This window comes from Desulfitobacterium elongatum (assembly GCF_055378975.1).
Genome location: NZ_AP038772.1, coordinates 3,459,486 through 4,382,231 on the forward strand (window position 1 = coordinate 3,459,486; position 922,746 = coordinate 4,382,231).

Sequence of the window (922,746 nt, forward strand, 5' to 3'; positions counted from 1 at the left end):
GGCTTTGCACGTAGACTATACTAAACTAAAAGATGGCATCACTGAAGCACTGGATAAGGTGACCGAAGAAAAGATAGTCCTCTTTTTCGGTTCTATGTGCCATCCTGAGCTTAGCGAATTCACGGAAAAATTTCATGTTATCAGGCAACAACCTAGGAATTGTATTGAATTGGTTTTAGGTCAGGAAAGACAGAAGGAGTTAGAGGCATCCGCTAGGGTTTTTTATCTTACTTCAGGCTGGTTGCGGAATTGGCAAAATATATTCAGGCTTGGACAGGGCTGGGACGAAATAGACGCCAGACAGAATTTTGGTTTCTATGATAAGATTTTGCTTTTAGACACTGGTGTTTCGGAGTTCAATGATGAGGATATCCTGGAGTTTTATGAATACACACAGGTGCCAATCGAAATTGAGAGCGTCGAACTAGTCGTTTTTAAGAAGCACGTGCTTGAAACTTTAAAGGAAGCATTAGCCCAAAAGCCTCCCCTTACATCGGTTTAATTAAGTAAATACTCGAAAAACATTTAAGGAGTGAATTTACATGATTCTAACTGAAGAAATTAAAGAAGTTATATCAAAGGTTCCGTTTATTCCCATTACTACTGTTTCCACTAATGGAGACCCGCACATGATCGTAGTGGGAAAGGTAGCAGAAGTCAGAGATGGGGACATCCTGGGGTTTGGTATTTATAAAATGGAAGTTACCCAACAGAACATCATGGATAACGGAAAGATGCAGGTTGTAATAGCGACAATGGAAGGTGGACCCAAAGGCTTCAGACTTGAGGGCCAAGCCTGTATAGAAGAGAAACTGGTATTGTTTAAAGCAGATAAAGTACAAAAGATGCTCTAGAAACTTCTAAATGCACAATAATCTTCCTCATAAAGGGGAGGATTATTGTTTTTTTACTTTGTAGTAAAGCCGAGTTTTTTTTGATACACTCTCTTTATATAAACGTTTATGGGGGGAAAAGGTATGAAACGGTGCCTCATCTGTCTACAGGAATTGGACCTGTTTCAGGGACTAGAACGAGTTCAGTTCACTAACTTGTGTCAATGTACAAATAGAAAGAGGCTGTACAAGGGACACTATCTTTTCCATCAAGGAGATATAACAGGCACTATATACCTAATAAAATCAGGCAAACTGAAACTTGTTCAAAATGCCGAAGATGGACATCAAACAATTCTGGACATCTGCGGCCCCGGTGAAGTACTTGGTGAATTGTCTTTATATCAGGAACAAAAAGAACATTCAAGTGCCATAGCCATGGAAGAAGCATGCATCTGCTGTTTCAGCAAAATACAATTTGAGTCGTTAATTAAGCAAGATCCCTCTTTTGCCTTGAGAATTATTAGCTACTTAGGGCAAAAGCGTTACGAGAATATCTTAAATTCTGAAAAGGAAACCAGAGGAACGGTTAAAGAGAAATTATTAAGCCTTTTTTATCATCTTGCCAAACAATATGGGCAAAAATCGTCAACCTCGACGATTATCGATCTGAAAATTACCCAGCAAGAATTAGCCGATATGATTGGTTCTTCACGGGTAATGGTCATTCAGGCACTTAATGAGTTGAAAGCAGCCAATATAATCGATCGGGAAAAAAGATATTATGTCTTGAAAAATGACCCTTGCATCAGTGCTCATACGTTTAATTAAATGCACTAAGAATACTTTAAATATAAACTTTCTGCATAAAGTGGTGGCGAAAATAAACTTCAGTTTCGTAACGCCCTCGTCAGCAGTACTTTTACTGATATGCTTTATTACTGTCAAAAATATCACATTTAACATCTACTCTCAGTCCATCGCCTCTGAACCGTGCTCAATGCACATATTTGTGCACGCCCAAACGAGGAAAGTCTTGAATAGCCTATAAAACGGATCGTATGTAACGATCGGTTTTATTTTTTCTAATGGTTTCGAGCTATTATATCTCGTCTCTTATTACCACATAATCCCACATGACCTTGCCAAACAAAACAAGAAGCCAGCATTTCAGATCCTTCTGTCACGAATCAATGATTCATTAGCAGCAGGATCTAATGTTGGCTTTTTCATGCATCGACGTCATGGAATGCACTCCCGACATGGGAGTCATAGATGTCATGGACTGCATAGCATATCCCTTCGTTGCCATCTTTTACCTCTTATCAAATAATATATTAGGTATATTACCCACAGTATATTATTTGGGACAATCAACAATTGTTACCATAATAATAGTCTCTAAACAATTTCGCTTGCACCTTCTCTGATGATAGTGTATCTCCTGCCCGCGTTATGTGCACTTCGCCCGGGTCTAAACCCATAGCTATAGTCTGAAAACTGCTTCTGTAATATCTGTGTTAACACTTAGGATATTACCTGAAGTACGACTCGGTCAACCCCCGTCGATATTTCCTGTTTAATTGTAAGCCAAAAATTACTTCTTAATAGTTTCAAAATCAAAATGAAATGAATACTATAAACGAAAGCATCATGTAAAGCGGAGCAAAGGACTGGATGATAATAATCCAACCAAGAATGACCGGGAAGACCCAAAGACCATAACAATGCTGGTTTGACGGCTTAGATTTACTTTCCGGAGTGTAAATAAATAAATCTAAGGATATTGAGATATTTAAAGAAAGATTATGAAAGGAGGAGAGTCATAAAATGCAGATACCAAACAAATATTTTCGTACGAGCATGGTTTACATGATGACCAATATGCCAGTAATAAATGAAATCGTTGCTTTCTGCCGTGACATTAATGGACTACTCACCTTTATGGGTTCCTACCCAACAGGTGGCAGTGGTACTGGTGCAAGGGAAGTTTCAGCTGCAACAACAAACGATGGAACCGATCCTCTTGCGTCAAAAGGCGCAATATCTTTGTCCCGTGACGGCCGCTTCCTGTTTGCGGTTAATGCGGGCAGCAATAGTATCAGTAGTTTCATCATAACTGACGGCGGGGAACTCGTTCTAGCGGATGTTAAGCCATCAGGAGGCGCTCAACCCAATGGCCTGGATGTGTTCGGTGATCTTCTCTATGTTTCCAATGTAGGCAATGTCGCCAATAATTTTGCATCCAATATCAATGGTCTTCGCATACATACTGATGGACGTCTTACTCATATTGCGGGATCCGCTCATTCCCTAAGTACTTTCAATGCTCAACCGGCAGGATTAGCATTTACGCCTGATGGCAGTAAAATCGTTGTATCTGAGTATACTACTAACCGTCTCAGTGTGTTCAAAGTCAATAGAAATGGTACTCTTACGGGACCAGTAATCAACGATTCTTACGGTATGGGGCCGTTCGGCTCTTATTTCCTATCCTCAGGAATCCTTTTAGTTACGGAAGAGGGTTCCAATGCGCTGTCATCATATTCAGTTAGCAACAATGGAATCCTTAATGTTATCAGTGGCTCTGTACCAACCGGCCAAAAGGCCACTTGCTGGGTTATTACCACGAAAAATGAACGTTTTGCTTATGCCACCAATACCTTAAGTGGTACAATATCCACCTACCGTATTGATAATAGAGGGGTGTTGACGGTAATTGGGAATACTACCAGTACACCGGCAGGTGCAGCCACTGGCCTACCAATAGATGTTGGTGTTAGTAAAGATGGATGCAATTTTTACACCCTTAACGGAAATCAGGGCACAATCTCAGTATTTCATATCAAAAATGATGGTAGTCTTGTCAGATTGCAAGTTGCTGCATCGGCTGACTTCCCATATCTCGGATCGCAAGGTTTAGTTGCTCTCTGATTATTATAATGGTCTAAGAAAACTCGACAAGATTTTTTGAAAAGATAATGAGCCTGATATAATAAAATCACTACGTGCACTAGTTTCCAGTCGGATACCAAGGCCTTTATAGCCTCCACGTGATATCCCTTCAATTCTTGTACAATTACCATTTTACGCATTGGTGAACCCCTCCGTATTATGGCGTTACGTACGCCTTGCTAAACGTCCATTTACCTGCTACCATAGCTCTTTCCACACTAGGAAGCTCTCCGTGATTATGGCGAACTAATATTAGGTCTGCTTCCTTGTCTTCTTCTAATGATCCAATCCGGTATGCTATGCCAACCGCTATGGCAGGGTTGAGCGAGGCGTAAGAAGTCGCTTTATGAAGACTCATACCCTCAAGAGTAAATACGGATGCTAAAAGTGCAAAACAATAGTAATCTGAACAAATAATATTCGCTAGTCCGTTCATTATGGCATATCGTGCCGAGAGATTGTCAGAATGTGATTTATTTCGCAAGAGGTTTGACGTACCAACAACTGAAAACATATTATTATCGATTGAATACCTTGCTGCGTTTTCATTAAGGGGAAATTCACTAATAGTCGATCCTTTAAGGCGAAAAGTATCCACCCTTTTTAGGACTGTCATCGTCATGGCTAGCAAATGGAATATTATGCTTTGCCACAATCTCCATTAGCTTTTCGCTCACCTCATTATCAACGCCCTTGGGCATTTCCCATTGTACTTGAGTATAGTTTTCTAGTTCTTCGTCAGTAAAGGTGCTGTTTTTCTCAACGTAATTCTTGTATTCAAAATAGGATACAAACCTTGAATACCGAGGCGAGTGATCCATAACAGAAAAAAGGTGAACGGTGTCAATTAACTATTTAAAATTAAGAAGGGGCCGTACGCAACTTGGGATCTTTAAACTATTTCCTCCACCCTCAACCGCTCTTCAATTAAAAACAAAATGCGCTGGTGTGAGAATTTCTATCTTCTCAACCAACGCATTAAATTATTGTTCATCGAATTCTTCGAGCAGGGAATCCCTGCTGTTTATCGTCTCTAAGATTTCATCAAACCTTTGTTTCGCTTTTCACCCAAACTTCTTACTGTGGCAATAGGTGAGGCATTGATATAAACTCTGCTTTTTCCCATGCTCTACACCGTGATGACAGTTTTCCGTTACACGACGTTTAAAATAGTGATTGCCTAAATTTCCACATATACCCTCTCGGATAAGGCGAAATGTTCCCATGAACGTACCCGGAAAACATTGCGCCCGTTTCTAATACAATTCCGGAAATTCTCAAACCCTAAAACCCGCATGAATAGTGGATTCTTAATCTGTGAGTGTTTTCAAACTTATTACGGTCTCAACGTGCCTTGAGGATACAAAAAAGATGCCGTTTGACTCTAGTATCCCCCTGGCGGCGGGGTATCTTTCAGAAATCACAGCCTGTTGCAGGCTTTTTTGCAGGATTAAGAACCGTATTTTGCTTTACAACCTTAGTAATTGTAAGCAATAAAACCTTCAAAAGAGTGTTGACCTCTTGAAGGCTTTATTCGATACAATTTCATACCAACAATTTATTGCATAAAATCGGCGGCTATAAACGGAACACCAGACTCTAATAGTCTCTCTCCTCAAGAAATTTTATATCATTTTTTCTTAACAATCTTCCTATCTCATATATAGCGCCTAATTCAAAATTCTTGACCTCTTGAATAACTTGGTTACTGTCTACATCCCGATAATACATTCCATCAAACTTAATCTTTTCATATAGCGAGGCTAAATCAACCATCTCTGTTGGATGGATTATACCTTCTCTTTTTATAATACCACTCAAAATTGAATGATTTCCATTATGGACAATGGTAACCCCGATGGGCAAGAATAACTTTGACATGTGATTCAATTTTTGAAATTCAAATTGGTTTCCACAATCAGTACCTATTCCTGTAATAGTAGTTTCGAATCTGCTCATATTCCAAGCAACAGGAATGACCAGGTTATCTTTCAGACTTATTGATATTTTTTCATTGTTTTCGATAGTATCACAATCACTAATATAATTTTTATTTTTTATATAATGACACAAATCATAAAACAAAACATCTACATGGTCGACTTCTTGACCAGTAAATAATTGCATTAAAAGCCTCTGTAGAACCGAAGAACCTATTGCATTAATATATCTATAAATTGGATGCAAAAAATCGCCGGACATTTTTGTTTTATCAATAATGTTTTGAGCAATAGCAATGATACTCTGCAAATGTCTTTTCATATCTTCATTTTTTTTATTTATAAAAAACATTGCCCTTATCTCCTTGCGGTGTATGCACTAATAATCATTGGTTACTTTTACCGATATTTCTGTGCCAAATATGTTGATGTAGTCTATAAGCCTGTTTTGAATCTTTGCAAAGGGCTTTTAAGACCATATTCGACACTCGAGAGTGCTTTTTCAAAAAGCTAATTAGTCGGTCTTTTTTTATGAATCTCCAATCCTCTTTTAATTGAGACGCTAAGGTATCAATTTGCTCTATGCTATATTGACCGTTTATTTTAGGATTAACGTATCCAGTTACAACATATTCCTCGTTGTTATAACTGAAGGTAAATTCCGGATCTCCATAAATACTTGGTTCAACTGACTCCAACTTATATTTACAGCATACTTCTTTGAAATGAAGAAAAGTCTTGTATTTTTCATCATTTCGACGGTAATAAGCGACATCTGCCTTTATAAACGGGGCTCCTATAACATTTGCATATAACGATCGGTGATTTCCGTCACGTCCTACCTTGTACACATCTTCATCGCTAAAATATATGAGAGCGACAGGATCATATAAATTTTCATACCAAGCATAAAGCTGTCCAAGGGCATCGTCTCTTATATGCTCTATTGCTGTAGCCATCCTATATACATTTAATTCTGATTCATATCTTCCGGTCGCATTATCGTAAAATGAAGCACATACATTAGCCCTGGAAATACCTATAATTTTTTTTGTTTCTACCAATACTTTATTTTTGTCGTTCTCCGATATGTGCTCATAATACTCGTAATACTCAAAGAAATCTTTTGGATTATTGGCCTTGAGATATGCTATATGTTCTGCCGATACTCCTTTTTGTACTAATGCTCGTTCTAAATCAACATTATATACTATATCGTTTGCCTCCATATAATCCATAATTTATTCCCCTTATAAAGATCAGGCATTAGATTACAGTTGATTGAGTAACTGTTGCCCGTCAAACATCTCTAATGAAGCATCGAGTCAGTTTTGTGTTTTATTTACCTATAAATATGAGATAATGCTCTCCGATGCAGAACCGGCCTGGGCAATTTTAATATATTTCAAGTAATCGACGGCTTGTTTCAAAAATGCACTTAGATACTTCGTTTCCCTTTAGCACACTTAACTCATTAAGACAGTACGTCAAACTTCGCTTTAGTTGCTCAACCGTTTTAATATCAGAGATGAACGGAGCATCAGATTCTAATAATAATCGTTCGACAGGAATTCTCTGTATTATCGACTGCCCGTTTCGAGAATTAAACATATACTCATTTACCGAGAAAAAGCAGCCAAGGTCTATAGCTCTATCCAGCTGTTTTAATGTCCCAGAATACCAATGCAGGATACATTTATTATGTTTTGTGCAATCATATTTTTCTAAAATATCCAGCACATCTTTATCGGATCGAACAGAATGTATTGATATAATCTTCATTGGTGATCTTTGACACCACTCGATAATTTGTGAGAATACACCTATCTGGCGTTCCTTGGAATGATAGAACTGCTTGTTGAAATCCAAACCAATCTCGCCAACGAATTTTGTTGTGTGTATATATTTTTCAATGAGAGCAAGTTCTTGGAATCTATTGAAAACAAGTTGCGGATGTAAACCCAAGGCAACTTGAACATTAGAAAAATTCCCAAGCCTTTTCTGTTCAGTCTCAAATGCCTTTGGCGTTGTTGTCATCGCCAATAGATTTATTTTCTCTTCCAGAGCCGCTTTGCTGAATTCATGCATGGATTGCATCAAATCTACATGGCAGTGCATATCATAAACATCCATAACCGGTCACCACACCATATCTCCTTTATACGCTTTCTTGTGTCTGCCTCTCACTTTCGGAATTTGTTATTATGAAATTATCAACTTCCAATAGCCCTCTCCAATATACTTCCGATAACTCTTGCAGATAAGCGCTATCGCCAGGAAGGGGACCGCTCTTGTGTATCAGAATTTTTGCCAGCTGCGGTTGCTCCTTAATTTTTTTAATTGCAATTTGAAAAGAGCGAAGTTGTACTCCTTTTCCTTTTGCATGATTGACAATTATTTCTGAAACACGGTCTATTAGATAAGGAGTACAGTCCTTTTCTTCTCTGAAAGCCTTATTCATAGCTGCCCTGCGGATTATGCAAGGTACACAATACCCGCAATGTTGAGGAGCAGAACCACTCCAACGAGCTTTATGAGGAGAAGAACAGGAAATTGAATCTTGTATCACTTGCAGTAGAAATTCCTTGTTCAAACACTCGTCAGCCATTTCACCTTTTGTTTTGTTCCAGTATGGATTCCGAACGGATAATTCAATTCCTAATCCATTTAACGCCCGATTCCACGACTCCAAGTAGAAGGGATGTGTCGTTCGTGTACTGTGGGAACCAATACGCAATTCATCCAACGGAACATTCAATGCTATCAAGCCGTTTTCAGGAACTTCCAGGGTCATCACCCCTTTCATCCCACTCATGGCAAAGATACCAAACGCTATGAATAGAAAAGAACGGCTTCTTGTTGAGTTTTCTATGCCCCCACCAGGGATTATGTTTTTATCAAAAACCATCCATAAATCGAGATATAGCGGATAGATATCAGGATATTTTTCGCGAAAACAACTCAACAGCTTGCTTTGGGCGTTTTTTGTATATCCATCTCCAGCATGGCTTATAAGGGCTATTTTATTATGGTTTTCGAGGTGATTAATTGTACTGATTAAGCTATCCATTCCACCAGAGAAAAGAGTAACCGCATCAAAATTCGGCGGCTTTGCATCATCTTTGGGTTTCTCTGAAAACTCTTTATCTCTTTTTTTGAACGATATTATCCAACGATCTCCCGTTAGGAAATTTAGCATCCTTGTAAACAATTCTCCAAGAGGCACCCACTTTTCAAGGTGAAAAACGGGTATTTCAATGGCAATTTCTCTTGTCCAACTATCTTGGGAGTGGAGGCTTCGAGAAATTCGAGTATCGGCAAGATAGATCATACCTGCGAGGCTGAGAATATCAATGCCCTCTTCGGTTGGATATAAACCATTCTCTTTAAGTTTTTCCAGAGCATGACCTATACCAAACCGAAGAGAATTATCATTACCCTTGAAAGGTATGATAACCTCTATGTAATCTTCTTTTTTCGTAGACACAACTTCTTTGCAATCATAATCGCCGACAAGAAGGTATTTATTCATACGCTATTCCTCCAGTTCTGATAAAATATCATAAGCTGTTCGATAGATGGAATCCACTATAGCTTTTGTTTGCGATGTATCTATAGATCGAATGTCTATTTTAAGCTTGGAGACAGCATCCGAAACCGCCCCCTTTATGTAGTCTTTGAGTTGCCCCTGAATGCTTTCTACTTGAGCGACATCTTTGGGCAAGGCAAATAGTTTATTTCCGATGTCATTTACAAGCCTTCCCTCAATAACATTAGCCATATAAATCTCAGCAAAAGCGAGAAACTCAGGAGGGGTAAGGGATTCAATCGGCTTGTTCTCCCAGTCAGGCAATGTAGAAAGTGCTTCAATATAAGAGTTTCTGGCAATTCCTTCATCAGTACTCCCTCCGTCGGGACAAACAAAATCCATAATACGGAGTAAAACATCAGATGCACTTTTCCCAATAATATCCCCAAGTTTATAATCTCGGCTTGTATCAGCTACACCACGACTCGCAAAACTGCTAAACACAGAAAGAAGGCGGGTTGTGCTGTTTCGTGCCGAACCCAACCGGGTAGTCGCGTTTTGCGAACCTCCTAATGAATGCCGGACGTAATTAGACGCTGCCCGATGTAATTTTTCGCTCCCGCTACCACCACTATTTACATATCGCGTAAAGTTACTACGAGGCGCTGAAAAGCGTTTGGGGTCCGCTGGTTGAGGTTGTTCCGGTTGGGGTTGCGCTGGCTGAGGTTGTTCTGGCTTTTGATCGCCATCATTATCACCCAGCCAGGAAGGTACTAACGGCGTATTGCCGTTTTGTCCCCGATTACTTGTTGATGTTCCCATTTCCAGCACCTCACTTCCGCGTATTTTTCAAAGCTGTCTTTACAATGATGCCGCCTTCTTTAGATAGGCTTTCGTAATACTTACTCAAACTTGATTTAGATTTTTCCGAAGTTAAGCATTTATCCCATCCAGTACAAATCCAAGCCCCAACTCTCTTGCAATCAAAAGTCTCAATCAAGCCAATCAGCGACGGCTCTAATTCGGCATGATGGGAAACAAGTGCTTTGATCCCTTCAATTCCATTAGGCTTATTAGCAATGTCGCCATTCCTGAAAATCTTTGAGGATAGAACCTCGAAGACTTTCTTAGCGTCTGAAGGAGACAACGCCTTAATCTCATCATTTGCGCTGGCTATATTCATTTCGCCGCCCATAAGCTTACTAATGAGGTTCCGAAGCTGTTCAGATTTAACTTGTGCAAAGAAAAAGTCTTCTTTTTCTTTGCTGGCAAAAAAGTATGGACGCAAGTCAATTTCGCCCAAGTAGGGTTCACTGGATGCCCATGCGGTAAAATCGGCATTACTTTCCCATGCGACTAAGTCTTTGTCTTTTTCAGGCTTTGATATTAAAGTCGGTGTTTTTGTTTTTTCTTGTTTCGTTTTTTCCGCATCCTCATCCGCTGTCTCAGACTCCTTTGAAAGCTGCTGCTTTTGAATTTCAAAGGTATGAAGCAAAGAACACTTTCCATTGTCATCTGTTAAGGTTGCTATTTTCTTATATTCGTCTACGTAGAAATATTCCGCGAGCATCATTTTTGCCAGGATAGGTATCTGTATGGAATCTCCAAAACCCCTGGCTCCGGCAATTTTATCTCTCAGCAACAGCATATTGATAAAACGTTTGATTTTTCGCGGATTACCTTGGGTGTTCTTCGCTAATATATCAGCTATCTGGTTCGATACGGTTATCTCATTTAATACAGATGTATATTGATCTCCGAGAGCTTCCTTGAGCTGTTCAATTGTGAAGCCTAAATTCTCCCACGGCTTTTTCATTTTATCAATCGCGACCGTCAAGAGCTTATCAAACTGAGCGCTATCCTCATTTAATCGTGATCCTATCAGAAGTAGAGTTATATACATTCCGGACTCAATTTCACCCAATGCGGGAATTCTAAACGGCACTTGAATCAATTTTTCTAAGTAACGCTTTGAGTATTCAAACCCCGTCCGGATGTCGCCCTCATCGGGCAAATCAGGGAAGTGATTTCGAACTGCGTATTCTATCATTGCTTCGTCTGCGGCTATTACGAAAGCCGTAGACTTAGAGAACATAAATAGGCGAACAGCCTCCAATGTTTCGATTGTGACCTTGGGCAGACATCTGTCCAAATCATCTATGAGCACCACAAGTTTTTTAATCTTCGATTCTTTTAACAGATCTTCAAAAGAAGTTTGGAATTCGGAGAATTCCTTTGCCAGAGAATTGTCTTCAAACACTTTGGCGTCCGTGAGATATTCGCCCACGCTCTCAATAGCGGTCGTTACTTTTTCTTTATCGGTTACTGAACCTTTTAGATTCTCCATCAAACTGCTTAGTAACCCAATGGGAGGAATACCAGTAGCGGCAGAAAAAGCTACACCACCTGCGGCTTTTGCCACACTAAGCCAATTGATGTTCTTCCAGAGCTTTTTCAATATATCCTTTGCCTTTTCAGTGGGTTTTCGCTTTTCTGTTAATTCGGAAACAATCGCGCTCATCAAAGCTATCTTAGCATCTTCGAAACCTTGATGTTTCCAACCGTTGAAGCGAATGCACTCGATACCATCTTTTTGCTTTGAAAGCTCATCCTCGACCATTGCCAAGATGCTCGATTTTCCGGCACCCCAATCCCCATGAACCCCAATAGAAATAGGGCGGTCGTCACACTCTATAATAAGTTCAGCAACCGTCTTGGCGATGGCACGATTGTTTAGCATATCAATTTTTGTTTCATTATCTGATAGAATCATACCGATACCCCCCAAAACCCCTTAGCACTTAATGCCCGGAAAACGCTGCTTGAATCGCCGCTTTGCCTTAGCATATATCTTTGTCAATCCTTCAATATCCTCTCTACTTTCCATTAATACTATATCTACACATTCATCCGGTGTAAAAAGATGTAACGGCACACTCAAGCGGTTCATCCGGTCAAGCATTGCTGTTTTAAGTTCATCATCAGTTAAACTGAGTTCTTTCTGACAATGTATAACAGCGCTTGTGATGCCAGGCGCCATTGTAACTGTAGAATCTTTGTAAGGGAAAAAATGCTTAGCAAGAATATCCAGATACTGAGGATCGTAGTTGTTACCAAGGCCGCTCAAATCATAAAACACCACTTCTGATAACATGCCTAGCGCATCTTTTATCTTCTTTTCTTCTATCAGATAATTATGCATATGATGTCGGCAGTTTCTGTATAATCCAAAGTTACCGGATGCAAAGTGTTCCATGCTACGCCTATTTAGATAACCCCATATTTTATCTCGGTATGGCATATAGGGCGGTTCATGTATTATTTTATTAAGCGACCAAATATCCAGGTCTTCAAGAGAATGCCGGTGTATATATGGCACATAACCTTCTTCAGTAAGTGCTTGCTTTCCCAGTTCAGTTAATTGATAGGTTCTCTTGGCAAAACGAGAGTTAAGCTCTTCATGAGATACCGCTTCCATCAAACGCTGTACCAACTCGTCTTTTTTGCCGCTCACTTTAAGCCCGTGTTTTTTCAATTCCTCCTTGAGGACTGTTGCGGTTTCTTTTTCAATGGCACTCTGCATGTTTCCGACTTGCAGAAATCCTCGTTCAAGCAGGGAACGAAGACATTTGTCAACATCCCTCACACCATATCTGTACCACCAAAAGCCTTGAAAAGAATTACCTTCCGTATAGTACGAACCAGCATAATCAAGAACCAGCACCTCATGAGGATATAACCCGTGCTTGCTTGCAATGGCGTCTTTGATCCTTTTCTCAGCTGGAATAACTTCCTCTGCTGTAGATGGTATTATTTCTGAAGTCACCTTTATGAATGACGATATATTGGATTTAGTTTGTTTTGATGTTCCAACCACCATGCTATTCTGTGAATGTGACTTTTCACTATTGGCTGGTTTCGGTTTCCTTCTGAAAAGATCGAAGAATGACACGGTATACCCCCTCTCTGATTTTAATCAATGCAAAAGACCGCCTGCAAGTCTTTTCAGGCGGCATTTATTTCAATTCATCACGAAGCTGATTGATAAGCAATTTTTCTCGTTCTTCGAGGAATACGTCAAAGTTGGCGAAAGAGAGATCTACTTCAGGCACAAAGTGCTTTTTCTTGTAATCGGCAAGCTCGCCTGCTGGCACCACTTCTTTCAACCACTTTTCGAAGTCCATAGCCTTCTTTTCAATGTTGGGTATACCCTCTAACAGCTGGAGATTACCGATATAATTGTAGTTCGCCATGAAGTCATCGATTTTATTTTCGGGCACACCTTTTGCTTTCAGCTTTTTAGCGGTAAACTCGCTCTTGGGGAACATATGGTCAACATCGAAGTGATGCCGTAAATCCGCCCAAGGATATAAAATTGAGAGGATAACAAGCGTGTCGCCCTGTCCATATTTCGAATACATTAAGTTGTTTATATCATCATCGGTAAACTGCAAGGCGCGATGAGTACCTTTGAAGTGCGCGAATATCTGATCGGTAGGAAATCCGTTAACGCCATGTTTCTGTATGATTTCTCTTACAGGTTTCAGCACACCATCCGGCATAAAGCTAAATACTCGCTTCAGCAAAGATGATACGAACCAAAGCTTGATTTTACGCCTGTCTTCCACCCTCGATGTAGAGACTTCAAAGTTGTTTGGCAGTCCGATAGTTTTCAGGTAATAAGCAATGGGAATAATCAGGTTGTTTGAGGTGATGTTTTCTCTGCTAAATCCAAAGCTACTGATAAGTCTCAGTGCGTCACGGATTGCTTTCGTAATGTTTTCCCATTGACTTTCGATTTTCAGCATGTTAGTACGGCTGAAGTTATCAACCTTAAAGGATATATCCTGCAAGTCGCAAAGCACCAAACATGCTTTGAGAACAATATCTTTTCCAATATTAAATCCTCTGCCTATGTCATTAATCTCATCGACAAAGTCGATGATCACCTCTCGGGCATCTCTATTTTTCCATTGTGCTGTTGCCACAGACAGAAGTAGGTCGGCATAGCTCAGTGTTGTTCCGCCACTGTTCACGCGGATGAATATATTAAGCACTTTGTCAAGCTCCGTGCTTTGCTCCAGATAGTAACTGATGATGCCGTTCACATGGACTACAGTATGTAGTTTTGAAAGCGCTCTATTGGCGAATTTAGCTTTTTCCTTATCAGGATTCGAAGATAGTCCAGCTTCAATCATGTAATTCATTACTTCATGAAGCTCTTTTAAGTCCAGTATTTTCCCGACAAGAAACCAATGATGATTTTCGTCATTCTCTTTGGCTTCTGCGTCTGTCAAGAATTCAAACCCATATTCGAGAGTATCGTCCTCCGGCTTTGACAGCAGATTTAGATAGAGCTTCTTTTTCGGATAGGCTTGTGGGTTATCCCAACGCTTATATGACAGTTTTGATGCATATGTGCCTTTAAGCGCTATGTATAGGGAGGTTAATCTTTGCTGACCATCTAATACCGCCATTACGTCGTCGCTGCCGCTTACGTTTGCTTTCGGGTTATGACGATTGTCTTTCTGATGGTAATCACGTAAGAATTCGTAAAACTGAAACTCTGACACTTTCTCTTTTGGAATTTTCCAAAACAAAAAAGCATTGATGGGATAATCCCGCATCAGGCTGTCGAACAGCATCTTGATTTGCTCTTGGTCCCACACGAATTCTCTTTGAATAGACGGCAGGAGATATTTCTTTGCGTGAATATCAGTAATTACGTCATTTATTGTCAGCGGTGTTTGAAACGACATATCTTAAGTCCTCCAAAAATTATGTATTAAAGAAATTGTGCAAATAATCAACCACACGCTGTTCCAACTGTTCTGCCGTATATTGGCAAGGTTGTAAGCGTTCAGCCCATCTACGGCCGGGATGCAAGCAATCCCATGGTGATTTTTGCTGATTGTATCTTCCGCTGCCGGGATCATGATTCCCAAATCCGTCAAGCACCCGGTTCCATACGGGCTGAAATCTCTCAATAAGCAATGATTCGGTTAGCGGTATCCAAATATCATCCACAACGAGAAAACGGCAGAAGAAGTGGTTTGTGTCCAAATTACCAGCAGCAGATATAGAATCCCCATGCTCTGCGAGCCTTTTTTGAAGGGCTTGTCCATGGTCTACATCCAATCCCAATCCGCCTTTACGAGCACCAGCTGGCACTGCCTTGCCAACATAAATCGGGCATCGGAATTGATTATCCCGATTCACAGCCGCAAGTTCTCTGTAAGCAGAAAAAGGGCCAGTATAGTACAAAGCATATACACCCGCACCTATAAAAGGTTCGGGTGGTATGGGATGGACGTTTGTTGCGAGTAATGCTTCGGCTGCGCTTTGGCCGAGCTGCTTCTTGTCGAGTGGGTTAAACGGCTTTATAACCGGAATATCGTTGTTTTTCATATTCATTCAACCTTTCAAGTTGGTGGAAAACAGAGTTGCCAATAATATTGGCTAACTGTACGGGTACTGCGTTTCCGATCTGACGCATGCTTTCTGTCCACGATCCGTGGAAGATATAATCATCAGGAAACGTCTGCAGCCTTGCGCTTTCCCTAACTGTATAATATCTGAGCGAACCATCATCCAGCACAACCATGTTCTCGCCTCCCGGAACGCCGTGTGCCCCAGCCTTCAAGGTTTTTGAGGGTTCGTCCATGACGCTTCCGGAGTGTCCCGGATATGGTTTGGCGCCAGCTCTGAATTCATGGTTTTTGAATCTGCTACATTCTTGATTAAGGCGCGGATCGGGTAACCCGTCGAAAGCGTCACGTATAGTTCTCCATCGTATGGATATATCTTCACAATCTGTGGCTTTGAGAATACGCAGACGCTCTTTTTCGGATATTGTCGGACGTTTTGCTTTCGCTATTTTGTGTTCTTCCCAATATTCGCCGCTTATCCATTTTGAATAGCGCAAAGCGTCCTGAGAATGTGTTGGGTTAGGGAATGACCAGTTGGCATTCAGGTCGTTCCTGAAGCCAACTATAATTACACGGTGTCTCGCCTGTGGGATGCCATAGTCAGCTGCGTTAACCAGACGGAAGACTACGTTATAGGAAAGTCCGTGATCTCCAACCGATGTATGGTATTCCTCTAAAGTTTTCAGATGATCAAGCCAGGTCATTCCTTCTTTTATTGTCACTTCAGGATGCGACAATTGTAGCAGGATATAATTAAAGTATGTACTGAAAGATTTTCTCAGTAATCCCTTCACGTTTTCGAAGATAAACGCTTGAGGCCGCAGTTCACGAACAGCCCGTACAGCTTCTGGGAACATATCCCTTTTGTCATTATACGCCTGATGTTTGCCACCTAAAGAAAATGGCTGGCAAGGAGGCCCGCCGGCCACTAATTTGATGTTGCTACCAAAATCATCATAGTGAACCAATCTCACATCGGTTTGAATGACATTCCAATGTTGAATAAGAGGGTTGCCCCTCTGAATGTTGGCCTTTATATTGTAGCATGAGTCCTTATCCCATTCTAGCAACGCCCGATGGTCGAATCCCGATTGCTGTAAACCTAACGCAAGACCGCCAGTCCCACTGAACAATTCGATTGATCTGTACAATGTGAACACCTTCACTTTCTGATTGTCTATATAATCAATCCTAGTCTTCTTCCATTTCCATGATATCTGAAATATCACATTTTAGGGCGGTGCAAATCTTTACAAGCACCTCAGTTGTGACGTTTTCATTTTTCCCTAACTTAGCCATAGAAGCAGGGCTGATACCGGATAACTCCCGCAGATCCTTCTTCTTCATATTCCTATCAATAAGGAGCTTCCACAGCTTCTTGTAGCTTAATGCCATTCTTTCCACCCCATAGATTTCGTTTATAAAATAATAGCATAATATGGGGTTGTTTTCAATCAAAAAATTCGCGAACATGAATTAAAAGTACGCGAAACCTACCCGCTACAATACCACTGCCAACACTAAAACCCTCAGCAGTACTGAGGATTTTAGTCTTAACAGATACTATTTTCAGGCAGGAACAGCTTTTCAACTGCCCCTGCCTCGTTTTAATCAAAGTATGAAACCCGCTGGTTCATCACGATTCCGGATTTGAATTGGATCTCTATCAGTTCGTCCTTGACGGCCTTGATGTTCTGCAGGAGCCTCCTGACCAGGTCGTTGTCAAATTCTCTGACCTCGCAGGTGGTTTTCTTCAGGCAGGCGTCCATAGCGTCGAGCCTCTGCTGAAAATTTGCCGCCATTTTCTGTTCCCTCACCAGTTCCAGTTTTTTCTGCTTTAGATCGTTGATCTGCTCCGCTATCCTATGGTACTGCTCGTCAAAATCTTCCTTAATAGAGCCTTGCTTTGCGTTTTCCTCAATCAAGGCCAGCATATCACCCTGCAGCTTTTCGATCTGCCCGTCATATTCGGTGGTCACGTTTTTAGTGGAGTAACTGCCGATGACTCGGATTACATTCTCACGGAAGGCTCCGACAAACTCGCCGCGGTTTTCTACGACGCTGTTTATGGCGGCCATTATCGCTTCATGCAGGATATCCTCTTTGAACGTGGGGGAGTGCTTGCAGTTCTTGGTTCCGTTCTTCAGACGGTTCTCACACCGCCACACCGCGCTTTTCTGGCCGTATTTAGACCATACCTGCCTGCGGTATGGCTGACCGCATTCTTTGCATACCATGATGTCGGTTAAGGCGAATTTGGAGCTATACTTGCTTTTTTCCTTCTCTTGCTTTGCCCTTCGGGCTGCCGCTGTCTTACTAAGGCTTGCGCGTCTTGCTTTTTCCTCCTGCACCTGGTAATAAAGCTCCTTGGGGATAATGGCTTCATGATCATCCTCTATGTAATACTGGGGGACGATGCCTTTGTTCTTCACCCGCTTTTTAGTGAGAAAATCAATGGTATAGGTTTTCTGCTGGAGGACATCGCCCATATATTTTTCGTTGCTCAACATCTTGTCGATGACTCCGGGGCACCACTTGGTCAGACCTGTGACGGTGGTGATCCCTTCCGTCTCCAATATCTTGGTAATCTGTATGATACTGCTCCCTTCAAGGTAAAGGCGGAAAATCCGTCTGACCAGCTCCGCTTCCTCCGGTACAATGACCAGCTCGCCGTTTTTATCCTTGGTGTAGCCTAAAAACTTATTGTGGTTGACCGAGACGATGCCGTTCTCAAACCGTCTGACCAAGCCCCACCGGGTGTTCTCACTTAAGTTCCGGCTTTCCTCCTGCGCCTGGCTGCTCAGGATGGTGATTAATAGCTCGCCGGTTCCCTCCAGCGTATTCACGCCCTCTTTCTCGAAGAAAACGGCGATGTTCTTTTCCTTGAGCTTGCGGATATTCTGCAGGCTGTCCACCGTGTTTCTTGCGAAACGGCTGACCGATTTGGTGATGACCATGTCGATTTTCCCAGCCATGCAGTCCTCGATCATGGCGTTGAAGTCGTCACGCTTTTTGGTGTTTGTAGCGCTCTTCCCGTCATCGGCGTAAATTCCGGCAAGCTTCCAGTTGGGATTACTCTTTATTTTTTCAGTATAGTAGGATACCTGGGCTTCATAGCTAGTTTCCTGCTGCTCCAGCGTGGTGCTGACGCGGCAGTATGCCGCCACCCGCAGGGCTTTAAACTGAGGCTTTATACTCCTGTCATACTCCGGCTTGGAGGGTATAAGGGATATGCTTTTCTTTTTGGCTGTCGCTGTCTGCATCATGGTTTCTCCTTCCTTGGTTTAGTATCCGGCTTCTATGGTTAATCCGTTTATAAATTCAAACACCAGCCGATGGTCAGCGGATACCGTGATTTGCTTTATCACTGTCAGAAACAGTTCCTCATCAAATTTCGTTAGAAGCTGTCTGTCTGAAAACGCCTGCTTCATCTTTTCGGTGTTATATTCAGCGTCATCGATTTTTGCCGTTTTATAAAAGGCTTGTGCCCGCTTAAAAATAAGAGCCGGAAGTTCATTGGACGAATACTGCCCTTCTGCTTCCAGCTCCTTAATGCGCTGATCCAATCTATTAAATTCGGGGTTATTGGAAATTGGCTCTTTCTTTGGTTTCCGGTCGATAATTTGTATCCGTGCCAGAATCCTATTAATTGCCTCGATGAAGGCTTTTTCAAGCTGTTCATCCGTGAGGAAACCGCACCGGCAACAAACTCGGTTCTTGTAAATGTACTTCTTGCATTTCCAGAAAGACTTCTCCGATAATTTGCCGCAGTGCTCAATGTATTTGCGGTAAACCTCTCCGCATTCTCCGCACCGGAGCTTTCCAGTGAATGGATACTGGCGATTTGCACTGTTTGGCTGGATGCTTCGCCCCAGCTGATCACATCGTTCCTTACGGCGTTTCTGCACCTGCTCGAACATCTCTGCGTAAATCATCTGCGGGTAGAATTCATCCCCAAGGTATTTGACATTCTCCAATATCTTGCCGATGGAGCCGTGGTTCCAGGAAGCTTTGTTGTTGGCGTTCGAAAAGCCCATTTCGGTCAGCTGTTTTGCAAGAGCAGAGGTGGAAGTACCAGACAGATAGTCTGCAAATATCTTTTTTACAACAGCCGCCTTTGGTTCATCCAGCTGTATTTTACCGTCCACCAGCTTATACCCGATGGGCATGTGCCTTTGCATCATCCTCAATCACCTCCTTCCTGCGGGGTTCGGACAGCTCCAGTCTGTTGATGAGCCGGAAGGTGATTTGTCTGTTTTTCTGTACGATGACCTTTTCTATCGCCTGTAAAAATAAATCCCCACGGTATTTTTCTATAACGTGAGGATTATTTCTGATCAACTCCAGCAGCTGCTCTGTTCCGGTAATCTCTATGTCGAAGCCGTTATTGTCCAGAAGCTGGCTCCTTTTCTTTTTCATAGCGGCAAGCTCTATAGTCAGAGCATTTTGCCGCTCAATAAATACTGCAGGGTCGATATACCCTTTTGATACCAATCTGCTGAGTATATGGCCCTGCTCTGTGAGTTCCATGATTCTATTGCTGCATTCCCCGATTTCCTGCTCCTGCTGTTCGTCCATCCGGAGCTTTTTAAGCGTATCCAGCAGGGGAGTGAGAATTTCGGCATAATTGCTTGCAAGCTTGTTCCACATCACGGTAAACGCCCATTGGATGTCATCCTCCCGGATTGCCTTTTGGCTGCATTTGGTGTTGTCCAAAATGTGCTGACGACAGCACCATTGGGTTTTCTCATAGGGCTTGCCGATGTAGATTTTTTGCCTCCGGAACATACCGCCGCATTCGCCGCAGAGAATTTTACTGCTGAAGGCATACCGGCTTTGGTATTTGCTCGTATCGTCCACCCCCATCTGCTTTCTGCGGTACTCAAAGATTTCCCTGACCGCCTGCGCCTGCTTATGTGAGATAATAGGTTCATGGTTGTCCTCTACCAGGTACTGAGGAAGCTGGCCCTTGTTTCTCTGTCGCTTAAAGGGCAGTACCTCTGTGGTCATGGTTTTCTGATGAAGCAGATTTCCGGTGTAAATGGGATTTAACAATATCTCCTTTATCACACCGTCGTTCCATTTTTCAGCTGAGCGTATGGTGTAGATCCCTTCCTCCGATAAATCCTTGGCGATTGCATAAGTACCCTTGCCGTTTAAGTATTCTCGGAAAATACGTCGGACTACCACAGCTTCTCCCTCTTGAATGATCAGCTCGCCGCTTTCATCCTTGGTATAGCCGTATGCGGGAGTACCAAGGATGAAGGTACCGTCCTGAAAGCGTTTTATCACCGCCCATTTGCTGTTGGTGGAGATGCTTTCGGATTCGCCCTGTGCCAAGGAGCTTAAAATGGTCAGCATCAGCTCGCTCTTCTCCGACAGGCTGTCGATATGCTCCTTTTCAAAATAGACGGCGACACCAAGCCCCTTCAAGCGGCGGATTGCCTCGATGCTGTCTACTGTGTTTCGGGCGAAGCGGGTCAAGGATTTTGTGATGATCATATCAATTTTGCCGTCCTCGCAGTCCTTCAGCATCCGTAAAAAGTCATCTCTTTTTTGAAGTTTTGTCCCGCTTCTTGCTTCATCAGCGTAGATTCCGGCGAACTGCCAGTCCTCTTGATTTTCAATCAAGGCGGTATAATACTCAAGCTGTACGGTGAAGGAATTCTGTTGCTCACTGGAGTCGGTGCTTACCCGGCAATAGGCGCAAACCCGCTTTTTCGGCTGTAATTGCCGGACGACCTGCTGCTTGACAGGATCAATTTTTGTTATCTTTTTTGCCATGGCTTTCTCTCCTTTCTCTCGTTTTTGACTCCTATCAGCAACACACAATACCACACAAGCTTTGAGATATCCAGGTGTTTTTACGCATATACCTCGGAAAGCTCCGGCGTGAAAGTCTGACGGTTCAATTCATCAATTTTTTTGTACTCAGCAAGGGAGATAAGGCCGTTACGGAGCATGATATCCAGCAGTTTTACCGCCACCTTGTATTTCACTTCATTTGCCGCCTGATTCTTTGACATATCTCTCAACCTCCGTTTACCGCACAGAAAGGGAAGGGCTTTGATAATCCACCTGGATTCGACCCTCCAGCGGTGAATAGAGCTCAATGCCCAGCTGATCCAGTCCCCGCAGAAACTCCAGCAATTCGGCTGTATCCCGCCCCAGACGGTCAAGCTTCTTTACCAGCAATACATCCATTCTGCCATCACCGGCAGCATTCATGACCTCCGCAAGACCGGCACGGTCAAAATCCAGCCCGCTTCCTATATCCTCTGATTCGCCGACAACAACAAATCCCATCTGTTCTGAGTAATCCATAAGCTCCTTTTTCTGGTCTTTCAGGACGCCGTGGGTATCCTCCGGCGCGTCGATCCGGCAATAAATCCATGCTCGCTTCTGGCTTCCATGGCTTAAAAATTCAAGAGCCTCATCAACGCTCACAATCGGAATACTGACAGGCTCCTTTTCACCCAGCTGCATGAGTACCAGCTCTTTCGTAATCTCCTGCAGAAGCCTCTGGTCCGGACAGCAGTTGATAAATTCGCCGAAGGTGTCCAGAACCAGCCTATCCAGCGTATCCGTTAAAACCATCTTGTCCACATGCTCTTTTTTCAGCATGATAAAGCTTGTAATGCCGGACGGGGATTTCTCAAAATAGAATTCCTGACACTCTCCGTCAAGCCCGTATACGTATCCGATAATTAGCTCCTTCTTTAGCAATTCAGCCATTACTTCCTTTTTCATATCGTTTTCCTCCCTGATATTTTGAATTTAATCTCAGAAGGATACGGCAGGACGTTAAAAAAACAGCCCTGCCGCATAGTTTCTGAGATCAAAAATGATCTGCTTGTTCTTCATTACAAATTGCCGCTTCTATTCGACACTACTTCCCGAAGCGAAAAAGCCTTACAGCTCTAAGGGCGGCAGCATAAACGGTTTGCCGGTTGAGCAAACGCCATAGGTTTCTCACCTCTCCCAGGATCTCTGGAAGCCGCCCCCATTGCTTGAGTCTGTGGCTGGACGGAAGTAGCATTATCACTGTCCATTTCATTGCGAAACAGTCCACCACGGACTGTTTTATGACCAGGCGTTCCCGCTCGTCACCTTCGATGCCATCGGTTCGACGGATGAAATTCATCCGCAGGCAGTCTTGGCGCGCCCGTCAACGTCGCTGCCGCTTTTCACACGGCTGGACAGCTCATGTATTTATGCTGCCGGATATGATATTCTCAAAGAGCAACAAGGGAATAAAAAAATCCCCTCACTTCTTTAGGGAAAAAAGTGAGGGGTTGCACGGAAAAACTTTTTACTTTTCCATCATTTTTTTTAATTTCTTAAGTATCTTGGTCTTGCGGTCGTGTATTGTCATCGATGGAATACCGGTTTCCTTCGACATCTGACGCTCGCTTTTACCCTGAAGATAAAGCTCTGCAATGACCATTTTTTCAGACTCATCTAGCATTTTGATGCATTGGCGCAGTTTTACGATCAACATCTCGGTTATGATCCTCTCCTCCATAGAATCCGTTGCGGCAAAGATTATGTATTCTACAGAGATGCCTTTCTCATTGCAGCCTTCAAGCGAGATATTGTTTTCCTCCGCAAGCTTGTCCAGGTACTTTTCCCTATCCCGACTTTGGTAATAGGCTTTATAGACCTCTTTAGTCACTGGGATGCGCTTGCCCCTAACGAGCAAGCAATAATTTTCAACATGGTTATCCATATAGCTTGTCCTCCATTTCGTGAATTTGAAAATCCGGAAATGAAGAACAAGCGGAGGAGATCGGCAGCAAGCTGCTGTTTTGTTATTGCATAAAATAAAAGCCACTGGTTTTGCTCCTTTCTGGGGAGCCAAACGAGCAGCTTCTTCGGAATGCAGAACCGGCCGGGCCTGACGCATAGCAATAGTGCTACTCGTCAGGCTCGGCCGGCACCTTTATAATCACTCCGCATTAAGGGGAGGATAGCGTCAAGCGCTGGAATCGAATATAGATGTATTATTTATTCGGTTGTATAGCCTGTACTATTTCATGGAATCAGAGGTCTGTTTACTTCCATAAACCTCGTTATTGTCCAGCATAATCGAAACCTGTGATTTACACAGGTGGCATTTTAAGCTGAGTACATCGCTTTCGGCCTTACTCGTTTCAGCCACCAGAGCCAAGGCCTCAGCATTTCCACTGTAATCAGCAATTCGGCGTCCGCAATTCGGACATTTGAGCTTTATCTTTTTCACCATCTCGTACCCTCCTGCATTATTTTCTCTATCAATACAAATGCCTGCTCTTAAAAAAGGGCAGGCATTCGCAAAGATCGGCAGCCAGGCTGTCATAGCGCGGCAAACGCTTTAGACCCTCGGCTTTGCGTCCCTGCCTTTAGACAGGTTTGCCCTTAACTTTATTTATATTTAGCTGTCAGAGTAATTAAAGCCGTCATGCGCTTTGCAGACGGTAATTTTCCGGCAATCCGCTGGGTTCAATCACTTTACACAGAGAAATAACTCTTGACACTATGTGCAACATGAATTATTATAAATATGCAGGTTATCTGCATATTTGAATTATATGCAATTTACTTTCACTTGTCAATATACAATATGAAACTTACCTGCTTATTATAGGAGGGCGGTCTACATGAAATTCGGAGAAAAAATAAAAAATGCCCGCGTCGCAAAAGACATGACGCAGGCGGAACTGGCGCAGGCGGTGGGAGTATCTCTCCGTACAATGGTCAGCTATGAAAACGGAGATTGCTATCCTAAGAAACGCGAGGTATACGGTAAGCTGGCTGCAGCTTTAGGTGTTGAGGTGAATTATCTTCTGACCGAGAACGAGGAGTTTATAAATGCTGCCGGTGAAAAATACGGCTACCGTGGAAAGAAGTATGCTCAACAGCTTGTCACAGAAGTTAGCGGACTGTTTGCCGGCGGCGATATGGACGACGAGGATCTGGACGCCGTTATGAGAGCAATCACTGACTCTTATTGGATAGCCAAGGAGAAAAACAAGAAATATACACCAAAGAGGTACCGTAAAGCCGACAAGGTGTAGTCCGTTATTTGGGACTGCTGCTGTGATAGAATTAGCATGGGGGTGAATTCATTGAACAAGGGGCACATTTATGAATCAGCTGAAAAATATGTCAGACGTTTCGGAACGCGCGATCCTTTTGCCATAGCAGACGGGCTGGGCATCGAGGTTCTGTTACGCAATGACTTCACCAAGCTGAAAGGGCTTTACCGCGTGATTCAGCGCAACCGCTTCATCTTTTTGAATGATAATCTGCCGAAGCAAGTACAGACCTTGGTTTGCGCCCATGAACTCGGACATGACGCACATCATCGGGATCTTGCCGATGATAGTCCGTTCCGTGAATATGTTCTTTATTCCATGAATACGCGCCCGGAGTATGAGGCCAATTTGTTTGCGGCTTCACTGCTTCTCCCAGATGACGAGGTTCATGAGTATGCCCGTGAAGGCTATGACGTTGTCCAGATCGCAGCCATGATGAACACGGATATTAACCTCATGCTGATAAAGATGGGAGATATGAACTCCAGAGGCTATTCTTTCAATACAGCTTATACCCCACGGTCAGATTTCTTAGGCCGATAACCGCCTTTCTGAGGAGGAATACAGACATGGCTGATACTAAAGTCTATGTGCCTGTCGTGGCCGCCTTTGACAAGGACGGTTTATTATTGCCGCTCGAACTGACCTGGAAGGACGGCTGCACATATATCATTGAAAGGATTCTTAACGTCCGGCCAGCGGCGGCAATGAAAGCCAGAGGACAAGGCGACCAGTATACAATCAGCGTCAATGGACAACAAAGCTTTCTGTTTTTTGAGAGAAACGCCTCGATTACCGGAAACAATATCGGACGCTGGTTAGTTGAACGGCGATAAAGATAATATTTACGAAAGCCCTTCTTACACTATGCGAGAGGGGCTTTTATTTGAACGGTATTGTTATGTGCTTTCATTCGGATATCTCAACGATAGTATATCTGAACGCACGTGCATTTAGATTTATTCATTTAATGAAATAATAGTTTTTTGCGTATATTTCCCCTTATTTTGGCTTAAAGTACTAGCAACATCTTAGCCTATAAGGGGATGGATTCTATTGTCTAACGCGCGTGATCAACTTACTTTAGACGGTCTGGACTGTGCTAGCTGTGCCATCAAAATAGAAGATAGCATTAAAAGCATTACAGGAGTACGCGAAGCATCCCTAAACTTCGTGACCAAAACTCTCAAAATTGAAGCCGCGGATTCAGACCAGTTAGATCATGTTTTAACCGAAGCCCAAAAAGTGATTCGAAAACTTGAACCCAAAGTCATCATTAAAAACAAGGAAATCGAAAAATCCACCCAAACCTTGATTTTGGTTGGGCTAACCTGCGCTAACTGTGTCTCCAAAATAGAAAAGGAAGTTAAAAACATTGCGGGAGTCAAAAATTCAATACTGGATTTTGCTACTCAACGACTTACGATCGAAGCAGATAAACATGAACTCAACCGAATAACCGTCGAAGCAGCCCAAGTGGTTCAACGGATTGAGCCCGGGGTAAGAATTAAAGAGAGTCAAGACGCTGTAAAAGTCTCAAGTTTCAAAAATAAAGAGGATGAAGAGAAATCTGATAAACGAAATGAGTTAATCCGGCTTACTCTCGGTGCTGTAATTTTTGCCATTGGTTTAATCTTCCGGTTCACATACTGGGTGGAATTCGCTCTTTATTTTATAAGCTATTTACTGGTCGGATCTGAGGTCTTAACGAATGCTATCCGCAACATTCGTCGAGGTCAAGTTTTTGATGAAAACTTCTTGATGAGTATAGCCACAGTTGGGGCCTTTGCCATCGGTGAATTCCCAGAAGGTGTAGCAGTGATGCTCTTTTATCAGGTTGGAGAATACTTTCAAGATTTAGCTGTAAACCGTTCAAGAAAATCGATCACTGCCCTCATGGATATTCGACCAGATTATGCCAACCTCAAGGTCAATGAGGAAATTACGAAAGTTTCACCAGAGCAAGTCACTAAGGGACAGACCATCATCGTCAAACCCGGTGAACGTGTTCCCTTGGACGGTAAAGTGATTGATGGAATGTCTATGGTCGATACCTCCGCACTTACCGGGGAATCCGTTCCCCGGGAGATTGAGCCCGGTATGGATGTATTAAGCGGCTTCATCAATAAAAACGGATTATTAACAATCGAGGTAACCAAAGAATTTGCAGAATCAACTGTCGCAAAAATCCTGGATTTGGTCGAAAACGCCAGTAGCCGTAAAGCCCCAACGGAAAACTTTATTACCAAATTTGCTCGGTATTATACTCCGGTTGTCGTTATCATCGCTTTACTTATAGCAATTATTCCTCCCCTCGTCTTCCCGGGTGCGACTTTTTACCAATGGCTCTACCGGGCCTTAGTATTTCTGGTTATCTCTTGCCCATGTGCTTTAGTTATTTCGATTCCTTTAGGTTTCTTTGGTGGGATAGGCGGATCATCCAAACAAGGAGTCTTGGTTAAAGGAAGTAATTATCTAGAAGCCCTCAAAAACGCAGAAATTGTAGTTTTTGATAAGACAGGGACTTTAACTAAAGGAGTCTTCAAAGTCACTCAAATAAAACCATCCCAAGATTTCACTGAAGAAAAGCTCTTAGAATTAGCGGTCAAAGCTGAGATTTATTCAAATCATCCGATAGCTGAGTCAATTTTAAAAGCCTATAGTAAACCGGTAAATAAAGAAGACGTACAAAGCTATAACGAAATACCCGGTCATGGTCTAAAAATTCAGAGTAAAGGTGAAGAAATACTTGCTGGCAATGCTAAGTTAATGATCAAGGAGAATATCCCCTATGATGATCCGATCAACGTGCCAGGTACTATCGTCCATGTAGCAACAAACAAGAACTATGCCGGTTATCTAGTAATCTCAGATGAGATTAAAGAGGATTCCCCTACCGCGATCCGATCTCTTAAAGAACTCGGGATTAAAAAAACGGTTATGCTCACTGGCGATGCCCGTTCAGTAGCAGAAAATGTTGGTCAAGAGCTTAATCTTGATGAAGTTCATGCAGAGCTACTTCCTGATCAAAAGATAGAGCGGGTGGAAAGCCTAGAAAAACAAAAATCTCCTCAGGGAAAACTCGTATTTGTAGGGGATGGAGTAAATGATGCACCTGTTCTGGCCCGGGCTGATGTAGGTATTGCGATGGGTGGATTAGGATCTGATGCAGCCATCGAAGCGGCTGATGTGGTAATTATGACCGACGAACCTTCCAAAATAGCTACAGCCGTAAGAATTTCCAGAAAGACCTATAGGATTGTTTGGCAAAATATTATTTTTGCCTTTGGTGTTAAAGTTGTCGTCTTAATTTTAGGAGCGGGTGGACTTGCCACAATGTGGGAGGCCGTTTTCGCCGATGTAGGGGTCTCTCTAATCGCGGTCTTAAATGCCATGCGAGTGATGAAATAGACACTGCTTCTGCTCTACTGCTAATCCCATCAGGGTTGAAAATAGTTGACTACAAACAAACGTTAAGCCAGTCTAAGATTTAAATTGGGATAAACCTTGTATTTTTGTCATCTTTAAATGTCTTTTCGTGAATTAACCGATTTAGCAAATAAGACAAAATAGGCAAGGAATATAGAGCCTGATACGACGAAAATATCTGCCGTATTGAAAATTGGATAGTTAACCAAAGTAAAATCCAAAAAGTCAACTACATAATTTAGTCGCACCCTGTCAGTAAGGTTCCCCAAAGCCCCGGATATAAAAAGGGTGAGGGATATAAGCAATAGATGGTTTTGTGTTTTATAATTCTTAATTAAGTAAACTACTAGAGCTATAGTAACAATAGACGTAATTATGATGAGGAATGCTTGCTTACCTTGTAAAATACTAAATGCCGCTCCAGTATTTTGCCCATAGGTTAAGTGAAATACATTCTTAACGATTGGCAATGTACCTACGGGTTTGAGAAAAGTTTGTGCCAAGTACTTGAACACCTGGTCTACAGTTACTAGCACAGCTATAATAATAAAATAATTCATTTCATACCTCCGATACTACTTGGATAATCGATATCACAAAGGCATAAACCACGAGTCCCAGTAAGGTATTCGTGGTTCATATTTTTATACGTTAACTGAAATAACCGATGCAATGGACCGATCCACAGCAACTTGTGTATATCCAACTTGAAAAACGTACGATAGGAATTTTTGAATGTCCCGGTAGAATTCCCATCGACATATGTCAAAGGAATTATTCTTTTTACAAGATCTTTGCAGTTATCATGATAAAAACTGAATTTTTAAGTCAGATCAATAACTTGGCCGGATAAGAATCGAATGGACCAGAACAATAGCAGCAGGAACAAGGCTACAAACACCGGGAGTAGTCCCATTATCGCTCGCTTTTTACTAGGAGCCCGATGTAACAAGATCGATGTTCCAAGTACCAAGCTCCAGATGAAGCCAATTCCTAGAAGGATAGCTGAGGCCGGCACAACGATATTAAAGAATTCCAGAGAATCGTCTCCCATAGTAATAATAGCCGTGGCCCATTCCATAGGTAGAAAACTATAACCAATAGTAGTGACGACTTCTCTCCAAGAGATACGTGCCAACGCTGAAACCAAATAACTCAAACCGGCATAAACTACCGCCGATAAACCCATAAACAAAGCAAGTGTCAGGAGAAACGGGTTCTGTGGCCATACAATTCCTTGCATTGTCACTGCCATATACATTCCTAACAACGCGGAGATATAAACCGCTTCTCCGAGATCCGGAGCGTAGGGTTTAAAGAGTTCGGCACCGGGAAAACGCAGACCAACCCGCATCCCGCTCCGTTCCTTAGGGCAGTTCTTTACGCAGTTCCAGCACTGGAGACAATGCTGGCTAGATTCTAAACGGTTTGGCGCTAAGAAGACAGGGCATCTCTCTGCGCGTACCACTGGCGCAAGTGGAATTTCCACCCTACCAGTGGCCGCTACTTCTTGGCTCACATCGCTTGATACAGTCAGCGCCCTTCCTTGTAAACAAGTTCGTTCAACGCAAGTCTCACAAGCGGGTTTACGAGGGCGAACACCGAGAACACTTAAACGCGCAATACGAGCCAACCATCCTCCAATCGGACAAACGTATCTGCACCATGTACCCTTCCGGAAAAAGAGACCGATGATCAAAGCGGCAAATACGATTCCCAAGAAGAGATAGGCACCGTAGCGAGCTTCACTCTGAAAATCAAAAACACGTACAAGGATCGTAATCAAAACAAAGGTGCTTGGCAATATCCAGCCCGCCCGCAAATACGGAGTACTGGATGAAGGCCGCCCCCTGAGCCACTCGCCTATTTTACTAGCTCCTTCAGTGAGCAGACGGAGCGGACAAAGGTTGCCACACCAGAAGCGCCCAAGAATAACGGCTGAAATCGAGATTAGAGGTAACCAAATTACCCATACTAAGAAGATAAACAGGTTGTTTTCTGCCTTAGCTCTGAACCACCCCCACTGAAGGTCCCCCTGTCCGGAAAAAGGTCCTACCGGTATCTTCCATAGTGCGATTATGAGCAGCGCTACAAAAATAAATGTTAAAAGGAGCATTGGCAGCTTAGGTATCCACCGGCTGCGTAAGAGGCGGTATACCGGGTGATTGTAATCAGCGCCGATTGCCCGGAAAGGGTGGCCGTATTCCGTGCTGGTCTCTTGTTGCCCTGATGCCCGAAAAAGATACAGGGCAGTAATTAAGTACCCCAGGTAAACAAAGACTTGTAAGAGAGTAGGATTGGAACTGTACCCTAGAACTCCGCTAAGAAGCGCCCCAATAGGTGATGATTCACTTACAATTCGACTGGTATCCCAAGCAGAAATTGTGCCGGGCAACCATCCTGCAGCCTGTAAGTCTGCCGTTGCCTTGCCCAGTATTCCGGACCCAAATGCAATCAGCAAATAGGCTGTCCAAGTAAAGAATTTATGGAGATTCACTCTTAAAAGGCCCCGGAAAAGCAGCGCAGCTAAAAGCAAGGCCATCAAGATCCCCAAAGCCGCGCCTGTAATGACTTGGGCCAACGGTGTTGTGTCAGCCGTTGAGACTAAGAACAAAACCGTTTCAATGCCCTCCCGTAATACGGAAAGAAAAGCCAATATGCCAAGACTCCATGACTGTCCGCTCGAAAGTGCGCTTCCAGCCTTTTCACGCAGTTGATGCTGTAAATCTTTGGCCTGTTCCCCCATCCAAAACACCATGTAAGTTAATAAGGCTACCGCCAGTAAGCCAGATATGCCTTCCACCGAAGTTCCGAAAGTTTTATACGCCTCCCCGAAAATCTGGGCGACTGCCACACTGACTAAGACGGCAACTATTGCGCCACCATAAACCATACTTGCTCCATACTTAGGTCGCGTCTTGTTTACCAATGAGATCAAAATGCCAATAATTAGGACGGCCTCAACTGCTTCGCGCAGTGTCAAGACTAACGCTGTAATCACCACTATTCTCCTCTCTTACTTTGATATTGATAATCATTATCATCATTCTACAATAAAAATACTTCCGTTGCCATCGATTGTCAAGGAAGGATTTATTTTTTTGTCTTGAATTAGCTAGCTACCCCATAACACACACAAAAAAGTAGGACAGGCACCCACATTGTAAGCTGCCGGTCCTACTTCAGGCTCATTTTATTACCAGCCCATGTTACTAGACCAGTTACCGGACATCCGGTTCCCACCCCAGCTATTTCCATTATATCCACTGTTGTTGACACTTCCAGATTTTTGTACATTTTGGCGTTGTTGCATGGCGTTTTGCCATTGTTGCTGCATTGCCGCTTGATTCTGTGGATTCACTCCATATTGCTGCATCATTTGTTGATCCCACTGGATACAGTTGTTGACCATTTGGTTATAAAGAGCGTTTTGGTTTGGAGCAGGGGTTTGGGGAACGGGTTGCTGACTAGCGGGTTGTTGAGGTAGCGGCTGTTGGGGAGCGGGTTGACTTGGTGCTGGTTGCTGAGGAGCAGTTTGTTGTGTACTGCTCTGCGGCGTTTGATTTTGGTTGCCGCTATTTTGGGCCGCGTTTGTGTCAGCAGCCGTTGCAACTGGTGTACTGACTGTCGATGCAGAAGTGGCAGTTGCAGTAGTGTTCGTACTGGTGGTAGCTCCCGTATTAGATCCGGTATTCATGTTCATGACCATCGGATTAGGGTCATTTGTGACCCAGTTAGCGATTTTTTGCTGATAGTCCGTGGAAGTGGCAGCACTGACAACCCCCACTGCCCCGACCACTAAACCAAGTGATAAGGCACTTACCAAGAGCGTGTTTTTAATGTTTTTCAATGTAAAATCATCCTTCCCTTTTTAAACCTGTGATTACGACAATGTTTTAGATCAGTACCATCGCTTAACTTGCAAGCTTGTGTTAACCACTCTCTTCTTTCTTTTGACCACCCCCCGTTTTCATCCAGTTATTCGTTAAGGGTGAATCTTTTTTGAGGGGTAGGTGATATTTTTTTACATTTCCGGCTTTACAAGCATACCGTTATTAAAATGATTCATGGCACCAACAAAATCAACGACCGCCAAGATTTCAATCATCTGTTGTTCCGTAAATCCTGCATCGCGAAGTTGTTTAGCATACATGCTGATGCAAAAGGCACAGTTATTAAGTGTTGAAACCGTAAAAGCAATGGCTAACTTTGTTCTCAAATCCAGAACATCGGAGCCCATCACAGCTTCCATCTTACTCAAAACAAGCTTCAGGTACTTAGGATGGTGAGCCATTGCTCGATATGGTGCAGGTATTTCACCAAACTTTTCCCTCAACTGGCGGAAAATTTCCTGAACTTCCGGGTTAACATTTTCTTCCGATAACAATTCTACATTTGGCATTTAAATATTCCCTCCTTAACCTATTTGAATTAAAATCATCTAAGCCTATGAAGCGTATTTTAACCTGAAATAATCACAAGAAGATTACGGGTTTTTAACAATTTTGTTAAATAGTAAAAAACAATCCCCCTGTGCTTAACCTTTAATTAATAAAAACGGCTATCCATTATCGGACAGCCGCCCTATTTGAATAAAATATAGTTACCGTAGCAATTCTTTCTTACGCTTTTGATATTCTTCCAAATCAATCTCACCACGGGCATAACGTTCATGTAAAATATCCAAGGCCTCATCTTGTCCGATGAACCTACGCATAGGAATCCGAGAACCTATCCGCCGAAATAAATATACCAAAAATCCAATTAATGCTATCCAAAAAAGCAATTGGATTCCCATCCCAAGTATCCCCATCCCCCAAAATCCGCTGCCAAAGAATGGGCCACAGCCCCAACCGCCAAACATAAATCACTCCTCCTTTCCGTGAACTTTCCATTAATAAAGCAATACTAAAGCAAACGGGAGATATCGACATACTGCACAAGAGTTTAGAGGACCGGTGTTAAAGGGATTACGATGAAAACAAGACTCCATTTTAGGGAGTCTTATTGAGGCAAGTAAGTTTTACCAGCACCCCCAGCCGGACTGCCACATGTTCCCACCGTTCCAGCGGTTATTTCCCGGATAGTTAAACCAATCGTAATCCCGCCAATAATTGGGGTTCGTCGGTCCATACCAGTATCCATAAACAGGGGCATAAGAAGGACCTTGCTGCCCAGGTTGCTGTGTATTCGGCCCAGGCTGTTGTGTATTCGGCACAGGTTGATTTGGATCTGCTTGTTGTGTCGTCCAGTATATTTGCGGAGAGACTGGCGATGCCAAGACTTTGGCGGTAGGTACCCCTACGGTAAGTAAAGCAACAACTCCCAGAAGTACTAGGACTATTTTGGATAACTTCACTCTGTTCCCTCCTTTCAACATTATTAAGCAAAGAATAAACTTGTCATTTTACGCCCACGTCACAGATTCTTAACATTTTTGTTAAAGTAGGCTGCAGGGCCGTACGTCTGGGAGAAATCCTACTTTAAGTTGATAATTGCTGGTTATTGACTAGCCCCAATGACCATGATTTGAGTTCACTAGCTAGAATTTCCTCTATCTCGTCATCAACATCCATGAGCATGGTTAACAATTTTACTCGATTCTTGTTCTCTTTCCCTAACGTCATAATGATTCTTTCTCTTTCCACACGTAAAATCTCTAACCTGTTCATAGTAGATCCCTCCTTGACTGTAACGAATGTTTGATTCATCCTTTTATTTTGTTGTAACTGGTCGCAAAGATAGCGTGTGCGGCAAAATCGACCCACACCATGATTATCACATAATGGACATTGCTTCATGAGAATCGTACCTCTTTATCGAATCTTTTGTGAGGCTTCTTTTCCAGCGGTTAAAAATCTTCTGTCAAGTTGCTTAAGCCCGCTCAAAAAAGAATGGGCATAAGAATAGTAAAATCCTTTGCTCAACGCGACCGAACGAACTTTTCCATCCTCACGTTTACGAAATAGGACCATTCCACCTGCACACATTTTTACAACCTCCTATTATCAGAAAATTAAAACCAAAGCGTCTGAATCTGAGACCAACAGTTATTCCTGACTCATTAAATAGATTCTGTTCACTAAGCCATTCGTTTAAGTTTGATTATTTTTGGGGGGTATGCCACCTTGCTCAAGCTCAAGCTTTTTTTCTTCCGTAAGGAAATAGTTTTTAAAATTACTTTGTCGTCCAATAGCGTCGTGTCCCTGCGCGGCAGCGGCACACACACCAGCGATTGATTTAAATCCATCAGCATCTTAATTGCTTCATTGACCTCTTGCCCATTATCCGTTATTGTTTGCGCATAGCGCTGGGCTGCCAAAACTGTAACTTGATGGATTGCCGAGCGTACAGCCGTCAGTTGCAGTAGAATCTCTTTAAAGGGTCGTTCTTCCTCAATCATTCTTTCTACTGCAGCAAAGTGCCCGCGTATGATCTTTACCCGGTTTAGAATTTGTTTTTGGTCTGTTGATTTAACTTTTTCCATAGGCTCTATCCTCCCATCTTATAATTAAAAACTCAAGGTACTGTTCAAAACCTACACCGCGATCGGCGGTTGAGTTATGCCTTATGCTTATACTATTTGCTATTTTAAAGAAAGAGTTTCACGGCAAAGTTACAGGTTTTTAAATTATTTGTTATAAATCTCTTAGTTTAAAGTTATTGTGATCATTCTAATCATTAATAGAAACCTGCGTAGCTTCTGTACTTGCTGCTCTTTTTGCTTATGTAACACAAAAGAAACAATAATGTGACAATGTTGTAACATTCTATACCTATAATGGGTATCGAATGTTTTTTTCTACCCTTCAAATATGCTTCAGTGTTACGAATGACTATTAAGCGGAGTGATTAAGGTGCAGGAACAGGTTTTGAGAGATACCTTAATATCAGCCAAGAGCGGGGATGCTCTCGCACGAGAGGAACTTATAAAATCTCATAAAATATTTATAATTAGGGTAAGCTCCAAGGTCTGCAACCGCTATTTAACCTGGAATAACGATGATGAGCTAAGTATTGCCCTTATAGCCTTTAATGAAGCGATCGACAACTTCGACCTGCATGGAGGAGCTTCTTTTTACAGTTTTGTTCAAATGGTGATCCGAAGAAGATTAGTGGATTACTTCCGCAAAGAAGGCAAACATCAGCATCTTGCCCTCTCGCCCATGAATCCCGAGGATGAAGAATTGAGTCGCTATGATATGAATATCTCCCAAGAGCAATATCAAGAGGAACAAAATAATACTCAATTTGCTGAAGTTATCGAGAATTATGTCCGGGTTCTCAGTGAATATGGGGTAAACTTAGATGACTTGGTTAAGGTTTCTCCCAAGCATCGGGACAGTAAACAAACTCTCATTCGTGTGTCTCTGACTCTGGTTCACTACCCTCACTTACTGTCCCATCTAAAAAAACAAAAGCTCCTCCCGATTAAGGAGCTTGAACTCTTGACAGGGATCAAACGCAAGGTCTTAGAAAAGGGAAGAAAATATATCATCGCTCTCGTTTTAATCCTTTCGGAACCTGAATTTTATGCCCTCAAAACCTTCTTACAAATCAGTTCAGAACTTACGGAATAAGGTGGTCGCGAGATGAAAAAGAGTCAAGGAATCGTTATGAGGACATCCAAAAAAACGACGGTTATCTTAACGGAAAAAGGAGACTTTCTGGAAGTTCCTACACCCAAAGCTCTCCCGAAGGTAGGGGATACGATTCAAGTCGATCTCAAACCTAAACAAACCCCGCTTCACTATCGATCTTGGTCCAAGTACACTGCATCAGCAGCCGCCTTGTTGCTTGTCATCAGTCTCACGGCGTTCTATGTTTTTGCCCTTCCCAACATGGCCGTCGCATCGGTTGCACTTGATATGGATCAAAGTAATGTGGATAAGAGCATAGAACTTCTTGTGAATAAAGACGGAAAAGTCATCGAAGTACGCGATATGAACGGTAGGACTTACACGCTTGATAAACGAACTCTCACAGGTCAAGATGCTTACCAAGCTATCGATCTCATCATTGAAAGTGCTGCAAAAGAGGGCAACTTAAAGGAATCTGACAACCTTGTTTTCGCTCGAATTATTCCATTGTCTAAATGGATGGATAGTAATCTCGATCGCGAAACCTTAAAGAATTCGATCCAAAATGAAATGTCGCGACTCAATCTCCACGGGAACTTGGTTGTTGGGGAATCTGACGAAAAAGTTCGTCAAGAAGCCCTCAATCATGGTATGTCTGTGAATAACCATTTGATTTATGAGCGTTGCCAAGAAAAAGGTATTGATCTTCCTCCTGAAGCGATCCAGGGCGGTAACCTTCAAAAAGCGCTCTCTAATGCCCAAACCAATGTAATGAGTCTTTTTCCAGAAGAGAGTATTGAAATCAAGTCACCTCAAAAACCGGGAGGAAATGAAACCCATGATCAAGAACACTCCGAACCTTGGAAGCCGGATTCGAATTCACCTGAGGAGAATCATATAAATCCATCGATGATGGGGCCAAGCAAACAAAACACTTCACCCATGAATGTGAACGGACAATCGAGTAATACAAACAATTCAGTAAATCCTCCCTCCATGAACATGAACGCACCCCCATCCATGCCTGAAAATCCCTCTCAACAAGAGAACCCAATGACTAATTCGCATTCTACAGACGATAACCAAAGCAGAGACTGGAATTCCGAGACAGGACATGATCGTGAGTATCAATCTTCCAAGCCTATGAACTCCTGGCAAGATTCTCCCTCCACTCAGGAATCGAATCAGGGCAGCTATCGTTCCTGGTAAACACGTAAAGGAGAAGGCGAGCATCATCTCGACCTTCTCCTTTACTTTGAATTAGCTATTTCCACCTAAACCAGCTATTCCGCTAACGGTAAATAGACGCTAAACATTGCCCCCTTTCCTAATTCACTTTCTGCTACAACCTTCCCATGATGCATTTCAATTATCTTCTTCACAATCGAAAGTCCTAAGCCGGTCCCGGTTCCTCGCCTAGATCTGGACTTGTCGACTTTGTAAAATCTTTCCCAGATATTTTCGAGCTCTTCGTGAGGGATCCCCGGACCCGAGTCCTTTACCGCGATGAAGGCCCAGTCTTTTTCTAGACCAAGTTGAATTCTCACCTTCCCGCCGGATTCAGAGTGCTTTATCGCATTATCCACTAAATTCGTAAGAACTTGTTTCAGTCGATCACTATTGCCCCAAATCGTAACCTGTTGCTCCGGTATAATAACCTCTAATTGAATCTCTCTCGATTCAGCCAATTGCTTTAATCGCTCGATTGAAATCTGAACGAGCTTATTCAAAACAACATAATCCATCTCATCAAAGGTTTCGACAGCTTCTAATCCTTTGAGATCGAGCAAATCATCAACGAGGCGTCTAAGCCTTTCCGTTTCATCGATGATCAGTTTTAAGTAGTGCTGCTCTTGTTCTTTAGACTTCACTAATCCGTCTAAAACTGCCTCTGAAAACCCTTGGATCACGGTTAATGGAGTACGCAATTCATGAGAAACATCCGATAGGAGTTCCTGACGCAAGCGATCATAACGCTCAATCTCTTCAATTTTTTCCTTAAGTTCGGCGGACATGACGTTAAAGGAATGTGCTAGACGTCCGACCTCATCTTCCGAGGTGACTTCAATTTGTCGGCCAAAATCCCCTTCCGCGATATGTTTCGCTGTATCCTCCATTTTAATGAGAGGCCGAATGAGCTTTCTGGAAATGAACATACTGAGTATGGTTGCTAATATAATTCCAATCAGTGCTCCAATGAATGCAATCCATAATAAGCTTTGAACATGTTGCCTAATCGATGATAACGGGCTACTGATAATTACTGTTCCTATAACTTGGTTTTGGCCTTTTAATGGAACGCCAACGAGAAAGGTTTCATCCGTTACTCCCGGAAGCTTTCCGGAGTAAACCACATTATTTCCGCTTAGGATTTTTCCTTTAAAAGCTGGCTCCAGAAGAATCCGTTTTAGGGGTACGCTTATTGGCTGACCCAATAACTGCCCTCCGTCAAGATTCACTATGGCGATATCCGCATTTAAGAATTTTCCAAGAATCTGAAACCTTTCATTGATAAGCGTACTCTCATCCGCTTTATAAGTATTGTATATTGTAACAACTTCTTCAGCCTCATAGATATAAAACTTGGCCTGCTGATTATAAATTAAGGTCCTAATCTGTTGAGCTTGAATTAGAATTGAAAATAAAAAGACACCCAAAACTAAACCAACAATCGTCAGCCAAAGTTTAAGGATAAGGCTTTTTTTTAATGACCATTGAATTCGAATCTGTACCCCACTCCTCTAACGGTTTGAATAAAATCACTGAAACCCACTTGACTTTCAAATTTCGAGCGTAAACGGTTGATATGTGTATCGACTGTCCTCGAATCTCCGCAATAGTCGTACTCCCAGACCGTGTTAAGTAACTGGTCCCGGGTAAATATCCGATTTGGATTCTTGGCTAAAACTAAGAGTAAATCAAACTCTTTCGTTGTCAGTTTCGCCTCTGTTCCCTCCACGATCACCTCGCGGGTGATCTGATTGATCGTAAAACCAGGGTATGTAATAAGATGTTCTTTCGTCTGTTCTCCTTCTAGTCTTCGTAGAACTGCTTTTACTCGTGCACTGAGTTCCCTTGGACTGAACGGTTTTACTACATAGTCATCGGCTCCTAAATCAAACCCGAGTACCCGATCATTTTCTTCTCCTTTAGCAGTTAACATGATAATTGGAATTTGAGTCTCTTTCCTCAAGATTTTGCATACGGTCCACCCATCTAAACCCGGCATCATCAAATCTAAGATAACAAGGTCGAATGCGCCATTGCGAACCTTCTCTAAAGCACGATTTCCATTTTCAGACTCTTCAATTTCATAACCCTCGGCTTCAAGGTATAGGCGAACAATCTCTCGTATCCGTTCATCATCATCTGCCACCAAAATTCTCATATCCAACCACTTCCTCCTCAGAAAAATAATCGAGTGTTAACTAAATATTGGGTTCAAACCTCTTCAATCTTCTGCTTCAAGTTGCAACGTCACGTGGTTAATTACGAAACGTTCCTGAAGGTTAATGCATTAAAAAAGCGGCTTTAGGCACAGTATTTATCATCAAATCCGAGATTATACCATTTAACTAGCTTCTACCAACACCAATCATCGTTTCTGTCATTCTCACATTGATCCTTAGGGAGAGTATACCAATCAAATTGAGGATTGTAATTCGGTTTCATTGGACTATACCACATCCCCCCTCCCCCAGCTCCATTTTCCACATTGGAGGATGGTTGAGAATTATTTTTAGTGACGGGTTCACTGGGCTGGGCAGCGGGTAGACTTTGAGTCCAAACCGAGGGGCGTAGCATCGCTATGGCCTTAGGGATGAACATCCCACTCAAAAAGGCCATGACTACGACTAAGATGACAATGATTTTACTTTTCATCCGGCTCCCCTCCGACTAACCCAGTTCTCTTTTCCTATACATTTTCCCATAACTCTCTTTACTGCTCCATCTGGGAAAATCGTGAATAGTTGTACTCCCCTTTCTCCATCTGTCCACTCATGGTAGCACTCTGAGCAGTAATATCGATCACGCCCAATCTTTCCGATTTGACGCCCCTTGCATAACACACAACTTCTCATAAAACTTCGACCCCTCGTCTATTGGACATTACTTATGCCATCTTATCAAAAACATATTTCCCTCTCTTTGTATAGTCCCTCTAATGGAATATGTTAATTATAGGTTTTTTTTATTACAATAATCTAACATGAATTTAACAAATTTGTTAAAAACCCCGTACCACTCAATCGTGATACGGGGTGACTATTTTAGAGTTATTGATACTCATTCGTCGATATGCTCTAGCCCCTGGCGGTAAAGCTCTTGCACGTGATTATCCTGGAGGGAATAATACACCATTTTCCCATCCCGCCGGTATTTCACAAGATTACTATTACGAAGAACTCTCAGTTGATGAGAGGTAGCAGACTGACTTAAGTCTAGAAGCTCAGCCAAATCACAAACACAGAATTCCGACTTAGCGAGTGCATCCATTATTCGTATACGTGTAGGATCTCCAAGCGTCTTAAATAAATCGGCAAGTTCAGTTGCTCGATCTAGACTTAAGATTTGATCAGAATACGTGCGAACCACATCCGGATGAACGCAGACAATATCACAGATTAGGTTTTCACTATCATTATTATGCTTATTAGACATCATCGTAAGATTCACCTCATAATGCTAATACCTGCTGATTAGTAATATAACAGTAAATCTCTATTCTTACAAGCGGATTACAGGCCAAGAAAAAAATCCGGCACAAACATTGCCTAAAATAAGTTTTTAACGTGCTGTTAATTCTTTCATCTGAGTGTTAGTATGAGCTTCTCCCTTTTCCGGGTTAGAATAGCGCCTTACGCGTGTTGCGTTTAATATAGCGAGCAAGGCTACCCCAACATCTGCAAAGACAGCTTCCCACATATTGGCTACACCAAACATCCCTAACACGATGAATCCAAGTTTAATTACTAATGCAAAACCGATATTCTGCCAAATAATTTTCTTCGTGAAACGGGCAATATCGATTGCACTAACCAGTTTACTCGGTTGATCTTCCATGAGAACAACGTCTGCTGCTTCAATCGCCGCATCTGATCCTAAGCCTCCCATAGCGACTCCAATATCGGCTCGGGTTAATACCGGTGCATCGTTAATTCCATCTCCAACAAAGACAACCTTACCTTTTCCATTTTCTTTCTGCAAATATTTTTCAAGCCAAGTGACCTTCTCTTCCGGAAGTAAATCGGCATGATACTCTTTAATTCCTAACTGCTCAGATACAGCCTTCGCAACGGTACTATGGTCACCTGTCAGCATCACTGTGGTAATTCCTGCTTGATTTAAGTTGGCAACTGCTTCTTTGGCTCCCTCTTTTGCCCGATCCGAAATAAGAAGATTACCTATATATTTGCCATCGACCGCGATATAAACTTGAGTACCCACTTCATTTATTTTCAATTCCGGAACCAAAATTGAATTCTGGAGCAAAAGGTCTTTCTTCCCTGCGAAAACTGCTTTTCCATTTAATACGGCACGAATTCCTTTTCCACTGATTTCTTCATAACTTGCGATAGAAGCCGTGTCAATCTCTTTACCCCATCGATCCCGAATCGATTTTGCAATGGGATGACTGGAGTGGGCTTCAACGGTGGCAGCTATTTCGAGAAGTTGCTCTTCTGTGTATTCATTCATCGCTTCAATCTTATTGACTTCAAACACCCCTTGAGTGAGTGTACCTGTCTTATCAAATATCACAGTACGAACATCAGTTAAAGCTTCTAAATAATTAGCTCCCTTCACTAAAATCCCGTGACGCGATGCGCCACCGATTCCCCCAAAATAACCGAGAGGTACAGATATCACCAGTGCACAAGGACAAGAGATAACCAGGATCGTCATGGCACGATAGAGCCACTCCCTAAAATCGCCTCCCATAAAGAACGGCGGAATCAGTGCAATCCCTAAAGCAACAACAACAATGGCCGGCGTGTAGTACCGAGCAAACGTCGTAATGAACTTCTCCGTCTTTGCCTTACGTGTACTAGCGTTCTCCACAAGGTCAAGGATTTTCTGAACCGAGGAGTCTGCAAACTCCTTGGTGACTCTAACCGTAAGAACACCCGAAGTGTTGATCATACCCGCGAGAACTGTATCTCCAACTTCGACTTTTCGAGGTACGGATTCACCCGTTAAAGCCGAAGTATCTACGAATGAGGTTCCATGAACAATTTCGCCATCCAACGGAACCTTTTCTCCAGGTCGAATTAAAATCTGTTGCCCGATATGAACCTCTTCAGGGTCAACTTTTTTTACATCTAATTGATTCACTAGGTTAGCGTAGTCTGGACGAATATTCAGCACCGCTTGAATCGAACGGCGTGAACGATTCACGGCACGATCTTCGAAATACTCTCCTACGGAATAGAAGAGCATGACACCTACAGCTTCAGGAAGCTCGTGAATGGCAATGGCTCCAATCGTAGCTAGGGCCATTAAGAAGTTTTCATCGAAAATTGATCCACGAATAATGTTTCGGAATGCTTTCTCTAAAACTTCACGTCCGACCAATAAATAGGCCGCTAAATATACAAGATACTCAAGAATTTCGAACGAAGTATTGTGCCATTTTGATCCGAATATCAATCCTATAGCAAAGAGAATACCTGCAATCAAAATTGTTGTTAATTTTTGACGCGTTTCTTTTGCTTCCTTTTCTTCGTTCTCAACAGGACTCTTCGATTTACTTCTTTCAATCGGAACGAGTTTAACCCCTGGCTCAATCCTCTCCATGATCTCTTGCGCCTGACTCATCATCGAAGGAGGCAAGTAAACGGTTTTCGTCGCATAGTTAATCGCTGTTTCTCCGATTCCTTCCGTAGCACTGAGCGCCCGCTCCATTTTCGCAGAGCAGTTCGCGCAAAACTCCCCTTCAATACGGTATTGAAGTTTGTCTGAGGAACTAGCAGACTTTTTCTCATTCGCTTCGACAAGTTTAACTCCCGGTTCGATTTTCTCAATGATAGTTTGGGCCTGGTTAACCATTGAAGGAGGTAAGAAAACCGTTTTCATCGCATAATTGATGCTCGTCTCCCCAATTCCTTCGGTTGAACTCAATGCTCTTTCCATCTTTGCCGAACAATTCGCACAGAATTCGCCTTCGATTCTGAATTTCACACGTTCCTCAGATCGATTAAAATTTTTATCTACCATTTCTTTCCCTCCAAACATCTTTTGTATTTCTCTTATCTATTGCGGCCTCAATTCGATATATGAATATCTGTTCATATGTAGTATATCAAAAGAATTCAGTTTCTACAAGATTGTTTTTAGTATCACTCGCAACTTATCCTGTAAATTTATCACCGTCTATCAATCAGTAGTTTAACCAATCATTCGCTAATGCTTCACTTAAATTTGCTGACATATCTACTTTTTATAGCCTATTCTCTTTGTTTTTTCTTCCTTCAAACCCCTCAGAAACCCTCCTCATGAATAAACCTTGTCTCCTTGTCTCCTTGGCTAATGCTTCCGTGTTGTTACGGCACGAGGACATTAACCTTTGCAGATAAAACTGCCTGACATACAAAAACGGCTCTAATGAGCCGTTTTTTCTAACGAGATATATATTCTTTACCAGCAACCACCGTAATAACCACCAGCATTTGCTCCCCAGCCTCCGTAGTAGCCCGGTCCATATCCTAAACCTGGGCCATAACCTTGAGCAGGCGCTGCAGAACCAAACTTCTGGGCATATTGTTGCCTATACTGTTCTGAGAGGTCTATGTTAGCCTTAGTTGAATCCGCTTGAGCCTTAGTAATTTCTCCAGCCTCAGCGTATTTATCAACGATCTGTTTCTGCAACTCTACAATCTGCTTGTTCAAAGCATCAATTTCTGTTTTCTGCTGATCTGTTACTGCAGCATATGTAGGAACTGCAACCATAGCTAGGATAAAGACAGACGCAAGAATTAGAATGAATTTTTTCCTTTTCATAAGAAGTGCCCCCTTTATATTTGTTAGCTATAGTTTACATGAAGAATTTTACAGATTGGTGACGGGATTTTAACATTTTTGTAACATTGAGAGCACCGATAATAGCACTTTTAATATGGCACTCATTCAGCCAGCGGTAGGTAAACCGTAAAAATTGACCCCAAACCCAATCGGCTGTCCGCCGAAACCTTCCCGCCATGCTTCTCCACAATCTGCTTGACAACAGATACTATAAAACCGTCTGCCTCCAAATAGAGCCTCACAATTTCCCGAATTCGTTCGTTATCATCCGCGATCAACACGTTATTCCGCATATGAGTTCCCTCACTCGTCCAGGTCTGGTTAAAAACAACTCCGCTCAGATTAATCGTGCCAGTAAGTTCCAGACCCACTGTTCCCGTCGCTCATACCATTTGCAGGATACCAACTATAGGACGGGCGAAAGTCTGGACCCATCTGTCTGCACCAATAACCCGGACCGCTCGGGTTCCCTGGGGTAGCCGTACCCGGTGTTGGTGTTACCACTTTGGGAGAAACCGACTGAATAGAGGCAGGCTGATTAATTGAAGCAGGAGGAGCAGTTGAAGAAACATCTGGCTAAACTGGAGTGATTGACTGAGACGGAGTAGATGGAGAAACTGAAGCAGGTGAAGTCAAGGCGGGTTCAGAACCAGGAGAGTTTGATGGTGCTGGTGTCGAAGATACGAGAGCAGCCGGGGATTTTTTCGATGTCAAAGCCTGATCCTGTGCTGTGTTGGCTGGCCAAGATTGTTCCCATGGGGCCGGTGCGGCAATAGCCCTTACAATGGAAATACCAACAACCGCAAATACGGCAAGGCCGCAGATAACAAGCACATTTTTTAGTTTTCTCACAAATTCTCAACTCCTAGACTAAAATGCAATTATTCTTGACTGTTTTCTAACACCTATTATACCCCTAAGCTAAAGTTGTGGCTGCATGAGGATTCTAAACATTTTTGTTACATAAGAAAATCAGACAATACTGGTGAGACATGCAAGCTAGTTATTTCAGAAAAAAGACAAAGGTGATTTTTTCAGTAAACACCTTTGTCAATTCTTTTCTTTATCGACAAGTTACTTTTCTTTTGTATTACTACAAATAACTTTACTCTTGCTGAATACCACAATTGGAGCAAAACTTTGCTCCGATCGGTACAGCGCTTTGACACTTGACACAGCGCCTTTCCCTTTCCCTTCCCATTGCCGTTCCACACTGGATACAGAAAAGCGCTTCGGGCTTGCCCGGACTACCACAGTTCGGGCAATATTCGGCTAATGTATTATAACCTTCTTCACCAACGTTCAAGCTTTCATTAGAATAGTGGTTGTACCGATCCTCTCTTTCATGGTGTGAGTCGTGATGACCACCGTGATGTCCACCCTGATGGCGGAAAAGTCCCTCCAACAAATGATCAAAGCCCAATTTAATTCCTCCCTCAATAAATTTCTCGCTAATTCTTGCATTTTTTGACTTTCGCCTTACAAATTTCATCTCATATATTATGGTTATCCACTGTGTCCAAAAGTACATATGAGTTGCCTAAAAATGAAGACATGTCACCGTGAAAATACCCCCCTTCCCTAGTAAAGGTTGCTGACCGCTCCTTGTTTGGTCGCCTTTGAGCCGTTTACTTAGCTGAACTTCCACTCAAAACATTGATTATTTTTTTCTCACTAACATTGCCCGTTTGAGGTGCCAAATAGGTTCTGATCCTGGTTGCATTGAGGATAGCCAGTAAAGCCACACCTACATCGGCAAAAACTGCCTCCCACATATTTGCCACGCCGAAGGCTCCCAGGATGATAAACCCAAGCTTAATTACCATAGCAAGAACGACGCACCATGATATGTTGGCCAATTTGCACATCTTCCGGATCGACCTTGACCACATCTAACTGGTTAATCAGGTTCGCATAATCCGGCCTGATATCCATTAAATCTTGTATGGAACGACGGGAACGGTCAACGGCCCGCGCCTGAATATATTCACCGACAGAATAAAACAACATAACGCCAACGGCTTCGGATAACTGGTGAATCGCAATAGCGCCAATGGTTGCTAAAGCCATCAGGAAATTTTCATCAAACACCGAACCTCTGAGAATATTTCTAAAAGCCGTGCTCAGCACTTCATAACCGACCAACACATAAGCCGACAGGTAAACAACGTACTCGATCGGTTCTAATGAGGTGCCATGCCACTTAGAACCGAAAAGCAAGCCAATAGCCAAAAGGATGGCGGCAATGATAATGCCCGTTAGCTTTCCGCCAAGCAGAGACTTCTCAGGTTGCTGGTTGCTGCTCTTGTCTCTTTGGTTTTCCACGGCTACCAGTTTTGAAGAGATCGGCGAGATGATTGGCTTGAGCAGAAGTTATAATCTGATTGACGTAAGTGCTGATTAGATCAGAGTGAACACATTGCACTTCGCAAACTGGGTTTTGCTCTATGTCCTTAGGATTTTCTAGTTTCATAAGTTCCACCTCAATTTTATATATGAATATTTGTTCATATGTTAGTATATCAAATAAGATTATTCTTGACAACATTTTTCCCTTCTCCAAGCTTGAACTTTTTTCTCCATCCAAGATACGAAAAACCGTATAATAATGTCGATTCAAACTGACACTATATCTATGCATAAATGGCAAATCTTCTAAAGAAAAAACTAACAGCAAATAAAAGCCCCCCGGCGCAGAAACACAAGCACGTTTGTGCCGCACCGGTGGGGCTAAATGGAGGTTAAATGAACGGAAATTGGTTATCAATTATTCCTGCCTTAATAACGTTAGGAACCGCTATCCTAACTAAACGGATCATCCCTTCTCTTTCATTTGGGCTCATAGCCGGAGGAATCCTGGTTACGGGCAACCTATTTTCAGGTATATTCAAAACATCCGACTACATCATAGAAGCATTTTCAAGCCCTGAAAACGCATACATCATCTTGTTTCTCTTTTTATTAGGTGCACTTACTGAAATCTTTAAAGTTGCAGGCGGGATTAAAGGTTTTTCTTCTCTGGCAAGTCGTTGGGTGAAAAATGAGAGAGGTGCCCTCCTCTCCGTCTGGGCTGTTACCCCTGTTACTTTTTTGGACTGTTGTTTCCACGTCATCGCGACGGGAACCGTTTCCAATCCCCTCATTGAAAAAGTCAATGGCTCCAAAGAAAAGCTAGCTTTAGTGATTAACGTGACCTCATCTCAACTCATTGTTTTAATCCCAGTAGCTACCACCTACGTCGGTTATATTCTTGGAGTCATTGCATCCGGTATGAAAAAAGCCGGAATGCCCGGCTCAGCCTACACGCTGTATCTTAAAAGTATTCCCTATAACTTTTTTTCCATAGGTATGATTATCATCAGTTTCCTAATAATCTTCCTTGGTCTTGGATTCGGTCGCTGGCGTTTCAGCAGTGGTGGGAAATTGTCAGGCGGAGTTCATAATAGTCATGAAGCGCACGAAGAGTCAGAATTTGAGCAGAAGTTTCCCCCGCGAGCAAGCAATCTCTTCATCCCTTTAGTCCTTTTAATCAGCCTGATTGTTTTTCTTTTTTGGTACACCGGACAAGGCAAAGGAAGAAGCTTCCTCGAAGCGCTTATAAACGCCCAGTTTGAAAAGTCTATTTTTATCGCGACTTTTGTAACGCTAATTTTAACAACTCTTTTGTATGTTCTGCAGAAAGTCCCGCTATCTCAGATTGAGAGTTTCTTTTTAGCCGGAGGAACGGAACTTCTCCCTCCCATCGTCATTCTCATCCTAAGCTGGTCTTTATCCAGTGCTACTCAAGATTTAGGATTTATAGAGTTTATCTCCCGTACCGTAGGAGCGACAGTCCCGAAACTCTTCATCCCGGCGATTGTATTTCTTATTGGAGCCTTTACTTCCTACTTTATCGGATCGTCTTGGGCCACATGGGCTTTAATCATGCCGCTGGGCCTTCAACTGGCTTTTAGCTCCGGAGTGAATATTCCCCTCATTGTAGGTGCAGTGTTGGCTGGAGGCTCAGTGGGAGACACCGTCTCCCCTCTTGGCGAGACACCTATTTTAACAGCCTCTGTCACAGAAGTAAGCATTATCGATCACGTTCAGACCACTTTACCTTATGCTTTAGTGGTAATCGGACTTTCGACTATACTTTTTATAGTTACTCAAGCTTTGTTAGGATAATATAGCCAAAGTATGGATAACTCACGGTAACAAGGAATTGTTACCTATCAATGTGGATGGGGATGGTCTTCAATGGCGTGGTGCCCACAACATTATCGACACACCAACTAAACAAATAGCAGTCCCTATCCAATCGTATGTATCAGGTACTTTCTTATCAATTCCCCAGCCCCATAAGACTGCAAGAAAAACGAAAACTCCTCCATAGGCTGCATAAACTCTGCCAAAGTTCGGGAATTTCTGCAAGGTGGGTATGACGCCGTAAAGAATGAGGATTAGTCCTCCTAGAATCCCATACCAAAATGGCTTTGCTTCCCTCAGCCAAAGCCAGACTAAGTAACCTCCCCCTATTTCGGCTAAACCAGCGAGAATAAATAGTATAATTGCGTTAAACACGAATTAACCCTCCTTAGTAATTGACTCTAAAAGGCGTTTTATGTTACCGATGCAACAAGAACCCTCTGGGTTATTTACCTCACAGCCACAACGACCTGCCTTTGTATGTACGATTATCTCCTCTAAGGCAGTAGTTCTGCCCGTTTCCTCAAATTCTTGTATCACTCTTTTCTTAGTCCATCCGAAACAGTAACAAACTGGGCAGTCTTCGTCATCACTTTTTGTGTATACTTCAACTTTCATGTCTTTCGTTTCAAATACATCCTGTTTTTCGCTGAAAATAAACAACGGAACATGCTCTGTTGGTACACATTTTGTAAGAAACTGAAGGTTCTAGTTGGCTAATGCATTTGGCACTAACAGGCTTTTTAAAGTAATTATCTTCATCGGTCTGCCCTTATCGCCGCACTCCGGGCAACTATACCCAAAGTCAAATTTTATTGGTTCAATTTGAATAGCACAACAGTCCTCCATTTTTTCTCACCATCTTCCCAAATAATTGTATTTATTATATCACATCTCCTTTTTGTTCTCACTTATGAAAAACCATGAAGGGAATAATCTTGACATGCTGTAAAGCCTGTATAGAAAGCGGTTATAATGACATGCCTCTGGAAAGCCGTATTTATACATCAAATCATCTCGTGCCTCGCAAAATCCTGCGTGGTCATAACATACTCCTGTTTTACATATATAAAATTCACTGGTGTGTATATGATATTGTTCATGTTCTTTTTCTGGCGTTATATATTCTTAGAGTGATAGGTTCGCCTTCTCAGTTCATCATGGACCCTTCCATAGTCCATTGATAGGGCTGACCTTCCCCTTGGCGGGGAAGGTCATTTTTTAACCAATTAGCTGGAATTAGGTTGCGCTAAATAGGGGTTGCTGAACAACCTCATAAATTTTAATTCATCACAGGTATAGACAGTTTAAGTAAATCCTGCATCCTTCTTAAAAAGAAAACGTAAAAAGGGTAAAAAAGAACTCTGAGCCGATGCTCCAAGTTCATGACAATGAATTGCAGCATAATCACACTCTCAACCGTCTCTTTCAAACGTGCCATAATTCGGCCTAGACCGTATCTTCGCTTACCTACTCCAAATCCACCTTCGACAGCGTTGCGTTCACTCATGTCTTGGATTTCAAGTCGTTCTGTTTTCTTTGTTTCATCGACTTTTCGCCGTCCCAAAGCTGGACCACTCAGGCGAATGCCCTTCTTCTTGCAGAATGCTCGGTTGTCGCGATTCCGGTAGATTTGATCCGCTAAAATGGCTTCTGGATAATAGCCAAAGCGTTTCTTGTAATCTTCAACCGCTTGCTCCAAGTTAACACTTTCATTGAAGGGGTCCCAACTGAGTTCATCCACATACATATAGCCGTCAACCATACTGATTGCTACTTTGGCACCAAATTCCGTAGATGCCTTGGCTTTACCCCTTACGATCGGACGAATATGGGATTGGCTGATGCTCACGATCCGATCATCTATTTGATGACTCTTCAAGGTGTACATGGTGCGCTGTTGTTGGTAAAGGGTGCGAATTGTTTCTAGGTTTTTGCATTGACGTCGACTTAAGTGACCATGCCCTTCTAGGCTGAGTAGAGAGTCAATCGTTTTCAGGTTTCTTCCCACATATCCGAGCTGTTTGCCGATGGCCTTGCGAATGGTCTTCGTTTGAGGTTTACGCTGTTTTGCAACCGTGAGGTATTGTTTACGAGCCTTTTTACGGTAAGTGCGTGGTTTTTTCTTGAGTCCTAGATTTACATGGTGCAGAGCATCGATGATCGCTTCCGTCTTTTCTCTAGCTTCATTTAACAAAGAGAGATCCGTTGGATAACGAACATCGGCCGGAGCGCACGTCGCATCCAGAAGCAGTTTTCCTTTACGTGTTGGCTGGGTGGTTTGAGTCATGTCTTCTGGAGTGCCACCTGAAACAGGGGGTTCTCCAGGATCTTGAGGTTCTTTGGACTTCTTGTTTTCTTTTTCTACTTCAGCTTCAAACGGCTGTTTCTCCTGCTGGCAGATCATCTCATTAATTTCCATCATGGTCTCTTTGTCTAATCGTTTGCGAAAATGAACCATCAGCGATGGGTCAAAGGGAGCTTTATCATCCTGATAACGTTCTAAGCCAATGAAGAACTGCAAATAAGGGTTTTCCATGATTTGCTCAACCGTTTCTCGATCAGAATACCCACATTTTTCTTTGATGAGAAGAGCGCCCAACGCCATCCGAAGGGGTTTGGCTTCGGTCCCTGTGCTAGATGGGAAAAGCTCAGCATAGTCCTTTTCGATTTCCTCCCAAGGAATAAGCTTGGATAACTTAACCCACCGATTTTCGGGATTAAGCTTTCCTTCAAATGGCAAAACAAAGTCTTCTATTTTTAATTGATTACTCGGTTGGCGGTACATGGTCATCCCCCTAAGTGCAAGGTTTTTAATCTGTTTTTCAATATTTCCTTGCATAAGGATTCGACATAAAGACCCTGAAACCCTTGTTATTTCGTGATTTTTGGCCTATTCAGCAAGCCCTAAATAATACAGATTGCTGCTCTTGCCGCCGTTCTCGCGCCACCTTTGCTCCTTACGCAGACGGCCACTTTTTTCAAGGTCAGCTATGGCGCGTTTCACGGTGCTTCGGGACAGCTTCAGTTCCTTGGCGATGGTACCAATCGCCGGGTAGCATTTGCCTTCCTTATCTGCGCGGTCATGCAAGTACATAAATACAGCCCTCGCGCGATGCGGAAGCTCCGAGGAATAAAGAGAAGAAAAGTAACCCACAGCTTCACCTCCTATTCAATCCGAACAGGTGCTTTTGTCCTGGTCGGCGCTTCCGGCTCCTGATTCGGCGTATGGAGTAATCCTCTTGATGCGGAAGCTTCAGCTTCCTCCGGCACATCCACACAGGCAGAGTGACGGCGGATGATTTCTTCCTCCACTCTGCGCCTGTCGGCATACTCCACTTCTCTGGCTGATTGTTCGGCAATCTCATAAGGCTTCCCGAAGGTAATGCCCCATTCCGTGAATAGCTTCAGCCGGGTGCGCATCGGGTATTCTCCGGTCTTGGTAACGATAAAATGGCCCTTTGGCATGGACTTTAACTCGTCGGGAGTCATCAATGGCCGCTCGATCATCTGCAGACTCTGCGACGGGTCGTTTTTACCCCGGCTGATCGAACCGCTCATGACGGTCTTGCTGCCCATGGCTTTTGACAAAATCTGTGCCGATTCACTGTTGGGAGCAAAACCGCCGAACACAGTATCCTGACAGTTGTCTATAATGATGGCCGAACCCTCTCGGCCATAGTTTTTCTCCAGCTGTGCAAAGCTCTGTATGATGGCAACGATAGACACGCGTCGGGAGCGGGAAGCGGAAAACATCATCTCTGCCGACTCAATTTTAGGGATGGTACCGATCTCGTCGAGGAACATCATTACACGATTGGGGAGCTTGCCGCCATGCTCGTCGGCCACCGACAGGATCTCGCGATAGAGCTGCTGTACGATCAGGCTGATGATGAAATACTTTGTGTTATCTTCTTCCGGCATCACCAGGAAGATTGCGCTTTTTTGGGTGCAGAACCTTTCCGCATCGATTGCCGTGTCAAAGCATAGAATTTGCTCCAGCTCGGAATCCAGAAAAGCGTTCAATCTGGATAGGGCAGTTGAGAGGACACTCTGCATGGCCTGCTCCGCCGAATTGAGTGCCGCCCCGGCGAACCACTTGGTCTTGTGCTCATCCGGCAGATGAGCAAGAAGCAGCTGAAACAAAGTCCTACCCTTGACGCCGCTGGGCGCCAGCAGATCCTGTATGAGCTTGAATACCGACACGATGTGCCTCTGCCTCGGCTCACAGTATTCCGCAATAAGCAGAATCACGGAAGTCAGCAGCCCTTCCGCCGCGTCATAGAAGAAGGCGTTTTGTCCAGCCATCGCTGTATCGAAGCCACCGGAGGAGATGATGGTCTTGGCGGTGATCTTGGCATATTTCTCCGCTCTGGCTTTAAACGCAAGGTTCTGAGGATTATTAAGATATGCGTCCATATACCGGTTGACCAGATGGAGCAGATTGTTTCCGTCCGAGCGGGTGGGGTTTCTCAGGTCAATGACAGCAACATCGTATCCATATTTTTCTTTTGCAATCCCGGCATAATTGCGGTAGAGATCGCCCTTGGTGTCGGTGGTCACAAAACTCATTCCGCAAGCGCAGGCATATTCCAGATTAGGATAAAGAAAGTTAGCGGTCTTGCCGACGCCTGCCGCGCCGATCATCAGACAATGGATATCGTCATCGTCTACCATCGCATATCCGTGCTGAGCGGTATCGTCAAACAGCGACGCTTTCCTCCAGCCGACTATCAGTCCCTGCGCTTTCGGAAGGCTTTCGCCCTTTCGCCACTTCTCCGGCTCGTAGGGAACCTCGGTATATGTCTTTTTTATCTCCCGTTTTGTTGCCCAGCGAGCTGTACCGTGCTGACCGTCGCCGACTGTTTTGGACTTGATGCCGTTTAAAGTGTAGTAATGCGCTATGAGAGATAACAAACCGATAACGCCAAACATGGTCAGGCCGGCAGCAGTTAAGATTATGATTTGGGATGTCTTCAATTCGATCCCTCCTTTACATGGTCATAGAAAAATTTACTGCTTGCTCCTGCACCGGAAGCATCGACGGCAGCTCCTGCTCAACAAACATCATGATTTTGACGCAGTCCAGCGCAAGGCGTTGATAGGAGGTCAGGAGCTTATTCATATCCTCCAGTGTGCGGATACCCGATGCCTGAAGCTGACGGCTGATATCCGAAACATCCTGGCGCAGCTGTTCAGCTTTGGTACGCAGCCAGCCCCTATCCTCATGGGGACGGTAGCTGTCCTGCAGCTTTTGAATAAGCTGCTCTATTGTCACAGGCTGTTCTATCTGGCGGAGCTGCCTTTGCATGGCAGCAAGCGAGCCAGCCGCCATGCACTGCAGGCATTCACGAACAGCTTCCGTATTCAGTGCTGCTGTTTTGCCGGAGGCAAGAAGCGGCTCTACCACCTCGGCGCACTCCACGAGGAAGGCGTCAATATCTTTATGTGTTGCAAGGGCTTTGCACAAATCGTGCAGCTCACCAACAACCTTCGGCAGAAGCTCCAGCTTCGGATGTTCCCGCGCCGGGATGGGACTGACGCCGTTTCTGGCTTTAAGATCCTCATTCCAGTCCTTGTACTGCGGCTGCATTACGGAAAAATCCGCATAGCACTTTCCCGACAGGATATCCTTCAGGCGACCGACAGCTTCAATGCCTGCCTCGTCATGATCCAAGCACAGCACGATGCTTTTCAGATGAGGATTCAGCTCCAGCTGACGAAGCAAGGCGTGTTCCGATACTCCGTCCAATGTGACATAGCTGTGCCGTTTCCATCCATCCTGATGCAGTGTGGTGAAGGACAGCATATCCACCGGCGCCTCGAACACATAAAGAGTGTCGCTCTCTCCAATCCAGTGAAAGCTGTATTTCGGATCGCTGCCCTCCGCGTTTCCTTTGTAGGGTTCGCCCTGGGTGTATGTTCCGCGCTTATGAGCATGGCGGGGGACACCTTTTTCATCCAGCCCAACAAATACCGCATTGTGATATTCCTTGTCTTCGTATATCAGCTTTTCATGAGCGAAGTGAGACAGCACCTCACGGTCTATGAACCTTTGCTTTATCAGATATGCGAATACCCGGCGCATGTCAGGATTAGCCTCCGGAAGAGCGAACTCCTTGCGTGGAGCAGGGGCACTCTTGACCGTCTGATTCCACTCCACGCCGGAGTCCTCTCCGAGCAGATAGCTCACAGCTTCAGGAAAGCTCATGTCATAAAACTGCTGAACAAAATCAATAGCGTGACCGCCTTCCTTCCGGCTGTGGCGAAACCACTGATTGCCGCGCACAGTAACGCTGTCATGACGCTTCCAGCGCCACTCTCGGCCTGAGCGCACAAGCTGCTCTCCTTGACGATGAAGGAAATCAACCAGGTCGACAGAGTTTGCCTGCCGCTTTTGCTCGTCTGTAAAATGAATATATGCCATACCATAGAACCTCCTTAGTCAGTGTTTACGCTTACCGCACCGGCGAAAAAAAGCCACCCGCCGATGAGCGGATGGTTTGAGAGACGCCGTATTGAGTTTGCTGGGAAGCGGTTCTTTTTTCTGTTGATATTTTGGTTGAGGCTTTTGCATGGAAACCCTCCCTTTGCATTAATAGGTTGTATGCCTGAGCTCATGATCGTCCGGAGCATGACCTTGGGCAATTTTCTTTTCGCGTATCTTACGTCGGAGCTTGCTGTCTGTCTGCATGCCTGGAGCGCCGGAAAGCCTTTTCTGCTCGTCCCGAAAAATCCGGCTCAATTGGTGCAGGAGCCTTGTAACTGCAAGAGTCAGAAAGGGTTTGCTTAAAAAGTTCATATGGTCGAGGAAATACCGCGCATAGACATTACCCTGTTCAGCAGACAAGGTGAACCAGCGCACTGCGGCTTCCCGGTCACGGGGGACTTCTTCTCCAATAAGAAACAGCTTGCCGAGAGCATATTGCGCATATTGATTGCCTTGCTCAGCAGATGCAGTCAGCCATTCGACAGCTGTTTTCACATCCTTTTGAATACCCTCTCCTATCAGATAGAGCTTACCGAGCTGATACTGAGCGAATGAATTGTTCTGCTCTGCTGCTTTCGTGAACAGCTCTACCGCTTTCACCGAATCCTTCTCCACATGACTTCCGTCACGGTAGAGCTTGCCCAAGGTATACTGTGCCATGCTGTTACCGCTATCCGAAGCCTTAGTCAGCCACAGGACAGCCTCCTCCGAATTTTTGTGACCACTGTCCGAATCGAGGTAAATCTTACCCAGCATGTACTGTGCATGGACGTTACCGAGCCGGGCAGCCTTTTCAAAATATCCGATGGCCGCTTCCACATCCTTTTCTGTTCCGGTTCCGGTGTAGATCATCTGCCCGAGGCGGTATTGGAGCTTATCGTCATGGCTTTTTTCTTCCAGTCGCTTAAAGCCGTAAAAGGCTTCTTCAAAATTCAGCTCCGCTTCTTCGGCACCCTTCTCCGTACCGATACCGTCCCGATACATCTTCGCCAGCTCGTAACAGGCATACGGAACACGCTTTGCTGCAGATTTACTGTAGAGCCGGAATGCCATTTCGTAGTCCTGCTCTACGCCCTGCCCCCGGTAGTACAAACCGGCAAGAGAATATTGGGCATACTTGTAATTTCGTGAAGCCGCCATTTCAAACCATCCGGCCGCTTCCTCATAGACCTGATCTGTGCCAAGCCCCGCCGCATGCATTTTACCGATGCGGTATTCCACATACTGGCTTTTCTTGTTTGCCTCAATGTCCATGAATGCGGTGAAGGCTTTATCGTACCAAGTAAATGCGATATCTGCGTCCATACTGACGCCAAGCCCGTCAGCGTACATCCTGCCGAGGTCATGCATGGCGAGAGCGTTGCCGCATTCGGCTTCCTCCAAAAACAAACGGAGGGCCTGCTCAAAGTCAGGCTCCATTTCATCGCTGCCGTAAAGGAAGGCACGAGCCCTCCAGTAGCGATCACTCCATTCGATATGCGGATTGATGTTATCAGCCTCATCGTTATCCGGCGCTTCATCCATGACCGGCAGATATTCATCCTCCAACAACAGGGGTTCGTATTCTACTACTTCTTGTAAATCCTCTGCTAACTCATCGCCCTCGAAGGTGAAATGATGACCGCCGATATTCACGGTTTCCGCGATCACCATATTTCTAATGTGCTTAAACTCTTTTTGCTGAGAGAGAGGAAGGGGATCAGGGAGCTTATCCTTATATGTGCGCAGCACTTCGTTGCGAAGCTCCTGCCATTTTGCATAGGCTTCCGCTACCCGCACATCCTTCGCCAGTTCATCCACAATCTGATCCACGACTGCTTTCAAGGGCGACTTGAGATAGCCGTATTGCTTTTTCCCGGATGTGTGCCTAAGACGCTCTGCCAGATGCGAGAGCAAAGACTCAATGGTTTCGTTATCACACATGCCGCCGCTCATTCTGCCAATGATTTCTTTCAGGGCTTCACGGCTCTGTTCGGCAAGCGTATTTCTCTGTGCGGTCTGCTCGGAATATATCTGAATGAGATCCTGCTGAAAGATTTCCTTTGCCAGACTACTCCGCATCTTTTCTAAGGCTGGCTTGGTGACATACCCCTCACGTGGATTCACCGAGTAAACCAGCATATGATAAGGTAGGCATAACCGCGCCATACTGGATTTCACCAGCGGTTTCGGTCATGCCCCCTCCCGAACCGGACGGACACTTTTCAGCGTATCCGGCTCTCCGTTCAACTATAGCATTAGAGTATTCTGGCCTGTACCTTTTTGAAGCAGTCCGCGCAGAGCGCCAGTGATTTTCTGCTTTTTTCCATCATCAGTTTTTCAGAGGGTATAGATTCGGATAAATCTTTCAGCCGCTTTACATGGTGCATTATCAGATGTTCTGACTTTTCACCACACAACTCGCAGGTTTTGCTTTTAAGCCGCCCCGCGAGGCTATTCGGCTTATCGTACTTTTTGTACTGCGGCAGAATATCCACATAGGCAAGCATATCGTCCTTTTTCCTTGCAAAACCATCATGATACAGTTCGCACCGTTTTTCCCCGTCTTTGGATTGGTAGTCAACACAGAAGGTACCATCTTTGATGTAAGCTTTTTTGATTTTATTGACGGTGGTACGATACTTATTGGCAAAGGTCTTGAACATACTGCTTTTCATAATGTTGTAGAATTTGTCCAATGTGCTCACGTTCTGCGCCATTCTGTAAAAGTTGTAAATCCCTCTGATTTCTGAATTGAATTTGCTGATGATTTCAATGTCTGGTCTGCTTGTCAGGTTCCCTCGATGTAACGTCCTCCACCGTTCCTTACCGTTTTCATCCTTTAGAATTCTGAACGCTCTGTACTCCAACAGCTTATCGAACCATTTTTCATGGGGCATGCTGAGCTTGACTCTGCCATACCAGAGCCGTTGGAGCTGTCCGTTTGCCGTCCGGGTGAAGCTCATATCCCTGAGTACGGAAATATCGTACCCTAAGTATCTTATTTCCTCGGCGGAATGTGTAATCTTGGTCTTTTCCTCCGATAGGGTTAGCTTCAGGCTGTCCTGTAAGAACAGTTTAATATCTGCCCTTACCTTTTCCGCGTCCTCCTTTGAACCGATAATGCCGACGACAAAATCATCCGCGTAACGGTTATATTGAAGCCGCTTATAGGCATCGTCTTTCACCGGATACAACGGGGTCTGAAGTTTTTGGAGCTGGACAGAGCGCAGTTGCTTTGCAAGAGCCTTTCGTTCTTCGACTGGGAGCGTGTCTTTCAGGCGGCGGTACTTTTTCCGCAGACGCTCATGTGTTCCATTTATGCGTGAATATTCCTTTGTTTCGCGACGGTCTTTGCCGCCAACGTTAAACTTCACCTTATATTGCTCCATAAAGTTGTCCAATTCTGAAAGGTAGATGTTTGCCAGAATCGGACTCATTCCGGAGCCTTGCGGTGTGCCGGAATAGGTTGTGTGATATACCCATTGCTCCATATATCCGGCTTTGAGGAATTTCCACATCAGGCTGATAAAGTATTCGTCGTGAATACGCCGCCTGAGTAGTTCGATTAACACATGATGGTCGAAGCAGTCAAAGCACGCCTTGATGTCGCCCTCAATCATCCATTTTACCCCTGTAAAGGTGTTCTGGATTTCCGATAGCGCTGTGTGGCAACTGCGTTTTGGCCTGAATCCATGAGAGTGCTTGGAGAATCCCGGCTCATAGATTGCTTCCAGAATCATTCGGATGATTTCCTGCACCAGCTTGTCGTCCGTTGACGGAATTCCAAGGGGACGCTTCTTTGTGCTGTTTTTCTTTGCGATATACTCACGCCGGGCAGGATTCGGTTTGTAGCTGTGGTCTTTGAGCGAAGCGATGATTCGGTTTATGCGCGCTTCGTCCATTCCATCAAGAGTCATTCCATCTGCTCCGGGCGTCATACTTCCCTGTGATTTTGCGATGTTTTGGTAGGCAAGCAGATAGAAGTCGGGATTATACAGGTTTCGGTATAACCTTTTGTACCTGTAATCCCTGTCACAGGCTTTTTCTTCTAAGCTTTTCAATATCCATACGGGATTTCTCATAGTGCCTCACGCACCTTTCCTATAGAAATATTGAAGTTGAACTGTCCCCCTTCGCCATGTGAACGGCGCTACCGTCGCAGACTACTATGGGGACTGTGTTACCATAGCGAATATTCAGAACCGCTTTTCTCATAGCATTCATAGCCGCTTGCACGGCGTTTCGCCTTAGGCAATCTCCGGTTAGAACTGTTAAAACATAAGCGTATTGAGTTGTCGGATGCGACTTTCGTCATTTTCCGCTTTCCTGCGGCTGGTCTGCCATAAATATCCCGCAGATATACCACATGCCACGCATACCTGCTATGGTACCGACGAGTTTAGCTTCCATACGTCGGGGGTCACCCTGTGCCCAACCTCTGACTATCGTTCAGGCAATTCAGCTTTCATCCTTGTACTCAATTTTTCATCCCTTTGCGCCAGCATCCGTGAAGCTCGAATGCCCCGCATACTCCAACATGCTACACTCCCCATCCGGTTTCCCTTTTGGATAAGTCGGGGGATGACAGGTTGCGGATTGAACCGCTTGATATTTTTCCTGCTGCTTGCTCAAGGCAGATTTCTAACAGTCCCGCGTAACGCAACTGACCTACGTTACTTCCGGACGCACACAGTGAGGATGATGCCCTTCGTTATGAAATGCTGCATACCAGCGCAGGTTTTCCGGAGCGATCTTCATCTGCTCGGCAAAGATATTCCGCTGTTTGCGGATGAGTGCCATCCACGCAGCAGCATTGTCATATCCCAATCGGGCGGCGTCCTCCCGCCGCAGAGAAATGATGGGCGTCCACACATTACCTGTGTGTTCCCCGACTTCCTCCATCACCTTTGACAACATCAACGGCGTTTCCTCATCAGAGAACAGCCCGTGGGTTCCCAGCTTTTCAGCGCGTGGACGGGTAGCGATGTAATTGGCATAGACTTGGCTGTATGACAGCTGATCCATGTTCTGATCCAGCGCGGCACTGATGAATTCCGAAGCGTTTTTGACGGTGGACTGTTTGATATAGTCCTCGTACTCAAACAGATCCGCCGCATCCGGAAACTGAGCGAGGATGTCTGAGATGAGCATCTCCTGTTTCTGCGTGGCGGGATTGTCACGGGAGGCGGGAGAGATTTTCTCCACGCCATCCCGCGTCGCCACATACTCCACGAGATTCTCCAGATGCACCGCTGAGTTTTTTAAATACCGACATTTGAAAACAATCCTCGGCATGACTATTCACCCTTTTGGAATTTAGTTACATCCTCGAAGGTCACAGAGCCGATGGATTTCTTAACATCGGCAACGCACTTTCCGCGCAATCGGTGCAGTGTGTTTTCATCCACCTCCGCAGTGGACGCCAGGATGTTCATCATCATGGACATCTCCACAGCCAGCTTGAAGATAAGACGCGCCATGCGGTTTTCCAAGGTGTTGACAATACCGGACATTGCCGATGTGATAGCAGTCGGTAAAAACATTACGCCCTTCTCAGCTGCAATGTACCCGCTATAAAACCGGACAGCCTTTTCAATGAATTCGCTCCTGCTTTTGCAGTTATCCATTTCTAAGAGTGCATCCATACATTCAATCGTGCTGGGGTAAAGCCAGAGCGGGATGCGGTCTTTGGTTTCTTCAGTCATAGTGAGTCCTCCTTGTCTGAAATTCTCCGGAACCACCTGTCGGGTGTACCCCGGAAAAGCCTTTATTTACTTTGCTTACATCAATTTTTAAGAAGATTCCGACCACCTGAAAGGTGACCAAACCTCTTTTCAGGTGTACCTACCCGAACCTCTCCGACCCGCGTTGCGGGGCGGTGTCAGGTGGCAGGAGGTCGCAAAGCGACCACCTGCCTTTAACCTGCATGGTTTTCGACCCCATGGTTCACCCCTCAAATTGGTGGTTATTAGGCATACTACCGAGATTGTTTCCGTCTTTCCTCGAATTCATTTACATAGCCTCAACATGGGGTATTATCCTGCACACAGGTGTTACGATGCCACCCCTGCCGTCAAAACGCGACACAGGGGCACACAGGCGGTAACATCCCGTTTGCAGGTTGTTATTCATCGCTGTCTGCAACTGTACTACTATGTCCTGCAGGAGCTGCCGGGCGTGTGCTGCGTTTAGGGGCGTCCATCACGCTATTATCCCGACCTTCGATGTACTCCCGGACAGGAGCGGGAACGTGCTTCTCATACAGTGTTTGCAGCAATGTATCCAGTTCAGCCTGCAGTTCTGTTTCGTCCTTCATGTACTGGTGTATGGCACGAAGCTTTTCAGCTTCAAAGCTGATCTGTACAGTAGCTTCTTTCATGCAGCTTTACTCCTTTCATTTGCTAAAATCTAATGAAAATATAACGGAAGCATCCTCCACCTGTTCCTGGGTAAAGGTTTCCGTCTTTTGAAATCGATCACTGTACTGCCGGATTTTATCCTCAGTCAGCGACACAAAATCCCCATCATCATTGCTGCCAACCACAAAAAATGTACCGGCAATGATGTCGTTTCCAAGAGAACGGTTGCCAGGAAGCCCGATCAGCTTTCCCTCTTCATTGCAAACCAGAACAACATAATCATCCAGATATACCGTTTCAATATATCCTCCAACCGCCTTCTGCAATCCTTCCAAAGTGTTTTCAACTTCAGCAGGATAGGGTTCCTTCATCGGTTCCACCATTATCACTTTGATCGTTTTCTCCATGTTCGCCTCCTACATACTCTTGTCATATCTTGGGTTTCCTCCGGCTCTTCTGGCTGCTCCTGCTGCACAGGCTGTTGTTTGTGGAAAAGTGAGCCATGTTGGTGTATTTTCCACTCCTCCGTTAAAGGAAGACAGGAAAGTGAGCCAACATGGTTACAATTCCTCCAACGCATGGATCAGACTGCCGGGCAGATCGGACAGCTGAACATCAGTGTCCGTTTCCCCCGGCAGTCTGAGTTGAAGCTGCGGCGCAGCATTTCTTAGTTCGTCCCTGATTGCTTGCCGTACAATCCGCTCCAGAATTTCCGACTGATGTGCCGTCAGAATGCTGTTGACCACATATTCAGTGCGCTGTCTGCTGGCCTGCCGTGCAAACAGTGCCTCTGCCTCCCGGTGCCTTGGGTTGTCCATATCGAAGGATAAATAATATCTTTTTCGCTCGGACATAGGCTCACCCCATCAGGAGCTTGTAGCCGTCCGCGTTGGCGAACCGGTTCAGCACCGCCACCGTATTCAGGCTGTTTTCATGCAGCCTGGGTTCCAGCAGCTCAGCGCCGCCGCCCGCAAACACTGTGGGGAGCCGCATATCCAATCCGCGTTCACGGAGCGCATTGAACAGCTCCTTGCAATAGGCGGTCACGGTCTGCTCTACAACAGCCCCAATTAACTTGCTGTCGGTATGCTGGATCTCCCCGCGTATAGCATCCGTGATGAGCCCATCTGACAGGAGAATGTCACTGCGCTGGAGCGTATCCTGAATCCGGCTGTATAGGGTAATGGTACCCATGCGGAGACTGGCACAACTTGATCTGTCAAGCCGGAAATCATGAAGCGTAAGAATATCCACCGTATAACCGCCGATGTCCACCAGCGTTATGCTTCGGTAATCCTTAAGCTGCGGATAATACCTGCACAGCGCCGCATGTCCCTGTGCGAACACCTTGCATTCCGCAATTCGGCAGCGGTAGAATGTCCCATCGAACCGGAATGATATGTTGTCACGCAGAAAATATCGCCTGAAGGCTTCCTTCTGTGTGCCGTAGCTGTCGATGGGCAGCCCTACGCCAAGGGCGATTTCAGCATTGGTTGTCCCTGCCTTTTTCATAGCGTCCGCAATTGCCGGGAGTGTCAAAATAAATGTATCCGGCTCCCTGGTCTTGTCCTGCTGAAAACGCAGACGACGCTCACCGACGGCGTAATACTTGCCCTCGAAAAAGAGCTGCATCTCCGGCACAATAAATTCTTTGTCACTTGCGGCATACCCGGAGGCATAAAGCATTCCATCCGAGGATTTGGTGTTGTAGTTTCCGTTGTCCACACCAAGCTTTATCATAATCAGCACCTCTTCTTTCTGCGGTTTACATGCTCATGGTCATGCCCTGGGCTTCTTCCTCGACAGGGGCTTCAGCTTCTGACTGAGCCTCCGGAGAGGGAAGTACTTCTGCCGCAGCCTGTTCCCGCTGTCGGCGGGAGGTACGTGGCTGGCGCTCTCTCGGAGAAGGATTCGATTGGGTTTCCGCTGTCTGTTCCTGAGTCGTTTCCGGCTCCAAACGACTTTCCACATACTCGCGGACATTGGCAGGAACCAGACGCTCATAGGTCTTGTTGAGGTAATCCTTCAGTTCCTGCTCTACGGTCTGATCCTTTTTCTCCATGAAAAAACGGAGGGCGTCCAGCCTCTCCGAAGGGAAGAGGATCTTTAATTCGGTTGTTCTCATAGTATGATTTCCTCCTTTATAAATTCATCTGCATTGCAGGCGGTTCGGGTTCCGGTATCTCGTTTTTGTCGAGATTCGGACAATAATCCAGATAGAAAACCATGTCGAAGCCGTCCTCCATCGGCTCAAGCTCCGCCAGCTCCGGCCTTGCTTCAAGAATTTCTTCGAGCACGGAGCCGACGCCGTTATTTTGCGAAACGGGAACATGATATCGCTCCAATATCTCGTCAAAGTAAATTGACCATGTTCCGTTGGAGGTGTTTTGCGTACTCTCACGGATTATTTGGTCAGCCAGTTGGTTCAGTCGCACGTTTACAAATTCACGCGCTCCCGGCATAAAGCTGGAGTACCGGGCGTAATTGTATCCCTCCGATTCGATCAGGATGCCGTCAGATGATTCCTCACCCAGCACTAGCAGACAGTGGAATACCCCGTTTTCATCCCGGTGCATGAGATCTGTATTCTCGGCAATAAAGGGCATATCCCGGAGTGGAGCGGATTTGAAATACTTGTATTCGGCTTCCGGAAGCTCGACGATTTTTTCGATTACACAGTCCCATACGGGATAATCGTCAGCCTTCCTTGCAAAGATTGCCTGCAGATTAAGCATGATTTTCACTCTCCTATACTGTAGTTGATGTAAGGAATTTTGAGCCACGCAGACCACGAACGGTCAGCGAGATTTGTTTTGACGACACCATATTTTGTGCCCATGGCTTCGATAACCTTGCCGTTTCCGACATATATTCCGATATGTCCAGACTTCCAAACAGCAAGACCTGGGACGTCAGGCATGGTATCCATGGAGCCTGAAACCGCTGCGCTTTTATACATACTGTCCGCGCTGATATCCGGCATGCCGTTGGTATCGTACTCGATTTCCATGGTGTTTGGATCAAGCCAGCCGTAGCCTTTGATCAGGCCAACGCAGTCCGTCGTCCTGCCTCCGAGCCAGTTGTCGCGGATGAAGCTTTCGTAATTACCCACGCCGTCAGGGTACTGCCCCAGCTTGGAGCTGAACAGAGTTTCTGTGAGGACATCGCCGTATGTACCCCACACATAGCCCCATCCAGAGTTAAAGGCTTGCTCGGCATAGGTGACCAAATCCAGATTGTTCTTCGTCGCCGGAACTGTGAACGAGGAGATATCCAGTAGGGCACTTCCTGTACCGCCGCGTTCAATCTCTCCGGTGAACGTGCCCGCGCCGCCGAACGCCATTCGCTCATAGATTTTCTGAGCGTTGGTTTTGACCTCGCTGTTAACCGTTTCACCTGACAGGGACAGCTTTTCATATGCGGCGTTCAGGCCGACCGGCACTGCAGCGTCGTCCTCATAGGCTACGAAGCAATCGACAAAGGCGCGGGCTTCAGATGCGGACAAAGACAGATTTTCAGTACCGAAATACAGAGAATAAAAAATGGATTTGATACGGATGTTGTCCAAGGCGCCATCTTCCATCTGGGCTTCAGCCTCGGATATTGCTTCATCCAGAACACCTAAACATTCGCTCATATTGCTGATGTGCGACGCATATTCGGCGGGCATGGCAGCAGGGATTCTGCCTCCGTTGAAGGACAGATCTATGGCGGCTTTGTTGTGGTCAGAGCCTGCCAAGAGGATGCTGGAGATCATCACAACGATCAGGATGATGGGCGTCAATATAGAGGCGACCACCACTCCTACCGCTTTCCACGTCCGTTTGTCGGTGGCGAGAGCGACGGCGGCCTTGACCGCAAGAGTAATTGCTGCGGGAGCTGCCAAGGTACATCACCACCATTTCAGGTCGAACAGCGTGCCCTGATCCGGTTCCCGTTCCTGCTGCTCTCTCGCCAGACGGATGGATTTCTCCACGGCCTGCTCCAAAAATTCGGTGTCAAAGCCTGCCGATTGGTAGCCCTCTAGTATGGTGTTTAGGTAATAATCTGAGGGCGATCCGAAGGGATGTCCGTCATTCATGATGTAGACCATGGCGGGAACAGTCTTGCCTCTCAGTTCCACTTCAAGAATCTCCTTACGGTAGAAAGACGGAAATCCCTCATAGCGGTCGAGCGACTGCAGGTCACGTTCCTTCAGCTTCCACAGAAGAACAGGAACGCTGGAGCCCTTAAGAGGCTCCACGGTTGCGACGGAGCTTTTCCGTCCGCCCCGGAACAGCAGCTCATAATCCTTGATCTCGCTGGCGCCGACTACCTTTGCGGTCGGGCAGCGTAATGCCATCTGCGGCAGATTGAGGTTGCTGCCGTAGGCGATGTAAAGGGTTTCGGATTTCATTTTTCTTCATTCCTCCTTGCTATATTGACATGGAAAGGCCGGGGCTTTCGTACATCACCCCGGCCTGTTCCTGTTCGTTTTCAGTTGTCTGCTCCTGCGGTAACGCCCTTTCTTGTGCCGCCTCAGCCAGCTCCTTTTCTTTTTTCTGCCTTAACCGTTCCTTTTGCTGAAGGGCCTGCGCCGGGTCCTTCCAGGCAATACAGCCGTCTAGATGCTCCAGCAGATGAAGCCGTGCTGTTTTGAATTCGTCCCCGATAAGCCCCAGCCGCAGAAGCCAAGTTCGGAAAGTATATTTCTCGTTGGTGCTTCGGGTTTTCTGGCGGCTGGCGCACCGCTGGTTGAGAGCCTGCGCGGAGATGGCTAAGCACAACTGGATGTATGCCTTGATCTTGCCTGCGTGAGTGGTGGAATTAAAGAGCCGGAACTCGATAGTACCCTTCTGGAACACACTGTGCAGGTTCAGGCAGTGGTACCGGCTGTTGTGGTAATGCTCGCGGTGACCGTCACCTCCGTTGTACCAGATACGGCTGACCTCGTTCAGGTTTTTCGGCTTTTTACGGTTGATTTCATCAAGAAAGCTCTGCTCCACCTTCTTGCAATATTGCCGCTCCCTTGCCACCTCCACCTGCATGGCCTTGTAGATCAGATCCTCCTTAGAGGCCATGATGTTGGTGATATTTCGCAGGGTGTTGGCGTTGTGCGGCGAGGCATCCAGGTGGATGTGGATGCCACAGGACTTGTTTGCAATCATTCCAGCCTGCCGAAGCTTGCGAACAATCCCCTGTATGGTTTCGATGTCCTCATAGCGGCAGATGGGACTGACCAGCTCCACGCTGTAGGTGTTATCTGCCGATACAATCTGACGTCCTTCTTTCTTTTCTGTTTTTATGCTGCCGTCGCTCATGACCTTCCAACGGCGGCTCTGGCTGTCCAGCACGGAATATTCACCGTAATATCCTCCGTCAAAATTGGCAGGCCGTCCGAAGTATTCCGACAGCACCTGTGCGGCACGCTGACGGGATAGTCCTGTCATTTCAATCTCAATGCCGAAGCGCTGCTCCTTTATGTCCATGTCATATCACCGCCTCCCACTATCGGCCACCTGCCTTTCCGAAGAGCTTTGCCTTGTGTTCCGGAGCCTGAACCATGAGATTGTATCGTTCGTTTCCGCATTTATACAGACAAACGCCACGCTGGGGATAGCGGATTAGGTTGTATTCCGATTCCTCCAGCTGGAGGGTGTCCATATAGAACCGCTTGTCGATATTGCCTGCGTTGAACAGAAAAGCGTGGGCCGGTATAGAAAACAGCGGCTTGGTATACTCCCGTATACCATCGATATTGAAATCCTCAAGGTTCTGACTGGAGAGGATAACCGCCGAATCCTTTTTGCGGACACGCTTCATGAAGTTCCTGACGTACTCCACGGCAGTCAGATTGGAAAGGAACAGATAAAACTCATCGATGCTGGCGGCAGTATTGCCTGTGGTGAGAAGTTCATTGCTCATGTAGGACAGTACGTTGAACAGCAGGGCGTTTCTCAGGTTTTTACTAGCCTGCAGAAGCCCCTTGACGCCAAAAGTTACGAACTCGCTGCTTATGATGTTGGTGTGTCCGTTAAAGAATTTAGACTCCGCGCCCTTACACAGGGAGTGGAGTCCGAGGCATATTTCCCGCAGGGTTTCTGCTGTATATAGCTGGCGTTTTTCCACGTCGAATTCCTTATATTCAGTTTCAATCAACTCGTACAGGTCGGACAGTATGGGATAATCCGCAGGCTTTAATCGATCAAAATTGCTGTGATCGGTGATACACCATTTGTTGTATAGCTTGCTCAGCATGATCTCGATGGTGTCGATCTGGCGGTCATCGAAATCCTTGTAGGCTCGGAAAAAGTCCTTAAGAAAGCTGATATGCTGACTGAGCTTGCTGGTCTGCCGGAACGCCTGGGGTGCTTCGGTGTCCTTCGGATCACCAATTTCATCCCAGGTCTTTGGTTCCAGAACATTGATGATGTACTCTCCGGTCATCAGGTCGACGAAGCAGCCACCGAGGTTGTTGGTGAGATCCTCAAACTCCATCTCAGGGTCGAGGCAGATGATCTTCATGCCGGATTCCCTGAGATTGCAGAGAATGAGCTTTAACAGATAGCTCTTGCCCTGTCCGGAGTTGCCAAGGATGAGGATGTTGGCGTTGGTCTTATCGTCAGCGCGCTGGTTGAAATCCACGAGGATATTGCTTCCGAATTTATCCCTGCCAAGATAGAAGCCGTTTGGATCTGTCTTGCCGCTGTAATTGAAGGGATAGAGATTGGCGACCGAGCTTGCGGGCAGCACCCGTTCAAACTGATCGCCGAACACATTCCAGCCGGAGGGTATGACCGACAGAAATCCCTGCTGCTGACGGAGCAGTAATCTGTCCACGTTTAGCTTGCTTCGTACCAGTTCTGTCAGTACCTCGGTCTGCAGGAGCTTGAGCTGATCGGGATCATGTGCAGACAATTCAATGTAAACAGCCGCATGAAGCAGAGGCTCCTTGCTCCGGTGCATCTGAGTTATAATGGTTGCCACATCCTGCAGATTGCTTTCCGCCGTTACCGTCTGCTGCAGGTCCTGGGTGCCGCTTCGCTGCATCCTGTTCTTGTTGGCGGCGTTTGAGATGATTTTTCGTTCCTCGACAGGACTTACATGCCGGGTATAGATGTGCAGTGTCACTCCGTCCTTCTCCCCAAGATGCCGCAGGATTGCCTGTTCATCTGTGGCGGTTGGGTACTCGCGCAGCGCCCATACAGAGCGGTAGGTATTACCGCAGATAAAGTGGTCGGTGTTGAATTTGATAATACCGGGTGCGATCATGTCGAGGAATTCCTGAACACGGACATCCTCTTCCTGCGCCTCTTTCACCTTGCTTTGATGTGCCAAAGGGTTCACTTCCTTTTCTGATATAAGATAAACACAGTACGTCCGGTTTAGAATTTTACTCATTCAGAATAGACCAACGCTCTCCGTCGAAGTCCTCGAACCTTTCGGTAGTGACGTTCTGCTCAAAATAGATTGCCAGCATGCTTTTTATGTCCTCGCGCTCAGCTCGCTTGGCAGAGAAGCCCTGCTCCCGTAATGTTTTTTCAATTCGGTTCAGATAAGGGCGCACCTCTTTCTTCTTTTCGCCCTTTAACCGGATAACCACGAGAAATTCTCTGGCAGTTGCCATCTGTACCTGTATCCGGTCAAGGTGGCTTAAGTCATGCTCCAGAAGCGTTCGGACGGCAGGATTGCTTTCCTGTTCCATGCGTCTTTTCAGGAACTGCTTGTTGTCCTCGAAGTTTTCACGGCTGTTCAAACACAGAAATTCTAACTCCGCCATTCCTTTAAGGACGGTCATCAACGCATAAATCCGTGCGGACACACTTTCCTCAGACAGGACGGAGATATTGGTAGGCTTGATGATGAAATACACCAATTCATCGCCCCTGTAGGTCAGAAGGCTGTATTCAGTTATTTCTTTTGTATTGATGAGCTGACGGGTATATTGCTTTTGCCTTACCGTCTTTTTTTCTTTTCTGTTCATTGCCTTCCGTACCCCCATTCATAGGTCTGCTGTTTCGTTATAAAGAAAGCGCAGGCATATTTTATAAAGTCAAGAATGCTGGTATCGTCAAACCGGATGGTAAGGAAAGCATATAGAGCCGTGATGACAATGGGCGGCAGGAGCTTCAGCTGCGCAAGCCCAAACACAGAAAGCAAAAGGCCAACGCCGATTACGCCGATATCCCTGAGCTGCCACAGCCACAGCACCGCCTTGGATTTCAGGTTGTCGGGATAGATGTACATTCGGATTCCCCTATTCTTCATAAAATTTTTGCAAAAAATATGCAATTCCCCTGAGCACATGCTCCACACAGGGAATCGCTACGCTGTTGCCGAGAGTTTTGTATCTTGCGCGCTGTCCGAGGCTCCGGGGATGTCCGTCCAGTAGTCGGGAAAGCCCTGAAGCCTTTCACATTCAAGTATGCAGGGATGAAACCTTGTCGGACGCCTGCCAGCGGGAATCCGCAGATTCCGTCAAACAGGCTTCCGAGGGACAGCGATACGATCATAGCTGCAGCTTCATGTCAGGGGAAGGCTTTTCTTCCGGCATTATTTCTCTTTCTATAGCATCGTATGGCATTTGCTTCATGTGACATCCTCCTTGTATCTGTTCTGTTGACAGGCTTCTGACAGGGATGCCAATCCGTTCTGCCTCAGTGATTTCACAGCTCATGCCGTGGCTGATACGCGAACCGCAGATCCTTAGCTCATCACAGGAGGCCATTACCCGCAGCCCAATCCGGATGCCGATTTCTCTCTGGGTCGGTATGTTGTCATCCAATATTTGTGGGTATAACAGGTGGACGGCGACAGGAGCATAGCCCTGATTAGCAGCATAGAGACAGGCGGCTCTGGCAAATCGGACATTGCTTTCTATGTCCCCCGCAAAAGGGGAACAGATATATACCAGCTTCATTTCGCACCCACCGCCTTTACTACGGTTCTTGTCATGTTTACGGCTGTCTGTGCCGTATAGGCTGCGCTCATGAGGTTGGTCTTGGTGCTGGTGTCTAATCCGAAGGCTCCCGCGATGCGGGGAATCTCTCCGGCCGACAGCATCAGCCCAAGCCCTAGCAGGGCATGATCCCTAACCACCATGAGTCCTGCAATGAGGATGGTGGACTGCAGAAAAGCGGTCAGACACAGGCCGACAATCTGCTTGCACCAGCTGACAAAACCATCAAGATAGCCGCGCGGGACAGAAAACATGTACAGTGAACCCACGGCAATCTGGATGAGCAAGATTCCGCCTCTTTTCAGGTTGGCGAAAAACACCTTGATTACCGCATATCCCATGAGGATAAGGACAAAAAGAATCATAATCGGGCTGGTGATGGCTCCGAAGCCGAAAACATTAGTACTGCCTGCGTTTTCAAGGCTGCCGGCTGCACTCAGCTCGGTTATGATGCTGGAAGCAACTGTACCGATATCGGTGTCAAAGCCGGTGATTCCTGCAGTCAGGCTGCTTTGCAGGGAGATGGATAATTTATATAGCTCCACCGGCACGACTGAGAACAGGCTGACAGCCATAAATCCCTTGATGGCGTTCATGGCTGCATCCTTGATGCTGCCCCGGCCGGATTGGTACTCGATGCCGCATTCAAAGGCCGATACTACCAGCCCTGTGACGTAAAGCGCCCAAGCTAGATAAACAAAAAATAGGATAATGGACTTAACCCAGCTCATCTCGAACAGGTCGGCTCCCATGCTGCCCATCTCGGCAAAGAAGTTGCCGAGGAAGCCGATAGTCTGTCCGTAGAACCACTCGATAATCTGCCCCAGCACGGTTTCGGCGACGAAATCCCATATAAACATGGGCGGTCACCTCCTTTCGGATAAAAAAATAAGGAGCCTGTCATTTCACAAGCTCCCGGAAACTTTTTTGTTTACATGCCTTGCATTGTCAGACCGCTTTCGCTCTGCCCCGACTGTTCCATTTCCTGCGTAGATTCCCGGAATACGTTAAAGTAATCGTTAAGAGCTCCGGAGATTTGATCGTAGTCCGCTTTTGTCGGCTTGTAGACATACCACTCGATTTTGTCCCCGTACTTCCATATATACGGGGCGATGCCATCCCTGAAGTTTGGGTTGCTGACCATTTTCTTGCCGATCAGGTCGGACAATCGCAGTGCGAGCGCGTCCACCGGACCGTCGTCACGGTTTATAATAGTGGCTTTGATTGCCTCGTAATGATCTGCCCTACCCAGAGTAACGAATTCAACTCTTACACGAAGGTTGTCAGTAAGCTTGCCGAAGTAAGCTCTACCGACAAACCTTTTATAAGTGATATTCGCGTCATTTCCAAACAGCCTGCGCAGCTCCTGTTCAAAGTAATTCATTTTTCACCTCCCTATCGTTAGTTGGTTACTTGAAAGGCTTTTTTTACTGTAGTAAAATTATTTTGTATTGTCGGACAAAATATTTTTGAAAAATTGTCATTGACTTCTACACTAGTGAGACTAATTAATATGTTTGGAGGAAATTTGAATGAGTAAAAAGCTAAATTCTGTAGCTGCTTATGATAAAAAAGACGAAATCTCAAATGTCCCAAACCCTCTTTCTGCCATACAAAATCCAGGAGATAAATTGTCTGCACGCGTTACAGACACTTATAGAAAAGTGCTTAAAGTAGAAACTAACAATGGTGAGTCTAAGTACAGTGCAACACAATATCCTAATGGAACTATCGTTGAAACGAAAACAACAAAAAAACATAGCATAATCGAAAAAAACAACATGAATTGAGAACGCCCTATGCCACAGTTTGAATTCCTCTACCAGAGAAAATCTAACTAATTCAAAATTAAGCCATTACATCCAAACTTGATGCAACGGCTCTTTGTTTTTTACATTCCAAGTATTTGCCAGATGTATAGCGGTGCGGTCAGGGTGAACACAAGGCAAGCGAACAGGATCGCAGGCGCAGCCCACTCAAACTGTCCGTGCTTGCGATAATCAAAGTAGGCCGTACCCAATTTTGCGAAAAAAAACACAGCAAGAATTAAGTCAATAGCAGGGAACACCACCTTGTTAACCACAGTCTTGATTTGACTAGAGGCGTCGTTCCAGGTGCTTTCAATTGCTCCGGCCACGTCGCCTGTAGGCGGTGCAGCGTAAGCAGTCGTACAGAACGCTAAACCCAGCAACAAGACCACGAGGAGAACAGGCAGGATTCTTTTTAGTTTCATGAGGATAACCACCTTTTTATTTGATTTTTTTGCATGCAAAAAGACCGCAAAGCGACTATTTGCCCTGCGGTCCTGTTACTTTTTCTGTTGTTAAGGCTTTACCGGAGCGATGTGCCAGTCATCCCAAAGGCTTCCCCTAATAGTCACCGAATCTGTGAGGTTCATGGAAAGCATACCATCCGGCGTCCAGCAATCGATGAGCCAGGTGTATGGCATGTAGCTTCCGTCAGGAAACCATATAGGTGTAAAGTGTGTCCGACGCTTATATGTCGAGTATTTGTTGGATGCAAACTCAAATTTTGAGCTGTAACCAGATTGTGTGCGTTCAAGCAGCCGCCAGTAGGTTTCATATCGGAATTCGGGAAAATAGGTTACAGCTGTTTGCGCATCGGTTACTGCAGAAGACTGGTTGGTGCTGACATTTGCGGTTACGGTCTGATTGATTCCGTACCCGCTTTTCATGTACTTGCCGTATGCAGTCGGTGCTTTTGCATCCGGAACCACACTCATGGCAGCTGAAAGGCTGGCGGAATATGAAAGCCAGTCAAACTCCCACCATCCGTGATCGCACCAATAACCATCCTCATCTGTTCCGTGCCATATCCAATAGGCATGCCACCACGGACGCCATACACCCCAAGACGCCGAGGTTTTTTGCGCTTTGTTGGGTGCAGCGGCTACGGAATAGGCATCGTTCCGGTCATCAGCCACTGGATTTGGAGGATTGTTTCCGGAGAGATCCACAATACTTGCTGTAATAGTACTTTGGCTTGCCGAACCTCCGCCTGACACCGACACATGAATTGTCATAGTCTGCGGAGTTGCCGGAGTCTTCCAACGAACCCACGCTAGCTGACTGTCGCCCTCCGGATAATACACATTGCTAACTGTATAGGTTTGACCGCCAATTGTGAACCTCACTGTAACTGGATGATCCGGATCTGCCTGTCCTCCCCGAACAGTCACCGATGTGATAACCTCGGTATTAACCCTGTACTCATAATCGCCTGATGTAACCTCCTGAGGCTCCGGCTCCGCTTCATTGAAGCGTACAATGCCAAGTCCGAGGGATGAGATAATATCCGCATTAGATGCAGTTATGTTCGTAGAGCTATCCCATGCCGGGTAGCCGAGATCAGGTGTTTCCAGGAACATCGCTAACGGCAGGTTCTTATGGCAAAGCGCAGCCATCTTGCTCCTCAGGCCGCCGTTCAGTTGACGGTCAAAAAGCGCTGCTTCGGTAGCTGTCATAGCGTACTTGATTCCGCCAAAGGATATATATGCAATGGGTTCAAGGAGCAGACGATATTGACCGTTTGTCAGAACATTAAAATCCATTCTAATAATGTTTGCGATGCTTCGTATGACCTGCTCGTCTGTAAAATAACTTTTGATTGCTTCAATATTAGCGTTGCCGCCTGATGTGCCTATGATTTTTGGTAGAGGTTGCGATGGATTAATATAACCGTATGCATTCGTGTCCGGTGAAAGAGCAAGTCCTCCGGTATATGAGATTTTACATACCTTTTTAAAGTTTACAGAAATCATGGGATGTTTGTTTGTAAGGTCAATAGACGTAGTCACAACCGCATGGTCGCTCGCCCGAATGACTGTCACTCTCACGCCTTCATCACCGGGATTCCAGTAATCCGTGCTTGTACCGTCGCCTATTCCTCCGCCACCGTTATCTATGTTGCCTTCTCCCTCGGCACGGGCTGTAACAGGCGGAAGCAAAGAAAGCATAAGCACAAGCAAAAGGAAAATGCTGAGTGTCCGTTTCATGAAAACCTCCTTACTATGCAAAGAACACAGCATCTCTGCTGTGTTCTTTGCCCCTGCTTATTAAATTGCTCAGTCCATATTCCCGATCTTGTTTCCGTTTTCGTACATATCTCCGGCAGTTGTTCCCGAACCTCCACCACCGTTATCATCAATCCATCCGAAGCCGGGAACATAGATTTTACCGTCTCTCTTATCTCCAGATTTCGGCGTTGAAGACGATGTACTGCTCTCCGGCTTTTTTGCATCGTTAACTTTTTCTCCGTTCGGAGTTTTGGTCGGATCGGTCAATACATCCTGTGGCGGTTGTGAGGGCTTGGTAATCTCTGCCTGTATGCTCTGCTTCGTACCCGTGGAATCTACGGTATCTGTGGATTGAGCGGAAGCCGCTGTCGGGTCGATGGGCGCGACGGTTACCTCCGGAGCTCTGCTTGGCTCCGCAGACGGGATGATTGGGGTGACTACGTTCGATACCGTGGAAGATGGCTGAACCGTTACGGCTTTGGGCACCTCCGTTTTAAACTGCAAGGAAATCGCTATAACAAGGACGATGCACACCACGCCGAGTCCGGCAACGGTGATTCGCTTTTTTGCTTTGTCTGTCAGTTTCATTTCTAGGATACCTCCTTCGTATAAAAGGTTGATATGTCTTTTCAATGACACACCATACTACATAAGATTTCAAAAGTCTATTGCCAATCAGAAAACGTTAAAATATCGGCATATATTTGGCCTGCACCCTGAGATTGATCACCATGGGCGGTAGGGTTTTTCCGCCAAAAGATACCGGAACCTCCAGCCTTATGACCGCATCGGCCAGCAGGCCTCTGGAACTATCGGGACTCACTGGAGCAAGGGGCATATTGTCAAGGTCAACAGAAAGACCGTATAGTCTAAATTCTATGTCGTCTCCAGCATATTTCACGTGATAGCCGTTTTCTTTTCGCAGTCCCAGCAGCTGGTCCAGCCTGCTGTACATTTCGCCGTAATCCAGGCTTTCCTCAAAGTCGGAAGCGCTGGGCTGATAAGCTCCGCCGTAGCCTTCCCGCATCCCGTGATAAACATTATCGTAATTATCGTTAATCGTCGAGATAACTGCAGACTGTACAGCATCCCGGACACCCTGGGCTACAATCATCAGCCGCATGGTTTCGGAAATTCCGCAGAAAACAATCACGAGCGCAAGGGTAACGGCTACAACAAGCGGAAAGGACGTACCCCTTTTGCTTCTAAGCATATCACAAAATCTGCCAAATTTCATTTCCAATACACCTCGCTCTTGCCGCTGGCCTGCGCCTTCAGGGTAACAGGAAAGCCCCCGAAGCCGCCGAATATGCCGATGTCGGTCTGAACAGTTGCAGTTACAGTGAATTCCTCATTGAGCTGGAACTTTCCGGTCTTTGACCAAGAGATATTCGGGGCAAGTCCTGTCTTTTCGGTGAGAACCTGCGCCCGCAGGGCAGTTTCGCTGCCGACGCGCCCGGCAATCTCCGCCTCTCGGCAGAGTTCAGAAGCATAGGTATCCAGCTTGTTTTTTGTTACGAACACCGGAAGTACGCTCACTGCCAAGGCGATGACCAGCATCACGCAAAGCACCAGCACCGCTACGTCGATGTACCCCTCCCCGCGTTTGCTTCTTAGCAGATTCAGCACATCCGCACCCCCTGTTCAGGTGAGAGATAGGCTTCGTCCTGCTCGTAGTACTGTTCGGCGTCCCGTTTATCGGCAATCGACCACAGTGCATGTGTTATGTCCTCATCATGCACCATTTCAGAGCCGTTTTCCTCAATCCACTTATCCCGTACCACCTCCAGCGGATTCCTGAAGCGAAGCAGGTATTCCAGGTAATCCATACTGTAACCGCCATCCTTCAGTTCGCTGTACACCAGTCTAGTGGCGGCGATTTCCTCCGCCTTTTCAATAAGCTCAAGCGGCTCCAGCTTTATCCACTCCCGCATAAAGGAAATATAATTTGCCTCAAGCTTTTCCGAAAGCTCCGCTTTAACATCCATAAATTCCATATCGCACCTCCTTCTAAAACATCCCGCCAAGGGAGCTTAAAATCTCCATGACGATGATGACAAGATAGGTCAAGAGAAAGCACATTAGCATGATAAACGAGAACACCCTGATTTTTGGCGGGATCTTCTGCGCCTGGCTCTTGAGCCTTTGAAGCTCCAACGCCTTGAAGTCATGAGCCAGCATCTGAAAATATACGGCGCTGTCGTCGCCTCTCAGGACGCCGATAAGTCCTCTGACCACGTCGGAGAGCATGGGAGAATTGAGCCTTGCTTCAAACCGGGTCAGCGCCGCCTCGTAGGAAGACGAGCGCATATCTGCGGTCAGAACATCCAACTCACGGGCAAAGGCGGGACCGACATTCTTCTTGTAGTTCTCCATCATTGCCAGCACGTCACGGCTGGCCTTCAGGGTCTGCTCAATGGTGGAAACAAACCTCGGAAGCTCTCCCTCGATCTGCTCCCTCTTTTCCTTGAGCTGCTCGTCAGCCTTCCGAATCTCCTTAAAATACGTTAGAACAGCTAGAATGATCAGCACCGGCGAGAGCAAAGGAAGAAGAAACAAACAGGGAATCACACCCATCAGTATGGCTCCGGCTTTTGTAATAGCATAAGCCGAATAAACCTCCGGCGTCATGCTGATGCCAGCCGCCTTCAGTATGTTTGCCATCCGGCTGTGCTTGTACTCATCCATTCCGATATGCTTTGAGAGCTTGACTGCTCCTGCCATGAGCCAGGCTTCCATGCTCTTGACGGCTTTTTTGTTCTTCCTTCCCGCATTCAGCATGGCCTTGGCAGTATTCATTGTCGGCAGTTTCAGGATGCCTGCCAGTATGAAATACAGTCCTGCGGCAAGGAGAATTCCGGTAAAAAACAGTTGTATCATTCTCTATCACCTCCTGTATTCGATGGGCTTGGTCAGTCTGATGACAAAGGCCGTAGAGATAAATATCGCCGCAGCGCATACCGCGAGGATGATTTGCCCAACCGCCGTATGCATCAGGGTATGATACCAATCCTTGTTGAGAAAATACATGACCGGCACATTGCCTGCCACCAGCAGGGCCATGATGATGAATTCCTTGCGGGGTTCAAACACCAGGTATTCCAGCTCAGCGTTTACAATACGCATGTCTGAGAGCTTGCTGACAATCGGAGTCAGCGTGGTCTTAAGGCTGCGGTCATGCTGGCAGGCGGCAATAGCGTCGCACCATTCATGGAACACCTCATTGTCTATTTTGGGCTTCATGCTGTGAAGAGCTTTGTCCAGATCGGGATCAATGAGCTTCACCTGTGTCAGAAACCCGGTGAATACACTCCGCACAGGAGGGTTAAGATACTGGACGCTTTCCTCCACCGCCGTCAGGATATCCTCGCTTCTCAGATAAGCCGTAGTGATGATGGACAGAGCCGTTTCAAGCTCTGCAGCAATGTTCTTTTTGTAATGCGCGGCTGTCAGCCGGATGTACCAAAAGGGAATAAACATCATGCCGACCGCCGTAACAGGCACCAGAAACATGTTGCCTATCAGGACAGCAAGGCTGGCGCCTGCTGCAAAAAACGCCAGCGACGCAGCGCAGATCATGGAAAAGCGTGAGCTTCGTCCGGTAATGGCGAGAATCTCCTGCACCTCAGTAATCTCCCGGCGGAGGAAGGATTGCTTTTTACGCCGGGCAGCTTCGTTGATCTCAGCCTTGATGCTTTTGTTTTTACGGGTAAGAAAGCCGAACAGCCCATCGGTGAATTCCAGCGGGGAGAGTCCGAGTAAAAGAAAAGCACCGGTGATAAAACCGGCACAGGCTATTAAAAGGATTGTCATCATCAGGAAGCACCTCCCGCCGCGAGGATTTGTTTCAGGGTATCCTGGGGCATCCCGTTTTCCAGAAAACGCTTCTGCAGGCTTGGTGAGATTCCCTGTACTGGGCTGTGGCAGCCATTGATGATGAATTTTCCGTCCTCTATGCGGTTTTCGGTAATCTGGAATTGGAATAGGCTGCGGAAGCTTCGTGTTCCGTCCGGCAGGATCTCGCACTCCATGATCTCCATCAGCCTCCGCTGTTTGTTCTCGAGCTGCTTTGAGAACACCACGATGGGGAATGCCTCTGTTACCAGATCCATGAGGGTGTTGTCTGCCATGTCATATTTCCTTCTGCACAGAGTGACCATACGCCGCCATGTGGCCTCACAGCTGTTGGAGTGGATAGTGGTCAGCACCGTGTGGCCTGTTCTGGCTGACTCCTGGGCAGCATAGGCTTCCGGTCCGCGCATCTCACCTACACAGATAATCTCAGGATTAAAGCGCAGAGCCATATCCAGCAGGATGTCCTGATCGATGTTCTGCTTCTCGTTTTCACTCATGCGGGTCAGGGTATGAATGACACTGTTACACACCCTTCCGTCCTTCTGACGCACTAACGCCAACTCACGGGAACCATTTTCAATAGTGAATATTCTCTTATTATCTGGTATGGTTGTCAGAAGCCATCCCGCCAGTGTGGTCTTGCCGGAGCTGGTGGCGCCAGCCACACACACGGATATGCCGTATCTGAGGCACTCCGCCAGAAAGTCCAGCATCGATCCTGTAGCGGTACCGCCTCGGATGAAGTCCTCTTTTTTCATGGATTGGGGGTTAACGATACGGATTGAAGCGGATACCCCCACATCCTCGTCTACCAGCGGAGTTTTCAGCACCGCAATACGGATATTTTTGGAAAGATGCCCAAGGATGGCGGGGCTGGCATTGTCCAGCACCATGCCGGACACATGGAGCATACGGCGCACCACATTGATGGCATGCTCAGGGCTGTCAAAGTGCTCGTCCAGCTTTTTTGTGATACCGCTGCTGTACTGCACCTCAATATCGTTCCAGGCATTGACGTCAATTTCCTCAATCCCAGCGCCGAAGATATATTTTGTCAGGAATGAAAACTCCGCCATCTCGGTGTACAGAGCATCCACCAGCTGCTCCTGTGACATGCCGCTAACTGCGATTCGGTAATCCTGAACATACTTCGTAATATACCGTTTAATCTGGGCTTTGACTTCCTCCGTTCCTCCATCGGTAATCAGCGCAGCATATTTGCTGGAGATGTACTCCTGCACCTCATGGAGTACTGTTCCGAATTCCCTGTCCGCCCCATTGGATGAAAAAAACAGGCCTTGATTGCCCGTCATGGTGATAGTCTGCGGTTTTTCTCCCGCGAGCGGCAGGATATTTTCAACCTGGTTATGGTTCTTTGTGCTCATACGCCGAACACCTCCTTTGCGAGTCTGGCGATTTCCTTACGAAAGCTCCTGCTGTCTTTGAGCATCAGGTCTCCCAGCAGGTTCCCCGAAAGAGCCAAATTCTCCAACTCGTCCGAATGGGGAAACTTGAAAGCAACGCTGCCCAATACCTGCTCGATATGCTCTCCGGCCTGATTGGATTTGATGTTGGAAGCCGCCTTATACTGCTTGTCGGCATCCCATTTCTGATCCTTCAGGAGAGGCAACTGGCTTGACAGGTAGCTGATGGATTTCAGGTCATAGTTTACCAGCCGAATTACAGAATCAGCCTCCAGCAGCGAAACCGCCGACAGGATATCGTGAGCAATGGCGCTGCCGCAGTCAATGATAATGTACGGGGCGACGTCCCGCAGATGATCGATCAGCTCGGCCGCCAGCTCCTGGGAGTACGGCGGATAGGTAAACACATTCTCACCCTTGAGCATTCCGATAATGGTCAGGTAGTCCAGCTTCTTGTGGGTGACGCAGTTCTGCTTGATGAGCAGATCCGTCACATGGGTAGCGGCAAGAATGCTGCCGAGGGAACGCTCACACTCCAGATCACTTGTCGTACAGATGCATGGCAGCATAGGCGCGGTCATGTCGCACAGCAGCAAGACCACGTTCTTTTTCTGATCTGCCAGATATTTAGCAAGGCGCACGCTCACAGTAGTCTTGCCGCTGCCGGCGCTGCCCCATACCGCCAGCACCTGCACATCCTGCTCCAGTTCCTCCTGTATGGCTTCGGGCTCTTTTCTTGTAAAAAGGCTTCGTTTCATGAAGTTCAGCATCTTACTCACCTCCGGCCTTCTGTACAGGGCTTTCGGGCTTAGCCGGAGCAGCCGATGCTTCCGGAACAGACGGCTGCCCTGCCTGTCCGGAGCTTTGCTCCGCAGGCTTCGGGTACAGGGCTTTAATCACCTTATCCTGCAGCTCAGTAAATTTTGCGGCGCTCTCCTTGGAACCTCTGTACACGAGAGAAAGATGGAGCTTGCCGTCTGCTTCCAGCTCCGCAAGGATTTTTGCCTGCTCCGGTGAAACCAGCAGGGTGACGGTGGCGGGAAGCTGCTTTTCGTCCTCCTTCTTGCTCTGCTCGCCTGTATCAGTATCGTAGCCCGTGCTGGAGGTCACACCGATAATCTCCACATACGTCAGCTCCGGTGGGATCACTGTTAAGCCCTGCTTTTTGTAGTCGGGCGCGATTACTGATACAATGTCGCCGGAGATCAGCTTGCCGGACAAGCCCCCGGCAAAGTTTTTAATGCTGACGGAAATGGCCTGCTTGTCACCGCTAAGGTTATACAGGTAGGCATTCTCCGACGCAGGCGTATCCGACAGCTTGGCTGTTAGGATATAGTCACCGGGCACCAGATCCGCCGAAGCGTATTTTCCGAGGACGCTGTCCTGCTGCTTTATCACATCCTTCGGCAGGTTGTAGCCGCCTACCTCCACAGTCTGAATCATATCCTTGCTGATTGCGTCACCGGCTTTAATGTTCTTCACTACCCGGACGACAGCCGTTTTCTGAGACAAGCTCTGATTGAACAGAGGCGTCAGCGCAAAACAGATAAGTAAAGAAAGCACGATGCAGATTACTCCCAGCACCGTGCGGTTTTTTAGAAAGCTCATTGGGTGTTCCTCCTTAAATTAAAAAGTAGGCTGCCAAGCAGCCGAGAGAAAGAAAAGGTGCGAGAGGATATGACTTTTGAGCAGTCCTCCCGCACAGCTTTTGAATTATGGTATTGCCTGCATGGAATACCAGCAAGGCTGTTAAGCTTATGACCGCGGCAGCCATGCTTTTGCTGAAGTCCAGCACCAGCCCCGCAGACGCCATGAGCTTGATATCTCCGCCGCCCATACCGCCGAAAAGTAATGCGGCTATAAGAAAGAGTGCGGCAGCAAAAATTCCGGCCAGCTTCACCGGTTCAAAGGTGAGCAGTCCAATCATGGCTATCCCAAGGCAGACGCTGTCGGGTATGATCCGTTTTCGTATGTCTAAGATCGAAGCGGCCAGCAACAAGGCAGCAAAAAAGCCGCCCTGCACAAGCGGAGCCATTTGAGCCAGAGCGTCCAGTTTAGCCCCCATAGTTGAACATATCCTGGATGCGCTGTTTAAGCGTCGGCAGAACAGTTTCACCGAACAGGGCATAGAGGCCGCCGAGGACAAGGGCACCGATTACAACAGCCATCAGGATTTTAATGGCGGTATCCACGAAGCCTTCTCCGCGCTGGGAGCTGATCAAGGTCTGAACCGCAATAGCTTTTTCCGTGATCTTATCGTTTACCTTATTAACAAGTTTTTTCATAGTGATTTACCTCCAAATTCATATTTTTATTGATTAATTTCAATTTACATACCGCCCATGTTTAAGGAGCCGCTTTGCTCCGACACTTCTTCCAAAGCGGGCGGTTCTGCTGCCGTACTTTGCTCAAGGGGTTTTTGTTTCTCCGGTTTATCTTCCCGCCTTCTTTGCTGCTTATAGGTAAAGGCGGGCGGAATGCCTTCTAAGTCTTTGCACCGCTTGACCTTATATCTTTCCGTGTCACTCTTGTAAAGGTAATACCAGTCCTCGTCAAAGCTGTACACTCCCGCCATACCTGTAGCCATTCCGTCCCTGTAAATAAGCTGATACTTAAAAAGAGGGTTAGGATCACACACAACTCTGATCAGATCCAATTCCAGTGCGACTTCCTTCGTTTTTACCACCTCCGTCTGGGCAGAGAAAAACACCGGTGGTTTAGGCCGGTGCTAAACTGCGGATTAAAAAACAGCCTTTCGGCTGCGGCTAGCGGGGTTACATATTCATCTCCGGTCCCTGGTACAGCTCCTGCTCCTGCGGCTGAAAGGATACCTCCTTAAATCCGAAGCGGTCTACATAGTGAAAGGTGCTGCCGGAAGCATCATATAACTCGATAACATCCGACATAGAGAGGCTGTGCCCCTCATAGTCCGGCGGGTGTTCTAGGTTGAATTTGGCATACAGCGCCTCTAGATCGTTGGTTTCCGCCTCGCCGTCATAGACCGGCTTGTAATTATCCAGATCAGGCTCACCGAAATGCTCCAGCAGCTCGTCATACCCAATGAATTTCATCATGACGTCCACCTCGGGCTTGAGCTGCCACACACGGCACTTCTTCAGCAGCTGTGCGTTTCCTTCCGAATCGAGCTTTCCCTCAGCCAGCCGTTCATAGGTACCTTTTCTCCACTCTAGCTCCAGTCCATTTTTCTCTGTGAGAAAGGACTGAAGTTCCTCATTTTGAAACAGCGGGTCGACGACGGCTTTGCCCTTTTCGATGTAGCCTGCTGTGTTGCCGTAGTAAAGGATGCGATTGTTTTTAATCTGAATTCCATTCATCGTGCTTCCTCCTTTCCCTGCAGGACTGCCGTGTTACTGAAAATAGAAGTTGACGGAATAGGTGATATTGCTCTTGTTGTACATACAGTCATGATTGGTGTAGTAGTAGAATTCCAGCTGACTGTAGATACCAGGCGACAAATTGCGGCTGAAAGTGATGCCGTTGGTGGTTGTGCCGTAGTCCAGCTGATCCCATTGTCCGGTCAGCACATTATAGCCGCGGACACGACCGTAGTCGTTGCCGCTATGCCCAGAAACAGGAGGCACTGTAAAGGTGTAGTTGGTGATGGTCGCTCCTGCGATGCCCTGTTCCAGAATGACTGATTCCGGTCCGGTCAGCGTCATACCGCCGCCTTTATTCGGGTCTGCGATGAAAAAAACAATAGCCGCCCAAGGTGATTCGGCTCCGGTAGAGTCAACCGCTTTTACGCGAACCACATTCTTCCCCAGAGGGTAAGCTGTGCTGGTCTGCGCCGGCCGTCCTTCCCAAACATAGGTGATTGCGTCTCCATCCGGATCGGTGCTGGAGGCTGTAATGGTAATTGCTACGCCCGGCGCCACGCTGTTGCCGTCAGGGGTACGGGTGATCACTGGCGTTGTGGGAGCCGAGTTATTCACAGTGAAGGTGATATCCGTCCAGTCGGAATACATTCCCCATGCGTCCTTTGCCCTGACCTTTACGGTATGAGTGCCGACAGGATAATAGCTGTCAGCAGTTCTGCCGAAATATTCAAGGGTTACGGCATCTCCGTCCGGATCGCTGGCATAGGCCGAAAGATTAACTAACAGCTTGCCGTTTTGCGCTGTTCTTGTAACCGTCGCGCTTCCGGTGGGTTTGTTCGGTGCGGTGTTGGTGATGGTGATGCTCTGCGAATAGGTAAAGGTTCTGCCTTCGCTGTCTGTCGTGCTTGCGGTCAGGGTATAGCCGCCAGGCACATTTATGGCAATGGTGCCTCCGCTGTTTGATAGGGTACCGGTATAGGAGGCCGGACTTCCATCCTTAGTCAGCGACCATGTGAGGCTTCTGCCCTCCAGTCCGGATACGGCCGGCAGGGTCACATTGATATTGCCGCCGATATGAACCGAGGACGGGACAGTGAACGGGAAGCTTGGTATCGGCTTAACCGTCGCGGTATTGGAAGCAAAGGTGAATTTTCTGCCGTTAATATCTGTCGCTTCCGCAATCAGCTTTACAGAGACTGTTCTGTCCGTGCTGATTGCCAAGGAGCCGCCGCCTGTACCGACAGAGCCGACGGCATATTGACTATAGGGCCTAGCTTGACCGCCATCCACAGAAAGGAGCCAGTCAATGTTCGTACCGTCAAGCTCTGTACCGGATGCGGTAACGTCAATGGAGTCGCCGCTGTAACTGAGTGCTGTGAGTCCTATGGACATCTGCGGGATGGGATAGACCGTGAAACTTCCGCTTCTGATGAAGGTTCGGCCGGCCGGGTCCGTCATGGTCAGGGTCAGCTTATATTGCCCCTTTGCCTGGAAAGTCAGGCTGCCGTCTGATTTGGTCAGGGAACCTGACGCATAAGCAGAATAAGGCTCATCGCCTCCGTCATCCTTGATGACAGTCCAGTCTGCGGCGAGATTATCCAGATCCGTACCGCTGACACTGACCGTTCCGGCTTCACCGGAATACCAGACCGGCGGCATGCTGAGAGAAACCGACGGAACCGGATAGACCGTAGTGGAAGCGCTGTAGGAAAACACCCTGCCCAGCGCATCCGTCATGGAGGCAGTCAAGGTATATGTTCCGACTTCTTTAAATTGTATTTTCCCGCCATAGGCGTTCAATGTTCCGTCCAAAGTATCGGAAATTTTCGCAGGTACTCCGTCTTTTGTGAGCGTCCATTCAACCGGCAGTACATTGTTGTTGCCGCGAGTCCTTAAATCAATGATGCAATCGGTATGTGTGGCTTCCGGAAGCTCGAAGGAAATGTCCAGCACCGGCAGGACTTCGATTTTCCCTCCGTTCTCGAACAGAAATACCCGCCCTGTTTCGTCGGTGATTCTTGCAATCAGCTCGTAGGTTCCGGCATGCTTAAAGCGTATGGAGCCGCCGGTGTTATCCAGTGAGCCGTCAACGTATGTGGCCCAATCCTGGAACCCGAAGCCGTTTTCCAACAGCCACTCCACATTGAGTCCATCCAGTTCCTTGGTTTTTGGAATCACATTGACGATGGTGCCGGTATGGGCAGTTTCCGGCAGTACATAGGAGATACTGGGAACCGGATACACCTTAACCGGGGCTGTGTAGCTGTAGCTTCTGCCTACGGGATCGGTGAAGGCAGCTTTCAAAACATACTCGCCCTTATCTTTAAAGCGGATGAAGCCGCCGTCATTGGTCAGCTCTCCCTGAACCTCATCGGCAAGGGCAGCTGCTTCTCCGTTCTTTGTCAGTGACCACTGTATTGCTGCGTCGCTGAGGTTTTCTAAACGAGTTTCCACATGGACCATTTCATCAGTGTGGGTGATTTCTGGTGCATAAAAGCCGATAGAGCCTACAGGGTAGACGGTGATGGTCTTGGAGGCTTCAAAGATTCTGCCGGTTTCATCGGTGAGTGTTCCGGTGAGCATATATACGCCTTTATCCTTGAATCGGATTTTCCCGCCGTCATTTGTCAGCGTGCCTTCCAGCTCACTGCCAAGCGCCGCTGCTTCACCGTTCTTGATCAGTCTCCAGCCGACATTCATACCGTCCGCCTCTGTCAGGGTTGTTGCTACCTCCAGAGTCGTATCGGTATGGGACGCAGCAGGAAGTGAAAAAGCGATTTCCGCCGCCGGATAGACCTTGGAGCTTTCACTGTGAGTGAATATGCGCCCGGTATCATCGGTAATGGACGCTGTCAGTGTATATTGACCCTTATTCCTGAACACGAAGGTGCCGCCTTCTTTCCCGAGCTTTCCATCCAGAATGTCAGCAGGCTGGACGGTTTCTCCGTCTTTCGCTGCAGTCCACACGATATCGTGCCCGTAGAGCTTTTCCAACGGGAATGTAAGCGTGATGGATTTGTCCGTATGGGTGGTTTCCGACAGGTCAAAGCTCAGATCAATAACCGGATATACCGTGATCTGCTTGGACAGCACGGTTTCTTTCCCTCTGGTGTTTTTCGCTGTCGCAGTCAGTGTGTACTGTCCTTCCTCCTTGAATTGAACGGTACCTCCCTCCAACCCGAGAGTGCCGCTGACGGCAGTTTCTAATTCCACAGGCTGCTGCGAACCGTCCACAGCGGTTTTGGTCAGCGTCCAGGTGTAGCTTTTCATATACTTCCAGACCGGCATCACCTTAATTTCGCTGTCTGTGTGAGCGGTTTCGGGAAGCTCAAACTGTACCTCTGCAGGCGGATAATATGAGCTGCCTCCAGAGCCGCTGCCCGGATTGCCCGACGTAGGCGTAGGGGAAGGTTTATTCTCATCTGGATTTGCCGGGGTGGGTGTCAGCTGCTCTGTGGTTCCGGGAATCGGACTCGGCGTCGTTGTGCTAGGAATCTGTGACGGTGCGGAAGGTGTTGGTTCAGTCGGTTTCGATGTTGCCGGATCAGTCATATCATCTGCGTCGCCCTTGGTCACTGGATCGTTGGGATGAATTTTATTATCATCCGTATCTCCAATGATTCCGTCCTCGCGGCCGATGATGACATACCCTTTGTCATCATCCTTAATGTCCGACTGGTCATCATAACCGCTGTGTCCCTGAGTATTTTTCGCTTCCTCATCCTGTCCCTTTGCTCTCACCAGCATCTTGATGATTTCTGCGCGGGTGATGGGATCATCGGGATGAAAGCCGTCGGGATAATCGGCGGGGTCAATAATTCCAGCGTCGATCAGTGCCTCAATGTACTTCTCCGACCAGTGACCGTTGATGTCGGGGAAGCTGGGCGGGTATTTTTCAGCGTTTGATGTATCAAGCGAAAGATCCCGCGCCAGTATCGCGGCGTACTCTCCGCGTGTAATGATATCGCCCTGCCCTACAAAGCTCTCCGGATGCAGGCGGTATACCGTATAGATTCCGCCGCATATGAGAAGGAGCAGAGCAAGGACAATGATGACGATACGCTTTCCTTTCTGTTTCATAGGTTTTCAGTCCTTTCTTTAAATTTGAAAATGAAAAAACCGGAATCATCAACCTGACTCCGGCTCTTAGCTCCATATTGGTTTCATAGTTTCATCTCCATGCCTCCCTGATCCTGCTGCTCTTTGAAGAAGGCTTCCAAGACTTCTTGCGACGGATGAATGAGCTTACCGTCAATCATTTCAAACACGCAAAAGTCATCCCTGTCGCAAATCATCACTCGGTGCTGGTAATCCTTCTGCATCTCGATGTAGTCCTGCACCTCCTTAGTGCTACACAGCCATACGCCGGAGGTGTATCGCCCGTCCGGCAGAAAGCAATAGCCGCTGTATTGCGGCTCATGGCTTTTCAGATCCAACGCATCAGTCGGCCGGATCTGCGAGAGCTGGAGCCGGGCATGGTCAGACAGAATCTCCGGCTTTGCAATGCCAAGCACATCGCTTCTGTTCCATCGAACCTGCTCTCCGTTTGAAAGTGAAACTGTAAAGACGGACCGTCCGATGGGATTGGGATTGCTTCCATTTCCACCGGTGCAATAGTATAGTTGGTGATTTACGTTTCGTAGATCTCCCGGCAAGGAGGAAGGCCGTAGAATAACAACTTTGCCGCTGATGGGCATGTCATATCCGGTTTGCAGGCAGTCCTCTTGTGTGAATAACTCTTTCTCAGTCAAGGCGAATCGGCCCCTTTCTTTTTTCAATCATGTCCATCAGCTTTGCGGCAATGGAGATCAATGTTTCCTCCGGCATATCGCGGATAGCGGCACGCACGAATGCTTCCACAGCCTCCGGCGACTGATCGCCGATCTCAATAAGATCAACCTTTTTTGCCGTGATGACGCCCTTCTGGATTCCGAGGCGCACAATATCTCCATGCTCCATTTCAGCGGCAGTACGAAGTGCCTTCGGAATCAATACACGCCCTTTGTCATCTACGATTTTATATATGGGCTTTGCTATCATACGAAGTATCCCTCCTTTCTCATAACGTCACGAACGGTGCTGGGGTCTATGCCGAGATCCTCGAAGAGCCGACACAGCTCGTCTGGCAGACGATCAAGGATATCCGACGCAGCGATGACAATGGCACCCTCGGCACAAATGACATCCAAGTCGCTGTCTAATGGGATGTCCGCAGACTCCAGCAGTTCGTGGGGTATATGCAGTTCGTCCTCCGGGAGTTCATAATCCGGAGAAAATTTCTCATCATCCTTCTGCAATTCAAAGAGAGGGACGGCAATCGCCACTCCCTCAGATGTGATAAGAACCATAGGGCAGTGCTCGTTTACTTCATCCTGTACGATCACGGTGAAGCAGATCTCATCCCCAGGCTTCAGTCCGGCATTGCCTACGGCTTCTGCAGAAAGGACAATCTGGCCGCTTTTGTCTACCTCGGACTTCATTTTAATGATTTTCATTAGGGTGTTCCTCCTTAAAATTAACCCCTATGATGGGGTTATAATTGTGGGTCAAGTAACAGTTCGGAGTCGAAGAGATTCATCTGGGACGGCATGTCCTGTAACCTTTCACTGGTATCGTAGTTAGAAATCAGGACTTCAGCATATTCGCAGCCGTTATCATAGCGCTGGGCAAGGTTATTGATGCGGCTGACTGCCTCAATATTAAAGTCCTTGTACAGCTCTCGGATGAATTCGCAGTCGTTATAGCTGACGAGCCATTTGCCCTGGCAAGATGCTAGGGTATCCCGCAGGCGGTAGTGATCCTCTTTTTTGAACACAACCTCGTAGTGTCCCTCCGTCTGATAATATGGCGGGTCGCAATAGATAAAGGCATTTTCACGGTCATACTGCTTAATCAGAGCTTCAAAGTCCTTGTTCTCAATGACCGTATCCTTAAGCCTCCGGCTGCCCTGCCAGAGTAGATGAAAGGTTTTCCGGATATCAAAGGGCTGGCATCCGTAGCTGGTGCATCCGCTTCCGTAGCTTAGACGGATGAGACGATAGAAGGCAGCAGCGCGTTTCACGTCATTCATCTGTGCGTTTTCTAGAAGGATCGGCTTGATTTCCTCATACTGCGGTTCACTCAGAAATCTCTGTGCGATATCCAATTCCTCCCGCAGATACTCGTTTGTGAATTCCTCCTTCTCCAAATATTTTTTCAGGACATTGAATTCGTCGCGTCCGTTCAACGGAAAGAAGTTCAGCTCCTTGAGAAGAGCAAAGGGTCGGTCGCGGACACAGCGGAACAGATTTGCCAGATCTGAATTGAAATCGTTGTAGACCTCCATAGCGGCATCCGGAGGCCGTCCGAACAGCACCCAGCCTCCACCGCCGAAGACCTCAATGTACCGTCCGAATTCCTTCGGCATACGCCGATAGATCATATCCCGCAGAGCCTTTTTGCCGCCCACCCAACTGATGATGCTGTTCAATCCCTCACCTCCCTTTGCTTCGGCGGCTGAGCTTATCGACGTCGGTCCTCATGCAGGAGCCGTCAGGACTCCAGCAGATAAAGCCGACGCCGGGATAAGGACAGCCGACGCAGCGGGCGGTATCTTCAGGCAGAGGCAGGGAATGCTTTGCAGGAGGAGCGTTTTCTACGGCTCCTGTTTTTTCTTCTGGTGTTACATCATGCTTCATGGTTCAGCTCCTTTCTTTAGAAAAACAAAAAAGGCGCTGCCTTTTTTGTAAGACAACGCCTTCTTGTTCTTTTATTTAGTTGCATGAATCACAGCAATCTGCTGCAATAAAAAAAGCGCCACTTCAGCTTCATAAGAAACCAAAGAGCGCTATTTGTCCGTTCACATTTTCATTCATCCCATCACGAGGCCTCCGTAGCCTAGGTCAGGCGAGTCGCTCTTCATCTCCTGTTCAAGCTTCAAGGAATAGTTTTTGTGATTCCAGAAGCTGACGTAGATTTCACCGTCCGGCGTTTTGATGGACCGCTGTTCCAAGCCTTCACCGTAGCCATCACTATTCTGACCAGTCACAAAATTAAGAAGCTCAGCGGTTTCCTCTCCTGAGAGGGACTCATTCAGCCCGACGGTTATGACTCCCCACAGTTCACCGTCGACAATTTCCACTGACGGGTACAGGCTATACACCTTTTTATTAAGAGTTTCATCGTGGATGTATTCGGCAAGGCCACGGTCGTTTTCAAAGAAACGGTTCTCCTTCGTAATGGCGGCGAGGATAGCATCCTCATATGCCACAGCCTCTGCTGGAGTGATTTCCATCGGATTGTCATCCAGTCCATACTCGCCTTGGGGGTAGGTGATAATCTTCAGTGGGAAAAAGATACGCATTGTTTCGTTTGCCATTTTGTTTTCCTCCATTCTTTTTGTGCTGCATCGGGCAAATAAAAATGAGGCTATGCTTCTCATAAAAAAGAAAGACATAGCCTCGTATGCTTTAGCCTGACGGCAGCATTATTAAATTGTTATGGGATTATAATAAAAACAAAGCCATCAAGATTTCATCCCGGTGACTTTGAATTTTTTTACAAATATTATATAGTCTGTCAAAATGGATTCAGAGTAAAATGATAATAATTTAACTCTTAAAAAAATTTTAATTCTACTTTAAGTTCAACATTACTCAAGTTTTATTCGTCACTAAAATACGCAAAATAATTTACAGGATAGAATTTTATAAATCGTTTCTAGAGAAATTCATAAATCATGGGCATAAGCGTAACAATTTAGGGTCTTCGGGTTTCCATCATCTCAAAGTACTCTCTTCCTATGTCAAGAACCTGCCAATTGTGGTTGCATAATAAACAAGAGTTTAGGAAGGTAGAGCATTGTTTCGCTATTATAACTATAAATAGGTATTGTGAAAGAAATTTTTAATTTAACCAGCATTTCCAGAGCCATCTTTGACACTCATAACATTTTCATACGGATCCTAGAGATACTGCCTTTAGACTTACCATTTTAATCTTGCCAAAATCCCAAAAAAAAGAGGGCCAAGCCTTTTGCGACTTGCCCCTTAAGTTGAATTGGCCGGTTCAATTGGATTCTATCGTGGAAAACTCACGGTCGATGGAAATACTGAAAGATAGGAAAAACGGCAATCCGCTGGCTGGTGGATAGTGGCTAGTGACTGGTGGCCTAATCTACGAAATACGCTGGCTGAAAATAGACATTTTTAATCTTATTCTGTTCTAATACCTTGTACAATTTATTTGATATGATTAATCTTTTAAATTTGGGAGGTGCTCCAATTTTTTGTATAGCAAATATCAAGTTCAGTCCAAGTGTTTCGATTAAAGTTCAACGTTGTTTGACATCTAAACTCTTCATAAAGACCACACACAGGACAAAAACCTTTCTTGCTTACTATAGAAGGTTCTACGATATCTCCAATCCCTTCACGAAGGATTAAATGATAAGATCCCTCGATAATCTGTTTTTCTTTACCAATCTGATAAATAGGTTCATATTCTACTCCTGTAATATTCTCCTGATCAAATAATTGCTTTTATTTTTTCTGATACTATTGTCTCTATATCTCCTTGGTAGGTAGACATAATATCAAATTTCCGGATCTTTTTGTAATCAACATAAAGCAGGTGCTGGTCAATGTTTGGTATTTTTTCCCACATATATAACATTTACGACTTATTATCTCTGAGGTTTTAGAATCATTTGCATCATCATCAGTCCAAAGCCAAAGTATTTCAGCCTTATCCTTTTCACTCTTTGTGAAAGTATATACTCTTCTAAAAATATAATGCTGAATATCGTTTTCCTTTATAAATTCCTCAAAACTAACATACTCTTTCGACTTAGTATAAAAGCTAAATACTACTAATTTACCATATTCTTTGTCTCGGGACTCATAAGCGAAAAATTGTGACCAATCATTAAGCATATCCTTATAGTCTTGTGGAATATTTACCCATACCTTCTCTTTCATTTTTCGTTACCTCTGACCATTTGTAAACTTTATTGCCTCTACTAAGGGATCAATCATAAACTTAAATTCTTCTCTACTATTATAAAAGTCTGTTAAACCTTGTTCAATTCTTTCCGGACCAAATAGATCTTGAATCATCTTACCAGTATACCCCCTTTTAGGCGCTAGCCATCCATTCTCGAATTGGTACAATGCAGAATGGATCGTTCTATGCAATTGCGGATCAACTTTAATAAGCTGTTGAGCAGCGGCACCACCCAATGCTTTAAGATATGGATGGTGACGATGTGGTTAAGGAGGTTTGGGAGCGTTACCGCCACCGCCGCCGCCACCGCCTACATCAACTGTCGTAGCATCTCCAACTGTAGGAGTAGAATCATCAGGTGTATAATTTGGATCCCAATCATCGGCACTCGTAAGGGATGCATTTACCAATATACCACCTATTGCTCCAACAACAACGCCCACTACCGCCCCTACAATACCAGGTAGGATCAATATAGTTAACTGGGTCTCCACTACAATAAGCATATCTATTAAGAGTCTGCGGGTTACTACGCTCCCCCATTACACTATCCTTCGTCAGAAACCTACCGATTCCTGCTGCGTAATAACGGGCATTTAGATAATACAGACCGCTTTCCTGATCATACCGATAACCGGCTTATAAATAGGCATTGTTGAAGGAATCGGTACTCAAGTTGACAGCATTCCCAGATCGTTCTTTGACACTAATAATACTCCCATACGAATCATACACATACTGCCTGAACACCGCACCGGTGGAATCCGTCACCGCCACAACGTTCCCTTGGTCGTTGTAGTACAAAAAATGAGAGCCAAGCCCGATGTGGACTTGACCCTTTTCCGGTAGCGTGTACTACAGATTTTTACTTTTACCCATGCTTAATCTACCCAGTTGGTCAATTAATTCCTCAAATTTGAGACCTAAATCATTTGGTTCGTCATTTGATTTTAATCCTATTCTCACGAACTCATCATTTACGGCATCGCGTAATTCATTACCCAATTCTTCGTCCAAGTCTATAATTTCTTCTGTTTCCACAACCCATAGAAGGTCGGGTCTATTAAAATTAAGGCTTTGGCTCAATAACTTTAGCATTTTCTCATTAAGGTTTATCATTTTTACCACCTTAACCCGTTTGAATTCCTTGCCCAAGTAGTTATTAATTTACCAGCAGCGTTCAGGACAACAGTAGCATCTTGTCCAACATATTTCATTCTTTCTCCAGATTGTTGTATCACCTTTAGCGGGCTATTGACTGCATCTAGGATTGCCCTTGGTGCAACACCTCTTCCACTATCTCTTCCCATAGCCTGTTGTAACCCGTGTTTAGTATACCCGGTGATTTTAGACACAGCTTTTTGTGCTACGCTCTTTGCTGCTTCCCCAGCTTTTCCAAGCTCAGGACCAACTTCATACATTATATCAGACCCAGCTTCCGCAAGTTCTTGAGCCCCAATCTCAAGTGGAGCAGGGTCTCCCAATTCTGCAGCAGCAGGAACCCCAAACACCATGTTGATTATGCTAGATACAGCTTTAGCAATAGCACTAAACCAACTCGTTCCACCTGGGTCAGTCGATTAACGGGGTCACCGCCACAATAAGCGTACCTGTTTAGTGTTTGAGTATCACCAGGATGCCCTAACACACTATCTTTCGTCAAAAACTGCCAATTCCTTCCGCATAGTACCTTGCGTTTAGGAAATACAACCCACTCTCCGCATCATACCGGTAACCTCGATACGTGTAAGCATTATTAAACCCTGAGTCGTTGGCTACACAAGGAAATCCCCCAATCGTAGTCTATTATCCTCGATCGGGGGATTTCTTTCAATATCGGCTATTCGTGGTTCAGTCCAGCAAATTTTACTTTTAATCTTCTCGTTTCTTTACGGTTACAAAAATATTCTTATTTGCGAAATGAACTAGAAATTTAGAACCAGAAGCAAAAATGATTTCGTGAGATAAAGTTTCTTCGTCCACATCCATAAACTCGTCATAACCAAAGTCATCAAATCCTCTTTGATTATTGTTAAAACCTTTCTTTTTAGCGTAATCAACGGAAATCTTGCTAACCTTTTTATAAGTTATTGTCCACATTCTATCCAGGTCGGTAAGGATAATTGAAACCGTAATTAGCTTTGCCCTTCCTAATTCTTTCTGCTCAATAATTATATCCTTTAGTTTAGAGTCATGTAATGGACTCAGCTTAAAGAAATTAAAAGCCTTTTTTGAAAACCTACATTCTAATGACTGAAACTTCAGAGTGTAAGCCTCATCATTAAGTTTCCACTGATGCCTTGCTTTCATTTTTTCATCAAAATTTGTGGAATTTATCCTATTCCATAGGTCTTCCGTAAAGTACTCCATAGCACAACCCCCATTTATACAAGAAATTATAAGACGAAAATAATTAATAAAATTTAGATTCCTATAGGTATTCTTATAGGTATTCTTATAGGTATTCTTATAGGCATTGGTATCTCTGGTGATACTGGCATCGGATTCGAAAAAAAGAAAGGCATTTGGCTTCCGTCAAACGGAACAGGATTAGCTTTTTTTATATTCCCATTCCAATCCCAACCAGTGGAACCCTTTAAATTTTCTAGTACTTTCTTTGGCGGCTGACCTGGGCTGTTACTCTTTTTGTCATGCACAGATCCATTTTCATTTTGTGCCCACTGCTTTCCTCCCGGCCCATAAACGTGCATATGTCTCTGGGTCTTCGTTTGGGTTTTAGGTTCGTCTTCTCGAGCCTCCCAACCCTTTCCGAGGTCCACTGTTTGTGAATAGATAATGTCAGTATTATCAATTAGGTCAGTAGAAACCGAGTAAGAATTGCCCCCAACTAACCAGTCTATAGCATCAGAAATAACGCCCCCAAGCCAACTAAAGAAACTATTTCCGGAAGGGTCAACATGATTGATTGGGTCTCCTCCGCAATAAGCATATCTGTTCAAAGTCTTAGGATCGGTAGGACTCCCTGTAACACTATCCTTCGTCAAGAACCTGCCAATTCCTGCTGCATAGTACCGTGCATTAAGGTAATACAATCCGCTTTCCTGATCATATCGGTAACCTGCATACAGATAAGCATTATTGAAGGAATCGGTACTCAGGTTAACTGCTTTTCCACTACCATCTTTAACACTAATAATATTGCCATACGGATCATAAACATACTGCCTGTAGACATTGCCACTTCCGTCTGTTACAGCAACAACATCTCCATGGGCATTATAATGATAATAATACCAGGTGTTGCTCGTTCCGCCAACAACATAGTTTAGGCTTACGGCCTGGAGTTGACCGTTAGGTGAGCGAAGATAAAGGGCATGAATCACATTAGAAGCATCACCGGTTTGACTTTCGTACCATAACTGACCTTGGAAATAGTGATAAGTTGTCGTCTTGCCCCCAACAGTTTTGGTCAACCGATTACCGGCACTATCGTAAGTGTAGGTGGCGATGACATTGCCACTGCCGTCTTTCACGGTTGTTAAACGGTTAGCGGAATCATAAACATACTGGTAGCTTACTCCGTTTATCACTGCACTGGTCAGATTGCCATTTGCATCGTAAGCAAACCCAGAATTCGTAATCCGGTTATCGGCATCGTAAGCAAAGGTCTGATGGTTCGGGGTAGACGTGCCATTCGCCACATCCATGGTAAGCAGGTTGCCCGCTGGATCATAGGAGTAGTTAAACGTTCCAGAGTACGTTCCATCGGTAATGGATGCCTGGGTCAAACGGTTAAGCATCTCCGTACCACTGTTATAAGTGTAAGTGGCTGAGTAGTTGTTTCCTCCCGGGTCGGTACCGGTCACGGAAGTTAGCCTACTATCCTTGCCGTCATTACCAGTATAGAAATATTGACTCGACCATTTCACATTACCATTATTGTCTGTTATCTGTGTTCCGGTTATCCGACTAGCATCATCATACGTGAAATTATCCTGGGTATTATTGGGGTTAACCCTGGAGACAAGATTGTTACTCTCATCGTAATTAAACGTCACTTGCTGTTGATAAGACGTACCGGGGTTGATCATCACTGAATTTACGGCTCCGTTTTTGGCATAACTAAAGTTATAGGTGATAGGGTTATTAGTTCCGTACGTCAAATTAAAGCCCATTAGTTGGTTTAACTTAGAGTACATTGTAGCCCCGCTTGGAGCAGTCGGTGCACCTACAGTTGTTACATTATGCCCACCTGAATCCTTTTCTACATAGCTGATCATATTCCCTAAGGCGTCATAGCCATAGGAGTTGCTAGGACCGTTGGCAGTGGAAGAGCTAGTGAGGTGTCCTTCCAAATCATACCCCATGTTATACGCGGGTCCACCGGAGAGGGAAATCTGATTTGAATTTCCATAATTGTCGTAACCAACACTGACATTACTCCCGTTAGGATTGGTTTTCTGAGTTAGTTTTCCATCCGGGTCGTAATTGTAAGTGGTGGTGTTATTATTGGCATCCGTTTCTGTTTTCAGGTTGTTTTCCCGGTCATAGGTGAAGGCTTCGCTATCATAATTCGTGCTGCCTGAAGCTAAAGAAGCATTTAGAACATTACCGTTCGCATCCAGATTATACGTTGTTATATTACCCGCATTGTCTTTTACCGTACTCAGGCGGTTTTGCCCGTCATAGGAGTAATACGTATTCGAACCACCGGGTGTTGTTACTTGGGTCGGCTGGCCATAAGAGTTATTCTGATAACTGCTTTGATCGTTAATGCTTATTGTATTGCCAAGTTGGTCGGTTATGCTTGTAACATAATTATTAGATGAATCATAAGCAGAAGTCGTGGCAAGCTTACCAGGCGTTAACCGAACATTGTCAAAAAAGGCGGTGCCTTGAGCATTGGCTATCTCTAACCGGACCTTAATTGTGGCACTCGTTGCGGGCGGGGTAAAGGGCATAACGTATTTGGTCCAGCCCGAAGTTTGGGTAACCAGAGGAATAGCATAGTCATTTACAGGTTTTCCAGATGCATCGTAGAAATAAATGTGCATCCTGGCTCCACCGCCACCAGAGCCGGCTACAATATTAGCTGTCCTCATGTAACCCAGCAGGGTGTAATATTGTCCTGGGTTAACAGGTAAGACCGTTTGGGATTCAAAATAAGATGAACCGATTGAGGGGAGATTGACTTGGGCATCGTAGCTACCCGAATAAGCATTTGAACCGTCATTAAGAGGTTTAGAATAGGCATCTGAAGTGCTCCATTGCAAGGGTTGCTGCTGTTCAAAAGAGGAGTTCTCCAGCATGTTATAGCCCCTAGCCAATGGGCTCTTTTCGAACATGATATTGTCAAAATAGCCATCATAGGAGCCGTAAGTTATGGCCATAACCTTGGCATAAGAGGCTCCGCCGCTTGGAGGCTGAATGGTATCGACAAAACGTTGCCAGTTGGGATTGACATCTTGGAAAAGAACCACAGTACTCCCGACTGGGTTATAGCTTGCATCGTACCAATAAACATTCAAACAGGCACCCGTATGGGGTGGAGTTGGGGTGACGTTATTGTTTTTAACGGCCTTCATATAACCGCTAATTGTGAAATCTTCAGTGGTCAACCCTGATAGGTCGATATAATTATTTGTCCACTGATAAGCGTAGGTATTGCTTCCGGGGTTAATGTGCAGAACATGGCTATTCCCACTACTGTCCGCAAACGGGGCATCGGCTGTACTTGTGACGCTGGAATAATCAACTTGGTTAGAGGCACCGCTGGGGGTATAGGCAGACCAGTTTACCGGTTGATTCCCGCTTAATTGTTCAAAACTCCCGTTTAAAACCCGATTGTCTGCTACACCCAGCAAATTGGATTCGGCGGTGACGTTTCCTTGATTATAACTATAAGCCTTCGTGTTAAGAGTCTGGTCAGTAGAGCTATCCTCGTTAAGGTTTACCGGGTCCCAGATGTGCTGAACCTTACTACCATCCGCTTCTGTTAAGGTTTGCAAACGGTTATAGTAATAGTTCATGCTGGTTGAATTGCTAGAAGGATCCGTGGCCTTGATCATATTGCCAAGAGCATCGTATTGATACGAATAGCTTTTTCCGGACTTCGCATTGACTTGATTAGGTGTTGTTAGGCTCAGTAAACGGTCATAGGCATTCCAACTCATATCCGTTTCTGATACGGGATTCCCATCCCGTGGATCTCTAATGATAGCAACCGGGGTTCCATAATTGTCATTTTTATACTCGGTTACTTCACCGTTAGGAGCCGTAACCCATACCGCTTCGTACCCACCATCATTTCCATAACGGAAATCCGTGTGCCCTTCGAACGCACTAGCGCCTGAACCTTGCTCTAACTGAACTCCGTCAAAGTAAGCATCCCCGCCAAAATGCGTGGAGTCATGTTGAACTTCCAAATAGACAACCAAATAATAGGTGTTAGAACCCGTCGTAACAGTTACAGTGTTAGGGGTCCAACCTGTAGTCCCGGTAATTCCTGAAGCCTTGCTGTCTTTCCAAATATATAGATCATTGCCAGTTAAGTCGAGTTGGTCGGTATTGAGAAATGCTTCAGCATAACTCGTATTCGTTGTACCGCCTAAGTTACTAGTACTGATCTGGGAAGAGAGCGTATAGGTTTGGTTGGGGCTGACCGGGATTTTTTGCGTAGCATAAAGATAACTCGTTCCAGTGGCTCCGGATGCGCTGTGAATATCTAAGCCAAACCGGCCATATTTTGAAATGTTATTTTGTTTAATACTGCCTGTATCCCCTGAAATTGTTTGGGACCAGTTGTCCGGCACTGAAGCATTTGTGCTGGTGCTGGCTTCCATACTGGGATTAGACAGCATATTGACAGGGCCAACACTTATTACCCGGTTACTACTATCATAGTTAATGATTTGTTTTGTGCCATTTTTATCGGTTAGAGAAGTGACATATCCATTATTCCAAGTGTAGTTGACGGTTGCGTCAGAATAAGTCACGCCCGTTAAGAACCCATTGCTGTAACTATAGGATGCTTTAACCTTCCCGCTTTCAACCGAAGTCGTGATCTGACTCACCGTGCCATCCGCATTCCGTGAGAGCGTAGCAGTACGTCCAGAGGGATCCTTGATGGTAATGTTGCTTGAACTCCAGGTAATATTGGTTAAATTGTCTTTTCCGTCGCTTAATTGAGTAAGCTGACCGCTGCTATTAAAAGTCAATGTAGGAAGTTGGGATTGATAAGTCCCTGTTTCCTGATTGGCCTCCTGAACATGGTAAACAGTTGTACCGCCACTGGTATCCTTATAAAGTTGCAATGGATAATTATCCGGCGCTGAATAGGTAACCCCGTCGCTTTTAAGCATGAAGGGGCGTTCCGTTTGGGCAGAATCTAGAAACACGACGCCCCAACTATTAAATATGAGTTGCATATCCAAGTTAGAAAACCATTTATAGCCAAAGATGCTATTCATGCCGCTGGCAGGTGTTGGAACGCGGCTGTTATACGTCCGGGTTACATTAATCGGAACTCCACGTCCGGGTAAAGAGAAATCTGCGACCGAAGAGATCAGATTGCCGTTATCTGTGTTGACTGAACCCACCGGGGTATTGGCATAGCTCCAGTAAGGGTTTACGCCAATCTCGTCCGTGCTATAGGTAATGGAGAGCATCGGAGTATAGGAGGTAGATCCTTCACTGCTATAGTAAAAAAACAGAGGATTATTTTCATTATCGTGTTGAACCATAAATCCATAATTCGGGATTTGCGAGCTATTATCAAACCACCCTTTTACGATGGACCAGACATTGAAATTAACCCAGCCAGTATAGCTTCCTGCAACATTTGCAATACTTGCCTCGGTATCCTGATAACTGGTGTCCACAGTCGGTTGGTTGCTCCATGTCACTGTTTTTGACCAAGGCGACGTTATCCTGCGGGCATCCAATTGCTCGGATGTTGCACTGGTCGTTGTGTATTTGTACAGGGAGAGCAGAGCATCCGTTATTATAGCCCCAGTTGGAATAGAAGAAGGAATGGGAAATTGTAGTAAAGTTCGCCCAGCCCCTTGATTCGTTCCATCATAGCCGGTCGTTAAGTAATTGTTACTATAATAAGAGGTATTGGGAGCATAAGAGGCGATATAAGTATCTATTCCACCGCTGCTGCTCGTTTGCGTATAAGTATTGCTTGTCGTTACAGTGGGGTCGATGGTGACTGGCCATGCCCGGGAGGAATCACTGAGCCATTTTAAATCCGCAGTAACAAAAATCGCATACACATTCAGATTTTGAGTTGGGCCTAAGGTCATGTTGACATCCTGGCTTACTTGATGATTATTATCAATCATATAAGGTTTGGGAATGACAAACTTTATTTCGCCCGTTTTGGCATCTTGTAAAGCGATGCTGCCATCATTTTGAGCAACAGGTGTTAGCCCTTTAGTACTCAATTCGAACTGAAAGGAGTTGGGAGCACTGATGTTTTTTAAAATAATATTTTCCTTCAGCCCATCGGAGAACGTTTGGTACTGAAGGTCGGTACTGCCGAGGATTTCGGGATAAGTTACAGAATAGGTATCTTTTATAGCAGTCACTTTGTTCGCGTTATCTAAACTCCAAGAAACCCCATGATTTTGGTCCAATTTTAACAGGGTTATAAATTTGGAAGCTGAGTTATTGGCAAAATGAGTTTGAAAAGAATTGGCTTCGTTCTGAAAATTAAATCCTGGTTCATTGGATGAAACCAGCTTATTTGAAATGTCTTGCCACTTTCCCTGAGCGTCTTTGTAATGCTGTGAATCAATGGTTGCTTCAGCAGTAATACTGCCGTCGGAATTTCGATAATACTTGGTGTGCTGGTCCCGTTTCTCAACCATTTCGGCAAGATGTGTTACATTTTTCGTACGGCGGGCCACCGAGCCATTAGAGTTGGGATTTTGTCCTAAAGAAGTTGAGGCTAAAGAAGCTTGAGGTACAACGGCTACAAACATGATGCAAAACACAAGAAGAAGCGATAGCCATTTGGAACGTCTCAACATGTAGATAAATCCTCCTTAAATTTTGAAGTTTTTATTATAAAGTTCTTAAACATTATACGTTTCATCTGAATACAAATCCTTTTTATGTAAATATGTAAGTTATTCCTGTATCCTCAAGAAAATCCCAATAATTCTACTGGGGCCTTTTAGGATTTGGATTTGGGCATAAGAATAAGCGCACCTGATAAACGGGTGCGCCAAAGTTACCAATTACTTTCCTATTCAGATAATATTTTATTCGAAAATCTAATCGTTCCAACGATATACCAGTTAAATTCTGCGTAGATTCCTGCCATCTCATAATCCGGCTGAGTGGTAATAAAGTTGGTGAAGTAATTAACCTGGGCTTAATAACTTGATAACTGTTCTAATTGGACGGTCGAGACTAGGCAATACGCTGCCATTCTCTTTTTCTGTGGCTTTATTTTCTCGGCGAGGCATGTCCGATTACCCTTGTAAAACTAAAAATCGCTATAATCTTCGTATGGTACGTCTATTATTGCTGTTCGCTTTAATAGTTTATAGCTTCTACAAATGAGTTGATATAGATAATAAAACGAAGTCCTCTTTATTATTTAATTGAAATGTCTCTAGCTTTCTTTTTTCTTCTTTAGGGATTTCCATCTGATCCTCATCACTAAATCCAAAATACTGTAAATGTATTACTAGCCCTTTCATCTTCAAAAATACTGAATGTCATCTATAAAAAGTTCCAAAAATAGGGGTCAAAAAATGCGTTTTTTGACCCCTATTTTTGCCTGTTTTTCGCTCCCAAAACGCTATATATGGTGTCCACACCGTCTTATTTGCCCTTCCGACCACTATACGTCATCATTATTATACTCTCAACGTGTTGTGTCCACGGGAACATATCCACAGGCTGTACCTGGGCCACCTGATATCCCCCGCCTTGTAGAATCCCTAGATCCCGTGCCAAGGTTCCAGGGTCACAGGAAACGTAAATAATCTGATTCGGTTCTAATTCGATTAATCGCTCTAGTACACTACGCTGGGCCCCTGCACGGGGCGGGTCGAGTACTACGATGTCTGGACGCTCTGTAATCTGATATAAAGTATCCTCCACTTTCCCTGCGATAAATTCTACATTATCAACCTGATTAAGCTTCGCATTTCCCCAAGCATCTTCTACTGCATAGGGGTTTTCTTCGATTCCCCAGACCTTTTTGGCGTTGGCTGCTAACGCTAAAGTAATGGTTCCGATTCCTGAATATAGATCCCAAACAATTTTTTCTTCCGAAAACTTTGCCCATTGAAGTACCGTGTTATATAGTTTACGGGTCTGGATAGGATTGACCTGTAGGAATGCCAAGGGGGAGATCTTAAACTCAAAACCTAAAATTTCCTCCGTAAAATCTCCTTCACCGCAGAGTAGTTCAGGCTTCCCTTGAGCGTTAATCCCCCATAGCGAGTGAATTATAAAATCCTCCCTAAGTGTCGTCATATCTCGCACTGAATCCAGAATCAGCATACCTTCCCCACGTGAATTTTCACGAAAAGTAATCGTTTTGAGGTCTGTGTTTGAAGTTTTACTATGGAGATCCTCTACTTCTCGGATCCATCGATTCATTTGCTTACTCATCAGTAGGCAATCTGAGAACTGGACGGTTGAATTGCTTTTTTCCTGATAATAGCCAAGAATATTCTGCTCTCCAATGTGCATTCTTGCCTTATTGCGGTAACGCCAAGGTTCATCCATACCTATCGTCGGATGAACCTTTACATTTTCTATGGGAACTTTACCAATCCTTGAAAGGGCATCTTCAACCCAACGTTTCTTCCATTCCAGTGTCTTCGTATACTCTAGATGCTGCAATTGGCAGCCTCCACAGATATTAAACACTGTACAAGGTGGCATAACCCGATCTTCAGACTCTTTAAGGATAGATAACAACTTTCCTCTTTGCCAATTCTTCTTCTGTTCAACAATTTGAACCTGTCCTATCTCACTGGGCAATAGACCTTGAACAAACGTTGCTTTTCCTTCATGATATCCAACACCCGATCCATCTGAGGAAAGGCGCAGACATTCGATACTAATAATGCTATTTGCACCTTTTGACTTATCAACTTCACGCTTTGCGTTCACGAGTCTTATTCCTCCCCTTCGAATTCCACTTCATTGTAACGAAGGATGTAGTAAAGAGCCCTCTTCGCTATTCGTCGGTAATTACTTTGTTCCACTAAGGCCGTAATACTTCATTCCATCTCGCCAATTCTAACCGATCTACGCTAACATCCTTAATGACAGGATTTCCAAACTTGGTCAATTCTTCTCTCGTGTCTTTTGCCATGTTTAGAACATCCTTATTTTTTGTTGTTGATGTTCCTCTGATGTTCTCACACAAAGCTGCATCATTAACAATGATAACGATCTCTTTGCCCTTATATTTTTCTAATTCCTTTAAGAGGGTTATCAATGCAACTTGGCTAACAATTCCTGGTTTCCGGTATTCCATCATGACAGATTCTTTGCTTAGGAGCTCTTGATCCTCATAGATACTATATCGAACTTCTATATCCTCGCCCTCATATTGGGATGAAATCCCTACCAAATAAGCTTTTATCATTCGAATACCTCCACGATTTACGTATTTTCCATTACTATAAATTGTAGTGATGAATGGTACCTATTTTATTTCTTTTACCCTGCCAACGATCCCACTCTCTAGCATAACCTTTATCCCATGAGGATGCTCTGTTGAATTCGTAAGAATCCTCTTAACTACACCTTCTGTGAGCTTACCACTACGTTGATCTTGCTTTTGTACGATCATTACAGTAGCTCCGATTTGGATACTGCTTCTCTTAGTTGCGTCCATAGTTCTATCCTATTCCTTTCCCATGAAGTAGCTATAAGCCCCCCATTCGGATTCCATTTCATTGTAAACGATGGATTCGGTCATGTCCAACAACAGCTCCCAAAATAGCGAGCCCCTATGCTATAATCAATAAGGGTGATAATAATGCAAATATTAAAAAATGATTGGCATGATTTGCTAAATGATGAATTTAAGCAAAACTACTACTTAAAACTTAGAGAATCTTTGATTAGTGAATACAAAACAAAAACAATCTATCCTACTAAATATGACATTTTTAACGCCTTGCATTATACTCCCTACAAGGATGTTAAAGTGGTTATCTTAGGTCAAGACCCCTATCATGGTCCTAACCAAGCCCATGGTTTAAGTTTTTCAGTAAAACCAGGTGTACAGGCTCCCCCTTCACTAATGAATATCTTCAAGGAACTGAATAGTGATTTGGGTTGTTATGTCCCTAATAATGGTTACTTAAAAAAATGGGCCGATCAAGGGGTTCTGCTTCTTAACACTTCCTTAACCGTTCGTTCAGGTCAAGCTGACTCTCACAAAAACCTCGGCTGGGAATACTTTACCAATAAAGTTATCGCTTTATTAAATCAAAGAGAAGACCCTATCGTGTTTATACTTTGGGGAAAAAATGCGCATGGTAAACTGAATATAATAACAAATCCCAAACACTGTATAATAAAATCCGTTCACCCAAGTCCCCTTTCTGCCCATAGAGGATTCTTTGGGAGCAGACCCTTTTCTAAAACGAATCAATTTCTTCTCACAATAGATAAGAAACCCATCGACTGGCAGATCGAAAATATAAGATAAAAATACGTTCTTTAAAGGGGCACCCGCTTATCCCAAGCCGGTGCCCCTTTTTCAATTGAACGATCTAGTCTATACTTTTTTCTTTTTGGATTTACTTTCTGCTTCCTTAATATTTTCAGCGACTCTGAATCTGACAATCTCGCTTATAAGTTCATAAGGCATCGGCTTTTCAAAGGGGAATTGCACTGCTCCTTTTGAACTTTTGTACTCGGATAACTTATGCTGGAAGACCTCAATTCCGCTGGCGCCAGGATAAAATCCAATATGCTTTGTATGCGCTGCAAAATGCACCAGATTTCCATGCAGCGCGAACGTTGGCATTTGCCAGCTGATCTTTTCCTCTGCATCTGGCGCTGATTCTCTTATTACTTTCCTTAGTGATTGAAGTTTTTCCTGAACTTCAGGAGAAAACAGCAAAATATATTCATCCACTGTTTTAAAGACGTTTTTATTTTCTTCCATGATGAGATCTCCTTTCAAATCCGCAGGATATAAACGACTCACTTCGCAAAAATTCGCTTTTGTCTTACACCTAGATTGTTGATTACTAGTCAAAGGCAAATCCCAAATACCCTTGTTCTGCAGGTGTTTTCTCCAGATTCATTTCTTTTTGCGATCTGTACATGCCAAACGCGCGGATCTCACCACCTAAAGCTACACCAAGGTATGCTGGTGTCCGGATAAGATACTCCTTGGCTGGCAGGCATTGAGCAATTTGTCTAACCCCCTGAGTGATAAATTCCTCGGGGAGCAAAATTTCCTTAATCAAAAGCTTATCGGGGTTGATTCTTTCGATCGCTGCACAACCTTGAATTCCTTGAACATCGATAGCATAAATATCTGCTCCGGATAATTGCGACAGCTTCTTCTGGTAGGCAATCTCTTCCTCTGCGTAGGCGATGTATAGCCTTCCTTCGAGCTGCTTATTCCGCCTACGGTTATATTCTTCAGATGTGATAGGGGTAGATTTCGTGGGTGGCATGGGCGGCATGATGTAATGGCTTGAGTTAACACTATCTAAACTTTCTATCCTATCATGGGTAAGTATCGCCTCGCGGATATAAAATCCCTCACGATAGCCTTGTCTACGATAGAAGTCAAAAAGCTGTTTTTCGGCTGGGACAAGAATGGAGAATTCTTTATGGTTTGCTGCTAATAATTCATTGCAAGAATTCATCAATTGCGTGGCGAGACCTCTGTTTTGGTACTCGGGGTGTGTCGCTATAGCATAGAGCATCACAGTATCAAAGCTTCGATTATTCGTCTCCACCATTTTGACAGGTATCATAGTAAGCATGGCTGCAATTTCACCCTCTTCAAGCAGCAAGAGTGTCGCATCCTCTTTATACCTATTGGCATAGTAAAAGTCTATAAAACTATCCTCGTCTCCAAAGCATCGTTTCCATATCTCTTTTTGACGAACAATCTCGTTTTTTTGGGCTAATCTGACTTCGCTCATCTTACGTTGTACCCCCATTCCCTAATACCAAAAATCCAGCCCAGCCCTTTACACAGTAAAATACTTAGCCTGATATTTCTCCTCCATTTTGTCTGGATGGTAGGATAACTTGGCCTTCCTCAACCCTTCAAAGCCCATGTCCTCCTCGCGGTTAACATACGTAAGTTGAGGGTAATTATCCTTGATTAAGGCCGCAAATTCACGATTGATCATCTGATAGGCACCCTGTATCTCCCCAAAGGCCTTTTCGATATGTATGACAAAGGTGTCTGAATTGAGTCTCTCACCCATTGTATAAGCTATAACACTACCTTCTAAACGGATGAGTCCCCCCAACAGACCAAGCTCTTTGAAATGATCAAAGCATAGGCTAACAGCACAGTATTCTGAGGCAAGATGTTCATCATCCTTGCAGCCGTTAATCTTACACCATTTTCGATTCATCTCCCAGCACTCGGCTATATTCTCTGGTGATATCTGCTCAAAGCTCCAGTTATTATTATTTGCCTTAAAACGGTTGATGTGATTACGTTTGGCTTGAAGCTTTCGGCCCGCCAGAGTGACGAGTTTGTCCAGTAGATAAACATAATCGAACCCATCGCGAATTTCTTGATACTCAAAGTGCTCAGGAAACACAGTATTGAGCACTTCCATGTTCTCAGGGGATACTCCAGATAACTGAAATTCGTGTTGACAATCCTCGGCATCTTGTATCATGGCGTCGATAACTGGTTTAAGATCCCCCTGACCTGCAGGGAAAAAATAATAGGGGAGATCATTGTTGATCTTTCCTTTGACGACAAGGTAATCATTAACCTGTGCCACGCGATAGTTATAGGCTTGTGACCAGGCAAATATATTGGTAAAGTTCTGATGGCAGCCACCAAAATCAGCAGCAGCAAGGAGTGGTTCCATCCACATTTTGTCGTTTAGTTCTACGCTTTTAAAGTTAATCATTTTATATTTTCCCTCGCGTTCATCATTTCGGCAAATTCTTCATTTCTATCTTTAACCTTTTCAGTACTAAGAATTATCGTTGGATCCACAATGCTACGGCCATGAGAATATTCCAAGTTCCATGCGCTAGAATCGAAGGCCATAGGCTAGAAGTCTTTTGATATAACCAGGTTAGTGCGACTCCGCCGATAAAAAGCGGAATAAATCTTACGATATCAAAATGCAAAATTGCAAACAGACCCGCTGTAAAAAGAATCCCCTTTCCTCGTCCATAAACCATCCTAAACGGCGGATAAAAAATCCCTCTGAAAATAACTTCTTCTTTTACAGGAGCTAATATTCCACCAAGGATGAGGAGTAAAAAAAACTGCCAGTTATATTCTGCTCCCATGACGACCAGTGTAAAACTTTGTGGAGCAGGTGTACCCAGCCAATGGGCTAAAAAGTTTCCAAGCAAGCCAACAGCTACAAAGAGCATTATCCCCATTACAACTCCGAGAATGACATAACGTCCCCGTGGTTTTACAAAACCCAGCTCACTTAAAGGCCGTCGGATAATTCTAAAAAAGCCTATAATGACTACCAGGTAAAGAATAACTTCACCTAGCCCTACAGCAAGAAATCGGAAAAAGCCCTGAAATTGTTCCAAATCTTGAGGAGTACTTAGCCACCCTAACGAAAATTCGATAAGATAAATTAATAGCAGAAGAAAAAGCCCCTGCCATACGTTCCAAACCGGTCGACGCGGAGGAATCCTATTTTGGCCTTCGGCTTTTTTATCATCTCTTAAAAGATGTTCTCTATCTGTCTCCTTCATACTTCGCTTCCTTCACATAACTCAACTTACATTTACCTCTAATTTTATACGAAAGATGCAAGACTTGTCCACAAGGGAAAAGGAGGCGATGGAAGCTGGGGGTGCATTAATCACAAAAGAGACATCCTAAAAGTTCTTTACTCTTAGGAAGCCCCTCTTAAAACACTCTATTCTCTCGAATACTATAGTTTTTTGATAGCCGCAATAATTGATTCTGCAAATTCCTTGGTTCCAGCTTGTCCACCGAGGTCCTTCGTCAACAAGTTCTGATCAGCCAAGACCTGATTGACTGCTTGCTGTATCTTGGAAGCTTCCTCAACAAATCCAAGATACTTAAGCATTTCAACTCCTGAAAGAATCATAGCGAGCGGATTCGCTTCATTCTTCCCTGCAATCAGTGGTGCACTCCCATGAACCGCTTCAAATACTGCTCCGTCCTCCCCGATATTGGCTCCGGGGGCAACTCCTAAACCACCCACAAGCCCCGCGCACAAATCGGATACAATATCTCCGTACAGATTAGGGAGAACTAGTACATCGAAGTTCTCAGGAGCTTGAACTAAATTCATACAGAGCGCATCAACAATTCGGTCTTCACACTCAATCTCCGGATAATCCTTAGCCACATGCCGGACACTTTCTAAGAAAAGCCCGTCACTCAGCTTCATGATATTCGCCTTATGCACGATAGTAACTTTCTTTCTCCCTTGGCTTTTCGCTAACTCGAAGGCATAGCGACCAATCCGTTCTGAGGCCACACGAGTAATAATCTTAATGCTCTCTGCGGCATCTCGCCCTACCCAGTGCTCCACTCCTGAATAGATATCTTCCGTATTTTCCCGGACAATAACCAAATCTACCCCTTCATAGCGGGAGAAAACATTCTCCAGATTCCGGATAGGCCGGACATTAGCATATAATCCTAAGGTCTGACGCAGCGCGACATTGACACTTCTGAATCCCTTGCCAACAGGGGTGGTGATGGGCCCCTTCAGGGCAACTTTATTGCGTTTAACAATCTCTATCACATGATCTGGAAGCGGAGAGCCATACTTTTCGATACAGGCCTCTCCGGCTTCGACAACTTCCCATTCAAGAGGAACTCCAGTTGAATCAATGACTTTTTGCGCCGCTGAACTAACTTCCGGTCCGATTCCATCTCCTGGTATGAGTGTAACAGTTACTTTAGCCATGAATGTTCCCCTTCCTTAGGCTTTAGAGCGAGCTTCATCTCGAAGCATTTCTTCGTAGATATACATAAGTTCCTTATCAAAAAGGGAACGTTTCATATCAACAGCAAAGGACCGAACTCTCTTCAAAAGTTCCTCTGCTTCTTCGTTAGAAATCTCTTTCCCATACTCCTTTAGGAATTTTGCTTTAATTGATGCGGTCCCGGAGTGTTTACCAATCACAATCTGGCGTTCAGAACCTACATCCTCCGGCTTAAAGACCTCATAAGTCAGTGGATTCTTCAACATTCCGTCTGCATGGATTCCAGATTCATGAGCAAACATATTGCTTCCGACGATGGCCTTCCAAGCGGGAACATTCCGTCCTGAGGCTCTAGCTACGAATTCTGAAACTTCAACAAACCTCTCTGTAGCAAAGTTAAGATCAGTATCTAAGAGGTGCTTAAGAGCCATGACAACTTCTTCAAGCGCTGCATTGCCTGCCCGTTCACCCAAGCCATTGACGGTTACTCCGACATGGGTGGCACCCGCTTTTACGCCCGCTAAGGCATTGGCTGTCGCCATACCGAAGTCATTGTGTGTATGCATTTCTACGTCGATTCCTATATTCTCCACTAGCTTGGCAATTCGATCGTAGGTTGTAAACGGGTCAAGAATTCCAACCGTGTCACAATAGCGAATACGGTCAGCGCCCGCATTTTTGGCCTGAAGTGCAAATTCAATGAGAAAATCCATATCTGAACGAGATGCATCCTCTGCATTCACAGAAATATACACGCCGTTTTTCTTTGCAAATTCTGTGGCCTTAACCATCCGCTCAATTACTTCTTCCCGAGTCGTCATTAATTTATGCTCTATATGAATATCTGAAGTTGAGATGGATATAGCTACTGCGTCACAACCACAAGCTAAGGACGTCTCGATGTCCGCGATGACCGCGCGGTTCCAGCCCATGATACTCGCTTTCAAACCCATTTTTACTATATCGCGAATCGCCCGCTGTTCATCTCCACCCATGACAGGGATTCCCGCTTCAATCTGATGTACACCTAGATCATCGAGCAAACGAGCGATCATTAGCTTCTCCTGATTTGAGAACACCACACCCGCGGTCTGTTCTCCATCCCTTAATGTCGTGTCTACGATTGTTAGATGTTTTTTCACCACGATCACTCAGCTCCTTTGATTATTTGAGAATTTTTCTACATAACGATATACTATCACAATCTTACTTTTGTTTGAACTATTCTATCATACAAATACTGTATACATCGAAGAAGAACGCGTCAAGACCGTTCGCTACACTACAAATGAAAAACAAGCTTCCTTTTCTAGATGCTGGTATCGAAAAGGAAGCTTGCTAAAGATTAGAGCTTAGAAAGTTGCTCTTTCAGTAGAGTGTTTACAACCCCTGGATTCGCTTGGCCTTTTGTCGCCTTCATAAGCTGACCGACGAGGAATCCGATAGCCCGTTCTTTTCCAGCCTTATAGTCTTCGACAGACTGAGGATTTGCTGCAAGCACTTCATCCACAAGCTTAAGCAATGCACCCTCATCGCTAATTTGGGCCAGACCCTTTTCCTTAACAATCTTAGCGGGGTCTTTCCCCGATTCGAACATCTCTTCGAGGATATTCTTGCCAATCTTTCCACTGATCGTTCCCTTATCGATGAGTTCAAGAAGTTCAGCAAGCTGTGCTGGAGCAACTGGTGAATCCTCCACTTTAACTTGCTTAGCATTGATAAGGCGTGTGAAATCCCCCATGACCCAATTCGCTAAGGTCTTTACATCGGAAAAGCACTTGAGTGCTGCATCGAAGAAATCGGACATTTCCTTCGAGGATGTAATTACTTCCGCATCATAGGCCGTTAAGCCAAGGGATTTTAGTCGTTCACGGCGTGCTGCAGGCAATTCTGGAAGGGTCTCACGAATTCTCTCAACCCATTCCCGCTCAATGACCAAAGGAACCAAATCCGGCTCTGGGAAATAGCGATAATCATGAGCTTCTTCTTTTGAACGAAGAGACAGGGTAATCCCTTTACCTTCATCCCACGTCCGAGTTTCCTGGATCACGGCCTCTCCCTCATCGAGGAGTTGGGCTTGCCGCTCGATTTCATACTCCATGCACCGGCGAACGGAACTGAAAGAATTGAGATTCTTCGTCTCGGTTCGTGTGCCAAATTCCTCTTGCCCTTTCGGCCGCAAGGAGAGATTCACATCGAATCGAACGGAACCTTGCTCCATCCGACAATCCGAGACTTCGGTGTACTGAATGACACTCACGAGTTCTTCGAGAAAAGCTAGAGTCTCAGGAATAGAGCGCATATCAGGTTCAGAAACAATTTCTAGTAGAGGAACTCCGGTCCGATTATAGTCTACAAAGGATTGGTGTGAGGTGGAGATGGTCTCCCCACTATGCACGAGTTTTCCCGCATCATCTTCCATGTGGGCACGAGTGATTCCGATGCGTTTCTTTTCTCCCTCAGCCTCGATTTCGAGCCAGCCCTGCTTACAAATGGGGAGATCATACTGGGAGGTCTGATAGTTCTTCGGTGCATCCGGATAAAAATAGTTTTTCCGATCGAACTTTGAGAAATCCGCGATTTCACAATTCAGAGCAAGTCCTGCCTTAATCGCTAGGTTAACCACTTCACGATTGAGTACGGGCAAGACGCCTGGAAGTCCCAGACAGACGGGACAAACATGTGTATTTTGCTCGCCACCAAATTCCGTCGAGCACCCACAAAAGATTTTTGTCCGAGTGGCTAGCTCAACATGCACTTCGACTCCACACACCATTTCATAACGATCCAATGCACTCATTACCGTGCCCCCCCTTTCAGCAGACTTGGTTTCACGGTATGGAACGTGGTATTCTGCTCAAACGTATAGGCGACTCGATAGAGCGTCCCCTCATCGAAGGGTTTGCCCATGAGCTGTAGTCCTACTGGTAAGCCATCTACAAAGCCCGCTGGAATCGATAAGGCTGGAATTCCAGCAAGGTTAATTGGAACGGTACAAACATCGGATAAGTACATGGTTAAAGGGTCTCCGGATTTTTCCCCTAAACGAAAGGCGGGAGTCGGTGCCGTAGGTGAGAGAAGCACATCAAACTTCTCAAAAGCCCGGTCAAAATCCTGCTTAATCAAGGTCCTAACCTTCTGAGCCTTCACATAATAAGCATCATAATATCCTGCGCTTAAAGCATAGGTCCCAAGCATGATACGCCGCTTGACCTCTGAACCAAACCCCTCTGCTCGAGTTTTACTGAACAAACCTAAGACATCCTCGACTCCTTCGGCCCGATGTCCATACCTTACCCCATCATAACGAGCCAGATTCGAACTTGCTTCAGCCGGGGCAATCAGATAGTACGCAGGCATGGCGTATTCAGTATTCGGCAAGGAGCACTCCTCGACGATAGCTCCAAGACTCTCTAACGTACGAATTCCTTCCCGAATCACCTTTTCTACATTCGGGTCCATCCCCTGCCCGAAATATTCTTTAGGCACGCCAATCCGCAAGCCTTGGATATCATTGACAAGGAACTTCGTATAATCAGGCTTATGATAAGGGACTGATGTAGAATCCTTTGAGTCATGCCCTGCTATCGCATTCAGTACAAGTGCATTATCCTGAACTGTTTTCGTAATCGGCCCAATCTGATCTAGAGATGAAGCATAGGCGATAAGCCCATAGCGAGAAACCACTCCATAGGTCGGTTTTAATCCGACAACTCCGCAAAAAGCAGCAGGCTGACGGATCGATCCACCGGTATCTGATCCCAATGTATAAACAGCTTGATCCGCTGCAACTGAGGCCACTGAACCACCAGAGGAGCCCCCAGGGACCCGTTCTAAATCCCAAGGATTATGAGTCGGGAAGAAACGAGAGTTTTCTGTGGAAGATCCCATAGCGAACTCATCCATATTGAGCTTACCCAAAAGTATCGCTCCTGCATCGTGAAGCCGCTCAGTCACGGTAGCATTATAGGGAGGTATAAAATTCTCGAGGATTTTGGAAGAACAGGTTGTCCGAATTCCTTCCGTGCAAAGATTGTCCTTTAAGGCCATCGGAATTCCTTCCAAAGCCCCTAGCTCTTCGCCTCGAGCAAGCTTGTCATCGACTTTCTTGGCTTGGGACAAAGCTACTTCCTCAGTAACACTTACAAACGCTTTTATATCCGAATCCACGGCTTGGATTCGTGTTAAGAACGCCTGGGTCAGCTCTGTTGCGCTAATCTCTTTATTTACTAAGAGCGCATGCAGCTCTCCAGCCGTTCGGGCAGTCATCTCCATGCTGTTTTTTCTCCTTTCATTCCTAAATAATCCTTGGCACCTTAAAGAAACCATCCTCCGCTTCCGGAGCATTCGCTAGGACCTTGTCTCTGTCGAGAGAAGGTCTTATTTCATCTTCACGCAAGACATTTTGTAAGGGAACGGCATGTGCAGTAGGAACGATATCTTCGGTATTAATACCTTCAAGCATCGCTGCATATTCAAGGATTGAATTTAACTGTTCTGTATTCGTTGCGATTTCCTCATCAGCAAGTTCCAGGCGAGCGAGTTTGGCGACATGTTCGACTTGCTCTCGTGAAATTTTCACCAATATCACCATCCTTAGCAAAAAATAATAGTTATACTATAACAGATGAAAACCCTCGGAGCAATTACTACTTACTCCTTGCCACTTATCTCCACTTAAAAGCATCAGTCTTAGTGGCGGTTATTCATCGGACAAAAGTTCGGCAAACTCAGCTTCAGTTAATACTGGTACCCCAAGCTCTTTGGCTTTTGTTAGCTTCGAACCCGCCTTTTCTCCAGCGACGACAAAGGCGGTTTTTTTGCTGACACTGCTTGCTGCTTTTCCCCCATGCTCCTCGATTAGATTCTCAACATATTGACGATCCCATCGTTCCAGGGTTCCCGTCACTACAATACTTTTCCCCGCGAAAATTTGCGAGCGTAAGGAGGTCTGAGCGTTCATATCCACTCCAGCCTGCCGTAATTTCCTTAAAAAGTCTCGGGTACTTTCCTGGCTGAAAAACTGAACGATACTCTGCGCCATGGCGGGTCCAATGTCTGAAATTCCCTGCAACTCTTCAAGCTGAGACTGCTCTAAATTGTCCATTGTACCAAATCTCTGTGCAAGAATCTTGCCCGCTTTCTCCCCGACGTGCCGAATTCCCAACCCAAAAATTAAAGAGGCCAGCCCCCGCTTTTTACTTTCCTCGATCGCCTTCAGTAAATTCTCGGCGGACTTCTTCCCCATCCGCTCTAATTGAAGGAGCGCCTCATACTGTAACGAATATAAATCTGCTGCATCACGAATCAAGCCTACCTCAAGAAGCTGTTGAATCACGGCTGGTCCGAGACCATCAATATTCATCGCATCTCGAGAAACAAAATGGATGATGGCCTCCCTTTGCTGCGCAGGACAGGAGATACTTGTACAACGATGGGCTGCCTCTCCCTCCTCACGACTCACAGGGCTTTGACATTCCGGACAGAAGGCCGGCATCTCAAAAATCCGTTCATCCCCTGTTCGCCTCTCTGGCAAGGACTTGACGACTTCCGGAATGACATCCCCTGCCTTTTGGATGAGAACATGATCCCCGATTCGAATATCCTTATCCCGAATATTATCCGAGTTATGTAACGTTGCACGACTCACCGTCGACCCTGCAACAAATACGGGCTTCAAGTCTGCCGTCGGAGTCAGCACTCCGGTTCTCCCGACCCGTATAACAATATCTTCTACTATGGTTTCCACCTGTTCCGCAGGAAACTTATAAGCAATTGCCCAGCGAGGACTCTTTGCTGTAAAGCCAAGTTCCCGCTGTTGAGCAATATCATTGACCTTAATCACCAGTCCATCGATGTCATACGGAAAGCTATGCCGTTTTTCTGCCATTTCCGTGCAATAGGCGATGACCTCTTCGATCTGTGAAAATACTTTATACTCAGGATTTACCGAAAACCCTTGCCCCTTGAGATAATCGAGTACCCTCGTTTGTGAGGACAGATCCACCCCTTCAGGGGTTAGCACCTGATACGCAAAATATCCTAATCGACGCTGAGCCGTAACTCGGGAATCGAGTTGCCGCAAAGATCCCGCCGCTGCATTGCGTGGATTTGCAAACATGGGCTGCCCGCTTTCTTCTCTATCTTGGTTCAAACGCAGAAAAGACTCCTTCGGCATATATCCTTCGCCGCGAACATCAAGTCGAGAAACCTCTTGGCGAACCCGTAAGGGAATCGAAGAAATTGTTTTAACATTGGCCGTAATTTCCTCTCCTACTTCCCCATCTCCACGGGTTGCGCCACGGACGAGCATTCCATCTTCATAGGTTAATGCCACGGTCAACCCATCAATTTTAAGCTCCACCACATACTCTACCTGAGTCACGGTCGAACGGACCCTACGATCAAATTCTGTTAAGTCCCCAGCATTGAACGCATTATCCAAGCTCAAAAGAGCCTCGGCATGCCGTACTTTCGGAAACTCCTTAGCGATATAGCCACCGACCCGCTGAGAAGGAGAATCTGGAGTGAGCCACTCCGGATGTTCTTTTTCGAGTCGAATTAATTCCTGCAAAAGGGCATCATATTCTGCATCGGTCAAGGTCGGTTGGTCTAAGCCGTAATATTGGTAGTTTGCTTCCTCTATTTGACGTTTTAATTCTTCTAGGCGCTTGGATTCTTCAGACATGAAATCACTTCCCCCTTATAAAGCAATTAAAACATTAGCGCTGTGGGTTATTACCCTCACAGCGCTAACCTTACTATTCTAACCCATATAGTAAACTCAATACAGGTGGGGTTTTACGCCACCCCAACTGAATTCATCGGAGAAAGTATTTTGATAACGGTGGAACCACTTGTTTTTTCCTCGATAATACTCCAGGTAAAAAGACGCTTCCATTCTCTAACGGCTTATTAAAGGCCTTGGCGATCTCTTCTGACTTATTTCCTGCGACGAATAGCTCTGTGTTCTCTTCGAGAAGATCCGTTAGCATAAGCAAGAGATAGCTCATCCCTCGCTCGCTTCGGATGGCTTCAAGTCTTTGTGTTAATTCGACACGTATTCTCTCAAGTCCTTCTAATCCCATGACACTGAATTGGCCAATTCCTACTTTAATATCACCCACTGTGAATTCTTTAAGGTCTTCCTCAATCAGCTCATCGACCTTACGACCTTCCAGGTTGGAAGCGGCCTTAAACATTCGAATCCCAAATTCCTTAGCATTGACATCGGCAATTTCTGCGAGATAAGCGGCAATTTCTTTATCGGTCTCTGTACACGTCGGAGATTTAAAAATAACCGTATCCGATAAAATAGCACCAAGCATGATTCCAGCTATTTCTTGATCCGGGATGATTCCAAAATCACGATAACATTTGGCAACAATCGTACAGGTTGACCCAACTGGTTCATTACGGAAAAGAATCGGTTCCCCCGTTTGAATCCCACCCACTCGGTGATGATCAATAACTTCTAATACTTGGGCTTGATCTGCTCCATTCACGGCTTGTCCAAATTCGTTATGGTCAACGAGAATGACTTTTTTACGACTTAAGCTTAATAAGTGATAACGGCTGATGAGTCCGGACACCTTTCCCTGATCATCCAGCACAGGATAGTTACGGAAACGTGTCTCTAACATCTTCTGTCTCACTTCAGAAATGAGATCATCTTCATAGAAAGAAATGACGCCTTCCGTTTTCATGACACTTTGAACCGGCGCACTCATCGGTAAAAGGCGTGCTGCAGTAAAGGTATCACAAGGTACGGATACTACTACAGTATTCTTAGCACGAGCGAGGGCCTCTAATTCAGGAGATAGAGTCGCTCCACCCGTAAGGATTAAAGCGGAAACTCCTAGGCGAAGAGCACTTTCTTGAGCGGTAATACGGTCCCCTATCAAAACGATATTTCCATATTCAACATAGGTCTCAAGGGTCTCATGCCGCATCGCACCGACATAAACATTCCCCTTCAGTTCCTCCTCTTCACTTCCCACAAGCAGCTTTCCATTTAACGTCTGCACAACGTTCTCTACAGGAACATGAAGGGACCCGAAGTCAAGATCTGCCATACTTTCAATGTAGGAAGCGGACAGATCCCCTACGGTGATCATGCCAATCATCCGCTCCGCACGATCTACTACGGGTAGGGTTTTCTGGTTGTTTTCTTTCATCGTCTTCCAGGCTTCTTGAAGCGAGGTTTTCGGTTTAACTGTGGGAACAGGCCCATTAAGCATATCTTTCACTCTGAGATGTAGATCTTCAAGGAATTCAGGAGCTTCAACTCCAAAAGCATTCAGCACAAACTCTGTCTCACGATTGACTTTTCCTGCTCGACAGGCAATCACATTTTTCATACCCAAGCGTTGCTTCAATCGAGCAAACGAAATCGCTGCACAGATCGAGTCAGTATCTGGGTTTTTGTGTCCAACAACATAAATCTTTTCTGCCACTCTTAAACTGTCCTTTCTAATATAAGGGTAAGTATGCTTTCTTTAGATTTTTGTGAGTTTAGCATATTCCGCAATGAGCTTTTTTATCTGTCCTTCAAAGACCACAGAAATCTCAGCCTGATTTCCTTCTCCTTTGACAGAAACAATCAGTCCTTTGCCGAACTTGGCATGCTCTACCTTTTCCCCGACATGATACTCAGTCCCTGTAGATTCCTTCAGGGGATTACCTACATTTTTTGAGTCCCAGGTACCCCAGGTTGAGCGTCCTCCAGAAACCCTAACTTCCCCGCTTCCCGACTGGGGGCGTGATTTTTGCCGACTTGGCGGTGGATCGATTGGATCACGATCCTGAAGCAAATGCTGGGGAATTTCTTCAAAAAACTCTGAAGGGCGGTTATATTGTGTCCTTCCATAGAGCATACGTTGACCCGCATAGGTCAAATACAGCTTTTCCCGTGCACGAGTAATTGCGACATAACAAAGACGACGCTCTTCTGCGAGGAGGGTAGGATCAATCATCGAACGGCTACTTGGAAAAATCCCTTCTTCCATCCCTCCGAGGAAGACGACAGGGAATTCAAGCCCCTTAGCACTATGAATCGTCATCATGACAGCAGCCTCTTCTCCTTGATCCAAGGAGTCAATCTGCGCCACCAAGGAGACCTGCTCGAGGAAACCTGCAAGGCCAGGAACGACAGTTTCCTCCCCCTCGGGTCCTTCCTCCGGAGCATTGGCTTGGTCTTCTGCTTTGGCATCATACTCAGCCGTGACAGAGAGGAACTCGCGAACGTTTTCTGCCCGTGCCTCTGCCTCTGGAGTTTTCTCCGCGATAAGGATATCCCAGTATCCAGTTTTCTTAAGAATCTCTTCAACGAGCTTGGTCACGGAGCTCTCTTCATGGGCTAATCCCTTAAGCTCTTGCATAAGTTGGGCAAAAGCAAATAAGGGTTTCTTCGCCCGAGTGGTTAAGTCGGGTATATAGTCTGCTTCCATAATGGCATCAAGAACAGGCATTCCTTGTTCATCCGCATAATCAAGGATCTTTTCCAGTGTACTGTCTCCTAGGCCCCTTTTCGGGACATTAAGGATTCGGGAGAAACTCACCTGGTCTGAAGGGTTATGAAGAACGCGCAGATAGGCGATAATGTCCTTGATTTCCATTCGCTCATAGAACTTAAGCCCGGAGAACACACGGTAGGGAATTCCTTCCTTCATAAACCGTTCTTCAATCACCCGAGACTGGGCATTCGTTCGATAGAGAATCGCGAAGTCATTAAAGCGGCGTCCTTCCACACTACGGAGCCTTTGAATTCGTTCGGCGACATAGCGTGCCTCATCATGCTCATTGTCCGCAACATAGTAAATGAGTGGATTCCCTTCCTGGTTCTCTGTCCAGAGAGATTTCTCTTTTCGTTCTGTATTATTCTGGACGACGGAATTAGCCGCCTCCAGAATGCGCTGAGTTGAGCGGTAATTCTGCTCAAGCTTCAAGACCACAGCTTCAGGATAATCTCGTTCAAAATCCAGGATGTTTTGAACGTCTGCTCCCCGAAACATATAAATCGACTGGTCATCGTCTCCTACGACACAGAGATTCCGATATCTCTTCGCTAAGAGATTAACTAAAGCATACTGTGCATGGTTTGTATCTTGATACTCATCCACGAGGATGTAGCGAAACTTTTCTTGGTAATGAGCCAGAACCTCTGGGTTCTCCCGGAAGAGCCGAACCGTAAGCATGATGATATCATCAAAATCCAAGGCGTTGTTGGCTTTGAGCTTTTTCTGGTAAAGTGTGTACACCTTCTCTACCTTTTTCTCAAAGTAATCCGTGGCTCGTTGTGAGAATTCCTCTGGGCTTAGAAGCTTATTTTTCGCATCACTAATCGCCCCACCAATCGCTCTCGGAGGAAATTTCTTATCATCGAGATCCAATTCTTTCATACACGATTTGATGACGGCTTGTTGATCCCCGCTATCATATATGACGAAACTCCGGTTATACCCCGGTAGATGCTCGATTTCACTCCTTAAAATCCGGACACAGGCCGAGTGAAACGTAGCGACCCAAAGTCCCCTACCTTCACTTCCGACCAAAGCCGCAACCCGCTCCCGCATTTCCTGAGCGGCTTTATTAGTAAAGGTAATCGCTAGGATATTCCAAGGCTCAATTCCTTGAGCGACTAAATGGGCAATTCTATAAGTTAATACCCGTGTTTTCCCTGAACCAGCACCCGCTAAAATCAATAACGGGCCGTCCCGGTGCTCTACAGCCTGACGCTGGACCGGGTTTAGATCCTCTAATCGATACATTTCCCACTCCACCTCACTTTTCAACACTATATTATAGCATATTGAAATAAGCTAACGTTAGATTTTTTGAAAAAGCGTTCTTTACTTTGATCTTACTTTAAAAATCAAAAAGTGTATGGAAATGAGAACAGGACAATTTTGTATATCCATATATTGTTATATGACTCCAATATTCTCCATCAGTCCGCGTACTATCCAGCAACAAATAATTCATGACGCACAACATCAGGTACTGGAACGTTAGAAAAGATAAAATTTTCGATTCCAAATTTATAAGTAGGAGGGTCCAAGTAATGGCAACAAAAAATAGTATGACCCCATCAGGGGGTATTTTCCAATCTCATCAAGGTGTTCCACATGGGTTTGGAAATCCTGATGGAAGATCCCAGCTAGGCAGTTTAATAGGGTTGGGACCAACACAATATATGGGACGGGAACGTCTTGAGCAGTTCGGAGCAGATATTATGCTTCATGTACCTGGCGCACGAACACCGGTACGCCAAGAAACAAGACCGTTAACGGAGTTTTTAAGTGAAATAGGGTTTCGTAGGGCGGCACAGAGACCAGTGGGAACACCGCCTTTGCAACCTTTTATCCCAGGGAGAACACAATTGCCACAACCTCCTCAAGCAGCGCAACCACCCCATCAGCCTATGCATCCGCAATGATCGTTTAAATTCAAAGAGCACCCTCGGTTTTAGGATAAGAAAACACACGAGTATTCCCATACGAATTCTCGTGTGTTTTCTAGCTTAATATATGGGTATGCGGAGTATGGCATACTCCTTGATTTTCGTTTTCATGTTCGCTTGCTGAAAGGATAAGGATAGGTATTTTTACCATTTATTAACAAAACGAATGACAGCTAATCCATCACTATTTTTAATCTAATTTTTTTTGCATGTAAAGATAGCGTAAATATTTGTATTAAACCTATAAAGATGATATAAAAAAACGTTTAAATTAAGCAAAACTTGAGAAAATATCAATGTGCGTTAGAGCCAAAGCGAAAATCGAATTTCACTCTGCTTTTTCAAATATTATACCCCTTTTTTGACCTTATATAAGAATCGACGAATTACCATTTACCGAGTAAAATTCGTTTCATTCTTCCTACTTACAAATCGGATGTGAAAGGATAAAGAAATGGAAAAGGCATTAAATTTATGCAAAGAACGACCATTAACCATAGCTGGTATGCTTGTAACTATCGGGGTTGTTTATGGTGATATTGGGACATCCCCCTTATATGTTATGAAGGCATTAGTTGAAGGGAACGGGGGATTAGAATCAATTTCCAAAGAATTTATATACGGCTCCCTTTCCCTTATCTTCTGGACTCTTACATTACTAACCACGATTAAGTACGTCCTGATTGCACTTAAGGCAGATAATCATGGGGAAGGTGGCATCCTCGCACTGTATTCATTGATTCGAAAGAGGGGTGCCTGGCTGGTTTATCCTGCTATGATTGGGGGAGCAACACTTTTAGCGGACGGCATTTTAACTCCAGCAGTTACCGTCACTACTGCTGTGGAAGGATTAAAAGGGATTCCAGCCTATGTGAATAGCTTTGGATCGAGCCAATCCACTGTTATTTTAATTACAATCTTTATTCTCTGTTTTCTGTTCCTGATCCAACGAACGGGGACTGAGATCATTGGCCGATTATTTGGACCCGTCATGTTTTTATGGTTTGTCATGTTAGGGGTCCTCGGTGTCGTCCATGTTTTTGGAAACCTCGATATATTAAAATCATTATCTCCACACTATGGAATCAAACTGTTATTTAGTGAACAAAATAAGGCCGGTTTTGCAATCTTGGGTAGTGTATTTTTAGCTACTACCGGGGCAGAAGCATTGTATTCGGATTTAGGACATGTAGGACGAAAAAATATCTACGGTACCTGGCCTTTTGTAAAAATCTGCTTACTGCTCAACTATTTCGGCCAAGGGGCTTGGCTATTGCAGGTCAAAGAAACTCATGCGCTACAAAATATGATTAGTTTTAATCCATTTTTTGAACTGATGCCTAATAATTTTCGTATCTTTGGTGTTGTTTTTGCGACCTTAGCAGCAATAATTGCATCTCAAGCCTTGATTACGGGGTCCTTTACACTTGTTTCAGAAGCCATTAAATTAAATCTATTGCCGAGGTTAAAAATCTATTATCCGGCTCTGTCAAAAGGTCAGATGTACATTCCCTCGGTCAATATCCTCTTAATGTTTTCTTGTATCGGAGTGGTCCTATTCTTTCGAACCTCTGCGCACATGGAATCGGCATATGGGTTAGCGATTACCATTACGATGCTGATGACGACAATCTTGTTGTTCAAATACCTTGTTATGCGAAAGGTTTCAAGGGTACTCTCACTTATCATGGTTATTAGTTTCGGAACCTTGGAAACTGCTTTCTTCATCGCGAGTGCTTCGAAATTTTTCCACGGTGGATTTGTCACTGTGATTATTGCTTCTTTCATTTTGATCCATATGATTTTATGGTTCAAAGCGAGTATTCTTGAACAAGCCGTAACAAAAGAGGTTACACTTGAAGATCATATTTTTAGGCTTGGAAAGCTTAGAAAAGATGAACACTTTCCCCTCTATGCTACGAATTTAGTGTATCTAACCAGCAAATCAAAACCAGGACAAGTCAATGAAGAGATTATGTATTCAATTTTAGATAAGCGACCTAAAAAGGCTGAGGTTTATTGGTTTATCAATGTCCAGGTAACCGATGAACCAAGGACAATGGAATATACAGTAGAGAATTTTGGAACGGATTATGTTTTTAAAATTCAATTGCGCTTAGGATTTAGGGTCGAACAAAAAGTAAGCACGTATTTAAGACAAATTGTAACCGATCTTATGGAGTCACACGAAATAAAAGAACAATACCAATTGTATTCAACAAATGATGTCAATCGTAACATTGGGGATTTCTGTTTCGTTTTAGTCCGTGAAGAGTTGCCTCATGATACCGACCTTCCTTTATTCAAACGATTAATCATGCTATTTAGGCTCCATCTAAAGAAAATTACAGTTTCTCCTGTGAGATGGTTTGGACTCGAACACACTGATGTTAAAATTGAACACGTTCCATTACGTTTAGGAACCACTAGACAAATCAGACTTAAGAGAGAAACCATATAAGAACAAAATTCAATTCTAGAACCCTTCCCTTGATTGAGACAAAGAAGGTTCAAGATGCTCAAACGAATGTTCAGCGTAGAAAGGCCAATACACCATAATGGGTTAGCGGACCCCTTACGGTGTATTGGCCTGTGAATTGATGTGTGAATTGCTAGTATGCATCTCGGATGTGAACCCTTAGGTCTTAGGACTAAGGGTCCTATTTGATTTTAAAATGGTTTACTTATCGCTGCATTCAGATCTCTCAATAACTTGTCTACATTGATTCCGCGAGCTTGAGCAGCCTGCTCAAGATTTTTGTAATTCGAAACACCTCAGCCAAAACAACTAATCCCGTATGCTTGGAATACCTTTGCGGTCTCGGGAAATTTGTGAACTATGACACGAATTCTCATATCTCCGTTGATGAGCATAGGGACACCTCTCTTCTTTTTGTTGCAAGTATCTTTAAAAGCACCTGTTCGATTTCTTTATAATTTATGGTTTCTTTAATGCTTTTGTTAACCTATCCTAACGCAGTTACAATTTTTTCAAAGGTTGGAAATAGCGAAATCTCTTAACCTTTATTTTGTGTTGATTCATCAAAGAGATATTTCTTCATTAAAATTCCTGCAAGAAATCCACCAAAACCCGAATTAAGGCCAATCACATAATTCCCCAAGGGACTTTGTATTAGATGATAATTTTTTGCAAGAACTCCGAAAATCGTAAAAACAAAGGCTTTTGCGACCATACCTACAATGAAGCCCTTAACGGGAAGATAATCAGTTCCGATAATCTTAGTAAGTTGATACAGCATAAATATTGCTAATCCACCTACTGAAGGAAGGGCGTATAGGCCTAATATCCAACTTCCTTCAGGAATAAACATCATGCTGCATGCCTCGCCATTAGTAACTGTTATCCACCCTAAATGTTTAAAGAAGAGAGATATAATTTCAAGAGGAATTACTATAATTATCCCTATCAATATCGCTTCTAGAGATTTATCATGCTTCAAAGTTCTTCCTCCTTAGTACGGCTTTATAATTGCTTGGGCATTGTTTCATTCCTTGAGGGTAGAGCATTAATTATATTCTTTGACTAATTGCCAGATCTTATCAATGGTTTAAATTACCATATAATCCATATTAGTCTATTGTAGCCCCCTCCCAATGATCCTCATAATTGACAATTAAGGAAATGATGGGAGTATCGCAAACTACTTTTAAGTAGTTTGCGATACTCCTTTTTTACAGCCTCTTCTTAGTGGATTTGTGACATTGACTCTCGTAGTGTCTGAACTGATTTTTGGAACAATTCATCTTCTATTGCATCCATCCTTAACTCCAAACGACGGACAACTCCATTTCTTCCGAGAATACTCGGCACACTCAATGCAACACCCAAATCATGATACTGATCCTCGATCAAGCTCGATACCGTTAGAACCTTCTGCTCATCACGCAGAATCGCTTGCATAATCTGAGCGCAACTTAATCCGATACCGTAATAGGTCGCTCCCTTGCGGCTAATAATCTCATAGGCGGCTCGTCGCACATCGGTTGTCACTTGCTCTCTCCAGTCCTTTTCAAAGACTCCCGGGAAATTCTCACGATAAGAGTCAAGCGAACTTCCAGCGATACTTGCTGAGCTAAAAAGTAGGACTTCGGAGTCTCCATGTTCACCGACGACATAAGCATGGATATTGCTCGCATTAATCCCACAGCGCTGACTTAATGAATACCTAAATCTCGCTGTATCAAGGACAGTCCCTGAGCCAATGATATGCTCAGGAGGTAAATTCGTAACCTTCCGGGCAAATGCTGTGAGCACATCAACGGGGTTACTCACAACAATCAAAATAGCATTCTTTTCATATTTAACGATTTCTTCGAGAATAGATTGCATGATCTTAGCATTCTTTTGTACGAGGTCTAGGCGCGTTTCCCCGGGCTTCTGATTTGCTCCAGCTGTGATCACTATGATCTCAGCGCCTTCGCACTCCTCAAACCCTCCAGCACGGATTTCGACTGGCCGAATAAACGGAAGTCCATGACTTAAATCCATGGCTTCCCCTTGTGCTTTTTCCCGATCGATATCAATAAGAACCAGCTCATTACACAAGCCACGAATTAAGGTCGCATAAGCGATGCTCGCTCCCACAAAACCGCTACCAATAATAACTACTTTACTTGAATGAATACTCAAAGCGAATCCCTCCTTGAGAACTAGGTTTCCAAGGAGAGCGCTAAATTATCAGCATTTCGACTAATATTAAAATTGGCAAGGAATAGTAACTATTCCTTGCCATCTATATGAATTAAGGAGGTCTAATTTAAGGAGTAAAAATTGAATTATTTGGCTACTTTAGTTCTTTCTAAATCTGCAAAGAGAACATCAGCGAAAGTTCCGATTGTATTCCCCTCAGATTTATTAAGACCGTTATAAGTCTTGTCACCTATGAATTTATCAGAATAGTATCTTGCATAGGCCACGTCAGCAGCGATAGGCGCCTTGTTGTCTTTGATCGTAGAATTTTTGATGGTAACTTCGTTTTTAGAAACGAGTACTGCACCTGTTTTCTGTGGAGACTCACCATCAAAGATATAAACTCCACCGCCAGCAATCGTAGCCTCATTTCCAGTAATCGTACTACCTTCGATGAGCAAATTGCTAGGGCCTCTCATAGCGATTGCACCACCGGAACCTGTCGCGATGTTAGCCTTGTTGCCTTTTAAAGTACTCTTGTAGACATTAATGTCTCCATCATATCCCATGAGCGCCGCTCCTGCCCCATTGGCAATACTATTTCCAGTAAAGGTGGAATTTTTAACATTTAATACTGCTCTACCTACTTCTGGTTTCAGCCCTTCTGAATTAACGTAAACCGCAGCGCCACCATTGAAGGCAAGTTTTTCAGATTTTGCAGTACCATTGTTAATTGCACTGTCTTCAAGATTTAATGTAGCAGCACCTGCAACAAAGACGGAGCCACCGATTTTAGCAGTATACGCTGCCCCATCAATTGTAGCATTTTTAAGAGTAGCCACTATGGCGTCATTGTTTCCATATTCCTCTAGTTTACCAGCAAACATGAAGGTCGGGTAACCCTCGCCTTTAATTGTTTTTCCATTACCGTCGATTGTTACATTATCTGTTACAATGACAGTCGAACCTGTAACAACGTCAGCTTTGTCACTACCATCAGCATTTTTAGGGTTTGTCTTTTCACCGCCAGCGGTTAAATCGCTCATCAACTTAATCGTATCGCCTTTAACAGCAGATCCATCAACATAGACAAATTTTCCTGTTTTTGTATCAGGATTAACAATGTAAGCGTTATAGCCAAGAGCTTTTTTCAGCTCATCATAGGATTTGACTTCAATGATACCATTGACTGCTTTTGGTTTTTCAATAGCTTTGGCTGCAGTCTTAAAGTATTCATCAGCTGGATTTCTGGCTAGATCAACTTTTAATAAAGGGCTACTCTCTCCAGCAGATTGCTTAACAGCATCAGCAACAGCATACTTGATTGCTTGACTCGTCAGTGTTGCTCCTGTAATAACATCGATATCCAAGGATTGTTTCTCTACAATTTTAGAAGGAATTTCTTTGATAGCAGGATCACTAATACCGGCTGTTTCCTTGTGTTCTTTAACTGTTACAGAATCAATCTTTTTGTCACTAAAAACAACCTCAACCTTTACAGGACCATTCTTACCATTTGCGGCAGCGGTATAGGAACCCGCTTTAAAAGTAAGATCAGGACCCGCCTCTTTAGTTGTACTCGCATCTTTAGAACTACTGCACGCGGTGAGCAATAACATGGTAATAGGTAACACTACCATGATTCGCTTCATCTTTTTCATTGCTATAAGTCCTCCCCTTTAATGTTAGTCATTGCCTCAGCAGTCATTTCTGACGAGGCGATACTTTGTTATGTGAATAACTTATCATTAAAGGAGAGGATTTCATATTCTGACTTTTGTCCCAACAATAGGTACATATGTCCCTATTCCAAGGTTTTTTTCCTAATCCAATAGCTGGCTGCCTCTGTTCTATTTGTTACATGTAATTTCTTAAAAATGTTACTAATATAGTTTCTAACGGTCTTGTCTGAAATATCAAGGGCTTCTGCAATCTCTTTATTAGCCTTCCCTTGGCTTACCATTTGTAATATGCAGGTTTCTCTTGAACTTAATTTATTATTGGCCTCTTGTTTATCATTGTGAACGATAATATTATTAAAAACTCCATCGGTAACAGATGGATCTAATACGGAATCTCCTTTATAGACCTTAAGTATACTTTCAATCAATTCTTCACTTTTAATGTTTTTTAATAGATAGCCATCGGCTCCAGCTCTAATGGTTTCCATCACTAAATGTTCCTGCGAATAGGCCGTTAAAATTACGACTTTGACATGGGGAAACTGGCTTTTGATTCTAATACATCCGTTAACCCCATCTCCATCAGGAAGCCTAAAGTCCAGTAAAATCACATATGGGTTAGTCTTAGCAATCATAGACATGGTTTCCTTGAGGCTTTCTGCCTCTCCACATACCTCTATACGATCACTTAACCTTAAGATTAATTTCAACCCATCTCTGACGATATTGTGATCATCGACTAGCAATACCTTAATCTTTTCCTGCATAATCTACTTCCTCCCATGGGATCTTAAGCTCAATCCGTGTACCTTTCTTTACTTTCTCGATATGAAATGATCCTCCAACCCGCTCCGTTCTTTCTTTCATAGAACTGATTCCAAACTGTTTCCGAGGATTCAGATTACCACTAGAAATTCCTACACCATTATCTATTACCCTAATATATAGGAAATCGAATCTACCTTCTAAGAAAACACTGGCGTATTCAGCCTTTGAATGTTTGATGACGTTACAGATCGCTTCCTGGATAATATAATAGATTTGAGTCGATTTTCCCGGTGATAGATGTCCCATATTTAAGGGAGACATTTCACACTTAAAACATATATTTATACTTTGACTTTCATTATACTTTTGCACCAATTGCTGAAGACTATCTGTTAAATCCTCTAATTCAATTCTTTCTAAGGCTGTTGAGGATAAGAATTCCCGTGTCTTATTGATGGTATTACTTAAATCACTTTTCACTTCTTCAAAAATATCTCTTGTCTTATCTCCATCCTTGTTCATCGATAAATACTCAACTTTTAATCCGGCTGCATACAATCCTTGAATAATACTATCATGAATTTCTAGTCCCAGTTTTCTTCTCTCTTCTGAGGCTATTCTATGCTTTTCCAACCGTCTTATCTTTTCTTCTTGTTCCCAGCTAAAGGTATCAATGACCTGAATCAAGAGGAAATTTATCACTAAACCAACAATTGCCTTAATAAATAATGGTGAGAAACTAAAGTATTGCCTGAAAAGATCTCTATTGATTATATTAGCAGGAAAAAAATAAGCTTCTTGGACAAGTAGTCCTTCCAGCAAACCATAGATTAAAAATGTCCATGCTAAGCTTTTATATCTTCTCGATATTTCAATGGATCTGGTTCTCTCTATCAACCTAGCATTTAAGTATAGGGCTAAACCTGATATTAGAGCACTTGACAATCCTAATATATAACGCATGGTTACAATGTTATATTTGGTATTTAGAAGATGAAAATCCGATCCAAAGTTAACCATGAGTACTATAAAACCTGCCAGGTACAACAAGAATAATAGGAAGGGGATTCTAAGGAATGCTGTCTTATACTTACGCCCTAAAGGTAATAAATCTACTCCAAAGACCATTAAGAAGACAAAGGAAATAGCCTTTAAAATCATATTGATATTATAAATGGGAACCTGTAAATCTGGATAAAGATCTACAACCATGATCATTGTGATCCATTCTGTAAGACCGTGGATAATTCCAAAACACCCTAAATACTTCAGGGATTTTACTATAGATAAGTTAATTACTTTTATGTCCTTTTGCTGAATTGAAAAAATCCCCATATTGATCATTGCAAAACCGTACACCAGATATAACAAGAAGTATTCTCTAATCATAGGTCAAGTCGCCTCCTAACCGTGGATTTTCAACATTATTTAAAGCACTTAAGCTGGTACTACAATAGTCCCTAAATAATAGTACCACAGCTTACAACCGTCCGTCATGCGCTCACCACTTTAAGAGGGAGACATAGGGCCACCTATACTGTTGTCGACCTGTTTGATTCATTGAAAGGTTACGCAAAATAATAAGGGTATCCCGCTAGGTAATTCAAAATTACCTTACTGGGATACCCTCTAGTTTATTGCTTATATTAAAGATTATTTAACTGGAATAGAAACTTCTACTTTGTTTGCGAAAGCTTTTTTCAATGCACCGATGTAATCACCATGCGCGTCTTTAAGGCTGATGGATGCTCCGGATGTTACATCAGTAAGAACTTTCTTTTCTGCGTCAGTAAGTTTAGCTAATTTCTCTTTATCTTTCGGATCTGCCATTTTGTCAGTTAATGGTTTTCCATTTAAGTCAGAAGTATTTTTAGCAAACCATTGCTCGATTTCAGCTACTGTTTTTCCTTTAAAGAATTTTTGGTAATTGCCGAACTGAACAGACCAATTCATACCATAGGCTTTATCACCGCGTTCACGCTTTGTTTGCCAAGCACTAACTTCTTTTGCAGCAGCTTCGGGCGTACTTGCAGCAGCTTTCAGGTATGCAGGTTGACCAGGCCAACCGGAGAACATGGGGACACCTGGATGATCCGCATCGTTCGGAGATAAGACTTCCAATGCATCAAACTGCACATCAATAATTTTTCCATCTTGATCGAAGAGTGCATTAGCCGTTGCGGTGGAAACACTGTAGATTTGGCCACCGTCTTTATCTTTTCCAGGTCCAACGCGGAATACTGAGGTTTCGCCCATTCCCTTAAATACTTTTACCTCTGTAGCTTTAGCTGGCGCAGTAGTAGCGGCTGCTGGAGCACTTTGATTGCTAGAGCATCCTCCTAGAACTAGTAATGCAGTCCCCAAGGCAATAGCAACAGTAATCGATTTGATTTTAAACATAGTATAGCCCTCCTTGTTCAAATAAGTTTAGTGCATACTTGAATAGAATAGAATACATGCTTGTAAAAACAAATACATTCTTGACCCTTGTTCTCCTCCCTTCGTTTTTGGGATTCAATTAATATGTAACTAAATACTATGAGAGAACTAAATGTGAAAAATTTGGCGAAATAAAGTGAATTTTGTACTTGTGTAAACAAGCATTATCCCTATCTGAGATTACCAGAATCTTCATCCTTTTGTCAAGGCATAATTTCAAAACACTAATTTTGAGATAATAGAAAAGGTACCCCCAAGTGTAGTAAACATTACCCTGGGGAGTACCTTCGAATTCCATCTTAAAGTTAACTATTACTTAATAGTAACTTCTTTTTTGGTTTTATAAGCCTCTTTAAGTGCTCCTACGAAATCACCATGACTATCATTAAGACTGATGGAAGCACCAGAAGTTACATCAACAAGCGCTTTCTTTTCAGCGTCAGTAAGCTTGTTATACTTTTCGATATCTTTTGGATCGGTAGCCTTATCCGTTAATGGCTTGCCATTGACATCAGAAACGTTCTTAGCATACCATTGTTCAATTTCAGCTACAGTTTTGCCTGTAAAGAATTTTTGGTAATGAGCAGCTTGCACTGACCAATTCATTCCATAAGCTGCGTCACCGCGTTCAAGCTTTGTCTGCCAACCAGCAACTTCTTTCGCTACGGTTTCATCGGTAACTGTTGTTCCGTTTGGCCAACCTGAGAATACAGGCGCACCTGCTTTACTGGTAGGAGTCGTTTGACCAACTTCTAAAATATCAAAATAAACATCAATAATCTTTCCGTCTTTATCAAAGAGCGCACTTGAAGTTACATAGCTAAAATTATATGATTTTGCGTTTGTTGTTTTGTCCACTTTTACGCGGAATACTGGGGTTTGCCCTACTCCCCGGAATATTTTCATCTCTGTAGCTTTAGCTGGTGCTGTTGTAGCGGCTGCCGGTGCACTCTGTGTACTTGCGCAACCTCCTAAAACTAACAATGCTGTCCCCAAAGCAATAGCTGTAGTAATCGATTTAATTTTAAACATAAATAGCCCTCCTTGCGAAAATTCTCTTTAGTACTTACTAGTGTTTACCGTGGTACAGACAAGAAATAAATTTTGCTAGGATTGATCCCCCCTTCATTTTCTGGGTGGTAACCAATTTATGTAGATGATAAGGGTACCCAAACTAAAGTGAAGAAGTTATCAAGCAAACATAGATTGTACTAATAATCTTAATCAATTCCTCAATAAAATAAGATATCTTGTTACTAAATGGACTTATTTCTGTACAAAATTTAGTTGCATTGACAAGTTTATCTCCTCCCTGACTTTATCAGATATTCCTTCCCCTTGTCAAGACACAATTTGACAAGATAAATCAGAAAATAACTAATATACTCCACATATACTCCTCAAATGGCCATAAAATACAAAAAAAGACTGAGCTTCTCTAGAACCAATAGCCTTTTTCAACCATCAAAGCCAAATAGGTCAACAGAATAAAGCTCGCAACTGCAATCCCATCACTCTTAGTTAGTTTGAAGCGATACCCATATAAATCCTCCGGATTGACCTGTTCAACAAAACTTTCTATCTTGTCTAATTTCTCGAAGGAATTCACAATCAAAGAGACTATAATTTGCGATATACCTTTGATATTGATTTTAAACTTCCTGCGAGCTCCCCCCATAGCTGAACGCATACTTTCGCCTAAACTCTTCTTAACCTCGGATCCAGTCTCCTTAAGCTCTATAACAATGCACATGACCACTTTTAAGTAGTCCGTAACTGGAACGCCAACAAACTTCAATGGGGTAAAGAGTTTATCCAGCATCCCAATCACGGTTTTCATGGGAGTTGTATGAAAATATAAGATGCTAACATACCAGATGATAAACAATCTAAACAGTCTTAGAAAGATTTCATACGGTCCTTGATGATAAGCGAATATATCGTTGTTAGAAACAGAGTAGAAGAGGGCATTCATAAGTAGTCCAAAAAAGTATGGGATCATTACAATAATACAATAGGAAGTACCACTGATTAATAAGGTCCGCGGCTTGATTCTTGAAACTACGGTCACAAACAATAAGTATGCGAATACGACACCCAAGCTCATCTGCTTTTGAAGCAAAAATGGCAGGCAAGCAAGCGCCGTGGCCAGAATAAACTTAATAAGCCCATCCATGTCCGCGAACTTCAATCCTTTTGGGGCCTCATTTTCCATCGCTGAAAACCCCTTTTTTCCTGACTTCATTGATTGCTAGTTCACCTATGCTTCCTGTAATTAAGCCCGTAACGACGGAAGAAATTAAAAGAATTGGAAGGTAAAACATAACGACAACTTGTCCTAAGATTATCGATGCCACCACAATTTGTGCCGTACTATGGACAATGGCTCCGCCGATACTTATCCCTTTGATGCTAAAGAACCTTGAACACTTTTTGTAAAGCAACCACATGACAAGGGCACTAAAGATACCTCCACTTAAACTAAAGGCCAGCATCATAACACCCCTCGTCAGTACCGCTACCACAAAACAGCGGACAATCACGACAAAGAGAACATCTTTAAATCCGAGAAAAGCGATTGCAATCATCGTAATGATATTTCCCAGCCCCAACTTAATACCCGGTACAGGGATTGGGATAGGAATAAATGATTCTAGAAATGAAATCAGAATCGCATTGGTGACTAAAATTATGATTACTGCGTATTTTTTATTATTATTCATCAATGATTACCTTCTTAGCTTTTATGAATCTACGCATTGCTTTCATCTTGGTAACCCTACCCGTTTTCATCACAAGGAGTACTATTCGACATACTGATATTCATGACTTGCATCTTGAAAGGTAAAACTTCCTTTCAAGCCTTCTGTCACATAAATCTTTTTATCCGTCGTAATGAAAACAGCCTCAATTCCGCCATACTGCCGGATAAGCTCCTTACCTTTCTCCAGCCCTAAAATAAAGACCGCTGTATCAATAGCATCTGCGTCCAAGGAAGAATCCGTGACCAAGGTTACGCTCATCAGATCCGATCGGGCTGGATATCCTGTGTGAGGGTCAATGATGTGATGATAGCGTTGGCCATCTGCTTCAAAGTATCGTTGGTCATCCCCTGCAGTTACGACTGCTTTACCTGTAACTGTAACAGTACCCACAATCTCTCCACCCTCAATTCCTGAGGGCCTAGGATTACGGATACCCACCCTCCATGGGCTCCCATCAGGCTTATTGCCTAAAGTTACGACATTTCCACCGAGATTAATAAAAGCCGACTGGATACCGTTCTTTTTGTAAATATCCCTAGCAACATCACCGGCATATCCTTTAGCAATGCCCCCAAGATCAACCATTTGCCCCGCCTTTTTCAAACCGGCGGATTTTTCATCGAGGTATAGGTCTTTATAATTCACGAGAGTGAGTAATTTCTTCAATTCTTCTTTCGCTGGGATATGCTCTTGATCCGTTCCAATCCCCCAGCTTTTGACGACTGGACCTATAGTGACATCAAAGGCGCCCTTGCTTAGCTCAGATATTTCCTGAGCTTTTTTTATTATCTTCACAGTCTCGGGATCCAATTCAACGTTCTTTTTTCCTGCATTTTCGTTTAGCTTATAGATATCCCCTTCTGGTGCATTAAACGTTAATAGTGCTTCCAGATCAGCCATCTTTTTATTCGTCTCATCAATTACAGCTTGTCCATTTTTGCCATAAACCTTTTGAGAAATGACCGTCCCCATGGCAAACGCGTCCGCTTCAGCTACCTCATCTTTGTTCTGGTTTGGATTATTTGAGTTACAAGCAGTTAATAATCCTGCTGTCATAATGACAAGTAACAATGAAGCTAGCCTTTTTCTGCTTTTTTTCAAGATCAACAACAATTTCAATCCCTTCTGAACTTGTTAAATATTGAACTTTGTATCCTCCCATGTTTTACATGGCTGTTTTATTTAGGCCCTAGGCTTTTTACCTCTAAAAATAATAACATACAATGTTGGAGATTAAAATAGCCTCGATTGTGTCCCCATCCTTTCCTTTTAAAAAAGGACCTTTGTGAAAGTGCGCAAATTGCCTTACACAAAGATCCTTTTTTTATAAAAATACCAGATTATTTTTTCCGCGAAAGTAACTCCTGCGAAATATCGCTTAAGTTTACTCCTCGCTCTTCCAGCATGACTAGCAGATGGTAAAAAAGATCAGAGACTTCATAGCGGATTTCATCTGCAGAGGAATTCTTCGCAGCAATAATTGTTTCGGCGCTTTCCTCTCCTACCTTTTTAAGAATCTTATCAATTCCCTTTTCAAAAAGATAGGTCGTGTAGGCCCCTTCTGGGCGTTCGAGATTACGAGAGTGGATGACCTCTGCGAGGAGTTCCAGGGTCCGTCCCAAGGGGAGCTTAGGCCTTTCATTAGGTTCTCCAAGGGCTACGAACTCTTTTCCCTTCGGCGCATAGTGAAAGCAGGAGAAATAATTTTCATGACATGCGACACCTGTTTGCTTCACTGTCAGTAAAATAGCATCTTGGTCACAGTCAAAACGGAGATCTACAACTTCCTGGATATTCCCTGAGGTTTCTCCTTTAAGCCAAAGGGATTGTCGACTCCGACTATAATACCAGGCTCTCTTTTCCTCCAACGTGAGGCGAAGGGCTTCTTCATTCATATAGGCAAGCATCACGACTTCCCGAGTCTCTTCATCTTGGACGATGGCGGGAACCAGGCCGTCCGTATTCCACCGGATTCCCTCCGGGATGATATTATTAGATTGCCGTTCAATCTGATTTTCTGTGTTCACTGGGCCATCCTCCTCTAAGCACATTCTTTGACGAGATGTGGAGCGAAATCAAAGCTCTCCTCAACTCTCTTTATAGATTATTTTCTGATAGGAATCCTACGCTCCTCAAGATAACGCTTGGCTTCGGCAATGCTATACTCACGATAATGAAAAATCGAAGCCGCTAATACAGCATCCGCTTCCCCGGTTGTTAGTCCCTCTGCCAGATGCTCTAAATTCCCAACCCCACCACTTGCTATCACTGGGAGTGAGACCGCCCGACTAACAGCACGCGTTAGTTCGAGATCATATCCATTTTTCGTTCCATCTCGATCCATGGAGGTGAGCAATATTTCTCCTGCCCCTAACCTTTCTACTTCCTCGGCCCACTCTAGGACATCTTTTCCCGTTGGCGTTCGTCCTCCATGGATATAGACCTCCCAGGCACCCGAGCTGGTTTGGCGCGCATCAATAGCCACTACAATGCATTGACTTCCAAAGGCATGGGCTCCTTCTTTGATAAGCGTTGGGGTCTGAACAGCTGACGTATTCAAGGAAACTTTATCCGCTCCGGCACGCAGCATTCGACGGATATCTTCAATCGTTCGTAGTCCTCCACCTATCGTGAATGGGATAAACACTTGTTCTGCTGTCCTCCGTACGACCTCGATCATGGTCTCTCGGCCTTCTGCTGATGCGGATATGTCTAAGAAGACAAGTTCGTCTGCTCCCTCTTGGTCATAGAGTGCAGCCAGTTCCACAGGGTCTCCTGCATCACGCAAATTAACAAAATTAGTGCCCTTTACGACTCGTCCCTCATGCACATCGAGACAAGGAATAATCCGCTTAGCTAACATAATACGTCCCCCTTGTCGCTATCAGAAAGGGGACCTTTATTAGGATTGAATTTATCGGTTTCAGCCGATGAATTCACGACATTGAGAGCTTCCGATAAGGTAAACGCGCCAGAGTAAAGCGCTTTTCCGATAATAACGCCTTCGATAGTTACCCCTTGATTGACTTCGTTCTGAAGTTGGATTAAATCCTTAAGTTTCGAAACTCCACCGGAGGCAACGACCTGCAGGCCACTTGACCGCGCCAGCTCAACAGTACTCTGAATATTAGGCCCTTGCAGCATCCCATCTCTCGAAATATCAGTAAAGACAAGATGCTTTACTCCGACTGCTTTCATCTTTAATGCTAAATCAAGAGCACGAAGTTCTGTAGCTTCTGCCCAACCCTGTACTGCAACCCTTCCATCCTTGGCATCAATCCCAACAACAATTGCTTCCGAATAGCGTGCTGCTGCCTGTTGCACCAGCTCCGGATTTCGAACAGCAACTGTACCTAGGATGACCCTCTCTACGCCTAGATTAAGAAGTTCCTCAATTCGTTCGAGAGTGCGAATTCCTCCCCCGACCTGTACTCTAAGCTGGGAGGACTTAACAAGTTCACGAATGACCGAATCATTAACGGGTTTCCCCGCAAAAGCGCCATCTAAATCAACGACATGTAAGAAAGTGGCCCCTTGTTCCTTGAAGCTTAGTGCTACTTCTACAGGATTTTCTGCATAAATCGTTACGTCCTCCATCCTACCCTGAAGAAGGCGAACCGCTTTTCCATCCTTCAAATCAATCGCTGGAAATACCCGCATTTTCGTTCACCCACCTTCCGAAGTTCTCAAGTAGTTTAAGTCCCCAAGGACTCGATTTTTCTGGATGAAACTGTGCTCCCCAGATATTCTCTCGCCCTACTAAAGCAGGAAAACGCACCCCATAATCACTCATTCCGACAAGGATTTCCTCATCTTCAGTCAAAGCATAGTAGGAGTGAACAAAATAAAAATATGCCTCCTCCGGTATCCCTTCTAAGAGAAAGCAGGGTTTTGCCTGAGTGAGAGTATTCCACCCCATATGAGGAACTTTTCGTCCCACAGGAAACTTTATGACTCGGCCGGGTAATAACCCTAATCCTTTATGCTCTCCATGTTCTTCTCCGACTTCGAAAAGCACTTGCATCCCGAGACATATCCCTAAGAAAGGACGTCCAGATTCAGCATAGTGGAGTAACGGCTGAATCCACCCTTTCTCCTCCAAGGCGATCATAGCATCGGCAAACGCCCCCACTCCAGGAAGAATGATTCCTTTAACCTCATCTAGTTCCTTGGGATTCTCCAGGATACGAGCAGAATATCCCAACTTCTGGAGGGCTTTTTCCACACTCCGCAAATTCCCACGGCCATAGTCTATGATTCCGATCATGGAAAAGTCCCTCCTCTAAAGTACCCCTTTGGTGGACAATATCCCAGTGAAACGAGGATTTTGCCGTACTGCAAGCCCTAATGCTCTACCGAAACCCTTGAATACCGCTTCAAGAATATGATGACGATTCTTTCCTGAGATGAGACGAATATGAAGGGTAATCCCTGCCTGAACGGAAACTGCTCGGAAAAATTCTTCCGCCATTTCAACCGGGAAATCTCCCACCGTCCCCTCCGGACAATTTACATCCCAAACAAGATAGGGGCGATTTGATAGATCCAAGGCTACCTGGACTAAGGCTTCATCCATCGGCAAAAGAGTATCCCCTACGCGTTCAATTCCGCGCCGATCCCCTAAAGCCTCACGCAGCACTTGACCAAGAACTATTCCACAATCCTCAATCGTATGATGAGTATCCACCTTCAAATCACCCTGGGCCTCTACCTCTATATCCATATAAGCAAACCGCGCCATTGCTTCAAGCATATGGTCGAAAAAGCCAATGCCCGTGTTAACCTGAGCCTCACCAGCGCCATCTAAATTAACCTTCATATGTATATTGGTTTCTTTCGTTTTACGGTCTATTAAAGCTTCTCTCATTTTCTCAACCCTCATTTTCATAAAAACATATCTCAAGTTTACCAGTGAAAACAGACTTTCAAAGACCCTACAAAGTAGCTTTTCGCGCAGAAGTGAACGACTTCTAGCGGAGGGGCGTTAAATCGAACGAGGCTTTCGAGTGGATAGCGGCGCCACTGGTTCACATGCAGAAAGCACGAGGGTTTGGCAGAGCTCCCTCGAAAGCAAGTGAGATAGCCCCGAAGCTAATGAGTGAACGCTGCGCGAAAAGCTACTGACCCCAGTCTTTATCCTAGTGTTGAGACATAACGTCTATGCTAATATCTCTCGAAGAACTCTTACTAACCTCTCATTTTCTACAGGCAACCCCGCACTCAAACGAAGCGCCTTCCCCATCACCTGGAGATTCCCCATATTCCTGATCAGGAACCCTTGGTTCATTAACTCTTGATACACAAGCTCGGGATTCTCTGGTTGGAAGAGGATAAAATTCGAACGCGTCGGAAAAACCCGAACTCCAGGTAAAGTCTTCAAGCTCTCATAAATTTTTTGCGTTTCCTCGACTATAATTCGTATCTGCTCGTTAAACTCTTCCAAGTAGTCTAAGGCAATGACTCCCGCCTGCTGCGTTAGTGCATTTACATTAAAAGGCTGGCGTGCGCGATTCAGCAGTTCGATTGTTGTCGGTTGACCGAGTAAGTAGCCAAGCCTTAGGGCAGCCATGGCAAAGGCTTTGGAAAAGGTTCGCATGACAATAAGGTTAGGATAGTTTCGAATTTGATCAATGACGGTTTCTCCTGAGAATTCCGCATACGCTTCATCGACAATGACGATTTTTCCAGACTCTTCGACGATTCGCAGAAGGTCTTCCCTAGGATAAAGCGATCCCGTCGGATTGTTCGGATTACAGAGAATAATGATATGAACTTCGGAACGTGCCGCAGCTTCTAATATCCCTTCGACGTCCAAGCGAACCTCAAGGCCTTCCGCAAGTAGTGGCACCTCAATAACGCTGGTACCAGTAACTTTAGCTGCAGCCCAATACATACTGAAGGTTGGAGGGTGAACCACAACTGCCTTGTTCTCGCCCCCAAACGTCGTCATAACGAGTTGAATCAATTCATCTGATCCATTACCTGCTAAGATTCCTCCTGCAGAAATTCCTGTATAGTGTGAGAGCGCTTTCTTTAGCTCTAACGCTTCCCCATCGGGATAGCGGTTCAGCTCGAACTTCGCTTCGAATAGTTTTTCCTTCATCCCGCTTGGCCAAGGAAGAGGATTTTCATTCGCATCCAACCTTATGCAGTTCGGGACTGGCTTGCTTTCATACGCTTTCAGGGTACGAATCTGAGGTCGAATAAGATCTTCTGGTGTTATTCTTTTTTCTACCATAATTTCCGTGCCTCCACTGCCCGAGCATGAGCCTCTAACCCTTCTCTTCGAGCTAGATGAGTTATCTGACGACCATCCCGTTTGAGTGCTTCTTCCGAATAACTAATCACACTAATCTTCTTCATAAACGTATCTACATTAAGAGGAGAATAAAAGCGTGCGGTTCCACCCGTCGGTAACACGTGATTCGGGCCAGCAAAATAATCACCCACAGGTTCTGGAGAAAACCGCCCTAAGAAGACCGCCCCAGCGTTTCTTATACGCCCTAACCAGTTATAAGGCTCCTTTACTACGAGTTCGAAGTGTTCCGGCGCAATCTTGTTTACAAGCGCTATACCTTCCTCAAGGTCTTTCACCCAGATGGCGGCCCCATAGGTTTCCCAAGATGCCCGAGCGATCTCTTGGCGAGGAAGCTCTGCAAGTTGTCGTTCCACTTCAGCTACCGTCAGTTCTAAGAGAATCCGGTCAGGAGAAAGAAGAATCGCCGAGGCTAAACGATCATGTTCTGCCTGTGATAGAAGATCTGCCGCCAGCTCTTCCGGTTTTCCTGCTTCATCCGCAAGAATTAGAATTTCGCTGGGACCTGCTAACATATCGATATCCACCGTACCAAACACTTGCTTTTTTGCCAAGGTTACGTAGATATTTCCAGGTCCCGTAATCTTAGTGACGGGCGAAATCTCATCTGTGCCAAAAGCGAGTGCAGCTATCGCTTGTGCGCCACCCACCTTATATACTTCTGTGACTCCTGCCTCCGCTGCGGCTACGAGAACCTCAGGTAATAAGGTCCCATCTGCTCGAGGCGGGCTCACCATCACAATCTCTTCTACGCCCGCAACTACCGCAGGCAGTGCATTCATGAGTACGGAGGAAGGATACGCAGCGGTTCCTCCAGGGACATAAATCCCTACCCGCCTCAGGGGAAGCAAAAGCTGCCCTAACACACTTCCATCTTCCTTCGGGTCAAGCCAAGAGGTTCTCTTTTGCTTCAAGTGAAAGTCGAGGATATTCTCCTTCGCTTGGCGAAGGGCCGTGAGGAACTCTTCATCCACTATAGTGTACGCCTCAGCAAATTCCGCTTCTTTGACCCGAAGCCCAGCCTTACGCAAATTCACACGATCGAACGTCTCGGTAAATTCATAAAGCGCTGAGTCTCCGTCTCTTTTTACTTTATTTAATATCTCGGCAACCTTTTGCTCGAGCAAAGAATCGTCCCCATAGGATTTCCGAGTGAGTGTCGTTAAGTCCAACTCCTCAAGCGTCTTAATTTCCATACCGATCCTCCATTCCCACATCTCACATTTAATTCCATCAGGTTTGAATTATCTTCGCGCTACTGATCTACCGCAACACCTAGTTATCCCTTTTTGTGTATTACTTCATTTCAGACGATCTTGCGAAGCTTCTCTGTCAGTTCTGCGATCCGTTCATGCTTCATCCGAAAAGCGACTCGGTTCGCGATGAGCCGAGTGGTCGCCTCCAGAATTGGGGCAACTTCCACGAGACGGTTCTGCCTTAGCGTAGTACCCGTCGAAACAATATCCACAATCAACTCCGCAAGTCCTACCCGAGGAGCAAGTTCAATATTCCCATGGAGCTTAATCGGAACCACTTGCATCCCTTGCTGACGGAAAAATTCCTGAGCCACCCGGGGAAACTTCGTTGCTACCCGCTGGTGGTTTAAGCTACTTAAATCAAACTGGCCATCGGGTAAACGAGATGGGACTTTCTCTTCTGGCATAGCGACTACAAAGCGACAGAATCCAAACTTTAGATCGAGTAATTCAACGACATCCTTGTTCTCTTCTAAGAGCGTATCTTTACCGACAAACCCCAAATCTGCTGCGCCATATTCGACGAACGTCGGAATATCCGTGGGCCGACAAATAATTATCTGGGCTTGTGACCCTTCTAAAGGAAAAACCAATCGACGAGATTCTTCACTTACATCCCTACATTCGATGCCAACCTGGCTAAGTGCTTCTAAAGAATCCGTTAATAACTTGCCTTTAGGAAGGGCGATGGTTAAGAAATTCCGTGACATCCTCCCCAACTCCTTCATTCTCATCTTTTATCACTTTACCTTATTAAAGTATTAGAGTAGTTTAGGGCTATTATAACAATCCTAGTATCCCCTGGCAACACTTTTTCATATCTTCAGGGGAATATTTATCCGAGAAAGAAAAGTATTAAGAAAACTCCCCCGAAAAATCGAAGGAGTTTCTACCTGATGCTATTCTCTACAAGCTGCAAATTGACCTTATTGAGCACAAATGATGCTTTGAATTCCTTTTCGAAGAGCCAAATCCTCCGCCTCTTCTTGGGTTAGGAAGTCTAAGCACATTTCGACCTGTATCCCCGTTTGGCGAAGTTTACGAGTTTGATCAATCACTTTAGACGTATCATTCCCGTAGACCAAAGCCTCTGCACCTTGGACCTTATGAATCGGCAATCGCCTTACCAGCGCCCCGAGATTAATCGCAAACCCCGTGGCAGGTAATGGATAACCAAACTCTTCATATAAGGAATCATAACGGCCCCCTTCTACGATGGGGAAACCTACTCCTGGAACATATCCTTCAAAAACTGCTCCAGTATAGTAACTAAAACCACGCAAGATACCCAAATCGAGGGAGACATAGTCCTGAACCCCAAAGTCCTTTAGGTATTGGTAGACCCTTCTTAGTGCTTCAACAGCGGAGAGAATTGACGGTTGAGCACTCCACTCAAGTACCTGATCGAGCATCTCTTCCTTGCCATGAAGGTGAGGAAGTTGAAGTAAAATTTCTCGCACTCTGGAAGTCAATTGGCTTTCTTCCACAAGCCTTTCAATCCCAACAAAATCTTTATGAGCGAGTGCATCTTGATACTTCATCTTAACCTCGAGGGGAATCCCCAGTTCATCCATAATTCCTGTAAAAATCCCCATGTGTCCCAAATTGATCTGAAAATCCTTCACTTCCATGTGGCGAAGGGCTTCAACTGCTAAGGCTACGACCTCAGCATCTGCCACAGGAGATTCAGACCCAATCAGTTCCACCCCAGCTTGGCGAAACTCTTGTGTAGGCGACTTAGAATAACGAAAGACATCTGCGGCGTAACACAGCCGTAAGGGAAGTTCCTCCCCGCGCATCCGAGTACTTACCATCCGTGCGATTGGAGTCGTAAGTTCTGGCCTAAGAACAAGCACATGCCCTTGCCGATCAAAAAACTTGAAGAAGGAATCTGCTTCTCCCTCAACCGGTTGAATACATGCACCGTACTCCAAAGTAGGAGTAACTGCCTTTTGATAAGACCAGGAATTAAATAATTTAAGGACCTCAGCTTCGGCATGGTCCTGCAAAGCGATTTCATCGGGTAGGATATCATGCATCCCATCAGGAATCCGTAACCCTAACGACGTTCGAAGCATATTAATCCTCTCCCTTTTCTTTTTTAGCTAATCGTCTAAGTACTAATTGATACCCATCCGCCCCAAAGTACAAACACCGCTTAACTCGGCTTATTGTGGCAGTACTGGCTCCCGTTGACTGAGCAATCGTTGTGTAGGTTACATTCTTCTCCAAAAGTTTGGCCACTTCCAAACGCTGAGCTAACGCTTTGATCTCAGCAATTGTTGCTATATCCTGAAATAAGCGATAACATTCTTCTTTGCTTTTTAATAATAAAATCGCCTCAAAAAGTGCATCAGTCAAAGGATCACGTAAACGCTGATCGATGCCCGCATAATCTTCTCCCTCATGATCTTTCATTTTATATCAACTCCTTACACTTCTATACTTTAATTTATTAAAGTATTAGGTCATTGTCAATATTCACCCCAAAATTCTTATAAATTCTTCCAAGAAGTGCTTTTGAAAAACCTCTTGCCAAAAATCATTTAACTGTGCTAGAATAGTTACTAGTCAATATTCTTTTTTCAAAGAACATTGACACTGAATAAACACTCTTATCCAGAGTAGGTGGAGGGACTGGCCCGATGAAACCCGGCAACCGGCATTAACATGCACGGTGCTAAATCCTGCAGGAAATACTGGGAGATGAGAGGAAAACCGACGATATAACTCCGCGGATTTTCCTCGTGGAGTTTTTTGTTATGTTGAGGAGGAAAAGCATTGATTAGAATTGAGCACTTGACGAAAAAATACACCTCCCATCAGGGAAGCGTCATAGCGCTAGAGGATATATCACTCGACATCCCTAGAGGAGCAATCTATGGGATCATTGGCTTGAGCGGAGCCGGAAAAAGTACCCTTGTCCGTTGCATCAATCGTTTGGAGGAACCCACAAGCGGTAAGATTATTATCGATGATCAAGACCTAACAAAAATGTCAGCTCGAGAGCTACGGCAAGCTCGTCAAAAAATCGGAATGATTTTTCAGCATTTTCATCTCCTTCAATCTCGTACCGTAGCTGAAAACATCGCCTTCCCCTTAGAGATTGCAGGCTTTAAGAAAACAGAGATTGAGAAACGAGTAAAGGAACTTCTCCCTCTGGTTGGATTGATTGATAAAGCAGATGCCTATCCTTCCCAACTCAGCGGAGGACAAAAGCAAAGGGTTGGAATTGCTCGCGCTCTGGCGACAAATCCTAAAGTGCTGCTTTGTGACGAAGCTACCTCTGCACTCGACCCGCAAACGACGTTATCGATCCTCAACTTATTACGAGATATCAATCAGCAATTCGGACTGACCATCATCATGATTACACATGAGATGAAGGTTGTTAAAGAGATTTGCAGTGATGTAGCGGTTATCGACTCCTCTAAGATTGTCGAACATGGTCCGGTTGAATCTGTATTTATTCAACCACAGTCTAGCATCGCCAAAGAATTCATCTCCACTGTTTTCCCTAATGAGCTTCCCGCGGATTTGCTCCGCGAACTAGCCGCTCATCCTGACTCCCAGATTGTTCGTATTCAATTCCTCGGATCACGTGCTTCTGATCCAATCATTGCGGATCTCATGAAAGAATGTGACGTTCGCGCAAATATCCTTTACGGAAGTATCGACCACCTGCGTTCCACACTCTTTGGAACTTTGACCTTAGAGCTCCAAGGTAACCCCGAACAGTTGATCTTAGCTCATAGATATCTTGACAAACGAGGCTTGAAGGTAGAGGTGATTCAAAATGCAATTTGAATTTTCCATGCTAACTAATCCCCAGTATTGGGATACCATAACTCAGCTCTTAACTCCAGCAATAGGTCAAACTCTCTACATGGTTTTCGTCTCAACTCTCTTGGCCTATATCATCGGTGTCCCCCTCGGTGTGATTCTCGTCATCTCCTCGCCAGGGCATATCCTTCCGAATCCTTGGGTTGAGAGAACATTAGGCACCGTAATCAATATCTTCCGTTCGGCTCCGTTTATCATTTTGCTGGTCGCTTTGATTCCTCTTACTCGGGCAATAGTCGGTACCTCTATCGGTACGACAGCAGCAATCGTCCCACTCGTCATCTCCTCTGCTCCGTTTGTCGCTCGAATGGTAGAGAGTTCACTTAAGGAAGTTCCTTACGGAGTCATCGAGGCTGCTTTATCCATGGGCTCATCCCCTTGGCAGATTATCAGTAAAGTTCTCCTTCCCGAAGCAAAGGCCCCCCTCATTTTAGGCTTTGCAATTACCACGATTAGTGTTATCGGCTACACAGCCATGGCTGGAGCTGTCGGAGGTGGTGGACTCGGTGATGTCGCGATTCAATACGGTTACAACCGCTTCCGCACCGACATCATGGTGATTACGGTCATCATTCTCATCTTGATTGTTCAAGGAATTCAGTCCTTAGGAACCTTACTCGCTCAGAAAATATCCCATCATTAAGCTTGTTACAAGCCAATTTCTTCAATCTCTATCACAAAACACCCGGGAATGGTGGAGAGGGTGCGAGGAAGCGCTTGAGCATATATAAAGAGTTAAAGCCTTAAGTTCATGGCTCAAAAAAATTATTGAGGAGGAAAAATTATGATTCGTTCAAAACGTCGTATCTCTACCCTTGTTATTGGATCTTTAGTTGCATTATCCTTGCTTGTTACTGGTTGCGGAAGTTCTAATCAAAACAGCGGAACAGCTACAAAAACAGGAGATGCCAACAAACCTGTGACAATCAAAGTTGGGGCAACCCCAGTTCCCCATGCAGAAATTCTTGAGCATATCAAACCTGAACTAGCAAAACAAGGGATCAACTTAGAAATTGTTAAGTTCACTGACTACGCTCTCCCTAACCCTGCTGTCGATTCCGGTGAGATCGACGCGAACTACTTCCAACATACACCTTACCTCGAGACCTTCACCAAAGATCGTGGCTTGAAACTCTCTGTCATTGGTACCGTTCATATCGAGCCTATGGGTCTCTACTCTAAAAAGGTCACCAAAGCTGATGAGTTCAAAAGTGGCGACACGATCGCAATCCCGAACGATCCTTCGAACGGTGGACGTGCCTTGGCCGTTCTAGAAAAAGCTGGACTGATCAAGCTCAAAGCCGGAGTTGGAGTAAAAGCAACGGTTCTAGATATTGCTGAAAACCCGAAAAACCTGAAAATCACCGCAATCGAAGCAGCACAACTTCCCCGAGTTCTGACCGACCCTAAAGTTACTGGTGCTGTAATCAACACCAACTACGCCTTAGAAGGCGGATTGAACCCTACGAAAGATGCTCTCTACCTTGAAGATAAAAACTCTCCTTATGCTAACATCGTCGTTGCCAAAGAAAGCCGTAAGGATGATCCTAACCTTCAAAAATTAGTAAAAGCTCTCAACACTCCAGAAGTGAAGAAATTCATTGAAGATACCTACAAAGGTGCAGTTGTTCCTGCCTTCTAAGAAACTCAGGCAAGTACTTCAACAGTAATAACAAAGAGACCGTTCCTTCACGCCTTGTTAGCGTGTGGAACGGTCTTTTGCTTTCATGAGAAAGCATCCTACTCCTTTGAGTTCCTTGTTTTTCCAGTAGTAATCTTGGATAGAAAGAGGTTGTCCTCATACACTATGAAATAATGCTGGCTAAAACACGAAGAAGGAGAACCTTACATGAATTCCTTCGATAAAAAGATTCAAACACGGCTTCGTATGCATCCAGAAATGTTACGGAATCTATTGGCAAGTCCTAATCAGGAGGCCATTGAAACCTTAACTCGATATCAGATCTTTGAATCCAGGAATACTTATCTCGGGCAACTTCTCCTGTCCCTTCTTCCCCAATGGGAATACATAGCATGCGAAGGGGATGAGGATTTAGTCAAAGTTATACGTATCTTAGAAAACAAACGAATCAGTCCCATTGACCAAGAGGCCGAATTTTTGCGCGCCAATCTATTACGCATTCGAATCCTGGCAGAAACTCCTGGGGTTTTCCCCTTTTCTCCCTTCTACATTCAAGAAAACCTAACTCGGTTCTTAGACACCTCAGAACTTATTGCAGATCTGCCTCAATGTGAAGTCGTCTCCTTTAGTGAGGAGGAACTTTCTCCCTTAGGAAATGAACTTTCTCAATATCATATAAGTCCTTTAAGTCGTCGCTATGTTCAGAATTTATTTCATCCTGAGCGTCAAGAAGCGATTCTCTCTGTCTTGGCTCACATCGCTAAAAACTATCCCATGCTTGGCACCTGCCGCCAGGCTTATGCTTTGATGCTTTCTTTGGATGACCTTAATCTTTGGAGTATGCATCCCTTCTGTGTCAGACTGGTCGCGAACAGATTTTGGGATTATCGGGTCAAGGAGATTCTATAAATAAATGAAATCTCGAATACCGAAAGAGTATTCGAGATTTCATTAACATTCTCATTTTAGGTAAAGGTACCGCTCCATACTTGGCAGATAAGGAGACCACTCAGAGTCGGGGTGGTCTTCTTTGGCATGCTTAAACTGCCAAAGCTCGGCTTCCAGAGCATCCCCATAGTGAACAAGTAAGGCCTCCATCATTTTGGGACGTTTAGGAGATTGCCATTCGTAGCGTCCATGATGGCTTGCTATGATATGTAAAAGCTTTGTCCGCATTTCCACTGGAAATCCTAGAATCATGTCCATTTCTCGGCTTAGAAGCTGAATCCCCATGACGATATGACCGAGTAACCGTCCATCTGTCGTGAAGTCAATCCCTTTCGTATATTCATATTCACTGATCTTGCCCAAGTCATGAAATAGGGCTCCAGTGACTGCTAAATCACGATTGACTTCAGGATAATTTGCACAAAGGCTCGAAACGATTTCAGCGACCTTTACACTATGCTCCCACAGCCCTCTCAGATATGCTTGGTGAATTTTTCGCGCCGCAGGAGCGCGGCGATAGGCCTCCCCAAGTGGAGAATGAACAAACACTTGGTTTGAGAGCAAATTTAAAAAAGGCTCCTTAACACTTTGAGTCAACTCAGCTAGACGCTTTTCAAGAATCTCTGATGAATCCGGCGAGGCGGGCAACAGAAGGGAAAGATCGACTTCATGCTCAGGAATGGGAATCATGGAATCGATTGCTAATTCTAGAATTCCTCTGAATTCATTTACTTGGCCGTTCATTTTAAAAACATCGAATTCCTTTAACCATTGTACCTTCTGCGAGTCGACTTCCCATAACTTCCCGCCCATACTTCCTGAAACATCCTGACACGTGAGTATCACATACGTTCCTGGTTTATTCTTAAAGGAAGCTTCTCGCCATTCTGTGACTAAGTATATTCCTTCAAAACGCTCATTGGCTTGACAATCTTTCAGCATCCCCATACTTTTCTCTCCTTCACAATAACCTGATAAAAGTATAGCATAGAGAAACGACATCGTTTTGAAAACTTTCCGCGAAACAAGGGGACAGGTACATCGTTTCTCCCCCATTCTTAGTGTGAAACAACGTACCTGTCCCCTCGTGTCATGTCCCCTTGTTTCAAGTCTCATACCGCGCTAAAGCTTCCTGAATTCGCGTTAAGATTTCCTCGCGTAATTCCTGAGGCTCAAGAACTTCCGCAGCTGAGCCAAAGCCAAGGATCCAGGCGATAAACTCATTTTTGCCAATGATACGATCTTCAAAAAGTACCGACCCATTTTCTTCTTCTGTTATCCGAGCTTCTCGATGTGCGATATCTTTTTTCAACTTAGAAATCGTTTGAGATCGATTAGAAAATCGGACTTTTACCTCGAAAGGCTCACCATATTCCATTCCCCAGCGGGGAGCAAACCACGTCTTTAAACTAAACCCTTCAGGATCGTTAAACTTCTGCTTAAGCTTTTCAACGTGTTGAATCTTGTTGAGATGAAAAATCTTAATCTTATCTTCCTGCTGGGCAACAAGATACCAGCAACGTAGCCGTGAATAATACGTAAGACCCAGCGGATTGAGAAGGATCTCCTTCTCCTTTCCCTTATAAAGAATAGTGATCCTTCTTTCTTGAAGAACTGCACTTTCAATCAAGGAAAATAGTTCGGGATCGATTGGACGGAGAGGTGCCATATTTCCTTTGATATACCGGAAAGTGCTTTCCTTATCCAATGGAAAATTCGCTAAGATTTTCTCATGGAGAAGCTCTTTTTCCGGAGAATCCTTAAGAAGACTCAAGGCGCCAAGTATCGCCAAGCCTTCTTCGATATCCAAGTGAATCAAAGGGGTCGCCCCTTCACGCTCGAGCAAAAACCATCTCACATGAGGCTTTACCAGTAGCGTATCAAAGTCTCCGGCGGCTTCCCCGATAAATTCATCCTGGTCCGTATAGATAGGCAACTGAATCTCTGATGAATTAAGTAAGGCTTTTAGGTCTTGTTGCATGATTCCCAAAGGAAGGCTACAGGCGTCAGCAAGCTCACTAACTGTGATTCCTTTTTGGGCATGGACGAGTAACAAAGCCATGATCTTCTCTAAACGCTCTACAGATATCATACTGACTCACCTCGCCTCTGGTAAAGCTTCTCCATGCCTTCCCATTCAGCCTGAACGAGTCCTCGTAATTCTTCCGGATACAAGACCTCTGCACCGGGTCCAAAGCCCCGCAGCCAAACTGCAAGCTCTTGTAAGCCCTCTACCTCATCAAAAAGGAGGATACTTTCCCCCTCTTCCGTAAAGGAACAAGTCTCTCGAAACTTTAACTCTTCTCTTACCCTCTGCAGGGTCGAATGATAATCATGAAAGCGAATTTTAACAGGTACTCTTGTCCCGCTATGATACATACCCCAGGAGTACTTGAAGTATTCCTTAAGATTAAAACCTTCAAATCCGGTAAAATGTTCTTTTTCCAAATCCACGTGCAGAATGTTATCTACTGCAAACGTTCGAAGCTCTCCCTTGAAGTCCGCAACAAGGTACCATTTATCCAAAACCCAATAATACACGATCCCAAGCGGTTTAAGTCGGTACTCCTTGGCAAGAGAATTCTCTTTTCTGTAGAGGATGGTGAGGACGATCTTCTCCTGTGCTGCTTCTTCTAGCGCATTACAATACTGAGTTCTACGAAAATCATGTGAGGGAGTTCTTCCATGGACATAAATCGTTTCTCGACGTTCCTCGAGTGGGAGCTTAAGTTTCAGCTTAGCTTCAAGGGCTGGCATCAGATCTGGTAAAGGATTTAACGCTTTGGCAAGTTTCAAAGCTTCATAGAAGACCCTACTCTCATGCTCACTTAGCTCAAGCGGAGGCAGAATCTGCACAGGATTCAGGGCATACGCATTCCCTTCCCGTGTGATCAACCCCTTGGCCTGTAACTCCTTTACCGCCCGTTCGACGCTCTTTTCACCAATTTCCTCTTCACTCTCTCGGTTTAAGCCTCGTGCCAACTCGGCAACTGTGAGTCTCCGCCTCACCCGATAGAGGAGCTGTAGAAGTTCTACTTGTCTCAAGGTAGAATTCTTGAGGATCGTCTGCCCGAACCACCCGGTTCGAACCAGATAATACTGATTCCGTTCATTCTGAACAAAACAATAATCCTTCTCCATCAGTTCTTCGAGATCCCGTTGAAGGGTTAACTCACTGGCATGGAGAAGGTGGGCCAAACTTTTTTTATCATGCTGCCAAGGTTCTTTTGCAAGAACCTTGATCAACTCGGCTTGTCGCTGTATTTTCGTCAAAGGGTACCCTCCTTAATCCAAATCATCAAGTGGCCGCCCTTTGGTCTCCTCACCGAGCACGAGTACATTGATTACAACTAAAATCAGCACCCCAGTAAACATTAGGAAGACCGATTGCGTCGGCATTTGAGCACCAATCATTCTCCCGACCACGATTGGGGCTAGGATTCCTCCAATTCGCCCAAATCCTGCAGCCCATCCAGCGCCTGTCGCCCTTGCTCGAGTCGGATAGAGTTCTGGGGTATAAGTATAAAGAATTCCCCAAGCTCCTAAGTTAAAAAAGGACATGAGCGAACCTAACGTCAGGATCATCGTAGCACTCGAACCTTGTCCAAAGAAGTAGGCACTGATTGCTGTTCCAAGAACATAAAACGCCAACGTCTTCTTTCGTCCGATTCGGTCCACAAAATAGGCCGCACTAAAGTAACCCGGAATCTGTGCGAGAGTCATGACAATGACATAGCCAAAGCTTTTCGTGAGAGAAAATCCTTTCAAGGCTAAAATGGAAGGAAGCCATGTAAAGATTCCATAATAGGAAAAGACAATCCCAAACCAGAGTAACCAGAGAAATACGGTTCTACGTAAAAAGAGTCGGGAAAATAATTCTCCAACGCTGACCCGGTTTACGGATTTTCTCTCTCGTACCGCTTCCTTCTCATCAGGTACCTTTGGTATATCTGCTATATCTCCAGAGAAATTACGCGGATCACTCTCTCCGGCAACTCTCCGGTAGATCGCTTCTGCCTCCTGAATTCTTCCTTTCTCCTCAAGATAGCGAGGAGATTCCGGGATACTCTTCCACAGATAAAAGACATATAAGGCCGGTATCGCCCCAATAAAAAAGGCAAAATGCCATCCAAAGCGAGGAATAATCAAATAGGAAATGATGGCCGCAAGTAACCATCCTAAGGCCCAAAAGCTTTCTAAGAGGACAAGGAATTTTCCACGATGCTGCGCTGGGGTAAACTCACTCACTAGAGTCACTGCTACAGGTAACTGACCCCCAAGCCCGAAGCCAACCAGAAAACGGAAAAAGAGGAGGGAAGTATAACTCCAGGAGATCCCACACAAACCAGTCGCCAAAGAATATATCACTAGAGTTGATGCGAATACCTTTTTTCGCCCAATGACGTCAGCAACTGTCCCAGAGAGAATCGCCCCGAGTGCCATTCCCACAAGGCCGATACTCCCGATGTTCCCGACTTGCTCCGGGGTCAGTCCCCAGGTCTTCATCAGGACAGGAAGGACGAAGGAAATGATTCCCGTATCCATCGAGTCAAACATCCATCCTAACCCCGCAGAAAAAAGCAAAATATAATGGAACCGGCTAACGGGCAGATTCTCAATACGTTTAGATACACTCATTTTCAATATCCCCCTAAAACTGAATATCCCAAAACTATTCCTATTATTTTAGCAAATAATGTTAAAAAAATAAAGAAGCTTGGTGTACAGCGTTGTACACAAGCTCCTAAACAGGGTTTTTCGATGAATCGCTTAATCTAAAACCTGTAAGCTCATCTTATAGTCATAAATAATCTCCATATATTGCTCAGGTGATCCACCTTCGGTCAGAATTTTGTGTGAACGCTTCAAAAGGTTTTGGTGGATCCCTTCTCGACGAGCCAGAAAACCCAATAGGCGTTTAACACCTGGATCGGCAGTTTGTGACATCTGTTTTTCAAAAAGCACGCGCGACCTTATCTCTAGAGCAATATCTGCTTTTAACATAGTAGCGGGATCCATATTCTGATTGACATAGTCTATATTCCAAGGTAGCCCGTCGGAACTAACATAAGAAATAGCTTCTCCACTTAGTTTACCTATTACCGTTGCCAGAGTTTCCAAATGGGCTAATTCCTCCGCAGCGATCAACCCCAGAAGTTCTCTAAGAACGCGATTGCTCATATTCGACTGATGATTTAAGTACTGAAGCACCTGTGTTAACTCTCCATCTTTTCCACCATAATGCTCCAATAGTAGCTTTGCTAAATTCGGATCTGAACGTTCGACATGTATCGGATAAAAGAACCGCTTACGGTAATTATACACACCCATCCCTCCTCTTGCACATTCCTGCCATCAGTATATGATGCAAGGACAGGCTAAGGTCACAATGGGAAAAGTTAAATCACTCAATTGACGTTTACTGCTACCGGCGAATTAGATTCTAAAGTCCTTTTATCCCGATGTCCTTCCGATAATGGGCATTGGAAAAACGAATTTTATCAACGAGAGCATACCCTGCTGAGCGAGCCTCTTTCAAATTCTTTCCGGTAGCGGTCACACCAAGTACCCGTCCACCCGAACTCAAAAGTTCTCCTTGCTCTGAAGCCGAGGTCCCTGCATGAAAAATTACTTCTCCATCGCCGAGTTGGGCCGGTAAGGTGATAGGGATTCCTTTCGAATACGTCGCTGGATATCCGGGTGCCGCCATCACGATACAGATTGCCGCCTCTTCCTTCCACTTAAGATCGAGCTTCGATAAATTGCCCTCAGTACAAGCCCATAACACTTTAAAAAGATCCGAATCGAGTCGGGTAAGAATGACTTGAGTCTCTGGATCTCCAAATCGAACGTTAAACTCCAAGATTTTTGGGCCCACTTGAGTCAGCATGATGCCAGCAAAAAGCACCCCTTGAAAAGGAATCCCCTTTTCTTTCATGACTCGCAGCGTCGGCTGAATAACTTCTCTAAGAACCTTTTTTTCAAGTTCATCATTCCAAAAGGGAGGAGGACTATAGGTTCCCATTCCACCGGTATTAAGGCCCTCATCTCCATCGAGAGCTCGTTTATGATCCTGTACAGGTACGAGCGAAAGTGCGGTCTCCCCGTCAGATAAACACAGAAGGCTGACCTCCTGTCCTTCGAGATACTCTTCGACAAGTAATACCTTCCCTGAATCCCCAAAAGCCCCGTCCATAAGCTCGTCAACTGCTGTCAGTGCAGTCTCTAACTCCATAGCGACGATGACACCTTTTCCAGCCGCTAGCCCATCCGCCTTCAAGACACAAGGTGCTCCGATGTGCCGAACGTACTCTTTTGCCTTTTGCACATCCGTAAAAACCTGACTTTTAGCCGTAGGGACTAAAGCTTCTTCCATAATCTCTTTGGCAAAGGCTTTACTTCCCTCTAGACGAGCTGCGGCCTGACTTGGGCCAAAAACCCGCAGCCCTTCCTTTTTGAATGCATCGACAATTCCTATTGTCAAAGGAGCCTCGGGCCCAACAACGGTCAAATCAATGCTTTCACTCTGAGCAAATCGAAGAAGGGCTGGAATATCCATCGCGGAAATCGGAACATTCCAGCCGATTGTGCCTGCATTTCCTGGTGCGACAAATAGCCTTTCAACCTCGGTACTTTGTGCTAATTTCCAGGCCAGGGCATGTTCCCGACCACCATTCCCAATGACCAAAACCCTTTTACCCATTGGACACCTTCTTTTTTTGTTAATGCTTAAAATGACGACGATGTGTGAATAACATAATGAGATTCAACCGATTCGCCGCATCAATCACTTCTTGGTCTTTCACTGAACCACCAGGCTGTACCACAGCCCGAATACCCGCTTTTGCTGCTTCTTCCAAGGAGTCAGGGAAGGGGAAGAAGGCGTCAGAAGCGAGGTAGGCCCCGTTAGCTTCTTTCCCTGCTTGTTCCAAGGCAATTTTAACAGAGCCCACTCGATTCATCTGGCCAGCTCCGACTCCGAGGGTTTGTTCGTTTTTACTGAGAACAATCGCATTTGATTTGACATGCTTCACGACTCGCCAAGCAAAATCGAGTTCCCGAAGATCGTCCATCGATGGTTTCCTCTCTGTGACGACCACCCACTCTGCAGGGGGCACTGTTCCGTCATCCTCGTCCTGGACCAAAAATCCCCCTTGTATGGAACGAATCTTCCATTGCGGGGCATCATTTTTAATCCCTCGGGCCACAACGACTAAGCGTAGATTTATCTTTTCCTTCAAGATTTCCCGTGCCTCTGGACTAAATTCTGGAGCCACGATGACCTCATAGAAATGAGCGCGTAGCTCCCGTGCACATTCTCCATCAACGACTCGGTTAAACGCTAGAATTCCGCCGAAGGCTGATACCGGATCGGCAGCAAGGGCCCGTGTATAGGCCTCAAGTGGAGTTTTTCCGAGTGCCGTACCACAAGGATTGGTATGTTTAATAATCGCACAGGAACATTCACTGAAATCTCGAACGATAGCCCAAGCCGCATCCATGTCAACCCAATTATTATAGGAGAGTTCTTTTCCTTGAATTTGATGTCCTTCAGCAAGTGTCCCTGAAGCAAAAGCTCCTCGATAAAAAGCTGCTTTCTGCTGTGGATTCTCCCCATAGCGCAGATTCTGTGCCTTCTGAGCTGAAATCCGCAAGGTGGCTGGAAGACGCACTTCAGTATTCGAAGCATTTTCTCCATCCAATTCTTGCTCGAGATAATTGGCAATATATTGGTCATACTCTGCAGTATGTGCAAAGGCTTCGGCAGCTAAACGTTTACGTACTCCAAAGGGTACCTCCCCCTTCTCACGAAGAATCTCAAGAACTTCTCCGTACCGCTTCGGATTAACTACGATCGTCACTCGCTCCTGGTTCTTCGCTGCTGCACGAACCATAGTCGGACCACCAATATCGATATTTTCGATGGCATCTTCGAATCGAACTCCCGACTTGGAGATCGTTTCTTTGAAGGGATAGAGGTTAACCACGACGAGGTCAATAATCCCAATTCCATTCGCTTCAAGCTGTTGGAGATGATCCTCTGTCTCTCTAGCGAGAATTCCAGCATGGATCATCGGGTGGAGAGTTTTTACCCTCCCGTCCAAAATCTCTGGAAAACCCGTAATCTCAGTTACGTAGCGAACAGGAATGTCAGCCTCCATGATGGTTTTATAGGTCCCACCTGTTGAAATCAGTTCATAGCCCATATCGACAAGTCCACTTGCTAATTCAATGATTCCGCACTTATCTGAAACACTGAGTACTGCCCTTCGTTTCATCCAAAAACCCCCTTACCCTTTACTCAACCACTATTTATCCTATCACTCATCGCTACGATGAAAGTATCCAGTGACAAAACCCTCCAGTAGAAGGTTTTGCTGAAGCACGTTTTTTACTGGATATTATTAACTATACTTTAATTAGAATTTAAACTCCACCTGAATGGAGTTTCCAATATCATACCAAAGTCTTTGCTTCTACTCTAAAACCTTGACGATACGCCCTATCCGCTTTACTTTACCACTTGCTATAAGACGAACAGTTAATGGATAAAGACGATGTTCTACTTCGAGGATTCTGTCTGCTAAGGTTTCCTCAGTATCTTCAGGCAAGACGGGGACAGCCTCCTGCATAATAATTGGCCCACTATCTAATCCTTCATCGACGAAGTGCACTGTGCAACCTGTCAACTTAACTCCATAATCTACTGCTTGTCTCTGGGCATGTAAACCTGCAAAAGCAGGAAGAAGAGAGGGATGGATATTGATCACGGGAATATTGAGTTCATGGAGAAACTCTTTACTAAGAACTCGCATAAACCCTGCCAAAACGAGAAGCTCAACTCTTTTTTCTTGAAGCCAAGAAAGTAGAGCCTGCTCCTGTTCTACACGGGAGGAATAACGTTCAAGAGGAAAGGCTTGATTGGGGATCTCAGCATTTTTCGCACGCTGTAAGGCATAAGCCTGTTCATGATCTGAGCCAACCGCTACGATCTCACCGAGTATATCTCCTTGCTTCCAAGTATCAATAAGCGCTTGAAGATTACTTCCTCGGCCTGAAGCAAGTACCCCAATCCTCATCACTCGTAATGCACTCCTTCCCCTGGAGTGACCTCACCGATAATAAAGCTCTCTTCTCCGACTGCTCGGAGTTGATCTCGAAGACTGTCTACATCTTGAGGGTGCACAATGATTACAAAACCAATTCCCATATTAAACGTACGGTACATTTCAGACTCTTCGATTTCCCCCAAACGCTGCAAGAGGGTAAAAATGGCTGGGACCTCCCAGGCTTGTCTATTTATCTTAACACCCAAATTTTCAGGGAAGATACGGGGGATATTTTCAGTTAACCCTCCACCCGTGATATGGGCCATGCCTAAAATCTTGCGACTCGAAAGAAGAGGAAGGATCGTTTTGACGTAAATCCGTGTCGGACGTATAAGGGCTTCTCCCAAGGATTCCTTAAGCTCAGGAAAAACATGTTCCCAACTATAGTTGGCAAATACCTTGCGAACAAGAGAATAACCATTGCTGTGAAAGCCGGAGGAGGGAAGGCCGATCAAGATATCGCCTTCTTGAATTCCCGAGCCATCGATGATATCAGGACGGTTCACAGCACCCACTGCGAAACCCGCGATATCATACTCTCCCTCAGAATAAAAGCCAGGCATTTCTGCAGTTTCTCCGCCTATCAAGGCACACCCTGCTAATTCGCATCCTTGAGCCACTCCCCCCACGATGTCAGCCACCCGCTGGGGTTCAAGCTTTCCGACGGCTAAATAATCGAGAAAATACAAGGGCTCAGCGCCCTGAACCAGAATATCATTGACACACATCGCAACGGCATCCTGCCCAATGGTATCATGACGGTTCATCTGAAAGGCGAGTTTTAACTTGGTCCCAACACCATCAGTCCCTGAAACCAATACGGGCTCAGGAAATTTCTTAAGATCCAGGGCAAAAAGTCCACCGAAGCCACCCAATCCCCCTAAAACTTCAGGACGAGAAGTACGCTTCACCGCGGGCTTCATGAGTTCTACCGCTTGAGTCCCCGCATCTATGTCCACTCCCGCCTCACGATAAGAATATCCCATCTCATGTCCACCTTTCTATCCTTAACACTTCCATTTTTCCAGTTCAAGCTTATCTTTTGTTCCCGTAGAGATTCCAACGGGGTAATCCCCATTGAAGCAGGCTAGACAAACTGAACGATCCTCTAAAGCCCTAGAGACTCCAGCCTCAGATAGATAGTGGAGAGAATCCGCTCCGACAAACTCTCGGATCCCTTCTACATCAAGCTGTGTGGCAATAAGTTTTTCTCGTTCAGCAGTATCAATTCCGTAATAGCAAGGATAAAGTACCGGTGGGGAAGAAATGAGGAGGTGGACTTCCTTCGCCCCAGCCTTACGAACCATATCGACGAGGCGCGAGCTGGTTGTTCCTCGTACAATCGAGTCGTCTATCATAATCACTCGCTTGCCTCGAAGAACTTGAGCATTGGCGTTGAGTTTTAAACGAACAGCAACTTCCCGCATCTCTTGGGAGGGTTGGATAAAGGTTCTCCCCACATAGCGATTTTTAAGCAAACCTTGCGCAAAGGGTATTCCGGAAGCCTCAGAGTATCCGAGTGCAGCGGTCATTCCAGAGTCCGGTACAGGAATGACGATATCTGCTTCTACAGGATATTCTCGCGCTAGCTCGATTCCCATTCTGCGCCGACTTTCAGTCACATTGAGCTCATCAATCGTACTATCCGGGCGTGCAAAATATATATATTCGAATGCACAACCCGCACTTTTCTGTGCGGGCAACCCTTGTCTTGCATGCAATCCTTCTTCATCAATCGTAATAATCTCACCAGGCAGAACATCCCTCACAAATTCGGCCCCGATTGTATCCAGAGCACAGCTTTCCGAAGCTAGACAATAATGACCCTCAACCTGCCCGATACAGAGTGGGCGAACTCCGTACGGATCTCTAACACCAATGAGTTTTTTTTCTGCCAGAATCACTAGAGCATAAGCACCCCGAAGATCGAGCATGGTTTTAACGATTGCATCTTCCAAGCTTGCTCGACAATACCGGGCAATCAAATTGATGATTACCTCAGTATCGATTGTGGTCTGGAAGACGGCGCCATCTTTTCCCATTTCCTCGCGTAATTCAGCAGTATTTGTCAAATTCCCATTGTGGGCTAAGGCCATCATTCCCTTTTGGTAGTATACAACAAGGGGTTGAGCATTGGTGAGAAGGCTTGAGCCCGTCGTAGAATAACGAACATGCCCAATCGCCATTTTTCCTTGAAGCTCCTCCAACGTCCGAGCGGAAAACACTTCAGATACAAGCCCCATTCCTTTATGAAGCTTAATATTTCGGCCGTCAGAAACTGCTATTCCTGCGCTTTCTTGCCCCCGATGTTGCAAGGCATAGAGACCATAATAGGTTTGTCGAGCGACCTCCTGCTCAGGCGCATAAATTCCAAAAACTCCACATTCCTCTTTTGGTTTATCATCCCAGGGTTCCCTCAACATGAAGCCCCCTCCCAATTTTCCACTAAAAGTTTCTACTAAGCGTTTTATGACCAAATTCAGCCAACTCACTTGGTTTGCACTCTTCCTTTAATCACGTGCTAGAACGTCCTTTACCCGACGATAGACTTCGATGTACGCTTCCTCAACCTTTCCGAGATCGCGACGGAAGCGATCCTTATCCAGCTTCTCGCGTGTTTCCTTATCCCAGAAGCGGCAGGTGTCAGGAGAAATCTCATCTCCAAGGAATACTCGGCCATCAGCCTTCCCGAATTCAAGTTTAAAATCAACGAGTAAGATTCCAGCTTTGTCCAAGATTTTTTGTAGCTCTACATTGACCTTGAGTCCGAGCTCTTGTATTTCTTTTAAGTCGTCAAGTTCTGCCCATCCCATCGCCTGAGCATGGGATTCATTGACGAAGGGGTCACCAAGGGCATCGTCTTTATAGTAAAGTTCAACAACGGGTCGAGATAATTCCAGTCCCTCATCACAACCGAGACGCTTCGCAAGACTGCCAGCAGCAACGTTACGAACGACAACTTCGAGAGGAATCATTTCTAACTTTCGCACCAACATTTCCCGATCGTTAAGCAATTCGACGAAATGAGTGGGGATTCCAGCCGTCTCTAAATCTTGAAAGAAAAGAGCAGAAAGTCGATTATTTATGATTCCCTTATCTTCGATTTGCCCCTTTTTTTCTCCGTTAAAAGCCGTAGCGTCATCTTTGTACTGGACGAGGTAAACTCCTTCTTGGTCTGTGATGAAAACTCGTTTAGCTTTTCCCTCATATAACATTTCTAGCTTTTCCATTAATATTTCTCCTCTCGAATTTGAATTTTTGGTTTAGCTTTTATACGTTGTCTCCAGGATTTTGCTTTACACCGTTCGCTCGGTAAGCTGCGCGGACCAATCTAACGCTCAAGCACTTCGCTGCGACGGGTTTCCGGCTAAATCGTCTCCTGACTCATAGCCGGTTGGAAACGTCCATGTTTCCAACCCGTCTCCGCTGCATACTTTTCGCGAAGATTGGTTAGCCACTCGCTTAGAAGGCGCTCCCTCTTGTAATGCAAAATCCTTGGGTAGTCTTAAAAGTAGTTTTAGATTAAACCGACTCGCCTAAAGATTGTATCAACGTGTTTTGTATGGTAGCTGTAATCGAATAATCCAGTGATTTCCTCTTCATTGAGATGTTCTCTTATCTCTTGATCTTTAAGAACCAACGACTGAAACTCTTCTTTGGTTTCCCAGGCTTGCATAGCGTTGCGCTGTACCCAAGCATAGGCGGTTTCTCGGCTTATTCCTTTTCCGACTAGGGTGAGCATGACGCGCTGGGAGAAGATCAATCCGACTACTTTCCCGATGTTATCCAGCATGTGTTCAGGGTAAACCCGAAGTCCCTCAATGAGTTGAATCATCTTCTGAAGCATATAATCAAGGGCGATTGTACTGTCTGGAAGAATCACCCGTTCTGCTGAGGAATGTGAGATATCCCGTTCATGCCAAAGTGCTACATTCTCTAAAGCGGTCTGAGCATTTCCACGGATAACTCTTGCGAGACCAGATATCCGTTCTCCAGTGATCGGATTTTTTTTATGGGGCATCGCTGAAGAACCTTTCTGACCTTTGGCAAATGGCTCCTCAACTTCGTGTACATCAGTTCGTTGGAGATTACGAAGCTCTGTTGCCATTTTATCGAGTGTGCTTGCAACCCCAGCTAGGGTCGTAATATAAAAGGCATGCCGATCTCGTTGGAGGACTTGAGTTGAGATAGGGGCGGGTTTCAGTTTTAGGGACTCACAAACCCATTCTTCTACTTCGGGCTCCACATTAGCAAACGTTCCCACTGCTCCGGAGATTTTTCCAACTCGAATCTCTTCTCGTGCATATTGCACACGCGCAATCTGGCGTTTTATTTCCTCATACCATAAGGCAAATTTTAGTCCCATAGTTATCGGCTCAGCATGTATGCCATGGGTCCGTCCCATCATCAGGGTATCTTTATGCTCGAGGGCACGTTTCTTGAGAGCCCCTTCTAATCTTTCTAGTTTATTAAGCAGGATATCGGAAGCCTCGACCATTTGCAGAGATAACGCCGTATCAAGAACATCCGACGAAGTGAGTCCTAGATGAATATACTTTGCCTCTTCCCCTACATTCTCGGCAACATTGGTGGTAAAGGCTAACACGTCATGATGAGTAATTTCTTCGATTTCCTTAACTCTTTGCCATGAGAAGGTCGCTTTCTCACGGATCACCTTCACTGCTTCCTCTGGAATTTTCCCTAACTTAGCCCAGCCTTCACATGCTGCAACTTCTATCTTTAACCAAAGTTCAAGCCGGTGTTCATCTGTCCATATTCGTCCCATTTCCGGCAGGGTGTATCGTTCAATCATTCCTTATCTCCTTTACACGTTTTCAATTTATCCATCGACTATGCACATGGCATCCAAAGATCCTACTCTTGGAGTTTAGCTTGTATCGCTTGATCTTTTTCTTCAACACCTCGGGCCATCTTCAAACGGTAATTTTTCAAGGCTTCTTTTAGATGTTCATCTGAATTTGCTAGCATTTGCACAGCTAAGAGTCCTGCATTTTTCCCGGCGTTAATTCCGACGGTAGCTACCGGAATACCGGGTGGCATTTGAACGATAGCGTAGAGAGCATCCACGCCTTCTAAGGCTCCACTTCTAACAGGTATTCCGATGACTGGAAGCGTTGTTGAACCAGCAATTACTCCGGGTAAATGAGCAGCCATCCCGGCCGCTGCGACGATGATACGACCTCCCTGCTGTTCAAAGTCCTTCACCCACTTCAGGGTGCGTTCTAAAGTTCGGTGTGCTGAGGATACCTTCACTTCGAAAGGGACTCCGAATTCTTTCAGAACTTTAATCGCATCCTCCATGACATTAAAATCAGAATCGCTTCCCATGACTAATCCAACCCAATTCATTCTTTTTCCTCCTATGCTTGTCCTAATACCAAATTAACCCAATACACTAAATAGTATGCAAATAGTAAAGCCCAGACAGGTAGATTTCCTCTTCAAAAAAATGAGTGAGAGAAACCTACCCGCCTGGGCTTTTATCCCTTCGGTGTAATCCGACTGCAAAGCTAAGGCTAACTCCTAAAGAATTCTCCTTATTGCACCCTCCGGATCTGTGCCGCTCGGACAAAATTTGCCCTAGGCACACTTTCGCTCATAGTCAGGCCATTTACGGCAGCCCGGTAGAAACTTGCAGACCATATCTCCGCGATTATATGAACGCAATATGAAGTTGTTCGATAAGACTTTATAGGATCATTGTAGCTTATTTCTATTCCCGAGGTCAATACAAATTCGAACATTTCATAAAACCTTATAGAAATTGTTCGCATTTAATAAAAGGAACTTATTTCAGGTGGAGTTACAAATCCGTTTTTTTACCTTCTGAAATAATCTACACCACCCTGGAAGATGGGTTGGTATTTATTACCCGGGATATTACTGGCCACACCGTCACCTGTTCTTTCAGAATGACCCATCTTACCGAGGACCCGGCCATCTGGGCTTGTAATTCCTTCGATTGCTTCATAAGACCCATTAGGTGTATAAATAACATCATTACTGGGCTTACCACTAAGGTCTACATATTGGGTAGCCACTTGCCCATTGGCAATTAGCTTCTGGACCACTTTTTGATTCGCAACAAATCGCCCTTCTCCGTGTGAGACGGCAATAGAGTGAATCTCACCGAGTTCCACTCCGCTAAACCAAGGGGATAAGGTGGAAACTACTTTGGTTTGGACCATGGTGGAAACATGACGACCGATTTTATTATACGTAAGGGTCGGAGAATCTTCTCCCAAGTCAACAATTTCCCCATACGGAACCAGTCCAAGTTTAATTAACGCCTGGAATCCGTTGCAGATTCCTAGCATTAAGCCGTCTCTTTGATTGAGGAGTTTCATAACCGCCTCTTTAATCCAAGGATTCCTAAACATTGTCGCGATAAACTTACCTGAACCGTCTGGTTCATCCCCAGCACTAAAACCACCTGGCAACATGACAATTTGAGCACTCTCAATCTTCTTAACCAGCTCATGGATGGATTGCTCCACATCGGACGCCGAAAGGTTTCTAATCACTAAGGTTTCAACCTGACCCCCAGCTTTTTCAAACGCCCTTGCTGAATCATACTCGCAGTTCGTTCCCGGAAAAACAGGGATAAGGATTCTCGGCTTTGCTACTTTCGCGGACGGCCTTTTCTCGTTGCGCAATCCATAAGAAATCGTTTGTGGTTCGACATCCTTCTCCGTTTTGGTCGGGAAGATTCGTTCCAGGGGCTTTTCCCACGCTTCAAACGCGGCATCGACCTGAATATCCACTCCGCCCAGCGTGATTACTGGGTTTTGCTGGGTGACGCCGAGCAATTGATAACCTGTCTCGCCAAATACATCCTTCAGGTTAACATTATCAGCGATTTCCAATACGATCGAACCGTAGTCTGCTGTAAACAAGCCTTCAACCATAACCTGACCGTTAAAGGTCATCCCGATCCGATTACCGAAAGACATCTTACTCAGAGTTGCAGCAAGCCCACCCATCCTCACGGTGTGAGATGCGAGAACATACCCAGAACGGATAAGCTCATTAATTTTGGCATAGTTTCGAATTAGATGCTCAAAATCAGGAACCTCATCTTCATCCCGAGCTGCCGAAACCAAGACCACTTGGCTACCCGCTTTTTTAAATTCCTGAGAGATAACGTTCTCCGTCTCCATGACATTGACTGCAAAGGCAACTAGAGTCGGGGGTACATGCAGATCCATGAAAGTTCCGGACATACTATCTTTCCCACCGATCGCTGGGATCTCGAGTTTCCTCTGGGCATAAAAAGCTCCCAGTAAAGCACTGAACGGCTTTCCCCATTTTTCAGGATCCTTGCCTAGCTTTTCAAAGTACTCTTGCAAAGTAAGCCGTACCTTGCGATAATCTCCCCCGAGTGCGACAATCTTGGTCACCGCCTCGACGACCGCATAGAGTGCCCCATGGAAAGGACTCCATTTGGATAATTGCGGATTATAGCCATAGGACATAACTGTAGCTGTATGAGTTTCTCCAGACTGAACCGGTAATTTAGCGACCATTCCTTCCGCTGGAGTCGCTTGGTATTTGCCCCCAAAAGGCATCAGGACCGTATTCGATCCGATTGTACTATCGAACCTTTCAACCAAACCTTTTTGGCTACAGACGTTTAAATCCTGCAAATTAGTCAGCCAAGCCTCAGTTAAAGCATTACCCTTATTTTCTACAGCTAATTTTTGCTCGAGAGTTTCTGGAAGTTTTCTAAAGTAGTTACGACTTACATCCGATGGATTGACCTTAACCTTCGCTTTTTGTTTAACTCCGTTGGTATTTAAAAATTCCCGACTCACATCGACAATCTTATGTCCACGCCAAAGCATACTTAGTCTCGGATTGTCACTAACCTTGGCGACCAGGGTAGCTTCTAGATTTTCTTCTTGAGCATACCGAACAAACGCCTCAAGATCTTCAGCCGAAATCACAACCGCCATGCGCTCCTGGGATTCGGAAATCGCTAATTCTGTGCCATCGAGGCCATCGTATTTTTTCGGAACTGCATCAAGATTGATCTCCAAGCCCTCAGTTAATTCCCCGATGGCTACGGAAACACCCCCCGCCCCAAAGTCGTTACATCTCTTAATCATCGTACTGACCTTAGCATTACGGAATAACCTCTGGATTTTCCGTTCCGTTGGGGGATTCCCTTTCTGTACTTCTGCACCGCAACTTGCAAGGGATTCAGCGGTATGTTCCTTCGAAGAGCCCGTAGCGCCGCCGCACCCATCCCGGCCTGTTCTCCCGCCGACCAGCACGATAACATCACCAGGTTCAGGCGTTTTGCGGATCACGTTTTCGCGAGGTGCAGCTGCAATAACAGCCCCGATCTCCATGCGTTTAGCCAGAAAACCTTCGTCATACACTTCGCTCACTTGCCCAGTCGCTATGCCAATTTGATTTCCATAGGAACTGTAACCGGCAGCCGCACCTGTGGTAATCTTTCGTTGCGGTAATTTTCCAGGTAGAGTATCTTCAACTTTTGCTCTCGGATCCCCGCTCCCCGTCACACGCATAGCCTGGTAGACATATGTCCGACCCGACAAAGGGTCCCGGATCGCCCCTCCCAGACACGTTGCTGCCCCACCGAAGGGTTCAATTTCGGTTGGATGGTTATGGGTCTCATTCTTAAACATCACTAGCCACTCTTCATTCCGACCATCGATATCTACATCGACAACTATACTGCAGGCATTGATCTCCTCCGACTCATCGAGATCCCTTAAGAGGCCTTTTTTCTTCAATTCCTTCATCCCGATAATGGCGAGATCCATCAAACATACATCTCTACTCTGAACCTTATCGCCATAGACAAAGTCCCGGGATGCCAGGTATTCGCTATAGGCTTCGTTAAGTGGACGGGAATAATCCCCTTCCTCGATCGAAATCTCCTCAAGCTGCGTAAAGAACGTAGTATGACGGCAGTGATCCGACCAGTACGTGTCAATGACCCGAATCTCAGTGATTGTCGGGTTTCTTTTCTCCATATCCTGGAAATAGCTCTGGCAAAAAGCTAAATCTTCAAAACTCATCGCCAGACCTGCGCCCTGATAAAATACTTCTAGTTCGATATTCGACTTATCGATAAAGCCTTCTAATATTTCCACATCCGCTGGAATCACCGGTTCATACTCTAGACTTTCCGGTTTTTGTAACAAGGCTTCACGTGATTCGACTGGGTTGATGCAGTAATTCTTGATTTGATCGAAATCGTCCTCTGTGATTTGACCGCTCAGAACGATCACTTTAGCCGAAGCAATAGTGGGCCTCTCCTTCTGTGTCAGGATCTGAACACATTGAGCTGCTGAATCTGCTCGTTGGTCATACTGGCCAGGTAAGTATTCCATGGCAAAAACTCGGTCTTGAGGAGAAATCTCAATGTGTTCGTCGTATACCCAATCCAGAGGAGGCTCTGCAAATATGATGTTACGAGACTGAACATATTCCTCAGTAGTAATCCCCGAGATATCATAACGGTTGATAATTCTTAAGCTCTCCAGCCCTTTGACGCCGAGATTTTCCTTTAAATCATTGAATAATCCCTGAGCTTCAATATTAAAGCCCAGCTTTTTTTCCACATAAATTCGTTTAACATCTTGAGCTTCCATGTTCTCCTCCATTTATGCCAAAATAAACTCTCATTCTCGCTGAGTTCGACCACTAATTTGGTTAAACCCTTTATATAGGTTTCCCCAATAGAATCACGGAATAAAACAGAAAGACCCAGATGGGCAGATTTCACTTGTCAAAATAAAGTGAGGAAACCTGCCCGCCTGGGTTTTTATCCCTTCGGTGTAATCCGGCAGCAAAGCTAAGGTCAACTCCTCAGGAATTTTCCCTCATTCCTCCACAACGGATCTGTGCCGCTCGGACAAGACATTGCCCTAGGCACACTTTCGCTCATAGTCAGGCCATTTACGGTAGCCTGGTAGAAACTTGCAGACCCTATCTCCGCTATTATATGAACGCTATATGAAGTTTTACAGTAGAGCTTCTGGCATCATTGTAGCTTATCCTCATTCGTCGGGTCAATATATTTTCGAACATTTTATAAAATTTTATTTTGATTGTTCGTTAAGAAAAAAATGAGAGACCTATGAAGGTCCCCCTGCTTTAACCCTTAGCGGACTATCTAAAGGGTTGCAATGACGGTATGGGTACGTCCGCTAATAACTGAAACATTGTTACTGCCATGATTTGTAACGTAGATCCTGTTCGTTTTCGAATCAATTTTGAGTTCTTCCGGAGACACACCTACCAAAATAGTTGCAAGGACAACATGGGTAAGTCCATCAATAACTGAGACATTGTTACTTCCCTGGTTTGTAACGTAAATCCTGTTCGTTACAGGATTTACACCGACAGCTTTTGGACGAGTTCCTACTGTAACCGAGGTTATGAGTGCATTAGTCTTTCTCTCAATAACGGAGACATTATTGCTACTAGAGTTTGCAACGTAAATTCGGTCAGTAGAAACGGTATCCATCTGTTCGCTGGCTTCCATACCAGGGGGAATAATCTCCACTGGCACCACGTGATACGAAACCGTCATATTCCCAACATCATTTTTTCCCCAAGCTAATACCTCTACCTCATCAGAGCTTGTGATGAAGCGGAACTCAAGGGCGTCAAACTGGGCGTAATGGTGAGTATCCACTACCCCACCAGGTGCCAAAGTGATTGAATCCAAGACATACTCTATCTTTGCAGTTCCTTTTAAATAGAACCCCCTTATTTGAACGACAGCATTCATAAGGTCCTTATTTCTGAGTCTTACCGTGAGCCTTGAACTGGGTCTTATACCAGAGACAGGATTATTTTCGATCAAGCCCGTTGTTAATACAGCCATTGCTCCGCCTCATTTCCGGATTAATTCAACCACTTGGGAAAAAGCCGTTTCGCTCTCTCTTGAACGATGATAGAACATTCTTCATTAGGATATCGGCTCATATTTCTACCATGCCAGCGATAAGCCAATAGAAATTCCCCTAAGAATCCACACTTATAAAGGCGAAGAAAGCGCAGCCACAAATCATAATCGTGGGCTTGAGGCAAACTTTCGTCGAAATACCCTACTTCCTTTAGAGCAGAACGCCTCATCATCACGGAGGACCCATTAATAAAACAACCCTCCATGAGATGTGTCACCATTTCCTGTTTGTTGGGATAATAAGCTGAGTTCACATCGTATTGTTTGACCCCATTAGCATCAATAACTACAAAACTCGTATAGCTAAAACCCAAGCTTGAATCACTTTCCATCAGTTTCACCTGTTTGGCCACTTTCCCGTCTAAAAATACATCATCCGCACTTAGCCAACAAACGTACTCACCCGTTGCCTGAGATAACCCGAGATTTAAGGCGCTCGGAGTTCCTCCATTTTCTTTATAGATATATTTAATGTTTGAAAGATAAGGTTTTAGTAATTCAGCTGTTCCATCCTTGGATCCATCATCAATGACAAGCACCTCAAGATTTTCATAGTTCTGATGAATTGCACTCTCCACCGCCGAGCGTATATATCGAGCGTGATTGTAAGTGGGAATGACAATACTAACTTTAGGTGCTAGCATTATCGTCCCTCCCCGTAAATCTTTCTCATCCACTCTACCGTAATGGGTAATCCTTCTTCTAGCAACACCTTAGGATTATGCTCAAGATCAAGTGTCGCTTTGTGAATATCCGGTCGTTTGCTAACCGTGTTGTGCTTATCTTCGGGAAGATAATTAACTAATTTTGGATCACCCTTCGTATATTTCAGCACTAAATCACTTAAATCCTTGACACTACGATATTCTGTGCCGCCAATGTTATAAACCTCACCCGGTTTAAAATGATCAGCAACATTCGCTATAGTCGGGATTAAATCATCGACGTACATAAAGACGCGATGATAACCTTCAAATACATCATAAGGAATACCCTTTAAGGCTCGATAAACAAAGAGACATACCACACTCCGATAAGGATGATAATATTCCCCCGGACCGTAGGCATTGAACAAACGCAGTCTCACGATTGGAGATTGATATTTCTTCTCAAAATTGATAATTTGTACTTCATTTGCCCACTTCGTTAGGGCATAATCATTATGCTGAATGATGGTCTTTTGTAAAGGGAGGTCTTCTGTCAGAAGGGGCTCAGTCGCTTCACCGTATATTTCAGAGGAGCTTGTAAAAATCAAATTGAAGCCTTTCTTTAATTGCCACTCTAAAATATTGCGCGTCCCAATCACATTGGTCTCCCAGAGCGTGTCATAGTAATGTTCTCCGTTGATGCGTCCAAATTCAGCTGCTAAATGATAGACATAATCATAATCCTGCTCAAATACACGTTCCAACTGTCGATACTTAGAAATATCTGCGCGGATATACGTTTCTTCTGCATGGTGTTGCAAATCAACTTCCCAAACCTCATGTCCCCGTTTTTTCAGTACTTCTACTAACCGCGAACCCAACGTTCCTTTACTTCCCGTCACTAATATTTTTGCCATCTCAATTGCTCCTTTTCCCACTATTGACTTGGATTTAAGGCCTTTCCCCGCTCCAAAACGACCCAATCCTGCTTTTCCTCCTCACGAACCTTCTCATCCTTGGGGGTAAAGCCAGCTTCACTCAACTCATCTGCTGTAAATAAGGGATCTTCCACCCAAACCGTCTTTCCAGTCGCTTCTAATGCTCTAACTAAATCGACCCCTCGACTATGCTTAAGATCCTTAACTCCCGTTTTATAGCTCACACCTTTGACTAGGACCTTCTGATCGCTGCCTACCTGATGCATGATTTGGTCTCGATATTCCCAATCCGCCTGTTCCGCTCCCTCAAGTAAAGCTGAGTGACAAACCGTTCGCAGGAATCTCATATCCTTAGGCAAACACTCCCCACCAATACCCCAGTCGGTACTTAGTAGCTCAACGTTATTCTTACTATTGACAGCCTCCCTTAGCTCGTCATAATTCAGGCCCTGATCCACACAATAGCGGTAAATTTCCTGAGCGAAGGCCACATCCACATAACGCTTAACATTCTCTACCACCTTAGATAACTCAGCCACCCGAACATCCGTTACTTCCACAAGCCGGGGAACCAAGGGCGCATAGAACTGACGTCCCTTTTCTAGACAAGCGCGTGTAAAGGCTCCCATCACCCTTGGCGTATCACAGACGGTCTTATCCACACCAAACATTACCCGATGTGGTACATGGATTAAGAAAATATCCGTTCCTAATTTAAATCCTTTACTCTCCAGAAACTCTCTTATACGTCCCATCGTTTCTGGTGGTAATGTCGATTCGATGGAAATCAAAGATCCTGGACAGATGATCATTTTCTCTAAGGCTGCAAATAAGTTTTGTCCTTGATCCCCAGTCGAAGGAGCCATCAACCAAACATCGATTCCAGTTAGAACCCGATAATCTGAAGTCACCCGATAACCCTGACTTCGTAATTCGTTGACTCGACTCTCATTCACATCCACGCCGATAACCGCTTTGGGGAATTTCAGGTTAAGAAAAGTGAACAGATTAAAACCGATATTGCCCAAACCTACGACACAAATTTTCATTTTCTGATTCATCCTTCCGTAAGTCATCACTATATGCTATGGAAGTCTCCACACTGTTGACACTCCTTCACTTTTCTTTTTGCCACCTTGTCGCCCCCTGTCACATACACTGAAAGAAAACCACCTTTGGTTGGCCCTGAAACACGTTTATTACCTAATAGGGGCTATCGGTTCACCTTTCAAGGAGGATTAAGATATGAAAATTGTTATTCCCGTACTCAGTCTAGAAACAGGGGGAACACGCTTTATCTATCAGTTAGCGAATGAGATGGTGAATAAGGGACACCACGTGGAGATCGTAATCCCTGAATATGCTGCAGTAGCTTGGCCCCTACAGACCCAAATCACTCGAGTTAAAGGACTCACTTCGGATACAATACCACCCGGAGATTTTATCCTTCCAAATTTCTGGCCCACTGTTTTTCCCGCTTGGGAATCAAAAAAAGGCCGAGTCGTTCGACTTAGCCTTGGTTATGAACCGTTATGGGTAAAAGAAGCCGAAGAAGCACGGGCTTCTTACTTGATAGATGCCCCGATTATTACCATATCAGAATGGCATCATCAAATCCTCTTACAAGAGACCGGTCGCGACAGTACGGTGATACCTGGAGGAGTTGATCCCTCAGTATTTCATCCCTTCCCCAAAAAATCCCTAGCGACCAGACGCCCAATGATTTCCTATATCCTGCGCTCGAAAGAACACGGCTATACGTGGAAGGGCAGTGAGGACTTTTGGGAGGCCTGTCGGCGTTTAGCCCTGCAGGTTCCTAACTTTGACATTCAAGTCGTCGCTCCAGAGGGAGCAACCTACCAAGCTCCTCTTCCTTATCGTATTGTAACCGCCCATTCGGACACCGAGATGGCTCTTTTCTATGCCCAGTCTGATATTTTTGTATCGACTTCCTACTTTGAAGCATTTTCTATGCCACCTTTAGAAGCTATGGCCTGTGGTACAGCAGTCGTAACTACAGATAATGGTGGCAACCGTGATTACGCAAAAAACGGGGAGAACTGTTTACTCGTTCCCCCCAGCGATATCCAACAACTCACTCAATCACTCGCTCATCTCTTAACTCAGGAACAAGAACGAAATCGTCTTGCACAAGCCGGCTTACAGTGCGCCCAAACCTGGACTTGGCGACACTCAGCTGATAAATTAGAAGCCTTGCTTTTACAGTTATCCCGCGCCTAGACTTATTGACTGCAATCCTTCCAAGCTAATAGAGCATCTATAGGCTCAGCGTCTTTACCGTAAACCTCCAAGAAGGCTAAATTCTTTTGATCATGAAACCTGCTAAAAATTAATATATTATAACCCAGCTTGAGGAAATCCTCGACTTCCCAGCCTGAGCGATGCCTCTGAAAGCTTTCTCCCCCTAAACCGTAATGATCAAATTCTTTCTGTTGAAAGAAACCCCTTGGGGTAAAAAGGATTACTTTTTTGGAGGCAATCTTTTCTGCCTGGCGCAAGACCTCAAAACCAACCTCTTTTTCCAAATGCTCAATGACATCGATCAATGTCACACTATCTAAGGACTTCTGAAGGAATATCTCACTCAGGCGCTCTGCTGATACATTGAGTAGAATAAACGGTTCCCCATACTTAGCTTTCTCTAAGTATGGTCGATGTGCATCCACTCCAATCTTTATAGGGCAGCAAAATTCTCTGAGGGTGGTGCCTACACCGCAACCTACATCTAGGACGGTATGCGAATCCATGAGGAGCTCATTAATCGTGGTGAGGAAATCCTTATGGTGAACAACTTCAACTGTCACAGGCTGAACATCCTTCCCAATCGTAGTATATTTGCTAAATTCAGAGAGTATTTAAACTCTATCCATAAAATGCATTCTCCTCTATATTATTCAAAGTCTCTGCTGATGTACCAGCTAGCACAGCAAACTCCATGAACGCATAATCTGTAGTACGCAAAGGAAAAGGGAGGACCAATAATGAAGATTGTGTTTCCTGTTCTTAGCTTAGAAATGGGTGGTGGGGCTCGTTTCATGTATCATCTGGCGAATGCCTTAGCCGATAAGGGACATGATGTGGAGATCGTCATGCCCGAAAAAGGGCTCCAAGTCTGGCCCTTGCGTACCAAGCTAAGACGTGTTCCCGAATTAACCCCTTCCTCCATCCCTTCAGCCGATTTTATACTCCCTAATTTCTATACTACCGTTAGTCCTGCCTGGGAATCCCAAAAAGGACGGGTCGTACGCCTCAGTCTTGGTTATGAACCGCTCTGGGTCCCCGATTCGGAAACCGCCAAGCAAAGTTACCTGATCGGCGCTCCGATCCTCTCTATCTCTCAATGGCACCGCCAACTCCTACTCCAAGAGACAGGCCTAGAAAGCACTGTCATCTCCAGTGGAGTCGATCATTTAACTTTCCATCCACATCCTAAACGTTCTGGCCAAACAGGCCGCAAGAATATCTTTTACATCATGCGCGACCCCGCTTCTGGTTATACCTGGAAGGGAGGAGCTGACTTTTTAAAGGCGTTAACCCGTTTAAAGGAGCAGGTTGATTTTGAACTCACCGTTACAATGCCAGAAAACGCAAATTTTATAAGCCCTGTTCCATGTCGGATGATCACTACGGCCACGGATCGAGAGCTAGCCCTGCTCTATGCTGAAGCAGACCTCTTTGTCTATACCTCTTACTTTGAAGCGTTCGGCTTACCTCCCCTTGAAGCGATGGCTAGCGGTACTGCCGTCGTGACTACAGATTGTGGTGGCAATCGTGATTACGCAAGGAACGGCGAAAACTGTCTGGTTGTTCCGCCAAGCGACCTCAATCAACTAAGCCAAGCGATCTATCAGCTCTTGACAAAGGATACTGAGCGTCAGCGTATTGCCACCGCAGGTCATCTTTTTGCACAAGCTTGGACCTGGCAACGCACTGCCGACCAAGTCGAAGCCTTTTTGCTGAGCCTATAGGATTATACCTAAAGAAACCTTGGCGAAGCTGAATGTCAGTAGACACTAATACTATCGAAAAAATGTATACTTTCAAGTGATGCGAAAGAGCAGTAAAAACTTACTCATATAAGTAAGGCTTTACTGCTCAAACCTTATATCTTGACGTTGCCTTCTAAAGTAATAGGGTCAAGTGTCATTCTAGAGGCCTCTACCCAGTAAGACCTTCACGACTTTCCGACTTACATTTTGCACCCTATATTCTGCTGGGGGCTCCCAGTCTGAGCCCTGACTTAACACGATTTTCACGGCCCGCCAGATATCTTCCGGTTCACAACCCGAGATGAGGTTACTCCCTGCTTCCAATGTCTCAGGTCGCTCAGTCACATCCCTCAACGTCACATTCGGTATATGATAAAGGCAGCACTCTTCCTGAACCGTTCCACTGTCACTCAGTACACAGTAAGCATTTTGCTCAAGAGATACAAAATCAAACAGACCTAACGGTACCACGACTCGAATCCCCTTCCCATCAAATGTCATACTTCTCCTATCCAATTGAGACCGAGTGCGAGGATGCAGGCTGCAAATGAGAGGCATTTCATAGTTTACAGTTAGGCCCTGTAGAGCGCTTATGAATTTGTCCAGACGTACCTCGTCGTCAACATTTTCGGCCCGATGCAAGGTTACAAGAAAATATCCTTTGCTGGTCACTCCCAAGTTCTTTAGAGCTTTGCTTTGTTCAATCCTGCCTGCATAATAGCTGAGAACCTCCCCAATCGGATTGCCTGTCACATAGATTCGTTCTCCCTTGAATCCTTCACTAAGCAAATTCGCTCGGCTTCGTTCCGTATAAGGCAGCAAAATATCGCTGCAATGATCGACAATGCGGCGGTTGATCTCCTCCGGTACTCGATCATCATAACAACGATTACCCGCCTCCATATGGTAGACTGGAATCCGTAACCGCTTAGCAACCATCGCCGACAAGGCGCTGTTGGTATCCCCCAAAATAAGCAGGCGATCCGGCTTTTCCTTGAGCATCACCTGTTCACACCCACGGAGTATCTCCCCGATCTGACCCATTAAGGTAGGAGATCGACAGTCTAGCAAATAATCTGGCAACCGCAACTTGAGTTCAGTAAAAAATATATCATTTAATGTCTGGTCATAATTCTGCCCTGTATGCACAAGGATATGATCACACAACTCATCTAAAAGAGGTATTATTCGGCTTAAACGAATTATCTCCGGACGTGTACCTATTATGGTCATAATTTTCATCGCAGGATTTCCCTTCTCGTTTTAACTACCCGATAAAGAATTTACTCTTCCCGCCAAGACAATTGAGCCTTACGTTTTCTACAAATCGTTAAACCAGGGGAAAGCGGAATTGTCATCATTTCATACGATTCTGTCACCTTTGATAACTCTTCAACTGCTAGATAGGCGGTCCCACACCATTCTGGTTGTATCATTTGTTCATTTCCAGGATGGGTATCATGAAATAAAATGAGACCATGGGGAGCTACAAATGGAAAAAACTCCTTGAAATCATGCAAAACTGCCTCCTTGGAATGATCCGCATCGATGAATAACATGTTAATTTGCATTGGGTGGAGCTCTAATTCCTTAGCAAACTCATGCGTTGTACCGTTAAAAAAACGAGTATTCTGCGATTGTTGCATATAATTACCAGCCTCAGCGCTGATATCCACTCCAACCAATTGTTCAGCATAGGGAACTATTCGATTGAAAAGCGCACAACGATATAATCCGAGTTCAAGATAAACCTTCGGCCGGATAAGGCTAGCAAGGTTAACTATAAATTCTTCATGCCAGTCTAATCTCATATTACTCAACCCTTTCCTCTACACATTTACTAATTTTGATTGGTTTCTTGCGTTTCTGCCTTTCCTAATCTCAATACACCCTCCAGATACTTCTTGTTGTACAAGACCTGGGTATTTTCTGGACGATACTTTCTAGCAAGCTCATTATGCTCATAGGCCAATTCATGTTTACCTAAACGATCATAGCAAACACATAACTGTAAATGTGGCAACCACGTCCAACAAGCTTCAATCATAGGGCCCCAGTTGTCAATGGGCTTTTCCAATTGAGTCGCCAGTTTGTACCAGAAAGACGCCTTCTCATATTGCTTATCACTGAGAAAATAAAAACCTAAGCGACAGCAGAACTCAGCCCTTGGTGTCGCATATTTAAAGGATTTCAAGATATATTCCAGTTCTTTATCCTTCTCGCCTAACTTCTGAAAACATTCTGCAAGCTTTCCACAGGCGGAAATGTTATCTTCAACCCAACCCTGTCCTGACTTTAAAAACTCTTGATATACCTCAATCGCTCTTTTATGGAGCTTATGATCAAAAAGTTCATTAGCATAATAGAATAAATCTCTCGGAGAAAATGATTCCCCTCTCGCCTTACGTTTCTCATATATTTTCAGGTTGCGATCAGAATCATCACTTGCTGTAGCTTTGTGCGTCACACAAATATCTGAGTTTAAAACAGTTCCATGCACCTCTAGATACTCATGCACCGCACCGATCCAACGGAAGTTCTTACTCCTTTTGACCAAACGGTTTCTTCTTAAACTAAAAGTAGCGGCACCCGACTGGTCAAACGCTAATAGGTAAGGCATATTGACAACGTCTATTGAAGGATCTAGATTTTCTTTTAGTTTTAGAAACATGTCTTTATCAGTTTCTGATAATACATCATCTGCATCCAGCCAAAGAATATATTCTTTGGTAGCATTACTAAATGCAAAGTTTCGAGCAACTGCAAAATCCTCAATCCAAGTAAAATCCAAGATTTTGTCAGTATATTTTTTTACAATCTCTTTCGTACAGTCTGTGGAACCAGTATCAATAATTACAATCTCATCTGGAATCCCTTTCACTGAGTCTAGACACCGAGCAATGGTATCCTCCTCATTGCGTACAATTATACACAAACTGATAGTAATGGACTTATCGGCCATCTTTCCTAACACCTCATACTTTTAATTTTTGATACTCTATGGTATTCGACACTCTGGAACGTTGAAGCTTGTCCAACTCTAGATAGCCAGAAAAGGAGCGTTTTCTCATAGACCCCAGCTTTCTGAAGCCGAAATTGATCATTCATTTACACAGATGAACGTCCAAAATATATTATATCTACAAAAAAAGTCCCTCGGCGATGGCGATACCAAGGGACTCTTGCAAATTTTTTATTTTTTAAATAAATTACATTAGCTTATACAACAAATTAATCTAATTTATTAATAGTTAATTGTGCACCAACTTCAGGCGTAGTAGTTAGTGTAAACGGAGTAGCGGAGTCGTTCCTAAGCGTAATGTCATCACCTGCTGCAAGTGTTAAAATCGCCTGACCGGTTACTTGACCAGCAGTGACCAACGCCGTAATTGGTGTGGAAGCATCAACTACGGTATTCACCGCAATAGCTATTTCCGAACCAACACCTGCAGTAATGCTTACACTATAGTCAATCTGATAGTTACCGGCAAGTGTAACGGTTACCGGGGCGGTACCAGCAGTGTGGGTTTCGTTTACAAGCGGACCATTACTGCTAAATATCACATCTGCTCCGCCAGCAACAACTTGAGCCACTGCGTCAAGTGTATAAACATAGCCGAAGGCAGCCAAACCTGCTCCTGTGGCTCCTGTGGCTCCTGTGGCTCCTGTGGCTCCAGTCGCACCTGTCGCTCCATCGGCTCCTGTGGCTCCAGTCGCTCCTGTTGCTCCTGCTACTCCTGTAGCTCCGGTCGCTCCTGTTGCTCCATCGGCTCCTGTGGCTCCAGTCGCTCCTGTTGCTCCATCGGCTCCTGTGGCTCCAGTCGCTCCTGTCGCTCCTGCTACTCCTGTAGCTCCGGTCGCTCCTGTTGCTCCATCGGCTCCTGTGGCTCCAGTCGCTCCTGTTGCTCCATCGGCTCCTGTGGCTCCCGTCGCTCCTGTCGCTCCTGCTACTCCTGTAGCTCCGGTCGCTCCTGTTGCTCCATCGGCTCCTGTGGCTCCAGTCGCTCCTGTTGCTCCATCGGCTCCTGTGGCTCCAGTCGCTCCTGTTGCTCCATCGGCTCCTGTGGCTCCAGTCGCACCTGTTGCTCCTGCTACTCCTGTAGCTCCGGTCGCTCCTGTTGCTCCATCGGCTCCTGTGGCTCCCGTCGCACCTGTTGCTCCTGCTACTCCTGTAGCTCCAGTCGCTCCTGTCGCTCCTGCTACTCCTGTAGCTCCGGTCGCTCCGGTTGCTCCATCGGCTCCTGTGGCTCCAGTCGCACCTGTTGCTCCTGCTACCCCTGTGGCTCCCGTCGCTCCTGTTGCTCCATCGGCTCCTGTGGCTCCCGTCGCTCCTGTTGCTCCTGTCGCTCCAACAGCTCCTGTGGCTCCAGTCGCTCCAACAGCTCCTGTGGCTCCAGTCGCTCCTGTTGCTCCTGTTGCTCCTGCTACTCCTGTAGCTCCGGTCGCTCCGGTTGCTCCATCGGCTCCTGTAGCTCCGGTCGCTCCGGTTGCTCCATCGGCTCCTGTAGCTCCGGTCGCTCCGGTCGCTCCATCTGCTCCTGTCGCCCCAGTTGCTCCTGTTGCTCCATCGGCTCCTGTAGCTCCCGTCGCCCCTGTTATTCCTTCAGGACCGATTGGGTCGAGTTCTGCTGGCAGCACACGATGCGCCGCGACCAAATTCCCCTCAGCATCTTTTCCCCACGCTGAGATCTCTACAGCATCTGAGCTAGTAATGAACTGAAACTCGAAGGCATCAAAATCTGCAAAATAGTTTTTTGTTGCTACTTCTCCAGGGGCTATGCCTAATAACTCCACGACATACGGAGTCTTGGTAACTCCAGTTAAATAAAACCCCATTATTTGCACGGTAGCAGGAACTGTGTCGTCATTTGTAATTCTCACTGTAAGCAATGAAGTGGGTCTTACGCCGGCAACCGGCGTATTTTCTATCAATCCAGTCGTTAATTCAGACATTAGTTCATCTCCTTTAATTTGTTAAATTTTTCTTAAAACAGGTTAAGCTCTTGCGCTACTAATCTTTGGGCTGTAGTAAGATTCCCTGCAGGATCTTTAGCCCAAGCAGAGACGTTAACCGCCTCTGAACTCACAGTAAATTGAAACTCATAGGCCTCAAATTCATTGAAATAGCTTCTCTGGGCCACGTTTCCTGCAGCAAGACTGAATAGCTCTTGCACATACATTACTTTCGTAGTTCCACTCTGGAAGAATCCTTCAATTTGTACCGTTACGCTTACAGTATCATTGTTTGAGATCAATACGGAAAGCGTAGAACTCGGTCTAACTCCTGAAACAGCTGTGTTATCAATCAAACCCGTCGTCAAAAAGGCCATATCACACCTCCTATTGCTCAGATGTTATACTATCCCACCTGTCCATAATGTGTTACATTTTTGCTTATTAAAATGAAGGCATAGCTCTATTGCTCATCCTCCCAAATTATGGGTTTGTATATTATATTGTTCATGTCTACATTTGTTACAAAACTCAACTTTGCATCATAAAAATCTGCTCTAACCTAGATAGTGACTGAGTTAGGAGAAAATGTAGCTTTTTTTAATTTCGTCCACACCATTTCCATTCTTTGTCAATATGCTGATACTGTAATGAGATTACTCTCGCTATCCCATTAGTCAAAATATAGAAGGGAGAAAAGGAAATGGCTTTATTAAACTACAACAGAAGCCTCTTAACCAATCTAGCAGATTCCACAAATGTTGCACTCACAGGCGCAGACACGTTAATTTTGCAATTTGGTCTGTTTGTACCACAAGCAACAAACTTCGTAGAATTGCAAACAACCATTGGTTGGCAAGTTGTAAACACTGTTTTAAGTCTCCAACCGACTATTCAGCTTACCATTAGACAAGATGACGGCATAGTCGCATCTGCCAACCAAGAGTCCGTTCCAGATGGTGAAGACGAAGATCTCGAAATGGTAACTACGTTCCAAGCCGTCCTAACCAACGTACCTGTTGGTCACCACGTCTATCAATTATTTGCCCGTAACATTCAGCCGGGTCAGGGCGATATTTTCATCAACGGTCCAGCCAATATCTCTGGTAAAGTCATCGGTTAAAAAGTGAGCAAGGGACACTACGGTGTCCCTTATATCTATCTTTCGCTTCGCATTTCTGGCTTAATCTTAAATATTTACATAGAAAAGTAAGGGTTAAATCTTAAAATCACCCTTACTTTTTCGCATCTTTAAATAGGATTATTCAAAGCACCCCACTCTCTACCTTCATTCCTTATAATCTTACCGATTCTGGAAAAGAACAAATTCTTGTTATACTCCCATTCGGAGGGACCTTCCCCTTCGTAGTAACCTTCTGCCCTGGGATGGTACAAATGGACTGCTACGGAAGAAGTCTGACTATAACTGCACCCATTTTTCAATAATCGATCGATTATATCCCGATCATCATAAGCAATCCCCACAAAATCTTCATCATAGCCTCCAATGTCGAAGAACTGACTACGATGAACTGCCATTAAGAAGGGCATTTTCGTATACAAAGGACTGCATTGGTTATACACATCAAGCCGAACTGAACCGTTATGAGTAGCAATATGCTTAAGGAATGCCCCGTCACGATCATCTTTGCCGATCGGTATAGCAAGCCATTTCGGATTGTCTAGGATGGGTTTTGTGAGGCTTTCTATCGTATTATTAATATGAAACATCTCGGCACAACACAATACAAGGATATCCCCCGTGGATTGCTTTGCCGCAATATTAATCGCAAAGCCAGGTACTCGCCAAACCGTTCCACCGTTCAGATTTCTGTGTCCGGTAAAAATATATTTCAAATTGAGTTTTTCCTTAAATTCCTTACAGATCGCTTCAGTTTCATCGTGTACCCCATCATTAACGACGATCGTCTCAAAATCAAAGGGTATATCCTGAAGAGCTAATGAATAGAGCCCCCACCTCAACAAGTGCGTTCGCTTAAAGGTTGGAATAATGATGGATACCTTTGGCTGTTTGATTTCATGTTGGGGTTTAGATTGATCCCTTTTGATTTCCTGGAACACTTGGGTTAGGAGGATATGCCACTTTTTCATAGCATTTTCATCCTTGGGGATCACTTCAAAATCGTAGTCAGAATAGACCAAGGCGGTTTCCGCCGAAAAGGTCACCCGTTTATTAGCGCTCTTTAGATTTCCCTCCTGCAACTCGCTCTTCCTACCTTTTGACCTCAGATCATCCTGTAATAAAGCTATCGTATATCGAGATTCGTCAACGGTATTAATAAAACTCGCGTTTTGCAGGATTACTTCAACATCTGGATACTGCTCTTGGATCATCTTTCGAGCATTCCTCGCAAAATCTCCCTGGGTGCCGACAACCTGCAAATCGATACCTACAGCTGCTGGAAGCTCCTTAACCAAATCCTTCCACAAGGAAATGTCTCCCATATGCCCCGAAACGAGGTTATTGCAAATAGCAACTTTGATGATTTGCTGGGGTGCTTCTGGATTGGTATTTTTACTATCCAATTCTCCCCACTGAAAGTGATAAGCCAGGCTGTCAAACGCCGTTTGATGTTTAATCCCCGCATCCTTAAGCTTCATCGTCAAAACCGTATCCCCCGATATACATGCTTCTCCCTGCTGAGCAATTACCGGATGATAGATATTGCTGCCTACGATAACCTGTCCTTCAGGATAACCACCTACACGTTCAAAATGTTCCTTGCGAATTAATAGGGGCATAAATAATCCACCGTCAAGCAGCTTAGATTCTGTCAAATCTCGAGCATACTTTTGAAAGGCCACCTCTTGATAGGATGAAACATCTCGACCAAAGTCCTTTTCCACTCCGTATTGACCACTACGCAATTTTCCAGACTCCACTAAACGCGAGGTGACACAGTTTTCACCGTTATAAGCCCGCCATAGATTTTCTAGCCAGCTCGGCGTAAACGCCATATCTGAATTGATGAAAACAATAAAGTCGCCTTGAGCCTTACTCGCTGCAAAATTGTACGCGCGGTACACCTTATTCACATACCATTCAGCTTGCTGCTGAGGTGTATTTTCAAACACATAATGAGGGATATAGTTATCCCGTAAATAACTCAGCACAGCGTCATTGGCATCATTGGCGACAAAGAAGAACTCCTTATCCGTCATATCGGTATACTTAAAGACTTGTTCATACACGAACTTCAGCCATTCCACACTTTTATACACGAGACAAGCGATCGAAAACTTCGGCTTGAAGACTTCTTCGCGATACTGCTCCACGTAGGCTAAGGACTCGCTAAAAGGTAGTGGTTCTGGCTCCTCATCATCCACCCAGAGCCCCTCGGGGAAGAAATCCTGAGGAACTTTGGCTAACACAAGCTTTTCCTCACTAATTAGACGATCGAGCATATCATAACCACGTTGGCCATGCGACTTATAGATTAAATATTTATAAGCCAAGCGTTGCTTTGAAGAGAAACCATAGTGCAGTACCTGAACATCATGAGCCCACATCGAGCTGCGAATCGTTGAAGGAAATAGGGGTTGATGAAGTCCAGGTTTTGTATCATGGAAACACATCCCGGGAACCACACGCCAAAGGCGGCAGAACCACCCCGAATCATACAAGCTGTCCAGCCGCTGCCAGGAATGACTGCGCCAGAGATTAATCTCATGCATATTCACAGCATCGAACTGCTTTTCATCACATTCTTTACATAGCGCCTGAAGCTTCACCTTAGCATTGGCGGTAAGAACTTCATCCGCATCCAGCCATAGAATGAAATCCGACTTCAGCTTTAAGGCCTCTTGCAGCAAGAGTTGCTTATGACTTCGCTCGTTCACGAAATCATTTTTAATACCCCGAAGAACATAGGGGGTGTGTTTCAAGAGATATTCATAACTGCCATCCGTACTTCCATCATCATAGACGATCAAAGCGTCTACAAGCGGTTTGACATAGTGGACGAACCGCTCCAAATTCACTTTGCGCAGTTCATTAAATACCTGACAGATACAGACTATCTTATAGTGCTTCATCGTAGTAATTCCCCTGCCTCCTTAACCTCTTGACCCAGCATCAGTTGCTGTTTCCTGAGCAAAGCTTCTGTTTCTTCGGGGTTCATGAGGAAATCTCCAGAGCTATATTCATTGGAGAGCACCTTGAGGTTTGGCTCTGCGCTAAAAAGTTCAGGAAGCATGGGCTTTATCGCATAATAATCTCCCCGATCAATCGTACGCCAAGCCTCTTCTTCAGAAACCAAAATCTCATGCACCTTTTCTCCTGGTCGAATACCCGTATACTCTAAAGCAATCTTTCGAGCTCCAATCAAGACCTTCGCAACATCCTCGATACGAGCCGAGGGGATCTTGGGGATAAATATTTCACCCGGGTTAGCCCCTTGCAAGACAGCAAAAATGGTATCCACAGCACTTTCCAGGGGTAATAAGAACCGTGTCATTTCCTTGGTCGTAATCGTTACCGGACCTCCATGCTTAATCTGCTCATGGAATAAGGGGATCACAGAACCCCTCGAAGCAAGTACATTGCCATATCGCACACAAACGAAGCGTGTCTTGGGAATCATGACATTCGCAGCAATAAAGATCCGCTCTTGCATGGCCTTAGAAATTCCCATAGCATTCACGGGTTTGCACGCTTTATCCGTGGAAACCCCCACGACGGTATCCACATGAAGATTGTTTTCGCTAATCGCTCGCACTATATTTTCGGCACCCGTAATATTTGTCTGTACCGCCTCAAAGGGAAAATACTCACAAGACGGCACCTGCTTCAGCGCAGCCGCATTGATCACGATATCGGCATCCTTTAAAACTGAGCATACGGAAGGATAATTGCGGACATCCCCAATTCGAAATTCGATGAGCCGAGCAAAATTATCATAGATGACTTCATCGGTGACATTCCTTTTATGCTGGTATTCGACCCGCATAGCATGCTGCTTAGCCTCATCACGTGAAAAAATAATAATCTTTTTCGGAGCGCCCAGTTCCTTTTCCAAAAGCCGCCGGGTTAAGACCTTCCCCAGGGAGCCTGTGCCTCCGGTAATCACGATCACTTTATCATCAAAAAGCTTCATCGTACATCTCCCTTAGTTAAACAGTAATCAGTTTGATAGGGCCCGCGCACATAGTCTTCATACATTCTGCCTACCAATTCCGGCCAGGTTGGTGGATTATAACCTGTTTGAGAACGGAAGTGAGAGGAATCTAACGATCGGTTAATTTGAAGGCTCTCCTCTGGCTCGATCGATATCGTTTTGCCATACTGAATCGCTATGAGCTTAAGCAACTCGTATTTTGAGATCGGAGGAGAGGATATATGATAAAGCCCCGTTAATTCAGGATTCGGTATCACATCATCAGCAATAATCCGCGCGAGTTCAACCGTTGGCAAGCCCGAATAGATTGCCTTTGTATAGCCAGAGACCTTCCCGCTCTGGCTTAAAAACCATTCGACTAAGCCATATCTCCCTTTCAATTCATGTCCAATGATGGATGTGCGCAGCGTAAGACAATGCGGGTAGAGCACTTCACCCAGGTATTTCGTTCTTCCGTAGAAATCGGTGGCATTCGCAATATCGCTTTCTGTATAGCTCCCTTTTTGACCATCAAAGACACAATCCGTACTAAAATGAATCATTCGTGCCCCGATAGTACCACAAAGCCTAGCAAGTCGATGCGGGAAAAGTGCATTGACGCTTATCGTCAGGAGGGGATCGTGTGCAGTGGGTGCTTGCTTAATCACTCCAATGCAATTCACCACACTATCTGGCTTAAGGTCAGCAAAAACCTGAACAAGCCGATCAAAATCATGGATCTCGACATTGCTAACGACCTGCTTCAATTGCACTGGAGTCAACCAGCTCGATAATTCTTTTGTAGAACGAGCCGTAACAAAGACCTCGAGGCTTGGCTTCTCTGCGAGAATGCGAAACAGGGTATGCCCTAACATCCCTGAACCGCCTAATATCAGAACCTTTTGCATACCCTTATCCTTCAACTTTTCATCCCCTTTTCTCAGGTAATTCTCTTTTCCTCTGTTGTTTTGACGTCTCTATTTTGTATTACATTTTTTTACTTTTACTGAACTTATAACTGAACTTTTTACTGTAACTCTTTATTCTATTTATCCATTTTATCCATTTCTATTTTTCTATTTCACTCATTTTCCAGTCTTATTAGCTCCTCTTCTTCAAGGAAACTTTAAGGCTTCGAACTCTTCCTTAGCCTTCTCAAGGTCAGACATTGTCCCAATATCAAACCAAAGATCCTGACTTTCATAACTTACGACCTGAGCCCCTTCCTGGAGAAGCCGCCGTACAAGATCTGGCATATCAAACTTTTCATTTTCCGGAATGAAGGAGAGGACGCGCTTGTTCATCACATAAATCCCCATACTCGCCCAATAATTCTGGGTTGGCTTTTCCGAATAAGCCGTCACCTGACCCTCCTTCACCTCAAGGACGCCGAACGAGGATTGGGTTTTCTTCATCTGCACGGCCACCGTCATGTCAGCCTTCATCGCGAGATGGTGTTCATACAAAGCTCGAAAATCTAAGGTTGTGAGCTCATCCCCATTCACGACTAAGAAATCGTCCTGCAAATCCGTTACCTTTCTCAAGGGACCCGCTGTCCCAAGGGGTTCGGTTTCTTCAGAATAACGAATGGTCATTCCAAAGTCACCGCCATCTCGGAAGTACGTTCTTAGGAGATCCGCAAGGTAACCCAAACACATGATAATTTCATCTGCCCCTGTACGTTTGAGTTGATGCACAAGGATAGCAGCGATGGGTTTATCCCCAATGGGAAAAAGGGGCTTGGGTAGAATTCGGGTATAGGGATCAAGCCGTGACCCCCTACCGCCTGCCAAAATAATTGTTTGCATCGCATTCCCCTTCTTCATATTTTTTCCATCATTTTCTTCATATTTTCAGATTTAATATTTCATAGTTGTTGCTTTAAATTTGATATTTTCCTATCTGGAAACGATCAAGGTGAGCGGCAATCCAGGTTAACGTCTTTTTGATTCCCTCTTCCAAGGAGACCTGAGGTTCCCAGCCCAACACGTCCTTGGCTAAACGATTATCTGCCAATAGACGATTGACTTCGCTTTTGCTCGGACGAACCCTCGTCTGATCGATCACAAGTTTTGCTGAACTCTGGGTTGTCTTGATAATCACATCGGCCAATTCACCTATGGAGATTTCCCGCCCTGAACCCACGTTAATCACCTTGCCAATCGCTTCCTGCTTACTTGCCGCCGCGATAAATCCTTCCACTGTATCCGTTACAAAAGTAAAGTCACGTAAGGCTTCCGTATTACCAAGACGTATTTCTTCACAAGCGAGAGCCTGTGTAATAAGGGTTGGAATAATAGCCCGAGCAGACTGTCTTGGCCCATAACAATTAAAGGGTCTAATCGTTACCACCGGTAGATTATATGAAGCATAGAAGCTTTCAGCTAACTTATCTGCCCCAATTTTACTTGCTGAATACGGTGACTGACCCTGTAGGGGATGCGTCTCATCAATAGGAACATAGCGTGCTGAACCGTAGACCTCACTGGTGGAAGTGCTGACGATCCGATTCACTTCATGATCACGACCTGAATTAAGAATATTAAAGGTTCCAAGGATATTTGTTTCGACCACTTCGCGTGGATTTTTATAGGAATAAGGGATTCCTACCAAAGCACCAAGATGGAAAACAGTATCACAGCCCTTAACCGATCGATCAATCACGTCCGCATCACGTAAGTCTCCCGCGATGATCTCTATCTGTTCGAGAACCACAGGGTTAAGATCTTCTAAATTCCCACGACCATCCCTGGAATTATAACGGATAAATACACGCACTTTGGCTCCTGCTTTCACCAAGGCCTCTGTTAAGTGACTCCCGATAAAGCCCCCCGCACCTGTGACTAAAACCTGCTTTTGTTCCCACATCACGCTTCCACATTCTCCCTTCTTTCATATCCCTATATCCTATGTCAATTCTTGTTTATCTGACACCTCTTGCTCCATTGAAGCATAATGTAGCATAGCCTAACACGATTTACCTCTAACAACTAAAGGAACCTCACTTCACAGGGAGTATCAAGCTCTACTAAAAGTAAGGTTCCTTTATCCAAGAATTCAAGCCCAGGGTATAAGCTACTACTTCATACTTTCCAAGAGCTTTAAATATCTTGGAGCAAGCTGTTTCCACTCAAAGGTCAAAGCCCTTTCCCGGGCCCTGTCTGAAAATAACCTTAAAAGAGAAGGATTATCGAGAGCAGTCGTTAAAGCCTCGGATAACTTATCGATATTACCCGCTTCGAAGGTTAGAGCATATTCAGTAGGAGCTAATTCTGCTAATCCTCCTGCTCTTGAAGCGATTAAGGGGGTCCCGAGCATCATTCCCTCTAAGGCCACTAAGCCAAAGGCTTCACGTCGACTCGGTACAACGAGGGCCGTTGCTTGCGCCATCCGTTGTCTTACCTCTAAGCTCGGTCTCCAGCCGTGAAACTGAATGCAAGCTCCCCCTTTCATCGACTGAACGAGTCGCTTCAAGTATCTTTCATAGGACTCCGGACCCTTACCGACAACATCTAAGTGAATCTGTCGCCCGCTTTGAGATACTCTATCAATGGCCCTAATCAAATCCTCCAACCCTTTATAGTCCATGAGTCTACCAACATAAAGAAACCCGTTGTTGCTCCCTGCTTGCCAATGTTCCAAGGGTAAGGAAATGCCTAGCGGTATTTTTTCCGCCTTGGCAAGGTATTGAGGGAAGTGCGCCTCAAGATAGCTTTCTTCACTCTGACTTATTAAGTGAAGGCGTTGAGAACGCCCTAATAGTTCTTCTTGAAGTTTAAACCGCTCTTGTAGCCCTGACAGCTTCCGATCCTCTAACTCCTCACGTAAAAATGAATACACGGAATAAAGAATCGGGATTCTTTCATCGGCCAGAGTATAGGCTAAGGGAGCAAAGTTGATGGCTTGAATATGAATGACATCCCACTCCTGCCATAGTTCAGGAAATTTGTGACGTAAAGTGTCTACCCAGATCATCTCTAGATGACCAAAATAATAGAGGTTTCGTGGTAATCCTAGGACTTTGATCTGTTGTCCTCGCTCTAACCAGCCGGGTTTAGCCCAATCACTGCGTGGTACGACAACCGTTTGTTGTACACCCAATCGATCTAGCAGGTACACGATACCTGTAGCCGCCGTTCCAGCACCCCCAAAGCATTCCTCTTCAAATTCATTGGTCAAGGATAAGATCTTCAGAAGAATCACCCCTAGTTCCCAATCGCATTATTATAATTTTAAAGGTGAGCTATCTTCTATCCTATTCACATGCCATAAAAGATGTTAGAATGCTCAATTTCCAACAAAAGAAATGCACTCGCAAACTTGGAATAGCATATAATACCGAAACCCGAAAGCGGTGAAGTTTATGAATGTAGTAATCTATCCTCCTACCTTTGATTGGAATTGGATGAAACAAAGACCCCAACATTTAATGGAGCAATTTTCACTTCATGGGTTTGAGGTTTTTTACTGCAATAAAACTCAATCAACCACTGAATTATCTACGGCTCTTAATTCAAATTTGACCATTATCCATAATCAAAACTACCTTATAAAAAAAATAATACCCCGCTTAAAAAGTCAGGGTAAGAAAATTATACTTTGGGTCTCCTGGCCAAAACTCCAATCGTTTTTAGATGAGTACTGGCCTGATTTTATTATATATGATTATTTGGATGATTTTTCCATATGGAAACAGTACCACAAACCCATGGTGAGTAAATCTAATATCGTCATTACCACCTCGAAGCTATTACAGGCACAAATGGAAGGTGAGTTTCCCGAAAAGCCTAGCTTTTTAATCCCTAATGGATGTCACATAGACCATTTTAATGCTCATGCCAAAAACGAGCTGCCTGAGGAATTCCGACAGCTCGCTGGACCTATCATAACGTATTCTGGTGCATGGGCCAGGTGGATCGACCAAGAATTAGTTAATAAAATTGCACTAACCTTTGAAGATGCACTCGTTGCAATTATAGGGAAAGAGTTCGGTACATCCGTCAACAGAAACATCCCAAATCTAAAATATCTCGGGTATAAGCCCTATCATGAGCTGCCTAATTATCTTCAACACAGTACGGTGTGTATCATCCCCTTTTTACTGGGACAGCTTACTCTTGCAACGAATCCCATTAAAATGTATGAGTATCTCGCTTCCGGAAAGCCTGTAGTTTCTACAGATATTCCAGAGGCACGGCACATCCCGTCTGTTCATATCGGCGTTGACCATGAGTCCTTCCTGGAAAAAATCCGTTTAATTCTCGATCAAAAAATAATATTCAATGAAAATGAAGTCTATCATTGGTTAGCCTCACACACCTGGGAAAAGAGATTTGAAGACATATCAATGATACTTTCCGCATATTGGATCACCGAATAAGACAACTCTATCTCTCCCTGTTCGTTTAGCCTCATATAGAGCCTCATCAGCTTTTTCCACTAACTGCTCGATATCGTTTACTGAATCTGGATAGATAGCTACTCCAATAGAAACAGTAATGTGGATTATTTGATCATCGAGCAAACGAAACTTATGATACCGAACAGCCTTCCGGATTCTCTCAGCTACTTCTAGGATCTTGTCTCTTGCACAATCTGTCATGAGAACTGAGAACTCTTCTCCACCATTACGATAGACGAAATCCGTATCACTACTCCTACTCAATAAGATTTTAGCTAGATCCTCAAGTACTTTATCTCCATTTCGGTGACCGTAAGTATCATTTACCTTTTTGAAAAAGTCAACGTCTATAAACAACATTGTAATAAGACTTTCTGCCGTCAAACTTGCGATAATTTTATTTAACTGTTTATCAAACTGTCTAACATTATGAAGCCCCGTCAGATAGTCTCTTACAGACTCAAGTTTATATTTTCTGTAGGTATATTTGGATAAATCGATATACCGGATGTAATAATACACAAGAATCGAAACGATTATTAGACTAAATAAATACGAAAATACGGTCTTCAGCATTAATGTTTGGTCACTAATTACTATAGAAAACGTGATTGCGGGAATCACTAGGATGCATAAAGTCATATAAGTCCATTTTTTTACCCTAGTAATATGTAAAGTGCTTATGAATCCACATACCATTCCGATAATAAATGCAGTTATTGCTCCTGTCATAGATGAGAATGATATACCTGCATAAAACAAGCGGAAAATCCCGATGATGAGTGACGTAATAATCGAAGGTAGAAAGCCACAGTAAATTGCAGATAGAATAACCGCAATGTTTCTAAAATCAAGGATGACACCCGGCATGATTTGAACACTATTAATCATGAGCAGTATTCCCAAAATTCCAGCCATGGTACTAAAGAAGATCTTTAATTTCCAAGATGCTAAAGGGTTCACGTCATGTTCAATAAGCAACTGGTTGCCTATACTTATCACTGCAATAACAATCGCAGTATTAAGAAATAAGTCGTTTAGCATAGTTCCAACTCCTATTAATAGATAAGCATATCTTTCGACAGGAATTGCAAAATACCTCTAAAAAAGCCCTCATTTCACGTCCTCTACAACCTCCTCCAACCCTTCTTCCAGTAGGGATGGATTCTCTAGATATTTCAGGACCAGTTTGAAAGAATTGGAAAAGTATAATCCGTCACAAATACGCTCGTCCAAGACGTAACCAATCTCGCAGCACTTTTTGACAACCACTGCATCTCCTTCAACTACCGGCATTTTCTTGACCTTACCGAGCGCAACGAAAACACCTGTGGTTCCAAAATCATAGAGGTGGTGGTAAATAAAATCGAGCTTGATCGACTTAAGATACGTAAAGAACAGCGACGTGTGAAACGGGCTAGCTTCGACGATAGCACTTGGCAGTATATTATGTCTATCCATACCTTTCAAGGCCCCGACAAGGAGCTTCACAAGTCCGTTAGGCAGTGACATGATTTTATCTGCAATTTTATCGACTTCGTTAGTAGCACCTGTTAGAATACTTTCACCAATAATCCGATTAACGATGTCAATTACTTCAAATAGGGTCTCGCGACCCGTAAAGGCAAATTTGACGGTCGTCTCCTCACCATCGTCGCGGAGTGATCGCTTAACGGCCATGGAGATATAGATTCCGTTCCTCGCATATAGACGGTTATTCATAACGAAGCGGTTAAGGCGTGGCCTTTGGGCGAGGATTCTTACATACACTGCGATGAACAGGTGCATGTAATTGAGTTCGAGGCCCTGGGCCTGCTTTTCTTTGATATAGGCGTCTAAAGTATCTGTAACAATCATCTGTTTGCTGAAAATCTGCGCATCACTACGCCTGGTCATGATATAGGGGATTATCTTCACAAATGGGCTTAGAGATTTCAGTCGTCTCCCGTCACTTCTACTCATTGTAATCCCCCTCAACTCACTCTAAATTCCCCTTAATTCCGTATTTCTAATTCCATATTGAATAAGCTTAATCCTCTACTTTGGGTAACATAATTATCAATATTTATTCGCGAGCACAGACATTATCCCTTCAAAGGGATATCTAATTCCTCCACCAAAGCAGCTCAATCGAACCTGTGATTTCGTCATCCTCATCGACAAGATTATCATTTTACAGATAATTAAACAAAGGATAATCCCTGCTAATCGTCTCCAATTCCGAATCAATACATTATAAATACAAATACGTCAAAAGCATTGAGATTTTCAGATTACCCTCGTGTTGGTATAGTATAAAAGTTGCTCATAGTAAAAAGACGGTTATGAAATCACAAAAAAAGACTGTGAGATCATAACCACCTAATTTAAAATCTTTACTATTAGAAGAATTAAACACCTCTTATTGTAAGCATCTTCCGTCTACTCCCATTCAATCGTGCCAGGGGGTTTCGAGGTGATATCATAGACGACACGGTTGACACCCTGCACTTCATTGACAATTCGGGTCGAAATCTTCTCCATTAAATCATAAGGCAGTCTAGCCCAGTCGGCTGTCATCGCATCTTCACTGGTCACTGCACGGACTACGATTGGGTAGGCATAGGTTCGTCCATCTCCCATGACTCCAACGCTCTTAATCGAAGGAAGTACAGCAAAGGATTGCCAGATTTCGCGATATAGGCCAGCTTTGCGAACTTCATCGATAATGATTGCATCAGCCTCACGAAGAATATCAAGCTTTTCTACCGTTATCTCACCAAGAATTCTAATCGCCAGTCCTGGTCCAGGGAAAGGCTGCCGCCAGACGATTTCTTCAGGTATTCCTAGTTCTGAGCCGACTTCACGTACTTCATCCTTAAAGAGCATGTTCAGAGGTTCAATAAGCTTAAACTTCATATCTTCCGGTAAGCCGCCCACATTATGATGGCTCTTAATCGTCTCAGCGGTTTCCGTTCCACTTTCCACGATATCCGGGTATAGCGTCCCTTGAACCAAGAAGTCTACTTCTCCCAATTTACGAGCTTCATCTTCAAAGAGACGGATGAATTCATTTCCAATCCCGATACGCTTTGTCTCTGGGTCAGAAACTCCACCGATCTTCGCCATAAAGCGCTCGCGCGCATCGACAAAGACGAGGTTCAAATGGAATTCCTCTGTAAAGATCTTTTTTACTTGCTCAGCTTCATTTTTACGCATGAAGCCATGATCGACAAAGACACAGGTGAGCTGATCTCCGATAGCCCTATGGACAAGCACAGCAGCCACGGAAGAGTCTACCCCGCCGCTTAATGCACACAATACACGCCGATCACCGACTTTTTCTCGGATTTCTTTTATTTGGCCTTCAATAAAGGATTCCATGGTCCAATCGCCAAGACAACCGCAGATGTCAAATAAGAAATGTTCGAGCATAGTCTGACCGTCAGGAGTATGCTTGACCTCGGGGTGAAATTGAACTCCGTAAAAATGACGCTTCTCATTCATCATAGCTGCAACCGGAGTATGATCTGTATGTGCAGCAATACTGAAGCCTTCGGGAAGTTTCGTCACAGAATCCCCATGACTCATCCAGCATTGGCGTTCTCCACCCAAGCCCTTCCAAAGGCCACTTGCTTGATCGACTTGAAGCATTGCCTTTCCGTACTCACGAACCTCAGGATGCTCTACCTGTCCCCCAAGTTGTAGGGTCATGAGTTGCATACCATAGCAAATTCCGAAAATAGGAATCCCTAAGTCGTAAATTGCCGGATCCACTTTTGGCGCACCCTCTTGATTAACACTGGCCGGTCCCCCTGAGAAAATAATCCCTTGCGGTTTACGGGCTTTAATCTCCTCAACTGGAGTCTTATATGAGATCATTTCAGAATAGACATGTGCTTCCCGTACTCTGCGGGCAATAAGCTGGTTATACTGCCCTCCGAAATCCAGAACCAAAACGAGATCTTGAGCCATTTTTTCAACCACCATTCATTTTAAGTATTGTTGGTACTTATCGGGACTTAGCGCCACTTATCTTCGACTTCAGAAGCTGGAGACATAGTGGCGCTTAGTCATCGGTAAACGTTTAAGAGCTTGGCCATCGGCCGAAGCTCTATTTTGACATACTCTCTCATATCGTGTATTAACTTCCGTTAATGAGAAAAATCATAGGCCTCTGGCTTAAGCACTCCAACATAAGGTAGGTTGCGATATTCTTCATTAAAATCAAGACCATACCCGACAACAAACTCATCCGGAATCGTAAACCCATTATAGTTGGGTGTGACCTCTACTTTTCTTCGCTCCGGTTTATCTAGCAAAGTCACGACCTTAACACTGAGAGGATTCCTTGCTGATAAATTTTCAATAAGATATTTTAACGTCAAACCTGTGTCGACAATATCTTCAACAATGAGAATATGTACATCCTCGACACTTCTCTCTAAGTCCTTCATGATTCTCACGACACCAGAAGAGTGAGTCGAAGCTCCATAACTTGAAACAGCCATAAAATCATAATTTAAAGGAATCTTAATCTCTCGGATCAGATCCGACATAAAGGGAACAGCCCCTTTAAGAATTCCTAAAATCAACAATTTTTTTCCACTATAATCATGGGTAATTTCCTCACCCAATTCAGCAACACGCTTTTGAATCTCATCTCGACTCAATAAGATTTTGCTAATATATTCTTCCACCTCAAGCCACCTCCATGAATACAAAAACTCATTGTAGAATTATAGCAGACGAATTTCTAAGAGTCAAACAAAACTCGAACGTTCCTTGGATTTCCGAGGAGAAAAGTACGGAGTCAGTAAATACCCACTTAGGACAATTCAAAACAAGTAAAAAGACTTGCCTAAGAATTCTCTGCTTAGGCAAGTCTCATTAAGTTTGAGCTATAGATTCGGAGCACTGATATTCATCTTTCTCCCGTAATCCTCGAAGTCCATCGTTATCGACATCATCTGATTATTCGCCTTGCTCTTGGCCTCAATGATTACCCTGTGAATCATCTGATCCTTTTTTCCTATAGATATAATGTAGGAAAAGTCAGTCCAACCTTCCTCCATAATTTGGTTTTGTACACTAGGTTTGAATTCAATGACCCAAGTCTTCTGGTTATTGAGCTTTTCTTGTCCTCGAAGCTTCACCTCCCCAAACTCTTTGAACTGGAGCGATGACCTAGGGTTGAGCTCCGCCAGAAAGACTTCTTGGGTTGCCGGGACACTTGGATAACGAACCCAACGCTTTGTAAAGGGATCTTGCATATAAAAACCTTCACCAGCGAGGATCATTTCGATTTCAGTGCCCACCAGCTTCCCTGAGATTCGAGTGTTTCCACCGTCCTTTTCTCCTAAAATCTGAGTGAGTACGCGATCCTTTCCTTCGACCCATTGATGCTGGGTCATACTGTAGCGAAAAGAGGTCGCTTGATTCAGTTTTTCTAGGCCGTGTGTCAGTAACTCTGTGGGGTCGGGTTTCCATAACAGGCGTCCCACGATTCCCCCAATTAACACGGTACCGATTAGGATGAGTAATAACCAGCCTCTTTTCTTCATTTTCTGGCCTCCCTGGCGGAGTTCTTATCACACTTTATGTATTTTCAGGTTGCCCTATTCCTATGAAAAATTAGTAATTCGAGGAAAGTAGAGGGGAATAAAAAAAGGCCTCCGCGTCCGGAGATCCTTTACGCAATGCCCCATATTAGCCTTGTTCTTGTCTATATGGGACAAGATTTTTTAAAAAGTTCCCTCCTTCCATATGGCGGAGGGACAAAAGAGACTTTACTACATGAAAAAAACGAAAAATGCCTTACGACATCTATGTAATATTATGTCATATATCGACTTATCGGACAACCATTTATTAGGATAATCCCGTTGGTAATTTTTATGAAAGGTTTCTAAGCAAAAAGATACCCCCACTTATCAAAGTGAGGGATTGCATATCTGATATTCAATGTGTAATTTTTGCAAGATGGGGGAGCCAGCCGCGATGAATCATGAGCTGCAACAAGCGATAGTTCCAGTCTAAGCCTGCATCTAGATACTTACGGAACATTCCCTCTACTTCTAGCTGGTAAGACTCCTGGAGAGCAGCAAGAAGACTCAATTGTGCTGCCCTTGCCATAATTGCAATATTAGCAGAAATCTCGTAGTCAGTTAAACGAGCATCATTAGGAATGTCTAAATCCTTGTGCAGTTTGTGTTCACAATAGTGAAAATGTGGTGTTTGAGCTCCACTTTTCTCCAGAAGTGCTTCACAATCGTTTATTGTTGGTATAACTAAATTATCAATGCCATCTTTAATGAGATCTTTAAGTTCAGGGTCTTGAGCATGATTATACAGGACCTCAAGAACAGATTGATTATGTCGCCCTGAAGCAATTTTACCGTATAGGTTACTGGCTTCCAAATAGCTAACAGGTTCCTTATCTATAATCGCCTGAATTGATGTACGTGTCGTTGCTTCCACTTTATCCATAATTGTCATATAAGTCCCTCCGTAATTAATATATTATTAATATATTTACATAATATTAATGTGCGAAAAGATATTTAATATACTTTTACCCCCTGAACTGAACTGCATCCAAAATGATTTTAACTTATAAAAAAAACTCAACATCATTCCAGCAAATCAGGAAATACTGTTAGGGTAATAAGTTAATTATTTAAGGAGATGTTCTTTTTGAGCAAGAATGAAGGATAAAGCAAGAAGAATTAACGTATATTCCGAACTATCTTTGTTAACCTTAAAACAAATACAGACTAATACATCTTAGGAGGTCTCCAATGAAACTTGATCTTCCCTATTTTTTTTACACTTTAAGTTTTGCATTGGGAACATTATTTTTGACTCTAGCTTTCATTCCCAAACAAGAAATTAAGAAATTGTTTTGGTTTGGAATTTTATGGGGATCAGGTTTAGATTTTTTAGTTGAGAATATCTTCCATCTTGTTCATTTAACTAAGTATCAGTACATGGAACCCTTCAACATCGGTGTTCTCCCTCTATGGACGATTTTAGCTTGGGCACCGGCAATAATGTTATTTATTTACTTTTTACCCCAGAGAATAGAAAGATATATTTATTGGATTTATGTGATAATGTGGAGTACATTTATCTCTTTTGTTGCGGTAATCTTAAGACAACTTGATATTTTGGTATTTATAAATGGCGGACCATGGATTTGGTTTATAAGTAGCTTTGTCTTCTTATATCTTATGACCAAGCATTATCGATTTCTGGAAGCAAAAAGAGCTGACCCGTCTTTATCCTAATTTAATTTATTCATAAAACAGCCCCACCGCAAGTAAAATAACCCAAAATGTTAGATTATTTCAGTTCAATTTTGGGCTTCAGTCCTAATCATATAAGACTAACGACATATACCATCATCTTCTTTAATCTATTAAACTAAAGAAAAAATTGGAAGGGAAGAAGATGAGGTAATGGATATTAAAGTAAATAGATCAGGTACACTTCAAACAGCGCAACTAATGTCTGAAAAAGAATATCCTTTGGTTATTAGTGAATGCGTAACAAGAAAAATGACACCCGAAGATTGGGAGAAATATGGACCATTAAAGCCGAGGACAAGTAACCAAATGCAAAAATCAAAAAAAATCTAGGGCATCTCATCCAACATCCGGCCATTCAGCATGCGGCCGGATGTTTTATAATTGCAGTTATGAAAAGTGCTCTATATGCACACCACAAAAACAATGAAAAAAGAGGCTTCTCATAAGTTCAGTAAACTCATGAAAAACCTCTGAAAAAATTATCTCAACGTGGTCAAAATGTGGTCAATGCGTTTGCTCGGAGTCTGCTCACCTTGATGTTCAAGGAGTTCAGGCTCTTTCTTACATCATGCCGCCCATTCCGCCCATGCCACCCATACCAGCCATAGCGGCAGCGCCGTTATCCTTAGAAGGAAGGTCGGAAACGAGGCACTCTGTGGTAAGAAGCATAGCTGCGATGGAAGCAGCGTTTTGTAATGCAGAGCGTGTAACTTTAGCTGGGTCAACAATACCTGCAGCAATCATATCTTCATACTGCTCAGTTACTGCATTGAAGCCCACGCCGCGTCCTGCATTGCGAACTTTTTCTACCACGACTGAACCTTCGAATCCAGCGTTGTTAGCGATCTGACGGAGAGGCTCTTCTAAGGAACGGCGAATAATCGCTACCCCAGTCTTCTCATCTCCGGTCAAGTTAAGTCCGTTAAGCGCTTCTACAGCATCAATCAAAGTCGTACCGCCACCTGCGACGATTCCTTCCTCGACAGCTGCACGAGTAGCTGCTAGAGCATCTTCAATGCGGAGTTTTTTCTCCTTCATTTCGGTTTCAGTTGCTGCACCTACTTGGATTACAGCGACCCCACCAGCGAGCTTAGCAAGACGCTCTTGAAGCTTCTCGCGGTCAAAATCCGAAGTGGTTTCTTCGATTTGACGTTTGATCGCTTCCACGCGATTTTGGATTTCTTCGGTTTGTCCAGAACCTTCAACGATCGTAGTTTCCTCTTTGGAAACGCGAACTTGACGAGCGCGACCCAGCATCTCAATCGTTGTATTCTCAAGCTTCAAGCCGAGATCTTCAGTGATTACTGTACCACCCGTAAGCGTAGCAATATCTTCAAGCATTGCTTTACGACGATCACCAAAGCCAGGAGCTTTTACGCCCACAGCAGTAAAGGTTCCACGAAGTTTGTTTACTACCAAAGTAGCCATAGCTTCGCCTTCGATGTCTTCAGCAATAATCAGGAGTTGGCGACCCGATTGAACAACTTTCTCGAGAACGGGGAGAATGTCAGCAATTGCGCCGATCTTTCTATCCGTAATTAAGATATAGGGATCGTTAAGTACAGCTTCCATTTTTTCTGTATCTGTAATCATATAAGCAGAGATATAACCACGATCGAACTGCATTCCTTCAACGACTTGAAGCTCTGTGGTCATCCCTTTAGCTTCCTCAACGGTGATAACTCCATCTTTACCGACTTTTTCCATCGCATCAGAAATCAGTGCACCGATGTTAGCATCTCCAGCTGAAATGGATGCAACTTGGGTGATTGCTTCTTTGCTTTCGATCGGCTTAGCATTTGTTTTGATATCACTAACGATAGCTCCGACTGCTAGCTCGATACCGCGTTTGATACCCATCGGGTTTGCACCTGCAGCGACATTTTTCAAGCCTTCACGAATAATAGCTTGCGCAAGAACAGTTGCAGTCGTTGTGCCATCACCTGCGACATCATTTGTTTTTGTAGCAACTTCTTTAACAAGCTGTGCACCCATGTTTTCGAAAGCATCTTCGAGTTCAATTTCACGAGCAATGGTTACACCATCATTGGTAATAAGGGGTGAACCAAATTTCTTGTCCAGTACAACATTACGACCTTTCGGTCCGAGAGTTACGCGAACAGCTTCAGCTAATGCATTAACACCACGTTCTAATGCGTGGCGAGCTTCTTCATTGAATACGATTTGTTTTGCCACCTTTAAGTTCCTCCTTTAAAATCACGTTCAAAAATCTAATTAACCAACGACGGCCAAAATGTCACTTTCCTTGAGGATTAAGTATTCTTGACCATCATACTTTACTTCAGTGCCAGCATATTTGGAATAAATCACTCGGTCACCGACTTTAACGTCAAGGGCAACTCGCTCGCCTTTTTCCACTTTTCCAGGACCCACAGCCACAATTTCGCCTTCTTGAGGCTTTTCCTTAGCGGTATCTGGCATAATGATTCCGCTCTTTGTTTTTTCTTCCAACGGGAGCGCCTTGATGACTACCCGATCAGCAAGAGGTTTGATGTTCATTGTAGAAAGTCCCTCCTTAAGAATCTAATCTTAATTTTTATTGTTAGCACTCATTCCTATTGAGTGCTAACATCTACTATAATAATATGCAAGGTCGGTGGGGAAATCAAATCCTGCCAAGAGCAGTGACGGGTTGTTTTAGCATAATATTAATTGATTATCTACCATTTTCTCCTTATTGCTGCGTCACTCTAAAATTGACAGAACTTCAAAACCCTGACTTGCAGTTTCTAAGGCTTATATTGACCATCTTGATTTCCATTTATTCATATCCTGGAAAAATAATTTCCTTTTTTCTCCTTTTAACTTAACCTTTCTTGGCCGACCTCATAGTGGTGGTTTGCAACACGGTGTTGGCATCTTTTAGCAGGACAATCAAAACAAGAGAGAACAGCTTCCCGTTCTCTCAGTTTCCACTTAGTTTTTCATGACGCTTTCGGATATCCTCAATCGATGATCCTAACACTGCCTGAACGCGAGAATTTTCTAAGTTTAACAAATAAATTTTAGTCTTACCGATTTTCAAACTGGGGTCAGGATATTCCTGCTCAAGTATTATCTTTTCCCTTAAGGCATAACGAATCCATTCTTTGACTTGGGAAGTTGTCTTACTTAACTGTTCTGATAAAGCCGTCCGTGCTTTAGTGGAAGCGATATAAGCCATAGACAGTTGTAGGTGAGCTAAAATTTGAATTCCCTGTTCAATATCCTTTTCAGGCGCGTATTCATAGGGCATCTCTTGGGTAAGAAACTCTCCGAAAAAATCACCTGTAGCGCAAAAGGGCTGTAATATATGATGCACACTTCCGTCGACCCCAATAACCTTCACTTCTTTTCCCCAGGCTCGTATCTTACGGATGAGTGGAAGGAAATCTCCGTCCCCAGTGAGTAGTAACATCATATCAAAGGTTTGGGATCGTGTAATTAGAATCTCTTGGGCCTCAAGGACGATTTCAACATCTGCTGCGTTGCGGCGCAAGCCTGTACTTGAAAAATTATTTTTGCCATAGACATGCCGAGTATATACATGGGTTTTTTCGAAGGAAGTTTGAGACCGCCAAAATTCTTCCCGATCAAAATTCGCGTAGAGATAGATAGCTAGTAACATGTGCTCGTTTTGATTAGCATAAAGCTGTAAGGACTGCATGAGTTTCTCAGGAGACAACTCGTACCCCTGTTCCAAGAGTCCCGTCCAAATGTTTTCATAGTCTACAAAGGCAATAACCTTCAAAACAAAATCACCCCGTTTCCGGTTCTCTACTATAGTGTACGTAGGAACCGGACAGGGGTGACAAGCATTTACTGATTATTTGAAGTAGCGCATTCACTCGCTTCTCCCTTTAAGATCTGTATTCCATGAGGCAAGGCGGATGATATGGCCGCCCAACACTCCTTCACCGCCTTGGGTGAACCAGGCATGTTAATAATTAACGTTCGCTTGCGTAAGGCTGCCACAGCGCGGCTGAGCATAGCTTTCGGAGTGACCTTTAAACTCTCGTAGCGCATTACTTCAGCTATTCCAGGAACCATGCGGTCCGCTATAATGATTGTCGCCTCAGGGGTGACATCACGAAGGGAAAATCCGGTTCCACCCGTCGTCAGAATAAGATCAAGCCCATCTTCATCGACCCATTCTATCATTTGCCGAGCTAAGAGCTCCTGGTCATCTGGTAGTATCGTATAACGGACAACCTCACCGTCTATTTCTTTAACGAGTTCCTTCAAGGTCGGACCTGAAAGATCTTCTCTCTCTCCTTTAGATCCTTTATCACTTGCGGTAATCACACCCACTCGCAGCATTATTCCACCACCTCGATAGAATCTCCCACACTTACCGCTCCACCTTCAAGCACACGGATGAAGATTCCTTCCTTTGGCATTACACAGTCTCCTGCTTGATAATAGATAGCACAGCGAGTGTGACATTCCTTTCCGATCTGCGTAACTTCCCCAAGTCCCGTCTCGCCAATTCTAAGCTTTGTGCCGATAGGTAAGCTAACAAGGTCAATACCTTCCGTGGTTAGGTTTTCTGCAAAGTCACCTGGAACTACATCCAGCCCCTTATCCTGCATTTTTTTGATACTCTCCATAGCTAGTAAACTGACTTGACGATGCCAATCTCCGCCATGAGCATCCCCTTCGATCCCAAAGTTGACCTTAAGAGTTCCTTCTCCTACGTTCTTCTTACGCATTCCTTTTTTTTCACTCGTGCATACTGCAATAATTTTAGCCATTTTTATTATCCCCCTAAATTTTATTATTTTATTTTATGGGTCTAAATTTCTTCTCGAATGAAATGACCACTCTTGCCGCCTGTTTTTTCCATGAGTCGAATGTCTCCGATGACCATTGTTTTATCGATGGCTTTACACATATCGTATATCGTTAAAGCTGCTACACTGACCGCGGTAAGAGCTTCCATCTCTACTCCAGTTTTCCCCGTAACTTTAACAATTCCCTCGATCTCAATCGTACCTGGTGGAAGAATTTCAAAATTCAATTTTGCGCCTGTGATGGCGAGAGGATGACACATAGGAATCAGATTTGAGGTTTGTTTTGCCGCCATAATTCCAGCAACTTGAGCAACGGCGAGAACATCTCCCTTTGCAATCTGCCCCTGCCGAATTCTCTCCAAGGTTTCTGGTTGCATCTCTACTTTTCCCCGCGCTGTTGCTACCCTCATACTCTCCGTTTTCTCAGTAACATCGACCATGCGGGCGCGTCCTTCTTCGTCAAAGTGTGTTAAATCCATAAATTATCCTCCTATCTGTGACATCATCCGCTGACCTTGCCATGCTTCCTCATTCATATGATGCTCTGCAGGCTTATGCCAAACGGCTTCAGCAAACAGTTCTGCTATCTCCTCATCGGTTTTTTCTCCTCTTAAGGCTTGACAAAGATCAACTTCTTTGGCGCTATGCAAGCAAGGTCTTAGTTTTCCATCTGCAGTTAAGCGTACCCGATTACAGGTATCGCAGAAATGCCGACTTAAAGCACTTATAAATCCTATGCTTCCTTGGAATCCCTCCGAGGTAATATACTCAGCCGGTCCGCCACCCTTGATATCTCTTTTGGGTTTCATTCCTTCGAGTCCGAGAATATCTTTCATTTCCGCTATGGGCACGAAATCATTTCGGTGTTCTGAGCTAATTCCAATGGGCATGAGCTCGATAAAGCGAACGTGCAGGGGATAATTTCGAGCGAGCTCCATAAATTGGGGGAGTTCATCTCGGTTGAAATCACGAACCACGACAACGTTTAGCTTAACCGGGTGCAGACCGGCCTCCAAGGATTGGTAAACGCCTTGAATAACTTTTTGTACATCCCCACCTCGAGTGATCTCTCGGAATCGCTCAGGATTTAAAGTATCTAGGCTTATGTTAATTCGATTTACTCCTGCAGCCTTTAAATCAAAGGCCATCTCAGGAAGCAGGATACCATTCGTGGTTAACATGAGGTCTTCGACACCTGGAATTCTAGAAGCCTCTCCTAAAAAGTCTACGATTCCCTTTCGGGCAAGAGGCTCTCCACCAGTAATTCTAAAACGTTTAAAGCCTAGTGAGGTCGTTATTCGAATTAAACGTAATATTTCCTCATAGGACAGAATCGACTCATGCGGTAGCCAATTTACCCCTGTCTCTGGCATACAATACTTACAACGTAGGTTACACCGGTCTGTTATGGAAATCCTAAGGTACTCGATCCGGCGTTTAAACTGATCTTGCATAGGGATCCCCCCACTTTAAATCATTTCAGTTAAAATAAAACACTCCACGGTCTGTAAAAACCGTGGAGCATACTCACACACTTACAGACTCCTTTCCAATAGGGAGGCACAACCGTTTCCAGTAATACCCGAGTGTTTTTACACTTGTCTCGCTCACCGTAGCATACGCTTTAGGTTAGCCAGTTTCGGAGCACGTTTATTAAATTAGGACTTTAATCCATCTTTAATACTATGATACTACGTTTCTGCTCTTGTGAAAAGAGTTTTATAGAGACAAAATATCTTTTTTTCTTAAAAAATCTGACTTCAATGAACATTCATATAAAATTCACTTTAAACTTTTGATAGCTCATGCTATCATTAAAGAAAAACTCGGAGGAACTTGAGAAGATGACTGAAGAAGCAGAATTATTTCCCGTTATAAAAGCGCAAGGAAATACCACCGAGTTTTCTGTTGAATACGTCGTGGAAGAATCTCCTCTCACCCTATTTTTCAATGATGAGGAGATCGGCACCATCCTTTGTTCTCCCTCTCAGCTTGAAGAGCTTGCTCTTGGTTTCTTATACATGGAAGGCTTCATCCGTTCCTATCAGGATGTTCTCTCTCTTCGTTATGATTCCTCACTTCAGTCCATATGGGTTTATAGCTCTTCCCCTTTAGGCTCTCCTAATTTAATGAATAAGCGCCTTTTCTCTGCTTGCTGTGGCAAAAGTCGCAGTTCATTTACTTTTAGCAATGACACTGATCTCACTAAAATCCAAACCTCAAATACTGTAATCTCCCTTCAGGAAGTTTACAATTATGCTGAATATCTCCAGAACCACCTCCCCCTCTTTAAATCAACAGGTGGGATTCATAGTGGAGGTATCGCTTTCCAAGAAAAAGTTCTCTTTACGAGTTATGATATAGGTCGCCATAACGTCTTTGATAAGTTATCGGGAAGTGCCTTAAAGTCCGGTTTCGATTTACGTGACCATGTCCTCTTTTTTAGTGGGAGAGTTTCCTCTGAAATCCTCCTCAAAGTATCCAAGATGAATATTCCGATTCTCATTGCCCGATCAGCACCCACTGACATGGCCCTCAAGCTTGCCCGTAGACTATGTATTACTGTCATCGGATTTGCCCGCGGGGACCATCTCAATGTCTACACCTGTCCCGAACGAATTAACCTTCCTAAGGTTGAAGTTCCAACCATTCTTGGGGAGTATTAATATTACTGAAGCTTCGTCTAATGTGTGAGAACCCCTGAAGCTCTTCCTCTCTGATATAACGCACGGTACATTCCTGAAAGATTTCTGTAAGCTTGAGGCGCTTGGCCTCGAGCCTTTTTTGTAATATAGACAAACAATTTTTATGATAAAACGCGTGAAGGGGGTGCAGTCCCCCATCGACCTCGGGAACGATAACTGATTCTTTCCCAGTTAATCCTGCTAGAAAGCGAATGACCTCTGGATCTAAGAAGGGCATGTCACAAGCCACAAAGAACGAATAATCATACTGTGCCTCTCTCAGACAGGCATGAAGTCCCCCTAAAGGACCCTGATCAACAAAAATATCTTGAACCGTCTTAACCCCATATCGACTATACAATTCTGGATTATTCGTGCTAATGATTATCTCCGAGAAAATCGGGCGTAAAACCTGTAAACTCCTTTCGATCAAAGGCTGTCCCTGCCACTCCAAAAAGGCTTTATTCGTTCCCATACGAGAACTTTTTCCTCCGGCTAAAACAATTCCAGTCATCGGCAAAATCTTATTTTCGTGTGTGCTATGCATTATTATGTCTTCCTGCCTCCCATACTCCTGATCTTTTATTTAATCTTTATCGTTTTTAAAAATATCATGCGTAAAGTTTATTCGCCACGCCGCACTGCCTGTCATTAATTATAGATTATCGAATTCGCAAATTCATTACACGTTATGATTTCTACGAGGATAAAGTATTTCCTCCCACAAAAGTTTTAAACCTTTTAACACATTTTATAAGCATCTGCTCTATGAAGGGTCTAGCAGTGGAAATAAGTTTAAGGAAACAACACTCCTTAAGCCATACATTTCCAAAAAAAGCATTAAAAAACCTAAAGGGTATCCCCGAAAGACTTTCCTTCAGGGATACCCTCATTGACTTTAAGCTAAGCGTTCTACCCGCACACCGCAGACCTTATACTCGTAGGTCTTAGTTACCTTATCATATGCACCATTCGTTAATACATTGGTGGGCGACTCCTTGTAGTGAAGGGTCATGAAGAGCATTCCCGGGGGAACACGATCGGTTACCCGCACCTTTGTCTCTAGTTCACCCCGACGGGAGGCCACTTTGATCTTCTTCCCGTCTAACACTCCCAATCGTTCCGCGTCCTTCGGATTCAACTCCGCATATTCCTCCGGTGAGTACTCTTCGAGTGAATCTGAGAAACGAGTCGAGATGTTATAGTGAGAAAGTTTGCGTCCTGTGCTGAGTAAGAAAGGATATTCTTCGTCAGGGAGTTCATCGGGCAATTGGTAATCGATGGGCATGAATAGCCCTTTACCTCGGGAGAACTTCCCTTCATGTAAGAACTTCGTTCCAGGATGCTCTGCATGAGGCACCGGCCACTGCAACCCTTTTTTTCCCAGACGCTGGTAGGAAATTCCCGTGAACTGTGGGGTGAGCGCAGCAATCTCTTCCATGACTTCTGCTGGTGACTCATAGAGAAAAGGATACCCCATACGTGTGGCAATCTGGCAAATAATCTCCCAATCTGTCTTGGCATCTCCAATGGGCTTAATCGCCTGATTTACTCTCTGAACCCGACGTTCAGTATTCGTGAAGGTACCATCCTTCTCCGCGAAGCTTGCTCCGGGTAAGATGACATCTGCGAGTTCAGCCGTTTCGGACATAAAGATATTCTGGACCACCAAGAAATCCAAAGCATTTAAGCCCTTGCGAACATGGTTCGCATCAGCATCTGTAAGCACAGGATCTTCTCCCATGATATACATCGCCCGTAATTCTTTTCCAACCGCTGCATCAAACATATCCGGAATCATAAAGCCTGGTTTAGGATTGAGTGGGATGCCCCAAGCTTCTTCAAATTTGGCACGAACCGTTGGACTTGAGACACTTTGATATCCTGTGTAAACATTAGGTAGTGCCCCCATATCGCAGGCCCCTTGAACATTATTCTGACCCCGTAAAGGATTCACACCGGAGCTTTCCTTACCGATATTCCCGGTGAGCATAGCTAAGTTAGCGAGTGACATGACATTATCTGTCCCGCAGGTATGCTCCGTAATCCCTAAGGTGTAAAAAATCTGAGCACGTTCTGCACTCGCATACAAGCGAGCGGCTTCCACCATCTGCTCGATGGGGACTCCAGTGATCTTACTCACCACTTCCGGTGGGAACTTCTTTAAGTTTTCCTTTAATTGTTCAAAGCCTTCGGTCCGTTCCTCAAGGAAAGTACGGTCCTCCCAACCCTTTTCCAGGATAATATTCATAATCCCATTAATCAGGGCTATATCTGTACCTGGCTGGAGTCTCATCCAGATGTGGGCATCCTCCGCGAGTTCGATTCGACGAGGATCTACGACGATGAGCTTAGCGCCTCGGGCGAGGGCTTGTTTCATTTTTGTCCCAATAATCGGGTGGGCTTCTGTAGTATTCGAACCAATAACAAACATGACTTGAGCATTAGGAATTTCATTGATGGAATTCGTCATCGCTCCTGAACCAAATGAGGTGGCCAGACCGGCCACAGTGGGAGCGTGTCAGGTCCTGGCGCAGTGATCGACATTATTGGTGCCGATCACCGCGCGCATGAACTTTTGCATCAGATAATTCTCTTCATTGGTACAACGAGCCGAGCTTAGAGCACCGATGGAATCCCCTCCATACTGTGCTTTAATCTCTCCGAACCTCAAAGCAATTAAATCGAGAGCCTCCTTCCAGCTTGCAGGAACAAACTCTCCATCCTTCTTAATCAGTGGAGTCGTCAGTCGGTTTGGATTATGAATCATATCCATTCCAAAGCGACCCTTCACACAGAGCGCCTTCCCGTTAACAGGAGCCCCTGGATTTGAGGTCACCCCAATGACTTTTCCGTTCTTGACATTGAGATCAAAGTTGCAGCCTGTTCCGCAGAAGGGACAGGTCGTTTGGACTTTCTCCACTTCCCAAGGACGTCCTTTGCCAATCATCTGCTTTTCCATCAAAGCTCCGACTGGGCATACCGACACACACGATCCACAGAAGACACACTCAGATTCGCTATAAGGAACTCCAAAAGCGGGCCCAACTTGAGAATCAAAACCGCGTTTAAAGAAATCAAGAACACTTCGTCCCTGAATCTCCTCACAAGCTCTCACGCATTTGCCACATAGAACACATTTATTCGGGTCTCTGAGAATAAATGGATTACTCTCATCGAGAGGAAGCTCTCGTTTTATACCTTTGTACTTTTCTCCAGATACTCCATATTCATAGGCATACTGGGCAAGCGAACAATCTCCCATCTTCTGACAGGTCATACAGTCCAGTGGATGATTCGCTACCAAAAGCTCAAGAATGGTTTTCCGCGCATTACGCACTTTGCCCGTCTGCGTTTGGACGACCATTCCCTGCGTCACCTGGGTCACGCAGGAAGGTGGAAGGTTGCGCATACCTTCAATCTCGACGACACAGAGTCGACAGGCCCCAGCATTAGTTAGTTCCGGATCCTGACATAAGGTTGGAACCGGAATGTCGTGCATCCGGCAAGCTTCCAGAACGGTGCTTCCTTTTGGCACACTAACCCCTTTTCCGTCAATTGTAAGATTCAGCCACTCCACTACGTTCACTCCTCTCTCTATGCTCGGATAACAGCACCAAATTTACATACTTCCATACAGGTTCCACAGCGAATACACGCTTCTTCATCAATCACATACGGGGTGTTCTTATCACCAGTGATACACTTCACCGGACAATTCTTCGAACATAATCCGCACTTCTTACAAAGCTCTGCGTCAATTCGATACGTTAAGAGCTCAGAACATACCCCAGCCTTACATCTCTTATCTCGGATATGCGCCTCAAACTCTTCCCGGAAATACTTAAGGGTTGCCAGTACTGGATTTGGAGCATTCTGCCCCAATCCACATAAAGAGGTCTCTTTAATTGTATCCGCTAAAGTCTCAAGCTTTTCTATGTCCTCTAATTGACCCTCTCCTCGAGTGATTCGGTCAAGTATCTCCCACATCCGTTTGTTCCCCTCACGGCAGGGGGTACATTTCCCACAGGATTCGCTTTGAGAAAAATTAAGGAAGAAGCGAGCAATATCTACCATACACGTGGTCTCATCCATGACCACTAAACCCCCTGAACCGACCATTGCACCAGCTCGAGTCAGAGTATCAAAGTCCACGGGTAGATCAAGCATTTCCTCAGGCAAACATGCACCCGAGGGGCCTCCTATCTGAACCGACTTAAACTTCTTCCCGCCTTGAATTCCGCCACCAATATCAAAAATGATGTCTCGAAGCGTCATCCCCATCGGTACTTCCACTAGTCCGGTATTATTTACTTTTCCGGTTAAAGCGAAAATCTTTGTCCCTTTGCTTTTTTCCGTACCATTCTGTGCGTAGCAATCTGCACCCATCCTCAAGATATGAGGAATGTTGGACCAAGTCTCGACGTTATTATTATTGGTCGGTTTCCCCCACAATCCGCTCTGAGCAGGGAATGGTGGACGCACCCTAGGCATACCACGCTTCCCCTCAATCGAGGCTATGAGAGCTGTCTCTTCGCCGCAGACAAACGCTCCCGCCCCTGCCCGGATCTTCAAATGGAAATTGAAGCCCGAATTCATAATGTTATCTCCGAGAAATCCTGCCTCTTCAGCTTGGCGAATTGCGATTTCTAAATGTTTGATGGCCAAAGGATACTCCGCACGACAGTACACATATCCCTCATCTGCTCCAATCGCATACGCTCCAATGAGCATTCCTTCGATGACAGAATGTGGGTCTCCCTCGAGAACACCACGATCCATAAAGGCACCAGGATCCCCTTCATCTGCGTTACAGATAATATACTTTTTATCAGAGGGAGTCGCTTTACAGAAGCTCCATTTAAGGCCCGTCGGGAACCCCGCTCCGCCTCGTCCACGAAGTCCTGAACTCTTCACTTCCTCGATGACTTCTTCTGGAGTCAATTCCAGGGCACGCTTTAATCCTTGGTACCCTTCGTTTGCCACATAATCTTCGATTCGAGTCGGATCAATGAAACCACAATTCTTAAGGACAATTCGATTTTGCTTTGCAAAAAAGTTTGTATCGGCAAACGTGGTCGCTGGTTGTCCTGTCAGAGGATCTACATAAAGGAGCCGTTCGACACGCTCTCCCTTACCAAACTCTCTCTCCACGATTTCCTGGACATCTTCTGGCTTCACCCATCTATAGAGTGTCTTTTCCGGTTCAATGATTAACGTAGGTCCTTGCTCACAGAAACCATGACACCCCGTAGGGACCGTCATTACCACATCATTAAGGCCTTGTCTCTCAATCTCCTTATTCAGTAAATCGAGGATTTGATTTGCTCCTGAGGAAGCACACCCTGTCCCTGCGCAGACTAAGACCTGCTTTTTTGATTCATTCTTCATCCCTAAACCCCCTACTCATACTTCGCCAGGATCCCTGGGACTTGGTCTGCGTTCAGTCGTCCATGTACTTCCCCATTGATGGACATCACAGGAGCCAAACCGCAGGCTCCGATGCAATTCACGATTTCCAAGGTGTAACGGCCGTCTTCGGAGGTCTCTCCATCCTTAATTTTTAATTGCGCTTCAATAGTATCCAGGACCTTTGCTCCACCCCGGACATGACAGGCTGTGCCAAGACAAACACTAACGACATTGCGTCCCATCGGCATAAGTCTAAACTGGGCATAGAACGTGACCACTCCATAGACCTTTGCCGAAGGAATCCGCAAAGCCTTACTCACATGTTTTATGACATGTTCAGGTAGATACCCATAAATCTCTTGAGCCCCTTGTAGAACTGGAATAAGCGCCCCTTGCTCATTTTTATACTGAGCGATAATTTGATCAAGCTTCTCCTCTTTGGGGTCAACGAGTTCCCTACACCCCTCACCCAAATCCTTTTCCTCCCTTATAGTTTGATTTTTCTAACTATTTTTGCTAAACCTGTCCAACCTATAACTATTCAAAACACTTAAAATTTAGATCTATCCCTGTTGAAAGCGTGTTATTCCCTTTTCTGTGATCAGCATATCCACCTTTTTATCAAAAGCCTCTACCGGAATCCTTTCGACAATTTGGCAGCTAAAGGCTAGTGCGATTTTTGGAGTGGAATCCTTTAATCGCTCGAAAAAACGATCATAGTAACCTCCCCCATATCCTAAGCGATTCCCTTGCTTATCAAAGGCTGCACCCGGGACAAAAATACAATCCACGTCTAAGGGATTAACCTGCACCAGGCTTTCTTTCTTCGGTTCTCTTATTCCCCAAGTCCCTGGTTCAATATCCATTTTCATATCTCGAATTAAGGCTGGAATAAGTATCCCCTTCGGAGCACATCGAGGTAAAACTAATCTTTTTCCCAGTTCAAGTACGTGTTGTGCCAAGCCAGTTGTCTCCACTTCATCACGAAAGTTCAGGAAGAGCATGACCGTTTGAGCCTCTTGAAATTCTTTGATGTGAGAAACGATAGTCTGAATCTCCTGGCTTCGGATTGCACGCTGTTCCTCTGATAGAGCTGCCCGAAGAGTCAATACCTCCTCGCGAAGAGATCGCTTCTCGACAGACATATCCTCGCCTCCTTAACCTGACTCCACATCAATGTTACGAACGTTCCATTATTTCTGTGATTTAGAAAATTCAGTCATATAAATTAAAAATTCGGCAGCACTTAAAGATTTCCTTCTAAAGTGGAAACAAACTCAAAATTTTCTTACTATAATTTTCCTAAGAAGAGCGGAACTAAAATTGGGACAAGGGTTGTTAATGATAATCCACTAATAAATGCAATGATTCCAATTCCTTTAGGCCCTACTGCTACCATAATTGGAAGGGTTGAATCCATGGTGGTCGCTCCACCAGGAGCAACTAAAGCCAAAGCCCCAACTCTCTTTGCCAAAAAAGGAGCAATTAAGATAGAAAGAACCTCTCTAAATACATTACTCAAAAACGCTATGGTTCCTAAAGAGACTGAATGCATATCAGAAATAAGAACACTTGATAAGCTATACCACCCAAAGCCAGCCCCCACTGCCCCACCTTCGCGGGGGGACCACCCGAAAAATACGCCGACAAGCATTGCCGCGAGAACACTTCCCAGAGCTACCCCAATAGGAGCTAAAAACACCTGCCAGCCCATCTTAAACATATGTTTCCATACGTCACGATTTAATCCTAGATCAATCCCTACCATCGCTAGTGTAAAATCGAGGGCACTATCTGTAAGGGTCGGCAAGTATTCTATCCCCTCTTTTGGAAATAGAGTAATCCCTATAAAGGTTCCCACCGCAAAAGCCCCTATAATGATCGCTGTCATCCGATATGGATGGGCATTATTTTGATCATTTTCATGAGTGTCAATCTCGAAGGAATCTTGATTTTGAGGCAAAAGAGGGGTTTTTACAAGAAGTTTTTCCAATAAAATGACTGTACCTATACTCCCCAAAATAGCGAAGATCGCAAAACCTAAAGCTTGTAAGCCATATGCTCCTAATTGGGAAAGTGTATCTCTATCTACTCCAATTCGTAAACCCATCGTCAATAAGAGGAACATTACCCCTAGCATCATTCCACGTCCAGCTTGATTAAGGACGCTCTTCGGTAAAAGCTTCCACCATCCCACAGCAACTCCAGCAAGTAAGCAAGTAAATAAAATCAACATCTTTTGTTCCCTCATTCTTAATTGGTATTAATTACGCTTTTAATAAATAAAGTCATATAACATGTTGCAATTTGAATCCAAGCTTCATTTTATCCTTAAATATGTACAAAAGAAAAGCTAAAATCTGCGAGTGCTAGTTATCCCCAAGGAAATCTCTTTTATTTTAGGCTTTCTCATAACTTATCCACATTATCCACAGCACCTGTGGGTAACTTTATCCTATTTATCCTCAAAACGTCCAAAAGGAGAAATCCGCTTATACCAGTTACTCACAGACTTATCCACATTATCCACAGTTTAAGAATATCCACAGAACATATAATCCCCCCTGCCATGATTCGCGAAAAACTGTCAAAAATAGAGAATTCAAGTTAGCTTTCTCTCTATTTTTATTTAAAAGCTTTTCATTGCATGCTAGAATAATAGTGAAGCTTGTCATTTTTTCTAACAATGTTAGGTAAAATGGCCTTTAACTGGAGGTAGTATTATGGCAAATTATAACTTAGATGATGAAACTTGGGAAATGTTGTTTTCATTAGGAACAATTCAAGAATATAGAGCTGGAGAAATTATCTATTTTCAGGAGGAACCGAATACTGGGTTAATCTGCTTAAAAAAAGGAAAGTTAAAGAATTGCATCTTCATGCTAGATGGAACGGAGAAGCAATTAAATATTCTTAAAGCACCAAGTATCACTGCAGAAACGTCTGTAGTTGACGATGGGGCGAGCATATGTAGTGCCGTAGCTGTTACCGATGTCACGGTTTCTATCATTTCACAAGACAAAGCGCGTGAAGTATTATTTTCTAATCCACCCTTAATGGATTTAATTCTGCATATTATGGCAAAGAAAATGAGAAGTGCTTTGATGCAATTAGAGGGGGTAGTGACAACCATACCCCAGCGTTTGGCACGGATGCTTCTGGCTGTGGAAGGGTATGGTGTCTATACCCACCAAGAACACAGTGATCGACTTATTATTACTCATGATGAAATGGCTCGCTTTCTAGGGACGACCCGACCAAAAGTCACCGAATTCTTAAGTGAATTTGCCAAAATGGGACTTATTGTTAGAGGCCGTGGGTATCTTACAATTATCGATAAAAAAGGACTTGAGGAAATTCGAGAACATGGGATGAGGGTTCGCAGTTAAATCAAATGGTTTACAACAAATTTAAGGCGGTACTTATGTACCGCCCTCTTTAGGTTCAACTGCAACGCTTCTCAGGTCGTTGGTTTAGCTAGATATTGAATTTTTCTTTCGGGATGATAATAGGGTGAGCACTATGCCTATGAGGCTGAGCAAGGCCGCAATTAGAAAGGCCCAAGTGTATGCACCGTTATTTAGATCTCTAGCTATTGCAGCCATGCGTGGGCCAAGAAGGCCCCCAATGCCATAAGCAAAATACATAAACCCATAATTCTCACTAAGATATTTCATCCCAAATGTATCTGCTGTTAATGGAGCCATCAAAGCTGCAAATCCTCCGTAACATAAGCCTATTGCTACTATCATGGTCACAAACAAATAGAATTGGCTAACAAGGGCCAAAATTACCATGGAGAAGGCTACAATGGCGAAAAGAATGCCTATCGTAGCATACCGTCCAATTCGATCAGATAACCATCCCCAGAATAATCTACCGCTCGTATTTGCTATAGCTATCAATCCCACCACAATGGCTGCTGTACTCGCTGATACCTTCAAGTTTTCCTGAACGATAGGGGATGCATGTCCCATAATCATCAATCCAGAGGTTGATCCAATCGCAAATATCCCGGCAATAACATAATACTTAGGGCTCTTAAGCATTTCTTTCCATGTCTTATCTTCAGCTTGGCTAGTTAATGGGATTGTATCTATAGTATCTTTTTCTTTTCTAGTGTTATGCTGGGGGAAATCCGTTATTAACCTTGAAAGAAAACAGATAACGATTAGAAAAATGATACCCAATACTTTATAGGCAGTCAAGACTCCGTATTTCTCTGTGATACGAACTGCTGTAGGTGCCCAAATGATGGCTCCAGATCCATAACTTGCAGCTAATAAGCCCGCAGCCAACCCCCGGCTTTCAGGGAAGATCTTAACGCAGTGAGCAGTAATCGTCGGATACAAGATCCCGATACCTAAACCCGTTCCAATCCCACCTGTCAAATAAAGCTGACCCAAGGTCTGAACATAGCCTGAACCAATGACACTTAAACCAAAGATTAAACCGCCAATCAAAATAACTTGACGGGTCTTAATATAGTCAAGCAGTTTTCCTACAAGTCCTGGTACAAGAGCCGTAGCCATGATGTTGAATGTGAAGGTAAGTGAAACATCGGCAGTTGACCAACCAAATTTTTTAATTAAAGGGATCTGAAATACACTCCAGGCATACCCGAATCCCGTGCAGGCACAAATTAGCATACCTACGATTAGGAAGGATTTTCTTTTATCACTCAATGTTATTCCACCTTAGTCTAACAATTAAGAGTCCCTCATCACTGAGGGACTCTTAATTTTACTTTTATTAAAGGATAATAATCTTCGGAGCAGTTTTATGGATTTTCTGTGCTCCTTTTTCAGTCACGTAGTAATTATCATTGATATAAACCGTTTGTACATCATCAATGAAATATGGATGGAGGGAAATGTTCATTCCTGCTCTGACTTCCATGGTTTCTTCCCCAAATTCGTGTTTTGCCATGAAAGCAGGGCGTTCGATCAGATCATAGCCCTGGGAGTGCCCATACAGCCGCCCTTCCTGGCAATAGCCTTTTTCTGCTACGAATTTATTGTATTTGGCGACGACTTCTTTTGCCGGTCTGCCGGGTGTTAACATATCTGCAGTCAATTGCTGAGCTTCAACTGCTACATCCCAAGCATCCTGGAGTTCTTTGAAAGGTTCGCCAAAGCTAAAGTTTCTGGCTGATTCACAATAGTATCCACCAGGACCAGACACTTCAATCAACAATTGACCGTAGTCCCCTTCTTTAACTCTCCTGTTAGCGTATTGGAAGGTGGACATACCGCAGGCTTTCCGTGGTTCCGCTGTGCCCATGAAGAGTAGGTGTTCTTCACTTCCCAGATTCATTAAGAGCTGCATGACTTCTGCTCTGATCTGGTATTCATACATTCCAGGTTTGATAATAGCTGGTAATGCTGCCCATACTGCATCATGAACTCGGGCTGTTGCACGGACACATTCCATTTCCTCGTCGCTTTTCAAGGCCTTAATCATGTCAAATTCATCAGTGATGTCCACAAATTCTACCTGAGGAAATGCTGCCAGGACTTTTTCCATCAGGCCTGCATTAATCGAGGCTTTACCAATCCATCCTACTCTCTTAGGATTTCTCTTGCGGAGATAGTCAATAACCAATCCAGCTTCTGAATCAGCAGTATAGTTTAAGGTAGGGCAGAAGGGTGCATAAAGTACCTCTTTGACTCCTCTTAAAGCCCATTGAGGGATTCTTGAACCCGTGGTTCTGACCAGGGTCATTTCATCATCTTGCGGGAAAAGCACTGTCATATGCAAATTATATTCAGCAGGTACGTCTGTAAACCAACGAACGTATCCTCCTAAGTGCATATTATTACCTTGGGTAAAGGCACAATCCAGGTCATGTTTTTTGAGTAAATCCTTGGTTGCATCCCATCTCCTTGTTAGTTCTCTATCAGAAATGGGTCTTCTGATTCTTTCTGCTACACTCATTGTGTTCACTCCTTTCTTATCTCTTAAGTGCGGAATATGGTTAATGGTGTTTTGTGCATTTTCTGTGGACCGTCGGCTTTGAGAAGATAGCTGTCAGCACAATACACGGTTCTTTCTGCAGATACTAAGTTGGTATTAACTGCCATACACATTTCATTGGCCAGCTTCATGGTTTCACCCGGTTGAATGCTTGGTCTTTCTATATAATCATAGCCTTGGCCATATGCAAACAAACCTTTTTCCTGAACATAGCCTTTGTTTGCCAGATATTCATTGTACTGTGCGAAGACAATTTGTGGATCCATGCCAACCTGAAGCATTCCTGCCAATTTGTCTTGGGCAGCAATGGCTTCTTCCCAGCTCTTTTTCAAAGAGTCAGAAGGTTCACAGCCAATGGAGAACATTCTTCCTACTGTGGTGAACATTCCGCCTGGTCCGCTGCATTCTAGTCTGACATATAGTTCATCACCCAACTGGAGTTCTCTGTTTTGGAAGAAGCTGGGCATCAGATCGAATTTTTCACCTCTAGGTGCACTTCCCATGATGACTACCATTTCTTCTCCACCAAGATCAGTTACCAGTTGCATGATTTTTGATCTGATTTCATATTCACGCACACCGGGTTGAGCGATGGCAGGAATATAACCCATAACCTTGTCTTGGACGGATGCAGACTTCTCCAGGACTTTGATTTCATCTTCGCTTTTAATAGCACGAATTTCATCAAACAGGGAAGATGCATCCACGAACTCTACTTCTGGAAGATTCTTTTTGATGTAATCGAAGTAATTCCACATCATAATTTCCATACCGGCGATGCCGATTTTCTTGGCATTGCTTTCCTTGGCCCATTTGACAAACATTTTGCCTTCCCAATCCCAAGTAAAATTGAATACTGAGAAGTAGGGAGCCGCAGCCCAAGGTTTTCCGGTTCTTAACAAATGAGAAGGTGGATAGAGGTCAAGCGGAGGTCCGCTACAGGCGATATATCCAATCTCACCTTCAAGTGGTATGAACGATGATTGGGGATATTGATTTTCTGCGGTTGTGTCGGTAAGCCAACGGTTACAACCACCCATATATTGAGTAATATTCTGTGCTAAGATGGCATCAATGTTTTCTCGTTTCATAGCGATTTTCAGTTCACGCGAGCGTCTTTCCAATTCTTTGGTTGGAATTGGTGATTTCAATCTTTCATGAAATACTTCGGTCATAGCTCTTCCTCCTTCTTTCTTGGGCTTTAGTATTTTGTAATGACTATTACCTAACTTGCAAAACGTATTTTTCTTCTTGACGGAACGTCGAGTACGTTTGCTATAATCTAATTATAGGCAAATTACAACGATCGTTATGTTCCAAAAGATACAATAAGCCTGAAAATTTAAACGAAGGTTAAGGTTCTTGTAAAACCTTAACCTTCTTATTTTGTTCTACATAACTTTAGATTAAAATTTAAAGACAGAACTCTTTGCAACCAGTTCATTAGATAAATCGTTAATCGATTTAACCAAATCCGCTAATTGTTCAACCATTGCAGTTTGTTCTTCTGATGTAGCCGTTACTTCCTCAACCGAAGCGGAGACCTCTTCACTCGAAGCCGATATATTTTGCATATAAGCAATGACATCATCTTTACTTCGGTTCATATTATCCAAAGCACTGGCAATAGAGAGAATCTTATCGGAAATCTCCTTAATTCCACTAAAAATTCCCTCAAAAGCCGATTGCGTTTCGGTGACATACTTCATTTGCTCATTTGAAATCGATTGAATTGCTTTCACGGAAGTCGCATTTTCAATCGTCCCGTTCTGAACTTCTTGAATGATCGAATCAATCATTTTAACCGAATCCGTGGATTGTTCAGCAAGCTTGCGAATTTCCTCCGCTACAACGGCAAATCCTCGTCCTGCATCCCCTGCACGGGCGGCCTCAATGGATGCGTTGAGGGCTAGTAAGTTCGTTTGCTCAGCTATCCCACTGATAACTCTCGTAATATCTCCAATCTTGCTTGAACTTTTTTCAAGTTCCTTTGTTACCGCAGAAATCTTCTCGACTTCCTGTCCATTCTGTTCCGTAATTGCTAAGAGCTTTGCCACAACGACCTTATCTCGATTCACAATCTCGTTAATTTCACCCGAATTTTGTTTCATGAGCTCGGACTGCTCATTAATTTGCTCGATTTTGTCACCTAGATCAGAAATCTTCATGGAAGCAGATTCTGTCCCTGATGCTTGAGATTCAATCGCCTTGGCAATTTGTTGAGTGGTAATGGATGTTTGTTCAACGGAGACGGCTGTCGTTCTTGCCGTTTCATCTAAATTATTAGTGTAGGTATTTATGTGTGAAATCGCTTCATTCATGTTAACCAGTAGATATCTTACTTTATCTACCATTTCATTAAAGCTTGTCGAAAGAGTCCCGAACTCATCCTTCGATGAAATGTTCATCTTTATACTAAAGTTTCCTTCAGCGACTTGTCCCATCGATTGACTGATCGCTTCTATGGGTTTTGTAAAGCTTCTGGAGATACCTATTCCAAGAAGAATAGCAACCATTATAACAAGGATGAGGATAATCAGGATGTTCATCATCATACCATGGATAGGGGTATTAATATCTGCTTTACTGACTGTAACGACTAACAACCAATTCGTACCGGGGATAATAGAATAACTCATAGTATGAGCTTCTCCATTATCATTATATTGAAGTTCTTTTACATTTAATTGGGTCGGTTTTTCACCTTTATCAACGATAGCTTGAACTTCAGAAATAGGAACTTTCTTATTAATGAGTTCTTTATCAGGATGGGCTAATATTTTCCCAGTATCATCCAGGAGGTAAGCATAACCCGCTTGCCCAGGTTTAACAGTCGCCAAAGCTTCGCTGAAGAAATTTGCTGTAACAACATTGCATAAAACTCCGATAGCTTTGCCCGAATCGTCTTTAATTGGATATACAAGGTTAACTACATTTTGTTGTGCACCATTCTTGGACTGTATGACTTGGCTAATAGCAGGTTGTCCTTGCAAAGCGAGTTTAATAAATTCTCTTGTTGAAATATCTATCCCAACATCACCGGGGTTGCTACCCGCAGCAACTACTCCTTTGCTGTTAGTGATATGTAAATCTAGATGATTTGTCATTCCTTTAAAAGAGTTTGTCAAGAAAGTATTGACCTCATTCAAAGCCTCTTGATTATTCGGGTCTTCGAGGAATCTAACAAAAGCATGATTCTGTGCTAGATTACTGGTAATTACTTGTTCTTCTTTGATTAAATTTTCGATATCTCTTCCTGCCAGTAAAGCATTTGTATTCAACTCCTTATTGCTTTGAGCAGTCAATACTTTAGAAGACGAGACATACACTGATACACCCGTAATTATAAGCGCTACGGTAACGAGAACTGAAATGAATAATGGTAGTTTACGTTTGATTAACATCGAAACTCTCCTTTTGTACTAATTATGAAACTCTACTCGTTCAATAAAGCAGGTTTAATCGTACCCTTATTTCACCCGTATTCAGAATAACAATATAATTTTCGGAATAAAGGTATCTTTTCTATAGTAAATACTCCTAAAAAGATACTGACCTGCCTAAAAAGACAAGTCAGTAATAAGAATACCGCTACTTATATATTTGTTTTCCTAATCATCCAAGCATTTAGTCTGCATTTACAAGATTTGAATCGACCTTGGTCATTAAGATCGCGATACAACCAACCACTGCAGGAATGATGAACGTTAGGAAAACGATATTCACAGGAATTTTTGCACTTAGCAGCACTCCTACAACCGTAGGCGCAACGGCGCTTCCTAAACGGGAAACTGCTGAACCCCATCCCATGGCTGTTCCACGGAAAGCGATAGGATAAAAGTCCGGAGCGGCTGCTAAAGTCATACTTTGAATCAGGGTTACTGCACACCCGGCAAAGAATAGCACGGCATAAAATAGTCCCATATTCAGTTTAAAGCTTAGAAGACTGATGGTAACAGCAGACAGTAAATAAAGAAACGGCATAACCTTCTTGTAGCCGTATTTATCTCCAAGCCAACCTACAACAGGAGTAGTAAGAACTCCGCCCGCCAAGAATACCGCTAAGAAAACAACGCTTGATTTCAAAGGATATCCCAACATGGTCATCAACTTGGGAAGCCATACGGATATTCCAAAGAAGAGATACAAATTACAGAAAAAGGTAATCCAAACGAAAATTGTATTTTTAGCATATCCAGCTTTAAATAAACTTGCGATAGAGGCCTTTTGATTATTGGTAACGCTTAATTCGTAGACATCTTCATCTGATTGAACAAATTCAGGATTTGCTTTGCCTAATATCCCTTTGATGGTTTTATTTGCCCCTCTGGGAACATAAAATTTCATTGATTCAGGAACATGTTTTACAACAAAGGCAACAACAACTAAGGCGATCATAGTAAACACGAACAAAGATCTCCATCCCATGGGCTCCAAAAATGCTACACCTGCAAGTGCTGATAGTAACTGACCGAGGGGGATTCCAATCATTACCAAAGTAAGCATCAAGGTTCGATTGGCTCTAGGAGTGTACTCAGATAAGAGACTGATAACAACCGGTGTAATGGCACCCATTCCCAACCCGGCTATGAAACGAACGACTGTAAAAACGGCATAACTGTCGATGAGGGCAACTACGCCATTAAATACAGAATAAATAAATATCCCTATAATAATTACTTTTTTCCGACCGATGATATCGGACAGCATTCCAAATAGTAAAGCACCACACATCATACCGTACATTCCTGCACTGGCTAAAAGACCTGTTTGGGTTGGATTGATGTTCAAGTCTTTCATAATACTAGGAAGCGCTACCCCATAAATCCCCATATCATAGCCATCAAATATTAAAGCAAGTAGTAGCAACACGAATACACCTATGAAAAAACCATTTAATTTTGCTTCATCAATGACTTTACTAACATTGATTCTACTCACTAATTCTTCCTCCATTCTTTTTCTAAATAAATTTATTAATGATGGATAATTTCTCGATCATAATTAGCTTCAATGGCACGAATCAAAAGTGCGATGGTTTCAACCATAGGGGTAGGAACGCCAAGTTTCTTCCCTTCATTAACAATCGCTTCGTTGATGCAACCGATCTCGGTTTTCTTCTTCTTTAAAACATCAAAGACCATGGATGGCACATGTCCGGGTACTGCATAAGTGACGTTCATTACGTGTTTCAGAGCTTCTTCTCTGCTGATGCTCATCCCTTTGGCACGAGCTACATCGGATACTTCATAGACCACCTGTTTGCCTATCTCATAGGATTCAGGTGTATTGATCATCAGATCTGTTACATTGACTTTCAGAATAGCGCAGAGGGTATTTTCGCAGGCATTGACCATGAGCTTACGCCAAATACGCTCGTTTACATCAGATGCAATATCTGCATTTAAGTTTGCTTGATTCATCAAGTCGACTAATGTCTCCAGTTTCGGAGTAACAACTCCATTTAAAGGCCACATAGAAGTCCCCACTTTGCTTAAGGTTGTCATTTCTATATGTCCAGGGGCTTTGACATCGCTGGTTAAGGTACTCAGGCCATAGACGATCTGGTCTTCAGGAACATATTCCTTAATAATTTCTACGTTGCCAATCCCATTCTGCAGAGTCACAACCATAGTATTTTTTGTGATGCAACTCATCAGGGCATCCTGGATGGCTTTTCGGGTTCCGGTATATTTGACATAGACGATGGCTACGTCAGATTCACCGATTTCTGCTGGATCGCTGGTTGCCCGAGCTTCGACAGCTTTTCTCTTATCGCCTTGGGTCATTATGAGACCGTTTTTATTAACCGCTTCCACATAGGCTTTGTTGGTACTGTAAAGAACTACTTCATCCACTACACTAGCCAATGATCCACCAAAGAGGCTTCCCATGGCTCCGGCGCCAATAATTGCTACTTTCAAACTTCCCACCTCACTAAAATTATAAGTAATAACTTTGCTCAGAACACTTCCGCTATATCATCCATCTCCTTTATTATAATTTTTGACCTTATTTAAATTCTCACACAAGTCAATAAAAATAGATGTAGTCTGCGCAACATTTTAATCATAAATTTTTTTTAAATTTTTCAAAAGGAATAATGTTAAATAAAACCGAGGCTACGCCTCGGTCCTTATTTGTCTCGAATTACCCGAAACTTTCAATTTTTGATCAATGAAAAAACTGCATAAAATGCAGTTTTATTAATTGATAACTCTAGATCATATAAATTAATCAACTAGTTTTAAGTTCTCATGTTTCATATTATTCTTTTCATTGGTATAGAGACATTTCAACAATCCCATTTGATTTTTTATTGTAATATTTCGATATTGCTTATCGATAAGTCCTTGTTTTTTTAATGCATTAAGAGTTTTTGTTACGGTTACCCTGCAAACCCCTACTAAACCAGCCAGCTCCTGATCAGAAAAACTAACCGATAATTTAAGGCCATCTGCTGTTGATGTTCCAAAGTCTGCTGCAAGTTTTAAAAGTATGTGGATAATTCTTTGCTCTGCTTCCAAGAAAGACATATCTTGGATTTGAAAAGAGAGCATGCGTATTTTTCTTGTTAAGGACTGCAATAATGCTAAATATAAATCCTTATCCAATTGACTTAGCTTAACTAATTCCTCTTGTGTTAAAGCAATGATCTCTGAATTAATCATTGCGCAAGCACAACATGGTCTAGGAAGTTGATCGATTGCAGTAGTCTCTCCAAAAAAACCACCTTGTTCATGAATGGAGAGAATTTTTTCAGTTCCGTCTTCTTGAAGTATAAATACCTTCACACGGCCTGCTTTTACATAGTAAAAAGTATCACCGGAGTCATCTTGCATATAAATTGTTTCAGATGATCTATAGGATTTCACTTTGCCAATGTTATGAAGTTTAAATATACTTTCAAACTTTTCTTGACTTCCTTTAATCCAAGGGGAATTACCGTTGTAGTCATCAAACATTTGGTAACCTCCTTTACTATGCATGCTACTTCTTTGTGTTAATTACATTATGTCATCCAGTTAAAACTATGCTGCACTCCATTGTCAAAACCGTTTTATTCGCCCAAGGGTGTCCTCCATCATTAGGATTGACGCGAGACCCTGAGTCGGCTTTTTCAATGGGTCGCGGAGATGAGGCTCAATTAATACAGAATTTACTGTATTATATTTATTTTAACTGAATCTCTGTAAGAAACTATGTCTTATTTAGTACATAGTCTCATGTATTTATTAAAACTCAAATCTTATTCACTGTTTTCCAGAAACAAGAGTCGTAAATAATAATGCTTAATGTCGGGATCAAACCCACTTAATTCCGCTTAATCTAAAAGAAAAGAGACGTATCAAAGCTACAGTTTTACAATGTCCCCAGAACTAATCAACTTCTAATTAAAAATATTTAATGAAATTATTTCACCTCTACAATAACACACCCCAAAAAGAATGGATGTCCCGTTTGAGACATCCATTCTTTTTGGGGAATTTTCTTATGCACTACAGCACTTTCAGTCCCTTTATCTCTCTCCAAGCTTCACTTCTAGACAAGATTCAACCCTGGTATAGCATTCAAATCCCAAGGAGCAAAATCTTCCGCCAAATAGCGATAGTAACCCGCTGTAGCTATCATGGCTCCATTATCGGTACAAAGAATCGGAGGCGGATAGTTGAAACGTATTCCTCGATGGCTAGTTTCTCGTGTTAAGCGTTCTCTTAATAAGGTGTTCGCTGCAACCCCACCAGCAAGAACGAGTGTCTTCGCTTTCGTCTTTTCCAGGGCTAAGAGTGCTTTTCGAACAAGCACATCGACAACAGCCTCCTGAAAGGATGCTGCCAAATCAGGAGTGCTTAAGCTCTCTCCCTTCATTCGCGCTGAATTCAACGTATTCAGAACTGCTGACTTCATCCCACTGAAGCTAAAATCCAAGCTTCCAGGTTCAAGCATGGCTCTGGGGAATTCAAAAGCATGCGGATTTCCTTCTAAGGCCACTCTCTGAATTTGTGGACCCCCGGGATACCCTAAGCCCAAAGTCCTAGCAACCTTATCCAGAGCTTCACCCGCTGCATCATCTCGAGTCTGCCCCAGTACCTTATACTGTCCATGTCCTTCGAAATAGACCAGATGAGAATGTCCCCCAGAGACTAGCAAGGCGAGAAGTGGAAACTCTAAATCAGGTGTATGTAGAAAATTGGCATAGATATGCCCCTCTAGGTGATTCACTCCGATCAAGGGAATCCCAGCCGCATAAGCCATTGCTTTAGCCCCTGCTACCCCAACCAAAAGAGATCCCACTAAACCTGGTCCATAGGTCACGGCAATCCCAGAGAGTTCAGAAAAACCTATACCTGCTTCCTTTAGAGCCTGCTCCACCACGCTCCGTAAGTGAAGAATATGTTCACGCGAGGCAATTTCTGGGACGACGCCTCCGTACTTTTGATGTGTCTTGATTTGCGAAGATATGACATGGCTAAGAAGCTCACGGCCGTTTCGAAGTACGGCTGCCGAGGTTTCATCACAGCTTGTCTCAATTCCTAATAGGGTAACATCTAAATTTGCCACTGTTCAACCTCCCTTTGGGCAATATTGATTCTCTTCAAGGTCTAACCACATAATCAGGGCGTCTTCCCGATTATCAGAATAGTAACCCTTGCGTACACCCGCTGTTACGAAACCTAATCGTCCGTAAAGCCTCTGAGCAGGCATATTTGAGGCCCTTACTTCGAGAGTCATACGTTCCATGCCTTCCTTTGCCATCGTCTGGATAACCGATCGCATGAGAACTTCTCCCCTACGCTTACCCCGATAGGCTGGAGCGATCGCCACATTTGTGATATGCCCTTCTTCTAAGATGAACCACAATCCCATATAGCCTATAATCTCTTCATCAAGTTCGAGACAGAAATAGCGTGCATATTCATTATCCTTAAGCTCACTTATAAAGGCATGGGGAGACCAAGGGGAAGAGAAGGAAGCGTGCTCAATCTCTATAATCCTTTCCAGGTCACACTCTTGCATGGGGCGAACTCTCATCTCTCCCTCTTCGCCTCCTCTTTTTTAGCCCAATTCACTTCTGCTTCAGAAGCTCGGATATAGTAGGGCTCGACGAGGCCACCTTGTTGAGTTTTCTGCCATTCCCACCATACACTTTGAGCAGTATAGGCACCCCTTGGGAGCGCCAAATAGTCTGGGAGAAGAACCGCCTTCTCTCCTAAATGGTCTCTAATCATATCTGCATAGCGAGGGACTGCATCCCCAACAAATAAGACTGGTTGTTTAAGTCCCGCCAATTCATTGAGCCATCGTACAGGTTCACCAGCGAAGGGTTCCTTAACCCGAAGCGGCTTTTGTTCGGTTTCAGACCAACGGTACTGGGCTGTATACCATTCATTTTTCCGCGCATCGAGTATCGGAACAATCTCTGCAGAACGCCCATATCCTGCCCAAGCCAAGGCATCAAGAGAGAGTACCCCAATCAGTGGCAGCTCCAAAACCTGTGCCATTCCCTGAGCAGTGGCGATTCCAATTCGAATCCCAGTAAAGGAACCCGGGCCGCGAACGACTCCAATGAAATCTAAGTCCTTCAGTTTCCAAGCTGCTGCAACTAATACTTGGTCAAGCATTGGGATAATTCTCTCCGAATGCGTCTTTGTCGTATGTAAAAAGCCCTCAGCTACAAGGTTTCCGTCTTCAGCCAAGGCCAAGGCCGTTACTTTCGTTGTCGTATCAATCGTGAGATATTTCATATATTCCTCCTAGGAAGCTCCAGAACCGGCTAAGCATCAATTATAGACCTAATCGACTAAATACTCCTAAAGCCTTGAAGCGTTCCTCCCAAGCCTTAGAAGACGACTGAAAGGTGAGATTTCTTGGTTCCTCACCGCTGCCTTCAAGCCAGACTTCCAAACGGTCCTCTGGCAAATAGTCACGAGCAATCTCAGGCCACTCAATCAAGCAGATGCTATCTTCTTGAAAGGCATCTTCTACCCCGATCACTTCGACTTCTTCTGGATGTTTTAAACGATACAAATCCATGTGAATTAAGCGAATTGGAACACCCTGCGCAAATCCGGAATACTCTTGCATGAAGGTAAAGGTCGGGCTAGTCATCGGTTCCTCAATCCCTAAAGCTTCACCGATTCCTTTCGCTAAGACGGTCTTTCCCGCTCCCAAATCACCGATTAGGCAAATGATATCTCCACCCTTGAGAATCCTCCCAAGTTGCTTCCCTAAGTTTAACGTATCTACTGGACTTAAACTTTGAACCTGTTGGCTCATCGTCTCGAAATCCCCCTTGTACACCTATTGTTCACGAAGGCTGATTCACGCTTTATCTTTATTCTAACCCTATCATCACAGGAATAAAAGAACAGGGGGAGTTATCCGTATATTTCCGTTATGCTTTTTCCCCCGTTTGGTCCTTAATAATCTTTCCGCTAATGATTACGGTTTCTGGGCGAGCCTGCAAGGTAAAAGGATGCTCACTCCAGATTACGATATCTGCATCTTTCCCAACTTCCAGAGATCCTAGCCGCTGAGCTACTCCCAGTATTTCAGCCGGATTGATTGTGATGGCCTTTAGGGCTTCCTCTTCATCCATACCCGCCTTCATCGCCAAGGCAGCACAGAGAGGTAATTGCTCGATAGGAGTCACAGAATGATCCGTAATAATCGCAACTTTTACTCCTGCTCGGGCCAAAATTCCCGGGGTCTCAAACGATTTATCCTTCAATTCAACCTTCGCGCGATTCACTAAGCATGGTCCAACGACGGCTGGATAACCGTATTCCGCTAATTCTTCGGCAATCTTATGTCCTTCAGTACAATGCTCGATTACGAGATCCACCTTAAACTCTTGTGCAATCCGAATCGCCGTCATAATATCATCAGCACGGTGAGCATGTGCACGGAGGGGGATTTCTCGTTTAATAACACGAAGCAAGTTTTCCATTCCAAGATCCCGCTCAGGCATTTTCTCAGGATCTTCAATCCCCTGATCGAGCTTCTCTAGATACGTCTGAGCATCGACAAGCGTTTGACGCAAAAGAGAGGCTGTCGCCATACGAGTCATGGGCATCTTCTTTTGTTCTCCGTACACCGCTTTAGGATTTTCTCCAAAAGCGACCTTCAACCCTGCTGGTTCGCGAACGATCATTTTATCTACGATTTTGCCCGCCGTCTTTAGAACCACTCCTGTCCCACCGATTACATTCCCGCTTCCGGGTGTGGAAAAAACTGCGGTGACTCCCCCAAGACGTGCATCCCGAAAGCCCTCATCTTCCGGATTGATTCCATCAAGCGCACGAAGCTCTGGGGTCAAGGGATCTGTCATCTCATTAAGGTCATCGCCCTCGGATTGATAGATTTCTTCTCCAATCCCGACATGACAATGTGCATCGATAAATCCCGGCAGGACCCACTTTCCTTCCGCTTCGATGATCTGAGCATCGGCTGGAGCCTCAAGACTCTCTCCTAGTGCCTTAATCTTAGTTCCTTCAATTAAAATGCTTCCCATAAATTCTTGGCCTTTCATGGTCTTAATTCGACCATTATGAATAAAAAGGCTTGTATTTGCGTTCATGTTTGTCCTCCAGTTTAATCCTAATTTTATATAGAAACCTGAGCATTCACAGGGATGTCCTTCATTGATAGACTGACTCGCTCCCGAGCCGAGTCAATTCCAAGGACCCGAACCTTCACGATATCACCGACTGAAAGGACTTCAATCGGGTGCTTAATAAACTTGTCACTTACTTGCGAGATATGAACTAATCCATCATGTTTCACTCCGATGTCAATGAAGGCGCCAAAATCGACGATGTTTCTCACCGTTCCTTCGAGAATCATCCCTTCCTTCAGATCTTCAAGGTGAGTTACATCCTGACGCAATTTAGGCCGTGGCAAATCTTCACGTGGGTCCCGTCCTGGGCGTTGTAGTGCGGAGAGTATATCCTTAACCGTCGGAATTCCTGCTTCAAATTCCTGGGCTAATTCTTCGGGACTCATTACTGCTAGAGCCAAGCGCACATCCGTGGACCGATCTCGTAAATCGTTTAGCGCGAAACCTGCCTTACGCAAAATATTCTCTGCCAATTCATATGACTCTGGGTGAACCGGCGTATTCTCCAAAGGATTCGCACCCTCTGGAATCCGAATAAAGCCTGCGCATTGAATATAGGTCTGTTCACCTAGCCTGGGAACTTTCTTGAGTTGAGCCCGCTTCTGGAACTTTCCATGCTCTTCTCGGTAAGCGACAATATTCTTCGCAATGGTTGGCTTGAGCCCTGCGACATACTGAAGAAGTGAAGGAGAGGCTGTATTCAAATCCACTCCTACTGCATTCACTGCCGACTCAACCACTCCTTGTAAGGACCCTTCAAGCCGCTTGGGTTGGACATCATGTTGGTATTGTCCGACTCCTACTGCTTTTGGTTCAATCTTTACAAGCTCGGCGAGTGGATCTTGTAGTCTACGAGCGATTGAAACTGCACTCCGTAAAGATAAATCAAACTCTGGGAATTCTTCTCCAGCGAGTTTCGAAGCGGAATATACAGACGCTCCTGCTTCACTGACGATGACATACTCAGAAGCTAAGCCACTCTCTCGAATGAGCTCCGCTGTAACTTCCTCAGTTTCGCGGGATGCTGTACCATTCCCAATCGCAATCACATCGACCTGATATTTATCAATCTCTTCCCGAAGGATCCTTTTAGCCTCTTCTCGCTTATTCTGAGGAGGATGAGGATAAATAACACCAACGTGGTGAAGCTTTCCTGTATCATCCACGACTGCGAATTTGCACCCGGTCCGGAAACCTGGATCGAGTCCTAGTACGACTTTTCCCCGTACAGGTGGTTGAAGGAGAAGTTGCCGTAAATTAGCAGCGAAAACCTTAATTGCTTGTTCCTCTGCTTTTTCCATGAGTTCAGCTCGAACTTCACGTTCAATGGAGGGAGCAATTAAGCGTTTATAGGAGTCTTCTGCTGCGTTGGCTACGAGTGCAGAGGAGGGTCCTTGCTTTACAAACACTTGGTTAATCAAGGCGAGGACTTGCTCTGGTGGTACTTCAACCTTCACTGTCAGAAACTCCTCTTTTTCTCCTCGATTCAGAGCAAGAATTCGGTGCGGGGGAATTCTTCTTACGGGCTCCCGATAGTCATAATACATCTCATAAGGAGAACGTTCCTCCGCTTTCTTTCCTGCAGTAACTAGGTCGGCCAGTCGAAACGTTGCTTCCCGAATCCGTTTGCGCATCGTGGCATTATCAGAGATCATCTCCGCTATAATATCCGACGCTCCACTCAAGGCCTCTTCACTGTTTTCTACCCCAAGTTCTGGGTTAATATACTTTTTAGCCTCTTCTACGGGTTGACCCTTGGGATATTGTTCCATAATCCATAGTGCCAGTGGTTCTAGGCCCTTTTCTTTGGCCACAGTAGCCCGTGTCCGACGTTTCTGCTTATATGGACGGTAGAGATCTTCCACTTCTTGAAGAATCTTTGCCTTTTGGATTTGATTCGCAAGTTCTTCCGTTAATTTTCCTTGCTCATCAATCAGTCGAAGGACTTCCCCTTTACGTTGCTCTAAATTCCGTAAATACTCTAAACGCTCGACGATGCTACGTAGAGCATTTTCATCGAGTTCCCCAGTAGCCTCTTTACGATATCGAGCTATAAAAGGAATTGTATTCCCTGCATCGAGAAGTTGAATCGCTTCTTTTACTTGATTCGGACGTAAGCCGATTTCTTGTGCAATCTGTTGAGTAAATTCCAAAGGTTAATACCTCCTATGTAGGAAACTAACAAGTTCTCAATTTTTTATTATAACATCCTTTTCCTAAAAAGCTAAAGAAAGAAAATAGAGCAGGCCACTTTAAGCCTGCTCATCGACTACTCGGTTCTACTCATTAACTCTTCTTTTTCTACACGTTTAAGCTTATAGAGGTGCATCGAGGTGATAAGAAGCAATCCCCAAAGGACAAAGACATACCCTTTCTGTCCCCCGATATCATACCCAATTGCTCCAATCGTCGGTCCTAGCATTTGACCTAGAATATTGCTTGTCTGGGAAAAGCTCATGTACTGTGCGACTTCTCCTTCTTGGGCAAGTGAAGCGATATAGGGAGTATACACCGCCGCCATTAGCATCTCTGCTAGGGTCATTAACCCTAATAAAAGATAGTAGCGGATAGCTCCACCTGGGAAGAGCAGTAAGCCCCAAGCCAAGGCAGACAAAGCAATTGCTATTCGGAGAAGTTTGAAGAACGAGAAGTCCTGCGTACGATTTGTGATAAAAACCTGTCCGACGACCACTCCTGCAGTGTTGATGAGAAGGAGGTAAGATAACGTCCTTCCTTTATCCTGAAAGGCGTCATTCACGACTACTGTAAAGGATGAAAAGAGTTGGAGCTGAACCATCAAAAAAAACACACCAGTAGTCACGGCCCATAGAAGTTGTCGATCTCTCTTCAACAATTTAAAAGCCCTCAGTGGATTTTTCATTTGGTTTGTCAAAATTTCATGCTTTTTTAAAGTCCTTCCCGTCTCACGCATAAGAAGCACCGTAAAACCCGTGAGCAGATACGCGACTATCGTACCGAGAATTGCTAACTCACGATGCGTAAAAAAGAGTAAACTGCCGACAAGAGGGCCAAGCGCAAAGCCCAAGTTTGCCATCATCCTGAGGATAGCAAAAGCTTCACGGTGACGATCCCGAGGGATGACTTCAGTGACCATCGCCATGGCTGCAGGACGATAAAAGTTGGAAAGGATTAGAAATAAGACATATCCCGCATACACCCATATAAAATTCGAATTCAACATTAGAGTAAGCACTAAGCCTGAGCCTACGAGAGAAAAAAGCATAATAGGCTTTCGACCGTAATAATCAGCCAATACCCCTCCCCAGGAGGTGCTAAACAGTTGAAAAAATTGAGGGAGTGCTGTCATGAGAGTAACCACCCAAGTCGGGAAGCCGCCTTCTTGCTTAAGGTATATCAACATGAAGGGGATAAACATAGAGCGACCAAATCCCGTAAGAAAATCCCCGAAAACCCTTAGCCAAAAGTCCATAGGAAACCGCATTTTGTTTTGCCTCACTTTAACATCTGATGATTAGAACAAAAACTATAATTTCGGCAACCTAGGAAGCTTTTCCTCCCACTGAATAACATTTTTCACTGACTACTGCTTCTTCCTCATTAGCAGAGTTTATCTTAACTGAAGATTTTACTTGGCAATAATTTCAACCCGCTGTTCGAGTAAAACCCTTTGTGCCACCTCTAACACATCGGATAACACTGCTCCACCCGTCGCTAAACCACCCGCACCAGGTCCCTTCCAGAACAAATTTCCGACCAGATGTGTTCTTAAGGATAATCCATTATCCACACCAGAAACTTGACTTAAGACATCATTTACGGGGAGCCACTCCAAACCAACCTTGGCCTTTATCCGTTCAAGTCCCACGAAATCTAAAGCTTCAGGATAGAGCAAAGAAGCCTTAGCCACTAATTTGGGGACACACCCTATTTTCTTTTGTTCCTCGATTTCTTCAGCGCTCACATCCTGAATTCCTGTGATATCAACGTCTTCAACCCGGATATTTATGTCAAAACATTCACGGCAAAGAATGACGAGTTTACAGGCAGCATCAAGTCCACTGACATCCATCGTCGGATCACTCTCAGCATAACCCGCTCTTTGTGCATCCAACAGTGCCTCTTCATATCCTTTTCCGGATTCAGCCATTTGCGTAAGGATAAAATTCGTAGTTCCATTTAAAATCCCACGTAGTTCTTCGACTCGATCCCCCAAAAGCCCATGCTGAATCGTTCTGAGGATCGGAATACCACCGAGTACACTTCCCTCGTAAAGCAACCGGACACCCTTCTTATAGGCAATTTCCTGTAATTCAACACCGTGAATTGCCAGCAAAAGTTTGTTTGCAGTAACTACATGCTTACCATTCAGAAGAGCCTGCTTGACATAGGAATACGTGGGGTGCTCATTTCCCATAACTTCAACGATTACGTTAATGTCCGGGTCCTGAAGGATATCTCCAGAATTCTTTGTTAAGGTAATGCCTTCGATTTCCCGTTCTTTAGTTAAATCGCGGACCAAAGCTTTCGTGATCTGGAGATTTCTCCCTAGATCCAGAACAATTTTATCTGAATGAGACAGTATCCCTTTCACCAGCCCTTGACCCACTGTTCCAAAGCCTAATAGTCCGATACGCACCGATTTTTCTTGCATAAACTCTTCCTCCCCCATCCATCTATCCGTCAAACAAGGTGACGATTCTATCCCATGTGTTGATTCGGAAGAATAAGAAAAGCCCTTCCATTCCAAGGAAGAGCTCTAACGTCATATGATCGTTCACTCATCTTCCAGGAATAATCCTGCAGGAATTAGCACCTCTGCCAAATAGGCCGGTTGCTGGGTTTCATCGGGCCAGTCCCTCCACCACTCTGGATGAGAAATATTCAATTTCTAAAACTATTATATGACAGGGGACAAATTAATGTCAATAGTTGTAGGTAAGGTTGTCGCTGCAGTGATTGGCAATAAAACCTCAGCCCTAACCCCACCTGACGATACGTTCGTTAAGGTAATCCTTCCTCGGTGCTGTTGAAGAATCCGATGAACTATGGAAAGACCTAACCCCGTTCCTTTTTCCTTTGTTGTATAAAAGGGATTGAACATATTGGCTATCACCTCGGCAGAAATTCCTGGACCTTGATCTGTAATGGCAAAGCCCACCCCTTCTTCGTTCCGTATCCCCTCGATGATAATTCTACCTCTCGGATTTTCGCTCTCCTTCTGGGCCTCTAAAGCGTTTATCAGTAGATTGAGTATCACTTGTTTCATCTGATCCCTATCCACCTCGACTGTAATTCCCACGACATCAGTAATTCTCAGTTCAAGAACCAGCCCTGCCTCTTCAATCAAAGGCTTCACGGTATCTGAACCCTCTTGTAGTAGTTCACTCAGACGAACAACTTGCCAGTTAGGTTCTTTCGGACGTGCAAAGCTCAAGAACTCCGTCAGCAATCGATTCAGTCTGTTTGTTTCTTCTTGCAAGACACGGCAATATTCAGAAACCGCTTGATCCCCAGACTTTTCCCTAGCAAGGAGTTGGATAGTCACCCGAATGATTCCCAAAGGGTTTCTGATTTCATGGGCTAAGCCCGCACTCAGCTGGCCTAGGGCTGTTAATCGTTCACTACGGCGAATCTCCGCCTCGAGACGCTGGCGTTCTTGGGCTTCTACTTCTAACTTCCTAACTAAGTCTTCCTTTACATCGAGCGCTTTCTTCAGATTCTGAGTTGCCTTCCTCTCTTGATCCACCAGAAAGCCTGTAAACCATCCAAAACCATTAATAAGAAGGATCTCTACCCACTGGGTATATTTCGCTTCTGTACTCATGGACATTTGATAGTCTGCCATAAACGGGAGAAACAAAACAGTGATAATTAATCCACTTCCGATTCCGCCAAAAGGTCCGAAGCGTATGGCAGCATAAATAACCGGAATATAGTAGCCAAACTGGAGAAGTAAATGGTAATCGACTGAATAGTGATAACTCGTATAGTGAATCCCTGTTAGCACAGAAATAAGCCCACTAATAATAAGTAAATCAAGGATAGTTCTTAACGGAAGCTTTCGTAACCCAAGATTCTTCGGCACGATCAATCCCTCCTGCTTTTTTGCCGGTCAATTCCGTGCTTCTCCAATCGGTAGAGAAAAGCATGCCGAGATAAGCCAAGGAGTTGTGCCGCATGCGTTTGATTCCCTTCCGCACGCTCTAAAGCTTGCTCCAGAAGAGATTTTTCCAATTCCTCTAGAGATATTCCTTCGGAAGGTAAGTTCAGCGGTTGATTTGCCCCTCCACGCTTCTCTTGCCTTAGCAAATCAGGTACCCACTCTACTCCAATCTCTTGATCTGGGCAAATAATAACCATTCGCTCCACAATATTTTGAAGTTCACGGACATTCCCGGGCCATTCGTAGCAAATAAACCTCTCTATGACCTCATCGCTAAATTTTTTCAGCGTCCCTGTGGGACTTAACTTCTGAAGAAAATGCTGAACTAAAAGCGGAATATCTTCTATCCTTTCCCTTAAAGGAGGAAGGTTAATTGGGAATACGCTCAGACGATAGTATAAATCTTCGCGGAAGCGCCCCTCCTTAGTTTCTGTCAAAAGATCTTTATTCGTTGCCGCGATAATTCGAACATCCACCTTAAGTGTCTTTACTCCGCCAACCCTTTCAAACGTACGTTCTTGGAGTACTCTTAACATCTTGGCCTGCACCCCAGGAGAGAGCTCACCGATTTCATCTAGGAAGAGCGTGCCACCATCAGCTAACTCAAAACGCCCTGCTTTACGGGCATGTGCTCCTGTAAAAGCTCCTTTCTCATGTCCAAACAGTTCGCTCTCCATAAGTGACTCAGGAAGGGCGGCACAATTCACCCGGATTAAGGGGCCTTCCCGGCGAGTGCTAGATGAATATATAGCATGTGCGACGAGTTCTTTGCCCGTACCCGACTCCCCTTGGAGAAGGACAGTCGCCGAGGTCGGAGCAACTCTTTCCACCAAGTTTAACACGGATTTCATGGGAGCACTGCGCCCTACCATTTGCTCCCATCCATGTTGCTCAGTGACTTCCTGCTTCAGATAGTTCACTTGTTGTCGCAGTGTCCTCAGTTCAAAGGCCTTGTCGACTGCCATAAGCAGTTCATCGATATCAAAAGGCTTCATGATATAGTCATAAGCTCCAAGTTTCATAGCCTCAACAGCCGTGGCCGTACTTCCATGGGCGGTCATCATAATAACCTGTAGCTCTGGAACTATGGTTTTGACTTCTCTTAAAACTTCAATTCCATCCATCTTCGGCATTTTTAAATCGAGCAAAATCAAATCAGGACGATCTTCTTGGATAGAATTAAGTGCCTCCTGCCCATTTTCAGCAGTTATTACCTCATAACCTACTTCCGAAAGCGCCTTGTCCAAGGCCCATCTCATATTCGCTTCATCATCAGCTATAAGAATTCTCTTCATATATCTCCACGTACCTTTCATATCAAGTGATTCTTAGCTTCAGATGGAGTTTGCCTAAGAGGAATACTTACTCCATCTGAAGCTAAGAATCACTTATCCAGGATTTAGCGCCACTTATCTCCCTCTTAAGAAGCGGGAGTCTTAGTGGCGATTAGTCATCGGACAAATGTACGAAATGAGGCAAGATTGTAGGTTTTCCTACAGTTATTCTTACATAAGAACCTGCAACCTACACTTAATAACTCTATAATCCTGTTAAATTCACAGCAAATCTCTGAATAAGTCAATAATATCCTTTTGGTATGTTTCTTGCAATTAAATATAGTGTCAATTCGCCGTCAATTTCTAGTAGGGTAAACTTGGAAGGGAAGTGTCAGTATGAAAGATAGTGAGACAAAAAAAGAAAGGTTTACTCCAAAACTGATGAGTAAAACCTTTCTTTATCTTATAGCTGGCACGGTGACTATTGGGCTAATAATCATCACTTATCTGTTATTAAATTAAAGGCTTTGGTTTAAGCTACCACTCCGAAAACCTTCTAGATCAAGCGTAACGTAAGTGAATCCAAGCTCTTTGAGCTTCCCTACAAGGGCCTCAGAATCGGCTTCTATGAGCTTAGAAAAATCTGCTTTGGGAACTTCCAAACGTGCTATGTCCTGATGATGTCTAACTCTCAAATTTCTGAACCCTAGCTCATTTAAGTATGTCTCTGCCTTTTCGACACGCTGTAGTTTTTCGATTGTTATTTCCTCGCCATAAGGGAAACGTGAGGAGAGGCAGGGACTTGAGGGTTTGTCCCATGTTGAGAGCCCCATTTCCTTTGAAAGCAGACGAATTTCATCTTTACTTAAGCCCGCTTCCTGTAACGGACTTCGGACACCCAATGCTCTAGCAGCCTGCATTCCCGGTCGATAATCTTTTAAATCATCCGCATTACTTCCATCGACTACCCATTGAATCTCCTTTTCTCGAGCGATACTTAGAAGCTTTGAAAACAATTCGTTTTTGCAATGAAAACAGCGATTTTTGGGATTAGAAACAAACTCCGCCTTCGCTAATTCCTCAGTCTTTATGACTTGATGTTTAGCCCCGATGACCTTAACCTGATTCATAGCGGTAGTGTAGTCTGATGTAGGCATAGTTTCAGATGAGCCAATAATAGCGAGGCATCTTTCACCTAAGACTTCATGTGCAACCTTTAAAAGAAAGGTGCTGTCAACTCCGCCAGAAAAAGCTACGATGACCGATTCCATTTCACGTATGATTTGTTTTAAATGATTCAGTTTAGATTCCATACTTAACCCCTCCGAATGTATCGAAATGTCCTCCGACTATTCCAATCTTAATACTTGGATTATAGATTATTTACTGAATCCTTTCAAGGCATCTGCACTTGTGGATCTTCTGTAATTGTATATGATTATCTGATCTCTATAAACCACAACTTGGAAATTAATCCTCCTATATAATCCTATCAAGAAAAACAAAGATATTCAATTATATTTATCTCAAACAACCGTATATGCCCGATTATATCTGTTGCAAATACTTACTCATTAGATTATCATATACGATAAGATTTTGATATCTGGTTGATTCCAACAATTAAATATCTGACAACTCTTATCAAGAGTGGCGGAGGGACTGGCCCGATGAAGCCCGGCAACCTGCATTATGCGAGGTGCTAATTCCAGAGAACCTTGTTCGAAGATAAGAGGACGTGAAGTAAAACCACGACCTCTTTTTGAGGTCGTTTTCATTTTCTTGGGAAGTTTCACTAAGGTTAAATTAATCAGAAGCGAGTTTTTCCTCGCATTTCTCAACACGAAAAAATATTGAACTGAATATCTGCTCTTATCCAGAGTGGCGGAGGGACTGGCCCGATGATGCTCGGCAACCAGCGATTAAAGCATGGTGCTAATTCCTGTAGGATGACAATCCTAACAGATGAGAGAAAACAAACCTCTTTTCTGTCTGAAGAGAGGTTTGTTTTTATATCTTCAAGCTTATCAAGGAGGAAATAGAATTGAACATTTTAACTGAACTTGCACAAATCGGAAATCGTATAGACCCCAAGGGGGCGATCAGCTTTCCAATCTACAATTCATCAACCTTTGCTCATCCAGGTTTAGGTGAAAGTACTGGGTTTGACTATTCCCGTACCGCCAACCCAACACGTCAAGTGCTTGAAGATGCCATTGCTCGCTTAGAAGAAGGAACAAAAGGTTATGCTTTTTCCTCGGGCATGGGAGCCATAACCACCATTCTAAGCTTATTTTCCCAAGGGGATCATCTCATCGTCACAGAGGATCTTTATGGCGGAACCTATCGCATCCTGAACGAAGTATTCAACCGCTTCGGACTACAGGTGAGCTTTGTCGATACCAGCAACCTTGAAGAGATTGAAAGGCAAATTCTCCCGAACACAAAAGCCATTTTTTCTGAAACTCCGACGAACCCCTTAATGAAGATTGCAGATCTTTATGGAATTGCTTCCCTGGCCCATTCACACGGACTCTTGAATATTGTGGACAACACGTTTCTTACCCCGTTTTTTCAAAAACCACTTAACTTAGGCGCAGATATTGTAATCCACAGTGGCACGAAGTATTTGGGAGGACATAATGACATCATTGCTGGCCTTGTGGTCGTAAAAGGCGAGGAATTAACCACACGCTTTGCGAGATTGCAAAATTCTCTAGGAGCTATACTGGGTCCCCAAGATTCTTGGTTAATGATCAGAGGCCTAAAAACTTTAGCACTGCGCATGAAGGCTCAAGAGGAAAACGCCAAGCAAATTGCCCAATGGTTAGTTAATCATCCCTCTGTAACAGACGTATACTACCCCGGTCTCGAGACCCACCCTGGATACTGTACTCAGTTGGCGCAAGCCTCCGGGTTTGGCGCCATGCTTTCTTTTCGAGTGACAGATGCCACCTTAATTCCGCAGGTTCTGAAATCCCTCCAGATTATTTCCTATGCCGAAAGTCTTGGCGGTGTTGAATCCTTAATCACTTACCCGTCCACCCAAACTCATGCAGATATTCCACAGGAAGTCCGCGAGCGACTTGGGGTGGATGACCGCCTCCTGCGCTTATCGGTTGGAATTGAGGGGGTTGAAGATTTAATTATCGACTTAGAGCAATCTTTAAAACGAGAGAATTATAATGAAACAACAAGGTTTTAATACCCGATTATTACACGATGCGGCAGACCGTGATCCCTTCATAGGTGCTGTAAGTACCCCCATCTATCAAGTGATCCATGATTTTGAAGCTTTATTGTAATCGATAAAATCAATGGACAGCCAGAATCCGGCTGTCCTTACTACTTGTGAGGTAAACTTTAGTTTGCCTATTAAGTTATAAGATTTATTTCAAATACTCGGGAAGTTCGTTCATAATATTCGTGGGTTTATTTTCGTAAAGGATAGCTTTGGTAACAATATAGTCGGCAACCTTTTCTAGTCGTATGGAATGCTTAATCTGATCTAAGGCCCCAGGTATCCCCTCAATACTCTTGCGGCGTGTTTCATAATCAGCAGTGAGTCCCATGAAAGAACCCTGTTGTTTGGAGATGGCTTCTTTAATGTCTTCTTCGGTGACTTCGGGTGAAATCTTTTCGGCGATGGCATTGAGAAGCAGGTTCTTTTTAACCGTTGTTTCAGCCTGGGGGCGGACTTCTTTTCTGAGATCGTCCATTGTGCGGCCAGAAGATTTCATGTAGTTTTCCATGACTTGCGGTCCCATCTGCATGCGGATCTGATTAATCTCGATCATGATCTGCTGCTCTATGATCTCTTCTTGAAGGGTAAAGGGATTTGCTTCTAGGAGTTGTTTCATCACGGCTTCTTTTTTGTGGATATGCGTTTTTTCTTGGGCCATCGCCTTGAAAGAGCTACGAATCTCTTCTGTTAGCGCTTCGATGGAATTAAAGGGGAGCTTTTCGAGCAGTTTTGCGTCATCGTTTTCAGCACCATGCTGCTTGCGCAGGCCGGCCAACTGCTGTGCCATGTCGTCTTCAGTGACAATAACCGGTGTATAAGTGGCCTCCAACCCTTCAAACTGTTTCAGCTCGAATTCGGGTTCAAGGCCAACACGGACTTCGACGATGCAGGGCTGCCCCAGTGCCATAGTCTTTGGCATGACCTTTGGGAACGTGATGGGATGAAGCCCCAATTCCTTAATTGCGCTCATATAATAGGAAGGCATAAGACTTTCTAACGCCTTGCCTGCTATTTTCTCCAGCTCAGGATATTGTCCCAACCGCACCTCGTTACTCAGGAACGCGGGCGCTGATTTTTTATCTTTTGCCGCCGTGGCTTTATGGTACTCTTCCATTAATGCTTTTTCAAAGGTCTTTGCATCGATGTTGATCTCAAAGATCGCCTCGTCTTTGCTGGCTTTGAGCAGTGTGGCAGACATAGTTCTCCTCCTTGTTTCTTAGTATCCCTGAAATATGGGATATACCATAGGGCTAACCCAAATGCAGTCTTCAGGCTTTACATGAATTATATAATAGATATAAGGGGAAAAAAACCTTTATTACTATTTGTACTGGAGCGAATCGTAAAACTTACTTTATTATTAGATTTTTTATTGCTTGGCTTTATCTATATAAGTGGGATGTAAACACTTGCCGGGCATCATGGCTAATAAATCCTGTCGGGCAAATATGGCAGCAAGCCTTGCAGCGGTTGCAGCTATCAGTTTGGCTACCTTCAACCAGTCCGACCCGAAGGTTTTTCCCTTTACCCAAAAACACCAACTGGTTCTTGCCAATTTTCCTGCATATTCTAACGCAAAGCCCGCACAGAATACACCCCACATTGATTTCCTTTTGAGAACCCGAATTATTGCTTTCCTCTGATTGACTAATCAATGAAAACAATAATTCTCCAGCTTCTTGCTTTAAAAAAGGTCCTCTTTTCAGTAAAAGCTGAGCTGCCCGAGCCTGCAACTTTGATATACGCGTACTCCTGGTCCGGATCCGTAATCCTTCTTCAGCTAGCATCAGACAAGCATGTTGCACCTTCCAGGCATCGCCCTCGTGTACTTCCAATATACAAAGACCGCAGCTCCCATAAGATTCCAGTCTTAAGTTATAACACATAGAAGGCAAAATTATGTTTCTTTCTTTTAAAGCATGTAGCAAGGGGATATTACGTCGCACATGCACATTTTGCTCATCTACGACTATTTCTACGAATTCTTCCACATGAATTCCTCCGAAGTGATCTTTATGCAATCAAAGGGGCAGGTCTCATAGCATGCCCAGCACTTGGTGCAGAGCTGTCGATCTACTACATACCGTTCCTGGCCCGATCTTATTTTTACTGCACCGCTGGGGCAAACCAGATAACAAGCCTTGCAATCTCTACAAGAGGTTAAATTAATCTCAAAATCGATAAGGGGTTTGCAATGAACTGCCGGGCAACAACCCCTTAGATGCGCCTGGTATTCAATATAAAAGTCCTTTAAGGTAGTCAAAACTGGATTAACAGCTGTCTGGCCCAGACCGCACAAAGCTGAGTCCGCTATAGCTCTGCTAAGCTCCTCGATCTCTTCTAAAATTCCCTCCTGAGCCTTGCCGATACATAGCTCCATCAGAAGAGACTCCAGCTCTGGTAATCCATCCCGACAGAATACACACTTTCCACAGGATTCATGAGCCATAAAATGTATCATATGCCGAGCCATGTCGACCATGCAGCTATTAGTCCCCAGGGCCACTAAGCCCCCCGAGCCCATGATTGCACCAGTAGCAGCCACGCTTTCGTAATCAAGACTAAAATCACTATAAGGGACAATCCCTCCAGAGGGACCGCCAATATGTAAAGCTTTGACCGATTGCTTTGAAGCGCCTCCGATTTCTTCCACAAGAACATGGGTATTCATGCCTAGTGGTACCTCAATGAACCCCATGCGTTCGACAGCACCAGCCAGGCAAAAGATTTTGGTACCCGGACTTTTCGAGGTGCCCAACTCCCGGAAGGCATCAACACCGTTTAGCACAATCCAGGGAATATTCGCCAAGGTCTCGACATTATTGATAAGGGTGGGATGGTTTTTTAGGCCTTGGACAGCTGGATAAGGGGGGCGACGCCTTGGCTCTCCTCGCTTGTTCTCCATTACTTGCAGCATAGCTATTTCTTCACCACAAACGAAGGCACCGGCGCTTTCCACAACACCAATTTCCAGGCTAAAGCTCGAGCCCATGATATTTCTACCCAACAATCCTACTTTGCGGGCACTGGAAATAGCATTGCGTAAAGTCTGAACGGCCAGTGGATATTCATGGCGTACGAAGATATAACCTTGGGAGGCTCCTATGGCATAGGCAGCAATAATCAAACCCTCCAACACACTATGGGGATCGCTTTCCAGCAATGCCCGGTCCATATAAGCGCCCGGATCACCCTCATCAGCATTTGCCACCACAATGCGCATGGGGTCAGGACTACGGGATGTGATATTCCATTTTTCACCTGTAGAAAAACCGGCCCCGCCTCGACCACGAAGTCCTGATGCCTCAACCATATCAATTATGCTGCTCGGCTTGAGTTTGAAAAGGGCCCTTTCCAGCGCGTGATAACCGCCCATAGCTGCATACTCAGTTATATTTTGCGGATCTATCAGACCACAGCGGCCACTAATACGACGTACCTGAGGATAAAAAAATTCTTTAAAACTGGAATTCACTAACTTGATTAACTCGAGATCATGAATGCCGTGCAAAACTCCGATTTGACGTTCTTGAGCTATTGCCCAAAGGTGGTGCGCCGGGGGAGGGTTTCCCTGTGCTGTTGTGATGATACTCCACACTGATTGTCTATCCACTCGTCCATAAAAGTGATGCCTGCCCTCAGGAGTTCTAATATCTACCAGGGGTTCAGCATAACAGGCACCCAGACAACCCACACTTACAACACGAGCCTTATTTTCCCAATCCCGCCCAACCAGAGTTTGGGTGATAGACTGCGCCCCCGCAACGCGGCCGCAGGTAGCCATACCAATGCTGATTCTTGATATCTTCGGGAATAGAGACAGTCGTCCTTCCTCTGTCAGACTATGCAAGGGAATTCGGACATCGAAATCTATTGGTTTAAAAGGATTCTCAAACGGTTTCTTTTTTTCTTTGATTTCTTCCAGAACTGATGCAGCTACCTGGTACTTCCGACGGGCGGGGACATGAAATTGGCTCATAACTTTTTCCTCAAATCATCAAGCAACAATGGCACCTGGTAAGACTTTATTCTGTTCTTAATTTCCTCGTCCTGGATAATTACCGGCGCCTGACTGCATGCTCCTACACAATAGACCTGTTCTAAAGTGACAAGGCCGTCCGGTGAAGTGTCGCTGCCATCTAAATTTAGCACTTCGACAAAACGGTTATTGATGAGGGACGCCCCTCGGGCATAGCAAGCAGTTCCATAACAGATACGAATCCGATGTTTACCAGCTGGTCTGGTGCGGTAGGAGTCAAAAAAACTCACCAGACCATGAATCTGAGATTCTGGAATTCCGGTGCGTTCTGCCAGCTCAAGCAATAAATCTCTAGGGATAAAACCATTCTCTGCCTGTATCTTATTTAAGATATTAACAACCTGTCTTTCATTCGCGGGCAGCTGATCCCACAGTTGATCTATATATTCGGACATTTGTCCCCCCCCCCTCATCGAAGGCGAAAGCGCAACTATTATTTACGCCCCCCCTCATAAAGAGGGGGGGTATAATGAATATACCGCGTATTAGGGTAAAAAACTTCTGGTTTAATAAATTTGATTAGGGAACAAACAGCACTTTTCTTGGGTCGGTCATCTTTTTTGCCAGTTCTTCTACTGGTCCAAATTCAATAACGGATGCCTGGCAATGGTGTACGCAACTTGGTTTTTTACCAGAAGCTACTCTATCACCGCACAAATCACAAAGTTGCGTAGGGATGGGAACATAGGTTAATTCCCATTTGTCTTCAGTATCCTTTAGTTTAAAAGGGCCATTTTTAGCTAATTTAATGCCAAATTTGCCTTTAGGAAGATTTAACTCTTTTTTGCAGGCGACTTCACAGCTATGACAACCCGTGCAATATTCATAGTCAATTAATAAACCATTACGTGACATATTTCTTTACCTCCTTTTTTTACGCTTTGTAAATCTTACAAATAGTGTTCTTTATCGGAGCACCATATCCGGTGGGGCCAGTTGTACATTGGGTTGTAAGGTTGTTGATGTTGGATTCGAATGCACCATAGAGGGTAGGTTCTGCTGCTTCTCTTTCCGGGAACCACCAGCCATGTTCACCATGAATAACTCTGGGGTCCCAACCCGGATCAAGTACAGCTACCTGTTTGCATTTCCCGCCGTTATTTTCAATCCATACCCAGTCTCCCTCTTTAATGCCATATTTTGCAGCAGTATCGGGGTGCATGGTTACTCTGGGATCCGGATGGAATTCCCGCATGGTTGCACTCTGACGATGTTCGGAATGGAAGAATTCCCACGACCGTGATCCAGCAGTTAGAACTAACGGATATTCCTTCATCATTTGTGGAGTAGAAACCGGACTGTAAACCGGTTCCATATGGTATGGAAGCGGATCTAGGCCCCATTCAACAAAGATATCCTGGTAAAGATTAACCAATCCGGTATCAGTGTTAAATCCAGGCTCTCCGTCAGGGCGGAGTATCCCTTTTTCATATTTTTTATAATTAACTTCCGGCCAAATAACAACTTTTTCTTCCAATTCTTTGAAGGTAACACCGGCTGGTCTTAAGGCCCAGTCAATCATATCTTCAACTGTATCCCATGGGAACGCTTCTGGATTTAGGCGTTTGCCGAGATCTAAAACGATCTCTTCATCGGTCTTACAGTCTTCATATTGAGTAACCTTGGAAATTGATCTTAACGGTGTCCACCAGTTTCTTAAGCTGTCACGCTCTACGCTCATTGCAGCTGGCAGAACCAGGTCAGCAAAGGCTACCGCAGAAGGAGTTAAAACAGGATCAACACATACAACAAAGGGCACTTTCTTCATGGCTTTGAAGACACGGTGTGATTCTGCTGAGGTGTTTACAAAGGTGTTGGTAGATTCCATCCAGTACATCTTAACAGGATACGGCTTGCCAGTTTCAATCGCCTCTAAGACCGAGTCGCCACGGGACGTTACAGCCAGTCCAAATTTAAGTAATGGATATTCAGCAACACCAATGCGCTTCGCCCGCATTTCTTCTGACAATTCTGCAAGGCCCCAGTCAGACGCTACGTGAGCAAGACGGTCTACACCGAATGCCGACCGAATAATATGGTTTCCGCCCGAAACATCGAGATTGCCGGTAATAGCTACTAGGGCGCAAATGGAGTTAGCAACCGAAACGCCTGCTCTCTGAGTATCTATTGCCAACCCCCATTGAATCGATGCTGGTTTAGCTTTAGCAAACAGCCGTGCTGCCCCCGCTATTTTTTCCGCGGGAACCCAGCTGATTTCTTCTGCTTTGTCCAGGGGATATTGTTTAACCCGTTCAGCTAGTTCCTCAAATCCATAAGTCCATTTTTCAACAAATTCTTTATCATAGAGTTCTTCTTCGATAATAACATTGAGCATAGCCAGACCAACGGCAGCATCAGTACCAGGGCGCAACTGCAGCCAATAATCAGCTCTGGAAGCAAACCATGTCAGGTAGGGGTCTACCACGATGATTTTTGTCCCCATCTTCATCATGTCAACAATCCAGTGGCCCAGGAATCCGTCACCATTACTGATAATCGGGTTATTACCCCAGATTATTACAACTTCCGGGAGTTTCCATTCGGGATTAGCATAACGGCGTTCGTCCATCTGAGACGCATCAATAATAAAGAAATCCCCAATCATGGTTCCCATAGCAGCGGCACGGGGCAGGTAGCAGGAGTCACCAGCCAGAAATCCCATGGAAAAGTTAGGGCTTTTAAAAGCGGAATAAGTCAATTTCGGTACGATTGACCAAGTATTACGTCCGGTTCCTATGGCAGTTACGATAGACTCAGGTCCATAATCCCTCCAAATGTCACGAACTTTTTCTTCGATAATATCATAGGCTTTATCCCAGGTAATCCGCTCCCATTTGTTCTCTCCGCGTTCACCAATCCGCTTCATTGGCCATTTAACACGTTTGGGATCGTTGACCAGTTCCGGCATGCTCAAACACCGCATGCACAGTCTGCCAAAATTATATTGGCTTTCTGGGTCTCCTTCTACCTTAACGAGTTCATTTCCTTTGGTGTAATAAAGGACTGCGCAGCCATCATGACAACCCGGAGCTGTCCAGGCACATGTACGGGTTACTGTCAGATCGCCTTCCTGCCACTGTACTTTTTTACTATCACTACCCATGAGTGCATATACCCCCTTATAATTTTTTAACACTTATTACTAAACTAATAACCAAAATCCATAACTTTATCGCAACTATATACGATTGGATAATGCAGCAATAACCTAAACCAGGGTCTCATGCGCATATTAGGCTGAGGATCTCCTTTATCAATGAAATCGGCTATTCTTACTTATTATTTTTAGGAACGTCTGCTTTGCATCTGCGGCACTTTTCAAGGGTCGGTGGATTAAACATCCCACATGAAGGGCACTTTACATTTTTGGTCGCATAGTCACTTAGACTGTAATTCACAAATTTGTTTGTAGTGTCTTTTTCCGATTTGAAACCGTCGTCCTTGCTCATAACCGCTCTACCTCCTTATAGCTTTAATCTTCAACACAAAAAGCAAAAACCGAAAACCCCAACCCATCGCTATTTCGGTCAGATAATGAACCAATAGCCTTAAGATGGGCTCATGCGCACATTTCCCTGGTTGTCATTCCCCCCTTCACATGTCATTTCGTTGGTTTGATGTTCAAAATAAGTTAATTGCAATAAGCACGCCAATAATCGTTTCCCTAACAAATAAAATTTTCAAGGCTATTCTAAGCTATTTCTAGGTAGGTAATGAATTGGACTGAAATTGACCCGGTAGGTATATTTTGTTTTTTTAGGAATATCTCGGGAATTCCCTGGGAATTTATACAATTATTTTCATTCGTATTTTCCAGTGTTAATATCGTACTGATCTAGCATTACCTATAGAAAGAACTGGCCTCTTTTATTAAGACCAGTTCTTTCAAAAAACTACTTGTTCTCGGTTTTTTCTTTTTCGGCTGATTCTTTTGGTATTTCCGTCCCACATTTTCTGCACTTCGGTAATGTGGACGGATTAAACATACCACATTTAGAACACTTAACATTTTTAGCTACGCCTGATGGTCTAAAACACATAATACTTACCTCCTGATTATTTGGTTTTTTTGTCTGCACGAATAACTAAATTCATGCTACTATTTGATAATTGCAAAACATATACCAGGAAGTAATAATTAAGTAAAAACATTAAAAAGCCCGGATGTTTCGGGCTTTTTAGTGTTTTATATATTCGTTGTGTCGGAAGACGTTGCTTGGTGAGTGCCAAAAAGAAACTTTATTGGTAATCTCCTGATCTTCTTTCAACTCTTCTTAATCAAACTACTTCTAGTATAATTCTCCTATTTCACCAATAGAGAATTCGGATATTAATCAATTTATCCTAGTAAAAAATATCATATTCCTTTAATTTTCTATATATCGTCGACTTGCTTATACCTAGCATACAAGCAGCGAGAATTACATTTCCTTTCGCTGTTTTAAGGGCTTTTGTTATAGCACTTTTTTCGATGTCAGTTAAAGATTGAATTTTGTCCATTTCTTCGATGTATTCATTGTTAACTGCTTCAACTGATGTTTGAAAATTATCCATAGAAATAAACTTTTCCGGGAGGTCGTGAACATAAATTATTTCCTCAGAATTAATTACCGCATGAACTATGGTATTTTCCATTTCCCTTACATTTCCAGGCCAAGCGTAAGTGTTAATTATATCTAATACACTCGGACTGATCTTTGGAATCTTTTTGCCCATTTTCCTAGAATATTTCTTTATAAAATAGTTAGCCAATAGTTCTTTATCTCTATTTCTATCACGTAGTGGAGGGATGGCAATCGTTAAAACAGATAGACGATAATACAAGTCTTCTCGGAAACGCTTTTCCTTAACCATACTACTAAGATTCTGATTAGTGGCGGCAATAACCTTGAAATCTACTTTTTTTGAACGCCGTGCTCCAATGCGCATCACTTGCTTGTCTTCTAAAACCCTAAGAAGAACTGCCTGAAGCTCAAAGGGCATGTCACCAATTTCATCCAGAAATAATGTGCCACCTTCCGCCAGTTCTATCTTACCCGGCCTTCCGCTGCGATCCGCGCCTGTGAAACTTCCACCCTCATATCCGAACAATTCACTTTCAATGAGTTCTCTGGGTAATGCTGCACAATTTACTGCTATAAATGGTCCATCGGAGCAATACTCATTATGAATAGACTGAGCAAAAAGTTCCTTGCCTGTCCCACTTTCACCATTTAAAAGAATATTTTCCGAAGCTTTTGAATAATACTGGCCTTTTTTTATAGCCTTTTTAATGGCATCACTTTCACCAATAATATTTTCAAAAGTAAATCGAGCCACTGCCCCGGCGCGGTTGGCAGTCATCGCATTTATCTTGCCTACCGAATTAATTCTCAGCAGCGCCCCGTCAAACTCCTGTGTATTGTCGTCCATAACCGATTGAACATTTATTAGATAGTTCTTATCAATTTGATCAATGTGTATTGTTTCCTCAATGTTACCCGACTCGCCTTTTGCTGCCATTGCCATAAGCATAGAGTCTCTTTCCAGAAAATTTTGAATATTACTATGACAGACTTCGTCTTCTGACAGTCTAAATATTTTTCTACCTTCTTCATTGCTATAAACAATTGTGCCATTCTGATCGATAGTAATGATACCTTCATCAATTAAAGTCAATGTAGCTTCCAGGGTCTTATTAGCCACCTTTAGACTTGCAAAGCTCTTTTGCAATCTAAGCTGCGATTCCACAGCCGTACTGATTGCTGTAATAAGAGCAAGCGTATTCGCACAATATTTCTGATAGAGTTCCTTCCATGGTTCATTGTCCAATACCTGGGCTAAAACAATGGTTGCAATAACGTCTCCATTCTCATCGTTTATACAAGCCGCTGAGGCTACGATGTTTTCCAAGCCTATGCAGAAGTTCTCAACACCAAATAATGTAAACGGACGCTTATAATATAAGCTCATTGAATGGGCTGTTGTGCCAATGAGTGACTCGTCCCATATCATTCCAATTAAAGAAGCGTCAACCGGCAGGGTTAACACTTCGCCTTCGTGTAATAAAAATATGCCTCTATTATCAGCTAGATATAGCCCGTAGGAATTAGAGATAGCCAGGTTCTTGAAAGTATTTATTAATGGTGTGGTGATTTTTATCAAAGTACGATTCTCATCCTGTACATTTACAAAAGTTTCTTTTTTTAAACTACGGCCCAGTAAGGATTGATAAGGATCAGCACCCATTTTGCGGCTCCTAATCCAAGAAGCAGCAATCTCCGGATCCATATAGGGACATTCACGCGGATCATAGTTTTTATCAACTAGGAACTTCTTCTTACATTCCACTATCCCTTCCCAGCGTTCCCGATCCATAATGCGGTAATTCTCAATGGAAAATAGACCATTGTTTAGTACTAAGCTTTGCGGGTCCGTTTTCTTTGTACCCACTCGAATCCTCCTTTACCACACCATTATAATTTTGGCCATATCTCCTATTTTCTTTATTATGCTTGAATCCCAGATCATACCAATACATCTATTATATAGGAAAAGCAATCAATAAAAAACCTTTTTTCACAATATTCGAAAGGAATCAGTCCTTTAAGTAATAATAATAATTTTAACTATCAATGAAATACGCATCGCGGGTTGATACTTAATGATTAACCAAAATAAGGCACGCCAGTCTTTGCTCGCGTGCCTTTAGTTATAATCAATCTTACTTCTATTTATGACCCGGACTATAGTTTTTCATAACATCAGTCCACTTCGCTTGATCCTCTAAGCCCAATCGCCAAATAGCGACCCAATCTATGCACTAATTTGAATTACGTTAGCCCAATCCGGCGCAGTCCCGTCTCCCGACAAAACGACAATGACTTTCATTCCGCGTGGCGGACGTTCAGGCCATGATGTATGTCCGTCAGTAATAACAATTCCAAATTGAGGCAAAGGCTTTAATCTTGCTGCGGCTTCTAAACCAACCCCCATGTCTGTTCCCCCACCACCAGTAAGTTGGATTTGTTCCGGGCGAAACACCTGACGGCAGAATTGAACGGTCTGATCCACAGCTAAAACCCGGATCCCTTCCTTTTGTCCCAAAGACTTAAGTATTCCGGATATTTCGGCAAGGGCCTGAGAAAGCATTTTCTCTGATATACTGGCACTGGTGTCCGCCACAACGGCCACTGAAGGTACAGGACACCGCATGGACGGAAAAATAACATCTCCCTTTCCAACCTGTCCCTGGCGACGCGAGGGACGACGGTAGGTATAATCCGTTGCCCCAGTTGTATCAGCAGCAGCATATCGGATAGCTGCAGCAAGCTGTTTGCGCCAGTCCACTTTCGGATGAAGCTTTTCTTCTGCCCATCGAGCCAAATGACCAGGAACACGGCCTTGACCTCTGGCCTGTTCTCTTATTTGATTGGCAACCTCCCGGCGGATTAACTCCCCTTCCGTTTGACTGAGACCGGATGAAGACCCTTTCTTTGGTGGTGCATCCTCCCAGGGCGCCTTTTGACCGGTTGCACAAGAGCCGCATCGGCCAGAACCAGGCTGTGAAGGCTCGACTTCATCCTGCTTTTGATTAGCAGAACCCTTTTGCTCTTTATCTTTTTCCTCAAGTGAATCAGGATCGTTGCTTTCTCCTTCTTGGGGGTTGGAAGAGTTTTTCTGATCAGTGGCTTGTGGTGTCTTGTCCGTTTCCTTATCTGCTGGTGAATCAGACGGTGTATTATTCCGAGTTTGACCGTCCGAAGACTTCTGTTCCTGGCTCTCCAGGGCAACATAGTATTCCTCTGCCAAGAGGTTTTCCGGTTGTCCGATCGCTTCAGGAGTTATCGGTTCAATCGGAAATTTAACCCCTTCACGGATAAGGTCATCATTAATTTCCGCGTCGGCAGCAATATTGCTAAAGCGAGGATTAAAGTCCTTCATTCTTTCAGCGTGATTGCGAAGAAGATGACAAATTTCATTATAAAGAACCACTGCGATAGCTTCCACTGACCACTTAGCTAAAACGGTTGGATCGTAGTAGAGTCTCCAATACATATCGACCGCCATCGTTCCCATACCAGGCTTTGGCACTGGTTGGAGAGCCCATGCAGCAGAAGCCAAGTAAGGACGTTCTTTCGCTAGGCGTAGACGGGCTGCCTGTAGCTCTTGCGGGAGAGTCACGCCATTAACACCTCCAAGCATTTTAATGCTTCAATGGTTTCGATGATTCCGGACGTTTCACCCGCTGGAAAGGTATCGGTTAAAAAAATATCTTTATCCACCCTAATCTTTTTTGTTTCTTCTGTCTGCTTTTTTATGGGTTCTGGAAGCTTCGAAAACTCCATATTGCCTACAGAAAAAGGAAAGTGGGTAGGAAAAAAATAAGTGTACCGGTAATTACGATAGCGCGGCAGAAAGACTGTATAACGACAAATATGCGCTAAAATGACCAGCTTCAAATTGTAAAGCTGGTCATTTTTAATATTATTCGTCAATATCAGATAGAACACATAATGCTCCATCAGCTTTGTCAGTATATTCCTGAGCCCCACGTATTGCGATTTCTCTCACAGCGCCCATATGTGAAGCGCCTGGTACTCTGAAGAATCTTTTATCAAGCTTTTCTATTGGAACTTCAACAGGCTTTTCCAGTTGAGGGACCCATTCATATGGTACTCTGTAGGCTCTGTAAATCATGTTAAGATTGAAGCTTTCAGAGCCTTTATAAGGATTGATATACTCCCACACGATTTCGTAATAGGGTGTAACTTCAAAAACACGTCCATCTGATCCTTCTGTTATCAATGTATTTCCATTTGGAAGTCTTTGAGCGCTACTCACAAATGGGCTGTAGAAACGAGATGAGTCTACAGGGAACACGAAACCGGCTTCGTTTGGAGTATACTGCCACACTATTTCCAATGTAATCGGATCTATCTCAAGTACTCTTGAGTAATCTCTTCTGGCATTTTGTCTTCCTGTTGGGGAATTTGGATTTGGAAGGCCATAACCTGCCCATCCGCCATTGTCAAATATTAATATGTTTCCTTCACCTGGCAGTCCTTTTGGAATAAGATGCACGTGGTGCTGACCTATAATCCATCCGAGCTTTTTAAGCTCTTCGCTAGTATCGAAGTTCGGTCCTAATTTCCAAACGATTTTACCCGTTTTCTTGTCTATAATAGCCATAATATTGGCTTCTCTGGCATCCCATATGATGTTGTCAGGGTGGAAGCGTTCATCGCCAGAGTCATACCATTTATTTTGTCCAAGTGTAGACATTGAATTGATATGAAGCCAATCACCCATTCCGCCGCCAGCGGGTCTCATGTTTGGATCGCGGTATAGTATGTTTTTCGCTGCTTCATCAAAACCAAGCTCGGTGAAATGCTCGTTGGCATTCCATTCCCAGACTATTTTCCCATCCCAGGTTACTTCGATTATTTTATCATCTAAAAGAAGCTTTTCTGAGATTTTTTTATTTATAACATTTGCATGGCAGAGGATCAAAGTGTTTCCCTTGTCTACCAAAGGATCCTGACCTGGTACGTAGTATCCTACCGGATTTCCTTCTCTCTGGAAATCGTGGTGCTGTCTTGCCATCCACTGAGGAGTTTCGCCTTGATCCTCAATATATTCCAATTGATTAAACTTCCATACTATATTTCCGTCCCAGTCAACCTGAATAAGGTCAAGCATATCCTGCATTCCATACTTACTATTTCTTTCGCCGGTGCTGCCGATTACATGGCCACCTGGCAAAATCTTGTTTGGAAAACCTCTTAAGCCTTTCCAATGCTGAACCTCTTTTCCACTCATATCTATAAGAACTGCTCCTACGCCTTCTATCGGAAAAATCGTGTAACCGCTCCAGGCTTTTTCAGGATTATATATTGTGACTCCTGTCGGATAAATTGTGGAATAGCCCATCTCTTTACGTACCTCCAGCTATTGTATTTTTTACATTAAATTATTTCAAGGCTTTTTCATAATAGGAATTGTCTGCCCATTTTGTTGTATCAAAGGAATTAGTTATTAATTTTTCATCAAGCAGGAACTTCTGTGCTTCTTCAAGTTTTTTGATTGACTCCTGAGTGATTCCTACTGTGAATAGGTCAAAATTTGGAGCTTCCTTACCATATTGAGCTTTTACAGATTCCAGATCCAATCCGGATTTTTTCAAAACATTATAGCTGTCTTCAGGATTATTCTTAAAATAGTCTTTTGCTCTGAGCAGTGCTTTATTTATAGCCACAGGCACTTCTGGATTAGCCTTTACGTAACTGTCCACTCCTACAAAAACCATTTGTGCGGTAATTTCCGGATAGTTTCTTGTTGTATCGATTGCTTTTGCCACCTTTTTGGTTGTTGTCAGCAATAATGAACCTTGCTCTGTCTGAACCAGAGCGTCTATATTTCCGCTAATCAGCGCTGATTCAGCATCTGTAGTAACATTAATCAATTCCACATCTTTATTTGAAAGTCCATTTTTAGCCAAAATTTCAATTAAGTTTTTGTGCATGTAGGTTCCTTTTGTAAATCCGATCTTCTTGCCCTTCAAGTCTTTAACAGAAGTAATCGTTGAATCATTTTTAACTAGGATCTGAGAATAAAATTTGTTTTCTGTTATTCCAAGTAAATCTATGGCTATCCCTTTGGATTTTAAAACTATACCAGGGAAATCTGCATAGATGGCAACGTCAATTTTGCTTCCTGCCAGAGCTTCATTAACTGCAGGACCTGCCGCTGCAAAAGGAGTATATTCAACTTTATAGCCGACTTTATTTAACTCTTCATCAAAAAATTTTTTTTCCTGTGCCAGGCCAGCCAGACCGCCCATGAAATTTGCAGCCCCTGGATATCCGAGCTTAACAACCTTTGTTTCTGCGGAAGTAGCTGGTGATGTCGTTGCCGGGCTGCTCTTGCTGCATCCTAGAACTGAAAGAGCGACTATTCCTAATAATACTAGTCCTAAAACCCTTTTTTTCATAAAAAACCCTCCATTAAATCATATATTCTGGTATCATATCAACCTCTTTAAAGAAATGTTTGAATATCTTTTTCTTGATACGAGCAAATTCCAGTGTGGATCTGTCTCTTGGTCTAGACATTTCAACAGGTACAATATCTGCAATTCTGCCTGGTCTTGAGGACATTACTACCACTCTGTCTGCAAGATATATAGCCTCATCAATATCGTGTGTCACCAGTATCATGGTCGTTTTTTCTTTTTCCCATATTCTCAGAACTTCCTGCTGCATTTGGATTCTTGTTAAAGCGTCCAGTGCCCCGAACGGTTCATCAAGCAAAAGTATTTTAGGGCTGTTAACCAATCCTCTTGCAATTGCCGCACGCTGAGACATGCCTCCAGATAGCTGGTGTGGATAGGCCTCCTTGAAATCTTTCAATTGTACCAATTCTAGGTGTTCCAGAGTTACCCTGTCTCTTTCTTCTTTAGACAACTTGCTTAAACCTAAAGCTACGTTATCTTTTATTGTCAGCCATGGGAACAATCTGTGCTCCTGAAATACCATTCCTCTATCAATATCAGGTTCTTTTATTATTTTGTCATCAAGTTTTACATAGCCTGTATCGCTTTGTAGAAGACCTGCTATTATTTTCAGCAAAGTACTTTTGCCGCATCCGCTGTGACCTACTATAGAAATAAATTCGCCCTGCCTGATTTCCAAATTGATGTCGTTTAATATATTTACTTTCTCTTTGTTCACAATAAAAGATTTATTTAAATCTTTTATAACAAAATTACTTGTACTCACTGACTTTTCCTCCTTTCCTTATCTTTTCTGATCCCAGGGCGTTATTAGTTTGGAAACTCTTACTAATATCTGATCCATTAAAATGCCTATTATTGCAATGACCAGCATGCCAACGATGACTACTTCAGGCTGCATCAAGCTTCTTGCATCGTTAATTCTGTACCCCACACCTGAACTTGCCGCGATCAGTTCTGCCGCAACAACGATCATCCAGGAAAATCCCAAGGCCAGTTTAAGTCCGACAAAGATTGAAGGTATTGCTGATGGAAAATATACTTTTCTGAACATATCCCATTTGCTTAGCTTTAGCATTCTGCCAACTTCGATATATCCTTGTGGAATCTGTTTTATGCCGTTTATGGTGTTAACCAGTACCGGGAAAAAAGCACCTATTACTATGATGATAACTTTTGATTCTTCACCTATGCCGAACCACAATATGATCAGCGGGATCCAGGCCATCATCGGTATTTGCCGTATTCCACTGAACGTCAGAGAGAAAAAGTTGCTTACTGATTTTGAAATTCCCATCGCGACTCCAAGAATTACTCCCAGTACAGAGGCTATTGCAAAACCTTTCAATACTCTGATTAAGCTTTTTGTGACATCGTCAACCAGCTGCCCGGATTGCACTTGTTCTACCAGTGATTTCCCTACTGTGTTAATTGAAGGCAATATTGCCGATGGAAACATTTGATTCTTAGTAACATACCACCATGCTAACAATATAATTAGCGGCAAACTTATGTAATTTATCATAGTACATATTTGCCTTAGCACTTCGTTGTTTCTTCTATCTGTCTTTTTTCTATCCGTCTGCAGAGTTACTAAATTATTCAAATTTATTTCCTCCAGCTTCTATATCTTAGTATTCCTACTTGTATTATCGTTTTTATGATTATAACTATTCCTATATGTATTGTCAACCATTTTTTATCAATGACTCAATTCCATTCGCTACAAAGTTTTGGGGTATTTATTGTGCTATAGACTGTCAAACCTCAGGCAATCTCAAAGTATACTTTACTAGAAAAGAAGAAGCACCCAATGATGCAAAATTAAATCGTCATCAGGGTGCTTCTTCCTTTTTTACATTAAGTTCCTATTTCACCATCTATAACTCCATCTATCGTTACAATAATTTGATTAGGTATGCAAACGATAGTTTTGTACGAGTTCTCTATCCTCCTGTGTCTGAGCAAATGGCATTTGGACAAATCTTCCTGTTCATTTCAAGCAATCTTACTCTTCCGTTTTTCACCTCAATATAATTTTCGCCACTCATATTGCATTAGTTTTTAAATAATACTTTCTCCGAATCATCCTACTCATATGAAACGTAGCGCATCCTGTAAATCCAATTTAATCGTACGCCATGCCGGGTAAATCATAGCTGCTAACCCCACCACAAGAGAGCCTAGGATTAGAGCTGTCCCTAATCCAAGATGCGGAGCGAACGGTATCGAATTTTGCACTAAAAGTGGCCCCAAGAGGAGTGGAACAAATATCCCTACACCATACCCAAGGATACTTCCGCCGGTACTGACAATGAATGCTTCTCGACTAAGAAGAGATAAGATGTGTTTTTGCCGAAAGCCTATCGCCCTAAGTACACCGAGTTCTCGAGCACGATCATTGACATTCCCCGCCAGGGTAACGATGATGACTAAGGCCCCAATTAAACCCATAGCCAAGGAAATAGACCAGGAAAAGCTTGAAAATCTTTCCACGCTTTCTTTAGAACCTTGGACAAGTTGAGTGACTTCGGTGACATTGGCTTCCGGTAGAACTGGGGTCAATTGAGAAACGGTTTTTCCTGAATCCGAAGAATTAATTTCTATCAGGGACCACTCTGTGTTTATTCCAGTAAGCGCTCGAGCAGTCTTTATAGTCGTAAAGACTCCGTTATCCTCTGATCCCCCGGTTTCCACCATGACTCCTACGACTTGATATTTGTCCAGACCGAAATCCATTTTATCCCCGCGCTGGAGACCTGACTTTGAAGCTAACTGAGAACCAATTACGACTTGATTATCCTTAGGAATTTCCCCGTCAATCTTCCACCACGGTTTAATTCTAAGCTCTTGATTGAAATCAAGTCCAATAATCATATAACGTTTCGAAGAAACGTCTATGGAACCGATGACCTTAGGAGCGACTGTAACGGTTGATCCCAAAGTTTTCGAAACGGTATCAAGCACATTGGAATTCAGTTTCTTAACCTCATAATCAACCCCCGAGACGGAGAGACCGCCGTAACTTAAATTTAAATGCTCCGATTGGGGACTGATGACTACATTTGCTCCATACTGACTTAATTTGTTCTGTAGTTCATCTTTCATTCCTAAAGCGAGAACATTTAATGCGGTAATCGTACTGACAACCAAGAAGAACGTTAAGAGAAGAAATACCGTTTTACCCGTTCTTCGACGTAAGTTTTGAAGTGCAATATGCGTAAGAGTCATAACTACCTCCAAATTAGAAGTAACGTAGGGCTTCCACTGGATCTAATTTCGTTGCTGACCAGGCGGGGTAAATACTAGCGAGAAGACTCACAACCAATGCCGCACCTACAGAATAAAGTGCCAACATAGGTTGCCAAGGTACTTGAACTGTCATCTGTGCGATGAGAGGACCAAACTTCATGGCTAACCCCATCCCAAGTCCGAATCCAATCAGTCCTCCAATCAGGCTGACAAAGCTAACCTCGAGGAAGAGCATTTGAATAATGTGTTGTTTTCTAAAACCAATCGCCCGTAACACTCCGATGTCACGGGTTCGTTCTTTAACAGAAGAAATCATCGACATGGCGACCACAAACCCGCTCGTTATGAGTAAGATGACCGAAATAACGATGGCAAATAGGCTAAATCGCTGAACCGTATCATCCCTGGACTGTAGAGTCGCTTGCAAGGCCGTCACTTTGACGTCCGGTAGTTTCTCTCTTAGTTGACGCGTTACCTCTTCGATAGGACAGGTATAACAAAAGGCGGCCGCTTCAATCAAACTAATCGCCGTGGGCTTATTCTCAACCTTTTGTAAGGTAGTTAAGTCCATAAAGATCGCTTGGTCATTTTCAATCGAGCCTGTCGGTTGAATGATCCCACGGACTTGAAAGTCCTGCCCTTTGATTTGAACGTGTTGCTGAGGGCTTAAATTTAAGACTCGTGCCACATCACTTCCTAACAAAATCTCATTGGCTGCTGGCATCTGCCCTTTTTCTAAACCGTTAATTTTCCACCATTTTTTAAGTCGAAGCTCTTGGGTGAAATCTACTCCGACAAGCAGTGCCCTTTTTCCCTGAATGTCTGCATCCGCCAATAACTTCGGGGATATTGTGGCAAGGGTTTCTTTATTCTGTATAGTTTTCATCTGAGGAATCATTGCCATATCAAGTTCCTTACCCTGACTCGTCCCTACTGTTACTCCTCCAAACGATAACGTCTCTCCGGTTTCCGGTAAAAGGAGGATATTGGATCCGAATTGGTCTAGCTTATCTGCAACATCCTTTTCCATGGACTTTGTCGTAGTATAGAGAAAAACGCTTGTAGCAACTCCAATCATGATACTTAAGATTAAGAGGAGCGAGCGAGTCTTCCGTCTTCTAACATTTTCATACGAAATGTGCGATAACCTCATGATGCACCACCGACGATGAGCTCTGGTTTCGTATCAATTATACCGTCTCGAATATAAACCGAGCGGGATACATAGGCCAGGTTCTCCAAATTGTGAGTAACCATGATAATTGTTTGTCCATCCCTGTTCAAGGCTTGGAAAAGTTCAAGGATTTCCTTCGCTGTATTCGAATCAAGACTTCCGGTAGGTTCATCAGCAAAAAGAATCGCGGGTTCATTAACAATCGCCCGAGCGATAGCTACCCTGTTTTGTTCTCCACCCGAGAGTTGATTAGGTAAGCGCATTGACTTTTTGCCAAGTCCTACTTTTTCAAGCACGTTTTGAGCCATTTCTTTCTGCTCTTTTTCAGAATACTTGGTTATGGCTAGTGGTAACATGACATTTTCCAAGGCCGTTAAATAGGGTATTAACTGATATTGCTGAAATACGAAGCCGACATATTCATGACGAAAATCAGCTCGACGTTCATCATCCAATCCATAAATCGATATATCATCAATAAGAACTTCGCCCTCAGTTGGCGGGTTTAAAGCTCCGATGACACTGAGTAAAGTGCTTTTTCCGGAACCTGAAGGACCAAGCAATGCTAGGAACTGCCCTTCGGAAACTTCCAAATTAATATTTCTCAAGGCGTTGACTGCCCCTTCTCCCCCCTGATACGTTTTCGAGACGTTAACCACCTTAATAAGACTCATCATTTTCCTCCTATAGTAAAGGTTGAAGTTGAGAAACTAATTTGCCTTAGTCATATCATTCGCAGTCGAGGTATCATAATCTCTTGGTTTCCAATTCTTTAACTCTGCTTCCTCGATAAAGATTTTATCAGAAGACTTGTCTACTGTATAGCCGAGCTCATGAGGAGGATACTTCGGACATCCACCACTCAAACCGGTAAGATCCGCCAATGCCCAACGAGTATTGCAGACATCACAAACGAGGATATCCCCTTCAATGTGGAATTTACGTGAATAACAGGGTTCGCAAAAACTCACCGCGACTGTAACTCGTCCCGCGGGTGTCAAATAGGCCATTATAGGTAGTCCCTTTTGCCCGTTTCCAATATTCAGATTCGGGTCATACATAGCATAAAGAATGGAGTTTTTCTTTAAATCTTCTAGGGACAGGCTAACTCGACCCTTCTCTATATTCGGATTAACCTCTGTCATTTCAATTTTTTTGTTCTCATAGTTCATGCTTTTCCCTATAGAATACTTATCGTCAAAACCTGGAATTGCCTCCCTAGTGGAAAGTACGATGCCTGCAATCCCGAGGACAAGTATTCCTATGAACACACTTAAGACAATCTTTTTGCGTTTCTGACGCTTGATATACCCCGCCTCAATCCGAGCTTTTTTCTCGTCGAGCTTTGCCATGACTTCACCCCCAAAAGCTAGTATAGTGGTGCGACTTGTTTGAGTATGTCGAGACTGTTACCTCCTCCGATAGCAACCCACATTACACGCTTCCCACTTTGCCAGTAATAGTGGTCTTGCCCCATTCCGGTAACAAATTTATAGTCCTTGCCATCAAGCTTGACTGTTTTATAGTCTTTAAAAGCGGAAGTCTTAGGCATTTTCTCATCCATTGCCCGGTACATCTGAGTGGCATCCTGTTCATTCTTACCTTCAGAGTACCAGAGAGTCATTTGGGAATTGCCATTTCCTTGATAGCTCACCACAAATGCAGCTGCAAGAGTAATATCGAGACCATGTAAATGGCTTACAGAGGAAATCGCTTCTTGTCCCCCAATAGCTTCTGTTCGGGTCATCCCCGCAAGTTTTTTAGGAAAGAGCTTCTCATCAATCGATACGGTTTGACTGGTTGAAGGGGTTGCTGATTGCTGCTCTTTCACGGAGGCTTTAGGAGGCATCCCTGATGAGCGATCTCCCTTTAAAGCAGCTGACATAGTATAAGCGGCCATTCCTACACTTAAGAGAACAGCAGCAATGAGTATTAGACGTAACAACTTTCGTTCCATTCGCATCCTCCTCTTAGGACTTGACCTGAAGGGATTTTTTAAGGATTTCGAGTTCTTCACCCAGTTTTTTCTGTCGGGTTCCTAGCCGCCAGATGTACCCGAAAATAAGAATCCAAATGAAGGAGTAGGCTACAAAAAGAAAGAATAAACGATCCATCATCTCACCTCATTGTTTCTTTAAGAGCAGTAATCTCTGCTCTCAGCGTTTCTATTTTTGAACTTTTAAGCATAAGCAGCAGATAGAGTAGTGTGAATGCTAAAAGACTCACATAAAAGGCTACCTTCATATCTGGAGCTAGCGCTAAACCACTTCCCGAGATGATAGCTCCGGGATGCATCGTTCTCCACCAACGAATGGAGAAAAATACGATGGGAACATCCATAAAAGCCAGAATCCCAAAAACAGCGGCATAACGAGAACGTTTATCGTCCTCACTCAGGGATGAGCGAATTTTAATATAGGCAATATACAAGAACCACATAATTAAAGTCGTTGTTAGGCGAGGATCCCAAGTCCACCAGGTTTGCCAAATGGGTTTGGCCCATATTGGTCCCGTAAAGAGAACAATCGCAGTAAAAATCACTCCAATTTCTGCGGAGGAATACGCGTAAATATCCCATTTCTTTTCCCGGGTTTTGAGATAAAGAATGCTCGACAAAAAAACAACGAAGAAAGCAAGCATGCCTAACCATGCGGAGGCTACATGAAAATAGAAAATACGTTGAATGTCTCCCATTGTCTTTTCCGTGGGGGCGTACACTAAAGCAAGGTATAAAGCCAAAAATAGTGTCATAAAGGTTACCCAGGCTAATATCTTCTCTCCATAATGATTCATCACTTGTTTCATTCGTTCACACCTCCAGTAGGTGGTCAAATAATAGTGCAGGCAATACAGTAAAGATTACGGCGTAGGTGCCCAGCAGTTTCAGGAAAATCCCAATGTTTGTGGGTACTAATTCAAAAGCCCCCCTGGTCACGAGTGTCGAACTGAGCAATACCGGCATAATCATGGGTAACATCAGTAAGGGAAGTAACATTTCACTGACCCGAGTTCCTGCCGCCAACGCGGAAAGAAAAGTCCCTACGGCCATAAAGCAGTAAGTTCCCAAGGCCAGAACCACGACGAGTAGCCATAAATGTGGTGGAACTGGGTAGTTAAGCATGATGAAAAATAAAGGGACTATAACAATCTCAACTACGACCATCAGTAAGAGATTCATAATCAATTTGGCAAAATAGATTGTGCTTCGGCTCGCTGGTGTTTGCATGAGACCATAGATGCAATCATTTTGTAATTCTACCGCAAACGAGCGGTTTAAGGCTAATATTCCAGCAAACGTCAATGTGACCCAGATTATCCCAGGCAAGACCTTACCTGTTTCCGCTCGATCCAGATCAAGGGCGAAGCCAAAGGCCGCAACAACTAACAAGGAGAAAACTAACATTGAACTTAAAACCTCTTTAGTTCGGAGTTCTCCTTTTAGTTCTTTCCAAAGAAGAGTCTTTAAGTGTACGAATTTCATGCTACTCCTCCCACATGTTCCAAGTAGGTCTTACGGAAATCTACCCGATTAACCTCTCTGGAATTGCAGTGGTAGACAATCTTACCACCGACAAGGATTAGACTCTGATTGCTTTGTTCCAGGCCTTGATCAAAATCATGTGTGATTAAAAAAACCGTTTGTTTATTCTGCGATAATTGAGTCAATACGTTATTAAGAATTTGCTTAGCCCTTTCATCTAGTCCAGTATAAGGTTCGTCGAGCAGAAGAATGGAAGGATTATGAATAAGCGAGCGCGCAATACTTAAACGTTGTTGCATACCGCGTGAAAAAGTACTTACGAGATCATTTGCAACATTCGTCAAGCCCACTCTCTCAAGTAAATCACTTGCTCGTGCCTTAGGGTAAGGTACTTGATACATCCTTCCATAGAATTCAAGGTTTTCCTGTGAAGTAAGATTATTGTATAGAAAGGAGTTATGGGAAATAACTCCGATTTTCGATCGTAAATTTTCGGCGTGTTCTTGCGCATCTTGGCCATCTATCCATAACTTACCTCCTGAGGGTTTACTGAGGAGTGCTAGAATTTTTAAGGTGGTACTTTTCCCTGCCCCATTTGGACCAAAACACGTAACAAACTCTCCATCGTGAATTTCTAAATCAATCCCTTTTAAGATTTCCTTTGTACCAATCTTTTGGGTCAGCCCCTCTGCTAAAATCATCTTTTCACCTCCATCAAGATGGCGCTTAGCCATCGGTCAAATCTTTAAGCCTTATTTTAACTTGTAAAAGCAATTCCTTTTTCTGTCTACGCAAATCCTGATACTTTTCCTCAGAAATTTTTCCTGACGCGAATTCTGAATCCAGTGAATGTATTTCTAAGAGCAACGTATCATTCAAACGTTTGAGTTTCAGAAATGTTTCTTCTTCATCAACTGCTTCCGTCTCTGCGCTGTCCAACGACTGAATACTTACTGTCTTTTTTTCTTGAAGCGTATTTCTACGTATTCTACCTATGAGGACAATACAGGCAATTCCCAAACCAAGCATGATAAAGAGGTAAACAGCCCACAGATGAGGGTTTGTATAGACAAGAGGTTCTGAGTTAAAAAGAGCAATATGAGACTGAGGATGTCCAGGTACAGCATAGCCAGATGCTATGCGATTAGCCGTAGAGGCAGTGTCTGCTCCCTGATTAATCGTATACGTCAAAGATTGGCCTTGAGTAAGATTCTGTACGGAGTACTCTTGATATACTGTGCCTTTGATTTCAATGGTTTCACCCGGCTGTAATTTATCGGACGAGATTGTAAGAGACTGTGGCGAGACAATAAGTAAGCTCGATGTAGTATAAACGACCTTCTTCGTAAGAGTCACCGGTAGGTTCTCCGCTGGTATTGTATAAGACATAACGAGGGTAGTACTCCCTGGAGCGAGGGGTTTATAAACAAGGACTCCGTCTTTTACAATACGATATTCCTCATCCGCTAAGGCATCTATAGCTAAGTCTGTAAATCCCTGAGGCAGAGAGAAAAGCCAGCCTTTCTTACTCGTATCTGAGGCATCTGAAGTTGTGCCAATATAGGGTTGATTGCTTGAATTTGTTAGGCTTAGAATTTCTCGAATGCCGACACCCTTCTCAAGTGATTGCTGTACATAATGATCTTGTGAAATACTTATTGGTTCAGTACTAGCAGGCTGTGCTTGCACTTTTAGGTTAGGCATCAAAATAAACATAACGAATAGGGTCAGAAGAAAAAAGGACTTTCTCATGGTGTCCGCCCTTTCACTATTAATTCTGGCGTTCTCCGCATTCGTGACAGAACTCCTGATCCGCTTTAAGTAGTGGTGTACCACAGCGAAAGCAGGTAGACGAAGGGATAGGTTGCTCATTCTTATTCATGGCTTGCAATTCACGTTCGATTTCAGCTTCAATATCTTGACGATTATATTTTGAGAGAGTTAAGTCTTCTTTGGCGAGAACATTTGCTTCCTCTGCCTTAAAAACATCGACAGCAATTTGAGCATAATTGTTTTTCAACGCTTGATAATCTTCTGTTGAAAGCTTGTTCATGTGATAATCAAATTCAATCTCACCTAACGTACCTAGAATCAAATCCTTTTGATTAATAGATTCTGGAGACTGCTCTCCGCCAAGAGCTATTATAGACTGGGGTCTTCGAATGAAGGGAAAAGCAATGAGTAGAATCGTTAACAGCATAAGAAGGGTACTAAAGAGGATATTCAAATTCTTTTCCTCCTCTCTATATATATTTCTTAATTTCTTGATCAAGCTTCTCTTCAAACTCTGGGTCGATAGGCTGGGTATCCTCGTGCTGCTCCACTTCCTGATTTGGGATAACCCATTTTTCTAAGCCCAAGTAAACAAGCGCTCCACCACCAACGATGAGGACAAAGGGGGCCAACCAGACCGTCCAGTTGAACCCTTTCTTCGGAGGTGCGGCCAGAACTTTATCCCCATAGACCTGAGCGAGATAGGTATAAGTTTGTTCCTTGTTCATTCCATCTTGAAACATTTTCTCACGAATTACATTCCTTAATTGCTCAGCTGCCGCGTTTTCACAGGAAGGAAGCGTCATCATACAACCATCGAGCACACAGACTATTCCTTCCTCGACATCAATAGGGATCTCTTTAGTTTGCTCTTCTTCAGCCTTGACCGATAAAGGAGAAAACACACCCAACGCGACAAGTACAAAGGTCAGCGTAGAAATTCTAAAAAAGGACTTTTTCACGAAGCCTGTCCCCCTTCCCCTAAGATGCGAGGTGAAGGATGAGAAGCATTACTTAAGTACTTTGACCCTGCTTGACTCCCACGGCCAGGCCAAAGTGCAAAAATTGCACCAAGAACAAGAATATACCCCCCAATCCACAGCCAAGCCGTCAAAGGATTTACGAAAAATTTAAACGTTGTCGTCCCATCTTTTTCCCAGGTCGAAAGAATAACATACAAGTCTTCCTTAAGCGTGGAACGAAGTCCAACTTCAGTTGATGGCTGTTCTGAGGTTGCATAGAATACCTTCTGAGGTTCAATTCTACCAAGGAACTTACCACTTTTTTTATCTGAAACTAAAAGGTTGGCATACACGATATCTTTAGTGCCATTTTGTCTCTCATCTAACCCCTGGTAAGATAATCGGTAATTCCCAATCTCCACACTTTCGCCGATTCTTACTGCTTTGGTGAGATTAAGAGCTGCACTGTTAGAGCCAATAATGCCGATCAGCATAATAACGAGACCGAGATGAATGATATATCCTCCGTGGCGACGACGATTGCGAAACAGTAAGCGGATAAACGCTAAAGGGTACGATTCTTTGGTGAGACGATGACGCACTTTTGTACCACGGATAAATTCAAGAAGAATAGTAGATGCGGTAAAAAACGCGATGGCGTATCCGAGCATAGGGTATATATCTCGTTCACCGTTAGTAAATAAGATGACAACGACGAGTAGTGCTCCCAAAGCAGGCCAAAGGAAGTTATCGATTAAGTTTCGCCAAGCGGCTTTACGCCAGGCGATAAGCGGGCAAATACCCATCAGGAGGAATAGGGCAATCCCTAAAGGTGCAACCACTGAGTTAAAGAAGGGAATGCCTACCGAAACTTTGACCCCTCTAACTGCTTCGGAAACCAAAGGAAATATCGTTCCAAAAAACACGGCGAAAGCAATTCCGACAAGGACTAAGTTGTTAATTAAAAAGCTACTTTCTTTCGAAAGAAAGGACTCAAAGGTGTGATCCTGTGTAAGCAAATCCTGACGGTAAATGATAAGGGCGAATGCTAAGAATAACATGAGCAGTGTAAAGACAAGGAAATATCGCCCTAAGGGACCACTGCCAAAAGCATGTACAGAGGTTAGCACTCCACTACGCACGAGGAAGGTTCCGAATAGGGTTAAGACATAGGTGATACTTATAAGAGATACATTCCAGACCTTGAGCATATTCTTCCGTTCCTGAATCATAACTGAGTGTAAAAAAGCAGAGCCAGTGAGCCAAGGTATAAAGGATGCATTCTCGACGGGATCCCATCCCCAGTACCCTCCCCAACCCAGTTCCATATAGGCCCATTGTGCTCCCCATAAATTCCCGAGTGTTAAGAAGAGCCATGCGACAATCGTCCAACGTCGAGTGACGCGAATCCACTGATCATCTGCATTACGAGTAATCAGGGCAGCCATAGCATACGCAAAGGGTATTGCAAAGCCGACATAGCCAAGATAGGTAGTTACAGGGTGAAAAACCATGCCAGGATTCTGCAACATCGGATTCATTCCTGCACCATCTGCCAGCGATGCCCCTGGTCGCCAACCCGCAACCCTTTCAAAAGGGTTTACCAAAAAAGCCAAAACGAAAAGGAAAAAGGCAGAATTTAAAAGTAGAAGACTACTGGCGTAGGGAGTTAGGTTTATCGTCTTTTTTGAATAAGAGACAACGACGGTATACCAGGACAAAAGCAACAGCCAGAGTTGTAATGAACCCGCATTTCCAGCCCATAAAGCAGCAAATCGATAAAATGTGGGAAGGTCATTGCTTGTATAATCATACACGTACTTAATCGTGTACTCACCCGTCATCAAGAAAAATACCATAATCCCCGTTCCAACCGTACTCAGCAGAGCCACGGAGAGTGAAGCATTCTTTGCACTGGTTAGTAATATTTGATTCTGTCTACGAACTGCTATGATGAAGGCGATGATACCATATAAGCTTACACCCAAAGCAAGAATCAGTGAGAAATAGCCAACTTCGGCCATTGCAGAATCCCTCCTTGAATAATAGGTCTAGGATTTAAGTCCAAGCGAGCGTAAGAATTTGGAGATTCTTCCTTCGTCCTCTGTCGAGCCTCCTTCTTCGTACTTGGAAGGGCACTTGAGATTAAGACTATCCGCTTTAAAAGTGCCGTCAGTTTGAAATTTTCCCTCAACAACAGCCCCTGTGGCATCTTGGAAGTTATCAGGTTTCACATCATTGAATATCACCGTCAATTTTTGTTCCGGATTATTATCATCATAGATTTGAAACTTAAGTTCTATTGGCGTCTTTTTCGTATCATATATCGCTTTTTCAACATCAATCTTGCCTTCAATTCGGTAAGTTTTTGCTGCATCAAGGTTTCCCTGCAAGGCCTCTCCCACTCTCATGTAATACGCAGTACTGACGGTGGACAAACTTGAGAAAATTAAGTAGGCAATAGCAGCAACAATAATAAGCATTCCGACGACGATTTTCAGGTTCTTTTTCTTCTTAAGTTCCATGGCTATCCCCTTTGCCTATCAATGTCGATCCTGCAGGTCTTCAAGGAGCTGCTTGTAGGTATCTTCACTAATTTTTCCATCTAAGAGCATCTGGCGGATTTTTCTTTTCTCAGCGTTTAGCTTGTCGTTAGCCTCTAGAATCTTCTTTGCCTTAGTCGATTTAGAAGAAGTGTTGTGCTGGGACTTACTTTGATGTTGGGGTTTTTTTAAAGCATAAATAACTAGAAAGCCAATCACTGCAATGGCTAGAATCGCAGGGATTAAAACCTCTGGTTTGGTTAACCAGCTTTCTCCCCCACCGGTGGAAGAATTAGATGTATTATCACCGACCTGTGGCTTATCAAAAGTAGGTTTATTATCAGACTTCACATAGCTTATATTAATATTCAGTGGAGTTTCCGGGGTTTGATCTTTGAAAGTAAAAAGGTAATTCGTAAGTCCCTCTTGATCACGGCTAACATTTGAAGTTGCTGGATTTGTAACAAAATTAGTGGCTGTCTTCGGAGCAGTTACTGAAAGATTAAGTACGTCTATTTTGGAGGTTGGAAGGAACTTATAATCAAAACTTTTATTCGGAGCCACCGCTTTATTGTCATAATAGAATTCAAGAAAGACAGGATATTTTTGGTTAGGAGCTATGTCCTTGGTTATTTTCCAAGTTAACTGAACCTTATTATCTCCGAGATCTTTGGCAGTGTAGGGTTGGCAATCATGTCCGCCTTGGGCGTTAATCTCACAGGCCATGCCGATATCTGCGTCCTTCGGGATGATAAAGGAAATTGGAGTATCCTTTTTGATGGTTTGTGTTCCTGCGTTCATAAATTCACCCTGATAAACAACCAAAGTCTGGGGATTATCATATTCCGGTCTTACGGAGACATCAAAGGTCAAGGCCTTAAGGTTGTTTGTTTCAGCCAAAGATACACTCGGCATAATAATGAGTAAAAACAATGAAAAGACCAAAGTATAAAGGGGCAAATTTTTGCGTATTAACAAATAAATCACCTCTATAATATTATTTTTAATTGTGAATTATTTCACAGAAGGGATTAGGCTGCTACTCCTTTCTGCAGTTATTTTTTTCGAAAATATTTGCTGCTATTTTAATTTCTTTAAAGCGATTAACTCTTCAAGTTGCTTCATTTTTACAGGATCGACTTGCTTGATCTTTTCAACGAAGTGCGCAATAGCCGGCTCAGAAAAATCATCTAGTAAACCGTCGACCACCTCTCCAACCGCGTTATTTAGGAAGTTTCCTTTATCAGACGCTGCCTCATAAGTATAAGCATTACCGTCCTTAAAGGTTTTTAGAATACCCTTCTTGGCAAGTCGACTCATCGTTGTCATCACCGTCGTATACGCGATGGCTTTGTCATCACCCGAATTTAACGCCTCGTGAACATCTCTTACGTATACTTTACCCATGGACCAGACGACTTCCATAATTTCACTTTCTAAGGGGCCTAAAATCTTCTCTAATCCATGTTTCCCTGTCTTAAATTCAAATCCCGAATCCTTCAACCCTCTCACCTCGACTTCAAAATTATATTGATATCATTCTAAATTTATGGTATATAGCGCTTTTTATTGATTCAGTACTACCACAGATAATACTACAATAGATAGTAGTTAAACTAACCAAATTATAACATTTCAATATTCACCTTGCAATAATTTGAACAAGATAACTTTTGATGAATAATCGCGTAAGTTGTTGAACTATCAGATTATAAAGCTAGCACAAAAAACTGCACCTCCAAATTGTTAGTTGAGTGTCTAACAATTGGAGGTGCAGTTCAAATGAGTATGTTGTTTTTTCTTTATAACCATTTGTCGGCTATAAATTCTTAAACTGGAAAATTGATATGACAACCGAAGTTTATCATCAGTTTACTATATGTAAAGTAGATAATGAGTCCCATTACAGAAGCGTATCCTGCTAAAATCATTTTATCTTTACGCCCAAGGGCAGGCTCTGGCATCCACTCTTGATTGAGACAACGTTCGACTCTAGCGTCAAGAACGGTTGTAATCCCAACGGCATATTCAGGCAAATACGTTTCTGCTTGAATAACCTTCAAAAGTGCTGAGGCTAAGGACCAAGAGCAATCCGTTAATCTCGTTGCATATTCATCCGCTCTTAATTCCATCGTTAGAAGAAAGTAGTTTATCAGATTTGCAATGGGATTGAATCTAAACACTGAAGAAAATAAGAATTTTATTGAGCACAATTTCAATGGGTCTCTCTGCTGACAATGACATATTTCATGGTGTAATACAGCTACCAACTCGTCTTCATCTAATATTTCAACGAGTGATGTCGATACAACGATTTTCGGACTTATTAATCCATAAGTAAATGCTAGAGTTTTTGTCGACTCCACGCATAGTACTCTTTTCTTCGTTCCTGTCCGATGAATCGCTGTCTTGAGCTTGTCGGGTTTTTCACCTAGGAAGGTCAAGGTAACCAAATACTTGTTAAGGGCAACTTTCTGTTTAATAGCAGTGTAAATGATATATCCTAGGAAATTGACGAGAAAGGCCAACCCCAATATACCAATCCACAAATAAAATTTGGGAACAGCTAGCATGCGCGAACAACTATGCAGGAATTTAATAAAAGGTGCAAGGGTAAAAAATGAAGTCACTAAACCCAAAATAAGTAGAGAGCCAACTCCTAATAAGCCTAGCAACAAAAAAGTCCTGCCATTAGCACGGGCTATATCGTTCACACTACTCCCTCCGTCCCCTTTTGCTTGGACATGTCCTTAGACTAAGAAGCAAGTCGCGAATTTCATGACCTGCTTCTTCATCTTAAACAAATCGTAGTGATTCTACGAATTAGGTTGGTTAAGTCGTATTCAATTAAACCCTAGGGCGCCAAGCATTTAGTACAGATTGATCGACCTCGAGGTTATCTCCATTTTGAGTATAATTCAGGATTTCGGGCGGGTAATCTTGGCAACCTCCACTAAGCCCTTTGAAGGTATTTAAATCCCAAGTTGTTCCGCAGACGTTACATACGATTTGATTTCCCTTTATATGAAAGGTTTCTCCATTACACGGTTCGCAAATGCTTACCGCAACAACAACCTTCCCATTCGGCCTGACGATGGCAGTAAGAGGTACACGTTTTCCGTTCTCTTTATACTCTGTCCAAGTAAACTTCTTATCCTTTAGGTCGGTAAGTGTCGCCACCGTAACCTTCCCATTCTCAACTTTAGGGAGCGGAATTTTAACCTGTTGAAGCTTCTCGGTAGCACTATAATTAGCCGCCTGGCCAACCGCTGCAGTCGCTTTTGAATCAACATTCGATTTTTGACTGTCCATGAATTTGACTCCTACCAGAAGGGCAACGCCCAATACGATAACTGCCCCAATGATAGGTGCTTTACTTTTTTTCTTTGGTTGTTTAAACTTTTCCCTTTTGTTATTCTCCTTCTTGCCCACAGAAAAAACCTCCATTATGAAATATTTATTAAGGAACGTATCATCAGAAATAGAACATGCAAAAATAATGCCAAAAATTAACAGATGAAAAACTGCTTAATATCACAACAAAATGGGTGAGTTTAATTATTACATTGTCCCAAAAAGTACACATTAGTGTGGGATATCCCGCAATGTGTACCAGCAAAGGTATCTTTGCTCTTCTATATTCTTAACTATACCCAAAAAGAGAAACGGTAGCAATAGGGACTACCGTTTCTTAAAAAACATTATTTTCCAACTACATACGCATGGCCATCGGGAGCATGAATAGATAAATATTGATAGCCCCTAATATCAGAGCTAAGACAGCAAATGGAACTAAACTTGCCACGGTCTTACCTTCAGCCTCAAAGTTGCTTTTCGAGATTTTGTAGGCTGCAAAAATTGAACCAAAGGTGCCGATAGCAATGAGAACATACTGTAATATTTGGATAGTAGAGTTACTCACAAGTGCTGCTGAGGCTCCATGTCCCATTTCAGACCCAAATAAAGCAACAAAGGTATAAATAACCGATTTGCCTTCAGCCAAGATATGGAACAGGTTATGAGCAATGTGTCCAGCCAAATCCAAAGGAATCAAAGCGTACCCAAACCGTGCGAAGTTTTCAATGGTACTTCTCTTGTTCGCTAGTTTAGAACCATAACTACTTGCAAACAAAGCGAGAACGGGCAAAGCCATCGCAATAAGGAACGTGATGGTAAAGGTTACGAAGTAATTTGTCGTTCCTACAAAGTTCTCTAGTTTTCCAAGAATCTCCTGCCAAACTTCTAGCATGGTAATGTTCTGCACAAAAACGATTCCCATGATTACAATTGCAAGGAAGGATTCCTCAAATTTAGGCTTTTTAATAAACCACAAGCCTTTCGAGGGGACACGAGTACTTAATTGTATCGAATCATTTGGACAGGTCTTAATACATTTCGCACACAAGTTACAACGCGCCATGCTATCCATGGTACGAGGGAATTCAAACATAGGACAACCTGCTACTTCTCCATTCCCCTTATAGCAAGACTGGGTAGTGCATTTCGCACATTTCTCTGGGGTCGCGTGAAGCTCAAGCGATCCAGAACGTGCGTAGTTTCCAGAAAGTCCTCCTAAGAAGCAGACATAGCGGCACCAAGTACGACGCTCAAAGAAGGCCCCACTTGCAATTACTCCAGTAGTCATGATTAGGAGCAATACGCCTGAACCTCTGGGATTTTCGACAACACCAAGGGTATGATCTGACCAAGTTATTAAGATAAAGAAGATATCAATAATCCAAATCCCATATTTTTTTAAGAATTTAGGTACAGGTCGATTATTACCGACGAATTTCTGTACCCAGTCATTGACCGTTGCAAAAGGACATATCGCGCACCAGAAACGTCCTAGTAGTAAGAAAATAATGGGGATAAGGGGCCACCAGAGTACCCAGGTTCCCGCGGTACCAAAGTTATCATGTGCAGAGCTTGGGCCAGCAATTAATTCAAAAACGATTAACGCAAACACCGCTAGGACGGGAATTTGAATGATTCCTGGAAACCAGCGACTCTTGAGAACGGCTCGTATCACTTTATTGTTGAGTAAATTCTTCTTCTGGGGCTCAGGAGCATTTTGATTGATCGGCTCCATTTTTTTTGCTACTGACATATCTTTATCACTTCCTTCATTCTATAGTTGCGGCAAAACTTTTTTCGAGGACTTTAATACACCCGCAATAATAATGATCAGAGCATTAATTGCAAGGAACCCTCCGACAATTATCCAATTGACTTCTTCTGAGGATTCACTACTTTCACCGTGACCCATTCCCTCCATTTCTGGGTCCATACCAGCCGTTTCTTCATGTTCACCACTTTCTTTCATACCCTCCATATTAGGGTCCATGCCTGGCATAGCTTCATGCTCAGACGTCGCACTAGAGTTAGATGCCTCGGGCTGTAAACTCTTCGATTGGCTATCTTGAGCCTTCTTTTCAACGGGCGCAGTTTGCGTCGCAGTACTACCACCCATATTCATTCCGCCCATGCTTCCGCCCTTTTCATCAGCTAAACTCACACTAGTAAAACTGAATAATAGGCTTACACTCATCAGAGAAATGACAATTCCTTTTTTTAATGTATTTGTGTTGTGCATTTATTCTTTCTGCCTCCTTGTGATTAGGTTCGCGAGTATGATTATGCAATATGTGTGCCAACCAAGTCCAAGCGTACAACGAACGACATTCCAGCATTCTGGATTAAAAATTCTCTATTGTATTTGAGTTATTTCAAACAATGGATGTACGATTTGCTGCACAAGCTTCTTCCCAAATAAAAAGGACTCAGCTATTGCTAAGCCCCTCCTAGTCATTTAGTGATCCTTCATTTGTGGATCATTCTTCATTTCCGGATTATTTTTCATTTGTTGATCCATCGATTGTTTTTCGTTAGGTTTTGAAGAGCTACATCCTATTAACGATATTAGTAAGATGCTTGATAAAATTATAGCAAGTACTTTCTTCAAGTTTGGACAACTCCTTTTTAATAGTTTATTTCTAAATCATGATTTACAAGCATCTTCTTAAGCATCGTTCTTTACAAAGCTTCTTGTAAATATGTCTCGAGTAGTCTTCACATTGCAATATCTGTGCCAAGTCAGTGGATCTGATAATTTTGCGGAATAACTGCAATCATATTTTAAATTATCACATTATCTGAGTTATTTCGCACAGAATATGTTCCATTTGCTACACTAACATTTAATTCCCAAAATACTAAAGGACTCAGCCATTGCCGAGCCCCGTGAAAGACAAAAAGTATTGTCATATATTACTGAACTAAAGCCTTCATCAAACTCTCCTCGAGTGTTTTCACAGTCATTGCTCCTTCATGATGAGCACGGATGATTCCGTTTTTATCTATGAAGAAACTTGCGGGTATCCCGTAGACTCCATAGCGATCCGTCACTGAATTTGTGCTATTTTCATCGAGTAAAACGGGAAAGGTTGCTTTATTCTGTTTTAAGATTTCTCGAACATCTGTCATCTTATCTGAATAAGTAATATTTATAGTCAAAACAGCTATACGCTCTTTATTTTTTTCATAAAACTTCTGAATTTCTGGCATCTCCTCTTTACACGCAGGACACCAACTCGTCCAGAAATTAATATATACCGGTTTACCTCGATAATCACTCAGGTTTACCGTCTTCCCCTCCAAGGTTTTCAGCGTAAAGTCTGGAGCAGTATTTCCGATTTCATATCCTACATTAGTCGCTGTTACAGGTGTCGACTCTGAAGTAGTACTTTGCTTCATACCGAATGTCGTCAAGAGGACAATCGCAATAACTCCTACAATTGCCACCAATCTTAATTTCATGTTCACGCCTCCATCAAAATAGGTTAAACTTGTAACAGTGCTAGCAGATTCTACTCTCCTCTGATTATAGAGAAGAATCGCCCCTGGGAAAAGACCTATTCAAGATAACTTGGAGGTTTATTAATGCAAGATAGTATTTCGTTGACTGCAGCTTTGATAGGAGGTATTCTCTCCTTCCTCTCCCCGTGCGTCCTCCCGATTTTTCCAGTCTACTTATCTTACCTAATAGCAGATACAGAAACGAGGAATAAAAATATAATACTTACCCGAGCTTTTGGTTTTATCCTAGGTTTTTCACTTGTTTTCATTGCCCTAGGTGCCTCTGCCAGTTTGATTGGTAAATTTTTAAATATAAATAAGGTGTTCCTCCGTGAATTAAGTGGTGTGGTTATGATTTTCTTTGGTCTCCACATGCTTGGATTATTTAGATTGAATTGGCTTTATCGCGAGAAGCGAATTTCATTTAATCCCAAAGAAAATACAGCCTCGTTTGGCCGTTCCGTTATCTTAGGGTTAATATTTGCAGCTGGGTGGACCCCCTGCATTGGGCCCGTTTTAGCAAGCATTTTAGTCTATGCCGGAAGCACAGAGACCCTCACTCAGGGGATGAGCCTGTTAACACTTTATTCTCTCGGACTGGCTATCCCATTCTTAGTCTTCGCTTTATTCGCAGAGAAATTCGGTTCAAAATTAAAAACGCTCAATCGATATCTTCCCTACCTTACAAAGGCAAGCGGAGTTATGATGATTGTTCTTGGCTATTTGTTTTTTTATAATAAGCTGGCCTTGATTAATTCGTTTTTAAATCGATAACACTTTCGTATAATTACAAGTTCTACTTTTTATTAACTAAATATTTAACAGCACTCACATTCTTTTGCAATTTTCATTAGTATTTTATAATCCTCACCAAATTTGCAAATACCATTGCAGTGTTCCTTTAAATCAGAGAACAGCATATATCTTAGCTTTATACAAGCAAGATTTTTGAAGGAAGGTCTTTTAAGTTGGGCAATAATTTCTTTTTCTCTAGAATCAGGTGCTACCAAGAAAAAGTTATATTCCTTTTCTCCTAGAGAGGAGGCCAAATCGACTAAGCGTAAGATTCCAGAATAAATTGAGGTGCTTTTCTCGATTTCTAAAGCGCATTCAATCTTTGCATTATCTCGGCTAACCCAGATTACGTCAATAAGTGATACTGTTTTTGCTACTTCTATAGGCAAATCCATCGAAGGAAGATTAGGAATTGTAAGGTACTCTAGACTCTTTCCGTCAAAACATTTAGTACGGTCATTATTAGCAACAAAAACATCATAACCTAATTCGCGACCCATTTCTGTAAGTAGAAGTTGCATGCGAAGATGTTCATTTTCCTCACTTATTTCGCCTTGAACCTCTTGATGGCGTTTCCGTAAAGCCTTTTGTAATTTTTCCTTATCAAATTTCAATGCCGTTTCCCAATTTTCGTCGAGAACAATCTTGCCCATTCCAACATCAAATAGCATTCCCGAAAAGGCCCCTAAATCTTTAGATAAAGTTGATTGTAGTTTCTGGTTAGCTTCAAGGATAGTCTCTCGCATCTCTAAGTAATCAGACCAAGAGCCTAACTTCTTCTTCTCAGAAAATACGGCATTAAAACCTTGGACCATCGCCGTGTTAAAGGGCGGTATGAGTGTCGGATGAAGAAAGTAAAGAATGTTAGCAACAGCTGGACCAAGCCCTTTGATCTTGTATCCATCGAGTTTAATAATTTCCTTTACTATTCTATCCGCACTCGTTGCCGACAGACAAGACTCTAAAAACTGGGCAAAAAGCTGCTTGTTTGTCTCATTCTCATAAATATCAGGAATCCGGAGTTTGGGCTTCCAATAAAATGGATGTGCAGCACCGACAAAGACCTGCTTCTGCTCAGTGATGCAGTTTAATACAAATTCTAGGGGGGAGCCCTTAAAGTCGTTACCAAAGGATGAGCCCTTAATGGATGATATGATATTGATAACTCCTCTACGAATGGATCGGAAAGCCTTCATCCTAGATTCATTATCAATAAACCAAGTATTATAAACCGATTCGGAATCCTTCCGATACAGCTGAGCTAATTCCTCTAAATTCACAGATTTCATTAAATCTCCCCCAGTACTTTTCCCTAAATTCTTATCAACAAATTATACTACACCATCATGACATAATTTGTCGAAACAACTCAAGTAAAGAGTTCAAACAGGGAATTCAATAATTTAGGCAGAGAAACTGTTCACTAGTGATCATGCCCTGTTACTACACTATGGTCAAATAAGTTGGGCTGGGCAACTAGGAAATACCCTGCCAGGATAATTAAGGCGACTCCAAGAATTGGACGCAAACGTTGCGACAAAGCATTTACTCTAAACAATTTTCGGACCGCGGGTAGGAAGGCCAAAGCTAATAATAAACTATGGCCTAATCCAAATGCGCCTAAGGCCAAAGCAGAAAATGCAATTTTACCGCTCGCCATAGCCGCTCCACTCACCATTAGTATAACCGGCGTAGTACAAGGCGAGGGGGCTAACGCAAAGAAACTTCCCAGTATCCAAGGACTAAGACCCTCATGGCTATATATATTTTGAAATGATAATCTCTTATTTGTTACATAGAATCCTGAAATGTTAATTGGAAATTTGATCCCCAGTAAAATTGCTCCAGCAATAAGATATAAGACACCTAAAAAAATGGTCCAGAACAAACCAGGGAATCTAAATAGTGTGCCCACAACTGCCGCAAGAGCGCCCAGCAACATAAGAGTTAGCGTAAACCCAACTATAAATTGGACTGATCTGCCATAGCCTGTTTGACGTGTCCCTCCAAGGACTAGCGGAATCATTGCCCCCATGCATGGATTGAACGAAAGAATAATCCCTGCAGTAAACATGGATATCATGACCCACCATGAACCATTCTGCAAACTCAAATGCAGAGAGTGAACTAAAGGATCCATTGTCAACCACCCCTTCTTGACCTTACTAAGGCATATCTATGTCCTAAGTGGGGTGTAAAAGAACTAAGAGAGACGAGAAATGTATGGAGAACAATATTTGAAAACAAATTAAATAATAGTAACCAAATACAAATTATGGGTTTCATTTGAATGTAGCAATTATGGTATACTGATAGAATCTGGCTCTTTTCATAGCCCATTGAATTAGGAGGATATTAACGATGCAACATAAATTTTCTAGAACGGAAATTCTTATAGGTAAAACAGCCTTGGAAAAGCTCAGCGAAAGTACCGTCATTATTTTCGGAATCGGTGGAGTTGGGTCATATACTGCCGAAGCACTTGCGCGTGCTGGAGTCGGTCATTTAATATTAGTCGACTATGATGAGATCTGCCTGACTAATATTAACCGTCAGCTCCATGCCCTCTATTCGACAATTGGACAAGCTAAAGTGGAGGTCATGAGAAAGCGAATCTTAGATATTAATCCCAAAGCGAACGTCGAAGCGGTAAAAGAATTCTTCTCAGCAGAGAATGCCGAGAGTTTCCTTGGCCAGAATCCTGATTATGTCGTTGACGCAATCGATACCGTTTCCGGCAAAGTGTGCTTAGCCAAAGAATGTTTGGGGCGTGGAATTCCGCTCATCTCAAGCATGGGTGCTGGCAATCGTCTTTCCGCAGAGAACTACAGAATCACAGATATCTCTAAGACGAGCGGAGATCCTCTTGCCAAAGCTGTGCGCAAATTGCTACGTAAAGAAGGAATTACAAAAGGTATAAAGGTCGTTTATTCTCCTGATCTTCCGCTTACCCCGTTACCAACTGAAGCCGATTGCCGTAATAACTGCATCTGCCCAGGTGGAGATGCACATTGTGCGCTTAAACGGCAAATACCTGGCAGTATTTCTTTTGTACCTCCGGTTGTCGGACTTCTTATGGCAGGGCAAGTTGTAAATGATTTAATTGCTAACTGTGAACGAAATGCTTAAGCTTCTATAAGCTGTATTTGAATCATGAATATTTAATAATCAAAGAGGACCTAAGGCCGCTTATAAGGCTTGGGTCCTCTCATTTTGTCCATACGTATGATCTCTACATGAATAACTTATGAATTTCTTATGAAATTAAGGTACATTCTAGTAATATCTCTTTTAAACTTATACATCCTCAACTAGAATGAACTATATAGCCATGTAACTTAAGCTGAGAGGAGAACACTCCGATGCGAATTTTATTGGTCGATGACGAAAAGAATATTAGCAATGTTTTAAAGGCTTATCTTCAACAAGAAGGTTTTCATGTTACGACCGCAATCAATGGGCTTGTAGCCTTAGCCTTGTTCAAAGAAAATCCCTATGATTTAGTGTTACTTGATCTCATGTTACCCGGCCTTTCAGGAGAAGAAATCTGCCAGGAGATTCGAAAAATCTCTGCAACCCCTATCATCATGCTAACCGCAAAAGTCGAAGAGGAGGATCGAATCCAAGGCTTAACTTTAGGAGCAGATGATTATATTAGTAAACCATTTAGCCCTCGGGAAGTCGTTGCAAGAGTAAAAGCTGTTTTACGTCGTACTACTGCCGAGACCTCCCTCCTAGCCGATGTTATTACCTATGATAACGGCCTTACCATTGATAACTCTCACCACGAAATCCGTTTAGGTGAAGAAGTCATTTCACTAACTCCCACAGAGTTTAAAATCCTTGGTGCTATTGCAAAATATCCAGGACGAGTTTACTCCAGAAGCCAACTCGTCGAAATTGTTCAAGGACATGATTTTGGTGGAGATGAACGCGTCATTGATGCCCATATTAAGAAACTCAGACAAAAGATTGAGAAAGTGCCTAGTGATCCGAAAATAGTTTTAACGGTTTATGGCGTTGGTTATAAATTTAATCCGAATCTGGAGGAGTAAGATGCGCCGAAGACTTTTCCTCTCGTCCCTAGTCATTATTCTTATAACACTACTACTCAGCATGCTCTCAGTAAACTTAGTCTTCCAACGGCAGTTCAGCGACTACGTAACACACACAACAGAGGCTGCGATTGATCAATTACCCGACCGTCTGAGTAGTAGTTACCTCAGTAATGACTGTTGGGATCCTCAGGCACTCAATAATATCGCTCATACTCTTCCTCTGGGCACAGAAATAGTGCTCAAAGAACCCTCTGGAAAAACCATTCTTACCCTTGTAAACCCAATGGAATCCATGATGCATAACGGCTCTGGGATGGGGATGGGGATGGATTACTCCGTTCAAGAATGGAAGACGAAGACTCTCAACGTTATTGGCCCTCAGGGTATTTTGGCGATTGCAGTTGTCCATTATCCTGCAAGTGCTCGTATTTTAAATCCTTCAGATGCGTCCTTCGTATCTGCCATTTATCGTTCCTTACTTCTTGCCGGAAGCCTAGCTCTTATTATTGGTATTTTGTTAAGTTATTGGACAAGTCGCCGTTTAGTTTCTCCTTTACAACGCTTAACCAAGGCAGTTCATCGAGTGGGTGAGGGGCATCTTGATGAGCAGGTTCCCATATCAACAAAAGATGAAGTGGGGCAGCTTGCAACAGCTTTCAATGATATGGCTGATAATCTTAAAAAACAGGAATACCTCCGCAAACAATTCACAGCAGATATTGCTCACGAATTACGCACCCCGTTAACTTCCATCAGAAGTTATATCGAAGCCTTCCAGGATGGAGTACTTCCAGCGGACGCCGAAAATCTTACAATCATCAATGAAGAAATCGAACGTTTGGTTGCCTTGTCGAGTGATCTCAAAGATCTCAACGTCGCAGAAATTGGAGCCTTAAAACCCAACTTTGCACAGATTAATGTCGAAGAGCTTTTGGATAAAGTTATCTATAAGCTCTATCCTCTGATCCAGGAAAGAGAAATTAATCTGGAATGGGAAAAACCAAAGCAGTCTATAGTAATCCAAGGAGATGAGCACCTTTTGACGCGGCTCTTCTACAATGTCCTTCACAACGCCTATAAATATACCCAAAGCAAGGGGCAAATTAGTATCCGAATTGAGAATAATACTCTTGACGTCCGTGTTCGAGTTCGCGACTCGGGAATGGGAATTCCGGAAGAAGACCTCCCCTTTATTTTTGAGCGTTTTTACCGCGCAGACAAATCCCGTGCTCGTCAAACGGGTGGAACGGGAATCGGTTTAGCCTTAGTTCAGCAGATTACACAGCTTCATAAAGGAACAATTGAGGTAGAAAGTAACGTAGGTCAAGGAAGCGAGTTTACGGTGATTCTTCCCAAGAAAATCGATGGATTGGTCTAAGTCCCCGTCAAGTGAGCACTAATCAAACGATTCTGTTCAACTCAAAACGGGCCACGTCACGCTGTGACGGCTCCTATAAAATCACTTATGAACAATAGCTATTTGAGGTAACCTTTCAAAATAGTCTGTTTACACTCAATCATAAACAGGGTAAACTAGCGTAAACGAATCTTTGAAAAGGAGATGATAGAATGAAATGCCCTTTATGCAATGTTGACCTCACAATGTCTGAGCGACAAGGTATTGAAATCGATTACTGTCCAACGTGTCGAGGAGTTTGGCTTGATCGTGGAGAGCTTGACAAAATTATCGAGAGAAGTAACTCTTCACAATACAACAAGTACTCGGATAGCCCATCTCCTAACTACCATGGACATCAGTACGGGAAAGAGCATGATAGTCAAAATTCCCACGGATACGACCATTATAAAAAGAAAAGGCACAAATCCTTTCTCGAAGAGTTATTCGATTAATTGAATCGTTAAAAGGAGCTGTCTCGAAATAAAATGGAACCTATAGAATGGACTACAAAAGAAGTCTATTGCTATAGGTTCCATTTTTGTATAATTTAGTGTAATTACTTGAGGAGCGAGATGGAGCAAAAAACATGTGCTTAATTAAATCCATGAACGAACTTTTGGTCATGACAACTGTTACAGTTCATTCCTTTTCTTAGATAGCTATTGTGCCTGTTTCTAACGTAATTAGTCTTTAAGTCAGAATCTAAGTTGTGACAACTGATACATTTATTAGCGTCAAATTTTGCAGTATAATTCTCATAATTATTTGGAGCATTTTTGTCCTTGATCGTACTAATCATATGCCCCACCCCAACTGTCTTATCTTTTACTACACCTTGGCTATGACAGTCTACACAATTCAACTTACCATGTTCAAGGTTTGCAAAGGACGGAGCAAATTTAGGGGCATCATGACAATTAAGGCAAAATTCATTACTACTTGTTGCTTTAACTGCCTTAGTTCCGCCTGCCATAAAAACCATTCCCATTATGAAGGCAAATAGGAGGAGCCATAAGCCTTTGTTCTTTAGCAAATTCATATTTACTTTATTTTTTAGAAATTTCATCCTTACTCACCTGCTTTTAGTGGAATTCTAAAGGTGTGAGTAGTGATATCATTTGGCACTCCACTCTTAGCGCGTTTTGGCATGTATTTCTCGATTTCAAACTTATCTGCAGGAGGAATATTTTTGAAGTCCTCAAAATGGCAGCTTGCACACAAGTTTCTAATCTCTGCGTTTGTTTTCGTCACTCTAAGATTTGGACTTTCCTTTGAATGTGAGTCATGACAAGTTTGACAACTTAAAAGACCGGATTTATAGTGCTCACTTTGAACGTAATCGTTATATTGTTGATGGTGCGCTTTAGAATCGCCGTCTTCATAGAAATTCTTTTCGCCTGCTACAAATTTTGGCGCAATTGGCTTAAAGAAATCGTTCAAAGTATTTCCAGGTAAAAATCCGTAGGCATCTTCTCGTGTTTTTATCTTTGCATTCTCCCCACGGTTATGACATTGTGCGCAAACTTCCGTTTGACGAGCGATTGGTAATTTCGCTGGATTCACGATATCTTCAACTTTCTCGCTCTTTGCATGTTTTTCGCCCGGTCCATGGCAAGCTTCACAGCTTACACCCAGTTCTTTATATTGCCGAGTTTTGGAATCATATCCTGTGGAATGGCAGCTTATACACGCATCTTTATAGTCGATTTTATTCCAATCGTCTGGGTGATACGCTTGCCAAGATTGGCTTCCAACAATCCACTCGTAGGGAAGGATTCTCAATGCTTCTCCATCTTGTACGACATAGCGTTGTTTATTTTTGCTTCCAATGGTTAGAACAAAATCATCCTTTGTATATTTCTCCTTTACCGTTGGAACATCTAGTGGATTGTTTACTTTTGTAAAGTCTCCAATAACGATACTAGTATCTTTCTTTGGATCTTGAAGCATTTTTCCATGTAATGATTCAGACCAATTCGCATATTCACCACCATGGCAATCTCCGCAAACACCTGAACCTACATATCCAACTTCAGGGGAATACTCTGTTTTCAAAGGAACAATACTGTTTGTTTTTGCCTCCTTTAAAGTTGCCAGTGTATTCCCTGTGTTTAAAGTAGCCAGTGTTTTCTCTGAGGATGCACAGCCTGATGAAATAGCGATGATGAGGGCAAGTAGTGTGAACAAGCCCAATAAGGAAAACTTTCTCATTTAAATGTCCTCCCTTCATTAAGTAATTAATTCGCGAATCCTCATTTATTATCGCTTTATAGTGAGCTTCAAGGTAAGTGACAAATGTCCCAATAGAGAAAAAAGATTCACATATTTTTCACAAATAAAAACAAGACATCATCTTCGATGTCTTGCACCATTCTCTATAGTCTTATGGTTCAATTCTTAATAATTATTCCTTTCTTAACGGCATAGACAGCAGCCTGGGTACGATGTGAAAAGTTCAGCTTTGCAAGGATTTTACTGACATAATTACGGACTGTTTTTTCGCTTATAGATAACGTAAGGGCTATTTCTTTGTTGGTATGGCCTTTAGCGATTTCCCGAAGCACCTCAATCTCCCGCTCACTCAGCTGTTCATCTTGAATTATTTCTTTAGAAAGTCGCTTAACTACCTCATCCTTCAAAACTGAATCAATTAATGAGTATCCAGCATGTACTTTCTCGATGGCATCGATAAGAAAGGAACTTCCAGCTTGCTTAAGAATAAATCCCTTAGCACCGGCTAAGATTGATGCTGTAGCTGCGTCCTCATCTGCATAGGAGGTTAACATCAAAACCTTAATTGTTGGAAAATCTTTGAGAACCTCACGGCAAGCCTCAATTCCATTCATATCCGGAAGACGAATATCCATAATAATTACATCCGGAGGTTCTTTATTGACGAGTTGGAAACATTGTAAAGCATCTTTGGCCTCTCCAACGATCTGATAATTCGAGCGACTTTTCAAAATCGTAGTGAGCCCTAAACGGACAACTTCATGATCATCAACAATCAACACTTTAATCGCCATGAATTACCCCTCCCTTCTGTGAGTTTGCTAAACTTAAACGAAAGATATTCCCCAATTCCTTTTTGTTATCCCACGACCACACCGCTCTAAGATTTCTCGCACGTGCGGTAATGCTTCGAAGACCTAGTCCAGAACCTTGGTAGGAAAGAATGCTTTCCGTATCGATGGGCAGGCTATTATCTTCAATGCAGAGAACAAGCCTCGTCTCTTCTTCTAAACAATACACCTTAATTTCCGTTGCATTGGAGTGTTTGACAATATTAGCGAGCACTTCTTGGGTGATACAAAGAATATGATATCTATAATCCTGACTGAGCCACTCTAAGCGAGCTAGTGATGAACTATCAGTCGATAAAGTTAACCCTGTTCTCGCCTGCGAAAAGAGCTCCACCCTAGAAGCAACGAGCTCAGGAAAAGGCTTTGAAACTAATACTGGAGTTCTTAAACTGGTAATAAAAAGACGAAGCTCTTGGATCGAATCATTTAAGTAGGTGAGAGCGTAATTGATTTGTTGTTTTGGGGCTTCATCATGAATATTTGTGTAACTATTTTCTAAGAGGAGCGTGATTCCATAGAGTGTTTGAATTGTTCCATCATGAAGGTCGCCGCTAATCCTCTCCCTTTCCTGCATCAGAGTATTTTCTTTCTCAGCTTGAGCTAAACGCATCGAATACTCCAAATTAAATAAACGAAGGGACTGAATCGTAAAATAAGAAATCCCTGTCGCGATAATCGCACGATAGATTGGGACAGGAATTCCCGTCGTCTTTTCGATAAAAGAATGGGTAAGATATTTTGATATATAAAAGTCTGGTTCTCGGACAATCAACCCAGCAAAGACTGCATACAATGCAAAGGTTATAGATACTCCAATTAAGTACTTTCGCAACTCCTTATATTCAGGTTCCTGAAGATTACGAGCTTGAAGTAAAAAAGAGTAGGCTGCAAGTAAGGCGCTCGGAAAACAAATAAAATATCGATTTAAAACATTAATAAGAGAAAACACGTTTTGAATTTCATTGTTGCGGGTAACAAAAAATAATCCTAAAAACCAAGACATAGCAATAAGGGGATGAAGGAATCGAATCACATGCCTCTTCTCAGAATACGATTTAAATACGCGAGTTGAGAAGATCATTAAGAAAATAAACGAAATCATTGTTAGAATTACTTCAATAGCCCTTAATTCATCTCTGAATGCTAAAGACTCTAAGCTATAAAGAATTACGGAAAACATATGTGTCCACTCTGCTAGCGCATGTGTAATACCAAATAAGCCCAACCACTGCAAATGCTTCGCTAGCTTAAATGCACTGAATTGCTTGCATTGTACGGAAACACTTATCCCCATAGTAAAGAAAACGAGTCCATACGCAAAGTAAATAAATACTTTTTGGATCTCCCCGGTGAGCACTTCCAGGTGAAACACCACTTTCATGTGATTATTTTAGCAAAATATATCATTTAAATTCATAATGTACAAGATAAAAAATTCACATCATCTAAAAGGAGCCCCGTCACATTTAGTGTGAAAGGGCTCCTTCTAATACGAGTAGCGTTAATACTATTTCTGGTTCATATTAATGTTGGTTTGCCTCTACTTTACATAACTCCATTACATCTTCATACCAGGCATCGTTTGACCCGGATTCGAGATAAATAGATGTGGATCAAGCATCCCAAAGATCATAGCAACATGTGCTACGACGAGAAAAATACCCACAAAGGTGGCATGGAGTGCCAACTCTTGCTCTAATGTCCGATTTTCACCTAATACCCCAAGCTCGAGTAAGGCAATCCCACCTAAGGGGATAATTCCAAGCAGATAAAAACCGACTGCAACAACGTCCGCGAACCCTCTCCATTCTCCCCCCGTTGTTATAGGAATAACAGCTGTGGTAAAGAGGTATAAGAAGATACCCAGAAAATAGATCCCAGCGAAAATACCAGTAACCTTATTGATTATTCGAGCAGTTCCTTTGAAATTCCGAGTGAATAAAATAATGAGTTCAGTAATGGCCAAAGTTTCTGCACAGATTACCGGAACCGCCATAAAAATCAGCAGATTCCATGGTTGATTAGAAGCTAATAGCTCCATGTAGTGAGTCATAGCACCCATTAATAATACCTCCAATCAAATTCATAAAAATGATTTGCAAATAGTGCAATGCAAAATACATGCCATTCGTTACTTAATATAATTTTACCTTATTTTAGGCTTCTTTACAGATGTACTCTATTATAAAGCATAAAAGTGTAGGATTTGGCACATCTCTGTGTTGGATATCCTACATAAAAGGACGACATATACTTCTGCGTCTTAGAGTTTATATTCATCAAATATTTATCACTATTTCATTGCTTATTAATATTTATCTGTTAAACCTAATAGTATACAATGATTGTGAAAGTGGATAAGCAGTTGTCAGAATTTTTTAGGCAGTATGGGTTTGTCCTTTTTATGGCGGCTTGTGTTTTCACCTACCTATTTCTATTCCGCAGGAATGCAGCCCAAGGAGCAACCCCTCAAAAAAAGAATGTAGATATTGACCCTGACGATTATTTCTGCTGAACCATTTTATGTGGCCAAAATTCAAGGTGGTCTATAGCAAGTTTTATTTTTGCTACAGTCCACCTTTATGTTTTTCAAAACCTACAAATATTAGCTAGCTAGTCTTAAAAATACGCGACTTTCTGAAAACAAGTCCGTAATGATATATTTCCACCTCAACTTGTTTCTCCAGCATAAAGTTTTGACTTGTTGCCCAGTTCACAATTTGCTCTGGTCTTGGTCGAATATCAATAGAAGGTCCTCTTGGGGTTGTCTCATCATAATTCCAGTGAATTACATACAGATAGCCGTTCTTTCTCAATACCCTATGTGTCTCGCAAAGTAGCTTTGTTGGTTGTTCACAGTGCAAGAGGTTAAACAAAAATATACTATGTGCGGTTTCGTTGTCAAACCCATATCCGTCGGAAAATATGTCCCTTTTCCTAATCTCGATATTATCTCGACCAACCCTTTTGACCTTTTCATTACATAAATTAACCATATCTTGGTCAATGTCTATTCCGATGACCTTGCCTTTAATATAGTCAGCCGTGGGGAGTAAAAACGTCCCATATCCACATCCAACATCAATAAGTAAATCACAGTTCTTTTCTACTCCGAGGTTTAACAATACATTTTCGGGATCAAAGAATGTATCCCACATCTCTTCGTTTGGCATTCCAGACTCTCTGAATCTCACTACATTCACCTCACTTAACAGATAAGATAACAGCAAGCTGCTCTATTGTAGTTCCCAGATATATCTGCTAAACAATTAACTTAACAAAAAAGCAAGTACATTCATTGAATATCGCTTGCTTTTTTGTTTTCTACAATCCTATATGCATTTGCGACTCGGGTAAGAACGCCTACTATTGTGTTTAAAACGAGAGTCTCTAACTAGATTCAAGGCATTATGCCTTTTCAATCCCTACAACTTCATATCCTGCCTCATCTACCGCAGATTTAATATCTTCATCATTCACATCATTGTCTGCATCTAAAATAGCATATTTTGCTTCTAAATTTACCTCTACTTGGGTTACTCCATTAAGTTCACCTAAAGCCTCCTTAACATGCCTAGCGCAATTCCCACAGCTCATTCCTTCAATTTGTACTTTTTTTTTCATTTGGTTCTGCTCCCTTCAAAATATAATTTTTTATATAATCTGCTTTAATCCGTTGGCTAATCGCCAGGATCTTAGTTAGAGCTTAAGCTCCAACTAAAGGAAGTTTCCTTTTTGCAGATTGTTTTAACCTTCTTAAGCCGACTATCTTATAGGCCTAAATTGTTTCAAGCGCAAAGCATTCAACAAGACAGATACAGAGCTAAAACTCATAGCGGCTGCTGCGATGATTGGACTTAATAATGGTCCGTCAAAGATGTACAGGATCCCCATAGCAACGGGTATTCCTAATGTGTTGTACCCAAAAGCCCAGAATAGATTTTGCTTGATATTTCTTATGGTATTTTTACTTAACTGTATTGCAGTCGGAACATCCATTAAGTCACTTCTCATAAGAACTATATCTGCGGATTCCATCGCAACGTCTGTCCCAGAACCTATAGCAATTCCAATGTCAGCTTGTGCTAAAGCTGGTGCATCATTGATACCATCACCAACCATGGCGACCTTTTTCCCTTCAGCTTGCAGCTTTTTAACTTCATTTGCTTTATCCTGCGGCAAAACTTCAGAGAGGATTCTATCGATTCCTACTTGTTTCGCTATAGCCTCAGCCGTTCTCCTATTATCACCCGTAATCATGGCTACTTCGATACCCATTTCATGTAGCTTTTCTATCGCTTTTTTACTATTTTCTTTCACAGTGTCTGCAACTGCAATGATTCCAGCCATCTTGTTATCAATGGCAATATACATTGGAGTCTTACCTTCCCCCGCTAACTTATCGGAAGTTCCTTCTAAATCTTCTAAGGATATCTTACTTTCAACCATTAGTTTTCTATTTCCAAGTAAAAGATGCTTGCCCTCTATTTTCACTTCAATTCCATGACCTGGAATAGCTTTAAATGACTCAAGCGTCTTAAACTCCAATCCTTTTTCTTCTGCACCTTTTACAATAGCCTCACCCAGTGGATGCTCCGATCCTTTTTCGGCGGATGCAGCTAATTGTAATAAATCACTTTGTTCAATCCCTGTTATAACAATAACATCCGTTACCACGGGTTTACCTTCTGTAATAGTACCTGTTTTATCGAATACGATGGTTCTAACCTTATGTGTTGCTTCTAAGGCAACCCCGCTTTTTATTAGAACGCCATATTCAGCACCCTTACCAGTTCCAACCATAATCGCTGTTGGAGTTGCAAGACCCAAAGCACAAGGGCAGGCAATAACGAGCACTGAAATAAATATCGTCAATGCAAATACGGTTGACTGTCCACCGACGAAATACCAAGCTAAGGCTGAAATGATGGCAATTCCAATAACCACTGGTACAAAGTAACCTGAAATAACATCGGCGAGCTTTGCAATCGGAGCCTTTGATCCTTGTGCATCTTCAACGAGTTTGATGATTTGGGCAAGTGTCGTATCCTTCCCTACTCGAGTCGCTTTATATTTAATCGTTCCGTTTTTATTGATACTTGCTCCAATGATTTTGTCCCCTGCATTCTTCTCTACGGGTATACTTTCACCGGTTAGCATAGATTCGTCGACAGAAGTAGTTCCCTCTACAACTTCACCGTCTACAGGCATCTTTTCACCAGGCTTAACGACAATAATGTCTCCCACTTCTACTTCTTCAATGCTAATTTCTACTTCTTTGCCATCTCTAATAATGATAGCTGTCTTAGGTGCAAGCCCCATAAGTTTCTTGATAGCCTCTGAAGTTTTACCCTTTGTAACGGCTTCCAGATATTTACCCAGTGTAATCAAAGTAATAATTACACCGGCTGCTTCAAAATACAACTCATTGGCATACTCTGAATTTCCGCCGTAAATCTGCACTATAGCATAGATTCCATACAGGAATGCAGCCGAAGTACCCATGGCTATTAGGGAATCCATATTAGGACTTCTTCTGAATAATGCCTTGAAACCTACTGTAAAAAATCTATTTCCTGCTAGGATTACGGGTATAGTCAACAATAATTGAACGATTGCAAAGGTTAGAGGATTCATCATGGGATCTATTAGCTCAGGAAGTTTCAAGCCGATAGTTTCACCAAACATGTGCCCCATGGCCATATAAAGGAGTGGCACTGTAAAAATCGCAGATAGAATAAACTTTTTCCATAGAAGTTTCATTTCTGCATCTTTTCGTTCTCTATCCATATCGACTTCAGTATCTTCTTCTATTGCTTTATAGCCAGCTTTTTCTACTGCCTTCTTAATATCTGATACTTTAACTTTAGAAGATTCAAAGCTAACACTTAACTTTTCTGTTGCGAAATTAACATTTGCTTCAGTAACACCGTCAAGTTTTTCAGTAACCTTTTCGACTGTTTTCGCACACGCTGCACAGGTCATCCCTTCGATTCTCATTGTTTTACTGACAACATCAGAAAGGGCCTTATAACCTGCCCTTTCAACAGCTGCCTGAATGTCTCCTACAGAAACCTTAGCCTCGTCAAAGTTAATGTTTAGCTTTTCAGTAGCAAAGTTAACACTGGATTCTGTTACACCTTCGAGCTTTTTTGTGACCCTTTCTACGGTCTTGGCACAAGCAGCACAAGTCATTCCTTCTATTTTAAGTGATTTAGTTGCCATATTAATTCCTCCTAGTTTAAAAGACGCTTTTAGTATTACCAACTAAAGCTAAACCTCAGTTTATTTTTTTAGACGAAAAATTGTTTTAAGGACTTCATCAATCACCTTGTTATCTCCATGACTTAGACGTTCTTTTACGCAAACTTTAAAGTGTTTTTCTAGCAATAGCTTAGAGGCTCCATCCAAAGCCGATTGCACAGAGGCTATTTGATTAAGTACATCATCACAATACACGTGCTGTTCAATCATTCCTTTGATACCCCGTATCTGCCCTTCGATGCGATTCAAACGGGTAACAAGCTCATTAATTGTCTTCTCTTCGTGGCAGACTGTTCTTGCCCTACTGATTTGACTTTCACAGGGAAGACTGTTATGCTTTGTCACTTCATCCAAGACTATCAGCTCCCTATATCTATTGTAAGGATATAGGATAGGGGGCTACCCTATTTTTATACTATGATTGTATTATAGAGTTGCGATTTTCGCATGAATTAATTGTGAATTTCTCATGAATTACTTCATGTAAATAAACGATAGAAAAAAAGACCTTCGGCCGGAAGGTCTACTGAAAGTCTATTTATGAGTTTAATCCGAGAAAATCTTCTACTTGGATAAGAAAACGTACTGGGAAGAAGGATACTTATTAGAGCTTAGATAGCGCCTGGAGAAAATCTTCAATGATATCTTCAGCGTCTTCAAGACCCACGCTTATCCGAATGAGATCCTCATAAACCCCCATCTTCTCTCGTTCTTCCATTGTATTAGCAACATAGATTGTTGAGGCAGGATGAACCACTAACGTCCGAGCATCTCCAATGTTCGATGCGTTTAAAGCATATTGTAGATTATTGATGACGTGAAAGGCGTTTTCCTTTGAACCCACGCGTATGGTCAGGAGCCCTCCAAATTTGCCGGAGAATTGCTCTTGGGCTATGTTGTGATACGGGTTATCCTTAAGCCCAGGGTAGTTTACGAAACTCACCTTTGGAGAATCTTTCAAGGCTTGTGCCAAAGCTAAGGCATTGTCACAGATGCGATCCATTCGGATTCCCAAGGTCTCTAACCCTAAGCTGGTGAGATAGACATTTAAAGGTGCACTACAGGTTCCAAAATCCTTAAATGTTGTCTGACGTAGTTTAGCCAGATAGGTAAATTGGCCAAACTTTTTATACGGTTTAAATCCGGGGAACTTCTCGACATCCCAATTTGAGCGTCCATTAGAAATAATAATCCCACCAATGGAGTTACTACTTCCGTTAATGTACTTGGAAGTAGAATGAATCACGATATCTGCACCTAGTTCGAGTGGACGGATTAAATAAGGCGTCGTACATGTATTATCAACAATCAGAATGATTCCCTTAGAATGTGCTAATTCTGCAAGCCGTCTGATATCTGGGACATCAAGTTTAGGGTTACCTAAGGTTTCGACAAAGATTAATCGCGTTCTATCCGTAATCCCTGCTTCAAAGGCCTCAACTGTACTTTCCTCGAGGAAGGAAGCCAGAATGCCCAGTGGCTTAAAGTTCTCAAACAAAGTATACGTTCCGCCAAAAATCCCACTGCCGGCCAGAATTTCATCCCCACTTTGTAAGCAGGTCAGTACAGCCATGCTTATAGCCGCCATACCGGAAGTGCAGGAAACGGCCCCGGCACCTTTTTCTAAGAAGGCCATCCGGCGTTCAAAGCTTTCAATCGTAGGGTTGTTCAGTCGGGTATAGAGAAAACCCGGTTCATGACCCATGAAGATCTTTTCTAACTCTTCAGCTGTATCATGGGCAAAGGCCGTGGATTGATAAATGGGGATCGTCGTTGCTCCCGATTTCTGATCACCCTTGAAATTCCCATGGAGTAAGGAGGTGTTGAATTTCATTACAGCTCCTCACCCTTTTCTACATAAACAGTGTAAGTCTCATCCTCATTGTTCACGACTTGAAGGATTTTATGATTTTCTTCCTTCAAACTCCGGGGCACATTCTGGATGGGTTCTCCTGAATTCATTTTGATCTCTAAGACTTCACCCGGTTCAAGCTCTTCCATGGCGACTTTAACCTTAACAAACGTGATTGGGCAGACGACTTCCGTGATGTCGATAAAATCATTGGCTTTTATGCTCATTTTATGGCCTCCTGAAGATCCTTCTCTAATTTTTCCCAACCGACCCGATCCAAAGTTTTGCCAAACCGCTCTCCCGGTTTTGCGTACGTACTAAAGAATTCAAGGGTCCGGTCGGCAACGCTGAAGAGAGTCTCTTCATTATAAATCATCGGAAATACCGATTTTCCAGTTGCGATTTGGTTACCAAAGAGTCCACCAAAATAGACGTTATAGCCATTTTTCCCTGTCCAAGCTTCGGTAGGACAGGATTTCACACATTTTCCGCAAAAGTTACAGAGGTCTTGCTCTAACGTAACTGTCTGTTCGTCGCGACTGACTTGGATAGCTTTCTTCGGACAAACTGCTGCACAAAGTCCGCAAAATGTACAGGAAGCCGCTTGCCATTCTGGCTGAATTCCACCTTTGATCCCTAGGTCATTCTCCTCAGCTTTCAGGCAGTTGTTGCTGCATCCGACTACACCGAACTTAAATTTATGCGGAAGCTCTCGACCTGCATATCGCTGATCTAATTTTTCCGCGAGTTCGGACGTCTCAATCAAACCATTCGGACAGATGCTCGAACCTTGACATGCCGTAATCGTACGTACACGCGGACCGCAGACACCCACTTGAAGTCCCACCGTTGCCATTTCACGTTTAACTTCTTCGATGTCCTCAAGCTTAATAAAAGGAATCTCTATTCCTTGTCGGGAGGTTAAATGAACATAACCTTGCCCATATTTTTCAGCAATTTCATAAACCTTTTTAAGATGATCCGCCGAGACTTGTCCTCCTACAATCTTTAAACGCATGGAAAACTGGTCTTTTTGGACTTGTCTCATGAGACCGCCAGACTTCAAGGCTTTATAATCAACTTTTGCCATACTCTTTTTCTCCCCTTAACATCATTAGATAAGTTGCAGCACTTCTTCGTTCACTTTCCCCTCATTAATCTTAAAGCTTTTAATCACAGGCTTCTCTTTGTCCTGAAGTGATAAAATAAGATAACTTGCTTCAGGATCGAAGGCTAAACGAATGTCCTCCTGCGAGGGCCTCGAGGGTGTACTGGGATGGCTATGAAAGTTTCCAAGTAGCACCCAACCCTTGCTTCGGATATCCTTAATTGCTGCGAACTGCTCTTGGGGATCCATGGAGAAGTGTTCCGGGCTTTGGTCCACATTCCTAAGGAAATAGACGTTTTCGACGGTCTTTACTTCACCCTCGATCCTGCCTGCAAGTAAACCGCAAGCCTCATTCGGTAGCTTCTCCTGGGCATAGGAAAGGATTTTAGCATAATCTTGTTGCTTTAGAAGAATCGTCATGGTTTTCCACCTCTAGGCTTTAAAATCACATTGTACTTGTTCATAATCAATGAGCTCTGTAATCGTAGGATGTTCGCCACAGACTTCACATTTTGGATTATTAGAGAGTTTAATCTTCCTAAATTCCATGGTTAACGCATCATAGGTGAGTAGATGTCCTGTGAGCAGTTCCCCGATGCCGAGAATATACTTAATTGCTTCTGTCGCTTGGATTGTGCCGATTATTCCTCCCATGACGCCAAGCACTCCGGCCTGTTTACAGGTCGGAACCGCATCTGGTGGTGGTGGATTATGGAAAATACAACGATAGCAAGGACCTTGCCCAGGCACATAAGTCATAGTCTGACCTTGGAATCGAATGATGCCTGCGTGAGAAAAGGGTTTGTTTGATAATACGCAAGCATCATTGATTAAAAACTTGGCTGGAAAATTGTCAGTACCATCAATAATGAAGTCATAATCCTGATCCTTAATGATATCCTGGATGTTTTGAGAGCTCACCCATTCCCGATAGGTTATTACATTAACGTCAGGATTCATCAGGTTGATAGTTTCTTGACCGGAAAGAACCTTCTGTTTCCCGACATCCTGCGTGAAATGTATAATTTGGCGTTGGAGATTAGACAATTCGACGACATCATAATCGACAAGTCCAATTGTTCCGACGCCTGCAGCCGCTAAAAACATAGCCGCTGGAGCGCCCAGTCCACCTGTACCAATAATCAGAACCTTACTGTTTAATAATTTCTTTTGCCCTTTTACCCCGACTTCTTTTAAGATAATGTGTCGCGAATAACGGTCAAGTTGTTCATCAGTAAAAGCCACTCTTTATCCTCTCTTTTCCTTCTGAAATTTTTAGAACTTGATGCTTAGAAGCTTCCGCCTCCCATGAAGTAGAGGAATTCAATCGTATCCTGGTCTTTTACTTTGACCTCATTGAACCGTCCTTGATCAACGAGCTCCTCATTAACCTGTACTGTAACATATTCTGGCATTTGGACCTTTTGAAGTACGAGGAGTTCTTTGATTGTTACTTCTTTCTCTAAATTGACCTCTTTACCATTAACTTTAATAACCATGTGTTTTTCATCCTTTCGCTTATGCTAATCTTCCAGCGTTACCCTTCAATGTGTATACGATTACTAGGTTTTATGGGTAAAGAAAAACCCCTTCTGCTTTCCGTACAAAAGAGGTCTCACTAAAAAGCACCTCTCTTATCTGTCAGAAAAAAATTTCTGTGGAATTGGCACCGTACAAACCGTCGGTTGCCGCAGTTTCAAAGGGCCAATCCCTCCACTGCTCAGGATAAGAGAAAACTAAGTATTCAAATCGATTTAATACGATATTAACTTGTAGATGAATAAATGTCAATACTTACATTTGGAGATTTTCTTCCCGTATTGCCGTTAATCACACTAATTATTCTTTCGAGATATTCTCATTTTTTACAAGTTCACGATGATTATGCCCCGTTTGCTTTTCTTTATTTCCTTTCATCATCATAGGTATCATAAACATCATCATTATGGGACATATAAATGGGACTATGGATATCAGGATATTCCTTGTATTTGGAGATACATTACTACTGATAAATGGTAGAAAAAAAAGAATTAAAAGTGGTGCACCACAACATAATATCATCAGCAACATATGGGACATATGCCCCTTATGCTTCATCTTTTGTTTACCATCATTCTCGTTTTCTTGTTTATTATCACAGCAATTCATCTTTTCACTCCTCACATTAAATAAACGTGCTCTTTTTTATACCCCAGTGTAATATCATAAGTTTTCCTCGCTTATTATTTCTTGACCTCTTTCGGAATGATGACCAACGATGGACCCGTAATTGTAGGCGAAGGCAGGCCGTTCAACTGCCCGAGTACCGCTCTCGGGCTTTTCATTAGTTCACTGAGATCTCCATACTGAAGCGCTTTCACAGGGCAAGCTTTAACACAGGCTGGTTTTTCCCCTTGATCCTGAAGGGTGTAACAAAATTGGCACTTGCAAACTGTTCCCGATTCTTCACCGAATTGGGGTGCATGGTAAGGACAAGCATATAGACAGTATTTACACCCGACACAACGGTTTTTGTCATGAATAACGATCCCATCTTTTTCCCGCTTCTCATAAGCCTTTACTGGACAAACTTGCACACAGGCTGGATCTTCACAATGATTACAGCTCACGGACAAATTATCTTTCTTACCGATAACAAGTTTGCGCCATTGAACCCCTTTCTCCCATTGATAAAGCTTCTTACACGCTTGTACGCAGGCCCCACATAAAATGCATTTCTCTTCATCATACATAAAGCCCAGTTGTTTCTTCCCACCTAAAGCGGATTCATTTGACGAAGCCGGACTGGCCTGGGCAACTTTCCCTGGAACAATTCCCAACGTAAGTGCACCTCCCATAAACAAGCCGGCTTTTATGGCATTCCTTCGGGTTAATCGGATCTGTTTCACCCTTGCCATCAAACAAACAACTCCTTTGCGCTACAATAACGCCTCTTTGACAATGGATAGGTTTTTGCGATAGTCCTTTTTTTCTTTATCAACTTAACATTCAAGCTTTACATGGACTACTTAACTTCTTTTTCTGGAATTTTGCTTCCATACCCTGGATTCTTTGTATCTTGGGGACCATGTTGATTTCCTCCTCCACAGCACCCACCCGCTCCTCGGTGGTGCATGAACAGCATCACACCTATAAACACGATTATTCCCCAATTTTGATAAAGAAAATCCCACATAGTTTATCACCCCTTATGTGTTCTACTCTACTTCTTCGTTGCTGAACCAGAGACGTTCTTACTGCATAGTAGACCCAGACATCATCTTCCGAAGGACTGAGTTTAGAATTCGACACCTCCTGAATATCCTTCCGTCTCTTTCAATATTTAAAGTATAAGATAAAGATACGATTATCTCATGAATGAATTATGAATTTCTTACGAATAATGGAAAATTGAACTTTCAGTATGCTGCATATAGGTTTTATGGTTGCTTTAGCCTTGGAATAAAGCGTCCTGTTTTATTGGCATATCCTATATATTCTTCACCAAATATTTTGGCGGACTCGTTTTCTTCAAACTTTGCTAATCTAATATACATTATTACTAAGATTGGAAACATGATCAACGTTAACAACGTAGGCCATTGTAATAAGAAACCAAACATGATAATAATAAAGGCTACATATTGAGGATGGCGAATCCACGCATACGGACCTGTTTTTGCTACAACTCCTTCGCGTTGTGCCCTATATAAAAACACCCATGTTACAGCCAGGAAAAACAGGCCACCGCTTATTAGCCAAGTACTTGCAATATGAATAGGATTAGTGTGTGGATCCCCACTTAAACCAAATAAATCAAACCAAATGTGACCTGAATTGTGGGAAAACAGGTTTAATTGAGGGAACTTTTTACTTAACCATCCAGAAAGTAAATACATTGTAAGCGGGAAGCCGTACATTTCTGTAAATAAAGCTACGATGAAGGCTGAGAAAGTTCCGAAAGCACGCCAATCTCTCACATTTTTTGGCCTGACAAAGCTAAAAGCAAAGATGATGAAGATTAAAGAATTTACTAAGACAATATTCCAATAACCATACTCAAACATTCTTATTCCCTTCCTGCGCTTCCAATTCTCCAACCGGATTGGCTTTGAGGACTATAGATAAATAACTGAATAAAAAAACAAGTAGCACCGATATGAACAGTATCATAATATCTCCGCTTCTCCTCTCTACCTAATTATTTCTAATTTTGTTATTTTAAGCTTAGCAAAGTTATATGTGCATCTTATGAAAACCTTATGAATTTCTTGCGAATGAGGATAACATTGCCCTTTAATTTCGTACAAAAAAAGAAAAAGCCCGCCTGAATTTCTTTACAGAAATCAGTGAGCTTTATGCTTTATAGTGGCAGGATAGAAATAGTATACAGATCAAATCGTTCATTTAGGGAACTTATCCCTGTAATTGCTGCTTTGGATCATGTTGAACCCTTAAGACCGCCATAAATCCAAGACTGATAATAATCATCCCTACGCTGGTCCATTGACCGGAGGTCCAATTCAACCAATAATGCGGTCCATCTCCACGGAGAAACTCTAGAGCGAATCTACCGATAGAATAAAGAATGATGTAGGCTAAGAAAATGAACCCTTGCGACCATTTACGCCAACGAGAAAGCATAAGAATTATGACAAAAACGATAAAATCCCATTGTCCCTCCCAAACTTCTGCCGGCCAAAGCGGCTGGCTTCCATAAGCTGCATAGGCTGGAGTCCCTTCAGGATAAACAATCCCAAAATTTGACCCTGTAGGAGTTCCGTAAGCATCTCCATTGAGAAAGCAGGCAATCCGCCCGATGGCTTGACCTAAGATTAGCCCTGGTGCAGCAATATCAGCCAGGCGCCAAAAGTTAATATGCTTAACCTTCGTGTAAATCAGACCGGCAAGAAATGCTCCAACGAGCGACCCTTGAATCGCAAGTCCGCCGTGCCAAATCATCGGGATCTCCGATAAATTTTGGGAATAATAATCCCATTCATAGAAAAACACCTGCCAGAACCGTGCACCAATAATCGCTCCAATGATTCCGTAGATGGGAACATCCAATAGATATTCTCTGTATTCCTTATCTGAAGTAAGAATATAAGCTACTGCTAAGCCTAAAAGTATAGCTATCGCTACAATAGTCCCATAGGACCGAAGTGAAAAATTACCAATGGTAAATAATATCGGCGCCATGATAAACCTCCCCTATTTTAGAACTTCCATGTAAAATTTCGTGTCGGTGTATTGTAAACATTATTGACACTCAATGTCAATGTACTTCCTGCGATGGCTTTAGTAAGCTCAGGACTTTCTATACTAAGTTCTGCCGAAAGGTGGTGTCCAGAACCATTTCTCTTCAAAACCTTAACTTGAATAGGAATTTCTTTGTTGTCTAGCAAAACCTTGATATTACTCTCAAATTGAAAATTTTCTACGTTGACAGCATGATTACTCAGATCGATAGAAAACAATTGCTGTGCAGACGTACTTTCTTGCTTCAGCCATTTTACGCTGACTTGTAGTCCCTCCTGGTCATCAATGATGGTTTCGGTACTTTCTTTAGTCAAGTTTTCATTCGTACTCGAAGATGCCTTATTTTCCACATTTGACTTTGATTGTTTTGCTGCATCTAAACCCCAATAGACACCACCCACAAAGAGAAGTACCAATACTCCTATTACTACTTTTGCTTTCAAAATCTTGCCTCCCTAAAACATTATGATTACACTATATAACATTCATTTAAACAAACTATGAATTTGATGTGAATATCTCGTGAATTCAAATTACATTCCTAAGGGGAGATTCGGCATAAATCGTCCCAGAAAACCTGTCAACTCGGTTAATTGATTCGTATAAATGATATATGCCATATAGAGCATAAGGGCACCTGCTAGACGTTCAGCGATCACTTGTTTACCACGATAGCGTTTAAGAACGTTAATCACTTGATTAAAAGGACATCCCCGCTAAGAAATAAGGAATAGAAAGCCCAAGTGAGAAGAAAAGCATCACAAGCATGCCACTTCCTGAGTCTTGTGTCGCACCAGCGAGAGCCAGAATAGAAAATAGGGTCGGAGCAATACAGTGAGAACAAGCAACTGAGAACAACAATCCTACCAAGAAGGAAGACCATGCACTCCGTGTAGCTTTTTCTCTAAGCTTTCCAAAGAATCGAGGTTCCCATTGAAGTTTATTAAGAAAAGGGAGTTGAAAAAAGCCAAGCATCTTAAGCGCAAGAAGTAAGATGACTGTGCCCCCTAAGACGTTTAGAAATCCTTGCCATCGACTGAGCAAGGAACCAAATTTTCCTGCTACAGCACCGGCTGCGATAAACACTAAGGAGAATCCAGTAACGAATGCCAACGTATTTTTCATTACTCTACGGCGTAAGGTAGCATCTAACGTAGCTTTCTTTAGACCCGACACAGTCGATCCGGTGATTAAAGAAAAATAAACCCCCAACATCGGTATGATACAAGGAGAAAGAAAAGACAAAATTCCTGCGGCAAAAGCAATAATGAATACAGTAATACTCAAATACATCCCTCCAAAAAGGAGCCTATGCTAACAGGCTCCTTATGGTTCTGCCATAATATACTTTAAAATCTTAAAATTCTGATCTTCAACACGTTTTATTGTTAGCCCAGCGTTGCTGATATTCTCTAGTGTTCTCCGATTAATATGTGGGCCAATCATTCGAACAGTTAAAGGATCTAAAAGATCCATAAGTTTTCCCAATAAGGGGTTATCGCTTCTGACATGTTCAAGGAGTAAAATTTTTCCTTCCGGTTTACAAACTCGCTTAACCTCTTCTAAACCTTTGATTGGATCCGGTACAGAACAGAAAACACAGGTGGCGATAACGGTATCAAAGCTATCATCAGGAAATTGAAGATTTTGTACATCCATTTCCAGTAAGGATACTGTGATTCGTATCTTTTGGGCTTTCTCTCTTGCTTTCTCAAGCATACCGGGACTTAGATCGATTCCCGTAATCTCACAATCGGGTGAGTAAAACTCTAGATTTTTCCCAGTTCCTACTCCAACCTCTAGAACTTTACCGTTTGCTTGACTGAGTATCTTTTTTCTAATATCGGATTTGATCATCCGATCCATGATATCGTAGAATTTCGATGTGCGATTATATCGTTGACGTGTTAACAAAGTCTCTTTATCCATAGTATCCATCCTTAAGCTCTTTCCCGAAAAAATCCATCTTTATCTAGTGTTACATTTTTACATCCATGCCATCCATTCATGCCATCACCGCTTAAATGAATAAGATTACTCTACTTCCTTGTTTAATTGAGTCTTTAATCGAGAGAGTTCATCCTCGATCTCGGAATTTGATTGGTCCTTTTTAAGTTCAGCAAGCTGATCTTCGAGCGAATTCCCGGTACTAACTAGGATATGCGATGCTTTAGCCTCGGCCTCGATCCGTTCGACACGTTCCTCCATTCGATCAATGTTCGCCATCGGATCATGTGTAGCCAGTCCAGATACTACTTCGTTCGCTTTTTTCATCGTTTCCGCCCGTCGCTGACGCATCACGAGATTATTGCGTTCATGTTTGGCTTTCTCCAATTTTTCGGTTAAGATACGCAAATTCTCTTGGAGTTCTTCAACCGCTTTAGTTTGATCCACGAGTTGCGTCTCGAAATCAACCAAACTAACCTCTGCTTGTTTCTTTAGCGTCAGCGCTGTCCGCGCCAACTCATCTTTCCCTTTTTGAACGGCTAACGTTGCCTGCCCAGTCCGCTCTGTGATTTCCTTGCGCAGATTAGTAATACGCTCTTCCAATTGGATTTTATCCGCAACGGCCCGATTTACTTGAATCTGGAAGTTGCGAACTTCCTCCGTTGCCTGCTCGACGTATAAATTTAACATCTTTTCCGGATCTTCCGATTTGTTCACTAAGTCAGTAATATTTGCTTCTAAGAGATCTTTAATTCGAGTGAATAATCCCATATTTCCCAGTCTCCTTTCATACAATAACTACCCCATGTATTCCCTAAATGCCTATAGTTAATCTATGTTTCTATTGTAGCAATAGATTTTGACTAAGCTATGAATTCAATATGAATAACTCATGAACTAATGTTGGACATTTATTTGAATGCAATAAGAAAAGAAGGCCTTTAGCCTTCTTTAAGAATTGCTTTTTACCTTTTGATTGGTTTATAATTATAGCACTCTTCTTGCACCAAGATAATGTGCATTCCAGTAACTCTCTGACAAGCTATGAATGGCCACTCCATCACTGGCTGCCCCAATCGTGCGATTGCCTCCAATATAGATCCTCACATCAGATGCACCCGCTTTATACGTACTGAAGAACACTAGGTCTCCTGGTTTCAGTTGATCCCTGCTTACTGGAGTGCCGGTTTTGTACATATCAAAGGAGGTGCGGGGCAAAGAAACTCCTGAAGCTTTGAATACATATCCAACAAACCCCGAGCAATCAAATCCTTTCGGTGTTGTCCCTCCCCATTGATAACGGACTCCTATTAAACTGTTAGCCCGGTTAAGTAGGAGGTCTATTTCTCCTGCTCCTCTGGAGACCGCCTGAGAAGAGCTCTTCTTAGCAGCTTGTGTTGGCGGCGGAGTTTGAGTTGGTGTTGGCTTATTAGGTGTAGATGGCACCGTTGTTTTCGTAGTTACATTCGTTTCATCATCCGAGGACTGAGAGTTTGCAGACTTTTGAGAAGTAGGTTGAGGCTCAGATGAGTTAGATTGCTGAAGTGATTGCTTTTCCAAAAAAACTTCTTTCTTTAGAGAATCATTCTTCAAAGGAATACCAGTGGTTATTCCCTTGAAATTTTCCTGCATGATTTGAGGATACACATTGTCCTTATAAAGAGCAGGAATTATTGACGTTGCAGAAGAAGGAATTGAATTGTTCCACGCTTGTGCTGGGATAGCATTTAATAAGCTGGAAGCCAACATAACACCAGAAACAGCTACCATACTGAACCATTTTTTTCGGAACGAGATATTCAATCTATTTCCACCTTTCTTGCTTACGAGGTTAGTTGACGGATTCGGGCAAAGGTGCATGCCCTACGCGGAATTTCGCGATTCACCCCATGAGACATTTCCCCCGTTCTAAGGCTTTGTGCCTCAGATTCAGCTTGTCCTAATTGTTTTTAGCTTGAAACTCTATTTAAGAACGATCAACTTTTTACCAATCCCCACGAAGTTCTCTCTGGCACGCTTCGAATTCCTTAAACTCAATCTCCCCTTGGGCATAGCGTTCTCTAAGAATATCCAGAGCATCCCTTGTAGGAATACGAATCGTTGCAGGCTGTCTAGGATTGCTAAACCAATAGAACATTAGTGGGATTAGTAGAATCCAAAAAAACATCATATTGCTTCCTCCTTTCCATAAGACAAATCCTAAAATGTCTTTGTGATATAATTTTTAACGCATCACGCCGAAAAAGATATCCGTTGAACAATTTGGAAGAACTCTTGGTAAATTTCTTGTTTTTTTTGCTCAGAAAGTTTCACCTTTGTCATTTCCTTCAATACTTTTTGTAACATAGTTTGATTTTCTAACTCTTTTCGAACAACCAGAGGGACTCTACCTACCATCTCATATAAAACATTTTCATCGCGTTTAAATAAATCTGCAAGATTCTGAATCATCTCATCCGTCGGTAAACGAGTCCCTCGCTTAACTTGTGATAAAAACATAGCGTTAACACCCACTCTAGCTGCTAATTGGGCCATCGATAAACCCCTTTTAGCACGTAGCTTCGCAACAAGATCCCCAATGTCGTGATCTTTCGAAACCGTTCCTACACCCTCAATAAATATCATTTTTATTTGCCTCCTAGTTTTCTACTTTAGCCTTTGTATTTCATGACCTCAGATGATCATAATTTTTTATTGATAACAGTTTTCATTTATATTTTAAACTATACCTGTGAATTTGTTATGAACATTTCTTTAAGTATTTTAAAAGCTTGTCTTCCATGCTTTGAGTATACGCGAGAGATATGATTATCCCATGATGGGTTATGAATTTGTCGTGAAAATATAATAATATAAAGGCACTCGTTTAAGTGCCTTCTTTGAATGCCTATATATGACAAGGCCAACTCCGGACTGACGATGAGACCCGTGAACGGGTATAGAATTCCTGCCGCAAGAGGGATCCCCGTAATATTATAGATAAAAGCCCATACGAGATTTTGCTTGATCTTACGCATCTTAGCCCGTCCAATCTCAACCGCCCCAACGACATCACGAATGTCTGATGATCAGAATAATATCACCGGTCTCTTTGGCAACGTCTGTTCCTGAGCCAATCGCAATCCCCACATCCGCTATCGCTAAAGCTGGAGCATCATTAATACCGTCTCCAACCATAGCCACTTTTAGCCCTTTATCTTGAAGCTTTTTCACTTCTTCTGCCTTATCCTGAAGTAATACCTCCGCAAGCACCGTTTTAATTCCTACCTGACGGGCAATGGCATCCGTAGTTCTCCGATTGTCCCCCGTAATCATGGCTACCTCGATACCCATTTTTTGCAGGCGTGCTATGGCAAAGTTAACGTTTTCTTTTAAAGTATCTTTAACATCGCGGTTTTGCCTTCTTCTTCGAGGGTTTCCATTCTAGAAATCAGTTCATCGATGTTAATGTTTCTTTGCTTCATCAAACGGCGATTCCCTAACAGGATTTCTTGCCCCCCATAGTTGGCCTGTACCCCGTGTCCAGGTATTGCTTCGAATTTTTCAACTTCATTGAGAGAGCCTTGTCACATTTGGTGAAAAAGGCTCCCTTTTAATATTTGTAACTCTTGGGCAGAGGTTATTTAACCAAATCCTCTTTGAGACGGCGATATTCTTCTGTATCAATCTCACCCCGAGCATATCGCTCTCTGAGAATATCCAGCGCATCATTTCGGCCATATGCAGAATAAGAATGTCCTCTATCCCGTCTAAAGAGCGAAACTCCAAACCAGATAAGTAGACCCCAGAAAAGAATTTGAACTGCCATCATAACTAAACCCATCCACCAGTATCCACCATTCCCCCAAGCGCCATTAGACCAAGGCCCATAGCCCCACATCATCATAAATAAAACCTCCTTCGTAATATCAACCGAAATCTATTATTTAACTTTCAGCCTCCATTTAACAATTTCATTATAACTCGTAACTGTGAAAACCAATTGAAAAAGTTATAACTATTATCTGAATATATGGATAATAATACAAAACAAAAACGGTTTGTTAGCTACTAAACGGTGATCAGTTAGTTTTACAAACTATTTTGTATAAATTTCCCAAATATAAAGAATCAAAGTTTATAGCTGATTCCGTTTGGAGTCTTTCCAACCTTAACTGTTTTTATCACCTTATCCTGTGAAGTATCGATTACACTAACGGAATCCTCGTACATATTCGTTATATAGACTATTTTATCATCAGGACTAACGACGACTCCATGGGCTCCTTTTCCAGTTTGGATTGTAGACGTTACTTTCTGGTTACTTACATCAACTTTACTCACTGTATTCGATGGTTTTTGTTCTGTCCCTTGATTCGCGACATACACATATTGTCCATTTCCTTGAACGTAAAGTTGTGCTGGTCCTTCGCCGACAGGTACTTTAACCACTTTGCCTGTCGACAAATCAATTATCGATAGACTATTTTCAGCATTCGGCGTAGCGAATAGAGTTTTTCCATCCGGTGATATTCCTGTGGTTACAGGCGTACTTCCTACCTTAATCTTTTGTGACTCTTTCATATTAACTAAGTCCAAAACGCTAACCGTATCTTCCCCCATATTCGCTACATAAGCGAATTTGCTGTCTGCAGAAATCCTAAAACCATGAGGCATTTTACCCGTAGCTATCGTTGTTTTCACCTCAAATGTCTTCATATCAATAACGGTTACGTTATTATCTTCATTATTACTCACTAGAGCATATTGCTTATCCTTAGAAAAGACGATATGGGCCGGATGATTTCCCACTTGAACCTGCTTTATCAACTTGTCATTGGTCGTATCATAAAATAAGGCTGAACCTTTCATTTCCATTGATGCACCATGCTGCATCTTTGGAACCAAAGTTGCCCCCACCATACTTCCATCTGGGGAGACTTGGATATTATGGACAATCCCGTTAATGGAGATTGTATTAACGACTGTATTCGTTGAAGCATCAATCTTCGTAATGCTTCCACCTTCGTTCGCTGTATAATAGAAAGCCTGCGTTTTTGTTTGAACTGTTTGCTGCGGTGTTTTACTTGGAGTGGGCTGAGTTTGAGGTGGATTACACCCCGTCGTACTTAACACTAAGCTGAAAATTAAAATAAAACGAGCCAAAATCCCTTTCATAAAAACCCTCCTTTTCAAGCTAATATCTCCAGAAAAAAATGGGTTATTCATGCCCTTCTGATAAAGGAAACTTACTTCAGGTGGAGTTTTGACTCCATCTGAAGTCTAGTTGACTCATCCAGGACTTAGCGCCACTTATCTCATCCTCACCGCTAAAGATATTTGTCTAGTTTGCGGTTCGGCGAAAGCATCCACTGGATACTTTCGTGCTTTAGAAGCGGGAGTCTTAGTGGCGGTTAGTCATGAATAAAAGTGAAAAGGAGCTGTCTTTTCATGAATGTCATTTGACATCATTTTAAGACAGCTCCTTCAAACGTTTTAGCTTAATGGTTATGCTTTTTTACTTGAAGAATTTCTTTCGCAAGCATACAATTACCTCCGACATTAATATTGATATTCATTCTCGTTTCAATAAAGTATAATTATTTCTTATAAATTTGCTATGAATAAATTATGAATATTTTATGAACACGTTTATACATTAGGTCTACTGTTTTTTGGTAGAATCTAAAATTTATTCATAAAAAATTCATAAGTTTTTCATGAGTAATCCACAAACATTATGTATCTTAGCTTTATAGTGACAACTTATTAAACAGAAAGGAGATGTCACATGAAAAAAATAATTTACACAGCTATCCTTGGCGCTTTTCTTATGCTTGTTCCAGCCCAAACAGTACAGGCTGCTTTGGGAGATACCTTGTTAAAAGTAGGGGCAACCGGTTCAGATGTCGTTCAACTGCAAACAGAACTCAACTATTTAGGTTATAATGTCGGCAACGTCGATGGAATCTTTGGAGCAAATACTCAAGCTGCAGTAAAATCTTTTCAATCTGCCCAATCCTTGAATGTGGACGGAATAGTCGGCCCAATTTCGGGTAACAGACTTGACTCTCTTTATGCTGCGAAAGTCGGTCAAAAGAGTACTACCCGTCAAGAGAAAGCAAATGCTATTATCACAACCGCTAAAAAGTATATTGGTGTTCCATACTTATGGGGTGGAACATCGCCTAAGACGGGTTTTGACTGTTCAGGTTATGTGCAATATGTCTTTGCCCAAAACGGGATTTCGTTACCTAGGGTTTCCCGTGATCAGTACAAAATTGGAACTTCCGTGGACTTTAATAACCTCCAGCCGGGAGACTTAGTCTTCTTTTCCATTGCAGGAGACGGGATTGTCGACCATGATGGCATCTATATAGGAAATGGCCAGTTCATCAACTCCTCCAGTTCCAAAGGTGTTGCTATTTATAATCTTGGTCCCTATTGGAAATCAGTTTATCTTGGCGCTAAACGAGTATTCTAATCCTCTTCGGGCTCTTCCATAAACATGGAGAAATGACTAAAGGCTCAGACCCTTAATAATTGGTCTGAGCCTTTCTCATAATTGGTTTTCATTAGGCAGTAACATGAACCTGATCGAAAATCAATAGTACAAACACAGATAATCCTGAATTCCATAAACTAATCAGAGATTTATGAAAGGATGGTACCTATGAATACTCATCAAATGCATCCTGTTAGTATCATAAAAACTGTTCAAGATTGTGAAGTAATGTGTGAACACATGATTACCCATCTTCTCATTCATTTCCAAGATCTTCATTTAAGACTTGGGTAATTACAACTACTACGAGATTGCGCAGATGTCTGTACACTAACAGCTAAATACCTTGCCCGCCATAGCGCTTTCAGCAAACTACTAGCAAGCCTTTGCGCAAGTATTTGTGAAGCATGTGGAAATGAATGTGCAAAATTTCCCGATCAGGAATCTCAAAAATGTGCACAAATTTGTTTACACTGTGCTAGGGAATGTCGAACGTTTGCAATGTAATAAGTGTCAAAAGCCAGGAGAGCAACCCTCTCCTGGCCGTTTTCTTGGATTTTCACCGTTATTTATTAGCAGATAGCAGGAATTTTCAAAGGCTTATTGAATAATTATATCAGAACAATTTAATATCTAGGGAACAGGTGCTTGCGATTATTTTAGTCGCCGCTTAATAGGGAAGCCGGTGAAAAACCGGCGCGGTCCCGCCACTGTAAAGGGGAGTTACCTTAAAAATGTCACTGGGGTATACCTGGGAAGACTTAAGGCAACGAAGAACCTAAGCCAGGAGACCTGCCTGTTCTGAACACCATTGATCTGCGAGTGATAGGGAGGTGGAAAAAATTACAGAAATAGCAACACTCTCACTGATGCTTACTTCATATGCATTAGGGTTGGTTCATGGATTGGACTCTGACCATGTTATCGATGTTACGGACTTTGTAAGCCAAGATCCAAGACCATCACAGGCTGTTCTATTCGGGAGCAAGTTCGGTTTCGGACATACTTTTACTGTTCTGGTAGCCGGATTATTGACGTTTACTCTTAAAACGGCCCTTCCTGAGCATTTTGAGCAGGCCTTTACCCTCTTCTCCGGGATTTTACTCATGTTATTAGGCATCTGGGGTATTCACCGTCGGATTATCCGGCCTATACGTCAAAGGCATCAGCACATTTCTGTGCCCGAAATGACTAGACTAGACAAGCGAGTATTTCGCTGGGGTCCACTCTTTACAGGCTTTATGACCGGGTTAGTGGGTACCGCTGGTGTTATGCTGTTTGGCCCGGTAGCTGCTGCACCCAATATCTATTCAGTAGGCATGTTTATTTCAATCTACGGTTTTGGTGTAATTTCTAGTATGAGTTTTTATGCATTGATTGCCGGGAAGTGTTTCAGCAGTTTATTTAACCGCCCCCGGGGCGAGAAACTCGTCAAGCTAGTCTCCTTTGTTCCCTCTTTTCTGAGCATTGGTCTAGGAACGATTTGGGTGGTACGCTTTGTAGAAGGAGTACTAACTGTCAAGAAATTGATGCATGGGTAGATTGTAAACAACCAGCGTTAAACTGCGAAATGGTACTTAGTGCACTCTGCTCTGGAATCAAAAATGAATAACCTAAAACAAGGAGTGTTGCCCATCGGCTATACTCCTTGTTTTCTTTCTCCCTCTTTGAACATCAATCTTTAAGCGATATTTACCGACCTCCCATGTTCAAGTCTGACCCGGCGCTGAGCCAGTTCTCCAACCTCATTGTCATGGGTAACCATGACAATAGTGTGCCCCTCACGATGGAGTTCCCTAAAAATCTCAATCACTAATTTTTCATTATCCTCATCCAAATTTCCTGTCGGTTCATCCGCTAGAATGAGTGCTGGGTAATTGATTAAGGCCCGGGCAATGCAAACCCGTTGTTGTTCACCACCGGATAATTGACTCGGTAAATGCAGGGCACGATGCCCTAATCCTACCCTTTCAAGAGCAGCCAGGGCCTCTTTTTCATCAGGAAGGCTGTGATAATATTGGGCTACCATGACATTCTCTAACGCACTTAAATGTGGAATCAAGTGGAACTGTTGAAAGACGAGTCCAATTTTATCGCGGCGGATCTCTGTTAATTCTTTATTCGAACGATGCGTAACATCCACCCCGTCAATCAAGACTTTGCCCCCTGTAGGCTTATCCATACACCCAATGATGTTTAGCAATGTACTTTTTCCTGATCCGGAAGGACCCATGATAGAAACCCATTCCCCAGGAGCTACATCCAGACTAAAATCTTTTAATGCATAAACATTGCCATAGGCTTTTGATACATCCTTCATTTCTAGGATATTCATAACCCTTCCCCCTTCTATTCACCCTTTAACACCAACGCGGGGTCAATATTTGCTGCTGCCCGGACGGGCAAGAGAACTGCAGCCCAAGCTACAAGAACCGCTAAAATAATCACAACAATTGTCACAAGAGGACGCAGCGTTATATAGGATTTAAATACACTAAGACCAATGATTTGAGCTATGCCCCAGCCCACAACTGAGCCTAACACTCCCCCCAGTATTCCTAACAGAGCACCTTCTCCCAGAAATTCACCGGCAATAGTCCGATTAGGAGCACCTAAGGCCTTACGTAGCCCAATTTCCTTCCTCCGTTCTACGACCATGGCCATCATAGTACTTGAGACACACAGCAAAGTAGAGGCCAGAATTACAAGCACGACCAGATAGACTAATGACCGAATCTTTTCGAGAATTACCCCTTCGGAACGGGCAACCTGTTGAATAGGATTCGCCTTAATGCCCGGTTCAACCTGATTGATCCGGCTAGCCAGAGCATTTAACTCATCGGAGTTGCCCATGAGGCTTAAATAGACTGTGTGGATCTGTCTCTTTTGAGCAAAAAGCTGTTGGGCAGTACTGAGTTCCACGAAGATTTGATAATCCTCTGTACTCCCGGTTGACACAGTACCGGTTACAACAAACTTACCTACACTGCCGGTTTCTTCAGCATTGATATCCAGTTTTTGACCCACTTTTACTCTTAGTTTTTCCGCAAGGGCAGTACCTACCAAAATCTGGTCCGGCTCATTGGGCCATGTGCCCTCAACACGCCAATAAGGGCTTACCTTTTGGATATCCTCAAAGTTTACCCCTACCGCTACAAATTTTTGCTTCTTTGCTGTGGCTAATCCATACAGATATGGAGCATACCCAATTCGCTTTTCCTGCGGAATTTCTTGTAAAATACGTGCAACGGCATCCTGATCTAGAGTTGTACCTTCTTTTCCTAGAGAAGGTACAACAACCAAATTGGCCCCGTAACTGCGCAACTCTTTGCTCATCTTGAGTGAAATATCATAATAGACGTTTAAGAGCCCTGAAATTACCCCTGTTCCCAAAATTAGAGCCAAAAGGGCAATAGCGACCCTGGACTTACGATTTTTCAAAGCGGCGACGACCATCCTTAAGTACATTGCCCGCTTGCTCATTTTCATGCCCTCCTTATCTGCCGTGTAAAACTTCAGCCGGACGTAGGTTTGTAAGCATTTTAATGGCGGATACGCTGCCCATGAGAGCCACTCCAACTGAAATCATCAGAACGATAGGCAGAACCATCAACTTAACCGTCAAGACTGAACCGAATACCGCTTGCCCAATAATTTGAGCAAAGCCCAAACCCAGTAAATAACCTAACAAACCACCCATGACCGCACTAATCAACGTTTCACTCACAAAAAGCAGGATAACCTGCCAGTTCTCTGCGCCTAAAGCTTTGAGCAAGCCGATTTCCTTACTCCGCTCAAGTACTTTGGTCGTCATCAGGCTGGAAATTCCCAAAGCAGCACTGATTAAAGCTGCTACGGTTAAAAGCATCATGAGAAGTTGAATCTTGCTTAAGATAAGCCCTTCAGAATCTGCAACTTGTCTAATGGCTTTAGCTTTTACACCGGGTAGGATTTCTTCTATTTGATAAGTAATTGCACTCACATACGCTGTGCAATACCAACGTTCATATTCTTCAGCGGTTAAAGATTTAGGGTCCTTCTCCGCTTTCTGAGCCAGTTCATTTTCTGGTGTCGTTAGTGCGCTAACCTCTACTTTGCCCACTTTCCCCTGTAACCCTTGGAACTTTTGCAGTGTACTCAGAGGGATAAATATCTTTCCGTCATCACCACTACCGCTGTCGAATATCCCCTTAATTCTAAACACTTCTTCCTGGGGACCTCCCGGAGTGTCTACCTGGAGTTGGATGTCATCTCCTGTTTTGAGCCCAAGTTCTTGAGCGAGTTGAACTCCTATCATCGCTTCATTGGATGAACTGTCATTAACCCATTCTCCATTGAGCTTCCACCAGGATTTAAGGTTTAACGTGCCTGTAGTCACTTTTTCCCCGGCTGGGGTAGTAATCTCTTTATTAAACCAAGTACCAATCAGTGGCGCTTTTTTACCGTTTACCAGACCACTCTCTTCTAAGTAGGGAGCAAACGCTAATATATTGTTAGCCCAAAAAATTGTTTTAAGTTTACTCAAACTCTCTTCTTCAATATAAGAAAGCTCTTGCAAGGGGTTAAATTCCACCCCACCAACATTTAAGGGGATGGTGTCCACCCTAGGTTCCACAATTATATTGGCCCCATAGGCTTTAAGCTCCCGGTTTACCTTATCTCCGATATCTAAAGAAATATTGAGCATGGAACTAGCCAAAGAAGCGCCAAAAGCAATGGTTACCACAGCCAATAATTTTCCTTTTAGGCCCTTGGAGAATGATTTTTTCAGCATCCGCCAGAACATCTATACCCCTCCTATTCCGCAAAGACTTTCTCTTTTTGATCTAAGTCAGCTGTTTTAATTATTATGTTGCCATTTTCAACTTTGCTGGCAAAAGGAATAGGATTACACCCACCTGGGAAACCGATGGTAATTTTGTTAATTACCACATCACAATTTAAACAAATGACTTGATCCCCCCGTTGATAATATCCGACCTGACCGCATATCTCGCAGGCATCTAAACCTATGCCAAATATACCGTTTCCTTTATCAATTGCAATAAAACGCATAGTAACATTGTTTTTGGTGAGATAGCTAAAACGATGCATCTTGCCATCCGTGACCTGATTAACCGGAATAGAGATTATCCCATTACTGGCTTGCACAGGAACGGCCGGCGAGATTTTAATTGCCTTATTCGACTTTACATATCCCACGCCTAACAACGCCCCTGTAACGAGAATTAGACATCCACTTACTGCCAACCAGCGGATATAACTTCGATAAGCGGCCATAGTCTTGCGCTTAAGCGCAGGATTCGGAAACTCGCCCAGCTCCGGTGCCTTAGTCCGTATTCGAGAAAGAAAAATTTGTAGAGCCACAACCAACACTAAGGAGTAAAAAAAGAGCGGGTAATAGACGTTAATTACCGGAGCGACTATAGATACTAAGAAGGGGGTTATGGGCAGGTACCCTAAAGCCATACCTAACTGCAATAAAGTAATCAGATGCCGCGACAAAATAATTACTAGCACTAAAACAGCAATGACTAATACTGACTTATTCTTCATCTTTCGAGTTGATTTCAAATACGTCCAGCCAAATACTGCCGCTAGCAGTGTCCCGCTCAATGCTCCGATTACTTTAAGAATCAAATCCGTACTTATAAGGCTACGAGCTTGAATGAAAATTTTGTTAGGAAAATTCACAAGCTCAATGGCATTTACTGTAATCAGTAAAACAGTGGTTAAAAAGATGAGTGGCCCAACGATTTTCTGAATGGGAACCTTTATTTGGCTTAAATAACCCACGATTGCTAAGGTAATCACCGAGAGCACTGTTCCAGTCAGCCAGATGAACTCAAACAGTTCACGGTTTCCCCAAAAACCAACTCCATAGAGCAAAACAACCGATAGCCCCAAGGCAACAACCGTTCCAGCCGAAATCCAGCTTGTTTTGTTAGTAAGGTTTAGTTTAGTTAAATAAAGTGACAGAATGACGAGCAGTAAAACTCCTTCAAAACTGCTTTTTAACGTATAATCTAAAATTGAAAGCATTTTCTCCACCTCCCTCGATAATTGACCTATGTACGGTGTAGAGTATATTTGAGATATTTCAAGAGAAGGAGCCCGGTCAAATCTGACCGAGCAGTAACTTTACCATTTTCTCGGAACAAAGGAGAAGTCCCAATTTAACTCGATCGGTTTGGCCCAGAATTTGCCGGGTACACCAGTTTCTTTATCGGTATGAATCAGAAAATCTTGTTTCTCTGGGGATTCAATGAGGTATTTCAGAGAATAATTACCAGCCCCAGGCATTTTAATATTTGCTCCATAGTGGCTTCCATCCCCAGCGTTCATGGGCATAAAACTACCGGACAGCACCTTGCCTGTATCCTTATTCGTCATTTCATATTTTACGGTTAAATAGGGAACAAACTCACCAACTCCAAAACCTAAAGGATTATTTTCATTCGCACTGATATCCGCTTCCAAGTGAATATCTGATTCGGTTGGTTTAAGACCAGCCTTTTGAACAGGCTCCATTTCTACAGGCTGTAAGTACAGCGCAGCGATTGTCATTACCTCAGCTTCTTGTTCGTCCCCGATAGGATATTCGCGGAAAGTAGCATCCCCAGCTTTTCCATTATCAGCCCTTTGCTTACTCTCCTCACTTTGGGCCGCATTCTTACCCGCTGACTTGTCAGCGGTTTGGGTGGTTCCACACCCTGTTAAAGCTAATGTTCCGATAAGTAAACCTGCTAACAATGTAAACAGTCTGGTTTTTTTCATTTTTTTCTCCCCTAACTTATTCAATAATCATTTTCATTTATTTTATAAAAGGGTCTTATCTTCTTTCTCCTGATATTGAAAACCATTATCATCCTTCAGCAAAAAAAATAGTTTTTTTGCCGAGGTTTTGTATATATAACTTCCTAGAAATGCTCTCCCTTAGGCACCTCCGTTAACTGTTTCTGCTTTTTCTTAGTCTGATAGGTAAAACCGGATATTGCCAACACCATGAGGAGTATTTGTGGGCTCAAACTTTCCCATGTAGGGAAAATCCCCAGCCAAGCGATTGTAGGTACATTGGCCTCAGTTGAATTAATTAAACCTGCTGCCTGCAATTCCACTACCCCTTGCCCAGCGAAGACAAAGGCTAAATAATAGAGTAAAATACTTGTTCCTAGGAAGAAGGGTTTCATAGGGAGTTTTATACTACCATAGCGGATAATCATAAAGATGAATATCAGGGCTACAAATCCTGTTAATAAACCTGCAATGACCATCGTTAAGTTACTAGCACCACTAAGCATGGCTTGATAGAACAGAACCGTCTCAGCACCTTCCCTATATACCGCAAGAAAGACTGCAAACCAGAGAGCGAACGTGCTCCCATTGTTCAGTGAACCCTGAACTTTTCCGTCGATATAGGTCTGCCACCGTTTGGCTTCAGACTTGCTAATCAGCCAGTAACTAACAGAAAACAACACCATTACTGAGATCAGCATAGTAGCACCCTCTAAAACCTCCCGGCTTGCGCCACTAGCATTGAGTACTCCTTGTAAAACCCAGGCCGTCAGCAAACTTGCCAGAATGGCCACAAAAGTACTTTGATAAATTACTTTTATTTTCGACCGGTATCCCGTTTTCACTAAATAGGCAATTATTGCACCAACGACGAGTATTGCCTCAAATCCTTCTCGCACAATAATCAAGAAAGAAGAAAGGAATACTCCAAAACTCGAATTATTCCCGTCTAAAGTTTTAGCATCTAGACGTAACCCAGAGACTAATTTCTCTACAGATTGTTTAATTTCCGCAGGAGGTTTACCTTGACTCATATCTTTTTTCAGTTGGCGAAAAGCGCCTTCTATTTCGACATTTCGTTTAGCAGAAATATTCAAACGTACCGCCTTTTCCATCTGCCCGCCCTCGTATGGTTCAAAATAAGCCTCATCTACTAATTTCCTAGCTTCTTCAACCTCACCTTTCTGATAAACACCCTGAGCCTGTAGCAAATAATCCTCAATCTCTGTAACTACCTGTCCAAAAGATTGGCCTGCTAAGGCCACTGGAGCCAATGCTAATATAAGTACCAAGGTCGTAATCCAAATAATAAAAATATGTCTTGATCTACTAATTATACTCACACCCCTTTGGTTTTGTGGGACTCATCAATAATTATTATCACTCCTTTTTAACATTTTGTCTCAGACGCGCTCTCTCTCTGACCAAGTATATGATAACGATTCTCAATTGTCAATGCATATATTAAATTGATATTTCAAAATTATCAAGCCGAGGCATTGCCTCGGCTCGCTTTCTCCCGTGCTTCAATGATTGCGCCAATGATTCCAATATAACATTCAACGGGATAAAAAATCAAAAGTGTTTAAGTATGGATATTGTACCCACAGTTATACTTTAAATTGTTCAACCTTTCCTTGAAGCTCTTGAAGAATTGAAACGAAATCTTGCATTTGCGCAGAAATCATTGTAACTGATGCGGCTTGTTCTTGACTTCCCGCTTTAATATGTTCTGTTGAAAGATTTACATTACGGCTTGCCGAAGAAATCTCATTAATTGACTTTGTAATGACTTGAGCCTCCGCTGACATCTGTTGAATTGCAAGATTAACTTTCTCAACTGTTGTAACCGCTTGGTCGGAAGCACTTAATATCTTCTCGAATCCAACTCCAGATATCCTGACGCTTTCCATCCCTTGTTCCACGACTTGGGTAGTCACTTCCATCGCTTCCACAACATTCTGCATACCGTGACGTATTGATGATCCGATCTCGGCTATTTCCTTTGCAGACTGAGCCGACTGCTCCGCTAACTTTCTAACCTCTTCAGCTACAACGGCAAACCCCTGCCCATGGCTTCCTGCTCGTGCAGCCTCTATCGCAGCATTGAGCGCAAGAAGATTAGTTTGTGCCGCTAAACCCGTAATTATCTCTACAATATTTTCTATTTGTTCGGATTCCCCAACGAGATGATGAACTTTATCAGCCATCAGATGCTCTTGAGAAACGATATTCTTCATTTGCCCAATTGCTTTTTGAATTGCAATATGTCCGTTTGTCGCCTGTTCTTTGTTCTGATGAACAGCCTGTAAGGTTACCTCCTCCATCTTTTCGATGTTTGTCATTCCTTCGGCTGTCCGATGAATAGCTTGAACGACTTCCTCAATATTTTCCTGTTTCACCGGGAAACTGGAGATTCTATACTTTTATTTCCCAGTAGATGGCGACATATAATCACTTTGATGGAACTTATGGATTTATGGTGAATTCAAGTATCCTTTTATTTACACACCGTTCGATTTTTGCCGAATTCCTTTGCAAGCAGCAGTGCAGAATCTGATTTCTCGATCACCTCCTGTATAGATTGTCCATCTTCAGGATAACTTGCTACTCCTACGGAAATTGTTATTGATGAATATGGATCATCGTTCAATAGTTTTACTTGAGTGCGTATTTTTTCAGCAATTCGTTGAGCATCTTCTTTATTACAATCCTTTAGTAATACCACAATTTCCTCTCCGCCATATCTGTACGCTCTATCTCCCGATCGTACAATTGATTTAACGAGCTCACTCACTTTTCGTAGAACATTATCGCCTGTTTTATGTCCATATTGATTATTAAAGACTCGAAAATTATCGATGTCGATAAAGAGGATAGAGTAGATTGGTACATCTACTCTATCCAATTCTAAATCAAAAGCCCTCCGATTTAATAAGCCAGTCAAACTATCGGTAAAAAGCTTCGATTTCAGACTTTCATTGTGAATCCTGAGTTGTGCGTATCTATTTAAGTACCAGTTTGAGAGTAAGAAATTTAGTATTCCGAAACCGAGACCCAATATGATACAGTGGATCAATATACTATTAAACAATGGCATGGAAATCGAATGGAACAACCAAGCATATAGAACCCCGATGCTTACCATTCCAAAGAATAACCCCAATCTGGCCATATCTATCTCCCCTTTGATCTCCATTTATTACAATTTCATTATACCTTGTATCTATGAATACCTTTAGAATAAGTTATGATTACTATGTGAATATATGGACTAATTAAAATAAGTTTAGAATTTATAGAGCTTATTTTGTTTGGATGCACTCTCTTCGGAACTAAGTATATGATAACAATTCTCAGTTGTACTTTCATCAAATTGATTTTCAAAAAATCAGCAGACCGAGGCATTGCCTCGGTCCGCTTTCTAAACACTTCTACCCATTATATCACTCAGCGAAGACCACGGAGTTAGCTAATTAAATGAGCTCCCAATTATGCTCGTTTGGTACTCATTTTTTGACCTCAGCTGGTACAACGATAGGTGCCAATACACTATCCTTTAACAGCTCCACACATTGCCCCATATAGACTCCAACTTTCTCAGACGGGTCTTGGGTTGGAATTCCAAGAGCTCGGGCAACAAGTTCCGTTAAATCCATTTGCTTTACTTGAGTTCCCATCGTATGACAGGTTGCATTGAACTGAGACCCACATCCTGCACAGTTCGTTACTAAATAATCTGCCCCTGTCGTAACGGCCTCCTGAACCCGAAGAACCCCGCTATGGGCAACACTCGGTAAGGAATCGAAAGCAGACACCAGACCACAGCATAACCCTTGTTCCTTGATATGCTCCATTTCTCGAAGTTCAATTCCTGGAATGGCTCGAATGACACTCCGGGGTTCATCATAATGCCCAAACCAACGCCCGACGTGGCATGAATCGTGATACGTAATCGAGTTCTGAAGAGGTTCGATGAACTTCAATTTTCCTTCCGCAATAAGCTCACTGAGGTAAACAACAATGTGCTTAAATCGAATATTACATTCGATCCCCATCTCAAGAGCCATCTGGGGGTAGTTCTCATTAAATGTTGCATAGCAACCTGGGCAAGAAAAGACAATAGTATCAATACCTGCTTCATTAAACATTTCAAGATTACGCTTAACGAGTGCTTGGAAATCTTCTTTATATCCGCCAAGGGATAGGTAAAGCCCGCAACATCTTTCCCGCTCTCCAAAATGCACAAACGGAATATCAAGATGGTTAAGAATACGAGTCGCATTCTGAGCCATATTATCCATAATCGTTCCTGCCCAGCAACCGGACCAATACGCAACTTTGCCATGAGTAAGGGTGGGAACATCCAGCCACTTCAACCGCTCCTCAGCTGGAACTCCCCAGAAATTCCCGGTGTTCAGTACGTTATTTCTTATAATCTCCAATCCCGTATTATGAAGCCTATTCTTGTTAAAGACATAACGCAAAGACATCCAGTGGTGAGCATTGTGAGCTCGAATCTGACAAACGGTATCACACTTTTTACACGTTGTGCACGGATAGAGCGCCCGACCCACTTCATCATCCATGGGAATTTTGCCTTTAATATACTGATTTAGGATAAAGTACTTTCCACGTGGTGAATTACTTTCCCATGGTACGGCATCAAATACAGTACAGACATTACGACAGTATCCGCACATTGCACATGAAAACGTATCATCGGTTAGATGCTCATCTAACGGTGAATCAAAGTCATCGGATTGCCATTTACTTAAGAGCCGACCGGCTAGACCAATCAAGCCACTCCCTGCATTCGCTACTTTCATCGCTGCGGATAGCATTCTTGTAGGAGATTGTTTATCCATGGTAGGTGGGATAATTTTACCTGGGTTCATTATGCCGTCTGGATCTACGAACTGCTTGAAGTTCCAAATATCTCTCAATCGTTCTTCCCCATAATAAGCTTTTGCCCGGTCTGTAAAATACATTCCCACCGTAAAGACCTTTCCGCCAAGTTTCTCACCCGAATCGATAACGTCCAAAGCACACGCATAAGCCATAGGGAATCCGAGCTTTCGCTCATCGGCCAACATAAAGCCAAGAATTGAGATCTTATCATGACCTACCATTGTACCCTCAAGAGCAAATTCTCCCTTAAACTTCTTTTCAACCTCTCCAACAAATCGATCGACCTCTTTGATCGGGATAATAACTTCACTTGCAACGAGAGTCGGTCCAAGCTTCTTAAACCGCATAGGATAAAACTTATCATCCCATTCTTCAACGGCTAACTTCTCCCGCATTAGCTTTCCACCATGAACAGTAGTGAGACTACGAATCTGGTTTTCCACCGCCGAGCGCCGAGGTTTGGGGAAGACCATAGTCACCAAGTATTCATCCTCTGGTAATACATAATGTTCTAGAGCCTTTTGCTTTAGAGCTGTAAATGCAGGAGTGGCCAAGCTAACATTCCAGACAGGTATATTCCCATCAGATAAGTCATTCAGGAAAGTCGAAGCACTCTTCAAATTAGGAAATGACGCAAGGACTACACTCTCTTCATCTTTTTCCCTAACCTTAACTGTAACTTTTACAATCATTCCAGTGATTCCGCAGAGGCTATACACTTGATAGAGATCTGTTCCCAAATAGCACTTCAACTGGCCATCTGGCATAATCATACTGACGGATTGAATATTCTCAAGACAATTTCCAAATTCATAACTTCCATACCCACTCCCACCTTGAGCTACCCAACCCGCAACAGTCGAACTATTCGAACTTGAAGGATAGGCGCGCAAGGTCATCCCCCGTTCACACAACTTGCTCTCCAGATTGTTCCATATAACTCCCGGTTCAACTGTGGCCGTCATATCCTCTCTATTGATATCGAGTATTTTATTCATACGGACAAAATCGACGACGATGCCACCCTTTGCGGGGACACTTCCTCCAAATCCAGCACTTCCTGCTCCACGAGGTACCAGCGGAATTTTTTCTAACCGAGCTAATTTTGCTAAGGCCGTAACTTCCTCTACTGACGTAGGCTGTACCACTCCATCCGGGACACAACCTATTAAAGATCTGATTTGTTCAGGCATGATCCCCATATCATGAGAATACACAATTCTTTCTACTTTGTTAAAGCGGACTCGATCTCCGAAGATTTCTGAAATTTTCCCCATTTGTTGAGTTGTTAAATTATTTTTCATTTTCATTTCTCCCATCTTAAAGATCTAACATTCAATCATACCTAGGATTCATATTTGTGATTACTTTCACCCAGATTCTTCCTATTCTGTTCATTTTAATTTTACAAATACTAAACATTGGTTTAAAAATATAAACCCAAGTCCTTTCCACCTCCTTTTAGTCTAGGTTCATAATATATAAACTTATATTTAATACTAATCTTCGATAACCTATCCCTTTTTTCCTGCTGCTATTTTCTTTATAGTGAAATTTTTCTTAAATAAATATATAAATAATGGGCTACTTACTTTACTAAGTAACCCTACCTAAGTTATTTTTACTTACTAACTGAGCAAAGACCTATTTCGCTTAAAAAACTGAATATAATTTAAAATAAACTTAAGATCTCCCGCATCCAGATCTCGAACTGCTCTTAGAACGGACTGAACTCTAGGATCCCCTAAAAGGGTTAAGACTTCTGAATTCAGAGAGGATACAAGATTTTCTACGTCCTCTTGTTCTAATAAGAAATAACAAACCGATACCCCAAGCGCCTTAGCTACTCCTTCTAAAGTCTCGAGAGAAGGCTCTGCTTGGTCGTTTTCGATTTGGCTTATCATTCCTGGGCTCACTCCTGCCCGATCAGCTAAGGACACTCCGGTCAGACCTTGTTTTTCTCTTTCCCGTCGAACGCGCTCTCCTACCGACAGACTATCCGCTGATTTTTCCAGGAAATAACGTACCGTTACACTCAAAGCATCTGCGATATTGTCGAGTGTTTCCAAATCCGGTTCCTTCGTTCCTTCTTCGTAGGATATGAGCAGTTCTTCGGAAACACCCGAAAGTTCACTCAGTTCTTCAATACTTAGACTTCGACCACGGCGAATGAATTTAATTTTCTCTCCATAGACCTTTTCGGTACCTGTCGACAAGAGATAGGTTGGAGATATATTTAAGACATCAGATAGTTTTTTAACCATGGAAACGGAAGGTTTTTTTACATCTCGCTCAACAGCACTCAGAAATGAACTGGAAACGCTTAGCTGCCCAGAGAGTTCTTGTAGGGTTAATCCCCTCTGCTTGCGAAAGTCTCGGATTGTTGCACCTAAACCCATATTCTCACCCACTTTGTAAACTCATTAAACTTGTAAACAATATAGCATGTTTAGACATTCCGGGCTAGTCCATAGTCATTAACAAACCAATCTGACCATGCCCATCCCGCCCTTTTACTCTCCATCTCTTACAGTTCCATCATACCTCGTAACTGTGAATACCTAAAGAAAAGGTCATGATTATTATGTGAATGTATGGACAACAAGCAAAATTGTTAAAAATTCATATAACTTTCGCAATTTTATATTATAATCTTAGTAGCATTTGAATTAGCAAAGGGTGATTTCGATGCAATTTACTCTTATTAAGAAATTCATTTTCCTAAGTTTACTAGCTTTTATCATCACAGGCTCAGTCATTGTTTTTACAGTTTCAAATCACTTACAAAAGGACAAATTAGTGGAACTTGAAGAAATAGCTTTAATAACCTTGGATACTCTCCTAAAGCCTAAACTTACCCCTAACGATTTTTTGACACCCCCACTGATGGAAAGTAAAGTGCCTTTTTTAAACGAATCTTTAAATGATATCATGAGATCAACCGATATATTTGGAATACGGATTTGGAACACAGATAGTAAGGTTATTTTTTCAAATAATATCTCCGGTCACTATGAAGCAGATTACGAGTTCAATCAAGCACTAAAAGGGAATACTCAAGCAAAGATTATTACTTTAGATAAGAACCTCCATACCGGGGTATTTAACAATGAGGTCATTCAGATTTTCGCACCTTTCATTCTAGATAACCAAATCGTTGGGGTGTATGAAGTCTTAACTCCATATAAAGAGATTAAAGAACATATTAGTGCCTTAAATAGGACGATAATTGCAATTACCTTTTTCGGACTCTTGATTCTATATTTGTTCTTAATGAAGGTGATTTATAATACTTCACACACTTTAGTCTCGCAAAATGAATCGTTAGCGAAGCAAAAGGATGATCTTCAGCAAGCCTATACCCAATTGGATTCCTCCTATAAAAATACGGTTATGGCACTTTCAAATGCCGTCGATGCACGGGATAAATATACATCCGGTCATTCCCAAAGAGTTGCAAAGATTTCCCTCAAGATTGGGCAGATGGTTGGACTTAATGAGGAGCGAATTAAACTTCTTGAATCGGCTGCCCTTTTTCATGATATCGGAAAAATTGGTGTCCCTGATGAAATTTTACATAAGCCAGATAAACTAACCGATTCTGAGTTTGAAATGATAAAGCTCCATCCTTCCATCGGATTCACAATACTAAAGGATATAGGATTTCTGGAAGATGCCCTACCCATTATCCTCCATCATCATGAAAAGTATAATGGGCATGGATATCCAACTGGGCTTGAAAAGGATCAAATACCGCTTGAGTCCCGTATCATCGCTATAGCAGATACTTATGATGCTATGACTTCTGACCGTCCTTATCGCAAGGGGCTTAAACACGATGATGCCATTCTGGAAATAAAAAGATCAGTTGGAACGCAATTCGATGGAAAAATAGTCGATGTTTTTTTGCGCATTGATTTCTCGGGAATATAGTAGTCTTTTGTTCCAAAGTAGAACAAATGAACAGAGTCCTTTGGAAAACCCAAAGGACTCTGTTCATTATCATTTTTCGCTTTCTTTATCGAAATATCCTCATTTCACAGAAGTTGAACCCATCATGCCTGATACGAAACCCATTCCTCCTTGGTTTCCAATTTCACTTCCATGAAATTGGCTCATCATTTGGTTCATTCCCTCTACATTCTGACCACTCATCATCTGGTTCATTCCTTCGAGATTTTGTCCCTGCATCATCTGACCCATCTCACTACCATTTTGCTCCATAAACTGGTTCATTTTATTTAAGGCTTCTTCTCCGAGGAGTGCTTTTACCTCAGGGTTAGAATTCATCGCTTCCTGCATTTTAGCGATGTCCCCGGTTTGCATTGCTTCCTGCATCACGTCCGAATTGTGAAGGTCTTGCATGACGCTAGAGTTCATAATTCCCTGATGTTGACCAGGAGCAAAGGTTTGGCTCATATTCGATTGCATCTGGTTGATGAGACTTTGATATCCTTCATCCGAGGTTTTTGCTAATACCGGAATCGCCACAAGTCCAGTTACGAGCAATGCACTTCCCAGTATCACTGTTACTTTTTTGCTAAAAAACGTTTTCATGTAATATTCCTCCCAATTCATTCCATTAGAATTCAAAAGCTCGCTTTCCATGCTTTGAGTATACGTTAGTGATGTGATTATCCAATGAATGAGTTATGAATTTGCCATGAAGTTTCTGTCCTTTTGACCATTCTTGTGCATAAAAAAAGGACAATATTCAAATTGCCCCTGTCAAAACTTATACAGATTTTTTATTCAGCGAAAAGAGGAGTGGATAGATATCTCTCACTAGTATCGGGTAGAATAATAACAATCTTCTTGCCTGTATTTTCAGGGCGTTTAGCAATCTCTCTTGCTGCCCATACTGCTGCACCCGAAGAGATGCCAACCAGCAGGCCCTCCAAATTTGCAAGGGCCCTCCCAGTTGAAAAGGCATCTTCATTTTCGACTGTAATAATCTCATCATAAATCTTCGTATTCAATGTTTCAGGTACAAACCCGGCACCTAGGCCCTGAATCTTATGCGTCCCAGAGATACCCTTGGATAGTACGGGGGAACCCGCGGGTTCAACTGCAATCACTTTTATATCGGGATTTTGCGCCTTCAAATATTCACCGGCACCGCTGATGGTTCCGCCTGTACCTATTCCCGAAACGAAAATATCTACTTTTCCATCGGTGTCCTCCCATATTTCTGGGCCGGTAGTTTTTCTGTGTACTGTCGGATTTGCTGGATTTACAAACTGACCGGGAATAAATGAGTTCGGGATTTCTTCTGCGAGTTCTTGAGCCTTGGCGATCGCGCCTTTCATTCCTTTTGCACCTTCAGTGAGGATAAGCTCCGCGCCATAAGCTTTCAGCAAATTTCTGCGCTCAACGCTCATGGTTTCGGGCATGGTTAGTATGATTCGGTATCCTCTGGCGGCAGCTACAGAAGCAAGACCGATACCTGTGTTGCCGCTAGTGGGCTCGATAATTACAGAACCTTCCTTCAGTAGCCCCTTTGATTCCGCATCATCTACCATTGCTTTGGCAATTCTGTCTTTCACGCTGCCAGCTGGATTGAAATATTCCAGCTTGGCGATAATTTCTGCTTTCAGGTCATTTTGCTTTTCATAGTTACTCAGTTCAAGCAAAGGGGTCTTTCCGATTAGATCCGTGATGGTCTTAAATATTCTGGGCATAGATATTCGCTCCTTTTTTGTTAAATTTCCTTCCATTTGACCACTTTTTTCTTCAGCAGATCAATCAACCGGTTGAGCGCGGTGACGACAATACCAATGACAATGATACCGGTCAATACCTTAGTGTAATCGCTATAGGCGGAGTACTTCTGGACAAAGAAGCCCAGTCCCGATGTGGCGCCGATCATTTCTGCTGCGGTCAGGGTCATAAAGGAAATGGATACCGAAACCGATAGCCCGTTCATAATACTCGGCAACGTGTACGGGAATATGACCTTGAAGAGCATGGTTGAGGTGGTGACATTCATTGAGCGTGCAGAGTCGATGATGACTTTATCGATTGAGCTGACGCTGTTAATCATGTTCATGAAGGTCGGCCAGAATATGCCGCAGAAGATAACAAAGACCGAAGCGCTCGAGAAGGTGGGCATGAGCGCGATGACATAGGGTGTATAGACGACAGCCGGAATGGGACTTAGGACCTTTGCAATCGGGAAGATCGCGTCACGCAGCACAGGAATCCAACCGACGATCAACCCCAGCGAAATGCCGAGAACCAGCGCAAGGGCAAAGCCAATACCGAGCAGGGTAAGCGATGCGATGATGCCGCGCACTATGAGCGGGCCCTGAGAGATAAAGACATAAAAGACGTTTTCGGGGGAGGGGAAAAGCACTTCATTGGCAATATTGGTTTTCGTGGCAAGAACTTCCCAGATCAGAAAGAAGCCAAACAGAATTGTCGAAATGTTTTTCCCAGTGCGGTAAAATTCATTACGTGCGAGATAGATGATATAGCACAGCTCGATGACGAAGACAACGACTGCAAAAATGACTGGGCTGTCGGTTTTGCGGGCACTGTGAGTCAGCATGCAAATGATTAGCAGGGCAAAGAGCAGATTGGGCAGTGAAAAGAACTTTTTCACAGTACAACCTCCTCATTACCTATTTTATCCTGAATGTTGCTGTAGAACATTGAAACGAGCTGGTTGCGAAACGCGCGATAATCACTACTGTGATACAACTCGTCACGGTTACGCGGACGGGGAAAATTCACCCTAAAGTCTGCCCCAACTTTTTTCGGATTCATAAAGATGATTCGGTCGGCCAGTAAAATGGCCTCATCAATATCATGAGTGACGAATGCAACTGTCTTTTTTTTCTCATCCGAACCCCATAAATCGAGCAGCAGATCCTGTAACAAGACGCGGTTTTTCGGGTCGATCGCACCGAATGGTTCGTCCATGAGCAGAATTTCTGGATTGACAGCGAGTGCGCGCGCGATAGCAACGCGCTGTTTCATGCCGCCCGAAAGCTCGTTGGGATATTTATTTTCAAATCCTTCCAGCCCTACCTTGCGCAGATAACTGATAGCAATTTCAGTTTTTTCATTCTTACTGGCCTTTTTATCAATTTGCGTAATCCCGAATACGATATTGTCGTTTGCCGTCAACCATGGGAACAGCGAGTAATGCTGGAAAACCACAGCGCGGGTATGACCTGGACCGGTTACCTTTTCATCGTCTATATAGACGCCGCCCGCTACTGGGGGATCGCTTAGGCCTCCCAGAGCACTGAGCAGTGTTGACTTTCCGCATCCGCTCGGCCCAACGATACAGACAAATTCGCCTTCTTCAATATTGAAATTAATGTTGTCCAAAGCAAGAAAGGTCTTGCTGCCCTGTCGATATTCAAGGTTGAGGTCTCGTATTTCTATTTTACTCATAGTGTTTCACCTTCTTAAAAACCAGCTGACACCCTAACAGTGCCAGCTGGATCAGTATTATAAGTTGTTCTTTTCGTAATCAGCCCAGAGCTTCTTATAAATGGGGTCATTCGGCTCGCGGGCTAGGATTGCCGTAAGGGCATCCTTATACAACGAAGTGTCAATATGATCCTCAATCTTGACGTTCGAGTTGATATATTTATACTCCTTAAGGAGGTCGTAGAACTTAACAACGCCGTTCTTGTTCGGGTCAACGGTGAAGTTTGCATTAGTGACATAGGCTACCTGGTAAACGTAATCTTTCGACTGTCCAGAGTAGTCCGTCAGAATTTTAACCGTCTCATCTTGATTTTCCTTATAGAACTTATAGGCCCGGATATTTGCGGTTAGAACCTTAACAAAGGAGTCTCTCTTGGCATTTAATGCAGAGGTTGATACCGTCTGGCGGCAGCATACATAGTTTGGCTCAACATCACCAATATCGTAGACATTGGCAAGACCGCGCCCCTCATAGCTTCCTTGAAGGTCAACGATCACATATCCTACATCAACGGTGCCTTTGGCAATGGCTTCGATGATTGCAGGATAGGAAGTGAACTCGACAAGTTCAATATCCTTATCGACATCGACGCCCGCGGCTTTGATATGCGGTCTGTTGAGAATTTCACCTGTACTCGTACGCACGGTGCCGATTTTCTTCCCCTTGAGATTTGTGAGGTCTTTATAAAGCTCGACATTTTCCTTTTTTGCAACAAGCGCCTCACCCTCGGACGCGGTACCTCCGTATATGGTGAACTTGGAACCATTTGCAATGGATGTCAGGTATGGAGTAATCGCAAAGGCCGACTGATCAACCTTGCCAAGCTCCATTGCGCTGATGATGTCGCCGGGCGTTTGTAGGTTTACCAGTTTGACATCAACACCCTCTTCCTTATAGTAGCCGAGTTTATCGGCGATAATTGTGAGCGCTGCACGAGGAGAGCCCGGGGACATAGCAATTTTTACCGATTTATCAACGGAAGATGGTTTTGTACTGTCTGACGCTACGCCGCTTTGCGAGGACTGGCTATTGGGGGCGCTTGAGCCGGCGGAAGTATTCGAGCTGCATCCTGCAGCGGAAAGCACCAACATAGATGCGAGAAACAGAAAAATCGCAGATTTGGTAAGTTTCTTCATATGTATGCACCTCATTAATATTAAGTTATTTGGTTAACGCCCGAACGGCCGTTGAGTAGTACGCTCTTCAATCTTTTTTCTGGTTAACAAACAGTATGAAAATTCGCACTATGCTTTTTCAATTTGGCATAATAATGCTTTTAATACAGGAAAACCTGAAATCGGATCGCGATTATATAAATCAGTTAGGATATTGGCATTGGCTTTTCGCCATGCTTCTACTTGGATAGGACCTCCCCCGCCCACATTGACCTCAACCCCTCCTTGGGGGATATCATTGGTTATGAAGGCATAAAAATCCACTGCGCCACGCTCTGTACGAATGACGACCTTATCTCCATTTTCAATCCCTCTGATTGATGCATCTTCAGGATTAATAATGACATGGGGTTTTTCTTGAATTTTTAACAAGCCTGGAATATTCAAATGTTGAGAACGAAAGGTGGATTGAATTCTTGCACCAGTATTTAAGGTCAATGGATATTTACGATATAGTTCTGGATTCCCAAGCTTTCCTTCAATTGGCTCTACATATACGGGTAAGCTATCGTAGCCATGTTTGGCCAGTAAACTCGAATTGATTTCCAGCTTACCAGACAGAGTATTAAACCCCGCTTGACCGTCAGGTCGCAATAGTCCCTTGGTATATTTTCGATACTGTCTTTCGGGCCTGGGAATAGCGATTCCATCTTCCGCTTCTTGTAATTTCTGCAGTAACTCTGGATTTTTTGCGAAAGCCCGATTTAATAGTTCCTCTTCATTTTGTGGAAAGAGGTGTCCATAACCCAGTCGTTGTGCAAGAGCAGCAAGTATAGACAGATCACTCCGTGCCTCACCCACTGGTTTAATCACAGGTCTTCTCAAACGCAGATACCCTGGATAACGCTGATACGATGTATTTTCAAAATAGGTCGTCGCCGGCAACACAACATCAGCAAACTGAGCATCGCGAGTCATAAATCGATCCATAACCAACAGGAAATCTAAGTTCTCAAAGGTTTCTTCCCAAATACTCGGTTGAGGGTAAGAAGTAATAACGGATGATCCGCTAATAATAAGCCCTTTAACTGGATAAGGGATTCCTTCAAGTACAGCTCTGGGTAATTCTAAGAATTGAGCACTCTCAGTGAGTTCATAAAAGAGAGGATACTCCTTAGCCCCGATAGGAGAGACTCCTTCTGGTTTATTAAACTGTAAGGGTTCATTCGGTAGGTCGGATACAGGATTTATGAGTAACCCGCCAGGGACATCGAGATTTCCAGTGATCGCCAAAAGAATATACACGGCCCGAATCGACTGGACGCCTGCATTCGAGTATTCTAATCCGGTATACGTCCTTAAGGTTGTTTGTTTCGTATTCGCGATTTCTCGAGCCAAATGGAGTATGTCTTCAGACGGAATACCCGTGATTTCTTCCACCTTATCGGGTGAAAACTCCTTTACATATTCTTTGAATTCTGCAAATCCTAATGTCCACTGCTCCACAAATTCTTTGTCATACAATTCTTCCTCGATAATCACATGAAGCAGGGCCAAAGCCAATGCACCATCAGTCCCTGAACGAATGGCTAGCCATTGATCGGCTCGTTTAGCAATGTCACTGCACATGTGGTCAATGGCTATAATTCGCGTTCCTTTTTGTTTGGCTTTAAGTATCCGTTCAAACAAAAATGGAGGTGAATCGGTAGCAGGGTTTGCTCCCCATACAATGATAAGCTTACTGTTTTCGATATCGGGATCAAGTAAGTTCCCAGGGAGTCCAAAGGTTACACGAGGAGCCAGCACTCCGTATGAGGTAAAGCACAAAGAGCTTACACTCCCTACATTCGGAGATCCGAAAGGCCAGAGGAATTTGGAGGTCATCGTGTCCCCGCCTCCAGTAAATTCGGCAAAAGAAAGCTCAAATGTCCCTCTCCCACTATGACTCGCTACCGCTTGCGGCCCATATCTTTGCTTGATTGTGTTAAGATTTTCTGCCACATAATCCAAGGCTTCTTCCCAGGTCGCTTCCCTAAATTCACCACTCCCTCTTTTCCCTGTCCGTATTAACGGCTTTTTGAGACGATCCGGAGAACAAACGACTTCTGGTGCATGCTTCCCTCTTACACATAACGAGCTAAAGGGGGCTCCCTTTATAGGGAAAATTTCTACTAACTCGCCTTCATCAAGTCCCACCTCAACGGCACACCCACCTGGGCAGACTCCGCAGATTGCCTTTTGCTTTACTTTTGCACTCATCTAATCCCTCCTATCGCTTCATTCCACTTCATAAAATATAAAGTCACTCAATTCTACTGCTCAATTCAAATGCAAGATATCCAATACTTATGACCTCGAAAAAGATAGGGATGATTTCTGCCTCTAGGCCAACACAGCTAATTAAACAGTTCTGGCTTATAAGGATATTGTCCATATTTTCTTACTGCCGCTGAGAGGGCATGCACATTTTGCGGCGGCGTTTTAATCGGTAATTCACACCCCATTGCTAATATATATCCCTTGGGAGAATCGTACCCTTTTCTAAGGCACTCTTTGACATTTTGTTCGACAGTTTCCGGTGTGCCTAGATACATCGTCTCAGCTGGCCTGATATTCCCTGAGATCCCTATTTTATGGCCGACTTCTTGCTTCACATAGTCAAGATCCAAGGAGTTATCCAAACTGAGCATTCCTGCGCCAGTATCCGCCATGTAGTGAATGATTTTCTTCGTTTTACCGCAGATATGAAGGACGGGAGGATTCGTCACTTTCTTAATTTCAGTAATTAAATCCTTTAAATGAGGAAAGGAGAATTCCTTAAATAACTGATGACTCATTAGACTTCCAGAAGATACGGGATCAACAATTCCTATCCCAACACCCAACTTGGCAACTTCTTTAACATAGGGAATCGTGCTCTTGACGCAAAAGTCCAACAATTCATGGACAAACTCGGGATTGCTGTATAAGTCTTTCATGAGGTTTTCAGCACCCCGAAGACTATAGGCCATTGACATCGGGCCACCAAGATTCGTGGCTACTGGAGCCTCCGCTCCGACTTTATCGACCAGTATTTCTAGCGCTTCCAGAAAAATGGGTAAGCGACCCTTCTTGTGAGGATCAGGGATCTCCAAGTTTTTAAGGTCTGAGATTTCTTTGATTGCAAACTCTTTAACAAATGCAGTGCTGTAATCAGGAAATTCCATCTTGCTTCCCACGGCCTCTGCAACGACGGAATGCCCGCCACCCGCGCCAACACTATCCAATTTATAGGTTTTATAGGCGGCAATTTGGGCCTCTACCATCTTAGCAGCCGAACTATGGTATTCAGATACTTTAATACCAATAACCCTGCTAGCATGATCCCCCATGGAAGCATTAAACGGTATTCTATCATACGGTTTTCCCTGCAAAAAAGCGTTCATTCTTTCCTTCGGGGTCATGGAATCCGGAATTAGGTCTGTATACATTGCGAATCTCCTTCCTAAATACACCTTTTTCCTACTAGTGACTTTCTAGCTAACTAAGCTTTTAGCGAGTTGTACCGCTTCAGCAGCGTTTGTTGTATAGCCATCTGCCCCAATCTTCTCAGCAAAGCCCTGAGAAATCGGTCCGCCTCCTACAATAACTTTAAATTGATCCCGGATATTTTCTTGTTTTAATAAATCGACAACCGCTCCCATACCATCCATTGTCGTTGTCATTAGAGTTGAAAGTGCGATAATTTCAGCCTTCACTTCTTTGGCTTTATCCACAAAATTTCTTGGAGTAATATCCCTTCCTAGATCAATAACTTCAAACCCTGCCGCTTCAAGCATAATTCTCACTAGATTCTTGCCAATATCATGGGTATCCCCTTCAATGACCCCAATCACGACCTTGTGCCTTCCCCCAGCATCCTGTCTTGTTTTGATATGGGGTTTTAGTACCGTAAGTCCTGAGTACATTGCGTCAGAGCACATAAGGAGTTCTGGGACAAAATATTCTTCTTCCTCAAAGAGCTTTCCAGCTCTATCCATGCCGTCTGTCAGTCCCTTGACGACCGCTTCATACGCATCGATCTTTTCCTCCACTACTTGTTGGCTCAGAGAAACCGCCTCTTTTTCATTCATATCCACTACAGCTTCAGATAACTTTTGAAATAGCTCTACCCCTTTTTCAGCCATTGATTACTACCTCCCTTTATTAATAAAGGCTGTATCTAAATCGGCTTAGAAGGTCGATTTAAGATACAGCCTCTAGTTCACTAGTCAGCCAACGATTTAACTCATACTTCCTAAAAGCTTAAACACTCAACAAAAACTCGATCAAAATCCGGATAATTCGCAAGTTCTATAACTTCTATGCCCTTGACCATTTGCTCCATCGTTTTTTTATACGATTGATTGAGTAGAAATGTTTTGCCTCCAGTTTTCGAAGTATTTCCAACGAATTTTACTTTTCCTGCGAATTCCTTCGGCAAAAGTCCGATGTTGATTAAACTATCCTCACTCAAATGATAGCCAAACGATCCAGCGATTAGGACCTCATTCACTTCGGCAGCCTTCACTTCTTGACACCTAAGCAAAAACTCGATACCTGCTCTTACCGCACCTTTGGCCAGTTGAACTTGACGGATATCTTTCTGAGATAGATCTACATCTTCCGCCACTTTGAAGTTTGTTTTACCCTCTTTTTTGAAGACTCTTTCCTGCAATTCAAGCGGGATGCCTTTTTCTTCTGTAATCCCTAATTTTCCGTTTTTGTTTACCAATCCATGAACCACAAGTTCGCCGACTATATCTAAAAGTCCACTCCCACAGATCCCTACGGCTTCAGAGTCCTCAATGGTCTTAAGACGAATTTCTCCACTTTCTTCAATCTCGTACCTTTCAATGGCACCCTTTCCAGCTCTCATTCCATGGGAAATATTCATCCCTTCAAATGCAGGCCCCGCAGCGGTAGACGTAGCGAAAAGTTTACCCTCAGAACCAATGACCATTTCTCCATTTGTCCCAATATCCACGAAAAGTACTATTCCTCTCCGCTGATATAATTGTGAAGCTAATACTCCAGAAGTAATATCCGCTCCCACATAAGCGGATATGATGGGTGGAAAATAGATGAGACCAATGGATGCAATGTCCAAACCATGATCTAGCGCTTTAAAGTATTCACCTCCATAAATCTCTGGAGTATAGGGAGCTTTCCCTAAGGAGTAAGGATTTACTCCTGCTGCTAAATGAAGCATACATGTATTCCCGCTGAATACAGCCTCATAAATTTGGTCTTTACTTACCTCGTAAGCCTTGCATAACTCAGTGATCATCCTATTGATTTCTACTATAATCGCCCTATACATAATTTGCAGTTTATTCTCTTCAGAAGCAAACTTGATCCTTGACAATACATCTTGGGCATAGACTGCCTGTGGATTGAGGGCCGATATAGACCCTACCTCTTCTCCGTTAAAACTATTGATGAGCGAGACAACTAATGTAGTCGTTCCGATATCTACAACAATTCCATAGCTACTTGCTTCCGTGTTCCCTTCTTCATTGCTGAGTCGTTCCTTTCCAGCAAATACTTCGGTAATATTCAGCTCAGGAATATACTTTTTCCATATATAACTGTCTATATCGACTTCAAAGCCGATTCCTTCTTCCAAGATTTTAAGCGTACTATTATCCTGACCATGACTAAGCTCAACCGTAATGTCCCCTCTTACTTCAGTTGCGCAAGATAATACATAACCTTGAAAAATTTCTTCTTTACTAAGACGATGATTCCCCTTCTGCACGACATTTCTCCGGAATTTATCTTCAATCTTTACTTTACATTTGCCACAGATAAGTGCTGCATCACAAGGGGATTCTATTTGTATTCCAGCTAATCGTGCTGCTTCTAGAATTGTCGTCCCCTCGTTGACTTGTACGAAATTATTTTCAGGCAAGAATTTAACGGTTACCATAATCAATGCTCCTTAACAATATGGGTCATAGCAGAAATGTTGTTCAAAGGTGTAGAAGTACTCAGCCCACAGGCAGGAGCAATAACATTAATTCCATCTCGAATCAGTCTTTCCGTTTGGTATTCCACTTTTTCGGGTGTCCCAAACTCCAGAAGATACGTGCTAAGGTTCCCCATGGTAATCAGCTCTGGATACTGCTGCTTTAATAATTTGAGATTCACTAGCGCATCAGTGCTGATGGCGTCTGACTTAATTCGGGGTATCCATTCATTTACCCTATTCAAATTTCCACAGATATGTAAAATTACAGGTGTTTTCATATCATGTATGGCATCAATGAGTTGATTAAGGTATCTTACAGCATACTCCTCAAACATCTTGGGTCCTAGAATTTCACCCGTTGCAGTGGGATCTGCGATAGAAATTACCGTGGCTCCATTATCAATCATAAGTTTGGCATATTCAGTCAGAAAGCGGGTGACATATTCTATAACTTTGTGAGAATTACTTTGGTCTTTTCTCAATTCCTTCAAGAATTCCATCGGATCAACTAGAGAAGCCGCAGTACTGATCGGCCCTGTTAGATTGCCAATCACTGGAATGTCAGGGTATTTTTTCGACAAGACAAATCCGGCTTGTAATATCGTATCAACCCTCCCTGTTTTAACTAGTTTTTTAATATCTTGAAATTCAACTTGAGAAACGGAGGCGAAAAGTTCTTTTTCAATTTTTGGTTCACATGAGTATGAACCAAAATTGATTTCACTCCCCAGCACCTCGGCTTCAACTGTCATACAAAAAGGAATGCCAAAGTTTTCAAATCCCGTATTCTCCGCGACATCATATGAGAGTTTAGACATTAAGTCATAATCACTGTGCGCCTCGGGGAGAGTATGCCCTGTCTTGTTCATTACGTCGACTATTGCTGCATTCATCATCCCTCCTGGGCAAATCACGGGTGCTCTATCCACCTTTTCTTTGTTCAATACGCGTAGTAGTCTTTCTTTGGGACTTATTGAACTCACAAAATTACCCCTTTCCTCTGCTTCGATGCTTTGGGCTATCCTAAAAGAAAGAGACTAAGTCTACAACCTACAGAAAGGTTATTAACTTAGTCTCCAGTTCACTGGTCGACTATAATGTAAACTATAAATTTTCAATGTGCTGCGAGCGTCCCACCCCTTGAACGATCTAATTCCCTCCAATTAGTGCTTTTTGATTAAAAAAAGACTGAGTTTACTACCTATGAAGGTCATAAAACTCAGTCTCCAGTTCACTGGTCAACTATAAAATCCCCCTCTATGCCGTCACTAAACTTGATTGTCTAGTGATCCTATTGACGATCGATGTTAATCCAAGTCCTCTAGAGAAATACACCTCTTTATTACACTTTTTAGCGACTTCCTTAGCATCCCACATGCTAGCATGTGAACACGCACTCTGAACAATGATTACAAAATCAACATCTCTGATTAATGACTCCAAGTTTCTTTTATTATTCTTCTTGGGTATACCATCATGAAAATGAATCTCGACCTGGCCAACTCTTTTAAAAATTTTGCCATAGGTATCTTGGTTATGCCCACCTACGATAGCAACCCTCATTTCAAGTCATCTCCTTCATACCAGCGTCAACTAAGGTTATTTCAGGCGAATTTTCTCGTTTTTATCGATCTGGATGACCCGTCCGTCCTGAATTATCAAAGTAACCGATCCATGTTTCACCGTCTTGATAATTGTCAACAATTCCTCTAACCAGGAAGGCAAAGGCAGCTCTTTGATACGCTACACCTCCAGTCCAAATCCATCACATTGATTATGATATTTTTCCAATTGTTTTAGTAGGTTTTAGGAGTAAAATTTTTTTTGATTTAAATGTATTGATGACTTAAGCTTCTTCCTTACACGCCAAATCTGTCCAAGCTTAATTCCTAGTATTCCTATAGATTTTAACTGTATCAATTGAAGTTATATTATTATATAACTGATGCTTTGTCAATAGAATTCTTTCTTTAAACTCCCCCTTATTGAATTGAATTGCCTTTAATCTCTTTCCATTCTTAAACTTCTAATCTATTTTTTCTAATAGAATTATTTATGATACAATTCATTATGAAACTATGGGTGAAGGTGGTATCATCATGGAGACGTTAAAGGCAATTGAGCTAAGAAGAAGTATTCGAAGCTATCTGCGAAAAACTGTAGAAGATGATAAAATTGGACAACTTCTTGCCGCAGGAAATAATGCGCCAAAAGCAGGATATTTTCATATTTCGGTCATTGAAAATACAGATGTACTAAATGAAATAAATGATCGGGCATTATTTTCTTATAAGAACTCAGGCGACAAACTTTTGATGGGTCGTGCTGCCGTCGAAGGTTACCAACCGTTGTATGGTGCTCCAGTGTTATTTCTCTTTTCTGCTCCTATGGCCAATCCCTACAATGCAGCAAACACTTCATGCGCTGCGGCTAATATTACAATTGCTGCAACTGCACTTGGGCTTGGCTCATGTTATATACTTTCTCCATTACTTGGAATTAAGGGTAATACTGAACTCATCAAAAAAATAGGCATACCTTTTGGATATTCCCCTGTCTGTGGTGTTGTCGTAGGCTATTCCTCAGGTGATACATTATCTACATCCAACTCGATTGTTGATAATATAAATTTTTGCAAATAGAAAAGGAGCTCCTTCGTGTATAATAGACATAATTAGAATCTCACCATTTATGGACGACACCACTAATTTACATAAGAATTAGGGAGATATATATGAGAGATGAACTATTCGAATCTTTTCCTTTTGGAATAATCCGGATAAACAAAAACGAACAAATTGAACGAATTAATGATTTTGCCAAACAATTGATTCATACTCTCGATTCTGAATCGCTCGAAATGCTTCTAACACTAAAACCAGAGAATGACATAACAACATGGTCTGTGGCGAATCATCAAATCGTATTAAATGTAGAGATTTTCGAGGTGCATGGGGATTCTAACCGCCTACTCCTCATCGGTCTGGAACCAAATTTTTCATCCAATCTTCCTTCCCAGCTTGAAAGAAATATCGAAGATTTGACAACAGACCCTCAGGATATTGTTTCCCGAATCGTTAATATGGTCAGTGAAGTGACGACCTTTGAACATTTTGACCTTCTTCGGGTGGAACCTCATCTCCGCAAATACAGCTATGCCTATACTATCGGCGTAGGCATAGAAGGAGCATTAAATGCTCCGTACTCTACTATCAAAAAATCAGGATTAGGCTGGGTTGTAGAAACAGAAGCACCTCAACTGGCTCAATTGCTTAGTCCCAAGGACTTTTCTTTTATCGAGGACCCGTTGCTTTATCAGACCGGATTTCGTTCCGCTCTTAGGGTCCCTATCCTTTTTGATCATGGAGTTGTCGGAGCAATATTACTTGCAAGCACTCGACCCTTTCAATTCGAAATCGAAGATGCATTTTTAATTAACCAACTCTCTAAGCTTTTTAGTCAAGCCTTCTTTCATTCAGGAATTGCGCAAGAACGCAACTACCAAGCAATGGCCACAGCGGCCTATCTTCAAAGCGTAGCCGCTAACCTTGGAGAAGAGCATATTCTTGATTTCCTAACAGATTATTGTGCCCAATTGCGACTCACCTCCCAACTTGAACAGGTGAGCCTCTATATGCTGGATAAGCAACTTGAAAAGCGTCAATGCCTCGTCAAAGTAGGAGAAGATCTTCCCTTAGATAAAGACTGGACCTCTATCGAGGCCGGTATAGCTGAAGTGATTCGTTCGAAAAGTATTGTATTCTACAATTTAGCTGATCCTCTTAATCAAAACATTGATTCTTTGCTTGGAAAAGGTTTTACCTCTGTCCTTTACGCCCCAATCGAACACGAGGAGCAACCCGTTGCAGTGCTCGTTGCCGCTGCAATGGATGAGAAGGCCTTATCCCCTCTCATCGCCGGCATATTTAAAGCCGCGTCTGAACAACTAAGCCCTATGATTTCGCGACTCATCCCTCGATGCCCTAATGCCATCTCTAAACCTCTATCCCCAAAACGAACCGTTCCGACAGGTTTTACGCGTATTATCGGCAGCTCGGAAGTGATTCGAGATGCCATTCAAAAAGCCGCGCGAGCTGCTCAATACGATTTCCCCATTCTAGTTACAGGGGAAACCGGAACCGGAAAAGAGTTATTTGCTAAAGCCATTCATCAGTCGAGCCAAGCTGCTCAGGGGCCCTTCATCGTAGTAAACTCCGCAGCGATACCTACTAATCTATTAGAATCTGAACTCTTTGGATATCAAGAGGGTGCCTTCACCGGAGGTTTAAAGGGTGGGAAGCGCGGAAAAATCCTCTTGGCTGATGGTGGAACATTATTCCTAGATGAAATTGGGGAGCTTTCCCCTGAGCTTCAAGCTAAACTCTTACGAGTAATCCAGGAACAAGAAGTAGAGCCCTTAGGGGCTACAAAGCCGATTCCAGTTCATGTACGCATCATCTCGGCAACTCACAGAAATCTCAATCAGATGGTTGAGCAGGGGGAATTCCGAGAGGATTTGCTTTATCGGCTAAATTCAATTGAAATTAAAATCCCTCCCTTACGTGAGCGAGGAAGCGATATTGCAGAACTTGCTGAATATATGCTTGAGTTTCTTACTCAATCTCATGGAACAGCACCAAAAACTCTTTCAACGAGTGCCAAGGATATTCTTTTGAAGTACTCGTGGCCAGGAAATATCCGGCAGCTTCAGAACATCATAAATAGACTTTATGTATTTGTTGAAACCCCAATCATACAGTCTAAGGATCTTCCTCCTGATCTTAGAGACTCAGAAACGAGCAAAAGTAAAACAGAGAAGGAAGAGATCGAAAGCTTACTCTCAGAATTCGAAGGAAATAAAACAGCGCTCGCGCATTATCTTGGGATCACACGAACGGGTCTATGGAAAAAGCTCAAACGTTTGGGCTTACAGTGAACACTTTACAGTAAGCAAATAGAAGGAGTCGCTAATCCCACTTTGGCGATCCCTTCTATTTGTTTATCTAGCCCGTTTTCCTTTATATTCAAAATCAAGCGATTTAGTGTTTCTTTATAGATTCCTGTGCGACTTTTATCAGTCCCTGAAATAGCCTCTGACTATGCTTTTCTTTATCCATTGCCTCGGGATGCCACTGTACACCGAGGCAAAACTTCGCTCCAAGCTTTTCAATCCCTTCGATGATTCCATCTGGCGCGACTGCATTAACTATAAACCCTTCAGGAAGCACTGAAACGGCTTGATGATGGAAACTATTTACTCCTATCGTTTTTTCTTCAATGAGCATCGCCAGGTTAGATTCAGTCAAATGAACTTCATGCCAAGCATATTCACGAGGAGCTCTCTGTTTATGTTCAATAGATTCAGGACGCTCTGAAGTAAGATCCTGATAAATCTTACCTCCTGCTGCAATGGCCAAAACCTGAATTCCTCTACATATTCCTAAAACAGGGAGGTCTTCTTTCATTGCCATTTGAGCTAAGAGAATTTCGCTCCAGTCTCGTTCAGGTAGGCAATCCCCGATTCCCCGTTTAGGGAGCTCTCCCAGTATCATAGGAGAAAAATCTCCACCGCCCGTTAATATCAAAGCATCCACTAAAGCTAACATTTCCTCTGCTTCTTCTAAAGTCGTGATTGTTGGTAACAAAATGGGTTGCCCATTGGCCTTTTTTACACTTTCCACATAAAGTGTCCGAGGAAAGGTTTTCAACTCTTCTGAACAATGAGCGACCGTTATTCCTATCACTGGCTTACGATTCATCGTGAATAATCACCTCACAAATTCCCTAATCTACTTCCCCTCGAAATTGGAAGGATTCTTCCCCTATCAAACTACTATATTTATATGCCTTCCCTCTTAAGAAAACACTTCGCTTCAGAGTTTCTTCAAAAAATCGCAAAATAAAAACAGCGCCGGCTCTTCATCCCCGCAACGCTGTCCGCTGACCCTTGTAATCTAAATATCAGTTAATCCTAGACTAATTTCAATCGCCTGATCAACCCTTAACATAACCTCTTCATCTAGGACGGCTACTTTTTCCTTTAAACGGCTCTTATCTATCGTCCGAATCTGCTCGGTCAAAATAACAGAGTCCCGCTCTAGACCACTCCGTTTTGCCCGTACCTCCACGTGCGTAGGTAGCTTAGCCTTCGCAATCTGAGAGGTTATCGCAGCTATAATAGTCGTCGGGCTAAACTGATTACCGATATCGTTTTGAATCACCAAAACGGGACGCGTCCCGCCTTGCTCGGAGCCGACGACGGGGTTAAGTTCAGCATAATAAATTTCCCCGCGTTTTATGATCATCTCTGACACTCCACATTAGCTTCATCATAAACCAGTGGAACCTCATCTTCGGTGGAGAATAATTCCTTAGCAATGGCTAGATTGAGTTGAGCCATTTCCTGATAACCCCGACGCATTTGCTCGCGGATTCCTCGTTTCCGGCGTTCATGAAGCACACTATTAATAGCTTCACGAATAAATTCGCTGCGATTTCTATTCTCTACCGTTACTACATCATCCACTTCCGCAAGCAAACTTTCCGGCAAACTAATCATTATCCGCTTACTTTCTGCCACTTCAGCACCCCCAAGTCTTTTAGCCACAGCTATACTTCATTATAGACAGTAACCTTAAAAAGTGTCAATAAAGTTAAAGGTATAGACGAGCCAAAAAGCCTTAAAATACGCTTATAAAGGACATGTAAATTTTGGTATTTAGATTATCTATAAAACCTACTTAACTCATTTTCGATTACAGATATTATGTGAGTATAGATACGATGATATACTTAGAACCTGTTTAAACTTCAACTTTTTCGTCAAAAAGTATATCGGGTCAATACACTTACTCGCTTAGCGCCCCGCAAGAATTCTCTCGACAACGGTCTGATGCGCCATCTCTTCTAACTGATCATCGAGCAGAGAAAGAGGCTCCGAAATACCTCGCCTCGCTAAAGCCAATTCTAATAGCAAATCCGCAAAGTGGGGATTCTTAGGGAGTAAAGGTCCATGAAGGTAGGTCCCGAATACATTCTTATAACGAACCCCTTCTCCCCCGTCTTCTCCATTATTTCCATTTCCATGTAGCACTTTTCCAAGTGGTTGAAGTCCAGAACCCAAAAAGGTCTTTCCCGAATGATTTTCAAATCCGACCAGCGTCGAAAGCGTACTTAAAGGAAATTGTCTTCCTGAACAATCCACCACGACATTTCCAATGAGACGTTTGGGGCCAGCAATCGTCCAGAGATCAAGAATCCCCAGTCCAGGAATGCGTGTTCCGTCAGTGGTCTGATAATACTGTCCCAAGAGTTGATATCCCCCACAAATAGTCAATACCACAAGCCCATCTTCTATCGCGGCTCTCAACTCCTGTTCTCGTTTCATCAAGTCTTCAACAAGAATACTTTGTTCTCGATCAGACCCTCCACCAATGAACAATATGTCAAGTGTTTGGAAATCTAAGGGCTCACCCAAGGAAACCTTCTGGACCTCGCTCTCAATCCCCCGCCACTGGGAACGTACGGATAAGGCCATGATGTTTCCACGATCCCCATAGAGATCTAATAAATCAGGGTAGAGATGACAGATTCTAATTTTCAATTCATTCCCTCCCCCTTTTGTGATTGGCTAGAGTCTGGCATAGTCGCGTTTTTTATTCGCTTCTGCTCGAGGATCTCGCGCAGCGGAAAAAGCAAGGTGTACGTGGGCAAGATGAATACTGCTTCTCTACCCTCGCGGTTATCCTGAACCTTCTCAAGGGCACTCTCTAAATCATGCTCAATCTGCAATGTATCGACCGGTACACCCGCATATTTTAGACGAACTGCCATATCCTCCGCACGTAGCCCAGTACAGATAATTCTTTGAATTCGCTGAGCTTCCTGTCCAAGAAGCTCAAAATCCACATCCCATAACCAAGAAATATCTCTTCCATCAGCTGCGAGATCATTGATGCCAATAAGAATACGAACCGGTCGCTCTTTGAGTGTAAAAATCGTTTGGATCACTTGATTAAATCCTGTTGGATTCTTAACCAAGGTTAAGGTTACATTTCCCTGAGCTAAAGGAAATTGCTCCATCCGCCCTGCTTGTGGAACAAACTCTCTTAAGCCCCGCTCAATATCGCGGTCTTTAATACCTAAACGCTTTGCTGCTGCTATAGCCGCTAAGGCATTATACAAGTTATAGTACCCTTGTAAGCCCATCGTGAAGGAAGTCACTCCTACTTTGAATCTTAAGCCGGCTTCCTCTGTGCATACGTCTTGCGCAAGAACCGGTGGCTCCGGACGCTTGTACCCACACTCATGACAAGAATAGATTCCTAGCTGCCCATAATGATAGAGGGAATACTCCAGAAGTCCCCCACAGGAAGGACAAAAACGAGCTTCACGTGTCTCCGAGCTTTCGCTCTTACTTTCGGGAGTCCTCTCCACCCCATAATAAAGAGTATGTATTCTTCCACTTCCAAATTGAGCCACAAGAGGATCATCAGCATTAAGGATAAGGTCAGTATGAGAGGGTATAGAATCTCTTACCAGTTTTACGGTTGTATCAAGTTCTCCATAGCGGTCGAGCTGATCCCTGAAAAAATTAGTAATGATTGCTACCTGAGGAGTCGCTTGCTGACAAAATTTCGGAACGGTTGCCTCATCCACTTCAAGTAAAGCAAGCTTTACTTTTGTTTGCCCACCCCAACGTGTGTTTTCTAAAAGGGCTCCAGTAATCCCGGTCACTAAGTTCGCACCCGCTTGGTTAAAGGCAAAGACCTTTCCAGCGGCCCTTAAAACATTGGCAAGTAGATTGGCCGTCGTGGTCTTTCCATTGGTCCCGGTCACCATGATCATCCCATCCGTATACTCTGCACTCAACTTTCGGATTAAATCTGGATCAAAGCGCAAGGCCACTTTTCCGGGAAGGGTTGTCCCCTTTTTGCCCGCAAACTTTAATATTGCACTGATTCCTTTGCCCGCCCAGAGAGCAAGCCAAAATCGCCACGTTCGTTTCACGCTGTGTATCTCCTTTTCTCCCAATGCACCAATTTTAGCACTCTTCAGGGAGTTATATCAAGAATTACGAGTACGTGGGTCAAGAAATAGTATAAATAAAGTAACTAATGATACGATGAGAAGGAGCTATCGCAAAATAAGTCTTCTTTAGTCAAAGCACGAAAAATATAGGGAACGACCCCTGTGCCATTCCAAAAGGAGATTTACATCCCTTTCGAAACGACACGGGGCCATTCCCTACTATTACCTTTATATAGAAAACAACTTTAAACCAGCCTCACTTAGCTGCCATATGAACTTGCGCCTTCAGGTACGCTTGATTGACACACGTCAGGGGTTCTTCCCCATTTAATACCGCTATAATATTGCGAGCAGCAATTTCAGCCATGGCATTCCGTGTTTCTACCGTTGCATTTCCCAAGTGCGGAGTGAGAATAACTTGATCAAGCTTTTCCAACCCGACAGTAACTTGAGGTTCATTCTCATACACATCAAGCGCTGCCCCTGCAATTTTCTTCTGCTCCAAGGCCTCAAGTAAAGCCTTCTCATCTACCAAAGGTCCACGAGCTGCATTGATCAGATAAGCGGTGCGCTTCATCATGTCAAATTCCTTTGCTCCAATCATATGATGGGTAGCTGGACTATAACTTAAATTCAAGCTCAAAAAATCTGCATTCTGTAGAACCTCTTCAAAAGAGCGATACATTACCCCCAGCTCTTTTTCCTTTTCTGCAGAAAGACGTGTCCGGCTTGAGTAGATAACCTTCATATCGAAGGCTTTAGCGCGACGAGTGACAGCCTGACCAATATTCCCCATCCCTATGACGCCAAGTGTCTTGCCTGTAACATCAACCCCTAGATGATAGAGCGGAGCCCATCCTTTGAAGTGTCCGGCACGAGTTTCCTTGTCACCTTCCACAATTCGCCGAGCTATCGCAAGCATCAAGCCAATCGTCAAGTCAGCCGTTGCTGCCGTTGAAACATCCGGAGTATTTGTTACAGGAATCCCTCTCAATCCCGCAGTTTCGATATCAATATTATTAAATCCTGCGCCATAGTTTGCAATGACTCGCAGATTAGGATTTGATGTAATGATTTCAGCGTCGATTGAATCGGATAGTAAGCAAAGAAGAGCATCGATACCCTTAACCCCATCGAGAATTTCCTCTTTACTTAGGAGCCTAAGCTCATCATGCATCGATACTTCGAATTCTTGAGAAAGAATATTATAAGCTACCTTAGGAATTTTTCCTGAGATAAAAACTTTCTTTAGATCGTTTTTGTGTTTCATTATTTGAAACCACCTTTCACCATGTAGAACATGTTCCTCTGCTATTAAACTATCACGGAACCTTAATGGGTTCAATAGATAGGAAAAAAGCTTATATCTTAAAAATTTCGCTAAACTTGGAAAGGTTCTAAAGAAAAAATAATTTCAGACTTCTTAGGATATATTGACTGTAAAAAATAAAAAAGTCTGATTTTTACAGACTGTTAAAAGGTTTTAAATCCATTAAGACTTCGATTAACTAGCGCATCCAAGAATGGGCCCAATATGAAACTCAAGAAAATGCGAAATCCTTCTGCTAAAACGAGCGCTACCCCTAAACGTATAAGAAAGCGTCCAGCCTTCGAGGAGGATCGCTTGATAATACCATCAAAGTCTAGCATTCCAGCAGCAATCCAGCCTAGTGAAAGGCATATTAGAAAATAGCCATAACTCAGTACTATCGTTAAATCTAACATAACCTGCCCCCCTCTGCACAGTGTATGTATCGCTAAGGGGTTTTAGACTAACAGGGGTCGCTGGACAGGTCCATGAAATCATCCTATAATTAGTTAAAATTTTATGTTTTCGGAGGGCTATTCGATGCTTTATTCCTTCAAAGGTAAGATACCTAATCTCGGTAAAAATGTGTTTATTGCTGAGGGCGCCCAAATTATTGGAGACGTACATATCTCAGAAGAAGGTAGTGTCTGGTATAATTCAGTCATCCGCGGTGACTTAGCCTCCATCACGATTGGAAAACGATCCAATATTCAAGATATGACCGTAATTCATGTAAACCATGGTCAACCCGTCGTCATCGAGGATGAGGTTTCTATCGGTCATTCCGTCATTTTGCATGGGTGTACAATCAAAAAGGGATCTCTGATTGGGATGGGAGCCATCATTCTGAACGGAGCCGTTATCGGGGAAGAATCACTCGTTGCCGCAGGCTCTCTTATTACGGAAAATAAAACCTTTCCACCACGTGTGCTCCTCATGGGCTCTCCCGCTAAAGTGGTTCGAGAACTTACCGAAAAGGAAATTCTTTCTCTTTACTCTACGGCAAATCGGTATGTAGAAAAAGCCTATGAGCACAGAGAAAACACTCCCATCCCGCTTCCCATCCCTTAAGGGAAAGTAGTTAATACATGAAACTAGGGCTACCTTAGTCATTCTAAGGTAGCCCTTCACATAAATCAATATAAAGGACACTCTTCAGGTAGAGTTTTAATACCATCTGAAGCTTAATCAGGCAACTTAGCTAAAGCTTCATTATCGCTAATTACAACTAAAACATCTTTGCTCTCCAACTTTGCATCTGCGCCCGGAGCAATATCGATCGTATTTCCATGTTTAATAGCCATCACGTTAATACCATAACGCGCTCTAAGATCCAATTCACCCAAGGATTTTCCCACAAATTTATTCGGAGTCATAATCTCCACGATGTGGTAATCAGGTGATAATTCAATAAAATCCATTACATTTGTTGTAACGAGGCTATGAGCAACGCGAAATCCCATATCTTTTTCTGGATAGATGATTTTATCTGCTCCGACCTTTTCAAGAACTTTCCCGTGGAGGGAGTCCACTGCTTTTGCTACAACACGCTGTATCCCCATTTCTTTAAGCATTAACGTAATAAGGATACTCGACTGAATATTATCCCCGATAGCAACCACTGCTACATCAAAATTTCGTATTCCTAAGGCTTTTAGATTTTCTTCTACTCTTGCGTCAGCTTGTACAGCATGGGTCACATCGTTCATGAGGGCTTGAACAGGGCCTTCATTTGAATCTATAGCCAATACATCGTGTCCTAAATGACTTAAAGTCTGAGCTACACTTGTCCCAAAGCGTCCTAAACCAATTACGACAAACTGCTTATGCATTTTCAAATCCTCCCACTATCCAATCATAATCTTCTCTTCAGGATATTTAATATGTTCATGTTGAGTCGTATTTCGTTTTTGGGAGAGTGCGAAGATAAGCGTCAAGGGTCCTACTCGCCCGGTGAACATGGTAAACGTGATTGCAAGTTTTCCTATATCCGTTAAACCCGGAGTGATACCCATCGTCAAACCAACTGTAGCAAAAGCTGAGGTCGCTTCGAAAAGGAGTGCTAAGAAATCAGCATTTTCCGTTAGGGTGAGCAATGCGGTTACGGTTAAAACTAGAAGTGTGGCAGAAAAGATTACCGCTACTGCTTTCTGAATCGTATCGTTAGGAATCGTCCGTTCGCGATATCTAACATGATCTTCTCCTCTAAAAAGACTCAAGGCATAAAGCCACACTGAAGCAAACGAGGTCGTCTTGATTCCCCCTCCAGTAGAACCAGGGGAAGCACCGATAAACATTAATATTATCATCAAAAGAAGCGTCGTGCTCCGCAAATCCCCGATATTTAGTGTATTATACCCTGCTGTACGAGGAGTGACAGACTGGAAAAGCGCCCCTAAAACTTTCCCCATGGGATCTAAGGGAGCTAACGTCTTAGGATTAGTAAACTCAATGGCAAAAATTGAGGCTGCTCCAAAGAGAATTAGACTCAAAGTTACTGAAATGACTATTTTTGAATGAAGCATAAGTTTCTTCCCGCGATGAGAATATAAATCGGATAATACAGTGAACCCCAATCCCCCTAAAATAATAAGCAGCATCACGGTGAGATTAACCACGGGATCACTCACATAACGAGTTATGCTTGAAAAATTCCCAAATAAGTCAAAGCCCGCATTATTAAAGGCTGAAATCGAATGAAAAATCCCATAGTACAAAGCTTTTTGCCAGCTCATATCAAACGACCAGCGAATAGCAAGAATCAAGGCACCTGTCGCTTCGATTCCAAAAGTCACCATAATTACGTATTTCGCGAGCCGGACAACCCCTTGGATAGACACCTGGTTCAAGGCTTCCTGGAGAAGCAGGCGTTCCTTGAGTGTCACTTTCCTCCCTAGTAGGATAGCAAAAAGAGTGGCGAAGGTCATAAAGCCTAAGCCCCCAATCTGAATCAGAGAAAGAATGACAATCTGCCCGAACAAAGTAAACGTTGTCCCCGTGTCCACTACGACGAGTCCGGTCACGCAGACCGCTGAAGTCGCAGTAAATAACGCATTAAGAAACCTTAAGCCCTGAGCATCCACAGTTGCTATGGGAAGGGTAAGGAGGAAAGCGCCTAATAATATCACTGCCGCGAATCCTAAAACTAGGATTCGCGCAGGGGTAAACAAGTTAAAATTCTCGCTGCTCAAGTTCTTTATTCCTTCTAGACGACTGACGAGTTTGTTATTTTCCACGATGTGTGAACCCCACTGTTCAAAGGCCTGTGTGGCCGCTTAATCATCCGCTTTACTAAATTACAATACCTGTTCTCTATTTAATATATACCCGTGGAACTCTCTTCGAAATTCCGCACACGACTTCATAATTAATAGTCCCTAACCAACTTGCCATCTCTGTCGCATCAATTCGTTCATACCCATCCGTCCCAAGAAGAGTCACCACATCTCCAACTTCAATGCCAGGAATTCGCGTCACATCGAGCATCGTCTGATCCATACATACACGTCCAATCATAGTCACACGCTTTCCTTTTACCAAGGCTTCTCCTTGGTTTGAAAGGGAGCGACGTAGGCCGTCGGCATAACCCACCGGAATCGTGGCTACTCGAGTGGGATAAGCCGCTCTAAAGGTCCTCCCATAGCTTACTGTTTCTCCTTCTGAAATCATCTTAATATGGGTCACCCGAGCTTTCCACGAAAGCACAGGTTCAATCCCCATATCCTTGCCCACATGCTTTGAAGGAGGCAATCCATACAGGATAATTCCAGGACGAACCAGCTCAAAATGAGCCTCCGGTAATTGCAGAATGGCAGCACTATTGGCAGCATGGCGAATCGGTATATTGATCCCCTGAGCTTTGAGTTTCCCAACGATCTCTTCAAACTTTTTCAGTTGTTCTTTTGCAAAGGTAAGATCGGAATGATCTGAAGTAGCAAAATGAGTATAAATTCCTTCGATATATAAATAAGGCAACTGTGCACAGGTTAATATCTGTTCGAATTCATCCTCTCTAAACCCGATTCGTCCCATCCCCGTATCCACTTTAAGATGAATCTTAGCTGTCTTCCCTTGATGTTCTCCCTCTTTAGATAAGGCCACAGCATGATCTAGTTGATAGACTCCACACGTAATATCTTCTTTCACGAGGGTTGAAGCATCTTCAATCGGCAGTGTACCAATGAGCATAACCGATGCGCTTGGAAAAGCCTTCCTGATCTCTAAGGCCTCATCCAATACTGCGACACCAAAGCGCCGAGCTCCCAAATCGTAGAGTGCTCGGACGATTTCTAAAGCTCCATGCCCATAAGCATCCGCCTTAACAATCGGCATAATCTCACTTTGTGTATATGTCTTTATCCGGTCATAATTCCTTTTAAGAGCCTGTAAATCTATTTCTGCCCATACCGGCCGTCTATTCGCCATAGTGCCCTCCTTATCGATTAATTTCCAAAGCTCTTCGTGCTTTGGGCAAGTAATCTGCTACTTCAGATGCTGTAAAGCCTGAACATCCAAATTCCTTGGCCAGTTCGTCGGCTGCTTTCCCATGTAAGTACACTCCGAGACAGGCTGCTGAACCCGGATCAACTCCTTGGGCCAACCAGGCTAAGATACTCCCAGTGAGAACGTCGCCTGTCCCCCCAGTCCCTAAACCCGGATTCCCAGTAGGATTGAGGAAGGCCCGCCCATCTGGCGTAGCAATTACGGTAATCGCTCCCTTAAGTACGATAATAGCTCCCCATTCCACAGCTTTTGTAACCGCCAACTCGAGTCGATTTTCCTGTACTTCTTCCGTCGAACAGCTACATAGCCGTGCCATCTCTCCAGGATGGGGAGTTAGGATTAATGCTCCTCTACCCTGCCGCCATCCCAGTAACCCCGGTTCGCTTGCTAAGATGTTCAGTGCATCGGCATCTAATACAACGGGAAGAGGGAGATTCCGTAGGACCTCTTCAATTACTAGAAGCAACTCAGGGTTTTGCCCTAACCCTGGTCCCATAGCAAGAGCTTGAGCCTTTTCCGCCCGCTCAAAGATGACTGGCCAAGCCTTCCCATCCAGGCACTCCTCCCCCTCCGCAGACCATACTGTCGCTTCAGTTAAGGCAAGATCGAGCCCTTCAGAAAGTCCTTTTGGAGTAATCATCTGGAGCAAACCAATCCCCGAACGGAGGGCTGCTTTACCTGCCAAAATGGCCGCTCCAGTCATCCCCTTCGAACCTGCAACTAAAACTCCTCGCCCATGCGTTCCCTTATGCCCCTGGAAACTTCGCGCCGGAAGAATCCCTCGAAGAACTTCATCCGTTAGAACGAAGTTCGCAAGCTCCTCATGAACTAAAAATCGCTCGGGAATAGAAATAGGATCAACAGTCACTCGACCTGAGAACTCCGGTCCTCTCCCCAGGAAGTGCCCAAGCTTTGGAAGTCCAAAGGTGACGGTTGACTGTGCGCAGACTGCAATCGAATAGACTTTCCCAGTATCTGCTTCTACCCCACTCGGAATATCTACAGAAACAACCGTGGCCTGTGCTCGATTGATTTCTTCCACATACTCCTCGACCAGACTAGGTAAGGCTCCGCGAAAACCGGTACCATAGATTGCATCGATGATCACTTCAGCCCGTGAAAGAGAAAGTCGTGCTAGCCGCCGCTGCTTTTCTCCCTCGATTGTAAACAATTTCCCACCGGTATTCTGATAGAGTCGATAGTTTAGAGCGGCATCTCCCTTGAACTCTTCCACTTTAGCAAAGGCGAAGACCGTTACATCCACTCCCAAAATCTCAAGATGACGAGCTACCGCTAACCCATCTCCTCCATTGTTTCCTTTTCCTACAAAAACAGTAACCTTACGTCCTGTCAATTCGGCATTTCGGACCGTTAAAATCTGACGAACCTCCTGTACGACAGCAAGTGCCGCATTCTCCATCAATAGCAGGCTTGGAATGCCGAATTCCCGGATGGCTCGTTCTTCTATCTCACGCATTTGCTTCGCGTTAACCACCCGCACCTTGCCCCACCCCTTTTATTCGTGTAATAAGAAAACTTACCTCGTACTCATCGTACTAAGAGAGAATTGCCATTCCTACTGCGTACTCTCTTTCGTGAGACAGACTGAGTCGAACTTGAGTACCGCCTCTCGCTATGACGTAAACTTGAGCCTTTTCAGAAAGGTATACGATAGGTTCCCCTGTCTCTTCACTGAGAATCTCAATGTCATGCCATGATAACCCACTCAGTCCCGTTCCTAGAGCTTTCAGCACTGCTTCTTTTCCAGCAAAGCGAGCTGCCCAGCTTGCTATGCTCTTTTGTTCTAAGCCCTTAATTTCACGGCTTGTAAAAAGACGCTCCCTGATCTTAGGTGTGCGCTCACAAGCCTTACTAAACCGTCCTATTTCGATTATATCGATTCCCGGAATCATCGCCTGGAGGACCTCCACATCATAGACTAATCTCAGTATACTCAGAAGAACCTTTAAAGAAGACTAATTAAGACCTGATAAAGTAACTCTTTGCGAAGAAGTGAACGGATGTGCGAGAAGCTACTTACCCGAGTGCTTAGAGGATTTCCTGCTCATCTTCCATCATTGTGAGTGGCAAATGCATCGTCACCGTCGTCCCTACACCGAGCTCGCTTTGAATCCTTAGTCCATATTCCTCTCCATAAAGGCCAATCAACCGTTCATGAACATTCGCCATTCCAACGCCATTACCTGACCCGACCCCAGGCTTCAAAACATCTTGAAGTCGCTCAGTCGGTATTCCTACCCCATCATCGTGGACATAGATATAAAGTTCCTTCTCCCTATGTTCGACCTTGATAGATACAATCCCATTCCCAAGTTTCGCTGTAATCCCATGCTTCACAGCATTTTCAACAAGGGGTTGGATACTTAAACGCGGAATCACAGCATTGAGAAGATTCTCTGGAATTTCTCCCTTAACTTGAAGTTTTCGTCCAAAGCGTGCTTTCTCAAGAATCAAATAAGTATTTACAAATTTCATTTCTTCACTAATGCAAATAAGTGTTCCTTTTGACTTAAGGGCCTTACGGAAGAATTCCGCTAGATGGATGAGCAAACGTCTCGATCGATTGGGATTCGTTCGGCTCGTCGCAATGATCGTATTTAAAACATTAAAGAAGAAATGAGGATTAATCTGTGCTTGAAGTGCATCTAGCTGTGCTTCGGCAGCAAGCTTTGCTTGATGATCCAGCTCTGCGAGCTCGATTTGAATCCCCAGCAGCTGCGCCATTCCGATTGCTAAACGAATAAGATCCGGAGAAATCTGACCATCTTTTGTTTCATAGAGCTTCATTGTCCCAACCACTTTTCCCTGACAGAGCAAAGGCACGATAACCGCTGCCGCGAGCGGGCAATCGCAAACACCCTGGCGCGGACAATTTAGTTCTTTTTGCGTGCGAACAATCTTATAAGTGCCTGTACGGATCACTTCACGTGTGGCTTGGGTCAGAATTCGATCTCCCGGGTGATGCTGATCACATCCAACCCCGAGATAGGCGAGTTGCTTCTCACAATCTGTTATCGAGACAGCAGCGACCTGTGCAATCTCTTGGATAATCTGCGCAATAGATTCTGCATTCTGCTCATTAAGCCCACGCCGTAGATAGGGAAGAGTTTCGTTAGCGATTTTGAAACTAAGTTCTGCGTTACGCTCAGAAGACTGACGAACTGCCTGTTGGCGCTGTGCATTTAATTGATAAAGCAGGAATAACGTATTCCCAATCAAAAAGGGAATGAGCAGGGTCAATTGGCTAGTAACCATAGTAAGCACTAATTCAGTTCCTAGAATCACTAAGAAACGCCAGATCATAGTTAATCCCTCATATCGCATAAATTTATCAACAGGCTAAGTGTTATCCCCTTTTATTCGACAGAGAGTTATCCCCTTCCTGTATTCTAGTGAAGGATTTCTACGAGTTTTTCTTTCCCCTGGTCAGTGCCGACAACGAGAAGGATATCTCCTTCCATTAATACAAATCCTGCACCCGGCGAGAAATGTTCGCTCCCACTCCGAATCACTGCGACAACCGTCAGCCCCGTTTGCTCTCTAATTCTTAAGTCACTTAAAGTCTTACCCAAAGCTGATGAGCTTTGTCCTACTTCAATTTCCCCGACGTCCATCCAGCGGGATGCCAGCCGATCCGTATAGGTCACGATTTTCGTAAGGTGGGCATCGATCTGAAGATCGATTTCTCGTCTTTTATCCATCAACTGCTTCATATCATCGAGGTAAACCTGGATTTCTGCTTTTTGGTCAAAGCCGCGCATGAATTTTTCGGCTTGGCTTTTGGAGATTACAGTAATCCCTATCCCTTGACTTACCATGACGACTCCCCCATTCTGGAGGATTGCGATAGAACGTCTAATCGTCTCAGGAGAAACATTATAACGTCCCGCTAGGGTTGAGCGCCCGTGAATTTTATCTCCTTCCCGATATTCTCCCAGCACAATTGAATGAGCAATATCTAGAGCAATTTCTTGATAACGTGCCTGTTCCATTATATCCACTCCTCGCCAGCATTCTCTATAATATTTCCAACTTTTGGCTCAAAAATCCCATTGACTACTGGCAACTCTCATGATACTATTAAGTTGCTAGTTATTCAAGTTAATAAAGGCTGAATTTCCTAAAGGAAAACGGGGGAACCATTTCTGGGGTGAATCGCTAACCAGCGTAGAGCATGTTTCAGCTCGAATCCGTCAGCTAACCTCGTAAGCATTGAAACACATCAGAAGCACTAGAGTAATCATCGCTAATGCTAGGCTTCTGTGTTATTCATGCATTTCTATAGGGAACCGATTTCGGTTCTCTTTTTATTTCAGCACTGTAGAGGAGGTATATTCATGGCCATTGTGTTTTCATCCCCTGACCCAAAACATTCCTCTCTCGCGCGGGCTTTCGAACTTAAACAGAAGGTGCTACCCTATCTTAAATGCAAAGCGCGTATTCCAACCGGAAGAACGACTACTGAGGAATCTCAAAGGAACCGTGAATTTATTTTAACTCAACTCGATGCGACCCCCGAAAATTGGCTGGATTGGCGTTGGCAGATGAAACATCGCATCAAGGATGCTGGAACATTGAAAACCTTACTTTCGTTAAGTCCTCAGCAAGTAGATGAAATACATGCCATAGGCAAAGTCTATCGTTGGGCTGTTTCCCCTTATTATCTTAGTCTTATCGATAAAGATGATCCCCAAGATCCCATACGCCTTCAAAGTCTACCTTCTATCTTAGAGCTCAAAGATTTCTCAGGGGAAGAAGACCCGATGGGAGAAGCCTTTACTTCACCCTCTCCATGCATTACTCGTCGTTACCCTGATCGATTGATAATAAACGTAACAAACCTCTGTGCTATGTACTGTCGGCATTGTCAACGTCGTAGAAACATCGGTGAGATCGATGTCCACGAGACCCGTTCTCGCTTGCAGTCCGCTTTAGACTATATACGTAGCAACCCTGAGATACGTGATGTCCTCATCACGGGGGGAGATGCTCTTCTTTTAAGTGACCAAACCCTTGATTGGCTCCTCAAGGAGCTTCATCAGATTCCACATGTCGAGATTAAACGGATCGGGACCAGGGTCCCTGTCACACTCCCCATGCGAATAACCGGTGAGCTTTGTAGCATCCTAGAAAAATACCCACCCATCTATATCAACACCCAGTTTAACCATCCCAAAGAAGTAACTGAAGAGGCGAAGCAAGCTGCCGATAAGTTGGTTAAAGCTGGCGTAATTCTCGGTAATCAGGCAGTTCTCCTTAAAGGAATTAACAACAAACCCGAGATTATGAAAAGCTTAAATCAAGAATTACTTAAAATTCGAGTTCGTCCCTATTATATTTTTCACGCCAAGAATGTCAAAGGTACAAGCCATTTTATACCCAAAATCCAAGATGGTCTAGAGATAATGGAGAAACTTCGAGGATATACTTCAGGTTTAGCCATCCCTACCTACATTATCAACGCACCGGGAGGGGGAGGAAAAACCCCAATCCTTCCCCAATATCTCGTTTCTCTAAATGAAAACGAGGCCATTCTGCGAACGTGGGAAGGAAAAATCGTCCACTATCCAAATCACTGAGTTAAGGAGGGGACCGCATGATGAAGCAGTCCGATCAAAAAAATAACATATATGAATATATTCTTCAGACTCATCAAAACAACTTAAAGCGGTATCTCGATTTAGCTCCCAGCCTCAGTCCAAAGGACCTGGGACCTCAAAAAAAGCATCCTAATCTTAGCCCAATATGCGACACGAGATTAAGCTCGATGCGTCCGAACAAAGCGAACTAAATTATGGTATCTCCTCCTTCTTTACTATAGCGGCAAACGTTACATTAGTCCTCTTGGATTCCTGTATCGGTATGTCGTTTTCTTTTTTCCCTGCCAACTACCCCTTCGCTCAAGCTCTCTGTCAATCGCGTTAAGTACTTCCCATTTCTTCAGACTCCACAATGGAGCTATTAGGTCTTTCCTTGGAGCATCCCCTGTTAAGCGGTGAATAATCATTTGGGGTGGTAAGATCTCCAGGATATCGGAAATGAGTGTAACATATTCTTCTTGTGAGAGTAATGGAAAAGGTTCGCGTTCATATATTTTTGCCAGAGGGGTTCCTCTCAACACATGCAGTAAGTGAAGCTTCAAGCCTTGTAAGGGTAACTCTGCGACAGCTTGAGCGGAAACCTTCATATCTTCAAGGGTCTCCCCTGGTAACCCAAAGATCATATGGGCGCAGACGCGAATCTTTCTCTGCTGTAACTTCTCTAAACCCTGTAGGAATTCCGAATACGCATGTCCACGTCCTACCCATTCCATAGTCCGATCGTGGATACTTTGTAAGCCTAATTCAACCCATAAATACGTCCTTTGGTTCAATTCTTCGAGATAGTCGAGCACTTCTTCGGGGAGGCAATCCGGTCGGGTTGCAATCGATATCCCGACAACCCCTTCTTCTTGAAGTGCTTGTTCGTAAACCTCTCGCAAGCGTTCTATGGGAGCATAGGTATTTGTATACGCTTGAAAATAAGCTAAATACTTAGCATTAGGCCATTTACGACTCATGACTTCCTTGACTTCTACGAACTGTTCATGAATCGATTTCTCAACTTGTCCCGCGAAATCTCCAGAACCTCGTGCGCTGCAATAGACACATCCGCCCCAGCCTAAGGCACCATCACGGTTGGGGCACGTAAACCCTGCATCGAGTGAAACCTTAAACACCTTTTCCCCAAAGACCTCACGTAAATGTTGATTTAATGTATAATAACGTTTCTCCCCATTTTGCCAGAGGAAGTTCCGCATTTCCTTCATATATTTTACTCACCTTACTTCTTATCCACCTTGTTATAACACCGCCTTAAGAATAACAGAAGTCAAGAAGATATTCAAAAAAAGATGCCCCTTTTGCCCTATTATAGGCATTAGGAGCATCTTTACATGTCGTTTCTGCTGATTACTCTTGGTAAAGCTCGAGTTTTTCCTCGGAAGGACCTCTGAAGAAGAAATTGTATCTCCCCTCTCCCATAGATCTTGGTTCTTCATTTATTAGCACTACATTATGACCTTTTAGCCATTCTACTGCCTTGAAAATGTCCTGAACTCGAAAAGCAATATGATTAACTACCCCATCGCTAAATTGTTTCCCATCATTAACTTCCACAAGTTCAATAACAGTCTCTCCTAACTTGAGAAAAACAAGTTCCACCTCACCCGGCTTGACTCGCTTGATGAATTCGAATCCAAGGACTTCCGTATAGAATGTGATTGCTTTTTCCATTTCAATCGTCTTAATTCCAATATGCTCTAAACCCATGAATAATGCATTTTCACTCATTTAAAATTCCCTCCGTTCTCCAAGTGACCCTTGGTACTCTCTCCCACATCATATCATGTGCCTCAATGAAGAAGAAGTGCTGGATCACCCCTCTTTTTTTCTTTATCTTTTAATAAACAGGAAGGAAATTTTCAATGGATGGAGAATAAAATTCTAAGTAACATACGATTCTATTAAAGGCCATGGAGGTCTTACCGTATTGACGGTGTCTCCATGACCTTTTTGATTTGAAAGGGAGGTTTTTAGAAATGTGTGAAGCAAATGCTTATTTAAAAACTGGTGAAGAAGAGGAAGTTCTCTTTATGGAATCTGTGGATATTATAGAGCCCTATGAAGAAGGGCTAAAGCTTGTTGATATCTTCGGAAAGCAAAAATTCATTCGGGCAATAATCAAAGACATGACTTTATTAAATCACCGAATTAATCTGGAGCAACTCCCTGAGTAAAGAGCCTTCCCGAGGAGTCTTTAATTGATAGAAAGGTAGAGTGTGCAATGAAGATCGAATTTCAATCCATTGGTACAATTCATACTCCCTATTTACCTTCTCTTCCGATTCCTACTCAGCCCATCAAAGATGCTCAAGGAGAATTTTGGATTACGCTCCAGCCTGAATTCATCGACGGCCTCGAAAAACTCCTCACGTACCGCTACATTACGGTCCTTTACTACATGGATCAGGCAAAATCGGAGGTTCAACTGAAAGTCCGTCCCTCCTGGGCTCCCGAAATCGAAGTTGGGGTTTTCGCTAGTCGTTCTCCCCATCGTCCGAATCCTCTTGGGTTTAGTATTGTCGAGCTTAAAGGAATAGAAGGAAATGAAATTCTCATCTCTGGGATTGATGTCTATAATGGGACTCCGCTCTTAGATATCAAACCCTATATTAACGTTTTGGATGTTAAGCCTGATGCAAACGATGGTTGGTATGACAGTCTTCCTGATAAAGATCACACTATTGCCCATCTCTTAGATCTTTCACATGAACACAGCTCTAACTCCGATCATGATCATGGGCATGCTAATAACACTTCTCATGAACATACCGCTGGGCATTCACATGGGCACTCCCACCTTCATGGACATACTCCTATGCATGATCATACGCATGACCACTTACTTCCTTCTAAAATTTCAATCCGTAGGACCGTAATGAAGGGTAAATCTATTTCGAAGAAACTCTTATGAGTGACTAATAAGAACCTTGAACGCGTAGCTTCTTGCAACGATTGTCGTAAAGACAATCGCACTTATTTGGCAGGGTTTCGTCCTTAGGTGAAAACAAGGCTATCCCAGATTCAAACTGAAACTGAGATAGCCTTGTTTTATGAATTTTAGCCTTTAGCTAATCGCCACTTCTTCCAACGAGGCAAGAATATCCGATCTACTCCCCAGAAATAAGCTGCTGCGCCAGCCCACAGGAGTACGCCTTCCCAGAAGATCATGACAGGATTTGCACTAAGGGTTCCTGCCAACATATAACTCATATTCATGAGGATCGCAGCGAGCAAAGCAATCGTCGTTAAAAATCCTAATATGAGCCCCAAACCGACAAGGAGTTCCCCCCAAGCCACAACATATCCAAAAACTGTGGCATTAGGCAAGGCTACATTCTGAATAAAAGTCGCATACCACCCTGCCACATCTGGATGTTGACCTCCGGTTTTTGCTAAGGCACCCTTTAAAAACCCTGTAACAGCAGTTCCCGCATTCGGGCCGACCCAGGCAGCGGAACTTGCTCCAAAAACTTTATCAATACCATGACTAAACCATTCCCATCCGACATAGACACGAAGGACTGTCCAAATTACCTGCATGAGCCTAGATTCACGCCAAGCCATTACTATCCCTCCCAAAGGCTGAGAGAAACATAATTCTGTAAGATTATATCCTCATCAGCAAAATCAATTTTTAGTGTTAATGCAGCGGTTTCGACGGTTGAGGACTTGTTTGAGGTTGTTTTGGCGGTTGTGGCTGAGCATACTGTGGGTTATTTCGTGTATGATCATTATAACCTGGAGATACTTCACCCTTCCCGTCAGGCCCACGATCTTTTCCATACTTTGCCGGTCCACCATATTTCTCATTTGGATTTTCTTCATATTGAATTCCATTCCCTTGATTCCATGGGCCCCGAGCGTCCCCCGCACCTGTCGAAAGGTTCATGTACTTCTTCGAGAATTCGGAATCACGGAAGTCCTTATTCACGCCAGTCCCTTCCAAGGTACTAATAGCTTGCATGAAGGAGAAATTATGAGACTCTTCTCGGCTAAGTAGGAAGCGAACCATGTCTTTGACGCCAGCATCATCAGTTTGTTGAAGTAGCCGTTCATAAATTAATTTCGCTCTTAGCTCGGCAGTGGAATTTGAAGATAGGTCAGCATAGATATCTCCAGTGGATTCAATATAGGCACCTGTCCAAGGTATTCCCATCGAGTTTGTTAAGAGTGGCCCCCCAGATAAAAGTGCCATATGTATTGCAGGAAAATCCTTTTGGACCTTGTCCGTAGGACCAAGAAGCATTGCAATCGATTCCCCTACCATCTCCAAGTGACTCATTTCTTCAGCCGCAATATCTTGAAGCAAATCTCTGATTTTAGGATCATTACAGCCCAAACTTTGGGACATGTATTGCATCGCAGCTTTAAGTTCCCCATGGGGTCCCCCAAATTGTTCTAATAAAAGATTCGCAAACCTCGGGTCGGGTCGATCGACATGAACTGTATATTCCATATCTTTGATGTGTTTAAACAAGAGCTTAACCTCCTTTACAAGATAAAGTAAACAAAATTATTATCCTCTAAAGGAAGAAAACTATACACCTAATCAACTTAAATAAAACGCAACCCAACGAGGCAAGCTAGGTTATATTTAAATAATGATTAGCATTATGAAGGATTTACATTGTTTGAAACCAAGTTAATTTGGATCTAAGCAGATTTTCCCTTTTCATACCCGTTTGTCTGAGGTAAAATATACGGAAGGTCTAAGCACTTAAAGGGGAGTGAATCATTTGGCGAGCATTGCACTTGTCGTATTTATCCTAACCTATGCTCTTATCATGTCTGAGAAGGTTCATCGTGCCATTGCAGCCTTGTTGGGCGGGATGATCTTAATCCTTATAGGCGTTCTTTCCCAGGAAGTGGCCATCGAACATATTGATTGGAATACACTCGGCCTATTGATCGGAATGATGATTATCGTAGGAATTACTCGGAAGACGGGTGTTTTCCAGTACTTAGCGGTAAAAGCAGTTCAGATTTCGAAAGGTGAACCAATCCGGATATTAATTTCTTTAGCTACGATTACAGCACTTCTTTCGGCCTTCCTTGACAATGTCACCACGGTTTTACTTATTGTTCCCATTACCTTCACTATCGCAGGAGCTATGGGACTCAACCCAATCCCCTTCCTCATGAGTCAGATTTTAGCGAGCAATATTGGCGGAACAGCCACATTAATCGGGGATCCACCCAACATCATGATTGGAAGTCAAACTCATCTTGGATTTATGGACTTTTTAGTCAACCTAACTCCTGTGATTATTGTCATACATATCGTCACTATGCTAATTTTCTATTTTCTCTATCGCAATAAACTAAAAGTGAGTGACGAGGTGAAACAAAAAGTTACGCAAGTTAACCCTCTTGAAGAGATCAAAGATTATGCGCTCTTAAGAAAGAGTCTTTTAGTTCTTGGTTTGACAATCCTTGGATTCATACTTCATCAGATGTTGCATTTAGAGTCCGCCACGATTGCCCTGTCTGGCGCAGCTCTTTTGATGCTCATTTCAAAGGAGGAACCAGAAGATATATTCCTATCAATTGAATGGCCCTCACTCTTCTTTTTTGCAGGGCTATTCATCGTCGTCGGTGGTTTAGTTGAGACCGGGTTAATTAACCGACTTGCTCAATGGGCACTCAATGTAACTGCCGGGAACTTCAAACTCACGGGAATGCTCATTCTATGGCTCTCAGCCATTGCCTCCGCCTTTGTCGATAATATTCCCTTTGTCGCTACGATGATTCCGTTAATTCATCAAATGGGAACCCTTGGCGGAATGACCCCAGAAGCCCTCGAACCGCTTTGGTGGGCCTTATCACTTGGAGCCTGCCTTGGTGGAAACGGAACGATTATTGGAGCTTCAGCCAATGTCATTGTGGCAGGTTTAGCAGAGAAGAATGGCTATAAAATGACCTTCGCCGGTTTTATGAAACTAGCCTTTCCACTAATGCTCGTGTCTATTGTTATTTCTACGGGTTATCTTCTTTTGTTTTACTTCTAGAATAAGGATTACGTTCGTCTAGGTTTTAAACCAAAAAATCGTATAACTTGAGCGACATCGACATTTTATGGTATAATGAAAGTGCCTTTAATAATTGAAAACGTGTTCTTGTGTTGGGGTAAACTTCGCGAAAGCGAAGGACGCTAAAGCTATGGGTCTACGGCTGCATGAATAACTAACATCAGCTAGGATCGCCAAGCTACAAGTCTTTGAACTTCTCAGGGGAGAGCAGTTCCTTATTGGACTGCTCTCTTTCTATTTTTGTTTTTTAAGAATTAGTCTGATTGAAAGGAGGATAAACTTAGCTTAAAGAGCTGCAGCAACACAATTCCTGTTAAAATAATATAATCGTAAAATGGAGGTTTCTTATGACGCTCATACTAACCTGTGTAATTTTCCTAGTCGCCTATACTTTTATTGTCTTCGAGAAGATTCCTCGTGCCGTTGCAGCGGCCTCTGGTGCAGCACTCCTCGTCCTGTTTGGAGTTTTATCACAAGAAACTGCGATTCATCATATTGATTGGAATACACTGGGTCTCCTCATAGGGATGATGATTATTGTCGATATCACCCGACGCTCTGGTGTCTTTGGTTTTCTGGCTATCTGGGTTGCTAAAAAGGTGGGAGGAAATCCCACCAAACTTTTGCTAGCGCTTTCCTTACTCACTGCTATATTATCTGCTTTTCTCGACAATGTAACCACGGTTCTTCTGATTGTCCCTGTCGCTATTGCCATTGCTGATACCTTGAAAATTAATCCAACTCCCTTTCTGCTCACTCAGATTCTAGCCAGTAATATTGGTGGAACAGCTACCCTCATTGGGGATCCCCCTAATATTATGATTTCCGGACCTGCTGGACTTTCCTTTGGCGACTTTATCCTAAACTTAGCTCCTCCAGTAATTATTATTCTCGCCGTTACACTCCTTGGCTTCTACTTTGTCTATCGCCGCGAATTAACTACGGATCAAGAGTCAATTGAACAGTTGATGAAACAAAATGAATTAGACTATATCAAGGATTGGGCTTTACTGAAGAAGTCTCTTCTCGTTCTTGGATTGACTATCCTTGGTTTTATTCTCCATTCTGTTCTCCACGTTGAGAGTGCAACGATTGCTCTGACAGGCGCGATGCTCTTGATGATCCTCAGTCACGAAGAGCCTGAAGAGGTATTTTTAGCGATCGAATGGCCTACAATCTTCTTCTTTGCCGGATTATTTATCTTGGTCGGAGGACTTGTTGAAGTGGGAGTTCTTGACCGAGTTGCCAATTGGAGCATAGGCTTAACCGGTGGCGATCCCTTCCTGATGGCCATACTCATCCTCTGGATTTCCGCAATCTTCTCTGCCTTTGTGGATAACATTCCCTTTGTGGCAACCATGATTCCACTTATTCAAAAACTAGGGACCCTCGGTGATTTCGGCCCTGAGGAAATAAAGCCCTTGTGGTGGGCTTTGGCCCTTGGTGCTTGCCTCGGTGGAAACGGTTCCTTAGTCGGTGCCTCAGCCAATGTTATTGTCGCAGGAATTGCTGAGAAGAATGGCTTACCTATTACCTATAAGCAGTTCTTAAAAATAGGTTTTCCCTTTATGATTGTCTCGGTAATCATTGCAACTGGATACATTCTTCTGAGGTACTATTAAGCTGTTCCGCCGTTTTCGCCACTTCTAATTGCACTAGCCGTTTGTTCCTTAGATGCGCTCACTAATATTTTGTTAATCTATTTTGCAAGTCAATTCTTGAGTTTTTTCAAGAAATATGTTAGCCTATCAATAAGGCTTTCGAAGAGCAAAGGCGCTCTTTAGAGATTTCTGATCAAGGGAATCCTATTGAGGGCCTTTTTCTGTTTTTTGTTAACAGAAATTAGGGAGGAAAATGAGATGGATATCTTTGGACTGAACGTTTTTAATGACGCGGCAATGAGAGAACGACTACCCAAATACACGTATAAAGCATTACGAAAAACGATTGACGAAGGACTGCCTCTTAAACCAGAGATTGCTGAGGTCGTCGCTAATGCAATGAAAGACTGGGCCATTGAAAAAGGGGCCACGCACTACACCCACTGGTTCCAACCTATGACAGGTTTCACAGCGGAAAAACATGACTCCTTCATTTCCCCAACTGACGATGGACGCGTCATCATGGAGTTCTCCGGCAAAGAGCTCATCAAAGGGGAGCCCGATGCCTCCTCCTTCCCGAATGGGGGAATACGTTCAACCTTCGAAGCTCGAGGTTATACAGCTTGGGATTGTACTTCACCTGCCTTTCTGCGTGAAGATGCAGGAAAGGTCATCCTCTGTATTCCTACCGCCTTCTGTTCCTATACAGGCGAAGCTCTCGATAAAAAGACCCCGCTTCTTCGTTCCATGGAAGCACTTTCTAAACAAGCCCTACGTATCGTCCGCTTATTCGGAAATACCTCCAGTACTCGAGTCACCGCTACCGTAGGGGCTGAGCAAGAGTACTTTCTATTGGATAAAAAATATTATCAAAAGCGCCTGGATCTCATGCTGACTGGCCGCACTCTCTTTGGAGTCCTCCCCCCTAAAGGACAAGAAATGGAAGATCATTATTTTGGCAGTTTCAATGAGCGTGTATCTGCATTTATGCAAGAACTTAATATTGAGTTATGGAAACTAGGTGTTTCCGCCAAGACTCAACACAAAGAAGTTGCTCCTGGTCAATACGAAATCGCCCCTATCTTTGCAACCACAAATATTGCGACAGATCACAATCAACTTATCATGGACAGCTTGCACAAAGTGGCCGATCGTCATGGTATGGCTTGTCTTCTACATGAGAAACCCTTTGCTGGAGTTAATGGCTCGGGTAAACACAATAACTGGTCCTTAAGCACAAACGAAGGGGTCAATCTCTTAGAGCCAGGAAAAACACCGCACGAGAATGCTCAATTTCTTACCTTCTTGTCTGCTGTTATTAAAGCAGTGGACGAATATGCCGAGCTTCTCAGAGCCTCAGCTGCTAATGTAGGAAATGATCACCGTCTCGGAGCTAACGAAGCTCCTCCAGCTATTATCTCAATTTTCCTTGGCGAACAACTTTCCGATATCATTGAGCAATTAAAAAATGGTGGACCGAAGATTTCTAAGCAAGGGGGTAGTTTGACCGTCGGAGTGAGTACTCTGCCCTCCTTACCCAAAGATTCGACAGACCGCAACCGTACTTCTCCCTTTGCCTTTACTGGAAACAAGTTCGAATTCCGCATGGTCCCCTCTTCCCTCTCTATCGCAGGGCCAAATGTGGTGATTAATACAATTGTCGCAGAGATTTTATCTCAGATAGCCGATCGCCTCGAAAAGGCAGAGGACTTTCATCACGAACTTCGCTCTATTCTTAAAGAAATCGCCTTGAAGAACTCTCGGGTTATTTTCGATGGCAATGGTTATTCTGAAGAGTGGGTTAAGGAAGCCGAAGTGCGCGGATTACCTCATATGCATTCGACTGTCGAAGCCATTTCCGCATTAATTAGCGACAAATCCATTCAAGTCTTTGAAAAGCATGGGGTTTTCAGTGCGACAGAACTTCATTCCCGGTATGAGATTTACTTGGAACAGTATTCCAAGAGTATTAATATCGAAGCTCAAACCATGATTGATATAGCGAAGAGGCAAATTTTTCCTGCAGTGATGCGCTATGCTACTGAGCTTGCCCAATCGGTTAACTCGATTCGTTCTGCCTACGCTGAGGCTGATGTAACGACCCAAACCACTTTGCTACAGGAGATTTCTTCCCTTCTCAAAGAATTTAACGAAAAGATTAATACACTCCAAGACGTCACAGCGAAAGCTAGAGACCTCCACGGAGATGCTAATCGTCAAGGGATATATTGTCGCGATTTCGTCTTCACTGCCATGAACGAGTTACGGGGTGTCGCGGATAAGTTAGAAGTACTGGTAGATTATGAACTTTGGCCACTTCCTTCTTATACCCAAATGCTCTTTATGCTGTAGAATTCTAAAAATAATTTGTGATAGAACGTGTTCCCCTAAGCTAGCGAAATTTCGCTAGCTTTTTTTACATACGACTCAGCTTTATTGAATGGGTCTTCCATGGTAATATTAAATGGACTGTATATATTGTTTTTTTCGACTATTTATACAAGGATTAGAAAGGGTGAAAGGCATTGGAAGTCCTCGAGTTTGTTGTCCGTATCGAATTCGCCGATCGACCAGGGTTAGGCTATGATATTTTTCAGCGTTTCGAGGCCAATCATATCGATAAAGTCGGTATGGAAGTCGCTCCTGAGCTGGGGATGATGATTAAATTCCGGTGTTCTAACAAGCAAGAAGTCGAAATCCTTATAAAAGACCTTATGAACGTTGATGGAGTTATTTCTGTGGAACTTCGTGACCATATGCCCTATGAAGAGCGGGAACAGGAGCTTCAAACGATCTTAAACTCAGTGAGTGAAGGAATTGTTGCCATCAATAAAGAACACAAAATTACGCATATTAACGAAGTTGCTGCCCTTATTTTTCATACCACACGAGAAGAAGCCCTTGGACTCGATGCTGAGATCTTATTTGGGGCGAATCCACCGATTCTCGAGACACTAGAATCCGGGATATCTTATAGTCTAAAAGAACGTAAAATTCGTCGAAACAACACATCGATTCACATCCTAACGAGTGGTGTCCCCATTCTTAATGATAAAGGCCATATTATGGGCGGAGTCATGACCATCAAGGACTTCCGTCAGGTCGAAGAAATCCTTTCAAAGGTCGACCTAAAATCCCAAACCGTAAACTTTAATCGGATCGTTTACCAGAGCAACCGCATGAAACAACTTGTTGAGACCGCAAAAATGGTGGCTAAGGGAAGCTCTACGATTCTTCTCCGTGGAGAGAGTGGTACAGGGAAGGAAATGTTCGCAAAGGCAATTCATGCGGAAAGTCCCCGTTCTCACTCCTCCTTTATACCGATCAACTGCGCCGCACTACCCGATACCTTGCTTGAGAGTGAACTGTTTGGCTATGAGGAAGGAACTTTTACTGGAGCGACCAAGGGAGGTAAGAAAGGTCTCTTCGAGCAGGCTAGTGGAGGCACCCTCTTTCTCGATGAGATCGGCGAAATCTCTCCACACGTACAGGTTCGACTTCTCAGAGTCTTACAAGAAGGAAGTATTCGGCGAGTCGGCGGGGCAAAAGAAATTCCGGTTGATGTACGGATTATTGCTGCAACCCACCGTAATTTAGAGGAAATGATTGGGAAGGGACAGTTCAGGGAAGATCTCTATTATCGTCTAAACGTGATTCCCTTGAAGATTCCTTCGCTTCGCGAGAGGCCTGAGGACATCCCCCTCATCGCTCAATCGTTGATTCGTAAAATATCGAGTAAACTTGGCAAATCTGAAATCCACCTTACGAAAGAAAGCCTGGAGTTACTTGTTTCCCAGCCATGGCCTGGCAATGTTCGTCAATTAGAAAACACTCTTGAGAGAATCATTAATATTATCCACACTGCTGAAATCAGGCCCGATAATTTCGCCGATTGGACGGATTTAACCCCCAAAAAGCCCCCTGTGAACCAAGAGATGGATTCTACATTAATTAAAATTCCCGTGTATGACAATTGGCCAACTCTAAAAGAGATCGTAGCTGAAGTTGAACATCAAGTTTTACTAAAAGTGTTAGAAAAACATCATTCCTCACGCAAAGCGGGAAAAGTACTGGGGGTTTCTAATACTACCATTCTTAACAAAATGAAAACTTACGGAATAGGTGAGTAAATCTTTCTCCTAAGTCATATCCTTAGAAAAGTGACAAGTCTTCTTATCAATTGATAAAAATACTTGTCACTTTTTCTTATCATTCTATCTATTTCTCCAACTTACCAATAAGGGAATGCTTACTTTTTGACTTTGGCATAAAACTTGCAATATTTTGAAAGAGGTATTCATCACTACATTTTTTACTTGAAAGGGGATGTCTTATGAGCACACAGGAACACAATATGCAGAGGGGCCTTAAGAATCGGCATATCCAAATGATTGCCCTCGGTGGAGCAATTGGCACAGGTCTGTTCTACGGTTCTGCAGAAACAATCAGGTTAGCCGGTCCCGCGATCACACTATCCTATTTAATCGGTGGTTTAGTTATCTTCTTTATTATGAGGATGCTCGGAGAGATGTCCGTCGATGAACCTGTCTCAGGTTCCTTTAGCCACTATGCTTATAAGTATTGGGGAGAGTTTCCTGGTTTCCTCTCCGGATGGAATTATTGGTTCAATTATATCGTCGTAAGTATGGCCGAGTTAACGGCCGTGGGCATCTATATCAATTATTGGTTCCCAGATATTCCACACTGGGCCTCAGCATTAGTCTTCCTCGTGATTATTACACTCGCTAATCTCGTCAACGTAAAAATGTATGGTGAATTCGAATTCTGGTTTGCTATTATCAAAGTGGTTGCAATCCTCGGGATGATTATTTTTGGTTTATTCCTTATTTTCTCCGGAATTAATGGACAAGCCACTGGCTTCAGCAATCTTTGGGCTCATGGCGGATTTATGCCCAATGGACTCGGAGGATTAGTACTGTCCTTAGTGGTGGTCATGTTTAGTTTCGGTGGAATTGAGCTCATCGGAATCACAGCAGGAGAAGCAGATAATCCGAAGAAAACCATTCCAAAAGCAATCAACCAAGTCATGTGGCGAATCCTCATTTTCTATGTAGGTGCTCTTTCTGTCATGATGATCATTTACCCATGGAACCAAGTCGGTGTAGATGGAAGCCCCTTTGTTCAGATCTTTTCTAAAATGGGTATTCCTGCCGCTGCAACCCTTCTTAATGTCGTCGTTCTGACCGCCGCCCTTTCCGTATATAACAGTGGCATCTATAGCAATGGTCGTATGCTTTATAGCCTAGCAAAACAGGGTAATGCACCCAAACTCTTTGGGAAACTGAACAAAAACGGAATCCCTGTCGCTGGAGTCTTAGCCTCCTCTGCTCTCACCTTAGTTGCAGTCATCCTCAATTACCTGATTCCTGGAAAGGTCTTTATGTATCTGATCTCGGTTGCAATCATTGCCGGGATCATCAACTGGACCATGATTATTATTACAAACCTCAAATTCCGTAAAGCTAAAGCAGCTCAAGGAGAACTTGATAAGATTGAGTTTAAAACTCCACTGCACCCTTATACTAACTATATCTGTTTTGCATTCCTTCTCATGATTGTGGTTCTTATGACCACTATGGAAAGCATGAAAATGGCTGTATATGTACTCCCCGTCTGGTTACTCATTCTTTGGATTGGATTCAAGGCTAAGAAATCTGCTCGTTAAATCATATATATATAGAACGAGAAGCGTCCTGAAGGGGCGCTTCTCGTTTACTGAGATTTATTCAATAGATACTTTACTGGAGTGAAACAAGGATGACAACACCGAGAGGACAATACTATTGATAAGAATTCTTCTCACAATCAAGCAAACTTGTCAACTTTTCTTATCACTTAACGTATCGAGCCTCAAGTAGTGCATCTTTTCGGCACCTTCAAACGTTGGCACAGAAATTGCAGTTCACGTAATACAGATTCACAACATCATCTAGGCATTTAAAGGAGGATAAACACTTATGGTTAGAAAAGCAGAACCCTTCCGCATTAAAATGGTAGAACCGCTCCGCATGATTTCTCGCGAAGAGCGTATCGAAAGATTAAAGGAAGCAGGTTACAACCCATTCCTTATCAAAGCAGAGGATGTCTATATCGACCTTCTTACAGACTCCGGTACTGGTGCAATGAGTGACCAGCAGTGGTCAGCTCTCATGCTCGGAGACGAAGCCTATGCAGGAAGTAAGTCCTTTTACAAAGTGAAGGATGCCGTTAAAGATATCTTCAACTATAACTATGTCATTCCCACTCACCAAGGACGTGGAGCAGAGCAAGTCCTCTTCCCCCATCTTATGGGACACAAAGGTCAATATGTCTTAGGTAACATGCACTTTGATACCACCATGGCTCATATCGAGTTGAATGGCATGATTCCTGTAAACCTCGTCATCGAGGATGCCTTTGATACCCAAAAAGAGCATCCCTTTAAAGGGAACTTTGATCTCGTTAAGTTAGAAAACTTCATCGTAGAAAAAGGTGTCGAAAATATTGCCTTCATCATCGTCACCGTCACCTGTAACTCTGCAGGCGGTCAACCTGTCTCCATGGAAAACGTCCGTGGTGTCAAGAAGATTGCCGACAAGTACGGCATCAAGATTAACATGGACTCTGCTCGTTATGCAGAGAATGCTTATTTCATTAAAAAGCGTGAAGCTGGCTACGCTGATAAGAGCATCAAAGACATCATTCGTGAAATGTACTCCATGGCTGACTTCCTTACCATGAGTGCCAAGAAGGATGCCATCGTAAACATGGGTGGAATGATTGCGATTAAAGATGACGAAGAGCTTTATCAAGCCGCTTCAACGAGCTGTGTGCCTATGGAAGGATTTGTTACCTACGGCGGCCTTTCAGGTCGTGATATGGAAGCGCTCGCGGTCGGCCTTCATGAAGGATTAGACGTTGATTATCTTGAGAGCCGCATCGGACAAGTTGAATACCTCGGCGAAGAACTCCGTAAGCGTGGTATCCCTATCCAATGGCCTGTCGGAGGACATGCTGTATTCGTCGATGCCGGTAAATTCCTACCTCACATTCCAGCAGATCAGTTCCCTGCTCAAGCACTCTGTAACGAAATGTATATCGAAGCGGGTGTTCGCCCAGTCGAAGTAGGCTCCTTGCTTCTCGGCCGCGATCCGCTCACGGGTGAACAGAAAAAGGCCGATGTCGATTTCATGCGCCTTACAATCCCCCGCCGCGTCTATACGGATCGCCACATGGATGTCGTCGTGGATGCTCTCGCAAATATCTGGGAGCGCCGTGATCAAGTAAAAGGCTTAGAATTCACCTATGAGCCTAAAGTTCTCCGTCATTTCCTTTGCCGTCTAAAACCTATCGAAGGCTAGACTGTTAACGTAGTTTATTCTGCACTCTCAACTGAGTTAAATTCAACACGTTTATTAAGGGCACGGTGATTCACATCACTGTGCCCAGCTTCTGTGCCAACTGGCGTAAACAAAAGGAGGAGTTAACCATGGCCGAGAGAGGTACCTGGGGTCTCAAAAAGGGATTAGCCGAAATGCTTAAGGGCGGAGTCATTATGGATGTAACGACTCCCGAGCAAGCAAAAATCGCGGAAGAAGCAGGCGCCTGTGCCGTCATGGCCCTCGAGCGTGTCCCTTCAGATATCCGTGCAGCTGGTGGGGTAGCCCGTATGGCTGATCCCACGATTATACAACGGATTATGGATGTCGTAACGATTCCTGTTATGGCAAAAGCTCGGATAGGACACTTTGTAGAAGCTCAGATTCTTGAAGCGCTAGGTGCAGATTATATCGATGAGAGTGAAGTTTTAACCCCTGCTGATGATGAGTTCCATATTAATAAACATGAATTCACCGTGCCGTTCGTTTGCGGCGCCAAAAATCTAGGGGAAGCGCTCCGACGCATTGGGGAAGGAGCTGCTATGATTCGTACTAAAGGGGAACCTGGTACAGGGAATGTCGTAGAGGCGGTTCGACATATGCGTATGGTGATGAGCGAAATTCGTCGTCTGCAGAATCTACCGAAAGAAGAGTTAATGACCGTAGCCAAAAACCTGGCTGCACCCTATGATCTTGTCGTCCAGGTCGCCGAACTGGGACGTTTGCCTGTCGTTAACTTTGCGGCCGGTGGATTGGCAACTCCAGCCGACGCTGCCCTCATGATGCAACTCGGTTGTGATGGAGTCTTTGTTGGTTCTGGAATATTCAAATCCAAGGATCCAATGGCCCGTGCAAAGGCAATCGTTACTGCCACCACCCACTTCAAGGATAAGGATATTCTCGCGCAAGTATCAAAAGATCTCGGGGAAGCCATGCCTGGTCTTGAAATTTCAACATTGTCCAAAAATGAGAGGATGTCTGAGCGCGGTTGGTGATATAATAAAAGAGCTATAGAGCAAAATGTATAAATATGAATAAGAAACTCTCAGAGAAGAGTTTCTGCAGGAGGTTCGCTATGACAATTAAAGTTTTACACACCGATAAAGCACCAGCGGCCATTGGCCCTTACTCACAAGGTATGCACGCTGGGAATTTGGTCTTTACTTCCGGTCAATTACCCCTTAACCCAGAGACCGGAGAATTGGAAGCTGATATTCGAAAAGCAACTCAGCAGTCCCTTGAGAATATTCGAAACATCTTAGAAAGCGCTGGGACTTCGATGGACAGGATTGTTAAGGTCGTTATTTTCCTCAGAGATATGAATGACTTTGCAGCAATGAATGAAGCTTATGGCGCCTATTTCCCTACGAATCCACCAGCACGCTCAGCAGTACAAGTTGCCCGCCTCCCTAAAGATGCAATCATTGAGATTGAAGCCATTGCTTTAGCTTAAGTGAATTAATAACCATAACTATTCTCACCCCGACGCTTATCTGTCGGGGTTTTTCTTTGGAACATACCGCTCATCAGCTAGCACTTTATGATGGAGCACTCAAGACTGAATTCGATGTGGAAGAAGGAAGCGAACATTTAGCTAATTTCCTCTTCTCTTGTCAAGCAGAAATGAAAATGGCACTCCAGGCCATGGGAAAAACGACAGTCACCGATTTAGGTAGAGATGACCTGGTCTGCCTAAACTCTGAGCTCGCTCGGAATCTACAGATAGGTTATGTTGGAGAACCCTCCGCTACGAATTGGGGAACGGCTCCTCTGGCGGCAAGATAATCATAGGGAACAACCCCCGTTCGTTCCGAAGGAGGAAGAATCCTTCCTTTTCGGATTACACAGGGGTTGTTCCCTACCTTTATCTAGATTAACTTTATGATGAAGACACCTAAGAGGCTGAGTGCGACTCAATTCAAATTCTGTCAGGCATCGGTTTCTAGGCATATAAAAAAAGGAGGGTAACCCCTCCTTTAAAGTACTCTTATCTAATTATTCTCTTATTCGTTCGTCGTTGCTGCCTCTTTAACGAGAACTTGTCCTTCATACGTGGCTAGAACTTCGCTTTCCTTATCTTCTGTAGCTACAGTTAGAACTTCCAAAGTATAGTTATAGGTGCCAACCTTATTAAAGGTTGTCTTGAATTTGCTAGCTCCGCTGATGAAGGGGAAACCTCCCTGTGGGCCATAGAGAGCACTATTATTCTCATCCAAAGCTAAATCCTTATAGGTTCCGTCGTTCTCAAGGTACTGGATCGCAATATCATTTTTTTCCCCATCTGTTAAGATCAGCTTAACAAGGACTTTAGTATTTGCTGCATCCGGAGTAACTACAAAACTATTGGGTGCAGTTGTTACATCGTACTCTGCAGTCTCTCCAACCGTTAACTCGCTAGCAAGTCCTGAAGCGATCGCTGGAGCCGCAAGGAGTTTACTATCTCCCGTCAATTGAGTATTTTGAACTGTAAATTTACGTCCATCTTGGTACTCGATCGTGATAACTGCTTTGCTCGGGACATCCTCAACGGTTCCATTGAAGTCACCGTAAGTCCAATAGCCATCAGCTTCAAAAGGTCCATCGATGTTAAAGGGTGTAGAAAGTTGCTTGCCCGTTAATTCAAAGAGCTTAGCGTTTTCCTTACGAGTCGCCGTATTCGTAGCCAATAAAGTGTCGACTTCTTTATCATCCGTTTTATACAAGCTCACTTCAATGCTTTCCAAATCAGCGGGATCCTTATCTTGTAAAGCGAACCCTACATTATATCCGTTGACACCGGATACTTGCATAACTCCAAAATCTTGGGGTTTCACATGGTTTAAAGCTTCCTTGTTTAAGTCACCTGTATTTCCTGTCACGTTTGTATTTTCAACCTGGTATACACTTCCATCTAGGAAAGTAACCGTAATTACAGCCTTCGTCGGAACGTCAAGGATCGTACCGTTATATTGTCCATACGTCCAGTAACCATCCACAGTAAAGTTTCCATCAATATTAAACGGTGTGGAAAGTTGTGTTGCTGTAGGGTAGGAATTAAAGAGTTTATTAAGACTTACATTTTTAGCGAGAACTGACTCGCCTTTATAAAGGGTCACTTCTACTTTGTCTAAGTCTCTAGCTGTCTTCCCACCAACCAGTTCAAACCCGACACTATAACCGTTTACTCCAGAAAACTGCATAACACCGAAGTCTTGAGGACGAACATGATTATAGGTCAAAGCCTTATCTGTTACGACAGTAGAACCACCTAAAGCGACAATATTGTTACCCTTCAACTTCGGAAGCAAATAATTCTCTACTTCCTTACTGAGCTCATTATCTGCCAAAACGATAGGAGAATTGGTTTGGGCAGCAAGAGAAGAAACGACTAATGCATCCACGAGGTGCTCATCTTGACCATTAGCGACAAAGACCTTATCATATTGTAATTCAGGGAACTTCTTTAACACTTCTAGATTTGTCGCAAAACGATCTTGTCCGAAGATTCGATTCTTGCTTTCGCCATCTTTGCCAGGAAGTTTGTCATAGATTGCCTCACTAATGAGGGCTTCTCCACCTAAGACATAGGTTTCTTTCACTTGGCCTTCAATGCTCGCAAGGTAGTCTGCTTCAACCTTAGGAAGTCCATCTTGATCTGCCAACAGAATCGGCATATTCTTTGCAGCGGCAATTGAAGCTACAGAAAGTGCATCTGCATAGGTGTAAGCAGTTGTGACCATAATACCGTTTACATCTTTTAGTTGCTCAGCGATCTTCTTCGCAGTCTCAAAACGATCCTGTCCTCCTAATTCACCCTTAACCGTAATATTCAACTCATTATCTTCAAAGGCTTTGATCAACGCGTCTTTCTTAATCACGCCACTTACAGTATAGACCTCTTCGACTCCGAGAGTTTTAAGAGCTTCTACAGTAGCATTGGGAATCGTATTCCCTTCAGTTAAAAGAATAGGTGCATCAATTGACTTTGCAAAGGGTGCCGCGGTCAATGCATCAACCAGGTTTTCATCCATCCCAGGCGCTAAGATAGCGACCTTCGAAGTCTCCCAACCTTGCATTGCTACATTAGCTGCTGTCTCATAACGAGTTGCTCCATAAAGACGCTCAACAGAACTCTTTGTTTCACCTGCTGTAGTGCCAGTGGTATTAGCGAATACTGCTGCCGGGAATGCTGTTCCTAGAATCATGGTTGCAACGATAGTGCCAGATAAAACACGAGCTCTCGACTTTTTCATTAATGATTTTTCCCCCAATAATAAAATAATTTAATCCGCAACGACGAAACAAGTTACTTCGGCTCCTTATGTAACTCAATCTGATATACTTGCCGTTTTCGTTACTTCAATATGATGATACAGCATCGAGTATATGAATTCATTAGGTTCTTGATGGTAATTACTCATTCACTATGATTACTAATGATTCATTCCTAAAATATTTAAGCAGATTATACTATTATTAGGAACATTTTCCATGATGCTGAATAATCTGCAGTAGAATGACTCCCATTCTAAATAGCGGGAGGGAAAATAATGCCTCTTTTTTCGCAACCTTTACAAAACATTCAACCTATACAAAACATGCAACCAATACGCACTCCTAAACCTGTCCCCCAACCTCTTCAAAGGAAGCTTCCGACTGCTTCACCTGCCCCTTCTATGGATCCTAGTTCTCACTCACTCTCTTCAGGGCAGTCCACACATCTTCCTAATCCAATCCCCTTGTTTCCACAAAAAAGCATAACTCCAGATTCTCAGAACACTCCAAACTCAAATTTCGACTTTGGAGCAGCTTTTCAAGAACAAGGGTTGAATCTTCTAAGGACTCTGGGCCCTTCAGTATTTCGGGAATTCGGCCCACCTCTCGCGCGTCGAATAGGTCCTCCAATTGCGCAACGTATAGGCCCTCCTCTTGTTCGGAACGTTGGCCTTCCGCTCGCAAAAAAAGTAGGCATCCCTCTAGCCAAAAGAGTTTGCCTACCTTTAATAAAAAAATTAGGTGGATTAGTCTTAACCCGAATCGGGTTCTAAGCTTTCTTCCAAAGCATTGTGGCTCCAATGATGATGAAAACGAGGGGCCACATCTTACTTAAGGCAAACCACACCGGGAACCATTGATTGAGCAGAAAAAGTATCCCTAGAAGGATGAGAATGACTCCAGCGGTTTTGTTTCGATGGGTATACCTCTTTTCAAACCCACGCTGTGCATTCATACCGAAGTGCTCTGCATCCATACCGAAACCCTTTGCGGTCTCTTGTACGTTCTGAACCACCTCATTCACAATATCTTGTACATTGTCCCCTTGACCACCATACGCGGGGCGCTCCCCCTTGTCTCGTGGGATAATCAAGAGGGCAGCGATATAAGCCAGGAATCCCACGCCTCCCATAAACATGGTAAAGATTGCGATTAACCGAACAAGTGTTACATCGACATCAAAGTACTCGGCGAGTCCTCCGCATACTCCTCCGACCATCTTCTCCCGTGTCGAACGATACAAACGGTCTGCCATTGTATTTACCTCCTGTCATTCATGCTATAAAGTCAAATCAACTTCTAGGTATACCATTTTACTTTTTATCATTTACTCTTTCAACTATACATACGAATAAGCCTCTTTAAATGTTTCAAAAAAATATGTCGCAAACTTTGTATTGATTGTGAACTATATAAAAGAGTAAGCCTCTGAAATTCTCAGCAATTTCAGAGGCTTATACCTATTTTATAACCTGTTCCCCAAGATAGGTCTTATGAATCTCAGCATTGGACAAGAGTTCTTGGCCCGTTCCTATCAGAGTAATTCATCATCGTATTCAACTTTTGTCCTTTTTATTAGGCCAATCTCTTAATTTTGTCTTTAGAACATAACTATCTATTAGGTGTATTTCAAGGAGGGAATTCTATGAAAAAGGAAAACCTATTTTGGGGAATTGTCCTGGTAGGATTAGGTATTCTTCTCTTGAGTTATAACCTGTTTGGATTCCGAATTAATAGTATCCCCTCACTTTGGCCCTTGCTCATCATCCTCATGGGTGCCTACTTTGAATGGGGTTACTTTAGGCAAAAAAAGAACCCCGGGTTGCTCGTTCCCGGGGGGATTTTCCTGGTCACTGGATTAGTCTTCGGTTTTGAGACACTGACCTATTGGAATTATGCAGAATACACCTGGCCGTTATATCTCTTAGCTGTGTCCTTCGGTCTTTTCCAACTCTACCTTTCTTCCAACCGTCCACGTCCTCTTCTTATTCCTATCCTTCTTCTCTGTTGTGTAACTCTATTGGCTTACCTTACTATGATTTACGGCGCCTTATCTACAATCGTAAACTTCGGGTTGATCATCCCCATATTTCTTATTCTTATTGGACTTGTCATTATGCTCCGTAAGTAACTGTACATGATTTTGCTACAAAAAATGGCCAATCAAGACATTGAATCTTAATTGACCAAATTATAGCAGCGCCTTGCCCCGTTGAAAAGTATAGTTCTGGCTACTTTGTATATAGCTTATAAAGGACTTGCGTACCGCTATTTTCTTCTCCCTCAGAGGCTAATTGCTCATAAAGAGACTTCGCGAGTTCCAACCCGGGAGTCATCAAGCCCATTTCCTTAGCTGACTCTAAAGCAATGGTCATATCCTTAATAAAATGCTTAACATAAAATCCTGGCTCGAAATTTCCTGCGATCATCCGTGGACCAAGGTTGCTTAAAGACCAACTTCCAGCCGCACCTCCGGCGATACTGTCTAAGACTCTGCTCGGATCAAGTCCTGCCTTCTTAGCGTATGCAATCGCTTCACATACTCCAATCATCCCAGAAGCAATCGTAATCTGGTTAGACATCTTAGTGTACTGTCCGGCGCCTGCAGGCCCTTGTAGAATAATATTGGTCCCCATCGCTTCAAAGATAGGTTTAACTTCATCAAAGACGTGCGACTCGCCTCCGACCATGATAACAAGTTTCCCATCCCTTGCCCCGATATCTCCTCCTGAAACAGGAGCATCCAAAGTTTCTATCCCCTTTGCTTTACCTGCTTCAGCTATTTTTTTGGCCAAAAGCGGGCTTGAAGTGGTCATATCAATCAGGATACTCCCTGCTTTGGCATTAGGGATGAGACCCGCTTCACTTAAGTAAACCTCCTCAACATCTTTAGGATAGCCGACGATCGAAATCACGATATCACATTTTGATGCAAGTTCAGAAACTGTATCAGCCCAGCCTGCACCAAGGTTAAGGAGTTCCTCTGCACTAGCTTTCGTTCGGTTATAAACCGTCAAGGAATAGCCTGCTTTCATAAGGTTTTTAACCATACTTCTTCCCATAACTCCTGTGCCAACAAAACCAATCTGAAGGTTTTCTTTATTCATCGACATATTAATCTCTCCTTTTTTTCACTTATCTTTATTCGATGGCCAACCGCCACAGGTCGTGACCTTCTTCATCTTTCTCTTTTCTCTAAAGAGGGTAACCGAAGTATAGAGTCGATCTTCTTCTGTTTGAAAGATGTTCCATTTTAAGCAGAGTTTTCTCTTGTAAGACCTCATCTTCATTATGACAGGGGTCATACCCACCACCGTTTAGTCCGATCAACCCTTTTCCTGAGGTCAAAGAGATAAGTTCTATAGGATAAGATAAGGCCGTTGCCACCGGAACCTTACCCGTTAAAAGCACACGATCTCCAGATTGCTCTGGCTCGTTCATACTCCCATTCATTCTCGAACGAGACCGGATTGGAAAAGAATTTGTTCAGTTAAGGTCGTCTTTCCTGCATCTACGTGTGCGACAATTCCAATATTTCGAAGATCCTTCATGGTTTCCTCTGTTCATATACGGTAGAATTTTCTAATACTATTATAGCAGGTTGCCCTTCTGGAAGTAAAACCAGGTTATTCCACTAACGAATAGACTTTACCCTCTTCATTATCATAGTAAGCTCCCCCTTTTCCTCATAAAAGCATAACTAGATTAGAAAGAGGTACCTTGATTCTAATCACTCGATAACAAAAGCCAACTCGTTTATCAAAAATAGTGATAGCTCCAGTACTTGGAGCTATCACTATCCAATTTTTAGTTCTTACCCCTTCCCACCTCTGAACTCGGGTAGAGGCATTCCAAGAATTCTAAGATAGTGATAGGCCTCTCTCAAGACATGATCACCAAGTAAAGGTGAAATAACAGATTTCAACCGACACGCAAGAATCAGGTCGGTTCCTGTAGCCTTAAAATTTTTAAGTTCTTCTGTAGCTCTGATACTTTCATTTGTAATTTGTTTGAGGCTCAGCCTAGGTTGTGTTCCGTCTTTGAATTGCTTTTCAAGCTTTTTAAACTTCTTGGCTTCCATATCAGCCTTTTCAATCAGATTTTCTTCCGTAGGGTCAAGCATCTGCCGAATAACCTCGGCATGTTCTTTCATGATATGGTTCCAAAACATTTCCATCTCAACCATATGAAACGTAGGGTCAATAATTTGGTAATGCTGAAGTCGTTGAATGTGTTTCATATACATTTTAGTTTCTTCCATCTGGTGTTTAAATATTGTCGGATAGTTGTGTGTGTATAAGCAGCATCTTTGAACTACTTCATCATAAATCCGTTCCGTAAATACATATAAGGAGTACGCACATGCCAAAGCCTTTTCATGAAGTGCACATACACTTTCCTCAATACCGGGTTCACACGGGACCATAGTGACCCCCATCCCCATGAAGGGCTGCAGGTTCATCTCTTCTACAGTTAACGGGGTAGCAATAGCTATTCCACTCAGTTCCTGGACTTTCTGCTCTGCCATCAAGGTCTTATCAGTGAACAACTCCCCTGATTGCAAAACGTCTCTACTTACCAATCCATTCGCCAAGCAAATTGTTTCATGTAAAATTTCTTCAAACTGACATTTGAAGGCGTCCGCTTCCTGGATACAAGTGACATCTTTACACTCGAACCCGTCCTCAATGAAGATTGCATGCTCTTTCATAATCCTTGCCCAAAAGAGATGGAGTTCTAAAGATTCCCTAATAAAATCACCGGTCATTGGCATGGTACTCATCATTGCAACTCCTTTCAAACATGCCCCATACGCGCAGCTTCCTTTTCACAGCATATTCAGCTCGCTTTAATCCGGTCATCGAACATTTCTTCCCCTTTCTTCCAAATTAGTTATTTTAATCAATAATTCAAAGATAAATAAAACCTGTTCTATATTTCCACAAAACAGAAGACAGTCAAGTGCTCTACCTAGAACACCTAACTGTCTTTTAGACCATTGCGAGAAGCTACATGACCCTATTGAATGGTTCGCCTTAAAGTACGTTAACGATTTGCCCCTAGGGCTTTAACAATTGCATAGGCCGCTTCAGCTCGGGTAACCGTATGAGTGGGTTCGAACTTCGTCCCATCAATTTTCATTACCCCGAGTCCCTTCGCTAGAGCGACATAGCCAAGACTTCCACTACTAAACGATGAGGAATCCTCATAAGGCGCTTGGAAGAGGCCCTCCATCTGTGCAATCTTTTCTAGCTGTAGCATCCGAATGATAAGCTTCGTTTGGAGCTCACGGTTAATCGCTTCGTTTGCACCTAATTCCTCTTTCAACCATCCCTGCTCCTTAGCTTGCTTCAGAACCTCGTCATCCTTCATGGGCTGATTCATCCAAACTCCATTTTTGACCATCAACATACCTCTTAACATGGCCACAACCGTAATATTTTCCTCGGGTTTAAATTGATCCCCGTATTCCCCAAAGACTCCTGCCTGACCGAGGAGGCTGATTTCCTTCTCGGCGAAATTCCCGGAGATATCCTTAAAGGTATAGGGTCTTGGGAGTTCAGAAAGGGGACTCCCCTGCCAGTCTAGAAATTGTCCTGTTTTAGCGTCTATTCGATTCGAAACGGTTAATGAATTTTCAATCTTTGGTTGATAGACTAAACGAATTTCCCCTGGCTGACCATTTTTATAGAGTTGAACATATTTAAGTGTAAGAGGTCTCGCGGCAAGGAAGGTATCATGAGCCTGATTCTGACCCATCGCTTCGGAAACAGCTGGGAAATCAAGCGTCCACCAGTTCATATTGAACCCAATCACTTTTTTCGTGACCGTATTCACAGTGACTGATACACCGTTTCCTGGGAAGGTCACCCCATTGACGATCCGTTGATATTGAAACTCTTGCCTCACTTGATCTTCTGGATAATTATGACCCATTTCCAAGGTGTCTAAAAGCTTCACTTCTTGGAGTCGTCCCGGTTGAATCTTCTTCAAAAATTCCTCGGCTAACCCTTTTGCCGAGGTGCGATCAATCGTTTGCGGTTTTTCAGCTCCCTGATAAGGAGAATCCGTATTAAATCCGAGGACCTCCCCTGTCACTGCATCGACCCGCCCATAAATATAGTGATACCCCTCTTTACTTGCTTGATCACTATTCCAATCGAAACTCCAAACTCGGTTTTGATTGAAGCCACCCTCTGCTCCTAAGTTTGCATTACGAAGCGTGAGTCCTTCAGGGATTTCTACCCATTTCTTAATGGCCTCTATGGCTTGATCTTGGGTGATGAGCTGTGCACTTTTCTCGATTTCCTTCTGCTCCTCTGGAGTTAGGAGTTGTGCAGCAGCACCTTTACTCGCCGCACCACCGTACCCACCTACAGCATCCGCCATTTCTTCGCTGGATAGCCACTCTCCTGAATTTAACCTTAACGGTTCGCCCGTTTTGGCGTCAATGATTCCGTTAAAGGAGCTATTACTTAGCTGGTAGATCAGCTGGACCTTCCCTTTTGAGGAGGATGTAGATAATGGCCGAATAATGGGGGAAACAAAATACTGAAGCTCAAGGAGCTTATTACTTTCAAACGCCTCCCGAGCTTTCACTTCCCCAATTACACCTTGTGTGGATGGAAAGCTTTCTTTACTCCAATTTAAGGTATAGCCCGAGATTGTTCCGTCATTGCCATTAACCTGTACTGTCACCCCGTTACTCGGAAAAGAAACTCCATCGACGACCCGCTTCCACTGCACCGAGTAAGTCACGGGTCCATAATCAGTGATGGGAATAACGCGAGTATTCTCAGGAACAATTTCTAATTGATTGATCCGATCACTTAGGATTTTATTGACGAGCTTCTCTGCGATCTCCTTGGCTTGATTATAGGAATAGTTCGAAACATAAAGCCCAGAGCCACTTTTTACTGGTTTCCAGGAGCTGACATTGATGATTTCTCCATTGCTTACATCGACTTGAGCCATGAAGTTCCCACCCGTTTCTCCAGGCGCACGCCAATTCAAGGACCAGGTCTGTCTCGTATTATAACTGTTATATCCTGAAGTGAATTCTGTAAATTCTCCCGGGACCTCGAAGTTCTGCTTAACGATCGTGATTGCTTTTTCCAGACTAATCTCGATTTTCACCGGCTGACTCGTATTAACTGCTTGAGATACTTCTCCTGATATCCCATAATTTGGACTAACGGCTTTTTGTTCCATGGCCATACTAGAGGCAGGAAAAGCCGTCTGGGCCAGAAGAATAAATGCAATCGGAAGTGCTAACTGACGAACCTTTTTTCTCATTCGTTTCCCATTCCCTTCTTTCAGGTATTCTATTATTCCTTCTTCCTTATTAGACGCATATTTTCCTTCATTCATGACGAAGGAATTGTTTAATATAATTTATAGAATTTATAATTTTATATACTTTTCTAAACATTCCTAATAATCGGAAGGATTTTTCACCCTCTATCTCGAAGTAATATGTAAAATTCATGAGCTGGAGTGTGGAGCAAATGAAACGTAGTGTTTGGGTCTTCTCGGTACTTCTAGCCTCCCTTTTCCTTCTAGGGTATGGGGTTCCTGGGTTAACACACTTCTACCCCACTGGCGCAGTACTTGCCTCATCACAAGGCGAGCCACTTAATCCATCCGACCGTAAGGAAATAGAGTCCCTAGCTTTAGAGTTTACGAACCATTATTATACCTATAACCAAGAGAATTATTTAGAAGAAGGCAAAAAGATGCTTCCCCTTCTCACCCAGAAGTACCAAGCAACCTATGAAGGTATTCTTGAGAAGGGCTACATTGCTGCAAAGGCAGTCCAAGCTGAATCTTCAGTTGTGAGTACTCAAATTCTAGCTGTAGAAAAGACCTCACCGAACTTAGGTTTTATCTACCTGCAATTCAAGGCTAATGTTTCTAATAACGGTATAGAGACATTAAATCGGTATAGCACAACACTGAGCTTAGAAAAAGAAGATGGGAAATGGCGAATCAACGGAATTCTATCGGAGCAACCGGTTGAATTCTTAAACATTCGGAATCTCCTTTAACTTAAACCCTCTCCCTTAAGTGAGACCTCCAATTCTTACTTGATATAGGGAAAGAACTAAATAAAAAAGATGTCTTGCTATTACTATAGTCATGACATCTTTTTCGTTTCTATTGGAATTAGTGTTGAAGGACAAACTCAGCAGCGATAAACTGATCCTTCGTGTTAGCGCTCGGGGCAACTTCTATAGAAATATAGTCAAGCTGATGTTTCTCAGATAGCGGAACTTGCAGAGTGAAATTTCCATTTTTATCGACTGTCACATTCGTAGCCATGATATTTCCGGACTTCGTTGCGATATAATACCCTGCCGCTTTGGGTCGTGCCCAGAAATACAAGTTATCTGAAGGAGGACCTCCGTAGGAATGAGTCTGCATCAGTTCTTCCTTTGTTAAAGGCTGGGGAAGTGCTTCCCAGAGTGCATAGATTCCCGTCAAGGTATACCCTGGCAACACTTTGCCTGCTAGGGTTATTTTTGTTCCTGGAGAAGCCGTTTTAGGAACAGGCTGCATCTCGATATAATGATTCGTAAATTCTTGCGCCATTGCAACCCCGTATTTCCCTACTGAAATCGCTACTCCGACTCCGGTATGATGCGGTTCTAAGATGTTTTTGCGATGTCCATCCTCAGGAGGTTGTTCGTTCACCATGGACGCCTGATGCTCTGCAACGACTTTGGAAAGTTCTTCCTTTGAAATCCCCTTAAACCCATCATTGAGCCAAAGTGTGACGCTCTGGTTCTCTTGCACTGCATCCAAGCCTCCGCCCAACGTATAGCGACGTTGAGGCTTTACCCCCTCCATGGTCCAATGACTGATATACCCATAATCAGCCTCTTCCTGGACATGCATTCGGGCAGCATCAGCCGCTGTCTGATCCCAGACAACCGAATTAAGGCCATTTTTCTGGCGATCTTGGTTGATCAGCTCAACGACCTCTTTTTCTACTTCCCTGATTTCCTCAGCGGTCACTTTCTTGCTCGGTATGAGGGATAAGGAACGGGTAACCAGTTGCTTCTTCTGCTGCTCGAATTCCTGTGTAACCTGCTGTGTTATCCGCTCTGGTAATTGTTGAAACGGAGCACAACCCGTCATCAGTAGAACTAGACTTGAAATACTAAAGATAATAATTTTATGCTTCACTATGATCCTCCCCAGTGTTTTCTCTCAAGCTTGAGGTATCAATGGGATCTGCAAGCAACCAAGGCAAGTGAGTTTATAGCACGAACAAAATCACCAATTTCATAGATGTGTACATTAGTAACAGATATTATATGTAATGTGCTAATTTTCATGTCCTAAAATCAGCTCTGCGAAAAGTAATCGCGTCCCGTTCTGTCATTGGATCAAGCCCATTTGTCGCTTCATCCAGGATAAGAATTGGGGCGTTTAGGTGAGGAGCACTTTACGCTTACGATAATATAATATACCATTGTTGGAACCTAAGGAGACTAAATATTTAATTTTCTTTTAATATTGCATCTGTAGCAATAACTTCGATCATTTTAAACACTCCAAAGTTCTTAAAAGTTGCTTGGAGAATCGAAAGGGGAAATTATAATGAAAATCGACATCTATAATCACTTCTTGCCTAAAAAATATTTCGACAGGATGGTTGAATTAGTCCCTAAACATGGTATGGTCAAACGAGTAAGTGAAATACCTTGCATGGTTGACCTTGATCTTCATTTCCGCCACATGGACCTGTTTGGTGACGATTATAGGCAAGTATTAACCATAGCCGCACCACCAATAGAATTTTTTGGCGCAAATGCTAATGATATGGCGAGACTAGGTAACGATTGTATGGCGGACTTAATAGCAAAATATCCGGATCGATTCCCTGGATTTATCGCTGGAGTAGCAATGAACGATCCCGAAGGATGCGTCGTAGAGGCGAAACGAGCTATAAATGACCTAGGTGCGGTGGGTATTCAGATTTACACTAATGTTCTTGGTAAACCACTAGATGCACCCGAATTCGCGCCGATATTTGATCTCATGGCGGAACTTGACCTGCCCATTTTTCTTCACCCGGCCCGTACGGCTAGTTTCTCAGATTATCAGAGCGAAACCAAAAGTAAATATGAAATCTGGTGGACCTTTGGCTGGCCGTATGAGACAAGCGCGGCTTGTGCTCGGTTAGTATTCTCGGGGCTTTTCGACAAGCACCCTAATATTAAAATTGTTACTCACCATCTTGGGGGAATGATCCCATACTTTGCGGGTAGAGTCGGTCCCGGCTGGGATCAACTAGGTGCTAGGACTTCTGATGAAGATTTAACGCTAGTACTCAAAAGGCTAAAGAAGCGACCATTAGACTATTTCCATATGTTTTACGGTGATACCGCACTCAGTGGGGCAAAAGGTGCCACAGAATGTGGTTTGGATTTCTTCGGTGTAGATAAGGTAGTGTTCGCCTCTGACGCTCCTTTTGATCCTGAGAAGGGAACAGCCTTTATTCGCTGGACTATCGAAGTTATCGACAGCTTAAACATTTCCGCAGCTGACCGTTATGCTATTTACGAAGGAAATGCTCGTAAGCTACTAAAGCTTAAAGTGTAAACTTTGCATTGAACATTCCCCCACCTACGCCTGACAGCTAAGAGGAGGGGGATTCTAAACCTTCATTATGAACCGCCCTTAAGCCGGAACCTCCAGGTCTTACGTTCTCTCCAGTTCATGCTTCCATTCAACCCCGATATAGCTCTATTATCGTCTGACGTGATGGGTCTGGGGAACAAAGCACATACAGAATGATTGTTTTGGGCTTTCGTTAAAAGGTGCACACCCCTTAGTAAAAATGCACACCTTTGTTTTAAGGTTTGCATCTTTTAACGAAGGGGTGCAAAAAACGCAAAAGGTAAAAAGAAACGAAGAAATCCAGACCGCCCAAAAACGATCTGGAAAATAATTTCAGTGGTCGACCTTACCAATATTCAATCGAACCAGTTAAGCAAGACATTACCCTAAGCGGGAGGGACGCCAAGATAGGGGTTGTTTAGAGTAGCGTACGTTTTCGTGTCAAATAGCGACAGGTATCCCTTGGTTTCTGGGCTATAATAACCGCCATCAGTATACACATCTTTGATCCCCTGTTCAGAAAGAGTCGGGAGGGCCCTTTTAAGTAACTCGATATCACTCGTCGTATTGGGGGTAATGTCATAATGAGTTACGATTTGAACTGGATTTTCATCGGAGCAGGTTTCGGATAGATTTAAGGCATAGCCCACATGCTTCTTACCGTTTTTATTTCAGTAAGTCGCATCGGAATCATAAGCGGATTGAAGAGATTTGGATGAAATCTCCTGAGCTCCTTTGGCAATCCAACGGTTCTCTTCTTCACTGTAGGTCGCTTGCTCTTTTAGAAAACGCTCTAAGCGTTGGATTTCAGTTGTGGCTTTTAGATCAAGGTGTTCTTCAATCTGTTGGAGGACTTCAGAACATTTTGCCCCGTTATACTCCAATGACAATGGGCGTCCTAACTTTCCCGTCAATATTTTCATGGGGTTAGAAACCATTCCTCATGCGTTTTTAGCACTCATTCTTATGAATTTAGATAGACTCTTCAAGTGAAATTCTTATATAGCTCGTGAATCCTATATTGTTTCACGCAAAGAGAACACTAATTGTTTTTTGCGTTAATAAAACTGTAAGCCTTTACCACCAAATCTGCCCGAGAGTAAGCATTCAACTTGGTATACATATTGTCCAAGTGTCTTTTCACGGTATTCACAGACACCAACAAGGTATCCCCAATCTCCTTATTGTGCATGCCTTGAGCCAAAAGTCTCAGTACATCAATCTCTCGCTTGGTCAAAATCCCTTCCATAACCGAAAAATCCGGGACAACAGCTTTTCTATTTAAAAAGGCCACGATATTGTTTGACCCTGGAATACGGCAAACACGAGCCCTAATACTATGACTTTCATCACAATTCAATGATTCTGATATTTTGATGCTGTTTTTCATCATCTTTTCCAACATGACTACCTGCTTATCTGGACCAAAGGCACTTAAAGAAAGTACCTGGGCTGAAGGGTTGGAATATTGAATATTTCCTTGTTTATCAGCGAGGACCACAGCTTGTGATGACATATTTAGGGCCTGACAAAAGTGTTCATTCTGCTTAGCCACGTTAGCAAAACACATCGAATTAGCTGTAGAAATCTCAAGAAATCTTTTTAAAATCCCAACGATCTGTAATTCCTGTTCAGCAAAATGCTTGAGAGAAAATGAACGCGCAAAATTTGTGCTAATTCCCTGTATGTTTGGGCATCACGCTTGGAGAATTGGGCGATACTCGCGCATGTCTTTTCAAGATTACGATAAACGATGGCAGCACGTCCATCCTCCATCGCCAAGCCGAATTGAGCATCCGGCCAAACATAACGAGCACCGAATTTCTCCAGCTCTAAATCTTTGTACACTGGCCCTAGATGGATAATACCATGGAATTGTGAAGCAATATTGTGTTTGAACCCAGGTAGAGTTACTTCTTCTGAAACAACTCCACCTCCTGCTTTGGACAGTCTTTCCAGCACTAACACTTTCATGCCTGCTTTTTGCAGGTAGCCGGCAGCTGTAAGTCCGTTGTGCCCACCTCCGACAATAATTACATCGTATTCTGCACTCACTAGATATTCCCTCCTTTAATTGCTTGACCCCTTAGGTCACTTTAATTTTACCAATCCAAAAGATCTTTAACAATAAATCCTGCATTCCCACTAAAATTATAACAAGGAGCTTTAAAAGCCAATAAATCAACGTTTGTAGAGCATTACCAAGCGCAGTGTATCCTTCTTACGGTTATGCTTTACGGAAGTTATGAGAAAAGTAATCGCTTTCTCTCCCCTCCCAAAGTCTGCTATAAATCCCTTTCTGTGTGAGAAGCGTCTCATGCCGACCACGTTCAACAACTCTCCCTTGGTCAAGGACAAGGATTTCATCCATATCCTTAACAGCCTCTAGATGATGTGAAATCACCAAGGTTGTTCGCTCTTGCATGAGGGAATCAATTTCTTCGAGAACGTCCCGTTCTGTTACTGGATCAAGCCCATTTATCGCTTCATCCAGGATAAGAATTGGGGCGTTTTTTAATAATACCCGGGCAATTGCCAGGCGTTGCTGCTGCCCTCCCGAAAATTTCATCCCTTCCTCGCCAATCAAGCTATCGTAGCCTTGGGGAAGAGAGAGGATAAAGTCATGGATTTTTGCCCGCCGGGTGGCCTCAAATAATTCTTCATCTGTTGCTTCGGGTTTAGCCAGAAGAAGATTCTCTTTCACAGTTGCATGAAAAAGATGGGTTCGTTGGGTAACTACCCCTATCTGGGCGCGAACAACCTCTGGGTCGAAGGTTTTTAAGTTAGAGCCCCCCAGTCGTATTTCTCCTGAATCATAATCCCAAAAGCGGAGCAGTAAATTCACAAGACTGCTTTTACCCGCACCACTCGCGCCAACGATAGCAATCTTCTTTCGATATGGAATATTCAAGGATACATCCTTTAAAGCCCACGCCTCTTCTTGATTATATCTAAAGCTAACTCCTCTGAACTCGATTCCCCCTTCTTCAAGGAGCGGTACTTCGTTGATTTCCCTATTCTTTGAGATTCCCAAATCAGCTCCATACTCTTTCTTCTTCCACTGATCCACATTTCCCTGCTTCAAGACGCCAAGGCGTTTACCTGAAGCCTGATTTTCCTCCAGATGCTGCAGACTCGCGGGTAAGGGCGCTACCGCTTCAAAGCTACTCAATACCCCTAAGGCGAGCATCCCTAAGTACAAGCCGCCCAGTTGCCCCTTCTCCACGAGGACAATCCCTAGGACAAGAACGGTCCACATCCCTAGATTCATTGTGACTCCCATCAGCTCATTAGAGATGCCAGACGCTTTCGCTAATTTTCTATCGGCTTGGTTCAGTTCTTTCTGCGCGCCCTGGACTTTTTGAAGAATTATCTCACTTTGTCCGAATATTAAGATCTCGGGCATCCCCTGAAGCAAATCGAGTATGATGATGTGCAACCTTGCCTTTGCCTTAATCCGTTGACTTCCTGCACCTCGACTCAAGGCTCTGATAAAGAATGGGATGAATACCCCCGCTGCTAGGAAAAAGCCCGCTAGGAGAAAAGAGAACCTTTGATCAAATCCAGCAAGAAATCCTCCATAGCCGACGAGGACCAAGATGGCAACCAGCGGAGGCGCAAGTACTCTGAGAAAAAGATTTTGCTGCACCTCGACATCCCCAACTATCCGGCTTAATAAATCTCCGCTCCGGAAATCAATAAGTTTAGCTGGTGCAAGGGGTTCGATTCGTTGATAGACTAATACTCTCAATCGGCTAAGCACTCGGAACGTCAGATCATGCGAAATCAGTCGTTCCAAATACCGAAAAACAGCACGTGTTATCCCAAAAAAGCGAACTCCAACGATGGTAACCATTAAATCAAGGATAGGAGGATGAAGTGCTGCACGGGCAAGCAAATAGGAGGAGGTTGCCATCAGCCCGATATGACTAGCTATCGTCAGGGTACTTAAAAGCAAGGCAAGCAATATTCTGGGCCAAAAGGGAAGAATCTCTCGAATAATCCATCTTAGATCTTTCATCTTGATTCCCCCCGAAATTCCCTAGCCAAACGGGAGTATAGTCCCTGTGCTTCCATCAATTCATGATGTGATCCCTGCTCTAAAATTTCCCCTTGATCGATGACTACGATACGATCCGCTTGGAGTACCGTATTCATCCTATGAGTTGTGAATATTACCGTCCGTCCCTTGCATAGTTCCTCCAAAGCAGAAAGCATCTCCCGCTCACTTTCTGAATCCAAGCCGCTTGTCACTTCATCCAATAGAAGGAGCTCTGACTCCTTAAGAAATGCTCTTGCGATAGCAATACGTTGAGCTTGTCCTCCACTTAAACGAGCTCCCTCTTCCCCAATCAAGGTGTCATACCCCTGCGGTAGTTGGAGAATAAATTCATGGGCTAAGGCCTTCTTGGCAGCCTCCACCACCTCTTCCATCGAAGCGCTCGTTCGCCCAAAAAGGAGATTGTCAAGAATTGGCCCTGCGAAGAGGTAAGGTTTTTGCGGGATATAGGAGATTTTTTCACGCCATAAATCCATTGGAAAGTGATTCAGCGAGCACCCCTTGACTCTCACCTCTCCACTTGTCGGCTCGACAAAGCGAAGTAAAATCTGGAGAATAGAGCTTTTCCCTGCTCCACTCGGCCCAACGAGCGCAATCCGTTCACCTGAACGCACTTCAAAACAAATATCCTTTAACACCGTCTCTCCATCCCGATCGTAACGAAGATGGACATGGTCAAAAACTAATAGAGCATCCGAAATATCTGGTCGATTTGTATCTTCTCTAACGTCTGTATCTTCTCTACCATCTCTAACGTCTGTATTCTCTGTAGCTTCTCGATTACGCGATTCCATACTTTTCCCCTGAATACGGCCGTTAACGCACTCTTCTTCTTTAACGTACTCTTTTTCTGTAAAGCAAGTAAATTCTCGTTCTAACTCGAGAACTCCGAAAATCCGTTGGGCTGCATTCTCTCCGGAGAGCCTCGCATGAAATTGTGAACCTAAGGTCCGCAAGGGGAGATAAAACTCTGGTGCCAAGATCAGGAGAAAAAGGGCTTCGGAATACGTAATTGTGCCATTAATCAACCGCAAACCCAGTGCCACTGCAATTAATGCAGTGCTTATCATCGCCATAAATTCCAAGACAAACGCTGAGAGAAAGGCAATTTTCAAAACGCCAAGAGTTACTTTACGAAAGGATTCGCTAACCCGACTGATGACCTTAGCTTGATCCTTACTTCGCCCAAACACTTTAAGAGTCGTTAAGCCTTGGAGCATATCAAGAAAATGTGCACTCATCCGGCTTAAACTCTGCCATTGTTCCAAGGACTTTTTCTCGGCGAGTTTTCCGATGAGAATCATAAAAAACGGGATGAGCGGCCCTGTGATGAGCAGAAGGATTCCTGACTTTACATCCTGGGGAAAAACAAATCCTAAAATGATTAGAGGAATAAAGACGGCTAAAACGAGTTGAGGAATATATCTGGAGAAATACTCGTCCAGCGCCTCGATTCCATCGACCGCTGTATTCATGAGTTCCCCCGCCCGCTCTCCACGGGTATAGATAGGACCAAGCTCTAAAAGTCGATTTAGAAAGCGTACTCTAAGGCTTTCTTTGACACGAATCGCTGCCTCACGAGCACTCATCTCACTGAAGAATTGCAGTGCCGAGCGGGCCCCGATCATTCCAAGAATGCCTATGAGTGAAGTCCTAACTTGAGCCAAAGTGGCTCCTTGTAGAAAAACCTGAGCGATAACCTGAGAAACTAACCAGGCTTGAGCCACTGCTAAAAAAGCAATACCTATCCCCAAGGCGACCGTTCCCAAAAGATAACCTGATACTCTTTTTCCTTCCCGCATAAGTCGCTTATCGATCATAATTTAAAAGGGGGCAAGACATCTCTTGCCCCATCCCCCTGTTATTAATAGTGAAGGTCCTTTTGAGTTACACGTTTTCGAAATACCCAGTACGTCCACCCTTGATAAGCGAGGACTATCGGTACCATCGTTAGGGCGATAATCGTCATGATTTTTAAGGTATAGGGACTTGAGGATGCATTATAGATGGTCAAACTCCACTCTGGGTTCAGACTCGACACCATTACATGAGGGAAAAGCCCCCAGAAGATTGAAACCGTCATCAAGAGAATCGTCAAGCTACTGGCTATAAATGCTCGCCCACCCTTTCCCTTGGGAATGAAGAGAAGAGTCGAAAGCAAGGCTAGGGCTGATAGTAGCAAGGTTATTCCAGCCCCTGTGCTTGCAAAAAGGTCAGTCTGTACATAGGTCATTCCTGCCAGGATTAGGACAACTAGAATAGTAAGGAAACCCACTCTTTGTGCTACACGCCGTGCACGCTGAGCCAATTCTCCTTCAGTTTTTAAGGTGAGATAAAGTGCCCCATGGAGGGTGAAAAGGAGTAACGTCGTCACACCACCTAAGATCGCATAGGGAGATAGGAGATCAAAGAAACTCCCGACAAATTGCATCTTAGAATCAATGGGCACTCCACGTAAGAGATTCATTACGGCGACTCCCCATAATAAGGCAGAAAGAGTACTACCTAGGAAAATCATCCGATCCCAAAGAGCGCGCCAGCGAGGACTTCGATCACTGCTTCGAAACTCAAACGCTACACCACGAATAATCAAGGCAACAAGAATGAGGAATAGGGCAAGATAAAACCCACTAAAAAGGGTTGCGTACCAATGGGGGAACGCCGCGAACATGGCTCCTCCGGCGGTAATAAGCCACACTTCATTGCCATCCCACACTGGACCTATGGTATTGATCATCATTCGACGCTCGGTATCATTTTTCCCTAGGAAGGGAAGCAGAATTCCCACCCCATAATCAAATCCTTCGAAGAAGAAAAATCCAGCGAAAAGCACAGTAATCAGGATAAACCAAAGAATATTTAAGTCCATAAGGATGCCCCCTTCGCCACATCTTCAGTTGGCTCCGAGTGGTCTGAGTCAACGGGTCCTCGTCTGATAAATTTAATGAGAAGATAGATTTCAGCGACCGCTAAAACCCCATAGATCAGGGTAAATCCAATGAGAGTCGTTAAGATATAACCTGCCGAAACTGTGGTTGAGATTCCCTCCGCCGTCTTTTGCACGCCATACACAATCCAAGGTTGTCGCCCTGTTTCTGCCATAAACCATCCTGTCGTGTTTGCGATATAAGGGAGTGGAATCATCCAGATAAGAGCTTTTAAAAACCAAGGATTCTTCTCCAGACGTTTTGTCCTATAAAGGTAGACTGCTAACAACACCATCAGTACTAACAAAGTACCTACTCCCACCATGATACGAAACGCCCAAAAGAGTGGGGTTACGGGTGGAACATAGTTTCCAGGCCCATGTATTTTCTCGGCTTCAGCTTGCAGTTCTTTGATTCCTTTGACTTCACCAGTAAAGCTACTATAGGACATAAAGCTCAGCATATAAGGTATCTTTATCTCAAAGATATTTTCCTGATTCTTTTCGTCAGCTAAAGCCACTAAATTTAGCCCAGCTGGATTTTCCGTTTCCCAATGGGCCTCCGTAGCAGCCATTTTCATAGGCTGAGCTTCAACCAGATGCATTCCTTGTAAGTGTCCGATGCCAGTCACACCGAAAACACTAATAACCCCAAAAATCACAGCAATTTTAAATGAGCGCTGAAAAACTTCCACGAAATTCTCCTTCAAGAGATGGTAGGCACTAATCCCCATCACAAAAAATGCAGCCGTAGTGAATCCGCTCAGGATAGTATGAGGGAATTGGTATAGGATATGAGGATTTGTGACTAAGGCCAGAAAATCGGTCATTTCAGCCCGGCCATTACGTAGGATATAGCCTATCGGTTCTTGCATGAAAGAATTCGCAATTAAGATCCATAAAGCCGATAAACTACTGGCTATCGCTACAAGCCAAATACTGAGGAGATGGACTTTTTTTGAGAGTTTTTCCCACCCAAAAACCCATACCCCCAAAAAGGTCGATTCCAGGAAGAAAGCAAGTAAGGCTTCTACCGCAAGCGGTGCCCCAAAGATATCCCCGACAAAGCGCGAATACTCGGACCAATTCATTCCGAATTGAAATTCCTGCACAAGTCCAGTAGCGACTCCCATTGCGAAGTTGATCAAGAAGAGTTTGCCCCAGAACTTAGTCATCTTCTTGTAGGTTTCATCCCCTGTCTTCACATACCAAGTTTCCATAAGGGCGACCAACACTGACAACCCTAGAGTGAGCGGCACAAACAAAAAGTGGTAGGACGTTGTCACCGCGAACTGTAACCTGGATAAGATAAGTTCACTCAACTTTTATTCCTCCATTCCTTCATAATACTACTTAGACGTCTTACTATTTTGTATTCATTATAAAATATATTGTGTCTGCCGTCTATACTTTTCCTACAAACATCTAGAAGAATATAAAAATTAATGGAATGCTCCTTTATATTCATCAAAAAGAAAGTATAAATCAAGTCTCGTCTGTGGTATAAAATAACTAGGACAGAGCTATATAAATGAATATGTAAGCATCGTAATGGATGTATGCATCATTGAGGTGAATAGTATTGAAGCGCAAAGAATTCTTTGATAAAGTTTATCAGATTGTCATGGATATTCCTCTAGGGAAAGTTGCCACCTATGGAATGATTGCTCTTTTATCTGGACAGCCTCAACGTTCAAGAATGGTCGGGCAAGCCCTGCATCATGCCCCTGATTCTACCAATATTCCTTGCCATCGTGTGGTGAACTGCCAAGGTCGTTTAACTCCCGGTTGGGCAGAACAAAAGCAACTTCTATTAAACGAAGGCATCACCCTGAAGGACAATGGGTGTGTCGATTTAAAAAAGTTCCTTTGGAAATCATTTTAATCATTGTAACGCGGAACCTGTCCCCCGGTTCCGAAAAGTATAAAAGCTAGACTGTGTCTAGCTTTTTCTTTCATCTCTCCATATTTTTATTGCCTTTCGTGCTCCAGAAATAGTTACAGGTAGCTCTTTAAAATTGAACCCATCCTTTTCTTTCAAGATCTCAAGTAAATGTCCAATGCGTGGAAGTCGAAGATTCACCCTTCGTAGCGCCTTTTTCTCCGAGAATACCTCTTGAGGAGTTCCTTCTAGAACGATACAGCCCTCATCCATGACAAATACCTGATCACAGTAGAGTGGAACGATGTCGATATCGTGGGTGGAGATAATGACAGATAGCCCAAGTTCTTTCTGAGTTTCCTTTAATAGTTTCATTATTTCACATATACCTTTTGGATCCAGACCTGCTGTGGGCTCATCGAGTACCAGCACCTCTGGTTCCATAACCAGTACTCCAGCAATCGCCACCCGTTTCTTCTGACCAAAACTGAGGCAGTGTGTGGGTTTATTCTTAAGATGAGAAATCCCTGTTCGCTCCATAGCAACATCGACTCTTCTTCGCACTTCGTCTTCAGGCAGCTTCATATTAACGGCACCAAACGAAACATCTTGGTATACGCTAGCAGAAAAAAGCTGGTTATCGGGATCTTGAAAGACAACACCGACGGACTGACGCAGTCTGATAAGTCCCCTCCTCGAATAGTCCACGGGCTTGCCCTCAAAGAAGACCTGCCCTAAGGAAGGTTTTAATATGCCATTTAAGTGATGGAATAAAGTCGATTTACCAGCTCCATTCCCTCCAAGTATTGCTGTTACTTGACCTCTCTTGATTTCCATATCTAAACCCTTCAGTGCATGAGTCCCATCAGGGTATGTATAATGAAGGTCCTGTAACTTTAATATGTTCTGAGTCATTAGGCAACCTCCTGTGTACTATTTCAAGGACAAGGCAACGAATACTAAAATCGTATTGACTACAAGGGCTACGATATATATCTTTCGACTTTTCTCAAAAGGTTCCTCGAACACATTAATGTCTCCATCATATCCTCGCGCCTCTAAGGAAGTAAATAGATCGTTAGAACGCTTATAGGCGCGAATAAACAGTGTAGCGACAAGAGCTCCCAGAGAACGATATCCTGTAGACAGGTTTCTGTACCCTAGCCTTGAGTTTTGAGCTGTCAACATTATATCTGCAGTCTCCAATAGTGTAAAGATAAACCGATATACTAACCCCATCATCTCAACAATAAGCTTTGGTACCCTTAGCCTTCGAAGTACTGCCAATAAATCGACCATGGGGGTGCTTAACGATAGAAAGTACAGGCATGAAACCGAACCTAATACCCGAAAAAAAAGTCTTCCGGCTTCGTACATCCCCACTTTAGAGACACCGATCCAGAACCCCGCTATAGGCAGGGAAAATAAAAATCCCTGGGGATTACTTGAAACGTTAATGGCGATAGTAAGGACTCCAATCACTAAAAAAGCCATCGGAACAAGCATCAATTTAATAAAAAGTGAAAGGGGTGTGCCTCCACTTTGAATGGTTATCCATCCCATAATAAAAAGCACAGCGAGGGAAATAACCAAAGTATCTACCCATAGACACACTCCCAGTGTAATTAGAGCAAATACAAACTTCTGCAGAGGATCTATAGTTTTAAGCTGTGAAGCATAAGCATACGTGTCAATGTTAATCATTTATTATCTCCGTCTTTGCCCCTTTTGCGTCCCCTAAGATACCCCAGTCCATATCCAATGACTCCAGCACCAATAGCCGCTTGAAGTGCAAAGCCCAAGCTCTCTATCTCGCTACTCGCCGGTTTAAATAGGGGAGTAAACCAGGGCTTATATCCAGCTTGCATCTCTGTTATTGCTTCTTCTGCAGCACCATCAGCACCACCGAACTTTGCATCCTTGGCAAAAATCAATGGGGCAACAGTGATGACTACAACCAGTAATATCAATAAGACGTTAATATTAAGACGACTCATTTTCGGTTTTTTAATGACAACATGATCCTCCATTACTTACGCCTCCTTGGATAATATCTTGAGGTCTTTTAACTCATCTTTGCCATAAGCTGAAAGAGCATTAAAGATAACTACGGTTAGAATGCCCTCACAAATTGCTAAGGGTATTTGTGTTACTGCGAATATCCCGAGAAACTTTACTAGGGACACAGCAACCCCACCTACTTCTGCTGGAAAAGCGAGGGCTAGCTGCACCGAAGTGGTTACATAGGTTGCTAGGTCACCCACAGTTGCAGCAAGAAAAACAGCAAGCCAAAGAGGTCCCTTAGCCTTCTTTACTACCTTATAAATACAGTAGGATACAAAGGGGCCAACGATAGCCATCGAAAAAGTGTTAGCGCCCAGTGTTGTCAATCCTCCATGTGCCAAAAGTATCGCCTGGAACAAAAGTACGATTAATCCCATCACCGACATCGCTGTAGGGCCAAAGAGAATCGCTCCAAAGCCCACACCCGTTGGGTGAGAACTGCTTCCGGTTACCGAGGGAAGCTTTAAAGCGGAAAGGACAAAGGCAAAGGCCCCAGCCATGGCAAGTAATATTTTGAGCCGAGGATGTTCATTGACAGTCTTTTTAATAGAGAAAACTCCCATAACAATAAAAGGAATACAGAGGGCCCCCCAGGCGATTGCCCAGCCCGGCTGTAGGAAACCTTCCATAATGTGCATCGCTGAAGCCTTACTGGGTATAAAAAACATCATAAGCGTTAGTCCGATGAACAGTTGTATTCGCTTTGACATGACATTTCACTCCTTTCACGTTTATTATCCCTTCGCTCTATGGTCTTTCATAGGACTAAGAGCTAAAATCCCATTGATTAAGGCCTGCATGCTTGGGATATCCTTAATGGCTACTCGAATGAATTCACCTTCAAGTCCTTGGAAACTTCCGCAATCCCTAACTAAGATTCCTTGTTTTCCTAGTTCTTTTACGATGTTCTTGGATTGACCTTTTAAGATCTTTATGAGTGCGAAGTTCACTGAGCTAGGAAGCAACAAGAAATGTGTTAACTTGGCCTGATCAAAGGAGTTAAAAAAATAGTCCTTACTCTCTCTAAGAAGTCTACGTACCCGATCGGGATACTCCTGATCTTCAAGCGCTACAATTCCGGCCTCTTCAGCAAGAATATTCACAGCCCAGGGATCACGATGTTCTTTCACCTGATTAAGAATCTTCGGTGTAGCGAAAACTGCCCCTAACCGCAGCCCTGGTAAGGCGTAAAATTTGGTCATCGAATATAAGACAATTAAGTTTGGATAATCTCTTAAGTATTCTCTTCCTGACCATCGATGTTCTTCTTCCAAAAAGTCAACAAAGGACTCATCTAAAATGACCCAAGTCCCCATTTCCTTTGCCAGAGAAAGTATACGTTCAAATTGGCATCTTTCTAGAGAACTCCCTGTGGGATTATGAGGAGAATTCAGGAAAAAGAGATCACTTTCGCGAAACTTTTCTTTCCAAAAGAGTACGTTCTTTTCATTTTGGATTGTGCTCACAGCTTCTTTAGAATCTGCTCCCGCTTCTAACTCATACTCTAACTTGAAAGATGGGTTATTCCATCCTTCCACCCCTAGCGGTAATGTCGTGATTCCCGCCCCGCAGGCCCGTGCTGCTCGTTCGTATTCACTAAAACTCGGAACGGGAATAAGTACCTTTTTCGGTCGAAGTGCCTGCAGAATCGAAAAAAGAAGCTCACCTGCCCCATTCCCTAAGAGTATCCAATCCTCCGACACATCGAAATTCTGCGCTAACCCCTTTCTTAAGCGCCGATATTCAGGATCAGGGTAGTGAACAATTTTCGGCATGGCACTAGTCATCGCTTTCCAGACTCCCTTAGGTGGCCCGAAGGGATTAATGTTCGCAGATAAATCAATAAATGAATTCTTTCCGTATCTCTCCATCGCCTCTAACAGATTTCCACCGTGCATGTTCTATCCCTCCTCGAATCCCTCCGCCGTAGGTCTCTATCCATTCCACTGCTTCTGCCCGAAAACGAACACGGGCTTCCGCTTGAATATTTCTTCGTAAAGTCTGGGGAAGATCAAAGGGAAAAACACCAGCCAGTAGGGTTCCACTATGTGCTGTGATTACCCCAAGTCCCCCCATGTGATGCACCCAGGAAAGGAAATCCTTGAATTCCGGCTTTGGATTTATCTCCTGATTACACCGTGCACTCACTGTGCTAGCACGTGCGATTTTCTCTAGATCCCCCGTCAACATACCCTCATAGAAGAGTGAAAGGGCAGCTCGAATTTCCAATTCATTTTTCCGATAGTGAGCCGAAAGTCCCTGCTGAGCATTAAAGGATTGAGTGTCTAGGCTTCCTCCCCAATCCATCATGAGAAGATGTGCTGGAATAACCGTCCCAAGAGACTTAACATAAGCACCATCACGGTGAGCAAATTCTGTGATCCCTTCAAACATAACTGGGTCTGTAGGCTCAACTTCTAGCACCAATTTGGCTAGCATCTCTGCGTCCCAAGGAATTTGGAGTGAATACCCTACAGCCACCATAGCTGCTATCATATCCGCAGTCGAACTTGCCATCCCTTTGCCTGTGGGAAGTTCAGAACTTAAATCGATCTGGCCCCTTAAGGGTGGCAAACTATTCTTCTTAGCGAACTTATCTATCGCTAGGCGAGTTTTTTCTTTTCCCTTAGGTATTCTCCACTTCCAACCCCTAAATTCCGTGGCATGAACTTTCTCACTAGTAATCCCATCTATTAGTTGTATTACTGCCCTTGCTTCGACAAACCGGTTCACTGGACAACCTACTAAAAAGGGTATTCCGTTTTTTGCTCCTTGAACCCATTCTCCACAGGTCCCCGGACATCTTGCCCAACCGGTTAGTCCCTTCATTAATACTCAATCCCCCTGCGGCTCCGTATTCCTACTTCAAACGGATGTTTTTCTGGATTTAACTCCCACCATTCTTCCACTAAGGGAAGGATTTCTCGCGGCATATCTCGTCCTGTTAAAATCCAGTTCAAGTCTTTGTGACTTGAACGTATTAACTCACGTAAAGTATCTATTCCTAAAAACCCCCGATTCATAGCGTGACTGACTTCATCTAATATAATGAGTCCTAAACGAGGATCCTGAATTTTCGACTTAAGAAACTCAACCCCTTGCTCTACGAGCGGAACAGCGATTCCTGGATCTCGATTTTGACGGAAGCACTCCCCACAGCCACTACAATGCTTTAGTCCAGTACGAATCATGCCTGACCAGCGGCACCCTACTCCAAACTGTATTAAAGGAATGCCCAAGCGTTGAAGGCCATAGAGTTCACCCATGTAAGTACTCCCTTTAAGGAACTGCACGATTAAGACTTCAATTCCCTGAGAATACGCTAAACAGGCTTCACCAAGTGCCGAAGTGGTTTTTCCTTTTCCCTTTCCAGTAAAGACTCGAACCATATTTATGCTCCTCGCCGAATCTGCTCGGCCCACCGTTCTAAAAGCTCCGGATGACCCGCGAAGTTCAGATGAAGATAAGAAGCGACAATCTGATCTTTTGCATACCCATCCATCCGCATAGAACATTCCCCTTTAAACAACTCAAAAGCAGGTGAATCCCCAGTTGTCTCCACAGCTTGAAAACGAACTCGGGAATAATGGAATTCATGCCCATGGACTGTACTCCCCGCCAAGCCGAGGAAGGTGTCTCGTTGGAAAATCCCCTTCCGATAGCCCATTCCCTGAAGTCGTCTTGTCATCTCGGCCTCTACAGGGATAAGACCAGCCATTGGATAAGTCCTTCCTTCAAAATCGGTAATCGTATTCCCAAGATACATATACCCCCCACATTCTGCATAAATCGATTTTCCGGAGTTTGAAAAGGCCCGTAAGGATTCTAAAAAAGAAAGATTTTGGCTTAGCCGTTCCAAGTGTAACTCGGGAAAACCTCCTCCGATATAAACTGCATCAAGTCCTTCAGGCAAGCTGGAATCCTGCAATGGACTAAAGGGAATAATCGAAAAGCCCATTCTTTCAGCTTGATCCAAGGCATCCTGATAATAGAATGAAAATCCTTCGTCCCAAGCCACACCCAGGCGTAATTTGGGCTCCTTGCTTAAAGTAGCGGCTTTCTGCTCCACCCCTGGCATTCTATGATTTTCCTCTTTACTTTCCCGATCTCCGATTTTTTTAATTTTTTCTGAACTTACATCTTTGCTTATGTCATTACTTACGTTTTTACTTACGTCTTTACCTATCTCTTCATTTACCTCTTTCCTCACACTAGCTATCTCTGTAACTTCTTCATGATCAGCTGAGCTTAGCATTATTTCTTGGATTTTCTCAAGATCAATATAGCTGAAAATTACTCGATTTAATTCATCCCAGAAGTCCTCCCTGAACGATTTTTCTTGTGAAGGAACAAGTCCCAGATGACGTTCAGGTAATCGGATGGCTTCTTCCTTCGGCAAAGCGCCAAGAATCGGCACCTCGATCTCTGCTAAGGCCTCCCGCAGTAAAACTTCTTGAGCGGAGGATTTTACCCTATTAAGAATAACTCCCGCTACCTTTAAGTCCTGATCAAACGTACAGAAACCATGAACTAAAGCTGCGACGCTCCGCGACATGTTCGCTGCATCCACGACCAAAATAACCGGAGCCTGAAGAAGTTTTGCAATATCGGCACTACTTCCAAATCCCCGTGTACCAGACATCCCATCGAAAAGCCCCATGACACCCTCAATCACTGCCCATCGCCCTTCGGAACTTTTCTCAAATACAGGGAGTAGCTGTTCACCTAACATCCATCGATCTAGATTCCGTGAGGGTCGCCCTGTAGCTAAGGCATGATAACTCGGATCGATATAGTCGGGGCCGACTTTATAGGCTTGAATGGGTAGGCCTTTTCGAGTCAAGGCTGCCATAATTCCAGTGGCTAAGGTGGTTTTACCTACTCCGCTATGGGTTCCGGCTAGGAGGATTCGAGGAGTCTGTAGGGTCATTTTGGTCACCTCTTTATAATGTCTTTCTGGTCTAGCCTAAGAATGGATCTTTCTGATCAAGTCTTATTAACAAGATATCTCCAGGATTTTGCTTTCCACCGGTCACTCTGCAAGCTGCGCGGACCAATCTAACGCTCAAGTACTTCGCTGCGTCGGGTTCACCTTCAGCCGTTAAGCTATCTCTTGAGCGTGCGGCTTCGGGCGAAACCCTCAACCGGAGGCTTTCGTGGCTAAATCGGCTCCCGAAAGCACTGCTTTCGCACTTGTTGCCTCGTAGCCGGTTGGAAACGTCCTTGTTTCCAACCCGTCTCCGCTGCGTACTTTTCGCGAAGATTGGAAGCCGTTCGCTTAAAAGACGTTTCCTTGTGTAAAGCAAAATCCTTAGGTATCTTTTCTAGTAGCCCTTTTAGATTTGTATTATGGACACAGCTCCGAGGGCTAGGACGAATGACAGCCAGGTTGCTGTTCTCACTAAGCTCTGACAGCTTTGAATATCCTTCCAACCGAGTTCATGGAGAGGATCTCCCATCTCGGCGCGGTGATGTACTTTTCCATGGTAGATATTCCTTCCACCGAGTTGAATCTCAAGAAGTCCGGCAACGACGCTTTCAGGGTTTCCGCCATTCGGGCTAGGATGGGATTTGGCATCCCTTCTCCAGATGCTTGTTGCGTAACGAACAGGCATTTTATACAGCCAACCCGTGAAAAGGAGAATTCCTACAGAGAGCCTAGCTGGAATATAATTAGCCCAATCGTCCGTCCGTGCGGCGAACCAGCCAAAATTTTCATACCGCTCATTCCTATATCCAATCATCGAATCAAGAGTACTTACCGCCTTGAAGGCCATGGCTAGGGGTGCTCCTCCGATAGCCATATAAAACATAGGGGAAAGGATTCCGTCTACGAAATTCTCCGCTAGAGTTTCGACTGTTCCACGGGCAATCTCACCTTCAGACAAAGCAGCGGTATCTCGGCTCACAAACCACCCTAGCCTTTTTCTAGCCTCTTCAATGTTTCCCTCTCGAAGCGGGCTAAGCACCTGACTTCCTGCCTCCAAAAGGGATTTTCCTGCTAGTGTGGAGGCTAAAAGGATCGACTCAACAACAACCCCGAGAATAGGAGATATCTCCTTGGCCGCCCCGACAATCAGGGCAGTCACAACGAAGCTTCCCACGACCAAGAAAAGTGTCAGGATGGCTCCCTTCAGGCGACGGTGCCACTGTCTTCCCTGATTAAGCTTCTTTTCTAGCCAAGCTATAATTTTCCCCATGAAAATCACAGGATGGGGCCACCCCGGTGGATCCCCAATAACCTGATCTAAAAGAAACCCTGCTACAAATGCTGATGGTCCTAGCATGAACATATTCGTTATCACCCTCTATGCAGGCCCATGATGGAACGAATCTGTTCCATATCGACGCTTTTCCTCACCCAATCGGCGAGTTCATTGAAGGATTGCTCTCGAATTGCAGCCTGAGATAGAGAATTCTCAACCGCTCGTCTTCCCCCTCGTCTTTCCCAAAGCCATTCCAGTAGAGCTGTTCTTAAGGGGTCATTATCAAAGATTCCATGAATATAAGTACCGAAAGCACTACCTGAGAGTAACCCATCCCCATAAGCTTGCCCCTGCGCCTCAATTTCAAAGAGAGGTGTTCCATCAACAACGGAGCGTCCCATATGAATTTCATAACCCGTGATTTCTGTATTTTTACAACGGCTGAAAAAAAGTTCTTTAGATAAAACCTTGCCATGGCTTTGCACCGTATGTTTATCCAGTTCAAATTCTGTATCCATTGGGAGGATTCCTAACCCAGCGATTACTTCAAGGTCAGACTCCGTGCGGAGGGGATCTCGAACCTCACGTCCTAACATCTGATAACCACCACAAATTCCAATAATGGATACTGAATCCTTCCACAAGCTTTGAATTCGTTCGGCAAGACCACTTTCCCACAGAAAGCGAAGGTCAGCAAGGGTGTTTTTGCTTCCAGGTAAAATGACACAATCCGGTTGACCTAATTCTGAGGCTTCTTTAACATAACGTAGACCTACATCCAACTCATCCTCTAATGGATCAAAGTCGGTAAAGTTTGACAAGTAAGGCAAACGGATAACAACGATATCCAATTTCTCTTCTGGCTTGAGCTTCTGTGCCTGTAGCGTATCGTCTCTTCTCTCTTCTAAAGCTACCGAATCTTCTTCAGGAATTTTGAATTGATCATAAAAGGGCACGACACCGACCACAGGGATTCCTGTCTTCTCTTCCAGAAAATCAAGGGCGGGTTGCAAAAGCTTAATATCCCCACGGAATTTATTCAGTATGATACCTCGCACGATTTCACGCTCTTCAGGCTCGAGCAATTCGAGAGTTCCGACCACGGAAGCTAGGGCTCCACCTCGGTCAATATCCGCAACTAATAGAACTGGTGCTTTAGCTTCCAGGGCAACGCGCATATTAACAATATCGTTTTTCTTCAGATTCACCTCTGCTGGGCTCCCTGCCCCTTCAATCACGATAATCTCGTTTTCATCCAAGAGTTCGTGAAGAGCCTTTTCAACAATCGGCCAGGTCGTCCTCTGATACTCCCCATGATACTTTAAAGCAGATAACGTCCCCTGGGCCTTCCCAAGAACAATCACTTGTGACCCAGTATGGCCGGTTGGTTTAAGCAGTACAGGATTCATTCGAACATCCGGCTCAATCCCCGCCGCCTGAGCTTGAACCACCTGCGCTCTCCCCATTTCTCCGCCATCTCGAGTAATAAAGGAGTTCAAAGCCATATTCTGAGCCTTAAAAGGAGCAACTTGATAGCCTTCTTGATAAAAGATTCGGCAAAAAGCTGCTGCTAACACGCTCTTTCCCACATTCGACGAGGTCCCTTGAATCATGAGTCGAGCAGCAGGGCAATCGGCCCCACTCTTCTCTTTCTCGCTCAATGCTTTCACCTCCGTATTTCCTTACTACACTATATCTACTATCTAGAGACCATTAGTGCGTAGGTCTAAAGCTCCCTCTTAACTGCCAAATAAATCAGCGCATTAACCGTCGTCGCAGCCAGCGGGCTTCCCCCACGATTCCCCAAAATGGTTATGGAAGGAATCTCTTGATGCTCTTCCCAAAGTAAATCCTTTGATTCTTTCGCACCTACAAAACCAACAGGTATTCCAACGATAAGAGCCGGTCGGGTCTCGGGATTCTTGGCTAATTCTAAAACTTCAATTAATGCCGTCGGCGCGTTCCCTATTGCGACGATGGCTCCTTTGAGCCGCTCTTTGTTTAACCTTAAAGCCGTCATCGTCCGGGTAATTCCCCATTCAGCAGCCTTTTCAGGGATACGTGGATCTCCTAAAAAACACTCCGCGGTTCCTCCGAGTTCTGCCAATTGCTTTTTTGCAATCCCAGCGCGAGCCATCTCTACATCTGTAATGACAGATGCGCCTTGCTTTAAGGCCTTAAGGCCAGCCTCGATGGCCTGAGGATGAATCCGTATAAACGGTTCGAGATTGACATCTCCACTGGTATGAATACAACGCTCGACAATCTTAAGTTCCTGATCCTTCCACGACATTTTCAAGTGCTCATGGATAATCCGCATGCTTTCTCGCTCAATCTGAACCGGATCGGTAATGAATCCGTTCATACACCCAAAGCCTCCTTAATTCTCACGCTTGCCAAGTTAGCAATGGTGTCATCTGCCCCTAATTCCTTCGTGAATTGAATCTCCACATCGGGGTATTTCTCTTGAACCTCTCGTATCTCTTCATAAATATCGACAGTTACATGCATTCCTCGAAATAAGAACAGTGGCATGATAACAATTTTTTTTGCCCCCTGAGAAATCTTCTGCATGACTCCCTCGGGTAAACTTGGTGCCTGATGGGCCATAAATACGGGAGTTACTTCCCTGCCCAGAAACTGACTTACTTTATGTGCGACCTCGATAAGCCCCTGATTGGCTTCACTTCGACGGCTACCATGCCCTAGAAGAATTATCTCTGTACTCAAGAACTTTCTTCCACCTTTCTGATGAAATCTTGCATACTTACATTCGTTTTTGTGACCCCTTCCACACCCCATTCCGAAGTTCCGCCGGACTTATGTGGATTCGCTAGAGCAGTGGGTTCAAGGAATGCTGGAGTTGCTAAATCCCCTGGCCGCTCAAGGATGATTACAGGAATATTCAAATTGAGACACGCCTGTACCTTCTCTTCGCTACCTCCGATTGATCCGCTTTCTTTCGTAACCACGACATCAATCTTTAACTGCTCCCAAAGCGCTTCATTGAATTCCCGAGTAAAGGGCCCTTGCATAGCAATAATTTGATAGGGTTTCAGTCCCACCTGTTCGCACTGACTTAAGACCTGAGCTGTAGGTAGAACCCGAACAAAAACTTCAAGATTTTTAAATTCAGGAACGCTCATCCAACTCGTCAGATTTCTACTCCCCGTACTTAAAAATATCCTTTGACCGAGCTGACTGGCTAAGTTCGCCGCGGCGTCTATATCTCGGACAAAATGGATGAGCGGATGATCGGGATATTCCCCCTGGGCTCTCTCCCAACGAAAATAGGGAATGTTGCATTCACTCGAGACCTTTTGTGCTAACGAGCGAATATTTTGAGCATAAGGATGCGTGGCATCAATTAGTGCCTGGGTCTCATGCTCCTTTAACGTTGCTCTGAACTCAGCCTCATCAAGTGCTCCTGATCGGGTTTTAAGTCCTTGTCCTTCAGCTATTTCTGCACCATATTCGGTTAACGTCGAGACGAGAACTTCATGACCCTGCTTTTGAAACTCATATGCGAGCCTTCTTCCATCCTCCGTCCCGGCCAAAACCATGAGGTTCATAGTACATAGCCCCTCGGGGTAACCATATACGGACCAACCACCCGGGTATGAGAATTTCCAATAATGACTGTGGTCAACATATCAATCGGAGACTGGGTAAATTCTTCGAGATTTGTGATGACCACTTGAGACTCCCCACGTAAAGCTTCTCTTACAATTCCTACTGGGGTTTCTGGCGCACGATACTCAAGAAGCACTTTTCGAACCCATTCAATCTGATCCTGACGCCCTTTACTTTTTGGGTTATAGATAGCAAGAACGAAATCTCCTTCTGCCGCGAGTCTTACTCTTTTCTGGATGACTTCCCAAGGAGTGAGAAGGTCACTGAGGCTAATCACCGCGAAATCATGCATAAGTGGTGCCCCAAGCATCGAAGCAGCGGCATTCGCGGCACTAACACCTGGAATAATCTCCAAAGGGATATCGAGGCAATTCGCTTCCTCCATGCACTCAATTAAAACCCCAGCCATACCGTAGACTCCCGCATCCCCACTACTCACCAAAGCGACCCGGCGCCCATCCTGAGCCAGTTCAACGACTTCTCGACACCGATCAAGCTCTTGCCTCATTCCCGTCGAAACCACTTGCTTTTCCGTAAGCCAAGGCCGAATCAAATCAATATAGGTCTTATATCCTGCAACCACATCGACTTCATTCCAAATCGTCTTAGCGCGAGTCGTCATATGCTCTGAATCACCCGGTCCGATCCCTACGACATAGATTTTTCCTGACTGATCGCCACCGTGACTCCGTTCAATTTCTGCTTCGGAAGTACCAATTCTCCCTGCTTCGTTCCCAGTAGACTCGTTGCCTCGCATACTCCATCCACTCCAATCTTCTCTCTTACATACCCTGAACAGGAAAGCACTCTATCCTCGTTAACCGCTTGAACTTTCTCCGCCGAGAAGGTTTGAAAGGGCACCCCGAGAACTTGAGCCGCCTCCTGGATCCCTACTTCTTTTGCTTTGAGGTCAATACTATAAATTCCTTGGACACTTTCCCTAGATATCCCGATCTGATTCAGACCTACCTGAATGGCCTCCAAGATCTGTTCCGTAGAGGCTCCTCTTCGGCAACCCACTCCGATACTGAAAACCCTTGGAATCATCTGAAGGGGGGTCTCATCAAAACGCTCAAAGCAATTCTCATCCGCAAAATCGCGAGTTCTACTCACCTTTTGAACACTAATCCATAAGTGAGCTTTTCCCTTATCTGATTCATCTAAAAAACGATAGTGGGAATCCTGTCGTAGCGGATGGTGTTCAGGTAGTTCATAATCTGACCATACATTAAGATATCCCTTATCCAATAAAAAGCGGTTAACCTTACGAAGCTTTGCCACCGGTTCAACTGCCCATCCGAACTGCCGAGCATACTCATCCGGCGCCGTAAGCCCACGAACATCCGTCGCTGTGGTTAGGACGGGTTGAGCTCCAATTCGATTAGCAACCTTCCTAGCCCAAGCATTCGCTCCTCCCAAATGTCCTGATAGAAGAGGAATCACAAATTCTCCCTTTTCATCGAGGACAAGTATGGCCGGATCTCGATCCTTACTCTGAAGAAGCGGGGCAATATGCCGGACTACAATTCCTGTGGCCATGATAAACATTAGAACAGCGCATTCCTTCCAAAGTTCAGGCACCACTTCCTTGAGTTCACGAAAGAAGTGGAGAGAAAGTCCTGATTCATTATGCTCATGCGCTAACTCTCTTGAGGAATCACCTTGACAATTCCTATGTACCCATAGTTCTGGAAGGTCTCCTTCAGGCCACTCAACTATGATTCTCTGCGCGGTTCTCAGCCCCTGATCGGTTAAGACCAAGACTGCAGCTTTCATGCGTCTTGACCTTGTCTGTATTCATGGGTAAATTTCGGATCATATAGCTTTGAACGGGTCCCTGGATTTTCTCTAAGGAAATCTCCCACGAGGATTTGGGCATGCTTCCTGATCCCAGCCCGTTTCACTAACTCTTCAATCGTTTCTAACGTCCCATAAAGGATTTGCTCATCAGGCCAACTTGCTCGGTAAACGACGGCCACTGGTGTATCTGAAGAATACCCCTGACACAGCGTTGCAACAACTTCCCCAATCTCTTGAACACTCAAGAAAATGGCCATACTCGCTTGATGCTGAGCTAAAAGCGCTAGATTCTCCTTTTCCGGCACGGGTGTACGACCTGCCAAACGGGTCAGAATTAAAGTTTGACTCACATCTGGTAGAGTGAATTCTTTTTTTAGAGCAGCCGCGGCTGCAAAAACGGAGCTTACACCCGGAATGACTGAATAACTGATTCCCTGCTCATCGAGAAGTTGCATCTGTTCTTGGATGGCTCCATAGACACTCGGATCTCCAGTATGAAGGCGCACCACTTTTTCCTGCTGTTTAACACCCTCAACCATTATCTCTAACGTTTCCTCCAAGGTAAGTCCTGCACTGTCAAACAATGCAATCCCTGCTCGACAATGTGTAAGAATTTCCGGGTTGACTAAGGACCCCGCATATATGACTCGATCAGCTTCCTCAAGAGCTTTTTTCCCCTTCAGGGTGATTAGATCCGGATCACCCGGCCCCGCTCCCACGAAGAGAACTTGACCATGGTCATTTACTACATTTATTTCCAAGTCATTTCACTCCAATCTATATATGAAGGCTCTGGATACTAGAAAGAATACCGAAGGATTTTGTTTTACTAGAGTATAGCGGCTTCTAAGCGAGCAGGTAATCAAACTTCGCGAAAAGTACGCAGCGGAGACGGGTTGGAAACACGGACGTTTCCAACCGGCTATGAGGCAACAAGTGCGAAAGCAGTGCTTTCGGGAGCCGATTTAGCCACGAAAGCCTCCGGTTGAGGGTTTCGCCCGAAGCCGCACGCTCAAGAGATAGCTTAACGGCTGAAGGTGAACCCGTCGGAGTGAAGAACTTAAGCGATTAGTTTGATCCGCGCAGCTTACAGAGTGTACGGTGTAAAGCAAAATCCTGGAGATATCCCAAATAATTCTAGTTTCTTATTTAGATCTACTTCTGCTTCAAAAGAACTATGCTTAAGTAATCGACCTTTTCCAACTCTTCCTGAGCGTCCAACACCCGAATATTCTCTCCAGCCTGACCCACACGTGTTGCTAAAACTGCTTGTGCACCTGTCGTCTGGATACGCTTCAATACTTCCGGAAGATTTCGAGATACTTTCATAAGGACGAGATTGGGGTATTTCTCATACTCCTCTAACCCTTCGATTCCCGGTAGGATGACCAAGGGTTCATCCCCTGTCGCCAACGGCCAATTGACACGTGCTGCCGCTGCTGCCATAGCTGTGATTCCCGGAATCGTCTCAATCTGCTCAGGAGATAAAACATGTTCAAGGATAGTAAGAAGATAGCTGTACGTACTATATAAGGATGGATCTCCTAAGGTGAGAAATGCAACTGAATTACCCTTTTGCATCTCATCCTGTATTTTATCTGCTGCACTCTGCCAGGCAGCACGGAGAATGCTCTCGTCTGAAGTCATCGGCATTTCCATTTCCATAATCCTGACCCCACTTGGACAATGGGTCTTTGCTATCTCCCAGGCGATACTTTCACGCTCCATTTTAGATTTAGGTATAGCGATGACCTCGATTTCTTGGAGAACTTCGACCGCTCTCAAGGTGATAAGCTTTGGATCCCCCGGTCCCACTCCGACTCCGTAGAATTTAGCTGCACTTACTTTTTGCTCTTCCCTATTATCAGAGTTCAATGATTTACCTCCTTCTTATAACCCCTTCTGTGCTGACAAGATAAAGACTGGATTAAGTGCCTGGGCCAGATGAAAATCTTTGATTCCTTTCCAACGCACCGCTTGTATAGAAATTACATCAATTTCCTGATAATCAAGTGTTCTTAATGCCTCTATGCCTTTGGCTACGGTCTCCAAGGTAACTGCAGTGATGACCACTCGTCCCCCAGGTAGTAGAGGCGCTTGCCTCAGAATCTCCTCGACTTGACCATGACTTCCCCCAATGAGACAAACATCCATAGGAGGGATACCCGATAAGGCTTCGGGGGCAGTTCCACGAATTAGTCGAAGATTAGACACTTGAAATTTTTCCTGATTCTTAAGTATAAGTTCTTGAGCCTCAGGATCCTCTTCAACCGCGAACACACATCCTCGCTGAGCTAACAGTGCTGCTTCAATACTAAGGCTCCCCGTTCCTGCTCCGACATCAAGAACCCGATCCTTCCCTGAGATCTTAGCCTTTGAAAGAACTTGAACTCGAATTTCACTTTTCGTCATGGGGACTTTTCCCCTGATAAATTCTTCATCCGAGATACCAAAGCCACTTTGAAGCTGGACCTCTTGTCGAGTCCTTCCATACTGGGAGTTTTCCGGATAGATTATCATCACAGCGTTGGGATAATTTGTTACTGAGTCGATCAGTTCATTAGTATCCGTATCGACCCATTCTTCATCTGGATAGCTTAAAGAGTTCCCGATGGAAATCTGAGGATTGAAACCATAAGATTTATAATATGCAGCAATTCTTTGAGGAGTATTATCCCCACCTGTAAGAATTCCTAAAGGTTTACATACATTAAGGGGCAAACTTTCAATACTCCGACCATGGACACTCATGAGCTCTGCCTCTTGCCAAGGGACTCCTGCCCGAGCGAAAGCAAATTGTAAGGAACTAATTCCAGGAAAAACTTTGATTATCTCTTCAGGAAATTTCTTTCGGATCAAGGGAAGTAAACTATAGAACCCCGGATCCCCCGAAACGAGGACTCCGACTTGTTTTTTCAGATTCAACGCCTGCTGAATGGTTTGAATCGCCAACTGTAAATCCCGATCGACCCGAAATCGTTCTCCCGAGAACGTCGGAAATAGTTCAAGGGCACGAGCTCCACCCAGCAAAACATTACATTGAGCTACCTCTTCTTCGATTGCGGAAGGCAGCCATTCTGAGTTCCCAGGACCAATCCCCAAAATTTGTATCATCTTATTCACCTACCTTCTCTGACCTAGACGACGTCATAGCTGACATTCCCCAGAATATACTTTAAAGAACTATTTTGGATTAAGATGGAAGATAAAAAAAGAGCCTGAGCGGCTCTTTTATGTCTTTATTCGGATATTCCGAAAAAACACATCACACCTATCGCTCGTAGGTTAAGTGAATAATCAAGGCAGGTCTCCTGGCTTCCAATCATCATTCCTCTCCCCTTCCCGGTTTTATCCAGTGGGTTACTGAAAGGAACTCTTGGTTCACAGTGGCGGGACCGCACCGGATTTTCACCGGCTTCCCTTTTCATCCTCAAACGAGGAACCTTGAACATCTTCTATTCAGCTTTCAAGTTGGCAACTCTCTGTGGAATTTAGTTCAGAAATCCGACTTTGCTTCTGAGGTAAGCATATACTTTATCTTAAGTATTTATTCTCTAATTTTCTAGAAAATCCTTCTCAAGGTTAATTTTAAATTGTGGAAATCTTTTAAACCTTCTGGCCAATCCCAAAACTCTTTAATGGTTCTCTCAGCTTGTTCATCCCATGCGACCATCTCACCATTAAGCAGAGTAAACACCGTCCCAATTTGTATTTGCCCGTGTACATGATCCATGGCTCTCAAGCTGGCGCGATGGGCCAATTCAAAAAGCAAAGCTTCCCATCCCTCCGCTAATAATTCCTTTGCCGCACCTTCCGTTGTCGGAAGCTCGGCAAGCTCTTTTAACCTCTCAACGGATACTCCAGCTAAAGCAGCATGGGCCAGAAGAATTTCCATTCGAGCATCGGCCACATGAGTATGAGTATGGAATATTCCACCAGCAACCTTAATCAACTTCCCAATATGACCAAACAATATAACTTTCTCTATCTTACGAAAGGCTGCTTCTTCTAATAAAAAGCCCACAAAATTGCTCATCTGAACAATTGCTTCGGCAGGGACTAGCAATTTCTCTGTCGCAGCCCTAAATCCATAGTGTCCCGGGGTTAATATGATCGCTCGATGACCATAAGCAACTGCTTGATCAAGTTCTGGCAATATCGAGGTCTTGAAGGCCTCTTCGGACATAGGGCGGACGATTCCTGTGGTTCCTAAAATAGAGATCCCTCCGACGATTCCTAAGCGAGGGTTGAGTGTCTTCTGAGCAATTTCTTCTCCTCTCGGAACTTCAATTACAACCTCGACCGCTTCCTTCGAAAAAACCTCCCGAACTGCGTCCCGAATCATCTGACGCGGAACAGGATTGATTGCACTTTCTCCAACCGGAACCTGAAGTCCCTTCTTGGTTACAACCCCAACCCCCTGTCCACCACGGATAACGACATTTCCACAATTCGATAACACTTTGACAGACGCCTGAATCTCTAAACCATGCGTGATATCCGGATCATCTCCAGCATCTTTAATAATTCCAACGCGTGAAACATCCCCATCTATCTTCTCACAACTTTTTATTATGAGAGTAAGCCGTTGTCCACCTGGCAGAGGAATATCTACTTCGGAGCCCTGCCAATTATCTTTAATCAGGAGACATGCTGCCTTAGCTGCACCTGCTGCGCAACTTCCTGTCGTGAACCCTGACTTCCAAGAATGCCGGTCTTTTCGCGATTCCCCCATGTCGTCTACCATCCTCTAATCTGTATTTCTCAATCTCTAGTTTGCTCAAGATATTTCGGCAAGAATCCACAATACCCTTCTTAGTGATAATTTTTACCCTTCAAGGGAGAACAATGGAAAGAGAACACTTAATTTACCATGTCGGATCCATTCCACTCATTCTATACGTGGCAAGCGAAACGTCCCCCTGGCTTTAGGTCTTTTTGATAAACTCCACTTTGCACTTTGGGCAAGTGATACGTATTTTCCCTTTACCTTTTGGAACGCGTACCGTTTGTTTGCAATGAGGACATTTGAAGTAGCCGTGGATTTTCCTGTCCTTTATCCGATGAATTTTGCGGTTAAACCAGTTCTGAATCGGATACCACCAAACTAAAAACTTGCGGTTTTCTTCTTGGCGCTTTGCCATATTGCGAGAAAAGATTCTAAAGTAACACAACACGAGCGGAGCTATAGCGACAATTTGAAGAAACTGAATTCTTGAGAGTTGCGCTATGAGAGATAACGGTAAATAGGCTATGAGCAACGTAATCGATAATTGGTCTATACCATATCTACCTGCCATAAGTTTTCTAAGCCAATTCATTTGAACCACCTTCTCACTTTTTTTCTCTTTTCTCGAACCAATTGTTCAAAATACTTATAAGGAAGTCAGCAATGGGAGATTTCTCGGATCAAAAAATCACAGAGGTTCTTCGTAGAGTTAGGCTTTGCTAATCTCTTGATACTCATCTGGATATTTTGTTGCCGCTGAGGATCTTCCAGTAGAAGATGCAAGGCTTCATCAATCGAGAAGGTCCTTGTAGCGAAGAGAGCAGCGCCATTATTCAATAAAAACTCTACATTACGATCCTCCACGCCAGGCAGTTGGTCAATCATAATCATGGGTAACCCTTTGGCAAGAGTTTCAGAGGTCGTAATCCCGCCCGGCTTCGATAGAATACAGTCTGAAGCGTCCATCAAAATATCTACATTATCCACGTAGCCAAGTACAATCATTTTCTTCTGGGTATCGCTTCCTTGCAACTTTTTATATAAGCTTTTATTATTTCCACACACGACAATCATCTGCAAATCTAAATCGCTTTGGTCGATATCTTCAATATATTTTTCGATATTTCCAAAGCCCATGCCACCGCCCATGATTAAGACATTCTTTTTGCTCGCATCGATTTCGAGTAAGGCACAGGCTTCCTCTTTACTCCTTTTATCCGAAAACTTTTCCGCAATAGGGATACCGAAGGGCAATACACGCTCCTGTTGAATGTTTCGTTTCTTGAGTTGATAACCTAACAACTCACTGCCGACAACGATATATTCAAAATTTTCCACATCTTCCCAATAGGTCTGAACCGTAAAGTCTGTGATGATTCCGATAGCAATCGCGCTAACTTTTCCATTCCCCTTCAAAACATCGACGACTTGTGCCGCATAGACCTGCGTGCAGATGATCATATCAGGATTATATTCCGTTATAAACTTATTCAGCCTTGACGCTAGCATTTGATTAGTGAGATGACTTATAGAATATTCCGAGGTCACATCACGTTTTTCATTGAGGTCATAAATATCTGAGGCAAGGTCCTTCACCAAGGTTAGTGACTTCATGGAAAGATTGAATCCCTTAGAGATAAACTCCTTGAGTTTGGGTTGAATATATTCATAAATATCCAATATGACATTCTCAACCTGTTGTTCTGTCAAATAGCTTGAGATCGCTTGAGCGACAGAATTATGTCCGTTGCCCAGCGGTGTCGTAATAATAATCGCTTTCATGACACTCCCCCGTAGCCTAAAGGCTGCCCCTAGACAGCGGCAGCCTTCGAATTTTAGTGAGCAAGAATCCCTTTGAATTCTTCTCCTGTAATCGTTTCTCTTTCAATCAAATAACGTGCCAGCTCATGCAGGATTTCGATATTATCTTTCAGAATACTAATGGCCTTTTCATGGGCATTCTTAATAATAGAAAGAACTTCATCATCAATTTTCGCCGCTGTTTCAGAGGAACAGGACAGGGAGGTGTCTCCACCGAGGTAGGGATTGTTCACAGTCTCCAAGGCCATCATGTCAAAGTTTTTGCTCATACCAAGTCGAGTTACCATGGCTCGCGCAATCTTGGTAGCCTGCTCGATGTCATTGGATGCGCCCGAGGTAAAGGTACCGAAAATGAGTTCCTCGGCAGCACGACCTCCCGTAAACGTGGCAATCTTGTTGAAGGCCTCTTCCTTACTCATTAGCACATGCTCACCCTCCTCCACCTGCATGGTGTAGCCAAGTGCACCAGAGGTTCTTGGAATGATTGTAATCTTATGCACAGGCGCAGAATCAGTCTGCTTCGCTGCAACCAAGGCATGCCCGATTTCGTGATAGGCAATGATCTCTTTTTCCTTGGGTGAAATCACCGCTCCCTTACGCTGGTAACCTGCAATAACGACTTCAACAGATTCTTCTAAGTCACTCTGATTCACACGCTTTCTACCATATCTTACTGCGCGGAGTGCCCCCTCATTAATAATATTTGCCAATTCCGCACCCGAAGCACCGGAGGTTGCTCGTGCAATAGCATTAAAATCAATATTGACTTCCATCTTGACCTTCTTAGCGTGAACCTTTAAAATGGCTTCACGACCAGCGAGGTCAGGTAACTCAACAGGAATTCGGCGGTCAAACCTACCCGGACGAAGCAGGGCTTTATCCAAGGATTCAGGACGGTTGGTCGCAGCGAGAATAACGACGCCTTTTTTTCCATCAAAACCATCCATTTCGGTTAGCAACTGGTTGAGGGTCTGTTCACGTTCATCGTTACCACCCATACCACCGCCACCACGTTTTTTACCGATGGTGTCAATCTCATCGATGAATACAATACAAGGTGCTTTTTCATTGGCTTGTTTAAACAAGTCCCGCACCTTTGCAGCACCCATTCCCACAAACATCTGTACAAATTCAGAGCCCGAAATGGAGAAGAAGGGAACCTTCGCTTCTCCTGCTACGGCTCTTGCCAGTAACGTTTTTCCTGTTCCTGGAGGGCCTACAAGCAGAGCCCCCTTGGGCAGACTTGCCCCAATCTCCGAATATCTGCTTGGCTCATGTAGAAAGTCAACAATCTCAGTGAGTGCCTCTTTCGCCTCATCCTGCCCAGCGACATCGGCAAAGGTCTTACCCGTCTGTGCCTGAACATAGATTTTGGCATTGCTTTTACCGAAAGTCATGGCGTTCATGCCGCCACCCATCCGTTTCTGCATCTGCCTCGAAAGTAGTTGCCCGACTCCGATAAAGAAAATCAAGGGAAGAACCCAGGTCAATAGAAAATTAATCAAAGGGGAATTCTCTCTTGGAATGACCTTAGAATATTTATTGACACCTGCGCTTTGAAGACGGTTGATTAAATCCGGATCTTCCATAGCTCCCGTAACGTATACACTTTCCTTACCTGCTTCATCTTTGGTCGTAAAACCAATCTGATTCTCTTGGATCTCCACCTCAGCGACTGAGCCATTTTTGAGTTGCGTCAAAAAGGTCCCGTAATCAACCTGTGTGACTTTTTCCTTAAGAAGGCTTGGAAAAACCAAGGCATTAAGCAAGGTCATGATGAGTATCGCTATCAAAGAATAATAAATCAAAGGCTTCTGTGGCCTTTTTTGTTCGTCCATTTAAATTTCACTCCGTTATCTTATCTGATTTAAATTCGCTCATTTCTCGAATAAAAGAACTCACGATCTCCATACTCGTGATAAAATTTCTGAACTCGTCCTCGCCCTTACTTTCCAAAAAAGCACCATATTTTTTCTCTAGGGCATCTTCTATCTTCTTAATCGTCTCCGCACCAAATTCGGTAATCGCCAGTTTAACGTACCGTTCGTCTTCAGGGGTCCGGATGCGTTTTATAAAACCTGCTACCTCTAGTTTTTTGCACATCGAAGAAGCATTCCCACTAGAAAGACCCACAATCCCTCCCAAACTTCCAACCGTTTGGGAGCATTCCTTCTTAATTTCTACTAAAATTCGGGTCTGCATTAATGTTAAACCGTGCTCCTCAACGATGGGTCGAAATGCATTGGCCATGCCTTCTGTTATCGTTCTTAGAAAGTCCCAGATTTCATTTTCGCATACCATGCTTTTCATTTTCAGCCTCCACTTTATATACAGGATAGCGTCTTTACACTATATATAGTATAGAGTATACTTTTTTTAGTCAATAGTTAAGGATGGGTTACGGGTGTTAAGATATGAAAAAATTACTTAGGCTCCTTTTTAGCAGGGTCTTTATCGTAGGACCACCTATCCTTCTCCAAGCCTTTGCCTTGGTTATGGTCATTTGGAGATTTAGTAACTACTTTGTTTATTTTTATGCGATCTGCACCTTGCTTAGTGTAGTAGCACTGCTAAGGATATTAAGTGGCAAAACCAACCCCGCGTATAAAATCGCCTGGATTGTTCCCATCTTGCTTTTCCCCATCTTTGGAGGGCTTTTCTATCTCCTATTTGGTGGTAACAGATTAAGCAAGCGAATGAAAAGAAAAATGCATGCGATTCAAGAGAAAATGATCGAGCTACTTGGGCAAAATGAAGGGGTTGTACAGGAAATTGAAGAACTGGACCGAAGTGCGGCCAATCTCTCACGCTATATTAAAAATTACTCCTTCTGTCCCGTCTACCAAAATACTGCTACGGAGTTCCTAACACCGGGCGAGCGAATGTTTGAGCGTCTCCTTGAAGAGCTAAAAAAGGCAGAGAAATTTATCTTTCTGGAATATTTTATTATTGATAAGGGAGTCATGTGGGATTCTATACTGGAGATCCTCGTCGAAAAGGTCAAGCAGGGTGTGGATGTTCGAGTGATTTATGATGATGTGGGATGCCTTCTCACACTGCCCTATGGCTATGATAAACAACTTGAAAAAACGGGAATTAAATGTTGTGTATTCAATCCCCTTATCCCTCTTCTTACGATTCGTATGAACAACCGCGACCACCGTAAGATTGCGATCATTGATGGCAAAACTGCCTTCACAGGTGGAATCAATCTCGCCGATGAGTATATTAACGCTTATGAAAGGCTAGGGCACTGGAAAGACTCAACGATCATCCTTCAGGGGGAAGCCGTTTGGAGCTTCACTGTGATGTTTCTGTCCCTGTGGAATTACCAGAGGAAAATCGATGATAACTACGAGCAATTTAGACTTCCTAATGTGCAGGCGGAAGCTTTCCCTTCTGAGGGTTATGTTCAGCCCTTTGGCGATAGTCCTTTGGATGAAGAATCAATAGGAGAAACCATCTATCTGAACCTCATCGGCAAAGCGGAGCGATATATTTATATAACTACACCTTATCTTATTCTTGACAATGAGATGATTACTGCGCTTTGCTCCGCCGCAAAGCGTAGTGTTGATGTCCGAATCGTGACTCCGCATCTGGGGGACAGATGGTTCGTCCACTCCGTGACTCGTTCAAATTATAATGTCCTTGTGGAAAGTGGCGTGAAAATCTATGAATACACTCCCGGCTTCATCCACTCAAAAACTTTTGTAGTGGATGATGAACGGGCAGTTGTCGGAACAATAAATATGGATTATCGAAGTCTGTACCTGCATTTCGAGTGTGGGGTCTGGCTTTACCGGACTCATAGTGTACCTGAGGTGAGAGAAGATTTTCTCTCGACCTTGGAACAATGCCAAGCTGTTACCGTGGAGGATTGTAGGGCTGTTAAATGGTACAAACGCTTGGGGCGTTCTATTCTACGTGTTTTTGCACCAATGATGTAATAAAAAAGATACCCGTTTGCAGTTATTAACTACAAGCGGGTATTTTAAAAGCCACAAGAAGTACGTATTTATTCACTATTGAAAATTGATGTGCACAATGATGAGAATTGCCAAGAGAATGGTCATGAAGATATGATTAAAATAGACAGATTTTAGTTCTCGAATATTTCCCGCTATTATGTTGTTATCCAGACCTGATGTAATTACCAAGCCTATCGGCACTGAAGCTAGTATGCCAGTGATTATATAATTAGCAGATATTTCATTAGCAGGCCAAAAGGACAGGGAAAGGAAATATAAACTGTGATAAACAATCAGAACAAATATCACCCAGCCAAAAGAGGTATGAAGAAATCCAAATACTTTTTGTCCTTTCTTACGCAATAACGGATCTTCCACCAGTTCATTGAATACGACTCTTATCACAGACAAGATGAGTAAAGCTGCTATAAAGAAGCAGGCTAGTCCTCCTGCTTGTCTAACAAAGTTTCTCGTAACAGCCGTTGCGACGAGGAACACTACCGATAATACAAAGGCAAACACTATCTTCTGATATGTTTTTTTAAAGCAGCGTGAAAATGATATCACCCGATCACCTCTTAATCGAATATTGGGATTTAACCGATTGCTATGGGTACCGCGCTAGCGTAGAAGAAATACCGGCCTATGATTTCTCCGACAAAGATGATAATGAAGGTCGAGTAAATAACAGTGAGCGGCAGTGTTACAGATTGCTTCTTACTGCATTTGTATAAAAAAGCTACTGTTATCAAACCACCTACTAACATAAGAAGTCCATGAAAAATAAGAGGGGAACTGTATGTATTTCCACCTGCGTTATTAGCAACAAAGAAAAGTTGGATGATTACTACGGCTAATGCGAAAAGGGAAACCTTCCATAACAGCTTTACCACATCTTGATTGATGTTTGTACCTTTAGCTGCAAAACCTACAAAAGTAACATTAGCAAACAAGCCGAGTATTATAGTCGTTGCAAAGAAACCAATGTAAGTACTACCATTGGTCCAAGCCGGAATAGGCGTAGAATGGTAAATACTTGCCATACTGAACACTGCTAATAGACCCAAAATAGTGGTAATCCAACCTAGGATGTTTCCGGTGTTAGCTTTACGATAATTCACATAAGCCGCAATCCAAAGGAATAAAAACAACCCACTAAAGACAATTTCTCGGCTTAACCATGAGGTGCCAAGATTAGCTATCGAACCAAAGGCCATCATAGGAGAGCCAAGATGGAACAGTGAGATTAGTAAAGCAACACACATAATAGGTCCTACCATTAATATGGCCGGTCGTGTAAGCTGTGAAGCAATAGCTTGATTTAATATTCCAGCTATAAGTATTCGTAAGGTAACGGCTACTAACCAAATCCCTACTGCTAATTGTGTTAAGATGGTAAAAATGATTAATGCCCATTCTCCATCAAGCATTCCATATCCTCCCTAATTTCCTGTGATTATTAATGGATAAGAGACCTCTTCTTTTGCGTAGTTTATCATAAATTTATTATTTTTCCATAGTAAAGTTATTAACATAATATTAAAGTTAGATTATTTTATCAGTCCCATAATTTTTGATTGAAATATGTTCATAGGTTAGAGATGAAAAAGATCCTGCTTTCTAGCAATGATAGAGAAAGCAGGATTTATCATAGTCTAAGGAGGACAAAATTAAACGTCAATTTTTAGGTTAATCCCACACTCGTGGCTATCATAGCGGCATAGAAGATATATCTTCCTATCAACTGACCGCAAACCAAGGCTGCACCAGCTACGTAAATAATACCTGATACAGATTTATCCCCTTTTATTCCAGCTTTCTGGATCGTTGGCCATATAAGGAGTCCAGCTCCACCTAGAATAAGTAGCCACTTTAACCCGATGACAGTACTCATTCTACTTAGTATTTCAGAGCTGGCCTGGGCCGCCATCCCATTCAGACTCAAACCAATAGCATAAGGCATAGCTACAGATGCTTGAAGGATTACAGCAGCCAAAATAATAAACCCAAAAATTCTTTTATCATCATTCTGCAGTTCCTTGAGACTGATAGCTAAGAAGATCAAGGCTCCTACGGCTATTGTGGTAGCATAAAAATCCACGAAAGTGTTCATCCCATGCCAGACGGGAACCGAGGTCATGGTATAGAGTTTTCCCATGGAGAAGACTGTGATGATTCCTACCACGCTTCCCGCCCATCTTAAAATAGTGTTAAGACTCAAATTATCCTGCTTATAGTATTGGGCTAGAGCATGCAATACGGCAATTCCCATGAAAACTCCAGCAAACAATACTTCTCTGCTTAACCAAGAGCTTCCAAAATTCGCAAGAGAATTCAAGGCAGATAGGGGCTGTCCTAGATGCGCTAAAGAAGCAACAACACCAATGACACTTAAGACAGCTGACGCTATCGCCGCCCTACTAAATTGCTTGTCTTTGTAGAGCTGCTTTCCAAGGGTGATGAACAGCATAACCCCAATGGCAGTCTGCATGCAAAATGAAAATATCAATAAAGCAGTTTCGCCCATGATTAAACCTCCTTGTACCGAAAATCTTTTTGAAGAGCCACAGGTTTGGCTTTGATAGCTAATGTAGGGTTGGTAACTGAGGATTTGGGGAGTATCGGAAGATCACGGGTAATGTCGTTACCGTGTTTAGCTTTTAATTCATCGATATCGCCCCATTCTAGAGCGCGCATGGGACAGGCCTCAACGCAAACAGGGTTTCCCCCTTTATCTCGCAAATCCTTACACCCATCACATTTTCTTACTTTACCCAATTCTATAATGAATTGAGGAACACCATAGGGGCAAGCCCATGTGCAATAACGACAGCCTATACACTTGGTTAAATCAGGTTGAACTGTGCCATCAACCTCATCGACATGCATCGCCCCTGTAGGACATCCTTCCACACATTTAGGGTGTTCACAATGATTACAGCTGCTGGAATAGTGGTACACACCTGGTGTAGGATATACACCGGTTTCATATGTTCTTGCTTGTCTAAATATAGTCCCTACTTTCAAATCGTTTTTGTCTTTACAAGCAATCTGACAAGTACGGCAACCTATACATGAAGTCATATCAAAATAAAATCCTTTACGTCCCACTTTTGCTCACTCTCCTCTCTACTAAACAATTCTTTGCGGTTTTTTAACATCTGGGGTTAATGGTGCATCAGAGTATTTTTCAATCTTAACTACGCAGCTATTCCAGCCTGAAACCCCCTGACCCGACGTTAACGGGCCATTAAGAATGTTATCAGCGCCACCCGTATCAATACCTTTCTTTTCATCCATATCTACCCATGAGCCGTGAGGTAATCCGACGACACCCGGCATAAAACGTTCGGTTACTAGTGCTGTACGCAAAGTCTTACCATGCTGACTTGTTAATAAGACGGTATTGCCATCTTTAATGCCTAATTCTGTAGCATCTTTTACACTAATGAACACAGGATTTGGCCAGGTTTCTCTAAGCCACTGAACATTATCAAAAACAGAATGAGAACGACGCAAATAATGTGGGTTGATCACTTGATATGGGTAGTCGCCCTTTACCTTCCCTTTCCACTCTTTAAAGGTCTCTTCATAGCCTTCCACGGACGGAATATAGGTAGGGATTGCTTTGATCTTGCTATAACCCATATTATTTATTGTGTTTGCTAGTACTTGAGAATATATCTCCATCTTGCCACTGGCAGAGTTTTTTTGTGGTTTCGCTACAGGGTCATCTCTAAAAGCTTTGAATGCAATAAAGCCGTAATTATCGCCGACTTTTCTTTCAATTTGGTAGATACCTTTTTCCTTAAATTCTTTCAAACCAATACGACCTTGTTGAGGTTTACCCTTGACCTTCCACTCGGCAATATCTGCTTCGGTAATCGTAACCAAAGGTTCTTTTGTGACCCCATCTTCGTTAGTTGTTGTCGCACCCGCGATTTGATTGAAAAATTGTTGTTTATAGTCTATAGGAAATGCCTTTGTTGGATCTACACCAAGACGTTTTGCCAATTCCACAGCAATCCATTGGTCATCATGACATTCATACATAGGCTCCGTAATTTGAGAAGCCATAATTAAAATTTCCCGATTGCCCGTTAGGAGCCCTCCAAGTTTTTCCCACTCAGTGGTCACTGGAAGCACAAAGTCAGCATATTTGGAGTTAGTAGTCAAAAATTGAGAATGACTAACTACTAAATCGACCTTACGGTGAGCTTCGATTCCTTTGGTCATACCCGCCCTAGTCTGCAGTTTTCCACTTAACTCGTGATAAATCATGCGAATATCAATATTTCTCATTTCGCCTTTTAGGTATTTTTGTTGACCGGTGTAATTGTATTTACCATCCACTATGGCTTTCCACATTTCTGTATCATTAAAGCTATCATCGACCGGATTTTTCACCGCGGGTAAACCATTAGAACCCGGTGCCACCAACATTGCTCCACCATTACTTGCTCGGGTATGGCAACTAAGCCCACACATATGACCAGATTTCCCCATATGGCCAGTCATTGCTCCGATAGTCATAAATAATTGTGGCAAATTATCTGTATTATGCGTTCTAGCGGATGACCAGCTCATTAAAATAGCGACTTTCTTATTCTTATTCATCGCTCTTGCTAGATAACGGATACGATTCGGCTCAACACCGCAAACTTCAGATGCCCATTCAGCGGTTTTGGGAATACCATCATAAGTTCCCAAAACATAGTCTTTGAAATTATCTTTGGGATCACTTCCTTCTGGCATAGTGTCCGCGTCGAAGCCAATCGTATTCTTCTTTAGAAACTCCCAGTCAATCAAAGGATTAGTAATTGGATGATCTTCCTTCAATAAAGTATGAGCAACTCCTAGAAGAAGAGCTGTATCTGTAACAGGACGACAAGGAATCCATTCTGCCTCCAATAATGCGTAAGTATCGTTAAAATAAGGATCGACAGCAATGAATTCTGCACCTGCTTTCTTCACCTGCTTAAAATTATACGCAGGATTCCCTGCCGAACTCCAAGCCGGGTTCATCCCGAACATAATGACTGTATCGCAGTTGCGCATATCCAATCTATCATTGATACCAGAGTTAGGCTCTGGACTATATCCAATTACATCTGGAGTATAGGTCCAATTCCCGCGTGACGTTGTGCCCCAATGGGAAACACTTCCACCATATAATGATAAGACCTTAGAAACGTTGGCGGGATCAGCAAATAATGCCCGATTCCCATGTTCGGCTTTGATTCGTTTGATTTCACTACTAATGGCATCTAACGCCTCATCCCAAGAAATTCTTACCCATTCATCTTTTCCACGAAGCTCTTTCTTCCCGCCACCCGGCTCCCAGTTTTTTCTTCTCATAGGGTACTTCAAACGGTCAGCTCCAAAAACCTGTTGGCGCTGAGAACGTCCACGGATACAAGCCCTTTGTTGTGGATAATCAGGACTATCCGGGTGGGTATCATCAGTTTTCTGACGAACAACAACACCGTCTACTACTAAAGCCTTGTTGAGGCAGCGTCCACCACAGTTATGCCAACAAGCCGCAGTAACCCAGGTTCCTTCCGGATTAGCCACTTTACCGGCGTTCGCTGTCGTTAATGTGTTCCCACACCCCACTAATGATAAACTTGCCGCAGCAGCTGTGCTTGCTTTAATAAATTTTCTTCGGCTAAGGTTCAAATCATTAAATTTGTCAATGAATTTGGCCATACAGTCATTACCTCCTTAAAAGATGTAGGATAAAGATTCTAGAAGTATAAGGATTCACATTCACATAATAGGACCTGCGTTCCCTCCCTTTCGACAATATGTCGTCTCTAAAAATATAAATCCCTTTATTGTGTAGTTTAGCACAAAGATATTAATGACTCCTAACGAGATATTAACAAAATATTAATATTTTGTTATTTTTACTTTCTCGGGGTTTCCCAATGAGTACTTTCAAGAGTTAGAAATAGAAAGAGCCCTACTTTCTAGAAATATCCTAGAAAGCAGGGTTAATGATGAAGGAGGAGAATTTAGAGCAAGACAATAAGTTCATCGAGAGCGGCGGCATCTATTTTCAAGACCTGCTCCGTTAATGCTGCCATCTGCGGATAAAGATAATGCGTTTTTGAGGCTTGAATCTGTTCAGCAAAGTCACCGATCCAAACCAGCAAGTGTTCCTCTAAGAAAGCCTTGTGATCGGACAATACTCTCTTCACTTCTTCGGTATCCCCTTCCTCGAAGAGTTCTTGCGCCATCTTTGCCAGATGTGCCATGAAGTCCAACTCCAAAGCAATATGGTCATCTGCCTCATGCGGATAATTCGCTGGGAGGAATTGATATTCCAGATAAGCGCGCCGCACCCTTAAGGTGCTTTCCTGGAAGATCGCCCTCTCCTCATTTAAATAGACAGATTCCCAAGGGGGAGCGGGCAACTTATTCGGACCTAGCATTAAATAAGTGTATTCACTTTTTAACTTATCGATCCTACCTTCGGCTTCAGTGGAAATACCTTGCTTCAATTCCGACAATACAGCCAAATAATCGTCAAACTTAACTTCATCCTCATCCACTAATAATTTCAAGGCTTCTTGTGTATGTTCACTTACAGCAATTTCAATTAATTCAAAGCTCGGTTCATGCCCAAAAATATGCTGTAATAATTCATAGAGGTAATGACGATTGGCGAGGAATATGGCAATACCATCGTTTTGTGTAGTCATCTAATGAACCACCTTTACACTATAATGAAAAAACAAGCTGTAATTAGTTTAACCCGACCTGGGTAACAATCATGATTGCATAAAAGAGATAGCGTCCAACACACTGACCTATGAAAATAAGCGCCGCGGCACCTAATACCCCTGCGACTCTCTTTTCATCCTCCTTGGTCGGAAAAAGCAGTAAGCCTGCACCTGTAAGGATAAATGCCCATTTCACAATCAGGGCCAAACCCATACTGCTAAGAATGGAAAGACTACGTTGAGCCGCCAAGCTATTACTCGCTCCCATATCGATATAATAAGGTATCATAGCAGCTACTTGCACCACAACAGCTATAGCAACACCAATAGCAACAATCTTTCGAATTTGTGAGGATTCCTTCTTGTTTAAGGCGAGAAAGAGCACTGCTCCCATAGAAATGGCGGCAGCATAAAACTCTACAAAGATTGCGCTACTCTGCCAGGCAGGAACGCTAGCAGAATTATAGATGGCTGCCATAGCATACACGTTTACCAAACCGATAACCGCGGCGATAGGAATCAAAGCATTTATAGCGCCTTTTGCCGTAGGTTTTATTAAAATCAACAAAGCTGCGACAACAGTTACCCCGACAAAAGCTCCAGTAAACCAGATTTCACGACTAAGCCAAGAGCTGCCAAATCTCAAGAGAGCATTGGCTGCATGTAGCGGTTGCCCCAAGTGCACAAGGGATGAGACGAGTCCGACAATCGCCAAGCCCGCAGCGGTGATAACCGCGGATTTAAAAACACTATCTTTACTCTTAAGGTTGCCTATTGCAGCAAATACCATAATCCCAATGGCCGCCTGCACACAGACAGAAAATAGTGTTAAAGCCATAAATTCCATTGATCACACCCCCAATTCTTTAAACTTGGGATCCAGGGAGCACGCTTTAGGGTTGACCAATAAGGAGGGTTTAGTGAGATTGGCAGGCGGTAAAACAGGTATTTGATTTATTAGCCCAGGCCCATATTCGGCTTTCAACTTATCCAAATCCCCAAATTTTATGCAACGCATGACGCAGGCATCGACGCAGACAGGGTTCTCCCCTGCTTCGCGCAAGCTCTTGCAGGAATCACATTTGCCAACCTTGCCCAGTGCCTTTATATATTGGGGAGCATTATAGGGGCAGTTCCAGACGCAGTACTGACAACCAATGCACAAATTGACGTTATGCTGGACAGTGCCATCCTCAGCAATATGCATGGCTCCCGTAGGACAGCCTTTTACACATTTAGGCTCTTCACAATGATTGCATGTACCCGAATAATTAAATCCTTGGGGATTAGGATATACACCTGTTTGAAAGGTCTTAACCTTACGGAAAATAGCCCCTACGCCCAAACGATTCCTATCCTTGCAGGCTACCTGGCAGGCCCGGCAACCGATACACATATTTGAATCAAAATAAAACCCTAATCTTGACATTCCTATTCACTCCCCTTCCTAACCCAAATTCAGGATTCGCTGAGGTTTCTGGACGTCGGGAATAAGCGGCCTACCATCATATTTTTTAAAGTTACAATTATAATTATTGTACCCAGTAACGCCCATACCACTGCTGGCTGGACCGCAAAGAACATTATCAGCTCCACCGCGGTCGATACCTGTTGTCTCATCTAAATCAATCCACGAACCATGAGGAACTGCAACACAACCCGGCATCAATCCTTCGCTGAGGCTGGCGGCGCGTAATATTTTCCCATAAGCGTTCCAAATAAGAACGGTATCCCCATCTTTAATTCCCTTCTCAGCAGCATCAGATGCATTAAGGAAGACTGGATTCGGCCAGGTTTCTCTAAGCCAAGGAAGATTATCTAAAGTGGTATGCGAACGACGCAGATAATGGGGATTGTAAACCAGGTAGGGATACTCTCCCTTAACTTTGTTTTTCCAATCGCTAAACGTCGATTCATAACCTTCAACTGGCACAGTGTAATTAGGATAAGGCTTAAAGTCAGCAGGACCGTATCCAAAGGCATTAAGTGTATCAGCCTTCCAATCATTATAGATTTCTAATTTGCCGCTAGCCGAAGGGAGTGGATTTTTCTCTGGGTCTTTAACAAAATTTTGATAACCAATAAAGGTATATTGATCTCCTTCAGAACGTTTAATCTGATAAACGCCCCTGCCAAGGAACTCCTTCAAGGCAATTCTGCCTTGCTGCGGCGTACCTTTAACACCCCATTCGCTAATATCCCCAGATGTAATGGTTACCAACTTTTCAAAGGTTTTTGCATCATCAGCGATAACCTTGCAACCTGCTATCTGGTTAAAGAACTGCTGCTTTTCATCAAAGGGGAATATTTCATTGGTGTTAAGGCCCAAACGCTTGGCCAGCTCAATCGCAATCCATTGGTCTGTCTTGGACTCATAAAGTGGCTCGGTAACCTGCGAATAAACAATCAGCATCTCCTTGTTGCCGGTCATAAAACCTCCGATATTCTCCCATTGGGTGGTCACCGGAAGAACGATATCGGAATACAAGGCTTCCGTTTTTAAAAACTGGGCATGAGTCACAACAAAATCAACCTTGCGATGCGCCTCAATGCCTTTTAGCAAATTCGGGCTGGCCTGCAGGCGAGCAGCGCTTTCGTGATAAATAAGTCGAGTATCAATCGTCTGAATATCCTTAGGTAGAAAGAGATTCCCATAAAAATTACCCGTAGAATTAAATTTCCCTTCAAGAATTGATGTCCACATGTTCGGACCATTGACACAATCCGTAATTGGATTTGCTATAGCTGGAAGGCCGTTACTGCCTGGAGTGACTAAAGCGGGACCACCATTAGCAGCATTTGCATGGTAAGTAGATCCTGTAGCATGACCTGACTTACCCATATGTCCGCCCATTGCACCCACAGTCATGAAAAGTTGGGGGAAATTCTCAGCGTTCTTATTTCTTGCAGCAGCATAGCTGTGTAAAATAGATACCTTATTATTCTTACGCATTTCTCGAGCATACCAAAGAATATCTTCTACCGGAGTGCCACAGATCTCCATAGCCCATTCAGGCGTTTTTGGCTGCCCGTCATATTTACCGAGAACATAATCCTTGAAATTCTCATTAAGCTTTGCTCCTTTAGGCATATGTTCGGCGTCAAAGCCCACAGTACAGCGATTAAGAAAATCCCAGTCGATAATCGGATTTTTTATGGAATCGTCCTCAACGATCATCGTATGAGCGACGCCAAGGAGAAAAGCTGTATCTGTGCCGGGTCGAACTCGTATCCATTTCGCTTCATAAACCGCTGCACTAGCATTATAAGAGGGACCGACAAAGACAAATTTGCTCCCGGCCGCCTTTGCTTGCCAGAAATGCCAAGAGGGACTGCCTCCAGATGCCCAGGCGGGATTGCAACCGTATAGAACAATCGTATCCGAATTCTTAAGGTCGAAGCGGTCATTGGCATTACCTAAATCTTGAGTGGGTAGACCAAGTTTTTTTGTATCTAGGCAATACGTTCCAAAAGATGTAGTATCCGAGATACTAATATATCCACCATATTTAGCCAAAACCTTGAGTGCCCCATCCCCTCCTCTACATAAGACAGAGCGTGGACCATAGGTTCCATAGATCCTCTTGAGTTCTGCAGCAACATAATCAAGTGCCTCGTCCCAAGAAATGCGCACCCATTCGTCCTTGCCACGTAAGGATTTATCTCCTCCGCCAGGCTCCCAGTGTTTACGCTTCATCGGGTATTTGAGGCGGTCAGCACCAAAGCATTGCTGCTGCTGGGCACGCCCACGAACGCAAGCACGCTGCTGTGGATATGCCGGACTATCGGGATGGGTATCATCCGTTTTTTGCCTTACGACTACGCCTCCCTTTACTAATGCTTTATTGACACAACGGCCACCGCAGTTATGCCAACAGGCAGCCGTTATCCATTTCCCTTCTCCGTTAACAGCTGCTGTGTCATAATCCGCCCCCGCCATAGTTAGCACATTTCCACAACCCACGAGAGATAAACTAGCTGCCGCTGCCGAGCTAGCCATTATAAAACTTCTTCGACTGAGGTTTATATTATTAATCGTTTTTATGAAATTAGTCATATGGATTAATTAACCTCCTTCATCTTTCTAGAAGCAAAAAGATTCACATGCAATGACTCTTCTTTCCCTCCTTTTCCAAAAGATTAAAATTTTTTCAATCCTTGTGTAGTTTATCACAAAGATATTAATACTTTATAACGAGTTATTAACAAAATATTATTATTCTATTAATATCATACCTTAACATGGGTGCCCCTCACTCAATATATTATGCCGGTGTATTATCCCCGGGAAATTTGTCGATTTGAAGCCTTACAAAATACTAAAGAATATGATAAACTTTTTTCAGAATTCAATATGAACGCTCTTGCTTATGAAAATAAGTACAAGTGCAAGAAGGTGTTGTGTTATGAAAGGCTCAGGAGAAGAAATAAAAATCACCGACAATTTAACCTTTCGTTTTATGCTAGCGACTGCTATGGTGATAATCACGGTAATGGGTATTAAGTATTTCTGGGATTTTAATGAAGAGAAGAAACAAGCAGTACAGGCGATGATAGAGAAGGCCCAGATAATCACTGAACAACAGAAAGCCTTATGGGAATTCATGGCGATTAACCAACATAAGATTAATTATAGTTTCGATGGACAATTAGAGTATAAGTTTTTAAGTTGTTCTACTGTGGCCATGGGTGTTGGAGCAATGCTAGCTACCCAGACCGAATACACGATAAAACCAACTAAGATTGATTATAGGAATATCCTAAACGCTCCCGATGATTTTGAAAAAGGAGGTATTACTCTATTTAACGAAAACCCCTCCACGACGGAATATTGGTCTGTTGATAAGGTGAATGGAGTTCAAGTTTTCCGCTATATGACCCCTTTAAAGATTGATAAAAATTGCCTGGACTGTCACGGCCAACCAAAAGGAGAAATTGATATCTCAGGATTTGCCAAAGAGGGTATGAAAATCGGAGATTTTGCTGGAGCACTTTCTTTGACAATGCCCATGGATATCTATTTTAACAATATTAGGGACAATCAATTAAGCAATGGATTTTTTTCTATTATCCTCATTTTAGTTTGTGTCATTTGTATTTATTTCTTAGTGACGAGTATGGTGACCAGTTCTCTTAAAGGACTGGAACACGCTGTAGCTCAGGTTGGCGCAGGTAAATGGAATGTGAACCTAAGTCATTTGAAGGCCAAGGGTGAAGTAAAGAGACTAACCAAGCATTTTCAGAATATGACAGAGCAGTTGAAGGATTTATATAGTAATCTAGAATCAAAGGTTGAACAAAGAACCAACGAGCTGGAAAAAGCTAACTTGATTTTGCAAAGCCACCAACAAGAGTTAGAGCAAATGAATCATAGATTGAAAGAAGCCAATATTTATAAATCTGAATTTCTCGCTGTTATGAGCCATGAGTTGAGAACACCACTTACATCAATTATTGCCTTTACCGAGTTTATGCTAATCGATATTCCCCAGGATGATAAAGAACAACAGCATAATCTGAAAGAAGTACTACTGAACAGCCAGATCTTATTAAGGCTCATCAATAACATCTTGGACTTGGCCAAAATCGAAGCAGGGAAAGACCGGCTTACCTTAGATGTAGTGGACATGAACGACATTGTGGCTTCAGTTGAGAGCGTCATTGCACCTTTGGCCAGAAACAAAGGTTTAGCATTCCAGGTCCAGGTCACTCCTGAGGTTCCATTAACCAAGGCCGATCCAGAGAAGATACGGAGAGTCGTTGAGAACTTGGCCGGAAATGCAGTGAAGTTCACCGAAAAAGGGGGAAAAGTTGAGATTCTCGTTCAATTTGATGCTAGGGCAAAGGAAATAATAATTTTAGTAAACGATAATGGAATAGGGATTAAAGAGGAATACCAGAAATATATTTTCGAGAAATTTACTCAAGCCGATAGTTCTTCTTCGCGAAAATATGGAGGAACAGGGCTAGGGCTATCCTTAGCCAAAGAGTTAGTAGAGCTTCATAAAGGGTGGATCAGAGTAGAAAGTAGAAGTGGTGGAGGAAGCACCTTTATAGTAGGTCTTCCTGTCCTAGATATAGAATAATGAGAAAAGAGGGTGAAATATGAAAGAACGTTTAAAAGTGATGTTGGTTGATGATGAAGTAAGTATACGTAAAATAGTAGAACTTCTTGTTCAAAAAGAGGGATATGACTTTTGTTATGCTCCAGATGGCGAAAAGGCTTTACAGATGTTTTGTCCTGAAAATCCAGACCTAATCATTCTCGATGTCATGCTTCCAGAAATAGACGGATTTGAAGTTTGCCGAAGAATTCGGCAAACAAGTAATGTTCCCATTATTTTACTCTCGGCTAAAGGTGATATTGTCGATAAGAGTGTAGGCTTTAATATGGGCGCAGATGATTATATAACTAAGCCATTCAGTCCCGTAGAGGTGGCTTTACGGATGAAGGCAATATTTCGTAGAGCTGATCTAAAGAAAGAAGCAGAAATTTCTCCTGAGAATAAAGATCGCATCGTGGTTAAGGAATTAGAAATTAACAATAAAAGCTTTGAAGTCTATGTCCGAGGACAAAAGGTAGATTTGACCTCAAAAGAATTCGAACTTCTATCCTTTATGGCAAACCATCCAGGACAGGTGTTTACGAGAAAGCAACTTTTCGATAATCTGTGGGGAGAAAAGTATTTAGGAGATTCGGGAACCATTACTGTTTTTATAAGAAAAGTCCGAGAAAAGATTGAGTTAGACCCAGCCCATCCTGAGTATGTACTTACCGTATGGGGCGTAGGCTACAAATTTTGCTGCTAGGAAAAGACCCGTTTGCATCATAAACTGCAAACGGGTCTTTCCTTTGAGCCTAGCTTAAATAGGGCATTAACCATCTTACTTATTTCACCGAGCTTCTCAAGCTCAAACGCTGCGTAGACTTCTTCCTGACATACTCGGTTAATTCCGTCGTCATCTCATAATAGTTAAACGGAGTAATAAGATAGATTCCATTGAACCGTTTCATTGCCTGATCGAGGAGTTTCTTGCTCATGGCAATCCCTTCAATCCTAGCTTCCTCCCCTTTGAGCCCATGCATACGTCTCAAGGCTTCGTTAGAGAGGCTTATCCCTGGAACTTCATTATGAAGAAACTCTGCATTGCGTTGACTGGTCAGTGGCATGACCCCTATGAATATTGGGATAGGAATATACTTTGTTCCCTCATGGATTTGTTCAAGAATTTCTTCATCATAGATTGGCTGAGTCATGACGAAGTCTGCTCCCGCCTCAACTTTGCGTTCAAGGCGCTTAATGGCAGCATCAAAATTTCGTACATAGGGATTAAAGGCCGTACCCACTGTAAAATTCGCTTTGTTGTCAAGCGGCTGACCCGAAAAAGAGATTCCTTCATTTAATTGTTTGGTCATCCGGATGAGATCAAAAGAGCTCACGTCAAAAACTGAACTGGCACCCGGTAAATCACCAAATCGAGAAGGATCACCGGTGATGACGAGAATCTGATCAATCCCCAAGGCGTGAAGTCCCATAAGGTGAGATTGTTGACCAATCAGATTACGGTCACGGCACGCCACATGAAGGAGCGGCTCAATACCGTAGCGTTCTTTCATCAGTGCTCCCAAGGCCATATTGCTCATCCGGACGTTCGCAAGAGAATTGTCTGCCAAAGTAACTGCTGCTGCACCTGCTTGATAAAGAGCCTGACATCCGCGAAAGAAATCTTCCGTTTCCAAGTCTTTTGGGGGATCGAGCTCTACGATCACTGTAGGCCCTTCCCTGCCTTGATCGAGGATTGTCTTTTCAGGAGAAACCCCTCTTTCGATTGGGTTTGCCCTACAAGCAAATGCCTGCATTGTCTTTTGATTTTGCCTCTTACTCTGCCCTTGCCCGCCTTGATCCGGATTTCTTCCTTTGGATGTTTCTTGGCTTGATTCGATTGGGTTCACCCGCGGTACCGGAGAAAGCGCTTTCCAAGCGTCTGTTATGGCCCGAATATGCTCGGGTGTAGTTCCACAACATCCCCCAATAATTCGAACTCCCTGCTCCCGTATGCGGAGTGCATATTCGGCAAAGTATTCTGGAGAAGACTTATAGGAAAGCTTCCCATCTAGAAGTCCTAACCTTCCAGCATTCGGGAAGATCGAAATTATAGCATTTTCCGGAGTAAAACTTTGCTCCAGTGTCCTTAGCATCTCGGCAGGACCTAAACGACAATTTAAGCCAATGACATCGGCCCCTACCTTATGCAGCAACTTAAAAGCCTCACTTACTGAATAGCCGTCCCGAGTTCTTCCTACCTGCAATGTAGCAAGTTGAGCAAAAACTGGTTGTCGGGTTAAATTTCGGACAATTTGCAAGGCAAAAAGAAGTTCCTCCAAGTCTTGAAAGGTTTCAAGGATAACCCCATCGACCTTCCCCTCAAGCAAGGCAATTGTTTGCTCTTCATATTGACTCTGGTAAAGAGCAAGTCGTTCCGTCCGGATCCTCCCGGCAACAATCGAGCCAATGCTACCTAAGACATACGCCTTATTCCCTGCAGCCTCTCGGCTTATTTCCACCCCCGCCCGGATGATTTCCCCCACTTTATCTTCAAAGCCATATCGTTTCAAGGCTTCCCGATTAACCCCTAAGGTATTGGTCTCTATCAAACGAGCTCCGGCTTGAATGTACGCCTCATGAACCGAACGAATCAGTCCTGGATTTGTTAAATTTAATTCTTCATAGCAAGTTCCCACTGGAACCCCTAACTGGTAGAGAAGCGTCGCCATGGCTCCGTCAGCTACGATTAAGTTTTCTTGTAGAAAACGTCTAAATTCTTCTTCTCGTGTCATGATCTCACCCTCTAAAATTAGGAAAGATGTATTCTCGTAACACTACATCTTTCCCTTACTTTGTTCCATAATACTACCTTGTCAATACGCTACATGTTCATATGAATGTCGTCTTGATGAATATCTAGTTCCTTTAGATTACACTAAAATAGCGTGCCTCCGGATGAGCAAATACAAGTGCCGTCACAGACGCCTCCGGATCCATCATATATCCTTCAGTGAGTTCAATTCCGATCTCTTCCGGATGAATAAGTCTGAAGATTTTCTTTTGATCTTCGATATTGGGGCAGGCTGGGTAACCTAACGAAAAACGCATTCCCTGGTATCGAGCAGCCAAGCGTTCCTTCATCCTCATATCTAAAGAGTCTGGGATTCCCCAGGCATCCCGCATCAGGTGATGAAGTCTTTCAGCGAATCCCTCAGCACTCTCTAAGGCTAAAGCTTGGAGGACATAAGATCTCAGATAATCTCCCTTCTCCTTAAGCTCAGCTGCCTTCTCTCTAACTCCTAGTCCTGCCGTCACTGCGAACACTCCTATATAATCCATCTCTCCACTCTCTACTGGACGTAGAAAGTCGCTGAGACATAGATAAGGTTCTTTAACTTGTCGTGGAAAGCTAAATCTCTCGATAACTGTCAAGGATTCCTTGGGATCATAAACTAATACATCATCGCCCTCAGCCTGTGCAGGGAAAAACTGATAGATCCCCTGAGGCTTAATCCAGCCCTTTCCCTTGGCTTCCTCTAGGGTTTGCTCCACAATCCGATAGACTTCTAGTGCTTGATTATCTCCCTCTTTCAAGCGCTCTTCCACATTTCCCTTTAGACCTAAGTGCTTGCCTAAGAGTAATTTAAGGTTAAGATAGGGCTGAATATAGCTTAACGGGTAATTCTTGAAGACATGACGCTCACAATTAGGTGGAATCATCGGTGTATAGTTCCATTGATTTCTACTCTTCATTTCTCATACCTTCTTACCCAAATGCCGATTTACCAATTCTAGTCCATGCATTGCATCTCTAGCATAGAGCACTAGACCTTCATATTCAGGAGCAATCCTATTTTCGGTAAAACGAGCGGATAAGGCGGCGCCTCCTACAAGAAGGGGGATGTGTATCCCCGCCGTACGGAGATCCTGTGCTGTCACAGCCATTTGCTGGGCAGATTTCACTAATAGACCCGATAGACCGATTGCATCCGGCTTTTCCCTCTTACAAGCCTCGATGATTTGTTCAGGAGAAACTTTAATTCCCAAGTTAATAATCTCATATCCGTTATTGGAGAGAATAATTTCAAGTAGATTTTTCCCGATATCATGGACATCCCCTTTAACGGTAGCCAACAGGATCTTCCCCTTCAATGCTCCCTCGTTCTTTCCAAGATGAGGTTCTAAATAGTCTACTGCAGCTCTCATGACTTCGGCACTCTGCAAGACTTCTGCAACGATAAGCTGATTTCCGTTAAAAAGCTTTCCGACCTCATCCATTCCGGCCATTAAAGGCCCATTTATGAGCTCAAGTGCAGAATATAGTTTAAGTCCTTCTTCTAAATCAGAGATTAAGCCGTCCTTCGACCCTTCGACGATATATTGAGCTAAACGTTCTTCTACAGATAGAATCTTACCCGGATCCTTAGACGTCACACTATTTTTATTCCGATAGAACTCAGCAAAACGTGCAACACTTTCATCATTCGTATTAAATAAAAGTTCTTCGGAAAGTTGTCGTTCGGTTTCAGGGATGGACGCATACCGCTGAAGCTTCTCCGCATTCACGAGGGCATAATCCAAGCCTGCCTTTGTCGCATGATACAAAAAGACGGCATTCAAGACTTCCCTCCCGGCTGCTGGTAAGCCAAAGGAAACATTGCTAACTCCTAGAATAGTTTTGCACTCAGGGAACTCCTGCTTAATGAGCCGAATTCCTTCAATCGTCTCTTTAGCCGAACCCAGGTAGGTTTCGTCTCCTGTCGCAACAGGGAAGGTAAGTGTGTCAAAAATGATATCTTGTGTTGAGGCACCATATTCGGTCATCAATCCATAAACCCTTTTGGCAATCTCTAGCTTTCTTTCTCGGGTTAGGGCCATCCCTTTTTCATCAATCGTCCCGACAACGATAGCAGCCCCGTATCTTTTCAGAAGAGGAATAACTTCCTCGAATCGCGTTAACCCATCCTCCAGGTTAATGGAGTTAATCAGCGTTTTTCCTTGTGAGAATTTAAGTCCTAGTTCCATGACCTTCGGGTCTGTTGAGTCAATCATGAGAGGAGCCTTAACCTTTTTTACAACATAGGGTAAAAACTCGCACATATCTGTGTATTCGTCTCGATCCGGGTTCGCCAAACAAACATCGATGACTTGGGCTCCTTTCTTGGCTTGTGCTCGAGCAATCTCAGAAGCTTCATCATAGCGACCTTCCGCAATCAGATCTCGAAACTTCTTCGAACCAATGACGTTTGTCCGTTCACCCACGATAAGCGGACGATTCTCCTCTTCGACATAGACGGGTTCAAGCCCAGATACAGCACTCACCGTCCGCTGTGAAAGTGGACGAGGAGCATAATCCTTAAGCACCGCAGCCATGGCCCGGACATGTTCGGGGGTCGTTCCACAGCAACCTCCAGCCACATTGAGCCAGCCGCGCTCCGCGAAGCCAGCCATTTTCCGAGCAAGCCCTTCCGGTTCTTCATGATAATGCCCATCTTCATCCGGCAACCCGGCGTTAGGATAGCAGCTTACCCCACAGCTTGCTAATTGAGAAAGCGAACGGATGTGGTCACGCATAAATTCTGCTCCAGTTGCGCAATTAAGACCCACAGTAATCGGATCCAGATGTTCAATAGAAATATAGAAGGCTTCAATATTTTGTCCTGCAAGAGTCGTCCCCATAGGTTCGATCGTTCCCGAAATCATAATCGGAATTTTATGACCCAAGTCAGAAAAAGCCTTTTGAATTCCAACTCCGGCCGCTTTTACATTAAGTGTATCCTGGGCCGTCTCGACAATGAGGACATCCACTCCACCCTCAATCAAGGCTTTCGCCTGACGGCAATAGGCCTCACTTAAACCATCAAACGTTACTCCAGCGGTCAAGGATAGGCTCTTCGTCGTTGGACCCATAGAACCAGCGACAAAGCGTGGCTTTTCCGACGTCGAATAGGAATCAGCTACTTCTCTAGCTAGTTTTGCAGCAACTCGATTAAGTTCACTATCTTTTTCTTCCAAGGCATAATCCGCGAGAACCACGGTCGTTGCCCCGAACGTATTTGTCTCGATAATATCCGCGCCCGCTTCGAGGTACTCTTCATGGATTGAGCGGATGAGCTCAGGGCGGTTAAGATTCAAGATTTCATTACAGCCTTCGTATTCATCTCCCCCGAAATCCTTCGCGGTTAGGTTCGCTCTCTGAAGCATGGTTCCCATCGCTCCATCGAGAATGAGTATTCTCTTTTCTAGTTCCTTTTCAAATAAAGATTTCATCTCATTCTTCCTCTCCATATACAAACTTGCAAAGTGCAGCTAAGCACTGTAGATAATATGTAGAATTGCAAAAGCCTCTTCCACAACAGAAGAGGCTCACAAAATCGTTTGTAATCCTCTTATCTGCCAGAAGTAACCTTCTGCAGGAATTAGCACCATACTTAAATTCTCTCAATTTAAAAGAATTTATGCTGGTTGCCGGGTTTCATCGGGCCAGTCCCTCCACCACTCCGGATAAGAGTTTTATTGAGTTAGTATCTCGAATAAAAAGTTAAACTCATAATAACAGTTCCAAAACAGTCTGTCAATAGTACAATTCTGTACTATATCACTTCTCCGACTGGGCACACCCTCCTGCTCCTTGATTCCACTCAGAGTTATCACAAGGAAATCCAGTGTTCCCAATGTGACATTCCCGAATCGGTGAAAAATCAACTATGAAATCAAAGGGGATAAGTTGCTTACCTTGTAAACTTGATACAACGACATAAAAAGAGACCGACATGGTCTCCCTTCTAATTTCCCTTTAAAATTGCACACTTACCTTTGTCCCTTTCGGGCTTGAACGAATATCAAGGGTTGCTTTATGCCTTGCAGCAATACTATAACAAATGGCCAGGCCCAAACCCGTCCCATTATCCTTTGTTGTAAAAAACGGAGTTCCAATTTTCTCTCTAATCTCACTAGGGATACCACACCCTTGGTCTTCGACCATCAGAACAACTCTTCCATGCTTTAAATAGGTAGAAATCGTAAGGACTCCATCGGCCGACATGGCTTCTAAGCCATTACGAGTAAGATTCAAAATAAGCTGGCGAAGTTCTTTCTCATCTACGTAAGAATCCGGGATATTTCCTAGCCTGATATTTACACGTTTATCTTCCATATTTGCGTGTGCATAAATGAGTGGGTAAAGAACATTGATAATCGTGTTAATATTAACTACCTTGAAATCTACGATGCGATCTCGGCTAAGTGACAAGAATTCAGAAATGATTTGATTCGCCCGATCCAGCTCCTCTATCATGAGTTGGAAGGTTTCTCTATACATAAAATTCTCCGCTTTGGCTGAAAAAACCTGCAGATACCCTCGAACTGTCGTCATAGGGTTTCGTATCTCATGTCCTATTCCCGCTGCCATTTCGCCAATTAAATTAAGCCTTTCGAGTCGTGCCATCTCCCGCTCTATATGTTTCTTCTCAGTTATATCTTGGACGACCATGAGAAAACAGGTCTGTGTTTCTATTTGAACCGCTTCTGCAGAAAGAAGTCCAATCCTCTCTTTTCCAGATTTTGTGGTCATTCTTATATCCCAATTAAGAACTACGCCATTTTCTCTCAAGCACTTTTGAATCTTTTCTTGATCCGCTTCGTCTATTAAAGATGTAAAATCTAATAATCGCGTATCTAAAATTTCACTTCGTTCATACCCTAAGGTCTCTGTGAAGGCGTCATTAACATCAAGAACAAGCATCTCTTCCAGTGATAAGATCAACATAAGAGTAGGGCTCGCCTTAAATGCTTTGACAAATAGCTCCTCAGACGATTGACGAGCGTACTCCGATTTTTTACGTTCTAGAGCACTAAAAATGACTTCCCCGACCACTTTCAGAAGTCGCAGATCCTCCTCAGAAAAGCTTTTGTTAAGCCTGCGATTAGAAACTCCAATAAAACCAACGATTTGATCTGACTGGGTGATGGGTATATTAATGAGCATCTGAGCGTCCAGATGCTTAAATACTTTCTTCATCTCATGGGCTTCAGCGGGTTGTAGTTTATCGACCTCTTCAGAATAGAAACTACCTTTTTCACTTAATTTGCTATACCACCTAGGCAAGGCCTCGACACTTAGTTCCAAGCCTGGAAAGGGTTCAACCCCCGGCGGATTCCACTCCACAACTTTCTTGTACTTTGTCCCCCCTTGATAGAACTGGTTAATAAAAATTCGATCAATTCCTAAGAATTGACCAATAACCTCGATAGCTTGCGTGATTTCGTGGTCGATCTTATCCACGGCAAGATTAATAAATCGTGTCGATATCATGGTGACTAGTCTCTCGAATTCAATACGGCGACTCAGATTCTGTTCCGCTAACTTTCGTCCACTAATATCTTGGATTTGGGCAATCTGGTAAAGTGGATTCCCTGATTTATCGCGGACTACTGAGATGCTAGCCAATCCCCATTTGATTTCACCTGATTTATGTATATATCGTTTTTCGACATGAAAACTTGAAATTTCACCTAAAATAAGTCTATTTAGATCTTCTATGCCGACGGACAGATCTTCAGGATAGGTAATATCTTTAAAACCCATTGTAAGAAACTCATGAGGTTCATAGCCATAAAACTCACAGAAATACTGGTTCACCTTAAGATAACGGCCTTCCTTAGTCAATAAGGCCATTCCAATCGCTGCGTAATCAAAAACATTTTTATAATCTTCCGGTAACTCCATGTGCATTTAATGGTTTTCCCCCTCTCTCTAGAGCAAGTATAAATCATAAACACTATAAATTTCTTCATCATCTAATTAATAAAATACATCATCTTCCAAAATTCTGCACTATTTTCTTTTCAATTTATAACTTGATTAATGTGTAATTTCTTTCTTATTACAAGACAGACATAATCCTCAAGAATTATAGTGAAAAAGATGAAAACTACTTATCTAAGTAAAGATAAGTGTTGTTTTCATCTTTTCTCATTTCTCTATGTTGAGCTTGAAACATTTTAGTTCGTGAATCTTTCATCATTAAAAACTGGTGTAATGGGGTTTAAGCTTCCAGCTTTCAGCGCTTATTTTACAATGGTTTGTCAGCTTGCCGATTTCTGATATCTCTATCTCGACTTTATCATCGACGTTTAACGATGAACCATAACCTCCGGGTGTACCCGTTAAAATAACATCTCCAGGCAATAACGTCGTGACGTGAGAAATGAAGCTCACAAGGTATTCGATCCCAAAGATCAAATCAGCAGTATTTCCCTTTTGTTTTTGCGATCCATTTAAATAGGAAGTAATCGTCAAATTATGAGCGTCAATTCCTCTGGCTATCCAAGGACCTAAGGGGAGAAATGTATCGAAGGACTTCGAGCGACCCCATAGTACGTCTGCTTTCTGCAAGTCCTTAGCCGTTATATCATTAGCAATCGTATATCCCCAGATGTATTGATGTACGTCATCTTCAGACACAAGATGTGCCTTTTTCCCTATGACAATGGCTAACTCAGCTTCAAAGGCCAAATCCTTTATCATGGGCCATTTAATAATACTGTCCTCCGGATTTGTTATGCTTGTCGAAGGTTTAATGAATAGAAGAGGCTCCACAGGCCATTTAGCTCCGGGCTCAAGAATTGTGTCTTTATAATTAAGACCAACACAGACTGCTTTCGTGGGGGTACATGGGGCTAATAGCTTCACTGAGGAAAGGTCATACTCGATTCCTGATTCTTTAAAATCCGGAAACTCTTCACCGATCAGTTCTGCCACCCTTTCCCCTTTAATTAATCCATAACAAATTTTGTTTCCATTATTAAAACGAACGTATCGTTTCATTGAACTACCCCCTTAAACAAGGAGTAGATGTCACTAGGGGACGCCCCGAGAGACACCTACTCCCAGACAAAATGATAAGCATGTTTAATTACAGCTTTGTCTCAATAGATTCAACCTTTAACTTCTTCATATATTTTTTTAGTTGGGTCAACCATAAGCCACAGCAATGCACCAAGAACAGATACACCGGAGGCAATTAGAAACGGTGTTGCCCAATTACCCGTAGTTTGGACTATATAACCGAAAGCTAACGGAGAAACAAAGCCGCCCAGGTTTCCAAAGGTATTCATGAGTCCGGAGACAGTACCAGCATGAGGACCCGCAATGTCTAATGCAGAAGCCCAATATACCCCAATTCCAAACTCGGAAGAAGCTAAGGCTAAGGATAAAAGGATAACAGACAGTACATTATTCTCAACAAGTGCTCCAGGAACCATAAAGAAAGCGAGGGTAATGGAACCCACTAAGGGGATAATCCGACGCGCCCATTTACTTCCGTTCGTTTTCTTCACGAGTTTATCGGAGAGTATTCCACCGAGAGTATTCGCAATTGCTCCCGCAATAAATGGAAGGGCTGCGAACAATCCCATTTTTAGCAAGGGGAAGTCACGTGCGTCTTTAAGATAGGTAGGGAACCAGTTGAAGTAGATATAAGTAACATAAATGAAGGCCATATAACTTAAGCACAATGCCCAGATACTTGGACTCGTTAGGATTTTGGCCCAAGGGGTAGGAGGTGTAACAATCGACTCTTTTTTACCATTCAAGATGTAATCGATCTCTGCTTTATTGGCAAACGGATGATCTTCTGGTCGATCACGATAAATAATCCACCAACCGATAGCCCAAACAATACCTAAAGCACCACAGACGATAAAGGCCATACGCCAACCGCCCCAACCGATGATCATCGCTACAAGAGGTGGCGTAAATGCTGAACCGATACGGGTAGCACTTTGCAGAAGACCTTGCGATAATCCACGTTCTTCAGGACGTAACCATCTGGAAAGAGCGGATTGAGCTACAGGAAAAGCACCAGCTTCTCCGACACCAAAGCCAAAACGAATGAGCAAGAAAGAGGTATAGCCTCTACCTAAGGTCGTTAAGGCTGTCCACACAGACCACCAGGTAACAAAGATCGGTAAAATGAACCGAGCTCCGAAACGATCACCGAACCATCCACCCGGCATTTGGAATATTGCATAACTCAACGTGAAGGCAGCAAAGATCGCGCCCATCTGAATTTTGTCTAATCCGTATTCTGCAGAAATATAAGGAGCGGCAACAGAGATATTGACACGATCCATAAACGTAATGAAATACATGAGCATAGCCATGCCCAAAATCAAGTAACGCACATTGGTCCGTTTCATATGTAAACCTCCACCCTTTTATTAAGACTTACTTCGCTAGAAATAATCTACCCCAACCCTTAACGATGCTAGGATCAATCCCTACCATTTTTAATGTTTTCCATACTGTTACGGCCGTACTATCATAAACAGTGATTCCATAATCTTTCTCAAGTTGTTCGATTTGCCAGGTCGATCTTAAGTTGGTGCAGATGATACTGATTCCGTCTGCAGGGTCTACACTAACTTCTTTACACATTTGATCAATTTGCTCTGGGGTTACTAGGCTAAAGGAGCGATTGACCGTTTGATTTAAGCCACGGGAATTGATGACTTTGTAGCCACACTTTTCTTCGTATTGCTTAATAATAAGTTCATCGATGGTCGGGATATAAGGAGTAACCGTATGGAGGGTCTTAACATGGTTTTCCTCGAAAGCATCCAACATTGCTAGCATGGAGGTTGTAGCCGGGATACCCGTTGCTTCCGTGATTCTATCACAGACCATTCTGTCGAATTCGAAGCCCGTCCAACCACCTGAGGTACCATTCCAAGCGATTGCATCAACATCTGCATGCGCAAGGTATTCTGCAGCTCGAAGAAAGGGGTCGAGATCAAACTGAGATAAGGCATCCTTTTCCAGGGAGATTTTTGTTACCTCAAGACGAGAATAGTGCATTGTAACTTGTTCCTCTAAGCCTGAAACCATTCTTGAACAAATCGGCTCTAGGGCAGTGTTCGATGAGGGTGTTAGCATTCCAATCTTCTTCTGTTCTGTTGGATCAAACATAGTTTTTTTCATGACTAAATTCCTCCATTCTTGATTTGAGTAAAGATTGAGACTGAGATTTGGATTCGTGTAGATTGTCGACATTATACACACTATTCATATTCGCCATAATCTTTAAGATTCCTCTATTAAAATTAAGGTTTTTAGAATTTTTATTTTTTTCTACAAAATCCCTCGTCAATACTCGTGACTAACCCCTTCCAACTACCCTCTCATCACAGGAGGTAGTCGTGGAATAATTCTCTTAGATCATAATGCACAAAAAAATATAGGAAACGACACCTAGTCGTTCCCTACGATTACCTTTCAAAATTACAATTTTAAACAGTCCTGTCTTTACTTTTTGGATCTCTTAAGAAAGCTCCCTTTACCAAGGCTCCCTATGAATTTTCCTTGTTGAACGATGCGCTCTCCACGTAACAAAACGGTGTCTACTTTCCCCTGCAGCTTCATCAGCTCATAAGGAGTATAATCTGATTTTTGATATTGGTTCTCCGCTGAGATGACTTGCTCTGCTTCTGGATCGAAAAGAACTAGATCGGCATCACTTCCTGGAGCTATGGTCCCCTTCTGCGGATAGAGTCCAAAGATCTTCGCGGGATTCGTAGAGACTACCTCCACAAACCGTGATAAATCTATTCCTCTTTCCATCCCATGGTGGTAGATTAAACTAAAACGATGCTCAATTCCCGGTGCCCCGTTCGGTATTTTCCTGAAATCCTCTTTTCCTAGTTGTTTATGTGTCGAATAAGCGAATCCATTATGGTCAGAGGAGATAATATCAACTGCACCGTTCAATACCCCGTTCCACAAGCCTTCGAAATTCTCTGGACTTCGAAGTGGGGGAGATAGGACAAACTTAGCACTTTCATGACCTTCTAATTCATATTTAGCTTCAGCCAGAAGCAAATAGTGGGGACAACTTTCACCGTAGACACGAACTCCCCTAGCTTTTGCTTTTTGGACAAGTTCCAGGCCTTTTGCCGTACTGATATGGGCAATCAAGGTAGGGCAACCCGTGAGTTCAGCTAGGGTAATTGCTCTGTTAATTGCCTCGACTTCTGTGAGCTCTGGGCGACTTTTGGCATGATAAGCCGGAGAGATATTTCCCTGAGAAACGTTCTGTTGCTGCAAGGATGCGATAATTTCTTTATTCTCAGCGTGAATAGCTGCGGTGCATCCTAGCTTTTTAAACTCACTCATAAAGCGGAAGAGGTCTTTATCTGCCATCGCAATGTCGTTAGCCATAAAAAGTTTGAACGAAGTGATTCCCTGCTCAACAAGAAGCTTCAGCTCTTCGAAGGACTTGTCATTGGGTTGAGTGATAATGAGATGAAATCCATAATCGGTGGCTGATTGCTTGGCTTTCTCAGACCAATTATTTGCCGTCTCCTCAAGAGAGAGGCCGTTTTCTTGGATCACATAATCGAGTATCGTGGTGGTTCCTCCGACCGCCGCAGCAATAGAGTCAGTGTCATAACCAGCTGAGATACTTCCATCGCTACAAGTGACATCCATGTGGATGTGAGCATCAATACCACCGGGGAAGATATATTTTCCGGTGGCATCGATGGTCTCATCGGTTTGTACCTCTAAATCTTTACCAATGGCAGCAATTTTTCCACCTTGAATAAGAATGTCCCCATGATGTTGATCAGATGCCGTAACGATGTAGCCATTTTTTATCAACACGCTTTTCAAGATTTCCCCACCCCTGTATAAGACTATTAGACTTCTTTGGAAGTCTTCTTTATTTGATTCAAGGCTGCCTGATACTGTTGTGAATAATACTTCCAGTCATTTTCAATGTGTTTACGAATTACACTCTCTACAACGTGAGCATCTTTGCTCTTAAAAGCCTTTACGATTTCCTTGTGCTCATCGAGATAATCCCTTGGTCGAGAATACACTTGTAGTTCGGTATTCCTTGCCAAGATGCTTAGAGATCGAATCTTATCAACGATATCACTCAGTCGCCGATTACCACTGATGCGGACGATTTGATCATGGAACGTCGTATTTAACTCTACAACTCGCTCTGAGTCCTTTTGATCATAGGCCACTTCAGCTTCGTTCACAAGTTGCTCTAATTCCGAAATTTCTTCGTCTGTAATCCTCAATGCAGCTAAAAAGCCCGCATACGGTTCAGAAGCAATCCGACATTGATAAATCTCTTCAATATCTTCGACCTCCATAGGATTTACTACTGTTCCATTATCCATGTTAATGACTAGGCCATCTTGCTCTAGCATGCGTAGTGCTTCTCGAATCGGGCTACGACTCACTCTTAATTCTTGGGCTAATTTAAGTTCAAGTAAGCGTTCACCGGGTCGAAATTTACCGGTCAAAATTGATTCTCTTAGAATCTGGTAAACTTGTAAATGGAAGGGCATATTCTTTATTACGCTAGCCAAAAATATCACCTCTTGTCGACAATATATTTATTATAACCAATGATTCGACGCTTTAGGATGTAAGTCCTTTAAAAGGAAATGCCAGAGAATCTAAACAGTTCATTGTCGACAGTCCACTTCATAGTGAATATTATTCGCTAAACTTTCTTTGAATCCTGCTGTAAAATTTACTTTTTTTAAGATTGATTACTACACCTAAGACGAGTTAGCTTACTCAATAACAGCTAGCCACTGGATAAAAAGAGAGCTACTTTACACCCCATTTTTGGTCAGGGGTAAAAGTAGCTCTTCCATTTTATCTGTCAACTAGGCTATAAAAGAAAATTCCTTCAGTTATATTTGTACTCGTCGCCCATATCTACCCCTTCTCATAGGCAGTCTGCAGCTTTTCAAAATAATCTTGAAGTGGGAAGGACAGACTCTTTATCCCTAAGTCTTCAGTGGTAATGTCCGCGAATAAAAGGGTTTTTCCCTGTTTAGAGACTTTAGACATCGTCACATTTGCATCAATCCCAGGATAAAGGTAATTTTTCTCAACAATAAATCTAGCTTGGACTTCAGGAGAGGTTAGAAAATTAGCATACCGGACTGCCAATTCCTTGTTTTTCGCTTTTTTAGGGATTACCACATACATCGTCTGTCCAGGTAGGCCTGGAGCAATGACTTTCATTTTTATATTAGAATTTAACGACCCTTCCGCTTTTGATTCCAAGAACATATCGCTCCATACCGGCCCCATATCAAATTCTCCACGGTTTAAACTATTTAGCGTATCATTATCTCCAAGAGTAGAGGTTACTGGTAGGGCTTTCAATTCCTTCATTATTTGAGGCCATTTATCTACTAACTTTGGGTCATAAGGACCTTCTGTCAACTGTATATAATCCTCACTTTTCCAATACGTATAGGCTGTCACGAAAGCTGCCCCGCTCGTACTTGAAACTCCACTATATCCAAATCTTCTCGGGTGCGCTTGAATCCACTTGTCCAATTGGTCAAATGTATATGGAATATTCTTCACCTGCTCTGAATTATAAGCGAGTACTAATTGATTGTGATACATCGGGATAACATAATCATTTACATCTACGCCAAGACTATTTACACTGTCTGCAGAGATAACATACTTTTTGTTATCACTTATAGGTACATATTTCTCCAGAAGACCTTGTTTCATCAAATCTTCCATAATACTTTGATTAACGACTGCCATATCGATGTCCCAGTGTTTTTGCTTTGCATCTTTTTGAACTTTTAACTTATTAAAGATTTCTCTTGACCCAAGATCGCCTGATCCTGTTCCTATAACGTTGATGCTTAAATCCGAATATTTTTGACTAAATTCTTTACCAACAGCTTCTTGAAGTTCTACCATGTTGATATCCCCAGCTGTAGCAACATTTAATGTTACATCTTCTAAACTTTCAGGGCTTCCAGAGCTTAAGGCTGTTTGTATTCCACAGGTTGATAAGAAAAAAGCGGATATAATAGTAACGGAAACAATTAACTTTAACCGCTTTTGCATATTGATTCTTCCTTTCAGTATGAGTAGTCTCTTATCCAAGAAGCAAAGCGGTAAATATCCCTATCCCAGCCCCGATCGCAATATCGGAGGGATAATGCATGCCCAAATATACCCTTGAAAAAGCAACGATCACCGCTAAAGTATAAAAGATAAGGACAATGGAAGGGATCGCTGTAGAGAAAACAGTGGCCATACAGAATACTGCAGTGGAATGTCCTGAAGGAAAAGAAGCATCTTTGAGAAGCTTTGTACCGGTTGATACCCCGTCTAAAGTTTGGTAAGGGCGTCGACGCCGAACAAACCTTTTTATTAGATTCACGATTAGATGACTAAAAATTAGACTTGTGGCCAAATGCACCCCCATCTGATGCCAGAATGAAGTTTTATTGATTAGTAAAATAAGCGAGAACAAAACACTTGAGGTTACTCCACCTATATGAGTAATTTTAGGCATAATCCAATCATAAAAAGATGACCGAAACGCTTGGTTGATCCAATAAAATGTGAAGATGTCTCCACCGCGTATTCTCTCTGCGACCCTATACATTGCGTGCCTCCTTCCTGATATCTTCTATTCTAATTAGCTTTTGTAAAATTCTCTTCGAACATATGTTAAATATTTTAAAAAACTTGTTAAGTTACAGTAATTTTTTTCTTCTCTGAATACAAGTTACACAAATAAGTATTTTTAACATAAATCTTACGTATTTCGCCTTTTGACTTAATAAATTTATGTTAAAGTACTAATAACGCCATTCTTCCTCCTACTTTTTTATATAGATGAGGACAATTTTGTCCTCGCCATCAAACCCGCCTGTAAATAAGGCGGTTTTCTTTTTTCAGCCAATAAACCGGCCCTGTGGGCCGGTTTATTGCTTAAAGCGTTATTTAACTTGCGAACCCAAGTTTTAAACCTTGGGGGAAATACTCCAAGGCTTCCTCCCATATTAATGGCGATCGAAAGGCAACGACCAAAAGCTTGCTAGTAAGATAGCTGTTATTATCTTTCTTTCGACTGAGAAAAATCCCCCCACGTTGTTCTATAAAAACCCGAGCAGCTGCCACATCCCATTCATGAACATTCGAGGAGATGAACAAATCATATTCTCCATTGGCAACCTTACATAATTCAAGGGATGCACAACCCATATATCTGTGCGCCTGCACCTTAGATAGCATCCCTAAAACATCCATTCCAACACCTGTAAATTCTCTCATCGTTCTTAAACTCATAGCGACTATTGCTTTGCTCAAGCTCTCGTGACCTACTGACTGGATATCTAAACCTGATTCATTGCTTGAAGCACCTTCCTCATGTCTCCCGCTATACATGACATCTTTGGCCACGTCATAGACTAAGCCAAAAACTGGACTCTGATTCTTATATAAAGCGAGCGAAATTGCATAATCCTTACCCAAACGATAATAATTGATGGTACCATCAATGGGATCAATGATCCAAGTGTAAGCTTCCCTATTGCAGTTTATGGTATCTATTCCTAATTCTGTATGTTCTACCCCGCCATAACCTACTCCATAATAGACTCCCGTCGAATGACTTTCTTCGGCTAAAATTCCATGTGACGGGTATCTTTCAAGAATTTCCTTAACCAGAAATTTTTCGATCAAAACATCCTGTTCTGTGACCAAGTCCATCTGGGAAGTTTTTTCTCTTACTTGGATCACAGACTGACTCCGTGCCTGTTTCAATTCGTGGCCTGCAGATTTTACTAAAGTATACGCGAGATCGTACATTCCTCTTTCTTCATGATTCATTATCACATAACCCTTCTATATATAAAGCAGCCCTAGAGCACATAGACCGGCCAACTGTTCTCACGATAAAATCTCAAGAAGTTATTAAACTTCCTAACCTCAGCTCGAGTAATATAAAACGTCAGCGGGGTTTGGAAGAATCGTTTGTTAATACCTATTACTGCCTCAGCTAGAATTTCCCTATCTTCTCCAGAGAGCTCTTCCTCAAGATAGAGTAGTGAAATATGTCCATTAAAACCGCGTTTTCTGTCAACCCCCAGTTCTGTTACTACCTTATCACTATATATGGAATCCCTTAATGATTGCAGACGCTGATAATCCCCATCTGTGACAGGAGATACCATGGCAGCTACAACCCCTTGGGGAAAAATAGAAAGGCCCTTTATCTCAAATTTCAAAGGCCCTAAACGAGCGATTTTATCGAATACTTCATGTAGAGCCAGAAAAAATTCCTCATCGCGAGTATTCTTTAGCCGTGTTTCATAAATATCATCAGATATCAACCGAGCTATCGTCATATGGAATGCCGAAGCAGGCGCGGGAACGAATTGAGGAAGACTCACCTCGTTTAATAAAGTTTCTCGCGCATCATTAATTATTCTATAACAACTGACGTTTTCTTGATCATCTAAAAAAGTTGTGGTAATAAGAGTATAGCCTTCATACTTAATAGGTTCCCATTCCCCCACGTTGTTCTTTTTAAACTTTCCCAGAGTCTTTACTTGATTGGTAATTTCCCTGATTGTTTTCTCGCTTAGTAGGTATTCAACTTGTTTGACATAATCTAAATAACTTGCTTCCATAACGATACTCCTATCATGATCTATACTTTTATAGCTGTATTTTGGTTAATTTCTATTCTTTTTTCTTATGAGTAACTTCTGAATGCATTCTACTTCTAGTTCCCTGCATCCTAATTCGACCGGAATTTCTCCATAAAACCCGTGGAAATCAGAACCACCGGTTATTACGAGGTTGTATTTTTGTGCATATTTCAAGGACATTCTTATATCTTCTTTACTATGACTCGGGTGAAATACTTCAATCCCTTCAAGTCCTAACTCAACCCATTCATCAATCGCGTCATAATTGTTCAGTTGGCCGGGATGAGCAAGCACAGCTATACCCCCTGCTTCTCTTACGACTCGAATCGCTGCCCTAGCATCAATATATTCTAGGGGAATATGAGCGAGCCCTTGGGGTTCATTACCGCTACCTCTTCGAAAAAGCTCCTTGTAGAGATCACAGTAAATGCTCTCACAATAGCCGTTGTCCAATAAAGCATGCATGATGTGTTGTTTATAAACACCATTTCCCCCTTCTGCATACTTCTGAACCTCTTCCCAAGTTATCTCATATCCGGCGGCAAATAACCTTAAAACCATTTCACGGGATGCCTGGTTTCTGCTTTCCGTCAAGGATGCACAGAGATAATCCAAAGCGGGATGCTCTGGCTCAATGTACAGACCTAGAATATGTGCTCTTTTATTTCTCTTATAGTCATAAGCTGATATCTCGATCCCTGGTATAATCCCTACACCTGATTTATTTCCGTAATCAATCGCTTCTCTTAAACCTTTAGTCGTATCATGATCTGTGATGGCAAGGCAGGTAACTCCCTTTTCTTTTGCTGATTTTATAACTTCCTCAGCAGTTAGTGAATTATCTGATATCTTGGTGTGTACATGTAAATCGATTATCTTAGCCACCCTCAATCTCAAAACATAGTCCCTACAGCTCAAATTTCATTAAAAGAGCTTTGTCTATTCAACCAACATTCTCAACTCTTTCGGAATTCAATACTGAGAAATCCGATTGATAGACGACCTTTCCACTCACTAAGGTTTTCCGTACGACGGGATAATCCTCATGTTGTTCAACGATGATTAAGTCAGCATATTTCCCAGCTTCTATAGTTCCTACTTCCTTATCAATTCCCAAAGCCTTAGCTGGATTTAGAGTTACCATGTTGACCGCTTCAGTAAGTTTTACGCCTTCCTTAGTTAAACTAAATAGAGCCGGAAGCATTGCGCTCGGCAGGTAATCAGAGCAGATGATATCAGCAGCCTGATGTTTTATGGCATCGATTGCCCTCATATTATTGCTATGAGACTTCCCGCGAACAACATTGGGAGCCCCCACGCAAACATGAAACCCTTTGAATCTAGCGTAAATGGCTGTCTCCAAATTGATTGGGAATTCACTTACAACACCTTCACATTCAAAGAGTGTTTCGATTTTCTCTTTAGTGTCATCATCATGAGATGCTAATCCAATCCCTTTTGATTTTGCAAGCTTGGCCAAACTAACCAGCTTTGGCCAATCGATCTTGGTTTGATAATCTTTATTATTGTCCAGAAAGGTATCAATTTCTTCCGCTTTTCTTCCATACGATTGGATCGTAAAATTCTTAAGCGCTTCAGCATCCTTAAACTGCCCCTGTCCCGGAGTGTGGTCCATATAAGACATAAAATCGATTCTTTGCTCCCGAATCAAAGTCTCCAAGGTACTCATTCCTTCACGGTAAACAATCTCATATCTAAGGTGAATCTTATGATTTATTCTTGATCGTGTTCTTTTCAATCTGCTAATAGTATCTATTATCCCCAATACCATGTCAGTTTTCCGAACTCCCCAATCATCGCTCAAAGAAAGGGAATGGTACATGGTCGTGATGCCACTTCCGGGAAGCTTCTTATCAAGCTCTTGGAAGGCCATTGAGGTAGGGAATAAGCTATTGGGTCTGGGTTGGATTTCTTTCTCGATCGCATCGCTGTGCATATCAATCATCCCTGGCATGACATATGCTCCTTTAGCGTCAATCATGGAATTGTCTGGATGAAAGTCTATTTTGGGAAAACTCCCCTCGATGACCTCTGAAATTTTATTCCCCTCAATAAGAATATAGCCTTTGACCACTCTTTCCGGCAAAACAACATTTGCATTATAAATACAAATCTTTTTTGTTTTCATTTCTCTGCTCCTTTATAGTAAAAGATTTTAAAATGCCTAGTTTTTATTGAATAGAGTATCTATGATTATCCTTTGACCTGGAGCCTCTGTTTCATGTTCGTGGAAACGGCTTCTAATACAATCGCAATAGCTAGAATAAGATAGGTGATTAACCCCACTTCCCGAAGATCAAAATAATGGCCACTTGCCATAAACAACTCAAACCCAATTCCACCTGCTCCGGCTGCGGCCCCAATGGCGACTGCGACTCCGAAATTAATTTCAAACCTTAGGAAGGTCCAGGATAACAGATAGGTTAAAGAAGATGGAATAACTGCCTGAAAAACAATTTGCCACCAATTAGCGCCACTCGCCTTTAAAGCTTCAATAACACCTCTGTCTATTTCTTCAAAAGACTCGGAATATGCTTTAATTAAGTAACCAAAAGAGTGAAAACTCATCCCAATTACCGCTGCGACACTACCAAGCCCTGCTGCCACAGCAAAAATAAGAACCCATAAAACAGTTGGAACCGCGCGGACGTAGGCAACAAGCCCTCTGATGCATTTAGAAATCAGATGAGAAGACAGATTTTCTGCAGCGAGTAGCCCTATAAACAACGCAAGAATTGCTCCAATCAGTGTTGTTAAGAAGGATAGCCCCAAGGTTACAGCAACCTGAAACAGCGCTTCTCCCAAAGTAAAGTGATTAAACTGGGGTTCGAAAAACATGACTTTGAAGTTCATCAAGGTTTCAATTGTACTTTGGAAAATATTTATATCTTTATAGTCGAAGACAAAAAAGGCATGGATTGTCAACAAGGTTAAGCCGAGCAGCGTCATTTGGATCGCAAAAGAAGACTTATTAAAGGGTTTACTCTGGCTTAGAAGCTCACGACGCTTTAACCCTTCAATGCTTTTATGGGGCAAACCAGTAATTGATTCTTCCACTTGGATCATAAGACCACCTTTCTAATGTAATTCGAGAGATATTCGATGAATAAAACCGTAATGACGATCACGATCACAACCAGACTTGCTGCATGGTAATTCAAGCTCTTATAATACAACTCAAAGGAGAACCCGATTCCTGTACCTGTTAGAATTCCAATCAAGGTAGCGTGACGGATATTAGTCTCAATATTATACAATAGCCAACTGATGATCTGAGGCATGCTGGCAGGAAGAACTGCTTGAAAAACAATATGGAAATAATCAGCACCAGTAGCTTTCAAGGCTTCAACTGAAGAACTGCCTACTTCATCAATCGTTTCCATAAAGGCTCGTGTCAGAAATCCGAGAGAAATAAAAAACAGGGCAAAATATCCTGTAAGTGAACTCTGCCCGAAAGCTATAACCAAAACCATACCCCAAGAAACGACAGGAATGTTACGAAAGATAGACGCTATTGCTCTACTCATCATACTCAGAAAATTATTTATCCTCGTTGTACTGGAGCCCAGCAAGGCCATCACAATAGCGAACACTGCTGCGACCATTGTTGAAGCAATCGACATGAGAACCGTTTCCTGCAATTTAGCTAAAATTTCAGGGAGCTTCATCATCGCTTTGGCATCAGGGTAAAAATTAGAACTCCCCCATGCAACAGCCTTACCTATACTCGTAAAGCCCTTAACAACATCATACTCAGTAATAATGATAGATACTAAGCTTAGTAAAAGTAATAGAATGAAAAAAATCAGGCTATCCTTTCTTCTTTTCTCAAAAATCTTAACCTGCATTTCTTCCACCCAGATCAATCATCAGATCTTTAGATTCTGAACCATAGATTTCCTGAATCTTCTCAGGATTCAAATGTCCAGGTGATCCGTCGAAAACAACCTTTCCCTGATTGATCCCGATAATTCTATCTGAATACTGGAGTGCTACATTGACTTGATGCAAATTAACGATCACTGTGATTCCCATCTCCGCACAAATATTTCTCAGGTGGTCCATAATCACCTTAGAAGCATTCGGGTCTAAAGATGCAATGGGTTCATCGCATAGAATCATCTTAGGATTTTGAACTAAAGCTCTGGCAATGCCGACTCGCTGTTTTTGACCCCCACTTAATTGATCACATCGTTTGTACACCTGATCACTTAGACCCAATATCTCTAACATCCTCAAAGCCTGGCTTTGCTCCTCTTTACTGTACTTGCCGAAGATACCCGCAAGCGTCGACTTATAACCCAGTCTACCATGCAGGACATTTTCGACCACGGTCAATCGATCGACCAAGTTATAATGCTGAAAAATCATGCCAATTCTTGCTCTAAGCCTTCTCAAATCTTTTTTGGTAGCCTTTATGGTATTAACACCATCAAAGAAGATCTCACCCTGAGTGGGCTCTATCATTCTGTTAATGCAACGGAGAAGAGTGGACTTACCCGCCCCAGAAGGTCCGATAATGGATACGAACTCCCCTTCGTCAACTGAGAAACTGACTTCTCTTAATGCGGGTACCTGACCGTTATAGTCCTTCGAGACGTTTTTTAATTCTAATAACGCCATTATTTAACTCCCTTACCCCAAAATTAGCGAGGGCGTCGCCAATACCTAGCCCAAATTTCAATTGAATGAATTGGGTTTATGACTAACGCCCTCTACTCTTATCCCCAATCCTGATAAGGACTGTAGCTTTAAAACTCAACCTGAAGTAAGTTTCCTCTATACTAACTCAATCGCTTATTTTGATAGCTCTCGGATTGGATTGAACCATGCATCATCTACTTTAAGAAAGCGCTCTGGAGCTTTGAACATTCCTTTGTCTTTGGAATCTTTAGGTATAAAAATCTTGGGGTTCTTAGCAACTTCTTCAGAGGTGAATGCTTGTATAATGGCATCTCTACTTTTTTCGCTCAGTACGTCAGAGTTCATAATAAAAGGAGCATTTAAAACAGGGGTTACTGAGATAACCACGAATTCTGCACCTGGAAGCTTATTAAAAGGTTCGGCAGCATCCTTTCTAATTTTGTAGACCGCACCTGGAGTATTCGCTTTTCCTTCAGCAAGTTCTACATAGTTTGCTAAGTTGACATCGCTGAAAGCAGCCACATCGACCTTATCTGTCAATAGATTCACTGCCGACCCTTGGTGGGACCCTCCATATTGCACTTGACTGAAGAATTTTCCCCTACCCCCTTCTAGTAAATCCTCCTGCTTCAGGTTCTTCCATTGATCCTTTTTAGAGAAGTAGGATACAAGTCCTGATGAGGGCACTTTGAAACCTGAAGTAGAGCTAGTAGAAACGAAGGAGAATTTTTTTCCTGCTATGTTATCTAAAGAATAAGCACTACCCGATTTGTACTGATCCTCATTCCCTTTTTTGACATTTAACCAGCTATGATAAACTGCATCCTGTAAGGTCCCTGATGCGCCACTGTTAACGAATAAGGGAAGAACGTTCTTGTTTTTATTATGTGCTTCAATATATCCTTGGGCTCCTGGGAAAGCGAGATGAGCATTGCCGTTAGCGATTGATTCAATTGCTATCGTATAATCCGTTGTTAATTGGTGCTCAACCTTTTTACCTGTTGCCTGTTCAATTATTTTGCCAATTTCATCTCGAGCCACTTTCATATCTTCTCCTGATTCATTAGGATACCAAACGAACTTGATGGTATCCCCTTCTTTGTCTCCACTAGCTACTGCAGAACAACCTGTAGCAAGGGATACAATTAAAAGCATGACGAGTACAAACAAGGAAACCTTCTTCATCTTAAAATTTCTCCTCTCAGTTAATTAGAATGCTTAACTTTATAGTTTCATTGAACCCTTGGTATAACGGAAACTTAAGATACCTTCCTTTATCCTGGGAGCAATGTGGTTATTTCATATAGATCATACAACATAAGGATTATCTATATATTAAACGTCTGTAAGCTTAGACTAAAGAATGCTAAAGAATAACTTAACATAGGACATCAAGCGTGAACTAATCTGCCCTCTCTCATGATATACTCCCGGGTACAAAGGTTTTCCATAAACTCGATATCATGAAAAATACCCAGCATCGTCGTTCCTTCTTGGATTAATTGTTCGATTAGTTCTCTTACTCTTAGCTTAGAGGAATAATCTAAACTCGCAGTCGGCTCATCAAGTAGTAGCAATCGAGGATGCTTAACCATCGCCCGAGCAATATTCAGGCGTAGTTTTTCCCCTCCTGAAAATGTCGCCGGATAGCTGTCCCATAATTCTTTATCAAGTTCAAAATGATCAAGCATTTTTTCTGCTTCCCATTCAGCATAATCCTGCTCATTTCCCATCTCGATGACTGCCTGTATGACGAGTTCGCGTACAGTTGTCCTAGGCATGACATTCAAGAATTGTGATACATAGCCAATCTCGTGCTTTCTCAGATCAATGATTTGTCTTTCCGAAGCCTCTGTTAAGTTGATTGGTCCAAACTTTTTAGAGTTATACCAGATATCTCCTTTTTGAGGCACATAAGTTCGATAGATGCATTTAAAGACAGTTGATTTTCCACTCCCGCTTTTCCCAGTTATCCCGACAAATTCCCCTTTTTTTAAGACAATCGTAATATCGTCGAGTGCTTCAATCTGTTTATCTAGATCATGTAGCGTAAAGGATTTCGATAAGTGCTCGATCGTTAATATCTCTTCCATTTATTCACCTGCTTTATAATACTTGGCTAGGAATTCATCTATTGGCAGCGAAAAATCATCGACTCGCTCTTTAATTAGATCGTAAGACCAATCCCACCATCGGATCTCTTCGAGCTTATGAACGACATCATCAGGAAACCTTGTCTTGATTGGCAGCGCTGGTACTCCAACCACAATGGAGTAAGGATCAACATCCCGGGTGACAATCGCTCCACTGCCAACAATCGCACCGTTACCAATTGTCACTCCAGGCATGATGATTGCCCCATGCCCTATCCACGTGTCATGACCGATATAAACTTTTTGCTCCGCTCTCCAGCTAAAAAACTCTTCATCATCTTTCGTGTCAAATCCATACATTCTTTTGCGGTAAGTAAAGTGGTGCAGCGTCGGCCTTGACATGGGATGGTCTGTAGGACCGATCCTTACCATAGGAGCAATATTCGAGAACTTACCTATCAAGGCATTCTGAACAAAACAAAACTGACCGGTATAAGAAAAATCACCTAACTTAACATTTTCATAGTAATTATGGATTCCTACCTCTGTATACTCGCCGAATTCAACGTGAAGCAATTGACAGTTCTCATGAATCAATGGTTCTTTTCCAAGTAGTTTAGTCAATCGTTCATCCCACCTTCTGCATTAATACTTTTAATTAGGCTTTTGGATTAATTTCCCTCTGATGAATTCCAATGTGATAACCGGAAATCCAGAATCGATGGTTTCGATATTCAGTAAGTCTGCTTCCTGGATTGATGCAATCAATTTATTCATTTCGACTAGGTCAAGTTTAAAGTCCTCATGAGGTTTTTAAAGCAGCGAATGAACCAACTCTTGTGTATAAGCATGCTGTGGATCTTCCAGGATCTGATCAGTCAACCCATGCTCCACGATTCTGCCATCCAGCATAACTATCGTTCGATCGGCCAGCATTCTAATCACTCCCAAGTCATGGGAAACAACGATCATGCTGACATTCAATTCTCTTTGTATTTTTTTGATCAAGTCTAATACGTTGGCTTGAACCGATAAATCCAACCCTGTGGTCACTTCATCGAGGAGGAGGAGCGGAGGATTGTTGGATAAGGCTTTGGCAATCTGAACCCTCTGTTGCATCCCCCCCGAGAAGTTTTTTGGCGCTTCTTTCATCCGATAAACCGGAATATTAACCTGTTCGAGGAGTTCCGTCCCTCTTGCTTCCATCTGTCCAACATGTCGATTGCCCGCGGCAATGAGTTTCTCAGCAATATTTCCAACGGAGGAAAAATTCATCTTTAAGCCCATTATCGGATTTTGATAAACTTTTCCCATCATATGATTTCTGATGTACCGTTTTTGCTGAGATGATTCTTCGAACAAATTCTTTTCCCCCTGTTTATAGGAACGGATATATACCTCTCCCCGGGTTACCTCCTGATCGAAATACAGGCATTGCATCAAGGTAGATTTTCCACTCCCGCTTTCTCCGACGACACCCAAAATCTCTCCTTCATAGACATCAAAGCTGACATCTTGGCAGGCATATACCGTTCCACAAACAAAACAATAATTTCTGATTATGCTCTTTCCGTCTATACAATTGCAATGAAGACATCCATCTCCATACTGCTTGGTTAAGTTCTTCACAGTTAAGACAGGCTGTTCAAAATTGACCATTTTCTATACCTCAATCATATCGATTTTTGATTCATTCTCTGTAGACAATAGCACGTATCATTACACTGGTAATTTGTTTTCCCAGATACATCGTCTAGTATTTCATCCAGGTATACTCCTGTTGCACCACACAATCTGCATGACTTACCCTGAAAATTCTCTGCCTCGAAAGGATAATCCTCAAAGGCTAGCGAGACAACTCGTGTATAAGGAGGAACGGCATATACTTTCTTTTCACGACCTGCCCCGAACAGAGTCAGAGCATGGGAAAAGGAGAGTTTAGAATTGTCAAATCTCGGGATGGGACTGGGTGCCATGACATAACGATCATGAACCATGACAGGATGATCAGCAGCGGTTGCCATACTCCCGTAATTCATAATTTGCTCAAATAGAACTAACCAGGCGCCACTGTATTCTTGCTCTGAGTGTAGCTTCTTCGTTTCGTATTCACTGGGCTCGTAATATCTCAAGGGTTCCGGCAAAGGGACCTGAAGAACTAGAATCTGATCTTCTTGGAGTGCAACTTCAGGAATTCTATGTCTCGATTGGATAATTGTTGCTTCAACCGTCTCATGAGTAACTTCTATACCCGTTGTTTTCGTAATGAGCTTTTTAATATTGACCGCATTCACGGACTCATCTGATCCTTGGTCGATAACTTTTAGGACATCCTCCTTACCCACTAAGGAGAGTGTAAGTTGTAATCCCCCAGTTCCCCATCCTCTAGCGATCGGCATTTCTCTAGAAGCAAAGGACACCTGGTAACCAGGTATAGCTATTGCTTTTAATGTAGCTCTTCTAATCTCACGCTTAGATCCTTCATCAAAAAATGCAAAATTATAGTCTATTTTCATCAATTCACTCCTCACTGGCTTCCCGATTATTCTACTTGACACCCTTTTTTAGACTTACGAACACAATCCAATTCAGACTGGAACGTCACATAGTGCGGTAATTTTAAGTGCGAAATGAATCCTGTGGATTCGACGGAGTCAATATGCAAAAGGACAAATTCCTCATCGTGGCTTGGATACTCTGAATGACCAACCTCTAGACAACGGTCCAGGATACTCATGGCAATAGCTTTGGTTTCATTTTGTCCATAACACATTCCATAACCAATGCCAAATTCAATCTCTTTGCCTCCATCTTGAGTTTGAGCATCAGAGGGGAATAAGGTTTCAACCTCAGTAACCTTTATCTCACCAATATAATAAGAATCCTCATCTTCATTCGTTTCATTAAAAGGATTATCCACATAGATAGGGAGACTCCCTATTCGTAATTCTCCGACTGTTGGGTGTATCGCTCCATAACTCCGCTGAACAGCATACCCTAATGAAGTAACCGCTCCCGTCTGACCCCTCGTTAAGATTTGTAACCTTGCACTTCGGTTAGTTGGAAACTGTATACTCTCTTTTGTCACATCGTATGGTTCACTATCATCATCTTCATAGAATGAGATCAGACCTTCGGCACGCAAGTAATCAAGGACTTTGGGCAAATTAGCCAAGTCAGTACTTTCAGGGTTCAGTTCACTTTCCTGGTTAAACTCCTGCAACCACTTAAGAGCCTCTTCATCCGTTTCGTCATTTAAATCAAAATCAATTAATCGATGTCGATAATCATAGTTAGCCCCTAATATTTGACCACCAGGAATGTCTTTAAAGCTAGCGGAGATTCTTCGTTCTACCCGCATATCAACCGATTCGACTGTCCTCGTATAATGCTTACGCGGGATAGTCGAACGATAAGCTCTCATTAAGAATACCGCTTCCTCAGGACTGCCTTCAGCCTGTTTAATCGTAAGTGCAGCAAGGTTCTCATTATAAAGACTGCCCTCTGACATAACCTGATCGATTAGACAACGCATACCAGCTTCTATCTTATGGCAATCCAGTACTTCTCCCTTTTTTAAACGCTCATAAGTTAATCGTTTTATCGACTCTTCTATAGCAGCCGTACCGCCTTTTACTGCAACATATCCCATCTACATAATCTCCTGTTTCATTATTCGTGTTGTTCTCGGAAGGCACATCAGATTGCCCTCTGAATCGATAAAGATAAAATCAACCCCCAAGGGATATTCGAAGTTCTTTTCAGTCCTTAGTTTTTCCCAGTTAAACGCTGTTTTTACTTTGATATAGTTTTCCTTCTCAATCCCTGGGCCCGTCAAAATCATATCCTTCTCGTTATTAAGAGAGTCCACTTCAATAATAATTGTGGCTGATTTATGAGGATCCACCAGATTCCCTGGATAGGCTGCTCTTAATGCCTTCTCAACATCTTCTGCATTTGCATCCTTTAAAATAAAAACAAAATCAGCCCTTTCGGTTTCTGTCGCTTTAGCATAGGTCAAGCTCATAAATTGAGTAACCTCAGCTTCACTTTTAGAGATAACTTTAAACGTTACTTCCGTATCAAGCAGCATCAAAGCTAATACAACTGTTGGATTTAGGCATCCAATCTCCACATCAACCTTATCTGCCTGATCTTTGATATTGCAGATTAGTCCTGGCCTAGAAATCGCATTCACCGTCTTTCTGTACGCTGCTTGGATATTATGAACTAAATCTAAACTCATCCTATTTACCCCTTTGCTTTATACATCATCATAGTGAACTTACTTAAACATCCATCGTCTCGAAATTCACTTTTGTCTTGAGAATTTTATTACTCAAAGCTTCCTCATTCTGTTGAATTTCGTACTCCTCATGCAATAATGTCTTTTTCCATTTTTTTGTCTCCTGAAGGTCCGCATTATAGGCCGCATCAATAACTGCCAGATTGTAAGCAAGCTCAGGTTCATGTCCCTTTACCATCCCAATTCCCAAGTGCCCATTGATCATTACTTTACATTCTGTGATAAAGACTTCCCCCAGATAGAACAGTTGCCGTTTAGCTGTTTCCCTTACTTTGACCATAACTAAACCATTATTAGGCTCTTCGATGCTCTTAACCGAATATTTCATGAGTATTTCTTGTCCTAATTTTTCTGCTAGTCCTTGAGGACTTTTAAGTAATATCTCAGTTCTTTGTTTTCTTTTCATCATTGACCTTCCTTTGCGTCAAGTTCCCTACAGAATTATCTTAACTTGTTGCCAAGTCAGCCGATGTAAAAACTCAGTTAAGATTGTGTAAAAAAAAGAGGCTACGGTTCACCGTAGCTCCACTTGTAATACTCAAAAATTAATTTCCTAAGATAGAATATAGGATGAAAAACAATCACTTCGATAGAAAATCTTTGTATATTCTAGAACTCTTCCACTTTTTTCATCCATACAACCTGATTCCAATACAAGAAGAGGTGTTAATTGCGTACACTCCAGCAACTTTCTTTGATTCTTCGTTGGAAAGGTAATGCTTAAGCAGCTGGGCTTGGAGCCAAATTCTGTATAACCTTTACTGTGGTAATAGCTGAACATGGAAGTAATATCTCTACCCACGATATCGATGTCATGAAACACGGATTGGGCAACATAGGAGATATGAAGTGCAATCGGTTGACGATCAATAAACCTTAACCTTCCAACTTTAAATATACGATCACCATCTCTAGTTTCCAAAAAGTTATATATTTTATCATTAAATTGAATTTCCTTGCAAAAAACATTCGTCGACTGAAAGTCATAACCTTTTTCGGTCATTTTTTGACTAAAGCTCACATCTCCTGATAGGACAAGCTCAATTTGCTTGCACCTGTCTCTTACATAGCTTCCTTTTCCTTGTAGCTTGTAGATGTAACCCAGTTCTTCAAGCCTCTCATAAGCTTTCCTTGCAGTAATCCTTGGCACATTGTATTGATCTGCAATGTCGTTTTCAGAGGGGAGTTTGTCGTGGGCGCTATACTTCCCAGAAGCAATCTGAGCCTTTAACTTGTCCACTATCTCTAATTCATTTGACACTACTATCTTCATTTTCCAAGACTCCCGATAGTACCTCTAATTCGTCATCAATATCCACTAATTCAGCTAACCATTTGGCTCGATTTTCTGTATCTATAGTTAATTGACTCATAACTCTTTCTCTATATGATTTCAACTTGTTAATTCGGCTCATTTATTTAACCTCCAATGTAAGTAACATATAACTATAGCTAATTTTCAGAGTAATTCAGCAGTCCGGGCTGCGAGTTCACTCCGTTCCCCTTTAACTAACCATACTTGGCCATAAAAAGACTGTCCTTTGAGTCGAGAGGCGACATAAGCCAACCCGTTGCTTTCTTTATCCAAATATGGATGATCGATTTGGTCAGGGTCGCCGCACAAAACAATTTTAGTACCCTCTCCGGCACGTGTGATAATTGTTTTAATTTCATGAGCATTAAGATTCTGAGCCTCATCGATAATAATAAACTGATTGGCAATACTCCGTCCTCGAATATAGGTAAGAACTTCAATCTCAAGCTGCCTTTTCTTTTTAAGCATATCAACTGCACTATCTACTAAATACTCACTGTCTTTATCCCGCAGCTTGTCCATTTTGGGTCGTAATAAAAACTCAAGATTATCATAAATAGGCTGCATATAAGGCCGCACTTTATCTTCTTTCTCTCCAGGAAGATAGCCTATGTCTTTACCCAAAGGAATTACAGGACGGGCGCAAAGAATTCGCGTATAAAGTTCTTGGTGGATTGTTTGTTCCAGGGCACTAGCCAAAGCAATCAAGGTTTTACCTGTTCCTGCTGGCCCCATTAAATTGACTAATTTTATCTCTGGATTGCTGAGTATCCCCAACGCCCATGTCTGCTCAATGTTTTTAGGTACAATACCCCAATAGTTTTTATTGTAACTATGCAGATTCATTACTTTTGTTCCGTCTACAGAGGAAATAAGCGGAATTTCACTTTGATCGCTCAAAAGTCCTTTGACACAGCTATTCGGTAATACAGGCTCTTTTAAATTGATCTGACCTTTCTGGTAAAGTACGTCCACTTCAACATCTTTCAGTTCCATCAAAATAACTTCATCCATTGAAGAAACAAGGCTAACCTTATCGTTATAATAGTCCTGAGTCGTTACGGACAATGCGTCGGCTTTTACTCGCATTGCAATATCTTTCGTAACTAGAATAACTGGACGCTCATCTTCACGTGCCAAATTAAGCGTAACAGCCAAAATACGATTATCAGCTAACGAGATGTCTGAAAACAACGGTAGTGCGTCTCCTGAACAATGATTGAGCTCTATCCTAAGGATCCCCTCATTAGGGAGGCACACCCCATGAGATAGTTGACCACTTTCTCTAAGTTGATCCAAAAAACGTATCGCCTGACGTGCTAATCGGCCGACATTATCGAGAAATCTCTTTTTGTTTTCTAGTTCTTCTAATACAGCATAAGGGATTACAACCTCATTATCCTCAAAACGAAAAATAGCTTTTGGGTCATGGAGCAAGACACTCGTATCAAGCACAAAAACCTTCTTCAAATTTTACCCCCCATATCATTAATTTGAATTGTAGAATCTCCTTAATCGTAGTTATTTAGCTTTGTTCTCCAGAAAATTGCTCCACCTTTTCACTTTCCTTTTCCTCCTAAGGTTTACGTTTGGGTTCTCTTTCTTAATGGACTTAAGTCGACATCACTTTGATAATCTGTTCGCCACACTTGATGCCATATAGGATTCCGGTTTGATCTGACAAAGAAAGCCACATGACTTAACCCATCCGCTAATTTCGTCAACAAATTGGGACGTCGGGCCATTATATCCAGCATCAACATGAATAGCTATATCGCAAAGAATACCATCCTTAGCAAACCTATTTTGTAATTTCTTAGCGTACTCCAAGCTAAGGTTCGTTTCAAACAAAACTTTTTGCTTCGTGTTTGTAATTTTTTTAACCTTTTTAATCTCTGAAAAGAAAATTCCCCCTCGTCCAACATTATTTACAATTTTATGAACACCAATAGTTACAGGAACCTTGGTATAGGAAAAATTCTGGCTATCTGTCCCGACTGCAAGTTCATATCTAACATTGTCACCCTGTGATGTATAAGCTCTAATTAGCCTGTACATTTCCTCAAAAGAAACTTCTCCGTAAGTGATGCTATACATTTATATATTCCCCTCTCTCTGACTTTTTCGGGTCATTTCAGAGATTAATGGTATCTATTAAATACGAAAAGCGAGCCCTAATAATCTTAGGAAACTCGCTTTTGTGTTTTGTTCAGTAACAAGATTCTACCCCTTCTTAGAGAGTCATTTGGGTTAGAAGCATTTTGAGCATGCTCTATAGCACAAAGTTTTGTACACTCGGAAACAGAAGATCCCCAAATAGCTTTTACTATTTGCTCTTCCTTTTCTGTCATAAATACCCTCCCTTTCAAACTCTAAACTACTTACTTGCCTTCATATTTTGACAAATCATCTCTCTCTAGGAATATTACAATACCATTGTTAAATCCTCATTACGTTTTCGTAAACTGAATTTTAATTTCTCAAATAAAAAGAGAGCTACTCCCCCCTATGGTTTCGGGGTTCAAGTAGCTCTCTTGTACTTATCTGTCAAACTTCCTATTAATTAAGATCCGACCGTTTTCCAGTTACTACGTAGACCACTTCTTCAGCGATATTTGTACAATAATCCCCCATACGCTCGAGGAATCGTCCTACGAAAATCAGATGAGTCGCCTGATTAATAGTTCTAGGATCTTCCATCATGAAAATGAGCAATTCGCGGAAGACCTGATTATACAGGTGATCCACATCATCATCCATCTTCGCCATTACTCGAGCAGCTTCTACATCCTCAGACTTACTCGCTTCAATACCTTTTATCACCATTGCACGTACTATTTCAGCCATCCTTGGGAGATCGACCAAAGGCTTAAGTAGCCCTTCATCTCCAGTGCGAATGGTTTGTTTAGCGATATCGACTGCTAAATCCCCTATACGTTCAAGATTGATAGAGATTTTGAAGGCTGCAACAATTTTGCGTAAATCCTTTGCAAAGGGCTGTTGGGTAGCGATTAAAAGCATGCAACTCTCTTCAAGCTCTGACTGAAGCTCATTGATGTGTAAATCCCCTGTAATAACCTGATTGGCTAGCTCCAAGTCTTGCTTGGATAATGAGACTATCGCATCGTCAATACGAGAATTGACCAAATTACCTAAATGCAATACTTTTTCATTCAATTCTTCTAAAGATTTGTCAAATAAGTGCCGCGTAGTCACTGAAATGCCCCCTTTTATTAACCGAAGCGCCCTGAAATGTAATCCTCTGTCCGCTGATCTGCTGGTCGAGTAAACAACACCCCGGTCTCATCCGCTTCAACCAATTCCCCACTCAGGAAAAAGGCGGTCTGATCAGAAACCCTTGAAGCCTGATGCATATTATGCGTTACGATAACGATTGTATACTTGTCCTTAAGTTCAGTAATCAATTCCTCAATCTTCATCGTCGAAATAGGGTCAAGCGCAGATGTCGGTTCGTCCATGAGAAGCACTTCAGGTTCGACCGCCAAAAGTCGGGCGATACAAAGACGTTGTTGTTGACCACCGGACAGACCCAGGGCACTCTTATGCAACCGATCCTTGACCTCATCCCACAAAACAGCACCGCGCAAACTCGCTTCGGCGATCTCGTCCAGCTTAGATTTCTTCGTTTCTCCATGAATTCTCGGACCGTAGACAACATTTTCATAGACTGATTTTGGAAAAGGATTAGGACGTTGGAATACCATCCCAACGCGTTTCCTTAGCAGAACAACATCGCTTTCTGGCGCATAAATATCTTCGCCGTCGATTTTAATCTTACCTAAGATTTTAACATTCGGCAATAGATCATGCATTCGATTCAAACTTCTTAGATAAGTAGATTTCCCACAGCCTGATGGGCCGATTAATGCAGTTACACTTTTTTCAGGCATTTTAAGGTTTATATTCTTTAAGGCCTGACTTTCGCCGTAGAACAGGTCTAAGTTTTCCACAACGATCTTATCCCTCATGGCTAATCTCCTTTATTAGTTTTTACCTATAAGCCTTTTTTGCAGCCAGCGACTTGGCAAAGCAAGTAACAAGTTAAAGATAAGCACCATTATAATTAACAAGGCTGCAGTACCATCAGCGATGGCATCCGCATTCGTACCGGGCAAGGGATTTGACTTTACTGCAAAGAGATGCACCGCTAAAGTCTCTCCGGCTGCCATTGGATCGGTATCAAAAAGATATCGTGATACATTCATTCCAGCTGTATAGATCAGAATCGCCGTCTCACCCAGTGCACGCCCAGCGACAAGGGTAATCCCTGTAATAAGTCCTGGCAGAGCAGTAGGGAGAACCACTTTGCGTAAAGTTTGCCACATTGTTGCCCCAAGTGCAAGACTAGCCTCTCGATAACTGGAGGAAACGGCAGTTAAAGATTCCTCTGTGGTTCGAACAAGTATCGGAAGATTAAGCAAGGCTAAAGTAGCTGCTCCTCCTAGGATTGTAAACCCTAGTCCAAGCATATTTACAAAGATAATCATTCCGAAGAGACCAAAGACAATCGAGGGGACAGAAGCCAAACACTCCACACTTAATCGAATTAAATCCGTAAATTTATTTTTCGGTGCATATTCCGCAAGGTAAATCCCCGCTCCTAATCCAATCGGTAAGGAGATGAGTAAGGATAAGAAGAGAATATAAAATGAGTTAAAAAGTTGGGCTCCTACTCCATCCGATCCAGTTAAAAATTCTAGATTCAGATAAGGTAGCCCTCGTCCGAGAATATAGACTAAAAACCAAATAAGCACCGCGATAATCGCCAAGGCCGACAGCCAGAGTACCCCCGTAGCCAAGCGATCCATACGTTTTGCACTCACTGAGCAGCCCCCCTTCTCGCAACTCTACGAACTAAAATGATAAGTACAAGAGAGATCACAAGTAGAATAAGGGACATCATAAACAATGCGTTATTCCAGGTGGAACCAAATGGTGTATTTCCCATTTCCATAACGATGTTACTTGTGAGAGTGGACGTAGGACTGACCAAGGAATCTGGGAAGCGAGGGGAATTACCGATGACCATTTGGACGGCCATAGTCTCCCCAATTGCACGAGCCATAGCCAAAATCATGGCCGTAAGGATTCCCGGTCCAGCGGCTGGAATAAGGACTCGCCGTATTGTCTGCCACCGTGTAGCGCCTAAGGCTAGTGAAGCTTCTTCATAGGTATCCGGCAAGGCTCTTAAAGTATCTTCCGTAATACTGATGATAGTCGGCAAAATCATAATGGATAGGACAACGCCGCTCGCTAAAAGTCCGAACCCTGTAGTGGAACCTGTCGCCTTACGAATCATATCCACGATGACAGTTATTCCTACATAACCGTATACAACAGAGGGAATTCCAGCAAATAACTCAGTGGCCGGGCGCATAATACTGCGAATCCCGGGTGGTGCGATTTTGGCAAGAAAAATGGCTCCCGCTAATCCCAAAGGACCCCCAATAAGAATCGCAATCAAAGTCGTAGCTATAGACCCAGTAATAAAGGTCAACGCCCCGAACTTCCCAGTATCAGGACTCCACTGTGTGCTGGTAAAGAATTCTACGAAGCTTGCTTCATGGAAGGTCGCTAAACCCTGATTCCCTACGAACCATAAAATAGATACGATGACCACGGAAACAAGTACAGCGCTTGCGACAAAAAGATACCGCATGAGTCGATCATTAAAGTGAACCAGAGAGCTCTTGCGAGGCAATAACCCCACCTCCATTGGATTTCAAAGCATACCATCCTCGGACATGCAGTGTTTACTCTACTTTAACTTATTACTGTTAAATTACCATTAAACAAATGTTAAGGTTATGTAAAGAAAATCAGTAGGAACAAATAAAATTAAAAAGACTAAGGGGGTAAAGGATCAAATCCTTTACCCCCTTAGTCTTACCAAGAATTATTTTTTCATTTTGCTTACAGGCAAGAATCCAGCTTTTTCCACATTATTGTTTTGGAAATCAGCACTCATAATATAGTCGAGGAACAATTTAACCGTACCAGTAGGCTCACCTTTGGTGAACATATGCTCGTAAGCATAGATTGGATATTGACCATTGATTACTGCGTCAGCACTGTAGGCAACTCCATTTAGCTTCAGAGCTTTAACGGTATCTTTCAGATAAGCGGCATCAATGTAACCAATGGATCCTGGAGTTTGAGCAACACCTGTGAGAAGGTTACCTGTGGAATCTTGAGCGGTTGCTGCATCCGTGAAGTCAGCTCCGTCCATTACGGTCTTGCTAATGGTTGCACGTGAACCGGAAGATTTCGCACGACCGATGATAGCAATCTTTTGATCTTTACCACCAACATCTTTCCAGTTTGTGATTTTGCCGGTGAAGATATCTTTCATTTGAGCTTTGGTCAAGGAATCTACCGTTACGTCTTTGTTTACTATGATTAAGAAAGGAGCTACAGCAACTTGATGGTCAACTAAACCTTTATCTTTTAACTCATCAGTCACCTCAACGTCTGAGTTTCCAATATCGACCGCACCAGTCGCAGCATTGTTAAGGCCTGTGAAGGATCCACCCCCACTAATATTGACCTGAACTCCGGTGTTTTTCTTCATGAATTCATCGGCAGCGGCTTTAACGAGCGGTTGAAGAGCAGTTGATCCAGCTGCAGTAATTGTTTTCTTGTCGATTGTGGTGGCAGCTGGGGCTTTAGCACTATCAGTTGTTTTTGGGGCCGCGCCCTGTGCACAACCTGTGAGTGCGAGTAAGGCGACAAGAGCTGTACTAATGAGCGTAATCTTAGACTTGGTTTTAAACATATTAATTTTTCCTCCTTAAATTAAGACCATTTTAGTTCCTTACTTTTCGGGAAGGTGTTGAATTTCTTCAACAGTTTGCATTATATACAACCTTTGTAAAACTACAATGAATCCATCGTAAAGGATTTGTTAATTTTTCATTTGACTTGATGCAAAGCGATAACCAATCCCTCGTACTGACTCAATGATTGGGCCTAACGTTTTAAGTTTACTTCTCAAGTTGCTAATATGCACATCTACTGTTCGCGTATCGCCGCTCGCATGGTACCCCCACACCTTTTGTAAGAGATACTCTCGGCTAAACACTTGATTCGGGCGTGTTAGGAAAATGTGAAGGAGATCAAATTCCTTTCCAGTAAGGGATACGTTCTCCCCAGCAAGTGTCGCTAGATAATTTTCAGGCCAAATCTCCAGTTCACCCCAAACAATTGAAACCGGTTTAGGAGGAGCAGCGTTGCGTTTTTCTTCCCGGAATCGGGCTTTTACCCGTGCTACGAGTTCTCGAGTACTAAAAGGCTTCGTAACATAGTCATCCGCACCCAGTTCCAATCCGATTACTTTATCAGCAACCTCATCTCGCGCACTTAACATTATTATTGGTAAACTTGCAGTCTCTTTATTCGCTCGAATCGCTTTACATACCTCATAACCGTCAAGTTCGGGCAGCATGACATCAAGGAGAATCAAATCCGGCATTTCCGAGCTAACCATCTCTAACCCACTTTTACCATCTCCTGCAATTTTCACCGTATATCCTTCACGTTCCAAATTGAAGGTAACGAGCTCTTGAATGAGAAGATCATCTTCAACAAGCAATATCTTTGACATAGATCATCCACCTGACCTTCCAGTGAAATCTACTCCTTTATGGTTTAAGCACTTTAATCATAACGAATGCTTGTTAATGTATGATGAAGATTACGTTAAGTTAATGTAAAAAAGCGATTTAATAAGCCCCGAAAATTAATCTGTACTTTACAAGACTTTAGCTTAGCTTAACGCATTCCTAATCTTGGGTTGACCTTCTTGCTCTAAAATTTTCTATAAAGATATGTAGAAAAAAGAGGTGTTGTCATGAATCAGATTGCAGCTTCATCGATTGTTCGTTTGACAAAATTACTTCTCGTCCCTATGTCTCCTCTACAGTATTTCTTAGATACACCGGGTGCAACCCACGTTCACTGTCTAGACCAAGCCTTTAAAGTGCTAGAGCAAGATGGAAAAGAAGATGTACGCACGTTTTTCCAGCCTTATCATTCTTGGATTCGCAAGGGACTTTTCTGGGCTGATCGGGGTTGGAAAAATGTTTATCACTTTTATGCAAACCCTGATAAACCGGATACACTCTCATGGCCTGGAGCTTCTGCCGAAGCTCAATATTACTATAATCAAGCCATAAACAACTTCTCTCAAGATGTTTTAAAGGGAATGTTTTATTTAGGTGCAGCGCTCCATATCATTCAAGACATGTGTGTACCCCATCATTCCAAAGGAATTATCTTTGATGGACATCAAGAATTCGAAAAATGGGCAGGAGCTCATTGGCAAGAATTTGCAATTGAAAACAATGGACTCTATCTTGACTATACTCATCCAAGTCAATGGATTGACCACAACGCTCAGGCTTCCGCTTCTCTTTACCCGAAGGTATCTACTCACGCACGAAGTAACGAAATTATGTATGCAGAAGCGGCTAAAGTGCTCATCCCACTTACCATTCAAAGTACAGCAGGATTTCTCAATTTTGTACGTAATGAGTTGGCAGGGGTAACCTTAAGACTTAAGTAGACGTTCTCCCACTGTCCTCAGTTTTAGTTAGAAGGGATTCATACATATGATTAGAACCTCATCTTATCAAAACGAAAAACTCGGCCAGCTTCTCCAGAGCGGATATTCCCTTTGGATTTTGTATTTAGATATTGTTAAATTCCATGAAGTGGAATTCCGTCAAGGTTATCAAATCTGTAATCAAATTTTAAAGGAAATCGAAGATGAAATTAGGAAAACCCTTCTAAGACATTCTCCCCTCTTTCATGCAAACCTCTTTGAACATCAAGGAGGGGACGACTTTATTATTTATCTTGCCCCTGGGGGAAATACCCCTTGGGATATTACAGAAGTCACAAACGTATTCGTCACACCCCTAGAACTTCAGATTAATCGAAGAATCCAGGGATTTGTAAATGAAACGATTAGGTTTCGCTCAGGACTCGTGCAATGTAAGCCTCAACCTGGTCGTAGTGTTGATTATCTGCTCTATGGTGCATTAAAAGAGGCCTTCCTTCTTAACAAGTCAGAACCCGATCCTTTGTATTTTGCCAGACGGGAAGAAGTGAATCGAATTCTCGAAGAGCCTGAACACTATGTTCGTTCCGCATTTCAGCCGATCCTTGATGTTACAAGCGGGGAGTTTTTCGGATTTGAAGCCTTGGCACGACTAGATCCACCCACTTCTTTTCCAAATATCGCAGAACTTTTCCCCTTTTCCGAAAAAATCGGGAAACTTTATCCCGTTGAAACTATTTGTCGACGTAGTGCAATTTCTCTCTCATCTAAAGTTCTCCAGTCTAAGGAGTTTCTCTTTCTCAATGTCGATCCTCAAGTTCTGACTGATCCGGAGTTTTCCTCAGGGCAAACTCGGAAACTCCTTGCTGCCCAAGGCTTAACCCCATCTGATGTTGTCTTAGAGTTAACGGAACGTAGTGCAATTCAAAATTTCAAGACCTTTCGCGAGGCCTTAGAGCACTACCGAAAACAAGGATATCTTATCGCCTTAGATGATGTTGGAGCAGGATATTCTTCGCTTCAGTCGATTGCTGAGTTGCACCCTGATTTCTTGAAAATTGATCGCTCACTCATTCAGGATATCCATATTAATCCTACAAAATGGGCACTCTTAGAAACCTTTGTGACTTTCTCCCGCCGGATTGGATGTCGTATCCTTGCGGAAGGAGTGGAGACCGAAGAGGAGATGCAGACCGTAGTCCAACTTGGGGTTGATTATGTACAAGGGTACTTTATTTCTAAACCCTCTTTTGAGCGTCCTGATTTACATGACGGTATCTCTAAACTTGTAAAATCACGACGGAGAATTAAGTTTGATTCGGAAAATACCGTTCTCCCCTTGCTGGAAGCCTTGCCACTTTTTAACCCCAAAACTACCATTGGAGTCGTGGAAACTTATTTTAGAGAGCATCCCAACATCTGGCTTGTAGGAGTCACCTATCATGAAAGACTCCTGGGGGTAATCCAAAGGGATAAGTTCTACTCCTCTTTAGCCACACGCTATGGAGTGAGTCTCTATACAGAACGCCCTGTTACCTGGCTTATGGATAAAAATCCTCTTCTCATTGAGGAGACCACCCCTATCGAAGTAGCCTCTAGTTTGGCGATGGCACGCACAGATGGACAACTTTATGATGGAATCGTCGTTATCCGGCAGCAAAAACCCGTTGGGGTAGTCCGCGTCGCTTCATTAATCAAAGCAATGTCGGAAACCCAGATTCAAATCGCCCGAGGAGCTAGTCCATTAACAGGTTTGCCAGGAAATAATGCTATTGAACAAGAAATCAAACGGCGTTTAAATAGTGGAAATTCCTTCGGCATTATTTACGCAGACCTCAATCAGTTTAAATTGTTTAATGATGCCTATGGATTTCAGCATGGGGACTTAATCATTAAACTTCTGGGAGAAATTCTCCTTCAGGAATCTTTGAATGCTGACGACCAAGCCTTCGTAGGGCATGTAGGCGGAGATGATTTTATTATCATCCTTGATGAGAGCACTGTTAAATCCTTAGGGGAAAATCTTCTTTCCAGCTTCCAAGAACGAATAGCAACTTTACACGGTGCTGAGGACCTAAGCCTATCTCTAGCAGGGATAGTCATTTATTCAAATACCTCATGGACTTCAAGTACAATTTCTGAGCGAGTGGCAGGTCTCAAAAGAGAAGCAAAATTACCAAAGCGTAACTTCTTTCTTTTTAAAGACTAACTAGCTCATTCTTATATATCTTACAAAACGTTTACAAAGTGATAACCTGCGCTTTACCTCGTATAAGTATAATTATCCATGTCAACCAAATTCTTGCCAAATGAATTGGCAATTTTTGAACGTGGAGGGACTATTTTCATGCTAAGATTTCGAAACTGGAAAACCGCCTACAAAATTATCTTTCTCGTTCTCCTCATGGTCATATTCATGTTTACTCTCAGTTATATTGGATACTTCTACTATGACAAAGCCCGCGTGGCGATGAACGGAATTTATAATAATTCGACCCTCTCTCTTAAACTCATCAGTGATGCCAATGATAAGACCAAAGCCTCTGAAGCCTTACTCCTTCAAGCACTGCTTGCCCCTGTCGAAGCAAATAAGCAGCAACAACTTTTCACAGAGGCCAACGTACTTTCCTCCTTAGGTGAAGAGGCCTTAGAAAATTACACGGCTCTTGCAAATGAACCCTATGAAAATCAGAGGTTGATGAGAATAAAAGAGATTCTGAATCAACTTAAAACAGAACGTCAGAAGACTCTTTCTTTACTAGAGAACGGGGATAAGCTTACAGCCTATCGCTATTATATAGATCAAACAGGAGCCAATTTAGCAGAACTCAATACCTTATATGTAGAATTATCCGATTTCAACATTCAAGAAGCCGAGTCCACACTCGCTCGTGATAACCTAAACTTTAAAAGAGCAGAACGAATTTTGTTTACTCTTCCCATCCTTTTTGGACTCCTTGCTATCGCTGTGGGCGCCTGGGTTTCAAGACTCATTTCAAGACCTCTGCAGATCATGCTTAAAGCCGTGGATCAGCTTAGAGAAGGAAATTTAGATATCCAACCTCTCAGAATAAAATCTCAAGATGAGGTCGGAAAACTTGCACTTGGAATCAATGAAATGTTCGTGAGTTTGCGTCAACTTGTCCACGAGGTCGTCTTATCTTCAAATGAAGTAACCGAATCAGCCGATCGACTTCGCTCGACAATGAACCAAAGTATCCATGCGTCTGAACAAATATCCACCGCAATGGGAGAAGTCGCGATTGGGACGGAAAGACAGTCCGTCGCTCTAAACGATGCCTCAACTGCTATTGAAAATATCTCCTTAGCGGTTGACGATATTGCAAAGCACAGTATTATTGTCACTCATCGAGTCACACAAACAGAAGAGACCGCTCACCAGGGGCAACAGACCCTCTCCGAGGCCATTGTTCAAATGACTGAAATCGGTCAAGGAACGGAAAAAGTCCATGAGGCAATCTCCAAGCTTTCTTTTAGTTCAAGTCGAATCTCTGATATCACCCAAGTCATCTCCACGATTGCTGGACAAACGAACTTACTCGCTCTCAATGCTGCTATTGAAGCAGCCCGAGCAGGCGAACAGGGGCGTGGCTTTTCGGTCGTCGCAGATGAAGTTAGAAAGCTTGCCGAACAATCGGAAGGTGCAACCCGGGAAATTGTTGCTCTCATTCAAGAAAATCAGACAAACCTTGAAAATGCGATTCTAGCCATGGATAAAGAATCAACTCTCGTCCAGAGTGGAATCGAAGTTGTGAACCTTGCTGGAAGTGGCTTTGTACAAATCATGGCTCATATACGTGAAATTGTAACTGAAATTCAGACTATCTCAAATTCTATTCATGATATCGCAGGTCTAAGCCAAAACCTCGTATCGAATGTTCAAGATACGGATCTTATCGGGAAACAAACAGTCGCACAAGCCCAGACTGTTTCCGCGACCCTCGAAGATCAAAATTTCATTCAAGAGCAGGTCAATGACGCAAGCCAAAGACTTGCACAGCTTGCTCAAACACTCCAAAATGAAATCAGCCGATTCAAGCTGTGATCCTTCTTTTTGCTACCAGCTCAACTTCCTCCATAGCACTATAAAAGGCTAGGTTCAACTACAGAATCCTGTAGCATACCTGGCCTTCTTCGTCTTTAATGAGTGTGAATCCAAGGCATTATACGTCTATGAGGAATGATACGATGTGAGTGATTCTACTGACAAAAAATATTTTTGCTAGCAATACTAGTCCACATTGTATATAGTATGCATAGAAGAAAAAAAAGCCGAGCGAATATTTTTTTCGTTTTAAGGGAAAGTAACCTCTAGACTATATATTATTATAAAGAAGAGGGCTTCATTCTAAGCAACACGGAGGAAATTAGATGGAAGTTAAGCCACTTAAAAAACTAAAGCTCTATGGGTTTAACAACCTTACCAAAACCCTGAGCTTCAATATGTATGATATTTGCTATGCAAAGACACCCGAGCATCGAGATGCCTATATCCAGTATGTCGATGAGGAATATAATGCTGAGAGGCTTACTGGAATCGTTACCGAGGTGGCTCGAATCATTGGAGCTAATATCCTTAATATCGCTAAACAGGATTACGACCCGCAAGGGGCCAGCGTCACGATGTTAATCGCAGAAGAACACGTTGAACCCGGGGGACACCCAGATAATGACCCTTATAGCCCACTCGTTACCGATGGTGAAGACGCTCTTCCTGAAGCCGTAGTTGCCCATCTGGATAAGAGTCATATCACCGTTCATACCTATCCAGAAAGCCATCCTCACGGCGGGATAAGTACCTTTCGTGCGGATATTGATGTCTCAACCTGTGGTCAAATTTCTCCGCTCAAGGCACTCAACTATCTCTTGTCAAGCTTTCAGGCGGATATCGTCATTGCAGATTATCGCGTTCGGGGCTTCACACGGGATATAGACGGCAAAAAAATCTTCATCGACCATAAAATTAATTCCATTCAAAACTATGTGGATCGGAAATTCCGAGATCTCTATCAAATGATTGACGTTACCGTCTATCAGGAAAATATCTTCCATACGAAAATGATTCTGAAGGATTTTGATTTGGATAATTATCTCTTCGGCACTGCCAAAAAAGAGCTTTCAGTGAACGACAAAAGGAAGATAAAGCAGCGCCTAAAAAAAGAGATGGCAGAGATTTTCTACGGGAAAAATATGCCGAAGATCTAGTTTCCTCATTTTAGCCAAGCCAAAGAGGAATACCCTGTTTCCCTTCAATCTGGGAATGGGTATTCCTCTTTTTAATAGTCGTTTTAGCTTATTTAGTACATTACCAAAGCGCTGGCCGAACGCTGTAAGTCGACTTTTCCGGCAGCCATCGAAATATCCATTTCGATCGTCGTTTTAGCACTATTATAATTCGGGCTGACCCACTCCTTATCACTTAAAAATAAGCCATCTCCCGTAAAATTCGTATCGCTAGCTATCCCGCTTAAGTGAATCTTCAGCCCAACACTTTCCGGAACGACTAAAGTAATCTTTGAGGCCCCTGTGCTGAGGTCTGCTTTCGTATGAACACCCGTATCTCCAAATCTCACCTCGACATCGCTTGCGCCCGTGCTCATATCAAGTGTTTTCACGCGCAGTTGACTAAAATCCAGAGTTCCATTCACTGCACCAGCATTTACATCTACATTGTATTCCACCTGATCTGAAAGCTTGAGATCTAATCGACTACTCCCTGAACTCGGTTTCTTTTCTGAATTAAATCTTATTCGAGTGTTATCTCCATTCCGAACCTGTGAGAACTCAGGTGCACCGTAATTGAAGCGATTGTTCCATTGATACGTTCCAGTGAGCAACGAGGTTTGACCTGCCTCCGCTTTCACTCCATTCACGTTCACCTGGGCTCCACCCAAGTTCAGATCAAGATTGGACGTTTTTACCCCATTTTCAAGGGGAGCAGCTAGCTCCATCACGGTGCCAACACCCTCTTGCAGAGGAAGCCTTTGGAAGTTACTGCCGTAATTGGGTACACCTTGAACAAAAGAATACCCAACGAGAGCGAGAAGGAACACGACAAGAACTGCACTGAAAGGAACCCGTCTATTGAAAAAGAGGGCAACCCCCGCAACAATCAATATTAAAGGCCAAAGATTAACTACATTCATCCAGAAACCCCAGGGTAAAAATCCATAGATATTCAGGAAAAATACGATACCCAGCATGATCAAGAAAAGCCCACGAAAGACTGAATCCACAACTTGACGCATCTTAGTTCCTCCTCCATATTATTCCCACTCCTACAAGGATGAGAATCAGCGGCCACATTCTTCCCCAATCAAAGAAATACGGAAACCACTGTTCCATAAGAAAAAGCAAACCAAAAACAATTAAACCAATTCCAACGTACCGCTTTCTCCGCTCAGGATTCACTGCCTTTAGATCTTGGGCAAAACTTTGAGCCGAATTCCGAATATCTTGTGCACTTTCCTTCATCTCTTCCGCCACATTTCCCGAGTTACGATAAGGAACTCCGACCTGATAAGCTGGATTCTTTGGGATGATGACCCAAGCGATGATATAGATGGGTAAACCAATTCCGCCAAGGAAAAGAGAAATCAATGCTAAAAGTCGAATTAAGGTCGCATCGATATCAAAGTACTCTGCAAGTCCTCCACAAACTCCTCCAAGCTTCTTATCAATCCCCGAACGATATAACCTATCTGTCATTTTTTGTCCCTCCAGAAATAGTGTGTTTTTGTTTTTACACTCTTAATACGACTGAGGAGAGAGAGAAGTTTCACTCTATAAAAAATTTATTCGGACAAATCCTCAAGTACTTTATGAATAATCCCCTATCCAATACTTTAAGCCCCTTGCACTAAACCACTAGAATGCGTGAGAGGTTTGAAAAAGGTTATCCCAAGTTTTTGACGAATGACTCTGGTAGAATAAAACCAGAACAAGTACTATGCAATATAACGAGCTAGGAAAAAGGAGGCAACCCTTCACATGCGCTTTCTTCATACCTCAGACTGGCATTTAGGACGAATTTTTCATGGAGTCCACTTAACGAATGACCAGGCCCATCTACTCAACCAATTTCTTGAATGCGTTCAAGATATTCGACCCGATGCGATTGTCCTTGCTGGAGATGTCTATGATCGAGCCGTTCCCCCGACAGAAGCCATTGAACTTCTAGATGATACCCTCTCTCAGATTATCCTCGATTATCATGTGCCGATTATACTCATCGCGGGCAATCACGATAGTCCAGAACGGCTGGGCTTTGGCAACAAGCTATTATCCCGTCAAGGACTTCATGTCGCCGGAACCCTCAGTGGAGTACCTCAGCCGATTATCTTAGAGGATGAACATGGACCTGTTTACTTTCTGCCCTTTACATATGCAGAACCCGCCCTCGTCCGGGAACGATTAAATGAGCCTGAGGCTTCTGATCATGAGCAAGCCTTAGAATCCATGATTCGACAAGCACTTCGCCAAGTTCCTGAGAACTCGCGTAAGGTGGCCATTGCCCATGCCTTTATCGCAGGGGGATTAACCACGGATTCTGAAAGACCACTTTCCATCGGTGGAAGCGGGATGGTCAGTGCAAAGGTCTTTGAACCTTTTCATTATACAGCTCTTGGTCACTTGCATAATTCCCAAAAAGCAGGCGCAGAACATATCCGCTACCCAGGCTCTCTGATGAAATATTCCTTTGCTGAGGCCAACCAAACCAAAGGAATCAACCTCGTCGAAATCACTTCCCAAGGAGAAGCACGTATCGAGTCCCTTGCCCTCTCCCCGAAGCGCGATGTGCGAATCCTGGAAGGCTACTTTCAGGAAATCCTCAAGAACGCTACTTTGCTTGGAAACCCCGAGGATTACCTGCAGATTGTTCTGAAGGACACAGATCCCATCCTCGATGCCATGGGACAACTCCGCTCCGTCTTTCCGAATGTCCTGGCTATTGATCGACCCCATCTTTCCACTGCTTCAGTCTTAAGCGGACCAACAGCCGACCACCGTAAACTTTCCGAAAAGCAACTCTTCGCCTCGTTCTTCGAGCAGATGACAGGACAAGCCCTTACCGAAGAACAAGATGTTGAATTCTCGGGGATACTTGAAGAAGTCTTCCGAGATATTCGGGAGGTGACCGTATGAGACCGCTTCGTCTGACTTTGTCCGCTTTCGGACCTTACGCAGAGAATCAAATTCTAGACTTTACAGAACTCGGAGAACGCTCCTTTTTCCTCATCCATGGTCCTACTGGAGCAGGTAAGACTTCCATCCTCGATGGTATCTGCTTTGCTTTATACGGGGACGCTAGTGGGACAACACGGAATAGCAAATCGATGCGCAGTGATTATGCCGATTTAAGCCTTCCTACTGTCGTCGAGTTCGAATTCAGCATTGGAAACTCAGAGTATAGCGTGAAACGCTGGCCAGAACAAGAACGCCCTCGTAAAAGAGGAACCGGAACAACTATCGAGCCCTCCAATGCCGAACTTTTTTCGCTTACCCCAGGGAGTGAGCCAGAACTGCTCTCCACCGGTTGGAGTGAAGTAACAAAGAAAGTCGAGACTCTCCTTGGCTTTAAAAGTGAACAATTCCGACAGGTCGTCCTCCTTCCCCAAGGGGATTTTCGAAAGCTTCTAACCGCCACTTCGAGTGAACGTCAGGAAATTATGCAAACTCTCTTTAAGACTGATATGTATCGAATTATTGAAGAAAAGCTAAAATCAAAAGCTCAGGAACTAAAAAAACAATATGATTCCTTTGCCCATGAACGTTCCATCCTCCTTCAAGAAGCAGCGGTTACTTCTCTATCCGAGCTAGAAGTAAGAATCACGGAGCGTGAAGCCCAAACTCTTGAACTCAATACCCGAGTTGAAGAACTCAATACCAAGCTAAAAAATGCTCAAGATACCCTCACCCGAGGGCAACAGACTGTAGAGCAATTCAAGGAGAACGATGAGGCCCACAAAAAGCTTGATGAGCTTCTCGTGAAAACGTCTGTCGTCGAGCAGTTTCGCAAAGACCTAGAAAAGGCGCTCGCTGCCTCCGTTTTAGTAGAAACCGAACAAACCCACCTTCGACTTCAGATTGATGTTCAAGACTACGAAAAGGGCGAGCAACAACATACACAAGCGTTAGAACTCGCTCAGAAGCGCTTAGATGCTGCCCTTCAAGTGCTTCATGAGCAGGAAGCCAAAGATGCAGAAAGAGAAGCCTCTGCGACCAAGGTTCATCATCTTCAGCAATTAACCGACTCTGTACAAGCCCTTACTACGGCAACTGTTGCTGCTAATGAAGCACAGCATGCTCTTCAACAAGCCCAAACCCATAAAACCAATACCAAAGCACAACTAGACCAAGTGCAATTCTTATCCCAAGATAAAAACATAGAATACCAAGCACTGACGCTCCTTGCCGCCGAAGCCGGACAACGCCGCCTACTCTATGAGAATATGAAGCAAGCCAACAGCAAACGTAAATCCCTAGAAGAGTTTAAAAAGAAATTAGCGGAGGCCGAGCGGCATGCCCATGTCGCTGAGCGCGAACTTGGGGAAGTCAACCAAAAGTTTACTTTGCACAAAGAAAGTCTTGCCGCCCTTCAAGAAGCTTGGGTAGATGGCCAAGCTGGACTCATGGCCGCAAGCTTAACTTCAAGCAATCCTTGCCCTGTCTGCGGCTCGATTCACCATCCTCAGCCTGCACTGCTGTCCGAAAAGACGCCCGCTGAGCAGGAAATAAAACAAAAGCAACAGGAGCTCGAGAAGATTGAAACTTCGATGGGAAAGGCCCGTGAATATTGGAATTCCCAGAGCAATGAAAGAGATCGTCTAGCTCAGAACGTACAATTCTTAATCGAGGAGCTTGGAGATTATGCTACGACTGATCTCTTAACCTTGGAAAAGAAATTATCCGAGACTCAAGCCACCTATCAAGAAGCCTTACAAGCTGAGACACGGAGTAAGAGCCTAAGCCTCCAACTTGAAGGGTATAACTCTGAGCTCCTCCGTCTTCAAACTGAACTCCAAAAGGCTGAGGAAGATTGGCTCAAAGCAAACGACGCCTATAACAAAGCCATCGGAATCGCGGAGGATCGGAAGACTCAGGTTCCCGCTGAGCTAAGAGAGCCTTCAGCACTAGAAAAGGCTCTTCAAGTAGCCCTTGCCCTGCAACTTCGTTTGAAAAAGGAGTTTGAGTCAGCGCAACACTACTATCAAAAATCGACAGAAGAACTTATGAAGGCACAGTCTGAATTAACGAACCTTCAGAAAAACCTAACTCTTACCCGCGATCGCTTATCGAGCGCGCAAGAAGAGTTTGCGAATCGCCTTCAAGAAGCTGGTTTCTATTCTGTAGAAGAGTATGCCAAGGCAAAATGGACTACAACTCGAATCAAGGAGGTCCAGGAACGGGTTAAGAACTTTGATCTGAGTCTAAGTGCTACGACAGAACGTGCAGAACGGGCAAAAGAAAAGATCAAAGACCTGACCTTACCAGAACTTTCTATTCTCCAACATGTGGCAAATACAACGAAAACCGAATATGACCAGGCTCTTCGAGAACAAGCTACCTTAACCCATCGCTTAGAGTGTGAAAAGCATTGGTTGAGTCGACTTTCCGAACTCCATCAGCAAATGGACAAGCTCTCATCTCGCTATGCAATCACTGGCAGGTTATCTGAAGTCGCAAACGGAGCGAATGATTACCGGTTAACCTTCCAGCGCTTTGTCCTTGGGGCTCTCTTGGATGATGTCGCACTTGCTGCCAACGAACGCCTCAAGACCATGAGCCGTGGACGCTATTACTTACAGCGTACGATGGACCGGGCACGCAAGAACATGGCCGGCGGGCTTGATTTAGAAGTTTTTGATAACTACACAGGCTACGCACGAGGCGTCGGCACCCTCTCGGGTGGGGAAACCTTTCTCGCCTCCCTTTCCCTCGCCTTAGGCTTAGTCGATGTGGTTCAATCGTACGCGGGAGGAATCCATCTCGACACCCTCTTTGTCGACGAGGGCTTCGGAACACTTGATCAGGAAACTCTTGACTTCGCAATAAAAGCTCTCATTGACCTCCAACAAGGTGGTCGCCTCGTAGGAATTATCTCGCATGTTCCAGAACTTAAAGAGCGAATCGATGCCCGTCTCGAAGTCACCCTAACTTCCAAAGGGAGTGTCGCCTCCTTTAAAGTAGGGTAATCTACTTTAACAAATCATTCCGAAAAAGTTTGCTCGATGTAAAAAGGGCGCCAAGGTTTAATAATACCTTAGCGCCCTTTTTACATCGTTAGAATTTGAAGACTACTTAAGATTTTCTCCGATTCGTTTACCCATCTCGACGCATTGGCCTAGACTTTCTTCATCAGGTGTCCACAGTAAACGGATACCGTCATCCATGATTTCGAACCCACCTTTTTGAAGTTCTTCGGTCAGAAGCTTCAGAACCTCACCACTCCAGCCATAACTTCCGAAAGCTACGGCCTTTTTATTCTTGAACTTCATCCCCTTCATCTCTTCCAGGATCCCTGCAATCGATGAAAGGTAACCATTGTTGACGGTAGGAGAACCCACGAGAACTGCTTTCGAACGAAAAACTTCAGCGATGATATCGGTCTTATCTGAACGTGCTGAGTTGAAGAGCTTAACCGTCAATTCTGGATTGGACATCCGAAGTCCAGCTGCGATGGACTCGGCCATCTTTCGGGTAGCATTCCACATCGTATCGTAGATGATCGTCACTTGATTTTCCTGATAATTTTTTGTCCATTCTAGGTATTGAGTGACGATTTGTAGAGGGTCGTCCCGCCAAATGACTCCATGACTTGGGCAGATCATCGAGATGGGCAAGCCCATTTTTACGATTTCATTGATCTTTCCCTCAACGAGCTTACTGAACGGGGCTAGAATATTGCCATAATATTTTAAGGCTTCGTAATAGAGCTCTTCCTTATTAACTAAGTCATTATACATATGTTCAGATGCATAGTGCTGACCAAATCCATCATTACTAAAGAGAATATTGTCCCCGGTCAAGTATGAAAACATCGTATCAGGCCAATGAAGCATCCGAGCTTCGATAAAGATGATCTCTCTGCTGCCCAAATTTAATCGATCTCCGGTCTTGACCTCAACGAAATTCCAGTTCTTATGATAGCTTCCTTGAATGATCTTTTTCCCGTTAGCAGTACAATAAATCGGAGTGTTCGGGATTTCTTCCATCAGATAGGGGAGCGCCCCGCTATGATCAACTTCCGAATGGTTCATGATGATATAATCGATCTCATTGAGGTCGATCTCTTGTTTCAGCTTTGCGACAAACTCACGACCAAACGGTTGCCATACTGTATCGATCAACACGGTTTTCTCATCTCGAACCAAATAGGAATTATAAGAAGATCCCCGATGGGTAGAGTATTCCTCGCCGTGAAATTTACGAAGCTCCCAATCAATTTTCCCTACATAGGTAATACTTTCAGTAATTTTAAAGGCCATTTCAAAATTCCCCCTTCGTATATTTCTAATTATTATTACTTTAATTCATCTCGTTCTCTTATGCAAGTACACTTTGGAGATGATTATCTTACAAACAAAACCATCTCCACTCATTTAAGTTTCCCAGCTAAAAAGGTTTAAAATTTAATGGTTAACCCTCACTAGGCCCCCTTTTTTTTAAAGCCATCTCACCTAGTTTTACACCTAAACTCTCCGCTACAACCTCACACTTTGCCCGAAGCAGAAAGTAAGTGTTCTCTCTTACTTCGTACGCAGATTCTAAGGATTCATAATTAGCTTGACCTTTACTTATTACAAGGTCAGCTTCATCGAGAGCTGTACAGAACTCCGCAGAACAAGTTTTTAGGACCGTCCCAAGATATCCACTTCCATTAGACATCACTGTAGCCACATCTTTCATCCCTACGTATTCCGCGTCTTCCCAGGTTGCATCGTTAAGAATGGGGCTCCCTTTGACTACATAAGTGACCTTGACTCCTGAAGCCTTAAATTGCTCAGCAAGAAGTTTGTCAAAGGCGATTTCTCCGCTGTTATCACCAAGAATCATAACCTCGCGGGCCCCTTTTAACTTTTCCTTAAAAAAAGAGTAGTCATCGTGAGCAAATTTCCTCCCCAGTGCCTCCTCGATACTCGCCTCAACATCGAAGTCCTTAAATATCCCCAAATCGATAATATTTCCTGCCACAGAGACTTGTAAGGCTGTGTAAAGTGGATCTGAACTTTGCATTACTCGCTCTCTCAACTGGGGAAGAAGTTTTATGGCCAATTCGTTGGACTCTCTTTTCGCCTTTACGAAAGGATCATTCGTTCCCAAGAGTTCATTAACCTTCCAAAGAATTAACGTTGAGTTTTCTGCTGGGGTTCCCTGCGGATCAAGCTCCGGAATGAGCGGTAAAATCTTATGTAAGATTTGCATCGCCTTATCCTCTGAAACCTCTGTTTGTCCTAAAGTATTTCTTGCTTGCTTTAAATAACACGGAATGCAATCCAATACGACGTTCACCACTGTGCCCCCTTTATGTGATATACCAGCAATTTCGCATACTAATACTTCTCTATTATAGCTCGTTTTGCAGTTTATCTCCACAATGACTCCGCCTCTGAATCAAGCGTTCCGAATCTCTTCTAAAACTAAAAATCACCCGTAAGATTCCTGCTTCTTAGGCGGGAGTCTTACGGGTGATGTATAGTAACTTAGGGTTTCACATATTCATGACTGACCAATAGATTTGCAATGACATCTGTGGGCACGACAAACTCGACGACCCCCATGTAGCCTGGAGCTACTTCATATTTATCAAATGAAATGACGAGTTTGTTTTCTGTATTGAGATAGAAGGTCTGATTCTTAGCAATCTGATTAAATCCTTCGAAAGGAAGGTTCATGTTTGTACCCGATACCCAGTAGACCTTGTTGGCATCCGCTTGCATCTGTTCCCTCATCTGAACCTTAATATTTTCGCTGATAACATTGATATATTCTTCATCCTTAAAGAGACTGGGTAGCGTGATTAGAACTTGATCCTTTTTATCAATAGTATCATATTTAAATGTGGTCGAGGAAGAACCTACAGTATTAACCACATAGCGTCCTATGGCTAAAATTCTATCATTGTCTGTCTTAACGACATAGCCGCTATTAACTCCTAAATGTCCCCCCCCTTGTTCCTTCAGGTCCTCCATATCTACCATAAATTCCTCATAAAGTTTCTTGTTTTCATCTAGGTATTTTATATTCAAAGTCTCTTCTAACGTCTTATTTTCTAAACCTTCTATCACAGGTACCTCGATATTCGCTCGATATGTCCCCTCATCTACTTGGTAGTCTCGGAAGTTCAGGACGTGCACTAAGTCCTTGATAACGGGAACGCCTGATAACATGCTGGCCATAGCAGGGCTAATATTGATACCCCCGACGAATATGATTACGACAGCTGCCACTCCAGCGACCCATCGCACCTTCTTCGACCTATTCTTATTCTTCGCCTCTTTAATTGTTTTCCTAACAACAGAATCCAATTCATTAGGGATCGGGATATTATTATAATCTTCCTTTAACGTTTCCAATTGTTTATTGTTCATGTTAAACCTCCTTGATTTCCTCTTCCATCTGAAGACGTAGCTTCCTCAATGTGGAATATAGTCGGGACTTCGTGGTATTTACATTTTCATTTAGGATATCTGCCACGTCTTCAATCTTCAGATCCTCATAATATCTGAGAACAATTCGACTGCGATCATCAGGTGGTAGCTGATCCAAAGCTTTTGCTAAATCCAGATCAGAATAGTTAAAACTCGCGGTCCCAGATTCGTAACGACTGAGCGTTTCTTCATCTATGATATCTAAACGTTTTTGCTTTCTCAAAGCATCTAATGACGTATTGACCACAATCCTATAAACCCAGGTTTTAATAGACTGCGATTTTTCCAGCGAGTCCACAGAGGAAATTGCCTTGACGATGGATTCTTGGACAATATCCAAAGCATCTTCCGGATTCTTGACATAACTATAGGCCAGCCTGTATAAAGGCTGCTGATTGGCCAGAAGGTAACCCTCGACTTCTTTTCTTAATTTCTTTCTTTCAAACATACCTGACTCCTTTGAAGTGCACTTCATTTTTTGATACGTATCATAAGTCTTATACTATATAGACGAATCATTTCGTAGAAAAGTTTTAGATAGAATAAAAAAACCGATCCTTCCTGGAAATCAGAGAAGTGATCGGCATTCCTAGGTATGAGGACTATGCCCTCACCCTCGAGTTTTCCCTCTTCATTACGGGTCAGCGAAGAAAACAATTCCCATCGTGAAAATAAAGACAAAAAACAGAACTTGAAGACTCACTAATATTTTAGCCGTTTTAGTGATAGGAGCCATGTCTCCCATTCCAGCTGTAGCAAAGGTCGTGATACTAAAATAGATAAAGGTGACGATTTCATTTAGGGGATTTCCATCAATATCGCCAGTAAAACTCTTTGGATTCATACGATAAACCCAATTGTAGACTGCGGCGTAATAGAGAATCAGGGTCCCAATAGCGCTCGAAACGGGTAGAAATGCATTCAAAGGATGTCCATTCGATGCGATAAGGACGTTATAGACATAAAAAGAAATCCCTGCCGTAGCTATACAAGAGTAGACAATGCTACCAATCATACCCTGTATAGATTTTTCTTTTTCTCCACACACGGCTCCATCTCTAGACATAAGAGTAAAGATAAAGTAAGCTCCCGTTCCTACAAGCGCTGGGGAAAGTAACCACACATTTGAAGCCGCAACTGCCTTACCATTTACTTGGGGATCAGGCGCCTTCGCTGGGACTGTCGCAGTCCGCTTATTACCGAGAAAATTTGGATTCGTGTAATTCGAGGGATAAGAGCCTGGGTAAGGAGAATAACCCCCTGCGGATCCGTACACTCAAAATCCCTCCTTTCTGAACGCTCTAGCTATTCCCATTATATTCCATATAAATAATAATGTTCTCTCTTCTCTTCTTGCACTATTCGAAAGATTACCCTACAAAGTGGAGCAAAGATCTCCTGGAGAGTTTTTTCATAATATTTCCACTTAATAAGAATAGGCTATCTTAGTGCGGGTCCCCAGATAGCCTATAATATTCGAGTGTTAATCGCAGGTCGAAGAGTTACTTAGCCATAACACCTTGCACAGATGCTTTACTCTCTGAATCAGCTTCATTAGATTCGATTCCTATGCTAGAATAGCGTCGAACCCGTGTCGCGTTAAGAATTGCCAAGAGTGCTACTCCCACATCTGAGAAGACAGCCTCCCACATGGTAGCCATCCCGAACATCCCAAGAATGATAAAAATAAGTTTGATTACTAAGGCAAAACCGATATTTTGCCAGATGATCTTTTTAGTGAAACCCGCAATATCGAGGGCATTGATGAGCTTAGAGGGCTGATCATCCATCAGAACGACATCTGCTGCCTCAATTGCTGCATCTGAACCCAGTCCACCCATGGCAATCCCAATATCGGCGCGGGTCAATACGGGGGCATCATTGATTCCATCACCAACAAAGACGACCTTTTCTGCAGCTACACTTCTTTCAGTAAGCAACTTCTCCAGTTTTTTCACTTTATCTTCAGGCAATAGATCTGCGTAAACTTCCTGAACTCCGAGTTCTCGCCCGACACGCTGAGCCACTGCTGCTTGATCTCCAGTTAACATTACTGTCTTAATTCCTGCGGCTTTAAGTCGTTGAACTGTTTCGCGTGCTCCAAGTCGTGGACGGTCTGCAATCAATAAACATCCTGCATAGTTTTGATTCACTGCCATATAGACTAGGGTACCCAGCAGTTCCTGTTCCTCAGCCTGGATTCCCTGCTCCTCAAGAAAAGCTAATTTCCCGATCAGAACCACTTGTCCGTCAATCTTAACCCGAATCCCTTTTCCGCTGACTTCTTCATACTCACTCGCTCGTAAGGTATCAATTTCTTTACCATACTTTTCACGGATAGATTTCCCAATGGGATGGCTCGAATGAACTTCTGCAATGGCGGCCATTTCAATGAGCTCCTGCTCTGTGAAGCCCTTCTCAGCATGTATCTGAATAACTTCAAAAACGCCTTCAGTCAAAGTTCCCGTTTTATCGAAAACAACCGTCTTAACTTGAGTTAACGCTTCTAGGAAGTTTGAGCCCTTAACTAAAATCCCCTGCCGAGACGCGCCTCCAATCCCACCAAAATAGCCTAAAGGAATTGAGATGACCAAGGCACACGGACACGATATAACAAGGATTGTCAAAGCGCGGTAAATCCAACTGCTAAAGTCCCCTCCCGCAAAAAGTGGAGGAAGAAAAGCGATTCCTAACGCCACAATGACCACTACTGGAGTATAATAGCGAGCAAAAGTAGTAATAAACTTCTCCGTTTTCGCCTTTCGAGTACTTGCATTCTCGACGAGATCAAGAATTTTCTGTATCGAAGACTCCGCATATTCCCGGATCACTCGGACAGTCAACACTCCCGAGGTATTAATCATTCCTGCTAGTACAGTATCTCCTCGATCTGCTTTCCGAGGCACGGACTCTCCTGTTAGTGCGGAAGTATCCAGATAAGAGCTTCCATTGACAACTTCACCATCCAATGGGACCCTCTCCCCAGGGCGGACAACGATTTGCTGACCGACTTCAACCTCTTCTGGATCGATTTTTATGACATTAAGCTGCTGGATTAAATTAGCATAATCCGGTCGAATATTGAGAAGCGCTTGAATGGAATGCCGTGAGCGATCAACTGCACGATCTTGGATATACTCTCCGACTGAATAGAAAAGCATAACCCCTACAGCTTCCGGTAATTCATGTATTGCAATCGCACCTATCGTTGCTAAGGCCATTAGGAAGTTTTCATCGAAAACAGCGCCACGTAGAATATTTTTAAAGGCCTTTTCTAGAACTTCGTATCCAACGAGCAGATAAGCCCCCATGTAGACGAGGTACTCTAAAGCTTCGAAAGAGGTGCCGTGCCAACGTGGGCCCCAAATCAACCCAACGACCAAAAGAATTCCCGCGAGGAGAATGCTGAATAATTGTTTGCGGAATTCTCCCTCTTCATTCCCTTCCGAGGGAATTTCTGCTTGATCTTTTCTTTTTTGTATAGCTACGAGCTTTACTCCCGGTTCAATCTTCTCCATAATAGTTTGGGCTTGTAGCATTTTATCAGGTGGTAAATATACCGTTTTAGCGACATAGTTAATGGACGTCTCCCCAATCCCCTCTGTCGCACCTAGCGCCCTTTCCATTTTCGCACAACAGTTCGCACAGAATTCCCCTTCGATTCGGTATTTTACGCGCTCATTATTTTTTTTATTATCAGATAGAGAATCCGTTTGTCCGTGAGCCTTTGATTGATCGGATGGATCACCAAACTGTACCCTCATTTTTCTCCTCCTAGTTCCCTTCTACTATACTTTATCTGAATCTATCCTAGAGATTAGCTCCACTTTACTCACTCTTGGGCAATCACTCTGAAATATGTTCAAGTCCTTGACTATAGAGACCTAACACATGATCATCATCCAGGGAATAATAAACCAGTTTTCCGTCCCTTCGATACTTTACAAGGTTACTACCCCTTAAGACTCGTAATTGATGAGAGGTCGCAGATTGACTTAAACCTAGAAGTTCTGCTAAATCACAGACACAGAATTCGCTTTTTGCCAAAGCACTCATAATCCGTATCCGAGTCGGGTCACCTAAAGTCTTAAATAAGCTAGCCAAGTCATTGGCCTGTAAGAGTTCGATTATTTCACTCTGAAATCGGGAAATCAATTCGGGGTGGGTACATTCCACTTCACAAACAGGGCTGTCTACGCCTTTGGCTTCCTCCTGATCCGCAGAAGTTATCATCAATGTCCTTCACCTCATTACATCATATGAATATATGTTCATATGTAGTATACCAAATTAAATTAACTTTGCCTAGACAAAAATGCCCGACTTTTTCTTGAATATCGGAATTCCAATCATCGGTCACCGTCCAATCGCATGCATCCCGCTCCGTGGAATAACTTTTGTTTCAACTTAACCTATTAACCTATAAAAAAAGTCTGCCCTCGGACCTGAAGGTCCGAGGGCAGATTGACTTTTAATCCCTAGGTTTTAGAATTTGAACCGGGGTGTTGCTCTCAAAGTTTCTAAGTTCAGATACAGTGACAAAGCGATACCCTTGCTGCTTTAATTGGTCAATAATGCTTGATAAAGCTTTAATGGTTTGTTCTCGTTTTTCTCCTCCATCATGAAGCAGGATAATCGCCCCTGGAAAGCTGCTTTTCATTACATTTCTTACGATTCGTGTTGGTCCAGGATTTCGCCAGTCGTTACTATCAATACTCCACAAGGTTAAAATGTAGCCTTTATCTTTGACCCCTTCGACAAGTGATTTCGAAATGATTCCACCTGGCGGACGATAGAAGTTTGTATGCTGCTGTATAATTTGATAGATGACCTCATCTGTGCGATCAAGTTCTCGTATAAATTGGCTGGTCGTGTAACTATGAGAGTAGCCATGATTACCGATCTCATGCCCTTCCACGCTAATTCGCTTGAGCAAATCAGGGTTTTTCTTAGCATTCTCACCTAATACAAAAAAGGTTGCTTTAACATTCTTCTCTTTAAGGACATCAAGAATAAATCCTGTATAGAGAGGATCTGGACCATCATCAAAGGTCAGAGCCACTACTTTTTCTTGAGTATGAACCATATAGTACGTTCCCGCTTGCTTAACCAATGATGGGAGTGTCAAGTTTCTACTTTGATAGTACGTACCAAAAGCCACCAAAAGCAGAATAACTAAACTAAATAGAATTCCCCTTCTTGAAAAGGTTATGATACGCAAAAATCTCCCCCCTTAACCCATATTAAAACTATATGCTTCCTCACCTGTTCTATCACTCCGGTAACTCTGGAAAATCGCAAGTTTAAAGTAGGAGTTTTGTCATACAGAGTCGAAGAAGTTATAATAATGAGGTAAAGCTGAAGGTTAATAGGCAATTTGTCCGTTCGACAGCAAAAACTTCAATCCTTTAAAGGAGTTAAGATATGAATCATCTTATTGTCATTGCTCTAGGCGGTGCCTTGGGAGCTCTTTCTCGTTACGAATTAGGCCTCTGGATCTCAGCCCGATGGAATCCAAGCTTTCCACTTCCCACCTTTATTATCAATGTGAGTGGAGCCTTCTTACTTGGGTTTATCAATATCCTTTCTATAGACAAAATGCCGATAAGCCCCCTATGGCGTTTGGGGATTGGGGTCGGCTTCTTAGGTGCCTTCACAACCTTTTCCACCTTTGGTTTTGAGGTTTTTACTCTAATAGAAAAGGGTAGTTACACAACAGCAGTATCGTATACCCTCTTCAGTATTTTCGTCGGCTTTTTAGGGGTTGCCTTAGGTGTCACTCTCGCCCGATTATTGTAGAAAAACCTATATGCCAAAATAACGAGAAACCACTTAACCCCTAAAGGTGAAGTGGCTTCTTGTTATTTTAGCGTTTCTTTGTTTCATTCACTGACGTGGGGCCCAAAGCATAATCGATACACCCACCAAGCATATTACAGCACCGATCCAATCATAGGAATCCGGTATTTTCTTATCAACACCCCAGCCCCATAGTACCGCTAGGATAATGAAAACTCCTCCGTATGCCGCATAAATTCTCCCAAAGCTCGGAAATTTTTGCAACGTCGGAATGATTCCATAAAGAACCAGGATCAATGCGCCTATTATTCCGTACCAGAAGGGGCGTGCTTCCCTTAGCCAAAGCCATACCAAATAACCTCCGCCAATTTCTGCTATGCCCGCAAGTAAAAATAAAAGAATCGCGTTAAGCATCGGGTCGATTAGCCTTCCCGAATACGTTCCAATGAATTTTATCCTGTAAAAGCTCGTCCTCCGTGTGTGCCGGACGAGACTCAGCTGGATATCCAAGGGATACTATCGTTGCAACCTTAAGATTTTCAGGGATCTCTAGAACTTCTCTTACGTATTGTTCTGCTGTGATTCCATCTTTATTCATTCGCTCTCGAATCTGAATCCAGCAGGATCCAAGCCCAAGAGATTGCGCTGTGAGCTGAAGAATAATTGTAGCGATAGAGGTGTCCTCTACCCAGACATCACTCTTTTGCGGATCAGCTAGGACGACGATTCCTAAAGCCGCACCCTTTAACGCCTGAGCTCCGGGCTTCGCTTCAGACAGCTTTCCCAGTACTTTTTTGTCATCCACGATAATAAATTCCCAGGCCCTGCTATTCCGAGAAGTGGGTGATAACAATCCGGCACAGATTAACTGTTCCACTTTTTCACACTCAATCGGGGCGTCCGTATATTTTCGTATGCTCCGACGCTTAAGTAACATATCCTTCATGACTAGACCAACCTCCGTAGCTAAATTTCAATCACTATAGAGCACATTATAGCATAAGACACCCTTCGAATCATGAAGCCCGACTTGTATCCTTTGTTGCACTTTGACAAACTTCACCCGAATTAGGGCTCTTATCTTATGCTTGATTGCTCATCAGATGGAGCATCTTCAGACCCATCTCTAATTCAAGACGGTTCTTATTATCCTCCAAGTCCAACTGAGCGACTTCTTTAATCCGCTCTAAGCGGTATAACATCGTCTTGTAATGAATGAATAATTCCTTAGCAGACTTACTTGCATTCCCATTACATTCGAGGAACACTTGCAAGGTATTTAACAGATCAGCTTCGTTTTCTTGGTCGTACCTCAGTATTTTGAGCAAAGGCTTGGGTACAAATTCCTCAAGTGAATTCCTCTCAGCGAATTTACATAGAATACGAAAAACTCCCAGCTCAGAGAATGCGACGACTGAACACTCACTATGGAGCATTCCCCCATACGTTAAGGCATCTTGTGCTTCTTTATAGCTCCGGGGTATTTCTTCCACGCCATTAGCTACATCACCAATTCCCACTTGAACTGAAAGTTTTTTCATCCGTTTCTTAATCTGTTCCTGAACTTCCCGACCTACGCTTTTAATCTTTTGTAATAGATTTTCTTCTTTCTCCTTCATAGGCCATAGAGCAACAATGGTATCAACCTTATTGCCAATGATAAAATCGTTAGTATAGTTCTTTATAGCACTCGAAACCATCAAAGTGATTTCCGACTTCACGCCTTGGAGGGCCATCTTGTTCTGAGAACGATTTTCTACTAAATATGAATCTAAATTTTGAATATTAAAAACAACAACCCGATAGGGGCGATTGAGATCCCATTCCATTAAATTGATCCGTTCTAAGGCATTAGCTGAGTTCAACTCACCTGACAAAACATGTTCTATGAGATCATTTTTGAACTTCTGCTCCACTTCTCTCACCGCAAACCGCTTAACCATATCCAAGGTGACGACAGTAGCAGCGTGTTCCAAACTGATAAGATCGATCTCTTGCAACGGCTTATTTAATTCAGCAACAGTTAAAAACGCTTTAACCTGACTAAAAGCTTGAATCTTTACTACAACGAGTGGGACCATGTCTTCCTCAAGAGCGGGGAAACACACCTTCTGTCGATAGTAGGAAAACTTCTCATTTAAGGTTTCTCGTAGCTCAAGTTCTTGATGAGCTTCAAATCTCTCAATTCGAGGATCGGTAGTTTTGATACACTTAAAACTTCTGTCGTACACAGCCACTGGATTTCCCACTAACTCCTCTAAAGTCAGAAGAATGGCATCTAAACCTTCACATTGCAAGGCTAAGGTCGTAAAGCGCTCTTGTACATCTTTATAATACTTTAATTTAACCACTTGCGAATTAAACAGTTGCTCCATGACAGGATACATAATGTCTACAAACCGAACATTCCCATCCAGCTCGATAATCGGCAACCCAAACTCATTGGCCGCATCAATAATATCTTGGGGAATATCTTGCACAAAGCGTCGAATCTTAATGGCAAGTGCACTAACCTCTTTTTCGGCTAACCTTTGAATGAATTCTCGATAATTCATTCCTTCTCCAGGGCCAGAATATAAGCTGGTTAAGAGAAGCTCTCCTCCTGATAGCCAATTAACGATATCTGGAGCTTCGATGATGGTAACCCCTTTGACGACATTATCAAGATTCTGGTGTCCTGCAACCACTTGAGACGTTTTCAAGGGACCGATTCGCAATAAACTTTTTATCGTAATCTCCAATGTTACCACCTCAAAACATATTTTCGACTATTAAGTCATCTGGGGCTACCCTTCCAATAAGAGGGCCACTCTGGAGTAGAGTCAAAAAGTATTACTGTAAATACTATAGCATACCTTTAAACCTAGTGTTCATGGGATCTCTAACTTTTACGCTAATATGAAAGAGAGCCTCTCGTATTAGCGAAGGCTCTTCTTTCTTATTTTATCTTGATTTATTATAGCTCTACATCTCTATGACAATCCTTTGAATAGATGTAGGTAAAGTTCGTTCTTCCTACACCATAAGCTGCCTGCGCAACATAGGGACCGAACCACATAAAATCATCCTTCTTGATCATCGACCAGTTGTCATCTAATAGATAACATCCTTCACCTTCCAAAATGTAGGCACCATGCTCCTGTACATGAGTCTCAACAAAGGGATGACAGCCACCGGGTGCAAAAGATAGGATATGCATATTCATGTCGAAATTAATATCAACCGGAAGCAAATCTTTTACAAATACATTTTCCATATCATCATAGTTTCTATATTCAATTTCATTTACATTTCCGTAATAGATATAGGGCTGCATTCCTTCACAAGGGATATAAACCTGCTTGTACAAAAGAATCTGCATTGGCTTATCTGAGGTATTCTTGAATTCCAGACCTACACCCGCTGGCGCATAAATATACGCACCATCAATCGCCTTATATTCCTTACCAGCTACAGTATATGTCCCTTCCCCTTCTATACAGTAGATAAAGGATTCAATATTTGACTGGTTTCCAAACACCTTTGTTGTTCCACCATTCTTTTCAGCTGTAATTACATACTGTACAAAACTTGCACCCATCTTCGGAGAGGCCACAATACTTATTCTGCATCCTTCAATACCAGGAACTACATTATTGACCAGCCCGGTGGGAGGTATCACTGCATATTTTCCATGTTTTATTACTGCTCTTGTTGATAATATGTCTTTTGGATAACCCATTAAGATCAAACCCCTTTTCATTGAATTGATTTTTAGTGTTTGTTATATAAGATAACTGCAACGTACTCTAAGTCACAGTCTCCAATATTTTCTATGGAGTGCCAATCCCCATCTCTGCATTCTGTCATATCGCCAGGATTCAGAATTTGCTCATTTCCATTGTCATTGACAAGGGCCTTTCCCTTTAAGATGTAATAGGTTTCAAAATCACCGACATGCTGATGTTTTCCGATAGAACCTCCAACAGGAATAATGCTTATGCCAAAGAGTCTTCCTGTTCCGTAGTTATCCTCATTTTCCAGGATATTTATGATCCTCACCGTATCTCTTCCGCCCTTTAGGTTCGGACTATATTCAAGCCTTAATTCTTCTGCCCTTTTTATCATTGAAATTGTCCTCCATTTCAGCATTATCCTTCAAAAAACTGTCGCTTGGTGACTAGATCTCAACGACGCACATAACCTCAACCGCTGCACCACCGGGAAGTTGGTTGGTACCAAGGGCCATTCGGGTATGCTTTCCTCTTTCGCCAAAGCAATCTAAGAGTAGACCTGATGCACCATTCATAACTAACGGCTGTTGTATAAAACTATCTTTACTTCGAACATAGCCTATGACTTGAACAAATTGCTTGATTCGTTGTAGATCTCCCAGAAATTCTTTTAAAGCTGCCAAACAATTGGTCATCGCTATACGAGCAGCCTCTTGACCCTGTTCCAACGTAAAATCCTCACCGAGCTTTCCTAGGTAAACGTACTTTCCTTCAAGTTTAGGGGTATGCCCAGATACATAAAGGAGATTTCCAGTTTGTACAACTCGAGTATAAAAGCCGTCCGGCTCTGAGGGTGCAGGTAGTCCTAAATTAAACTTCTCTTTTAGGATTTCTTCGGGTTTCATTAAGCAACCTCCTCTTTACTCTCGAGTACAAATATACCACGGTTTCTATAACTTATACCCTAACTGCTAAATCCAAAATGGTATGATACAAGACATTTACGCCGTCTGCACAGTCTTCAGGACTGCTCCATTCCGCAGGATTATGACTGATTCCGTCCTTTGAGCGAATGAAAATCATCCCAATCGGACAGACATTAATCATTTGCATTGCATCATGGCCAGCGCCGCTTGGAAGCGTGAAGGGCTTAAGGCCTACTTGATTACAAGCCTTCTGGGCTGCCTGTTGAAATTCTTCCGAACAAGGTGCAGGTGGAATGCGCTGCAAAATTTCAGCTTGAAGCTTCACACCTCTCTCAAGACAAATTCTCTCGAACTCCTTGAATATTTGGGTCTCGACTCCGTCGCTCACTTCTTGAGAGATATCCCGAAGATCTAAAGTGAATTCCACAGACCCCGGTATAATATTGATGCCACCGGGTAAAACCTTCAACTTTCCTACTGTAGCGACCGTCGTCCCTGTCTTTTTAGCCTCTCGTTCTATCACTTGAACCATTTCAGCCACGGCCACCAACGCATCGTGTCGCAGGTTCATTGGCGTCGCCCCTGCGTGCCCTGCTTCTCCTATGAGAGTACACTTTAACCAAAGTTCATTCACGATCCCGCTCACGATTCCAACGGATAGGTCGTTACACTCCAAGACCTTGCCTTGTTCGATATGAAGTTCGATAAAGGCCTTTAGTGATTCTTTAGAACGAGTAGCTTCACCGATCTTCTCAGGATCTAACCCCTGTGCTTTCATCGCCTCTGCAACTGTAATCCCATCTTTATCCTTCATTTCAAGATCTTTAGCGCTGAGATCCCCGATAACTCCACGACTTCCGAACATACTAAAGCTAAAGCGTGAGCCCTCTTCGTCATTAAAAGCATAGACTTCGATTGGATGTTCGGTCTCGATACCTTGCTCTGCTAGTGTCTGAATTACCTCGATTCCTCCGATAATACCTAGGCCACCATCGAAGATTCCACCATCACACACTGAATCGATATGGGAACCTGTAAGGATGGCTGGCGCTAAAGGATTACGACCCTCTCTACGACCAATCAGATTTCCCACCGCATCTTCTCTGACACTTAATCCTGCTTCTTTCATATAGGTTGAAACTAATTCTTTGGCTAATCTATCTTCTCTGGTAAATGCATGACGGGTAATTCCACCTGACTCACGTTTACCGATCATTCCTAATTCCTGTAAACGCTTAAATAACCGTTCTTTATTGATCACTTTTATCACTCCTATTATGAATGTCGAGTAGGTTACTGCCCTTACTACGCTAATAGCGTTGATTCTTTATTCTATTTTTAAATATTTTCAGATTTTTGTCTTTGGCAACTTTGGATAATAATTTTCCTATATTTCTATCCACTTTCTATAAAAACCTCTCTCCAACATGTATTCTCCATATAATGTACCGCCAGTAAGACGTAATATTCTTTCACTGCATGATGTAGGTAGATAATCATTGCCTACTGTATTTATCTTTCTTGACTAAACTCTTATTTCGAAGCCCTATCGGAATTTCCACTCTACAAAATGGCTAAAATAGTGACACAATCAAAGGTATTATTCCTGTTTGTGACCCATAGAGAGAAAACGAGTGGGTACCATAAAGGCTTGAAATTAAGGCTTTCGTCTTAATAGGATAAAAGCTAGGCTCGTTAATTATCAAAGAATGATAATGATAAATAGGAATGTTCAGTATATTCTTAATGTACAGCCTAAATTGTTGGGACTTTATCGAGGAGGTGATCACTCAGTTAGCATATGTTATCGACTACCAACGAATGGATTAGAGAATACTGAGTCGTCGCTTGACCAATATCCCACAAGCTAGGTGCGAAAGTTCAATATCTTTACATGACAAGTTTAGTAGTAAAGGGAGGGCATAAATGTGTTTAATCTAGTCATCAAAAATGGTAGGGTTGTGACAACAGACAGGGTTTTTGAGGCAAGCATATGTGTAAACGATGGAAAAATCGCAGCACTTGTTGAAGCTGGAACTCCAGTCGAAGCAGAAAAGGTTATCGATGCCAAAGGGAATTATGTATTTCCAGGAGCCATTGATACCCATGCACACTTAAATGACCCAGGTTATTTGTGGCGTGAAGACTACTCTCACGGCACAGCAGCTGCTGGAGTAGGTGGCTGCACAACAGTCATCGATATGCCTATGCAAAATGAACCCGCTTTGACAGATGCTAAAATCTTAGATAAGAAGTTAGAAGCAGTTTCTCCCAATGCCTATGTTGACTATTGTTTCTGGGGCGGTCTCGTAGACTACAATTTGGATAAATTAAAGGAACTCGATGAAAAAGGCTGTGTTTCTTTTAAATCGTTCATCGGACCGGTTTCTCCTGATTATGTCTCCTTAAGCATCGGGCAAGCAAAAGAAGCCATGGAAATTTTGAAAGAATTTGATGCGAGAGCAGGTTTCCATTGCGAAGATTATTCCATTATTAAATGGGAAGAAGCAAGAGCGAAAAGAAAAGATAAGAACGATTGGCAGGATTTCTTAGATTCAAGACCCGTCATAGCAGAACTCATTGCTACTCAAAATATTATCGATGTAGCAAAGGAAGTCGGCGCAAAAGTTCACATCTGTCATGTAAGCCATCCGCGAGTTGCCCAAATTATCCGTGAGGCACAATTAGACGGTGTCGATGTCACAGCAGAAACCTGCGGCCACTACCTCACCTTTACCGATCAAGATGTTATCAAAAACGGAAGTCTCTTCAAATGCGCACCGCCCTTAAGAGATGCTGCAGCAGTCGAAGGAATGTGGGAATATGTCAATAACGGAACACTGTCTTCCATTGCCTCTGACCATTCTCCTTGCGAACTGAGTGAAAAGAGCGAAGAAAAGCATGGAGTATTTGGAGCCTGGGGTGGAATTAGCGGAATCCAAAACGTCATGCAGGTCGTATACAGCGAAGGGATCGCCAAGAGAGGATATTGTCCTACCTTACTAGCACGTAGCTTAAGCGAAGGCCCAGCTAAAGCCTTTGGAATCTACGGCAAGAAGGGTGCTATTGAAGTTGGATTCGATGCAGACCTTGTCATCCTCGATCCAGAAAAAGAATGGGAAATCACACCAGAGTCCTTATACTATACCAATCAAATTTCAGCCTTTGTCGGCTTAAAAGGTACAGGTCTTCCTGTATGCACCTTAGTAAGAGGTCAAGTCGTAGCTCAAGATGGACAATTAGTGGGTCAAAAAGGCTTTGGCGAATACGTTAAAAAATCCAAATAACGGTTTGCCCTGTCGTTCAGCTGAGACAATGATGCTAAGAGATAAGGGGGAAAACACATGAGCTCGCGTTATGATTTAATCATTCGAAACGGAATTCTTGTTACTCCAGAGGGTGTCAAAAAAGCAGATGTTGCTGTTCGCGATGAAAAAATTGTGGAAATAGCAGAAGAAATATCCACCGATGCAAAAGAAACAATTGACGCTGCCGGAAAATATGTATTTCCCGGCACAACAGATGGGCATGTACATTTTAATGATCCAGGAAGAACAGAGTGGGAGACAATCACCACTGGAAGTAGTGCACTGGCAGCAGGCGGCGGCGTTGCATTCTTTGATATGCCTCTTAATTGCAGCCCCTGTACACTTGATGCTGTAAACTTTAATAACAAGCTTGCTGTAGCACAAAAGGACTCATTAGTTGATTATGGATTCTGGGGCGGGCTTACATCCACAAATTTAGATAAGCTTGAAGAGCTTGCAGAATGCGGAGTCATCGGCTTTAAAGCCTTCTCATGCGGTAGCGGTATTGATGAATTTGAAAGAATGGACGATTATACTGCTTTGATGGGCATGCAAAAACTAGCAAAGCTTGGCTTACCGCTGATGGTGCATTGTGAGAATGCAGAAATCACAAAAGATCTGACCGCGCTTGCCCTATCCAATAACAAAACTACCGTTCGAGATTATTTTGCAGCACGTCCTCCAATCACCGAAATAGAAAATGTCTCACGCATGATTATGTTCGCTGAGGAGACAGGCTGTAAATTAATCATCGCTCATATCAGCACAGCAAAAGCAGTCGAGCTTGTTACACAAGCAAGAAGCAGAGGCGTTGACGTCAGCTGTGAAACCATTGGGCATTATCTGATTCTTACGGATGACGACGTAGAACGGATGGGAACAGTGGCAAAATGCTCGCCCCCCATACGCAACTCTGAAAACCAACTGAAGATGTGGGGAAAATTGTTTAATGGTGAGATTGCTTTTATTTCCTCCGACCACTCCCCCTGTGACCCTAAGCTCAAAGACGGAGAATTTTTAAGGGTCTGGGGTGGAATCTCAGCTTGCCAAACAACGCTTACAGGTCTGCTTACTCATGCTTACCATGATAGAAAGCTTCCACTTGATTCTATCGCGAAATTGACTTCCCAAAATGTTAACGAGATATTTAAGATTCAAGGGAAGGGCAAAATTGCGGTTGGCTATGATGGAGACTTTGCACTGGTAGACCTGGATAAGGAATTCACTTTACAGGCGGAAGACCTTTTCTATAAACACAAAGTAAGCCCTTATGTAGGTGATCGCTTCCGTGGGACAGTGACACAAACTATTCTCAGAGGAACAACCATTTTTAAAGACGGAAAGATTGTATCGAAACCTATTGGCAAACATCTAAGACCTAATTTATAATCCAATGCATTATCAGAAATAAGGCAAACAATGAAAAAAGGAGTTGGGTGTACAATGTCTACAATTTCAGAAACAACAGAGACGCTGATCCCACATGCAGCAGGTGTAGATGAATCACTATATCCGAAAACTGAAGCAGGTAGGACGGTAAGTCCGATACCCTATATGTTTATGTGGATTGGTGACGGCGTTAATTTAGGCAATATGACCCTTGGAGCGAGTTTGGTTGTAGCGGGAATCGCAACGCTAAACATCTTTCAGACGTTTATCGCAGCTATCATAGCAATTGGTATCATTTCAGCAGTTTTTGCTTTAAATGACAGGCTCGGATACAGAACGGGTATACCCTATGTTGTTCAGCTCAGAATGTCCTTCGGGGTGAAAGGCTCCATCATCTCATCACTTTTGCGCGGTATCCCCGCCATCGTCTGGTACGGTTTTCAAAGCTGGATTGGCGGTACTGCCTTAAATGAAATTGTAAAGATTTTTACGGGTGGCGCCTTTGATAATGTTGTCATCTGCTTTGTACTCCTCCAGCTCGTGCAAATTGGGCTTTCGCTATACGGCTTCCATGCCATTAAATGGGTGGAATCACTAGTTTCTACTGTTATTATGCTTGCACTTGTCTATGTATTTTACCTTCTCTTAGCCGACCATAGCGCAGTGATAGCCCAAAAATGGGTTCATACAACAGGCTCATGGGGCTTACCGTTCTTCGCGCTCATCATGGTGTTTATGGGTAATTATGCCGGTATCTTTTTAAGCGCGGCAGACTATTCAAGAGAGTTAAAATCTGGTATTAGCGACGCAAAACGTGGGCTTCTGTACTTCTTGCCTATCGTCGTAGCGTACGGCTTCGTAATCGCAATCGGGGCAATGCTTGCTACAGTAACTGGTATCTCTAATCCTGTGAAGGCATTTGCCATCGTGGTCAACAACCCCTATATCACAGTTTTTGTATCTGCCTTTATTGTGATGGGTGCAATCGCAGTAAACATGGTGGCCAATATTATTCCACCAACCTACGTTATTACCTTGATCACAAAGCTAAAATACAAAGTTGCAGTTACCATAACGGGCTTGCTCGGATTATGCTCCTTCCCTTGGGTGCTTGTACAGGATTCCTCGTCTAAAGGTCTGGGGATGTTCATTCTAATCTACTCCGCATTTTTAGGACCGATTGTGGCTATTCTATTAGTCGAATATTATATCTTAAGAAAACAAAAAGTAAATGTTGCGGATTTGTATAAGGAAGATGGCCCCTTTGCCGGCTATAATCCAGCTGCAATAGTCGCGATGCTTATCGGCGCCGCTGCAGCCTTTATGAAAGTGGAGCTAGCATGGATTATCGGAGTTGTCGTGGCAGGTATCGCCTATTATCTTCTAACGAAATATGCCTTTAAAGATTCAAAATTCAAAAAGGGTACGATATTTGAAAAGTAATTGCCAACCGGTTGATATCAAAAATCTCTATAAGTTAAAATTGATAAAAACCTGCTTTCAGCCATCGAGGCTGAAAGCAGGTTTTTTCGTTTGATGCTCATTCAATGATATATAACAGTTGAACGTTAATCTTTGACCATTGAAGGCGTTTTTCTAACAATTGAAGATGATTTCTTTGACTAAAAGGCTGTAATTAGAGATAATAGTATCACATTATGAAACGTCGTTTCATAATGTGATACTATTCAGTTACTCTACCTGAAATTTAGGCTGTGTAGGTATCAGAATATCTAAACTACGAAACCCTGTTTCAACATGTGAGATAAAGAAGGAGGATATCGCTATGGCTCTTTGGGGAATAGAAAAACAAGAAATCTCGACGCAATTGCCACTTGATTTAAACAAGGCTCAAATGACAGGGGCACAATTTATCGCTGCCTTTCTAGAGAAAAAGGGAGTTCGACAAATCTATGGAATTCCTGGTGCTGCAATTCTTCCCTTTTATGATGCAGTTCTAGAACTGGACTTTTCATCGTTTAATGTCCGACATGAGCAAACCGCTATCTTCATGGCTGATGGATATTCAAGAGCAACTGGGCTCGTAGGAGTCTGCGCTGCTACGTCTGGGCCAGGAGCGACCAATTTCCTTACAGGGTTATATAGTGCCTACAGTGATTCAGTCCCACTTCTTGCTTTGACCGGCCAGGTTCCTACTGCGCTCTTGGGAACAGATGCTTTTCAAGAAGCTCCAATGATAGAAATGGCTCGCCCTGTCACGAAAGCAGCCTACCTAGTCCTACAGGTAGAGGATCTTCCCCGAATTATGACAGAAGCCTGGAACTTAGCGACGACTGGGAGAAAAGGGCCGATCCTCCTTGACCTACCTATCGACGTTCAAAAGGGAACCCTCACAGTCGATTGGAATGAGATTGAAAGCTCACAAGAAACTTTCCAAAATGAGTCTTTGAGTAACCCTTCTCTGAAGGAAATTCCAACGGAAAGATTTCATACTGTATTCTCTATGCTCCAGGAAGCAAAGACTCCTACCCTACTCGTCGGTGGAGGAGTGGTCCAGGGAAATGCGACAAAGGAGCTCCGTGAATTAGCAGAATTACTGCAGATCCCCGTAGTCTCCTCCTTAATGGGTAAAGACGCTTTTCCCAATGATCATCCCCTTTATGCAGGATTGATGGGGACTATGTGCCAAACCCCGCTGGGTAACAAAACGATCCTCGAATCCGATCTTATTGTAAATCTTGGTGGACGTTTCGATGGCCGCGGGACTGGGGATGCCAAGTTGTTCAAGGAGGGACGTAAAGTCATCCATGTAAATCTTGATGAGCGAGAGCTTTCTCGTCATATACCTACCGAGCTTACGCTTGCAGCTGATATTAAAGATTTTTTGCAGGGACTCCTTACTCTCCTTCAAGCCTCAAGCTACTTTCCAGATACACAAGCACAGAACCGGATCTCAGCCCTCCAAGATGAGCGCACCCGCCTTGCCCGTCAAACTGTGTTTAATACCTTTCCACTCAAACCTCAGCAAGCTATCGCCGAGGTTCGTGGAGGCTTACAACGAGATGCTATCGTCACACTTGATTGTGGTATTAGTCAGATTTGGACGACTCAACTTTATGACGCCTATGTTCCGCGGTCTTTCCTAATCACAGGTCGTGCTGGAACGATGGGTTGGGGACTTGGTGCAGCATTAGGTGCACAGCTCGCCTATCCTGAACGTCAAGTCGTTAACCTCTTAGGGGATGCGAGTCTGGGCATGTCTCTCCAGGAACTCGCCACTGCAGCAAAGCACAATATCCCCGTCGTTGTTGTCGTACTGAACAACTCCTTATTCGGTCTCATCCGCCAGCAACAAAATCTTTTATACAACCGTCGCTGGATATCCACAGAGCTGGAATACGAAAACCGAATCCAAGGGCATTCGAGAGGACTTGATTTTGTCGCGACAGCACGGGGTATGGGAGTCGAGGCAGAGTTAGTTGAAAAACCCGGGGAAATCAAAGATGCCTTATCTCGTGCCTTTAGCGAAAGACGCCCCTATTTAATTGAAGTTCTCGTTGACCCTGCAGCCCAATGTTCTGTTTCCATCGACGGGACCTTGAGCGGTGTCCTTGAACTTAAATAAGTAGCGATTGATATTAATGGCCTCTAAGAAAAAAAGTACGACATCCATAATAGAATCTACTATAAAATAAAAAAACAATTTGGAGGAATACACTATGTTTGTTAAGCGTGAGCAACTTGTTGCGAATTTATCCTTTCTATTCCTGGAAAAACCCTTTATGGAACGATTTGCTGCGGTGAAAGAAGCCGGACTTAAGCGCGTAGAATTTATGTTCCCCTATGATTATGACCTCGACGAACTTGAGGCTCAGCTTAAGGCTCACAACTTAGAACTCGTACTCTTCAATTTACCGGCTGGAGATTGGGAAAGCGGTGAACGTGGGATCGCCTTAGACCCCGACCGTCAAGACGAATTTCGCGCAGGAGTCGCCAAAGCAATCGTTGCCGCACGAAAACTCAATGTGAAACAAGTCAATTGCCTCGTAGGTAAAGTCCTGCCTAAGACGACGCAGGAAGATCAATGGTGCACTTTAGTAAGTAATATCCGTTATGCTGCTGAGCAATTTCAGCCTGAAGGAATTCGACTTCTTGTTGAGCCACTTAACCACTTTGATGCTCCAGGGTTCTTCCTCAACACAACACAGGATGTTCTCAAGCTTATCTCCGAAATCAATCACGAAAATATCTTCCTGCAATTCGATGTCTATCATGCAGCCCGTGAAAGCGAAGACATCCTTAAGGTTCTTCATGAGTCTTTGCCTCAGATTGGGCATATTCAAATCGCTGATAATCCAGGTAGGCATCAACCCGGAACAGGAGAAATCGATTATGCAACCTTCTTCACCGCATTAGAAAAGGTGGGATACTCCCAAGCCATTGCCATGGAATATGTACCCACCCCCAATACCCTCACTTCACTTGAATGGATTAAGGATTTCGAATAGGAAATAGCAGAACAAGTGAATGGCAATGCCTCTTAACTTAGACGAAATGGAGCGATATTCATGAGTAAAATTGGATTTATCGGACTTGGCATTATGGGAAAACCCATGAGTAAAAATCTATTAAAAGCAGGATATGAACTTGTTGTATTTAATCGAAGCCAAGAAGCAGTAAAGGAATTAGTAAGCGAAGGAGCAGAAGCAGCTTCCTCCCCTAAAGAGGTCGCTGAACGTTGTTCTCTCATTATTACAATGCTTCCGAATTCTCCCCAAGTTCGGGAAGTGGTGTTAGGGCCAAACGGTGTGATTGAAGGAGTCAGACCCGGAACCATGGTTATCGACATGAGCTCGATCGCCCCAGGTGTAAGCCGTGAAATCTCGATGAATCTCTCGGAGAAAAACGTTCGCTTTATGGATTCCCCGGTGAGCGGAGGAGAACCCAAGGCTATAGATGGTACTCTATCCATCATGGTCGGCGGGAGCGCCACAGATTTTGAAGAGTTTTATCCCGTTCTCAAGGCAATGAGCTCCTCAGCGATTCTCTGCGGAGATGTCGGAGCAGGTAACGTCACAAAATTAGCAAATCAAATCATAGTAGCCATAAATATAGCTGCAGTATCCGAGGCTTTAGTCCTAGCCACAAAAGCGGGTGCAAACCCTGAAACAGTCTATAAAGCAATCCGCGGAGGACTCGCCGGAAGTACCGTGCTTGATGCCAAAGCTCCCCTCATGTTCGAACGTCGATTTGATCCCGGCTTCCGTATTAATCTTCATATCAAAGATCTTAACAATGTTCTGGAGACCGGACATGACATGGGAGCCCCTCTCCCGCTTACTGCATCCGTGATGGAAATGATGCAGACCTTAAAGATCTACGACTTGGACCAAGCAGATCACAGTGCACTTGTCCAATATTATGAAAAGCTCGCGAATATCGAGGTCAGGAAATAAATAGATAGACAATATCAAATCACCTTAGTTTATAACGAATTTTTCTAAAAAAGTGCCGTATTCTTAGGATAGTTCTTACGAGAAATGGTCGCATTAAAAACACTCCTTTTAGGTAACTTTCTTATACTAATAGAGTTACCTAAATTGGAGTGTTTTATTTGGTCTATAACCTATTAAACTTAACAAAAAAGTGGTTCCTGCAACAATTTCCTTTTATTAATTCTATTTCGCCATTTTTTCCTAGTTCCCTTCATCCTTCTTACATGTTAAAACAGGATTATTCGCATAATAAGTGAAGTGGAGTTCTTCAAAAGTTATCTATGAAGGAAATTTCGGAGGAGGTTAGACTATGAAGAAATCCGGTGAAATCCAAAAACGGCCCGAAGGTCCAGATAGTGCTAAGTACGAATCTCGCAGTGTAAGCTTTAAACAGGAACAAAAAAAGAAAAAAGATCCCTCAACTTTGGAACAGTCATAATCTAAATTCAAAGGGGCGGTTGCAAAATTCTACATTTGCAACCGCCCCTTCCTATTTCTCATAGGATCCTATCACTTTCGGCTTACCCATCAGTTAGCCGTTCCTCTCTTTTCGGAACGTTCCAATATCTTCATAAAAACCGTGAAGATAAGCGTAGAAATCCCCAGGGCCATCCAGCCTGTATCGATACTCACATAATTTAATACTTTCCCCATCCCTAAGGGGCCTAACGTGAAACCTAATCCTGAGAGCATAGGGATAATCGCACTCATTCTCCCACGATGAGAGGCAGGGGTGTGATCAGCAATGAAAGGAGTCACACTGATGGCTAAAATGATTTCACCCAAAGTAAATACAAAGGCCCAAACGAAGAGAAAGAATAAAGAATTCAACACCCCAAGCATTCCGAAACCAACCGCATACAGTATCCCTCCGATAACGGCACGACGTAAGTGCGTAAGCTTCTCCGAGAGTTTTGTGACGATCGGCGTAAAAATCATAACGATTAATCCATTAAATCCAGCGACAAACCCAAAGTACTGAGCTCCATTCGCAGGAAACTTCTCCATCGTTTGCATGGGAAGCATAAAAGACCATTGTGAGTAGGTAAAATTATACCCAAACATAATGATAGCAAAGCAAATGAGAATCGGTCGTTTCATCAATACCTGGAAAATCGAACCTTTCTCTCGCCGCTCTAAACGACGCTCCTCATCCTGGATTTCTTCATGGGTTGTATGAATGGTCTCTTTAATGAAAAAAAGGATAAGAAGTAAGGCTAAAAATGCGGTCAAAGCATCTCCGATAAACACCCACGATAGATGATGCTGATAAAGCAATCCTCCCATGACAGGACCCACCGCAAAGCCGATATTCCAACCCAAATAGGAAAGTGCATAAGCGCCACTTCGATTTGCTGGAGTTGTTAAATCCGCAATCAACGAGTCATGAGCCGGCCCAGCAGTCGTCATTGCAGCTCCTGCTAAGATGACAACATAAACTAAGTCCATGGATGGTTGCATGCATCCCGCTATGAGATAGAGCACAATCGCTAGTCCATCAAAAAAGAGAATGACCTTTTTCCGTCCAAAGCTATCAGCTAGTTTTCCCCCTATTAAGGATGCTGGCAGATTGATAATCCCAGCAAGACTAAGATATAAGCCTGCCATCTCTTTAGATAACCCTATACTTTGAGTTAATATTATCGTCATCAGGGGCATGACGAAAGCGCCGATTGCGTTTATAATTCTTGCTATGAAAATCACATAAATTTCCCTAGGCATTCCCCGATAGGGGTTTAGTAAATTTCTAAATAACAACATGATGTATTCACTCACTCCTTCAATAAATAAAGCCACGGATCCCCTCATCCTGAGAGTCTGTTCCGTGGCTCGTAGAAAATAAAAAAGTCACGGGCACAGCCCGCAACCCCATTTTCCATTCTGAATTAATACATCATGGTTAATTGGGTCTACACAGGCCGTGAGAGATAATAGATTTTACATAATTAACAGTGATTACAATCATGGTACGGCCTCCTTTTCAAAGTTTATTTGGATTTTCCACCTTCTATTTTCATCAAAAGCACTTCCAAGATGTATTCAGTATACATTCGTGTTTAGATATCTGTCAATACTTTCCTCAAATTCTGTTGATTTCCTTCTCTATTCCCATGGACTGTGGAAAACCCTTTATATCACCCGAAACTTTTGTTAGGTTAAGTCCTTCAGAGCATTGAGCTTGTTAATAACAATTCTCTTATTTCCAACAAGCTCGATGAATCCTTCCTCCTGCAAACTCGAAAGCTTTCTACTCATGGTCTCCCGTGTTATACCGATGAAGTTGGCCATCTCTTCTCGGGTTAGGGCCATATCCAAAATGACCTTGCCCTCTTTCTTAGTCCCGAAACTCTCAGACAAACTGATTAAAAGTCCAGCAATCCTTGCCTCAACATCCTTCGTACTTAGAGTCTGTACCAAGTTCTCAAGATTAAGCAGGCGGTCATGAACGCTTTCCAGGATTCGAAGGCAAATTTCTGGACTTTCCTTGAGAATCTTATCAAAGTCATCTTTCGCTAAGGTACAGACATTAACGTCTTCCAGAGCTTCTGCATTATACTGGAAAGCGCTCTTTTTTAATAAGCTAAGATCACCGATAAAGTCACCCTCTGTAAGGATATAAAGGATTTGTTCCTTACCCTCCCGGGTATGCTTGAAGGTCTTTATTTTTCCTTGATTAATGATGTAGAACTTATCTGATAGGTCTCCCTCGAAGAAAATAACCTGACCCTTTTTATACTTCCTGCGTGTTATCAAATTCGTAATCATCGCGAGTTGTTCATCAGCGAGCGTTGAAAAGATGGGTACTTTTGAAGCGCAGAATTGTCCTGTACAAGAATTGCATCCACAACTGTGGCAAGTAGTCGTTGAATTCATGGGTAAAGCTCCTCATCATTTTTTTCGAGTCAAGGCTCAGTGAAAAAGAAATGGGCACACCGTAACAAAAAGTTTCGGTATGCCCTGAACATTTTCCTGCTTTGTCCATGACTAACCGCCACTAAAACTCCCGCTTCTTTAGAAGAAGAAAGTGGCGATAAGCCCTGGATAAGTCAACTAAACTTCAGATGGTGTTAGAACCCCACCTGAAGTAAGTTTCCTTTATTGTAGCCCTAACCCTTTCCGTTTGGAAATAATGTGTGCTTCAATGTTATTTGCTACTTCCACCGGGTCATCTCCAAGGGCAATCTTGCCACCCGTCAGCCCTTCGACATCTTCCGTCAAAAGTTTTACCAACTGCGGTCCACCCGTTACAAAGGGAGTAGGGGAAAGATGCGTGTAAGCACCATAAGCAACAGCAAACACGCCGTCGATAGTAGCCTTTTGCTCCATCCACTCAGGGGCGGTGACTGCAATAGGCAGTTGTGGGATATCTACATCGAGATGATCCGCTAGTGCCGTAACGAGCATAGAAATCCGCCCGGTATCCGTGCAGGTTCCGAAGCTCAGTACGGGTGGAATCTTTAAGGCAGTGCAAATCTCTTTAAGCCCCGCTCCCGCCATATTCACCGCATCCATATTACAAAGCCCTGCGACCTCTAAGGCATGATTTCCACAGCCTCCCGCTACGACGAGAATATCCTTTTTGATAAGCTCCTTCGTGAGGTTAACCGTGTTCCAGTCTTGAGGGCCATTCCTTAAGGTTGAGCAGTTCGCTAGGGCGACTACCCCTTTAATCTTCCCAGCAGCGATCACTTCGACAAGTGGATCGAGTTTGTTACCGAGAGCTCCTAAGACAGCCTCAGTAGAAAAGCCTGCTATGGCCTTCGTCGTTTTCTGGGGGACCTTTGGTGTGACTTTCCCTTTACGCTTCTTAAAGTTCTCTATTCCCAAATCGATCAGCGCTTCAACCATTTTATCGACTTCGGAGGGGTTATACGGAATCTTGTGCTGTAAGCCTGGGATATCAATGATTGTACTGATGGCGACAAGGGTTGCCTGATATTTCTCAGCATACATATCGATAGCTGGTGGAGAGCAATTTTCTTCCATAGCTAAGACATCCACCGTACCTGTGGCAAGTAACGGTTCGATGGTCATCCAATTCCCCATCAGGCCTACAAATACATCATCCATTTCAAAACGCTGTAGAAGCTCTTGTCCGGTCTCAATTGACCCAATGACGCGCAGGCCTTTCGCCCCGGCTGCTTTTGCCTTTTGTTGAACGTCGGCAGCTTTAGCTCTTTCGATCATTGCTGCTCCTGCCCAAGGTTGGTGACCGTTAAAAACAATATTCACGTATTCCGGATCCATGATTCCTAAATCGACATTCACTTCATGAGGCTGCGGGGTACCAAAAAGAATATCTTGAACCATCTCAAGACCAATCTGTGAGTTGTAAATAGTCGCTAGTCCTAACCGTAGTGCTTTCAGCGTGAGGGAGGCGTAGTTACCATCGACGTTTGTAAGACAGCTTGCAACACAGTTTTGTTCTTCATGAACCGTTCCTGCAGGATAGATATTGAGATCTCTCCAGACCTGCTTGCGCTTTTTAGGAGCAAAGACTTCTACCATCAGATTCGGCTCTTCAACTCCGATTTGTTGCTGATGCTCTAGAAGATCAGCCAGTTGGATCGCCATTTGATTCATATCTTGACTCGTATTGATTCCGAGTTTCTCACACATCCACTTAAGTTTAATCTGATCTTTAATTTTAAAAGGAGTTTTCCCTTCTCCAGTCGCTTTGAGCGTACGGTATGCTTCATAAGCATGATGACTATATGTACCAGCTCCCATGATGTTTTGAAGGAGTAATTTTCTCATAGCCATCGCATCGGGGCCGATACCGCAAACGCCTCTGTCTTGCTCTCCTTTTTCATTAATTCGACAGGGACCTTGCGAGCATTGCTGACAGCTTAAGCCCTGAAGACAGAATTTACACCGAATCTTTTCTTGAGCAGCATAGCGGTCAAATACGTTGGACATTCCATCTTCCCGAATTCGGACAAGCATCTCTTCGACTGAATCATGATAACTTACTCGCCCTTCAGTCTTTTCGAGAATCGTTTCACTCATTTGCCTTCACTCCTTCATCAATTCAAGAAACTTTATCTGAAGTATTCACTTCAACCATTCAACGAAAAGTTTGCACCATTGCTCGATTAAATATGTACTTTTCCATCAACAAATAATTCTTTGGGAAATTTCATCTTTACTTCAATTCGCCAAGTCTCAAAAGCCCCATATAAAAAGACCGGCTATTCACCGGCCCTAAGCGAAAACCCATAACACTATGCCTACCAACGGCGGCGGCGACGGAACCATGGACTAATAATTATAATCGGAAAACCCCACCAGCGACGCCATGGCCCCCGATGTCTCCATCTCCAACGGTTCATACCAAGCTCACTCCTTTTTAAGCTTTATAATTAATGTTTATTCTTTCTACATTACCATAATATGGTTAATATAATTTGTCTTGTGCTTACCCTGCAAGTACTCTTTAATCGTTCCTTAACTTTTCAATCATTATATTAACTTTAAGAGGGAAGAACTCCGTGTAAAGATGTGCAGAGTTTTCACGAAGAATAATGTATACTTATTCACTTGACAGTTCAGAAAATCAAGGTCTATGGTATTATGTACATTACACTGGGAACGTGTATCAAGTATAGAGCAGAAAAATACCGAGGAGTGTGGTTTAGGATGGTTACTGTTTCCGTCGCCTTCTATATGTTAATGATGTTATTCATTGGTTATTATTCCTACAAGCGAACCTCGAATCTATCCGACTATATGATTGGAGGTCGAACCCTTGGCCCCGCAGTCACAGCTCTAAGCGCAGGCGCCTCCGACATGAGCGGTTGGCTTATGATGGGACTTCCTGGAGCCATGTTTACTCAAGGGTTAAGTGCTGGATGGATTATTGCTGGACTTACTCTAGGCGCTTATGCAAACTGGCTCTATGTGGCACCTCGCCTACGCTCCTATACCTTCATTGCTAATGATTCCATTACGATTCCTTCGTTCCTCGGTCATCGGTTTCACGATAAGTCCAATATCCTCCGGTTAGTTTCCGCTCTTGTCATTATTATTTTCTTTACATTTTATGTCTCCTCCGGTTTGGTATCTGGAGCAGTCCTCTTTAATACAACGTTCGGGATGGAATACCATACAGGCCTTTGGTTAATTCTTACTGTAATTGTTACCTATACTCTATTCGGAGGATTCTTAGCAGTAAGCCTTACGGACTTCGTCCAAGGACTCATTATGGTTCTTGCACTTATCCTAGTACCGATCGTTACGATTATGAACAGCGGTGGATTAGGGGCTTCTTTCAGCCATATTCAATCCATTAATCCTGCGCTCTTAGATGTTTTTAAAGGCACTAGTTTTATTGGTATGATTTCTCTTTTCGCCTGGGGATTAGGGTACTTTGGTCAACCTCATATCATAGTACGTTTTATGGCGATATCCTCAGTCGAGGAGATCAAAAAGTCACGTAAAATAGGAATGAGCTGGATGGTTTTCTCAGAAGTTGGTGCTATGTTTACCGGCCTCATTGGGATTGCTTATTTCTCTACCCACGGGCTTAGTCTACCCAACCCTGAAACTGTGTTTATCGAACTAGGAAAAATTCTATTCCATCCGATCATCACTGGATTCCTCATCTCGGCGATTCTCGCTGCAATCATGAGCACCATTTCCTCCCAGCTTCTCGTAACCTCAAGCTCCTTAACCGAGGACTTATACCGAATTCTCCTTCGTCGCTCGGCTTCAGATAAAGAACTCGTTTTTATCAGTCGACTCTGCGTGCTTCTCGTAGCACTCGCCGCTACCTACCTGGCTTGGAGTCAGAATGATACCATTCTAAATCTCGTAGGATATGCCTGGGCTGGATTTGGTTCTTCCTTTGGACCCGTTATCCTTTTAAGCTTGTATTGGAAGCGAATGACGAAATGGGGAGCTCTTGCTGGGATGATCGCAGGAGCGGGTACCGTTATCCTTTGGACTCAATTCCCCGCTCTGAAATCCATCTATGAGATGATTCCTGGCTTTACCATGGGTCTTCTAGCCATTGTTGTTGTTAGCCTTATGACAGCTGTACCTTCTCAAGCGATTCAAGCTGAGTTCGATAAGTCTGAAGCGGAGACGAAATCAAACTAGAATTTCATGTAGCTCCTCAGCATAGGCGCTTTGGGGCGAGTAGCTTTTCATAATTACTCTATATAAAATCAGGAGGCATCCTTATCATAGGGATGCCTCCTTTTGTTCTCAGCAACTTTATTTAGTTTACATCATATCAAACTTCCCCAATAATATCCCGAGCAATGACTATCCCACAAGCTTCGGCTTGAGCTAGACCGCGAGTTACCCCTGCTCCATCTCCACCTGCGTAGAGTCCTTCAATCTCCGTTTCGAAATTATTTTTGAGTTTTGGACGTGAAGAATAGAATTTTGCTTCCACACCATAGAGCAACGTATGCTCCGAAGCAATACCCGGGGTAACCTTATCCAGAGCTTCCATCATTTCAATGATGCTCTTCATGGTAGAGTAAGGAAGAACCAGCCCTAAGTTACCAGGAACCGCTTCTTTTAAGGTCGGTTCAACAAAGCTTTCACTGACGCGCTTTTCCGTGGAACGGCGACCCTTCAGAATATCCCCGAACGTTTGAACCAAGACACTCCCATTCGATAAGTCGTTCGCAAGTCGGGAAATCGCTTTCGCATATTCTGTTGGTTTATTGAACGGATAAGAGAAGTTATGAGAAACCAGCAAAGCAAAGTTGGTATTGTTACTTCCCAAGTTCTTATCATTATAAGCATGACCATTAGCGAGCATTACTCCGGTATGATTCTCAATGACGACATGCCCAGAAGGATTACTGCAGAAGCTTCTTACAGTCGTTCCGACAGAGGTCCGAAAGAGGAATTTACCTTCATATAAATTCTCATTAATATCTTCCATAATCGTATCGAGTGTCTCCACACGAACTCCTACATCAACCTGGTTACTTGTCATTTCGAGCTTATATTTCTTTAGGACATCGCGGAACCATTCTGAACCATCCCGACCAGGAACTACGACAACCTTGGGCGCGTAATACTCCTGATCCTTACTGGTCCGAATCCCACTAACTCGAAGTTTTCCTTCCTCTTCATTGGCTATGATATCTGCGACTTCTGATTCGTAAACCATATCTACTTTATCCTTAAGAAACTCAAAGATGTCCTTGAGGATTTCAAGATTTTGCTCCGTCCCGAGATGGCGAACCTGAGCTCTAAGCAGCTTCAGACCTGCACCTAGGCCTCTTTTTTCAATATCCTTTACTGCGGGAGTATTCGGATTAGTTAAAACCGGGGTTGCTCCATGCCTTAAGTTAATATCGTCAACATACTTGATCAGATTCAAGACTTCAGAAGGTGGCAGATATTCTGTCATCCATCCCCCAAACTCTGTTGTAATATTAAACTTTCCATCTGAATACGCTCCGGCACCACCAAAACCATTAGTGATGGAACAGGCGGGATTACAACTTGCAAACTCTCTTTGCTTATTCGGAGGGGGGCATTTGGAAAGCGTCTTTTTGAGAATAGGACAACTTCGTTTATAAATGTCACGCCCTTTATCGATCAAAAGAACCGATAATTGAGGCGCTTTTGACACTAATTCATAACAGGTATAAATACCAGCCGGCCCTGCACCGACCACTATAACATCATATTTTTTCAAGGTTTCAACCTCCTTCTAAAAAACCACACCACAAACGACTAAACTATACCCTAAGTTCGAGATTATTTCAATAGCATTTCCGAACATTCTCTAAAAAAATACCTTTTTCGTTTGGATTATGCCTCTTTATCCCGTGTTCAAAGGCATTCGACAATGCTAAGAACAAAATACCTTATTTTAGAATATGCGTTTCCATTGATAAAGAACGTATATTCGCATATAATATAAAATAATACGAACACAAGAGAACTTCACCCATGCTATTTCTAAATCAATCTTCCATGGCGGTGATTAAGTTGGGGGCACGCACTATATTCCATATCGATGTAAATTCCGCTTACCTCTCCTGGGAAGCCGTCCACCGTCTACAGCACGGAGATTCCTTGGACCTAAGAACGATTCCTTCCGTGGTGGGGGGAGACCCCTTAACCCGACATGGTATCGTCCTCGCTAAGTCTATTCCAGCTAAGAAGTACAATATTCAAACAGGCGAAACTTTGTTCTCTGCAACCTCAAAATGTCCTAACCTAGTCATTGCCAAGCCAAATTATCTTCTGTTTCGCCAATGTAGCCAAGCATTAGGAGCTATCTTAAAAGAGTATTCCCCCTTAATTCAGCAGTTCTCCGTCGATGAATACTTCCTGGACTTTACCTCTATGGACCAGCTCTTTGGAGATCCCTTAGAAACTGCTTATAAGATTAAGAACCGAATTAGAGGCGAGCTTGGCTTCACTGTAAATATCGGGATTTCGTCAAATAAGCTTCTCGCCAAAATGGCTTCTGAACTCGAAAAACCCGATAAGGTCCACACCCTATTTCCCGAGGAGATTCCCACGAAAATGTGGCCTTTACCTATCGAAGAACTCTTTATGGTGGGAAGGGCAACCTCTCGAAAACTCCTGTCCCGAAATATTAAAACGATTGGCGAACTGGCTCAAACAGATCCTAAACTTTTAAGGATGAGCCTAAAAAGCCACGGTAGTCTCATCTGGAACTACGCCCACGGAATCGAACATTCTCCCGTCAAACCGGGTGGAAGTATTCAAGTTAAAGGCATGGGAAACTCTACAACCTTGCCCTTCGATGTTGAAGATCGCAAAGAGGCTCAACTCGTCCTGCTCTCTCTCATCGAAACCGTAGCCACCCGCTTAAGACAGGGGCAATATTCTGCCCAACTTGTAGCGATTTCCTTTCGGACAAATGAGTTTCTCTCCTACTCCCATCAGCGAAAAATTTCCCACGCTACCGACTGTACGAATGAAATCTGGGAAGTCGCTTGTCAACTCTTTGACGAATTATGGAGAGGTCAACCTCTAAGGCACATCGGAGCTCGCGTTTCAGAGTTTTGCCAAAATGACTTCGTTCAGCTTTCCCTATTTGAAAAAGATTATGAGAAAGAACGAAAAGTGGATCGGGCAGTTGATACGATCCGGGAACGATTTGGCTCAAGCGCCATCATACGCTCTTCCTATCTCCAGTCCGGATTGAAATCTATGACAGGGGGAGTCGTCGCGGAAGAGGAATATCCTATGATGACGAGTTTGCTTTAAGAATTCACTTTTAGACGAATATAGCCAATAGCTTAAAGGGGGGAATGTTCAAAGTGAAGATTATTATGCAACCCATTGAGATGGTCGCTCGTTTTAGCGAAGGCGGAATTCCTCGGCCGGTTAAATATAAAGCGACCTTTGAAGGCGTTCCCGTTATCATTACCATTGACAAGATTCTCTTAAAAACCGAGGAAAAGCTCGCTGGGAATCGTATGATCATTTTCCGCTGCCAGAGCATCATCAACGGACTTCTTAAAGTCTTCGAGTTAAAATATGAGTTAAATACGTGCAAATGGTTTTTATTTAAAATTTAATTTCCTCTAAACCCTTTCGATACACTCAATAAGCTCTTTTGCCACATATTCCGCATCATCGACGGACAGCTTCGAATAAAGCGGCAATGTAATCTCATTGGCATACTGAGCATGCGCATTGGGATAATCTTCGAGTCTATAACCAAGGTTCCTATACAGCGTAAACATGGGTAGTGGCTTGAAATGCACATTCGTGGCGATCTCTTTTTCGCCCATCCTTTGTATTACACGGTTCCTTCGTTCTTCAGTAAAGCCCTTCAGTCTTAATGTATATAAATGATAGTTTGTTTCTATTTCATCATCTTTTTCAAAAGGAAGTATCGCCCATTCTTTCGTACCAAGAATGGTACTGTACACCTCATGGAGTTCCGCTCTTTTTCTTAACATCTCGTCATACCGTCGAAGTTGAACACGTCCGATTGCTGCCATAATATCGGTCATATTACATTTGAAACCATCGGTTAAGATATCATATTCCCAAGCTCCCGCTTGCATTTTTGAAAAGGCATCCTTAGTTTGGCCTTGTAAGGAAGTATATTTAAATTCCTTATATAAGTCTTCCTTGCCATGAAAACGATTGTCGTTATAAGTTATTGCTCCTCCTTCTGCCGTCGTCAGATTCTTTATGGCATGAAAAGAGAAGACATGAAAATCCATCTGTCCTCCAACCTTCTGCCCCTTATACGTCGCTCCAAAAGAGTGTGCGGAATCAGAAATCAGGGTAATATCTTCACGATCTTTTGCCTTTAGGACTTTCCTTATAGCATCATAATCAACAGGCACTCCCGCTATGTCAACTGACATAATCGCTTTCGTTTTCGGAGTAATTGCTTCATAAATTTTTTGCTCATCAATTAAAAAACTATCTTTTTTAACATCCACGAACGTTGGTCTTATTCCGCGATGAACAATTACATTTGAGGTTGAGGCATAGGTGTAAGGCGTCGTTATGACTTCATCACCTTCACCAATACCCAAGACCTTTAAAATGAGTTCCATACCTGCCGTTGCACTATTTAAAGCAACGGCATGCTGAGTGTCACTGTAATCTGCTAACTCTTGCTCAAATCGGGCAGTAGTAGGCCCTGATGTAATCCATCCAGACCTCAGAACTTCTGAAACGGCAGCAATCTCTTCCTCAGTAATATCAGGTGGTGAAAAGGGTATTTTCTTAATCATCATCAAGCTCCTCCCATTTTAAAAAAATCAGCAACCAGATGCTTTTTTACAGTGACGGTTAGCTAAGGTAAAATGACTTAATCGTTTCACATATATACTCGACTTCATATGTCCTCATTTCAGGATAGATTGGAAGCGCAATGATCTCACTTGCTACCCTTTCAGCAATCGGGAAGTCCCCTTTTTTATATCCTAAATCCTCAAAACACGCCTGTACATGAAGCGGACGAGGATAATAAATACTATATCCTATTTCGTTCTTAGCTAAATACGCTGCTAGTTCATCCCTATTCTCAACCAATAGGTTAAACACATAGTAGACTGACTTCTGCTCTCCTCTAACTTTAGGAAACCTTATATTTTTACAGTCACTTAAGCTTTCCATATACTGCTTGGCAATCTTTTCTCTCTTACTTATTGCATCATCAATATACTTCAATTTGACTAATAATACCGCCGCCTGGAGGGTATCCAAACGCGAATTATACCCGACATTATCATAAAAGTATTTCTTTGAAGCACCATGTACCCTATACTGTTTCGCTTTTTGAGCAAGTTCTTCGTTATTCGTAATTATCATTCCCCCATCACCATAACCCCCGAGAGTTTTGGTCGGGAAAAACGAAAATACTCCAAAGTCACCGATCGTTCCTGAATGTTTATATTGGCTTCCCTTACCCTTCCATCTCATACCAAAGGCTTCAGCCGCGTCTTCTAACACCCTGAGTTGATGCTCAGCTGCAATATCCATGATTCTATCCATATCTGCCATCTGATTGAACAAGTGTATAGGAAGGATTCCGATTGTATTTTTGTTTATCTTTTCCTCGATCTTATTCACATCAATAGCGAAGGTCTCTTCATCAATATCCACGAAAACAGGACGTCCTTTATGCTTTGTGATACACGAGGCTGAGGCCAGAAACGTAAATGGGGAAGTTATAACCTCTTTTCCGTCCTTAAACCCGAGAATATCTGCCGCTATGGTCAGTGCATCCGTTCCAGATGCTACTCCAACTGCATATTTCGCCTGGCAATACTCTTTGATTTCGTTCTCAAGTTGAGCGACTTGTTCACCAAGGATAAAATTCCCCTTTTCGAGAACGGACTGAATCGCACGATTGAATTCATCCTTTTTCTCAAGGTACTCTCTTTGTGACTCATAAAAATTGACTCTCATAATCATCCAACCTTCTTTCTCATTAATTTTCTTTTGCGATTAAGACTTTAACACCCAACTGTTGGATTTTCTCAATTTCTTCATCTGGTGCTTCCCAATCTGTAATGAGAACATCCAAATCTTCCAAATCAATCGTTTTTGAAAAAAATTCTGTCCCTACCTTATCAAAGTTCGCAAGGCATATTGTTTGACGCGAAACTTCCGCTACCGTTCTTTGGAAAATAGCACCTTCCGGGGTTGAACTACTCAGTCCATGTTTCGCAGAAATTCCTCCCCCCGTCAAAAAAGCCGTATCTATCCTTAACGTTCTTATAAATTCAGTCGCTAAAGCATCCACGATCCCTTCCTCACTTTTAACTTTTCCACAGACGATATACGTTTCAATGTTACTGTGATCTTTAAGTTTCTCCGCAATGATAAGTGAATTTGTAATTACTGTATAGTTCCGATCGACAGGAAGATATTTCAGCAAGATATAATGGATGCTAGCCCCACCTAAAAATAACGTGTCACCCTGCTCGATGTATGATACGGCTAGCTTAGCCACAGCATTTTGATGCTCTGTTCCCTCACTATATCTGATTCGGTCATCCATCGGAAATCGTCTAACCTTTGATAAAGGCACAGCTCCTCCATGCGTTCTTTTTAGAAGACCGTTTTCCTCCATGGTTGTCAGGTCCCTACGAATGGTATCTATGGAAACCTGAAATTCTTCCGCAAGTTCCTTGGCAAATACCCTTCCCGTGGATCTTACCTTGAAAAGGATACGCTCATGACGTTCCTCAGCAAACATACACTATACTCCTCGTATAATAATATTTGTTCCTAGCTCCTCGAGTCCTTTAGATTGGAACGGGGAGCTTTTAAATTGAACCCGTTTCAACTGGAAATTTCCTTAAGCAATAAGGTGCGCGCAGTATAACGCATACCCCATGCAGTCGTCGAAGGTGTGTGGGGCGTGCCGTTGTGGGAAAGCTCTTTTAACACTACCCCAAATTGCTTTTCCACATTAAGGCACACACGCATGCCTTACTTTAAGATTCTTAATCTCAGAAAAGTATTTAATTTTGCTGGCTTTACAGGCACAATGAAACCGTAAGGTTACATTCTGGGAAGGTATTTTACTCCTTGAGGCTTGACCTCTTGAAAAGTCTGACCCCCAGCCCACATCTTGAGCTTTTAACGCGAAGGTTGCGCAACTTGATGGTCCTCCTTTCGATAGTAGCAGGTCGTCTGGATCAAAGGTTCCTACAAGAAAGTGCTGATTCGGCGAGGTTGTTGAACGGTTGTGGTGCCTGGTGCCCAGCAGTAATTTTTACATACTTCCACTAGAAAGGGAGGTGATTTCTATGAGTTTATTTGTTGGCATTGATGTCAGTTCTAAAGATTTTAAAGTAAAAGTGATGAATGATCGGGGCGATGAAGTTTCCAAGCGTTTTCATGCTTCTAATGATCGTTTAGGTGTCGAATCTCTGGCTTCATACTTAGTTAATGCTTGTAAGACTAATTCCGAAGATCGCCTTGTTATTGGTATGGAGGCTACTTCTGTCTACAGCTGGCATATCCAGATGTTTTTGGCCGAAGAACCAAGCATCGCTCCCTTTAACCCACAAATCTATTCTTTTAATCCTAAAATCGTGAGCAAGTTTAAAGAATCCTATTTGGATTTGCCTAAGAACGATTGGGTTGATGCTTGGATTATTGCAGATCGTTTAAGATTTGGACGTCTTCCGGAGAATTGCCAAGTTGATTTTCGTTTCTTACCCCTTCAGAGATTAACCCGCTTTCGCTGTCACTTAGTAGAAACTATTACCCGGGAGAAAAATTACTTCTTAACGAACTTGTTTTTAAAATTTAGTACTTTAGCTCAAGGCGAGGTCTTTAGCAACACTTTTGGGGCTACTTCTGAATCCCTTATTCTTGAATTTTTCTCTCCTGAGGAAATTGCGGCTCGACCGCTTGATGAATTAATTGAGTTCCTCGTGGACAAAGGGAAAAGCAAGTTTAAGGATCCAGAAGGGACTGCTACTGCACTTAAGGAAGCAGCACGCAAAGCACATCGTCTTCGGGGTAATTTACTTCAACCCCTAAATCTGATTCTAGCGACAAGCTTCGAAACCATTAGAACGTTACAACTCCAACTCAAGAAAATTGATAAGGCAATTGAAGCTGAGCTTGAACATTTTCCTAACACCCTCACTTCTATTCCAGGTGTTGGTCCAGTCTTTACTGCTGGTATTATTGCTGAAATTGCTGATATTCGGCGCTTCCCTAATGAAGCTGCTTTAGCTAAATATGCAGGTCTAACTTGGAAAACTCATCAATCGGGTGATTTTACAGCCGATGACACCCCTTTAAGCAACTCTGGTAACCGCTACCTCCGGTCTTATTTTGTCCAAGCAGCTAATATGGTTCGGTTGAACGAGCCAGAGTACAAAGCTTTCTACTCTCGTAAATTCAATGAAAGTAAAACCCATCATCATCGCCGTGCTTTAGTGCTCACTGCACGTAAACTCGTACGTATGGTTGATGCTCTGCTACGCACTAACCAAATCTACCAGCCGAAAGGTAATTGGGGGTGAGAGCGATTCAATAGTCCAAAAGTCTAAATCCCATTTTTGTAACTTGTTTCCATATCGCTTTGGAAATGGGTAGATTTTTTATTGCCTTTTTTAGGACAACTGGCTACTAGAAAAGTTTGACCATATATTTTATGGTCTTGACATATTACCGAAGGACTTTTTTGTTATCTATCTGTAGAATATCACTTTTATGCAGTTTTGCAAAGCATTATCTGCATTTTTTTGCCGTTTATTGCTGTTTTAGAACTGGCAATTGGAAGATTGCAATAAGTAAGATATAAATAGTATTCGCCGTCCATTCATTTGATATCTGCCGACTAAAATTTGAGATTACCCAAATTAGCAAATAACCGAAAGGGAACCGTTAACTTACGACAAGTTAGCGGTTCCCCTTTTTGCGCTTACATCACTAGCTCAGATTCCTGACCTCCCTTATTTTTCAGTTGCAAACGTATCGAATAATCAAAAATCGTAGGATAAATTGCCCTTAGCAATTCAGGCGGACAATCTACTTCTAAAGCCCATTTTTGAAGCTTTTGCAAAATTTCCGTTTCCCTTTTCCCGTCCCGAATATGATCCACCTTCTTATAACTTCCTATCTCCCTAGCCGTATGCATTCGTTCCGCTAAGAGGTGTACAATGTCTTGATCGATATGATCGATTCGTTCCCTGAGTTGTTCAAGACCCCTCTCCTCCTTAGGACAGACGAAATTCCGCTTAACACTCTTCGCTACCGTCTGAAGTTCTGAAGCCAGCTGCGCGAATTGCTCCGGTGTGAGAGATTGCGCTCCATCACTTTGTGCTTCGGCTGGGTTGGGATGCATCTCAATAAGAAGTCCATCCGCTCCTCCAGCAATAGCTGCCTTTGCTAGCGAAGGGATTAGGTCGGCTCTTCCAGCTGCGTGACTGGGATCTACAATCACCGGGAGATGGGAAAGTTCCTTCGCCAAGCTAACTGCACTTAAGTCCAAAGTATTTCGAGTGCTAGGTTCAAAGGTTCGGATTCCTCGTTCACAAAGGATGACCTCTGAATTCCCTCCGGCCAAGATATACTCTGCCGCAAGCAACCATTCTTCGATGGTTGCCGAGAGTCCTCTCTTTAAAATGACTGGTTTTCTAATTTCTCCTAACACTTTGAGAAGATGGAAATTCTGCATGTTCCTTGAGCCGATTTGAAGGATATCTACCTTATCTATAAGCACTTCTAATCCATGCTCATCCATGACCTCTGTGACACAGAGCAACCCGTATTCCGCTGCAGCCTCTACCAGATACTCAACACCCTCTTCTCCAAGTCCCTGAAAACTATAGGGTGAAGTGCGCGGTTTATATACCCCGCCTCTTAGAACTCTTCCTCCGGCTGCTTTAACAGCCTTCGCAGCTGCTCGCATCTGTTCCCTCGACTCCACCGCACAAGGACCACCCATTAAAATAACATCTCTACCTCCGACCGTGGTGTCCTGTACCTTAATTTCACTTCGTTCACCCTTTAATCCAACCAATGGTAAATTCATAACAAAATCCCCCTTATATAACATAATAGTCCACGGCTGTCCCTTCTCTGGGACGAAAGCCGTGGACTTCCGCGTTACCACCCAATTTGGCCGATTGGCCCTCCTCATTTAAAGTACAGGATTACGCCCTTTTCCTCATCGAGTTGGAACGAGATAAAAAATAAAAACTTCTCGCCCCTGCAGGGACGAGAAGTCAATCTCGCGTTACCACCCAACTTAGCCAATAAAGGCTCTCTCGAAAAGGTACAGGACAATCCGATACCTCCTTCTTTTTAACGGTGAAGAACCGTCCAAGCCTACTTAGGAACCTGTTCAGCCGGCAGCTCAGGAGGGAACTTCAACTATTTACACTATAGAAGAGCTTTCAGTCGGCGGCTCTTCCTCCCTGGGAAAGTGACCATAGCTTACTTTTCTCCGTCATCGCTTTTATAGGAAATGATGAATTTAAACTATTATATCCTATTTCCAAAGGATTTGCAACTGTCTTAGGACAGAATTTTCAGTGACTGTTATATTTATAGAGGGATAATTCCTGTAACCACAGCTGCAAATGTCAGGAGTGAAAGAAGGTGGAAGTCTTGGGTTGATTCCTCTATTCGCTTCAAGGTAATACAATTATTTTTTCATCCTTTAAAAATTGTACAATTTGCTTAACAACTTCGCCCGCTTCACCCTCCAGAAGTTCACCACTTTTCTTTTTGGATATTCCACCTGACATAAGCTGGCGCATCCTCTCAGCTGGCGATAGATTGCTATCCGGTGCAAAGGTTTTCTTGGGGCGAGGCCGTGGTGGCGTATAGCCGTGGAATTGGGTAAGGGATCCTTTGACCCCAAGTTGTTCCCGCCGTAAGCCTAGATCACTTGCTTGCCTAACCTCAATTTCCTGACGCATAGCGGCGATAACGTCGGGCAACGATGCATAACGTGGGGAATTAATCCCCTCCGTCACCCCGATAACCGCCGGTAATGTGCTTTCAATGACCTCACGATCCCCTCGCTCAAGCTTTCGGTGGAGGGTCATTCCCTGGTTTGCAACCCTCTCCAAGCGGGTGACTCCGGAAACAAACGGCAATCCTAATATTTCCGCCAAGGTCGCGGCTACTTGTCCATGCCCTCCGTCGAGTGTTTGACTGCCGGTGAGTATAAGATCATATTCCATTTTTTTAAGGGCCTGGGCTAAGGTATTCGCCGTTGCAAAGGAGTCCCCTCCGTCAAAGGCTTGATCCTTGAGCAAAACAGCGTGGTCAGCGCCCATGGCCAAGCAGGATCGCAGCGTTTCCTCCGCTTGAGACAGCCCCAAAGTGAGGACAGTTACTTCTCCTCCCCTTTGTTCCTTAAGCTGTACCGCTGCCTCCATAGCACAGAGGTCATCCGGGTTAGCCATATAAACTAAGCCATCCTCGATAATGTTCTTCCCGTCCTGTTCGATATCTATGGGTACCTTGGTATCAGGAACCTGTTTGATACAAACGATGATCTTCATGACGACCTCCTATACAAATCGAAAGCTCACACCATATCCGCCTCTGGGGTAGTTCCAATCGACTGCTCCCTGATCGCAAACCACACGGCAGCTGCCACACTCCAAACATCCCTCATAAGCAAACAAAAGTTGTCCATCATCTGTCTTGGAATAGCATCCAGCCGGACAAACATAGGTGCAGGCCTGATGCGGACAGTTGGCACAACGATTCTTATCGACTTTTATATGCTCCTCAGGGCTAACACGATACCGTATTAAATTAAGCTTATCTTCAATAACTACCATATCATCGCCCTCCCTGCTTCTTTAACATCTTTGAACACTTCCCGCCAGGAAACTTGGCCCTGAAATATTTCCCGGAATTGGGGCATTATTTTTTGATGAGAGCGACCATCAACGGTAAATAATTTCTCCGCCAATTGACAAATTAAATCGGGGTAAGTCGTATGCAAACGCGGATTTTCGATAAAAGACAGAGCATGCTTATATTTTCGTAAGTCCTTGAGCACAAAACTTTCTTCAAGGATCTGCTGGTAGTGTTGCATACTTCCTGAGCTAAAGTCTCCCTTGCCCTTTGCTGCCACAACCGTTTGTGCAGCGGCGATACCCGAAGCAATGGCGAAGTTAACCCCTTCAAGGTATAAACCGTTCGCCAGAACAAAGCCTGCCGCATCTCCGGCAATCAGCATCCCTCCGGTATACAATCGCGGCATCATTTCAAGTCCGCCCTCAGGAATCATATGGGCTGAATACTCTTTAACCACCCCATCTTTCAGCAATCCTTGCACAGAGGGATGCCTTTTAAATTGTTCCAAAGCTTCATAAATAGGGACTCTTTGAGCATGCATGGTCGGGAACTGGGCGACTACACCCACGGATAGACTCTCCTTATTGGTATAGATAAACCCGCCGCCTTGCATACCCCCGAGCAGTCCGCCTAAAAATTCGTTGGAAACCCCTTCAGTATCTGAAAGATTAAACCGGCTTTCAATCGTTGCTTTAGGCAACTGAATAACTTCTTTAACCCCGACCGTCACGTGATTCGGTAAAAAGTTTTTACGTAGCTTTGCCTTTTGAGCCAGAAGAGAATTCACACCGTCAGCCGCAATCACGACGTCAGCCCATACCTCTCCTTGATTACGACGGGTTCGAACTCCAGCTACTCTCCCATCGACCCACAATAAATCATCAACTACCGTTTCTGTCACGAGCAGCGCTCCGGCTTCAACAGCTTTTTTAGCATACCAACGGTCGAAACGGGAGCGGTTCACGGAAAATCCATTATATGGAGCTTCTCCAAATTTAGTCGTTTTAAAGTCGAAAGAAAATGAAGACTCCGCTGAGAGCATCGTAATCACTTTGCTTGTAATACAGCGTTCGACTGGTGCCTCCTCCCAATAATTTGGGACAAGATCATTGAGAACACGCCCGAACAAAGCACCGCCAAACATGTTTTTCTCCCCTGGATACTTGCCGCGTTCCAGAAGTAGAACTTCTAACCCTGACTTCGCAAGCACCATTGCAGCGGTAGCCCCCGCTGGTCCAGCGCCTACAACAATAACGTCAAATTTTTGTTTCACGGCTTGATCCCTCCCGTCCCTGCTGCCTGTTCTCCTGTTCCCTGCAGTTGCTCAATTAAGCACGGTAAAATCTGCTGTAGGTCACCCACAACACCCATATCTGCCATCTTGAAAATCGGTGCCGTTCGATCTTGGTTAATGGCAATAATCAGCTTTGATTCTTTTATACCATTAAGGTGAGCAGAAGCCCCAGAAATCCCAGAGGCAATGTAGCAGCGAGGTGAGACCGTTCGTCCGGTTTGCCCCACCATGCGTTCCCGTGAAGTCCACCCTGCATCCATAGCTGCCCTCGAACCTCCGACAGAACCGCCGATCACTTGAGCGAGTTTCTCGATGAGTTTCCATTGTTGCGAAGACCCTACCCCTCGGCCCCCAGAAACGATGATTTCGGCCTCTGTCAAATCAACACTGCTCGGATCAGCCTTGATAAATCCAACCACTTTTGTCCTTATACTCTGAGGATCAATATTCGGTTGGACCTCTACGATTTCCGCGCTGAGTGATTCTTTGGGCTTGTCTACGCCAATCACTCCCGGCCGGATTGTTGCTACACAGTACTTGCTCAAGCTGCTCACGGTACAATACACTTTTCCAGTATAGGCGGGCCTTATCCCTTCAATTGCTCCCTTATCATTCATTTTTAACATCACACAACCTGCTAGCAAGCCTGCCTTAATACGGGCTGCTAAGCAGGGCGCTAAGTCTTTTCCGTAAGGAGTCTCTCCAGTCATGATAACCAAGGGTTCGTGACTTTTGATGAGCTCCGTCAAGACAGCGGCATAACCATCTGTGCTGTATTGCTCCAGATTAGGATGCTCTGCTACGTAGACTCGATCTGCTCCATATTGTCCTAATATAGATGCCATATTCTGTACATTATACCCTAATAAGACGATACATAACTTTACTGCTGCTTTATCGGCCAGCTTTCGCCCTTCACGGAGCATTTCCAAGGTGATTTCTTGCAGTTCGCCGCCCCGGTGTTCGGCAACAATCCAAATTTCCTTTTCAGCCATGACATTTCCCTCTCCATTCTGCGGTCAGTCAACGATACGTAGTTTTAATATTGCTGTTAATACGGGAGAACGAAGAACGATTTCTCCGTTCTCCCGTAATTAAACCGTTAGATGGATCGGCCAACAAAGTAACCATCGTGGATTGCGCGATCCACGGTCCGCGGAGCAACACAATCACCCACCCGATAAAGTTCTTTCACTTTATTTTTGAGAGCAAGATAAAGATCATCAATCGCCTCAGCCCCTGTAATCAGAATGACTGAATCCACCGCTTCGATTGTCGTTACTTCCTGAGAGAAAAAGTGGAGTACATCGACGGCATTTTCTTTAATCCCAATTAAGGTACTAGATGGAGTAACCTTTACTCCCTTGCTCGCTACCCGTTGTTGTACGGCCATCATGGTTAGAGAATCCATTACCATTCCCAAGAAGAGTTTGTCTGTAATAATTTCGATGTGTTTTCCTTGATCTGCTAACCATTCCGCAATTCCTGATGCTTTAACATGTCCTTCCGTATCTAAAATCACGATGTTCTGCCCCAATTCAGCATTGCCCAGAAGGACATCCTCGACCGTATAGACATTTTTCAGATTACTACCGGGGATTCCAAGGGGATTCAAACCATTTGCACCCGTCCGTAATGCTTTAGAACCTGTTGCGACCACGACTGCATCTGGGTCCTCGGCCTCGATCAACTCAACTGTGACTTCTTTATTGAAGATAATCTCGACTCCTAATCTCTTTAACTCATCTTGAGGCCAACGAATCACGCTCTCCATTTCATCACGTCCTGGCAATCGAGAAGCCAAATTGATTTGCCCGCCCAGCTTATCACTCTTTTCGTAAAGAATAACCTTATGTCCACGTAAAGCACTGAGTCGCGCTGCTTCCATGCCAGCACGCCCGCCGCCAATTACGATGACCTTTTTCTTTTGCGCTGCAGGATCTAACGTCCCTGCGCCGAGTTCCTTTTCCCTGCCGACTTCCGGGTTTTGCGTACAACCTGCGGATACACCAACTAACACATTGCCAAAACAATCCTGACAGCAGCCGACGCATTGGCGAATTTCATCTAATCGCCCTTCTCGTGCTTTGTTTCCGATTTCAGGATCAGCAATATGGGCTCGCGTCATGCCCACCATATCGGCCTGACCGTCGGCTAAAATTTTTTCAGCATGCAAGGGATCTGTAATCCGGCCAACACAGAAGACCGGAATATTATCCACTGCTTCCTTGATCGCCGAGGCCGCATATACACCATAACCCTGGGGCATATACATGGGAGGAACAACCACCCCGGTTGCAGTTGAGACGTTGCCCAAGCTGATGCTCAGATAATCAATTTTACCGGTTGCCGCAAGTCTCCGGGCAATTTCAACCGAATCATCCAAAGTGAGCCCGCCCGGAGTTAACTCATCCCCGCAAAGGCGTATGCCCAAAGCCATATCTGAACCGATCCCGTCACGAATGCGCTCAACAACCTCAAGTAAAAAGCGCATGCGATTCTCCAAGGAACCCCCATATTCATCTGTACGCTGATTGCTAAAAGGGGATAAGAATTGCTGCGGTAAATAGCCGTGACTGGCATGAATTTCAACGCCATCAAACCCACCCGCCTTCGAATTTTCGGCAGAGATCCCATAATATTCAACCATTTCTTTAATGTCATCGATTTCCATAACCTTGGGGATTTCAGCAAAAAGAGCACTTGGCACAGCCGATGGAGCCCAAGCTGGTAATTTACTCTGTTTGCCGGAATTATTAAGGCCCGAGTGAAAAAGTTGGTTAAATACTTTAGCTCCATGCTTATGAATCATATCGGTTGCTAATTTAAAGCCCGGAATTGCCCCTTCATCATAAGCAATCGAAGTGTTCATCAGTTCATAGGCTGAGGTCGGATGAACAGCCGTTTGACCAAAGATAATGAGACCAATGCCGCCTTTCGCCCGTTCTGCTTGGTAATAAGCATAACGTTCCCCATAAAAGCTGGGTTTGCCCCATGTAGAATTGGCTTCGCCCATCAATGTTGCGTGAGAAGTGGACATGAGGCGATTACGGACTGTTACAGGACCAATCTTTAAAGGAGTAAATAAATATTGAAACTCACTAGCCATTTAAATTCCCTCCAAGCGTTTAATCCTAGTTGGCTTATTCACATTGGATCTAATTTTTTCTACAATAGTCGTCCGATCCTGTGACCGTCAAAAATGGCAGCATCCGCTTTGCGGGGAGACAAGCAATCTCCGATCCGATAAAATTCTGGAACGCCTTCTTTCATTGAAGTATAAAGGTCATCCTTAGGCAGAGCTCCCGTGATTAATACGACAGTTTCTACATCCTCAATCTTCTCTTCCTGGAAAGAAAGAAGATCTAGGGTCATAACAGTTTTTCCGGATATCTCTTTAACGAACGTAAGAGGACGAATGTCAACGCCATTTTCTTTAAGTCTGGGCATGATCCCCGTTAACGTGGACGCATCAATTCCCATACCGACGTATAATCCTCGTGTAAGGAGATGAACTTCCTTTCCTTGTGAAGCTAAGATTTCAGCCAGCCCCGCGGCTTTAACATGAACTTCTTCATCCAAGATCACGACTTTATTTCCGGCAATAACCTTACCACCTAAAATATCTTCGGCTGTCACCACATTTTCTTGATTCCAACCTGGAACTTCAAAGCCGGTAAAACCGTTTAAACCATTGCGCAGTGGTGTTGAACCTGTTGCCAGAATCACCGCATCAGGTTTTTCCTTTTCAATAATTGTCGTTGTCACTTCTGTACTTAAAATTACTTTTACGCCGTACTTCTGAAGTTGATTTTTGCGCCAGCGCACAAGGCCGTCCATTTCATCACGACCGGGAAGCTTGTAGGCAAGGTTTATTTGCCCCCCTAATTCATTCTCTTTCTCATACAAGACAACTTCATGCCCCCGGGCTGCAGCAACCCAAGCCGCCTCCATGCCACCTGGTCCTCCACCAACGATGAGTACTTTCTTTTTAACTTCAGCAGGCTGAAGCGTTCCGTTCCCCCATTCTTTTTCTTTTCCTACAGCGGGATTTTGTGTGCAACCTAAAGAACCTCCGGCAAACCCTACCCCGACACAGATTTGACAGCAGCCTACACAATTCCGGATTTCATCCAGCCTTCCCTCTTTTGCTTTGTTCGGCAAATCTGGATCTGCGATACTCGCCCGGGTCATAGCTACCATGTCAGACTGCCCGTCAGCCAAAATTCGCTCAGCTTCCAAGGGATCTACATTTCGGCCCACTGTAAAGACCGGGATTTTGTCCACCGCTTCTTTAATATTAGCGGCCAGAGGTGCAATGAATCCGTGCGCCATATACATAGGGGGTACGACAAAATGCATCGAGAGCAAAGTAGCGGCACTCACGTTCAGAAAGTCAATCAAGCCGGTTGCTTCGAGACGCTGAGCAACTTCAGCCATATCCTCAGAAGTTAATCCACCCGGTAAGAGTTCATCACCCGGGATGCGTACTCCCAAGGCCATATCATTCCCAATCTCTTCACGAACCCGCTCGAGGACTTCGACTAAGAGGCGCAAGCGATTTTCCAGAGAACCTCCATACTGATCAGTCCGTTTGTTCGTAATGGGAGAAAGGAACTGTTGGAGGAGGTAACCATGCGTCGAGTGAATTTCAATCCCATCAAATCCACCCGCTTTGGAGTTCCTTGCTGATCGTGCATAGTGGTCCTTAAGTTCCTCTATATCTGCCTTTTCCATGGGTTTGGGTACTTCTCTGCCTAACAGTCCTGGACCGGGAATATTGGAGGGTGCCCACACTGGTAAGTGGCTCGCACTCCCTGAGTTATTTGCCCCGGAGTGGAAAAGCTGAATAAATACTTTCGCTCCTTGCTCATGAATCATATCTGTTGCCAACTTGAATCCTGGAATAGCCCCCTCATCATAGGCGATTGCCGTATTTAAAAGTTCGTAGGATGTTGTAGGATGGACGGCGGTTTGACCGAAGGTTATTAACCCGAATCCGCCTTTCGCCCTTTCCGCTAAATATCGTGCGTACCTTTCTCCATAGAATCCGGGTTTACCCCAAACAGGATTGGGATCGGCCAGCTGATTCGCGTGAGCTGTCGTCATGATACGGTTACGCACGGTTACCGGTCCAATTTTTAGCGGAGTAAACAAAAACTGAAATTGATCTGACATGTTTAACCCTACCTCCCTATGAGCAAATTAGTTAGGATATCACTACCCTCTTGTTATTATGCTAATATTTTGTACGAGATTTCACTATCCTCTATATAGACTAAATTGACCATAGAAAAGAGACCATCTTTGCAAATGGTCTCTTAGTCGCTTCCGACTAGTCTGATAATTGAAGAGCAGATACTTAATCCTTTTGGATTGTTACATTCCCTCTACGAGCTTCTTTTAAGACATTAATTGCTTGGATGCGATTTTGTACATGCAGTTTTCGGACTGAATTGTGCACATGATTTTTTACCGTATTTTCGGCTATATACAGTTCTTGACCCACCTGAGCATAGGTGAACCCTTTACTGATGAGTTCTAACACTTCCTCTTCCCGTTTAGAAAGACTATTCAATGGACCTTCCATCTCTGAAGTTTTTCCTCTAACTTCATTAACAAAACCCCTGAGTATTTTTGAAGCTAGTGAAGGAGAAACCCTTAATTCCCCTCTCATTAAGGCTCTAATCGCCTCGGTAAATTCGACAGAACTCATATTTTTTAACAAGTAACCTGCAGCACCGGATTTTAGTGCTTCGAATAAGGAAGCGTCTGTATCCACAACAGTCAACATAGCAACAATACTTTCCGGTAGATATTCTTTGATCAGAGTTACTGCTGTTATCCCATCACATACAGGCATTTGGATATCCATTAAAATGAGATCTGGTCTTAAGCCTAGAGTTTTCTCCACTCCCTCCTGTCCATTAGAAGCCTCCCCCACAACCTCGATATCCTCTGCTCGAGATAAAATGTCTCGAATTCCTTCCCTTACCAACCTGTGATCATCCACTAATAATACTCGAATCATCCTGACACCTTCTCTCCATTTTGTGGGATTTTCTCCCACCAAGGTACCTGAATCGTTACAACTGTCCCGTGGTCTGGGACACTCTCAATAAAAAATGTCCCCCCGACCGACTGAATTCTCTCCTCCATAATACGTAGTCCATAGCGTCGCATAGAACCACTTTTCAACCCTGCAAGATCAAATCCCTGCCCATTATCAGCGATGGTGATTCGAAGAAATCGTTTTCCCCAGGAACCAAACTCTATCTTCACCTCACTGGCATTCGCGTGTTTGCTAACATTCGTTAACGCCTCCTGAATAATTCGCATTAATTGGGTCTCTATATTAGGAGCAAATCGGAATAATCCAAGATTGGACGAAATCAACTGAACTTTAATATGATGCTGCAAACTAAATTCAGAAATATTTTCCTTCAAAGCAACTCTGAAATCGCCTACAGGTTCTATCGTTCCTTTTAAAGAAAAGATTACCTGTCTAACCTCCTGATAAGTTGTATCTGCCAGACTGGTTAGCTGACCTAGTTTATCTACAACCTCACTCTGTTCTCCCTCCTTTAGTAAATAGGAGATATCTTTAATATTACTTTGTAGTCGAGCTACAGTCTGAGCTAAACCATCATGAATCTCATCAGCTAGCCAGTGCCGTTCTCGAAGCGCGGCCTGATTTTCGATCTGTTGCCATAGTGCTTCATTTTCTACCGACACTGCAACCTGATTAGCTAAGATTGAGAGCATCTGAACCTCTCCATAGGAAAAAGAGCGGTTCAGTCGGTTTGCTGCACACAAAACCCCGGTCACTTTCCCTCGCACCTGAACTGGAACCCCTAAAAATCCCTTGACCTGTATATCTAAATCAGCAAAAACAGTAGAGAAGTTCCGTGCCGCTTCACCCGGCTCCTTTACCCCAATGGGCTGACCTTTTTCAATCAACTCATTCAGTGGACCTTCTTCCAGACGAATAATGCGTGATTTGAGTTTACTCCCTTTATCATTACCGCTCAAAGTTTTCCAATACCAATACTTTTCCTTCGGCTCCATGAGTAATAGCCCTACGAGATCTACATGCATTACATGCCGAATTTGGTCGACAACCGACTGCAGCCGCTGGTTAAAATCCGCCACGGACGAAAGTTCCAATCCTAATTGTAATAGCGCTTCCGAACGCTGTTGAGCGCTCTTGATCTGTTTCAATTTTCGGGCTAATTTCTTCGTTAGCCCTTTTTCCGTCCTTAAGTTTCTGATAATAATTGCAGCTTCATGATCTCCTCTTTCCCCTTTGAATGAAGAAACTGTTATCGCCACTGGAACTAAACTTCCATCTTTCTTGGACAGTCGGGTTTCGAGATAGGGCAGAGATCCCCCTTTTCTGATTGTATTGAGTACCAAACATTGGCCGGAACATGCCCCATTTCCAATTCGCTTATCACAACCTGTAACGGAACAAAAGTTATGTCCAATTAATTCCTCAAGTAGGAATCCTGACATATTCAATAATGAAGGATTAACTGCCAAGATCCTTTTATCCTCACTCACGAGAAGGATACCATCAAAACTCGTTTGAAATAGAGCTTGCAGTCGTTGCTGTTTTCCTCGCCTCATTTTATTGATTATAATTATCAAGATAACGATAGCTAAACTCATAACAATTAAAAGAAGAGTCTTCGCTCCCCAATAATTCATAGCAATCTCTCCAAAATATTCGTTCATCATTTCACTTATAATTATACTCTATATTTTCCTTCTGACGAAAGAGTAGAATATATAAGGATTGAATATTTTGCCGGTTATATTTTCATCATATGCCACCCAAAAATAGCATCCACAGCAAACAACCATTTTTTTGTGCACATAAGATTGTTGGACTATATTTTCGTTTGTAAAAGAAATCTATGATCAGTCGAGGCTTCTTTGCATGAAGAGAGGCCGTGTAGAAAACAAAGCGTCTACACGGCCTCTTTTTATACATTTGTTGCTATATATTTAAGTCCCCATTAAACTATGCGCCATTTCCACCACTTCCACCTAGCCGAGCAAATCCATTGAAATCCAAGGTAGCCCCCGTTACTCTGCTTGCACCATGGGGTCTTATAATCGAATCAAACCGACTTAGAAACCTAGAGAACCTTCCCCTTGATTTCTTGAAAGCAAAAAGGGAATTAAGCCCAAGTACATGGGTTAATTCCCTCTTCTCGTTTGAACTATCAATATCTTTCTTAAATCACTCGGTTTATGAACTAATTCATGGTGTTCTTAGATTGCCCGAAGCGTTGCTTAAGATAACCTATAACTCCCGGTGCAATGGATATCCCGATGATCGCGAAAATAACTATTGTGAAATTATCCCGAACAATAGGCAGATTACCAAAAAAGTATCCCCCGAAAAGAACAATGCTTACCCAAAGAAAGGCTCCGGCGAGATTAAATAGCAGAAAACGCCAGTAGGCCATCACCCCAACTCCTGCTACGAAAGGAGCAAACGTTCGAATGATTGGGATGAATCGCGCCATAATAATTGTCTTTCCCCCATGCCTCTCATAGAAGTGTTGGGTTCGTTCAAGATTCTCCCGATTCAGGAAACGCATTTCTTTCGAAAAAACTTTAGGCCCAAAAAAGTGACCAATCTGATAATTCACAGTATCCCCCAAAATCGCAGCAACGAAAAGTAAGACAAACAACGTCTTTAGGTCTAAGGCACCACTCGCTGCGAAAGTTCCTGCTACGAAGATTAAGGAATCTCCCGGAAGGAACGGAGTAACAACAAGACCCGTCTCTGCGAATATAATCAGAAAAAGAATGAGATAGGTCCACGTGCCGTAAGCTTGAATTACAACACCTAGCTTCTCATCGAGATGAAGAAATATATCAATCACTGTTTGAATGAGTTCCATTGCACACCCTCCGACTTTGACTTGTTTTCAAAACTACTTCTCTAATAGTACTTCATTCGACAGAATTTTGCTATTCCCTTTCTCTTCTAATTCCCTTTATGACTGAAGAATAACAATGAGTTCCCCAAATTCTTCTTAGTGCACCCTTTAGAGAGAAAGTACGGAGGGGTCATTAGTTTTACAACTTTTTTGTTAGTGTAAATCCCGAATATGAATATTAATGCAAAATTAACAAATTCTTCATTGTACTTTAACATTACTATGGTAAAGTACAAATAACGACATTCTTCTCCTACCTTTATATAGACGAGGGTTTAGCTCTCGCCTCAATGAACCGTCTATTAGACGGTTTTTTCTTTATAAGAGACCTAATCTAAGTCCCATTCGCAAGTAGAAGCCACCTACTATCATTAAAAAAAGCATTCCCATAATACAATAATCCCTTACCGCTAAATGTAGTTCTCGTATATTCGTCATTGTGCGGGCATATCCGTAGCCACGATTCAGCATGCCTTTTGCTAAATCCTCAGCAATCAAGATGGAGTTCACAAATAAGGGGACCATAATGGGGATATAAGCTTTGATACGTCCTAGGCTTCCTTTATCATTGATTTTTGCTCCACGAGCTCTTTGAGCCTCGAGAATGAGTGATCTCTTTTTATCCAGAGTAGGGATAAAACGCAGGGCAGTCGTTATCATAAACGATATTTCCGAAGGAACTCTAAACTGATTCAAAAATAGCATAAAATCATCCATGGGAGTGGTTAAGGTTAACACCGAAGAAGCTAGAACCATAACCAGGAGTCGACAGATAAAATTGACCCCAGTCAACATTCCTCCTACAGATAGCGCCAAACGTCCGTCAGGTAAAGCAGAGAAAAGTACAATCTGGCACATCTCACTATGAAATCGTTCAGGTGGGTACGTAAAACCAGAGATCAAAAAAAGAAATAGACAAATCGAAACTAAAGGCCGGATAAGCTTCAAAACTTTCTTATAGGGTATATTACTCTGAACTGTTATTAGGACGATACCCAGCATGAGCAACACATTGTAGAGTGGATCCTCGAACAAGAAACTCCAGACGATGACGGTCAAAAGACCAAGTACTTTGGTACGGACATCTAGGCGATGAAGTAGAGATTCTCCCGGCAAATAGTCTACAAACATAGCGCCCGATCCCCCTCCTCAATGACTCTAACCAGTGACCCTCTGAATTCCTCAGCCGAAGTCGGTCTCAGACCTAAATCCGTTATCCTCTGACTCAGTGCACAGATTTGTGGCGGAAGAATTGCCGCCTGCCTTAGTATTTCAGAATTACCTAGAACCTCCCAGGTAGTGGCATCTCTTAATACATGACCCTTTTGTAACACGATGACCCGTTCCGTATATTCGGCAACGATGTCCATATCATGAGAGATCATAAGAATCGTTGTTCCCGTTCTATGGAGTTGTTGAAGCAACTCCATAATCTTTTGAACGCCCATCCAATCAAGGCCTGTCGTGGGTTCATCAATCACGAGAATCTTAGGAGTAAGTGCTAGAACAGAAGCAACCGCAATCAACTGACGTTCTCCCTTACCAAGTGTATAAGGATGAACCTCCCGAAATTTTTCTAGACCGGTTAACTCTAAGGCCTGAGTGATTCGATCCTTGATCTCCCTCGAATGAAAACCCGCATTTTTCAAACCAAACTCCAACTCTTTCTCAACTGAAACGGAAAAGATTTGGTGATCCGGGTTTTGAAACACATAGCCCACCGTTTGGGCAAGATGTGCAGTGTCATACTCCTTCGTGTTCATCCCCTTAATGATAACTTCTCCCTGTGTCGGCATGAGCAGCCCATTCAAATGTTTGGCTAAAGTGGTCTTCCCCGCTCCATTGGAACCGACCAGTGCGACGAATTCACCTTTTTGAATAACAAGATCAATCCCTTGTATCGCTATTTGTCCGGATTCATACTGGTGGACAAGTTGATTAACCTGAATGAACGGTGAACTCTGTGCTTGCTTTTCCACAGTCTTTTCTTGATCGTCTTCCCTTATCTCGATAGGCTTGGCCAATGGGTCCATTACGTTCCGCAACTTTTGTTTACTTGTTAAACTGCGAATCAGGGACTCAGCACTCGCAACGTCTAAAGGGATATCTTCAAATTCAATCCAGCCCCTTTGATAAAACTCCCAACCTAAAAGGCTTACCGGCAAGGGCTTTATCCCGAATTCCTGCAAAAAAGGAATATTGCGAAAAAGCTTTTCAGGAGCCCCTTGCCAAGCAATCTCCCCGTGATCAAGTACAACAAGTTCATCTGCTCTTTGAAGGATCTCTTCACTCGAATGTTCAATCACGAGAAGAGTCCGATCTTCTTCCCGACAGAGATCATCTAAGGCCCGATAGATTTCTACTCGCCCCTCAGGATCGAGTTCAGAGGTTGGCTCATCCAGAACCATAATTTCGGGCTCCATGGCTAGTACTCCAGCAATCACTAGCCTTTGTTTTTCTCCACCTGATAACTCAGCCGTGGAGCGCCCGTTATGTTCTCTCAATTGAACACTTTCTAGCGCTCGTTCAACTCTTCTATGAACCTCTTCAATCGGTACACCGAAATTTCGGGGTCCAAAAGCTACATCTTCTGCTACTGTTCTCCCAACAATCTGGCTTTCTGCTTCCTGAAGGACAAGTCCTACCTGCTTAGCCAATTCCTGCACTCGATACTTACTTGTCTCTTTACCAGCAACGATGACCTCTCCGATTAAATTCCCTTGCATAAGCTGTGGAATCAGTCCATTTAAACATAAACTTAACGTTGTTTTTCCTGCTCCTGTGCGACCCATTAAAACGACGAATTTCCCCTTCTCCACCGTTAAGTTGACCTGTTTCAAACTCTCAACCTCAGCGTGAGGATAGCGGTAAGAAACATTCTTTAATTCAACGACCTGCTCCACAGTTACACCCCTCTAAATCAATCGACTTCCCTTGAGAGCTTTATACGCTAACGCTGATACCACAATGTTGATGACTGAACCCACCAATAAGAAGGGCATTAACCCTAAAACGGCTCCCATACCACCCATAGGAAAAACCATAAACGCACCCGCCACGCCATTTAAGAGGGACGTCACGATCACCGCAGCAATTAAACCCATTTTCTTATTGACGAAGCGATAAATCAAGGCAAAGACAGCCATTTCTACAGCGATCACTAAATGCATAGGAATTCCAAGTGGGAAACCCACGACCGCTGAAGAAAGTAAATGACCGAGAGCAATGACTACGGCTCCTTCAAGTCCTCCAAAGGCTAATGCACTGAAAAAGCCCGGTGCAGAATCCAAGCCCACTGTCCCAACTGGACTCGGGATTTTAATCAAGGCACCCACTGCACTCAATGCAATAAAAACGGCCATGATTGCAATCCGTCTTATATTCAGGGCCGAGTTCTTGATGGTTTCTTCCTTTGAATTTGAACGGTTAATCATTATAAATTCCCCCTTAATTTTATTACTTCATCCTACTTGTACCCTTTAATTTTGAACCTTAAATAATCCCACCGAGCCTCCCAACCTTACAGATCGGAATCGTTCCAAAGTCGCCAAGTTGAATATTCTCAGGTGCCGTAAAAATAACACACGTTGATGGTCCTGCCGATTTTTCTAGATTAAGTTCGCATTTCGGTTCTCTCATAAATTCAACACCTACTATCGAAGCAATCGCATTGACTTCACCACGTATTCCTTGAGATCCCACTGGGATAATGTCATGAACCGCACGGTATCCTAGTAATTTTACAAGATGATCACCTTGGACAATTTCCGGATCATCTGGACTAAGGATCTCCGGCCCCACCTTAGGATGGCCCATACAAAAAATACCATCTCCAGGTTTAGATTGTCCGATTCTAAGCTTCGCTTTTTCACAAACCCCTACTACAGTAATCCCTAAGCCTGTTTGCTCTGTGAGCATATTCTTTTCTGTACTAATAGCCATAGGCATCGAAGCCAGATCCATAACCTTTAGCTCCTCTCTCACCCCCTTAAGTATTTCTTCACCTGCAGGCTTAGGCTCATTAGAAATCGCAATCGTGATCATCTGTGGAATCGCCCCAATGGAGAGTACTTCCAGCAAAGCGACTCGTGCAGTAAACCTCCCTGTTATGCTCCAAGGCACTTTGACTACATCGCGCTCCTTCATACCGATGGCACCACAAGAATCGCATGCTGCCACAAGGTATTGTGCCTCATTTAAGGAAACCACCTCAACATCTCGCCCATGATATCCCATTTCCCCCCTCCTTTCTTGCAAAAATAAAAAGTTCATAGTCATCTCGCTTCCTCCTCTCGGATAAAGCAAAAAGACCATGAACTTTACCATACTTCATGTGCTTCTAGATTATAGGCAGGTCTCCTGACTTAGAGTCATTGTCTCTTACATACCTTCCCAGTTACCCAGTGGCATCTCTGCATGAGACTCCTCTTTACAGTGGCGGGTCCGTCTGGGATTCACACCCAGTTCCCTATTCTCCCTCGCGTGAAGGGCACCTATAATCCATTTAATTGTTGAAATATTCTAATCCCATTCTAGACCAGATCAGATTAATGTCAAGCTTTTTTTGTATCTGTACGAAAATCGAGCGTCGCAAAACTACTTTTCAAAGAGTTGGTTATGTACATCATTTAATGAAACCTATTGAAATAAATATAAAAAGTAACAATATCCAGAAATAATTATTAAAAACATAACCATAATAGGAATAGTTCTTTTGACCAAGTCTAAAAATGATGTGTTGAAATGCACAGTTACTATTGCTAAACAAATATGAGTTGGAGAAATTTGCATCGCCATATATGTTAAACACATTAGCAATATCATTAGTGCTAAACCTCCATAAGGTATAGCTGCAAATGCTAAAGGCATGCTTATTGCTATAATTGCTTGTGAACCTGCAATCATAGTTCCAACTATGAAAATAAGGGAAAATATAACAACCGTTGGAACGGGCAACCCTCCAAATGCTTGTGGTAATTTATTTATTACACCTGTGTATGTTAAAACATCCTTAAACATCATAATAATCACAGTACTAATTAATAACTTGGATTCAAATGCGCTAATAAACATAGGCGCTACTTCCTTAAAAGAAAATTTATTGATTATGAAGCTCATTATAATGACTGGAATGACGCCTATGTAAACTTGGCATTTGAAAAAAAGTATAATTACGATTGTTAATGCAATTGTCCATAAACTACGTATCAAATTTTTAGCATCTTCCTTTTTGTCAATTGAATCTGGCAATCCCGTTTCTTTTGGTATCTTTCTCACATAGAACAAATATCCTAATAAGAATAAGATTAAAACCATTGGTAGCATACCCACTACAAAAGCAGTCATGTCAACACCTGATAATTGCAAAGCTAAAATAATCGATGAATAGGTAGGCAGAAAAGCTTCTGATATATGCCTGAAATAGCTAGTAATAAATGTTTTATCTTCCTGACTAATAAAATCTCCACCTGCATTATCCACAATTGGAGCTGCTATGATAATAGAACCTACTGATGGTAATAGCCCGATAATAAAAGGTGCAAGCATTGCATTAACTCTTCGACTATTAAACATTCCACTCAATGACTTTTCTGCTAGAAATAAATGATCCCTCTTTTCAAGCATTCTCTGCAAAAAAGTAATGGAATAGAACGATAAAACCAAAGAGATTGTTACTTGACTAATGCTCGAAAGACCCATTATTTTCAAAGTTTGTATAATACCCACATTAAAAAATATACTTATTCCTATGATACCAACTAAAATTGAAATATATAGTGGCTTTTTAAATTTCATTGCCACAATAATCATAATAAATACCAATAAAATTTTTATTAAATCCATAGGTACTTCTCCTCGTCAAAATACAGTTTATTGTTCTAAAGATTATTTAGTCACACAATTTTCCTGACCCATACCTAACCACTAATCTCAAACAATAATCTCACGGATTTCAGGTCCGTGAGATTATAAGCGAACACTTAATCTAGTTTAGCTAAACAGTTCAACGCTCTTTTTAGCTAATCGCATCCCAAATATTCTTGCCCTTTCTTTCTGGTCTTCATCACCCTCTTGAATGCACACAGGACCATAGTGAATAAAAGGCTGACCCTCAGCAGCACCAGACGAATAGATTAACATCCCTTTTACCAACAACTCTGCAATCAATCCTAGCTCTGTTACTTCTGCTCCACCACCTATATAATCGGCTGTAGCAAAAACGGCCCCCAGTTTTCCACCAAACTTGATTGTTCTAGATGTATCCAACCATTGTTTTATTTGCCATGAAAAGGTACCAGCAATAGTCGGGGAGCCAAAGATAATCGTTTTAGCCTCCATTATGAATTCATTATCCACGTCCTCGATCGACATACATTTCACTTCCACATTTTCAATGCTATTAGCACCCACCGCAATAAGTTCTGCTACTTTTTTGGTATTTCCAGTCTTGCTGTAATAAACGATAGCGATTTTCATAAAATCCCACTCCTTCAATCCATGATTTTAAACACTATTTCTAAGTATAGAGAAGACAGGTTGTTATACAAGAAACACACTTGAACGCCATCAAGCTTTGATATTGCCTACACCACTGCCTGCCGAAGGAAATTTATTAAGGCGTAAAGTGACTGCCAACAGGTATGTAGTTAATAATGGCAACCTTTTTGCTTTTAGTTGTATGATATCTAACATCTTACAAGTATAATATTGTTTTTTCGGTTTATTATCAATAAGGAACTTTCGACAAATTCTGTAATCATTTGTTGTTACCGCAGCGATCCAGCACCTGAATACCCGTCGCAACAAAGGTCTTATCGTTTGTACACATGGAGCAGTATCGAGTGTAAGTAGAGAAGGTAACCTTATGATAACGACTTAATGGAATCATTTTATAGGACGATAAAAAGAGAGCTTATTCAGATGCAAATTTCGAAACACCTGAACAAGCTCAACAAGAAATCTTTAAATATATTGAATTATATTACAACACAAGGAAAATGCATTCCTCATAGAATTGCTTAACTTTGTGTCCAGTTTTTTCAGTCTTGTACACAATCCACTTTAACAGATTTGTTTATATACATTTGCCTTTTACTTTCAATCATTCTCAAGTAAGCTTGAAGACACACTTCCTCATTTCTTTGTTTTAAACCCGTTAGTATTTGACCGTGTTCATCCGACTCTTCATTTATCAAATCTAAACTTTCCACTGAATCTTTAACGACAGCATTAAAGTGCGGGAATAAAATACTTGAAAGTGCTTCAAATAGCTCCTCAAATATTTTATTCTGTGACATTATAAAAATCTTATTGTGAAATTGGTAATCTTCTTTATAATATTCATCAAAATTATGATCATCTTGAGCATTACGCATTTTTCTATATATAACTTCAAGTTCACGTATACTCTCATCACTGGCTCTATCGATACTAAGCTTTATGGCTTCGGTCTCTAATGCTCGTCTTAATTCCAGAATTTCTATTTGGTATTCTGGTTTTACAATTAAAGGGACAAGTTCGTTCATGTATACACTGGGTGAAAACTCTTTAACAAAAGTACCTTCACCTACCCTGGCCTCGAGTAATCCCAGAGTCACTAGTTTTTGTATAGCGACTCTTATAGACATCCTACTAACGCCAAATAACGTGACTAATTGATTTTCGGATGGAATTTGCTCGTTTACTTTCCATGTATCGTTAAGAATACGCTCCTTTAGCTGGGTATAAACTTGATCAGATATACTCTCTTTAATTATCTTCTTAATTACACTCATTTCAATTAAATTCCTCTTTTTTAGATTGTTAGTTGTCATACAGATATATTTTACACTCTTTATTTTTAATTACCAAGATATTTTAAATAATATTTTAATAATTAGTTGTACTAAGATTAAATGGTGTTTACACAATATTACTCCCCATAAAACCATTGATATTGTAAGTCAGGTTGTGGTATGGCTAATCTCCTCGTTCCAAAAGCCATTTGCTCTAGAGGTTCGTGGTTTAATCCGAATATGTCGGTTGTTGCGCTTTAGGACATTGTAAACACCACAATCACTAATCTGGACTCCATATTAAGTTAATATATTGACAAAAAAACAACAAAAGAAATGCCATGCAATAAAGCTTGAATAGGCATTTCATACACAGGGGGTGTTTTTTTGCATTTATCTTATTTTATAAAAGGCATATTGAATTTTCATTGACGCCTGACTGGTATAATTATTTTAACCGGTTCCTTGCAGCAAAGACGAAAGTTGCGTTCTCAAGCGGGATACACCATGCCGCATTCATAGACTGTGACCTATAATATCTAAAAGAATATAAAAATCAGCCTTAATACTGTCCTTGCCACTGAAAATTATTCCAGTAAAGTTAGGCTGGTGAGAGTAATAAGTTTCAGTGGTTGCTTAGACTCCTCCTAAGTTTGTTTTACAGCTTGTGAAGAGTTAGTGGTTGCCTCAGCCCGAGCAATAGTACCCAATTCAGGTAGGAAGTGGGTCATTACTCCTAATAATAAAAACGATAAACTACTTAGCCCGAACAAGATGCTGAAGTTTGAGCCAGCCAACGGTGTGATGATAAAAGCTGGGATAATGAATGCTCCAGAAAGTTGAAGAGTAGCGATCATTCCACCAGCCGTCCCGGCATAGGCGGGGCCAATCTCAGGAAGCAGCATTGGAAAGGCCAACAGTAAAGGTGCACTGATTCCCATTAAGATCCCAAGACTGAATAATGTTACCCACATGATCACCCCAGAAGGTACAATCCAAGCAGCATACATAGTAATTGCTCCAAAAATACATACAGGGGCCAAAAAAGGTTTAATTTTACCGACACGGTCGGACATAGCGGGTCCAACGACGTTACCAAGCATTGTTCCAATTGTCACAATTGAAGCTAATAATCCCGCTTTGACTGGGTCTACCCCACGTACAGTGTTTAAAGCGTTGGGTAGGAATCCACTAAAGGCCATATACGAGCCTGTGAAAAACATCATTCCTAAGCCGACTAACCAAACGCTTTTACTCTTGGCAACGACGCCTAAATACTTACTTACAGGCATAACCGGCAGCTCAGGTGCCCCTTCGGGCTTAACCTTAATAAGGACCATCCAGGCAATCCATACCGCGAGCTGAATATTCCTGCAGTGACAAAGGCGCTTTTAGTGGATGGAAATATCGAAGATGTTGCTAAAGCCACTGATATACCAGTGGCAGCCGAAGAAAAGTAGATTCCCATGGCGGTTCCCATCTTCTCCATAGGGAACCACGCTCCAAGTAACTTGGATGCATTAGCATTAAGTAAGCATGGACTGAGTCCAGTTAAGAACATCATAATAAACAGTGTTGTGAAGTTGGTGGCGGTATAACGGAAATACACTCCGACTACAGAAAAAGCAAAAGCTACTGTGACAACTCGTTTCACGCCGAACCGATCTGCCAGTGAACCTGCCACAAGACTAAGGAATACTGCGGGCAACGTGGGAGCAGACATAATCAAAGAAAACTGTGAAGATGACAAATGTAAAGCAGGGATAATCTTAAAAGCCAGAGCTGCAACTTGGAATTGTGCAAGGCATCCGATGAATGTAGTAAACCACATTGCCATCAGAATCACCCAACGATAAGGCTCTGCTTTTGGCGTAATATTCATGAGTTATTGTCACCTCTTTAAAAGTATTTTACCCATGACTTCAAGGTACTTTTGTAAAAAATACCACCATAAATTCGTCAAATATGCTCTTGTTGGACCACTGATCGAATGGCTTCTACGATGGAAGTGTTGAAGATCTGGTCCGGAGTTAACACAATACTATACTATTCGTTCTTATCTTCTCAATTTTAATGAAATCGCATTGGTTGGACATTTAGTTAAACATAATCCGCATCCATAGCAATGTTCCTGATAATATTTAACAGTGTCCATCTGTATTTGAGCTCCAAAATGGCATCTTTCAACGCACTTGCCGCAGTTTATACACTTTTCTTTATCAACTTCGACGATGTAATCAGAATGTGAAATAATATCTGGACGTTTATACATTTTCATTATTTGCAGATGGCCGCAACAACAATCACAGCAACTACACACAGCGAATACGTGTTGTTCAGGGTTATAAAGGGTTAAATGAACAAGTCCACATTCATTTGCGATCTTAAGTATTTCAATCGCTTCATCTAATTCTATGCGTTTTGCCCCTCCATCGCTAACAGCTTTATCCGCATAATCATTTATCACCAAACATACTTCAACTGGATTATCACATCTTTTATATTTCGTTCTGTGAAAACAGTTTTGTAAAGCAAAAGACCTTGCACTTCGTATAATTTCGATTGCTTGGCTAGTTGGAAGTACCCACTCTAAACAATCTAATGATTCATGGATTGGAATGACCTTTGAAGCAACCTTGCCTTGTGACATCAATGAATCAATTATTTGTAATTTATTTTCTAAATACTCATCTCTACCATCAAAATCCATAATTAGCCCAACCTTTTAACTACATTAGTCTGAACTTTTTTAACAGATCAAAACTGTTGCGACTATACATAATCCTCTTTACCCCTGATTTGGGGCTTTATCCTTAGCTTACTCTACACATCGTGATTCAAGGGCTGAAGCTCCGATTGTGCAGAGCTCTAGCACTTCATAGAATTTCCACATTTCTTCATATTTTAATACCATAACATTAGCTTGGCTGTGGAAAAGTATACACTCTCGAACAGCCAAGCACTTGATTTTTATTTAATGGTGACTTTATCAGGGCTCTTAAATACTTCTTCAGTAAATTCATTGCCTATGCCAGGACGCTCAGAGGGCGAAATATATCCATCGACTGGCTGATTGTTGTATAGGGTGATGTTGTGATTAAAATTTAATCTGTGGCAAACATGATGCTCATGAATGACAAAATTGGGGATAACCGCTTCAAGATGTACCGCTACATCGGTTGAAAGCGGACTAGCGCAGACATGTGCCTGAACACTAACGTCATAAGTATGAGCCATGTCGCATATCTTTTTAGCTTCCGTTAGGCCACCGCAATTGCCGATATCCGGCTGAATCACCTGAATTGAGAGATTCTCAAAATAGGGGGCATACTGCCATCTGGAGTATATCCTTTCGCCCGAGGCAATCGGGATATTTACCTTGTCATGGATGTATTTTGTCAACTTGGGAGTAGGTGTGTTGGGCTCCTCAAAATAGAAAATGTTGTATTTCTCAACAGCCTGACCCAGCTGAACTGCAGAAAGAGCATCAGGATACGAGTGATTTTCCATAATAATGTCTACATTTGGCCCAACGGCTTCGCGGACCGCCGAAACTCTCTCCTCAATCAGCTCAACATAATGAGGTTTCAACAATCGTGTTTGTTGTTCAGGCCCAAGCGGTGTGCCGTCTCTGTCGGTGTTGAAGAAATCAACCTTTATGGCATCGTACCCTTCGGCTACTGCTTTCCTAGCTGCTGCTGCATAATCCTCGGTGCGATAAAGCATTTCATTAATATCCTTATTTTCTTCCCACCCTGCCTGTAGCTGGCTTGCATAAGCGCGGAGCTTATCTCTCTTCTTACCGCCCAAGAGTTTATAGAGAGGAGCATTGAAGAATTTCCCTTTAATATCCCATAAGGCAATGTCTAGGGCACTTATGCCAGCGAATATTACCGGACCGCCATTTTGTCCCCAAAACGTATTCTTGTAGAGTTTTTCCCATATAACTTCGTTGTCGAGGGGGTCCATACCAATTATCAGGGTGGCTAAATCCTTTATCATTCCAAAAGCGGCAGAGGAACCGATTCCGTAACTTAATGCAGCCTCACCATCTCCATAGATTCCCTCATCGGTATAAATACGACAAACGATTGGGCGCCACATTGGGCTCACAGTTTTAATTTGAACTACATCTACGCTTGTTATTTTCATATACCCCACTCCTTCCACCATTTAGTACCAATGACTTCAGCTTGGCTGTGGAAAAGTATACACTCTCCAACAGCCTAGCACTTGATTCTCTATTTCACTGTAAATTTATCAGGGCTCTTAAATACTTCTTCAGTAAATTCATTACCTATGCCAGGGCGCTCAGAGGGCGAAATATATCCATCGACTGGCTGATTGTTGTACAGGGTGATGTTGTGATTAAAATTTAATCTGTGGCAAACATGATGCTCATGAATGACAAAATTGGGGATAACCGCTTCAAGATGTACCGCTACATCGGTTGAAAGCGGACTAGCGCAGACATGTGCCTGGACACTAACATCATAAGTATGGGCCATATCACATATCTTTTTAGCTTCAGTTAGGCCACCGCAATTGCCGATATCCGGCTGAATCACCTGAATTGACAGATTCTCAAAATAGGGGGCATACTGCCATCTGGAGTATATCCTTTCGCCCGAGGCAATCGGGATGTTAACCTTGTCATGGATGTATTTTGTCAATTTGGGAGTAGGTGTGTTGGGCTCCTCAAAATAGAAAATGTTGTATTTCTCAACAGCCTGACCCAGCTGAACTGCAGAAAGAGCATCAGGAAGCGAGTGATTTTCCATAATAATGTCTACATTTGGCCCAACGGCTTCGCGGACTGCCGAAACTCTCTCCTCAATCACCTGAACATAATGAGGTTTCAACAATCGTGTTTGTTGTTCAGGCCCAAGCGGTGTGCCGTCTCTGTCTGTGTTAAAGAAATCAATCTTTATTGCATCATACCCTTCGGCTACTGCCTTCTTAGATGCTGCTGCATAATCCTCGGTGCGGTAAATCATTTCGAAAGAATCCTTGTTTTCTGGCCATCCCCCTAGCTGTAACTGGCTTGCATAAGCGCGGAGCTTATCTCTCTTCTTACCGCCCAAGAGTTTATAGAGAGGAGCATTGAAGAATTTCCCTTTAATATCCCATAAGGCAATGTCTAGGGCACTTATGCCAGCGAATATTACCGGACCCCCGTTTTGTCCCCAGAACGTATTCTTGTAGAGTTTTTCCCATATGACTTCGTTGTCGAGCGGATCCATACCGATTATCAGGGTGGCTAAATCCTTTATCATTCCAAAAGCGGCAGGAGCAGCGATTCCGTAGCTTAATGCGGCCTCGCCATCTCCATAGATTCCCTCATCGGTATAAATACGACAAACGATTGGGCGCCACATTGGGCTCACAGTTTTAATTTGAACTACATCTACGCTTGTTATTTTCATATACTCCACTCCTTCTTTTGTTTTTATATCTAGTAAAATAGCGGGAAGAAACATTTGAACTCGATCAAACGTTGATCTTACCTGCATCGCCATCCACTGAAGATGATTTTTTAGTGCGTAAAGTAATTGTCAGCAAGACTGCAACAAGGGCAGCAGCGATCTGGAACATTAACACTCCTGTGGTGCCTAAGGTTGACGCTTTAAGTTGACCTACGATGAGATTTCCGGAAAAGCCGCCAAAACTTGACATGGAGTTAATAATTGCAACACCGATTGCCGCAGCCTCTCCAGTAAGGAAGATTGTTGGAATGGACCAATAAGGTCCGTAGAAAGCAGCGTTTCCTATTCCATTTACGATTAGACCAATAATTTTAATATTAACGTTCGGTGATAATGCAATCATAGCCAGTCCAATAGCCGAAACAACCATCGGAATCGCCGTATGATATATTCGTTCCCCTGTCTTGTCTGAATGATTGCCCCAGAAAAGCATGCAAACTAATCCTGCTAATGGCGGCAACATCATGATATAACCCACTATGGAATTGCTATATGTCGCGGAGAACTCCTTAACAAAAGTCGGCATCCAGAATCCAACCGTTTGTGTCATAATCTGAACGCTCATGTACGCGAGGGCAAAATGCCAAATTTTACCATATTTAAATACTTTGCCGATACTGAAGTGAGCCGTTTCAGTTTTCAATGCATCTTCTGCATTAATCTCATTTACTAACCAATCCTTTTCTTCCTGATCAAGCCATTTTGCCTCCTGGGGCTTGTTCGTGAGCATTAAGAAGCACCAAATTCCACCAAAAACAGCCAGTAAGCCTTCAATCATGAATACCCATCTCCAGCCGGCCTGACCCATCCAGTGGATATTGTCCATGATCAGCGTAGCAAGAGGAGCTCCGATCATGCCAGCAATAGGTCCAGAGATAAAGAAAATTGCGATAACCCCAGCTCGATATCTTGTTGGGAACCAATAGGTGAAGTAATATATCATTCCTGGAAAGAAGCCCGCCTCGCAAACTCCAAGCAAAAAGCGGAGTATACTCACATGTGTAAAGTTTTGAGCCCAAAACATTGCGCAGGTTACAAGTCCCCAAGTGACCATAATGCGAGCCATCCATATCTTGGCCCCTATTCGGTGCATAAACATATTGCTGGGCACCTCGAAAAAAAAGTAGCCGACAAAGAACATAGATGTCAGGAGACCGAATGCAGAGGCTTCAATCCCCAAAGCTTTGTTCATATCCAGGGCAGCAAAGCTAAGATTACTTCTATCGATAACATTGACCATATAAAGGAAGACGCAGAAAGGTAATAATTTCCATTTGACCTTGGATATTGTTCTTTTTTCAATCGCAGATGAATTCAAGATCATAATTTACAACTCCTTTCAATTAAATCGATAATGGAATACTCCTATAAAACTCTTTACAGACCCACCTCGCTTTCTTGACAGCCCTATCACTTGGGTAATTTTAGTCCTCAGTCCATTTGATAGTTATTCGCTGTCAGTTGTATAACAACTTACATCTCACAAGTAAATAGTATGGCTTTATCAGTAAAGTATCAACAAGAATATTCCGACAAATAGCATTAAGATTTGATGTATTAAGTAAATTAATGGGTTAAAAAAGATATAAGGGCAAGCCGTTCTTCTTTTTCCGGCTTGCCCTTATATCTTTTTTAAAAAGTTTGTTTGAGCTTTTACGATTGCTACATTACACGAAGTAAATGTTTTGTATCTGTACCAAAATAGGGAACACATAAAGGTTCCCTATGCAAGAGTTCTATATGCTAGTGCCAAGCTCCTAAAACTTAGCTTTCTTGGAATAGTACGGTTGATAAATATCTTTCTCCAGTATCCGGGAGAAGTACAACGATTGTTTTTCCTTTGTTTTCAGATCTTTTAGCAATCTGGGTTGCAGCGAATGCTGCTGCACCAGAGGATATCCCTACAAGTAGACCTTCTGATTTCGAAAGCTTTCTCGCAGTCTCAAAGGCTTCATCATTCTTAACCTTGAAGATTTCATCGATAACAGACGGATCAAATACAGCGGGGACAAATCCAGCACCGATTCCCTGAATCTTATGCGGTCCAGGATTGCCTCCAGATAATACAGGAGAGTCAGTAGGTTCTACAGCGATGATCTTAACATTAGGATTCTTCTTCTTGAGAACTTCACCAACGCCTGTTACAGTCCCACCTGTTCCAACTCCAGCGATGAAAATATCAACTTGTCCGTCGGTATCTCTCCAGATTTCTTCTGCAGTCGTTTGTCTATGAATCTCAGGGTTAGCTGGATTATTAAACTGTTGAGGAATAAATGAATTCTCTATTTCAGCAGACAATTCCTCTGCTTTTTTGATGGCACCCTTCATACCGTCAGGACCTGGAGTTAAAACCAATTCAGCTCCTAAGGCTTTAAGAAGATTTCTTCTCTCCATGCTCATGGTTTCAGGCATAGTCAAGATAAGTCTATATCCTCTAGCAGCAGATACAAAGGCCAGGGCAATACCCGTATTTCCACTTGTTGGTTCGATAATAACCGTATCCTTTGTGATTAATCCCTTATCTTCAGCATCCTTAATCATCGCATAACCAATTCTGTCTTTAACACTGGATAGAGGATTGAAATACTCAAGTTTGGCTACTACTTTTGCATCTAACTCATTCACTTTATTGTAGTTAGACAGTTCCAATAGAGGGGTATTACCTATAAGATCGGTTAGACTTTTGGCGATTTTCGACATAATAATGTCCTCCTTCAAATTCTTTCCTGATATTTCTCAAATATTTCACTTTGAATATTACCCTAGTATTCTTATATGTTTTATTGTTTTTATTTTAATACCCTATGAAATAAATGTCAATATCTAAAAATACCTCCTTTTAATTATTACCCCAGTTATTTATTTTAATTTTTAAATTTCAAACTCAAGTGTGTATAGATTCACTACTTCTCTATTCTTAATTTCACGATTCTTCATGAAATCAAACCATCGATTCGCGAACTCAGCAGTTTTTGCAGCCTGCTCTATCCGCAGTTCAAAATCATTTTTGAATCTCTTGAAATCCTCTTCTGAGGCCACTTTTATAAGTGAACCCTTGCTTTCAATCAAATCAAATGAGCCATACTGATATTCATGAAAGGAGACGATCTCTTGTAATACCGATTTTCTGATCCTCGCTACCCTTCTTGATTCCAGATTTACTATATCCAAGTTCTCGGGGTAGGAATAGGTTCCCCCAATTACTGGTAAGACGTCACCTACACTAAAAACACCCGTTTTCCCAGGAATCTTTCTAACGGTTCCCTCTGATAGGATAAAGTAGTATTCATCAAAGCAGTGAACTGTCATTTCCAGACCTTTATGAACGAGAGTGCACGCGGTCTGAATTCCTTTTTCCATTCTAGAAACGATTCCGCCACCGCTCACATCATATCCTTCAACGAGAACAAATCGGCCTGTACTCTGGTTATTCTTAAATTCATCAAAACATAGGGCTTCCTTCGTTTTGATGGTCACATCGGCGACGTCATTCGTCTTGACTTGATTGGCATTTTCTATGGTTTCTAAGGTAGATGCGTCAATCACTTTATTCACTGTAATGATTTCGCATTCTGCTTCCTGGGTTGCCAGCTTCAATTTATATTTCTTACCTTTGACCAGGGGATTCTTACCCATCCAGAACAGATTTGCTCGAAATACCTCGGAAACATAAGGTGCATGTTCTTTATGCGTAATGAATTCTCCTCTTTTGTTGAAAAATTCATCCTCTACAGTTATACCCACAGACATCCCAGCATATACAGTCTCCGTTTTATCACGGTCCTGCCAATATTCGATGGTCTTAACTTTGGTTACTTTATTGCTCGGGGAAATAAGAATCTCGTCTCCAACGTTTAAGCTTCCGGATTCAATCCTTCCCGCAATAATTCTTCTCTCGTCAAATTTATAGACATCCTGGATTGGGAATCGTAAGGGTTTATCCTCCACTCCCTTATCCTTTTCTATCAGATCGATAGCCGCAAGAACGGGTTCTCCCTTGTACCAAGGCATCATGACCGATTGCTCGGTCATATTTTCTCCATGGAAGGCTGAGATAGGGATATACTTCAGCGGATAGACATGGAGATTATTAAGAAACTCGTTCATTTCAAGCTTTATCGCATTGAATTTTGCCTCAGAATAATCAATGAGATCCATCTTGTTCACCAAGACATAGACCTTTTGTATTCCCAGAAGAGAAAGGATATAGCCATGCCGCTTGGACTGTTCCTGGACTCCCTCTTTGGCGTCGACAATGAGAAGTGCTGCTTCCGCATTCGCTGCACCCGATATCATGTTTTTTAAAAATTCCTTATGACCCGGTGCGTCGATAATGACATAATCTCTTTTTTCCGTAAAGAATTGAAGTTGAGTTGTATCGATGGTGATACCCTGTTTTTGTTCTTCTTCGAAAGCATCGAGAAGATAGGCGTATTCAAAGGGCTTTCCCTTCTCTTTACAGGTCTTCTTAACCCTCTCGATTTTTCCTTCTGGAACAGATTTTGTATCATAAAGCAGTCTTCCGATCACCGTGGATTTACCATGATCCACATGCCCGACCACAACTATTTTTAGAACTTCCTTACTGTTTTCCATTTGTTGACCCTCCATCACCTTTATCACATATATCCATCTTTGCGTAATTTTTGCATGGCATAAGCATCTTCCTGATCCTGTGCTCTTCCTGCACGTTCACTGACCTTGGTATTCTTTAATTCTTCTACAATCTCAGCTACTGTCGTCGCATTCGAGTCAATCATCCCTGTACACGGTGCGCAGCCCAGGCTTCGATACCGTTTTCCGTCCTTGGCAAAATAGAGATCAACCAAGGGGATATTTTCTCTTCCGATATAAGCCCAGATATCGATCTCATTCCAATGCAGGATGGGATGAACCCGAATGTGATTTCCTTTGGGGAAATCCGTTTTAAATTGATCCCAAAGTTCAGGTGGCTGGTTGGTATAATCCCATTCAGAGTCTTTATTTCTTTCACTAAATACCCGTTCTTTCGAACGTGACCCCTCTTCATCTCTTCTGATTCCTAAAATAAGCCCTTCAAACTCATATTTAGTGACGACCTGCTGAAGACCGTCTGTTTTGAGCGCCTTACAGCAGACAAGCCTGCCGTGCTCAGGTCCCATCCCCTCCTTAAGGGCTTCTTCATTCTTGTGTACGATGAGGTCGATATTATATTCCTTGGCAATCTTATCTCTGTATTCGATCATTTCCGGAATCTTATAGGTGGTATCCACATGGATGAACCGGAAAGGGCAATGCCCGAAGAAGGCCTTTTTGGCAAGCCACATCATAACGGTCGAGTCTTTACCAATCGACCATAACATCCCCAACTTGCCAAACTTTTTGTAGGCTTCTCTTAAAATAAAAATGCTTTGGGCTTCCAAACGGTCTAAATGATCCATAGTTTATCTCCTCTTTCTTATTCTCTAAGGATTTGTATCGATACACTCTGTGCTAAAAGGTCTGCTTTGTTCAACGTTAGTTCAAATTTAACTGGATAAATCTACTCGTTGTGGTGCCGACAGCGGTATGGGGGGGACTAGTATCTGTTTGATTCCTGCTGATTGATTGTAATGACCTGTTCTTCTCCATCCGCTTTAACGACATGCCAATATAAAAATTGCTTTTCACGTTTGGTGTAAAGTGTTGTACCTTTTCCACCGATATCTGCACCAAGATAGTACGTTATGGCCCCTATCTGACACTCCTTTAAGCAGGCCGTACACCCCCAGCAGTCACGAGGATACCTAATGTAAGATTTGGCATTCTCATCCTTATATAAAAGATTTCCTGGGCATACCTTCAAGCATTTCCCACACCCTGTACACTTATCTCGATCAATCTTTATGCTCATATATCTCGTCCTTCTTTACCAAATCTCTAAGCATAATCCTGATTTCCCCGTCTTTTTGATAGGAGTTCACATACCTCAGCCAGTTTTCATCATCTTGTAGCGGATAATCCGCATATTCATGAAAGCTGTGCCAACGGGTCTCTTTTCTGGCTTCTAAATGTTTTATGAGTACCTTACACACAGTTAAGCGGTCCACGACTTCATAGATAAGCATCAGTTCATGTAAATCCGTCGCTCTTAAGGCCGTGCTCAATTCAAGGAGTTCCTCAATTCGGCATGCAGCAATCCCAAGCTTTTCAGAATTCACGACATAACCTGCAGAAATCCCCCCTGCATATTCATCCATAACTTTCTGCATGGCCTCTTCGACTTCCTCAATGGAATAAAGACTCTGTCCACTTTCCAAAAAAGTGTTAACTTCTTGAAGCTTTCTTTCGATTTCTTCTGTGCTGCCTTTAAGGCTATTTTCTTTTTCACTGGCTTGATCGTTATCTTCTCCATCACGTGATCCCAGTACATATTCCAAAGCCGAAAGTGCGGCGATCTCACCCTCCACAAAACACCCTGTGACGTATTTTTGCGGACACCCACCAGCCACATCTCCTGCAGCATATAAGCCTCCAAGGGTCGATGCCCTATGGGTATCGACCCAATAGCCGCTTGCCGTATGTCCACCCACGATATAGGGCTCCGTCCCTTCAATCTCCACATTTTCTACTGCTGGACCTTTTCCATTGTTTAACCAGCGAAGCGTTTGAGACGGAGCCATATTTAAGTAAGCCTTATAGAGCTCCTGCTCTTGCTCCTTAGTCACTCCTTTAGTTTTTAAGTAGCAAGGCCCTCTCCCGTTTTTGTTTTCCATAACGGTAGAGTATAAGCGGTTAGAGGTTTTGGGTACCCCATACTTCTTTTCATACTCCTCCCCGAGGCTGTTGACCTGTTCCGCACCCACACCCTGAGCGATCGTACCGGTGGGAGCGATCGTGTCCTTACAGCGAAGAGCAATAAATCGCATCTCAAAGGTGGTCATTTCTGCGCCAGCTCGAATCCCCATTGCATATCCCGCTCCTGTATTAAAGGGGGGATACCACATTTTGTGCCTCGAAAAGCCGGGATTATTTGGCATATAAAGCCCTGCCGCACCGCCAGTTGCACAAATGACAGCCTTAGCATAAATGACATAGAAGGTATTCTTTTCAATCGAGAAACCATATGCGCCAATGACTTTGCCCTCTTTGAGAATATAATCGATAATATTTACTCGGTTTAATACCTGAACATTTTCCTGATGTTCTACAGCGCTCGCTAAAATCGGTTTAATATTTTCCCCATTGATTTTTATATTTCTATGCCCACGGGCAACATAGTCGCCCTTCGAGTCCTTGAGGATGACAAGACCCAGGCTTTCCAGTTTGTGTGTCACCCTGTTCAAACCTTCAGCCATAGTAAGAACCAAGTCTTCCCTTACGATTCCTTCTGCATCCTTTTTTGCGTAATTCAAATAAGTTTCAGGTGTCTGTCCTTTGACGATATAAGCATTTAGGGCATTAACCCCTGCCGCCAGACAGCCGCTGCGTTTGATATTTGCTTTTTCAGCAATAATGATTTTAGCGTCCGATTGTTCGGCAATTGTGAGCGCTGCATAGCAGCCTGATGTCCCGCCACCAATGATGAGGATATCGGTCTTTAATATAATGGGTTTTAATTTCATACTCATAACAACCTTCTTTTTACAAGCATCTATAACTATCCGCCCTTTTACACAAGTACAGTAAATATTCCATCGCTATTACTTCCTTAACCGCAATTTCCTGATCAGGGATAACCTCTTTACGGATGTCCCTAGGATTAAATCATGTAATCTTCTGGAATAAACATCCTATAGTCTCTAGGTCTCAGATAGACTTTCTGCTTCTCCTTCAAACTCAGATCCTTATAAACTTCTTTGCTAATTTCGGCTTCGATGTAAGTCCCATTATCTAAGCGCTTTAATTCTAGATTGACAATCGGTCCAACCGCCCTGATAAAGAGAATCTCAGCCTCGATAAATTCTTTTCCCGCTTCGACACTAACCTCGATATCGTGCGGACGGATATAGCTTACAACATCCTTATCATTTGCACGCATATCTTCTGGAACATCCAGTTTTAATGATCCCAACTCCACTTTCCCGTCATGCACTCTGCCATGAAACAAATTGACATTACCGAGAAAGTTATAGACAAAAGGATTCGCTGGGTTATCATAGACTTCCTCAGGTGTACCCATCTGCTCTATCTTACCTTGATTGAGAATGACAATTCGGTCAGCCACATCGAGGGCTTCCTCCTGATCATGGGTGACGAAAACACTGGTAATCGGATATTCATCATGCAGCTTTCTGAGCCATCTGCGGAGGTCTTTTCTGACCTTTGCATCTAACGCGCCGAAGGGCTCGTCAAGCAGTAGAACCTTCGGCTCCACTGCCAAAGCTCTGGCTAGGGCTATCCTCTGACGTTGCCCCCCTGAGAGCTGTACAGGATAACGCTTAGCTAACTCCTCCATTTTAACCAAGCCGAGCAGTTCAGTGACTTTCTTTGCGATAACTTCCTTACTCGGTCTCACTTTGGAGGGCCTAACTTTTAAACCAAAGGCGATGTTGTCAAAGACAGTCATATGCTTGAAAAGAGCATAATGTTGAAATACAAAGCCGACTTTTCTGTCTTGTGTGCTTTTTGACGTGTTATCTTCCCCATCAAAGATAATGCTTCCATCGTCGGAGGTTTCCAATCCAGCGATGATTCTTAAGAGCGTCGTCTTGCCTGAACCTGACGGTCCTAATAAGGCAACCAGCTCACCGGTATTAATCTTTAAGTTAATATCCGATAACGCACTAAAGGAATCAAATGTCTTTGAAACATTTATTATTTCAATACTCATAACAGTCCTCCAACTTAATGCTGATTAATTTTCCAATCGGCAATACTTTTTACGATTAAATTAATGATTGCAATAAGGGTCAGAAGGGATGCGACAGCAAAGGCAGCCGTAAATTTATATTCGTTGTATAAAATTTCAACATGAAGCGGTACCGTGTTCGTAAGTCCTCTAATATGTCCGGATACTACAGAAACCGCCCCGAATTCCCCTGCCGCTCTTGCTGCAGTAAGGATTACCCCATAAAGAAGTGCCCACTTCACATTGGGAAGAGTGATATATAAGAAGGTCTTCCAACCACTCGCTCCTAAGGTAAGGGCTGCTTCCTCTTCAGCAGTTCCTTGTGCTTCCATCAAAGGAATCAATTCTCGTGCCACAAACGGAAGGGTCACAAATACGGTGGCAATAATGATTCCCGGAGTTGAAAAGATGATCTTAAGATCCAGGGCATTTAATACCGGTGCAAAAACTCCATGTGTCGTACTAAAAAGTAAAACAAAGATCAATCCAGCGACCACAGGAGAAATAGCAAAGGGGAGATCGATAATCGTAACCAGTAAATTCTTTCCTTTAAACTTGAATTTCGCAACTGCCCAAGCTACCGCTAAGCCAAAGACTGTATTGAGTACTACTGCAACACCAACTGCCTTAAGTGTAAGTTTCACTGCTTTCCACGCTATCGGATCACTGATTGCTGCGAAATATACACCGACTCCTTCTCCGAAGGCTTTTATGAACACTGAAACAAGCGGAATCACAAGGTTCAACGTAAAAAATAGTAGTGCCATAGAGATGAGAACAATCTTCACGAACCGCGACTCTTCGGCAACCTTTCCAGCCATATTAACACTCCTAATCCTTGTCTCTGTTGCTCGCCCACCACTGGGTCAAATTAATGAACAATATAATAGTAAACGAAATAACCAGCATGACAGCTGCTAGAGCTGTGGCGCCTGCATAATCATACTGTTCAAGTTTTGTTCGAATCAAAAGGGGTGCTATTTCAGTCTTCAAGGGCATGTTTCCCGATATAAATACAATCGACCCATACTCACCTAAAGCTCGGGCAAAGGCTAAGGCAAAGCCCGTTATGATGGAGGGAAGTATCGACGGTATGATAATTTTGTAGAAGGTCTGAAACCTCGTTGCACCCAAACAAGCAGCTGCTTCTTCCGCCTCTTTATCGATACTCTCTAAGACCGGTTGAATTGTCCTTACTACAAACGGAAAGCTAATAAAGATGAGTGCTATCGTTATTCCCAATGGAGTGTAAGCTATTTTCAAGCCCAATGGGGCAAGCAGCTTGCCAATCCAACCTGTTTCCGCATACAGCGTGGTCAGTGAGATTCCGGCAACCGCGGTAGGAAGAGCAAAGGGTAGATCAATCAACCCATCCATAAGTCTTCGTCCGGGGAAGGAGTATCTCACAAGAACCCACGCCATCAATACTCCAAAAAACACATTAACCAAGGCTGCTAATGCAGACGTCCCAAACGACAATTTCAAGGAAGCCAGTACTCTTTCCGTAAAAACAGCTTCCCAGAAGGATTGGAAACCCATAGTCGAGGTTTTGAAGAAAATCATGGAAATAGGAAGCAAGATAAGCAAACTAATATATAGCATTGAAAAACCCATGGTGATACCAAAGCCGGGGATGACACTTTTTTGCTTAATTCTCAATGTATTGCTTGTTAACCGCATAATTCACCTTCATACGAGAATAGAACGGTTCTTAAATCTTCAACACGAATTCCAGAACCGCTCTACTCTTATTTAATCTTATTTCTTAGTGTAGATTTGATCGAATACTCCACCATCATCAAAATGCTCTTTTTGTGCCTTAGTCCATCCGCCGAATACATCGTTGATATTAAAGAGTTTCACTTGGGTAAACTGTGAGGCATATTTCTTCGCAATAGCCTCATTCCTTGGTCTGTAGTAGTTTTTAGCTGCAATCTCCTGACCCGCGTCACTGTACAGATATTTAAGATAAGCTTCGGCCACCTCACGGGTTCCCTTTTTATCCACCACCGAATCAACAACCGTTACAGGAGGCTCTGCTAAGATACTGATGGAAGGAACAACAATTTCGAACTGATCTTTATTTTTAAGTTCCTTCGTTGAGAGGAAGGCTTCATTTTCCCAGGCGATAAGTACATCGCCGATACCCCGTTCAGTAAAGGTAATTGTGGAGTCACGAGCTCCGGAATCGAGGACCGGAACATTCTTGTAGATTGCTTGAACAAATTCCTTTGCTTTTGCAGAATCGTTTCCATTCTTCTCAAGAGCGTATCCCCATGCCGCCAGGTAATTCCAACGTGCACCACCCGAAGTCTTTGGATTTGGAGTAATTACAGATACTCCTGGCTTAGCTAAGTCATCCCAGTCCTTAATCCCCTTCGGGTTTCCCTTTTTCACAAGAAACACAATCGTTGATGTGTAAGGCGAAGAGTTGTTGTCCAAACGCTTCTGCCAGTCTTTATTAATTAATTCCTTATTTTTGTTGATAGAATCAATATCATAGGCCAAAGCCAAGGTTACAACATCAGCTTCCAAGCCATCCAATACGGACCTAGCCTGCTTTCCTGAGCCGCCATGTGACTGATCGATGGTTACATCCTGTCCGGTTTTATCCTTCCAATATTTAATGAAGGATGTATTGAATTCCTGATAAAGCTCGCGAGTAGGATCATAGGATACGTTCAGTAGGCTAACTGGCTTCGCAGAGCCTGTCTTTGCTTGCCCAGATGATGCACCCTGATTCTGGGTACCGCAACCCACTAAGGAAACGATAAGTGCAATCACTAGAGCCACTAAAGCACCCTGTGGAAACCTTTTCTTTTTTATTTTTACATTTTCTAATTTGGACATCTCTAGCTCTCCTTACAATATATTTCATATAGGTTTACTCATAATTATGGCCAAAAAAACTCCTTCCCTTAAAAATGAAAAAGACTAAGTCAAGACCCCTGTAAGGTCTTAAACTTAGTCTCCAGTTGACTGGTCAACTAAAAAATATAAATAAACTATGTCTTATTGAGAGCAAGGCAGGTTTATTGCCTAGTATTTTAGTATGTTTACTTTGTGGTTAAATGTATTCTAAACTCATCCATACCCTATTGTCAACATCTTTTTGTATCCTTATATACCTACATAGAAGTGAATATCCAAGTTTGATACTCAAATTACTGCTTTATTAAGTGCCTGATCCAGATCATAAATAAGATCATCCGCATCCTCAATCCCGATTGAAAGCCTTACCATATCTGGAGTAACTCCCGCTGCGATAAGAGCCTCTTCAGACAATTGAGCGTGTGTCGTACTTGCAGGATGTATCACTAAGGATTTTGCATCCGCTACATTAGCAAGCAGAGAGAAGATTTCCAGGCTGTCGATAAACTTCTTACCAGCTTCGACTCCACCTTTAATTCCAAAGGTGAAAATAGAGCCAGCACCCTTCGGGAGATATCTCTGAGCAAGTTCATAATATTTATTATCTTTGAGACTCGGATAATTTACCCAAGAGACAAGCGGGTGATTGCTTAGAAATTCAACGACCTTTTTCGTATTGGCAACATGCTTTTCTACTCGTAGAGAGAGTGTTTCTAATCCTTGAATGAACAAGAAAGAGTTAAAGGGGCTTAACGCAGCTCCAGTATCCCTTAGGAGTTGTACTCTAGCCTTAGTAATATAGGCGACAGGGCCCAAAGCTTCCACATATTTCAGTCCATGATAGCTTTCATCGGGTTCAGTCAAGCCTGGGAATCTCCCACTTCCAGCCCAATCAAATTTACCAGAATCAACAATAACCCCACCAATTGAAGTTCCATGACCCCCAATGAACTTGGTTGCCGAATGGACGACAATATCTGCTCCAAATTCAATCGGACGAATCAGATAAGGTGTACCAAAGGTATTATCGACAATCAGTGGTAATCCATTGTCATGAGCAATTTTTGCCACGGCCTCGATATCTATGAGATTGATTCCAGGGTTTCCTATTGTTTCAATATAAACAGCCTTTGTTTTCTCATTAATTGCTTTTCTAAAATTATCAGGATCATCTGGATTAACAAAAGCGGTTTTAATTCCTAATTTCGGAAACGTTGCAGAAAAGAGATTAAACGTTCCCCCGTAAAGAGTACTTGCCGAAACAATCTCATCGCCCGCTCCAGCAATATTCAAGATAGCATAGGTAATTGCAGCCGAACCTGAGGCCACAGCCAGTGCGGCTACCCCACCTTCAAGAGCAGCAATTCGTTGTTCAAAGACATCTGTCGTAGGGTTCATAATCCGTGTATAGATATTTCCAGATTCTTGTAACCCAAATAAATTCGCTGCATGCTCGGCATTGTTGAATACATAGGAGGAAGTCTGGTAAATCGGTACCGCTCTTGAGCCCGTGGTGGGGTCAGCCGTTTGTCCTGCATGAACCTGTAAGGTATCGAATTTTAGTTGTCTCTCACTCATAAACATCACTCCTTTTATTTTTTCCTAGTATTAAACGTAAACTAGATTTTAATTTTCGAAGAATGTTTCTTAGTATTTTAATATGTTTACTAGGCTTTAAATAAATTTTAAGTTTATTGATAGTATTTGTCAATATATAATACCTATCTATTATATAATTATTTTCAAAAATGTACATCTATAATCTAACACATTCAACGTTTTAGAATCAGTTTCTTGATTAAACATGGGATATAGCAAAAGCCGCTCCCCGAAATAATTCAGAAAGCAGCTCTCTCATTGTTCAATACGATCAAGTTGAAATCAAATATAGTACATTATAGCCGATTTACCACGCATTGACTTATACTCCTGGACAAGATCCTCAAGTGTTATAGAATCTACTAGTGTATTAATGCTTTCAGTCATCTTATCCCACACATTGACCTGAAGACAATGCTGAAGGCTCAAATTAAATCTCTCCTGAGAACTAATTTCTTCATCAGCTACGGATAGATCTCCTTCCAGAACTCTTAGAATCGTACCGACCTTTATATTAGAAGTCTTATCAGCGAGTACATATCCTCCTTGAGCTCCTTTAACACTCTTGATGAGTCCTGACTTACGTAGGGTAGAAAAAACCTGTTCGAGATAATTCTCGGAAATTTCTTGTCTCTCTGCGATATTAGATAGAGGAACATGCTCTCCATTCGAGTGAACCGCTAAATCGAGCAAGGCCCTTAAACCATATCTTCCTTTTGTTGAAATCTTCATACGATTATCACTCCAAGCATAAGCAATCATATCGGTTTAGTATATCATAATACTAATCATTTACTTTGTCAAATATCAGCTCTTTCAATATCAACTTCCTTAACCTTTTAATGACTATCTCTTTAATTATGGGGTTTCATATAGACTTTTTTCTAGAACCGTGGAAAGCGAAAATGCCCAGTCATCGGAGATGGCCAACTCTGTAATTGATCACTCTCAGTAGGAATTGGACCAGCATTATGAAGGATATAAGGGACTCCATCCGCCCTACGCTTATCCGAGACAATCGCTATATGCTCGTGTGGAACAGCAAAGGTCACAATATCTCCTGGTTGCCATTGTGATAAATTTTCGACATCACCAGGCTTTATCTCCTGTGTCATGACTTGTGCACTACGCTCGAAATAAACAATAAGATTAGGTACTCTCCTAAAATCGATATTGGGGTCAGGGTTTGTCCCTACCCGTGAGTACAGGGGAAGATTTTGACGAATATCCCTATCCACGAGTGCCTTCAGGTCATATCCTGCATCCTTAAAGGCTCTCCAGACCACATCAGTACATACACCTTCTTGCTCTGGTGGGTATCCGCCTTGATAATAGGCACTGCGATAGTGAGGTTTTCTTTGTACCTCTGCTCTTGCTCCCGCTACGATGTCCTTCAAGTCATCTAGTCCATCACTGTCTTTATCGACCGGGCAACTTATTGCAGTAATTCGCAAAGATTGACCGGGTAGATTTTTCAGAAAGGGTAATGATCTTAACTGTCCCCTTAATACAATGGCTAAAAGAACCACTCCTAACCCCATGAACAAAAAAACAAAAAATACTTTTCGTATTTTCAAACGCCCACTTCACCCCCTTGTTTCCTGCTAATCTTCCACTCTTAATCTTTCCATAGCTAAGCTAGGGCATACGGTTAAGAGTTTTGGTCTGGCCTTCTTATTTCTTTATTCCCTTTTACTTCATTAACAGCTCTGCTATTTAACAGGAATGTACCCCGTTCTCTCCACGAGACTTTGCCCTTCCTCCGATAAGACCCATTGGATCAATCGACTTACATTTTCCTGCTTATTCGACTTCAATGTTACTGCATATACCGGAACAGTAAATGGGTAGGTTTTATTCCTTACCGTTTCAGGAGTTGGCTTAACCCCATCAATGGCCAAGTACTTAATCTGATTGTTTTTAATCATTTCTGAGGAATAATACATGAAGGAGTAGCCCAACGAATTTTTGGCATTTTTATAACTTGCCACTTGGTTAATTATTTCCCCCATACCACTTGCGTAGGTTTCCTTTGTTGGCTCTAGCATTTTCAGGTTTTTCATTACTTTGTTTTGCATGACGGTCTGACTACCCGAATTCTCAGGGCGCTGATAAGGTAGGATGCTCTGATTTTGCCCACCGACTTCTTTCCAGCTTGTTATTTCCCCTATATAAATCCCTTGGATTTGTTTCATTGTCAGATTCTCAACTGAGTTCTGTGCGTTAGTAAAAAACACAAAAGCCTCGCTTCCGATCGGGGTTAATACAAACTCATCCCCTTTTTCTTTAATCGTTTCGACCTGTTCTTTGGACGGCTCTGCGACAAAAATTATATCTGTCTCACCCTGAATTAGTCGTTTATAGGCTCTATCCGTCTTCGAACATTGCACGATATTCAGTGGAAACTCTTCACTTGCTACGAAAGCAAGGTAGCTATCCTTCTCAGAACTCTGCTTGTTGGCTTCATAATACTCACCGAGACCTTTATAGACCGCCTCAACGAAAGCCCCATAGACAGGATAGGCCGCAGTAGCCCCATCCAGACGCGGCATGGTCTCTAGTTCAGTGAACTGTAAACTTGCGACCTTATCCAGTTTTGCTAATCCGTTATTCTCCCTAAAGGGTGCTATTTCCATGAGGTCAAACTCAGTTAAGTCATTCCCAAGAGTTGATTTTCCATAACGTATTTCTGTCATCCCATCACGAAGCAGATCTTTTGCCATGATACCTGGGACGATGATAATTCCAACTAAGAGTATTGCAAGCCCAACTTTTAATACACCTAGCCTTGGTGTTTTGCCGGAAATGACAGTATGTGATAAGAGCTCCTGCAGCAAAATCCCCGTCGCGAATCCTACATATCCCATAAGTTCTGCCACCGTAAACACAACGTGATTTCCAGCAAAGAAAAGCATTATTCCAAACACTAAAAATGCCGGGTTCTTGAAAATATACCAATTCCACCAAGCTGAGTGATAATCACCCTTTGAAAAAGTCGCGATAAGAATAGTCCAAACGAGAGCATAAAGGATGGGAAAGATAAGGGGGAGGTACCTCGCACCCGCCGTATCCGGCTTATTCTTGGAACGCTCCGAGTAGATAAAACCTACAACCCCTCCGACAAGCAATGAACCTAAAGCTGCAATCAGCCAATATATAAATTTCAAGGTATCTTTACCAAGCCCTGATGACGATATCGGTGTTATGAAGGATACAATTAAGATAACCCCGAGGGTTAATAGGATTGGAAGGATTACCATTTGGGTAAATAGTGAACTAATTATATACCGCTTGTTCGATTTCATGTGTAACCCCTTCCTGGCTGTTTTTCTCGATCGAAGCCTAAATAGCGACTTCCTTGAAATTTAAGTTTTCCAATATCCTCTTCTACGAGCATCCCATACTCATGCTGACCTACATTAAATTCCATACGATCGCCACTTTCGACCTCGAAGGTTACATAGTAGGTCGTGCTCGTATTGTGATGATGCATTCCATTATCGACAGCATTATTCACATGACTTGATACATGGGTCCTTTTTGTCGCAATCTTAGCTAGGACAGTTAGGACGGGTTGGGAATTATTATAGCTCCAGCTCTTTATCCCTCGAGCAATCCCGTATATGATTGTACCGAAAACCAGAATAAATATAATACCCATGAACATAGGCATAATTGAGAACATCATATCAAAGGAACCAAAAGGCATACCCATCCATTCCCTCCTTCTTGTAACCCTTTACTGAAGAAGAGCCCTTATCCAGAGCTCTTCTTCTATTACTTTTTTAGACGTTATCCATTTCGGTAAGAAACATCTATTCCATTTTTGTTTCTATTGTTGATTGGGCTTTCTCCTTCGAAGTTAACTTCTTAGCAAGCTCCATAAAGTCTAGTCCTGTCACCGATTTAACCATTTCCGGGGCTGTGGCCATAAGTGAAGTGACATAGTTACTTACTCGAGCTGCTCCTTCGCCATTGCCGGTATCGACTACAGTGAGCTTATCAATCGACTTCAAAGGTTCAGCGACCTTACCCGCAAGCTCTGGAAGCATCTTAACGATAACATCAAGGACTGCAGCTTCTCCGAATTTCGCAAAGGCCTCAGCAAGTTTTTCCTTAGCTTCAGCTTCAGCTAAACCTCGCAGACGAATAACATCCGCCTCTGCCGTACCTTCTGCCCTTCTCGCGTCAGCAGTAGCATTCCCCTGAAGACGTCTTTGCTCGGCGTCGGCCTCCGCCACACGCAGACGCTTCGTCTTTTCAGCCTCGGCCGCCTGCTCGATAGCGTAACGATCAGCATCCGCTTTCTTCTTGACATTCGCGTCGAACTCTTTTTGACGTCGCTGAGTCTCTTTTTCCTGCAAGTCGATTTCCCGCTCTTTGCGAACGAGTTCGACTTTCATTTCCTCCTCGACGGTAACCTGCTTCGATCTGGCCGTTTGAATAGAATACGCTTGGTCTGCTTCAGCCTTCGCTGTATCTTGCTCTTGTTTAAAAGCCGCAATCTTGAGTTCTTTTTCTTTAAGAGCTTCTGCAACATTCGTATCTCGGATGAGCTCTGCTTTCTGAGCATCTTCATCTGCCTTGGCCTTCTGAATCCGCGCATCCCGCTTAGCAGAGGCTTCAGCAACATCAGCATCACGAAGGACTTCAGCAATTCTCGGACGCCCGAGTGCTTCTAAGTATCCTTGTTTATCCCTAACATCTTTCATGGTAAACGAGACGATTTGCAGTCCCATTTTCTTTAAGTCAAGTGCAGCCACTGCTTGAACCTCTTGGGCGAACTTGTCTCGGTTTTGATAGAGTTCCTCAACGGTCATTGTCCCGAGTATAGCTCTTAGGTGACCTTCAAGAACTTCCTGTGCTTCTTTTTGCAAAGCATCTATTGGCTTTCCTAGAAATTGTTCTGCAGCTGTCACAACATCTTCAACTGAGCCACCAATTTTTATGATAGCTACCCCGTCTGCCATGACCGGAACACCCTGACTCGTGTAAACCTCCGGAGTGGACACATCGAGCTTACTTGAAAGGAGCGAAAGGAAATTCGATTGCTGGAAGACAGGTAGGATAAAAGCACCACCCCCACGCACGATTTTGATCCTGCGCCCTCCAGACTCATCTGACATTACATTCCTGCTGCCCAGGAAGGATCCTGTCACAATCATCGCCTCATCCGGCCCCACCGTTCTAAATCTTGCCCAAAACGTTAGAGCGAGTACCACAATAACACCTACGACAATCAATGGGATCACAATAAAACCTGGCATGAAATACCCCCTTGAATTTATTTTTGGTGCACAACATAGACAATACTTTTCTCGACCTTAGTCACAAAGATTTTTGTCCCTGTTGATAGCTCCCCCCCATACTGGCTTGACGCTATATGATTCGAATGTCCTGCGCCAACTTTGAGTAAAACTTCACCATATCCCTTCGCCGGAATAGCTGTAATTACCTCCCCTGTCAAACCGACTAAATCCTCCATGGAATAAGCGGTGGAATTCTCGCTGTTTCTCATGGGTTTCACATATGCGAAGTATATTAAGATCGATAACAAAATAGCTAACATTATTGAGATGACAACCACGAGTAGAGCAGTGAGCGAAGTATACCGAGTGAGCAGAACCCCGGTTCCACCAAAGATTGTTGTCCCGCTGACCAAAACCATCGGTTGCAGGAATTCGAGGTGGTCAAACGAAAGGGAGTGAAACAACCCATTAAATGCATCTCCAAGTAAATCCCCGAAAATCACAGTCACGAGGGCAAAGATAATCCCTCCAAATAGACATCCCCAGTAGATATTTACCAGCATATTTTCTCCCCCTTGTAAACCTCTGGACGAGAAGACTTCGACTCTCTATTCTATATTCCTACGATACCCTAATCATACAACATATTACATTCCTGGGAAACATCTTTCATTAGATACATAGAAAAACTCCTGCCTTATTTTCTTCAAGCAGGAGCTTTCATCTTATGACAAGAATCTCATCAGTATTATCCATCATTTTACGGATTATCCGAAAACCTCATCAAACCTTTTGTATTAAATAATTTATCGCAATAATATCTTTTGCAATCCGGGGAATGATACCTTTAATGGGATTCCGTGTAGAGACCCCATTCTAGATTACAAACTTGCTTATGACATTTTGAAGCTCAGATGCCATAGTGGCTAAACCTTGAGCTGACAAAGCAATTTGCTCCATCGAAGCTGTTTGTTCCTCGACTCCAGCGGATACTGCTTGAGCTTGGGATGCTGTCTCCTTACTAGTTATATCAACCTGTTCAACCGAAGTTACTATCTGTTGAGTGCCACTCGCTATTTGTTGAATCGTAGCCGATATTTCTTCCATTTGTGCTGAGACATTCTCTACAAGTTTAGCAATTTCACTAAATGACTGTCCAGCAAAATTGACGACCTCAATTCCTTCCTTTACATTTTTGACCTCATCTTCCATCGCAGTCACTGCCAAACCAATGTTACTATGATTTTGATTGATGAGAGCTGCAATTTGCGTTGTGGCTTCACGTGATTGTTCCGCTAGTTTTCGAACTTCCTCTGCAACAACCGCAAATCCTCTGCCATGTTCACCAGCCCTTGCGGCTTCAATTGCCGCATTAAGAGCGAGCAAATTAGTTTGGTCTGCGATACCAGTAATGAATTGGACTATATTACCAATTTCCTCTGAACTCGTTGATAGCTCAGTTATTCTATGATGTACCATATCCGTTCCTTCACTTATGCTATTCATTTGTCGGGCTACTCTATCTAAGGCATTTTGTCCAGCTTGAGTTGTCGTTAGCGTCTTCGCCATGGAATCTGTAATCTCGCTACCACTCGCGGCAGCTTCCTGAGTACTCGCAGATATTTGTTCTATAGCAGATGATGTTTTGTGAACCACACCCGCTTGTTTTTCAGTTCCCTGTGCCACCATTTCTATAGATGCCGCTATTTGATTGGCCGCTTGAGTACTTTCTTCAGTAATGGCATTGAGCTCTTCAGATGAGGCAGCTACCTGTTCAGAGGACTGGGCAACGTGCTTAACGAGTGCATGTAAATTTCCCTTCATTAGATTGAAGCTCGTAGCTAACTGACCTACTTCATCGTGATCTTTAATTATGACATCTACAACTGATAAATCTCCAGTTGCGACTCGTTCAACACTCGCCAAAACCTTCTTGATAGAATTAGCAATCAAATTAGCAATCAAGTATCCTATAATAAGACCTAATAAGGTAGCTACGATGGGTAAAGCACTAATTATTCTATTAGCCACTGCATTATCAAGATTATTTTCAGCATTAACCTCATCCGCATGCTTTACATTAAAATCAGCAAGTTCTTCCAACATGACATTTATAGTGTCGAGATGAGATTGAGCATTATTAGCAAAATATTCGTAAGCCCCTTTTGGGTCACCTTGATTTATATCAATAGCTTTTTGTCTTTCCGCCCTATACGTGACAAATTCTTTTTCTATCTTAGACACTCTTTCTTTTTCATAAGAGTCAGTAGCAAGTTCCAGGTAAGAACTATAACTTTTATCAAAGTTGCCTGACCTTCTTTTCATCTCGTTTTGTAGATTCTGTTGAGTAGCTTTATCCTGTGTCAGAAGATAATGAAAGAATGCTGACTCGCCGGCTCTAGACTGTGCCCGTGCATCATTTATATACTCTACTGACATTAAGGAATTTGAGTACATAGCATTTAATTGAGCATTTGCTTTGGTATTATAATAATAACCAACAAATCCGACTGTTCCTATGAACAAAGCCATTAGGACAACGAGCGATAATATCTTCGTCCTTATTTTCCAGTTTCTGAACCAATTCATTTACAAATTCCCCCTCTTATTAATTCGCAAAAATAAAAAGCCGCCATAAATCAAGCATCATGACGGCAAATTTCTATAACTCACTTTGTAACCCAGCAATTGTTAGCCTTACTGGACGACCTATAGCTTTTCGTCCCTGACCTTCACCAAGTTTGCCTTTATCATTATATCCATATTCGAATCTTAGTGTCAGAAAATAGAAATACCTTGTATAATACTTCAAAAATTTACAACATGCACTAAATTTAGTTAAATCATAACACTACAGGTTATATTTTTCAACATATTTATATAACTATTAGTTTATGAGTTATTTGTTAATATACCCTTACAATTATTGTGAGGAGTGATAAGAATGATAAAAATCAATAATATAGTTAGTAAGAACATTAGATATTTCAGAAAACTTAAAGGACTAACCCAAGAAATGCTTGCAGAGAAGGTCGAAGTAAGTACGGTTTATATTAGCTATATAGAGCGTGGAACAAAAGTCCCATCACTAGATTTATTAGGAAAGATTGCCGATGCTCTGGTAATTGATCCCGCCTTATTTCTAATTCAAGATAATGATTTAAAGAACTTAGAAATAAAAAGACTTGTATGCACATTAAGCAATTTGGATAAATCATCATTTCTATTTATCAGTGACGTGATTAATGCATTTTTGAAAATGAAAAATTCAAAGCTATGACTTATGAAATCTTTTTTAATATCAATGGCTTAAACTTTTAGTGTCATCGTCATTTCATTCGCCAAGCATCGGCTCTAATTCTCCATAGAATGAACTATAACGGGATCGACCTCTATAAGGCCAATCCCGTTATAGTTTGTGAGATAGAGTTCACTTAATGGTTACCGCTAATTCCGGAAAAACGACCGCACGTACCTCTGGGACTTCCACGCCCTGAAACTCCATTTCTTCAAGACCCATTGTTCATATTCACGACTAAGATTATAATAGATTAAATCAGATTAAGCCTAAGGAGGAAAACTAAGATACAAAAGAAAACCTTCTTCTTAATAATCCTTAGTTTTATATTGATATTCAACCTCGTTTCTTGTTCCCAAAAGTCTCAATCCATGCAAATTCCTGAAAACGCTAATCCAACTGCAACATCAAGCCAGGAGTCTAAAGAAGAATCTGATAGCACAGCGGCTGTTGAACCTAAACCGATAAAAGCTGAAGACAATAAGGAATCAAGAATAGAGAAGCAAGTTGATGCTTTTAAACCAGAAGAAAATCAAAGAGCTGTTGATCTATATGAGAAAGGCTTAAATCTATACTATGACCGCAAGTTCACGGAAGCCCTGGACCTTTTTAATCAGGCCCTGGCCATTGATCCTAAAAATTATCAAGCACTTAATGCTAAAGGAGCAACTTATGCGTTTCAGGGTCGATACAGTGAGGGAATTTCATTGATCCAAACAGCGATTCAAATCAAGCCAGAGTTTGTCTATGCACATTTCAACTTGGGTTTAGCCTATGAGCTTGCAGGGAATTATGATAAGTCGATCGAAGCGTATAAAGAAGCACTCAAGCTAGATGAGAAGGATGTTTGGAGTTATTATGGAATCGCAAGTATTTACGGACGCAAAGGAGATGTCGAGAAGGTCATTGAATGGCTTCGCCCGGCTATTGCCCTTGAACCTGAAGTCAAAGCAGTAGCTCGTGAAGAAAAGGATTTCAACCCAGTAAAAGGCGATCCTCAGTTCCTGTCATTGATTAAATAGTCCTGAAGCTTAGCTTCTCTAGATCAACCCAGCTGAAGCAATGAACTTTATCGCCTCTTCCGAGGTTGCATCTACTTCTTTCACATATTCTTTAGGGACAAGGATTAAATTTCCTGCCCACTGCATGGATTGCATTAGATAAACAGATACATATCCTTCTGGGATGAAACGATTATTTCCCTCGTTGGTGACAAAGCCCAGGAGCTTTACGGGTACATTTGGCAATTCGACAATCGCCAAATGTGAAAATCCTTTCTTATCTCCTGATAATGAATTAATGGTATCCTTAATAATTCCGTAAATATTTTTGATGACAGGAAGTCTAGCAAAAAGAGTTTCGACCAATTTTAGGAGTTGACTGGTAATCCAGTTCGATGCTAAGAGCCCCACCAAAAAGATGAGAGCCAGTGTAACTATCGCTCCTAGGCCAGGAAAGTAGAGCCCGACAGATTCCAGCAGCCCTTTAAAAACACCATCCATGATTTGATAAATTTTGTAGAGTATATATAACGTGATGACCACCGGGGCCAACGCAATGGCCCCTTTCAAAAATATACCAATGATCTTTTTCATAATTTGCCTCCCATTATTAAACTTACATTTTTTGGTTGATGAAATGACTTTGAACCATTATAACACTAGCTTAGACGCCTGCCCAGTAAGCTTCTGAGGGCGGGCTTAATCACCCTAAGATCCGCTCGTACAAGGCATTTGAATATTGTTCTAATATGTACATTCTCTCCACATATCTACAAATTGAAAATTTTATAAAATACATACAATTGTTGACTAAGATATAAATATTAGGTATAATGACTTAAACTCGTTAGTTTTTGTGGATGGAAACCTTCTCGATTGCCTGAGGCTTTGGGGAGCAAGGACACTTCCCATGCAACGGGTCAAATAAAATCTTGGAGGTTTTTTTCAAATGTTTGCAGACAAAGTGTTAACCTGTAAAGACTGTGGAGCTGAATTTGTATTCTCTGCTTCCGAGCAAGAATTCTATGCAGAAAAAGGCTTTACTAACGAGCCTGGCCGTTGCCCTTCTTGCCGTTCTGCAAGAAAAGCTCAAAGCCGTAACAACGGTTATTCTTCCCGTCCACAACGCGAAATGTTCCCAGCTGTTTGCTCTTCCTGCGGAAAAGAAACAACTGTTCCTTTCCAACCGACAGGCGACAAGCCGGTATATTGCCGCGATTGCTACACACCACGCAAACGGAATAACTGGTAAGATTTAATTTGATTTGCAAAAGAACCTTTAGGGAGAAATCCTTAAGGGTTCTTTTTTCGTATTAGCTTCTCGCACAGGACGAAAGCCGATTGTGCGAGAAGCTAATACTCTAGTGAATAGCTCTTTTCTTAAGGTTTCCGCCCATGACATCATGCACATCGTTAATCGTCACGAAAGCATTTTCGTCGACCTCTTGGATTATCCCTTTAAGTTTAGCCACCTCTAGTCGGGTCACCACAGCATAGAGAACACCCTTCATTTCCCCTGAATATCCCCCTTTTCCTCTGAGGTGAGTTACCCCTCGACCCAACCGGGCCATCAGGATTTCCGCGATCTCATCCTGTTTCTCTGTAATGATGAAAACTGCCTTTGACTCATCAAGTCCTTCTATCGTTATATCGATAACCTTATAGGCGATAAAGTAAGCAATTAACGAATACATCGCCCGATCCCAACCAAAAACCAACCCTGCACTACTTAAGATGAATATATTAAAAAACATTACAATCTCTCCAACAGAGAAACTTGTTCGTTTTGAGATGACGATCGCCACTATTTCTGTACCATCAAGAGAGCCACCATATCGAACAACAAGGCCAACTCCAATCCCAAGAAGAATTCCTCCAAAGACTGTCGCCAACAATGTATCTTGAGTTAAGCCGGGAACGGGATGAAGAACACTGACGCCTATCGAAAGCATTGTAATTGAGAACAAAGTGGAAATTACAAAAGTCTTTCCAATTTGCTTATAACCAATCAACAAAAACGGCAAATTCAGCAAGAAGATGAACACACCCAAAGGCACCTTCGTGAGATAACTTGCCATAATGGATATTCCGGTAACTCCTCCATCAATGATCAGATTAGGAACAAGGAAAATCTCAAGTGCAATCGATGCCAACCAAGCACCCATAAAGAGAAAGCAATACTTTTTAATTAAGTTTAAAATCCTATTTTTCCGTTTGACCATAATATTCCTCCCCATCATGTATTAGCTCATATCTATTTAATATATATTGATAACCAGACAAGACTCTGCCTGGCAAATTCGATAACATCCTAATTATCCTGTTATAATGGTATTCTTAATCTAAATAATGCCCTACTTGCAAGAATACTAAACAAAGGGTATCATATCATTAATTGTGTAAAAGAGGACAAACAGTGAGGTTAATTGTATGACTACCTTCCGCGAATATACAGGAAGTTCCTTTGGACATAAAGTAAATAAATCAGCCCGCCTGATAACACAACGACTGGGTCGGAACTTCAAAGAGAATAATTTCGATATTACCACGGAACAGTGGAGAATCCTTCTTTACCTTTGGCGAGAGGATGGGCAAACTCAAAACAGCTTAGCCGAATCCACAGGTAAAGATGAACCCAGTGTCTCTCGTATTATCAATACGATGGAAAAACATGATCTCGTTCAAAGAACCAGACACCCTCACGATCGGCGAACAAATCTTATCTACCTCACTGAAGCCGGAAAAAATCTTAAAGAGGGTCTTATGTCCATGGGACGAAAGACAAATACTCAAACGACCGAGGGAATTGATCTCGAAGAATTAGCGATCTGTATTCGTGTACTGGATAAAGTGATTAAAAATCTTTCTTAATAACCAACGTGAAGTCACTTCACTCAATAGAGTTTAAAAAAGGGTTGACATAAAAAGCAAATCACTTTCTATGTCAACCCTCTCATTTTGTCAAGGTTTATTTCCTAATATCATACTCTTCGACAAACTTATAAACCTCAAGTACATCAAGGGCTGAGAGACTGGTATCAAGAATTCCTGCACTGCTACCAAAGATATACCCTCCACCAGATAATGCTTTCTTTAGGAGTTCATCGGCTTTACTCGTACTACCGGAGTTAAACCATCCCAGATCATAGCCACCCATCAAGCACAGGTCGCTTCCAGCAACCTCACGTACTCTTTTTATATCCATTACAGGCTCTAACGAATGAATGCCATCAAAACTAAGCTCCTTCAAGTCTTTTAGTACTTGGAGGATATTTCCATCCGAATGAAAAAAAATCGGAACTTTGTCCCTGCTTGATTTTGAGTCATATCGAGATAACGAACGAACTAATTCCTCGAGATAAGGAAAAAATAATTCTCGCATCGTTTGCGGAGAAATGTAAAGTCCTTGGTTATAGGCGATATCATCTGCGATAAGGATTCCATGAGCTCCGGATTTCAACGCTGCCTGCCCTAACTTCAAACTATTAGAAATAACCTCTTCTGCAAGACGAGCTAACTTTTCTTTGTCTCTCACCGTATTCATTAAAAACGAGGTAAAGTCGGGATAACGGTGCGACACTCCTTGAAAGGGCCCATCAATAAGCGCAAAAAGAAAAAAGTCAGTTTGTTCTTTCCACTGCTCTAACTCTTTCCAGACCTCTTCATCGCTCCCCCTCTTCGGGGTGAACACTAGGGCATCTAGCCCTAAAAGCTCACAGGCCTTAATTCTTGCTTCTAAATCAACCTCTCGAGTGTCCTGATTTGTTATCTGCAACAGCTTTGTAATCAACCCAGGCTCTAGATAAAATTCTCCCTTTGGAATTTTATCTAGAGCCTCTCCCCGAATCGCTGCTAAGATTCTCTCAATCTTCGTCATTTTTCCTCCAGCTAAACAAGGAAATAATAAGAACTACTCACTTTAATTCGTGTAGAACTTCCTAAAACCTTTTTTGGAGTAAAACTTTTTTAGCAAATCTTTTTAAGTCCAATGATTACATTTGTATTTGTATCTGTATCAGATGATTAACGCACATAATTATTAGGGTTTACAGTATCTCCGTTTATAATAACCTCGAAATGTAAATGGGGACCTGTAACACGCCCAGTCGCTCCGACGAGACCAATGGTTTGGCCTTTTGAGACGGTCTGACCCGCCTTAACAAGTAATTTTGAAGAATGTGCATAGCGCGTTTGAATTCCGTTCCCATGATCGATAACAATACAGTTCCCATAATTCCCATTCCATCCTGCACTGATCACAGTCCCTGCTCCCGCAGCAACATAAGGATCACCAACAGAACCAGCATAATCAATCCCGGTATGGAACTCTCTACCACGATACCCGTAATACGAATTGATTCTTGTCCTCAAAGGTGCGCTTAGTCCGGAAGACTGACCACTTCCTCGAGAAGCGCTCGCCACTTGAATTGTTTTAGGTCCTTTAGTAACGACTTGGGTAACAGCTTCCTTTAAGACCTTTTCATCCAAAATCGTTTTCGAGATGACTTTATCATTTTTCTTGACATAGGAATACTTGATTTCCTTTTCTCCATCATTTCCTGACTGGGTAACTTTTGATTGGCCACTAGCCAAAGTCGCATCCGTCTTTGTCACAACATCAAAAGGGATCGTTTCCTTATCAATCTTTGTCCCTTCACTCACGACGGTAAGGTAGGGCGAGACCTTCTCAATAACAATCTTTTCTCCCGGTTTAATCACGGTATCCAATGTTGTACCCGGATTTGCCGCCAAAACCTCAATCGTTTTGAGGTCATTTTTACGCGCAATTAACCACCAGGAATCATTCGGTTGGATAACATACTCTTCCTTTTGCACATTACCTTGCTTGAGCTTTTCCAAAGCTTGCTCCAAAGAGATTACCTTTTCTGGCGTTGTTTCTACAACGTGTATTCCAACCTCTTCTTCGAAGGAGACGGAAGTAAGTTCATTGGATTCATCCGTTTTAGCATAAATCTCCTGATAGGCTTTCAAAAGCTGATCAGCTGCTTCCTGATTGGGGAGGGTAAAAATCGAGGTATTCGCGATGGTTAACTCGACTCCCTCAATATAGTAGGAAAGCTTCTGCTTTAGCTCGTCTTCAGACAACACGGTATAATCATCATTGATTCTCGCCCGAGTGTACTCAATCTGATCATGAGTTTTTGCTACTCCACCGACAGCTTCTCCATCTTCTTTGAGGACTGTCTCCACGAGTTTTTTACCACTTTGAACATTTTCAACAATTCCAATGTTTTCACCATTGATAATGACATATGCTGCTGAAGTCGTGGAGTTAAGATAATATCCTCCCCCACCAAGAAGAAGTAAAGCCACCAAAGAGGCACTTATAACCTTAGGAGACTTCCAGGAAACTCTATCTAACCATTTCGAAACTGGTTTGAAGTCCATATTAATCTTCACACGCCGCATCATGTACCTCCCATAAACTCACAACTTATTACTATTATATAAGATGGATGTGAAGATTTTGTGAATACTCGTCATTTTTTATTACTTTTATAGAATTTTTTACTCCCATAGGTCTTTGGCTAATTCTTCAATTTCTCTTTTGCGGCGTTGATTTTCTCCCTCATCAATGACGTACTTACCCCCGATTTGAACGATGCTATCCCCTTCCTTAGCATTTTGAGGGATTATATTCCGAGGAATTTCAACCCTCCCTCGATCTTCGCCTTCAACCACGGCATATTCTCCCTCGAAGCGATCAATGATTCCTTTCATATTCTCATCTCCCTTACTAGAATAGGATCTTACTTATTGGTCTTAAAGGATATTTCCCTTCCATCAGATTCTGCGACGATCGTCCCGAACTCATCCGTTCGATAGAGCTCTACTCCTGATTTCTTCAGTCGGTTAAGAGTAGAAGACGTTGGATGTCCATAAGTATTGTCTTTTCCTACTGAAATCACAGCATACTTTGGGCTTACCTTATTCAGAAACTCCTGAGTTGTTGATGAACTGCTCCCATGATGTCCGACCTTCAGGACATCGGCCTTTAAACTAGAAGATGAAGCAAGCATCTCTTTTTCAGATACATCCTCGGCATCCCCAGTAAAAAGGAAGGTATTCTGTCCGTAGACCAGTCGTAGAACAGCACTATAATTGTTCATATCCTCATACTCACTAGAATTCGGCGCAAGAATTTCGGCGGAAATCTGCGGGCTTGTAGCCTCCGTAGATCCCAAATCAAGTTTCAGTCCGGCTTTAGCTTCCTTAATCTTAAGTCCTTTATCCTGAATCGCGGTCAAGACATCTTTAAACGTTTGTGTATTGGTCGTGACTTTAGGCATGATTACCTGCCCGATGTCAAAGGTCTTAATGACCTTGTCAAGGCTCCCGATATGATCTTCATGGGGATGTGTTCCAATCACTACATCCAGCCGATGAATTTCTTGTTTTTTTAGGTAAGAAATAATCATCTCAGCGTCTTCATTATTTCCGGCATCGATCAGAATATTTCTCCCATTGGGAATCTGAATAAGGATTGAGTCTGCTTGCCCTACGTCCAAATAAGTTACTTTTAAGGTTGGTTGACTTCCCATTGGTTTTTCATTGGCTTGGCTTGATATCGTAACACTTGTTTGTTCGCTAGACGTTGCACAGCCAGTAGTGCCAATAACGAGTAAGAAAATCAATGCCATTCCCATAAAAATCCAAGCTCGTTTTTCCCTACTCCCATTTCTATCAAATATCATCATGATGTTACTCCTCTTCTTCTCAACTTTAGCCAGTACACGTTATTAAATAATACCGTCTAAAAAGACTTACGCCTTATTATACTTTCTATTTCTTTTCCATAAAACAGTTCGCACCTGACTTTAATCCGAAAACCTTGAGCAAAGACTTAAAGACCCGAAGGGCTATCCTTTTCTTTAATGATCTGGAAAGACAAAAAAAATCCTGAAAGCATATCTGCCATCAGGATGAATTAGGCCCTTACGCCTTAGGCCCCGCTTCCTTAATTTTTTCTGAGACATGACTAAATTGTTCAAAATTCAGCCTAAAGCGCGAAGCTAAGTCCTTTGCGTTAGAATCGTAGTCTTCTTTGCTCTGCCAGGTATTACGTGGATTAAGGACTTCACTAGGAACTCCCTCAACCTGATTTGGAACATAAACTCCAAAGATAGGATCCTCTGTATAGTTTGCGGTTTCAATGGTACCCTTCAGCGCAGCCGTAATCATTGCCCGAGTGTATGCTAAGTTAATACGCTTACCCACACCATAGGGACCTCCGGACCAACCCGTATTTACGAGATAGACCTTCGTGCCATAGGTGGCAATTCTCTCTCCGAGCATTTCTGCATAGACTCGAGGCTCAAGAGGAAGAAACGGTGCTCCAAAACACGTTGAGAAGGTCGCCAAGGGTTCAGTAATTCCGCGTTCCGTTCCTGCTAATTTTGAAGTGTATCCTGAAAGGAAATGATACATTGCTTGTTCCTTCGTTAATTTGGAAATGGGGGGTAAAACACCAAACGCATCAGCAGTGAGAAAAACAATTACTTTTGGATGTCCGCCCACTCCGGGGATGAGTGCTCCCTCGATATGGTCAATAGGGTAAGCCGCACGCGTATTCTCCGTTAATGAGCTATCTGCATAATCCGCCACTTGGGTATCCGGTTCCAAAACGACATTCTCTAGCACGGCACCATGCTGGATAGCCTTCCAAATTTGAGGTTCTTTTTCTTCGGCAAGATTAATGCACTTGGCATAACACCCGCCCTCAAAATTAAATACCCCCTTCTCAGACCAACCGTGCTCATCGTCTCCGATGAGTTGGCGTTCTGGATCAGCCGAAAGGGTTGTTTTGCCCGTACCCGACAACCCGAAGAACAGAGCGACATCGCCTTTTTCACCCCTATTTGCGGAGCAATGCATAGGAAATACCCCTTTAAAAGGTAATAAGTAATTCAGCACACTGAAAATCGACTTTTTCATTTCCCCAGCATAATGGGTTCCACCGATTAAAATGACCCGCTTCTCAAAGGAGCAGATAATGAAGGCTTCAGAATGTGTTCCATCCGTTTCTGGATTTGCCTTAAACCCTGGAACTGCAATAATCTTGAACTCTGGTTGATGTTCTTTTAATTCAACCTCAGTCGGTCGAATAAAGAGCTGATGGACAAAGAGATTTTGCCAAGCATACTCATTAATGACTCGAATCGGGAGACGATAATTTTCATCCGCACCAGCAAATCCGTCGAAAATAAAAAGTTCTCGTTCCTTAAGATAGAGTTCGACCTGGCTATACAGACTTTCAAAGTGCTCCGAGGAAATAGGCCTATTTACGGAACCCCAAGCGATTTGATTATGGACCAAAGGTTCATCGACGATAAACTTATCCTTAGGTGAACGACCAGTATACTTACCCGTACTTACACAGAAGGCCCCAGACGAGGCAAGGACCCCTTCCTGACGGGCGAGGGCTCTATCAACTAATTCAGACACTGTAAGATTGTAGTGGACTCTTTCATTCATACAATGCTTGCTCCTTTTTTCTGAACTCGGTTAGACCTGATATTTTGCACATCCACTATTATAACAGCACATTTGATCATTAGTACATACTTTATTACTTAAAAAACAATATTTATGAGACTCAGTCATTCCCTTTATTGACCTATAGGTCGATATCTCAAGGTATAAGAGTCTCACATTCCAATATCAAAAAATAACGCTGAGTCTACCTTTATGGTACCCTCAGCGTTAGTGTTCAATCAGTTCCTATTTGACTTTTATTCTTCTCACCCTTTACTTCGCCGCGTAGTAGTTAATCAAACACCCTTTTAAGATGATTTCCCTCTCATCCTGGGTTAAGTGGCTTAGTTTAAGTTCGATCTCTGTCATCCCCTCAGATGTAAAGAGTTGAGCTGGGATCCTTTCTTCCTCATTCAGTACCCTTTGTTGAATACCCGGAATAAAGATGAAATCATCTACCTTAAACGTGATTTCAGAATCGCCATCCATAGTAAACGGAAGCATACCCCAGTTAATCAGGTTACTCCGATAGCGTTTCGTAGCATATTCTGTGGCAATATTGGCCCAGCCGCCCAGTACCTTTTGACAAGAAGCAGCTTGTTCCCGAGCTGAACCATCCCCTGGTTTAACAGCGTAGATGACAGTTCCGATTCCTGTGCTCGCTAATACGCTCTCCACATCTTTAAAGGACGAATGATACTCCAGTACTTTTTCCCCGACTTCGCGAAGCGAATCTGTCATCTCTGCCTTGTCTTCTGCCCTTAAATCAAGCTTCCGACGTTCATTTTCTAGGGCTTGAACCCCTTTGGCACGACCAACGTATTCAGGATCCTTCCTCGACAGAGTAAATTCAGCAAGCTTTAACGGGTTTGAGCGATAAGAAGAAGTCTCACCGGAAGGAATTAATTCATCCGTTGTTGTGACCGGATCGTTGATCACTGCAGCAAACTTCAAGAGGATGTTTTCCGGTAAAGCAATCATTTCCGGCCAGTCCGCAATATTAGGTCCGAACTTTAACTCAGCTTCTAGCTTTGGATTTCCAAATCCCTGATACACCCTCTTGGTGTAAATCTCAGAATTAAATTCATAGGGCACAGAGTTAGGTGTCATTTCAATTTCAGTCGCAGCGGTCAAGCGGCCCCCATTAATCACGGTCGCTGCTATGGATCTTGCATCCATTAAGGCCACGGAAGAAATCTGTAGATCACCGGGTTTCGAGCCTTCCCGATTCGGGAAGTTCCGAGTGGTGTGGCGGATACTAAATTGCCCGTTAGCCGGGACATCTCCTGCTCCAAAGCAGGGTCCGCAGAACGCGGTTTTAATGACAGCGCCTGCAGACATTAACTTTGCTACAGCACCATTCTTAACAAGTTCGTAGTAAATCGGTTGGCTCGCCGGATAGACACTAAAGGATAAATAATCATTCCCAACGGATTGGCTATCCACGATAGAGGCCACATCCATCAAGTTCTCAAAGCTTCCACCCGCACAGCCTGCGACAATCCCCTGATCAACCATAAGCCTTCCATTCACAATTCGGTTCGTTAAAGAAAAGTTAATAAAAGGATTATTAAGCTGTTTTCTTCCTTCTTCTTCGACCCCTTTAAGAATATCATAGGAATTCTGATTGAGTTCTTCTATGCTATACACGTTGCTCGGATGGAAGGGTAAAGCAATCATGGGGACAATCTTACTTAAGTCAACTCTTACCATACCCTCGTAATAGGTAACCTCACCGGGTTCTAACTTAGAATATGCCTCTGGGCGACCATGGACTTCAAAGTACTTCTTCACTTTATCATCCGTGACCCAAATTGAACTCAAGCACGTTGTCTCCGTCGTCATGACATCAATACCGTTTCGATAATCGACCGATAAGTTCCCGATTCCAGGTCCGACAAACTCCATCACTTTATTCTTGACAAAGCCATTCTTAAAGACCGCTCGAATGATGGCGAGAGCGACATCCTGGGGACCCACTCCTAATTGTGGTTTACCCTCTAGGTAGATCGCTACAACACCAGGATATCTAACATCATAGGTTTTCTGCAGAAGCTGTTTTACAAGCTCTGGTCCCCCTTCTCCGACACCCATCGTTCCCAAAGCTCCATACCGGGTATGACTATCAGACCCAAGGAGCATACTTCCGCTCCGAGTCATCATCTCTCTCATATATTGATGAATAACAGCTTGATGGGCAGGAACATAAATTCCACCATACTTTTGAGCGGCAGAAAGACCAAACACATGATCATCCTCGTTAATCGTTCCACCTACTGCCGAGAGACTATTATGGCAGTTTGTCAGTACATATGGAATGGGGAACTCCTTAAGTCCACTTGCCCGTGCGGTCTGAACAATCCCGACATAAGTGATATCATGCGAGGTTAAGACATCAAAGCGGATTTTCAGATTGTCCATATCCGTTGTGGTATTATGCTTAGACAAAATTTGATAGGCCATGGTATTTTTACGAGCACTCTCTTGCTCGATCTTAGGAAGCCCTTCCGGTAAATCCTCGGGATTCACACGCTGACCCATTAGATCAAATAGAACATTATCTTTAACCTCAAACGTTGGTCTTCCATTGACAAGATATATCCCATTTTCGATAAGTTGAACCATATATTAACCCTCCGCACTCTTGGATTTCGCTTCGAAAACTCTTCCAAAACGAGGCATGGTTTTAATTTACCTAGAATTTTGGTTTCTAGCAACCGTTTTCGAACAAGTATACAATATTTATAAAAAAAATAAGGGACAGGCCGTAAATGCTCCCCTTATTTGTTCTCAGCCTATTTGATTCGAACGCTAAACTCTCCGACGTTCTCTTCCTTCCATTTAAGGACGAGTTGATCTCCATTCTGCAAGGGGCCGACTCCAGCGGGTGTTCCTGTAAAGAGAATATCTCCCTCGCCTAGCCCAAAATGCTTCGCACTAAACTCGACGATTGTAGGAATATCAAAAATCATATCCTTGATATTCCCTCGCTGAACTTCTACACCGTTCTTTTCGAGAGTAAAATCATAAGACATTGCAGCTTCCAATCCATCGAAAGGGAGCCACTTGGACAATACGGCAGAGTTAGGGAAACCCTTTGCTAATAACCATGGGTAACCTTTCTTTTTCAGTTCATCCTGGACGTCTCTCAAGGTTAAATCCACACCTACCGACACTTTATCAATGAGGTCCTCGATCTTCATCCCAGGCTCATAAGCTTTCGCAATATGAACAACAAATTCTACTTCATAATGAACTCCTCCTTGCCCACCTGGCATGAGAAGAGATTGTCCATTCGCTTCAGCAAGGGCATGAGTAGGTTTTGAAAAAAGGAACGGCGATGTGGGTACCGCATTGTTTAGCTCCTTAGCATGCAGTTGATAATTTCGACCAACACAGTAAATGTTTTTTATAGATGTCATTTTAAATTCCTCGCCTTCTTTTATAGCAATTCTCATTTTAGCTTTTTAAGGTGTGTCTAGACAATTAACCACATCATATTCGATGTGCTGAGAACTTTCAAGCTCAAAAAACCTGACTCTATTTCTCCCCATATGCCTGACTTAGCAACTCAATCGGATGCACAACTCTTTGCGACATGTTCTCTTTACGAACACCATGGCCTATTTGCATCTCACAAGCTGGGCAGGCCGTAGCCACAACCTCTGCTTGCGTATCCGCGATATTTTTAAGCTTCTTATCGAGAATCTTCATCGATAACTCGTAGTGACTTAAGTTAAAGGACCCCGCACCACCACAACATTGATTCGCCCCAGCCATATCTTTAATCGATAGTCCTGGAATACTTTTTAACATTTCTCTGGGTTCTTTCTGAATCATAAGTCCCCTACAAGCATGGCAGGGGTCGTGATACGTAACTGTAACTGGCAGAACCCCTTCGGGCGGCTTAAACGAAATATCCTTCATTAAATACTGTGTAATATCCCTAACCTTGGCGCTTACGGTCTTTGCTTCCTCCGTGCCCAGTTTTTCTCCAAACTCCTTTAAGGCCGAACCACAACTCGGGCAATCTGTGATAATTGCATCGACTTTTAAAGCTGCAAAGGCTTTTACATTCTCTTCAGCTAATTTTAAGGCAGTTTTTTCATCCCCACTAGCCTCTGCCGGAATACCACAACACGATTGATCTGGAATGAAAACTTCTATGTTATTATGCTTAAGAACATTAAGCACAGAACGCCCCGTATTTTGATAAATATAATTCGTCATACATCCAGTAAAATAGGCAACCCTACCCCGTGGGTTTTCCACGGGTATATGCTTAGGAAACGCTTTTCGGAACGGACGATCACCTTGGACATCCGGCAAAAGGTGTTCTTTAGCTTCCAAATGATCTGGGAAAGGTTTTAGCAGGCGAGTCTTGCGAACAAGCCAGCGTAACCCGCTACGTTGATACAGCTTTAATAAACTCGACGCTGCATTGAGTCGTTTATTATGAGTCAATAAGTGATTGAATACGTTCTTCTTAATCAATGAGAGCCCGTATTTCTCCACGACCTCTTGGCGAGCGGCGAGCACCAACTTATCCGTTGCCACACCGTTAGGACATGATGCTGAGCAGTTTTTACATAAAAGACATAAAGACATAATTTCAGCCAGTTTTTTGCTAAACTCTAAATTCCCTTCAAGGAACTGACTAAAGAGAAAAACTCTTGCCCGAGATCCCATGGTCTCGATTCCTAGTTCTCCGTATATCGGACAAACTGCCAAGCATCCACCACAACGACTACATTGATCAATTTCCTTTTGTAGCAGTGAATAATCCTTCACTTTCTTCACCCCCAAATATTTTCCCAGGGTTTAGAATGTTGAAGGGGTCAAAAACCCTTTTAATCTCCCGAAAGTAGCTAATTTCTTCTGGAGTGAATTGCAAACTGAAAAACGGGGATTTCATTAGCCCAATACCGTGTTCTCCGGTTAGGGTACCACCTAGTTCGATTGTGGCCTCGAATATTTCCTTAACGGCATTTTCGACTCTTGCCATCTCTTCAGGATCACGCTTATTCGTTAAAATATTCGGATGTAAATTTCCATCACCAGCATGGCCATAAATTGGCATCGGCAGATTATATTTCTTCGAAATGTCTTTTAAGCGCCGGATCATTTCCGGTATTTGTGTACGAGGAACCGTGGCATCTTCGGAGACTTTTGTGGGATTTAACTGCACAATGGCAGCGGAAACGGCCCGACGTGCAACCCAAAGCTCCTCTGATTCTTCATCATCCTTCGCTACCTTAACTTCAGAAGCTCCATTTTGTCTACAGATCTCGGCAATAATCGGTCCTTGTTTCTCAACAACCTCTTTATCCCCATCTACCTCTATAAGTAAAATAGCCTCAGCCTCCCGAGAAAGTCCCAGGTGCAATTTATTCTCAACACAATTGATTGCCAGATCATCCATAATTTCTAAGGATGAAGGAATAATTCCTTGAGCGATGATTTGAGGAACAGTTTCAGCAGCCCCTTCTAGTTTCGGAAACATGCTTAAAATCGTTTTCTTTGCTTCTGGCTTAGGAATAAGCTTTAAAATCGCCTTTGTCACAATTCCTAATGTGCCTTCAGAAGCTACAAATAAACGAGTAAAATCATAACCCGAGACATTTTTGACAGTTTTGCCCCCAGTGTGAATAATTTCTCCCTTCGTTGTGACAATTTCCAAACCCATGACATAGTCGCGGGTAACTCCATATTTAATAGCTCGAGGCCCACCGGCTCCCTCTGCGACATTACCTCCAATAGTACAGGTCTTAAGACTTGCAGGATCAGGGGGATAATACAGGCCGAGTTTTTCCACAGCTTGATGAAAGTGCCCGGTAATGACCCCAGGTTCAACAACAGCTACCAAATTTTTTGCATCAATCTCTAAGATTCGGTTCATCCTAGTCATATCCATGACTATTCCGCCTTTGACAGGAACGGATCCTCCACTTAGGCCTGTGCCTGCCCCCCTTGGGATTAAAGGAGTTTTATGGGCAACGGCTAACTTCACAATGTCTACCACTTGCTGTGTTCCATTAGGTCTTACGATAACATCAGGCATAAAGGTTCGAAATGTGCCATCATAGGAATAACACATTTTGTCTTCTAAGGAATGAAGAACATTTTCCTGACCCACGATGCTAATTAGGTTTTGAATGAGTTCTGACATCCTTTTTACCCCCATACACTTTTCCTAACTGAAAACCGGCAATATTGACCGAGTGAAAACATTCGCTTGACTTCGAATATCTTGTATTTGTAATTGACCTACTGTATAACTAATGATAATTTTAAGTTAAATTTAATATGAAGTAAAATGAATAAATTCGATTTCTATTATGACCATTTTCGATAATAGTAAGGAGAGATATTCGTATGTACAATCCTGGAATAGAGGCATTTCTAGCTGTTGTTCAGACACAGAGTATAAGCCGAGCTGCAGAACAGCTTAATCTGGCACAATCTACAGTTAGCAAAAGATTAAACGTATTGGAGCAGGAATTAAATACTATTTTATTTGACCGTGGTAAGGGAAATAAATCACTTAAGTTAACACTTTCCGGTGAAGCTTTTATTGATATAGCTGAACGGTGGCAATCTCTTTGGCGTGAAACACACTATTTACAAAGCTCTAGTACTAACCCTATTTTGTCAATCGGAACGCTTGACAGTATGAACTATGCTGTTTTCCCAAGCGTATTTCGGGCTTTAAGCATGCACGAGCCCAGAATGAATCTCAAAGTGGTTACATCCCATTCTTCGGAATTATACGATCTCGTTGAGCAAAGACAAGTCGATGTTGCTTTTACAACACTTCGAAGAGAACACCCCAATATCACAGTGGAAAAATGTTTCTCTGATTCTATGGTAGGAATGCGCATTGCACTGCCTACACGTTCAGAGTCTGAGGTCATTCACCCTCACGAACTGGATGCCAATAATGAATTGTTTGTTTATTGGGGCCCAGAAAACAAAATTTGGCATGATCAATGGTGGAATCCTTCAAGTCCTGGCCAAATTCGACTAGATACTGCTCAACTTATTCTGTCCTTTTTACACGCTGAAAGACAATGGGCCATTGTTCCTCTCTCTGTAGCAAGAACCGCTCAAAAAATGGGCAATTACAATATCTTTCGTTTCTCCGAAGCAGTACCTGACCGTATATGCTATAAACTCACCCATAAATATTCAAAAGCCAGCACTTTGGCTAGTATTAAAATCTTGGACCACTATTTAAATATGCTTCAGGCAGGATTACTCTAAGGAGTATCGCTCACACCTTCAAGGAAGAAGTGAGCGATACTCCTTTTGTAAGAAGAGAAAAGATAATTTAGTCTTAATTTGGCAGAATTAACTGAAAAAATCAGCGATAAATGCTCGTATATTTTAAATAATTCATAAACGTATAACTTTAGGCATTTTATCAGAATACTCTGTCGAAATAAATTGCTTTAATTATTACTTAACCTCTTGTAGAATTTACACAAGATAACTAATTTTACGTATTATAACTTTTCTTACAAATAATAGCACAACTTCAATGACGAACTATCTTGAACTAGGGTTGGAGTTTGCCCAGTTAGGTAATGAATTTACAGAATTGTCCGACTCATCTGGTCACTCACTCTTGTACTTGGCTGATATTTCACTACTCTCAAAGGCGGTAACATACTATGGGCAAATACACCATCCAAAAGAAAAAGCTATATGAAGAAGTTCTGGAGCAAATCTCGAAACTTATTGTCAGCGGTGAGTACCTGGTAGGCGATCGGCTTCCTTCTTTACAAGAGCTGAGCGAAATGTTTGCAGTAGGGAAGCCAACTCTACGTGAAGCATTAAGTGTTCTTAGTTCCAAGGGAACTCTTGAAATCAGGCACGGCAGTGGGATTTTTGTGAAGAGGCTGGGAGAACCGAATCTGCAAGAGTATCCTCTCTACTTAGGTGAGGTAGAAAGTAATAATCTCCTTTCTTGGTTGGAGTTTAGAAAATCAATCGAAGTTTCGACTGCGGGACTAGCAGCACAACGCCGTACGGAGGAGGATCTGCTGTCGATTGAAGAGGCAAACATAAATATGGAACAGGAAATTGCCTCAGGGAAAATTGGCGCGGCGTGGGATTACAAATTTCATGAACGAATTGCAATTGCCTCTCATAATTGCATCTACGCCGAGGTTATTAAAACAACAGAGCATATCCTTAAGCATTACTTCGAATCGAATTTACGGCAAACTTTAGCAATGCCTTTAAGACGGAATCTAGTGACTGTGGAACATAAGGATATTTTAGTTTGTATACGACAAGGCCATATTCTAGAAGCGCAAGAAGCCATGATGCGACACCTCACGAATGTGGAGAAAAAAGTAAATTTATCGCGAGATATGAGAAGAGCGAAAGAGGATGATTCGATCAGTGGAAAAAATGATTAGAACTTCGAAGGAACTTTTTGATGGTGTTAAAGGTGCTTATCCCCGGGCAATGTTCAAGTCAGTTGGATATCGTCAGGAAGAATTAAGCAAGGTAGTCATCGGGGTCGTTAGCGCCTGGTCTGAATTCCACCCGGGCAGTTATCCTAATAAAGAACTCGCCCAGTTCGTTAAGGCAGGGATTTGGGCCGCAGGGGGAACTCCGGTAGAATTTCACACGATTGCGGTTTGTGATGCCATCGCCCAAGGTAAAGGAATGCATTTTTCATTGCCCAGCAGAGAAGTTGTGGCAGCTGAGATTGAAGTGATGGTAGGCTCAGGAGGCTTTGATGGATTAGTATTGTTACCCTCTTGTGACAAATCTCCAGTGGGGATGCTGATGGCGGCTGCACGTTTAAACATTCCGACCATCTTTCTTCCCCCCGGGCCGATGCTCTCTAATTTTGTCAATGAGAAGCAATATGTTATGTCCGATATTAAAGAAGGAATGGGAGCCTTCAAAGATCAGAAGTTGACCTTGGAGGAATTTGAAGCGATCGAGAGTGACACCTGCGCAACGGTCGGCGTTTGCGGCATGATGGGGACAGGGAATACTATGGGGTGCCTGATTGAAGCTTTAGGAATGAGTTTACCGGGTGCGGCTACGATTCCCGCAGTTTACGCTGCCAAAAGGCGGATGGCAAAAGAGACAGGAGAACGCATCGTTACAATGGTGCTTGAACAGTTAAAGCCTAGCCTGATTCTCACAAAAGCAAACTTTTATAATGCCGTTCGCTTTCTCATGGCGATTGGGGGGTCGACGAATGCCGTCCTTCATTTGCCCTCAATGGCTCAAGAAGCGGGATTAGAAATTACCTTAGAGGAAATTGACCGACTTTCGAGTCAGACACCTTGCATTGCTAAATATAAGCCTTCAAGTAAATACACCTTATGGGATTTTTATGAGGCTGGTGGCGTGGGTGCAATACTAGGAATCCTGGCGCCCCTCCTAGACCTTGAAGTTTTAACCGTTACAGGTGAAAAAATTAGTAAATACTTCAATAGCGTTAAAAAATGGGATTCTATTAGGACACTGGATAATCCACTCCAATCAGAGGGAGGCATCCGAATCCTTCGTGGCAATTTGGCCCCCGATGGTGCTGTGATCAAGGTCAGTGGAATTATAGGGGCACCAACTCGGCAAGTAGGGACTGCCAAAACATTTGACTCTGAAGAAGAATTAATGGACCACATCCTATATAAAGAAGTTAAAGCAGGAGATGTGCTGGTGATACGCTATGAAGGACCTCAGGGGGGACCTGGAATGAGGGAAATGTCAATCCCGGCAGCTTTGCTTACTGGAATGGGTTTAGGAGATAGTGTCGCCATGATCACAGATGGCCGTTTTTCTGGAGCCACGCGGGGCTTCTGCATAGGGCATGTCACACCGGAAGCGCAAGTTGGAGGACTCATCGCACTTGTTCATGATGGAGATCAAATCGAAATTGATATTGACCATAAGCAAATAAATCTCTTAGTGAACCCGGAGGAAATTAAAAAACGTCGGAGTGAACTCAAACCACGTGAGTTACCCGTTACTAAAGGCTATTTAGGGGTATATTGCCGCCATGTCGGACAAGCGAATCGAGGGGCTGTTTTAACTTAAAGTGAATCCCTGAAGCAATTACCAGTTTTGTCCAAAGACTGAAACAAAAAGATTACAAGGAGGAATACGTATGCCTAAAGGACTACAAATAAGTCATTTAGATAATGTTGCTGTCGTCCTCGAGGACGTGAAAAATGGCCAAGAGGTTCTTATCAATTCAGATGGGAACGTCACGATTATCCAGGCTTGCAGTGATATTCCCTTTGGCCATAAAATCGCTATCTACGACATCGAAGCAGATGATTCTATCATGAAGTATGGAGAAGAAATTGGTAAGGCAAAGGTTAAAATTTTCTGTGGTGAATGGATTCATCTTCAAAATGTTTACTGTGAACGAGGACGTTAGAGAATAGAGATTCTAGATGAAGGAGGAGTAAGACATGTATCACTTTTGGGGTTATCGGAGGAGCTCTGGCCTACCGGGAATTCGAAACCATGTGGCTGTCATTTCATCTGTTTTTTGTGCAAATACAGTGGTGCGCCATATTTCTGAACAGGTAGCGAATACGGTGGCCTTAACCCATCCCGTCGGGTGTAGCCAGGTTGGGCTTGACCTTGAACTTACGGCTAAAGCCTTAATAGGAGTAGGAAGACACCCGAATTTTTATGGTGTTATTGTCGTTGGATTGGGCTGTGAACGATTTAAGGCTCAGGAACTTGCTGAAAGTATCGCTGCTACTGGCAAACCAGTGGAGATGCTTGTCATCCAGGAAGAAGGAGACACACTTAAGGCGATTGATAAAGGAGTCCGTTTAGCTCAGCAGATGGTACAGAAGTCTGTTAAACAAATCAAAGAAGAATTCCCGCTTTCGGAACTTTGTCTTGGACTTAAATGCGGTGGGACAGATGCGACTTCGGGAATCGCTGCCAACCCTACCCTCGGATGGGCAACTGATCAAGTCATTGCTGAGGGTGGGCGGGCTATCTTTACGGAAGTTACAGAACTCATTGGGGCTGAACAGATTCTTGCTCGACGTGCCGTAAACACTCAAGTAAGCGAAGATATATTAAATACAATATCCCGCATGGAAAACAAGTTAAGACTTGGGACAGGTCATACCGAATTGCCAAGCCGTTCCGCTCTTATTTCTCCTGGGAATGAAGACGGCGGGGTTACCACCGTCGCCGAAAAGGCTTTAGGTGGAATCCATAAAGGTGGGACTTCACCAATCAGTGGTGTTTTGAGCTATGGAGAGGCGGTGCCTGGACCGGGGTTATATATCCTCGATTGTCCCGGCCATGATGGAGAAGCAGTCACGGGGTTAGTTGCTTCCGGTTGTCAGCTTGTTGCTTTTACAACAGGTCGAGGAACTCCGACAGGATTCCCGGGTGTTCCAGTGCTGAAGCTAACTGGGAATAACACAACTTACGAACGGATGAAGTTTAACATTGACTTTAATGCCGGCGGGGTCATGGAGGGTTTGGCGCTTTCTCAGATAGGTACAGAATTATTGGATCAAATCTTGATGATTTCTTCAGGAGAGCCAAGTAAAGCAGAAATCCTGGGTGGTGATGAGCTATTTTGCATCACTCGTAGTTATGGTGGCTGATGGAGATAAAAATGGGAGTTGATTTATATTGAGTGCAATAGAACAATTGCTGGAACCCATCAAGATTCCTGACATGGTTAGAATTAAGCAGTCCTTTGACAGCACATATCTGGAAGACCCTGAGCAAGAACTGCGTGCGAAATTAGACGCTAAAGATGTCACTTCCCTCATTAAAAAAGGGCAGAAGATTGCAGTGGCGGTGGGCAGTCGCGGAATTTCGAATATATCATTAGCGGTAAAAGTAGTCGTCGAAGAATTAAAAAAGGCAGGGGCAGAGCCCTTTATCGTTCCTGCGATGGGTAGCCACGCCGGTGCGAATGCCGAAGGGCAGAAAAATATGCTCGCTGGTTTAGGCGTGACGGAAGAGACTATCGGGGCACCTATTCGAGCCACTATGGAAGTTGTACAAATTGGAACCTCCGTCAATGGGCTTCCTGTGTATCTTGATAAATATGCATATGAGGCTGACGCTATCGTTATCATAAACAGAATTAAACCTCACGTAGGATTCAGAGGTCCCTATGAGAGCGGTTTGATGAAGATGATTACGATTGGGTTAGGTAAACAAAAGGGAGCAGATATCTGCCATGAACTTGGCTTTGGAAAAATGGCAGAAAACATTCCGGCGATTGCTAGCGTGACCTTAGCAAAGACGAATTTGCTTTTTGGGGTGGCCCTGCTCGAAAACGCTTACCATAATACCTGCCGAATTGAAGTGTTGAAAAATGAAGAGATTGCGGCTGAAGAACCTGCCTTGCTTGCGTTGGGTAAAACTCTCATCCCAAAACTGTACTTTGATTCCCTCGATGTTTTGATCATTGATGAGATCGGCAAGGACATTAGCGGAACCGGATTTGATAACAACATCGTCGGAAGATACCACTCACCCTTCGTAAGTGGTGGTCCCAATATTACGCGCATTGCGACTCTTGATATTACAGAAAAGTCGCATGGCAATGGCAACGGTCTAGGCATCCTGGACTTTACCACAAAAAGAGCTTTTGAAAAGTTTAGCTTTGAACAAACATATCCCAACGCATTGACCTCGACAGTGCCATTATCGGTTAAAATCCCGATGGTCCTTAACAATGATAAACAAGCCATTCAAGCTGCGATTAAAACCTGCAATATCCTTGATAAAGAAAATGTGCGACTTGTCCGGATCAAGAATACATTATCCCTGGGCGAAATCGAGGTATCGGTGAACCTCTTGCCAGAAGTAGAAAATAACCCTCATTTGAAAGTGCTGGGAAACCCCTACGAATTAAGTTTTGATTGCAATGGAAATCTTTTTTAATAAAGGCCTTCTGGCTTAATCTTTATGAACAGAAGTTCATTGAAGGGAGGTGGGTCGTGGAAGACTCAGAGGGCCATATGTAGAGATAAAGAAAAGAAGCACCCGTCTGGAAGATTTTAAAAAAGGAGGTATTCTGTTCTATTGTTTAAATTAACTGGCGTGTATGCTCCAATCCCTACTCCTTTTATTAATGGAGAAATTGCCTACGACAAATTAGAGCAAAATATGAATTTCTGGTTGCAATCCAAGTTAACCGGGATTGTGGTTATGGGTTCCAACGGGGAATTTACTCTACTCGATCCTGAGGAAAAGGAGAAATTGATTTCTTTTGTCTGTAAGAAATCAAAAGGAATCAAACCCGTCATTGCTGGTACAGGGGCTGAATCTACAAAAGAAACCATCCGTTTATGCCAGAAGGCTGCCGAACTTGGAGTCGATGCAGTTTTAGTGGTAACCCCTCATTATTATAAGGGGAGTATGACTGATGCTGCTTTGAAAAGATTCTATAACGATGTGGCAGATGCTAGCCCGACTCCAGTGATTCTTTACAATATGCCTCGTAATACTGGGCTAAACCTAAATTCTAAATTGGTTGCTGACCTAGCTCGTCATCCAAATATTATCGGGATGAAGGACAGTGGTGGAAACATCGTTCAGATAGCAGAAATTGTTAATTCTGTAACAGGTAATTTTTCAGTCTTTGCAGGATCGGCCAGTTTTCTTTATACGAGTTTAGCTCTAGGGGCAAAAGGTGGTACCTTAGCCTTAGCTAATATTTTCCCAAACGAATGTGTACAACTGCTGGAACTATTCGAATCCGGTCAACAAAAGGAGGCCAAGGAACTTCAATTAAGGCTGATCGAAAGTAATGCCGCAGTCACTTCTCGCTGGGGAATTGCAGGCTTAAAAGCTGCTATGGACCTAATAGGTCTCTACGGTGGGGAGACTCGCCTACCCCTTTTGCCGATTGGAGAAGCAGAACTAGCAGAATTAAGGCAAGTACTCTTAAGGACAGGGTTTATTCCTGAAAAGCAAGGTCTTGTTTCTTAATTCAAAGCTAACTCCAAACTCATTCTGAATAAGAAATTTGAAGGAGGAAAATCATGAAAAGGTTTAAAAAGTTCATTGCCGTTTCTCTAATTGCTGCACTTTCGCTTACCTTGTCTGGTTGCGGAGGGCAAGCAACTACTGCCTCGAAAGAGCCAGCAAAAGAAGCACCTAAAAAAATTGAATACCCGACCAAAGCGGTAACTGTAATTCACGGTTTTAAACCAGGTGGCGGAAGTGATCAGTTAAGCCAAATGGTGCAACCCTATTTGGAGAAAGATCTAAAAGTACAATTTGCTAATGTATACAAGACAGGCGCGGATGGTGCAATTGCTTGGAAGGAAATTGCACATTCGACCAAGCCAGATGGATATACGCTCTCAACCCTTCTTACTAAAACAATCTTAAACTCTATGATTAACAAAGATGCTGGATACACAATGGCTGACTTCAAACCCATCGCTCAAGTTGTATGGGACCCAGGTATCTTAGTTGTGGCACCGGAAAGCCCGTTTAAGACAGCTCAGGAATTGATCGATTACGCTAAGCAAAATCCTGGAAAACTTAAAATGACTAACTCAGGTACAGGCGGAGACGATTGGTATACTGCGGTTATGATTGAAAAGCTCTCAGGTACCAAGATGAATCATATCCCCTTTGAAGGAGATGCCCCGGCTTGGCAAGCAGTAGCTGGCGGACATGCGGACGCTAACTCCACAAACGCAAGTGTAGTTACCTCTTTAGTTAAGGGTAACAAATTACGTGCACTTGCAGTCTACGCGGAGAAACGTCTTCCTGAACTTCCAGACGTTCCGACCTTAAAAGAAATAGGCATTAACTTAGTACAAGGTTCTGCTCGCGGTTATTTGGCTCCGAAAGATACCCCTCAGGAAATCATCGATATCTTAGCAAATGCCATCGAAAAAGTTACGAAGGAACCCGAGTTCATTAAAACAACTAAAGCAGGTAGCTTAGAAATCATTTTCAAAAAAGGCGCTGAGTATGACAAAGCCCTTAAGGATGAAGAAGCAAGCATGAAAAAAGTCATTGAGGAAATGGGTCTAGTGAGCAAGTAGAAGTTTTCTTGAGATGACGTATATCTTAAAGGTGTCTTTAGGCGGCGGGGCAGGCCCGCTGCCCATTCTAATCCTAGACTAGGCAGGTGAAAGTAATGAAGGAACGGGTTATAGCAATAGGCTTTTTAATATTCTCGTTAGTGTACTTGGCTGGGTCCATATCTTTGCAAGTGGGTACTATTGAACAACCTGGCGCGGGTATGATGCCCGCATTCTTTGCCATAGCTTTACTCATCGTTTCAGCCTACAATGTTTATAAAACCTTTAAGGAAGCATCTCAAGAGGAATCGCAAAGTTGGTTCCAATTGGCACCTGTCGGTGTAGCGATTAGTATTGTTATCTATCCGTTCATTTTAAAACCCTTAGGCTACCTCATCTCTACGTTTATTGTGCTCTCAGCTTTGTTACTTATTCTTCGTTTTAAATCGAAATGGGTATCTTTAGTAACGGCTTTAGTCTCCACGCTTGCCTCTTATTGTTTATTCGCGCTTGTTCTGAAAGTGATCTTACCGGGACAGTTCCTTGAAGATCTTATTTCAACCTTAATTAGGAGGTGAGAGAATGGATGTATTACAGCAATTACTGATGGGGTTTACAACAGCTGCAACACCTATTAATCTTCTTTATGCCTTGTTCGGTGCATTTATTGGAACGATTGTTGGGGTGTTACCAGGAATCGGGCCTTTGGGCTCGATGGCTATTCTCTTGTCTTTCACCATGAATATGGATGCAACGACCGCCATGATATTCTTTGCGGGAATTTACTATGGATCTATGTACGGAGGATCTACGACTTCAATTCTCCTCAATATACCTGGGGAAGCCGCTTCTGTCGTTACCTGTATGGATGGATATGAAATGGCTAAGAAAGGACGAGCTGGAGGGGCATTAACGATTGCTGCGATAGGTTCTTTCATTGCAGGTACAATTAGTATCATTGGTCTTATGTTTGCAGCTACTGCATTAGCAGACACAGCCCTTAAGTTCGGTCCTCCTGAATTTTTTGCGATTGGGGTCGTTGGGCTGCTTGTCCTTGTCCGTTTAAGCGGAGGTTCTCTCCGTAAGAATATGTTGATGATGCTTTTCGGTTTAGCAGTGTCTACTATCGGAACGGACAAATTGATAGGTGTATCTCGCTTTACCTTTGGAATTACGGAACTGGGGCAAGGCGTGGAATTTCTCCCTGTGGCCATGGGACTTTTTGGTATCGCCGAAGTCATGCTTTCGGTTTCAGAGAAAGAAGGATATGGCCAATTAATTAAAATTAAAATGCGTGATTTACTTCCTACGAAGAAAGAGCTAAAGCATTCTGCTGGTCCGATTTTTCGGGGGTCTATTCTTGGCTTCTTTATAGGGCTTTTGCCTGGCCCTTCACCTGTTATTTCCACTTTCGTTTCCTATATGACCGAGAAGAAATTGTCCAAGCATCCGGAAGAGTTTGGTAAGGGTGCGATTGAAGGGGTAGCTGGACCGGAAGCAGCCAATAATGCGGCTGTCGGCGGTGCCTATGTCCCTTTGATGGCTTTGGGTGTTCCGTTTACCCCAGCGATGGCAGTAGTGGTGGGAGCAATGATGCTGCATGGAATTACCCCTGGCCCCACTTTGATCGCAGAACGCCCTGACCTGTTTTGGGGGGTTATCGCGAGTATGTATATCGGTAATATCATGCTCCTTATTCTAAACCTCCCGCTTGTTCAAATATTTGTCAACGTCATGAAGGTTCCAAAGCCACTGTTATTTCCACTTATCGTTCTTTTTTGTCTCGTGGGTGTTTATAGCGTCAATTCCAGCTTTCTTGATCTCGCAGTTCTTGCCATCTTCGGAATTCTGGGCTATTTCCTTCGTGGGAGAGGCTATGAACCGGCACCTTTAGTCTTAGCCTTAGTTATTGGACCGATGATGGAAATTGCTTTCAGACAAGCGTTAATGACCTCCCAAGGAGATTTATCTATACTTTTTATGCGCCCAATCTCTGGGACGTTGTATATATTGACAGTCCTTATCTTGGTTGTTCCTGCAATTTATAAATATATTCGAAAGAAAGGAACAGGAACATATGTAAGTAAAGGCGCTTAAAGTTTTTTTGCAAAAGCATCAATGGATATGATTACATCATATATAAATCCTTAAAATATCGAAAAGCCGGGGGCCTTCCGATAGAAGTTCTCCGACTTTCCGATATTTTCTTTTTTTTGATTCAATTCTTGATCTATTGAGATGCTATTTCTGTTCTTTAAGTATTTCCTTATTAAAAACCCAGGAGTGATTTTTCATGTCTCTACCTCTAATCACAACCTGATTGCCCTTCACCTCGACATATAATCCATTGACCTGAGGCTCGCGAGTTCTCCCCCCTTTTCCATCGGTAACAATAGTATAGTGCACAGCACCAGTGTGGACAGTAGTAAAGGGTTGGTTGTCAGTATTGATACTTGTTTCATCAAGTGGGCGATGGGTGTGTGAGGTAAACAGAATAACTTCCGGATAATGAGATAGTATATCCCGAAGCTCTTTACCTTGTCTAATTCAAATGGGGATTAAGAAGGTCTTGAAACGCTTGAGCTCCGAGCCGAGAAACAAAATCGTGAAATTCCTCCTGATGTCGTTTATTGCTTTTATAGAATTCGATAAACTCAACCAAAACCTCTGGAACTTGAGCAGCGGGAACCGCTCCTTCAAGAGGTATTGCAAACCCAGCATCAATCCCTAATTGCCCTCCTATAGAGAGTTCAAATTTCTCGACAGTTTCCCCATTCCATTTTCCGAGCATCCCTCTTAAACCAATATCCGCAATGTGTAATTGAGCACAGGAATTCTGACAACCATTGACATGAATACGCAAGGGGGTATCCAACTCAAACTTTTCATCGAGATATTGAGCAATTTTCAAGGCAAAATTCTTAGTCTCGACTGGCGCTAAATTGCAAAATTCCTTACCCGTGCAAGACATCGTGTACCCTATAAAGGATTTTGGGTACGGAGTGAATTTCACGATGATCGGTTCAGCGAGGAGGGCCTCAATAGTCTCAGTGGGTATATTAGCCAGCACCAGATTCTTCGAATTACACGTTCGAAGAGAGCCATCTCCGTATATATCTGCGCACTGTGTAATTTCAAGCAGATCCTCTGCAGATAATCGTCCGACAGGAACGGATAACCCCACATAATTGAGTCCTGGTTGCTTTTGAGGATGAACGCCATAAAAATATCCTGCATTCCACCCACGGGTTAAGTCTATCCCTTCACTTTCAAGAGGACCAGTCAGTTTTAGGAGCTCGGTTTCAAACTTCTCTCTTCCCCAATCCGCCAGGAGAAACTTTAATCGCGCTTGTCGTCGATTACTCCGATAGCCGTAATCCCTAAAGAGGGTTGCCACTGCAATGGAGACCTTTAATACGTCCTGGGGATGAATAAAGAAATTCAGCCTTTGGCCAAGCTGAGGTTTAGATGAGAGCCCGCCACCAACATAGACATGAAATCCATAAACTTCTTTCTCGCCCTCTCTCTTAACTGCCGGTGTAAATGCTATATCATTGATTTGTGCATGTCCCGTATTATCGACATTGGCTGAAATCGAAATCTTAAACTTTCGTGGAAGATTCGAGAACTCTCTGTTCTCCTGGAAATATTCAAAGACTTGCTGAACAATCTCTCGAGTATCCATTGTTTCATCAGGGTCAATTCCTGCGAGAGGATTTCCTATAACGGTTCGCGGACAGTCGCCACAGGACTCAATAGTATGCAGGTTGACTTGTCTAAGAGTATCCATTATTTCAGGAAGGGTTTCTATCGTAATCCAACGAAATTGGATGGCCTGACGCGTGGTCAAGTCAATGATTCCCCGTCCATATTTTTTTGAGATATCAGCTAACACACGAGCTTGCTGAGAATTCATGACCCCACCAGGAATCTTTACCCGCAATAGAAAATATCCTTCAGTTCGCGGTCTCTGGACATAGACCCCCGCCCACTTTAAGAGATCACGTTCTTTAGGTGTGATGGATTCAAAACCCGATTCTTTGTATTCTGAAAGCTTTTCAAGTATATCCAAGCCATCTTGCTTCAGTTTCAATTTTTCAAAGTCATTCAGCTCATCATAATCTTTTTCCCAAACTTTGCCCATATTCAACTCCCCTTATTCATAGCGAATTACTAGGATAGTAAATCATATTTTGAAGAATACTATGAAACAGGGAATTTGTCTAGCTCTAATGTAAATATTTAAACGAAAAAAGCTAGACTCGGATTCGAATAAGGAAATCATGTAATTATTCACCATAACTTAAGGGTAAGAAGCTATTCAAGTTGCTCCTTACCCTTTTCGACTGATCACTACGCATTCAAGAAAAAACATATAAGTCAATCCCTTTATTACTCTTTTGGCTTTTTGATAACCGTTAGAAGCATCTTAAACCTTTTACGGGCTTCTAGGCTATGTGGAATATCCGAGGGCATAATGACTGTTTCCCCTTCTTTAACCGTTAGAACTTTATCTCCGATGGTGATTTCCGCTTCCCCATCGAGAACCTGAACCAAAGCATCTCCTGAAGTCGTATGTGTACTTATTCCTTCCCCTTCATCCAGGGAGAATAAAGTAATGTTTACTGCAGGGATTTGAGCAATTGTCATGCTGATAACTTGACCTTGTTTGTATTCGATAAGTTCTTTAAGATTGAGAGCTTGTGAGAATTCAATATTTTTCATGATATTAACCATTTAAAGTCCCCCTTTAAATTATCTTTTAGCTTATGACTTATTCTAACCCTTTTAGCATTTAAAATAATGTGATTGGAATCACTTTAAAATGAAAATATTTCCTCCTCACTCTTACCCTCCATATAATTCTTTACCCCGCATCACTCGACTCAGACTTGATCCTAGTGATACGGGGTAGTTTTCGTGTAAATCTTAGTTTGATAAACTTGTAATGGGAGCGGGAATCCTCCCTCCACGCCTTATAAACTGACGAGAAGAGAAAGGGTTAATCTTAATGACGGGTGCTCCACCAAGTAGCCCTCCAAATTCAACTCGATCTCCAGCCTTTTTCCCTATCGCCGGAATCACTCGAACTGCAGTCGTTTTTTTGTTGATCATTCCAATGGCTGCCTCATCAGCAATAATGCCCGCAATCGTCTCTGCCTCAACATCCCCTGGGATTGCAATCATGTCTAGTCCAACGGAACAAACACAGGTCATTGCCTCAAGCTTCTCTATGCTTAACGCTCCTGTTTCTACGGCATAGGACATCCCCGCATCTTCAGAAACCGGGATGAAAGCCCCGCTCAAACCTCCCACATGAGAGGAAGCCATGGCTCCACCTTTTTTTACCGCATCATTTAATAATGCTAAAGCAGCAGTAGTTCCATGAGCACCACAGCGTTCCAAGCCCATATTCTCTAAGATTTCGGCAACGCTATCCCCTATAGCCGGCGTTGGAGCCAACGAAAGATCAACGATTCCAAATGGAACTTTTAATTCTTTGGAAGCCTCGCGCCCAATCAACTCACCCATTCGTGTAATTTTAAAGGCTGTGCGCTTGATCAAATTGGCCAGTTCCCCTAAATCCGCATCCGGGTGTTTTTTTACAGTATGTGCTACAACACCAGGACCACTTACTCCTACGTTGATAACAACTTCCGGTTCTCCCACACCGTGGAAAGCCCCCGCCATGAAGGGGTTATCCTCTGGAGCATTGCAAAAGACCACTAGCTTAGCTGCAGCAATCCCGTCCTGATCCGCAGTGCGGTGCGCGCATTCGAGAACGACTTGTCCCATCTTTAAGACGGCATCCATATTTATTCCAGCCTTCGTCGATCCGATATTCACTGAAGAACACACGTATTCGGTCTCCGCAAGGGCCTGGGGAATCGCTTCAATCAAGGCTTCATCTCCGCGGGTTAAACCCTTTTGGACCAGCGCCGAAAATCCTCCTAAGAAGTTAATACCCACTGTTTTCGCAGCCCGATCCAAAGTTCTCGCCAAGCGAACCATATCCTCTGGATGAAAATTAGATCCCAGCAGGGCCACTGGAGTGACTGACACTCGCTTGTTGACAATTGGAATCCCGTAGCGTGCAGCCAAGCTTTCACCAACACTCACCAAATTTTCTGCTTGGCGAGTAATTTTATCGTAAACCTTCTGCTCCACGCGCTTTATGTCATCCCCAGCACAATCCAATAAACTGATACCCATGGTTATCGTACGAATATCTAGATTCTCATTTTCAACCATTTCAAGGGTCTGTAAAATTTCATGAGGTGCCAAGTGCATTTTCATGATAAGCCTCCCTATACTCTGTGCATGAACGAAAAAATATCCTCATGCTGTACATTAACTTTCAAGCCCCGCTCCGTTCCTTCGCGCTTCAATTTCTCGGTAATCTCAGCTAAGGCTACAGAGGATTGACTGACATCCACGATCATAATCATGGTAAAAAAACCTTGCAAGATGGTCTGACTAAGGTCCAATACGTTAATTGAATTCTCAGCTAAACGCCCTGTTAACCAAGCAATAATTCCGATTTGGTCTTTTCCCAAGATTGTAATAATGACCCGATTTGATTTTTCATGTGTTGTTTCCAATGGCATTTTTCTTACCTCTTTTCCATCTTCTTTTTGCAGTCTCTTCCTTATCATTCCCATTCATCCCACTAAAAAAGAGCCAAATCAGATTTTGATTTGACTCTGGAGAGTACTTTAAAGAATATTTTTAAAAAGGAAATAAGACAATTCCATGAATTATCCTCATCAAAAATATATCCTCTGTCCTTTTGCCTGAGAGATTTAACAGCTATAGCTGTTTTGCACCTTCGGCGTCCTTTCGGAACTCTCCAGAGTCCTGTCCGTTTCCAGTTCCACTTCATTTAAAGTACCTGAGAGTATAACTCCGTCGGTGGGCGTAACCGCCACTCTCCTGAAAACATCATCCAGCCCTATTTAATATTAAAACGTATTATAAACACAGTTACAAAGAATTGCAACCCCAACTTCTCATGAGGGGATCTACTAAAGCTGCAAGTTGAAAAAGACTCAATTGAAAAAGTCCAGCCTTCAGCTTATGATTATTCAATAGCAAGGACATTAGGTACGAGGAGGAGTTTCGATGAATATAAGAAAAGCAATCCTTGACGACTACGCTGGAATAATTGAACTATACTCAGAACTTGATGGATTGCATCGTTCGAATCACACAGAACTCTTTATACAGCCCGAGGGACCTTCTCGGTCGAAAGAATATATTACCGATTTAGTTCATGGTAATGATAAGGCTCTTTTTGTTGCCGAAGAGGATTCCCAGATTATTGGTCTAGCAGAGTGCCTCATCATGAGGTCACCAAACTTCCCTGTCATAAAAAAAAGAGAATGGGTTCAGCTCGATAGTATTGCAGTAAGGCATGATTACCAGCACCGAAATATTGGCTCTTCCCTTTTAGACGTCGTCATTCAATGGGCTCAAAGCATGAACATCGATCGGATTGAAGTAAAAGTGTATTCCTTTAATACGAATGCACTTGAGTTTTATAATAAAAATGACTTCAAAGATTTGGCCAGAATAATGTATCTGAATCTGGAATAAGAAATGTACATATATACTTCTAGAAGCAACTGCAAGAATGAGACTTTTTCTATGACCTTTATATGCCACTCGTTGTACATCTATAGAATAGAATTATAAATAGATCACATAGATTAAAGCAGCTAGCACAATCCGATAAAGCGCAAACGGCACAAGCTTGATTCGGTTAATAAGATTTAGAAACAAACGAATAAAAAGTAATGCGAATACAAAGGCACTGATAAAACCAACGATGAAAAAGGGTAAGACATCAAGCGTAAAGTATTGCCAATTTTTCAAGAGAGATAAACCACTTGCTCCTAACATTATCGGAACAGCCATGATAAAGGTGAAATCGGAGGCAGCGCGGTGACTCATACCTAGAATGACTCCTCCCGAAATGGAAGAACCCGAACGCGAAAATCCCGGCCATAAACCTAAACATTGAAAAAGTCCAATCCCGAGTGCTTGTTTATACGTTATTTGGTCTACTTTCTCTACTTTAGGTTCTTTTGGTCGGACCCAATCTGCGACTATCATAAGAATGGCCCCGATGACCAGTCCTATGATAACCGTTTCCACTGAGAATAAGTGCTCATCGATAAAATCCTCGAAGGCAACCCCAAGTACCCCGGCTGGGATCAAGCCTACAATAACTTTCTTGAGGCTTAACCTATCCCTTTGTTTCGAATTCAGGGTCTGTTCTCTGTGTAGTCCTAAGAGATTCATAAAACGCTCTCTAAACAAGATAACTACTGCTAAAATCGAACCCAACTGAATAACAACTTTGAAGGTATTGGCCACTGGCGCGGTAAATATTACTTTCGAATGAAGCCATAAGTCATCGACAAGAATCATATGACCCGTTGAAGAAACGGGTGCATACTCCGTTAAACCTTCGACTATTCCTAAGATCAATGCTACGAATAATTCCCACATGTTCATTATTTATTGTTCCCTCCGTATTAAGTCTTCACGGACTACTTTAAATGCAAAGCTGTTAAATGTCTACCTTAGCTCAAGCTCAAACCCTTAATGAGTACGAACTTGTTGTATTTGTCCCTTCCCCTATAATGATAGTATCAGTTAACGTTAACTGAGTATTGAATTGGAGATGATAAGAGCTATGAAAGTAATCGCTGTTAACGGGAGTCCTAGAAAAAAATGGAATACCGCTACATTATTGCAAAAAGCGCTTGACGGAGCAGCATCTATAGGCGCTCAAACTGAACTAATCCATTTGTATGACTTGAATTTCAAAGGTTGTACCAGCTGCTTTGCCTGTAAAAGGAAGGATTCCAAGCATATTGGTCACTGTGCTATGAAGGATGACCTAACTAATGTCTTGGGAAAAATTCTAGAATGTGATGTCCTCCTTTTGGGTTCACCCATCTACTTCGGAAATATCACCGGAGAAATGCGTTCCTTCTTAGAACGTTTGCTCTTCTCCAACCTTTCCTATAACGAGGGGCATCGTTCAGTTTTTGAAGGAAAGATAGCTTCAGGTTTCATTTATACGATGAATGTCCCGGAGGAAATTCTGAAGCAAGTAGGCTACGAAGCAGTATTTCGCTCTATCGCAAATAGCCTGCGAATCTTGAACGGCACTTCAGAGTATATCCTCTCCACTGATACCTACCAGTTTGAGGATTACTCCAGATATGAAGCCTCCAGGTTTGACGAAAAACACAAATCTCAAGTGAAAGCAGAGCAATTCCCCCTCGATTGTCAGAAAGCCTTTGACATGAGCGTTAGACTAGCAAGCATCTAAGCAATAATATTCATCAGATCCTGCAATCCTCAAGCTTGCAGGATTTAATTTATTACGTGTAGAGCGTAGCGAGGATTCGCATCCTCAGGCCAAATTTTCAAGTTAAATGGGTCCCCAGAAGATATCTTCTGGGGACCCATTTTTGTGGAGCCCTACCATTGTCGACCTGGGTCGTTTGCCATACTATTTACTGTACCTTGAGGATAAAGAACGAGATAATGATCCATCATGGGATCAGGATTACTATTAGTCGGTTGTGGAAATACCAGCTCGATTTTAAATTCTTGTCCTGCAGTATACCCAATGATTTCTTCCCCATTAACTTTTACATCATAAGCAGGAGTTCCATATACTTCTTTAGTCATAGTGAGGGAGAGTAACTGCAATTGTTTATCGTAGGACCGTACCTCAAAAATTTGCATACCTTTATTAAAGCCAAATACGCTAACATGACTTAAATATGTCGCATAATTCCCTTTAGCAGCAGGAACCCAATCGACTTTATCCGGTTCGCCCCATTTTTTCTTTACATCTTCCAAGACACTTGTCTTTGCAGGAAAGTCGCAATTGATGACTTTCCCTTGCTCAGCTAGCTTCTTCATGTTCAATAACAATCCTTGAGAAGGATTAGTAGCCTGAGTTGAAGATGACGGAGTTGTTTGGGGTGATGGACTCGGTTGAGTCGATTGATTTGATGAAGGCGTCTGAGTAGCCGAATCAGTTTGTGAGGGGGGATTCTGAGACTGAGAATTTGATGGAGAACATCCGACGAGAAGAGTTAGAACGAATGCAGTAATCATCCATTTTAAGGCCATCTTATGAGCTGCTTGTGTAATCATGATAGTCTTCCTCCCTAATACCTCTGTAACGTTTACGTAATTACAGGCTGTTGGTTGCTGGTTGCTGGTATTTTCTCCGAATATCCTGCAAAAATTTAGAGAGATTGCTCTTTTTATCTATTAAGACGCTATTGAAAGCCCTGTTCTGACAAATCGAGAATAGTTTTAAAACTTCTCGTAACTCGTTAGCCTACGAAAAACTGAACTCCTGAATCGATGAAATAAATCGCTATCCCGATCAAGAACAATCCACAAGCCCAAAGAATAGTTCGGTAAATAACGGGGGTAAATAAGTGCCGACCGGTCGCGACTGCACCTGAAACTAGGCTATACCAGATTAAGTCCGAAGAAATGTGCCCAAGATAAAAACTTGTTGATCCTAAAATCCCGTTCTTCCCTGCGAGAACGAGAGAGGTTGTACCCACTGTAGCCCACCAGAGAGACCAGTATGGATTTGAGGCAGAGATTGTCGCTCCTAGGAGAACGGGATTCATCTTTTTCGCAGGTTGCGTCGAGGTTAGGGATAAGTCTAAATCTTTATGATGCGCTTCTCGGAACATTCCATAGGCCATCCAGATGAGAAAAGCACCACCCACTAACCCAATCAGGCCTTTAACACTCTGTTGATTTAAGATTGTTCCAAAGCCTAATAAGAGTAAACTGACTAAGAGGAGTTCTAAGAGCGCGTGTCCTAGGACGATAAGCGGTCCTGCCACGAATCCACGACGTAGACTTTCATTAATCGTTACAGTTAACAACGGGCCAGGCATAATTGCTCCAGAAAACCCCATAATTAAACTCGCTAGAAAAATTGAAACCAACTCCATCGTGTTCACCCAGCCCTACGCTAATATTATTAACTCTGGATAAATTCTTCAAAGTTCGTCCGAAACCCTCTTAAGCCTCTTCAATTCTCCTAATATCTCATGATACTCCTTGTCTAAAGCTTTTAGATCGTCTCTTTTCGAGGGCATAGAAATTCTTCCCACGACCTCCGATAACCGATGTTGCAATATAAAGATATCCTTTAGAATATCACACTTATCCTCCTTCAAGCATTTGTTTCTACTCGCCGTGTACTCCTCATAGCTCCCTCTAAACACTTTAATCCCATGATCTTCTATCGTCATGATGTGGTCAGCAACGGAACTAATAAACCTTCGATCATGAGAAACAAACAGTAAGGTTCTATCATACTTTTGAAGCGCTTCCTCAATGACTTCGAGAGACTGCATATCCATATAATTTGTTGGCTCGTCTAAGATAAGCAGATTCATGTCTTGTAATAGTATCTTCGCAAAAGATGCTTTAACTCGCTCTCCCCCACTTAGTACACTTATTCTTTTATAAACATCCGCTCGTTTGAATAACAATCTTGCGAGCAATGTTCGTGCAAAGGTTTCTTGGTATATGCTACCTTCCATAACATTTTCGAGAATGGTCGAGTTTTCATCTAAGATACTCATGTCCTGACTAAAGTAGCCTAACTTTGCCCCTGGAGCAATTTTAAGGGAAGCCTCCTTATCCAATATCATTTTGAGCAACGTACTTTTTCCGCATCCGTTTGGTCCAATTAAGGACACCTTGGCAGCATTAGAGATGTTAAACTCGGCATCTCTGAAGATGACCTTGTCTCCAAATGCCATATTTATATTCTTACCCTCGATGATCACTTTACTGTAAAGCTTCTTCGAGTCTGCTACATCGAGCTTAATTAGCTCTTTTTCCACGGGTCTTTCTTTAACTTCTAGATGATCCACTCTTGTCTCGGTACTTTTTTCTGCTCGATCAAGACTTGCCTTAGCCTTTTGATTGCCCATCTTATGAAGTCTAGCCTCGGAGTTCCCCATCCTTTTAGGAGTTTTTTTCATCGTCTTTGCCTTTTGCTTAATATCAATTATTACTCCCTCAAGCCGCTTCTTTTCATTTAAATACTGCTGATATTCAAATTGAATCCTTTCTCTTTCCTTAGCTTTCTGAGTACTATAATCGCTGTAGTTTCCGCTATATATCTTTATCTTACCGTCCTCTAGCTCCACTATCTTGTTACACAGCTTATCCAAAAAGCTTCGATCATGGGAGATAAGAACCAGCCCACCCTGGTATTCTGCAAATTGACGTTCCATGAGTTCAATACCTTCCATATCAATATTGCTGGTGGGCTCGTCGGCAAATATCATTACACTGTCATGACTTAAGCTTTGCGCAAGCTTAAATCTGGTCTTTTCTCCTCCACTCATATTTTCGTTCCAGGTACCCGCAACCCCGAATTTGGAAGCCATTTCTGAACTCACGTTTTTGTTTTCAGGCGATTCAAGTTGGGAGATATAGGAGCATGTTCCGTATAGCTTAACCCACCCTTCATCAGGCTTCAATCTTTGACTTAAAATATTGATCAACGTGGTCTTTCCCACTCCGTTCACACCGATAATCCCTATTCTGTCTTCTGAATAAATGCTTAGATTCTTTATTTCAATGATCAGTCGGTCTCCAAAATACTTTTTAATATGATTGCATTCTACTAATAACATAAAAGAACCCCTCCTAATAAACCGGAGAGGATAGCGTCATAGCCTATTGCGAACTAAGAATTGCTCTTAAAACCCTAAGTAATGCGCCTAAAAGTCATTCTCGGCACACATCTTAAGATACTAATCGCTAATTAGCTCATAAATTCAACAAGCTACCCACAGTTCAGAAAACACTATCCACTCACAAATTCTATAAAATGCATGATAAAAAGTCGTATCGATTACGACCTTATCAAAATTCCATTTTACCTCCATAGTTGAGCGAATTACATTTTCATTTTCTGCGGATACCTTGCCTTTCTTTGAATGAAATCTAAGAGTCTTATTAAGATTATATAGGGTCTTCTTAATGAATGTCAACTTCACGATAATACGCACTCAACGCTCTTAACGAGTACTAGCACTTGGCTAAATAACAGTAACATTATCCAGTTTTGCCTTATACCCTTTTAAGAGCGCATAAGTTAGTTTATCCATTGTAGTCCCCTCAAAAATCACATGTTTAACATCTGATTTAAAGGAAACATTTTTAAGAATTGCATTGCGAAAGGATGTCCTCTTTAAACCGGAATGGTTGAAAACGGTCCCATGAAGCGTTTGATTATCAAAGCAAACGCCAGATAAATCAGAATAACTAAAATCTGTTCCACTAAGTGTGCAATTTTCAAAACTAGCACCCTTCAAATTCGATTTAGTAATTTTCGCCTCTGCGAGATTGGCTCCATCGAACTTAGAATTTTCAAGGTTAGCACATTTAAACGATGTATTGCTTAAGTCTGAACAGCTAAAATCTGACCTCTCTAGATTACTATAATCAAATTTCCCCCCTTGGAGAGCAGAATGACTGAAATCCGTACCACCCATGTTGCTAAAGGTGAATTTAGCATTCTTCACGCTAACCGCTTTAAGATCAGAATTCTCTAAATTACTTTTTGAAAAATCCATACCGATAAGTTGCTGTAAATCCCTTGTTTTCTCATTGATGCTTTCCACGAGTTCTGAGACCTCTCCGATTGATTCAACAGTCATATGAAAAGCGGCTTCTTCGGCATGCCCTTCGTTTTGTAGATCTTCGAATTTCTCCTTCAAATCCTTGTATAGTTCTTCCTTTATTTCCTGAATCGCTTTCATATCTTGATAAGGCGCAAAAACCTTGTCGAGATATTCCTTAAGTTTTTGATTCACATCATTTCCACCTTTCTTAAATTAATTTGTCAATAATTTTCTTGGTAAACTCCCAGTCAGCTTTATTAACTTGATAAGTATTCTGACCTAAAGGGGTTATAGCGTAGTATTTTCTTCTACCACCCTGAGTTTCGTCTCCCCAATAGGAGGTAATGTTTCCTTCTTGTTCCAGCCTTCGAAAACTTGAATACAGCGTTGCTTCCTTTAATTCATAAAGCCCTTCACTTTTTCCAATAATCTTTTTATAAATTTCATAGCCATAACTGTCTCCTTCTCTCAATATCCCTAAGACGATTGTATCAGTATGGCCCCTCAGTAAATCCGAGGAAATTTTTCCGCCCATCAAGTTCGCCTCCTTGAGCATAATATACATCATATTACTTTGTCTGTCAAACTACTTTTTCTATTATAAATATATGATTGTCAAACAAAAGGGAAGACCAAGAGCTCCCTCAGTCCATGAACCAAGGAAGCTCCAATAATCGCTTATTCTTATAGCTACTGTGCTATTAACTTCCTAAGAGTATTCTAGACGCGATTGACTTTGAGGTGGCTCAGCGTAATACTCTGCTAATGCTGCAAAAGAATTTTTAGGCTCCCAGGCACCTGCTTCCTGCTTCATTCTTGTCTAGTATATCCTACCCAAGACAAAAATCTCTAAGGCAAGAAACCTCTTATCCGCTTTCCGAATAGGAGGTTTCTTTTTACCTATACCCCTTTTGTCCTAAGAAACAAAGAATTTACGTTCGCACATTTTTAATATCCCATCTCTTTAAGAATTCTGGATAGCGTACGTAAGCGTTCACCCATGAGCTCGTCATCATTACTCAAGGCCTGACTGAATAACTTTATATCCTCATCAATCTTTTCATTATCCGTACACACGGACACTGTCATAGCGTCACCCTGCAAACCCACTCTATCGATAACAGGATTTTCAGTATCGTATAATTTCTCATACCTATAGGCCTCACGAAAATGAAGTTTAGCTCTACAAATTAGAATGGCCAGATCAATCACGCGATGAAGTGGCATTTCCTCGGACTGTCTGGACCACTTTTCTCCCGTATATCTCCATACTTTGGCAGAAACATCGACCTTGCCGCGGTCATTCCACTGAGCTAATCCTAAGGAGAGGCCTTTGGCATCAGAATTATATGCGTATCTACCATCAACATTTTCATAGTTCTTGGATACGATTACAGGCTTATGCTTTAGAGTTGTTGGAATTTTCATCATAATAACCTCCAAATACAAATCACTGATCTAGTTATTTACTAAATTAGTAATTAGATTATAGCTTTCCTCGCTTGATATGTCAAACAGAAAACGCTTGAGTCTCTTAGCGTGAACTGAAAACAGACCTCGAAGAAAAAAATCTTTGTTGAGGTCTGTTGTATCGCGCATTTAAAATCTACAGTTCAGGTCTTGAACCTGACTTTCCAGCCTCAAGGAGCACTTTGCTACCTAGGAGGAAAAAAGCCACAATAAACATCAAAATGCCCGTACCTATAAGTAACCATTCAATCTTAATGATATCCGATAGCGGTCCAAAAGCGAGCATTCCGAGTGGCATCATTGTGCTTGAGATCATCGCAAGCACTCCAAATACTCTACCCAGAAAGTTCGGTTCCACCTTTTCCTGTAGCAATACGGTAGAGGGGGTATTAAAGATGGGCATTGAAATTCCAACTACCCCCATGAAAACGAGATAGAGCCAAAATATGGGGATAATGCCTAGGGCAACCGTACAGGCTCCGATCAGAAGGGTTGCAAGTGTCATCGAGTGAATCTTGTTCTTGAAGCCGCCCCAAGAAGCCATGATGATTCCTCCCGCCATCATCCCGATCGAAAAGGTCATTTCAATTGCCGTAAGGCGCCAAACATCGTTACCGAAACTACGTGTGACCTGAAGCGGCGTAAGGAAGGCAACCGGTGCAGCTAAAAACATAAACGTTCCGCAAAAAAGAAAGAATTTCTTGACATATTCATGATTCCTTATATACCTGAGACCTTCATGCATGTCTTCGAGATAACTTATGGATTGCTTTTCCTGAGCTTTCGCATGGGCTGGCACATGCAAAAAGAAAAATAAGACCAAGACAGCAAGCGCTGCTGTAATCACATCGATCATGAATATCGTTTCGATGGTAGCAATCGTTAGAAGTGCACCACTCAACATAGGAGATAGCAGCATAACAGCTGCTTGGATACTTCCGTTCGTCGCATTCACCTTTGTCAGCTTATCCTCCGGTACGAGCTGTGGAAGGAAGGCTCCGACAGCAGGCATTTGAACGGCCGCCCCCAGAGCACGTACTGCAGACATAACGAAGAGTAACCACAGCATATCGTATCCAGCAAAAAAGAGCAGAGCTAAGATAAGTGTTGAAATTGCAATCAACGAATCGGACAGCATAATGAGTGTCTTTCGATTATAACGATCTGCCCAGACCCCTGCGAACGGAGATAAGAAGAAGGTGGGCAAGAAACCACAAATAATTGAAATGGTCATCATCATTCCAGACTGTGTTTTTAAGGTAATGTACCACATGATGGCATACTGAACCAAGGACGACCCAAAGAGGGATATGGTCTGGCTTGCTATAAAGAGAATAATATTCTTCTTCCACTCGTGATTCATATCAATAATAATCTACTCCAATCACATTTAAACCGGCAGGCTCACTTCATTTTGAAGCAGCCTGCCATTTTTATAAACCAAAGACGATATATCTTTTGGCTCGCGCAATTTCAGTTCGAAACTTTCTTCTCCCCCATTCCATTGACAACTTATTTCTCCATCCCGGTATAAATGAAGACTGCATCCCTTAGAAATTCTGCAGAACCCGGTTGTTTCTCGTCATAATAGGCCGTAAATCTTGGATCATCTACATACATCTGAGCAACTCCAGCATGGGCTTCCTTTGAATAGCTATCCCAATAATAACATAGCCACTGACGATGCAGATCTGCTGTTTTTTGCGCGAGTTCTCCTGCAGGGTCCCCTGTCTTAAAGGCAGCATGAAGGGTTTCGATAACCTCTGTAGCAAGCTTCGTTACCTCATCATATTGTTCTTGAGTCATACCTAACACTTTTTGATTGGAACTATTGACGGTACTTTCACCATATTTTTCGCGAACCTCTTTGCCATACTTTGCTTCATTGTCCTCTACGAGCTTTTTCTTAAAGCCTTCGAACTTTTCTTTATCCGACATAATCATTCTCCCTTCGGTTAACGCAATGGTTTTGTCAACATTGGAAATCAAAGCATCCAATTGCTCTCTTTTTTTAAGAAGCTTCTCACGATGTTCTCTCAGTGCCTTTGCTCCGTCGAAAGAAGGTGCGGTTACAATCTCTTTAATGCTTTCCAAATCTACACCCAGCTCTCGGTAAAAAAGGATCTGTTGCAATCGATCGACTTGTGCTTGACCATAAATGCGATACCCTGATGAGTTAATTCTTGCCGGCTTAAGAATACCTATCTCATCATAATATCTCAGAGTCCGAGCGCTAACACCAGCCAGCAGAGCTAGTTTTTGCACCGTGTATTCCATGTGATTACCTCCTGACGAGATAACTATATACCCTTACGCAACGTCAATGTAAATAGGTACTTTAAAATTATTTGATAAATATTTAGTTGGGAGCGTTCATTAATTTTAATCTGAATTTTAAAACCACAGTCTTATAGCTCTTTGTCAATTTTTCTACCTCGAGAAACATTATTTCGTCCCCATCCCATTTTTCAGAAGTTCAATCATTGCTATAATTTCTTTTTCATTACTTTCGTAGTCCTCGTTTATAATGTCTTCTCTAAGCTCTCTTGCTTTCCTCATGAGATGTCCTTAAGTCATATAATATGACAATAATGTCACAACAGCAATTAATACCAATCGCCATAATACAAAAAATCTGTACACAAAAAAATTACCCCATATCACTTTAAGTAATACGGGGTAATTTGCTTCATATCAAATGTGTGTATTTACAATCATTTCTAAACTATGATTAAAGCGAGGCCATAGAAAATCCATTATTAAAGCCGTTGCAAGCCCTGAGGCAAAGCCTACGAGAAAGATCACTGACATGATTACATTTGCGAGGGCTGGTAGGTATTAGAAAATCCATTTTTCCGCCCACTTTTGCAACTCATCAAATACGGGTAATAACTCTTTGCCTCGCTCAGTAAGGCTATACTCAATACGAACTGGCATCTCAGGATAGACCTCACGTTTAATAATCTGTTCGCCTTCTAATTCCTTCAACCGTTCTGTCAGCACTTTACTGCTAACATTCGGAATGATTTCTGTCATCTCTTTAAAGCGCTTCGGCCCCGTGAGTAAAACACGTATAATGAGTCCAGTCCAACGTTTTCCGATTAACTCGTTTGCTGACTCAAATTTTGGACACAAATGAAAATCTTCCAAACGTCAGTCCCCCTTTTCCCATTTACGTTTATTTTACCACATTATTTCTCTTGACGGAAGTAACTTTCAAATAGAACTATACTTTCCTAAAGTAACTAAAAGTAGTCAAGTCAATTTCCCAGCACATACACATTGCTATTTTCTGAAACTCCCCGATAAGCTAAAGACCGCCATCGAATGGCGGCCTCTATAAAAAATCTCTTTATAATAGACAGACTACGATTCCAACCCATCTTTCAAAACCCAATTTGCCAGTGAAACAATGACGGACGTCAAAAATGCAACCCAAAACCCTGGTACGTAAAAACCTGGTAATAACCCACTGGTAAGCATGATCATCCAAGTATTCACTACGAGAGTGAATATCCCAAAGGTCAAAAGGGTAAAGGGAATGGTCAAAATAATAAGCAGTGGGCGAATTAGCATGTTGACAAATCCTAGAACTATCCCCGCAAAAAAGTAGTGAAGGAACGTTGCTGCTTCAATCGGCAAAAGTTGAGCCGCGATAAAAAGGGCGAGTGTATTTATTAGAACACGATAAATCTGTTTTTTCATTCTATCCCCTCGTTCATCTTAACTGTACTTTGACCCGAACCTCACCCGTCTCAACATCAACTACGTCCAGGCCTTTATGTCCTCTTAGCTCTTTTATAGCTGAATGGGAGACCGCAATGAACCCACTGAGGGAAATTGCTTTCACAAAGCGAAGGTGATTTCTCGCGTTTTCCTCCTGCGGCAGTGGAACAAGCTTTAGCCCCATTTCCCCAACCGAAGCTAAATCCTTCACGGCCTCAAAGAATTGATCAACAACCCACAGAGGCACCGGAAAAATAAATCCCCAATGTCCTCTTACCTTCACTCGGACCATTAAAACCATTGCTGATTTATTCCACACACACTTCCACCTTGATTCTTCCCTCTGCTGGATCTGCTACTTCCACGTCGACGATCTTCCCATCTACACTTTCTTCTACCAAGCGGATCAGACCTTCAACATCTAAAGCTTGCAAATCAAGTCCCTTTTGCTCCAACTCCATGCGCTTTTCCGCTGGAACAAAGCTCATAGCATAAACGATAAGTTTAGAGGCTGATCGAATCAGGCTAAAGGGAACATTCACATTGACCTTTAAGGTTTTCTCTCCGACGACCCGAACCCGCAAGAAACGATCTCCATAGGGTGAACTACCTATCTCCCGTTTAGCTATTCCATTCTCGGCCTTCTGGAAAGCCTCCTCTTTCAAATCCCCTTCTTCAACTGCCTTCAACAAATCCATCCCTTCGGCAGCCGTGATCTTACCTTCCTGAATCATCTCTAGAATCTTCATCTTTTCATTGCTCATTAGATTTACTCCCTTCTGGCTTTTTTGCCCTTAACCTCTTCTTTACTTATCCATCTTTCTCATTTGACAAGCAGCTTCCTGTGGCGATATTTCTCCACGATCAAGGGATTCAAGAATTTCTTGTCGACGCTGACTTTCCTCCTGGGGATCCAACTTTTCTTTATCCTTGTCTACCCGATAGCCAAGTGCCTCAATAACACTGTCTAAGCGGCTACGAACCGTTGGATAGGATATGCTTAACTCTTTTTCCACCTCTTTGATATTGCCTCGGCATTTGATAAACGCTTCTATAAAAATGAGCTGTTCAGCAGGAAGCCTACAAAATTTACACGAACTAAATTCACCCTCGATTTTCGTTGGACAATGAGTGCAGGTCAATTTGCTGATTTTCATTTCATGGTCGCATACGGGACACCGATGAGGTATTTTATAATCCAAGGTCAACCACCTCTATATCAAGTTATTATGTATCTTCTGATTAAGATAATAACGTTATTTATTAATTATGTCAATATTAATTTGAATATATTTAATTATAAGGTTAATATTATTAATATTGTTAGTAAAATCCGTTTTCCTAATACATAATCCCTGATTTTAAAAATGCTAGGAACAAAAGAAGCATGACAAAAGAAGCATGACAAAAGAAGTAAAAGGACGTACCTTGCTTCTATTTGTCATGCTTCTTTCATATCTAACTGAGATTTTAATTAGCTGAATTTTCAAGAGTTGTTAGGCACTTATAAGATTCAAACACAAGAAAACAAGCGTCTCAGAATCCTAAAACGCTTGCCAGATGAATGTCAAATTTAATGGTGCGCCACCGGGGATTCGAACCCCGGACCTGTCGATTAAGAGTCGAATGCTCTACCAGCTGAGCTAGTGGCGCACAAGTTACTTATCTATAGTATACCTATTTGGACAGCTTTGCAAGAGGAAATAGAAATTATTTATTCTACTCATAACTCAATACTGATATATCTTTGCCACTTAGGATCCAATACTGCCACTACCGAACACTGGCGAATTTGCTATTCTTTCTTTTTACTTTCCTCATATTAAAAGGATATTAACAAATAATATCTAATCTCAAATTTTATACTTGACGAAAGTTACTTACACATAGTATTATACTTACATAAGGTAACTAAAGGTTGCCAAGAAATTAAATCTACGAATGTTATTGCTTTACAATAAACATTCTAAAAAGAAAGAGGAGAATTTATCATGTTGAATCTAGGGTTACTTATCATTCGTTTAGTTGTCGGTTTATCCTTTGCCATGCACGGAAGTCAAAAACTTTTTGGCTGGTTCGGGGGACATGGACTTAAAGGTACTGCAGGATTTTTTGAATCCATTGGTTTAAAACCAGGAACAGCTCTTGCGGTTCTCGCAGGACTAGGTGAACTATTAGGCGGACTTCTCTTTGCAGCTGGTACTTTTATGCCACTCGCCGCACTCTTGATTGTTGGAACGATGCTTGTCGCTATCATAACTGTAACAGGAAAAAACGGTTTCGATATTACTGCTGGAGGTTTCGAGTATAACTTGACCATCATTGCGGCTGCAGTAGGAGTTCTACTCACCGGTCCTGGCTCTTATATCCTCTTCTAATTCAGAAAAGACAAATCGGTCGTCTATCAAAGTTTACACTCTACCGAGGGGAACTTTGATTTGAAGATATAACTTATTGCTTAAAGGAGAAAAAGAGAATGATTACTAAAGAAATGTCTATCACAGATATCGTTAGAAATAACCCAAAAACTGCTGAAGTAATGATGGGTTATGGAATGCACTGTTTCGGTTGCATGGCTGCTCGCTTCGAGAACCTAGAGCAAGGTGCCTTAGCCCACGGTATCGATGTAGAAAGCCTACTCAAGGATTTAAACACTGTAGCAACTGAGAATTAAGCCAAAAAAAGCCGTAGAAAAGACTATAGAAAAACCGGAGAATTCCATGTTGGAGATCTCCGGTTTTTCGTATACAGTTATCCTCGATAGCCAAAATGCTGGGCAATCTGAAGATAAGTGGGCATTTCCACCTTGAATTTCTCCGATGGAACCACCAGTTCCACCTGCGCCAATGACTAGATATTTCATAAAAATCTCCCATTATCATTGTAAGTACCCCTATTTTATCATATTAACAGGCTTAATACGGGTTAAATCTCAGGAATAAGGTACAATAATGTAAGATTCGAATTTTCCCGTGAAACCGATTAGGAAAATATCTAATAAGGGAGATGTGGCTTATGCTTACTGGCGCCGAGAAGATTACTGATGTTGTGGAGAGACATCCACAGACTGTCGAGATTTTCCAAAGATACGGGATGCATTGTTTTGGTTGCATGGCTGCTCGCTTTGAAAACCTGGAACAAGGAGCCTTAGCTCATGGTATCGATGTGGAGAGCCTACTCAAAGATTTGAATACTGCAGTGGCTAAGGATCACGTCGCAAAATAAACGTAAGCCATAAAAACACCGAAGAATTTCCCACAAAGGATTTCTTCGGTGTTTTACATTTTTCCTAGTGCTTCAATAACTCATGAATTCGCTGCTCTAAGCTAATGCTTACAGCTCCAGTATTCCCGACGACTGTAGCACTCGATATATAACCTTTATTATAGAGCAAAGAATAATTCACAGCAGAAGGCAACTCATTCCCCGGAACCGTGATGACGAATCCATCTTTCTTAGCAGCCAATGCGGCAGCAAGCAAAGCATTCGCATAGGGTTTACCGTCTGGAACATCATCAGGAGCTACCAAAGCTGTCGTCACATAGATGGGGGCCTGCTTCTCTATAAGATTCTGCAGAATAATTTGTTGCGTACCATAACGATCCGCTCCTCCCCAACGCTTAACGGCATATTGGGCACCGAGCTCGCTCTCAAGCTGGGAGCTGACAATCCCTGTTCCACCTAAGATAACGACCCGTGAGGGAGCAATTTGCTGAAGCTTGCTTTGCGTTACACTCGGTAAACTTGTAGTATCTGTCAATAGAATGGGAATCCCCTTCTCAGCGGCAAAGGCGCTTGCTGCCAAGGCATCAGGTTCTCCATATCCATACGCTAAGTAAACAGTATCTGTAGAGCCAACCCAACTTGCAATCTGTGCAGCTGTATCATAGCGATCTGTACCGGCAAACCGATATGTATATAGCCCTGCTGCCTTTAACTTCTGTTCTGTTTCTTGAGAAATCGCACCAGTTCCGCCAATGATGAACACGGTACCGGCACCTAAATTTCGAATTTCTGCTAAGACTTTCTCATCTAAAGCGCTTGTTGAAGTCATCAAGATTGGCGCATCATATTTCTCTGATAAGGGCACAGAGACCATAGCATCTGCTACAACATCATCCCGAGTCAGAATAACATGTGTCGCACTGGACCATCCGCTTTGAGCGACCGCGACCGAAAGGCTTGCGTTATCTGAGACTTGACCCCCTATACGATTCCCCGGAGTATAGGCGGGCTTAACTTCCATTGAACCTACGATATGTCCACCGTAAACAAAGTTTACGGTGCCCAGTTGAGTGGGGGTCATGGTAAAAGTGAACGTTCCATCATACAAGGTCGTATAGGCTGAAGAACTTCCACCTGCATCTGTTCCATCAACTGTTATAGACTTACGAGCCATCTCATTTCCATCGGGATCCGTGATTTTCACAGTAACCGTACTCTTAGAATTGACAACTAGCGAACCCGTCGTGGTGATAACTGGCTCAACTACATCGATAGAGCCACCTGCATAATTATCATACTTATCCCATAGAACTAAGTCATATTCTCCGAGCTTATCAAAAGTAAAATTTGATATTGAGAAACTTCCTTGCCCACCACTAACAGAAACATATGTTATATCTCCATCAGGGTCACTAATATAGCCAGATACCGATCCTGAGTATACATCATCTTCTTCATCATAAAGCCTAAAGTTAATAGTACTTGTAGAACCGAGAAGATAAGTTTGACTCGCTTCCGTTTGAAAAATCAAATAGTCTAGTTCTTCTGTGACTACCCCTGTAATTGGATCCTTTGTATCTGCTAAGGCCATGGTGGGTGTTATGAAAGCCAGCATCAAAACCAGGCTTAACACAAGTGGCAGAGTCCTCTTTTTCTTAGATACCACCTTAATTCTCCTCTCTCTTATCTGCGACAAAATCCGTCTTATCTCTTCCGTCTTACTCATACCTAAGCGCCTCAATCGGATCCATATTGGCAGCCTTCCTTGCAGGAACGACTCCAAAAACAATTCCGATCATAGCGGAAAACCCGAAGGCCATGCCGACGGAAGACAAGGAAACGCTGGCGGCCATGCTAAAGACTTTACTTACAAGAATTGCCCCGCCCCACCCAAGCAAGATTCCAATTAAGCCTCCAATCACGCTTAGCACCACTGCTTCGATTAGAAACTGGGACAAGATATCCTTACCCTTTGCCCCGATGGCCTTTCGTATCCCAATTTCTCGCGTTCTTTCCGTTACGGAGACGAGCATAATATTCATGACACCAATACCACCAACTAACAGAGAAATTGCAGCAATCCCTGCGAGTAGCATGGTCATGGTTTGTGAGATTTCCTTCATCGTCTCTAGAACCTCAGCTTGGTTTGTAACCGTAAAGTCATTTGGTTGACCTGCTGGAATCTTATGGGCAGTTTGCAGGGCATAGGTTACCTCATCCTGTGCCTCAGTCATCAAATCTGCAGATGCTGCTTCGATATAGATTTGGCGAACAGCTTTACTCCCTGTTAAACGCGACTGTACCGTGGAAATTGGAGCAAATATCGTATCATCATTGTTTGTAGCGCCCGAAGACCCCTGACTAACGGTGACTCCAACAACTTGGAAGGGTACGTTGTTCAACTTAATCGACTTTCCGATAATATCAGCATTGGCATCCCCTAGCAAATTCTCTACAACTGTCGGGCCCACTACGGCTACTCGTGAAGACTTCTCTATATCTTCCTCAGTTATAAATCGGCCCTGAGCTATTTGGATATTTCGGATTGTAGCATATTCGGTTGTGGTCCCCATTACACTTGTAGAAGTGTTCCCCTTGCCATAGACCACTTGAGCATTTGAACTTACCGTAGGCGCTACCATCTTCACCGCTGACCCCGCAGCCTTAACCTTTGGTACATCCTCCATTTTCAGGGTATTGGCACTTCCACTCCCACCCCGAACACCTCCAGAATTAGACTGCCCAGGGGATACAATCAACAGATTGGAACCGAGACCTTGGACACGGGAAGATACAGATTGTGAAGCTCCGTTACCGATCGCGACCATAGCGATGACCGCCGAAACCCCAATGATAATCCCAAGCATGGTCAATATGGAACGCAGTTTATTGGCAAAGAGAGCTCGCAGGGAGACCCTCATCAATTCAAAAAAATTCACACGGCCTCTCCTTTCTCTTGCACAACGGGAACTTCAGCCAAACGAGGATTGACAACTGCCTCATCTTTCTCGATATGACCGTCGCGAAAGCGGATAATCCGACGTGTAAATTCAGCAATATCAGGCTCATGGGTAACGACAACAATCGTATTCCCTTCCGCATGAAGGCGCTGAAAAATACCCATTACCTCTTCGCTGGATTTACTATCTAAATTGCCTGTTGGCTCATCCGCTAAGATAATCGCAGGGCGGCTGACGAGAGCCCGAGCAATTGCCACGCGCTGTTGCTGCCCTCCGGACAATTCCTTCGGACGATGATGAATTCGTTCTCCTAAGCCCACAGATTCCAACGCTGCAATTGCCCGACTTCGGCGCTCCTTACCTCCTACTCCTGCGTATAGTAAAGGGAGTTCAACATTTTCTAAAGCCGTCGTTCTTGGTAAAAGGTTGAAGCCTTGAAAAACGAACCCAATTTTCTGGTTCCGAATTACCGCAAGCTCATTGGGTGAAGCCTTAGCCGCATTAACCCCATCTAAAAAGTACTCTCCCGCTGTCGGTGTATCGAGGCAACCGAGGATATTCATCGTCGTGGACTTACCCGATCCTGAAGGGCCCATGATTGCTACAAATTCTCCGGCTCCGATATGAAAATCCACACCGCGTAACGCTTGAACCTGAATATCCCCAGTGCTATAGATTTTTTTTATCCCTTTGAGTTGGATCATATCTTCTGCCTCCCTTCTATCTCAGCGGTACTCCACCAAATCCACCTCCACCACCACCCATGCCAGGTACAGAGACTCCAGATCGGGAGTTAGAATTTGTATTTGAGTTTGTCTTCGTTGTGGTAGTTGTGGACCGAGTCCCTGTGACAACAACTTGACCTTCAGTTAGGCCGCTCTTAATCTCTACATTTGTTCCATCATCAATCCCAATTTCCACTGGAACAAAGCGAGTATTCGTGCTTGCACTCAGGTTCTCAGTGCTTCCTGTATTCCCAGCTTGAGCCTGACGATTTGCCGTACTTGAATTTGAATTCTGCGGTCTGTTATTACCTGACTGTTGAGTTGAGTTTTGGGGAGAAGTTGTTTCCGAATTATTTGTACTTCCATCTTGGGTTTGACGCTTTGTACCTCCTTGAGGGTTATTGCCTGTGGAGGGCTGATTTTCTGTACCTGAACCCTGAACGACGAGTACCCCCTTTTGGTTTCCTTGTGTTTTAATTGCCTGACTTGGTACAGTTAGGACATTTTTCGATTCAGCTATTATGATTCCTACATTTACATTCATTCCAGCACGCAATAATTCACTGGCCTGATCCATCTTCATAGTGACACTAAAGGTAGTTACATTCTGTGTCGTAGTACCTTTCAAGGAAACTTTACTAACCGTTGCACTCATTTTTTCATTTGGAGCAGAATCTAAGGTGACCTCCACTTTTTGTCCTGCTTTAATCTCGGAGATCTCCGCCTGCGAAACGACAGAATCAACGATTAACAAATCTCCGCCTGTGGCTAGATTCATCACGGTCGTCGAATTATTGATGGTTTGACCCTTCTTGATTGGGACATCAACAATCACTCCATCAGCCGGTGCGATGATGTTGGCCTTCGCTAAATTATCCTGGGCTTCAATCACCGCAGTCTGTTTATCAGCGAGTGAAGTTCCTTCTGCAAGTCGCTTTAACTTTGCTTCAGCAATTGCCAAATCGGCCTTAGCCGTTTCAACTGTTTGAGCTGCCCCTCCATTTTGTGTATTTTGCGCTGTCGCAAGATTTGCCTGGGCTTGGGCTAGAGAAGATTGAGCTTGTTGAATACTTGATGAATCCCCACCCTGTTGTGCCTTCGCTAAGTTATTGCTCGCATTGAGAACATTTTGCTCAGCAATATGCGTCTGATTCGTAAGATAAGCTGGGTCAGCATTTTGCTCTGCAGTTCTTAACGTTTGCTTCGCCTTAACAATATCTCCTTGAGCGTTCACCTGCTGTTCCTGCCAGGTAAGTTCCGCTTCTTTTAAGCTTGCGATGCTCTTGGTGACCTGCTGCTGCAAGGTTTCAGTATCCATTTGAGCAAGTACTTGACCAGCTTTGACCGCATCCCCAGCCTGAACATAAATTTCTTTGACTGTCACGGATCCCGTTTGTTCAAAGCCCAACGGTATCTCCTCGGGGTATTTTACTGTTCCCGTCGCTGTAATCGCCTTTTTGACATCACCCTTTTTCACCGTGGTTGTAATTGTAGATGAAGTCTGAGGTACGGTTTTAAAATGCTGGTAAGCCCAATAGCCGCCCCCGCCTAAAATTAAGATTCCTAGGACTAAAGTAACCGTCAACTTTTTCTTCATGTCCTTTTTAACGCTCCTCCTTTAAGTTTTTTCAAAATGAAAAAGTTCACTAACTTAAAAAATTATCCAATACAATTTAAAAACTTACTGCTCAAGCTAGTCGAGCGAGTCGAGAAGTTATTATCTACTCCCCCTTATGTAGACATTGTGAGTTATTCTCATTAAGTATGAGGCAAGTTCCTGAATCAAACCTTAAGGCTACCTGAAAGTTTCTTTAAGGTTTGCTGAAAGTTAGCTGAATGTCAGCTGAAGATATCCTGAAAATAGGTTGTCTTTTTCCATTATGGCATTAAACTGTAAAAGTTTCAGCACATTTTCAGTTAACCATCAGGTTAATCTCAGATAGGAACTTTATACTTAAGTCAAGCACTAAGAAGTGCTCTTGCGAATTTCTGTCATTTAAAAATTTAACCACAGGAGGGTCTAGTAATGAACGAAAACGACTTTATAATCCCCCAAGAGAAGCCACCCAAACGCAAAGGCAAGTTTATATCTCTAGCAAGTTTATGCTTAGTGAGTGCACTCATTGGAGGACTTACATCTGTTTCAATACTCCAGAGCATCAATCCCCAAGCCTTCAGCTCCCTTCAATCCGCTCAATCGACTCAGTCTACTCTCTCTACCTCTACTCCAGCTACACTCGTCTCCAATTCTTCGGACACCCAGACGAACTTCCCTGTCGCACAGATTGCTAAAAATGTTGGTCCTGCTGTAGTGGGGGTATCCAATTTTCAAACCAGTCGACGAGGATTCGGAAGTGGAAGTTCAGGACTCGCTGAAGCAGGTAGCGGTTCCGGTTTCATCGTTGACGCTCAAAAAGGGTATATAGCCACGAACAATCATGTCATTGAAGGTGCTCAGAAAATCACAGTGAGTTTGAGCGATGGTCGGAATCTGGATGCAAAGCTCGTAGGTACAGATCCACGGACCGATATAGCGGTATTGCAAATCTCAGATACGAGTAACTTAACAGCCGTTAAGCTCGGTGACTCCTCAAAACTAGAAGTTGGAGAATCGGTCGTAGCCATCGGTAACCCCGGTGGTAATGAATTCGCACGTTCAGTAACCACAGGAGTCGTTTCCGCTACCAATCGTACTCTCGAAATGACAGGAGAAGCTGGCCTCTATAACTTGATTCAAACCGATGCCGCTATAAACCCTGGAAATAGTGGAGGACCACTGGTCAATTATCAAGGGGAAGTCATTGGAATCAACTCCGCCAAATATGCTGCAACTGGGTTTGAGGGAATGGGCTTTGCCATCCCGATCAGTGATGCAAACACAATCATTCAGCAGTTAATCAAATCTGGAGTAGCTAAACATCCTGCCCTTTTGGTATCGGTCAACGACCAATACTTAACTTACGCAGAGACGAATAATTTACCCCTTGGCGCTTATATCGCTGAAGCACAACCTAACGGCCCCGCAGCTAAGGCCGGAATCGTTAAAGGAGACGTCATTACCCAAATCAATGACGCAAAAGTCAAAAGTTCCTCTGACCTCGTTCGAGAGCTTTACAAATACAATATCGGAGATCAAATTAACATCACCTTCATCCGAGATGGACAAAGCAAGCAAGTCCAAGCAGCACTCGGAGAAATAAGCTCAAGTTTGTAATTTTTTCCTTCCCTCCTTCTTTTATATAAAGGGCGAACCTCCTCGGTTCGCCCTCTTTTTCTATACATATACTTCTCTATTATTAATGTTTTGCTTCATTTGGTCCATTTGTTCTAGACTCGGCGCTTGGAGCTTACCCAATGAATACGGTAAACCAAGTTTTTCCCATTTGGATACCCCTAAACTATGATAGGGTAAGAATTCTATATTTTTGACACAAGAGCCAAGAAAATGGACGAGTTCTTTCAATTGCTTCTGGTGACGAGGAGAGTCATTGATTCCGGGTAGAACAACATAACGCAACCAGAGTTCCTGTTTTTTCCTCTTAATTAGCTCGATCGCCTCTCGAAATTTCTCATCGGTTTTTCCAGTTAACCACTCGTATTCAGCTGTATTCAAGGCCTTAACATCTAAGAGTAAAAGATCTGCATAAGGAAGAACTTTTTCTAAAGCAGATAGATCGACCCAGCCTGAAGTATCGACTGCTGTATGAAGCCCCTTTTCTTTACACCCTCTAAGGATTTCGGCAGCAAATTCTGGTTGCAGCAAGGGTTCCCCACCGGATAGGGTAATTCCCCCCTGCTTCCCAAAGTAGGGTTTGAACCGCATAACCTTTTGGACAACCTCCGCTGAATCGATTTCCATCCCCCAAGTCTTGTCCCAGGTGTCGGGATTATGGCAGTATCTACATCGTAAAGAACAGCCTTGGAAAAAGACAACCGAACGTATTCCTGGACCGTCCACTGTCCCCAAACTCTCAATTGAGTGAATTTTTCCCTTCATATTAATATACTCCTTAAATATGCTCCTTTAAAATACCTATCTAAGTTACTACCTACATTCGGTCAAAGAAGGTTCTTTTGATAACCTCAAGTTGGTGAGCTCGACTCAATTTAGTAAAGTGTACAGCATACCCGGAAACCCGAACAGTGAGTTGAGGATAGTTTTCCGGTTCTTCCATAGCCTTTTCTAAGAGGCCTCGATCCATAACATTCACATTAAGATGATGAGCCCGCTGAGTAAAATATCCATCAAGTAATTGGACTAGATTTAACTCTCGAGTTTCCTTATCTTTCCCCAAAGCCATCGGGACGATGGAAAACGTATTGCTGATGCCATCTCGACATGCCTCATATGGAAGTTTGGCTACAGAATTTAAACTCGCGAGAGCTCCATGGGTATCTCTTCCATGCATCGGGTTTGCCCCAGGGGCTAAGGGCTCTCCTTTTTTACGGCCATCCGGGGTAGATCCAGTCTTCTTCCCATACATAACATTAGACGTAATCGTAAGAACAGATAAGGAATGTTTAGCTTGGCGATAAGCCGGATATTTTTTTAAGTTCTCATTAAAACCTTGTACTAGCTCAATAGCTATCTGATCGACCCGATCATCATCGTTACCATACTTCGGGAAGTCACCTTCAATCTTGAAGTCCACTGTGATTCCCTGTTCATTGCGAATAGGATAAACTTTGGCATATTTAATAGCACTAAGGGAGTCCACAGCGACCGAGAGGCCTGCCACTCCAAAGGCCATGATTCGCTCAACGTGACTCTCATGAAGGGCCATTTGAATTTTCTCGTAGGCATATTTATCATGCATATAATGGATGATGTTCATCGTATTTACATAGAGCTTACACAGCCAATCTTGGAGGATCAGGAAGTTCTCCTTTACTTTATGGAAATCAAGCACTTCCTCCTCGCAAAGAGGTACTTCCGGTCCCAACTGCTCCCCAGTATTCTCATCTTTACCCCCATTGATGGCGAGAAGTAGAAGCTTAGCCAGATTTGATCTTGCCCCGAAAAACTGCATCTGTTGTCCAATCTTCATCGGAGAAACACAACAGGCGATTGCATAGTCATCCCCATAATAGTCTCTCATGATGTCGTCATTTTCATATTGTAAAGAACTTGTGTGAATGGAGACTTTAGAGCAATACCTTTTAAAATTCTCAGGTAAATCTATCGACCACAAGACCGTCAAATTCGGCTCTGGAGCCGGGCCTAAATTATAAAGAGTATGCAAGAAGCGATAGGAATTTTTTGTAACCATTGTCCTACCATCCATTCCCATTCCTCCGATGACTTCCGTAATCCATAAGGGGTCTCCAGCAAAGAGTTCCTCATATTCTGGTGTTCTAAGCTCACGAGCTAACCGCAGCTTGATGATAAATTGATCGACGAGTTCCTGAACTTGAGATTCTGTGAGCAAACCTTGACTCAAATCCCGCTCGATGTAAATATCGAGGAACGTGCTCACCCTGCCTAAGGACATCGCAGCTCCATTCTCTGCCTTAATCGTCCCGAGATAAGCGAAATACAACCACTGAAATGCTTCACTCGCATTGCTCGCTGGGCGACTAATATCAAAGCCATAAGAGGACGCCATTTCTTTTAATTCATCTAATGCTTTGATCTGTTCTTTAATTTCTTCGCGTAAACGAATCGTTTCTTCATTCATTGTGGCATCATTAAGCTTTCTTAGATCTTCTTCTTTCCCCTTAATCAGTCGATCCACTCCGTATAAGGAAACCCTCCGGTAATCCCCGATGATTCTCCCTCGACCGTAAGCATCGGGAAGTCCAGTGATAATTCCACGACTCCTCGCCTCGCGCATCTCCGGAGTATAGGCATCAAAAACTCCTTCATTATGTGTCTTACGGTATTTAGTAAAAAATTCATCTAGAGACTTGTCCATCTGATACCCATACGCTTCACAGGCCTGCTTCGCCATCCGAAGTCCCCCGAAAGGATGTACCGAACGTTCTAAAGGCCTTTCTGTCTGTAACCCAACGATAACTTCCGACTCCTTATGGATATAGCCAGGACCATAAGCGGCAATCCCAGTTGCTCGGCTCGTGTCGATACTCAGAACCCCATGGTTTGCTCTTTCTTGTTTCAATAAATCTAGGCATTCGTCCCAAAGGGCGGCCGTTTTCTCGGTCTTATCACTTAAAAATTCCTCATCGCCCTGATAAGGTGTGTAATTCTTCTGGATAAAGTCCCGTACATCCACTTCGCTCTGCCATGCTCCATTTTTAAAGTTACACCACTCTTTGTTCATCTCTTGCTTCATCTTTTGCTCCATTTTTTTCCTTGCTCCTTCTGCATAAAAATAAAGACCGCCTGAATGAAGACAGCTTTACCCCTAACAAGGTAGCATAGTGTCTTCGCCCAGGCGGTCGGCATGAACAGGTTACACTCCATTGTAGTTTGTTCTACAACATATCCGCCAGTCGTGTAACTGTTTGTTAATCAAGTTGATTATTGCCCTATTATAGTTAATATCTTATTTATTTACAAGAGACTTTTCCATAATAAGATTTTTCAAAACACTTTCTAAATTTGCACTACCCTTATAAAGCGTCTTCACCTGTTTCGCCGTCCCAATAGTCGTTCTCCTTTAGTTTGATTACATCAAACGCTGATACTGGCGAAACTGGAATTATCTAAAAAATAGATAGTAAAAGCGACAAATTCAGGGTACAGGTAGGAAATATTGTGGTATAATAAAGTAATTTTATATGGATAGAACGCTCGCTCATGGTTAGAGCAGGGAAAAGATAAAGATCACTTTACCTATTAAACCAATGCCACCCAGCTTAAGCTATGACCTATATCGTATCCATCTTCTTATTATTAAGTTTTAATCATCAATCATGTGCAAAAAGTCACTTGAGGGGAGTGATTATGTAATTAGACATTGTTAAGCAGTGAACATAAAAAATATAGGGGGCGGTAAATGTATGACTAAGACTACGATTTCTTCCATAATTGATCGATTAGGAGTCACAAAATACACGTGGACAATATGGGTATTGGTGGGTCTCGCACTGGTGTTTGATGGTTATGACTATATCATTGTTGCTTATACAATGCCGCAGATGGCCCAGGAATGGGCCTTAACGAAGGTTCAAACTGGAAGCCTTGCTTCTTGGAGTATGCTTGGTGTGGTGGTAGGGGGAGTAATCGCCGGGATGTGTTCTGATCGTTTCGGGAGAAAGAGGACTCTTGCTTTCTTTGTGGCTTTCTATTCCTTGCTAACCTTCCCCATTTATTTTGCGCCAAGTTTTGCAGTCTTTGCTATTCTCAGGATAATAAGTGGTATTGGTATTGGTGCCTGTATACCTGTTGCAATAACACTGGCATCCGAGAATTTTCCAACTAAAAATAGGGGTTTTTTTACAGCAGCGACATTGTGTTTTTATGGCTGGGGCTGGGTACTTGGTGGAATTGTGGCCCTTAATGTGGTTCCAACATATGGGTGGAGAGTGTGTTTTCTTATGGGAGGGTTACCTGCTCTTTACGCGATATTCATTTTATTTAAAATGCCCGAATCTATAGCATGGCTTATAGGCAAAGGGCGTGAAGCAGAAGCCATAGAAATAATTAAACGCATGGAGATAGTTGCTACAGGTAAGGCTAGCGAATGGCTCCCTGGTAGTATAGTTTTACCGCCTGCCCCTAAAAAAGTAGGGGTAAGTGCTCTTTTTTCTGCAGGTTATATGAAAGAAACGTTAAGTGTTTGGCTTCTTTACTTCATGAGCATGTTTATTATTTATGGGGTAACAAGTTGGATGCCAACCCTTCTTATCGGAAAAGGATATGGATTGGTTCTTGGATATACTTTCTCTATTTTACAAAATCTTATTGGATCGATTGGTGGATTCGCAACAGGCTTTGTTGCAGATATTATTGGACGTAGAAAAAATGTTATTGTTAGCTTTTTGTTTACTGCAGCAGCAATTCTCCTATTAGGAGCTGTTACAGGCAAATGGGCAGTACTTATTATTGCGGTGTTAGTTGGTGTTTGCATGCAATATGCGAATGGTGGAGCACTGCCTCTCATGGCTGAAATATATCCAACCGAATTTAGAAATACTGGTGTCTCCTGGGCTCAGTCATTTGGACGAATCGCAGGATTTCTCAGCCCATTATTCGTAGGTTATATTCAACAGGTCGGCTTTGATTTTAGCAGTACTATGAATATGTTTGCTTTTCCGGCAGTCATTTGTGTATTGGTCTCAGTGTTTTTAATTACCGAAACGAAAGGAAGAACCGTCGACGGCATTGTTAGTATTAAAGGCTAATTTGTTGGGAGAATTTAATTGATCCTTTGTTCTTTACTATGCCAAGTTAGCTTCCACCACCTCCCGTCTGGATAAGGTTGTGGAAGCTATTTACTTAGAGTTTGTAAAAATTCAACCGTTCTTGGATCGAAATACTGTTACTACTCATACTCTACCTTGTGAACGTCCCCGACCTCACGCTATGCTAAGAGGTTCGGGGCTTCTGGCTAAGTCCAAATGTATGTCTCAAGGGTATCTCGGTTTCGAAACGCCTCACTCAGTGAGTGTGAGTCCATCATTTAGGTCGCGCCAGCAACGATATGCCCTTCGGCATATGGGCCAGGTCCATGGCTCCTACTACTTCTCGCTTTAGGCGATCCGTAGATACTTATATCCGCTTAGAGCAATTTCTCGGTACTGTCCATACTTGTGCTTTGTTAAGATATTGTTCGCTCCATGGATATCTCGATGTTGTTCATAACCGCATATACAGCTGTAATTTCTAGAAGAGGGTTTCTTTCTCTTCCCACAAACGGGACACGTTTGTGTGCTATAAGCTTCGTCCACCTTTTTTAAGCTTATTCCTTCGGCGGCAAGTTTGTACTGGAGATAGCGGGTGGTTCGACCAAACGGCCATTGGGATAGTTTCTGGTTGAGTTTCGACGATCGCTTTCGCTTGTTTTGTTTTTTCTTAGGTGAGTTGTGGCGCTGTACTCCTTCGACATCCCCTATGACGACATCCTTAACCTGATTTTCCAGGCACCAATTGACGAACTTTCGGGTGGTTTTGTGGAGAGCATCTATTAATTGTGCTTCACTCTTACTTAATACATAACTTAAAGCGCGTCGATACTTTTTCCATTGACGAGAACCTTTCTGACATTGAGCGAGTTTCTTTTGGAGTTCTTTCAATTTCTTATTACGTAACCGCGCGAGGCTTCGTACCTTGCGTCCGGTAATCATAACGGCTTGACCCTGATCACAGACTGAGGTAATGGTATGAATTTCGCCTAAGTCAATAGCCGCTAAGCCCTGGGCTCTGTTTTCTTTGGGTGTTTGGCCATCCTCGAAGGTGATCGCTAACTTTAGGCCTCGGTCATAGATGAGTTCAATCTCTTTAATTTGGCCGGGTGGCAATTTCTTAACGTGTACCCCAATCGGTTTCTGACGTTTCCCCTCGATAATTCCTAAACTCAACTCGATTTTTCCCTGTTCGCGAATCCGGAATCCATCCTTTTTCCACTTCGTATTAAAATGCTCTTTCTCTTTATAAGGATAACGGATCTGAGCATGCCCTAAGGCTCTCACTTTCTGAGCATTCTCTCGGGCATCCAGATACTTCTCATAGACCGCTTGGATGGATTGGCTATGGATCGGGTACTGACCTTTGGTGGCCAAGTGAAGAGTCTTGCGGTTAATCCATTGCCCTGTTTTTTGATGATGTTCCTTGGCAAGCCCAAGACAATGATTCCAGATTTGGGCAGAGATGCGGTTACAGGAAAAGAGACGATTGAGATCGCCATTGGAGGTCTGGAAATTCAGCTTATATGCCCGAATGATAGCGAACACTCCTCTCATCCATTTTAACTATATTTTACCATGAGCAGGAGATGATAGGAACATCAGTTCGGGAAATATTTGGGGACGGCGATTCATCGCACCACCTAAAGAGGTGGGAGTCTTCTCGCCTTATAAAGCGTCTTCACCTTTTTCGCCCGTCCTAATCCGTATAGCCTCTTCCACGGGATGAACAAAAATTTTACCATCTCCAACTTCTCCGCTTCGTACGGCTTTTGAAATGATTTGGATAATCTGTTCGACCGATTGATCCTTCACAACCATTTCAATTTTCACTTTAGGAAGGAGATGAACCTCGTATTCCACTCCCCGATAGATTTGAGTGTGCCCTTTCTGTTTTCCGCAGCCAATGACTTGAGTTACTGTGAGTCCGGTTACTCCAAATTCATCTAATGCAGCTTGAGCCTCATCGAGCTTGCCGGGTCGTATAATCGCTTCAATCTTCTTCATTGAGTTCCCTCCCTTTATATTTTGAGATTATCTCGTTGTATTTAGCTCATTCTTAAACTTTTACTCATAGATTTTTATTTCGAATTAATTTCGAACTACTACTTAACTTCTAACGAGCTGGATATCCGTTTGTATCGGGAATTGCGACCGGTTTAGAGCCAAACATAGGTGCCGGCATAAATCCATTACCTATAAAGTCTGGGTAGGCCTCTTCTCCATGCATGGATACATCCAATCCTATTTCTTCTTCTTCGGAAGTCGCTCTCAATTTCGTAAATACTCCCACCAGCTTAAGGATAACAAAAGTTGCGACAACAGCTAAGGCAATGGTTACTCCCACACTTAAAGCCTGAATTCCGAATTGAGCTGCATTTCCATACAAAAGTCCATCTGCTCCTGCAGGGTTAACGGCCTTCGTTGCAAAAATCCCAGTTGCTAGTGCTCCCCATACTCCACCAACTCCGTGACAGCCAAAGGCATCTAAAGCATCATCATAGCCCAGTTTTGCCTTGAGTACACCCACAGCGAAGTAGCAAAGTACCCCACCGACTAATCCAATGAAAAGTGCCGATAAGGGAGTGACAAACCCTGCTCCCGGTGTGATTGCGACGAGCCCTGCTACCGCTCCACTGGCTGCTCCGAGGACAGTGGGCTTACCGCGATGAATCCATTCTGCTGCCATCCAGGATAATGCGGCTGCAGCTGCCGATGTGTTCGTCGTAACAAGGGCCATACCTGCTAAGCCATTCGCCCCTAAGGCGCTTCCTGCATTAAAGCCAAACCAACCAAACCACAGAATCCCAGCCCCTAATACTGTCATAGGGATTTGGTGAGGAGCCATCGGTTCTTTACCATGACCCTTTCGTTTACCTATAACCAAGGCAGCTACTAACCCTGAAACCCCTGAGCTGATATGCACGACTGTTCCACCAGCAAAGTCAAGAGCACCCATATTCCGTAAGAATCCACCGACTCCCCATACCCAGTGAGCCAAGGGGAAATACACTGCAAGTAACCACAAGGTGATGAATCCCAAGAACGCTGGAAATCTCATACGTTCAGCGATTGAACCCGAGATAAGGGCAGGCGTAATAATCGCAAACATCATTTGAAAAGCCATAAACACTAGGAAGGGGATGGTTGCTGAATAATCCGGATTAGGTTCCATACCTACTCCAGTAAGTCCCAACCAATCTAACCCCCCGATTAGTCCAGCATGATCTGGACCAAAGGCCATGCTAAAACCTACTACAACCCAGAGAACAGACGCGATGGCCAAAATAATAAAACTATGCATAACCGTACTTAAGACATTCTTTTTCCGAACCATCCCACCGTAAAAAAGGGCTAAACCTGGAGTCATTAAAAAGACGAGTGCTGTGGACATTAGTATAAAACCTGTATCCCCTGTATCTACGGTTGATGTCTCTGCCGCAAAGACCGAAGCGGGAAGGGCCAACATGCTTATAACTGTAATTAATAATACCCATAATCTTTTCATTCTTATTTCCTCCTATCTGCTTGCTTGAATGCACAACTTACTTTATAAAAATTTAGCTTTGACTTTAAAAAACATAAACGCCGTACAAAAATCCAGAAAGTCTAGATCATCGTGCGGCGCCTTTGCCTACTTATAATGTTTCGCAGATTATTGCTGACCAATCTTTTCCTTTATACGCATTATATCCCCTTGTATGCGCATAGCCGTAGATTCTCGAATTTCCAGCACTATTCTTTTCTAATATAAACCCATAATTCTCCCCACGAATAGCTCGCTTAGCCGCCTCCAAATGTTTTAGATTATCTTTTAATATTCCCTTCCGGCTTCGACAGGCAATGACATCTCCCTCTTTATTAATAATGAAAATGTCCCCGTTTTTTCCGATTCGGGCAGTATCTATAATATCGTAGATAAAATCCCAATTAAAACGTGTGGAGAAGTAACCTAAGGTTTGACCCTCTTCATTAACAATCGGGCAGGTATAAGCTACTGTATATAGATTATCTAGAGAGGATAAGAAGAGATCAGTAACGGATATAGAATTTGCCGCCTTTGCCTCCTTGAACCAATCCTTGTCTGCATAGTTCTTACCAATAAGTTCACGATGGACACCTGCTGCAACAATTGTTCCTTCAGTATCTAATACATAAAGGTCGATATATACTTCGTAAATTTCGACGAGCGACTTTAAAAGAGTATTTGCAGCTGAAATGCTATCCGATTCTTTAGAAGAAAAACAATTTCTCACCTTATCAAATCTTGCCCAAGCTTGAGCATCACAGTTTCGTTCAAAAAGGTTTCGATCAATCTTATCGATTGTATCATAGGCTACATCAGCGGTCCGTGCAGCCATGACTTCATTGGCTTTAGTCTGGATATTGTCCACAATTTGTGTACTTTCCTTGGTTGAAGCTAGACTACGTGTGGCCAATTTCTTAATTTCATCGGCCACTACACCAAATCCTCGGCCAGCTTCTCCTGCTCTTGCCGCTTCTATGGCGGAATTCAAAGACAACAGGTTCGTATGCTTTGCCACTTCTTGAATGGAGGAAATTACTTTCCCCATTTTTTGGTTCGCCTCTTTAAGCTCACTGAGTAAGATTGATGCATCTGTTGATGAATCTATAGTGAGTTCATTGCTAAGCAAGTTATTATCCTCTCCTTTCAGCATAAACCTAAATTGCTGTATAAAAGAAAGGCGCTTTGGGAGTATCTCTACTCCCAAAGCGCCATTGCTTTAATCCAATCCAAATTAAGTTATACCCTTATTTTACTTAGAGTTCTTGAAAAACGCAACCAATCTACGTTGAAATATTGTATACTCACACTCTCTCTTCAAAGAGCAACTTCGCCTGATTCACCCGTTCTGATCCGTACAGCCTCTTCCACAGGATATATAAAGATTTTACCATCTCCAACTTCTCCGCTCCGTGCAGTTTTTGAAATGATTTGGATAATCTGTTCAACCGCTTGATCCTTAACAACCACTTCAATCTTGACTTTAGGAAGGAGATAAACCTTGTATTCCACTCCCCGATAGATTTGAGTATGCCCCTTCTGTTTTCCGCAACCAATGACTTGAGTTACTGTAAGTCCTGACACTCCAAATTGATCTAGTGCTGCTTGAACCTCATCGAGTTTGCCAGGTCGAATAATTGCTTCAATTTTCTTCATCGAGTTTCCCCCTAAAATCTTAAATAAGATTCTTATTAATAAATCCTTAAACTGCTACTTCTTCTTTTAACTCGCTGGATGTCCGTTTGTTACAGAAATTGCCTGGGGTTTAGATGCTAACATAGGTGCCGGCATGAATCCATTACCTATAAAGTCTGGGTATGCCTCTTCTCCATGCATGGATACATCCAATCCTATCTCTTCTTCTTCGGAAGTCGCTCTCAATTTCGTAAATGCTCCCACCAGCTTAAGGATGACAAAAGTTGCGACAACAGCTAAGGCAATGGTTACTCCCACACTTAAGGCTTGAATTCCTAATTGAGCTGAATTCCCATAAAAAAGTCCATCTGCTCCTGCAGAATTCACAGCCTTCGTGGCAAAAATCCCTGTAGCCAGTGCTCCCCATACTCCACCAACTCCGTGACAGCCAAAGGCATCTAAAGCATCATCATAGCCCAGTTTTGCCTTGAGTACACCCACAGCGAAGTAGCAAAGTACCCCACCGACTAATCCAATGAAAAGTGCCGATAAGGGAGTGACAAACCCTGCTCCCGGTGTGATTGCGACGAGCCCTGCTACCGCTCCACTGGCTGCTCCGAGGACAGTGGGCTTACCGCGATGAATCCATTCTGCTGCCATCCAGGATAATGCGGCTGCAGCTGCCGATGTGTTCGTCGTAACAAGGGCCATACCTGCTAAGCCATTCGCCCCTAAGGCGCTTCCTGCATTAAAGCCAAACCAACCAAACCACAGAATCCCAGCCCCTAATACTGTCATAGGGATTTGGTGAGGAGCCATCGGTTCTTTACCATGACCCTTTCGTTTACCTATAACCAAGGCAGCTACTAACCCTGAAACCCCTGAGCTGATATGCACGACTGTTCCACCAGCAAAGTCAAGAGCACCCATATTCCGTAAGAATCCACCGACTCCCCATACCCAGTGAGCCAAGGGGAAATACACTGCAAGTAACCACAAGGTGATGAATCCCAAGAACGCTGGAAATCTCATACGTTCAGCGATTGAACCCGAGATAAGGGCAGGCGTAATAATCGCAAACATCATTTGAAAAGCCATAAACACTAGGAAGGGGATGGTTGCTGAATAATCCGGATTAGGTTCCATACCTACTCCAGTAAGTCCCAACCAATCTAACCCCCCGATTAGTCCAGCATGATCTGGACCAAAGGCCATGCTAAAACCTACTACAACCCAGAGAACAGACGCGATGGCCAAAATAATAAAACTATGCATAACCGTACTTAAGACATTCTTTTTCCGAACCATCCCACCGTAAAAAAGGGCTAAACCTGGAGTCATTAAAAAGACGAGTGCTGTGGACATTAGTATAAAACCTGTATCCCCTGTATCTACGGTTGATGTCTCTGCCGCAAAGACCGAAGCGGGAAGGGCCAACATGCTTATAACTGTAATTAATAATACCCATAATCTTTTCATTCTTATTTCCTCCATCCATTTCCTTAGTAATAACGCTTAATTAATCTATTATTATTTCCATACCCTTTCGTCGTATCTCCCTTCTTAATTTCTGTTAAATAGCTGCCCAAGCAGATCATTTCGAAACATCACCCCCTAATCGTGGTAGTTAATCATTAAATCCCCTTATATTGAGTAAAAAAATAGAGAGACCCCTAGATCAGTTTGAATCAGGGTTCTCTCTTTAACACTTTAACACTTCCAAATCATCCGATTTGGCACCCGTATAGTTTGAAACTATAAATGCATATACCCTAAACCTACTCGACAATGCTCTGAAAGAGCATGAAGGGATGAACGACCGAATATCGCAATGGCAATCCAGTCTCGATCTGTTGCTATGCCAATCTTTAGCGCATAGCTCGCATTGCTATTCGTATGGATAAACACGCTAGTACTCGCTTCTAAAGTAGCATGAACGAGTGCATGGATGTCCTTTGCCTCTTTTTTAATAATACCCGTATTGATTGCAGCGGACAGCACCGAATGTGTCAATTTCCCTGTCGGCTGCAAGGCTGCAAACGTCCCACCTATCTCGGTCACCGCACAATGCACGTTTTTGGAAAGCATCCACTTTTTTAACTCATCCTCTTTTTCACGTGTTTCCGTCAACGCCAAGGAAAGTGCGATTCGTTCCAGAGAAGGCTTATCTTGATTCTGTATACGTTCTTGCATTCAAAGCCCCCCTTCTAAAATAAAAAACGCCGTTCAAAAATCCGGTTAAGCCAGATTCTTGTACGGCGCCATTGCCTTTATTTATCTTGTATCTAAGATACTGCAGTTTCAGATAAATAACAAGAGGTTTTGGCAATGAACACTGTATACTTATGAAAGATGGGGTCATGCTAAGAGTTAACTGTTTTTCGTGCTTGCTTGATGCTCTCCACGAAGGGTAGAATATCTTTTACCTCAAGGGAAGTTTTTTTGACGCTGCTATACAGTCTTACCCTAATTAAGAGTTCTGTCAGTTGATCCTGGTTGTAAGATATCCCTTCTTTCTCAAGCAATCTTACAAGTTCCTTTGCGCCGGAGTACTTTCCAAAGGCCATAGTGTGTTCACGTGAGATGCTCTCTGGAGGAAACGGTTGATAGTTAACAACATCCTTGCGAATTCCATCGAGATGAACCGCTGAAGTATGTGTAAATACATCTGACCCTACAATTGGCTTCGAATGGGGAATCTCTCGGCGTGTTATTGAACTTACCATGAGGCAAATAGAATGAACTTGACTTATATCGAGTAAAGTGGATCGATTCAAAACGTGCTGTATTGCAACCGCGACTTCCTCGAGAGGTGCATTACCCGCTCTTTCACCGAGCCCTCCTACGGTCACACTCACTGCTTTGAACCCTGCCTTTATGGCTGCGAGAGCATTTGCAGTAGCCATCCCAAAATCGTTATGAGCATGAAACTCAAGCGGTATAGTACTTCTACGGGCTAGTGGAAAAAAACGCACGTAAACTTCAAGCGGATCTAATACACCCAAAGTATCTGCGAGCCTTATCCTATCGACCTTTAAGCCCTCCGCTTCCTTGATAATACTCATGAGAAAATCAACATCAGCCCGACTGGCATCCTCAAGCCCCAGGCATACATATTTCCCCTCCTTTTTTGCCAGGGTAACTAATTCCCCCATACTCTCTATTGCCCATGCTCGACTTTTTCTTAACTTATGTTGAATATGCTGATCAGAGACTGGGATACAAACTGAAACTCCACCTACTCCCGTTCGAAAACTGGTTTCTAAGTCAGAACGTACTGCCCGATTCCAGGTCATTAATCGTGCTGGTAAACGCAAATTAACAAGCCGTCGGATTGAATCAAATTCATCTGGGCCAACGCTGGGAACCCCAACCTCGAGTTCATCGATACCCGCATCTGATAAGCGGGTTGCAATCCTGGCCTTTTCTTCAAAACTGAAGGCCACACCTGGAGTTTGTTCACCATCTCTAAGGGTTGTATCACAGAGCCACACAGAGTCACGCATTATTTACCCCCCTTTAAACTAGCCTATAGCCTCTGTACGACACGCAATGAGTCATCTGCAGCAGGCGTATCTACACTAGATCAATAAGTCTTGACTGAAGAAGAACTTTCAGAATTTATTCTGTAGCCAGTGAGGCGGATTATTGATGAACATTTGATGCAACCTTTGAGCCGCCTCATCAATTCTCATCTCCCCTTGAGTCTTTAAAGGAAAGATATTGTGTTGCATGAGCCGAGCAACCGCAGGTCCACCGATTTGGCTACAATATAAAATGGAACACCCCTTAACCGCTTCGATCCGTTCAAGTAGTCGCTTCTCCTCATCTTCCCGTTCGTAATCCTGATGCTCTAAGATTTCTTGAGGGTTATTGTCCTTAATCCCTTTAGACTTAAAACTGAGTATGCCGACCTTATAAAAAGAAGAAGGTGCAAATTCATAAATTATAATGTTCGAACTTCGTGCAAAGTGGGCATCAATGTATTGTTCATCCTCGCTACAAAATGCAACTCGAATCATAACGCTTTCCTCCTAACCCACCAGTGTATTTTCACATTAGTTAGCTTGCTCTATTTCTTAATTCACGGGCGCTTGTCATACATGAGTCCTTAAACAGATTAGCTCAGTAACCTTCCAATTCATCTTTTTATAGAACCCAAATGCCCGTGTGTTGTTGCGATCTGCTAATAACTGCAAGCGCCTTACCCCTTGTGAAATCGCCCATCCTTCAATAGCAAATAGCAAATCCTTCCCTATACCTTTCCCTCTATAGGTGTCATCAACTACTAAATCTTCGACTAATGCAGCTATCCCACCCTCGGCAGTGGACACTAAAAGCTGCGCCGTACACATTCCTACGATTTGATCATTTAGCTCAGCGACCATAACACACCGATTTTTACGATCAGCCAGCATCATTTCCAGACCACGTTTTTGAGTCTCTTCCTGGAAGGAAAAATCGCTTTCAATGGAAAATAGTATCCTTAGCAGTCTGATCATAGCGCTTATGTCAGCATACTTTGCTCTTCTAATCATTGGGTCCGGCATCCGATCAGTCACTATCCTTCCCCCTAGCCTACGAATCTTCAATCATACCTTCCGAACCATTAGACGATTCTTCGTGCCCTCTAAAGCCAAAAACCTTCTTTCGCAAGAACACGAGGCAGCACCGTGCACTGTTAAAGAAGGTCTTTGGCTTTCTTGCACTATTAGAGCACTCCAATAGCGTCAGCACGGCATTGTTGACAATGAGTCATCTGGGGTAGAAGTGAGCCAAGACTATGACGACCATTCATTAGCTGTTCCTTAGTCGGAGCCTTGATATGCGCGAGTTTTCCTTGGGGAATCAAAGGCATAATGTTGTGAAGGTGGGCACCTCTCTTCTTAATTTCTAAGCCCAAATTGAATAAAAGCTGGTCATTGACTCCAGGAATAAGCACAGTGTTAACTTTTACAGTCATTCCAGCCTTCGAAGCCAATTCAAGTCCAGTGAGTTGATTATTTATTAGGATCCTTGCAGCATCAGGCCCAATCAGAGTTTTACCTTCCCATTGAACGTAACTATAAATTTGGGCTCCTACTTGCTCTTCCAGAGTATTGATCGTCACTGTAACGTGAGACACCCCAATCTCAACCAATTCATCGATCTTTTCTGGTAATAGGAGTCCATTGGTGCTTATACACAGGATCATATCCGGGAAGTGTTGTTTTACTCCTCTTAAGGTTTCAAAGGTTGCACTATTTGCTAAAGGCTCTCCTGGACCGGCGATTCCGACTACGGTAAGTTTGGATCCGATACTGGATGCTTTTGCTTTCCTTACTGTCTCAAGGGCTTCTTCAGGAGTTTGTACCCTACTGGTCACGCCTGGACGGGATTCATTAGCACAATCAAATTTTCGCACACAATAATTACACGAGATATTGCATCCTGGCGCTACGGCTAAGTGTATACGCCCTGTATTACCATGCCCTTTTGTTGAAAAACAAGGATGCCCGAGATTTAGGTTAGGAGTATTCATATTTCCTTGTGTACATGCTTTATGCATTTCAATCCCTCCAATCGTTCCTTTATTATTTTTTTTACTACAATGGTCTCGCGAAAGCCTTAAGCTGTTTTTTCTTTGAAGGTGTAACAACGCCGAACGCAGATACTCCCGCAAGATTGGCAACCGACACATTGATCTTTATTGGAGATTTTTGCTATTTGCCGCTCTGTTCCCTCATCATCTTCGTAAGTCTCTATCCCTAGACATTTTTGAACACATAGTTTTACACATCGTCCGCATCCGAGACATTTGTCCTTATCAAAGGAATCCACATACAATGGTGTCCAAGGTGATCCGCCAAAGGTTTTATATACCACGCTCACTTCAAATCCCCCCAAGTAACTTTTTTAATTTTTCTCAGTATCCAGCTTCTTTTTTAACCACGGTGGTAGTTTTTGAGAAAGCAGCAATTTATTAAGTCGATTCACTTCATCGTCTATTGGAGTCCCCTCAAGTGCTTTGATGGGATGAATGCCACTCTGAACTAATCGTGCTGCCGCTGGGCCGCCTATCTGGGTGCAATAAACAATAGCACACTCTTTGAGCATTTTTATCTGGGTATCGACTTTATCTTCGGATTCTACCAAGTCTTCTGCAGCAAAAGATGCCTGGTAAATACCTTGGGTATCCTTGGCAAATACATATATCTCAAATCCCGGGGCAGAGGCAAAATGTGAATCAATAGTTAATCCATCGCTACTAGCAAAGCCTACAAGCATGCTGTTCACTCCTAACTTACTGAATTTAACGCATCAAAGAGAAATCGTTGCGTGCCTTCATAGCCAATCCAGCATTTCTGCGGATAACCCGCCTTGTCAAATACTGGTAGACCCGCTCGCAAATGGGGTAGTTTAAGCTCCCCTGCAGCTATCCGACCGTTTGAGTTGGCGATGATTAACTTACTCTTGCCTGCTCGCTCTTCAAGGGTTTCCAAGTCTCCCACTTCGATGGGAATGGGTAAGGATAGCCTATCCATTCCGGCTTGTGATGCTGCCATGGCCACTGTAATCTCAGCTCCCACCTCAGCCAAACAAGACCCTAAACTATAGAGAAGATCCATCTCTAAGGCGATAGCAACCTTAATCTTTCCCAATTGATCATGATAGTCTGCCAGGGTATCCAGCAAGCGACTCCTTTGTCGAAGTTGTTTTTCCGGTATCTCTTTGCCTGATAGCTTGGCAAGAGTTAAAACAAAGGAATCCGTGGCAGTTAAACCAGTTAAGGTGGGAAAATTATAATGGGGGATATTGTATTTTTCCTTAAGGATTTCTCCTGCCCTCTCCATACTCAAACCAAAGGATAAACAAGCCATTGCTTTTGACAAGCGCTGAAAATCTTCGAGAGGCGTTCCCCCCTGAACCACAGGGGCAGCCTCTAGCTCGGCATGCCCATCCAGAGAGATGGAAAGATCAGGTATGGTAAGGGGTCTAAAGCCAAAATCCACAATAATCTCTTTCAGTTCGTCCACATCACCAGGAGTCAAATGGCAACCGGGCAATAAAGCGATGTACGCTTCTTCATCTGAATATGATTGCTCCGAAGCCTTAGCGGGATGCCCGGCAAGGGTAGTTATTAGAGCCTCTACCGTACGTTGATAACCTTCCTGCATGGAGCCGATATAGTCTGGGGTACCGGCAATTACTACAGGCAGATCTTTTAAATCTGGTCTTTCCAAGCGAAGGCTGGCCAAGGCACTATCCATGTCGTCTCCATAAGTTTCTGTAAGTCCCGAACTCATCACGCCGATAATTTGAGGGTTGTATTTATCAGCTGCCACAGCAATGCCTTTTTTAAGATGCTCCCAACCGCCGAAAATGACCGAGTCTTCCAACAAAGCGGTGGAATTCAAGGGAATTGATTCCTTGAAATGCCTATTAAGCTGTAAGCGAATGAACGAAGAGCACCCCTGAGAGCCATGAAGTACGGCCAAAAGTCCATCGACGCCAAGGTAAGCCAGTGTTGCTCCAAGAGCGGGGCTGTTTTTCTGGGGGTTTCCCTCATAATGTCTATTTTTAGTCATCTCATTCACTCTCCTTTGGAGGGAATTCCTGTTTTAAAAGCCCCCAAACTGGACTATGCATTGTACGGGCTAAGCTCTCGGCAAAGGTGATCATACCCTGATAACCAGCATAAGGCAGTTTCCGACCGTGATTTATATCTAAAAAGGGGGTTCTTGTTTTGTGGGCTAAATATTTTGTTTTTCCTCCAGCAACGATCAGATCTGGTTTTTTCTCGGCTATGATTTTTAGAAAGCCTGCTGGACTTGTATCTTCAATGATCTGAGCTGTAGGATCCATCAGTGCTTTCATCCGTTGAAAATCGTCTGGTGTGGAGTTTTGCGTCCCTCCAGCTAAAATGTTAATCCCCAGTTCAGCTAAGGTTGACACCATGGACCAGGTTTTAACACCGCCTGTAAACAAGATCGCCTGTTTGTTCTCAAGTAATTTTTTGTAGCTGGCGATGATCTTTCGTGTTTCCTCTTCCTTCTTTTGCACATAGGCTAAGGTTCTCTCCAGTAAATCTGGATCTCCCAAGGCTTTAGCGATGTTGATCAAGGTTTCAGAGGTGTCATGGATTCCATAAAAGGACCCCTCCATGTAGGGTATACCGTATTTACTTTCCATTTTTCTGGCTAAATTGGTCAGGCTTTTAGCACAGATAAGCACATTAAGACTAGCTCTATGAGCGGAACGGATGTCATCGAATTTAGCATCCCCGGTAATGGCCGTTTGGACAGTGATCCCTAAGTTTTCGAAATCCGGTAGAATACCCCATAGATCACCGGCGATGTTATACTCCCCAATCAAGTTAACAGAAAGAGGTATTTTATCATCCGGTCCCTCACCTGTGCCGATGACTCGATCAAATAGAACTTCCCCGGCAATACGATTGCCAATGTTTTTATCTCCTAAAAATCCTGGACAATTTACGGGAATCACGGGAATCGTCAATTCCTTTTCAGCTTGTTCACAGACGGTGTTCACGTCATCACCGATCAAGGCAGATACACAGGTTGAATAAACAAATATTGCTTTGGGGTTGTGACGAGCGGCGATTTCCAAGATGGACTCTTTAAGCTTTTGTTCGCCGCCATAAATTACGTCATTCTCCATAAGATCAGTAGTCAGTCCCCGTCGGAAGAGTTGGGAACCAGAGGAGCGAGCTCCTCTGTTATCCCAAGAGTTCCCTGCACAGGCAATCGGTCCGTGAACGAGGTGCGCTACATCCGTAAGCGGCATCAGCACAACTCGCGCCCCATCATAGGCACAACTGCGTTCTGCCCCTTCACCGGGTAGGGCCTTCATGCATAATTTAGGCGAACCGACTTCCGACTGACACTCTTTATCTTTAAGATCTAACTTGGTAAGATTGGTAAACATGAAGCACCCCTCCATTCTAGCGCAGTAATTCGAAGTATGCGTCTGTTGAAGCCCGATCCTTTTCCTCCAAAAACGTATTGGCAATCATGGTGATTAAGTTAATAACTCCTGAATAACCGACAATTGGGTAGCGATGGAGATTTACACGATCATAGACAGGAAAACCCACTCTGACAAGGGGAATGTTAGCGTCACGGGCAGCCCATTTACCATGGGAGTCACCAATCAGCATATCCACCGGTTCCGTAACTAAAAGTGAACGCAGGTGCCAAAGGTCCTTATTGGGGTATAATGTTGCTCCTTTTCCGTAAGGGCTGGAGGCCAGTAACTTTTCCATGGCTTTTTTAAATAAAGGGGTCGAATTTGAGCAAACGATATGAACTGGTTCCCCTCCCATTTCCAGGAGGAAGGAGACCAATCCCATCAAAACATCTGGGTCACCGAAGAGAGCAAACTTTTTACCATGAATATATTGATGGGCATCGGTCATGGCATCTACAGCAAGTCCCCGTTCATAGGTAATTTCATCGGGAACCTCTTTGCCCGTTAATTTAGCGACGGCTTCAATAAATTTATCCGTGCCCGCTAGCCCGATGGGCATAGAAATGGTTTCAACGGGAATAGACTCACCGGTCAGATACTTTCCGGTATTAGAGGTCGAGTATGTCTGACATAATAGATAACCAGCAGCGTTTAGGGCCTCAGTCATTTCCGCAAGGGGTGTTCCACCTGGATATAATTCATACTTACCTAAGTTAGGAGTATCCACAACATTGCTATAGTCAGGTAAAAGAGTATAGGGAACATCCATAACTTTCAAAAGACGTTTATATTCACGAAGATTGGCCGGATAGGTGTCAAAGCCTGGGACAAGATAGAGACGATCGTTGATTTCATCCTCCTGTCTAGGAGTGGCTAAACACTCAATGAGCCCTTTCAGCATCGAGTCATATCCTGCGATATGAGACTGCTTAAAACTCGGAGTATTTGCAAGAGCAACAGGAAAATCCTTGGGTACCGCGTCTTGCTCCTTGGCATTACCTAAAAAGGAGTTAATATCGTCCCCAATGACTTCAGCCATACAGCTTGTGTAAACAGCAATGACTTTGGGGTTATATACCGTATAAGCATTCTTTAACCCTTCGATAAAGTTGGCTTGACCGCCAAACACTGCCGAGTCCTCAGTCATCGAATCCGAAACGGAGGCTACCGGTTCCCGAAAGTGGCGAGACAGGGTGCTGCGAAAATATGCAGTACAACCTTGGGAACCATGTGTAAAGGGGAGACAGCCCTCAATCCCTAAGGCACAAAGCAAGGCACCCAGAGGTTGGCATGCTTTAGCGGGATTGATGACAAGCTTTTCACGGGCAAAGTTCTTTTCACGGTACTCGACACTATTAAGCCATTCTTTTGTTGCTTTTGTACAACTCTCCATGTGCGTCATCCTTTCTGCCTGAATTTTTTATTTCACCCAAGGTGCTTTAATGGACTTCCAGGTTGGGCTGTTAATGGCCATATCCATGTCCCGAGCAAAGATGGGGAATCCTTCATAGCCGTGATAAGGCCCGGAATAATCCCAGGAGTGCATTTGCCGGAAAGGAAGACCCATTTTTTCAAAGACATACTTTTCTTTAATTCCCGAGCCAACGAGGTCTGGTTTAAGATCCTTCACGAACTCTTCGAGCTCCACAGCGGACACATCATCATAGATGAGTGTTCCCTCTTTTAATTCTGGATAGGTTCTATCGTAATCTTCCTTATGAGCAAATTCATAGCCTGTGCCAATGACCTCCATACCCAAATCTTCATAAGCCCCTACAATATGTCTCGGACGAAGACCGCCTACATAAAGCATGACACTTTTTCCTTCTAGGCGTGGGCGGTAGGTATCGAGCACTTTTTGCATCTCTACTTCATACTTCTCGATTACTTTTTTTGCATTTTCCATGATAGAGTCATCGAAAAGAGCCGCAATTTTAAGAATGGATTCTTTGATTTTAGTCGGTCCAAAGAAGTTGAATTCTATCCAGGGAGTTCCATAGGTTTCTTCCATATATTTCGCCATATAATTCATACTTCTGAAGCAGTGGATTAAGTTAAGCTTAACAAGATGTCCATTCTGAAGCATTTCCAGCGTGGAGTCACCGGTCCAGATATTCACAACATTTAAACCAATTTCCTCCAGGATTTTTTTACTGGCCCACGCATCTCCGCCAATATTATAATCACCGATAATTCCAATATCGTAAGGTCCAATCTCTCGAGCTGGTCCTTTACCAATGATATGGTCCCGAATGGCATCATTGGCAATATGATGACCGAGGGACTGGCTAATACCTCTAAAGCCCTCACAGCGAACCGGAACGACTGGACGTTCAATTTTCTCACTCATGCGGCGCGCAACACTCTCGATATCGTCTCCAATCAGTCCGACAGGACATTCGGAGAGAACAGAAACCCCTTTGGCGTTCGGGAAAAGATCGATAACCTCATCAATGATTTTCTCGAGCTTTTTATCCCCACCGTAGATAATATCGCTTTCCTGAAAGTCCGAGGTGAATTGGAAAGGTACAAAGTTGTCAACTCCGACCTCACCTTCTGCTAAGTTCCGGCGGTTAGCCCAAGAATAAAAGCCACATCCGACAGGTCCATGGGAAATATGCACGATATCCTTAACTGGACCCCAAACAACCCCCTTCGCTCCTGCATAGGCGCAACCCCGTGCGGTCATGATTCCGGGGACCGTTTTCGCATTGGATTTGACCGCGCAGCTTGAACAATCGCTTTCTTTGACCGCAATGTGTTGTCTCCGATTTTTTTTAGCCTTATCTGGATAGACCTCTAAAACTTGTTCTACGAGTTCTTTCCTGGAATCGATTAACTCCTTTATGCTCATGCTCATAGCGCTGTCCCCCTCTATTCTCCATCATAGGTTACCTTACATTTCCATGATTCCGTATTCCATCAATAACGCTTCCAACTCCTCCATCTCGATCGGAGTTGGGATGGTCAGCATTTTATTGTTCTCGATTTTTTGGGCCAAGGCTCTATACTCATCAGCCTGAGGGTGAGTGGGGTTATACTGGATAACGCTCTGCTTACGTAATTCAGCACGTTGTACCTCGTTATCCCGGGGGATGAAGTGAATCAGCTGAGTATTAATTTTCTTAGCCAAGGCTTCCATTAATTCAAGTTCTTTGTCTGTTTGGCGACTGTTACAGATTAAGCCTCCAAGACGAACAGTCCCAGTTGTCGCGTATTTTAAGATTCCTCTCGAAATGTTATTGGCTGCATACATAGCCATCATTTCTCCCGAGGCAACAATGTAGATTTCCTTGGCCTTATTCTCACGAATCGGCATTGCAAATCCCCCGCATACCACGTCACCTAAAACATCGTAGAAGACATAATCTGTATCCTCTGTATACGCACCGTTTTCTTCTAAGAAGTTAATTGCTGTAATTACCCCTCGGCCGGCACAGCCAACCCCTGGTTCTGGACCTCCAGACTCTGCACACTTAACGCCCATATACCCTTCTACCAAAACATCTGCCAATTCCAAATCTTCGACTGTCCCTCTTTCACGGGCTAAGTCCATTACGGTCGTTTGGGCTTTACTGTTCAGAATCAAGCGTGTGGAATCTGCTTTAGGGTCACAGCCAACAATCGTAACTTTCCTCCCCATTTCGGCTAGAGCGACGACTGTGTTTTGGGTTGTCGTTGATTTACCGATACCACCTTTTCCGTATATCGCAATTTGTCTCATATTAATCCATCTCCTTATCTAAACTACATCAAGTTGCTTCCCACTCTTAATCCTTTACGACACCTGTTAAACAACTGCTTCCCTACCTACTTCCCCTGTTCGAACACGTATAACCTCCTTCAAAGGGCAGATAAAAATTTTCCCGTCACCCACATGTCCTGTTTGATTGGTTTTAATTATCACATCGACCACTTCATCAACTTGGTCATCCTGCACTACAATTGTTAACATCCTTTTAGGAATCCAGTTGAATCCGGTATCCTCTGAAGAACTATGACCTATTACATAATTCAACTCAGGGTCTACCTCGGCTGCCCATCCTCCGATTCCGCCTTGTTTACCACGGCCCTCAACACTTTGAATCGTTACAGCGGGAAAGCCAGCATCTTCAAAAGCCTTCTTTGTCGCCGGTACCTGATGGCGTCGAATCACCGTCATTATTTCCTTCATCTCTACAACCCCTTTGTTCCGTTACTTACGGTGTAAGCCTCTTCTACTTCAGTCACAAAGACTTTACCATCACCCATGGTTCCGGTTTTGGCATTTTCAAGAATGATACTAATCGCTTCATCCAACTTTTCATCTTCAACAACCATGAGAAGTAAGGTCTTAGGAAACTCATCATAAACCACGTCACCAATACGAATACCTTTTGTCCTACCGCGACCAAAGACGTGCATTTTTGTCAGCGAGGGCATTCCAGCCTGTGCTAAGGCCTCAGCGACAACTTCAGTCTTATCAGGCCTTACAATTGCTCTAATCATTTTCATATAATCCATCCTCCTTCAAATTTGAATCTCTTTCGTTCACAAGGCGCAATTTACATGAATTAGAATAAAATCCTATCGCATCACCACCTTCTTTGAGATTTACTTTCAAAATAAATATAAAAAGAGAGCCCCAAAATCTTTGATTAATGGGGCTCTCTTATACGCTCTAACACTCCAAGTTAAACACTTGGTGCCCAGTTTATAATCCTTTGGAAATCGACTGAAATAATAAAAAAGAGAGCCCTTTAACTGAAATGGCTCTCTCTATCACTTCTTCGCTCAAATCCATGGGATTCGTGCCTAAATATGTATCATGGTAAACCACGAATTATATACTTCCTATTGTTCTGTAATCTCTTTTATCTCTTTTAACACTTTTAACACTTTTAATTTCTACCTACTCATCAACGAGATGTGAAGTTACTTTCTCTTGATGTCGTTATTATATATGAATAAAGAAATCTAGTCTAGTTAAATCAGGAAAGAACACTGTATACAAGTTCCATCCCTTAAGAATACAGAATATTTTTATTTCTAGTCTTGCTCTATAGTTTGCTCTTGAGTTAATATTTGAGTATACCCTCGTATAGGTATTATCCCTCTTCAGTTAAAGTTTTATAGAATATCTAAATTTAACATTTGCAAAGTAATGGCACTTTGAAGTAGCTCAGGAATGAGCTTCTTTCATTGCGCCGTTCTCTTTTTTGAGGCTACACACGTTAGACATTCAATTGAAAGGAGGAAATACTATGGGACACTCCCAAAGGGTAAGTAGCGGCTTTGCTTCACTAGATGATGTTATCCAGCATCTCCGAATGGGGGATAATGTAGTATTTCAGGTTAAGGAGATTGAAGTTTATCAGCGCTTCGTCAATGCATTTATTAAAGAAAATTCAGGTCCACTCCGAAAAACAATCTATATTCGCTTTGCCCAACACGCTCCACTACTTGAAAATCCAGATGATATCGAGGTCTTTCCAGTGAATGCCGAAAATGGGTTTGAAGAATTTTGTAGTCAAATCCATGACAAGATTACTCTGGAAGGACGAGATGTTTTCTATATTTTTGATTGCTTATCAGAATTACTTGATCGTTGGGCTACAGACTCAATGATTGGAAATTTCTTTAAAGTAACCTGTCCCTATCTCTATGAGTTGAATACCATAGCCTATTTTGCGACTTATAAAAATCGCAACTCCTTCCATACAACCGCCGTAATTCGCGATACCACACAGGTCCTGTTCGATGTCTATGAAGTCCATAGCACAACCTACGTACACCCTTTAAAAGTATGGAACCGCTATACTCCCACCCTCTTCTTTCCTCATATCAATCAAGGAGACCAATTCCTCCCTGTAACGAGCAGCGGTGAAGTCGCCTTTCTAAATTCTCAGCTCGGAGAGTACAACGAGAACCCTGAACGAGATCTTGATTATTGGGACCGACTCTTTTTAAAGGCTGGGGAACTGCTTACCTCCGACTCTTTAACAGCTCAGCAAGAGAAAGAATGCCTGGATCGTTTGTCTCGGATTTTTTTAACACGTGATGAGAGGATTCTTGAATTAATCCACGAGCACTTTACCCTCCAGGATATCTTATCGATTAAATCACGTTTGCTGGGCTCAGGGTTCATCGGGGGTAAGGCAGTAGGAATGCTTCTAGCGCGTAAAATCCTAGTAAAAGAATCTAAAGCCTGGAGTAAAATCCTTGAACCCCATGACTCCTTTTATATCGGTTCTGATGTTTTCTATTCTTTTTTAGTCGATAACAATCTCTGGAAGCTCAAAATGGGACAGAGACGATCCTCCGATAACCCATTAGAAAAGGCGGCTCATCTACAGTCCGAAATTTTAAATAGCCAGTTTAATGACTCAATACGCAATAAATTCCTAAGAATGCTCGAGTATTTTGGCCAGTCCCCCATCATCGTCCGTTCAAGTAGCCTGTTAGAGGATGGCTTTGGAAATGCCTTTCCAGGTAAATACGAAAGTGTTTTCTGCATTAATCAAGGCACCCTTGAGGAAAGATATTACCATTTTACCGAAGCAGTTCGCCAAATCTATGCGAGCACCCTCAGTGAAGAAGCACTTGCCTATCGCGAGAAACATAATCTCACCGATACCGAAGAGCAGATGGCTCTCCTCGTCCAGAGAGTCTCTGGATCAAATAAAGGAGATTACTTCTTTCCTGATCTTGCAGGGGTCGGATTTTCCTATAATACCTTTGTCTGGGACAATCTAATCAATCCTCATGCAGGAATGATACGACTAGTCCTCGGGCTTGGCACTCGAGCGGTCAACCGACTTGATGGAGATTATGCGAGAATCGCTTCTTTAGACCGTCCCCATTCTGTACCCTATGACGGACTTCAAACGTTTAAAGCCTTTACCCAAAGTAAAATGGATGTGCTCAATATCCGTGATAATACCCTGCAAACTGTTCCTATTCAAGATCTAATCGATCAACGCATTGACGTTCACCAAGCAACTTTTGCTGAACGAGATACTGTGACAGAGCAAAGGATGAGAGAGCTCGGTCGGAATCCTAAAGAACTCTGGGTTTTTAGTTTTAATCCCCTGTTTTCAACGACCAATCTCTCTCAAACCTTCTCGAAGCTTCTCAAAGTTCTCGAAGCAGCCTATCGCCATCCTGTAGATATAGAATTCACCATTAACTTCAGGAGCAATGGCGACTACTTTATTAACTTGCTCCAGTGCCGACCCCTTCAGGTTCAGGGCTCTAAGGAGCGAGTAGAATTCCCTCCAGAAATACCCTTAAGTCATGTCGTTTTTAAAAGTACGGGGAACTTTATGGGAGGAAATATCTCGAAGAAGATCCAGAAAATTATTCTTGTCGAACCTAAAGCCTATAACTTACTCAGCCCATCAGATAAATATGAAGTGGCACGAATCGTGGGAAAGCTCAATCAGCAAATTGATAAAGAGTCAACGACCACCCTTCTTCTCGGTCCAGGGAGATGGGGTTCGCGTATCCCCTCTTTAGGTGTTCCCGTCGCTTTTGCCGAGATCAACCGTATTTCAATCTTAGGTGAGATTGGATACCATCAAACCGGATTCCTTCCAGATGTATCGTTTGGGACCCATTTCTTTCAGGATTTAATTGAAAGTGAGATATTTTACCTCGCCCTTTTCCCCGAAAAGGAGGAAACCGTCTATCAATTTAATATTCTTGAGAACTTCGCTAAGAAGACGTTAGATTTGCTTGTGGGTAGGCCAAATCTTCAAGAGGCTATTAAAGTCTATGACCTGGAATCGAAAGAATTCTACTTTCAACTGATTTCAGATATTGCAAAACAAGAAATTTTGGGTTTCTTTGTTCTGAACAAATAAGATGGGGTTGTGAAGGGAGCCGTTCTCCCTTCTTTCTATACTCTTAGACTTTAAACCCTAATGTGATTGTACTTAAACTGTGCGCCATTGACGATAACTTTTCCGTTGTCTCCTTAATGCCGCTCATCGTTCTTAATTGTTCTTGGATACTCACACTGATTTCTTCTGTACCCCCTGCTACCTCGCTTGAAGTTGTGGCTATGCTCGAAATGGCATTATCCATCTCTTTAATACTTTGCGTCTGTTGCTCATTGGCGTTATCAATTTGCTCAATCTGAATGACGATGTCCTGAATATTTCCGATGATATTTTGTATGCTTTCACCCACTTCTGAAGCCTTAGAGACACCCAGTGAAACTTTTTCCTCTACTTGAGTTACAGACTGAACGGCTGAGGCAGATTTTAACTGATTTTCTTTGACTAGTTTGGAGATTTCTTGTGCGGCCTGGTTGCTTTGATCGGCTAGCTTTCTGATTTCGTCAGCAACAACATTAAACCCTTTGCCCGCTTCTCCAGCACGAGCTGCCTCGATTGCTGCATTGAGGGCGAGTAAGTTTGTTTGAGCTGAGATTCCCGTAATGATCTGAATAATGTCCCCAATTCGCTTCGACGAGTCATCGAGTTCATTGATAATTATGGATACTTCCTTGGACGAGGAAGCAATATCCGTTATAGACGAAACAATTTCTGATATTTTTCCTGCGCCATCTTCCGCAGCTTCTTCTGCTTTTTTACTGTTATATGTAGTATTCCTACTCGCCATTAAGGTGGCCTCAGAAAGCTTGGCGACTTCAGATAAGCTCGCGGTGGTTTCCTCGGCTACTGCAGCTCCGTTCGAAGTGCTTGAAGAGATCTCTACTAAAGTTTGGGATATTCCTTTAATCGTTTGAGTCGTGGTTCCTGCAGCATTATCTAGCTGCTCACTCGAAATTGATATTGTCTCTGCCGATCGGGAGACTTCTCTAATAATGGATTGGAGCTTCTCCACAAAGGAATCAAAACTTCTACTCAATTCCCCTATTTCATCTTTACTTTCATATCCGATTCTTTGGGTTAGATCTCCATTACTCTGAGAGATTTCCTTAAGCTTTGCGGTAACTTTTTTAACCGGTTCATTTACCGCCCTGATAATAACGATGGATAAAACGATAGTAATCAACGTGCAAATACTCAGCAAGATGATCAGTGCAATCATGGTATTTCGATACGCCAATGTACTCTCCGTATATGTCTCCTGTGCTGCTTCAACTTGCTTGTTAATAATTTCGTCAAATGCTGCAACAAGCGCGTTTTTCGATTTATCAAAATTTGTCACATCAGCAGGAGGACCCTGATTTGCCTCCGTCCCTGTATTCTGTGATTGGAAACCTCCAGCCTCTTGAGACTTAATAAATTCATCCTTAGCGACAATGAACTGTGCATAATTGTCCATTAAGTGCTGATACTCCGGGTCGCCTTGATACTTTTCTAACCGTTTATCTACTGAGGACACCAGAGATTGAATTTCAGCCACAATGGATTTTACCGATTCAGCATTATCCCGTGCATTCATGATGTTGTTTCCTTTTGAACGTATCCCTTCAATGTCGGATTTAATCCCTTCAAGATAGACAATTGGTACCAACCTGGAATCATTAAGTTCAATAAGCCTTTCATTGACATTGGAAAGCTCCTTAAGAGATGTAAAGCCAATTACAAAAAGAAAAATAAGGAAAGTAATTGCCAGTAAACTCATCTTCCGTGCCAATTTCATGTTCTTAATCCAATTCACGTTTAATCCAGCCCCCTAATCTATTTCTAATTTATGACGTCCGGGTTAATATGTATTATCTAAAAATGAACTTTCTTTATTATTTAGGATTGGACTGAAATAAGCCTGAAGATTAGCTGAAAGTTAACTGAAAAAATAGCAGGATCTTGTTAAATTCAGCAAACTTTCAGTTTTACTTCTTAACATTACCTAATCCTATTTCTCTGTAACTGTTAATTTCACTTCGTTTAATCCACAAACAAGCTTTATCTGCTTTTTAAGCTTTATTTATCATAAACTAATTAAGCAATCCACCGGCTAATGTACAGCAGACATAGTTCTGATGGTCTAAAACTACAGTTTCTATACAAACAGGTGCAAAAAAAGGGCTCTAAAAAGCATTTTGCTTTCTAGAGCCTCTTTAGTATTACAAAACTTAATTAAATCAACTTAACAGAGCAATTAAAGCACTCTAATAACTCTGGAACGCAGACTTGCGCTGTTGATTACGTGCCAGAACTGAAAGGGCATAATTAAGGATAAAATACGTCAAGGCAATCATCCCGTATAGAGTAAAGACCTGAGGAGTTGAACCCATTTGGCCCATGATGATCAATCCTTTTCCTGTAAGCTCCTCCACTCCAACAGCCCAAACATAAGAAGTATCTTTTACCACGGTTATGAACTGAGATACAAGCGGTGGAATCATCTTACGCAGAGCTTGAGGAAGAATAATGTACCTTAAAATTTGTACATAGGAAAAACCTTGAGACTTTGCTGCCTCCCATTGTCCTTTATCTATAGAAATCAATCCACCTCGGACGACTTCGGCGATAATAGCTGATGTGAATATCGTCATCGCCAGAATACCTGAATTGACAGGCTTCATCGTCGTCATAAAACGCATGACTAGAATAAATAGAAGCATGGGGATGTTACGAACAACTTCAATATATACCGTTGCAATCGGAGCCAGAAGACGTTGCTTTGAATATCTGGCGATCCCAAGTGCAGTCCCAAGGATAAAGCTAAATATGATGGTCATGACCGCTATGTAGAGAGTAGTCAATAATCCCTGCCCTAAAAAGCGAAAGACGTAAGGCTGAAAAACTGCCTCCATTACATTGACACCTCCGTCTTACGCTCCAAGTAGCGTGCTAGCTGGGCCAAGGGGAAGCACAAAAGGAGATAGAGTAACCCAACGGTAACATAAGCCGGGCCGTAGTAGATATTCTCTGCTGACCAGGAATCAGCATGGTACATAAGATCCCCGCCTGCAATCATCGCTAATACGGACGTATTCTTTATCAAACTCACGGCTTGATTGGTTAAAGGGGGTAATACCACCCGGGCTGCTTGAGGTAAAATTACGTGGCGCATAGCCCCCCAGTAAGAAAATCCTTGGGACAACGCAGCTTCCATCTGCCCTCGATGAATTGCTTGAATACCGGCTCTAACTACCTCCGCGATATAGGCTCCGTGATAAATTCCTACTCCAAATACCCCTACACTTAATACTGGAATCATAATCCCCAGATGAGGTAGACCATTATAAAGAAAGAAGATCTGAATTACCAGGGGGGTATTTTGAATGAACTCCACGTAAATTCGGTTAGCTGCTTTAAAAGGTTTTAGCTGTGTACTTCCCAAAACCCCAAAGAGTATGCCTAAGCCTAAAGCTAAGATAAGGCCTAAGACAGAAACCAGCAACGTATTTTGAAACCCTTCTGCAAGAATTCGCCAGTCGCGAAAGAGCGCCTGCCATTTAAACCAGGCAAATGGTCCAACCACTGTTACAGACCCCACTTCTTAATTAGTTTATCAAGGTCACCAGACTTCTTCATTTCGTTTACCGTATCATTAACTAACTTAGCTAAACCATCGTTTCCTTTCTTTGTTGCAATTCCATACTCTTGTGGGCTGAATTTATCCTGTAGCAAAGTCGTAGAGTCATCTAAGTAACCATATAAGATAGAGCGGTCAACAGAGAAAGCATCCACACGACCAGAATCTAAGGCTGCTTTAATTTCCGGGTAGGTTGCAAACTCTTGGAACGTTACTTTAACTCCAAGCTTATCCGCTTCATCCTGTACTGCCTTTTTACTCGTTGCGCTTTGTGCAACACCAATCTTCTTTCCATTTAGATCTTTTAGACTTTGATAGCCTGGAGCCTTCTTAACGAGTAAACCCACCCCATCTGTAAAGTAGGGATCAGAGAAATTATAGCTCTTTTTACGTTCTTCTGTGATCGTAAAGGTTGAAATATCCATATCTACATCGCCGCTATCGAGAAGCGGTCCACGAGTCTTGGCTGTAACCGCTGATAATTCCACCTTCGCAGAATCACCGACAATTTTCTTCGCCATTTCCTGAGCTAAATCAATCTCGAAGCCCTCGGTCTTACTGGTCTTAGGATCTTTATAACCGAATTTGGGAACGTCCACTTTGACTCCAACCTTAAGTACCCCGCGATCTTTGATTGCCTTGACATCGGCAGATACGCCTGAAGCCGCATTATTCGATCCTGATGTTGCTGTGGTGTTAGAACCGCACCCAGCCAGCAAACCCCCGACAAGCAATAGGCTTGCCATAACAATACTTAACTTTTTCACAATTTACCCTCCTCGATTTTATATTATTTATTAGGTTACACTAACGCAAAATCCTACTTAAAAATAGCTTTGTTCGCTCATGCGTAGGATTTGAAAAGAAATGTTCTGGAGTCCCCGCTTCAATAATTTGACCTTCATCCATGAAAACTACCCGGTCCGCAACTTGGCGAGCAAATCCCATCTCATGGGTTACGACTACCATCGTGATTCCTTCATGAGCCAAGTCAACCATAACATCTAAAACCTCTTGAATCATTTCAGGGTCCAACGCAGATGTTGGCTCATCAAAAAGCATAATTTTTGGCTTCATATTTAAGGCCCTTGCAATAGCTACGCGTTGCTGTTGCCCACCGGAAAGTTGAGAAGGATACACACTGGCTTTTGCCTGCAATCCTACACGTTCTAGAATTGCTAACCCGGACTCCTCTGCCTCAGCCTTAGATACACCCTTAATTAATATAGGAGCCAAGGTCAAGTTCTCCAATACGGTCTTATGCGGATAGAGATTGAATTGTTGGAAAACCATCGCGACAGACTGACGAACCTTGGCTACTTGAGCTTTATGTGCCGTAATCTCCACTCCGTCAACGACAACTTTCCCCGCACTTGGTTTTTCTAAGAGATTCATGCAACGAATAAGAGTACTCTTGCCCGACCCGCTCGGACCAATAACCACCAGTTTCTCCCCTGTTTTTACATCTAAATCAATGCCCTTTAGAACGTGCAAATGACCGAAATGTTTATGTAAGCCTTCGAGTTGAATCACTACGTTGTTCCTCCTACGAAATTTATTCTCATTACCCACTTAAGAATCAATCGTCTTAGTGGCAGTTAGTCATCAGGTGAAAACATTTGTCTTTTCTCAATACTCGTTATTTAATACAAATATTAATTATACTACCATGTACTCTATAACACGACAAGATAGTTTAACGAATGAATAATGTATTCATGATACTTACGAAAATCTATGTCTCTGTGAAAAAGAGAAAGCGCTTTGAGGATTAATTCCCCAAAGCGCCCTTGCTTTTTATATTCTATATTTTACTCAGCGTCTTCAAAAGTTCAAGCATTCCGAGCTTGAAATATTGTATACTTCAACTTTAATTCACTTTACCCAAGCTCATGAATTGGTAGAAGTACTCGTATCTGGAGTTACCGTTTGAGCCGTCTCACCGCTGTGCATTCCTTTTGCACCATGCATTCCCTTTCCACCAGGCATGCCCATGCCCCCAGGAACGAAGGTTCCATTCTTCATTGCTTCTTCCTGGACTTTAAGCTGGGCTTGAGCAGCATCTACCCAGGTCTTAATCTGTTCATCAGTCAATTTGCCTGCACTCTTCATAGCTTCTTCTTGGGCTTTCAAACGCGACTGTGCTTTCTCGGCCCAAGCCGTGATCTGTTCCGCGGTCATCGGTTCGCCGTTATTGAACTCCTTCATCTCGCCCCGTTTTTCCATACCCAATCCAGGGACTTTTCCATTAGTCAAAGCCTCTTCACTATGTTTCTGACGATTATTAATCGATTCCTTTGCCTTATCCGCTTGTTCTTGGGTAAGAAGACCAGCTTCAACTTCTTTGTCCACGATTTGTTGCTGAATTCCAAACATCTGCTGAGTCAAGCTCTTAATTTCCGCGAGCTTTGTGGAGTCGATGGCATCGGCCCCGAAGGCTGCCGTTGCACCTCCAGCTAAGAGCACTGCACTGAGTACTCCTATCGCAAGTTTCCTTTTCATTATATTTGCCTCCTTTTCTCGTAGTCTTGAATCCTTATGTACTTTTGTCAAGACTACACCTCTAATATAACCAGTATTACTTAAAGGAGACTTAAGATAACCTGAAAGTTTCTTTAAAATTTGCTGAAAGTTTGCTGAATAGTGGGTTGAATCCCTTTAGAAACTCTGAGCGGGCAAGGTAATTCCTTTTCCTTTAATGCATCGACTTAGTAAAAATGTCCTTCATCGTATTAAAGTCACAAAAAAGCCAATGAATCTACTTTAAGACTCACTGACTTTATTTTTATTAGACCGAAGATTATGCAATCATACATATCAAATTGGTCAAATTCTTGTATAATGGAAGAGATATAACTACTCCTAGGAGAGTGAATTGATGAAAAAAATCGAAGCAATTATTCGACCCGGAAAACTGGATGATGTGAAAAACGCATTAATGGAATTAGGTATTCAAGGAATAACTTTGAGTAATGTCTTGGGTTGTGGAAATCAAAAAGGCTATACTCAGATTTATCGTGGACAAGAAATTTTGACGAAGCTTTTACCCAAGGTGAAACTTGAGATTGTTGCTCCTAACGAGAAAGTAGAGGAAGTCATCTCAACAATCATTCAATCGGCAAAAACGGGTGAGGTCGGGGATGGCAAAATATTTGTTTCGAATATTGAAGAGGCTATTCGAATCCGTACCGGTGAGCGGGGTAAACAGGGACTCTAAAATTTCCCAATATATTCCCTATTTAATTGAAAGAATTCGAACTCTTATACAAACATATTCTCACTCAATTCAAAGTCCGGATACGCGTTTTCGCCATGTTGGGTTAGATCTAAACCATTGACTTGCTCTTCCTCCGTTGCTTTTAGAGGGGTAAAAAGCGCAACAACTTTTAAAAGAAGCCAGGTCATCCCACCTGTGAATAAATAAGTCACGAAAACGGCTAGAATTTGAATAAAGACTGGCTCCAGGCCTCCTCCATTGATCAAACCATTTTTACCTAAGGGATTGAGGGAAAGATCAGCAAAGATTCCCGTAGCCAAAGTACCCCAAGTTCCTCCTATTCCATGAATGCCAAAGGCATCAAGTGCATCGTCATAATCAAATTTATTTTTTATAATGCTCACGCCAAAATAACATAGTCCTCCCGAGACAAATCCGATCAGGAGTGAACTCATTGGAGAAACAAAACCAGAAGCTGGCGTGATTGCGACAAGCCCTGCGACTGCACCACTTATTGCACCAAATACAGTCACTTTACGATGATGAAACCATTCACCAAGTCCCCATCCGATTACACCTGCAGCACCTGCAAGTTGGGTTGTTGCAAAGGCAAGTACGGCTACTGTATTAGCTCCCATTGCACCGCCAGCATTGAACCCGAACCAACCAAACCATAGAATCCCCCCACCCAACAGAACATTTGGCATATGATGGGGTATTGCTAAGTCATCTCTACTTCTTAGCCGTTTACCGATGACAAGAGCCGCAACCAATCCTGAAACTCCGGAAGCCATTTCAACAACAGTCCCCCCAGCGAAGTCCAAAACTCCAAGATTTCGAAGCCATCCTCCTGTACCCCATACCCAATGAGCGAGAGGTACATAAACAAATATTGTCCACAAAGCGGTAAAGAGTAAGAACGCTGGAAAACGCAATCGTTCTGCTGTAGCTCCACTCAAGACAGCCGGAGTAATTATCACAAACATTAATTGAAACAAGAAGAATAATAAGTGTGGTATAGTCGGAGCGTAATCCTGATTAGCCTCCAGGCCAACTCCCTTTAGTCCAAACCAGTCCAGACCACCGATTAGGTGACCGTGATCTGGTCCGAAGGCCAGAGAATAGCCGAATAAAGTCCATATGACGGTTACAACCGCAATTGCAGCAAAGCTTTGCATCATAATCGAAAGAACATGGCGTTTTCGAACCATTCCTCCATAGAAATAAGCGAGTCCCGGGGTCATAAAAAAAACCAGAGCTGTACACATAAGTACAAATGCAATATCTCCCGTGTTAAATGTCATCCTCTTTCCCCTCTTCCACTCTTACACTTTACTTTTAACTTTTAACTTTTAAACTCTTAATTCTCTTACACTCTTACACTCTTAAAGAACAAAAAAAGAGGCACTAAAAAAGCGTTCGCTTTTTCAGAGCCTCTTTGCTCACAAAATTCATCCTGATTATAGCACTCAAAAAAACAGGTGTCTAGAGGATCCCTTTCCAAAATATTGTATACACGATACCCCCCACTGAGGCACATGAATTCAATTACTTCCAAGAGTTTAATAGCATTAAGATTTATACAGATTCTATTACCCCGCACGTTCCATGGAAATCTTCGTAAACTTTTCAACATGGCGCTTAAGAAAGCGTCTAAACGTATGGGTGGCTTGATTTAATTCTTTATCTTGTTGATAAATTATTCCAAAGCGCGCTAACGTATTCATCTCTGAAATTTCTCGATGCAGAACTAAATTATTGGCATTTAAATTAAGTACACGTTGGGGAACAATACTTATCCCCAGCTGATTACTAACTGCAACGAGAATCCCTTCAACCGTCTTACATTCCATCACAATATCCAAAGGGATTCCTTCACGCCGAAAACTATCTTCAACAACCTTTCGAATACTTGATCCCGCTTCCCCGATAATAAATTTCTGATGAGCTATACTCTGATAATTAATATAGTCACTATGCGCCAAGGGATGCTTTAACGGTAAGATCAAACTCAAGGGGTCCGTCCAAAGGTGTTCATAGACAACTTGGCTTTTGTTATGAGCATATTCATATCCTATGATGCCTAAGTCTAATTCTCCTCCCAAAACGAGATCCCTAATTCCTTCACTCGTTCCTACCTTCAAATTGATTTCAACATTAGATGAATCCCGCCGATATTGCGCCAATAGTTTGGGTAGGTAATAGGTACCGGGAATAGAGCTTGCCCCAATTCTTAGTTTGTTTCCATGTAAAGTCTTGTTCTCTACAATCGCTCTCCTTGAATCATCAACTAGAGAAAGAATTTTTTGGGAATAACTAAGAAGGATCTCTCCCGCTTCTGTAAGCTTTAGCCCCCCGCTTAATCGTACAAACACCTTTGTCCCTAAATTTTCCTCTAATTTTTTAATTGTTGCCGAAGCCGTGGGTTGACTTACAAAAAGCTGATTTGCTGCCTCGCTAAAACTACCACATCTATATACCGCTTCAAACATCCGTAATTCATTCAACTCCATTGCTCCGACACTCCTCTTCAAGTAGGTATTATTATTTAATACATATGCAATAATTGTGCCATGAGCAAAACTGCCTATTTTCCTGGATCTCCAAACTCTAGTGATACACTTGTGTCTCATTTTGAAAAAGAATTGATCACATTTTGCTTACAGATTGTTCTCTTTTCGTTTACTATTTGCTGAGAATATACATTCTCTAAAAAAATCGCTGACAACAATATGCCCTTCCAAAATTGTGTGATATAGTAATGCTTGGAGGTTGATTTGATAATGAATAATCGTGTAATTCCTTTTTCACCGCCCGATATAACAGAACAAGAAGTAAACGCAGTAGTCGAAGTTTTAAAGTCCGGTTGGATAACCAGCGGTCCTAAAGTTCGATTATTCGAAGAAAAGATAAAGGAATATTGTGCGGCAGACAACGCAGTGACCCTCGCCAGCAATTCCCAAGGCTTAGACCTTATCTTAAAGGTATTTAATATCTCTGGGGACAATGAAATCCTAACGACCCCCTATACTTATGTCGCCACAACGAATGCAGCACTACATAGAGGAATTAAGCCGACCTTTGTTGACCTCAAAAAAGATAGCTTCTTCATGGATGAGCAAAAGCTCTATGATGCCATCACACCGAAAACCAAAGTCATTCTAACCGTCGATATCGGTGGCGTTCCTGTTGATTTTGATGCCATTAAGGCCATCTTAAAAGCAAAAAAAAGAGAAGATATCCTCCTTATTTCCGATTCTGCCCATTCCTTTGGGGCGAAATATAAAGGGGAACGTGTCGCAACCCAATTCGATTTCCATGTTTTCTCGTTCCATGCCGTAAAGAATCTCACAACTGCCGAAGGCGGTGCCATCACGTTTAATGGGAATCGTGAAAATCTTGCGCAGGTCTTCAAGTACACTTCCCTCAACGGTCAATCTAAAGATGCCCTTTCCAAGATGAAGGCTGGTGCCTGGAAGTACGATGTCCTCACCGATGGCATGAAGTGTAATATGACCGATATCAGCGCAGCCATTGGACTTGTCCAACTCGAGCGCTATGATAAAATGCTTCAGCAACGGAAAAAGATCTCCCATATCTATCACTCAATGCTCTCCGAGAAAGAATGGGCAATGTTACCCTTCCTAGAAAATGAAATCATGGAAAGTTCCTATCATCTCTATCCTTTACGGATCAAAGGCTTCACGGAGTCGCAAAGAGATCAAGTGATCCAAGAACTCGCGGAAATGGGAATTTCCACGAATGTACACTACACTCCGATTCCGATGTTTACCTATTATAAAGAGATTGGTTACGATATTAAGGATTACCCGAATACTTATGCACAGTACGCTAATGAAATCACCTTGCCGTTGTATTCGATCCTTACGTCGAGTGACTGTGAGTATGTCGCAGAGAACTTAATTAAGACGGTTGAGAAAATCTTATAGTTTTTATAGAACGCAAAAGCCAGCGAATCCTCGTAGATTCGCTGGCTTTTGCCATTTGAAGTTATATCCTTCATTGTATGTGATGTTTACTCTGTGCTTACTCATCGGTTTTTATACCAATTCGTAATAAACAGCCTCATTATCTTTTATCCTTTGAGCATCCCCTTTAAGGACCAAATGCTCCAGATGAGACATAGCCTCGCCTGCTGCAAACCATTTTTGCGTTCCGGGGAACTCTTCCCACGTATCATAACTTAGATCCCAATGCATCTCTGCTGCAGCCTGGCTGGCTGTCTTTTTGCCTTTACCCAAAATCTTTACTATTTCACCAAGGCGCTCCTCGTGATGGGTAATAAGTTCCTTAATTCGCATCCGATAGTCGTTGATAATACTGCGGTGTGCTGGAAAAACCAAATTGATATCAAACTCATATATTTTCCTGAGGCTATCCATAAAAGTCCCTAGACTATCTATTTCATAACCCCAAAAGGTAATATTCGGTGTAATCTCATTTAGGATATGATCACCGGAAAAAAACAACTTATTCTTCCTTTCGTATAACCCGATATGGCCAGGCGTATGTCCCGGAGTATCTACTACTTCCAGTGCATAAGACCCGATTTCAAGAATATCTCCCTCCGCTATTGGGCAATACTCAAAAACCTCGGTCGTGCTCTTTCCAAATTCCTGATTGCTCATCCTAAGCACGTCTTTGTCTAAATCAAGCGCCTTGTTCAATTCTTTATATACAGCATGACCTGAAGACCTGGTAAAATTAATGAGCTCTCCATCCTTTTTGCTGATTAGAACCTTACACCCCAATTTCCTTAAGTCATCTGCCAGACCGGAATGATCAGCATGCATGTGCGTTAAGAGCAAATCTGTGTTTTTAAGGTCTATATTAAGTTCTTCCACACCCCTCATGAAGGCATCCATGCACGCCTTAATATTAAATCCAGTATCAATAATAAGGTTTCTTTTGTCAGACAAGAGTATATAGCTATTCAGAGATTTTAGCGGATTGTTAGGAAGAGGAATCTCGTTGAGATAAATATTAGGGAATACTTCACGTACCATCTTGTTCACCTCTATGTATTTATCCGAATCTATGAAATCAATTCTTCTGCTTTGGTGAGAGTAGAGTCCCTCATTGAAGCCTCCATATCCAGCTTTCGCTGGATGAGTTTAAGACCTGCATTATATTAGTTTAACATAAATGAAGCAAGAAGGAAGTAGGCTTCTTTATTTGATTGATATAGCGTTACAAGTTTATCGCCATTCGTGGCGCAGCTAAAGGGAGATCTCATATATAAGATCTCCCTTTAGCTGCAATCCCATTAAAAATAATATCACTTCATAACTAAACAAATACCTTGGTCTGGACCAATTCTTTATTTGGTTTCGAAATAGCCTCGCTGGCCTAACTTGCCTTCGGCATACATCTTCTCAACAATCTCTTTAGAAATACCGAGTTCTTCTAAGATATCTTCATTATCCATGCCAATGTTCGGTGCACCACGCCAAATTTGACCGGGATTATTTTTGACCTTTGGGACAATATTTACCCCAGGAATTTGTGTTTCCCCATCGGCAGCAGTCCAGGTCGTAAAGACTTCACGAGCTTTGTAGTGTGGATGATTCACTGCCTGTTCATAATCAAGCAAGCGGGAACAAGGAACACCATTTGCTGACAAGAGAGCCTCGGCCTCTTCTGCAGAATGTTCAGAGCAGAATTTATTAATCGCTGCTTCCACCATTTCAGCAGCAGACGTATCCACAGGAACAAAGGAAGACCCTTCAGGAATAAGCTCCGTACCGTACTCTACGCCAATTACAGGCAGACCCTTTTGGAGTACTCCCGGATTTAAAAAGAGCATATAAATTTCGTGACCATCTTTACAAGGATAGGTGCCATAACCTGCACAAATCCGACTATGATTTCCCTCTTTTGTATAATCTAAACCATAACGGAGGTAGTCGGTAGGATAGTTAGCCTGAATACGCATCATCAATTCATACTGAGCGAGGTCAAGACTTTCCCCTTTACCTGTTTCATTTCGCTTTAGCAAAGCAGCAAGAGTCAACCCGAAAGCATAAAAAGAAGCTGTGTAGTCACCTGGGAAGGGCATAGCCGGTGTAGAAGGCTGACCAGGCATACCGTTCATTCTCATAGCACAGCCAAAAGCCTGAGCAATGGGATCATAGCTTGCACGATTTACATATTCCGAAATTCCAGTTTGCCCAAAACCCGAGATGTGAGCAATGACGAGTTTAGGATTGCGCGCCCACAAAACATCATCACTCAAGCCCAGTTTTTCATAACGGCCGCCAATGGAAGCTTCAATTAAAACATCCGTTGTCTCAATCAGCTTTAAGAAAACTTCCTTGCCTTCATCCTTCGTGTAGTTCATAGCTAGGCTGCGCATATTTCTGCGGTCCTGCTGCCAGGAACCACTTTTACGGGCAACACGTCCTGAATCGACATTAGTCGGGTGTTCAATCCAAATGACATCGGCTCCGTTTTCTGCATATAACTCGCCAGCAAAAGGGGCTGCAACAGAGGCTCCCATCATAATCACCCGATAACCGGACAATAGGCCGAACTTCGGCATTATTGTGTTTTTCTCCATCATTCCAGCCTCTTTCTTAATGGATTAAAGGATTTTGTATCCGTCAAGTTTTATACTTCACGCTCCTTACAAACAAATCAAAGCGTCTTGGAAATACTATACAGTGCTTCGGACATTGCTGTTATTTCTTCTATGCTAGCCGTAATTTCTTCCGTTGCGGCGGCCTGTTCCTGGGTTGAATCTAATGATCGGCTACTATTATCACTGGCTAAGTTCATTTTTTCTTTGATATTGTCTGTTATTTTTTTTAGCTCGGGAATTGTACTTTTTGACTGATTGGAAAGTTTTCGGATTTCTTCAGCTACAACCCCAAAGCCGCGACCGGCATTTCCGGCTCTGGCAGCTTCTATGGAGGCGTTTAAGCCAAGCATATTTGTTTCGTCCGAAATTTTCTTAATAAAACCTGATACTGCGTCTATTTCTTCAGATAGCGCCGTAATCTCTTTAATATTTGAATGTTGGATTTGTTCATTGGAATAAATTTCTGCAGATGACGCAGCTAGTTGCTGGATGGCTGCCGTGATTCCTGAAAGACCGCTCTCAAGATTTCCAGCAATTTCTCGTAGCTGAGCTGCAGTTTTCTTTGGTGTAACGATTCCTAAAGTTGCAACCACTTCTTCAGCATCTTCCTCATCAAATAATGGGTAATTTACGATTGCTATAGGTTCCTTATAATTACCGTAATCAATTTCTTCAAAAGCGGCCTGTTTGGTTTTGATTACCCTTTTCGCAATATCATCATCCCGGAGTTGATAGTTCAAAGGCAATTCAGGCATATCAAATTTCTCAGAAGGTTGCCTGTAAACGATTTTATCTACATCTGTTAAATAGATAAATGCACCTTCATGAAACATCTTGGCCACAATTGGGGCAAAATCATTAAATGCAGTAGCAACCGGGTGTAATCTGGGCATTGCAAGGTTAAAAGCACCCACGCCCACTCCCTCATCATTAATAATGGGGATTGTCGTCATTAAGATAGGATTACCATACGCAGTGCCTGGAATTTTATTCGTTAAAACAACTTTTTGTTTGACTGCCTGCATTGACGCGTAATGATCACCCAACACATCCCCGACTTTAACAATGTGCATACCAAATGACTCAGAGGCTATTGTCCAAACCACCGTATTACCTTCAACTAACCAGAACCTTACACCCCCTGGAATCGCATTGACTAGTATATGGGCCAACGCCTTATAAGAGTCTACTGCCGATAACTGAATCATGTCTTTTATCTCTCCGCCTTAACTTTTTTTGTGTATAGGTATTTTCTAATAATCTTCGCATTAGAGGACTTAGCTTGAAATAGGGCTAGGTGGCTTTTCTTTAATTTTCAACCGCGTATCAGAGAAGACTATCGTTGCGTTTTAGCCAGTGGTGCTGGATCAGCCCAACCGGCATACGTTTGAACTATCGATGCATAACGACGGGCTTCCTCTCCTACGACTTCTAACTCTGTATCCATCCAGTTTCTTCGGCGGATAGCCACCAAAGCCCATTCTTTGGCACTGCCCTTGATATAATTCTGAGCCCCTGGATCACCCTTGGCCCATAGTTCACCCGATGGCAGGATTAGCTCCAGATACATCGGCGTATCAGGCATCTCAAGGTTGTTAATACGATAAGCATTGGGACGGGCCTGCCATGATAAAAATAAAGTACTGGTAATGCGATCTTTGACTACGGGATCCATGCCCAAAGCATCATATATATCTACCGAATGAGCCCATAATTCCATGAGACGCGCTGAGGCAAGAGATTTCGCCGACATGGGCAAACCGGGTGCCCATGGGACACGATCTTTTGGGTTCTTATCATATAGCTGATTCACTAAATGGGTACGAACCTCACGCCACCAACTTAAGACTTCAGGACCTGTTAGATGGTGAAACTTTGTTGCTCTAACATACTGATCTTCTCCGGATTCAGCCTGAGACAGAGCAACTAAATCCTCCGCCTCACCCGCAATCAGCTTAGTTGCAGCATAGTCAAAAAAAGCAATATGAATGATAGCATCTTTGATATTCCACATTTCTACATCTGGGAGCGGTATTTGCCATTGCTCATCAGTTAAATCATTGACCAGAGCGTCCACTAAAGACTGTTCAGCAATAAAATCATTGAGAATATCTTTCATCAAAGTATCCCCTTTCCGATGTTGATTCTTTAATCATTTTAGTTTAAAAAAACTTATACACTTAAAACTTACTTCTTCGAAAATTTAGCTATAATCTCCTTAAATTCAGCGGTTTGCGTACAGAAAGGCGATGCGGTGGATTCTGCCTCCATCACCAAGTCGAGCATCGGCCCCATCGTACTATTCGTGATGCTCTTAGTAATCTGTAGGGACATAGCCGAAACGGTTGCTACCTCTTTGGCAAAGGCAAGCGTTCCTTCCTCTAACTGGACAGCAGGAAGAATGCGATTGGCAAATCCCATTTGGTAAGCTTCCTCAGCACCAACGACCCGTCCGGTAAACCATAATTCCTTAGCCCTGTGAGGACCCATCAGCTGCGGCATAAACATCATGGCTCCCATTTCGGGAATAATACCTACCTTCAGGAAGTTAGAGGTAAACTTAACCCTATCGGAAACAAAAATAATGTCGCAGGCCAAGGCCAGACTCATTGCGCCACCCACAGCCCACCCGTCTACCATTGCAATCACAGGTTTGCCAATGTGCTGGACGGTTTGAATCGTCCGCATATAGCGTTTTAGGAGCTTACGGCTCTGCTCAACGGTGGACCCTTCAGGTCCACCTTGTGTCAAGTCTCCGCCGGTAGAGAAGTTTTCCCCTTCCCCTTTTAGGATAATCACACGAACTGAATCATCCTCATTCAATTCAATTAAGGCATTAGTTAAGAGATCCATCATAGGACCGCTAATGGCATTTTTCTTTTGGGGTTTGTTAATAACCAATAAGGCTATCCCATCATCCCTTCGGTCAACATAAACTTCGTCTTTCATAAGGCACCTCCATTATTGCTTCGAACCGAACAGTTTGTTTGGATGGACAAGCTCGAATCCTTAATTAAAGTTTAGAAGCAGCCTGATACCCCGCTTTGGTAGCATCCGCCATTCTTGAAGGATAGGTACAATCACCAACGACATAGAGTTCTCTCACTACGCCTTTTAAAGATTCAGCCAAATCCAGATTTTTACCAAAACCTAACGTTAGAGCTACGGTATCAGCTTCGTGTAAAGCCTCACTTCCGTCTTCATGAACTACCTTGACCCCTTGATTGGTAATTTCTTTTACTTTAGTCAAGGGTTCTAAGGTGACCCGCGGCGATTTTTTGAATCCAGAAGTGATATGGAAACGGTCACTTCCGCCAACATCCCAACCAATTTTCTTCCGTTCCTCGATAATTACCAGATCACGATTAGTATGCATCAATTCTTTGGCTAACTCACAACCCGGAAGACCGCCACCCACTACGGCGATTTTCTTACCAAGCGGCCACGGGGATTTGGCCATAAAGAATCTCGCTAAATCCGGGGTATAGAAAAACCTAAGGAAGATTGAACCAGCATTCCACATGAATTTGTTGAATAATCCTGGCTTTTTCGGTGCTTTACCGTTCAACATCTCAAGAAAATCATGTGACTTAATCACGTTTTTACCGTCTGTACCCGGTGCATCGAGATCAAGCGGATGTCCGCCGTTAGCAACAATGACAGCATCAGGCTTGATTTGTTTCACTAATTCCGGTGTAACCTGAGAATTGAGCTTGAGCTTAATTTCAGGGTGTTTCTGAAGAATGGTTTGGTAATACGCATTTAAGCGGCCATAGGTTGGACTAAAGATGGTACTCATAACAAGACAACCACCCACTCTTGGCCCACGCTCATAGATTGTAACATCATGACCTCTGCGTGCAGCAGTTACCGCAGCTGACAATCCTCCCGGGCCGCTGCCGATTACCATGACTTTTTTCACCTTTTTAGCTTGAACTAATGGTTTTTCCAACTCTTCTCCCAAACGTGGATTAACCCCACAATAGTTTAAGGGTTTACCCTGACTGATGACATCATCAAGGCAGCGGCAGCAACAAATACATCGATTGATATCTTCCGGCCTATCTTCCATGACTTTCTTGGCAAAGGAGGGATCAGCGATAGCATATCTTAAACCCGCGATTACATCGGCCTTTTTCTTCTGAAGGATATCCTCCATGGAATCCGGATCCGTATTTCTATAGGCTGTGGCAACAGGAATGGTTGCTACAGTCTTAATTTTTTCTGAAACCCAGGACCAATACCCTTCGGGAACATCTTTGATGGTGAGAGGAACCGAGGTTTCATGCCAGCCTGGCGCTAAGTTGTGTAAAGCGGCACCGGCCTTTTCTAATATTGAAGCAATTTGTAAAGATTCTTCCATTTGTAAACTGCCGGGAATAAAATCAACCGGTGACCAGCGTACCAGCATGGGAAAATCTTCACCACAAGCCTTTTTAATTTCCGTCATAACTTCTACCGTAAGTCTGCAGCGGTTTTCAAGACTACCACCATACTCATCAGTCCGGTCATTGGTCGCTGGTGACATGAAACGGTTCAAAATACCACCGACGCCTGCCATGACCTCGACACCATCCCAGCCGGCTTTTTGTAGCGTTACAGCACATTGTACTACGTTTTTCTTAAAGATCTCGATGTGCTCCTTGGTCATTGCTTTAGGAATATGATGCTTAGATATTGATTTTGTTGAAGGACCCCAGTATTCTTCCGGCTCTTCAGGGGCAGGTTTCCAATCATGGACTGCATAAGGCTGTCCAATAAGGATTCCGCCGTGTTTATGAACAATGTCGGACATTTTCTTCAAATAAGGTACATGGTCGTCGGAATAACCGAGTGTTAGAGGGTGAAGATGCTCCAATTGCTTTGCGAGTCTAGGGTAAAAACAAATCGTTAAGCAGATTAAGGCTGTTCCTCCGGCGGCTCTTTCTTCCAGGAAGTTAAACATTCTTTCGTTTGGAGCGCCTTCATCGGTGATATACTCATGACCCGGCGACATGGATGTTGTCATCATCCGGTTTTTCATGGTCAGTCTACCTATTTGGATGGGGGAGCTTAACAACGGAAATTTTGACATTCTTTATCTTCCTCCAGTATTTCATGTTGTTGTGTAGTTCCTTAATTAATTTTACCCGTCGAAGCATCTGGCTCGTTATGAATTATTTTGATGTTATGAACAGTTCGGCCTATCTTTGACGGCCAAATCATGCCTTTTTGCGATTGACTAACTTGCCATATGACCGGGATGATTTTCTTCCGGAACAGCATTTTTTGCTGTTTTTGATATGCAGTAACCGACCGTCACCAGCCGATTACTGCATATGATTTCTCAAGAATCACAGACTTTTGCAAGACTAAATACAGCTAATATTAAAGTTTCACGATTGATTCGACCTTTTATCTTCATAAGTTGAGGAAACACTTGGCAGTGCAAAAAGTGTAAGCAAGAATACAATGATCGTTATTCCAAGAATGATATAAGCCATATTGTTCAAGGCAGAAACCATCGCCTGAACATTAGCCTCGGTATAAAGGGTCTGAAATTTGAGACCAAGTTTGCCCAGATAGTCAGCTAACGACGGTGCAATGACCGCTCCCTTAGTCTTTCCAGCTTCTACTATTGCAGGAATCATGTCCTTTCCTACTCCGTGGGCCTGTGCCATGGTCGTCAGTTGCGAGGTCATGGCGGACACCGATAAAGAACTGAAAATAGCCAGCCCAATCGAGTTTCCAGCTGGATTTCCCATGTATTGAATCATGGTATAGGTACCCGAGCCAGAACCCAGCTTATCACGGGGTACAACCGATAATGCCATCTTGATGCAGGCCGGCGTCATCATGCAGATACCTGCTGTGAAAATGCCAATAGACGCAGATATAAACCAAGTAGGTGTATTCGGAGTAAAGCGGGAATATGTGAAAATCCCCAGGAAAAAGACTGATATTCCCACCAATAGAACATGCTTAATCCTAAACCGGTCAATCAGTTTGCCGCTTGTAAATCCACCCACAGCCCCTGCTACATAGGACCACATAGCTACTGTGCCGACAGCAACAGGGCCACCGCCAGGCTTGACATTGACGTAGAAGGAATTTGCCATCATTGCGCCCGTGTTGCATACCTGGATAAGGAAGTAAATAATTAAAGGTAGTATAAATATCCTATTTTTCAATAGGGAAAGTTCAATAAAGGGATGAGAGTTTCTCTTTTCATAAAACCAGAAAATAATAAACAGAAGGATACCTGTAGCTAGTACACTCAAAGTAATCGGAGATTTCAGCCCTAAATTGGATATGAGCGTTGTAACGGATAGCAGAGTCCCAACCGTAAGCAATAACAGGATAGACCCAAGGTAATCGAAGGGCTTTTTGGCCACAGGCTCTGTCTCAGGTACTGTAAGTGCGATAATGAGTAAACCTATGATTGCAAAAGTACCGTTAATATAATAAACATATTGCCAACCAAAGCTGTTGACCACATTGCCCCCGACGATACCGCCTACTGCTGCACCGACTGTACCTATTGAAGTAAATGTTCCTATTGCTGTTCCTCTTTTTTCCGGAGGAAATAAATATTGGGCATAGGCAAGGCCGGAGGATACGACACAGCCTGAACCGATACCTTGAACAAACCTGGCAAACAGGAATATCCCAAAATTAGGACTGACTGCTGCCATAAATTCGCTTACTGCAAAAATAGCAACTCCAAGTAGTACAATCTTTTTCCTGCCGAACTGATCGGCAAGATTTCCCCAGACAGGACCTGTAACAATATGGGTCAGATAGTACGTTAAGCCAATAAAAGCAGCAGAGGCTACGGAGATTCCAAATTCCTTCGTTACAACCGGTACCACAGGGATCTGAAACGCTAAGGCCTCAATAATCGTAAAAGAGCCGAACAAAAAACCCAAATAGGCTATCCATGGGTTTTTTATTTTCACTTGTTCGCTCATCTTTCTACCTCCTGTTTAAAAGTACCAACTCTTCGTAGTTGGTAGACCCCAATCCCCTAGCAGATTGGGGTCTACCATTACATTAAAGGATGGAAAAACAAGATTAAATAAGACTATTCATGAATCAGCTTCTTGCCTATCTTAACGGCTCCCACTAACAGGATAATACCAAGCGTCAAAGTGACAAGGTTAAGTTGCCAAGCAAAGATAAAGCTCTTGGAGATGTCGAAAATTTTTGCGTAAATAATGGCAGCGAAGGCTGCGATGATGCTCTGTACCATGGTAACGTTACTATAGATCTTCCCGAATTCTCTGGGTCCAAAGATACCTTTGACAACCAACGGCAGCATTACTGTCAGAGAAGCAAAGCAAAGCCCGAAGAAAACCAAACCGGTGTAGAAGATGGTAACGTTTCCGCCACCGATCAGAATAATAACCGCCCCTAAAATACCGCTGATTAAGGCTGTAAGCATAGCACCAAGGTATCCTACACGGTCAGTAAGCCAACCCAAGAAAACTTTTCCGCCCATATTGGCAAAGTTCAGAATGGTCATGGCAAACGCTCCAACCGTTGTAGCTAGTCCAACTGAAGTAGCATATCCAGGAATCTGTGTATTCATGGAAGCGAACAAGACAACACAGCCAGCTAACAGAATAATCATATACATTGCAGGAGATTTCAAGGCATTCATTGCTGAAACTCCTTTTAAAGGTGCAGCAGCTTTAGACTCTTGTCCCTCTTCATAGCCGTATGGTTTCAAGCCCATATCTGCAGGCTTGAAACGGATGATAAAGAGAATGCCAGGCATGGCAATCACCCAAGCGGCGACAGACATGATGAGGCGAGCGCTTCTCCAGCCATATTGGGTAATTAACGCACCAGCCACAGGATTGGCAATAGCAGAACCCACAGTACCTAGTGCCAAGGCGATACCTAAAACTGTAGCAAATTTTTTGTTAAACCAGTTACCCAAAAGGATAGGTACAGCGAGGTACATAATCACGGCTTGACCAAGACCGATAAAGATTGCAGAAATATTCCAAGCCATAATCGTATGAAACTGGGAAGCAGCTCCAGTAGCTACACAAACAAATGTCATAGCAATACCTAATAGTAACTTCGGATTGACTTTATAAATCAATCGACTGGCAAAAGGTTGGCTGAATGCCATTACTAGCATATAAATGGTTAGGTACCAAGATGCATCTGTACGTGTCCAGCCCATTTCTTTGGAAACCGGAGTCAGATAGAGGCCGTTAGTGTTTCCCAACATACCTACTGCAGCAAAGAACATCAGGGCTAAAGAAATAAATACAAACCAAGCGTAATGGATTTTTTTACTTTGTTCCATGTCTAGTTCCCCTTCCTTTTCTTTAAAAACATATAGATAATCGCATTTGAGAATATATTTTAACTTCCCCCTTACTTGTTACTTCCCTACCACCTCTTTTCATTTATTAAGGGGAAATTAAATATCCAGTAAAGGATAAAGAATAAAATCATTTAACGATGCGGTTTAAAGTCTATCATTACTTGTATTGCTTCAGAATCGCTCTGCCAGCAGCGTGAATCATAATCTCGTCAGTACCTCCGCCAATTCTGAAGACACGAGCATCCAGCCATAATCTCGAGATACGGCAATCAGTGGTGTAACCAATGCCACCCATAATCTGCATCGCATCATCAATAACTTCATTGGATGACCGGGCACAATAGAGTTTGGATAAGGCAGAAGAGATTTGAAGAGGAAGACCATTATCTGCTTCCCAAGCACACTTATAGACCATATTCTTCATGTTCTCTATCTTAATTTTCATGTCCGTGAGTTTCTCTTGAATAAGTTGGAAGGAACCGATGGTCTTGCCAAACTGTACCCGTTGATTAGCGTAACGAGCAGCATCCTCAAAGGCACATTCCGCATAACCCAACACAGAGGCGGCCATTAACAGACGTTCCAGTTCAAAGTTAATCAGAACCTGCTTGAATCCATTGCCTTCAACGCCGACCAAATCTTTTTCCTCGATTTCAACGTCTTCCAGATACACTTCACAAGTATCCATCATGTGCCAACCAATTTTCTTTAACTTTTCAATTTTGATTCCTGGTTTATTCATGGGAATCCACCACATCGTAAAGGCATTACGTTTGTCGGCATCACCCACCTCTTCGGAATTTCGGGCCAAACAAAGCATATAGGGTGCTGTAAGGGCATTGCTCATAAAGGTTTTATGACCGTTAATATAGACTTTGCCGTTTTTCCGGGTAAACGTAGCAGTAGCTGCACTGCTATCGGAGCCTGCCTGAGGCTCGGTAAAGCCTAATACGAAAGCAACTTTACCCGCTTGAACCTCGCGCATCGTGTCTGCCTTTTGCTCTTCAGAGCCAAATTCCAGCATATCCGCGATGGATAAAGCTTGCCCAAATGCAAAGTGGGGGCCGCCGTTTTTGGTTATTTCTTCGGCAACGAGCATCATCGTCATCGTATCGACAGGAGTTCCGCCGTACTCCTCAGGAACACCTAACATGCTAAAACCATTTTCCATTAACGAATTAATAAACTTCTGTGGGTACTCGCCTTTCTCATTACACTCTTTCATATATTCTTCTGTACAATCTCTAGCCATAACCTCTCTAAGGCTTTCCAATAATAATTCCTGTTCTTCAGTAAGTCTAAAATCCACAGTATTTCTCCTCCTCATATTGCTTTATTTCAGTGAATGTCTTGTACATTTCTCTAACCCTATATTTTTGAATCTTGCCAGCGCTGTCCACTGGAAAGCTTTCGACAAATTCAATATAGCGTGGCTTTTTATAGCTGGCTAATTGACTTTTACAGTGCTTTTTTACTTCATCAGCAGTGAGAGTCCATCCCGTTCTGAGCTTGATAACAGCCATAACTGCTTCCCCAAATACGGTGTCAGGAATACCAATAACAGCGCAGTCCTGAATAGCGGGATGACTTCTGATGACACCTTCAACTTCCTGAGCAAAGACATTTTCTCCACCCGTCTTAATCATGTCTTTTTTGCGATCCAGCAAGTAGTAATATCCTTCTTCGTCCTGCCTGAATATATCCCCGGTATAGACCCAACCATCCTTGATGGCCTTCGCCGTTAATTCGGGCTGACTATAATATCCCAACATGACGGAAGGACCTCTTACGATACACTCCCCCGCTTCTCCGATTTGAACATCCTTACCTTGCTCGTCGACGATACGTATTTCGAAAAAAGGCATTGCCCTACCAACGCTTTTAATTCTTGGTGAAAGGTTGACCGCCATTTCACGAGTAAGCACGTGCCCTGTCCCAGCGCCTGATTCGGTTTGTCCCCAGCCATAATTGATTTCACAGTTAGGAAAAGCTTCATAGGTTTTGAGAAGGATTTCAGGTGAAGTTCCACCTGCTGACATCTGAACGAGCCTGACCGATGAGAGATCGAAGTTCTGAAAGTTGGGGATATCAAAGAGTCTGAGATACGTACTGGGTGGTAGAAGCATAAGATAAGTCACTCGATAGTCTTGAATCTGCTTGAGTATTCGTTCGGGATCAAAGACATCGCTGATTACGAGTTGTGCACCAGCTGCTACAACTGAAAATAACCAGGATACTCCACCTTGATGATGAAGTGGAGATTGGGTAAGCACCACTTCACCAGGACTTGCCCCCATTTTGTTTTGTGTCATGATGCTAATGGTTTGGAAGAGGTCGCTTTTATGTGTCCGCATGACACCTTTCGAACGGCCAGTTGTTCCACCCGTAAATTGAATTCGACTTAAGTCATTTTCTTCAACGCAGACCTCAGGCTCATGCTTTTTCTCATGACATCCTAATTGTTCAAAGGAGTATTCGTCTAAAGTATGCTTCCCTGAACAAATTAGTAATTTCACAGTGTTAAATCGTCCTTTTACTTCTTCTACCTTTTCAGCATATATATCGCTATACACAAAAGCTTTGCATTCAGCGGAATCTAATAAGCACTTGATTTCCCGGGAAATTAAACGATGATTCAAGGGTACTGCGACCGCCCCAATCTTCAGGAGGGCAAAAAGCAACTCAACAATCTGATTGCAATTTGGAAAAAGATAACCTACTTTATCGCCCTTTGTAATCCCAAGATCCATCATTGAATGAGCTAGGCGGTTAACCTTCTCGTTGAGCTCCCGATATGAAAACCGTTGATTCTTATACACAAGAGCCGTCATTTCTGGATATTGGTTTGCATTTCGTGTTAAGAGATACCCTAGATTAGAAGGGGTCATACTCCCCTTACCTCCTCTCCCCTTTTACTAACAATCTCATGTTTTATCCCTGACGATAGATGATTCCGAATCCACCCCTCGGATACTTCCAATCGAGGGCCTTCTTATCACAGACTGCCCGACACGTTCCGCACTCCAAACAACCGGCCCACTCGACAATGATTTCTCCATTCTGCTCACTGTATAGACCTACAGGACAGACAAACAGACAACGCTTGTCCTGGCATGATTTACAGAGTGTATTGTTAATGATGATATGGGGTTCTCCCTCATCCACTTCAAACTTGTCTAAATTTAATTTATCTGTCAAACTCAAACGGTTCATAGTGCTCGTACCCCCATAATTCCATCCTTTGCTAAGTCGAACATGGAGATGCCGCTTTCCTTAAGCGATTTCATCGCAACTTTCATCAGATGTTCCTTTGGCGTCAAGTCTTGTGTATAGAGCTTGCCAAATAGATTATTGACCATAAGTGAATATTGTTTATACAGGCGATCATTCTCCATAAATGCTGGAGCCTTGGCATAAAGCTTCAAGTCTTTCATAACAAAACTCTCATTAAGGTTACGACTATAGGCACTTAAGCTACTCTCACTAAAGTCACCCTTCGCCTTCGCTTCGATAACAGCATCCGCTGCCACCATACCTGAACCGATCGCTAGGTCCATTCCTCGGATAACGAGCCCGCTGTTAATCGTGAATCCTGCGGCATCCCCGATGATGAGCATCCCATCAGTATAGAGTTTCTGCGGTACCATATTCAGCCCGCCTTCACCGGTTAGATGCGCCCCATACTCGGTCATCGTTCCGCCTTTCACTAGGGGAGCAATCATGGGATGCTCAAGGAGATCATCTAAGACCTCGGGTGGCTTTACTCGTTCCTTCACCAAATCATCCAGGCGCATGACAATACCTATCGAGAGACTCTCCTGATTGGTATAGAAGAAAGCCCCACCTGCAACCCCACGAGTTGCCTCACCTAAGATGGCATAAGCTGCCCCTTCATTACCTGTCAATCTAAAGCGCTCTTCGATTACTCCCCTTGGAAGCTCGATAACTGCTTTGGCACCGACTGCGAGATGGTCCAGTTTAATCTCCCCGCGTAAACCAGCTTCCTGAGCAATGAATGAATTAATGCCGTCCGCTGCGATTACGACGTCAGCGAGCATTTCTTCATCTCCAGTACTAATCCCAATGACACGGTTTCCTTCTTTGATCACCTTTTCCACTTTGATGCCAGTGACAATCATTGCGCCGGCTTCTTCAGCCTTGTCAGCCAGCCAGCGGTCAAATTTCGCCCGAAGTACGGTAACCGCATTATACGGGGTATCCCCCAAAGCTTTGCCCTTGTACTCCAGATTAAAGTAGTCATCTTTGGTCATCAGTGTGGTGATATAGTTGGTTATATAACGCTCAATCGGGGCTTCTTCCCAAAACTCGGGAATCAGTTGATCCAGAACTCGGCTATAAAGAACCCCACCGCTCAGATTTTTACTGCCAGGATAATCCCCGCGCTCAACGACCACGACTTCTATCCCCGCCTGTGCTAATCGATAAGCGGCTGCTAGCCCCGCAGGGCCAGCCCCGACAATTATGACTTCGTATTTATCTGCCATTTAGTCTCACCTATTCTAATATTGATCTAAGACCAATTTCATAATGTTTACTTGTTTGCTTTGAATCTCTCAGTCAAGAGAGGAAGTACCTTATAAAGATCCCCAACGATTCCATAGTCAGATTGTTTGAAGATTGGCGCTGCTTTATCTTTATTGATGGAGATTATTACTTTGGCTTGATTAGCGCCAACCATGTGCTGTACCTGTCCTGAGATTCCTACAGCAAGATACACCTCAGGTTTCAACATCGCCCCAGAAACCCCGATATATCTTTCAGTAGGAAGCCAATTGACTCCCTCAGCAATAGGGCGAGAACATCCGACCTCTGCTCCAATCTGAGCTGCTAATTCTTCAACCAATTTAATATCTTCCTGATTCGCTATACCGCGGCCAATGCTCACAACCCGTTTGGCCGCACTGAGGTTGACCGAAGAACTTTCTTTACTCTTCTTCTCGAGACGCTTGATTTTAGTGGTTGGTTCTACATAATCTACAGCGACTACTTTCCCTTGTCGAGTTGCATCTTCTGGTAGAGCTGTGAAGACCCCCGCTCCAACTGTCGTAATCGTTGTTTCTGTCAGAGCTCTCTCTGTTCGGAAAGCGGCCCCGCCATAAACCATATGCTTGACCTGAATTTTCCCATCTAAAACAATTTCGGCAGCATCCACCAGAGTGCTAGTCCCAAGACTTGCTGCTAAACGACCCGCAATAAGTTTTCCCCTTTTAGTTGGTTGAACCATCAGTAGGTCAGGCCTCTCAGTTTTGAGAAGCTCCGAAATGGTCTTTACGTAATCTTCCATCATATTTTCTGGTTTCGCCTCACCCAACCAGTAGACCGTGTCAGCCCCCATGGCTATCGCCTTTTCAGCCTCTTCCTTCGTTCCTAGGACCACCGCTGCGACTACTTCTCCAAGTTGTCGACCCCCGGCACACAGCTGAGCTAAGCCCGCTTCTTTTTCAGCCAATACCCATACTTTATTGATCTTACTCATCTTTTTCACCATCCCCTAGAGAAGTTCTTTATGAATGTTCTCGAAAAGCTTCTGGACGACTTCTTCAGAATCGCCCTCTAATATAATCTGTTTGCGGTCAACCTGTTCGGGCGCCAAAGTGCTCAGAATTTCTGTAGGTCTCGTTATACCCTCTGCCCCAAGATCGGAAAGTCCCCATTCAGTAACCGGTTTTTTCCCTGCAGCCAGGATATTCTTCATACTTGGAATGCGAGGCTGATTGATATCCGTTGTGACAGAAATCACTGCCGGTAGCGGTACTTCGAGTACCTCGACCTCGTTTTCCAGGGAACGTTCGACGATTAACTTGTCTCCTGCAGAAGTGATTTTGCTCACAGCATTAACTGTAGGGACATTTAATAATTCACCCAACTGTATTCCGACTTGCTGGGAGTATAAATCCCCAGATCCTTCTCCGCAAAGGATGAGATCATAATCTCCTATCTTCTGAATGGCTGCTTCGAGTACTTTAGCTGTTAGATGAGCATCCGCATTCTCCAAGCGTTCATCAACTACGAGGTAAAGATCTTCAGGACCCCTGGAGAGGATTCCCTTCTTTAATTTTGAGTTCTCCAGCTGTTTATCACCCACGCTGAGGGCAGAAACTTTTCCTCCTACCGCTTCAACGATTTGCATCCCTGCTTCTACAGCATTTTGGTCATACTGCCCAATCTTCCACTCTGCCCGCGCTAAGGAAAGGTTGCGGTCAGCCTGTACCACAATATCCTGTTCTTCCGGGACGATTTTGTAACATGCAATAACGTTCATAATTTCACCTCAATATCAGTAATGGTGACCTGAGAATTCAGGTCTTGGCAGCCAAGTTAGCTCATCAGATTATTTCCCCTTGATTACGCCATTCTCATAGAGGGTCTTAATCTCATCTTCTCCAAAGCCTAATTCACTTAAGACATCTTCATTATCCATCCCATAGGTCGCTCCACCGCGGAAAATCCGACTGGGGTTTTTCACAAATTTAGGAATAGGCCCTACTCCTTTAACCATACGATCAGTAATCGGATCATGCCATTCCGTTATTGTCTCTCTCGCTTGGTAATGGGGATTTTCCAGCATCATTTCATAGGTCATAATCACACTGCTTGGAACATTGATCGAATTTAATATTTTGTCGACTTCCTCTGCAGTATGGCATCGACAAAAATCTTCAGCTGCCTTTACGAACTTCTCTGCCCTAGGTCCATCGCTCTTAAAGATAACCGTATGTGGCTCAGCAAAATCCGGATCATCAGCTAAACCCCAAAGAGTCTCTACTCGTTTCAGAGTGGCAGCACCACCCAAGGCTAACATGACCCAATTACCATCCTTACATTTTTGGACATTTTCCAAGGCCGATTTAAGATCTTTATTCCCCATACGAGGAGGTTGTTTTCCATAGTTTACCCCTTCTGTCAGGAAGTTCCCTTGCAGACGAGCCAGTGCTTCGTACTGGGCGATATCGATACTCTCCCCGATGCCCGTTTCCCGAGTACGATAGAGCGCTGCCATACAAGACCAAGCTGCAGTGAGAGCGGTGATATAATCCCCTGTAAATGGTTTTACCGCATAAGGTGGTGCTGGATCCGGCTCTCCGTTTATGGCCATATAACCACTAAACGCCTGACCGACGGGGTCATAGGAACCTCTCTTAATATAATCCGGATCCCCGGTCTGCCCAAAACCAGAGACATGGGCGATAACAAGCTTGGGGTTTATCTCCCAAAGCACCTCATCAGTTAGCCCCCATTTTGCCCAGGTTCCTCCTTTGGAATTTTCAACCAAAACATCACACCCTTTAATCAAGCGAAATAAAATCTCGCGACCTTCAGGTGATGGAATATCCAAAGCAATACCTCTTTGATTTCGATGTTCTACTGTAAATACGTCTCCGAACATGCGAAACATATCTGGAGCTAACGTACTTTCAACATAAATGACATCGGCCCCCTGTTCAGCGAAAAGCGTACCTACAAAGGGCCCGGCTATTGCGGAGCCAATGCTTACTACCTTTACGCCGTGCAAGTTTCCGAATGTCGGCATCTCATTGCTTTTCATAATGAATACTCTCCCCCTTACATTTGAGTTGTCGTTATTACTGCTGACGTATCTGCCCTACGACATGGATAATTGCAAGACTCATGCCAAAGTCTTGGTTAATAGTAAAAATCCCACTACCGTCGTATGTGAATGACTTCTTTAGCACTTTTCAATTGATTATGAGAATGTAATATTGTTCACTAACTTGAACATACTGTTCAAACACAATGTTCAATACCTAACCTAGCACTAAATAATAATCTAATAATGGAATAATCCTTAGCATTTATTTGATAATAAAACAGAGTTGGTGTAAGATTATTACTGATATAATGCCTAATTATTTATCATTTTTTCTAATGCTAAATCTAATTAGTGAATGTATTACTACTGTTCTTCCCCTGAACAACCAAAGAATTGTTCAGTAATGGGCTGATGATAAGGCATACGCTTTAGCAGTAGTGAAATATAGAACGAAGTTGTGTACTCCTCCCCTACTAGTTTTTATTGCGTATAGTTTTTTTAAGGAGGTTGAGTGAAATGCCCAGTAACCAGGAAGAAGTTCTCGAGGCTTGGAAGACTTTTGTCTCTAGTGGAATTATTCTAAAAGACAAAGTTAACCCCTTAGTTGCCCAGTCATGGGAGCGTTGCCGTGATTATGGGCTCGATCCTTGGTCTTCAGACTTTCCTAGAGCTGACGTTTCTTTATTGCAAGAAAAGAAACATCAGTATGCTGAATTGTTATCCATAGCCGCTCCTGTAATGAATTATATCTATACCTTGCTCAATTGTAATATTAGTATTTGTGATCCAGAAGGCTTTGTTTTTGAGTTAATTACCCCCATTAAGAACTATCCCCGAACTTTAGGAGCTTACACCAATGAAGCTTCTTGCGGAAACGGTGCTATTACAATCACTCTTAAGGAGAAGGTCCCTATGAGATCCGATGGGTACGAGCACTACCGCATGATTTCCCAAAACCACTCTGATGTTAGTTCACCCATTCTATTAGATGGCATTTTAATTGGAGTCCTCAACGGGGTGAGTCCTTTTGGTAAGCTCCCAGAAAAAGCGCTACCCATGCTTATTTCAGCGACTAAGATAATTGAACGGCTTCTCGTCGAGAAGCAGGAGCGTTTTATCTCCTTTGAAAATACAGCTTTGTTCAAAGAAATGATAGATTACTGCTCACACCTCGTAGTAACCTTGAATAGTGATGGAATTGTAGTCACAGCTAACCGGGCTTTCGAACACCAATTAGGTGTTCATAGCTTTGCTAACAAGTCCTTGGGACAATATCTTGTCGATAAAAGCGATTTGTCAATCCTCATGGATAACTGTCACGAACAACTGGATCAAGAATTTAAGTTCAAGGGAGCATCCTCAAATAAAAAACAGGCAATTCCTGGCTTTCATTTGCTGAGAAGAAGACAGATTCGGCTGATTAATGGGGATACCCGTACCATGCTCATTTTTAATGGAAGCTCTTCTATCCCCCTTAAACCTTGTAAACCTCAAAAAATTGATTATATAGGACAAAGTACGGCTTGGGCCAAAGTCGATGCTGTGATTCACAAAACGGCTCAGTTCCCCTCCAATGTATTACTGATAGGTGAGACCGGGACAGGTAAAGAAGTCGTGGCTAAAGCCATTCACCGCCTGAGTCAACGAAAAGGAAATTTTGTGGCCATCAACTGCGGGGCTCTTCCTAAAGACTTACTTCATAGTGAACTTTTCGGTTATGAAGAAGGGGCCTTTACTGGTGCGCGAGCCCATGGTTCAATTGGTAAATTCGAACATGCTCACGAGGGGACCCTACTTCTCGATGAGATTGGTGAGATGCCGCTCGATATGCAAGTCTCGCTCCTGAGATTTCTCCAAGAGCGAACCATTACACGAATCAATTCAAACAAACCCAAAAAAGTGGATGTTCGCATCGTAGCAGCGACCAACAAAGATATGGCTGAACTTGTTCGAATCGGGCAATTCCGGCAAGATCTCTACTATAGACTCAATGTCATTGAGATTAACCTCCCTCCTCTCCGTGAGCGAACCAGTGATATTCCCCTTTTGGCCGAGCACTTCATCTCTGAATTGTCCAAGCAGTTCAATGTTCAACCCAAGCAGATCAATGAAGAAGCACTTCATATACTTTGCCAATACAGTTGGCCCGGAAATGTAAGGGAATTAAAAAACGTGATTGAAAAGGCCATGATTTTGTCTGACGGCCTGGAAATTTCTCCTGAAATTTTGCCTGATTATATCTTGCGCTCTCATCACACGGATCTCCAACCCAAGAAGTTTGATCCGAAAGATAAAGTTTCTGAACGTGAGCATATTATCCACCTGTTGGAACAATACGATGGTAATATTTTTAAAACTGCTAAGGCCTTAAATATAGCTCGGAACACTTTGTATCGAAAGATAGAAAAACTTGATATTAAATTAAAAACTTCAGCTATTACAAAATAGTAGTGTTTGTTGAATAATTGATCTATTATTCAGGCGGCCAGACGGCCGCCTTTTCTGTAGCATTTTAGCCTATGCTTTTTTAAATTAAAATAACAGCTGTTATACCCAAGGTTCCAAAGCAATCCTGACTCCAAATAATTGCTATTGAAGCTCTCCGCCTTATGATTGAGCTCTAATTGATGCTCAATTTCGAGCATTATTAATCAAAATATCTCTTGTATTTTAAAAACTGAACATCATCTAATACATCCAACTTACCGTCGGTCTGTTGTCGTATCACCTCTCGGCAAAGCCCCATTCTATGTAACATAGGTGATATTATTGAGTTTGTTTGGTGTAAATATGCAGAAATATCTTCAGCGCTTATCGGCAGCTTATAGCCTTGCGGGCTGTTTGTTTTGCTATGAACGGAATATAACGTCCAATGCTTTGAGCTATCGTGCGGCAGTTCCCCAGTCTACGATCAAAAGCATTTTGAATGACGAGAGCCAAAATCCCGGAGTCGTAACCATTAAAAAGCTATGCGACGGGCTGGGAATTACTCTGTCGGACTTTTTCAACACGGATGTCTTTAGTAATCTGGAGCAGGAGATCAAATGACCCCATCCAGGCTATAAACTGCCATCGCATATCTGAATTTGCAATGTGCAAGAAATGCACATTCCTTTTTTCATTTTTGCTCCCTTTCAAGCTTTACTTTCGATCGATTGATCTTCATTTTGAAAAGCTGCTTCCTTCATTATCCGACATTGATCCCCAACTGAGGAAGCATTTTATGAATCAGGAGATGCTTGTGTTCATAGGCTGCCTTCATATATTTCACCCAGTGCGAATGGTCAAACCCTTCTTTTTTGGCAAATTCATAATAATTGTAGATGCGGCACGAGTGCGGGTCACATAAATAATGGTGGGGCATTTCTTCCCTTCCAGCAAATCCCGCAGGGCATTGTACTTTTCTTCCTCATTCTTCTCAAACACTTCGTTGCGCAGATTAACCCTGGAGGCATTGGCCGAAAAAACCTTCAGGTCAAGGGACAGCTTCTCCTGAAAGTAAGTCCGGATATCTTTAATGACCTTTTGCTTGGCTGTGGCCGTAAAGCAGGAGACCGGGATGTCTTCACTTAAGCCCTTCTTTTGCTTCCGGCCAGGACAGTGCAAATTCGCAAACGTTTGCGAATTTGGGGTATTCCCAGGCGGTAATCCTGCTGGGGATTCCGGAGGATGAGCGGGAAAAATTCATGGCCGAGAACGATGTGGAGAACATGTCGGCCCGGGAGCTCAAACAGGCGGTCAAGGAAAGAGATCAGGCCCTCAGTGAGAGCGCGGATCTGCAAAAAGCCCTGGACGCCCAGAACGGAGTCATCACGGAGATAACCGCCGAGCGGGACAGTCTGAAGAAAAAGGCCGCAGGCTTCCAGGAAGCCCTCAAAAACAATCAGTCCACCATAAAAAACCTTCAGCAGCAAGTGACCGCAGCCAGAAACACCGGCGCCTCCGAAGAAAAAATCGCGGCCCTGGAGAAGAATCTTAAAGCCGCCCGAGCCCTGGTGACAGCCAACAAGGTGGCTTTTCAGTTGGAAAGCGTGAGTAATGGATTCGAGGTGCTGCTGACAGAACTCACTAAGTTGGCCGCAGCAGATCCGGAAACCCATGAGAAATACAAGCGTGCGGTCGGTGAGTTTGTCGGGAAGGTCACGGAAAAGCTATGATGGAGCAGGCCGTACAATAAAAGCAGAAGCCCGGGTAGCTTTTTGGCAGCCCGGGTTTCTGCTTCAGGATATTTATGGATTGCTTCACACTTTACTGTATGCCCTTGTCCGGGAATGTGTGACAAAGCTGGATAGGTTTATTGAATAGTAGGCTCAAACTAAATTTTACTACTGCAGGCGGAAAGATACTCACTCTGTTGATTCCAATTCTCGGGAGGATCTGAGCCAGGCTGAACTACCGACTAAGGTTTCTTGGCCGGCTGTCCATCCCCTTTTCCTTATTCAGCATCACGGTTTTCATCTTGAATGGCTATGACTTTGAGCCCAGGGAACTGCCCTCCATTCACGAATCCTGCTTCCCCTTCCTGCTGCACTTTTAAAAGGATATCCATGGCATCGGCAACTTTAGCCTCAAGTTGAAATACATCTTTTTATAATCCGGCATTATATATACCCCTATCTCAAGCAGCGGCAAGTCTTCAGGTCATGGTCCGGTCCTGCCGTCTGCTTTGAATATCAGGTTCCGCCAACAAATCAAACAAACTCATCTGCTGATTTGAGGAGGGCATTGGCGGGTAGAAAACGCCGATAATAATAAACGGGTTAGGAGCGACATTGTGGAACTGCTTTGTAGTGCCTAGAAAGAAGTACAAATCACGTTTTAAGAACATGTCAAGATACTTCTCCTTGACCTTTGCAGTTGCTACGGCTTCATCATTGCCCGCTCTACATAAGCAACGCCTGTACAGCATGCCGATTTCCCAGTCCTCAACCATCATCTTGGATTGCTTGCCTGAATCGTCTTCGAACCGATACGAGAACTTGTATGGTACTTTCTGCACAACCCTGAACTCTTCCTCGATTTCCTCAATAGTCTTGAACAAATTCAGTTGCTGAGACTGACTTTGAAGGCTCGCCAGTTTTTTCTGGTCCCAGTCCCTATCGTCCGCCTCAATCACAAAGTCGAGTATCTTAGTTGGCTTGAATACAGCAAGGGATGTTCTGGAAGGGGACTTTGCCTCATTAATCAACGTCTGCAAATTAGTGTAAATTTGCTTGTTCTTGAAAATAATCCTGCGCCGCTCATCCCAGTTTGCCTTTTTGGTTTTTGGCTCGACAACCATGGTTGATATGTCGGGGCGGTAGGATTCAGAGCGAAAATCTGAAGTGCTGCGCTCTGCATTAACCTCTACCCAAGTGTACTTTGGGTATTTCTGGTCGTCGTTCAGCAACCTGAAAGGCATGGGGTAAAGGCGAATCCAAGAGCCATCCTCAAGAACTCCAGCGGTACATACCAACTCCGAGTATTTTTCGGAGATGGTCGGGTATGTTTTGACCAAGATGTAAATGCGCTTCTTTTCAAGCATCATAGGTCTTGGCTCCTTACTTGGTATGTTTTAGCTATATAGTCCCTGATAATGTGCCGATGGCACATTTCCGGCTCGCGTTCAAAGCACATCAGGGCAATGCGAGTGTTTGTACGCAACAACGTATAGACTTCTTCAAGAAACACACTTCGGCGTGGGAGAGTTTTAGCGTAATCCTCAAACAAACACTGGAAGTCCTCCGCCGTTTCAAGCGAGCTACGCTTATCGGACTCAATGCCGAGGTCGGGAATATGAACATATCTTATTCCGACTGTCTGCGTGATGTGTTCGAGTTTCTTTTTAGAAAAGCCAAACTTGCGGCTAAAGGGGTTCTTACGAACATCGCACAATAATCGAACGTCATTCTGGATTAAGGTGTTGCTGAATGCCTCAATACTCTTGCCCTCATAGCCTATCGTAAACAAGACCTGTCCAGTCTTGGCATAGGTTTGCTTACCGTTATTGAACCGCTCCAGTTCCTCACCGCGAAAGAGCTTTTTTGTGATTTCGCTGTTTATCGCATAATACGGGTACTCACGGTATGCTCTACGGATAAGGGCATTGCCTCTCTCTGGTGCAATTCGAAAAGAAGCTCCTTTCGGAAAGTCACCGACGGCTTTAATCCTGGTACTGTCTTGTAGATATTCAATCGTCACGAATCCATCCCGCTGAAGGATATCCAAATCCTCTTTCAACTGAAACGAATACGAGCCAAACTTATACGGGACGAACTCGTAAAAACCCGAACCCTCAGTCATCGTGTGGAGAAACACCAATTTCTGCAAATCGGTAGCTGTCACACCGTCATTAAGTTGGTGGAGGAACGCCAATAGAAAGCGTTGGCGCTTATATGTGGGCCGATTGCCTATCTCGCTCATTTTTCACCTCCTTCTTTTATTTATCGTCTCCTGGTTCGAATACTACTGGTCACTGCATCCATTTCAGTACTGCCGTGATATTTCTCCATTTTGGGGCAAGTTTCTGACCAAGGCCCAAACAAGAACGTATGTTCTATTGACATTTTACATCAAGGACGCTCCTTTGACAATAAATAAACACCGAAATGTTTGGTTACTTAGCAATCCCCTATTCTTATTCAGAATCACCATTTTCATCTTGAATGGCTATGACTTTGAGCCCAGGAAGCTGCTCTCCATCGACGAATTCCGCTTCCCCTTCCTGCTGTGCTTTTAAAAGGATATCCATGGCATCGGCAACTTTGGCCGCAAGTTGGAAATACATCTTTTTATAATCCGGCATTATGATCTATACCCCCTATCTCAAGCAGCGGCAAGGCTTCAGGTCATGGTCCGGTCCTGCCGTCTGCTTTTATAGGGGAAATTAAAAAGCGCATGCGAGGTTTTTTTCACCCTACACATGCGCCTTGCTTCGTTATTTGCTGAATCCTAAACACCTAACCCCCATCAACCGGAAGCAAACCGGCTGTGAACAGAGAAACGGTCCGCATCATGGGCATACGAACAATCCTTTCCATGTCCGGGGTCAGGAATAGGCTGAATATCTTGCTGCGTGAAGCCGCACAGTCTACTCCTTGCCGATGTCCTATTATACTCACTTCACCTGCAACACAGGCACCTTGCTTGTGCATAAACGGGCAGCAATGTATAATAAGAATGTCGTCGTGGACAGCTGGACTGTTACGTGTAGGTGCTGACTCACCTGCTCGTGCCTGGAAGTGCTCCAACACTTTCAGGTCACGGCGACTTTTTAATTTCCACCTATTTCTAATTATAGCTTTTTTGACGGGGATTGCAAGGCATGGGCAAGGGCTAAAGGAAAAAAACCGTCTTGTCCGCTTCGGGCATCGACATATTTCATATTGACAGGACTATGATTGATCCACTGATGATGCTTCCTTTAGGCTTTGTCGGCGTGGTCTGTAACTTGAGATCCAAGGCATTGAGCGGCCTAACCGGCATAAAGACTCCTAAGAAAGGCAGGCGCAACAGAACTGCCTGGACTTTATCATAGAGACAAAGAATTTGGTTGATTATTCCACAAGGGTTATGTTACGATATCCATATCATTCAGTGAAGGAGGTGTGGTAGGATGTATCGCGATTTTGCAATGCTCCGTCTGGAACAGTTGCCCATAGCAATCTTTGGAATTATGTATGCGGTTTCATTGAATGGGATAGCTATGCCCATTTTTAAGCAACTGAGTACGGATCAACAAAATTGCGAAATGACACACCTACCATAACCGCAAGACTATTTGCAGCTACGACCGTAGGGACATTTCCCTACGGTTTTTTTATGCTTAAATCGGTATGATGCGTGTCATTTCCCTGAGGGAGAATGAACATCATGATTGATTTTCGACACATCAAACTATCCTTTGGCACCCATGAAGTGCTTACCAACGTCTCCTTTAACATTCAGCAAGGAGAGCGAGTCGGTCTGATTGGCCGTAATGGAACAGGAAAGTCCACCCTTTTAAAATTAATAACCGGAACCCTTCAGCCTGAACAAGGGCAAATCGCCCTGCGCAAAAATACCAGGATGGGTTTCTTAGCTCAGACCCCTGAATATGACGATATCATGAGCGTCTATGAAGCATTGGAACAGTGCTTTCAGGAAGTAAAGAATTGGCAGCGGCAACTGGAAGAATTAGAGCAAAAAATGTCCGACCCTATGAACGCCGGGAATCATACACTGAGTCAACTGATGCTGGACTATGGCCGACTTCAGGAAAAGTTCGCAGAGGCAGGCGGATACCAAATCGCCTCCCGCATCGACGGGGTTGCCAGCGGACTGGGGATCACGGCGGATGACTATCCCCGGCCCTTTTCCTCTTTATCCGGCGGAGAAAAAACCAAGGTGGGTTTGGCCGCCTTACTCTTGACCCAACCTGACCTTTTACTGCTGGACGAACCCACCAATCACCTGGATATGTCCTCCATCGAGTGGCTGGAGAGCTTTTTAAATAACTACAGGGGCACCGTCATCGTGGTTTCTCATGACCGTTACTTTTTAGATCGGGTGATCACTAAAATCATTGAACTGGAAAACGGGGAAGCCGTAACCTACCAAACGAACTATAGCGGCTATCAGAAAGAAAAAGAGAGCCGCCTGCTCTCAGAGTTTGCAAATTATCAGGAACAACAGAAAAAGATTAAAAAGATGCAAGAATCCATCAAACAATTGATCGAGTGGGGCAACCGCTCCAACCCACCGAATCCCGGTTTTCACCGCCGCGCCGCCTCCATGCAAAAGGCCTTGGACCGGATGATTAAGTTAAAGCGGCCGATCCTGGAACGGAAAAAAATCGACCTGCAGCTTGAACAAAGCGACCGTTCGGGAAAGCAAGTGATTTCCCTAGAGGGAATCAGCAAATCCTATGCTAACCGCTCCCTTTTCAGCCAAGTCCATGCCCAGCTGTTGTACGGCGAACGGATCGTCCTGATCGGCAAAAACGGCTGCGGGAAAAGTACGCTCCTGAAATTGATCCTAGATCAGGAGAACCCGGATCACGGTGAGATACGCCACGGCTCACGAGTTGACATCGGCTATCTCTCCCAGAACAGCGCACCCCTCAAATCCGACCAAACCGTCCTGCAATATTTCCGGGCCGAACTGGCTATGGAAGAAGGTGAAGCCAGAAAACAGTTAGCTAAATTTCTCTTCTACGGTGCCGACGTTTTCCAGATGATCGGCAGTTTGTCCGGCGGAGAATGGAGCCGGCTGCAACTGGCCTTGCTCATGGAGCAAAAGCCCAATCTGTTGTTGCTGGATGAGCCTACCAATCACCTGGATATTGATTCCCGTGAAGCGCTGGAAGAAGCCTTGAAGGAGTTTCCCGGCACGCTGCTGGCCGTCTCTCACGACCGGTATTTTATCAATCGTTTGGCTCACAAGGTTTGGGTGCTTGACCAAGGGGAAGTTACGGCGTACTTGGGCAATTATAATGACTATCTGGAAAGAAAGGCCGCACAGGTTACTAAGGTCGGAGGTAAAACAAACAGTCCAGCCATCCTTGCCAATAAACGGGATCAGCCGGTTAAAACCGCTGTCGCTAAGGCAGCTGATCCGGGTCAGGCAGCTGCTCAACTTGAACAGGAAATCACTACACTGGAGCAACAAATGCTTGATCTTGAGGCGCAAATGTCTGACCCGGCCGTTTCTTTTGATGCAGTGAGCCTTGCTGCGTTGCAGCAGGAACGGGAGGCTATGGGAGGCCGGCTTGATTTGTTGTATGACCGGTGGGTTAGGTTAGCTGACAGGTCCTAGAGAATGGGGTTCCCTGACAAAAGAATGCTTTAGTCGGGGAACCTGGAACTTGCCAGGGCTTCGCCCTCCGGCTTCTTGGCTTACAAGGTTTTTTTCGCGGGAGAGTGATGCTACCCAGCGTCACTCTTTGTTGTTATGAGGCACTTCATCATGATCACTCTCCCGGATAAACCAAGCGCTTTACGCCGTAGGCTTACCCAGGTTCGGATTACAGTCTAAGGCCCATACGTTCACGCATATTGACATCATTGTCCAGCATGATCTCATAAGAGATGTATTTCTCGAACTGGGTGTTCTGCTCCTGTTTTTCCCCGATTCGTCAACATAAGACAACCCCTGTACCGGGGATGGAATATGCACTACGAGCTGTGCCTTTCGCGGTTCTTGTTATATGGTAACCGGGTACGCTCCAGCTGTAACCGATTCCGGACTTGCTAAGATTAATCTTGAAACCACCGCCAAGATTGATACTCTTTCTCATTCTGAATCCCATAGATAAATCTTCTCTATTTCTCTACTATGACAACCGAAATATCGTCCTTTGAACCAGCTTCCAGCGCTGCTTGAACAATATTATTGCAGGTTGTGACTCCCAACGCTTCTGATGTCAGCAAACGCTCCAAATCATCTATTCCAATGTAATCATGCACGCCATCAGAGGTCAGCAACATGGTATTGAAATCTTGTATCTCTGATATGACGAGTCTATCAAGCAAAGAGGCTTTACCTCCGCCAAAGCAGTTGGTAATCTCATTACGGTTGCTGTGATCAGCTTCATCAATTCTTCCCATTTTCAGTAAACGATTATGGACAGTATGGTCTGAGGTCAATTGTTTAAGATACTTGCCCTGCAGGACATACGCTCTTGTGTTTCCAATATGAAGAAGGTTCTGTTGTCCATCTGCAAATACTACGCCTGTTAAGGTTGTTGCGGCGACTGGAAGCCCATTCGCGCTACCTGCAGAAATAAGAGCAGTATTAATCTCCAGCAGCAACTGTTGTAAATCTTGGGGGTTGGATAGTGCCACATTGTTTTTCATATGGTCAGCAACAAAGGTTGATGCGAAGTGACCACCTGCATTCCCTCCGACGCCATCTGCGACGCATATTACTCCAGTTGTAGGTGCCATGAATTCAACCTCAGCCTCATCGTCACAAACAAGCGAATCTCCGACAAGGACAGCATCTTCGCACTGCTCTTTACCAACTCCGCATTTTACCGCAACATATACTGTCATAGGCTACCCCTCGTGCAATCAAGCAAAAACGGCATATTCTTTGCGTCGATTGAGTTAATAGTAATTTGTTCATCGCCCTTAATTGCATTGTCAAAGAGATAGCGAGACAGCGGGTTGATTAGTAAGCTCTCCACGATATTACCAATCCCCCTTGCACCATTTGAGAGATTGCTTAATGACTTTTCAAGCAGCGTAGCACGAGCCTCTTCGCCAATTGTCAACTCAATCCGTTTTTCGCTTGAAAGGTTGCCAATAATCTTCTTTATTTGTGCATTAAGGATAGTCTCAGCTATTTCTGGACGAATAAAGTCAAACACAACGATATTTTCGCCGATACGGTTGAGAATTTCGGGGCGACCAAGTTCTAATTTGAAATAGTTTTCAATCGCTTGGCGCACTTTCGTTTGTACTTCACTGTACTCCATTTTTTCGGTAACATTTGCCTCACGAATGCCCATGTCATTGCGCGTGAAAATGCCCAGATTGCTCGTAAAGATAATGATGCACTCAGAAAAGTACACTGTGTTGCCTTGTCCGTCAGTCATACGTCCATCTTCGAGTATTTGAAGGAACTTATCAAAGATAGACGGATGCGCCTTTTCAATTTCATCGAACAATAGTATTGAGAACGGGTTCTCTTTTACGGCATTAGTCAACTGGCCGCCCGCTTCGTAACCCACATATCCCGGAGGCGCTCCGAGCAGTTTTTGGTCACTATGGCTTTGACCATATTCACTCATGTCAAAACGAATACAGCAACTCTCGTCACCAAACAATTTTTCCGCGAGAGTTTTTGCGGTTTCAGTTTTACCAGTACCCGTGGGGCCAGCAAAAAACAGTATTCCTTTAGGCTTGGTGTGAGAAGACTGCTGCAACCCTGACATACCCGTAACAGCGCGCTTAACAATATCAAGCGTCTTAACTATCGCGTAGTCTTGACCTTTGATTCTCTTCTTAAAGTCATCATAAGCCGTTGCAAGTTCGTTCTCGTCGAGTTTGTCCCACGGGTTTTCTCTAATGCCATACTTGTATAAGTCAATGACCGATGGCATCTGACGAATGCTGATACGCTCATTTTTACAGAGCCGGCGCAAGCCATTAATCTCGGTGAAGCAAAAGCCCTCGGTTAACCCCACGAATTTGTCTTGCACTTTGTCAAGTTCTTCAGAGTGTTCGTTGTAATATCCAATATCCGATTCATAAACATCTGAAGCGAAGAAACTGGGAAAGTTTTCGCCTTTTACGAGTAATTCACGCTCCTCACGGGACGGAACTCCTAACAATATCGTCTTAACATTCGGATTGTCGTGGTAGAACCATACAGGGATGTCATTGAGTTTATTAACTATCATTATAACGATGTTCTTTAGTATTCCGCTTTCAGTACGGACATCTTTACCCTCAAGTGAAGCAAGAAGAAGGTTCGTAAAGCTATCCAGCTCAGCTTGCGCCAAATTGTCCGGCGACGTAATATAACGCGAAGCAAGCGTCATGATTATTGCCGTTGCACTCGTATTTTGGCTTACAGCCTTGCGAACGATTGACGCAGCGGAATTGCTTTTTCCACCAAACTCAGCACGAACATACTTCCCGTCGAGTTTTGTTTCAGTAAAATTGGCGAAAGCTTCGATATTGCCATCCTCACAAGAATTATTGAAGCCTTGCAAACTGTCGAAGAAGGCAACGGTCTGATAACCCATATCCTTAAAGTAGTAATGCAAATATTCGGGCAAGCGTAGAATACTCCCTTTGGAAATTCCACCTTCTACCGGATATTGATAAACATCGAGAATGTTTCCCTCAACAATAATCAGAGGCTTAATTTTGCTGAAGATGCCCAGTTCGCGGTGCCATTTCGGAATGTAATCAGCCATTTTCGTTCCCTCCTAATTAAGCCCTTTAAGCATTTCCATCATCTTCGATGCCCTGTCACGAGCATATTCGTAGTTAGATATTACTTCTATAATTTTTTCATGAGTGCGAATAGGCATATGGTAACTTCGCAAACAAACACCTTCAGAAAACCCGATTCGAATGGTCATGTTCATACTACCAGCCGTTTCAAATTTTCCTCCAGACGGAACTGTTTCTTTTAACTTTTGGTATTTTTTAAAATTCTCCACCCATGCATCCATGTATTTATCGATTTCCCTGCCATCAAGTGTTACAAATGTACCATTATAACGCAGGTCTGGCCCCGAAAAGTAGTAGCGGATATTCCAGCTCGTTGATGATACAATCAGTTCACCACCAGTTTTAAGTTTTTCAGTATATGTACCTGCCATTTTTCAGACCTCCCCATTATCCATTAGGTGTGTCGATAGTGACTTTAAAAAATCTCGGTGATGTATTCCAACTGAGACCACACCGTCAGAGGTTGTAAAGTTCTGAATCTGGTTATGCGCGGTCTCAAGATAGTTTTCATAATCATCCTTGTGCTGACTGTTCAGAATAATGATATTCTGATTCCTTGAACCTCTGAGGATAATGTTGGTATTCAATTCCTCAACATACTGACCATCTATCAGTACAGCGATAGAACTCAGAATGGAACTCAGAATGTTATCAATGCGCTTAGAGCCTTGCTCTTTCAACTCCTCATATTTATATCCTGTATAAATGAGTATATCTGTGCTAACTGTTTCGAGGTACTGCATTAGCTCAGCGAGTTCTTCAGGTTGTGCCAATGGTTCTCCTCCTGAAATGGTGAACCCGTCAACCTTGTGGGCAGAAACAATCCCATCAATTACTTCTCGTAACCCCTTGATGGTGATTTCATATTCTTGGCGTTGCTCCCATAAATCAGGATTAATACACCCCGGACATCTCCGAGGACATCCGCAAACCCAAATCCCGATTCGGTTTCCCGGCCCCAGAACTTTCACTGGATACAAGATTCTTGCGACATTCATACCAACACCTCTATTACGAAATACGCCGCTTGTGATTGCCTTTCGCAATTAATGAGTTTGCCTCCAAGCCCTACCTCATCTCCGCTTTTTAACCGAGTAGGAGCGTCGCTGGGGATAGGCGTGTTGTTCACAAAAGTGAGATTTGTGCTGCTGAGGTTCTCAATATAAATTTCACCATTAGCTATAGTTAGTTTTGCGTGCCTGCGGCTTACATAGATCTTTGCTTTGAGATAATCACTCATTTCGCTTTCACGACCAACTACTGTGATAGGTTTTTCTATTGTGAAAGAAAAACTGCCGTCAACAGTGCGCAAAACTGCTGTCGTTGTAGGTATCACACCCGCCGTTTTGCTTTCTGTTGCTCTGACATCGGATATATCTTCTCCACATGCAGAACACTTCCGTGCTTGTGGAGGATTCTCTGCTCCGCAATCACAAACTTTTACGAGGCTACTAATATCACTGGTTGCAGCGCTACTTTGAGTAGAGTCATTTTGTGCGGCAAGGATTGCATCGTCAACCACCTTGACGCCAGTAAGGTCTGTTTCGCATTTTTTGCATTCTAACAACGCTGGAGGATTGTGTTCGCCGCAAGCAGGGCATACTTTGAATTTATTAAGAGCCATCAGTTATCCTCCTTTTGCATGGTACGTTTCGCCGTTGCTTTCGAACGCTTTTCAGAGACCGTCATCTCTCTGGCTGGTGTCTTCGCACTAATGGTATAATCAGAAACATTGATTATTGTTGCATACTCGGCTGAAGGAGGTGCCATTGAAACACGCGACTTTATCATTACACCCTTTGCCTTGAGGCGTTCTTCAAAATCTTTAAAATCCGAGCAAAAGGACTCCATACCCTCCTGCAACACATCTGCTTCTTCCGCAGTTGGAATTCGATCTGTTCTGTCTATGCCTCCGAGTTCCATTGCAATCTGTCCTTCAGAATCATATGTGACATTGATTGCCGTTCCGTTCCCATATGAAAAGAGTTCATTTCTGAATCTTTTGCCGCTTCTTTTAACGACCGAGCGGTCGCCAATAATATCATAGCCCATTTCAGACATTACTTCGTTCACACAATCACTGATGTATTCCTGCTCTGTTTGCATGACAATCCTCTTTTCCAGAGCGGCAACCTTGTTTTTAAGTTGCTCAAGGCTGCCACTGGCTGGCAAAAGTTCTTCGGATTGAATACCAGCAACAGAACATAGTGTGAGATAGCGTGTCTGCAGTTCATCGTATTCACTTTTTTCTTCCAGCGCTTTTATACGGGCAGCCTCAATGCGATTAACTAGCGGTTGTATAGTTACCGCTTGGAAGGTGCTTAGCTGCTCTTGTGTAGTAATTCTTGATAAAACGGCAGAAGAAGAAACAACTTCGCCTTTGAGTTCTACCGGACAAGTCTCATCTATTGCAAGCACACGCAGCTGCTCTTCAATTTTCAATTTTTCGGTTTCAAATTTCTCATTTTCTGGCTCGACAGGTAAAACAAAAAACGAGTGTACTCCAGCAATATCATCAGCTATTGCATTTTCAACGTCGGCCACGCCCTGCTTAGCCTTTTCTTCCATAGGTTTTAGTGCAGTTTCAATTCTCTTCTGCCTTGCAACTACGCTGTTTCGTAAAGCCCGTAGTTTTGCAAGGGTATCTTTTCGCTTCGCCAACTCAGCTTCCGTAAGCGTGATTTTGTCAACTTGAAGAACCGGGGTGCTTGATAACTCTGTCATGAATGACTGGCAATCTTGCGGGAGCCTATTTTGCAAGTCGCTTAATAATGCAATTTCATCAGAGCAGTCACTCGTTCGCTGATTAACGAGGTCAAAAGTCGAGAGTAACGTCTGTATTTGACCGTTTAAGCCATTCTGATAAACGACGGCTTTCTTGATTTCCTCGCAGCAAACAAGGCTCTGCTGTAGGCAGTTCAGCTGAGCGCGGAGGTTCTGCCGTTGTTGCGCGGACATTTCATATACTGATACTTTGGGACCGCTCATGTCACTACCTCGTTCCTTTCCGTTATTCGTGCATAAGAGTGCGCCAGTTTTCCAACTCTTTTTTCTTGCCAATTGTTATTAGCCACATCTCAAGCTGAATATCGAGATTTCCATCATAGTCAACCAACTTGTGGCATAGTCTCTCGAATGCTTCAAAAGACTCTTCGAGCCGTTCCCTCATATATCCGGCGAGTTCCCCAACAGTCCGAAACTGTTGTCCTTCAAGGTTCAGCAGCCTCTGCCCTGATAAAGTGTAAGCCATTAGGAAGAAGGTTTTAATCAAATTGGTATGTTCTATCTTTTCAAGCTGATAAGATTCCTCAATGGCTGCTGCAGCCTTTTTTAAAAGTTCATTTTTAGGGGCAGCAAGGGCGACATACTCAGTCAACAGTTTTTCAGACAATACTGTTTCATAATATTTTTCCTGAGATTTGTCCTTTTTCCACAGAAGGTCAAGCAAATCACGCCCCAGAGCAGGAAGGCTTTCAAAGATTCGCCCTTTCCAATAGAAACCTTTGAGACTCGGATTCAACTTGTAAAGAAGCTTCCAAAAGATAATATCGTCTTTACCATTCGTTTTGCTTGCCTCTTCTTCAGCCACCAAGCATTGCTTAGCTATTTCTTGATTGAAGATTCGAAAATGAGCTGATACAAGCCCTCTAAAGAGGTGCTTTTTACCTTCCTCCCAGTTCTTTGCAAAGGCTTCCACAAGGATGCGCGGGTCAGTTATTGATTCGTTCATGAATTGATATGGCGGCATAGTGCCTTTCCCAACATTCCCGACGCCTTCACCGGGTATGACAAGGCTTTCACCAGCCAACCATTTTTTTACCTCAGAATACGTCCAACGGCGGTTCGGGTTGTTTTTATTGTTTCGTGAAGTAATATCGTAGTAGGTTAATGCCGAAATGAAATCAGAAAGCAGTGTCGGCATACTGTCAGGGAAAGGTATTCTCTGAACAGAAACATACTGGCCGATTTCCTCTGCGCTCATATTGGCATAAGGAGCATATCCAGTGAACAACTCAAACAAGGTTATCCCGAAAGAGTAGTAGTCAGATTCTTCAAGGAAAAGATTCTTGAAGGTCTCAGGGGCAGAATATTCTGGTGTCATACCCGTCTTTGTTACCACAACGGAGCCAGTATCGCTCATAACCGAACTTATCCCAAAATCGATTATGGCAACACTTTTTCCATCGTCAGCCATCATGATGTTAGATGGTTTTAAGTCCTTATGTATAATACCCGCCTGATGTAGCACCCTCAAGCCTTCATTGATATTGGGAATCACCATCCGAACTAATTCATCGTAGGAGCAGGTTTGCCCTTGAAGACTGCCGTTCTTATAGTAGTGCAAAATTTCGACAGGCAAACTATTGTGCGTCGAAGACTCGAAAAGCCTTGCCACATACGGCGAGTTTATTTGCACCAGTCTCTTTACGACATCTTGCTTTATTGCCGCTTGGCGCTTATAAAGTTTGGCAACATACTTATCGTTTCTGTACGAACAGAGATATAAATCTGCTTCGCCGGAAGCAACTTCCAGACGTCGCTCAACGGTGTATTTTCCGCAAAGGACTGTCCCAGCGTCTAATAAACCATTGGTGGAAGACACGCTATCGATGCGTTGCTCATACTGAGCGACGATTTCACTATTAATAGCAGTCTTCGGTGTTTCTTGAAGTGCTGAATTGATAACAGTTCTATTATCCACGGTTGTCACCTCCAATTACCCGTACTTTTCCGTCAACAAATTTTACACGACCTCGCTTGATTAGCCGTTCGAGCGCACTGTTCATACAAGCCATCATCCGCTCGCCCTTCCTTGCGTATCCTAATGCTTTTGCTGTGGCATCAATCAAGCCGTCAGAAGTTAGCCCTATTGCCTGCTCAGCGATAGTAAACATTGCAATCCCTATTTCGTCAAGAGAGATGAAGTTAATTTGCCTTGGCGAATACCCATCAGCAGGAATCCTTGCTTTCAAACCTTGGAAACCCGCCAATGTCACAAAACCATCTTTGTCTTTAACGACAAGACTTTTGAGTTTACTTCCTTTCAGGACGCGTTCGACTGCGTTACGCACAGGGGCTGTTGCTTTTTGATTCCCGAATGCGCCCGCCATGCGTTGGTACAGCAAATCAATATAGATTGGCTGCTCGATATCAACGATGTATTTAATTTCTTCAACGACCCTGTCATCACCGAAATATTGCATAATCCTCGGAGTTTCATGCCACACAGCCTCTGTGTATTCGGTGAAACCATACGGATTGCTTGGGTTAGTGTCAATAGAAGTAATCAGCGAAGATGTATCAGTTGCACTTCCTTCATCAATAACTTCAGCGAATGATTCGGTCTGAGTCTGTGTGCTTGTTTGTTCTGGCACTTCCGCTTTCTTCACCTGTTTATATTCTTTGATTGCGGTGTCAATAAAGGTCAATAATTTCTGACCTTCTATATCCTGTCGTGCTATCCACTCAGGCGACCAAACTCGGTATATTCGCCATCCCATCGCCTCAAGAACTGATTTCCGCAAATGGTCACGGTCTCTGGCATTCTTGGCTGCGGCATAGGAGAGACCGTCACATTCAATTCCTGCGACAAAGCAATCATCGTTGTTGGGGTGTAAGATAGCAATGTCAATCTTATAACCTGAACAGCCTACATATTTTTTGATTCTGTATCCGTGGCTAATGAGGAACTCGGCTACCACGTCTAAGAATACATCTTTTTCGGATTCACTTAGCCCGGTTCGCAATGACGATGAACCGTTCATAGCGAACTCGATGTATTGACGTAGCATCTTTACGCCTTCTGATTCTGTACGGCTCAAATCGATATCAGAGTGCAATATTGAACTGACCAATTTGACATTGCACTTGGCTCTCGTAATAGCAACATTCAATCGCCGCTCCCCACCCTTTTGCCCAAGGGGGCCGAAACGCAAAGCCATAGACCGATTATTGTCACGCTGCTCTTTTGTCTTGGCGTAGCTAACGCTGAAAATAATAGTGTCGCGTTCGTCACCTTGAACATTCTCAAGGTTCTTCACAAAGAACTCATCTTCTTTATCCTCTGTGAAGAAACTCTCGTATTCAGGATGTTGTTCTCTGAATTTCTGAATTTCCAGAGCAATTGTTTTTTGCTGGCTCTCGCTAAAAGCGATGATGCCGAGAGAGCGGTTTGGCGTTTTGTCAATGTGCTGTCTGACAAGCTCAACGCATCGACGGGCTTCAGCGGTATTTCTACCCTTGCCCTCATACACTCCATTCTCCACGAATACAAACTCCACGCCCGTGTCAGCACCATTGTTCACACTGCTCGGAAATGTGACAAGTTCGTTTTTATAGATTTCCTGATTTGAAAAGGCAATCAGGTTCTCGTGCTTACTGCGATAATGCCAAAGCAAGGTTTTATTGGGAAGAACGCTGGTAGTTTCCTCAAGGATTGAATCATATATTTCAGTTCCAACGGCTTCGTCGTCTTCCTCATTAAAATCATCATCGTCATTGCTTGTGCTCGTCGCAAAGAAGTTCGTCGGCGGTAGCTGCTTACTATCACCGGCAATGATAACTTGCTTACCCCTAAAGATTGAGCCAACAGCATCTTGCGGAAATATCTGTGAGGCTTCGTCAAAAATGACCATATCAAATTCATATGATTCAGCCTCTAAGAAATAAGCCACTGATAGCGGAGACATCATCATGCATGGCTTAAGCTTGAGCAACAAGTTAGGAATTGACTTGAATAACTTACGCAGAGGCATTATTTTACGCTTCTTACCGATTTCTCTTTGCAATATGCTTAATTCATCATTAGCGGATAGCACTCTATTTGTGTCGGGAATTCCGCTGATGACATTTTGTCTGATACGTTCCTGCGCTATTAGCAACTGACGCTCATCAAGAGAGACGAACCTCCTGATTTTCTCGTCATGGCTATGACGCCGGAATTGCTCGACCATCTTCTTGGAACCTATTACCGATTGCACCCACAGAGTAAAGAAACCACGTTTGAAAATGCCAATAACATTCTCAAGGGTATTGTCGTTTTGTTCTACTTTTTCTGTAAAGTCGTTTAGTCCGAGTTCGTTACAGTAATTCCGCGTTTCGACACAAGAAATCCATTTGTCCAGAATCATTATGTTATCGAGACAATCAAGAACTCTATCCGCAACTACACGAATCTTTACGTTATCGAAGTCGACACCCGATTCGAACAGATTCTTAAATGCGACGTAACCATTTTCACATTCAGCAACATGATACTGCAAATCCGCCTTTGCTGCAGAGATATTAGCTCTGACATCTGCATTTTCACAGAATTGAGATATGAAGCTTTCGGTCATTTGGCTTGATTCGTCCATTGCAAACAAAGCTGACACTGACTCCAAATCTGATATTATTGAATCCCAGTCAGTTTCCAATCCTGCTATGCGGCTACCAAAAAACTCTTTGTAACCGGAATAAGTCTTTTCAAGCGCAATGCGTGTTTCGTACACTTTGCGCGCTTCAGACACCTTCTCAATCAAGCTGCTATTTGGGATTTCTTGAACAGCATGAGCGGACATCTCGGCAATCAGACCGATAAGCTTGCTGCTTTGCTCATGCAACAGAGTGAAACTGGGTAGCAGTTGTTCCTTAATCCCTTGACCAGAATAGTCTAGAATTACTTTAGAAATATCTGTATACACAACCTCAAGCGTCTCTTTGCTCAGTACAGACAACACATTTGATAATTTGGAATAATCTTTTTCGTGAGCCGCTTTATCGCATAGCATACCTACTACACTTTCGGGAAGTGGTGTTTGACCAAATGCAGAGCGAATTTGTTCTGCAAATGATATTCCTTCATTTATCGCATTCCAGTTCGTTGATTCTCCAGAATAGAGATGGTCGAAGTTTGTTGCTAGCATACTTTGATTTGCCGCAAGCCATTTTTCTTCCTCGCAAAGCTTAATAAATATGTTTAGGATTAAGCGAATATCAGTACCATCAAATGTTACTCCTAATTTGTTGGCTTCAGTTAGATTCGTAATGAGCACATCTAATAAACCAAGTTCAAATAGCGATAACTGGTTTTGTATAGTAAGCATTTCAATAAGCTCGTTACATACTTCTTCCATCCTGTTAAATTGCGGAAGCAAACTCTCTCTAATATCGCCACGGCAATTTGCAATAATCGTTGTAATACGTTCCTTAGCTATATTCGTGTTGCTTTCGCTCAGCGTTGGCAATAGCTTGGCAAGTTCAGAGAGGTCATCCGCGTGTAGCTGCTTATCACAAATAATCTCAATTACTTTTTCTGGAACAATTCCTTGAGTAAATAAGGCTTGCACGCCATCCGCATATGACAGACCTTTACCTATTGCTTCCCAATTGGATTTTTCGCCAATGAACAGTTCGCCAAAGCTCTCAGCAAGCGCCATTTGGCTTTCGGCGAACCACTTTTTCTCAGCGTTAATGTCTACGACGGTTTGGAGTAATTCCGTAATTTCGCCAATGCTAAATTTTACCCCAACTTTCTTTGACACACCACGTATCGTTTTAATATCTGTACGATAAGAGGACTTGAGAATCTTAAAGAATGAGGTGTATTCTGTCTTAAACCTATACAGCATAGCCTCAGCATCAATATCTAAAGCTTTATTATCCCAAAACTGTTGGGTAAGCCAGGCTTCCAGACTATTTAATCTTGTTGCGTGGGCAGAAGCCAACGGCAGCAACTGTTTCGCCTTATCAAAGGTTGTCTCGACAAACCATTGGCGGATAACCTTTTTGGAGTTAAGGAGTTCAGTTGCGTATTTGAACATAGTAGTAGTAGCATCGAAAGTGGTGTTGCTACTATCAACTAACGGAAAAACTTCAATGCTACGAGCAAATGCATCTAAAATTGAGTGTAATTCCTCAACTATTATATGTGCAACTTGTTTATGCTTCCGCACAGAATTCAGAATGGCATTATTATCCCACTTAGAAGCAATCTGTGTTTTTGCATCGTTCAGGGCACAAGTATGGATCTTTGCGGTGGGCAGTGCTAATTGGGCATTCTGTGTCCCACCATCTACAAACCACCCTCGTATCACTTTTGGAGAATTCGCAATCATGTGTAAGAGTTCAGCAAGAGAATCAATGTCATGTGGCGAGTCAGTCAATGCGACCGGAATAAGCGCAATGCCTTTATCGTATGCGGCACTAATAGCATTCAGTTGACAAATGACACCTGAGAAAAAGGGTTGAAAACTATCGGCTTTCTCCAGAATCTCGTTATCTATAATTTGCAATTGCTTGTCAATGCTCTTTATCTGCGCTACCGCTTGGCGGATATCATCTAACCAGGCAGATAGACTTTCAGCAAAGACAGATTCATTGAAATGAAGAAGCACATTATTAAGTGCATTTAAATACTCCTTCTTTTCTTGTTGCCGCATTTTCGACTTATCAAGTAGGACAGCACGCTCTGTGCTTTTGGCCAATTTATACGGAAATAGCGGTGTTTTCTCAATTACATCAAACAAAGCTATGGTACGCTTCGCACCCGCCCAAGAGCATGTTTCGTTTAAGCTGAATGAAGTTATGACCTCGGAAAAAGACTCGTCCAGCACGAGGAGAAATTCAGCTAAACCATCAGAATTTTGTACCAAATCATCCTTTAATCGCTGTGTAACCATCTTTACGATGGTGCCGTTCCACGGATTCTCAGAGAGCTTAACTCCAAGATGCTGAAGGGCTTTCGCATAATTCTCGGCACGATAGAGCATCGTGTTGTATGTGATCGACGAAATCGAAGCAGGAGATTCAATATCAAACTGGATGTAAGGTACATCCTGCAAACAACTCAATTCACCAAACACGTCATACAGACTCTTCTCCAAAGGAAGAATCTCTTCGTGTAATTCGTTGACATATTGATTTAATGCCTGCCTGTCCTGAAACAACTCTGTCAACTCAAACATAACGCTGTCTTTCATGCGCTTGCGAGGCAACTTGAGGTTTGCAGCAATGCTATCAAGAATCTCTTTTTTGTTCGCCTTGTGGCTATGTAACGCAAGGCAAAAATCGTCTAATCCCACCTCGGTGAGTCGTTTGTAAACGACCTGAAGAGCAGCCGCTTTTTCGGAAACGAAAAGAATCGTTTTGCCGTCCGCCAGTGCTTCGGCGATGATATTCGTAATAGTTTGGCTTTTGCCTGTACCCGGAGGTCCCTGCATAACGAAGCTGACCCCTGCTTTAGAGAGCAGTATAGCCTCCTGCTGACTGGAATCTGAATTTACAACCTGATAACATTCATTTGGCGAAACACGGTCAAAGTCCAACTCCGTCAATTCGCTCGGAATATTATTAGCAGCATTTGCGTCGCCAGTTATCGCTCGGATTACAGGATTTTTGAACATACGATCATAGTTGTTGTTGAGGTCATGATACATACTTATCTTGAGGAAGGACAGAAGTCCAAGGCTCACCTCACGAATCAATTTCCATCCATGTTGGTCAGCTAATTCCTCAATGGTCTGCATATATTGCTCAACGCTTTCTTCACCGTTGAGTTCAAACATTGGCAAATCTATGCCGTAACGCTCATTAAAGAGGTAATCAAGTGTTGGGTTGACTTCAATGTCATCATCATACCGCAACAGCGTATATGGTGCCTGTATAGATTCAAGTTTCAGAGAAACAGGCATCATAAGCACTGGTGACTTCAACCATTGGGCATTAGCGGAATTATTCTCTCTCCATTCAATGAACCCAAATGATAGATAGAGGATATTTGTGCCTTGTTCGTCTCTGGCAAGTTTAGACTTCGAGCGAAGGTTATTGAGAGCAATTCTCCTTTCAAATAGCGAACCCTCAGCCTTAATATCACCGACATGAACAGGGATTGGATACGACAATGTTTCCAAGAGGGACAGCATAGAAAAGGTTCTGAGGTCAGAATCCTTATCTATCGGGCGCTGAAAAGTCAGTTCTTCTTCCGAAACGGCGAGTCGGTTAAACAACTCCGTAAACTCCGGCTCCAGAATTTTCAGAGTAGCTCGTTTTGTCTCTCGATAGTTTATCATCTTGTTGCGCTTCGAAAGGTCAAGCAACTGTTTTTTCCAATGCTCTACCTTTCGTTTCAGAACGGCCTTGTTTGAGTGGCCGCTGTCAGGTACAGGTGTCGTTTTCGGGATCGAAACAGCATTTTGTATAGTTTGTCTCTCTATAGAATGCTGTGATGGCGGAACTGTATCATTGGCTACTTTTGTATTCGTTATTAATTGCACATCAGAACCATTGGACATTTTAGGCGGTACAGTTATTTGTTGGGTCGGTTGTGATTCTGCCGATGGCGCTTTCCTAATAATCGCCTTAGTACCTTCAATTGGATAAGGAACTTTATCGCGTGAATAAAGCTCTGCTGATATTACAATACCTGTTTTTTCAGCATTATTAAAACCAAGAGGAACAATAACCCTATCGTTAACTTTAATGGTCATATCATTCGAGATATAAATACGGTTTCGCTCGCTTCCGAAGAGTTTTATGCTACAAATCATTATCTTTTCTGACTTACGATTATCGGTTGTATCATACGCCGTTTTTATATCTGCGTTATAAGATTGCTCCCCTTGAGAAATATAGCGTGCATATGAACCTGAGTATTTGGCGCGCTCGGTAGAAGATGACGAAGCAAACGTAGTTCCGCATACTGGGCAAGTATGCGAACTGCAGAATTCAGCAATAGGCGAACTTTTGTACTCATCCTTCAAGATTTGACGGCTTATTCTGCCGCACTTAGGGCAAGCCGCAGTCACCACTTTTGAGCCATCTTTACTTGCCAAAAGTACCATAACTGACATATTGTAAACCTCCAGTTTTTCGGATTCTATCAAAATTAATCCTCATTACGTGTTGCACCTATCAGAAGTTCCTATGCGTTAGCCGCTGCTCCTGACCGTATCCTTCGTCGACTTCGGAAATCTTGAACTTCCAGTGCCGACCAACCTTATGCGCGCATATGTTTAGCAATTGTGAAAATTGGTAACCCGAGAGTTTGCTTCATTAAACGATCTCAACAAAGCAGGCTCTCTGAAAGCTCTTACATACGTTTAACTGACCTCAACCAAGACAGGTAATCCCAAAACCTATTACCCATTTTCATCCCTCACAAAATACATCAGTCAAGTCTCTATAATATCTGTCAATCCAACCGATCCATATTTGTTGGACAATATACCTATCTCGTCCGACAACTGCTTGGCATAAGCATAGGATTTTCGGAACAAATTACTTTTGTCATATAATTTACATGCCTCACATGAATCCCTTTTGTCTTTTGAACATGAAAGTAATTCCACGCTTTTCATTTAGATATTTCAGCCCCATTCTCATTCGAACTTTAACCTTCTCGTTTTATTCTTCACCATAGCCGATTATCTGGCTAAGAAAGTCCATCAGCAACGAATTTCAGATATTATTTCCTCTCAAAATAAAGCTCCGGCAGTACAATCCTAACTTCCTGCTCCGTCCCTTCCTTTAGCCAATACACAATAAACCGGATTCTCGCCGTCCCAGGGATATAGCCTCTCTGCGTAATCGCTTCCAGCTGGTTCTTAAACTTTTGCGAAAAGTTCAGCACCGGCTGCCCTGCAGAATTCCAGCAGCCTTCTCCGTCAAAGGTCAGCTCATCTCCGCTGGTCAGCTGCCCAATCCGCTGCTGATGCTGAGGGTAACGGAAAAAGTCCAGCCAGATATCCTTGAAGGTCAATTGCAGGGCCAAGAGGCGGGGCGGCAGGTGTTCCTCTGAATTCTCAATCTGCTCAAGACTCTCCGTCGTGATCATATTTAGATAGTTTCCGTTGTAGTGGATGGTCAAATTGCGCTTAGCCCGGGTCATCGCCACATACAACTGTCGTACCGCTTCCTCTGTTCCCGGGCTGAAGTTCTCCAGCATCAGGAAGACATTATCAAACTCTCTTCCTTTAGCTTTATGGATGGTTGAGACAAAGATCGTTTCGCTGTCTCCCCCCAGGAAATCTTCCAGCTTGGATTCCCAGATAAAAATCTCCAGATCTGATTTGTACTTGAGTTTGGGGTGAGCGGCCTCAAACTCTTTAATCAGGTTGACGCAGATCTCATAATTTAGACTGCGGGCAAACCGTTCTTTCAGCTTGCGTTTAGCACCGTTCCAGACCTCATCACTCATTGTAAATATTCCCTCAGTCAGACCCAGTCGGCTGAGAAAGAAACGAACTTCCAAAAGATTATATAAACTAAACCCGTCATTGGATTGAATCAGCTTGGCCTGGAGGCCGTTTTTCACCAGCAATCCGGTGATCTGCAGCGCTTCTTCATTGCTTTTGGTTAAAACACAAGTCGTTCCAGCCAACTCTGACGAGAGGATATCCTGAACCAAGGGGGTGATGAGATGATTGCTGCGATAGCGTACCAGCTTGATTTTCCCCAGATCACTTTGGTGAGGGATAATCGGCGTATCTTTCAAGCGCTGGGGGATTCTCTCGGCGAACTGGTTGCTGAAATCCACAAGGTTGCACTTGCTGCGGTAGTTTTCAACCAGTTCATACAATTTGGCCTTCTTTTCCAGGATCAGATTCACCATATGTTCGGAACTGGCACCTCGGAATTCGTAGATATTCTGATCGTCATCCCCTACAGCAATGACCCGCATCTCTTCATTCCGCTCCATCAAAGCATTGATTAAGGCAAACTCATGGGCATCCATGTCCTGAGCCTCATCGATGACCAGCACGGTTTTCGTAATTCTGCCCGGCTCAACATCCCCGTTCTTGATTCTCTTGATGGTTTCCTGAATGATCTCAGCGGATTTTTCCAGGGTCCCCACCTTTCCTAATAAATCAAAGCAGTAGGAATGGAAGGTTTTGATCTCCACGTAATTGGCCGCATTACCGATCAGTTTCAGCAATCGCTTCTTGAATTCATTTGCCGCTGCCCTGGAAAAGGTCACCATCAATAACTGTTCATGCTTTACGTCCTCCATGAGGAGCAGGGAAGCTAATTTATGCACCAGAATCCGGGTCTTGCCGCTTCCGGGCCCAGCTGCTACGACAATATGCTTGGATTCATAGTCTTTGATGATTTTCAATTGAGTGGGTGATAGTTCCCCAAAAAGCTGTTTGAACTTGGCCGGGGTAATATTCTGCTTGATCTCACTTTGCCGGCTGCCTGGAAAATATTTATTCAGAAAGATGCTGACATTGAGCCGGAAATAATCATCCACAAATTGCAGGGCCGCTTGATAGTCCCGAATCATTTTCCGGGCATATTCACCGACGATATGCACTTGCTGCACCTTGTTTTGGTAAAACTGCTCCAGTTTCTGATAATCCTCGGTTTTATAAATTTTGCGATTGTTCTGCTCCAGACGCTCAATGGTCAGCCCCTGATAGGTGATCATGAAGCCGCCCTCGATCTTGATGGCTTCTATTTTGCTCAAATAATAAAGAGCATCCTCGATTTCCTTGACTGAAGTCTGGCTTCTGAATAATGTGGACCGGTTTTCGAATTCTTCCTTTAACTCCAGGACAGAGAATTCAACCAGAACCTCATCCTGCTGAGCCTCCTCCACGGGGATGGCATGGGTTTTGGCAAAAAGATATTCCAGGATGAACTGGGCCAGCTCATAGCGCTGCTCCAGCTTGGATTCTAGAATTTCCTTTTCCTCAAGGGCCATGACCGCGATATGGTTTCGGGAATGGGCTGAGGTTTGACGCTTAATCCAATTTTTAATAGTCCAAAAATTGAGGATGGTTCTTAGCTTGGCTGGGGTGGCCTCAGAGCAGCCCTTCTCTTCCGCTTGCTCGTTAAGTTCTTTAATATGAAAAACAATCTCCTGGTCTTCGATCACCGTTAACAGAAATTTCTCGATCTGGTAAAAGGTTTTGAGGACATTCAGGGAACGGTTGCGGTTTTCGGATTTCTTAATGTAGGCGGCTAAGTCTTTATGGTCGGCCAAGACCTTTTCTTCCCGGAGCAGATTGACCACTTCGATGACTTCCCCTTTGGGGATGCCTAAATGGTCAGAGATATAATCCACCCTTGATTCCGCTTCTTCGTCCGTCAGATGTTTTCTGCTCTTGCTGGAAAAAAGCTTCTTGATGATCCGTACAGCTTGCCCTCTCTGTCTCTCGTCCATTCGCTGGGATTTCTCAATCTTCTCTAAAGCTTCTATGACCGTGCGGGAGAGAATACTGTTGGCGAAAATCCGCGGCACATTCTGGCCCCGTTTGATGTATCCGGCTTCTTCCAAAGCGGTGATCGCCGTCTTAACTCTGGTTTCGATATCCATGATGGTATCGTCCCAACCGGCTTTGCGGGCAATCTCCAAGGCGGATTGGGAAACCCGGGACCGGAACCGGGTCAACTCTTTAATCGCTTTCCAGACCTGCTGGATTTCCTGGATGCTGAGTTTGGTTTGATTCAAGAGAACAAAATGCTTGCTCAGATCCTCATCATTAAACAAGACATAGCAGTCGGCAGAGATCTCTTCATCTCGGCCCGCTCTCCCTGCTTCCTGAATGTAATTCTCCAGGGAATTGGAGATCTCATAGTGAATGACCATGCCCACATCTTTCTTGTCCACACCCATGCCAAAGGCGGAGGTCGCCACCATGATCTGCACCTGGCCCTGTATAAAGGCATCCTGGTTTGCCGATTTTTCCTGCTTATCCATCTTGCCGTGATAGGGCTTGGCCTGATAGCCGTCTTTGGTTAACCGTTCCGCCAAAGCATAAGCGGCATGAGTACGGGTCACATAAACAATGGTGGGACATTTCTTCCCTTCCAGCAAATCCCGCAGGGCATTGTACTTTTCTTCCTCATTCCTCTCAAACACTTCGTAGCGCAGATTAACCCTGGAGGCATTGGCAGAAAAAAGCTCCAGGTCAAGGGACAGCTTCTCCTTGAAATAGCCTCGGATGTCTTCGATGACCTTTTGCTTGGCTGTGGCCGTAAAGCAGGAGACGGGGATACCTTCGCTCAAATTTTTCTTTTCCTGCAGAGTTTTGATGAAGTCTCCGATATACAAATAATCCACCCGGAAATCCTGGCCCCAGGCTGAAAAGCAATGGGCTTCGTCAATAATGAAACGGACCACATTCCGGCCCAGGAGCAAGCGTTCTATGGTCCTGGAGCGCAAGGACTCCGGAGAAATGTACAGGAGAGAAGCCGAACCGTTTTCCACCCGTTCATAGGACTTAGACCTTTTGATGGGATCGAGCAAGCCATTGATGGTCACAGCCTCAGTGATCCCCGCTCTTTCCAGATTATCCACCTGATCTTTCATCAGGGATTGCAATGGAGAAATCACCACTGTCAAGCCTTTGGTATTAACTCCGCTCATCAGGGCAGGAACCTGAAAGGTGATGGATTTCCCGCCCCCGGTCGGAAATACCGCCAACAGGGATTTGTTGGCTACAGCCGCCTGAACTGCCTTTTCCTGCAAAGGTTCTCCTCCATAAGCCCGGTAGGCATTGAAGCCGAAAAACCGTTTCAGTCCTTGATGAATATCCAGAGCATCATTGCAGTAAGCGCACCCCTCCAAACAGGGGTTGCTTCTTAATAAAAACATGATCCGTTCAGCAGCCGGGTAATTTTTTAAGACCCAGGGCGGGGTTATGGAGTAACGATCATTGGCATTAAGCAAGGCTAAACAATAAGCCAGCTCCACCGGATATTTCGTTATAATTCTGGCTAGATCAGCCTTTTCACAAATCTTGCGCTGAAACTTTTCCCGGATCAGCTTCTCAAGAAATAAGGAATTTCCTTGATATCCAAGGAAATGAAAGAAAGCACTGAACTCTTTTATGCCTTTCAAAAGCATATGATAAATGACCTTGAGGATGGAATCCGCCTGTTGAAAAGCCGTAACTTCATCAAAGAAAAGGTCTCTTGCTTTGATGGAATCATTGAGGGGATTGTTGGCATCTTCCGTCTGCAGCTTGTCGTCCTTAAGCAGGGCATGATAAGGCCGGTTTGGAAACAAAAGCGGGGAAAGGTAGAGGGTGTCGATGATTTTGACGGTATTAAGACCTGCCGCGTGCAAAGTATTTTCCAGATACTTAAGATCGTGGTTAAGAATGTTATGCCCGCAAAGATATTCACTTCCACGTAAGAAAGCGGTAAAGTCACCAACTGAATTGGAGTGAAAGGTACTGCCATCCCCTTTAACGCTGCCGATGTCTAGGATTTTTTTGCTTTTCGGCTCAATTTCGGTGTCGATAAAGGTGATTGGCTTCATCTTTTACTCCTCTAGAATATTTTTTATTTCCTTTTGATAATAGCTCATAGCTGACGGTTAAATACTATGGATGAGTAGAATAATAAATTCGGTTCACCTATTTAGTAGGGCCTTATCTCTACTGATTTTAGGTTATATTATTTAACCTTCGTCGTATTTTTTTCATGTGATTATTTGCCACTCTATTTACTGCCTCATTTTTTCCAAAAACCGCTTCTGCCCTTTTAACATATGTTATAAAATTACCCTTTCCTTTAAAGGCGCCTCGAATTGAGTACTTGTCATAGAGGTTCTTATTACTAATTTGGTTGTTATATTTAGTAATACCTTTAGATTTCTCGATGGTTTTTAATTTCCTATACATTCTAGAATAATATTTAGAAGAAGTTTTGTCTCTGATTGATACAACATTACCATCAAAACTAAATCCCAGATAATTTAAAATATTTTTTCCATTTATTACATCTTGAGAAATAATCTCATTACAGCTAAGGATTTGATTATTATCAAATTGGAAAATCCGAGTTTTATCTGGCTGCAAGTTCAATCCATCAACAGATTTAATCGTCTTGATAAGATAATTATATTGTTCTATGAAAAAGGGCTCATTTTCATTTGGAAGAATAATGATGAAGTCATCACTGTAACGCATGTAAAGACCTTTATGCTTTTTTACGTAATCATTTATCGCATTATCAAAATAAAGCATGTAGATATTCGATAAAACAGCACTTATCGCAGACCCTTGGGGAATGCCATATCCTTTTGTATTGGGTTTTTGGTATTTACTTTTATACTTTTTAAATTGCCCTAGAGTCAATACTAAATCTTGTTGGTTCAATTCGCGGATGCCTTTTTTATCATTAGGCAAACCGTTTAGTTCTAATATGTGCTCCATATCCCATGTGGAATACCTTGTTATATTTTTAAAAACAGCATAGTAATCTTCAGGGAGTCCTCCAATTAACTCCTTAAGCATTTTCTTCAAATACTTGTGATCTAAACTATCGAAAAAATCAGTAAAATCTCCTACAATAATAAAACAGCTTTTAGTATCTCGCATAAAATCAATAGCTTTTTTAGAAAAATGAATATTGTTTTTCTTGAGATTATCACGATAGGCAATGACCGAATCATTTATACCATCATTATCTACTCTCTCATTATATAATTGGTTCAATTTATAACCGTAATATTGAAAAATGTATCTATCTATATGCGCTGAATAACAAAGTTCTCGGATTTTCATGGAAATGCCTTTATTTTTGTTAAACTTTTTATTTATCAACTGATAGTGAATAAATGGATAAAAGCCGTGTGTCTTAATGTTCTGAGGATCACTAATATAACCCCAGATATCTTTAAGAGATACTTTCTTATCAAAATGAGCATAGTTCCTCTTTATTGAATTTTTTTGTTTCCATACTTGAATATCCATTTTTCCTCCAAGATAGCGTAATACCCGCCAACATGGGGGGTAGAATCCCTTAGCTGACAGGTAAATAACTAAACTATATTCATTTTGAAATTAGTTTTCTAGCATGATGTCCTTGAATACAACTACCCTAAGTAACGCCCAATTAGATACTATGTTACCATAGTAAAGGAGGCTGGTTCGATAGGGATGTTTATAGTGATTATCGTGATGTTCTTACCCTATGAACTGTGTGCAACTGTCACTGGATTGATAGAAATCATCGAGAAACAGTTGACAACAATCTCCAACCCTTATGCCCAATTACATAAGGCATATTTATCGTAATTTCAAAACAAATTTAAGTCAAGGTGAATTTTGTCAAAGTTTGTCATTTGAGTAAGATTTGTAATAATTTCATCGTAGCAACGGCGTTATTCGCTAGAAACAGGCCCTATAATATAAATTCTCAATATTTGCAGTTTGAGCAACTTTTATTATGCTGGAGCAAGAGCCGTTTAACTCCGTCCGATAATATAGAAGTTTTTGATCTCAAAATGCACAATATACTTGGGAAGCGTGTAATGTTATGACTAAACACGGCATCCTTTGGCTATTCTGCGGCTTTGCCACAGCCTCGTTGACTTACCCGTTATGATCCAAACTATCGATGGCCTCTTTCACCAGCTGAAAGGAAACCCGCTCCTGTTCCAGGCGGACACCCTTGCCCCAAATATTGTCTTGAATCGAAGATAACAGCCGGTGTTCATCTGCCGTCAACCGGGTTAGCTGTCCGAGGAAAGGCTTCTCTTCTACGCTCCATAGGTCATGATGATTAAACAGAGTTCTTTCATCCATAAGCAGTGATTGGGTTTGGGGCAAAAAGCTGCGGACTTGATCCAAGATAGCAAATCCATGGGTATCAATATCACCCCAATAGTAGATTTCTTTCTCTCTTAACCAGGTCACGGACTTCAGCACATCTACGCCGTACCCCAACCCGAAGATCACCAAAGCTTCTTTGACATCAGGAAAGCATAAGCCGTTAATTTCATTCTCGGTTATAAACACCCTGGATACCGCAGGCTTGAATGCCGCCAGCTGTTCCAATGGAACCATCAAATCGGAAATACCCTGAAGATATTGCTGCCGATCAAGCAATCGCAGCCTGACCTGCACCGGCTTAACCTGCAATCCGTAACGCAGCTCGAATGACGGGGCGCTGTGATCAATCGCCTCATCCGGTAAAGTGATATTCAATAATTCCGTCAGAATCCCTTTCCTTTGCTCGATAAACTTGGTGTCGATCCCGGGAATATCCAGCTGCCGCAGATATAAGCCGTAGCGCGGATGACCGGAAAACCAGCTTAGCACTGCCAGAATACCGCTCCAGTCGTCTCCAGCGGCAAGTACTTTATGGGGATATTTGCCGATCCATTCCTGCAAAACGGGCCATTCTGTCCGAATCAGCCGGGCATGCTCCAGAAACCGGTCCCCTTCGCGCTCTTTCCTTAACAAGCGCAGGGCATCCCGCATAGAGGGAATGACGGCATGGGTTGGCAGGAGATTCCGGCCCGATTGACGGTGAACCATTTCCTTTTCCACGAGTTCATAGCCAAAGCCGGTCTCCTGCTTGCTCTGATCCTTAAGCGACTTGATCCAGCGGGAGATTTCGGCGAAGTTCTCGTTGACCTCACCGCTTTTCGGCCTTTTCAGGGGGATGCGGAGGGGAAATAAATCATCCGGAATCAGCATGGCGCGCAGAATCCGGCCTGAATCCCATTTCCGCCTTAACTCGGCCCGGATCCATTGGGGATCAGACCACTTGATGGACATATTGGGCCACCTCCCTGGCCTTCCGTTCCTGCTCATACTCCTGGATAGAGATATTGCGCAGCATGGATTGATGCTTTACATCATCATGATGTACGAAGCCCACATGGGCAATAAACTTGGCGATCGTCGGTATTTTGAGGAGCGGAGTGACAATCAGGAGCTGCAGATCGAGCTTTTTAAAGAGTTCCAGCCCAAAGCGCGCTGATTCGTCGGAGCTTTTCAGAAACGCTTCATCAATGACCACGAAGCGAAAGGACTGGGGCCGGGCGTCTTGCCCTTCCAAACCAAAATGGTAGACCAGGCTGGCCGCTAAAATGGTGTAGGCCAGTTTTTCCTTTTGGCCGCCGGATTTTCCGCCGGAATCGGTATAATGTTCGTATTCTTCATCGGTTTCCCGCCACCTTTCCGAAGCGGCGAATAAGAACCAGTTGCGGACATCAATGACTTTTTTGGTCCAGCGCTCATCCCTCTCGGTCTCGCCGGGCCTGCCCCGAAAACGCTCAATGATGGCTTTTACCTGCAAAAACTTAGCCTCGGCATACTGTTCATCATCAGAACCGGTCAAAGCCCCTTCGGTGCAGGCTTTCAACTGGACGCGGAATTCTTTGATATCGCTATCATAGGTTTCATCATATTCCAGGCGGATATACCGTCCCTCGTTATAGTCGATGGTGCTCAGAGAACCGTTGATCTGCTCAATCCGGGTCTTGATGGTATCCTGTTCCTGTTTCAATTTGGCCTGGAATAAAGCGATCTGATGGATAGTGTTCTCATGCAGCAATTGCTTAAAACGCGTTTCAAATTTCGGCAGCCCGTCGTTTACCAGTTGCGCCAGCATCCGTGCATATTCGGCAAGGCTCTCGATATCAGAGTCAATTTCTTTGGTTTCTTCAGGATATTTATTATTGTAATCCGTCATCGCCTTGACAATCCTGCTTCTGAGCCGACTAATCTCACCGGTCAGTGCATTACGCTCACTTTCGATCCAGTCGAGATAGTCCCGTTCCAGCGTTTTCCCATTGACCAGGGTCAAGCTGCTATTCTGCAAAGCAGCCGCTTGGTGCTGCTCCAAAAAGGGGTATTCCTGTTCCCGCATAGCCGGTGTGGCTTCAGCTGCGGTCCTTGCAGTGCTTTCTTTATCCTGAACCAAACCGTCTCGTTTATTTTCCACCGTTGTCTCGTATTTTCGGGCCTTATCCAAAACCTTTTCCTGAGCTTCCCTCTTTTGCTTCAGTTCCTCTAACTGACTCTGAAGCCCCTGCAATATATTGCTTTCCTGCTCCAGCTTCCTTTTCCGGTCTTCTTTTTCCTTAATTTCCTTTTCTACCGTCTTCGAATCGATGTCGGCAAAATCGGCGACGCCTTCCAGTCCGGCAACGGCATTTAAACGCCCCTGGCTTTCTTGCTGCATCTTGAAGATGTCAGCAAGCTCTGCGTGATAAAATTGGGTCTCCTCCTTAAGCTTCTGTTCATTTTCTTCCAGTGCGGTAATTTTTTTCTGATTGGAAAAGCCCAGCACATAACGCCGGCGATCATTTATCCCGTAGCGGTCGTCTTTTTCATGGCGCTTGCCGCCTGTCTTCATCTGCCCGGCTTTGGTGATGGCCTGCGCTTCCCGGCGGAATTGATCCATCGTCTCGCAGCAGATATGAGCAAAGCGCTGGCGCAGTTCCCTGCTGAGCCAGACGCCAAAGGGTGTATTCGGCTTAATATTCAGTTTTTCCGATACGGATAAAGGATTCGGCCGGCCGGAAGTAGACTGTTGACTGGCATCCTGAATCCGGTAATAGACCAGCCGCATACCCAAGGTTGTCCGGTCCACCCACTGCATGACGGCCTGGTAATATTGCTCCGGCACCAGCAGAGACAGACCGAAGTTATGCAGCAGCCTTTCGATGGCGCCTTCCCAGCTCTCTTCTTCCTCTCTGATTTCTAACAGTTCGCCGACAAAGGGCAGCTCTTCTTCCCCGATATGAAGAGCCTGACAGAGCTGTTTGCGCTTCTCGATGTATTCACGAGGAATACTCGATTTGCGGGACCGGAGGGATTCCAGTTCTTCAGCCACTTTATTGGCTGCTTTCGCTGCTCTGTCCTCTTCTGTGGCGGCAGTCTTAAAATCCTCCTGCAGTCTGCCCTGTATTTTTTCTTCATCCAATTTGAATTCCGGCAGTTTTTGCCGGTTAGCAAGGAAAACAGCTAAAGAATCGGGCAAAGGCAGTCTTAACACTTGGGCTTGACGAGCATAGCTCGCCAGGTTTTTGTGAAGGCGATCAAGAGTTTGCCTGCTATTCTCAATATCTTTTGTTAATCTTTCAAGCGCGTCGCCACCGTGGGTATAAATGGCTCTTTCAATTTCCTTGATATTCTGATCAAAGTCACGCTGGATTGTTTCCGCCTGTTCCCGCGCTGCTGTGGCCAGAATCAGCTCCTGCTCATGTTTGGCGATTTCGGCGGTCAGCAATGCCATCCTCTGCTCCGCAAACCAGGGCCCCAAAGCCCGGCGTGCTTTATTCAGCAGATTTTGCTTGTCCTCCAGCTGGACACAGCGGTTTCCTTGGTCGACAATCGGAGTCAACTGCTGAATCTGATGTTTGGCTTTGAGGACAGCCTCATGGGCGCCGTTCAAGTCCTGAAAGTGTTTAATCAGCTTGTCAACATCTTCAGCCGTATTGGGAATTTCCAGCATATTGGCCCGGACAAAATCCGTCAATGCCTCAACCTTTTTCATGGAAATCGTCTGCTGAAACAGATCCAAGGCTTGCTCCTGAGCAATGCCGAACTTACGGCGGAAGGATTCGGCATAGCGGGTATAGTCTTCATAAACCTGCACCCTGCCGCTGGACTTCAGCCGTTTTTTCAGAACCCGGACGTCCTTGTCAAACCTGGCAAAATCCTGGGCAACCCACATTTCCTTATCGGCTACTACATAAAAACGGGCGGGAAGCTTCTGGGGATCCTGAAACCAGAAAAATTGAGCCAGCGTAACATACTGAGACAGACCTCGATCCAGAAATGTTGCCAATAAGACGGAATAGTGATTGGTGTCCCGCAAGGAATCGGGCTGACCTGTTCCTTCACTGCTCCTTTTCTGTCCGAAATAGCCCCGGACATAGGAGGTAACCGAACGCTCTTTGGCGCTGGAATCGGCCGCTTTGTTGTAAGCCACTTTCCTGGGGGAGACCAAAAGTGTCGTCAAGGCATCGACCAAAGTTGACTTGCCCGAACCAACATCTCCAGTCAAAAGGGCCATTTCTCCTTGGGGCGAAAAAGTCCAGACTTTGCTGTCGAAGGTGCCCCAATTATAGACTTCAAGCTTATGTAAACGGAATCCCGGTGTAGCGCCAAAGAGCCTGCCGGGATCTTCCGGCTCTAGGTTAAATAAACTCATGGTTGCTCCTCCCCTTCTTTTAATTCGCCGCCATTGGCGTAACGCCGATACTCTTCAAGCCGCTCGTTAAAATGGCTGAGCCACTCCCCATTGACAAAATTGCGGAGGATGCGCTGGACCTCGAAACGGTCTTCACTGCCCCGTAGGCGGCGCAGAAATCCCATTCTTTCCACACGGTCGATATGTTTATCGATATCACCCATTAATTTCGCTTCATTGGTCGTATCCTTCAAAAATAAGCTCATTCGCTCGGTAATCTGCTGCCTGGTTACAATGAGCCGCTGATCCCCGGTTGTTGAATCAAACTCCACCAATTGCTTCCGGAGGAGCACGAGTAAAAGACTAACCGGATAACTCAGCGCATGGCGGGGCACCAAGCGCGGAATTGCTTCTTCACCTTCTCCATAAGAACGCTGCTTCAAATATCCATAACCGTCCATCTCATCAACCATCAGCGTTAAGCCCATTTTACCCGCATAATCTTCAATTTTGCTTTTTTGCGCCAGGATAACTTCCCAATGTTCCTCATCACCTTCTTTAAACACCACATTTTTGAAAAGTGCGACCAAAGCGCGTGAAAATGCTAAATCATCCATCGTATTCATGACTTAGTCCCCCCAACCCGGTTCTTAAACCCGCTGAAAAATTATTTTGGCCATTTTGGCCACTCGACTCTTTCCTGTTTCATCTTTCCATGATACTTCCTCTAGATCGTCAGAATGAAAAGCTGCTTGCGGATTCTCACTGGCGATGACCAAATAAGTAATGAGCTCGCTCAGACCCAACTCCAGCGGATAATGCTCGATAATTTGGGAGAGCGTAATTCTGTCCTGGGACTGCAGCAGATAGCCAATCCGGTCTTTTAACTTTTCCTTATCCACATAAACCTGGGAAAATAGCGCTTCCGCCGAAACATCTTCTGTTCCGGCATCAATAACATCATCCTTAAGTTCAGGCCGCTGGGGAGGCGAGAATAAAGGCCTGTCCAAAGGAAGACTAATTTCCGGTTTTACCCCGTCAATTTCCATTGCCCATTCTGGGGGTGGGTTATTGCGGAGGGACACCGCCTTTCCTTCAATTTCCCGCACAATCTGATTGATCCGGCGTTCTTCCTCCAAAAAATTCTCATCCACATACCGCCTCAACTGCTGGGATAGAGTAGCCACCGTCTCTTGAACATGGGCGCCGGCATTCACCCAGTCATGATGAATATGGCGGATATTCCGGCTTATACCTATTTCCCGCACCGGTTTTAGCTGCAGAACTTTATCAAGGGTATCCTTGAAATCATCCTGATAGGATGAAGACATTAAAAATTTCCAGAAAGCAGCAAAACTTTTCCCCTGCTCAGACTGGGCAATCCCATCTTGCTTCTCAAAGATTGATTCCAACAACTCTCCTTTTCCCCGCTCCCAGGTGGCAATCCGTTCCCGCATACCGCGGTCCAGTTCCCGGAAATTCTGTTCTACCGCCCGGAAATCGGCCAGAATCTCCCGGGCAGTAGACATCGCCTGCCAAAAACGTTCTTTGATTTGCGTTTCATCCAACAGCTCAACCTGTCCTTTTTGCACCCGGATGATCTCCTGTTCAATTTCGGCTTTACGCCGTTCAAGCTCTGCCAGGCGCAGCCCGGGATCCGTTTCGGAGCGCTCCATAATCTGGTGCAGGAGCTCAAATACGGTGATCAGGCGTGATTCCGTACCGATGAAAACTTGCTGTCTTAAACTCAACAGCCACTCAATAGCTTTCTGTGCAAAGGAGGTTACATCAAAATGGGGCTCATCCTGTCCCGGGGGATAGAATTTCCGCAGCCACCCATGGTCATCATTGGCCCAGTCATCCAGGTATTCCCGTCCTGGGCGCGGAAAGAGGGTATCGCTGCGACCCTGATTGAGCAGCTCAATAAAGCCCTCCAAGCGGCTAATCAGCTCTTGCTCGGCAATCTGCCGCCTGTTTTCCGCAATAAATTCTCTATAGAGAAAAGACGCAACAAAAGGAGCCTGAGATGAGGTCAACAAGTGCCAGGCCGGATTTTTCTTGCGCAATAACTCCAGAAATTCGAAGGACATATGCTCTGAAAACTCAGTTTTTTGCTGTGCCATCGAACGACCTTCCTCCGTTTGATTTCCTTCTCTGTTAAAATATAGTTTTCGACAACTTACATCTATTTCCTTTTTCCTTTGGGCGGATTATTAGTATATATTGTCCGTCTGTGGGTTTCGACATTTTCGATTTAGTAAGGTCCTATGGGTACAAAAAAAGCTTCCTAGAGAAAAAAATCTCTTAGGAAGCTTCATTCTCTACATCAGAGAGATTTACTGGCTTTTCTCATATCTTAAGAACAATAGTCAACAGAAGTTACCTACCAACCTAGCCTCTAGGAAGCCACACGACAAATGTACTTCCTTCCCCGACCCGACTCTCGACCGATATCCTTCCGCCATGAAGCTCAACTAAAGATTGAGTAATCGCGAGCCCAAGGCCTGCTCCACCGTATCTGCGAGTGCGGGAGGAATCACTGCGATAAAAGCGTTCGAACAAGTGGGGAATATGCTCTTCTGAAATTCCCACCCCATTATCCTTCACCGCAAGTTCAATCCCCTCATCCACGAGTCTTAGTGAAATCTTAATCTTCCCTTTTACCGAATCAGTATGTTGGACTGCATTATGAAAAAGGTTTAAGATTACCTGCTTCATTTTATCCACATCAAAACGAGTACGAATCTTAGGGGTTAACTCAAACTCAACTTCCCGATTTCCTGCAAGCATCCTTAACTGAGACTCCATCTCGAGAATCAACCCATCTAACTCTCTTTCGACAAGCTCCATCTTCGGTGACCTGTCTAATTTAGCAAGCAAAAGAAGATCTTGAACCAGCTTTTTCATCCGTTCTGATTCAGCAAGCATACTTTTCAAGGATTTATGCAGCTTTTCGGGTTGGTTCATCGCCCCGCGGAGGAGCACCTCCAAAAATCCATGGATCGAGGTCAGAGGGGTTCGAAGCTCATGAGAGGCATCAGCAACGAACCGTCGCATCTGCTCCTTCGCCTCCTTCTCCGCTTCAAAGGAGGATTCCAATCTCTCAAGCATCCCATTGAAGGATACCGCAAGGCGATCAATCTCCATCTGACCCTGCTCTGCGGGAAGGCGCTCTGCTAGGTTTCCCGCATCGATCTGGCCCACAGTATCCACGATATTCGATAGAGGAACCAAGGTCTTCTTGAGTACCGCACCAAACGCTACGAGTCCTCCGATTAAAGCAAGTAAAGAAAGGAGTAAAAAGATGAGAAGCTGCCGAAATAACACAGCCTTTAAAGATTTCGTACTCAGACTGACCTGAATCAAACCAATCGTATATCCTCGCGACTCTAGAGGGTGGAGAACAACCAATTTCTCATCCCCATCGGAGGAATTTACCACCTTATACTCTATGCGTTTTTGAGGCTGCAGCGCCTTTTCGTAATCCTGTATTTCCAGATGTGGAGGCGTCCCGCCCTTCAACGAATTGTTGTTAAGAACTGAGAGATTCCCATTGAGATCTACAAAGGAGATTGTGGAATCCGATAAAACAAAAGGCAGTCGATTCGGATCGTTACCCTGGGTTCTCCCCGGGATGACTGCCCCCGCATTACTATCCGCATTTGCATCTGGGTTAATTTCTGAGTGAAGAATCATTTGGGCCCAGGCTTCACGAGGGAGCGTTAACATCTGTGATTTAATACTCGAAGCTGTATTGTAAAAAATGAATTCCCTCATGAAGACATATTGAAATAAACCAATAAACAAGAGAATTATAGCTAAAAAGAATAACGATCGAGATAAGAGCTGGAACCTGAGTGAATTAGGTTCAAAGAACTTCTTTAAAGAAAAACGTTTCTTCATGATAAATCCATCCGATAGCCTGAACCGCGTAAAGTACGAATCAAGCGGTGCTCCTTATCACCTAACTTCTCTCTCAACGATCGGATATATACCTCTACAATATTCTCGTCTCCAACAAAATCATATCCCCATACCTTATCGAGTATCATCGATTTACTCAAGACTAATCCTTGATTGAGGATTAAAAATTTAAGCAACTCATACTCGGTCGGAGAAAGTTCCAAAACCTTATTTTGGTATTGAATCTCTTTACGCCGATCATCCATTCGGAAGGGCCCCATAACAACCTCTCCCATCAGATTTGGGAACTGATTGCGAATGCGAGCCTGAATGCGAGCGAGTAGTTCTTCGAAGCTAAAGGGCTTAGCCATATAATCATCTGCCCCAAGAGTTAGCCCCTTGACTCGGTCATCGATTTCATCCTTCGCGGTCAACATAATAATCGCGATATTCTCTGTCTTCTTGAGCATCCGACATACTTCAAAGCCATCCATGCCCGGCATCATAACATCAAGAATCACGATATGAGGTTGAAATTGCTTCGCCAGTGTTACAGCAGCCATTCCATCTTGCGCTGTTGCTACTTCAAACCCTTCATTGAGAAGCCCCATCTCCAAAAATTCGAGAATATTCGGCTCATCATCCACAAGCAGTATTTTAATTCCTTTTATTTTTTGCATAGGGTTGTCCCCCTTAAGATTTTAATTCTAATATTCCTTCTCCATTATCTAATTCTAGGTTGAATTATGACTGAAGACATACTGAAAGTTAGCTGAAAATTTTTCACAAAATTCTATGGAAAAACAAGCTCCGAATCAGAAGCTTGTTCATTGACGTTCTTACTTGACTTTTTCCTTATTCATTCCGAGGGTGGTCTGAAGGCCTATCTAGGATTTCGACAGGCATATCAATCACTTCACCCGATGTATACCCTCTGGGGGGTGTATTCCCACCAGGCGTTGCATTTCCATTGAATCTATTAGGGCGCTTTCTAGCAATGTAGTAATGATATAGCCTATAAAGACTGGCTACCACTGCTCCAATTACAAAAATCCAGAAAGAAAAAATGACTGTGGTCACAATAATAACCAGGATCGCAAGGGACCATAAAATCTGATAGAGTCTAGGCAAATAAAAAACCTCCTTACCTAGTAACAAAACATTTAAGAATATTGTTCTTTATGCTATTTTGGTCAAAAAACAGATCTTGATATAAACTAAGTAAATTGTAGCATAATCTATCACTAGTTTAAAAGTCTTACCTAAACCCATCCATCTCAAAACCTATCTGCCGTATCGTCTTCGCTCCCATCTTTTGAACAAGGGATAAACAGGCATAGTCCTTTCTTACCCCTCGCTCAAAAAAACCATAGCGACAATCCCCCTGAACTTTCTTCAGCATTCCAGCTTTCCCATTCACTCGGATCTTCTTATTTACAAGTGCTTCAAAGAGTATCTCTTCAAATTCGTCAATCATTTGTGATATTGTCTCCTTGCTTTGATAGGTTTTCGAGTCAATAAAACATAACTTCGGGATATTTTCGAGGATATTCTCAAATACATCTCCATCTTTGATTTTGTTTAGTAGACATTCTACTCGAGTTAAGTCGACTTCGCAGTCACGAGTAATCCTAATCTGTTCGACATTCTCAGGGTGTTCATTCATTCGAGCTAAAATCTGCTTTATTATGACCTCACTCTCAACAGACGAAAAGTGTTCATTTAGGGTAATCTGAAAGGAATTCGGGTCACTCTCTTCATCCGGAAGCCAAATCAAGAGGTCGAGTTCAGAGAAATTAACCTCTCCCACATTGAGGTTCGTCTTAAAACTCTTATTCAAGGTCTTGATCAAGGGATGGATGTCCCTTGCGATCATATGAATTTCACTGAGTTTTTCTCTCATCAGACCTGACTTCATTTCTTCCTCGAAATGAACGACCATATCATAAATAATTACCATGAAGAATCTCCTTATGAATTTTAAGTGAGTTTTTTTAATTGACTAACCCAACAAGCAAGCGTATCATAGTATAAATAATTAATTTAATTATTGTGTCTTAGTACAGGTCTTCTTAACCTGCATTTTTTGTCTCAATGACTACCAATCATTAATGTACCCATTTTTAAGCGAGAGATTAGTAGCGAAAGCCTCGAATAATCCAGAGTAGGAAGTTTCCGTCATTATATACCAGAGGGCATAGAAAGGAGTAAATTTAAACTTATGGGGAAAGTAGTATTAGAAGATATCATAAGAGCTGGTCAAGCTCTTAAAGGAATCATCAATAAGACACCACTCCACCGCAGTGACCTTCTATCAGAGAAGTATGACTGCAATATATTTTTAAAACGCGAGGATCTACAAATTGTCCGTTCCTTTAAGCTTCGTGGAGCTTATAACATGATTCAGAGCGTCCCAGCTGACAAACTGACGAACGGGGTCGTCTGCGCAAGTGCAGGTAACCATGCCCAAGGTGTCGCCTATTCCTGCAAAGCCTTAGGGATTAAAGGAAGCATCTACGTACCATCAACCACTCCCAAACAAAAGGTCTCTTCCGTGAAACGTTTTGGGGGAGATTTCGTAGAGGTGATCCAGACAGGGGATACTTTCGATGACGCGTTCAATGAAGCCAAAGCACACTGTGATAAGGAAAATAAAACGTTTGTTCATCCTTTTGATGATCCTCTCGTAATCGCTGGACAAGGTACGATCGCCATGGAAATTCTCAATGATATGGATTCCCCAGTCGATTTCGTATTAGGTGGTATTGGTGGGGGAGGCCTGATGTCAGGCGTCGGCATTGCAATGAAAAGCTTAAGCCCTGCTACCCGTGTCATCGGCGTAGAGCCTACGGGAGCAAGTTCAATGAAGCAGGCCTTTGCGGAAAATGAGGTCGTAACCTTAGCGAGCATCGACAGTTTTGTTGACGGTACTGCTGTAAAAAGAGTAGGAGATTTGACCTTCGAAATCTGTCAAGAAGTCTTAGATGATATCATCGTCGTAACCGAAGGAAAAGTCTGTACAACAATTCTAGAAATGTACAATGATAGTGCCATTGTCGTTGAACCCGCTGGTGCTCTTCCGATAGCTGCTCTTGATGCTTACAGGGAGCAAATCAAAGGTAAAAACGTTGTATGCATCATTAGTGGGGGAAATAATGATATTGAAAGAACTCCCGAAATCAAAGAGCGCTCCCTCCTTGATCAAGGACTTAAACATTATTTCATTATTAACTTCCCACAACGTCCAGGTGCACTGAAAGAATTTGTGGTCGAAGTCCTCGGGCCCCACGATGATATCGCCCGATTCGAGTATACAAAATCAAACAATAAAGAAAAAGGCCCAACCCTTGTGGGGATTGAACTGACTCGGAAAGAAGATTATCAAGCCCTCATTAAGAAGATGGACAAAAAGGGATTCCAGTATACCGTCATTAATGATAATCCAGAGCTTTTTGGTCTACTGATTTAAGCGAAAGTCCAGGCATACCTTAACGGTACAGCCTGGACTTTCGCTTTTAGAGGATCCCTTTTATCCTAGCCAGCCTGTCACCCCTAATGCTTATACTGAATTTATCTGACTTAATGCCAAAGTTCCTATTCCCCATAGTACTAAGATAAGAACTCCCCAAGTGTCTTCACTCCCCCATTCTTTCGTTCCCAGTACCCGATACCCACCAGAACTATACCCCCTTGCAACTAAATTATCTGCAAGTTCCTCGGCGCGTCGTAAGGTTAAGAGGAGTAAGGGTACTAAAAAAGAAGCAAGTTCTAAGAGTTTCTTAACTCGACTTGAGGGTAATCCGCCCTTCGCCATGCGAGCCTTATAGAGTAGGCTCGCTTCCTCTATTAATAAAGGTATAAAACGAAGGGTCAAGGTAATCAGAAGCGAAAAATCAGCTGCTTTCGGGGTGAACCGATACAATGGAGTAAGGAAATAGGCAATCCCGATTCCTTGCTCTGAAGGGAGTGTGACTGCTGTAAATATCCTCGTAAATACAAAGACAAGTCCAATACGCCAGTTAATCAAAAGGGCCTGTATAAGTCCATCCCGAGACCAATTCCCTTCCCAGAAGCGCCAGGTTTCTGTCCAGTTCCAGCCCAAAACAAGGATGTAAAAGCTACCAAGAAATAAACCTGCCAAAGCCACAGCTTTGAATTCTTTAAGAGGAATATGACTTAAGAGCATAAGCATAAAAAGCCCAACGGATAAACTTATCAAGCCTAGTGGCTTTGTTGCAGTGATCAAAAAACCGAGTGCAACCAATCCTCCTATTTTCAATCGAGGATCAGCCTTGTGTAAAGCACTTTCGCCCGATAAGTAGAGTCCTACTTCCACTAACTTCTGGTCCTCCTTCTGTCTGACCTCGGTCATTTTTTTGTCCGATCACAAAACACTACTCATGGGGAAACGGACACCCGCCTTTATAAATTGATTCTTATACAGCGACCAATCCTTCCCCGAACAATCCAACGTGAGCCTACCTTCTTCGATGAGCCATAATCGGTCAGCTAATCCGACAAGCTCTGATAAATCGTGTGTTACATAGACTATGGTAAGTCTACCCTTTAATTCCTTCAGGATGGATTGAAATAATGCGCAGCCCTCAGCATCTAATCCTAAAAGAGGCTCATCCAGTAATAGCACCTCAGGTAAAGATTCTAAAGCAGCGGCTAAAGCTACACGTTGCCGTTCTCCTCCACTTAATTGCTCTTGGGCATTGTTGGCTTGATGTTCTGATATATCAAAGATCTCAAGATATCTAAGGTTTGCTTGATGATTTACTTTTCTCTCCTTTCGGCTCTGAAGATAAAAAACCTCATGGTACACATTTCTTCCAATTTGATATTCACCGGGTTCTTGGAGCATGAGGCGAACCCTCTGCCTAAGCTGATTGATGCTTTGCTTCGAAATTTCCTCATCAAACGCAAGAAATTTTCCTGCAGAAGGTCTGATTAAGGCGATCGCGCTATCCAAAAGCGTAGATTTGCCCGCACCTGAGGGTCCAAGTACACCAATAAACTCCTTTAGTCTGATGTTCTCAGTAATCTTAAGTCTTGTATCATAGTCAGCATCTTTCCATTCCAAGACGTAACCCTCTTCAACCTCTTCAATTTCTTCAAGCTTTTGAACTACATTTCGCCTCTTAAGTAAGATTGGGGTATCTCCCGATTGTTCTACCCCTACTCTCCTGCTTCGAGCCCTCTCAAGCTTCCTCCATAGTTCTACGCTATGAACATCTAAAGTACTTGATCTCTCGCTCTGACGGATTGAAAACTCTTTACATAAGGCTGAATCGTTCAACACCTTCTCTGGTTTTCCCATATCCGTTAGTCTTCCCTTCTTCATGACGAGAAGTCGATCTGCTCTACGCGCTAATTCAGGATCATGGGTAATCCAGAGTTGACCCATTCCCTCACTCTGAGCTTTGAGCAATTTGAGGCAGGCTTCCTGGGATCGATCATCAAGCATGGTTAACGCTTCATCGAGAATCAGGAATGACGGCTTAAGGGCTAGAACCGCTGCCATGACTAACCGTTGCCTCTCCCCCCCTGAAAGAGTAGCCGGAGATTGATTTAATTGATCTCCCAGTCCGATATTAATCGCTAGTTCATTCACTATTTCACGAGCTTCCTTGAGGCCATATCCTAGGTTAAGAAGCCCAAATCCTAACTCCTCGGCAACCGTTGCCCCGATGGTTTGTCTCCGAGGGTGTTGGCCGATCAAACCAATCTCCTGCCAACGCTTTTGATCAAACCACGACGTTTCAACCCCGCTCTTAACCAGCCGAATTTCTCCGCTCGTCGGTTCGATAAGTCCAGCAATGATGCGGGCCAAGGTAGATTTTCCCGCTCCATTTGCCCCCATGAGTGCGACCACTTCACCCTGATGGAGATAGAAGTTAAGTTCGTGTATGATTCCATAGCTAATATGAGTACCCCATAACTGATTCTTCGACATAGACTCGCACCCCAGAACGTTTCATTTAAGATAAGGGCATTATAAACCCATTAAAATCTAACAACAATTTGGGATAAAAATATCAGTTGGATAAAGAATTGTCAACACTAATATCATGCTAAGTTTACAATTAAATTTTGCTATTTAGACTTTCCCCCATCCTTGATATAGTTCTTCACACATACCATAGAATGTGAAGATAATCTACAGAACCAACAGTTACATACTGACTTCACTCAAATATACGCTATATCACTTAATGACACGACAAAATTTCTCTTGCCATAACCTCAGTCTTATTGTAAACTTTATTTTATTCATCAGTTTACAATACTGATAACAAATCACGAATTACACGCGTCACTAAATATTTGACGGACGAAGAATTGCCTATCTACAACGTTAAAAGCTTGCAAGCAAAATAAGAGGAGGATTGAGATTTACGTGGAAACAAAGAATCTAGCAAGAACAGCAGCCATGGCTGCCCTGATGTGCTTGGCCGGAATGGTTATGCGCTGGGCAACGCCCGCTTTAGTCCCTTTCAGCCTTCTACCCATCTTAGTATTAATAACAGGTCTTGTCCTAGGTGCAAGATATGGGGCTCTAGCCTTAATCGTTTATATTTTTCTTGGGCTTTTGGGCTTACCGGTCTTCGCCAGCGCTCCATTTGGAGGAATTGGTTATATCTTCAAACCCTCTTTTGGGTATCTTCTTGGAGATATCTTAGCGGCTTATGTCGTCGGAAAAATATATAATAGGCGAAGTTTAGCTTCTGCGGTCGTCGCCGTCCTGGCAGGTTTGATCGCCCTGTACGCAATCGGATTAAGTTATCTCTACCTTGCTTTGCGCGTATTCCTACATCAGCCAACCTCAGTGGCTATCGTATTTACCACAGGCTTCTTGCCCTTCATCGCCACCGATTTAATCAAGGCAGGAATTGCTGCTTGGGTAGGAAATGAGGTGGTTAAGCGCCAAAAGCACCCTAGTCTCAAAGGAGATTGAGCAAGATACGTATCGATTTCACTCTAAGTTATATCCTTTAAAGGGGTAAATTTCACATATTCTGTGAAATTTACCCCTTTGTCTTATCATTCAAACTGTCAGAATATACTTTTTAGTTTTATATAACTTAAAATAACAATAAGCTGAAAATTCTTATAGAAATTTGATTGAATATATTCTATTTATAAAATAAACTTCCAAGTTAAACATTTCACATTCATATTGTATTTAACAGATTGTCTCTGGTACACTAAGTATGATGAATATATACCAATTAAATATGCCAATTAGTCTAATAATTTCACAAATTATTAATGAAACAAGACAACCCGCATTGATTATTACATTTTAATGAGATACAAAATCAAAAATGGATATTTAAGGAGGATACGAAGTGGCACAATCCGAAATCATGCAAATTCGCCATCAAGTGTTGAAATCCGCATTGGAGTGGGTAGGTGATAGCCACGACCGTAACGATCGCTCTACCTTAGCTCGTGAAATCATTCCCGATGGATCTCCCCGTTATCGTTGCTGTATCCATAAAGAACGAGCCATTATCGAAGAACGCTTAAAAGTTGTCTTCGAGCCTGATACGGGTCCGATCGTTCAAGTTCTCAAAGAAGGGTGTAATGGATGTGAAATGCACCGTTATATCGTGACTGACCTATGTCAGAACTGCGTTGGTCATTTCTGCTCCTCTAACTGCGCCAAAAAATCAGTCCTCTTTATCAATAATAAAGCGTTCATTGACCAAACACGCTGCGTGGAATGTGGCCTTTGTGCCCGGAATTGCCCTTATCATGCCATCATAGAGCAAAGAAGGCCTTGCGAAGAAAGTTGCCCGACGAAAGCAATCTCTGTTCGTGAGGATCGCATTGCAAGTATACAAGAAGAGCATTGCACAAGTTGTGGAAAATGCATCGTCAATTGCCCCTTTGGCGCAGTCGTAGAATCCTCACAACTCGTGAATCTTGCCGAAGAGCTTCGTGAGCCCAGGAAGGCAATCTATGCTGTCATCGCTCCTGCTTTCGTAGGGCAATTCGGGAGAAAGGTTACTCCAGGACAGGTTAAGTCAGCACTCTTAAAGCTAGGTTTCAAAGACGCCCTTGAAGCCGCACTTGGCGCAGACAAGACGATTGAACTCGAAGCTCTGGAGTATCAAGAGCGATCTGCTCACGGAGAACAGTTTATGACCAGTTCCTGTTGTCCGGCTTACGTAGCAGCGGTAGAGAAGGAAGCACCTGACTTCCTCACTTATATTTCCACCACACTATCTCCGATGGCCCAAGTCGCACAAATGATTAAGCGAAATGACCCTGAGGCAAAGGTTGCCTTTATCGGACCCTGTATTGCCAAGAAGGGAGAAGGCAGGAAACCCGAGACTCAGGTGGATTATGTGATTACATTTGAGGAATTAATGGTTTGGTTTGAGTACGAAGGAATTAATCCTGCCGAGGAATCGAATCTGATTCTCGAAGGACCGAGTTCGTTTGCGCGCGAATTTGCTAAAGCTGGAGGAGTTGCTGCTGCTCTACGTGCTTACCTAGGAGAGAATGCCCCAGCAACTTTCCAAACAGAAGGGATTCAGAACAGCTTGAAGGCCCTGGAAACTCACATTAAGAACAAGGAGAACGGGTTTCTTGAGTGTATGGCCTGTGAGGGTGGCTGTATTAGTGGACCAAGAACAATGATTGCACGTCCCGTTGCCGAGCGTGCCCTAAAGGAGTTTGCTCAAATAGGGAATCCGCTCGCTAAGTAAAATTCAAAGAATAACTTGCTGTTCATATAAACTCATCTAAAAGGAGAAACCAACGTTACTAACGAAGGTTTCTCCTATTACTTATATTCTTTTATTATATCTTCCGCCACCTGAACTTGCGGCAGTCGCAAATCCATGGCTCTTTTCTGAATGAGGCGGAAAGCCTCCGGCTCGCTGAGCTTTAACTTTTCGACAAGAATCCACTTAGCTTGTTCAACGACTTTACGTTCATCCATACGCTTTTTCAAGTCGTCGCGCTCACTTTTCAGTTGAGTCATCGAATTCCTTACGGATAAAGCAAAACGAACCGTCTGAAGCAAGGTGAGCCGATTGATGGGTTTAGGAAGAATCAAGGCACCTGTTTTTTCTAAGCTTGTATGCATATCATTCAGCTGATCCGGCCGCGCGATGACGACGATTCCCGCCGATGTCTTCTCATGAGCATCGAAGACCAAATCCGTCCCATGCTCATCAGGGAGCGGAGTACTTATGATGATCAAATCCGGTTGAGTGTGGAAAAACTGTCGGCGCGCTTCATTGGCCGAATGAGCGCAGCTTACAGGATAAAATCCTTCTCTTACGAGCATCGCTTCCATACTACTTGCGACTTCAGGTTTTCCACTGACGATAAGAACACTCCCTGCGCTCATTAAAAATCACCCCTTTGTGCAGGGTTCCATGATTAAAATATTTTTAAATACCGATCTATCTCCCAGGAATGGACCGAATTATCATAAGCTTCCCATTCAGAAGTCTTTGCTGAATAGTACTTATTAAAAATATGGTCCCCAAGGGTCGAGCGGATAAGAGGATCTTTCCTCATCTCCTGAAGAGCGAGTAATAGGTTTGAGGGAAGTCGATCAAGCTTAAGGCGTTTCTCCTGTTCTGGGGAAAGATCATAGATATTGACATTCACCGGTTTGGGTAATTTCAAATTCTTTCTTAATCCGTCAAGCCCTGCTTCCAAGACTAAGGCAAGGGTCAAATAAGGATTGCAGGTTGGATCAGGACTCCGAAGTTCAAGTCTCGTCGCCTCCCCACGAGGGGCAGGGACGCGCAATAAAGGGCTGCGATTCATAGGGGACCAGGCAATATGCACAGGAGCTTCAAATCCGGGAGTCAGACGTTTATACGAATTCACCAGAGGATTAGAGATGGCCGTGATCCCTTTGATATGGCTCAGTAGTCCGGCCGCGAAGTGCTTGGCTGTCTCAGAGATATCCTCTTGACCCTCACTCGCATTAAATAGGTTAATCCCATCTTGGGTTAAAGACATATTGATATGCATCCCTGAACCGCTTACACCAGGAAGCGGCTTAGGCATAAAGGTCGCATGAAGGCCGTTGCGCTGAGCGATAATTTTAACGACCAGTTTAAAGGTCATAATGTTGTCTGCTGCAGTGAGAGCATCCGTATATCGGAAATCGATTTCATGCTGCCCCGCTGCTGACTCATGATGTGAGGTTTCGATTTCAAAACCCATTTCTTCAAGGACCAGGCAAATCTCGCGGCGAGTGTTCTCTCCTTGATCGATGGGAGCCAAATCACAATAACTGGCTGCATCATGCGTATTAGTCGTTGGCTTTCCTTCATCATCAGTATGGAACAAGAAGAATTCACATTCAGGACCCACTTGGAAGACGTAGCCAAGCTCCTCAGCCTTTTTCAGGGTTCGTTTGAGAATATATCGAGGGTCCCCTTCAAATTGCGAGCCATCATGATTTTTTACATCGCAGATAATCCTTGCGACTTTTCCCTGCTGCGGTCTCCAAGGAATAACTGAGAAAGTCTCTGGATTCGGGAAAAGAAACATATCAGAAGCTTCAACTCCAGTGAACCCTGCAACGGATGAGCCGTCGAACAAAACTCCCTTTTCGAAGGCATTGGGAAGTTGCTTATTGGTTATGGCTATGTTCTTCATTCGGCCAAAGATATCCGTGAATTGTAAACGAATGAATCGAACGTCGTTCTCTTCCACGAACTTAAGGCAATCCTCTTTTGAAAAATGCATTAGGAGTACTCCTCTCTTAATTAAAGTAAAAAGAGCGCACTAAGATCCCTTCTTAGGGTCCTTAGAACGCCTTTGTTCTATACCTAACTCTATGGTTTTTAAGAGATAAAAACCATACAATTTATCATATCTTTGGACGAGTCGTCTGTCAATACAGGCATAGCTAGACCTATGTACTCTTTTCCGTTATTTTTATAGATTCATCCGTAACCGATATTACTAATTTCGACATTTATGCCTGAATCGCCGTCCCGAAATACTTTTCGAATATTGCACGACTACACCCTGCATTGCATATATTAAATAAGAGACAAAGAGGTACTCTTACTTGAGTTCCTCTATGTCATTTTTGCGACTGTGAGGTGTTTGCTATGTGTTCCATTCTTGGATTACTGGACTTTTCAAAGAAAATCTCCCCGAAGGATTTAGAACATCTTGCTCCGATGGGAAAGAAACTTGCCCACAGGGGCCCCGACCAAAACGGTACTTCCTTTGGTGAATCCTTTGCTTTTCAACATAACCGCTTAGCGATTATCGACATTGAAAATGGAAGACAACCCATGACTGCTGTCCACGAAGGTTTCGAGTATACCATCGTATATAATGGAGAACTTTACAACACTGACGAACTTCGCAGCGAACTTCGTGCTTACGGAGTGGAGTTTAAAACATATTGTGATACTGAAGTCGTCCTCTATTCCTACATCATTTGGGGAGAAAACTGTTCGAACAAGCTGAATGGAATCTTTGCCTTTGTCATTTATGACTCTAAAGAAAAAAGGGCTTATCTATCCAGAGACCGTTTCGGAATCAAACCCTTATTCTATACATTTGTCGATGGCGCTCTCCTCTTTGCCTCTGAAATCAAAGCACTCTTCAGGCACCCCAAAGTCAAGCGTCAGCTCGATATTTATGGATTATGGCAACTCCTCTATATGATGCCGGTCAAAGAAGAAGGCACAGCGATATTCAAGGACATTTACGAACTTCCTCCAGCCTCGCATGCCTTTTTTGATCTAAATGCCCAGAGAAGTGGCCTAAAACTATCAAAGTATTGGTCCTTACAAGCTCTTCCGAATACGGACAGTGAAGCAAGCATCGTGGAAATAACTCGAGGATTATTGGTCGACACCATCGAGCGCCAACTCGTGTCGGATGTTCCTTTATGCACGTTCCTTTCCGGAGGGCTCGATTCGTCAGTCATAACTGCCGTCGCAGCGGAGAAATACAAACGGGAAGGAAAACAACTTGCCACCTATTCCTTTGAGCATGAAGGAAGTCGAGAACATTTTACCCAGACTCTTTTCCAACCCCAAAGTGATGATGACTACGCTGTTTATCTGGCCCAATACCTGAACACCGACCACTCCATTCTCACAGCCAAAAGCGAAGAGCTCGTCGACCTCTTATTGGATGCAGTGAAATATCGAGACTATCCTGGAATGGCCGATATAGATTCTTCCCTTCTCTATTACTGCCGGCAAGTTAAAGTCAATCACACAGTTGCTTTATCAGGTGAGTGCTCTGATGAAATTTTTGGTGGGTATCCTTGGTTCTATCGCCCCGAGATGCTATCCAGCGGTTACTTCCCCTGGATCCACGATCCGCAAGCACGTATCAATCTGTTCAAGCCAGAGATCGTGCGCCCTACAGAGGGCTTAGAATATACTTCCGAAATCTACAAAAGGAGTGTTAAGTCCTGCCCAATGATTCCAGGTGAACCAGAGAGCATGAAAAACGCACGTATAGCCAATTGGCTTTCCATCAACTACTTTATGACCTCTTTGCTCGAGCGAAAAGATCGGATGAGCATGGCAGCTGGTCTTGAAGTCAGAGTTCCCTTTGCAGACCATCGCCTGATCGAGTATGTCTTCAACGTTCCCTGGGAAATCAAGTTCAAAAATGGGGTAGAGAAAGCGCTTCTCCGCGAAGCGATGAAAGACTATCTTCCAGAGAAAATCCTTAATCGCAAGAAAAGTCCCTATCCTAAAACCCATAATCCCCTTTACGAAGAGCTGGTCTTCAAGCTCTTTAAAGAACGTCTTACTTCGGGAAGCGGGATATTACCTGAACTTCTACAAAACGATATCTTAGATCGTTTAATGAACCCAGGGAATGAGACCTGGTTTGGACAACTCATGGGGACTCCGCAATTGATGGCTTGGCTTGTTCAGCTGGATTATTGGTTTGAGGAGTACCAAATCACCCTAGTCTAGATTGGAAAAAGCCCGTAACACCTGCTTTGAAATGTTACGGGCTAAGACCCTTAGATCATTTTCTTTAAGGCCGTGGTAGCGACACTCACAAGATTTTCCCGTATTTTCACGGAATCGGCAGATAGCATACCCGCTACGAAACAAGCCACTGCGACCTGCCAGAGATTGTTTACCACCAATTGTTTGGGTTGAATTCCTGCAACGGAATCTTTGAGCTGCTGCTTTGCCTCAGCAACACTCAAGCCATCTTTCTTTTTGCGCAAAGGAGCAAGCCTCCTCCCATGATAAACGCCAACACGGCGACAGCAAATGCTGCTAGGAAAGGTGGCATAAGCTGACTGAATCCTAAGTAAATTGCCCACACAAACATAGCGAATCCGGTTATAGCCAATACAACGGCTAGCAAAAATAGCCCCACCGCAATGAGTATTTTGAAAATCTTTTCCCTAAACTCCGTAAATTCTGCTTCAAACAAGTCAAAAAGTTTTATGATGAAATCCGCCAAGCTTTCCATAAATACTACTTCCTTTTCAGAAACTTTACGACTAGAAAGCCTAGGCCGAAGGCAATCAGAAGGGCTGCTAATGGATGTTCCTTGGCTGCTACAACTCCTTTGTCAACCGCCTTTTTGCCTTGCTCACATGCCTTCTTAGCAACTTCTTCACCTGCTTCTAAAGGCTTTTGTGCTACTTCCTTCACCAGTTCATATCCAAGGTCTACGGCCATAAGAAGTGCTGCCTTAACATCTGTTAAATCGATGGGATTAGGTTGACTGGTAGTCGTCGGTTCACTGTAGTCTGATTGCATCTTTTCTACCTCCTCTATTTTTGCTAGACCTTCGGCATTTCTTTGAGTTCAGTAAGACAAAGTTCCCTATCGATTAAAAATTCTTCCTCACCACTAATCGAACCAAACATGCTGCTAGAGCGCTTGTCCACATCTTCCCAAACTCAAGGTCCTGCCTATTCTGCGAAGCTAGATTTACGAATTGCTTCGCATATTAATATTCTAACAAGAATAGAGTAAATTTTCCATTAAATCGTATAAATCTATAATAAATACTATCTTTTAATATATCTTTCAAAAAGGTCCAATATTTCAGAACGCACTTTTACTCCCCTTGATACTGCGCTCTACCGAACTCATAGAGATTATTCCCTTCACTATCAATAATCACAATAACAGGGAGGTCTTTTACTACTAAACGGCGTACAGCTTCTGGTCCAAGGTCAGGATAAGCAATAACCTCGGCAGAGACAATGCATTTTGCAATCAATGCTCCCGCTCCCCCGATGGCTCCAAAATAAATGGCTTGGTATTTCTTCATGGCGTCGATGACCTCTGCAGAGCGTAACCCTTTGCCAATCATTCCTCTTAAGCCTTCTTTTATGAGTACGGGAGAATAAGCATCCATCCTCCCACTCGTCGTAGGTCCAGCTGAACCGATAACTTGACCAGGCTTAGGTGGAGTTGGGCCAACAAAGTAAATGATCTGATCTTTTACATCAAAGGGAAGTTCTTTACCTTCTGCTAACCCTTCGACCATCCGTTTATGGGCCGCATCACGCCCAGTATAAATGACTCCACTTATTAGTACTTTGTCTCCAGCTTTAAGTCCCTTTACTTTATCAAGGGTTAAAGGGGCTTCAATTCGTATGGGTTCTCCCATTATTGCTCTCTCCCCTCTAAATAGACTTCCTTATGCCGGGTAGAATGACAATTGATATTTACTGCAACAGGCATACCTGCGATATGTGTCGGATAGACTTCAAGGTTAACGGCTAACGCTGTAGTTGCCCCGCCAAAACCTTGTGGCCCAATTCCTAACTTATTAATCTTTTCTAACAGATCTCTTTCGATTTCTGCAAGGTATTCTTCTTGGCTAAATTGTCCGATAGGACGTAATAACGCTTTCTTAGCTAGAAACGTCGCTTTTTCCATCGTCCCACCTACTCCTACTCCCACAACAATAGGCGGACAGGGATTTCCTCCTGCTTTATCGACAGTTTCGATAATAAACCGTTTTGCTCCTTCTAACCCATCAGAAGGCTTCAACATTTTGAGTGCTCCCATGTTTTCACTGCCAAATCCCTTAGGAGCTATAGTGATATGAAGCTTATCTCCAGGAACGATATCATAATGAATGATGGCAGGAGTATTATCTCCCGTATTGACACGATTAAAGGGATCTTTTACTACTGATTTTCGTAAAAACCCTTTTTCATACCCGCGTCGTACACCCTCATTCAGTGCGTCGGTAAGTTGTCCGCCGATGATGTGCACATCTTGTCCGAGCTCAACAAAGAGTACGGCCATCCCGGTATCCTGACACATCGGAACGCGTTCTTCATGGGCAATCTCAGCATTTTTAATAAGAAGCTGAAGTATTTCTTTACCTTGTTGGGAGGTCTCCTGGCTTATTGCACGTTTGAAGCCCTCCATTACATCCTCACCTAGATCGTAATTCGCTTCAATACAGAGCCTTTCAACAGCATCTATAATATGTTCACTATGGATTTCTTTCATATTAACCTCCCTTTTGCCGCTGCCGCTAGCGACATAAATAGTAATGAAATAATAACTTTTGCTATAAGCAAATCGCCATAAAAAAGGGACGGTGCTCTAAGTAATAATACTAGAGCACCACAGGGAACCGCTTACTCACTTTTTCTCAAAAAGCTCGGAGCCATAAATTTACTTTGCCAGTAGGGCATCTTTATTCAATAGTCTAGCCCCTGAAATCCCCGGATGAGTCATTTCATAGGGATCTAGAATTTCGTCCAACTCTTCTTCTGTCAATACATCATCTCTTAGACAGAGCTCACGGACGGAACGTCCAGTAAGAATAGCTTCACGTGCCAGTCTCGCTGCTACCTCATACCCTAAATGAGGATTTAGAGCAGTAATGATTCCAACACTTTTTTCAACATAATCCTTACAACGCTCTTGGTTCGCTTCAATACCTGCTAAACCGTATTGAGTAAAGACTTTAAAGACATTGGACATAATAGTAAGGGATTGTAACAAATTGAAGACGAGTACAGGTTCCATGACATTAAGTTCAAATTGACCGGCTTCAGAAGCTAGGCAAATGGTGTGATCATTTCCGATAACTTGGAAGGCTACCTGATTCACAACTTCGAAGATGACCGGATTCACTTTACCTGGCATTATAGAAGAACCCGGTTGGCGAGGTTGCAGACTAAGTTCACTTAAGCCAGTACGTGGGCCCGATCCCATTAAGCGAATGTCATTACAAATCTTAGACATGTTGATCATGCAGATTTTAAGAGCCGCTGATACTTCTGTATAGGCATCCGTATTTTGCGTTCCATCGACAAGGTTCTTAACATTATCCAGCGGAAACCCACTAATCTCTGCTAATCGTTCTACTACAATCTTAATGTAATAAGGATCAGCATTAAGTCCTGTGCCTACTGCTGTTGCACCCATGTTAACTTCATATAAACTATGGCGTGTTTTCTTGATCCGCTCGATGTCCCTTTTGACTACGCAGCTATACGCCTCAAATTCTTGGCCTAATCGAATGGGTACTGCATCTTGCAAATGAGTGCGACCCATTTTAATGACACCCTTGAATTCTTCAGCCTTTTTATCAAACATAGCCTTCATTTCTTCCATGGCTACAAGAACCTTATCCAGCAAGCTAAGAGTGGCAACATGAACCGCTGTAGGGAAAGCATCATTGGTTGACTGACCCATATTTACATGGGTATTGGGGCTAACAACAGAATAATCTCCTTTGTTTTCTCCCAGTAGTTCGATCGCACGGTTTGCGATCACTTCATTCGTATTCATATTAATAGAAGTGCCTGCCCCCCCTTGAATGGGGTCAACGATGAATTGATCCAACCATTTCCCGTCGATAATTTCTTCAGCAGCTTGAACCATCGCTTTGCCTAAACGTGGATTAAGAAGTCTTACTTGCATATTAGCCAAAGCTGCTGCTTTTTTGACCATAGCCATGGCTTTAATCAAGGCCTCATCAAGCTTATATCCCGTAATCGGGAAATTCTCGATGGCTCTTAAAGTCTGAACGCCATAATAAACCTCCAAGGGAACTTCTTTTGTCCCTAAAAAATCCTTCTCAACTCTTACATTTACTGTCATTGCTACAATTCCTCCCTCTTACAAATTCACAAGATGCAAATGAGTTCGGTATTATTTGGCAGCTTGTAATTCAACAGTCGATATAGCCTTCGCATACTCACGAGATTGGTCCACGTTAAACTCGCCTTCCCACTTCGACATAACGATACATGCCAAAGAGTTTCCAAGAACATTCAAGGAAGTACGGACCATATCTAAAATCCTATCAATCCCTGCAATGAAGGCCAATCCCTCTAGAGGCAGCCCCATAGCACCGAGAGTCGTCACAACAACCACCAAGGACGCTCCTGCGACACCAGCCATCCCCTTAGACGTTAACATCAAAGTAAGAAGAAGTGTGATTTGAGCACCTAAGCTCAAATGAATACCATACATTTGGGCGATAAATAAAGCAGCCAATGCCTGATAAATAGCTGATCCGTCAAGATTAAATGTGTATCCCGTTGGAACAACAAAGGAGGTAATAGCCTTTGGGCAACCGAATTTCTCCATCTTCTCCATAACTTTGGGAAGAACCGTCTCTGAACTTGCCGTCGAGAAGGCAAGAAGTAATTCTTCCTTCATGACTTTCATCACGGTAAAGATGCTTGTTCCTGCCATCTTGGCAATTGGTCCTAAGATAATCAGAATGAATAAGGCCACGGTTAGGTATACGGCTATAATCAACTTTCCGAGCGGAATGAGTGAGGCTACACCGAATTTGGATACAGTTACACCGATAAGAGCAAAAACTCCGATTGGAGCAACTTTCATAATGGTATTCGTTACCCAAAACATAACTTCAGCGACACCTTGGAAAAACTCAAGAACTGGTTTTCCCTTCTCACCAAGCGCTGCGACACCAAGACCAAACATAACGGCAAAGAATATAATTGCGAGCATATCCCCTTTTGCGAGGGAGTCAAAGATATTCGCAGGAACGATGTTAACAATAGTTGATGCAAAACCACTATGCCCTGCTGTTTCAGCAGTCTTTACATAGTTCTGAATGTCACCTTTAGCAAGTTGAGACATGTCAACTCCAGTGCCTGGTTTCATTAGATTTGCAGCGAGAAGCCCCATGCCAAGAGCAAATGTGGTTACAATTTCAAAGTAGAGAATTGTTTTACCACCTAATTTACCAACTTTCTTTATATCTCCGGAGCCAGCTATACCGACAACTAACGAAGCAATAACGATTGGAGCAACAATCATTTTGATGAGTCGGATAAACATGTCGCCGATAGGTTTTAAATAGTCAGAAACTGCTGGGTTTCCGTAATAGACCGCACCGACAATGATACCTAATACAAGTCCAATTAAAATCTGCCACGCTAAACCAATTTTTACATTTTTCATAAACATCCTCCATATTCGCATGCGATTTGATGTAAATTAACTATCTGATGAGCTTTATTTAAGCTAAGAGACTAGTAACCTGATTTTCCATACTTTCAGCCTATGCCACAGCAAAATGATACTCCTTGCTAGCCCTCCTCTCTGTTCCATCTTTTCTGCTCAATCATGTTTCCTGATTCAATGTCTCAGGTAACTGTTTTTTCTGAATTCATTCTATAATCGGAACTATAAAAATCTATAAAATCATACATACTTGAATTTATGGAATATTATTTTTCTTGTAACATTTATAGTTTTTTTGTAAAATTTTAAACAAATCTTTTAATCGGAAGTGTGAGCATGAATGTGAACCGGCGTATTTTCCTATTAATGCTGATTATTGTTCCTATAGCCGGCGAGCTAAGACTAGAACCCTCAGATGTTTACTTTCGTTTTAGTTTAGGAACGCCAGCCTTTTTCTTTTTTTTACTCTGGCTTCGCTCCGCCAAACCCCTTTTATCCGGAACGCTTACTGGAGCCGTCGTGGTTGGATTCCGTGTCTTCCTAGAATGGGTATTTCTCGATTCCTTTCACTTCGAAGATGCCTTTAGACATCACTATGCCGTATTCTTCTATTACACTGCCTACTCTCTGCTCTTTTTCTATTTCCGAATGAACCACTTTTACCGCCGACCTATAATACTCGGTCTCCTCGGCGTGACGGTCGAGATCCTAGCAAGTATAGTGGAGCTCTCATGTAGAGCTTTAATCACAAGTCATCTCATCACACTACCTCTCTTTATCGAGGTCATGGTTATTGCTGTAATAAGAACTTTTTTTGCCATCGGGCTTTTTAGCGTTTTTATGCTAAGAGAATCCCAACTCGCAGAACGAGAGCAACGTAAGCGCAACGAACAAATCCTTTTCGTCATATCTGGCTTATATCAAGAATCCATTAACATTAGAAAAATGGAAGAGAATGCTGAAACGATTACTCGAGGAGCCTACGAACTTTACCGACAGATAAACAACAGCTCTACTCCAGAAAGTAAAACCTTGGCTCAAGATGCCTTAAAACTGGCTGGTCAAATCCATGAAATAAAAAAAGATAGTCAGCGTATCTTCGCTAATCTATCTCAGATTATTTCCGATGAAAACATTTCGAGTTATATGAAAATTGAAGAGCTTGGCGACCTCATTATTAAGTCAAATGAACGATACGCTCTGCTCCTTGGAAAAGAGATTACCTTTATATTCAATCTTGAAGGGGAGCACCCGAAGTATCATACCTACACCGTTCTATCCCTGATGAATAACCTCGTAGCCAATGCTGTAGAAGCAATTAAGGAAACAGGACAAATCACGATTTCCTTACAGCGCGTTGAAGACTTCGTGATGTTTCATGTGACGGATAATGGGTCTGGAGTATCTCCTCATTTAGTCGACGTTATGTTTGAACCAGGGTTCACGACTAAATTTGATGTTTCAGGAAAACCTTCTACTGGAATAGGCTTATCATATGTTAAACAAGTTATGGAAAATCTAGGCGGCCAAATTAACCTTAAACAGGATGCGGATCACCAAGGCATAACCTTTGTTCTTTCCATACCTGTGCAAAGTCTATCCAAAAAGGAGTAGATGGAAATGCGTTATTTTATTGTCGACGATGATGCGGCTATACGCGCCATGCTCAAAGAAATCATTGAAGACGAGGACTTCGGCGAAATCGTTGGGGAAGCAGAAAATGGCTCAGGTGTTACAGAAGATTCTCTGATTCTGGGTAAAGTCGATGTCCTCATTATTGATCTTCTCATGCCTATTCGAGATGGAATAGAAACGATTAAAACTATTGGTTCTTCTTTTCCAGGCAAGATAGTCATGTTATCACAGGTTGAGTCTAAAGATTTAATTGGCGAAGCCTATTCCCTAGGTGTAGAATACTATATTTCCAAGCCTCTGAACCGTGTTGAGTTCGTCAACATCTTAAAAAGAGTGAACAGTCATTTACTTCTAGAACGATCCGTCCAGGATATAAAAAAGTCCCTCAATGTATTGGATGGTGTTGAGCCTTCTGGGCATAAAAAACCCTATAAAGAAAAAAATATTTCCAGTTCGGGTACGTTTCTTCTGTCCGAATTAAGTATGCTAGGGGAAGCTGGAAGCAAAGATCTCTTGAGCATGCTCGAATACCTCTATTGCTTGGAAAAGGAAGCTGGCTCCTCTTTCTCCTTCCCTTCTCTTAAAGAAATCTTTCAAAATATCGCCCAACAAAAGATGATTAATACCCCACACTCCGATCATGTTAAAGAGATCAAAGCCTCCGAGCAAAGAATTCGCAGAGCGATCTATCAATCTCTTGTTCATATTTCATCCCTCGGCTTAACCGATTATTCTAACCCCACTTTCGAACGCTACGCCTCGAAATTCTTTGATTTTAACGAAGTACGGAAAAAGATGTCTGAACTTGAAAGCGACACGGATCCCGGAATGTCTAACAGTAAGATCAATACTAAGAAATTTGTTCAAGTTCTCTATTGGGAAGCAAAGCAATTAATGAGCCAACCATAGACTAAATACCTGAAAACTTTATTCGTAAAAAACGATCAGAATGTCTTAAAGCCCGTAACACGTCTTTAATGTGTTACGGGCTTTTAATTCAACCATACTTTTCAATCAGGAAACAAGGGACCTGTTCCCCTGTTTCCACGAGCAAACAAGACTCTTAAGGTATGCTTATAATAGCTTCACGATGCTATTCACCTTTTCACTGTCCTCTACATATTTTACCTTGATCTCATCGCCGATCTTCAGGAAGGGCAACCGTTCTGATTTGGAGATATTCGCAATATAGACATCACTCTGTCCTTCTAACAGGATATAGTAGAACGTATTCCCTTCGATAACGACATTTTGGATATCAGTAATCTTCGCTGTTATTTCAAATTCTACTTTAGGCGCTTGTGGAATTTCTTCGACCTTGAAGCCACTTCCCGTTTTAAACTTTCCAACCGTTTCTTCGACGGTCACACCGGTGATTACTTTCTGATAATTCTCGGCATCCACTAAAGCATACATCTTTATCAGCCCTGCGTTATCTTTTAAGGACATAAAATAGGTCGGTTTTCCGTTAATATTTAGAAGAATCGGGAAGGTGGAGACATAACGCTTCTCTTGTACTGCTCCTTGAGCGCTATCCATGGCAGAATACTCTTCTGCTGACGGTATACTGTAAAAGGTCGTTTCCTTTGTCCGTAGATTGACAAGAATAAATCCGATGTTTGATTCATCACGCACGACAGAGGTAATACCCGTATACAAATACACGTCATCATCAATGGCGAGATAATTATAGCCTTCGGTAGTCGCGAGTACCCCTTGCTGACCAAAAACTGAATTCAAGAACCCATTTTGATATCTACCGTTGTAATTGACTTGCTTCACCACAAGTTCGGACTCGAAAACTCGATCAACCCATTGGGGAACCTCATCTAGTTTGACTTTCTGATGCTCTCCTGTTGATGCATTTAACATAATCACTTCTTTGACATCTGTTCCACCAAAAAGACCAATTCTATTTTTATGCACTGATACAATCCAATAAGGCGTTCCTTTATCATCGACTTCAAAACTAAAGTCTCCGAAAATATCGGTCAAATAGTTAAATCTTAAATATCTATGTACGTTTCTCCCAAACAGCTCGCTCTCAGAATACCTAATATTTTGTTCAGGTTTCTCTAAAGTTACTTCTCCATTGATCATATCAACCATAATATAATTGGGGATTCCAGCTTTAGTATTATTCAGCCATTTAAAGAACCCCGCGTATTGCAAAGGAGATACTCGCACTGGTTTTCCCTGATAGTTTATTTGCGTGTAATCCGGTGCTACGCTGAACTGCGAGACTAACTCAACGATTTCCCCCATTTTTCTATCCCCAAGTCTTTGAGCCGTATCTCTGTCAACTGTCGGGATTTTATTAATGGGTAGCTCAGTTACATCCTTAGCAAAATTTCCATCTTGTTTTTCAATTAAAGTTGCATATTGTTTTGCATGAAAAATAGGTAGGGAGTAGACTGCCATTACTCCACCTACTAGTAATACAACCGTTGACATAATTAGCAAATAAAAAGATATTTTGCTATTGAGAGTCAATTTCTTTGAAGTCCTTTGAATTGAAAAAAATAGTACTGTGCCCAATAGGAGCACTGCCAACAAGTACACCCAAAAAATCCCGGATTGGAAGTTTATGGGTACGAGCATAACGTAATAAGAGATTAAGATAAAAGCAATCCATAAAATTGTTTTTATGATATTTCCTTTTGCAAATTTCATAAAGATTTTTCGTTCCTTTCTTTTTGTTGTTATTGAATCTTTTTTGAGCACCTTCTTATCTCATTAAGGCTAACTCTACTTTCTTTACACATATTGCGGGCTCACTTGGAAACTTCTCCAAAATGAAGTAAATTCCTTTATTAACCTCTGAAAACTTTGAATAGCGCACTTATCTGTACAGGCGAGCCCTCCCCTAGCCAGATGTGCTGGGCGTATATGTAAAGGCCCGTAACACATATTTCAGTGTTACGGGCCTTTCTTACTTTCTTGCTTTCTTTTTTTAGTTACTTACTTACGTTCTTACTTATTTTATAACGCTTTTACCCATGAGGTATTTATCGACTTCCCTTGCGGCAAGCTTTCCTTCCTGGAGAGCCCAGACAATGAGACTTTGACCTCTTCTCATGTCGCCTGCGGTAAAGACCTTTTCTACATTGGTCTCAAAAACTTCATAGTCTGCTTTTACATTGCTACGGGAATCCCGCTCAAGCTTTAACTCATTGGGAATCGTGTCTTCTGGACCGAGGAAGCCCATTGCTAGAAGAACTAAGTCAGCCTTCCAGACCTTTTCGCTGCCCGGGACTTCCTGAGGCACTAATCTTCCTGAAGCATTCTTAACCCAGGCGATTTCTACAGTATGGACTTCTTTAACCTCACCCTGTTCATTACCCACAATCTTTTTCGTGGAGATGAGATAATTTCTTGGATCCTTTCCATAGAGACTTATGGCTTCTTCCTGACCGTAGTCCACTTTAAGCTTCTTCGGCCATTCCGGCCAGGGGTTAGACTCTTCTATTCTCTTCACAGGTGGTTCAGGCATGATTTCAAACTGGTAGACGCTCTCACAGCCATGTCTTAGGGAGGTGGCTACACAGTCAGTTCCTGTATCCCCTCCGCCGATGATGATAACATTCTTACCTTTGGCACTAATAAAGCCGCCATCCTCAAGATTGGAATCAAGGAGACTTTTAGTATTAGCCTTCAGGAAGTCTACCGCAAAGTGAACTCCCTTAAGCTCATTTCCCTCAACATCAAGTCCTCGCCCCTTCGTCGCACCTGCGCACAGCACAACCGCATCATACTGATCAACGAGTTCTTGGGCAGGGAGGTCTTTGCCCACTTCTGTATTCAGCACGAATTTGATTCCTGACGCCTTCAGAAGATCAAGACGCCTTTCCACAAATCTCTTTTCGAGCTTCATGTTGGGAATCCCATACATCAACAGTCCACCGGCTCGGTCGTTTCTCTCGTAAACGGTCACGTCATGTCCTACGGCATTTAGATAATAAGCTGCGGACATTCCAGAAGGTCCGGAACCGACAACCGCGACTTTCTTCCCTGTGACTTTACCCTTTTTAGGGACTACCCAGCCTTCTGCAAAGGCTTTCTCAATGATTTCGTATTCAATGCAGTTAATCGTTACAGACTCCATGATGTGCCCTTCAGTGCAGGCGCCTTCACACGGCGCAGGGCACACTCTTGACGTAAATTCCGGGAAAGGGCTCGTTCTACTCAGCCTTTTGTAGGCTTCCTCCCACTGCCCCTTATAGATGAGCTCATTCCACTCTGGTATAAGATTATGCAGAGGACATCCAGATACCATACCACTTAACATCACACCACCGTGGCAAAAGGGCACTCCACAATTCATACATCTTGCACCCTGAGTTTTTATCACCTCAGGATCCCGCGGAAGCTTTATCTCGTTCCAGTCTTTGATTCTCTCTTCTGGCGCTCGTTTCTTTGGATCTATTCTTGTATACTCTAAAAATCCAGTCGCTTTTCCCATTTTAGTCCCACCTTAATTTCCTAAAGTCCTTGAAGCATCTTAAAAATTCTCTTTAAATGCGACCATCAAGGCTTCCTCGCCACTAAAACCAGCCTTCTTGGCCTTATCAATGTTAGTAAGCATACGTTTGTAATCCTTTGGTATGACTTTGGTGAATCTCAGTGAATAGCTTTTCCAGTTAGCAAGAATTTTCTTGCCCTGTGGACTTCCTGTATGCTCAACATGCTTTTGAATCATTTCCTTGATTTCGTTCATTTCTTCTTCAGCTTCAATCTTCTCCAGGGTCACCAATGACTTATTGCAGTATATTTCGTCAAAATCCAGAATGTAAGCAATACCGCCAGACATTCCGGCTGCAAAGTTTCTTCCTGTCTTACCCAGGATAACTACTTTGCCCCCTGTCATATATTCGCAGCCATGATCACCTACGCCTTCGACGACCGCTTTTATCCCGCTATTCCTTACGCAGAATCTTTCTCCGGCTATCCCGTTGATATAGGCTTCTCCTGAAGTTGCCCCATAGAAAGCGACATTTCCAATTAGGATATTTTGCTCAGGTTCATAGTCAGAAGTCTTCGGTGGGTAAACTACTACTTTTCCGCCGGAAAGACCTTTTCCTAGATAGTCGTTAGCATCTCCCTCAAGTTCAAGAGACATTCCCTTCGGAACAAATGCCCCAAAGCTTTGTCCTGCCGAGCCTACAAAGGAAAGCTTAATCGTATCCTCAGGAAGTCCTTCTTCACCATATCGCTTCGAAATTTCGCTGCCGATGATGGTTCCGACAACCCGGTCCACATTATTAATCTTTAGCTTAGATCTTATAGGTGTTTTATGCTCAAGTGCCGGGTTGCAAATTCTAAGAAGCTTCTTTATATCCATAGACTCTTCCAGCATATGCTTCTGTGATTGTGTGTTGTATCGACTCACATCAGCACCCGCATACGGTTGATAGAGAATCTGGGACAAATCCAAGTGGGCTGCCTTCCAGTGCTTTACATTCTCTTTGCTTTTCAGTCGATCTGAACGACCAACCATCTCATTAATTGTCCTAAAGCCCAGCTTAGCCATGATTTCACGCATTTCCTGAGCAATAAATCGCATGAAATTCTCGACATGCTCAGGCTTACCTGTGAAGTTTTTCCGTAGAGCTTCATCTTGAGTTGCTATTCCGACAGGACAGGTATTGAGATTACAAACCCTCATCATGATACATCCCATGGCAATGAGTGGCGTCGTTGCAAATCCGAATTCCTCTGCTCCGAGCATTGCCGCGATAACGACATCCCTACCGGTAAGCAATTTTCCATCGGTTTCGACAACCACTCTATCTCTCAGCTTATTTAGCACCAAGGTCTGATGCGTCTCTGCAAGCCCAAGCTCCCAGGGAAGTCCTGAATTTTGGATACTTGTCCTTGGTGAAGCTCCGGTTCCTCCGTCATATCCGCTGATCAGAATGACGTCCGCTTTTCCTTTCGCTACCCCTGCCGCAATGGTTCCTACGCCGACTTCAGAAACGAGCTTGACGTTAATCCGTGCATCCCTGTTTGCATTCTTCAGGTCATGAATTAATTCAGCCAGATCTTCGATGGAGTAGATATCATGGTGCGGTGGCGGTGAAATGAGATCGACGCCTGGGGTTGAATGCCTTACCTTGGCAATCTCCGGGTAAACCTTACGTCCTGGAAGCTGACCGCCTTCACCAGGCTTAGCTCCTTGAGCCATTTTGATTTGAATCTCTTGTGCATTAACAAGAAAGTTACTGGTCACACCGAAACGCCCAGAGGCTACCTGTTTAATGGCACTATTTTTAGTGTCACCGTTGGCCATGACCTTGAAACGTTCGTAATCCTCTCCACCTTCACCCGTGTTACTTTTTCCACCTAATCTGTTCATGGCGATGGCAAGACATTCGTGGGCTTCCTTGCTGATGGAGCCGTAGGACATTGCTCCCGTCTTAAACCTTCTAACAATTGAGTCCACTGATTCTACTTCTTCGATAGGAATGGTATCCCCTGCATTGATTTTGAAATCTAAAAGATGCCTTAAGGTGTATATTTCCTCATTGTTAATCTTTTTCGAAAAATCCTTAAAAACGGAATAATTACCTTCCCTACAGGCCTTCTGAAGCATGTAGATAGTTTCAGGATTATAGAGATGAACTTCCCCGTCATCCTTACACTGGAAGTGTCCGCCCACTTCAAGGGTATCCGTATAAAGTGAGTTTTCGTCATAGGCACTTTCATGCCGCATTTGATTTTCGAGTGCGATTTCTTCCAGACCTATCCCTTCGAGTCTAGAGGGGGTCATCGTGAAATACTTGTCGATAAGATTCTTCTTAAGCCCAACCGCTTCAAAGATTTGGGCACCATGGTAGCTATGCATTGTAGAAATACCCATTTTCGTGAGTACTTTAAGAATCCCTTTTACAGAAGCCTTAATGAAATTCTTTTTACCTTCTGCGTAACTCTGTCCATTGAGCATTCCTTTTTCAGAGAGGTCCTTAATCGTTTCATAGGCTAGATAAGGATTGATGGCAGTAACCCCATACCCGATAAGAGTACAGAAGTGGTGCACTTCTCTTGGTTCACCAGATTCCAGCACGATTCCTAGATTCGTTCTAATCTCTCTTCGAATCAGGTGGTGGTGAAGTCCAGAGGATGCCAAAAGCGCAGGAATTGCGGCCATCTTCTCATTGACGCCTCTATCAGAGAGGATAATGATATTTGCTCCTTCGCTAATCGCTTTATCCGCTTCTCTAAAAACTCTGTCCAAAGCCCTTTCCATAGCTTTTACCCCTGCTGAGGCCTTATAAAGTATGGAAATGCTAACGGTCTTGAACTTGCCACCATTCAGTTGCTTGATTGACTGAAGCTGTTCATTCGTTAGAATCGGATGCTCCAGGAATAGGCTGGCAGAATCTTTCTGATCAGGATCCAGCAAATTCCCGGTATCCCCAAGCAGAATGCTGCTCGAGGTGATAATCTCTTCTCTTATCCCATCAATAGGTGGATTGGTAACTTGCGCAAATAGCTGCTTGAAGTAAAGGTACAGCATCTGAGGTTTCTCAGATAATACAGCGAGTGGCGAATCCATACCCATAGCTCCAATCGGATCTACTCCTTCGGCTGCCATAGGTTGGATAGTTTTCGTGATATCCTCAAACGTATATCCAAAAGCTTTCTGTTGCTTAATAAGGTCTTCCCCTACCTGCTCTTCCTTTGCTTCCTCAACAGGCAGGTCGCTAAGTTTAACGATATGTCTGCTGTTCCATTCTCCATAGGGATGGAGCATCGAGACATTGTGTTTAATTTCTTCATCAGAGATAATTCTCTTTGCTGCGGTATCGATAAGCAGCATTTTACCTGGTTCCAGCCTGCCTTTGTACTTTACATTTTCAGGCTTGATGTCAATTACCCCAACCTCTGAGGCCAGAACAACACGATCGTCTTTTGTTACATAATACCGTGAAGGACGAAGTCCGTTTCTGTCCAGTACTCCACCGATGACCACACCGTCCGTGAAACCCATAGCCGCAGGACCATCCCAAGGCTCCATCAGAAAGTTATGGAATTCATAAAAGTCCTTTTTCTCCTTGGACATCAGTTCATTTTTTTCCCAAGGTTCCGGAATCATCATCATCACGGCGTGAGGGAGCGACCTTCCAGTAAGGTGCAGGAATTCAAGACTGTTATCAAACATCGCAGAGTCACTGCCTGAATCGTCGACGATAGGGTAGACTTTAGAGAGGTCATCAAAGAGAGGTGAATCGATACATTTCTGTCTCGCCTTCATCCAGTTTACGTTCCCACGAATTGTATTAATCTCGCCATTATGGACGATATACCGATTAGGATGTGCTCTCTCCCAGCTTGGGAAGGTGTTGGTGCTGAACCTTGAATGGACCATCGCAAGTGCTGAGACAAAATCAAGGTCCGAAAGGTCCAGATAGAAATTACGAAGTTGTTCAGCGGTAAGCATACCTTTATATACTAGGGTTTTGGAGGAAAGGCTGGCGACATAGAAAGTGCCTCCCTTCTCTTCACACATCGGGACGATTGCCTTTTCTGCTCTTTTCCTTATGATATAAAGCTTTCTTTCAAAATCCATTTCATCCGATATTCTGGCATCTTTCTCGATAAAAACTTGGATGAATCTAGGCATTACAGCTTTGGCACCTTCACCGATGGTTGTTTTATCGATAGGTACTTCTCTCCAGCCCAGGATTTTCTGACCTTCCTCCTGAACAATTCTTTCGAAGGTCTCTATCTGCGTTTTTCTAAAATCTTCATACTTGTGGGCGAATATCATACCTACGCCATAGCTGCCTTTTTCCGGTAAATCAAATCCCAGAACATCACATTCCCTTTTAAAGAAATCGTGAGGAATCTGGATTAGAATCCCTGCGCCGTCACCTGTATTTTCGTCTGCTCCGCTTGCACCTCTGTGACTTAAGTTTTCAAGCACAGTTAAGGCTTCCTCGATGATGTTATGAGATTTCTCACCCTTGATATTTACTACAAATCCCATACCACATGCATCGTGTTCTAATGCTGGATCGTAAAGGCCCTGTTTCTTTGGCAAACCATAACTTTGCATATTACTCACCCTCTGTTGGAATTTTTAAATATATAAAACAAAAAGGTGCTCTTAATAGAATGTACCTTAGCTAGAAAGTACAAAGCTATTTCGAGCGCCTTTGCTCTACAGTATTTATTTGTAAATTTAACTTAACATAAGAACACCTATGATTCAACCGTTTAACTCAATGTATACAATATTTAAAAGTGAAATTTAAAAGTGAAGCTGAGCCGGCAAGTTATTTCCGCCGTATATTCAGCTCCAATCTTCCTAGCCTACACCCAATGCTCCTGATTAAAAAAGCGGGATCGACCCCATGTGGATCGATCCCGCTTTAATTTCTAACCTTCTAAACTCGTTATCATGTTTACAGCTTAAACAGCATCTCTGCATAGGTCGGAAGCGGCCAAAATTCTCTATCTACCCATTCTTCGAGTTGATCGACATCCTGACGTAATGCTGTCATTGCTTGGAAGACGTGATCTCGGTAGTACACTCCTTGTTCATAAGCATCGTGATGAAGCTCTTGCGCTTTTTGGGCCTTCTCTTCTAAGGCTTCGAGATTTTGATTCAAGGAAACAATATTGGAAGAAACCTTGTTCAGAATTCCCTCTTGGACAGATACCGGAAGACTCGTCGAAATTGCTTTCAAAGTTTGTACCCCTGAAGCCAGATGATTAACATATTTTAGCCCCGCCGGAAGAATCTGACGCTTCACCATATAAAGCATGGTTTGAGCTTCGATGTTTATCGTTTTGCTATACTGCTCTAAGCATATCTCATAGCGGGAATGCAGTTCCGTTGGACTTAAGACTCCGTGCTTTTCAAAAAGGGCTACCGCTTTTTCAGTTACCCAAGCTGGAATCGCATCGACAGTTGAACGGATATTCGGTAAGCCGCGACGTTCCGCTTCTTCAACCCATTCATCAGAGTAATTATTTCCATCGAAGATAATCCGTGCATGAGTCATGGCGATCTCTTTTAAAAGCTTTTTCAGCTCACCATTAAAATCTTCTGCCTTCTCCAGGCGATCGGCCATCTGCGAAAGCACATCAGCAACGATGGAGTTCAGCACAATATTCGGACCTGCAATAGATTGGGAAGACGGCACCATCCGGAATTCAAATTTATTACCCGTAAAGGCGAAGGGAGAGGTCCGATTCCGATCGGTTGAATCCTTTCGTAAGGCCGGTAACGTGGTCACCCCGATGGTCATTCTGCTTTCCGATTTTGAATGAGTGACTCCTCCATTTTGGAGTTGGGCAATAATATCGCTAAGCTGATCCCCTAAGAAGATAGATATAATCGCAGGGGGAGCCTCATTCGCACCCAGACGGTGATCATTTCCCGGATTGGCAGCGGAGGCACGGAGTAAATCGGCATGATCATCAACGGCTTTAATCACTGCACATAGGAACGTGAGAAATTTGGCATTTTCATGAGGAGTTGAACCAGGGTCTAAGAGATTCTTACCTGAATTCGTTCCTAAAGCCCAGTTATTATGCTTACCCGAGCCATTCACCCCAGCAAAGGGTTTTTCGTGAAGTAAGCAAACCAGGCCGTGACGGGTGGCTACTTTTTTAAGGAGATCCATGATCAATTGGTTATGATCCGTAGAGATATTCGTCAAGGTGAAGATCGGCGCAATTTCATACTGGCCAGGAGCAACCTCTTTATGTTGCGTCTTAGCGGAAATTCCTAATTTCCAAGCCTCGACGTTCAAGTCATTCATAAACGCAGCAATTCGTTCATTGATACTTCCGAAATATTGATCTTCGAGTTCTTGCCCCTTCGGAGGCTTAGCGCCAAAAAGGGTACGCCCGGTGAGGATGAGGTCCAGCCTCTTCTCATAATAGGTCTTATCAATGAGGAAATACTCTTGTTCGGGACCTACCGTGCTCGTTACGCGTGTTGTCTCCGTATCCCCGAAGAGCCGTAAGATTCGGACAGCCTGCTTGGATAATGCCTCCATGGAACGTAATAAGGGGGTCTTATTATCTAAGGCTTCCCCTGTATAGGAGCAGAAAGCCGTTGGGATACAGAGAACGATATTATTTCCTTCCTCTCTCAGGAAGGCCGGAGAAGTACAATCCCACGCCGTATAGCCTCGAGCTTCAAACGTTGAACGAATTCCGCCATTGGGGAAGGAGGAAGCATCGGGTTCTCCTTTAACAAGTTCTTTGCCTGAGAACTCCATGATAACGCGTCCATCATCAGTCGGAGAGATAAAAGAATCATGCTTCTCAGCTGTTAACCCTGTCATAGGCTGGAACCAGTGAGTATAATGAGTGGCTCCTTTTTCAATCGCCCAGTCCTTCATCGCGTTAGCCACAACTTCGGCTACACCAGCATCGAGAGGCAACCCATTATCGATGGTATTTCGCAAGGATTTGTAGATATTCTTGGGTAATCTCTCCCGCATGGTCGCATCATTAAATACGTTCATTCCAAAGATTTTCATCATTCTTATCCCCCTTTGTTTTTCCGAAAATGAAAAAGACACTCCTAAGTGGATGTACTTATTTAAAGTACAAATCCCTTACGAGCGTCTTTGCTCTATCATTTTTTAATTTCTAAGATTAAATTAACATAAAATAACCTACTATTTCAACTGTTTTATACTATGTATACAATATTTAAGTTTGAGGAAAGCCTATTTCATCAAAAGGTCCTACGTAGCAGAAGCCATTTCTTTACATATCTCCTTATTGACATTTGACAATAAGCCTCCTATACTTTACTAAGTAAAATATTGAGGTGATAAAATGAAAGACGTTTTTCAACAAGAACTTGCTCAAGAGTTATTGCAAACCCTCGCACAATTTAGACGAATCGGAGGTCAACATCATTCCTCAAGATATGGAATAAAACCCAGTGAATTTGTATTGTTACACCTTCTGCTTCACCATTCTAAGGAGGACTCCAAGGGCTTAAAGGTCTCAGACATTAGCGAAATGCTACACATTACTCCCAGTGGAGTGACTCATACTATTAATTCGTTAGAAAAGGGCGGATATATCGAGCGACTATCGGACCCTACAGATCGACGCTTTGTTTTAGTTAGAGCAACAACTCGGTCTAAAGAAATTATGAAACAACTTTGTACTGAGCGCGTCGAAATGGTAGAGGAATTAATTTCATTTTTAGGAGAGCAGGATAGCAGGGACTTCATCAGGCTGTTATCTACAGCACTCGACTTTTTTAGAGAGAGGAAAAATAATAAAGGAAACTTACTTTAGGTGGAGTTTCAACTCCACCTGAAGTTTAGTTGCTCTTATCGAGGGACTTAGCGCCACTTATCTCCCGCTTAAGAGCAGGAGTTTAGTGGCGGTTAGTCATCGGACAAATGAACTCAGGCACAGGGAATCCTACAAGAAGGGGAGATGAAAGATAATGCTCAAATTACTCAAGCACTTGAAACCGTTTGCCACATCAGTCTTCATCGTTTTAATCTTCTTATTTCTCCAATCTCTCGCGGAATTATATCTCCCAACCTTGATGTCTGACATCGTGGACATAGGGATCATCCAAGGAGATACTCCCTATATTCTTCGAGTCGGTGGCATAATGCTCTTGGTCGCTGCAGGAAGCGCTTTCTTATCTATCTACGCGAGTCTGTTATCCTCAAAGATTGCTACTGGCTTTGGCCGAAATCTTCGTTCCAACGTTTTTGCCCAAGTCGAGAACTATTCGCTCAATGAATTTAACCAATTTGGTACCGCCTCCCTGATCACACGTACAACAAATGATATCACGCAAGTTCAACAGGTACTCATTTTGATCTTACGGATGATGGTGACCGCACCGATTATGGCTGTTGGCGGAATCATTATGGCCGTATCGAAAGATGCTACGCTTTCCCTGATCTTTGTCGTTGTACTTCCGTTTCTTGCCTTAGCCATCTTCATTATTGCTAAGAAGGGAATTCCGCTTTTCAAGGCCATGCAGGTAAAGCTCGACCATTTGAACCTCGTTCTCCGTGAGAATCTGACGGGAATTCGAGTGATCCGTGCCTTTGACCGCCTTGAGCATGAAAAGAAACGCTTCGATAATGCAAATTCAGATTTAACTCAAACGGCCATTCAAGTAAATAAAATCATGGCCGCTATGATGCCCGTGATGATGTTGGTTCTGAACCTGACTACCATCGCGATTGTATGGTTTGGTGGGCTGCGTATCGATCAAGGGAAAATGCAAGTAGGAGATATGATGGCTTTCATTCAATATGCCATGCAGATTCTCTTCTCCCTGATTATGGTTTCTATGATGTTTGTTATGGTTCCTCGAGCCCAAGCCTCCGCAGTGAGAATTAACGAAGTTCTTGAGCTTTCACCTACCATTAGCGACCCCAGGAGCATCACCTTACCAGCCAAGCAAGGAGGACAGGTCGAGTTTAGAGATGTGACCTTTAGCTATCCGGGTGCAGAGAATCCCGTTCTTAGCCATATCTCCTTCCAGGCAAATCCAGGTGAGATCACTGCAATCATCGGTGGAACGGGTTCAGGTAAGACCACGCTCATTAACCTCATCCCACGTTTCTATGATGTCGATAGCGGACAAGTCCTTATCAATGGAGTCGACGTTCGGGAGATGTCCCACGAAGCCCTTCGTTCAAAGATTGGTTTGATTCCACAAAAGGCTGTGCTTTTCAGCGGAACTATCTCAGATAATATTCGCTATGGTAAAGAAAATGCATCTGACGAAGAAATCTATACCGCCGCCCAGATTGCACAGGCTCACGATTTTATTCTAGGGATGAAGGAGGGGTACGATTCTCACATAGCCCAAGGTGGGACAAATCTCTCGGGTGGACAGAAGCAGCGTCTCTCCATAGCCCGTGCATTGGTCAGAAAACCTGAAATCTATCTTTTTGATGACAGCTTCTCGGCACTTGATTATAAGACAGATGCCCTTCTTAGAGCAGCCCTCAAACAAGAGATCACTTCAGCAACCCTAATCATTATTGCCCAAAGGGTCAGTACCGTTATGGACGCTGATCGGATTATCGTCTTAGAGGATGGGCAAATCGCTGGAATGGGTAAACATAGAGAGCTACTAAGTACCTGTGAGGTCTATCGTGAGATTGTTTCCTCACAATTGTCCGAGGAGGAGATCGCATGAGCGAAGGAAATAAAGACAAACGAGTCGGTCCGATGGGCCCCGGAGAACGCAGAGGTCCTCTAGGGGGACCTCTAATGGGGCAACCTGTACAGAAAGCAAAAAACTTCAAAGTAACTCTCAGAAGACTTCTAGGCTATCTCAAACCTCGACGCCTTCAACTCATCAGTGTATTTCTTCTGGCTATCCTAAGCACAGTATTTAGTATCGTCAGCCCCAAAATTATGGGAAAGGCCACCACTCTGCTCTTTGAAGGGATGATAGCGAAATATAAGCATATTCCCGGCGCTGGAGTAGACTTTGAGGGGATAGCCCGAATTATTCTACTATTAATCGGACTCTATCTTATCAGTGCAATCTTTAGCTACTTCCAACAATTTTTAATGGCTGGAGTCGCTCAAAAGACCGTTTATAACCTACGCAATGAATTAAGCGAAAAAATCAACCGTCTTCCCCTAAAGTTCTTCGATACCAAAACCCATGGGGAAATCCTGAGTCGTGTGACAAACGATGTGGATAACATAAGCACGACTCTCCAGCAAAGTATTACTCAACTCATAACTGCGATTGTAACGTTAGTCGGTGTCATCGTTATGATGCTAACCATCAGCCCGCTAATGACACTTATTGTTCTCGTTACACTTCCCCTTTCCTTTCTTGTCACCGCAAAGGTCGCGAAACGTTCTCAGAAATTCTTCGCAGAACAACAGAAAACCTTAGGTGAGCTAAACGGACATGTCGAAGAGATGTATACCGGTCACGCCATCGTGAAAGCCTTCGGGCGCGAGGAGCAATCCCTTCAGCGATTTGATCAGATCAATGAAAAGCTCTATCAATCGGGTTGGAAAGCGCAGTTCATTTCTGGCATTATCATGCCTCTCATGTCCTTTATCGGTAACATTGGCTATGTGCTGGTGAGCGTCGTTGGAGGAATCCTTGTCACAAAAAGGGCCATTGAAATCGGGGACATTCAAGCCTTCATTCAGTATTCCAGGCAATTCACTCAACCCATCGTCCAAACCGCCAATATCATGAATATTATTCAATCGACAATTGCGTCTGCTGAGCGAGTCTTTGAACTTCTCGATGAAGTGGAGGAGATTCCCGATGCTAAAGAGGCCAAGCCCCTGACTAAAAGTGAAGGGCATGTCACCTTTGAACATGTCGCCTTTCGTTATAAGGAAGAAGAAGCTCTCATCGATGATATGAATATCGAGATAAAGCCAGGACAAACTATCGCAATCGTCGGCCCCACGGGAGCAGGAAAGACGACCTTAGTCAATTTACTCATGCGGTTCTACGAAATTGGCGAAGGCTCCATTCAAATCGATGGGGTTGATATTCGCGACCTCAAGCGTGGCGAACTCCGCCGGATCTTCGGGATGGTTCTACAGGACACGTGGCTCTTTAATGGAAGCATTCGAGCTAATATTGCCTATGGAAAAGATGCTGTGACAGACGAAGAGATCGTGCAGGCTGCCAAGGCTGCCCATGCAGACCATTTTATTCGGACTTTGCCAGAAGGTTATGACACGGTACTCAACGAAGAAGCCTCAAATATCTCGCAAGGGCAAAAACAGCTCCTCACCATTGCGCGTGCTATCTTGGCTGATCCGACCATTTTAATCCTCGACGAAGCCACCAGCAGTGTGGACACACGAACCGAAGCGTATATCCAGAAGGCCATGCTATCACTCATGCAAGGAAGAACCAGTTTTGTCATTGCCCATCGTCTCTCAACCATTCGTAACGCCGATTTGATTCTCGTGATGCAGCATGGTCGGATTATCGAACAAGGAACACATCAAGAATTGCTTAGAAAAGACGGCTTCTATGCCGACTTGTATAACAGTCAGTTCGCCGGAGTTGCTTCTTAAAATAATTCTCTTTACTTTACTCCAAAAAGTGTTAATATAGTCTCTGTTTCAAGTTTAAGAGAAAGATTGTAAAGAGGTTAAACAACGTGCTAATAAAGATTAGAAGCTGGTTATTAGGTGAAAAACTGGCAACAAATCAACTTGGCGAGGAGAAGTTTTCTGTATTCTGGGGCTTACCAGTTCTAGCGAGCGATGCCATCTCCTCCGTCGCCTATGCAGTAGAAGAGATTCTATGGGCTCTCGTGCCCATCATCGGTCTTGCTTCCTACGTTTTCCTACCGGAAATTGCCGCAGCTATCATTCTTCTTCTTCTCATACTCACAATTTCCTACCGACAAATCGTCGCAGCCTACCCTAATGGTGGCGGAGCCTATACCGTCGCTAAAGAAAATCTAAGGACTGAACTCGGGTTAATCGTTGGGGCTTCACTTTCCGTCGATTATATCTTAACGGTAGCAGTAAGTATCAGTGCAGGAACCGCTGCACTGACTTCTGCTTTCCCCGTGCTTTTCCCTCATCGTGTTGCTCTCGCCTTGTTTCTCCTTGCTTTAGTAACGATTGGAAACTTACGTGGGGTCAAGGATTCTTCGAAAGTCTTTAGCATCCCGACCTATGCCTTTATTCTATCTGTTCTTATACTTATCATTGCCGGAATCGTAAAAAGTGCCTCTGGAAATGTTTCAATTCTACCAGCAGCAATCCCTGAATCCACCGTCACCTTTGGAACCCAAGCCATTAGTTTATTTTTATTGATGAAGGCCTTCTCTTCCGGTTGCGCTGCCGTAACGGGAGTTGAAGCCATTTGCGATGCTGTGCCTAACTTCAAAGAGCCAGCCGTTAAAAATGCAAAACTTGCTTATCTTATCTTGGCTTTAGCGGTTACCCTCACATTCGGAGGAATAACGTATCTCGCTAAGATCTATCAAACCGTACCCAACCTGCACCAAACCGTTATCGCCCAAATCGCGACCCAAGTCTTTGGGAAAGGCTTTATGTTCTATGCGATTCAAGCGACGACTGCAATCATCTTAGCCATGGCTGCTAATACGGCTTTCGCTGGATTTCCCACGCTTCTCTCGATCATAGCGCAGGATGGCTACGTTCCCCGGCAATTTGCTCTCCGTGGCCGTCGGTTAGGTTTCTCTAATGGAATCATGCTACTTACTATAGCAGCTGCTACCCTTATCATTATTTTCCGAGGTGAGACCCACTTACTCATTCCTCTTTACGCCCTCGGGGTTTTCACATCCTTCACCATTGCCCAAGCGGGTATCTTCATGCATTGGATCCGTTTGAAGCCAAAGGGTTGGCAATACAAAGCAATTGTCAATGGTTTAGGTACAATCATTACATTCATTACTGTTTTAGTCGTTGCTGTAACCAAGTTTATGAGCGGAGCCTGGATTGTCCTTATCGTAATCCCTATACTCGTGCTCATGATGTTGAAGATAAAAAGGCATTACGGTATCATAGCCAAGCAGTTAGACGTTCCGAATGAGCGACTTGAACATCTTCGCTTGAAGAAACAAGGAACCTCCTATGTCATTGTTCCCGTTCAAAGCCTCAATGTTATGGTGATCAAAGCTCTACGCTATGCCACATGTATCTCTCACGAAGTGGAAGCCTTTCACGTCGAGACGTATGAGGGAGAAGCCGATAAACTCAAAACCAAATGGGCTAAGCTAAATACAGACATTCCCCTCATTATTAAACAATCACCCTATCGGGAAATTACGAGACCGCTTGTAGAATATGTTGAATCGAGTGAGCACTCCTCAAGACCCGGGGATGTCATTACCGTTTTACTCCCTCAGTTTATTGTCCCGAAATCATGGCAAATGATGCTCCACAACAACACCAGCTTATTCATTGGAAGCTCACTCTTAAAAAATCGACATATTGTGGTTTCTCTCTTACCTTTCTATATCGATGAGAAATCCGAGATTTATAAAAATGAGATCTTAGAAGAGTCAGAATCAGATTAACGCATTATTGAGAAGCAAACATTGTACCGACCTTAATCAAAGGGGCCGCCTTGAAATGATGTCTATGGACAAGACATTCATAACAAGGTAGCCCCTTTTTCATATCAACAAATCTTCATTTCTACTTACTCATTTCAAGCATTCTATCCAGAGCCAAGATAGCATCTTCTGCTACGCCAGAATCCACTTTTATCTGATTAACGATCTTCCCTTGCTGAAGGCTCTCTAAAGCCCAGAGAAGATGAGGTTGACTAATCCGACTCATCATGACACATAAGCAGACATTCTCGTTCAGGCAGACAATCGTCTTATCCGGATTCTCCTTAGCAAGCCTGTTCACGAGATTAATCTCCGTACCCACTGCCCAAACGCTTCCTGCTGGAGACTCTGTAACCTGCCGAATGATGAAATCAGTTGAACCGTCTAAATCCGCCTTTTCAACAACTGAATGGCTGCATTCAGGGTGTACGATTACCTTAATTCCCGGATACTTATCCCGCACAGCATCGACGTGTTGTGGTTCAAACTTCTGGTGAACGGTGCAATACCCATCCCATAGAATAAGTCTTGGAGTAGCCTCTGGAAGTTTGATATCCATATCTTCTCTGTTCCATTGGAGAATATCCTTCGGGTCTAAGCCCAAATGAAGCGCCGTGTTCCGCCCAAGATGCTCATCAGGCATGAAAAGAATGCTTTTCCCCTCGCTAAAGAGTTTTTTCAAGATTTTCGAAGCATTTGAAGAGGTACAGGTCATTCCCCCATGACGCCCGCAGAAGGCTTTAACTTCTGCTGTGGAATTAACATAAGTTACAGGGACGAACTCCTCATTATATCGTGAGGTAATCAGGTCCCAACACCTTTCCACATCACTGAGCTCAGCCATATCGGCCATTGGGCATCCTGCCTCAATATCCGGCAGGATAACCTTTTGTTCAGGTGAACTCAAGATATCCGCAGTCTCAGCCATGAAATGAACTCCACAGAAAACAATGAATTCCGCTTCTTTCTCTTCTGCAGCCAGTTGGGAAAGTTTCAAGGAATCCCCCCGGTAGTCAGCATAGCGAACAACTTCATTACGCTGGTAGTGATGACCTAATATAACGAGCTTAGAACCTAAGTCCGCTTTGGCTTTACGGATTCTTTCGTCCATTTGTGCTTCATTCAGAAAGATATATTCATCTGGTAAAGGCTGTTGGCTTTTATACATTAAAGAATCTATCTCCTCTTCATTTTTTATTTAGTTTTACCAAAAGTCTTTATACCTGTCAACACATGAATGGCGAATTGACACTCCGTTACACTTACAATGTGAAAATAACCTTGAACGTTGTTCCCTGACTTCCCGTGTTAAACACTAAATCTGCTTTATGCCTGCGAGCGATTCCGAAAGAAATCGCAACTCCTAATCCCGTTCCGCTTTCTTTCGTTGTAAAAAAGGGAGTTCCTATTTTCTCCTGAACTTCCTCTGGAATTCCATCCCCTTGGTCTTTAACGGCCAATATGACTTTTCCTTCTTCTTCATAGGTCTGAATAATCACACACCCATGCTCTGGTGTAACCTCTAATCCATTCCGTACAAGATTCAAAAGGAGCTGGCGTATCTCATTTTCATTCAGTGATAGAATCGGTAAAGCGTTTAGCTCGAGAACAACCTCTTTGTTATTGTAATAGGCATCTGCTTGAAGCATCGGGTAAATTTTACGGATGATTTCATTGATATCTCGAGGTTTAGCTTGATCTAAATTCGATTTTGCCAGAGATAAGAAATCAGTAATGATGGAGTTCGAACGGTCAATTTCAGAAATCATCAAGTCGTAATACTCTTTATCTTCAGGGTCTTTAACCTTCGCACCGCGCAGTTGAAGAAATCCCTTGACTGTAGTCAGCGGATTTCTTATCTCATGACTGATTCCTGCTGCTAATTGAGCGATCAGATTGAGTCTTTCAAGTCGGGCAAACTCCGCTTGCTGATGTTTAAACTCAGTAATATTTCTATAAAATACCGATAATCCCTCATCGAATGGATATACATGACAAGAGTAGAATCTATCTGAAGAATCGCCCTCAACTTCCCATTGAATCGCTTCATTTTTTGCCAAAGCCATCTGCATTTTTTGATGCATTATGGATTCCCTAAAATCAGGTATAACTTCAAAGATTGTTTCTCTCAACAATTCCTTATATGACTGGTTGAAAAACTTTTCAGCTTCCTGATTTACGAAGGCAAACCTCCAGTCCTTATCCACAGAAAAAAAGCCATCCGAAATCCCTTCCATGATTTGCGTTATCTTTCGTTGGGATGCATGGAGCTCTTGGTTAACATGATTTAAAGCTTCCGTATAAGAAGCAATTGTACTCAGGACAGGTTTTAATTCCGGAAGTTTCTCAGCATCCCAGTCCAAATTACGATCAGGATGGATAATTGACTCACTGAAGTGTTTTAAATAATCCTGTATTTGTTCTATATGTTTTCGAAAAAAGAACACAGTTATTGCTAAAAAGCTAATAGTTAAAATAAAAAAAATGCTTACTCCGGTAAATGATTTCAATAGGAACTCAGGTCTCATTGCATAAGCCAAAACATATCCTCTTAAAACCCCTGCTTGATATACTGGAACACTGATTAAACTCATCGTGTTCCAAAGCAATTCCTGAATCCCTTTATCTTTTTCAAGAGCAGAAAGGACATCCTTCCTTAAAAACTGAGAGCTATTATTTGAAACGACCCAATCGAGGGCTAAATCATAATAAGCAACTGAATAGCTATCCCCTTGATAAAGTAGTGGCTCGATTACTTCATATAATTTTTGAATTTTTTGCTCTTTCGTCAAGCTATTTTCATTGATCAGATAGCTAAAGTCAATTTTGGATTGAATTTCTGATTCAACTACATGGACTCTACTTAACAATTGGTAATTAAGTTTGATCGTTTCCTTCTCCCAAAAGCTTTGTCCAAATAAAATTACGAAGGATATCCCAAATATAAAAATACATATAGTAATATTAAATAAAGTCGTTTGAATAATAGATCGTTTTGGAAGAATTCTGCTCATATTACCCTCCAAGTCTTAAGAAGCTGGGTTTTAACCCAGCTTCTCAAGAGGTTCGTTTGTCATTACTTCTGTAAGGCTTTTGGTGTCTTTGGCTGATACGCCCACAATCCGCAAGCAAATACCGAGGTCGCACTGGCTAAGGTTATTAACGTTGCGGCGAGTGCTGTAAAAAAGGTTCTTTTCACTTTATCCACCTCCCCGTTTATTGAATATTGGCAACAATGTGATGGATTGGTATAGAATACCCATACACATGCTGACATTCAGTAGAAGGTTGCTTGAGAACAGGCTTATGAAAAATGCCACAAGAACAAAAACAATCGATAACCCTTTGAGTCTAACCTTTAATTTTTCAGAGTGAATTGGCTTATTTTCACTGTCAACCGGAGCTAAGAAAAAAACAATGAGTAAAGAAAGCAATAAAAATAACCAGAGAATATAATCACTTATCAAGTGGTATTCAACTAACTTTTTAGCAATAAATCCAATAGCGCTATATAACAGCGCACCGAAAACTAAACATTTTGACGGTGTATTAAAATGGGCTCCTCCCGAGACCCTTCGAAGTAAAACCCCGAAAATGGCCGCAAAAAGAGCCGCTTTTAAAGCATTGACAACAAAAGCAAAAAGAATCAACAGGAGCGTTCCAAAAATTGAAAGGAGAGTAGTTTCGATGGCATAATCAATTATCTCTTTCTTATCTTCGTCATATTCCAAATCCTTAGTAATAAAGTTCGTAAGGTTACTACTCATCTCTGTTAGGCTAATCATACGTTACCCTCTTTCGTCGAATCAGAAATGCTGTAATAAAGAGCAGTACGACTTGTGGTTCAGTAAACAGAACCCTTAGCAGCTGATTACTATACCAGATTTCTCCAGGCATCTTAAAAACAGCCATAAGGATAGACAAAGACATATATTCGAAAACAAATAAAGCTGAATAGCTTAAAAGGCATGCAATCAAAGACAGACTTACGTCTCCTTTGCCCTTTAGGGTTAAAACAATAAAAAGAGTGAATATAATAATTAACGTATGTGTTCCAAAGGGAAGAGGAAGTAATCTTACACTATAAGCAATGAGGGCTAATAAAATCCCAATTGGGATGATTTCCTTCCATTTCAATGGAAGCTTAGCGATCGCATAAGCTAAGGTGACAACTGCGATTTGTTCTGGCATCCCTTGCAACAACAAAACAGCCCAGGGAATGTCTATAAAATCCACCCCCATTTATGTCGTATTTCTATTTTCATACAATTCTACATAATCTATGAAATTCCTTCTTTATGTCATAGTTTCTTATCAAATCTCCCTTCAACAATTCGTGCAATAAAGGTACCGACAAGCAGGGACCAAACCGGAGCACTAATATTGAAAATGGAAATATTGGATAGAGCAATAACAAAGGAAAATGCTGTACTTAATTTCATAGTCGGTCTAGAGAAGCCCACCGACAAACTGTTTCCGAATACGCCGAGAAGGGCGAAGCCGACAAGAAGTGAAATAAACGCCTTGGGTAGAACATGAATCACAGGAACGAGTCGCCAAGAAAACAAGCCGAATAAGAGAATGATAATGCCAGAAACCACGGCTCCCATATACCTTTTTTCCTTAGGCCCTGCCTCCTCATCCGAACAAATGGCCGACATCATTCCGGCCACATTGGCGGATTGCCCGCCAAAAAAGCTGGTGAGGATTGAAAATATTCCAGTTAAAGAGATGACTCGATTCACTGGAGGGTGATATCCATTCTGCTCTAATGCTCCAAGTCCTACTGCCGCATCATTACTTAAAATAAGGAGTGCCAGTGGAACTGAGACAGAAATAAAGCTTAAGACGGTAAATTCAGGAAGTTGAAGAGTAGGAACCACAAACGATGTGACGGCCACCCCTATGCTATCCAGGGGTTGTGTTAAAAGTAATAAAAGCGTACCTGTCACAATACCTGCAACCATTGGTGGAATTCGCTTGTCCCATTTACTGAAGATGAAAAATGCAAGGAGTGATGCCCCCCCGATTAATGGGAGTTGAGTGATAGACACGACGAAATTAACGATATACTTCGTAATCATTCCTGCCAACATCACGGCGATAATCTCCTTCGGAACATATTCAAGTAATTTCGAGAAAATACCCAGATATCCTATCAATAACATCAGGACTCCAGAAAAAATATAGGCACCAAGGAGTTCAGGGTAAGTAAACTGAGCTGTAACTGTGGTAAGAAAAGCGACCCCAGTAATGGTATGTGCACCAACGATAGGCATTCGGTAGTACCAAGGAATGAGAATACTAAATATCCCACCGAACACATAGACCGAAAACATCCAAAGTATAGTCTGGTTTGTCGTAAAGTTTCCATTTGATGCTGCTTCGAGGATAATAGCAGGTGGACCAGTGATGGCTAAGAGTGCGGATACAACTCCCGCTGCGATGTTTTTCGAGTTCAAATCTCTGAATCGACTCATGATTGTTCTCCTATAGGCTTAGAATTTCGGTATGCTTATTATAGACCTTTTCTTACTCTGTACTCAATACTATATTGTCATTCATGAGACTCTTCTCTAAGATACACCCCTTCATTTTGGAAATAAGAAAGCCCGAGAAATAACCTAAGAGGGTATCTCCCGAGCTTTGGCTTATGCGATGACTGACCGTAATCCAATGGTTCTACTTCTACTTTGCACGAACGGTACTATTGAGCTTTCCTTGATGTGATCCATCACAAAATGGCGCATTGCCAGATAAACCACAGCGACATAAATAGGTTTCCTCATGCGTCTCGATTTTCTTCCCTTCGCCATCAACGAGTTCGATTTCTCCATTAACAAGGAATGGCCCATTATCAAGGGCTTGAATTTTAACATTAGCCAATATAAGCATCTCCCTTCAATCAACTAGATTTAGTATTCTAATCTTAAAGAGAGATTATACTGACCTTCAATGACCTCATTTACTTGCTCCTACTGACTAACTCCCTCCAACTTAATGTAATCTTCTTTGAAGTAAGTGATTCCCAGGCCAATGGGTTTATTTTCGTCATCGAAGAGTTTCTGCTCTACGACTAATAAGGCAATCTGCGTTTTAATATTAAGATGTCTTTTGATATCTTCGTTCGGTGTCTGGGCATAAATCCTTATATTTTTCTTCATGGCAAATGGTGGAATGCTCTTTCCCATCATTTCAGGGAAAGTGGCATGTTCTATTTCTTTTTCTACAAGCGGCATACCCTTTATATAGGGTAAATATTTGACGTCATAAGCAATAGACTCCCCATCACTAAAGAATACTCTGCGAATAATAATGACATTTTTGAATTTACTAATTTGCAATTTGTTGGCTAAAGGTTCATCAGGTGAAATAATGTTGACTTCTAATAGTTTGGTATCATCTACACTACTAAAGGAGTTGTTCATTTCGTCATAATAAACGGTATACTTGTTATGTTGGGGGGCTTTGACAAAGTTCCCTTTGCCTGGAATGGAATAGATATATCCTTCATTAAAGAGAAGGGCAAGGCCATTTCTTACAGTAGCCCGACTCGTCCCATAGTGCTTACATAAGGCTGTTTCAGGAGGGATGGTATCACCCGGTTTAAGTTCAGCGCTGTTGATCTGATTTCTTATCTCTTCAAATATCTTGAGATAAACCGGACTACTCATCATCCGTTACGCCCTCACGATCCCTAATACCCATCCACTCCCTACATACTTTCACTCCACGTGAAACATCATTAGCATAGTTATCCGCCCCAATATATCGACATGCCTCTTTTGTAAGATGACTTCCTCCGATGATTAACTTTACGTTTCCTCGATCACCGGATTGTACAAATGCCTCAACCGTATCTTTCATGGTCTCGATAGTGCTTGTCAGTATTCCGCTTAGACCCACAATATCGGGTTGATATTCCTGATATTTTGCCAGAAAGATTTCTTTAGGGACATCCACCCCTAGATCCACGACTTCAAACCCATTCGCTTCCAGCATACCTTTGAAAATGTCTTTACCGATGTCATGGATATCTCCTCTAACCGTTCCCAAAAGCATCCTGCCTATTTTCTCTGTAGTATTACTTAGGAAATGCGCTTTCATCGGCTCCAACTTCAAGACATCTTTAAAAATGATTCCAGACATAATCAGGTCTGCTATAAAATAATCTTGACTTTGATACAATTTCCCTACCTTAGTCATTCCCTCAGCGATAACCTCCAAAAGATATGGAGGCTCCAATCCAGCATCTAAAGCTTCCTCCGATAATTGCATCACGGCTTCTTCATCGAGCTCCCCGATGGCTTTTATAAGCATAACTTCCAGCTCTTTTTGGTCGTTCATTTGCCCCTCCAAGAATAGGTAGTTTTCCTACACACAATAATAGCACAATTCCGATAAATTATGTTGCCGTCATGCTCTCTCGATTTCCTCGCCAGTTTTTTGAGTAGTAAGGCGCGCCTTTGTGCCGAGTTCAGGCAAGAAATAAAAAACTACTCCCGAAAGGAAATATAAGATACTGGCTAATAGGAATAATACATCAAAGCTATTATTCGCAAGGGGGGCAACGATAAAGGAAGGAACGAAGAAGGCCCCGATGAGTTGCAAGGTAGCGATGAGGCCCCCTGCGCTTCCAGCATAGGTCGGTCCGATTTCAGGTAAGAGCATGGGGAAGGACATTAAAAGCGGTAATGTTACTCCCATCATAAACCCAAGGACTGGGAGGATTAACCAAGTCGTAATTCCCGAGGAATTCCAGGTCAGATACATGCTTACCGCACCCAAAATCGCTACCGGAGCTAGGAAGGGCCTAATTCTCCCGATACGATCAGAGAGAATGGGGCCGACTAAGCTACCCAAAACACTACCCAGGGTTACTAAGGAAGTCATGAGACTCGCCTTATGAGGATCAACACCTCTAACGGCATTCAAAGCATTGGAGAAATTGCCGCTGAAGACCATGTTACAGCCCATAAAGATCATAAGCCCCGTACCCACTAACCAAACGTTTTTACTCTTTATAACTTCACGAAGATATTGAGTCGTAGGCATGACAGGCATATCAGGAGTCCCTGCAGGCTTATCCTTGACTAGGATCACCCAGAGAATCGCGACGATGAGCATAAGGTAACCCGCAGTGGTATAAGCCATTTTCGTCGTCGGAAACAGAGTTGCTGTGGATAAGCCTATCGCCATCCCAAGTCCAGCACCTGTATAATTAATCCCCATCGCTGTTCCCATCTGTTCTAGTGGGAACCACGCCCCAACGAGCTTTGAGATATTAGCATTTAAGAGTGCAGAACTTAAACCAGATAAGAACATTAGAGTAAAAAACGTTAAAAAATCATGTGCAGCATATCGAAAATAAACACCCACAATTGAGAGTATAAAACCTACTGTCACAACCTTCTTTACACCAAATCGATCACCCAAGGCTCCGGAAGGCACACTGAAAAATACGGAGCCTAACATAGGAGCGGAAAAAATCATAGAAAACTGGGTCAAAGAGAGGTTTAGATCAGGGATTACCTTAAAAGCAAGAGCTGCGACCTGAAATTGCGGTGCGACACCGATTAATGTCGCCGCCCATACAATAGCTAAGACTACCCAACGATAGGGAGACAATACTGCCTTGGAAGATTCAATCATCTTTCCACTCCTTTTATACTGATAGGCTTCACTCCTATTGACCAATCGGATGATCGGGATGCGGACATAAAATCTTAATGTTAGACGCACAAATTCATAATAAAAATGAACATCATTTCTTCATAGCCCTGAACCCTTTGGGCTATGACTGGCATATATTTCTCATCGATTTCAGGATGCTCGACTACATACTGTTCCCAGGCTTTATAATATTTCGTTTCCATTCTCAAGCCCTCCTTTAATAATTGGCGTTAGTAGCGACATATTCTAAGACAGCCTGCATGTTTTCAACATTGATGCTGTCCACAGTCAAGGGGCCTTTGTCGAAGGAGAAAATATATCGACCTCCTGGCGCTAAGATATCTAATAGCTCTTTGGCCTTATCAATACATTGTTTTTTCGTTCCTGTCTTGATTAGGACCGTAGGATAAAAGCCCATAAGGACATGTTTTTGACCCACTTTTTCCTTAAATATCTTGGGATCGCCAGATTCGACTAAAATTTGCGTGCTTTCCGGCAACTCATTCAAGTAATCTACATATCTCGTCCAGTCTTGTTCCGCAAATACTGCACAGGCTTGCCCTGCTTCTTCTAAGGTCTCAATTAGCTTTTTAAAGGTAGGCCAATACAGTTTAGCAAAATCCTTTTCACGCATAAATGGAGGCATGTGTAAAGGCATTATGGTGGGGGAATATTTCGATGGAACCATAGGCATGCCCATTTTGATCATCAAGGGAAGAGCCGCCTCTGCTGCCGCAGCCACTTTATCGGGAATTCTGCGGATATCCATGGATATCCCTTTGAAGCCCCGCAACTGATCTGCAACAAAATCCATAGGTGCTTCATTAAAGCCGCCGATTAAGGGTATCGTAGCATAACCATATTTTTGTGTTAGTTTGGCTGATACCATGCCTAGATTTGTCAACTCATCAAACCAAGCTTTATAGGCTTTGGCTAAGGTCATGGCTCTCTTTCCCGGCTCTGCATTCAATTCTGGATAGAGTCTGGGCAAGACCTTCTCAACAATACAATCATAGGGTGAGGCTATAAAATCATCATATTCTTCTACAGCCAGTCCTTCAACTTCTGGATGCTGGAGAAATCCATTCGATCCCATCTTCCAATTTCTAGCCCCTAGTTGTTGATATACAGATGGAAATCTCATGGCGGACACTGGATAACTATCGGAATAAAAATCCCTACACACTTGATCAAAAGCAACTTCGTAACGTGTCGTATCCCATTGAGCTTCCGTTAAATCCATTCCGGCATACTGTACAGAAAACTCATTTGTGAATATTGCCTCGATAGGTACTCTTTTAGGGATCTTACCATCGATAACATCCGTGAAAAGTTGATTTCTTTCCAGCGATAGAGCTTTTAAGTCACCCATTTATTTCACCCACCCTTGACATATTCTAATGCCTTCAGCTGCATTTATTGTAAATGCATCTGAGCCAACATACTGGGATGCTGCTTCAGTTACTGGGTTACCTCCAATGATGACTTTTACACTATCTCTTAAACCTGCTCCTTCAAGTCCGTCTACGACTTTCTTCATGGAATCAAGAGATAGAGTTAGAACTCCACTTAGCCCAACGATTTGCGGTTTCACTTCTTTAACTTTCTCGACAAAGGCACTTGCTGATACATCGATTCCTAAATCGATTATTTCAAAGCCTGCCGCATCAGCCATTCCACCAAAAATATTCTTACCGATATCATGTAAATCCCCTTCAACCGTACCTAAAACTATCGTTCCAACTTTTTGGGTGTCTGCTCCACCTAATACTGGTTTTAAGGTATCAATAGCACTCGTGAGTATTTCTCCAGCGAAGATTAAATCCCCTACAAAGTATTCATTTTTCTCGAATAAATCTCCGACGATAGCCATGCCTTGCTGGCAGGCATTCACAACCTTTTGGGCGTCTTCACTGCTCGGATCTGTTGCGACAAACTCTGTAAGCATCTCGATGACTGCCGCTTCGTCAAGGTCTCCTAATCTCTCGGTAAGTGCTTGTAAGTCGATCATTGTTCATCCTCCTTCGATATTTTAATAAGCTTTGATAAGCTTTAATTAACCTTTTGGCTTAACTTAACTTTAGGTTATTCTCATAGTCAATCCCACTTAATTTTCTGTCTTAATCGGTCCAATTTTATTTTTCCGAAAAGCGTTGGCGAAATTCCTGCAATGTTTATCATGCCCCAGCAAAGCTTCAGTCGCCAAAAGTGTGGCCGTTAAATCTCTGTTGAGGGGATCAAGGATGGCTGAATCCATCCCTGAAAACATAGCTAGTGTTAAGAAGTTCTGATTCACCACTTTTCTTAAGGGCATGCCGAAGGAAATATTACTTAGACCCGAGGTCACTTTTATCGTAGGAAATAATTCTTTGATTTTACTAGTAGCCTCAGCAAATTTTAATAAGGAATCGTTATCAGCTGACAAAGCAATGACAAGAGGATCAATATGGATTCTATCGGGAGCAATGTCATATTTTTGGGCCATTTCGACCAAGCCTTTAGCGATATCAACGCGTGTCTGAACATCCTTAGGAATTCCTGAGTTGTCACACGTGAGTGCTATCGTTTGCCAGGAGGTATCTTGAATCAAGGGAAATATAACTTCGCATTTATCGCCCTCTAAGGAGACGGAGTTAATAAGTCCTGGGCGTCTCGCGTATTTAAAAACTTCTTCAATCGCTTTGGCATTGGGGCTATCGATACATAAAGGTATATCTGTCGCTTCCTGAACAATGTCCATCAACCATTTCAGAGTTTCAACTTCAACTTCAGGTGCAGTACTAGCGCAGACGTCGATAAAGTCTGCACCCGCCTCTCCTTGTCTAATGGCGAGATCGCGGATAAATTCCGCATCTTTTGCTTCGATAGCTTTCTTGACACTTGGAATGGTCCCATTGATTTTTTCCCCGATGATAATCACCTAAGAATCGCCCTCCTCATTCTTGAGCTTATATCCTGCTGTTCATACCTGTCTATACAGCTTGCTGTCTAATGCAATTTTACTAAACCGTTCATAGCATTGTCAATAGATTTTTAATTTTCTAAATTTTATAATCTACAGGTGTTCTCTCCACATAAACTGATTCCTTCAGAATAGAAATCAGGCTCCCTATTTGCAGGCTCCCCCATGAATTTTTCGAAAAACTTCTATCATAAAGAGCCTGTCCATCACACTTCGAGGTAGTTTGATATTTCCATCAAGCCCGGGTCAAACTATCTCCGATGATACTTAGAAGGAGCTAACATTATGGAAGACAAAGACTTTAAGATCGTTGTGTCAGGAGATATATGTATTAACACCTTCCTCTGGAAAACCCAGCCTCAGTATAATAAGGATCTGAGCTGGCAGTACTTTCCCCGCGTCCATAATCGTTTGAAAGCCGGAGAAGCACTCCTTCTATCCAAGCTTGTTGCCTTATCTACAGGGGCTTCTATCCTTTCCCCAGAAATACACGATTTCGGCAATATCTACTCAGAGAAAGAAGTTCTTCTCTCTTCCGTAGAATTAGAACGATTTCCAGCTACAGCGAATGGAAAAAGCAAGCATAAAGTCTACCGTGTAAAAGACTTCCTCGGATTCACAGGGCCGACATCTCCAGACATTTTTCCGAAATTCTTTCCGATCCGAAACGATGACGAAAATGCGGACATGGTTATCCTGGATGATGAAGACAATGGCTTCCACTCCAAGGAAGACTATTGGCCCTTAGCTCTTAGAACATCAGGGAAATCACCGATCGTAATCTATAAGATCAACAATCCAGATTGCGCATCCCCACTCTGGAATCATATCGAAGAACATCACCTTCAGAACACCGTAGTTGTTATTAATGCCGATGATTTACGGTCCAAAGGAGTGAATATCAGCAAGGGGCTTTCCTGGGAAAGAACGGCCTTAGACTTTGTTTGGCAAATGAATAATAATCCCAATCTTGCTTTCTTGACAAAATGCCGTCATCTTATTGCACCCTTTGGGCTTGAGGGAGCTATCTATTATCAAAAGGGTGATACACTGAATTCTTACTTATACTTCCTGACCTATGCATTTGAAGGAGGCTTTATCAAGGAAACTCAAGGTAAAATGTTCGGACTTACCTCATGTTTTGTCGCCGGCCTTGTTCGAGCCATCGTTTCGGGAATCCAGGGGAAAGAGGAACTGAGTCATTCCATCGATGAAGGTATACGTGAAGGAATGGTCGCTGCACAGAAGTACTTTATTCGAGGCTTTGGTGAAGACCCTGAAGAGAACGCCTTTCCTGATCCGGCAATCTTTAGCGAAGGTGAAGATGATTTTATCACCAAGGAGCACATCCAAGATGTCCTCATCCGAAATGCAGACAATCCTAATTGTCAATCGTGCTGGTACATTATTAAGGATAAAAGTTCGACCAATCTAGCTGAAATTGCTTATGATATTGTTAAAAACGGAGAAAAGAGCGCGCTAAGGTATATACCCATTGCACAGTTCGGAAATTTGAAAGTCGTCGATCGGACAGAGATTGAAGGCTACCATAGTATCAAAAACCTCCTCAGCGAGTATGTGTCGGCAAAAAACACAGTGCGTCCCCTATCGATTGCTGTCTTCGGGACCCCCGGTTCGGGAAAATCCTTTGGTGTAGCTGAAGTGGCCTCAAGTATTGCTCCTTGGCTCATTGAAAAGCTAAATTATAATCTATCTCAGCTTCGAAGCTTATCGGATTTACTAAGCGCCTTTCATAAAGTTAGAGACCTTTCTTTGGTTGGGAAAATCCCGCTCGTCTTTTTCGATGAATTCGATTCCTCTTTTGAAGGAAAACTCGGATGGCTACGATATTTCCTCGCTCCGATGCAGGATGGAGTGTTTAGAGAAGGGGATTCCGTCCACCCTATCGGTAAAGCAATTTTTGTCTTTGCTGGTGGCACAAGCAGAACGTATAGTGAATTCTGTGGCGAAGATATCGGAGATGAAAAAGAATATAAACAGTTCTTCAAAGAGTTCCAAAGTGCTAAAGGACCTGACTTTGTGAGCCGCCTCAGAGGATATGTTAATATTCTAGGACCCAATCAAACCGATGAACATTGGGACCAATTATTTATTATTCGTCGATCCATGCTCTTACGTTCCCTATTAGAACGTAAAGTTCCACACCTCATTAATGAAAACGGAGAGGCTCAAATTGATAATGGAGTGCTCAGGGCCCTCCTCAAAGTTGCACAGTATAAACATGAATCACGATCGATGGAAGCCATACTCGAGATGAGTATGCTGAACAATGCCAAGAAGTGGGAACAATTTCATCTCCCGTCCAAGGAACAGTTAAAGCTCCATGTCGATGAGGAGCAATTTTCACGCCTCTTAATGAGGGACGCCTTTTTTAGTGAAAAGATTGAGAATCTCGCACGGGATCTTCACTTTAAACTCCTAAGGCTTTCCACAGATAACTTTAAGGATAATCTGAATGCCACGGAAGCTTGGAAAGCCTTAAGCGAAGACATCAAAAACGCATACCGCGACCAAGTTAACCATATCCCAAACGCCTTAAATAAAATCAATTATGATCTCATCTCTGTCAAGGAGAAGCCCGAAGCTATAGAATTAGCAGAAAAAGAGCTAATCGTTCTAGCCAAATACGTTCATAAACGGAGGCTTAAGAAAAAAACGGATTCCTCCCAGGTTCCCTGGAATAACTTAGCTCCTGATTCAAAGAAGGCGCTCATCGAAAGTATTAAACCCTGGCCAGAAATCCTTGCTGCCTCACACTTTAAGATGGAGCGTCTGAAATTCTTATGTTTTTGTGAGACCCAGCTATAGAAAAATGGTGGGAGCTTGATTTCCTTTTTAAAGAAATCAGGCTCCCACCATTTAATTTGTGCTTTCTAAACGCAAGCATAGCTCCGGCTTCTTAAAACTTAGGTTTTCGTTTCTCGATAAAGGCAGTCATGCCTTCTTTTTGTTCAGGGGATGCAAAGCAAAGAGCAAATAATCCAGCCTCAAGTCGCATTCCTTCCTCTAGTGAGCCTTCGAGTCCCTGGTCAATGGCAGTTTTTGCTAGTTTCAATGCATTTGGGGATTTTGAAGCAATGGCTTGCGCCAAATTGAGAACAGTTTCATTCAGTTGCTCTGGAGCGACAACCTGCTCGACGAGCCCTATTTCCAAGGCTTGGACAGCCTGAATTATTTCTGCGCTAAAAATCAGCTTTTTAGCTTGTCCGGGCCCAATGAGACGAGCTAATCGTTGAGTACCTCCAAAACCCGGAATAATCCCTAATCCAACCTCCGGTTGACCAAACCGAGCCTTTTCACTGGCTATCCGAATATCGCAAGCTAATGCAAGTTCACATCCTCCACCTAACGCGAAGCCCTGAATCACTGCAATTGTAGGATACGGAAGTTCAGTAATCATACGAAACACATTTTGTCCTGTATGTGAAAATTCTGCTCCCTCGAGTGGATTAAGGTTCGACATTTGAGCAATGTCCGCTCCAGCAACGAAACTCTTTTCTCCTCCGCCCATGAGCAGCACAATCCGAATATCTTTACGAGTCCGGATTTCTGATATGACATTTACCAAGTCAATTAGGACTTCAGAATTGAGTGCATTTAATGCTTTGGGTCGATCAATAACGACTGTGGCGATATAATTTTCAACTTTTAATTCTACAGCCATCGTTAACACCTCTTCGCTTATATTCCAAAATTATTAAGAAATACCCAAGTATCGCAACTAACATGAATGCCTACTCTTTAATTCCGGACAGATCCTTGGCCCATTTCTTCTTACTTTCGATATTCGCTTGGCGATTAATCATAATGCGTTGGGCCTGAGGGGAACCAGACCATAGGATTTAAGGGTGACCCAATTGCGGTCACCCTTAAATCTATTTACCCATTTTTTTGATTACAGCACTTCCATCTACGACGACTTCACCCCGTTGATTAGCTACGGTGGTATGCAACTTAAGAATTCGTTTCTCTTCACGCTTTTCAATTATAGTAGCAGTAGCTGTCACTGTGTCTCCGATTTTGACTGGAGCCGTGAATTTTAACTCCTGTCCGAGATAGATGGAATTAGGCCCAGGCAATGTGGTCCCGAGTACTGCAGATATAAACCCTGCGGAAAGCATCCCATGCGCAATACGCTCGCCGAAGATGGATTCCTTGGCATACTCAGCATTAATATGCACTGGATTGAAATCCATGGTTAAACCAGCAAAGGTGAGGATATCCGATTCAGTAACGGTTTTGGATATGGAAGCCTGATCTCCTACTTTCATTTCATCAAATGCAAGTTCTTTCATTTTATCCACTCCTATTTTGCATTATTTTTTATTAAACGCACTGCCTAATTTCGCAAACTTTACTATTCTTAGCCGTAACGGAACTCTACTCCAAAGGTCCCTCGAGGATATTCCCATTTAAGCCCCTTCGGGAGACATACGACGCGGCAGGTTCCACACTCTAGACATCCCGCGAAGTCAAAGCTCACCGCATCCCCTTGAATCTGGTACAGTCCTGCTGGACACGCTTTGACACAGGGTTTATCCTTACAGGTTGCACAGATGCTTTTATCAAGGACGATATGGGGCATCCCCTCATCCACGATGAACTTCGTCGTTCCCAGACGTTCCTCAATACTTAGCTTTCTCATAGTGCGGAAACCCCCTTCCATGCATCTTTCGCTAACTGTATTAGACCCCCATATTTTTTAATCGTGCCCCAGGTCTCTTTCATGATCGGCTTTTCCGGTGTGTTAGTCACGCTAAACAGATTGACCATCATTTCTTCCACGAAGAAGGGGTAGTGGCCAAAAATTCGTTTATTCTCCATAAAGGAGGGCGCTTTGGCATAGGTTTTGAGGTCTTGCAGTACGAAGCTATTCTCCAAGTCCGTCTGATAGGACGCTAGACCTTGTTTGCTGTAGTCTTCTTTCGCCTTGGCGGTAATCACAGCGTTTGCTGCAGCTTCACCGGAAGCTATCGCCAAATCCATGCCACGCACCATATACCCGATGTTTAGCACCAAACCCGCAGCATCCCCGACGATGAGGAGTCCGTCATGGACCAGAGGTGGCATCATGCTAAGTCCGCCTTCCGGAACGAGGTGGCCAGAATACTCGACCACCTTGCCGCCTTCAATCAAAGGCTGGATAGCCGGGTGCATTTTAAACTCCTCAATCAGGTCAATCATACGGTGTTCCGTATGGGTAAACTCCTCAGCGGTAATAACGAGGCCGAGGGAGACTGTATTTTTATTGGTGTAGATGAATCCTCCGCCCTGAAGTCCTCGGGTGCACTCTCCCACAAAGAGCTGAGCAGCCCCGGCATCTCCAGTCAGATTGAAACGATTTTCAATCACCTCGCGGGGTAATTCTATGACTTCTTTTGCTCCGACAGCGACATGCTTCGCCAAGAGTTCTCCCCGGATTCCCACTTTTTGAGCGAGCAGAGAATTCACCCCATCGGCTGCAATTACGACATTAGCAAACATTTCATCTTCATCGCAGCGAACCCCGACGACTTTACCCTTCTCCATAATCAGCTCATCCACTTTAACTCCGGCGGCAAGCATGGCTCCGGCCTCTTCCGCTTTGGAAGCTAACCAGGCATCGAACTCGGAGCGGAGTACTGTGAAGGAGGGGGCCTCATTCCATTTTTCACTTTTCACATCGAGGGAAACTGCAGTTTCTCCGGTCATAAACGTGACCGTCTCACGGGTTACTTTCCGCTCGACTGGAGCCTCCTCCCAAAAGTTCGGGATAATCTTGTGCAAGGAATGACCGTAGAGTCGTCCTCCTGTCATATTCTTGGCTCCAGGTGCATCCCCCCGTTCGATAAGCAGAACCTCCAGACCCGCCTTTGCCATACAATAGGCGGCTACACTTCCTGCCGGGCCTGCGCCGACGACAATCGCATCAAAGCGTTCTTCTGACATAATGGCCTCCTTTAATTATGCTCCGAGGGCTGTGAGTAGGGCCGGTAGAATCTGATAGAGATCTCCGACTAAAGCATAGTCAGCGGCCTCGATGATGGGAGCGTTATCATTCTTCTCAATCGTGATAATCGTTTTCGAATCACGAATACCAGATATGTGTTGGATCTGGCCGGAGGTTCCAATGCCGATATACACCGTGGGTTTGACAATCTGGCCGGAGATTCCAATATAATTCTCTTCCGGCATCCAGTGCAGATCTTCCGCTACAGGACGTGTGCAGCCCAGTTCTCCACCGAGCTTCTTCGCGAGACGGCGAGCGAGTTCGATATCGTCTTGCTGGGTCAGTCCTCGACCGACGCAAATAACCACATTGGAATCGGCAAGATTGCACGTGACCTGAGTCGCGCGAAGCTCAATCACTTGAACCTTGGATTCAGTGACGGAAACCCCTTCGATCGGTGCAGCCGAACCTGCGGGGAGCGCTTCCACGGTTTTAGCGACCATGACCGCCATGAAAGGACTTGCTTCAATTGTTTCATTGGCTACGCAGAGCCCGCCATAGATATAGCGTTCTGCTTGAAAGGAATCCTCACACCGTTTTAAGTTAAAGGCTTCATTGATTAGCCCTGCATCGAGAGTAGCGGCTAGGCGAGCGGCAATCTCTTTTGACCGTTTGGTGCTACCACATAGAATAGCAACTGGCATTCCAGCATGAGCCCGTTCAATCATGACCGTTGTACAATCCTCAGGACGTTTCGCTCCTAGCTCAATCACCTGGTCTGCTCCATGTTGAGAAGCGGCTTGTGCTGCATCTGCAGAGAAGGCCCAGGCTACAATACTCTCTCCTTGAGCAATCCCTTTGGCATGAGCTACTAACTCAAGCAGTGCGGATTGCGATTCTGAAATAACCCAGATTTGTGACATGTTTTTTCCTCCTCCTCGACCTAACATACGCCTTCTTTTTTGAGTACATCAACCATTTGTTGAACCATTTCAGTGGCATCGCCCTGAACACGAATTTGCTTACGCTCCATGACCGCTGCCAAAACACTTTGACGACGAACCTTTGGCTGGGAATCCGCAGTACTAAGGCCACAATCAGCAATCGAAAGTTCTTGTACCGGCTTTTTAGCAGCGCCTAGGATTTGCTTTAAGCTTGGAATCCTTGGGGTGTTCACATCTGGAAGTACTGTAATCAAGGCCGGAAGTTTGACTTCGACGACTTCAATTCCTTCCTCCAATTTACGTTCCGCGCGAAGAACTCCGTCGTTAACTTCCACTTTATTAACAAACGTGATGACTGGAACATTGAGCAGTTGGCCCATGCGAATTCCTACTTGTTGTGCATACTCATCACTTGAACCTTCCCCGCAAACAATAAGGTCATATTCGCCAACTTTCCGCACAGCACCAGCTAGGACTTTGGCTGTGACCGCAGAATCCGCTTGAGCCATCAACTCATCCTTAACGAAAACAGCTTGTGCCGGCCCTCTGGATAAGGCATCTTTCAACGAGTTTTTCGCGTTAGCCGTTCCAGCCGTTAGAGCCACCACTTCTCCTCCGAGTTGTTCGGTAAGCTGGACCCCACATTCGATGGCATTACGGTCATACTCGCTGATTTTACTTTTGGCCCGATCCGTAAGCAAGGCACGGGATTTGGCATCAACCTTCAAATCAGCCTCATCAAGAACCCACTTATAACAGGCAATTACTTTCATTCGCACGCTTCCCCTTTCACGGGGGAGTGCAGGCCCTTCAGCCTGTCCCCCCTCTGCACCTACTTATCTTTATTCTCTAAGATTCGAAATCGACATAAAACGATTCGAGTCTTAACTAATGAATTTCTAGTATCAATAAACATCTTAGAATTGAAATTTTACAAATATTGCACTTCAAGCTAAACGCTTAGCGAAGAACGCTTCCCGCGATGACCATACGTTGAACTTCGGAGGTTCCTTCATAAATTTCCGTGATCTTAGCGTCACGCATTGCTCTTTCAACCGGATAGTTTTCGGTATAGCCATAACCTCCATGGATTTGTACTGCCTTGCTAGCGACAAAGCTCGCTGTTTCAGCTGCGAAAAGCTTAGCCATAGCTGCTTCTTTACTATAAGGAAGTCCATTATCTTTATTCCATGCCGCACGATAAACTAAGAGTCGTGCAGCATCGATTTGAGTTGCCATATCAGCAAACATCCATTGAATTGCTTGTTGATTTGCAATCGGTTTACCAAATTGAACCCGTTCTTTAGCATATTTTGTTGCAGCATCGAGTGCGCCTTGAGCAATACCGAGGGCTTGGGCAGCAACTCCGATACGTCCTCCATCAAGTGTCTGCATAGCAATTTTAAAGCCTTGTCCAGGTTGACCTAGAATCGCATCTTTCGGAATACGACAATCGCTGAAATAAAGTGGGGTAGTACTTGAAGCTTTGATCCCCATTTTGTGTTCTTTTTCCCCGACTGAGAATCCAGGGGCATCTTTCTCCACGATGAAGGCGCTGATTCCTTTCGTTCCTTTGCTCGGATCCGTCATAGCGGTGACGATATACACATCGGCATACCCACCATTGGTGATGAAGATTTTTGAACCATTGAGGACCCATTCATCTCCTTCTAAGACTGCGGTCGTCTTACCCGCTGCTGCATCTGTACCTGCACCAGGCTCCGTCAAGGCAAATGCCCCAAGCCACTCTCCACTCGCTAACTTGCTCAAATATTTCTCTTTTTGAGCCTCTGTACCAAATTGATAGATTGGCCAAGTTCCCAGTGAAGTATGAGCGGATACAATAACTGCCGTGCTTGCACAAACTCGAGCGAGCTCTTCGATAACCAGTACATAACTAAGGTTATCTGCTCCGGCACCGCCCACTTCTTCCGGATAAGGTACACCCAGCAAGTTAAGCTCAGCCAGTTGAGGAACCAATTCCTCTGGAAAACGATGATCCCTGTCAATTTCAGCTGCGATCGGAGCAACTGCTGTTTGTGCAAACTCACGGACCGTTCCTTGGATTAAGCCTTGTATTTCTGTCAATTCAAATTTCATAATGTTAGCCTCCTAATTATTTTAATTGTTGTTATTCTCAAAGTTGTGGGCTTCGAGAGCGTGAACCCTCGAAGCCGAACAAGGGGACGATACTAAAAAGGTCTAAGATACAATACAACCCATATTCTAGGGTACAAATCGATTACACGAAATGGAAGATCGAAGAAAGTGCGATTAAGACGAATGGAGCTGCCATTTTCATTAGAGTCAGTGCAAAGATATCTTTGTAAGCTTGTTTATGGGTAAGTCCTGTGATGGCAAGTAGAGTGATGACGGCACCATTATGAGGTAAGGTATCCATACCTCCAGAGGACATAGAAGCGATCCGATGCAAGAGTTCAGGACTTAATCCAATTTTTTGTGCCATGGCCAGATAATCTTTACCAAAAGCATCAAGTGCAATACTCATACCACCCGAAGCAGAACCAGTCACACCTGCCAGCACGTTAACTGTTACAGCTTCAGAGAGAAGCGGGCTACCGCCCCCACGGATATTCATCAAGCCATGCGCGATGGATTGGAAACCCGGTAGAGATTTGATAACGTTTCCGAAACCCACTTCAGAAGCAGTGTTCATAACAGCGAGTAAGGAACCAATAGCTCCTGCGTTGAGCGCTTTAGCGACGTTTCCTTTAATTTTCTTAGGATTGATGACAAAGGCGAGAAGAATACCGACAGCCAAACCAATCATCAATGCCCAGTTATTCATGGTTCCGATAACTCCGGCTTTATCCATTTTATAGGGTGCTTGGCTTACCCAGTCGACAATATTCCACTGTGGGAAAACCACCTTCTGAAGAATCAACGTCACAAGGAGTACGGCAATTAGCGGAACCGTGGCTAATAACGGATTCGGCAAGGTGTTGTCATCCAGAAGTTCAGGTTCTTGAGTCGTATGAACTCCATAGCCCTCGCCCGCAGCTTGGGCTTTACGTCTGCGCCACTCGATGTAGAGCATCCCGAAACCGAAGATCATAAGGGTACCAAGAATACCGGTCACCGGAGCAGCGTAAAGATCCGTATTGAAGAATTTCATTGGAATTGAGTTCTGAATCTGAGGAGTTCCAGGTAGAGCATCCATCGTAAAGGTAAAAGCGCCGAGGGCAATGGTTGCAGGGATCAGACGCTTAGGGATATTAGCTTCCCGGAAGATATTCGCGGCAAACGGATAAACCGCAAAAGCAACCACAAAGAGGCTAACCCCACCATAGGTCAGGATTGCACAGGAGAGCACTACGGAAAGCATGGCTTGTTTGGTTCCAAGTTTTTTTACAATCGCCTTAGCAATCGCAGCAGCTGCTCCTGATTCCTCCATGGCCTTTCCAAAGACGGCGCCTAAGAGGAAGAATGGAAAGTAAATTTTGACATAGTTTGCTAGGTTCGGCAGAAAGATTTCGGTATAGGTAGGCATAAGAGCGAGTCCAGATAATACAGCAGCGAGTATAGCAAATACCGGGGCGAAGAAAATTACGGAATACCCTTTATACGCCATAAACATTAGGAGACCGAGTGCGAGTAGAATTCCAAAAACACCTAACATGGCAATCCCCCTATCAATTCATCATTATTATTTCGCAGCTTGTGCGACATTGATATTCATTGGGCTAGCTTGGAAAATCCGTGCATCCATCGTTTTAAGGTTTGGAGAAATAATCGGTTTAAAGTCTAACTGAGCCAGTACATCCTTTTCGACATCGATTCCGGGAGCAACTTCACTCAGCATGACCCCTTGAGAAGTGAGCTCGAATACAGCACGTTCTGTAATATAAAGTACAGGTTGATTTACACTGATCGCATATTCACCAGAGAACGTGATCTGCTCGACTTCGTTAATCAACTTACGGATTTTACCCTCCTGGAGAATTTTGAGAGCTCCATTAACAACTTCAATCTTTAGGCCTCCTGCAGTCATTGTTCCGCAGAAGATGACTTTCTTGGCATTCTGGGTGATATTGATAAAACCACCACAGCCCGCAATTTTGGGACCAAACTTACTCACGTTGACATTTCCGTATTGATCCATTTGTGCGAGGCCTAGGAAAGCTAAATCCAACCCGCCGCCATCATAGAAATCGAACTGATACGGTTGATCAATTAACGCTTCGACATTGATTGACCCTCCAAAGTTTGACCCACCTGCTGGGATTCCGCCGACTCCGCCTGCTTCCACCGTAAGTGTCATTTTACTGGAGATGCCTTCTTCATTAGCGACCATAGCAATACCTTCGGGCATTCCGATTCCCAGATTAACCACAGCATCAGGAATCAGTTCTAAAGCTGCACGACGTGCAATGACTTTACGTTCATCCAAAGGCAGAGTTTCCAGTTGCCCAACCGGCACCCGGGTTTCACCAGTGTACGCCGGATTGTAAGGTTCCATAAAGGTTTGCCATTGTTCTCCTGCAGGAGCTACTACAATATAATCAACAAGGATTCCGGGAACTTTCACAAGTTTCGGATCCAAGGATCCCGCTGAGACCACACGTTCCACTTGAGCAATAACAATTCCACCGGATTGTTTAGCAGCTTGTGCCATAGAGAGAATCTCGAGTGAAACAGCCTCTTTCTCAATACTTAAATTTCCACGCTCATCTGCTGAGGTTGCTCGGATAATGGCAACGTCTACTTTAAATCCTTTGTAGAAAAGCCACTCTTTTCCATGAAGCTGAATCACCTCGACGAGATCTTCCTGGGTTTTAGAATTAAGCTTTCCACCCTCAACCCGGGGATCAACAAACGTTTTAAGACCGACTTTGCTTACAGTCCCTGGCTTACCAGCTGCGATATCACGTGTAAGCTGAGCCAGAGTTCCCTGTGGAAAGTTATACGCTTCAATTTTGTTTTCGACCACTAGCTTGACAACCTTAGGGGCTAGATTGTAGTGGCCTCCAATCACTCGTTTGACAAGACCCTCTTGTCCGAAATGCCCATTTCCTTTAGTTTTCCCATCCCCCACACCTGCACAATGAAAAAGTGTTAGATCTCTTGGGTGACCCTCATCCAAGAACTTCTTTTCCAATTCTGAAGTGATAACTTCAGCATGACCTGACCCGGCAAAGCCTGTAACTCCGACACATACTCCATCCGGTATCTTTTTGATTACCTCTGAAGCCGTAACAAACTTAACCATCCATCATCCTCCTTTTTCCAATAAAGTTTTCATGCTTTCGACATAATCTAAAGCAATTCGTGTGCCAACTAAGTCTTGTACTAAGAATTTTTTTCACAAAATCCCTGAGAGTCTTATCAACTATGACTTTCAGTCTTGCGGTCTTCACCCTTCGATTTGCACGTTTCGCCTAATCAATCACCTAGAAATAAAAGCTTTGTAACGTTTCGTTACAAAGCTTTTATTTGCTAAAGCACTCACAAGTACAAACTATGCGCTTTTTAGATACTTGTTCTATTTTGTTACAACGTCCTACTTCGCTACATCTTATCCGCCAAATTTCCGAGTCCATATTGCTCTAGCTTACGATAAAGTCGTGTCCTAGGAATTCCGAGAATCCGGGCAGCTTCAGATTTGCTTTGGTGCGCCATCACAAGCGCTTTTTTAATGAGATCATATTCAACTTCCTCAAGTGCTTTATCTAAAGTACTTGTAGCGTCATGCTGCAGACTATTTAATGCCAAACTAACTTTTGCTGGGAGATCCTTAATCCCCACAACGACCGAATCCGTACTGACAAGCACCTGTTCGACGAGTGCACTAAGCTCACGAATATTACCAGGCCAAGAGTAACTGCCTAACACTTCAAGCGCATCCGGTGCAAAACGCTTAATAACTCCGGTATGGTTACAGTGTTCTGTCGTAAAATGTTGAATCAGTAAAGGCACATCCTCAGCATGCTCTCTAAGAGCCGGTAGGTGCAAGGATAAAACATTGAGTCTATAATACAGATCCTCCCTGAATGATCCTTCCTTAACCATTTGTTCCAAATTGCGGTGTGTCGCAGCGATAATTCTAACATCAACCTTTTCTGCCTCTCGCCCACCAACCCGTTCGACTTCCCGCTCTTGAAGTACTCTTAAGATTTTTACTTGCATCATGAGAGGCATATCCCCGATTTCATCCAGAAATAGAGTTCCCCCATTAGCAAGTTGAAACTTCCCTAACTTCCCTCCCTTTTTCGCGCCAGTAAAGGCCCCCTCCTCATAACCGAAAAGTTCACTTTCCAATAAATTCTCTGGAATTGCCCCACAGTTAATGCTTACGAAAGCACTCTCGGCACGGTCACTTGACTGATGAATTGCATGGGCCCAAAGTTCCTTTCCTGAGCCACTTTCCCCTTTAATCAAAATATTGGCGTTGCTATGGGCGAGCCGTTTCGCTAACTCCTTGGTTTTCCTTATGATGGAACTCTGCCCCAATATCTGATCAAAGGAATATTTTGCTTTAAATAGGCTATGGATTTCATTTTTGTATTCAGACAGTTTGTGATGGAGGACAATATTCGTCTGTGCCAATTCGTGTAAGGCCTCCATCGACTCAAACAGCACAATCCCCAGACAACCCGCAACCTCCCCCTCATCGTTAAAAAGCGGAATTCGATGAACAATCGATTTAACATCATTTCCATAGACATGCTGCTGCGAAATCTCCGCTTTTCCCGTAGCAAGAACAATAGGAAGCCGAGTATTTGGCACTACCTCACTCACGTGACGGCCAATAACTTCTGCTTTTTCCAACTTCATAAATTGCGCATAGTGATCATTAAGCATTAACACTTTACCGTCTGCATCAGTAATAACCATGGATATGGGCATGGTCCCGAAGATATAATCGAGGAACTGAATCGTATCCTCATTAAAGGATAAATTGAAATTGTGTCTAATCATACCGTCCCCCTACTTCCTTTTAGATAATTACTTGGAAATTCTCAGAGCATAATTAAACTATTACAGTTTCCTCATATAGCCTCTATTATACCAATCGATCTACTAAAATAAAGTGAAATTTTTCCCAAGTGAGGAAAAGTAGAACCTGAACAAAGATTTTTCTTCATAAAAAATTCAACCTAAAAGCTTTGCTTGACATTGAACTCTCAGATAACTATCATGGGTTACATTAAGGGAGAGAATCTTATGAAAAAATTAAGCAGTCGTTTTTCAATTGCTGTTCATATCCTAACTTTAACAGCAATAAGCGAGGAAAATTGTACATCGGAATATATCGCTTCCAGCGTGAATACTAATCCTGTTTTAATCCGTAGAATTATCGGATTCCTAAAAAAAGCAGGTCTTATTAATGTTCATGCTGGAACGGGTGGAACCTATTTTCAAAAAGATATCTCCACTATATCCTTACTCGACGTCTATAATGCAGTTGAAGTGACTGATGATGATCATGAGCTTTTCAATTTCCATAAAGGCAATCCCAAATGCAAGGTCGGCGCTAATATTGAATCGATCGTAGGTACCACTTTAGATAAAGCGCAATTAGCAATGGAGAACGAGTTACGCCAAGTAAGTATTCAGAATATCCTAGAAGACTTAAAGGATATCAAGTAGTGAGAACGTATTAGGACATCACATCGAAATAGTGAAATGCAAAAAGTAGGGAGATTGAAATCCCTACTTTTTGCTATACCACCTGATTGTTGGATAATACCCAATTTTTCTTAGAATTTAACCACTTCAAATGGGGCGAACCCTTTACTAACCTTAGCCTCACCACTACCGATGTAAAAAATTGCGACGACTGGATTGGCTGCACTTTCATACATTTTTTGAACTTGAGGAGAAATCTTCGCAAAAGCTTTCTCTACTTCAGCTGAATCGGTTAAGAACGTTGCCTTACCGGAAATTCTTACATTGTATCCATTGCTTACGCCAGCAAAGGCTACGTTTGGGTTAGCTTGCATTTGCTTGTAAACATCCTTATTATTTGCGGTCATAAAATAGAATTTATTTCCTTCCGCAAACTGATACTGCCATCCCCTGACTTCAAGTTGTTCACCATTGGTCGTCGCAAAATAGCCCATAGTTTCATTCGCTAAGATTTCCTTAATTTGATCAAGTGTCATTACAGTAGCCCCCTAAAAAATTAATATTGACTAAGAAGTATAGTGTCTCTTCACATCAGACTTTATTCTCTCAGCTGTAACCATTATAGTTACATCAAGAACGGTTGTCAATAAAGATTTCATCTTAATATTAAGCACCTAAAAAAACCTTCGTTTCGATTTGAGAAACGAAGGTTTTTTCGAGTACCCCTAATTTTGGACTAGATTGTCTGTCTCGCATGCTCGATGGTAATCTCCAAAACAGCCCTAGCCCAATCATACTTACCTTTAATCTTGTCAAAGTCTGCGCCGTCCTTAAGGAACTTAGCGGTTCCCTTAATTAGGAATCCGGCACCTTTGTACATCTTTCCTTGGACTTCTCTACTTCCGATAGTGATCTGTACCTTGTTGTTATTGGCAATGTTTTTTTCAGTTTGATACATGAATCCGACGGGAATTATTAATCTGTCTTCCGAGGTAACACTTATATAACTATTCCATGTATTCACGACGTGTGGCTCGTCTACCCCTTGGGTAACAATAGCCACCTCTCCGTCTGCAGGATGTGCTAATACTTCAGCAAGTTTCTCGTTAATCATTAAATTCATTCTCCTTAACTCTCTTTTATAACAACTCAAGGCTTCTAACGGTGACTCATATCAACATTTTTAGTATGTCAATTATTCAATTTTGCTATCCCCCTTGTAGATATTGTAGATAAATCTTATCTACAATATCTACTATATTTTGTTTACCTTTGAAAGTCAACTGGCATTTCGTGTATAATATAAGTATTCAAAAGGGGGGCAGCATTTTGCAATTCAGCATAGGCGTAGAGTATGCTTTACATTCTTTGTTTTATATGGTAGACCTTCCTCCAGGGAAGGCTATTGGCGTAAAAGAATTAGCTATATTTCAAGGAATATCTGAAACTTATCTTTCTAAGGTTTTCACCAAATTGAGGAAAGCTGGCATTGTCAGGGCAATGCCAGGGGTTAATGGTGGATATGAGTTAGCACGTAATTCGGAGAAAATAACTTTTTGGGATATTGTCGAGGCTGTCGAAGGATCATCGCCTATATTTCAGTGTGCGGAAATCAGGCAAAACAATATTCGGCTAGACAAAACTAACTTACCGAGTAGTTCTGAAAAATGTCCATGTCTAATAAAAGTTATTATGATAGAGGCAGAAGAACAAATGAGACAATATTTATCTAAAAAATCCTTATTTTGGTTAAATAAGGAAGCTAAGAAAGAGTTCACAGAAGATAAGAAGAAAGCGATAGATGATTGGTTTAAATGCATTATGGCGAAATAGTATTAATTGATGCACACCCCTCAAATTATAACTAAGAATAACAATCCATAAGCTGATTATAAAAAATGAACGAATTGAACGAATAAAGAACCAGACTATTAACGCTAAATAGTCTGGTTCTTTATTCGTTCAAATACCTCTATGCTCAGCTGTTAAGCAAATAATAATTTTAAAATATCTAACTTTTATGTCTCCATCCAGTGTACATTCCGAGTGAAAAATGATATCTTAAAAGTAGGAATCCCTTTATTAACAGTGGTTATCGAAAACCACGTCGTCTCTCTATTGTGGACATTTGTATGTTTTAGAGAGAACGAACCTTAGTCTTTCATAAGGAAATATCTCACGTAATTAAGGGAGGGATACTACTTTGTCAAGTAAAGCATTGGTTACTTTTCTAACTGAAAATCTAACAGATTTAAAAAGTAAGGGGCTATACAATGTGATCGACCCCTTAGAGAGTTCGAACGGTCCAATAATTCAAATCGCTAACCGAAAGCTCATTAATTTATCCTCCAATAACTATCTAGGCTTGGCTACTGATTCCCGATTAATCGATGCTGCCTCAGCGGCGATTAAGAAATATGGAGTTGGCGCCGGAGCCGTCAGAACAATCAATGGCACCTTAGAACTTCATGTAAAGCTTGAAGAGGAGCTGGCCACCTTTAAGCATACGGAAGCGGCAATCGCTTACCAATCTGGCTTCAATTGTAATATGGCTGCTATTTCCGCTGTGATGGATAAGGATGATGCCATCCTATCTGATGAATTAAACCATGCCTCCATTATCGATGGATGCCGCCTATCGAAAGCAAAGATCATTGGCTTTAAGCATTCAAATATGGCTGATTTGCGTGCTAAAGCTAAGGAAGCGAATGAATCAGGTCTTTACAAAAAAATCATGGTCATCACTGATGGGGTATTCTCTATGGATGGAGATATTGCGCTTCTTCCAGAAATCGTGGAAATTGCTGAGGAATTTGACCTAATCACTTATGTGGATGATGCCCATGGTTCAGGTGTATTGGGAAAAGGTGCTGGAACCGTAAAGCACTTCGGCCTGTCTAACAAGATCGATTTCCAGATTGGTACCCTTTCGAAAGCCATCGGAGTAGTTGGCGGTTATGTCGCTGGGAAAAGAGACTTAATTGATTGGCTCAAGGTGAGAAGTCGTCCCTTCCTCTTCTCTACCGCTTTGACCCCAGGAGATGTCGCTGCTTGTATCGCAGCCATCGAAATCCTGACTAACAGTACAGAACTACAAGAAAGACTTTGGGAAAACGGAAACTACCTAAAGCAAGGACTCAAGGCTCTGGGCTTTAATATCGGGGCAAGTCAAACCCCCATCACGCCCTGCATTATCGGCGAGGAAAAACAAACCCAAGAATTCAGCAAAAGGCTCTATGCAGAAGGTGTCTATGCCAAAGCAATTGTATTCCCCACTGTACCCAAGGGCACTGGTAGGGTTCGAAATATGCCGACAGCAGCTCATACCCAAGAAATGCTCAATAAAGCTTTAGCTATTTATGAAAAAGTGGGCAAGGAAATGGGGATTATATCATGAAGAAAATTTTAATTACTGGCGCACTCGGACAAATTGGCTCCGAACTCACCCAGAAGCTCCGAGACATCTATGGAGCAAATAATGTTATAGCCACGGATATCAGACAAGACAAGCAAAGTTTGCTTGCCCAATCCGGCCCCTATGAAACACTTGATGTGCAAAATGCCGAGGCTATGTTTGCAATTGCTAAAAACCATCAAGTGGACACCATCATTCATTTGGCAGCCCTTTTATCAGCGACAGCCGAAGCCAAACCACTCTTAGCCTGGAACTTAAATATGGGCGGGTTAGTTAATGCCCTAGAAGTTTCTCGGGAACTTCAGTGCCAATTTTTCACCCCAAGTTCTATTGGGGCCTTTGGCCCCACCACTCCCAAAGATAATACTCCTCAGATTACTATCCAAAGACCTACTACGATGTATGGTGTGAATAAAGTAGCAGGCGAACTTCTGTGTGATTACTACTTTCATAAGTTTGGCGTCGATACCCGAGGGGTTCGCTTCCCCGGACTGATCTCTTATGTCACCCCGCCCGGGGGTGGCACGACGGATTATGCAGTCGATATATATTACGAAGCCATCCGCAAAGCACACTACACCTCCTATATCGCACAAGGGACGTATATGGATATGATGTATATGCCCGATGCCTTACGTGCCATCATTGAATTAATGGAAGCTGATCCCGCTAAACTCCTTCACCGAAATGCCTTTAATGTGACGGCAATGAGTGTTCAGCCTGAAGATTTCTTCTCTGAAATTAAAAAGCATATCGCCAACTTTAAATTAGATTATGACGTTGATCCTGTTCGCCAAGCGATTGCCGATAGTTGGCCGAATTCCATTGACTCCACGGCAGCTAAGGACGAATGGGGTTTTAAAGCAGACTATGATTTACCAAGGATGACCTCGGATATGTTGGAAAAGCTTTATGAAAGATTAAGCCATAAGGTCAGCTAATCAAACTATTTAACCTAATTCTCGTAATAAGAACCTGGGAGTGTCGCTATCAAAATGTAGCGACACTCCCTTTTCATAGAATTTGAAATCTCTATTAAAGACAAGCTAACTTGATTACTTAAGTAGGGAGTAAACTAGATGACTTTTAGAAACTCGCTTGATAATCGTAGATCAATTGGTTGAATTGCTCCATTCCTGCCCTCTGCATAATCAAAGCTTGCGCTCTTTGAAAAAGGTGTTTGTGTACGTCTTCCCTACTTCCTAAAAAGCTAATCATCTGCTTAAGTCCTGGATCATGGGTCATGGTGAAATGCTGATTATACAAAATCCGTGCCCGTATCTCTGCTTCCGCATCCGCTTGTAACATAGCGATCGGATCGAGGCTTTGATCTACATAATTGATATTCCAGGGTACACCTTGTGAATTCACATAACTCAGTGGAGGGCCACCTAGCTTATTGATGGCAACGGCAATCATTTCCATATGGCTTTTTTCCTCTGCAGCAATCATACCTAAGAGCTCACTTACACAGGGATTGGGCATATTCGCCCTGTGATTTTGATATTGAGTTGCAGCAGAGAATTCGCTATCCTTTCCTCCGTAATGCTCGAACATAACTTGACCAAACTTTGGGTCTGGACGTTCGACCTGAACCGGGTATAATAATCGGTTGCTAAAAGTGAACATAATAATCCCCCCCTTGTAAGTAGAAGCTTAAATTAAAGCTCACCTCACTATATGAATCTTATAATTCATTGGTAACAGGGAGAAATCTCTCCTAAGGATTTTTCTTTATTTGACTTTCACTCTTATCCATAGTTTCATAATGAAAATAAAAACCCAAAAAAGGAACAAAACGCTGTGTTAGAAAATCATCAAGATAGAAGAAACCACCCCACCACCAGGACTTTGAAGAATCTCAGTGCTTTGGTACAATTATTGCATGCTATTTGTATGCAATAAGATTGGTGAGACAACACTTACTTTTCTCTATACAACCACTACGAACAAAGAAGTTGAAGGTAAGACAATTCACAAGGAGGGGGAGCTTGAATGTCTACAGAACTCAGGTCAGTGACGGTAAAATTTCGTTCAACCATGTTCGAGCAAATCAAGTTAATCGCGGAGAAAAGAGGGGAAACCGTATCTGATACGATCAGGCATTTGATCAAACGAGGTTTAGAGGAACGGGTCTACGAAGAAAATGCCGAACTCCTTGCTAAGGTTGTTAAAGATCAAATGGAAACTGTCCTCAAGCCCTATGTGATTTTCCCGTCCTTAGATAATACAGAACAGACCGTAAGAATGGTCGACAGTGTATTTGATCGAAGGGTAAGCTTAAGCAGAAATCAGAAGGATACCAATCTCTATAGTTAACTCAAAGGAACTATAGTTTATTTACACAAATTTAATTCGAAATGGAGGATGTGTAATGGACACGTATTACAACCCTGCTGATTTAGACAAATTTCCGACGATGGGCGATGAAGCCCCTGACCTCTGGAAGAAATTCATGGCTTATTATAGCTCAGTTTTTCAAGAGGGAGCACTGAGTGCGAGAGAAAAAGCGCTCATAGCCTTAGCTGTTGCCCATGCCGTGCAATGCCCCTACTGTATTGAGTCCTACACCCAGGAATCACTAGAAAAAGGCTCGAACGAAGAGCAAATGACTGAGGCAATTCATGTCGCTGCAGCGATCCGTGGTGGAGCTACGCTTGCCCATGGTTTACAGATGAAAAATGCTGTTAAGAAATTAGGTTTTTAAAGTGGAACGAGAACTAAAGGGGGCTATGGGAGGTCATTCCATTATGGATTTAGCAGATAATAAAAACACATCTCAGCTATGGTACTTAGATAATTTAGAAACCATCAAACCCTTTCTTGAAAGGGTAAAAGAAGTTAATGCGTCTCCTTTAAAGAGCAATAACTCCATTAAGACCTTGCAAATGAACATTGGTAAGGTCTGTAACTTAAGCTGTAAACATTGCCACGTGGAAGCCGGCCCTCACAGAAAAGAGTCTATGACTCAGGAGATTATGGCAAAATGTCTACAGATTATGGAAGATAATCAGATACCAATCCTAGATATCACGGGTGGAGCCCCAGAGATGAATCCGCATTTTTCTTGGCTAATCAAAGAAGCGACTAACAGGAATCGCCACGTCATTGTTAGGACAAATCTTACTGTATTAGACTTAAAGAACTATGCACATCTACCGGAGCTCTATGCTGAGCATAAAGTCGAACTAGTTTCCTCCTTACCCTACTACACCCAAAAAGATGCCGATCGTCAACGGGGCGACGGGGTTTTTCAAACCTCTATCAAGGTAATAACACATTTAAACGAACTAGGCTTTGGCCAAGAGAATAGTAATTTGGAAATCAATTTAGTGTATAACGCCGGAGGAGCCTTCCTCCCTCCATCGCAAAAAGCCATAGAAGCGGACTACCGTCGGGCCTTACTTAAAGAGCACAGAATTAAGTTTAATAACTTATATTCAATCACAAATGTACCCGTCGGTCGGTTTTTAACCTTCTTACATGAGTCAGGTAATCTCCAGAGATATATGGAGAGACTAGAGTCTGCTTTTAATGCGGCGACAATTAATCAAGTGATGTGTCGGGATCAACTCTCAGTAAGCTGGGATGGCTATCTCTATGACTGCGATTTTAATCAGATGCTTGGGTTGAACTGTTCACCCAAACACATTTCTGAATTTGAGATAGCAGACTATTATCAACGCGAGATCATCATGTGTAACCATTGTTACGCTTGTACTGCAGGCAGCGGTTCAAGCTGCGGGGGCGCCGTAGTTTAGTATGCAAAACTTAAGGTTGAACACTTTTGTTTTGTGGTCTCCAAAGTATAAAGAAATATAAAGAAACAGCCGATTGGCTGTTTCTTTATATTAACTCTAAACCTCTTTCTGATATCCTAGTTGAAGCCTTCCATTCTTCTAAATTCTCCGATGGCTTCCGTAAGCTTCTGTCTGATCTCATAGGGCTATAAAGGAGGTGTGTCCTTATTCAAATCAATTCCTCCCAACTACACTTATTCCCCTAACAAGGATAAAATCTGCTTTCTAACTAAACTAAACGATCTTTCCGTACGATCACGCGGTCGGCCCATCGTAATATCAATCTGCTCCAGGATTCGACCCGGCCGTCCTGAGAGAACGATAACCTTGTTACTTAAAAAGACGGCCTCATCAATATTGTTCACCATAAGAATGGTTGGCTTCAATCGCTGACATAAGGAGACCATATCTCTCTGCAACTTATTTCGAGTACGAGAATCTAAGGCTGCAAACGGTTCATCCATAAGCTACCCCTAGATAGGAGGCTGTTAACTCTTTCACTTTGAAGGCTTCCATCACAGCGACTCCGTTAGCATACCCTTTGAGTTGGAGATTCTGTCCGGAAATCAATCCCACTTGCTTATAATAGCCCTCTTGGAGTGCAATCTGCAGGGGGAGATGGTGTAGGTCCTGATTGATATACCCTAGGGTGACTTGGCGACTATTATTCACTGCGGGTGGAACCCAGGATGGGTCCTTTTTTAACTCCATATTTACACGTTCGACATATTTGTTATTCATGAAAGCCTGGAAAAAAGCTTGATCGTCTTGATATCCCAATGTTTTGGGTTCTTTAACCAAGGTACCGTTTTGGCGCATACCACCTAAGAAGGCCTCGAACCGTTTAAGGTCAGGAAAGCTCACATATTTAGTGTAGGTTAACGCTTCCACGACTGACTTTTTATCCCTGCCCGTAAAGTCCATCGCATATTTGATCATCTTATCCTGGTTATCCCTATTATTAATGAAGTTTACTGCTTTCACGTTGGCCCAAGCTAAGTCAAGAGCCAGATCCTCGTCCCCTTCAGTTCCTGCCAACGCTAGAATGCAACAAGGATGTTCTCCTGCGATTTCACCGGATTGCATAAGATAACGACCCGTTCCTTCTATTACAGCTTGTGCATTGTTGGGTTCCCAAGCCACAAAGGCATCAATCTCTCCGGTCTTTAATTGTTTTCGCTGGAGTCGTTTGAACGTAATAAATGGTACCCGGCTCTGCTTGGGTTTGATCGCCTTGCTTTTGGGGCGTACAACCACTGAGTAGCAAAGTCACAAAATGAGCGTTAGAGTCAATTGCCAAAGTTTCTTGATTTTCATCTTATTTTCCTCCAATTTCTATAGTACGATCTTCTCCCCTGTAGCAAGTGGGTCATGGCTCGTTAAGACCACCGTCCCACTTGCTTTACTTATAGCCCTTAGCCTCTCCAAGTAGTGCAAGGCTTGTTCCCGGTTCTCTAGAATCAACGGGGGTATAAGGTGGATTAAATTTGCGGGTCGAAAACAAGCATCACCAGTTAGAAGAACCTGTCTGTTCCTCCCTCGCACCAGCATCGATTGATGATCTGCAGAATGCCCTGGTGTTGCCAGTAAGCGGATTGATCCGTCCTCTAATACATCGTCATCTTCCTTAATGTCTTTTTCCTCTTGCACGTAACAACGTGCTCCAGGAACTAGGTTATTTCCCCCAGCATGATCGAGATGGGTATGTGAATTAACAATGATCGAAATATCTTTGAGGGAGTAGCCTTGGCCTTCTATTTCCCGCACGAGTCCAGCACTGCTCCCGCGCGTGGCGATCATTCCTGGGGTCAACTCCATACTCGACCGACCCGACCAAAGTTCTGCAGGCAGACCCGTATCAAAGAGCAGGCAGCCTTGGGGATGAACAATGAGGAAGCAAAACACCGGTAGCTTAAGGATTAAATCGGTGGATTTGCCACTAAAATGCTTACGCTCCATTTGCAACTGGCCACAATTTAAAGGAATCACGGTTAACTTCGGATAATCAGGCAAGTTTTTAACACCTCTCAACCAGGATTGCTACGCCAACCTCACCCCCTGCACAACAGCTCGTGATTCATATCTTCAGCCATATTAATGCAAGGTATGAATAAGAAGGTCTAACTGAATCGCTCCCATGCATCCAAGGGCTATAGGCTAAAGTGCCTCCTTGTCAAATGCTCAATGCCAATTTCTGAATCACAATAATCCGACCATTCTTAACAACGTAAGGACAAGGATCAACACAACACTCACGACCAAAACGTATAACCCATTCCATCGGATACCGACTTGAATCGGTGACTCCTGGACGATTCCCGATACAGCAATAACATTGGCTGCTGAAGGAGAAATTGAGATTCCCATAGCCCAGCTCGTTGCCAATACAAGGGCCAGATAGGTTGGACTCACACCGTAGGTCGCTGCTTGAATCGTTCCTCCCATGATAGTAACCGTTACTATCGGGTGAACACCAAGGGCAGAAAATATCAGTGTGATGCTGATAATCACGATAGTCAGCAAGAGGGCATTATGCCCCACCAACAACGTCATAATCTGAGGAACGTAATCTCCTATATGTGAGTAATTGATACTATCAGCTAATAGCCCTGCTCCCACAAAGAGGACAATTTCATTTTTTAGCATAGGGAGTCTATTCGTGAAATAGTCACCCTTAAACTCTCTCAACAAAATAGGTAAACGTTTGATTATCCCAAGCCATATCACAGGATAAATTAAGGAAGCCAGAGAAACTACGATGATGGTTGATATTCCAGTTATCATAGAAATGATTGCGATTCCCGCAATTAATATCATTCCAAAGACACTTAACTCCACGACCTTTGATAATTTAAAATCCTCAACAGGTACTTCCGGAATGGGATCAGAATCCTCTCCTGCTCTTTTTTCTTCAAAAATAGTCATTATATAACCGACTATACCGGCTATTATCCCCAAGGAGATTGCATAGGGGAAAAACTGAGGCCATTCCGTACCTGTTAATTTCACGACCAATGCGATTGCCGCCGTTGTCGGTGCCCAAATGGTACACGTGGTAAATCCCCGACTGATTGCTGAGCTTAGTAGCTTTTTGTTAGAACTTCGGCTACTGGCCCGACAAATTTCATATACAAGCGGAACAACCGCCAAACTCACTAAAACCCCAACGAAAGCTGAAATAAAACTGACCAACAAGTAATAACGACTATTGGTATTAACATGGCGATCAAAAACACCTTGTAAAGCCTTGGTATATCCTCCATGCTGGATTGGAATTCCCAATAATGGAACCATAGTAAACATGACAACAAGGAACAAGTTCTCTTGTAAAGCTTGCAGCCATACGTTTAAAGGAGCATTCGAATAAAGAAATAAAATGATGCTTAAGGCGAAGGACCCATAACCAATTAACTTTGACGAGCCAGTGACTACAGTAAAGCTCAGCGCAATAACGATGATCATCAGGATGAGAGTCAAATCATTAATGAAAGAAGATTTAATAAAAAGATTGCCTAAGAAGCCTATTGCCATGCAAAATGTAAGTATGCCGCGAGTTCGTGTCAATAAATTGCTAGTGTAACGAATGATAATCCCATCCTTTTTGCGTACTAGGATTCATCTATCTCCTTCGATGGGTGAACCTCTTGATTTTTTCTCTTAAATAAATATAATACCGCTGTCCGAGTAGTTCAATCCATTTTCTTGCTTTTCTCCACTATTGCCGAAAAATCCTCTTACTTGTTTGATCTTATCCAGAGGGCTAAGCGCCATAAATTTTTTCTTTCTGACTAAAACTATTTAAATTAATATGTGTATTAATAAACAAGCGACAAATTTAGAAGGATGGTCAGTTGCTTTGGATGCTTCAGACGCAACCCTCATTAAACTCTATAAAAAGAACAAACATCAGGGCATCGAAATTCTCTATGACCGGTATAAGAAATATGTCTATACTCTTGCTTACCATTATGCCGGAAATAAAGAGGATGCTCTGGACCTAACCCAAGAAGTCTTTATGTCTATTTTTAAATCCCTAGATAATTTCAAGGAAGAGTTCTCGCTACTTCCCTGGATCAAGAGAATCACCGTGAATAAGTGCCTAAATTTCATTCGAGACCGAAAGGAAGCGTCATCCCTTAATCAGACGATTGAAGGTGGAGCTGAGTTACAAGACCTTATTCATTCACCAGATAACACTGAGAGCAATACGCTCTACCGAGATACAAAGCAAGCGCTCGAAGATGCAATAAGGAATCTTCCCCAGGAAGAACGCATGGCAATTATTCTAAGGCATATGAAAGGTATGAAGTATGAGGAAATCGCCAGAATCATGGATGTTCCACTCGGCACGGTTAAGACTTACCTACATAGAGGAAGAAAGACCATCAAGACTTGTATGATTAAAAACGGAATATGGGAGGGATAGCAATGGTCTGCAAACTGAATAAGGTTTTACTCCAAGACCTCCTGGAGGGAATTATTGACCCGGTCGAAAAGCTATTTGTTGAAGAGCATTTAAAGAGTTGCAAGGAATGCCGAAAAGAGTTAACCGAACTCAAACTTCTTTTTTGGGATCTTAATGATAAATCAAATTATGCGATTGATCTTCCTGTAGAACTAGACCAAATCAAAGACACCTTAGTGGAACACATTGTCGGGAAAGCTTCCCAAAGTACTGCCTCTGCTCTGATCGATATGCACCGCAACACTATTAAGAGTGCTGGAAAGTTTCTTGATTATGTCCCTGGTGTTACGGCAAGCAATAATCTCGTCAAAGAAGGCTTGAAGGCAACCCCATCAGCCCTCAAAAAAGTGTCCAAAGGATTAATTAAAAGCACAAAATTACTAATGGCAAAATAACTGCGCGAACAAATATTAGGGACCTTATGGAGGTTAGCATGTTATTTTTTTCGATACTGGGCTATCTATTGTTGGGTATAGGTGTGATTCTAGCAGCGCTTATTTTTATACCCTATCACTATCATGTGTCCGGAGAAAAGTTCGAAGAATCACAGATCGGAGGCACGATAGTCTGGCTTTTTGGGGGAGTAAAAATTGACTTTCTCAAGCACACCCATCAAAAAATTCAAATGGGTCTAACCCTTTTTGGATTAAATAAGAAGCTCAAAATCAAGCAAAAACTGAACCCATCGAAGCCCAAAAAAGAAGAAGAGCTTGAAACGATTAAAGAGCTCAAGAAGGCCAAGCGAAGAAAGCCTTCGCATGGGAGTGAATACTTAAAGCCAGCCATTATCAAAAAAGCACTTTCCGGAGTACAAAAAATACTTAAACACTCCCAACCGAAAACCCTATCAGTTTATGCCAAAGTAGGGTTTAGTGACCCGATGTATACCGGCTTGCTTTATGCTTTGAAAAGTCAGTTCTACATGGTACTTCACAACTATGATATTGATATTCAACCCGTTTTCGATGAGGAAGTCATGGAAGGTAGGTTTTTGATTGGCGGAAGGATCTGGATTCCCTATCTCATACTAGTCATGATAGGGTTCTTTATCTCCGAGCCAATTAGGAATATATTCATTTCTAAGTTTAAACGAAAAATCAAAGGAGGGCCTCAGTATGTCAGATAATTTCAGTACAAGTGAAAACATCAATAGTCTATTTGAAAAACTAGAAAGCTTTTTGAAGTCCAAAACCGTTGTCGGTGAACCCCTACAAGTAGGGGAAACAACCATCATCCCCTTCATCGATATTTCTTTCGGTCTAGGTGCAGGCGGTGGCGGCGGAACCGATGATAAAGGCATGGGCGGAACCGGCGGCGGTGCAGGTACCGGTGCAAAAATTGCTGCCTCTGCAATCCTCGTAATCAAGGGAGATCAAGTCGAGCTTCTTCCCATCAAGAAGGCCGGCGGTCTAGAAAAGCTCATTGATATGGTCCCGGAGCTTGTAGAAAAAGCGAAAGACCATAAATGCTGCGAGTGAGCCATATTGCTTGACAAAAAACAGCCGAACATCGGCTGTTTTTTTATAGAGACGACAGATGAAGCTGAGGTCGTCTCCTTTTGTTCATATAAACCATTGAAAACTCGGTAACATTTATAGGCAAGATAACTTGTTCTGTGCTGAAATCGTCAAATATTTTGTCTCGCGATGAGCTTCTCCAAATAGACGGACTTCATCTGTTCGCTGGCCATAGCTTTTTTAACAGGTGGCATTTTAAGAATCGCCGATAGGATGGCAGCCATAGCTCTATGGCTGAATAATGCCTTATTATCAAAAATTAATTCCTGAAGCATGCCTTTCTCTATAGCCATAAGCACGACCCTATGTACAGACGTCGATGGTGTGATAACCTTTCGACCCGTCCTTTTTAATAACAGGCTTTTGTTTGGACAAGTACGGACACAGAGACCGCAGCCAAGGCATATATTTTCATCTATATGGGGAACCTCTTTCTCGTTAATTTTTTTCATTTTGATAACTTCAACTGGGCAGGCCTTTTTACACTTACCGCAGCCAATACAGGAGTCTGTATTCAGAGTTGGTAGAAAACCGGTAGTCTCAACGGGGTGCAGGTTCCCGAATTTCCTAGCGGCGACAAGTGCTTCGCAGCAACAACTACAGCAGTTGCAGATAAATGATACGTCATTTCGGACATTTTCCCCGCACTGCACCAGGTTATAATCATAAGCTTTGTGAAGCAACTCCAGACACTCTGAGGCGTCAACTCTGCGGGCGAAATTGTGCCGGATTAATGCATCAGCTGCATTACCAAAGGTCATGCAGATATCGTCTATTGGGGCATCGCAGTTCTGCCCGACATGCTCCATCTTGTGGCGGCAGTAGCACATACCGATACCGATATGTTTTGCAGTCTTTATTATGTGACTGGCTCTTTCAAAATCCAGAATCTGAACTGCGTTCCCAGCTTCCAGTGCGTTTTCGTTCACAAAGACTCTTCCGAGGCGGGTCTCGGTACTGAAGAACAGCTCCCTTACGAAATCTTCTTCAACATTCATATATTGATAGAAAAGCTCGGCCAGTAACTGCTGGTTAATGTCATTTCTAGTCCGCATCATAGAAAACTCCAGAAATCCAGCCATGGGCGGTGGCAACAGATAACGGGTCTCCCCACTGCTTTCCATATCCAACAGGATACATCTTGACGCAAGGCCGCTCAAGATCTTCCTGGCTTCTGCTTCAGGCATACCCCAGATGGTGGCAGCTTTTCCAGCGGTGAATGGTTTTATAGGCAGTTGCGCTACAAGAGCAGCCTCCTTTTCCGTAAAAAGGATGGCTAGGATCTTATACAAAGTGTCCGAAGCCGGTGCCCCTTGAGGGAATCGATTCAAACGCTCTTCCAAGTTCATATAAGCTGATCTTGATGAAACGTGGGACATAGGTGACCTCCAGCATATTAATCTCATTATTATTATACTAAATCCGGCCTAAATATTCAGGCAATGAGATGAATACATATACTTTTTAACTATCGAACCAACCCTTGCGTTTAAACCAAAGAAACATAGATGTACCGATAAAAGCCATTATTCCTAGAGCCATAAAGTAACCATAGTTCCATTTTAATTCCGGCATGTTTTCGAAATTCATCCCATAGACACCTGCCAAAAAAGTTAATGGGATAAAGATTGTAGTAATTACTGTTAAAACCATCATATTTGTATTCATTCGGTTTGAATTAACCGATAAATAACTGTCACGTAGATCCGCGGTTACCTCTCTACTGGACTCAACCATATCTGCAAGTTTTAATAAGTGATCATGAATGTCTGAAAAATAGATTTTATGTTTCGCAAAGTCGGGAAGCCGTTCTGAGTTGAGTATTCTATATAGCAAATCCCTCATGGAAAAAATAACTTTTCGTAGATTCAACAACTCTCCTCGAATCTCAAATACTTCGTCAATAATTTTATGAACCGAATTCTTATTGATATTTGATCCTAGAGCATCTAACTTTTCTTCTACTTTATAAAATGCAGGAAAGTAACGATCCACTATTTTATCCATAATCTGATACGCTACAAAAGTCGGGTCTTTATAAGAATGGTCTCTATCTTTAATAACACGCTCCCATGCCTCATCGACTTCAGGAATGATATCTGTATGAAAGGATACTATATAGTTTTGTCCAACAAACATCGTCATTTCTACGAGATCCAGAGTTCCCTCTCTTAATGCATTAAGAATAAAAAAATTATAGCCTTCATAGTAATCAAGTTTGGGTTTGTTTAGAGAAAAGATGCTATCCTCGATCGCCAAAGGATGAAACTTAAGATGATTACGTAGAAAATCAATTTCAAAATCCCTTGGGTCATCTAAGTCTAGCCAATACCACTCTAGGTCATAGGTACTAAGGCTATTAAGATCAAAGTTCACATAGGGCTCCGAGTCCTTTTTAAATCCAAAAGTTCGAATCAAAACAGCTCATTCCTCTATCTTTTATTTATCAATTCCCTCGCATCCAAGAATAGCATAACCTTCCAAGCCCAAAATAACAATTCTAAAACAGGATTAGTGCAAAATGTAAACAATCGATAGCGTCGATAAAGAATGTTTATTAGGATTCATGGTTAAAGTAATAGGAGATTTATAGTCAAGGAGGTTAAGTAATGGATTTTACAGAAAAATTTAATGAAGACCAGAAGAAAGCTGAAGAAAATAAAAAGCATCAAGGTAAAGGAAATCCTCACAAAAAGTTACCCAATAAACAACATAGTACAAATAAATAAACTAATGGATTCCATTTTGGAGGAGCAAAGAGTCTGATGGACATTAAAAATGACATGCGAACCAGAAAAATTCTCGCATGTCATTTTCCGTATAAATCAGGGATACAATTAAGAGCTCATTTCATCAATCTTTAACAAGACATCATCGAAGTCTTCTATGATTTGATCTTGAAACATTTCCTGGATTTTTTCTTCAAGGTCCTCTAGGCCATTATAGGTAACTGTTCTTACTTTAGTTTTCCCGTTATGGACAACAGCTTTAATAAGATTGTCTTCAGGGTCAACTAATTCAAATCGCCAATCATAGCCATCAGGGTCTAGCCATCTAATACTTGCCACTAAAATCAACTCCCTCTAATTACTATTGGCTATTATGCCCTAAAATAGACTACTAAATCATGAAGTATAGACATTATAATCCAAAACTTTCCTGTTTATTTTCTCTTTGAACTTAACATACTAGAATCAAATAAAGGAAATAAAAAAAAGGGCCTCAAGAATTCAGAGCTTCAAGGTTGTACAATTTAAAAATTCTTAAGGAGGTTACTTATCATGGCAAACAACAATAATAACCAACCTGCATCACAAGGCGCTGGGCAAGCACTCGATCAATTCAAGTATGAGATTGCTAATGAATTAGGCGTTCAACTTGGTGGTGACCGCACGAGTCGTGAAAACGGTTCAGTAGGCGGATTGATGACTAAACGGATGATTCAATTTGCAGAGCAAAACCTGAAGGGTGGCACCAGAATCTAACTAACTCCTCTCCTTAAATACAAGGGCACTGGTTTTTATAGCCAGTGCCCTTGATTTTTGCCTATAATAGATTAGAGACACAACCCCCTCCCCTCCTTGGAATCAACAAAGAGAGGGCAATTAGTTGATGGGTTTTAATAAATCTATTCCCTAGTTCTTTAATTTTCTTTGGCTCTTTAAATATAACATAACCTGGATTAACTACGGGGAGTATATTCTCTTCCACGGGACTTTTCCTTCAAGTGAATTAGCTGAATAATGATGTCGTTGATCGGAGTGGGTATGCCAAGTCTCTTACCTTCTTTTGCCAGGCCACCGTTTATGGTATCTACTTCGGTCTTACGACCGGCAGTGATGTCCACCAACATTGAGGGGGCGTGGGGTTTTCCCAGTTCCAATACGTCTAAACGCTTTCTCATGCTTTCGCCGGAGATAGCAACGCCGCTGGCATTGGCAATAGCTACACCCTCATCGGCCATCTGATAGAGCAGCTCATGGGCACCGATGGGATAAAGCATCTCGGATGAGATACCCAAGAGAGCACACACGGGGTTAGCGACGGAGTTGAAAATAATCTTTTCCCAAATAAATTCCCACGCACCTTCGCCAATGATGTGTTTGATGCCCGCCTTGTCCATTTCGGCAGAGATTTTCTTTGTTCGCTCTGTCAGAGGGCCCTCGGCGTCGACAAGTGCACCAATATCGGCAAAGCTGCTGACGATTTCCCCGGGAGCTATGAGATCAGAAGGATACAGGGTCATACCCAGCATAATCTGCTCGGTAGAGACATATTCCTGAAGCAGTTCTTTGTTGCCCAGGCCATTCTGCAGAGACAGGACAGTCATTTTGTCATTGAGGATATGGCGTACGGAATCCATTGCATCGTGTGACTGAAAAGCCTTTGTCAGTAGGATGAGAAGATCGAATTCACCCTCAAGCTCATTGGCATAACAGGCTTTGGGATGGACAACGATGGGACCGGTCCAGGCCGTATTCATTTTCAGACCTTTTTCCCGAATAACAGGAATGCTCCTGCCGCCTACAAGGGTAACCTCATGGCCGATATGCGACAGGCATCCGCCGTAAAGGCAGCCCATAGCCCCGGCACCGAGTACACATATTTTCATGTCAGCACTCCTTTGTTTTGTTATCCGATAATTTGAATTTCGCCAGTTGGGAAAGTGTTGACCAGTTCCGGAGGTCCATCCTTTTTAATAAAATAGTTTGCGCAGGTTACAGCAAAGGCCTGGGGCGTTACGATGGATGGGTGATAAGAAAAGTTCATTCCAGCAGCTAGCTTAATCGTTTCTCCATGGCCGGGCAGCATCGCAGGCCTTTCCACAAGGCAGTAGCCCTGACTATGGCCGAGAAGTCTGGTCTCAGGTGGCTGTCCAATGCTCTTGAGAAACGCATTGAATTCATCAAATATCACATTGCAGTCGGCGCCGTCTACCAGACGATCTCTGACAAATTTATCAACCTCATTGCATATCCTCATGTTCTCGACAAGAGCGGGAGACGGGTCGCCGATAGAATAAATGCCGGAAACATGTCCGTACATTCCATTTGAGCAGTTTGCCTCATTAAGTAGTGTGATGGTATCACCCTTCTGGATGACGCGATTACTGTGAAAATGCTCATTGTACCACACGGCGGCCTTATTGTAGCTGTTAGTACCTAGAAGGAAAATGCCGTTTTCAGCACCGCGCTTATGGGATTGATGGCGCATCTCGGCATAGATGTCGATCTCTCTCATGCCGGGTTTAATGAAATCTCGGAGCCCGAAAAGGACTTCATCCTGGAGCTTAACTACTTCACGGATCATTTCAAGTTCTTCAGGGCTCTTAATAGCTTTTATGGCATCTATATCATCCGTGAAATCAACGAATTCAGCATTTGTCAGATTGGCCTTTACGTACTCGTGACACTGGACGGTCATGAAAGCAGTACCGACAATACCAATCTTTATCTTGCCTCTGTCTTTGAGTTCATGGACAACAATCTCGGCGTCATAGGCGGCAGTGTAGTTAATGCTAGGAAAATAGCCTCTTGCCCAGCGCCTTGCAACGCCCCGGCAACAATAGGACTCTGGAAAGCTGTTGGAAGGCCTCCAGGGTTTCTGTTCCTCATCGAATCCTCCGGAGCAATAAATGGTAACAATCTCCTTATCCTTGGAGAAAATGACCGTGGCACCATATTCGTCCCACGTAGGCATATCCGTAAACCACTTCACATACTGGCCCAAATAGTCGCTTCGCTGTGCAACAACGAGGTAATCTACGCCCTTTTCCTCCATGACCTTGACTGTGGCATCCCAACGTCTTTCAAGTTCATGGTCGGAACAAGACCATGTAATGAGTTCCTTCATAAGCTTACGGTCTTCAAGTGACATATTTATCATGTTTAAATCTCCTTTTGTCAAATAATTGCATTAACCACTTAGTTATTTAATGTTTTCGATGGTGGTACATCTTTTAGACTACTCTTTCTTATAAGGAGTACAGCCACCGCTGCTAATATCGCAGGTACTGCAAAGGAAGAAAACATTGTGCTAACAGATAATCCCGCAGACATCAGTACTCCGATTAACATTGGCGCGATGACACTACCCAATCGACCAAAGCTAGAACCCCAACCAAGGGCTGTTCCCAAAATAGATACAGGATAATTTTCGGTGGCATAGGCATAAAGCATATTTTGTTGTGATCCTATAAATAGTCCAGTTATCGCAAGAAGCGCAATAAATAATCCAAGGCTCATTTTTATCGTGACAAGATTAATCATAATCGCACATGCGATGTAATACACAAAGAGCACTTTTTTGAAACCAATCTTCTCTGCAATCACGCCTCCAACAAGGCTACCAACGATCCCCCCCACGGAAATGATTGCCGAAAACATCAAGCTTGATTTTAAAGTATATCCTAACATCGTCATCAATTTAGGAAGCCATGTCAGTACCCCAAACGCAATGTATAAATTGCAGAAGAACATAATCCAAATCATGACCGTATTCCAGGCACGTCCCTCTTGAAACAAACTTGCTAGCGTTGCTTTTGTTTTATTAACAGCACTTACTTCATAGACATCTTCTTCAGAAGGATGAAATTCAGGATCTGCTTTTTTTAAAATGTCCTGGATTTTATCGGTTTTACCTTGCTGTAAATAGGAATGCATTGATTCTGGTAAAACTTTGTAAATAATGGCAATAAGGACAACGGGCGCAAAGGCGATCCAATAGATTGCTCTCCAACCTACGTTGCCAATTAACACGACACCACTCAAGGTAGCGACGATTTGTCCGATCTGAATTGATGTGATGAGAAGGGTAACTAATAGACCTCTTCTTGCTTTGGGAGAGAACTCCGAAACCAGACTGGCAGAAACCGGTGAAATTGAGGCCATGCCCATACCTGCGATAAACCGTAATACTGCAAAAGTATTAACATCATTGACAAAACCACAGAGACCGGTAAAAATGGCATAAATCGACATGCCTATCATAAGCACCTTTTTTCGACCGATTTTGTCAGACAACATCCCAAAAAAGATAGCGCCAACAATCATACCCGCAAGCGCTGTACTTGCTAGAAAGCCTGTTTGGGTGGGATTCAAAGCCAGCTCTTTCATAATAGATGGAAGGGTAGTCCCATAAACATTCATATCGTAGCCGTCAAATACTACTGCTAATAAGCAGACACTAAAGATTGCCCAAAAGAATTTATTCATTTTGCTTTGGTCAATAACATCGTTGACATTGACTTTTCTCATCTACTTTATCACCCTTTCATTTAAAAAATGGCACTCATGTTGAACTGGAAAAAGCTAAGGCTACAGTTTTGACCTCTCTGTCGATATAGCTATATCACCTCCTTGCTAGCATTAAATTATCAATTCTTATAGCAAAAGCTAAAGAACTGAAAACGAAACTGAGATTGATTCATTCACCATTGTGAAAGAGTCCACAAGGTTATACACGAAGTGTCCAATAGTGAAACAAGGTAAGGCTATATTTGACAATTTATCTCATGTAAAGATCCGATTTATAGCGGTTCAGTAATAAGTAACTACTAACTTTCAGTACCCCCGGTATGGAATATATGTTTTCCTTCATAAACTCTGAGAGGTGCTGAGAATCCTGCAAACACGCATGTACGTGAAGTGATGTAGGACCAGTCATGTGATAGACAATAATGACATTGTCTTGTTTCGTTAACTCTTCCGCTACCTGATCAAGCATTTCAGGTTGGACTTCTATATCAAAAAATGCAGCAAGTGGACATCCTAGCGCCTCAGAGTCCAAAATAACGGTAAATTGTTGTATAACCCCTCTCTGGCTTAAACTTTGAATGCGATCTCGGACTGCAACCCGTGACAAGTTGATTTTCCGGGCAATTTCTGCGTTGGAGATTCTTGAATTATCTATCAATAAATGAAGAATCTCCTTATCAATTTCGTCGAGTTCCTTAATGGTTTCTAGCATTCGGACCTGACCTCCATTGATTTATTTAATAGTACAATACTTGCATTAATCTTCTATTCGTAAGCTCAAATTTATTATTGCATGAATTTTCAGCGATGTCTAACTAGTCTGACCTTACAAACGTCATTGTACCATCATGAAAATAGATTAATCGTAAGTCGCCGAATTACAAGAGTGAGAGCTGAACTTTACTTTCGTTATGGAATTTTTTGTATTACGATCAAATCGTCGCAAAATGCAAAAATGTATTATTCTTTTGGAATCAATAACAACATCCATAAAATAAATTCGTTAATCACAAGGCTACAACTTCACTGGTAATATTTACTATTATCTTGACATAATCTTAGTGACAACTTATAATTTTAATATAAGTTGTCTTATTTCTTTGATATAATTCACCTTAAAACCTTTAGCAGGTTCAAGACTGCTGCTACTCACCGGATCAAACTAGCGAAGAAGAGGAGTTGTGTGATGGAACAATACGAACTGCAACAATTTGAAGAAAAAATGCTTACTGACCTCAGTAACATTACTTTAGAGAAGGGTGCCATCAATCCCGAGCTTTACAGCAAATATGAAGTTAAACGTGGACTCCGAGACCTAGATGGCAGAGGTGTGCTCGTTGGATTAACAGAAATCGGCGAGGTTCATTCCTATATTCTTGACGAAGGGGAAATGGTTCCTGTTCCTGGCCGTTTAATTTATCGTGGCTTTGACATCAGTGATCTATCTAAGGGCTTCATGGAGGATAGACGCTTTGGCTTCGAAGAGACTGCTTATTTACTGCTCTTTGGAAATCTTCCGGATGAAAAGTCGCTTAAGGATTTTGAACAGCTTCTTGGCGTTTATCAGAAGCTGCCTGAGAATTTTGCGCGTGATATGATTTTAAACGCACCCAGTAAAGATATCATGAATGGGTTGGCGAGAAGTGTATTGGCCCTGTACTCCTTCGATGACAATCCAGATGATATTTCCGTCAAAAACGTTTTAAAGCAATGTATCAAACTGATTGCCTCTTTCCCCTCTTTAGCCGTCTATAGTTTCCAAGCCTACTCCCACTATCACGGAAATCAAAGCTTGGTTCTTCACAGCCCTCAGCCCGAATTAAGTTTAGCTGAGAACATTCTTTACATGCTGAGACCTAATCACAAATATACGGAGCTTGAGGCCAAACTACTTGATCTTGCACTTGTGCTTCATGCTGAACATGGTGGAGGTAACAATTCCACCTTTGTAACCCATGTAGTAACCTCTACCGGTACTGACACTTACTCTGCTATGGCAGCAGCCTTAGGCGCACTTAAGGGTCCGAAGCATGGAGGCGCTAATCATAAGGTTATCCAAATGATTGAGGATATTAAAGATCAGGTTGACAATTGGGAAAATGATGAAGAAGTAGCAGCCTATCTTACCAAGATTCTCACTAGAGATGCCTTTGACCGCTCAGGACTAATTTATGGAATCGGCCACGCTGTCTATTCCGTCTCGGATCCAAGGGCGGTAATTCTCAAGCGTTATGCTGAAAGGCTTGCCAATGAAAAGGGGCTGGAAAACGAATTTAACCTCTACGCCAAAGTCGAGAAACTCGCTCCAGAGGTTATTGCCCAGCACATGAAAATATATAAAGGCGTAAGTGCCAATGTCGACTTTTATTCAGGATTTGTCTATCAGATGCTTAATCTTCCCTTGGAGATGTTCACCCCAATCTTTGCCCTTGCCCGAATCGCAGGCTGGAGTGCCCATCGGATCGAAGAAATCGTCAATGCCGGGAAAATCATCAGACCGGCCTACAAAAGCGTAGTACGCAGACAAACCTATGTCCCCCTTAATGAGAGAGGTTAATCAGTATAGTCTTCCAACTACGTGTGACAGATATCATTAACGAATAAACCGCCTATTGATCAAAAAGTACGGAACCGAGTTTTCTAAACTTCAGTTCCGTACTTTTTTTACTCTATTCCTTTTTCCATTTCAGCTTCTCTTTATTACCTCCTAACTTTGACTACGAGACGGATTCAGACTTAGTTTGGATGTACTATAAAGCCAGAAGTTCATTCAAAAATTTCTCTTCCTCAGGTGTCGCTTCAACTAGAGGTAGCCTTACACCACCGACTTTTATTCCGGCCTGATTGAGTAAATATTTGATAGGCACAGGATTCGCAGTGATAAAAATTCCTTTGAAGATTGGTATTAACTTTAAGTGCCACTTGCGAGCTGTTTCGACATCTCCGGAGAACCAAGCATCAATCATAAGCCTCATCTCATCTCCAACGACATGGGATCCTACACCAACGACCCCACTGCACCCCAAAGCCAACATGGGAAGTGTCAACGAATCATCCCCACTAAAGATTTCGAATTCATCAGGTAAAATTCGCTTCAATTCACTCACTTGATCCATCGATCCTGAAGCTTCTTTAAGCGCTATAATATTGGGGATATCGCTTAAACGTTGAACTGTTTCAGGTAACAAATTTACAGAAGTCCTCCCCGGCACATTATAAAGCATGAGTGGAAGTGGGGTTACTTCTGCAATCGTGCGAAAATGACGATACAGTCCTTCCTGTGAGGGTTTGTTGTAATAAGGTACAACAGCAATCAATCCATCGACCTCAGCCTCTACGGCGCGAAGAGCCATTTTGATACTCGCTCGTGTCGAATTACTCCCCACACCTGCGAGGACTTTGGCCTTTGAGCCGACAGCTTTTTTCACAACCCTGAACAATTCAAATTTCTCTTCAGCTGTTAATGTGGGAGATTCTCCCGTCGTGCTTGCAACGACGATTCCATCTGAGCCGTGCACGACTAAGTGCTGGGCCAAGTTGGCCGCTACTTGAAAATCCACTTCTAGCTTTTCATTCATTGGCGTAACCATAGCCGTCAATAACCTTCCAAAACTCACTACGCTCAACTCCAATCCCATCCGATGCTAGCCGCCACTAAGACTCCTTACTCCCCTAACAAGCGTAGCCACAACCGTTCAACCTAAGAAACAGCCAGATTCCGGCTGTTTCTTAGCAGTATGAGAGAAGTAATTTCCATGAACTTATCCTATTTGCCTTGTTGGTCAAGTAAGCTTAATAAATTCTGTGCAACCTGTGCAGGATCTACTTTCTTTTTCGCCACACCGCTATCAATAGCTGCTTTTGCAACCGCGGCAGCTACTGCAGGAGCAACTCTGGTATCAAAAGCCTTCGGAATTATATAATCTACGTTGAGCTCATCTGGGCTAATAATTGAGGCGATTGCTTCAGCCGCAGCTATTTTCATTGCAGCATTGATTTCTTTAGCTTCAGTGTCAAAGGTACCACGGAAAATCCCAGGGAAAGAGAGAATATTATTAATTTGATTAGGATAGTCTGACCGACCTGTTCCCACGACAACCGCCCCAGCTTCTTTCGCTTGCTCTGGCATAATTTCAGGAACGGGATTTGCTTGTGCAAAGACAATGGCATCTTTCGCCATGGAGCGTACCATATCTTGGGTCACGGTATATCCCACGGAGATTCCGATAAATACATCTGCACCCTTCAAGGCATCCGCAAGACTCCCTTTAACCATTGAGCTGTTCGTCTTCTTAGCAATTTCATCCTTGTACTTATTCATGCCTTCTGAACGGCCCTCATAGATCGTTCCTTTGGTATCACACATGATGACGTTCTGGAGACCACATTCCATCAGAAGCTTGACGATGGCCATGCCAGCTGCACCGGCTCCGCTCGTAACAATTTTAACGCTTTGCAAATCTTTCTTTACGATTTTAAGGGCATTGATGACGGCAGCTAAGGTTACAACTGCTGTGCCGTGCTGATCGTCATGGAAAACAGGACCATCATATACTTCTTTTAATCGTTCTTCAATTTCAAAGCATTCCGGAGCTTTGATATCTTCCAAGTTAATACCACCAAAGGTGGGCTCTAATAATTTGCCCACTTCCACAATCTTGTCGATATCTTTTGTATTAAGACAAATCGGAAAAGAATCTACCCCAGCAAAATGTTTAAAAAGGAGCGTTTTTCCTTCCATGACAGGCATAGCAGCACGAGCCCCAATATCCCCGAGCCCAAGAACAGCGGTCCCATTAGATACGACAGCCACACAATTGGCTCTATTGGTATATACATTGACGAGCCCAGGATCTTTGGCAATTTCCAGACAAGGTTCAGCTACACCAGGTGAATAGGCCAAACTCAAATCATTATAGTCACGGCAGGGAACTTTGAGAGCTATCTTAATTTTACCCCGATGATCGGCGTGAAGCTTTAGTGCATCCTCTTTTAAAGACATAAAAGCACATCCTTTATCAAGTAATCATTTTGTTTTGAAATTCAGAATCCTGTTAGAAGAGATTTATTTTTTTTTCCCAATTTGGCATCGATTTCGGCTTGTGCGCCAAGGATATCGAGAGCATTGAGATACACCGGGGTATCCACCATCTTGTTTTTAAAGGATATTGCCGCTTTTCCCTTGGCAATCGCTTCTTCTTCGAAGACCTTTACAATCTCTCTCGCCCATTCTACATCTGCCGGATCTGGGGAATATAAACGATTCGAGGCTTCAACGAGACTTGGATGAACAATCATTCGGCCTTTATAGCCCATCTGACGACCTTCAGCCACGTTGCGCTCGTATCCAGCCGTCTCTGTGTAAGCGAGGAACGGAGCATCAATCGCGAGCACACGGGCAGCACAAGCTGCGACTGCCATATATCCTCTAGCAAACTGTTGTTCCACAGCTTCTGAAGTCAGTTTAACTTGCATATCACGAGTATAGTCAACAGCGCCGAAGATCGCGGCAACAACACGCGGGCTAGCTGCGCAAGACTCATAGGCATTGATGATGCCTATAGCTGTTTCAATCAATAGGCAGATCTTAATGCTACCGACTTCAAGACCACGATTCCGTTCTAGCTCCTCTAATCTCCAGTCAAGCCGCTGCACATCGGCTGCACTACCTGCTTTTGTCAGATTGATTCCTTTAAGACCTTCGCAAACTGTGGCTTCCAAGTCATCATTCGTCATGTTCGTTTCCCAACTGTTCACCCGAACCCATGCTTCTGAGCCAGTTGAAGCAGCATACTTAACGTTTTCACGGACCATCTGGCGTGCTTTTGCTTTTTCTAAAGGTGGCACTAAATCTTCAAGATCCAAAACAATAGCATCCGCATGGTACGTCAAAGCTTCCTCAAGGGCCTTATTATCGTTACCTGGAACAAAAAGCATGGACCTCATAATCGTCATCATTTTTTCCTCCTCACACATTTGAACTTCACAAGCGCTTGTTATGATTTCATTGTAGATACCCCTTTACATTAAGTAAAATACCTGTTCCGAATACAGTATATTTAGACACTGAATAAACACTCTGATCTTAAGATTATTCTTTTACTAGATAGGTGATATTCAAAATTGATATTTTACTACGCTATGTAAGCTCTTTATCATGGAGGTAGAACATCTATTAGAGTAAATAGTAACTATGGGGAGGAAAAAATCATGGGAAACAAATTCATGAAGATTGCCGGGATATTAAATAAGAATGAAATAAAAACGATGCTTTATGAGAGCGAGTGCAGTAATACAGCGATCATCAATTTAGTACCAGGGGAGCAAATACCAGCTCATCTTCACGCAAATGCTGACGATGTATGGGTAGTAGTTCAGGGGAAAGGTGAATTTCTAGCCGGCAAGAGGCAAGCTTTCCCATTAGAAGCTGGAATGGTTATACCTAATCTTAAGGGTGAAATCCATGGCATTAAGAATACCGGGAATACACCACTTGTCGTTGTCGCTGTCTCAGCTCCTGTGCCCGTTCAGACAACCTTTGTCGATTAAGCTTTTGGGAGGTTGTCCTTATGAATGAATCAATTCGGAAATATATGAAGCTAGGCCTAGTCCACTTTATGGCCTTCCCCCACGCGACAAATGGGGAAGGCCCGATCCTCGAGACCTTAAAGAAAATTGCCATAGATGATTATTTTGAAGTAGTCGAAATGACCTGGATAAAGGATTCAGCAGTTCGAAGCAAGGCCAAACAAATCATTGAAACCTCGCACATGGAGCTTACCTATGCCGGCATGCCCAGACTCTTGACCACCAAGCAGAATATCAATTCACTCAATGAAGTAGCACGGTTGCTGGCGCTAGCCAACTTGAAAGAAGGAATCGATGAAGCCTATGAGATGGGAGCTCAAGATTTTGCTTTTCTGAGTGGCAAATACTCCGAGGATAAGAAAGAAGAGGCGTATCAGGCACTGATTAAGTCAACCAAGGAATTGTGTGCTTACGCAAAATCAAAAGGAAATATGAAGGTAGCCATTGAGGTCTTTGACTATGACGTCGACAAATGTTCCCTCATCGGCCCGGTCACGTTAACCAAAAGATATGCCAAAGAAATATGTAAGGAATACGATAATTTTGGCTTAATGGTGGATTTAAGCCATCTGCCTCAACTTCGGGAAACGCCTGAAGAATCCCTTATTCCGGTCAAGGACTATATCATCCATGCGCACATGGGTAATGCCGTTGTTAAGGATACGTCTTTCCCTGCCTATGGGGACGCTCATCCGCGATTTGGCTTTCCCGGTGGTGCAAATGATGTCGATGAGCTTGTCGCCTATCTTAGAGTACTCTTGTCTATCGGTTTCCTAAATAAAGAAAATCGTCCTATCGTCAGTCTTGAGGTCAAGCCTTTCTGCGACGAGGATCCCGACTTGATTATAGCGAACGCGAAAAGAGTGCTAAATCTTGCTTGGGATAAAGTCTAACTAAGAATAGTGATTCATACTCTAGAAAAAACTGCCTTCAAGCAACGAGGACTTGAAAGCAGTTTTTTCTATTTAACAGAATGATTGGATCCTATCTGAGAAGGTGTGCCAGGTAATCGTTTACCGAAAACCACCTTGTGCACGGTTTTGACGAAAATAGAGAGCCAAAGAACTGTTAAGATTACAATTAGAAAAGTGGTATAACCCGTCGTTAGAGGCGATATAAAATAAGCAGCAATCTTTTGACTAGCAATCGTATACACCTGAAGAGAAAAGATAAAAATTTCCCACTCAATCCTTGAAGGAGTCTCCCTTTTGTACAATTGATGAAGGCAGAGTATAAGGATAAATCCCATAATCCAAAAGCCAACGCCCCAAAACAGGCAAGCAAAGAGATAAAAAGAGCCTGTACTGCTCAACAGTCCCATCAGCTGAATATTTTCAGCACTATCACTAATCGCACAGACCATCAGACCTACGGCCCCAAGGAGAATTCCAAAGAAGGAAATCATTTCTATAGAAGAAAGCGTCTTATGTGCTAGCCGGGCAAAAACAACTCCACTGAGAAGGTTAAAGAGAGTAAACCCAATGCCTAGGAGTACACCATTAAATATTAATATGAGCAAGGCCCCATCAGGGTAGAGAGTAATCGACATGTTCAAGACAGGATTACCAAGAAGTAAGGCCGTCATATTCGCCATAGGCACCATAAACCAAGTCAAATTGATAATTTCCGAAAGAGAGGATCCTTTCAGGTACATCCTTCGGGAAAGAGTATGTAGGGTAAAAAAAAGAACTCCAGCAACCGCGATTACCCAAGCGGAAAAGGCAAAGGGGTAAACTTGGGAAAGTTTGAAGTACGCTACAAAACGTGATGGCCATTGATAAAGGATATCAAACAAACTCAGAATCCCGATAATTACTGCAAAGCAAGCAAGGAAACGATACCTCATAGAATGTTTTTCCGACATTTAGTTAATCCTTTCAAGAATGCTTAACGTTGCTTCTCTCAAAGTTGGCTCTGGAAAACATTAGAAAATTGCACTATAATTAAAGGTGATAGTTTTTTCAGAAAAATTAATTCTCCTTCCCTGAAGCTTGCCTAAGTTCATTGTAGGTGATCCCTTCGTATGAAGTAAAATACCTGTTAAGAATAGTGTATATTCTGACAATAAATAAAGCTGTCTATCCGTGAAAGATTACGGTTAAAATTGATCATATGATTTGAAAGATTGGGAGATAGGCAAATTGACAGATTGAAAGGTGGGGGGATAAGTGGAAATAAGGCATCTCGAATATTTCATCGAAGTTTCACGCCATAAAAGCTTCAGTATTGCCGCCGAGGTAACCCATACCTCTCAACCGTCTATTAGTAAAGCCATAAAGGATTTAGAGATGGAATTGGGAAAAACCTTATTCTATCGCAGTACAAAATATGTCCAATTAACAGATGCAGGTGAAATTATTCTCGAGCAAGCTCAACAAATCGTTGCAGCCTTTAGAAATATCAATGCTCAATTAGAAGGTCTTACTAACCTTCAAACGGGGAAAATCCACATTGGATTACCTCCCATTACAGCCGTTACCACGTTTTCTCATTTGCTGGGTGCCTTTAAAAGTGAGTACCCTAAAATTCAAATTCAACTCTTTGAGTTTGGGCCGAAGAAGATAGAAGCCTCTCTTCAAGATGGCTTACTCGATTTCGGTATCTTCACTCCTGAGAACAGTGAGCTTTTCGAATGGATTTGGTTCGAGCAGGATCCGCTCAGTGTGATTATGCATCCAGCGCATCGCTTGGCTCAGTATGAGAGCATTGATTACAAAGACTTTGTTGAGGAACAATTGATTTTATACAATAGCGATTATAAGCTCCATGATATCATTATCGATGGATGTAGACGAGCTGGGATTAACCCAGAAATTGCCTTCAAAACCTCTCAGCGCGAATTGATGACACAAATGGTGGCGGCTAAGATTGGTCTAGCCCTCTTACCCAGCAAAATCTGTAAAGATCTTAATCCCGAAACGATTATTTGCCGTCCATTTTCCGATTCGCATTTATGCTTGCAGCTGGCCTTAACCTGGAAGAAAGGCCGTTATCTTCCTCACGCCGCTCAGGAATTATTGACTTTCTTGAAAAATAACTATCTTCTTTAGATAAGTGCATGAGTTGCCCTCCAATCGAGAGGTACCGATTTTTGTCCTTGCTCGAATTGCAAATCTGGTACATCATCCTTCGAAGTATAAAAAAGTACTGGATTAAGGTTAATGCAACCTTAATCCAGTACTTTCATCCTTTTCCCTAGTACCTTCCTTATGAGGAAACGAACAATTTATTGACCTCTCATAGACTCGATGATTTGACTAAGAGACATATTCGGACTTACAGGTCGAAGAATAGGGTGCCGTCTTAGACTTTTCTGGAATTGGAGTTCCGCAGAAAAGCTTCCCACTGATCACACCACGCACCGTATTCGCAAAGGTATATGCCCAAAGAAGGACTAAGAGAATCGTCAGAAAGGTAGCATAACCGGATGTAAGTGGAGTTACAAAAGCTGCCGCCACTTTTTGACTTGAAATGGTATACGCCGCCAAGGGGAAGATGAAGGCCCACCATCCCATACTAAAAGGAATCCCACCCTTACGAAGCTGGTAGATACTAATGATCATGATGATTCCGACAATCCAGATTCCAAAACCCCAGATGACTACAGCAATCAGATTAGCTAGATCAGTTGATGCCAAAAGCCCCATATTATGAGCATGCTTTGAGGCATCAATGATTGCACTTACAGCAAGCCCGACTGCACTAACGAAAATGCCAAAGGAAGGTATCGTTTCTGCCGGGGGCAGTGGATGATTAGCCAGCCGAACAAACACTATGGCACTAATAAAGATAAATAGGAAAAAACCGATACCGAATAAGGCGGTATTCATAATGAGTATGGATACGCTCCAGGATGGATGAAGTTTCGTGGTGAGCTCAAGTACTGGATTCCCAATGAGGGAAACTGCCATATTCGCAATCGGTGCCATGATCCAAGAGAAGTTAATCATTTCAGGTTTAGGAGTTTCTTCTACACGTATGATTCTAAACGTGGTGTAAAAGGTAAAAAAGGTTACGCCAACAATGGCAATAATCCAGAGTGTGAAAATTAGAGAATAAGTTAGAGATTCACCCAAATATTTACTCCAGATGAGATAAATATTCGTTCCCAAAATCGTCGTCGCCACGGGCATGGTGACAAAGAAATTACCTACAAGCGGGTGATTCAGATCACGACAGGCATACTCAAAATACCGGGTCCAGCGGATTACCCAGGGAACCAATACGACGAAATAAAGAATATCCGCAAGTGCGGCGAGTGCTATACCTAAAAGGCTACCCAGAGGAAAAGAATTCTGCCATAGATAGAGTATATTGGCCAATCCCCCTGTACCCATGATGACAGCGAACCAGGCGGGAGCTAAATATTTAATGGGATGACGTTCTTGCATTATTGAATACCCCTCTCAAGTCAGTGGATAAAAGCTATGAAGATAGAAGGATTCTAACCTCTATTCGGTTACTCTATAAATTATTCTCTTAAACTCATAGAAATCCTTCATATTCCGAAATGCGTTTCTATGCACTTTGAATGAACCTGTCGGAATATAGGATATAATAGCTTAAGATATCATTGAATGTAAAGAACTCTTTCTCAAATACCAAATTTAGTATATCATCGTATTAAGAAATGTTTACCAATATTTATATTAGGATAGTAAAACCTACCGGTTTGAATGTCAAATAAAAACTCAGATTTATAGTCTTGAGAAGTCAGGGGATATCCCATGATTAAACTTATTATTAGAACGTTCATCAAAGATTACGAGGATGTAAGCAACAGGCATATACGAGAAACGTATGGAGTATTAGGCGGAATATTAGGCATAATCTGCAACCTCCTTCTTTTTATGATTAAATTATCGATTGGATTATTCATCAACAGCATTGCTGTTATTTCTGATGCCTTTAATAATCTTTCTGATTTAGGCTCATCCTTAATCGCAATCATAGGAATAAAGATGAGCAACCGCCCACCGGATCATGAGCATCCCTTTGGTCATGGCCGAATCGAGTACATATCTTCCCTCATCGTAGCCTTTATTATCTTCTCTGTAGGTTTACAATTACTGAGTAGCTCGTTCAGCAAAGTTCTTACTCCAGAGCCAGTGACCTTTAATCCTGTATTATTGCTTATTCTTGTGCTTTCAGTTCTCGTAAAGGTATGGATGTTTTCCTACAATAATTTTATCAGCAAAACGATAAATTCAGGAATTAATAAAGCCACAGCCTACGATAGTCTCAATGATGCTATTGCTACCAGCGCCGTTATCGCAACCACAATTGTTGGGCACTTTATAAGCTTTCCAATTGATGGGATAGTGGGTCTAGCAATTTCGCTTTTGATCTTATATACAGGGTATACCATTGCCAAAGATACAGTAAATCTACTCCTTGGCTCTTCTCCAAAACCTGAACTCGTTCAATCCATCAATTCCTTGGTTCTTGAAGGCCAATCTATCGTCGGTACCCATGATTTAAAAGTCCATGATTATGGCCCGGGAAGGATCATCGCGTCCATCCACGCTGAATTTCTCGATACCGTGAATATCGTGGAAGCGCATGGTATTGTCGACGACCTTGAACGAAGAATTTCAGATGAGTTAGGCATTAATATGGTCGTTCATATCGATCCTCTATCCACCGATACTGAAGAAAATAATCGGATAAAGGCCCTTATTACGACTGGAGTTCAAGAAGCTAATGACCAGTTTCGAGTGCAAAATGTTCGTATGACTAAGGGACTCAATTGTATGAATGTGATTTTCGATGTGTTGGTTCCTTCGGCCCTAGGGATATCCGAAGAAAAAGAAGTGCGTGAAATAATTTCAGACACAATAGCAAAAAATAACAATCGACTAAATATCATTGTTAATTCTATTTATGTAGTCGATTGAAAAATAAAATAAGCTTATGCACTAATAAACGAAATCGAGAGGAGATTGTACATGTGGTTTTCAAAATCGCAAGAGGACGTCCTTAAAGAGCTAAATGTTGACCCCACCCTGGGCCTTACAACGGATGAAGCCAAAGCCAGACTTGAAAAATATGGTGAAAACAAACTAAAGGGAAAACCCAAGAAAAGCTTAGCGTCCTTGTTCTTCGCGCAGCTTAAGGATATGCTCATCTATGTTCTTCTCGGTGCAGCTGTCATTACAATCCTCATCGGCGAATATGTCGATGCCATCATCATTCTTCTCGTCGTCGTACTTAACGCCGTTATCGGTGTTGTCCAAGAGTTCAAGGCAGAAAAAGCGATTGAGGCCCTTCAACAAATGACGACCCCAAGGTCCCTCGTTCGGCGTGATGGTGAAGTCAAAGAGATTCAATCCGAGGAAGTCGTACCTGGAGATATTATTGTTCTTGATGCAGGACGATTCATCCCGGCTGATCTAAGACTTATCGAGAGTGCTAATCTACAGATCGAGGAATCTGCTTTAACTGGAGAATCCGTGCCTTCTGAAAAAAATGCCCATGATCTACACGAAGATCCGAAGACACCCCTTGGAGATAAGTCGAACATGGCCTTCATGTCCACGCTTGCGACGTATGGTCGAGGCGAAGGGGTCGTCGTTGCGACTGCCATGGAAACTGAAATTGGTAAGATTGCAAAGATCCTTGATGAAGACTCTGATGAAATGACTCCCCTCCAAAAAAGGCTGGAGGAACTAGGCAAGATCTTAGGATTTATTGCGATCGGCATCTGTGTCTTAATGTTTGTCATCGCTCTCTTCCAAAAGAGAGACTTATTCGAGATGTTCTTAACAGCTATTAGCTTAGCCGTGGCAGCGATTCCTGAAGGACTTCCTGCTATCGTTGCGATTGTCTTAGCACTAGGCGTTACAAAAATGTCGAAGATCAATGCGATCGTTAAAAAGCTGCCTGCCGTTGAAACGCTAGGCTCAGTCAATATCATATGTTCAGATAAAACCGGAACTCTAACCCAAAACAAGATGACTGTCGTTAAACACTACACTTTAAATAACCTTAAAGATATTCCCGCTGAAGGCACCGGCTTTGAAGCGGATAAAGATACTCAAGAGTTACTAAAGACGTTTGTTCTATGCTCTGATGCAACCTATGAAAATGGACAAGGAACCGGAGACCCCACTGAAATCGCTCTTGTCGTTTTAGGTGACCGCTATGACCTTTCAAAAAGATCTCTAAACTCTGAATATAAGCGAGTGGGCGAAAAGCCCTTTGATTCGGATCGAAAGCTCATGTCCACACTTAACGAAGAAGAAGTTGGCTATCGCGTTCATACCAAAGGTGCTATCGACAACATCTTAAAGATCTCCAAAAATGCTTTAGTTCAAGGGAAAGTCGTTCCTTTAACTGAAGAAATGAAAAATGCCTATCTGAAGATTGCTGAAGAAATGTCTGATGATGCCTTGAGAGTCCTGGGGGCAGCCTATAAAAATTCTGACAGCCTTCTCACTCCAGAGGAAATGGAAAACGACTTAACTGTCATTGGTATAGTCGGTATGATTGATCCGCCTCGATTAGAGGTTAAAGATTCCATCAGAGATGCTAAAATGGCTGGCATCACTCCAGTCATGATCACAGGCGACCATAAGAATACTGCTGTTGCCATTGCCAAGCAATTGGGGATTGCTGACTCCATCGAGCAAAGCCTTACTGGTGCAGAAATTGATGAGTTCTCAGATGAAGAATTCGCCAAAAGAATCGGCAACTATAGAGTATTTGCTCGAGTTTCACCAGAACATAAGGTTAAAATCGTCAAAGCTTATAAAACACAAGGTAATATCGTTTCCATGACAGGTGATGGGGTTAATGATGCTCCCTCCCTTAAGACCGCAGATATCGGAGTCGCTATGGGCATCACTGGAACAGACGTTTCTAAGGGTGCCAGCGATATGATTTTAACGGATGATAACTTCACAACCATTGTTCATGCCATTGAAGAAGGAAGAAATATCTATAGTAATATCAAGAAGTCTGTCATCTTCTTACTCTCCTGTAACCTCGGAGAGATTATCGCGATCTTTATCTCTGTCCTCTTCTTCTGGCCAGTACCCCTTCTCCCTACCCAGATTCTCTGGATTAACTTAATCACAGACACTCTTCCTGCGATTGCACTTGGAGTCGACCCGGGTGATAAGGATGTCATGAAGCTAAAGCCCAGAGATCCGAAAGAAAGTTTCTTTGCTCGGGGTGCCGGAGTTAGAGCGATCATCGGTGGTACATTAATAGGTATTCTAACCCTTGCTGCTTTCTACTTTGGGCTGAGTGAACATGGCTATAGCCTAGGTTCAAAGAATATTCCTGAAGAGATATTAACCTATGCTCGCACGATGGCCTTTGTTGTGCTTGCCGCTTCACAGCTCTTCTACTCCTTAAGCATGAGAAATCCTTCAAAGTCTATCTTCAAAGTTGGATTGTTCTCGAATATGTACCTCGTCGGAGCCATTATCATCGGCTTGATTCTCCAGCTTGGAGTGATATCCGTTCCCTTCCTTGCGTCGGCCTTTAAAGTTCAAGTGCTTTCGCTAAGAGATTGGGTCTTAGTCTTTGTCTTTGCTTTAATGCCTCTCATCATCAAGGAGATTATGAAGGTATTTACCAAAAACAACTAAACACTAATTCTAAGCTTGACCTCAAGACTTCGGAGAGACTTTTAGGAACAATGATAGTGCCCAGGCCCTACCATCAACGGTATAGCCTGGGCACTATTATTGTTGCATTAGCTTCGTACTGTGTCGTTAAAGTTTACAGTAAATGCTTCCCCTTTTTTCATGGCAATATGCCCTGAGGAATATGGATTCTCTTCAACGGTTAGATAGACCTTCTCTACCCCGTAATATCCTCCCACGGTATTAACAATACTTTGCAAGATCATACTTTCATACCCTGCGCCTGCATTCATTTCACTCCTCAGTTCTTTACTAAAATCGATATAAACCATATTATCCTTATTCAAATAGAGACTCTTTATTTTAACATTCGGTCCGATCACCTTGCCTAAATTTCCTTGGGGTTGATTTTTGAACTCTTTCTCAATCACCTGCTTGGTTATATCATTCGTATTAAAGGCAAGTTTCTTTTCTGTGAAATAGAGTTTCCCATCATTGATATTAGGATAGTAGAACTTAACGTCTTGAACTAAGGGAACATTTTTCTCTAGTTTGCTCAACGTTGAGGAGACTTCCATTCCATTTGAACTAAAAACAGTTTTGACAAGACCAATATTGGGGGCATAATAGTCGAGAACTTTATCATTCTTCCCCTCCGTAGTCACCTCAATCGCTTTGTAATTCCCAGAAGGAGTGATTACTTCGACATCTACATATGAGATCGTACGTTTTCTATTGTCTGCTAAGGTCCAAGTCGTTCCTTTCGTTAGGGGCTCCTTAAGGATAACTTCTCCATTACTACTTAGGCTTGGCCCCTGAGTGAAATCCTCGCGATAATACGTTTCACCTTTCGATAATAACAAAGTTATCTGTCCATTATTGTTTTCCAGTACCTTAACTGTTTCTGTTCCTCCATTATTTGACCTAAGCTGTACACGGTTTCCCTTGATATAATCCACGGAAGTGGTATACGAGGCGTACTCATTTCCTTGACCCTCATAGACATATCTTGTATTTTCCTGATAAGCAAAGTAGTCCTTGATGCTTGGTCCTACCTGAGTTTTGGGTTGTTCCACAGGTTGAGTACTCGAATTATCTGGAGGAACAGTGTCCTTACTTGCGCAACTGCTTAAAAGGATAAGCGAAAAAAGTAGGCTGAAAATTAACAGAAGCTTTTTCACTTTTCGGTTACCTCCCCTTGCATGTATAATTATAATATTCCTTTAAGACATTCTTGCTGGATTACAATTATATTATACCTTTATACACGCACTTTGAATATTACGTCAGTAGCTATTAATGCTTTCACAGCAGTCAAGAGACACATCAAGGGGGAGATACTTATGAAAAAGCAGATGAATGGGGCCAAAGTCAAGAGTTACACAAGAGATAATTTAACCATCACGTTTGACTTAAATATATGCGAGCATTCAGCACATTGCACAAAGGCACTTCCAAACGTCTTTGATATTACAAAAAAGCCCTGGATTAACCCAGAAGGTGCTGAAATAGAAGAAATCATCGAAACCATTGATAAATGTCCTTCTGGTGCTTTACGTTATTCACTCGATTGACGGAGTTCGTCTGCGTTCAAAAATCGAGGATTGTCAAAATATATCTGATTTTTTTGAAAGATGAATTGTAGAGACCTTAGACTTGATACTATAATAGACTTACCTAAGATGCACGTCTTACATATAAACTTTGAATGTGACAATCTAGACAGATCATAAAAATCGGCCAAGTTTGGAGGGACCTTGATGCAAATCAGATTACCGTATGGTACATCGTATCTAGAAACGGATATTCCAGAAAATCGATTGGCTGGAATATTAACCTTGGAAAGCTATACACCACAAAAGGACGGTAAAGCTTTGGTTCAGGATGCCTTATCTAATCCGATTGGTAGTCCATCTCTTCCTGAGCTCTCACGGAAAGCCCAAAAAATTGTCGTGGTGACAAGTGATCATACTCGCCCTCTACCTAGCAAACAAACCCTACCCTACCTTTTAAAAGAGATCCGGAAAGGAAACCCTGCTGCAGAGATTACCATCTTAGTCGCAACAGGTTTGCATCGTGCACCCACTCAGGAAGAGTTTGTTGCTAAGTTTGGCGCTGAAATCGTCGAACACGAAACCTTCGTCGTACATAAGGCGGATGATTATTCGTCCCTTGTTCGACTTGAAGATTTGCCTTCTGGAGCACCCTTCTGGGTCAATCGACTCGCCGTCGAAGCTGATTTATTGATTGCTGAAGGCTTTATTGAACCCCACTTTTTTGCAGGATATTCTGGGGGAAGGAAAAGCATCCTGCCCGGCATCTCTGGGCGGGAGACGATCTTGGTTAATCATTCGGCCGGCTTTATCGACCACCCCAATACTCAATCGGGAACGATCGAAGGAAACATTTTCCATAGGGATATGGAACATGCCGCCCGACAAGCACGTTTACAGTTCATCCTGAACGTAACTCTAGATGAACATAAAAATATCATCGGTACCTTTGCCGGACATCCAGAGGAAGCCTTCGCCCAAGGGGTTCAATTCGTTGAGAAATTAACGAAACTGACCTCGAAGTGCGCAGAGATTGTCTTGACCAGTAACGGGGGATATCCTCTCGATCAAAACTTATATCAGGCGGTTAAAAGTCTGCGTACTGCCGAGTATGTGACAAAAAAGGGTGGAGTCATCATCACTGCAGCCTCTTGTATTGACGGTATAGGTGGCGAGGTCTTTCATCGTATGTTGATCAATCCAGGTGGAGCTAAGAAAATCCTTGAGGACATTCGCGCGACTGAAGCGACGGCCACAGATTTGGATCAATGGCAAGTCCAGATCTTAGTTCGGATTCTCCTGGATTATAAGGTCATTATCGTGACTGAAGGTGTCGAGTCCGAAGTTCTCCAGTCGATGGGGCTGGATAGTGCGCAAACCTTAGATGAAGCTTTGCAAAAAGCTTATGCTTACACTACGCCGGAAGCAAAGGTCCTTGTTATTCCTAATGGTGCTGGAATTTTTATTGAGAGCTTAGAATAAACACTTTATACAAAATGACTCCAAGCTGTGTAAAAAGATATAAAGAGGATCTCCTGTTCAATGAATGAACGGAGATCCTCTTTCTTTGTTACAGTTTAATAGCGCGGGAAGTCATAACGAGGGTCATAAGGCTGTGGAATTCCTAAACGACGCTCTTGAAGCTGAAGCCAGTGCGGTTCAAATTGTTCTTCAAAGAGTTCCCACCATAGAGGTTCTCTTCCGGGCATAATCCCTAATTGTCTTTCCATCTGTTCAAGCCAGCGAGGCTCAAATTGCTCCTCATAACGTTGCCACCACGCAGGTTCATATCCGCCAGGATAATTAATGGGATAATATCGCACATAGGGGGGATAAGGAGTATAAATTGGAACCATTGGGACATGTTGATGCATATTTAAAATCTCCTTTCTAGAGCACCATTAATTTCATTTTCTATCCCATTATATTCCAATTTACCCCGTGTGAAAGTTGACTCTAAAACTCAGTCAACCCCCTCATCATCACAATCTCACCCCGTCTTCCGTCTCTAATGCACTTCTGCACAGACGAAGCTAAGGGTTGTTTAGCTTGGATTAAGGCGGTAAGGATCCCTGCCCGTTCTGTATTTCCAATCAAGACGAATCCTTTTAAGACTTCGCCTTGCCAGACTAAGCGCTGATAGGTCGGTTGTTCAGAAGAACTATGCAAATGGAGATCCTCAGTATACCAGGGCATTGAATCCTGAACCATAACCGTTTCTGATGAAGTCGGGGGATTTATCATCCCGACAGACACAATCCGTAGACCGAAGAAGTCGACAGCGTTCATTCCAATCGACCCAAGATAAATTAAGGACTGCCCTGTCATATTCATCCCGGCAATTCGTCCCTGCTGGGTAGCATTCGGCCAGATAGCATTTATGCGATGAATTTCACGGACTAGGTCCCAGGCTTCAGCCACATCACCTGCAGCGTAAATACCCGGAAGATTCGTTTCAAGCTTTTCATTGACCAAAATACCCTGCCGAACTTCTAGACCCGAAGTCATGAAGGGGGCAATGTTAGGACGAACCCCTTTACCCATGATGACGAGGTCAGCCGAAAGTGTTCTTCCTCCGCTGAGTCGCACCGACTCCACATGCTCCTCCCCTTCAATCGCAATGACGTCAGAATTTAGGACAATGTCCAAACCGTGACGACCGAGATGTCCTTCCAGGATACTTGCCGCTTCAGAATTCAGCATTTGCGAGAGAAGATGACCTGAGGATACGATGACGTGTACATCAAGCCCTCTTTTACGTAGGGCATAGGCAGATTTCAGACTGACTAGCCCGCCCCCGATAATCACTGCCCTTCGTCCTGGAGCAAGTAAGGCTCTGATTCTTTTAGCATCTTCAAGATGACGTAAAGTAAGAACTTCTGGGAGGGAAGATCCAGGAATACTCGGTGTTACAGCGGAAGCCCCAGTTGCGATTAGGCATTTGTCATATGAGAAACGTTCCCCGGCGGCTGTGAGAACCTCCCGCTGCTCAGGATCAAGCCCTGTCACCGTACACGCATAATGAATATCGAGATTCAGAGTGGCCACGGCTTCAGGGGTGCGCAGGAAAAGTTGAGTTTCATCGATGTCACCAGCGAGATAGTAAGTGGTCAAGCAACGGGAATAGGAAGGGTAAGCATCTGCAGTGAGTACCGTTATTTCTGCCTGAGATTCCTGCTGCCGAATCGCTTCGGCGGCGAAGAGGCCGGCGGCACTGTTTCCGATAAGTACATATTTCATTGGCGTTTCCTCCCTAATGGCTTAATGTTCCAAGCCAAGTGCGCGCCGTTTCGCCTGAATATCTGAAATTAATCCTTGGGCAGCCTGATGCGGGTCAGTCTCAACATAGAATTTTCCACCGATCACACTAGTGAGTCCTTCTGTGAGAAGTTCTGTCACCTGTTTGCTTCCTAGAACCGGAGGCACGATCCCTAAATGTGTCGTTAAACCCATAGCGACAGCCCAGGTACCAATACTTAAAGCTTTTTCATGTTGAGGTTCGGGGGCACTGGCAGCTACAGGAAGTGCCGCGGTATCTACTCCAAGGTAGGCTGCGATGGCCGTAACTAAGTCTCCAATCCGTGAATTATCTACACAACTCCCCATATGAAGTACAGGAGGTAGCGGAGCACCCAAGCCTGCCGCCTGACCGACGGCGGTTAAAACAGCTTTGAGTGATTCTCCGGCAAACTGTTCTGTTCCCTCAGAATTCATCATTCCGGCTTTTGCCAAAGCATGAGCAGAACAACCCGTAGCCACGACAAGGACATTGTTTTTCAAAAGTTCCTTAACCAATTCCACATGGAAGAGATCGTGTGTAACCTTGACGTTATTACAACCGACAGTGGCAACGACACCTAGGATATTGCCGTTGACGATATTATCAATAAGGGGTTTCAACGGTTGCTCTGCATCGAGGTGAGTGAGGGCACCAGTGATAGCCTCCACACTAAAACCAGCCATGATCTTTGCACGATAATCTGGGATGTGTATCTTGTGGGGATCCCGTTTGGTATAGGCCGCTATGGCTTTGCGCACGATCTCTTGAGCTGCAGCATCAGCATCTTCTAAGGAGAAAGGAATATGGGTTGCCCCAGGGATCTTCACAATTGGCATGGTCGTAATCAGTTCTGTATGATAACATGAGGCGATTTGACTAAGTGAGGGCATGATGCATTGTACATCGACAACCATTGCATCAACCGCTCCGGTGACGATCGCTAGTTCCTGTGCGAGGTAATTGGTAGCCAAGGGGACGCCCTGACGCATGAGGACCTCATTTCCAGTGCAACAGATCCCAGCAATCTGAACTCCTTTGGCGCCCACAGCTTCAGCCTCGGAGGATAACATTTTGGCCCATTGTACGATCTTCTCGGACAGAAGGGGGACATGTCCATGAACGATAAGGTTAACGTAATCTTCCTTAAGAACTCCTAAGTTTGCTTCCGTAACGACAGGCGCAGGTGTCCCGAATAAAATATCCTGCATATCCGTGGCTAATTTCAACCCGGCATATCCATCGACCAACCCTTGCTTTGCGGTCGCCAGCAGAAGATTGACAGGATCAGCATCCATTCCCATGGTCGTTTGATGCATTGCCTCCCTAATTTCCCGATCAGGATTCCGCGGCAAAATTCCTAGGCTTTCCCAAATGACAAGTCGTTGTTTTGGCGCATGAGACGTCACCCACTGCATTGGTTTTTGACTATGGTTTCCCATATCATCATAGGCAACTTGTACGACTTCTAAGGCTAGGGCGTTAATATTGTCCTTCGTAGAATCGAGCCCTAATCCGGCTGCGATAGCTCGTAGTTTACGCTCATCAGTGATTGGATAATCGATCTTACCTTGGGCAGCAAGTTTTAAGGCTTCTACTGCATCATAAGCATGGTCGACATGTGACGCTGACCCAGCGGCGACTTGGCGAAGCAGGTTACGAGCCACAATCACATCAGCCGTCGCTCCGCAGATTCCCTTCATCGGGCCCTGCCCAAATGGATCAATCCGGCAAGGTCCTTGAATACAATGTCGGCAACAAACACCTAGTCTTCCAAAACCACACTGGGGTTGTTGAGCTTCATAGCGATCCCACACCGTTTCAATCCCATCGACAGCAGCCTTCTTCAGTAAATCAAGAGCTGCAGGATCAATACTCCGTGCATTAAGCATGGCTATTCGCCTCCTTCATATGATTAACCCAGGATCGACGACCCGCCGCAGCAAAGCGATCTACTTCGACCCATTGTAGTGCTTTCGTCGGGCAAGCCAAGACACAAGCGGGCTCATAATCCAGTTCTCGACAACGATCACATTTTACAACCTGGCGAGCGGTACCCTCCGTGATGACCCCAAAGGGACAAACCATGACACACATCCAGCAGCCTACACATTGCTTGCTATTCACTTGCACCAACCCCGTTTCAGGGTCCCGATACATAGCGTCAGACATGCAGGCGTGGACACAGGGCATGTCTGAACATTGGCGGCATTGTAACGGAACATTAAACCTTCCATCTGTTTCAACAAAGACACGTTTTTTAGGATGCTCGGGTTCCTGAACTGCGCTAAACAGTGCCTTTGTCCGTGAATGAGCAACAGCACAAGCCAACTCACAGCTCTTGCATCCCACACAAACCTCTGAGCTTACCAGTAATTGTTTCACGTTATCCCTCCTTGTCTAAAAGTGAGATAGATTCGTTCTGATAAGTCAATACTATTATAATCTTCAGATAATTACTGTCAGATTGCCGACATAGAATCTAGAAAATAAGAAGAATCATTGATGGATTTTACCGATTCAATTTCTCCCACAGGCGGTCGGCATTTAAGAGGACCACATATCCTCGATGCAGAGCTAAGATGCCTTGTTGCTCCCAATGCCGCAAGATTTCATTTACGGTTTGACGTGTGCTTCCACTTAATGAGGCTAATTCCTCGTGCGTTAGATAGATCGTATTAGGTTCTTTCTCCATCTTTGAGCTTTGAGATTGTAAGGCGCGCCAGAAGACACGGGCCAGGCGCGAAGCTGCTTCACGAAAAGCCAGATCAACGATTAAATCATTGGTCAAGCGAAGAATTCGACCGAGAACACGAACCAGCCGTCGAGCAAGTTCTGGGGATTTATCCATCATCAATCCAAAATCCGTCATACTGAGATAAAGCACTTCCGTCTCTTCAACAGCGCTGGCAAAGGCCAGTGAGTGCTCACTATAGACTTCTCCAGTAGAGAGAATGGCAATGGTGAATTCCTTTCCATCTTCTGAGTAATACGAAATCTTAACCTTACCAGAGAAGACGAAAAAGATAACATCAGGGCTGGACGAGGGAAATATCAAACGCTGGCGTTTTGCAAAACGTTTCCTGCTAAAATTGGGTTTCCAAGTTTCCAATAAAGAGGGTGGCAGATCACGAAAAAGCGGAAATATTTCAAGGTCTGGAATCATCAGGGGTTTTGGCATTACTCCACATCCCTTCTGCATGACATACTCACAGCTAAAAGGATCTTTTTCAAAAATGTTAACTTTAAGTGAGTTCTATATACCCTCGGGAAAGTCCTTTCCTTCATTTTGATACCCACCTTAACCTTGAAAATATTAAAAAAATGACACCCAACAATTTGTCGAGTGTCACTTGCATCGCAAAACTACTTTTATAAAGTGGTTAGCTATACTCCCTTTGAATCAACCATTTAATGAGAAAGAAGCTTGAGAATCTGTCGTTTATATCCGATAAATGCATCGGATACTAAGAACGCGTCCCCACGGGGTCTAGGGGTATCGATGGTAATCTCATGCGCAATCATCCCTGGCGGCCCTGTCATGATGTAAATCCTGTCCGAAAGCAAAATGGCCTCATCAATATCGTGTGTGATAAACAGCGTGGACATGTTGATGCGCTCCATCAGCGCAAGATACCATTGGTGCATCGCGCTTTTCGTGATAGCATCCAGAGCGGAGAATGGCTCATCAAAGAGTGCTACATCTTGCGAAAACAAATACGTTCTTAAAAGAGCAGCGCGTTGGCGCATGCCCCCAGAGAGCTGCATCGGATACTTCTTTTGCGTACCCTCCAGTCCAAAATCTGCAAAATGGCTAAGAGCCTGCTCTCTAGCCTGGCGCTTAGGTACTCCACGAATGAAGAGAGGCAAGGCGACATTATCCAGCACCGTCAGGTGTGGCTGCATCAAGTCCTTTTGCTGCATGTAGCTTACTTTGCCAGCCTGTCCCGTAATATCCTCACCGTTTAGGAACACCCGCCCGGTTTCAGGAGGAAGCACACCCGCAATCACGTTGAACAGTGTGCTTTTACCGATACCGCTCACGCCCAGCAGACTCACCAACTCGTTTTCGCCAAGACTGATATTGATATCCTTAATGATTAATTCACCCGCAAAACTCTTGGAGATGTTTCGCGTCTCGAGTTTAATTATTCCCATCTTTACTCCCATAGTGAAAACTTGTTTCAGTTTCCGCCTTATTTAGGCAGATACGCGTTTGTAAAGCCTTTTCCAGCTTCGATTTTCTTAGGGATAAGCTTGTTATCATACATCCAGGAATAGAAACCATCCCACCGCTTTGAATCGATATATCCCCACTGCTTGACTTCAGCCTTATATTGATCAACTAAGTATTTTTGACTAGCTGTTGCAAGAGCTGGGTCAACTTCAGGTGCATTTTTCACGAGGATTTTGGCTGCTTCTTCAGGCTTTTCAATGGCATACTCATACCCTTTGGCGACAGCTGCTAAGAACTTTTTAGCAGTATCCCCATTTTGCTCGAGATACTTTGGGTTAGCTGCAATGACCGGAGTATAAAAATCCAAGACAGGATCAATATCCTTGAAAGCGAAATAGTTGGTATCCAAACCTTTCACCTTGGTTGCTACTCCATCCCATCCATAATAAACCCATACCGCATCTACATTGCTTTGCAGTGCTGAAATAACGTCAGTTACGGTACTGGGGATCATCTTTACCTTGTCATAGTTTCCGCCATCTTTAGTAATAACTTGCTTCAATATCGCCTTTTCGACTGGAGTATCCCACGTTGCATAGACTTTGTTTTCCATACCCTTAGGGCTAGAGATGTTATCTTCCTTTAAGGAGATAATCCCAGAAGTGTTATGCTGTAAAATGGTACCCACTGCAACGACATCCAACGGGCTGTCCGAAGTAATAGCTGACGCAATTTCCTCTTGGAAGCTCACACCGAACTCTGCCTTCCCTGCTGCAACCAGTGACAAAGCCCCGCCTTCGGGCGGCTGAATAATATCAACATCGAGTCCAGCATCCTTAAAATATCCCAGTTCCTTGGCTACATATAATCCGGTATGATTGGTATTTGGGGTCCAGTCCAATACGAAGGTAATTTTCTTTGTTTCTTTTTGAGCTTCTTGCTGAGCCGGTTTAGCCGTATTATTCTGTGCACAACCAGCCATTCCCAGCACCATTAAAACAATTAGCATCAAGGCCACAATTCTCTTTTTCATTTTAGGTCTTCTCTCCTTCTTCACTTTAGGCAAGTTCAATTTAAATATTTCCATTCTGTTCATGCTCAGCATGAGCCCAAGGCATCGCCTTTCGTTCCAACAGCTCTACGCATTTCATGAGCAGCAAACTTAAGATAATAATGAGGAAGATGACAGCGAACATTTTATCAAAGGAATAGGATTTTCGTACGCGTGTCATATAGACTCCCAAGCCACTGTTTCCGCCCAGCCATTCAGCTATGACAGCACCCACAATAGAATAGGATACGGATATTCTTAGGCCCGAAAAAAAACCTGGTAAGGCGTTGGGCAGCTTAATATAACGATATATTTGCCACTTCTTGGCCCCCATAGCGCGCATTAGATTCATGGCATCGGCATCAGAGGATTTGAATCCGCCCAAAAGAGCAATGGTCATCGGGAAAAAACACGCCAATACCACGAGTGTAATCTTGGGTGCCATATCATACCCTAACCATAAGACCAGCAAGGGAGCTATCGCTACAGTAGGAATGGTCTGTGAGATAACCAAAATGGGATGCACTGCTTTATACAAAACCTCGAACCTATCCATAAAAAGGGCGATGACAAACGCTAAAACAATGCTGATACTTAACCCTGCAAACGCTTCCGTCAGGGATATCGAGGCATGCTTCATCAACTCAGAAAATGAATTAATAAATGCTCGGATTACATCCATGGGCGATGGAAGCATGAACTTAGGCACTAATCCGGTTTCGGTCACCAAGTGCCATATCAGCAACAAACATAGTAAGAGCGCTGTCGGATAAAGCTTATTGGTGATGCTTTGTAACCTTTTCATCGATCGTCAAAATCCCGCCTTCCGGCTTATAGCTTATTTTTACATAGGACATCACACTGGGTGCACCTTCCTCGATACAGATCAATTGGCAACGTTTTACGATATCCATGAGCTCTTCATACTCTCCTTCAATGGTCGATTCAAAGGGCCCCACGAACACCTTTAATCCGGTAGATTTTAAGTACGCAATAACTTTGTCCACCACACGAATCAATTCTTCGCCTTCTACCTTCGGCAATACTTGGATTGCAACACTGGCATTAATCATTAGCTTCTACTCCTTTGAATTAATTTAGTAAAATAAAAAAAACCTTCCGACGAGCAGAAGGTTTTCATTCACATGATTCATGGCATATAGCCACATGCGTTTTCATTCCCTCCGCTAGCATTACCTAGTTCAGGTCAATGGGTCGGAAATCACATTTCCCTCTCAGCCGATTTGCTCAGCTCCCCTTAACTTATTCTTTTAAATTATCATAGCATCCAGGTATAACGAGTGTCAACACATAGCGAGATCAATGTCTCACATAATTGAACGAGTTCAAAGAGCCAAAATAGTTGCACAGATTCAATAAAACGATCTACTCTCATTTAATAGTCCTTGGATTTTCTCCGTACAGCGTCTACCACCACAAGATCCTCCGCCTGCATCCGTAGCCTTCTGAACTTCTACAACCGTTTTTGCCCCATTTCTTATAGCCTTTTTTATAGTAGCTCTCGTAATTCCTTTACAGATACAAACTTTTGTAAGTTTATCGAGTATTTCTGAATCTAAGTCTTGTTCCATACTAGCCTCACTTTCTAATCATTAGGAGTTATCCGTCTTACTTTTTATCACTCGGGATTTTCGATAATGCACGAAAAACTTCCATCAGCACAATATTTATACTTAACCATATTCCGCCAAAGACATAACCCGCTACAGCATCACTCGGATACTGAGCCTGAGAAAATATTACGGTTATACCCGTGACTATACAGACACCTAGTGTAAGGAAGAACAATAACGTTCCAAGCCACCTGTTCTTGGCGTGTCGCAGTACCATAAATGAGACAAAGCCATAAACAACTACGGCTAATAAGGTTTGTTGACTCGGAAAGGTGTATATATTTCCACCGAGTGGACCCACACGATGAAAGATAAGCCTTAATCCCTCTTCCAAAAGTCCTCCACCTAAAACGGTAATCAAAAGAAATCTCGTTTCAAGGAGTCGATTCCTACCTTTAAGGATAATCCACACCAAACTCAGTAACGTCAAGGCGAGCAAGACTTCTGGAGTCGTTGGAAGCTTAAACAATCCCATAATAGAGGACCAGTTTCCTGGGAAGATCATGCTTATAAGGTAAGTAACGATCATATCAAATTGACTAAATTCATGGGCTAAAAAGTCCTGAATGAGTCCAATTAGGACAATTGATAAAACAATGAACATTGTGGCAACCCCAACGATTGCCACTTTTATCTTCCCAAGAAAATGAAATATTTGAATACCCTTTTCTAAAGACTTAATAATAAAGTCGATGATAGTTTTCTTATACCTCCGATAAACATAGATACATAATAAAACTATCGCAAGTACAATGCCACTAATGATGAGGTATTTTTTGATTGAACCATGGAACTTCTCCCAATTAGATCCTAAAATCTTGCCTAAAGAGATAAAGGTACCTGTCCAAATAAATGCTCCGATGTAAGCATTTAATGCAAATTTCTTATAAGGTATCTTGGCAATCCCTGAAAAGTATCCGGTTATGTGCCTTACCCCAGGAATAAAGTAAGCAATAACCAGTAATCCATTTCCATACCTATCAAACCAATGAGAGGTCTTCTCCAACTTAGCTGGCCCTATATGAAGATAAGAACCGTATTTCTCAAAAAAGGGAATACCTAAACTTCGACCAATAAAGTAAGAAATCGTGATGCCAGATATAACTCCCAGTGCTGCGACAATAATACTGATACCCCAATTCAACTTTCCCTGAAATACAAGAAACCCACAGTAGGTCATTAAGGTTTCTCCTGGTGTCGGGAAAGCTATAAGTTCAAGCATTAGTGCAACAAATAATACGACATATCCATAATGATTGAATAAATCAGTTAAGAAATTCATTAATAATCTCCCTGTTAAGGCCTTAACCTGCATCATTTACTAGGTTAGCATTATCTGGCGAGACATATTCTATGTAACCTATTCATCCTTACCCTACCCCGGATGGGCTCACATGGATAAGCTGTTCCATCTATGCCTTAAACTTTCTCCCAATTAAGAACTTTCATAATAAAGCGTAAAGTTCATTTTTATACTCTATCGTTGTATAATAAACAATAAAAATGAATTTAGAGGTGTTAAAAATGTCCTCAGAGATTGAAGATAAAGAAAAGATGATAAAAACCTGTCAAGACATCTTGGAATCCTGCGATAAGCCGTTTGTCTGGGAAGACGAAGGTCCCTATGAAAAGGGCAGCTATAAAAAGCCTTTTAATCTTTTTTTCCCGCATCCACAAATAGATAACGAGTTAAATAATTTGTTTGAAACATTTTCGAGTTCAAAAAATTTGTACGACCAGATAAAAGCAACATGTACACTTGACGAGGAATGGGCTGAATATGGCACTTATGGCTTGGATAGAGATTTTACTTGTACCTTCAGTAAGTTCACCCTAAAACCAGAATATGTCGATCAAGTCAAAGCTTATTTTAGTCATCGTCTTAGCGAATTACAGAGAGCATAAGTGCAATAGAATCGAAAATTTGGTGTTGAACATCCTAAATCTCTAATTAAGATAGGCGAATTCTTTCCCAGGAGTGAACGACTCAATTACAGTACTTACATACAATGGGGGTGTCTCATAATAATGAGATGCCCCTTTTCTTTTGTCTAATATCTCATTCTTATTCAAATGATGGTATTCACCTTATTAAGGAAACCCTATCATTTTTCAAAAGCAAACTACTCTTTACAAAAGCATACTATTCTTCCCCGCTTCGATTATCTGCCCTTTTTCTAAGATCACGACCTGATCAGCAAGACATTTAGCATCTTCCCTATCATGCGTCACAAAAATCGATGTAACCCCCGTCTCCTTCAAAATTCCATTCAACTCTTCCCGAATCGAATGACGCAAATGAGCATCTAGATTACTAAAGGGTTCGTCAAGCAATAGGATCGACGGCTTCGGAGCAACCGCTCGTGCAATTGCCACCCTTTGCTGTTGTCCTCCACTTAATTCATAGGGATAACGCTTAGCGTAATCCTCTAAATGTACAAGCTCCAACATTTCTTGGATTCGTCCATTCTTTTCCTGTTTACTCAAATCCTTTAACCCAAACTGGATATTTTCCGCTACCGTCATATGAGGAAATAGTGCATAGTCCTGAAATACCATTCCAATTTCCCGTTTTTCTGGAAGAATGAATTCATGTTCATCAAATAATATCTTTCCATTGATTTGCATCTGACCCTTTAGGGGATATTCAAGTCCTGCAATAAGGCGCAAAACCGTACTTTTACCACTTCCACTTTCCCCCAAGATACACGTTACTTCACCCTGATCCATATTAAGATTAAAGTCCTTAACATTATCAACCGTAGAATTTTTATATCGAAAGGATAATCCTCGTATTTCAGCAAACAATGAGATTCACTCCTTATCTCCAAGTTTATTCAGTAGATACACTGACCCAATGCTGACTAGAATGATCAACAAAGCAGGAATTGCGGCCTCATGGATCATCTCATCCGTGGCATACTCATAGGTTTTCGTGGCAAGGGTATTAAAATTATAGGGCCTTAAGATGAGGGTTAACGGAAGCTCCTTGACGATATCCACGAAGGTTAACGCCAAAGCACTGACCACTGCCGGTTTTATCATAGGTAAGTCAACCCTAAGGAACGTCTGAGTTACCCCATTTCCGAGTAGACGAGAGGCTTCAAAAAACTTCTTCCCTACTTTGTCAAACCCTGCTTCAATGGTTTGATAGCCTACGGCTAAAAAGCGAATCGAATAAGCAAAAATCAACATAACGATACTGGAACTAAGGACTAAAGTAATCGTGTCAGGGTTCAAAGCTTTATAGAACCCTTCTAACTTGCGATCAAAGTCTACAAAGAAAAGAATAACTCCCATCGAAAGAACGGCTCCTGGGATAGAATAGCCAATCAAAGAAACTTTCGGAAAAAGCTTTGCCACCCAGGTTTCTTGAACTCGCGAGAAATTTGCGATAATCACTGAAATCACTAGGATAATCAAGGCTCCAATCAGTGCAACTCCAATCGAATTCACAAGCAACTTAAGAAATGCTCCATTTAAAACTTTTTTATACGTTAAACTACTCCAAGCGAGAAGTTGAAGGACCGGAATTATAAACCCTAAGCCAAGAACCATAAAACCCATAAAGGAGACCAAAAATCCCTTTATTCCTCGAAGTGGTATTCGTACGATTGGCCTTAACTTTGTAGTGGTGAAACCGTATTTTCTCCTTCCTCTTAACCCTTTTTCAAAGAGAATTACACTAATCACGATGGTCATCAAAACACCCGAAAGTTTTACCGCGGTGTCGATATCCCCCATAGAAAACCACGCCTTAAAAATTGCGGTACTAAACGTCTGAACTCCAAAAAAGGAGACGACGCCGTAATCATTGAGCACCTCAAAAATTACGAGGGTCATACCACCTAAGATGGCTCCTCTCGAAATAGGCAGAACCACCTGAACAAAGATTTCAAAGGAGTTCTTGCCTAAGAGCCTAGCATTCTCAATGAGGGATGCGGATTGATTGGCTAAAAATGCTCGGGTTACAGTATAAACATATGGAAAGAGGAAGACTGTAAAAATAAAAACAGCTCCCTGAATGTTCATGATATCAAACCACTTCGGATTGACTTGAACTCCTAAGACGTTTCTTAAAAGTTTTTGGACAACTCCAGTATAATTTAACATTCCATTATATGTGTAAGCCGCAATATAGGGCGGAATGGTCAACGGTAAAATAAAAGCCCAGCTAAGCATCTTTCTTCCTGGAAAATCATAAGCAGAAATCAGCCATGCCAGTCCGCTTCCGAGTAATACGGTTAATACCCCAGTGAATCCAACAATCACCAAGGTATTGGTAATATAATCTTGTAACAAATATGTTTTTATGTGATACCAATTTTCATTCGGTTGAGTAAACAAGTTAGAAAATAAATCAACATTGGGTAAGATAATCAGCACCGCAAAGAAGGCGCTGAGCGCTCCCCATAGATTGAAATTCTGCTTGATGTTTCGCCCTCCTCTTATATTCACAACCCCATCAATCCTCTCAGGTATCTCTATATTGACTGAAGGCAGCCGCTTTGGACTGCCTTCATTGATTCTAACGAATTATTTCCAACCCACTTGATTAAGGATTTCCACTGCTTTTTTGTTATTCTCGCCTAACTTTGTCAGGTTAATATCCTGCCGCTTAAAGGTTCCCCAAGACTTCAAGAGTTCTGAAGGCTCAACTGCAGGGTTGGCCGGGTATTCGAAGTTTGCTTCGGCAAATAGCTTCTGAGCTTTTTCGCTAGAAAGGAATTCGATAAGTTTAATTGCATTTTCCTTATTCTTTGAAGATGCAGTTACCCCGGCTCCACTGACATTGATGTGTGTCCCAGTCGTATTTTGGTTCGGGAAGAAAACTCCGAGTTGCTTAGCAACTTTGACTTCTTCAGGATCGGAAGAGTTGAGGAGGAGTCCATAATAGTACGTGTTCATAATGGCGACATCACCTTCACCTGCAACCACTGCCTTTGCTTGATCACGGTCTGCCCCTTTGGGAGTACGGGCCGTATTATCAACAATTCCTTTAGCCCAAGCTTTCGCACTTTCTTCACCATTCACCGCAATAAATGAAGCAAGTAAAGATTGATTATAGATACTGTCTGAACCACGAACGAGTATCTTCTTATTCCATTTGGGATCAGTTAAATCTTCATACGTTGATAACTGAGAAGGATTCACCCGATCCTTCGCATAAACGAGGACCCGAGCCCGAACCGTTAAACCATACCATTGATTGTCTTTATCTTTTAGATTCTCAGGAACGTTCTTTGACAAAGTCTCTGACTGAACTGATTGTAATAACCCTTGTTCTTTGGCCCGATGAAGCCTTCCGACATCAGCCGTGACAAGAAGATCGGCTTGAGAATCCTTCCCTTCCCGTGCAAGGCGCTCAATTAATTCATCCGATTTACCTTCGATAACATTGACCTTAATCCCGGTTTCCTTTGAAAACTGCTCTAAGAGCTGTTTATCTGCCTCATAATGACGATCAGAATAAATATTTACTACTTGACTTGTATTTCCACTTTGCTGCGAACCTGATCCCGTTTGTGCCGAAGTGGTTGATGAATTCCCTGAACAACCAGTAAGTACTGCTCCAGCTAAAGTAAGTATAGCCAGCATTCCTGCGATACTTCGTTTTTTCATGTTGTGTACTCCTCCTCATTTTAAACATGCTCTTTATTTTGATTTTCATCTTGCGTACGTTCAAGATATTGAAAACCATTATCATTTATGAGTATACTTGTTTTTCTTCCCCTGTCAATACTTAGTTATTTTTTAAACTAACAATCTCTTAAATATCATAAGTTATGCCAGGTACAAACTAAGCATTTGTTCTGGTGACTTTATGATGTTAATTCTACTCTGATAACCATTATCATCAAAACACCTAAACTACATCCTCTCATAAATACTGGCAGAATGCAGTTTCTTTTTATTACAAACCTCTGTTATACTTCTCGCTTCTGTTACACTTCTCGCTATTGAAATTAATCTGGAATAATTGAAAGAATTCAGCGGTCCTTTTCCGTGACAAATTCCTTACCATAGACCAAAACTCCTAATCCCGTGAGAACTACATTTACAACACAATGTTTGTCATGGACAATACTTGGACAATTGTCACAAATGTTTTGAACCGCCTCAAACGCATCATGAAGATCCATTTGATTATAGCGTTCTGGGATAACCGGTAGGGTTTTGAATAACTCAAGAATATCCTTCGGAATTTCCCTAGATATCTTCTCACCACTTTCTGCGGATCGACTCAATATCTCTTTTGTAATATATAATTGACAAAGTGAGGTACAATGACATCCTGGAGCACATGCCTTGTTCATTTTGGAAAAAGCTTTAAAAGCATTTAACTTTGAAAATCCGATTGGTGTTTCCATATTTAATTCGCCCTCTCAATTAAGATTCCATTGTTTAGACGAAGTTTGAATCGTTTAGATAGTCGTTTAAACTATATTTTTTTTTTGCACTTTCTCCTAAAAAAAATAGATTAGGGCACTATCCAATACTTCTCTGGTACGTCTTAATAACGTAATCATTAACTAACAAGGGGAGGTTTTTGTATGTTCGACGCAGAGAAGAAGGAAAAGGCAATTGATACCCTCGCTGGGATGTGTCATCACTGTGGGGATAATCACTCTGACGAATGCCCACTTTCTAAAGCTATTGTCACCGTTAAACTAATCCCAACTCAAGAATAAATTAAGCCAAGTAATGGGAGTCAAACTAAAGGAATACCCTAACAAAAAGAAGAGACCTATGAGCACGATGATCGTGTTCCATAGGTCTCTTTTAGTCGTCCGTCCGAACAGCAAGGCTTAAGCCGTTTTTTGCCCTAAATTAAAGTACTTTGTACCGAGTCTTAGCGCTACGCTCACCAACGCAATCATGACCGGGACTTCAATCAAGGGGCCAACAACTGCCGCAAACGCTTGCCCAGAATCAATTCCAAACACTGCCACAGCGACCGCAATAGCGAGTTCAAAATTATTACTTGCAGCGGTGAAAGACAAGGTCACCGTCTGCTGATAGGGAATCTTCATTCTATAGCTCATATAAAATGAGACGAAGAACATCACAAGGAAATAGATTACAAGAGGAATCGCAATTCGAACGACATCCATGGGATGAGCAATAATATATTGCCCTTTAAGAGAAAACATAATAACGATCGTAAAAAGGAGAGCAATTAAAGCGAGCGGACTAATCTTAGGGACAAACTTTTTCTCATACCACTCTTTTCCCTTACGAGGTAACAAAAACATGCGGGTAAGCATTCCCGCCAAGAAGGGAATCCCTAAATAAATCAAGACGCTCTTTGCAACTTCCCACATACTAATGTGTACTTCCATCCCCTGGGATAACCCCAACCACTGAGGCAGAACTGTAATAAAGAAATACGCAAATACTGAATAGAAGACAACTTGAAAAACAGAGTTCAGCGCAACGATAGCGGCAGCATGCTCAGAATCTCCCTTCGCTAAACTGTTCCAAAGAATCACCATCGCAATACATCGGGCTAAACCAATCAAAATGAGTCCTGCCATATATTCCGGATAATTGTGGAGAAAGATCACGGCAAGAATGAACATAATGATAGGCCCAACAATCCAGTTCTGAACGATAGACAGGGTCATTACTTTCTTATTTCTGATAACCAGACCCATCTCTTCGTATTTGACTTTGGCCAACGGTGGATACATCATGATGATCAGTCCGATAGCAATCGGAATTGAAGTGGTCCCTATCGACAGAGAATTTAACCACCCTGAAACTCCTGGAAAGACATATCCGATTCCTACTCCAATCGCCATAGCTAGAAATATCCATAAGGTCAGATAGCGGTCAAGCGTCGATAGTTTTCGACTGACTGGTAAATTAACACTCATAATAATTTCACCTTTTTCCCTTCCTGAGAAAACTTTTTGATATATATTTATATCATAAAACTTCCATTTTTCTTAATGCATCAACTTTATTTGATATATAGTATTAAAAAAATTGGATTTAGAGCTTAAACTCCACCTCCAGCTGTTTAATAAACTCTCTTAAAGCTGTTTGATTCAGGGTATAATACTTCCACTTACCTCTTACTTCTTCGAAAACAAGACCCGCCTCTGTTAATTCTTTCATATGATAGGAAACTCTCGATTGAATAAGCCCCATTGCTGACATAATGTCACAGTTACACACTCCTTCATCTAGGGAGTCATAACAATCTGGGTGCTTGCTTCGATCCGCATTGACTAGCATTAACATAATGTTATAACGTATAGGGTCGCTTAGGGCTTTCGAAATTCTTATAGTGTCAATCATCATGAGTTTATAATATCAAATTATTTTGATATACACAAATCTAATTTCCAACATCTTATGTCAACTATCCGTTCCTCTCCCCAATTAACTCCCCTGCCTCATAGCCATTCCCGAGCAAGCACTCCATATATGACATGGTCTACAAAATGATCATATAACCATTCTGCTTCTCTGACCATCCCTTCCTTAGCAAAACCTAACCGTTCGGGAATTGCCCTACTACTGAGATTCTTCTCAGCACATCTTATTTCAACTCTATTTAGACCTAACTCCTTAGAAGCATAATCAATCAATACTTTACAGGATTTTGTCATTATTCCTTTCCCTTGATACCGTTCACCGAGCCAATATCCAATGCTCGCCGATCGATTAGCCCAATTTATCTCATTAAATCCGATGACTCCTGCAATATTCCCATCGTGCCAAATTCCAGTCTGAAACCCTTTATTGGAAGCAAATTGTGTTCTTGTCATCTCGATAAATGATTTTGTATCTTCTGTACTCCTTGTCCCATCAAGCCAAGGAAGCCATTCCTTTAGATATGAACGACATGAATCCGTCAACTCGAATAGTTGATTAGCATGTCTAGTTTCTAATAATTTAAGTACTACCTCATCATCAACCACACACTTAAACATTCTCATCCTTCTCTCTTATTTCTCTCACGGTGTTTAAACATTTTTTCTATCATTCTGCACCTTTTCTGCCTTTCCGAACCTTAGAAGGCTTACTGTTGGAAACCAAAAGAGCCTTCCGAGCCCAATCCACTAGCCGCTTTTTGTCTTCTATTACTTCAACAGGTACTTCGTAATAGGGCATTGCCATGGGTTTAGTCATAAATCCTGGTCGGAATGGTTCCATTCCAGCTTGTTCATAATCGGACCTATTAGAGTCGTCCACCTTAAAATACAGTACGTCATCTGCAAGTAACCCGAAAATCAAACCGCCATGGTATATACTGACACCACCAAACATCTTTTTAATCGTTATAAAACCTAACAGTCCAAGTTGATCGATTACGTAATCTTTAAAACTCTCGCTTACTGACATCCTTATTCCTCCCCTAGTACGACAGGGCGGGTAATCCAATTTAGAGCAAAATCGACTGCCCGTCTTTGATTAAATAGCATACTTTGTGCAGAACCAACTCGCCCATTTGCTACCTGTCCTGTATTTACGAGATCCATCCCAATTTGTTCGAAAAGCTCTGTCAAAAATTCAATATCCTTATATGTCTTCCAAACACGTTGACCCTTATGTATGATTGGGGCCCCTGCCTCACAGACGACTCTTTTATTCGATCGATTTTCTGCCAGATGAAATGATGTATTATTGTTAAAACCCACCCCAAGTAATAATACATAACCATCTAAATATCATATAAGTTACTTAAAGGTGAATGTTCACCCATTGGAAAATCTAACGGTTGATCATCGATGATTTGATTAGCGCATCTTCCCCATGCGGCAAATGAATGTGCAGGATGTATGCTGCGAATCGTACCTGGCCACTTCCTAAACACTTCTGGTATTATGCCCATTCCCCTTGAAGGGGTAATCTGAGGTTCAAAAGCAGGCATTGTCTCCCTGATCATAGTGCACCAGGCTTCTGGAACAGGGGGATTACCCCAAAGTGCAGGATCCGAATACTCACCTGAATGTGTAGTCATTACTATTGTTCCTGATGAAGTGATTACATCAGTTAAAGCCTGAATTACGGTAACCGCACCGCCATTTACCCAGCCTAAAGAACTCAATGAAGAATGAACGATAAGAGTCATACCTTGTTCTAAGCCAAGTCTGCGCAAATCCTTCGCAATACTTTGTCGTGTCCGAGGACTGTCTGTATTTTCGATAACGTTTGCTTCACTCATCCTATTTCAAATCCTTTCCGACCTAGCCCTATAGAGAGAATTCCAAAGCCCGTTTGTCATCACCCCACGCCTCCCTATGTAAACAAAATCAGAGGCGTACTCTATCTGTGTAAAGAAGTCACCATCCTACGCGCAGTCTCTGGTATGGTTCCACCTGGAAAATCGGGCCACGAACCAAATCTTAACTCAATTCATACGATGATTGCCTACGCATTAGAATAGAAATGTCGCCACTTTTAATCACAATTCAACATAATCCAATATATTCCTCCTTCTGAATATAAAGAATAAGGCTGAAAGCACAAATGCTTCCAGCCTTATTCTTTAATGTTTACGATAAATAAAGTTGTACACTTTAAACTTAGCATCTTCATGCCTGCGTTTTCTGTTATATAAACATTCTATGTACTAAAAGCGGTATCACCAAAATTTGCAATTGCTTCAGTTGGTTCAAGGACTCCGTTCTAGCCGTGGCCCAGAGCTAGCAGATTCTAATGAGATTAGAAATGATGCCAAAAACTAAAGTGAGTAACGCTCGAATGGGCTTGTTAAGTAAATGCTAACTGCTCTTGTTAAAAAAATCTTGTAAATTATGAACGAAGATTATATAATAACAAATAACCATGTAAGTTGATAGGAATAACTGTATTTAAGAAGGAGAGATTAGAATATGAAGAAAGTCTTGACACTGATTACCCTGGTTACACTGATGACTGTATTGTTGGTAGGTTGCGGAGGCGTCGCCAATAAACCCGCAGAACAGACCAAAGACGCGACCTTGCTTGATAAAGTTAAAGCATCCAAGAAAATGGTCGTTGGACTGATGGGTACTTATCCTCCCTATAACTTCATGAATGACAAGAATGAGGTTGATGGTTTTGATGCCGATATTGCCAAAGAAGTTGCCAAGCGTCTAGGTGTTACTGCAGAGTTCGTTCCGACGGAATGGTCCGGCATGATTGCTGGTCTGGACAAAGGCAAGTTTGACATTGTTATCAGTCAGATGACCATTACTGATGAACGCAAGAAGACTATGGACTTTTCTCAGCCTTATATTAAAAATGCTGTTAACATCATTGTTAAAGCGGATAACACCACCATTAATTCACTTAATGACTTAAAAGGTAAAAAAGTCGGAGTTGGACTAGGAACCAATGACGAAAGCTATCTGAGAGATGTGGCAATCCCTAAGGTAGGCAACTTCGAAATACTTACCTACAACGACGTTATTACTTCTCTGCTTGATATTAACACAGGCCGTACTGACGCAACTATTAACAACATCTTTGCCATCAAACCTCAGATTGATAAAAATAATCTGAAAGTGAAAGTTGTTGGGGAACCCATCAAAGAAGACTTAGCCGGTATGGCAATCCGTAAAGGAAATCCCGAATTCTTACAGGCAGTTGATAAAGCATTAGCTGATATGAAAACTGATGGGACTTACAAGGGAATCTTTAAGAAATGGTTTGGAGTTGAGCCTACTATCTAACCTCCAAATCCGTGGAAGGATAAAAAGCTAATGGATCTAGTATTGCAAGACTTTCCTCTGTTATTAAAAGGGGCATATTACACGCTCTTAATTACCGCGGTGTCTATGGCCTTTGGACTAATAATTGGCCTGTTGGTCGCCCTGGCTCGCATTACCGGGAACAAAGCATTGAGTGCATTCGCCAGGGTCTATGTCTCTTTGATCAGAGGGACACCTCTACTAGTACAAATATTTATTATTTATTATGGCTTACCAGATATAGGTATTACTTTTGGTCCGCTTACTGCGGCGTACATTTCTCTCAGTATCAATATCGGTGCTTTCCTGTCCGAAACCTTCAGGGGGGCAATTATTTCCATACCCAAAGGACAGATGGAGGCAGCCTTGTCTCTAGGAATGAGCTACAGCCAGGCTATGCGCCGGATTATTCTGCCGCAGGCCGCGAGGGTTGCCATTCCTCCGATGGGAAACACCTTTATCGGCATTCTCAAGGAAACCTCTCTCGTTTCTGTGATAACCGTCACTGAGTTACTCCGGGCTTCCCAGTTGCTCATGTCCAAGCACCTTGTGGTAATGCCTTTTTATATTGCTATCGCCATTATGTACTGGGTAATGAGCACCGGGTTCTCCATGCTTCTGGGTAAAGCTGAAGACAAATTATCGAAAGCCTATTGATTTGAGGAAGTGGTCGAATGATTAAGGTAATAAACCTTACCAAAAATTTTGCTGAGCTAGATGTATTAAAAGGAGTAAGCCTGCAAATCAAGCCCAAAGAAGTTGCCGTGATTATAGGTCCAAGCGGTTCAGGCAAGACCACCTTACTGCGCTGCTTAAACGGTTTGGAGCAACCCACCGCCGGTTCTATTGAGATTGATGGTATCTTGGTTGATGTCCGTATGTCAGAAAAAGAGAAAAACAAGCGAATTCGAGAAATTCGCCAGCATACTGGGATGGTTTTTCAAAACTTTAATCTGTTCCCCCACAAGACTGTTTTGCAAAATATCATCGAAGGTCCTGTATCAGTTAAAAAAATGTCCGTGGATGCCGCGACAAAACTAGGAGAAAAACTTCTCATCAAGGTTGGTTTAGCCAGTAAGCGGGACGAATATCCTTCCCGCTTATCCGGTGGGCAACAGCAGCGGGTAGCCATTGCCCGTTCTCTAGCTATGGAACCTAAAATAATGTTATTTGACGAACCAACCTCTGCCTTAGACCCTGAACTAGTTGGGGAAGTTCTAAATGTTATGAAGGAATTAGCCAAAGATGGGATGACCATGGTGGTGGTTTCCCACGAGATGGGCTTTGCCAAAGAAGTAGCGGACCGGGTGATTTTCATGAGTGACGGGCAAATCGTTGAACAAGGTTTGCCAGAAGAAATCTTTGTAAATCCCAAGGCTGAAAGAACCCGTAAGTTCTTAAACCAACTCCTGATATAAGCAAAGGGGGTGTTGCAAAACGAACAGAATAGTTCGTGAGCAACACCCCCTTCATAATTCCTACCTACCGATATAGCAGCAGATGTGTCACCAGACACAACCAGTCATAGCAATCTATAATTGGCCCCTTACTAGCACCCTGGAGATTTATCAAATAGTCTTTGGTAGTTTTAGCACGATGAGTATTGGGAAAATTATCGCTAAAGACAGTGTCAACTGCGCTCGTTCTACCGTCGGGGAAGTCCTAAAAAGCTGTAGGGAAGCTGATTTACCTTTGAAAAGGCTCAGTCTATGACTCCCAAAGAAATTACAGCGTTGCTGTATCCGGCAGAGCTAAAAAGTATACTAAGCAGGAGCCGGACTACGAGTACATTTACAACGAGATCAAGACCCATCCTAAGTTAAACCTGCAATTCCTCTGGACCGAATACAAACAGAAAAACCCTAACGGCTTGGGATACAGCCAATTCTGTGAGCGATTTAACCGATGGTAGAATCAAACCGGAAAACGCGTGACCATGCATCAGGAAAGGGAACCGGGAAAATCTCTGTATATCTGGGTGACACCAAGGGAATCACCATCCGGGCTACATCAACCACCATCGAAATCCTGAACAGCAACCGAGAGAGAATTGGGTAGTTCACATTTCACGATCCTTCTCCGTGATAAAATCTTTGCCATACACCAATATACCTAAACCGGTAAGAACTACATTTACAACACAATATTTAGTATGTACAATACTGGGGCAATCATCACAGATGTTCTGCACAGCTTCGAAAGCATCATGCAGTTCCAACTGCTTATATCGTTCCGGCAAGACAGGAATACTCCTGAACATCTCTAAAATATCCCTGGGTATAGATTGAGATGTTTTTTGGCCGGTTTCTGCTGATTGACTAAGAATCTCTTTCGCTATAAACAACTGGCAAACCGGCGAACATTGACATCCCGCAACACAAGCCCTGTCCATTTTACGAAAAGCTTGAAATGCACTCATTTTAGTAAAATTCATTATTCATTCACCCCACCGTATCGATTACGCAAAGGCCGTAGCTCCTTAACGCTACAGCCTTTGTTTAACTCTAGAAAAATTTACAGGGCGTTTTTAAAGATTTGAATGATATCGTCAAGAGTGGCTTTGCGGGGATTGGTTAACATACAAGCATCTTTCATAGCATTTTCGGCCATGACTTTTAGGTCTTGCTCTTTTACATTTAATTCTTTAAGCCCTCTCGGAATCCCTACATCATTAGACAACTTCTCAATGGCTAGAAGAGCCTTCTCAGCGGCATCACGTACAGATAAACCATCTACATTTTCACCCATAGTGATCGCAATATCCTTAAATCGCTCTGCATTAGCAATTAAGTTGAAACGCTCAACATGTGGAAGAAGGATTGCATTGCAGACACCGTGAGGTAGGTTATAGAAGCCGCCCAATTGGTGGGCCATGGCGTGAACATAACCAAGGCTAGCATTATTAAAGGCCATACCCGCCAAAAACTCTGCATAAGCCATTTGCTCGCGGGCTTCAAAGTCATCCCCATTGGCAACAGCACGACGAAGGTATTTAGAGATTAATTTCATCGCCATTAAAGCTGCCGAATCTGTTACAGGTGTAGCCTCAGTAGATACATAAGCTTCAACCGCATGAGTTAGCGCATCCATACCTGTTGCTGCAGTCAGTGACGGAGGCATTTTCATCATAAGCAACGGATCGTTAATTGCAACTGCCGGCGTACAACGCCAGTCAACAATTGCCATTTTGACATGGGTATCCGTATTCGTAATAATACAGAAACGGGTCATTTCGCTGGCTGTACCTGCTGTTGTATTCACAGCAATCATGGGAACCATAGCTTTGGTCGATTTATTAACCCCTTCATAATCGCGAATATGCCCACCATTACCAGCAACAATTCCGATTCCCTTCGCACAGTCGTGGCTTGAACCTCCACCGAGAGAAATAATCATATCACAGTTTTCTTTGTGAAAAACCTCCAGGCCGGCATGGACATTTTTATCTGTAGGGTTAGGTTCAGCCCCTGGATATATAACAGCTTGAACTCCAGATGCTTTCAAGTAATCTGCAATTTGGTCTGCCATACCTGATTTGCTCAGGAAAGCATCCGTTACAATTAAAGCCTTTGTCGCCCCAAGGGATTTTGCTTGTGCGCCGATTTCATTCGCAGAGCCTGCTCCCATTAAATTTACGTTTGGCATGAAATAACCATAGACATGATGAACTGTAGCCATAATAATTACCTCCTCAAATTCTTAATCTTTAAAATGTTTTTATATCTACCCCTCAACACGGATAATACTCCTTGTCTATTTTTTTGTGAAGTAGGCACTTTTTTGTATCATAGTGTCTCTGAGGATACTATAAAGAGATAAATATTATTTAGTAAGGTAATTACTAATTTTAGCAAGATCTTAAAATGTGGTATAATCGATTAAGTACATTAGTTATTTTTAAGACTTTAGTTATTAAAAAGATACTACAAGGAAGAAGGGCAGCAAATGAGTATGTCAACTGAAAGTTATGCTCGTCATGAGCAATGCCATATGAAAGACCAATGTCAAAAGTTTGAAAAATGTCCCATGGTTTCAGTCCAAAATCTCCTTTCGGGAAAGTGGAAAATATTAATCTTATGGTATTTGAGCTACAACACCCTAAGATTTAGTGACATTAAAAAACATTTACCCAATGTTACTCAAAAAATGCTTACCCAACAATTAAGGGATTTGGAAGAGCATAAACTGATTTACAGAAAAGTCTATCCCGTTGTTCCACCCAAAGTAGAATATGGTTTAACGGACATTGGCAAGAAAATACTTCCGATCCTTGAACTCATGCACGGCTTCGGAGCTGAGTATTTGAATTTGGGTCTTGATCAGTAACTCTCAAAAAGAGCTTGATACCTTCATCAGAGAAGGCATCAAGCTCTTTTGCACCTTTGATATACTCAATAATCATTTCTCATTTTTACATGGTATCTTTTTAGGTACTAGATCACATAAAAGTGCGTACTTCACAGATTTATATTTGTGTCCTATATTACAAGAGTACCTAAGAAAAATATTCAAAGGAGTTGTTATTTATGGCACAAGTATTATTTATTACTGCAAATCCCAAAGCCACTGAAAATTCAACAAGTCTCAGCCTCGGCGAAAAATTTCTTCAGGCTTACAAAGAAGCACGTCCCGAAGATGAAATTGTTGTGATCGATCTCTACAAAAACGAAATTCCAGAATTGGACTATGAATTAATGGATGTCATAGGAAAGCTAAGATCGGGATCTTCCGTTGGAAGTCTGTCTGAACAGACTCAACAAAGGTTTTTGCGTTATAATCAGCTCACCGATCAGTTTGTAAATGCTGATAAGTATGTCTTCGTAACTCCTATGTGGAACCTGGGGATGCCTTCGCGGGTAAAAGCTTATATCGATACGTTCTGTGTCGCCGGTAAAGCTTTTAGATACACTGAAAAAGGTCCCCAAGGCTTGCTCCAAAACAAAAAATGCTTACACATCCACGCATCCGGTGGTTTCCATTCCAAAGATCCAATGAATCATGCTGACCCATACCTTAGAGATATCATGCATTTTATTGGAGTTGAAGACTACAGAAGCCTTGTCGTCGAAGGGCATGCCGCATTACCTGATAAAGCCGAATCTATAATTAAAGAAGTGTATGATCAAATCCCTGCTACCATTGAATGGTTTGTATAAAAATGTAACTTTGTTAATAAATAAGGATAGTGTCAAGAAATGTTCGCAAAAACCATCAGAACCCCTTAAGGTTGAATATTTTATATAAAAGCGTAAGTTTGGAAGAGTGTCAAGGGTGATACGAGGGATACCGGAGGCCGTTAGGCCGAGGATATGCTCGGCATCATCCCATTGACACGTACACCCTACCAAAACGCTATAAGACGGCAAAGTCTCTTTCACCTCAAAGAGTAACCCCGGATCAAAGAGAGTTTGCTTGGCTAGCGCCGAGCGTCGGCTTTTCTAAATTATTGATTAAGGCTTACGCAGCTTTTGAACGTTCCTGCTCAGTCGACGTAATGATTTTTGGATTGATATAGGATCGGCCACTGCACCAGTCCTCGCTATACTCAATAAGGTAACTGGTTACTAGTCGAATATAGGAATCCATACTTGGGAATATCCCTACCACCCGGGTTCTTCTTCGAACTTCTCGGTTGAGTCTTTCCAGTAGATTGGTTGACGCGATTTTCCGGGAATCAATCTCTGCAAAACTGAAAAACTGCAGTGAGTCTTCCAACCCTTCTTCCAACGTTTTAATGGCTTCGGGATATTTGGACTCAAACTCATCCATCAGAGAATTAGCGTATTTCTTTGCACTATCATAGTCTGGTTGAAGCCAGATTTGCTTTAGTTTATTAGCAAAAGCTTGCTTATCACGACCGGATATATGAGCGAGGATGTTCCGCATAAAATGCACTTTGCATCGTTGCCAGGAACACCCGACAAAGGACTCTTGAACGGCTTTAACTAACCCTTTATGAGCATCTGAGACAACCAGCCAAACCTTCTCTAGTCCTCGTGACTTTAACTTTTCGAAGAGACTAGTGTAGGTTGCCGTGGACTCTTCTTGCATGGGCTCAACGGCCAGAATATCTCGTTTGCCTTCTAGGTTAATGCCCGTTACAATCAGCACCGCCATATTTTTGACCCTTCGATCATCTCGGATCTTCTCATAGAGAGCATCCACCCAAAGTACGGGATAGACTTTATCGAGACTTCGGTTACGAAAGGCTTCAACCTGTTCATTCAGTTCTTTAGCGATGCTTGATACCTGACTTCGTGACATGGAGTCGATACCTAAAGACTTGGTGAGTTTCTCTATTTTACGGGTGGATACACCATTGACATAGGCTTCTTGAATCACATTCATCAAGGCCAATTCAGAACGTTTCTTAGTTTCCACAAAGAAAGGGATATAGCCCCCATTTCGCAGTTTTGGTACCATTAAATACAGAGTCCCCATTCTGGTATCGAAACGGCGAACGCGATAGCCTGATCGATACCCTTGACGTTCAGTAGAACGTTCTGATTTTTCAGCACCCAGCTTTGCTGAGTATTCTTGCGCCATTCGTCCAGCAATCCTGTGACATCCGGCCAAAGTTCTTGTCACATGCGGCCACTTCTCTTGAACTATCCGGCCAATAAAATTGGTACCTCAGAAAAATGAACTCCTGTACAATATAGTCACTATGTGTACGGGAGGAAGAAGATGAGGTGCGAAGAACCAGTGAAAATCATAGAAATCTTGAGACTCACAGAGCAGGGTTATTCTCAACGAGATATTGCTCAAAGTGTAAAATGCGGCAAATCCACAGTAGGAGAAATTCAGAAACGCTGCCGGAATTGTAAACTTCAATACGATGTCGCAGCAAAAATGACCAATGATGAAATTAAGAGGTTGCTTTATCCAAACAGTTTAAGTCATCCCATAAAAGGAGATCCGGATTGGTCCAGTATCCACGAGCGTTTGCAAACCAATAAGCGACTTAACTTGCAATATCTATGGGAAGAATACAAAGCAGAAAATACCCATGGTCTAAGCTATAGCCGCTTTTGTCATCGTTATCTTGACTGGAAAAACGAGACCGGCAAAAACGTAATTATGGTTCAGAATCGTGAACCCGGTAAAGAACTATTTGTAGACTGGATGGGTGATACCCTAAGTTGTGTCGTCGACACTTCCACTGGAGAAATACTCAAAGCTCATTTCTTTGTGGCAACCCTGGGAGACAGTTCCTACCCCTATGTAGAAGCCTTTCCCGATGAAAAATTAGATAAATGGCTGCTTGCCCATGTAAATGCCCTGAGATATTTAGGCGGTGTTCCACGAGTCATTGTACCGGACAATTGCAAAACGGCCACGACAAAACCCAGTTACTATGATCCGGCCATCAATCGATCCTACTGGGAATTTGCAAAGCACTACGAAGTGGCCATATTACCGGCAAGAGTCCGTGAGCCTCAAGATAAGGCAGCTGTAGAAAGTAGTGTGGGTTGGCTGGAAACCTGGCTATTAGAATGGCTGCGCGGTAAACGGTTCTTTAGTTTTGAATCCCTTAATACCGAAATACAGTACCGTGTGAAAGAGTTGGTTAAACGACCTTTTCAAAAACGCAAGGGTAGTCGAGAAAGTGTTTTTGAAGCACTGGATAAACCTGCTCTTCGCCCCTTACCTTACACCCAGTTTGAGTATGCCGATTACATCGTGCGTAGAACACCGTCAAATTACCATGTCGAGTACGATGGTTTTCATTATTCGGTGCCCCATTGCTTAAGCAAACAAATGGTAACCCTTAGAGCCACTGCAACAACCATAGAAATCCTTAACGAGAATAGAGAGCGTGTGGCTCTCCATCAAAGGCGTCAAACGGGATCAAGATATGTAACGCATCTTAACCATATGCCACCCCATCACCGTCACCAATATGATACCAACCATTTTGATGGTGCCAAATACCGCATGTGGGCCAGGAACATCGGTGAGCAAACGTATGCCACAATTGATCATCTGTTGTCTTCACAAATTGCCGAAGAACAGGCATATCGCTCTTGTATGGGAATATTACAATGCTCAAAGAAATACGGCAACGAACGGCTGGAAGCTGCTTGCGTTAAAGCCATCGCTATGAAATCTTGCTCTTATACCACCATAACCACCATCCTTAAGAATGGTCAGGATAAAGTTTTCACCTCCTCGATGGGCAAGCCCACCCCTCTCCATGAAAATTTACGCGGTTCTAAAGCCTATGTTTAGGAGGTGGATGAGATGATTAACCAAACCCTCGATAAGCTGAACCGAATGAAACTACGAGCAATGGAGCAGGAATACCGAAGGCAGGTAGAGCTACCTGCAAATGCAGTCCTTCCCTTTGATGAGAGACTGGCTATGGTTGTCGATGCTGAATGGCTAGCTAGGACTAATAACCGATTACAGAGATTACTGCGGGAAGCCAATCTGCGAGAACCCTCTGCAAATCTTGAAAACATTAACTTTGACTCGAAAAGGAATCTGGATAAAGCAACCTTACTCCGGCTTGCTGATTGTGTCTGGATTAAAGAGGGCAGAAATCTCATCGTCACTGGAGCAACCGGAACGGGCAAAACTTACCTCATCAGTGCCTTTGGCAATGCTGCCTGCAGAAAAAGCCTAAAGGTTCGCTCTTACAGGGTAAACAGACTCTTAACTGATTTGGCAATTGGTAGAGGGGACGGTTCCTACAACCGGATACTTAATGACTTAAAAAAACCAGATTTACTCATCTTGGATGACTTTGGGATGGCCTCCCTTGATCCAGGTGCCTGCCGGGATCTCCTTGAAGTCGTTGATGATCGTCACGGTAAAAAATCCATTGCGATATCTTCTCAACTACCCGTGGCAAAGTGGCATAGCGTCTTTGAAGATGCAACCATTGCAGACGCAATATTGGATAGGTTGATTAACAATTCCCATCGAGTAGAGCTAAAAGGACCCAGTTTAAGACCTCATAATCCACAGAATGAAGGAGGTGATGGTACAACTAAATAATCTATGATACACTCCATGCAGAGGTACCGGCCTTTGGCCGGATAAAATAAGAATGATGGCCGGATACCGTAGGAACGGTGTCCGGATGTTTTGGCAATGAATGGCCGGATAACATAAGAACACCGGTCTGAATTAACGAGAATAACCACCTTTCTTCATTGTATTGAGCTGATTTAAAACGACTTACATAGAATAACATTCTTTGATAAGGGAGCATTTCCTTGCTATCTTGCTTAAACTCACACTCTGAGTGTTCAAAGTTTCGGTTTATCATACTAAATTTACTGATTCAAAAAGGGGCTGTGGCTAAAACTTGAACTCAAGTTGTCCGCAGCCCCACTCTATAAGTGATTTTTCTATAAAACAGATTAGTCCGTACCACTTTGTGACTTGGTACGGACTATTATTATATGTAGTATTCTCCTCTAGCAACTTAGTCGCTACAGTTTTCACACAGCCCCTTCATAATATATTTAATTTATGTTGTAGTTCTTTATATCTATCATCCGTGATGTAGGCTACTTCTTTCATGCCACCAAAGACCACAAGATAATCATTACGCGACCAGGGCTGAATCTCGACTACCTTATCTAAATTGACCAGATAGCTTCGATGCGTTCTCATTAAATTTCCTATCCCAATCCTTTTCTCTAAAGTTTCCAGGGACTCGTTGGTCATTATCTTACCGCCGTCTGTATGAATAACAGTTTTTCGTTTCTCCCGATTTATATAGATAATTTTATTCGTATCAATTAATGTTAGATTCCGATCAATCCTTACAGCAATCTTGTGTTTGATGCCTACAGATTCAGAGATTATTTTTCCGCCGCTTAATGCGCTATTTTGTCTTCTTTCTACAAGCCCCTGTATTTTAGTAATAGTCTGAATAAGCCGTTCTATTTTATAAGGTTTTAAGAGATAATCGAAAGCATAGACCTCAAATGCTTCGGACATATAATCGGGGTGTCCAGTGGCATAAATCAGAAACACATCAGGAATTATGTCCAGAATCTCTTTAGAAGCTTCAATCCCATCCTTCCCAGGTAGCTCTACATCCATAATTATTACATTAGGCTCAAGCTCATTAGCAAGGCTTACAGCCTCTGTCCCACTTTCTGCTTCCCCCACCACTTGGACATTCTGAATACCAATAAGCGCCCTTTTTAATATCAGGCGCATATTGGCATCATCTTCAACAACCAGAACTTTTAAATCCATAATATCTTCTATTTCTGTAGAGCTTTGGGTACTTTTGGTTGGTAAAGGGTGACTAGGCTAGTAGGAATAACAGCTGAGAATGCAACTAAGGATACTGCTGAAGCTACGAACGAAAGTAAGGCTTTTTTAATCATGATTTTCTCCCCTTTTTTAATTTTTTATTTTATTTTATCCGGCAGAGTATCAACAAACCTCATTACTTTGAACCCTGCCGGGGTAACGCTAAAACTTTGAAACATATGTGCAATGAGAGTTCCCAGAATAATAAAACCAGTTTTTTCAAAAGGAAACCCCAGCAAAAGGTAACTTGTTACTATAAACCATAATAAAACCCAACCAAGTGATAATTTCCTCTGTCTTTTCTTTTCTTCTAACGAAAGGGGTTTGTTCGCCGTCTCTGCTGGAGCCCATTTGATCGCAACCCATAAGGTCCATATAAAAGTTACAATCACAATTGTGAAAAGCAAAGAGATTGGAAGCTTAAAATAGATGAATAATATCTGAGCCATTTTCCCCATCGCTAAAAATAGGATAAGGCTATGGATGAAACAACGCTCGTAGGTTTCTGAATGATAACCCCCTGAAAAAAGACGATAGATTCCCACCGTTAAGAAACTAACTAGGACATTAGGGGTTAGTTTAAGTAAATATGCCAAAGTAAATAGTGTAATAATCTTAACGCTTTCCCCTATGATCACTTCAAAACCATATCGCAAAATGTCGGTTCTATCTTCATCTAAATTGAGCTGTCTTTCAAAGTAGCCTGCCAAAGCGTAGGAAAGTCTAGGAATGCTCATGTCTATTCTCCTTTTTAGAAGGGATAGAAACTTCAAAGGTGGTTAGTCCATCTTCACTTCTGATCTGGATTTCACCGTCGTATTTATCTAATACTTGTTTAATGTTAAATAATCCAAGCCCCTCGCCTCCTTGCCTTGTGGTAAAGCCAGGAATAAACAGTTTGTCTCTATGTAGTGGATCAATTAGCGGTCCGTTATCTGACACAGTCAATATAAAAAAATTACCGCTACGATAGGCTTTTAGTTCTACCATGGAATTTTCATCGGGTACAGTAATTAGTTTCTGAACTGCATTGTCCAGTAGATTTCCCAACACAGCGTTTAGTTCTGAGGTCTTTAATGGCAATTGTTTAAGAGTAGTCCTTATTGTGATTAAAAATTTAATGCCATGCCGTTCCATCTCTCCACTTTTAACATAAAGTAAGGCATTCAATCCAAGATTGTCAGATCTTATAATTTCATTAATAACAGAAATATCAGTCAGGCTTTCCTCTATATAGTTTTTTGCTTCTTCATAGGCATTTACGGAGAGAAACCCATATACGGTCTGAAGGTGGTGATTGAAGTCATGCCGCTGCCCCCGCATAGTCTGTAATAGTTCTTTTATATGTTCAAGGTTTTCAAGTCTTACCTTGTTTTCTATCTCCTCTTCCATGTTTTTAAAGGTACTGTTAATAACTGTGATGGAAATAAAAGTGAGCAAGATTAGAATGATATTAATGGGCAATAAAAAATTAACTATTGTTCCGGATTTAAAAACTTTTGCTGGAAAATTAAAGCTTAGATTCAGTAATGCCAAAATAAGTAGTTGGAACATCAATATGGCGATAAGTGGAAACGCCCTTCTAACTATGTCCATCTTACTTGCTCCTAGTCAACCTGTAATTTGTTATATTGAATAGTTTGAATCGTGAAAAGTAAACAAAGAGTATTAAGAAAAGCATAGCTGAAGCTTGAGGTATGAAAAACAGCACTCTTAAAAACGTGCTATCTAAGATTGCTTCTAAAGGAATACCCGTTAAATGAAGTAGAAGCGGAATAAACGTAGCATCCAAGACAGTATAAATTGTGGCACTGATGAGAATGCATATTAACGAATGCAAAAAAGGTAAACGCAGTATCAATTGTAGCGGTATCGCAAACAGTAAAATTTGGATCAAAGTATGAATTCCAAACGGCAGTGGTAATAGCCGCACTAAGAAGGAGATAAAAGCCTGAATAACTGCAATTAAAAATATTTGCCCAAAACGTTGCCGAATTTCAAATCCAAATAAGAGCAAGCCAAATACGGTAATCAGTAATTCTTCTGGTATGGACAAGAGCAATATAACCCCTAATGACATATTATCCACTGTTCAGACCTCCAGTATAATTTCGTGATAGAGCGAGCTTCCTCCTACTTGTTATGTACGAACTATCGTATTACTCTCCTAAATTCTCTTATTCCCAGTCTTAAATTAACAATAACAATTATTAGTAATTACACCAATGATACAAATTTCCTCCTTTTTTGGAAGAATAAAATATAAATTGCTTGCGGTCTTTTTAAAAATACCCGCCAATATTACCAATCTTTCCTCAGGTAAAACTATAATGCAAAATAAGACCAGAAAGCTCTTTCTAAAAAGATAGAGTTAACTGGTCGGTATTGGTTTTAATTTTTTCTATTAAAATTCGGACGGCCAAAGTAGCACCGTCAATATGATGAGACTGCACGTACGATCTGAGCAATGATAAAGCCTTCCCTGGGTTAGATCTATGTAACGTTTATTAATGCTTAAAAACATAACATTAGTGTATCTGAAATTGAGGATAAGGCCAGCTTATTGAATCTAGGAAATCTTGCTCAGCCTTTACTGTTATTTTTAGATCTGACACCTTCTTGTGATGCTTGTTTAGGATCAAATTGTTTACTAAATATAGCAAGTATGCAAATTACTGTAATAATAATCAGTAATGTCAATATAGAGCCAAATATCATCTTAAACATCTCCTCTAAGTCTCTTTTAAATAGGGTAACCCCATGAAACTCTCATACTGTTCCTTTCCGAGAGGCCTAATAAATATCTTTAGACAAGCGATACAACGATAACGACCTTTACAAATTTCTGTTCCCCTGAGCTCGATTTCTTCAAGACCACTTCCACAATTAGGGCAGTTGAATTCGGTAAGATTTATCATAAGAGATACCTCATAACCTATATAGTCATCGCTTATGTTATCTGTTCTTATTTTGTTTTTGGACAGTATTTATCTTTAAGAGAAATTTCTCTACTAAAATTGCAACTCCTAGTTTCCTTGCCTGAAATCATACTTTACTTGACTAAATTCTCGGTTTACGTACAAATGTAATAAGGGGGCATCGCTAACTACTTTAAAAGTAGTTTTGCAACGCCCCCTTAGTAATTTCTAAGTGTTCCCTAACTCTATTTTTCAGTTTCCAACATTATTTTTGAGTGTATAACTTTATTTCTTATAAACACAACATACTGTAAAGTGAAAATTAAGTTTGTCTTAAATCGACCTTTTAACATCTATAAAATCGGCGCCTACTTTTTCATTAAAATTAATAAAGTTTGTCCAAAAAGGAAAATTTCTGACCTTATAGAAATATGTTTTATCGGAAGTGATGTACAATGGGTGATTTTAATCTTCAATTAAATAGTTAACAGCAACATTTACCTCCTTTAGATTCGTTGGGCTGATATTCACTGGAGTTTGCAATAAGTTTATCCATGCTGCTGGCCGCTCCACTCCTAATTGTCATTCCCACTTCAATTGCATCTTTAATTTCTTGTTCTGTAAGTCCTGCCTGAATAGCCTTTTTTATATTATTTTGTAAGCAGGGATGACAATTCGCCGAAACAGAAGCCCCCAATGCTATTAACATTTTTGTTTTTATATCCAACATCATTGTTTTCACCTCCTCTACTTTTATAGACGAAAGTTATGATTAAAAAGATACAGCTAGAAAAACAACCACGTGCCGAAAATGATCAAGCCGTGGTTGTTCTATCTTAATCTTTCCCTACGATTCCACTAGGCCCAAACTTCACGAGGGAGGGCTTGATCTTATGTTTTTATGAATAATCGGAAGTTCATTCTCCTATAGACAAAGGAGATAAGTCGCGTAGCCTCTTAACAATGTCAGGCAAAACATCCAGAAAATAATCAACCTCTTCATCTGTATTACTTCGTCCTAATGTAATCCTAAGCGAACCGTGAGCCTCCTCATGGGTCAACCCCATAGCCGAGAGGACATGAGAAGGATCAAGTGATCCTGACGAACAGGCTGAACCACTAGATACGGCAATACCCTTAAGTTCAAGACCCAAAATCAGAGACTCTCCTTCTACGCCTTTAAAACTCAAATTGACGTTACCCGGTACTCGAAAAGTTGGATGACCATTTAATTTAACATATGGAATTTTCAACATAACCTTCTGAATGATTTTATCCCGAAGTCTGGATACATAAACTGTCTTGTAATCCATATCACGTTTAGCAATTTCACAAGCCTTACCTAAGCTAACAATTCCAGGGACATTCTCTGTCCCTGCCCTCATATGGTTTTCTTGTACGGCACCATGCTGGATAGACTCGATCCTAACACCACGGTGAATATACAAGGCACCTATCCCTTTGGGTGCTTGGAATTTATGTCCGGAAATAGTTAGTAAGTCGATCCTAGTTTCTTTCACATTTATGGGATAATTTCCTGCTGCCCCCACAGCGTCTGTATGAAAGTATATTCCCTTTTCTCGTGCTATCGCGCCTATTTCCCTAATAGGTTGGATGGTGCCTACTTCATTATTGGCATACATAATACTTATTAGAACTGTTTTGTTAGTAATTTCCTTCTTTAGGTCGTCTACCCGAACCATTCCGTATTTATCTACAGGCAGATAAGAAACCTTAAAACCATTTTTTTCGAGAAATTGGCAAGTATGAATCACTGCGTGATGTTCAATAGCAGAAGTAATAATATGATTGCCTTTTTTCAAGTTGGCCAAAGCCACACCCTTGATGGCAAGATTATTCGATTCGGTACCCCCGCTGGTAAAATAAATTTCGTTAGCATTTGCTCCGATCAATGCTGCCACCTTTTCTCGGGCTTCTCCAACGGCCTTACGGGCTTCACGACCAAAACTATGAAAACTTGACGGATTGCCGTAGTTCTCGGCAATGTATTCCATCATTAATGCTGCAACCTCGGGATCAACCGGAGTAGTAGCTGAATGGTCGAAATAAATAGGCTTCATCGAATCACTCCTTATAGCAGTTTTGTCTATTGTAGTTTATTATTAATTCTTTGCTACTTAAATTTCCTGATTAGAGACTTTAAAGAAACTGGCAACCTCTTGCTGAAAAAGCAGATGCCCTTTTTGGAGATGCATCATGTGTCCGGCATCAGGTATTACGACATAACGTTTGTACGGATTCGGGAGCTGTTTAAAAAAGGGAAGCAACCCCTCCAAATCAGCAACATCATCATATTCACCATGAATGATCATTGTAGGGATAGGTAAGAGACAGGGATTAACCATCGGCATGATAGTAACCATATCAAGTTGGGGCCCATTCGGAGACTTTATCTCAATTTTATTGGCTGCCTTAGCATAACCGTCAATAATCTCGGAATCATTGACTTCTGCTGGAGTCATCGAGTAGAAACGTCCTTTCCATCCGGCCTCGGGAATGCTAATATAGGGATTTTTCCGGAAAAACTCAATTTTTGGTCTCCTCCTGGCGATGTCAGGACTGTTGATATGCATCTGAGCATAACTTATATACGTTTCCGTTTTCATAGGATGAGCCATAATAAACATCCCACCATACTGAGTCCCCCATGACCAGCCTAGAAGATTAACTCTTTGTGCATTTCTTAGCTGCATAATGTAATCTACTGCTGTATTAAGGTCTTCGCTTGCATCCCAAGTCGAAATGTGTCCTTCTGGATGGGATGAACGACCAAATCCTCTGACATCCAAAGCAAATACATCAAACCCCTCTTTAGCCAGATAGTCCATAAGACTGAAAGAAGGCTTACCTGATATTTGCAGGTCAAAACTCTCTCGCCCTGCTGTTGCTGAACCATGCGCAAGGACAACAATTGGCCTTTCTGAAAATCCTTCTTGATATTTTTCCCAAATATATAACCTAATTCCGTCATGCTCAACCCAATGTTCAGTACCAATGATATTGTTAGCTGTCATAATATTTCCTCCTTCGGTTTTCTTCCTTTGTACTTCGCAATTTTATCCTCGAACTTTATTAACTGAAATAGCATTACATCCCTCCACATTTAGTTTAGAATTAGTATTATAAGTGAATCTCTCTTCCATAGATAAATTCCTTTTAAAGCTATAGACGAATTAATATAAAAAAAGGATACAAAATTTGACGATCCAAAACTTCTCTTCAACCACTACAGCCCTCTAGTCGGGTGCAAAATCTTCCAACTTGACATTATAGACATAAAATGGTCTACCCTTTGTTGACATCAACAAAAGGTAGACCATTATCCCCACGCCCTTACATGACGTTTGATTGGGCAAAAAAAAACTTGCTAGGTAGGGCTTGCTAGCCAAACCCTGATTTTGATTTCAATTAGCCAAAATTATGTCATTATCTTTCCAAAACATCCAGCTCAAAATTTGGACAAAAAGAACTCTGAGCTTATGCTCTAAGTTCATCACCAAGAATTGCATAGCAATCATGCTCTCTGCTGTTTCTTCTAGCTTTGCAGCGATTCGAGCGAGTCCATATTTCCTTTTCCCTTCACCAAACTTGCCTTCAACTGCATTCCGTTCGCTGGCATCTTGTCTTTCGATTCTCTTTTCTGCTTTCTTTATCAAGGCTTTCGCGATCGGTCTGCCAAGTTTCGGTCCACTGAGTCGGATCCCATGTTTTTTGCAATAGGCCAAATTCTCTCGATTTCTATAGATGCGGTCGGCTAGAACTGCCTCTGGATAACAGCCATTTCGACTCTTGTAGCCCTCTAAGCTTTGAATCAGGGTGTTTGCTTCGTTAAAGGGATCCCAGGACAGTTTCTCTATTCGGCTGTATCCGTTTTCAAGACTGATGGCTACCTTGGCTCCAAACTCTACTGCTGCTCCGGCTTTACCTCGGACGATGGGTCTCACATGCGGTTGATAGAGGTTTACGATACGATCTTCTACTCGGTGAATCTTTGTTTTGTACATCTTGCCTTGCTGATCAAGTAACGTTCGAATCGTGGTGAGTAGTTTTTGGTGTCGCTTGCTTAACTGCTCGATTCCTGCAGCTGATTCTTGGAGCATTCGGTCGACAATTCTCAGGTTCCGTCTTGCGTATTGCAATTGTTTCCTAATGGCTTTTCGGAGTTGGTTTTTTTGGGGACTCTTTTGTTTGGAAACATTCAAATAGTCTTTCCGAGCTTTCTCACGATAGGTTCTGGGTCTTCTCTGTTCTTTTCCATTGGCGCTATGAAGTGTATCAACGATTTCATCAAGTTTTTCTCTGGCTTCATTCAATAAACCCAAGTCTGTTGGAAATCGAACGTCGGCAGGGGTGCAGGTTGCATCGAGAATTAACGTTCCTTGGTTAGGTCTATCTTCTGTAGTATTCTCCGAGCTCTCCTCGTTTTCAGCCCTGCTTTCGACAGGCTCAGCTGGAATCACTTGACCGGATCCGCCTTGAGGATCATTGTCGTTGTCGTCGTGGTCTTCCCGTTTTTCGCTTTGTGCTGCTTTTAGTGCCGTTTCGACGGCCATGATACGCTCGTTGATTTTAGCTAACCGTTTGGCATTGAAGCGTTTACGAAATTTAACCATCGCAACAGGGGTAAAGGGTTGGGTTAACTGATATTCCTTCAGACCAATGAAGTATTGCAGATAGGGGTTCTCCGTGATCTGTTGCACCGCTTCGCGGTCGGTATAGCCACAACGGGCCTGTATTATTAACGATCCAAGAGCCATGCGGACAGGTTTAGCCACATTCCCTCGATCACTGGGAAACATAAAAGCGTATTCTTCCTCGATTTCATCCCAGGGGATAATTTTAGCCAATTTTACCCAACGATTCTCGGCACTGAGCTTACCCGAGAAGGGTAGAATGAAATCATCGATTGTAATTTGCGGATCGGGCTTTCGGTACATCTTTTCAGCCTCCATGTGCAAGGTTTTTTAGAGGTAAAATTGTTTTTCCATGCACATATATTCGACAAAAACGCCCTCAAACCCTTGTAAAATAAGGATTTTTTGAGATTTTAGCAAGCCCTAGGTAAAAAAAATGTGCAATATATTTGTGGATATATAGCACATTCTCATTTTAGTCCTTATAAATTTATTTTAACTTCAGGACGCTTTATCCCATTTATCTTACAATCCTCACATACCTTTAACCCATTATCTTCATAGAGTTCATCCTCTAGAACTTCCACTCCACACTGTTCGCAATTTGCCATTGCAATTCACCTCCTTTGCATATATTCAATCTCTAAAAATAATTTGCAACTATATGAGTAGCAACTTTTTCTGCATGTTCCTCAATTTCTTCACGAGGCATATCAAATATTTCGAAATACTTATTCCTATCAAATTCATATAATTGGCTTACGTCAATAACTACAGGGGTAAATTCTTTGATTCTCTTCCGTATAATCTCCGTACCACATTGAAGTGGACAGCCCTCGATGGCGAGTACCTGTGGCGCTCTATTGATTAGCTCAAGGAATCCCGAATTCCCCGTAGCCGCGTCACCTAAGCAAATTCTAACAGCCTCTTCGCGTTTAAGACGATAAGCAAGTAGATTTGCTGTTACCCGCGCAATCTCACCTTTAATACAACCACCTTCGCACGAAATGATTGCTTTTTTAGGCGGTTGAGCCATCTGCTTTGCAACATACCTTATACCATCACTACAAACTCTTGAACTTTCACATCCTCCATAACAAGCACTAACGCAACCTATTTCCTCATTGTAACATTCATTCATAAAATTCTCCTCCCTCCTTTTATATAGAGAGACGAGATTTTCGCATAAAAAGATACACCTATTGTCAAGAAGTTTGTGACTCATCGATTTTTATCAATGGAACGCAGCAGAATACATTTCGTTCATCATGGTAGAAGCTACATTCTTTTGCTAATATGTCTTTTAACTTCTTTCTTCCGCGTGACAATCGGATCTTTACATTTTCTAGTGAACAATTTAGAATAGCAGCTATTTCCTTATTACTGTAACCTTCCATATCTAGATATAAAGGAATACGATAGTTCTTCGGGATTGTAAGGATCTTACTCTGAACGCACTCGGACATTAGTTTTTGATCTATATCCAACTCTAAGTTAGCATTTCCACTAACTATAAGGGACCGAATTTCATCCAAGTCAGACGAAACGGTATTCAGCCTCTTCTTCCTTTGAAAGTCCAAAAAGAGATTATATCCAATTTTATTTAGCCAAACGATAACACTGGAATCCCCCCGGAAATCCTTCAACTTATAATAAGCGCGTATGAATGTCTCTTGGCTTAGATCCTCAGCTAGAGTTAAGTTGGCTGTAACTTGATACATAAAGGTTAAGACTTTTTTGTAGTTATCAATATAAATCTGCTGGAAAGATACATTTGATGTGTCCAATCGTAGCATCCCCGTTTCCCTTATACCTAATAATTTCATTGAGTAAAAAGTCTTCCATTAATAAATAAGTTCAACAACAACCAGTATTATCCTCTCTTATGATATGACTAAAGGCTTTGGCAATTGCCAAGGCCCTTAGTATATTAATCTTTGATTGGATCAGCTGACAAATATGAATGGAATCATTTAAGATCTTGCCGACCGATACGCCTCCCGTATGGTATCCCATTGATTTACGATTTTTTTAAAATAAACTTTTGCTATCCATATCTTATCCCAACTAACAGCAGAATTTATACTGTCTTTTTATATCCTGTTTACATTCAACCTTACAAAAATCCTCGAGTACTTTTTTTCTGTTATCACTACCGAACAAGCCCATAACTGCAATAGCAGCAATAAATAGTACCACGATAAATAACATTTTTACTCCTCCTTATTTACGAGCTTGATATAAGCCCCTACGAAAACTCCATCCACCTCAAATTCCATTTGTAGGCTTAATGATTCAGAGGATTTCATTTCTCAGGCTTTAAAGCTCGTATGAAAGCACTAACTACTGCTCCTTGGAATTCTTTAATTTCCGCATCTGATAACTCCTTAAGCATACCTCTCAAATTTGGATCTGAAAGATCATACTCGCGTGTTACTTGAACCGTTATATTCTCAAACCCCACTTTGGAGAGTTTTTCCCGATACTCTTCTTCCAACAATGCACCTGATACACACCCCGCCCATGCTAACATATCGTCTCTTACTTTTTCAGGCAGAGTCATCTTCAAAACTATATCTGATACAGCGAATCTACCACCAGGTTTTAATACTCGAAACGCTTCTCCTAATACTTGATCCTTATCACCTGAAAGGTTAATAACACAATTAGAAATGATTACGTCAACGGAGTTATTTGGTAGAGGTATATCTTCAATGTGTCCTTTTAAGAACTCGGCATTAGGGACCCCAGACTTTTTCTGTTTTTCCCTAGCGACCGCAAGCATTTCATCCGTCATATCAAGACCATATGCTTTACCAGTTAGCCCTACTCTTCTTGCTGAGAGGAGTACATCCAAGCCTGCACCACTTCCTAAATCCAGAACTACATCTCCCGGATTTAAGGTTGCCAACGCCGTTGGATTTCCACAACCAAAGGAATTGGCTACTAAATCCGGATCTAATCCGTGTAAATCCCCTTCATTGTAGAGATTACTTGTAACTAGATCCTTTTCATTGCTTAAGGGATCAGAACAACACCCGCTACTTCCACAACATCCTTGATTCCGATTTGTAATTGCTAACGCATACTTTTCTCTTACCGTTTCTCGCAAGTCTTCCATAATGCTTTTCCCCCTTTAGAATTTGTATCATATCAATATTTTTTGATATGTCCGATTAAAAAAAGAGGCTATAGTTTATAGTCCAAAGCTATCTGATCGATGAACTCCCTAAGCGTCTTTCTATTGAGGCTATAATATTTCCATTTTCCCCTCGATTCTTCCTTCACTAATCCAGCATCGGTTAACTCTTTCATATGATAAGAAACCCTAGATTGAATCAACCCGAATGCTGTTACAATATCACAATTACAGACTCCTTCCTCTGGGGAATTACAACATACATCTTTTAGCTCCCCTTTTTCATTCTTCATCAACATTGCTAGAATACGATAACGAATGGGATCACTTAATGCTTTTGAAACTTTCACTACATCTTTCATACCTCTATCATATCAAATAATTTTGATATGTCAAGAGTCCTACTTATAAAAAAAGAAGCTTAGATATCTACCAGGCTTTATAGAGTGGACCCAATGTCAAGGACATTCTAAAAAAGAGGCCTCTTTTTTAACTATCTATCTTATAGGGTCCATTTTACTGTTCCGAGCTTCTTTAAGGAGGAAAATATCAAGTTTTAAATCTCATACTTTATTTATAAACTTAATCCATCCAGGGTAATTAGCGTAATTTTATTAGTATAAACTATTTATCCGACTCTTAAGGTCTAAGACCTTTTGCTCAATTATTTTAGCAGTTTTTATAAATTCCTGTTTTTCTTTACCCGTTGGATCTTCTAAGCCCCAGTCCTCTCTGTATTTACAAGGTAGGAAAGGACAGTTCACGTTACATCCCATGGTAATTACAACATCGACAGGTGGAATATCAGATATCAATTTAGATTTTTGGGTCTTGTTCATATCCACGCCATAAAGATCATGGATTACAGCTACTGCATCTTGATTAATCTGTGGCTTTGTTTCAGTGCCAGCTGAATAAGCTTCAAAACTGTCTGAAGCAATAATTTTCGAAATAGCCTCTGCCATCTGTGAACGACAGGAATTATGAACACAAACAAACGCAACCTTTGGTTTATTCATAAATCACCTCATCAAATTTAATGTAGTTTAAGTTAGCTAGAGGTCCAGTAACTTTTCCCCTTTAATTTCATCTGCACTCCAAGCAATTACCGCAAAGTCTCCTTTTGAGTGCTCATCCACTTTATTAATCCACTCGATCTCATGACTTGCCTTCGCTGCCAAAAGTTGATTTATTGTTCCTGTTTGATAGAGTGAAGAATTAATAATCCACCATTTTGTTGGAATGTTTGCACGTTTCAAATCTTCTTCCAGACGCATTGCTTCAAACACAGGTGTGGCTTCTGCAAGCGTGACAATGAGGACTTCCGTCTCCTCAACATTACGGAGCCTCGGCAGCAGCTTCTTCACGGATTCAGGAATATCACCCTGTGAGCGCTTAATCTCCTGATGATAGCTTTGAGTGGAATCCAGTAGTAGAAGCGTGTGGCCGGTTGGTGCTGTGTCAATAACAACGACTTGATCCTCAGCTTTCTCTACAATTTCAGCAAATGCTCTAAATACGGCGATTTCCTGCGTACAAGGGGAACGTAAATCTTCCTCGATATAAGCGATATCTTCTTCTGACATCGTTTCTCTCGCCTTGGAAAGTACTTCATCTTGATACTTTTTCAGCTCTGCTTGTTCATCAATATGGCTTAAGGTAATGCCACTCTTTTCTTCGATTACAAATCTGAGATGAGCCGCAGGGTCAGTAGTGGTTAGGTGTACTTTTTTGCCTCTGGAGGATAATCCTAGAGCAATTGCAGCAGCAATCGTGGTTTTTCCTACACCGCCTTTACCCATTGTAAAGATAACCTTCTTATGAGTGTTATCTAAATCATCGATGACATCATTAAGCTCTGGGATTCTCTGAGCCTTAATCTTTTCCTCACGAATGACGAAATTATCCTCGATCAGCAATGCTCGAACATTGTCCATTCCTGTGATGTTATACGCTCTAAGTGGTACAGTATAAGAGTTAATGTCCTGCAAATGTTGCGGCATTTCGGCAAGTGCTTTCTGCTGCTTGTGATAAAGGCTCTCAGAAATAGCATCATCGTACAAGGTTAGAACCCCGTTAATAATTAAAGTCTGATTTTTGACTCCGATAGCCGCAAGCTCTTTAGACGCTCTCTCTGCTTCTTTAAGTGGTGTTTCTTCGGGACGTGAAACCAGAATGAGGGTCGTCAATTGATCATCAGCTAAGGTTTCAACGGCCCTTTTGTATATCTCTTTTTTGCTTTCTAAACCGGAAAGCTGCCCTAAGCAGGACGCGCCATGAGTATTTTCACTGATGAAATTACTCCACGCCGAGGGAAGTTGAAGCATTCTGAGAGTATGACCGGTGGGTGCAGTATCGAAAATGATATAGTCATAGTGCTCTTGCATTTTTCCATCTGTTATAAAATTCGAGAACTCATTAAATGCTGCAATTTCAACCGTGCAAGAGCCCGAAAGCTGTTCCTCCATATTTTGGATTACCACATCAGGAAGTTTACCGCGGTAGGGAGCGATTACACTTTCCCGATATTCCGCAGCAGCCTGAACCGGATCGAGATTTGCTACAACAAGATTCGGTACTTCTGGAATGGGGACACCTTTATTATTTAGTTCTTGGTTAAAAACGTCCTGCAGGTTTGAGGCGGGGTCGGTACTAATGAGAAATACCTTTTTGCCGTCGTCTGCGAGGTTAACCGCAGTTGCGCAAGCGGTTGAGGTTTTACCTACACCGCCTTTACCTGTATAAAATAGATATTTTGTGAGCTTAATCTTTTGGGGATTAAAAGTATCCATTCTAACAACATCCCCCATTATTCGTCTGAATCATTTTAAAGGGATTTGGCTGTTCATTTAATAAATCACTTGGTATATCAAGTAGCTTTGCAAACTCTTCATTAGTAGGATATCTACCCGTAATCAAAATCTCACCATCTAAAACAGTGGCCGGTAATTCATCAATCCCCTTGGAGTTGAGTAAATCATTAATTGCTTTATTATTGACAAACTCCATTGGGGCACTTGTTAGATTAAATCGGTCAACTTCAATTCCATTTTTCTTTATAGCATTAAGAACAGTTGAAATTCTTAGCAATTCTTGGTCAACACCCACACCACATAGACCCGTAGGGCAACACATCGCGGGTTCGAAGATTTGCATTCTTTTCATAATCAATCTCTCCTTCTACTATTTTATATGAGTCAGCTTCGAAGCCCCATTCTTATCGAAATACTTTCGTTTAAAGGATAAAGCAAGATTTACTAGCGAAATCATGACCGGCACTTCAATGAGAGGCCCAATCACTGCGGCAAAGGCTTGGTCAGAAGAAATTCCAAAGACTGCAACGGCAACAGCAATAGCCAGCTCAAAGTTATTGCTTGCAGCAGTAAAAGAAAGTGTCACAGTCTGCTCGTAATTAATTCCCTGCTTATAGGACATATAAAAGCTGACTAAGAACATAACAGCGAAATAGATTAAGAGAGGAATGGCAATCCGTAAAACATGAAGCGGAAGCGTCACAATAAACTGTCCTTTTAATACAAACATTACAATAATCGTGTACAATAAAGCGATCAAAGCAAGGGGAGAGATTTTAGGAATAAAGATTTTTTCATACCACTCTTTATTCTTAACCCTTAATAAAATAAACCTCGTTAGAAATCCAGCAGCAAAGGGAATACCTAAATATATTAAAACGCTCTGAGCAACATCACCGATTGAAACATGAACGACTTGACCTCCCCAAGAGAGTCCTAACCATTGAGGTAAAACAGTGACAAAGAAATATATATATACTGAATAGAAGAGAATCTGAAAGATTGAATTCAAAGCCACAAGGGCAGCGCAATATTCGTTATCCCCTTTGGCAAGGGTATTCCAAAGAATTACCATCGCAATACAACGAGCTAGCCCAATAATAATTAGCCCTATCGCGTAGTTTGGCATATCGGGTAGCAATAATACCGCTAGGACAAACATTAATAATGGGCCTATAATCCAGTTTTGGACTAATGAAAGTGCAAGTACCTTTTTATTTCTTGCTACCTTGCCTATTTCTTCGTACTTTATTTTCGTAAGCGGCGGGTACATCATAATAATCAGTCCAATTGCTATGGGCCATGAAATCGTGCCGGTGCTCATTCTTTCTAAAGATGTTGCGAGATTTGGGAATAGGAATCCCCCTAAGACTCCAACTCCCATAGCAAGAAAAATCCATAAGGTCAAAAATCGGTCAAGAAAAGATAGCCGTGATTTGCTTTTAGCACTCACATTTTCGCCCTCCTTCGTTATTGTTTCCTTTTAAAGCTACAAGTTCATTTAGTAATGTTTTAGCAGATTCGCACCCTTCCTGGCTTAAAGAGTAGAACATCCATTTTCCTTCTCGCCGACCTCCTACAATTCCTGATTCGATAAGTATTTTCATGTGGTGTGACAAAGTGGATTGCCCGATATTAAGATCCTCCAAAATCTCACAAGCACATCTTTCGCCACTTTGCAGCATTTCAATAATCATTAGCCGATTTGGATCGCAGAGTGCTTTAAACACTTTTGCGTTACTTTCATATAAGTTTTCTGTGTCCACAACTAACACCTCATATCTAAATTTATAAATATGTTCTATTATATGCTTCATATCGAAAAATATCAATATGTGACAAAGAATCTCTCATATTGGAATTTCCTATAAGGTTAAAAAAATCCCATAACGGTGTAGTTTTGCCGTTATGGGATATTCTAAAACTCTTGACAAAAAATTATCTACAACCCTAGTGTCGATTAGAGCTGTAAGATCCTAGGATTAATCAAAACTATAATAAAAATAATCAAAGCGCTTCCTACCCCCATAAACAATGCCGCCACAAAGCTTCCTGCATAACTAGCTAGCCATCCGACGAATATCGCTCCGATGGCAATGAACCCACGATCCATTAAAGCAATACCCAAGACTCTTCCAATTAAATGGTCCGGCACAGCGTGTTGTAAGGTAATTCGACTCATGGTACGGTATGTCTGCCCCAAAAGTCCCACACCATACATGGCCATTAAGGCGAGCTCCATCCGTCGCGACAAAGCAAACAAAATTAAGGCAATCCCGAATCCTATGCTAGAAACGATAAGAATTTTACCATGATTGTTCTTAACGTTTAACCAAGATAGGCTGGCTGATGCAGTAAGTGCTCCCGCGCCCGACACTCCAAGTAAAATGCCGAGTCCATCTGGACCAACGTTCAATAATTCCTTGCTGAAAATTGGCATCATACTGGTATATGGAAATCCCAAAAGCATCGGCACAATCGCCAGCACCAAAAGCGATTTGACAACCGAATTGAAATGTATGAAGTTTATCGCTTCCATAATACCCGCATTCTCATGACGCTTTTGTTCGGGTAACGTCTCCATTGGCCTAACCCAAACTAGTGAACCTATAACCGCTATACTTGTTAAGGCTGATATCTGAAAAATGCTTACAGGCTCAAGGATAGTTAATAGAAAGCCAGCCAAAGCCGGGCCAACAATCCCCGACAGATTGGCGATTGTTGCATTCAAAGCGATTGCACTAGAGAGGGCTACTGGAGGGACAAGACTCGGAATAAAAGCATTACGAACAGTTAAACCCATTGTACTGAATACTGAGCGCAAAGTGACAATCAACGCAAATAACCAAAAAGGGCCACTGTACATGAGCAATAGTACCAAAGTAATGGTGAAGAACATATATCCCGTTTCTAAACCAAGTAAAAGTTTTCTCTTATTATAACGATCAGCCAAAGCCCCTGCTGGAACACTCATTGAAAAGACAGGAAGAAGACGGCAAGCACTGATGAGTCCAAGATATAATGCAGATCCCGTCAATTGCAGGACCGCCCAATTCAGAGCCACAAGGTCCATCCAATCCCCACCTCGGGTAATTAAACTGCCTATTGTATACACCCGAAAATTGCTATAGCAAAGTGCAAATGATTTAAGTTCTTTTCTTTGTGTCATCCATTTAATCATTTTTCTTTCATCCTAAAAAGTGAGTCTCTTCGTAAGTTCTTCAAATTTCAATTCTACCCTATCAAGTTTTCTGTTGGATTCTTAGCAGCAAACGAGAAATCCGCTCTTCCTCTTCCAACTCCGGACAACCAGTACATAATCCTTTATCGGGTTCTAAATACTTCTCACAGCATACGGGTTTGATGCGAATGGTTTCATGCTTTTCTCCCTGAGAAATAGTAAGGTAACGTTCCCCCTTCTCGTCGTTAGAATACCTAACTGTATACATAGGATGATCAACTCACTTCCGGTTTCTGAGTCCTACTCATCGGGATACACATTGGGGTTCCATAAATAGGGTCATTGATAATTCGACTCTCCATATTGAAAACCCTTCGAACCATCTCTTCGGTCAGAACCTCTTTCGGTTTCCCTTGCGAAAAAACAGTTTTATCATGAACCGCAACGAGATGATCGGCATAACGACAGGCTAAATTCAGGTCATGCAAAACCATGACAATGGTTCGCTGTTCCTTTTTGTTTAGATCGTATAAAATATCTAAAACCTCTATTTGGTGACTCAGATCAAGATAAGTCGTGGGCTCATCCAGCAAAATCATTTCGGTTCCTTGTGCAAGTACCATGGCGATCCACGCTCTTTGACGTTGTCCACCTGAGAGCATCTCCACTTGTTTTTCGGCAAAGTCTCGGGTATTTGTTGATTCAAGCGCTTGAATTACGGCTTGCTCATCCTGCTCAGACCACTGCCGAAGCCAGTTTTGATAGGGAAACCGTCCTTGTTTAACCAACTGAAGGACAGTTAAGCCTTCTGGGGCTACTGGAGACTGCGGCAAGATGGCAAGCTTCTTTGCCACCTCCTTCGTAGATTGAGCTAACATATCTTTTGTCTCAAGGAGGACTACCCCATCCTTTGGTTTGAGAAGTCGGGCCATAGATCTCAGCAGTGTGGATTTCCCGCAGCCATTACTCCCGATAAAAACGGTAATCTTCCCTTTCGGAATTTGAAGGTTTAACTGATTAATTATGATGTTTTCGTTATAAGCCAAGGTTAGATTGCTAGTCTCTAATGCAGTCATACGGCCGCCTCCTTATTGGTTACGATTTTTGTAGAGTAGGAAAATAAAATACGGAGCACCAATCCCCGCTGTAAAAATTCCAACGGGCAAATCAAGCGGAGAAAAGGCCGTTCTTCCGATAAGATCCGCAAGCATTACCATCAATCCCCCGACTAAGGCCGCTACTGGCAAAACTTCTCCAAAAGCTGAACCCACCAACTTCCGAGCAATGTGAGGAGCGAGCAATCCGACAAAGCCAACTGCTCCACCGATCGCCACAGCTGATCCAGCCAATGCCGTAGAAATCAAGAGTAAAATCAATCGATCCCGCTGTATTGAACTCCCTGCTCCCGTTGCGATATCTTCTCCAAGTTGCTGGATGTTAACACTTCTTCCATACACTAAAGCAACAAGTATAGCTAAAAACCATGGTAAAAGAGCCAGTACATTATTCCACGTTGTCCCGTAAACTGTGCCGGTGAGCCAGATCATCGCTTTACTTGTCAGATGGATTGGACTCATAACGATAAGCATTCTAGTCAAGGCTGAGAGAACTTCGCTAATCCCTACCCCGATCAAAACAAGCCGCATTGGGCTAACCCCCTGCTTCCAAGCGAGTATATAAATCACGGACGTCGTAACACCCGCACCGATAAATGCTGCTACAGGCAGCCATTGAATACTTATTCCTTGAAACAATGTAATAAATAAGACAGCAGCAACGGAAGCTCCTCCAGTGACCCCAAGTAAATCCGGGGAAGCCAGAGGATTTCGAATAATTCCTTGTAGGATTGCGCCCGATACCGCTAGGGATGCGCCAATAAGCAGCGTGGCGACAATTCGAGGTAAACGGAACGTAAGTATGATTAACTCGTGTTGCCCAGAACCGAGCCCTGCTAGGGTCTTCAGCACATCAACTGGGTGAATTTTCAATTCTCCTGCCCCTATACTTAGAACAAAAAAAGCGAAGGTAACGGCAAGTAATAAAAGAGTAATCCATAAGCTCCTTTTTTTCAGGAGAACAGAGATGGGGAATTTACTTCCACGAAAGGCTAAGTACATACTCATGCTCTAAGTTCTCCTTTCCGTGCAACGTAGATGAAAAAGGGTGCACCCAGAAAGGCAGTGACGACCCCAATCGGTAGTTCTCTTGGCATCGCGATAAAACGAGCGGCGATATCGGCGCCAAGCAAAAATACAGAGCCCAGTAACGCGCTGTAAAGGATCACCCATCGAAAATCACTTCCGACAAGATAACGGGCTAAGTGAGGAGTGATTAGACCGACAAACGCAATAGGGCCCGCAACACCTACTGAACTGCCAGCCAGGATAATGATGATTAACCCAGTTGCTAACTTGACAATAACAGTCCTTTGCCCAAGCCCTCGTGCTACATCTTCACCCAGTAATAGGGTATTTACCTGACCAGCAATTAGGAGTGAACCAACCCATCCCAGAAGCACAAAAGGCATTACAGCCAGAAGCATATCGATACTTCTCCCTGCGACACTTCCAGAAAGCCAGAATAACACTTCATCCAAACTCTTTTCATTGATGACCAACATCCCGTGGGTATACGAGGAGGCTAGAGCACTTAACGCAGCTCCCGCCAAAGTGAGTTTAATAGGCGTCATCCCTCCCCGACCCAATGATCCGAGTCCGTACACCGCGAGTCCACTCAGCGCGGCGCCGAGAAAAGCAATCCAAGTAAAACCCATAATTGAATTCACGGAGAAGAACGTCAAAGCAAAGACGATAAAAAGAGATGCCCCATGGTTAATTCCCATTATTCCTGTATCGGCAACCGGATTTTTAGTGAGTGCTTGAAGCAACGCCCCTGCAACTCCCAAATTCGCACCCACAACAGTGGCTACTAAAGCACGGGGTACCCGAACCTCTCGAATGGTAATATGTTCATTTGTCTCATTAAATTGGGTATATGCTTCAATGGCATGGTGCCAGTTCGTGTTAATTACGCCATAGATTACACTCAAATATATAAGGAAGACCATCACAACAAGTAGAATAAAAATGCCGCTTAGCTTCAAGGATGTATTAGTTAACCGCGCGTTCATATCAGATTTTCCTTCCCTTAAGTATGTTGTTACAGTATTTCATTTCTTCATCTCATAATAATAGAACGCAATCTTTATTGTCAATGATAATCATTTCCATCTAGATTTGCTTTGAATTTAAAACCTTAAAGAACACTCTTCTCAGGAACTATTTCTAACCATTACTCGCAAATCGCCCCACTGATACTCGCTCCACATATTTTTCCTATCTTGACAAGATGTGAATTCCTTGTTATCATTCAACGCGTAAATGACAATTATTTTCAATTAGGAGGATACAAAATGCGCCAATTGGCTTATCAAAAGAAAAGATTACTTAGTTTAATTCTTGTAATGGTTACTTTCCTGGCTCTGGCGGGATGCGGAACTTCCACAGCTTCAACAGGCACGCCAGATTCGACGAAGACCCCCGAAACTCGTGTTGTGAAACATATCATTGGAGAAACAACCGTTCCTACTTCCCCGAAAAGAATCGTCGTTCTTACCAATGAAGGGACTGAAGCCGTTCTTGCCCTCGGCGTTAAACCCGTCGGTGCGGTTAAATCTTGGAACGGAAATCCCTGGTACGAACATATCAAGAACGATATGGAAGGAGTCCAAGTCGTTGGAGAAGAAAGCCAACCGAACCTTGAGGCAATTGCTGCACTAAAACCCGATCTCATCCTTGGGAACAAAATGCGTCAAGAAAAGGTTTATACCCAGCTTTCAGCCATTGCGCCGACAGTCTTTACAGATACACTTCGTGGCGAGTGGAAGAATAACTTCAAAGTTTATGCGGATGCTTTAAACAAGTCAACCGAAGGTCAAAAAGTCATAGGAGATTTTGATAAGCGCATTGCTACTTTCAAACAGCAAGCAGGAGATAAACTCTCCACAAAAGTTTCGGTCGTTCGTTTTATGCCGGGTAAAACAAGAATCTACTATTCTCAAACCTTCTCCGGTATCATCTTGAAAGAGCTTGGCTTCGCACGGCCTCAATCCCAAACTAAAGATGCATTTGCCGACGATGTGACAAAAGAGCGCATTCCAGAAATGGACGGGGACATCCTCTTTTACTTCACCTGGGAGACCGGAAACGGAGATGCTAGTAAGGCTGAGCAAGAGTGGACCAATGACTCTCTCTGGAAAAATCTCGGTGTAGTCAAAAGCAACAAAGCCTATAAAGTGAATGATGATATCTGGAATACAGCAGGGGGCGTTATTGCAGCCAACCTTCTATTGGATGATTTGGATAAGTTTTTCTTAACAAAATAGTAATAAAGACCGGAACTAAGCATTTTGATATGCTTTGTTCCGGTCTTTTGAATTCTTCCCAAGTGTATTGATACCCCGCTGATTTGCCCCCTAATGTGCATCCACGACTTACTTCGGCAAATTCGCACAAATATATACCCTAGCCAGCCTTAGGAAGTAATCGCCTTGGTAAACTTTGCACCATTCCCTAGCTCACTTTCCACTGCAACCTGTCCAGCGTGCATTTCGGTTATCTTCTTTACAATTGAAAGTCCCAAACCTGTTCCGGTACCTTGCCTCAAGACAAGGCATTTTGTTTGTATTTCAAAGAAAACGCTTATTAGGTACGCCTTTGCGGGCTAAGGTGAACGGTAAAATGGCAAAGATATTCAGATAATTTTAGCAATCAACTGAACGAGATTAAAATACTTTCCGCCCTCAGCTTCCATCATTTTGATGTCATCAGCGACAATGGGATGATAACCGGTCTGCCACTCTTTCCACGCCTGTCTGCAACAGGCCATTTCACGACTGTCCACTATTTCAATGCCCTCTGCCCTCTTCCACAAATCTTTCCACCAATCAAGAGAGTGCAAGGTTCTTTCCATCTCGCTATTCCAAAACGGCAGCATTTCATCGGGAACATTTTTCTCAAATTCGTATTTTAAGCCGGGAATAGCCACGGCGATATAGCCGCCCTTTTTCACAAAAGGAATGAGCGACGGGAGCATTTCCGCCGTATCACCGAAATAATGGTAAGCGTCCACGGTGAACAACAAGTCAAAATATCTATTTGCGAAAGGCAACTCTTTGGTCGCGTCTACGAAAATTGGAACGGCCTTATCATCAATTCCGATAGATTGGAAACGCTCATAGTTTTCAGTTGGCGAAATCCAAAGGTCGGCGGCGAAAACGGACGCACCAAATTTTTTCGCTAATAAAAGCGTGGAAAGGCCACACCCGCAACCGAGGTCAAGTATTCGCATATTCTCATTGATGTTTAGGTGTGACGTTAATTCCTCTGTTACTCGCAAGGCGTTTGGCCCCATCATAGTGGCTTTCAAGAGCTCAGCATTTTTATCATTAGAAATAAACTGGTTTGTAAATGTATACATGATATTCTTCCTTTCTAATTTTCGCCTTATAGAAAGAAAACAAAAAAGCACAGTATGCTACTGCGCTACAAATTACACCATTATAAAAATGGATGCTCATTCAATCTGTAAGGCAGTTTTTGACAACACAAACAAGAGCAAAACAACTGCTCATCTCATGCGCTTAACCTAAATCCTTACAGAATTACCGACATCAATACACTCCCTCTTTCTTTAACTTACTATATCATGGCACTATCATTATATCAATGCAATAAATTTGCCTTTTCGTCCAAAGACGCACAAAAAATAGATTTCACAAGCAATAATATCAATGACAATAATGCGGAAAATGAAAACTAACTAAATAAGTGTAGCATAAAAACCTTAGAATAGAAAATAACCGTGGTCTGAATTATCAGATCACGGTTATTCTCATTAAGAGATTAGGATCTTTTTGTATTTTTATGCATTGGCGATTTTCATTCTCAATCTTTTTGTAAATTATTCTCAAATGTAAAGTGAAAATTAAGTTTGTCTAAAATCGACCTTGTAACATCTATAAAATCGTTGTCCACTTTTTCATCAAAATTAATAAAGTTTGTCCAAAAAGTAAAATTTCTGACCTTATAGAAATATGTTTTATCGGAAGTGATGTACAATGGGTGATTTTAATCTTCAATTAAATAGTTAACAGCAACATTTACCTCCTTTAGATTCGTTGGGCTGATATTCACTGGAGTTTGCAATAAGTTTATCCATGCTGCTGGCCGCTCCACTCCTAATTGTCATTCCCACTTCGATTGCATCTTTAATTTCTTGTTCTGTAAGTCCTGCCTGAATAGCCTTTTTTATATTATTTTGTAAGCAGGGATGACAATTCGCCGAAACAGAAGCCCCCAATGCTATTAACATTTTCATTTTTATATCCAACATCATTGTTTTCACCTCCTCTACTTTTATAGACGAAAGTTATGATTAAAAAGATACAGCTAGATAAACAACCACGTGCCGAAAATGATCAAGCCGTGGTTGTTCTATCTTAATCTTTCCCTACGATTCCACTAGGCCCAACTTCACGAGGGAGGGCTTGGTCTTATGGTTTTATGGATAATGCAAAGTTAGGAAAGCAACTTAATAGTTATAGTTTTCAAAGGTTATCGGTGTAGTCGACTGCTGTACATTAGTCGGTTTCGTGGTGTTTTAGCAACACGACCCGTACTAATGGCTAATTGGGCTTTGTGATAAATTAGCAGCTCCTAAGACTGAGTAGATTGAAACTACACCATTTGCTGTTTCAGAAACCGTTAACGGCGTATCCAGTGTTACTTGACGACCTTTATAAAAATCCACCCATGAGTTATCGGGGTTTATCCCAAATAAGTTAGCTATCCCTTTTCCGTTTTTACCAATTGTTTTTTGTTGAACAAGGAAATACTGTTCATCTAATAACACAATTGTTCCTTTTCCCACATTGAATACGGGAAGTTCTCTTTTATTATTCATGTTAAACGCCGAAACTAATTTCTTGTAGCTACTGGCCCACATTTTATCTTCCTTGAGTCGAAAAAAAACTTTTCGCAATAAATCAGCATCCCCTAATGCTCGATGCGAATTTTTGACTTTAAGGTTTAAATAAGTCCCAGCGTCGACTAACCTGATACGCTTCTTGAAGCCATTAACTAATCGGTATTCTTCTGCCAAATCGATAAATGAAACCCAGGTGAAAGGAGTCTTTACCTTCTCTTTTTTATAGATTAAGCGCAATCGTAACCGGTCTTTATCTCCCCAGGTAAAGATTTTTCTATTTTCAATATGGGGCGGAAGCCAATCTAAGAATTCTTCGATACTTATACCGTTGTTTAATATGTTTTCAGTGATTCCCGTTAGTTCATTAAGCTTTTTACTTACAATATTAAAGTATTTAGGCTTAATAAATGTGTGTTGCTTATCCAGGATTTTACCATTTTTTCCCGTTTTGATTATGGCAACTTCAACGGGCTCAGGAAACCAACCTTCTGGTTTTATTTCATCATTACCAAAACACGTAAACTCTGCGTCAAGAAAAATTACGACATCACTGTCCTTATGTTTGCCATTTGCCTTTCTTAGGGCAATTTCTTTCACTTGACGCTGCAGCATCTTATTACACTCCTTATTCGAGAGTAGACTTATTAAACGGTCTTTAATAAGATTTCCATGTCCCCAATGTCTTTAATTCCCGGATATTAACAAGTTGTTTTCCAAGACTATAGCGTCCGCACCATAATTTCGTAGGGTCTCTTTTCATACCTTAAGTTTCGCATTTTAGTCCCCGCCAGTCTTTCATATAGCATTTGCAAAGTATTTTGGAATTTTACGATAGTGGTAATTTTGCCTCTCAGTAGGGGCTTTCCACCCAACAGAGCTAGCCGTTCTCTGCTGAGCTAACTTCCGATAATTAGCCTAATTGGAAACTCAAATTGCTAAATTTTTATTTATGATACAGTTCACCGTACCACTTCAAAGTGCGTATATTTTATAGGTGCACCTTTCTTCACAAGTCCCTATATTCTCAGACTCAAATATGACTAATCAAAGCAAGTCATCCCTAAGCATATACCCTAGCACAGACTCTTGTTTAACCAACCAATTAAGTATAGTAATTACATCACTTTTTAAATTAGCACTCCTTCTTATCTCACTCCTGTGTTGGTTAACAAATTTCCTGATGGTGATCTCTAAATACTGCACTATATCCTCTTTAATTCCAATTCCCTCGAAACCATTGCTCTTCCTAAACATATCAGCGATTATCGATATACCAAATTTGAAATGAACAGTACCAATTCCATTCACAAGTTTTAACATACTCCCCAAAACATCCGGGTGATAACTCAGCTTCTCAGCGATTTCTTTATAATAAAGCATATCCATTTTATTAAGACTATGCCATTCAACAGCAGCACTATTCCATCCATTTTCACTAAGCATCAATGTTCTGATTATCTTGCTATTTCGTCTTGAGAGATACTTTGTATCTACAGTACATGCATCCATTTCAGCAATTAACATTTGCTTCAATTCCTTCATCCACCACCAAAATATCTCTCTTTCTTGTAAATAGTCCTCAACAATGATCATTTCTCGAGCAATATCACAGGTTACATCGCTATCAACCATATTCTCGCCTATAAGTGCAAATAGTTTCTTTCTATCGTCTTCATCACTTTTTAGCATCAACTCACAATAACTTTTTATAAATCCATCTGTACTATAGATCCTATTATCATTCTTTTCAGCCTCATAATAGTAGCGTAGCACATCCTGGGATAAAGCATGTTTCATTTCAGTTAAATCATCTTCTTGAATTATCGACATAATCTGAAACATTTTCGCTTTAATATCTGGTTGAATAATCTCAAGGTCAATGTCATTTACTTCTGATTCAGTTATTGCACTAGTAACCTCACTATAACAGTCTGTTGAAAAGTCATGGATTAACTTATCTGCAGATATTGGCTTATACTCTTCTCTAGCCATCATCCTACATCTATCAAGATAATCATTATAAAGAACCGACACTGCTGCATATTTTGACATTAATCCTTTAACAAACTCAACATAACCATGGTCAACTATTCGTTTTAGTGCATTTATCGCATAAACGGAAAAATGATTGACTGCATCAATCGGATACTCATCAAGTAATGCTAAAACAATAAACCTTTCTACCTCTTTTACAGATTCTATATCTCTAGATGCCAGTAAAGGCAAAGAAGCATATGCATAGCATACACCATTAAAAGCATTATACTCAAAACCATCTTGATAAGGCGACAATAATCCCTCAATAATCATTTTTTCACAAAGTTCAATCTGATAGTCGTTTAATTCTGAATAGTAATCACGATACATTGCAGCAGGTACCATATACTTTAATTCTCTACCAATAAGACTCAATGATTCATCATTTTCCTGTAAATCATTGAGATACTGATCAAACTCATCAAAAACTTTAGATATATCATTCTCATACAACATATTATGCTCGAATGTATTCTTCTCTTCAAACTTTTCTCTGCACCATCCATGTAGTCCGAGGAACCTGACCTTCTTATTATTCTCCTCTAAGATTGCTAATCTAGTTGATTCAACGTCATCATCAAATACTGGCGTATATACCTGATAATCTTGTTCTTCAACTGTTGCCTCTTGAACATCCATTTTTCTTATGTCCATTCGACCAAGACTCATTCTCCAGTTAATTGACTCTTGTATATCATCCTGTCCAAGCTCTTCGTAATGCCTGTCTAAAATTGCGTACAGCTCTTTAAGTCTAGCTTTACTTTCATTATCACTTTTCCGAGAGTAATAGATTGCATATCTTGTAAACAGTTCTTCTAATGATACTTTACGATGTTCCAGTTTGCTTGATTCCTGTCTTTCTTTAATGTAAAAACGATGTGCCGGAGTTCCACCAATCATTAAACTTCGCTCCAAACTAAGCCTATTCCTATCAAAGATAAAATATAACTCATGGCTAAAAAAACGTAGTGCAACTTCAAACATCTGATCAGGGTAAGCACAAACCATACTTGCAACAAGACCTAAAAGGATCGCTGAGTTTGTATTGTCAATGATGTACATCATACGTGGTGCCAGAATTTCGCCACCTATGGCATCACCAATTCTGAGAAGTTCTTTTTCTAATGCCATATAAACCGATTCCAAAACATCTGGATTAGTCTGACTTCCTCGATAAACACACCAAAGTCTATTTGAAACCTGTATTTCTGCAATTGTTCCATCACTTCTCTCAATAGGCACAGTCCACACTTCATTTTTGGAAAGACTCGATTCCAGGTAATGCTTTGTTGTATAATTGGCAAACCAAATACAAAAATTCAATCCTTTATTGGGATCTGCCTGAAGAATATGGCGCACCGGAGTCTTATACGGGCTTGATGGATAGAAATTATGATAACATTCATTTAATCCATAATAAGGCTCCAAGCTACTACTATGACCATATAGCCTCGAATACTTATCTTCATTACTTTCCGTCCAATAAAGCTTCATGATCTGTATTAATTCTTCTGTTAATACTCCTGCAACATAATTACCGCTCATATCTTCTATGATAAAATCACATAGATCATTATAAGGATCCCTATTATGATTCCATTTATTATCAATAACTTTATCCAAAACCACTTTAAGCTCAGCTTTAATCTCCTTCGAACTCATGACAATAATTCTTAATATCTTCTTTTCAAAGTCTTTATTACTATGAAACACTCGCTTATCCTGAAGCCATTCATAATATTGTAAAGCTAATACACCTGCATACTTCGCAGTAATACCTACAATATTATGGAAAACCCATTCATGAAGAACCTTAATAACAAATCCAATATTCTCAATTTCAATTGATGATATGTTATCGTACACAAATTTTATAAACGATTTCCAACCCTCTCCAGTTGGTGCCGTTATTGGGTGCAATGGTTCATTCGCTTTTTTTGCAAGAGCTTTTGAATACTCCATATCAACAACCTTACATGATGTAACCAATAATGCAGCAATTCTTCTTAGAAGGAACAACTCCTTATCTATGAGCCGATCTTTGACGCTACTAAAGAATATTTCCGACTGACTTGACATCAATATTGATATCAATATTTCATCTTTCCAGAACGGTTCAATCTCCATATTACCACACACAACATCAACCATGGCTACAATTACATCCTTATTATATTCAAGCATATCTCCTAACCAATTTCGAAACGCCCTGCGTAAAGGCAGACTGGTTCCAATTCGATTTAAGAAATCTTCAATGTTCGTTGAAGCTCTATAGAGAATTCCTACATGCTTTTCGAGCGCCCACTCCTCATAGATATCATGAGCTATAAAATAACCGGACTCGTCCTGGCCAAGTATTCCTTCATCTACAAAAATAGGGGCATACTGGTTCTCAGATTCATTGTAAAAAGACAACTGTGCCGCCTTTTCCGCAGCAAAATTTATAAAGAACCGTTCTCTTTCACCTTTGCCCTTTTTAATTTGCTTGATCCATAATTCTTTTTTAAATCCTAAATAGTTAAGTTCTTCATTCTCTCCACAATTTGTTAAGAATTCATTCAAATAAAAGGGAATACGGATTAATTCTTGCAATCTACTCGAAGTTGGTATCTTGAAATTATGGCTCTTTGCCAATGATTCAAGTTCTTCACTTTGAATACTATCTATCTCTATTCTTAACGGTGCTATATTAAATATATCGTTGACCATATAGCTAAGTGGTTCGACAAAGTGATTCCTAACCGTATAAACTATTGTCCAACCATTTTCAATCAGTTTAGTCACAAAATTTACGTAAACCTCATCATTTTCCAATTCATGCAGTTTTTCTGCCGAATCAATCACGAAGTACTTTTTATTAACCAACTTGTGATATTCAATAAATGATTCAGTGTCCAACGTCTCTAATCTGTTTTTTGATCTTCCCAATAACTCGTGGGCTTTAATCAAATACAATACACCATTGTTAACTGATATTTCATCATAAAAGTGTTTTACTACTGCAGTCTTACCATTTCCACCCATCCCCATCAAGAAAATCATTGATGATTCACTAACGATTAGCTTCTGCAACTCTTCTTCTCGATTAATTTCTAAATCATGGTCATTGTACGTAATCTTAGTACTGATTTTAGACAAAGCATTCTCTGTATGCGACTTTAACTCTTGGACTACGTCAATTATACTATTCTCTGACGTAAAGAAGAACTTTGATATTTCTTCACATTCAAGCACAACAAACTCTGATTCAAAGTAACTCTGAACCATCCATTCAATTTCTATACCATTTTCTTTCGCACTTTCTTCCACCGCTATCTTAGATGCCGGTTCTTGACCTTTATTTTGTCCCCATTCAGAATTTGTGTAAATCTGGATTTTCTTTATACTAGGATAGTATTTAACAGCCTTCTCTACCATCTCTAAAAGATCATCCTTATGTTCACTCAGTGATCCTTCATAAAATTTCGCTTGCCATCCTACTAAAATACCATCCGCTTCAACTAAATCCGTCTCTATAGCAGCTTAATTCTTATAACGATGTATAAACCTGTAACCATGCTGTTTGCAAAAAAGTAAATAGCAAAACCACTCAAAGTACTTTTGCGGATTACTTGAAAATTTACTATTGAAAACATTCCAATCAGGTATAATCATTATTACTCACCTTTCGAATTGATTTATCTAATAAATTAATCAGAGTCTCTCAAATATCTCCCTTTACTATAGGATCATATGAAAACAACCTACAAAAGTGAGCGATTCTTCAAAATATGTCACTGCACAAAAAAAACGCACTTACGTGTGATACGGTTCACCTTATCATATTCAATACTTCATTATCCCATCCCGACTTCCCATTATAGACAATTTACGCGGCTACAATGGATAACGAGTAGTCGCTGCCTTTTATACATTATCATAGATAATTACCATTACCCGACTAATTAAACAGATATTCTTCCTGCATTTCTCCCGATTGCACGGTAATAATTTGCTTCTTCTTCATCAACATAAAATCGCGTAATCCATTCTTTTTCTTTGAAGACTGTTAAAATTTGCTCGTTAGTCCTATTGACTTCAAACTTTGGACGTTTCCGATTAAACAAACCTAAATAATCATTCATTTTTAAGGCGTGAAGACACTCTTTTACTTGCACTTTATTCAAATCGGGCAGGACTAGTACAAACAATTCTGTTTTGACGCCACTATCGAACTCATCCGATGCAAATAGTTCTAAAAGCAGGTCAAAGGGTAATGAATACCGCTTATTTATGATTTCTGCAATATGCTTAATTGAGATACTTTTTATTACCGATTTAACTTCATCACTTTCCTCCGAATAACAACTGAGAATAAAGGGAATATCGTTCTCATCTAAATTATTATTGAGAATGTGTATGATAACAGCATCTGAATAGCTTTTATGTTGTAATGATATTTTGTCTGTGGTAAATCTGAGTAGCTTAACCTTGTATTCATCATCAACTTTTTCTGCTAAAACTGAAACCATTTCGTTTAAAATAAAGTTATCTTTATTAATAACGTTTTTAGTGTAGTCATCTATGTTATGAATAATAAACGGAATCAATTGATCCGGATAATGTTCTCTCATAAAGCCAAGAACTGAATCTTGCATACGGATAATATTTAGCTTTAAAAGAATTAGAATTTTGTTGCCTGAAATGCCAGTCTGGGAGAACTCTTTATAATACATTTTCAAAGCTTTCAAAAAAGCCTCATATCTTTCGTTGGTCAGTTCATTACAAGCAACAATAGCATTAAAGAAATCTGAAGTGGAATTTTGATCGAAATCATGATCAAATTTCAATACATCGTTAAAATTATTAATAAACTGAATTAATAATGAATCAAGTCTATTTCCACTAGAAAAGAAATAGTTTAATATATTGTTCTCAGTGTAAGTAACCCGCTTTTGTTGTAGCAACAAACTCCATAAATCTTTATCTTCAACCTTATCAATTTGTTCAATTACTGTTTGCAGGTAGTTTATGTACTCTTTCTTATAATCTCCAGTAACCATAGGATCGTTGAGTAGTTCCAATACCGCTAGTTCCTCATCGGTTATACATTCGCCGCAGTTTTCGAGCATAATGCCCACGTATTCATCAATATTTTCGATAATATATAGTAGCAATGGCTCTTCAGGTTTAGACGAAACCAAAGTATAATTTTTGTTATAAAAGTCACTGCTAGGAGTTAATCCATAAACAACTTCCAATATCAAAGAAATTAAGTTAAAAGTCATATGATAAAGATTATTTTCATATACTGCCAAAAAAAGTTCCTTGTTCGATGCACTGTAATCAATCCGGGCAAATTTAACTTCAATTATGGAAAACCCGCGAATTAGTTTATCAATATTTGGTGTAGCAATATCCAGGAAAGTTGGACTTTCGGATATAAAAATTGATAAGCAATCATTTACGTTAAGCGCTTCAATATCTGCCTCAGGCGAGTAGTATAATGTATCGATAGCATACTTTCTTTTTTGTGCATTGCTAAAACCACTCTCATCTAGGATACATTGGAATATCCCTGGCCATATATTATTGATAGATTCAACAAACAAATCTGTTTTATTATGGGTTGCTAAAAATTCACCGATGAATTTATAGTTTTTGGTTTTCATTAGTTGCTGGAGAAACCTGTTCAGATATATTTGGGTGGTTGATTTCGTTTCTAAGAGATAACTTAGTAAATGAAAGTTAAGAATTTCTACACAATCAAAATCAACAAGACGTAAACTAGAAAGAACCAATTCCGGATTTTTTAGCTGATAAGTATAATCCTTTGGTACCTGATCTGCAACACTACGTAAAAAAATCTTATCTATCCGGGTTAGGCTGTGTTCGTAAAAATATGTCATGTAATCCGGGTATGTTTCATCTATATGTCCATTTCTAATTAAGTATTTTATAAGAGGAAAATAAGGGCTTGCTTTAATTTCCTCAAACTTATTTTCTTCGCCGATTTCATTGGTATATGTCACACTAAAAACCTTATCAATATTCTCTTTTGTAATAATTTCTCTTAAACGGCCATTTTGAATAGCTATTTTATTCATTTGCAATTCTTGAATTTCAGCTTTTATCTTCTCAATACTATCATCAGATCGTCTTTCTATAGCTGCTTTCCGCTTTATATAATCGTCGTTTTGGTTTAATTGATCGAATTCAGAAGTTAAATTGATTTGTCGGTTTCCTTGGTTATAAACATGATGTAGCACACTGGTAGGGTTGTTTTTGATTGCCTTAATAAAAAGAGTATGAGAGTCATACTCATACTCTCTTTTGCCCCCAACAGTAAGTTGATTATAATTGCCTAACTTAATGAAAGCTGCGTCTAATTCGTCAATATTGTTGAGCACTTCATCTTGGGTAGATTTGATATCATCTTCAAGATTGCGAATCGTATTATCAATGCTTTGAATTGACTGTTTTACAAAATTAGGTTTGCTTTCAAAAAGAGTATGAACAAACCCCATACCAAGTTGCAAGTCGCTAAAATCTCTAGGAAAGATATTTTTATATGCAGTTATTGCAAGGAGCTTATTACAGTTCAACTCCGTTGATTGTATTTGATTGTGATAAATAATAAACTCATTGTAGATATTTTTTAATATCCGCATATCATCAATGTATAATGATAACCCTTGCAAAAAATTTCCATCAAGTGAATTAAAAATGCCGCTCTGCTTGAAATGCTCAATAAACTGGTCATAGGAGTTGGAACCATCCATTATTGGAACAATTGGTATGATAAAATCAAAGAACTTTGTCCGATCTTTTGAAACAAAAATGTCATCCCGCAGTAGGTAAAAGAAACGGATTTTCTTTTCTTTTTCTTTAATTCTATTGTTTAAAAGAGTGTTAATTTCCCTTAACTTCTCGAAAATTTGATTATCGTTATATCTATCCATATCTTCGAAAACAATCGCGTTCGCATTAGAATTTTCAAAAAGGTATAATACTTCATTTAGATATTTATCGAAGTATGAATCATCACTTTCTTTAAATATCTCAATCTCATTGCCCTGCAAATTGACTTTTCTAAAGATATTTTTGTTTTTTTGGGTTGTTATTAGAGAGTATAACGCCATCCCCAATATGGTAGCACAAAGCAACCCACCCAATAGCAGAAAGGCGCTATTGGTTGTCCAAAACAATACGTTCCGGAGCCATTCGACTCTTAATTTCCAAACAAAGTTACACCAACTGTTAAAGAGCCCCATGTAAGCTATTAAAATGAAGAAAGAAGTAATTTTTACGGTATCTAAAATAGTCTTTTCGGCAGCCACTTTTTGCTTTACTTTAAAGTTAGTCCCCGGAATATTATCTGGGTCTATCTGATGGATAAGCTGATTGAGAATCTTGCCCTCTAAAACAGCTTTATTGTTTTCAGCAGAATTGACATTGCCCTCTGAAATGGCTTTATTGCTTGCAGTAGAATTAACTTGAGCTGATTTAAAATGTGCTAGAGAAATATGTAACCAACTGATATCAGGATGCTTGCTTTTGTAAGTTTCAATCATGCTGCTCTTACCAGCGCTATAAGGGCCGGATATAGCAACATTTTTGATATCATCGTTATTATTATCAAACACGAAGTCTAATGCTTCTTCATATATTTTTAGATCAGCATTTTTAATCGGAGTTAATTTATGGAATTTGTAGTTTTTCTCACTCACCGTGATACCTTCTTATCAACTTCATTATTGTCTTGTTTAAGGATACATTATCGAATTCAGCAACTTTACCAATTATAATAATTTCAACACAATCCAATAGATTCCTCTTTTTTGTGCAAGAGATATAGAATATGAATAAGAATGAAAGTACTCCTGCCTCTAATTTACTTTACTCTTTTGATGTCTTCTCTTATCGTACAATTCTGACCATTGTAAAGTTCCGTAGCATTAACTAATTGGACTTGCTATAGATTATTGGTAGTTTTTCTAATGGGTGTTTTATGTTTCTCTATTTTCTGTTATGCAAACTAAAGCCTTTAAATATTCAAAATGAAATAATCACTTCCCATGCGGGTTCCCAGCATTCGTACCAACCTAGTAACGTAGACAAACACCCTCTTGATTAATCAAAAAGTGGGGGTTGTCCATAATAAACAGTTTTCAATAATTAAATCCTAGTGATAATCAGATTTTGACTTTCCTGATACAGCAATTTCTTTTTTAGTCAATCCACATAAACTTACAGCGGTAAATTTAACCGCTCCAGAACTATCTCCGCCCAATCGAAGGGGGTCCAGTCATCTAAATGTTTTACTCTATATATCTTGGCCTCATCATGATTTTCAATGCTCTGGACCTTCCAATTCCCACGATTTTTAATCAGAGCATTTAGTAGACTGTAAACAATCAAATTTAGTTTCTCTTTATCAAAGCGAAGCCCTGAGCGCGCTTGAATTATCAATGTAGCCAGATATATTTTCGATAACCTTTCAATTTCTAGTAAGTAGTAACTCCTTCGATCAAACTCTATTTCCACGATTGCATATCTCCGGGGGGTACCATCTTCTTTATACGCAAAAGACTGAGTACCCGGCATAGATGAAACCTCTGGAGAGAATATAGTTAACCTATTTTCTCTCTGTCCGAGAATATTAACCATTTCTCTAAACTGTTTTAAGCCATCTTCATACGTTCTATTGGAAATCTTACTACCGATTATCTCGATAGGAGAAACATCTGAATTGCCCAAAAAGGTTGACTCTGTGCTTGAAAACAAGGTTTTTCTTTGTTCAAACTCGCGGTTTAAGTTTTCCTGATGGGCTTTTATTTCCATTTCCCTTTTTTCTTTTTTGCTCAATTGCCTATGCTTATGGGATTTTTGTTCTTTAGAGGATGGAAATTTCACTTGCTTATGTTCCTTTTCCAAACTGGTCTTTTTATTAAAACGCATCATTGTAGGTTTTACTTTAACAATTGAAATATTCACTTTTCCCGTAGGGCTTTCTTTAACTATGAGTTTTTGAGTATTTTCACTCAATGATCTTTTCCTTCGCATCTTTCGTTTCAAGTTTGATTGATTGGAATATACAGATTTTCTTTTAAGAAAGTTTAATGAGAGTAAGTTACCTTTGAATAAGGCGGAACTAGATTACTAACCCATTAAATCGAAAATCAAAAGATTATGATCCTTCGATAAAACACGCACTTCCCAGGTGCTGGGGCCTTTCATCGGAGGGATCATCTGTATTTTCTTAGCGCTCCCTAGTTCTTTTTTAGGCAAAATTTCAGGAAAGAGAAGTAAGGGTGGCTCAATGTCACCCTTTGGTAAAATATCATAAAGAATAGCGTGCCAGATTTTATTCGCTAACTTATCGAATTTTACCCAAATAAGGTGTTGGACAAAATCGTTGTTAATTAGCTTTCTGGGTATTCTATGATCCAATTTTAAGGTAATCCTTTCTCCAAAGGATTTTGAATAGGGGATTAAAAAGTCCAGGCCATTTTGCTCAAGTAACGCCTTTGCAAGCGTTGAATTACTTGCATAGAAAGCCCTTACAAGCTCAATACATGGTACAAATATGGTCATTCCTTGTGTTTCAAACCTCCAAATCTTTTCTCCTCTAATATGATCTTTGAATTAAAAAGATTTGGGGCTCAGAGCGCTGAGTTCGTCCAATATCATATGCATATTTAAATTCAATATTGATGCCGCCTCCCTGTAAGAATATCCCTCAATCTTACTCAGGCAGCTCATGTTTTAAAAAAGAAGCTGTTATAGAAGATTGTGAAGATAACATTTCCTCTGGAGTCCCTGAAAAAAGCGAATTGCCTCCTTTTTGTCCTCCGCCAGGGCCTAGTTCGATCACATAATCTGCCGCCTTGAGAACATCCAAATTATGCTCAACAAGAAATATCGTATTTCCCTGCTCCACCATTGAATGAAACATTGAGATCATTTTTTGGATATCATCCGGATGCAATCCATCCGTGGGCTCGTCCAAAATAAAAATCTTTCCTCGGCTTGACAGATACGAGGCTAGCTTAACTCTCTGCAATTCTCCTCCAGAAAGGGTTGACAACGCCTGATTCAGATGTAAATAACCAAGCTCAACCTGTACGAGTGGACGCAGTTTCACAGCAATTTGGGTATCGGCAAAAAAGCTGATCGCTTTTTCTACGGTCAAATCCATTATTTCTGCGATATTTAAGCCGTTCACTGAATATTGCAATGCTTCTTTCGAATAACGCAACCCTCCACAAGCCTCACAGGTAGTTTCGATAGCGTCCATAAAGGCCATATCTGAAATAATAACTCCTTTGCCGCAACAGACAGGACATCCGCCTTTGCCATTAAAGCTGAACATTTCGCTCCCGGCGTTTGTTTCTTTTGTAAATACTCTTCGAATATCATTCGCAATGTTAAGATAAGTAGCAGGGGTGGAACGAAGACTTGTGCCAATGCTCCGCTGATTGATGTAAATGATTTCTTCCGGATAAATCTTGCAGAAGTATTCCATCAGTGAGCTTTTCCCTGAGCCGGCAACCCCAGCTATAACGGTGAGTATACCTAGAGGAAGCTGCACCGATAGATTATTGAGATTGTGGTATTTCGCTTGCTCAATGGGAAACCATGTTGTTGCATTGCGTAATTCTTTCTTGAGCGGCAATTTCTCTTTCATCATTCTTCCCGTCAGTGTATCCGATTGAAGCAATTCCTTATAACTTCCTTCAAATAAAATGTCCCCTCCGTCAGCTCCCGAGCCGGGACCCATATCCACAATATGATCAGCGACTTTTATCATTTCTTTATGATGCTCTACGAGAAGAACCGTGTTGCCGCTCTCCTTCAGATTTTGTATGGACTCTTTCAGCAAGCGAATGTCGTGGCTATGCAGCCCTACACTAGGTTCATCCAAAATATAAAGCATATCAGATAATACCGAGTTAATATATTTGGCGATTTTACAACGCTGTACTTCGCCACCTGAAAGTGTATTCATTCCTCGGTTGAGAGATATATAATCAAGTCCTATTTGCTGTAAGGCCGACAGTCTTTTGACAAGCTCCTGCTTAATGTCTCCCGCGATCGGATCCTTGATTGATTGAAGCCAGAAAATGATGTCAGGAATGGCCATATTCGTGACATCTGCAATATTTTTTTCGCCAATACGGCAAGAGAGAACCTTTGCATTCAGCCGGGCGCCATTGCACTGGGGACATAATTCGGTCGTAGTCATGGATTCCAGCCACTTTTTATGGCGCTTTCCTTCATCTGAATTAATCACACTACGATACATTCGTGTCATGAGTCCTTCGTATTTTGCGGTTTTAGGCCAGTTTGCCGGAGGGTTTTTGAGCCTGATCTGCGGAGAGTAAAGAAACATTTCCAATTCCTTCGGCGAATAGTCTTTGATTTTTTTATCCAAATCAAACAGTCCGCTGCAGGCATATTCGATCCAGCGCCATCCGCCCGGTTTAAAGGCAATATAGTTAATGGCACCCTCTTCATTTAATGACTTATTGAAATCGACCAGCTTGTATACATCAAGATCGACTACCTCACCCAAGCCATTGCAGCGTGGACAACTTCCCATCGGATGATTAAAGGAAAAAGAATCGGAATATCCCACAAAAGGCTGGCCAATCCGTGAGAATAACAAGCGCAGCAAAGAATACGTATCGGTATACGTCCCAACAGTCGAGCGGGAATTAGGAGCCGGTTTTTTCTGATCAATGACAATAGCTACGGGAAGATTTTCAATTCTATTTACATGAGGACGTCCATATTTCGGTAAATACCGCTGAGCGAAACTGGGTAAGGTTTCATTTAGCTCCCGCCGGGAGCTGGCTGCTATCGTATCCATACACAAAGATGATTTTCCTGAACCAGACAAACCAGTAAAGATTGTAATTTGTTTTTTGGGGATGCGAAGAGAAACATTTTTTAAATTATTCTCACAAGCGCCATAAATATTAATGGTCTCATGGTCAGTCATGAACATTCGTATTATCCTCCTTGCCAGCTTTAATGTACTGTATTATTAAAGCTTCTTTGTCCCCAATGTGAATAGAATCCGTATGAGTTTTCCACATAATGCTATTAGTGATTGCTTTTTCTTTAAGGGGTTATTTTCCCTTGTGGTTAGATAACGGTGTATTGCTTAAACTCAGGGTTTTTAGCAACTAAGGGTAACACACACTTAAATAGTAGGGCCCTCAGTTGAGGTCGACCTCGTTTAACTATGGTTGTTTTCCCTTTGTGTTTACCTGAACTGTTCTCTTTAAGATTCAATCCCGCCAGCTTAATAATCTGTTGAGGATGCTCATAACCATTTATATCCCCAACTTCAGCTAAAAGGCCTGCTACAGTTACCCAGCCTACGCCAGGTATGGTCATCATTTTCTCTGAACTAGGGATTCCACTGAGTAATTGCTCAACGTAAAGCATGAGTTCTTCCATCTGCCTCTTAAAGAGTTCATATTGCTCAAGAAGCTGTCTTAGCTCATATCGGGCAGATGTGATGCCTGATGTTAAACCAATTAAGACGCTTGCCTGCTCAACAAGCAGCTTAGCCCGTTTCATCCCTACTGCCCGTTGAACCTTTTCCTTCCCACTCAACCACAATCTCTTCGGGCTTTAACTTGAGAATATCTTGCGGTAATGGAAATCGCTTTAACGTCACAAGAGATGCTTTACCTTCCCAATTTTTGAATACGTGTAGGTACTCTGGGAAAAACCGATCCAGCCAATTGATGACTCGGCCTTTTACTCGGTTCAACTCTTTGTTTAACCGTTCCCGTTGAACCATTGCGACTCGTAATTCGGCATAGACTCCTGTTAGTAAATTAGGTTCTGTATACCTTCCATCTTTGACAAGTTGAGCAATGACACGGGCATCCTTAATGTCATTTTTAGTGGGTGAGTTGTCATCAAGTTCTTTACTTTTCTTTACATGATAGGGGTTAACTAAAACGACTTTGATTCCACTTTGGTGAAGAAACTGAGCTGTTGCTAACCAATAATGGGCCGTAGGCTCTAATCCCAAGATGACATCCTCTTTATCATGTTTTGCTTGTAAGTCCCTAATCCAGTTTACGAGTTGGGTAAAACCACTATCGTTGTTGTGAAAGATAAGCCGTTTACCAAGCCCAATCCCTCTGAAATCCTGAGCTCTGGCTACATGCTTTTCTTTTGCGATATCTGCACCAATGATAAGAGTTGTTTCTGAGACTTGCTTAATTCGCTGTTTTTGCTTATTATTCATTTGAGAGTACCTCCTGTACGGAAAATTAAGGGTCGACTTGTTCGGACGACACCTCGTAATAGTACAGGGTGGTACTTCTTTTTTCAAAGGCCGTTTTAATTGATTACTGGAATGCTCCTTATTAGTTTAATAACAAAATAATCATATTATTTATTATTATTGAACCAAATAAATTAATGCCAACCATTTTCAGCAAGACCACGGGGTATCCCCCCCGGCTCCTAGCTCCTAGAATTTGATCAGATTGAACGTGCCACTTCGTATGCATCCCAAACAGCATTCTTGACATTAAATGGATTATGACTATCGCCGATGTTATAAGTCTCGACTTCTCCCAAAAGGGATTGATACAAATCATTCACCGGTGTAAACCCTATAGCGATGATGACACTGTCCGAATTCCGTTTTTCAAGACGTCCGTGCTTATCGGCAATTTCAGCTCCTTCGTCCGTAACCGCTGTGAGCATATAACCGGTCTTAACTTCAATACCCTTTTCTTTGATGATGTCGGAGAGCAGCAACTTATTCATCAACGGTACCGGTTTATCGTGAGCCAAAATTTCGTCTTTTATTTCGACTACAGTTACATTTTTGCCCATTTCATTTAAATAGAGCGCCAACTCGCAGCCAACCAAGCCTCCACCGATAATAATGACATTTTCTCCAACATCGGCTTTACCCAGAAAAGCATCAATACAATTTACTGCTTTCGGATTATTGATTCCAGGGATATATTCAGGCATCAAAGGCTTTGATCCAGTGGCCACGATGACCACATCTGCTCCAAAATTTTTGACGTACTCTTGATCCGCTTTGGTATTTAAGCTGACCTGTACACCTAAATCAGCCAATTCTCCGATATACCATTGGATCAAGCGTTTCTCATCCTCTTTAAACTTAGGAACCCCCCCTGAAATCAAAAGCCCACCCAGTCGGTCAGTTTTTTCAATTAATGTGACATTATGGCCTCTGGTTTGAGCTACCCGGGCAGCCTCCATACCAGCCACTCCGCCTCCAACTACGAGTACCTTTTTGGGCTTAAGCGCCGGCGCCAGAGAATACGTAGTTTCGCGCATTACCTGCGGGTTAACAGCGCAGCTATAGCGTTGACCACTGAGGATACGGTGCAGACAGCCAACGTTACAAGACAAGCAAGGCCTGATTTTTTCGTCTTGGCCAAGCATTGCCTTGATGACAAGATCAGGATCCGCTAAAAGGCCTCGCGCAATAACTACTCCGTCAGCCTGTCCGGCAGCTAAGCCTTTTTCAATGATATTGGGATCATCTAATCTTCCGGTTGCGAACACTGGAATGCTTACCGCATTTTTCAACAATTCGGTATATTTGAAGTTAAGCCCCTTCTCAAGATATAGAGGCTGATAGATGTGGTACATTGAGTCAAATACACCTACGTCGATAAGCAGCGCATCGAAACCGATCTTCTCTAAGTACTTACCTAATTCGATGGATTCATCAACCGTTCGACCTACTTCATCATCTCCGTGAAGAGACGGCCGGTTCCAGCCCTTAAGATATCCCTTCATGGACATACGGACGACAACAGGGAAGTCCTTTCCGCAGGCACCCTTGATCCTATCCAAAAGTTCTTTCGTAAATCTCAGCCTGTTTTCAAAGGATCCACCGTATTCATCGGTACGCTTATTGAAAAACGGAGTTGCAAACTCGTCCATCAGGCATCCTTCATGCAGTGCGGACAAATCTACCCCGTCAAATCCGGCTGACTTGGCGATTACCGCTGCTGATGAAACAAGTTCTATCTTACGTTTTATTTCATCCTTCGTAACGGCATGAGCACGTTGTGTAGGGGTAAAGTATATAGGGTTCTCGGAACAGCTGTTGTTATGGAGCGCCCTACCGAATCCTGCGGTTAGTTGGATAAATATTTTGCCGCCATAATTATGAACCCTTTCTGTCATTTCCGTACATCGTTCAACAAATGCCTTGGGATTATGGTTTGGATTCACATAGCCACTGATACCGCCATTCGGGAACATATCCACTTCGAAGTCAGGTTCAGTAATTCCAGTTAAGATTAATCCCACTCCACCTTTTGCCCTTCTGGCATAAAAATCTTCTGCTGCCTTTGAAAATTCACAATCAGGAGCTGCCTGACCGTGACCCATAGCTCCCATGATCACACGGTTTTTGACTTCACAATTACCAATCTTTACCGGACGAAACATATGGGGAAATTTCATGTTTTCACTCCTTTTTTTGTTAGTTGCAGATGTCGTTCTCACCCGACATCTGCAACTAAAGTAACTATTTCATACCGAATTATCTCAACCGCCCCACGACTATAGGCTCGTGGATATTATCGTTTTTCGCGCGGGTTCCAGCGTTGATCCGCTTTCAACTCATCACGACCGCCCGGTTCCAAAGCACTCTCAAAGTCAAACTCCACAACCCCAGCCAATTCGCCATCTTTGAAATAAGGAACATGCACTACTTTTACCAACCCGCCGGGAATGTTTTCATCCGGCATCATGAAGAAACTCAGCGCCTTCTTCTTACTTCTGAAATCCTCCATAAGCTTTTTAATATTTTTTAACTGTTCAGGAACATGACATACGTTCAAACCATTGCCAACAAGATTTTCCTTGTTGAAAAGCAGCTTGAAGAAAGAAGCGGCTCTCTTATTATGGTAAACAATTTTCATATCGGGATTGCAGGCAACCATGGCTACTTCAAGATTATCAAATAATTCATTGATATCCTCCTTTTGAGCTACTTTTGTTTTTTGATCTCCTGGGTCATACAAAGATACAAGTGATAAGATCCCCTTGCATGCTTTTCCAGCGCTATCAATCGTAACTTCGAGGGAAGGAATAGCATATTGGGGTTCAACATACCCCATAGCTGTCCCCGTTTTGCTGGTAGGAGAATAGGACCCGCTGGTAACCTCTCCGATTTTCTTGCTGTCGAAACTGATAACATCGCCTTTGCTTACAACTTCTCCGCCTCTTAATTTGAACCATACCATCCTGCGCTTTACACCTTGCTTGACAATATTCAGTAAGGCCTGTTTGCCATTAAAATCTTTTTTCTCAAATCTTACCGTAAACCCGATGCCGGCCTCAAACGGATTCGTATTTTTATCGTGGTCATTGCCAACCAGCAAATACCCGGCTTCCTGGCGTAAGCTTTCCAGTGCGCATTGTCCGCATGGTACGATGTTAAATTCCGCGCCAGCTTCCATGATCGTTGTCCACATTTGTCTGGCGTGCGCCGATGCAAAATGAAATTCAAAACCGCTTTCTCCCGTGTATCCCATACGTGCAATGACACAGGGCACACCATTTACCTCACCTTTTGTAAAATGATAGTAGGATATAGTATCCGGATTTATCGTCGACAGTTTTTTTAAGATTGCCTTTGACTTAGGACCCTGAAGCGCAAGTGTAGTATGGTCGGAAGTAATATTTTCAATGCAAACATCGAACCCTTTGGCATTCTTTTGAATCCAGTCGCAATCGCTCTCATCGCCAGCAATCAACATGAATTCCAAATCACCATATCGCCAAATCGTACCGTCATCAATCATGTTCCCATCTTCTGCACACATGGTCGTATATTTGATTTGTCCGACTTTCAGCTTGTCCGCATCAGCTGTAAGAATTTTCTGTACAAATGTCAAGGCATCGGGGCCTTTGATCCTAAACTCTGCCATGTAATGCAGATCGCACAGACTGGCCCGCTCACGCGTCCCAATATGTTCTTCTACACCGCCGGGCGCGTATTCCCACGGCAGGTAGTAGCCGAACAGTTCTTGCATCTGAGCTCCGTATTCCACGTTGACTTCATGAAAAGGTGTCTTTTTCATTAACTTTCTCCTCTCAATAATTAGATTTGTTGTACTCTTTACTGCATGTAAAATTAATGTTAAATTCATATTAATATCATGCTGGTTCTACTTGAAGTGCCAATTCTGGAAAATAAAAAGGATACGATTTTACTGACTTATTTTAAAAAAGTCTACACAGGGGGTAGCTTTATGATTTATATCGACAATGAAGCTAAAGCACCAATATATCAGCAGATTTATGAGCAGATAAAGCAACAAATCATTGTCGGCGCCCTTAAGGAAGGGACAAAGCTTACTTCTACGCGGGAGTTGGCAAATAATCTTTGTGTCGCCAGAAACACTGTGGAGAGTGCCTATGCCCAGCTTTGTGTCGAAGGTTATGTTTTAAATAAGCCTGGATCCGGTTTTATTATTCAAAATATTAATGAAAATCTGCTTTTTTTTCACAAGGTCAGCTTTGTTCATCCACTCGTCCGCGAAGCTTCGACACTAAACAACATGGAGACCGAGTCATTAAGTAGTGCGCAGGAATTACTCCCTTGTATTCACGATCAATCTTCAGCATATAAGTACAATTTTCAATACGGGAACCTTGAAGACTCAACCTTTCCCTATTCCCTGTGGCGTCGTTTATGCGCAGAATCACTTCTGTCAATTGATGCCCAAGAGATTAATCGGTACCGGGATAAGCAAGGGGATCTGTCTTTAAGAATTGAAATCATGAAATATCTCCAACAAATGCGGGGGGTTTCATGTTCGCCCGAACAAATCATTCTTTGCAGCGGGACTCAGCATGCTTTAGATATTGTGGGCAAGTTATTTCCTCCTGAGAGACGTAAACTGGCTATGGAAGAGCCTGGGTATGACGGCGCAAAGGTAGTATTTAAAAATAACGGCTATGAAATTATACCTATCTCCGTTGAATCCACCGGTATTAGTTTAAGCGAATTGGAACGTTCTTCGGCAAAAGTGGTCTACATTACACCTTCCCACCAATTTCCCACCGGTGTGATAATGCCTATTCAAAACCGTATAAACCTCCTGCGTTGGGCAGCACAAAATAATTGTATTATTATTGAGGATGATTACGACAGCGAATTCAGATATAATGCCCAACCTATCCCTGCACTGCAATCAATTGACGAAAACGGAAGAGTTATTTATTTAGGAACATTTTCTAAAATATTATCGCCTGGCTTGCGCATGAGCTATATGGTTTTACCCGTTTGGCTGCTTGCGGAATATAATGATGTATTTGCCGGATACTACGATACAGTTCCATGGATCCAGCAAAAAACAACAAGTCTCTATATTTCCGGCGGTTATTGGGAAAGACATATAAGAAAAATATGTCTTTCCAACAAGAAAAAACACGATATATTAGTGCGAACGATCACGCAATTGATGGGCGATAAGGTGGTTATCCACGGCAATAATGCAGGCTTGCATATCTTATTGGAATTTATAAACGGTGAAAATCAAAAATGGTTAATTGAACAGGCAAAGAAATACGGAGTTAAAGTATATTCCACCCTGCCGTTTTGGTATAGGAAAGAAAACTGCCCCAAAAATGAAATTCTCTTGGGATACAGCATGTTGAGCGAACAGGACATTGCTGATGGAATTTCACTCTTAAATCGGGCATGGTTTGACCAGGGATAGAGCGTCCCTGGTCAAATTATTTTCTCTTGAAATCGGTGTTTAGCTGGCTATCCTTGTGACAACAAAAAGCCCGGGTGTTCCGGGCTGACAAAAAACTGAGGAGTCGATTATACCGGTCTCATTGCAGCGAGCCTGTTTGAGTCTGAATGGTCTTTTTACAATAAACTGGCTTTATTGAAGTGAGCCTAGATTATCAGTAATTTCTTCAATGAGGTCATTATCTGCTTCAAGGAACCCTTTTAGCAGCAAAGCTAACCCTTGATAGAGAGGTATAGAGGTAGCAGCTTCCAGATCAAACACGTAGTGATGAACCCAGTTCAGTAGATGCTTTTCTAAAAATACCTTTTGATCCTTAATGATTTCGATGGCTTGGCTAAAGTTCTTTTCCTGGAAGGCGGTTTCGATGAGGGTACTGAGGTTATGCATAAAATCCAATTCCAAAGCAATATGGTCATCTGCTTCAGAAGGGTAATGAAGCGGAATAAACTTATAATTCAAATAGCATCGTCGGACTTCTAAGGTGCTTTCCTGAAATAACAGCCTCTCTTTCGACGTATAAACAGATTCCCAGGGAGGCGCTGGAAGTTTTGTCGGGCCGATGAAGAGACGAGTATATTCGGTAAGACATTGAATCAAAAATTCTTCCTCAGCCGTATATAAGTATTGTGCACATTCATTCAGTTTATCCAAACCGGATAAGAGAGAATAACTTTGTTCCGTAAGCATTAGGGAGAAACAGATTCGAGTGTGTTCGTTCGTAATAATTTTGAGCGATTCTAAAGTTGGCTCATTTCCGAATAAGTTTTGCAGCAATCGGTAGAGATAAACCCTATTGGTTAAAAGCATTTTAATACTTTCCAGTTTGGGTTCAATTTTCATGCTTAATTGTTCCTCTCTTTAAGTTCCTTAGACCAATCCGATGCCTGTGGCGATGAGAGCGGCATAAAATAAATATCTTCCAATCAACTGCCCAACAACTAAGGTAAAACACGCGATGTAAATTAGGCCTGTGGTTGACTGAGAAAGATCTGTCCCGACTTTCTTGGAGGCCGGCCACATTACGAGTCCAGCTCCACCCAATACGAGTAGCCATTTTAGACCAATAACGAAACTTAGGTGGCTAAAGATTGTGGCGCTGGTTTGTGCAGCCATACCATTAAGGCCTAAGCTAAAGGCATAGGGAATTCCGACAGCAACCTGGATGGAGATGGTAGTGAGAATAATTAACCCAAAGATTTTCTTATTCGCTTCTTCTATCTCTGGAAGGCTTATCACTAAAAATATCAATGCACCTACAGAAATTGTGGTTGCATAAAAATCTACGAAGGTGTTCGATCCATGCCAAGCAACAATACCTGAATTTGCATAGATCATAGCCATAGTAAACACTGTGACAAGTCCGATAACACTCCCAGCCCATTGGAAAGCTCTCTGAAGAGTCTGGTTATCATGTTTCAGATAAAGAACAAGTATATAAAGTACGGCAATGCCCGCAAAAGTTGCTGAAAACAAAATTTCTCGACTTAACCAGGACGTTGCCAGATTGGAGAGCGAATTCAGCGCGCGAAGGGGTTGACCTAAGTGAAATAAAGAAGCTAAAACTCCGATTACACTTAAGACCGCTGCAGTTAAGGCTGCCCGTTTAAATTCCTTACCTTTAGTAAGCAGTTTTCCCAATGTCATAAAAATAAAGGTTCCAATTGCAGCTTGCAAAGAAAATGAAAAGATCAACAAGGGCATTTCTCCCATTATTATAACCCCTTTTCCCGATAATCTTTTTGTTTGGCAACCGTTTTAGGCTTAACGAGGATCGAAGGATAGGTAATTGAGGAGCGGGGAAGGATTGGTAGATCAAGGATGGCCTCGCTGGCATGTTTCGCTTTTAAATCCTCCAACTCTCCCCATTCGATAGCACGCATCGGACACGCATCGACACATGCAGGACTTTCATCTTTTTCGACGAGGTCTTTACACATATCACATTTACTGATTATACCTAATTTATCAATAAATTGAGGAACACCGTAAGGACAATTCCAAGTGCAATAGCGACAACCTACGCATTTCGTTTTGTCATGATCTACAATACCGTTTTCTAATTTGTGTAAGGCTTTAGTGGGGCACCCTTCTACACATTTGGGATTTGCACAATGGTTACAGGTGCCGGAGTAATGGTATACTCCAGGTTTAGGATATGCACCGGTTTCATAACTTCTGACTCGTCTAAAAAAGATACCTACGTCTAAGTTATTCTTATCTTTACACGCAATTTGGCACGTTTTACATCCAATGCAACGGGTCATATCAAAATAAAATCCTTTTTGACTCAATTTCGGTCACCCTCCTTTCAAAACATAATTCTCAGGGGCTTTTTAGCATCCGGAACTAATTTAGCCCCATTATATTTTTCAATGTTGATAAGGCAAGAGTTAAAGCCAGATGCCCCTTGAGCACTGGGATTGGGACCAGTAAGCATGTTATCCGCTCCACCCGTATCGATACCGGTCCTCGGATCGATATCTAACCAAGCGCCATGAGGTACACCAACCGTACCAGGCATAAATCGTTCTGTTACACAAGCCGTACGCAAGGTTTTGCCAAATGGACTACTAATCAAGACCGTGTCACCATCGACAATACCCTTTTCAGCAGCATCATTTGAGTTGATAAATACAGGGTTTACCCAGGCTTCACTTAATTGGGGAATGTTGTTAAATATACTGTGAGAACGTCTCAAGTAGTGTTGGTTGACCATTTGATACGGATAATCGCCTTTAACTTTGTTTTTCCAATTTTTAAATGTTTCTTCATATCCTTGTTTTCCGGGAATATAAGTAGCAATCGGTTTAATTTGTCCATAACCTAAATCATTCAATGTCTTTGCATATTTACCGCAATAGATTTCGAATTTGCCACTTTCAGAGTTTGGACGTGGGTTCGCGGCTGGATCTTTGACAAAATCCTTAAAGGCAATATAACCGAAATCATCTCCTGTTTTTCTCGGAACCTGGTAAATTCCCTTTTCTTGCATTTCTTTCAAGGGAATACGGCCTTGTTGAGGTTTCCCTTTGACTCCCCATTCATCAATATCGTTTTGGGTAACAGTAAATAGGGGTTCATAGGTCTTGCCATCTTCACGAATAACCGTAGAACCGACTGCTTGATTGAAAAATTCTTGTTTTTCGCTATGGGGGAAGATCTTATTTCCATCTAGCCCTAAGCGCTTGCCCAGTTCCTTCGCAATCCAAGATTCATCCTTCGCCTCATATAACGGATCTGTGATACGAGAGTGCATAATCGCCATTTCTCGATTTCCGATTAAGAAACCACCGTCTCTTTCCCACTGGGTTGTAACGGGCAAGACAATATCAGAATATAAGCAGTTTGTCGTCATAAATTGGGCGTGAGTTACTACGAAATCAACTTTTTTATGAGCTTCAATCCCGATGCTCATCCCTTCGCGTGTTTGCAAACGATTACCATTCGAATGATAAATCATCCGAATGTCGATATCACGCGTTACCCCTTTGTGGAAATGATCGGTATAAGTGCCGGTGTAGTTATATTTACCCTTTACGACTGCCGACCACACCTCAGAGTCGTTAATGCAGTCATCAACAGGATTGGGAAGGAGGTGTCCAGAGTAAGGAATTCCTAAATCCCCGATCTTCACTAACGCAGAACCTGGACCGGCATTACCCGCATAGGCGTGGCAGCTGACACCTGTCATATGACCCGATTTGCCATAATGGCCGCCCATAGCGCCGATCGTCATCACCAATTGGGGTAAAGAGTCTGTGTTCGAAGTCCGTGCGGATGCCCAACCACACAATAAAGCAACTTTTCTATCTTTACGAAATTCTAAACCCAATTGACGAATTTGAGCAGGTTCAGCACCGCAAATTTCGCTTGCCCATTGTGGAGTTTTCGGCACACCATCATACGTACCCAGGACATAGTCTTTGAAATTCCCTTTCGGATCTTCGCCTGCGGGCATATGACCCGCATCAAAGCCAACCGTACAGCGTTTCAAGAAATCCCAGTCAATGATCGGATTGCTAATCGGATCATCTTCGGTAATCATGGTATAAGCTGCACCCAGCAATAATGCCATATCAGTACCCGGTCGAACAGGGATCCAGTCTGCTTCTAAAAGAGACATTGATTCTGTATACGAAGGGTCAATCCCGATAAATTTTGCTCCAGCATCCTTCACTCGACTAAAAATAGAAGCTGGGGTACCCATCGAAGTCCAAGCCGGATTGGAGCTTAATAAGACAACCGTTTCACAATTCAGTAGGTCCAATCGGTCGTTCATGGTATCGAAGTTGCCATGGCCGAGCATTGGAATATGCCCTGCCCAGTTCCCCCAAGAGGTGGTACCCCAAGTACAGGTATAACCACCATATAGTGCTAAGGGACGTGCCACTTCGGATAGATCTGTAGTCCAGAATGCCTCGTCTCCTTTTAGCCAGGATTCTAAAAGAATAGCGCGGTTTCCATATTTCGTCTTCGTACTTTTAATTTCATTAGCAACATAATCCAAGGCTTCTTCCCATGAAATACGTACCCATTCATCCTTACCCCGCAAAGATTTATCACCACCGCCAGGCTGCCAATGTTTCCGCTTCATGGGATACTTCAAACGGTCAGCGCCAAAGACTTGCCGCCTTTGAGAACGTCCTCGTAAACAACCTCTTTGCTGCGGATAATCAGGACTATCGGGGTGCGTGTCATCTGTTTTTTGTTTGAAGACGATACCATCTACAACATACGCTTTATTGAGACAGCGGCCACCACAGTTATGCCAGCAAGCAGCAGTAATCCATTTTCCCTCTTGATTTTTAAGATTAGCTGTAGCATTTGTTTGCAATAATGTGTTCCCGCACCCCACTAAAGACAAACTAGCAGCTGCAGCGGTACTTGCTTTAATAAAGTTTCTTCGGCTGAGGTTAGAATTAATAGTCCTGTCTACAAAATTACTCATTTTTTCCCTCCATTATATTAGTGAATAAAATCGCAAGCACAAAACCTTTCCTCCTTCTTTTTAAAACTTCTAATAACAGGTGTAAATTTTTTTAGCATCCTCACTCAACTCAATAAAAGTGCAGTTGAATGCTCCTAAGCAATAAACGTTCCTCGAAGGAATACTTCAGTTTACTGCTTATTCATTTTTATGATAGTATTATAATATTCATATTATCCCTAATAAAAGTGCCAATTCGACAATAATAGATGGATACAGTTATGGAATAATCAACATACTCATAAAGGAAATTATACGGGGTTTATTTTGATTTATATAACAATGCATCTGAAATACCAATTTACCAACAAATTTATGAGCAGTTGAAGGAAGAATTATTGCAGGTACGCTCAAAGTGGGGACTAAGTTACTTCTACACGGGAATTAGCAAAGAATCTTTGTGTTGCCAGAAATACTGTAGAAAATGCCTATTCTCAGCTTTGTCTAGAATGCTATATTTTAAATAAACCTGGATCAGGTTATATTGTCCAAAACATTAATGATGATTTACTTTCCTATCCAGAGATAAACACTAACCAATCCCATACAAATACCCCATTACTTCAAGAAATTATAGACCATCAAGTCTTAAGCAGTTCACATGAATTATTGACTTCTACTCATAATGAGTCTGCCGTATATAAATATAATTTCTAATATGGAAACCTTGATAATACAGCCTTTCCTTATTCATTGTGGTGTCGTCTAAGTGCAGAAGCACTTCTATCCATTGATGCACAGAAAATAAATCTTTATCATGATAAACAAGGTGAATTGAATTTGCGAATAGAGATTATGAAATATCTACAGGAATCAAGAGGTGTTTCATGCGCTCCTGAACAAATTATGCTCTGCAGCGGAACTCAGCATGCTATAGATATCGTGTATAAGTTTCCTCCTATTTTTTCTAAGCCCCTTAAATTTTCACCTGGCGCCGAAATGATTCGCCCTTTTTGGTTTTTATGAAAGCAAAAGCACCAAGACTTTTCATCCCAATGCCTTTGGATTTTCATCTATGCAATTTGCGTTTTTAAGGTGTCATCTTCAAAAATACCAAATGTCATTGGTTATTCTCGTTAATTCAGACCGGTGTTCTTATGTTATCCGGCCATTCATTGCCAAAACATCCGGACACCGTTCCTACGGTATCCGGCCATCATTCTTATCTTATCCGCCCAAAGGCCGGTACCTCTGCATGGAGTGTATCATAGATTATTTAGTTGTTCCATCACCTCCTTCATTCTGTGGATTATGAGGTCTTAAACTGGGTCCTTTTAGCTCTACTCGATGGGAATTGTTAATCAACCTATCCAATATTGCGTCTGCAATGGTTGCATCTTCAAAGACGCTATGCCACTTTGCCACGGGTAGTTGAGAAGATATCGCAATGGATTTTTTACCGTGACGATCATCAACGACTTCAAGGAGATCCCGGCAGGCACCTGGATCAAGGGAGGCCATCCCAAAGTCATCCAAGATGAGTAAATCTGGTTTTTTTAAGTCATTAAGTATCCGGTTGTAGGAACCGTCCCCTCTACCAATTGCCAAATCAGTTAAGAGTCTGTTTACCCTGTAAGAGCGAACCTTTAGGCTTTTCCTGCAGGCAGCATTGCCAAAGGCACTGATGAGGTAAGTTTTGCCCGTTCCGGTTGCTCCAGTGACGATGAGATTTCTGCCCTCTTTAATCCAGACACAATCAGCAAGCCGGAGTAAGGTTGCTTTATCCAGATTCCTTTTCGAGTCAAAGTTAATGTTTTCAAGATTTGCAGAGGGTTCTCGCAGATTGGCTTCCCGCAGTAATCTCTGTAATCGGTTATTAGTCCTAGCTAGCCATTCAGCATCGACAACCATAGCCAGTCTCTCATCAAAGGGAAGGACTGCATTTGCAGGTAGCTCTACCTGCCTTCGGTATTCCTGCTCCATTGCTCGTAGTTTCATTCGGTTCAGCTTATCGAGGGTTTGGTTAATCATCTCATCCACCTCCTAAACATAGGCTTTAGAACCGCGTAAATTTTCATGGAGAGGGGTGGGCTTGCCCATCGAGGAGGTGAAAACTTTATCCTGACCATTCTTAAGGATGGTGGTTATGGTGGTATAAGAGCAAGATTTCATAGCGATGGCTTTAACGCAAGCAGCTTCCAGCCGTTCGTTGCCGTATTTCTTTGAGCATTGTAATATTCCCATACAAGAGCGATATGCCTGTTCTTCGGCAATTTGTGAAGACAACAGATGATCAATTGTGGCATACGTTTGCTCACCGATGTTCCTGGCCCACATGCGGTATTTGGCACCATCAAAATGGTTGGTATCATATTGGTGACGGTGATGGGGTGGCATATGGTTAAGATGCGTTACATATCTTGATCCCGTTTGACGCCTTTGATGGAGAGCCACACGCTCTCTATTCTCGTTAAGGATTTCTATGGTTGTTGCAGTGGCTCTAAGGGTTACCATTTGTTTGCTTAAGCAATGGGGCACCGAATAATGAAAACCATCGTACTCGACATGGTAATTTGACGGTGTTCTACGCACGATGTAATCAGCATACTCAAACTGGGTGTAAGGTAAGGGGCGAAGAGCAGGTTTATCCAGTGCTTCAAAAACACTTTCTCGACTACCCTTGCGTTTTTGAAAAGGTCGTTTAACCAACTCTTTCACACGGTACTGTATTTCGGTATTAAGGGATTCAAAACTAAAGAACCGTTTACCGCGCAGCCATTCTAATAGCCAGGTTTCCAGCCAACCCACACTACTTTCTACAGCTGCCTTATCTTGAGGCTCACGGACTCTTGCCGGTAATATGGCCACTTCGTAGTGCTTTGCAAATTCCCAGTAGGATCGATTGATGGCCGGATCATAGTAACTGGGTTTTGTCGTGGCCGTTTTGCAATTGTCCGGTACAATGACTCGTGGAACACCGCCTAAATATCTCAGGGCATTTACATGGGCAAGCAGCCATTTATCTAATTTTTCATCGGGAAAGGCTTCTACATAGGGGTAGGAACTGTCTCCCAGGGTTGCCACAAAGAAATGAGCTTTGAGTATTTCTCCAGTGGAAGTGTCGACGACACAACTTAGGGTATCACCCATCCAGTCTACAAATAGTTCTTTGCCGGGTTCACGATTCTGAACCATAATTACGTTTTTGCCGGTCTCGTTTTTCCAGTCAAGATAACGATGACAAAAGCGGCTATAGCTTAGACCATGGGTATTTTCTGCTTTGTATTCCTCCCATAGATATTGCAAGTTGAGTCGCTTATTGGTTTGCAAACGCTCGTGGATACTGGACCAATCCGGATCTCCTTTTATGGGATGACTGAAACTGTTTGGATAGAGCAGCCTCTTGATTTCATCATTGGTCATTTTTGCTGCGACATCGTATTGAAGTTTACAATTCCGGCAGCGTTTCTGAATTTCTCCTACTGTGGATTTGCCGCATTTTACACTTTGAGCAATATCTCGTTGAGAATAACCCTGCTCTGTGAGTCTCAAGATTTCTATGATTTTCACTGGTTCTTCGCACCTCATCTTCTTCCTCCCGTACACATAGTGACTATATTGTACAGGAGTTCATTTTTCTGAGGTACCAATTTTATTGGCCGGATAGTTCAAGAGAAGTGGCCGCATGTGACAAGAACTTTGGCCGGATGTCACAGGATTGCTGGACGAATGGCGCAAGAATACTCAATTATAAAAACCCCTAAAAAACGGGGTCAAAAAATGCGTTTTTTGACCCCGTTTTTTGCTCATTTTTTGCTCCAACACCACAACATCTTGTGGTCAAATCGTCTCATTTTCCCTTTTGACCACAAGACGTCATCATTATTATACTCTCAACGTGCTATGCCCGTGGGAACATGTTTAAGTTTAACCTTCGATTAAGTATCACCAACGTGCTGCGTTAATCTCCATCTCGTATCGGCGATATTAGAATTATTAGACGATACTTCGGCTCGATAAAAAGTAGTGTGGAAACATATTTTTAGTAAATTGTTTCTTTCAAAATAAGACCTAGAGATTAAAACTGTTGTATATGATTTATGAGCTTACCATAAAGGTTGAAGGTTCAAAGATTCATATCTCTATTACCTCTTCTAAGAGATATAGTTGAAATTCACGATAGTTTGTCACGCCTCGTAAGTTTCCGCTTTATTCAGAAGTTCCAGGAACTTCTCCTCAGATTCACCTGACACGTACTTTTTTGCAACGAGAAGAGCACTTACAAAGAGCTCTGGATCGGACAGCTCCTCTAATTCATGTTCGCTCAGCATGATACGATACGCCCGTTGCAAAACTGGAGTGAGCGACCCCAACACCCCTTGACTCATCTGATAAAGCAGTTCAGGAAAATGTAAACCAAAATCTCCTAATCCCAAAGGCTCTGGAGGATTTATATATGCCTCGATTTTGGTCAACAAATTGCAAAACTCCTCGTTGCACTTATCAAATCTGGGCAGCTTGACAGCCGGGAACCTGCGGAAATATTGAAAGTTAATTTCACTCAACTGTTTTGTTGCGGTCGTTCCAGAACAAACCACGGAAATGTTGCCAATATTGGTCAGACTCTTGATCGCCTCCATCGCTTCAATCGGTTTGACACTTCGGGAGGTCAAGATGTAATCCATCTCGTCAAGGATCAACATTTCAACACGCTACTGCTCGATGAGGGACAATGCCTGCCGCTTTACATTCAACCCGTATGCCGGCCAGTTGCGGAGCACCTAACGCTCTTACAATGTGCTGGTAAAACTCACTCATCGTAAATGGTTGAGGCAATTCGGTGTAGATTACCGGACGAATGTCATACTCCGTCCCGTCTTCATCCACGTCGACATATCCCGGATTCGCTGCAGCAAACCTACGCAACAAAGTCGATTTTATTATTTTCTTGAATTTAAATCATCTTTACACATTCATCGAATACTTAGCCACTAGGTTCATTAACGATACTTATAAAGGATTAGCCTAATTATCAATAGAATTAAATACAGACTAATGTGCTATCTCACAATCCTTACAATAAGTACCCGTCAATGTACCTTTATCAAATAATTTTCCACAATCGGAGCAGTTATCATAATCAATAGCGCATCTGACGCAAATTGGTTCACCATTTTGGGTAAAATATACCGTATTTGGATTACCACATTTGATGCAGCGGTCTTCATAATATTCATCGTGATTAATATAGGGCTCAAGTGCTAAGACCTCGAAGCCTCCAACATTAATATCTAATGTTTCCATTTTTATAAAATCTTCATCTTTTTCAAAGTCCACTTCAAACTTAAAGCAAATTGAGCCTGCTATTAAAACTTCAGCGTTCAATTTCTCAGAATAATTTCTAGAATATGATTCTGTGATATTAACACCGATTTTAGTTTGAAATGAACCTTCTACAATAACCTGATTCTCATTAACGCTTACAGAATCAATTATCATTTCCGGGGTGAAAATTTCCTCTACTTCTACATCGGCCAATACGTTTTCTAAAGAATCTTGAAGAGCTCCACTATGAATTAAATACCTTGTCAACTGTCCTCCATCATCTATTGTTATGTCCCAGCCGACCCTTCCTAACAAATCAAAACAAATAGATAAAGCGTTCATTTCTAGATAGGCGGTATGGTTAACCATATTATTAAGAATAGTTACGTGATTAATAAAATTAGTAAGACTTAATAAAACTAAGGGTTGTTCGCTATATTCCCTAAACTCTACTAATAATTCGTCCCTCGGTCTAATAGGAATATTATCTTTATCTAGAATCCACCAATCTTCTTTTTCATCGAGAGTAATAAAAATGATTGGAGAATTTGGATAAGAACGGGCCTGTTCTAAAACTTGTTTCCACAATATAAGGTCACCGAACTTCCGTCTTTTCGTTTCATCTCTTTTATCCTTTTCTTCATCCATATATCCAGGTGGTATTTTATACTTGTATCTCATTTCTCCTTCAGCAAATATCTTTAACAAAGTAGATATGTTGAAAAGTGCACCAACTCTATCACTTCTAATTAGCTCATCCACAAACAATTTGACCTTATCTTCTTTTAACATCTTCTGATTTTTCTTAACTTCTTCTTTGATATCACTATTATACTTTTCTAATTCTGTCCATATGGTAGAAATTGAAGTATTGATTTTTTCACCTAGCTGATTCACCAAAGGAATTTTAAATTTATTAAAATGTAAAAATTGCTTATTGATATCATTTTTTGCAATTTCGATAATGCGTTCAACTTCTTTTGTTACCTCTTTATATTTACTATATTCTCTTGTAATTACATTCTGCCGATTATCATTGTATTCATCTAGAACCTGAGCCGGAATCCACATTTCACTTTTAGGAATCGCGTTTAAAACCTTAAGAATATGTTCAGTTGTTTCTGGTGAAAATCTGTATATATTTAATAGCCCATTCGTATCAATAATAACTAACGGCTTTAGTTCCCATATTATCTTAAAATCGTCAAATGAATATGAATAACTCATCTTTATCTCCTTTTTCTATTCTTTAAAGATTATAATTCATTCAATTTTAAAAACTTATCCAGCAAGAATAGGCCTAATACAACACAATATAATTACAATCTAATATTTTCACTTAACGTAGTTATCCCTAAGGATAATAACCAAAAACTACCGGTTATAAAGGCGTTTACATTAGAATTCATCATATACAATCACTATGAAATAGTTCAAGTGTGAGTTCGGCAAATATTTAAGTAATTTGCTAATTAATCAATCATCTGTAAATGTCGTCTTCCTTGATTTTCCTTTTTAAGCTTCTTTATTATTTGACTTTTAACTACGCTATTCTTAGGAATTTTAGTGCTAGAAAGATTAACATTATTAAGATCAGCCATTAAATCAGCTATTAGTTTAATTAATTCTTCCTCCTCATGAATACCTTTTGAAAAAAATGTATTATAAAAAAATAATTTAGTTAAGACAATTTCTTTTATGAATTTTGAGTCTATTGTCTTTAAAAACCAGCTGAATTTTCTAATATATCCTTCTAGGCGCATATCCCCGTATAGTGAAACTACCATAAGCCGTTCTATGTCAGTGTTTGAAGTCTTCAATTGTTGTTCCAAAAATGGCTTAAGCTTTGGCGAACCTAAATTATCCAAAATATACGCCTGGATAACAACGGCAATTCCAACATTAAGTAGGTATTCAATTACTTCTTTAACGTTATTCTCGGTGTTGAAATCTTTGTTGTTGAAAGTTTCGTTTAACACAGAATAAAATAGACCAGCTAATTTACAATATTTATTTATACAGTTTTCTAAAGATTGCTGTTTATCCGCTTTGGCAATAAGCTCTGAATTCTTTAGAACTCTTGCGTATAAGGCAAGAATGCTAGCAAAATCTTGATTCTTCGCTTTTTCTTCCTTTTTAATTGTCTGATTATGGCTGCCACTTGAATCTGCCTTATCCAAGAGTTCATCTTTTTGTTCATCTTTCAGCTTCATATCACTTAATTTTTGTTCAAGATTGGTACCATCGAATATTTCAGCAAGTGATTTCTTTAAACTGATACTATTTAGCGCCTTAAGAGAAATATTTGACTCTATTTCTTTAAAGGTTTCGTTCACCCTTTGTTCAAGAAGCCTTAATAAATCCGATTCTTTTCGACTCAGTCCTGAGAAGTACACGATTTCATTTGTAAATAATAAGTAGCTTTCGTCGGCTAGGATATGCTGTTTGAATTCCAAGTTATCTGCCATACATAATGAAACAGAGAATTCAAATAAGCATCTATAACGGAAATATAATCTGTTTTGTTTCCATACGAAGATACCCTTTTCGATATACAGTTGTTTAAGTTTCTTAGCATCTACTTCTAAGCCGCTATGCCCAAAGAATTTATTTATCTCTTTCTCTAGCTCATCCTCTTCAAAGTGGTATCGTTTATTATAGACCATCACAGATGAAAGATATGCTAAACATGAGACTTTTAGTTTGTAGTCCACAGCCTCATATCGTATATCTTCAATCTTTAACTTCTCTAGAAGGATTTCTATAAAATTTTCTAATAAGGACGTCTCATTTAATGGAGAATAACTAGCCTGTTTCTCTATTATCCATAACATCAATGACACAATTAAAGGTGTTTTGGGTACTCCAATATTATTAAGACTAGTCATAACTTTATCTAAAACTGAATCTATATCTGCTTCGGTACAAGAAAACCAATTCTTCACTAATTGCCTGACTTGGCCCCGTCTAAACGTATTTATGTATAACGTATCATACTCACATCCAAAGTCCGGCTTGTTTTCTAACGTCAATGTAACCATAATATCTTGGCTCATTGTAACAATAAATCTATTTTTGTTATTACGATCAATAAACTCTTTTAATTTCACCATATTTTTTTTATCAGAGGGGTCAACATTGTCTATTAGCACAACACAATTACCGTATTCTAGACTTTCTTTTAAGTTAAAATCAAATATCCCGTAATTACCCAAATATGCTTGAATTGATTTTTCTATGATATTATTTCCTTTTGGTAAATCATTAAAATCTATGAAGAATGGTATTATGGGTGTAGTATTTGTCTGATTGTTCTTGGAAAGAAAGTATTTACATGAATAGTGAAGTAAGGTCGTTTTACCTATTTCTTTTTTTCCTACTAACAGGAAATTTTTGCTGTTCGAAAGCACCCCTTCTAATGTATAAATATTTTGGTCCTTTTTCTTAAATTCCTCTGATTCTGCTGATAATAATGGAGGAACATATATTTCGTCAATATCCTTAGGGGCAACTGTATCAGGGGACATACAAGAAACAAGTTTTTTGTTAATATCTTCTACTACCTTATCCTTAAGCGTAGTTAACACGGTAACAGTAGAATTAAACAGCGCAAGACTCCTTGAATCATCTAATGATAAACTATAAAAGCCATTTTCAATTACTGAAATCGCTTTATCGAATGCCCTACGTCTATCAAAGTATTCTCGGAGATTAACCGATATTTGTCTCTCTTTAGGGACATAGGTTATTACTGAATAGGCATTGGATTTTCTGTCTTGGTACAATGACCCAGATTTTACAAATAAAGTCCGATATTTGCTGAATACAACTTCTGTAAGATTCGGACTGTGAAGATGACCAGAACAAACAATATTAAAACCATTAAGCAGTCTATTATGAATTGCTTCTCTATCAAATTCTTTTAACCATTCCAGTGGGTGGTGAAATAAGGCAATTTTTAATTCGCAATCATTCAAATCGGCTATTGCATTATCCACTTGCCTCTCACCAATTAGTAGTTTTCCATAATCGGAATTGCCTCCGAATGCACCCCAAGAGGAGTTTAGACATGCAATACCAACAGTTACTCCTTGTAGATTCAGTCGGAATGTCGAGTACAAGGATTTCCTTGTTACAATGTATGGATTATTCTCAAAGGATAAGTCTAAAAACTGGTTATAATCCTCAAGTCTCTTTAATAGAACTTCACACCCGTCGGGGTTATCAATGAATTGATTCAGGTCCTCTTTGTTATTGAATCTTTCCGTTATATCCCAGTCAATATATTTTTGAATCTTGTTCCTATTGACTTCGTGATTACCTGGAACGAAAAAAAATCTTTCTTTTGGTACTTTTAAAATGTCGATAAGAGGATCAATTAACTGCCTTTCAGCAAGAGCATACTCATAACTACCATCAAGGCCCTGGGACCCGTCATTAATTAAATCACCTGTAAAAAGTACGCAATCAATATTTACCTGTTGATTCCTCAAGTCTTCAAACATTGCTTTAAGAACAATATCAATATCCTTGGAATTACTGATATTAATGTGTAAATCGGATAAATGTAAAAAGGTAAGTTGCATACAGCCCCTCCAGAAGAAATAGTATTTAAATTAGTTAAATCCTCTCCAATGTCGAGATTTATAAACTACACTGTTCTTAAATTTATTATTTAAAACACTTTCATAAATATTATCCATTATTATTACCCCATTTTCGAGATAACAAATGTTTTTCAATTTTGTATAAAGACCAAATTATGTATTTTCTTATCTTTCTTTTAGAATTCAACACGCTTCTTAAATATTCCTCTAAACTAAACAAATAACCAGAACGCACTAAAAACGTTCTGGTTATTTGTCCTAATTGTCAGGTACAGGAATTGATACTGCATGTTCGAATGCAGAATGTATTTATAAAATCTTAACACTTGTTCCTAACCTATTAAATGATTTCATAAATCATGCAATTTCGAGTGTTACCGCCTTTTCTTTATAAGCCTGTAAAAATTGTTCTATTTCGGCGACATTCTGTAATACCCTGTTACGAACACGAATCGAGCAATCGGGTCTTAAGCCTGCCTGCCTGAATACCTGCCAAACCTTTGGTGATTCTTTTTCATGGTAAAAGCTTCTGCAAATTGAATCAATGCGCCGGATTTGGAATTCATCTATTGTTTCGGTAATCCGAACTAATAATTCATTTGTCATTTGAAGCTTACTAATATGTTTTTGAAGAAGCGCACTTATTCCTAGGGTCTTACCAATAAGTGACCGTGTAATCCTTACAGGCTTATCGCTTAAGAGTAACTCTGAATATACCAACTCAATTTTATGATAAATATCTCTATCTCTCTCTTTCCAATCAATCCTAGTGTTGTTCTTCTGGTTCCGATTTTTTCTCGGAATTGGAAGAGGCAAATTCTTGTCTAACCATTGTACATCATTTCTATATAGCCATGCATACTGTTTTTTAAGAGCTCTCCTAATTTCAGTTCTTGATTGAGTAGAATGGCACTTCATATAATTCAAAATGTCACTAGCGTATTGTTCACGGTAATTGAAGGCTTCAGAACGTTTAGGTACACCTACTGCCAAATTACCAACCTTACAATTCCCTTTTATTAAACCTCTAATCCCTAACTTGCTAGAATACTTTATAATCGTTTTGGGATCACATCGTAAAATTCTGGACATCTCACGCAAGCTAAGTTTTCTATGGCATATCAAATTTCTCAGTTTATCCAACCAAACTGGACCAAAATTCTTAATCCTACCGATCTTATTTTGATCTTCAGGTTTTTTATCCGGTCCTCTTCTCGAAAATATGAACCCACATGAACAGGAGAAAGTACCAACTGGTTGTCTTGTCTTAGAATCTACTGTAACTTTACAATCTACTACGACAGGACATTTATAATGATCCGCAGCTGGATTTAGACAATTCCAAGGTCCTTTTCCAAAGTATGATATTTCCTCTTTTCCCTGGAAAAATTCATCTAATGATCCACAAAGAAAGTTAATTAGAAGTATATGTCTTAGTGGATGAATAGCCTTTTTGGGTTTTCTAGTTATATACTTTAGCCAACTCCACTCAACGCCACTCTCAATTTCACAATTAATAGTCTGGAGAAAATTTAAGCCGTAGTGCTTTAAAAACTGTTCATACAATTCCTTTTGTCTAACTCGTCCACCATAAGTTAATAACCCATGTGATTTAAGTAGTGAATGATACTTATTATTGATAGCTTCTTGATCCGTACTAACCTTAGCATTTAAAAGATAGAATACTGATTGAGCGATAACCATTAACTGTTCTCTTAAAATTTTATCTTTTTCATTTGATATATTAAAACTTACTCTACTATGATCAAGACGTATATATTCTATTCGACTCGCTTCTTTATACGTTATTGGATAGTCATTCAAATAACATTTATGCTTAAAGCAAAGTTCAACACCCTGAATGTTATGAGCTCTATGAAAATAGGCTTCACCATAACGCTTTTCGTCCTCTGATACACATAAAGGGCAATACCGTAACCTTTTTATATCAGATAAACTTCCTGCCATAATACCGCTCTGTCCATATAATCCCTTTCCATGACCAAAGGACATTGCCTGAATAATTTCTTTCTGTCTCTCCATAGAAAAGAAAGGTAAATATACTGGAATTATAGTATTGTAGTAAATTAAATAACTTGGTGAATACTTTTTACCATCAAACAATTGACTTGAAAGATAGTTAAGATTACTGGGCAAAAAAAGCGTTGGGATTTTTGACCTAGAACCGGCTATTTCTGCTAATGTGTCCCTGAAATTTGTATTCCCTGCATAATAATGATAGCGAGCTATAGCACTATATATAAGTTCATCTTCATAGGGATAAGTAAAAAATGGTAACATAATAAATCCACACCTTAAATACTCATTAACTGAGTTTCTGTATATTGTGCAATTCACGAATTGGATCTTTAATAAACCCATTCTCCATTAAAAGTTCATATACTCGGATTTTCTTTTTAACGGCCTCTTTAAAAATATACCGCAAATCTTGATCATCAAATTTAGGTGTTTTCTTCTTTTCTAAAAGTTTACCTCCTTTAACTTCATCTCTTTCTAGAGCTAGTTTTAATGCTTTTTGTTTTAATTCTACATAATCAGTTGACTTTTCTGATTCATCGATAACTTTTTTCGCGATATCCCTAAAATCACTATCAGATAAATTATTAAACGTTCCAAGCATTTTTAATTCCAACACAATATTTTTCTGTATATTTGTAACTAAGAGTTTTTCAGTTTCTTTTTTATCCTTTAATAAACTTGAAACAACTCCTTGTAGATTATAATCTTTCTCCATAGAATTTAAAATTAAATTAGTATCAATTGAAATATCCTCATACTTCGCTAACAAATTATAATCGTTATTTTTAATCGCTTTTATTATTGGTTGAATCATAAAGAGATCTCTTTTAGATGTTCTCCTTATCAAATCGGGAGTGATACATTCATTCTTAGTAAATAGAGCGCGTCCCTGAGTAAGTATAAATAAATTTAAAGCGATAGCCGTAATACCTTGGGATTCCTCATATAAAGTCTCACTAATTTCAGGAGTAAGAGGTGTTTTTTCTTTTAAACACTGATAATCCCACATCGATTCAAGAAAAAGATTCCAATCTTCGGCATTTGCCATCCTATCCCAAAGAATACCTGCCTCACTACATAGTCTTCTTCCGGATTTCAATTCTTTTTCTAACATTTTCATTGCTTTAAAAGTACCAATTACTATAATCGGAACCCCAATCGTATTAGTCATTGTCACTAGAAAGTTTAATATCTGGTCCGATTCAGACTTCTTTTTAACAAAAAACTGCGTTTCATCTATTACTAACAAGCCTATTCCATACAGAGAAGAAAGATATGCCATATGGATCATCATTTTTGATACTGTTTCGGAACCGTATTTTTTAAAATAATTAGTACTTCCTAATACATCATCAATTGCTTTAAAAAAAAGTAAACATAAAGTTTTTAGCGATCCATCGTGAGGGCTATCTATTTTTAGCCAAACAATTTGAGTTCTTGAAAGTGGAAATTCTCTAAATTCCTGATGATAAACGATTTGTGGGTACATTAGTAACAGTTTTTCTACAGCGGTAGTCTTTCCAATTCCACTGATCCCAATGATACTCATACAATCAGCTGTAGAACGGATATATTTATTTAATCTCTTAATAACATGTTCGTCATCGAACGACTCTCTCTGCTCTTTAATCGTATTTAACATCTGCAACCTTTGAATATATTCCTTATTGATTGGGTTACGAGCGAGATATCCCCTACGAATCAAGACAGATATTTTTCGTTCTATATCAAAATGAATTGGTAATGGCTGATTAAAATTCCGGAGCCTTCTAATTAGATGGAAACGGACATTTTTATTACAGTTCAACTCATCTTTGGAAATAATCGGATACATGATTAAATTATCCGCGATATAATCGTTATCAAAAATGGGAGGAAGAGCTTCAATAAAGGGGTTGCCTCGATATTCTTCAACTTCTTGCATAATATACGATGCTCTGGTTATTACTTGGCCTTTAAATAAAGGTTTAACATAATCACTATTGCTTGTCGATATCACCATGTTCAATCCTTTTCCTCTTAAGCTTGGCATGTAAATCTAATGCTTCTTCATCTGGATCACTGAAATTCTTCTTAAAGGATATCACTTCACCTCTTTGAAATTCGTTTTTATTCCCAAGTACTATGGCCTCCTCCTGCCTAATTAATTCTTTTTCTTCATATCTATTTCGTCTGATATTTGAGATTTTCGATTTTTTTGATTGACTTGGAGCCATTTCTTGAGCTTGTTTCGTTTGTCTATTTGCGTTCTTTACTATCTTTTCGGCCTCAGAATCTCTGTCAGCATAAAGTTGATTCTGTTGATTAATCGAATCCCTAAGTAATTCATCCATTAATTCCTGTTCAAAATTGAGCTCATCGTAAGTCAAGTTTTGGAACTTACTACATTTAGGTAATAATAAACATACCCCATAGCCTTTCCACTTTTTGTCAGGGATATATATCTTTTGTGTGTTTCTAGGATCATAAACTATTTCGATTGTTTGGCCCACTCTATTAGTAAACCAACCTTCTTCAATAGCTTTTTCGCAACTATAAAATAGGTCTTGGTCAAATTTGATGCCTTCCCTTGTTATTCTAACTTCCTTTACAGGTAGGGCATTTAATCGCAAGGTATCCCTATCATATTTTGTAGTTCCTACAACCCGCTTCTTAATTCCCCAGTTCCAGAGTTCAACTGGTATTGGCCTAACTTCATCAGCATACATGTCAGGTTCTAATGGATAATCAGAAATTATCTTGGAATTATGAAGCAAAAAACTATTAATGATTAATTGGGTAAACTCATAAAGAGTAAGTGTAGCATCCAAGCGATAATCGCGACCGTTTGCTTTTGCTTCCATAAATTCCTTTTCTACAGCACCTGGGGACAATCGCCTAACCCTCTCGTTAACTGTTCTAAAATATCTTTCTACAATTCCTTTCAGATCTCCCCGACGAGGAGAAGTATTTTCAATAATTATACCTAGGTTATTAACAAGCCTGTCCGCTTGTTTACCTTCAAATTCTCCCCTATCAGCAATAAAAACTTTTGGCAATTTTGCATTAGGCCAATCTTTTGCCTTCATGGTAATTCCATATTTTTTACAAAACTCAACCTTATCCTCTAATATGTTATCAACCGCCATCACAGCCCCTAACCAAGAAGGCCCCTCTAAACCTACGTACAAACCGACTCCTAATCTCGAAAAGACATCAAAAATTGCATATACTACTGGTCTTCCAATTATTCTAGTCCGAGACCTATCTAGAAGATAAACATCCGCTATCGTTGCGTCTATTTGGTAACGCCATAATGGACCAACTGTTTCCATGGTTGAGTTACCTAGTAATTCTCGAAAATGCAAATCGAAAGAATTCTGTCCGTGCCTTGAGATGTATATATCTTTCTTATTGGGTTGCTTATTGTACCAGTACCTAAACTGATCAATTGACACCAATCTATCCCGGTCCCAAACCTTATTAAGAGTGTCTTTCCCGACTTTAAACTTATCAGAGAACCACTGTCTCAACATCCATTGATATGTATCTGTCAGATTAGGCTTGCTCTGTTTCTTATAATGCTTTTCAATAGCTAGATTAAATATATTTTCAATTTCTGGTGTAACATTGATTCCTGTGATGGTCTCTCCACCTAATCCAATTTTTTTAGGTCTTCCTCTCTTCTTGTTAGTTACCTTTCTCGTTCCTGTCCCACAATTAGTATAATCAGGAAGCAGTGCATTCTTAGTCATACCTCTTTGCCAGTAACGAAACATAATCCGTCTAACTGATCGCTCGCTGATATTGAACTTTTGGGCAGCCTCCTTTATAGTAACTTTTCGGTGCTGCTTGAATAAAATTTCAGGTTCATGAGTGTTCCAAATGTATTCTACAACAAGCCAATTTCTATCCCTAATTTCCTTATGCGCATTGGGAATATTGTCTTCATTAATAAAACCCAAATAGGGATCAGGAATTTCTCTTAATTCATTATTCTTTAGTGATTTCTCAAGCTCAGATATTTTAATTGAAAGAGGAAAAGATTCTCCTCCTTCAAGAGGCACATAGTATGCAAAGGTATTTCCCGAATTAATCCATATTATTCTAATTTTAGCCACTTCACCGTCATCGGATTCAAGATACTGCAATACCGAATTAATTAATATGCTCATATTCCTTTAGGTCACCCTCTTCATAAGACTTGATATATACCGGGTTATCATAATCTATATCCGAATTTAAAATGGGAATAATGATTTTCTTTTGAATTAGAAGGTGATTAAAAATTGAAATACCGGTACTAGGAACTAAACATAATTTATCATCGAAATCATCACTAAGACTGCGAATACTTACATATTGGTTAAGCACTTCATTCAAGAAAATATCTCTTAGCCTATTGATCTTCTCTACAGGCATGCCTGAAAATATCTCAAGTTCGGAAAGGTCGTAATAAGGACGAAGCGTGGAGATATTAAATGCTAACGTCTCATTGATTTGATCCTCCGTAACGATTCCCCAGTCTATCTTTTTACTTTTCCAGTAACGTCTTTCAATCTCAAACTTTTCTATTTTTCTCTCATCATTAAGTTCATCAATTTGCTTTATTGTCCTTGCAAGATATGTCTGTGATTTCCCGTCCGATACCGTTAATAAAAAATCAGTTGTAATTACATTTAAAAAGTCCGTTTTAACATCATGAGGATGTTTTATCCCTAATTCGTCTGCAATTTGTGTTGTCTGAGTTAGAGGCAAAGGATACTGTTCTCTTATATCAATTACGTAGTCCGTGAACTCTGCAATATAAAAATAGTCACGCTCATAATCTGATAATAAATGATGACCTCTTTTAATCTTTATTCCTTGAATTCGATGACTTCTTCCACGTGACGGTACATCCCGTATAGTAAGCCAAGGTTTATAATTTTCACCTTCTCCGCCACCTCTTCCCTCTTTAATCCATCTTTTATACTTTTGCGAAGTCATACTTCGATCTCTTTTTGCCATTAAATTCCCTCTTCTTTCTAAGTAGTCCCAAGATACTACGATATAAAATCAAATACTTTAGGTATAAGCAAAAAATTTCAACTATAGTCTTAACAATTTTCTTTATAAATCAACATAATAAAGCCAGACCGTCTTAAAACTTTTAGCAAAAAGTTGATAGATTCCTCTTCACCTTAGTCTGGCCTTGAACTCTACTTAGATATAATTAACTTAAGAATTCAAAAAGTTATTTACGTTATTATTAACTCTATCTTTAACTTCTTTGAATTGTCTTTTCTTGTCCCATCCACAAATTCTAATTAATATTTCATATTTAGATAAGAGATTATTCTCTTTAAATACTTCATTACAAACCAGATCAGCTTTTCGTAATAAATAATTTAGTGAAGATTCCGAATTACCAATAATAAAATCGTTTGTTTTAGGCATATCTTTTAGATGCCTTAATAAATAGCCTCCCTCCTTTTTCCCCATTTTTTAGCTATCTTGTTTTTTGTAATTCTCGCTTTTTCATTTAGCATTCTATTATATACATCCATTACTTTTAATAAAAATTCTTTATCTTTTATCTCATAATCTATCTTTTTTACGTTCATTATATTTGAACGTTGAGGTAAATTATTATCTAGCCATTGAGGATCATATCTTCTAAACCAAGAATAATGAGCTTTTAAATTTTTTATTATATCGCTTCTTTTGCATTCCGGATTAGATTTAATATAATCCAGAATAATTGAAGATCTTCGCTCCCATTGATCTTTTATATGATTAGCCGTCGATTTATTATAAATTCTGGTAGGCCTCTGCGGAGGTATATGTTGTAATGATTTACTTCGTATAAGGTGCTGTAATTTTAGTTTTGTTGCATATTTTAGAATTGTATCTGGAGTACAATGCATTTTTAATGAAAGAGTATAAACTCCATATTTGTTTTCTAATAAATACTCTTTTAATTTTTCCTCCCAAATTAGACCAAATTTAATATGCCTGACTATAATTTTTCCACTGACTTCATATTTAATTTTAGAATATACAAACCCACAACTACACTCAAATCGCCCAATAATTTTTCCCTTCAGATAATGAATCCTTGCATTTTTAATTGCCGCATGATCATAATGATCTGAAGCTGGATTGATGCAATTCCATGGAGGCTTTCCAAAGGGAAATTCATAAATAACATTTTTTTCGAAAAAATCTTTAAAATTATTGCTTAGAAAGTTAATTAATAAAACATGTTGAATTGGAGAATGAATTCTATGCTTTCTACACTTAGTGGTTAAATCTGTAATCCAATTACTTTTTTCATTTTTAATATCAGAATTAAAAACCTTTAGCAATTCTTCTCCGTAGTATTCCTTAAACTCTTTTATTAATTTATTTCTTTTAACATGAAGATTTGGCCACATAAAATCATTAAGGCTTAACCAAATCAAGTACTTTTTGAAAACCTTATCTTGATTAAAATTTGTAGAAAGGTTATTTAATATATAATTGATACCTTTAGCAATGTCAATTAATCGACTTTCTACTTGTTTATCCTGGATAAACTTCTGATTAAGATCAATAGTATTAAAATCTAGTCTTGTATATCCATATCTATCCTGAGCAACAGGATATTTGTACAATAAACAAAAATGTTTAAAGCATACTACAGCCCCTATAGGTTGATGACTTCGATGGAAGTATGCTTCACCAAAAAGACCGTTTTCTTCCATAGCACATTTAGGACAGTATTTTAAAAAATCTGTGAGAGAATTTTTAGCTGCTAATTCAAATGATAAATTTTGGCCACTTTCATCATTCATAGTTTTCGTAATCCTTAATTGTTTATCTTTATGTAAAAAAAAATGATAAAGTGGGTAAAGTGTATGATTTAGCCTTAAATATTCGGCGGCATATTTTTTAGGAAGTACTTTTTCTAATGTTTTTAATCTACATGGCAATTCTATAGTAGAATAAATACAAGTTTCTCCAAAAAGATCCCGAATAGAATCGACAAAATACTTATTACCGGAATAATAATGATATCTTGCAAACAAGCTATACAAAATTTCATCTTCATAAGGATCTGGAAAAAAGGCAAGCATAAAACAACCATCCCTAAAATTTTATTTAGATTTTATTAATAAACTACTTATAATTATTGATATTATTAAAAAATAAAAAGAGAAACCCCGTAAATACTGAGTTCAGCGGGATTTCTCCACTTTATAACGATTTCTACCATTGCTATTTTTAAATAACCAAATTAAAGTTGTTATCCACAACTATTTTTCATTTTTGACAAAACACATTTCCATTTTTGACAAATTATATTTCCATTGGACAAACTTTATTTTCACTCCACATCAAACACCACAAACGTCATTCACTTTACTCGACAGTAACACTTTTCGCCAAATTCCTTGGCTTATCGACATCGCACCCTCTGGCTACGGATACATAGTAGGATAGAAGCTGAAGCGGAATGACGGTGAGAATCGGAGCGAGTTCAGCGATTGTCTCTGGTAGGTAGATCACATGATCTACCGATTTTGCTAGGTCTTTGGTTCCTTTGAAGGTTACGCCGATGACTCTTGCATCACGAGCTTTGATCTCTTTAATATTGGAGACCGTCTTTTCATAGACGTCCATTTGTGTAGCGAGCGCAATGACGGGAGTCTTCTCCGTGATCAAGGCAAGAGTTCCATGTTTGAGCTCTCCAGCAGCATACGCTTCGGCATGGATATAGGAAATCTCTTTGAGCTTCAAGGAGCCTTCCATAGCAACACTCCAGTCAAGGCTGCGGCCGATGAAGAAGGTGTCTTCCACATCCACGAAGGACTTAGCAAAGTCTTTAATATGCTCAGCTTCATCGAGTACTTCCTGGGCTTGAGCTGGGATCTTCCTCAGTGCGGTAATAACTTCTCCGACTTTTTCTGGTGTCATAGTGCCACGAATTTGGGCTAGATAAAGTCCGAGGAGGACCATGCCTTCAAGCTGAGTGGTATACGCTTTTGTGGAGGCCACAGCGATTTCCGGGCCAGCCCAGGTATAGACCACATCGTGGGCTTCACGAGAAACAGAGCTTCCCACAACATTCGTAACAGCAACAACACGTGCTCCGAGATTCTTAGCCTCACGTAGAGCAGCAAGGGTATCTGCCGTTTCTCCGGATTGGCTCACGACCACGACTAAAGTGTGCTCATCAATTAGAGGAGAACGGTAACGGAATTCAGAGGCTATATCTACTTCGACTGGGAGGCGCACCCAACGCTCAATCAAGGTCTTACCGACTAAACCGGCATGCCACGCTGTCCCGCAAGCGACGATGAAAACCTTATTAAACTTATTGACTTCTTCAGCTGTCAGGCTAACTTCTTGGAGGTCGACTTTCTGATCCTCCAAACGACTTGTTAACGTATCTCGAAGTGCGCGCGGCTGCTCAAAGATTTCTTTGAGCATAAAATGGTCATAACCGCCTTTTTCTGCAGCGATTGCATCCCACTTTACTTCATAGACCTCTTTTTGTTTCGGGTTTCCTTGGAAATCCATCACTCGAACGCCGTCTTCTGTGAGAACGACCATTTCTCCATCTTCTAAGATGTAAGTCTTCCGAGTATAGTTCAAGATCGCCGGGATATCACTGGCTACAAAGAATTCTCCATCCCCAAGTCCAATAACCATCGGGCTATCCTTTCGAGCAGCGACTAGCTTACTCGGGTCTTGACGACTCATCACGACAATTGCGAAGGAGCCCTGAACCTTTTTAAGCACTTCTCGAACTGCTTCTTCTAGGTCTCCCTTATAAAAATATTCCACTAAATGCGGTAGTACTTCGGTATCCGTCTCCGATAGAAACGTATGCCCTTGCTCGATTAACCACTCTTTAAGTTCGAGGTAGTTCTCAATAATTCCGTTATGGACGACAGCGAACTTCTCCTGAGTATCCAAGTGGGGATGGGAATTAATATCGGAGGGGCGGCCATGAGTCGCCCAACGGGTGTGTCCAATCCCGATACAAGTCTGGGAGAAATCCGTTCCCAATTTTTCTTCCAAGGCAGCCAATTTCCCTACGGTCTTGCACGTAGAAATCCCCTGCTCGTCCAGTACAGACACTCCGGCAGAGTCATACCCACGGTATTCTAACTTTTTCAATCCCTCTACAAGTACTGGAATAGCCGGGCGGTTACCAATATATCCAACGATACCACACATAAATTTCTTTCTCCTCTCAAAATCAAGACTTCCATGCATTCATACGCTTCTAGCGTATGAATAGTGCGAATTAACCCTATCTGTGTAAAAACAAAAACCGCTCCTTCCGAGCGGTTCAAATCAATCCTTCTGGCAATAGCGAGCTAGGAAAGCCAAATAGATAGACTTCCCCCTACTCCTTGAAACCTACCCTTTGTCCCGCAAATTACTTCACGGATTTGTGATAAGTCTTCGGTGCCAAGCCACCGAGAGGGATCCGCCGAATTTTTCGATAACCCTCTTCCTCGTCAACCAAAATCGATATTCGCGGGTTGACATCCGATGTTCGAAAGTGTCGAACTACGAATCTCGTACCACGTACCTCGAATATGGTCCAGGCGCTTTATTATCTTGCCAGATGTTTGAGTTTGACCACACAGATACTCGCTTCTTTAAGCTAAGCCGTTCGTTTACGCTAGCCTATCCTTAACTTCTACTATACCTTTCGTATTCTTTTCGCTAAGCATCCCCCCTTAAAATACTAGCTATGAGATCTCATTAGGAGCTCATGGGAATAAAAACAACATTCATGTACCCTATTCAATTATACTTTTTTCACACACAGAAAAGAATGGAGTACATGAACATTATACGTGTTTTTTCTAAAATAGCTACAGAAATATTTTACAATCTTTTAAACCTGCTCCCGCTTAATAATATCAATCACGGACTGAGCCAACTGCCTCAACTGATCCTGATCCTGTCCCTCTACCATGACTCGTACTAAGGATTCGGTACCCGATGGACGGACGAGCACTCGCCCACGTCCCCCTAGGAAGCGTTTGACTTCCTCAACTTTTTGAAGCACATATGGATTCTGCATTGCCTTCTCTTTATCGTTCACTCGAGTATTGATCAATACTTGAGGAAGACGTTGCATTTGATGGGCGAGCTTCGATAGGGATTTGCCTTGCTCTTTGACAACGGACGCAAGTTGTAGGGCTGTAAGTAACCCATCCCCCGTCGTATTATGCTCGAGGAAGATGATATGTCCGGACTGCTCCCCACCAATCTTAGCACCCGTCTTAAGGAGTTCTTCCATGACATACCGGTCTCCGACTTGAGTCTCATAGATGTTGATCCCTGCTTCTTTTAAGGCGATATGAAGTCCAAGGTTACTCATCACAGTCACTACAATGGAATTCTCCACGAGCTGGCCTTTTGCTTTCAGAGCTAAGGCACAGATCAGCATGATGAAGTCCCCATCAACGATTTCGCCTTTTTCATCAACTGCGATTAGACGGTCTGCATCACCGTCATTAGCCAGACCCAGGTCTGCTTTATGCTCAAGCACTGCTTGCTGCAGCACTTCAGGATGAGTTGAGCCACACCCTGCATTGATATTCACCCCATCTGGAGTATCGAAGATCGGGATAACTTCGACACCGAGTTCTTGCAGGACTTGAGGACCTACTCGGTAGGCTGCACCGTTCGAGGCATCCAGGACAACTTTAAGCCCGTCAAGACGACCGACTGTCTCTTTTAGAAAATCAATATACTGACGCTCTGCATCCTTAATCTCGATGACACGTCCTACTTCACCACCGATAGGAACTTCCCAGGGTTTTTCTTCACTTAAAACAATCGCTTCAATCTCATCTTCCACCGAGTCGGGAAGCTTATAGCCTGTAGCTGAGAAGAATTTTATGCCATTATCCTGTACAGGATTGTGGGACGCAGAAATCACAACCCCTGCGCTCACCTCTAAAATCCGGGTTAAAAAAGCAATACCTGGGGTCGGTAGAATTCCCACTTTCAAGACATCAGCCCCGACAGAGCAAATTCCTGAGATGAGAGAGGCTTCTAACATATCTCCTGAGATTCGAGTATCCTTACCGATCACGATCTTAGGGTGTGGATGTTCTTTGCTCAATACATAAGCACCAGCCTGGCCTAATCGAAAAGCCAACTCTGGTGTGAGTTCACGGTTTGCTACTCCACGTACGCCATCTGTTCCAAATAACCTACCCAAATAGTTCTTCCCCTTCCTTATGTCACATGCTTTATATTGGGCTCACTTGAATCCTAATGCTTTATTCAAACCAATACCATTATATTATAGAATAATAGACTCTAAACCTAGACCCAAACTGATTTCTCTTTTGAAACCCAATTTATTTTAAGCATAATATGTCTTCTCTAAAAATTCAAATCTGGGAATCAAGCAACAGTCCCTAAATCAGCTAATCAGCGGGGCTGAACTGGGCCATGAGTCGTTCCGCCATTCGGATTCCGTCCACGGCTGCGCTCATGATTCCACCTGCATAGCCGGCCCCTTCCCCCGCAGGATATAAACCTTGAAAGTGAATTGCTTCGCCTGTCTTATCCCTTGTGATTCGCACGGGGGCACTGGTTCGAGTTTCAGTCCCCGTTAGGGTCGCTTTATCTCCGGCAAAGCCTTTGATTTTATGATCAAAGGAGACAAGAGCTCTATCCAATACTTCTCCGACAACTTGGGGGAGTACGGCATGAAGCTCTACTGGCTGAACTCCAGGTATATAACTTGGTGGTAGATGAAACGAGTCTGTGACACGCCCCTCTAAAAAATCCCGGACTCCTTGAGCGGGTGCTTTATAATCCCGTCCTCCTGCGAAGAAAGCTTGGTGTTCCCAATACCGTTGGAACTCAATCCCAGCCAAAGGATGATTGCTCTGGAAATCCTCCGCCCCTACGGTAACGACGATCGCACTATTGGCTACCCCAGTATTTCTCTGATATTCACTCATCCCATTCGTAACGACTCGCTCTTCTTCAGAAGCGGCCGCAACGACTTTACCGCCAGGACACATACAAAAAGCATAAGCTCCTCTTCCCGTCGGCAGATCCTGATAGGTTAGCTGATAATCAGCCGGTCCAAGTTTGGGGTGTTCTTCCACCCCATATTGCGAAAGATTGATGAGTTTCTGCGGATGCTCAACTCTAAGCCCGATCGCAAAAGCCTTCTGCTCGAGCTGAACCCCTTGTTCGTGTAAAAGTTGATAGGTCTCTCGCGAACTATGCCCTATGGCTAAAATAACCGTCTCGCTTGGAATTTCTTCCGAGTGATTCACAACTACTCCCGTAATCTTTCCTTCGGAATGCTCTAACCCGGTTAGCTTAGCACGAAAACGCACCTCTCCTCCAAGAGCTATAATCTCTTGGCGAAGCCCTTGAGTCACTCGCTTCAAAATGTCCGTCCCGATATGTGCCTTTGCTAGGAAGAGAATTTCCTGAGGTGCACCCTGCTTCACGAAAGCCTCCAGGACCTCTGTGATTCTAGCATCAGAAATGCGGGTCGTCAACTTCCCATCTGAGAATGTTCCCGCTCCCCCTTCCCCGAACTGGACATTACTTTCCACATCGAGCTGGCCTGTCTTCCAGAATTCTTCAACTTTCTGAGTCCGAGTCTCCACATCATCCCCACGTTCGAGGACCAAAGGAGCATACCCTTTCTTCGCCAAGGCTAACGCAGCAAAATAACCTGCGGGCCCGGCCCCCACCACG

General features: G+C 42.8%; 838 protein-coding genes, 1 tRNA gene, 9 pseudogenes, 21 riboswitches and 1 other annotated feature (2 of these 870 running past the window's edge). Of the genes and pseudogenes, 151 read left to right on the forward strand and 697 right to left on the reverse strand.

Features of this window, described 5'->3' with window-relative positions:
- The 4 genes from ACZ42W_RS16365 to ACZ42W_RS16380 all read left to right on the forward strand — a co-directional run.
- Positions 1–502, forward strand: partial view of a DUF1638 domain-containing protein gene (locus ACZ42W_RS16365; RefSeq protein WP_464166341.1) — the 3' portion only. Its footprint begins 116 nt before the window's first position; only the last 502 of its 618 coding nucleotides appear in the window; its start codon lies beyond the left edge, outside the window; the stop codon is at positions 500–502.
- A 40-nt stretch (positions 503–542) separates the two neighbouring features.
- Positions 543–854: a pyridoxamine 5'-phosphate oxidase family protein gene (locus ACZ42W_RS16370; RefSeq protein ID WP_464166342.1), complete on the forward strand. Its 312-nt coding sequence runs from the start codon at positions 543–545 to the stop codon at positions 852–854.
- Positions 855–977: 123 nt separating this feature from the next.
- Positions 978–1,664 carry a Crp/Fnr family transcriptional regulator gene (locus ACZ42W_RS16375; RefSeq protein ID WP_464166343.1) on the forward strand — a complete coding sequence of 229 codons (687 nt, stop codon included), beginning with the start codon at positions 978–980 and terminating at the stop codon, positions 1,662–1,664.
- A 999-nt stretch (positions 1,665–2,663) separates the two neighbouring features.
- Entirely contained in the window at positions 2,664–3,767 is a 1,104-nt protein-coding gene (locus ACZ42W_RS16380) for a lactonase family protein (RefSeq protein WP_464166344.1), read from the forward strand.
- 178 nt (positions 3,768–3,945) lie between these two features.
- Here the strand turns inward: ACZ42W_RS16380 and ACZ42W_RS16385 are convergent, their stop codons facing one another.
- From ACZ42W_RS16385 to ACZ42W_RS16475, 19 genes are all read right to left on the reverse strand, one after another.
- Complete coding sequence (locus ACZ42W_RS16385) at positions 3,946–4,443, reverse strand: amidohydrolase family protein (RefSeq protein ID WP_464166345.1); 498 nt, start codon at positions 4,441–4,443, stop codon at positions 3,946–3,948.
- A 944-nt stretch (positions 4,444–5,387) separates the two neighbouring features.
- On the reverse strand, positions 5,388–6,080 hold the full coding sequence (locus ACZ42W_RS16390; RefSeq protein WP_464166346.1) for a DUF6710 family protein: 693 nt from the start codon (positions 6,078–6,080) through the stop codon (positions 5,388–5,390).
- 34 nt (positions 6,081–6,114) lie between these two features.
- Entirely contained in the window at positions 6,115–6,966 is an 852-nt protein-coding gene (locus ACZ42W_RS16395; protein WP_464166347.1) for a hypothetical protein, read from the reverse strand.
- A gap of 157 nt (positions 6,967–7,123) precedes the next feature.
- Positions 7,124–7,861: a Qat anti-phage system TatD family nuclease QatD gene (gene qatD / locus ACZ42W_RS16400; protein ID WP_464166348.1), complete on the reverse strand. Its 738-nt coding sequence runs from the start codon at positions 7,859–7,861 to the stop codon at positions 7,124–7,126.
- Between the two features lie 25 nt (positions 7,862–7,886).
- Positions 7,887–9,260 (reverse strand): Qat anti-phage system QueC-like protein QatC, encoded by a 1,374-nt coding sequence (gene qatC, locus ACZ42W_RS16405; RefSeq protein WP_464166349.1) that lies wholly within the window; start codon positions 9,258–9,260, stop codon positions 7,887–7,889.
- A gap of 3 nt (positions 9,261–9,263) precedes the next feature.
- The gene (gene qatB / locus ACZ42W_RS16410) at positions 9,264–10,079 is read right to left on the reverse strand and encodes a Qat anti-phage system associated protein QatB (protein ID WP_464166350.1); all 816 of its coding nucleotides are present in this window, start codon (positions 10,077–10,079) and stop codon (positions 9,264–9,266) included.
- A gap of 10 nt (positions 10,080–10,089) precedes the next feature.
- Positions 10,090–12,030 carry a Qat anti-phage system ATPase QatA gene (gene qatA, locus ACZ42W_RS16415; protein ID WP_464166351.1) on the reverse strand — a complete coding sequence of 647 codons (1,941 nt, stop codon included), beginning with the start codon at positions 12,028–12,030 and terminating at the stop codon, positions 10,090–10,092.
- 21 nt (positions 12,031–12,051) lie between these two features.
- Positions 12,052–13,209, reverse strand: coding sequence for an SAP domain-containing protein (locus ACZ42W_RS16420; protein ID WP_464166352.1), 1,158 nt, complete (start codon positions 13,207–13,209; stop codon positions 12,052–12,054).
- A 64-nt stretch (positions 13,210–13,273) separates the two neighbouring features.
- Complete coding sequence (locus ACZ42W_RS16425; protein WP_464166353.1) at positions 13,274–15,016, reverse strand: DUF262 domain-containing protein; 1,743 nt, start codon at positions 15,014–15,016, stop codon at positions 13,274–13,276.
- A 19-nt stretch (positions 15,017–15,035) separates the two neighbouring features.
- A complete protein-coding gene (locus ACZ42W_RS16430; RefSeq protein WP_464166354.1) occupies positions 15,036–15,665 on the reverse strand; it encodes an Eco29kI family restriction endonuclease in 630 nt (209 codons plus the stop codon).
- Entirely contained in the window at positions 15,628–16,836 is a 1,209-nt protein-coding gene (locus ACZ42W_RS16435) for a DNA cytosine methyltransferase (RefSeq protein WP_464166355.1), read from the reverse strand. The genes ACZ42W_RS16430 and ACZ42W_RS16435 overlap by 38 nt, the downstream gene beginning before the upstream one ends.
- Before the next feature lie 40 nt (positions 16,837–16,876).
- The gene (locus ACZ42W_RS16440) at positions 16,877–17,080 is read right to left on the reverse strand and encodes a helix-turn-helix domain-containing protein (protein ID WP_464166356.1); all 204 of its coding nucleotides are present in this window, start codon (positions 17,078–17,080) and stop codon (positions 16,877–16,879) included.
- 212 nt (positions 17,081–17,292) lie between these two features.
- The gene (locus ACZ42W_RS16445; RefSeq protein WP_464171050.1) at positions 17,293–18,948 is read right to left on the reverse strand and encodes a recombinase family protein; all 1,656 of its coding nucleotides are present in this window, start codon (positions 18,946–18,948) and stop codon (positions 17,293–17,295) included.
- 21 nt (positions 18,949–18,969) lie between these two features.
- Entirely contained in the window at positions 18,970–19,869 is a 900-nt protein-coding gene (locus tag ACZ42W_RS16450; protein WP_464166357.1) for a recombinase family protein, read from the reverse strand.
- Complete coding sequence (locus tag ACZ42W_RS16455; RefSeq protein ID WP_464166358.1) at positions 19,838–21,469, reverse strand: recombinase family protein; 1,632 nt, start codon at positions 21,467–21,469, stop codon at positions 19,838–19,840. The genes ACZ42W_RS16450 and ACZ42W_RS16455 overlap by 32 nt, the downstream gene beginning before the upstream one ends.
- An 80-nt stretch (positions 21,470–21,549) precedes the next feature.
- Complete coding sequence (locus ACZ42W_RS16460; protein WP_464166359.1) at positions 21,550–21,711, reverse strand: SHOCT domain-containing protein; 162 nt, start codon at positions 21,709–21,711, stop codon at positions 21,550–21,552.
- A gap of 16 nt (positions 21,712–21,727) precedes the next feature.
- Positions 21,728–22,435: a recombinase family protein gene (locus ACZ42W_RS16465; RefSeq protein ID WP_464166360.1), complete on the reverse strand. Its 708-nt coding sequence runs from the start codon at positions 22,433–22,435 to the stop codon at positions 21,728–21,730.
- A gap of 562 nt (positions 22,436–22,997) precedes the next feature.
- Positions 22,998–23,414 carry a sigma factor-like helix-turn-helix DNA-binding protein gene (locus ACZ42W_RS16470; RefSeq protein ID WP_464166361.1) on the reverse strand — a complete coding sequence of 139 codons (417 nt, stop codon included), beginning with the start codon at positions 23,412–23,414 and terminating at the stop codon, positions 22,998–23,000.
- Positions 23,415–23,714: 300 nt separating this feature from the next.
- Positions 23,715–23,930 carry a hypothetical protein gene (locus tag ACZ42W_RS16475; protein WP_464166362.1) on the reverse strand — a complete coding sequence of 72 codons (216 nt, stop codon included), beginning with the start codon at positions 23,928–23,930 and terminating at the stop codon, positions 23,715–23,717.
- A gap of 73 nt (positions 23,931–24,003) precedes the next feature.
- Positions 24,004–24,091, reverse strand: a riboswitch (cyclic di-GMP riboswitch).
- 233 nt (positions 24,092–24,324) lie between these two features.
- On the opposite strand from ACZ42W_RS16475, the gene ACZ42W_RS16480 reads away from it, so the two are divergent.
- The 4 genes from ACZ42W_RS16480 (at position 24,325) to ACZ42W_RS16495 (ending at position 28,173) form a co-directional block, all read left to right on the forward strand.
- On the forward strand, positions 24,325–24,741 hold the full coding sequence (locus ACZ42W_RS16480; protein ID WP_464166363.1) for a helix-turn-helix transcriptional regulator: 417 nt from the start codon (positions 24,325–24,327) through the stop codon (positions 24,739–24,741).
- 42 nt (positions 24,742–24,783) lie between these two features.
- Positions 24,784–25,305, forward strand: coding sequence for an ImmA/IrrE family metallo-endopeptidase (locus ACZ42W_RS16485; protein ID WP_464166364.1), 522 nt, complete (start codon positions 24,784–24,786; stop codon positions 25,303–25,305).
- A gap of 26 nt (positions 25,306–25,331) precedes the next feature.
- A complete protein-coding gene (locus tag ACZ42W_RS16490) occupies positions 25,332–25,598 on the forward strand; it encodes a hypothetical protein (protein ID WP_464166365.1) in 267 nt (88 codons plus the stop codon).
- Between the two features lie 220 nt (positions 25,599–25,818).
- Positions 25,819–28,173, forward strand: coding sequence for a heavy metal translocating P-type ATPase (locus ACZ42W_RS16495; RefSeq protein WP_464166366.1), 2,355 nt, complete (start codon positions 25,819–25,821; stop codon positions 28,171–28,173).
- 113 nt (positions 28,174–28,286) lie between these two features.
- Here ACZ42W_RS16495 and lspA read toward each other — a convergent pair whose 3' ends face one another.
- From lspA to ACZ42W_RS16540, 9 genes are all read right to left on the reverse strand, one after another.
- A complete protein-coding gene (gene lspA / locus ACZ42W_RS16500) occupies positions 28,287–28,751 on the reverse strand; it encodes a signal peptidase II (RefSeq protein ID WP_075365503.1) in 465 nt (154 codons plus the stop codon).
- A gap of 263 nt (positions 28,752–29,014) precedes the next feature.
- Positions 29,015–31,192: an FTR1 family protein gene (locus tag ACZ42W_RS16505; RefSeq protein WP_464166367.1), complete on the reverse strand. Its 2,178-nt coding sequence runs from the start codon at positions 31,190–31,192 to the stop codon at positions 29,015–29,017.
- 195 nt (positions 31,193–31,387) lie between these two features.
- Positions 31,388–32,017, reverse strand: coding sequence for a hypothetical protein (locus ACZ42W_RS16510; RefSeq protein ID WP_464166368.1), 630 nt, complete (start codon positions 32,015–32,017; stop codon positions 31,388–31,390).
- 198 nt (positions 32,018–32,215) lie between these two features.
- Positions 32,216–32,593, reverse strand: a complete 378-nt coding sequence (locus ACZ42W_RS16515) for a carboxymuconolactone decarboxylase family protein (protein ID WP_075365506.1) — start codon at positions 32,591–32,593, stop codon at positions 32,216–32,218.
- Positions 32,594–32,794: 201 nt separating this feature from the next.
- Complete coding sequence (locus tag ACZ42W_RS16520; RefSeq protein WP_464166369.1) at positions 32,795–33,055, reverse strand: SHOCT domain-containing protein; 261 nt, start codon at positions 33,053–33,055, stop codon at positions 32,795–32,797.
- A gap of 159 nt (positions 33,056–33,214) precedes the next feature.
- Positions 33,215–33,550 (reverse strand): hypothetical protein, encoded by a 336-nt coding sequence (locus ACZ42W_RS16525; protein WP_464166370.1) that lies wholly within the window; start codon positions 33,548–33,550, stop codon positions 33,215–33,217.
- A gap of 124 nt (positions 33,551–33,674) precedes the next feature.
- A complete protein-coding gene (locus ACZ42W_RS16530) occupies positions 33,675–33,863 on the reverse strand; it encodes a hypothetical protein (RefSeq protein WP_464166371.1) in 189 nt (62 codons plus the stop codon).
- 144 nt (positions 33,864–34,007) lie between these two features.
- Complete coding sequence (locus ACZ42W_RS16535; protein ID WP_464166372.1) at positions 34,008–34,181, reverse strand: hypothetical protein; 174 nt, start codon at positions 34,179–34,181, stop codon at positions 34,008–34,010.
- A 92-nt stretch (positions 34,182–34,273) separates the two neighbouring features.
- Positions 34,274–34,678 carry a metal-sensitive transcriptional regulator gene (locus ACZ42W_RS16540; protein WP_464166373.1) on the reverse strand — a complete coding sequence of 135 codons (405 nt, stop codon included), beginning with the start codon at positions 34,676–34,678 and terminating at the stop codon, positions 34,274–34,276.
- A 370-nt stretch (positions 34,679–35,048) separates the two neighbouring features.
- Here ACZ42W_RS16540 and sigI point away from each other — a divergent pair, with 370 nt between their 5' ends.
- The gene (gene sigI, locus ACZ42W_RS16545; protein WP_075365511.1) at positions 35,049–35,771 is read left to right on the forward strand and encodes an RNA polymerase sigma-I factor; all 723 of its coding nucleotides are present in this window, start codon (positions 35,049–35,051) and stop codon (positions 35,769–35,771) included.
- A gap of 12 nt (positions 35,772–35,783) precedes the next feature.
- On the forward strand, positions 35,784–36,980 hold the full coding sequence (locus tag ACZ42W_RS16550; RefSeq protein ID WP_075365512.1) for an anti-sigma factor domain-containing protein: 1,197 nt from the start codon (positions 35,784–35,786) through the stop codon (positions 36,978–36,980).
- Between the two features lie 74 nt (positions 36,981–37,054).
- Here ACZ42W_RS16550 and ACZ42W_RS16555 read toward each other — a convergent pair whose 3' ends face one another.
- The 13 genes and pseudogenes from ACZ42W_RS16555 to ACZ42W_RS16615 all read right to left on the reverse strand — a co-directional run bounded on the left by ACZ42W_RS16555 (position 37,055) and on the right by ACZ42W_RS16615 (position 46,467).
- Complete coding sequence (locus ACZ42W_RS16555; RefSeq protein ID WP_464166374.1) at positions 37,055–38,428, reverse strand: sensor histidine kinase; 1,374 nt, start codon at positions 38,426–38,428, stop codon at positions 37,055–37,057.
- Positions 38,429–38,475: 47 nt separating this feature from the next.
- Positions 38,476–39,159, reverse strand: coding sequence for a response regulator transcription factor (locus tag ACZ42W_RS16560; protein ID WP_075365552.1), 684 nt, complete (start codon positions 39,157–39,159; stop codon positions 38,476–38,478).
- Between the two features lie 194 nt (positions 39,160–39,353).
- Positions 39,354–39,653: a hypothetical protein gene (locus ACZ42W_RS16565; RefSeq protein WP_075365514.1), complete on the reverse strand. Its 300-nt coding sequence runs from the start codon at positions 39,651–39,653 to the stop codon at positions 39,354–39,356.
- Positions 39,650–39,853, reverse strand: coding sequence for a hypothetical protein (locus ACZ42W_RS16570; RefSeq protein WP_464166375.1), 204 nt, complete (start codon positions 39,851–39,853; stop codon positions 39,650–39,652). Before ACZ42W_RS16570 ends, ACZ42W_RS16565 begins: the two co-directional genes overlap by 4 nt.
- A gap of 205 nt (positions 39,854–40,058) precedes the next feature.
- Positions 40,059–40,436: an ArsR/SmtB family transcription factor gene (locus tag ACZ42W_RS16575; RefSeq protein ID WP_464166376.1), complete on the reverse strand. Its 378-nt coding sequence runs from the start codon at positions 40,434–40,436 to the stop codon at positions 40,059–40,061.
- Positions 40,437–40,559: 123 nt separating this feature from the next.
- Positions 40,560–42,986, reverse strand: a complete 2,427-nt coding sequence (locus ACZ42W_RS16580) for a heavy metal translocating P-type ATPase (RefSeq protein ID WP_464166377.1) — start codon at positions 42,984–42,986, stop codon at positions 40,560–40,562.
- 420 nt (positions 42,987–43,406) lie between these two features.
- Complete coding sequence (locus ACZ42W_RS16585; RefSeq protein ID WP_464166378.1) at positions 43,407–43,769, reverse strand: YckD family protein; 363 nt, start codon at positions 43,767–43,769, stop codon at positions 43,407–43,409.
- Between the two features lie 122 nt (positions 43,770–43,891).
- Positions 43,892–44,083 carry an ATP-binding protein gene (locus ACZ42W_RS16590; protein WP_464166379.1) on the reverse strand — a complete coding sequence of 64 codons (192 nt, stop codon included), beginning with the start codon at positions 44,081–44,083 and terminating at the stop codon, positions 43,892–43,894.
- 283 nt (positions 44,084–44,366) lie between these two features.
- On the reverse strand, positions 44,367–44,642 hold the full coding sequence (locus tag ACZ42W_RS16595; protein ID WP_464166380.1) for a hypothetical protein: 276 nt from the start codon (positions 44,640–44,642) through the stop codon (positions 44,367–44,369).
- 253 nt (positions 44,643–44,895) lie between these two features.
- On the reverse strand, positions 44,896–45,213 hold the full coding sequence (locus tag ACZ42W_RS16600; RefSeq protein ID WP_464166381.1) for a zinc ribbon domain-containing protein: 318 nt from the start codon (positions 45,211–45,213) through the stop codon (positions 44,896–44,898).
- A 205-nt stretch (positions 45,214–45,418) separates the two neighbouring features.
- Complete coding sequence (locus ACZ42W_RS16605) at positions 45,419–45,574, reverse strand: hypothetical protein (protein WP_464166382.1); 156 nt, start codon at positions 45,572–45,574, stop codon at positions 45,419–45,421.
- Positions 45,575–45,626: 52 nt separating this feature from the next.
- Positions 45,627–46,127 (reverse strand): annotated as a pseudogene (locus ACZ42W_RS16610) (heavy metal translocating P-type ATPase); the annotation flags it as partial.
- On the reverse strand, positions 46,075–46,467 hold the full coding sequence (locus tag ACZ42W_RS16615) for a hypothetical protein (protein ID WP_464166383.1): 393 nt from the start codon (positions 46,465–46,467) through the stop codon (positions 46,075–46,077). The gene ACZ42W_RS16615 and the pseudogene ACZ42W_RS16610, both read right to left, overlap by 53 nt.
- Before the next feature lie 68 nt (positions 46,468–46,535).
- Between ACZ42W_RS16615 and ACZ42W_RS16620 the strand changes: the two genes are divergently transcribed.
- Positions 46,536–47,957 (forward strand): Na+/H+ antiporter NhaC family protein, encoded by a 1,422-nt coding sequence (locus ACZ42W_RS16620; protein WP_464166384.1) that lies wholly within the window; start codon positions 46,536–46,538, stop codon positions 47,955–47,957.
- A 69-nt stretch (positions 47,958–48,026) separates the two neighbouring features.
- Here ACZ42W_RS16620 and ACZ42W_RS16625 read toward each other — a convergent pair whose 3' ends face one another.
- From ACZ42W_RS16625 to ACZ42W_RS16750, 26 genes and pseudogenes are all read right to left on the reverse strand, one after another.
- Positions 48,027–48,353, reverse strand: a complete 327-nt coding sequence (locus ACZ42W_RS16625) for a YnfA family protein (protein ID WP_464166385.1) — start codon at positions 48,351–48,353, stop codon at positions 48,027–48,029.
- A 333-nt stretch (positions 48,354–48,686) separates the two neighbouring features.
- Positions 48,687–48,827 carry a hypothetical protein gene (locus tag ACZ42W_RS16630; protein ID WP_464166386.1) on the reverse strand — a complete coding sequence of 47 codons (141 nt, stop codon included), beginning with the start codon at positions 48,825–48,827 and terminating at the stop codon, positions 48,687–48,689.
- A 433-nt stretch (positions 48,828–49,260) separates the two neighbouring features.
- Positions 49,261–50,766, reverse strand: coding sequence for an IS5 family transposase (locus tag ACZ42W_RS16635; RefSeq protein ID WP_464166387.1), 1,506 nt, complete (start codon positions 50,764–50,766; stop codon positions 49,261–49,263).
- A gap of 105 nt (positions 50,767–50,871) precedes the next feature.
- Positions 50,872–51,135, reverse strand: a complete 264-nt coding sequence (locus ACZ42W_RS16640; RefSeq protein WP_464166388.1) for a helix-turn-helix domain-containing protein — start codon at positions 51,133–51,135, stop codon at positions 50,872–50,874.
- 11 nt (positions 51,136–51,146) lie between these two features.
- Positions 51,147–52,958 carry a VirD4-like conjugal transfer protein, CD1115 family gene (locus ACZ42W_RS16645; RefSeq protein WP_464166389.1) on the reverse strand — a complete coding sequence of 604 codons (1,812 nt, stop codon included), beginning with the start codon at positions 52,956–52,958 and terminating at the stop codon, positions 51,147–51,149.
- 13 nt (positions 52,959–52,971) lie between these two features.
- Positions 52,972–54,405, reverse strand: a complete 1,434-nt coding sequence (locus tag ACZ42W_RS16650) for a DUF3991 domain-containing protein (RefSeq protein WP_464166390.1) — start codon at positions 54,403–54,405, stop codon at positions 52,972–52,974.
- Positions 54,406–54,573: 168 nt separating this feature from the next.
- Positions 54,574–56,574, reverse strand: a complete 2,001-nt coding sequence (mobL, locus tag ACZ42W_RS16655) for a relaxase MobL (RefSeq protein ID WP_464166391.1) — start codon at positions 56,572–56,574, stop codon at positions 54,574–54,576.
- A gap of 131 nt (positions 56,575–56,705) precedes the next feature.
- On the reverse strand, positions 56,706–58,532 hold the full coding sequence (locus tag ACZ42W_RS16660) for a reverse transcriptase/maturase family protein (RefSeq protein WP_464166392.1): 1,827 nt from the start codon (positions 58,530–58,532) through the stop codon (positions 56,706–56,708).
- A gap of 607 nt (positions 58,533–59,139) precedes the next feature.
- Positions 59,140–59,745, reverse strand: a pseudogene (gene mobP3 / locus ACZ42W_RS16665) (MobP3 family relaxase); the annotation flags it as partial.
- Between the two features lie 2 nt (positions 59,746–59,747).
- Entirely contained in the window at positions 59,748–60,155 is a 408-nt protein-coding gene (locus tag ACZ42W_RS16670; RefSeq protein ID WP_075365541.1) for a hypothetical protein, read from the reverse strand.
- Positions 60,156–60,574: 419 nt separating this feature from the next.
- Positions 60,575–60,829: a DUF6103 family protein gene (locus tag ACZ42W_RS16675; RefSeq protein WP_464166393.1), complete on the reverse strand. Its 255-nt coding sequence runs from the start codon at positions 60,827–60,829 to the stop codon at positions 60,575–60,577.
- A 15-nt stretch (positions 60,830–60,844) separates the two neighbouring features.
- The gene (locus tag ACZ42W_RS16680) at positions 60,845–61,216 is read right to left on the reverse strand and encodes a DUF3846 domain-containing protein (protein ID WP_041272736.1); all 372 of its coding nucleotides are present in this window, start codon (positions 61,214–61,216) and stop codon (positions 60,845–60,847) included.
- A 153-nt stretch (positions 61,217–61,369) separates the two neighbouring features.
- Positions 61,370–61,663 (reverse strand): plasmid segregation centromere-binding protein ParR, encoded by a 294-nt coding sequence (locus ACZ42W_RS16685; protein WP_464166394.1) that lies wholly within the window; start codon positions 61,661–61,663, stop codon positions 61,370–61,372.
- 4 nt (positions 61,664–61,667) lie between these two features.
- Positions 61,668–62,549 carry a ParM/StbA family protein gene (locus tag ACZ42W_RS16690; protein WP_464166395.1) on the reverse strand — a complete coding sequence of 294 codons (882 nt, stop codon included), beginning with the start codon at positions 62,547–62,549 and terminating at the stop codon, positions 61,668–61,670.
- Between the two features lie 25 nt (positions 62,550–62,574).
- A complete protein-coding gene (locus ACZ42W_RS16695; RefSeq protein WP_464166396.1) occupies positions 62,575–62,934 on the reverse strand; it encodes a DUF6103 family protein in 360 nt (119 codons plus the stop codon).
- 16 nt (positions 62,935–62,950) lie between these two features.
- Complete coding sequence (locus ACZ42W_RS16700) at positions 62,951–63,544, reverse strand: DUF6329 domain-containing protein (protein ID WP_464166397.1); 594 nt, start codon at positions 63,542–63,544, stop codon at positions 62,951–62,953.
- Positions 63,545–63,549: 5 nt separating this feature from the next.
- On the reverse strand, positions 63,550–64,695 hold the full coding sequence (locus tag ACZ42W_RS16705) for a hypothetical protein (RefSeq protein WP_464166398.1): 1,146 nt from the start codon (positions 64,693–64,695) through the stop codon (positions 63,550–63,552).
- Positions 64,696–64,701: 6 nt separating this feature from the next.
- Positions 64,702–65,205: a gamma-glutamylcyclotransferase family protein gene (locus ACZ42W_RS16710; protein ID WP_464166399.1), complete on the reverse strand. Its 504-nt coding sequence runs from the start codon at positions 65,203–65,205 to the stop codon at positions 64,702–64,704.
- A gap of 19 nt (positions 65,206–65,224) precedes the next feature.
- Complete coding sequence (locus ACZ42W_RS16715) at positions 65,225–66,277, reverse strand: amidoligase family protein (RefSeq protein ID WP_464166400.1); 1,053 nt, start codon at positions 66,275–66,277, stop codon at positions 65,225–65,227.
- Positions 66,278–66,296: 19 nt separating this feature from the next.
- Complete coding sequence (locus ACZ42W_RS16720) at positions 66,297–68,060, reverse strand: VirB4 family type IV secretion system protein (protein ID WP_464171052.1); 1,764 nt, start codon at positions 68,058–68,060, stop codon at positions 66,297–66,299.
- Between the two features lie 121 nt (positions 68,061–68,181).
- Complete coding sequence (locus tag ACZ42W_RS16725; protein ID WP_464166401.1) at positions 68,182–68,772, reverse strand: hypothetical protein; 591 nt, start codon at positions 68,770–68,772, stop codon at positions 68,182–68,184.
- Positions 68,769–69,035 carry a hypothetical protein gene (locus ACZ42W_RS16730; RefSeq protein ID WP_464166402.1) on the reverse strand — a complete coding sequence of 89 codons (267 nt, stop codon included), beginning with the start codon at positions 69,033–69,035 and terminating at the stop codon, positions 68,769–68,771. Before ACZ42W_RS16730 ends, ACZ42W_RS16725 begins: the two co-directional genes overlap by 4 nt.
- Positions 69,011–69,212: pseudogene (locus ACZ42W_RS16735) on the reverse strand (DNA cytosine methyltransferase); the annotation flags it as partial. The gene ACZ42W_RS16730 and the pseudogene ACZ42W_RS16735, both read right to left, overlap by 25 nt.
- Positions 69,213–69,297: 85 nt before the next feature.
- Positions 69,298–69,708 carry a DUF7768 domain-containing protein gene (locus ACZ42W_RS16740; protein WP_464166403.1) on the reverse strand — a complete coding sequence of 137 codons (411 nt, stop codon included), beginning with the start codon at positions 69,706–69,708 and terminating at the stop codon, positions 69,298–69,300.
- Positions 69,705–70,607, reverse strand: a complete 903-nt coding sequence (locus ACZ42W_RS16745) for a conjugal transfer protein TrbL family protein (protein WP_464166404.1) — start codon at positions 70,605–70,607, stop codon at positions 69,705–69,707. The genes ACZ42W_RS16740 and ACZ42W_RS16745 overlap by 4 nt, the downstream gene beginning before the upstream one ends.
- Before the next feature lie 71 nt (positions 70,608–70,678).
- Positions 70,679–71,131: a hypothetical protein gene (locus tag ACZ42W_RS16750; protein ID WP_464166405.1), complete on the reverse strand. Its 453-nt coding sequence runs from the start codon at positions 71,129–71,131 to the stop codon at positions 70,679–70,681.
- Positions 71,132–71,279: 148 nt separating this feature from the next.
- On the opposite strand from ACZ42W_RS16750, the gene ACZ42W_RS16755 reads away from it, so the two are divergent.
- Positions 71,280–71,537 (forward strand): hypothetical protein, encoded by a 258-nt coding sequence (locus ACZ42W_RS16755; RefSeq protein WP_464166406.1) that lies wholly within the window; start codon positions 71,280–71,282, stop codon positions 71,535–71,537.
- A gap of 101 nt (positions 71,538–71,638) precedes the next feature.
- On the opposite strand, the gene ACZ42W_RS16760 is transcribed toward ACZ42W_RS16755, so the two are convergent.
- The 33 genes from ACZ42W_RS16760 to ACZ42W_RS16920 all read right to left on the reverse strand — a co-directional run bounded on the left by ACZ42W_RS16760 (position 71,639) and on the right by ACZ42W_RS16920 (position 103,218).
- Positions 71,639–71,980, reverse strand: a complete 342-nt coding sequence (locus ACZ42W_RS16760) for a DUF3852 domain-containing protein (RefSeq protein WP_464166407.1) — start codon at positions 71,978–71,980, stop codon at positions 71,639–71,641.
- A gap of 90 nt (positions 71,981–72,070) precedes the next feature.
- Positions 72,071–73,762: a DUF8193 domain-containing protein gene (locus ACZ42W_RS16765; protein ID WP_464171054.1), complete on the reverse strand. Its 1,692-nt coding sequence runs from the start codon at positions 73,760–73,762 to the stop codon at positions 72,071–72,073.
- Positions 73,763–73,831: 69 nt separating this feature from the next.
- Positions 73,832–74,371: a DUF6550 family protein gene (locus tag ACZ42W_RS16770; RefSeq protein WP_464166408.1), complete on the reverse strand. Its 540-nt coding sequence runs from the start codon at positions 74,369–74,371 to the stop codon at positions 73,832–73,834.
- A gap of 97 nt (positions 74,372–74,468) precedes the next feature.
- Positions 74,469–75,020 (reverse strand): hypothetical protein, encoded by a 552-nt coding sequence (locus tag ACZ42W_RS16775; RefSeq protein ID WP_464166409.1) that lies wholly within the window; start codon positions 75,018–75,020, stop codon positions 74,469–74,471.
- Positions 75,017–75,412 carry a DUF4320 family protein gene (locus ACZ42W_RS16780; RefSeq protein ID WP_464166410.1) on the reverse strand — a complete coding sequence of 132 codons (396 nt, stop codon included), beginning with the start codon at positions 75,410–75,412 and terminating at the stop codon, positions 75,017–75,019. The genes ACZ42W_RS16775 and ACZ42W_RS16780 overlap by 4 nt, the downstream gene beginning before the upstream one ends.
- Entirely contained in the window at positions 75,406–75,780 is a 375-nt protein-coding gene (locus ACZ42W_RS16785) for a DUF3848 domain-containing protein (protein WP_464166411.1), read from the reverse strand. Before ACZ42W_RS16785 ends, ACZ42W_RS16780 begins: the two co-directional genes overlap by 7 nt.
- A gap of 13 nt (positions 75,781–75,793) precedes the next feature.
- On the reverse strand, positions 75,794–76,663 hold the full coding sequence (locus ACZ42W_RS16790) for a secretion protein F (RefSeq protein ID WP_464166412.1): 870 nt from the start codon (positions 76,661–76,663) through the stop codon (positions 75,794–75,796).
- Between the two features lie 6 nt (positions 76,664–76,669).
- A complete protein-coding gene (locus ACZ42W_RS16795; RefSeq protein WP_464166413.1) occupies positions 76,670–77,599 on the reverse strand; it encodes a type II secretion system F family protein in 930 nt (309 codons plus the stop codon).
- The gene (locus tag ACZ42W_RS16800) at positions 77,599–79,023 is read right to left on the reverse strand and encodes a type II/IV secretion system ATPase subunit (RefSeq protein WP_464166414.1); all 1,425 of its coding nucleotides are present in this window, start codon (positions 79,021–79,023) and stop codon (positions 77,599–77,601) included. Before ACZ42W_RS16800 ends, ACZ42W_RS16795 begins: the two co-directional genes overlap by 1 nt.
- Positions 79,020–79,832, reverse strand: coding sequence for an AAA family ATPase (locus tag ACZ42W_RS16805; protein WP_464166415.1), 813 nt, complete (start codon positions 79,830–79,832; stop codon positions 79,020–79,022). The genes ACZ42W_RS16800 and ACZ42W_RS16805 overlap by 4 nt, the downstream gene beginning before the upstream one ends.
- A gap of 1 nt (position 79,833) precedes the next feature.
- Positions 79,834–80,670 (reverse strand): Flp pilus assembly protein CpaB, encoded by an 837-nt coding sequence (gene cpaB / locus ACZ42W_RS16810; protein ID WP_464166416.1) that lies wholly within the window; start codon positions 80,668–80,670, stop codon positions 79,834–79,836.
- A gap of 13 nt (positions 80,671–80,683) precedes the next feature.
- On the reverse strand, positions 80,684–81,127 hold the full coding sequence (locus tag ACZ42W_RS16815; protein ID WP_464166417.1) for a prepilin peptidase: 444 nt from the start codon (positions 81,125–81,127) through the stop codon (positions 80,684–80,686).
- Positions 81,117–81,347: a DUF6133 family protein gene (locus tag ACZ42W_RS16820; protein WP_464166418.1), complete on the reverse strand. Its 231-nt coding sequence runs from the start codon at positions 81,345–81,347 to the stop codon at positions 81,117–81,119. Before ACZ42W_RS16820 ends, ACZ42W_RS16815 begins: the two co-directional genes overlap by 11 nt.
- 44 nt (positions 81,348–81,391) lie before the next feature.
- Positions 81,392–81,718 carry a hypothetical protein gene (locus ACZ42W_RS16825; protein WP_464166419.1) on the reverse strand — a complete coding sequence of 109 codons (327 nt, stop codon included), beginning with the start codon at positions 81,716–81,718 and terminating at the stop codon, positions 81,392–81,394.
- 118 nt (positions 81,719–81,836) lie between these two features.
- Entirely contained in the window at positions 81,837–82,397 is a 561-nt protein-coding gene (locus ACZ42W_RS16830) for a YodL domain-containing protein (protein ID WP_464166420.1), read from the reverse strand.
- Between the two features lie 33 nt (positions 82,398–82,430).
- On the reverse strand, positions 82,431–86,480 hold the full coding sequence (locus tag ACZ42W_RS16835; protein ID WP_464166421.1) for an S-layer homology domain-containing protein: 4,050 nt from the start codon (positions 86,478–86,480) through the stop codon (positions 82,431–82,433).
- 83 nt (positions 86,481–86,563) lie between these two features.
- The gene (locus ACZ42W_RS16840) at positions 86,564–87,151 is read right to left on the reverse strand and encodes a hypothetical protein (protein WP_464166422.1); all 588 of its coding nucleotides are present in this window, start codon (positions 87,149–87,151) and stop codon (positions 86,564–86,566) included.
- A complete protein-coding gene (locus ACZ42W_RS16845; RefSeq protein ID WP_464166423.1) occupies positions 87,144–87,440 on the reverse strand; it encodes an AbrB family transcriptional regulator in 297 nt (98 codons plus the stop codon). Before ACZ42W_RS16845 ends, ACZ42W_RS16840 begins: the two co-directional genes overlap by 8 nt.
- Complete coding sequence (locus ACZ42W_RS16850) at positions 87,437–87,895, reverse strand: hypothetical protein (RefSeq protein WP_464166424.1); 459 nt, start codon at positions 87,893–87,895, stop codon at positions 87,437–87,439. The genes ACZ42W_RS16845 and ACZ42W_RS16850 overlap by 4 nt, the downstream gene beginning before the upstream one ends.
- Before the next feature lie 38 nt (positions 87,896–87,933).
- On the reverse strand, positions 87,934–88,869 hold the full coding sequence (locus ACZ42W_RS16855; protein WP_464166425.1) for a DNA adenine methylase: 936 nt from the start codon (positions 88,867–88,869) through the stop codon (positions 87,934–87,936).
- A gap of 4 nt (positions 88,870–88,873) precedes the next feature.
- Complete coding sequence (locus tag ACZ42W_RS16860) at positions 88,874–89,077, reverse strand: hypothetical protein (RefSeq protein WP_464166426.1); 204 nt, start codon at positions 89,075–89,077, stop codon at positions 88,874–88,876.
- Between the two features lie 173 nt (positions 89,078–89,250).
- On the reverse strand, positions 89,251–89,757 hold the full coding sequence (locus ACZ42W_RS16865) for a hypothetical protein (protein ID WP_464166427.1): 507 nt from the start codon (positions 89,755–89,757) through the stop codon (positions 89,251–89,253).
- A gap of 1,186 nt (positions 89,758–90,943) precedes the next feature.
- Positions 90,944–91,357 (reverse strand): hypothetical protein, encoded by a 414-nt coding sequence (locus tag ACZ42W_RS16870; RefSeq protein ID WP_464166428.1) that lies wholly within the window; start codon positions 91,355–91,357, stop codon positions 90,944–90,946.
- A 6-nt stretch (positions 91,358–91,363) separates the two neighbouring features.
- Entirely contained in the window at positions 91,364–91,495 is a 132-nt protein-coding gene (locus ACZ42W_RS16875; protein ID WP_464166429.1) for a hypothetical protein, read from the reverse strand.
- Between the two features lie 153 nt (positions 91,496–91,648).
- Entirely contained in the window at positions 91,649–91,825 is a 177-nt protein-coding gene (locus ACZ42W_RS16880; protein WP_464166430.1) for a hypothetical protein, read from the reverse strand.
- Positions 91,761–91,991 (reverse strand): RHS repeat-associated core domain-containing protein, encoded by a 231-nt coding sequence (locus ACZ42W_RS16885; protein ID WP_464171056.1) that lies wholly within the window; start codon positions 91,989–91,991, stop codon positions 91,761–91,763. Before ACZ42W_RS16885 ends, ACZ42W_RS16880 begins: the two co-directional genes overlap by 65 nt.
- Positions 91,992–92,237: 246 nt before the next feature.
- Positions 92,238–92,501: a hypothetical protein gene (locus tag ACZ42W_RS16890; RefSeq protein ID WP_464166431.1), complete on the reverse strand. Its 264-nt coding sequence runs from the start codon at positions 92,499–92,501 to the stop codon at positions 92,238–92,240.
- 2 nt (positions 92,502–92,503) lie between these two features.
- Complete coding sequence (locus tag ACZ42W_RS16895; RefSeq protein WP_464166432.1) at positions 92,504–92,896, reverse strand: hypothetical protein; 393 nt, start codon at positions 92,894–92,896, stop codon at positions 92,504–92,506.
- 358 nt (positions 92,897–93,254) lie between these two features.
- Positions 93,255–93,752, reverse strand: coding sequence for a hypothetical protein (locus ACZ42W_RS16900; RefSeq protein WP_464166433.1), 498 nt, complete (start codon positions 93,750–93,752; stop codon positions 93,255–93,257).
- Positions 93,753–93,805: 53 nt separating this feature from the next.
- Positions 93,806–100,378: a DNRLRE domain-containing protein gene (locus ACZ42W_RS16905; protein ID WP_464166434.1), complete on the reverse strand. Its 6,573-nt coding sequence runs from the start codon at positions 100,376–100,378 to the stop codon at positions 93,806–93,808.
- 802 nt (positions 100,379–101,180) lie between these two features.
- Entirely contained in the window at positions 101,181–102,485 is a 1,305-nt protein-coding gene (rlmD, locus tag ACZ42W_RS16910) for a 23S rRNA (uracil(1939)-C(5))-methyltransferase RlmD (protein WP_464166435.1), read from the reverse strand.
- Positions 102,486–102,579: 94 nt separating this feature from the next.
- Positions 102,580–102,966 (reverse strand): hypothetical protein, encoded by a 387-nt coding sequence (locus tag ACZ42W_RS16915; protein ID WP_464166436.1) that lies wholly within the window; start codon positions 102,964–102,966, stop codon positions 102,580–102,582.
- A 60-nt stretch (positions 102,967–103,026) separates the two neighbouring features.
- A complete protein-coding gene (locus tag ACZ42W_RS16920; RefSeq protein WP_464166437.1) occupies positions 103,027–103,218 on the reverse strand; it encodes a YwbE family protein in 192 nt (63 codons plus the stop codon).
- 141 nt (positions 103,219–103,359) lie between these two features.
- Between ACZ42W_RS16920 and ACZ42W_RS16925 the strand changes: the two genes are divergently transcribed.
- Complete coding sequence (locus ACZ42W_RS16925; protein WP_464171058.1) at positions 103,360–104,040, forward strand: uracil-DNA glycosylase; 681 nt, start codon at positions 103,360–103,362, stop codon at positions 104,038–104,040.
- Between the two features lie 69 nt (positions 104,041–104,109).
- Here ACZ42W_RS16925 and ACZ42W_RS16930 read toward each other — a convergent pair whose 3' ends face one another.
- From ACZ42W_RS16930 to pcrA, 12 genes are all read right to left on the reverse strand, one after another.
- A complete protein-coding gene (locus ACZ42W_RS16930) occupies positions 104,110–104,502 on the reverse strand; it encodes an iron chaperone (protein ID WP_464166438.1) in 393 nt (130 codons plus the stop codon).
- A gap of 85 nt (positions 104,503–104,587) precedes the next feature.
- The gene (locus ACZ42W_RS16935) at positions 104,588–105,499 is read right to left on the reverse strand and encodes a GNAT family N-acetyltransferase (RefSeq protein WP_464166439.1); all 912 of its coding nucleotides are present in this window, start codon (positions 105,497–105,499) and stop codon (positions 104,588–104,590) included.
- Positions 105,500–105,547: 48 nt separating this feature from the next.
- Positions 105,548–106,456 (reverse strand): DUF2156 domain-containing protein, encoded by a 909-nt coding sequence (locus tag ACZ42W_RS16940; protein ID WP_464166440.1) that lies wholly within the window; start codon positions 106,454–106,456, stop codon positions 105,548–105,550.
- Between the two features lie 73 nt (positions 106,457–106,529).
- A complete protein-coding gene (locus ACZ42W_RS16945; protein WP_464166441.1) occupies positions 106,530–107,273 on the reverse strand; it encodes a lysostaphin resistance A-like protein in 744 nt (247 codons plus the stop codon).
- A 182-nt stretch (positions 107,274–107,455) separates the two neighbouring features.
- On the reverse strand, positions 107,456–108,466 hold the full coding sequence (locus ACZ42W_RS16950; protein WP_464166442.1) for an isocitrate/isopropylmalate dehydrogenase family protein: 1,011 nt from the start codon (positions 108,464–108,466) through the stop codon (positions 107,456–107,458).
- A gap of 15 nt (positions 108,467–108,481) precedes the next feature.
- Entirely contained in the window at positions 108,482–109,630 is a 1,149-nt protein-coding gene (gene nifV, locus ACZ42W_RS16955) for a homocitrate synthase (protein ID WP_464166443.1), read from the reverse strand.
- Positions 109,631–109,830: 200 nt separating this feature from the next.
- Positions 109,831–111,285 (reverse strand): Asp-tRNA(Asn)/Glu-tRNA(Gln) amidotransferase subunit GatB, encoded by a 1,455-nt coding sequence (gene gatB / locus ACZ42W_RS16960; protein WP_464166444.1) that lies wholly within the window; start codon positions 111,283–111,285, stop codon positions 109,831–109,833.
- Positions 111,285–112,760 carry an Asp-tRNA(Asn)/Glu-tRNA(Gln) amidotransferase subunit GatA gene (gene gatA, locus ACZ42W_RS16965; RefSeq protein WP_464166445.1) on the reverse strand — a complete coding sequence of 492 codons (1,476 nt, stop codon included), beginning with the start codon at positions 112,758–112,760 and terminating at the stop codon, positions 111,285–111,287. The genes gatB and gatA overlap by 1 nt, the downstream gene beginning before the upstream one ends.
- A 22-nt stretch (positions 112,761–112,782) precedes the next feature.
- Positions 112,783–113,067 (reverse strand): Asp-tRNA(Asn)/Glu-tRNA(Gln) amidotransferase subunit GatC, encoded by a 285-nt coding sequence (gene gatC, locus ACZ42W_RS16970; RefSeq protein ID WP_464166446.1) that lies wholly within the window; start codon positions 113,065–113,067, stop codon positions 112,783–112,785.
- 120 nt (positions 113,068–113,187) lie between these two features.
- Positions 113,188–115,173, reverse strand: a complete 1,986-nt coding sequence (ligA, locus tag ACZ42W_RS16975; RefSeq protein ID WP_464166447.1) for an NAD-dependent DNA ligase LigA — start codon at positions 115,171–115,173, stop codon at positions 113,188–113,190.
- A gap of 133 nt (positions 115,174–115,306) precedes the next feature.
- The gene (locus ACZ42W_RS16980; RefSeq protein WP_464166448.1) at positions 115,307–116,941 is read right to left on the reverse strand and encodes a putative manganese-dependent inorganic diphosphatase; all 1,635 of its coding nucleotides are present in this window, start codon (positions 116,939–116,941) and stop codon (positions 115,307–115,309) included.
- A gap of 42 nt (positions 116,942–116,983) precedes the next feature.
- Complete coding sequence (gene pcrA, locus ACZ42W_RS16985) at positions 116,984–119,254, reverse strand: DNA helicase PcrA (protein ID WP_464166449.1); 2,271 nt, start codon at positions 119,252–119,254, stop codon at positions 116,984–116,986.
- Between the two features lie 293 nt (positions 119,255–119,547).
- On the opposite strand from pcrA, the gene ACZ42W_RS16990 reads away from it, so the two are divergent.
- Both ACZ42W_RS16990 and ACZ42W_RS16995 read left to right on the forward strand, forming a co-directional pair.
- Positions 119,548–119,922 carry a hypothetical protein gene (locus ACZ42W_RS16990; RefSeq protein ID WP_464166450.1) on the forward strand — a complete coding sequence of 125 codons (375 nt, stop codon included), beginning with the start codon at positions 119,548–119,550 and terminating at the stop codon, positions 119,920–119,922.
- A 478-nt stretch (positions 119,923–120,400) separates the two neighbouring features.
- Entirely contained in the window at positions 120,401–122,407 is a 2,007-nt protein-coding gene (locus ACZ42W_RS16995; protein WP_464166451.1) for a KUP/HAK/KT family potassium transporter, read from the forward strand.
- A gap of 556 nt (positions 122,408–122,963) precedes the next feature.
- On the opposite strand, the gene ACZ42W_RS17000 is transcribed toward ACZ42W_RS16995, so the two are convergent.
- The 20 genes from ACZ42W_RS17000 to ACZ42W_RS17095 form a co-directional block, all read right to left on the reverse strand.
- Positions 122,964–123,407: a hypothetical protein gene (locus ACZ42W_RS17000; RefSeq protein ID WP_464166452.1), complete on the reverse strand. Its 444-nt coding sequence runs from the start codon at positions 123,405–123,407 to the stop codon at positions 122,964–122,966.
- Positions 123,408–123,652: 245 nt separating this feature from the next.
- Positions 123,653–124,597 (reverse strand): L-lactate dehydrogenase, encoded by a 945-nt coding sequence (locus ACZ42W_RS17005; protein ID WP_464166453.1) that lies wholly within the window; start codon positions 124,595–124,597, stop codon positions 123,653–123,655.
- 146 nt (positions 124,598–124,743) lie between these two features.
- Entirely contained in the window at positions 124,744–126,258 is a 1,515-nt protein-coding gene (locus ACZ42W_RS17010) for an FMN-binding protein (protein ID WP_464166454.1), read from the reverse strand.
- Between the two features lie 143 nt (positions 126,259–126,401).
- On the reverse strand, positions 126,402–127,046 hold the full coding sequence (locus ACZ42W_RS17015) for a response regulator (protein ID WP_464166455.1): 645 nt from the start codon (positions 127,044–127,046) through the stop codon (positions 126,402–126,404).
- Positions 127,030–128,436 carry a sensor histidine kinase gene (locus ACZ42W_RS17020; RefSeq protein ID WP_464166456.1) on the reverse strand — a complete coding sequence of 469 codons (1,407 nt, stop codon included), beginning with the start codon at positions 128,434–128,436 and terminating at the stop codon, positions 127,030–127,032. Before ACZ42W_RS17020 ends, ACZ42W_RS17015 begins: the two co-directional genes overlap by 17 nt.
- Before the next feature lie 264 nt (positions 128,437–128,700).
- Complete coding sequence (locus tag ACZ42W_RS17025; protein ID WP_464166457.1) at positions 128,701–129,447, reverse strand: FMN-binding protein; 747 nt, start codon at positions 129,445–129,447, stop codon at positions 128,701–128,703.
- A gap of 351 nt (positions 129,448–129,798) precedes the next feature.
- The gene (locus ACZ42W_RS17030) at positions 129,799–130,518 is read right to left on the reverse strand and encodes an FMN-binding protein (protein ID WP_464166458.1); all 720 of its coding nucleotides are present in this window, start codon (positions 130,516–130,518) and stop codon (positions 129,799–129,801) included.
- 406 nt (positions 130,519–130,924) lie between these two features.
- On the reverse strand, positions 130,925–131,701 hold the full coding sequence (locus ACZ42W_RS17035) for a CbiQ family ECF transporter T component (protein WP_464166459.1): 777 nt from the start codon (positions 131,699–131,701) through the stop codon (positions 130,925–130,927).
- On the reverse strand, positions 131,691–132,209 hold the full coding sequence (locus ACZ42W_RS17040) for a Gx transporter family protein (protein ID WP_464166460.1): 519 nt from the start codon (positions 132,207–132,209) through the stop codon (positions 131,691–131,693). Before ACZ42W_RS17040 ends, ACZ42W_RS17035 begins: the two co-directional genes overlap by 11 nt.
- A gap of 81 nt (positions 132,210–132,290) precedes the next feature.
- Positions 132,291–133,307, reverse strand: coding sequence for an FAD:protein FMN transferase (locus ACZ42W_RS17045; RefSeq protein ID WP_464171060.1), 1,017 nt, complete (start codon positions 133,305–133,307; stop codon positions 132,291–132,293).
- Positions 133,308–133,591: 284 nt separating this feature from the next.
- Positions 133,592–134,278 (reverse strand): bifunctional phosphoribosyl-AMP cyclohydrolase/phosphoribosyl-ATP diphosphatase HisIE, encoded by a 687-nt coding sequence (gene hisIE / locus ACZ42W_RS17050; protein ID WP_464166461.1) that lies wholly within the window; start codon positions 134,276–134,278, stop codon positions 133,592–133,594.
- Positions 134,279–134,355: 77 nt separating this feature from the next.
- Complete coding sequence (hisF, locus tag ACZ42W_RS17055) at positions 134,356–135,114, reverse strand: imidazole glycerol phosphate synthase subunit HisF (RefSeq protein ID WP_464166462.1); 759 nt, start codon at positions 135,112–135,114, stop codon at positions 134,356–134,358.
- Positions 135,108–135,911: a 1-(5-phosphoribosyl)-5-[(5-phosphoribosylamino)methylideneamino]imidazole-4-carboxamide isomerase gene (gene hisA, locus ACZ42W_RS17060; protein WP_464166463.1), complete on the reverse strand. Its 804-nt coding sequence runs from the start codon at positions 135,909–135,911 to the stop codon at positions 135,108–135,110. The genes hisF and hisA overlap by 7 nt, the downstream gene beginning before the upstream one ends.
- On the reverse strand, positions 135,889–136,518 hold the full coding sequence (hisH, locus tag ACZ42W_RS17065; protein WP_464166464.1) for an imidazole glycerol phosphate synthase subunit HisH: 630 nt from the start codon (positions 136,516–136,518) through the stop codon (positions 135,889–135,891). Before hisH ends, hisA begins: the two co-directional genes overlap by 23 nt.
- 15 nt (positions 136,519–136,533) lie before the next feature.
- Positions 136,534–137,118 carry an imidazoleglycerol-phosphate dehydratase HisB gene (gene hisB, locus ACZ42W_RS17070; protein WP_464166465.1) on the reverse strand — a complete coding sequence of 195 codons (585 nt, stop codon included), beginning with the start codon at positions 137,116–137,118 and terminating at the stop codon, positions 136,534–136,536.
- A gap of 291 nt (positions 137,119–137,409) precedes the next feature.
- The gene (gene hisC, locus ACZ42W_RS17075) at positions 137,410–138,489 is read right to left on the reverse strand and encodes a histidinol-phosphate transaminase (RefSeq protein ID WP_464166466.1); all 1,080 of its coding nucleotides are present in this window, start codon (positions 138,487–138,489) and stop codon (positions 137,410–137,412) included.
- Positions 138,483–139,763, reverse strand: a complete 1,281-nt coding sequence (gene hisD, locus ACZ42W_RS17080) for a histidinol dehydrogenase (protein ID WP_464166467.1) — start codon at positions 139,761–139,763, stop codon at positions 138,483–138,485. The genes hisC and hisD overlap by 7 nt, the downstream gene beginning before the upstream one ends.
- Positions 139,764–139,873: 110 nt before the next feature.
- On the reverse strand, positions 139,874–140,533 hold the full coding sequence (gene hisG / locus ACZ42W_RS17085; protein ID WP_464166468.1) for an ATP phosphoribosyltransferase: 660 nt from the start codon (positions 140,531–140,533) through the stop codon (positions 139,874–139,876).
- Positions 140,534–140,749: 216 nt separating this feature from the next.
- A complete protein-coding gene (gene hisZ / locus ACZ42W_RS17090) occupies positions 140,750–141,901 on the reverse strand; it encodes an ATP phosphoribosyltransferase regulatory subunit (protein WP_464166469.1) in 1,152 nt (383 codons plus the stop codon).
- A gap of 1 nt (position 141,902) precedes the next feature.
- Positions 141,903–142,241: a YerC/YecD family TrpR-related protein gene (locus ACZ42W_RS17095; protein WP_464166470.1), complete on the reverse strand. Its 339-nt coding sequence runs from the start codon at positions 142,239–142,241 to the stop codon at positions 141,903–141,905.
- Positions 142,242–142,435: 194 nt separating this feature from the next.
- Positions 142,436–142,536, forward strand: a riboswitch (SAM riboswitch).
- 68 nt (positions 142,537–142,604) lie between these two features.
- Here ACZ42W_RS17095 and ACZ42W_RS17100 point away from each other — a divergent pair.
- From ACZ42W_RS17100 to ACZ42W_RS17115, 4 genes are all read left to right on the forward strand, one after another.
- Complete coding sequence (locus ACZ42W_RS17100) at positions 142,605–143,630, forward strand: methionine ABC transporter ATP-binding protein (RefSeq protein WP_464166471.1); 1,026 nt, start codon at positions 142,605–142,607, stop codon at positions 143,628–143,630.
- Positions 143,620–144,309 (forward strand): methionine ABC transporter permease, encoded by a 690-nt coding sequence (locus tag ACZ42W_RS17105; RefSeq protein ID WP_464166472.1) that lies wholly within the window; start codon positions 143,620–143,622, stop codon positions 144,307–144,309. The genes ACZ42W_RS17100 and ACZ42W_RS17105 overlap by 11 nt, the downstream gene beginning before the upstream one ends.
- A gap of 141 nt (positions 144,310–144,450) precedes the next feature.
- Positions 144,451–145,308 (forward strand): MetQ/NlpA family ABC transporter substrate-binding protein, encoded by an 858-nt coding sequence (locus ACZ42W_RS17110; protein WP_464166473.1) that lies wholly within the window; start codon positions 144,451–144,453, stop codon positions 145,306–145,308.
- A 207-nt stretch (positions 145,309–145,515) separates the two neighbouring features.
- Positions 145,516–146,217, forward strand: a complete 702-nt coding sequence (locus ACZ42W_RS17115; RefSeq protein WP_464166474.1) for a hypothetical protein — start codon at positions 145,516–145,518, stop codon at positions 146,215–146,217.
- 51 nt (positions 146,218–146,268) lie between these two features.
- On the opposite strand, the gene ACZ42W_RS17120 is transcribed toward ACZ42W_RS17115, so the two are convergent.
- The 18 genes from ACZ42W_RS17120 to ACZ42W_RS17205 all read right to left on the reverse strand — a co-directional run bounded on the left by ACZ42W_RS17120 (position 146,269) and on the right by ACZ42W_RS17205 (position 168,969).
- A complete protein-coding gene (locus ACZ42W_RS17120; RefSeq protein WP_464166475.1) occupies positions 146,269–147,204 on the reverse strand; it encodes a 3'-5' exoribonuclease YhaM family protein in 936 nt (311 codons plus the stop codon).
- A gap of 157 nt (positions 147,205–147,361) precedes the next feature.
- Entirely contained in the window at positions 147,362–148,348 is a 987-nt protein-coding gene (locus ACZ42W_RS17125) for a helix-turn-helix transcriptional regulator (protein WP_464166476.1), read from the reverse strand.
- Positions 148,345–149,529 carry a WCX domain-containing protein gene (locus tag ACZ42W_RS17130; protein WP_464166477.1) on the reverse strand — a complete coding sequence of 395 codons (1,185 nt, stop codon included), beginning with the start codon at positions 149,527–149,529 and terminating at the stop codon, positions 148,345–148,347. The genes ACZ42W_RS17125 and ACZ42W_RS17130 overlap by 4 nt, the downstream gene beginning before the upstream one ends.
- A gap of 12 nt (positions 149,530–149,541) precedes the next feature.
- On the reverse strand, positions 149,542–150,894 hold the full coding sequence (locus ACZ42W_RS17135; RefSeq protein ID WP_464166478.1) for an MFS transporter: 1,353 nt from the start codon (positions 150,892–150,894) through the stop codon (positions 149,542–149,544).
- Between the two features lie 132 nt (positions 150,895–151,026).
- On the reverse strand, positions 151,027–151,581 hold the full coding sequence (locus tag ACZ42W_RS17140; protein ID WP_464166479.1) for a manganese catalase family protein: 555 nt from the start codon (positions 151,579–151,581) through the stop codon (positions 151,027–151,029).
- A 118-nt stretch (positions 151,582–151,699) separates the two neighbouring features.
- On the reverse strand, positions 151,700–152,959 hold the full coding sequence (gene purD, locus ACZ42W_RS17145; RefSeq protein ID WP_464166480.1) for a phosphoribosylamine--glycine ligase: 1,260 nt from the start codon (positions 152,957–152,959) through the stop codon (positions 151,700–151,702).
- A 19-nt stretch (positions 152,960–152,978) separates the two neighbouring features.
- Positions 152,979–154,535: a bifunctional phosphoribosylaminoimidazolecarboxamide formyltransferase/IMP cyclohydrolase gene (gene purH / locus ACZ42W_RS17150; protein WP_464166481.1), complete on the reverse strand. Its 1,557-nt coding sequence runs from the start codon at positions 154,533–154,535 to the stop codon at positions 152,979–152,981.
- A gap of 198 nt (positions 154,536–154,733) precedes the next feature.
- Entirely contained in the window at positions 154,734–155,336 is a 603-nt protein-coding gene (gene purN, locus ACZ42W_RS17155; RefSeq protein ID WP_464171062.1) for a phosphoribosylglycinamide formyltransferase, read from the reverse strand.
- Positions 155,336–156,352 (reverse strand): phosphoribosylformylglycinamidine cyclo-ligase, encoded by a 1,017-nt coding sequence (purM, locus tag ACZ42W_RS17160; protein WP_464166482.1) that lies wholly within the window; start codon positions 156,350–156,352, stop codon positions 155,336–155,338. Before purM ends, purN begins: the two co-directional genes overlap by 1 nt.
- 21 nt (positions 156,353–156,373) lie before the next feature.
- Positions 156,374–157,786, reverse strand: a complete 1,413-nt coding sequence (gene purF, locus ACZ42W_RS17165; RefSeq protein ID WP_464171064.1) for an amidophosphoribosyltransferase — start codon at positions 157,784–157,786, stop codon at positions 156,374–156,376.
- 90 nt (positions 157,787–157,876) lie between these two features.
- The gene (purC, locus tag ACZ42W_RS17170; RefSeq protein WP_464166483.1) at positions 157,877–158,596 is read right to left on the reverse strand and encodes a phosphoribosylaminoimidazolesuccinocarboxamide synthase; all 720 of its coding nucleotides are present in this window, start codon (positions 158,594–158,596) and stop codon (positions 157,877–157,879) included.
- A gap of 287 nt (positions 158,597–158,883) precedes the next feature.
- A complete protein-coding gene (gene purB, locus ACZ42W_RS17175; RefSeq protein ID WP_464166484.1) occupies positions 158,884–160,179 on the reverse strand; it encodes an adenylosuccinate lyase in 1,296 nt (431 codons plus the stop codon).
- Positions 160,180–160,241: 62 nt separating this feature from the next.
- Entirely contained in the window at positions 160,242–160,736 is a 495-nt protein-coding gene (gene purE, locus ACZ42W_RS17180) for a 5-(carboxyamino)imidazole ribonucleotide mutase (protein WP_464166485.1), read from the reverse strand.
- A 230-nt stretch (positions 160,737–160,966) separates the two neighbouring features.
- Positions 160,967–161,068, reverse strand: a riboswitch (purine riboswitch).
- A 138-nt stretch (positions 161,069–161,206) separates the two neighbouring features.
- Positions 161,207–165,013, reverse strand: coding sequence for a phosphoribosylformylglycinamidine synthase (locus tag ACZ42W_RS17185; RefSeq protein WP_464166486.1), 3,807 nt, complete (start codon positions 165,011–165,013; stop codon positions 161,207–161,209).
- A 275-nt stretch (positions 165,014–165,288) separates the two neighbouring features.
- A riboswitch (purine riboswitch) is annotated at positions 165,289–165,390 on the reverse strand.
- A 147-nt stretch (positions 165,391–165,537) separates the two neighbouring features.
- Positions 165,538–166,254, reverse strand: coding sequence for a YncE family protein (locus tag ACZ42W_RS17190; RefSeq protein ID WP_464166487.1), 717 nt, complete (start codon positions 166,252–166,254; stop codon positions 165,538–165,540).
- Positions 166,255–166,274: 20 nt separating this feature from the next.
- Positions 166,275–166,979: a glycosyltransferase gene (locus ACZ42W_RS17195; RefSeq protein WP_464166488.1), complete on the reverse strand. Its 705-nt coding sequence runs from the start codon at positions 166,977–166,979 to the stop codon at positions 166,275–166,277.
- Positions 166,979–167,899 (reverse strand): NAD-dependent epimerase/dehydratase family protein, encoded by a 921-nt coding sequence (locus ACZ42W_RS17200; RefSeq protein WP_464166489.1) that lies wholly within the window; start codon positions 167,897–167,899, stop codon positions 166,979–166,981. Before ACZ42W_RS17200 ends, ACZ42W_RS17195 begins: the two co-directional genes overlap by 1 nt.
- A gap of 20 nt (positions 167,900–167,919) precedes the next feature.
- Positions 167,920–168,969, reverse strand: coding sequence for a nucleotide sugar dehydrogenase (locus tag ACZ42W_RS17205; RefSeq protein ID WP_464166490.1), 1,050 nt, complete (start codon positions 168,967–168,969; stop codon positions 167,920–167,922).
- A gap of 196 nt (positions 168,970–169,165) precedes the next feature.
- Between ACZ42W_RS17205 and ACZ42W_RS17210 the strand changes: the two genes are divergently transcribed.
- Positions 169,166–170,161, forward strand: a complete 996-nt coding sequence (locus ACZ42W_RS17210) for a glycosyltransferase family 4 protein (protein ID WP_464166491.1) — start codon at positions 169,166–169,168, stop codon at positions 170,159–170,161.
- Between the two features lie 2 nt (positions 170,162–170,163).
- Here ACZ42W_RS17210 and ACZ42W_RS17215 read toward each other — a convergent pair whose 3' ends face one another.
- Positions 170,164–170,745 (reverse strand): class I SAM-dependent methyltransferase, encoded by a 582-nt coding sequence (locus ACZ42W_RS17215; protein WP_464166492.1) that lies wholly within the window; start codon positions 170,743–170,745, stop codon positions 170,164–170,166.
- Between the two features lie 177 nt (positions 170,746–170,922).
- On the opposite strand from ACZ42W_RS17215, the gene ACZ42W_RS17220 reads away from it, so the two are divergent.
- Positions 170,923–171,909, forward strand: a complete 987-nt coding sequence (locus ACZ42W_RS17220; protein WP_464166493.1) for a glycosyltransferase family 4 protein — start codon at positions 170,923–170,925, stop codon at positions 171,907–171,909.
- Between the two features lie 180 nt (positions 171,910–172,089).
- On the opposite strand, the gene wecB is transcribed toward ACZ42W_RS17220, so the two are convergent.
- From wecB to ACZ42W_RS17245, 5 genes are all read right to left on the reverse strand, one after another.
- The gene (gene wecB / locus ACZ42W_RS17225) at positions 172,090–173,172 is read right to left on the reverse strand and encodes a non-hydrolyzing UDP-N-acetylglucosamine 2-epimerase (protein WP_464166494.1); all 1,083 of its coding nucleotides are present in this window, start codon (positions 173,170–173,172) and stop codon (positions 172,090–172,092) included.
- A gap of 41 nt (positions 173,173–173,213) precedes the next feature.
- Positions 173,214–173,741 carry a class I SAM-dependent methyltransferase gene (locus ACZ42W_RS17230; protein ID WP_464171065.1) on the reverse strand — a complete coding sequence of 176 codons (528 nt, stop codon included), beginning with the start codon at positions 173,739–173,741 and terminating at the stop codon, positions 173,214–173,216.
- Between the two features lie 29 nt (positions 173,742–173,770).
- Complete coding sequence (locus ACZ42W_RS17235) at positions 173,771–174,892, reverse strand: tetratricopeptide repeat-containing glycosyltransferase family 2 protein (RefSeq protein WP_464166495.1); 1,122 nt, start codon at positions 174,890–174,892, stop codon at positions 173,771–173,773.
- A gap of 269 nt (positions 174,893–175,161) precedes the next feature.
- Entirely contained in the window at positions 175,162–176,883 is a 1,722-nt protein-coding gene (locus ACZ42W_RS17240) for a BclA C-terminal domain-containing protein (RefSeq protein ID WP_464166496.1), read from the reverse strand.
- A 32-nt stretch (positions 176,884–176,915) separates the two neighbouring features.
- Entirely contained in the window at positions 176,916–177,260 is a 345-nt protein-coding gene (locus tag ACZ42W_RS17245) for a hypothetical protein (RefSeq protein ID WP_464166497.1), read from the reverse strand.
- A 326-nt stretch (positions 177,261–177,586) separates the two neighbouring features.
- Here ACZ42W_RS17245 and ACZ42W_RS17250 point away from each other — a divergent pair, with 326 nt between their 5' ends.
- Entirely contained in the window at positions 177,587–178,006 is a 420-nt protein-coding gene (locus ACZ42W_RS17250) for a hypothetical protein (protein ID WP_464166498.1), read from the forward strand.
- A gap of 128 nt (positions 178,007–178,134) precedes the next feature.
- Here the strand turns inward: ACZ42W_RS17250 and ACZ42W_RS17255 are convergent, their stop codons facing one another.
- The 6 genes from ACZ42W_RS17255 to ACZ42W_RS17280 form a co-directional block, all read right to left on the reverse strand.
- On the reverse strand, positions 178,135–180,939 hold the full coding sequence (locus ACZ42W_RS17255; protein ID WP_464166499.1) for a glycosyltransferase: 2,805 nt from the start codon (positions 180,937–180,939) through the stop codon (positions 178,135–178,137).
- Positions 180,936–182,000: a polysaccharide biosynthesis protein gene (locus ACZ42W_RS17260; RefSeq protein ID WP_464166500.1), complete on the reverse strand. Its 1,065-nt coding sequence runs from the start codon at positions 181,998–182,000 to the stop codon at positions 180,936–180,938. The genes ACZ42W_RS17255 and ACZ42W_RS17260 overlap by 4 nt, the downstream gene beginning before the upstream one ends.
- Positions 181,997–182,923, reverse strand: a complete 927-nt coding sequence (locus ACZ42W_RS17265; protein ID WP_464166501.1) for a dTDP-4-dehydrorhamnose reductase family protein — start codon at positions 182,921–182,923, stop codon at positions 181,997–181,999. Before ACZ42W_RS17265 ends, ACZ42W_RS17260 begins: the two co-directional genes overlap by 4 nt.
- 192 nt (positions 182,924–183,115) lie before the next feature.
- Positions 183,116–183,808 carry a sugar phosphate nucleotidyltransferase gene (locus ACZ42W_RS17270; RefSeq protein WP_464166502.1) on the reverse strand — a complete coding sequence of 231 codons (693 nt, stop codon included), beginning with the start codon at positions 183,806–183,808 and terminating at the stop codon, positions 183,116–183,118.
- Positions 183,809–183,881: 73 nt separating this feature from the next.
- Complete coding sequence (locus ACZ42W_RS17275) at positions 183,882–184,868, reverse strand: SDR family NAD(P)-dependent oxidoreductase (protein ID WP_464171067.1); 987 nt, start codon at positions 184,866–184,868, stop codon at positions 183,882–183,884.
- A gap of 210 nt (positions 184,869–185,078) precedes the next feature.
- Positions 185,079–186,203, reverse strand: a complete 1,125-nt coding sequence (locus ACZ42W_RS17280; RefSeq protein ID WP_464166503.1) for a glycosyltransferase family 4 protein — start codon at positions 186,201–186,203, stop codon at positions 185,079–185,081.
- Between the two features lie 160 nt (positions 186,204–186,363).
- On the opposite strand from ACZ42W_RS17280, the gene ACZ42W_RS17285 reads away from it, so the two are divergent.
- Positions 186,364–187,380 carry a glycosyltransferase gene (locus tag ACZ42W_RS17285; RefSeq protein ID WP_464166504.1) on the forward strand — a complete coding sequence of 339 codons (1,017 nt, stop codon included), beginning with the start codon at positions 186,364–186,366 and terminating at the stop codon, positions 187,378–187,380.
- Here ACZ42W_RS17285 and ACZ42W_RS17290 read toward each other — a convergent pair.
- The 6 genes from ACZ42W_RS17290 to ACZ42W_RS17315 all read right to left on the reverse strand — a co-directional run bounded on the left by ACZ42W_RS17290 (position 187,345) and on the right by ACZ42W_RS17315 (position 193,878).
- Positions 187,345–188,445, reverse strand: coding sequence for a diguanylate cyclase (locus ACZ42W_RS17290; protein WP_464166505.1), 1,101 nt, complete (start codon positions 188,443–188,445; stop codon positions 187,345–187,347). The genes ACZ42W_RS17285 and ACZ42W_RS17290 overlap by 36 nt on opposite strands.
- Positions 188,446–188,514: 69 nt before the next feature.
- The gene (locus ACZ42W_RS17295) at positions 188,515–189,363 is read right to left on the reverse strand and encodes a 2-oxo acid dehydrogenase subunit E2 (RefSeq protein ID WP_464166506.1); all 849 of its coding nucleotides are present in this window, start codon (positions 189,361–189,363) and stop codon (positions 188,515–188,517) included.
- Between the two features lie 459 nt (positions 189,364–189,822).
- Entirely contained in the window at positions 189,823–191,355 is a 1,533-nt protein-coding gene (gene guaA / locus ACZ42W_RS17300) for a glutamine-hydrolyzing GMP synthase (protein WP_464166507.1), read from the reverse strand.
- Between the two features lie 179 nt (positions 191,356–191,534).
- Entirely contained in the window at positions 191,535–192,080 is a 546-nt protein-coding gene (gene hpt / locus ACZ42W_RS17305) for a hypoxanthine phosphoribosyltransferase (RefSeq protein WP_464166508.1), read from the reverse strand.
- A gap of 201 nt (positions 192,081–192,281) precedes the next feature.
- A complete protein-coding gene (locus ACZ42W_RS17310; RefSeq protein WP_464166509.1) occupies positions 192,282–192,944 on the reverse strand; it encodes a LolA family protein in 663 nt (220 codons plus the stop codon).
- Between the two features lie 397 nt (positions 192,945–193,341).
- The gene (locus ACZ42W_RS17315; RefSeq protein ID WP_464166510.1) at positions 193,342–193,878 is read right to left on the reverse strand and encodes a DUF3231 family protein; all 537 of its coding nucleotides are present in this window, start codon (positions 193,876–193,878) and stop codon (positions 193,342–193,344) included.
- A gap of 302 nt (positions 193,879–194,180) precedes the next feature.
- Here ACZ42W_RS17315 and ACZ42W_RS17320 point away from each other — a divergent pair, with 302 nt between their 5' ends.
- Positions 194,181–194,669, forward strand: coding sequence for a hypothetical protein (locus ACZ42W_RS17320; protein ID WP_464166511.1), 489 nt, complete (start codon positions 194,181–194,183; stop codon positions 194,667–194,669).
- A 171-nt stretch (positions 194,670–194,840) separates the two neighbouring features.
- Complete coding sequence (locus ACZ42W_RS17325) at positions 194,841–195,020, forward strand: hypothetical protein (RefSeq protein WP_464166512.1); 180 nt, start codon at positions 194,841–194,843, stop codon at positions 195,018–195,020.
- A gap of 231 nt (positions 195,021–195,251) precedes the next feature.
- Here ACZ42W_RS17325 and groL read toward each other — a convergent pair whose 3' ends face one another.
- The 7 genes from groL to moaA all read right to left on the reverse strand — a co-directional run bounded on the left by groL (position 195,252) and on the right by moaA (position 200,937).
- Positions 195,252–196,886, reverse strand: a complete 1,635-nt coding sequence (gene groL / locus ACZ42W_RS17330) for a chaperonin GroEL (RefSeq protein WP_464166513.1) — start codon at positions 196,884–196,886, stop codon at positions 195,252–195,254.
- Between the two features lie 39 nt (positions 196,887–196,925).
- Complete coding sequence (groES, locus tag ACZ42W_RS17335) at positions 196,926–197,210, reverse strand: co-chaperone GroES (protein WP_464166514.1); 285 nt, start codon at positions 197,208–197,210, stop codon at positions 196,926–196,928.
- Positions 197,211–197,616: 406 nt separating this feature from the next.
- Positions 197,617–198,441: an NYN domain-containing protein gene (locus tag ACZ42W_RS17340; RefSeq protein ID WP_464166515.1), complete on the reverse strand. Its 825-nt coding sequence runs from the start codon at positions 198,439–198,441 to the stop codon at positions 197,617–197,619.
- 68 nt (positions 198,442–198,509) lie between these two features.
- Complete coding sequence (locus ACZ42W_RS17345) at positions 198,510–199,010, reverse strand: MogA/MoaB family molybdenum cofactor biosynthesis protein (protein WP_464166516.1); 501 nt, start codon at positions 199,008–199,010, stop codon at positions 198,510–198,512.
- Positions 199,010–199,444: an MOSC domain-containing protein gene (locus ACZ42W_RS17350; protein WP_464166517.1), complete on the reverse strand. Its 435-nt coding sequence runs from the start codon at positions 199,442–199,444 to the stop codon at positions 199,010–199,012. The genes ACZ42W_RS17345 and ACZ42W_RS17350 overlap by 1 nt, the downstream gene beginning before the upstream one ends.
- 41 nt (positions 199,445–199,485) lie before the next feature.
- Positions 199,486–199,962: a cyclic pyranopterin monophosphate synthase MoaC gene (gene moaC / locus ACZ42W_RS17355; protein ID WP_464166518.1), complete on the reverse strand. Its 477-nt coding sequence runs from the start codon at positions 199,960–199,962 to the stop codon at positions 199,486–199,488.
- A gap of 3 nt (positions 199,963–199,965) precedes the next feature.
- On the reverse strand, positions 199,966–200,937 hold the full coding sequence (gene moaA / locus ACZ42W_RS17360; RefSeq protein ID WP_464166519.1) for a GTP 3',8-cyclase MoaA: 972 nt from the start codon (positions 200,935–200,937) through the stop codon (positions 199,966–199,968).
- 72 nt (positions 200,938–201,009) lie between these two features.
- Positions 201,010–201,140, reverse strand: a riboswitch (molybdenum cofactor riboswitch).
- 187 nt (positions 201,141–201,327) lie between these two features.
- Between moaA and fdhD the strand changes: the two genes are divergently transcribed.
- Entirely contained in the window at positions 201,328–202,149 is an 822-nt protein-coding gene (gene fdhD, locus ACZ42W_RS17365) for a formate dehydrogenase accessory sulfurtransferase FdhD (protein WP_464166520.1), read from the forward strand.
- Here fdhD and mobA read toward each other — a convergent pair.
- The 6 genes from mobA to ACZ42W_RS17395 form a co-directional block, all read right to left on the reverse strand.
- Positions 202,112–202,714, reverse strand: a complete 603-nt coding sequence (mobA, locus tag ACZ42W_RS17370; RefSeq protein WP_464166521.1) for a molybdenum cofactor guanylyltransferase — start codon at positions 202,712–202,714, stop codon at positions 202,112–202,114. The genes fdhD and mobA overlap by 38 nt on opposite strands.
- A 351-nt stretch (positions 202,715–203,065) precedes the next feature.
- Positions 203,066–205,747, reverse strand: coding sequence for a formate dehydrogenase subunit alpha (fdhF, locus tag ACZ42W_RS17375; protein ID WP_464166522.1), 2,682 nt, complete (start codon positions 205,745–205,747; stop codon positions 203,066–203,068).
- 17 nt (positions 205,748–205,764) lie between these two features.
- Positions 205,765–207,558: an NADH-quinone oxidoreductase subunit NuoF gene (nuoF, locus tag ACZ42W_RS17380; protein WP_464166523.1), complete on the reverse strand. Its 1,794-nt coding sequence runs from the start codon at positions 207,556–207,558 to the stop codon at positions 205,765–205,767.
- Positions 207,559–207,569: 11 nt separating this feature from the next.
- On the reverse strand, positions 207,570–208,052 hold the full coding sequence (nuoE, locus tag ACZ42W_RS17385; RefSeq protein WP_464166524.1) for an NADH-quinone oxidoreductase subunit NuoE: 483 nt from the start codon (positions 208,050–208,052) through the stop codon (positions 207,570–207,572).
- Between the two features lie 90 nt (positions 208,053–208,142).
- Positions 208,143–208,724, reverse strand: coding sequence for a 5-formyltetrahydrofolate cyclo-ligase (locus tag ACZ42W_RS17390; RefSeq protein WP_464166525.1), 582 nt, complete (start codon positions 208,722–208,724; stop codon positions 208,143–208,145).
- Between the two features lie 146 nt (positions 208,725–208,870).
- Positions 208,871–209,815, reverse strand: a complete 945-nt coding sequence (locus ACZ42W_RS17395) for a LysO family transporter (protein WP_464166526.1) — start codon at positions 209,813–209,815, stop codon at positions 208,871–208,873.
- A 487-nt stretch (positions 209,816–210,302) separates the two neighbouring features.
- Between ACZ42W_RS17395 and ACZ42W_RS17400 the strand changes: the two genes are divergently transcribed.
- A complete protein-coding gene (locus ACZ42W_RS17400) occupies positions 210,303–210,968 on the forward strand; it encodes a Crp/Fnr family transcriptional regulator (RefSeq protein WP_464166527.1) in 666 nt (221 codons plus the stop codon).
- Positions 210,969–211,052: 84 nt separating this feature from the next.
- Here ACZ42W_RS17400 and ACZ42W_RS17405 read toward each other — a convergent pair whose 3' ends face one another.
- The 18 genes from ACZ42W_RS17405 to larE all read right to left on the reverse strand — a co-directional run bounded on the left by ACZ42W_RS17405 (position 211,053) and on the right by larE (position 233,910).
- Positions 211,053–212,264: an L-lactate MFS transporter gene (locus ACZ42W_RS17405; RefSeq protein ID WP_464166528.1), complete on the reverse strand. Its 1,212-nt coding sequence runs from the start codon at positions 212,262–212,264 to the stop codon at positions 211,053–211,055.
- A gap of 67 nt (positions 212,265–212,331) precedes the next feature.
- On the reverse strand, positions 212,332–213,516 hold the full coding sequence (locus ACZ42W_RS17410) for a M24 family metallopeptidase (RefSeq protein WP_464166529.1): 1,185 nt from the start codon (positions 213,514–213,516) through the stop codon (positions 212,332–212,334).
- A 23-nt stretch (positions 213,517–213,539) separates the two neighbouring features.
- Positions 213,540–214,730 carry a M24 family metallopeptidase gene (locus ACZ42W_RS17415; protein WP_464166530.1) on the reverse strand — a complete coding sequence of 397 codons (1,191 nt, stop codon included), beginning with the start codon at positions 214,728–214,730 and terminating at the stop codon, positions 213,540–213,542.
- A gap of 231 nt (positions 214,731–214,961) precedes the next feature.
- Positions 214,962–216,959 (reverse strand): methyl-accepting chemotaxis protein, encoded by a 1,998-nt coding sequence (locus tag ACZ42W_RS17420; RefSeq protein WP_464166531.1) that lies wholly within the window; start codon positions 216,957–216,959, stop codon positions 214,962–214,964.
- 223 nt (positions 216,960–217,182) lie between these two features.
- On the reverse strand, positions 217,183–218,496 hold the full coding sequence (locus tag ACZ42W_RS17425) for an MFS transporter (RefSeq protein WP_464166532.1): 1,314 nt from the start codon (positions 218,494–218,496) through the stop codon (positions 217,183–217,185).
- A 35-nt stretch (positions 218,497–218,531) separates the two neighbouring features.
- Positions 218,532–219,488: a ketopantoate reductase family protein gene (locus ACZ42W_RS17430; protein WP_464166533.1), complete on the reverse strand. Its 957-nt coding sequence runs from the start codon at positions 219,486–219,488 to the stop codon at positions 218,532–218,534.
- 300 nt (positions 219,489–219,788) lie between these two features.
- Positions 219,789–220,520, reverse strand: coding sequence for a Crp/Fnr family transcriptional regulator (locus tag ACZ42W_RS17435; protein WP_464166534.1), 732 nt, complete (start codon positions 220,518–220,520; stop codon positions 219,789–219,791).
- Between the two features lie 577 nt (positions 220,521–221,097).
- Positions 221,098–222,117 (reverse strand): tRNA (adenosine(37)-N6)-threonylcarbamoyltransferase complex transferase subunit TsaD, encoded by a 1,020-nt coding sequence (gene tsaD, locus ACZ42W_RS17440; RefSeq protein ID WP_464166535.1) that lies wholly within the window; start codon positions 222,115–222,117, stop codon positions 221,098–221,100.
- 3 nt (positions 222,118–222,120) lie between these two features.
- The gene (gene rimI / locus ACZ42W_RS17445; RefSeq protein ID WP_464166536.1) at positions 222,121–222,588 is read right to left on the reverse strand and encodes a ribosomal protein S18-alanine N-acetyltransferase; all 468 of its coding nucleotides are present in this window, start codon (positions 222,586–222,588) and stop codon (positions 222,121–222,123) included.
- Positions 222,585–223,301: a tRNA (adenosine(37)-N6)-threonylcarbamoyltransferase complex dimerization subunit type 1 TsaB gene (gene tsaB / locus ACZ42W_RS17450; protein ID WP_464166537.1), complete on the reverse strand. Its 717-nt coding sequence runs from the start codon at positions 223,299–223,301 to the stop codon at positions 222,585–222,587. The genes rimI and tsaB overlap by 4 nt, the downstream gene beginning before the upstream one ends.
- A 40-nt stretch (positions 223,302–223,341) precedes the next feature.
- Positions 223,342–223,833 (reverse strand): tRNA (adenosine(37)-N6)-threonylcarbamoyltransferase complex ATPase subunit type 1 TsaE, encoded by a 492-nt coding sequence (tsaE, locus tag ACZ42W_RS17455; RefSeq protein ID WP_464166538.1) that lies wholly within the window; start codon positions 223,831–223,833, stop codon positions 223,342–223,344.
- 118 nt (positions 223,834–223,951) lie between these two features.
- Positions 223,952–225,136 (reverse strand): amidohydrolase, encoded by a 1,185-nt coding sequence (locus ACZ42W_RS17460; RefSeq protein ID WP_464166539.1) that lies wholly within the window; start codon positions 225,134–225,136, stop codon positions 223,952–223,954.
- Between the two features lie 26 nt (positions 225,137–225,162).
- Positions 225,163–227,328, reverse strand: a complete 2,166-nt coding sequence (locus ACZ42W_RS17465) for a Tex family protein (RefSeq protein ID WP_464166540.1) — start codon at positions 227,326–227,328, stop codon at positions 225,163–225,165.
- A gap of 116 nt (positions 227,329–227,444) precedes the next feature.
- Positions 227,445–228,638: an MFS transporter gene (locus tag ACZ42W_RS17470; RefSeq protein WP_464166541.1), complete on the reverse strand. Its 1,194-nt coding sequence runs from the start codon at positions 228,636–228,638 to the stop codon at positions 227,445–227,447.
- A 144-nt stretch (positions 228,639–228,782) separates the two neighbouring features.
- Entirely contained in the window at positions 228,783–229,808 is a 1,026-nt protein-coding gene (locus tag ACZ42W_RS17475; RefSeq protein ID WP_464166542.1) for a homoserine dehydrogenase, read from the reverse strand.
- Between the two features lie 124 nt (positions 229,809–229,932).
- Positions 229,933–230,034: riboswitch (SAM riboswitch) on the reverse strand.
- Positions 230,035–230,054: 20 nt separating this feature from the next.
- Positions 230,055–231,242: a two-component system sensor histidine kinase NtrB gene (locus ACZ42W_RS17480; RefSeq protein WP_464166543.1), complete on the reverse strand. Its 1,188-nt coding sequence runs from the start codon at positions 231,240–231,242 to the stop codon at positions 230,055–230,057.
- Between the two features lie 2 nt (positions 231,243–231,244).
- Complete coding sequence (locus tag ACZ42W_RS17485; RefSeq protein WP_464166544.1) at positions 231,245–232,615, reverse strand: sigma-54-dependent transcriptional regulator; 1,371 nt, start codon at positions 232,613–232,615, stop codon at positions 231,245–231,247.
- A 500-nt stretch (positions 232,616–233,115) separates the two neighbouring features.
- Positions 233,116–233,910 carry an ATP-dependent sacrificial sulfur transferase LarE gene (gene larE, locus ACZ42W_RS17490; RefSeq protein WP_464166545.1) on the reverse strand — a complete coding sequence of 265 codons (795 nt, stop codon included), beginning with the start codon at positions 233,908–233,910 and terminating at the stop codon, positions 233,116–233,118.
- A gap of 325 nt (positions 233,911–234,235) precedes the next feature.
- Positions 234,236–234,332, forward strand: a riboswitch (SAM riboswitch).
- 134 nt (positions 234,333–234,466) lie between these two features.
- Positions 234,467–234,569: riboswitch (SAM riboswitch) on the forward strand.
- 66 nt (positions 234,570–234,635) lie between these two features.
- On the opposite strand from larE, the gene ACZ42W_RS17495 reads away from it, so the two are divergent.
- Complete coding sequence (locus ACZ42W_RS17495) at positions 234,636–235,802, forward strand: PLP-dependent transferase (protein WP_464171069.1); 1,167 nt, start codon at positions 234,636–234,638, stop codon at positions 235,800–235,802.
- A 184-nt stretch (positions 235,803–235,986) separates the two neighbouring features.
- Here the strand turns inward: ACZ42W_RS17495 and ACZ42W_RS17500 are convergent, their stop codons facing one another.
- From ACZ42W_RS17500 to ACZ42W_RS17670, 35 genes are all read right to left on the reverse strand, one after another.
- Positions 235,987–237,039: a trigger factor gene (locus ACZ42W_RS17500; protein WP_464166546.1), complete on the reverse strand. Its 1,053-nt coding sequence runs from the start codon at positions 237,037–237,039 to the stop codon at positions 235,987–235,989.
- A gap of 184 nt (positions 237,040–237,223) precedes the next feature.
- Positions 237,224–237,832, reverse strand: a complete 609-nt coding sequence (locus tag ACZ42W_RS17505) for a 2Fe-2S iron-sulfur cluster-binding protein (RefSeq protein ID WP_464166547.1) — start codon at positions 237,830–237,832, stop codon at positions 237,224–237,226.
- On the reverse strand, positions 237,817–239,820 hold the full coding sequence (locus ACZ42W_RS17510) for an NADH-ubiquinone oxidoreductase-F iron-sulfur binding region domain-containing protein (protein WP_464166548.1): 2,004 nt from the start codon (positions 239,818–239,820) through the stop codon (positions 237,817–237,819). The genes ACZ42W_RS17505 and ACZ42W_RS17510 overlap by 16 nt, the downstream gene beginning before the upstream one ends.
- Positions 239,817–240,275 (reverse strand): NADH-quinone oxidoreductase subunit NuoE family protein, encoded by a 459-nt coding sequence (locus tag ACZ42W_RS17515; protein ID WP_464166549.1) that lies wholly within the window; start codon positions 240,273–240,275, stop codon positions 239,817–239,819. The genes ACZ42W_RS17510 and ACZ42W_RS17515 overlap by 4 nt, the downstream gene beginning before the upstream one ends.
- 124 nt (positions 240,276–240,399) lie before the next feature.
- Positions 240,400–240,735: an oxidoreductase gene (locus ACZ42W_RS17520; RefSeq protein WP_464166550.1), complete on the reverse strand. Its 336-nt coding sequence runs from the start codon at positions 240,733–240,735 to the stop codon at positions 240,400–240,402.
- A gap of 19 nt (positions 240,736–240,754) precedes the next feature.
- A complete protein-coding gene (locus tag ACZ42W_RS17525; RefSeq protein ID WP_464166551.1) occupies positions 240,755–242,983 on the reverse strand; it encodes a molybdopterin-dependent oxidoreductase in 2,229 nt (742 codons plus the stop codon).
- A gap of 169 nt (positions 242,984–243,152) precedes the next feature.
- Positions 243,153–243,329 (reverse strand): hypothetical protein, encoded by a 177-nt coding sequence (locus tag ACZ42W_RS17530; RefSeq protein ID WP_464166552.1) that lies wholly within the window; start codon positions 243,327–243,329, stop codon positions 243,153–243,155.
- Positions 243,330–243,773: 444 nt separating this feature from the next.
- Entirely contained in the window at positions 243,774–243,920 is a 147-nt protein-coding gene (locus tag ACZ42W_RS17535) for a hypothetical protein (RefSeq protein ID WP_464166553.1), read from the reverse strand.
- Positions 243,921–244,224: 304 nt separating this feature from the next.
- On the reverse strand, positions 244,225–246,312 hold the full coding sequence (locus tag ACZ42W_RS17540) for a sigma-54 interaction domain-containing protein (RefSeq protein WP_464166554.1): 2,088 nt from the start codon (positions 246,310–246,312) through the stop codon (positions 244,225–244,227).
- A gap of 363 nt (positions 246,313–246,675) precedes the next feature.
- A complete protein-coding gene (locus ACZ42W_RS17545; protein WP_464166555.1) occupies positions 246,676–248,064 on the reverse strand; it encodes a vWA domain-containing protein in 1,389 nt (462 codons plus the stop codon).
- A 282-nt stretch (positions 248,065–248,346) separates the two neighbouring features.
- Entirely contained in the window at positions 248,347–249,792 is a 1,446-nt protein-coding gene (locus tag ACZ42W_RS17550; RefSeq protein WP_464166556.1) for an aryl-sulfate sulfotransferase, read from the reverse strand.
- Between the two features lie 40 nt (positions 249,793–249,832).
- A complete protein-coding gene (locus ACZ42W_RS17555; RefSeq protein ID WP_464166557.1) occupies positions 249,833–250,852 on the reverse strand; it encodes an ABC transporter substrate-binding protein in 1,020 nt (339 codons plus the stop codon).
- A 13-nt stretch (positions 250,853–250,865) separates the two neighbouring features.
- Positions 250,866–251,639: an ABC transporter ATP-binding protein gene (locus ACZ42W_RS17560; RefSeq protein WP_464166558.1), complete on the reverse strand. Its 774-nt coding sequence runs from the start codon at positions 251,637–251,639 to the stop codon at positions 250,866–250,868.
- A gap of 18 nt (positions 251,640–251,657) precedes the next feature.
- On the reverse strand, positions 251,658–252,479 hold the full coding sequence (locus tag ACZ42W_RS17565) for an ABC transporter permease (protein WP_464166559.1): 822 nt from the start codon (positions 252,477–252,479) through the stop codon (positions 251,658–251,660).
- A gap of 488 nt (positions 252,480–252,967) precedes the next feature.
- Positions 252,968–254,104 carry an ABC transporter permease gene (locus ACZ42W_RS17570; protein WP_464166560.1) on the reverse strand — a complete coding sequence of 379 codons (1,137 nt, stop codon included), beginning with the start codon at positions 254,102–254,104 and terminating at the stop codon, positions 252,968–252,970.
- A gap of 13 nt (positions 254,105–254,117) precedes the next feature.
- Positions 254,118–255,278 carry an ABC transporter permease gene (locus ACZ42W_RS17575; protein ID WP_464166561.1) on the reverse strand — a complete coding sequence of 387 codons (1,161 nt, stop codon included), beginning with the start codon at positions 255,276–255,278 and terminating at the stop codon, positions 254,118–254,120.
- On the reverse strand, positions 255,275–255,973 hold the full coding sequence (locus ACZ42W_RS17580) for an ABC transporter ATP-binding protein (RefSeq protein ID WP_464166562.1): 699 nt from the start codon (positions 255,971–255,973) through the stop codon (positions 255,275–255,277). Before ACZ42W_RS17580 ends, ACZ42W_RS17575 begins: the two co-directional genes overlap by 4 nt.
- A 36-nt stretch (positions 255,974–256,009) precedes the next feature.
- Positions 256,010–256,651, reverse strand: a complete 642-nt coding sequence (locus tag ACZ42W_RS17585; protein ID WP_464166563.1) for a Fe-S-containing protein — start codon at positions 256,649–256,651, stop codon at positions 256,010–256,012.
- A 17-nt stretch (positions 256,652–256,668) separates the two neighbouring features.
- Positions 256,669–257,256, reverse strand: a complete 588-nt coding sequence (locus tag ACZ42W_RS17590) for a hypothetical protein (protein ID WP_464166564.1) — start codon at positions 257,254–257,256, stop codon at positions 256,669–256,671.
- Positions 257,257–257,269: 13 nt separating this feature from the next.
- A complete protein-coding gene (locus ACZ42W_RS17595; RefSeq protein WP_464166565.1) occupies positions 257,270–257,416 on the reverse strand; it encodes a CcmD family protein in 147 nt (48 codons plus the stop codon).
- 1 nt (position 257,417) lies between these two features.
- Complete coding sequence (locus tag ACZ42W_RS17600; protein WP_464166566.1) at positions 257,418–258,104, reverse strand: cytochrome c biogenesis protein; 687 nt, start codon at positions 258,102–258,104, stop codon at positions 257,418–257,420.
- A gap of 4 nt (positions 258,105–258,108) precedes the next feature.
- A complete protein-coding gene (locus tag ACZ42W_RS17605) occupies positions 258,109–258,780 on the reverse strand; it encodes a heme exporter protein CcmB (RefSeq protein WP_464166567.1) in 672 nt (223 codons plus the stop codon).
- Positions 258,777–259,481 (reverse strand): heme ABC exporter ATP-binding protein CcmA, encoded by a 705-nt coding sequence (gene ccmA / locus ACZ42W_RS17610; protein ID WP_464166568.1) that lies wholly within the window; start codon positions 259,479–259,481, stop codon positions 258,777–258,779. The genes ACZ42W_RS17605 and ccmA overlap by 4 nt, the downstream gene beginning before the upstream one ends.
- A 25-nt stretch (positions 259,482–259,506) precedes the next feature.
- Positions 259,507–260,532 (reverse strand): hypothetical protein, encoded by a 1,026-nt coding sequence (locus tag ACZ42W_RS17615; RefSeq protein WP_464166569.1) that lies wholly within the window; start codon positions 260,530–260,532, stop codon positions 259,507–259,509.
- 19 nt (positions 260,533–260,551) lie between these two features.
- Positions 260,552–261,007 carry a hypothetical protein gene (locus ACZ42W_RS17620; RefSeq protein WP_464166570.1) on the reverse strand — a complete coding sequence of 152 codons (456 nt, stop codon included), beginning with the start codon at positions 261,005–261,007 and terminating at the stop codon, positions 260,552–260,554.
- A gap of 16 nt (positions 261,008–261,023) precedes the next feature.
- Positions 261,024–261,515, reverse strand: a complete 492-nt coding sequence (locus ACZ42W_RS17625; RefSeq protein ID WP_464166571.1) for a cytochrome c-type biogenesis protein — start codon at positions 261,513–261,515, stop codon at positions 261,024–261,026.
- Complete coding sequence (locus tag ACZ42W_RS17630; protein ID WP_464166572.1) at positions 261,512–263,539, reverse strand: heme lyase CcmF/NrfE family subunit; 2,028 nt, start codon at positions 263,537–263,539, stop codon at positions 261,512–261,514. Before ACZ42W_RS17630 ends, ACZ42W_RS17625 begins: the two co-directional genes overlap by 4 nt.
- Positions 263,540–263,566: 27 nt before the next feature.
- The gene (locus ACZ42W_RS17635; protein WP_464166573.1) at positions 263,567–264,040 is read right to left on the reverse strand and encodes a cytochrome c maturation protein CcmE; all 474 of its coding nucleotides are present in this window, start codon (positions 264,038–264,040) and stop codon (positions 263,567–263,569) included.
- Between the two features lie 18 nt (positions 264,041–264,058).
- The gene (locus ACZ42W_RS17640; protein ID WP_464166574.1) at positions 264,059–265,036 is read right to left on the reverse strand and encodes a hypothetical protein; all 978 of its coding nucleotides are present in this window, start codon (positions 265,034–265,036) and stop codon (positions 264,059–264,061) included.
- A gap of 102 nt (positions 265,037–265,138) precedes the next feature.
- Complete coding sequence (locus ACZ42W_RS17645) at positions 265,139–265,561, reverse strand: BlaI/MecI/CopY family transcriptional regulator (RefSeq protein ID WP_464166575.1); 423 nt, start codon at positions 265,559–265,561, stop codon at positions 265,139–265,141.
- A gap of 326 nt (positions 265,562–265,887) precedes the next feature.
- Positions 265,888–266,772 carry a M56 family metallopeptidase gene (locus ACZ42W_RS17650; RefSeq protein WP_464166576.1) on the reverse strand — a complete coding sequence of 295 codons (885 nt, stop codon included), beginning with the start codon at positions 266,770–266,772 and terminating at the stop codon, positions 265,888–265,890.
- Between the two features lie 133 nt (positions 266,773–266,905).
- The gene (locus ACZ42W_RS17655) at positions 266,906–267,490 is read right to left on the reverse strand and encodes a DUF2318 domain-containing protein (protein WP_464166577.1); all 585 of its coding nucleotides are present in this window, start codon (positions 267,488–267,490) and stop codon (positions 266,906–266,908) included.
- Positions 267,491–267,770: 280 nt separating this feature from the next.
- Positions 267,771–269,168, reverse strand: a complete 1,398-nt coding sequence (locus ACZ42W_RS17660; RefSeq protein ID WP_464166578.1) for a 4Fe-4S binding protein — start codon at positions 269,166–269,168, stop codon at positions 267,771–267,773.
- A 21-nt stretch (positions 269,169–269,189) separates the two neighbouring features.
- Positions 269,190–269,654, reverse strand: a complete 465-nt coding sequence (locus ACZ42W_RS17665; RefSeq protein WP_464166579.1) for a hypothetical protein — start codon at positions 269,652–269,654, stop codon at positions 269,190–269,192.
- Between the two features lie 674 nt (positions 269,655–270,328).
- A complete protein-coding gene (locus tag ACZ42W_RS17670; protein WP_464166580.1) occupies positions 270,329–270,877 on the reverse strand; it encodes a peroxiredoxin family protein in 549 nt (182 codons plus the stop codon).
- A gap of 123 nt (positions 270,878–271,000) precedes the next feature.
- On the opposite strand from ACZ42W_RS17670, the gene ACZ42W_RS17675 reads away from it, so the two are divergent.
- Positions 271,001–271,690, forward strand: a complete 690-nt coding sequence (locus tag ACZ42W_RS17675) for a cytochrome c biogenesis CcdA family protein (protein ID WP_464166581.1) — start codon at positions 271,001–271,003, stop codon at positions 271,688–271,690.
- 44 nt (positions 271,691–271,734) lie between these two features.
- Here the strand turns inward: ACZ42W_RS17675 and ACZ42W_RS17680 are convergent, their stop codons facing one another.
- Together ACZ42W_RS17680 and ACZ42W_RS17685 are read right to left on the reverse strand one after the other, a co-directional pair.
- Positions 271,735–273,000, reverse strand: coding sequence for a hypothetical protein (locus tag ACZ42W_RS17680; protein WP_464166582.1), 1,266 nt, complete (start codon positions 272,998–273,000; stop codon positions 271,735–271,737).
- A gap of 134 nt (positions 273,001–273,134) precedes the next feature.
- Positions 273,135–273,851: a cytochrome c biogenesis CcdA family protein gene (locus ACZ42W_RS17685; protein WP_464166583.1), complete on the reverse strand. Its 717-nt coding sequence runs from the start codon at positions 273,849–273,851 to the stop codon at positions 273,135–273,137.
- Between the two features lie 221 nt (positions 273,852–274,072).
- On the opposite strand from ACZ42W_RS17685, the gene ACZ42W_RS17690 reads away from it, so the two are divergent.
- The 4 genes from ACZ42W_RS17690 to ACZ42W_RS17705 all read left to right on the forward strand — a co-directional run bounded on the left by ACZ42W_RS17690 (position 274,073) and on the right by ACZ42W_RS17705 (position 277,620).
- Entirely contained in the window at positions 274,073–274,840 is a 768-nt protein-coding gene (locus ACZ42W_RS17690; protein ID WP_464166584.1) for a tRNA threonylcarbamoyladenosine dehydratase, read from the forward strand.
- A gap of 233 nt (positions 274,841–275,073) precedes the next feature.
- Entirely contained in the window at positions 275,074–275,766 is a 693-nt protein-coding gene (locus ACZ42W_RS17695) for a response regulator (RefSeq protein ID WP_464166585.1), read from the forward strand.
- Between the two features lies 1 nt (position 275,767).
- Positions 275,768–277,147: a sensor histidine kinase gene (locus tag ACZ42W_RS17700; protein WP_464166586.1), complete on the forward strand. Its 1,380-nt coding sequence runs from the start codon at positions 275,768–275,770 to the stop codon at positions 277,145–277,147.
- A gap of 191 nt (positions 277,148–277,338) precedes the next feature.
- Positions 277,339–277,620 (forward strand): TFIIB-type zinc ribbon-containing protein, encoded by a 282-nt coding sequence (locus ACZ42W_RS17705; RefSeq protein ID WP_464166587.1) that lies wholly within the window; start codon positions 277,339–277,341, stop codon positions 277,618–277,620.
- A gap of 140 nt (positions 277,621–277,760) precedes the next feature.
- Here the strand turns inward: ACZ42W_RS17705 and ACZ42W_RS17710 are convergent, their stop codons facing one another.
- The 30 genes from ACZ42W_RS17710 to ACZ42W_RS17855 all read right to left on the reverse strand — a co-directional run bounded on the left by ACZ42W_RS17710 (position 277,761) and on the right by ACZ42W_RS17855 (position 301,823).
- Complete coding sequence (locus ACZ42W_RS17710) at positions 277,761–278,234, reverse strand: NapC/NirT family cytochrome c (RefSeq protein ID WP_464166588.1); 474 nt, start codon at positions 278,232–278,234, stop codon at positions 277,761–277,763.
- Between the two features lie 2 nt (positions 278,235–278,236).
- Positions 278,237–279,379, reverse strand: coding sequence for a multiheme c-type cytochrome (locus ACZ42W_RS17715; RefSeq protein WP_464166589.1), 1,143 nt, complete (start codon positions 279,377–279,379; stop codon positions 278,237–278,239).
- Positions 279,380–279,558: 179 nt separating this feature from the next.
- Positions 279,559–280,194 (reverse strand): response regulator, encoded by a 636-nt coding sequence (locus ACZ42W_RS17720; protein ID WP_464166590.1) that lies wholly within the window; start codon positions 280,192–280,194, stop codon positions 279,559–279,561.
- On the reverse strand, positions 280,184–281,608 hold the full coding sequence (locus ACZ42W_RS17725; RefSeq protein WP_464166591.1) for a sensor histidine kinase: 1,425 nt from the start codon (positions 281,606–281,608) through the stop codon (positions 280,184–280,186). The genes ACZ42W_RS17720 and ACZ42W_RS17725 overlap by 11 nt, the downstream gene beginning before the upstream one ends.
- Positions 281,609–281,809: 201 nt before the next feature.
- Entirely contained in the window at positions 281,810–282,313 is a 504-nt protein-coding gene (locus ACZ42W_RS17730) for a DUF6803 family protein (protein ID WP_464166592.1), read from the reverse strand.
- 547 nt (positions 282,314–282,860) lie between these two features.
- Positions 282,861–283,445 (reverse strand): class I SAM-dependent methyltransferase, encoded by a 585-nt coding sequence (locus ACZ42W_RS17735; RefSeq protein ID WP_464166593.1) that lies wholly within the window; start codon positions 283,443–283,445, stop codon positions 282,861–282,863.
- Between the two features lie 214 nt (positions 283,446–283,659).
- Positions 283,660–283,875 carry a heavy-metal-associated domain-containing protein gene (locus ACZ42W_RS17740; protein ID WP_464166594.1) on the reverse strand — a complete coding sequence of 72 codons (216 nt, stop codon included), beginning with the start codon at positions 283,873–283,875 and terminating at the stop codon, positions 283,660–283,662.
- Positions 283,876–284,016: 141 nt separating this feature from the next.
- Positions 284,017–286,476: a heavy metal translocating P-type ATPase gene (locus ACZ42W_RS17745; protein ID WP_464166595.1), complete on the reverse strand. Its 2,460-nt coding sequence runs from the start codon at positions 286,474–286,476 to the stop codon at positions 284,017–284,019.
- 60 nt (positions 286,477–286,536) lie between these two features.
- Entirely contained in the window at positions 286,537–286,860 is a 324-nt protein-coding gene (locus tag ACZ42W_RS17750; protein WP_464171071.1) for a metal-sensitive transcriptional regulator, read from the reverse strand.
- 259 nt (positions 286,861–287,119) lie between these two features.
- The gene (locus ACZ42W_RS17755; protein WP_464166596.1) at positions 287,120–288,349 is read right to left on the reverse strand and encodes an O-acetylhomoserine aminocarboxypropyltransferase/cysteine synthase family protein; all 1,230 of its coding nucleotides are present in this window, start codon (positions 288,347–288,349) and stop codon (positions 287,120–287,122) included.
- Complete coding sequence (locus ACZ42W_RS17760) at positions 288,349–288,594, reverse strand: sulfurtransferase TusA family protein (RefSeq protein WP_464166597.1); 246 nt, start codon at positions 288,592–288,594, stop codon at positions 288,349–288,351. Before ACZ42W_RS17760 ends, ACZ42W_RS17755 begins: the two co-directional genes overlap by 1 nt.
- Entirely contained in the window at positions 288,591–289,457 is an 867-nt protein-coding gene (locus ACZ42W_RS17765) for a 4Fe-4S binding protein (protein WP_464166598.1), read from the reverse strand. Before ACZ42W_RS17765 ends, ACZ42W_RS17760 begins: the two co-directional genes overlap by 4 nt.
- A 24-nt stretch (positions 289,458–289,481) precedes the next feature.
- Complete coding sequence (locus ACZ42W_RS17770; protein ID WP_464166599.1) at positions 289,482–289,895, reverse strand: M67 family metallopeptidase; 414 nt, start codon at positions 289,893–289,895, stop codon at positions 289,482–289,484.
- Between the two features lie 12 nt (positions 289,896–289,907).
- Complete coding sequence (locus ACZ42W_RS17775; RefSeq protein WP_464166600.1) at positions 289,908–290,720, reverse strand: HesA/MoeB/ThiF family protein; 813 nt, start codon at positions 290,718–290,720, stop codon at positions 289,908–289,910.
- A 44-nt stretch (positions 290,721–290,764) separates the two neighbouring features.
- A complete protein-coding gene (gene thiS / locus ACZ42W_RS17780) occupies positions 290,765–290,974 on the reverse strand; it encodes a sulfur carrier protein ThiS (RefSeq protein ID WP_464166601.1) in 210 nt (69 codons plus the stop codon).
- A gap of 132 nt (positions 290,975–291,106) precedes the next feature.
- Positions 291,107–291,207, reverse strand: a riboswitch (SAM riboswitch).
- A gap of 493 nt (positions 291,208–291,700) precedes the next feature.
- Positions 291,701–292,375, reverse strand: a complete 675-nt coding sequence (locus ACZ42W_RS17785) for a 4Fe-4S dicluster domain-containing protein (protein ID WP_464166602.1) — start codon at positions 292,373–292,375, stop codon at positions 291,701–291,703.
- Between the two features lie 107 nt (positions 292,376–292,482).
- The gene (locus ACZ42W_RS17790) at positions 292,483–292,653 is read right to left on the reverse strand and encodes a hypothetical protein (RefSeq protein ID WP_464166603.1); all 171 of its coding nucleotides are present in this window, start codon (positions 292,651–292,653) and stop codon (positions 292,483–292,485) included.
- A 244-nt stretch (positions 292,654–292,897) separates the two neighbouring features.
- Entirely contained in the window at positions 292,898–293,524 is a 627-nt protein-coding gene (locus ACZ42W_RS17795; RefSeq protein ID WP_464166604.1) for a methyltransferase family protein, read from the reverse strand.
- 349 nt (positions 293,525–293,873) lie between these two features.
- Entirely contained in the window at positions 293,874–294,659 is a 786-nt protein-coding gene (gene lgt / locus ACZ42W_RS17800; protein WP_464166605.1) for a prolipoprotein diacylglyceryl transferase, read from the reverse strand.
- A 17-nt stretch (positions 294,660–294,676) separates the two neighbouring features.
- A complete protein-coding gene (locus ACZ42W_RS17805) occupies positions 294,677–295,162 on the reverse strand; it encodes a hypothetical protein (protein WP_464166606.1) in 486 nt (161 codons plus the stop codon).
- Positions 295,163–295,252: 90 nt separating this feature from the next.
- Complete coding sequence (locus ACZ42W_RS17810) at positions 295,253–295,414, reverse strand: hypothetical protein (protein WP_464166607.1); 162 nt, start codon at positions 295,412–295,414, stop codon at positions 295,253–295,255.
- A gap of 4 nt (positions 295,415–295,418) precedes the next feature.
- On the reverse strand, positions 295,419–296,006 hold the full coding sequence (locus tag ACZ42W_RS17815; protein ID WP_464166608.1) for a cytochrome c biogenesis CcdA family protein: 588 nt from the start codon (positions 296,004–296,006) through the stop codon (positions 295,419–295,421).
- 39 nt (positions 296,007–296,045) lie between these two features.
- Positions 296,046–296,648 (reverse strand): class I SAM-dependent methyltransferase, encoded by a 603-nt coding sequence (locus tag ACZ42W_RS17820; protein ID WP_464166609.1) that lies wholly within the window; start codon positions 296,646–296,648, stop codon positions 296,046–296,048.
- A 105-nt stretch (positions 296,649–296,753) separates the two neighbouring features.
- A complete protein-coding gene (locus tag ACZ42W_RS17825) occupies positions 296,754–297,437 on the reverse strand; it encodes a PspA/IM30 family protein (RefSeq protein ID WP_464166610.1) in 684 nt (227 codons plus the stop codon).
- 216 nt (positions 297,438–297,653) lie between these two features.
- Entirely contained in the window at positions 297,654–298,469 is an 816-nt protein-coding gene (locus ACZ42W_RS17830; RefSeq protein WP_464166611.1) for a C40 family peptidase, read from the reverse strand.
- 2 nt (positions 298,470–298,471) lie between these two features.
- Positions 298,472–298,611, reverse strand: a riboswitch (cyclic di-AMP (ydaO/yuaA leader).
- Between the two features lie 39 nt (positions 298,612–298,650).
- Positions 298,651–298,836: an SHOCT domain-containing protein gene (locus ACZ42W_RS17835; RefSeq protein ID WP_464166612.1), complete on the reverse strand. Its 186-nt coding sequence runs from the start codon at positions 298,834–298,836 to the stop codon at positions 298,651–298,653.
- A 62-nt stretch (positions 298,837–298,898) separates the two neighbouring features.
- The gene (locus tag ACZ42W_RS17840) at positions 298,899–299,291 is read right to left on the reverse strand and encodes a helix-turn-helix domain-containing protein (RefSeq protein WP_464166613.1); all 393 of its coding nucleotides are present in this window, start codon (positions 299,289–299,291) and stop codon (positions 298,899–298,901) included.
- Positions 299,292–299,717: 426 nt separating this feature from the next.
- Positions 299,718–299,999, reverse strand: a complete 282-nt coding sequence (locus ACZ42W_RS17845) for an HAD-IC family P-type ATPase (RefSeq protein ID WP_464166614.1) — start codon at positions 299,997–299,999, stop codon at positions 299,718–299,720.
- A 286-nt stretch (positions 300,000–300,285) separates the two neighbouring features.
- A complete protein-coding gene (locus ACZ42W_RS17850) occupies positions 300,286–300,552 on the reverse strand; it encodes an SHOCT domain-containing protein (RefSeq protein ID WP_464166615.1) in 267 nt (88 codons plus the stop codon).
- Between the two features lie 224 nt (positions 300,553–300,776).
- On the reverse strand, positions 300,777–301,823 hold the full coding sequence (locus tag ACZ42W_RS17855) for a YVTN family beta-propeller repeat protein (RefSeq protein WP_464166616.1): 1,047 nt from the start codon (positions 301,821–301,823) through the stop codon (positions 300,777–300,779).
- Positions 301,824–302,436: 613 nt separating this feature from the next.
- On the opposite strand from ACZ42W_RS17855, the gene ACZ42W_RS17860 reads away from it, so the two are divergent.
- The 3 genes and pseudogenes from ACZ42W_RS17860 to ACZ42W_RS17870 all read left to right on the forward strand — a co-directional run bounded on the left by ACZ42W_RS17860 (position 302,437) and on the right by ACZ42W_RS17870 (position 304,691).
- Positions 302,437–303,129 carry a C40 family peptidase gene (locus tag ACZ42W_RS17860; protein ID WP_464166617.1) on the forward strand — a complete coding sequence of 231 codons (693 nt, stop codon included), beginning with the start codon at positions 302,437–302,439 and terminating at the stop codon, positions 303,127–303,129.
- A gap of 378 nt (positions 303,130–303,507) precedes the next feature.
- Positions 303,508–303,657: pseudogene (locus tag ACZ42W_RS17865) on the forward strand (four-helix bundle copper-binding protein); the annotation flags it as partial.
- 118 nt (positions 303,658–303,775) lie between these two features.
- Positions 303,776–303,964, forward strand: a riboswitch (cobalamin riboswitch).
- Positions 303,965–303,983: 19 nt separating this feature from the next.
- Complete coding sequence (locus tag ACZ42W_RS17870; RefSeq protein ID WP_464166618.1) at positions 303,984–304,691, forward strand: hypothetical protein; 708 nt, start codon at positions 303,984–303,986, stop codon at positions 304,689–304,691.
- Between the two features lie 140 nt (positions 304,692–304,831).
- On the opposite strand, the gene ACZ42W_RS17875 is transcribed toward ACZ42W_RS17870, so the two are convergent.
- From ACZ42W_RS17875 to ACZ42W_RS17920, 10 genes are all read right to left on the reverse strand, one after another.
- Positions 304,832–305,485 (reverse strand): ABC transporter ATP-binding protein, encoded by a 654-nt coding sequence (locus ACZ42W_RS17875; RefSeq protein ID WP_464166619.1) that lies wholly within the window; start codon positions 305,483–305,485, stop codon positions 304,832–304,834.
- A 14-nt stretch (positions 305,486–305,499) separates the two neighbouring features.
- On the reverse strand, positions 305,500–306,633 hold the full coding sequence (locus ACZ42W_RS17880) for an ABC transporter permease (protein ID WP_464166620.1): 1,134 nt from the start codon (positions 306,631–306,633) through the stop codon (positions 305,500–305,502).
- 13 nt (positions 306,634–306,646) lie between these two features.
- Positions 306,647–307,936 carry an ABC transporter permease gene (locus ACZ42W_RS17885; protein WP_464166621.1) on the reverse strand — a complete coding sequence of 430 codons (1,290 nt, stop codon included), beginning with the start codon at positions 307,934–307,936 and terminating at the stop codon, positions 306,647–306,649.
- Between the two features lie 11 nt (positions 307,937–307,947).
- A complete protein-coding gene (locus tag ACZ42W_RS17890; RefSeq protein ID WP_464166622.1) occupies positions 307,948–309,192 on the reverse strand; it encodes a Fe-S-containing protein in 1,245 nt (414 codons plus the stop codon).
- A 99-nt stretch (positions 309,193–309,291) separates the two neighbouring features.
- Positions 309,292–309,927, reverse strand: coding sequence for an iron transporter (locus ACZ42W_RS17895; RefSeq protein ID WP_464166623.1), 636 nt, complete (start codon positions 309,925–309,927; stop codon positions 309,292–309,294).
- 143 nt (positions 309,928–310,070) lie between these two features.
- Positions 310,071–311,288 (reverse strand): FTR1 family iron permease, encoded by a 1,218-nt coding sequence (locus ACZ42W_RS17900; protein ID WP_464166624.1) that lies wholly within the window; start codon positions 311,286–311,288, stop codon positions 310,071–310,073.
- Positions 311,289–311,555: 267 nt separating this feature from the next.
- Complete coding sequence (locus ACZ42W_RS17905) at positions 311,556–312,347, reverse strand: methyl-accepting chemotaxis protein (protein WP_464166625.1); 792 nt, start codon at positions 312,345–312,347, stop codon at positions 311,556–311,558.
- Between the two features lie 98 nt (positions 312,348–312,445).
- Complete coding sequence (locus tag ACZ42W_RS17910) at positions 312,446–313,120, reverse strand: GGDEF domain-containing protein (RefSeq protein ID WP_464166626.1); 675 nt, start codon at positions 313,118–313,120, stop codon at positions 312,446–312,448.
- A 334-nt stretch (positions 313,121–313,454) separates the two neighbouring features.
- Positions 313,455–316,160: an FAD-binding and (Fe-S)-binding domain-containing protein gene (locus tag ACZ42W_RS17915; RefSeq protein ID WP_464166627.1), complete on the reverse strand. Its 2,706-nt coding sequence runs from the start codon at positions 316,158–316,160 to the stop codon at positions 313,455–313,457.
- 324 nt (positions 316,161–316,484) lie between these two features.
- Entirely contained in the window at positions 316,485–317,267 is a 783-nt protein-coding gene (locus ACZ42W_RS17920; protein ID WP_464166628.1) for a helix-turn-helix domain-containing protein, read from the reverse strand.
- Between the two features lie 277 nt (positions 317,268–317,544).
- Between ACZ42W_RS17920 and ACZ42W_RS17925 the strand changes: the two genes are divergently transcribed.
- Positions 317,545–318,789: an HD-GYP domain-containing protein gene (locus tag ACZ42W_RS17925; protein WP_464166629.1), complete on the forward strand. Its 1,245-nt coding sequence runs from the start codon at positions 317,545–317,547 to the stop codon at positions 318,787–318,789.
- 99 nt (positions 318,790–318,888) lie between these two features.
- Here the strand turns inward: ACZ42W_RS17925 and ACZ42W_RS17930 are convergent, their stop codons facing one another.
- The 12 genes from ACZ42W_RS17930 to ACZ42W_RS17985 form a co-directional block, all read right to left on the reverse strand.
- Positions 318,889–319,413: a hypothetical protein gene (locus ACZ42W_RS17930; protein WP_464166630.1), complete on the reverse strand. Its 525-nt coding sequence runs from the start codon at positions 319,411–319,413 to the stop codon at positions 318,889–318,891.
- A 191-nt stretch (positions 319,414–319,604) separates the two neighbouring features.
- A complete protein-coding gene (cysK, locus tag ACZ42W_RS17935) occupies positions 319,605–320,537 on the reverse strand; it encodes a cysteine synthase A (protein ID WP_464166631.1) in 933 nt (310 codons plus the stop codon).
- Positions 320,538–320,557: 20 nt separating this feature from the next.
- Positions 320,558–321,460 (reverse strand): ABC transporter permease, encoded by a 903-nt coding sequence (locus tag ACZ42W_RS17940; protein WP_464166632.1) that lies wholly within the window; start codon positions 321,458–321,460, stop codon positions 320,558–320,560.
- A complete protein-coding gene (locus ACZ42W_RS17945) occupies positions 321,457–322,260 on the reverse strand; it encodes an ABC transporter ATP-binding protein (RefSeq protein ID WP_464166633.1) in 804 nt (267 codons plus the stop codon). Before ACZ42W_RS17945 ends, ACZ42W_RS17940 begins: the two co-directional genes overlap by 4 nt.
- Positions 322,261–322,317: 57 nt before the next feature.
- The gene (locus ACZ42W_RS17950) at positions 322,318–323,451 is read right to left on the reverse strand and encodes an ABC transporter substrate-binding protein (protein ID WP_464166634.1); all 1,134 of its coding nucleotides are present in this window, start codon (positions 323,449–323,451) and stop codon (positions 322,318–322,320) included.
- 93 nt (positions 323,452–323,544) lie between these two features.
- The gene (locus ACZ42W_RS17955) at positions 323,545–325,674 is read right to left on the reverse strand and encodes a molybdopterin-containing oxidoreductase family protein (RefSeq protein ID WP_464166635.1); all 2,130 of its coding nucleotides are present in this window, start codon (positions 325,672–325,674) and stop codon (positions 323,545–323,547) included.
- A gap of 137 nt (positions 325,675–325,811) precedes the next feature.
- Positions 325,812–326,885, reverse strand: a complete 1,074-nt coding sequence (locus ACZ42W_RS17960; protein ID WP_464166636.1) for a uroporphyrinogen decarboxylase family protein — start codon at positions 326,883–326,885, stop codon at positions 325,812–325,814.
- Between the two features lie 45 nt (positions 326,886–326,930).
- The gene (locus tag ACZ42W_RS17965; RefSeq protein WP_464166637.1) at positions 326,931–327,581 is read right to left on the reverse strand and encodes a corrinoid protein; all 651 of its coding nucleotides are present in this window, start codon (positions 327,579–327,581) and stop codon (positions 326,931–326,933) included.
- A gap of 110 nt (positions 327,582–327,691) precedes the next feature.
- Positions 327,692–329,365 carry an ASKHA domain-containing protein gene (locus ACZ42W_RS17970; protein ID WP_464166638.1) on the reverse strand — a complete coding sequence of 558 codons (1,674 nt, stop codon included), beginning with the start codon at positions 329,363–329,365 and terminating at the stop codon, positions 327,692–327,694.
- A gap of 2 nt (positions 329,366–329,367) precedes the next feature.
- Complete coding sequence (locus ACZ42W_RS17975; protein ID WP_464166639.1) at positions 329,368–330,390, reverse strand: uroporphyrinogen decarboxylase family protein; 1,023 nt, start codon at positions 330,388–330,390, stop codon at positions 329,368–329,370.
- A 274-nt stretch (positions 330,391–330,664) separates the two neighbouring features.
- Positions 330,665–330,970 carry a DUF2325 domain-containing protein gene (locus ACZ42W_RS17980; protein WP_464166640.1) on the reverse strand — a complete coding sequence of 102 codons (306 nt, stop codon included), beginning with the start codon at positions 330,968–330,970 and terminating at the stop codon, positions 330,665–330,667.
- 36 nt (positions 330,971–331,006) lie between these two features.
- Entirely contained in the window at positions 331,007–331,138 is a 132-nt protein-coding gene (locus ACZ42W_RS17985) for a YezD family protein (RefSeq protein ID WP_464171072.1), read from the reverse strand.
- A 368-nt stretch (positions 331,139–331,506) separates the two neighbouring features.
- Here ACZ42W_RS17985 and ACZ42W_RS17990 point away from each other — a divergent pair, with 368 nt between their 5' ends.
- Both ACZ42W_RS17990 and ACZ42W_RS17995 read left to right on the forward strand, forming a co-directional pair.
- Entirely contained in the window at positions 331,507–332,049 is a 543-nt protein-coding gene (locus ACZ42W_RS17990; protein WP_464166641.1) for a nitroreductase family protein, read from the forward strand.
- A 92-nt stretch (positions 332,050–332,141) separates the two neighbouring features.
- Positions 332,142–334,343: a sigma-54-dependent Fis family transcriptional regulator gene (locus tag ACZ42W_RS17995; RefSeq protein ID WP_464166642.1), complete on the forward strand. Its 2,202-nt coding sequence runs from the start codon at positions 332,142–332,144 to the stop codon at positions 334,341–334,343.
- 103 nt (positions 334,344–334,446) lie between these two features.
- On the opposite strand, the gene ACZ42W_RS18000 is transcribed toward ACZ42W_RS17995, so the two are convergent.
- The 7 genes from ACZ42W_RS18000 to ACZ42W_RS18030 all read right to left on the reverse strand — a co-directional run bounded on the left by ACZ42W_RS18000 (position 334,447) and on the right by ACZ42W_RS18030 (position 340,162).
- The gene (locus ACZ42W_RS18000) at positions 334,447–335,166 is read right to left on the reverse strand and encodes a gamma-glutamyl-gamma-aminobutyrate hydrolase family protein (protein ID WP_464166643.1); all 720 of its coding nucleotides are present in this window, start codon (positions 335,164–335,166) and stop codon (positions 334,447–334,449) included.
- A 195-nt stretch (positions 335,167–335,361) separates the two neighbouring features.
- Entirely contained in the window at positions 335,362–335,712 is a 351-nt protein-coding gene (locus ACZ42W_RS18005) for a type II toxin-antitoxin system PemK/MazF family toxin (protein WP_005817423.1), read from the reverse strand.
- Positions 335,709–335,987, reverse strand: a complete 279-nt coding sequence (locus ACZ42W_RS18010) for a CopG family ribbon-helix-helix protein (protein WP_464166644.1) — start codon at positions 335,985–335,987, stop codon at positions 335,709–335,711. Before ACZ42W_RS18010 ends, ACZ42W_RS18005 begins: the two co-directional genes overlap by 4 nt.
- Positions 335,988–336,263: 276 nt before the next feature.
- Entirely contained in the window at positions 336,264–337,010 is a 747-nt protein-coding gene (locus ACZ42W_RS18015) for a type 1 glutamine amidotransferase (RefSeq protein ID WP_464166645.1), read from the reverse strand.
- A complete protein-coding gene (locus tag ACZ42W_RS18020) occupies positions 337,007–338,416 on the reverse strand; it encodes a MurT ligase domain-containing protein (RefSeq protein ID WP_464166646.1) in 1,410 nt (469 codons plus the stop codon). The genes ACZ42W_RS18015 and ACZ42W_RS18020 overlap by 4 nt, the downstream gene beginning before the upstream one ends.
- 277 nt (positions 338,417–338,693) lie before the next feature.
- Positions 338,694–339,707: a 2-hydroxyacid dehydrogenase family protein gene (locus ACZ42W_RS18025; protein ID WP_464166647.1), complete on the reverse strand. Its 1,014-nt coding sequence runs from the start codon at positions 339,705–339,707 to the stop codon at positions 338,694–338,696.
- 203 nt (positions 339,708–339,910) lie between these two features.
- On the reverse strand, positions 339,911–340,162 hold the full coding sequence (locus tag ACZ42W_RS18030; RefSeq protein WP_464166648.1) for a hypothetical protein: 252 nt from the start codon (positions 340,160–340,162) through the stop codon (positions 339,911–339,913).
- 124 nt (positions 340,163–340,286) lie between these two features.
- Here ACZ42W_RS18030 and ACZ42W_RS18035 point away from each other — a divergent pair, with 124 nt between their 5' ends.
- Positions 340,287–340,817 carry a gamma carbonic anhydrase family protein gene (locus ACZ42W_RS18035; RefSeq protein WP_464166649.1) on the forward strand — a complete coding sequence of 177 codons (531 nt, stop codon included), beginning with the start codon at positions 340,287–340,289 and terminating at the stop codon, positions 340,815–340,817.
- A gap of 113 nt (positions 340,818–340,930) precedes the next feature.
- Here ACZ42W_RS18035 and ACZ42W_RS18040 read toward each other — a convergent pair whose 3' ends face one another.
- The 7 genes from ACZ42W_RS18040 to ACZ42W_RS18070 all read right to left on the reverse strand — a co-directional run bounded on the left by ACZ42W_RS18040 (position 340,931) and on the right by ACZ42W_RS18070 (position 348,262).
- On the reverse strand, positions 340,931–341,578 hold the full coding sequence (locus ACZ42W_RS18040; protein WP_464166650.1) for a potassium channel family protein: 648 nt from the start codon (positions 341,576–341,578) through the stop codon (positions 340,931–340,933).
- Between the two features lie 15 nt (positions 341,579–341,593).
- Positions 341,594–342,937, reverse strand: a complete 1,344-nt coding sequence (locus ACZ42W_RS18045; protein ID WP_464171074.1) for a TrkH family potassium uptake protein — start codon at positions 342,935–342,937, stop codon at positions 341,594–341,596.
- A gap of 121 nt (positions 342,938–343,058) precedes the next feature.
- Positions 343,059–344,171: an alanine racemase gene (gene alr / locus ACZ42W_RS18050; protein WP_464166651.1), complete on the reverse strand. Its 1,113-nt coding sequence runs from the start codon at positions 344,169–344,171 to the stop codon at positions 343,059–343,061.
- A gap of 10 nt (positions 344,172–344,181) precedes the next feature.
- The gene (locus ACZ42W_RS18055; protein WP_464166652.1) at positions 344,182–345,750 is read right to left on the reverse strand and encodes an NAD(P)H-hydrate dehydratase; all 1,569 of its coding nucleotides are present in this window, start codon (positions 345,748–345,750) and stop codon (positions 344,182–344,184) included.
- Positions 345,751–345,805: 55 nt separating this feature from the next.
- Positions 345,806–346,162, reverse strand: a complete 357-nt coding sequence (locus ACZ42W_RS18060; RefSeq protein WP_464166653.1) for a holo-ACP synthase — start codon at positions 346,160–346,162, stop codon at positions 345,806–345,808.
- A 136-nt stretch (positions 346,163–346,298) separates the two neighbouring features.
- Positions 346,299–347,573 (reverse strand): histidine kinase, encoded by a 1,275-nt coding sequence (locus tag ACZ42W_RS18065; protein ID WP_464166654.1) that lies wholly within the window; start codon positions 347,571–347,573, stop codon positions 346,299–346,301.
- Positions 347,574–347,659: 86 nt separating this feature from the next.
- Positions 347,660–348,262: a GntR family transcriptional regulator gene (locus tag ACZ42W_RS18070; RefSeq protein ID WP_464166655.1), complete on the reverse strand. Its 603-nt coding sequence runs from the start codon at positions 348,260–348,262 to the stop codon at positions 347,660–347,662.
- A gap of 107 nt (positions 348,263–348,369) precedes the next feature.
- Positions 348,370–348,497: riboswitch (cyclic di-AMP (ydaO/yuaA leader) on the forward strand.
- A 110-nt stretch (positions 348,498–348,607) separates the two neighbouring features.
- Here ACZ42W_RS18070 and eam point away from each other — a divergent pair.
- Positions 348,608–349,849, forward strand: coding sequence for a glutamate 2,3-aminomutase (gene eam / locus ACZ42W_RS18075; protein WP_464166656.1), 1,242 nt, complete (start codon positions 348,608–348,610; stop codon positions 349,847–349,849).
- Positions 349,850–350,100: 251 nt separating this feature from the next.
- Here eam and mnmL read toward each other — a convergent pair whose 3' ends face one another.
- Positions 350,101–351,078 carry a tRNA modification radical SAM protein MnmL/YtqA gene (gene mnmL, locus ACZ42W_RS18080; protein WP_464166657.1) on the reverse strand — a complete coding sequence of 326 codons (978 nt, stop codon included), beginning with the start codon at positions 351,076–351,078 and terminating at the stop codon, positions 350,101–350,103.
- Between the two features lie 142 nt (positions 351,079–351,220).
- Positions 351,221–351,601 carry a VOC family protein gene (locus tag ACZ42W_RS18085; RefSeq protein ID WP_464166658.1) on the reverse strand — a complete coding sequence of 127 codons (381 nt, stop codon included), beginning with the start codon at positions 351,599–351,601 and terminating at the stop codon, positions 351,221–351,223.
- Positions 351,602–351,849: 248 nt separating this feature from the next.
- Between ACZ42W_RS18085 and ACZ42W_RS18090 the strand changes: the two genes are divergently transcribed.
- Both ACZ42W_RS18090 and tsaA read left to right on the forward strand, forming a co-directional pair.
- Entirely contained in the window at positions 351,850–352,047 is a 198-nt protein-coding gene (locus ACZ42W_RS18090) for a CooT family nickel-binding protein (RefSeq protein WP_464166659.1), read from the forward strand.
- Positions 352,048–352,094: 47 nt separating this feature from the next.
- Positions 352,095–352,784: a tRNA (N6-threonylcarbamoyladenosine(37)-N6)-methyltransferase TrmO gene (gene tsaA, locus ACZ42W_RS18095; protein ID WP_464166660.1), complete on the forward strand. Its 690-nt coding sequence runs from the start codon at positions 352,095–352,097 to the stop codon at positions 352,782–352,784.
- 146 nt (positions 352,785–352,930) lie between these two features.
- On the opposite strand, the gene ACZ42W_RS18100 is transcribed toward tsaA, so the two are convergent.
- Positions 352,931–353,437, reverse strand: coding sequence for a DoxX family membrane protein (locus tag ACZ42W_RS18100; protein WP_464166661.1), 507 nt, complete (start codon positions 353,435–353,437; stop codon positions 352,931–352,933).
- Positions 353,438–353,513: 76 nt separating this feature from the next.
- The gene (locus ACZ42W_RS18105; protein ID WP_464166662.1) at positions 353,514–354,350 is read right to left on the reverse strand and encodes a manganese catalase family protein; all 837 of its coding nucleotides are present in this window, start codon (positions 354,348–354,350) and stop codon (positions 353,514–353,516) included.
- Between the two features lie 307 nt (positions 354,351–354,657).
- Between ACZ42W_RS18105 and ACZ42W_RS18110 the strand changes: the two genes are divergently transcribed.
- From ACZ42W_RS18110 to ACZ42W_RS18150, 9 genes are all read left to right on the forward strand, one after another.
- Positions 354,658–355,881 carry an ArsB/NhaD family transporter gene (locus tag ACZ42W_RS18110; protein WP_464171076.1) on the forward strand — a complete coding sequence of 408 codons (1,224 nt, stop codon included), beginning with the start codon at positions 354,658–354,660 and terminating at the stop codon, positions 355,879–355,881.
- Positions 355,882–355,988: 107 nt separating this feature from the next.
- Positions 355,989–356,088: riboswitch (cyclic di-GMP riboswitch) on the forward strand.
- A gap of 161 nt (positions 356,089–356,249) precedes the next feature.
- Positions 356,250–357,524, forward strand: coding sequence for an ArsB/NhaD family transporter (locus tag ACZ42W_RS18115; protein WP_464166663.1), 1,275 nt, complete (start codon positions 356,250–356,252; stop codon positions 357,522–357,524).
- A 237-nt stretch (positions 357,525–357,761) separates the two neighbouring features.
- Entirely contained in the window at positions 357,762–359,855 is a 2,094-nt protein-coding gene (locus tag ACZ42W_RS18120; protein WP_464166664.1) for a glutamine synthetase III family protein, read from the forward strand.
- A 173-nt stretch (positions 359,856–360,028) separates the two neighbouring features.
- Complete coding sequence (locus ACZ42W_RS18125; RefSeq protein WP_464166665.1) at positions 360,029–361,633, forward strand: sigma 54-interacting transcriptional regulator; 1,605 nt, start codon at positions 360,029–360,031, stop codon at positions 361,631–361,633.
- A gap of 203 nt (positions 361,634–361,836) precedes the next feature.
- Entirely contained in the window at positions 361,837–363,189 is a 1,353-nt protein-coding gene (locus ACZ42W_RS18130) for an amino acid permease (RefSeq protein WP_464166666.1), read from the forward strand.
- Positions 363,190–363,481: 292 nt separating this feature from the next.
- On the forward strand, positions 363,482–364,864 hold the full coding sequence (locus ACZ42W_RS18135; RefSeq protein ID WP_464166667.1) for a tryptophanase: 1,383 nt from the start codon (positions 363,482–363,484) through the stop codon (positions 364,862–364,864).
- A 128-nt stretch (positions 364,865–364,992) separates the two neighbouring features.
- Positions 364,993–365,877 carry a pyridoxal 5'-phosphate synthase lyase subunit PdxS gene (gene pdxS, locus ACZ42W_RS18140; protein WP_464166668.1) on the forward strand — a complete coding sequence of 295 codons (885 nt, stop codon included), beginning with the start codon at positions 364,993–364,995 and terminating at the stop codon, positions 365,875–365,877.
- A gap of 80 nt (positions 365,878–365,957) precedes the next feature.
- The gene (locus ACZ42W_RS18145; RefSeq protein ID WP_464166669.1) at positions 365,958–366,335 is read left to right on the forward strand and encodes a RidA family protein; all 378 of its coding nucleotides are present in this window, start codon (positions 365,958–365,960) and stop codon (positions 366,333–366,335) included.
- 56 nt (positions 366,336–366,391) lie between these two features.
- Complete coding sequence (locus ACZ42W_RS18150) at positions 366,392–366,667, forward strand: hypothetical protein (RefSeq protein WP_464166670.1); 276 nt, start codon at positions 366,392–366,394, stop codon at positions 366,665–366,667.
- Between the two features lie 218 nt (positions 366,668–366,885).
- On the opposite strand, the gene ACZ42W_RS18155 is transcribed toward ACZ42W_RS18150, so the two are convergent.
- Together ACZ42W_RS18155 and ACZ42W_RS18160 are read right to left on the reverse strand one after the other, a co-directional pair.
- Positions 366,886–369,114 (reverse strand): cell wall-binding repeat-containing protein, encoded by a 2,229-nt coding sequence (locus ACZ42W_RS18155; RefSeq protein WP_464166671.1) that lies wholly within the window; start codon positions 369,112–369,114, stop codon positions 366,886–366,888.
- A 791-nt stretch (positions 369,115–369,905) separates the two neighbouring features.
- Entirely contained in the window at positions 369,906–370,391 is a 486-nt protein-coding gene (locus ACZ42W_RS18160) for a PspC domain-containing protein (protein ID WP_464166672.1), read from the reverse strand.
- A gap of 390 nt (positions 370,392–370,781) precedes the next feature.
- Here ACZ42W_RS18160 and ACZ42W_RS18165 point away from each other — a divergent pair, with 390 nt between their 5' ends.
- Entirely contained in the window at positions 370,782–371,267 is a 486-nt protein-coding gene (locus ACZ42W_RS18165; protein WP_464166673.1) for a LiaF transmembrane domain-containing protein, read from the forward strand.
- Positions 371,268–371,367: 100 nt separating this feature from the next.
- Here ACZ42W_RS18165 and ACZ42W_RS18170 read toward each other — a convergent pair whose 3' ends face one another.
- The 5 genes and pseudogenes from ACZ42W_RS18170 to ACZ42W_RS18190 form a co-directional block, all read right to left on the reverse strand.
- Complete coding sequence (locus ACZ42W_RS18170; protein ID WP_464171078.1) at positions 371,368–372,243, reverse strand: NAD(P)-dependent oxidoreductase; 876 nt, start codon at positions 372,241–372,243, stop codon at positions 371,368–371,370.
- An 88-nt stretch (positions 372,244–372,331) separates the two neighbouring features.
- A complete protein-coding gene (locus ACZ42W_RS18175) occupies positions 372,332–372,577 on the reverse strand; it encodes a hypothetical protein (protein WP_464166674.1) in 246 nt (81 codons plus the stop codon).
- Positions 372,578–372,588: 11 nt separating this feature from the next.
- Positions 372,589–372,687: pseudogene (locus ACZ42W_RS18180) on the reverse strand (GTP-binding protein); the annotation flags it as partial.
- Positions 372,688–372,950: 263 nt separating this feature from the next.
- Positions 372,951–373,922, reverse strand: coding sequence for a DUF2935 domain-containing protein (locus ACZ42W_RS18185; RefSeq protein WP_464166675.1), 972 nt, complete (start codon positions 373,920–373,922; stop codon positions 372,951–372,953).
- Positions 373,923–374,182: 260 nt separating this feature from the next.
- Positions 374,183–376,432: a YcdB/YcdC domain-containing protein gene (locus ACZ42W_RS18190; protein ID WP_464166676.1), complete on the reverse strand. Its 2,250-nt coding sequence runs from the start codon at positions 376,430–376,432 to the stop codon at positions 374,183–374,185.
- Between the two features lie 212 nt (positions 376,433–376,644).
- Here ACZ42W_RS18190 and ACZ42W_RS18195 point away from each other — a divergent pair, with 212 nt between their 5' ends.
- Entirely contained in the window at positions 376,645–377,184 is a 540-nt protein-coding gene (locus ACZ42W_RS18195) for a hypothetical protein (RefSeq protein ID WP_464166677.1), read from the forward strand.
- A 118-nt stretch (positions 377,185–377,302) separates the two neighbouring features.
- Here ACZ42W_RS18195 and ACZ42W_RS18200 read toward each other — a convergent pair whose 3' ends face one another.
- A complete protein-coding gene (locus tag ACZ42W_RS18200; RefSeq protein WP_464166678.1) occupies positions 377,303–378,325 on the reverse strand; it encodes a CAP domain-containing protein in 1,023 nt (340 codons plus the stop codon).
- Between the two features lie 417 nt (positions 378,326–378,742).
- Between ACZ42W_RS18200 and ACZ42W_RS18205 the strand changes: the two genes are divergently transcribed.
- On the forward strand, positions 378,743–379,747 hold the full coding sequence (locus tag ACZ42W_RS18205; RefSeq protein WP_464166679.1) for an amidohydrolase family protein: 1,005 nt from the start codon (positions 378,743–378,745) through the stop codon (positions 379,745–379,747).
- Between the two features lie 689 nt (positions 379,748–380,436).
- Here the strand turns inward: ACZ42W_RS18205 and ACZ42W_RS18210 are convergent.
- The 7 genes from ACZ42W_RS18210 to ACZ42W_RS18240 all read right to left on the reverse strand — a co-directional run bounded on the left by ACZ42W_RS18210 (position 380,437) and on the right by ACZ42W_RS18240 (position 388,073).
- A complete protein-coding gene (locus ACZ42W_RS18210; protein WP_464166680.1) occupies positions 380,437–380,688 on the reverse strand; it encodes a hypothetical protein in 252 nt (83 codons plus the stop codon).
- Between the two features lie 119 nt (positions 380,689–380,807).
- Entirely contained in the window at positions 380,808–381,320 is a 513-nt protein-coding gene (locus ACZ42W_RS18215) for a response regulator transcription factor (protein ID WP_464166681.1), read from the reverse strand.
- Between the two features lie 47 nt (positions 381,321–381,367).
- The gene (locus ACZ42W_RS18220; RefSeq protein ID WP_464166682.1) at positions 381,368–381,820 is read right to left on the reverse strand and encodes a phytoene desaturase family protein; all 453 of its coding nucleotides are present in this window, start codon (positions 381,818–381,820) and stop codon (positions 381,368–381,370) included.
- Positions 381,821–381,992: 172 nt separating this feature from the next.
- Entirely contained in the window at positions 381,993–383,786 is a 1,794-nt protein-coding gene (cydC, locus tag ACZ42W_RS18225; protein WP_464166683.1) for a thiol reductant ABC exporter subunit CydC, read from the reverse strand.
- Positions 383,783–385,645 carry a thiol reductant ABC exporter subunit CydD gene (gene cydD / locus ACZ42W_RS18230; RefSeq protein ID WP_464166684.1) on the reverse strand — a complete coding sequence of 621 codons (1,863 nt, stop codon included), beginning with the start codon at positions 385,643–385,645 and terminating at the stop codon, positions 383,783–383,785. Before cydD ends, cydC begins: the two co-directional genes overlap by 4 nt.
- Before the next feature lie 44 nt (positions 385,646–385,689).
- Positions 385,690–386,694 carry a cytochrome d ubiquinol oxidase subunit II gene (gene cydB, locus ACZ42W_RS18235; protein ID WP_464166685.1) on the reverse strand — a complete coding sequence of 335 codons (1,005 nt, stop codon included), beginning with the start codon at positions 386,692–386,694 and terminating at the stop codon, positions 385,690–385,692.
- Positions 386,685–388,073: a cytochrome ubiquinol oxidase subunit I gene (locus ACZ42W_RS18240; protein ID WP_464166686.1), complete on the reverse strand. Its 1,389-nt coding sequence runs from the start codon at positions 388,071–388,073 to the stop codon at positions 386,685–386,687. Before ACZ42W_RS18240 ends, cydB begins: the two co-directional genes overlap by 10 nt.
- A 260-nt stretch (positions 388,074–388,333) precedes the next feature.
- Here ACZ42W_RS18240 and ACZ42W_RS18245 point away from each other — a divergent pair, with 260 nt between their 5' ends.
- Positions 388,334–388,636 carry an MGMT family protein gene (locus ACZ42W_RS18245; protein WP_464166687.1) on the forward strand — a complete coding sequence of 101 codons (303 nt, stop codon included), beginning with the start codon at positions 388,334–388,336 and terminating at the stop codon, positions 388,634–388,636.
- 57 nt (positions 388,637–388,693) lie between these two features.
- On the opposite strand, the gene ACZ42W_RS18250 is transcribed toward ACZ42W_RS18245, so the two are convergent.
- From ACZ42W_RS18250 to ACZ42W_RS18360, 23 genes are all read right to left on the reverse strand, one after another.
- Positions 388,694–389,548 (reverse strand): ATP-binding cassette domain-containing protein, encoded by an 855-nt coding sequence (locus tag ACZ42W_RS18250; protein ID WP_464166688.1) that lies wholly within the window; start codon positions 389,546–389,548, stop codon positions 388,694–388,696.
- Positions 389,549–389,566: 18 nt separating this feature from the next.
- Complete coding sequence (gene cbiQ / locus ACZ42W_RS18255; protein WP_464166689.1) at positions 389,567–390,337, reverse strand: cobalt ECF transporter T component CbiQ; 771 nt, start codon at positions 390,335–390,337, stop codon at positions 389,567–389,569.
- Positions 390,334–390,663: an energy-coupling factor ABC transporter substrate-binding protein gene (locus tag ACZ42W_RS18260; protein ID WP_464166690.1), complete on the reverse strand. Its 330-nt coding sequence runs from the start codon at positions 390,661–390,663 to the stop codon at positions 390,334–390,336. Before ACZ42W_RS18260 ends, cbiQ begins: the two co-directional genes overlap by 4 nt.
- A gap of 3 nt (positions 390,664–390,666) precedes the next feature.
- Positions 390,667–391,407, reverse strand: a complete 741-nt coding sequence (locus tag ACZ42W_RS18265; protein ID WP_464166691.1) for an energy-coupling factor ABC transporter permease — start codon at positions 391,405–391,407, stop codon at positions 390,667–390,669.
- Positions 391,408–391,431: 24 nt separating this feature from the next.
- Positions 391,432–392,595 (reverse strand): pyridoxal phosphate-dependent aminotransferase, encoded by a 1,164-nt coding sequence (locus ACZ42W_RS18270; RefSeq protein ID WP_464166692.1) that lies wholly within the window; start codon positions 392,593–392,595, stop codon positions 391,432–391,434.
- Entirely contained in the window at positions 392,537–393,526 is a 990-nt protein-coding gene (locus ACZ42W_RS18275) for a GHMP family kinase ATP-binding protein (protein WP_464166693.1), read from the reverse strand. The genes ACZ42W_RS18270 and ACZ42W_RS18275 overlap by 59 nt, the downstream gene beginning before the upstream one ends.
- Positions 393,526–394,086: a cob(I)yrinic acid a,c-diamide adenosyltransferase gene (locus ACZ42W_RS18280; RefSeq protein WP_464166694.1), complete on the reverse strand. Its 561-nt coding sequence runs from the start codon at positions 394,084–394,086 to the stop codon at positions 393,526–393,528. The genes ACZ42W_RS18275 and ACZ42W_RS18280 overlap by 1 nt, the downstream gene beginning before the upstream one ends.
- 2 nt (positions 394,087–394,088) lie before the next feature.
- Positions 394,089–395,627, reverse strand: a complete 1,539-nt coding sequence (locus tag ACZ42W_RS18285; RefSeq protein WP_464166695.1) for a cobyrinate a,c-diamide synthase — start codon at positions 395,625–395,627, stop codon at positions 394,089–394,091.
- 406 nt (positions 395,628–396,033) lie between these two features.
- A complete protein-coding gene (cbiB, locus tag ACZ42W_RS18290; protein ID WP_464166696.1) occupies positions 396,034–396,990 on the reverse strand; it encodes an adenosylcobinamide-phosphate synthase CbiB in 957 nt (318 codons plus the stop codon).
- 8 nt (positions 396,991–396,998) lie between these two features.
- Positions 396,999–398,516 carry a cobyric acid synthase gene (locus ACZ42W_RS18295; RefSeq protein WP_464171080.1) on the reverse strand — a complete coding sequence of 506 codons (1,518 nt, stop codon included), beginning with the start codon at positions 398,514–398,516 and terminating at the stop codon, positions 396,999–397,001.
- Positions 398,517–398,629: 113 nt separating this feature from the next.
- Positions 398,630–399,268: a precorrin-8X methylmutase gene (locus ACZ42W_RS18300; RefSeq protein WP_464166697.1), complete on the reverse strand. Its 639-nt coding sequence runs from the start codon at positions 399,266–399,268 to the stop codon at positions 398,630–398,632.
- Positions 399,265–399,633, reverse strand: a complete 369-nt coding sequence (locus ACZ42W_RS18305; protein ID WP_464166698.1) for a sirohydrochlorin chelatase — start codon at positions 399,631–399,633, stop codon at positions 399,265–399,267. The genes ACZ42W_RS18300 and ACZ42W_RS18305 overlap by 4 nt, the downstream gene beginning before the upstream one ends.
- Positions 399,630–400,475, reverse strand: a complete 846-nt coding sequence (cobK, locus tag ACZ42W_RS18310; protein ID WP_464166699.1) for a precorrin-6A reductase — start codon at positions 400,473–400,475, stop codon at positions 399,630–399,632. Before cobK ends, ACZ42W_RS18305 begins: the two co-directional genes overlap by 4 nt.
- A complete protein-coding gene (cobJ, locus tag ACZ42W_RS18315; RefSeq protein WP_464171082.1) occupies positions 400,472–401,158 on the reverse strand; it encodes a precorrin-3B C(17)-methyltransferase in 687 nt (228 codons plus the stop codon). The genes cobK and cobJ overlap by 4 nt, the downstream gene beginning before the upstream one ends.
- A 26-nt stretch (positions 401,159–401,184) precedes the next feature.
- Positions 401,185–402,312, reverse strand: a complete 1,128-nt coding sequence (locus ACZ42W_RS18320; protein ID WP_464166700.1) for a cobalt-precorrin 5A hydrolase — start codon at positions 402,310–402,312, stop codon at positions 401,185–401,187.
- Positions 402,309–403,097, reverse strand: a complete 789-nt coding sequence (cobM, locus tag ACZ42W_RS18325) for a precorrin-4 C(11)-methyltransferase (protein WP_464166701.1) — start codon at positions 403,095–403,097, stop codon at positions 402,309–402,311. Before cobM ends, ACZ42W_RS18320 begins: the two co-directional genes overlap by 4 nt.
- 394 nt (positions 403,098–403,491) lie before the next feature.
- Positions 403,492–404,211, reverse strand: a complete 720-nt coding sequence (gene cobI / locus ACZ42W_RS18330) for a precorrin-2 C(20)-methyltransferase (RefSeq protein ID WP_464166702.1) — start codon at positions 404,209–404,211, stop codon at positions 403,492–403,494.
- A gap of 15 nt (positions 404,212–404,226) precedes the next feature.
- The gene (gene cbiE, locus ACZ42W_RS18335; protein ID WP_464166703.1) at positions 404,227–405,450 is read right to left on the reverse strand and encodes a precorrin-6y C5,15-methyltransferase (decarboxylating) subunit CbiE; all 1,224 of its coding nucleotides are present in this window, start codon (positions 405,448–405,450) and stop codon (positions 404,227–404,229) included.
- Between the two features lie 170 nt (positions 405,451–405,620).
- Positions 405,621–405,798, reverse strand: a riboswitch (cobalamin riboswitch).
- A 100-nt stretch (positions 405,799–405,898) separates the two neighbouring features.
- Positions 405,899–407,071: a cobalt-precorrin-5B (C(1))-methyltransferase CbiD gene (cbiD, locus tag ACZ42W_RS18340; protein WP_464166704.1), complete on the reverse strand. Its 1,173-nt coding sequence runs from the start codon at positions 407,069–407,071 to the stop codon at positions 405,899–405,901.
- A 193-nt stretch (positions 407,072–407,264) separates the two neighbouring features.
- Positions 407,265–407,657, reverse strand: coding sequence for a hypothetical protein (locus ACZ42W_RS18345; protein WP_464166705.1), 393 nt, complete (start codon positions 407,655–407,657; stop codon positions 407,265–407,267).
- 65 nt (positions 407,658–407,722) lie between these two features.
- Positions 407,723–408,847 carry an MGDG synthase family glycosyltransferase gene (locus ACZ42W_RS18350; protein WP_464166706.1) on the reverse strand — a complete coding sequence of 375 codons (1,125 nt, stop codon included), beginning with the start codon at positions 408,845–408,847 and terminating at the stop codon, positions 407,723–407,725.
- A gap of 53 nt (positions 408,848–408,900) precedes the next feature.
- Positions 408,901–410,724 (reverse strand): ATP-dependent zinc metalloprotease FtsH, encoded by a 1,824-nt coding sequence (ftsH, locus tag ACZ42W_RS18355; RefSeq protein ID WP_464166707.1) that lies wholly within the window; start codon positions 410,722–410,724, stop codon positions 408,901–408,903.
- 7 nt (positions 410,725–410,731) lie between these two features.
- Positions 410,732–411,196 (reverse strand): MarR family winged helix-turn-helix transcriptional regulator, encoded by a 465-nt coding sequence (locus tag ACZ42W_RS18360; protein WP_464166708.1) that lies wholly within the window; start codon positions 411,194–411,196, stop codon positions 410,732–410,734.
- Between the two features lie 104 nt (positions 411,197–411,300).
- Between ACZ42W_RS18360 and cls the strand changes: the two genes are divergently transcribed.
- A complete protein-coding gene (cls, locus tag ACZ42W_RS18365; RefSeq protein WP_464166709.1) occupies positions 411,301–412,836 on the forward strand; it encodes a cardiolipin synthase in 1,536 nt (511 codons plus the stop codon).
- Between the two features lie 75 nt (positions 412,837–412,911).
- On the opposite strand, the gene ACZ42W_RS18370 is transcribed toward cls, so the two are convergent.
- The 9 genes from ACZ42W_RS18370 to ACZ42W_RS18410 form a co-directional block, all read right to left on the reverse strand.
- Positions 412,912–413,424 (reverse strand): iron reductase, encoded by a 513-nt coding sequence (locus ACZ42W_RS18370; protein ID WP_464166710.1) that lies wholly within the window; start codon positions 413,422–413,424, stop codon positions 412,912–412,914.
- Positions 413,425–413,453: 29 nt separating this feature from the next.
- Positions 413,454–414,287 carry a dimethyl sulfoxide reductase anchor subunit family protein gene (locus ACZ42W_RS18375; RefSeq protein WP_464166711.1) on the reverse strand — a complete coding sequence of 278 codons (834 nt, stop codon included), beginning with the start codon at positions 414,285–414,287 and terminating at the stop codon, positions 413,454–413,456.
- 254 nt (positions 414,288–414,541) lie between these two features.
- Positions 414,542–415,384: a dimethyl sulfoxide reductase anchor subunit family protein gene (locus ACZ42W_RS18380; RefSeq protein WP_464166712.1), complete on the reverse strand. Its 843-nt coding sequence runs from the start codon at positions 415,382–415,384 to the stop codon at positions 414,542–414,544.
- A gap of 2 nt (positions 415,385–415,386) precedes the next feature.
- The gene (locus ACZ42W_RS18385) at positions 415,387–415,968 is read right to left on the reverse strand and encodes a 4Fe-4S dicluster domain-containing protein (RefSeq protein WP_464166713.1); all 582 of its coding nucleotides are present in this window, start codon (positions 415,966–415,968) and stop codon (positions 415,387–415,389) included.
- Positions 415,969–415,989: 21 nt separating this feature from the next.
- Entirely contained in the window at positions 415,990–418,566 is a 2,577-nt protein-coding gene (locus tag ACZ42W_RS18390; protein ID WP_464166714.1) for a molybdopterin-dependent oxidoreductase, read from the reverse strand.
- 308 nt (positions 418,567–418,874) lie between these two features.
- On the reverse strand, positions 418,875–419,564 hold the full coding sequence (locus ACZ42W_RS18395) for a TorD/DmsD family molecular chaperone (protein WP_464166715.1): 690 nt from the start codon (positions 419,562–419,564) through the stop codon (positions 418,875–418,877).
- A 43-nt stretch (positions 419,565–419,607) separates the two neighbouring features.
- Positions 419,608–420,432: a dimethyl sulfoxide reductase anchor subunit family protein gene (locus ACZ42W_RS18400; RefSeq protein ID WP_464166716.1), complete on the reverse strand. Its 825-nt coding sequence runs from the start codon at positions 420,430–420,432 to the stop codon at positions 419,608–419,610.
- 3 nt (positions 420,433–420,435) lie between these two features.
- Positions 420,436–421,014 (reverse strand): 4Fe-4S dicluster domain-containing protein, encoded by a 579-nt coding sequence (locus tag ACZ42W_RS18405; RefSeq protein WP_464166717.1) that lies wholly within the window; start codon positions 421,012–421,014, stop codon positions 420,436–420,438.
- Positions 421,015–421,032: 18 nt separating this feature from the next.
- Positions 421,033–423,642: a molybdopterin-dependent oxidoreductase gene (locus ACZ42W_RS18410; RefSeq protein ID WP_464166718.1), complete on the reverse strand. Its 2,610-nt coding sequence runs from the start codon at positions 423,640–423,642 to the stop codon at positions 421,033–421,035.
- Positions 423,643–423,991: 349 nt separating this feature from the next.
- Here ACZ42W_RS18410 and ACZ42W_RS18415 point away from each other — a divergent pair, with 349 nt between their 5' ends.
- On the forward strand, positions 423,992–425,671 hold the full coding sequence (locus ACZ42W_RS18415) for an ATP-binding protein (protein ID WP_464166719.1): 1,680 nt from the start codon (positions 423,992–423,994) through the stop codon (positions 425,669–425,671).
- Positions 425,672–425,690: 19 nt separating this feature from the next.
- The gene (locus ACZ42W_RS18420) at positions 425,691–426,395 is read left to right on the forward strand and encodes a response regulator (RefSeq protein ID WP_464166720.1); all 705 of its coding nucleotides are present in this window, start codon (positions 425,691–425,693) and stop codon (positions 426,393–426,395) included.
- 79 nt (positions 426,396–426,474) lie between these two features.
- Here ACZ42W_RS18420 and ACZ42W_RS18425 read toward each other — a convergent pair whose 3' ends face one another.
- The 38 genes from ACZ42W_RS18425 to ACZ42W_RS18610 form a co-directional block, all read right to left on the reverse strand.
- Positions 426,475–428,424, reverse strand: coding sequence for a bifunctional homocysteine S-methyltransferase/methylenetetrahydrofolate reductase (locus ACZ42W_RS18425; RefSeq protein ID WP_464166721.1), 1,950 nt, complete (start codon positions 428,422–428,424; stop codon positions 426,475–426,477).
- Positions 428,425–428,557: 133 nt separating this feature from the next.
- Positions 428,558–429,385 carry a vitamin B12 dependent-methionine synthase activation domain-containing protein gene (locus tag ACZ42W_RS18430; protein ID WP_464166722.1) on the reverse strand — a complete coding sequence of 276 codons (828 nt, stop codon included), beginning with the start codon at positions 429,383–429,385 and terminating at the stop codon, positions 428,558–428,560.
- Between the two features lie 3 nt (positions 429,386–429,388).
- Complete coding sequence (gene metH / locus ACZ42W_RS18435; RefSeq protein WP_464166723.1) at positions 429,389–431,902, reverse strand: methionine synthase; 2,514 nt, start codon at positions 431,900–431,902, stop codon at positions 429,389–429,391.
- Positions 431,903–432,018: 116 nt separating this feature from the next.
- A riboswitch (SAM riboswitch) is annotated at positions 432,019–432,143 on the reverse strand.
- 87 nt (positions 432,144–432,230) lie between these two features.
- The gene (locus ACZ42W_RS18440; protein WP_464166724.1) at positions 432,231–432,407 is read right to left on the reverse strand and encodes a hypothetical protein; all 177 of its coding nucleotides are present in this window, start codon (positions 432,405–432,407) and stop codon (positions 432,231–432,233) included.
- Positions 432,408–432,428: 21 nt separating this feature from the next.
- Positions 432,429–434,366 (reverse strand): PAS domain S-box protein, encoded by a 1,938-nt coding sequence (locus ACZ42W_RS18445; RefSeq protein WP_464166725.1) that lies wholly within the window; start codon positions 434,364–434,366, stop codon positions 432,429–432,431.
- Positions 434,367–434,657: 291 nt separating this feature from the next.
- Positions 434,658–435,461 (reverse strand): fumarylacetoacetate hydrolase family protein, encoded by an 804-nt coding sequence (locus ACZ42W_RS18450; protein ID WP_464166726.1) that lies wholly within the window; start codon positions 435,459–435,461, stop codon positions 434,658–434,660.
- Positions 435,462–435,571: 110 nt separating this feature from the next.
- Entirely contained in the window at positions 435,572–436,834 is a 1,263-nt protein-coding gene (locus tag ACZ42W_RS18455) for an MFS transporter (protein WP_464166727.1), read from the reverse strand.
- Positions 436,835–436,862: 28 nt separating this feature from the next.
- Positions 436,863–437,615 (reverse strand): maleate cis-trans isomerase family protein, encoded by a 753-nt coding sequence (locus ACZ42W_RS18460; RefSeq protein ID WP_464166728.1) that lies wholly within the window; start codon positions 437,613–437,615, stop codon positions 436,863–436,865.
- Between the two features lie 324 nt (positions 437,616–437,939).
- Positions 437,940–439,295: a dihydropyrimidinase gene (gene hydA / locus ACZ42W_RS18465; protein WP_464171084.1), complete on the reverse strand. Its 1,356-nt coding sequence runs from the start codon at positions 439,293–439,295 to the stop codon at positions 437,940–437,942.
- A 35-nt stretch (positions 439,296–439,330) separates the two neighbouring features.
- The gene (locus tag ACZ42W_RS18470) at positions 439,331–440,017 is read right to left on the reverse strand and encodes a GntR family transcriptional regulator (RefSeq protein ID WP_464166729.1); all 687 of its coding nucleotides are present in this window, start codon (positions 440,015–440,017) and stop codon (positions 439,331–439,333) included.
- A gap of 358 nt (positions 440,018–440,375) precedes the next feature.
- Entirely contained in the window at positions 440,376–441,542 is a 1,167-nt protein-coding gene (locus ACZ42W_RS18475) for an extracellular solute-binding protein (RefSeq protein WP_464166730.1), read from the reverse strand.
- Between the two features lie 31 nt (positions 441,543–441,573).
- The gene (locus tag ACZ42W_RS18480) at positions 441,574–442,089 is read right to left on the reverse strand and encodes a phosphatase PAP2 family protein (RefSeq protein WP_464166731.1); all 516 of its coding nucleotides are present in this window, start codon (positions 442,087–442,089) and stop codon (positions 441,574–441,576) included.
- A gap of 341 nt (positions 442,090–442,430) precedes the next feature.
- Complete coding sequence (locus ACZ42W_RS18485; protein WP_464166732.1) at positions 442,431–443,318, reverse strand: inositol monophosphatase family protein; 888 nt, start codon at positions 443,316–443,318, stop codon at positions 442,431–442,433.
- A 32-nt stretch (positions 443,319–443,350) separates the two neighbouring features.
- Positions 443,351–444,121: a hypothetical protein gene (locus tag ACZ42W_RS18490; RefSeq protein WP_464166733.1), complete on the reverse strand. Its 771-nt coding sequence runs from the start codon at positions 444,119–444,121 to the stop codon at positions 443,351–443,353.
- A gap of 45 nt (positions 444,122–444,166) precedes the next feature.
- Positions 444,167–445,027 (reverse strand): PHP domain-containing protein, encoded by an 861-nt coding sequence (locus ACZ42W_RS18495; RefSeq protein WP_464166734.1) that lies wholly within the window; start codon positions 445,025–445,027, stop codon positions 444,167–444,169.
- Positions 445,028–445,085: 58 nt separating this feature from the next.
- Positions 445,086–446,291 (reverse strand): alpha-D-ribose 1-methylphosphonate 5-triphosphate diphosphatase, encoded by a 1,206-nt coding sequence (locus tag ACZ42W_RS18500; protein ID WP_464166735.1) that lies wholly within the window; start codon positions 446,289–446,291, stop codon positions 445,086–445,088.
- Positions 446,292–446,356: 65 nt separating this feature from the next.
- Positions 446,357–447,229, reverse strand: coding sequence for a PhnE/PtxC family ABC transporter permease (locus tag ACZ42W_RS18505; protein WP_464166736.1), 873 nt, complete (start codon positions 447,227–447,229; stop codon positions 446,357–446,359).
- Positions 447,226–448,011: a PhnE/PtxC family ABC transporter permease gene (locus ACZ42W_RS18510; RefSeq protein ID WP_464166737.1), complete on the reverse strand. Its 786-nt coding sequence runs from the start codon at positions 448,009–448,011 to the stop codon at positions 447,226–447,228. The genes ACZ42W_RS18505 and ACZ42W_RS18510 overlap by 4 nt, the downstream gene beginning before the upstream one ends.
- A complete protein-coding gene (gene phnC, locus ACZ42W_RS18515) occupies positions 448,001–448,786 on the reverse strand; it encodes a phosphonate ABC transporter ATP-binding protein (protein ID WP_464166738.1) in 786 nt (261 codons plus the stop codon). The genes ACZ42W_RS18510 and phnC overlap by 11 nt, the downstream gene beginning before the upstream one ends.
- Positions 448,787–448,960: 174 nt before the next feature.
- Complete coding sequence (locus tag ACZ42W_RS18520; RefSeq protein ID WP_464166739.1) at positions 448,961–449,992, reverse strand: PhnD/SsuA/transferrin family substrate-binding protein; 1,032 nt, start codon at positions 449,990–449,992, stop codon at positions 448,961–448,963.
- 206 nt (positions 449,993–450,198) lie between these two features.
- Positions 450,199–450,900: a phosphonate C-P lyase system protein PhnL gene (locus ACZ42W_RS18525; protein WP_464166740.1), complete on the reverse strand. Its 702-nt coding sequence runs from the start codon at positions 450,898–450,900 to the stop codon at positions 450,199–450,201.
- On the reverse strand, positions 450,901–451,524 hold the full coding sequence (locus ACZ42W_RS18530) for a DapH/DapD/GlmU-related protein (protein WP_464166741.1): 624 nt from the start codon (positions 451,522–451,524) through the stop codon (positions 450,901–450,903). It lies immediately after the preceding gene.
- 189 nt (positions 451,525–451,713) lie between these two features.
- Complete coding sequence (locus tag ACZ42W_RS18535; RefSeq protein ID WP_464166742.1) at positions 451,714–452,559, reverse strand: ATP-binding cassette domain-containing protein; 846 nt, start codon at positions 452,557–452,559, stop codon at positions 451,714–451,716.
- 14 nt (positions 452,560–452,573) lie between these two features.
- Entirely contained in the window at positions 452,574–453,416 is an 843-nt protein-coding gene (locus tag ACZ42W_RS18540) for an alpha-D-ribose 1-methylphosphonate 5-phosphate C-P-lyase PhnJ (RefSeq protein WP_464166743.1), read from the reverse strand.
- Positions 453,417–453,442: 26 nt separating this feature from the next.
- Positions 453,443–454,552, reverse strand: coding sequence for a carbon-phosphorus lyase complex subunit PhnI (locus ACZ42W_RS18545; protein WP_464166744.1), 1,110 nt, complete (start codon positions 454,550–454,552; stop codon positions 453,443–453,445).
- A complete protein-coding gene (phnH, locus tag ACZ42W_RS18550) occupies positions 454,553–455,146 on the reverse strand; it encodes a phosphonate C-P lyase system protein PhnH (protein WP_464166745.1) in 594 nt (197 codons plus the stop codon).
- Between the two features lie 43 nt (positions 455,147–455,189).
- Complete coding sequence (gene phnG / locus ACZ42W_RS18555) at positions 455,190–455,615, reverse strand: phosphonate C-P lyase system protein PhnG (RefSeq protein WP_464166746.1); 426 nt, start codon at positions 455,613–455,615, stop codon at positions 455,190–455,192.
- 144 nt (positions 455,616–455,759) lie between these two features.
- Positions 455,760–456,479, reverse strand: a complete 720-nt coding sequence (locus tag ACZ42W_RS18560; protein ID WP_464166747.1) for a GntR family transcriptional regulator — start codon at positions 456,477–456,479, stop codon at positions 455,760–455,762.
- Complete coding sequence (locus tag ACZ42W_RS18565) at positions 456,457–456,621, reverse strand: hypothetical protein (RefSeq protein WP_464166748.1); 165 nt, start codon at positions 456,619–456,621, stop codon at positions 456,457–456,459. Before ACZ42W_RS18565 ends, ACZ42W_RS18560 begins: the two co-directional genes overlap by 23 nt.
- Positions 456,622–456,665: 44 nt before the next feature.
- Complete coding sequence (locus tag ACZ42W_RS18570) at positions 456,666–457,991, reverse strand: PhoH family protein (RefSeq protein WP_464166749.1); 1,326 nt, start codon at positions 457,989–457,991, stop codon at positions 456,666–456,668.
- Between the two features lie 153 nt (positions 457,992–458,144).
- Positions 458,145–458,618, reverse strand: coding sequence for a ribonuclease H-like YkuK family protein (locus ACZ42W_RS18575; RefSeq protein WP_464166750.1), 474 nt, complete (start codon positions 458,616–458,618; stop codon positions 458,145–458,147).
- A gap of 86 nt (positions 458,619–458,704) precedes the next feature.
- Positions 458,705–458,872, reverse strand: coding sequence for a hypothetical protein (locus ACZ42W_RS18580; RefSeq protein WP_464166751.1), 168 nt, complete (start codon positions 458,870–458,872; stop codon positions 458,705–458,707).
- Positions 458,873–459,080: 208 nt separating this feature from the next.
- Positions 459,081–459,737 (reverse strand): phosphate signaling complex protein PhoU, encoded by a 657-nt coding sequence (phoU, locus tag ACZ42W_RS18585; protein ID WP_464166752.1) that lies wholly within the window; start codon positions 459,735–459,737, stop codon positions 459,081–459,083.
- Positions 459,738–459,754: 17 nt separating this feature from the next.
- Positions 459,755–460,510 (reverse strand): phosphate ABC transporter ATP-binding protein PstB, encoded by a 756-nt coding sequence (gene pstB, locus ACZ42W_RS18590; protein ID WP_464166753.1) that lies wholly within the window; start codon positions 460,508–460,510, stop codon positions 459,755–459,757.
- 15 nt (positions 460,511–460,525) lie between these two features.
- Entirely contained in the window at positions 460,526–461,365 is an 840-nt protein-coding gene (gene pstA, locus ACZ42W_RS18595) for a phosphate ABC transporter permease PstA (protein WP_464166754.1), read from the reverse strand.
- On the reverse strand, positions 461,362–462,258 hold the full coding sequence (gene pstC / locus ACZ42W_RS18600; RefSeq protein WP_464166755.1) for a phosphate ABC transporter permease subunit PstC: 897 nt from the start codon (positions 462,256–462,258) through the stop codon (positions 461,362–461,364). Before pstC ends, pstA begins: the two co-directional genes overlap by 4 nt.
- A 180-nt stretch (positions 462,259–462,438) precedes the next feature.
- Positions 462,439–463,317 (reverse strand): phosphate ABC transporter substrate-binding protein, encoded by an 879-nt coding sequence (locus ACZ42W_RS18605; RefSeq protein WP_464166756.1) that lies wholly within the window; start codon positions 463,315–463,317, stop codon positions 462,439–462,441.
- Positions 463,318–463,446: 129 nt separating this feature from the next.
- Positions 463,447–464,145, reverse strand: coding sequence for a response regulator transcription factor (locus ACZ42W_RS18610; protein WP_464166757.1), 699 nt, complete (start codon positions 464,143–464,145; stop codon positions 463,447–463,449).
- A gap of 246 nt (positions 464,146–464,391) precedes the next feature.
- Between ACZ42W_RS18610 and ACZ42W_RS18615 the strand changes: the two genes are divergently transcribed.
- The 4 genes from ACZ42W_RS18615 to speD all read left to right on the forward strand — a co-directional run bounded on the left by ACZ42W_RS18615 (position 464,392) and on the right by speD (position 470,328).
- Complete coding sequence (locus ACZ42W_RS18615; protein WP_464166758.1) at positions 464,392–465,105, forward strand: zinc dependent phospholipase C family protein; 714 nt, start codon at positions 464,392–464,394, stop codon at positions 465,103–465,105.
- Positions 465,106–465,151: 46 nt separating this feature from the next.
- Positions 465,152–467,311 carry an EAL domain-containing protein gene (locus ACZ42W_RS18620; protein ID WP_464166759.1) on the forward strand — a complete coding sequence of 720 codons (2,160 nt, stop codon included), beginning with the start codon at positions 465,152–465,154 and terminating at the stop codon, positions 467,309–467,311.
- 138 nt (positions 467,312–467,449) lie between these two features.
- Complete coding sequence (locus tag ACZ42W_RS18625) at positions 467,450–469,168, forward strand: methyl-accepting chemotaxis protein (protein ID WP_464166760.1); 1,719 nt, start codon at positions 467,450–467,452, stop codon at positions 469,166–469,168.
- Between the two features lie 326 nt (positions 469,169–469,494).
- Entirely contained in the window at positions 469,495–470,328 is an 834-nt protein-coding gene (gene speD / locus ACZ42W_RS18630; protein ID WP_464166761.1) for an adenosylmethionine decarboxylase, read from the forward strand.
- Between the two features lie 92 nt (positions 470,329–470,420).
- On the opposite strand, the gene ACZ42W_RS18635 is transcribed toward speD, so the two are convergent.
- Together ACZ42W_RS18635 and ACZ42W_RS18640 are read right to left on the reverse strand one after the other, a co-directional pair.
- Positions 470,421–471,371 carry a LiaI-LiaF-like domain-containing protein gene (locus ACZ42W_RS18635; RefSeq protein ID WP_464166762.1) on the reverse strand — a complete coding sequence of 317 codons (951 nt, stop codon included), beginning with the start codon at positions 471,369–471,371 and terminating at the stop codon, positions 470,421–470,423.
- 1 nt (position 471,372) lies between these two features.
- Positions 471,373–471,831, reverse strand: coding sequence for a PspC domain-containing protein (locus tag ACZ42W_RS18640; RefSeq protein ID WP_464166763.1), 459 nt, complete (start codon positions 471,829–471,831; stop codon positions 471,373–471,375).
- A 282-nt stretch (positions 471,832–472,113) separates the two neighbouring features.
- On the opposite strand from ACZ42W_RS18640, the gene ACZ42W_RS18645 reads away from it, so the two are divergent.
- The gene (locus ACZ42W_RS18645; RefSeq protein WP_464166764.1) at positions 472,114–473,268 is read left to right on the forward strand and encodes an exonuclease SbcCD subunit D; all 1,155 of its coding nucleotides are present in this window, start codon (positions 472,114–472,116) and stop codon (positions 473,266–473,268) included.
- Complete coding sequence (locus tag ACZ42W_RS18650) at positions 473,265–476,318, forward strand: AAA family ATPase (protein ID WP_464166765.1); 3,054 nt, start codon at positions 473,265–473,267, stop codon at positions 476,316–476,318. Before ACZ42W_RS18645 ends, ACZ42W_RS18650 begins: the two co-directional genes overlap by 4 nt.
- 102 nt (positions 476,319–476,420) lie before the next feature.
- Here ACZ42W_RS18650 and ACZ42W_RS18655 read toward each other — a convergent pair whose 3' ends face one another.
- The 8 genes from ACZ42W_RS18655 to ACZ42W_RS18690 form a co-directional block, all read right to left on the reverse strand.
- Positions 476,421–477,611, reverse strand: coding sequence for an anaerobic nitric oxide reductase flavorubredoxin (locus tag ACZ42W_RS18655; RefSeq protein WP_464166766.1), 1,191 nt, complete (start codon positions 477,609–477,611; stop codon positions 476,421–476,423).
- Positions 477,612–477,762: 151 nt separating this feature from the next.
- Positions 477,763–478,635: a damage-control phosphatase ARMT1 family protein gene (locus ACZ42W_RS18660; RefSeq protein WP_464166767.1), complete on the reverse strand. Its 873-nt coding sequence runs from the start codon at positions 478,633–478,635 to the stop codon at positions 477,763–477,765.
- Positions 478,636–478,826: 191 nt separating this feature from the next.
- Positions 478,827–479,714 (reverse strand): anti-sigma-V factor RsiV, encoded by an 888-nt coding sequence (gene rsiV, locus ACZ42W_RS18665; RefSeq protein WP_464166768.1) that lies wholly within the window; start codon positions 479,712–479,714, stop codon positions 478,827–478,829.
- 1 nt (position 479,715) lies between these two features.
- Positions 479,716–480,222, reverse strand: coding sequence for an RNA polymerase sigma factor (locus ACZ42W_RS18670; RefSeq protein WP_464166769.1), 507 nt, complete (start codon positions 480,220–480,222; stop codon positions 479,716–479,718).
- 186 nt (positions 480,223–480,408) lie between these two features.
- Positions 480,409–481,050 (reverse strand): ion channel, encoded by a 642-nt coding sequence (locus tag ACZ42W_RS18675; protein ID WP_464166770.1) that lies wholly within the window; start codon positions 481,048–481,050, stop codon positions 480,409–480,411.
- 226 nt (positions 481,051–481,276) lie between these two features.
- The gene (locus ACZ42W_RS18680; protein ID WP_464166771.1) at positions 481,277–483,538 is read right to left on the reverse strand and encodes a heavy metal translocating P-type ATPase; all 2,262 of its coding nucleotides are present in this window, start codon (positions 483,536–483,538) and stop codon (positions 481,277–481,279) included.
- 82 nt (positions 483,539–483,620) lie between these two features.
- The gene (locus ACZ42W_RS18685) at positions 483,621–484,007 is read right to left on the reverse strand and encodes an ArsR/SmtB family transcription factor (protein ID WP_464166772.1); all 387 of its coding nucleotides are present in this window, start codon (positions 484,005–484,007) and stop codon (positions 483,621–483,623) included.
- A 238-nt stretch (positions 484,008–484,245) separates the two neighbouring features.
- Positions 484,246–484,995 (reverse strand): polysaccharide deacetylase family protein, encoded by a 750-nt coding sequence (locus ACZ42W_RS18690; protein ID WP_464166773.1) that lies wholly within the window; start codon positions 484,993–484,995, stop codon positions 484,246–484,248.
- A 203-nt stretch (positions 484,996–485,198) separates the two neighbouring features.
- On the opposite strand from ACZ42W_RS18690, the gene crcB reads away from it, so the two are divergent.
- Positions 485,199–485,573, forward strand: coding sequence for a fluoride efflux transporter CrcB (gene crcB, locus ACZ42W_RS18695; RefSeq protein ID WP_464166774.1), 375 nt, complete (start codon positions 485,199–485,201; stop codon positions 485,571–485,573).
- An 87-nt stretch (positions 485,574–485,660) separates the two neighbouring features.
- Here the strand turns inward: crcB and ACZ42W_RS18700 are convergent, their stop codons facing one another.
- The 7 genes from ACZ42W_RS18700 to ACZ42W_RS18730 form a co-directional block, all read right to left on the reverse strand.
- A complete protein-coding gene (locus tag ACZ42W_RS18700; protein WP_464166775.1) occupies positions 485,661–485,987 on the reverse strand; it encodes a YnfA family protein in 327 nt (108 codons plus the stop codon).
- Positions 485,980–486,519 (reverse strand): nitroreductase family protein, encoded by a 540-nt coding sequence (locus ACZ42W_RS18705; RefSeq protein ID WP_464166776.1) that lies wholly within the window; start codon positions 486,517–486,519, stop codon positions 485,980–485,982. Before ACZ42W_RS18705 ends, ACZ42W_RS18700 begins: the two co-directional genes overlap by 8 nt.
- Before the next feature lie 136 nt (positions 486,520–486,655).
- On the reverse strand, positions 486,656–488,314 hold the full coding sequence (locus ACZ42W_RS18710; RefSeq protein ID WP_464166777.1) for a PucR family transcriptional regulator: 1,659 nt from the start codon (positions 488,312–488,314) through the stop codon (positions 486,656–486,658).
- 215 nt (positions 488,315–488,529) lie between these two features.
- Positions 488,530–489,294 carry a (S)-ureidoglycine aminohydrolase gene (gene allE, locus ACZ42W_RS18715; protein WP_464166778.1) on the reverse strand — a complete coding sequence of 255 codons (765 nt, stop codon included), beginning with the start codon at positions 489,292–489,294 and terminating at the stop codon, positions 488,530–488,532.
- Positions 489,295–489,326: 32 nt separating this feature from the next.
- Positions 489,327–489,680 (reverse strand): cupin domain-containing protein, encoded by a 354-nt coding sequence (locus ACZ42W_RS18720; RefSeq protein WP_464166779.1) that lies wholly within the window; start codon positions 489,678–489,680, stop codon positions 489,327–489,329.
- Between the two features lie 52 nt (positions 489,681–489,732).
- Complete coding sequence (locus ACZ42W_RS18725; protein WP_464166780.1) at positions 489,733–490,191, reverse strand: RidA family protein; 459 nt, start codon at positions 490,189–490,191, stop codon at positions 489,733–489,735.
- A 52-nt stretch (positions 490,192–490,243) separates the two neighbouring features.
- A complete protein-coding gene (locus ACZ42W_RS18730; RefSeq protein WP_464166781.1) occupies positions 490,244–491,473 on the reverse strand; it encodes an allantoate amidohydrolase in 1,230 nt (409 codons plus the stop codon).
- A gap of 667 nt (positions 491,474–492,140) precedes the next feature.
- Between ACZ42W_RS18730 and allB (ACZ42W_RS18735) the strand changes: the two genes are divergently transcribed.
- The 7 genes from allB (ACZ42W_RS18735) to ACZ42W_RS18765 all read left to right on the forward strand — a co-directional run bounded on the left by allB (ACZ42W_RS18735) (position 492,141) and on the right by ACZ42W_RS18765 (position 500,804).
- Positions 492,141–493,499, forward strand: coding sequence for an allantoinase AllB (gene allB / locus ACZ42W_RS18735; RefSeq protein ID WP_464166782.1), 1,359 nt, complete (start codon positions 492,141–492,143; stop codon positions 493,497–493,499).
- 57 nt (positions 493,500–493,556) lie between these two features.
- Entirely contained in the window at positions 493,557–494,909 is a 1,353-nt protein-coding gene (allB, locus tag ACZ42W_RS18740) for an allantoinase AllB (RefSeq protein ID WP_464166783.1), read from the forward strand.
- Between the two features lie 54 nt (positions 494,910–494,963).
- Entirely contained in the window at positions 494,964–496,352 is a 1,389-nt protein-coding gene (locus ACZ42W_RS18745) for an NCS1 family transporter (RefSeq protein WP_464166784.1), read from the forward strand.
- A gap of 343 nt (positions 496,353–496,695) precedes the next feature.
- Positions 496,696–498,495, forward strand: coding sequence for a thiamine pyrophosphate-binding protein (locus ACZ42W_RS18750; protein WP_464166785.1), 1,800 nt, complete (start codon positions 496,696–496,698; stop codon positions 498,493–498,495).
- 94 nt (positions 498,496–498,589) lie between these two features.
- A complete protein-coding gene (gene hyi / locus ACZ42W_RS18755) occupies positions 498,590–499,378 on the forward strand; it encodes a hydroxypyruvate isomerase (protein ID WP_464166786.1) in 789 nt (262 codons plus the stop codon).
- 60 nt (positions 499,379–499,438) lie between these two features.
- Positions 499,439–500,326: a 2-hydroxy-3-oxopropionate reductase gene (gene garR / locus ACZ42W_RS18760; RefSeq protein WP_464166787.1), complete on the forward strand. Its 888-nt coding sequence runs from the start codon at positions 499,439–499,441 to the stop codon at positions 500,324–500,326.
- Positions 500,327–500,675: 349 nt separating this feature from the next.
- Positions 500,676–500,804, forward strand: a complete 129-nt coding sequence (locus ACZ42W_RS18765; RefSeq protein WP_464166788.1) for a hypothetical protein — start codon at positions 500,676–500,678, stop codon at positions 500,802–500,804.
- Between the two features lie 89 nt (positions 500,805–500,893).
- On the opposite strand, the gene ACZ42W_RS18770 is transcribed toward ACZ42W_RS18765, so the two are convergent.
- The 3 genes from ACZ42W_RS18770 to cooS (ACZ42W_RS18780) form a co-directional block, all read right to left on the reverse strand.
- Positions 500,894–502,126 carry an MFS transporter gene (locus ACZ42W_RS18770; protein WP_464171086.1) on the reverse strand — a complete coding sequence of 411 codons (1,233 nt, stop codon included), beginning with the start codon at positions 502,124–502,126 and terminating at the stop codon, positions 500,894–500,896.
- Positions 502,127–502,516: 390 nt separating this feature from the next.
- Positions 502,517–503,239: a Crp/Fnr family transcriptional regulator gene (locus ACZ42W_RS18775; RefSeq protein WP_464166789.1), complete on the reverse strand. Its 723-nt coding sequence runs from the start codon at positions 503,237–503,239 to the stop codon at positions 502,517–502,519.
- A 222-nt stretch (positions 503,240–503,461) separates the two neighbouring features.
- Entirely contained in the window at positions 503,462–505,375 is a 1,914-nt protein-coding gene (gene cooS, locus ACZ42W_RS18780) for an anaerobic carbon-monoxide dehydrogenase catalytic subunit (protein ID WP_464166790.1), read from the reverse strand.
- Positions 505,376–506,005: 630 nt separating this feature from the next.
- Between cooS (ACZ42W_RS18780) and putP the strand changes: the two genes are divergently transcribed.
- Positions 506,006–507,466, forward strand: a complete 1,461-nt coding sequence (gene putP, locus ACZ42W_RS18785; protein ID WP_464166791.1) for a sodium/proline symporter PutP — start codon at positions 506,006–506,008, stop codon at positions 507,464–507,466.
- Between the two features lie 136 nt (positions 507,467–507,602).
- Here putP and ACZ42W_RS18790 read toward each other — a convergent pair whose 3' ends face one another.
- Positions 507,603–509,033, reverse strand: a complete 1,431-nt coding sequence (locus ACZ42W_RS18790) for an NAD(P)/FAD-dependent oxidoreductase (RefSeq protein ID WP_464166792.1) — start codon at positions 509,031–509,033, stop codon at positions 507,603–507,605.
- Positions 509,034–509,290: 257 nt separating this feature from the next.
- On the opposite strand from ACZ42W_RS18790, the gene ACZ42W_RS18795 reads away from it, so the two are divergent.
- Both ACZ42W_RS18795 and ACZ42W_RS18800 read left to right on the forward strand, forming a co-directional pair.
- Positions 509,291–510,583 (forward strand): Y-family DNA polymerase, encoded by a 1,293-nt coding sequence (locus ACZ42W_RS18795; RefSeq protein ID WP_464166793.1) that lies wholly within the window; start codon positions 509,291–509,293, stop codon positions 510,581–510,583.
- 53 nt (positions 510,584–510,636) lie between these two features.
- On the forward strand, positions 510,637–510,897 hold the full coding sequence (locus tag ACZ42W_RS18800; RefSeq protein WP_464166794.1) for a hypothetical protein: 261 nt from the start codon (positions 510,637–510,639) through the stop codon (positions 510,895–510,897).
- 6 nt (positions 510,898–510,903) lie between these two features.
- On the opposite strand, the gene ACZ42W_RS18805 is transcribed toward ACZ42W_RS18800, so the two are convergent.
- From ACZ42W_RS18805 to ACZ42W_RS18815, 3 genes are read right to left on the reverse strand one after another with little or no spacing between them, the layout of a single operon-like run.
- Positions 510,904–512,076 carry a DegT/DnrJ/EryC1/StrS family aminotransferase gene (locus ACZ42W_RS18805; protein ID WP_464171087.1) on the reverse strand — a complete coding sequence of 391 codons (1,173 nt, stop codon included), beginning with the start codon at positions 512,074–512,076 and terminating at the stop codon, positions 510,904–510,906.
- 58 nt (positions 512,077–512,134) lie between these two features.
- Positions 512,135–513,256 (reverse strand): DegT/DnrJ/EryC1/StrS family aminotransferase, encoded by a 1,122-nt coding sequence (locus ACZ42W_RS18810; protein WP_464166795.1) that lies wholly within the window; start codon positions 513,254–513,256, stop codon positions 512,135–512,137.
- A gap of 22 nt (positions 513,257–513,278) precedes the next feature.
- Complete coding sequence (locus ACZ42W_RS18815) at positions 513,279–514,049, reverse strand: DeoR/GlpR family DNA-binding transcription regulator (protein WP_464166796.1); 771 nt, start codon at positions 514,047–514,049, stop codon at positions 513,279–513,281.
- 556 nt (positions 514,050–514,605) lie between these two features.
- Here ACZ42W_RS18815 and ACZ42W_RS18820 point away from each other — a divergent pair.
- A complete protein-coding gene (locus tag ACZ42W_RS18820) occupies positions 514,606–515,838 on the forward strand; it encodes an IS110 family RNA-guided transposase (RefSeq protein ID WP_464166797.1) in 1,233 nt (410 codons plus the stop codon).
- Positions 515,839–516,239: 401 nt separating this feature from the next.
- Here the strand turns inward: ACZ42W_RS18820 and ACZ42W_RS18825 are convergent, their stop codons facing one another.
- The 16 genes from ACZ42W_RS18825 to ACZ42W_RS18900 all read right to left on the reverse strand — a co-directional run bounded on the left by ACZ42W_RS18825 (position 516,240) and on the right by ACZ42W_RS18900 (position 535,870).
- On the reverse strand, positions 516,240–517,352 hold the full coding sequence (locus ACZ42W_RS18825) for a bifunctional 3-deoxy-7-phosphoheptulonate synthase/chorismate mutase (RefSeq protein WP_464166798.1): 1,113 nt from the start codon (positions 517,350–517,352) through the stop codon (positions 516,240–516,242).
- Between the two features lie 178 nt (positions 517,353–517,530).
- Positions 517,531–517,782 (reverse strand) — a binding site (T-box leader).
- A gap of 171 nt (positions 517,783–517,953) precedes the next feature.
- Entirely contained in the window at positions 517,954–518,835 is an 882-nt protein-coding gene (locus ACZ42W_RS18830) for an electron transfer flavoprotein subunit beta/FixA family protein (protein WP_464166799.1), read from the reverse strand.
- Between the two features lie 9 nt (positions 518,836–518,844).
- Positions 518,845–519,120 (reverse strand): ferredoxin family protein, encoded by a 276-nt coding sequence (locus tag ACZ42W_RS18835; protein WP_464166800.1) that lies wholly within the window; start codon positions 519,118–519,120, stop codon positions 518,845–518,847.
- Positions 519,114–520,415, reverse strand: a complete 1,302-nt coding sequence (locus tag ACZ42W_RS18840; RefSeq protein ID WP_464166801.1) for an FAD-dependent oxidoreductase — start codon at positions 520,413–520,415, stop codon at positions 519,114–519,116. Before ACZ42W_RS18840 ends, ACZ42W_RS18835 begins: the two co-directional genes overlap by 7 nt.
- A complete protein-coding gene (locus tag ACZ42W_RS18845) occupies positions 520,412–521,431 on the reverse strand; it encodes an electron transfer flavoprotein subunit alpha/FixB family protein (RefSeq protein ID WP_464166802.1) in 1,020 nt (339 codons plus the stop codon). The genes ACZ42W_RS18840 and ACZ42W_RS18845 overlap by 4 nt, the downstream gene beginning before the upstream one ends.
- A 107-nt stretch (positions 521,432–521,538) precedes the next feature.
- Positions 521,539–523,545 (reverse strand): oxidoreductase, encoded by a 2,007-nt coding sequence (locus ACZ42W_RS18850; RefSeq protein ID WP_464166803.1) that lies wholly within the window; start codon positions 523,543–523,545, stop codon positions 521,539–521,541.
- Positions 523,546–523,604: 59 nt separating this feature from the next.
- Positions 523,605–525,614 carry an oxidoreductase gene (locus ACZ42W_RS18855; protein WP_464166804.1) on the reverse strand — a complete coding sequence of 670 codons (2,010 nt, stop codon included), beginning with the start codon at positions 525,612–525,614 and terminating at the stop codon, positions 523,605–523,607.
- 184 nt (positions 525,615–525,798) lie between these two features.
- A complete protein-coding gene (locus ACZ42W_RS18860; protein ID WP_464166805.1) occupies positions 525,799–526,467 on the reverse strand; it encodes a response regulator in 669 nt (222 codons plus the stop codon).
- Positions 526,464–528,146: an ATP-binding protein gene (locus tag ACZ42W_RS18865; RefSeq protein WP_464166806.1), complete on the reverse strand. Its 1,683-nt coding sequence runs from the start codon at positions 528,144–528,146 to the stop codon at positions 526,464–526,466. The genes ACZ42W_RS18860 and ACZ42W_RS18865 overlap by 4 nt, the downstream gene beginning before the upstream one ends.
- 554 nt (positions 528,147–528,700) lie before the next feature.
- Entirely contained in the window at positions 528,701–529,354 is a 654-nt protein-coding gene (locus ACZ42W_RS18870) for a DedA family protein (protein WP_464166807.1), read from the reverse strand.
- Between the two features lie 357 nt (positions 529,355–529,711).
- On the reverse strand, positions 529,712–530,524 hold the full coding sequence (locus ACZ42W_RS18875; RefSeq protein ID WP_464166808.1) for an energy-coupling factor transporter transmembrane component T family protein: 813 nt from the start codon (positions 530,522–530,524) through the stop codon (positions 529,712–529,714).
- Positions 530,515–532,296, reverse strand: a complete 1,782-nt coding sequence (locus ACZ42W_RS18880; protein WP_464166809.1) for an ABC transporter ATP-binding protein — start codon at positions 532,294–532,296, stop codon at positions 530,515–530,517. The genes ACZ42W_RS18875 and ACZ42W_RS18880 overlap by 10 nt, the downstream gene beginning before the upstream one ends.
- Positions 532,297–532,308: 12 nt before the next feature.
- On the reverse strand, positions 532,309–532,827 hold the full coding sequence (locus ACZ42W_RS18885; RefSeq protein WP_464166810.1) for an ECF transporter S component: 519 nt from the start codon (positions 532,825–532,827) through the stop codon (positions 532,309–532,311).
- 58 nt (positions 532,828–532,885) lie between these two features.
- The gene (locus ACZ42W_RS18890; protein ID WP_464166811.1) at positions 532,886–533,629 is read right to left on the reverse strand and encodes an alpha-ribazole kinase; all 744 of its coding nucleotides are present in this window, start codon (positions 533,627–533,629) and stop codon (positions 532,886–532,888) included.
- A gap of 96 nt (positions 533,630–533,725) precedes the next feature.
- A riboswitch (cobalamin riboswitch) is annotated at positions 533,726–533,905 on the reverse strand.
- Between the two features lie 126 nt (positions 533,906–534,031).
- Positions 534,032–535,237, reverse strand: a complete 1,206-nt coding sequence (locus ACZ42W_RS18895) for a DUF401 family protein (RefSeq protein WP_464166812.1) — start codon at positions 535,235–535,237, stop codon at positions 534,032–534,034.
- 147 nt (positions 535,238–535,384) lie between these two features.
- Complete coding sequence (locus ACZ42W_RS18900; protein WP_464166813.1) at positions 535,385–535,870, reverse strand: flavodoxin family protein; 486 nt, start codon at positions 535,868–535,870, stop codon at positions 535,385–535,387.
- A 352-nt stretch (positions 535,871–536,222) separates the two neighbouring features.
- On the opposite strand from ACZ42W_RS18900, the pseudogene ACZ42W_RS18905 reads away from it, so the two are divergent.
- Positions 536,223–536,406 (forward strand): annotated as a pseudogene (locus tag ACZ42W_RS18905) (integrase core domain-containing protein); the annotation flags it as partial.
- Between the two features lie 27 nt (positions 536,407–536,433).
- Here ACZ42W_RS18905 and ACZ42W_RS18910 read toward each other — a convergent pair.
- From ACZ42W_RS18910 to ACZ42W_RS19020, 23 genes and pseudogenes are all read right to left on the reverse strand, one after another.
- Positions 536,434–537,168 carry a FadR/GntR family transcriptional regulator gene (locus tag ACZ42W_RS18910; RefSeq protein ID WP_464166814.1) on the reverse strand — a complete coding sequence of 245 codons (735 nt, stop codon included), beginning with the start codon at positions 537,166–537,168 and terminating at the stop codon, positions 536,434–536,436.
- A 647-nt stretch (positions 537,169–537,815) separates the two neighbouring features.
- Positions 537,816–539,050 (reverse strand): annotated as a pseudogene (locus tag ACZ42W_RS18915) (MFS transporter).
- A gap of 174 nt (positions 539,051–539,224) precedes the next feature.
- Positions 539,225–539,878 (reverse strand): ATP-binding protein, encoded by a 654-nt coding sequence (locus ACZ42W_RS18920; protein WP_464166815.1) that lies wholly within the window; start codon positions 539,876–539,878, stop codon positions 539,225–539,227.
- Positions 539,879–540,138: 260 nt separating this feature from the next.
- The gene (locus ACZ42W_RS18925) at positions 540,139–541,320 is read right to left on the reverse strand and encodes a mandelate racemase/muconate lactonizing enzyme family protein (RefSeq protein ID WP_464166816.1); all 1,182 of its coding nucleotides are present in this window, start codon (positions 541,318–541,320) and stop codon (positions 540,139–540,141) included.
- 89 nt (positions 541,321–541,409) lie between these two features.
- Positions 541,410–542,594 (reverse strand): mandelate racemase/muconate lactonizing enzyme family protein, encoded by a 1,185-nt coding sequence (locus tag ACZ42W_RS18930; RefSeq protein ID WP_464166817.1) that lies wholly within the window; start codon positions 542,592–542,594, stop codon positions 541,410–541,412.
- Positions 542,595–542,658: 64 nt separating this feature from the next.
- A complete protein-coding gene (locus ACZ42W_RS18935) occupies positions 542,659–543,978 on the reverse strand; it encodes an MFS transporter (RefSeq protein ID WP_464166818.1) in 1,320 nt (439 codons plus the stop codon).
- Between the two features lie 440 nt (positions 543,979–544,418).
- Positions 544,419–545,354, reverse strand: coding sequence for a cysteine synthase A (gene cysK, locus ACZ42W_RS18940; RefSeq protein WP_464166819.1), 936 nt, complete (start codon positions 545,352–545,354; stop codon positions 544,419–544,421).
- 171 nt (positions 545,355–545,525) lie between these two features.
- Positions 545,526–547,250: a sulfate adenylyltransferase subunit 1 gene (locus tag ACZ42W_RS18945; protein WP_464166820.1), complete on the reverse strand. Its 1,725-nt coding sequence runs from the start codon at positions 547,248–547,250 to the stop codon at positions 545,526–545,528.
- Positions 547,251–547,273: 23 nt separating this feature from the next.
- Positions 547,274–548,074, reverse strand: a complete 801-nt coding sequence (gene cysD, locus ACZ42W_RS18950; RefSeq protein ID WP_464166821.1) for a sulfate adenylyltransferase subunit CysD — start codon at positions 548,072–548,074, stop codon at positions 547,274–547,276.
- A 137-nt stretch (positions 548,075–548,211) separates the two neighbouring features.
- Entirely contained in the window at positions 548,212–548,526 is a 315-nt protein-coding gene (locus ACZ42W_RS18955; RefSeq protein ID WP_464166822.1) for a 4Fe-4S dicluster domain-containing protein, read from the reverse strand.
- The gene (locus ACZ42W_RS18960; protein ID WP_464171089.1) at positions 548,510–550,237 is read right to left on the reverse strand and encodes an adenylyl-sulfate reductase subunit alpha; all 1,728 of its coding nucleotides are present in this window, start codon (positions 550,235–550,237) and stop codon (positions 548,510–548,512) included. The genes ACZ42W_RS18955 and ACZ42W_RS18960 overlap by 17 nt, the downstream gene beginning before the upstream one ends.
- A 137-nt stretch (positions 550,238–550,374) precedes the next feature.
- On the reverse strand, positions 550,375–551,445 hold the full coding sequence (locus ACZ42W_RS18965; RefSeq protein ID WP_464166823.1) for a sulfate/molybdate ABC transporter ATP-binding protein: 1,071 nt from the start codon (positions 551,443–551,445) through the stop codon (positions 550,375–550,377).
- Between the two features lie 14 nt (positions 551,446–551,459).
- Positions 551,460–552,284, reverse strand: a complete 825-nt coding sequence (gene cysW, locus ACZ42W_RS18970) for a sulfate ABC transporter permease subunit CysW (protein WP_464166824.1) — start codon at positions 552,282–552,284, stop codon at positions 551,460–551,462.
- A 10-nt stretch (positions 552,285–552,294) separates the two neighbouring features.
- A complete protein-coding gene (cysT, locus tag ACZ42W_RS18975) occupies positions 552,295–553,143 on the reverse strand; it encodes a sulfate ABC transporter permease subunit CysT (protein WP_464166825.1) in 849 nt (282 codons plus the stop codon).
- A 78-nt stretch (positions 553,144–553,221) separates the two neighbouring features.
- Positions 553,222–554,313 carry a sulfate ABC transporter substrate-binding protein gene (locus tag ACZ42W_RS18980; RefSeq protein WP_464166826.1) on the reverse strand — a complete coding sequence of 364 codons (1,092 nt, stop codon included), beginning with the start codon at positions 554,311–554,313 and terminating at the stop codon, positions 553,222–553,224.
- 309 nt (positions 554,314–554,622) lie between these two features.
- Positions 554,623–555,912: a homocysteine synthase gene (locus ACZ42W_RS18985; RefSeq protein ID WP_464166827.1), complete on the reverse strand. Its 1,290-nt coding sequence runs from the start codon at positions 555,910–555,912 to the stop codon at positions 554,623–554,625.
- A 303-nt stretch (positions 555,913–556,215) separates the two neighbouring features.
- Positions 556,216–556,665, reverse strand: a complete 450-nt coding sequence (locus tag ACZ42W_RS18990) for an RrF2 family transcriptional regulator (protein ID WP_464166828.1) — start codon at positions 556,663–556,665, stop codon at positions 556,216–556,218.
- A 152-nt stretch (positions 556,666–556,817) separates the two neighbouring features.
- Positions 556,818–557,474, reverse strand: coding sequence for a DUF1287 domain-containing protein (locus tag ACZ42W_RS18995; RefSeq protein ID WP_464171091.1), 657 nt, complete (start codon positions 557,472–557,474; stop codon positions 556,818–556,820).
- 171 nt (positions 557,475–557,645) lie between these two features.
- Entirely contained in the window at positions 557,646–559,238 is a 1,593-nt protein-coding gene (locus ACZ42W_RS19000) for a PstS family phosphate ABC transporter substrate-binding protein (protein WP_464166829.1), read from the reverse strand.
- Positions 559,235–559,648, reverse strand: a complete 414-nt coding sequence (locus ACZ42W_RS19005; RefSeq protein WP_464166830.1) for a DUF2500 domain-containing protein — start codon at positions 559,646–559,648, stop codon at positions 559,235–559,237. The genes ACZ42W_RS19000 and ACZ42W_RS19005 overlap by 4 nt, the downstream gene beginning before the upstream one ends.
- 100 nt (positions 559,649–559,748) lie before the next feature.
- On the reverse strand, positions 559,749–561,200 hold the full coding sequence (locus tag ACZ42W_RS19010) for a flotillin family protein (protein ID WP_464166831.1): 1,452 nt from the start codon (positions 561,198–561,200) through the stop codon (positions 559,749–559,751).
- Positions 561,201–561,217: 17 nt separating this feature from the next.
- The gene (locus ACZ42W_RS19015) at positions 561,218–561,742 is read right to left on the reverse strand and encodes a protease (protein ID WP_464171093.1); all 525 of its coding nucleotides are present in this window, start codon (positions 561,740–561,742) and stop codon (positions 561,218–561,220) included.
- Positions 561,743–562,058: 316 nt separating this feature from the next.
- Positions 562,059–563,771, reverse strand: coding sequence for a methyl-accepting chemotaxis protein (locus ACZ42W_RS19020; RefSeq protein ID WP_464166832.1), 1,713 nt, complete (start codon positions 563,769–563,771; stop codon positions 562,059–562,061).
- Between the two features lie 83 nt (positions 563,772–563,854).
- Positions 563,855–563,938, reverse strand: a riboswitch (cyclic di-GMP riboswitch).
- A 188-nt stretch (positions 563,939–564,126) separates the two neighbouring features.
- Here ACZ42W_RS19020 and ACZ42W_RS19025 point away from each other — a divergent pair.
- Positions 564,127–564,462: a helix-turn-helix domain-containing protein gene (locus ACZ42W_RS19025; protein WP_464166833.1), complete on the forward strand. Its 336-nt coding sequence runs from the start codon at positions 564,127–564,129 to the stop codon at positions 564,460–564,462.
- Positions 564,463–564,851: 389 nt separating this feature from the next.
- Entirely contained in the window at positions 564,852–565,502 is a 651-nt protein-coding gene (locus ACZ42W_RS19030; protein ID WP_464166834.1) for a tetratricopeptide repeat protein, read from the forward strand.
- A gap of 18 nt (positions 565,503–565,520) precedes the next feature.
- Here the strand turns inward: ACZ42W_RS19030 and ACZ42W_RS19035 are convergent, their stop codons facing one another.
- Entirely contained in the window at positions 565,521–566,075 is a 555-nt protein-coding gene (locus ACZ42W_RS19035) for a DUF502 domain-containing protein (RefSeq protein WP_464166835.1), read from the reverse strand.
- Positions 566,076–566,430: 355 nt separating this feature from the next.
- Here ACZ42W_RS19035 and ACZ42W_RS19040 point away from each other — a divergent pair, with 355 nt between their 5' ends.
- A complete protein-coding gene (locus ACZ42W_RS19040) occupies positions 566,431–566,733 on the forward strand; it encodes a zinc-ribbon domain containing protein (protein WP_464166836.1) in 303 nt (100 codons plus the stop codon).
- Between the two features lie 109 nt (positions 566,734–566,842).
- Here ACZ42W_RS19040 and ACZ42W_RS19045 read toward each other — a convergent pair whose 3' ends face one another.
- A complete protein-coding gene (locus ACZ42W_RS19045; RefSeq protein WP_464166837.1) occupies positions 566,843–567,703 on the reverse strand; it encodes a YitT family protein in 861 nt (286 codons plus the stop codon).
- A gap of 208 nt (positions 567,704–567,911) precedes the next feature.
- On the opposite strand from ACZ42W_RS19045, the gene ACZ42W_RS19050 reads away from it, so the two are divergent.
- Positions 567,912–568,352 (forward strand): MarR family winged helix-turn-helix transcriptional regulator, encoded by a 441-nt coding sequence (locus tag ACZ42W_RS19050; RefSeq protein WP_464166838.1) that lies wholly within the window; start codon positions 567,912–567,914, stop codon positions 568,350–568,352.
- 97 nt (positions 568,353–568,449) lie between these two features.
- On the opposite strand, the gene ACZ42W_RS19055 is transcribed toward ACZ42W_RS19050, so the two are convergent.
- The 9 genes from ACZ42W_RS19055 to ACZ42W_RS19095 form a co-directional block, all read right to left on the reverse strand.
- Positions 568,450–569,358: a uroporphyrinogen decarboxylase family protein gene (locus tag ACZ42W_RS19055; RefSeq protein WP_464166839.1), complete on the reverse strand. Its 909-nt coding sequence runs from the start codon at positions 569,356–569,358 to the stop codon at positions 568,450–568,452.
- Positions 569,359–569,504: 146 nt separating this feature from the next.
- A complete protein-coding gene (locus tag ACZ42W_RS19060) occupies positions 569,505–570,911 on the reverse strand; it encodes a peptidoglycan DD-metalloendopeptidase family protein (RefSeq protein WP_464166840.1) in 1,407 nt (468 codons plus the stop codon).
- Between the two features lie 99 nt (positions 570,912–571,010).
- A complete protein-coding gene (locus ACZ42W_RS19065) occupies positions 571,011–571,223 on the reverse strand; it encodes a DUF3006 domain-containing protein (RefSeq protein WP_464166841.1) in 213 nt (70 codons plus the stop codon).
- Positions 571,224–571,252: 29 nt separating this feature from the next.
- Complete coding sequence (locus tag ACZ42W_RS19070; protein ID WP_464171094.1) at positions 571,253–572,197, reverse strand: ComEC/Rec2 family competence protein; 945 nt, start codon at positions 572,195–572,197, stop codon at positions 571,253–571,255.
- 241 nt (positions 572,198–572,438) lie between these two features.
- Positions 572,439–573,977 carry a phosphoenolpyruvate carboxykinase (ATP) gene (gene pckA, locus ACZ42W_RS19075; RefSeq protein WP_464166842.1) on the reverse strand — a complete coding sequence of 513 codons (1,539 nt, stop codon included), beginning with the start codon at positions 573,975–573,977 and terminating at the stop codon, positions 572,439–572,441.
- Positions 573,978–574,250: 273 nt separating this feature from the next.
- Positions 574,251–576,602, reverse strand: coding sequence for a hydratase (locus ACZ42W_RS19080; RefSeq protein WP_464166843.1), 2,352 nt, complete (start codon positions 576,600–576,602; stop codon positions 574,251–574,253).
- A gap of 170 nt (positions 576,603–576,772) precedes the next feature.
- Complete coding sequence (locus tag ACZ42W_RS19085; RefSeq protein ID WP_464166844.1) at positions 576,773–577,399, reverse strand: fumarylacetoacetate hydrolase family protein; 627 nt, start codon at positions 577,397–577,399, stop codon at positions 576,773–576,775.
- Positions 577,400–577,517: 118 nt separating this feature from the next.
- Positions 577,518–578,768, reverse strand: a complete 1,251-nt coding sequence (locus ACZ42W_RS19090) for a (Fe-S)-binding protein (RefSeq protein WP_464166845.1) — start codon at positions 578,766–578,768, stop codon at positions 577,518–577,520.
- On the reverse strand, positions 578,734–580,146 hold the full coding sequence (locus ACZ42W_RS19095) for an FAD-binding oxidoreductase (protein ID WP_464166846.1): 1,413 nt from the start codon (positions 580,144–580,146) through the stop codon (positions 578,734–578,736). Before ACZ42W_RS19095 ends, ACZ42W_RS19090 begins: the two co-directional genes overlap by 35 nt.
- A 206-nt stretch (positions 580,147–580,352) precedes the next feature.
- Here ACZ42W_RS19095 and ACZ42W_RS19100 point away from each other — a divergent pair, with 206 nt between their 5' ends.
- From ACZ42W_RS19100 to ACZ42W_RS19145, 10 genes are all read left to right on the forward strand, one after another.
- The gene (locus ACZ42W_RS19100) at positions 580,353–581,240 is read left to right on the forward strand and encodes a LysR family transcriptional regulator (RefSeq protein ID WP_464166847.1); all 888 of its coding nucleotides are present in this window, start codon (positions 580,353–580,355) and stop codon (positions 581,238–581,240) included.
- A gap of 410 nt (positions 581,241–581,650) precedes the next feature.
- Entirely contained in the window at positions 581,651–582,403 is a 753-nt protein-coding gene (locus ACZ42W_RS19105) for a FadR/GntR family transcriptional regulator (protein ID WP_464166848.1), read from the forward strand.
- Positions 582,396–584,045, forward strand: coding sequence for a dihydroxy-acid dehydratase (ilvD, locus tag ACZ42W_RS19110; protein ID WP_464171095.1), 1,650 nt, complete (start codon positions 582,396–582,398; stop codon positions 584,043–584,045). The genes ACZ42W_RS19105 and ilvD overlap by 8 nt, the downstream gene beginning before the upstream one ends.
- Positions 584,046–584,115: 70 nt before the next feature.
- Positions 584,116–584,391 carry a UxaA family hydrolase gene (locus tag ACZ42W_RS19115; protein ID WP_464166849.1) on the forward strand — a complete coding sequence of 92 codons (276 nt, stop codon included), beginning with the start codon at positions 584,116–584,118 and terminating at the stop codon, positions 584,389–584,391.
- Between the two features lie 34 nt (positions 584,392–584,425).
- Positions 584,426–585,595: a UxaA family hydrolase gene (locus tag ACZ42W_RS19120; RefSeq protein ID WP_464166850.1), complete on the forward strand. Its 1,170-nt coding sequence runs from the start codon at positions 584,426–584,428 to the stop codon at positions 585,593–585,595.
- A gap of 28 nt (positions 585,596–585,623) precedes the next feature.
- A complete protein-coding gene (locus tag ACZ42W_RS19125) occupies positions 585,624–586,892 on the forward strand; it encodes a nickel pincer cofactor-dependent isomerase, group 22 (protein ID WP_464166851.1) in 1,269 nt (422 codons plus the stop codon).
- 141 nt (positions 586,893–587,033) lie between these two features.
- Positions 587,034–587,942 (forward strand): 4-hydroxy-tetrahydrodipicolinate synthase, encoded by a 909-nt coding sequence (dapA, locus tag ACZ42W_RS19130; RefSeq protein ID WP_464166852.1) that lies wholly within the window; start codon positions 587,034–587,036, stop codon positions 587,940–587,942.
- 53 nt (positions 587,943–587,995) lie between these two features.
- Positions 587,996–589,015, forward strand: a complete 1,020-nt coding sequence (locus tag ACZ42W_RS19135) for a Bug family tripartite tricarboxylate transporter substrate binding protein (protein WP_464166853.1) — start codon at positions 587,996–587,998, stop codon at positions 589,013–589,015.
- Between the two features lie 95 nt (positions 589,016–589,110).
- Positions 589,111–589,572: a tripartite tricarboxylate transporter TctB family protein gene (locus ACZ42W_RS19140; protein ID WP_464166854.1), complete on the forward strand. Its 462-nt coding sequence runs from the start codon at positions 589,111–589,113 to the stop codon at positions 589,570–589,572.
- Between the two features lie 4 nt (positions 589,573–589,576).
- Complete coding sequence (locus tag ACZ42W_RS19145) at positions 589,577–591,091, forward strand: tripartite tricarboxylate transporter permease (protein ID WP_464166855.1); 1,515 nt, start codon at positions 589,577–589,579, stop codon at positions 591,089–591,091.
- A gap of 445 nt (positions 591,092–591,536) precedes the next feature.
- Here ACZ42W_RS19145 and ACZ42W_RS19150 read toward each other — a convergent pair whose 3' ends face one another.
- The 4 genes from ACZ42W_RS19150 to ACZ42W_RS19165 form a co-directional block, all read right to left on the reverse strand.
- The gene (locus tag ACZ42W_RS19150; protein WP_464166856.1) at positions 591,537–593,138 is read right to left on the reverse strand and encodes a nitrite/sulfite reductase; all 1,602 of its coding nucleotides are present in this window, start codon (positions 593,136–593,138) and stop codon (positions 591,537–591,539) included.
- 248 nt (positions 593,139–593,386) lie between these two features.
- Positions 593,387–593,731, reverse strand: a complete 345-nt coding sequence (locus ACZ42W_RS19155) for a cupin domain-containing protein (protein ID WP_464166857.1) — start codon at positions 593,729–593,731, stop codon at positions 593,387–593,389.
- 192 nt (positions 593,732–593,923) lie between these two features.
- Positions 593,924–595,291 carry a DUF711 family protein gene (locus ACZ42W_RS19160; RefSeq protein ID WP_464166858.1) on the reverse strand — a complete coding sequence of 456 codons (1,368 nt, stop codon included), beginning with the start codon at positions 595,289–595,291 and terminating at the stop codon, positions 593,924–593,926.
- Positions 595,292–595,302: 11 nt separating this feature from the next.
- On the reverse strand, positions 595,303–595,602 hold the full coding sequence (locus ACZ42W_RS19165; RefSeq protein WP_464171097.1) for an ACT domain-containing protein: 300 nt from the start codon (positions 595,600–595,602) through the stop codon (positions 595,303–595,305).
- A gap of 164 nt (positions 595,603–595,766) precedes the next feature.
- Positions 595,767–595,858: riboswitch (glycine riboswitch) on the reverse strand.
- A gap of 6 nt (positions 595,859–595,864) precedes the next feature.
- Positions 595,865–595,940, reverse strand: a riboswitch (glycine riboswitch).
- A 176-nt stretch (positions 595,941–596,116) separates the two neighbouring features.
- On the opposite strand from ACZ42W_RS19165, the gene ACZ42W_RS19170 reads away from it, so the two are divergent.
- Positions 596,117–596,590, forward strand: a complete 474-nt coding sequence (locus tag ACZ42W_RS19170; RefSeq protein ID WP_464166859.1) for an N-acetyltransferase family protein — start codon at positions 596,117–596,119, stop codon at positions 596,588–596,590.
- A gap of 93 nt (positions 596,591–596,683) precedes the next feature.
- On the opposite strand, the gene ACZ42W_RS19175 is transcribed toward ACZ42W_RS19170, so the two are convergent.
- A complete protein-coding gene (locus ACZ42W_RS19175; protein WP_464166860.1) occupies positions 596,684–597,514 on the reverse strand; it encodes an undecaprenyl-diphosphate phosphatase in 831 nt (276 codons plus the stop codon).
- Between the two features lie 181 nt (positions 597,515–597,695).
- Here ACZ42W_RS19175 and ACZ42W_RS19180 point away from each other — a divergent pair, with 181 nt between their 5' ends.
- Positions 597,696–598,340 carry a flavodoxin family protein gene (locus tag ACZ42W_RS19180; RefSeq protein ID WP_464166861.1) on the forward strand — a complete coding sequence of 215 codons (645 nt, stop codon included), beginning with the start codon at positions 597,696–597,698 and terminating at the stop codon, positions 598,338–598,340.
- A 152-nt stretch (positions 598,341–598,492) separates the two neighbouring features.
- On the opposite strand, the gene ACZ42W_RS19185 is transcribed toward ACZ42W_RS19180, so the two are convergent.
- The 14 genes from ACZ42W_RS19185 to ACZ42W_RS19250 all read right to left on the reverse strand — a co-directional run bounded on the left by ACZ42W_RS19185 (position 598,493) and on the right by ACZ42W_RS19250 (position 609,552).
- Positions 598,493–599,179, reverse strand: a complete 687-nt coding sequence (locus ACZ42W_RS19185; protein WP_464166862.1) for a YjgB family protein — start codon at positions 599,177–599,179, stop codon at positions 598,493–598,495.
- Between the two features lie 185 nt (positions 599,180–599,364).
- Positions 599,365–600,006 (reverse strand): LysE family transporter, encoded by a 642-nt coding sequence (locus tag ACZ42W_RS19190; protein ID WP_464166863.1) that lies wholly within the window; start codon positions 600,004–600,006, stop codon positions 599,365–599,367.
- 48 nt (positions 600,007–600,054) lie between these two features.
- On the reverse strand, positions 600,055–601,710 hold the full coding sequence (gene abc-f / locus ACZ42W_RS19195; RefSeq protein ID WP_464166864.1) for a ribosomal protection-like ABC-F family protein: 1,656 nt from the start codon (positions 601,708–601,710) through the stop codon (positions 600,055–600,057).
- A gap of 408 nt (positions 601,711–602,118) precedes the next feature.
- Positions 602,119–602,895: a pentapeptide repeat-containing protein gene (locus ACZ42W_RS19200; protein WP_464166865.1), complete on the reverse strand. Its 777-nt coding sequence runs from the start codon at positions 602,893–602,895 to the stop codon at positions 602,119–602,121.
- A 16-nt stretch (positions 602,896–602,911) separates the two neighbouring features.
- Positions 602,912–603,238 carry a PadR family transcriptional regulator gene (locus tag ACZ42W_RS19205; protein ID WP_464166866.1) on the reverse strand — a complete coding sequence of 109 codons (327 nt, stop codon included), beginning with the start codon at positions 603,236–603,238 and terminating at the stop codon, positions 602,912–602,914.
- Between the two features lie 413 nt (positions 603,239–603,651).
- Positions 603,652–604,131, reverse strand: a complete 480-nt coding sequence (locus ACZ42W_RS19210) for a DUF6530 family protein (protein WP_464171099.1) — start codon at positions 604,129–604,131, stop codon at positions 603,652–603,654.
- Between the two features lie 178 nt (positions 604,132–604,309).
- A complete protein-coding gene (locus tag ACZ42W_RS19215; RefSeq protein ID WP_464166867.1) occupies positions 604,310–605,536 on the reverse strand; it encodes an MFS transporter in 1,227 nt (408 codons plus the stop codon).
- Between the two features lie 149 nt (positions 605,537–605,685).
- Positions 605,686–606,450, reverse strand: coding sequence for a MerR family transcriptional regulator (locus ACZ42W_RS19220; protein ID WP_464166868.1), 765 nt, complete (start codon positions 606,448–606,450; stop codon positions 605,686–605,688).
- 561 nt (positions 606,451–607,011) lie between these two features.
- Complete coding sequence (locus ACZ42W_RS19225) at positions 607,012–607,323, reverse strand: winged helix-turn-helix transcriptional regulator (RefSeq protein WP_464166869.1); 312 nt, start codon at positions 607,321–607,323, stop codon at positions 607,012–607,014.
- 216 nt (positions 607,324–607,539) lie between these two features.
- The gene (locus tag ACZ42W_RS19230) at positions 607,540–607,878 is read right to left on the reverse strand and encodes a phage holin family protein (protein WP_464166870.1); all 339 of its coding nucleotides are present in this window, start codon (positions 607,876–607,878) and stop codon (positions 607,540–607,542) included.
- 13 nt (positions 607,879–607,891) lie between these two features.
- A complete protein-coding gene (locus ACZ42W_RS19235; protein WP_464166871.1) occupies positions 607,892–608,218 on the reverse strand; it encodes a hypothetical protein in 327 nt (108 codons plus the stop codon).
- Entirely contained in the window at positions 608,208–608,663 is a 456-nt protein-coding gene (locus ACZ42W_RS19240) for an SHOCT-like domain-containing protein (protein WP_464166872.1), read from the reverse strand. The genes ACZ42W_RS19235 and ACZ42W_RS19240 overlap by 11 nt, the downstream gene beginning before the upstream one ends.
- A gap of 42 nt (positions 608,664–608,705) precedes the next feature.
- Positions 608,706–609,101 (reverse strand): DUF2089 family protein, encoded by a 396-nt coding sequence (locus ACZ42W_RS19245; RefSeq protein WP_464166873.1) that lies wholly within the window; start codon positions 609,099–609,101, stop codon positions 608,706–608,708.
- A 375-nt stretch (positions 609,102–609,476) separates the two neighbouring features.
- Positions 609,477–609,552, reverse strand: a tRNA-Lys gene (locus tag ACZ42W_RS19250).
- 338 nt (positions 609,553–609,890) lie between these two features.
- On the opposite strand from ACZ42W_RS19250, the gene ACZ42W_RS19255 reads away from it, so the two are divergent.
- On the forward strand, positions 609,891–610,277 hold the full coding sequence (locus tag ACZ42W_RS19255; protein WP_464166874.1) for a DoxX family protein: 387 nt from the start codon (positions 609,891–609,893) through the stop codon (positions 610,275–610,277).
- Between the two features lie 98 nt (positions 610,278–610,375).
- On the forward strand, positions 610,376–610,573 hold the full coding sequence (locus ACZ42W_RS19260; RefSeq protein WP_464166875.1) for a DUF1858 domain-containing protein: 198 nt from the start codon (positions 610,376–610,378) through the stop codon (positions 610,571–610,573).
- On the opposite strand, the gene ACZ42W_RS19265 is transcribed toward ACZ42W_RS19260, so the two are convergent.
- Positions 610,547–610,762, reverse strand: a complete 216-nt coding sequence (locus ACZ42W_RS19265; RefSeq protein ID WP_464166876.1) for a hypothetical protein — start codon at positions 610,760–610,762, stop codon at positions 610,547–610,549. The two genes, ACZ42W_RS19260 and ACZ42W_RS19265, sit on opposite strands and share 27 nt — an antisense overlap.
- Positions 610,763–610,914: 152 nt before the next feature.
- Here ACZ42W_RS19265 and ACZ42W_RS19270 point away from each other — a divergent pair, with 152 nt between their 5' ends.
- A complete protein-coding gene (locus ACZ42W_RS19270) occupies positions 610,915–611,124 on the forward strand; it encodes a DUF1858 domain-containing protein (RefSeq protein ID WP_464166877.1) in 210 nt (69 codons plus the stop codon).
- 64 nt (positions 611,125–611,188) lie between these two features.
- Here ACZ42W_RS19270 and ACZ42W_RS19275 read toward each other — a convergent pair whose 3' ends face one another.
- The 4 genes from ACZ42W_RS19275 to ACZ42W_RS19290 are packed head-to-tail and all read right to left on the reverse strand — an operon-like array spanning position 611,189 to position 616,406.
- Positions 611,189–612,790 carry a cell wall-binding repeat-containing protein gene (locus tag ACZ42W_RS19275; protein WP_464166878.1) on the reverse strand — a complete coding sequence of 534 codons (1,602 nt, stop codon included), beginning with the start codon at positions 612,788–612,790 and terminating at the stop codon, positions 611,189–611,191.
- 52 nt (positions 612,791–612,842) lie between these two features.
- Entirely contained in the window at positions 612,843–614,063 is a 1,221-nt protein-coding gene (locus tag ACZ42W_RS19280; RefSeq protein WP_464166879.1) for an ABC transporter permease, read from the reverse strand.
- Complete coding sequence (locus tag ACZ42W_RS19285; RefSeq protein ID WP_464166880.1) at positions 614,060–614,788, reverse strand: ABC transporter ATP-binding protein; 729 nt, start codon at positions 614,786–614,788, stop codon at positions 614,060–614,062. Before ACZ42W_RS19285 ends, ACZ42W_RS19280 begins: the two co-directional genes overlap by 4 nt.
- Before the next feature lie 16 nt (positions 614,789–614,804).
- Positions 614,805–616,406 (reverse strand): efflux RND transporter periplasmic adaptor subunit, encoded by a 1,602-nt coding sequence (locus ACZ42W_RS19290; RefSeq protein ID WP_464166881.1) that lies wholly within the window; start codon positions 616,404–616,406, stop codon positions 614,805–614,807.
- A gap of 429 nt (positions 616,407–616,835) precedes the next feature.
- Between ACZ42W_RS19290 and ACZ42W_RS19295 the strand changes: the two genes are divergently transcribed.
- On the forward strand, positions 616,836–618,023 hold the full coding sequence (locus ACZ42W_RS19295; RefSeq protein WP_464166882.1) for a S1C family serine protease: 1,188 nt from the start codon (positions 616,836–616,838) through the stop codon (positions 618,021–618,023).
- Between the two features lie 60 nt (positions 618,024–618,083).
- Here the strand turns inward: ACZ42W_RS19295 and pflA are convergent, their stop codons facing one another.
- Complete coding sequence (pflA, locus tag ACZ42W_RS19300) at positions 618,084–618,806, reverse strand: pyruvate formate-lyase-activating protein (protein ID WP_464166883.1); 723 nt, start codon at positions 618,804–618,806, stop codon at positions 618,084–618,086.
- Between the two features lie 52 nt (positions 618,807–618,858).
- On the reverse strand, positions 618,859–621,090 hold the full coding sequence (gene pflB / locus ACZ42W_RS19305; protein ID WP_464171101.1) for a formate C-acetyltransferase: 2,232 nt from the start codon (positions 621,088–621,090) through the stop codon (positions 618,859–618,861).
- 101 nt (positions 621,091–621,191) lie between these two features.
- Positions 621,192–621,276, reverse strand: a riboswitch (ZMP/ZTP riboswitch).
- Positions 621,277–621,772: 496 nt separating this feature from the next.
- Here pflB and ACZ42W_RS19310 point away from each other — a divergent pair.
- Positions 621,773–623,116 (forward strand): MFS transporter, encoded by a 1,344-nt coding sequence (locus ACZ42W_RS19310; RefSeq protein WP_464166884.1) that lies wholly within the window; start codon positions 621,773–621,775, stop codon positions 623,114–623,116.
- A gap of 348 nt (positions 623,117–623,464) precedes the next feature.
- Here ACZ42W_RS19310 and ACZ42W_RS19315 read toward each other — a convergent pair whose 3' ends face one another.
- The 20 genes from ACZ42W_RS19315 to ACZ42W_RS19410 form a co-directional block, all read right to left on the reverse strand.
- Entirely contained in the window at positions 623,465–624,673 is a 1,209-nt protein-coding gene (locus ACZ42W_RS19315; protein WP_464166885.1) for an RNA-guided endonuclease InsQ/TnpB family protein, read from the reverse strand.
- Positions 624,674–624,784: 111 nt separating this feature from the next.
- Positions 624,785–625,123 carry a P-II family nitrogen regulator gene (locus ACZ42W_RS19320; protein WP_464166886.1) on the reverse strand — a complete coding sequence of 113 codons (339 nt, stop codon included), beginning with the start codon at positions 625,121–625,123 and terminating at the stop codon, positions 624,785–624,787.
- A 109-nt stretch (positions 625,124–625,232) separates the two neighbouring features.
- A complete protein-coding gene (locus ACZ42W_RS19325; RefSeq protein ID WP_464166887.1) occupies positions 625,233–626,624 on the reverse strand; it encodes an ammonium transporter in 1,392 nt (463 codons plus the stop codon).
- 130 nt (positions 626,625–626,754) lie between these two features.
- Positions 626,755–627,771, reverse strand: coding sequence for a methyl-accepting chemotaxis protein (locus ACZ42W_RS19330; RefSeq protein WP_464166888.1), 1,017 nt, complete (start codon positions 627,769–627,771; stop codon positions 626,755–626,757).
- A 188-nt stretch (positions 627,772–627,959) separates the two neighbouring features.
- Complete coding sequence (locus ACZ42W_RS19335; RefSeq protein WP_464166889.1) at positions 627,960–628,298, reverse strand: P-II family nitrogen regulator; 339 nt, start codon at positions 628,296–628,298, stop codon at positions 627,960–627,962.
- A gap of 66 nt (positions 628,299–628,364) precedes the next feature.
- Positions 628,365–629,756 (reverse strand): ammonium transporter, encoded by a 1,392-nt coding sequence (locus ACZ42W_RS19340; protein WP_464166890.1) that lies wholly within the window; start codon positions 629,754–629,756, stop codon positions 628,365–628,367.
- Positions 629,757–630,032: 276 nt separating this feature from the next.
- Positions 630,033–630,470, reverse strand: coding sequence for a HutP family protein (locus ACZ42W_RS19345; protein WP_464166891.1), 438 nt, complete (start codon positions 630,468–630,470; stop codon positions 630,033–630,035).
- A gap of 170 nt (positions 630,471–630,640) precedes the next feature.
- On the reverse strand, positions 630,641–631,783 hold the full coding sequence (locus ACZ42W_RS19350) for a homocitrate synthase/isopropylmalate synthase family protein (protein ID WP_464166892.1): 1,143 nt from the start codon (positions 631,781–631,783) through the stop codon (positions 630,641–630,643).
- A gap of 108 nt (positions 631,784–631,891) precedes the next feature.
- Complete coding sequence (locus ACZ42W_RS19355) at positions 631,892–632,299, reverse strand: NifB/NifX family molybdenum-iron cluster-binding protein (protein ID WP_464166893.1); 408 nt, start codon at positions 632,297–632,299, stop codon at positions 631,892–631,894.
- Positions 632,300–632,374: 75 nt separating this feature from the next.
- Entirely contained in the window at positions 632,375–632,827 is a 453-nt protein-coding gene (locus ACZ42W_RS19360; protein ID WP_464171103.1) for an N-acetyltransferase family protein, read from the reverse strand.
- A 161-nt stretch (positions 632,828–632,988) separates the two neighbouring features.
- On the reverse strand, positions 632,989–633,825 hold the full coding sequence (locus ACZ42W_RS19365) for a radical SAM protein (protein WP_464166894.1): 837 nt from the start codon (positions 633,823–633,825) through the stop codon (positions 632,989–632,991).
- Positions 633,826–633,884: 59 nt separating this feature from the next.
- The gene (locus tag ACZ42W_RS19370) at positions 633,885–634,148 is read right to left on the reverse strand and encodes a ferredoxin family protein (protein ID WP_464166895.1); all 264 of its coding nucleotides are present in this window, start codon (positions 634,146–634,148) and stop codon (positions 633,885–633,887) included.
- A gap of 24 nt (positions 634,149–634,172) precedes the next feature.
- A complete protein-coding gene (locus ACZ42W_RS19375) occupies positions 634,173–634,544 on the reverse strand; it encodes a NifB/NifX family molybdenum-iron cluster-binding protein (protein ID WP_464166896.1) in 372 nt (123 codons plus the stop codon).
- A gap of 11 nt (positions 634,545–634,555) precedes the next feature.
- Positions 634,556–635,845 carry a nitrogenase iron-molybdenum cofactor biosynthesis protein NifN gene (gene nifN, locus ACZ42W_RS19380; RefSeq protein WP_464166897.1) on the reverse strand — a complete coding sequence of 430 codons (1,290 nt, stop codon included), beginning with the start codon at positions 635,843–635,845 and terminating at the stop codon, positions 634,556–634,558.
- 1 nt (position 635,846) lies between these two features.
- Positions 635,847–637,205 carry a nitrogenase iron-molybdenum cofactor biosynthesis protein NifE gene (gene nifE, locus ACZ42W_RS19385; RefSeq protein ID WP_464166898.1) on the reverse strand — a complete coding sequence of 453 codons (1,359 nt, stop codon included), beginning with the start codon at positions 637,203–637,205 and terminating at the stop codon, positions 635,847–635,849.
- 16 nt (positions 637,206–637,221) lie between these two features.
- A complete protein-coding gene (gene nifK, locus ACZ42W_RS19390; RefSeq protein ID WP_464166899.1) occupies positions 637,222–638,649 on the reverse strand; it encodes a nitrogenase molybdenum-iron protein subunit beta in 1,428 nt (475 codons plus the stop codon).
- Positions 638,650–638,667: 18 nt separating this feature from the next.
- Positions 638,668–640,101, reverse strand: a complete 1,434-nt coding sequence (nifD, locus tag ACZ42W_RS19395) for a nitrogenase molybdenum-iron protein alpha chain (RefSeq protein WP_464171105.1) — start codon at positions 640,099–640,101, stop codon at positions 638,668–638,670.
- A gap of 42 nt (positions 640,102–640,143) precedes the next feature.
- Positions 640,144–640,971 (reverse strand): nitrogenase iron protein, encoded by an 828-nt coding sequence (nifH, locus tag ACZ42W_RS19400; RefSeq protein WP_464166900.1) that lies wholly within the window; start codon positions 640,969–640,971, stop codon positions 640,144–640,146.
- A gap of 66 nt (positions 640,972–641,037) precedes the next feature.
- On the reverse strand, positions 641,038–641,421 hold the full coding sequence (locus ACZ42W_RS19405) for a P-II family nitrogen regulator (RefSeq protein ID WP_464166901.1): 384 nt from the start codon (positions 641,419–641,421) through the stop codon (positions 641,038–641,040).
- A gap of 2 nt (positions 641,422–641,423) precedes the next feature.
- Positions 641,424–641,741 (reverse strand): P-II family nitrogen regulator, encoded by a 318-nt coding sequence (locus tag ACZ42W_RS19410; protein ID WP_464166902.1) that lies wholly within the window; start codon positions 641,739–641,741, stop codon positions 641,424–641,426.
- Positions 641,742–642,490: 749 nt separating this feature from the next.
- Between ACZ42W_RS19410 and ACZ42W_RS19415 the strand changes: the two genes are divergently transcribed.
- Positions 642,491–645,091, forward strand: a complete 2,601-nt coding sequence (locus ACZ42W_RS19415) for a PEP/pyruvate-binding domain-containing protein (protein WP_464166903.1) — start codon at positions 642,491–642,493, stop codon at positions 645,089–645,091.
- Between the two features lie 43 nt (positions 645,092–645,134).
- Here the strand turns inward: ACZ42W_RS19415 and ACZ42W_RS19420 are convergent, their stop codons facing one another.
- The 6 genes from ACZ42W_RS19420 to ACZ42W_RS19445 all read right to left on the reverse strand — a co-directional run bounded on the left by ACZ42W_RS19420 (position 645,135) and on the right by ACZ42W_RS19445 (position 651,188).
- Positions 645,135–646,862 (reverse strand): methyl-accepting chemotaxis protein, encoded by a 1,728-nt coding sequence (locus ACZ42W_RS19420; RefSeq protein ID WP_464166904.1) that lies wholly within the window; start codon positions 646,860–646,862, stop codon positions 645,135–645,137.
- Between the two features lie 451 nt (positions 646,863–647,313).
- Positions 647,314–647,961, reverse strand: a complete 648-nt coding sequence (locus ACZ42W_RS19425; RefSeq protein ID WP_464166905.1) for an amino acid ABC transporter permease — start codon at positions 647,959–647,961, stop codon at positions 647,314–647,316.
- Positions 647,961–648,632: an amino acid ABC transporter permease gene (locus ACZ42W_RS19430; RefSeq protein ID WP_464166906.1), complete on the reverse strand. Its 672-nt coding sequence runs from the start codon at positions 648,630–648,632 to the stop codon at positions 647,961–647,963. The genes ACZ42W_RS19425 and ACZ42W_RS19430 overlap by 1 nt, the downstream gene beginning before the upstream one ends.
- 2 nt (positions 648,633–648,634) lie before the next feature.
- Positions 648,635–649,453 carry a transporter substrate-binding domain-containing protein gene (locus ACZ42W_RS19435; RefSeq protein ID WP_464166907.1) on the reverse strand — a complete coding sequence of 273 codons (819 nt, stop codon included), beginning with the start codon at positions 649,451–649,453 and terminating at the stop codon, positions 648,635–648,637.
- Between the two features lie 40 nt (positions 649,454–649,493).
- Entirely contained in the window at positions 649,494–650,219 is a 726-nt protein-coding gene (locus ACZ42W_RS19440) for an amino acid ABC transporter ATP-binding protein (protein WP_464166908.1), read from the reverse strand.
- A 357-nt stretch (positions 650,220–650,576) separates the two neighbouring features.
- A complete protein-coding gene (locus tag ACZ42W_RS19445; RefSeq protein WP_464166909.1) occupies positions 650,577–651,188 on the reverse strand; it encodes a DUF2680 domain-containing protein in 612 nt (203 codons plus the stop codon).
- Between the two features lie 376 nt (positions 651,189–651,564).
- Between ACZ42W_RS19445 and ACZ42W_RS19450 the strand changes: the two genes are divergently transcribed.
- The gene (locus tag ACZ42W_RS19450) at positions 651,565–651,903 is read left to right on the forward strand and encodes a P-II family nitrogen regulator (RefSeq protein WP_464166910.1); all 339 of its coding nucleotides are present in this window, start codon (positions 651,565–651,567) and stop codon (positions 651,901–651,903) included.
- A gap of 44 nt (positions 651,904–651,947) precedes the next feature.
- Here the strand turns inward: ACZ42W_RS19450 and ACZ42W_RS19455 are convergent, their stop codons facing one another.
- Positions 651,948–653,207 carry an ammonium transporter gene (locus ACZ42W_RS19455; protein WP_464166911.1) on the reverse strand — a complete coding sequence of 420 codons (1,260 nt, stop codon included), beginning with the start codon at positions 653,205–653,207 and terminating at the stop codon, positions 651,948–651,950.
- A 288-nt stretch (positions 653,208–653,495) separates the two neighbouring features.
- The gene (locus ACZ42W_RS19460) at positions 653,496–654,416 is read right to left on the reverse strand and encodes a LysR substrate-binding domain-containing protein (protein WP_464166912.1); all 921 of its coding nucleotides are present in this window, start codon (positions 654,414–654,416) and stop codon (positions 653,496–653,498) included.
- Between the two features lie 270 nt (positions 654,417–654,686).
- On the opposite strand from ACZ42W_RS19460, the gene ACZ42W_RS19465 reads away from it, so the two are divergent.
- Positions 654,687–655,853 (forward strand): DegT/DnrJ/EryC1/StrS family aminotransferase, encoded by a 1,167-nt coding sequence (locus ACZ42W_RS19465; protein ID WP_464166913.1) that lies wholly within the window; start codon positions 654,687–654,689, stop codon positions 655,851–655,853.
- 111 nt (positions 655,854–655,964) lie between these two features.
- Here the strand turns inward: ACZ42W_RS19465 and ACZ42W_RS19470 are convergent, their stop codons facing one another.
- The 15 genes from ACZ42W_RS19470 to ACZ42W_RS19540 form a co-directional block, all read right to left on the reverse strand.
- Positions 655,965–656,930, reverse strand: a complete 966-nt coding sequence (locus ACZ42W_RS19470; RefSeq protein WP_464166914.1) for an MBL fold metallo-hydrolase — start codon at positions 656,928–656,930, stop codon at positions 655,965–655,967.
- Between the two features lie 314 nt (positions 656,931–657,244).
- Positions 657,245–658,486, reverse strand: coding sequence for a CoA transferase (locus ACZ42W_RS19475; protein WP_464166915.1), 1,242 nt, complete (start codon positions 658,484–658,486; stop codon positions 657,245–657,247).
- A gap of 74 nt (positions 658,487–658,560) precedes the next feature.
- Complete coding sequence (locus ACZ42W_RS19480; protein ID WP_464166916.1) at positions 658,561–659,712, reverse strand: methyl-accepting chemotaxis protein; 1,152 nt, start codon at positions 659,710–659,712, stop codon at positions 658,561–658,563.
- 128 nt (positions 659,713–659,840) lie between these two features.
- Entirely contained in the window at positions 659,841–660,623 is a 783-nt protein-coding gene (locus tag ACZ42W_RS19485) for a TIGR03084 family metal-binding protein (RefSeq protein WP_464166917.1), read from the reverse strand.
- A gap of 68 nt (positions 660,624–660,691) precedes the next feature.
- Entirely contained in the window at positions 660,692–661,453 is a 762-nt protein-coding gene (locus ACZ42W_RS19490) for an enoyl-CoA hydratase/isomerase family protein (RefSeq protein WP_464166918.1), read from the reverse strand.
- Positions 661,454–661,517: 64 nt separating this feature from the next.
- On the reverse strand, positions 661,518–663,578 hold the full coding sequence (locus ACZ42W_RS19495; RefSeq protein ID WP_464166919.1) for an oxidoreductase: 2,061 nt from the start codon (positions 663,576–663,578) through the stop codon (positions 661,518–661,520).
- A gap of 301 nt (positions 663,579–663,879) precedes the next feature.
- Positions 663,880–665,454, reverse strand: coding sequence for an MFS transporter (locus ACZ42W_RS19500; RefSeq protein WP_464166920.1), 1,575 nt, complete (start codon positions 665,452–665,454; stop codon positions 663,880–663,882).
- A 113-nt stretch (positions 665,455–665,567) separates the two neighbouring features.
- Positions 665,568–666,806, reverse strand: coding sequence for an MFS transporter (locus ACZ42W_RS19505; protein WP_464166921.1), 1,239 nt, complete (start codon positions 666,804–666,806; stop codon positions 665,568–665,570).
- A 178-nt stretch (positions 666,807–666,984) separates the two neighbouring features.
- Positions 666,985–668,136, reverse strand: coding sequence for an acyl-CoA dehydrogenase (locus ACZ42W_RS19510; RefSeq protein ID WP_464166922.1), 1,152 nt, complete (start codon positions 668,134–668,136; stop codon positions 666,985–666,987).
- Complete coding sequence (locus ACZ42W_RS19515; RefSeq protein ID WP_464166923.1) at positions 668,126–669,715, reverse strand: class I adenylate-forming enzyme family protein; 1,590 nt, start codon at positions 669,713–669,715, stop codon at positions 668,126–668,128. The genes ACZ42W_RS19510 and ACZ42W_RS19515 overlap by 11 nt, the downstream gene beginning before the upstream one ends.
- A gap of 43 nt (positions 669,716–669,758) precedes the next feature.
- Positions 669,759–670,040: a ferredoxin family protein gene (locus ACZ42W_RS19520; protein ID WP_464166924.1), complete on the reverse strand. Its 282-nt coding sequence runs from the start codon at positions 670,038–670,040 to the stop codon at positions 669,759–669,761.
- On the reverse strand, positions 670,037–671,332 hold the full coding sequence (locus tag ACZ42W_RS19525) for an FAD-dependent oxidoreductase (protein ID WP_464166925.1): 1,296 nt from the start codon (positions 671,330–671,332) through the stop codon (positions 670,037–670,039). The genes ACZ42W_RS19520 and ACZ42W_RS19525 overlap by 4 nt, the downstream gene beginning before the upstream one ends.
- A gap of 47 nt (positions 671,333–671,379) precedes the next feature.
- On the reverse strand, positions 671,380–672,324 hold the full coding sequence (locus tag ACZ42W_RS19530) for an electron transfer flavoprotein subunit alpha/FixB family protein (protein WP_464166926.1): 945 nt from the start codon (positions 672,322–672,324) through the stop codon (positions 671,380–671,382).
- 15 nt (positions 672,325–672,339) lie between these two features.
- Positions 672,340–673,110, reverse strand: coding sequence for an electron transfer flavoprotein (locus ACZ42W_RS19535; protein WP_464166927.1), 771 nt, complete (start codon positions 673,108–673,110; stop codon positions 672,340–672,342).
- 69 nt (positions 673,111–673,179) lie between these two features.
- Complete coding sequence (locus tag ACZ42W_RS19540) at positions 673,180–674,394, reverse strand: CoA transferase (protein WP_464166928.1); 1,215 nt, start codon at positions 674,392–674,394, stop codon at positions 673,180–673,182.
- A gap of 522 nt (positions 674,395–674,916) precedes the next feature.
- Here ACZ42W_RS19540 and ACZ42W_RS19545 point away from each other — a divergent pair.
- Together ACZ42W_RS19545 and ACZ42W_RS19550 are read left to right on the forward strand one after the other, a co-directional pair.
- Positions 674,917–676,848 carry a sigma-54-dependent Fis family transcriptional regulator gene (locus ACZ42W_RS19545; protein WP_464166929.1) on the forward strand — a complete coding sequence of 644 codons (1,932 nt, stop codon included), beginning with the start codon at positions 674,917–674,919 and terminating at the stop codon, positions 676,846–676,848.
- Positions 676,849–677,169: 321 nt separating this feature from the next.
- The gene (locus ACZ42W_RS19550) at positions 677,170–677,448 is read left to right on the forward strand and encodes a helix-turn-helix domain-containing protein (protein WP_464166930.1); all 279 of its coding nucleotides are present in this window, start codon (positions 677,170–677,172) and stop codon (positions 677,446–677,448) included.
- Between the two features lie 219 nt (positions 677,449–677,667).
- Here the strand turns inward: ACZ42W_RS19550 and ACZ42W_RS19555 are convergent, their stop codons facing one another.
- Positions 677,668–678,006 (reverse strand): hypothetical protein, encoded by a 339-nt coding sequence (locus ACZ42W_RS19555; RefSeq protein WP_464166931.1) that lies wholly within the window; start codon positions 678,004–678,006, stop codon positions 677,668–677,670.
- A 20-nt stretch (positions 678,007–678,026) separates the two neighbouring features.
- On the opposite strand from ACZ42W_RS19555, the gene ACZ42W_RS19560 reads away from it, so the two are divergent.
- Positions 678,027–678,557, forward strand: coding sequence for a DUF3102 domain-containing protein (locus ACZ42W_RS19560; protein ID WP_464166932.1), 531 nt, complete (start codon positions 678,027–678,029; stop codon positions 678,555–678,557).
- Between the two features lie 479 nt (positions 678,558–679,036).
- Here ACZ42W_RS19560 and ACZ42W_RS19565 read toward each other — a convergent pair whose 3' ends face one another.
- The 3 genes from ACZ42W_RS19565 to ACZ42W_RS19575 form a co-directional block, all read right to left on the reverse strand.
- Positions 679,037–679,927: a hypothetical protein gene (locus tag ACZ42W_RS19565; RefSeq protein ID WP_464166933.1), complete on the reverse strand. Its 891-nt coding sequence runs from the start codon at positions 679,925–679,927 to the stop codon at positions 679,037–679,039.
- Positions 679,924–680,802, reverse strand: a complete 879-nt coding sequence (locus ACZ42W_RS19570; protein ID WP_464166934.1) for a DUF488 domain-containing protein — start codon at positions 680,800–680,802, stop codon at positions 679,924–679,926. Before ACZ42W_RS19570 ends, ACZ42W_RS19565 begins: the two co-directional genes overlap by 4 nt.
- A 214-nt stretch (positions 680,803–681,016) precedes the next feature.
- Entirely contained in the window at positions 681,017–681,184 is a 168-nt protein-coding gene (locus tag ACZ42W_RS19575) for a hypothetical protein (RefSeq protein ID WP_464166935.1), read from the reverse strand.
- An 810-nt stretch (positions 681,185–681,994) separates the two neighbouring features.
- Here ACZ42W_RS19575 and ACZ42W_RS19580 point away from each other — a divergent pair.
- Positions 681,995–682,147, forward strand: coding sequence for an RAxF-45 family protein (locus ACZ42W_RS19580; RefSeq protein WP_464166936.1), 153 nt, complete (start codon positions 681,995–681,997; stop codon positions 682,145–682,147).
- 104 nt (positions 682,148–682,251) lie between these two features.
- The gene (abc-f, locus tag ACZ42W_RS19585; protein WP_464166937.1) at positions 682,252–684,174 is read left to right on the forward strand and encodes a ribosomal protection-like ABC-F family protein; all 1,923 of its coding nucleotides are present in this window, start codon (positions 682,252–682,254) and stop codon (positions 684,172–684,174) included.
- Positions 684,175–684,493: 319 nt separating this feature from the next.
- On the opposite strand, the gene ACZ42W_RS19590 is transcribed toward abc-f (ACZ42W_RS19585), so the two are convergent.
- The 12 genes from ACZ42W_RS19590 to ACZ42W_RS19645 all read right to left on the reverse strand — a co-directional run bounded on the left by ACZ42W_RS19590 (position 684,494) and on the right by ACZ42W_RS19645 (position 706,009).
- Positions 684,494–684,667, reverse strand: a complete 174-nt coding sequence (locus ACZ42W_RS19590) for a DUF4236 domain-containing protein (RefSeq protein ID WP_464166938.1) — start codon at positions 684,665–684,667, stop codon at positions 684,494–684,496.
- A 13-nt stretch (positions 684,668–684,680) separates the two neighbouring features.
- Positions 684,681–685,412, reverse strand: a complete 732-nt coding sequence (locus tag ACZ42W_RS19595) for a PP2C family protein-serine/threonine phosphatase (protein WP_464166939.1) — start codon at positions 685,410–685,412, stop codon at positions 684,681–684,683.
- A complete protein-coding gene (locus tag ACZ42W_RS19600) occupies positions 685,409–687,286 on the reverse strand; it encodes an AAA family ATPase (RefSeq protein ID WP_464166940.1) in 1,878 nt (625 codons plus the stop codon). Before ACZ42W_RS19600 ends, ACZ42W_RS19595 begins: the two co-directional genes overlap by 4 nt.
- 12 nt (positions 687,287–687,298) lie before the next feature.
- The gene (locus ACZ42W_RS19605) at positions 687,299–687,697 is read right to left on the reverse strand and encodes a hypothetical protein (protein WP_464166941.1); all 399 of its coding nucleotides are present in this window, start codon (positions 687,695–687,697) and stop codon (positions 687,299–687,301) included.
- Between the two features lie 3 nt (positions 687,698–687,700).
- Positions 687,701–688,324: a 4Fe-4S single cluster domain-containing protein gene (locus tag ACZ42W_RS19610; RefSeq protein WP_464166942.1), complete on the reverse strand. Its 624-nt coding sequence runs from the start codon at positions 688,322–688,324 to the stop codon at positions 687,701–687,703.
- The gene (locus ACZ42W_RS19615) at positions 688,321–688,950 is read right to left on the reverse strand and encodes an FHA domain-containing protein (protein WP_464166943.1); all 630 of its coding nucleotides are present in this window, start codon (positions 688,948–688,950) and stop codon (positions 688,321–688,323) included. Before ACZ42W_RS19615 ends, ACZ42W_RS19610 begins: the two co-directional genes overlap by 4 nt.
- The gene (locus tag ACZ42W_RS19620; protein ID WP_464166944.1) at positions 688,950–690,314 is read right to left on the reverse strand and encodes a hypothetical protein; all 1,365 of its coding nucleotides are present in this window, start codon (positions 690,312–690,314) and stop codon (positions 688,950–688,952) included. Before ACZ42W_RS19620 ends, ACZ42W_RS19615 begins: the two co-directional genes overlap by 1 nt.
- A gap of 22 nt (positions 690,315–690,336) precedes the next feature.
- A complete protein-coding gene (locus ACZ42W_RS19625) occupies positions 690,337–692,028 on the reverse strand; it encodes a protein kinase domain-containing protein (RefSeq protein WP_464166945.1) in 1,692 nt (563 codons plus the stop codon).
- Positions 692,021–699,154 carry a DUF4011 domain-containing protein gene (locus ACZ42W_RS19630; protein ID WP_464166946.1) on the reverse strand — a complete coding sequence of 2,378 codons (7,134 nt, stop codon included), beginning with the start codon at positions 699,152–699,154 and terminating at the stop codon, positions 692,021–692,023. Before ACZ42W_RS19630 ends, ACZ42W_RS19625 begins: the two co-directional genes overlap by 8 nt.
- A 321-nt stretch (positions 699,155–699,475) precedes the next feature.
- Positions 699,476–699,661 carry a DUF6884 domain-containing protein gene (locus ACZ42W_RS19635; RefSeq protein WP_464166947.1) on the reverse strand — a complete coding sequence of 62 codons (186 nt, stop codon included), beginning with the start codon at positions 699,659–699,661 and terminating at the stop codon, positions 699,476–699,478.
- Between the two features lie 107 nt (positions 699,662–699,768).
- Positions 699,769–704,571 (reverse strand): RecQ family ATP-dependent DNA helicase, encoded by a 4,803-nt coding sequence (locus ACZ42W_RS19640; RefSeq protein WP_464166948.1) that lies wholly within the window; start codon positions 704,569–704,571, stop codon positions 699,769–699,771.
- Between the two features lie 127 nt (positions 704,572–704,698).
- Entirely contained in the window at positions 704,699–706,009 is a 1,311-nt protein-coding gene (locus ACZ42W_RS19645) for a reverse transcriptase/maturase family protein (protein ID WP_464166949.1), read from the reverse strand.
- A 186-nt stretch (positions 706,010–706,195) separates the two neighbouring features.
- Between ACZ42W_RS19645 and ACZ42W_RS19650 the strand changes: the two genes are divergently transcribed.
- The gene (locus ACZ42W_RS19650; RefSeq protein ID WP_464166950.1) at positions 706,196–706,333 is read left to right on the forward strand and encodes a hypothetical protein; all 138 of its coding nucleotides are present in this window, start codon (positions 706,196–706,198) and stop codon (positions 706,331–706,333) included.
- A gap of 297 nt (positions 706,334–706,630) precedes the next feature.
- Here ACZ42W_RS19650 and ACZ42W_RS19655 read toward each other — a convergent pair whose 3' ends face one another.
- The 8 genes from ACZ42W_RS19655 to ACZ42W_RS19690 form a co-directional block, all read right to left on the reverse strand.
- Positions 706,631–707,821, reverse strand: a complete 1,191-nt coding sequence (locus ACZ42W_RS19655) for a DUF3322 domain-containing protein (RefSeq protein ID WP_464166951.1) — start codon at positions 707,819–707,821, stop codon at positions 706,631–706,633.
- A complete protein-coding gene (locus ACZ42W_RS19660; RefSeq protein WP_464166952.1) occupies positions 707,802–711,209 on the reverse strand; it encodes an ATP-binding protein in 3,408 nt (1,135 codons plus the stop codon). Before ACZ42W_RS19660 ends, ACZ42W_RS19655 begins: the two co-directional genes overlap by 20 nt.
- A complete protein-coding gene (locus ACZ42W_RS19665) occupies positions 711,206–711,814 on the reverse strand; it encodes a DUF4194 domain-containing protein (RefSeq protein WP_464166953.1) in 609 nt (202 codons plus the stop codon). The genes ACZ42W_RS19660 and ACZ42W_RS19665 overlap by 4 nt, the downstream gene beginning before the upstream one ends.
- A 24-nt stretch (positions 711,815–711,838) precedes the next feature.
- Entirely contained in the window at positions 711,839–713,311 is a 1,473-nt protein-coding gene (locus ACZ42W_RS19670; RefSeq protein ID WP_464166954.1) for a DUF3375 domain-containing protein, read from the reverse strand.
- A 268-nt stretch (positions 713,312–713,579) separates the two neighbouring features.
- Positions 713,580–715,091: a sensor histidine kinase gene (locus ACZ42W_RS19675; RefSeq protein ID WP_464166955.1), complete on the reverse strand. Its 1,512-nt coding sequence runs from the start codon at positions 715,089–715,091 to the stop codon at positions 713,580–713,582.
- Positions 715,088–715,771, reverse strand: a complete 684-nt coding sequence (locus tag ACZ42W_RS19680; protein WP_464166956.1) for a response regulator transcription factor — start codon at positions 715,769–715,771, stop codon at positions 715,088–715,090. Before ACZ42W_RS19680 ends, ACZ42W_RS19675 begins: the two co-directional genes overlap by 4 nt.
- Before the next feature lie 175 nt (positions 715,772–715,946).
- On the reverse strand, positions 715,947–716,222 hold the full coding sequence (locus ACZ42W_RS19685) for a hypothetical protein (RefSeq protein WP_464166957.1): 276 nt from the start codon (positions 716,220–716,222) through the stop codon (positions 715,947–715,949).
- Between the two features lie 127 nt (positions 716,223–716,349).
- A complete protein-coding gene (locus tag ACZ42W_RS19690) occupies positions 716,350–717,051 on the reverse strand; it encodes a hypothetical protein (protein ID WP_464166958.1) in 702 nt (233 codons plus the stop codon).
- A gap of 261 nt (positions 717,052–717,312) precedes the next feature.
- Between ACZ42W_RS19690 and ilvA the strand changes: the two genes are divergently transcribed.
- Positions 717,313–718,560 (forward strand): threonine ammonia-lyase IlvA, encoded by a 1,248-nt coding sequence (ilvA, locus tag ACZ42W_RS19695; protein WP_464166959.1) that lies wholly within the window; start codon positions 717,313–717,315, stop codon positions 718,558–718,560.
- A gap of 90 nt (positions 718,561–718,650) precedes the next feature.
- Here the strand turns inward: ilvA and ACZ42W_RS19700 are convergent, their stop codons facing one another.
- From ACZ42W_RS19700 to ACZ42W_RS19710, 3 genes and pseudogenes are all read right to left on the reverse strand, one after another.
- Positions 718,651–719,427: an energy-coupling factor transporter transmembrane component T family protein gene (locus ACZ42W_RS19700; protein WP_464166960.1), complete on the reverse strand. Its 777-nt coding sequence runs from the start codon at positions 719,425–719,427 to the stop codon at positions 718,651–718,653.
- Positions 719,428–719,475: 48 nt separating this feature from the next.
- Complete coding sequence (locus ACZ42W_RS19705) at positions 719,476–720,618, reverse strand: ATP-binding cassette domain-containing protein (protein ID WP_464171107.1); 1,143 nt, start codon at positions 720,616–720,618, stop codon at positions 719,476–719,478.
- Between the two features lie 6 nt (positions 720,619–720,624).
- Positions 720,625–720,975 (reverse strand): annotated as a pseudogene (locus ACZ42W_RS19710) (ATP-binding cassette domain-containing protein); the annotation flags it as partial.
- A gap of 552 nt (positions 720,976–721,527) precedes the next feature.
- On the opposite strand from ACZ42W_RS19710, the gene ACZ42W_RS19715 reads away from it, so the two are divergent.
- On the forward strand, positions 721,528–722,052 hold the full coding sequence (locus ACZ42W_RS19715; RefSeq protein ID WP_464171109.1) for a biotin transporter BioY: 525 nt from the start codon (positions 721,528–721,530) through the stop codon (positions 722,050–722,052).
- Positions 722,053–722,446: 394 nt separating this feature from the next.
- Positions 722,447–723,814, forward strand: a complete 1,368-nt coding sequence (locus tag ACZ42W_RS19720) for a monomeric [FeFe] hydrogenase (protein WP_464166961.1) — start codon at positions 722,447–722,449, stop codon at positions 723,812–723,814.
- 77 nt (positions 723,815–723,891) lie between these two features.
- On the opposite strand, the gene ACZ42W_RS19725 is transcribed toward ACZ42W_RS19720, so the two are convergent.
- Together ACZ42W_RS19725 and glnA are read right to left on the reverse strand one after the other, a co-directional pair.
- Positions 723,892–724,464, reverse strand: a complete 573-nt coding sequence (locus ACZ42W_RS19725; RefSeq protein ID WP_464166962.1) for an ANTAR domain-containing response regulator — start codon at positions 724,462–724,464, stop codon at positions 723,892–723,894.
- A 32-nt stretch (positions 724,465–724,496) separates the two neighbouring features.
- Complete coding sequence (gene glnA / locus ACZ42W_RS19730; RefSeq protein ID WP_464166963.1) at positions 724,497–725,825, reverse strand: type I glutamate--ammonia ligase; 1,329 nt, start codon at positions 725,823–725,825, stop codon at positions 724,497–724,499.
- 371 nt (positions 725,826–726,196) lie between these two features.
- Between glnA and asnB the strand changes: the two genes are divergently transcribed.
- The gene (gene asnB / locus ACZ42W_RS19735) at positions 726,197–728,041 is read left to right on the forward strand and encodes an asparagine synthase (glutamine-hydrolyzing) (RefSeq protein ID WP_464166964.1); all 1,845 of its coding nucleotides are present in this window, start codon (positions 726,197–726,199) and stop codon (positions 728,039–728,041) included.
- 50 nt (positions 728,042–728,091) lie between these two features.
- On the opposite strand, the gene ACZ42W_RS19740 is transcribed toward asnB, so the two are convergent.
- From ACZ42W_RS19740 to ACZ42W_RS19770, 7 genes are all read right to left on the reverse strand, one after another.
- Complete coding sequence (locus tag ACZ42W_RS19740; RefSeq protein ID WP_464166965.1) at positions 728,092–728,304, reverse strand: hypothetical protein; 213 nt, start codon at positions 728,302–728,304, stop codon at positions 728,092–728,094.
- Positions 728,280–728,555 carry a phage holin family protein gene (locus ACZ42W_RS19745; protein WP_464166966.1) on the reverse strand — a complete coding sequence of 92 codons (276 nt, stop codon included), beginning with the start codon at positions 728,553–728,555 and terminating at the stop codon, positions 728,280–728,282. The genes ACZ42W_RS19740 and ACZ42W_RS19745 overlap by 25 nt, the downstream gene beginning before the upstream one ends.
- Positions 728,556–728,560: 5 nt before the next feature.
- Positions 728,561–728,848: a hypothetical protein gene (locus ACZ42W_RS19750; protein ID WP_464166967.1), complete on the reverse strand. Its 288-nt coding sequence runs from the start codon at positions 728,846–728,848 to the stop codon at positions 728,561–728,563.
- Between the two features lie 304 nt (positions 728,849–729,152).
- Entirely contained in the window at positions 729,153–729,710 is a 558-nt protein-coding gene (locus ACZ42W_RS19755; protein ID WP_464166968.1) for a Fe-S-containing hydro-lyase, read from the reverse strand.
- Positions 729,710–730,567: a fumarate hydratase gene (locus ACZ42W_RS19760; protein ID WP_464166969.1), complete on the reverse strand. Its 858-nt coding sequence runs from the start codon at positions 730,565–730,567 to the stop codon at positions 729,710–729,712. Before ACZ42W_RS19760 ends, ACZ42W_RS19755 begins: the two co-directional genes overlap by 1 nt.
- A 168-nt stretch (positions 730,568–730,735) precedes the next feature.
- Positions 730,736–732,172, reverse strand: a complete 1,437-nt coding sequence (gene aspA, locus ACZ42W_RS19765) for an aspartate ammonia-lyase (RefSeq protein ID WP_464166970.1) — start codon at positions 732,170–732,172, stop codon at positions 730,736–730,738.
- A gap of 51 nt (positions 732,173–732,223) precedes the next feature.
- Entirely contained in the window at positions 732,224–733,510 is a 1,287-nt protein-coding gene (locus tag ACZ42W_RS19770) for a cation:dicarboxylate symporter family transporter (RefSeq protein ID WP_464166971.1), read from the reverse strand.
- Positions 733,511–733,849: 339 nt separating this feature from the next.
- On the opposite strand from ACZ42W_RS19770, the gene ACZ42W_RS19775 reads away from it, so the two are divergent.
- Both ACZ42W_RS19775 and ACZ42W_RS19780 read left to right on the forward strand, forming a co-directional pair.
- Complete coding sequence (locus ACZ42W_RS19775) at positions 733,850–735,127, forward strand: ATP-binding protein (RefSeq protein WP_464166972.1); 1,278 nt, start codon at positions 733,850–733,852, stop codon at positions 735,125–735,127.
- Between the two features lie 6 nt (positions 735,128–735,133).
- The gene (locus tag ACZ42W_RS19780) at positions 735,134–736,057 is read left to right on the forward strand and encodes a response regulator (RefSeq protein ID WP_464166973.1); all 924 of its coding nucleotides are present in this window, start codon (positions 735,134–735,136) and stop codon (positions 736,055–736,057) included.
- A gap of 165 nt (positions 736,058–736,222) precedes the next feature.
- Here ACZ42W_RS19780 and ACZ42W_RS19785 read toward each other — a convergent pair whose 3' ends face one another.
- The 4 genes from ACZ42W_RS19785 to ACZ42W_RS19800 form a co-directional block, all read right to left on the reverse strand.
- Positions 736,223–737,821 carry a hypothetical protein gene (locus tag ACZ42W_RS19785; RefSeq protein ID WP_464166974.1) on the reverse strand — a complete coding sequence of 533 codons (1,599 nt, stop codon included), beginning with the start codon at positions 737,819–737,821 and terminating at the stop codon, positions 736,223–736,225.
- Between the two features lie 304 nt (positions 737,822–738,125).
- On the reverse strand, positions 738,126–739,610 hold the full coding sequence (locus ACZ42W_RS19790; protein WP_464166975.1) for a glutamate synthase subunit beta: 1,485 nt from the start codon (positions 739,608–739,610) through the stop codon (positions 738,126–738,128).
- A gap of 39 nt (positions 739,611–739,649) precedes the next feature.
- Positions 739,650–744,206, reverse strand: coding sequence for a glutamate synthase large subunit (gene gltB / locus ACZ42W_RS19795; protein ID WP_464166976.1), 4,557 nt, complete (start codon positions 744,204–744,206; stop codon positions 739,650–739,652).
- Positions 744,207–744,555: 349 nt separating this feature from the next.
- Positions 744,556–746,649, reverse strand: coding sequence for a glutamine synthetase III family protein (locus ACZ42W_RS19800; RefSeq protein ID WP_464171111.1), 2,094 nt, complete (start codon positions 746,647–746,649; stop codon positions 744,556–744,558).
- Positions 746,650–746,953: 304 nt separating this feature from the next.
- Here ACZ42W_RS19800 and ACZ42W_RS19805 point away from each other — a divergent pair, with 304 nt between their 5' ends.
- The 4 genes from ACZ42W_RS19805 to ACZ42W_RS19820 all read left to right on the forward strand — a co-directional run bounded on the left by ACZ42W_RS19805 (position 746,954) and on the right by ACZ42W_RS19820 (position 753,168).
- The gene (locus ACZ42W_RS19805; protein WP_464166977.1) at positions 746,954–747,427 is read left to right on the forward strand and encodes a MarR family winged helix-turn-helix transcriptional regulator; all 474 of its coding nucleotides are present in this window, start codon (positions 746,954–746,956) and stop codon (positions 747,425–747,427) included.
- Between the two features lie 154 nt (positions 747,428–747,581).
- Complete coding sequence (locus tag ACZ42W_RS19810; RefSeq protein ID WP_464166978.1) at positions 747,582–749,309, forward strand: ABC transporter ATP-binding protein; 1,728 nt, start codon at positions 747,582–747,584, stop codon at positions 749,307–749,309.
- Entirely contained in the window at positions 749,306–751,183 is a 1,878-nt protein-coding gene (locus ACZ42W_RS19815) for an ABC transporter ATP-binding protein (RefSeq protein ID WP_464166979.1), read from the forward strand. The genes ACZ42W_RS19810 and ACZ42W_RS19815 overlap by 4 nt, the downstream gene beginning before the upstream one ends.
- An 86-nt stretch (positions 751,184–751,269) precedes the next feature.
- Positions 751,270–753,168, forward strand: coding sequence for an APC family permease (locus ACZ42W_RS19820; RefSeq protein WP_464166980.1), 1,899 nt, complete (start codon positions 751,270–751,272; stop codon positions 753,166–753,168).
- A 121-nt stretch (positions 753,169–753,289) separates the two neighbouring features.
- Here ACZ42W_RS19820 and nadA read toward each other — a convergent pair whose 3' ends face one another.
- The 14 genes from nadA to ACZ42W_RS19890 form a co-directional block, all read right to left on the reverse strand.
- Positions 753,290–754,375 (reverse strand): quinolinate synthase NadA, encoded by a 1,086-nt coding sequence (gene nadA / locus ACZ42W_RS19825; RefSeq protein ID WP_464166981.1) that lies wholly within the window; start codon positions 754,373–754,375, stop codon positions 753,290–753,292.
- 94 nt (positions 754,376–754,469) lie between these two features.
- Positions 754,470–756,221 (reverse strand): two-component system sensor histidine kinase NtrB, encoded by a 1,752-nt coding sequence (locus tag ACZ42W_RS19830; RefSeq protein ID WP_464166982.1) that lies wholly within the window; start codon positions 756,219–756,221, stop codon positions 754,470–754,472.
- Positions 756,222–756,283: 62 nt separating this feature from the next.
- Complete coding sequence (locus tag ACZ42W_RS19835) at positions 756,284–756,406, reverse strand: cyclic lactone autoinducer peptide (RefSeq protein ID WP_464166983.1); 123 nt, start codon at positions 756,404–756,406, stop codon at positions 756,284–756,286.
- Position 756,407: 1 nt separating this feature from the next.
- Positions 756,408–756,992 (reverse strand): accessory gene regulator ArgB-like protein, encoded by a 585-nt coding sequence (locus ACZ42W_RS19840; RefSeq protein ID WP_464166984.1) that lies wholly within the window; start codon positions 756,990–756,992, stop codon positions 756,408–756,410.
- Positions 756,985–757,443, reverse strand: a complete 459-nt coding sequence (locus ACZ42W_RS19845; protein ID WP_464166985.1) for a hypothetical protein — start codon at positions 757,441–757,443, stop codon at positions 756,985–756,987. The genes ACZ42W_RS19840 and ACZ42W_RS19845 overlap by 8 nt, the downstream gene beginning before the upstream one ends.
- Positions 757,444–757,508: 65 nt before the next feature.
- Entirely contained in the window at positions 757,509–758,687 is a 1,179-nt protein-coding gene (locus ACZ42W_RS19850) for a benzoate/H(+) symporter BenE family transporter (protein WP_464166986.1), read from the reverse strand.
- A gap of 208 nt (positions 758,688–758,895) precedes the next feature.
- Positions 758,896–759,093, reverse strand: a complete 198-nt coding sequence (locus ACZ42W_RS19855; RefSeq protein WP_464166987.1) for a CDGSH iron-sulfur domain-containing protein — start codon at positions 759,091–759,093, stop codon at positions 758,896–758,898.
- An 89-nt stretch (positions 759,094–759,182) separates the two neighbouring features.
- Positions 759,183–759,881: a GntR family transcriptional regulator gene (locus tag ACZ42W_RS19860; protein ID WP_464171114.1), complete on the reverse strand. Its 699-nt coding sequence runs from the start codon at positions 759,879–759,881 to the stop codon at positions 759,183–759,185.
- Positions 759,874–760,554 carry a cobalamin B12-binding domain-containing protein gene (locus ACZ42W_RS19865; protein ID WP_464166988.1) on the reverse strand — a complete coding sequence of 227 codons (681 nt, stop codon included), beginning with the start codon at positions 760,552–760,554 and terminating at the stop codon, positions 759,874–759,876. Before ACZ42W_RS19865 ends, ACZ42W_RS19860 begins: the two co-directional genes overlap by 8 nt.
- A 69-nt stretch (positions 760,555–760,623) precedes the next feature.
- Positions 760,624–761,859, reverse strand: a complete 1,236-nt coding sequence (locus ACZ42W_RS19870) for an MFS transporter (protein WP_464166989.1) — start codon at positions 761,857–761,859, stop codon at positions 760,624–760,626.
- An 80-nt stretch (positions 761,860–761,939) separates the two neighbouring features.
- Positions 761,940–762,083, reverse strand: coding sequence for a hypothetical protein (locus ACZ42W_RS19875; RefSeq protein ID WP_464166990.1), 144 nt, complete (start codon positions 762,081–762,083; stop codon positions 761,940–761,942).
- A gap of 14 nt (positions 762,084–762,097) precedes the next feature.
- On the reverse strand, positions 762,098–763,252 hold the full coding sequence (locus ACZ42W_RS19880) for a uroporphyrinogen decarboxylase/cobalamine-independent methonine synthase family protein (RefSeq protein ID WP_464166991.1): 1,155 nt from the start codon (positions 763,250–763,252) through the stop codon (positions 762,098–762,100).
- Positions 763,253–763,891 carry a cobalamin B12-binding domain-containing protein gene (locus ACZ42W_RS19885; protein ID WP_464166992.1) on the reverse strand — a complete coding sequence of 213 codons (639 nt, stop codon included), beginning with the start codon at positions 763,889–763,891 and terminating at the stop codon, positions 763,253–763,255. It lies immediately after the preceding gene.
- Between the two features lie 96 nt (positions 763,892–763,987).
- Positions 763,988–764,800, reverse strand: a complete 813-nt coding sequence (locus ACZ42W_RS19890; RefSeq protein WP_464166993.1) for a methyltetrahydrofolate cobalamin methyltransferase — start codon at positions 764,798–764,800, stop codon at positions 763,988–763,990.
- Positions 764,801–765,127: 327 nt separating this feature from the next.
- Here ACZ42W_RS19890 and ACZ42W_RS19895 point away from each other — a divergent pair, with 327 nt between their 5' ends.
- Positions 765,128–767,671, forward strand: a complete 2,544-nt coding sequence (locus ACZ42W_RS19895; RefSeq protein WP_464166994.1) for a Ryanodine receptor Ryr — start codon at positions 765,128–765,130, stop codon at positions 767,669–767,671.
- 91 nt (positions 767,672–767,762) lie between these two features.
- Here ACZ42W_RS19895 and ACZ42W_RS19900 read toward each other — a convergent pair whose 3' ends face one another.
- The 10 genes from ACZ42W_RS19900 to ACZ42W_RS19945 form a co-directional block, all read right to left on the reverse strand.
- Positions 767,763–768,527, reverse strand: coding sequence for an enoyl-CoA hydratase-related protein (locus ACZ42W_RS19900; protein ID WP_464166995.1), 765 nt, complete (start codon positions 768,525–768,527; stop codon positions 767,763–767,765).
- Between the two features lie 211 nt (positions 768,528–768,738).
- The gene (locus ACZ42W_RS19905) at positions 768,739–769,158 is read right to left on the reverse strand and encodes a MaoC family dehydratase (RefSeq protein ID WP_464166996.1); all 420 of its coding nucleotides are present in this window, start codon (positions 769,156–769,158) and stop codon (positions 768,739–768,741) included.
- Between the two features lie 68 nt (positions 769,159–769,226).
- Positions 769,227–769,508, reverse strand: coding sequence for a ferredoxin family protein (locus ACZ42W_RS19910; RefSeq protein ID WP_464166997.1), 282 nt, complete (start codon positions 769,506–769,508; stop codon positions 769,227–769,229).
- Positions 769,505–770,791, reverse strand: a complete 1,287-nt coding sequence (locus ACZ42W_RS19915; protein WP_464166998.1) for an FAD-dependent oxidoreductase — start codon at positions 770,789–770,791, stop codon at positions 769,505–769,507. The genes ACZ42W_RS19910 and ACZ42W_RS19915 overlap by 4 nt, the downstream gene beginning before the upstream one ends.
- A 15-nt stretch (positions 770,792–770,806) precedes the next feature.
- Positions 770,807–771,715 (reverse strand): electron transfer flavoprotein subunit alpha/FixB family protein, encoded by a 909-nt coding sequence (locus tag ACZ42W_RS19920; RefSeq protein WP_464166999.1) that lies wholly within the window; start codon positions 771,713–771,715, stop codon positions 770,807–770,809.
- A gap of 20 nt (positions 771,716–771,735) precedes the next feature.
- Positions 771,736–772,509: an electron transfer flavoprotein subunit beta/FixA family protein gene (locus tag ACZ42W_RS19925; protein WP_464167000.1), complete on the reverse strand. Its 774-nt coding sequence runs from the start codon at positions 772,507–772,509 to the stop codon at positions 771,736–771,738.
- A gap of 187 nt (positions 772,510–772,696) precedes the next feature.
- Positions 772,697–773,836: an acyl-CoA dehydrogenase gene (locus ACZ42W_RS19930; RefSeq protein WP_464167001.1), complete on the reverse strand. Its 1,140-nt coding sequence runs from the start codon at positions 773,834–773,836 to the stop codon at positions 772,697–772,699.
- 142 nt (positions 773,837–773,978) lie between these two features.
- The gene (locus tag ACZ42W_RS19935) at positions 773,979–775,376 is read right to left on the reverse strand and encodes a GntP family permease (RefSeq protein WP_464167002.1); all 1,398 of its coding nucleotides are present in this window, start codon (positions 775,374–775,376) and stop codon (positions 773,979–773,981) included.
- 27 nt (positions 775,377–775,403) lie between these two features.
- Positions 775,404–776,966 (reverse strand): acyl CoA:acetate/3-ketoacid CoA transferase, encoded by a 1,563-nt coding sequence (locus ACZ42W_RS19940; protein ID WP_464167003.1) that lies wholly within the window; start codon positions 776,964–776,966, stop codon positions 775,404–775,406.
- A 299-nt stretch (positions 776,967–777,265) separates the two neighbouring features.
- The gene (locus tag ACZ42W_RS19945; protein WP_464167004.1) at positions 777,266–778,675 is read right to left on the reverse strand and encodes a sigma-54 interaction domain-containing protein; all 1,410 of its coding nucleotides are present in this window, start codon (positions 778,673–778,675) and stop codon (positions 777,266–777,268) included.
- 246 nt (positions 778,676–778,921) lie between these two features.
- Between ACZ42W_RS19945 and ACZ42W_RS19950 the strand changes: the two genes are divergently transcribed.
- A complete protein-coding gene (locus ACZ42W_RS19950) occupies positions 778,922–779,347 on the forward strand; it encodes an Rrf2 family transcriptional regulator (RefSeq protein WP_464167005.1) in 426 nt (141 codons plus the stop codon).
- Positions 779,348–779,457: 110 nt separating this feature from the next.
- On the opposite strand, the gene ACZ42W_RS19955 is transcribed toward ACZ42W_RS19950, so the two are convergent.
- Both ACZ42W_RS19955 and ACZ42W_RS19960 read right to left on the reverse strand, forming a co-directional pair.
- Positions 779,458–779,862, reverse strand: a complete 405-nt coding sequence (locus tag ACZ42W_RS19955) for a pyridoxamine 5'-phosphate oxidase family protein (RefSeq protein WP_464167006.1) — start codon at positions 779,860–779,862, stop codon at positions 779,458–779,460.
- Positions 779,863–780,062: 200 nt separating this feature from the next.
- Positions 780,063–780,440, reverse strand: coding sequence for a pyridoxamine 5'-phosphate oxidase family protein (locus tag ACZ42W_RS19960; protein WP_464167007.1), 378 nt, complete (start codon positions 780,438–780,440; stop codon positions 780,063–780,065).
- Between the two features lie 215 nt (positions 780,441–780,655).
- Here ACZ42W_RS19960 and ACZ42W_RS19965 point away from each other — a divergent pair, with 215 nt between their 5' ends.
- The 3 genes from ACZ42W_RS19965 (at position 780,656) to ACZ42W_RS19975 (ending at position 783,682) form a co-directional block, all read left to right on the forward strand.
- Positions 780,656–781,159, forward strand: coding sequence for an RrF2 family transcriptional regulator (locus ACZ42W_RS19965; protein ID WP_464167008.1), 504 nt, complete (start codon positions 780,656–780,658; stop codon positions 781,157–781,159).
- A gap of 370 nt (positions 781,160–781,529) precedes the next feature.
- Positions 781,530–782,723: a glycine C-acetyltransferase gene (locus tag ACZ42W_RS19970; RefSeq protein ID WP_464167009.1), complete on the forward strand. Its 1,194-nt coding sequence runs from the start codon at positions 781,530–781,532 to the stop codon at positions 782,721–782,723.
- Positions 782,720–783,682, forward strand: coding sequence for an L-threonine 3-dehydrogenase (locus ACZ42W_RS19975; RefSeq protein ID WP_464167010.1), 963 nt, complete (start codon positions 782,720–782,722; stop codon positions 783,680–783,682). Before ACZ42W_RS19970 ends, ACZ42W_RS19975 begins: the two co-directional genes overlap by 4 nt.
- A 145-nt stretch (positions 783,683–783,827) precedes the next feature.
- Here ACZ42W_RS19975 and ACZ42W_RS19980 read toward each other — a convergent pair whose 3' ends face one another.
- Complete coding sequence (locus ACZ42W_RS19980; protein ID WP_464167011.1) at positions 783,828–784,370, reverse strand: manganese catalase family protein; 543 nt, start codon at positions 784,368–784,370, stop codon at positions 783,828–783,830.
- Positions 784,371–784,736: 366 nt separating this feature from the next.
- Between ACZ42W_RS19980 and ACZ42W_RS19985 the strand changes: the two genes are divergently transcribed.
- Genes ACZ42W_RS19985 through arsS form a run of 3 tightly spaced genes read left to right on the forward strand, consistent with a single transcriptional unit; the run spans position 784,737 to position 786,502 of the window.
- Positions 784,737–785,060 (forward strand): hypothetical protein, encoded by a 324-nt coding sequence (locus ACZ42W_RS19985; RefSeq protein ID WP_464167012.1) that lies wholly within the window; start codon positions 784,737–784,739, stop codon positions 785,058–785,060.
- 55 nt (positions 785,061–785,115) lie between these two features.
- The gene (locus tag ACZ42W_RS19990; protein ID WP_464167013.1) at positions 785,116–785,448 is read left to right on the forward strand and encodes an arsenosugar biosynthesis-associated peroxidase-like protein; all 333 of its coding nucleotides are present in this window, start codon (positions 785,116–785,118) and stop codon (positions 785,446–785,448) included.
- Between the two features lie 43 nt (positions 785,449–785,491).
- The gene (gene arsS, locus ACZ42W_RS19995; protein WP_464167014.1) at positions 785,492–786,502 is read left to right on the forward strand and encodes an arsenosugar biosynthesis radical SAM (seleno)protein ArsS; all 1,011 of its coding nucleotides are present in this window, start codon (positions 785,492–785,494) and stop codon (positions 786,500–786,502) included.
- A gap of 233 nt (positions 786,503–786,735) precedes the next feature.
- Here arsS and ACZ42W_RS20000 read toward each other — a convergent pair whose 3' ends face one another.
- From ACZ42W_RS20000 to ACZ42W_RS20015, 4 genes are all read right to left on the reverse strand, one after another.
- Positions 786,736–787,005: a hypothetical protein gene (locus ACZ42W_RS20000; RefSeq protein WP_464167015.1), complete on the reverse strand. Its 270-nt coding sequence runs from the start codon at positions 787,003–787,005 to the stop codon at positions 786,736–786,738.
- Positions 786,998–787,798 carry an ABC transporter substrate-binding protein gene (locus ACZ42W_RS20005; protein ID WP_464167016.1) on the reverse strand — a complete coding sequence of 267 codons (801 nt, stop codon included), beginning with the start codon at positions 787,796–787,798 and terminating at the stop codon, positions 786,998–787,000. The genes ACZ42W_RS20000 and ACZ42W_RS20005 overlap by 8 nt, the downstream gene beginning before the upstream one ends.
- Positions 787,799–787,876: 78 nt before the next feature.
- Positions 787,877–788,554: an N-acyl homoserine lactonase family protein gene (locus ACZ42W_RS20010; RefSeq protein ID WP_464167017.1), complete on the reverse strand. Its 678-nt coding sequence runs from the start codon at positions 788,552–788,554 to the stop codon at positions 787,877–787,879.
- Between the two features lie 186 nt (positions 788,555–788,740).
- Positions 788,741–790,003, reverse strand: coding sequence for a transporter permease (locus ACZ42W_RS20015; RefSeq protein ID WP_464167018.1), 1,263 nt, complete (start codon positions 790,001–790,003; stop codon positions 788,741–788,743).
- A gap of 394 nt (positions 790,004–790,397) precedes the next feature.
- On the opposite strand from ACZ42W_RS20015, the gene ACZ42W_RS20020 reads away from it, so the two are divergent.
- From ACZ42W_RS20020 to ACZ42W_RS20035, 4 genes are read left to right on the forward strand one after another with little or no spacing between them, the layout of a single operon-like run.
- Entirely contained in the window at positions 790,398–790,967 is a 570-nt protein-coding gene (locus ACZ42W_RS20020; protein ID WP_464167019.1) for an RNA polymerase sigma factor, read from the forward strand.
- Positions 790,968–790,969: 2 nt separating this feature from the next.
- A complete protein-coding gene (locus ACZ42W_RS20025) occupies positions 790,970–791,401 on the forward strand; it encodes an anti-sigma factor family protein (protein WP_464167020.1) in 432 nt (143 codons plus the stop codon).
- A 38-nt stretch (positions 791,402–791,439) separates the two neighbouring features.
- Positions 791,440–792,132, forward strand: a complete 693-nt coding sequence (locus tag ACZ42W_RS20030) for a DUF2953 domain-containing protein (RefSeq protein ID WP_464167021.1) — start codon at positions 791,440–791,442, stop codon at positions 792,130–792,132.
- The gene (locus ACZ42W_RS20035; protein ID WP_464167022.1) at positions 792,122–792,484 is read left to right on the forward strand and encodes a GerW family sporulation protein; all 363 of its coding nucleotides are present in this window, start codon (positions 792,122–792,124) and stop codon (positions 792,482–792,484) included. Before ACZ42W_RS20030 ends, ACZ42W_RS20035 begins: the two co-directional genes overlap by 11 nt.
- Before the next feature lie 149 nt (positions 792,485–792,633).
- Here the strand turns inward: ACZ42W_RS20035 and ACZ42W_RS20040 are convergent, their stop codons facing one another.
- Together ACZ42W_RS20040 and corA are read right to left on the reverse strand one after the other, a co-directional pair.
- On the reverse strand, positions 792,634–793,902 hold the full coding sequence (locus ACZ42W_RS20040; protein ID WP_464167023.1) for a 4Fe-4S dicluster domain-containing protein: 1,269 nt from the start codon (positions 793,900–793,902) through the stop codon (positions 792,634–792,636).
- A gap of 85 nt (positions 793,903–793,987) precedes the next feature.
- A complete protein-coding gene (corA, locus tag ACZ42W_RS20045; RefSeq protein ID WP_464167024.1) occupies positions 793,988–794,941 on the reverse strand; it encodes a magnesium/cobalt transporter CorA in 954 nt (317 codons plus the stop codon).
- A 191-nt stretch (positions 794,942–795,132) separates the two neighbouring features.
- Between corA and ACZ42W_RS20050 the strand changes: the two genes are divergently transcribed.
- Positions 795,133–795,252 (forward strand): DUF4023 domain-containing protein, encoded by a 120-nt coding sequence (locus tag ACZ42W_RS20050; protein WP_464167025.1) that lies wholly within the window; start codon positions 795,133–795,135, stop codon positions 795,250–795,252.
- Between the two features lie 108 nt (positions 795,253–795,360).
- Here the strand turns inward: ACZ42W_RS20050 and ACZ42W_RS20055 are convergent, their stop codons facing one another.
- Positions 795,361–795,591, reverse strand: a complete 231-nt coding sequence (locus ACZ42W_RS20055) for a hypothetical protein (RefSeq protein ID WP_464167026.1) — start codon at positions 795,589–795,591, stop codon at positions 795,361–795,363.
- Positions 795,592–795,804: 213 nt separating this feature from the next.
- Between ACZ42W_RS20055 and ACZ42W_RS20060 the strand changes: the two genes are divergently transcribed.
- On the forward strand, positions 795,805–796,008 hold the full coding sequence (locus ACZ42W_RS20060; RefSeq protein ID WP_464167027.1) for a small, acid-soluble spore protein, alpha/beta type: 204 nt from the start codon (positions 795,805–795,807) through the stop codon (positions 796,006–796,008).
- Between the two features lie 197 nt (positions 796,009–796,205).
- On the opposite strand, the gene ACZ42W_RS20065 is transcribed toward ACZ42W_RS20060, so the two are convergent.
- The 4 genes from ACZ42W_RS20065 to ACZ42W_RS20080 all read right to left on the reverse strand — a co-directional run bounded on the left by ACZ42W_RS20065 (position 796,206) and on the right by ACZ42W_RS20080 (position 800,491).
- The gene (locus ACZ42W_RS20065; protein ID WP_464167028.1) at positions 796,206–797,135 is read right to left on the reverse strand and encodes a ketopantoate reductase family protein; all 930 of its coding nucleotides are present in this window, start codon (positions 797,133–797,135) and stop codon (positions 796,206–796,208) included.
- A 20-nt stretch (positions 797,136–797,155) separates the two neighbouring features.
- Positions 797,156–798,409: a M24 family metallopeptidase gene (locus ACZ42W_RS20070; RefSeq protein WP_464167029.1), complete on the reverse strand. Its 1,254-nt coding sequence runs from the start codon at positions 798,407–798,409 to the stop codon at positions 797,156–797,158.
- A 38-nt stretch (positions 798,410–798,447) separates the two neighbouring features.
- Positions 798,448–799,779: an MFS transporter gene (locus tag ACZ42W_RS20075; protein WP_464167030.1), complete on the reverse strand. Its 1,332-nt coding sequence runs from the start codon at positions 799,777–799,779 to the stop codon at positions 798,448–798,450.
- A gap of 250 nt (positions 799,780–800,029) precedes the next feature.
- On the reverse strand, positions 800,030–800,491 hold the full coding sequence (locus ACZ42W_RS20080) for an Lrp/AsnC family transcriptional regulator (protein WP_464167031.1): 462 nt from the start codon (positions 800,489–800,491) through the stop codon (positions 800,030–800,032).
- A 474-nt stretch (positions 800,492–800,965) separates the two neighbouring features.
- On the opposite strand from ACZ42W_RS20080, the gene ACZ42W_RS20085 reads away from it, so the two are divergent.
- A complete protein-coding gene (locus ACZ42W_RS20085) occupies positions 800,966–802,336 on the forward strand; it encodes a citrate/2-methylcitrate synthase (protein WP_464167032.1) in 1,371 nt (456 codons plus the stop codon).
- A gap of 193 nt (positions 802,337–802,529) precedes the next feature.
- Here the strand turns inward: ACZ42W_RS20085 and dapA (ACZ42W_RS20090) are convergent, their stop codons facing one another.
- The 3 genes from dapA (ACZ42W_RS20090) to ACZ42W_RS20100 form a co-directional block, all read right to left on the reverse strand.
- The gene (gene dapA, locus ACZ42W_RS20090; protein ID WP_464167033.1) at positions 802,530–803,417 is read right to left on the reverse strand and encodes a 4-hydroxy-tetrahydrodipicolinate synthase; all 888 of its coding nucleotides are present in this window, start codon (positions 803,415–803,417) and stop codon (positions 802,530–802,532) included.
- Between the two features lie 128 nt (positions 803,418–803,545).
- On the reverse strand, positions 803,546–804,781 hold the full coding sequence (locus tag ACZ42W_RS20095) for an NAD(P)-dependent malic enzyme (protein WP_464167034.1): 1,236 nt from the start codon (positions 804,779–804,781) through the stop codon (positions 803,546–803,548).
- Positions 804,782–804,822: 41 nt separating this feature from the next.
- Positions 804,823–805,734 carry an HpcH/HpaI aldolase/citrate lyase family protein gene (locus tag ACZ42W_RS20100; protein WP_464171115.1) on the reverse strand — a complete coding sequence of 304 codons (912 nt, stop codon included), beginning with the start codon at positions 805,732–805,734 and terminating at the stop codon, positions 804,823–804,825.
- A gap of 255 nt (positions 805,735–805,989) precedes the next feature.
- Between ACZ42W_RS20100 and ACZ42W_RS20105 the strand changes: the two genes are divergently transcribed.
- Complete coding sequence (locus ACZ42W_RS20105; RefSeq protein WP_464167035.1) at positions 805,990–806,328, forward strand: cupin domain-containing protein; 339 nt, start codon at positions 805,990–805,992, stop codon at positions 806,326–806,328.
- 20 nt (positions 806,329–806,348) lie between these two features.
- Positions 806,349–807,260 (forward strand): sugar phosphate isomerase/epimerase family protein, encoded by a 912-nt coding sequence (locus ACZ42W_RS20110; RefSeq protein ID WP_464167036.1) that lies wholly within the window; start codon positions 806,349–806,351, stop codon positions 807,258–807,260.
- A 68-nt stretch (positions 807,261–807,328) separates the two neighbouring features.
- Here the strand turns inward: ACZ42W_RS20110 and ACZ42W_RS20115 are convergent, their stop codons facing one another.
- Entirely contained in the window at positions 807,329–808,231 is a 903-nt protein-coding gene (locus ACZ42W_RS20115) for an SLAC1 family transporter (RefSeq protein ID WP_464167037.1), read from the reverse strand.
- A gap of 304 nt (positions 808,232–808,535) precedes the next feature.
- Between ACZ42W_RS20115 and ACZ42W_RS20120 the strand changes: the two genes are divergently transcribed.
- A complete protein-coding gene (locus ACZ42W_RS20120) occupies positions 808,536–809,417 on the forward strand; it encodes a LysR family transcriptional regulator (protein ID WP_464167038.1) in 882 nt (293 codons plus the stop codon).
- Positions 809,418–809,624: 207 nt separating this feature from the next.
- Here the strand turns inward: ACZ42W_RS20120 and ACZ42W_RS20125 are convergent, their stop codons facing one another.
- Entirely contained in the window at positions 809,625–810,758 is a 1,134-nt protein-coding gene (locus tag ACZ42W_RS20125) for a TDT family transporter (protein WP_464167039.1), read from the reverse strand.
- A gap of 336 nt (positions 810,759–811,094) precedes the next feature.
- Between ACZ42W_RS20125 and ACZ42W_RS20130 the strand changes: the two genes are divergently transcribed.
- Together ACZ42W_RS20130 and ACZ42W_RS20135 are read left to right on the forward strand one after the other, a co-directional pair.
- Positions 811,095–812,264, forward strand: coding sequence for a cation diffusion facilitator family transporter (locus ACZ42W_RS20130; protein WP_464167040.1), 1,170 nt, complete (start codon positions 811,095–811,097; stop codon positions 812,262–812,264).
- 51 nt (positions 812,265–812,315) lie between these two features.
- Positions 812,316–814,964: a calcium-translocating P-type ATPase, PMCA-type gene (locus ACZ42W_RS20135; protein ID WP_464167041.1), complete on the forward strand. Its 2,649-nt coding sequence runs from the start codon at positions 812,316–812,318 to the stop codon at positions 814,962–814,964.
- Between the two features lie 107 nt (positions 814,965–815,071).
- Here ACZ42W_RS20135 and ACZ42W_RS20140 read toward each other — a convergent pair whose 3' ends face one another.
- Positions 815,072–816,142 (reverse strand): GerMN domain-containing protein, encoded by a 1,071-nt coding sequence (locus ACZ42W_RS20140; RefSeq protein WP_464167042.1) that lies wholly within the window; start codon positions 816,140–816,142, stop codon positions 815,072–815,074.
- A 162-nt stretch (positions 816,143–816,304) separates the two neighbouring features.
- Between ACZ42W_RS20140 and ACZ42W_RS20145 the strand changes: the two genes are divergently transcribed.
- Both ACZ42W_RS20145 and larA read left to right on the forward strand, forming a co-directional pair.
- A complete protein-coding gene (locus ACZ42W_RS20145) occupies positions 816,305–816,535 on the forward strand; it encodes a (4Fe-4S)-binding protein (RefSeq protein WP_464167043.1) in 231 nt (76 codons plus the stop codon).
- Between the two features lie 186 nt (positions 816,536–816,721).
- Complete coding sequence (gene larA, locus ACZ42W_RS20150) at positions 816,722–817,996, forward strand: nickel-dependent lactate racemase (RefSeq protein ID WP_464167044.1); 1,275 nt, start codon at positions 816,722–816,724, stop codon at positions 817,994–817,996.
- A gap of 95 nt (positions 817,997–818,091) precedes the next feature.
- On the opposite strand, the gene ACZ42W_RS20155 is transcribed toward larA, so the two are convergent.
- From ACZ42W_RS20155 to ACZ42W_RS20205, 11 genes are all read right to left on the reverse strand, one after another.
- Positions 818,092–818,388 (reverse strand): hypothetical protein, encoded by a 297-nt coding sequence (locus ACZ42W_RS20155; RefSeq protein ID WP_464167045.1) that lies wholly within the window; start codon positions 818,386–818,388, stop codon positions 818,092–818,094.
- Between the two features lie 82 nt (positions 818,389–818,470).
- Positions 818,471–819,754 carry an NAD(P)/FAD-dependent oxidoreductase gene (locus ACZ42W_RS20160; RefSeq protein WP_464167046.1) on the reverse strand — a complete coding sequence of 428 codons (1,284 nt, stop codon included), beginning with the start codon at positions 819,752–819,754 and terminating at the stop codon, positions 818,471–818,473.
- Between the two features lie 21 nt (positions 819,755–819,775).
- Complete coding sequence (gene cooS, locus ACZ42W_RS20165; protein ID WP_464167047.1) at positions 819,776–821,683, reverse strand: anaerobic carbon-monoxide dehydrogenase catalytic subunit; 1,908 nt, start codon at positions 821,681–821,683, stop codon at positions 819,776–819,778.
- Entirely contained in the window at positions 821,676–822,176 is a 501-nt protein-coding gene (locus ACZ42W_RS20170) for a 4Fe-4S dicluster domain-containing protein (RefSeq protein WP_464167048.1), read from the reverse strand. The genes cooS (ACZ42W_RS20165) and ACZ42W_RS20170 overlap by 8 nt, the downstream gene beginning before the upstream one ends.
- A gap of 127 nt (positions 822,177–822,303) precedes the next feature.
- The gene (locus tag ACZ42W_RS20175) at positions 822,304–822,972 is read right to left on the reverse strand and encodes a Crp/Fnr family transcriptional regulator (protein WP_464167049.1); all 669 of its coding nucleotides are present in this window, start codon (positions 822,970–822,972) and stop codon (positions 822,304–822,306) included.
- Between the two features lie 230 nt (positions 822,973–823,202).
- Positions 823,203–823,949, reverse strand: coding sequence for an ABC transporter ATP-binding protein (locus tag ACZ42W_RS20180; protein ID WP_464167050.1), 747 nt, complete (start codon positions 823,947–823,949; stop codon positions 823,203–823,205).
- A 38-nt stretch (positions 823,950–823,987) separates the two neighbouring features.
- Positions 823,988–825,001, reverse strand: a complete 1,014-nt coding sequence (locus tag ACZ42W_RS20185) for an ABC transporter substrate-binding protein (protein ID WP_464167051.1) — start codon at positions 824,999–825,001, stop codon at positions 823,988–823,990.
- Positions 825,002–825,041: 40 nt separating this feature from the next.
- Positions 825,042–825,824 (reverse strand): ABC transporter permease, encoded by a 783-nt coding sequence (locus tag ACZ42W_RS20190; protein WP_464167052.1) that lies wholly within the window; start codon positions 825,822–825,824, stop codon positions 825,042–825,044.
- Complete coding sequence (locus tag ACZ42W_RS20195) at positions 825,796–826,092, reverse strand: thiamine-binding protein (RefSeq protein WP_464167053.1); 297 nt, start codon at positions 826,090–826,092, stop codon at positions 825,796–825,798. The genes ACZ42W_RS20190 and ACZ42W_RS20195 overlap by 29 nt, the downstream gene beginning before the upstream one ends.
- 88 nt (positions 826,093–826,180) lie before the next feature.
- A riboswitch (TPP riboswitch) is annotated at positions 826,181–826,288 on the reverse strand.
- 104 nt (positions 826,289–826,392) lie between these two features.
- Complete coding sequence (locus tag ACZ42W_RS20200) at positions 826,393–826,611, reverse strand: (2Fe-2S)-binding protein (RefSeq protein ID WP_464167054.1); 219 nt, start codon at positions 826,609–826,611, stop codon at positions 826,393–826,395.
- Between the two features lie 37 nt (positions 826,612–826,648).
- On the reverse strand, positions 826,649–827,935 hold the full coding sequence (locus ACZ42W_RS20205; RefSeq protein ID WP_464167055.1) for a VTT domain-containing protein: 1,287 nt from the start codon (positions 827,933–827,935) through the stop codon (positions 826,649–826,651).
- Positions 827,936–828,177: 242 nt separating this feature from the next.
- Here ACZ42W_RS20205 and ACZ42W_RS20210 point away from each other — a divergent pair, with 242 nt between their 5' ends.
- A complete protein-coding gene (locus tag ACZ42W_RS20210; protein WP_464167056.1) occupies positions 828,178–828,558 on the forward strand; it encodes a nitrite reductase in 381 nt (126 codons plus the stop codon).
- 225 nt (positions 828,559–828,783) lie between these two features.
- On the opposite strand, the gene ACZ42W_RS20215 is transcribed toward ACZ42W_RS20210, so the two are convergent.
- The 4 genes from ACZ42W_RS20215 to ACZ42W_RS20230 form a co-directional block, all read right to left on the reverse strand.
- Positions 828,784–829,461: an ABC transporter ATP-binding protein gene (locus ACZ42W_RS20215; protein ID WP_464167057.1), complete on the reverse strand. Its 678-nt coding sequence runs from the start codon at positions 829,459–829,461 to the stop codon at positions 828,784–828,786.
- A 6-nt stretch (positions 829,462–829,467) separates the two neighbouring features.
- Positions 829,468–831,105 (reverse strand): ABC transporter permease, encoded by a 1,638-nt coding sequence (locus ACZ42W_RS20220; RefSeq protein ID WP_464171117.1) that lies wholly within the window; start codon positions 831,103–831,105, stop codon positions 829,468–829,470.
- A gap of 84 nt (positions 831,106–831,189) precedes the next feature.
- On the reverse strand, positions 831,190–832,275 hold the full coding sequence (locus ACZ42W_RS20225) for a Fe(3+) ABC transporter substrate-binding protein (RefSeq protein ID WP_464167058.1): 1,086 nt from the start codon (positions 832,273–832,275) through the stop codon (positions 831,190–831,192).
- A gap of 368 nt (positions 832,276–832,643) precedes the next feature.
- Positions 832,644–833,024, reverse strand: coding sequence for a nitrite reductase (locus ACZ42W_RS20230; protein WP_464167059.1), 381 nt, complete (start codon positions 833,022–833,024; stop codon positions 832,644–832,646).
- Positions 833,025–833,207: 183 nt separating this feature from the next.
- Here ACZ42W_RS20230 and ACZ42W_RS20235 point away from each other — a divergent pair, with 183 nt between their 5' ends.
- Positions 833,208–833,345 carry a hypothetical protein gene (locus ACZ42W_RS20235; RefSeq protein ID WP_464167060.1) on the forward strand — a complete coding sequence of 46 codons (138 nt, stop codon included), beginning with the start codon at positions 833,208–833,210 and terminating at the stop codon, positions 833,343–833,345.
- 117 nt (positions 833,346–833,462) lie between these two features.
- Here the strand turns inward: ACZ42W_RS20235 and arsB (ACZ42W_RS20240) are convergent, their stop codons facing one another.
- The 6 genes from arsB (ACZ42W_RS20240) to ACZ42W_RS20265 form a co-directional block, all read right to left on the reverse strand.
- A complete protein-coding gene (arsB, locus tag ACZ42W_RS20240; RefSeq protein ID WP_464167061.1) occupies positions 833,463–834,533 on the reverse strand; it encodes an ACR3 family arsenite efflux transporter in 1,071 nt (356 codons plus the stop codon).
- Between the two features lie 118 nt (positions 834,534–834,651).
- Complete coding sequence (locus tag ACZ42W_RS20245) at positions 834,652–834,963, reverse strand: ArsR/SmtB family transcription factor (RefSeq protein WP_464167062.1); 312 nt, start codon at positions 834,961–834,963, stop codon at positions 834,652–834,654.
- Positions 834,964–835,058: 95 nt separating this feature from the next.
- Complete coding sequence (locus ACZ42W_RS20250; protein ID WP_464167063.1) at positions 835,059–835,598, reverse strand: GNAT family N-acetyltransferase; 540 nt, start codon at positions 835,596–835,598, stop codon at positions 835,059–835,061.
- A gap of 49 nt (positions 835,599–835,647) precedes the next feature.
- Positions 835,648–836,010, reverse strand: a complete 363-nt coding sequence (locus tag ACZ42W_RS20255) for a TfoX/Sxy family protein (RefSeq protein WP_464167064.1) — start codon at positions 836,008–836,010, stop codon at positions 835,648–835,650.
- Between the two features lie 2 nt (positions 836,011–836,012).
- The gene (locus ACZ42W_RS20260; protein ID WP_464167065.1) at positions 836,013–836,306 is read right to left on the reverse strand and encodes an AAC(3) family N-acetyltransferase; all 294 of its coding nucleotides are present in this window, start codon (positions 836,304–836,306) and stop codon (positions 836,013–836,015) included.
- A gap of 23 nt (positions 836,307–836,329) precedes the next feature.
- Complete coding sequence (locus tag ACZ42W_RS20265; RefSeq protein WP_464167066.1) at positions 836,330–836,833, reverse strand: AAC(3) family N-acetyltransferase; 504 nt, start codon at positions 836,831–836,833, stop codon at positions 836,330–836,332.
- 670 nt (positions 836,834–837,503) lie between these two features.
- Between ACZ42W_RS20265 and ACZ42W_RS20270 the strand changes: the two genes are divergently transcribed.
- Genes ACZ42W_RS20270 through ACZ42W_RS20280 form a run of 3 tightly spaced genes read left to right on the forward strand, consistent with a single transcriptional unit; the run spans position 837,504 to position 839,761 of the window.
- Positions 837,504–838,325, forward strand: a complete 822-nt coding sequence (locus tag ACZ42W_RS20270; protein WP_464167067.1) for a transporter substrate-binding domain-containing protein — start codon at positions 837,504–837,506, stop codon at positions 838,323–838,325.
- A 30-nt stretch (positions 838,326–838,355) separates the two neighbouring features.
- The gene (locus ACZ42W_RS20275; protein ID WP_464167068.1) at positions 838,356–839,000 is read left to right on the forward strand and encodes an amino acid ABC transporter permease; all 645 of its coding nucleotides are present in this window, start codon (positions 838,356–838,358) and stop codon (positions 838,998–839,000) included.
- A 17-nt stretch (positions 839,001–839,017) separates the two neighbouring features.
- Positions 839,018–839,761 (forward strand): amino acid ABC transporter ATP-binding protein, encoded by a 744-nt coding sequence (locus ACZ42W_RS20280; RefSeq protein WP_464167069.1) that lies wholly within the window; start codon positions 839,018–839,020, stop codon positions 839,759–839,761.
- 641 nt (positions 839,762–840,402) lie between these two features.
- Here ACZ42W_RS20280 and ACZ42W_RS20285 read toward each other — a convergent pair.
- Together ACZ42W_RS20285 and ACZ42W_RS20290 are read right to left on the reverse strand one after the other, a co-directional pair.
- A complete protein-coding gene (locus ACZ42W_RS20285; protein ID WP_464167070.1) occupies positions 840,403–840,777 on the reverse strand; it encodes a nitrite reductase in 375 nt (124 codons plus the stop codon).
- 80 nt (positions 840,778–840,857) lie between these two features.
- Positions 840,858–842,021 (reverse strand): iron-containing alcohol dehydrogenase, encoded by a 1,164-nt coding sequence (locus ACZ42W_RS20290; protein ID WP_464167071.1) that lies wholly within the window; start codon positions 842,019–842,021, stop codon positions 840,858–840,860.
- Positions 842,022–842,288: 267 nt separating this feature from the next.
- Between ACZ42W_RS20290 and ACZ42W_RS20295 the strand changes: the two genes are divergently transcribed.
- Positions 842,289–842,669: a winged helix-turn-helix transcriptional regulator gene (locus ACZ42W_RS20295; RefSeq protein WP_464167072.1), complete on the forward strand. Its 381-nt coding sequence runs from the start codon at positions 842,289–842,291 to the stop codon at positions 842,667–842,669.
- Positions 842,670–842,869: 200 nt separating this feature from the next.
- Complete coding sequence (locus tag ACZ42W_RS20300) at positions 842,870–843,499, forward strand: FMN-dependent NADH-azoreductase (protein WP_464167073.1); 630 nt, start codon at positions 842,870–842,872, stop codon at positions 843,497–843,499.
- A 301-nt stretch (positions 843,500–843,800) separates the two neighbouring features.
- Here ACZ42W_RS20300 and ACZ42W_RS20305 read toward each other — a convergent pair.
- A pseudogene (locus ACZ42W_RS20305) lies at positions 843,801–844,880 on the reverse strand (IS256 family transposase); the annotation flags it as partial.
- A 150-nt stretch (positions 844,881–845,030) separates the two neighbouring features.
- Between ACZ42W_RS20305 and istA (ACZ42W_RS20310) the strand changes: the two are divergent.
- Together istA (ACZ42W_RS20310) and istB (ACZ42W_RS20315) are read left to right on the forward strand one after the other, a co-directional pair.
- Positions 845,031–846,575: an IS21 family transposase gene (gene istA, locus ACZ42W_RS20310; protein WP_464167074.1), complete on the forward strand. Its 1,545-nt coding sequence runs from the start codon at positions 845,031–845,033 to the stop codon at positions 846,573–846,575.
- Positions 846,576–846,587: 12 nt separating this feature from the next.
- On the forward strand, positions 846,588–847,346 hold the full coding sequence (istB, locus tag ACZ42W_RS20315) for an IS21-like element helper ATPase IstB (RefSeq protein ID WP_464167075.1): 759 nt from the start codon (positions 846,588–846,590) through the stop codon (positions 847,344–847,346).
- Between the two features lie 462 nt (positions 847,347–847,808).
- On the opposite strand, the gene ACZ42W_RS20320 is transcribed toward istB (ACZ42W_RS20315), so the two are convergent.
- The 25 genes from ACZ42W_RS20320 to ACZ42W_RS20440 all read right to left on the reverse strand — a co-directional run bounded on the left by ACZ42W_RS20320 (position 847,809) and on the right by ACZ42W_RS20440 (position 868,460).
- Positions 847,809–848,564 carry a LytR/AlgR family response regulator transcription factor gene (locus tag ACZ42W_RS20320; RefSeq protein WP_464167076.1) on the reverse strand — a complete coding sequence of 252 codons (756 nt, stop codon included), beginning with the start codon at positions 848,562–848,564 and terminating at the stop codon, positions 847,809–847,811.
- 8 nt (positions 848,565–848,572) lie between these two features.
- Positions 848,573–848,698, reverse strand: coding sequence for a cyclic lactone autoinducer peptide (locus ACZ42W_RS20325; RefSeq protein WP_464167077.1), 126 nt, complete (start codon positions 848,696–848,698; stop codon positions 848,573–848,575).
- Positions 848,699–848,722: 24 nt separating this feature from the next.
- Positions 848,723–849,361 carry an accessory gene regulator ArgB-like protein gene (locus ACZ42W_RS20330; RefSeq protein ID WP_464167078.1) on the reverse strand — a complete coding sequence of 213 codons (639 nt, stop codon included), beginning with the start codon at positions 849,359–849,361 and terminating at the stop codon, positions 848,723–848,725.
- The gene (locus ACZ42W_RS20335; RefSeq protein ID WP_464167079.1) at positions 849,348–850,220 is read right to left on the reverse strand and encodes a sensor histidine kinase; all 873 of its coding nucleotides are present in this window, start codon (positions 850,218–850,220) and stop codon (positions 849,348–849,350) included. The genes ACZ42W_RS20330 and ACZ42W_RS20335 overlap by 14 nt, the downstream gene beginning before the upstream one ends.
- Position 850,221: 1 nt before the next feature.
- On the reverse strand, positions 850,222–850,704 hold the full coding sequence (locus ACZ42W_RS20340) for a hypothetical protein (protein ID WP_464171119.1): 483 nt from the start codon (positions 850,702–850,704) through the stop codon (positions 850,222–850,224).
- Between the two features lie 652 nt (positions 850,705–851,356).
- The gene (locus ACZ42W_RS20345; protein WP_464167080.1) at positions 851,357–851,542 is read right to left on the reverse strand and encodes a hypothetical protein; all 186 of its coding nucleotides are present in this window, start codon (positions 851,540–851,542) and stop codon (positions 851,357–851,359) included.
- Between the two features lie 484 nt (positions 851,543–852,026).
- The gene (locus ACZ42W_RS20350) at positions 852,027–852,275 is read right to left on the reverse strand and encodes a carboxymuconolactone decarboxylase family protein (RefSeq protein ID WP_464167081.1); all 249 of its coding nucleotides are present in this window, start codon (positions 852,273–852,275) and stop codon (positions 852,027–852,029) included.
- Between the two features lie 184 nt (positions 852,276–852,459).
- Complete coding sequence (gene nifS, locus ACZ42W_RS20355) at positions 852,460–853,623, reverse strand: cysteine desulfurase NifS (RefSeq protein ID WP_464167082.1); 1,164 nt, start codon at positions 853,621–853,623, stop codon at positions 852,460–852,462.
- 57 nt (positions 853,624–853,680) lie between these two features.
- Positions 853,681–854,577, reverse strand: a complete 897-nt coding sequence (locus ACZ42W_RS20360; protein WP_464167083.1) for an alpha/beta hydrolase — start codon at positions 854,575–854,577, stop codon at positions 853,681–853,683.
- A 390-nt stretch (positions 854,578–854,967) separates the two neighbouring features.
- Positions 854,968–856,500, reverse strand: coding sequence for an IS5 family transposase (locus ACZ42W_RS20365; RefSeq protein WP_464167084.1), 1,533 nt, complete (start codon positions 856,498–856,500; stop codon positions 854,968–854,970).
- Between the two features lie 179 nt (positions 856,501–856,679).
- Positions 856,680–856,808, reverse strand: coding sequence for a hypothetical protein (locus ACZ42W_RS20370; RefSeq protein WP_464167085.1), 129 nt, complete (start codon positions 856,806–856,808; stop codon positions 856,680–856,682).
- A gap of 32 nt (positions 856,809–856,840) precedes the next feature.
- The gene (locus ACZ42W_RS20375) at positions 856,841–857,338 is read right to left on the reverse strand and encodes a putative zinc-binding protein (RefSeq protein ID WP_464167086.1); all 498 of its coding nucleotides are present in this window, start codon (positions 857,336–857,338) and stop codon (positions 856,841–856,843) included.
- A 64-nt stretch (positions 857,339–857,402) separates the two neighbouring features.
- A complete protein-coding gene (locus tag ACZ42W_RS20380; protein WP_464167087.1) occupies positions 857,403–857,993 on the reverse strand; it encodes an RNA polymerase sigma factor in 591 nt (196 codons plus the stop codon).
- Between the two features lie 509 nt (positions 857,994–858,502).
- Positions 858,503–859,318: an arsenite methyltransferase gene (locus ACZ42W_RS20385; RefSeq protein ID WP_464167088.1), complete on the reverse strand. Its 816-nt coding sequence runs from the start codon at positions 859,316–859,318 to the stop codon at positions 858,503–858,505.
- Positions 859,319–859,386: 68 nt separating this feature from the next.
- Positions 859,387–859,698 (reverse strand): ArsR/SmtB family transcription factor, encoded by a 312-nt coding sequence (locus ACZ42W_RS20390; RefSeq protein ID WP_464167089.1) that lies wholly within the window; start codon positions 859,696–859,698, stop codon positions 859,387–859,389.
- A 252-nt stretch (positions 859,699–859,950) separates the two neighbouring features.
- Entirely contained in the window at positions 859,951–860,355 is a 405-nt protein-coding gene (locus ACZ42W_RS20395) for an arsenate reductase ArsC (protein ID WP_464167090.1), read from the reverse strand.
- Between the two features lie 36 nt (positions 860,356–860,391).
- The gene (arsA, locus tag ACZ42W_RS20400; RefSeq protein WP_464167091.1) at positions 860,392–862,128 is read right to left on the reverse strand and encodes an arsenical pump-driving ATPase; all 1,737 of its coding nucleotides are present in this window, start codon (positions 862,126–862,128) and stop codon (positions 860,392–860,394) included.
- Between the two features lies 1 nt (position 862,129).
- Complete coding sequence (arsD, locus tag ACZ42W_RS20405; RefSeq protein WP_464167092.1) at positions 862,130–862,501, reverse strand: arsenite efflux transporter metallochaperone ArsD; 372 nt, start codon at positions 862,499–862,501, stop codon at positions 862,130–862,132.
- A gap of 18 nt (positions 862,502–862,519) precedes the next feature.
- Positions 862,520–863,602, reverse strand: coding sequence for an ACR3 family arsenite efflux transporter (arsB, locus tag ACZ42W_RS20410; protein ID WP_464167093.1), 1,083 nt, complete (start codon positions 863,600–863,602; stop codon positions 862,520–862,522).
- The gene (locus ACZ42W_RS20415) at positions 863,592–863,915 is read right to left on the reverse strand and encodes an ArsR/SmtB family transcription factor (RefSeq protein WP_464167094.1); all 324 of its coding nucleotides are present in this window, start codon (positions 863,913–863,915) and stop codon (positions 863,592–863,594) included. Before ACZ42W_RS20415 ends, arsB (ACZ42W_RS20410) begins: the two co-directional genes overlap by 11 nt.
- A 194-nt stretch (positions 863,916–864,109) precedes the next feature.
- The gene (locus ACZ42W_RS20420; protein WP_464167095.1) at positions 864,110–865,330 is read right to left on the reverse strand and encodes an MFS transporter; all 1,221 of its coding nucleotides are present in this window, start codon (positions 865,328–865,330) and stop codon (positions 864,110–864,112) included.
- 61 nt (positions 865,331–865,391) lie between these two features.
- The gene (locus ACZ42W_RS20425; protein WP_464167096.1) at positions 865,392–865,598 is read right to left on the reverse strand and encodes a hypothetical protein; all 207 of its coding nucleotides are present in this window, start codon (positions 865,596–865,598) and stop codon (positions 865,392–865,394) included.
- 7 nt (positions 865,599–865,605) lie between these two features.
- Positions 865,606–866,406 carry an ABC transporter ATP-binding protein gene (locus tag ACZ42W_RS20430; RefSeq protein WP_464167097.1) on the reverse strand — a complete coding sequence of 267 codons (801 nt, stop codon included), beginning with the start codon at positions 866,404–866,406 and terminating at the stop codon, positions 865,606–865,608.
- Positions 866,407–866,418: 12 nt separating this feature from the next.
- Positions 866,419–867,453 (reverse strand): FecCD family ABC transporter permease, encoded by a 1,035-nt coding sequence (locus ACZ42W_RS20435; RefSeq protein ID WP_464167098.1) that lies wholly within the window; start codon positions 867,451–867,453, stop codon positions 866,419–866,421.
- Positions 867,450–868,460 (reverse strand): FecCD family ABC transporter permease, encoded by a 1,011-nt coding sequence (locus tag ACZ42W_RS20440; protein ID WP_464167099.1) that lies wholly within the window; start codon positions 868,458–868,460, stop codon positions 867,450–867,452. Before ACZ42W_RS20440 ends, ACZ42W_RS20435 begins: the two co-directional genes overlap by 4 nt.
- A 282-nt stretch (positions 868,461–868,742) precedes the next feature.
- Here ACZ42W_RS20440 and ACZ42W_RS20445 point away from each other — a divergent pair, with 282 nt between their 5' ends.
- Positions 868,743–869,714, forward strand: a complete 972-nt coding sequence (locus tag ACZ42W_RS20445) for an ABC transporter substrate-binding protein (protein ID WP_464167100.1) — start codon at positions 868,743–868,745, stop codon at positions 869,712–869,714.
- A gap of 149 nt (positions 869,715–869,863) precedes the next feature.
- Here ACZ42W_RS20445 and ACZ42W_RS20450 read toward each other — a convergent pair whose 3' ends face one another.
- The 12 genes from ACZ42W_RS20450 to ACZ42W_RS20505 all read right to left on the reverse strand — a co-directional run bounded on the left by ACZ42W_RS20450 (position 869,864) and on the right by ACZ42W_RS20505 (position 891,453).
- Complete coding sequence (locus ACZ42W_RS20450) at positions 869,864–869,995, reverse strand: ATP-binding protein (RefSeq protein WP_464167101.1); 132 nt, start codon at positions 869,993–869,995, stop codon at positions 869,864–869,866.
- Between the two features lie 87 nt (positions 869,996–870,082).
- Complete coding sequence (locus ACZ42W_RS20455; RefSeq protein WP_464167102.1) at positions 870,083–870,808, reverse strand: SAM-dependent methyltransferase; 726 nt, start codon at positions 870,806–870,808, stop codon at positions 870,083–870,085.
- 669 nt (positions 870,809–871,477) lie between these two features.
- Positions 871,478–871,726 carry a carboxymuconolactone decarboxylase family protein gene (locus ACZ42W_RS20460; RefSeq protein ID WP_464167103.1) on the reverse strand — a complete coding sequence of 83 codons (249 nt, stop codon included), beginning with the start codon at positions 871,724–871,726 and terminating at the stop codon, positions 871,478–871,480.
- A 282-nt stretch (positions 871,727–872,008) separates the two neighbouring features.
- Positions 872,009–872,929 carry an exonuclease domain-containing protein gene (locus ACZ42W_RS20465; RefSeq protein WP_464167104.1) on the reverse strand — a complete coding sequence of 307 codons (921 nt, stop codon included), beginning with the start codon at positions 872,927–872,929 and terminating at the stop codon, positions 872,009–872,011.
- A gap of 432 nt (positions 872,930–873,361) precedes the next feature.
- Positions 873,362–877,771 carry a P-loop NTPase family protein gene (locus ACZ42W_RS20470; RefSeq protein ID WP_464167105.1) on the reverse strand — a complete coding sequence of 1,470 codons (4,410 nt, stop codon included), beginning with the start codon at positions 877,769–877,771 and terminating at the stop codon, positions 873,362–873,364.
- Between the two features lie 527 nt (positions 877,772–878,298).
- Positions 878,299–882,063 carry a YobI family P-loop NTPase gene (locus ACZ42W_RS20475; RefSeq protein ID WP_464167106.1) on the reverse strand — a complete coding sequence of 1,255 codons (3,765 nt, stop codon included), beginning with the start codon at positions 882,061–882,063 and terminating at the stop codon, positions 878,299–878,301.
- Positions 882,064–882,583: 520 nt separating this feature from the next.
- The gene (locus ACZ42W_RS20480; RefSeq protein ID WP_464167107.1) at positions 882,584–883,381 is read right to left on the reverse strand and encodes a Tn7-like element transposition protein TnsE; all 798 of its coding nucleotides are present in this window, start codon (positions 883,379–883,381) and stop codon (positions 882,584–882,586) included.
- Between the two features lie 700 nt (positions 883,382–884,081).
- Positions 884,082–886,346, reverse strand: coding sequence for an ATP-binding cassette domain-containing protein (locus ACZ42W_RS20485; RefSeq protein WP_464167108.1), 2,265 nt, complete (start codon positions 886,344–886,346; stop codon positions 884,082–884,084).
- Positions 886,347–886,486: 140 nt separating this feature from the next.
- The gene (locus ACZ42W_RS20490) at positions 886,487–886,963 is read right to left on the reverse strand and encodes a transposase (RefSeq protein WP_464167109.1); all 477 of its coding nucleotides are present in this window, start codon (positions 886,961–886,963) and stop codon (positions 886,487–886,489) included.
- Entirely contained in the window at positions 886,914–887,609 is a 696-nt protein-coding gene (locus ACZ42W_RS20495) for an IS110 family transposase (protein ID WP_464167110.1), read from the reverse strand. The genes ACZ42W_RS20490 and ACZ42W_RS20495 overlap by 50 nt, the downstream gene beginning before the upstream one ends.
- A 239-nt stretch (positions 887,610–887,848) precedes the next feature.
- Positions 887,849–889,828 (reverse strand): oxidoreductase, encoded by a 1,980-nt coding sequence (locus tag ACZ42W_RS20500; RefSeq protein WP_464167111.1) that lies wholly within the window; start codon positions 889,826–889,828, stop codon positions 887,849–887,851.
- 116 nt (positions 889,829–889,944) lie between these two features.
- A complete protein-coding gene (locus tag ACZ42W_RS20505) occupies positions 889,945–891,453 on the reverse strand; it encodes a glycine cleavage T C-terminal barrel domain-containing protein (protein WP_464167112.1) in 1,509 nt (502 codons plus the stop codon).
- 171 nt (positions 891,454–891,624) lie between these two features.
- On the opposite strand from ACZ42W_RS20505, the gene pdxR reads away from it, so the two are divergent.
- On the forward strand, positions 891,625–893,097 hold the full coding sequence (gene pdxR, locus ACZ42W_RS20510; RefSeq protein ID WP_464167113.1) for a MocR-like pyridoxine biosynthesis transcription factor PdxR: 1,473 nt from the start codon (positions 891,625–891,627) through the stop codon (positions 893,095–893,097).
- 171 nt (positions 893,098–893,268) lie between these two features.
- Here the strand turns inward: pdxR and ACZ42W_RS20515 are convergent, their stop codons facing one another.
- The 18 genes from ACZ42W_RS20515 to ACZ42W_RS20600 form a co-directional block, all read right to left on the reverse strand.
- Positions 893,269–893,976, reverse strand: coding sequence for a TorD/DmsD family molecular chaperone (locus ACZ42W_RS20515; RefSeq protein ID WP_464167114.1), 708 nt, complete (start codon positions 893,974–893,976; stop codon positions 893,269–893,271).
- A gap of 27 nt (positions 893,977–894,003) precedes the next feature.
- Complete coding sequence (locus ACZ42W_RS20520) at positions 894,004–894,846, reverse strand: dimethyl sulfoxide reductase anchor subunit family protein (RefSeq protein ID WP_464167115.1); 843 nt, start codon at positions 894,844–894,846, stop codon at positions 894,004–894,006.
- Between the two features lie 2 nt (positions 894,847–894,848).
- Positions 894,849–895,427 carry a 4Fe-4S dicluster domain-containing protein gene (locus ACZ42W_RS20525; protein WP_464167116.1) on the reverse strand — a complete coding sequence of 193 codons (579 nt, stop codon included), beginning with the start codon at positions 895,425–895,427 and terminating at the stop codon, positions 894,849–894,851.
- A gap of 17 nt (positions 895,428–895,444) precedes the next feature.
- On the reverse strand, positions 895,445–898,084 hold the full coding sequence (locus ACZ42W_RS20530; RefSeq protein WP_464167117.1) for a molybdopterin-dependent oxidoreductase: 2,640 nt from the start codon (positions 898,082–898,084) through the stop codon (positions 895,445–895,447).
- Positions 898,085–899,335: 1,251 nt separating this feature from the next.
- Complete coding sequence (istB, locus tag ACZ42W_RS20535) at positions 899,336–900,094, reverse strand: IS21-like element helper ATPase IstB (RefSeq protein ID WP_464167075.1); 759 nt, start codon at positions 900,092–900,094, stop codon at positions 899,336–899,338.
- Positions 900,095–900,106: 12 nt separating this feature from the next.
- Positions 900,107–901,651 carry an IS21 family transposase gene (gene istA / locus ACZ42W_RS20540; protein ID WP_464167118.1) on the reverse strand — a complete coding sequence of 515 codons (1,545 nt, stop codon included), beginning with the start codon at positions 901,649–901,651 and terminating at the stop codon, positions 900,107–900,109.
- A gap of 599 nt (positions 901,652–902,250) precedes the next feature.
- Positions 902,251–902,766: a TniB family NTP-binding protein gene (locus tag ACZ42W_RS20545; protein ID WP_464167119.1), complete on the reverse strand. Its 516-nt coding sequence runs from the start codon at positions 902,764–902,766 to the stop codon at positions 902,251–902,253.
- Between the two features lies 1 nt (position 902,767).
- Positions 902,768–902,992 (reverse strand): hypothetical protein, encoded by a 225-nt coding sequence (locus ACZ42W_RS20550; RefSeq protein ID WP_464167120.1) that lies wholly within the window; start codon positions 902,990–902,992, stop codon positions 902,768–902,770.
- 123 nt (positions 902,993–903,115) lie between these two features.
- Entirely contained in the window at positions 903,116–904,615 is a 1,500-nt protein-coding gene (locus ACZ42W_RS20555; protein WP_464167121.1) for a PIN-like domain-containing protein, read from the reverse strand.
- Positions 904,616–904,860: 245 nt separating this feature from the next.
- A complete protein-coding gene (locus tag ACZ42W_RS20560; RefSeq protein ID WP_464167122.1) occupies positions 904,861–907,974 on the reverse strand; it encodes a metallophosphoesterase in 3,114 nt (1,037 codons plus the stop codon).
- A gap of 378 nt (positions 907,975–908,352) precedes the next feature.
- Positions 908,353–910,296 (reverse strand): TnsD family transposase, encoded by a 1,944-nt coding sequence (locus ACZ42W_RS20565; RefSeq protein WP_464167123.1) that lies wholly within the window; start codon positions 910,294–910,296, stop codon positions 908,353–908,355.
- Between the two features lie 25 nt (positions 910,297–910,321).
- Positions 910,322–912,037 carry an ATP-binding protein gene (locus ACZ42W_RS20570; RefSeq protein WP_464171121.1) on the reverse strand — a complete coding sequence of 572 codons (1,716 nt, stop codon included), beginning with the start codon at positions 912,035–912,037 and terminating at the stop codon, positions 910,322–910,324.
- Positions 912,015–914,189 (reverse strand): Mu transposase C-terminal domain-containing protein, encoded by a 2,175-nt coding sequence (locus ACZ42W_RS20575; protein ID WP_464167124.1) that lies wholly within the window; start codon positions 914,187–914,189, stop codon positions 912,015–912,017. The genes ACZ42W_RS20570 and ACZ42W_RS20575 overlap by 23 nt, the downstream gene beginning before the upstream one ends.
- Positions 914,173–915,024: a TnsA endonuclease N-terminal domain-containing protein gene (locus ACZ42W_RS20580; RefSeq protein WP_464167125.1), complete on the reverse strand. Its 852-nt coding sequence runs from the start codon at positions 915,022–915,024 to the stop codon at positions 914,173–914,175. The genes ACZ42W_RS20575 and ACZ42W_RS20580 overlap by 17 nt, the downstream gene beginning before the upstream one ends.
- Before the next feature lie 443 nt (positions 915,025–915,467).
- A complete protein-coding gene (locus tag ACZ42W_RS20585) occupies positions 915,468–917,114 on the reverse strand; it encodes a TnsD family Tn7-like transposition protein (RefSeq protein ID WP_464167126.1) in 1,647 nt (548 codons plus the stop codon).
- 286 nt (positions 917,115–917,400) lie between these two features.
- The gene (gene glmS / locus ACZ42W_RS20590; RefSeq protein ID WP_464167127.1) at positions 917,401–919,224 is read right to left on the reverse strand and encodes a glutamine--fructose-6-phosphate transaminase (isomerizing); all 1,824 of its coding nucleotides are present in this window, start codon (positions 919,222–919,224) and stop codon (positions 917,401–917,403) included.
- Positions 919,225–919,897: 673 nt separating this feature from the next.
- Entirely contained in the window at positions 919,898–921,235 is a 1,338-nt protein-coding gene (glmM, locus tag ACZ42W_RS20595; RefSeq protein ID WP_464167128.1) for a phosphoglucosamine mutase, read from the reverse strand.
- 211 nt (positions 921,236–921,446) lie between these two features.
- On the reverse strand, positions 921,447–922,746 hold the 3' portion of the coding sequence (locus ACZ42W_RS20600; protein ID WP_464167129.1) for an NAD(P)/FAD-dependent oxidoreductase. The gene runs 305 nt beyond the window's last position; 1,300 of the gene's 1,605 nt are visible here — the last part of the coding sequence; the start codon falls outside the window, past its right edge; the stop codon is at positions 921,447–921,449.

Bases quoted from the DNA above. Each gene is read 5' to 3' on its own strand.
- ACZ42W_RS16370 (WP_464166342.1), top strand. From the start codon at position 543: ATGATTCTAACTGAAGAAATTAAAGAAGTTATATCAAAGGTTCCGTTT.
- ACZ42W_RS16375 (WP_464166343.1), top strand. From the start codon at position 978: ATGAAACGGTGCCTCATCTGTCTACAGGAATTGGACCTGTTTCAGGGA.
- ACZ42W_RS16380 (WP_464166344.1), top strand. From the start codon at position 2,664: ATGCAGATACCAAACAAATATTTTCGTACGAGCATGGTTTACATGATG.
- ACZ42W_RS16390 (WP_464166346.1), bottom strand. From the start codon at position 6,080: ATGTTTTTTATAAATAAAAAAAATGAAGATATGAAAAGACATTTGCAG.
- ACZ42W_RS16395 (WP_464166347.1), bottom strand. From the start codon at position 6,966: ATGGATTATATGGAGGCAAACGATATAGTATATAATGTTGATTTAGAA.
- qatD (WP_464166348.1), bottom strand. From the start codon at position 7,861: ATGGATGTTTATGATATGCACTGCCATGTAGATTTGATGCAATCCATG.
- qatC (WP_464166349.1), bottom strand. From the start codon at position 9,260: ATGAATAAATACCTTCTTGTCGGCGATTATGATTGCAAAGAAGTTGTG.
- qatB (WP_464166350.1), bottom strand. From the start codon at position 10,079: ATGGGAACATCAACAAGTAATCGGGGACAAAACGGCAATACGCCGTTA.
- qatA (WP_464166351.1), bottom strand. From the start codon at position 12,030: ATGATTCTATCAGATAATGAAACAAAAATTGATATGCTAAACAATCGT.
- ACZ42W_RS16425 (WP_464166353.1), bottom strand. From the start codon at position 15,016: ATGTCGTTTCAAACACCGCTGACAATAAATGACGTAATTACTGATATT.
- ACZ42W_RS16430 (WP_464166354.1), bottom strand. From the start codon at position 15,665: ATGAAAAACAACGATATTCCGGTTATAAAGCCGTTTAACCCACTCGAC.
- ACZ42W_RS16440 (WP_464166356.1), bottom strand. From the start codon at position 17,080: ATGGCATTAAGCTACAAGAAGCTGTGGAAGCTCCTTATTGATAGGAAT.
- ACZ42W_RS16445 (WP_464171050.1), bottom strand. From the start codon at position 18,948: ATGCAGACAGCGACAGCCAAAAAGAAAAGCATATCCCTTATACCCTCC.
- ACZ42W_RS16450 (WP_464166357.1), bottom strand. From the start codon at position 19,869: ATGATGCAAAGGCACATGCCCATCGGGTATAAGCTGGTGGACGGTAAA.
- ACZ42W_RS16455 (WP_464166358.1), bottom strand. From the start codon at position 21,469: ATGGCAAAAAAGATAACAAAAATTGATCCTGTCAAGCAGCAGGTCGTC.
- ACZ42W_RS16460 (WP_464166359.1), bottom strand. From the start codon at position 21,711: ATGTCAAAGAATCAGGCGGCAAATGAAGTGAAATACAAGGTGGCGGTA.
- ACZ42W_RS16465 (WP_464166360.1), bottom strand. From the start codon at position 22,435: ATGAAAAAGGAAGTAATGGCTGAATTGCTAAAGAAGGAGCTAATTATC.
- ACZ42W_RS16470 (WP_464166361.1), bottom strand. From the start codon at position 23,414: ATGGATAACCATGTTGAAAATTATTGCTTGCTCGTTAGGGGCAAGCGC.
- ACZ42W_RS16475 (WP_464166362.1), bottom strand. From the start codon at position 23,930: ATGGTGAAAAAGATAAAGCTCAAATGTCCGAATTGCGGACGCCGAATT.
- ACZ42W_RS16480 (WP_464166363.1), top strand. From the start codon at position 24,325: ATGAAATTCGGAGAAAAAATAAAAAATGCCCGCGTCGCAAAAGACATG.
- ACZ42W_RS16490 (WP_464166365.1), top strand. From the start codon at position 25,332: ATGGCTGATACTAAAGTCTATGTGCCTGTCGTGGCCGCCTTTGACAAG.
- lspA (WP_075365503.1), bottom strand. From the start codon at position 28,751: ATGAATTATTTTATTATTATAGCTGTGCTAGTAACTGTAGACCAGGTG.
- ACZ42W_RS16515 (WP_075365506.1), bottom strand. From the start codon at position 32,593: ATGCCAAATGTAGAATTGTTATCGGAAGAAAATGTTAACCCGGAAGTT.
- ACZ42W_RS16520 (WP_464166369.1), bottom strand. From the start codon at position 33,055: ATGTTTGGCGGTTGGGGCTGTGGCCCATTCTTTGGCAGCGGATTTTGG.
- ACZ42W_RS16530 (WP_464166371.1), bottom strand. From the start codon at position 33,863: ATGAACAGGTTAGAGATTTTACGTGTGGAAAGAGAAAGAATCATTATG.
- ACZ42W_RS16535 (WP_464166372.1), bottom strand. From the start codon at position 34,181: ATGTGTGCAGGTGGAATGGTCCTATTTCGTAAACGTGAGGATGGAAAA.
- ACZ42W_RS16540 (WP_464166373.1), bottom strand. From the start codon at position 34,678: ATGGAAAAAGTTAAATCAACAGACCAAAAACAAATTCTAAACCGGGTA.
- ACZ42W_RS16550 (WP_075365512.1), top strand. From the start codon at position 35,784: ATGAAAAAGAGTCAAGGAATCGTTATGAGGACATCCAAAAAAACGACG.
- ACZ42W_RS16560 (WP_075365552.1), bottom strand. From the start codon at position 39,159: ATGAGAATTTTGGTGGCAGATGATGATGAACGGATACGAGAGATTGTT.
- ACZ42W_RS16565 (WP_075365514.1), bottom strand. From the start codon at position 39,653: ATGAAAAGTAAAATCATTGTCATCTTAGTCGTAGTCATGGCCTTTTTG.
- ACZ42W_RS16570 (WP_464166375.1), bottom strand. From the start codon at position 39,853: ATGAGAAGTTGTGTGTTATGCAAGGGGCGTCAAATCGGAAAGATTGGG.
- ACZ42W_RS16575 (WP_464166376.1), bottom strand. From the start codon at position 40,436: ATGATGTCTAATAAGCATAATAATGATAGTGAAAACCTAATCTGTGAT.
- ACZ42W_RS16580 (WP_464166377.1), bottom strand. From the start codon at position 42,986: ATGGTAGATAAAAATTTTAATCGATCTGAGGAACGTGTGAAATTCAGA.
- ACZ42W_RS16585 (WP_464166378.1), bottom strand. From the start codon at position 43,769: ATGAAAAGGAAAAAATTCATTCTAATTCTTGCGTCTGTCTTTATCCTA.
- ACZ42W_RS16590 (WP_464166379.1), bottom strand. From the start codon at position 44,083: ATGCGGAATAACGTGTTGATCGCGGATGATAACGAACGAATTCGGGAA.
- ACZ42W_RS16620 (WP_464166384.1), top strand. From the start codon at position 46,536: ATGAACGGAAATTGGTTATCAATTATTCCTGCCTTAATAACGTTAGGA.
- ACZ42W_RS16630 (WP_464166386.1), bottom strand. From the start codon at position 48,827: ATGGAGGACTGTTGTGCTATTCAAATTGAACCAATAAAATTTGACTTT.
- ACZ42W_RS16635 (WP_464166387.1), bottom strand. From the start codon at position 50,766: ATGTACCGCCAACCGAGTAATCAATTAAAAATAGAAGACTTTGTTTTG.
- ACZ42W_RS16650 (WP_464166390.1), bottom strand. From the start codon at position 54,405: ATGGCATATATTCATTTTACAGACGAGCAAAAGCGGCAGGCAAACTCT.
- ACZ42W_RS16660 (WP_464166392.1), bottom strand. From the start codon at position 58,532: ATGAGAAATCCCGTATGGATATTGAAAAGCTTAGAAGAAAAAGCCTGT.
- ACZ42W_RS16670 (WP_075365541.1), bottom strand. From the start codon at position 60,155: ATGACTGAAGAAACCAAAGACCGCATCCCGCTCTGGCTTTACCCCAGC.
- ACZ42W_RS16675 (WP_464166393.1), bottom strand. From the start codon at position 60,829: ATGAAAGAAGCTACTGTACAGATCAGCTTTGAAGCTGAAAAGCTTCGT.
- ACZ42W_RS16680 (WP_041272736.1), bottom strand. From the start codon at position 61,216: ATGGAGAAAACGATCAAAGTGATAATGGTGGAACCGATGAAGGAACCC.
- ACZ42W_RS16685 (WP_464166394.1), bottom strand. From the start codon at position 61,663: ATGTCCGAGCGAAAAAGATATTATTTATCCTTCGATATGGACAACCCA.
- ACZ42W_RS16690 (WP_464166395.1), bottom strand. From the start codon at position 62,549: ATGATAAAGCTTGGTGTGGACAACGGAAACTACAACACCAAATCCTCG.
- ACZ42W_RS16695 (WP_464166396.1), bottom strand. From the start codon at position 62,934: ATGAGAACAACCGAATTAAAGATCCTCTTCCCTTCGGAGAGGCTGGAC.
- ACZ42W_RS16700 (WP_464166397.1), bottom strand. From the start codon at position 63,544: ATGCTTAATCTGCAGGCAATCTTTGCAAGGAAGGCTGACGATTATCCC.
- ACZ42W_RS16710 (WP_464166399.1), bottom strand. From the start codon at position 65,205: ATGAAATCCGAAACCCTTTACATCGCCTACGGCAGCAACCTCAATCTG.
- ACZ42W_RS16715 (WP_464166400.1), bottom strand. From the start codon at position 66,277: ATGGACATAAAGGAGCAGCGCTTCGGCATTGAGATTGAAATGACAGGA.
- ACZ42W_RS16720 (WP_464171052.1), bottom strand. From the start codon at position 68,060: ATGATCGCACCCGGTATTATCAAATTCAACACCGACCACTTTATCTGC.
- ACZ42W_RS16725 (WP_464166401.1), bottom strand. From the start codon at position 68,772: ATGAACAGAAAAGAAAAAAAGACGGTAAGGCAAAAGCAATATACCCGT.
- ACZ42W_RS16730 (WP_464166402.1), bottom strand. From the start codon at position 69,035: ATGTACATCTATCCCGACAACCTGAAATCCAAGGCGGTGCTGTGGCTG.
- ACZ42W_RS16740 (WP_464166403.1), bottom strand. From the start codon at position 69,708: ATGAAGCTGGTATATATCTGTTCCCCTTTTGCGGGGGACATAGAAAGC.
- ACZ42W_RS16745 (WP_464166404.1), bottom strand. From the start codon at position 70,607: ATGTTTATATGGGATTTCGTCGCCGAAACCGTGCTGGGGCAGATTATC.
- ACZ42W_RS16750 (WP_464166405.1), bottom strand. From the start codon at position 71,131: ATGAATTACTTTGAACAGGAGCTGCGCAGGCTGTTTGGAAATGACGCG.
- ACZ42W_RS16755 (WP_464166406.1), top strand. From the start codon at position 71,280: ATGAGTAAAAAGCTAAATTCTGTAGCTGCTTATGATAAAAAAGACGAA.
- ACZ42W_RS16760 (WP_464166407.1), bottom strand. From the start codon at position 71,980: ATGAAACTAAAAAGAATCCTGCCTGTTCTCCTCGTGGTCTTGTTGCTG.
- ACZ42W_RS16765 (WP_464171054.1), bottom strand. From the start codon at position 73,762: ATGAAACGGACACTCAGCATTTTCCTTTTGCTTGTGCTTATGCTTTCT.
- ACZ42W_RS16770 (WP_464166408.1), bottom strand. From the start codon at position 74,371: ATGAAACTGACAGACAAAGCAAAAAAGCGAATCACCGTTGCCGGACTC.
- ACZ42W_RS16775 (WP_464166409.1), bottom strand. From the start codon at position 75,020: ATGAAATTTGGCAGATTTTGTGATATGCTTAGAAGCAAAAGGGGTACG.
- ACZ42W_RS16785 (WP_464166411.1), bottom strand. From the start codon at position 75,780: ATGGAATTTATGGATGTTAAAGCGGAGCTTTCGGAAAAGCTTGAGGCA.
- ACZ42W_RS16790 (WP_464166412.1), bottom strand. From the start codon at position 76,663: ATGATACAACTGTTTTTTACCGGAATTCTCCTTGCCGCAGGACTGTAT.
- ACZ42W_RS16795 (WP_464166413.1), bottom strand. From the start codon at position 77,599: ATGATGACAATCCTTTTAATAGCCTGTGCCGGTTTTATCACCGGTGCT.
- ACZ42W_RS16800 (WP_464166414.1), bottom strand. From the start codon at position 79,023: ATGAGCACAAAGAACCATAACCAGGTTGAAAATATCCTGCCGCTCGCG.
- ACZ42W_RS16805 (WP_464166415.1), bottom strand. From the start codon at position 79,832: ATGCTGAACTTCATGAAACGAAGCCTTTTTACAAGAAAAGAGCCCGAA.
- cpaB (WP_464166416.1), bottom strand. From the start codon at position 80,670: ATGAGCTTTCTAAAAAACCGCACGGTGCTGGGAGTAATCTGCATCGTG.
- ACZ42W_RS16815 (WP_464166417.1), bottom strand. From the start codon at position 81,127: ATGGGGGCTAAACTGGACGCTCTGGCTCAAATGGCTCCGCTTGTGCAG.
- ACZ42W_RS16820 (WP_464166418.1), bottom strand. From the start codon at position 81,347: ATGAAAAAACTTGTTAATAAGGTAAACGATAAGATCACGGAAAAAGCT.
- ACZ42W_RS16830 (WP_464166420.1), bottom strand. From the start codon at position 82,397: ATGAATGGAATTCAGATTAAAAACAATCGCATCCTTTACTACGGCAAC.
- ACZ42W_RS16835 (WP_464166421.1), bottom strand. From the start codon at position 86,480: ATGAAACAGAAAGGAAAGCGTATCGTCATCATTGTCCTTGCTCTGCTC.
- ACZ42W_RS16845 (WP_464166423.1), bottom strand. From the start codon at position 87,440: ATGATAGCAAAGCCCATATATAAAATCGTAGATGACAAAGGGCGTGTA.
- ACZ42W_RS16850 (WP_464166424.1), bottom strand. From the start codon at position 87,895: ATGAAAATCATTAAAATGAAGTCCGAGGTAGACAAAAGCGGCCAGATT.
- ACZ42W_RS16860 (WP_464166426.1), bottom strand. From the start codon at position 89,077: ATGAAGCATGATGTAACACCAGAAGAAAAAACAGGAGCCGTAGAAAAC.
- ACZ42W_RS16865 (WP_464166427.1), bottom strand. From the start codon at position 89,757: ATGGCAAACGAAACAATGCGTATCTTTTTCCCACTGAAGATTATCACC.
- ACZ42W_RS16870 (WP_464166428.1), bottom strand. From the start codon at position 91,357: ATGAAAGAGAAGGTATGGGTAAATATTCCACAAGACTATAAGGATATG.
- ACZ42W_RS16875 (WP_464166429.1), bottom strand. From the start codon at position 91,495: ATGATTCAAGATCTATTTGGTCCGGAAAGAATTGAACAAGGTTTAACA.
- ACZ42W_RS16890 (WP_464166431.1), bottom strand. From the start codon at position 92,501: ATGATAAACCTTAATGAGAAAATGCTAAAGTTATTGAGCCAAAGCCTT.
- ACZ42W_RS16895 (WP_464166432.1), bottom strand. From the start codon at position 92,896: ATGGTGTTTGGGGTTCCTGCTGCTGCAGAATTGGGAGACCCTGCTCCA.
- ACZ42W_RS16900 (WP_464166433.1), bottom strand. From the start codon at position 93,752: ATGGAGTACTTTACGGAAGACCTATGGAATAGGATAAATTCCACAAAT.
- ACZ42W_RS16905 (WP_464166434.1), bottom strand. From the start codon at position 100,378: ATGTTGAGACGTTCCAAATGGCTATCGCTTCTTCTTGTGTTTTGCATC.
- ACZ42W_RS16915 (WP_464166436.1), bottom strand. From the start codon at position 102,966: ATGATAAAAGCTTATTTGGTAGGGATTTCATCCCAATATGAGGGCGAG.
- ACZ42W_RS16920 (WP_464166437.1), bottom strand. From the start codon at position 103,218: ATGGACGCAACTAAGAGAAGCAGTATCCAAATCGGAGCTACTGTAATG.
- ACZ42W_RS16930 (WP_464166438.1), bottom strand. From the start codon at position 104,502: ATGGAAGAAAATAAAAACGTCTTTAAAACAGTGGATGAATATATTTTG.
- ACZ42W_RS16935 (WP_464166439.1), bottom strand. From the start codon at position 105,499: ATGAGCGAAGTCAGATTAGCCCAAAAAAACGAGATTGTTCGTCAAAAA.
- ACZ42W_RS16940 (WP_464166440.1), bottom strand. From the start codon at position 106,456: ATGATTAACTTTAAAAGCGTAGAACTAAACGACAAAATGTGGATGGAA.
- ACZ42W_RS16945 (WP_464166441.1), bottom strand. From the start codon at position 107,273: ATGAAGGAGACAGATAGAGAACATCTTTTAAGAGATGATAAAAAAGCC.
- ACZ42W_RS16950 (WP_464166442.1), bottom strand. From the start codon at position 108,466: ATGGCTAAAGTAACTGTTACACTCATACCAGGAGATGGAATCGGACCG.
- gatB (WP_464166444.1), bottom strand. From the start codon at position 111,285: ATGAGTGCATTGGATCGTTATGAAATGGTGTGTGGAGTCGAAGTGCAT.
- gatA (WP_464166445.1), bottom strand. From the start codon at position 112,760: ATGGAGATGACTGCCCGAACGGCTGGAGAGCTGCATGCGCTCTTAGTA.
- ligA (WP_464166447.1), bottom strand. From the start codon at position 115,173: ATGTCTGAAGAATCCAAGCGCCTAGAAGAATTAAAACGTCAAATAGAG.
- pcrA (WP_464166449.1), bottom strand. From the start codon at position 119,254: ATGTATCGATTAGAGGATCTAAACCCGGTCCAGCGTCAGGCTGTAGAG.
- ACZ42W_RS16990 (WP_464166450.1), top strand. From the start codon at position 119,548: ATGGCAACAAAAAATAGTATGACCCCATCAGGGGGTATTTTCCAATCT.
- ACZ42W_RS16995 (WP_464166451.1), top strand. From the start codon at position 120,401: ATGGAAAAGGCATTAAATTTATGCAAAGAACGACCATTAACCATAGCT.
- ACZ42W_RS17010 (WP_464166454.1), bottom strand. From the start codon at position 126,258: ATGAAAAAGATGAAGCGAATCATGGTAGTGTTACCTATTACCATGTTA.
- ACZ42W_RS17015 (WP_464166455.1), bottom strand. From the start codon at position 127,046: ATGCAGGAAAAGATTAAGGTATTGCTAGTCGATGATCACAATATCGTC.
- ACZ42W_RS17020 (WP_464166456.1), bottom strand. From the start codon at position 128,436: ATGATTAGAGAATACTTCTTGTTATATCTGGTGTACGGTTTTGCAATG.
- ACZ42W_RS17025 (WP_464166457.1), bottom strand. From the start codon at position 129,447: ATGTTTAAAATCAAATCGATTACTGTTGCTATTGCCTTGGGGACTGCA.
- ACZ42W_RS17030 (WP_464166458.1), bottom strand. From the start codon at position 130,518: ATGTTTAAAATTAAATCGATTACTACAGCTATTGCTTTGGGGACAGCA.
- ACZ42W_RS17035 (WP_464166459.1), bottom strand. From the start codon at position 131,701: ATGGAAAATGAGGCCCCAAAAGGATTGAAGTTCGCGGACATGGATGGG.
- ACZ42W_RS17040 (WP_464166460.1), bottom strand. From the start codon at position 132,209: ATGAATAATAATAAAAAATACGCAGTAATCATAATTTTAGTCACCAAT.
- ACZ42W_RS17045 (WP_464171060.1), bottom strand. From the start codon at position 133,307: ATGACAGCAGGATTATTAACTGCTTGTAACTCAAATAATCCAAACCAG.
- hisF (WP_464166462.1), bottom strand. From the start codon at position 135,114: ATGTTAGCTAAGCGGATTATTCCTTGTCTCGATGTGCATGAGGGACGA.
- hisA (WP_464166463.1), bottom strand. From the start codon at position 135,911: ATGCGGGTATTTCCAGCGATTGATTTGAAGGATGGAAAAGCGGTTCGC.
- hisH (WP_464166464.1), bottom strand. From the start codon at position 136,518: ATGATCGGAATCATAGACTATGGCCGTGGGAATTTGCGGAGTGTGGAA.
- hisB (WP_464166465.1), bottom strand. From the start codon at position 137,118: ATGAGAGAAGCTTTAATAGACCGTAAAACGAAAGAAACCAATATACAT.
- hisC (WP_464166466.1), bottom strand. From the start codon at position 138,489: ATGGTAGAAAAAAGAATAACACCAGAAGATCTTATTCGACCTCAGATT.
- hisD (WP_464166467.1), bottom strand. From the start codon at position 139,763: ATGGAAATTAAGACGCTTGAGGAGTTGGACTTAACGACACTCACTCGG.
- hisG (WP_464166468.1), bottom strand. From the start codon at position 140,533: ATGTCACGGAATTTCTTAACCATCGCCCTTCCTAAAGGCAAGTTATTA.
- hisZ (WP_464166469.1), bottom strand. From the start codon at position 141,901: ATGCTTCGAACGTCGTTAGGGTTACGGATTCCTGATGGGATGCATGAT.
- ACZ42W_RS17095 (WP_464166470.1), bottom strand. From the start codon at position 142,241: ATGAAAGATCATGAGGGAGAAGATTATGCGGGCATCGATCAGCGTTTA.
- ACZ42W_RS17105 (WP_464166472.1), top strand. From the start codon at position 143,620: ATGCAATTTGAATTTTCCATGCTAACTAATCCCCAGTATTGGGATACC.
- ACZ42W_RS17110 (WP_464166473.1), top strand. From the start codon at position 144,451: ATGATTCGTTCAAAACGTCGTATCTCTACCCTTGTTATTGGATCTTTA.
- ACZ42W_RS17115 (WP_464166474.1), top strand. From the start codon at position 145,516: ATGAATTCCTTCGATAAAAAGATTCAAACACGGCTTCGTATGCATCCA.
- ACZ42W_RS17120 (WP_464166475.1), bottom strand. From the start codon at position 147,204: ATGGGGATGCTGAAAGATTGTCAAGCCAATGAGCGTTTTGAAGGAATA.
- ACZ42W_RS17125 (WP_464166476.1), bottom strand. From the start codon at position 148,348: ATGATATCTGTAGAGCGTTTAGAGAAGATCATGGCTTTGTTACTCGTC.
- ACZ42W_RS17135 (WP_464166478.1), bottom strand. From the start codon at position 150,894: ATGAGTGTATCTAAACGTATTGAGAATCTGCCCGTTAGCCGGTTCCAT.
- purD (WP_464166480.1), bottom strand. From the start codon at position 152,959: ATGGGTAAAAGGGTTTTGGTCATTGGGAATGGTGGTCGGGAACATGCC.
- purH (WP_464166481.1), bottom strand. From the start codon at position 154,535: ATGAAACGAAGGGCAGTACTCAGTGTTTCAGATAAGTGCGGAATCATT.
- purN (WP_464171062.1), bottom strand. From the start codon at position 155,336: ATGAGGATTGGGGTACTTGCTTCAGGCCGAGGAAGTAATCTTCAAGCG.
- purM (WP_464166482.1), bottom strand. From the start codon at position 156,352: ATGGGATATTCTTATCGTGAGGCGGGAGTGGACATAGATGCGGGGACT.
- purC (WP_464166483.1), bottom strand. From the start codon at position 158,596: ATGGAAAAGCTAGAAATGTTATATGAGGGAAAAGCTAAACGAGTTTTC.
- purB (WP_464166484.1), bottom strand. From the start codon at position 160,179: ATGATTGAACGATACACCCTGCCGGAAATGGGACGAATATGGACAGAT.
- purE (WP_464166485.1), bottom strand. From the start codon at position 160,736: ATGAATTGGGTTGGATTAGTCATGGGAAGCGATTCTGATTTTAATGTC.
- ACZ42W_RS17185 (WP_464166486.1), bottom strand. From the start codon at position 165,013: ATGGAAGCTCAAGATGTTAAACGAATTTATGTGGAAAAAAAGCTGGGC.
- ACZ42W_RS17190 (WP_464166487.1), bottom strand. From the start codon at position 166,254: ATGGCTGTATTAACAACGGGCTTGATCGAAAATAATCCTGTCTCTGGT.
- ACZ42W_RS17195 (WP_464166488.1), bottom strand. From the start codon at position 166,979: ATGCTAGCACCTAAAGTTAGTATTGTCATTCCCACTTACAATCACGCT.
- ACZ42W_RS17200 (WP_464166489.1), bottom strand. From the start codon at position 167,899: ATGGCAAAAATATTAGTGACGGGAAGTAAAGGAACGTTGGGTTCGCGG.
- ACZ42W_RS17205 (WP_464166490.1), bottom strand. From the start codon at position 168,969: ATGAAAATTTGTGTCGTAGGTTTGGGCAATATCGGTTTTAATCTGTTC.
- ACZ42W_RS17210 (WP_464166491.1), top strand. From the start codon at position 169,166: ATGAAAATTGTTATTCCCGTACTCAGTCTAGAAACAGGGGGAACACGC.
- ACZ42W_RS17220 (WP_464166493.1), top strand. From the start codon at position 170,923: ATGAAGATTGTGTTTCCTGTTCTTAGCTTAGAAATGGGTGGTGGGGCT.
- wecB (WP_464166494.1), bottom strand. From the start codon at position 173,172: ATGAAAATTATGACCATAATAGGTACACGTCCGGAGATAATTCGTTTA.
- ACZ42W_RS17230 (WP_464171065.1), bottom strand. From the start codon at position 173,741: ATGAGATTAGACTGGCATGAAGAATTTATAGTTAACCTTGCTAGCCTT.
- ACZ42W_RS17235 (WP_464166495.1), bottom strand. From the start codon at position 174,892: ATGGCCGATAAGTCCATTACTATCAGTTTGTGTATAATTGTACGCAAT.
- ACZ42W_RS17240 (WP_464166496.1), bottom strand. From the start codon at position 176,883: ATGTCTGAATTAACGACTGGATTGATAGAAAATACGCCGGTTGCCGGC.
- ACZ42W_RS17245 (WP_464166497.1), bottom strand. From the start codon at position 177,260: ATGGCCTTTTTGACGACGGGTTTGATTGATAACACAGCTGTTTCAGGA.
- ACZ42W_RS17250 (WP_464166498.1), top strand. From the start codon at position 177,587: ATGGCTTTATTAAACTACAACAGAAGCCTCTTAACCAATCTAGCAGAT.
- ACZ42W_RS17255 (WP_464166499.1), bottom strand. From the start codon at position 180,939: ATGAAGCACTATAAGATAGTCTGTATCTGTCAGGTATTTAATGAACTG.
- ACZ42W_RS17260 (WP_464166500.1), bottom strand. From the start codon at position 182,000: ATGAAGCTTTTTGATGATAAAGTGATCGTGATTACCGGAGGCACAGGC.
- ACZ42W_RS17270 (WP_464166502.1), bottom strand. From the start codon at position 183,808: ATGCAAACAATTATTTTGGCAGGCGGTAGGGGGTCACGGCTTGATCCC.
- ACZ42W_RS17275 (WP_464171067.1), bottom strand. From the start codon at position 184,868: ATGTGGGAACAAAAGCAGGTTTTAGTCACAGGTGCGGGGGGCTTTATC.
- ACZ42W_RS17285 (WP_464166504.1), top strand. From the start codon at position 186,364: ATGAATGTAGTAATCTATCCTCCTACCTTTGATTGGAATTGGATGAAA.
- ACZ42W_RS17290 (WP_464166505.1), bottom strand. From the start codon at position 188,445: ATGCTAAACGACTTATTTCTTAATACTGCGATTGTTATTGCAGTGATA.
- ACZ42W_RS17295 (WP_464166506.1), bottom strand. From the start codon at position 189,363: ATGAGTAGAAGTGACGGGAGACGACTGAAATCTCTAAGCCCATTTGTG.
- guaA (WP_464166507.1), bottom strand. From the start codon at position 191,355: ATGGCTCAAGATCTCGTTTTGGTTCTGGATTTCGGAGGGCAGTATAAC.
- ACZ42W_RS17310 (WP_464166509.1), bottom strand. From the start codon at position 192,944: ATGAAGAAAAGAGGCTGGTTATTACTCATCCTAATCGGTACCGTGTTA.
- ACZ42W_RS17315 (WP_464166510.1), bottom strand. From the start codon at position 193,878: ATGACAATTATGGATAAAGTGGAAGCAACGACACGTACATCAATTCAG.
- ACZ42W_RS17320 (WP_464166511.1), top strand. From the start codon at position 194,181: ATGAAACTTGATCTTCCCTATTTTTTTTACACTTTAAGTTTTGCATTG.
- ACZ42W_RS17325 (WP_464166512.1), top strand. From the start codon at position 194,841: ATGGATATTAAAGTAAATAGATCAGGTACACTTCAAACAGCGCAACTA.
- groES (WP_464166514.1), bottom strand. From the start codon at position 197,210: ATGAACATCAAACCTCTTGCTGATCGGGTAGTCATCAAGGCGCTCCCG.
- ACZ42W_RS17345 (WP_464166516.1), bottom strand. From the start codon at position 199,010: ATGCTGCGAGTGGGTGTGATTACCGCAAGTGATAAAGGATCTAAAGGA.
- ACZ42W_RS17350 (WP_464166517.1), bottom strand. From the start codon at position 199,444: ATGGCTAAAATTATTGCAGTATGCACGAGTGAAAAAAAAGGAATGCGT.
- moaC (WP_464166518.1), bottom strand. From the start codon at position 199,962: ATGGATTTAACACACTTTGACGAAGAAGGACGCGCCCGCATGGTCGAT.
- moaA (WP_464166519.1), bottom strand. From the start codon at position 200,937: ATGCAAGATCAGTTTAAACGCCGGATCGAGTACCTTAGGATTTCCATA.
- fdhD (WP_464166520.1), top strand. From the start codon at position 201,328: ATGACTGAAGAAGCAGAATTATTTCCCGTTATAAAAGCGCAAGGAAAT.
- mobA (WP_464166521.1), bottom strand. From the start codon at position 202,714: ATGCATAGCACACACGAAAATAAGATTTTGCCGATGACTGGAATTGTT.
- nuoF (WP_464166523.1), bottom strand. From the start codon at position 207,558: ATGAAGAATGAATCAAAAAAGCAGGTCTTAGTCTGCGCAGGGACAGGG.
- ACZ42W_RS17390 (WP_464166525.1), bottom strand. From the start codon at position 208,724: ATGTCTGTCGAGAAGCGATCTCTTCGCGAGGAGGTATTGACTCTTCGG.
- ACZ42W_RS17395 (WP_464166526.1), bottom strand. From the start codon at position 209,815: ATGTTGATTTTATTTACTTGCTTACTTGCTGGAGTTGCTGTGGGATGG.
- ACZ42W_RS17400 (WP_464166527.1), top strand. From the start codon at position 210,303: ATGGCAAATTATAACTTAGATGATGAAACTTGGGAAATGTTGTTTTCA.
- ACZ42W_RS17410 (WP_464166529.1), bottom strand. From the start codon at position 213,516: ATGAGTGTAGCAGAAAGAATCAGAAGACCCATTTCTGATAGAGAACTA.
- ACZ42W_RS17415 (WP_464166530.1), bottom strand. From the start codon at position 214,730: ATGACCGAAGTATTTCATGAAAGATTGAAATCACCAATTCCAACCAAA.
- ACZ42W_RS17420 (WP_464166531.1), bottom strand. From the start codon at position 216,959: ATGTTAATCAAACGTAAACTACCATTATTCATTTCAGTTCTCGTTACC.
- ACZ42W_RS17435 (WP_464166534.1), bottom strand. From the start codon at position 220,520: ATGTTTGATGACTACAACGGTAATTCCCCTTGGATTAAAGGAAGTCAA.
- rimI (WP_464166536.1), bottom strand. From the start codon at position 222,588: ATGAGAGTTCGCCCCATGCAAGAGTGTGACCTGGAAAGGATTATAGAG.
- tsaB (WP_464166537.1), bottom strand. From the start codon at position 223,301: ATGAAATATCTCACGATTGATACGACAACGAAAGTAACGGCCTTGGCC.
- tsaE (WP_464166538.1), bottom strand. From the start codon at position 223,833: ATGAGCCAACAGGTTCAAAGTTTAAGTCCAGTAGATACGTTAAACTTA.
- ACZ42W_RS17460 (WP_464166539.1), bottom strand. From the start codon at position 225,136: ATGAACGCAAATACAAGCCTTTTTATTCATAATGGTCGAATTAAGACC.
- ACZ42W_RS17470 (WP_464166541.1), bottom strand. From the start codon at position 228,638: ATGCGGTTTCCTATGGACTTTTGGCTAAGGGTTTTCGGGGATTTTCTT.
- ACZ42W_RS17475 (WP_464166542.1), bottom strand. From the start codon at position 229,808: ATGCAAGAAAAATCGGTGCGTATCGGACTATTAGGCTTTGGAACAGTG.
- ACZ42W_RS17485 (WP_464166544.1), bottom strand. From the start codon at position 232,615: ATGAAGAGAATTCTTATAGCTGATGATGAAGCGAATATGAGATGGGCC.
- larE (WP_464166545.1), bottom strand. From the start codon at position 233,910: ATGGAATCTAAACTGAATCATTTAAAACAAATCATACGTGAAATGGAA.
- ACZ42W_RS17500 (WP_464166546.1), bottom strand. From the start codon at position 237,039: ATGTCTGCCACACTGCTCAAAGCCAGCAAAGACGAGGCGATCTTTGAG.
- ACZ42W_RS17510 (WP_464166548.1), bottom strand. From the start codon at position 239,820: ATGAGCCAATTTCATGTCCCCGCCCGTCGGAAGTACCAGGTAGCTGCA.
- ACZ42W_RS17515 (WP_464166549.1), bottom strand. From the start codon at position 240,275: ATGTCCGAATATATAGATCAACTGTGGGATCAGCTGCCCGCGAATGAA.
- ACZ42W_RS17520 (WP_464166550.1), bottom strand. From the start codon at position 240,735: ATGTCACGTAATGGTTTATTAATTGACTATGAATATTGCACGGGTTGT.
- ACZ42W_RS17525 (WP_464166551.1), bottom strand. From the start codon at position 242,983: ATGGGTAGTGATAGTAAAAAAGTACAGTGGCAGGAAGGCGATCTGACA.
- ACZ42W_RS17530 (WP_464166552.1), bottom strand. From the start codon at position 243,329: ATGAGCAAGGACGACGGTTTCAAATCGGAAAAAGACACTACAAACAAA.
- ACZ42W_RS17535 (WP_464166553.1), bottom strand. From the start codon at position 243,920: ATGTGTTTTAGACCATCAGGCGTAGCTAAAAATGTTAAGTGTTCTAAA.
- ACZ42W_RS17545 (WP_464166555.1), bottom strand. From the start codon at position 248,064: ATGCTTGGAGGTGTTAATGGCGTGACTCTCCCGCAAGAGCTACAGGCA.
- ACZ42W_RS17550 (WP_464166556.1), bottom strand. From the start codon at position 249,792: ATGGGCTATTCCACAATTTATCCGACAGGAGTCACAATATATAATCCT.
- ACZ42W_RS17555 (WP_464166557.1), bottom strand. From the start codon at position 250,852: ATGAAAAAAAGGGTTTTAGGACTAGTATTATTAGGAATAGTCGCTCTT.
- ACZ42W_RS17570 (WP_464166560.1), bottom strand. From the start codon at position 254,104: ATGACTCTTACGCATATTGCACTTCAAAACTTACGTCGAAGAACGGGT.
- ACZ42W_RS17575 (WP_464166561.1), bottom strand. From the start codon at position 255,278: ATGAGGTTATCGCACATTTCGTATGAAAATGTTAGAAGACGGAAGACT.
- ACZ42W_RS17580 (WP_464166562.1), bottom strand. From the start codon at position 255,973: ATGAGTCTTATTAAGGTGGTTAACGTCTCGAAAACGTATCAGGGGGGA.
- ACZ42W_RS17585 (WP_464166563.1), bottom strand. From the start codon at position 256,651: ATGGCAAAGCTCGACGAGAAAAAAGCTCGGATTGAGGCGGGGTATATC.
- ACZ42W_RS17590 (WP_464166564.1), bottom strand. From the start codon at position 257,256: ATGGAACGAAAGTTGTTACGTCTAATACTCATTGCTGCTGTTCTCTTA.
- ACZ42W_RS17595 (WP_464166565.1), bottom strand. From the start codon at position 257,416: ATGATGGATCGTTTATTCTTTCTTTTTGTAGCCTACTCCTTCATTTGG.
- ACZ42W_RS17600 (WP_464166566.1), bottom strand. From the start codon at position 258,104: ATGAAACAAGTGATGAATCATTATGGAGAGAAGATATTAGCCTGGGTA.
- ACZ42W_RS17605 (WP_464166567.1), bottom strand. From the start codon at position 258,780: ATGAAATTCGTACACTTAAAGACTCTTCTTTGGAAAGAACTAAAAGGA.
- ccmA (WP_464166568.1), bottom strand. From the start codon at position 259,481: ATGATTTTAGCAGAGGGGCTGACCCAAAAGATTGGTACAAAGGAAATC.
- ACZ42W_RS17615 (WP_464166569.1), bottom strand. From the start codon at position 260,532: ATGAGAAAGTCCTTTTTTCTTCTGACCCTATTCGTTATGTTTATTTTG.
- ACZ42W_RS17630 (WP_464166572.1), bottom strand. From the start codon at position 263,539: ATGGCCGAAGTTGGCTATTTCTCACTGATTCTTGCTTTGGGTGTAAGC.
- ACZ42W_RS17635 (WP_464166573.1), bottom strand. From the start codon at position 264,040: ATGGAACTTAAGAAGAAAAAGAACCTGAAAATCGTCGTCGGAATGCTT.
- ACZ42W_RS17660 (WP_464166578.1), bottom strand. From the start codon at position 269,168: ATGTCAGTAGCAAAAAAAATGGAGCCGATCAATCAAAATGCTCCTGAG.
- ACZ42W_RS17665 (WP_464166579.1), bottom strand. From the start codon at position 269,654: ATGCACAACACAAATACATTAAAAAAAGGAATTGTCATTTCTCTGATG.
- ACZ42W_RS17670 (WP_464166580.1), bottom strand. From the start codon at position 270,877: ATGAAATTAAGATTGGTGGCAATTGTAGGAGTTATTGCGATTGTCCTC.
- ACZ42W_RS17675 (WP_464166581.1), top strand. From the start codon at position 271,001: ATGCAAGATAGTATTTCGTTGACTGCAGCTTTGATAGGAGGTATTCTC.
- ACZ42W_RS17680 (WP_464166582.1), bottom strand. From the start codon at position 273,000: ATGAAATCTGTGAATTTAGAGGAATTAGCTCAGCTGTATCGGAAGGAT.
- ACZ42W_RS17685 (WP_464166583.1), bottom strand. From the start codon at position 273,851: ATGGATCCTTTAGTTCACTCTCTGCATTTGAGTTTGCAGAATGGTTCA.
- ACZ42W_RS17690 (WP_464166584.1), top strand. From the start codon at position 274,073: ATGCAACATAAATTTTCTAGAACGGAAATTCTTATAGGTAAAACAGCC.
- ACZ42W_RS17695 (WP_464166585.1), top strand. From the start codon at position 275,074: ATGCGAATTTTATTGGTCGATGACGAAAAGAATATTAGCAATGTTTTA.
- ACZ42W_RS17700 (WP_464166586.1), top strand. From the start codon at position 275,768: ATGCGCCGAAGACTTTTCCTCTCGTCCCTAGTCATTATTCTTATAACA.
- ACZ42W_RS17705 (WP_464166587.1), top strand. From the start codon at position 277,339: ATGAAATGCCCTTTATGCAATGTTGACCTCACAATGTCTGAGCGACAA.
- ACZ42W_RS17710 (WP_464166588.1), bottom strand. From the start codon at position 278,234: ATGAAATTTCTAAAAAATAAAGTAAATATGAATTTGCTAAAGAACAAA.
- ACZ42W_RS17715 (WP_464166589.1), bottom strand. From the start codon at position 279,379: ATGAGAAAGTTTTCCTTATTGGGCTTGTTCACACTACTTGCCCTCATC.
- ACZ42W_RS17720 (WP_464166590.1), bottom strand. From the start codon at position 280,194: ATGGCGATTAAAGTGTTGATTGTTGATGATCATGAAGTTGTCCGTTTA.
- ACZ42W_RS17730 (WP_464166592.1), bottom strand. From the start codon at position 282,313: ATGGGTGCTATGACTCACTACATGGAGCTATTAGCTTCTAATCAACCA.
- ACZ42W_RS17740 (WP_464166594.1), bottom strand. From the start codon at position 283,875: ATGAAAAAAAAAGTACAAATTGAAGGAATGAGCTGTGGGAATTGCGCT.
- ACZ42W_RS17745 (WP_464166595.1), bottom strand. From the start codon at position 286,476: ATGGCAACTAAATCACTTAAAATAGAAGGAATGACTTGTGCTGCTTGT.
- ACZ42W_RS17755 (WP_464166596.1), bottom strand. From the start codon at position 288,349: ATGAAATTCAACACCTCCTTACTCCATGGGAATTTCAAGGGTGATCAG.
- ACZ42W_RS17760 (WP_464166597.1), bottom strand. From the start codon at position 288,594: ATGAGCATAAAAGCCAATGATTTTATCGACATCACGGAAGTCGTCTGC.
- ACZ42W_RS17765 (WP_464166598.1), bottom strand. From the start codon at position 289,457: ATGGCAAAAGTTGATTATAAAGCCTTGAAGTCTGGCGGTCTCATGAGA.
- ACZ42W_RS17770 (WP_464166599.1), bottom strand. From the start codon at position 289,895: ATGACGATTCTTCTAAAGCAACAAGATTATGCTAAAATCCTTTCCTAT.
- thiS (WP_464166601.1), bottom strand. From the start codon at position 290,974: ATGGTTATTAAAGTTAATGGTAAAGAGGTCAATTTAGAGAAAGAAGTA.
- ACZ42W_RS17785 (WP_464166602.1), bottom strand. From the start codon at position 292,375: ATGGCAAGGGTGAAACAGATCCGATTAACCCGAAGGAATGCCATAAAA.
- ACZ42W_RS17790 (WP_464166603.1), bottom strand. From the start codon at position 292,653: ATGTGGGATTTTCTTTATCAAAATTGGGGAATAATCGTGTTTATAGGT.
- ACZ42W_RS17795 (WP_464166604.1), bottom strand. From the start codon at position 293,524: ATGTTTGAGTATGGTTATTGGAATATTGTCTTAGTAAATTCTTTAATC.
- lgt (WP_464166605.1), bottom strand. From the start codon at position 294,659: ATGGCGCCGATATTATTTACCATTGGTAATTTTTCACTTCGGTCCTAT.
- ACZ42W_RS17820 (WP_464166609.1), bottom strand. From the start codon at position 296,648: ATGGATAAAGAGACTTTGTTAACACGTCAACGATATAATCGCACATCG.
- ACZ42W_RS17825 (WP_464166610.1), bottom strand. From the start codon at position 297,437: ATGGGATTATTCACTCGAATTAAAGATCTCTTAGAAGCAAATATTACT.
- ACZ42W_RS17835 (WP_464166612.1), bottom strand. From the start codon at position 298,836: ATGATGTTTTTTTGGATTCTACTAATCCCACTAATGTTCTATTGGTTT.
- ACZ42W_RS17840 (WP_464166613.1), bottom strand. From the start codon at position 299,291: ATGATATTTATTGAGGGTGTAGGAACGGTTTCGAAAGATCACGACATT.
- ACZ42W_RS17845 (WP_464166614.1), bottom strand. From the start codon at position 299,999: ATGGGTATCGAGGTAGCCATGATTACGGGGGACAATCGGAGAACTACG.
- ACZ42W_RS17850 (WP_464166615.1), bottom strand. From the start codon at position 300,552: ATGATGATGTGGGGCTATGGGCCTTGGTCTAATGGCGCTTGGGGGAAT.
- ACZ42W_RS17855 (WP_464166616.1), bottom strand. From the start codon at position 301,823: ATGAAAGGGATTTTGGCTCGTTTTATTTTAATTTTCAGCTTAGTGTTA.
- ACZ42W_RS17860 (WP_464166617.1), top strand. From the start codon at position 302,437: ATGAAAAAAATAATTTACACAGCTATCCTTGGCGCTTTTCTTATGCTT.
- ACZ42W_RS17875 (WP_464166619.1), bottom strand. From the start codon at position 305,485: ATGAATATCCTAGAAATGAAGGATGTATCAAAAGCCTATGGCAATGTT.
- ACZ42W_RS17880 (WP_464166620.1), bottom strand. From the start codon at position 306,633: ATGAGCAAGCGGGCAATGTACTTAAGGATGGTCGTCGCCGCTTTGAAA.
- ACZ42W_RS17885 (WP_464166621.1), bottom strand. From the start codon at position 307,936: ATGTTCTGGCGGATGCTGAAAAAATCATTCTCCAAGGGCCTAAAAGGA.
- ACZ42W_RS17890 (WP_464166622.1), bottom strand. From the start codon at position 309,192: ATGCTTTCAATTTTAGATTATACGTTAAAAAGCAGTTTTGAAGGAGTT.
- ACZ42W_RS17895 (WP_464166623.1), bottom strand. From the start codon at position 309,927: ATGAAAAAAACCAGACTGTTTACATTGTTAGCAGGTTTACTTATCGGA.
- ACZ42W_RS17910 (WP_464166626.1), bottom strand. From the start codon at position 313,120: ATGGCCAGATTGGGGTTATTCTTTGGAATGGTAAGCATCGGGGTTCTA.
- ACZ42W_RS17915 (WP_464166627.1), bottom strand. From the start codon at position 316,160: ATGAAAAATAATTTAACAACTCAACAAATGGGGAAAATTTCAGAAATC.
- ACZ42W_RS17925 (WP_464166629.1), top strand. From the start codon at position 317,545: ATGCAATTTACTCTTATTAAGAAATTCATTTTCCTAAGTTTACTAGCT.
- ACZ42W_RS17930 (WP_464166630.1), bottom strand. From the start codon at position 319,413: ATGAAAACGTTTTTTAGCAAAAAAGTAACAGTGATACTGGGAAGTGCA.
- cysK (WP_464166631.1), bottom strand. From the start codon at position 320,537: ATGCCCAGAATATTTAAGACCATCACGGATCTAATCGGAAAGACCCCT.
- ACZ42W_RS17945 (WP_464166633.1), bottom strand. From the start codon at position 322,260: ATGAGTAAAATAGAAATACGAGACCTCAACCTTGAATATCGACAGGGC.
- ACZ42W_RS17950 (WP_464166634.1), bottom strand. From the start codon at position 323,451: ATGAGGTGCATACATATGAAGAAACTTACCAAATCTGCGATTTTTCTG.
- ACZ42W_RS17955 (WP_464166635.1), bottom strand. From the start codon at position 325,674: ATGAGTGCAAAAGTAAAGCAAAAGGCAATCTGCGGAGTCTGCCCAGGT.
- ACZ42W_RS17960 (WP_464166636.1), bottom strand. From the start codon at position 326,885: ATGTATACAGACCTAATTCCGGATTCCATGACCCCGAAGGAAAGAATG.
- ACZ42W_RS17965 (WP_464166637.1), bottom strand. From the start codon at position 327,581: ATGGCTGAAAAAGGGGTAGAGCTATTTCAAAAGTTATCTGAAGCTGTA.
- ACZ42W_RS17970 (WP_464166638.1), bottom strand. From the start codon at position 329,365: ATGGTAACCGTTAAATTCTTGCCTGAAAATAATTTCGTACAAGTCAAC.
- ACZ42W_RS17980 (WP_464166640.1), bottom strand. From the start codon at position 330,970: ATGAGGGTTGCTATCGTAGGTGGGCATAACCAAGATACCTATGGCAAA.
- ACZ42W_RS17990 (WP_464166641.1), top strand. From the start codon at position 331,507: ATGGAGACGTTAAAGGCAATTGAGCTAAGAAGAAGTATTCGAAGCTAT.
- ACZ42W_RS17995 (WP_464166642.1), top strand. From the start codon at position 332,142: ATGAGAGATGAACTATTCGAATCTTTTCCTTTTGGAATAATCCGGATA.
- ACZ42W_RS18000 (WP_464166643.1), bottom strand. From the start codon at position 335,166: ATGAATCGTAAGCCAGTGATAGGAATAACGGTCGCTCATTGTTCAGAA.
- ACZ42W_RS18005 (WP_005817423.1), bottom strand. From the start codon at position 335,712: ATGATCATAAAACGCGGGGAAATTTATTATGCTGAACTTAACCCCGTC.
- ACZ42W_RS18025 (WP_464166647.1), bottom strand. From the start codon at position 339,707: ATGAAACACAAAAACGATCTAAAGAAAGTTTTTATCTCAGGAAAAATT.
- ACZ42W_RS18030 (WP_464166648.1), bottom strand. From the start codon at position 340,162: ATGTTAGATTTAACGATAGTACTGAGTTATGGCTATTTTCTAATATGC.
- ACZ42W_RS18035 (WP_464166649.1), top strand. From the start codon at position 340,287: ATGCTTTATTCCTTCAAAGGTAAGATACCTAATCTCGGTAAAAATGTG.
- ACZ42W_RS18040 (WP_464166650.1), bottom strand. From the start codon at position 341,578: ATGCATAAGCAGTTTGTCGTAATTGGTTTAGGACGCTTTGGGACAAGT.
- alr (WP_464166651.1), bottom strand. From the start codon at position 344,171: ATGGCGAATAGACGGCCGGTATGGGCAGAAATAGATTTACAGGCTCTT.
- ACZ42W_RS18060 (WP_464166653.1), bottom strand. From the start codon at position 346,162: ATGATTCCGGGAATCGATATAATCGAAATAGGACGGTTTAGTAAGGCT.
- ACZ42W_RS18065 (WP_464166654.1), bottom strand. From the start codon at position 347,573: ATGATCTGGCGTTTCTTAGTGATTCTAGGAACTGAATTAGTGCTTACT.
- ACZ42W_RS18070 (WP_464166655.1), bottom strand. From the start codon at position 348,262: ATGGAACAGGCACGTTATCAAGAAATTGCTCTAGATATTGCTCATTCA.
- eam (WP_464166656.1), top strand. From the start codon at position 348,608: ATGGCCATTGTGTTTTCATCCCCTGACCCAAAACATTCCTCTCTCGCG.
- mnmL (WP_464166657.1), bottom strand. From the start codon at position 351,078: ATGAAGGAAATGCGGAACTTCCTCTGGCAAAATGGGGAGAAACGTTAT.
- ACZ42W_RS18085 (WP_464166658.1), bottom strand. From the start codon at position 351,601: ATGAGTGAAAATGCATTATTCATGGGTTTAGAGCATATTGGAATTAAG.
- ACZ42W_RS18090 (WP_464166659.1), top strand. From the start codon at position 351,850: ATGTGTGAAGCAAATGCTTATTTAAAAACTGGTGAAGAAGAGGAAGTT.
- tsaA (WP_464166660.1), top strand. From the start codon at position 352,095: ATGAAGATCGAATTTCAATCCATTGGTACAATTCATACTCCCTATTTA.
- ACZ42W_RS18100 (WP_464166661.1), bottom strand. From the start codon at position 353,437: ATGGCTTGGCGTGAATCTAGGCTCATGCAGGTAATTTGGACAGTCCTT.
- ACZ42W_RS18110 (WP_464171076.1), top strand. From the start codon at position 354,658: ATGTCTGAGAAGGTTCATCGTGCCATTGCAGCCTTGTTGGGCGGGATG.
- ACZ42W_RS18115 (WP_464166663.1), top strand. From the start codon at position 356,250: ATGACGCTCATACTAACCTGTGTAATTTTCCTAGTCGCCTATACTTTT.
- ACZ42W_RS18120 (WP_464166664.1), top strand. From the start codon at position 357,762: ATGGATATCTTTGGACTGAACGTTTTTAATGACGCGGCAATGAGAGAA.
- ACZ42W_RS18130 (WP_464166666.1), top strand. From the start codon at position 361,837: ATGAGCACACAGGAACACAATATGCAGAGGGGCCTTAAGAATCGGCAT.
- ACZ42W_RS18135 (WP_464166667.1), top strand. From the start codon at position 363,482: ATGGTTAGAAAAGCAGAACCCTTCCGCATTAAAATGGTAGAACCGCTC.
- pdxS (WP_464166668.1), top strand. From the start codon at position 364,993: ATGGCCGAGAGAGGTACCTGGGGTCTCAAAAAGGGATTAGCCGAAATG.
- ACZ42W_RS18145 (WP_464166669.1), top strand. From the start codon at position 365,958: ATGACAATTAAAGTTTTACACACCGATAAAGCACCAGCGGCCATTGGC.
- ACZ42W_RS18155 (WP_464166671.1), bottom strand. From the start codon at position 369,114: ATGAAAAAGTCGAGAGCTCGTGTTTTATCTGGCACTATCGTTGCAACC.
- ACZ42W_RS18160 (WP_464166672.1), bottom strand. From the start codon at position 370,391: ATGGCAGACCGTTTGTATCGTTCGACACGGGAGAAGATGGTCGGAGGA.
- ACZ42W_RS18165 (WP_464166673.1), top strand. From the start codon at position 370,782: ATGAAAAAGGAAAACCTATTTTGGGGAATTGTCCTGGTAGGATTAGGT.
- ACZ42W_RS18170 (WP_464171078.1), bottom strand. From the start codon at position 372,243: ATGAATAAAGAAAACCTTCAGATTGGTTTTGTTGGCACAGGAGTTATG.
- ACZ42W_RS18175 (WP_464166674.1), bottom strand. From the start codon at position 372,577: ATGAACGAGCCAGAGCAATCTGGAGATCGTGTGCTTTTAACGGGTAAG.
- ACZ42W_RS18185 (WP_464166675.1), bottom strand. From the start codon at position 373,922: ATGATGAGTACCATGCCAATGACCGGTGATTTTATTAGGGAATCTTTA.
- ACZ42W_RS18190 (WP_464166676.1), bottom strand. From the start codon at position 376,432: ATGAGAAAAAAGGTTCGTCAGTTAGCACTTCCGATTGCATTTATTCTT.
- ACZ42W_RS18195 (WP_464166677.1), top strand. From the start codon at position 376,645: ATGAAACGTAGTGTTTGGGTCTTCTCGGTACTTCTAGCCTCCCTTTTC.
- ACZ42W_RS18205 (WP_464166679.1), top strand. From the start codon at position 378,743: ATGAAAATCGACATCTATAATCACTTCTTGCCTAAAAAATATTTCGAC.
- ACZ42W_RS18210 (WP_464166680.1), bottom strand. From the start codon at position 380,688: ATGAAAATATTGACGGGAAAGTTAGGACGCCCATTGTCATTGGAGTAT.
- cydC (WP_464166683.1), bottom strand. From the start codon at position 383,786: ATGAAAGATCTAAGATGGATTATTCGAGAGATTCTTCCCTTTTGGCCC.
- cydD (WP_464166684.1), bottom strand. From the start codon at position 385,645: ATGATCGATAAGCGACTTATGCGGGAAGGAAAAAGAGTATCAGGTTAT.
- cydB (WP_464166685.1), bottom strand. From the start codon at position 386,694: ATGGACTTAAATATTCTTTGGTTTATCCTGATTACTGTGCTTTTCGCT.
- ACZ42W_RS18250 (WP_464166688.1), bottom strand. From the start codon at position 389,548: ATGACTCAGAACATATTAAAGTTACAGGACCTTCATTATACATACCCT.
- cbiQ (WP_464166689.1), bottom strand. From the start codon at position 390,337: ATGATTAACATTGACACGTATGCTTATGCTTCACAGCTTAAAACTATA.
- ACZ42W_RS18260 (WP_464166690.1), bottom strand. From the start codon at position 390,663: ATGGAGGATCATGTTGTCATTAAAAAACCGAAAATGAGTCGTCTTAAT.
- ACZ42W_RS18265 (WP_464166691.1), bottom strand. From the start codon at position 391,407: ATGTCAAAGCGAATACAACTGTTCATCGGACTAACGCTTATGATGTTT.
- ACZ42W_RS18270 (WP_464166692.1), bottom strand. From the start codon at position 392,595: ATGCACGGTGGAAATCTGTTAGAGGCGATGGAGAGATACGGAAAGAAT.
- ACZ42W_RS18275 (WP_464166693.1), bottom strand. From the start codon at position 393,526: ATGAAGGGACTAACCGGTTGGGCAAGATGTCCGGGGACCTGTGGAGAA.
- ACZ42W_RS18280 (WP_464166694.1), bottom strand. From the start codon at position 394,086: ATGGTTCGAGTCTTTACTGGAAAGGGAAAAGGAAAAACCACTTCGGCA.
- ACZ42W_RS18285 (WP_464166695.1), bottom strand. From the start codon at position 395,627: ATGACCCTACAGACTCCTCGAATCCTCCTAGCCGGAACCCATAGCGGA.
- cbiB (WP_464166696.1), bottom strand. From the start codon at position 396,990: ATGTTCATGCTAGGACCATCAGCATTTGTAGCAGGGTTTCTTTTAGAT.
- ACZ42W_RS18295 (WP_464171080.1), bottom strand. From the start codon at position 398,516: ATGATTCAAGGGACCTCGTCGAATGTGGGAAAGAGCGTGTTAGCAGCA.
- ACZ42W_RS18300 (WP_464166697.1), bottom strand. From the start codon at position 399,268: ATGAACGGATTCATTACCGATCCGGTTCAGATTGAGCGAGAAAGCATG.
- cobK (WP_464166699.1), bottom strand. From the start codon at position 400,475: ATGAACCTCATGGTTTTGGCCGGGACGGAGGATGGAAGAAGGCTCGCA.
- cobJ (WP_464171082.1), bottom strand. From the start codon at position 401,158: ATGACGACTCGCGCTAAGACGATTTGGAATGAAGTCGATGTGGTTGCA.
- ACZ42W_RS18320 (WP_464166700.1), bottom strand. From the start codon at position 402,312: ATGAAAGCTGCAGTCTTGGTCTTAACCGATCAGGGGCTGAGAACCGCG.
- cbiE (WP_464166703.1), bottom strand. From the start codon at position 405,450: ATGATACAAATTTTGGGGATTGGTCCTGGGAACTCAGAATGGCTGCCT.
- cbiD (WP_464166704.1), bottom strand. From the start codon at position 407,071: ATGGGGGAATCGCGAAAAGACCGGCATTCTTGGAAGTCAGGGTTCACG.
- ACZ42W_RS18345 (WP_464166705.1), bottom strand. From the start codon at position 407,657: ATGAATTGGCTTAGAAAACTTATGGCAGGTAGATATGGTATAGACCAA.
- ACZ42W_RS18350 (WP_464166706.1), bottom strand. From the start codon at position 408,847: ATGAAAGCGATTATTATTACGACACCGCTGGGCAACGGACATAATTCT.
- ftsH (WP_464166707.1), bottom strand. From the start codon at position 410,724: ATGGACGAACAAAAAAGGCCACAGAAGCCTTTGATTTATTATTCTTTG.
- ACZ42W_RS18360 (WP_464166708.1), bottom strand. From the start codon at position 411,196: ATGAAAAGCATGGTATGCGAAAATGAAATCTGGGACTTTCTAAGAACG.
- cls (WP_464166709.1), top strand. From the start codon at position 411,301: ATGAAAAAATTACTTAGGCTCCTTTTTAGCAGGGTCTTTATCGTAGGA.
- ACZ42W_RS18375 (WP_464166711.1), bottom strand. From the start codon at position 414,287: ATGCTTGATGGAGAATGGGCATTAATCATTTTTACCATCTTAACACAA.
- ACZ42W_RS18380 (WP_464166712.1), bottom strand. From the start codon at position 415,384: ATGGGCGAAACTGCTTTATTGATATTTTCATTTTGCATGCAGACTGCC.
- ACZ42W_RS18390 (WP_464166714.1), bottom strand. From the start codon at position 418,566: ATGGCCAAATTCATTGACAAATTTAATGATTTGAACCTTAGCCGAAGA.
- ACZ42W_RS18395 (WP_464166715.1), bottom strand. From the start codon at position 419,564: ATGACTACACAAAACGATGGTATTGCCATATTCCTCGCCAATCGTCAT.
- ACZ42W_RS18400 (WP_464166716.1), bottom strand. From the start codon at position 420,432: ATGGAATTTATGGCTTTAACACTATTTTCTGTCTGTGTGCAGGCGGCC.
- ACZ42W_RS18405 (WP_464166717.1), bottom strand. From the start codon at position 421,014: ATGTCAAGATTAGGGTTTTATTTTGATTCAAATATGTGTATCGGTTGC.
- ACZ42W_RS18410 (WP_464166718.1), bottom strand. From the start codon at position 423,642: ATGACTAATTTCATAAAAACGATTAATAATATAAACCTCAGTCGAAGA.
- ACZ42W_RS18415 (WP_464166719.1), top strand. From the start codon at position 423,992: ATGAAAGGCTCAGGAGAAGAAATAAAAATCACCGACAATTTAACCTTT.
- ACZ42W_RS18420 (WP_464166720.1), top strand. From the start codon at position 425,691: ATGAAAGAACGTTTAAAAGTGATGTTGGTTGATGATGAAGTAAGTATA.
- ACZ42W_RS18425 (WP_464166721.1), bottom strand. From the start codon at position 428,424: ATGACACGAGAAGAAGAATTTAGACGTTTTCTACAAGAAAACTTAATC.
- ACZ42W_RS18430 (WP_464166722.1), bottom strand. From the start codon at position 429,385: ATGAAGAGTAGAAATCAATGGAACTATACACCGATGATTCCACCTAAT.
- metH (WP_464166723.1), bottom strand. From the start codon at position 431,902: ATGAAATCTTTATTTGAAAAGGAACTAGAAAAGAGAATACTCATTCTC.
- ACZ42W_RS18440 (WP_464166724.1), bottom strand. From the start codon at position 432,407: ATGTCGGTCTCTTTTTATGTCGTTGTATCAAGTTTACAAGGTAAGCAA.
- ACZ42W_RS18445 (WP_464166725.1), bottom strand. From the start codon at position 434,366: ATGCACATGGAGTTACCGGAAGATTATAAAAATGTTTTTGATTACGCA.
- ACZ42W_RS18450 (WP_464166726.1), bottom strand. From the start codon at position 435,461: ATGAAACGATACGTTCGTTTTAATAATGGAAACAAAATTTGTTATGGA.
- ACZ42W_RS18455 (WP_464166727.1), bottom strand. From the start codon at position 436,834: ATGAAACGGACCAATGTGCGTTACTTGATTTTGGGCATGGCTATGCTC.
- ACZ42W_RS18460 (WP_464166728.1), bottom strand. From the start codon at position 437,615: ATGAAAAAAACTATGTTTGATCCAACAGAACAGAAGAAGATTGGAATG.
- ACZ42W_RS18475 (WP_464166730.1), bottom strand. From the start codon at position 441,542: ATGCAAAAGCGGTTAAAGTTAATTGTTTCCGTTACTATTATATCCGCT.
- ACZ42W_RS18480 (WP_464166731.1), bottom strand. From the start codon at position 442,089: ATGTATAGGGTCGCAGAGAGAATACGCGGTGGAGACATCTTCACATTT.
- ACZ42W_RS18485 (WP_464166732.1), bottom strand. From the start codon at position 443,318: ATGAATCATGAAGAAAGAGGAATGTACGATCTCGCGTATACTTTAGTA.
- ACZ42W_RS18490 (WP_464166733.1), bottom strand. From the start codon at position 444,121: ATGGAAGCAAGTTATTTAGATTATGTCAAACAAGTTGAATACCTACTA.
- ACZ42W_RS18500 (WP_464166735.1), bottom strand. From the start codon at position 446,291: ATGAAAACAAAAAAGATTTGTATTTATAATGCAAATGTTGTTTTGCCG.
- ACZ42W_RS18505 (WP_464166736.1), bottom strand. From the start codon at position 447,229: ATGATCCAAGTGGAAGAATCAATTACTGGTTTGCCCCATAAAAGCATT.
- ACZ42W_RS18510 (WP_464166737.1), bottom strand. From the start codon at position 448,011: ATGCAGGTTAAGATTTTTGAGAAAAGAAGAAAGGATAGCCTGATTTTT.
- phnC (WP_464166738.1), bottom strand. From the start codon at position 448,786: ATGGCGTTATTAGAATTAAAAAACGTCTCGAAGGACTATAACGGTCAG.
- ACZ42W_RS18520 (WP_464166739.1), bottom strand. From the start codon at position 449,992: ATGAAGAAGGTTTCCTTGTTTGTACTCGTCATGCTTTTAATTGTATCC.
- ACZ42W_RS18525 (WP_464166740.1), bottom strand. From the start codon at position 450,900: ATGGAAGAGATATTAACGATCGAGCACTTATCGAAATCCTTTACGCTA.
- ACZ42W_RS18535 (WP_464166742.1), bottom strand. From the start codon at position 452,559: ATGGTCAATTTTGAACAGCCTGTCTTAACTGTGAAGAACTTAACCAAG.
- ACZ42W_RS18540 (WP_464166743.1), bottom strand. From the start codon at position 453,416: ATGAAAATAGACTATAATTTTGCATTTTTTGATGAAGGATCTAAGCGT.
- ACZ42W_RS18545 (WP_464166744.1), bottom strand. From the start codon at position 454,552: ATGGGATATGTTGCAGTAAAAGGCGGTACGGCTGCTATAGAAGAGTCG.
- phnH (WP_464166745.1), bottom strand. From the start codon at position 455,146: ATGAGTTTAGATTTAGTTCATAATATCCAAGCAGCGTACAGAAAGACG.
- phnG (WP_464166746.1), bottom strand. From the start codon at position 455,615: ATGATGAAAAGAAAACAAAGAACTGAGATATTACTTAAAAGTCCTCAA.
- ACZ42W_RS18560 (WP_464166747.1), bottom strand. From the start codon at position 456,479: ATGAAGATAGTAGTGTCAAATGAATTAGAGATAGTGGACAAGTTAAAG.
- ACZ42W_RS18565 (WP_464166748.1), bottom strand. From the start codon at position 456,621: ATGAGCCGAATTAACAAGTTGAAATCATATAGAGAAAGAGTTATGAGT.
- ACZ42W_RS18575 (WP_464166750.1), bottom strand. From the start codon at position 458,618: ATGTATAGCATCACTTACGGAGAAGTTTCTTTTGAGGAAATGTACAGG.
- ACZ42W_RS18580 (WP_464166751.1), bottom strand. From the start codon at position 458,872: ATGACAGAAAAGGAAGAGCAAATAGTAAAAGCTATTTGGGGATCTTCT.
- pstB (WP_464166753.1), bottom strand. From the start codon at position 460,510: ATGAGGGATAAGATCGTTGTGGAAAACTTAGACCTGTTCTACGGCGAA.
- pstC (WP_464166755.1), bottom strand. From the start codon at position 462,258: ATGGAGGTGGGGTTATTGCCTCGCAAGAGCTCTCTGGTTCACTTTAAT.
- ACZ42W_RS18605 (WP_464166756.1), bottom strand. From the start codon at position 463,317: ATGTTTAAAACCAAGTCTAAGATTACGCTCATTAGTACAGCTCTTGTC.
- ACZ42W_RS18610 (WP_464166757.1), bottom strand. From the start codon at position 464,145: ATGTCAAAGATATTGCTTGTTGAAGATGATCTTCTCATTCAAGAGCTC.
- ACZ42W_RS18615 (WP_464166758.1), top strand. From the start codon at position 464,392: ATGAATCAGATTGCAGCTTCATCGATTGTTCGTTTGACAAAATTACTT.
- ACZ42W_RS18620 (WP_464166759.1), top strand. From the start codon at position 465,152: ATGATTAGAACCTCATCTTATCAAAACGAAAAACTCGGCCAGCTTCTC.
- ACZ42W_RS18625 (WP_464166760.1), top strand. From the start codon at position 467,450: ATGCTAAGATTTCGAAACTGGAAAACCGCCTACAAAATTATCTTTCTC.
- speD (WP_464166761.1), top strand. From the start codon at position 469,495: ATGGAAGTTAAGCCACTTAAAAAACTAAAGCTCTATGGGTTTAACAAC.
- ACZ42W_RS18635 (WP_464166762.1), bottom strand. From the start codon at position 471,371: ATGCGTCAAGTTGTGGATTCAGTCTTTCGTGGGCTTTTCTTGATCATG.
- ACZ42W_RS18640 (WP_464166763.1), bottom strand. From the start codon at position 471,831: ATGACAGATAGGTTATATCGTTCGGGGATTGATAAGAAGCTTGGAGGA.
- ACZ42W_RS18645 (WP_464166764.1), top strand. From the start codon at position 472,114: ATGCGCTTTCTTCATACCTCAGACTGGCATTTAGGACGAATTTTTCAT.
- ACZ42W_RS18650 (WP_464166765.1), top strand. From the start codon at position 473,265: ATGAGACCGCTTCGTCTGACTTTGTCCGCTTTCGGACCTTACGCAGAG.
- ACZ42W_RS18655 (WP_464166766.1), bottom strand. From the start codon at position 477,611: ATGGCCTTTAAAATTACTGAAAGTATTACCTATGTAGGGAAAATTGAT.
- rsiV (WP_464166768.1), bottom strand. From the start codon at position 479,714: ATGAACAATAAACAATTGGAAACGTTAAAGGAAGATTATAATAATATC.
- ACZ42W_RS18670 (WP_464166769.1), bottom strand. From the start codon at position 480,222: ATGTTTGAAAGAAAGAAATTAAGAAAAGAAGTCGAGGGTTACCTTCTG.
- ACZ42W_RS18680 (WP_464166771.1), bottom strand. From the start codon at position 483,538: ATGAGGGTACAGTTTGGTGATCCATCCGATCAATCAAAGGCTCACGGA.
- ACZ42W_RS18685 (WP_464166772.1), bottom strand. From the start codon at position 484,007: ATGATAACTTCTGCGGATCAGGAGGAAGCCAAAGGCGTAGACAGCCCT.
- crcB (WP_464166774.1), top strand. From the start codon at position 485,199: ATGAATCATCTTATTGTCATTGCTCTAGGCGGTGCCTTGGGAGCTCTT.
- ACZ42W_RS18700 (WP_464166775.1), bottom strand. From the start codon at position 485,987: ATGCTTAACGCGATTCTTTTATTTTTACTTGCGGGCATAGCAGAAATT.
- ACZ42W_RS18705 (WP_464166776.1), bottom strand. From the start codon at position 486,519: ATGAAGGATATGTTACTTAAGCGTCGGAGCATACGAAAATATACGGAC.
- allE (WP_464166778.1), bottom strand. From the start codon at position 489,294: ATGGGTTATCCAAAAGACATATTATCAACAAGAGCAGTAATAAAACAT.
- ACZ42W_RS18720 (WP_464166779.1), bottom strand. From the start codon at position 489,680: ATGATAAAAAGGGCAGAAGAATTAAGGCTTGAATATAGTCCGAACCTA.
- ACZ42W_RS18725 (WP_464166780.1), bottom strand. From the start codon at position 490,191: ATGAAACCCGAAGAAATCCTAAAAGAGAAGTTTAATTTAGGACTACCT.
- allB (WP_464166783.1), top strand. From the start codon at position 493,557: ATGAGCTCGCGTTATGATTTAATCATTCGAAACGGAATTCTTGTTACT.
- ACZ42W_RS18745 (WP_464166784.1), top strand. From the start codon at position 494,964: ATGTCTACAATTTCAGAAACAACAGAGACGCTGATCCCACATGCAGCA.
- ACZ42W_RS18750 (WP_464166785.1), top strand. From the start codon at position 496,696: ATGGCTCTTTGGGGAATAGAAAAACAAGAAATCTCGACGCAATTGCCA.
- hyi (WP_464166786.1), top strand. From the start codon at position 498,590: ATGTTTGTTAAGCGTGAGCAACTTGTTGCGAATTTATCCTTTCTATTC.
- garR (WP_464166787.1), top strand. From the start codon at position 499,439: ATGAGTAAAATTGGATTTATCGGACTTGGCATTATGGGAAAACCCATG.
- ACZ42W_RS18765 (WP_464166788.1), top strand. From the start codon at position 500,676: ATGAAGAAATCCGGTGAAATCCAAAAACGGCCCGAAGGTCCAGATAGT.
- ACZ42W_RS18770 (WP_464171086.1), bottom strand. From the start codon at position 502,126: ATGTTGTTATTTAGAAATTTACTAAACCCCTATCGGGGAATGCCTAGG.
- ACZ42W_RS18775 (WP_464166789.1), bottom strand. From the start codon at position 503,239: ATGAATTCAACGACTACTTGCCACAGTTGTGGATGCAATTCTTGTACA.
- cooS (WP_464166790.1), bottom strand. From the start codon at position 505,375: ATGAGTGAAACGATTCTCGAAAAGACTGAAGGGCGAGTAAGTTATCAT.
- putP (WP_464166791.1), top strand. From the start codon at position 506,006: ATGGTTACTGTTTCCGTCGCCTTCTATATGTTAATGATGTTATTCATT.
- ACZ42W_RS18795 (WP_464166793.1), top strand. From the start codon at position 509,291: ATGCTATTTCTAAATCAATCTTCCATGGCGGTGATTAAGTTGGGGGCA.
- ACZ42W_RS18805 (WP_464171087.1), bottom strand. From the start codon at position 512,076: ATGATTAAGAAAATACCCTTTTCACCACCTGATATTACTGAGGAAGAG.
- ACZ42W_RS18810 (WP_464166795.1), bottom strand. From the start codon at position 513,256: ATGAGAGTCAATTTTTATGAGTCACAAAGAGAGTACCTTGAGAAAAAG.
- ACZ42W_RS18815 (WP_464166796.1), bottom strand. From the start codon at position 514,049: ATGTTTGCTGAGGAACGTCATGAGCGTATCCTTTTCAAGGTAAGATCC.
- ACZ42W_RS18820 (WP_464166797.1), top strand. From the start codon at position 514,606: ATGAGTTTATTTGTTGGCATTGATGTCAGTTCTAAAGATTTTAAAGTA.
- ACZ42W_RS18825 (WP_464166798.1), bottom strand. From the start codon at position 517,352: ATGAATTTACCATTGGTTGGATTAAAGGGTGAACGAAGTGAAATTAAG.
- ACZ42W_RS18830 (WP_464166799.1), bottom strand. From the start codon at position 518,835: ATGAAGATCATCGTTTGTATCAAACAGGTTCCTGATACCAAGGTACCC.
- ACZ42W_RS18835 (WP_464166800.1), bottom strand. From the start codon at position 519,120: ATGGTAGTTATTGAAGATAAGCTTAATTTAATACGGTATCGTGTTAGC.
- ACZ42W_RS18845 (WP_464166802.1), bottom strand. From the start codon at position 521,431: ATGGCTGAAAAGGAAATTTGGATTGTTGCCGAACACCGGGGCGGCGAA.
- ACZ42W_RS18850 (WP_464166803.1), bottom strand. From the start codon at position 523,545: ATGGCTAGTGAGTTTCAATATTTATTTACTCCTTTAAAGATTGGTCCT.
- ACZ42W_RS18855 (WP_464166804.1), bottom strand. From the start codon at position 525,614: ATGTCAGATCAATTTCAGTTTTTGTTTACTCCGCTAAAAATTGGACCG.
- ACZ42W_RS18860 (WP_464166805.1), bottom strand. From the start codon at position 526,467: ATGATTCGAGTATTATTAGTGGATGATCACAGGTTGGTAAGGGAAGGA.
- ACZ42W_RS18865 (WP_464166806.1), bottom strand. From the start codon at position 528,146: ATGAATTATTGGGGAGCGAAGACTCTTCTTTTAATTGTTATGAGTTTA.
- ACZ42W_RS18870 (WP_464166807.1), bottom strand. From the start codon at position 529,354: ATGGAACTCATTCAAACAGTGATTGATATATTTCTTCATCTCGATGAG.
- ACZ42W_RS18875 (WP_464166808.1), bottom strand. From the start codon at position 530,524: ATGTTTGTAGACTATTTGCCGGGAGAATCTCTACTTCATCGCCTAGAT.
- ACZ42W_RS18885 (WP_464166810.1), bottom strand. From the start codon at position 532,827: ATGATTAACCGTTCAAATTCAAAGGAAGAAACCATCAAGAACTCGGCC.
- ACZ42W_RS18890 (WP_464166811.1), bottom strand. From the start codon at position 533,629: ATGGGATATCATGGGCGAGATGTTGAGGTGGTTTCCTTAAATGAGGCA.
- ACZ42W_RS18895 (WP_464166812.1), bottom strand. From the start codon at position 535,237: ATGGATTTAATAAAAATTTTATTGGTATTTATTATGATTATTGTGGCA.
- ACZ42W_RS18900 (WP_464166813.1), bottom strand. From the start codon at position 535,870: ATGAAAATCGCTATCGTTTATTACAGCAAGACTGGAAATACCAAAAAA.
- ACZ42W_RS18910 (WP_464166814.1), bottom strand. From the start codon at position 537,168: ATGAGTGTAATTAAGAAGATAATTAAAGAGAGTATATCTGATCAAGTT.
- ACZ42W_RS18920 (WP_464166815.1), bottom strand. From the start codon at position 539,878: ATGGATTTTGATGGTAGAGATGAGTATTTAGAAAATAAATTACAAATA.
- ACZ42W_RS18925 (WP_464166816.1), bottom strand. From the start codon at position 541,320: ATGAAAATAACAAGCGTAGATGTAGTTCAAATTAAAACTGTGAGCCCA.
- ACZ42W_RS18930 (WP_464166817.1), bottom strand. From the start codon at position 542,594: ATGAAAATAACAAGCGTAGATGTAGTTCAAATTAAAACTGTGAGCCCA.
- ACZ42W_RS18935 (WP_464166818.1), bottom strand. From the start codon at position 543,978: ATGATCTTGAATTCATCTGCGATTGAAAAAAGAACAATATCCAAGGTC.
- cysK (WP_464166819.1), bottom strand. From the start codon at position 545,354: ATGTCGAAAATCGCCAAAAGTCTAACCGATCTTATAGGTAATACCCCT.
- ACZ42W_RS18945 (WP_464166820.1), bottom strand. From the start codon at position 547,250: ATGGAAAACAGTAAGGAAGTTCTAAAAATAGTTGTGGTCGGGCATGTG.
- cysD (WP_464166821.1), bottom strand. From the start codon at position 548,074: ATGGATCATTTAGACCGTTTGGAAGCCCAAAGCATTTTTATTTTAAGA.
- ACZ42W_RS18955 (WP_464166822.1), bottom strand. From the start codon at position 548,526: ATGAGCATAAAGATTGATCGAGATAAGTGTACAGGGTGTGGGAAATGC.
- ACZ42W_RS18960 (WP_464171089.1), bottom strand. From the start codon at position 550,237: ATGAAATTAAAACCCATTATATTAAAGACCGATATCCTCATCATTGGT.
- ACZ42W_RS18965 (WP_464166823.1), bottom strand. From the start codon at position 551,445: ATGAGTATTGAAATAATAAATGTTTCAAAGACATTTGATTCCTTTAGT.
- cysW (WP_464166824.1), bottom strand. From the start codon at position 552,284: ATGGCTGGAAAGGTTGCCGAAGAGTCGCGGTTCGTGAAGATTGTTCTC.
- cysT (WP_464166825.1), bottom strand. From the start codon at position 553,143: ATGCGGTTAACAAGCAATACATTGAGAATTAAGCAAAAAAGTGTCATC.
- ACZ42W_RS18980 (WP_464166826.1), bottom strand. From the start codon at position 554,313: ATGTCCAAATTAGAAAATGTAAAAATAAAAAAGAAAAGGTTTCCACAG.
- ACZ42W_RS18985 (WP_464166827.1), bottom strand. From the start codon at position 555,912: ATGAGTGAGAGACAACTAAAATTCGATACCTTACAGGTTCATGCAGGA.
- ACZ42W_RS18990 (WP_464166828.1), bottom strand. From the start codon at position 556,665: ATGAAGATTTCAACAAAAGGAAGATATGGTTTAAGGGCCTTGCTCGAT.
- ACZ42W_RS18995 (WP_464171091.1), bottom strand. From the start codon at position 557,474: ATGGGGTTAGGAGTGGTTCTTTTAGCCATTGTATTAAGGGGACAGTTA.
- ACZ42W_RS19000 (WP_464166829.1), bottom strand. From the start codon at position 559,238: ATGAAATCGAACAAGCGGTATATAATTAGTTCACTATTTACCCAAATG.
- ACZ42W_RS19005 (WP_464166830.1), bottom strand. From the start codon at position 559,648: ATGGGTATGCCTTTTGGTTCCTTTGATATGATGTTCTCAATTATGCCT.
- ACZ42W_RS19010 (WP_464166831.1), bottom strand. From the start codon at position 561,200: ATGCCAGGTTTTATTGTGATCCCATTGATTGTCGTAGGTGTTATTGTG.
- ACZ42W_RS19020 (WP_464166832.1), bottom strand. From the start codon at position 563,771: ATGAATTGGTTCAGAAACTGGAAAATAAGGACGAAGATATTATCGCTC.
- ACZ42W_RS19025 (WP_464166833.1), top strand. From the start codon at position 564,127: ATGATAAAAATCAATAATATAGTTAGTAAGAACATTAGATATTTCAGA.
- ACZ42W_RS19030 (WP_464166834.1), top strand. From the start codon at position 564,852: ATGCAAATTCCTGAAAACGCTAATCCAACTGCAACATCAAGCCAGGAG.
- ACZ42W_RS19035 (WP_464166835.1), bottom strand. From the start codon at position 566,075: ATGAAAAAGATCATTGGTATATTTTTGAAAGGGGCCATTGCGTTGGCC.
- ACZ42W_RS19040 (WP_464166836.1), top strand. From the start codon at position 566,431: ATGTTTGCAGACAAAGTGTTAACCTGTAAAGACTGTGGAGCTGAATTT.
- ACZ42W_RS19045 (WP_464166837.1), bottom strand. From the start codon at position 567,703: ATGGTCAAACGGAAAAATAGGATTTTAAACTTAATTAAAAAGTATTGC.
- ACZ42W_RS19050 (WP_464166838.1), top strand. From the start codon at position 567,912: ATGACTACCTTCCGCGAATATACAGGAAGTTCCTTTGGACATAAAGTA.
- ACZ42W_RS19055 (WP_464166839.1), bottom strand. From the start codon at position 569,358: ATGACGAAGATTGAGAGAATCTTAGCAGCGATTCGGGGAGAGGCTCTA.
- ACZ42W_RS19060 (WP_464166840.1), bottom strand. From the start codon at position 570,911: ATGCGGCGTGTGAAGATTAATATGGACTTCAAACCAGTTTCGAAATGG.
- ACZ42W_RS19065 (WP_464166841.1), bottom strand. From the start codon at position 571,223: ATGAAAGGAATCATTGATCGCTTCGAGGGAGAATATGCCGTGGTTGAA.
- ACZ42W_RS19070 (WP_464171094.1), bottom strand. From the start codon at position 572,197: ATGATATTTGATAGAAATGGGAGTAGGGAAAAACGAGCTTGGATTTTT.
- pckA (WP_464166842.1), bottom strand. From the start codon at position 573,977: ATGAATGAAAGAGTCCACTACAATCTTACAGTGTCTGAATTAGTTGAT.
- ACZ42W_RS19080 (WP_464166843.1), bottom strand. From the start codon at position 576,602: ATGGTTCAACTTATCGAAAATGGGATATATCTTGTCAATGGAAGACCA.
- ACZ42W_RS19085 (WP_464166844.1), bottom strand. From the start codon at position 577,399: ATGACATCTATAAAAAACATTTACTGTGTTGGTCGAAATTATCAACTG.
- ACZ42W_RS19095 (WP_464166846.1), bottom strand. From the start codon at position 580,146: ATGTCAGAACTCATTCAAAACCTAATTAGCATCGTGGGTCAGGAAAAT.
- ACZ42W_RS19100 (WP_464166847.1), top strand. From the start codon at position 580,353: ATGTACAATCCTGGAATAGAGGCATTTCTAGCTGTTGTTCAGACACAG.
- ACZ42W_RS19105 (WP_464166848.1), top strand. From the start codon at position 581,651: ATGGGCAAATACACCATCCAAAAGAAAAAGCTATATGAAGAAGTTCTG.
- ilvD (WP_464171095.1), top strand. From the start codon at position 582,396: ATGATTAGAACTTCGAAGGAACTTTTTGATGGTGTTAAAGGTGCTTAT.
- ACZ42W_RS19115 (WP_464166849.1), top strand. From the start codon at position 584,116: ATGCCTAAAGGACTACAAATAAGTCATTTAGATAATGTTGCTGTCGTC.
- ACZ42W_RS19120 (WP_464166850.1), top strand. From the start codon at position 584,426: ATGTATCACTTTTGGGGTTATCGGAGGAGCTCTGGCCTACCGGGAATT.
- ACZ42W_RS19135 (WP_464166853.1), top strand. From the start codon at position 587,996: ATGAAAAGGTTTAAAAAGTTCATTGCCGTTTCTCTAATTGCTGCACTT.
- ACZ42W_RS19140 (WP_464166854.1), top strand. From the start codon at position 589,111: ATGAAGGAACGGGTTATAGCAATAGGCTTTTTAATATTCTCGTTAGTG.
- ACZ42W_RS19145 (WP_464166855.1), top strand. From the start codon at position 589,577: ATGGATGTATTACAGCAATTACTGATGGGGTTTACAACAGCTGCAACA.
- ACZ42W_RS19150 (WP_464166856.1), bottom strand. From the start codon at position 593,138: ATGGGCAAAGTTTGGGAAAAAGATTATGATGAGCTGAATGACTTTGAA.
- ACZ42W_RS19155 (WP_464166857.1), bottom strand. From the start codon at position 593,731: ATGGTTAATATCATGAAAAATATTGAATTCTCACAAGCTCTCAATCTT.
- ACZ42W_RS19160 (WP_464166858.1), bottom strand. From the start codon at position 595,291: ATGAAAATGCACTTGGCACCTCATGAAATTTTACAGACCCTTGAAATG.
- ACZ42W_RS19165 (WP_464171097.1), bottom strand. From the start codon at position 595,602: ATGCCATTGGAAACAACACATGAAAAATCAAATCGGGTCATTATTACA.
- ACZ42W_RS19170 (WP_464166859.1), top strand. From the start codon at position 596,117: ATGAATATAAGAAAAGCAATCCTTGACGACTACGCTGGAATAATTGAA.
- ACZ42W_RS19175 (WP_464166860.1), bottom strand. From the start codon at position 597,514: ATGAACATGTGGGAATTATTCGTAGCATTGATCTTAGGAATAGTCGAA.
- ACZ42W_RS19180 (WP_464166861.1), top strand. From the start codon at position 597,696: ATGAAAGTAATCGCTGTTAACGGGAGTCCTAGAAAAAAATGGAATACC.
- ACZ42W_RS19185 (WP_464166862.1), bottom strand. From the start codon at position 599,179: ATGATTACACAAGCAGCTCATAAGATGGCCTTAAAATGGATGATTACT.
- ACZ42W_RS19190 (WP_464166863.1), bottom strand. From the start codon at position 600,006: ATGGAGTTGGTTTCAATTTTTCTAGCGAGTTTAATTATGGGGTTTTCT.
- abc-f (WP_464166864.1), bottom strand. From the start codon at position 601,710: ATGTTATTAGTAGAATGCAATCATATTAAAAAGTATTTTGGAGACCGA.
- ACZ42W_RS19205 (WP_464166866.1), bottom strand. From the start codon at position 603,238: ATGGGCGGAAAAATTTCCTCGGATTTACTGAGGGGCCATACTGATACA.
- ACZ42W_RS19210 (WP_464171099.1), bottom strand. From the start codon at position 604,131: ATGAAAATTCCAACAACTCTAAAGCATAAGCCTGTAATCGTATCCAAG.
- ACZ42W_RS19215 (WP_464166867.1), bottom strand. From the start codon at position 605,536: ATGAATCACGAGTGGAAGAAGAATATTATTCTCTTTATAGCAAGCCAG.
- ACZ42W_RS19220 (WP_464166868.1), bottom strand. From the start codon at position 606,450: ATGGAATACACGGTGCAAAAACTAGCTCTGCTGGCTGGTGTTAGCGCT.
- ACZ42W_RS19230 (WP_464166870.1), bottom strand. From the start codon at position 607,878: ATGAAAAAACAGATTTATCGTGTTCTAATAAATACACTCGCCCTTTTT.
- ACZ42W_RS19240 (WP_464166872.1), bottom strand. From the start codon at position 608,663: ATGAGCAATGAAAAGATGAAGATTCTAGAGATGATTCAGGAAGGTAAG.
- ACZ42W_RS19255 (WP_464166874.1), top strand. From the start codon at position 609,891: ATGTTGAATCTAGGGTTACTTATCATTCGTTTAGTTGTCGGTTTATCC.
- ACZ42W_RS19260 (WP_464166875.1), top strand. From the start codon at position 610,376: ATGATTACTAAAGAAATGTCTATCACAGATATCGTTAGAAATAACCCA.
- ACZ42W_RS19265 (WP_464166876.1), bottom strand. From the start codon at position 610,762: ATGAAATATCTAGTCATTGGCGCAGGTGGAACTGGTGGTTCCATCGGA.
- ACZ42W_RS19270 (WP_464166877.1), top strand. From the start codon at position 610,915: ATGCTTACTGGCGCCGAGAAGATTACTGATGTTGTGGAGAGACATCCA.
- ACZ42W_RS19285 (WP_464166880.1), bottom strand. From the start codon at position 614,788: ATGATCCAACTCAAAGGGATAAAAAAAATCTATAGCACTGGGGATATT.
- ACZ42W_RS19290 (WP_464166881.1), bottom strand. From the start codon at position 616,406: ATGAAGAAAAAGTTGACGGTTACTTTAGTCCTAGGAATCTTAATTTTA.
- ACZ42W_RS19295 (WP_464166882.1), top strand. From the start codon at position 616,836: ATGAACGAAAACGACTTTATAATCCCCCAAGAGAAGCCACCCAAACGC.
- pflA (WP_464166883.1), bottom strand. From the start codon at position 618,806: ATGAAGGGAAAAATTCACTCAATTGAGAGTTTGGGGACAGTGGACGGT.
- pflB (WP_464171101.1), bottom strand. From the start codon at position 621,090: ATGAACAAAGAGTGGTGTAACTTTAAAAATGGAGCATGGCAGAGCGAA.
- ACZ42W_RS19310 (WP_464166884.1), top strand. From the start codon at position 621,773: ATGACTAAGACTACGATTTCTTCCATAATTGATCGATTAGGAGTCACA.
- ACZ42W_RS19315 (WP_464166885.1), bottom strand. From the start codon at position 624,673: ATGAGAGGAGTGTTCGCTATCATTCGGGCATATAAGCTGAATTTCCAG.
- ACZ42W_RS19320 (WP_464166886.1), bottom strand. From the start codon at position 625,123: ATGAAGAAGATTGAAGCGATTATACGACCCGGCAAGCTCGATGAGGCT.
- ACZ42W_RS19325 (WP_464166887.1), bottom strand. From the start codon at position 626,624: ATGAAAAGATTATGGGTATTATTAATTACAGTTATAAGCATGTTGGCC.
- ACZ42W_RS19335 (WP_464166889.1), bottom strand. From the start codon at position 628,298: ATGAAGAAAATTGAAGCAATTATTCGACCTGGCAAACTCGATGAGGTT.
- ACZ42W_RS19340 (WP_464166890.1), bottom strand. From the start codon at position 629,756: ATGAAAAGATTATGGGTATTATTAATTACAGTTATAAGCATGTTGGCC.
- ACZ42W_RS19345 (WP_464166891.1), bottom strand. From the start codon at position 630,470: ATGCAAGAACGTATACAGAATCAAGATAAGCCTTCTCTGGAACGAATC.
- ACZ42W_RS19350 (WP_464166892.1), bottom strand. From the start codon at position 631,783: ATGCGTGACTCTGTGTGGCTCTGTGATACAACCCTTAGAGATGGTGAA.
- ACZ42W_RS19355 (WP_464166893.1), bottom strand. From the start codon at position 632,299: ATGATTCGAGTTGCATTTTGTAGCGAGGATGAACAATACATTGATGCC.
- ACZ42W_RS19360 (WP_464171103.1), bottom strand. From the start codon at position 632,827: ATGCCGGACCCAATGATTAGAAGAGCAAAGTATGCTGACATAAGCGCT.
- ACZ42W_RS19365 (WP_464166894.1), bottom strand. From the start codon at position 633,825: ATGCATAAAGCATGTACACAAGGAAATATGAATACTCCTAACCTAAAT.
- ACZ42W_RS19375 (WP_464166896.1), bottom strand. From the start codon at position 634,544: ATGCTTGTAGGCTTTGCTAGTAGCGATGGATTAACTATTGATTCACAT.
- nifN (WP_464166897.1), bottom strand. From the start codon at position 635,845: ATGACTAAAAATAGACATTATGAGGGAAACCCCCAGAAAAACAGCCCC.
- nifE (WP_464166898.1), bottom strand. From the start codon at position 637,205: ATGTTTACCAATCTTACCAAGTTAGATCTTAAAGATAAAGAGTGTCAG.
- nifK (WP_464166899.1), bottom strand. From the start codon at position 638,649: ATGACGCACATGGAGAGTTGTACAAAAGCAACAAAAGAATGGCTTAAT.
- nifD (WP_464171105.1), bottom strand. From the start codon at position 640,101: ATGAGCATAAAGGAGTTAATCGATTCCAGGAAAGAACTCGTAGAACAA.
- nifH (WP_464166900.1), bottom strand. From the start codon at position 640,971: ATGAGACAAATTGCGATATACGGAAAAGGTGGTATCGGTAAATCAACG.
- ACZ42W_RS19405 (WP_464166901.1), bottom strand. From the start codon at position 641,421: ATGAAGGAAATAATGACGGTGATTCGACGCCATCAGGTACCGGCGACA.
- ACZ42W_RS19410 (WP_464166902.1), bottom strand. From the start codon at position 641,741: ATGAAAATGATTAGAGCAATTGTAAGGCCTGATAAGACTGAAGTTGTC.
- ACZ42W_RS19415 (WP_464166903.1), top strand. From the start codon at position 642,491: ATGGGACACTCCCAAAGGGTAAGTAGCGGCTTTGCTTCACTAGATGAT.
- ACZ42W_RS19425 (WP_464166905.1), bottom strand. From the start codon at position 647,961: ATGGAGGCAGTTTTTCAGCCTTACGTCTTTCGCTTTTTAGGGCAGGGA.
- ACZ42W_RS19445 (WP_464166909.1), bottom strand. From the start codon at position 651,188: ATGAAAAGGAAACTTGCGATAGGAGTACTCAGTGCAGTGCTCTTAGCT.
- ACZ42W_RS19450 (WP_464166910.1), top strand. From the start codon at position 651,565: ATGAAAAAAATCGAAGCAATTATTCGACCCGGAAAACTGGATGATGTG.
- ACZ42W_RS19455 (WP_464166911.1), bottom strand. From the start codon at position 653,207: ATGACATTTAACACGGGAGATATTGCATTTGTACTTATGTGTACAGCT.
- ACZ42W_RS19460 (WP_464166912.1), bottom strand. From the start codon at position 654,416: ATGGAGTTGAATGAATTACGGATGTTTGAAGCGGTATATAGATGTGGT.
- ACZ42W_RS19465 (WP_464166913.1), top strand. From the start codon at position 654,687: ATGAATAATCGTGTAATTCCTTTTTCACCGCCCGATATAACAGAACAA.
- ACZ42W_RS19470 (WP_464166914.1), bottom strand. From the start codon at position 656,930: ATGGTACGTGAAGTATTCCCTAATATTTATCTCAACGAGATTCCTCTT.
- ACZ42W_RS19475 (WP_464166915.1), bottom strand. From the start codon at position 658,486: ATGATGGAGAAAAACACAATAATGCCGAAGTTCGGCCTATTGTCCGGT.
- ACZ42W_RS19480 (WP_464166916.1), bottom strand. From the start codon at position 659,712: ATGATTCAGTTATCGGCAGTAGACTCTTATAAGGCGTTGGCCCATATA.
- ACZ42W_RS19485 (WP_464166917.1), bottom strand. From the start codon at position 660,623: ATGAAAGATATTCTCAATGATTTTATTGCTGAACAGTCTTTAGTGGAC.
- ACZ42W_RS19490 (WP_464166918.1), bottom strand. From the start codon at position 661,453: ATGAAAGACGAAGTTTATGTTGACCGAAGGGATGATGGGATAGCCTTA.
- ACZ42W_RS19495 (WP_464166919.1), bottom strand. From the start codon at position 663,578: ATGTCAAAATTTCCGTTGTTAAGCTCCCCCATCCAAATAGGTAGACTG.
- ACZ42W_RS19500 (WP_464166920.1), bottom strand. From the start codon at position 665,454: ATGAGCGAACAAGTGAAAATAAAAAACCCATGGATAGCCTATTTGGGT.
- ACZ42W_RS19505 (WP_464166921.1), bottom strand. From the start codon at position 666,806: ATGGAACAAAGTAAAAAAATCCATTACGCTTGGTTTGTATTTATTTCT.
- ACZ42W_RS19515 (WP_464166923.1), bottom strand. From the start codon at position 669,715: ATGACCCCTTCTAATCTAGGGTATCTCTTAACACGAAATGCAAACCAA.
- ACZ42W_RS19520 (WP_464166924.1), bottom strand. From the start codon at position 670,040: ATGAACCGTTTGAGTTTGACAGATAAATTAAATTTAGACAAGTTTGAA.
- ACZ42W_RS19525 (WP_464166925.1), bottom strand. From the start codon at position 671,332: ATGGCAGATAAATACGAAGTCATAATTGTCGGGGCTGGCCCTGCGGGG.
- ACZ42W_RS19530 (WP_464166926.1), bottom strand. From the start codon at position 672,324: ATGAGTAAGATCAATAAAGTATGGGTATTGGCTGAAAAAGAAGCGGGC.
- ACZ42W_RS19535 (WP_464166927.1), bottom strand. From the start codon at position 673,110: ATGAACGTTATTGCATGTTACAAAATCGTCCCGGAAGAACAGGATATT.
- ACZ42W_RS19540 (WP_464166928.1), bottom strand. From the start codon at position 674,394: ATGAAAAGCAATGAGATGCCGACATTCGGAAACTTGCACGGCGTAAAG.
- ACZ42W_RS19545 (WP_464166929.1), top strand. From the start codon at position 674,917: ATGCCCAGTAACCAGGAAGAAGTTCTCGAGGCTTGGAAGACTTTTGTC.
- ACZ42W_RS19565 (WP_464166933.1), bottom strand. From the start codon at position 679,927: ATGATGCTTGAAAAGAAGCGCATTTACATCTTGGTCAAAACATACCCG.
- ACZ42W_RS19570 (WP_464166934.1), bottom strand. From the start codon at position 680,802: ATGAGCGAGATAGGCAATCGGCCCACATATAAGCGCCAACGCTTTCTA.
- ACZ42W_RS19575 (WP_464166935.1), bottom strand. From the start codon at position 681,184: ATGCCGGATTATAAAAAGATGTATTTCCAACTTGCGGCCAAAGTTGCC.
- ACZ42W_RS19580 (WP_464166936.1), top strand. From the start codon at position 681,995: ATGTATCGCGATTTTGCAATGCTCCGTCTGGAACAGTTGCCCATAGCA.
- abc-f (WP_464166937.1), top strand. From the start codon at position 682,252: ATGATTGATTTTCGACACATCAAACTATCCTTTGGCACCCATGAAGTG.
- ACZ42W_RS19590 (WP_464166938.1), bottom strand. From the start codon at position 684,667: ATGGGATTCAGAATGAGAAAGAGTATCAATCTTGGCGGTGGTTTCAAG.
- ACZ42W_RS19595 (WP_464166939.1), bottom strand. From the start codon at position 685,412: ATGACAGTATATGTTGCGGTAAAATGCGGAGTTGGTAAAGAGCAGTGC.
- ACZ42W_RS19600 (WP_464166940.1), bottom strand. From the start codon at position 687,286: ATGGCTGATTACATTCCGAAATGGCACCGCGAACTGGGCATCTTCAGC.
- ACZ42W_RS19605 (WP_464166941.1), bottom strand. From the start codon at position 687,697: ATGGCAGGTACATATACTGAAAAACTTAAAACTGGTGGTGAACTGATT.
- ACZ42W_RS19610 (WP_464166942.1), bottom strand. From the start codon at position 688,324: ATGAATGTCGCAAGAATCTTGTATCCAGTGAAAGTTCTGGGGCCGGGA.
- ACZ42W_RS19615 (WP_464166943.1), bottom strand. From the start codon at position 688,950: ATGGCTCTTAATAAATTCAAAGTATGCCCTGCTTGCGGCGAACACAAT.
- ACZ42W_RS19620 (WP_464166944.1), bottom strand. From the start codon at position 690,314: ATGAGCGGTCCCAAAGTATCAGTATATGAAATGTCCGCGCAACAACGG.
- ACZ42W_RS19630 (WP_464166946.1), bottom strand. From the start codon at position 699,154: ATGTCAGTTATGGTACTTTTGGCAAGTAAAGATGGCTCAAAAGTGGTG.
- ACZ42W_RS19635 (WP_464166947.1), bottom strand. From the start codon at position 699,661: ATGAAAAGCGTGGAATTACTTTCATGTTCAAAAGACAAAAGGGATTCA.
- ACZ42W_RS19640 (WP_464166948.1), bottom strand. From the start codon at position 704,571: ATGAAGCCAATCACCTTTATCGACACCGAAATTGAGCCGAAAAGCAAA.
- ACZ42W_RS19645 (WP_464166949.1), bottom strand. From the start codon at position 706,009: ATGGATATTCAAGTATGGAAACAAAAAAATTCAATAAAGAGGAACTAT.
- ACZ42W_RS19650 (WP_464166950.1), top strand. From the start codon at position 706,196: ATGTTTATAGTGATTATCGTGATGTTCTTACCCTATGAACTGTGTGCA.
- ACZ42W_RS19655 (WP_464166951.1), bottom strand. From the start codon at position 707,821: ATGTCCATCAAGTGGTCTGATCCCCAATGGATCCGGGCCGAGTTAAGG.
- ACZ42W_RS19660 (WP_464166952.1), bottom strand. From the start codon at position 711,209: ATGAGTTTATTTAACCTAGAGCCGGAAGATCCCGGCAGGCTCTTTGGC.
- ACZ42W_RS19665 (WP_464166953.1), bottom strand. From the start codon at position 711,814: ATGAATACGATGGATGATTTAGCATTTTCACGCGCTTTGGTCGCACTT.
- ACZ42W_RS19670 (WP_464166954.1), bottom strand. From the start codon at position 713,311: ATGGCACAGCAAAAAACTGAGTTTTCAGAGCATATGTCCTTCGAATTT.
- ACZ42W_RS19675 (WP_464166955.1), bottom strand. From the start codon at position 715,091: ATGAAGAAACGTTTTTCTTTAAAGAAGTTCTTTGAACCTAATTCACTC.
- ACZ42W_RS19680 (WP_464166956.1), bottom strand. From the start codon at position 715,771: ATGCAAAAAATAAAAGGAATTAAAATACTGCTTGTGGATGATGAGCCG.
- ACZ42W_RS19690 (WP_464166958.1), bottom strand. From the start codon at position 717,051: ATGGTAATTATTTATGATATGGTCGTTCATTTCGAGGAAGAAATGAAG.
- ilvA (WP_464166959.1), top strand. From the start codon at position 717,313: ATGGGGAAAGTAGTATTAGAAGATATCATAAGAGCTGGTCAAGCTCTT.
- ACZ42W_RS19705 (WP_464171107.1), bottom strand. From the start codon at position 720,618: ATGGCAGCGGTTCTAGCCCTTAAGCCGTCATTCCTGATTCTCGATGAA.
- ACZ42W_RS19715 (WP_464171109.1), top strand. From the start codon at position 721,528: ATGGCTGCCCTGATGTGCTTGGCCGGAATGGTTATGCGCTGGGCAACG.
- ACZ42W_RS19725 (WP_464166962.1), bottom strand. From the start codon at position 724,464: ATGAGCGCAGGGAGTGTTCTTATCGTCAGTGGAAAACCTGAAGTCGCA.
- glnA (WP_464166963.1), bottom strand. From the start codon at position 725,825: ATGCATTTTTCAAAAGAGGATTGCCTTAAGTTCGTGGAAGAGAACGAC.
- asnB (WP_464166964.1), top strand. From the start codon at position 726,197: ATGTGTTCCATTCTTGGATTACTGGACTTTTCAAAGAAAATCTCCCCG.
- ACZ42W_RS19745 (WP_464166966.1), bottom strand. From the start codon at position 728,555: ATGGAAAGCTTGGCGGATTTCATCATAAAACTTTTTGACTTGTTTGAA.
- ACZ42W_RS19750 (WP_464166967.1), bottom strand. From the start codon at position 728,848: ATGCAATCAGACTACAGTGAACCGACGACTACCAGTCAACCTAATCCC.
- ACZ42W_RS19755 (WP_464166968.1), bottom strand. From the start codon at position 729,710: ATGGGAGAACCCATACGAATTGAAGCCCCTTTAACCCTTGATAAAGTA.
- ACZ42W_RS19760 (WP_464166969.1), bottom strand. From the start codon at position 730,567: ATGAAAGAAATCCATAGTGAACATATTATAGATGCTGTTGAAAGGCTC.
- aspA (WP_464166970.1), bottom strand. From the start codon at position 732,172: ATGACAGTAAATGTAAGAGTTGAGAAGGATTTTTTAGGGACAAAAGAA.
- ACZ42W_RS19770 (WP_464166971.1), bottom strand. From the start codon at position 733,510: ATGAAAAATGTAAAAATTGGTTTAGCGTGGCAGATTTTAATTGGACTT.
- ACZ42W_RS19775 (WP_464166972.1), top strand. From the start codon at position 733,850: ATGAATGTGAACCGGCGTATTTTCCTATTAATGCTGATTATTGTTCCT.
- ACZ42W_RS19780 (WP_464166973.1), top strand. From the start codon at position 735,134: ATGCGTTATTTTATTGTCGACGATGATGCGGCTATACGCGCCATGCTC.
- ACZ42W_RS19785 (WP_464166974.1), bottom strand. From the start codon at position 737,821: ATGAAATTTGCAAAAGGAAATATCATAAAAACAATTTTATGGATTGCT.
- ACZ42W_RS19790 (WP_464166975.1), bottom strand. From the start codon at position 739,610: ATGGGAAAAGCGACTGGATTTTTAGAGTATACAAGAATAGATCCAAAG.
- gltB (WP_464166976.1), bottom strand. From the start codon at position 744,206: ATGCAAAGTTATGGTTTGCCAAAGAAACAGGGCCTTTACGATCCAGCA.
- ACZ42W_RS19800 (WP_464171111.1), bottom strand. From the start codon at position 746,649: ATGAAAATCTTTGGAATGAACGTATTTAATGATGCGACCATGCGGGAG.
- ACZ42W_RS19805 (WP_464166977.1), top strand. From the start codon at position 746,954: ATGAAAGACGTTTTTCAACAAGAACTTGCTCAAGAGTTATTGCAAACC.
- ACZ42W_RS19810 (WP_464166978.1), top strand. From the start codon at position 747,582: ATGCTCAAATTACTCAAGCACTTGAAACCGTTTGCCACATCAGTCTTC.
- ACZ42W_RS19815 (WP_464166979.1), top strand. From the start codon at position 749,306: ATGAGCGAAGGAAATAAAGACAAACGAGTCGGTCCGATGGGCCCCGGA.
- nadA (WP_464166981.1), bottom strand. From the start codon at position 754,375: ATGTATAAAAGCCAACAGCCTTTACCAGATGAATATATCTTTCTGAAT.
- ACZ42W_RS19830 (WP_464166982.1), bottom strand. From the start codon at position 756,221: ATGAGCAGAATTCTTCCAAAACGATCTATTATTCAAACGACTTTATTT.
- ACZ42W_RS19840 (WP_464166984.1), bottom strand. From the start codon at position 756,992: ATGATTAGCCTAACAGAGATGAGTAGTAACCTTACGAACTTTATTACT.
- ACZ42W_RS19850 (WP_464166986.1), bottom strand. From the start codon at position 758,687: ATGAGTCGATTCAGAGATTTGAACTCGAAAAACATCGCAGCGGGAGTT.
- ACZ42W_RS19860 (WP_464171114.1), bottom strand. From the start codon at position 759,881: ATGAGTAGTCCGGTTTATCTCAAGATATTTGAAGAGATAAGAAATCAG.
- ACZ42W_RS19865 (WP_464166988.1), bottom strand. From the start codon at position 760,554: ATGAACGACCAAAAAGAGCTGGAAGTTATGCTTATAAAAGCCATCGGG.
- ACZ42W_RS19870 (WP_464166989.1), bottom strand. From the start codon at position 761,859: ATGATTGAATCTTCCAAGGCAGTATTGTCTCCCTATCGTTGGGTAGTC.
- ACZ42W_RS19875 (WP_464166990.1), bottom strand. From the start codon at position 762,083: ATGGAAACGAAATATTATAAAGCCTGGGAACAGTATGTAGTCGAGCAT.
- ACZ42W_RS19880 (WP_464166991.1), bottom strand. From the start codon at position 763,252: ATGGGTGACTTAAAAGCTCTATCGCTGGAAAGAAATCAACTTTTCACG.
- ACZ42W_RS19885 (WP_464166992.1), bottom strand. From the start codon at position 763,891: ATGATCGACTTACAAGCACTTACCGAGAGATTAGGAGACCTTGACGAA.
- ACZ42W_RS19895 (WP_464166994.1), top strand. From the start codon at position 765,128: ATGGAAGACAAAGACTTTAAGATCGTTGTGTCAGGAGATATATGTATT.
- ACZ42W_RS19900 (WP_464166995.1), bottom strand. From the start codon at position 768,527: ATGGCTGTAGAATTAAAAGTTGAAAATTATATCGCCACAGTCGTTATT.
- ACZ42W_RS19905 (WP_464166996.1), bottom strand. From the start codon at position 769,158: ATGAAAGAACTTGCATTTGATGAAATGAAAGTAGGAGATCAGGCTTCC.
- ACZ42W_RS19910 (WP_464166997.1), bottom strand. From the start codon at position 769,508: ATGAGAAAGCTAAGTATTGAGGAACGTCTGGGAACGACGAAGTTCATC.
- ACZ42W_RS19915 (WP_464166998.1), bottom strand. From the start codon at position 770,791: ATGTCAGAAGAACGCTTTGATGCGATTGTCGTCGGCGCAGGCCCGGCA.
- ACZ42W_RS19920 (WP_464166999.1), bottom strand. From the start codon at position 771,715: ATGTCACAAATCTGGGTTATTTCAGAATCGCAATCCGCACTGCTTGAG.
- ACZ42W_RS19925 (WP_464167000.1), bottom strand. From the start codon at position 772,509: ATGAAAGTAATTGCCTGTTATAAGTGGGTTCTTGATGAGGCTGATTTG.
- ACZ42W_RS19930 (WP_464167001.1), bottom strand. From the start codon at position 773,836: ATGAAATTTGAATTGACAGAAATACAAGGCTTAATCCAAGGAACGGTC.
- ACZ42W_RS19935 (WP_464167002.1), bottom strand. From the start codon at position 775,376: ATGTTAGGTGTTTTTGGAATTCTACTCGCACTCGGTCTCCTAATGTTT.
- ACZ42W_RS19940 (WP_464167003.1), bottom strand. From the start codon at position 776,966: ATGGTTAAGTTTGTTACGGCTTCAGAGGTAATCAAAAAGATACCGGAT.
- ACZ42W_RS19945 (WP_464167004.1), bottom strand. From the start codon at position 778,675: ATGATTAGACACAATTTCAATTTATCCTTTAATGAGGATACGATTCAG.
- ACZ42W_RS19950 (WP_464167005.1), top strand. From the start codon at position 778,922: ATGAAAAAATTAAGCAGTCGTTTTTCAATTGCTGTTCATATCCTAACT.
- ACZ42W_RS19955 (WP_464167006.1), bottom strand. From the start codon at position 779,862: ATGACACTTGATCAAATTAAGGAAATCTTAGCGAATGAAACTATGGGC.
- ACZ42W_RS19960 (WP_464167007.1), bottom strand. From the start codon at position 780,440: ATGATTAACGAGAAACTTGCTGAAGTATTAGCACATCCTGCAGACGGA.
- ACZ42W_RS19975 (WP_464167010.1), top strand. From the start codon at position 782,720: ATGAAGAAAATTTTAATTACTGGCGCACTCGGACAAATTGGCTCCGAA.
- ACZ42W_RS19980 (WP_464167011.1), bottom strand. From the start codon at position 784,370: ATGTTCACTTTTAGCAACCGATTATTATACCCGGTTCAGGTCGAACGT.
- ACZ42W_RS19985 (WP_464167012.1), top strand. From the start codon at position 784,737: ATGTCTACAGAACTCAGGTCAGTGACGGTAAAATTTCGTTCAACCATG.
- ACZ42W_RS19990 (WP_464167013.1), top strand. From the start codon at position 785,116: ATGGACACGTATTACAACCCTGCTGATTTAGACAAATTTCCGACGATG.
- arsS (WP_464167014.1), top strand. From the start codon at position 785,492: ATGGATTTAGCAGATAATAAAAACACATCTCAGCTATGGTACTTAGAT.
- ACZ42W_RS20000 (WP_464167015.1), bottom strand. From the start codon at position 787,005: ATGGATGAACCGTTTGCAGCCTTAGATTCTCGTACTCGAAATAAGTTG.
- ACZ42W_RS20015 (WP_464167018.1), bottom strand. From the start codon at position 790,003: ATGATCATCGTTATTGCGCTGAGCTTTACTGTAGTCACTGGCTCGTCA.
- ACZ42W_RS20025 (WP_464167020.1), top strand. From the start codon at position 790,970: ATGGTCTGCAAACTGAATAAGGTTTTACTCCAAGACCTCCTGGAGGGA.
- ACZ42W_RS20030 (WP_464167021.1), top strand. From the start codon at position 791,440: ATGTTATTTTTTTCGATACTGGGCTATCTATTGTTGGGTATAGGTGTG.
- ACZ42W_RS20035 (WP_464167022.1), top strand. From the start codon at position 792,122: ATGTCAGATAATTTCAGTACAAGTGAAAACATCAATAGTCTATTTGAA.
- ACZ42W_RS20040 (WP_464167023.1), bottom strand. From the start codon at position 793,902: ATGTCCCACGTTTCATCAAGATCAGCTTATATGAACTTGGAAGAGCGT.
- ACZ42W_RS20050 (WP_464167025.1), top strand. From the start codon at position 795,133: ATGGATTTTACAGAAAAATTTAATGAAGACCAGAAGAAAGCTGAAGAA.
- ACZ42W_RS20060 (WP_464167027.1), top strand. From the start codon at position 795,805: ATGGCAAACAACAATAATAACCAACCTGCATCACAAGGCGCTGGGCAA.
- ACZ42W_RS20065 (WP_464167028.1), bottom strand. From the start codon at position 797,135: ATGAAAATATGTGTACTCGGTGCCGGGGCTATGGGCTGCCTTTACGGC.
- ACZ42W_RS20070 (WP_464167029.1), bottom strand. From the start codon at position 798,409: ATGATAAATATGTCACTTGAAGACCGTAAGCTTATGAAGGAACTCATT.
- ACZ42W_RS20075 (WP_464167030.1), bottom strand. From the start codon at position 799,779: ATGAGAAAAGTCAATGTCAACGATGTTATTGACCAAAGCAAAATGAAT.
- ACZ42W_RS20080 (WP_464167031.1), bottom strand. From the start codon at position 800,491: ATGCTAGAAACCATTAAGGAACTCGACGAAATTGATAAGGAGATTCTT.
- ACZ42W_RS20085 (WP_464167032.1), top strand. From the start codon at position 800,966: ATGGAACAATACGAACTGCAACAATTTGAAGAAAAAATGCTTACTGAC.
- dapA (WP_464167033.1), bottom strand. From the start codon at position 803,417: ATGGGATTGGAGTTGAGCGTAGTGAGTTTTGGAAGGTTATTGACGGCT.
- ACZ42W_RS20095 (WP_464167034.1), bottom strand. From the start codon at position 804,781: ATGTCTTTAAAAGAGGATGCACTAAAGCTTCACGCCGATCATCGGGGT.
- ACZ42W_RS20100 (WP_464171115.1), bottom strand. From the start codon at position 805,734: ATGACGATTATGAGGTCCATGCTTTTTGTTCCAGGTAACGATAATAAG.
- ACZ42W_RS20105 (WP_464167035.1), top strand. From the start codon at position 805,990: ATGGGAAACAAATTCATGAAGATTGCCGGGATATTAAATAAGAATGAA.
- ACZ42W_RS20110 (WP_464167036.1), top strand. From the start codon at position 806,349: ATGAATGAATCAATTCGGAAATATATGAAGCTAGGCCTAGTCCACTTT.
- ACZ42W_RS20115 (WP_464167037.1), bottom strand. From the start codon at position 808,231: ATGTCGGAAAAACATTCTATGAGGTATCGTTTCCTTGCTTGCTTTGCA.
- ACZ42W_RS20125 (WP_464167039.1), bottom strand. From the start codon at position 810,758: ATGCAAGAACGTCATCCCATTAAATATTTAGCTCCCGCCTGGTTCGCT.
- ACZ42W_RS20130 (WP_464167040.1), top strand. From the start codon at position 811,095: ATGATTAAACTTATTATTAGAACGTTCATCAAAGATTACGAGGATGTA.
- ACZ42W_RS20135 (WP_464167041.1), top strand. From the start codon at position 812,316: ATGTGGTTTTCAAAATCGCAAGAGGACGTCCTTAAAGAGCTAAATGTT.
- ACZ42W_RS20145 (WP_464167043.1), top strand. From the start codon at position 816,305: ATGAAAAAGCAGATGAATGGGGCCAAAGTCAAGAGTTACACAAGAGAT.
- larA (WP_464167044.1), top strand. From the start codon at position 816,722: ATGCAAATCAGATTACCGTATGGTACATCGTATCTAGAAACGGATATT.
- ACZ42W_RS20155 (WP_464167045.1), bottom strand. From the start codon at position 818,388: ATGCATCAACATGTCCCAATGGTTCCAATTTATACTCCTTATCCCCCC.
- ACZ42W_RS20160 (WP_464167046.1), bottom strand. From the start codon at position 819,754: ATGAAATATGTACTTATCGGAAACAGTGCCGCCGGCCTCTTCGCCGCC.
- cooS (WP_464167047.1), bottom strand. From the start codon at position 821,683: ATGCTTAATGCACGGAGTATTGATCCTGCAGCTCTTGATTTACTGAAG.
- ACZ42W_RS20175 (WP_464167049.1), bottom strand. From the start codon at position 822,972: ATGCCAAAACCCCTGATGATTCCAGACCTTGAAATATTTCCGCTTTTT.
- ACZ42W_RS20180 (WP_464167050.1), bottom strand. From the start codon at position 823,949: ATGGGAATAATTAAACTCGAGACGCGAAACATCTCCAAGAGTTTTGCG.
- ACZ42W_RS20185 (WP_464167051.1), bottom strand. From the start codon at position 825,001: ATGAAAAAGAGAATTGTGGCCTTGATGCTAATTGTTTTAATGGTGCTG.
- ACZ42W_RS20190 (WP_464167052.1), bottom strand. From the start codon at position 825,824: ATGAAAAGGTTACAAAGCATCACCAATAAGCTTTATCCGACAGCGCTC.
- ACZ42W_RS20195 (WP_464167053.1), bottom strand. From the start codon at position 826,092: ATGATTAATGCCAGTGTTGCAATCCAAGTATTGCCGAAGGTAGAAGGC.
- ACZ42W_RS20200 (WP_464167054.1), bottom strand. From the start codon at position 826,611: ATGGAACAAGACTTAGATTCAGAAATACTCGATAAACTTACAAAAGTT.
- ACZ42W_RS20205 (WP_464167055.1), bottom strand. From the start codon at position 827,935: ATGAATTTCTTAACTGATTTATTCAATCATTATGGATATGTCGTATTA.
- ACZ42W_RS20210 (WP_464167056.1), top strand. From the start codon at position 828,178: ATGTCCTCAGAGATTGAAGATAAAGAAAAGATGATAAAAACCTGTCAA.
- ACZ42W_RS20225 (WP_464167058.1), bottom strand. From the start codon at position 832,275: ATGAAAAAACGAAGTATCGCAGGAATGCTGGCTATACTTACTTTAGCT.
- ACZ42W_RS20230 (WP_464167059.1), bottom strand. From the start codon at position 833,024: ATGGAAACACCAATCGGATTTTCAAAGTTAAATGCTTTTAAAGCTTTT.
- ACZ42W_RS20235 (WP_464167060.1), top strand. From the start codon at position 833,208: ATGTTCGACGCAGAGAAGAAGGAAAAGGCAATTGATACCCTCGCTGGG.
- arsB (WP_464167061.1), bottom strand. From the start codon at position 834,533: ATGAGTGTTAATTTACCAGTCAGTCGAAAACTATCGACGCTTGACCGC.
- ACZ42W_RS20245 (WP_464167062.1), bottom strand. From the start codon at position 834,963: ATGATGATTGACACTATAAGAATTTCGAAAGCCCTAAGCGACCCTATA.
- ACZ42W_RS20250 (WP_464167063.1), bottom strand. From the start codon at position 835,598: ATGTTTAAGTGTGTGGTTGATGATGAGGTAGTACTTAAATTATTAGAA.
- ACZ42W_RS20255 (WP_464167064.1), bottom strand. From the start codon at position 836,010: ATGTCAGTAAGCGAGAGTTTTAAAGATTACGTAATCGATCAACTTGGA.
- ACZ42W_RS20265 (WP_464167066.1), bottom strand. From the start codon at position 836,833: ATGAGTGAAGCAAACGTTATCGAAAATACAGACAGTCCTCGGACACGA.
- ACZ42W_RS20270 (WP_464167067.1), top strand. From the start codon at position 837,504: ATGAAGAAAGTCTTGACACTGATTACCCTGGTTACACTGATGACTGTA.
- ACZ42W_RS20275 (WP_464167068.1), top strand. From the start codon at position 838,356: ATGGATCTAGTATTGCAAGACTTTCCTCTGTTATTAAAAGGGGCATAT.
- ACZ42W_RS20280 (WP_464167069.1), top strand. From the start codon at position 839,018: ATGATTAAGGTAATAAACCTTACCAAAAATTTTGCTGAGCTAGATGTA.
- ACZ42W_RS20285 (WP_464167070.1), bottom strand. From the start codon at position 840,777: ATGAATTTTACTAAAATGAGTGCATTTCAAGCTTTTCGTAAAATGGAC.
- ACZ42W_RS20290 (WP_464167071.1), bottom strand. From the start codon at position 842,021: ATGGCTACAGTTCATCATGTCTATGGTTATTTCATGCCAAACGTAAAT.
- ACZ42W_RS20295 (WP_464167072.1), top strand. From the start codon at position 842,289: ATGAGTATGTCAACTGAAAGTTATGCTCGTCATGAGCAATGCCATATG.
- ACZ42W_RS20300 (WP_464167073.1), top strand. From the start codon at position 842,870: ATGGCACAAGTATTATTTATTACTGCAAATCCCAAAGCCACTGAAAAT.
- istA (WP_464167074.1), top strand. From the start codon at position 845,031: ATGAGGTGCGAAGAACCAGTGAAAATCATAGAAATCTTGAGACTCACA.
- istB (WP_464167075.1), top strand. From the start codon at position 846,588: ATGATTAACCAAACCCTCGATAAGCTGAACCGAATGAAACTACGAGCA.
- ACZ42W_RS20320 (WP_464167076.1), bottom strand. From the start codon at position 848,564: ATGGATTTAAAAGTTCTGGTTGTTGAAGATGATGCCAATATGCGCCTG.
- ACZ42W_RS20325 (WP_464167077.1), bottom strand. From the start codon at position 848,698: ATGATTAAAAAAGCCTTACTTTCGTTCGTAGCTTCAGCAGTATCCTTA.
- ACZ42W_RS20330 (WP_464167078.1), bottom strand. From the start codon at position 849,361: ATGAGCATTCCTAGACTTTCCTACGCTTTGGCAGGCTACTTTGAAAGA.
- ACZ42W_RS20335 (WP_464167079.1), bottom strand. From the start codon at position 850,220: ATGGACATAGTTAGAAGGGCGTTTCCACTTATCGCCATATTGATGTTC.
- ACZ42W_RS20340 (WP_464171119.1), bottom strand. From the start codon at position 850,704: ATGTCATTAGGGGTTATATTGCTCTTGTCCATACCAGAAGAATTACTG.
- ACZ42W_RS20345 (WP_464167080.1), bottom strand. From the start codon at position 851,542: ATGATAAATCTTACCGAATTCAACTGCCCTAATTGTGGAAGTGGTCTT.
- ACZ42W_RS20350 (WP_464167081.1), bottom strand. From the start codon at position 852,275: ATGATGTTGGATATAAAAACAAAAATGTTAATAGCATTGGGGGCTTCT.
- nifS (WP_464167082.1), bottom strand. From the start codon at position 853,623: ATGAAGCCTATTTATTTCGACCATTCAGCTACTACTCCGGTTGATCCC.
- ACZ42W_RS20360 (WP_464167083.1), bottom strand. From the start codon at position 854,577: ATGACAGCTAACAATATCATTGGTACTGAACATTGGGTTGAGCATGAC.
- ACZ42W_RS20365 (WP_464167084.1), bottom strand. From the start codon at position 856,500: ATGTACCGAAAGCCCGATCCGCAAATTACAATCGATGATTTCATTCTA.
- ACZ42W_RS20370 (WP_464167085.1), bottom strand. From the start codon at position 856,808: ATGGCAAATTGCGAACAGTGTGGAGTGGAAGTTCTAGAGGATGAACTC.
- ACZ42W_RS20375 (WP_464167086.1), bottom strand. From the start codon at position 857,338: ATGAATGAATGTTACAATGAGGAAATAGGTTGCGTTAGTGCTTGTTAT.
- ACZ42W_RS20380 (WP_464167087.1), bottom strand. From the start codon at position 857,993: ATGCTACGATTGGACACATCAAATGTATCTTTCCAGCAGATTTATATT.
- ACZ42W_RS20385 (WP_464167088.1), bottom strand. From the start codon at position 859,318: ATGGAAGACTTGCGAGAAACGGTAAGAGAAAAGTATGCGTTAGCAATT.
- ACZ42W_RS20390 (WP_464167089.1), bottom strand. From the start codon at position 859,698: ATGAAAGATGTAGTGAAAGTTTCAAAAGCATTAAGTGATCCCATTCGT.
- ACZ42W_RS20395 (WP_464167090.1), bottom strand. From the start codon at position 860,355: ATGAATAAACCAAAGGTTGCGTTTGTTTGTGTTCATAATTCCTGTCGT.
- arsA (WP_464167091.1), bottom strand. From the start codon at position 862,128: ATGGATACTTTTAATCCCCAAAAGATTAAGCTCACAAAATATCTATTT.
- arsD (WP_464167092.1), bottom strand. From the start codon at position 862,501: ATGAAAAGAATGCAAATCTTCGAACCCGCGATGTGTTGCCCTACGGGT.
- ACZ42W_RS20420 (WP_464167095.1), bottom strand. From the start codon at position 865,330: ATGATTAAATGGATGACACAAAGAAAAGAACTTAAATCATTTGCACTT.
- ACZ42W_RS20425 (WP_464167096.1), bottom strand. From the start codon at position 865,598: ATGTATACAGTTAGGTATTCTAACGACGAGAAGGGGGAACGTTACCTT.
- ACZ42W_RS20430 (WP_464167097.1), bottom strand. From the start codon at position 866,406: ATGACTGCATTAGAGACTAGCAATCTAACCTTGGCTTATAACGAAAAC.
- ACZ42W_RS20435 (WP_464167098.1), bottom strand. From the start codon at position 867,453: ATGAGTATGTACTTAGCCTTTCGTGGAAGTAAATTCCCCATCTCTGTT.
- ACZ42W_RS20440 (WP_464167099.1), bottom strand. From the start codon at position 868,460: ATGAACGCGCGGTTAACTAATACATCCTTGAAGCTAAGCGGCATTTTT.
- ACZ42W_RS20445 (WP_464167100.1), top strand. From the start codon at position 868,743: ATGCGCCAATTGGCTTATCAAAAGAAAAGATTACTTAGTTTAATTCTT.
- ACZ42W_RS20455 (WP_464167102.1), bottom strand. From the start codon at position 870,808: ATGTATACATTTACAAACCAGTTTATTTCTAATGATAAAAATGCTGAG.
- ACZ42W_RS20460 (WP_464167103.1), bottom strand. From the start codon at position 871,726: ATGATGTTGGATATAAAAATGAAAATGTTAATAGCATTGGGGGCTTCT.
- ACZ42W_RS20465 (WP_464167104.1), bottom strand. From the start codon at position 872,929: ATGCTGCAGCGTCAAGTGAAAGAAATTGCCCTAAGAAAGGCAAATGGC.
- ACZ42W_RS20470 (WP_464167105.1), bottom strand. From the start codon at position 877,771: ATGGTAGAGAAGGCTGTTAAATACTATCCTAGTATAAAGAAAATCCAG.
- ACZ42W_RS20485 (WP_464167108.1), bottom strand. From the start codon at position 886,346: ATGTTCATGACTGACCATGAGACCATTAATATTTATGGCGCTTGTGAG.
- ACZ42W_RS20495 (WP_464167110.1), bottom strand. From the start codon at position 887,609: ATGAATAATAAGCAAAAACAGCGAATTAAGCAAGTCTCAGAAACAACT.
- ACZ42W_RS20500 (WP_464167111.1), bottom strand. From the start codon at position 889,828: ATGAAATTTCCCCATATGTTTCGTCCGGTAAAGATTGGTAATTGTGAA.
- ACZ42W_RS20505 (WP_464167112.1), bottom strand. From the start codon at position 891,453: ATGAAAAAGACACCTTTTCATGAAGTCAACGTGGAATACGGAGCTCAG.
- pdxR (WP_464167113.1), top strand. From the start codon at position 891,625: ATGATTTATATCGACAATGAAGCTAAAGCACCAATATATCAGCAGATT.
- ACZ42W_RS20515 (WP_464167114.1), bottom strand. From the start codon at position 893,976: ATGAAAATTGAACCCAAACTGGAAAGTATTAAAATGCTTTTAACCAAT.
- ACZ42W_RS20520 (WP_464167115.1), bottom strand. From the start codon at position 894,846: ATGGGAGAAATGCCCTTGTTGATCTTTTCATTTTCTTTGCAAGCTGCA.
- ACZ42W_RS20530 (WP_464167117.1), bottom strand. From the start codon at position 898,084: ATGAGTAATTTTGTAGACAGGACTATTAATTCTAACCTCAGCCGAAGA.
- istB (WP_464167075.1), bottom strand. From the start codon at position 900,094: ATGATTAACCAAACCCTCGATAAGCTGAACCGAATGAAACTACGAGCA.
- istA (WP_464167118.1), bottom strand. From the start codon at position 901,651: ATGAGGTGCGAAGAACCAGTGAAAATCATAGAAATCTTGAGACTCACA.
- ACZ42W_RS20545 (WP_464167119.1), bottom strand. From the start codon at position 902,766: ATGTTGATCCTTGACGAGATGGATTACATCTTGACCTCCCGAAGTGTC.
- ACZ42W_RS20555 (WP_464167121.1), bottom strand. From the start codon at position 904,615: ATGAGTTATTCATATTCATTTGACGATTTTAAGATAATATGGGAACTA.
- ACZ42W_RS20560 (WP_464167122.1), bottom strand. From the start codon at position 907,974: ATGCAACTTACCTTTTTACATTTATCCGATTTACACATTAATATCAGT.
- ACZ42W_RS20565 (WP_464167123.1), bottom strand. From the start codon at position 910,296: ATGTTACCATTTTTTACTTATCCCTATGAAGATGAACTTATATATAGT.
- ACZ42W_RS20570 (WP_464171121.1), bottom strand. From the start codon at position 912,037: ATGGTGATATCGACAAGCAATAGTGATTATGTTAAACCTTTATTTAAA.
- ACZ42W_RS20575 (WP_464167124.1), bottom strand. From the start codon at position 914,189: ATGAGCATATTAATTAATTCGGTATTGCAGTATCTTGAATCCGATGAC.
- ACZ42W_RS20580 (WP_464167125.1), bottom strand. From the start codon at position 915,024: ATGGCAAAAAGAGATCGAAGTATGACTTCGCAAAAGTATAAAAGATGG.
- ACZ42W_RS20585 (WP_464167126.1), bottom strand. From the start codon at position 917,114: ATGCTTGCCTTTTTTCCAGATCCTTATGAAGATGAAATTTTGTATAGC.
- glmS (WP_464167127.1), bottom strand. From the start codon at position 919,224: ATGTGTGGTATCGTTGGATATATTGGTAACCGCCCGGCTATTCCAGTA.